Origin of the sequence: Rhodococcus sp. WAY2 (assembly GCF_009859915.1) — a bacterium.
GTDB classification, from domain to species: domain Bacteria; phylum Actinomycetota; class Actinomycetes; order Mycobacteriales; family Mycobacteriaceae; genus Rhodococcus_F; species Rhodococcus_F oxybenzonivorans.
Window position 1 is genome coordinate 4,390,977 of the sequence record NZ_CP046572.1, and the last position, 922,746, is coordinate 5,313,722.

General features: G+C 65.6%; 753 protein-coding genes, 2 tRNA genes and 18 pseudogenes (2 of these 773 running past the window's edge). 389 read left to right on the plus strand and 384 right to left on the minus strand.

The genetic code is table 11. The features are described 5' to 3' along the window. A protein-coding gene (locus GFS60_RS20175) for a TetR family transcriptional regulator (protein ID WP_159927375.1) crosses the window boundary here: on the minus strand, window positions 1-270 show its beginning. Its footprint begins 429 nt before the window's first position; 270 of the gene's 699 nt are visible here — the first part of the coding sequence; its start codon is at window positions 268-270; its stop codon lies beyond the left edge, outside the window. A 247-nt stretch (window positions 271-517) separates the two neighbouring features. Here GFS60_RS20175 and GFS60_RS20180 point away from each other — a divergent pair, with 247 nt between their 5' ends. After that, the gene (locus GFS60_RS20180; RefSeq protein ID WP_159923976.1) at window positions 518-27,205 is read left to right on the plus strand and encodes a non-ribosomal peptide synthase/polyketide synthase; all 26,688 of its coding nucleotides are present in this window, start codon (window positions 518-520) and stop codon (window positions 27,203-27,205) included. A gap of 173 nt (window positions 27,206-27,378) precedes the next feature. Here GFS60_RS20180 and GFS60_RS20185 read toward each other — a convergent pair whose 3' ends face one another. Continuing rightward, window positions 27,379-28,584 carry an alpha/beta hydrolase gene (locus GFS60_RS20185; RefSeq protein ID WP_236603214.1) on the minus strand — a complete coding sequence of 402 codons (1,206 nt, stop codon included), beginning with the start codon at window positions 28,582-28,584 and terminating at the stop codon, window positions 27,379-27,381. A gap of 232 nt (window positions 28,585-28,816) precedes the next feature. Beyond that, window positions 28,817-30,073 (minus strand): MFS transporter, encoded by a 1,257-nt coding sequence (locus GFS60_RS20190; protein ID WP_159923978.1) that lies wholly within the window; start codon window positions 30,071-30,073, stop codon window positions 28,817-28,819. Window positions 30,074-30,241: 168 nt separating this feature from the next. On the opposite strand from GFS60_RS20190, the gene GFS60_RS20195 reads away from it, so the two are divergent. Continuing rightward, a complete protein-coding gene (locus GFS60_RS20195; protein ID WP_159923980.1) occupies window positions 30,242-31,168 on the plus strand; it encodes a helix-turn-helix transcriptional regulator in 927 nt (308 codons plus the stop codon). Window positions 31,169-31,199: 31 nt separating this feature from the next. After that, window positions 31,200-31,886: a DNA alkylation repair protein gene (locus tag GFS60_RS20200; protein ID WP_159923982.1), complete on the plus strand. Its 687-nt coding sequence runs from the start codon at window positions 31,200-31,202 to the stop codon at window positions 31,884-31,886. Window positions 31,887-32,000: 114 nt separating this feature from the next. On the opposite strand, the gene GFS60_RS20205 is transcribed toward GFS60_RS20200, so the two are convergent. From GFS60_RS20205 to GFS60_RS20235, 7 genes are all read right to left on the minus strand, one after another. Continuing rightward, complete coding sequence (locus GFS60_RS20205; RefSeq protein WP_159923984.1) at window positions 32,001-33,437, minus strand: aldehyde dehydrogenase family protein; 1,437 nt, start codon at window positions 33,435-33,437, stop codon at window positions 32,001-32,003. Window positions 33,438-33,749: 312 nt separating this feature from the next. Beyond that, complete coding sequence (locus GFS60_RS20210; RefSeq protein WP_201453405.1) at window positions 33,750-34,280, minus strand: MaoC family dehydratase; 531 nt, start codon at window positions 34,278-34,280, stop codon at window positions 33,750-33,752. A gap of 2 nt (window positions 34,281-34,282) precedes the next feature. Beyond that, the gene (locus tag GFS60_RS20215) at window positions 34,283-35,260 is read right to left on the minus strand and encodes an HpcH/HpaI aldolase/citrate lyase family protein (protein WP_109333456.1); all 978 of its coding nucleotides are present in this window, start codon (window positions 35,258-35,260) and stop codon (window positions 34,283-34,285) included. Between the two features lie 10 nt (window positions 35,261-35,270). Next, window positions 35,271-36,482: a CaiB/BaiF CoA transferase family protein gene (locus GFS60_RS20220; protein ID WP_159923986.1), complete on the minus strand. Its 1,212-nt coding sequence runs from the start codon at window positions 36,480-36,482 to the stop codon at window positions 35,271-35,273. Next, the gene (locus tag GFS60_RS20225; RefSeq protein ID WP_159923988.1) at window positions 36,479-37,669 is read right to left on the minus strand and encodes an acyl-CoA dehydrogenase family protein; all 1,191 of its coding nucleotides are present in this window, start codon (window positions 37,667-37,669) and stop codon (window positions 36,479-36,481) included. Before GFS60_RS20225 ends, GFS60_RS20220 begins: the two co-directional genes overlap by 4 nt. 504 nt (window positions 37,670-38,173) lie before the next feature. Then, entirely contained in the window at window positions 38,174-39,256 is a 1,083-nt protein-coding gene (gene hisC / locus GFS60_RS20230; protein ID WP_159923990.1) for a histidinol-phosphate transaminase, read from the minus strand. Continuing rightward, on the minus strand, window positions 39,253-40,935 hold the full coding sequence (locus GFS60_RS20235; RefSeq protein ID WP_159923992.1) for a nitrite/sulfite reductase: 1,683 nt from the start codon (window positions 40,933-40,935) through the stop codon (window positions 39,253-39,255). Before GFS60_RS20235 ends, hisC begins: the two co-directional genes overlap by 4 nt. A 97-nt stretch (window positions 40,936-41,032) precedes the next feature. Here GFS60_RS20235 and GFS60_RS20240 point away from each other — a divergent pair, with 97 nt between their 5' ends. The 5 genes from GFS60_RS20240 (at window position 41,033) to GFS60_RS20260 (ending at window position 47,020) form a co-directional block, all read left to right on the plus strand. After that, the gene (locus GFS60_RS20240) at window positions 41,033-41,860 is read left to right on the plus strand and encodes a sulfurtransferase (protein WP_159923994.1); all 828 of its coding nucleotides are present in this window, start codon (window positions 41,033-41,035) and stop codon (window positions 41,858-41,860) included. Between the two features lie 6 nt (window positions 41,861-41,866). Continuing rightward, window positions 41,867-42,559, plus strand: coding sequence for a hydrogen peroxide-dependent heme synthase (hemQ, locus tag GFS60_RS20245; RefSeq protein ID WP_159923996.1), 693 nt, complete (start codon window positions 41,867-41,869; stop codon window positions 42,557-42,559). Between the two features lie 62 nt (window positions 42,560-42,621). After that, a complete protein-coding gene (locus tag GFS60_RS20250) occupies window positions 42,622-43,098 on the plus strand; it encodes a MarR family winged helix-turn-helix transcriptional regulator (RefSeq protein WP_109333444.1) in 477 nt (158 codons plus the stop codon). Window positions 43,099-43,147: 49 nt separating this feature from the next. After that, window positions 43,148-43,582, plus strand: a complete 435-nt coding sequence (locus GFS60_RS20255) for a DUF5313 family protein (protein ID WP_109333442.1) — start codon at window positions 43,148-43,150, stop codon at window positions 43,580-43,582. A 96-nt stretch (window positions 43,583-43,678) separates the two neighbouring features. Further along, the gene (locus GFS60_RS20260) at window positions 43,679-47,020 is read left to right on the plus strand and encodes a protein kinase domain-containing protein (RefSeq protein ID WP_159923998.1); all 3,342 of its coding nucleotides are present in this window, start codon (window positions 43,679-43,681) and stop codon (window positions 47,018-47,020) included. A gap of 55 nt (window positions 47,021-47,075) precedes the next feature. On the opposite strand, the gene GFS60_RS20265 is transcribed toward GFS60_RS20260, so the two are convergent. Further along, window positions 47,076-48,392, minus strand: a complete 1,317-nt coding sequence (locus tag GFS60_RS20265; RefSeq protein ID WP_236603215.1) for an MFS transporter — start codon at window positions 48,390-48,392, stop codon at window positions 47,076-47,078. A gap of 37 nt (window positions 48,393-48,429) precedes the next feature. Between GFS60_RS20265 and GFS60_RS20270 the strand changes: the two genes are divergently transcribed. The 7 genes from GFS60_RS20270 (at window position 48,430) to GFS60_RS20300 (ending at window position 54,378) form a co-directional block, all read left to right on the plus strand. Then, window positions 48,430-48,810 (plus strand): ArsR/SmtB family transcription factor, encoded by a 381-nt coding sequence (locus tag GFS60_RS20270; RefSeq protein ID WP_159924000.1) that lies wholly within the window; start codon window positions 48,430-48,432, stop codon window positions 48,808-48,810. Between the two features lie 300 nt (window positions 48,811-49,110). Continuing rightward, window positions 49,111-50,124, plus strand: a complete 1,014-nt coding sequence (locus tag GFS60_RS20275) for an alcohol dehydrogenase catalytic domain-containing protein (protein WP_159924002.1) — start codon at window positions 49,111-49,113, stop codon at window positions 50,122-50,124. Between the two features lie 320 nt (window positions 50,125-50,444). After that, entirely contained in the window at window positions 50,445-50,852 is a 408-nt protein-coding gene (locus GFS60_RS20280; RefSeq protein WP_159924004.1) for a hypothetical protein, read from the plus strand. Further along, entirely contained in the window at window positions 50,849-51,733 is an 885-nt protein-coding gene (locus GFS60_RS20285) for an alpha/beta fold hydrolase (RefSeq protein ID WP_159924006.1), read from the plus strand. The genes GFS60_RS20280 and GFS60_RS20285 overlap by 4 nt, the downstream gene beginning before the upstream one ends. Window positions 51,734-51,961: 228 nt before the next feature. After that, complete coding sequence (locus tag GFS60_RS20290; RefSeq protein WP_236603216.1) at window positions 51,962-52,405, plus strand: PaaI family thioesterase; 444 nt, start codon at window positions 51,962-51,964, stop codon at window positions 52,403-52,405. 117 nt (window positions 52,406-52,522) lie between these two features. Then, window positions 52,523-53,260, plus strand: coding sequence for an IclR family transcriptional regulator (locus GFS60_RS20295; RefSeq protein WP_159924008.1), 738 nt, complete (start codon window positions 52,523-52,525; stop codon window positions 53,258-53,260). Window positions 53,261-53,613: 353 nt separating this feature from the next. Beyond that, on the plus strand, window positions 53,614-54,378 hold the full coding sequence (locus GFS60_RS20300; RefSeq protein ID WP_159924010.1) for a GntR family transcriptional regulator: 765 nt from the start codon (window positions 53,614-53,616) through the stop codon (window positions 54,376-54,378). A gap of 629 nt (window positions 54,379-55,007) precedes the next feature. Here the strand turns inward: GFS60_RS20300 and GFS60_RS20305 are convergent. Continuing rightward, window positions 55,008-56,327: an MFS transporter gene (locus tag GFS60_RS20305; protein WP_236603217.1), complete on the minus strand. Its 1,320-nt coding sequence runs from the start codon at window positions 56,325-56,327 to the stop codon at window positions 55,008-55,010. Window positions 56,328-56,802: 475 nt separating this feature from the next. On the opposite strand from GFS60_RS20305, the gene GFS60_RS20310 reads away from it, so the two are divergent. Further along, window positions 56,803-58,023 (plus strand): MmgE/PrpD family protein, encoded by a 1,221-nt coding sequence (locus tag GFS60_RS20310; protein WP_159924015.1) that lies wholly within the window; start codon window positions 56,803-56,805, stop codon window positions 58,021-58,023. 329 nt (window positions 58,024-58,352) lie between these two features. On the opposite strand, the gene GFS60_RS20315 is transcribed toward GFS60_RS20310, so the two are convergent. From GFS60_RS20315 to GFS60_RS20345, 7 genes are all read right to left on the minus strand, one after another. Next, entirely contained in the window at window positions 58,353-58,766 is a 414-nt protein-coding gene (locus tag GFS60_RS20315; RefSeq protein ID WP_159924017.1) for an ester cyclase, read from the minus strand. Between the two features lie 183 nt (window positions 58,767-58,949). Beyond that, a complete protein-coding gene (locus tag GFS60_RS20320) occupies window positions 58,950-59,423 on the minus strand; it encodes a winged helix-turn-helix transcriptional regulator (RefSeq protein WP_159924019.1) in 474 nt (157 codons plus the stop codon). Window positions 59,424-59,533: 110 nt separating this feature from the next. After that, window positions 59,534-60,109, minus strand: coding sequence for a TetR/AcrR family transcriptional regulator (locus GFS60_RS20325; RefSeq protein ID WP_159924021.1), 576 nt, complete (start codon window positions 60,107-60,109; stop codon window positions 59,534-59,536). A gap of 54 nt (window positions 60,110-60,163) precedes the next feature. Continuing rightward, entirely contained in the window at window positions 60,164-60,748 is a 585-nt protein-coding gene (locus tag GFS60_RS20330) for a TetR/AcrR family transcriptional regulator (protein ID WP_159924023.1), read from the minus strand. Window positions 60,749-60,752: 4 nt separating this feature from the next. Continuing rightward, window positions 60,753-61,946 (minus strand): acetyl-CoA C-acetyltransferase, encoded by a 1,194-nt coding sequence (locus GFS60_RS20335; RefSeq protein ID WP_159924025.1) that lies wholly within the window; start codon window positions 61,944-61,946, stop codon window positions 60,753-60,755. Between the two features lie 64 nt (window positions 61,947-62,010). Beyond that, complete coding sequence (locus GFS60_RS20340) at window positions 62,011-63,198, minus strand: acyl-CoA dehydrogenase family protein (protein ID WP_159924027.1); 1,188 nt, start codon at window positions 63,196-63,198, stop codon at window positions 62,011-62,013. Window positions 63,199-63,241: 43 nt separating this feature from the next. Continuing rightward, window positions 63,242-63,985, minus strand: coding sequence for an SDR family NAD(P)-dependent oxidoreductase (locus GFS60_RS20345; protein WP_159924029.1), 744 nt, complete (start codon window positions 63,983-63,985; stop codon window positions 63,242-63,244). Window positions 63,986-64,285: 300 nt separating this feature from the next. On the opposite strand from GFS60_RS20345, the gene GFS60_RS20350 reads away from it, so the two are divergent. The 4 genes from GFS60_RS20350 to GFS60_RS20365 all read left to right on the plus strand — a co-directional run bounded on the left by GFS60_RS20350 (window position 64,286) and on the right by GFS60_RS20365 (window position 69,505). After that, the gene (locus tag GFS60_RS20350; protein ID WP_159924031.1) at window positions 64,286-65,575 is read left to right on the plus strand and encodes an MFS transporter; all 1,290 of its coding nucleotides are present in this window, start codon (window positions 64,286-64,288) and stop codon (window positions 65,573-65,575) included. Further along, a complete protein-coding gene (locus GFS60_RS20355; RefSeq protein ID WP_159924033.1) occupies window positions 65,575-67,242 on the plus strand; it encodes an AMP-binding protein in 1,668 nt (555 codons plus the stop codon). The genes GFS60_RS20350 and GFS60_RS20355 overlap by 1 nt, the downstream gene beginning before the upstream one ends. Further along, the gene (locus tag GFS60_RS20360) at window positions 67,230-68,204 is read left to right on the plus strand and encodes an NADPH:quinone oxidoreductase family protein (RefSeq protein WP_159924035.1); all 975 of its coding nucleotides are present in this window, start codon (window positions 67,230-67,232) and stop codon (window positions 68,202-68,204) included. The genes GFS60_RS20355 and GFS60_RS20360 overlap by 13 nt, the downstream gene beginning before the upstream one ends. 362 nt (window positions 68,205-68,566) lie before the next feature. Continuing rightward, complete coding sequence (locus GFS60_RS20365; RefSeq protein WP_159924037.1) at window positions 68,567-69,505, plus strand: alpha/beta hydrolase; 939 nt, start codon at window positions 68,567-68,569, stop codon at window positions 69,503-69,505. Between the two features lie 69 nt (window positions 69,506-69,574). Here the strand turns inward: GFS60_RS20365 and GFS60_RS20370 are convergent, their stop codons facing one another. Both GFS60_RS20370 and GFS60_RS20375 read right to left on the minus strand, forming a co-directional pair. Further along, a complete protein-coding gene (locus GFS60_RS20370) occupies window positions 69,575-70,225 on the minus strand; it encodes a Dabb family protein (protein WP_159924039.1) in 651 nt (216 codons plus the stop codon). Next, a complete protein-coding gene (locus GFS60_RS20375; protein ID WP_159927385.1) occupies window positions 70,218-70,565 on the minus strand; it encodes a hypothetical protein in 348 nt (115 codons plus the stop codon). Before GFS60_RS20375 ends, GFS60_RS20370 begins: the two co-directional genes overlap by 8 nt. Before the next feature lie 278 nt (window positions 70,566-70,843). Between GFS60_RS20375 and GFS60_RS20380 the strand changes: the two genes are divergently transcribed. From GFS60_RS20380 to GFS60_RS20395, 4 genes are all read left to right on the plus strand, one after another. After that, window positions 70,844-71,128 (plus strand): YciI family protein, encoded by a 285-nt coding sequence (locus GFS60_RS20380; RefSeq protein WP_159924041.1) that lies wholly within the window; start codon window positions 70,844-70,846, stop codon window positions 71,126-71,128. A gap of 842 nt (window positions 71,129-71,970) precedes the next feature. Continuing rightward, window positions 71,971-73,443, plus strand: a complete 1,473-nt coding sequence (locus tag GFS60_RS20385; protein ID WP_159924043.1) for an aldehyde dehydrogenase family protein — start codon at window positions 71,971-71,973, stop codon at window positions 73,441-73,443. A 118-nt stretch (window positions 73,444-73,561) separates the two neighbouring features. Further along, on the plus strand, window positions 73,562-75,178 hold the full coding sequence (locus GFS60_RS20390; RefSeq protein WP_159924045.1) for a flavin-containing monooxygenase: 1,617 nt from the start codon (window positions 73,562-73,564) through the stop codon (window positions 75,176-75,178). 45 nt (window positions 75,179-75,223) lie between these two features. Beyond that, the gene (locus GFS60_RS20395; protein WP_159924047.1) at window positions 75,224-76,129 is read left to right on the plus strand and encodes an alpha/beta hydrolase; all 906 of its coding nucleotides are present in this window, start codon (window positions 75,224-75,226) and stop codon (window positions 76,127-76,129) included. A 629-nt stretch (window positions 76,130-76,758) separates the two neighbouring features. On the opposite strand, the pseudogene GFS60_RS39200 reads toward GFS60_RS20395, so the two are convergent. From GFS60_RS39200 to GFS60_RS20410, 4 genes and pseudogenes are all read right to left on the minus strand, one after another. Continuing rightward, a pseudogene (locus GFS60_RS39200) lies at window positions 76,759-76,924 on the minus strand (acyl-CoA dehydrogenase); the annotation flags it as partial. Window positions 76,925-77,059: 135 nt separating this feature from the next. Beyond that, on the minus strand, window positions 77,060-77,911 hold the full coding sequence (locus GFS60_RS20400; protein ID WP_159924049.1) for an SDR family NAD(P)-dependent oxidoreductase: 852 nt from the start codon (window positions 77,909-77,911) through the stop codon (window positions 77,060-77,062). 366 nt (window positions 77,912-78,277) lie between these two features. Further along, the gene (locus GFS60_RS20405; RefSeq protein WP_159924051.1) at window positions 78,278-79,501 is read right to left on the minus strand and encodes a CaiB/BaiF CoA transferase family protein; all 1,224 of its coding nucleotides are present in this window, start codon (window positions 79,499-79,501) and stop codon (window positions 78,278-78,280) included. A 165-nt stretch (window positions 79,502-79,666) separates the two neighbouring features. Beyond that, window positions 79,667-80,599, minus strand: a complete 933-nt coding sequence (locus GFS60_RS20410) for an alpha/beta hydrolase (RefSeq protein WP_159924053.1) — start codon at window positions 80,597-80,599, stop codon at window positions 79,667-79,669. 221 nt (window positions 80,600-80,820) lie between these two features. Between GFS60_RS20410 and GFS60_RS20415 the strand changes: the two genes are divergently transcribed. Beyond that, on the plus strand, window positions 80,821-81,564 hold the full coding sequence (locus GFS60_RS20415; RefSeq protein WP_159924055.1) for an alpha/beta fold hydrolase: 744 nt from the start codon (window positions 80,821-80,823) through the stop codon (window positions 81,562-81,564). Between the two features lie 69 nt (window positions 81,565-81,633). Then, window positions 81,634-82,533, plus strand: coding sequence for an NAD(+) diphosphatase (gene nudC, locus GFS60_RS20420; RefSeq protein ID WP_159924057.1), 900 nt, complete (start codon window positions 81,634-81,636; stop codon window positions 82,531-82,533). A gap of 42 nt (window positions 82,534-82,575) precedes the next feature. Here nudC and GFS60_RS20425 read toward each other — a convergent pair whose 3' ends face one another. Next, window positions 82,576-84,318 carry a sigma-54-dependent Fis family transcriptional regulator gene (locus tag GFS60_RS20425; protein WP_236603218.1) on the minus strand — a complete coding sequence of 581 codons (1,743 nt, stop codon included), beginning with the start codon at window positions 84,316-84,318 and terminating at the stop codon, window positions 82,576-82,578. 263 nt (window positions 84,319-84,581) lie between these two features. On the opposite strand from GFS60_RS20425, the gene GFS60_RS20430 reads away from it, so the two are divergent. The 5 genes and pseudogenes from GFS60_RS20430 to GFS60_RS20450 all read left to right on the plus strand — a co-directional run bounded on the left by GFS60_RS20430 (window position 84,582) and on the right by GFS60_RS20450 (window position 116,534). Continuing rightward, window positions 84,582-85,676, plus strand: coding sequence for a hypothetical protein (locus GFS60_RS20430; RefSeq protein ID WP_159924059.1), 1,095 nt, complete (start codon window positions 84,582-84,584; stop codon window positions 85,674-85,676). A 229-nt stretch (window positions 85,677-85,905) separates the two neighbouring features. Continuing rightward, window positions 85,906-112,596, plus strand: a complete 26,691-nt coding sequence (locus GFS60_RS20435; protein WP_159924061.1) for a non-ribosomal peptide synthase/polyketide synthase — start codon at window positions 85,906-85,908, stop codon at window positions 112,594-112,596. Window positions 112,597-112,839: 243 nt separating this feature from the next. After that, window positions 112,840-113,970 carry a magnesium and cobalt transport protein CorA gene (locus GFS60_RS20440; RefSeq protein WP_109333359.1) on the plus strand — a complete coding sequence of 377 codons (1,131 nt, stop codon included), beginning with the start codon at window positions 112,840-112,842 and terminating at the stop codon, window positions 113,968-113,970. 130 nt (window positions 113,971-114,100) lie between these two features. Then, window positions 114,101-114,616: pseudogene (locus GFS60_RS20445) on the plus strand (IS607 family transposase); the annotation flags it as partial. 109 nt (window positions 114,617-114,725) lie between these two features. Continuing rightward, window positions 114,726-116,534, plus strand: a complete 1,809-nt coding sequence (locus GFS60_RS20450; protein ID WP_159924063.1) for a zinc ribbon domain-containing protein — start codon at window positions 114,726-114,728, stop codon at window positions 116,532-116,534. 6 nt (window positions 116,535-116,540) lie between these two features. Here GFS60_RS20450 and lppU read toward each other — a convergent pair whose 3' ends face one another. Continuing rightward, window positions 116,541-117,131 carry an LppU family putative lipoprotein gene (gene lppU, locus GFS60_RS20455; protein ID WP_159924065.1) on the minus strand — a complete coding sequence of 197 codons (591 nt, stop codon included), beginning with the start codon at window positions 117,129-117,131 and terminating at the stop codon, window positions 116,541-116,543. A 170-nt stretch (window positions 117,132-117,301) separates the two neighbouring features. On the opposite strand from lppU, the gene GFS60_RS20460 reads away from it, so the two are divergent. The 7 genes from GFS60_RS20460 (at window position 117,302) to GFS60_RS20490 (ending at window position 124,369) form a co-directional block, all read left to right on the plus strand. Further along, window positions 117,302-118,345, plus strand: a complete 1,044-nt coding sequence (locus GFS60_RS20460) for an ATP-dependent DNA ligase (protein WP_159924067.1) — start codon at window positions 117,302-117,304, stop codon at window positions 118,343-118,345. Next, entirely contained in the window at window positions 118,345-119,373 is a 1,029-nt protein-coding gene (locus GFS60_RS20465) for a DNA polymerase domain-containing protein (RefSeq protein ID WP_159924069.1), read from the plus strand. Before GFS60_RS20460 ends, GFS60_RS20465 begins: the two co-directional genes overlap by 1 nt. Window positions 119,374-119,429: 56 nt before the next feature. Beyond that, window positions 119,430-119,945, plus strand: a complete 516-nt coding sequence (locus GFS60_RS20470) for a DUF6764 family protein (RefSeq protein ID WP_159924071.1) — start codon at window positions 119,430-119,432, stop codon at window positions 119,943-119,945. A 90-nt stretch (window positions 119,946-120,035) separates the two neighbouring features. Continuing rightward, window positions 120,036-121,241, plus strand: coding sequence for a serine hydrolase domain-containing protein (locus GFS60_RS20475; RefSeq protein WP_159924073.1), 1,206 nt, complete (start codon window positions 120,036-120,038; stop codon window positions 121,239-121,241). A 17-nt stretch (window positions 121,242-121,258) separates the two neighbouring features. Beyond that, window positions 121,259-121,480, plus strand: a complete 222-nt coding sequence (locus GFS60_RS20480; RefSeq protein ID WP_159924074.1) for a dodecin — start codon at window positions 121,259-121,261, stop codon at window positions 121,478-121,480. Window positions 121,481-121,607: 127 nt separating this feature from the next. After that, window positions 121,608-123,293, plus strand: a complete 1,686-nt coding sequence (locus GFS60_RS20485) for an FAD-dependent oxidoreductase (RefSeq protein WP_159924076.1) — start codon at window positions 121,608-121,610, stop codon at window positions 123,291-123,293. 164 nt (window positions 123,294-123,457) lie between these two features. After that, window positions 123,458-124,369 (plus strand): L,D-transpeptidase, encoded by a 912-nt coding sequence (locus GFS60_RS20490; protein ID WP_159924078.1) that lies wholly within the window; start codon window positions 123,458-123,460, stop codon window positions 124,367-124,369. Between the two features lie 88 nt (window positions 124,370-124,457). On the opposite strand, the gene GFS60_RS20495 is transcribed toward GFS60_RS20490, so the two are convergent. Together GFS60_RS20495 and GFS60_RS20500 are read right to left on the minus strand one after the other, a co-directional pair. Further along, window positions 124,458-126,407 (minus strand): M13 family metallopeptidase, encoded by a 1,950-nt coding sequence (locus GFS60_RS20495; RefSeq protein ID WP_159924080.1) that lies wholly within the window; start codon window positions 126,405-126,407, stop codon window positions 124,458-124,460. 19 nt (window positions 126,408-126,426) lie between these two features. Then, window positions 126,427-127,191 carry a pirin family protein gene (locus GFS60_RS20500; RefSeq protein WP_159924082.1) on the minus strand — a complete coding sequence of 255 codons (765 nt, stop codon included), beginning with the start codon at window positions 127,189-127,191 and terminating at the stop codon, window positions 126,427-126,429. A gap of 337 nt (window positions 127,192-127,528) precedes the next feature. On the opposite strand from GFS60_RS20500, the gene GFS60_RS20505 reads away from it, so the two are divergent. Further along, window positions 127,529-127,708 (plus strand): hypothetical protein, encoded by a 180-nt coding sequence (locus GFS60_RS20505; protein WP_159924084.1) that lies wholly within the window; start codon window positions 127,529-127,531, stop codon window positions 127,706-127,708. A 72-nt stretch (window positions 127,709-127,780) separates the two neighbouring features. Here the strand turns inward: GFS60_RS20505 and GFS60_RS20510 are convergent, their stop codons facing one another. Next, window positions 127,781-128,698, minus strand: coding sequence for an amidohydrolase family protein (locus GFS60_RS20510; RefSeq protein ID WP_159924086.1), 918 nt, complete (start codon window positions 128,696-128,698; stop codon window positions 127,781-127,783). Between the two features lie 85 nt (window positions 128,699-128,783). Here GFS60_RS20510 and GFS60_RS20515 point away from each other — a divergent pair, with 85 nt between their 5' ends. Next, a complete protein-coding gene (locus GFS60_RS20515) occupies window positions 128,784-129,623 on the plus strand; it encodes a ZIP family metal transporter (protein WP_236603219.1) in 840 nt (279 codons plus the stop codon). A 116-nt stretch (window positions 129,624-129,739) separates the two neighbouring features. Here the strand turns inward: GFS60_RS20515 and GFS60_RS38645 are convergent, their stop codons facing one another. The 3 genes from GFS60_RS38645 to GFS60_RS20525 form a co-directional block, all read right to left on the minus strand. After that, window positions 129,740-129,895 carry a DUF6131 family protein gene (locus GFS60_RS38645; protein WP_201453406.1) on the minus strand — a complete coding sequence of 52 codons (156 nt, stop codon included), beginning with the start codon at window positions 129,893-129,895 and terminating at the stop codon, window positions 129,740-129,742. A 34-nt stretch (window positions 129,896-129,929) separates the two neighbouring features. Next, entirely contained in the window at window positions 129,930-130,136 is a 207-nt protein-coding gene (locus GFS60_RS20520; protein ID WP_159924088.1) for a hypothetical protein, read from the minus strand. Between the two features lie 89 nt (window positions 130,137-130,225). After that, window positions 130,226-130,723, minus strand: a complete 498-nt coding sequence (locus tag GFS60_RS20525; RefSeq protein WP_159924090.1) for a hypothetical protein — start codon at window positions 130,721-130,723, stop codon at window positions 130,226-130,228. A gap of 129 nt (window positions 130,724-130,852) precedes the next feature. Between GFS60_RS20525 and GFS60_RS20530 the strand changes: the two genes are divergently transcribed. Both GFS60_RS20530 and GFS60_RS20535 read left to right on the plus strand, forming a co-directional pair. Next, on the plus strand, window positions 130,853-131,497 hold the full coding sequence (locus GFS60_RS20530) for an alpha/beta hydrolase family protein (RefSeq protein ID WP_159924092.1): 645 nt from the start codon (window positions 130,853-130,855) through the stop codon (window positions 131,495-131,497). Window positions 131,498-131,513: 16 nt separating this feature from the next. After that, the gene (locus GFS60_RS20535; RefSeq protein ID WP_159924093.1) at window positions 131,514-132,410 is read left to right on the plus strand and encodes an alpha/beta fold hydrolase; all 897 of its coding nucleotides are present in this window, start codon (window positions 131,514-131,516) and stop codon (window positions 132,408-132,410) included. Window position 132,411: 1 nt separating this feature from the next. On the opposite strand, the gene GFS60_RS20540 is transcribed toward GFS60_RS20535, so the two are convergent. Further along, window positions 132,412-132,999: a phosphoribosylanthranilate isomerase gene (locus GFS60_RS20540; protein ID WP_159924094.1), complete on the minus strand. Its 588-nt coding sequence runs from the start codon at window positions 132,997-132,999 to the stop codon at window positions 132,412-132,414. A gap of 66 nt (window positions 133,000-133,065) precedes the next feature. On the opposite strand from GFS60_RS20540, the gene GFS60_RS20545 reads away from it, so the two are divergent. The 3 genes from GFS60_RS20545 (at window position 133,066) to GFS60_RS20555 (ending at window position 136,141) form a co-directional block, all read left to right on the plus strand. After that, complete coding sequence (locus GFS60_RS20545) at window positions 133,066-134,367, plus strand: alpha/beta hydrolase (RefSeq protein ID WP_159924095.1); 1,302 nt, start codon at window positions 133,066-133,068, stop codon at window positions 134,365-134,367. 87 nt (window positions 134,368-134,454) lie between these two features. Next, window positions 134,455-135,690: an acyl-CoA dehydrogenase family protein gene (locus GFS60_RS20550; protein ID WP_159924096.1), complete on the plus strand. Its 1,236-nt coding sequence runs from the start codon at window positions 134,455-134,457 to the stop codon at window positions 135,688-135,690. Between the two features lie 73 nt (window positions 135,691-135,763). Next, on the plus strand, window positions 135,764-136,141 hold the full coding sequence (locus GFS60_RS20555) for a VOC family protein (protein ID WP_159924097.1): 378 nt from the start codon (window positions 135,764-135,766) through the stop codon (window positions 136,139-136,141). A 4-nt stretch (window positions 136,142-136,145) separates the two neighbouring features. On the opposite strand, the gene GFS60_RS20560 is transcribed toward GFS60_RS20555, so the two are convergent. The 3 genes from GFS60_RS20560 to GFS60_RS20570 all read right to left on the minus strand — a co-directional run bounded on the left by GFS60_RS20560 (window position 136,146) and on the right by GFS60_RS20570 (window position 139,253). Beyond that, window positions 136,146-136,952, minus strand: coding sequence for an alpha/beta fold hydrolase (locus GFS60_RS20560; protein ID WP_159927391.1), 807 nt, complete (start codon window positions 136,950-136,952; stop codon window positions 136,146-136,148). 13 nt (window positions 136,953-136,965) lie between these two features. Then, window positions 136,966-138,546: an ABC-F family ATP-binding cassette domain-containing protein gene (locus tag GFS60_RS20565; protein ID WP_159924098.1), complete on the minus strand. Its 1,581-nt coding sequence runs from the start codon at window positions 138,544-138,546 to the stop codon at window positions 136,966-136,968. Window positions 138,547-138,686: 140 nt separating this feature from the next. Beyond that, on the minus strand, window positions 138,687-139,253 hold the full coding sequence (locus tag GFS60_RS20570) for a hypothetical protein (protein ID WP_109333322.1): 567 nt from the start codon (window positions 139,251-139,253) through the stop codon (window positions 138,687-138,689). Window positions 139,254-139,347: 94 nt separating this feature from the next. On the opposite strand from GFS60_RS20570, the gene GFS60_RS20575 reads away from it, so the two are divergent. The 3 genes from GFS60_RS20575 (at window position 139,348) to GFS60_RS20585 (ending at window position 143,732) form a co-directional block, all read left to right on the plus strand. Beyond that, a complete protein-coding gene (locus tag GFS60_RS20575; RefSeq protein WP_159924099.1) occupies window positions 139,348-141,150 on the plus strand; it encodes a penicillin-binding transpeptidase domain-containing protein in 1,803 nt (600 codons plus the stop codon). A gap of 97 nt (window positions 141,151-141,247) precedes the next feature. Further along, window positions 141,248-142,927, plus strand: coding sequence for an NTF2-like N-terminal transpeptidase domain-containing protein (locus tag GFS60_RS20580; RefSeq protein ID WP_159927392.1), 1,680 nt, complete (start codon window positions 141,248-141,250; stop codon window positions 142,925-142,927). Window positions 142,928-142,994: 67 nt separating this feature from the next. Then, the gene (locus GFS60_RS20585; RefSeq protein ID WP_159924101.1) at window positions 142,995-143,732 is read left to right on the plus strand and encodes a sulfite exporter TauE/SafE family protein; all 738 of its coding nucleotides are present in this window, start codon (window positions 142,995-142,997) and stop codon (window positions 143,730-143,732) included. Between the two features lie 21 nt (window positions 143,733-143,753). On the opposite strand, the gene GFS60_RS20590 is transcribed toward GFS60_RS20585, so the two are convergent. Both GFS60_RS20590 and GFS60_RS20595 read right to left on the minus strand, forming a co-directional pair. Continuing rightward, window positions 143,754-145,226 (minus strand): peptide MFS transporter, encoded by a 1,473-nt coding sequence (locus GFS60_RS20590; protein ID WP_159924103.1) that lies wholly within the window; start codon window positions 145,224-145,226, stop codon window positions 143,754-143,756. A gap of 60 nt (window positions 145,227-145,286) precedes the next feature. Beyond that, window positions 145,287-145,664, minus strand: a complete 378-nt coding sequence (locus GFS60_RS20595) for a DUF3054 domain-containing protein (RefSeq protein ID WP_159924105.1) — start codon at window positions 145,662-145,664, stop codon at window positions 145,287-145,289. A 546-nt stretch (window positions 145,665-146,210) separates the two neighbouring features. Between GFS60_RS20595 and GFS60_RS20600 the strand changes: the two genes are divergently transcribed. Then, entirely contained in the window at window positions 146,211-146,453 is a 243-nt protein-coding gene (locus GFS60_RS20600) for a helix-turn-helix domain-containing protein (protein WP_159927393.1), read from the plus strand. Here GFS60_RS20600 and GFS60_RS20605 read toward each other — a convergent pair. Then, complete coding sequence (locus GFS60_RS20605; RefSeq protein ID WP_159924107.1) at window positions 146,450-147,571, minus strand: lysylphosphatidylglycerol synthase transmembrane domain-containing protein; 1,122 nt, start codon at window positions 147,569-147,571, stop codon at window positions 146,450-146,452. The two genes, GFS60_RS20600 and GFS60_RS20605, sit on opposite strands and share 4 nt — an antisense overlap. Window positions 147,572-147,599: 28 nt before the next feature. Beyond that, a complete protein-coding gene (locus tag GFS60_RS20610) occupies window positions 147,600-149,057 on the minus strand; it encodes an adenylate/guanylate cyclase domain-containing protein (protein WP_109333310.1) in 1,458 nt (485 codons plus the stop codon). 244 nt (window positions 149,058-149,301) lie between these two features. Between GFS60_RS20610 and GFS60_RS20615 the strand changes: the two genes are divergently transcribed. The 5 genes from GFS60_RS20615 (at window position 149,302) to GFS60_RS20635 (ending at window position 155,047) form a co-directional block, all read left to right on the plus strand. Further along, the gene (locus GFS60_RS20615) at window positions 149,302-150,441 is read left to right on the plus strand and encodes an AI-2E family transporter (protein WP_236603516.1); all 1,140 of its coding nucleotides are present in this window, start codon (window positions 149,302-149,304) and stop codon (window positions 150,439-150,441) included. Further along, the gene (gene macS, locus GFS60_RS20620; RefSeq protein ID WP_159924109.1) at window positions 150,438-151,643 is read left to right on the plus strand and encodes a MacS family sensor histidine kinase; all 1,206 of its coding nucleotides are present in this window, start codon (window positions 150,438-150,440) and stop codon (window positions 151,641-151,643) included. Before GFS60_RS20615 ends, macS begins: the two co-directional genes overlap by 4 nt. Continuing rightward, on the plus strand, window positions 151,636-152,304 hold the full coding sequence (locus GFS60_RS20625) for a response regulator (RefSeq protein WP_159924111.1): 669 nt from the start codon (window positions 151,636-151,638) through the stop codon (window positions 152,302-152,304). The genes macS and GFS60_RS20625 overlap by 8 nt, the downstream gene beginning before the upstream one ends. 73 nt (window positions 152,305-152,377) lie before the next feature. Next, window positions 152,378-153,040 (plus strand): DUF1707 SHOCT-like domain-containing protein, encoded by a 663-nt coding sequence (locus GFS60_RS20630; RefSeq protein ID WP_159924113.1) that lies wholly within the window; start codon window positions 152,378-152,380, stop codon window positions 153,038-153,040. A 78-nt stretch (window positions 153,041-153,118) separates the two neighbouring features. Next, window positions 153,119-155,047, plus strand: a complete 1,929-nt coding sequence (locus GFS60_RS20635; RefSeq protein ID WP_159924115.1) for a DUF2339 domain-containing protein — start codon at window positions 153,119-153,121, stop codon at window positions 155,045-155,047. On the opposite strand, the gene GFS60_RS20640 is transcribed toward GFS60_RS20635, so the two are convergent. The 3 genes from GFS60_RS20640 to trmB are packed head-to-tail and all read right to left on the minus strand — an operon-like array spanning window position 155,022 to window position 159,557. Next, window positions 155,022-158,039 carry an MMPL family transporter gene (locus tag GFS60_RS20640; protein WP_159924117.1) on the minus strand — a complete coding sequence of 1,006 codons (3,018 nt, stop codon included), beginning with the start codon at window positions 158,037-158,039 and terminating at the stop codon, window positions 155,022-155,024. The two genes, GFS60_RS20635 and GFS60_RS20640, sit on opposite strands and share 26 nt — an antisense overlap. A 10-nt stretch (window positions 158,040-158,049) precedes the next feature. Next, window positions 158,050-158,784, minus strand: coding sequence for an NYN domain-containing protein (locus GFS60_RS20645; RefSeq protein WP_109333301.1), 735 nt, complete (start codon window positions 158,782-158,784; stop codon window positions 158,050-158,052). Beyond that, window positions 158,781-159,557, minus strand: coding sequence for a tRNA (guanosine(46)-N7)-methyltransferase TrmB (gene trmB, locus GFS60_RS20650; protein WP_201453407.1), 777 nt, complete (start codon window positions 159,555-159,557; stop codon window positions 158,781-158,783). The genes GFS60_RS20645 and trmB overlap by 4 nt, the downstream gene beginning before the upstream one ends. A gap of 122 nt (window positions 159,558-159,679) precedes the next feature. On the opposite strand from trmB, the gene GFS60_RS20655 reads away from it, so the two are divergent. The 4 genes from GFS60_RS20655 (at window position 159,680) to GFS60_RS20670 (ending at window position 164,703) form a co-directional block, all read left to right on the plus strand. Next, window positions 159,680-160,726, plus strand: a complete 1,047-nt coding sequence (locus tag GFS60_RS20655) for a hypothetical protein (RefSeq protein WP_159924119.1) — start codon at window positions 159,680-159,682, stop codon at window positions 160,724-160,726. Beyond that, window positions 160,723-162,189, plus strand: coding sequence for a hypothetical protein (locus tag GFS60_RS20660; RefSeq protein WP_159924121.1), 1,467 nt, complete (start codon window positions 160,723-160,725; stop codon window positions 162,187-162,189). Before GFS60_RS20655 ends, GFS60_RS20660 begins: the two co-directional genes overlap by 4 nt. Window positions 162,190-162,282: 93 nt before the next feature. Beyond that, window positions 162,283-162,594 (plus strand): DUF6802 family protein, encoded by a 312-nt coding sequence (locus GFS60_RS20665; RefSeq protein ID WP_159924123.1) that lies wholly within the window; start codon window positions 162,283-162,285, stop codon window positions 162,592-162,594. Window positions 162,595-162,873: 279 nt separating this feature from the next. After that, window positions 162,874-164,703 carry a phosphoenolpyruvate carboxykinase (GTP) gene (locus GFS60_RS20670; protein WP_159924125.1) on the plus strand — a complete coding sequence of 610 codons (1,830 nt, stop codon included), beginning with the start codon at window positions 162,874-162,876 and terminating at the stop codon, window positions 164,701-164,703. Between the two features lie 80 nt (window positions 164,704-164,783). Here the strand turns inward: GFS60_RS20670 and GFS60_RS20675 are convergent, their stop codons facing one another. Further along, entirely contained in the window at window positions 164,784-165,263 is a 480-nt protein-coding gene (locus GFS60_RS20675; RefSeq protein WP_159924127.1) for a VOC family protein, read from the minus strand. A gap of 144 nt (window positions 165,264-165,407) precedes the next feature. On the opposite strand from GFS60_RS20675, the gene GFS60_RS20680 reads away from it, so the two are divergent. Then, entirely contained in the window at window positions 165,408-165,908 is a 501-nt protein-coding gene (locus GFS60_RS20680; protein WP_230989960.1) for a hypothetical protein, read from the plus strand. A 76-nt stretch (window positions 165,909-165,984) separates the two neighbouring features. Here GFS60_RS20680 and GFS60_RS20685 read toward each other — a convergent pair whose 3' ends face one another. From GFS60_RS20685 to GFS60_RS20705, 5 genes are all read right to left on the minus strand, one after another. Then, window positions 165,985-167,433: an aldehyde dehydrogenase gene (locus GFS60_RS20685; protein ID WP_159924129.1), complete on the minus strand. Its 1,449-nt coding sequence runs from the start codon at window positions 167,431-167,433 to the stop codon at window positions 165,985-165,987. A gap of 31 nt (window positions 167,434-167,464) precedes the next feature. Then, window positions 167,465-168,610, minus strand: a complete 1,146-nt coding sequence (locus tag GFS60_RS20690; RefSeq protein ID WP_159924131.1) for a hypothetical protein — start codon at window positions 168,608-168,610, stop codon at window positions 167,465-167,467. After that, window positions 168,607-169,770 carry a phosphotransferase family protein gene (locus tag GFS60_RS20695; protein WP_159924133.1) on the minus strand — a complete coding sequence of 388 codons (1,164 nt, stop codon included), beginning with the start codon at window positions 169,768-169,770 and terminating at the stop codon, window positions 168,607-168,609. Before GFS60_RS20695 ends, GFS60_RS20690 begins: the two co-directional genes overlap by 4 nt. A gap of 105 nt (window positions 169,771-169,875) precedes the next feature. Further along, the gene (locus GFS60_RS20700) at window positions 169,876-170,760 is read right to left on the minus strand and encodes an ROK family protein (RefSeq protein ID WP_159924135.1); all 885 of its coding nucleotides are present in this window, start codon (window positions 170,758-170,760) and stop codon (window positions 169,876-169,878) included. A gap of 2 nt (window positions 170,761-170,762) precedes the next feature. Continuing rightward, window positions 170,763-171,518 (minus strand): class I SAM-dependent methyltransferase, encoded by a 756-nt coding sequence (locus GFS60_RS20705; protein ID WP_159927395.1) that lies wholly within the window; start codon window positions 171,516-171,518, stop codon window positions 170,763-170,765. 172 nt (window positions 171,519-171,690) lie between these two features. Between GFS60_RS20705 and GFS60_RS20710 the strand changes: the two genes are divergently transcribed. Further along, on the plus strand, window positions 171,691-172,944 hold the full coding sequence (locus tag GFS60_RS20710) for a glycosyltransferase family 4 protein (RefSeq protein WP_159927396.1): 1,254 nt from the start codon (window positions 171,691-171,693) through the stop codon (window positions 172,942-172,944). Here GFS60_RS20710 and GFS60_RS20715 read toward each other — a convergent pair. Continuing rightward, complete coding sequence (locus tag GFS60_RS20715) at window positions 172,852-174,606, minus strand: hypothetical protein (protein ID WP_159924137.1); 1,755 nt, start codon at window positions 174,604-174,606, stop codon at window positions 172,852-172,854. The two genes, GFS60_RS20710 and GFS60_RS20715, sit on opposite strands and share 93 nt — an antisense overlap. Window positions 174,607-174,660: 54 nt before the next feature. On the opposite strand from GFS60_RS20715, the gene GFS60_RS20720 reads away from it, so the two are divergent. Then, window positions 174,661-175,863: a polysaccharide biosynthesis protein gene (locus GFS60_RS20720; RefSeq protein ID WP_159924139.1), complete on the plus strand. Its 1,203-nt coding sequence runs from the start codon at window positions 174,661-174,663 to the stop codon at window positions 175,861-175,863. A 121-nt stretch (window positions 175,864-175,984) separates the two neighbouring features. Here GFS60_RS20720 and GFS60_RS20725 read toward each other — a convergent pair whose 3' ends face one another. Continuing rightward, window positions 175,985-177,133, minus strand: coding sequence for a DUF3068 domain-containing protein (locus GFS60_RS20725; RefSeq protein WP_109333274.1), 1,149 nt, complete (start codon window positions 177,131-177,133; stop codon window positions 175,985-175,987). A 220-nt stretch (window positions 177,134-177,353) separates the two neighbouring features. Between GFS60_RS20725 and GFS60_RS20730 the strand changes: the two are divergent. Then, window positions 177,354-178,418, plus strand: a pseudogene (locus tag GFS60_RS20730) (acyltransferase family protein); the annotation flags it as partial. A 23-nt stretch (window positions 178,419-178,441) separates the two neighbouring features. Here the strand turns inward: GFS60_RS20730 and GFS60_RS20735 are convergent. From GFS60_RS20735 to GFS60_RS20750, 4 genes are all read right to left on the minus strand, one after another. Next, the gene (locus GFS60_RS20735) at window positions 178,442-182,767 is read right to left on the minus strand and encodes an alpha-(1->3)-arabinofuranosyltransferase (protein ID WP_159927397.1); all 4,326 of its coding nucleotides are present in this window, start codon (window positions 182,765-182,767) and stop codon (window positions 178,442-178,444) included. 46 nt (window positions 182,768-182,813) lie between these two features. Further along, window positions 182,814-182,987: a DUF2613 domain-containing protein gene (locus GFS60_RS20740; protein WP_159924141.1), complete on the minus strand. Its 174-nt coding sequence runs from the start codon at window positions 182,985-182,987 to the stop codon at window positions 182,814-182,816. 140 nt (window positions 182,988-183,127) lie between these two features. After that, window positions 183,128-184,219, minus strand: a complete 1,092-nt coding sequence (locus GFS60_RS20745) for an isochorismate synthase (protein WP_159924143.1) — start codon at window positions 184,217-184,219, stop codon at window positions 183,128-183,130. Window positions 184,220-184,260: 41 nt separating this feature from the next. After that, the gene (locus GFS60_RS20750) at window positions 184,261-184,731 is read right to left on the minus strand and encodes a universal stress protein (protein WP_109333266.1); all 471 of its coding nucleotides are present in this window, start codon (window positions 184,729-184,731) and stop codon (window positions 184,261-184,263) included. 116 nt (window positions 184,732-184,847) lie between these two features. Between GFS60_RS20750 and GFS60_RS20755 the strand changes: the two genes are divergently transcribed. Both GFS60_RS20755 and GFS60_RS20760 read left to right on the plus strand, forming a co-directional pair. Further along, complete coding sequence (locus GFS60_RS20755) at window positions 184,848-186,029, plus strand: glycoside hydrolase family 3 N-terminal domain-containing protein (RefSeq protein WP_159924145.1); 1,182 nt, start codon at window positions 184,848-184,850, stop codon at window positions 186,027-186,029. A gap of 185 nt (window positions 186,030-186,214) precedes the next feature. Further along, the gene (locus tag GFS60_RS20760; RefSeq protein WP_159924147.1) at window positions 186,215-186,814 is read left to right on the plus strand and encodes a TetR/AcrR family transcriptional regulator; all 600 of its coding nucleotides are present in this window, start codon (window positions 186,215-186,217) and stop codon (window positions 186,812-186,814) included. A gap of 52 nt (window positions 186,815-186,866) precedes the next feature. Here the strand turns inward: GFS60_RS20760 and GFS60_RS20765 are convergent, their stop codons facing one another. Further along, the gene (locus tag GFS60_RS20765) at window positions 186,867-187,730 is read right to left on the minus strand and encodes a MaoC/PaaZ C-terminal domain-containing protein (protein WP_159924149.1); all 864 of its coding nucleotides are present in this window, start codon (window positions 187,728-187,730) and stop codon (window positions 186,867-186,869) included. Continuing rightward, a complete protein-coding gene (locus tag GFS60_RS20770) occupies window positions 187,730-189,076 on the minus strand; it encodes a 3-oxoacyl-ACP reductase (RefSeq protein WP_159924151.1) in 1,347 nt (448 codons plus the stop codon). Before GFS60_RS20770 ends, GFS60_RS20765 begins: the two co-directional genes overlap by 1 nt. A 131-nt stretch (window positions 189,077-189,207) precedes the next feature. On the opposite strand from GFS60_RS20770, the gene GFS60_RS20775 reads away from it, so the two are divergent. Beyond that, window positions 189,208-190,554 carry an acetyl-CoA C-acetyltransferase gene (locus GFS60_RS20775; RefSeq protein WP_109333256.1) on the plus strand — a complete coding sequence of 449 codons (1,347 nt, stop codon included), beginning with the start codon at window positions 189,208-189,210 and terminating at the stop codon, window positions 190,552-190,554. Window positions 190,555-190,884: 330 nt separating this feature from the next. Beyond that, a complete protein-coding gene (locus GFS60_RS20780; RefSeq protein WP_159924153.1) occupies window positions 190,885-193,080 on the plus strand; it encodes a VanW family protein in 2,196 nt (731 codons plus the stop codon). Window positions 193,081-193,083: 3 nt separating this feature from the next. On the opposite strand, the gene GFS60_RS20785 is transcribed toward GFS60_RS20780, so the two are convergent. From GFS60_RS20785 to GFS60_RS20800, 4 genes are all read right to left on the minus strand, one after another. Continuing rightward, window positions 193,084-194,067 carry a hypothetical protein gene (locus GFS60_RS20785; RefSeq protein ID WP_159924155.1) on the minus strand — a complete coding sequence of 328 codons (984 nt, stop codon included), beginning with the start codon at window positions 194,065-194,067 and terminating at the stop codon, window positions 193,084-193,086. Between the two features lie 225 nt (window positions 194,068-194,292). Beyond that, the gene (locus GFS60_RS20790) at window positions 194,293-196,128 is read right to left on the minus strand and encodes an acyl-CoA dehydrogenase (protein WP_159924157.1); all 1,836 of its coding nucleotides are present in this window, start codon (window positions 196,126-196,128) and stop codon (window positions 194,293-194,295) included. A gap of 82 nt (window positions 196,129-196,210) precedes the next feature. Further along, window positions 196,211-196,834, minus strand: a complete 624-nt coding sequence (locus GFS60_RS20795; protein ID WP_159924159.1) for a class I SAM-dependent methyltransferase — start codon at window positions 196,832-196,834, stop codon at window positions 196,211-196,213. A gap of 57 nt (window positions 196,835-196,891) precedes the next feature. Next, entirely contained in the window at window positions 196,892-198,007 is a 1,116-nt protein-coding gene (locus GFS60_RS20800) for a DUF4185 domain-containing protein (RefSeq protein WP_159924161.1), read from the minus strand. Window positions 198,008-198,292: 285 nt separating this feature from the next. On the opposite strand from GFS60_RS20800, the gene GFS60_RS20805 reads away from it, so the two are divergent. Both GFS60_RS20805 and GFS60_RS20810 read left to right on the plus strand, forming a co-directional pair. Continuing rightward, the gene (locus tag GFS60_RS20805) at window positions 198,293-199,312 is read left to right on the plus strand and encodes a beta-ketoacyl-ACP synthase III (protein WP_109333248.1); all 1,020 of its coding nucleotides are present in this window, start codon (window positions 198,293-198,295) and stop codon (window positions 199,310-199,312) included. A 137-nt stretch (window positions 199,313-199,449) separates the two neighbouring features. Beyond that, entirely contained in the window at window positions 199,450-200,097 is a 648-nt protein-coding gene (locus GFS60_RS20810; protein ID WP_159924163.1) for a DUF3060 domain-containing protein, read from the plus strand. A 9-nt stretch (window positions 200,098-200,106) separates the two neighbouring features. On the opposite strand, the pseudogene GFS60_RS20815 reads toward GFS60_RS20810, so the two are convergent. The 3 genes and pseudogenes from GFS60_RS20815 to GFS60_RS20825 all read right to left on the minus strand — a co-directional run. Beyond that, a pseudogene (locus GFS60_RS20815) lies at window positions 200,107-200,860 on the minus strand (HNH endonuclease family protein); the annotation flags it as partial. A gap of 74 nt (window positions 200,861-200,934) precedes the next feature. After that, complete coding sequence (locus GFS60_RS20820) at window positions 200,935-202,092, minus strand: alkaline phosphatase family protein (RefSeq protein WP_159924165.1); 1,158 nt, start codon at window positions 202,090-202,092, stop codon at window positions 200,935-200,937. A gap of 36 nt (window positions 202,093-202,128) precedes the next feature. Next, on the minus strand, window positions 202,129-203,484 hold the full coding sequence (locus GFS60_RS20825) for a cytochrome P450 (protein ID WP_159924167.1): 1,356 nt from the start codon (window positions 203,482-203,484) through the stop codon (window positions 202,129-202,131). A gap of 86 nt (window positions 203,485-203,570) precedes the next feature. Between GFS60_RS20825 and GFS60_RS20830 the strand changes: the two genes are divergently transcribed. Both GFS60_RS20830 and GFS60_RS20835 read left to right on the plus strand, forming a co-directional pair. Continuing rightward, window positions 203,571-204,185 carry a TetR/AcrR family transcriptional regulator gene (locus GFS60_RS20830; protein ID WP_159924169.1) on the plus strand — a complete coding sequence of 205 codons (615 nt, stop codon included), beginning with the start codon at window positions 203,571-203,573 and terminating at the stop codon, window positions 204,183-204,185. Window positions 204,186-204,234: 49 nt separating this feature from the next. Continuing rightward, complete coding sequence (locus tag GFS60_RS20835; protein ID WP_159924171.1) at window positions 204,235-205,158, plus strand: alpha/beta fold hydrolase; 924 nt, start codon at window positions 204,235-204,237, stop codon at window positions 205,156-205,158. 3 nt (window positions 205,159-205,161) lie between these two features. On the opposite strand, the gene GFS60_RS20840 is transcribed toward GFS60_RS20835, so the two are convergent. Then, entirely contained in the window at window positions 205,162-205,935 is a 774-nt protein-coding gene (locus tag GFS60_RS20840) for a VOC family protein (RefSeq protein WP_159924172.1), read from the minus strand. 135 nt (window positions 205,936-206,070) lie between these two features. Here GFS60_RS20840 and GFS60_RS20845 point away from each other — a divergent pair, with 135 nt between their 5' ends. Further along, complete coding sequence (locus tag GFS60_RS20845) at window positions 206,071-207,357, plus strand: lactate 2-monooxygenase (protein WP_159924173.1); 1,287 nt, start codon at window positions 206,071-206,073, stop codon at window positions 207,355-207,357. A 3-nt stretch (window positions 207,358-207,360) separates the two neighbouring features. On the opposite strand, the gene GFS60_RS20850 is transcribed toward GFS60_RS20845, so the two are convergent. Continuing rightward, on the minus strand, window positions 207,361-207,648 hold the full coding sequence (locus GFS60_RS20850) for a LuxR C-terminal-related transcriptional regulator (protein ID WP_201453408.1): 288 nt from the start codon (window positions 207,646-207,648) through the stop codon (window positions 207,361-207,363). 125 nt (window positions 207,649-207,773) lie between these two features. Beyond that, window positions 207,774-208,856 (minus strand): GmrSD restriction endonuclease domain-containing protein, encoded by a 1,083-nt coding sequence (locus tag GFS60_RS20855; protein ID WP_159924174.1) that lies wholly within the window; start codon window positions 208,854-208,856, stop codon window positions 207,774-207,776. Window positions 208,857-208,993: 137 nt separating this feature from the next. Here GFS60_RS20855 and arfB point away from each other — a divergent pair, with 137 nt between their 5' ends. Both arfB and GFS60_RS20865 read left to right on the plus strand, forming a co-directional pair. Continuing rightward, complete coding sequence (gene arfB / locus GFS60_RS20860) at window positions 208,994-209,455, plus strand: alternative ribosome rescue aminoacyl-tRNA hydrolase ArfB (protein ID WP_159924175.1); 462 nt, start codon at window positions 208,994-208,996, stop codon at window positions 209,453-209,455. A 71-nt stretch (window positions 209,456-209,526) separates the two neighbouring features. Further along, complete coding sequence (locus GFS60_RS20865; protein WP_159924176.1) at window positions 209,527-210,006, plus strand: sigma factor-like helix-turn-helix DNA-binding protein; 480 nt, start codon at window positions 209,527-209,529, stop codon at window positions 210,004-210,006. Window positions 210,007-210,013: 7 nt separating this feature from the next. Here GFS60_RS20865 and GFS60_RS20870 read toward each other — a convergent pair whose 3' ends face one another. The 7 genes from GFS60_RS20870 to GFS60_RS20900 all read right to left on the minus strand — a co-directional run bounded on the left by GFS60_RS20870 (window position 210,014) and on the right by GFS60_RS20900 (window position 215,514). Beyond that, window positions 210,014-210,361, minus strand: a complete 348-nt coding sequence (locus GFS60_RS20870) for a VOC family protein (protein WP_109335346.1) — start codon at window positions 210,359-210,361, stop codon at window positions 210,014-210,016. A 40-nt stretch (window positions 210,362-210,401) separates the two neighbouring features. Beyond that, complete coding sequence (locus tag GFS60_RS20875) at window positions 210,402-210,965, minus strand: SRPBCC family protein (protein WP_159924177.1); 564 nt, start codon at window positions 210,963-210,965, stop codon at window positions 210,402-210,404. Then, entirely contained in the window at window positions 210,962-211,279 is a 318-nt protein-coding gene (locus tag GFS60_RS20880; RefSeq protein WP_159924178.1) for an ArsR/SmtB family transcription factor, read from the minus strand. Before GFS60_RS20880 ends, GFS60_RS20875 begins: the two co-directional genes overlap by 4 nt. Before the next feature lie 90 nt (window positions 211,280-211,369). Further along, window positions 211,370-212,341 (minus strand): non-homologous end-joining DNA ligase, encoded by a 972-nt coding sequence (gene ligD / locus GFS60_RS20885; protein ID WP_159924179.1) that lies wholly within the window; start codon window positions 212,339-212,341, stop codon window positions 211,370-211,372. Window positions 212,342-212,387: 46 nt separating this feature from the next. Then, a complete protein-coding gene (locus GFS60_RS20890; RefSeq protein WP_159924181.1) occupies window positions 212,388-212,783 on the minus strand; it encodes a DUF1801 domain-containing protein in 396 nt (131 codons plus the stop codon). 59 nt (window positions 212,784-212,842) lie between these two features. After that, window positions 212,843-214,267, minus strand: a complete 1,425-nt coding sequence (locus tag GFS60_RS20895) for an amidohydrolase family protein (protein ID WP_159924183.1) — start codon at window positions 214,265-214,267, stop codon at window positions 212,843-212,845. Further along, complete coding sequence (locus GFS60_RS20900; RefSeq protein WP_236603220.1) at window positions 214,264-215,514, minus strand: CoA transferase; 1,251 nt, start codon at window positions 215,512-215,514, stop codon at window positions 214,264-214,266. Before GFS60_RS20900 ends, GFS60_RS20895 begins: the two co-directional genes overlap by 4 nt. A gap of 69 nt (window positions 215,515-215,583) precedes the next feature. On the opposite strand from GFS60_RS20900, the gene GFS60_RS20905 reads away from it, so the two are divergent. Beyond that, window positions 215,584-216,648 (plus strand): enoyl-CoA hydratase/isomerase family protein, encoded by a 1,065-nt coding sequence (locus tag GFS60_RS20905; RefSeq protein ID WP_159924185.1) that lies wholly within the window; start codon window positions 215,584-215,586, stop codon window positions 216,646-216,648. 16 nt (window positions 216,649-216,664) lie between these two features. Here the strand turns inward: GFS60_RS20905 and GFS60_RS20910 are convergent, their stop codons facing one another. Together GFS60_RS20910 and GFS60_RS20915 are read right to left on the minus strand one after the other, a co-directional pair. Then, window positions 216,665-217,522 carry an ABC transporter permease gene (locus tag GFS60_RS20910; RefSeq protein WP_159924187.1) on the minus strand — a complete coding sequence of 286 codons (858 nt, stop codon included), beginning with the start codon at window positions 217,520-217,522 and terminating at the stop codon, window positions 216,665-216,667. After that, window positions 217,519-218,505 carry an ATP-binding cassette domain-containing protein gene (locus tag GFS60_RS20915; protein ID WP_159924189.1) on the minus strand — a complete coding sequence of 329 codons (987 nt, stop codon included), beginning with the start codon at window positions 218,503-218,505 and terminating at the stop codon, window positions 217,519-217,521. Before GFS60_RS20915 ends, GFS60_RS20910 begins: the two co-directional genes overlap by 4 nt. A gap of 376 nt (window positions 218,506-218,881) precedes the next feature. On the opposite strand from GFS60_RS20915, the gene GFS60_RS20920 reads away from it, so the two are divergent. Both GFS60_RS20920 and GFS60_RS20925 read left to right on the plus strand, forming a co-directional pair. Further along, window positions 218,882-219,559 (plus strand): formylglycine-generating enzyme family protein, encoded by a 678-nt coding sequence (locus tag GFS60_RS20920; RefSeq protein ID WP_159924191.1) that lies wholly within the window; start codon window positions 218,882-218,884, stop codon window positions 219,557-219,559. 255 nt (window positions 219,560-219,814) lie between these two features. Beyond that, window positions 219,815-220,893 (plus strand): annotated as a pseudogene (locus tag GFS60_RS20925) (glycerate kinase family protein). Between the two features lie 25 nt (window positions 220,894-220,918). Here GFS60_RS20925 and GFS60_RS20930 read toward each other — a convergent pair. The 3 genes from GFS60_RS20930 to GFS60_RS20940 all read right to left on the minus strand — a co-directional run bounded on the left by GFS60_RS20930 (window position 220,919) and on the right by GFS60_RS20940 (window position 223,941). Then, window positions 220,919-221,698, minus strand: coding sequence for an enoyl-CoA hydratase/isomerase family protein (locus GFS60_RS20930; RefSeq protein ID WP_159924193.1), 780 nt, complete (start codon window positions 221,696-221,698; stop codon window positions 220,919-220,921). Window positions 221,699-221,761: 63 nt separating this feature from the next. Next, window positions 221,762-222,790: an acyl-CoA dehydrogenase family protein gene (locus tag GFS60_RS20935; protein WP_159924195.1), complete on the minus strand. Its 1,029-nt coding sequence runs from the start codon at window positions 222,788-222,790 to the stop codon at window positions 221,762-221,764. Then, window positions 222,790-223,941 carry an acyl-CoA dehydrogenase family protein gene (locus GFS60_RS20940; RefSeq protein ID WP_159924197.1) on the minus strand — a complete coding sequence of 384 codons (1,152 nt, stop codon included), beginning with the start codon at window positions 223,939-223,941 and terminating at the stop codon, window positions 222,790-222,792. The genes GFS60_RS20935 and GFS60_RS20940 overlap by 1 nt, the downstream gene beginning before the upstream one ends. Before the next feature lie 163 nt (window positions 223,942-224,104). Between GFS60_RS20940 and GFS60_RS20945 the strand changes: the two genes are divergently transcribed. Further along, complete coding sequence (locus GFS60_RS20945; RefSeq protein ID WP_236603221.1) at window positions 224,105-224,863, plus strand: IclR family transcriptional regulator; 759 nt, start codon at window positions 224,105-224,107, stop codon at window positions 224,861-224,863. A 591-nt stretch (window positions 224,864-225,454) separates the two neighbouring features. Here the strand turns inward: GFS60_RS20945 and GFS60_RS20950 are convergent. Further along, entirely contained in the window at window positions 225,455-225,760 is a 306-nt protein-coding gene (locus GFS60_RS20950) for a hypothetical protein (RefSeq protein WP_236603222.1), read from the minus strand. Window positions 225,761-226,385: 625 nt separating this feature from the next. Between GFS60_RS20950 and GFS60_RS20955 the strand changes: the two genes are divergently transcribed. After that, window positions 226,386-226,979 carry a helix-turn-helix domain-containing protein gene (locus tag GFS60_RS20955; protein ID WP_159924199.1) on the plus strand — a complete coding sequence of 198 codons (594 nt, stop codon included), beginning with the start codon at window positions 226,386-226,388 and terminating at the stop codon, window positions 226,977-226,979. Window positions 226,980-227,026: 47 nt separating this feature from the next. Further along, window positions 227,027-227,608, plus strand: a complete 582-nt coding sequence (locus GFS60_RS20960) for an RES family NAD+ phosphorylase (protein ID WP_236603223.1) — start codon at window positions 227,027-227,029, stop codon at window positions 227,606-227,608. A gap of 78 nt (window positions 227,609-227,686) precedes the next feature. Here GFS60_RS20960 and GFS60_RS20965 read toward each other — a convergent pair whose 3' ends face one another. The 7 genes and pseudogenes from GFS60_RS20965 to GFS60_RS20995 all read right to left on the minus strand — a co-directional run bounded on the left by GFS60_RS20965 (window position 227,687) and on the right by GFS60_RS20995 (window position 236,723). Then, window positions 227,687-230,164, minus strand: coding sequence for an SEC-C domain-containing protein (locus GFS60_RS20965; protein WP_159924203.1), 2,478 nt, complete (start codon window positions 230,162-230,164; stop codon window positions 227,687-227,689). Window positions 230,165-230,328: 164 nt separating this feature from the next. Continuing rightward, window positions 230,329-231,017 (minus strand): annotated as a pseudogene (locus GFS60_RS20970) (phosphatidylserine/phosphatidylglycerophosphate/cardiolipin synthase family protein); the annotation flags it as partial. 628 nt (window positions 231,018-231,645) lie between these two features. Beyond that, a complete protein-coding gene (locus GFS60_RS20975; protein ID WP_159924205.1) occupies window positions 231,646-232,746 on the minus strand; it encodes a hypothetical protein in 1,101 nt (366 codons plus the stop codon). Next, window positions 232,743-234,116, minus strand: coding sequence for an MFS transporter (locus tag GFS60_RS20980; RefSeq protein WP_159924225.1), 1,374 nt, complete (start codon window positions 234,114-234,116; stop codon window positions 232,743-232,745). Before GFS60_RS20980 ends, GFS60_RS20975 begins: the two co-directional genes overlap by 4 nt. 13 nt (window positions 234,117-234,129) lie before the next feature. Next, on the minus strand, window positions 234,130-235,329 hold the full coding sequence (locus GFS60_RS20985) for an NAD(P)/FAD-dependent oxidoreductase (RefSeq protein ID WP_159924227.1): 1,200 nt from the start codon (window positions 235,327-235,329) through the stop codon (window positions 234,130-234,132). A 2-nt stretch (window positions 235,330-235,331) separates the two neighbouring features. Further along, window positions 235,332-235,535: a ferredoxin gene (locus GFS60_RS20990; RefSeq protein WP_159924229.1), complete on the minus strand. Its 204-nt coding sequence runs from the start codon at window positions 235,533-235,535 to the stop codon at window positions 235,332-235,334. 6 nt (window positions 235,536-235,541) lie between these two features. Further along, window positions 235,542-236,723 carry a cytochrome P450 gene (locus tag GFS60_RS20995; protein ID WP_159924231.1) on the minus strand — a complete coding sequence of 394 codons (1,182 nt, stop codon included), beginning with the start codon at window positions 236,721-236,723 and terminating at the stop codon, window positions 235,542-235,544. Between the two features lie 274 nt (window positions 236,724-236,997). On the opposite strand from GFS60_RS20995, the gene GFS60_RS21000 reads away from it, so the two are divergent. Continuing rightward, on the plus strand, window positions 236,998-238,143 hold the full coding sequence (locus GFS60_RS21000) for an LLM class flavin-dependent oxidoreductase (RefSeq protein ID WP_159924233.1): 1,146 nt from the start codon (window positions 236,998-237,000) through the stop codon (window positions 238,141-238,143). 16 nt (window positions 238,144-238,159) lie between these two features. Here GFS60_RS21000 and GFS60_RS21005 read toward each other — a convergent pair whose 3' ends face one another. Continuing rightward, the gene (locus GFS60_RS21005; RefSeq protein WP_159924235.1) at window positions 238,160-239,068 is read right to left on the minus strand and encodes a LysR family transcriptional regulator; all 909 of its coding nucleotides are present in this window, start codon (window positions 239,066-239,068) and stop codon (window positions 238,160-238,162) included. A 201-nt stretch (window positions 239,069-239,269) separates the two neighbouring features. Between GFS60_RS21005 and GFS60_RS21010 the strand changes: the two genes are divergently transcribed. From GFS60_RS21010 to GFS60_RS21040, 7 genes are all read left to right on the plus strand, one after another. Then, window positions 239,270-240,205 carry an ornithine cyclodeaminase family protein gene (locus tag GFS60_RS21010; RefSeq protein WP_159924237.1) on the plus strand — a complete coding sequence of 312 codons (936 nt, stop codon included), beginning with the start codon at window positions 239,270-239,272 and terminating at the stop codon, window positions 240,203-240,205. Then, window positions 240,202-241,161 (plus strand): 4-hydroxy-tetrahydrodipicolinate synthase, encoded by a 960-nt coding sequence (dapA, locus tag GFS60_RS21015; RefSeq protein WP_159924239.1) that lies wholly within the window; start codon window positions 240,202-240,204, stop codon window positions 241,159-241,161. The genes GFS60_RS21010 and dapA overlap by 4 nt, the downstream gene beginning before the upstream one ends. After that, complete coding sequence (locus tag GFS60_RS21020; protein WP_159924241.1) at window positions 241,161-241,997, plus strand: fumarylacetoacetate hydrolase family protein; 837 nt, start codon at window positions 241,161-241,163, stop codon at window positions 241,995-241,997. Before dapA ends, GFS60_RS21020 begins: the two co-directional genes overlap by 1 nt. Before the next feature lie 19 nt (window positions 241,998-242,016). Beyond that, window positions 242,017-242,529 (plus strand): flavin reductase family protein, encoded by a 513-nt coding sequence (locus GFS60_RS21025; protein WP_159924243.1) that lies wholly within the window; start codon window positions 242,017-242,019, stop codon window positions 242,527-242,529. Then, window positions 242,526-243,785: a bifunctional 3,4-dihydroxy-2-butanone-4-phosphate synthase/GTP cyclohydrolase II gene (locus GFS60_RS21030; protein WP_236603225.1), complete on the plus strand. Its 1,260-nt coding sequence runs from the start codon at window positions 242,526-242,528 to the stop codon at window positions 243,783-243,785. Before GFS60_RS21025 ends, GFS60_RS21030 begins: the two co-directional genes overlap by 4 nt. After that, window positions 243,782-245,356: an AMP-binding protein gene (locus GFS60_RS21035; RefSeq protein WP_159924245.1), complete on the plus strand. Its 1,575-nt coding sequence runs from the start codon at window positions 243,782-243,784 to the stop codon at window positions 245,354-245,356. The genes GFS60_RS21030 and GFS60_RS21035 overlap by 4 nt, the downstream gene beginning before the upstream one ends. A gap of 226 nt (window positions 245,357-245,582) precedes the next feature. After that, window positions 245,583-246,290 carry a type 1 glutamine amidotransferase domain-containing protein gene (locus tag GFS60_RS21040; RefSeq protein WP_201453409.1) on the plus strand — a complete coding sequence of 236 codons (708 nt, stop codon included), beginning with the start codon at window positions 245,583-245,585 and terminating at the stop codon, window positions 246,288-246,290. Window positions 246,291-246,420: 130 nt separating this feature from the next. On the opposite strand, the gene GFS60_RS21045 is transcribed toward GFS60_RS21040, so the two are convergent. After that, a complete protein-coding gene (locus GFS60_RS21045; protein WP_159924247.1) occupies window positions 246,421-247,260 on the minus strand; it encodes an alpha/beta fold hydrolase in 840 nt (279 codons plus the stop codon). Window positions 247,261-247,362: 102 nt separating this feature from the next. Between GFS60_RS21045 and GFS60_RS21050 the strand changes: the two genes are divergently transcribed. After that, window positions 247,363-247,926 (plus strand): TetR/AcrR family transcriptional regulator, encoded by a 564-nt coding sequence (locus tag GFS60_RS21050; RefSeq protein ID WP_159924249.1) that lies wholly within the window; start codon window positions 247,363-247,365, stop codon window positions 247,924-247,926. Window positions 247,927-247,970: 44 nt separating this feature from the next. Here GFS60_RS21050 and GFS60_RS21055 read toward each other — a convergent pair whose 3' ends face one another. Further along, window positions 247,971-249,161 (minus strand): lipase family protein, encoded by a 1,191-nt coding sequence (locus GFS60_RS21055; protein ID WP_442972166.1) that lies wholly within the window; start codon window positions 249,159-249,161, stop codon window positions 247,971-247,973. 210 nt (window positions 249,162-249,371) lie between these two features. Next, on the minus strand, window positions 249,372-249,878 hold the full coding sequence (locus tag GFS60_RS21060) for a hypothetical protein (RefSeq protein WP_159924251.1): 507 nt from the start codon (window positions 249,876-249,878) through the stop codon (window positions 249,372-249,374). A gap of 380 nt (window positions 249,879-250,258) precedes the next feature. Here GFS60_RS21060 and GFS60_RS21065 point away from each other — a divergent pair, with 380 nt between their 5' ends. From GFS60_RS21065 to GFS60_RS21080, 4 genes are read left to right on the plus strand one after another with little or no spacing between them, the layout of a single operon-like run. Then, on the plus strand, window positions 250,259-251,845 hold the full coding sequence (locus tag GFS60_RS21065) for a phytoene desaturase family protein (protein WP_159924253.1): 1,587 nt from the start codon (window positions 250,259-250,261) through the stop codon (window positions 251,843-251,845). A gap of 8 nt (window positions 251,846-251,853) precedes the next feature. Further along, on the plus strand, window positions 251,854-252,627 hold the full coding sequence (locus GFS60_RS21070) for a cyclase family protein (RefSeq protein WP_159924255.1): 774 nt from the start codon (window positions 251,854-251,856) through the stop codon (window positions 252,625-252,627). Window positions 252,628-252,640: 13 nt separating this feature from the next. After that, window positions 252,641-254,803, plus strand: coding sequence for a thiamine pyrophosphate-dependent enzyme (locus GFS60_RS21075; RefSeq protein WP_159924257.1), 2,163 nt, complete (start codon window positions 252,641-252,643; stop codon window positions 254,801-254,803). Further along, complete coding sequence (locus GFS60_RS21080) at window positions 254,803-256,470, plus strand: indolepyruvate oxidoreductase subunit beta family protein (RefSeq protein WP_236603226.1); 1,668 nt, start codon at window positions 254,803-254,805, stop codon at window positions 256,468-256,470. The genes GFS60_RS21075 and GFS60_RS21080 overlap by 1 nt, the downstream gene beginning before the upstream one ends. Window positions 256,471-256,473: 3 nt before the next feature. Here the strand turns inward: GFS60_RS21080 and GFS60_RS21085 are convergent, their stop codons facing one another. After that, window positions 256,474-257,328 (minus strand): PaaX family transcriptional regulator, encoded by an 855-nt coding sequence (locus tag GFS60_RS21085; RefSeq protein WP_159924259.1) that lies wholly within the window; start codon window positions 257,326-257,328, stop codon window positions 256,474-256,476. A gap of 139 nt (window positions 257,329-257,467) precedes the next feature. On the opposite strand from GFS60_RS21085, the gene GFS60_RS21090 reads away from it, so the two are divergent. The 5 genes from GFS60_RS21090 (at window position 257,468) to GFS60_RS21110 (ending at window position 264,310) form a co-directional block, all read left to right on the plus strand. Continuing rightward, window positions 257,468-259,084 (plus strand): AMP-binding protein, encoded by a 1,617-nt coding sequence (locus GFS60_RS21090; RefSeq protein WP_159924261.1) that lies wholly within the window; start codon window positions 257,468-257,470, stop codon window positions 259,082-259,084. 151 nt (window positions 259,085-259,235) lie between these two features. Then, window positions 259,236-260,030 (plus strand): SDR family oxidoreductase, encoded by a 795-nt coding sequence (locus tag GFS60_RS21095; RefSeq protein WP_159924263.1) that lies wholly within the window; start codon window positions 259,236-259,238, stop codon window positions 260,028-260,030. A 27-nt stretch (window positions 260,031-260,057) separates the two neighbouring features. After that, a complete protein-coding gene (locus GFS60_RS21100; RefSeq protein WP_159924265.1) occupies window positions 260,058-261,278 on the plus strand; it encodes a styrene monooxygenase/indole monooxygenase family protein in 1,221 nt (406 codons plus the stop codon). 35 nt (window positions 261,279-261,313) lie between these two features. Further along, window positions 261,314-263,035, plus strand: a complete 1,722-nt coding sequence (locus GFS60_RS21105; protein ID WP_159924267.1) for a flavin reductase — start codon at window positions 261,314-261,316, stop codon at window positions 263,033-263,035. A gap of 36 nt (window positions 263,036-263,071) precedes the next feature. After that, window positions 263,072-264,310: a dienelactone hydrolase family protein gene (locus tag GFS60_RS21110; protein WP_159924269.1), complete on the plus strand. Its 1,239-nt coding sequence runs from the start codon at window positions 263,072-263,074 to the stop codon at window positions 264,308-264,310. Between the two features lie 5 nt (window positions 264,311-264,315). Here GFS60_RS21110 and GFS60_RS21115 read toward each other — a convergent pair whose 3' ends face one another. From GFS60_RS21115 to GFS60_RS21130, 4 genes are all read right to left on the minus strand, one after another. Then, the gene (locus tag GFS60_RS21115; RefSeq protein ID WP_159924271.1) at window positions 264,316-267,807 is read right to left on the minus strand and encodes a serine/threonine-protein kinase; all 3,492 of its coding nucleotides are present in this window, start codon (window positions 267,805-267,807) and stop codon (window positions 264,316-264,318) included. A 114-nt stretch (window positions 267,808-267,921) separates the two neighbouring features. Further along, window positions 267,922-268,719 carry a maleate cis-trans isomerase family protein gene (locus tag GFS60_RS21120; protein WP_280123272.1) on the minus strand — a complete coding sequence of 266 codons (798 nt, stop codon included), beginning with the start codon at window positions 268,717-268,719 and terminating at the stop codon, window positions 267,922-267,924. A 28-nt stretch (window positions 268,720-268,747) separates the two neighbouring features. Next, the gene (locus tag GFS60_RS21125) at window positions 268,748-269,644 is read right to left on the minus strand and encodes a fumarylacetoacetate hydrolase family protein (RefSeq protein WP_159924273.1); all 897 of its coding nucleotides are present in this window, start codon (window positions 269,642-269,644) and stop codon (window positions 268,748-268,750) included. 47 nt (window positions 269,645-269,691) lie between these two features. After that, complete coding sequence (locus tag GFS60_RS21130; protein ID WP_159924275.1) at window positions 269,692-270,804, minus strand: cupin domain-containing protein; 1,113 nt, start codon at window positions 270,802-270,804, stop codon at window positions 269,692-269,694. A 198-nt stretch (window positions 270,805-271,002) separates the two neighbouring features. Between GFS60_RS21130 and GFS60_RS21135 the strand changes: the two genes are divergently transcribed. The 5 genes from GFS60_RS21135 (at window position 271,003) to GFS60_RS21160 (ending at window position 277,651) form a co-directional block, all read left to right on the plus strand. After that, window positions 271,003-271,413, plus strand: coding sequence for an acyl-CoA thioesterase (locus GFS60_RS21135; protein WP_159924277.1), 411 nt, complete (start codon window positions 271,003-271,005; stop codon window positions 271,411-271,413). Next, window positions 271,410-273,842 (plus strand): oxidoreductase, encoded by a 2,433-nt coding sequence (locus GFS60_RS21140; protein WP_236603227.1) that lies wholly within the window; start codon window positions 271,410-271,412, stop codon window positions 273,840-273,842. The genes GFS60_RS21135 and GFS60_RS21140 overlap by 4 nt, the downstream gene beginning before the upstream one ends. After that, a complete protein-coding gene (locus tag GFS60_RS21145) occupies window positions 273,842-274,882 on the plus strand; it encodes a carbon-nitrogen hydrolase family protein (protein ID WP_159924279.1) in 1,041 nt (346 codons plus the stop codon). Before GFS60_RS21140 ends, GFS60_RS21145 begins: the two co-directional genes overlap by 1 nt. A gap of 75 nt (window positions 274,883-274,957) precedes the next feature. Next, window positions 274,958-275,941: an AraC family transcriptional regulator gene (locus GFS60_RS21150; RefSeq protein ID WP_236603228.1), complete on the plus strand. Its 984-nt coding sequence runs from the start codon at window positions 274,958-274,960 to the stop codon at window positions 275,939-275,941. 408 nt (window positions 275,942-276,349) lie between these two features. Further along, window positions 276,350-277,651: an ISL3 family transposase gene (locus GFS60_RS21160; RefSeq protein ID WP_159918917.1), complete on the plus strand. Its 1,302-nt coding sequence runs from the start codon at window positions 276,350-276,352 to the stop codon at window positions 277,649-277,651. 102 nt (window positions 277,652-277,753) lie between these two features. Here GFS60_RS21160 and GFS60_RS21165 read toward each other — a convergent pair whose 3' ends face one another. Genes GFS60_RS21165 through GFS60_RS21185 form a run of 5 tightly spaced genes read right to left on the minus strand, consistent with a single transcriptional unit; the run spans window position 277,754 to window position 282,442 of the window. Continuing rightward, the gene (locus GFS60_RS21165; RefSeq protein WP_159924281.1) at window positions 277,754-279,136 is read right to left on the minus strand and encodes an MmgE/PrpD family protein; all 1,383 of its coding nucleotides are present in this window, start codon (window positions 279,134-279,136) and stop codon (window positions 277,754-277,756) included. Window positions 279,137-279,194: 58 nt separating this feature from the next. After that, entirely contained in the window at window positions 279,195-279,695 is a 501-nt protein-coding gene (locus tag GFS60_RS21170) for a MaoC family dehydratase (RefSeq protein WP_159924283.1), read from the minus strand. After that, a complete protein-coding gene (locus GFS60_RS21175; protein ID WP_159924285.1) occupies window positions 279,688-280,926 on the minus strand; it encodes a CaiB/BaiF CoA transferase family protein in 1,239 nt (412 codons plus the stop codon). The genes GFS60_RS21170 and GFS60_RS21175 overlap by 8 nt, the downstream gene beginning before the upstream one ends. Next, window positions 280,923-281,846: an HpcH/HpaI aldolase/citrate lyase family protein gene (locus GFS60_RS21180; RefSeq protein ID WP_159924287.1), complete on the minus strand. Its 924-nt coding sequence runs from the start codon at window positions 281,844-281,846 to the stop codon at window positions 280,923-280,925. Before GFS60_RS21180 ends, GFS60_RS21175 begins: the two co-directional genes overlap by 4 nt. 8 nt (window positions 281,847-281,854) lie before the next feature. After that, a complete protein-coding gene (locus tag GFS60_RS21185) occupies window positions 281,855-282,442 on the minus strand; it encodes a MaoC family dehydratase (RefSeq protein ID WP_159924289.1) in 588 nt (195 codons plus the stop codon). 242 nt (window positions 282,443-282,684) lie between these two features. Between GFS60_RS21185 and GFS60_RS21190 the strand changes: the two genes are divergently transcribed. From GFS60_RS21190 to GFS60_RS21210, 5 genes are read left to right on the plus strand one after another with little or no spacing between them, the layout of a single operon-like run. Beyond that, window positions 282,685-283,881: a thiolase family protein gene (locus tag GFS60_RS21190; protein ID WP_159924291.1), complete on the plus strand. Its 1,197-nt coding sequence runs from the start codon at window positions 282,685-282,687 to the stop codon at window positions 283,879-283,881. 1 nt (window position 283,882) lies between these two features. Continuing rightward, the gene (locus tag GFS60_RS21195) at window positions 283,883-284,389 is read left to right on the plus strand and encodes a Zn-ribbon domain-containing OB-fold protein (protein WP_159924293.1); all 507 of its coding nucleotides are present in this window, start codon (window positions 283,883-283,885) and stop codon (window positions 284,387-284,389) included. Next, on the plus strand, window positions 284,389-286,482 hold the full coding sequence (locus GFS60_RS21200) for a hydantoinase/oxoprolinase family protein (protein WP_159924295.1): 2,094 nt from the start codon (window positions 284,389-284,391) through the stop codon (window positions 286,480-286,482). Before GFS60_RS21195 ends, GFS60_RS21200 begins: the two co-directional genes overlap by 1 nt. Next, complete coding sequence (locus tag GFS60_RS21205; protein ID WP_159924297.1) at window positions 286,472-288,556, plus strand: hydantoinase B/oxoprolinase family protein; 2,085 nt, start codon at window positions 286,472-286,474, stop codon at window positions 288,554-288,556. The genes GFS60_RS21200 and GFS60_RS21205 overlap by 11 nt, the downstream gene beginning before the upstream one ends. A 1-nt stretch (window position 288,557) precedes the next feature. Continuing rightward, entirely contained in the window at window positions 288,558-289,301 is a 744-nt protein-coding gene (locus GFS60_RS21210) for an SDR family NAD(P)-dependent oxidoreductase (protein WP_159924299.1), read from the plus strand. 227 nt (window positions 289,302-289,528) lie between these two features. On the opposite strand, the gene GFS60_RS21215 is transcribed toward GFS60_RS21210, so the two are convergent. Both GFS60_RS21215 and GFS60_RS21220 read right to left on the minus strand, forming a co-directional pair. Continuing rightward, on the minus strand, window positions 289,529-290,554 hold the full coding sequence (locus tag GFS60_RS21215; protein ID WP_159924301.1) for an acyl-CoA dehydrogenase family protein: 1,026 nt from the start codon (window positions 290,552-290,554) through the stop codon (window positions 289,529-289,531). 7 nt (window positions 290,555-290,561) lie between these two features. Next, entirely contained in the window at window positions 290,562-291,776 is a 1,215-nt protein-coding gene (locus GFS60_RS21220; RefSeq protein WP_159924303.1) for an acyl-CoA dehydrogenase family protein, read from the minus strand. A gap of 248 nt (window positions 291,777-292,024) precedes the next feature. Between GFS60_RS21220 and GFS60_RS21225 the strand changes: the two genes are divergently transcribed. From GFS60_RS21225 to GFS60_RS21260, 8 genes are all read left to right on the plus strand, one after another. Beyond that, window positions 292,025-293,428: an aldehyde dehydrogenase family protein gene (locus tag GFS60_RS21225; RefSeq protein ID WP_236603229.1), complete on the plus strand. Its 1,404-nt coding sequence runs from the start codon at window positions 292,025-292,027 to the stop codon at window positions 293,426-293,428. Continuing rightward, window positions 293,425-294,585: an acyl-CoA dehydrogenase family protein gene (locus tag GFS60_RS21230; protein ID WP_159924305.1), complete on the plus strand. Its 1,161-nt coding sequence runs from the start codon at window positions 293,425-293,427 to the stop codon at window positions 294,583-294,585. Before GFS60_RS21225 ends, GFS60_RS21230 begins: the two co-directional genes overlap by 4 nt. Beyond that, window positions 294,575-295,378: an amidohydrolase family protein gene (locus GFS60_RS21235; protein WP_201453411.1), complete on the plus strand. Its 804-nt coding sequence runs from the start codon at window positions 294,575-294,577 to the stop codon at window positions 295,376-295,378. The genes GFS60_RS21230 and GFS60_RS21235 overlap by 11 nt, the downstream gene beginning before the upstream one ends. A gap of 84 nt (window positions 295,379-295,462) precedes the next feature. Continuing rightward, a complete protein-coding gene (locus GFS60_RS21240; RefSeq protein WP_236603230.1) occupies window positions 295,463-296,248 on the plus strand; it encodes a crotonase/enoyl-CoA hydratase family protein in 786 nt (261 codons plus the stop codon). A gap of 37 nt (window positions 296,249-296,285) precedes the next feature. Further along, entirely contained in the window at window positions 296,286-297,041 is a 756-nt protein-coding gene (locus GFS60_RS21245; protein ID WP_159924307.1) for an SDR family NAD(P)-dependent oxidoreductase, read from the plus strand. 100 nt (window positions 297,042-297,141) lie between these two features. Then, window positions 297,142-298,272 (plus strand): thiolase family protein, encoded by a 1,131-nt coding sequence (locus tag GFS60_RS21250; protein WP_159924309.1) that lies wholly within the window; start codon window positions 297,142-297,144, stop codon window positions 298,270-298,272. A 119-nt stretch (window positions 298,273-298,391) separates the two neighbouring features. Further along, window positions 298,392-299,156: an SDR family NAD(P)-dependent oxidoreductase gene (locus tag GFS60_RS21255; protein WP_159924311.1), complete on the plus strand. Its 765-nt coding sequence runs from the start codon at window positions 298,392-298,394 to the stop codon at window positions 299,154-299,156. Window positions 299,157-299,356: 200 nt separating this feature from the next. After that, a complete protein-coding gene (locus tag GFS60_RS21260; RefSeq protein ID WP_159924313.1) occupies window positions 299,357-300,148 on the plus strand; it encodes an enoyl-CoA hydratase/isomerase family protein in 792 nt (263 codons plus the stop codon). 86 nt (window positions 300,149-300,234) lie between these two features. Here GFS60_RS21260 and GFS60_RS21265 read toward each other — a convergent pair whose 3' ends face one another. From GFS60_RS21265 to GFS60_RS21275, 3 genes are all read right to left on the minus strand, one after another. Further along, a complete protein-coding gene (locus tag GFS60_RS21265) occupies window positions 300,235-301,356 on the minus strand; it encodes a CaiB/BaiF CoA transferase family protein (RefSeq protein WP_159924315.1) in 1,122 nt (373 codons plus the stop codon). A gap of 81 nt (window positions 301,357-301,437) precedes the next feature. Then, window positions 301,438-302,106, minus strand: a complete 669-nt coding sequence (locus tag GFS60_RS21270) for a TetR/AcrR family transcriptional regulator (RefSeq protein WP_159924317.1) — start codon at window positions 302,104-302,106, stop codon at window positions 301,438-301,440. A 91-nt stretch (window positions 302,107-302,197) separates the two neighbouring features. Continuing rightward, entirely contained in the window at window positions 302,198-303,409 is a 1,212-nt protein-coding gene (locus GFS60_RS21275) for an acyl-CoA dehydrogenase family protein (RefSeq protein WP_159924319.1), read from the minus strand. A 251-nt stretch (window positions 303,410-303,660) separates the two neighbouring features. Here GFS60_RS21275 and GFS60_RS21280 point away from each other — a divergent pair, with 251 nt between their 5' ends. Beyond that, complete coding sequence (locus tag GFS60_RS21280) at window positions 303,661-305,067, plus strand: MFS transporter (protein ID WP_159924321.1); 1,407 nt, start codon at window positions 303,661-303,663, stop codon at window positions 305,065-305,067. A 122-nt stretch (window positions 305,068-305,189) separates the two neighbouring features. Continuing rightward, the gene (locus GFS60_RS21285; RefSeq protein ID WP_159927422.1) at window positions 305,190-306,083 is read left to right on the plus strand and encodes an HpcH/HpaI aldolase/citrate lyase family protein; all 894 of its coding nucleotides are present in this window, start codon (window positions 305,190-305,192) and stop codon (window positions 306,081-306,083) included. A 98-nt stretch (window positions 306,084-306,181) separates the two neighbouring features. Here the strand turns inward: GFS60_RS21285 and GFS60_RS21290 are convergent. The 4 genes and pseudogenes from GFS60_RS21290 to GFS60_RS38650 all read right to left on the minus strand — a co-directional run. Further along, window positions 306,182-306,946 (minus strand): annotated as a pseudogene (locus tag GFS60_RS21290) (enoyl-CoA hydratase-related protein); the annotation flags it as partial. A gap of 98 nt (window positions 306,947-307,044) precedes the next feature. Then, the gene (locus GFS60_RS21295; RefSeq protein ID WP_201453412.1) at window positions 307,045-307,215 is read right to left on the minus strand and encodes a hypothetical protein; all 171 of its coding nucleotides are present in this window, start codon (window positions 307,213-307,215) and stop codon (window positions 307,045-307,047) included. Window positions 307,216-307,331: 116 nt separating this feature from the next. Beyond that, on the minus strand, window positions 307,332-309,116 hold the full coding sequence (locus GFS60_RS21300) for a zinc ribbon domain-containing protein (protein ID WP_236603231.1): 1,785 nt from the start codon (window positions 309,114-309,116) through the stop codon (window positions 307,332-307,334). A gap of 23 nt (window positions 309,117-309,139) precedes the next feature. After that, the gene (locus GFS60_RS38650; RefSeq protein ID WP_201453413.1) at window positions 309,140-309,946 is read right to left on the minus strand and encodes a hypothetical protein; all 807 of its coding nucleotides are present in this window, start codon (window positions 309,944-309,946) and stop codon (window positions 309,140-309,142) included. Between the two features lie 572 nt (window positions 309,947-310,518). Between GFS60_RS38650 and GFS60_RS21305 the strand changes: the two genes are divergently transcribed. From GFS60_RS21305 to GFS60_RS21315, 3 genes are all read left to right on the plus strand, one after another. After that, window positions 310,519-311,595 carry an LLM class flavin-dependent oxidoreductase gene (locus tag GFS60_RS21305; RefSeq protein ID WP_159924327.1) on the plus strand — a complete coding sequence of 359 codons (1,077 nt, stop codon included), beginning with the start codon at window positions 310,519-310,521 and terminating at the stop codon, window positions 311,593-311,595. A gap of 283 nt (window positions 311,596-311,878) precedes the next feature. Then, window positions 311,879-313,276: an MFS transporter gene (locus GFS60_RS21310; protein WP_159924329.1), complete on the plus strand. Its 1,398-nt coding sequence runs from the start codon at window positions 311,879-311,881 to the stop codon at window positions 313,274-313,276. Window positions 313,277-313,526: 250 nt separating this feature from the next. Next, window positions 313,527-314,237: a TetR/AcrR family transcriptional regulator gene (locus GFS60_RS21315; protein ID WP_159924331.1), complete on the plus strand. Its 711-nt coding sequence runs from the start codon at window positions 313,527-313,529 to the stop codon at window positions 314,235-314,237. 175 nt (window positions 314,238-314,412) lie between these two features. Here the strand turns inward: GFS60_RS21315 and GFS60_RS21320 are convergent, their stop codons facing one another. Then, complete coding sequence (locus tag GFS60_RS21320) at window positions 314,413-315,879, minus strand: aldehyde dehydrogenase family protein (RefSeq protein WP_159924333.1); 1,467 nt, start codon at window positions 315,877-315,879, stop codon at window positions 314,413-314,415. A 598-nt stretch (window positions 315,880-316,477) separates the two neighbouring features. On the opposite strand from GFS60_RS21320, the gene GFS60_RS21325 reads away from it, so the two are divergent. The 4 genes from GFS60_RS21325 (at window position 316,478) to GFS60_RS21340 (ending at window position 320,281) form a co-directional block, all read left to right on the plus strand. After that, window positions 316,478-317,611: an NADH:flavin oxidoreductase gene (locus tag GFS60_RS21325; protein ID WP_159924335.1), complete on the plus strand. Its 1,134-nt coding sequence runs from the start codon at window positions 316,478-316,480 to the stop codon at window positions 317,609-317,611. Window positions 317,612-317,703: 92 nt separating this feature from the next. After that, window positions 317,704-318,438, plus strand: a complete 735-nt coding sequence (locus GFS60_RS21330) for an NADPH-dependent F420 reductase (RefSeq protein WP_159924338.1) — start codon at window positions 317,704-317,706, stop codon at window positions 318,436-318,438. Between the two features lie 169 nt (window positions 318,439-318,607). Next, window positions 318,608-319,711, plus strand: a complete 1,104-nt coding sequence (locus tag GFS60_RS21335) for a zinc-binding dehydrogenase (protein ID WP_236603517.1) — start codon at window positions 318,608-318,610, stop codon at window positions 319,709-319,711. Window positions 319,712-319,723: 12 nt separating this feature from the next. Next, window positions 319,724-320,281 (plus strand): nuclear transport factor 2 family protein, encoded by a 558-nt coding sequence (locus tag GFS60_RS21340; RefSeq protein ID WP_159924342.1) that lies wholly within the window; start codon window positions 319,724-319,726, stop codon window positions 320,279-320,281. 139 nt (window positions 320,282-320,420) lie between these two features. Here GFS60_RS21340 and GFS60_RS21345 read toward each other — a convergent pair whose 3' ends face one another. Genes GFS60_RS21345 through GFS60_RS21355 form a run of 3 tightly spaced genes read right to left on the minus strand, consistent with a single transcriptional unit; the run spans window position 320,421 to window position 324,118 of the window. After that, a complete protein-coding gene (locus GFS60_RS21345; protein WP_159924344.1) occupies window positions 320,421-321,167 on the minus strand; it encodes an NADPH-dependent F420 reductase in 747 nt (248 codons plus the stop codon). Between the two features lie 14 nt (window positions 321,168-321,181). Further along, window positions 321,182-322,666, minus strand: coding sequence for a DHA2 family efflux MFS transporter permease subunit (locus GFS60_RS21350; RefSeq protein ID WP_159924346.1), 1,485 nt, complete (start codon window positions 322,664-322,666; stop codon window positions 321,182-321,184). 42 nt (window positions 322,667-322,708) lie between these two features. After that, window positions 322,709-324,118, minus strand: a complete 1,410-nt coding sequence (locus GFS60_RS21355; RefSeq protein ID WP_236603233.1) for an NtaA/DmoA family FMN-dependent monooxygenase — start codon at window positions 324,116-324,118, stop codon at window positions 322,709-322,711. Window positions 324,119-324,322: 204 nt separating this feature from the next. Here GFS60_RS21355 and GFS60_RS21360 point away from each other — a divergent pair, with 204 nt between their 5' ends. Then, the gene (locus GFS60_RS21360; protein ID WP_159924348.1) at window positions 324,323-324,913 is read left to right on the plus strand and encodes a TetR/AcrR family transcriptional regulator; all 591 of its coding nucleotides are present in this window, start codon (window positions 324,323-324,325) and stop codon (window positions 324,911-324,913) included. 508 nt (window positions 324,914-325,421) lie between these two features. Beyond that, a complete protein-coding gene (locus tag GFS60_RS21365; RefSeq protein WP_159924350.1) occupies window positions 325,422-326,747 on the plus strand; it encodes an MFS transporter in 1,326 nt (441 codons plus the stop codon). 93 nt (window positions 326,748-326,840) lie between these two features. Here GFS60_RS21365 and GFS60_RS21370 read toward each other — a convergent pair whose 3' ends face one another. The 12 genes from GFS60_RS21370 to GFS60_RS21425 all read right to left on the minus strand — a co-directional run bounded on the left by GFS60_RS21370 (window position 326,841) and on the right by GFS60_RS21425 (window position 336,587). Further along, on the minus strand, window positions 326,841-327,854 hold the full coding sequence (locus GFS60_RS21370) for an MDR family NADP-dependent oxidoreductase (protein ID WP_159924352.1): 1,014 nt from the start codon (window positions 327,852-327,854) through the stop codon (window positions 326,841-326,843). 63 nt (window positions 327,855-327,917) lie between these two features. Next, window positions 327,918-328,895, minus strand: coding sequence for a PDR/VanB family oxidoreductase (locus GFS60_RS21375; protein WP_159924354.1), 978 nt, complete (start codon window positions 328,893-328,895; stop codon window positions 327,918-327,920). A gap of 41 nt (window positions 328,896-328,936) precedes the next feature. Continuing rightward, entirely contained in the window at window positions 328,937-329,494 is a 558-nt protein-coding gene (locus GFS60_RS21380) for an HtaA domain-containing protein (protein ID WP_159924356.1), read from the minus strand. A gap of 3 nt (window positions 329,495-329,497) precedes the next feature. Further along, on the minus strand, window positions 329,498-330,451 hold the full coding sequence (locus GFS60_RS21385) for a VOC family protein (protein WP_159924358.1): 954 nt from the start codon (window positions 330,449-330,451) through the stop codon (window positions 329,498-329,500). 3 nt (window positions 330,452-330,454) lie between these two features. Next, entirely contained in the window at window positions 330,455-331,108 is a 654-nt protein-coding gene (locus GFS60_RS21390) for an alpha/beta hydrolase (RefSeq protein WP_159924360.1), read from the minus strand. Beyond that, window positions 331,105-331,488, minus strand: coding sequence for a hypothetical protein (locus GFS60_RS21395; protein WP_159924362.1), 384 nt, complete (start codon window positions 331,486-331,488; stop codon window positions 331,105-331,107). The genes GFS60_RS21390 and GFS60_RS21395 overlap by 4 nt, the downstream gene beginning before the upstream one ends. A gap of 5 nt (window positions 331,489-331,493) precedes the next feature. Continuing rightward, window positions 331,494-332,279, minus strand: coding sequence for an N-acyl homoserine lactonase family protein (locus tag GFS60_RS21400; protein ID WP_236603234.1), 786 nt, complete (start codon window positions 332,277-332,279; stop codon window positions 331,494-331,496). Continuing rightward, complete coding sequence (locus GFS60_RS21405) at window positions 332,276-333,298, minus strand: alpha/beta fold hydrolase (RefSeq protein ID WP_159924364.1); 1,023 nt, start codon at window positions 333,296-333,298, stop codon at window positions 332,276-332,278. The genes GFS60_RS21400 and GFS60_RS21405 overlap by 4 nt, the downstream gene beginning before the upstream one ends. A 4-nt stretch (window positions 333,299-333,302) precedes the next feature. Next, complete coding sequence (locus tag GFS60_RS21410; protein WP_159924366.1) at window positions 333,303-334,016, minus strand: cytochrome P450; 714 nt, start codon at window positions 334,014-334,016, stop codon at window positions 333,303-333,305. Next, the gene (locus GFS60_RS21415; RefSeq protein ID WP_159924368.1) at window positions 334,013-334,504 is read right to left on the minus strand and encodes a hypothetical protein; all 492 of its coding nucleotides are present in this window, start codon (window positions 334,502-334,504) and stop codon (window positions 334,013-334,015) included. Before GFS60_RS21415 ends, GFS60_RS21410 begins: the two co-directional genes overlap by 4 nt. A gap of 44 nt (window positions 334,505-334,548) precedes the next feature. After that, window positions 334,549-335,394: an SDR family NAD(P)-dependent oxidoreductase gene (locus GFS60_RS21420; RefSeq protein WP_159924370.1), complete on the minus strand. Its 846-nt coding sequence runs from the start codon at window positions 335,392-335,394 to the stop codon at window positions 334,549-334,551. After that, the gene (locus GFS60_RS21425; protein WP_159924372.1) at window positions 335,391-336,587 is read right to left on the minus strand and encodes an FAD-dependent oxidoreductase; all 1,197 of its coding nucleotides are present in this window, start codon (window positions 336,585-336,587) and stop codon (window positions 335,391-335,393) included. Before GFS60_RS21425 ends, GFS60_RS21420 begins: the two co-directional genes overlap by 4 nt. A gap of 369 nt (window positions 336,588-336,956) precedes the next feature. On the opposite strand from GFS60_RS21425, the gene GFS60_RS21430 reads away from it, so the two are divergent. The 7 genes and pseudogenes from GFS60_RS21430 (at window position 336,957) to GFS60_RS21460 (ending at window position 343,810) form a co-directional block, all read left to right on the plus strand. Next, window positions 336,957-337,355 carry a carboxymuconolactone decarboxylase family protein gene (locus GFS60_RS21430; RefSeq protein WP_159924374.1) on the plus strand — a complete coding sequence of 133 codons (399 nt, stop codon included), beginning with the start codon at window positions 336,957-336,959 and terminating at the stop codon, window positions 337,353-337,355. Beyond that, on the plus strand, window positions 337,348-338,280 hold the full coding sequence (locus tag GFS60_RS21435) for an NAD(P)-dependent oxidoreductase (RefSeq protein ID WP_159924376.1): 933 nt from the start codon (window positions 337,348-337,350) through the stop codon (window positions 338,278-338,280). The genes GFS60_RS21430 and GFS60_RS21435 overlap by 8 nt, the downstream gene beginning before the upstream one ends. A 27-nt stretch (window positions 338,281-338,307) precedes the next feature. Further along, a complete protein-coding gene (locus GFS60_RS21440; protein ID WP_159924378.1) occupies window positions 338,308-339,003 on the plus strand; it encodes a GntR family transcriptional regulator in 696 nt (231 codons plus the stop codon). A 48-nt stretch (window positions 339,004-339,051) separates the two neighbouring features. Beyond that, the gene (locus GFS60_RS21445) at window positions 339,052-340,119 is read left to right on the plus strand and encodes a maleylacetate reductase (RefSeq protein ID WP_159924380.1); all 1,068 of its coding nucleotides are present in this window, start codon (window positions 339,052-339,054) and stop codon (window positions 340,117-340,119) included. 276 nt (window positions 340,120-340,395) lie between these two features. Further along, on the plus strand, window positions 340,396-341,589 hold the full coding sequence (locus GFS60_RS21450) for a cytochrome P450 (RefSeq protein ID WP_159924382.1): 1,194 nt from the start codon (window positions 340,396-340,398) through the stop codon (window positions 341,587-341,589). A 123-nt stretch (window positions 341,590-341,712) separates the two neighbouring features. Beyond that, window positions 341,713-341,889: pseudogene (locus tag GFS60_RS39205) on the plus strand (IS607 family transposase); the annotation flags it as partial. 109 nt (window positions 341,890-341,998) lie between these two features. Continuing rightward, window positions 341,999-343,810, plus strand: a complete 1,812-nt coding sequence (locus tag GFS60_RS21460) for a zinc ribbon domain-containing protein (protein WP_159924384.1) — start codon at window positions 341,999-342,001, stop codon at window positions 343,808-343,810. A 383-nt stretch (window positions 343,811-344,193) separates the two neighbouring features. Here GFS60_RS21460 and fdhA read toward each other — a convergent pair whose 3' ends face one another. From fdhA to GFS60_RS21480, 5 genes are read right to left on the minus strand one after another with little or no spacing between them, the layout of a single operon-like run. Then, entirely contained in the window at window positions 344,194-345,420 is a 1,227-nt protein-coding gene (gene fdhA / locus GFS60_RS21465; RefSeq protein ID WP_159924386.1) for a formaldehyde dehydrogenase, glutathione-independent, read from the minus strand. 44 nt (window positions 345,421-345,464) lie between these two features. After that, window positions 345,465-346,460, minus strand: a complete 996-nt coding sequence (locus GFS60_RS39210; protein WP_236603235.1) for a PDR/VanB family oxidoreductase — start codon at window positions 346,458-346,460, stop codon at window positions 345,465-345,467. Window positions 346,461-346,481: 21 nt separating this feature from the next. Continuing rightward, window positions 346,482-347,753 carry a cytochrome P450 gene (locus GFS60_RS39215; protein WP_236603236.1) on the minus strand — a complete coding sequence of 424 codons (1,272 nt, stop codon included), beginning with the start codon at window positions 347,751-347,753 and terminating at the stop codon, window positions 346,482-346,484. A 12-nt stretch (window positions 347,754-347,765) separates the two neighbouring features. Next, window positions 347,766-348,932 carry a serine hydrolase domain-containing protein gene (locus GFS60_RS21475; RefSeq protein ID WP_159924388.1) on the minus strand — a complete coding sequence of 389 codons (1,167 nt, stop codon included), beginning with the start codon at window positions 348,930-348,932 and terminating at the stop codon, window positions 347,766-347,768. A gap of 34 nt (window positions 348,933-348,966) precedes the next feature. After that, window positions 348,967-349,776, minus strand: a complete 810-nt coding sequence (locus tag GFS60_RS21480; RefSeq protein WP_159924390.1) for an SDR family NAD(P)-dependent oxidoreductase — start codon at window positions 349,774-349,776, stop codon at window positions 348,967-348,969. A 153-nt stretch (window positions 349,777-349,929) separates the two neighbouring features. Between GFS60_RS21480 and GFS60_RS21485 the strand changes: the two genes are divergently transcribed. Further along, window positions 349,930-350,586 carry a TetR/AcrR family transcriptional regulator gene (locus GFS60_RS21485; RefSeq protein WP_159924392.1) on the plus strand — a complete coding sequence of 219 codons (657 nt, stop codon included), beginning with the start codon at window positions 349,930-349,932 and terminating at the stop codon, window positions 350,584-350,586. Here the strand turns inward: GFS60_RS21485 and GFS60_RS21490 are convergent. Genes GFS60_RS21490 through GFS60_RS21500 form a run of 3 tightly spaced genes read right to left on the minus strand, consistent with a single transcriptional unit; the run spans window position 350,576 to window position 353,140 of the window. After that, the gene (locus GFS60_RS21490; protein WP_159924394.1) at window positions 350,576-351,046 is read right to left on the minus strand and encodes an HtaA domain-containing protein; all 471 of its coding nucleotides are present in this window, start codon (window positions 351,044-351,046) and stop codon (window positions 350,576-350,578) included. The genes GFS60_RS21485 and GFS60_RS21490 overlap by 11 nt on opposite strands. Next, window positions 351,043-352,017: a PDR/VanB family oxidoreductase gene (locus tag GFS60_RS21495; RefSeq protein ID WP_159924396.1), complete on the minus strand. Its 975-nt coding sequence runs from the start codon at window positions 352,015-352,017 to the stop codon at window positions 351,043-351,045. Before GFS60_RS21495 ends, GFS60_RS21490 begins: the two co-directional genes overlap by 4 nt. Window position 352,018: 1 nt before the next feature. Continuing rightward, the gene (locus GFS60_RS21500) at window positions 352,019-353,140 is read right to left on the minus strand and encodes an aromatic ring-hydroxylating dioxygenase subunit alpha (protein ID WP_159924398.1); all 1,122 of its coding nucleotides are present in this window, start codon (window positions 353,138-353,140) and stop codon (window positions 352,019-352,021) included. Between the two features lie 127 nt (window positions 353,141-353,267). Here GFS60_RS21500 and GFS60_RS21505 point away from each other — a divergent pair, with 127 nt between their 5' ends. Continuing rightward, window positions 353,268-353,915, plus strand: coding sequence for a PadR family transcriptional regulator (locus GFS60_RS21505; protein WP_159924400.1), 648 nt, complete (start codon window positions 353,268-353,270; stop codon window positions 353,913-353,915). Window positions 353,916-353,962: 47 nt separating this feature from the next. Here GFS60_RS21505 and GFS60_RS21510 read toward each other — a convergent pair whose 3' ends face one another. Then, window positions 353,963-354,781: an SDR family NAD(P)-dependent oxidoreductase gene (locus GFS60_RS21510; protein WP_159924402.1), complete on the minus strand. Its 819-nt coding sequence runs from the start codon at window positions 354,779-354,781 to the stop codon at window positions 353,963-353,965. A gap of 271 nt (window positions 354,782-355,052) precedes the next feature. Here GFS60_RS21510 and GFS60_RS21515 point away from each other — a divergent pair, with 271 nt between their 5' ends. Further along, a complete protein-coding gene (locus GFS60_RS21515) occupies window positions 355,053-356,396 on the plus strand; it encodes an MFS transporter (RefSeq protein ID WP_159924404.1) in 1,344 nt (447 codons plus the stop codon). A gap of 229 nt (window positions 356,397-356,625) precedes the next feature. Further along, window positions 356,626-357,540, plus strand: a complete 915-nt coding sequence (locus GFS60_RS21520; protein ID WP_159924406.1) for an NAD-dependent epimerase/dehydratase family protein — start codon at window positions 356,626-356,628, stop codon at window positions 357,538-357,540. 126 nt (window positions 357,541-357,666) lie between these two features. Here the strand turns inward: GFS60_RS21520 and GFS60_RS21525 are convergent, their stop codons facing one another. Further along, window positions 357,667-359,133 (minus strand): aminotransferase class I/II-fold pyridoxal phosphate-dependent enzyme, encoded by a 1,467-nt coding sequence (locus GFS60_RS21525; protein ID WP_159924408.1) that lies wholly within the window; start codon window positions 359,131-359,133, stop codon window positions 357,667-357,669. A gap of 137 nt (window positions 359,134-359,270) precedes the next feature. Between GFS60_RS21525 and GFS60_RS21530 the strand changes: the two genes are divergently transcribed. From GFS60_RS21530 to GFS60_RS21545, 4 genes are all read left to right on the plus strand, one after another. Then, on the plus strand, window positions 359,271-360,320 hold the full coding sequence (locus tag GFS60_RS21530) for a C45 family autoproteolytic acyltransferase/hydolase (RefSeq protein WP_159924410.1): 1,050 nt from the start codon (window positions 359,271-359,273) through the stop codon (window positions 360,318-360,320). Window positions 360,321-360,456: 136 nt separating this feature from the next. Continuing rightward, a complete protein-coding gene (locus GFS60_RS21535; protein ID WP_236603237.1) occupies window positions 360,457-360,708 on the plus strand; it encodes a hypothetical protein in 252 nt (83 codons plus the stop codon). A gap of 168 nt (window positions 360,709-360,876) precedes the next feature. Next, entirely contained in the window at window positions 360,877-361,635 is a 759-nt protein-coding gene (locus tag GFS60_RS21540) for a ParA family protein (protein ID WP_109333157.1), read from the plus strand. After that, entirely contained in the window at window positions 361,635-362,204 is a 570-nt protein-coding gene (locus tag GFS60_RS21545) for a hypothetical protein (protein ID WP_159924412.1), read from the plus strand. Before GFS60_RS21540 ends, GFS60_RS21545 begins: the two co-directional genes overlap by 1 nt. Before the next feature lie 92 nt (window positions 362,205-362,296). Here GFS60_RS21545 and GFS60_RS21550 read toward each other — a convergent pair whose 3' ends face one another. Next, a complete protein-coding gene (locus GFS60_RS21550) occupies window positions 362,297-363,721 on the minus strand; it encodes an MFS transporter (protein WP_159924414.1) in 1,425 nt (474 codons plus the stop codon). Between the two features lie 237 nt (window positions 363,722-363,958). Between GFS60_RS21550 and GFS60_RS21555 the strand changes: the two are divergent. From GFS60_RS21555 to GFS60_RS21565, 3 genes and pseudogenes are all read left to right on the plus strand, one after another. After that, a pseudogene (locus GFS60_RS21555) lies at window positions 363,959-364,377 on the plus strand (DUF7144 family membrane protein). A gap of 29 nt (window positions 364,378-364,406) precedes the next feature. Next, the gene (locus GFS60_RS21560) at window positions 364,407-366,011 is read left to right on the plus strand and encodes an MFS transporter (protein WP_159924416.1); all 1,605 of its coding nucleotides are present in this window, start codon (window positions 364,407-364,409) and stop codon (window positions 366,009-366,011) included. Between the two features lie 230 nt (window positions 366,012-366,241). After that, window positions 366,242-368,023, plus strand: a pseudogene (locus tag GFS60_RS21565) (glycoside hydrolase family 15 protein); the annotation flags it as partial. A 36-nt stretch (window positions 368,024-368,059) separates the two neighbouring features. On the opposite strand, the gene GFS60_RS21570 reads toward GFS60_RS21565, so the two are convergent. From GFS60_RS21570 to GFS60_RS21595, 6 genes are all read right to left on the minus strand, one after another. Then, window positions 368,060-369,775 (minus strand): SulP family inorganic anion transporter, encoded by a 1,716-nt coding sequence (locus tag GFS60_RS21570; protein WP_159924420.1) that lies wholly within the window; start codon window positions 369,773-369,775, stop codon window positions 368,060-368,062. A gap of 10 nt (window positions 369,776-369,785) precedes the next feature. Continuing rightward, window positions 369,786-372,539 carry a cation-translocating P-type ATPase gene (locus GFS60_RS21575; RefSeq protein WP_159924423.1) on the minus strand — a complete coding sequence of 918 codons (2,754 nt, stop codon included), beginning with the start codon at window positions 372,537-372,539 and terminating at the stop codon, window positions 369,786-369,788. Window positions 372,540-372,566: 27 nt separating this feature from the next. Beyond that, a complete protein-coding gene (gene ppk2 / locus GFS60_RS21580; protein WP_159924426.1) occupies window positions 372,567-373,409 on the minus strand; it encodes a polyphosphate kinase 2 in 843 nt (280 codons plus the stop codon). A 24-nt stretch (window positions 373,410-373,433) separates the two neighbouring features. Further along, on the minus strand, window positions 373,434-373,832 hold the full coding sequence (locus tag GFS60_RS21585; RefSeq protein WP_159924428.1) for a DUF7144 family membrane protein: 399 nt from the start codon (window positions 373,830-373,832) through the stop codon (window positions 373,434-373,436). Between the two features lie 161 nt (window positions 373,833-373,993). Continuing rightward, window positions 373,994-375,403, minus strand: a complete 1,410-nt coding sequence (locus GFS60_RS21590) for a hypothetical protein (RefSeq protein ID WP_159924430.1) — start codon at window positions 375,401-375,403, stop codon at window positions 373,994-373,996. A gap of 6 nt (window positions 375,404-375,409) precedes the next feature. After that, a complete protein-coding gene (locus GFS60_RS21595; protein WP_159924432.1) occupies window positions 375,410-375,808 on the minus strand; it encodes a DUF7144 family membrane protein in 399 nt (132 codons plus the stop codon). Window positions 375,809-376,011: 203 nt separating this feature from the next. On the opposite strand from GFS60_RS21595, the gene GFS60_RS21600 reads away from it, so the two are divergent. The 3 genes from GFS60_RS21600 (at window position 376,012) to GFS60_RS21610 (ending at window position 379,322) form a co-directional block, all read left to right on the plus strand. Next, window positions 376,012-377,442, plus strand: coding sequence for a DUF2252 domain-containing protein (locus GFS60_RS21600; protein WP_159924434.1), 1,431 nt, complete (start codon window positions 376,012-376,014; stop codon window positions 377,440-377,442). Then, window positions 377,439-378,788 carry a diacylglycerol/lipid kinase family protein gene (locus GFS60_RS21605; RefSeq protein WP_236603238.1) on the plus strand — a complete coding sequence of 450 codons (1,350 nt, stop codon included), beginning with the start codon at window positions 377,439-377,441 and terminating at the stop codon, window positions 378,786-378,788. Before GFS60_RS21600 ends, GFS60_RS21605 begins: the two co-directional genes overlap by 4 nt. 129 nt (window positions 378,789-378,917) lie before the next feature. Continuing rightward, on the plus strand, window positions 378,918-379,322 hold the full coding sequence (locus GFS60_RS21610) for a DUF7144 family membrane protein (protein WP_159924436.1): 405 nt from the start codon (window positions 378,918-378,920) through the stop codon (window positions 379,320-379,322). Window positions 379,323-379,388: 66 nt separating this feature from the next. Here GFS60_RS21610 and GFS60_RS21615 read toward each other — a convergent pair whose 3' ends face one another. Further along, entirely contained in the window at window positions 379,389-380,867 is a 1,479-nt protein-coding gene (locus GFS60_RS21615) for a CYTH and CHAD domain-containing protein (RefSeq protein WP_159924438.1), read from the minus strand. 245 nt (window positions 380,868-381,112) lie between these two features. On the opposite strand from GFS60_RS21615, the pseudogene GFS60_RS21620 reads away from it, so the two are divergent. The 7 genes and pseudogenes from GFS60_RS21620 to GFS60_RS21645 form a co-directional block, all read left to right on the plus strand. Next, window positions 381,113-381,405 (plus strand): annotated as a pseudogene (locus tag GFS60_RS21620) (DUF6325 family protein); the annotation flags it as partial. Beyond that, window positions 381,404-381,571: an SHOCT domain-containing protein gene (locus GFS60_RS38655; RefSeq protein ID WP_201453415.1), complete on the plus strand. Its 168-nt coding sequence runs from the start codon at window positions 381,404-381,406 to the stop codon at window positions 381,569-381,571. The pseudogene GFS60_RS21620 and the gene GFS60_RS38655, both read left to right, overlap by 2 nt. 6 nt (window positions 381,572-381,577) lie before the next feature. Then, window positions 381,578-381,822, plus strand: a pseudogene (locus GFS60_RS21625) (SHOCT domain-containing protein). Window positions 381,823-382,017: 195 nt separating this feature from the next. Next, window positions 382,018-382,506, plus strand: a complete 489-nt coding sequence (locus GFS60_RS21630) for a hypothetical protein (RefSeq protein ID WP_159924440.1) — start codon at window positions 382,018-382,020, stop codon at window positions 382,504-382,506. A 218-nt stretch (window positions 382,507-382,724) separates the two neighbouring features. After that, the gene (locus GFS60_RS21635; RefSeq protein WP_159924442.1) at window positions 382,725-383,057 is read left to right on the plus strand and encodes a three-helix bundle dimerization domain-containing protein; all 333 of its coding nucleotides are present in this window, start codon (window positions 382,725-382,727) and stop codon (window positions 383,055-383,057) included. A gap of 194 nt (window positions 383,058-383,251) precedes the next feature. Then, on the plus strand, window positions 383,252-383,725 hold the full coding sequence (locus tag GFS60_RS21640; protein WP_442972167.1) for a DUF7144 family membrane protein: 474 nt from the start codon (window positions 383,252-383,254) through the stop codon (window positions 383,723-383,725). A gap of 191 nt (window positions 383,726-383,916) precedes the next feature. Next, window positions 383,917-384,117 carry a DUF4177 domain-containing protein gene (locus GFS60_RS21645; RefSeq protein ID WP_109334463.1) on the plus strand — a complete coding sequence of 67 codons (201 nt, stop codon included), beginning with the start codon at window positions 383,917-383,919 and terminating at the stop codon, window positions 384,115-384,117. Between the two features lie 120 nt (window positions 384,118-384,237). Here the strand turns inward: GFS60_RS21645 and GFS60_RS21650 are convergent, their stop codons facing one another. Then, window positions 384,238-385,458, minus strand: a complete 1,221-nt coding sequence (locus GFS60_RS21650) for an AraC family transcriptional regulator (RefSeq protein WP_159924444.1) — start codon at window positions 385,456-385,458, stop codon at window positions 384,238-384,240. Between the two features lie 745 nt (window positions 385,459-386,203). On the opposite strand from GFS60_RS21650, the gene GFS60_RS21655 reads away from it, so the two are divergent. The 7 genes from GFS60_RS21655 to GFS60_RS21685 all read left to right on the plus strand — a co-directional run bounded on the left by GFS60_RS21655 (window position 386,204) and on the right by GFS60_RS21685 (window position 393,076). Beyond that, on the plus strand, window positions 386,204-387,094 hold the full coding sequence (locus GFS60_RS21655; RefSeq protein ID WP_159924446.1) for a TauD/TfdA dioxygenase family protein: 891 nt from the start codon (window positions 386,204-386,206) through the stop codon (window positions 387,092-387,094). Window positions 387,095-387,164: 70 nt separating this feature from the next. Continuing rightward, the gene (locus GFS60_RS21660; RefSeq protein ID WP_159924449.1) at window positions 387,165-387,509 is read left to right on the plus strand and encodes a hypothetical protein; all 345 of its coding nucleotides are present in this window, start codon (window positions 387,165-387,167) and stop codon (window positions 387,507-387,509) included. 118 nt (window positions 387,510-387,627) lie between these two features. Beyond that, window positions 387,628-388,233: a hypothetical protein gene (locus GFS60_RS21665; protein WP_159924452.1), complete on the plus strand. Its 606-nt coding sequence runs from the start codon at window positions 387,628-387,630 to the stop codon at window positions 388,231-388,233. A gap of 247 nt (window positions 388,234-388,480) precedes the next feature. Beyond that, a complete protein-coding gene (locus tag GFS60_RS21670; RefSeq protein ID WP_159924453.1) occupies window positions 388,481-390,034 on the plus strand; it encodes a long-chain-fatty-acid--CoA ligase in 1,554 nt (517 codons plus the stop codon). A gap of 95 nt (window positions 390,035-390,129) precedes the next feature. Beyond that, a complete protein-coding gene (locus GFS60_RS21675; protein ID WP_159924455.1) occupies window positions 390,130-391,023 on the plus strand; it encodes an alpha/beta fold hydrolase in 894 nt (297 codons plus the stop codon). Window positions 391,024-391,037: 14 nt separating this feature from the next. Then, window positions 391,038-392,366 (plus strand): MFS transporter, encoded by a 1,329-nt coding sequence (locus tag GFS60_RS21680; protein ID WP_159924457.1) that lies wholly within the window; start codon window positions 391,038-391,040, stop codon window positions 392,364-392,366. A 236-nt stretch (window positions 392,367-392,602) separates the two neighbouring features. After that, window positions 392,603-393,076: a DUF7144 family membrane protein gene (locus GFS60_RS21685; protein ID WP_159924459.1), complete on the plus strand. Its 474-nt coding sequence runs from the start codon at window positions 392,603-392,605 to the stop codon at window positions 393,074-393,076. A gap of 13 nt (window positions 393,077-393,089) precedes the next feature. On the opposite strand, the gene GFS60_RS21690 is transcribed toward GFS60_RS21685, so the two are convergent. Next, entirely contained in the window at window positions 393,090-393,890 is an 801-nt protein-coding gene (locus GFS60_RS21690) for an MBL fold metallo-hydrolase (RefSeq protein ID WP_159924461.1), read from the minus strand. A 34-nt stretch (window positions 393,891-393,924) separates the two neighbouring features. On the opposite strand from GFS60_RS21690, the gene GFS60_RS21695 reads away from it, so the two are divergent. The 6 genes from GFS60_RS21695 to GFS60_RS21720 all read left to right on the plus strand — a co-directional run bounded on the left by GFS60_RS21695 (window position 393,925) and on the right by GFS60_RS21720 (window position 400,411). Further along, on the plus strand, window positions 393,925-395,958 hold the full coding sequence (locus GFS60_RS21695; protein WP_159924463.1) for a phage holin family protein: 2,034 nt from the start codon (window positions 393,925-393,927) through the stop codon (window positions 395,956-395,958). 141 nt (window positions 395,959-396,099) lie between these two features. After that, complete coding sequence (locus tag GFS60_RS21700) at window positions 396,100-397,248, plus strand: carboxylate-amine ligase (RefSeq protein WP_159924466.1); 1,149 nt, start codon at window positions 396,100-396,102, stop codon at window positions 397,246-397,248. A gap of 125 nt (window positions 397,249-397,373) precedes the next feature. Further along, window positions 397,374-397,826: a DUF6325 family protein gene (locus tag GFS60_RS21705; RefSeq protein ID WP_159924468.1), complete on the plus strand. Its 453-nt coding sequence runs from the start codon at window positions 397,374-397,376 to the stop codon at window positions 397,824-397,826. A 31-nt stretch (window positions 397,827-397,857) separates the two neighbouring features. Then, window positions 397,858-398,139, plus strand: coding sequence for an SHOCT domain-containing protein (locus tag GFS60_RS21710; protein WP_159924470.1), 282 nt, complete (start codon window positions 397,858-397,860; stop codon window positions 398,137-398,139). 30 nt (window positions 398,140-398,169) lie between these two features. Next, window positions 398,170-398,547 (plus strand): SHOCT domain-containing protein, encoded by a 378-nt coding sequence (locus GFS60_RS21715; protein WP_159924472.1) that lies wholly within the window; start codon window positions 398,170-398,172, stop codon window positions 398,545-398,547. Between the two features lie 148 nt (window positions 398,548-398,695). Next, on the plus strand, window positions 398,696-400,411 hold the full coding sequence (locus tag GFS60_RS21720; protein ID WP_159924474.1) for an alpha/beta hydrolase: 1,716 nt from the start codon (window positions 398,696-398,698) through the stop codon (window positions 400,409-400,411). 22 nt (window positions 400,412-400,433) lie between these two features. On the opposite strand, the gene GFS60_RS21725 is transcribed toward GFS60_RS21720, so the two are convergent. From GFS60_RS21725 to GFS60_RS21750, 6 genes are all read right to left on the minus strand, one after another. Beyond that, window positions 400,434-402,005 carry a long-chain-fatty-acid--CoA ligase gene (locus GFS60_RS21725; protein WP_159924476.1) on the minus strand — a complete coding sequence of 524 codons (1,572 nt, stop codon included), beginning with the start codon at window positions 402,003-402,005 and terminating at the stop codon, window positions 400,434-400,436. A 36-nt stretch (window positions 402,006-402,041) separates the two neighbouring features. Next, entirely contained in the window at window positions 402,042-402,629 is a 588-nt protein-coding gene (locus tag GFS60_RS21730) for an RBBP9/YdeN family alpha/beta hydrolase (protein WP_159924478.1), read from the minus strand. A gap of 16 nt (window positions 402,630-402,645) precedes the next feature. Next, entirely contained in the window at window positions 402,646-403,974 is a 1,329-nt protein-coding gene (locus tag GFS60_RS21735; RefSeq protein ID WP_159924481.1) for an MFS transporter, read from the minus strand. A gap of 107 nt (window positions 403,975-404,081) precedes the next feature. Next, window positions 404,082-405,134 (minus strand): 3-keto-5-aminohexanoate cleavage protein, encoded by a 1,053-nt coding sequence (locus tag GFS60_RS21740; RefSeq protein WP_159924483.1) that lies wholly within the window; start codon window positions 405,132-405,134, stop codon window positions 404,082-404,084. A 48-nt stretch (window positions 405,135-405,182) separates the two neighbouring features. Continuing rightward, the gene (locus GFS60_RS21745; RefSeq protein WP_159924485.1) at window positions 405,183-406,097 is read right to left on the minus strand and encodes a TauD/TfdA dioxygenase family protein; all 915 of its coding nucleotides are present in this window, start codon (window positions 406,095-406,097) and stop codon (window positions 405,183-405,185) included. Between the two features lie 38 nt (window positions 406,098-406,135). After that, window positions 406,136-407,110 (minus strand): quinone oxidoreductase family protein, encoded by a 975-nt coding sequence (locus GFS60_RS21750; RefSeq protein WP_159924488.1) that lies wholly within the window; start codon window positions 407,108-407,110, stop codon window positions 406,136-406,138. 202 nt (window positions 407,111-407,312) lie between these two features. Between GFS60_RS21750 and GFS60_RS21755 the strand changes: the two genes are divergently transcribed. The 3 genes from GFS60_RS21755 (at window position 407,313) to GFS60_RS21765 (ending at window position 409,719) form a co-directional block, all read left to right on the plus strand. After that, on the plus strand, window positions 407,313-408,323 hold the full coding sequence (locus tag GFS60_RS21755; RefSeq protein WP_159924490.1) for an AraC family transcriptional regulator: 1,011 nt from the start codon (window positions 407,313-407,315) through the stop codon (window positions 408,321-408,323). 155 nt (window positions 408,324-408,478) lie between these two features. Continuing rightward, window positions 408,479-409,300, plus strand: a complete 822-nt coding sequence (locus GFS60_RS21760; protein WP_159924492.1) for a class II glutamine amidotransferase — start codon at window positions 408,479-408,481, stop codon at window positions 409,298-409,300. 56 nt (window positions 409,301-409,356) lie between these two features. Continuing rightward, a complete protein-coding gene (locus GFS60_RS21765) occupies window positions 409,357-409,719 on the plus strand; it encodes a PH domain-containing protein (RefSeq protein WP_159924494.1) in 363 nt (120 codons plus the stop codon). Window positions 409,720-409,775: 56 nt separating this feature from the next. Here the strand turns inward: GFS60_RS21765 and GFS60_RS21770 are convergent, their stop codons facing one another. Then, window positions 409,776-410,060, minus strand: a complete 285-nt coding sequence (locus GFS60_RS21770; protein WP_236603239.1) for a hypothetical protein — start codon at window positions 410,058-410,060, stop codon at window positions 409,776-409,778. A 255-nt stretch (window positions 410,061-410,315) separates the two neighbouring features. Next, window positions 410,316-410,690 carry a hypothetical protein gene (locus GFS60_RS21775; RefSeq protein ID WP_159924496.1) on the minus strand — a complete coding sequence of 125 codons (375 nt, stop codon included), beginning with the start codon at window positions 410,688-410,690 and terminating at the stop codon, window positions 410,316-410,318. Between the two features lie 289 nt (window positions 410,691-410,979). Between GFS60_RS21775 and GFS60_RS21780 the strand changes: the two genes are divergently transcribed. Further along, entirely contained in the window at window positions 410,980-411,543 is a 564-nt protein-coding gene (locus GFS60_RS21780) for a helix-turn-helix domain-containing protein (protein WP_159924498.1), read from the plus strand. A 10-nt stretch (window positions 411,544-411,553) separates the two neighbouring features. Further along, window positions 411,554-412,126 carry a PIN domain-containing protein gene (locus GFS60_RS21785; RefSeq protein ID WP_159927434.1) on the plus strand — a complete coding sequence of 191 codons (573 nt, stop codon included), beginning with the start codon at window positions 411,554-411,556 and terminating at the stop codon, window positions 412,124-412,126. Window positions 412,127-412,252: 126 nt separating this feature from the next. Here GFS60_RS21785 and GFS60_RS21790 read toward each other — a convergent pair whose 3' ends face one another. Then, entirely contained in the window at window positions 412,253-412,843 is a 591-nt protein-coding gene (locus GFS60_RS21790; protein WP_159924500.1) for a TetR/AcrR family transcriptional regulator, read from the minus strand. A gap of 93 nt (window positions 412,844-412,936) precedes the next feature. Here GFS60_RS21790 and GFS60_RS21795 point away from each other — a divergent pair, with 93 nt between their 5' ends. Then, window positions 412,937-414,187 carry a macrolide family glycosyltransferase gene (locus GFS60_RS21795; protein ID WP_159924502.1) on the plus strand — a complete coding sequence of 417 codons (1,251 nt, stop codon included), beginning with the start codon at window positions 412,937-412,939 and terminating at the stop codon, window positions 414,185-414,187. Window positions 414,188-414,321: 134 nt separating this feature from the next. Here GFS60_RS21795 and GFS60_RS21800 read toward each other — a convergent pair whose 3' ends face one another. The 3 genes and pseudogenes from GFS60_RS21800 to GFS60_RS21810 form a co-directional block, all read right to left on the minus strand. After that, window positions 414,322-415,215, minus strand: coding sequence for a dihydrodipicolinate synthase family protein (locus GFS60_RS21800; RefSeq protein WP_159924504.1), 894 nt, complete (start codon window positions 415,213-415,215; stop codon window positions 414,322-414,324). A gap of 167 nt (window positions 415,216-415,382) precedes the next feature. Further along, a complete protein-coding gene (locus GFS60_RS21805; RefSeq protein ID WP_159924506.1) occupies window positions 415,383-416,156 on the minus strand; it encodes an ABC transporter permease in 774 nt (257 codons plus the stop codon). Beyond that, window positions 416,153-417,152, minus strand: a pseudogene (locus GFS60_RS21810) (ATP-binding cassette domain-containing protein). The gene GFS60_RS21805 and the pseudogene GFS60_RS21810 overlap by 4 nt, the downstream one beginning before the upstream one ends. Before the next feature lie 58 nt (window positions 417,153-417,210). Here GFS60_RS21810 and GFS60_RS21815 point away from each other — a divergent pair. Then, entirely contained in the window at window positions 417,211-417,984 is a 774-nt protein-coding gene (locus tag GFS60_RS21815; protein ID WP_159924508.1) for a TetR/AcrR family transcriptional regulator, read from the plus strand. A gap of 69 nt (window positions 417,985-418,053) precedes the next feature. Here the strand turns inward: GFS60_RS21815 and GFS60_RS21820 are convergent, their stop codons facing one another. Together GFS60_RS21820 and GFS60_RS21825 are read right to left on the minus strand one after the other, a co-directional pair. Then, complete coding sequence (locus GFS60_RS21820) at window positions 418,054-419,076, minus strand: patatin-like phospholipase family protein (protein WP_159924510.1); 1,023 nt, start codon at window positions 419,074-419,076, stop codon at window positions 418,054-418,056. A gap of 303 nt (window positions 419,077-419,379) precedes the next feature. Further along, window positions 419,380-420,006: a nucleotidyltransferase domain-containing protein gene (locus GFS60_RS21825; protein WP_159924512.1), complete on the minus strand. Its 627-nt coding sequence runs from the start codon at window positions 420,004-420,006 to the stop codon at window positions 419,380-419,382. Between the two features lie 395 nt (window positions 420,007-420,401). Between GFS60_RS21825 and GFS60_RS21830 the strand changes: the two genes are divergently transcribed. Then, complete coding sequence (locus GFS60_RS21830; RefSeq protein ID WP_159924514.1) at window positions 420,402-420,734, plus strand: hypothetical protein; 333 nt, start codon at window positions 420,402-420,404, stop codon at window positions 420,732-420,734. Window positions 420,735-421,310: 576 nt separating this feature from the next. Here the strand turns inward: GFS60_RS21830 and GFS60_RS21835 are convergent. The 8 genes from GFS60_RS21835 to GFS60_RS21870 form a co-directional block, all read right to left on the minus strand. Continuing rightward, window positions 421,311-422,138, minus strand: coding sequence for a sugar phosphate isomerase/epimerase family protein (locus GFS60_RS21835; protein WP_159924516.1), 828 nt, complete (start codon window positions 422,136-422,138; stop codon window positions 421,311-421,313). Further along, entirely contained in the window at window positions 422,135-423,859 is a 1,725-nt protein-coding gene (locus GFS60_RS21840) for an FAD-dependent oxidoreductase (RefSeq protein ID WP_159924518.1), read from the minus strand. The genes GFS60_RS21835 and GFS60_RS21840 overlap by 4 nt, the downstream gene beginning before the upstream one ends. Then, window positions 423,856-424,953, minus strand: coding sequence for a Gfo/Idh/MocA family protein (locus GFS60_RS21845; protein WP_159924520.1), 1,098 nt, complete (start codon window positions 424,951-424,953; stop codon window positions 423,856-423,858). Before GFS60_RS21845 ends, GFS60_RS21840 begins: the two co-directional genes overlap by 4 nt. Continuing rightward, complete coding sequence (locus GFS60_RS21850) at window positions 424,953-425,750, minus strand: aldo/keto reductase (RefSeq protein WP_201453417.1); 798 nt, start codon at window positions 425,748-425,750, stop codon at window positions 424,953-424,955. The genes GFS60_RS21845 and GFS60_RS21850 overlap by 1 nt, the downstream gene beginning before the upstream one ends. Further along, window positions 425,747-427,696, minus strand: coding sequence for an oxidoreductase (locus GFS60_RS21855; RefSeq protein ID WP_159924522.1), 1,950 nt, complete (start codon window positions 427,694-427,696; stop codon window positions 425,747-425,749). Before GFS60_RS21855 ends, GFS60_RS21850 begins: the two co-directional genes overlap by 4 nt. Then, window positions 427,693-428,595, minus strand: coding sequence for a shikimate dehydrogenase (locus tag GFS60_RS21860; RefSeq protein ID WP_159924524.1), 903 nt, complete (start codon window positions 428,593-428,595; stop codon window positions 427,693-427,695). Before GFS60_RS21860 ends, GFS60_RS21855 begins: the two co-directional genes overlap by 4 nt. A 29-nt stretch (window positions 428,596-428,624) precedes the next feature. Continuing rightward, complete coding sequence (locus GFS60_RS21865) at window positions 428,625-429,989, minus strand: MFS transporter (protein WP_159924526.1); 1,365 nt, start codon at window positions 429,987-429,989, stop codon at window positions 428,625-428,627. A 153-nt stretch (window positions 429,990-430,142) separates the two neighbouring features. Continuing rightward, window positions 430,143-431,036: a LysR family transcriptional regulator gene (locus GFS60_RS21870; RefSeq protein ID WP_159924528.1), complete on the minus strand. Its 894-nt coding sequence runs from the start codon at window positions 431,034-431,036 to the stop codon at window positions 430,143-430,145. A gap of 132 nt (window positions 431,037-431,168) precedes the next feature. On the opposite strand from GFS60_RS21870, the gene GFS60_RS21875 reads away from it, so the two are divergent. Next, window positions 431,169-431,861, plus strand: a complete 693-nt coding sequence (locus tag GFS60_RS21875) for an SDR family NAD(P)-dependent oxidoreductase (RefSeq protein ID WP_159924530.1) — start codon at window positions 431,169-431,171, stop codon at window positions 431,859-431,861. 153 nt (window positions 431,862-432,014) lie between these two features. On the opposite strand, the gene GFS60_RS21880 is transcribed toward GFS60_RS21875, so the two are convergent. Continuing rightward, window positions 432,015-433,076 carry a LacI family DNA-binding transcriptional regulator gene (locus GFS60_RS21880; protein WP_159924532.1) on the minus strand — a complete coding sequence of 354 codons (1,062 nt, stop codon included), beginning with the start codon at window positions 433,074-433,076 and terminating at the stop codon, window positions 432,015-432,017. Window positions 433,077-433,317: 241 nt separating this feature from the next. Between GFS60_RS21880 and GFS60_RS21885 the strand changes: the two genes are divergently transcribed. The 5 genes from GFS60_RS21885 (at window position 433,318) to GFS60_RS21905 (ending at window position 438,132) form a co-directional block, all read left to right on the plus strand. Further along, window positions 433,318-433,854, plus strand: a complete 537-nt coding sequence (locus GFS60_RS21885) for a 2,4'-dihydroxyacetophenone dioxygenase family protein (RefSeq protein ID WP_159924534.1) — start codon at window positions 433,318-433,320, stop codon at window positions 433,852-433,854. A gap of 130 nt (window positions 433,855-433,984) precedes the next feature. Then, window positions 433,985-434,989: an alcohol dehydrogenase catalytic domain-containing protein gene (locus tag GFS60_RS21890; RefSeq protein ID WP_159924536.1), complete on the plus strand. Its 1,005-nt coding sequence runs from the start codon at window positions 433,985-433,987 to the stop codon at window positions 434,987-434,989. A gap of 38 nt (window positions 434,990-435,027) precedes the next feature. Further along, window positions 435,028-436,389: an MFS transporter gene (locus GFS60_RS21895; RefSeq protein ID WP_159924538.1), complete on the plus strand. Its 1,362-nt coding sequence runs from the start codon at window positions 435,028-435,030 to the stop codon at window positions 436,387-436,389. 86 nt (window positions 436,390-436,475) lie between these two features. Then, entirely contained in the window at window positions 436,476-437,264 is a 789-nt protein-coding gene (locus GFS60_RS21900; RefSeq protein ID WP_159924540.1) for an SDR family oxidoreductase, read from the plus strand. Window positions 437,265-437,292: 28 nt separating this feature from the next. Continuing rightward, a complete protein-coding gene (locus tag GFS60_RS21905) occupies window positions 437,293-438,132 on the plus strand; it encodes an HpcH/HpaI aldolase/citrate lyase family protein (protein ID WP_159924542.1) in 840 nt (279 codons plus the stop codon). A gap of 248 nt (window positions 438,133-438,380) precedes the next feature. On the opposite strand, the gene GFS60_RS21910 is transcribed toward GFS60_RS21905, so the two are convergent. Genes GFS60_RS21910 through GFS60_RS21945 form a run of 8 tightly spaced genes read right to left on the minus strand, consistent with a single transcriptional unit; the run spans window position 438,381 to window position 445,842 of the window. Next, window positions 438,381-439,451, minus strand: coding sequence for an MSMEG_0565 family glycosyltransferase (locus GFS60_RS21910; RefSeq protein WP_159924544.1), 1,071 nt, complete (start codon window positions 439,449-439,451; stop codon window positions 438,381-438,383). A 1-nt stretch (window position 439,452) separates the two neighbouring features. Next, window positions 439,453-440,301, minus strand: a complete 849-nt coding sequence (locus tag GFS60_RS21915) for a carbon-nitrogen hydrolase family protein (protein WP_159924546.1) — start codon at window positions 440,299-440,301, stop codon at window positions 439,453-439,455. Between the two features lie 4 nt (window positions 440,302-440,305). Continuing rightward, window positions 440,306-441,562: an MSMEG_0569 family flavin-dependent oxidoreductase gene (locus GFS60_RS21920; protein ID WP_159924548.1), complete on the minus strand. Its 1,257-nt coding sequence runs from the start codon at window positions 441,560-441,562 to the stop codon at window positions 440,306-440,308. Beyond that, complete coding sequence (locus GFS60_RS21925; protein ID WP_159924550.1) at window positions 441,559-441,864, minus strand: MSMEG_0570 family nitrogen starvation response protein; 306 nt, start codon at window positions 441,862-441,864, stop codon at window positions 441,559-441,561. Before GFS60_RS21925 ends, GFS60_RS21920 begins: the two co-directional genes overlap by 4 nt. Further along, a complete protein-coding gene (locus GFS60_RS21930; protein WP_159924552.1) occupies window positions 441,857-442,798 on the minus strand; it encodes a carbon-nitrogen hydrolase family protein in 942 nt (313 codons plus the stop codon). The genes GFS60_RS21925 and GFS60_RS21930 overlap by 8 nt, the downstream gene beginning before the upstream one ends. Further along, window positions 442,795-444,243 (minus strand): MSMEG_0567/sll0787 family protein, encoded by a 1,449-nt coding sequence (locus GFS60_RS21935; RefSeq protein WP_159924554.1) that lies wholly within the window; start codon window positions 444,241-444,243, stop codon window positions 442,795-442,797. The genes GFS60_RS21930 and GFS60_RS21935 overlap by 4 nt, the downstream gene beginning before the upstream one ends. A gap of 1 nt (window position 444,244) precedes the next feature. Continuing rightward, window positions 444,245-445,306, minus strand: a complete 1,062-nt coding sequence (locus GFS60_RS21940; RefSeq protein ID WP_159924556.1) for an MSMEG_0568 family radical SAM protein — start codon at window positions 445,304-445,306, stop codon at window positions 444,245-444,247. Window positions 445,307-445,317: 11 nt separating this feature from the next. Continuing rightward, window positions 445,318-445,842: an MSMEG_0572/Sll0783 family nitrogen starvation response protein gene (locus GFS60_RS21945; RefSeq protein WP_159924558.1), complete on the minus strand. Its 525-nt coding sequence runs from the start codon at window positions 445,840-445,842 to the stop codon at window positions 445,318-445,320. A gap of 468 nt (window positions 445,843-446,310) precedes the next feature. On the opposite strand from GFS60_RS21945, the gene GFS60_RS21950 reads away from it, so the two are divergent. Genes GFS60_RS21950 through GFS60_RS21965 form a run of 4 tightly spaced genes read left to right on the plus strand, consistent with a single transcriptional unit; the run spans window position 446,311 to window position 450,734 of the window. Further along, on the plus strand, window positions 446,311-446,592 hold the full coding sequence (locus GFS60_RS21950) for a hypothetical protein (protein WP_236603240.1): 282 nt from the start codon (window positions 446,311-446,313) through the stop codon (window positions 446,590-446,592). Beyond that, window positions 446,592-448,121, plus strand: a complete 1,530-nt coding sequence (locus GFS60_RS21955; protein WP_159924560.1) for a solute symporter family protein — start codon at window positions 446,592-446,594, stop codon at window positions 448,119-448,121. The genes GFS60_RS21950 and GFS60_RS21955 overlap by 1 nt, the downstream gene beginning before the upstream one ends. A 45-nt stretch (window positions 448,122-448,166) precedes the next feature. Then, window positions 448,167-449,768 carry a thiamine pyrophosphate-dependent enzyme gene (locus tag GFS60_RS21960; RefSeq protein ID WP_159924562.1) on the plus strand — a complete coding sequence of 534 codons (1,602 nt, stop codon included), beginning with the start codon at window positions 448,167-448,169 and terminating at the stop codon, window positions 449,766-449,768. Between the two features lie 30 nt (window positions 449,769-449,798). Then, entirely contained in the window at window positions 449,799-450,734 is a 936-nt protein-coding gene (locus GFS60_RS21965; protein ID WP_159924564.1) for a malate dehydrogenase, read from the plus strand. 34 nt (window positions 450,735-450,768) lie between these two features. Here the strand turns inward: GFS60_RS21965 and GFS60_RS21970 are convergent, their stop codons facing one another. Further along, window positions 450,769-451,527 carry an IclR family transcriptional regulator gene (locus tag GFS60_RS21970; RefSeq protein WP_159924566.1) on the minus strand — a complete coding sequence of 253 codons (759 nt, stop codon included), beginning with the start codon at window positions 451,525-451,527 and terminating at the stop codon, window positions 450,769-450,771. A 173-nt stretch (window positions 451,528-451,700) separates the two neighbouring features. On the opposite strand from GFS60_RS21970, the gene GFS60_RS21975 reads away from it, so the two are divergent. From GFS60_RS21975 to GFS60_RS21985, 3 genes are all read left to right on the plus strand, one after another. Further along, window positions 451,701-453,146: an amidase family protein gene (locus GFS60_RS21975; protein WP_159924568.1), complete on the plus strand. Its 1,446-nt coding sequence runs from the start codon at window positions 451,701-451,703 to the stop codon at window positions 453,144-453,146. Window positions 453,147-453,198: 52 nt separating this feature from the next. Next, complete coding sequence (locus GFS60_RS21980; protein WP_159924570.1) at window positions 453,199-454,527, plus strand: MFS transporter; 1,329 nt, start codon at window positions 453,199-453,201, stop codon at window positions 454,525-454,527. A 176-nt stretch (window positions 454,528-454,703) separates the two neighbouring features. After that, complete coding sequence (locus GFS60_RS21985) at window positions 454,704-456,191, plus strand: aldehyde dehydrogenase family protein (protein ID WP_201453418.1); 1,488 nt, start codon at window positions 454,704-454,706, stop codon at window positions 456,189-456,191. Between the two features lie 108 nt (window positions 456,192-456,299). Here GFS60_RS21985 and GFS60_RS21990 read toward each other — a convergent pair. Further along, window positions 456,300-456,373 (minus strand) — tRNA-Gly (locus tag GFS60_RS21990). Window positions 456,374-456,469: 96 nt separating this feature from the next. Beyond that, complete coding sequence (locus tag GFS60_RS21995) at window positions 456,470-457,294, minus strand: oxygenase MpaB family protein (protein WP_159924572.1); 825 nt, start codon at window positions 457,292-457,294, stop codon at window positions 456,470-456,472. Between the two features lie 86 nt (window positions 457,295-457,380). Here GFS60_RS21995 and GFS60_RS22000 point away from each other — a divergent pair, with 86 nt between their 5' ends. Next, entirely contained in the window at window positions 457,381-458,028 is a 648-nt protein-coding gene (locus tag GFS60_RS22000; RefSeq protein WP_159924574.1) for a TetR/AcrR family transcriptional regulator, read from the plus strand. 17 nt (window positions 458,029-458,045) lie between these two features. Beyond that, entirely contained in the window at window positions 458,046-458,615 is a 570-nt protein-coding gene (dcd, locus tag GFS60_RS22005; protein ID WP_159924576.1) for a dCTP deaminase, read from the plus strand. Between the two features lie 13 nt (window positions 458,616-458,628). Here dcd and GFS60_RS22010 read toward each other — a convergent pair whose 3' ends face one another. Continuing rightward, on the minus strand, window positions 458,629-459,051 hold the full coding sequence (locus tag GFS60_RS22010) for a hypothetical protein (protein ID WP_159924578.1): 423 nt from the start codon (window positions 459,049-459,051) through the stop codon (window positions 458,629-458,631). 198 nt (window positions 459,052-459,249) lie between these two features. Between GFS60_RS22010 and GFS60_RS22015 the strand changes: the two genes are divergently transcribed. The 6 genes from GFS60_RS22015 (at window position 459,250) to GFS60_RS22040 (ending at window position 474,387) form a co-directional block, all read left to right on the plus strand. Then, window positions 459,250-461,880, plus strand: a complete 2,631-nt coding sequence (locus tag GFS60_RS22015) for a helix-turn-helix transcriptional regulator (RefSeq protein ID WP_159924580.1) — start codon at window positions 459,250-459,252, stop codon at window positions 461,878-461,880. Between the two features lie 83 nt (window positions 461,881-461,963). Next, window positions 461,964-463,367: a lipase/acyltransferase domain-containing protein gene (locus GFS60_RS22020; RefSeq protein WP_159924582.1), complete on the plus strand. Its 1,404-nt coding sequence runs from the start codon at window positions 461,964-461,966 to the stop codon at window positions 463,365-463,367. 12 nt (window positions 463,368-463,379) lie between these two features. Next, window positions 463,380-466,349 carry a CHAT domain-containing protein gene (locus GFS60_RS22025; RefSeq protein WP_159924584.1) on the plus strand — a complete coding sequence of 990 codons (2,970 nt, stop codon included), beginning with the start codon at window positions 463,380-463,382 and terminating at the stop codon, window positions 466,347-466,349. A gap of 74 nt (window positions 466,350-466,423) precedes the next feature. Then, entirely contained in the window at window positions 466,424-468,457 is a 2,034-nt protein-coding gene (locus tag GFS60_RS22030) for a DNA/RNA non-specific endonuclease (protein ID WP_159924586.1), read from the plus strand. A gap of 163 nt (window positions 468,458-468,620) precedes the next feature. Beyond that, a complete protein-coding gene (locus tag GFS60_RS22035) occupies window positions 468,621-471,740 on the plus strand; it encodes a DUF4185 domain-containing protein (RefSeq protein ID WP_159924588.1) in 3,120 nt (1,039 codons plus the stop codon). Between the two features lie 79 nt (window positions 471,741-471,819). Beyond that, window positions 471,820-474,387 carry a LuxR C-terminal-related transcriptional regulator gene (locus GFS60_RS22040; protein ID WP_159924590.1) on the plus strand — a complete coding sequence of 856 codons (2,568 nt, stop codon included), beginning with the start codon at window positions 471,820-471,822 and terminating at the stop codon, window positions 474,385-474,387. Here GFS60_RS22040 and GFS60_RS22045 read toward each other — a convergent pair. The 4 genes from GFS60_RS22045 to GFS60_RS22060 form a co-directional block, all read right to left on the minus strand. Continuing rightward, the gene (locus GFS60_RS22045; RefSeq protein WP_159924592.1) at window positions 474,384-476,666 is read right to left on the minus strand and encodes a LuxR C-terminal-related transcriptional regulator; all 2,283 of its coding nucleotides are present in this window, start codon (window positions 476,664-476,666) and stop codon (window positions 474,384-474,386) included. The genes GFS60_RS22040 and GFS60_RS22045 overlap by 4 nt on opposite strands. Window positions 476,667-477,058: 392 nt before the next feature. Further along, window positions 477,059-477,586 carry a RipA family octameric membrane protein gene (locus GFS60_RS22050; protein ID WP_159924594.1) on the minus strand — a complete coding sequence of 176 codons (528 nt, stop codon included), beginning with the start codon at window positions 477,584-477,586 and terminating at the stop codon, window positions 477,059-477,061. Between the two features lie 40 nt (window positions 477,587-477,626). Continuing rightward, a complete protein-coding gene (locus GFS60_RS22055; protein ID WP_159924596.1) occupies window positions 477,627-480,497 on the minus strand; it encodes a TIR domain-containing protein in 2,871 nt (956 codons plus the stop codon). A 214-nt stretch (window positions 480,498-480,711) separates the two neighbouring features. Continuing rightward, a complete protein-coding gene (locus GFS60_RS22060) occupies window positions 480,712-480,867 on the minus strand; it encodes a hypothetical protein (RefSeq protein ID WP_236603242.1) in 156 nt (51 codons plus the stop codon). A gap of 527 nt (window positions 480,868-481,394) precedes the next feature. Here GFS60_RS22060 and GFS60_RS22065 point away from each other — a divergent pair. The 3 genes from GFS60_RS22065 (at window position 481,395) to GFS60_RS22075 (ending at window position 484,547) form a co-directional block, all read left to right on the plus strand. Continuing rightward, window positions 481,395-482,870, plus strand: a complete 1,476-nt coding sequence (locus GFS60_RS22065) for an MFS transporter (protein ID WP_159924598.1) — start codon at window positions 481,395-481,397, stop codon at window positions 482,868-482,870. Beyond that, window positions 482,867-483,511, plus strand: coding sequence for a TetR/AcrR family transcriptional regulator (locus tag GFS60_RS22070; protein ID WP_159924600.1), 645 nt, complete (start codon window positions 482,867-482,869; stop codon window positions 483,509-483,511). Before GFS60_RS22065 ends, GFS60_RS22070 begins: the two co-directional genes overlap by 4 nt. 136 nt (window positions 483,512-483,647) lie before the next feature. Further along, window positions 483,648-484,547 carry an alpha/beta fold hydrolase gene (locus tag GFS60_RS22075; RefSeq protein ID WP_159924602.1) on the plus strand — a complete coding sequence of 300 codons (900 nt, stop codon included), beginning with the start codon at window positions 483,648-483,650 and terminating at the stop codon, window positions 484,545-484,547. Between the two features lie 246 nt (window positions 484,548-484,793). Here the strand turns inward: GFS60_RS22075 and GFS60_RS22080 are convergent, their stop codons facing one another. Then, window positions 484,794-485,993 (minus strand): Fic family protein, encoded by a 1,200-nt coding sequence (locus GFS60_RS22080; protein ID WP_159924604.1) that lies wholly within the window; start codon window positions 485,991-485,993, stop codon window positions 484,794-484,796. A gap of 149 nt (window positions 485,994-486,142) precedes the next feature. On the opposite strand from GFS60_RS22080, the gene GFS60_RS22085 reads away from it, so the two are divergent. After that, on the plus strand, window positions 486,143-486,916 hold the full coding sequence (locus GFS60_RS22085; protein ID WP_159924606.1) for an alpha/beta hydrolase family protein: 774 nt from the start codon (window positions 486,143-486,145) through the stop codon (window positions 486,914-486,916). A gap of 40 nt (window positions 486,917-486,956) precedes the next feature. On the opposite strand, the gene arsA is transcribed toward GFS60_RS22085, so the two are convergent. The 6 genes from arsA to GFS60_RS22115 are packed head-to-tail and all read right to left on the minus strand — an operon-like array spanning window position 486,957 to window position 491,528. After that, window positions 486,957-488,720, minus strand: coding sequence for an arsenical pump-driving ATPase (gene arsA, locus GFS60_RS22090; RefSeq protein WP_159924608.1), 1,764 nt, complete (start codon window positions 488,718-488,720; stop codon window positions 486,957-486,959). A gap of 15 nt (window positions 488,721-488,735) precedes the next feature. Next, window positions 488,736-489,137 carry an arsenite efflux transporter metallochaperone ArsD gene (arsD, locus tag GFS60_RS22095; RefSeq protein WP_159924610.1) on the minus strand — a complete coding sequence of 134 codons (402 nt, stop codon included), beginning with the start codon at window positions 489,135-489,137 and terminating at the stop codon, window positions 488,736-488,738. A 20-nt stretch (window positions 489,138-489,157) separates the two neighbouring features. Further along, a complete protein-coding gene (locus GFS60_RS22100; protein ID WP_159924612.1) occupies window positions 489,158-489,574 on the minus strand; it encodes an arsenate-mycothiol transferase ArsC in 417 nt (138 codons plus the stop codon). A gap of 15 nt (window positions 489,575-489,589) precedes the next feature. After that, window positions 489,590-490,000 carry an arsenate reductase ArsC gene (locus tag GFS60_RS22105; RefSeq protein WP_159924614.1) on the minus strand — a complete coding sequence of 137 codons (411 nt, stop codon included), beginning with the start codon at window positions 489,998-490,000 and terminating at the stop codon, window positions 489,590-489,592. Window positions 490,001-490,029: 29 nt separating this feature from the next. Beyond that, a complete protein-coding gene (arsB, locus tag GFS60_RS22110; RefSeq protein WP_159924616.1) occupies window positions 490,030-491,142 on the minus strand; it encodes an ACR3 family arsenite efflux transporter in 1,113 nt (370 codons plus the stop codon). Then, complete coding sequence (locus tag GFS60_RS22115; protein WP_159924618.1) at window positions 491,139-491,528, minus strand: ArsR/SmtB family transcription factor; 390 nt, start codon at window positions 491,526-491,528, stop codon at window positions 491,139-491,141. Before GFS60_RS22115 ends, arsB begins: the two co-directional genes overlap by 4 nt. A 103-nt stretch (window positions 491,529-491,631) precedes the next feature. Between GFS60_RS22115 and GFS60_RS22120 the strand changes: the two genes are divergently transcribed. Next, window positions 491,632-491,961, plus strand: a complete 330-nt coding sequence (locus GFS60_RS22120; RefSeq protein WP_201453419.1) for an ArsR/SmtB family transcription factor — start codon at window positions 491,632-491,634, stop codon at window positions 491,959-491,961. Next, window positions 491,961-492,662 carry a cation diffusion facilitator family transporter gene (locus GFS60_RS22125; RefSeq protein ID WP_159924622.1) on the plus strand — a complete coding sequence of 234 codons (702 nt, stop codon included), beginning with the start codon at window positions 491,961-491,963 and terminating at the stop codon, window positions 492,660-492,662. The genes GFS60_RS22120 and GFS60_RS22125 overlap by 1 nt, the downstream gene beginning before the upstream one ends. Window positions 492,663-492,730: 68 nt before the next feature. Here GFS60_RS22125 and GFS60_RS22130 read toward each other — a convergent pair whose 3' ends face one another. From GFS60_RS22130 to GFS60_RS22140, 3 genes are all read right to left on the minus strand, one after another. Continuing rightward, window positions 492,731-493,696: a bile acid:sodium symporter gene (locus GFS60_RS22130; RefSeq protein WP_201453639.1), complete on the minus strand. Its 966-nt coding sequence runs from the start codon at window positions 493,694-493,696 to the stop codon at window positions 492,731-492,733. 128 nt (window positions 493,697-493,824) lie between these two features. Beyond that, on the minus strand, window positions 493,825-494,616 hold the full coding sequence (locus GFS60_RS22135) for a MerR family transcriptional regulator (protein WP_159924624.1): 792 nt from the start codon (window positions 494,614-494,616) through the stop codon (window positions 493,825-493,827). Between the two features lie 60 nt (window positions 494,617-494,676). Next, window positions 494,677-495,540 carry a helix-turn-helix domain-containing GNAT family N-acetyltransferase gene (locus tag GFS60_RS22140; protein ID WP_159924625.1) on the minus strand — a complete coding sequence of 288 codons (864 nt, stop codon included), beginning with the start codon at window positions 495,538-495,540 and terminating at the stop codon, window positions 494,677-494,679. Window positions 495,541-495,641: 101 nt separating this feature from the next. On the opposite strand from GFS60_RS22140, the gene GFS60_RS22145 reads away from it, so the two are divergent. The 4 genes from GFS60_RS22145 (at window position 495,642) to GFS60_RS22160 (ending at window position 500,357) form a co-directional block, all read left to right on the plus strand. Then, window positions 495,642-496,973 carry an NAD(P)-binding domain-containing protein gene (locus GFS60_RS22145; RefSeq protein ID WP_159924626.1) on the plus strand — a complete coding sequence of 444 codons (1,332 nt, stop codon included), beginning with the start codon at window positions 495,642-495,644 and terminating at the stop codon, window positions 496,971-496,973. Between the two features lie 537 nt (window positions 496,974-497,510). Continuing rightward, complete coding sequence (locus tag GFS60_RS22150; RefSeq protein ID WP_159924627.1) at window positions 497,511-498,440, plus strand: ATP-binding cassette domain-containing protein; 930 nt, start codon at window positions 497,511-497,513, stop codon at window positions 498,438-498,440. Then, complete coding sequence (locus GFS60_RS22155; RefSeq protein WP_159924628.1) at window positions 498,437-499,249, plus strand: ABC transporter permease; 813 nt, start codon at window positions 498,437-498,439, stop codon at window positions 499,247-499,249. Before GFS60_RS22150 ends, GFS60_RS22155 begins: the two co-directional genes overlap by 4 nt. A 478-nt stretch (window positions 499,250-499,727) precedes the next feature. Then, window positions 499,728-500,357 carry a sigma-70 family RNA polymerase sigma factor gene (locus GFS60_RS22160; RefSeq protein ID WP_159924629.1) on the plus strand — a complete coding sequence of 210 codons (630 nt, stop codon included), beginning with the start codon at window positions 499,728-499,730 and terminating at the stop codon, window positions 500,355-500,357. Between the two features lie 113 nt (window positions 500,358-500,470). Here the strand turns inward: GFS60_RS22160 and GFS60_RS22165 are convergent, their stop codons facing one another. Beyond that, a complete protein-coding gene (locus tag GFS60_RS22165; protein ID WP_159924630.1) occupies window positions 500,471-500,647 on the minus strand; it encodes a hypothetical protein in 177 nt (58 codons plus the stop codon). 373 nt (window positions 500,648-501,020) lie between these two features. Here GFS60_RS22165 and GFS60_RS22170 point away from each other — a divergent pair, with 373 nt between their 5' ends. Beyond that, entirely contained in the window at window positions 501,021-501,317 is a 297-nt protein-coding gene (locus tag GFS60_RS22170) for a SelT/SelW/SelH family protein (RefSeq protein ID WP_159924632.1), read from the plus strand. A gap of 78 nt (window positions 501,318-501,395) precedes the next feature. On the opposite strand, the gene dnaJ (GFS60_RS22175) is transcribed toward GFS60_RS22170, so the two are convergent. Together dnaJ (GFS60_RS22175) and GFS60_RS22180 are read right to left on the minus strand one after the other, a co-directional pair. Continuing rightward, window positions 501,396-502,541: a molecular chaperone DnaJ gene (dnaJ, locus tag GFS60_RS22175; RefSeq protein WP_159924634.1), complete on the minus strand. Its 1,146-nt coding sequence runs from the start codon at window positions 502,539-502,541 to the stop codon at window positions 501,396-501,398. Between the two features lie 6 nt (window positions 502,542-502,547). Then, window positions 502,548-502,706, minus strand: a complete 159-nt coding sequence (locus tag GFS60_RS22180; RefSeq protein WP_159924636.1) for a hypothetical protein — start codon at window positions 502,704-502,706, stop codon at window positions 502,548-502,550. Between the two features lie 950 nt (window positions 502,707-503,656). Here GFS60_RS22180 and GFS60_RS22185 point away from each other — a divergent pair. Together GFS60_RS22185 and GFS60_RS22190 are read left to right on the plus strand one after the other, a co-directional pair. After that, window positions 503,657-503,830: a CsbD family protein gene (locus tag GFS60_RS22185; RefSeq protein WP_159924638.1), complete on the plus strand. Its 174-nt coding sequence runs from the start codon at window positions 503,657-503,659 to the stop codon at window positions 503,828-503,830. Between the two features lie 112 nt (window positions 503,831-503,942). After that, on the plus strand, window positions 503,943-505,397 hold the full coding sequence (locus GFS60_RS22190; RefSeq protein WP_159924640.1) for a CYTH and CHAD domain-containing protein: 1,455 nt from the start codon (window positions 503,943-503,945) through the stop codon (window positions 505,395-505,397). Window positions 505,398-505,517: 120 nt separating this feature from the next. Here the strand turns inward: GFS60_RS22190 and GFS60_RS22195 are convergent, their stop codons facing one another. The 3 genes from GFS60_RS22195 to GFS60_RS39220 all read right to left on the minus strand — a co-directional run bounded on the left by GFS60_RS22195 (window position 505,518) and on the right by GFS60_RS39220 (window position 508,161). Then, the gene (locus GFS60_RS22195; protein WP_159924642.1) at window positions 505,518-506,726 is read right to left on the minus strand and encodes a fatty acid desaturase family protein; all 1,209 of its coding nucleotides are present in this window, start codon (window positions 506,724-506,726) and stop codon (window positions 505,518-505,520) included. Between the two features lie 167 nt (window positions 506,727-506,893). Beyond that, complete coding sequence (locus GFS60_RS22200) at window positions 506,894-507,751, minus strand: hypothetical protein (protein ID WP_236603243.1); 858 nt, start codon at window positions 507,749-507,751, stop codon at window positions 506,894-506,896. Further along, window positions 507,694-508,161, minus strand: coding sequence for a hypothetical protein (locus GFS60_RS39220; RefSeq protein ID WP_236603244.1), 468 nt, complete (start codon window positions 508,159-508,161; stop codon window positions 507,694-507,696). Before GFS60_RS39220 ends, GFS60_RS22200 begins: the two co-directional genes overlap by 58 nt. Window positions 508,162-508,833: 672 nt before the next feature. Between GFS60_RS39220 and GFS60_RS22205 the strand changes: the two genes are divergently transcribed. Continuing rightward, on the plus strand, window positions 508,834-510,639 hold the full coding sequence (locus tag GFS60_RS22205) for a zinc ribbon domain-containing protein (RefSeq protein WP_159924644.1): 1,806 nt from the start codon (window positions 508,834-508,836) through the stop codon (window positions 510,637-510,639). A gap of 177 nt (window positions 510,640-510,816) precedes the next feature. Here GFS60_RS22205 and GFS60_RS39225 read toward each other — a convergent pair whose 3' ends face one another. After that, window positions 510,817-511,146, minus strand: a complete 330-nt coding sequence (locus GFS60_RS39225; RefSeq protein WP_236603245.1) for a hypothetical protein — start codon at window positions 511,144-511,146, stop codon at window positions 510,817-510,819. 90 nt (window positions 511,147-511,236) lie between these two features. Continuing rightward, on the minus strand, window positions 511,237-511,905 hold the full coding sequence (locus GFS60_RS22215; RefSeq protein ID WP_159924646.1) for a response regulator transcription factor: 669 nt from the start codon (window positions 511,903-511,905) through the stop codon (window positions 511,237-511,239). A 237-nt stretch (window positions 511,906-512,142) separates the two neighbouring features. On the opposite strand from GFS60_RS22215, the gene GFS60_RS39950 reads away from it, so the two are divergent. Continuing rightward, window positions 512,143-512,271: an Rv1535 domain-containing protein gene (locus tag GFS60_RS39950; protein WP_268962520.1), complete on the plus strand. Its 129-nt coding sequence runs from the start codon at window positions 512,143-512,145 to the stop codon at window positions 512,269-512,271. A gap of 4 nt (window positions 512,272-512,275) precedes the next feature. Here the strand turns inward: GFS60_RS39950 and GFS60_RS22220 are convergent, their stop codons facing one another. Both GFS60_RS22220 and GFS60_RS22225 read right to left on the minus strand, forming a co-directional pair. Further along, on the minus strand, window positions 512,276-516,775 hold the full coding sequence (locus tag GFS60_RS22220; RefSeq protein ID WP_236603246.1) for a cation-translocating P-type ATPase: 4,500 nt from the start codon (window positions 516,773-516,775) through the stop codon (window positions 512,276-512,278). Between the two features lie 47 nt (window positions 516,776-516,822). Next, complete coding sequence (locus GFS60_RS22225; protein ID WP_159924648.1) at window positions 516,823-517,251, minus strand: hypothetical protein; 429 nt, start codon at window positions 517,249-517,251, stop codon at window positions 516,823-516,825. A gap of 234 nt (window positions 517,252-517,485) precedes the next feature. Between GFS60_RS22225 and GFS60_RS22230 the strand changes: the two genes are divergently transcribed. After that, on the plus strand, window positions 517,486-517,698 hold the full coding sequence (locus GFS60_RS22230; RefSeq protein ID WP_236603247.1) for a three-helix bundle dimerization domain-containing protein: 213 nt from the start codon (window positions 517,486-517,488) through the stop codon (window positions 517,696-517,698). A gap of 228 nt (window positions 517,699-517,926) precedes the next feature. Next, on the plus strand, window positions 517,927-518,391 hold the full coding sequence (locus GFS60_RS22235; protein WP_159924650.1) for a SixA phosphatase family protein: 465 nt from the start codon (window positions 517,927-517,929) through the stop codon (window positions 518,389-518,391). An 81-nt stretch (window positions 518,392-518,472) separates the two neighbouring features. Here the strand turns inward: GFS60_RS22235 and GFS60_RS22240 are convergent, their stop codons facing one another. Continuing rightward, on the minus strand, window positions 518,473-519,867 hold the full coding sequence (locus GFS60_RS22240; RefSeq protein ID WP_159924652.1) for a WS/DGAT/MGAT family O-acyltransferase: 1,395 nt from the start codon (window positions 519,865-519,867) through the stop codon (window positions 518,473-518,475). Between the two features lie 324 nt (window positions 519,868-520,191). Here GFS60_RS22240 and GFS60_RS22245 point away from each other — a divergent pair, with 324 nt between their 5' ends. Continuing rightward, window positions 520,192-520,863, plus strand: coding sequence for a type 1 glutamine amidotransferase (locus tag GFS60_RS22245; RefSeq protein ID WP_159924654.1), 672 nt, complete (start codon window positions 520,192-520,194; stop codon window positions 520,861-520,863). Window positions 520,864-520,960: 97 nt separating this feature from the next. After that, the gene (locus GFS60_RS22250; RefSeq protein WP_159924656.1) at window positions 520,961-521,365 is read left to right on the plus strand and encodes a VOC family protein; all 405 of its coding nucleotides are present in this window, start codon (window positions 520,961-520,963) and stop codon (window positions 521,363-521,365) included. Window positions 521,366-521,368: 3 nt separating this feature from the next. On the opposite strand, the gene GFS60_RS22255 is transcribed toward GFS60_RS22250, so the two are convergent. The 3 genes from GFS60_RS22255 to GFS60_RS22265 form a co-directional block, all read right to left on the minus strand. Continuing rightward, window positions 521,369-522,349: a sigma-70 family RNA polymerase sigma factor gene (locus tag GFS60_RS22255; protein ID WP_159924658.1), complete on the minus strand. Its 981-nt coding sequence runs from the start codon at window positions 522,347-522,349 to the stop codon at window positions 521,369-521,371. Between the two features lie 61 nt (window positions 522,350-522,410). Next, window positions 522,411-522,905 (minus strand): SRPBCC family protein, encoded by a 495-nt coding sequence (locus tag GFS60_RS22260; protein ID WP_159924659.1) that lies wholly within the window; start codon window positions 522,903-522,905, stop codon window positions 522,411-522,413. Then, window positions 522,902-523,219: an ArsR/SmtB family transcription factor gene (locus tag GFS60_RS22265; protein WP_159924660.1), complete on the minus strand. Its 318-nt coding sequence runs from the start codon at window positions 523,217-523,219 to the stop codon at window positions 522,902-522,904. The genes GFS60_RS22260 and GFS60_RS22265 overlap by 4 nt, the downstream gene beginning before the upstream one ends. A 143-nt stretch (window positions 523,220-523,362) precedes the next feature. Here GFS60_RS22265 and GFS60_RS22270 point away from each other — a divergent pair, with 143 nt between their 5' ends. Continuing rightward, window positions 523,363-524,778, plus strand: a complete 1,416-nt coding sequence (locus tag GFS60_RS22270) for an alkaline phosphatase PhoX (RefSeq protein WP_159924661.1) — start codon at window positions 523,363-523,365, stop codon at window positions 524,776-524,778. A 46-nt stretch (window positions 524,779-524,824) separates the two neighbouring features. Here GFS60_RS22270 and GFS60_RS22275 read toward each other — a convergent pair whose 3' ends face one another. The 9 genes and pseudogenes from GFS60_RS22275 to GFS60_RS22310 form a co-directional block, all read right to left on the minus strand. Next, complete coding sequence (locus tag GFS60_RS22275) at window positions 524,825-526,765, minus strand: MDR family MFS transporter (RefSeq protein ID WP_442972168.1); 1,941 nt, start codon at window positions 526,763-526,765, stop codon at window positions 524,825-524,827. Beyond that, on the minus strand, window positions 526,762-527,271 hold the full coding sequence (locus tag GFS60_RS22280; RefSeq protein WP_159924662.1) for a MarR family winged helix-turn-helix transcriptional regulator: 510 nt from the start codon (window positions 527,269-527,271) through the stop codon (window positions 526,762-526,764). Before GFS60_RS22280 ends, GFS60_RS22275 begins: the two co-directional genes overlap by 4 nt. A gap of 296 nt (window positions 527,272-527,567) precedes the next feature. Further along, window positions 527,568-528,284 carry a DUF305 domain-containing protein gene (locus tag GFS60_RS22285; RefSeq protein WP_159924663.1) on the minus strand — a complete coding sequence of 239 codons (717 nt, stop codon included), beginning with the start codon at window positions 528,282-528,284 and terminating at the stop codon, window positions 527,568-527,570. Window positions 528,285-528,383: 99 nt separating this feature from the next. Next, window positions 528,384-528,584: pseudogene (locus GFS60_RS22290) on the minus strand (four-helix bundle copper-binding protein); the annotation flags it as partial. A 226-nt stretch (window positions 528,585-528,810) separates the two neighbouring features. Further along, window positions 528,811-529,152, minus strand: coding sequence for a metal-sensitive transcriptional regulator (locus GFS60_RS22295; protein ID WP_159927450.1), 342 nt, complete (start codon window positions 529,150-529,152; stop codon window positions 528,811-528,813). A 23-nt stretch (window positions 529,153-529,175) separates the two neighbouring features. Beyond that, complete coding sequence (locus GFS60_RS38660; protein WP_201453420.1) at window positions 529,176-529,343, minus strand: hypothetical protein; 168 nt, start codon at window positions 529,341-529,343, stop codon at window positions 529,176-529,178. 99 nt (window positions 529,344-529,442) lie between these two features. Beyond that, window positions 529,443-531,701: a heavy metal translocating P-type ATPase gene (locus GFS60_RS22300; RefSeq protein WP_159924664.1), complete on the minus strand. Its 2,259-nt coding sequence runs from the start codon at window positions 531,699-531,701 to the stop codon at window positions 529,443-529,445. 28 nt (window positions 531,702-531,729) lie between these two features. Next, window positions 531,730-532,677: a hypothetical protein gene (locus tag GFS60_RS22305; RefSeq protein ID WP_159924665.1), complete on the minus strand. Its 948-nt coding sequence runs from the start codon at window positions 532,675-532,677 to the stop codon at window positions 531,730-531,732. Window positions 532,678-532,714: 37 nt separating this feature from the next. Continuing rightward, complete coding sequence (locus tag GFS60_RS22310) at window positions 532,715-532,921, minus strand: heavy-metal-associated domain-containing protein (protein WP_159924667.1); 207 nt, start codon at window positions 532,919-532,921, stop codon at window positions 532,715-532,717. 447 nt (window positions 532,922-533,368) lie between these two features. Here GFS60_RS22310 and GFS60_RS22315 point away from each other — a divergent pair, with 447 nt between their 5' ends. Beyond that, a complete protein-coding gene (locus GFS60_RS22315; RefSeq protein ID WP_159924669.1) occupies window positions 533,369-534,796 on the plus strand; it encodes an MFS transporter in 1,428 nt (475 codons plus the stop codon). 128 nt (window positions 534,797-534,924) lie between these two features. Here GFS60_RS22315 and GFS60_RS22320 read toward each other — a convergent pair whose 3' ends face one another. The 4 genes from GFS60_RS22320 to GFS60_RS22335 all read right to left on the minus strand — a co-directional run bounded on the left by GFS60_RS22320 (window position 534,925) and on the right by GFS60_RS22335 (window position 537,878). Next, window positions 534,925-535,761 (minus strand): DUF2182 domain-containing protein, encoded by an 837-nt coding sequence (locus GFS60_RS22320; RefSeq protein WP_159924671.1) that lies wholly within the window; start codon window positions 535,759-535,761, stop codon window positions 534,925-534,927. Window positions 535,762-535,846: 85 nt separating this feature from the next. Further along, complete coding sequence (locus tag GFS60_RS22325; RefSeq protein WP_159924673.1) at window positions 535,847-536,482, minus strand: DUF1326 domain-containing protein; 636 nt, start codon at window positions 536,480-536,482, stop codon at window positions 535,847-535,849. A gap of 114 nt (window positions 536,483-536,596) precedes the next feature. Next, on the minus strand, window positions 536,597-536,986 hold the full coding sequence (locus tag GFS60_RS22330; RefSeq protein WP_236603249.1) for a hypothetical protein: 390 nt from the start codon (window positions 536,984-536,986) through the stop codon (window positions 536,597-536,599). 178 nt (window positions 536,987-537,164) lie between these two features. Further along, the gene (locus GFS60_RS22335; protein ID WP_159924676.1) at window positions 537,165-537,878 is read right to left on the minus strand and encodes a M23 family metallopeptidase; all 714 of its coding nucleotides are present in this window, start codon (window positions 537,876-537,878) and stop codon (window positions 537,165-537,167) included. An 881-nt stretch (window positions 537,879-538,759) separates the two neighbouring features. Between GFS60_RS22335 and GFS60_RS22340 the strand changes: the two genes are divergently transcribed. Next, entirely contained in the window at window positions 538,760-538,963 is a 204-nt protein-coding gene (locus GFS60_RS22340; RefSeq protein WP_159924678.1) for a hypothetical protein, read from the plus strand. Between the two features lie 65 nt (window positions 538,964-539,028). Here GFS60_RS22340 and GFS60_RS22345 read toward each other — a convergent pair. Continuing rightward, window positions 539,029-539,857, minus strand: a pseudogene (locus GFS60_RS22345) (sulfurtransferase). 106 nt (window positions 539,858-539,963) lie between these two features. Here GFS60_RS22345 and GFS60_RS22350 point away from each other — a divergent pair. Continuing rightward, complete coding sequence (locus tag GFS60_RS22350; RefSeq protein ID WP_159924680.1) at window positions 539,964-541,046, plus strand: beta-mannosidase; 1,083 nt, start codon at window positions 539,964-539,966, stop codon at window positions 541,044-541,046. Between the two features lie 5 nt (window positions 541,047-541,051). Here the strand turns inward: GFS60_RS22350 and GFS60_RS22355 are convergent, their stop codons facing one another. The 6 genes from GFS60_RS22355 to GFS60_RS22380 form a co-directional block, all read right to left on the minus strand. Next, complete coding sequence (locus tag GFS60_RS22355; protein WP_159924682.1) at window positions 541,052-542,689, minus strand: glycosyltransferase family 39 protein; 1,638 nt, start codon at window positions 542,687-542,689, stop codon at window positions 541,052-541,054. Further along, window positions 542,686-544,194, minus strand: a complete 1,509-nt coding sequence (locus tag GFS60_RS22360) for a glycosyltransferase (protein WP_159924684.1) — start codon at window positions 544,192-544,194, stop codon at window positions 542,686-542,688. Before GFS60_RS22360 ends, GFS60_RS22355 begins: the two co-directional genes overlap by 4 nt. Continuing rightward, window positions 544,188-545,648, minus strand: a complete 1,461-nt coding sequence (locus GFS60_RS22365; protein WP_159924687.1) for a hypothetical protein — start codon at window positions 545,646-545,648, stop codon at window positions 544,188-544,190. Before GFS60_RS22365 ends, GFS60_RS22360 begins: the two co-directional genes overlap by 7 nt. 10 nt (window positions 545,649-545,658) lie before the next feature. Continuing rightward, window positions 545,659-547,632, minus strand: coding sequence for a hypothetical protein (locus tag GFS60_RS22370; protein ID WP_159924689.1), 1,974 nt, complete (start codon window positions 547,630-547,632; stop codon window positions 545,659-545,661). A 167-nt stretch (window positions 547,633-547,799) separates the two neighbouring features. Then, the gene (locus GFS60_RS22375) at window positions 547,800-550,142 is read right to left on the minus strand and encodes a glycoside hydrolase family 65 protein (protein ID WP_201453421.1); all 2,343 of its coding nucleotides are present in this window, start codon (window positions 550,140-550,142) and stop codon (window positions 547,800-547,802) included. A 2-nt stretch (window positions 550,143-550,144) separates the two neighbouring features. Then, window positions 550,145-550,870, minus strand: coding sequence for an HAD family hydrolase (locus tag GFS60_RS22380; protein ID WP_159927452.1), 726 nt, complete (start codon window positions 550,868-550,870; stop codon window positions 550,145-550,147). Between the two features lie 171 nt (window positions 550,871-551,041). Here GFS60_RS22380 and GFS60_RS22385 point away from each other — a divergent pair, with 171 nt between their 5' ends. Further along, the gene (locus GFS60_RS22385; RefSeq protein WP_201453422.1) at window positions 551,042-551,542 is read left to right on the plus strand and encodes a chromosome condensation regulator RCC1; all 501 of its coding nucleotides are present in this window, start codon (window positions 551,042-551,044) and stop codon (window positions 551,540-551,542) included. Between the two features lie 155 nt (window positions 551,543-551,697). Here GFS60_RS22385 and GFS60_RS22390 read toward each other — a convergent pair whose 3' ends face one another. Continuing rightward, window positions 551,698-552,060 (minus strand): type II toxin-antitoxin system HicB family antitoxin, encoded by a 363-nt coding sequence (locus tag GFS60_RS22390; protein ID WP_159924694.1) that lies wholly within the window; start codon window positions 552,058-552,060, stop codon window positions 551,698-551,700. A gap of 403 nt (window positions 552,061-552,463) precedes the next feature. Here GFS60_RS22390 and GFS60_RS22395 point away from each other — a divergent pair, with 403 nt between their 5' ends. Both GFS60_RS22395 and GFS60_RS22400 read left to right on the plus strand, forming a co-directional pair. Further along, on the plus strand, window positions 552,464-552,820 hold the full coding sequence (locus GFS60_RS22395; RefSeq protein ID WP_159927456.1) for a hypothetical protein: 357 nt from the start codon (window positions 552,464-552,466) through the stop codon (window positions 552,818-552,820). A gap of 95 nt (window positions 552,821-552,915) precedes the next feature. Beyond that, window positions 552,916-553,359 (plus strand): SPW repeat protein, encoded by a 444-nt coding sequence (locus tag GFS60_RS22400; protein WP_201453423.1) that lies wholly within the window; start codon window positions 552,916-552,918, stop codon window positions 553,357-553,359. A gap of 127 nt (window positions 553,360-553,486) precedes the next feature. Here the strand turns inward: GFS60_RS22400 and GFS60_RS22405 are convergent, their stop codons facing one another. From GFS60_RS22405 to GFS60_RS22415, 3 genes are all read right to left on the minus strand, one after another. Beyond that, the gene (locus tag GFS60_RS22405) at window positions 553,487-554,674 is read right to left on the minus strand and encodes a TerC family protein (protein ID WP_159924696.1); all 1,188 of its coding nucleotides are present in this window, start codon (window positions 554,672-554,674) and stop codon (window positions 553,487-553,489) included. 77 nt (window positions 554,675-554,751) lie between these two features. After that, the gene (locus GFS60_RS22410; RefSeq protein ID WP_159924698.1) at window positions 554,752-554,913 is read right to left on the minus strand and encodes a hypothetical protein; all 162 of its coding nucleotides are present in this window, start codon (window positions 554,911-554,913) and stop codon (window positions 554,752-554,754) included. A 52-nt stretch (window positions 554,914-554,965) separates the two neighbouring features. Further along, a complete protein-coding gene (locus tag GFS60_RS22415; protein ID WP_159924700.1) occupies window positions 554,966-555,475 on the minus strand; it encodes a hypothetical protein in 510 nt (169 codons plus the stop codon). 1,511 nt (window positions 555,476-556,986) lie between these two features. On the opposite strand from GFS60_RS22415, the gene GFS60_RS22420 reads away from it, so the two are divergent. Further along, window positions 556,987-558,468: an O-antigen ligase family protein gene (locus GFS60_RS22420; RefSeq protein ID WP_159924702.1), complete on the plus strand. Its 1,482-nt coding sequence runs from the start codon at window positions 556,987-556,989 to the stop codon at window positions 558,466-558,468. A 538-nt stretch (window positions 558,469-559,006) separates the two neighbouring features. Here the strand turns inward: GFS60_RS22420 and GFS60_RS22425 are convergent. Both GFS60_RS22425 and GFS60_RS22430 read right to left on the minus strand, forming a co-directional pair. Continuing rightward, entirely contained in the window at window positions 559,007-561,133 is a 2,127-nt protein-coding gene (locus GFS60_RS22425) for an acyltransferase family protein (protein ID WP_159924704.1), read from the minus strand. A 637-nt stretch (window positions 561,134-561,770) separates the two neighbouring features. Beyond that, window positions 561,771-562,091 (minus strand): hypothetical protein, encoded by a 321-nt coding sequence (locus tag GFS60_RS22430; protein ID WP_236603250.1) that lies wholly within the window; start codon window positions 562,089-562,091, stop codon window positions 561,771-561,773. Between the two features lie 873 nt (window positions 562,092-562,964). On the opposite strand from GFS60_RS22430, the gene GFS60_RS40135 reads away from it, so the two are divergent. The 8 genes from GFS60_RS40135 to GFS60_RS40385 all read left to right on the plus strand — a co-directional run bounded on the left by GFS60_RS40135 (window position 562,965) and on the right by GFS60_RS40385 (window position 573,011). Then, on the plus strand, window positions 562,965-563,108 hold the full coding sequence (locus GFS60_RS40135; RefSeq protein WP_328799790.1) for a hypothetical protein: 144 nt from the start codon (window positions 562,965-562,967) through the stop codon (window positions 563,106-563,108). A 1,081-nt stretch (window positions 563,109-564,189) separates the two neighbouring features. Then, a complete protein-coding gene (locus tag GFS60_RS22440) occupies window positions 564,190-565,710 on the plus strand; it encodes a sugar transferase (RefSeq protein WP_159924708.1) in 1,521 nt (506 codons plus the stop codon). Window positions 565,711-565,781: 71 nt separating this feature from the next. Next, window positions 565,782-566,690: a glycosyltransferase gene (locus GFS60_RS40380; RefSeq protein ID WP_159924710.1), complete on the plus strand. Its 909-nt coding sequence runs from the start codon at window positions 565,782-565,784 to the stop codon at window positions 566,688-566,690. 1,309 nt (window positions 566,691-567,999) lie between these two features. Beyond that, window positions 568,000-569,091, plus strand: coding sequence for a polysaccharide pyruvyl transferase family protein (locus tag GFS60_RS22450; RefSeq protein ID WP_268962621.1), 1,092 nt, complete (start codon window positions 568,000-568,002; stop codon window positions 569,089-569,091). A 14-nt stretch (window positions 569,092-569,105) separates the two neighbouring features. Next, window positions 569,106-569,636, plus strand: coding sequence for an acyltransferase (locus GFS60_RS22455; protein WP_201453424.1), 531 nt, complete (start codon window positions 569,106-569,108; stop codon window positions 569,634-569,636). Window positions 569,637-569,850: 214 nt separating this feature from the next. Further along, window positions 569,851-570,996, plus strand: a complete 1,146-nt coding sequence (locus tag GFS60_RS22460) for a Coenzyme F420 hydrogenase/dehydrogenase, beta subunit C-terminal domain (RefSeq protein ID WP_236603251.1) — start codon at window positions 569,851-569,853, stop codon at window positions 570,994-570,996. A 53-nt stretch (window positions 570,997-571,049) separates the two neighbouring features. Beyond that, a complete protein-coding gene (locus tag GFS60_RS22465) occupies window positions 571,050-572,279 on the plus strand; it encodes an oligosaccharide flippase family protein (RefSeq protein WP_268962622.1) in 1,230 nt (409 codons plus the stop codon). Between the two features lie 468 nt (window positions 572,280-572,747). Next, window positions 572,748-573,011, plus strand: a complete 264-nt coding sequence (locus GFS60_RS40385; protein WP_442972205.1) for a DapH/DapD/GlmU-related protein — start codon at window positions 572,748-572,750, stop codon at window positions 573,009-573,011. A gap of 317 nt (window positions 573,012-573,328) precedes the next feature. On the opposite strand, the gene GFS60_RS22475 is transcribed toward GFS60_RS40385, so the two are convergent. After that, on the minus strand, window positions 573,329-574,465 hold the full coding sequence (locus tag GFS60_RS22475) for a glycosyltransferase (protein ID WP_159924720.1): 1,137 nt from the start codon (window positions 574,463-574,465) through the stop codon (window positions 573,329-573,331). A 250-nt stretch (window positions 574,466-574,715) separates the two neighbouring features. Between GFS60_RS22475 and rfbB the strand changes: the two genes are divergently transcribed. From rfbB to GFS60_RS22495, 4 genes are all read left to right on the plus strand, one after another. Beyond that, a complete protein-coding gene (rfbB, locus tag GFS60_RS22480) occupies window positions 574,716-575,711 on the plus strand; it encodes a dTDP-glucose 4,6-dehydratase (protein WP_159924722.1) in 996 nt (331 codons plus the stop codon). Beyond that, window positions 575,708-576,328 (plus strand): dTDP-4-dehydrorhamnose 3,5-epimerase family protein, encoded by a 621-nt coding sequence (locus GFS60_RS22485; protein WP_442972169.1) that lies wholly within the window; start codon window positions 575,708-575,710, stop codon window positions 576,326-576,328. Before rfbB ends, GFS60_RS22485 begins: the two co-directional genes overlap by 4 nt. A 49-nt stretch (window positions 576,329-576,377) precedes the next feature. Further along, the gene (rfbA, locus tag GFS60_RS22490) at window positions 576,378-577,256 is read left to right on the plus strand and encodes a glucose-1-phosphate thymidylyltransferase RfbA (protein WP_159924724.1); all 879 of its coding nucleotides are present in this window, start codon (window positions 576,378-576,380) and stop codon (window positions 577,254-577,256) included. Window positions 577,257-577,340: 84 nt separating this feature from the next. After that, window positions 577,341-577,898 (plus strand): YdcF family protein, encoded by a 558-nt coding sequence (locus GFS60_RS22495; RefSeq protein ID WP_159924726.1) that lies wholly within the window; start codon window positions 577,341-577,343, stop codon window positions 577,896-577,898. 10 nt (window positions 577,899-577,908) lie between these two features. Here the strand turns inward: GFS60_RS22495 and GFS60_RS22500 are convergent, their stop codons facing one another. Genes GFS60_RS22500 through GFS60_RS22510 form a run of 3 tightly spaced genes read right to left on the minus strand, consistent with a single transcriptional unit; the run spans window position 577,909 to window position 580,568 of the window. Continuing rightward, window positions 577,909-578,316 carry a hypothetical protein gene (locus tag GFS60_RS22500; protein WP_159924728.1) on the minus strand — a complete coding sequence of 136 codons (408 nt, stop codon included), beginning with the start codon at window positions 578,314-578,316 and terminating at the stop codon, window positions 577,909-577,911. After that, the gene (locus GFS60_RS22505) at window positions 578,313-578,660 is read right to left on the minus strand and encodes a fluoride efflux transporter FluC (protein ID WP_159924730.1); all 348 of its coding nucleotides are present in this window, start codon (window positions 578,658-578,660) and stop codon (window positions 578,313-578,315) included. Before GFS60_RS22505 ends, GFS60_RS22500 begins: the two co-directional genes overlap by 4 nt. A 42-nt stretch (window positions 578,661-578,702) precedes the next feature. Beyond that, window positions 578,703-580,568 (minus strand): DUF4012 domain-containing protein, encoded by a 1,866-nt coding sequence (locus GFS60_RS22510; RefSeq protein ID WP_159924732.1) that lies wholly within the window; start codon window positions 580,566-580,568, stop codon window positions 578,703-578,705. Between the two features lie 231 nt (window positions 580,569-580,799). Between GFS60_RS22510 and GFS60_RS22515 the strand changes: the two genes are divergently transcribed. Both GFS60_RS22515 and GFS60_RS22520 read left to right on the plus strand, forming a co-directional pair. Continuing rightward, a complete protein-coding gene (locus tag GFS60_RS22515) occupies window positions 580,800-603,011 on the plus strand; it encodes a non-ribosomal peptide synthase/polyketide synthase (RefSeq protein ID WP_236603253.1) in 22,212 nt (7,403 codons plus the stop codon). A gap of 109 nt (window positions 603,012-603,120) precedes the next feature. Then, window positions 603,121-604,776, plus strand: coding sequence for a polysaccharide biosynthesis tyrosine autokinase (locus tag GFS60_RS22520; protein WP_159927464.1), 1,656 nt, complete (start codon window positions 603,121-603,123; stop codon window positions 604,774-604,776). A 16-nt stretch (window positions 604,777-604,792) separates the two neighbouring features. On the opposite strand, the gene GFS60_RS22525 is transcribed toward GFS60_RS22520, so the two are convergent. After that, on the minus strand, window positions 604,793-605,314 hold the full coding sequence (locus GFS60_RS22525; protein ID WP_159924736.1) for an arsenate reductase/protein-tyrosine-phosphatase family protein: 522 nt from the start codon (window positions 605,312-605,314) through the stop codon (window positions 604,793-604,795). A gap of 105 nt (window positions 605,315-605,419) precedes the next feature. Between GFS60_RS22525 and GFS60_RS22530 the strand changes: the two genes are divergently transcribed. From GFS60_RS22530 to GFS60_RS22545, 4 genes are all read left to right on the plus strand, one after another. After that, window positions 605,420-606,742 (plus strand): UDP-glucose dehydrogenase family protein, encoded by a 1,323-nt coding sequence (locus GFS60_RS22530; RefSeq protein ID WP_159924738.1) that lies wholly within the window; start codon window positions 605,420-605,422, stop codon window positions 606,740-606,742. Window positions 606,743-606,773: 31 nt separating this feature from the next. Further along, entirely contained in the window at window positions 606,774-607,733 is a 960-nt protein-coding gene (locus tag GFS60_RS22535) for an esterase/lipase family protein (RefSeq protein WP_159924740.1), read from the plus strand. 125 nt (window positions 607,734-607,858) lie between these two features. Further along, on the plus strand, window positions 607,859-609,325 hold the full coding sequence (locus GFS60_RS22540) for an Hsp70 family protein (RefSeq protein WP_159924742.1): 1,467 nt from the start codon (window positions 607,859-607,861) through the stop codon (window positions 609,323-609,325). A 125-nt stretch (window positions 609,326-609,450) separates the two neighbouring features. Continuing rightward, complete coding sequence (locus GFS60_RS22545) at window positions 609,451-609,675, plus strand: hypothetical protein (protein WP_159924744.1); 225 nt, start codon at window positions 609,451-609,453, stop codon at window positions 609,673-609,675. A gap of 8 nt (window positions 609,676-609,683) precedes the next feature. Here the strand turns inward: GFS60_RS22545 and GFS60_RS22550 are convergent, their stop codons facing one another. After that, window positions 609,684-611,006, minus strand: a complete 1,323-nt coding sequence (locus tag GFS60_RS22550) for a YibE/F family protein (RefSeq protein WP_159924746.1) — start codon at window positions 611,004-611,006, stop codon at window positions 609,684-609,686. Window positions 611,007-611,540: 534 nt separating this feature from the next. On the opposite strand from GFS60_RS22550, the gene GFS60_RS22555 reads away from it, so the two are divergent. After that, entirely contained in the window at window positions 611,541-612,056 is a 516-nt protein-coding gene (locus GFS60_RS22555) for a hypothetical protein (protein ID WP_159924748.1), read from the plus strand. 4 nt (window positions 612,057-612,060) lie between these two features. Further along, window positions 612,061-613,236, plus strand: a complete 1,176-nt coding sequence (locus GFS60_RS22560) for an MAB_1171c family putative transporter (protein WP_159924750.1) — start codon at window positions 612,061-612,063, stop codon at window positions 613,234-613,236. Between the two features lie 16 nt (window positions 613,237-613,252). On the opposite strand, the gene GFS60_RS22565 is transcribed toward GFS60_RS22560, so the two are convergent. Genes GFS60_RS22565 through GFS60_RS22575 form a run of 3 tightly spaced genes read right to left on the minus strand, consistent with a single transcriptional unit; the run spans window position 613,253 to window position 615,700 of the window. Next, window positions 613,253-613,666 carry a hypothetical protein gene (locus GFS60_RS22565; RefSeq protein WP_159924752.1) on the minus strand — a complete coding sequence of 138 codons (414 nt, stop codon included), beginning with the start codon at window positions 613,664-613,666 and terminating at the stop codon, window positions 613,253-613,255. Further along, window positions 613,663-614,382 (minus strand): helix-turn-helix domain-containing protein, encoded by a 720-nt coding sequence (locus GFS60_RS22570; protein ID WP_159924754.1) that lies wholly within the window; start codon window positions 614,380-614,382, stop codon window positions 613,663-613,665. Before GFS60_RS22570 ends, GFS60_RS22565 begins: the two co-directional genes overlap by 4 nt. Window positions 614,383-614,437: 55 nt before the next feature. Next, window positions 614,438-615,700 carry a pyridoxal phosphate-dependent aminotransferase gene (locus GFS60_RS22575; RefSeq protein WP_109332866.1) on the minus strand — a complete coding sequence of 421 codons (1,263 nt, stop codon included), beginning with the start codon at window positions 615,698-615,700 and terminating at the stop codon, window positions 614,438-614,440. A 162-nt stretch (window positions 615,701-615,862) separates the two neighbouring features. Here GFS60_RS22575 and GFS60_RS22580 point away from each other — a divergent pair, with 162 nt between their 5' ends. Together GFS60_RS22580 and GFS60_RS22585 are read left to right on the plus strand one after the other, a co-directional pair. Further along, window positions 615,863-617,263: a carotenoid oxygenase family protein gene (locus tag GFS60_RS22580; RefSeq protein ID WP_159924756.1), complete on the plus strand. Its 1,401-nt coding sequence runs from the start codon at window positions 615,863-615,865 to the stop codon at window positions 617,261-617,263. Between the two features lie 24 nt (window positions 617,264-617,287). Next, complete coding sequence (locus GFS60_RS22585; protein WP_159924758.1) at window positions 617,288-619,240, plus strand: prolyl oligopeptidase family serine peptidase; 1,953 nt, start codon at window positions 617,288-617,290, stop codon at window positions 619,238-619,240. A gap of 12 nt (window positions 619,241-619,252) precedes the next feature. Here the strand turns inward: GFS60_RS22585 and GFS60_RS22590 are convergent, their stop codons facing one another. The 3 genes from GFS60_RS22590 to GFS60_RS22600 all read right to left on the minus strand — a co-directional run bounded on the left by GFS60_RS22590 (window position 619,253) and on the right by GFS60_RS22600 (window position 623,240). Continuing rightward, a complete protein-coding gene (locus GFS60_RS22590) occupies window positions 619,253-619,606 on the minus strand; it encodes a hypothetical protein (protein ID WP_159924760.1) in 354 nt (117 codons plus the stop codon). Next, the gene (locus GFS60_RS22595; protein WP_109332862.1) at window positions 619,603-619,842 is read right to left on the minus strand and encodes a hypothetical protein; all 240 of its coding nucleotides are present in this window, start codon (window positions 619,840-619,842) and stop codon (window positions 619,603-619,605) included. The genes GFS60_RS22590 and GFS60_RS22595 overlap by 4 nt, the downstream gene beginning before the upstream one ends. 128 nt (window positions 619,843-619,970) lie before the next feature. Further along, on the minus strand, window positions 619,971-623,240 hold the full coding sequence (locus GFS60_RS22600; RefSeq protein ID WP_159924762.1) for a (Fe-S)-binding protein: 3,270 nt from the start codon (window positions 623,238-623,240) through the stop codon (window positions 619,971-619,973). Window positions 623,241-623,871: 631 nt separating this feature from the next. Here GFS60_RS22600 and GFS60_RS22605 point away from each other — a divergent pair. From GFS60_RS22605 to GFS60_RS22620, 4 genes are all read left to right on the plus strand, one after another. Beyond that, window positions 623,872-624,309, plus strand: coding sequence for a hypothetical protein (locus tag GFS60_RS22605; protein ID WP_159927466.1), 438 nt, complete (start codon window positions 623,872-623,874; stop codon window positions 624,307-624,309). Between the two features lie 301 nt (window positions 624,310-624,610). After that, window positions 624,611-625,294 carry an ammonium transporter gene (locus tag GFS60_RS22610; RefSeq protein ID WP_159924764.1) on the plus strand — a complete coding sequence of 228 codons (684 nt, stop codon included), beginning with the start codon at window positions 624,611-624,613 and terminating at the stop codon, window positions 625,292-625,294. Between the two features lie 201 nt (window positions 625,295-625,495). Continuing rightward, a complete protein-coding gene (locus GFS60_RS22615) occupies window positions 625,496-626,215 on the plus strand; it encodes a hypothetical protein (protein ID WP_236603255.1) in 720 nt (239 codons plus the stop codon). Next, the gene (locus tag GFS60_RS22620) at window positions 626,212-626,907 is read left to right on the plus strand and encodes a hypothetical protein (RefSeq protein ID WP_159924768.1); all 696 of its coding nucleotides are present in this window, start codon (window positions 626,212-626,214) and stop codon (window positions 626,905-626,907) included. The genes GFS60_RS22615 and GFS60_RS22620 overlap by 4 nt, the downstream gene beginning before the upstream one ends. Window positions 626,908-627,041: 134 nt before the next feature. On the opposite strand, the gene GFS60_RS22625 is transcribed toward GFS60_RS22620, so the two are convergent. The 5 genes from GFS60_RS22625 to GFS60_RS22645 form a co-directional block, all read right to left on the minus strand. Then, window positions 627,042-628,352: a S1 family peptidase gene (locus GFS60_RS22625; RefSeq protein ID WP_159924770.1), complete on the minus strand. Its 1,311-nt coding sequence runs from the start codon at window positions 628,350-628,352 to the stop codon at window positions 627,042-627,044. A gap of 250 nt (window positions 628,353-628,602) precedes the next feature. Beyond that, complete coding sequence (locus GFS60_RS22630; RefSeq protein ID WP_159924772.1) at window positions 628,603-629,925, minus strand: S1 family peptidase; 1,323 nt, start codon at window positions 629,923-629,925, stop codon at window positions 628,603-628,605. Between the two features lie 112 nt (window positions 629,926-630,037). Continuing rightward, window positions 630,038-631,186, minus strand: a complete 1,149-nt coding sequence (locus tag GFS60_RS22635; protein ID WP_159924774.1) for a hypothetical protein — start codon at window positions 631,184-631,186, stop codon at window positions 630,038-630,040. Between the two features lie 145 nt (window positions 631,187-631,331). Further along, complete coding sequence (locus GFS60_RS22640) at window positions 631,332-633,293, minus strand: LuxR C-terminal-related transcriptional regulator (protein ID WP_159924776.1); 1,962 nt, start codon at window positions 633,291-633,293, stop codon at window positions 631,332-631,334. Window positions 633,294-633,302: 9 nt separating this feature from the next. After that, window positions 633,303-635,126, minus strand: a complete 1,824-nt coding sequence (locus GFS60_RS22645; RefSeq protein ID WP_159924778.1) for an Hsp70 family protein — start codon at window positions 635,124-635,126, stop codon at window positions 633,303-633,305. 411 nt (window positions 635,127-635,537) lie between these two features. On the opposite strand from GFS60_RS22645, the gene GFS60_RS22650 reads away from it, so the two are divergent. The 3 genes from GFS60_RS22650 (at window position 635,538) to GFS60_RS22660 (ending at window position 642,457) form a co-directional block, all read left to right on the plus strand. Next, window positions 635,538-638,849, plus strand: coding sequence for an IniB N-terminal domain-containing protein (locus tag GFS60_RS22650; protein WP_159924780.1), 3,312 nt, complete (start codon window positions 635,538-635,540; stop codon window positions 638,847-638,849). A gap of 315 nt (window positions 638,850-639,164) precedes the next feature. Then, a complete protein-coding gene (locus GFS60_RS22655) occupies window positions 639,165-640,964 on the plus strand; it encodes a dynamin family protein (protein ID WP_159927468.1) in 1,800 nt (599 codons plus the stop codon). Beyond that, window positions 640,961-642,457, plus strand: a complete 1,497-nt coding sequence (locus tag GFS60_RS22660) for a dynamin family protein (RefSeq protein ID WP_159924782.1) — start codon at window positions 640,961-640,963, stop codon at window positions 642,455-642,457. Before GFS60_RS22655 ends, GFS60_RS22660 begins: the two co-directional genes overlap by 4 nt. A gap of 4 nt (window positions 642,458-642,461) precedes the next feature. Here GFS60_RS22660 and GFS60_RS22665 read toward each other — a convergent pair whose 3' ends face one another. The 4 genes from GFS60_RS22665 to GFS60_RS22680 all read right to left on the minus strand — a co-directional run bounded on the left by GFS60_RS22665 (window position 642,462) and on the right by GFS60_RS22680 (window position 646,893). Then, window positions 642,462-643,781, minus strand: coding sequence for a DUF2252 domain-containing protein (locus GFS60_RS22665; RefSeq protein WP_159924784.1), 1,320 nt, complete (start codon window positions 643,779-643,781; stop codon window positions 642,462-642,464). A gap of 110 nt (window positions 643,782-643,891) precedes the next feature. After that, window positions 643,892-645,085: a galactokinase gene (galK, locus tag GFS60_RS22670; RefSeq protein WP_159924786.1), complete on the minus strand. Its 1,194-nt coding sequence runs from the start codon at window positions 645,083-645,085 to the stop codon at window positions 643,892-643,894. Beyond that, window positions 645,082-646,248 (minus strand): galactose-1-phosphate uridylyltransferase, encoded by a 1,167-nt coding sequence (gene galT / locus GFS60_RS22675; RefSeq protein WP_159924788.1) that lies wholly within the window; start codon window positions 646,246-646,248, stop codon window positions 645,082-645,084. The genes galK and galT overlap by 4 nt, the downstream gene beginning before the upstream one ends. A gap of 102 nt (window positions 646,249-646,350) precedes the next feature. Next, window positions 646,351-646,893 carry a DinB family protein gene (locus GFS60_RS22680; protein WP_159924790.1) on the minus strand — a complete coding sequence of 181 codons (543 nt, stop codon included), beginning with the start codon at window positions 646,891-646,893 and terminating at the stop codon, window positions 646,351-646,353. Between the two features lie 760 nt (window positions 646,894-647,653). Here GFS60_RS22680 and GFS60_RS22685 point away from each other — a divergent pair. Next, window positions 647,654-647,914 (plus strand): hypothetical protein, encoded by a 261-nt coding sequence (locus tag GFS60_RS22685; protein ID WP_109332813.1) that lies wholly within the window; start codon window positions 647,654-647,656, stop codon window positions 647,912-647,914. Between the two features lie 6 nt (window positions 647,915-647,920). On the opposite strand, the gene GFS60_RS22690 is transcribed toward GFS60_RS22685, so the two are convergent. Next, a complete protein-coding gene (locus GFS60_RS22690; protein WP_159924792.1) occupies window positions 647,921-648,487 on the minus strand; it encodes a hypothetical protein in 567 nt (188 codons plus the stop codon). A 347-nt stretch (window positions 648,488-648,834) separates the two neighbouring features. On the opposite strand from GFS60_RS22690, the gene dnaK reads away from it, so the two are divergent. From dnaK to GFS60_RS22710, 4 genes are read left to right on the plus strand one after another with little or no spacing between them, the layout of a single operon-like run. After that, window positions 648,835-650,679, plus strand: coding sequence for a molecular chaperone DnaK (gene dnaK, locus GFS60_RS22695; protein WP_109332799.1), 1,845 nt, complete (start codon window positions 648,835-648,837; stop codon window positions 650,677-650,679). Beyond that, the gene (grpE, locus tag GFS60_RS22700; RefSeq protein ID WP_109332798.1) at window positions 650,676-651,326 is read left to right on the plus strand and encodes a nucleotide exchange factor GrpE; all 651 of its coding nucleotides are present in this window, start codon (window positions 650,676-650,678) and stop codon (window positions 651,324-651,326) included. Before dnaK ends, grpE begins: the two co-directional genes overlap by 4 nt. A 22-nt stretch (window positions 651,327-651,348) precedes the next feature. Continuing rightward, on the plus strand, window positions 651,349-652,521 hold the full coding sequence (dnaJ, locus tag GFS60_RS22705; protein WP_109332797.1) for a molecular chaperone DnaJ: 1,173 nt from the start codon (window positions 651,349-651,351) through the stop codon (window positions 652,519-652,521). After that, a complete protein-coding gene (locus GFS60_RS22710; RefSeq protein WP_109332794.1) occupies window positions 652,521-652,928 on the plus strand; it encodes a heat shock protein transcriptional repressor HspR in 408 nt (135 codons plus the stop codon). The genes dnaJ (GFS60_RS22705) and GFS60_RS22710 overlap by 1 nt, the downstream gene beginning before the upstream one ends. Before the next feature lie 31 nt (window positions 652,929-652,959). Here the strand turns inward: GFS60_RS22710 and GFS60_RS38665 are convergent, their stop codons facing one another. Beyond that, window positions 652,960-653,106 carry a hypothetical protein gene (locus tag GFS60_RS38665; protein ID WP_201453425.1) on the minus strand — a complete coding sequence of 49 codons (147 nt, stop codon included), beginning with the start codon at window positions 653,104-653,106 and terminating at the stop codon, window positions 652,960-652,962. A 57-nt stretch (window positions 653,107-653,163) separates the two neighbouring features. Next, complete coding sequence (locus GFS60_RS22715) at window positions 653,164-653,640, minus strand: hypothetical protein (protein WP_159924794.1); 477 nt, start codon at window positions 653,638-653,640, stop codon at window positions 653,164-653,166. 262 nt (window positions 653,641-653,902) lie between these two features. On the opposite strand from GFS60_RS22715, the gene GFS60_RS22720 reads away from it, so the two are divergent. The 3 genes from GFS60_RS22720 to GFS60_RS22730 all read left to right on the plus strand — a co-directional run bounded on the left by GFS60_RS22720 (window position 653,903) and on the right by GFS60_RS22730 (window position 656,296). Next, complete coding sequence (locus tag GFS60_RS22720) at window positions 653,903-654,529, plus strand: response regulator (RefSeq protein WP_201453640.1); 627 nt, start codon at window positions 653,903-653,905, stop codon at window positions 654,527-654,529. 1 nt (window position 654,530) lies between these two features. Further along, a complete protein-coding gene (locus GFS60_RS22725; protein WP_159924798.1) occupies window positions 654,531-655,718 on the plus strand; it encodes a sensor histidine kinase in 1,188 nt (395 codons plus the stop codon). 101 nt (window positions 655,719-655,819) lie between these two features. Then, window positions 655,820-656,296 (plus strand): DUF4383 domain-containing protein, encoded by a 477-nt coding sequence (locus GFS60_RS22730; protein WP_159924800.1) that lies wholly within the window; start codon window positions 655,820-655,822, stop codon window positions 656,294-656,296. Here GFS60_RS22730 and GFS60_RS22735 read toward each other — a convergent pair whose 3' ends face one another. From GFS60_RS22735 to GFS60_RS22755, 5 genes are all read right to left on the minus strand, one after another. Further along, complete coding sequence (locus GFS60_RS22735) at window positions 656,297-656,860, minus strand: type 1 glutamine amidotransferase domain-containing protein (RefSeq protein ID WP_109332788.1); 564 nt, start codon at window positions 656,858-656,860, stop codon at window positions 656,297-656,299. 23 nt (window positions 656,861-656,883) lie between these two features. Beyond that, complete coding sequence (locus GFS60_RS22740) at window positions 656,884-658,377, minus strand: FAD-dependent oxidoreductase (RefSeq protein WP_159924802.1); 1,494 nt, start codon at window positions 658,375-658,377, stop codon at window positions 656,884-656,886. Window positions 658,378-658,477: 100 nt separating this feature from the next. Continuing rightward, entirely contained in the window at window positions 658,478-659,659 is a 1,182-nt protein-coding gene (locus tag GFS60_RS22745; protein WP_159924804.1) for a zinc-dependent alcohol dehydrogenase, read from the minus strand. Continuing rightward, window positions 659,656-660,063 (minus strand): ChaB family protein, encoded by a 408-nt coding sequence (locus GFS60_RS22750; protein ID WP_159924806.1) that lies wholly within the window; start codon window positions 660,061-660,063, stop codon window positions 659,656-659,658. The genes GFS60_RS22745 and GFS60_RS22750 overlap by 4 nt, the downstream gene beginning before the upstream one ends. Window positions 660,064-660,147: 84 nt before the next feature. Then, window positions 660,148-660,621, minus strand: coding sequence for a CinA family protein (locus GFS60_RS22755; protein ID WP_159924808.1), 474 nt, complete (start codon window positions 660,619-660,621; stop codon window positions 660,148-660,150). 194 nt (window positions 660,622-660,815) lie between these two features. Between GFS60_RS22755 and GFS60_RS22760 the strand changes: the two genes are divergently transcribed. After that, window positions 660,816-662,393 (plus strand): AMP-binding protein, encoded by a 1,578-nt coding sequence (locus GFS60_RS22760; RefSeq protein ID WP_159924810.1) that lies wholly within the window; start codon window positions 660,816-660,818, stop codon window positions 662,391-662,393. Window positions 662,394-662,504: 111 nt separating this feature from the next. Continuing rightward, entirely contained in the window at window positions 662,505-663,668 is a 1,164-nt protein-coding gene (locus GFS60_RS22765; protein WP_159924812.1) for a globin domain-containing protein, read from the plus strand. A gap of 10 nt (window positions 663,669-663,678) precedes the next feature. Here the strand turns inward: GFS60_RS22765 and GFS60_RS22770 are convergent, their stop codons facing one another. Both GFS60_RS22770 and GFS60_RS22775 read right to left on the minus strand, forming a co-directional pair. Further along, window positions 663,679-664,431, minus strand: a complete 753-nt coding sequence (locus GFS60_RS22770) for an FAD-binding oxidoreductase (RefSeq protein ID WP_159924814.1) — start codon at window positions 664,429-664,431, stop codon at window positions 663,679-663,681. 66 nt (window positions 664,432-664,497) lie between these two features. Continuing rightward, a complete protein-coding gene (locus GFS60_RS22775) occupies window positions 664,498-665,649 on the minus strand; it encodes a globin domain-containing protein (protein WP_159927470.1) in 1,152 nt (383 codons plus the stop codon). A 216-nt stretch (window positions 665,650-665,865) separates the two neighbouring features. Here GFS60_RS22775 and GFS60_RS22780 point away from each other — a divergent pair, with 216 nt between their 5' ends. From GFS60_RS22780 to pyrE, 6 genes are all read left to right on the plus strand, one after another. Beyond that, window positions 665,866-666,942: an alpha/beta hydrolase gene (locus tag GFS60_RS22780; protein ID WP_159924816.1), complete on the plus strand. Its 1,077-nt coding sequence runs from the start codon at window positions 665,866-665,868 to the stop codon at window positions 666,940-666,942. A 149-nt stretch (window positions 666,943-667,091) separates the two neighbouring features. Further along, window positions 667,092-669,644 (plus strand): ATP-dependent chaperone ClpB, encoded by a 2,553-nt coding sequence (clpB, locus tag GFS60_RS22785; RefSeq protein WP_159924818.1) that lies wholly within the window; start codon window positions 667,092-667,094, stop codon window positions 669,642-669,644. 170 nt (window positions 669,645-669,814) lie between these two features. After that, entirely contained in the window at window positions 669,815-670,696 is an 882-nt protein-coding gene (locus GFS60_RS22790) for a DUF5666 domain-containing protein (protein ID WP_159924820.1), read from the plus strand. A 95-nt stretch (window positions 670,697-670,791) separates the two neighbouring features. Beyond that, window positions 670,792-671,574 (plus strand): hypothetical protein, encoded by a 783-nt coding sequence (locus tag GFS60_RS22795; protein ID WP_159927473.1) that lies wholly within the window; start codon window positions 670,792-670,794, stop codon window positions 671,572-671,574. A 67-nt stretch (window positions 671,575-671,641) separates the two neighbouring features. Continuing rightward, window positions 671,642-672,469, plus strand: coding sequence for an SDR family NAD(P)-dependent oxidoreductase (locus GFS60_RS22800; RefSeq protein WP_159924822.1), 828 nt, complete (start codon window positions 671,642-671,644; stop codon window positions 672,467-672,469). A 20-nt stretch (window positions 672,470-672,489) separates the two neighbouring features. Beyond that, complete coding sequence (gene pyrE / locus GFS60_RS22805; protein ID WP_109332769.1) at window positions 672,490-673,023, plus strand: orotate phosphoribosyltransferase; 534 nt, start codon at window positions 672,490-672,492, stop codon at window positions 673,021-673,023. A 69-nt stretch (window positions 673,024-673,092) separates the two neighbouring features. Here the strand turns inward: pyrE and GFS60_RS22810 are convergent, their stop codons facing one another. Both GFS60_RS22810 and GFS60_RS22815 read right to left on the minus strand, forming a co-directional pair. Beyond that, window positions 673,093-674,499, minus strand: a complete 1,407-nt coding sequence (locus GFS60_RS22810) for a condensation domain-containing protein (RefSeq protein WP_442972170.1) — start codon at window positions 674,497-674,499, stop codon at window positions 673,093-673,095. Then, entirely contained in the window at window positions 674,499-674,915 is a 417-nt protein-coding gene (locus tag GFS60_RS22815; RefSeq protein ID WP_159924826.1) for a hypothetical protein, read from the minus strand. Before GFS60_RS22815 ends, GFS60_RS22810 begins: the two co-directional genes overlap by 1 nt. Before the next feature lie 396 nt (window positions 674,916-675,311). On the opposite strand from GFS60_RS22815, the gene GFS60_RS39230 reads away from it, so the two are divergent. Next, window positions 675,312-676,394, plus strand: a complete 1,083-nt coding sequence (locus GFS60_RS39230; RefSeq protein WP_236603256.1) for an nSTAND1 domain-containing NTPase — start codon at window positions 675,312-675,314, stop codon at window positions 676,392-676,394. Then, window positions 676,391-679,156 (plus strand): WD40 repeat domain-containing protein, encoded by a 2,766-nt coding sequence (locus GFS60_RS22820; RefSeq protein ID WP_236603257.1) that lies wholly within the window; start codon window positions 676,391-676,393, stop codon window positions 679,154-679,156. The genes GFS60_RS39230 and GFS60_RS22820 overlap by 4 nt, the downstream gene beginning before the upstream one ends. 74 nt (window positions 679,157-679,230) lie before the next feature. Here GFS60_RS22820 and GFS60_RS22825 read toward each other — a convergent pair whose 3' ends face one another. The 3 genes from GFS60_RS22825 to GFS60_RS22835 all read right to left on the minus strand — a co-directional run bounded on the left by GFS60_RS22825 (window position 679,231) and on the right by GFS60_RS22835 (window position 681,843). Beyond that, window positions 679,231-679,686 (minus strand): SRPBCC family protein, encoded by a 456-nt coding sequence (locus GFS60_RS22825; RefSeq protein WP_159924828.1) that lies wholly within the window; start codon window positions 679,684-679,686, stop codon window positions 679,231-679,233. After that, a complete protein-coding gene (locus tag GFS60_RS22830; RefSeq protein WP_159924830.1) occupies window positions 679,683-681,227 on the minus strand; it encodes a flavin-containing monooxygenase in 1,545 nt (514 codons plus the stop codon). Before GFS60_RS22830 ends, GFS60_RS22825 begins: the two co-directional genes overlap by 4 nt. Window positions 681,228-681,381: 154 nt before the next feature. Continuing rightward, window positions 681,382-681,843, minus strand: a complete 462-nt coding sequence (locus GFS60_RS22835) for a DUF4190 domain-containing protein (RefSeq protein ID WP_159924832.1) — start codon at window positions 681,841-681,843, stop codon at window positions 681,382-681,384. 331 nt (window positions 681,844-682,174) lie between these two features. On the opposite strand from GFS60_RS22835, the pseudogene GFS60_RS22840 reads away from it, so the two are divergent. From GFS60_RS22840 to GFS60_RS22855, 4 genes and pseudogenes are all read left to right on the plus strand, one after another. Then, window positions 682,175-682,688: pseudogene (locus GFS60_RS22840) on the plus strand (J-domain-containing protein). A 91-nt stretch (window positions 682,689-682,779) separates the two neighbouring features. Then, complete coding sequence (locus GFS60_RS22845; protein WP_159924834.1) at window positions 682,780-683,241, plus strand: hypothetical protein; 462 nt, start codon at window positions 682,780-682,782, stop codon at window positions 683,239-683,241. A gap of 1 nt (window position 683,242) precedes the next feature. After that, window positions 683,243-683,443, plus strand: coding sequence for a DUF6186 family protein (locus tag GFS60_RS22850; RefSeq protein WP_159924836.1), 201 nt, complete (start codon window positions 683,243-683,245; stop codon window positions 683,441-683,443). Between the two features lie 184 nt (window positions 683,444-683,627). Then, window positions 683,628-684,032 carry a hypothetical protein gene (locus tag GFS60_RS22855; protein ID WP_236603258.1) on the plus strand — a complete coding sequence of 135 codons (405 nt, stop codon included), beginning with the start codon at window positions 683,628-683,630 and terminating at the stop codon, window positions 684,030-684,032. Between the two features lie 201 nt (window positions 684,033-684,233). Here GFS60_RS22855 and GFS60_RS22860 read toward each other — a convergent pair whose 3' ends face one another. Next, a complete protein-coding gene (locus GFS60_RS22860) occupies window positions 684,234-684,875 on the minus strand; it encodes a ScbR family autoregulator-binding transcription factor (RefSeq protein ID WP_159924838.1) in 642 nt (213 codons plus the stop codon). A 104-nt stretch (window positions 684,876-684,979) separates the two neighbouring features. Between GFS60_RS22860 and GFS60_RS22865 the strand changes: the two genes are divergently transcribed. After that, complete coding sequence (locus tag GFS60_RS22865) at window positions 684,980-685,720, plus strand: lysoplasmalogenase (protein WP_159924840.1); 741 nt, start codon at window positions 684,980-684,982, stop codon at window positions 685,718-685,720. Here GFS60_RS22865 and GFS60_RS22870 read toward each other — a convergent pair. After that, the gene (locus GFS60_RS22870) at window positions 685,704-686,150 is read right to left on the minus strand and encodes a hypothetical protein (protein WP_159924842.1); all 447 of its coding nucleotides are present in this window, start codon (window positions 686,148-686,150) and stop codon (window positions 685,704-685,706) included. The two genes, GFS60_RS22865 and GFS60_RS22870, sit on opposite strands and share 17 nt — an antisense overlap. Window positions 686,151-686,251: 101 nt before the next feature. Here GFS60_RS22870 and GFS60_RS22875 point away from each other — a divergent pair, with 101 nt between their 5' ends. The 5 genes from GFS60_RS22875 (at window position 686,252) to GFS60_RS22895 (ending at window position 691,356) form a co-directional block, all read left to right on the plus strand. Further along, window positions 686,252-686,854 carry a DUF6636 domain-containing protein gene (locus tag GFS60_RS22875; RefSeq protein ID WP_159924844.1) on the plus strand — a complete coding sequence of 201 codons (603 nt, stop codon included), beginning with the start codon at window positions 686,252-686,254 and terminating at the stop codon, window positions 686,852-686,854. A gap of 4 nt (window positions 686,855-686,858) precedes the next feature. Further along, a complete protein-coding gene (locus GFS60_RS22880; RefSeq protein ID WP_159924846.1) occupies window positions 686,859-687,548 on the plus strand; it encodes a TrmH family RNA methyltransferase in 690 nt (229 codons plus the stop codon). 34 nt (window positions 687,549-687,582) lie between these two features. Then, window positions 687,583-688,698, plus strand: coding sequence for a glycoside hydrolase family 76 protein (locus GFS60_RS22885; RefSeq protein ID WP_159924848.1), 1,116 nt, complete (start codon window positions 687,583-687,585; stop codon window positions 688,696-688,698). 64 nt (window positions 688,699-688,762) lie between these two features. Then, window positions 688,763-690,118, plus strand: a complete 1,356-nt coding sequence (locus GFS60_RS22890; RefSeq protein ID WP_159924850.1) for an LLM class flavin-dependent oxidoreductase — start codon at window positions 688,763-688,765, stop codon at window positions 690,116-690,118. Window positions 690,119-690,225: 107 nt separating this feature from the next. After that, window positions 690,226-691,356, plus strand: a complete 1,131-nt coding sequence (locus GFS60_RS22895; protein ID WP_159924852.1) for a GTP-binding protein — start codon at window positions 690,226-690,228, stop codon at window positions 691,354-691,356. Here GFS60_RS22895 and GFS60_RS22900 read toward each other — a convergent pair. Then, window positions 691,353-692,018, minus strand: coding sequence for a DedA family protein (locus GFS60_RS22900; protein WP_159924854.1), 666 nt, complete (start codon window positions 692,016-692,018; stop codon window positions 691,353-691,355). The two genes, GFS60_RS22895 and GFS60_RS22900, sit on opposite strands and share 4 nt — an antisense overlap. Before the next feature lie 25 nt (window positions 692,019-692,043). Beyond that, a complete protein-coding gene (locus GFS60_RS22905; RefSeq protein WP_236603521.1) occupies window positions 692,044-692,727 on the minus strand; it encodes a VTT domain-containing protein in 684 nt (227 codons plus the stop codon). A gap of 250 nt (window positions 692,728-692,977) precedes the next feature. Here GFS60_RS22905 and fbaA point away from each other — a divergent pair, with 250 nt between their 5' ends. Continuing rightward, on the plus strand, window positions 692,978-694,012 hold the full coding sequence (fbaA, locus tag GFS60_RS22910) for a class II fructose-bisphosphate aldolase (RefSeq protein ID WP_159924857.1): 1,035 nt from the start codon (window positions 692,978-692,980) through the stop codon (window positions 694,010-694,012). A 58-nt stretch (window positions 694,013-694,070) separates the two neighbouring features. Here fbaA and GFS60_RS22915 read toward each other — a convergent pair whose 3' ends face one another. Beyond that, window positions 694,071-695,171, minus strand: a complete 1,101-nt coding sequence (locus GFS60_RS22915; protein ID WP_159924859.1) for an Rv0361 family membrane protein — start codon at window positions 695,169-695,171, stop codon at window positions 694,071-694,073. Window positions 695,172-695,309: 138 nt separating this feature from the next. Between GFS60_RS22915 and GFS60_RS22920 the strand changes: the two genes are divergently transcribed. From GFS60_RS22920 to GFS60_RS22940, 5 genes and pseudogenes are all read left to right on the plus strand, one after another. Further along, the gene (locus tag GFS60_RS22920) at window positions 695,310-695,726 is read left to right on the plus strand and encodes a DUF3151 domain-containing protein (protein ID WP_109332741.1); all 417 of its coding nucleotides are present in this window, start codon (window positions 695,310-695,312) and stop codon (window positions 695,724-695,726) included. A gap of 64 nt (window positions 695,727-695,790) precedes the next feature. After that, the gene (locus GFS60_RS22925; protein WP_159924861.1) at window positions 695,791-696,858 is read left to right on the plus strand and encodes an FUSC family protein; all 1,068 of its coding nucleotides are present in this window, start codon (window positions 695,791-695,793) and stop codon (window positions 696,856-696,858) included. Between the two features lie 34 nt (window positions 696,859-696,892). Beyond that, window positions 696,893-697,485 (plus strand): annotated as a pseudogene (locus tag GFS60_RS22930) (DinB family protein). A gap of 85 nt (window positions 697,486-697,570) precedes the next feature. Further along, on the plus strand, window positions 697,571-698,497 hold the full coding sequence (locus tag GFS60_RS22935) for a cation diffusion facilitator family transporter (protein WP_109332740.1): 927 nt from the start codon (window positions 697,571-697,573) through the stop codon (window positions 698,495-698,497). A gap of 106 nt (window positions 698,498-698,603) precedes the next feature. Further along, window positions 698,604-699,017 (plus strand): hypothetical protein, encoded by a 414-nt coding sequence (locus GFS60_RS22940; protein WP_159924863.1) that lies wholly within the window; start codon window positions 698,604-698,606, stop codon window positions 699,015-699,017. 4 nt (window positions 699,018-699,021) lie between these two features. Here the strand turns inward: GFS60_RS22940 and GFS60_RS22945 are convergent, their stop codons facing one another. Beyond that, window positions 699,022-699,483, minus strand: a complete 462-nt coding sequence (locus tag GFS60_RS22945; protein WP_159924865.1) for a pyridoxamine 5'-phosphate oxidase family protein — start codon at window positions 699,481-699,483, stop codon at window positions 699,022-699,024. A 61-nt stretch (window positions 699,484-699,544) separates the two neighbouring features. On the opposite strand from GFS60_RS22945, the gene GFS60_RS22950 reads away from it, so the two are divergent. Continuing rightward, window positions 699,545-700,501: a helix-turn-helix transcriptional regulator gene (locus GFS60_RS22950; protein WP_159924867.1), complete on the plus strand. Its 957-nt coding sequence runs from the start codon at window positions 699,545-699,547 to the stop codon at window positions 700,499-700,501. 15 nt (window positions 700,502-700,516) lie between these two features. On the opposite strand, the gene GFS60_RS22955 is transcribed toward GFS60_RS22950, so the two are convergent. From GFS60_RS22955 to GFS60_RS22965, 3 genes are read right to left on the minus strand one after another with little or no spacing between them, the layout of a single operon-like run. Next, entirely contained in the window at window positions 700,517-701,686 is a 1,170-nt protein-coding gene (locus tag GFS60_RS22955; protein WP_159924869.1) for a thiolase family protein, read from the minus strand. A 41-nt stretch (window positions 701,687-701,727) separates the two neighbouring features. After that, window positions 701,728-702,495: a thioesterase family protein gene (locus GFS60_RS22960; protein WP_159924871.1), complete on the minus strand. Its 768-nt coding sequence runs from the start codon at window positions 702,493-702,495 to the stop codon at window positions 701,728-701,730. After that, a complete protein-coding gene (locus tag GFS60_RS22965) occupies window positions 702,492-703,898 on the minus strand; it encodes an MFS transporter (RefSeq protein ID WP_159924873.1) in 1,407 nt (468 codons plus the stop codon). Before GFS60_RS22965 ends, GFS60_RS22960 begins: the two co-directional genes overlap by 4 nt. Window positions 703,899-703,951: 53 nt before the next feature. Here GFS60_RS22965 and GFS60_RS22970 point away from each other — a divergent pair, with 53 nt between their 5' ends. Continuing rightward, the gene (locus GFS60_RS22970) at window positions 703,952-704,455 is read left to right on the plus strand and encodes a winged helix-turn-helix transcriptional regulator (protein WP_159924875.1); all 504 of its coding nucleotides are present in this window, start codon (window positions 703,952-703,954) and stop codon (window positions 704,453-704,455) included. A 43-nt stretch (window positions 704,456-704,498) separates the two neighbouring features. On the opposite strand, the gene GFS60_RS22975 is transcribed toward GFS60_RS22970, so the two are convergent. Further along, a complete protein-coding gene (locus GFS60_RS22975) occupies window positions 704,499-705,275 on the minus strand; it encodes a site-2 protease family protein (RefSeq protein ID WP_159924877.1) in 777 nt (258 codons plus the stop codon). Next, window positions 705,272-705,925, minus strand: a complete 654-nt coding sequence (locus GFS60_RS22980; RefSeq protein ID WP_159927475.1) for a hypothetical protein — start codon at window positions 705,923-705,925, stop codon at window positions 705,272-705,274. Before GFS60_RS22980 ends, GFS60_RS22975 begins: the two co-directional genes overlap by 4 nt. A 228-nt stretch (window positions 705,926-706,153) precedes the next feature. Here GFS60_RS22980 and GFS60_RS22985 point away from each other — a divergent pair, with 228 nt between their 5' ends. Beyond that, window positions 706,154-707,443 carry an adenylosuccinate synthase gene (locus tag GFS60_RS22985; RefSeq protein ID WP_109332728.1) on the plus strand — a complete coding sequence of 430 codons (1,290 nt, stop codon included), beginning with the start codon at window positions 706,154-706,156 and terminating at the stop codon, window positions 707,441-707,443. A 76-nt stretch (window positions 707,444-707,519) separates the two neighbouring features. On the opposite strand, the gene GFS60_RS22990 is transcribed toward GFS60_RS22985, so the two are convergent. After that, complete coding sequence (locus GFS60_RS22990) at window positions 707,520-708,113, minus strand: methylated-DNA--[protein]-cysteine S-methyltransferase (protein WP_201453426.1); 594 nt, start codon at window positions 708,111-708,113, stop codon at window positions 707,520-707,522. Between the two features lie 31 nt (window positions 708,114-708,144). Here GFS60_RS22990 and GFS60_RS22995 point away from each other — a divergent pair, with 31 nt between their 5' ends. Continuing rightward, entirely contained in the window at window positions 708,145-709,683 is a 1,539-nt protein-coding gene (locus GFS60_RS22995; RefSeq protein WP_159924881.1) for an alkaline phosphatase D family protein, read from the plus strand. A 291-nt stretch (window positions 709,684-709,974) separates the two neighbouring features. After that, window positions 709,975-711,459, plus strand: a complete 1,485-nt coding sequence (gene yczR / locus GFS60_RS23000) for a MocR-like transcription factor YczR (protein ID WP_159924883.1) — start codon at window positions 709,975-709,977, stop codon at window positions 711,457-711,459. Window positions 711,460-711,502: 43 nt separating this feature from the next. On the opposite strand, the gene GFS60_RS23005 is transcribed toward yczR, so the two are convergent. After that, window positions 711,503-712,600 carry a CaiB/BaiF CoA transferase family protein gene (locus GFS60_RS23005; RefSeq protein ID WP_159924885.1) on the minus strand — a complete coding sequence of 366 codons (1,098 nt, stop codon included), beginning with the start codon at window positions 712,598-712,600 and terminating at the stop codon, window positions 711,503-711,505. A 144-nt stretch (window positions 712,601-712,744) separates the two neighbouring features. Between GFS60_RS23005 and GFS60_RS23010 the strand changes: the two genes are divergently transcribed. After that, a complete protein-coding gene (locus tag GFS60_RS23010) occupies window positions 712,745-713,125 on the plus strand; it encodes a VOC family protein (protein WP_159924887.1) in 381 nt (126 codons plus the stop codon). A gap of 75 nt (window positions 713,126-713,200) precedes the next feature. Here the strand turns inward: GFS60_RS23010 and GFS60_RS23015 are convergent, their stop codons facing one another. From GFS60_RS23015 to GFS60_RS23030, 4 genes are all read right to left on the minus strand, one after another. Then, window positions 713,201-714,112 (minus strand): SDR family oxidoreductase, encoded by a 912-nt coding sequence (locus GFS60_RS23015; RefSeq protein WP_159924889.1) that lies wholly within the window; start codon window positions 714,110-714,112, stop codon window positions 713,201-713,203. 151 nt (window positions 714,113-714,263) lie between these two features. Next, window positions 714,264-715,733 carry a carboxylesterase/lipase family protein gene (locus tag GFS60_RS23020; RefSeq protein WP_159924891.1) on the minus strand — a complete coding sequence of 490 codons (1,470 nt, stop codon included), beginning with the start codon at window positions 715,731-715,733 and terminating at the stop codon, window positions 714,264-714,266. Next, window positions 715,730-717,307 carry a carboxylesterase/lipase family protein gene (locus GFS60_RS23025; protein WP_159924893.1) on the minus strand — a complete coding sequence of 526 codons (1,578 nt, stop codon included), beginning with the start codon at window positions 717,305-717,307 and terminating at the stop codon, window positions 715,730-715,732. The genes GFS60_RS23020 and GFS60_RS23025 overlap by 4 nt, the downstream gene beginning before the upstream one ends. Before the next feature lie 65 nt (window positions 717,308-717,372). Further along, the gene (locus GFS60_RS23030; RefSeq protein WP_159924895.1) at window positions 717,373-718,806 is read right to left on the minus strand and encodes a dihydrolipoyl dehydrogenase family protein; all 1,434 of its coding nucleotides are present in this window, start codon (window positions 718,804-718,806) and stop codon (window positions 717,373-717,375) included. Window positions 718,807-718,891: 85 nt separating this feature from the next. Between GFS60_RS23030 and GFS60_RS23035 the strand changes: the two are divergent. Then, a pseudogene (locus tag GFS60_RS23035) lies at window positions 718,892-719,643 on the plus strand (SDR family oxidoreductase). A 45-nt stretch (window positions 719,644-719,688) separates the two neighbouring features. Next, entirely contained in the window at window positions 719,689-721,038 is a 1,350-nt protein-coding gene (locus tag GFS60_RS23040; protein ID WP_159924897.1) for an NAD(P)/FAD-dependent oxidoreductase, read from the plus strand. Window positions 721,039-721,057: 19 nt separating this feature from the next. On the opposite strand, the gene GFS60_RS23045 is transcribed toward GFS60_RS23040, so the two are convergent. Then, window positions 721,058-722,317, minus strand: a complete 1,260-nt coding sequence (locus GFS60_RS23045; protein WP_159924899.1) for a hypothetical protein — start codon at window positions 722,315-722,317, stop codon at window positions 721,058-721,060. Between the two features lie 104 nt (window positions 722,318-722,421). Here GFS60_RS23045 and GFS60_RS23050 point away from each other — a divergent pair, with 104 nt between their 5' ends. Further along, window positions 722,422-723,201 (plus strand): FAD:protein FMN transferase, encoded by a 780-nt coding sequence (locus GFS60_RS23050; RefSeq protein ID WP_159924901.1) that lies wholly within the window; start codon window positions 722,422-722,424, stop codon window positions 723,199-723,201. A 20-nt stretch (window positions 723,202-723,221) separates the two neighbouring features. On the opposite strand, the gene pgi is transcribed toward GFS60_RS23050, so the two are convergent. Beyond that, window positions 723,222-724,874, minus strand: a complete 1,653-nt coding sequence (gene pgi / locus GFS60_RS23055; RefSeq protein ID WP_159924903.1) for a glucose-6-phosphate isomerase — start codon at window positions 724,872-724,874, stop codon at window positions 723,222-723,224. A 69-nt stretch (window positions 724,875-724,943) separates the two neighbouring features. Here pgi and GFS60_RS23060 point away from each other — a divergent pair, with 69 nt between their 5' ends. Next, window positions 724,944-726,398: an NAD-dependent succinate-semialdehyde dehydrogenase gene (locus GFS60_RS23060; protein ID WP_201453428.1), complete on the plus strand. Its 1,455-nt coding sequence runs from the start codon at window positions 724,944-724,946 to the stop codon at window positions 726,396-726,398. Window positions 726,399-726,527: 129 nt separating this feature from the next. On the opposite strand, the gene GFS60_RS23065 is transcribed toward GFS60_RS23060, so the two are convergent. Beyond that, window positions 726,528-726,824, minus strand: coding sequence for a chorismate mutase (locus tag GFS60_RS23065; RefSeq protein ID WP_109332711.1), 297 nt, complete (start codon window positions 726,822-726,824; stop codon window positions 726,528-726,530). Between the two features lie 273 nt (window positions 726,825-727,097). Here GFS60_RS23065 and pcrA point away from each other — a divergent pair, with 273 nt between their 5' ends. Continuing rightward, entirely contained in the window at window positions 727,098-729,581 is a 2,484-nt protein-coding gene (gene pcrA / locus GFS60_RS23070; protein WP_159924907.1) for a DNA helicase PcrA, read from the plus strand. Window positions 729,582-729,661: 80 nt separating this feature from the next. Here pcrA and GFS60_RS23075 read toward each other — a convergent pair whose 3' ends face one another. Continuing rightward, window positions 729,662-730,780: a M23 family metallopeptidase gene (locus GFS60_RS23075; RefSeq protein ID WP_159924909.1), complete on the minus strand. Its 1,119-nt coding sequence runs from the start codon at window positions 730,778-730,780 to the stop codon at window positions 729,662-729,664. Between the two features lie 232 nt (window positions 730,781-731,012). Here GFS60_RS23075 and GFS60_RS23080 point away from each other — a divergent pair, with 232 nt between their 5' ends. From GFS60_RS23080 to sucD, 3 genes are all read left to right on the plus strand, one after another. After that, entirely contained in the window at window positions 731,013-732,992 is a 1,980-nt protein-coding gene (locus tag GFS60_RS23080) for a hypothetical protein (RefSeq protein ID WP_159924911.1), read from the plus strand. 168 nt (window positions 732,993-733,160) lie between these two features. Beyond that, window positions 733,161-734,330 carry an ADP-forming succinate--CoA ligase subunit beta gene (sucC, locus tag GFS60_RS23085; protein ID WP_109332700.1) on the plus strand — a complete coding sequence of 390 codons (1,170 nt, stop codon included), beginning with the start codon at window positions 733,161-733,163 and terminating at the stop codon, window positions 734,328-734,330. 16 nt (window positions 734,331-734,346) lie between these two features. Then, window positions 734,347-735,249 (plus strand): succinate--CoA ligase subunit alpha, encoded by a 903-nt coding sequence (sucD, locus tag GFS60_RS23090; protein ID WP_015889388.1) that lies wholly within the window; start codon window positions 734,347-734,349, stop codon window positions 735,247-735,249. A 59-nt stretch (window positions 735,250-735,308) separates the two neighbouring features. On the opposite strand, the gene GFS60_RS23095 is transcribed toward sucD, so the two are convergent. Then, complete coding sequence (locus tag GFS60_RS23095; protein ID WP_159924913.1) at window positions 735,309-735,935, minus strand: IMPACT family protein; 627 nt, start codon at window positions 735,933-735,935, stop codon at window positions 735,309-735,311. A gap of 126 nt (window positions 735,936-736,061) precedes the next feature. Between GFS60_RS23095 and GFS60_RS23100 the strand changes: the two genes are divergently transcribed. The 4 genes from GFS60_RS23100 to purH all read left to right on the plus strand — a co-directional run bounded on the left by GFS60_RS23100 (window position 736,062) and on the right by purH (window position 741,056). Further along, window positions 736,062-737,135 (plus strand): DUF5336 domain-containing protein, encoded by a 1,074-nt coding sequence (locus tag GFS60_RS23100; RefSeq protein ID WP_159924915.1) that lies wholly within the window; start codon window positions 736,062-736,064, stop codon window positions 737,133-737,135. A 114-nt stretch (window positions 737,136-737,249) separates the two neighbouring features. Beyond that, window positions 737,250-738,770 (plus strand): cell division protein PerM, encoded by a 1,521-nt coding sequence (locus GFS60_RS23105; RefSeq protein ID WP_159927477.1) that lies wholly within the window; start codon window positions 737,250-737,252, stop codon window positions 738,768-738,770. Window positions 738,771-738,823: 53 nt separating this feature from the next. Next, a complete protein-coding gene (gene purN / locus GFS60_RS23110) occupies window positions 738,824-739,507 on the plus strand; it encodes a phosphoribosylglycinamide formyltransferase (RefSeq protein WP_159924917.1) in 684 nt (227 codons plus the stop codon). After that, complete coding sequence (gene purH / locus GFS60_RS23115) at window positions 739,500-741,056, plus strand: bifunctional phosphoribosylaminoimidazolecarboxamide formyltransferase/IMP cyclohydrolase (RefSeq protein ID WP_159924919.1); 1,557 nt, start codon at window positions 739,500-739,502, stop codon at window positions 741,054-741,056. Before purN ends, purH begins: the two co-directional genes overlap by 8 nt. A 55-nt stretch (window positions 741,057-741,111) precedes the next feature. On the opposite strand, the gene GFS60_RS23120 is transcribed toward purH, so the two are convergent. Continuing rightward, entirely contained in the window at window positions 741,112-741,345 is a 234-nt protein-coding gene (locus GFS60_RS23120) for a hypothetical protein (RefSeq protein WP_159924921.1), read from the minus strand. Window positions 741,346-741,430: 85 nt separating this feature from the next. Next, entirely contained in the window at window positions 741,431-741,697 is a 267-nt protein-coding gene (locus GFS60_RS23125; protein ID WP_159924923.1) for a hypothetical protein, read from the minus strand. 133 nt (window positions 741,698-741,830) lie between these two features. Between GFS60_RS23125 and GFS60_RS23130 the strand changes: the two genes are divergently transcribed. Beyond that, window positions 741,831-743,078 (plus strand): N-acetylmuramoyl-L-alanine amidase, encoded by a 1,248-nt coding sequence (locus GFS60_RS23130; protein WP_236603260.1) that lies wholly within the window; start codon window positions 741,831-741,833, stop codon window positions 743,076-743,078. Here the strand turns inward: GFS60_RS23130 and GFS60_RS23135 are convergent, their stop codons facing one another. Further along, window positions 743,079-744,047 carry an alpha/beta hydrolase family protein gene (locus GFS60_RS23135; RefSeq protein WP_159924925.1) on the minus strand — a complete coding sequence of 323 codons (969 nt, stop codon included), beginning with the start codon at window positions 744,045-744,047 and terminating at the stop codon, window positions 743,079-743,081. 264 nt (window positions 744,048-744,311) lie between these two features. Here GFS60_RS23135 and GFS60_RS23140 point away from each other — a divergent pair, with 264 nt between their 5' ends. The 3 genes from GFS60_RS23140 (at window position 744,312) to GFS60_RS23150 (ending at window position 748,065) form a co-directional block, all read left to right on the plus strand. Then, window positions 744,312-744,629, plus strand: coding sequence for a hypothetical protein (locus GFS60_RS23140; RefSeq protein WP_159924927.1), 318 nt, complete (start codon window positions 744,312-744,314; stop codon window positions 744,627-744,629). A 77-nt stretch (window positions 744,630-744,706) separates the two neighbouring features. Continuing rightward, entirely contained in the window at window positions 744,707-746,092 is a 1,386-nt protein-coding gene (locus tag GFS60_RS23145; protein ID WP_159924929.1) for an ATP-binding protein, read from the plus strand. Further along, window positions 746,092-748,065: a vWA domain-containing protein gene (locus GFS60_RS23150; protein WP_109332690.1), complete on the plus strand. Its 1,974-nt coding sequence runs from the start codon at window positions 746,092-746,094 to the stop codon at window positions 748,063-748,065. Before GFS60_RS23145 ends, GFS60_RS23150 begins: the two co-directional genes overlap by 1 nt. A 53-nt stretch (window positions 748,066-748,118) precedes the next feature. Here GFS60_RS23150 and GFS60_RS23155 read toward each other — a convergent pair whose 3' ends face one another. From GFS60_RS23155 to GFS60_RS23170, 4 genes are all read right to left on the minus strand, one after another. Next, entirely contained in the window at window positions 748,119-751,598 is a 3,480-nt protein-coding gene (locus GFS60_RS23155) for a serine/threonine-protein kinase (protein ID WP_159927478.1), read from the minus strand. Between the two features lie 142 nt (window positions 751,599-751,740). Then, window positions 751,741-752,526: a hypothetical protein gene (locus GFS60_RS23160; RefSeq protein ID WP_201453429.1), complete on the minus strand. Its 786-nt coding sequence runs from the start codon at window positions 752,524-752,526 to the stop codon at window positions 751,741-751,743. Window positions 752,527-752,636: 110 nt separating this feature from the next. Continuing rightward, a complete protein-coding gene (locus GFS60_RS23165; RefSeq protein ID WP_159924931.1) occupies window positions 752,637-754,019 on the minus strand; it encodes an L-serine ammonia-lyase in 1,383 nt (460 codons plus the stop codon). A gap of 72 nt (window positions 754,020-754,091) precedes the next feature. Beyond that, entirely contained in the window at window positions 754,092-754,505 is a 414-nt protein-coding gene (locus GFS60_RS23170; RefSeq protein WP_159924932.1) for a glycine cleavage system protein H, read from the minus strand. On the opposite strand from GFS60_RS23170, the gene GFS60_RS23175 reads away from it, so the two are divergent. Both GFS60_RS23175 and pabB read left to right on the plus strand, forming a co-directional pair. After that, window positions 754,504-754,692, plus strand: coding sequence for a hypothetical protein (locus GFS60_RS23175; protein WP_159924933.1), 189 nt, complete (start codon window positions 754,504-754,506; stop codon window positions 754,690-754,692). The genes GFS60_RS23170 and GFS60_RS23175 overlap by 2 nt on opposite strands. Window positions 754,693-754,924: 232 nt before the next feature. Further along, on the plus strand, window positions 754,925-757,015 hold the full coding sequence (gene pabB, locus GFS60_RS23180) for an aminodeoxychorismate synthase component I (protein WP_159924934.1): 2,091 nt from the start codon (window positions 754,925-754,927) through the stop codon (window positions 757,013-757,015). Window positions 757,016-757,105: 90 nt separating this feature from the next. Here the strand turns inward: pabB and folP are convergent, their stop codons facing one another. The 6 genes from folP to glyA form a co-directional block, all read right to left on the minus strand. Continuing rightward, window positions 757,106-757,972, minus strand: a complete 867-nt coding sequence (gene folP / locus GFS60_RS23185; RefSeq protein WP_159924935.1) for a dihydropteroate synthase — start codon at window positions 757,970-757,972, stop codon at window positions 757,106-757,108. 73 nt (window positions 757,973-758,045) lie between these two features. After that, window positions 758,046-758,639: a sarcosine oxidase subunit gamma gene (locus tag GFS60_RS23190; RefSeq protein ID WP_159924936.1), complete on the minus strand. Its 594-nt coding sequence runs from the start codon at window positions 758,637-758,639 to the stop codon at window positions 758,046-758,048. Beyond that, a complete protein-coding gene (locus tag GFS60_RS23195; RefSeq protein ID WP_159924937.1) occupies window positions 758,632-761,496 on the minus strand; it encodes a 2Fe-2S iron-sulfur cluster-binding protein in 2,865 nt (954 codons plus the stop codon). Before GFS60_RS23195 ends, GFS60_RS23190 begins: the two co-directional genes overlap by 8 nt. Further along, a complete protein-coding gene (locus GFS60_RS23200; protein WP_109332682.1) occupies window positions 761,493-761,771 on the minus strand; it encodes a sarcosine oxidase subunit delta in 279 nt (92 codons plus the stop codon). The genes GFS60_RS23195 and GFS60_RS23200 overlap by 4 nt, the downstream gene beginning before the upstream one ends. 32 nt (window positions 761,772-761,803) lie before the next feature. Next, on the minus strand, window positions 761,804-763,039 hold the full coding sequence (locus GFS60_RS23205) for a sarcosine oxidase subunit beta family protein (RefSeq protein ID WP_159924938.1): 1,236 nt from the start codon (window positions 763,037-763,039) through the stop codon (window positions 761,804-761,806). Continuing rightward, window positions 763,039-764,355 carry a serine hydroxymethyltransferase gene (gene glyA, locus GFS60_RS23210; RefSeq protein ID WP_374434084.1) on the minus strand — a complete coding sequence of 439 codons (1,317 nt, stop codon included), beginning with the start codon at window positions 764,353-764,355 and terminating at the stop codon, window positions 763,039-763,041. Before glyA ends, GFS60_RS23205 begins: the two co-directional genes overlap by 1 nt. Before the next feature lie 128 nt (window positions 764,356-764,483). Here glyA and GFS60_RS23215 point away from each other — a divergent pair, with 128 nt between their 5' ends. Then, complete coding sequence (locus GFS60_RS23215; protein ID WP_159924939.1) at window positions 764,484-765,155, plus strand: GntR family transcriptional regulator; 672 nt, start codon at window positions 764,484-764,486, stop codon at window positions 765,153-765,155. A 193-nt stretch (window positions 765,156-765,348) separates the two neighbouring features. On the opposite strand, the gene GFS60_RS23220 is transcribed toward GFS60_RS23215, so the two are convergent. Both GFS60_RS23220 and purU read right to left on the minus strand, forming a co-directional pair. Continuing rightward, the gene (locus tag GFS60_RS23220) at window positions 765,349-765,522 is read right to left on the minus strand and encodes a hypothetical protein (RefSeq protein ID WP_159924940.1); all 174 of its coding nucleotides are present in this window, start codon (window positions 765,520-765,522) and stop codon (window positions 765,349-765,351) included. Between the two features lie 102 nt (window positions 765,523-765,624). Then, complete coding sequence (purU, locus tag GFS60_RS23225; protein ID WP_109332680.1) at window positions 765,625-766,473, minus strand: formyltetrahydrofolate deformylase; 849 nt, start codon at window positions 766,471-766,473, stop codon at window positions 765,625-765,627. 211 nt (window positions 766,474-766,684) lie between these two features. On the opposite strand from purU, the gene GFS60_RS23230 reads away from it, so the two are divergent. Beyond that, a complete protein-coding gene (locus tag GFS60_RS23230; protein ID WP_374434013.1) occupies window positions 766,685-767,350 on the plus strand; it encodes a GntR family transcriptional regulator in 666 nt (221 codons plus the stop codon). A 62-nt stretch (window positions 767,351-767,412) separates the two neighbouring features. Here the strand turns inward: GFS60_RS23230 and GFS60_RS23235 are convergent, their stop codons facing one another. From GFS60_RS23235 to GFS60_RS23250, 4 genes are all read right to left on the minus strand, one after another. Beyond that, entirely contained in the window at window positions 767,413-768,054 is a 642-nt protein-coding gene (locus GFS60_RS23235) for a cyclodeaminase/cyclohydrolase family protein (protein ID WP_159924944.1), read from the minus strand. Between the two features lie 103 nt (window positions 768,055-768,157). Beyond that, on the minus strand, window positions 768,158-770,620 hold the full coding sequence (locus GFS60_RS23240) for a GcvT family protein (RefSeq protein ID WP_159924946.1): 2,463 nt from the start codon (window positions 770,618-770,620) through the stop codon (window positions 768,158-768,160). Between the two features lie 253 nt (window positions 770,621-770,873). Further along, complete coding sequence (locus GFS60_RS40390; RefSeq protein WP_397516960.1) at window positions 770,874-771,362, minus strand: WhiB family transcriptional regulator; 489 nt, start codon at window positions 771,360-771,362, stop codon at window positions 770,874-770,876. A 128-nt stretch (window positions 771,363-771,490) separates the two neighbouring features. Further along, the gene (locus GFS60_RS23250) at window positions 771,491-772,999 is read right to left on the minus strand and encodes a BCCT family transporter (protein WP_159927480.1); all 1,509 of its coding nucleotides are present in this window, start codon (window positions 772,997-772,999) and stop codon (window positions 771,491-771,493) included. 792 nt (window positions 773,000-773,791) lie between these two features. Here GFS60_RS23250 and GFS60_RS23255 point away from each other — a divergent pair. Continuing rightward, the gene (locus GFS60_RS23255) at window positions 773,792-774,595 is read left to right on the plus strand and encodes an IclR family transcriptional regulator (protein WP_159924950.1); all 804 of its coding nucleotides are present in this window, start codon (window positions 773,792-773,794) and stop codon (window positions 774,593-774,595) included. A 45-nt stretch (window positions 774,596-774,640) separates the two neighbouring features. Here the strand turns inward: GFS60_RS23255 and GFS60_RS23260 are convergent, their stop codons facing one another. Further along, a complete protein-coding gene (locus GFS60_RS23260) occupies window positions 774,641-775,498 on the minus strand; it encodes a bifunctional methylenetetrahydrofolate dehydrogenase/methenyltetrahydrofolate cyclohydrolase (protein ID WP_159924952.1) in 858 nt (285 codons plus the stop codon). A gap of 560 nt (window positions 775,499-776,058) precedes the next feature. Here GFS60_RS23260 and GFS60_RS23265 point away from each other — a divergent pair. From GFS60_RS23265 to katG, 5 genes are all read left to right on the plus strand, one after another. Then, window positions 776,059-776,421, plus strand: a complete 363-nt coding sequence (locus GFS60_RS23265; protein WP_109332655.1) for a bifunctional 3-phenylpropionate/cinnamic acid dioxygenase ferredoxin subunit — start codon at window positions 776,059-776,061, stop codon at window positions 776,419-776,421. Next, window positions 776,418-777,581, plus strand: a complete 1,164-nt coding sequence (locus GFS60_RS23270) for an NAD(P)/FAD-dependent oxidoreductase (protein WP_159924953.1) — start codon at window positions 776,418-776,420, stop codon at window positions 777,579-777,581. The genes GFS60_RS23265 and GFS60_RS23270 overlap by 4 nt, the downstream gene beginning before the upstream one ends. Before the next feature lie 65 nt (window positions 777,582-777,646). Beyond that, entirely contained in the window at window positions 777,647-778,768 is a 1,122-nt protein-coding gene (locus GFS60_RS23275; RefSeq protein ID WP_159924954.1) for an aromatic ring-hydroxylating oxygenase subunit alpha, read from the plus strand. A 254-nt stretch (window positions 778,769-779,022) separates the two neighbouring features. Next, window positions 779,023-779,442, plus strand: coding sequence for a Fur family transcriptional regulator (locus GFS60_RS23280; RefSeq protein ID WP_159927481.1), 420 nt, complete (start codon window positions 779,023-779,025; stop codon window positions 779,440-779,442). 47 nt (window positions 779,443-779,489) lie between these two features. Further along, the gene (gene katG / locus GFS60_RS23285; RefSeq protein WP_159924955.1) at window positions 779,490-781,748 is read left to right on the plus strand and encodes a catalase/peroxidase HPI; all 2,259 of its coding nucleotides are present in this window, start codon (window positions 779,490-779,492) and stop codon (window positions 781,746-781,748) included. Between the two features lie 122 nt (window positions 781,749-781,870). Here katG and GFS60_RS23290 read toward each other — a convergent pair whose 3' ends face one another. From GFS60_RS23290 to GFS60_RS23300, 3 genes are all read right to left on the minus strand, one after another. Further along, window positions 781,871-783,496, minus strand: coding sequence for a transposase (locus GFS60_RS23290; RefSeq protein WP_201453430.1), 1,626 nt, complete (start codon window positions 783,494-783,496; stop codon window positions 781,871-781,873). A gap of 101 nt (window positions 783,497-783,597) precedes the next feature. Next, on the minus strand, window positions 783,598-784,620 hold the full coding sequence (locus GFS60_RS23295; RefSeq protein ID WP_159924956.1) for an agmatine deiminase family protein: 1,023 nt from the start codon (window positions 784,618-784,620) through the stop codon (window positions 783,598-783,600). Further along, window positions 784,620-785,609, minus strand: coding sequence for a nitrilase-related carbon-nitrogen hydrolase (locus tag GFS60_RS23300; protein WP_159924957.1), 990 nt, complete (start codon window positions 785,607-785,609; stop codon window positions 784,620-784,622). Before GFS60_RS23300 ends, GFS60_RS23295 begins: the two co-directional genes overlap by 1 nt. 163 nt (window positions 785,610-785,772) lie before the next feature. Between GFS60_RS23300 and GFS60_RS23305 the strand changes: the two genes are divergently transcribed. Continuing rightward, entirely contained in the window at window positions 785,773-786,417 is a 645-nt protein-coding gene (locus GFS60_RS23305; protein WP_159924958.1) for a TetR/AcrR family transcriptional regulator, read from the plus strand. Here GFS60_RS23305 and GFS60_RS23310 read toward each other — a convergent pair. The 7 genes from GFS60_RS23310 to GFS60_RS23340 all read right to left on the minus strand — a co-directional run bounded on the left by GFS60_RS23310 (window position 786,344) and on the right by GFS60_RS23340 (window position 796,329). Then, window positions 786,344-787,918: an APC family permease gene (locus GFS60_RS23310; protein WP_159924959.1), complete on the minus strand. Its 1,575-nt coding sequence runs from the start codon at window positions 787,916-787,918 to the stop codon at window positions 786,344-786,346. The genes GFS60_RS23305 and GFS60_RS23310 overlap by 74 nt on opposite strands. A gap of 55 nt (window positions 787,919-787,973) precedes the next feature. After that, window positions 787,974-788,867: a universal stress protein gene (locus GFS60_RS23315; protein WP_159924960.1), complete on the minus strand. Its 894-nt coding sequence runs from the start codon at window positions 788,865-788,867 to the stop codon at window positions 787,974-787,976. A gap of 32 nt (window positions 788,868-788,899) precedes the next feature. Beyond that, complete coding sequence (locus GFS60_RS23320; protein WP_159924961.1) at window positions 788,900-790,354, minus strand: NAD-dependent succinate-semialdehyde dehydrogenase; 1,455 nt, start codon at window positions 790,352-790,354, stop codon at window positions 788,900-788,902. 81 nt (window positions 790,355-790,435) lie between these two features. Then, window positions 790,436-791,776, minus strand: a complete 1,341-nt coding sequence (gene gabT / locus GFS60_RS23325) for a 4-aminobutyrate--2-oxoglutarate transaminase (protein WP_159924963.1) — start codon at window positions 791,774-791,776, stop codon at window positions 790,436-790,438. Window positions 791,777-791,828: 52 nt separating this feature from the next. Next, window positions 791,829-793,259 (minus strand): gamma-aminobutyraldehyde dehydrogenase, encoded by a 1,431-nt coding sequence (locus GFS60_RS23330; protein ID WP_159924965.1) that lies wholly within the window; start codon window positions 793,257-793,259, stop codon window positions 791,829-791,831. A gap of 155 nt (window positions 793,260-793,414) precedes the next feature. Then, entirely contained in the window at window positions 793,415-795,052 is a 1,638-nt protein-coding gene (locus tag GFS60_RS23335; RefSeq protein ID WP_159924967.1) for an amidohydrolase, read from the minus strand. Window positions 795,053-795,078: 26 nt separating this feature from the next. After that, entirely contained in the window at window positions 795,079-796,329 is a 1,251-nt protein-coding gene (locus GFS60_RS23340) for an MFS transporter (protein ID WP_159924969.1), read from the minus strand. Window positions 796,330-796,631: 302 nt separating this feature from the next. Here GFS60_RS23340 and GFS60_RS23345 point away from each other — a divergent pair, with 302 nt between their 5' ends. After that, window positions 796,632-798,158: a PucR family transcriptional regulator gene (locus GFS60_RS23345; RefSeq protein ID WP_159924971.1), complete on the plus strand. Its 1,527-nt coding sequence runs from the start codon at window positions 796,632-796,634 to the stop codon at window positions 798,156-798,158. A gap of 24 nt (window positions 798,159-798,182) precedes the next feature. Here GFS60_RS23345 and GFS60_RS23350 read toward each other — a convergent pair whose 3' ends face one another. Then, on the minus strand, window positions 798,183-799,544 hold the full coding sequence (locus GFS60_RS23350; protein ID WP_159924973.1) for a flavin monoamine oxidase family protein: 1,362 nt from the start codon (window positions 799,542-799,544) through the stop codon (window positions 798,183-798,185). Between the two features lie 50 nt (window positions 799,545-799,594). After that, complete coding sequence (locus tag GFS60_RS23355) at window positions 799,595-802,774, minus strand: NAD-glutamate dehydrogenase domain-containing protein (protein ID WP_159924975.1); 3,180 nt, start codon at window positions 802,772-802,774, stop codon at window positions 799,595-799,597. Between the two features lie 218 nt (window positions 802,775-802,992). On the opposite strand from GFS60_RS23355, the gene GFS60_RS23360 reads away from it, so the two are divergent. Next, on the plus strand, window positions 802,993-804,657 hold the full coding sequence (locus tag GFS60_RS23360; RefSeq protein WP_201453431.1) for a transposase: 1,665 nt from the start codon (window positions 802,993-802,995) through the stop codon (window positions 804,655-804,657). Window positions 804,658-804,745: 88 nt separating this feature from the next. Here GFS60_RS23360 and GFS60_RS23365 read toward each other — a convergent pair whose 3' ends face one another. The 3 genes from GFS60_RS23365 to GFS60_RS23375 are packed head-to-tail and all read right to left on the minus strand — an operon-like array spanning window position 804,746 to window position 807,319. Then, window positions 804,746-805,906 (minus strand): MFS transporter, encoded by a 1,161-nt coding sequence (locus tag GFS60_RS23365; RefSeq protein WP_159924977.1) that lies wholly within the window; start codon window positions 805,904-805,906, stop codon window positions 804,746-804,748. A gap of 4 nt (window positions 805,907-805,910) precedes the next feature. Further along, on the minus strand, window positions 805,911-806,375 hold the full coding sequence (locus GFS60_RS23370; RefSeq protein ID WP_109332631.1) for a hypothetical protein: 465 nt from the start codon (window positions 806,373-806,375) through the stop codon (window positions 805,911-805,913). Between the two features lie 17 nt (window positions 806,376-806,392). Beyond that, the gene (locus GFS60_RS23375) at window positions 806,393-807,319 is read right to left on the minus strand and encodes an AEC family transporter (protein ID WP_159924979.1); all 927 of its coding nucleotides are present in this window, start codon (window positions 807,317-807,319) and stop codon (window positions 806,393-806,395) included. A gap of 141 nt (window positions 807,320-807,460) precedes the next feature. Here GFS60_RS23375 and GFS60_RS23380 point away from each other — a divergent pair, with 141 nt between their 5' ends. From GFS60_RS23380 to GFS60_RS23390, 3 genes are all read left to right on the plus strand, one after another. Next, on the plus strand, window positions 807,461-808,507 hold the full coding sequence (locus tag GFS60_RS23380) for a serine hydrolase domain-containing protein (protein ID WP_159924981.1): 1,047 nt from the start codon (window positions 807,461-807,463) through the stop codon (window positions 808,505-808,507). Between the two features lie 75 nt (window positions 808,508-808,582). After that, entirely contained in the window at window positions 808,583-808,981 is a 399-nt protein-coding gene (locus GFS60_RS23385; RefSeq protein ID WP_236603264.1) for a DUF6153 family protein, read from the plus strand. Window positions 808,982-809,056: 75 nt separating this feature from the next. Then, window positions 809,057-809,677 (plus strand): DUF305 domain-containing protein, encoded by a 621-nt coding sequence (locus GFS60_RS23390; RefSeq protein WP_159924983.1) that lies wholly within the window; start codon window positions 809,057-809,059, stop codon window positions 809,675-809,677. Window positions 809,678-809,751: 74 nt separating this feature from the next. Here GFS60_RS23390 and rpsR read toward each other — a convergent pair whose 3' ends face one another. From rpsR to rpmB, 4 genes are read right to left on the minus strand one after another with little or no spacing between them, the layout of a single operon-like run. Then, on the minus strand, window positions 809,752-810,006 hold the full coding sequence (gene rpsR / locus GFS60_RS23395) for a 30S ribosomal protein S18 (RefSeq protein ID WP_005238639.1): 255 nt from the start codon (window positions 810,004-810,006) through the stop codon (window positions 809,752-809,754). 9 nt (window positions 810,007-810,015) lie between these two features. Continuing rightward, window positions 810,016-810,321, minus strand: a complete 306-nt coding sequence (gene rpsN / locus GFS60_RS23400) for a 30S ribosomal protein S14 (protein WP_109332620.1) — start codon at window positions 810,319-810,321, stop codon at window positions 810,016-810,018. A gap of 11 nt (window positions 810,322-810,332) precedes the next feature. After that, window positions 810,333-810,497, minus strand: a complete 165-nt coding sequence (gene rpmG / locus GFS60_RS23405; protein ID WP_159924985.1) for a 50S ribosomal protein L33 — start codon at window positions 810,495-810,497, stop codon at window positions 810,333-810,335. Beyond that, entirely contained in the window at window positions 810,497-810,733 is a 237-nt protein-coding gene (rpmB, locus tag GFS60_RS23410; protein ID WP_159924987.1) for a 50S ribosomal protein L28, read from the minus strand. Before rpmB ends, rpmG begins: the two co-directional genes overlap by 1 nt. 109 nt (window positions 810,734-810,842) lie before the next feature. Between rpmB and mrf the strand changes: the two genes are divergently transcribed. From mrf to GFS60_RS23470, 12 genes are all read left to right on the plus strand, one after another. Further along, window positions 810,843-812,105 (plus strand): ribosome hibernation factor-recruiting GTPase MRF, encoded by a 1,263-nt coding sequence (gene mrf / locus GFS60_RS23415; RefSeq protein ID WP_159924989.1) that lies wholly within the window; start codon window positions 810,843-810,845, stop codon window positions 812,103-812,105. After that, window positions 812,102-812,356 (plus strand): type B 50S ribosomal protein L31, encoded by a 255-nt coding sequence (locus tag GFS60_RS23420; protein ID WP_109332605.1) that lies wholly within the window; start codon window positions 812,102-812,104, stop codon window positions 812,354-812,356. Before mrf ends, GFS60_RS23420 begins: the two co-directional genes overlap by 4 nt. Before the next feature lie 61 nt (window positions 812,357-812,417). Beyond that, complete coding sequence (gene rpmF / locus GFS60_RS23425) at window positions 812,418-812,591, plus strand: 50S ribosomal protein L32 (RefSeq protein WP_159924991.1); 174 nt, start codon at window positions 812,418-812,420, stop codon at window positions 812,589-812,591. Window positions 812,592-812,644: 53 nt separating this feature from the next. Next, complete coding sequence (locus GFS60_RS23430) at window positions 812,645-813,253, plus strand: trimeric intracellular cation channel family protein (protein WP_159924993.1); 609 nt, start codon at window positions 812,645-812,647, stop codon at window positions 813,251-813,253. Window positions 813,254-813,318: 65 nt separating this feature from the next. Then, window positions 813,319-814,005 carry a response regulator transcription factor gene (locus GFS60_RS23435; protein WP_109335292.1) on the plus strand — a complete coding sequence of 229 codons (687 nt, stop codon included), beginning with the start codon at window positions 813,319-813,321 and terminating at the stop codon, window positions 814,003-814,005. After that, the gene (locus GFS60_RS23440; RefSeq protein WP_159924995.1) at window positions 814,005-815,483 is read left to right on the plus strand and encodes a sensor histidine kinase; all 1,479 of its coding nucleotides are present in this window, start codon (window positions 814,005-814,007) and stop codon (window positions 815,481-815,483) included. Before GFS60_RS23435 ends, GFS60_RS23440 begins: the two co-directional genes overlap by 1 nt. 125 nt (window positions 815,484-815,608) lie before the next feature. After that, complete coding sequence (locus tag GFS60_RS23445) at window positions 815,609-817,039, plus strand: trypsin-like peptidase domain-containing protein (RefSeq protein WP_159924997.1); 1,431 nt, start codon at window positions 815,609-815,611, stop codon at window positions 817,037-817,039. Then, window positions 817,039-817,599, plus strand: coding sequence for a MogA/MoaB family molybdenum cofactor biosynthesis protein (locus tag GFS60_RS23450; protein WP_109335291.1), 561 nt, complete (start codon window positions 817,039-817,041; stop codon window positions 817,597-817,599). Before GFS60_RS23445 ends, GFS60_RS23450 begins: the two co-directional genes overlap by 1 nt. 654 nt (window positions 817,600-818,253) lie before the next feature. Next, window positions 818,254-818,940 carry an MspA family porin gene (locus tag GFS60_RS23455; protein ID WP_159924999.1) on the plus strand — a complete coding sequence of 229 codons (687 nt, stop codon included), beginning with the start codon at window positions 818,254-818,256 and terminating at the stop codon, window positions 818,938-818,940. A 68-nt stretch (window positions 818,941-819,008) separates the two neighbouring features. Continuing rightward, the gene (locus GFS60_RS23460) at window positions 819,009-819,704 is read left to right on the plus strand and encodes an MspA family porin (RefSeq protein ID WP_159925001.1); all 696 of its coding nucleotides are present in this window, start codon (window positions 819,009-819,011) and stop codon (window positions 819,702-819,704) included. A gap of 243 nt (window positions 819,705-819,947) precedes the next feature. Then, on the plus strand, window positions 819,948-820,634 hold the full coding sequence (locus tag GFS60_RS23465; protein WP_159924999.1) for an MspA family porin: 687 nt from the start codon (window positions 819,948-819,950) through the stop codon (window positions 820,632-820,634). Window positions 820,635-820,702: 68 nt separating this feature from the next. Next, window positions 820,703-821,398, plus strand: coding sequence for an MspA family porin (locus GFS60_RS23470; protein WP_159925003.1), 696 nt, complete (start codon window positions 820,703-820,705; stop codon window positions 821,396-821,398). Between the two features lie 75 nt (window positions 821,399-821,473). On the opposite strand, the gene mscL is transcribed toward GFS60_RS23470, so the two are convergent. From mscL to GFS60_RS23490, 4 genes are all read right to left on the minus strand, one after another. Beyond that, on the minus strand, window positions 821,474-821,941 hold the full coding sequence (gene mscL, locus GFS60_RS23475) for a large conductance mechanosensitive channel protein MscL (protein WP_159925006.1): 468 nt from the start codon (window positions 821,939-821,941) through the stop codon (window positions 821,474-821,476). A gap of 82 nt (window positions 821,942-822,023) precedes the next feature. Continuing rightward, the gene (locus tag GFS60_RS23480) at window positions 822,024-822,728 is read right to left on the minus strand and encodes an SAF domain-containing protein (protein WP_109332592.1); all 705 of its coding nucleotides are present in this window, start codon (window positions 822,726-822,728) and stop codon (window positions 822,024-822,026) included. Between the two features lie 98 nt (window positions 822,729-822,826). Then, entirely contained in the window at window positions 822,827-823,135 is a 309-nt protein-coding gene (locus GFS60_RS23485) for an FmdB family zinc ribbon protein (RefSeq protein WP_109332591.1), read from the minus strand. 81 nt (window positions 823,136-823,216) lie between these two features. Further along, window positions 823,217-823,828, minus strand: a complete 612-nt coding sequence (locus tag GFS60_RS23490) for a 5-formyltetrahydrofolate cyclo-ligase (RefSeq protein WP_159925008.1) — start codon at window positions 823,826-823,828, stop codon at window positions 823,217-823,219. A gap of 107 nt (window positions 823,829-823,935) precedes the next feature. On the opposite strand from GFS60_RS23490, the gene GFS60_RS23495 reads away from it, so the two are divergent. The 9 genes from GFS60_RS23495 to GFS60_RS23535 all read left to right on the plus strand — a co-directional run bounded on the left by GFS60_RS23495 (window position 823,936) and on the right by GFS60_RS23535 (window position 831,121). After that, entirely contained in the window at window positions 823,936-824,856 is a 921-nt protein-coding gene (locus GFS60_RS23495) for a UTP--glucose-1-phosphate uridylyltransferase (RefSeq protein ID WP_109332588.1), read from the plus strand. Between the two features lie 22 nt (window positions 824,857-824,878). Further along, on the plus strand, window positions 824,879-826,138 hold the full coding sequence (glp, locus tag GFS60_RS23500; RefSeq protein ID WP_109332586.1) for a molybdotransferase-like divisome protein Glp: 1,260 nt from the start codon (window positions 824,879-824,881) through the stop codon (window positions 826,136-826,138). Beyond that, window positions 826,135-826,770 (plus strand): GNAT family N-acetyltransferase, encoded by a 636-nt coding sequence (locus tag GFS60_RS23505; protein ID WP_109332585.1) that lies wholly within the window; start codon window positions 826,135-826,137, stop codon window positions 826,768-826,770. Before glp ends, GFS60_RS23505 begins: the two co-directional genes overlap by 4 nt. Window positions 826,771-827,045: 275 nt before the next feature. Next, window positions 827,046-827,786 (plus strand): divisome protein SepX/GlpR, encoded by a 741-nt coding sequence (gene sepX, locus GFS60_RS23510; protein ID WP_109332583.1) that lies wholly within the window; start codon window positions 827,046-827,048, stop codon window positions 827,784-827,786. Window positions 827,787-827,885: 99 nt separating this feature from the next. Further along, window positions 827,886-827,961, plus strand: a tRNA-Ala gene (locus tag GFS60_RS23515). A gap of 367 nt (window positions 827,962-828,328) precedes the next feature. Continuing rightward, window positions 828,329-828,550 (plus strand): hypothetical protein, encoded by a 222-nt coding sequence (locus tag GFS60_RS23520; RefSeq protein ID WP_159925010.1) that lies wholly within the window; start codon window positions 828,329-828,331, stop codon window positions 828,548-828,550. 245 nt (window positions 828,551-828,795) lie between these two features. Next, window positions 828,796-829,602 (plus strand): cell surface protein, encoded by an 807-nt coding sequence (locus GFS60_RS23525; protein ID WP_159925012.1) that lies wholly within the window; start codon window positions 828,796-828,798, stop codon window positions 829,600-829,602. 2 nt (window positions 829,603-829,604) lie between these two features. After that, window positions 829,605-830,105 carry an ImmA/IrrE family metallo-endopeptidase gene (locus GFS60_RS23530; protein WP_159925014.1) on the plus strand — a complete coding sequence of 167 codons (501 nt, stop codon included), beginning with the start codon at window positions 829,605-829,607 and terminating at the stop codon, window positions 830,103-830,105. Further along, window positions 830,105-831,121, plus strand: a complete 1,017-nt coding sequence (locus tag GFS60_RS23535) for a hypothetical protein (protein ID WP_159925017.1) — start codon at window positions 830,105-830,107, stop codon at window positions 831,119-831,121. The genes GFS60_RS23530 and GFS60_RS23535 overlap by 1 nt, the downstream gene beginning before the upstream one ends. Before the next feature lie 7 nt (window positions 831,122-831,128). Here the strand turns inward: GFS60_RS23535 and GFS60_RS23540 are convergent, their stop codons facing one another. The 3 genes from GFS60_RS23540 to GFS60_RS23550 all read right to left on the minus strand — a co-directional run bounded on the left by GFS60_RS23540 (window position 831,129) and on the right by GFS60_RS23550 (window position 833,431). Then, complete coding sequence (locus tag GFS60_RS23540) at window positions 831,129-831,374, minus strand: DUF2630 family protein (protein ID WP_159925019.1); 246 nt, start codon at window positions 831,372-831,374, stop codon at window positions 831,129-831,131. Window positions 831,375-831,418: 44 nt separating this feature from the next. After that, entirely contained in the window at window positions 831,419-832,837 is a 1,419-nt protein-coding gene (locus GFS60_RS23545) for a glucose-6-phosphate dehydrogenase (RefSeq protein ID WP_159925021.1), read from the minus strand. A 177-nt stretch (window positions 832,838-833,014) separates the two neighbouring features. Then, window positions 833,015-833,431, minus strand: a complete 417-nt coding sequence (locus tag GFS60_RS23550) for a helix-turn-helix domain-containing protein (protein ID WP_109332570.1) — start codon at window positions 833,429-833,431, stop codon at window positions 833,015-833,017. A 647-nt stretch (window positions 833,432-834,078) separates the two neighbouring features. Here GFS60_RS23550 and GFS60_RS38670 point away from each other — a divergent pair. After that, window positions 834,079-834,222, plus strand: coding sequence for a hypothetical protein (locus GFS60_RS38670; RefSeq protein WP_201453670.1), 144 nt, complete (start codon window positions 834,079-834,081; stop codon window positions 834,220-834,222). A gap of 149 nt (window positions 834,223-834,371) precedes the next feature. Continuing rightward, window positions 834,372-835,211 (plus strand): SDR family oxidoreductase, encoded by an 840-nt coding sequence (locus GFS60_RS23555; protein ID WP_109332569.1) that lies wholly within the window; start codon window positions 834,372-834,374, stop codon window positions 835,209-835,211. Between the two features lie 3 nt (window positions 835,212-835,214). Here GFS60_RS23555 and GFS60_RS23560 read toward each other — a convergent pair whose 3' ends face one another. The 6 genes from GFS60_RS23560 to GFS60_RS23585 all read right to left on the minus strand — a co-directional run bounded on the left by GFS60_RS23560 (window position 835,215) and on the right by GFS60_RS23585 (window position 844,236). After that, window positions 835,215-837,248: an ABC transporter ATP-binding protein gene (locus GFS60_RS23560; RefSeq protein WP_159925023.1), complete on the minus strand. Its 2,034-nt coding sequence runs from the start codon at window positions 837,246-837,248 to the stop codon at window positions 835,215-835,217. Window positions 837,249-837,328: 80 nt separating this feature from the next. Further along, window positions 837,329-838,552 carry an RNA polymerase sigma factor gene (locus GFS60_RS23565; RefSeq protein ID WP_159925024.1) on the minus strand — a complete coding sequence of 408 codons (1,224 nt, stop codon included), beginning with the start codon at window positions 838,550-838,552 and terminating at the stop codon, window positions 837,329-837,331. Window positions 838,553-838,564: 12 nt separating this feature from the next. Then, window positions 838,565-838,969, minus strand: coding sequence for a YciI family protein (locus GFS60_RS23570; RefSeq protein WP_159925025.1), 405 nt, complete (start codon window positions 838,967-838,969; stop codon window positions 838,565-838,567). Window positions 838,970-839,074: 105 nt separating this feature from the next. Next, entirely contained in the window at window positions 839,075-840,508 is a 1,434-nt protein-coding gene (locus GFS60_RS23575) for an HAD-IB family hydrolase (RefSeq protein WP_159925026.1), read from the minus strand. Then, window positions 840,509-842,764: a glycerol-3-phosphate 1-O-acyltransferase gene (locus GFS60_RS23580; protein WP_159925027.1), complete on the minus strand. Its 2,256-nt coding sequence runs from the start codon at window positions 842,762-842,764 to the stop codon at window positions 840,509-840,511. It lies immediately after the preceding gene. A 17-nt stretch (window positions 842,765-842,781) separates the two neighbouring features. Beyond that, complete coding sequence (locus GFS60_RS23585; RefSeq protein ID WP_159925028.1) at window positions 842,782-844,236, minus strand: wax ester/triacylglycerol synthase domain-containing protein; 1,455 nt, start codon at window positions 844,234-844,236, stop codon at window positions 842,782-842,784. Between the two features lie 159 nt (window positions 844,237-844,395). Between GFS60_RS23585 and GFS60_RS23590 the strand changes: the two genes are divergently transcribed. Beyond that, window positions 844,396-844,890: a DUF2505 domain-containing protein gene (locus tag GFS60_RS23590; RefSeq protein WP_159925029.1), complete on the plus strand. Its 495-nt coding sequence runs from the start codon at window positions 844,396-844,398 to the stop codon at window positions 844,888-844,890. A gap of 8 nt (window positions 844,891-844,898) precedes the next feature. Here the strand turns inward: GFS60_RS23590 and soxR are convergent, their stop codons facing one another. Then, window positions 844,899-845,369, minus strand: a complete 471-nt coding sequence (soxR, locus tag GFS60_RS23595) for a redox-sensitive transcriptional activator SoxR (RefSeq protein WP_109332532.1) — start codon at window positions 845,367-845,369, stop codon at window positions 844,899-844,901. 42 nt (window positions 845,370-845,411) lie between these two features. Continuing rightward, on the minus strand, window positions 845,412-845,933 hold the full coding sequence (locus tag GFS60_RS23600; protein ID WP_159925030.1) for an FABP family protein: 522 nt from the start codon (window positions 845,931-845,933) through the stop codon (window positions 845,412-845,414). Between the two features lie 104 nt (window positions 845,934-846,037). Here GFS60_RS23600 and arcA point away from each other — a divergent pair, with 104 nt between their 5' ends. Continuing rightward, window positions 846,038-847,255, plus strand: a complete 1,218-nt coding sequence (gene arcA / locus GFS60_RS23605) for an arginine deiminase (protein ID WP_159925031.1) — start codon at window positions 846,038-846,040, stop codon at window positions 847,253-847,255. A gap of 30 nt (window positions 847,256-847,285) precedes the next feature. Here arcA and GFS60_RS23610 read toward each other — a convergent pair whose 3' ends face one another. Next, window positions 847,286-848,587, minus strand: a complete 1,302-nt coding sequence (locus tag GFS60_RS23610) for an ISL3 family transposase (protein WP_159918917.1) — start codon at window positions 848,585-848,587, stop codon at window positions 847,286-847,288. 161 nt (window positions 848,588-848,748) lie between these two features. Continuing rightward, on the minus strand, window positions 848,749-849,096 hold the full coding sequence (gene arsC / locus GFS60_RS23615; RefSeq protein ID WP_397518008.1) for an arsenate reductase (glutaredoxin): 348 nt from the start codon (window positions 849,094-849,096) through the stop codon (window positions 848,749-848,751). Window positions 849,097-849,238: 142 nt separating this feature from the next. On the opposite strand from arsC, the gene GFS60_RS23620 reads away from it, so the two are divergent. The 4 genes from GFS60_RS23620 to GFS60_RS23635 all read left to right on the plus strand — a co-directional run bounded on the left by GFS60_RS23620 (window position 849,239) and on the right by GFS60_RS23635 (window position 852,614). Beyond that, window positions 849,239-849,922: an NAD(P)H-binding protein gene (locus GFS60_RS23620; protein ID WP_159925032.1), complete on the plus strand. Its 684-nt coding sequence runs from the start codon at window positions 849,239-849,241 to the stop codon at window positions 849,920-849,922. A gap of 78 nt (window positions 849,923-850,000) precedes the next feature. After that, window positions 850,001-850,375 (plus strand): GntR family transcriptional regulator, encoded by a 375-nt coding sequence (locus GFS60_RS23625; protein WP_159925034.1) that lies wholly within the window; start codon window positions 850,001-850,003, stop codon window positions 850,373-850,375. A gap of 48 nt (window positions 850,376-850,423) precedes the next feature. Beyond that, window positions 850,424-850,855 (plus strand): DoxX family protein, encoded by a 432-nt coding sequence (locus tag GFS60_RS23630; RefSeq protein WP_159925036.1) that lies wholly within the window; start codon window positions 850,424-850,426, stop codon window positions 850,853-850,855. An 85-nt stretch (window positions 850,856-850,940) separates the two neighbouring features. Next, the gene (locus tag GFS60_RS23635; protein WP_159925038.1) at window positions 850,941-852,614 is read left to right on the plus strand and encodes a BCCT family transporter; all 1,674 of its coding nucleotides are present in this window, start codon (window positions 850,941-850,943) and stop codon (window positions 852,612-852,614) included. On the opposite strand, the gene GFS60_RS23640 is transcribed toward GFS60_RS23635, so the two are convergent. Then, complete coding sequence (locus GFS60_RS23640; RefSeq protein WP_159927485.1) at window positions 852,597-854,150, minus strand: dolichyl-phosphate-mannose--protein mannosyltransferase; 1,554 nt, start codon at window positions 854,148-854,150, stop codon at window positions 852,597-852,599. The genes GFS60_RS23635 and GFS60_RS23640 overlap by 18 nt on opposite strands. Window positions 854,151-854,179: 29 nt before the next feature. On the opposite strand from GFS60_RS23640, the gene rsmI reads away from it, so the two are divergent. Next, window positions 854,180-855,010 (plus strand): 16S rRNA (cytidine(1402)-2'-O)-methyltransferase, encoded by an 831-nt coding sequence (gene rsmI, locus GFS60_RS23645; RefSeq protein WP_159925040.1) that lies wholly within the window; start codon window positions 854,180-854,182, stop codon window positions 855,008-855,010. 19 nt (window positions 855,011-855,029) lie between these two features. Here the strand turns inward: rsmI and GFS60_RS23650 are convergent, their stop codons facing one another. Continuing rightward, window positions 855,030-856,235, minus strand: coding sequence for a DUF2786 domain-containing protein (locus GFS60_RS23650; RefSeq protein ID WP_159925042.1), 1,206 nt, complete (start codon window positions 856,233-856,235; stop codon window positions 855,030-855,032). Window positions 856,236-856,357: 122 nt separating this feature from the next. Further along, window positions 856,358-857,917: a methionine--tRNA ligase gene (metG, locus tag GFS60_RS23655; protein ID WP_159925044.1), complete on the minus strand. Its 1,560-nt coding sequence runs from the start codon at window positions 857,915-857,917 to the stop codon at window positions 856,358-856,360. Window positions 857,918-858,040: 123 nt separating this feature from the next. Here metG and GFS60_RS23660 point away from each other — a divergent pair, with 123 nt between their 5' ends. Both GFS60_RS23660 and GFS60_RS23665 read left to right on the plus strand, forming a co-directional pair. Next, the gene (locus GFS60_RS23660) at window positions 858,041-858,880 is read left to right on the plus strand and encodes a TatD family hydrolase (protein ID WP_159925046.1); all 840 of its coding nucleotides are present in this window, start codon (window positions 858,041-858,043) and stop codon (window positions 858,878-858,880) included. Window positions 858,881-858,965: 85 nt separating this feature from the next. Further along, entirely contained in the window at window positions 858,966-859,406 is a 441-nt protein-coding gene (locus GFS60_RS23665; RefSeq protein ID WP_159925049.1) for a DoxX family protein, read from the plus strand. A gap of 51 nt (window positions 859,407-859,457) precedes the next feature. On the opposite strand, the gene GFS60_RS23670 is transcribed toward GFS60_RS23665, so the two are convergent. Both GFS60_RS23670 and GFS60_RS23675 read right to left on the minus strand, forming a co-directional pair. After that, the gene (locus GFS60_RS23670; RefSeq protein WP_159925051.1) at window positions 859,458-860,222 is read right to left on the minus strand and encodes an amino acid ABC transporter ATP-binding protein; all 765 of its coding nucleotides are present in this window, start codon (window positions 860,220-860,222) and stop codon (window positions 859,458-859,460) included. After that, window positions 860,219-861,664, minus strand: coding sequence for an amino acid ABC transporter substrate-binding protein/permease (locus tag GFS60_RS23675; protein ID WP_159925053.1), 1,446 nt, complete (start codon window positions 861,662-861,664; stop codon window positions 860,219-860,221). The genes GFS60_RS23670 and GFS60_RS23675 overlap by 4 nt, the downstream gene beginning before the upstream one ends. A 286-nt stretch (window positions 861,665-861,950) precedes the next feature. Here GFS60_RS23675 and GFS60_RS23680 point away from each other — a divergent pair, with 286 nt between their 5' ends. The 4 genes from GFS60_RS23680 to GFS60_RS23695 all read left to right on the plus strand — a co-directional run bounded on the left by GFS60_RS23680 (window position 861,951) and on the right by GFS60_RS23695 (window position 865,658). Next, window positions 861,951-863,066, plus strand: coding sequence for a resuscitation-promoting factor (locus GFS60_RS23680; protein WP_159925055.1), 1,116 nt, complete (start codon window positions 861,951-861,953; stop codon window positions 863,064-863,066). A gap of 27 nt (window positions 863,067-863,093) precedes the next feature. Further along, window positions 863,094-864,221, plus strand: a complete 1,128-nt coding sequence (locus tag GFS60_RS23685; protein WP_159925057.1) for a resuscitation-promoting factor — start codon at window positions 863,094-863,096, stop codon at window positions 864,219-864,221. A gap of 10 nt (window positions 864,222-864,231) precedes the next feature. Next, window positions 864,232-865,137, plus strand: coding sequence for a 16S rRNA (adenine(1518)-N(6)/adenine(1519)-N(6))-dimethyltransferase RsmA (gene rsmA, locus GFS60_RS23690; protein ID WP_159925059.1), 906 nt, complete (start codon window positions 864,232-864,234; stop codon window positions 865,135-865,137). 317 nt (window positions 865,138-865,454) lie between these two features. Next, the gene (locus GFS60_RS23695) at window positions 865,455-865,658 is read left to right on the plus strand and encodes a cold-shock protein (protein WP_109332503.1); all 204 of its coding nucleotides are present in this window, start codon (window positions 865,455-865,457) and stop codon (window positions 865,656-865,658) included. Window positions 865,659-865,745: 87 nt separating this feature from the next. Here the strand turns inward: GFS60_RS23695 and GFS60_RS23700 are convergent, their stop codons facing one another. Further along, window positions 865,746-866,174, minus strand: a complete 429-nt coding sequence (locus GFS60_RS23700) for a hypothetical protein (RefSeq protein ID WP_159925061.1) — start codon at window positions 866,172-866,174, stop codon at window positions 865,746-865,748. 105 nt (window positions 866,175-866,279) lie between these two features. Next, on the minus strand, window positions 866,280-867,248 hold the full coding sequence (locus GFS60_RS23705) for a helix-turn-helix transcriptional regulator (protein ID WP_159925063.1): 969 nt from the start codon (window positions 867,246-867,248) through the stop codon (window positions 866,280-866,282). A 174-nt stretch (window positions 867,249-867,422) separates the two neighbouring features. Here GFS60_RS23705 and GFS60_RS23710 point away from each other — a divergent pair, with 174 nt between their 5' ends. The 9 genes from GFS60_RS23710 to GFS60_RS23750 all read left to right on the plus strand — a co-directional run bounded on the left by GFS60_RS23710 (window position 867,423) and on the right by GFS60_RS23750 (window position 875,598). Further along, window positions 867,423-868,316: a YdcF family protein gene (locus GFS60_RS23710; protein ID WP_159925065.1), complete on the plus strand. Its 894-nt coding sequence runs from the start codon at window positions 867,423-867,425 to the stop codon at window positions 868,314-868,316. A 142-nt stretch (window positions 868,317-868,458) separates the two neighbouring features. Next, the gene (locus GFS60_RS23715) at window positions 868,459-868,761 is read left to right on the plus strand and encodes an urease subunit gamma (RefSeq protein ID WP_159925067.1); all 303 of its coding nucleotides are present in this window, start codon (window positions 868,459-868,461) and stop codon (window positions 868,759-868,761) included. A gap of 8 nt (window positions 868,762-868,769) precedes the next feature. Further along, window positions 868,770-869,084, plus strand: coding sequence for an urease subunit beta (locus tag GFS60_RS23720; protein WP_109332442.1), 315 nt, complete (start codon window positions 868,770-868,772; stop codon window positions 869,082-869,084). Next, on the plus strand, window positions 869,081-870,802 hold the full coding sequence (locus tag GFS60_RS23725) for an urease subunit alpha (RefSeq protein WP_159925069.1): 1,722 nt from the start codon (window positions 869,081-869,083) through the stop codon (window positions 870,800-870,802). Before GFS60_RS23720 ends, GFS60_RS23725 begins: the two co-directional genes overlap by 4 nt. Next, window positions 870,802-871,434 (plus strand): urease accessory protein UreF, encoded by a 633-nt coding sequence (locus GFS60_RS23730; protein ID WP_159925071.1) that lies wholly within the window; start codon window positions 870,802-870,804, stop codon window positions 871,432-871,434. Before GFS60_RS23725 ends, GFS60_RS23730 begins: the two co-directional genes overlap by 1 nt. 39 nt (window positions 871,435-871,473) lie before the next feature. Next, window positions 871,474-872,163 (plus strand): urease accessory protein UreG, encoded by a 690-nt coding sequence (gene ureG, locus GFS60_RS23735; RefSeq protein ID WP_159925073.1) that lies wholly within the window; start codon window positions 871,474-871,476, stop codon window positions 872,161-872,163. Next, a complete protein-coding gene (locus GFS60_RS23740) occupies window positions 872,163-872,816 on the plus strand; it encodes an urease accessory protein UreD (RefSeq protein ID WP_159925075.1) in 654 nt (217 codons plus the stop codon). Before ureG ends, GFS60_RS23740 begins: the two co-directional genes overlap by 1 nt. A 62-nt stretch (window positions 872,817-872,878) precedes the next feature. Next, a complete protein-coding gene (locus GFS60_RS23745) occupies window positions 872,879-873,814 on the plus strand; it encodes a 4-(cytidine 5'-diphospho)-2-C-methyl-D-erythritol kinase (RefSeq protein WP_159925077.1) in 936 nt (311 codons plus the stop codon). Next, a complete protein-coding gene (locus tag GFS60_RS23750) occupies window positions 873,814-875,598 on the plus strand; it encodes an ABC-F family ATP-binding cassette domain-containing protein (RefSeq protein ID WP_159925079.1) in 1,785 nt (594 codons plus the stop codon). The genes GFS60_RS23745 and GFS60_RS23750 overlap by 1 nt, the downstream gene beginning before the upstream one ends. Here GFS60_RS23750 and GFS60_RS23755 read toward each other — a convergent pair. Then, window positions 875,595-877,106: an acetyl-CoA acetyltransferase gene (locus tag GFS60_RS23755; protein ID WP_159925081.1), complete on the minus strand. Its 1,512-nt coding sequence runs from the start codon at window positions 877,104-877,106 to the stop codon at window positions 875,595-875,597. The genes GFS60_RS23750 and GFS60_RS23755 overlap by 4 nt on opposite strands. A gap of 304 nt (window positions 877,107-877,410) precedes the next feature. Between GFS60_RS23755 and GFS60_RS23760 the strand changes: the two genes are divergently transcribed. The 3 genes from GFS60_RS23760 to GFS60_RS23770 are packed head-to-tail and all read left to right on the plus strand — an operon-like array spanning window position 877,411 to window position 879,046. After that, on the plus strand, window positions 877,411-877,887 hold the full coding sequence (locus tag GFS60_RS23760; protein WP_109332434.1) for a nuclear transport factor 2 family protein: 477 nt from the start codon (window positions 877,411-877,413) through the stop codon (window positions 877,885-877,887). 40 nt (window positions 877,888-877,927) lie between these two features. Next, the gene (locus GFS60_RS23765) at window positions 877,928-878,320 is read left to right on the plus strand and encodes a VOC family protein (protein ID WP_159925083.1); all 393 of its coding nucleotides are present in this window, start codon (window positions 877,928-877,930) and stop codon (window positions 878,318-878,320) included. Window positions 878,321-878,347: 27 nt separating this feature from the next. Then, on the plus strand, window positions 878,348-879,046 hold the full coding sequence (locus tag GFS60_RS23770; protein ID WP_159925085.1) for a pyridoxine/pyridoxamine 5'-phosphate oxidase: 699 nt from the start codon (window positions 878,348-878,350) through the stop codon (window positions 879,044-879,046). Window positions 879,047-879,068: 22 nt separating this feature from the next. On the opposite strand, the gene GFS60_RS23775 is transcribed toward GFS60_RS23770, so the two are convergent. Both GFS60_RS23775 and GFS60_RS23780 read right to left on the minus strand, forming a co-directional pair. Beyond that, the gene (locus GFS60_RS23775) at window positions 879,069-879,566 is read right to left on the minus strand and encodes a hypothetical protein (protein ID WP_159925087.1); all 498 of its coding nucleotides are present in this window, start codon (window positions 879,564-879,566) and stop codon (window positions 879,069-879,071) included. Between the two features lie 119 nt (window positions 879,567-879,685). Then, a complete protein-coding gene (locus GFS60_RS23780; protein WP_159925089.1) occupies window positions 879,686-881,389 on the minus strand; it encodes a peptide chain release factor 3 in 1,704 nt (567 codons plus the stop codon). Window positions 881,390-881,608: 219 nt separating this feature from the next. Between GFS60_RS23780 and GFS60_RS23785 the strand changes: the two genes are divergently transcribed. Then, complete coding sequence (locus GFS60_RS23785; RefSeq protein WP_159925091.1) at window positions 881,609-883,243, plus strand: fatty acyl-AMP ligase; 1,635 nt, start codon at window positions 881,609-881,611, stop codon at window positions 883,241-883,243. A 69-nt stretch (window positions 883,244-883,312) separates the two neighbouring features. On the opposite strand, the gene pth is transcribed toward GFS60_RS23785, so the two are convergent. Next, complete coding sequence (pth, locus tag GFS60_RS23790) at window positions 883,313-883,885, minus strand: aminoacyl-tRNA hydrolase (protein WP_109332429.1); 573 nt, start codon at window positions 883,883-883,885, stop codon at window positions 883,313-883,315. A gap of 105 nt (window positions 883,886-883,990) precedes the next feature. Next, complete coding sequence (locus tag GFS60_RS23795) at window positions 883,991-884,605, minus strand: 50S ribosomal protein L25/general stress protein Ctc (RefSeq protein WP_109332428.1); 615 nt, start codon at window positions 884,603-884,605, stop codon at window positions 883,991-883,993. A 289-nt stretch (window positions 884,606-884,894) separates the two neighbouring features. Between GFS60_RS23795 and GFS60_RS23800 the strand changes: the two genes are divergently transcribed. Continuing rightward, entirely contained in the window at window positions 884,895-886,121 is a 1,227-nt protein-coding gene (locus tag GFS60_RS23800; RefSeq protein WP_159925093.1) for a GAF domain-containing protein, read from the plus strand. Here GFS60_RS23800 and GFS60_RS23805 read toward each other — a convergent pair. From GFS60_RS23805 to GFS60_RS23815, 3 genes are all read right to left on the minus strand, one after another. Next, entirely contained in the window at window positions 886,118-887,590 is a 1,473-nt protein-coding gene (locus GFS60_RS23805) for an FAD-dependent oxidoreductase (RefSeq protein WP_159925095.1), read from the minus strand. The genes GFS60_RS23800 and GFS60_RS23805 overlap by 4 nt on opposite strands. Window positions 887,591-887,706: 116 nt before the next feature. Beyond that, window positions 887,707-888,111 carry a PPOX class F420-dependent oxidoreductase gene (locus tag GFS60_RS23810; protein WP_159925097.1) on the minus strand — a complete coding sequence of 135 codons (405 nt, stop codon included), beginning with the start codon at window positions 888,109-888,111 and terminating at the stop codon, window positions 887,707-887,709. Window positions 888,112-888,171: 60 nt separating this feature from the next. Further along, window positions 888,172-889,347 carry an aminotransferase class V-fold PLP-dependent enzyme gene (locus tag GFS60_RS23815; protein WP_159925099.1) on the minus strand — a complete coding sequence of 392 codons (1,176 nt, stop codon included), beginning with the start codon at window positions 889,345-889,347 and terminating at the stop codon, window positions 888,172-888,174. A 145-nt stretch (window positions 889,348-889,492) separates the two neighbouring features. On the opposite strand from GFS60_RS23815, the gene egtA reads away from it, so the two are divergent. The 5 genes from egtA to GFS60_RS23840 all read left to right on the plus strand — a co-directional run bounded on the left by egtA (window position 889,493) and on the right by GFS60_RS23840 (window position 894,999). Then, on the plus strand, window positions 889,493-890,710 hold the full coding sequence (gene egtA / locus GFS60_RS23820; RefSeq protein ID WP_159925101.1) for an ergothioneine biosynthesis glutamate--cysteine ligase EgtA: 1,218 nt from the start codon (window positions 889,493-889,495) through the stop codon (window positions 890,708-890,710). Next, complete coding sequence (gene egtB / locus GFS60_RS23825; protein ID WP_159925103.1) at window positions 890,710-892,014, plus strand: ergothioneine biosynthesis protein EgtB; 1,305 nt, start codon at window positions 890,710-890,712, stop codon at window positions 892,012-892,014. The genes egtA and egtB overlap by 1 nt, the downstream gene beginning before the upstream one ends. Before the next feature lies 1 nt (window position 892,015). Further along, window positions 892,016-892,759: an ergothioneine biosynthesis protein EgtC gene (egtC, locus tag GFS60_RS23830; RefSeq protein WP_159925105.1), complete on the plus strand. Its 744-nt coding sequence runs from the start codon at window positions 892,016-892,018 to the stop codon at window positions 892,757-892,759. After that, entirely contained in the window at window positions 892,759-893,733 is a 975-nt protein-coding gene (egtD, locus tag GFS60_RS23835) for an L-histidine N(alpha)-methyltransferase (RefSeq protein WP_159925107.1), read from the plus strand. Before egtC ends, egtD begins: the two co-directional genes overlap by 1 nt. A 72-nt stretch (window positions 893,734-893,805) precedes the next feature. Next, window positions 893,806-894,999, plus strand: a complete 1,194-nt coding sequence (locus GFS60_RS23840; RefSeq protein WP_159925109.1) for a PQQ-dependent sugar dehydrogenase — start codon at window positions 893,806-893,808, stop codon at window positions 894,997-894,999. 9 nt (window positions 895,000-895,008) lie between these two features. On the opposite strand, the gene GFS60_RS23845 is transcribed toward GFS60_RS23840, so the two are convergent. The 7 genes from GFS60_RS23845 to GFS60_RS23875 form a co-directional block, all read right to left on the minus strand. Beyond that, window positions 895,009-895,896: a cyclase family protein gene (locus tag GFS60_RS23845; RefSeq protein ID WP_159925111.1), complete on the minus strand. Its 888-nt coding sequence runs from the start codon at window positions 895,894-895,896 to the stop codon at window positions 895,009-895,011. Between the two features lie 181 nt (window positions 895,897-896,077). Next, on the minus strand, window positions 896,078-896,665 hold the full coding sequence (locus GFS60_RS23850; RefSeq protein WP_159925113.1) for a TetR/AcrR family transcriptional regulator: 588 nt from the start codon (window positions 896,663-896,665) through the stop codon (window positions 896,078-896,080). After that, window positions 896,662-897,885, minus strand: a complete 1,224-nt coding sequence (locus tag GFS60_RS23855; protein ID WP_159925115.1) for a cytochrome P450 — start codon at window positions 897,883-897,885, stop codon at window positions 896,662-896,664. Before GFS60_RS23855 ends, GFS60_RS23850 begins: the two co-directional genes overlap by 4 nt. A 148-nt stretch (window positions 897,886-898,033) precedes the next feature. Continuing rightward, window positions 898,034-898,585, minus strand: coding sequence for a TetR/AcrR family transcriptional regulator (locus GFS60_RS23860; protein ID WP_374434080.1), 552 nt, complete (start codon window positions 898,583-898,585; stop codon window positions 898,034-898,036). A 299-nt stretch (window positions 898,586-898,884) separates the two neighbouring features. Next, the gene (locus GFS60_RS23865) at window positions 898,885-900,069 is read right to left on the minus strand and encodes an acetyl-CoA C-acyltransferase (RefSeq protein WP_159925119.1); all 1,185 of its coding nucleotides are present in this window, start codon (window positions 900,067-900,069) and stop codon (window positions 898,885-898,887) included. A 48-nt stretch (window positions 900,070-900,117) separates the two neighbouring features. After that, window positions 900,118-900,927, minus strand: a complete 810-nt coding sequence (locus GFS60_RS23870; protein ID WP_159925121.1) for a crotonase/enoyl-CoA hydratase family protein — start codon at window positions 900,925-900,927, stop codon at window positions 900,118-900,120. A gap of 91 nt (window positions 900,928-901,018) precedes the next feature. After that, window positions 901,019-901,744: an enoyl-CoA hydratase/isomerase family protein gene (locus GFS60_RS23875; protein ID WP_159925123.1), complete on the minus strand. Its 726-nt coding sequence runs from the start codon at window positions 901,742-901,744 to the stop codon at window positions 901,019-901,021. Between the two features lie 289 nt (window positions 901,745-902,033). On the opposite strand from GFS60_RS23875, the gene GFS60_RS23880 reads away from it, so the two are divergent. The 8 genes from GFS60_RS23880 (at window position 902,034) to ppnP (ending at window position 907,883) form a co-directional block, all read left to right on the plus strand. After that, the gene (locus tag GFS60_RS23880) at window positions 902,034-902,660 is read left to right on the plus strand and encodes a CGNR zinc finger domain-containing protein (RefSeq protein ID WP_236603266.1); all 627 of its coding nucleotides are present in this window, start codon (window positions 902,034-902,036) and stop codon (window positions 902,658-902,660) included. A gap of 137 nt (window positions 902,661-902,797) precedes the next feature. After that, complete coding sequence (locus tag GFS60_RS23885) at window positions 902,798-903,922, plus strand: NADH:flavin oxidoreductase (protein WP_236603267.1); 1,125 nt, start codon at window positions 902,798-902,800, stop codon at window positions 903,920-903,922. Between the two features lie 330 nt (window positions 903,923-904,252). Beyond that, window positions 904,253-904,729, plus strand: coding sequence for a tautomerase family protein (locus tag GFS60_RS23890; protein WP_236603268.1), 477 nt, complete (start codon window positions 904,253-904,255; stop codon window positions 904,727-904,729). A gap of 157 nt (window positions 904,730-904,886) precedes the next feature. After that, entirely contained in the window at window positions 904,887-905,291 is a 405-nt protein-coding gene (locus tag GFS60_RS23895; RefSeq protein ID WP_159925127.1) for an SCP2 sterol-binding domain-containing protein, read from the plus strand. A gap of 31 nt (window positions 905,292-905,322) precedes the next feature. Continuing rightward, entirely contained in the window at window positions 905,323-906,357 is a 1,035-nt protein-coding gene (locus GFS60_RS23900; RefSeq protein ID WP_236603269.1) for a helix-turn-helix transcriptional regulator, read from the plus strand. Between the two features lie 23 nt (window positions 906,358-906,380). Next, window positions 906,381-906,833 carry a hypothetical protein gene (locus GFS60_RS39245; protein WP_236603270.1) on the plus strand — a complete coding sequence of 151 codons (453 nt, stop codon included), beginning with the start codon at window positions 906,381-906,383 and terminating at the stop codon, window positions 906,831-906,833. A gap of 203 nt (window positions 906,834-907,036) precedes the next feature. Beyond that, window positions 907,037-907,444 (plus strand): SCP2 sterol-binding domain-containing protein, encoded by a 408-nt coding sequence (locus tag GFS60_RS23910; protein WP_159925131.1) that lies wholly within the window; start codon window positions 907,037-907,039, stop codon window positions 907,442-907,444. Window positions 907,445-907,571: 127 nt separating this feature from the next. Beyond that, the gene (ppnP, locus tag GFS60_RS23915; RefSeq protein WP_159925133.1) at window positions 907,572-907,883 is read left to right on the plus strand and encodes a pyrimidine/purine nucleoside phosphorylase; all 312 of its coding nucleotides are present in this window, start codon (window positions 907,572-907,574) and stop codon (window positions 907,881-907,883) included. Here ppnP and GFS60_RS39250 read toward each other — a convergent pair. After that, window positions 907,862-908,029, minus strand: a complete 168-nt coding sequence (locus tag GFS60_RS39250; RefSeq protein ID WP_236603271.1) for a Sir2 family NAD-dependent protein deacetylase — start codon at window positions 908,027-908,029, stop codon at window positions 907,862-907,864. The two genes, ppnP and GFS60_RS39250, sit on opposite strands and share 22 nt — an antisense overlap. Before the next feature lie 611 nt (window positions 908,030-908,640). Here GFS60_RS39250 and GFS60_RS23925 point away from each other — a divergent pair. Continuing rightward, entirely contained in the window at window positions 908,641-909,675 is a 1,035-nt protein-coding gene (locus GFS60_RS23925; RefSeq protein ID WP_159925135.1) for a helix-turn-helix transcriptional regulator, read from the plus strand. Between the two features lie 59 nt (window positions 909,676-909,734). Here the strand turns inward: GFS60_RS23925 and GFS60_RS23930 are convergent, their stop codons facing one another. The 10 genes from GFS60_RS23930 to GFS60_RS23975 all read right to left on the minus strand — a co-directional run bounded on the left by GFS60_RS23930 (window position 909,735) and on the right by GFS60_RS23975 (window position 919,974). Further along, window positions 909,735-910,466, minus strand: a complete 732-nt coding sequence (locus GFS60_RS23930; RefSeq protein ID WP_159925137.1) for a TetR/AcrR family transcriptional regulator — start codon at window positions 910,464-910,466, stop codon at window positions 909,735-909,737. Window positions 910,467-910,571: 105 nt separating this feature from the next. Continuing rightward, window positions 910,572-913,886, minus strand: coding sequence for a protein kinase domain-containing protein (locus GFS60_RS23935; RefSeq protein ID WP_159925138.1), 3,315 nt, complete (start codon window positions 913,884-913,886; stop codon window positions 910,572-910,574). Between the two features lie 230 nt (window positions 913,887-914,116). Beyond that, window positions 914,117-914,662 (minus strand): hypothetical protein, encoded by a 546-nt coding sequence (locus tag GFS60_RS23940; protein WP_159925139.1) that lies wholly within the window; start codon window positions 914,660-914,662, stop codon window positions 914,117-914,119. A gap of 37 nt (window positions 914,663-914,699) precedes the next feature. Further along, complete coding sequence (locus GFS60_RS23945) at window positions 914,700-915,362, minus strand: hypothetical protein (protein WP_159925140.1); 663 nt, start codon at window positions 915,360-915,362, stop codon at window positions 914,700-914,702. Next, the gene (locus GFS60_RS23950) at window positions 915,362-916,030 is read right to left on the minus strand and encodes a hypothetical protein (RefSeq protein ID WP_236603272.1); all 669 of its coding nucleotides are present in this window, start codon (window positions 916,028-916,030) and stop codon (window positions 915,362-915,364) included. The genes GFS60_RS23945 and GFS60_RS23950 overlap by 1 nt, the downstream gene beginning before the upstream one ends. A 47-nt stretch (window positions 916,031-916,077) precedes the next feature. After that, window positions 916,078-916,611, minus strand: a complete 534-nt coding sequence (locus GFS60_RS23955) for a hypothetical protein (protein ID WP_159925141.1) — start codon at window positions 916,609-916,611, stop codon at window positions 916,078-916,080. 7 nt (window positions 916,612-916,618) lie between these two features. After that, on the minus strand, window positions 916,619-917,263 hold the full coding sequence (locus GFS60_RS23960; protein WP_236603273.1) for a hypothetical protein: 645 nt from the start codon (window positions 917,261-917,263) through the stop codon (window positions 916,619-916,621). A gap of 152 nt (window positions 917,264-917,415) precedes the next feature. Next, a complete protein-coding gene (locus tag GFS60_RS23965) occupies window positions 917,416-918,315 on the minus strand; it encodes an MBL fold metallo-hydrolase (RefSeq protein ID WP_159925143.1) in 900 nt (299 codons plus the stop codon). Between the two features lie 46 nt (window positions 918,316-918,361). Next, a complete protein-coding gene (locus GFS60_RS23970) occupies window positions 918,362-919,267 on the minus strand; it encodes an alpha/beta hydrolase (RefSeq protein WP_159925144.1) in 906 nt (301 codons plus the stop codon). Window positions 919,268-919,428: 161 nt separating this feature from the next. Further along, window positions 919,429-919,974, minus strand: a complete 546-nt coding sequence (locus tag GFS60_RS23975; protein WP_159925145.1) for a PadR family transcriptional regulator — start codon at window positions 919,972-919,974, stop codon at window positions 919,429-919,431. 144 nt (window positions 919,975-920,118) lie between these two features. Here GFS60_RS23975 and GFS60_RS23980 point away from each other — a divergent pair, with 144 nt between their 5' ends. Then, entirely contained in the window at window positions 920,119-922,140 is a 2,022-nt protein-coding gene (locus tag GFS60_RS23980; RefSeq protein WP_159925146.1) for an NADPH-dependent 2,4-dienoyl-CoA reductase, read from the plus strand. 118 nt (window positions 922,141-922,258) lie between these two features. On the opposite strand, the gene GFS60_RS23985 is transcribed toward GFS60_RS23980, so the two are convergent. Continuing rightward, a protein-coding gene (locus GFS60_RS23985) for an LLM class flavin-dependent oxidoreductase (protein WP_159925148.1) crosses the window boundary here: on the minus strand, window positions 922,259-922,746 show its 3' portion. Its footprint extends 502 nt past the window's final position; only the last 488 of its 990 coding nucleotides appear in the window; the start codon falls outside the window, past its right edge; its stop codon occupies window positions 922,259-922,261.

The window sequence follows — 922,746 nt, forward strand, 5'->3', positions numbered from 1 at the left end:
GCTGCAGACCGCCGCCCACGGGTCGTCGGATTCCGACGTCAGGTAGTCGCCCGCCTGCTGGAGCAACGATTCGTGGTCGGCGAAGATCACATCTTCCTTGGAGCGGAACTGACGGAAGAAGGTGCGGCGGGACACGCCCGCGGCCGTCGCGATCTGCTCGACGGTCGTGGCCTCGTAGCCGTTCTCGGCGAAGAGACGAATGGCCTGCGTGACGACATGGACCCGGAAGTCCGCCGCATCGATCCCTGGGGTGTCGAGTCGCTCGGGCATGGCCTCAGTATCCATCGGTGCCGAACCTGCCGTTTTCTGGACGCCGGTGCTCCGCGGGGCGGATACTCGTAAATAGTGTGTCCGTCCTGGTGAGGGCGGGGCGAGGTTGAGTTCGAGTGTGCCCTGGACTACGTGAGGTACCCATTCCGGAGACGGGAGAAGAGCGCCGGCTCCCGCCTCCCTCTGTCTCGGCAGACTCACCGCGCGCGCTGATCCTGTCGGGGATCCGTTTCCGAAGGGAAAGACAGTGGCACCCGCCAAATCGCAGAAAACGGCCAGTTCGGGTCCGGGTCACGCGGAACCGTTCCCCCTGTCGGCAGCGCAACGGGCCACCTGGTTCGCTCAGCAACTCGAACCCAGGGTCCCGATCTTCATCGCCCAGTACGTCGAATTCGCCGGCGCACTCGACGTCGACCTGCTCCGGCGGGAGACGGTCGAGGCGGCTCGCGAGTTCGAGTCCCCATTGCTCAAGGTCGACGACATCGACGGTCAGCCGCTGCAGTACGTCGACCACGCGACCGACACGTCGATCGCCTACCTCGACTTCCGCGGCGAGGACAATCCCGAGGCGGCGGCGCACGACTGGATGGAACGTGACTACGTCACCCCGATAGACCTCAGCACCGATCGCCTGGTGGAGACGTCCATCCTGCAGATCGGTGACACGCACTTCCTCTGGTACAGCCGGATTCACCACGTGGCGCTCGACGGTTACGGTGCCATGACGATGCTGCGCCGCATCGCGCACCGCTACTCCGCGTCGGTTGCCGGTCGGGCGCCGGATGCAAACCGTGCGGTGAGTCTGCGGCAGCTGTACGACCTCGACAACAGGTACCGCACGTCCGACCGATTCGTCAGCGACCGGGAGTACTGGGCGCAGCGGGTGGCCGGGGTCGAGGGGACCACTCTGGCTCGCACGACGGGTCACGTGTCGGCCACCAGCACGGTCGAGAGCGCCGCGCTGTCCGAGGCCGTGGTGGCGGTGCTCGATTCCCGCGACAATCTGTCGGCGGCCACCCTCATCGCGGCTGCCGCCTGCTATCTGTCGCGGCGTACCGGCAGGACCGATGTGCTGGTCACCATCCCGGTGTCGGCGCGGACCACAGCGGTGCTGCGCAATTCCGGCGGGATGCTGGTCAATGTGGCGCCGTTGCCGGTGAGTGTTCGCGGGGAGGACACCGTCGGCGAGCTCGTCGAACGGGTGCAGCGCGAACTGGTGGGCGCGTTGCGGCATCAGCGGTGCAGTCTCGACGACATCCGCCGCGATGCCGGCGACAAGGCGGCGGAGCTGTACGGGCCCATGGTGAACGTCATGCTGTTCCGTCAGGAGGTCGCGTTGGGCCCCTTGACGGGGGATTTCCACATCGTCACGTCCGGTCCGGTGGAAGACCTGCTGATCAACGTGTACCAGAGCGGGACCCCGACCAAGATCTTCGTCGACTTCCGGGCCAACCCCAGCCGTTACGAGCGCACCGAGCTGCGGGAGCATCATCGACAGTTCCTGGAGCTGCTCGAGGAACTCGCCACCGCCGATCCGCAGTCGCGGGTGGACAGTGTTCACCGGATCAGTGCCCGCACCGGTGAGCGCCTGCTGCGTGAGGCGGCGGAAGTGGAGTACTGGCGTAGGCAGCTGGGTGGGCTGCCCGACCTGCTGCCGTTGCCCAGTGACCGGCCGCGGCCCGCGCAGCTGTCGCAGGCGAGTGATCGAGTGTCCGTGATGCTGACGGGTGCGCTGCACCGACGTGTCGCCGGACTCGCCGCGGCCGCGGGCACCACTACCCGCACGGTGTTCCTCGCGGCTCTGTCGGTTCTGCTCGGCCGGGTCACCGGCAGCGAGGACCTCGCCGTGGGAATCCCGGTGGACGTGAGCGAGCGCACCGATGTCGTCGTGGTCCGGACCCGGTACACGGGCGAGGCGTCGTTCCGGGACTTCCTGCATCAGGTCCGGGACGTCGCCGCCGAGGCGACGGCACACACCGAGGTCCCGTTCCAGCGTCTGGTGCGGGAACTCGACATCTCGGTGTCGGATGCGTACGCGCCGATCTTCCAGGTGCTCCTCGATACCCGGGAGGACAGCGCGCGCAGTGCGCCCGTCGCCGGCCTCGATCTGTGCGCGTCGGTCACCGAGGCGATCGACGAGTCGGGTGAACCGGCGGGTGTCACCGTCGAATTCGGCTTTGCAGCCGACCTGTTCGACCCTCACACCATTCACATCGCGGCCGAGCGCTTCGGCCGCATCCTCGACGCGGTGGCCGCGGACCCGGACGTTCCGATCGGCGACATCGCCATCCTGTCCGACCAGGAACGTGCCGCGCTGACTCCGGTGCGGGGCCTACCCGGCCGGTCCGAGCGAACCCTGCCCACCCTGTTGGCAGACGCTGCGGCGCTCGATCCGGCGGCGACGGCTCTGTACCAGCAGGGCGAGAAGGTGTCCTATCGGGAATTGGACACCTGGTCGACCCGGGTCGCGCGAGTGCTGATCGATTTTGGGGTGGGCCCGGAGTCGTTCGTGGCGACGGCATTGCCGCGGTCGTTCCGGTCGGTGGCCTCGGTCTGGGCGGTCACCAAGACGGGTGCGGCGTTCGTGCCGGTGGACCCGAACTATCCCGCCGACCGAATCGACTACATGCTCGGCGACTCCGGTGCGGTGGTCGGTCTGACGGAAGAAGCACTGCGTGAGCGGTTGCCCGACTCGATCCCCTGGCTGGCGCTCGACGATCCCGATTTCCGGTCCGAGTGCGCCGCCCGGTCCGACGCGCCGCTGACCGAGGGAGACCTCAATGGGCCGGTGTCGCTCGACAGCGCCGCGTACCTGATCTACACGTCGGGCTCCACGGGGCGGCCCAAAGGCGTGGTCGTCACGCACCGTGGTCTGGACTCCTTCTCGGTCGACCAACGGGAGCGGTTCGGCGCCACCAGATCGTCTCGCACGCTGCACTTCTCGACGCCCAGTTTCGACGCGTCCGTGTTCGAGTACCTGCAGGCATTCGGGGTGGGGGCGACGATGGTGATCGTGCCGCCGACCACTTACGGGGGCACGGAGATCGCCGATGTACTGCGGTCGGAGCGCGTCACCCACGGCTTCATCACCACGGCGGCGCTCAGTACGATTCCGCCGGATTCGCTCGGCGACTTCCTCGACGTCGTCGTGGGCGGGGAGGCCTGCCCGCCCGAGCTGGTGGCCCGGTGGGCGCCGGGCCGCCGGTTGCACAACGCGTACGGCCCCACCGAGACCACCGTGATGGCGAACATCAGTGCGCCGATGACACCCGGCGGCCCGATCACCCTGGGTGGGCCGATCCGCGGCACCCAGCAGGTGGTCCTGGACGCTCGGCTGCATCCGGTACCCGTCGGCGCGCCGGGCGAGTTGTACATCGCCGGTGCCGGTGTGGCCAGGGGTTATCACGGACGGCCCGCGCTCACCGCTGTGCGGTTCGTCGCCGACCCGTACGGCCCCGGGCGGATGTACCGCACCGGCGACGTAGTGCGTTGGCGGCCCGACTACACGCTGGAATATCTGCGGCGCAGCGACTTCCAGGTGAAGGTTCGAGGATTCCGGATCGAGCTCGGCGAGATCGACGCCTTACTGCAGGCGCATCAGGACGTGCGGTTCGCGGTCACGATCGGGCGGCCGGGCCCGTCCGGGGACACCGTGCTGGTGTCGTACGTCGTGCCGGCGGCCGGCAGGCCGATCCAGACCGCCGAGCTGTTGCGGCAGGTGCGGAATCGGTTGCCGGCGTACATGGTGCCCGCGGTTATCGTGGTGCTGGACGACATTCCGTTGAACCCGGTCGGGAAGGTGGACCGGGCAGCGTTGCCGGAACCGAAGTTCCTGTCCGCCGCCGCGGAGTTCCGGGCGCCTGCCGATCCGGTGGAGGAGTCGATCGTCGAGGTCTTCACGGAGATTCTCGGTGTCGAGCGGATCAGCGTCGACGACAGTTTCTTCGACCTCGGCGGCAACTCGCTGGTCGCGACGCGGGTGATCGCGCGGATCAATGCCGCTCTGGGTTCGGAGGTGGGCGTGCGTGCCCTGTTCGATGCACCCACCGCCGAACTGCTGGCCGCGCATATCCGGCGTGCGGGTATGGAACTCGCGGATCGCCGGCCTCTCGTTCGGGGTGAGCGGCCCGACCGGATTCCGCTGTCACTGGCGCAGCAGCGGATGTGGTTCCTCAATCAGTTCGACACGGGTTCGGTGGCTTACAACATTCCGATGGCGGTGCGGCTCCTCGGTCCGCTCGACTCGGACACCTTGAGGGACGCGGTCGGTGACGTGATCGAGCGGCACGAAGCGCTGCGCACCAGGTACCCCGCGTCGGCGGACGGCCCGTATCAGGAGATCGTCGACGCAGCACAGGTCATTCCCGACCTCACCCCGCGGGTCGATGGCGACGAGTCGCTGAACGAGCGGATCGAGACGCTTCTCGCCGTGGGGTTCGACGTCAGCCGGGCCGTGCCGTTACGCGCCGCGTTGCTGTGGATCGGCCCGGACGAACACGTGCTCGTCATGGTGGTGCACCACATCTCGGCCGACGGTGCGTCGCTCGCACCGCTGGCCCGCGATCTCATGGTGGCGTATTCCGCCCGGCGGGCGGGTGCCCGGCCCAACTGGGAACCGTTGCCGGTGCAGTACGCCGACTACAGCGTGTGGCAGCGTGCGCTCCTCGGTAGCCCCGAGGATTCCGGTAGTCTCATGTCCCGGCAGCTCGGGTACTGGCGGGATACGTTGGCGGAACTGCCCGAGGTCACCGATCTGCCGCTCGACCGGAACCGGCCCGCCGCACGGTCACTTCAGGGTCGATGCGCGTCGTTCCCCATCGACGCAGGTCTGCATCGGCAACTGCTTCTGCTTGCGCGCGAGCACAATGCGACGCTGTTCATGGTGATGCACGCGGCCTTCGCCGTGTTGCTGTCACGCATGTCGGGATCGGGCGACGTGGCCGTGGGCACACCGATCGCGGGGCGCGGTGAGGCGGCGCTGGACGACCTGGTGGGGATGTTCGTCAACACGCTGGTGCTCCGGACCCGGGTCCGGCCGGACGCCTCCTTCATCGACGTGCTCGCCCAGGCCCGTGACACGGACCTCGCTGCGTTCGGGCATACCGATGTGCCGTTCGAGAGCGTCGTCGACGAACTCGCTCCGGTGCGTTCGACGTCGTATTCACCGTTGTTCCAGGTGTTGCTGGAGTTCCAGAACACGGTGCGAGCGCACCTCGAGCTGCCCGGTCTGACAGTCGAAGCGGTGGACGTCGACCCGGGTGTCGCCAAATTCGACCTGCAACTCTCCCTGGCGGAGCACTACGACGACAAGGGTTCTGCGGCAGGCATGTCGGCGGGTTTCCTGTACGCCACCGACGTTTTCGAACGCGGCTCGGTGATCAGATTCGGGGAACGGCTCCTCCGCGTACTGCGGGCGGTCGTGACGGATCCGGCCACGACGGTCGGGGACATCGACGTCATGGGCGCGGTCGAGCGCGGCCTCGTGCTGGACCAGTGGAATCACGAGGGCGTCGGCGCCGGGTCGCTGACCCTCGTCGAATTGTTCGCACGCGCGGCGGCCCGGACCCCGGATGCCGTGGCGGTGGTGTGCGGCGAAGACAGGATTACCTACGCCGAACTCGAGGAACGCGCACATCGGTTGGCCCGATTGCTGATTGCGCGTGGTGTCGGTACCGAATCGCTGGTCGCCGTTATGGTGGACAGGACTCCGAACCTGATTGTTGCGTTGCTGGCGGTGCTCGGGGCCGGCGGCGGCTACGTCCCGGTCGACGTCAGCTATCCGGCCGATCGCGTGGCCGCGATGTTCGAGGATGCGCACCCGGTGTGTGCTGTGGTGAGTGCGGAGTTCGGGGCCCTGGCGCCGGACGGCACTGCGCTGGTGGTGATCGACGACCCGGCGACGCACCACGCCCTGAACAGCTTCTCGGGCCTGCCCGTCACCGACTCGGATCGGTTGCGTCCGCTGCGGGCGGACGCCGTCGCCTACGTCATCTTCACGTCGGGATCGACCGGACGCCCGAAGGGTGTTCAGGTATCGCACCGCTGTGTGGTCGCGCTGCTCGCCAACACCCGGGACCTGTTCGGGTTCGACTCGTCCGATGTGTGGACCCTCTTCCATTCGTACGCCTTCGACTTCTCCGTGTGGGAACTGTGGGGGGCACTCGTCCACGGTGGCCGGCTGGTCGTGGTCGACTACTTCACCGCACGGTCGCCCGATACCTTCCTCGAACTGCTGCACCGGGAACGGGTGACGGTGTTGAACCAGACGCCGACCGCCTTCTACCAGCTGATGGAGGCGGATCGTGCGGCGAGCGCGGTCGAGGACGCCGACGGGGCGGCTCTGTCGTTGCGGTACGTGATCTTCGGTGGTGAAGCGCTCGACCTCGGTCAACTCGGCCGGTGGTACTCCCGGCACGACGACCGTGCACCCGTACTCGTCAACATGTACGGCATCACCGAGACCACGGTGCACGTCAGCTTCCTCGCACTCGATCGCGCACTGGTGTCCGCGGCGTCCGGGTCGGTGATCGGTGGCGGGCTCCCGGGGTTGCGGGTGTATGTCCTCGACGTCCGCCTCCATCCGGTGCCGCCCGGTGTGGTCGGCGAGTTGTACGTGTCCGGCGAACAGGTGTCCCGCGGGTACGCGGGCCGATCCGAGCTGACGGCACACCGTTTCGTTGCCGACCCCTTCGCCCACGACCGGGTGGGTGCGCGCATGTATCGTTCCGGCGACATCGTGCGGTGGGGCTCCCACGGTCGGCTCGAGTACGTGGGCCGCAGCGACTTCCAGGTACAGCTTCGCGGCTTCCGGGTCGAACTCGGCGAAGTGGAGGCGGCCCTCGCCGCGTGTGCCGGGGTGGCGCAAGCGGTGGTCGTGGTCCGCGTCGACGACCGTGACGGCGATCGGTTGGTGGGGTACGTCGTTCCCGAGGCGGGCGCCACCGTCGACCCGGCAGCGGTACTCGATGCCGTCGGGGCGTCGGTACCCACGTACATGGTGCCGTCGGCAGTGGTGGTTCTCGACGCGCTGCCTCTGACCGTGAACGGCAAGCTGGATCGCAAAGCGCTGCCGGAGCCGGACTTCGGCACGGCGACGGTAGGGTTCGTCGCTCCCCGTAACCCGGTGGAGGAAATCGTCGCCGCGGTGTTCGCCGACCTTCTCGGCATCGCGCGGGTGGGCGCGCACGACAACTTCTTCGATCTGGGTGGGAACTCGCTGACCGCCACCCGGCTGGTGGCGCGCATCAATGCCGCAGTCGGGGACCGTCTCGGCGTGCGCGACGTGTTCGACGCTCCCACTGTGGCCGGGCTGGCCGCCCGTGCCGAGGCGGGAATCGCGGTGGACTGGGTGCGGCCGGCGCTGGCGCCGAGGGATCCGGCGCGCGAGGTCCCTGTGTCGCTTGCGCAGCAGCGGATGTGGTTCATCAACCAATTCGACACCGCGTCTTCGGCCTACAACGTGGCCATCGCCCTGCGGCTCGCCGGCACGCTGGATGTACCCGCTCTGCAGGCGGCGATCACCGACGTCGTCGAGCGGCACGAGTCGCTCCGCACCGTCTTTCCTTTGACCGATCGGGGGCCGCGGCAGGTGATACTGCCCGCCGCCGAGGTGGTGCCGATTCTTCACCCGGAGCCGACCACCGGCCTGGACAACCTTCGTGAGCAGGTCGACCGGTTACTGTCGACGGGGTTCGATGTGACCGTCGAAACCCCGCTACGGGCCCGGCTGTTCGAGCGGGGCGTGGCCGAACACGTGCTCGCCGTCGTGGTGCACCATATCGCCGCCGACGGCTTCTCCATGGTGCCGCTGGCCCGCGACGTCCTGGCCGCGTACACCGCCAGACACCATGAGACCGCACCGGATTGGCGGCCCTTGCCGGTTCAGTACGCCGATTACACCCTGTGGCAGCGGGACTGGCTCGGTCCCGAGAACGATCCGTCGTCGCCGCTGGCACGTCAACTCGGCTACTGGACCGCGACGCTCGCCGACCTTCCGGACGTGCTGGAACTTCCCACGGACCGGCCGCGTCCGCCTGCCCGTTCTCTGCAGGGCGGCCGGGTCGAGTTCAGGATTCCTCCCGAACTCCACCAGGACATCGTGCAGGTCGCGCGCACCCACGGCTCCACCGTCTTCATGGCCCTGCACGCGGCCTTGGCGGTGTTGCTGTCGCGACTGAGCGCCTCGGACGACATCGCCGTCGGCACCCCGATCGCGGGACGAGGCGAGGCCGCGCTCGACGACGTGGTGGGAATGTTCGTGAACACCCTCGTGCTCCGCACCCGCGTCGACGGAGCCCGCACGTTCGCCGAACTCCTCGCCGGCGTACGCGAGACCGACCTGGGTGCGTTCACCCATGCGGACGTCCCGTTCGAGCGGGTCGTCGAAAGCCTGCGACCCTCGCGGTCGACGGAGTACTCGCCGCTGTTCCAGGTGATGCTCGAATTCCAGAACACCGAGCGGCCCGTCCTGGAACTGCCGGGACTGCACGTCGAAGCGCTGGACCTCCCCTTCGACACGATCAACTTCGACTTGCAGGTAAGCATGCGCGAGAACACCGACAGTGACGGCGCTCCCGCCGGTATCACTGCCGCGCTCGGGTACGCCACCGACATCTTCGACGAAGGCACCGTGGCCGGCTTCGCGGAGCGCCTGGTCCGGATCCTGGCCGCAGTCGCCGCCGATCCCGACGTCCGGGTGGGCGACGTCGACGTGCTCGCCCCACCGGAGCGGGCCGCCCTGACCTCGGTGACCGGTGGCCCCGGCGTGCCCGCGCGCACGTTGCCCGAACTGTTGATCGACGCCGCCGCCGTCGATCCGGCCGCCGAGGCGCTGTCCTTCGAGGGGCAGCGCGTGACCTACCGTGACCTCGACGACCGGTCGAACCGGCTCGCGCGGCTCTTGATCGCACGCGGGGTGGGTCCGGAACATGTGGTTGCGCTGGCATTGTCGCGCTCGATCGAGTCGGTAACGGCGGTGTGGGCGGTGGCGAAGTCCGGCGCCGCCTTCGTGCCGGTCGACCCGAACCATCCCGCCGAGCGCATCGAGTACATGCTCGACGACTCCGGCGCCGTGGCCGGCCTCACGACAACCGAGCTCCGGCCGTCCCTTCCTGGTGCGCTTCCGTGGCTGGCGCTCGACGATCCCGGGATGGAGGCGGAGCTGGCGCTTCTCCCGGCGACGGCGGTGTCGGATACCGACCGGACGTCGGCCCTGCAGGTCGATCACCCCGCGTATCTAATCTACACCTCGGGTTCGACCGGCAGGCCGAAGGGAGTGGTGACCACACACCGCGGCCTGGCGAATTTCGCTGCGGCGCAGCAGCGCACGTTCGCCACGACGTCGACGGCACGAGCGCTGCACTTCGCCTCCCCGAGCTTCGACGCCTCGATCCTCGAGCTGATGCTCGCGGTGGGGCCGGGCGCGACGATGGTGATCGCGTCGCCGTCCGTATTCGGCGGCGAGGAATTGTCGAACCTGCTCCGTCGTGAGCGGGTCACCCACTGCTTCGTGACACCTGCGGCACTGGCCTCCGTCGACCCTGCCGGGCTCGACGACCTGGTCTGTGTGGTCACGGGCGGCGAAGCCTGCCCGCCCGAGCTGGTGGCACGCTGGGCGCCGGGCCGGAACATGTTCGACGCGTACGGGCCGACGGAGTCGACGGTGGTGTCGAGTATCAGTTCCCCGATGGTGCCGGGTGAGCCGGTGACCATCGGGGCACCCACTCTCGGCTTCGGTGAGGCCGTCCTCGACGCGCGGTTGGAGCCGGTGCCGGTGGGAATCGCGGGCGAGTTGTATCTTGCCGGTCCGGCGCTCGCGCGCGGGTATCACCGCCGCTACGCCCTCACCGCCGAACGTTTCGTCGCCAATCCGTTCGGGCCGGCCGGCAGCAGAATGTACCGGACCGGTGACCTCGTGCGGTGGATGAAGGACGGGCAACTGGAGTATCTGGGCCGCACCGACTTCCAGGTGAAGATCCGCGGCTTCCGGATCGAACTGGGCGAGGTGGCCTCGGCGTTGCTCGCACATGAGGATGTGGCGGCCGCCGTCGCGGACGTGCGGCACAGTGCAGGGTCGGCCGATCGCCTAGTCGGGTACGTGGTTCCGGTGCCCGGGGCCGACCTCGACACGGGGGCGCTCCTCGACTTCGCCGGTTCTCGCCTGGCGTCGTACATGGTGCCTGCCGCGATCGTGGTGATCGAGGCGCTGCCGCTGACCGTTCACGGAAAGCTCGACCGGAAGGCATTGCCGGAACCGGATTTCGGTGCTGTCGTCACCGGCGGCCGGGCGCCCGGCACGGAGACGGAGGAACTGCTTGCCGCGTTGTTCCGTGACGTGCTGGGACTGGAGTCGGTGGGGGTGGAGGACTCGTTCTTCGCGCTGGGCGGCGACAGCATCATGTCCATCCAGTTGGTGGCGCGGGCGAAGGCCGCGGGACTGATCCTCTCCCCGCGTGATGTCTTCGAGCGCCGCACCGTGGCAGGCCTTGCTGAGGCGGCACACCGCGAGCGACCGGATTCTGTTGTCCTCGAAGAGCTTCCCGGTGGCGGTGTCGGTGCGGTACCGCCGACCCCCGTCGTCGCGTGGATGCTCGACCGCAGCGGGGGCACACTGAACCGCTTCTCCCAGGCGGTGCTGGTGACGGCGCCCCCCGGACTCACCCACGAGGATCTCGTCGGTGCCGTCGGCGCGGTGCTGGATCGGCACGACATGCTGCGCGCACGACTCACCCGGGACGACGGGCAGGAAGGCCTGGGCGGGCCGTGGGGGATGACGGTGCTGCCGCCTGGGTCCGTGTTCCCGGAAGCGGTGATCCACCGCGTACCCGTCACCTCGCTCGACGGCGAGAAGTTCGCCGCGATCGCGGCCGCCGAACTCGATGCGGCGGCGGACCGCCTGCATCCGGCCACCGCGAGCATGGTGCAGGTGCTGTGGTTCGACGGCCCCGGCGGGCTCGGACGTCTGCTGCTGGTCGCCCATCACCTGGTGGTCGACGGGGTGTCGTGGCGCATCCTGATCACCGATCTGGCTGCGGCGCACGCACGCATCGCCGAAGGCTTCACCGCGGCGTTGCCGGGCATCGGCACGTCGATGCGGAGATGGGGGCACGGACTGGTGGACGCCGCGGAACGACGACGCGACGAAGTCGAGCTGTGGCGAGCCATGCTCGACGGCGCCGACCCACTCCTCGGTTCCCGGCCGCTCGATCCGGCGATCGACGTCGACACTGCACAGGGCAGTATCACCGTCGAGGTTCCGCCGAGCGTGACGGGCGCCCTGCTCACCACTCTTCCCGCGGCGTTCCACGGCGCCGTCGGTGACGGCCTTCTCACCGCGCTGGCGCTGGCCCTGATCCGTTGGCGTCGGCAGCGCGGTGTCGACACGACCGATGCCCTGATCAATCTCGAAGGTCACGGTCGCGAGGACCACGTCGTCCCCGGTGCCGACCTGTCCCGGACCGTCGGCTGGTTCACCAGCCTGTTTCCCGCACGTCTCGACCTCACCGGTATCGATGTCGATGCCGTCCTCGCCGGCGGTGCCGCTGCCGGAACCGCGATCAAGACGGTCAAGGAACAACTCCTCGCGATCCCCGACCACGGGATCGGGTTCGGGCTGCTCCGGTACCTGTACCCGGAGACCGGGGAGATGCTCCGCCGGTTCCCGCCGCCGCAGGTGAGCTTCAACTACCTCGGCCGGGTGGCGACCAGCGCGGGTGACGTGCCCTGGCTTCCCGTCGAGGGCAGCTCCGATCTCGGGGGAACACAGAACCCCGACATGCCTGTGGCGTGGGTCGTGGATGTCAACGCCGCGACGACCGTCCGGGACGGCGACCCCGTGCTGACGGCAACGTGGACGTTCCCGACCGGTGTGCTCCGCAGTGCGGACGTGGAAGACCTCGCCGACCTCTGGGTTCGGACCCTCACCCTGCTGGCCGAACATGCGAACCGGCCCGACGCCGGCGGCCTGACACCGTCCGATCTCGCTCTGGTGTCCCTCGGGCAGGTGGATATCGACCGCCTGGAGAATACGTATCCCGCACTCGCGGACATCTGGCCGCTGTCGCCGTTGCAGGCGGGCCTGCTTTTCCATGCCCAGTTGTCCGAGGAACACGTCGACGCCTACATGGTCCAGTTGGTCCTCGACCTGCACGGCGTCGTCGACGCCGGTCGCCTGCACCGTGCCGCGCAAGGCCTGCTCGACCGGCATTCCAACCTGCGAGTGGCATTCGCCGAGACGAGCACGGGACCGGTGCAGGTAGTCCTCGAATCCGTCACGGCGCCGTGGTCGCACATCGACCTGTCCGGGCAGCCGAGCTCCCGGATCACCGCGGAAGTTGCGGCGGCGATGGCCATGGACCGCGCACTCCCGTTCGACATGTCCGCGGCGCCGCTGCTGCGATTTACGTTGCTGCACACCGCACCCGGGCGTTACCGACTGGTGCTCACGCACCACCATATCCTTCTCGACGGGTGGTCGACGCCCTTGGTGATCAAGGACCTGCTCGTCCTGTACGCCACCGCGGGCGACACCACCGCGCTCCCGGCGGTCACCTCCTACCGTGACTACCTGCAGTGGATTGCGACACAGGATTCCCAACGGTCCACCGGCGCCTGGGTGTCCGCACTCGCCGGTGCGGACGAGCCGACCATCGTGGCACCCGCCGCGCGCGGCGAGCAGAGCTTCGCCGACCCGGAGGACGTGCGCCTGGACGTGGCTGACGAGAAGACCCGGGTGCTCGAGGCACTCGCCCGCGCGCGCGGTCTCACGACCAACACGCTCGTGCAGGTCGCCTGGGGGCTGGTACTCGCGACACTGAGCACCCGCGAGGACGTCACGTTCGGAGCCACGGTGTCCGGACGTCCGCCCGCGATCGCCGGCATCGAGTCGATGGTCGGCCTGTTCATCAACACCGTGCCCGTCCGGCTGCGCCTGCGCCGCGAGGAGACACTTGCCGAACTCCTCGAAAGGTTCCAGGCCGAACAGTCGGCCCTCCTCGACCACCACTACGTGGGCCTGACAGAAATCCAGCGCGCCGCGGGAGACGGTGCCGTCTTCGACACGTTGACCGTGTTCGAGTCGTATCCGGTGGACCGGATGGGGTTGTCGGAGAACACGGACATCGACGGCATGCGGCTCGCGGGGGTCGAGGGGATCGACGCCACCCACTATCCCCTCACCCTGATCGCGCATGTGGACACGGCACTGCATCTGCGCCTGCGGTACCAGCCGGCCGTGATCGACAGCGAGTTCGCCGAGTCGGTGGCGGCCCGGGTCGCCCGGGTTCTGCAGATCATGCTGTCGGACATCGACATTCCGCTCGCCCGGCTGACCCTGCTGTCGGAGGCGGAACTGCAGGAATACACCGCCGTGTCCGGCGCACCGTCCGGTGCACCACGCACGCTGCCCGAGTTGCTCACCCAGGCTGCCGGCGAGCGTCCCGGCGCCGCCGCACTCCTCTTCGAGGGACGGGAGACGAGTTACCGCGAACTCGACGAGCGATCCAACGCCCTGGCCCGCGTGCTGCTCGCGCGGGGCGCCGGACCGGAAACGTTCGTGGCACTCGGCCTTCCACGCTCACCGGAGTCGGTGCTGTCGGTGTGGTCGGTCGCCAAGGCTGGTGCTGCGTTCGTGCCGGTGGACCCGAACTATCCCGCCGACCGCATCGAGCACATGCTCGCCGACTCCGGTGCGGCGCTCGGGGTGACGACCTCCGCGTACCGCCACCGCCTACCCGATTCGGTGCCGTGGCTGGTGCTCGACGCCCCGGATGTCGACGACACTCTGGCCGCCGCGTCCTGCGCTCGCGTCACCGACGTCGATCGCCGCTCACTGCTCGTTGTCGACCACGCCGCGTACGCGATCTATACCTCCGGCTCGACCGGCCGACCGAAAGGTGTCGTCGTCACCCACCGCGGGCTGGCGAATCTTCTCGCCGAGCAGAGCACGCACTACAGCATCTCCCGTGAGGCGCGCTGCCTCCACATCTGTTCTCCCAGTTTCGATGTGGCCATCCTCGAGCTGATCCAGTCGTGCGCCGCCGGGGCGACGCTGGTCATCGCGCCACCCGGAATCTACGGCGGTGCGGAACTCGCGGCGCTGCTGCGGCGCGAACGCGTCACCCACGCCTGCATCACTCCGGCGGTACTCGCCACGGTGGACCGCGACGGCATCGAGCACCTCGAGGTGCTCGTGGTGGCCGGCGATGCGGTCGGTGACGAACTGGTGGCCAACTGGGGTGTGAGCCGGGCCATGTTCAACGGGTACGGGCCCACCGAGGCCACGATTCTCACCACGTTGAGCCGGCCGATGATGCCGGGTGAGCCGGTCACGATCGGCAGCCCGGTGCGCGGCATCACCCTGTCCGTTCTCGACCCGCGACTGCAGCCGGTGCCGGCCGGGGTGCCGGGCGAACTGTACATTTCGGGACCGGCCCTGGCCCGCGGGTACCACCGTCGTCCGTCACTCACCGCCGAACGGTTCGTTGCCAATCCCCACGGCGCCGGCCGGATGTACCGTACCGGTGATGTCGTGCGGTGGCGCCGCGACCACACCCTGGAGTACCTCGGGCGCAGCGACTTCCAGGTCAAGATTCGCGGGCAGCGGGTCGAGCTCGGGGAGATCGACTCCGTCCTCACCACCCACCCGAATCTGGACTTCGCCGCCACCGTGGGCAGGCCCGGCCCGCTCGGCGACACGGCGCTGGTGTCGTACGTCCTGCCGCACGACGGCGAGGAAGTGGTGGCGCCGGAGGTACTCGCGTTCGCGGGACGCATCCTGCCAAAGTACATGGTTCCCGCCGCCGTCGTCGTACTCGACGAGATCCCATTGACACCCGTCGGCAAACTCGACCGGAAAGCGTTGCCGGCACCCGACTTCGCGTCGACGTCCGCGGGTTTCCGGGCGCCTGCCACACCGGTCGAAGAAGCTGTCGCACGGGTCTTCTCGGAGGTCCTCGGAATTGCGCGGGTCGGGGTCGACGACAGCTTCTTCGAACTGGGCGGCGATTCACTCAGCGCCACTCGCGCGGTCGCACGCATCAACGCGGCACTCGACGCCGGGATCGGGGTGGCCGCCCTGTTCGACGCACCGGTAGTGGGAGACCTCGCCGTGCGGATCGAGTCGGCGGCCACCGCGAGTGTTCCCTCGGAGGCTCTCACCGCCCGGCCGCGTCCCGAGCGGATACCGTTGTCGCTGGCGCAGCAGCGCATGTGGTTCATCAACCAGTTCGACACCTCGTCGCCGGCGTACAACATTCCGATCGCACTGCGACTGACCGGTGTACTCGACCGTGCTGCCCTGCTCGCGTCGGTCGGTGACGTCGTTGAGCGGCACGAATCCCTGCGCACCGTGTTTCCCGGTTCGATCGACGGGCCGCACCAGGTCATCGTCGATCCGGGGCGGGCATCCCCGTCCCTGCACCCGGTCACCGTGGCCGGTGAGCGTGATCTGCGGGACGCGATCGCCGCCCTGGCTGCCACCGGCTTCGATGTGACCGTCGACGTGCCGTTCCGGGCGACTCTTTTCGAGGTCGACGCCGAGTCACACGTCCTCGCCATCGTCGTCCATCACATCGCGGCCGACGGGTTCTCGATGATGCCGCTGGCCCGCGACATCATGCTCGCGTACACCGCCAGAACCATGGGGGAGACACCCGCGTGGACTCCGCTGCCGGTGCAGTACGCCGACTTCAGCGTGTGGCAACGGAGCGTTCTCGGCGCCGAGGAGGACCCCGACTCTGTTCTGTCGAGGCAACTCGGGTACTGGACCGCCACCCTGGCCGGGATACCGGAGGTGCTGCAGATCCCGCTGGACCGGCCGCGCCCGCCCCAGCGCTCGTACCGGGGCGACGTCGTGGAGTTCACCGTGCCCGCGCGGCTGCACACAGCGCTGAACGAGATGGCCTCCGAGCATAATTCGACGCTGTTCATGGTGGTTCATGCCGCCTTCGCCGTGCTGCTGTCGAGGTTGTCGGGAACGGACGACGTTCCGATCGGCACACCGGTCGCCGGCAGGGGGCAGGCGGTACTCGACGACGTCGTGGGGATGTTCGTCAACACCCTGGTTCTCCGGACTCCGGTGGACGGTGGGGCATCCTTCTCCGAGGTGCTGACCGCGGTGCGGTCCGTGGACCTCGGTGCATTCGAGCACGCCGACATCCCGTTCGAGCGGCTGGTCGATCAGCTCGCCCCGGAGCGGTCGACCGCTCACGCCCCGCTGTTCCAGGTACTCATCGAGTTCCGCAACGCCACCGGCACCCGCCTCGAGCTGCCCGGCCTCGTCGTCGACTCGCTCGAGGTCGATATGGGCGTCGCGAAGTTCGACCTCGAACTGAGTCTCGCCGAACACGTCGACGAGGACGGCGCGCCCGCCGGAATCGGCGCGGGTCTCCGATACGCCACCGACGTGCTCGATCGCGCATCCGTCCTCCGTCTCGGGGAGCGTTTCGTGCGTCTACTCGAATCGGTGACCTCCGACGCGTACACGCCCGTCGGGGACATCGACATCCTCGACCCGGGCGAACGCGACCGCCTCCTGCCCGTCGCCGTCCCTGCCGCGGCCGAGCCGGCCGAGCCGGTGACGACACTGCCGGAACTGTTCGCCCGTGCCGCGGAACGGAACCTCGCAGCGACGGCCGTCGTGTACGAGGGCGCTTCGCTCACGTACCGAGAACTCGACGCGAGGTCGAACCGCCTCGCACGGCTCCTGATCGCCCGAGGCGCAGGCCCCGAATCGCTGGTTGTGGTGGCCACAGCACGATCCCTCGATCTCGTGGTGGCGTTGCTTGCGGTCGTGAAGTCGGGCGCGGGGTATGTTCCGGTCGACGTCACATACCCGGCCGAGCGGCTGGCTTTCCTGTTCGCCGACGCCCGACCGGTGTGCGTGCTGACCACCGAGGCAGAAGCCGAATCGGTGCGAGCGCAGGGCGTTCCGGCCATCGTTGTGGACAGCCCCGACACCGTGGCCGAATTGGGTGGTGTGTCGGCGCTGCCGGTGTCCGACGCGGACCGGACCGGACCCCTGCACCCGGATGCCGTCGCGTACGTCATCTACACCTCGGGGTCGACGGGGCAACCGAAAGGCGTTCAGGTATCGCACCGCAACGTCGGCACCCTCTTTGCACACACTCAGCCGCTCTTCGGGTTCGATGCCTCCGACGTGTGGACCATGTTCCACTCTGCCGCGTTCGATTTCTCCGTCTGGGAGTTGTGGGGGGCCCTCCTCCACGGCGGGCGGCTCGTGGTGGTCGACTACTTCACGACGAGGACACCCGACACGTTCCTGCGATTACTCCGCGACGAGCGGGTGACCGTGCTGAACCAGACGCCTACCGCCTTCTACCAACTGGCGGAGGAGGACCGGGTGGCCGGCGGCACCGAGTTGGCACTGCGTTACGTCATCTTCGGCGGTGAAGCCCTCGACCTGGCGCAACTGACCCGCTGGTACAGCCGGCACGACGACTCGGCGCCGACGTTGGTCAACATGTACGGCATCACGGAGACGACCGTGCATGTCAGTCACCTGCCGATGACCGACGCGCTCGCCGCCGGGGCCTCGGCGTCCGTCATAGGGCGGGCACTCCCGGGACTGCGCGTGTACGTGCTCGACGGGCGACTCCACCCGGTGGCGCCGGGAGTGGTGGGCGAGCTCTACGTGTCGGGCGCGCAGGTCTCGCGCGGATACTTCGGCCGGTTCGCCCTCACCTCCACCCGGTTCGTCGCAGATCCGTACGTGCCGGGTTCCCGGATGTACCGGTCGGGCGACCTGGGTCGGTGGAATGCGGACGGGCAGCTGGAGTACCTCGGCCGCAACGACTTCCAGGTTCAGGTGAAGGGCTTCCGGATCGAGCTCGGTGAAGTGGAATCCGCGCTCCTCGCCTGCGAAGGGGTGGCGCAGTCGGTCGTATTGTCGCGCCGTGAACGATTGGTGGGATACGTCGTACCCGAGGCAGGCCGGTCGCTGGACCCGTCGTGGATCATCGAAACGCTGGGCGGCCGGCTGGCCGCGCACATGGTTCCGGCCGCCGTGGTGGTGCTCGAGAGCCTGCCGCTCACGGTGAACGGAAAGCTCGACCGGCGTGCGCTGCCTGATCCCGACTTCGGGCGGCAGGTGTCGATCGGGCGTGTTCCGGCAACCGAGACGGAACGCATACTCGCAGATCTGTTCGCCGAGGTACTGGGTCTCGAGTCGGTCGGCGTCGACGACTCGTTCTTCGCCGTCGGCGGCGACTCCATCATGTCGATCCAGCTCGTCACCCGGGCGAAGGCGTCCGGGGTGGGCATCACCCCGCGGGACGTGTTCGAGCGCAAAACCGTGGCCGCCCTCGCCGAGATCGCCACGGCAGGAGAGCAGGCGATCACCCTCGACGAGCTGCCCGGGGGCGGTGTCGGCGAGGTTCCCCTCACGCCGATCGTGCAGTGGATGCTGGGCAGGGGAGGAGACTTCAGCCGGTACTCGCAGGCCGCACTGTTCACCACCCCCGCCGACCTGGACGCGGCCACGCTGACGGCGGCCCTGCAGGCGGTCCTCGACCGTCACGACATACTGCGGGCCCGGCTGTCCCGAAGCGAACGGGCGGAGCACGGTTGGTCGATGGTGGTGCAGCCGACCGGCTGGATGCGGGCCACCGCGGTCGTGCGCACGGTGCCCCTCGACCCCCCGGACACCGAGCGAGGAGTCGACGAGACGTTCGGTGACATCGCCGCGCGGGAACTCGACGGGGCCACCGACCGGCTCGACCCGGAGTCGGGCGTGATGGTTCAGGTGGTGTTGTTCGAGAGCGCGGCCAGCCCCCGGACCGCCGGACGGCTGTTGATCGTCGCCCATCACGTCGTCGTCGACGGGGTGTCGTGGCGGATCCTGATCCCCGACCTCGCCACGGCGTGCGCCCAGGTGCAGTCGGGGATGTCGCCGGCCCTGCCCGCCGTCGGAACGTCGATGCGCCGGTGGGCGCACGGGCTTGCCGACGCGGCGCTGGAACCCAGTCGCATCGAGGAACTCGCGTTGTGGCGAGGGATGCTCGGCGCACCGGACCCCCTGCTCGGCTCCCGAACCCTCACCGCATCCGACATCCGGACCGCCGAGGTCGAGGTCCGGGTGCCGGTGGACGTGACCGAGGCGCTGCTGACCGCTGTCCCGCAGGCCTTCCACGGCAGCGTGGGGGACGGCTTGCTGACGGCCCTGACCTTGGCACTCGTGCGATGGCGGCGGGCACGCGGAATCGAATCCGACGGCGCCCTCGTCACTCTCGAAGGACACGGACGTGAGGAGCAGGTGGTACCGGGGGCGGATCTCGCCCGGACGGTGGGCTGGTTCACCAGCATCTTCCCCGTCCGGCTCGACCTCACCGGGGTGGACGTGGACGACGCCTTCGCCGGGGGCCCGGCGGCGGCGGTCGCGCTCAAGGCCGTGAAGGAACAACTGCACGCCATCCCCGACCACGGCATCGGTTTCGGCCTTCTGCGGTATCTCAATCCCGAGACGGCCCTCCCGCTGTCGGCTCTGCCCGCACCGCAGCTGAGCTTCAACTACCTCGGCAGGCTCGGAGCCGCCGCCTCCGGGGACGGCGATTGGATGCCGATATCCGAGGCCGGACTGGCCGAGGCCGCACACACGGGTCTGCCCGTGCCTGCTGCCGTCGACGTGAACGCCAGAACCACCGACTCCGCCGCGGGCCCCGAACTGGCCGCCACGTGGGCGTTCCCGCTCGGGGTGCTCACCACAGCGGATGTCGGTGAACTGGCGCAGCTGTGGGTGTCTGCCCTCGCCGCCCTGACCACGCAGGTGAAGTCCGGGGGCGGCGGTTTCACCCCGTCCGATCTGAACCTGGTCCGTCTCGATCAGGGTGCGATCGACGACCTGGAGCGGCGTTACTCGTCGATGATCGACGTGTGGCCGCTGTCGCCGTTGCAGGCGGGCATGTTGTTCCATGCCGAGCTGGCCGACGAGTCGGTGGATGCCTACCTCGTCCAACTGGGCCTCGAACTCGGCGGCCACGTGGACGCGTCCCGGCTGCACCGGGCGGCCGCCGCACTCCTCGAGCGGCACCCCAATCTGCGCACCGCCTTCGTCCACGACACCGAAGGGCGGGCCGTCCAGGTCGTGGAACGCGGAGCAACCGTGCCGTGGCGGGAGATCGACCTGAGCACGTTCGGTGACGAGGGGGCCGTCGTCGAACTCGAGCGGCTGCTCGCGGCCGACCGGACCACCCCGTTCGACATGGCGACGGCCCCACTGATCCGGTTCCTGCTCGTGACCATGCCGGGCGGTCGATACCGGCTGGTGTCGACGAACCATCACATCCTCCTCGACGGCTGGTCGATGCCGTTGCTGATCCGGGAACTGCTCACGCTGTATGCCACGGACGCCGACCTGTCACCGTTGCCGCGGGTGCGCGACTATCGCGACTACCTCGCGTGGATGACCGGACGTGACCCCGACGCATCGGCCCGGGCGTGGGCGAACGCCCTTGCCGGCGTGGAGGAACCGACGTTGCTCGTTCCCGGGGACCGGGCCCGGCGCCTGTCCACCGTGTCGCGGGAGTGGGTGTTCGACCTCGACGAGGACCAGACCGACCGGTTGCGCGAGTACGCGCGTTCGCGGGGGCTGACCCTCAACAGCATCGTGCAGACCGCCTGGGCAATCGTGCTCGGGATGCTCACCGGACGGGACGACGTCGTATTCGGCGCGACCGTGTCCGGGCGGCCGCCGGAGCTGTCCGGCATCGAGACGATGATCGGCCTGTTCATCAACACCGTGCCGGTACGGGTGACGTTGCGCCCCGACGACACGCTGGGCGCGCTGCTCGAGCGGGTGCAGGCCAAACAGGCGGCCATGCTCGACCACCACTACACCGGTCTCGCGCAGATACAGGAAGTCGCGGGGGCGGGCGTGGGGTTCGACACGCTGACGGTGTTCGAGTCGTATCCGGTGGACCGCGCCGGGATGTCGGAAGACACCGATATCGCGGGCTTGCGGGTAATCGGCGTGGAGGCGGCCGACGCTGCCCACTACCCACTGAGTCTCGTCGCCTCGGCCGAGGCCAGGCTGCACCTGAAGTTCGAGTACCTGCCCGACCTCTTCGACACGCCCGCGGTCGAGAGCATCGCGGGGCGGGTGGTGCGGGTGCTCGAAGCCTGCGGCGGTCCCGACCTGCCGCTCGCGGGACTGTCGCTGCTCACCGATCACGAACGCGACACGTTGGTGCCGGTGCGCGGCGCGCCGGGCGTCTCCACTCGAACGCTCGCACAACTGTTCGCGCACGCGGCCGCACAGGATCCCGATGCGGTGGCGCTCTCGTCCGCCGAGCGTGACGTGTCCTACCGGGAGCTCGACGAACTGTCGAACCGCCTCGCGCGCGTCCTCCTCTCCCGCGGCGCCGGCCCCGAAATATCTGTGGCCGTCGGCATTCCGCGCTCGGTCGAGTCGATGCTGTGCCTGTGGGCGGTGGCCAAGGCCGGGGCCATCTTCGTCCCGGTCGACCCGAATTATCCCGACGAGCGCATCGCGCACATGCTCACCGATTCCGGATGCGCCCACGGCCTGACGACCTCAGAACATCGGCCCCGGCTGCCCGGCGACACCACCTGGCTCGTTCTCGACGAACCGTCGTTCGTCGAGGAGTGCGCGGCCGCGTCCGCGGTACCGGTGACCGACACCGAACGCCCCGCTCCCGTCACCCTCGACACCGCCGCCTACCTCGTCTACACGTCGGGCTCCACCGGCCTGCCCAAGGGTGTCGTGGTGTCGCATCGCGGCCTCGACAACTTCGCGCGCGAACAACTCGCCCGGTACGCGGCCGGTCCGGGGTCCCGCACACTGCACTTCTCGACACCGAGTTTCGACGGGGCCGCGTTCGAATACCTGCTGGCGTTCGGAGCCGGAGCGACGATGGTGATCGCACCGCCCACCATGTTCGGCGGTGACGAACTCGCCCACCTGATCGCACGCAGACGTGTCACCCATGCGTTCGTGACCACCTCCGCGCTCGCGTCCCTCGATCCGGCCGGACTGGAACACTTCACCGACGTCACCGTCGGCGGGGAAGCGTGCCCACCCGACCTCGTGTCCCGGTGGGCGCCCGGCCGCCGGCTGTACAACGGCTACGGGCCGACCGAGACCACGATCATGTCGAACATCAGCGAGCCCCTGGTCGCCGGTGAGCCCGTCACGATCGGCGGGCCGATCCGCGGGGTCACCGAGCTGGTACTGGACGCCCGCTTGCAGCCGGTGCCGGTGGGTGTCCCGGGAGAGCTGTACGTGGCCGGGGCGGGCCTGGCTCGCGGCTACCACCGCCGTCCAGGGCTCACCGCGGAACGTTTCGTGGCCGACCCCGCAGGATCCGGCGAACGCATGTATCGCACCGGCGATATCGTGCGCTGGACGGCCGACCGGACCATCGAGTACGTGGGCCGTAGCGACTTCCAGGTGAAGGTTCGTGGATTCCGCATCGAGCTCGGCGAGATCGACGCCACCCTCGCGGACGAGCCGGACGTCCGGTTTGCGGTCACCGTCGCGCATCGCGGTCCCGCGGGCGACACGCTCCTGGCGTCGTACGTGGTGCCGATACCCGGCCGCCAACTCGACACCGCCGAGATCGGCCGGCGCCTCGCCGAACGTCTGCCCGGCCACATGGTGCCGTCGTCGATCACCGTGCTGGAGAAGATTCCGCTCACCGCGGTCGGCAAGCTCGACCGCAGGGCCCTGCCGATACCCGATTTCGGACTTGCCGCAGGCGAATACCGCGCACCGGCGAATCCGGTCGAGGAGACGGTGGCCGACACGTTCGCCGAGGTCCTGGGCATCGACCGTGTGGGTGCGGACGACAACTTCTTCGACCTCGGCGGCAACTCCCTCAGCGCCACCCGCGCCGTGGCCCGTCTCCGCGGTGCCCTTGGCGCCGATGTCGGTGTCCGGGTGCTGTTCGAGGCGCCGACGGTCGCCGCGTTGGCCGCCCGCATCGAACACGCGGGCGCCGGCCCGTCGCGTCGCCCCGCCCTCACCGCGGGGCCGCGCCCCGACCGCATCCCGCTGTCGTACGCCCAGCAACGCATGTGGTTCATCAACCAGTTCGATACGTCGTCGCCGGCGTACAACATTCCGATGCTGGTGCGGCTCACCGGCGAACTCGACGTCGACGCACTGACTTCCGCGCTCACCGACGTCGTGACGAGACACGAATCGCTGCGCACCCGCTTCCCGCTCAGGGACGGTGAGCCCGTGCAGGAAATACTCGGACCGGCGGTCCCCGATCTCGCGCCGATCGCACTCACCGACGAGTCCGTGCTCGGACAGGAACTGACGCGGCTCGTGTCGACCGGCTTCGACGTCACCACCGCCCCGCCGCTGCGCATCGCCCTGTTCTCGCTCGGCGACGCCACTTCCATACTCGCCGTGGTGGTCCACCACATCTCGGCGGACGGATTCTCGATGGCGCCGCTGGTGCGCGACGTGATGATCGCGTACGAATCCCGCGTGCGGGGCCTGCCACCGGCCTGGACGCCGCTGCGCGTCCAGTACGCCGATTACACGCTGTGGCAGCGGCGACTGCTGGGCTCCGAGGTCGATCCCGAGTCGTTGCTGTCGCGGCAACTCGCCTTCTGGGAGTCGAACCTGTCCGGGCTCCCCGAACTCCTCGAACTTCCCACCGATCGTCACCGGCCCGCTCAGCAGTCGTTCATCGGCGACCGGGTGCGGTTCGTGGTGGACGCCCATCTGCATGAGCGAATCCGGGCAGCGGCGCGTCTGCATCACTCGACGGAGTTCATGATCGTGCACGCTGCGCTGGCCGTGCTACTCGGCCGCCTCGGCGGTACCGGGGACGTCGTGATCGGCACCCCCATCGCCGGACGCGGCGAAGCGGCACTCGACGATCTGGTCGGGATGTTCGTCGGCACGCTCGCCCTGCGCAGTACCGTCGAACCGGGGCAACGCTTCTCGGGTCTCCTCGCGCAGGTGCGGGACGCGGACCTCGCTGCGTTCGCGCATGCCGACGTTCCCTTCGAGCGCGTGGTGGACGCGGTGGGACCGGTGCGCTCTACCGCTCATTCACCGATCTTCCAGGTTTCCCTGGAGTTCCAGAACAACGAGCGCCCCGTGCTGGCATTACCGGGACTGCGGGTGGAGGGCCTCGACCCTGCCCTCGACGTCGTGAAAGTCGACCTCGAGGTAATTCTCGCCGAGAAATTCGATGCGGACGGCGCGGCGGAGGGGATGGACGGTGCCATCGACTTCGCCACCGACCTGTTCGACGCGAGCACGGTACAGGGCTTCGCGGAGCGGTTCGTGCGTATCCTCACCGCCGTCACGGCGGACCCGCGGATCCCCGTCGGCGACATCGAGATACTCCGCGCCGACGAGGTCGCGGAACTGACGCCTGCCCGGGGACCGCTCGATGCGACCGCTCTGTTGCTGCCGGACCTGCTGGCTGCGGCAGCCGAGCACAACCCGGCTGCGGCAGCGATCCGTTATCAGGGTCGGTCGATGTCGTACCGCGAACTCGACGAGGCCTCGAACCGCCTGGCGCGCAGACTGATCGAGCTGGGTGTCGGACCGGGAACTTCGGTGGCCTTGAGCGTGTCGCGGTCGGTCGAGTCGGTGCTGTCGGTGTGGTCCGTCGCCCGGGCCGGCGCGGCGTTCCTGCCGGTCGATCCGGGATATCCCCTCGAACGGATCGAGCACATGCTCGCCGACTCCGCCGCGGTGTCCGGCATCACGGTCCGCGCACATCGAGATCGCCTGCCCGACCTCGTGACCTGGCTCGTGCTCGACGATCCGGATGAAGAGAACCGGATAGCCGCACAGTCGCCCGACCCGGTCACCGATGCTGATCGCACTGCACCGCTGCACGAATGGCATCCCGCTTACCTGATCTACACGTCGGGCTCGACCGGAATGCCGAAGGGTGTGACGGTCACCCACCGTGGCCTGGCGAATCTGGCCGCCGAGGAACGCGACGTTCTTGCCGTCACCGACCACTCCCGGGTGCTGCACTTCGCGTCGCCGAGCTTCGATGCGTCGGTATTCGAATTGGTCATGGCATTCTGTGCGGGTGCCACCCTGGTGATCGCGCCGCCCACGATCTATGGCGGCATGGAACTTGCCGAACTTCTCGGCAGCGAACGAGTGTCCCACGGGTTCGTCACTCCCACGGCGCTGGCGTCGATGGACCCCGTCGGCTTCGAATCCTTGCGCACGCTGGTCGTTGCCGGAGAAGCCTGCCCACCGGAACTCGTCGCCCGCTGGGCACCGGGCCGCCGGATGTTCAATGCCTACGGGCCCACAGAAACCACGATCATGTCGAACATCAGTGCCGCTCTGGTGCCGGGTGAGCCGATCACCCTCGGAGCGCCCACCCGGGGTGTGTCGGAGGTGGTCCTCGACTCCCGGATGCGGCCGGTTCCGGTGGGTGTGGTTGGTGAGCTGTACGTGTCGGGGCGGGCACTGGCCGCGGGTTATCACCGTCGGCCTGCGTTGACGGCGTCGCGTTTCGTGGCCGCCCCCTGGGGTGCTCCGGGGGAGCGGATGTATCGCACCGGGGACGTGGTGCGGTGGCGGCGGGACGGAACGCTGGAGTATGTGAGCCGCAGTGACTTCCAGGTCAAGATCCGCGGTTTCCGCATCGAGCCCGGGGAGATCGACGCCGCTCTCACCGATCACCCCACGGTCGGGTATGCCGTGACGATCGGCCGGTCCGGGCCGAGTGGCGAGACACTGCTCGTGTCCTATGTGCGCCCGGCGGGAGGCGCGAACGTCGACACCGCCGAACTGATCCGCTTCGTCGGTGAGCGGCTACCCGCCCACATGGTGCCCGCCGCCATCGTCGTGCTCGATCAGATTCCGCTGACCCCGGTGGGAAAGTTGGACCGGGCCGCCCTTCCGGCGCCGGAGTTCCTCTCCGGGCACCGGTTCCGGCTGCCCGCGAACGATCTCGAGGCGGTGGTCGTCGACGTCTTCACCGAGATCCTCGGCGTCGACGAAATAGGTGCGGACGACAACTTCTTCGAGAGGAGCGGCAACTCACTGCTCGCCACCAAGGTGGCCGGGACACTTCAGCAAAGACTGGACCGAAAGATCCCGTTGCAGTGGATGTTCCTCGACCCGACACCGTCCGGGATCGCCCGCCGACTCGCCCTGCCGACTGCCGCGGGAGGAGTGGAGGATGTGCTGGCGGTGCTGATTCCGCTGCGCAATGAGGGCACAGGGCGCCCGCTGTTCTGCGTGCACCCCGGCATCGGACTCTCCTGGGGGTACGCCGGCCTCGTCCGTCACCTGCCAGCCGGCCGCCCCGTCTACGGACTGCAACTGCCCACGATCAGCGGTGACGGTGAATACTCGTCTCTCGAGCAACTTGCGCACCGCTACGTCGAGGAAATGAAGGCCGTCCAGCCCGAGGGCCCGTACGACCTGCTCGGCTGGTCGCTCGGCGGCGTGATCGCCCACGCCATGGCCGTCGAACTGCAACACGCCGGTGACGAGGTCGGGGTGCTGGCCGTGATGGACAGTTATCCCGACAACGGTGAGGACCCGCTGTTCGGGAAGCTCGACATGAACGATCTCCTACGCGGACTCGGCCTCGTCGTCGACATCGAGGGCGACCTCACCTACGAAGAAGCGGCCCGGCTGCTCAACGAATCCTGGGGAACCGACTCCGGGGTGCGAGCCGAGCATCTCGAGCGGATCAACGCCGGGTACGAGAACTCCCGGAACCTGGTCCACCGCTTCGTGCCCCAGGTGTACGACGGCAGCCTGCTCATCTTCCCGGCGACCGCCGCCGACGACACCACCACGCGACCGCGGTCGGCGCAGGAATGGCAACCCCTCGTCACCGGGAACATCGACGAGCACCCGGTCGACTGCGGCCACAACGACATGATCGAGCCGCAGTCCCTCGCCGTCATCGGACCCGTGCTGACGCGATACCTCGAAGATCGAGGGTGAGGGTGAACGCCCCACCGTGCCGGTCAACAGACCAGTGAATCCAGGTAGGTCAGGATGGCGGTGATCGCGATGGCCAGCCCGATCGCACCGGTTCCTGCTCGATCGTGATTGTCGGGACTTCTATTCCGGGTCATAGGTGTCCTCACCGGGGCTCGATGACTGCTCACATGCCGTCAGGCGAGGTTCTGGGTGTAGAACTCGGACAGCTTGTCGAACGGAATCAATTCAGTGCGGTCGTAGAGGTCGACGTGACCGGCGCCGGGCACGATCACCAGTTCCTTGCGGTCACCGGCGAGGCGATAGGCCTCTTCACTGAACTCGCGGGAGTGGGCATTTTCACCGGTGACGAACAGCATCGGGCGGGGCGAGATGGTCTCGATGTCGTTGAAGGGGTAGAAGTTCATGAACTTCGCGTTGCTCGACAACGTCGGGTGCGTGGTCAGGTCCGGGGTGGTGCCTTCGGGGGTGAATGCTCCGCGCTGTGTGCGGTAGAAGTCGTAGAACTCGCGTTCGATGGGGGTCGAGTCCGCGGCCAGTTCATGGACGGTGCCGCTGGTGTATTCGGTGGCGCCGCCGGTGAATTCGGCATCACGCTGCGTGGCTGCTTGGGCGAGCATTGCCTGGCGTTGCTCGGGGGTGACGGAGTGGCCCAGCCCGTTGCGGTTGGCAGCGCCCATGTCGTACATGCTGACGGTGGCGACGGCTTTGATACGGGGGTCGATCTTGGCGGCGGAAATGACGAAACTGCCGCTGCCGCAGATGCCGAGTGCGCCGATACGTTCGGGGTCGACGGTGTCCTGGGTGCGCAGGAAGTCCACGCCGGCTGAGAAGGTTTCGGTGTAGAGGTCGGGGGCGACGGCGTTGCGGGGTTCACCCGCGCTGCCGCCCCAGAACGCCAGGTCCAGGGCGAGCGTGACGAAGCCTTGTTCGGCCATTTTGGTGGCGTAGAGGTTGGCGCTTTGCTCTTTGACCGCGCCCATGGGGTGGCCGACGACCATCGCGGCTGCGCGGGTGCCGGGGGCGAGGTTCTTGGGGACGAACAGGTTGCCGGAGACGTCCATCTGGTACTGGTTCTTGAAAATCACTGGCTGCATGGTGACCCGGTCACTGGTGTAGAAGTTGTCGGCACCGTGGGACAGGTCCCCCGAGGCCACGTTCGCCACCTGCGAGGCGGGAGCTGCGGCGGAGGTGGTCGAGTCGGCGCCGGAGCAGGCCGATGCGGCCAGGACGGCGAGCGTGGCAATGCCGGCGCCGGCGATTCTGGTCCAGCGGTGATGGCCTCGGCGCGGGGTGATCGTGGTGGTCGGCTCGATGATCTTCGGGTCTTCCCGCTCGATGCCGCGAACTTCGCCGGGGGCATACATCATTACTCCACGCATACTGGTGGTCCTCTTCTGTTGTTGGGTGGTCAGGCTGCGGTGGTGGTGAGGGTGGCGTTGCCGCCGGCGTCGGTGATGGCGTCGAGTCCGGTGTCGATCTCACCGCGAGTTCGCGAGGCAGTCGTCCGGCCTTCTCGCGACCGTCGAGGGCGTGCAGGGCGCGAGGACGACCAGCCCGGTGATTCTGGGGCGCATGGTGTTTCTCCTATCGATACCGGTGTTCAGCCGCGCTCTAGCCCACTGACGTGGGGACCCGCTGCGTCTCGTCGGACGGTCGGGAAGGTGTGTGGGCAGCGGCAGGACGCGCCCGGGCGGTAGCCAGCAGCGCGATCGGTATCAGTGCGGTGGCGGTGATCGCGGCGCCGAGGACCGCCGGCCCGACCACACCCAGTGACGTCGACAGGGTGGTCGCGGCCAACGCCGATCCGGCGGCGGTGCCGAGGTTGAACGCCGCGGTCGCCAGCGACGAGGCCAGCCGTGAGCCATGTCCGGCGAATCGCATGGTCTGGGCAATCAGAACCGGGTTCGCCCCGAGCCCGGAGGCACCCAGAACAACGATCAGGCCCACCATGATCGCCGAGTGGCTTGCGGTCGCCGCGAGGACGAGCAGCAGAACCGAGGTCAGCGTCACCGCCGCGGCGATGGTCGGCAGCGGCCACCGGTCGCCGATTCGACCACCCAGGGCGGTGCCCACGAGGGCACCGACACCGAACCCGACGAGGACCAGCGGCACCAGCGCGGGGGAGATGCCCGCGCGGTCGGTCAGCAGCGGGCTGATGAAGCTGTAGGCGCCGAGGAACCCGGCCTGGGCGAGCACGATCACACTCAGCAGCACCCACACGCGCCATGGACGCACCGCCGAGATCTCCGAGCGCATAGACACCCTCACGGCACCCCCGGGCGCGGTGGCTGGAGTGAACCGAACGACTGCGACGATCGCCGGAACTGTCAGCACGGCCAGCATCCAGAACGGGCCCCGCCAGCCGCTGAACTGACCGGCAAACGTGCCTAGCGGCACACCCGCGACCACGGCCAGGCTGAGCCCACCCGACATCACCCCCAGCGCACGCGCGCTGGCTCCTGGCCCGGCGACCGCGGCCGCCACCACCGCACCGGTCGCCCAGAATGCGCCGGTGGCCAGCGCAGTCCCCACCCGCGAAGCGGTCACCACGGCAAATGATTCACTTATCGCGGCCACCCCATGGCCGGCCGCGAACACCACCAGCGCGCCGACCAGGGTGACCCGTGTAGGCAAGCGCAGCGTGGCCAGCGCCATCACGGGTGGCCCGACGATCATGCCGACCGCGAACGCCGTGACCAGCAATCCGGCCTGTGCGATATCCACACCCAGATCCGCGGCGATGTCGGGCAGAAGTCCGGCGACCATGAACTCGGTGGTGCCCATCAGGAAGATCCCGGCCGCCAACACGTACACCAGGACAGGCAGCCTGGTGTTCGGCTTCATTCGGATTGCCGGCTGCGCGGTCATGTCACCTCGTTGTCTCGACATTGCTCGGATCCGGAGCACGTGTGCGCTCCGGCATCCATGCAACGCCGCACACGGCCGCTGTGGGAGGCGAAGATGAGAGGGGTGCCGGCGACACCCCTCTCGCTAGAACCTGGCAATCACCGGCACGTGGGTCGTAACGTCGCGTCTATGGAGTCCACCGAACGAGCGGCCGAGATCGGCCGGTTCCTGGCGTCACGGCGGGCCAAGATCACCCCCGAGCACGTCGGTCTGCCCGTCTACGACGCCGCAAAACGCCGTGTTCCCGGCCTACGCCGCCAGGAGGTCGCCACCCTGGCCGGGCTCTCGGTGGATTACTACACCCAGATCGAGCGCGGCAAGGTCACGGGGGTTTCCGAATCGGTGCTCGACGCCATCGCGCGTGCCCTGGAACTCGACGACGCCGAACGCTCCCACCTGTTCGACCTGCACCGTGCCGTCACTACCGGACCACAGCGGAGCAGACCCCGCCGCACCAAGACCATCCGGCCGATGGTGCAGCGGCTGTGTGACAACTACCTCGGGCCCGCGTTCGTGCGCAACGCCCGCCACGATCTCGTCTGCGGGAACCAATTGGCGTACGCCTTCTACAGCCCGCTGTACGCGGACCCACTACATCCCGACCCCAATCAGCCGGTCAACTTCGTGCGGTTCTGCTTCCTCGACCCCCGCGCACGCGAGTTCTACCCCGACTGGGACCTGATGGCCGACAGCTCGGTCAACCTGTTGCGCACCGACGCCGGCCGCGACCCCTACGATCGCAGCATTTCCGACCTGGTCTGCGAATTGTCCATCCGCAGCGAGGAATTCCGGGTTCGCTGGGCCAAACACAATGTGCGCCTGCACTACACCGGATCCAAAAATTTTCACCATCCCGTCGTCGGCGACATCACCATCGGCTACGAAACGATGCCGTTGCCCGCCGACCCCGGTCTGGTGCTGACCCTCTACAGCCCCGAACCCGGCAGTACGTCGGCCGACGCCATGACCCTGCTCGCCAACTGGGCCGCCACCAACCTCGGCAACACCACAGCCGTCGATACTGCAGGTCAGCAACGTGTCGACCCCTCGTCGTAGGGTGTTCCCACGCGACGGACAGGAGAGAGACGTGGCTCAGACGACGGCGAACCCCACAACGGTGGCCGAGGTGTTGGCCGAGCTGGCAGAGCTCGAGGACCCGAGGGCCCGCGAGGTGAACGTCAAGCACGGCGATGACCACGGCGTGAACCTCGGCAAGCTGCGCGCACTTGCCAAGCGGCTGAAGACCCAGCAGGAACTGGCCCGCGAGCTCTGGGACACCGATGACAGCGCGGCGAGACTGCTGGCGATCCTGATCTGCCGCCCGAAGGCGTTCGAGAGTGACGAATTGGATGCCATGCTGCGTCAGGCGCGCACCCCCAAGGTGCACGACTGGCTCGTCAACTATGTAGTGAAGAAGAACCCGCACGCCGAGGAGTTACGCCTGGCCTGGTTCGCCGATCCGGATCCGGTGGTCGCCAGTGCCGGGTGGGCGTTGACCACCGATCGCGTGGCGAAGAAACCCGAGGGCCTCGACCTCGCAGGACTGCTCGACATCATCGAAGCGCAGATGAAGGATGCCCCGGATCGCTTGCAGTGGGCGATGAATTCCTGCTTGGCGCAGATCGGAATCGAGCACGCCGAGCACCGCGCCCGCGCCATCGACATCGGCGAGCGGCTGCACGTGCTCGAGGATTACCCGACGCCCCCGAACTGCACCTCACCCTTCGCGCCGGTCTGGATCACCGAGATGGTGAACCGACAACACGAGAAGTAGGCGCATTCGAGCTCACGTCCGTGGCTCCACTGCTCATTCGGTACGGGCGGCGGCGTTAGTCCTCTCGGCGCCTGACCTTTCCGGCTCGCGGCGCAGCGGTGTTTTCGAACGCCATCACAGGCGGGCGGTGACTGTCTTCAGTTGACAGTAGTGCTTGAGTGCCTCAAAGCCCTTCTCTCTCCCGAACCCGCTTGTTTTATAGCCTCCGAACGGGGTTTCGACACCACCAGCGAAGTACTCGTTGATGAACACCTGGCCCGCCTCGATGGCACCGGCGACACGGTGAGCGCGGCCGAGATCTTGGGTCCACACGCCCGCGACAAGTCCGTAGTCGCTGTCGTTGGCGATTTCGACTGCCTCTCGGTCAGAATCGAATCGGAGCACGGTCAGCACTGGGCCGAAGATTTCTTCGCGGGCCACGCGCATGGTGTTGTCGACGTCGACGAAGACTGTCGGCTCGATGAACAACCCGCGGCCGAGCCGTCCGATGTCGGCCACTTTTCCACCTGCCGCGACGCGTGCACCTTCACGGGGTCCCAGCTCGAGATAGGAGCGGACCTTGTCGAATTGGCCGCGGGTGGCCAAGGATCCGATGTCGGGGTCCTCGATGCCCGGTCCAATGACCGTAGTCTTCGCTTGAAGGACGAGCCTGTCGACCAACTCGTCGTGCACTGATGAATGCACAAGTAACCGGCTGCCGGCAGAACACACCTGTCCAGCCTTGGTGGTGAAGGCAGTCCACGCGCCTGCCGCCGCGGCGTCGAGGTCGGCGTCGCCGAAAACTATGTTGGGCGACTTACCGCCCAACTCGAGGGTTAGCGGAATCAGTCGTCGGGCGGCGGCTTGCATAATGGCCCGGCCAGTTTCGACTGAACCGGTGAAGACAATCTTGCGGACGAGGGCGTGGCCTGTCAGCGCAGCGCCTGCGTCGGCGCCAAACCCGGGGACGACATTCAGGATACCTGCGGGTAATCCGGCTTCCACGGCGAAGCGGCTCATCTCGAGGGCAGACAGTGGTGTGTCTTCCGCGGGTTTGAGAACCACCACATTGCCCATCGCGAGCGCCGGGGCAATCGCCCGCGCGGCCTGGTTGATCGGCGCGTTCCATGGGGTGACGACACCGATGACACCGAACGGTTCATTACGGGTATACGAGAGATAGTCGGGTCCGAGTGGGATCGTCTCGCCGTGGACCTTGTCTGCGGCTCCACCGTAGTACTCGAAGTATCGTGCGGCGGTCTCGATATCTATCTTCGACTGTGAGAGCGTCTGACCAGTGTCCAGCGTTTCGATTCGGGCGAGGTCCTCCGCGTGTAGTCGCAGTGTGCGAGCTATCTCGAGCAGGATACGACCGCGGTTGGCGGCCGGAGTATCACGCCATGAGGCGAAGGCGCCCTGCGCTACGGCAACAGCTGAGTCGATGTCTTCCGCCTGACCGAGCGCAACCTCGGCGATGACCTCGCCTGTTGCGGGGTCGCGGGTGGAAAAGTACTGCCCACCCTTGGTGGGCTCGTCATGTCCGCCGACGAACGCTCCGTACCGTTCTCGCATGGTGCTTCCTTCTTCGAGTGTGCACCGCGTGGCCGCCGGTCACGTCTCGGTGAGGCCGCACATCGGCACAGCGTTTCTGCTTTATAGCGTCGATCGCCTCAGCGATCTCTGTCAAGCACAGCCGAATCGGGGTTCGGTGCGGCTGGCGTATGAACGTCCATGGGGCGGGCTGGGTGCTTCACTGATCGGGTGGACACCCAGCCCACTCCCGGGACGATCGGGGGGAAACGAAAATACCCATATCGGTCCGGCACAATCGAGCTTGCCGGTTGGTCACCGACGACGAGGGTGTGAATGATCCCGCGTAGTCGACTACGCGTGTGGCGCGGGGCGAGCGGGTTGATCGCCGCCGTGTGTGTCACCGTAGCTTCGCTTGGGTACGAGCACTTTGCGTCTGAAAATGCACACGATTTGCCCGTCCTGCTTGTAGCCACGGGTTTCGACGTACACGACGCCCCGGTCCGCCTTCGACTTCGAGGGGGTAACTTCCAGGACCTGGGTTTCACCGTAGATCGTGTCACCGTGGAACGTGGGTTTGACGTGCCGCAGTGATTCGATCTCGAGGTTGGCGATCGCCTTGCCGGAGACATCCTGTACCGACATGCCGAGCAGCAGCGAGTAGATGTAGTTGCCCACCACCACGTTGCGGCCAAAATCGGTCGTCTCGCCGGCGAAGTGACTGTTGATGTGCAAGGGATGGTGGTTCATCGTGAGGAGACAGAACAAGTGGTCGTCGTACTCGGTGACGGTCTTGCCTGGCCAGTGCTTGTAAATGGCGCCGACCTCGAAGTCCTCCAGGTAACGGCCGAACTGCATGTTCTGTTCTTTTTCGATGGTTGTCATGTTCAGACTCCAGTCTTCACGGTTTCGGGTTCGGCCTGCCACACGTCGAGGCGTTCCATGCCCGCGGCGCGGCCCTGACCTGCGATGACCAGGGCCATCTTGCGGGAAGCTTCATCGATCATCTCGTCGCCGAGCATGACGGCGCCCTTGCGGCCCCCTCGATCAGAGGTAAACCACTCGTAGGCGGCGAGAATGTTCTCGGCATGGTCGTAGTCGGCTTGTGCGGGACTGAAGGTATGGTTGGCCGCCTCGATCTGGCCAGGGTGCAGCACCCATTTTCCGTCGTAGCCGAGGGCGGCGGCGCGGCCGGCTACCTGGCGGAAGCCGTCGACGTTTCGGATCTGCACGTAGGGACCGTCGATCGCCTGTAACCCGTTCGCCCGAGCCGCCATCAAGATCCGCATCAGCGGGTAGTGGAATGCATCCCCGATCTCGTAGCCTGGGGGCTGCTCACCGATGACCAGTGACTTCATATTGATGCTTGCCATGAAGTCTGCCGGTCCGAAGATAATTGTTTCGGTGCGCGCCGAAGCGGCCGCGATCTCGTCGACGTTGATCAGTCCGGCGGCATCCTCGATCTGCGCTTCGATGCCGATACGCCCGACCTCGAACCCCATAGTCTTTTCGATCTGCGTCAAAGTCAGGTCCAGCCAGGCGATCTGTGCTGCGGACTGCACCTTGGGAAGCATGATGCAGTCGAGGTTCTCACCCGCTCCCTCGACGACCTCCACCACGTCTCGGTAGGTCCAATGGGTGGTGAGGTCGTTGACTCGCACTACGCGGATCTTCGATCCCCAGCCGCCTTCGTTGAGTGCGGCGACAATGGTTTTTCGTGCGCCGGGCTTCGCGAGTGGTGCGCAGGCATCTTCGAGGTCGAGAAAGACCTGATCAGCGTCGAGGCCCTTCGCCTTCTCGATCATCTTCGGGCTCGAGCCGGGGACGGCGAGGCAGGACCGCCGCGGTCGTTGCGTTTTCGTCATTGAATCTCCCTTATCTTGTTTCTTCGAGTTGGTAGATGGCTGTGGTGCTCTCGGGCCGGCCCAACACTTCGTCGGTATGCTCGCCGAGCAGTGGCGCTCGCCGGAGGCGGGTCGGGGGAGCATCCGCGAATTTGATCGGGGTATTGGCAATCGTCAGCGGACGGGGTACGCCGGGATGCTCGACCTCGACCAGCATGTTTCGGGCGTGTACATGTGGATCGGTGTAGATGTCCTCGACGGTATTGACCGGCGCGACAGGCACCTTGCCGCTCAGTGCTTTTACGATCTGATTCTTGGTCCGCGTGGTGGTCCACTCGGTGATCGCAGACATGGTGAAGTCACGATTCGCGAGTCGCCTGACGTTGTCCGATGTGCGACTGTCGGTTGCCAACTCGGGGCGACCGATTACCACGCAGAGTTGCTTCCAGTGATTATCGCCCGGCGCAGCGATACTGACCCACCCATCAGCGGCGGGGACAACATCGAAAGGACAGAGCAGGGGATGGCTATTTCCTTGACGCGTCGGCACATCCCCTGTGTAGGAGTGCTGGTACACGGTTCGTTCGCACATTGCCAGCATGGCGTCGTACATCGATACGTCAACGAAACTACCCACCCCGTCGCGACGCGCACGGTGCACGGCCGAAAGCACGCCGATAGCCGCAAACAGTGCCGGCACGGTATCACCGAGCCCGGGACCCGTCTTGATCGGGGGGCGGCCGGGTTCACCTGTGATTTCCATCAGGCCACTGAGAGCTTGGACGGTGATGTCGTAGGCGGGCCAGTCCCGCATCGGGCTGCTGCCGGTGCGTTCGTCACCGAATCCGCGGATCGCCGCGTACACCAGGTGCGGATTGGCTTCGCGGAGACGCTCGTACGACAGTCCGAGCCGGTCCATGACCCCGTGACGAAAGTTCTCCACGACGACGTCGGCGTGGGCGACGAGTTCGAGCAGCGAGGAGCGACCCGCTTCGGTGGTGAGGTCGAGCACGACCCCGCGTTTGTTGCGATTGACGCTCTGGAAATATCCGCCGAACGCGCGTAATTCGTCGTCGGGTGCGAACGGTCCCTGTGCTCGGATGAAATCACCGTGAGGCGGTTCGACCTTGATCACGTCGGCGCCCAGATCCGCCAGAACCATGGTGGCGAAAGGGCCGGCGAGCATTGTGGTCAGGTCGACCACCACCACATCGTTCAGTGGTCCCTCGGTCGGGGATTTCATCGCGCCGGCCTTCCGAGGATCGAGTCCGAGATGATCTTCAACTGGATCTCTGAGGTGCCCTCGAAGATTTTTGTCAGCTTCGCGTCCCGCCAGTGCCGTTCGACGGCGAAATCGGTGGTGTAGCCAGCACCACCGTGAATGTGAAGTGCCTCGCTGGTTACCCGCTCGGCCATTTCCGTCGCGAAGTACTTGACCATGGACGCCTCCACCGGGCTCGACTTCCCCGCGTCGACTGCCGCGCATACGCGATACATCAGTGAACGCGCTGCCTCTACCTCGGTGGCCATGTGTGCGATCTTGAATCGTATTGCCTGGTTGTCCCCGATTGGCCGGCCAAACTGAACACGTTGCTGCACATAGGCAATCGAGTCCTCGAGGGCCCCCCGGGCGACACCGATCGCTCGTGCGGCGGTATGGACCCGGGCGGTCTCCAGGTCTCCCATGGCGACTTTGAAACCTTCGCCCTCCGGCCCGACCAGGGCATCGGATGCGGCGTATGCGTTGTCGAACGAAAGCTCCCACGTTCGCCATCCGTGGTAACCGATCTTGCGCACCGGGGTACCTGTGACGCCCTCAGGCAGCTCCCCGCGAGGTTTCGGCATGATGAAGCAACTGATTCCTCGGGAGCGATGTTCCCGATCGAGCGGTGCGGTACGCGCAAAAACCTGGAGGTAGTCGGCTCCGTCGGCGAACGTGCACCACATCTTCTGGCCGCTGATCCGCCACCCGTCTGCGTCCCTGGACGCCCTTGTCGACAGAGCGGCCACATCGGATCCTGCATCGGGCTCGGAAAGAGCAAACGCGCTGAGGAAATCTCCAGTCGCCATGCGCGGTAGATACTTTCGGCGCTGCTCTTCGGTGAATCCCGCTGTGAACTGCTGCCCACGAGCAATCAAACTCGACACACTCATCCACGCGCGTGCGAGTTCCTCGACGATGACGGCGTACTCGAAGACCCCGAGGCCCAGTCCGCCGTACTCCTCCGGAATGAGGACACCGAAGAATCCCAGATCCGCCATCTTCCGGCGCAGTTCCATTGGGATGTCGCCCTTGACCGGGTCGAGTTCGTTCGCCACCGGCAGTACTTCCTTGGCGGCGAATTCCCGTGCCATTGCCTGAATCGCGAGACGCTCTTCGGTGAGATATTCGCTTCCGGGCGACTCGACGTCGCCAACTACAGCAGTCATAAGACTCAACCCTTCGTGTGTGCCGTCTAGCGGCACAGTGTTCCGATATAGATAAGAATGCCGTACGAACGTCGATGGAGTCAACCCCGTTCAGCATGGCTACAGCGACTGCAAAGGTGTTTTTGTGCGCGTCAAGGCGTGCGAGGGTCTCGTCCCAAGTATCCGAAACGGGGAGGTGGGGCGGTGGAATCGTGCCGCTAGTTAGCACGCTATGTCTATCAGAGACAGGTCGACAGTCTCAGTGCCGCGTCCGGTCGGTGCCATGGGGCCACGGCTCGAAACTTCGACCGTTCTGCCGCAGCGCTCCCCGCGCGGTCGAAGGCGCGCGGTCTCAGTTTCGGTGCGGAATGCCAGGCGCGGGAAGTGCCTGGATGGTGTCCCTAGACCGACGCGGTCGGCCCGTCGGCGCACATCATGCCGCGGCTGTGCGCCGGTAGAAGACCGCCCTGGATTCCGCTCTGGCTCGACTGCGATTGTCCGCGGAAGGGGGCGCTCATCTGGTGTCTAACCGCCCATGGCCTGCCGGTCGATCAAAACGTCAACGCACGCGAGTAGATGGTCGTTGTCGCGCCGGCTGCCTATGGAGACTCGAATTCCCTCGGGTCCGATCTGTCGGACGAGCACACTGCGATCCGCCAGCTGTCGAACCTTCGCCATGGCATAGTGTTGCCGGGGGAGGAACAAGAAATTGGCCTGGCTGGGAACGACCTCGACTCCCTCGGCCGACAACGCACGAGAAATCCGTCTTCGCTCCGAGACCGTTGCGGTGATTCGGGATTCGAGTGCACTCGTCACCTCGGGCTCGAGACATGCGAGGGCAGCAGCCTGGGCGACAGACGAGACGGAGAAGGGAACCTGTACCGCCCGGAGGAGGGCGCAGACTTCCGGGGACGACAGTGCATATCCGATACGCAGCCCGGCCAAACCTGCTGACTTCGACAGTGACTTCAGGACGACAACGTTGGGAAATCGCCCGAGAAGTCTGGGACCGCTGGCCGCGTTCGGATCGGTGACGAACTCGCGGTAGCATTCGTCGACCACGACGACCAAATCGTCGGGCACAGCCTCCAAGAAGGATTCGAGGGCGGCCTGATCGACGGTCGTGCCGGTGGGGTTATTGGGAAGGCACAGGAACACCACACGTGTGCGGTCGGTGATTGCGGCGGCGATGCGGTTCAGGTCAAGTCGGTACTCGGAGGTGAGCGCGACTCGAATGGGGGTTGCGCCCACTAATTGCGCCGCGTGTTCGTAACTCGGGAAGGACGGCCACGGGTAGAGCACATCGGTTCCGGGGCCGGCGCAGGCGATGACGATGTTGCGCAGCAGGGTGCTCGATCCACTGTCGACGACGACGTGATCGGCCGGGAGATGCCATCGTTGCGCGAGAGCGCCGGTCAGGTCGCTGCTTGCGAAGTCGGGGTAGCGATTCGTGTGCGTGATGCTGGAGCGGATCGCTGCCTGCACCCTCTCCAGCAGGGGGAAGGGTGATTCGTTCGAGGCAAGCATCGCTACCTGGCGAGCGAGTGGCCCGACGTGCCCGGGTACGTAACCGTCCATTTCGAGGATGCCGGCGCGATGCCGAATCATGTGAGATCAGATTCGGCGGCACGCTGCACCCAGGACGCGAACTTCTCTGCTTCGACGCGATCGGCGACATAGCGGCGAACCACGCGTTCGACGTAGTCGGCGACCTCGGTCGCAGGTAGTTTGTGGCCACGCAACTTGCGCCCGAAGCTTGTGTCCAAGCCGAGGCTGCCCCCGAGATGCACCTGGAATCCCTCTACCTGGTTCGAGTTGGCGTCGGTGACGATCATTCCTTTGAGTCCGATGTCTGCGACTTGTATCCGTGCACAGGAATTCGGGCAACCGTTGAAATGCACAGTGATCGGGTGTTCGAGCTGATCCTCGATATCGGTCAGGCGTTGTTCGACCTCGGTGATGACAGTGGCCGCCCGCGCCTTGGTCTCGACGATTCCGTACTTGCAGAATTCGATGCCGGTGCATGCCATGGTGCTTCGTCGCCACGGCGTCGGCCGCGACGGGAATCCGAGGGTGTAAAGGTCGGATTGCAGTGAGCCGATGTGCTCGTCAGGCACGTCGAGTACTACCAGTTTCTGCATCGGGGTGATGCGGACTCGACGCGACCCGGCGGCTTCGGCCGCATCCGCGAGGTTGATAAGCATGGTTCCGCCGACCCTGCCGACGACGGGTGCGATTCCTACCGCGTGGAGACCATTCTTCTGGCGCTGAATACCGACGTGGTCGCGTGGTTCGTCGAGCGGTTCCGGTGCGGGCCCGTCTGCCATCGGCCGTCCGAGGTACTCCTGCTCCAGCACGTTGCGGAACTTTTCGACGCCCCAGTCCGCCACCAGAAACTTGAGCCGCGCCTTCGCCCGCAGGCGTCGGTACCCGTGGTCACGAAAGAGGGACACGATGCCGATCCACACGTCGGGCACGTCCTCGAGCGGCACCCAGGCACCCAGGCGCTCGCCGATCCGAGGATTAGTCGAGAGTCCACCGCCGACCCAGACGTCGAGTCCTGGGCCGAAGTCCGGGTGTTCTACCCCGATGAACGCGACATCGTTGATCTCGTGAACCACGTCCTGCAGTCCGGAGATGGCGGTCTTGAACTTGCGAGGCAGGTTGGAGTATTCGGGGTTGGCGATCAACCGTCGGGTGATTTCGTGTACGGCCGGTGTAGCGTCGAGGACTTCGTCGGCAGCGATCCCGGCCATGGGTGAACCGAGTACGACACGGGGAGTGTCCCCCGCGGATTCTGCGGTCGTCAGGCCGACACCTTCGAGTCGACGCCAGATCTCCGGCAAATCCTCCACTCGAATCCAGTGGAGCTGAACATTTTGACGGTCGGTCAAATCCGCTGTATCGCGGGCGAATTGCCTGGAGACTTCGCCGACGACCCTTAGCTGCTCGGTTGTCAGAGCCCCACCGTCGATTCGGATCCGGAGCATGAAGTGCTCATCCTCGAGCTCCTCAGGGGTCAGGGTGGCGGTTCGGCCACCGTCGATGCCTGGTGCTCGCTGGGTGTAGAGGCCCCACCAGCGAAAGCGACTGCGTCGATCAGTCGGGTCGATGCCGGCGACACCGGTGTGGCAGTACACCTCCTCGATCCGCTTGCGGACATTGAGGCCGTCGTCGTCCTGCTTCACCTTTTCGTTCACGTTGAGGGGCTCGCGTTCGCCCTGTGCCCACTGCCCCTCTTTTCGTAGGGGCTTTACCGCGGTGGGGCGGGTTCTCGGTGTCGTCATCGATGGTCCTCCAAGTAGGTGACCCAAAATATAGCGCACGAATAGATCGTGTGCTAACTATGTATGCGCTACCTATTTGCCCGAGTGAAGGATGAACATGAGCAGAAGTACTTTTCTGGTCGACGCCGACTGGGTCGTCGACCACGGGCAGGACCCTGATGTCGTACTGGTGGAGGTGGACGAGGACACCGCGCAATACGACATCAACCACATCGACGGCGCTGTTCGTATCGACTGGAAGCGCGATCTGCAAGATCCGGTCCGCCGCGACTTCATCGACAAGCGATCGTTCGAAAAGCTTCTGTCCGCCAAAGGTATCGCGAACAGCGATACGGTGATTCTGTACGGCGGAAACAACAACTGGTTCGCCGCCTACGCCTACTGGTACTTCAAGCTATACGGGCACCGAGACGTGCGGCTGCTCGACGGCGGACGCAAGAAGTGGGAACTCGACGGACGCCCGCTCTCGAGCGACGACGTCAGCCGACCGGGCACCAACTACGTCGCCTCGGAACCAGTGTCCGGGATTCGCGCGCACCGCGACGAGGTTATCGAGCAGATCGGAGGGTCAAGCATTGTCGACGTCCGCTCTCCCGACGAATTCTCTGGCAAGATCCTCGCCCCGGCGCATTACCCGCAAGAACAACCGCAGGTTGCCGGGCATATTCCGACGGCTGTCAACGTTCCGTGGTCAAAGACGGCAGCCGACGACGGCACGTTTCTGGGGGAGGACGATCTCCGTGCTCTCTACGCCGATGCGGGTCTCGACGAGGTGAACGACATCATCGTCTACTGCAGGATCGGAGAACGTTCGGCACACAGCTGGTTCGTACTCCACGAACTGCTGGGCTATTCCGAAGTTCGAAACTACGACGGCTCGTGGGTCGAATACGGCTCGTTGGTCGGCGTACCGGTCGAGAAGTAATCAGCCGTGTCGCGCTCTCGCATCAACGAACTCAACCAACGGGTCCGCTATATGATGTTCACGGTTTTCAAGGTGACCGCAGGTGCACTTCCGGACCTGCGGGGCGGCGTTGCCGAGGACGCGCAGGCCGCCTTCGACGGGTTCGCAGAATTGGGTGTCACCGTCCGCGGTATCTACGACGTCTCGGGTCTGCGCGCAGACGCTGATTTCATGGTCTGGACGCATGCCGAGTCCGTCGAGGAATTGCAACGCGCGTACTCGCATTTTCGGTGTTGCTCCCTCGGGCGCGCATGCGCCCCGGTGTGGAGTGCGGCCGCGCTTCACCGGCCCGCCGAATTCAACCGCAGTCACATCGCCGCCTACGTGGCCGATGAGCAACCGGGGCGGTTCGTCTGTGTGTACCCGTTCAATCGGTCACTGGAGTGGTATCTGCTGCCGGACCCGGAACGGCGCCGCCAGCTTGCCGAGCACGGTCGTGCGGCCCGCAACTACGCGGACGTGCGGGCCAATACCGTGAGTTCCTTCGGGTTGAGTGACTACGAATGGATCCTGGCGTTCGAGGCGTCCGATCCCAGTCGAATCGTGGACATGATGCGGGATTTGCGCGCGACGGACGCGCGTCGTCATGTTCGGCTGGAGACGCCCTTCTTCTCGGGGCCTCGCACGGAGCTGGGCGTCCTCATCGATTCACTCCCGTGAACCGGCCAGAATGGTTAGTGCAATATTAATTATCGCACTAACCATTCTGGTATCGTGATCTTATGACCTTGGACAGTGACCAGCGAATCGCGGGTAACGACTTGCTCGCGCTCGATCGGCAGGTGTGTTTTGCGCTCGCCATCGCGAACCGAGCCGTGCTCTCCGTCTACCGTCCACTGCTCGAGCCGATGGGGTTGACCCATCCGCAGTACCTGGTGATGCTCGCCCTCTGGGGGAAGTCGCCGATGGCTGTCAAGGAGATTGGCACAGCCTTGCAACTCGATTCCCCAACCCTCTCGCCGCTCCTCAAACGCCTCGAGGCTTCCGGATTGATCACGAGGACCCGCAGCCGGGCCGACGAGCGGCAACTGAACGTCGAGTTGACCGATGCCGGAGTTGCACTCCGTGCCGAGGCCGAAAAAATTCCGCCGGCCGTCATCGACAAGCTCGGCGTCAGCTTGACCGAACTCGAAGAACTCCACAAGATCCTCACCCGAATCAATCAAGCCGCGCTTCGAGCGGGAGCGCTGGACCACTGACGGCCCAGGCGTCGATATCAACCTCAGCGCAATGTGAACAGGATTCGTGATGTCGCGACAGACCGAACGCACACGGCCGAGCCCGATCCAATGGCTCGGATACGCACTAGGCCGCAAACTCCCTCACTCGATGCAGGACTGGGTTCGAAACGACCTGACAGGGGATCGGGCGGTTCCACGGCACCTCGTACGCAGCATGGTGCCGTTCATCCCCGTCTTCGCCGCCTTCCTGCTTTTTCCCGGTCCCTTGTGGTTGCGCGGCTCGATGATTCTGCTCGGCCTCCTGCTCGCCCTCTTCTACGCGGTGTCCTACATGGCCCAGAATCGTGCACGACGACTCGAGCGTCACGGATTACCGCCCGATCTCGAGAATCCGAAGAAGGCCTCTCAGCACGAAGCAGAAAAGGCGGCATACGAGAGACTTCACGGCCCGGCGCACCTTGGGCATGTAGAACTGCGACGGAGCGGGAACGAACTCGCCTAGCATCGCAGATCGGGTGACCGGTCCTTCTGGAACCCGCGTGAATGTACGCTGGATTTCCTGAGGAAGCTGTGTCAGCCTCCGGATTGAAGCAGTCCGATGACGGAACCTGGATCGCAAGATACACAGCGCGCCGACCTGGACGCGGTCGCAGGTGAATTGACTGCGGTCGGCTTCGAGGACGTGCGAGAAATCGGCCGCGGTGGATTCGGCGTGGTGTACCGCTGTAGACAACCGATGCTGGATCGAACGGTGGCGGTGAAGGTCCTGACCGCGCATTTGGACGAAGAGAACCGAGCCCGCTTCTTTCGCGAACAACGCGCGATGGGACGCCTCACAGGACACCCGAATATCGTCAGCGTTCTCAATGTCGGTTCGACCGCCAGCGGGCGTCCTTACCTGGTGATGCAATACCATCCACAAGACTCACTCCAGGCCCGGCTTCGACTATCCGGCCCGCTGGGCTGGTCCGAAGCACTCCGCTTGGGCGTGAAGATCGCGGGTGCACTGGAGGCCACGCACCGGGTCGGTGTCCTGCACCGCGACGTCAAGCCAGCGAACATCCTGCTCACCGACTACGACGACCCTCAGCTGACCGACTTCGGCATCGCTCACATCGCCGGTGCCTTCCAGACCGTGGAAGGTACTATCACCGGCTCGCCGGCTTTCACCACCCCCGAGGTCCTCGCCGGCGGTCCCCCTAGCGCGGCTTCCGACATCTACAGCTTAGGTACGACACTTTTCTGCGTCATCACCGCGCACGCCCCGTTCGAACGGCAAGAGGGTGAGCAAGTAGTCGCCCAGTTTCTTCGCATCACCACGGCACCCGTACCTCGCCTCGAGGATCAGGAGGTTCCAGGTGACGTCCGGGAGATCGTCGAACGAGCGATGGCTCGCGACCCGGCGAACCGGTTTGCCACCGCCGAAGAATTCGGGCACCAACTGCAGATTGCACAGGCACGACACGGTCTTCGTGTCGACGACATGGCCATTCCAAACGGTTCTCGGCAGGACTCAGTCGGTCCTCCCTCGCCCGGCGGGCTGGTGAGTGGGCGCACACTTCCAGGCCACGCAACGCCGAATACTGCAGAAGTGGCCTCAGCAGTCGGAAACAGTGCTGACTCTTCGCCGCGGCGGCGTGGTAGTGCTGGAAACCTTCCCCTTGATTTGACCGGCTTCGTCGGTCGCCGACACGAGATTGCTGAGACACGCCGACAGCTCGCGGCCTCCAGGATCGTCACACTCACAGGTATGGGCGGCGTCGGCAAGACGCGGCTTGCTCTTCGGGTCGCCCACGATGCGCGGCGAGGATTTGCGAACGGAGTCTGGTTGGTCGAGCTGGGGGAGCTGCGGGATGCACAGCTGGTGACCAATACCATCTCGGAGGCCCTGGGGTGCCGCCACCAATCGGGTAACTCCGCCCTGTCGGCGCTCACCGAGTATCTCGCCGACAAGCAGCTGCTTCTCGTTTTCGACAATTGTGAGCATCTGCTCGAAGCGGTGGCTGCACAGGCAAATACGCTGTTGCGATCGTGCCCGGGACTGCGCATCCTGGCGACGAGTCGCGAGCCTGTAGGACTTGCCGGGGAGGTGGTGCTGCGCGTACCCCCGCTCTCGGTCCCGGATGACCGGCGTGTTCCATCGCTTCGAGAGCTACCACAATACGAATCCGTCATGCTCTTCGTCGAGCGGGCAACGACAGTTCAACCCGACTTCGAACTGACGGCCGAGAACCAGTCCGCCGTGACTGCGATTTGTCAGCGGCTGGACGGGCTTCCGCTCTCCATCGAGCTGGCAGCGGTGCGCTTGAGAGCGATGTCCGTGCAGCAAGTGCTCGATCGACTGACCGATCGACTTCAGTTGTTGAAACTTGGCAGTCGGGCAGCGCCGAGTCGCCAGCAGACACTCCGAATGTCTATCGATTGGAGTTACGAGCTGTGCTCGCCCGACGAACAGCAACTGTGGGCGCGGTTGACGATATTCGCCGGCAGCTTCGAACTCGATGCGGCCGAGGACATTTGTGCCGGCGCCATCGCGTCGGCCGATCTACTCGACCTGCTTGCAGCCTTGGTCGACAAATCGATCGTGATCAAGGAAGAAGCAGGTTCGGTGGTCCGCTACCGCCTCCTCGAAACCCTGCGAGACTACGGGCGGGAAAAACTCCAGGGACTAGGCGGCCTCGCAGTTCTGCGGGAACGGCATCGCTGCTGGTACCAGAAACTGGTCGTCGGAGCGGAGACGGACTGGGTGAGCCCCCGGCAACTGGACTGTATTCGCCGGCTCGACCGCGAACAGCCCAACCTACGAGACATCCTACGATTCTGTTCAGAATCACCGGAAGGAGCTGAAACCGGTCTACACATCGCGTCCGCGCTCTTCCCTTACTGGATCTCCCGGGGACACCTCAGCGAAGGCCGCCTCTGGTTCGGACGGCTTCTGCAGGCGCACGACAGGCAGCCCACAGCTGATCGCACCAAAGTTCTTTACCAGTCCAGTGTTCTCGCCGGCATGCAAGGCGACACCGCTGACGAGGCGGCGCTACTCGCCGAGGCTGATGCTGGGACCGATCAAGGCCCCGATAGCTCGCTCCCCGCGTTGGCACATTTCGCCGCCGGATGTCTGGCGCTGTACAGCGCCGACCCGGTGCGCGCGGCTGCCTCGTTCAACAACGCCGTCACCGCTGCAGTGGACGAGAACTACCTTTTCTGTCGTATCGCCAGTCTGTTAGGTCTCGAGTTTTGCAGCATCTCGACAGGTGACGCGCGAACGGGGTACCAGTGTCATGAGGAAATGTATTCGCTGACCGAACAACACGGCGAAATCGTGTACCGCGGACGATCATGCATGACCGGCGGATGGGCATTGTGGATCGAAGGTGAGCTGGCGGGTGCTGTGGCTGTGCTCGAGGAGGGTCTGCGGCTGTCGAGCCAAGTGGATGACCAGGTCGGCGTCGCTCGGTGCCTCCAAGTCTTGGCTTGGGTGGAAGCCGACCAACGCCATGCAGTTCGTGCCGCGACCTTGCTCGGCGCAGCGGAAGGCATGTGGCGCGAGATCGGCGGGTCGGTTTCGACCTTCCTCGACAAGACTCACTATCAGCGGGAGTGTGAACAATGGACCCGCCGGGCGCTTTCCGAGCGGGAATACCAACGGCAACTTCTGTATGGCCGGAATTTGGGTGACGACGAGGCAGTCGCGTTCGCCCTCGGCAGGCAGTCGCAGGGTGCAAAGACGTCTCTGTCGGATACCCCGGTCGCATTGACCCGCCGTGAACGCGAAGTGGCGAACCTCGTCGCAGAGGGGTTGACCAATAGACAGATCGCCGAGCGGTTGGTCATCGCACAACGCACGGCGCAAGGGCATGTCGAACATATCTTGTCCAAGCTCGGCTTCACGTCGCGAACGCAGATCGCCGCGTGGGTTGCCGGCCGGCCTCCGGAGTAGTGACGAGCAGAACCTCGCACCTGCAGCGCCGGTACCGACCGTCATGGATGCCGACTCAGACCAGAATCGCGTCGTCGGCCTGTTCGCAGATCGCTACATTTCCTCGGACAGCGTTATCTGAGTGCCGACCTGTACTGATCCGCACGGCCACAAGTGCGATGAGTGCGCACACGATGACGATTGCAGCGAAGGTGGTGACGGCCGAGTGGAAGGAGGTGAACTGTATGAGGTAACCGGTTCCCACGGGAAGTAAAGCAGCCGGGATGTAACCGGCGATGTTGAGTGCCGCGTTGGATTCCGCGCCGTTTCGTTGTGGGACCCGGGTGCTTATCAGCGTCAGGGCGGCCAGCTGCCCCAGGCCCTGCGCGGCACCGGCAAGACCCGCAGCAATGACGAACACCGCGGGTGTCGAGGAGACGGTAATGCTCACTATGAGGGACGACATCGAGGCAATCGCGGCTATCGAACTCAACGCCAGGTGGGTCCGGAAATCGAAACGGGCAAGGGCGAACTGAATGCCGGTTGCCACCAGGAACATGCTGCATGCCGTCACCCCGGCGAGTAGGGCGCTGTGATTGCCGATCCCAGTGACGAGGACGGTGGGACCCAGGGACAGAAAGAAGGACGTCGACGTTATTCCTGGGGCGAAGGCTGCGATCCCCCATGCCAGTTCGCGTCGATTGGGACGAGGAGCCGAAGGCCACGTCCAGAGGGGATCAGAAGGGCGTCGCTCTACGATGGCGCGTTGAAGCGGTAGCTTTGTTGCGAGGACTAGTGCAAATAAGGATATGGAAACCACGATCCCGAATATCCAGAGCTGAGGCGTAGCCACCGCTTGTGTAAGGGCACCGGACAGCATTGGGCCGAGCCCGGCGCCGAACACCATAGCTGCAGAGGCGATCTTGGAACCTGCTCGGCGGCGGTGTTCAGGTGCAAGATCGATCGTTGCCGACATCCCTGCGGTGACGGCCGCGCCCACTGCGACACCCGCCAAGAGTCTGGCCGCGAATAACCATAAGACGTCGGTGGCCAACAGGAAGAGTGAGGACGCCACTACTGCGGCAATCAGGCCGGGAACGAGAACGACCTTTCGTCCGTGTCGGTCGGCGAGTTTACCGGCGACGACGAGCGTGCTGATCAATCCAACCATGTACGCGCCGAAAACGATGGTCAAGGTTCCGGAGCTGAAACCCCAGGCGGCCTGCCAGTGCGCGTACAGCGGCGTAGGCGCATTCGATAGTACGAATATGGCTGTCACTGTGCTTGCGGCCGCCAGGGACCATTGCAGCTTCCTTCGGGGGATCGATGTCTCCATACGAAGGTCCTCCTGTTCGATACTGGCCGTACCAGTACGTAAATATTCGTACTTCATAGTACGACAAGTTTCGTACTTCGGCTATGGTGGATTTATGACTCGCCTCGCACCGACTTACCGCAAGACAGACAGCGAGGCGGCTCTGCCGCCGCCGCTCCCTGAACCGGCAACGTCCGCACTACGCCTGGAGCGAGTGATGGGCGTTCTTGCCGACCCGCTCCGGCTGACAATCGTCAAGCGACTCCTGACGGACTCCGAGGAGTACGACCACACGTGCGGTTGGTTCGGCTTCGACCGCCCGAAGTCGAGCCTCACCCATCATTTCAAGGCCCTCAGGGAAGCGGGCGTCATCCGGCAGCGGCAGCATGGTCTCGAGCGCCGTAGCCGCGTTCGGCTCGAGGACCTCAATGAACGTTTCCCCGGCCTCGTGGAGCTTGTTCTCAACTGGCAACCGGCCGACGGCGATGTTCTGTGAGCTCATGCCCGCGGAGGTTCGGCCCACTCTCGGATGTTTTGATCTCTGTCACTCTTGTCAGGAGCGCAGCTCAGGCGTTTGACTGAGGTATGGGCTTCGATGGCTCACGATGCCGGCCTGGGTCCCCTCTCGAGACTCGGGCTCGGCCACTCAGTTCTGCCTGTGGCGTCGCGCGGTGCGCCGGATTGTGGCGTCGCAGCGTCTACCGCAATTCGAGGGTGGATTCGAATGCTCATCATTCTCCGACGAGCACGCCGGGAATCGCGCACAGCGGCGCCCGGCCCGACAGTGAGGATCTGCATGCCTACTCATCACGCTGTTCACGTTCGGTCCGCCGGCGAACCGATGACGGTGGTCGATGTCGAAACCACTTCACCCCCACGTAATTACGTGCGGATCGCCGTCTCTTCCTGCGGAGTCTGCGGTACCGACCACGCCTTCGTCAACGGCGCATTTCCCGGCATGTCCTGGCCTCTCACCCCTGGGCACGAGATTGCCGGAACGATTGTCGAACTCGGTGCCGGGGTCGACGACTACACAGTTGGCGACCGGGTCTCGGTAGGTTGGTTCGGGGGACATTGCGGCCAATGCATCCCCTGCCGTCAAGGTGCCTTCATCTACTGCGAGAAGCTGCAGGTGCCGAGTTGGCAATACCCCGGAGGCTATGCCGAGTCGGTGACAGTGCCTGCCAACGCACTCGCCCGGATACCGAGTGAACTTTCCTTAACTGAGGCAGCGCCGATGAGCTGTGCCGGCGTCACAACTTACGACGCGCTACGGAAATCCAAGGCTGTCGCGGGTGACCGGGTTGCCATCCTCGGAATCGGCGGTCTCGGCCACCTCGGAGTGCAGTTCGCACGGGCGATGGGATTTGAAACGATCGCTGTCGCCCGTGGCGCCGACAAGCGCGAGGACGCTCGTGCACTCGGCGCCCATCACTACATCGACTCCACTGAGGGCGACGTCAGTCAAGCTCTGCGGGCACTGGGGGGCGTGGCGGTCATTCTGGCGACTGCCGCGAACTCGAAGGCGATGGGGGAGATGATCGGCGGGCTGCTTCCGCGCGGCGAACTCAAGGTGGTCGGCGTCACGCCCGAGCCATTGCCCATCAGCCCCCTTCAGCTGATCACTCCGGGCATCACCGTGACCGGCCACCCCTCCGGTACCGCCCGAGACGTCGAAGAGACCATGCAATTCGCTGTCTTGTCGGGAGTGCGCGCCCGAATCGAGGAACGACCACTGGCCCGAGCCGCGGAGGCCTATGCCGCGATGGAGGAAGGACGGGCGCGCTATCGCATGGTCCTCACGATGTAAACCGTCTTCACGGAATGCGTTGAGCCAAAGGTTCCTTGGATGGAAGTAAGAATCATCTACCCGTCTGAGCGTGCTCGACACCTTCATGAGATGCGCGAGTGCTGAATCTCCGCCATGAACTCTGCCCAGGCGCCGCGACGGCAACCGACGGTATTCCACCTCGACCTCCATTGACTTTCTGTGAAACCGTGCACATACTCGATACTGACACGGCGTACCGCACAGCGGCACAGGATGGACGTCGTGGTCGCCGAGCCTCCCGTGTGGTCGGTGTGGTTCGCGGTCGGGCAAGCGACTTCCCCCTGGAAAGGAACAGACTCATGCCATTTGTTGACACGGATAGGTTCACCGAAGCGCTCAACTTGGATCCGGAATTCAAGATTGCGGCACGCTTCTGGGACGCCATCATCCGTTTGGAGATCGGCGACGAGACGTACATATTGGTGGTCCGCGAGGGGCGGCTGAAGTCGATGACACCGCCGGCGGGCAACAACTTCATGACAGTCTCGCGCAATTACGACATAGAGGTCTCGGCACCGGCCGAGGAGTGGAACAGGTTCTTCCAGCGAGTGCCGCGGCCGTTCTATCAGGACCTCTTTTCCGCGATTTCTCGGCACAACTTCAGATATGGCGGGGACATGAAGATGTTTTTCGCCTACTACGCCGCCCTACGGCGGCTGTTCGACTTCATGCGTTCGTACACCAGGGTTGCCGAGGAGGCGAAATGACCACGACCAAGTTCGACAAAGCAGTTGGACGGTATGTGCATCTGACGATCGACGACATCGAGTATCGGGTCTACTACGAGGAGAGCGGCTCGGGTATTCCCTTGCTGCTGCAGCACACCGCAGGCTGCGATGCCCGCCAGTATCGCCATCTACTGGAGGACGAGGAGATCACGGCAAACTTCCGGGTGATCGCGTGGGACCTGCCCTATCACGGCCGGTCGCTACCGCCGCTGTCGGTACGCTGGTGGGAGCAGGAGTACACCCTGACCCAGGATTTCTTCATGAAGTTCGTGGTCGCCCTCGCTGACGCACTCGAGTGCCCGGATGCGGTCTACATGGGTAGTTCGATGGGCGGCAATCTCGCCCCGGATCTCGCTTTGCATTACCCCGGGAAGTTCCGTGCCGTGATCGGCCTGGAAGCGGCCTTGTATTCGCCGGGCTACTACCTCGACTACTGGTTTCACCCCGAAATCAGCAATGACTCGAAGCCGGCAGCGATGTACGCACTCACATCACCGACTGCGCCGGAGGTCGGCCGCCGGGAGACGACATGGGTCTACAGTCAGGGGTCACCGCCGGTGTTCAAGGGTGATCTGCAGTACTACAGCGTCGAGCATGATCTTCGGGATACGGCGAAGGACATCGACACCTCGCAGACCGCAGTTTACATCCTCAATGGTGAATACGATTTCGCTACAGGGCCCGAGGAGGCCGAAGAACTCGGTGCGCAGATCACAGGTGCGAAGGTAATTCCGATGAGGGGCCTCGGCCACTTTCCGATGAGCGAGGATGCGGAGCAGTTCTTCCGCTGCATCAAGCCGGTGCTCTGGGAGATTCGCGACACGGCAGTCCCGTCGCAGGTTCTCTCGGCTACGCAGTAACACCACTGACCGGTTGCGCGGCAGCGGACTCGTGGTGGTCGCGAGGGTCAAGCCGACGCAACCTGCGGGGCCGCCGGCGGTGGGGCGCCTCCAACCCCCGCCGCTGGTGTCCCCGCCGCCCTCCGCCGAAGGCGGGTCTGGCATTTCTGCCGTTGCAGTCAGCCGGCCCGCTGGGTGGGAAAAGGCGCTGGGCAGGAGACCGAAGCAGGAATGGGATAGGAGTTTGTGGTGACTGAAGCCGCATGGGCGGAGATACACGACGACGGGTTCATCGGGATGATCGGTCCACTACTCCGCCGCCATACAGAAAGCGGTGGGCGAGAATACGGGCTGCGGTGCGGGCTGCAACACCGCAACCTACGAGGAGCAGTGCAAGGGGGCCTGATCATGGCCTTCGCCGACCGGACCCTGGGTTCGACGGCCCTCCATGAATCCGGCACGCAGAACATGGCCACCGTGCAGCTGAACGTCAACTTCCTCAGTCCGGTTCTGGTGGGCGACCTACTGACGAGTTCGCCGCGCATAGTGCGGCGTACGGCATCAATCGTTTTTGCCGATTCGGATCTGCGCGTCGACAACGCGGTAGTAGCCACGGCAACTGGAGTATTCAAGATCCTTGCGAACAGTTCGTCTTCACGAGGATCTGGCGCAGTCGAGGGCGGATACCGCTGAACCGCGAGCGCGCCGGACCGAGGGCTGGACATTTCGACATGCTGTGCCGATAATCGGCACAAGACGATATGAGTGCTGTCAGTGGCGCTCATTCAACGGCGGTCGAAGGGATTGCAAGTGCAGGGCATCGAACGGGGTTTGCGGGTACTCGAAGCTGTGGCAGAGGCTCAGCCGGTGGGGGTCGGGGAACTGTCACGGACCCTTCAGCTGCCGAAATCGACGGTTCAGCGCACTTTGCAGGCATTGGCGTCGGCGGGTTGGATCCGTAGCGACGGTAGCGAATACACGAGGTGGAAGCTGACCTCCCGGGCGCTCGCGGTGGGTAGGCGTGGATGGGACAAGGGTGACCTGCGTACCGTCGCGCTCGAACCCATGCGGGAGCTCCGGGATCTGACAAACGAAACCATCACGCTACAGGTTCGTGATGGTGCCGAGCGCGTCGTGCAGATCGAGCGGATGGACTCACATCAGGCGGTTCGCACATTCATCAAGGTCGGTGCCACGTATCAGCTGCCCCATACTTCGGGCGGGTTGGCCATCCTCGCGCAGCTACCGGACGACGAAGTGGACCGAGTGCTGTCGAGCCCGATCGAAAAGCTGACTCCGCAGACCGACACCGATCCTGAGTCGATCAGGAAAAAGATCGACGAGATTCGCAGGGTCGGATATGCGGTCAGTATCAACCAGAATCGTATGGGGGTGTGCGCTGTCGGAGCGGCCGTGCTGGGGGAGGACGGATGCCCTGTCGGGGGCATCGGAATCTCGATGCCCGAGACGCGGTTCGACGAACAGCGAGTGTCTTGGTGGGGAAAGCAAGTGAGCGACACAGCAGCGAATGTGAGCTCACTGCTCTGATCCCCGAAAGAGGTGCGTCGCACCGATCTGCGCGGCGACTCCCGCACAGCGACGTCACGAATTCGGCTGGCGCGACGGTATCCGCTCAGCCGCGCGAGATCGATGAGCGTTCAGTCTCCGATCAACGGTGAACGGTGCTGTCACGAGCTGTGCATTCCCGCGGGAGCGTACGCGGCGGGCCAGCGCCCATTTGGCAAGGGTGGCTCGCATCGGATTTCCGGAGGCGGTAAGTCGTGTGTGCCGTGCACTGGCATAGCGTCTCAAAAAACGCTATTCTGATGGCTGGACCTTTTCGACGGATCGGTATGCGATGGACACCGCAGCGCGACACTTGAACGAATCGGCGCGGGCGCATGGGTGACCGCAACAATGGAAATGAGCCAGCACATCGACGGGTGTCTCTTGCGCTGCGCGAGCAAATTGCTGCAGGTCACTTCCACGGTGGCCGACAGCTTCCCACTGAACTTTCCCTTGCCGAAGAATTTGCTGTGAGTCGGCAGACGGTGCGCCGAGCATTCTACGACCTGGTAGCGGATGGCCTTGTGTACCGAATTCCGGGCCGGGGTACGTTCGTCTCCGAAGGCGCGAGTATGCGCCTTCGCCGTCTCGGACACATTGAGGCACTGACCAACCTCCCTTCTGATACCACCACCGAAATAGTTGCGCCCCTTCGGCGCCGGATTGACATCGAAGCCGCAAGCAGACTGCGCCTCGACAGCGATTTCGTCAGCACGATCACGTACGTACGTCGCCATGCAGGTGGTGTGTTCGTGACGACGACTGTTCACCTTCCCGACGCGCACGCGCGCCACCTGTCCGGTGGCACGGAGATGCAATCAGGTGAGATCGGGTCGCAGACGATCATTGGCCTTCTTGAACCTCATCTGGCGTCACCCGTGGCAGATCTTGTGCAGTCGATCACGGTCGCACCGGCCGCCGAGGACATCGCCCACTATCTCGGCTGCCCCACCGGGCACCCCTTGTTGCGTGCCGATCGCTTGTACCTCGACTCGGACGGTCAGGTAGTGGAGCTGGCGGTCAACTACTACTTACCCGAGAACTACACCTACCGAATCACTATGGGCAGAAGTCGGCAATCAGAAGCGAGCAACTACTGACGTCGACAGGAATCCGGCCCGTCGGCGGAATCCTCCAGATCGCCTTGTCCCATGAACACTTTGAACACTCGAGAAGAACCAATCCGGTCGCGCGAGTCAGGGTTCGGGGAGTGCCAACTACAGGAGCGGACTGTAACAGGGCCGCTCGGTGGGGTACTCGACGAGACAGGGTGTTGGAGGCCAGGGTGGTGGTGGATACTAGCTCGCCAAGGCGTAAAGAGCACAATGTGACGCAGGAGTGAGCTGGCACAGCCGTTCGGTGAACCGGCGGGCTGTCATGCCGAAGTGCTCGAGATATTCCTTTGATGGCGCTCGCCGAAGACTTTCGCCGAGGGTCATCACCTCGGAGTAGGGCCCCGTGAGGTGACCGCATGCTGGCGAAGAGACTAATGCGCTCAGCTTCGGCGTCCGCGTGTTTGCGTTTTCTGCCCGGCTTCGATCGACGCAGTTGGCGCCATCGGTGTTACTCACGCGAGTCCACGTATTCCCGCACTCATCGGACTGGTGATCCTCGGGACCGTGGTAATGATGCTTCGGTCGGTCAACCGCTCGGCCGCTACAGCGTTGGCATGATGCTGTCTGTAGCGGCCGAGGGTTGGCGATCACCGCCCGGCAGCGTGAAGGTGAAGCTACGCGGGCACCGAAGGCTTCCGATCGGCATCACCCGAAATGTCGCTTCGATACGTTTCCGGCACCGATATAGCACCGAGCAGCGTAATTACGGCAGTGACCACGATGTACCACGGAAAATATCGGGCGTAGCCTGCATTGGCCAGGCTAGTGGCAACAAGCGGGACTGTTCCGCCGAAGAGCGCCACTGAGAGCGAGTACGGGAATCCCAGGCCGCTCACTCGGACGTGCGGCGGGAAATTCTCGACCATCACGGCTGACGTGATCGATGTGCACAGGCTCAAGAGCAGTAGGCCGATGAGCTGGATGATGATGAGTGTTGTGAAGTTCGTGCTCGAGATAGAGAGCAGGAAAGGTGTGACGATCACAGTGCCGATGCTGAATGCATACATGCATGGTTTGCGCCCGTATCTGTCGGAGATCAACCCGGCGAGTGGCTGGGCAGCGGTGTAAAGAATCAGGGTGATGATCCCGACCGTCATGGCGGTGGTGGCAGAGACACCGTTCTGGATCTGGAAGTAAGTTGTCAAGTAGGTAGCCCAGAAGTACTGTCCCACGCCCATTCCGGTTGCGATCGCGAACACAATGATGGACTGTCGGGGATAACGTTGCAGAGCAGCGAGTGGATTGCGGCCTGTCGGCGTGGCACCCGATTCGGAGTCGGTCGCTTTGAGCGTTTCTTGGGTCCCGCGGCGGATATACCAGGCGGCGACCGCGGCTAATGCGCCGACAGCGAAGGGAATTCGCCAACCGTAGTCGCGCATAGCGTCTTCACCGATGAGTGCGACGAACGCAGTAATGAAGGCAAGGCACGTCAATTTGCCCAGGCCGGAGGCGACGAACATGAAGCTCGAGTAGAAGCCGCGCCGCCCGGCTGGCGCGGATTCGACGATGAATGCACCCGCCGTCGTGTACTCGCCTCCTGCGGACAATCCCTGCAGGATGCGGGCAACAGTCAGAACTATGGGCGCGGCGACGCCGATCTGGTTGTACGTAGGGCATAAGGCGATGAGCAAGCTACCGCCGGCCATAAGGGTGATGGTGAGACTCAGGGCTCGTCGGCGGCCGTACCTATCTGCGAAGAGTCCGATGAAGAGTCCTGCTAACGGCCGCGCGAGGAACCCGACGGCGAAAACTCCGAATGCGCTCAGAAGGGGCACTAGTCCCGACGATTCCGAGGAAGGGAAGAAGGAAGACGCGAAGTACACCGCTAGGTAGGAGTATGCGAGGAAATCGAAGAACTCCACCGAGTGTCCGATAGTGCCGGCAATCAGCTGCCGTCTCGGGTTTATTATCGCCGTCTCATCGGATGTGTCCATTTTCATTTGCTGGGCGCCTTTCGCGGAGGATGAGGTCGTTGACGGTGGTTTCGAAGGTTCCTGGGTGGTTCCGCGTGGTGGCGTTCGGTCCGGTAAGAACCGTTGAGGAACCTCCGGATTCTTGGAACAAGATGCGCGGGAGTGCCTCTACAGGTGAACTCGGTTCCGGCTTCGATGCCACTGCGGCACGGTCGTTGCAGTCGAAGTAAGACGTTCGATGCGAGTGCGGACGTAGGGGAGCGAACCCGTCCGTGCTGCTGAGCGGCACAGCGTTTCGCCATTTAAGTATCGTGCTTAGGGTCACAGCTGTCAAGGTTGACGTGCACGCGGTGGTTGCCACCACTCGTGCCAGGTTGAACGAGGCTCATGGCTGATGGCGAAGGCCGCCCGCAAAGCTTGTGGGGTATGCCGCTCAGCGGTATGGTGTTCCGAACCTGGATACTTTTGAAGGAAACTCTGCAGAGAAGGAGCGGTGATGACTGGTGCGGTGCAGGAGTCAAGCGTCGTCGGCATGCGTGAACTCACACGATGGGCCGCCGGTATCGACCCAACGTCCGCAGATCTCGAGCTTGCGCAACGTGCTTTGATCGATACCGTCACCGTTACCCTTGCGGCACTGAATGATCCGGTGGTCGCGTGGACTGATGGCCTGCCGGCTGCGCTGCGTTGGGCAACGGTCGGGCACGTACTCGATTTCGACGATCTGCACATACCGTCCACGACGCACATCAGTGTGGTGTGCGTGCCCGCCACGTTGGCAGCGGGCGGTGGTGCGCGAGAGTACCTAGCGGCGGCGGGCGTGATGGCGCGCCTTGGTAGCGCTCTCGGTTGGAACCATTACACGCAGGGATGGCATTCCACCGCGACGGTCGGTGCCATCGCGGCTGCTGTCGCAGCGGGGCTGTCTCTCGGGCTCGACTCAGACGGCGTTGCTACAGCGATGGCACACGCTGTTCCCGCCGCAGGCGGTGTCCGTCAAGCATTTGGCACCGCAGGCAAGCCGATGCAGGTCGGATTCGCTGCGGATGCCGGTGTACGTGCAGCCCGACTCGCCGCAGCAGGCGCGACTGCCGACCCGCGCGCTGTCGATGAGTGGTTTCGGCTCGTCGGAGGCCGGAACTCCCCGCAACTTTCAGGACCCCTCATTCCGGATGGTCTGGGGCTGAAGCTCCATCCGTGCTGTTACGCCCTTCAGCGCCCTATCACCGCGATTCGGTCGCTGGGTGCGCTCCCGATCAACGAGATTGCCCGCATTCGACTGCACACTCCACGGAGTGCAGTTCTACCGTTGATTCACGACTATCCGAGTACGGGTCTGGAAGGCAAGTTTTCGCTGAATTACGGCATAGCCGCCACCCTGTTGGACGGGTTCCCCGATATCGCAAGCTTCACGGATGCTGCTGTACAGCGCCCGGAGGTGCGGAGCATCCTCGACCGCATCGGCCTGATAGCTGATCCTGAGGGGAATGGGGTACTCGACGGCAACTGCAGGGTAACTGTCGAGTTCAATGACGGATCACTGGTCGAAGCGGTAGAGGAACTCCCGCTGGGGCATTCGCGTAGGCCTGTATCCAGCGAGGACTTCGAGGCTAAAGTTCGCGGATGTGTTGGTGAGGAGCGCTCAGGCGAGGTAATGGCATTGGACTGGCTTTCGGCAGCGGAGTTGTTACGACGGTGTCTGCCAGGTAGCGGGTAAAGGCCCGCTCGGTTCCAAAACTCGTGTTGCATCGGTGGTTTCTGTGCTCTTGGTGGGTATTACCCGAGTCGTGTGCGGTTGCAACCTGAGGGGCATGTAAGTGCTCCTTGGGCTCGTCAGTCGATGGGGGCCGGCAAACGCACAGGATGGTTCCGGCTCGGCGGTAGGCTGGATTGGACACGGGGTGCAGACTGCTCCGGTGACGTGAGGAGGGGAACCTCACGTCACCGGGTTGGGTGTCGCCGCGATAAGCAGGCGGTGTCGGAGATCGTGGCTGGACGAGTCACGATCTCGACAAATCATCTTCGGCTCCGTGAGTGGGGCGAATCCTAGGCCGTCAGCCGCCGGTGCAGCTCCCAGGCATTGCGCTCGACGCGGTTGGATTCGAGCAGCCCATCTGCGCGGACGTTCCACACCGCGGTGCCTGTCAGATGGATCGGTTGCCCGTCCGGTTCGGTGCCCATGATGCCGCGGTTGCGCCCGGTCATTTCCCAGAGCGAGGCTACGCGGGAACCGTCCTCGTTCTGGAACGTCTCGATGGGAATGAACTCCAGATCCTCGACGGTGGCTTGGAAATTAAGCACCCATTCCTTGAAGGCGTCTCGGCCGCGGATCGCCTGTCCGCCGGTGACGATGACGAAATCATCGACGACGAGTTCGTCGATCGCCTGGGGATTCTGGGGTGACTGCCACACCTCGGCCCAGAAATTCTCGACTGCGCGAACTCCGTGTTGCACTGCCATTTTGCCTCGATTCTCTCTAGCTTGGAAATACCAAGTTAGCATGGTTATGACGAGGCACCTCTGCGGGCTGCACGAGTTACCCATGCGCCTGTGAGCCATTGGCCTCGAGCTGCTGTACGGGAGGCGCTTCTCGTCAAGGCATAGGGAGCTTCACGAACAAGAATGAGCTGCGATCGACGAGGACTAACCCTGTTTACCGGCTGTCGGGGCCGGATCAGATTGCTGGACATGAAGGCTAGACGTGCTCACGCGTCGACCGTCGTCGGTGACGAACGCCAGGGAGACGGCCTCGCCGGTGGTCTCGTCGGTGTACTCGGGGGAGGTGCTACCCGGACGCGGCAGATGGTCGCGACCGAATTGGCCCAGTGCCCCGATCACGACGTGCAACTGCTTGCCTTTCTCGGTCAGCACGTACTCCTGACGTTCCCGTGATCCTTCCTGACGATAGGCGCGGCGTTCGAGGATTCCTTCGTCGACGAGCATCGCCAACCGTGCAGTGAGCACGTCGGACGCCACACCGAGGCTGCGGGTGAAATCCGAGAACCGACGGTGGCCCCAGAAGGCGTCGCGGATGATGAGCAGCGTCCACTTGTCGCCCAGGACTTCGAGGGTGCGCGCGATGGAGCAACGGGCAGGGGTGGCCGGCGACGGACTCATGCGACGAGGATAGTCCTCGCTGGTTTGGTGCGTCCAAGTCAGCGGCTCCGCCGCCGGTGAGTGGTTAACGAGTCCCTGCACTCGTTAACCACTCACGGGCGCGAAGCGCCTCACGCCCGCATCCCCGTGACGACGGCGTCGAGGAACTCGTCCGCGATGTCTTCGGGGGTCTCGGCGCCGGTCGGTGTGATCCACAGGTAGCTGTAGTTGAACATGCCCAGCAGGCCCTTGACCATTAGCCGCGGGAGAGGACGGAACTGTCCGTCGCGAATGCCCTCCGCCAATGCGTTCCGCCAATGTGATTCGTAGCGTTCACGTTCGGCGATGATCCGATCCCGACGCTCGTCTGTCAGGGCGTGGTACTCACGGAAGAAGACCGTCCACTCCGCACGGTGGTCGGCGATGTTCCGCATGAGCGCACGTGCAAGACCGCGAAGCCGCTTCTCCGGATCAGCCTCGGAAAGCGCGAGTTCGTCGGCGACCGTGTTCATCTGCGCGAGTTGCCGGCTGCTGATCTCGTAGAGGATTGCCTCTTTGCTGCCGATGTAGTGGTACAGCGCGCCCCGCCCCAGTCCGGTGGCCTCACCGATCTCGGCGACTCCAGTGCCGTGGTAGCCCGACTTCGCGAACAATTCGGCGGCCACCTGCAGGACTCGGTCCCGGTTGGCGTCGTACTTGTCGCTCATCGAAGGGCCCCTCTGTTTCCCGGCGGTCGAAGGTGTGAGTCTAGACGGCCCAGATCACGGCTTCGGCGCGGCCAGCCCGGTGATGAGGGCGTCGAGAAACCCGTCGGCGATCTCCTCGGGGGTGCGGGCCCCGTCGGCCGTGAGCCAGAGGTAGCTGTAGTTGAACATGCCGAGCACACCCTTGATCATCAACGGCGGCAACAGTGTGAACACCCCGTCGCGGACGCCCTGGTCGAACGCGTGCCGCCAATGCGATTCGTACCGTTCGCGGGCCGCGACGACCCGCGCACGCCGATCACCGGTCAGGGCGTGGTACTCACGGAAGAACACCGTCCACTCCGCACGGTGTTCGGCGATGTTGCGGAGGAGGGCCCGCGCGAGACCGCGGAGGCGGCGCTCCGGATCCGGTTCGGTCAGGGCGAGTTCGTCGGCCACGTCGTTCATCTGCGCGAGTTGCCGGCTGCTGATCGCGAACAGAACTTCCTCCTTGCTGCCGATGTAGTGGTAGAGGGCCCCGCGGCCGAGTCCCACCGCCGTGCCGAGGTCGGCGATCCCGGTGCCGTGGTAGCCCGACCTCGCGAACAGCTCGGCGGACACGCGCAGAATTTCGGCGCGGTTGAGCTCGTACTTGGTGCTCATCGAATTACCGTTCGACGTGCACGATCAGGGCCTGCCCCTGGCCGCCGCCCCCGCAGAGCGCCGCTGCGCCGACGCCACCGCCGCGGCGTCGCAGCTCGAGCGCGAGGTGCAGGACGATCCGTGCGCCCGAGACGCCGATCGGGTGGCCGAGCGCGATCGCGCCGCCGTTGACGTTCACCCGGTCCGTGTCGAGACCGAGGCGTTCGGACGAGACGAGTGTGACGGCGGCGAACGCCTCGTTGATCTCGACGAGATCGAGGTCGCGAGGCTCGATCCCCTCGCGTCGGCACGCGACCTGGATGGCGTTCGACGGCTGCTCGTGCAGACCCGAATCAGGTCCGGCTACCACGGCGCGTGATCCGATCTCGGCCAGCCACGACAGTCCGAGCCGGACGGCGGTCGACTTCCGCGTGACCACGACGGCGCAGGCACCGTCGGAGATCGGTGACGAGTTGCCCGCGGTCAGCGAGCCGTCGGCGGCGAAGGCCGGAGGTAGACCTGCGAGGTCCGCTGCCGAGGTGTCGGCCCGGATGCCCTCGTCGTGGCTCACGTCGGTCGACTCACCCCGACCGGACGTGATCGGTACGGGAACGATCTCGGCCGCGAAGACACCGTCCTTGCGCGCGCGTGCGGCCGTACGGTGTGAGCGTGCGGCCCACTCGTCCTGGGCCTCGCGGCCGATCCCGTACTCGGGATTCCGCGACTCGGTCAGCGCCCCCATCGACGACCCGGTGAACGCGTCCTGGAGCCCGTCGAATGCGAGGTGGTCGATCAGTACCGTGTCGCCGTACTTGTGCCCGCGCCGACTGTTCGTCAGCAGGTGCGGCGCAGTGCTCATCGATTCCTGACCGCCGGCGACCACGATGTCCGCGTCGCCGGCGACGATCATCTGGTGCGCCAGTGTTATCGCGTCGATTCCGGAGAGGCACATCCGGTTGATGGTCAGTGCCGGTGTGGTCATGGGGATTCCCGCGGCCGCTGCCGCGACGCGCGCGGGCAGTTGGCCGCTGCCTGCGGTGAGGACCTGGCCCATGAGGACGTGGTCGACGGCGCGTGCGTCGACGCCGGCCGATTCCAGCGCACCACCGATCGCGTGGCTACCCAGTTCCTGGGCGCTCAGGCTCGACAGGGATCCCATGAAACGTCCGAACGGGGTTCGCGCCCCCGCGACGAGGACGGTGGGGTCGTGGTCGGTCATTGTTCGTCTCCTTCGCGAGCGTGGTGCTTCCCTGCGGCCGGTCCCGGCCGCAGGGAAACTGGTGTCAGTTGTTGCGCGACGTCTCGAAGGCGTCGGAGAACTCGTACCCGTCGAGCAGTCGTCCCGCCGTGACCAGGTACTGGATCGTCGGGGTTCCCTCCTCGAGCCAGTTGAGGCGGGCGTCCCGGTAGAGGCGTTCGATCGGATGCGCGCGTGTGTATCCGATTCCGCCGTGGATGAGCAGGGCCCGGTCGGTGACCCGGCCGACGGCTTCGAGGCCGAACAGTTTGCACATGCTGGCCTCGGCGGGAATCCGTTCGCCGGCATCCCACTTCTGCGCTGCGTCGGCCAGGATCCCGCGCAGGGCGTAGACATCGGTGGCCATCTCCGCCAGGTAGCGCTGGATGGCCTGCCGTGTGCCGATCGGCTTGCCGAACGTGACACGGCTCTTCGCGTGGGCGATCGACAGTTCGAGGGCACGCTCGGACGTGCCGAGGGAGCTTGCCGCGATAAACACCCGGCTGATCTCCAGTGCGCGTTCGAGGTGCTCGTTTCCCTGCCCTTCGGCGCCGACGAGGGCGGTGGCGGGCACCCGGACGGAGTCGAGGGTGACGCGTCCGTGCTCGGTGCCCTTGCAGCCCATCGTCTCGGGAAGCGCTGCGATCGAGAGACCCTCGGTCTCGCGGGGAACGAGGAACGCGGAGACGTCGGTGTCGGATGTCTTCGCGAAGACGATGAAGTGAGATGCGATGTCCGAGTTGGTGATCAACCACTTCTCACCGTTCAGGATGTAGCCGTCACCTTCGCGCACCGCGGTCGACCCGAGGTCGGCGCCCGTCCCGAAACCCGGCTCCGTCAGCGCGAACGCGACCGAGTTCTTGCCCGTGGCCGTGCCCGGCAGCACGTCCGCCTTCTGCCGGTCGCTGCCGATCTCGGAGAGTGCGTGGGCGAAGGAGTTGTGCACGTGGACGATGACCCGGAGCCCGCCCTGCACTTTGGCGAATTCGGCGATGATCGGCAGGTATTGGGCGATCGAGAGGCCGCTGCCGCCGTACTCGCGGGGAACGAGCAGGCCGAGCGCGCCGATCCGGTCGAGGATGGGCATGACGATGTCGTGCGGAACCTGCTCGTCGTCCTCGATTCGCTGTTCCAGCGGATCGAGTTCGGACCAGATAGCTTCGACAATGCGGTCCCGGAGCGCCAGGTACTCCGACTCCGGAATGCCGACCGAATGCGTGAGTGTCGCGGTCATGGTGTTGTGTCCCTTCGTTGTTGGTCGATGCGGTCGTGGTGTGTCACAGCGCCCAGCCGCCGTCGACGGTGAGGACGGAGCCGGTGCAGAATGTGGCGTCTTCGCTGAGGAAGACTGCGGCCTTCGCGATTTCGTCGACGGTGCCGAATCGGCCGAGGACGGTTTCTCGTTCGATGCGCCTGCGTGCGGAGTCGGGCACCGCGTCGGTCATGTCGGTGGTGACGAAGCCGGGGGCCAGCACGTTGACCCGGATGCCGTCACGTGCGACCTCCTTGGCGAGTGAGCGACCGAAGCCGATCATCGCGGACTTCGCACTCGCGTACGCGGTGTCGCCGGCGTGACCGATCAGGCCGACGACCGACGACACCAGCACGATGCTCGGTGACCTGCCGTGGAGGAGGTGGGGTAGCGCGGCCCGGGCGAGGGCGACGGTGCCGCGGAGGTTCGTCTCTATCACGCTCCACCAGGCGTCCGGGTCCGTCTCGACGAGCCGCCCGCCCGACCACTGGCCCGCGTTCAGGACGAGCGAATCGAGGTGTCCCCAGTGGGAGACGACGCATTCCACCGCCGTGGGCGCCGTGGTGTCGTCATGCAGGTCGAAGCGGATCGGGAGTACCTGTTCGGGGGCGTCCGCGGCGAGCTTCTCGGCCTCGTCACGTCTGGTCCGATACGTGCATCCCACCCGGCAGCCGCGCTGCATCAGGGCCGTGGTGACGGCGGCCCCGATGCCGCGGGATCCGCCGGAGACCAGCGCGACGCGGGCGGCGTCGTGATCGTTCTCGTTCATGACAAGGAATGTACTGATCGATCCAAAAATAGTCCAGAGTGTTCGCTAAAGCCTTCTTACAAGTTGTTTGTACTGCACTTTTATCTGGCAGCTCGAATTGGATCGATCGGTACAAGAATGCTTGCGATGGCGTGTGCGGTGTGCTAGACCTGTGACTGTGGCCACACAGGGTGACGGCGCGGAGGCAATGTCCGATCGGCGAGCCCTGGACGAGGCCCGACGGCCCGATCACAAGCGCGGTGGCACCGGATCGACACGGCAGCCACACCGCCCCACATCAGCAGCGATGGGAGATTCGATATGAGAGTCATCGACGACCTGGAGGTCACCCGGGTCAAACCCCAGAAGGTTGCCTTCGCGTCCTTCGTCGGAACGGCAATCGAGTGGTACGACTTCTTCATCTTCGGGACCGCGGCCGCCCTGGTATTCGGGAAGGCGTTCTTCCCGTCGCTGAGTCCGCTGTCGGGAACGCTGGCCGCGTTCGCGACATTCGGTGTCGCGTTCGTGTCGCGGCCCGCGGGCGCGATCGTCTTCGGGCACTTCGGAGACCGGATCGGCCGCAAGAAGATGCTGGTGTTCTCCCTGGTGCTGATGGGGTCGTCGACGGTCGCGATCGGACTCATTCCCACGTACGGAGCGATCGGTCTCGCGGCGCCCGTGCTCCTCGTCCTCGCGCGGCTGGCGCAGGGCTTCGCGGTCGGCGGCGAATGGGGCGGCGCGGTGCTGATGGCAGTCGAACACGCACCGCGCGAGAAGCGGGCGTTCTACGGCAGCTGGCCGCAGGCCGGTGTACCTGCCGGACTCGTGCTCGCGACGCTCGCGTTCCTGCTGGTCGAGCAGCTTCCCGAGGACCAGGTACAGGCGTGGGGATGGCGTCTTCCGTTCCTCGCCAGCGCCGGACTGGTCGCGGTCGGCATGTACGTGCGACTGAAGGTCGTCGAATCGCCGGAGTTCGAGAACGTCAAGCGCAACAGGAAGATTGCCGACTTCCCGATCCTCGCGGTCCTGCGGGGTGAGAAGCGCGCGCTGGGCGTCGGGATTCTCACCCAGGCCGCCTCCCTCGTGCCGTTCTACCTCGTCACCGTCTTCGTGCTGTCGTACGGTCCGAAGGAACTCGGCATCTCGCGGCAGACGATTCTGCTGAGCATCCTGGTCGCATGTGTCCTCGACATCCTGTCGGTGCCCTACGCGTCGATGATCGCGGACCGGATCGGAGCACGGAAGATGTTGATCTACGGGTCCCTCTACATGGCGGCGATCGCGTACCCGTTCTTCTGGTTACTGTCCACCGGCGTCGGTGCCGCAGTTCTGCTGGCGATGATTTTGATCATCACCATCGGTCACGCCGTCACCTATTCCGCGGTGGCCGGCTACGTCACCGGTCTGTTCCCGGCCGAAGTCCGGTACACCGGCGCGTCCGTCGCCTATCAGTTCGGTGGTGTCGTGTTCAGTGCCCCCGCACCGTTCATCGCGGTGGCCATTGCTGCCGAGACCGACGGCTCATGGGCACTGGCCGCATACATAGCCGCGGCGTGCGCCATCACGGTCCTGGTCCTGACCCTGACGAAAACTGCAAAGGTGAATCACTGATGTCTCTCGACAGACTCGCATCGTCCGCACTCGCCGGTGCCTGGCAGGACATCGAATCGCTGCTGGACCGCGACCCGTTCGGTGGCGATTTCAACACCGCCCACGAAATCTGCACCCGCTACGCAGCCGACCCGAACCGGTTGGCGCTGACCGTCCGGCACGAGGACGGCTCGGCCGACCGCTGGACGTACCACGAACTCGACAGGCTCGCGGCCAAGGCGGCACGGGTGTTCGCCCGTGCGGGGCTGATCCGGGGAGACCGGGTCGGCGGACTGCTCTCGCGACAGGTCGAGAGTTGGATCACCGCACTGGCGGCGTGGCGCTCCGGGCTGGTGTACGTACCGCTGTTCGGCGGGTTCGCCCCGGACGCGATCGGCCTGCGCCTCGACGCGGCGGGAGTCCGCGCGGTCGTGGTCGATCAGCGGTACCGGTCGGCCCTCGCGGACGCGCAGGCGACCCACGGACTCGATCCCGCGGTGTTCGTCGTCGGCGACGCCGCGACCGGCAACGACGACCGGTCCTTCTGGACCGAGGTCGACCGTGCCGACGCCGACGGCCCGCTCGCGACCACGGCACTCGGGGACACCGCCACCCTGCTGTTCACCAGCGGAACATCCGGAACACCGAAGGCGTGCACCATGACCCACGCCGCCTTCGTCTCGGTCATGCCCTACGCGCAGGCCGTTCTCGGGGCGACCCGCGACAGCGTCGTCTTTTCGACGTCGGATCCGGCGTGGGCGTTCGGGCTGTACAGCACCGGCGCCGCCGTCATGGCGCTGGGCGTGCCGCGGGTCATGTACTCCGGGAAGTTCGTCCCCGAGGCCTGGCATCGCGTCATCCGGGAAGAGAAGGCCACGATCCTCACCACCGCCCCGGCCGCCCTGCGGCGACTGACGGCGACCTTCGGGCAGGACAGGGTGCCGCCATCCCTCCGGACAGTCGCCGCTGCCGGTGAACCGCTCACCGCAGCGGTCGCCGCGGAGTGGGCCGGCACCGGTGCCCCCGTCGTGCGCAACGGGTACGGACTGTCCGAGGTCGGCATGCTCCTGGGCGACACCCAGGGCACCGAAACGCGGTCCGGTCCGGGCTGGATGTCCGCCACGATTCCGGGTTTCGACACCTTCCTCGCAGACAGGGACGGTCAACCGGTAGCCGACGGCCAACCGGGATTGATCGCGGTACGAAAGCCTCGGCACCAGATGTCCAGCGGCTACGAGAACGCCCCCGACCTGTGGGCCGACCGCTGGCGCGGCGACGTATTCCTCACCGAGGACCGTGCCGTCACAGACCCACAGGGGCGGTGGCAGATACTGGGCCGGGACGATGACATGATCATCGCGTCGGGGCACAACATCAGCCCGGTCGAGGTCGAGAACGCGCTGTTGCAGCACCCGGCGGTCGCCGACGCCGCGGCAGTCGCGTACGACGATCCGATTCGCGGCGGAGTGGTCCGGGCCGTCGTCGTCCGCGCGGACACTCGGGCCGACGACGGCGACCTCGTCACGCAACTGAAACACCTTGTGGCGCAGCGCGTTGGGCCCTACGCAGCACCCAAAGTCGTCGACTTCCGATCCGACCTCCCGCGTACCGAAGTCGGAAAGCTGCGCCGGGCTGCCGTCCGCGAACTCCCGATCACAGGAGCGGGGGCAACCGCATGCGTGCACTGATGGTCACCGCGCTCGACGGTCCCCGGGCGCTCGCCCCGGTCGAGGTCGACGAACCCGTCGCGGACGACTCCGCGATCCTCGTCGAGGTTCATACGGTCGGGGTGTCATTCCCGGATCTGCTTCTCACCCAAGGTCGGTATCAGTACAAGCCGGAACTGCCCTTCGTCCCCGGCGGCGAGGTCGCCGGGATCGTGCGGTCAGCGCCTGTCGGCAGCGGATATTCTCCGGGGGACCGGGTCGTCGGATTGACCGGTGTGGGCGGCGCCATGGCCGACCTGGTCGCACTGCCGCCGGAGACGACTTTTTCTCTCCCCGACACGATTTCGATGTCCGCGGGCGCTGCCCTGCTGTTCAACTACCTCACCGTGCATTTCGCACTGGTTCGTCGTGGGCGTCTCGAGAAGGGGGAGTCGGTGCTCGTCCACGGCGCTGCGGGAGGCATCGGCACCGCCGCGATGACACTGGCGCCTCACCTGGGCGCGTCGCGGACCATCGCCGTCGTCAGCAGTGAGGAGAAGGCGGAGTACGTGCGGAGTCTCGGCGCCTCCGACGTCGTGGCCACCGGGAACTGGCGGGACCAGGTCCTCGCGATCACCGACGGCCGCGGGGTGGACGTCGTGGTCGACCCCGTCGGGGGCGATCGCTTCACCGACAGCGTCCGATCGCTGGCGACGGGCGGGAGGATTCTGGTGATGGGCTTCACCGGCCGGGACATCCCCTCGGTGAAAGTGAACCGACTGCTCCTGAAGAACGCGTCCGCAGTCGGAGTCGCGTGGGGCTCGTGGTGGGCCGAGGACCCCCGACGACTGTCGGCGCAGTGGATCGAATTGTGTCCCTTGCTCGCATCGGGCGCGTTGACGATTCCGGAGCCGACGCGGTACCCGTTCGAGGCGGCGGCCGAGGCCCTGCTCGATCTCGAACACCGCCGAACCGTCGGGAAGAGTGTCCTGACCCTTCGGTGAGGCGGCTCCGCCGCCCGTGAGTGGTTAACGAGTCCCTGCACTCGTTAACCACTCACGGGCCGCAGGCTGGGGTTTGATTGTGAGAAGCTACCGGTCCCGTTTCACATTCGGCTCGAAAGACCCTGCGGCTGAGCTCACCCAGGCGGCCCTCGGCGCCGCCTCCGGCTAGAAAACACTCGTCCCTGTAATCCCGATCTGGGATGTCTGGAAATAGTCGGTATGGTCTCCGCCATCGACGGCGGATGGATCATGAACTGAAAGGGATGATGGGCGACCGCTGATCGGGAATCCTGGTTCCGGCTCATCCGGCGGCGCGCTTACCGTGACCGCAGGAACGCGCCGACCGACCAGGAGACCACACCATGGCAGTTCGACCCACCCTGCATCCCGAAGTTGCAGCGATGCTCGCCACCCTCGATGCAGGGTTTCCGGACATCACGGCTGTGCCGCCCACCGAACTGCGTGAGTTGATCCGCGACCGGCGGGCGCCCTTGCAGCAACTGCCGGACATGCGTGAGGTCACCGATCTCACGATCGAGACTGCCGATGGCAACCTCGCGCTACGCATTTTCCGGCCGCACTGCGACGATCCGGAACTGCCTGTGGTGGTGTTCGCCCACGGTGGTGGGTTCGTGTTCTGTGACCTCGACAGTCACGACGAATTGTGCCGCTCCATGGCGCAAGGTGCCGGCGTGGTCGTGGTGTCGGTCGACTACCGCCTGGCTCCCGAGCATGCCGGCCCGGCCGCACACGACGACGTTTACGCCGCCCTGGAGTGGACCTCGAAGAACGCCGCCGAATACGGCGGTGACCCCACCCGGATCGCACTGGCGGGCGACAGCGCCGGAGGTAACCTCGCCGCGACGGTCGCTATTGCGGCCCGCGACCGGGGTGGCCCGGCCGTCGCCGCGCAGGTGCTGCTGTATCCGGTGATCGACGACGACTTCGACACCGAGTCGTACCGCCTCTACGGGACCGGGTACTACAACACCACCGAGGCGATGAAGTGGTACTGGCAGCAGTATGCGCCGAACGGGACCGACGATGTGCGTCTCGTTCCCACCCGGGCGGAGACACTGGCCGGTCTGCCGCCGGCGGTGGTGATTACCGCCGAACTCGATCCGCCGTGCTCATCGGGTGACGCGTACGCGGCGCGCCTCACCGCGGACGGTGTCCGAGTCCGGCACCACCGGTTCGACGGACTCTTCCACGGATTCCTGACCTTCCCTTCGCTCTCGCTCACCGCGCCGGCGCGCGAACAGATCTGGGAAATGGTGCGCGACGTACTCGGTAACGCATAGCACCCGCGCTACCTGTGGTGCGGTCGGCCGGTCACCGGTCCGGCCGCACCACAGCGCTTTTCGGGGGAGCTACCGGTCGGGGATGACGAGGTCGTCGAGTTCGCAGAAGGTATGGCACACCCGGTCTCGGACGATGATGTCGGTGCACTCGGGGTCGAACCACCGGTCCACGACGCTCCAGTGGATCGGATGATTCAGGTATTGACCCGTCACGGCACCATGGTCGGTGAACTCCTGCTCGAACACGTGAGTCCACCGCTGCGGACCCAGGGCCGCGTCGACTCTGCTGAGCTGCCACGCCGTGATCGACGAAATATGTTCGGGCATCCGGAGTAGTTCCCGCTCGAACCGTTGGACGACGGAGTCCGGTGTACCCGACTCCACACGGAGCAGCAGTGCGCGGTACAGGCGGCTCGAATGCTGTCCGGGCCCCCGACCGCCGAGTCCGGGGGCGTACTCGACCCCGTCGACTCGGTCGGCAATCGGCTGGGAAAGTGCGGAGTCGATGTCGTCCGCGCGGTTCCGCCAGCTGGCGGTGTCGGTGAGCTGTAGGTGCACGATCAGGTCGCCGCCGTTGATGACTCCCGGCAAAGTCGGGGCGATGAGTATCCGTTCCACGCCGGCGGCAAGGATGGTTCGACGCGCATTGTTCGCGTACTCGTCCCGCGCAGTGGCATCGGCTGCCTCGGTGAAGTGGACGACCCTCGTGACGTTATACATCGCACACACCGTCGACGTCCTCGGCCGCTGCCGCCATGGAACGGGTTCGGTCGAGGATCATCGGGTCCATCCGTGACCACCACCGGCCGAGCTCCGGGTCGGGGCGGCCCCGCCGGGTCATGTCCCACCAGGCGTCGACCCCGTCGACCACCCACGTGATGGTGATGGTATTGGGCTCGTCCGCCCACCAGATCGGGGGGCTGACGAGAATTCGATCCAGGGTCATTCCGCGTGCCCGTCCCCCCGGTACGTACTCGGTGACGTACGCGTCGACGAACTCCCGGGCACGTCCGGGTTTTGTGACCACACGATCGACCACGTATACCTTCTCGTCTACCATGGCCTGAACGTAACGGCACTCGAGCCGCTGGAGCAGAGGGTCTCCCTCTTGGCGGGAGAGGTGCGGCTCCGGTGAGACCGGCGCGAACGTCATCGAGGGCATCGTCGGACGGTTGCGACACGCTGGTCAGATCCGATTCCGTTTCATGCCTCCACTCATGGAGCAATCAGTGTCGCGAAATAGGACACGAGTCACCTCATCCGCACTTCTACCCTTGTCGAGTGTGCAGTTCATGCGCATATTCGGAGCCGTTTCATTCCCCCGTTTGAGGAGCAACCATGGCCTTGTTCGCTGTGATCTGGTCGTATACCACCGATGCGTCGGTCAAAGAGGCTGCGCGTGCTGAACATCTGATTTTTGTCAAGGATGCCGCTGCCCGAGGCGTGCTGCAGGAGGCCGGCGCCTGGGTCGACGGCGCCGGGGCCTTACTGGTATTCAAAGCGGACAGCGAAGACGCCTTGCGTTCTCTGCTTGCGGAGGATCCTTACGTCACGCAGGGCGTCGTCGTAGGAGAGCGCATCTACGAATGGAATCCAGTCATAGGCCCTCTCGTCGGCGTCTAACGGCGAATGCGGCAGACCTCAGTTCCTAGTGGCTCGCTGTTGAAGTTACTTGGCGGTTTGCCGCGGTAAGTACTTGGTCGGCGGTGTTGGTTCAGACGAACGGGCTTGCCGTTCTCTTATTCTGAACCCCACCTCCGCCAGGTGCCTTCCTAGCGATTTGCGTGGCCCGGCAACCTTGCCGGTGGCGATATGGCAGTAAAGTCTCCATTTCTCTGTGAAATGCATTCTCACCGTCACGGCCTTGTTTATCGCGCCAGTGCGGCGCGAAAGATCTGACTCTACCGCGCTTTCGAATGGTGCTGTAGTCCCAGCAATTCGCAGCTGCCAACCCACGTGCCCTTCTCGCTGAACAATGGCGTCGGCGACCGGGAGTGACGGTCGTACCTGCTCTCGAGCGCTGCTTTTCGAAGTCCTTGAAGGCAAGTCAGATTGGCTCGCATCTTCCCGCTGCATGCATCCCGAAGATTGCTTATATACGTAAAACATTCCTCTATTGTGTTTTCGGAGGACGGGTGTCATGCTTTCCCGACAGCGTGTTCCAAGTCACTCGAGTGGTCATTGCTGAATCGTTTTGTGAGGTGTCCGAGGGCTTTTGGCCGCCCACTGGCTATCGCCACAAAAGAGTGGATTCCCAGTCACTTCGACTACCGCCGCTCGACTGCACTGAGACCGGAACGTCCGATATCGACACGCCCGCGGTGACAGCACGCACTACAAGATTGCCGAGAAGATTTTCATACCGGCACACCCGCCGCTTTGCGCGTGCGGGTGACAAGACACAACACCTCCGCGCCGAGGGCGAATCCAACAACCTCTGCGCCTACACAGATCGGGGAACAAAGATGTCCGTGAACTTGGACAGCCCAACGTTGCCGTCGTCGATCGCTGACGGGACCACGTTGTATATCGCGGGTCGATGGAGCACCGCCACCGACACTTTCGAGCGTGTAGATCCTTCCGATCTCCGCCGGGTGACGGGAATCTACGCTTCAGCGACTCCCGGCAATGTCGACGCTGCGTACGCCGCCGCAGGCGGTGCTCAACCAGCGTGGTCCGAGACGACAGCAATTGAGCGGTCGAACTATCTTCGTGCTGCCGCTGACCTTTTGGAAAGCCGCGTTCACGAAGCTGCCCTCACGATCACCGCAGACATGGGGAAGGCGATCCGTGACGCACGCGCCGAGGTCCTGCGCAGTGTCGCCATCCTCCGCTACTACGCCGGTGAGATACTGCAACCCAGTGGAGAGACATACCCCAGTGCCGACTCACGCACGATGCTGATGACGGTGGAGGAGCCGCTCGGTGTCGTCTGTGTAGTCACACCGTGGAACTTCCCTTTCGCGCTTCCGGCGTGGAAGATCGCGGCGGCAATAGGTTTCGGGAACGCGGTTGTGTGGAAGCCCGCCGAACCGGCCTGCGGATCCGCAGTGTTTCTGACGAAAATTTTCGCAGAAGCCGGGTTGCCCGCGGGGGTCGTCAATCTGGTGACAGGCAGTGGTAGAAAGCTCTCGGCGGCACTCACCGGGAACCCGCGACTCGCAGCCTTGACCTTCACCGGTTCGGGTGCAGTCGGGTCGCGACTCCGTCAGGCCGTCGCCGATCGCAACATCAAGGTCCAGCTCGAGCTGGGCGGCAAGAACCCGTCCATTGTTCTCGCCGACGCCGATGTCGAGGATGCAGCGCTACAGATCGTGAAGAGCGCGATGCTCCACACGGGACAGCGCTGCACCGCGACGAGCCGGGTTTACGTCGACCGCGCCGTCGCTCCCAAACTACAAGAACTGCTGGTGAAGCACGCTGACGCGCTCGTCGTCGGTAATCCGTACGACGCGGCCACCGATATCGGCCCACTAGCCTCGGTGGAGCAACGTGACACGGTGGCCGGCTACCTGCAACTCGCCCGCGACGAGAACGTCCAGTTTCTCACGAGGCGGGAGTTCGATTCCGACACTTGCTATATCGCACCCACCATCCTGACCGGAGTGTCGGAGAAGAGCAGGCTCGTCCGGGAGGAGATCTTCGGACCAGTCGTGACCGTGCAGGAAGTCGATAATTTCGACGATGCGCTGAAGGCCGCGAACGACACGGACTACGGCCTGTCCTCCGGAGTGTTCACCAGAGACATCGCGACCGCGATGACCTTCATCCGGCGCACACAATCGGGGTTGGTGCACATCAATCGCGAGACCAGCAGTGTCGAGCCACATGTGCCGTTCGGTGGGCTCAAGAGCTCGAGCAGCATGAGCCGAGAACAGGGGAAGGCCGCACGTACCTTCTTCACAACCACCAAGACCGCGTATGTCCGCTGGACCTAGAAGCCGCGCCGGACAGGATTCCGATACTTCAGCTCACCACAATCTGCGACGCAGAGCGCAATACACAGACCCCAGGCAGCAGACCCCAAGCAGCAATTGGTAACAAGAGGAGACAACAATGAGCACAACCGCACCAGCCGTAACCGAGGTACTCGACGTCCTCGTTGTAGGAGCAGGATTCGCCGGGTTGTACCAGCTCGAGAATCTGCGGAGTCGAGGGTACTCGGTGAAAGTAGTCGAGGCGGGTGAGGACCTGGGTGGGATCTGGCACTGGAACCGCTACCCGGGTGCCCGAGTGGACAGCGAAGGTCCCATCTACCAGTTCACCCGCCCCGACCTGTGGGATGAATTCGCCTTCTCCGAGCTCTATCCCGGAGGTGACGAACTGCGCCGCTACTTCAAGTACGTCGATGCGAAGCTCGACCTGAGCAAGGACATTTACTACAACACCCGGGTCGCTTCCGCCGAGTTCGACGAGACGGCGAACACGTGGACCGTGATCGCGGAAAACGGAAACGTTTTCGTCTGTCAGTACTTCGTTCTGTGCACCGGATTCGCAGCAAAGCCGATCTTCCCGAATCTCCCGGGAATGGACAGCTTCGCAGGGATCAACCACCACACCGGTCTGTGGCCCGAAGGCGGAATCGATTTCGCAGGAAAGCGAGTCGCCATCATCGGTACCGGCGCCAGTGGCGTGCAGGTCGCTCAGGAGGCGTCGAAGGAAGCCGCACAGCTGACCGTCTTCCAGCGCACCCCCGTCCAGGCGCTCCCGATGCGCCAGCGTCGGCTCTCCGACGAGGACAACTCGAAGATCAAGTCCGATCTGGCGGACAGGTTCAGTCGTCGTCCGGCGTCATTCTCCGGCTTCGACTTCGACTTCATTCCCAAGTCAGCCCTCGAGGTGAGCGACGAAGAGCGAACCGCCACCTATGAGCGACTGTGGGAGCACGGTTTCGAGTTCTGGCTCGGAACGTACCAAGACGTCTTCGTCGACGATGCTGCAAACGACACCGCCTACGAGTTCTGGCGTGACCGGACGCGTGCCCGGATCAAGGACCCGGTGATCGCCGAGAAGCTGGCGCCGATGAAGAAGGCGTACCCCTTCGGCGTGAAGCGCCCCTCGCTCGAGCAGACGTACTACGACATCTTCAACCAGGACAACGTGCGTCTCGTCGATCTGCACGAGGACCCGATCGAGACGATCACGCGCACCGGGCTGAAGACCGCTTCGGAAGAGCACGAGTTCGACATCATCGTTTATGCAACGGGATTCGACGCCGTCACCGGTGGCCTGACCGCCATCGACATTCGCGGCACCGACGGTACTTTGCTCCGGGACAAGTGGTCGAACGGTGTACGGGCAAACCTTGGGGTCGCGACGGCAGGATTCCCCAACCTGCTGTTCCTCTACGGACCACTCAGCCCGTCAGGCTTCTGCAATGGGCCCAGCTGCGCCGAGATCCAAGGTGACCTCGTCATCAACACCATCGACTACATGCGGGACAACGGATTGAGCCGTATCGAATCCGAGGCGGATGCGGATGCTGCCTGGTCCGATCACGTCGCCGAGCTGACGGCCGAGGCGCTCTACGACAAAGCCGACTCCTGGTACATGGGTGCCAACGTCCCGGGTAAGCCGCGGCAGTTGCTGAACTACCCCGGTGGTCTTCCCCTCTACCTGGCCAAGTGGGACGAGACCGTGTGTGCGGGATACAAGGGCTTCGCGCTTTCCTGAGCAGTCAATCTCCCTCCCTCGAGTAGTGATGAAAGTGAGCAACACATGTCCGTGAGCAAAGAATCCTTGTTCCTCAACGACCTGTACGCGTCGTGGCTTGCCCGGTCCGAAGGAATGGACCTCGCCAGTCAGCGAGATATGTTCGAAGAGTGGCATCTTCCGACCATCGAGCCTACCGATGTCACCTATGAGGAAGTGACAGCCAACGGTGTGCCGGCAATGTGGGCCAAGCCTCTGGGGGCCGCCGAAGACCGCGTAATCGTCTTTACCCACGGTGGCGGTTTCGCGACGGGTTCACGCTTCTCACACCGAAAGCTTGCAGCACACCTGGCTAAATTGGCGGGTGTTCGCGCCCTGATCGTGGACTTCCGGCTCGCGCCGGAGCACAAGCACCCAGCCCAACTCGAAGATTGCATGGCCGTCCAGAAGTGGCTCCGCACGCAGGGTTACAAGGCGGAGTACACGGCGAGCGTCGGCGACTCGGCGGGTGCCAATCTCGCGATCTCGACAACGTTCGAGCTCGCGGGTCTGGACCTTCCCACTCCTGCTGCCGTCGTCGCGCTTTCACCATGGCTCGATATGGAGATCAAGGGGATGACGGTCGAATCGAACGACGCAGTCGACGTTTTGGCCAAGAGGGCGGTTCTGGAAACGATGCGGGGTATGTTTCTCTCCGAACCCGCAGATGCAACGGACCCGCGGGCGAACCCACTGCTCAGCGACTACACCGACTTCCCTCCGGTGTACGTATCGGTCGGCGGCTATGAGACGCTTCTGGACGACTCACGTCGGTTGGCCGAATTGATCGAGAAGGTGAGCGGCGAGGTCGTGCTCGACGTGGTCGATGAGCAACAGCACGTATTCCACTTCAATGCGGGTCGGGCACCCGAGGCGGATCAAGCGCTGAGCCGGATCGCCCAGTGGCTGCGTCCCAAGTTGGGCCTCTCCTGAACCCTGAATGCGCCGCGTACGTGTGAACGTTAAGGATCGCGGCAGCAAGGGGTGAAGGTGTTCGCGGCGGCGGCCTAGACCGGTCTACACCGGTCTAGGCCGCCGCCGAGTTCGTGCCGGTCGAGCACCAGTCGAAGAATCGATCGCAGTGAAGACGGGAGAAATGCACTCATGGATCGTCCAGTCCTCTTCCGAGGCGGCGGGATCATCGAGACAGCCGCACACTGCCCTGCCATCGGTGCCGGATGCGATCTCGCCCCCAGGTGCGACCTCCGCGTTGCCAGTGACAGGGAGCTTCGTGAAGTGCGAATCATCCCGGGTGACGGTGGCACGCGGCGGCTCGACGAAGCCCGCGTTCCCGGACGGGGGGCAGCGATAAGCCTCACTCGGTGCGGATGGCCACGAGGCTCTTGCGCGAGGGACAGCACGAGCTTCGACAGGCTGCGCGAAATACCCGCTGCCGTGCAGGCGCTGGTTCAGCAGACGACCGATCACACGGAGGCAGGCGACAACCGTCGGAGAGAAGCGAATTGCCGCCTCCCTTGACGAGTGGCGTGCCCGAGAAACGAAGAACTCCGTGGAAGTGAATTGACGCTTCCACGGAGTTCTTTCTTTTACTAGCCTTGCGAGGATCCGAATTTTGCGCCCCACGCCAGCGCGGGATTGGTAGATACCTGCAGCTCTTCCATGCGGGGTTTTGCCGATCGCTCCGTGTACCTGGTGGCCATGATGGACGACGACCGATGCCACGTGGCCGGCGCACGACCGGGCGACGGCAATCAGGAGTTCGAGTGAGGTTGCCCCTTGAAGGTGGACACCATAGTTCATGCGGCAACTGGCAGCGTAGACGACGCGATCAGGCGTTGTTCGAAGTCCACCGGGGCGAGGTAGTCGAGCGCGGAGTGACGGCGACGCCGCCCTTGCGGGTGCTCATGGCATCCATCCACCGGCCACGACCACCGTTTCACCGGTGATGTAGTCGGCTTCGGGGATGCACAACATGTAGACCGCTCCTGCCACGTCTTCGGGAGTTCCAAGGCGCCGCAACGGAACCAGAGGGGCCAGGTCGTCCATCGGCACGCCGGTCAGCGGCATCTTTTTGTCGCCGATGTCGATGTGATCTATTCCGGAGGCTCGCCCGTCGGTCAATCTCGTCCGAATGAGGCCGGGTGCCACTGCATTGACGGTCACGCCGTGCGGACCGAACTCCTTGGCCAGTGTTTTCGTCAGGCCGAAGACGCCGGACTTCGCTGCGGCATAGCCCGCAGCACCGGGGGAACCTGTAATCCCGCCCACGGAGGAAATAGTGATGATTCGACGTGAACGACCACTTGCACCGTCGAACAAATAGGGCGCCGCCGCCTGCGCGATCTTGAACGGCGCAGTCAACAGTAGATCCAGCATGGACTGCCACTGTTCGTCGGACATCTCCGTCGCAGGCGCGTAGGTGGAGTAGCCTGCGTTGTTCACCACGATGTCCAGGCCACCGAAGTTCTCCACGGCCGACGCAACCATTGACGCAATGGCGGCCGGATCGGTGACGTCACCGGTGTGACCGACTGCGGAGTAACCATCTCGCCGCAGGTCGTGCGCGACCTCGTGAGAAATGTCGGTGAGATCGTTGACGACGACGGCGACCGATGCACTCGCTAATTTTCGGGTGATGGCCAACCCAATTCCTCGTGCGCCGCCGGTCACCACTGCGACATGTCCAGCCAGTGACCTACCGCTCTCGGAAAGCCCCGCGTTCGACCCGGAGTCCACAGTGTCGGAATCATTCATGCGCATTCCTGTTCTCATCGATCAACCCGATGCGACGAGCTCCGGGCGTTCGACGTGGAGTCAAAACAAGCAAGCGCTTGCTACACTGCGCAGATTATCAGTTGGAAGACCGAATGTGAAGGGGATGACTTTTGGGCATAACGCAGCGCATCAGGCGTGTGTCGTCGACGATCCGCAAGACGGTGCTCATCTAGAAACTCGGCAATCCCTGCCTGCCGTCCCGTCCAGCCCGTGTTACGAGAACTGGCCGTCGCGACCGTTCTACGACCGCAAACGCGATGAACGGCAGACACATGCTCGAGCCCTATCAGCCCTGGCCCGGTGCTTGGTCGATGCCGCGTGGGCGCTGCTGCGCGAGGGTTCCGTCTAGGAGGAGGTCCCCTGAGGCGACGTCGCCCTCACGACGGATGCATCGGCCAGCGCATGGACGCGATCGGCGGAGTAACCGAGATCTTCGAGGATCGTGAAGGTGTCCTCGCCGAGCAGGGGAGCGTGCCGGCTGAATGAGATCGGTGTGCGCGACATCGTGAACGGAGTGCGGGTGGCGTAATACTCGCCTTCGGTGGGATGTTCACGCTTGGTGATCAGTTCTTGGTCCAGGACGTAGGAGTTTTCGTGCGCGTGGGCGAGATCGAGTAGGTCGGACGCGGGAATTCCGTGTGCTTCACACAAGGTCAGCCATTCCTGGGTGGTTCGGCTCGGGACGGCCTCTCGGATCGCTGAGAGAAGTTCGCCCATGTGAGTGTGGCGGTCGTTCACCGAGGCGTAGCGGGGGTTGTCCACCAGGTCGCCGCGCCCGGCGACGGTGAAGAAGTCGTTCCAGTTCTTCGCTGAGTACGGCATGATGCAAATCCAGCCGTCGGCTGTTTGGTGTGGGACTCGTTCCGGTGTCAGCACGCGTGCCCATCCGAAGTTCCCTTCGGCCGGGGCGAAGGTGTGGCCACCGAAGTGTTCGACGAGGTTGAAACCGATCATTGCGTCGACCATCGGCACGTCGACCTCCTGGCCGAGGCCGGTGCGGCTCTTCTCCATCGCGGCGGCGAGGACGGCGATGACGATGTAGAGACCGACGACCTTGTCGGCAATGACGTATGGCGCATAGCGAGGTTCACCGTCGATGAGTTCCGTGAGTTTCGCGGCGCCGGACGCTGCTTGCACGATGTCGTCGTAGGCGGGGTAGTCCCGAAAGGCGGTTTCGGAGCCGTATGCCTGTGCGGTGCAGAGGATCAGTCCCGGATTGTTCTCCGAGAGCCGCTCATAGGTGATGCCCAACTTCTGCCGGGAGCGTGGCCGTAGATTAGTCACCAGCACATCGGCATTGCGCACCAGATCGTCGAGGATCTCGCGGCCCTCCTCGGAGGCAAGGTTGATCGCGATGCTGCGCTTGTTGCGCTGGAGGTTGAGTGTCAGAGCGCTCATCCCGTCATGGCGGCGGGAACCTATATCTCGGCTCATGTCACCGTCGAGGCTCTCGACCTTGATGACGTCTGCGCCCATGTCGGCGAGGGTTGCGGTGGCGAAGGGGCCCATGATCACGGTCGTCAGATCGATGACGCGCAGACCATGGAGAGCGCCGGGTGTGAGTTCCACTGGAACCTCTTTCGCTGCACAGGAAGCATTTTTATGACTATGACAGTCGGGGTGAGTTTCCGCATTAAGGGAGTCTATTACAGATATACGTAACATTGCGTTAGGTGGAGACCACTCGGAGGGATAGAGCCTCTAGGGGCAATTGCGTACTCGCTCGGCAGTGTTTCAGTCGGAGAACTGCTTGCCGAGGAATTCGACGACGGCGCTGTGCAGTTCAGCGCTGCGCGGAATGGCACCGGTCATCCAGTACACGGCATGGACAAGGCCTTCATACAGTTCGACCTGCACGGGGACGCCATGGTCGGCCAGCCGCCGGCCGTAGTCCACGCCCTCGTCCCGAGTGACCTCGTATTCGTTGAGCAACAGCAAGGTCGTGGGAAGTTCAGACAGAACCGCGGCCTTGGCCGGGGAGGCGTACGGATTCTCAGCGTCTTCCGGCGTGGCCAGGTACTGCTCCCAGAACCAGTCGATCGCTGCCGTGGTGATCAGGTACCCCTCGGCGTTCTCCTCGCGCGACGGGAATCGTGCCGTGCCGTCGATGACCGGGTAGATCAATACCTGAGCGCGCAATGCCGGGCCGCCGTTATCGCGCGCTCGGAGGGCTGTGACCGCGGCGAGGTTGCCTCCGGCGCTGTCGCCCATGACGGCTACCCGCATGCTGTCGCCACCGAAGTCGGCTGCGTGCTCGATCACCCAGTTCAGTGCGGCGAATGCATCGTCGGGTGCGGCAGGGAACTTGTGCTCGGGTGCCTTCCGGTAACTCGGTGCGGCGACGATGACTTGCGCGTCGGAGGCCAGCGCGCGGCATGGCTGCTCGGTGACGTCGAGGCTGCCGGCGACCCAGCCACCGCCGTGGATGTACAGCACGACCGGCAGCGGAGTGTCGGACTCCGGGATGTAGAGGCGAATTGCCTGATCGCCGCCGGGTCCGGGGTAGACCGTATCGACAACACGCGCGACGTCTGCCTTCGGTGCCTGGAGGCCGCTGAAGGACTCGACGACCTCACGGACTTCAGCAATGCTCATCTGCTCGAACGACTTCAGTCCCTGCTCGTTCAGAGTGTCTATCAAATTCTTGACCGCAAGATCGAGTGCCATGGTGTGTTCTCCTTCGTGTCATGGGCAAGTCTGTTCAGCAGGCAGTTGGCGCCACACTATGGGTGCGTCCGGCGCGGAAAGTGTCCGAAAATGGCACATGCATCCGCCGCGTGGGTGTGTTTCACAATCGGACACGCCGACGCCCTACTGCGGTTCTAGGTTCGTTCGGAGTGATCAACCGACGGCTGGAGTTTCAGCGTCGCCGACAGGGAGGTACGGCAGTGAACGCGATTGCAGCGATCGAAGGAAACGGTGACCATCGGGTCTTGGTGTTGCACGGCTGGGCGCTGGACAGCAGCGTGTGGCTCAAAGCACGCGCCCTGACGGATCAGTCCCGCTTCACCTACGCGTACGTCGACTTTCCGGGATACGGGGTGAACCGTCCCGAGGCACCGGCCGACGGAATCGACGGGATGGCCGCGGTCGCCCTCGGCGCCGCCGATCAGCTCGGATGGTCGACCTTTTCCGTACTCGGACATTCGATGGGCGGCACCACAGCTCTTCGGGTGGCGACCCTCGCACCTGAACGCGTGACCTCGGTCGTCGCACTGACGCCCGTGTCCCCGGCGGGTACCCCTCTGGACCAGGCGACCTACGAATCTTTCGCCGCGGCCTGGGCAGATCCGGGTGCAGCCATCCGGGGCGCACTGGCACCACACATCGACGAGACAGATTTGAAGAACCTCGCCGACCGCAACCGCTCGACGATGGACCAGGCGACGTGGGAGTCCTACCTGAAGAACTGGACCAGCCCCGACTTCCTCGACCGGATAGGCACCTACGAGGGGCCTACCACCCTGATCGTGGGTGAGAGCGACCCCTTCGTCACCGCCGAGTACCTCGGGGACACATTGGTGGCCTTGCCGCACGGGAACCTGAGGACCGTGCGGGACAAAGCCGGGCACCACCCCATGGTGGAGAACGCTCCGGAGACGGTGGCGTTGTGGGAGCAATCCCTGTACTGATCTGACCGGAAACGTAAGCCGGGTACCGGGAATTCCACGTTCGAATTGCGAAGTCAGGGAGAATTCACCATGTTGAATCACGTTGTGACGGTGAGCCGTCCCGTCTCGGTGCGTGACGACGCGACCGCGTGGGTGGAGGCGTGGCCGGATGCGCGAATACTTCGTGTGAACGGGCGTGGTCAGGTCCGGCTTGTAGACGGACAACTGATGCTGGAACCGGCCACCGACTTCTACGCCGAGCCTCCCGCGCACGCCGTACTGCTCGGCGTCTGTGGCTCGGTTCACGAGTGGGCGGTGCGGGACGAGTCCCTCGCTGACAATTCCACGACAGGAACGGTCGAGCTCGGTGACCTGCGCTCACACGGAGCAATCCTCGACGCTGCCGACACCGACCGGTATGTCACAGCGGTGGCCTTGCTGACGTGGCAGGACGACGCCCCTTTCTGCGTCAAGGATGGGGCGCCGGCAACGATCACCTCAGGTGGTTGGATGCGCGTGTGCACGGCGTGCGGTCGGGAGGAATATCCGCGTACCGATCCCGCGATCATTTGTCTGGTGCACGACGGGGCAGACCGAGTCCTGCTGGCGCGTCAGGCGAACTGGCCGGCACGGAATTTCTCGACGCTCGCGGGCTTCGTCGAGGCGGGCGAGTCTCTGGAAAGCTGTGTGGCACGGGAAGTTGCAGAGGAGGTCGGTCTCACGGTCTCCGATGTGGTCTACGTCGGAAGTCAGCCCTGGCCCTTCCCGCGCTCCCTCATGCTCGGATTCCATGCGACGGCCGACCCCCGAGACGAGTTCGTCTTCAGGGATGGCGAGATCGGCGAAGCTGTCTGGTGCACCCGCGCGGAGGTACGGGAGGCTCTGGCTGCCGGGGATTGGACGAGTTCGACGAAGGCGCACGTGTTGTTGCCCGGTGCAGCCTCGATTGCGAGGCGCATGCTCGAGGCCTGGGCGCGAGCCGGTGACTGACGCTCCATCTCGCGCTCGGCACGGTTCCGTCATCGACTGGCGTTACTGCGGAAGGAACCGGCTCCCGTCGATCCCCAGGGCGCGCATTTTGCGGTAGAGGGTGGAGCGAGCTACCCCCAGGCGTTGCGCAGCCAGTAGTTTGTTGCCGTCGGTCTCGACGAGTGCTTTGAGCAACGCGTCACGCTCCGCCAATTCGAGCGACGTCGAGGCATTTCGGCGGCGTAGATCACCGTCGCGGTAACCGTCGGGCAGATGCTGCACTCCGATGTCGGAGCCCATCGACCGCAGGAGCGAGGACGCCAGAACCGATTCGAGTTCTCGGACGTTTCCCGGCCAGTCCCGCGCGACCAGCAGTTGCAGAGCAGCGGGTTGCAGTCGCAGGCCGTTTCGGTCGGGGGAGTGCTTACGTAGTAGGGCGACACTGATGTCGGCGATATCTTCGGACCGAAGTCGCAGTGGATCGATCTCGATGCGGCGCATGAAGTGATCGCACAGTCGTCCGGCGGGACCTTGACGGATCGCTTCGCCCGCGGTGGCAATGATCTGCGCGCGATGGTCGACTGCCTCACTGAGGACCGCGCAGACGTTGGGGACCAGTTTTTCCGGCAGGAGATCGAGGTGCCGGATGATAAGGGCGCCGTCGACCTTGTTCCAATTGACCAGTCCGGTAATCCACGCGTCGGGGTCGACAGAGGCGGTAGCAGCGTCGAACACGGTGAAACGGCCGTCGGCATCCTGCATCCGGTGGAGGGCGGTCGCGGCGAAGAACTTGCCGACGCCGGGTTCTCCGGTGACGAGGACAGGCGCGTCGATCGAGGCGAGCCGCTCGAGTTCGGTCTGCAGTCGTTTCGTCGACAAGCTGCGGCCGGGAATCTTGACAGTCTCCGCGCGTTTTTCGACGGCGGAGGCTGACGCCAATTGACGGGCGGACGACTTCTTCGTATCGCGGAGATGCTGCCGCATCTCGATGACGATGCCCGCCGGCGATCGGGAGTCTCCGACTCTACGTGCAGTCGCGGATACCGTGACGTTGTCGGCGAGCCTGACTTCCCCGATGAATTCGTCGCGGCCGGCGAGCATTCGGCATGCCCAATCCCAGAGGAGCGCTTGGTCGGACGTGTCGATGATCTGCGCGGCCATCGGAGTGGTCATGATGACATCCTGGTTCAAGGACACCACTGCGGAGGAGCCGCGGCGAGAGGCCTGCAGGAAGGACTGGAGAAGCCGTTGCTCGCGATCGGAGGACTCGGCATAGAGGCGCGACTGAATTTCGCGAACGGCTGATTTCGCCAGGGCGCCCATCAGCGCGTTGGAATCCGACAGGTTGGAGGTGATGTCGAGTATCCCCTCCACGGTGCGGGTGATCGGATGGATGATGGGAACACCGACGCACGCCAGGCTCTGTAGCGCCTCACGGTAGTGCTCGCCACCGCTGACCTGGAACGGTCGTCGCTCCTCCAACGCGGTGCCGATCCCGTTGGTGCCGGTGTCCTCCTCGGCATACCGGAATCCGGGTGCCACGTAGGCGCGGTCCAAACGCGCTCGCAACCCAGCGTTGCCAGCCCTGCGGTCGACGATCTGCGCGGCGGAATCGGCCAGCAGGATGGTCGCGGGGGCGTCCAGCAGATGGAGGACGAGGTTGTCGATCACGGGATCGGCGGCTCTTCTCAACCGGCTGTCGCGATCCACGTCCGGCGTGTAGGGAAGGTCGTCATCGCCGGACGAGACGCCGATAACTTCACACCGTCGCCACGACGCTTCGATCTCGGGTCGGAGATTGCTCAACTCTTGGTTCTCTCGCGATGGCGCTGATGGCCGGAATCGGTCACGTTCGTTCCATGGCCCGCGGCGCGCCTTGTAGATACTCATAGCCACCTTACATAACTATTGAATTCCTGAGCTGATTCCGCCTGGCAATGTAACTTGGCTCACATCGGTGGCAGTGTCCTGTTTTGCTACAGTCCGCTCGCAGATCAGGTGGCGACTGCCGTGCGGCGGAAAGACCGCGCCACTAGTTTCGGGTCGGAACGAGCGGGTACGCGAACGAGGTGAAGGCGAACGAGCATCTGCAGGGAGGGCCCGGTGCCATAGGTGAGCAGGCTTCGGTGCTGTTGATCGCAGATCCGGGCAAGCCTCAGGCTCTCGCGGAACGCGTCGCGGAGTACCTGCCCGAGCGCCTGCGGAGCCGTGACCGGCTCGAGCGCCGGTGGACGGCGTGCGTGCGCAGCAAGCCGTACCTCTCAGACGAGCAAGCGAACTTCGCAGATGTCATCGACGCGGTCGATCCGTCCTCCGAGGGGGAAGACATCGTCGTGTACCTCACCGATCTGCCGCGCCGCGAGGACACCCTGCCGGTGGTCGCCGACGTCAGCGCCGACCACCTTTTTGCGCTGATCTCGGTCGTCGGGGTGGGCGGAGTCGACATCGAGGGCCGCGTCCGCACTGTCACCGAACTCGCGATCGCCCGCATCCTCGGTGAACCGGAACTGACGGCGCCGGGCGCGGCGCGACGGTTCCCGTGTGTGGAGATCGAGGACGGCATCCGGTACTTCGCTCCCTCGGGTCTGCGGCGACTTCGACTGCTGTCGGGGATGGTGCGGGCCAACCGGCCGTGGCGCTTGGTCACCGGACTGTCGAAGGTCCTCGTCGGCGCCTTCGCCACTGGTGCTGTCGCGCTGGCGACCAGCACGATCTGGATGTTCGCCGACACGATGGGTCCGTGGCGTATGAGTGCGGCAACGGTCCTGTCGATCGTGGCGATGATTCTCTGGTTGATCCTTGATCATGAACTCTGGGAGCGGCCTCGGTCGCCGGAGGAACGCGACCGTTCGGTGCTGTACAACACCGCAACCGTCGTCACCCTGGTCATCGGCGTGATCGTCCTCCACGTGGCCCTGTTCTGCCTGCTGCTGTTCACGGCGTGTCTCACTCTTCCCCCGGAACTGCTGTCCCGCATTCTGGGGCACGGGGTCAACTTCTCCGATTACCTCACGCTCGCCTGGCTGCTGGCGTCCATCGCCACCATCGGTGGGGCGCTCGGGTCGGGCCTCGAGGACGACGCTGCCGTCGCGGAGGCGGCGTACGGGGCCCGGCAGCGGCAGCGCATCGAGGGGACGCGGAGTCGGTCGAACGAAACGGGATGATCGCAGGTTTGCACAGCTCAGCAGACCTGAAACACCGGGCATCGCGACCGGCCGAATCCGCCCAAAAGAGGCGCGCGGCTATGCAAGCATGAAGTGTTGTGTTTTGTGGTGAAGCCGAACGGATGAGCCGGGGGGCGGGGAGAAGCGTCCGCCTCACACAAGCGCGTGTCCAGGTTCGGACGCGGCCACGATTTCTTCGGTCGGGGATACCGTACGCGGAGGAGCCGCCGTGAAACGTCTCGACACGCCCAACCCCCTGACGCACAATCCGGACGCGGCACTCTTTCCGCTGTCCGGGGCGCAGCGTGCCACGTGGTTCGCGCAGCAACTCGAGCCCGCGGTGCCGATTTCGATCGCGCAGTACGTGGAGCTGCACGGCGACCTCGACGTCGACCTGTTGCGGAGGGAAACCGTCGCCGCCGGTCGCGAATTTCAGTCACCCTTTTTGAAGGTGGTCGAGGTCGACGGCCGGCCGATGCAGTATGTGGACCACACGACCGACACGTCGATCGCCTTCCTCGACTTCCGCGGCGAGAACGACCCGGTCGCAGCTGCCCACGAGTGGATGGACAAGGACTACCGAACCCCCCTCGACCTCGAGGCCGATCGACTGGTCGAGACGTCGATTTTGTGTGTGGGCGAGTCGCATTACCTCTGGTACAGCCGCATCCACCACGTCGCCCTCGACGGATACGCTGCCATGACGATGCTCAGCCGCATCGCGCACCGGTATTCGGCCTCGGTGAGCGCGCGGGAGCCGGACCAGAGTCGGGCAGCGACCCTGCGCGAGCTGTACGACATCGATGCCCGCTACCGATCCTCGGATCGGTACACGGCGGATCGGACGTACTGGGCACAACGCATCGAGGCCGTAGAGGGATCGACCCTGGCCGAGCGGCTCGCGCCGGCAGTAGCCAGGAGCAAGGTCGAAAGCGCCGTGCTGTCCGAGGCGGCGACTACCGGCCTCCACGGGTCCGGCAGGCAGGCAACGGCGGCCGCCGCAGCCACCATCATCGCCGCATTCGCCTGCTACCTGTCGCGCATGACCGGAAAAACCGATGTACTCGTGCATGTTCCCCTGTCCGGCCGGACCACGGCGTTGCTGCGCAATTCCGGCGGCATGATGGTCAATGTCGCGCCACTGTCGATCTCGGTCGAGGAAGGGGACACGGTCGGGGCCCTCGTGTCGCGGGTTCAGCGTGAACTGATGGGCGCGCTGCGCCATCAAAGGTGCAGCATCGACGACATCCGCCGCGACATGAGCGCGAGCAGTGCCGCCCGGCTGTACGGGCCCATGGTCAACGTCATGCTCTTCCCGCACGACGTCCAGCTGGGCGACTTGGTGGGCGAATACCACATCGTCACCTCGGGCCCGGTGGAAGATCTGCTGGTCAACGTGTATTCCAGCGGCACGCCGGCAGACGTCTCCGTCGATTTCCGGGCGAATCCGGATCGGTACGAGGACGCGGCGCTGCGCACGCATCACCGGCAATTCGTCGAGTTGCTCGAGGAGTTCATCGCGGCCGACACGCACGTGCCCCTGTCGACCGTGCACCAGACGACCGCCCGCATAGGCGAGCGACTACGCCTCGAAGCGGGTCACCTCGAGTTCTGGACAGCATGGTTGTCGGGTCTTACCGAGGTGCTGAATCTGCCCTCCGATCGGGCCCGGCCCGCCGTCCAATCCTTGCGGGGAGACCGCGTGGGACTCCCGATCGGTGCCGAAACACATCGCCGGGTGGTCGCGCTGGCATCGGAACGCGGCACGACAGTCTTCCCGGTGCTGCACGCAGCCCTGGCAGTTCTCCTGAGCCGGCTTGCCGGTACCTCGGATGTGGCCGTCGCTACGACTGCCGCCGTGGACGGCGGCCGGAACATCGTGGTGCTGCGGACGCGCGTTCGACCGGACCTGGCCTTCACCGCACTCCTCGACCACGTGCACGAGGTGGAAGAGGAAGCATTCCAACATGGGGACGTTCCGTTCGAGCAGGTCGTGCGGGCGCTCGAGATCGGCGATTCCGCGGCGTATTCGCCGATTGTCCAGGTGCTTCTCGAGCGTCGCGACGACCCGGAGGGTGTCCGGCCCGAGATCGGCAGATTCGACCTTCGGGTGGCGACGGAAGAATTTTTCGACGCCGACGGCACTCCGTCCGGAATCACGGTGAGTCTCGGATTCGCCACCGATCTGTTCGACCCGGAGACGGTGGTCGGGCTCGGCATGCGATTTCGGCGAATCCTGGAGACGGTCGGCGCAAACCCGGAAACAGGTGTCGGCGAGATCGATATCCTCACCGACCCCGAACGAGCCACTCTCGTCCCCGTATCGGGAGTGCCGGGTCGATCCGAGCGCACGCTGCCCGAAATCTTTGACACGGCAGCAAGTAATAATCCTGACGGCATCGCACTCACCTTTCGCGGCGTCGAGGTGACATATCGAGAATTGGACGAACGCTCCAACCAAGTGGCGCGGGTCTTGATCGCACGCGGGATCGGTCCGGAGAACGCTGTCGCGCTGGGCTTGCCGCGCTCGATCGAGTCGGTTCTGTCGATGCTGGCGGTAGCGAAATCGGGCGCGGCATTCGTGCCGGTGGACCCGAACTATCCGGCCGAGCGCATCGTGCACATGCTCACCGATTCCGGAGTCGCCGTGGGTGTGACGGTGTCTGCCGAGCTATCCCGACTGCCCGATTCGATTCCGTGGCTGCTCCTCGACGACGCCGAGTTCCATACCCGCTGTGCGGCTTTACCGGCGTCCGCCGTCACCGACGACGAACGGGTGCGACCGCTGCGCATGGAGAATGTGGCCTATCTGATTTATACGTCCGGTTCGACGGGACTCCCCAAAGGGGTGTCGGTCACCCACGGTGGCCTGGACAGCTTCGCGGTGGAGCAGCGCCTCCGATTCGGAGCGACGCAGACCGCACGGACCCTGCATTTCTCCACACCGAGCTTCGACGCGTCCCTGTTCGAGTATCTCCAGGCCTTCGGTGCCGGTGCCACCATGGTGATTGTTCCGCCGACGATATACGGCGGCACCGAGTTGGCCCGGATCCTGAAACTCGAGCGAGTCACTCACGGGTTCATCACTACCGCTGCGCTCGGATCGATCGACCCGGAAGGACTCACCGACTTCCAGGACGTGGTGTTCGGCGGCGAGATGTGCCCGCCGGAACTGGTGAAGCGGTGGGCCCCGGGTCGCAGGTTGTGCAACGCATACGGACCGACCGAGACCACCATCATGGCGAACATCAGTGAACCGATGTCGCCTGCGGGACCGATCACCCTGGGCGGTCCGCTCCGCGGATTCCACGAGGTGGTCCTCGATGCGCGAATGACACCGGTACCGATCGGAGTGGCCGGGGACCTCTACCTCTCGGGTGACGCGCTGGCACGCGGCTATCACGGCAAGCCGGCGCTGACCGCGGAACGCTTCGTCGCCAATCCTTTCGGCGACCCTGGCCGCCGAATGTACCGAACCGGAGATGTCGTTCGGTGGCGGGCCGATCACACGATCGAGTACGTGGGCCGCAGTGACTTCCAGGTGAAGATCCGTGGGTTCCGTGTCGAACCCGGCGAAATCGACACGGTTCTCCACACTCATCCATGGGTGAGAACTGCGGTGACGATACCGCGGACCGCGCCGTCCGGTGACACCGTCCTCGTGTCGTATGTGCTCCCGGCTCCCGGCCAGCGGCTCTCGACTGCCGATGTGATGGCCTATGCCCGAAAGCAGCTGCCGCCACACCTCGTTCCTTCCGCAATCACTGTGCTGGACGAGATGCCGTTGACGCGGGTGGGAAAGCTCGACCGTGCGGCTCTGCCTGCGCCGGAATTCGGCGGCGCGGCCACCGAGCGTCGCGCACCGGCGAATCCGGTGGAGCAGACTGTCGCGCAGGTATTCGGGGACGTGCTGGGAGTGGAGCACATCGGTGTCGACGACGACTTCTTCGATCTCGGTGGAAACTCCCTCGTGGCAACCAAAGTAATCGCTCGCGTCAATGCCGCACTGAGCGTCGACCTCGGTGTCCGGGACCTTTTCGAGGCGCCGACGGTGAAAAAGTTGGCAGGGCGGATCGAGCCTGCGGACGTGCGGAGAACCGACCGCCCGAGCCTGGTCGCACGCGAGCGTCCGGACCGTATACCCCTCTCGCTTGCGCAGCAGCGCGTGTGGTTCATCAATCAGTTCGACCCCTCCTCGCCTGCATACAACATTCCCATGGCGGTCCGACTATCCGGCACCCTCGACGTGGAGGCACTCCGGGACGCCGCCGAGGATGTCATCGAACGACACGAATCTCTGCGCACCAAATACCCGGACTCGGCAGTAGGACCGGAACAATCGATCGTGACTGCGCCGCAGGTGGTTCCCGACCTCACGCCGAAAGTTGTCGACAACGAGCACGAGGTTCGCGAACACATTGCCGCGCTGATTCACCAGGGCTTCGACGTCAGCGGTGAAGTACCCGTGCGTGGTGCACTGCTGCGAATTGGCCCCGACGAGCACGTCCTCCTTCTCGTGGTCCACCACATCGCCGCGGATGGCGCTTCGCTGGCACCGCTGGCACACGACCTGATGGTGGCGTACTCCGCGCGAGTTCGCCAGCAGAGGCCGGACTGGCTCCCACTCCCGGTTCAGTACGCCGACTACAGCCTGTGGCAACGGGCGGTCCTCGGGAGTGATCAGCACCCCGAGAGCGTGATGTCGGTGCAATTGGACTACTGGAAGAAGACACTCGCCGGCCTCCCCGACGCGATAACCCTTCCCTTTGATCGTCCGCGACCCGCGAATCGGACGCTGCGAGGCGACACTGCCCCGTTCTCGGTGCCTGCGGAGCTGCATCGAAAGCTTCTGGTGCTCGCGCGTCAACATGACGCGACGATGTTCATGGTGATGCACGCGGCTCTGGCGGTGCTGGCGGCGCGGCTGAGCGGATCCGACGACATCGCGATCGGGACGCCGATCGCGGGACGCGGCGAAGCAGCGCTCGATGACCTGGTGGGGATGTTCGTCAACACGCTGGTTCTGCGAACCACCGTGGATCCCGGAATCACGTTCGAAGACATGATTTCCCGTGCACGGAACGCCGACCTAGGAGCGTTCGGGCACACGGAAGTGCCCTTCGAGAGTGTCGTGGAGGCGCTCGATCCCGGCCGGTCGACCAGCTATTCACCCCTGTTCCAGGTTATGTTGGAATTCCGGAACACAGCGACGGCTCACCTGGAACTGCCGGGACTGACCGCAGAGGTCATCGAGGTCGACACCGGTGTGTCCCAATTCGATCTGCAGTTGACGCTCGCGGAGCGCTACGACGAATCCGGCAGTCCCGCAGGTATCTCCGCAGCTTTCACGTTCGCGACGGATATCTTCGACCGGCCGACGGTGGTGGGTTTCGGGGAGCGATTCCTTCGAATTCTACGTGCTGTGGCGGCGAATCCGATTGCGGCACTGGGCACTATCGACATTCTCGCGTCGGGTGAGCGGGAGTTGGTGTTGGGGGGATGGAATGCGACGGGGTGTGTGGTGCCGGGGGGGTCGTTGGTGGGGTTGTTCGAGGAGCGGGTGGGGTGTGTGCCGGATGCGGTGGCGGTGGTGTCTGGTTCGGTGGTGTTGTCGTATGGGGAGTTCGGTGTGCGGGTGCGTCGGTTGGCGCGGTTGTTGATGGGGTTGGGGGTGGGTCCGGAGTCGTTGGTGGGGATTGCGGTGGGGCGGTCGGTGGAGTTGGTGGTGGGGATTTATGCGGTGCTCGAGGCGGGGGGTGGGTATGTGCCGGTGGATGTGGATCAGCCGGTGGAGCGGGTGGAGTATGTGTTGGGTGTGGCCGCGCCGGTGTTGGTGTTGAGTACGTCGGTGGATCGGGTGGGGTTACCGGGTTCGGTTGTGGTGGTGGAGTTGGATGTTGTTGATGTGTCGGGGTTTTCGGGGGATCCGATTTCGGATGGGGAGCGGTTGGGGGTGGTGCGTGGGGAGAATCCGGCGTATGTGATGTTCACGTCGGGTTCGACGGGTCGGCCGAAGGGGGTGGTGGTTTCGCATGCGGGGATTGTGAATCGGTTGTTGTGGATGCAGGGGGAGTATGGGCTGGGCTGCGATGATGTGGTGTTGTTGAAGACGCCGGTGACGTTCGATGTGTCGGTGTGGGAGTTGTTCTGGCCGTTGTTGGTGGGGGCGCGGTTGGTGGTGGCGGAGCCGGGTGGGCATCGTGATCCGGCTTATCTTGTGGATGTGATCGTCGGGAATGGGGTGACGACGGTGCATTTCGTGCCGTCGATGTTGGCGGTGTTCACGGCGGAGCCGGCGGTAGCGCGGTGTGTGAGTGTGCGGCGGGTGTTCGCGTCGGGGGAGGCGTTGTCGGCGTCGGTGGCGTCGAGGATGCGGGGGTTGGTGCCGGGTGTGCGGGTGCATAACTTGTACGGTCCGACGGAGGCGTCGGTGGATGTGACGTTTCATGAGGTGACCGATGCGGATGTGGTGGGGGTGCCGATCGGGGTTCCGGTGTGGAATACGCAGGTGTTTGTGTTGGATGGGTGGTTGCGGCCGGTGCCGGTGGGGGTGGTGGGGGAGTTGTATGTGGGGGGTGTGCAGTTGGCGCGGGGGTATCGGGGTCGGGTGGATTTGACGGCGGATCGGTTTGTGGCGAATCCGTTCGGGTGTGGTTCGCGGTTGTATCGGACGGGGGATCGGGTTCGGTGGTTGTCGGGTGGGGAGCTCGAGTATGTGGGTCGGGTGGATTTTCAGGTGAAGTTGCGGGGGCAGCGGGTGGAGTTGGGGGAGATCGAGGCGGTGTTGTTGGGGTATGGGGGTGTGGCGCAGGCGGTGGTGGTGTTGCGGGGTGGGTCGGGTGGGGAGTTTGTGGTGGGGTATGTGGTTCCTGAGTGTGGGGTGGTGGTGGAGGGTCGGGCGGTGGTGGAGTGGGTGGCGGGGGTGTTGCCGGGGTATATGGTGCCGTCGGTGGTGGTGGTGCTCGATGAGTTGCCGGTGACGGTGAATGGCAAGCTCGACCGCAAGGCCCTCCCCGAACCCGACTTCGGCGCCGATATGCTCGGATACGTTGCTCCCCGTGGTGCTTTCGAGGAGATAGTGACTGCGGTTGTCGCCGACCTACTCGGAATTCCGCGGGTGGGAGTGAACGACAACTTCTTTGCCCTTGGCGGAAACTCCCTGACGGCCACTCGCTTGGTGGCGCGCGTCAATGCCGCGGTCGGAAACCGGATCAGCGTTCGCGACGTGTTCGACGCGCCCACCGCGGCCGGTCTGGCGATGCTGGCGCAGTCGCACGAAGGGCGTGAATCTCGCGCGCCGCTGAAGGCGAGGGAAAGCGGTGCGGAAGTTCCCGTGTCACCCGCCCAACAGCGGATGTGGTTCATCAACCAGTTCGACACCTCCTCGTCCGCATACAACGTGGCGTTTGCGTTGAGGCTGGACGGTGAACTCGACATACCTGCGCTCCAGACGGCGGTCGCCGACGTGATCGAGCGGCACGAGGCCGTGCGCACCATCTTCCCCCTCACCGACCACGGACCGCGTCAGGTGATCGTGCCGACGACGAGCGCGCTGCCCGACCTCACTCCGGTCGGTGTGACGGGAGAGGCCGAACTCCGTGCACGTGCCCTGCGGGTGCTGTCCGAGGGATTCGACGTGACGCAGCAGGTTCCATTGCGCGCGAGCCTTTTCCGGCTCGACGAGAATGCGCACGTGCTCGCGGTGGTCGTGCACCACATTGCGGCCGACGGCTTCTCGATGTCTCCGCTGGCCCGCGATGTCATGGATGCGTACGTGTCGAGAGCGGATGGGACCGCGCCGGATTGGGCACCGCTTCCCGTGCAGTACGCCGATTACACGCTGTGGCAGTACGAGTGGCTGGGCTCGGAGGCGGAGGAAACCTCGCCGATGTCGAGACAGCTGGCCTATTGGACCACCGCGCTGTCGGACCTGCCCGAAGTACTGGACTTACCCACCGACCGTCCCCGACCTGCTGTCCGATCACTTCACGGCGGACGCGTCGAGTTCGAGATCGCTCCGGAGATTCACGCCGGCGTGGTAGCGTTGGCGCGGCAACACACCACGACGGTGTTCATGACAGTGCATGCCGCGCTGGCGATCTTGTTGGCACGACTGAGCGGGTCCGATGACATCGCCGTCGGGACGCCGATCGCCGGGCGTGGCGAGCGTGAACTCGACGACGTGGTGGGGATGTTTGTGAACACGCTCGTCCTCCGCACCCGAGTCGACGGCGGCGCCACCTTCACCGAGTTCTTGGACAATGTTCGGGAAACCGACCTCGGTGCCTTCATGCACGCCGATATTCCGTTCGAACGCGTGGTGGAGGCAGTGAGTCCGTCCCGCTCGACGGCCTACTCACCACTGTTCCAGGTGATGTTCGAATTCCAGAACATCGAGCGACCCACGCTGGAACTGCCGAATCTGCGGGTGCGGAGCATCGATGTGGCGATCGAGACCGCCAACTTCGACCTCCAGTTGACGCTGGCCGAGAACCTGGACGCGGATGGCAACCCCGGTGGGATCACCGCGGGACTCGGTTATGCGACCGACCTCTTCGACGAGGCTACGGTGGCCGGGTTCGCGGAACGACTCCAGCGCATCCTCGCGACCGTTACGGCCGGCCCGGACACCCCGGTCGGTGACATCGACATCCTCGGCGTTCGCGAACGCGCCGACCTGATTCCGGTGACGGGCGCTGCGGCGGGTGCAGCGCGGACGCTGCCGGATCTGCTGGCGGCGGCGGTCGCCCACGATCCGGACGCCGTCGCGATGGTCTTCGAGAGTCGTCACGTGCGCTACCGCGAACTCGATGAGCGTTCGAATCAGTTGGCTCGCGTTTTGATCGCGCGTGGGGCCGGGCCGGAAACCGTGGTGGCCGTGTGCGTGCCCCGCTCCGTCGAGTCCGTTCTGGCCGTGTGGGCGGTGGCCAAGTCGGGTGCCGCGTTCCTTCCGGTGGACCCCCAGCACCCGGCGGCGCGCATCGAGTACATGCTCACCGACTCCGAGGCCGTGTTGGGTGTCACGACCTCGTCGCACCGCAGCGCACTACCCGGCGGGGTGCCGTGGCTGGTGGTGGACGACGCGGACGGGCTGTCGACGTACCCGGCGTCGGCAGTCACCGAGGACGAGCGGATTTCGCCGGTCCGGCTCGACAATCCGGCCTACCTGATCTACACCTCGGGGTCGACGGGCAGGCCTAAAGGCGTGGTGACCACGCATCGCGGCCTGGCAGATTTCGCCCTGCAGGAGCGGGAGACCTTCGCCACGACGGCCGCGTCCAGAGTGCTGCATTTCGCGTCACCGAGCTTCGATGCCTCCGTATTGGAATTGCTGTTGGCCGTCGGGGCGGCCGCCACCATGGTGATCGCACCCCCGACCGTGTACGGCGGCGCCGAACTGACGCAACTCCTGGAAGACGAGCGGGTGACGCATTGCTTCGTCACCCCGGCCGCGCTGGCGTCGGTTGATGCCGCTGAACTCACCGACCTCGAGTGCGTGGTCACAGGCGGCGAAGCGTGTCCCCCGGAACTGTGTGCGCGGTGGGCGCCGGGGAGGCGAATGTTCAACGCGTACGGTCCGACCGAAGCGACAGTCGTGTCCAGTATCAGCGACGTCTTGTCACCGGGGGCGCCGGTCACCATCGGCGCGCCTACTCGTGGCTTCTCCGAGGTCGTGCTCGACTCGCGTCTGCAGCCGGTACCGGTCAATGTGCCCGGGGAGTTGTATCTCGCAGGCGCCGCCCTCGCGCGCGGCTATCACCGGCGGATCACTCTGACGGCCGAACGCTTCGTCGCCGATCCCTTCGGCCCGGCGGGCAGCCGGATGTATCGCACCGGGGATCGGGTGCGTTGGACGAGGGACGGGCAACTGGAATACCTCGGCCGCAACGACACCCAGGTGAAGATCCGGGGCTTTCGCATCGAACTCGGTGAGATCGAGTCCGCCCTGCTTACCCACGACGATGTGGCTCAGGCCGTCGCAACCGTGTGGAACGGGGACGGCAATGGTGATCGGCTGATCGGTTACCTCGTGCCGGAATCCGGCGTGGTGATCGACCCGAGGGCGGTGCTCGACTTCGTCGGTGGCCGGTTGGCGTTGTATATGGTGCCGGCCGCGCTGGTCGTGCTCGATTCGCTTCCGCTGACTGTTCACGGGAAGCTCGATCGCGCAGCACTTCCCGCCCCCGATTTCGGAGCCTCGGCGTCGCAGAGTCGGCCGCCGCGAACGGAGACCGAGGAGCTTCTCGCGGGACTGTTCGCGGATGTTCTCGGGATCGACTCGGTAGGTGCCACGGCCGATTTCTTCGCGCTCGGTGGCGACAGCATCATGTCGATCCAGTTGGTGGCCCGCGCCAAGGCCGCCGGGGTAATCCTTTCTCCCCGCGACGTGTTCGATCGTAGAACGGTGGCCGGCCTCGCGGAGGTGGCGCGTTTCGACGACGGTGGTCCAGTCGCGCTCGATGAGATGCCGGGCGGGGGCGTCGGCACTCTGCCCTCGACGCCGGTGGCGCGCTGGTTGATCGAGCGCAGCGGCGGCCGACTCGACAGGTTCTCCCAAGCGCTGCTGCTCGCGGCCCCTGCCGGCCTCACCCGGGACGTTCTCGACGGTGCCGTGGACGCGGTGCTCGATCGGCACGACATGCTCCGGGCACGATTGCTCGCCGACGACCAGGGTATGGAAGTGCTGCCATCGGGTTCGGTGCGGGCGCAGGGGTTGGTTCGCCACATGCGGGTCGAGACGGTCGACGGGGACGGCTTCACAGCGCTCGCGGCCGCAGAACTCGATGCTGCGGCCAACCACCTGGATCCGGCCGGCGCAGCCATGCTGCGGGTGGTGTGGTTCGACGTTCCGAACGGCGTCGGGCGACTACTCGTGGTGGTCCATCACCTCGCGGTCGACGGTGTGTCGTGGCGCATTCTCGTCGCCGACCTCGCGTCGGCGTGCAGTCAACTTCAGGTGGGCGCGACTCCTACTCTGCCGGATGTAGGAACGTCGATGCGGCGGTGGTCGCACGGCCTGCGCGACGCGGTGCCGCAACGAATGCCGGAACTGCCGATGTGGGAGTCAATTCTCGACGGCCCCGATCCGTTGATCGGTTCGCGCCCGCTGAACCCCGAAGTCGACGTCGCCGCGACCGTGGACACGGTCACCGTCGACGTGCCGTCGCGCGTGACCGCCGACCTGCTCACCACGCTTCCGGCGGCCTTCCACGGCAGCGTCGGCGACGGGCTGCTGACCGCGCTGGCATTGGCGCTGACCGCCTGGCGAGGCGAACAGGGCGATGCCGCAGCGGACACCGTGATCACACTCGAAGGGCACGGACGCGAGGAGCACGTCGTCGCGGGCTCGGATGTGTCCCGCACCGTGGGTTGGTTCACCACTGTGTACCCGGTGAGAGTGAACCTCACCGGGATCGATGTCGACGACGCCCTGACCGGAGGCCGCGCGGCAGGGCAGGCAGTCAAGGCGGTCAAAGAACAGTTGCTCGCCATTCCGGATCACGGGATCGGTTTCGGAATGCTGCGCTACCTGAACGATGACACGGCAATGGCGCTTCGCCGGTTCCGTTCTCCCCAGGTCAGTTTCAACTATCTGGGCCGGGTCGTCACCACAGGCGGAACGGAGGACTGGCTCCCGGTGGAGAGCACGCTCGGCGGAACGCAGAACACCGACATGCCCGTTGCATCCGTTCTCGACATCAACGCTGTGGTCGACGACCGCCCCGACGGCCCCCGCCTGAGGGCGACGATCGCCTATCCCCGCGGCGTACTCGACAACGCCGACGTCACGGCCTTCGCGAATCTGTGGCGCAGCGCGCTCGGCGGACTTGCGGCGCACGTGGCACGGCCGGGAGCGGGCGGGCTGACACCGTCCGATGTGCCGCTGGTGTCGGTCAGCCAGCAGCAGATCGAGCGCTGGGAAGAGCGGTTTCCGGCGCTGCGGGACGTGTGGTCGCTGTCGCCGCTGCAGTCGGGATTGCTCTTCCACGCGTCGCTGGTCACCGACAGGGTGGACGTCTACACGGCGCAAATGCGGATCGACCTGGCGGGGACGGTCGACGCCGAGCGTCTGCGGGCTGCCGCGGCCGGACTGCTGGCCCACCACCCGAACTTGCGGTCCGCGTTCGTCTACGACGACGACGGGGTTCCGGCGCAGCTGGTGCTCGATGCGGTGGAGGTGCCGTGGCGGGAGGTGGATCTGACCGGACACGGGCCAGGGAGCGGCGCGGAGTTGACGCGGCTCCTCGACGAAGATCGCAGTGCCAGGTTCGATCTGGAAGCACCCCCACTCGTGCGATTCATGCTGCTGCACACAGGTCCTGGCAGCTACGTGCTCGCCATCACCAACCATCACATCGTCCTGGACGGCTGGTCGATGCCGCTGCTGGTGCGGGAATTGCTCGTGCGTTACGCCGATGACCGCCCGGATATTCTGCCGGAGGCGCCGTCGTACCGCACCTATCTGGGATGGGTAGCGAACCGCGACCGGGAGACGTCGGCCCGGGCCTGGGAGCGGGCCCTCGACGGCGTCGAGGAGCCGACACTGGTGGCGCCGCACGCGTCGGCGACGCAGTACGGAGTGCCCGGCGAGGTCGACGTCGACCTGCCCGCCGATGTGATCGCCCCGCTGGAGGCGGTGACACGGCGCCTCGGCGGCACGATGAATACGGTGATCCAGGCGGCATGGGGAGTGTTGTTGTCGCGGTTGCTCTCCCGCGACGACGTGATCTTCGGCGCCACGGTCTCGGGCCGACCCCCGCACCTACCCGGCGTCGAGAGCATGGTGGGATTGTTCATCAACACCCTGCCGGTGCGGGTACGGGTGAACCCGGCGGAGACCATCGCGGAACTGCTCGGCCGCATGCAGGGGGAGCAGACTGCCCTGCTCGATCACCACCACGTCGGGCTCGGTGAAATTCAGCAGCGAGTCGGTCTGGGAACCCTGTTCGACACGCTGTCGGTGTTCGAATCGTATCCGATCGACACGTCCGGATTGGGCGAGGGCACCGACATCGCAGGCATGCGAGTGACGGGCGTCGATGCCCGCGACGCCACACACTATCCCCTCACCCTGATGACGAGTCTCGAGCCACAACTGCGGCTGAGCCTTCGCTACCAGGCCGATGCCATCGACCACGAGACGGTCACCCGAATGGCGGGACGACTCACCGCGATTCTCGGCACCATCGCCCGGGACGTCGACACTCTGGTAGGCGACGTCAACCTCTTCGCGCCGGGTGAGCGGGAGTTGGTGTTGGGGGGATGGAATGCGACGGGGTGTGTGGTGCCGGGGGGGTCGTTGGTGGGGTTGTTCGAGGAGCGGGTGGGGTGTGTGCCGGATGCGGTGGCGGTGGTGTCTGGTTCGGTGGTGTTGTCGTATGGGGAGTTCGGTGTGCGGGTGCGTCGGTTGGCGCGGTTGTTGATGGGGTTGGGGGTGGGTCCGGAGTCGTTGGTGGGGATTGCGGTGGGGCGGTCGGTGGAGTTGGTGGTGGGGATTTATGCGGTGCTCGAGGCGGGGGGTGGGTATGTGCCGGTGGATGTGGATCAGCCGGTGGAGCGGGTGGAGTATGTGTTGGGTGTGGCCGCGCCGGTGTTGGTGTTGAGTACGTCGGTGGATCGGGTGGGGTTACCGGGTTCGGTTGTGGTGGTGGAGTTGGATGTTGTTGATGTGTCGGGGTTTTCGGGGGATCCGATTTCGGATGGGGAGCGGTTGGGGGTGGTGCGTGGGGAGAATCCGGCGTATGTGATGTTCACGTCGGGTTCGACGGGTCGGCCGAAGGGGGTGGTGGTTTCGCATGCGGGGATTGTGAATCGGTTGTTGTGGATGCAGGGGGAGTATGGGCTGGGCTGCGATGATGTGGTGTTGTTGAAGACGCCGGTGACGTTCGATGTGTCGGTGTGGGAGTTGTTCTGGCCGTTGTTGGTGGGGGCGCGGTTGGTGGTGGCGGAGCCGGGTGGGCATCGTGATCCGGCTTATCTTGTGGATGTGATCGTCGGGAATGGGGTGACGACGGTGCATTTCGTGCCGTCGATGTTGGCGGTGTTCACGGCGGAGCCGGCGGTAGCGCGGTGTGTGAGTGTGCGGCGGGTGTTCGCGTCGGGGGAGGCGTTGTCGGCGTCGGTGGCGTCGAGGATGCGGGGGTTGGTGCCGGGTGTGCGGGTGCATAACTTGTACGGTCCGACGGAGGCGTCGGTGGATGTGACGTTTCATGAGGTGACCGATGCGGATGTGGTGGGGGTGCCGATCGGGGTTCCGGTGTGGAATACGCAGGTGTTTGTGTTGGATGGGTGGTTGCGGCCGGTGCCGGTGGGGGTGGTGGGGGAGTTGTATGTGGGGGGTGTGCAGTTGGCGCGGGGGTATCGGGGTCGGGTGGATTTGACGGCGGATCGGTTTGTGGCGAATCCGTTCGGGTGTGGTTCGCGGTTGTATCGGACGGGGGATCGGGTTCGGTGGTTGTCGGGTGGGGAGCTCGAGTATGTGGGTCGGGTGGATTTTCAGGTGAAGTTGCGGGGGCAGCGGGTGGAGTTGGGGGAGATCGAGGCGGTGTTGTTGGGGTATGGGGGTGTGGCGCAGGCGGTGGTGGTGTTGCGGGGTGGGTCGGGTGGGGAGTTTGTGGTGGGGTATGTGGTTCCTGAGTGTGGGGTGGTGGTGGAGGGTCGGGCGGTGGTGGAGTGGGTGGCGGGGGTGTTGCCGGGGTATATGGTGCCGTCGGTGGTGGTGGTGCTCGATGAGTTGCCGGTGACGGTGAATGGCAAGCTCGACCGCAAGGCCCTCCCAGAACCCATTTTCACCACAGTCGGGTATCGCGCTCCCACGACACCCGTGGAGCAGGCCGTCGCAACAGCTTTCGCTGACGTCCTCGGTGTCGACCGCGTCGGCGCGGACGACAGCTTCTTCGCTCTCGGTGGCGATTCGCTCAGCGCCACCAGGGCGGTGGCCCGCATCAACAGCGCGCTGGAGACGACACTCGCTGTGGGCGTACTGTTCGACAACCCCGTGGTATCCGACCTGGCCGATCGGATCGGGCCGACCCAGCTGACGAAATCCGCCGCCCCGGAACTGACCGCGCGACCGCGGCCCGATCGGCTTCCCCTTTCTCTCGCGCAACAGCGTATGTGGTTCATCAACCAGTTCGACACCTCCTCACCGGCCTACAACATTCCGGTCGCGCTACGACTGGACGGCGTGATAGACCTGCAGACGCTCCGGGCGGCACTCGGTGACGTCATCGAACGGCACGAGACACTGCGTACCGTGTATCCCGGCTCTGCCGACGGACCCCATCAGGTCATCTTCGAGCCGAGAACCGCCATCCCCGAACTGGATTCGACCCCCGCTGCCGAACGGGACCTACGAGATCTCCTCGCCGCCTTTTTCGGCAGGGGATTCGATGTCACCGAGGAACTTCCCATCCGGGTGACGTTGGTGAGCCTCGCTCCCGACAGGCACGTCCTCGCCCTCGTCGTCCATCACATTGCGGCCGACGGCTTCTCGATGACTCCCCTGGCGCGTGATGTGATGCTTGCCTACACCGCGCGCAAGCAACAGCGCGCGCCCGGCTGGGCACCGCTGCCCGTACAGTACGCCGACTACAGCCTGTGGCAGCGCGAGGTCCTGGGCACCGAGGACCAGCCCGAGTCGGTGCTGTCGGAACAACTCGGCTACTGGATCCGGACGCTGTCGGGGACCCCGGAGGTTGTGCCGCTGCCCCTGGACCGACCGCGACCCAGACAAAGATCCTCCCGGGGTGCAGTCGTCACCAGCGACATCGTGCCTACCGTGCACTCCGCCTTGCTCGACCTTGCACGCCATACTCGTTCGACCCTGTTCATGGTGATGCACGCCGCCTGGGCAGTACTGCTCCAACGGCTGGGGGGCTCACACGACGTGGTGGTGGGAACGCCGATCGCGGGCCGCGGCCACCGGGCCCTCGACGATGTAGTGGGCATGTTCGTCAACACGCTGGTGCTCCGCACGTCGGTGCCGTCAGGTGCGTCGTTCGCCGACGTACTCACCGAGGTGCGCTCGGCTGACCTCGGCGCATTCGAGCACGCAGACATCCCGTTCGAGCGGCTAGTAGACGAATTGGTGCCCGAGCGGTCCACTGCGCACACACCCCTGTTCCAGGTGCTCCTCGAGTTCCGGAACGACACGCGCGTACGCCTGGAACTCCCCGGGCTGGCAGTCGAATCTCTCGACGTCGATCTCGAAGTGGCGCAATTCGACTTGCAGCTGAGCCTGGCAGAGCGGCTCGACGAGAACGGGATGCCGACCGGGATCACCGCCGGATTCCGGTACGCGACCGACGTGTTCGACCGCACATCGGTCGAGCGTCTCGCGCAGCGCTTCCTCCGTGTGGTCGAGACCGTGTCGGCAGACCCGACGGTGCTCGTGGACGACATCGATCTCCTCCACCCGGCCGAGCGCGAGTTCGTACTCACCTCCGCGCATCGACCGGCACAGCACGTCGCGCCGTCGACGTTGGCGGACGTTTTCGACCGTGCGGTGGCCACCGCCGGCGATGCCGTCGCCGTGCGCTGTGACGGCTCGTCCGTGACCTACCGGGAACTCGACGACCGGGCGAACCGGCTCGCGAGACTGCTGGCCGACCAGGGCGCGGGCGCGGAAACCCTGGTGGCCGTGGTCATGACGCGGTCGGTCGACTTGGTGGTTGCGCTTCTGGCAGTGGTGAAGTCGGGCGCCGGGTACCTCCCGATCGATGTGACCTCTCCTCCGGAGCGGCTGACCTTCCTGCTGAGCGATGCCCAGCCGAGATGTGTGCTCACCACCACCGCGGACGCACCGGTTGTCGGTACTGCCTGCGCCCCGGTCATTATCGTGGACGACCCCGGCACCCTGACCGCGGTGCAACGCTTCTCGCCACTGCCGATCACGGATGTCGACCGGTGCAGCCCGCTGCGCCCGGACTCGGTGGCGTACGTGATCTACACGTCGGGCTCCACCGGACGGCCGAAGGGCGTGCAGGTTTCGCATCGCAACGTGGTTGCCTTGCTGGCACAAACCCAGTCGTTGTTCGGTTTCGGGCCCGACGACGTGTGGACCATGTTCCATTCCGCCGCATTCGACTTCTCGGTGTGGGAAATGTGGGGAGCGTTCGCGCACGGTGGCCGGCTGGTACTCGTGGACTACTTCACCGCGCGCTCACCCGAGAAGTTCCTCGAACTCCTGCGCGGCGAACACGTCACAGTCCTGAACCAAACTCCCACTGCCTTCTACCAGTTGGCAGAGGCGGATCGTCTGGCCGGTGGTCCCGCACTGTCCCTCCGGTACGTGATCTTCGGTGGGGAAGCCCTCGAATTCGCGCAACTGCAGCGCTGGTACGCACGCCGGGACGACACCGCGCCGGTTCTGGTCAATATGTATGGCATCACGGAAACGACGGTGCATGTCAGCCACCTGCCGATCGACCGGGACACCGTGACGGAGCAGCCCGCATCCGTGATCGGCCGGGGCCTACCCGGGCTGCGCGTCTACGTCCTCGACGACCGGCTGCATCCGGTGCCGCCGGGCGTGGCCGGGGAAATGTACGTCGCAGGAGAGCAGGTGTCGCGCGGATACCTCGGCCGTCCCGCCCTCACGTCCGCCCGGTTCGTTCCCGACCCCTTCCTGCCGGAGTCCCGGATGTACCGGTCCGGTGACCTCGGCAGGTGGAACCGCGACGGGCAGCTGGAGTACCTCGGCCGCAACGACCTCCAGGTGCAGGTAAAGGGTTACCGGATCGAACTCGGCGAGGTGGAGTCGGCACTCCTCGCGTGTGAAGGAGTGGCGCAGTCTGCGGTGACGGTGCACGGGAGTCGATTGGTGGGGTACACCGTGCCGGAGACCGGCGAATCGATCGACCCGGCGGTGATCATCGACGCAGCCGCAAAGAGGCTGGCTTCGCACATGGTGCCGGCAGCAGTGGTGGTTCTCGACCAGATGCCGTTGACGGCGAACGGCAAGCTCGACCGGAAAGCTCTGCCCGAACCGGACTTCGGTCGACAGGTCACCACGAGCCGTACCCCCCTCACCGAGATCGAACGCATTCTCGCCGGCCTGTTCGCCGAGGTCCTGGGCCTCGACACGGTGGGCGTCGACGACTCGTTCTTCGCCATCGGTGGCGATTCGATCATGTCCATCCAGCTGGTCACCCGCGCCAAGGCAGCCGGGGTAGTGATCTCGCCGCGAGACGTCTTCGAACGCAAAACGGTTGCGGCTCTGTCCGAGATCGCGGGACAGGGTGACGAGACGGTTGTCCTCGAGGAGCTGCCCGGCGGCGGCGTCGGAGAGATTCCGTTGACCCCGATCGTGCGGTGGCTCCTCGGCCGAGGCGGAGATTTCCGGCGTTACTCGCAGACCGCGCTGTTCACCGTGCCTGCGACCTTGGACGAGGACACCCTGACGCAGGCCGTCCAGGCCCTGCTGGATCGGCACGACCTCCTGCGGTCGCGTCTGTACCGCACCTCGCACACCGAAGAAGGCTGGTCGATGGAGGTGCAGGCCGAAGGGGCGGTGCGTGCGGCCACGCTGGTACGCCGGGTGCCGGTGGACGGTGACGACGTCTCCGATCTCGCCGCGAGGGAACTCGACGCGGCCCTCGATCGGCTCGACCCCGAAACGGGCGTGATGATGCAGGTGGTCTGGCTCGACGCGGGTCGTCGGGGGGATGTCCGGTTGCTGATCGCCGTCCATCATCTGGCGATGGACGGAGTGTCCTGGCGGATCATGATCCCGGACCTCGCCACGGCGTGCGCGCAACTGCAGTCCGGCGCGACACCGGTGCTGGAGCCACCGGGAACGTCGATGCGCCGATGGGCGTATGCACTCGCCGATGCCGCATACGAGCCTCGTCGAACAGCTGAACTCGAACTGTGGCAACGGATACTGGACGCGCCCGACCCGATTCTGGGCTCACGTCCCGTGGCCGAATCGGACACCGCCCTCACCGCCGAGGACGTGGAAGTGCGCCTTCCGGCGCCGTTGAGCGAGACACTGCTGACGACCGTGCCACAGGCATTCCACGGCAGCGTCGGAGACGGGCTGTTGACGGCGCTGACCATGGCGCTGATCCGGTGGCGGCGACACCGGAGGATCGATGTCCAGGACGCCTTGGTAAACCTCGAAGGCCACGGCCGTGAAGAGCAGGTGGTGCCCGGGGCAGATCTCTCCCGTACGGTCGGATGGTTCACCACCATCTTCCCCGTGCGTTTCGATCTCGGCGGAGTGAACCTCGACGACGCGTTCGCGGGAGGCCCGTCCGCAGGAGCCGCGGTGAAGGCTGTCAAGGAAATGCTCCTCGCCGTACCCGACCACGGCATCGGCTTCGGACTGCTCCGCTACCTGAACAACGAAACTGCCGAGACACTTTCACCGCTGTCGCCGCCACAGGTCAGTTTCAACTATCTCGGCAGAATGGGCGGAACAGCTCCGGAGAACGCCGAGGGATGGGTGCCCGTCGACGAACCCGCCCTACGCGAGAGGGCGGCTGCAGACCTGCCCGTCGCGGCGGTCGTCGACGTCAATGCGATGACCATCGACTCGGGCGAAGGCCCGCAGCTGAAATCCACGTGGAGTTACCCGCCGGGCGTCCTCACCCGCGACGAGGTCGACGAACTCGCGCAACTGTGGGTACAGGCACTCGCCGCCCTCGGTGCGCACGTCGAGTCGGGCGGCGGGGGCTTCACGCCATCGGATTTCGATCTCGTCGAACTGGGGCAGGATGCGATCGAGACCCTCGAACGTCGCTGCCCCGACCTGATCGACGTGTGGCCGCTGTCGCCTCTGCAATTCGGCATGCTCTTTCAGGCCGAGCTTGCCGACGCCTCCGTCGATGCCTACCTCGTGCAGATCGGTCTCGACCTTCGCGGTGCGGTCGATGCACCTCGCCTGCGTCGCGCGGTCGCCGCTCTGGTCGACAGACACGCCAACCTGCGCACCGCTTTCCTGCACGATGCCGAGGGCAACACCATGCAAGTCGTCCGGCGACACGTCGAGGTGCCCTGGCGTGAGGTCGATCTGACCGCGCTCGACGACACCGCGGCGGCGTCCGAGATCAGACGACTCGAGGCCGAAGACAGGATCCGCCCGTTCGACCTGACCTCTGCCCCGCTAATCCGCTTCACGCTGGTCGCGTTGGCACAGAACCGATACCGGCTGGTGTCGGCCAACCATCACATCCTTCTCGACGGCTGGTCGATGCCGCTGCTGATCACGGAGTTGCTGACCCTCTACGCCACCGACTGTGACCCGTCACCCCTCCCACGTGTGCGCGGCTACCGCGACTATCTGGCGTGGATGAAGCACCGGGATCTCGAACCCTCCCGGGCGGTGTGGGCCCGGGCTCTGGCGGGGGTGGAGGGTCCGACCCTGCTGGCAGCCCGGTCGAGCGGAGCGAGGGGGAATTCAGCCCGGTCGAGCGGAGCGAGGGGGAATGAATCGGTCGAACGTGGCCGACAGCTGTCCACCATTCCGCAGGAGTGGGTGTTCGATCTGGACGAGGACGAGACCACCCGCCTGCGCGAGCTGGCGCGTTCTCGCGGGGTGACGATCAACACTCTCGTCCAGGTGTGCTGGGGAATTGTGCTCGGTACGTCGACCGGCCGCGACGACGTACTGTTCGGTGCCACCGTCTCGGGGCGGCCTCCCGAGTTGGCGGGCATCGAGACGATGATCGGACTGTTCATCAACACGCTGCCCGTCCGGATCGAGCTGCGTCCCGAAGAATCGATGGGTGCGCTCCTCGAACGTGTCCAGGCCGAGCAGGCGGCGTTGCTGGATCATCACTACCTGGGTCTGGCCGAGATCCAGCGCGCCGCGGGGCCCGAGGTCGGCTTCGACACCTTGACCGTGTTCGAGTCGTACCCGGTCGATCGCGCCGGGCTGTCGACCGACACCGATATCGCCGGGATGCGCGTGGCGGGGGTGGATGCGCACGATGCCGCGCATTACCCGCTGAGCCTGGTCGCGTCTGTCGACACTCGTCTGCACTTGAAGTTCGAGTACCTGCCCGACGTCTTCGCGGCGGACGCAGTGAAAGGCATCGCCGGGCGTGTGCTGCGGGTACTCGACGCCTGCACCCGGCCGGAACAGCCGTTGGCCGCGCTGTCGCTGCTCACCGACGACGAGCGCGCCGAACTGGTTCCGGTCCGCGGCCGTCCGGGCGGGTCGGCCCGCACTCTGCCCGAAATTTTCGCCGATGCCGCCGCGCTCGATCCGGACGCGATCGCACTGTCCTTCGAAGACGAGCACGTGAGCTACCGCGAGCTGGACGAGCGGTCGAATCGTCTGGCGCGCGCACTCATCGCCCGCGGTGTCGGACCGGAGAGCTTCGTGGCCATCGGAATACCGCGGTCCCTCGACTCCATGCTGTCGGTATGGGCGGTGGCGAAGACAGGAGCGGCGTTCGTGCCGATCGACCCCAGCTACCCCGACGAGCGCATCACGCACATGCTCACCGATTCCGGAGCCGCACTCGGCGTGACCACCACGCAGCACCGTGGCCGCCTCCCGGGCACCGCGCACTGGCTGATACTGGACCACCCCGACTTCACAACCGAATGCGCCGATTGTTCGGGGGCGCCGGTCACCGCAGTCGAGCGGACCGGTCCGATCGCGCTGGACACGGCCGCCTATCTGGTCTACACCTCGGGGTCCACGGGGCTGCCCAAGGGTGTCCTCGTCACCCATCGTGGTCTCGACAACTTCGCCCTCGACCAACTCGAAAGATGCGGCGCGACAGCACAATCGCGCACCCTGCACTTCTCGACGCCCAGCTTCGACGGATCGGTATACGAGTATCTGCAGGCCTTCGGGGCCGGCGCGACGATGGTGATCGCGCCGCCCACGGTATACGGCGGCGAAGATCTGGCACGGCTCCTCGCGGAACGGGAGGTCACCCACGCGTTCATCACCACCTCGGCGCTGGCGTCACTCGACCCAGCCGGGTTGGATCACCTGGCGGACGTGGTGTTCGGCGGTGAAGCGTGCCCACCCGACCTGATCGCCCGCTGGGCACCGGGCCGTCGGCTGTACAACGGGTACGGGCCGACCGAGGCGACGATCATGTCCAACATCAGCGAACCGCTGGTTCCCGGCGGTCCGATCACCATCGGCGGCCCCATCCGCGGCGTGACGGAACTGGTACTCGACACCCGATTGCAACCGGTCCCGGTCGGAATTCCGGGCGAGCTGTATCTCGCCGGGGCAGGTCTGGCCCGCGGCTATCACCGTCGACCGGCGCTCACGGCCGAACGGTTCGTCGCCGATCCCACACGACCCGGCGAAAGGATGTACCGCACCGGGGATGTCGTGCGGTGGACCGCCGACCACAGCATCGAGTACCTGAGCCGCAGCGACTTCCAGGTCAAGGTCCGGGGTTTCCGCGTCGAACTCGGCGAAATCGACGCCACCCTCATGTCGGAGCCGGACGTCGGGTTCGCGGCCACGATCGCGCACCGCGGCCCCGCCGGAGACACGCTGCTGGTGTCCTACGTCGTGCCGGCGGCGGGTCGCGTCCTCGACAGTGCCGTGCTCACCAGGCGTCTCGAGCGCCGTCTGCCGTCGCACATGGTGCCGTTCGCGATCGTGCTGCTGGATCGAATCCCGTTGACGGCAGTCGGCAAGCTGGACCGCACGGCACTGCCGGAGCCCGACTTCCTTTCCAGGACAGGTCCATACCGGCCGCCGGCCGACCCGATCGAGGAAGCGGTAGCCGACGTCTTCGCGGACGTGCTCGGACTAGGACGGGTGGGTGCCGATGCCGGATTCTTCGACCTCGGCGGCAATTCCCTGAGCGCGACCCGCGCGATGGCCCGGTTGCGGGCGTTGCTCGGCATCGACTGTGGGGTCCGTGACCTGTTCGAGGCGCCCACCGTGGCCGCGCTGGCCGCACGGATCGAGCACGCCGGTGCGCGGCAGTCCGAACGCCCGGTGCTCGCACTCCGCACGCGACCCGAGAACATCCCGCTGTCGTTCGCTCAGCAGCGCATGTGGTTCGTCAACCAACTCGACACCACCTCGGCCGCCTACAACATCCCGATCGTGGTCCGACTGAGCGGTGCGCTCGATGTGCGGGCACTGAGCTCGGCGATCACCGATGTCTTTACCCGGCACGAGTCCCTGCGAACGACGTTCCCGATCGGCGAGGACGGGCCCGTCCAACGAATTCTGCCCGCCGAGAGCGCAGCGCTCACACTGATCCCGGTCGCCGTGGTGGACGAGCATCATCTGCGAGAGAAGCTGACCCGCCTGGTGTCGGCGGGATTCGATGTCACCGCGCGGGTACCGCTGCGGGTGCGCCTGTTCTCGCTCACCGCCACCGAGCACGTGCTTGCCGTAGTGGTGCATCACATCTCGGCGGACGGGTTCTCGATGGTCCCGCTGGTGCACGACGTGATGACGGCATACGAAGCCCGCGCCCGCGGCGACGCGCCCGCGTGGGCACCGCTGCCGGTGCAGTACGCCGACTACACCCTGTGGCAACGGGAGCTGCTGGGCTCGGCCGACGACCCCGAGTCGCTGATCGGGACGCAGCTCGCCTACTGGAGGACCGTGCTGGCAGGAACACCCGACCTCCTCGAACTGCCCACCGATCACGACCGGCCTCCCCAGCAATCCTTCCGCGGCGCCCGCATCGGCTTCACCGTCGACCAAGGCCTTCATCGACGGATCAAAGAACTGTCGCGGCGCCTTCGCTCCACGGAGTTCATGACCGTCCATGCCGCACTCGCCGTACTGCTGGCGCGGCTCGGCCGCACCGACGACGTCGTGATCGGAACGCCGATCGCCGGCCGCGGAGAACCCGCGCTCGACGATCTGGTCGGCATGTTCGTGGGCACGCTCGCCCTGCGCACGCAGGTCGATTCCGCAACGTCCTTCGCCACCCTGGCGGCCCAGTGCCGTGATGTCGACCTCGGTGCCTTCACCCACGCCGACGTTCCCTTCGAACGCGTGGTGGAGGCAGTGGGTCCGACTCGATCGACGGCGCACTCACCGATCGTCCAGGTCTCCCTCGAATTCCAGAACAACGAGCAACCGGTGCTGACACTGCCGGATCTGGAGGTTCGTGCACTCGACCCCGAACTCGCCGTCGTCAAGGTGGATCTCGAATTCCTCCTGGCCGAGAAGTTCGACGCGAACGGTGCACCGGCAGGCATGGATGGCGCCATCGATTTCGCCACCGATCTCTTCGATGCCGGCACCGTCCGAGGTTTCGCCGACCGGTTCCTGCGGATTCTCGAGGCCGTGGCCGAGAACCCCGACCGGCCGGTCGGCGACCTCCCGCTCCTCGACGAGGTGGAGACGCGGGCCCTGGTTCCTGCCCGAGGCGCACCCGACATGCACCCGGAACTGTGGCCCGACCTGCTCACCGCTGCCGCCGCACTCGACCCCGACTCGGTGGCGCTGTCCTGCGAGGGCAGGCACGTGCGTTACCGCGAACTCGACGAGTGGTCCAACCGGTTGGCCCGCGTCCTCCGTGGCCGTGGGGTGGGGCCGGAGACCTTCGTCGCGCTCGGAATGCCCCGCTCGATCGAGGCCGTGGTCTCGATCTGGTCGGTCACCAAGGCAGGCGCGGCCTTCGTGCCCGTCGATCCGGCCTACCCACGCGAGCGCATCGACTTCATGCTCACCGACTGCCAAGCCTCGTTGGGCCTCACCGTGCGAGCTCACCGAGACACTTTGCCGGACACTGTTGCGTGGCTGGTGCTGGACGACGAGAACGTCACCGAGCAGGTGGCGGCGGAGTCGTCCGCGCCGCTGACAGACGAGGACCGGACGAGCCGATTGTTACTCGCCCACCCGGCGTATCTCATCTATACCTCCGGTTCGACGGGGAAACCGAAAGGCGTCGTCGTCACTCACCAGGGCATGGCCAACTTCACCGCGGAAACGCGCGACTGCTTCGAGGTCACGCCCGAGGCCCGGGTGTCGCACCTGGCGTCCCCGAGTTTCGATGCCTCGGTGTTCGAGCTGATGATGGCGTTCAGCGCCGGGGCGCGGGTGGTGATCGTTCCGCCCACCATCGTCGGTGGCAGCGAACTGGCTCATCTGTTCCGGCGCGAGCGAGTCACCCATGCCACCATCACACCCACCGCGCTGGCGGCGCTCGACAACGACGAACTCCACTCGCTTCGTGTCCTCGACCTGGTCGGCGAGGCATGCCCGCCGGAGGTCGTCGCGCAGTGGGCGCCGGGTCGCAGCCTGCACAGCGGGTACGGACCCACGGAAACCACCATCCAGGCGAGTGTCAGCGCCCCGATGCATGCCGGTGAAGGGGTGAACATCGGGGGGCCGGCAGTAGGACTTGCGTTCCTGGTCCTCGACGAGCGACTGCAACCGGTGCCCGTCGGCGTGCACGGCGAGTTGTACATCGCCGGGCCGGGTATGGCACGCGGGTACCACAACCGGGCGGCACTCACCTCCGAACGCTTCGTCGCCTGCCCCTTCTGCGAGCCGGGGTGCCGGATGTACCGGACCGGCGACGTGGTGCGCTGGCGCAAGTCGGCGAGTCCGGCGACGGGGGATGTCACACCGCACACCCTGGAGTACATCGGGCGCAGCGACTTCCAGGTCAAGGTCCGCGGCTTCCGCATCGAACTCGGCGAGATCGACGCCGTGCTCGCCCGCCATCCGGCGGTCGCCTTTGCTGCCACCATCGGTCACACAGCTCCCTCGGGCGACGCCGTACTCGCCTCGTATGTGCGGGTACAGGACGGACAGGAGGTGCGGCCCACGGAACTGCGCACCTACGCGTCCGAGCGCCTACCCGCACACATGACGCCGGCCGCGGTGATCGTCCTCGACGAAATCCCGATGACCCCTGTCGGCAAACTCGACCGAAAAGCCTTGCCCGCACCGGAATTCGGTTCCAGTGGAGCGACGTTCCGGGCACCGGCCACGGACACCGAACGCGTGATCGTGGAAGTGTTCGCCGAGGTCCTCGGCGTGGAGCGGGTCGGCGCCGCGGACAGCTTCTTCGACCTCGGCGGAAACTCCCTCCTCGCCACCCGGATCGTCAGCGCCCTCGAGGCCAGACTGGAGCGGACGGTTCCGCTGCAATGGATGTTCCTCGACCCCACGCCTGCGGGGATCGCCCACCGTCTCGAACTGCCGGCCCGGGCCACCGGTGTGGAAGAGGCACTCGCCGTCGTGATTCCGTTGCGGGCGCAGGGAAGAGGTACCCCGTTGTTCTGCGTGCATCCAGGAATCGGGCTCTCGTGGGGTTACGCCGGCCTCGTCCGGTACCTACCGCCGGACCGGCCGGTGTACGGACTGCAGCTTCCCGCGATCAGCGGTGAGCCGTTACCCGAGTCGATCGAACAACTCGCCCGCCGCTACGTCGACGAGATCAGGAACATACAGCCCGAAGGTCCCTACGACCTGTTGGGCTGGTCGCTCGGCGGAATCATCGCACATGCCATGGCCGTCGAACTCCGGGCGTCGGGAGACGAGGTGGCCACCCTCGCCCTCATGGACAGCTACCCCGAGGACGGAGAGCAACCCGCAGTCGGTCAGCTCGACCTGCGGGAGCTGCTCCGGGGCCTCGGCGTGGAGACCGACCTGTCGGACAACCAGCTCACCTACGAGCGTGCGGCCCAGTTGCTCGGTGAAACATTCGGGGCCGAAGCCGGCGTCACCGCAGAGCATCTCGAACGGATCGCTGCGGGGTACGAGAACTCCAAGCGTCTCGGGTACCGGTTCGTTCCGCGGGTGTACGACGGCAACGTGCTCTTCTTCCCTGCCGTGCGCAACGGAGACGGCGGCGCCCGCGCGCGGTCCGCCGAGGAGTGGCGGTCGCTCGTGACCGGCCGGATCGACGAGCAGCCCGTGGATTGCGGGCACAACGACATGATCGAACCGCAGTCCCTCGCCGTCATCGGGCCCGTCCTGGCACGCTCGCTCAAGGTTCGTGAACGATGACCCGGCCAGGGCGGACATAGGCGTGCTTCCCTGAATCGGCCCGACAGGAGTAGTCTGTCCTGCGGTCTGCAGAGTGCAGTCGCCGCTCACGTCTGTGAGCATGTCGAGGAAGTGGAGGTGAGGCGTCCCATGAGAAGCCAACCTCCCAGTATTTACTGAAACCGTTTCACCTCGCCGGGGAACGGTTTCACAGTCGTGTGTCCACTTGCCGCGCTGCATATCCTTCCTCGAAAGACCAGTGCCATGCCACAATTGCGTCCCATTCGTTCGCTGCTCCCGAGCCGTTCCGCCGGTCTGTCCGACGCCGAAACCGGTCACGTCACCCCGCGTCGCGCACCCGAACCGACGCCCGCCGAAGAAACTGTGGTCAACAGCGCCGTCTACCGCGACGGAAAGAAGATCGCCACACCGGCCACGCTGTCGGAAGCGCTGGGCAGCTTGCCGGACGCGTCGTCGATGGCCTGGATCGGCATGTACCGGCCCAACGACGCCCAGTTGTACGCTGCTGCAGCGCAATTCGATCTTCACGAGCTGGCCGTCGAGGACGCGATCGTCGCGCACCAGCGTCCCAAGCTCGAACGTTACGGCGAAACGTTGTTCGTGGTGCTGCGGGCCGCGCGGTACTGCGACGAAACCGAGCGCGTCGAATTCGGCGAGCTGCACATCTTCTGTGGGCCGACGTTCGTGCTCACCGTGCGGCACAGTGAGTCACCCGACCTGTCGGCGGTGCGCCGGAGGATGGAAGGGAACCCGGACCTGCTGAAGCTGGGGCCCGAGGCGGTCCTGTACGCGATCCTCGACGCGGTGGTCGACGGCTACGCCCCGGTGGTGTCGGGACTGCAGAACGACATCGACGAGATCGAAACCGAAGTGTTCAGCGGCGAACCCGGTGTGTCGCGGCGCATCTACGAACTCACGCGCGAGGTCATCGAATTCCAGAGGGCCACAAGGCCGCTGCTCGGGATGCTGCGCGGGCTGTCGGCGGGATTCGAGAAGTACAACACCGACGAGGAACTGCAGCGGTATCTCCGCGACGTCACCGATCACGCGACGGTCGTCGTGGAGCGGGCGGACGGGTTCCGTCAGTTGCTCGGCAATATCCTCACCGTCAACGCAACTCTGGTGTCGCAGGAACAGAACGAGGAGATGCGGAACCTCACCCAGGCGAGCTACGCGCAGAACGAGGAAATCAAGAAGGTATCGGCCTGGGCGGCAATCCTGTTCGCCCCCACCCTCATCGGGACGGTGTATGGGATGAACTTCGACCACATGCCGGAACTGCACTGGGTGGGCGGGTACCCGTTCGCCCTGTCGCTGATGATGCTCACGTGCGCGGGCCTATACACCATCTTCAAACGGCGTGGCTGGTTGTGAGCGAGGTCGGCTGCGGGTGAATCCCGCAACCGACCTGGTAATCAGTTAAAGCTCATCAACCCGCAGCCTCGGGCTGTCAACAGTTGATGTGACATATGATACTCCCTGATTTTTTCAGCTACCTCGATTCATGCGAATTGGCGAGGCCGCGGCGTATCTGAACATGTCAGTCGTGGGCGTCCGTAAGGCCGCGTCGGAAGGCCGGTTGCCCTCCCGGCGTACAGGTTCCGGCCAGCGCGTGTGTGATCGCACTGACCTCGATGCCTACCTCGGCCGTCCTCCTGCCCTGGACAAGGCTCCGGCCGACCGGGTGGAAGCGTGGTACTGCCGGGTGTCCGGCTCGACGGGGCAGGAGTCCTCGCTCGCCGATCAGGAGTCGATGTTGCGCGAGAGCGCTTCCGGGGCCGTGTTCCGGGTGTGCAGGGATCGCGGTTCTGGTGTGAGGGAAACGCGGGCCGGTGTGGACCGGATGCTCGACGACGCCGCCCAAGGCTACTTCACGGTGGTGCGGGTGGTGTGGCGGGATCGGTTGGCCCGGTTCGGAGTCGCCTGGATCGAAAGGTACTTGTCGGTGGTCGGGGTTACGGTCGAGGTCCTGCGGGAGCATGGCGACACATCGCTGGTGGAGGAGTTGATGGATGACTTCATGGCGGTGCTCGCGTCGTTTTCGGGCCGGTTCTACCGGCTGCGGTCGAAGCAGAATCAACGCCGACTTCTCGGGCGATGCGGCAGCGAGGTTGGAGGAGGGATAGCCGATGACTGTTGCCGGGTTCACTGTGCCGCGTCAGTTTTCGTTCACCACCCGCCCGTACGCGGCGGTCGACGACGCTACCGACGCCCCGCTCGGGCTCGACGAGATCGATATCCGTGTCCGGTGGCTGCTCGACTTGATCGGCGCCGCGCAATCGGAGTTGATGACGAGGTTGTGGCAACCAACCACCTTCGATGCCCTTACCGCCGGACGTGACAGTTCGGGCCGCAAGCTCCCGATGCAGGGGCATGTCGCTGCCGCACGATTGGGTTGGCACCCGAGCTATCCACCCGAGGTGTACGTGCCCTCGCGGGTGACCCGGGTGGTCACCGCCCAGACGGTCGGCACGCTGCGCACCTTGGCGTACCGGGATACCGCGATCAGTGCCCTGTCGGCCAGGTTCGACCCCGTCACCGGCCGGCTGGCGCCGCCGACTGCGGCCGGCGACTATGTGCCGGCCGGCTTCGCGCGCGGCGTGGCACGGCAACTCACTGCGCGCGCCCGCCGCAACGACGGCGCGGCCACCGAACGCCTACGCATCACCGATGTACAGGAACCACCGCAGACATCGATGATGGCCAGGCTTTCCGCCGCCGATCATCAACTCTCGCAGATCACCGTCGCAGACGGTGTGATGGTGTTAACGGTGAAACTGCCCACCACCGCGGCCCCGACAGGTCGGGCGCACTGGCGGCGGGTCCGGTTGATCGCCGCGATCCCACCACACCTGCAGGGGCGGGCAATTACGGGCTGGCATCTGCCGACTCTCGTCCTCGACCACCGTGGCCTGCTGCTGCGCTGCGCGGCCACCGAATCTGTTCGGGCGCCCGATCTGACGTCGGGTTCGACGGCGGTGGGGGTGGATTGGTCGCCGGCCACGCTCGGTGCCGCTGCGATCGTCACCGAACGCCCCGACGGGTTGGTCTCGGACTACCGGGGCTTCACCTACGACGACCGGGGCCTGGGTATCAAGCTGGCCCGCCTGCAAGCGGAAGGCCAACACCTGCACCGTAAAGCCGCACGTTTGACGCGGCTCGCCGCGACCGCACCACCGCAGATGCGCGCCGAACTGGAAAACAAGATCGCAGTCCTCGACGCCCACCGCGCCGCGGTCGGTGTCAAACGGGGCAAGATCAACCGGGAGCTCGCCTTCCACTTCGCCCGCCACACCGTCGACTACGCCGCCGCGGCGGGCGCTAAGGTGATCGGGGTGGAAGACCTCAGCACCCTCGAAACCCGGGGTCACCGCCGGGTGAACAACAATCGGGCCGCGCAGTCCGCCCGCCGCAAGGCCGTCGACGCTCTCGCACACACCGCCGCAGGGGCCGGTGTGACGGTGGTGTCCGTGCCGGCCCGCGGAACGTCGGCGTTGTGCCCAAGTTGTAACGACACACTCTCCCGCCCGGGCGGCTACCACCGGGCATGGTGCGCACGGTGCAAGGTCGGCGGCAATCGTGATCACGTGGCGGGGGTGAACCTCGCTAAACGTGCACTCCTGGGGCGCAGCAGAGTTATTCGCAAACGCGGACAGAACCCGGAGATTCGGAACACCGAGCATGCACCGGTCCGGCAGTGCCGTGACAAGACCAGTCCCACCCCGAGTCGGCCGCGTCATCGCCGGGTCCGCCGCAGTGTTCCCACCGCGACACCCCGGGCGGGGGTGAATCAGAAAAAGATTGTTCCTGCACCTCGAGCGTCGGTGTGGGACACGGTCGAACCCGCACCAGCATCGCATGTTGTTACGGGTAGCCGTGACGTACCTATATCTCCGGCATCGGCCGCGTCAGTGGCAGATAGTATGAGATTTAAGTAGACGCTGTCAGAGCTCGTCAACGCAGACGACGAACTTGCGCTCGGGGTATTCGTAGCCGTTGGAGGACGTGGTGCACGAATCCACGGACGTGGCGCCCTGCACGATTTCGGTCACCTTCACCCCGTCGACGGCGGTGGGGTCGGTGCACTCGATGCGCTTGGGATCCTCACCACCGACGTCCATGCATCCGCCGATGACCCAGTCGACGTCGAGGCAGATCGCGCCCTGCTCGACTCCGCCGAGGGTCTCGTAGTAGTACGAGTCGGCGTCGCTGATGCACTGACTGTTCTGCTCCGCCTTGGCGATCACCTTGTAGTTCGATTCGGGGCTGCCGCACGCCGCCTTGTCGATCTCGGCGTCGGTGATCGTGCCGCCGAGCTTGACGCACTCGCCGATCGCTACTTCGAAGTCGACGTCTCCGCCGGCGTCCTCACCTTCCTGTCCGTCGATCACGGTCGTCGACTCAGTGGTGGTGGCCGAAGCCCCCGACTCCGGCACTGCCGTGGGAGTGACCTCCGAGCCGCACCCCGTGACGAGAACCGCCGTCGCCGACAGTGCGACGACCGCGGTGCACACCCGCCGAACCAGACCTGCCATCTCAACCCCACCTCGTTCTGGATGGCAGTGCCACCCGAATCCCGGGATGGCGGTGCCACCGACTTTCCCGGATGACCGCTTGCCATCCCGGGCTCCACGCGCATGCCGTGTCGCGCATTATTTGATTACATCGGTCACCGATTTACCAATCGTAATGACACTATGGACGGGTGGATCTCCCCGTGATGCCTCCTCTGCAACCGATGCTCGCGAAGTCCGCGTCGTCCGTTCCGACGCAACCGGAGTCGGGTCGCGTGTGGTCGTACGAGCCGAAGTGGGACGGCTTTCGGGCCCTCGTTTTCCGGGACGGTGACGAGGTGGTGCTCGGCTCCCGTGGCGGAAAAGACCTGGCCAGGTACTTCCCCGAGATGGTCCGGGCCGCCGTCGCGGAGCTCCCGGAGCGCTGTGTGGTGGACGGTGAGCTCGTGGTGCCCCGCACTGTCGACGGCCACACCCGGCTCGACTGGGAATCCTTGTCGGAGCGCATTCATCCGGCGGAGAGCCGGGTGACACTGTTGTCCGAGCAGACCCCCGCTCAGTTCGTCGCCTTCGACCTGCTGGTCCTGGGCGACCGGGATCTCAGTCGTGAGGACTTCTCGATCCGCAGACAGGAACTGGTCGGCGCCGTCGGTGGCGGTCCCAGTTGCCATGTCACCGCGGCCACGGAGTCGAGCGAGCTGGCAACCGAGTGGTTCCAGACGTTCGAGGGCGCCGGCCTCGACGGAGTGGTGGCGAAAAAGCTCGCCGGGCCGTACCTGCCGAACAAGCGGGAGATGGTGAAGGTGAAGCACGCCCGCACCGCCGACTGCGTCGTCATCGGCTACCGGCCACACAAGAGCCAGCCCGGAATCGGGTCAATGCTCCTGGGGCTCTACGACGGTGACCAGCTGTCGATGGTGGGCGGTGCGTCGGCCTTCACCTCGGCGAGGCGAATCGAACTGCTCGCCGAGTTGGAAGAGCTGCGGGTCGGGGACGACGTCGTCGCCGAGGGTGAGCCCACCCGCTGGCGGTCGGGCAACGATCGCACATGGGTGCCACTACGACCTGAACGGGTCGTGGAGGTGGCGTATGACCAGATGGAAGGCGCACGCTTCCGGCACGCCGCGCGGTTCCTGCGCTGGCGACCGGACCGGACGCCCGACGAGTGCACATTCGAACAACTGGAGGTTCCGGTGCGATACGACCTTGCCGACGTGCTGGCCGGAGGTTCGTGATGGCGAGTCCGGCCGTCGAACTCGACGTGGACGGCGTCGCTGTTCGCCTGTCGAACCCCGACAAGATCTACTACCCGAAACTCGGTGCGGACGGTGGCACCAAACGGCACCTCGTGGAGTACTACCGCTCCGTCGCCCTGCAGGGTGCGCTGCTGGATGCGCTGCGGGACCGGCCGACGCATCTGCAGCGGTTCCCCGACGGAGTCGAAGGCGAGGAGATCTACCAGAAACGGGTGCCGGCCAAGCGTCCGGAACACATCGGTTCCTGCGAGGTCACTTTCCCGTCGGGACGAAAGGCGGATGTACTCCGTGTCCGCAGCGCACCCGACATCGTGTGGGCTGCGAACCTCGGCAACATCACCTTCCATCCGTGGGCGGTCCGCTGCCCCGACGTCGACCATCCCGACGAGCTGCGAATCGACCTGGACCCGCAGCCCGGCACCGGCTTCGACGATGCCCGTGCGGTGGCTCTCGACGTCGTGCAGCCCCTGCTGGACGAGCTCGGCCTGGTCGGCTTCCCGAAGACGTCCGGTGGTCGTGGCCTGCACATCTATCTGAGCATCGCGCAGCGGTGGGACTTCGTGGAGGTGCGCCGGGCGGGCATCGCCCTCGCGCGGGAGATCGAGCGGCGCAGCGGTGACCGGGCCACCACGTCGTGGTGGAAGGAGGAACGCGGCGAACGGATCTTCCTCGACTTCAACCAGAATGCGCGCGACAAGACCATCGCCTCCGCATACTCCGCCCGCAAGACTCCTATCGCGACGGTATCGACGCCGGTGACCTGGGCGGAACTCGTCGACGTGGACCCCGACGACTTCACCATCGCCACCGTGCCCGCCCTGCTCGGCAAGCGTGGAGACCCCATGGCGACCATCCGTGACGTGGAGCAGTCGCTCGACGTCCTACTCGACATGGCAGACCGGGACGCCGCGAACGGCCTGGGCGATCTCCCGTACCCGCCCAACTATCCCAAGATGCCGGGCGAACCGAAGCGAGTGCAACCGAGTCGGGACCGAGACCGAAAGTAGCCGACGCTGACGTACGCTCAGGCGGGCGACTTGCGTCCGAACATGGGGAGGTCTTCATGGAGCGTTCGACAGCCGGTGCTGCCGGACTCGTTCTCGGTGTCGTTGCGACGGCACTCGGAACTCTGATGACGACGCCGGCCACCGCGTCGGCAGGATCGTTGTCCTGCGTGTCGCCTCCGGGCCGCGACACCACCTCGATCATCGACCGCACCGCGTGCGGCGCAAAATCCGACCCGAGCAGCAACTCTGCAGCGCTCGGCAACGATGGTGTCGGTTTCGCCGACGCCGCCGAGGCGGGGGCGGCACTCGGCGCCGGCGTTGGCGGGGGTGTCGGGGCCGCCGAAGCTCGCGGCGGCGGCGTTGCCGCGATCGCGATCGGACCGAAAAGCGTCGCCATCGGGACGGTCGCCGGATCAGGCCCCGCGCTGGTGTTGAGTGGCCCCGGGGGTCAGGCCCTCGTCGCCGACCCGGCCCGCGGTGTCGTGTGCTCCGGCGGGCCGGCGCTTGCCATCAATTTCCTTGCAGGTCAAGCATGTTTCACCGATGGGGTAACGGTCTGGCGGGTTTCCTGATCACACCCCCGGTCGGCGTCGTATGGTGACGGCAGTCACAATGGGCTGACGCATCTGCCGCATGAAGCGGCAGTAGATCGGAGGTGGTCGATGACGACCAGCGTTCGAAGTCACAGGCCCGCGGCCGCGCCCCGGACCGAGCTGCATGTCGACCCTCGGTTCCTTCCCCTCGCCGACCGCTTCTTCGCGATGTACCGGCAACCTCAGCAGGGTGGCGGCGCCCTCACCGCGTATTTCCGCGGCGAGAAGGTGCTGGATATCTGGGCGGGTTGGGCCGATCGTGATCGCCGCTGGGACCGCGACACCGTCGCCTTGTCGTTCTCGACGGGCAAAGGGGTGGCCAGCACCGTCGTGCACAGGCTCGCCGAGCGCGGTCTGCTCGACTACGACGCGAGGGTGGCCGACTACTGGCCCGAGTTCGGTGCGGCAGGCAAGGACGCCATCACGGTCCGCGACCTGCTGACACATCGCGCCGGTTTGCATCGAGTGCGAGGTCTGATGCGCAGCCCACTCGATTTACTCGACTACGACGCGGTCGTGCAGGCTCTCGCGTCGACCCCGGCCGACCCACGCAGACTCCGCGGTCCCGGATATCACGCCGTCACCTACGGGTGGTTGGTGGCCGAACTCGTCGCACGGGTGACGGCGAAACCGTTCGTCCAGGTGGTGGAGGAGGAGATCGCCGGTCCCCTCGGAATCGACGACTTCTGGTACCTGGTCCCGGAGCAGCACCGGCCACGGATCGCAAAGCTGTTTCCGCACATCAACCCCGCCGGATTGAACTGGGAGCTCACGTCCACCGTCCTCGCGCGCGTCGGCCCCACGCGCGGGCTCGCCGAGGCGGCCATGCCCACCGGATTCGACGTGCTGGTGCGCAACCCGGCCGTGCACGGCGCAGTGATGCCGGGATGGAACGGTGTGTTCAGTGCCCGCGCCCTCGCCCGCATGTACGGCGCGATCGCGAACGGCGGTGTGCTCGACGGACGCCGTTTCCTGCGCCGATCCACCATCGAGCAGATGTCGACCGTGCAGACCCGCGACCGCGATTACGTGCTCGGTATCCGGCCCCAGTGGTCGCTCGGTTATCACCGCCCGATCCTGGCGTCCCGAGAGCAACCACGGAACGCGATCGGGCACTACGGCGTCGGCGGGTCCGGGGCCTATGCGGACCTGGACAGCGGGTTGTCCCTCGGCTTCGTCACCAACCGGCTCGGCAGTTCGTTCACCGCTCTCGGTGATCTGCGTCTGGCGCGGCTCGGGGTCGAAGCGCAAGCGCTCGTACGTCACGACAAGTAACCACGAAAGGAATCATGATGAGTGATCACGTGTACCGGGTCGTCGAGGTCGTAGGTTCGTCGCCAGACAGCATCGACGGAGCTATCAAAAACGCCATCGGGCGCGCGCAGGAGACCGTACGCAACCTCGAATGGTTCGAGGTGGTCTCGACACGGGGCCACATCGAGGATGGTGCGCTGGCGCACTTCCAGGTGACACTCAAGGTCGGATTCCGGCTGGAGCCGGGCGGAGCGGTCTGACGGGAGCGGGGACGGACGCCGTCCTGGCGAACGTCCCCTTCGTCACATCCTCGCGCAAAAGTGGAACACGTTATAGTCTGGGCTTCCAGTCGACGTCGGACTGCGTGTACTCAGGTAGGGGAGAGCCGTGACTTATGTGATTACGCAGCCTTGCTGCAACGACGCCTCGTGCGTCGATGTCTGTCCGGTCAACTGCATCCATCCCACACCGGACGAGAAACCGTTCGCGATCACGGAAATGCTGTACATCGACCCCGACACCTGCATCGACTGCGGTGCCTGCGTCGAGGAATGCCCGGTCGAGGCGATCTATGCGGAGAACGACCTCGAAGAAGTCGACGCCCCCTACCTCGACATCAATGCGCAGTACTACACCAAACACCCCATCGGTCCCGACTGGCCGGATCCGGTGAAGCTGCCGTCGATCGACGCCGCGCTCGGCACGCTGCACGTCGCGATCGTCGGGTCCGGTCCCGCGGCCTGTTACGCCGCGATGGAACTGACCGCCAAACCACGCATGGAGGTCGACATGTTCGAGCGCCTGCCCACCCCGTACGGGTTGGTGCGCGCCGGTGTCGCCCCCGATCATCCGGGCACGAAGGGTGTCACCGATCAGTTCCGTTCGGCAGTGGGCAAACGGAATGTGCATTGCCACTTCAACGTGGCAGTCGGCGAGGACGTCACCCACGAGGAACTGCTGCGGCACCACCACGCCGTGATCTACGCCGTAGGCGCTGCGGGTGACCGCAGGCTCGACATACCCGGCGAGGATCTGCCGGGCAGCCATGCGGCCACCGAGTTCGTCGCCTGGTACAACGGCCATCCCGACTACGCCGACCGCACCTTCGACCTCACCGGCGAGCGCGCCGTCATCGTCGGCAACGGCAACGTGGCGCTCGACGTGGCCCGCATCCTGGTCACCGATCCCGATGTCCTGGCGACCACGGATCTGGCCGACCATGCGCTCGAAGCGCTGCGGTCGAGCAACATCCGGGAGGTCGTGATCCTCGGACGCAGGGGTCCTGCCCAGGCGGCATACACCAACCCCGAACTCCTTGCCCTGGGCCGGATGCCCAACGTGGACGTCGTCGTCGACCCCGAGGAAGCCGTGCTCGATCCGGCCAGCCGTGCACTCGTCGACGCGGACGATGCGGAGCCGTCGCTGCAGTTGAAGGTGAAGCAGGTGGAGGAGTTCGCGCAGCGAACCGCCGACCCCTCACGCAAGCGCATCGTGCTTCGCTTCCTCACCTCACCGGTCGACATCCTCGGTGACGGGCACGTTCAATCCGTCCGAATCGCCCGCAACGAGATGGTCGCGGACGCCTCCGGGGTTCTCGGTGCCAAACCGTCGGATGTCATCGAGACGCTCGACACCGGGCTGATTCTGCGATCGATCGGCTATCGGGGGCGTCCGGTGGCGGGGCTCCCGTTCGACGACCGACGCGGGGTCATCCCCAACGAGAACGGGCGGGTGATCGACCCGGAGTCGGGCACGCCGATCCCCGGTGTGTACGTGGCGGGGTGGATCAAGCGGGGCCCGACAGGCGTGATCGGCACGAACAAGTACTGCTCGGCCGAGACCGTACACATGGTGATCGATGACTTCTCGGCGGGCCGGCTCGACGCGCCCGAAGACCGGGAGGCCCTCGACCGGTTGATTGCCGAACGTGCGCCCGACGCGATCGACTACCAAGGTTGGCAGCGTATCGACAAGACCGAGCGTGCTGGGGGCCGGGCCGCGGGCCGGGCCCGCACCAAGCTTGTGACGATCGACAGCATGCTGGCCGCAGCCCGTGCCGACACCTCGCCGTGAGCACTTCTTAACAATCCAGTGATAACAAGTACTCACAGGGCGCAGAGCGGCAACGATTGCGGGTAAATTGCTCGGCGCCGGATGATGTGTGTTAATGGCAGTGCGCGATTGTTAGGTCCGTCGGGGACGCGCGTCAACACACGTCGTCGAACGAGAGTGGTCATATGGGCAAGACAGGAATCTGTACTTCGCGGAATCAGCGCTGGTCATCGCGCGTCGCCGTCGCAGTGGCCGGAGTGGTGGTTTCCGGAACGGCGCTGGTAGGACCCGCTCAGGCCGTCCCGCTGTTCCCTGGTGGACCGGAGATTCCCACCCTTCCCGGTCTGCCCAGCGCCCCACAGCTTCCGCTACCCGAACCGGCGCCCGCGCCGGCCAACTTCTCGGCACCGTCCCTCAACCCCGGTGAGGGTGAGGTCGTGGGTGTCGCGCAGCCGGTGATCATCCGGTTCAACGAGGAGATCGGTGACCGCGCCGCCGCCGAGCGTGCCATCAAGGTCACCACCAGCCAGACCGTCGAGGGTGGCTTCTACTGGATCAACGACAGCCAGGTCCGCTGGAAGCCCACCGACTTCTGGCCGGCCAACACACAGGTCACCGTGGATGCCGGAGACGCGCATTCCACGTTCACCATCGGCGACGCCTTGGTGGCGACCGCCGACGACAACACCAAGCAGATCACGATCACCCGCAACGGTGAGGTGGTCAAGACCATGCCGACCTCGATGGGTAAGCCGGATCACGAGACCCCCAACGGCACCTACATCATCGGCGAGAAGTTCCGCGACATGTACATGGATTCGTCCACTTACGGGGTGCCGGTCGACTCCGAGGAGGGATACCGCACCTACGTCGAGTACGCCACGCGCATGTCGTACAGCGGCATCTTCGTCCACGCTGCGCCGTGGTCGTTGGACGCGCAGGGCAACACCAATGTCAGCCACGGGTGCCTCAACGTGAGCACCGAGGACGCCAAGTGGTTCTACGAGAACTCCAAGAAAGGCGACGCGGTGGTCGTGCAGAACACTGCCGGCGGCGTGCTCAGCGGCTCCGACGGTCTGGGTGACTGGAACCGCTGAACCTGATCCGAACACCAGGCCGTAGCCCGCACAGTTCGCTGTGCGGGCTACGGCCTTTCTACGGGGGCGTCGGTGGGGGACCCGGCCGCTACCAGATCTTGACGCGCTGCTCCGGATCGAGATACAGGGCGTCGCCGGGCTGGACGTCGAACGCGTCGTGGAAGGTGTCGAGGTTGCGCACCACTCCGTTGCACCGGAACTCCGGCGGCGAGTGCGGATCAACCGCGAGACGCCGGAGAGCTTCGGCATCGCGTGCCTTGGTCCGCCACACCTGCGCCCAGCCGAAGAACACGCGCTGTAAACCGGTGAGCCCGTCGAGTACCGGAGGCTCCGTTCCCTCCGTCGCGATCTTGTAGGCGGCGATCGCGATGGAGAGGCCACCGAGGTCACCGATGTTCTCGCCGATCGTGAACTCCCCATTCACCGCATGGCCGGGCAGTGCCTTCGGCTCGAACTGGTTGTACTGCTCGATCAGGGCCTTGGTGCGCTTACCGAACTCACTGCGATCGTCGTCGGTCCACCAGTCGACCATGTTCCCGTCACCGTCGTACTTGGCGCCCTGGTCGTCGAATCCGTGACCGATCTCGTGGCCGATGACCGCACCGATTCCGCCGTAATTAGCGGCATCGTCGGCGGCTGCGTCGAAGAACGGCGGCTGCAGGATCGCGGCCGGAAACACGATCTCGTTCATTCCCGGGTTGTAGTAGGCGTTCACCGTCTGCGGGGTCATGAACCATTCGTCGCGGTCGACGGGGCCACCCACTTTGCCCAGGTCGCGGTCGTACTCGGCCGCGTACCCGCGCCGATAGTTGCCCACCAGGTCGTCGCGGGAGATGGTGACCGACGAGTAGTCGCGCCACTTGTCCGGGTAGCCGATCTTCGGCGTGAACTTCTCGAGCTTGCGCAGCGCGGCCTCACGGGTCGCGGGGCTCATCCACTCGAGGTCGGCGATGTTGCGGCGGTACGCCTCCTGCAGGTTGGCGACGAGTTCCTGCATACGGGCCTTGGCGTCGGCGGGGAAGTGGCGCTCGACGTACAACTTTCCGACGGCCTCACCGAGGAGGTCCTGCACCAGGGACACCCCGCGCTTCCAGCGCTCACGGTTCTCCTCGGTTCCGGTCAGCGTCTTACCGTAGAACGCGAAATTCTCGTCGACGAGTGCCTGCGTCAAGTACGGCGCCCGTGAGCGGATGACGTTCCACGTGGCCCACGCCTTCCACGTCTCCAGATCCTCGGACGTCCACAGCCCGGTGAGTGTGGTGAGGAAGTCGGGCTGGCGGACCACGATCTCGGCAAACTGATCACGGGTACCGCCCAGCCCGTCGATCCACGCGGCCCAGTCCAGGCCTTCCGGCAGCTGGTCGAGGGTTACCAGGTTGTAGCTCAATTCCGCATCGCGCCGTTTCACGACGTCCCAGTGTCCGGCCGCGATCTTCGTCTCCAGGTCGAACACGCGCTGAGCGTCGTACCCGACACCGGCGAGCTCGAACATCTTGCCGATGTGCGCCACGTACGCGGCCCGGATCTCCGCGTGCTCGTCCTGGCGGTAGTAGGACTCGTCGGGCAGTCCGAGGCCGGATTGGCTGAAGTGCACCAGGTAGCGTTCGGAGTTCTTGGCGTCCGTGTCGACGTAGTGGCCGACCGCGCCGCCCACGCCCGTCCGCTGCAGGCGGCCGATCACTCCGGCAAGCGCCGAGAGATCGCCGGCCTCGGCGACGGCTGCAAGTTCGTCGGCGATCGGCGTCAGGCCTGCGGCTTCCACGACGTCGGAGTCCATGAAGCTGCCGTACAGGTCACCGATCCGCTGAGCGTCGGACCCTGCCGGAGCGCTCGAACCGGCAGCCTCCTCGATGATGTTCTGGACGTCGACTTCTGCCTTGTCGTACAGCGTGCGGAACGCGCCGTCGATGGCCCGATCCGCGGGTATCTCGTAACTGTCGATCCAGCCGCCGTTGACGTGGAGGAAGAGGTCGTCCTGGGCACGGATGCCGCTGCCGAGGTGTGTGAGGTCGATGCCTGAGCGTTGAGCCGTGGTCATGGCTCCATACTTACACCGTTTACCCGCCGATGCGGGCGTGCATTTCCCAGACCAGCACCTCTGCGCCGGAATGCGAGGAGATCTCCTGACCACCGGATGCGCTGGTACGGACGGCATCGCCCTCGTACAGGGTGCCGACACCTTCCATGTCGGCGGTGCCCTGAGTAATGAAGACGTGCAGGAACGGTGCCTCGGGCAACCTGATCGGTGCGCCGGGAAACACGCGGGCGACGTGTAGTGCGGCGTGCTTGTTGTTGATACGGATGGCCGAATGGTCGCGGTATTCGGGCATTCCGGACGCCACCGGTACCAGTCCACCCTTCAAGATCTCGTCCTCGATCTCGAGCTGTTCGTAACTCGGTGTCAGTCCTGCCTCGTCGGGCACCACCCACATCTGTACGAAATGAACGGGTTCGTGGTGTTCTTCGCCGGCCAGCCGCCAGCTGTCGTTCTTCTCCGAGTGCATGATTCCTGTGCCCGCACTCATGCGTTGAGCGAGACCGGGATAGATGATGCCCGAATGGCCGATCGAATCCTGATGCACGAGTGAGCCACGCAACACCCAGGTGACAATCTCCATGTCCTTGTGGGGATGTGTCTCGAATCCCTGTCCCGGAAGCACAGTGTCGTCGTTGTTCACGAGCAGGAGTCCGTGATGGGTGTTGTCGGGGTCGTAGTGCTGACCGAAGGAGAACGAATGCTTCGAATCCAACCAGGAAATCCTGGTTTTCAGCCGATCTCCGGCGCGGTGCACGTAGACATGGGGGGTGGTGACTGCCGGCATCTCGATCCTCCTTCGGGTGGTACCCGGTCCAGAGTACGAGGTGCTCGCCGTCCGTATGCACAAGACGGTGTCGATTGCGTATCGAAGTCCGCGCCGTATCGAAGCGGATAAGCCATCGCAATGGCGAAATAGTCGAGCGCAGTGGCACATTCGCAGTGCTGTCGAGCGTATGCCACTGGTCCGCAACGCGTTTCATTGTCGGTATTTCGCGACCAGGACGGGCGTCCAGTACCGTGTCGCATATCCCGACGCCGGACGTCGATCGGCGTACAGTTCGAAAGGTGTGGACCCGAGTCGGACCGATACCGAACTCCCGCACCCACCCGGAAGGAGCGTGATGAAGGCGAACCAAGATCGACATGGTCAGCACCTCCCCGAGCATCAGCGGATTGCCGACCTCGTCGACGACATGGAAGACCGTCTGACCGCCGAGCGTGAGGCCAAAGGAGTCGAAGGCAACGCGTCCGATCGTGAAGAGGTCGAGCCGGTAGAGCCCGAGGATCAGGCTCCCGAGTAGCGCCTCCGGCACCCGTGAGTACTTATTAACCTTCCGCGGTTACTAAGTACTCACGGGCGCGGTAGCGCACTGTCAGGGGAACCACAGTGTCTGCGCGTTGTCCTCGGCGACGCACCTCGCGGCGGGGTCGGGGAGAGCGTCGAGCAGGGCGTGGATCTGGCGGGCGCGGGTGTCGACGGTATCCGCGCTTGCGACGGTGTCGGTGCCGACCACGAAGCGATCGGGGTGGCGGGCGAGAAGTGCGATCCAGTCCGGGTCGGTGTCGGTGCCGTCGGTGATGTGGTCGAGCAGCACCCAGGACAGTTCGATGGTCAGGCGGGCGTGACGTTCTATCAGTTGGCGCACCAGATCCAGCTGGTTGGAGGGACGGGTGCGGCGGAAGACACCGGCATGGCACCAGACCACCGAGGTGGTCGGATGCCGGTCGAGCGCATTCTCGAGCTTGCCGACGTATTCGTGCCGGTCCGGCAGGCCCGGTGACGCCGAGTCGTGGTGCAGGGAGATCGGGACTTTCCGCTGGGCGCAGAAATCAAGAACCGCGTCCATGGCCTCGTGATCGGGTGCGGGAACGTCGCCGAGTGTCAGGTTGGTGAGATCGTCGTGGCGGAACATCACCTCACCGATCCCGGCCCACCGGTCCGAGCGACTCCAGACGAATTCCAGGTGGTCGATCGCCAGCTTGTCGGTGGGATCGAAGCCGCAGATCAACGGCGCCACCTCGAGCTGCCCCTCCGCCTCGAGGCCGGGGAGAAGGTCGAGGACGGTCGCATCGGTCAGCGAATGGTAGTGGCACGGTGCATTGTCGTCGAGGTAGTAGTCGGGCCGAACGGGCTCGGCGACCGACCATTTCTTCTTCACCGGAAGACCGAAGACTACGGCACGCCGGGCTCCGTTACGGACGAGCGCGTCGCGCAGCTCGGCGGTGTCGGCGGGAGCTTGCAGAAAGTCGACGAGATGGACATGGGTGTCGATCCACGAACGAGAAGCCATGGTGCGATCTTCTACCATCCGGCCGGTGCCGTCGCATTTTCTCCGCTGAACCACATGATTTCGTCGGTGCTGCGCAAACTCGTCTGTGCGGGGTACTCGGTGTATCCATGAAGGTCATCGGGCCTTCTCCGCACGTGGAGGCATCATCATCATCGAGTCGCTGATCTTCGGGGTGATCGCGTCGAGCGCACTGGTTATCGGAGCGCTGGTCGGCGGCCGATTCACCGTTCCCAAACGCATGCTCGCCGGCATGCTGGCGTTTGCCTCGGGCGCCCTGATTACTGCGTTGACCTTCGAACTCTTCGAGGAGTCGTATGAGAAGGGCGGTATCTGGCGGGCGGTGCTCGGACTGGCTGTGGGGGCCGTAGTCTTCACCGTTCTCAGTGAGCGGCTCGACCGTCTCGCGGAGGGCACGCATCGACAACGTCAGGGGAGTGAGAAACTCGACCTCGACGCAGCCGCGTCGGAGACTGCCCCCTCGACGGCTTCTGTGAGCGGGATGGCCGGATTCGCCCTCCTCGCCGCGGTGACGCTCGACGGCGTGCCGGAAAACATTGCGCTCGGCGTGTCTCTCGGTGAGGGTACCGGGGGCGTAACCCTTCTCGTCGCGATCTTCGTCTCCAACTTTCCTGAGGCCTTGGTCGGCAGTGCGTCGATGCGTGCACAGGGAAGGACGCAGGCCTTCGTTGTCGGCACCTGGGTGGTGTGCGCCGTTCTGCTCACCGCGGCCGTCGTCATCGGCGCGGGGCCACTGGCCACGAGTTCACCCGAGACGATATCTCTGCCACTTGCATTCGCCGCCGGCGCCGTACTGGCCTCGCTCGCCGACACCCTCATGCCCGAGGCATACGAAAAAGGCGGTCCGACAGTCGCGTTGAGTACTGCGGCCGGCTTCGTTCTCTCGTACGTCCTCGCCACCGTCTGAAGCCCGGACAGCTGAAATCCGGACAGCCGGACCAGTTGCCATCCCCGTGCATCTCCGACCGCCGTCGGGATCGACGGCGGTCGGAGAGGGTCAGTTACCGGAGGACGGTCGAGCCGTCAATACCAGTATTTTCGCCCGCCGACGGCGCGCCCTGTCGTACCGAGCACCATCAGGACGAGACCGATGACCAGGAGGATGATCCCGATTGTCGTGAGGATCGAAATCTTCGCGACGAGACCGATGATCAGCAGAATGATTCCGAGGATGATCACGGTATTGCCTCATTTCCTTTTCGACGGACCGAGACTACTGACTCGGCTGTGGCACTTCACAATTCACCTTCGGGTTCACGCCTGCGTAGTTGAGTGGGCCCGCGATGACAGTGACGGCGATGGTGCCCGCGCTCGCGCAGTCGGCGTTGGCTTCTTTGAAGTAGCCGCGCTGCCAGACGGCGATAGCCCCGATGATCAACCACACCACGACGATGATCGTGACGAGTCGTCCGATGCGCATTTCCGACCTCCCATGGTGAGTGCCGGCTCGAGCCGGTGCACAGTGTCACACTTTGCTTCTGTGGGGCGAGGCAGGCCGCGCCGACGGTGTTACGTCGGTGTTGTATCGGTCGGCTTTGAATGGGCACCGGGCGTGTCGTTCGACCGGGTCTCATTCGATCGGACGTCATTGGACCGGGTGTCGTTCGACCGAGTGCCGGTCGTGTTCGTGTTCGTGTTTGCGTCCGCATTCGTGGACTTTGTGGTGGGATCGAGCTTGTCGGCCCGCTTCCACTCCTTGTCCAGGTCTTCCCGGGACGTGCTGGCAGTGCGCTGGTGCGTCGCCGCCTCGTGCTGAAGGCGCGACGCCTCCGCGGCTTTGGCCTCGGCATCTGCCTGGGCCCGCCGTGCCTCGGCGGCTGTCTGATCGGCGATCGCTTCACGCTGCCCGACGATGGAGGCCTGTTCCTGGGCTTTCGCGCGGATGTCCTGGGCCTCGTGGAGCCGTGCTTGCTTGCGCTTGCGCGATGCGGCAACGGCCAGCGCGATCAGGGCAAGGACGACGACGATCGCGACGACGATCCAGATGACGGTCGTGGTGGTATCCATGTGCTACTCCCAGCAGTCGTAGAGTAAAGATACCCACTCGACCCCCTCGGCAAACAGATCGAAAGCCAATCGAAACCAACCTGTCGGCGGGCGCGGTGGCCAGGGAACGGAACCGGCTACCGTGATCGAATGAGCGAACTGCTGCAGAAGCAGGGGGTGCGGGGGCAGCTGCATCGCCCGGAGGGTGATCCGGTGGCTGGGTTGGTGCTGACGCACGGGGCGGGAAGTAACTGCGACACAAAGCTATTACGAGCGATGGCCGAAGGTTTCGTGGAACGAGGCGTGCTGGTCCTGCTATTTGACCTGCCCTTTCGACAGCGCCGTGCGTCGGGCCCGCCGCATCCGTCGAGGGCGGCGGAGGATCGCGAGGGCGTTGCGGAGGCCGTCGCCGTCATGCGTGACTTCGGGCCCGGGCCGGTGTGGGCCGGCGGGCATTCGTACGGCGGTCGTCAAGCGTCCATGCTGGCCGCGGAGGTGCCCGCCGGGATCGATGCCCTCCTGTTGCTGTCGTATCCACTGCATCCACCGGCGAAACCCGAGAAGCCTCGCACAGACCATTTCCCGGACCTGCGTACGCCGGCAGTGGTCGTGCACGGTTCGAAGGATCCGTTCGCGACCACCGAAGAAATGGAATCGGCACTCGAACTGATTCCGGCGACGACGATCCTCGTCGAGTTCGACGGTGCGCGCCACGACCTGGCCCCGGACAAGTTTCCCGTGGTCGACCGTGCTGTCGCCGCGATGTTCGACCTTCGTCAGCGTCGGGAAAAGTGATCGGTATGTTCGATTGATGAGCAACGTGCAGCGTGACGTGCCCCGCTGGTTCGCCTCGGCCCTGGCCTGCCCGGTGGAGGTCGGCCAGGTAGATGTGGCCGGCGCACAGATTCGGTACCGCGCGTGGGGGCCGACGGGATCCCCCGGAATCGTGTTGGTGCACGGTGGAGCGGCACACAGCAGGTGGTGGGATCATGTCGCACCCATGCTGGCCACCGGACGACGGGTGGTCGCGCTCGATCTCTCCGGACACGGAGACAGTGACTCTCGCGAGCACTACGGGCTCGAGCAGTGGGCCGAAGAGGCCCTGGCCGTCGCGAAACCCGCTGGTATCTCCGGTCCACCGGTCTTCGTCGGACACAGCATGGGCGGAATGGTGTCGTATGTGGCCGCCCAGTTGTTCGGCGAGGATCTGGCCGGGGTCCAACTGATCGATTCACCCATTCGCGCCCAGACACCCGAGGAGGAAGCGGCGCGGCAGCAGCGGGCGTTCGGGCCCAAGAAGGTGTATCCGAGCAAGGCCGATGCGCTCGCGCATTTCCGGTTCGTGCCGCCGCAGGAGTCGGCGGTTCCGGCCGTCCGCGACCACGTCGCGGAGACCTCGATGCGGGGGGTGGAGGGCGGCTGGTCGTGGAAGTTCGACCCCGCATTCTTCGCACGCAGCGGCAGCGATCGGCTGGTCGCGGCAGAACCCCGCTGCCGCATCGCGTACTTTCGTGCCGAGAACGGGATCGTCGACGAAGAGATGATGAAGACTATAAGGGCGCGATTCGGCCCGACCGCGCTGGTGACGGACATCCCCGACGCAGGGCATCACGTGATGATCGACCAGCCGTTGGCGTTAGTGGTGGGTATCCGCACCGTCCTTGCCTCCTGGGATGCCGAAGATTCCGTGACAGGGATGCCCGACTGAGTCACGCCCCCGATCGGACCGCGGAAACGAACTGCTCGATCAGCGCCGCGTCCTTGACGCCGCGGGAAGATTCCACACCGCTCGACACGTCGACACCCCACGCGCCGGTGGCGTCGATTGCGGTCCGGACGTTGCCGGGATTCAGGCCGCCGGCGAGGATCCACTCACCATCGGGTCGGGCCTGCCCCGCCCAGTCCCACGGCACTCCCGCGCCGGCTGTCGCCCCGTCGACGAGGAGGCGGTCGGCCCCGAAATCGCCGGACGAATCCCCGGCAACCACCGCACGGATCACGGTGAGCCCTGCCTCTCGCAATCGGGTGACGTCCTCGGCGGACCTCACATCGTGCACCTGGACGGCGCCGAGCCCGGCTGCGGCCGCGACCTCGATCACCTCCGGCACAGAACTTCCCTTGAACACCCCCACCGCCACGGTGGGACCGGTGACGGAGCGGATCAGCGACGCCGCATCCTCCACCGCAATTCGGCGCACGCTCTCGGCGAAGACGAAGCCCACGGCGTCGACACCGAGTCGCACGGCCAGATCGACCGAGGCTTGGTCACGCAGACCGCAGACCTTGATGAATGTCACCACACGATTTTAACGGTCGCTTCGAGTAGCCGACGCAGTGCGGGTTCGCGCTCTAGGCTTCGTGACGTGAAATGGCTCAGCGACCTCACCGTGATTTCAGGGCCTCTGCCCTGGATTCTCACCGGCCTGGGCGCACTCGGTGGCGTGTGGTTGCTGGCCGCCCGCGCCCCGTGGTTTCGCAAGAAAGCCCTGCCGCTCTGTCTCGCCGTGGCCGCCGTGGTCACCCTCGCCGTCTACATCGCTGTCGAGAAGGTCCTCCGACCCTTTCCCGACCCGATCGAAATTTCCATCTATGTGTGGATCGGGGTGGGTCTGGCCGCAATTCTGTTGCTGATTCCGAGGATTCGGGCCGGACGTACGGCGGCATCGGCGGCGGTGTCGGTACTGGCGGTGATCGCCGTCGTGCTCGCGTCGGCGACGCAGATCAATCTGGTGTTCGACGCGTATCCCACTGTGGGCACCGCTTTCGGAGACGAACCGTTCGATCGCGTGGATCTTCACGATCTGGGGGGTGTCACCGAAAAGGTTGTCACCGGGACGCCACTCGACGCGTCGTGGACTCCTCCGCCGGGGATGGGCGATCAGGGTCGCGTCCTCACCGCGCACATCCCCGCCACGCAATCGAATTTCACCGCCCTAGACGCCGAAATCTACCTGCCTCCTGCGTATTTCACGAACCCTCGACCTCTCCTGCCCGTGCTGATACTTCTCGCCGGTCAGCCCGGCGCTCCGGAGGACTGGCTCGCGGGAGGCAAGCTGACCTCTACGATGGATGCCTTCGCGGCCGAGCACGAAGGTCTCGCTCCCGTCGTCGTGGTTGCGGACGCTACCGGCTCACAGATCGCGAACCCGTTGTGCGTCGACTCGCCCCTGGGCAACGTGGCCACCTATCTGGCCAAAGATGTTCCGGCCTGGGTGACCTCGAACCTTCAGGTCAACCGGGACCCTCGAGCCTGGGCGATAGGTGGCCTCTCCTACGGCGGCACCTGTTCGCTGCAGATGGCAACCAACTATCCCGAGGTGTACCCCACGTTCCTCGACATCTCCGGGCAGGAGGAGCCCACACTCGGTGATCGTCAGCGGACGCTCGACGCAGCGTTCGGCGGAAGCGAGTCTGCATTCGAGAAAGTCAATCCGCTCGATCTGATGGCGACGAAGAAGTACCCGGACTCGGCCGGGGTCTTCGTCGTCGGCAGCGACGACGCGGACTACCGGCCCGGCGCGCAGAAGGTTTTTCAGGCCGCGAAGGATGCGGGCATGGATGTGCAGTACCTCGAGGTCCCCGGGGGTCACAGCTTCGCCGTGTGGTCTGCCGGACTGGAGAAGGAAACGCCCTGGCTGGCGCAACGGTTGGGGCTCATCCGGTAGCGGGCGCGTTCTCGTTCCCAATAACGAGAACCTGTTCTATATTTGCGGGGAAGTGTCCTTGTCTTTTCAGCGACTGGAGTCCCCGGCATGTATCAGTGGTCCGACACCGATCTGATGTTCCGCGACGCGATCCGCGGCTTCATCGACAAGGAGATTCGACCCCACGTCGACAAGCTCGAGACCGGGGAGTTGCCTCCGTTCGACATCATCCGCAAGCTCTTCGCCACTTTCGGTATCGACGAGATGGCGCGGGACGCCCTCGAGAAGTCGCTGGCCCGCGAACGCGGCGACGACCCCGGATCCGCGGAGAAAGGCGAGAACTCGGCCGGTCTCGGTGCGGGCAGCATGGGCGTCATCATGAATGCCGAGCTGGCGGGGGTGAGTCTCGGGCTCGTCGCCTCCCTGGGCGTGAGCCTCGGCCTGGCGGCGGGCACCATCCGCAGTCGAGGCACTCTGGCGCAGAAGGAACGTTGGCTACCCGGCCTGGTCACCTTCGAGAAAGTGGGCGCCTGGGCCATCACCGAACCCGATTCCGGCTCGGACGCTTTCGGTGGCATGAAGTCCTATGTCCGGCGCGACGGAGACGACTACATCCTCAACGGGCAGAAGACGTTCATCACCAACGGGCCCTATGCCGACGTCATGATCGTGTACGCGAAGCTCGACGACGGCGACGCGTCGATTGACCGCCGCGACCGCAAGGTGCTTACGTTCGTCCTCGACGCGGGCATGGAGGGACTCACCCAGGGGGCGCCGTTCAAGAAAATGGGGATGAACTCCTCGCCCACCGGTGAGTTGTTCTTCGACAACGTCCGCGTCGGCCGCGATCGACTGCTCGGCGAGACGGAAGAGGGCGGCGCATCCGACGGGAAGTCCAGTGCGAAGGAGAGCTTCGCCGCCGAACGTATCGGCATCGCCTCGTTGTCGCTCGGGATCATCAACGAATGTCACCGTCTGTGCGTCAACTACGCCAAGTCCCGCAAGTTGTGGGGCAAGGAGATCGCACAGTTCCAGCTGGTGCAGCTCAAGTTGGCCGAGATGGAAATTGCCCGGATGAACGTCCAGAACATGGTCTTCAATGCCATCGAACGGGCGGAGGCGGGGGACCCGGTGACGCTGGCAGAGGCATCGGCGATGAAGTTGTACTCCTCGCGCGCGGCCACCGACGTGGCGATGGAGGCGGTGCAGTTGTTCGGTGGTAACGGCTACATGGCCGAGTATCGGGTCGAGCAACTGGCGCGCGACGCAAAGTCGCTGATGATCTACGCCGGAAGCAACGAAATTCAGGTGACGCACATCGCGAAGGGTCTGCTCGGCGTCTGAGGTCGTCGACGCCTCGGGAACAAATATCGTACGGCGTACGTTAGAGGGGTGTCGTCAAGGAAAGGACACCACTGTGAAGGTCACGGCAAGCGCACTGTCACTGAACGTCGCCGACCCGACTGCATCGGCCGATTTCGCCAAGACCCATCTCGGTTTCGTCGAGGACATGGCAGCCGACGGATTCGTGTCGCTGAAGCGTGAGGACGTCGGCTTCAGCCTGGTCTTCCTGCGGACAGGACTCGAAACGTTCAAGCCCGCGCACATCGCGGGTGCGGCTGGGCAGGGACTGCTCATCGCGCTGGTCGTCGACGGCATCGACACCGAGTACGAGCGGCTGCAGGCCGAGGGTGTCCCGATCGTCACGCCCATCGAAACGGAACCCTGGGGTGAGCGCTACTTCCAGATGAGCGACCCGAACGGAGTGATCATCCAGTTGGTGGAGTGGGTGTAGCCGTTCACACCGAAGCCAGGAACGGCTCGACGGCCGCGAGCACTTCGGTGCTCGCGGCCACCGCGCTCGAGTGGTCGAAGCCGGGAAGAATCACCGACGACGCCCCCGGGATGAGGGACGCCGCCCGCCGCGTGTCACCCAGGCGTTCGGCATCCTTGGAGCCGACGAACAGCAGCGTCGGGACGGTTATCCGGCGTAGCACCTCGTCGTCTACACCCGGTTCGTCACCCGAACGCCGCATGTACGCGGCCAATGCCTTCGCGTCGTTGGCTTTGAATGCCGCACGGGTGCCTGCGTCGATCGGCCAGGAGCGCCGGGCATTCCATCGTTCGAGGAACGCATCCATCCCGTCCTGCTCGAGCACGTCGATGCAGCCGGGGAAGAACAAGCGATCGAATGCGCCGGCCTGCGGGAGGCTGCTGCCGCCTCCGATGATCAGACTCTCGAGGCGTTCGGGGTACTGAACCGCCAGTGCCAGCGCGACACGCCCACCGAGCGAATAGCCCAGAACGTGCGCGCTGGGCAGCCCGACCTCGTCGAGGACCGCCACGATGTCGGCGCTCATCAAGTCCATGGCATACGAGGCAGGATCGTGCGGTTTGTCGCTGCGGCCGTGTCCACGCAGATCGACGAGGACCAACCGGTACCGATCCCGAAGTGCGCGAACGTAACCGAACCCGCGCCAGATGGCATGTGACAGCGCAGTGCCGTGGATGAGGACGAAGGGTTCCCCGTCGCCGACGGTCTCGTACGCGACCCGGACACCGTCGACGGGATTGGTAGCGTGCTTCACCCGCCCAGTGTGCACGATCTTTCCGCCGGTCCTACAGCAGCGTGTCCTCGGTGAGTTCGAGCCGCCGCGTCACCCCGATGTCCTCGAGAAAACGACGGTCGTGACTCACCACGATCAGTGCTCCCCGAAAGCTGCGGAGCGCCTGCGTGAGATGCGACAGACTCGGGAGGTCGAGGTTGTTCGTCGGTTCGTCCAGCAGTAGCAGGCGGGGTGCAGGTTCGGCCAGCAACATCGTTGCGAGAGCTGCTCGCAGCCGCTCGCCGCCCGACAATGCCGAGGCGAGCACGTCGGAGTCGTTCCCGCGGAACAGAAACCGAGCCAACTGTGCGCGAATCTGCTCCTGCGAGGCGTGCGGCGCGGCGGCGGCGACATTCTGCGCCACCGTGAGCGTCTCGTCGAAGACGTCGAGCCGCTGTGGCAGGGACTTGAACGGTACGCGCGGTCCCGCTGCCACGATTGCGTCGAGCAGCGTCGTCTTGCCGACACCGTTGCGCCCGACCAGTGCGATACGCTCCGGCCCGACGACGTGCAGCGACACCCGTTGTCCGCTGCCGAGTTCCAGGTCGTGCACCGAAATCACGTCCTGGCCCGAATGCACCTCCGTGTCGGGAAGTTCGATGCGGACCTCGCGGTCGTCCCGGACCGCACTTTCCGCTTCCGTCAACGACTCCCTGGCCTCGTCGACCTTCGCGATGTGGTTGTTTCGCAGCTTTCCCGCCGATTCCTGGGCTTGACGCTTCCGCATCCCCATCACGATCTTCGGTTCACGCTTGGTCTCGAACATCTTCTGGCCGTAGCGTTTGCGCCGATCCAGCTTGATCCGCGCCTCGGCGAGCTCCCGTTTCTGCTTTTGTACGTCACCACGCGCGTCCCGCACCGCGGCCAATGCAGCTTCCTGCTCCGCCTCCACGATCTCCTGGTAGACGCTGAAGTTGCCGCCGAACATCCGGATACCGCCGCCGCGTAGCTCCGCGGTGGCGTCCATCAGGTCGAGCAGATCACGGTCGTGGCTGACTACCAGCATGGCGCCCGAGAACTGCTCGACGACGGAGTAGAGCCTGCGGCGCGAGCTTCCGTCCAGATTGTTGGTGGGCTCGTCGAGCAGAAGTATCTCGGGTTCGGTCAGCAGCTTTGCGGTGAGGCCGAGCAGGACCGTTTCACCCCCGGACAGCGTCCCGACCGTGCGATCGAGGTCGCTCGCGGATCCGAGCACCCGCTCGAGCCCGAGTTTGTGCAGCGTCGAGATCGCGCGTTCCTCGATGTCCCAGCGACCCTGGGCAGCGTCGAAGTCCTCAGGGGTGCCCACCCCGGATTCGATCCGGTGCAGCGAGTGGCGAAGATCAGCGATACCGAGGATGCGGTCTACCCGCAGACCCGGATCGAGGGTGATGTCCTGCGGCAGGTAGGCCACCTCCCCGCGTGTCACGATCGACCCCCGGTCGGGCTGCAGTACGCCGGCGATCAGGCGAAGGAGGGTGGATTTTCCGGTGCCGTTGAGGCCGACCACGCCGGTACGGCCCGAGCCGAACACGGCGTCGACGCCGTCGAAGACGGGTTCGCCGTCAGGCCATGAAAAAGTGAGATCGGACAGGGACAGATACGACTGGGCCATGGGGTACTCCGAGGTGTGTGCGGATGAAGACTCGCGGAACTACCTCGTCAGGAGCAACGGCCCGTGTCCTTTCGTCTGACGCGCCCTGCGCGCATCGGGTGAGTTCAGGGTAGGGCCCACCCGATGCCGCGGCAATCGAATTAAATCTGCGGGCCGTCCGCGCGCAGTTCGTCCACCTTCGCCATCGCCTCGCGCAGTTCGGTGAGCCACTGCTCACTGTGCTTGCCTGCGAGTCGAACCGTCCACATCAGGGCGTCCGAGCGAGATCGCGCCACCCCGGCGTCGACCAGTGTGTCGAGAACCTTGCGTTCGGGCTGGCGAAGTCGGGTCATCACCGGCACGGCGAGGTGAGTGAACAGCGAGCGGCGGCCGTCGAGGGTGACTCCCCACGCCACCTTCCGTCCGTAGCGGAGTTCGGCCTCGTGTGCGATGCGCATTCGGTCGGCGCGAGTGCTCTCGCGGAAGCGTGCGATGCGCCCGTCGACGGCGGCCTCCGAGGCGGAGTCGCCGGACTCGACGGGAGGCAGCTCTCCCACGACGACGATCTCCTCACGGTCGACCTCGACGGTGGCCGGCCCGGTGAACCAGTCGTCGGGCAGTCGGCCGGCGAACCAGTCGGCCGCGTCGCTCGCATCGGGAACATCTGCTTGCTGCCATCCGCCGGGACGGCCGAAACGGCGGTCTCCGGGGGCCTGGGCGTTCTTCATGGCGTCCTCCTGGGAGCCTGGGTGCTCTGTCTGTGTGACGAAGCACTGATTACATGATTACACCCTTATCGTCAGGGCCGCCAGCATCTCAGGCATGATCGACTACGTGCGCACCTCAACAGTTCGTCACAGTCCCACCGGCCCCAGACGTAAGGCCACCGCCGGCATGGCCGTCCTCGCGATGACGCTGTCCGCCTGCGGCCTCTTCGGACCGGATCAGCCGGATACCGTCAGCCAGGAATTCGTCGATGCTCTGAATGCCGACGACGTCCAGGCAGCCGCGGCCCTCACCACCGACCCCGCCGCCGCATCGGCGGCCATCACCGCCCTCTACGACGGGCTGGGCAACAAGGACGGAACCTTTGCCCGTACCGAAGTGCAGGAGTCGGGCGACGGCGCCGGAACCTTCACGATGGAGGTCACCTGGCCCTTCGCCGAAGGTCAGCAGTGGAAGTACAGCACGAGTGGCAACGCGGCGAAGCAGGGTGACGACTGGAAGATCACCTGGGACCCGGCTGTGCTTGCGCCCGGGCTCACGGAAGACACGACCGTTCGCTACACCCCGACGACCGGGCGGCCGCCGAAGGTGCTGTCGGCGTCGGGCGCGCCGATTCTCACGGAGCAAGTGGTCACTCTGGTGAACCTGGACCAGGGTGCGGACACCGCCGCAGTCGCAGCGCTGCTCGCCCCCCTCGCACCCACGATCACCCCGGCGTCGCTGCAGAAGGATGTGGCCGATGCCCAGGGCAAACCCGTCACCGCGATCAGCCTGCGTGCGGAGGATCTGGCGCCCATCGAGGCGCAACTGACCGCACTTCCGGGGGTGACGCTCGTCCCGCAGGCGCGACTGCTGAGCACCGACAAGGCACTGGCATCCCCGACGCTGTCCGGACTCGCCGACCTGTGGCAGCAGGGGCAGGACACCTCCGCCGGGTGGGCCGTCCAGTTGGTCTCAGCCGACGGCTCGGCGGAGAGCATCGCGGGGGAGGACGGCCCCGTCGCCCCCGACATCACGACCACCCTCGACCTCCCGATGCAGACGGCGGCCGAGCGGGCACTGGCGGACACGCCGCAGCAGGCCGCGATCGTCGCCCTGCGCCCGTCCACCGGTGCCGTGCTGGCGGTCGCGCAGAACGCTCCCGCCGACGCGCTCGGCCCCATCGCGCTCACCGGCCTGTACCCGCCGGGGTCCACCTTCAAGACGGTCACGACGTCGGCTGCCCTGCAGGCTGGATCCGCCACCATCGACACGGTGCTGCCCTGCCCCGGAACCGAGAACATCGAGGGCAGGCAGATACCCAACGACGATCAATTCGACCTTGGTCAGGTCCCGCTGCACACCGCCTTCGCCCGATCGTGCAATACCACGATGGGCCGGTTGGCTGTGGGGCTTCCGGCCGATGCCCTACAGAACGCGGCCCTGCAGTTCGGACTCGGGGTGGATTATGTGACACCGGGTTTGACAACCGTGACCGGCAACGTACCGATCGCCGACAGCCCGGCGGCTCGTGTCGAATCGGCGATCGGTCAGGGTCAGGTGACCGCGTCCCCCTTCGGAATGGCATTGGTCGCGGCGTCGATCGCTCACGGCTCCACGCCGGCGCCCATGATCGTGGCGGGCCAGCCGGGCACTGCCGATCGGACGGCCCCGCCGGTGCCTGCCGAGGTGACCGCGGATCTGCGGACTATGATGCGTGAAACTGTGACCGGCGGTACCGCTACTGCGCTGCAGGACATTCCGGGACTGCTCGGAAAAACCGGCACGGCGGAGTCCGGTAACGGTCCGGCACACGGCTGGTTCGTCGGAATCAAGGACGATCTCGCATTTGCCGTATTTGTCGCCACAGGAGACAGCTCGGCCCCTGCTGTGCAGGCCGCGGGGCGTTTTCTGCGCTAAACCGGTTCGCTGGTCGTGCTCGACGAGATAAGTTGTGGCTCAACCGTAACTCCTTCGTAGGCAAGTTGTGCTTGTTACGCATGTGACTGAAAGCAAGATGGTGGACATGGGGAATGGACGATCGCTTGGACGCCGCAACAAATACGTGATCGCCCTCATAACGGCTGTGATATCAGCGGTCGTTCTGGCGTCCTGCGTGATGTCAACAGAGGAGGCCGACGCCAAGTCGGTCGTCGCCTCCTTCGTCGAAGCGCTGAACGAGCGCGATGCCGCTGCCGCTGCCGCACACACCTCGTATCCCAACGCCGCAGAGTCGGCGATTCAGCAGATGTTCGACGGCTTGAAACCCGAGGACGCCCAGTTCGACCTCACCCAGTTCATGGACCTCGGCTCCGACTCCGGATTCTTCACCGTCGGTGCCGCGTGGAACTTCGGTAAGGGCAAGGACTGGAGCTATCAGGTGCAGGGCGGCGTACGGCATCTGTCGGTGGGCTGGCGCATCTCGTGGGATCCGTCGATCCTCGCGCCCGACCTCGGTAACGGGCGTATCGTCCGCTACGACCGGACGGACGCCGCTCCGCCCAGGATTTTCGACGCCGCCGGTGCGCTGCTGATGAACGAGCAGACCATCAATGCGATCACCCTGGATCCGGCCACGATGCCGGATCCCGTCGCGACTACCCGCCGCCTTGCCGAAGTTCTCGAACCGGTGGCTCCGCTGGTGACGGCAGACACGATGATGGCCGATCTCGCCCAGAAACCGGGAGAGCAGGTCACCGCAGTCCTCCTGCGCGATCAGGACTACCTGTACCTCGAGGAGGACTTGAACATCCCCGGGGTCGTGGTGATCAAGACACCGAAACTGATCACAGCGGATCGCCGCATCACCACCCCGCTGCTCGACCCGCTGCGGAAGGTGTGGCAAGCGAACCGTGACGCCACCGCCGGCTGGGCCGTGCACCTCGTCGATCCCGACGGCACGCTGATCCCGCAGGCGGGATTCCAGGGCCCACCCGGACCCGACATCGTCGCCACCATGGACTCGCGGCTGCAGTTGGCTGCGGAGGAAGCGGTGGTCAGTGTGGGCACCCCGGCCTCGATCATCGCGATCCAGCCGTCCACCGGGGCCGTCCTCGCCGCCGCGCAGAACAACCAGGCGATGGAGCAGGGGCCGATCACCTTCCAGGGTCTCTACCCGGCCGGGTCGAACCTCGACCTGATCAAGAAGGCCGCAGGACTGCAGAAGGGCGTCGACCCGTCGTCGCTCTCGATGGAGGACATCGCGAAGGCAGGGAACCAATTCGGACTCGGGATGAACTACAACGTTCCGGGGCTCGACCACCAGACCGCGGTGTTCACTGCCGACCAGTCGGGAATGAACCAGGTGATGAACCGCAAGAACGAGGACCTACCCGCCGTGACACCGTTCGGAATGGCGATGGTGGCGGCGTCGATCGCCCGGGGCAGTGCGCCCGCACCGATGATCGTGCAGGGTCAGCCGGGGACCACCGAGGTGGGGGCGCAGCCGCTTCCCGCGAACGTCACCGATCAGCTGCGCGCAATGATGCGGGACAACGTGGTGCGCGGCGGCGCTTCTCTGCTGAACGGCTACCCCGACCTCATCGGCATGAACGGGGCCAGCGGCGATGACCGCTGGTTCTACGGATCCCGCGGAGACCTCGCCTTCGCGGTGCTCGTTGCCGACGCGGACGGTGGCGACCGCGCCGTGAAGATGACCGACATGCTGTTCCGGGAGATGGCCAAGCCGGCGAGCTGACCCTGCGTTCACCGGTGTCGTGCGGCGGCGCTGAAGGAGTAAGTACGCAAGGGTAAGTTTTTCACCTGTGCCCCTGCTCGATATCGGTCTACTCGTCGTCGCGGGGTTCTTCGCGGGACTGGTCGGCTTCGTCACCGGACTGGCCTCCATCGTGTCGTACCCGGCCCTACTCGCCGCGGGACTGCCGCCTGTCACCGCGAACGTCACCAACACCGTTGCGATGGTGGCCGTCGGCGTCGGCGCGCTCTCCAACTCGACGCGCGAGGTGGCGGACACGGGCCCGAAGTTGTGGCGCTGGGTGCTGGCGTCCGCTGCCGGTGGAATAGTCGGGGCCGCCATCCTCCTGGGCGCCCCCGAGGGTTCCTTCGAGGCCGTGGTGCCGTTCATGGTGGCGTTCGCCGCGCTAGCCCTGCTCCTGCAGCCGCGAATCCGCGCGTTCGCAGGGGAGCGCGACCTGCCCCGTACCTACATGCTGTCCCTGTTCGTCGTCGCAATCTACGGCGGCTATTTCGGCGCGGGAGCCGGCGTGATCTTCCTGGCGAGCGCGCTGATCCTCACGTCCGAGACGATCTGGCGCGCCACCATCCTGAAGAGCTTCCTCCTGGGTATCGCGAACCTCGTGGCGGCTCTCGGCTTCGCGGTGTTCGGACCCGTTCACTGGGGCGCCGCGGCGGCGATGGCGATCGGTGCCCTCGCCGGCGGGTGGTGCGGCCCGCCGGTGGTCAAGCGGATTCCGCCGTCGATACTCCGTGTCGTGATCGCGGTGGCAGGGTTCGGCCTCGCCGGGTGGCTGTGGATGCGATGAGCGGACGACCACGAACCGGGGTCAATGCACTCCCTTCATCAGACGCTTGATCCACGGTGAGCCGACCGCCAGCAGCACGCCCACCGCGATGGACCCGACGCCGATAGCGGTGAAGTAGGGAACCTCGTTGTTCTCGTTGTAGAAACCGGCCAACGTGCCCGCCATCGCGGTACCCAGCGCCACGGACAGGAAGAACAGGGCAACCATCTGCGTGTGGAAAGCCTCCGGTGCGAGCTTGGTCGACAGCGACAACCCGACCGGCGACAGGAGCAGTTCCGCGAAGGTGAACAGCAGGAGGATGCCGCACAGGCCGAGCAGCGGAGCGCTGTTGGCGCCACCACCGGACATCGGAATGAACGCCAGGAACGCCAGCCCCATGATCATGGTGCCCATCGCGAACTTGACGGGGGAGGACGGCTGGCGCGGCCCGAGCTTCGTCCATGCGGCGGCGAACACGCCCGCGAAAATGATGATGAAGACCGGGTTGATCGATTGCACCCAGGAGGGCGGGAAGTCCCATCCGAACAGGTTGCGGTCGAGTCGCTTGTCGGCGAAGAGAGCCACCATCGTGAACTGCTGCTGGAACAGTGACCAGAAGACGGCACTCGCGATGAACATCGGAATGAACGCGTAGACCCGGCTCCGCTCGATCGCGGTGATGCGGCGACTCGACAGGATGATGGCGAAGTAGCCGACGGCCGCGACGACAGTGAGCGCCACGACGACATCCGACATGTTGCTCGTGGTGACCAGACCGGTCAGGCACGCCGCGGCGATCACGATCACTGCTGCGGCGGCGATGGCGATCCACTTGGTGCGCTGGTCCGACGGAAGCGGGTTGGGGGCGGTCGCACCGATGCCGCGCAGATGCTTGCGGCCCAGCGTGTACTGGGCCAGACCGAACGCCATGCCGACGGCGGCGAGGGCGAAACCGGCGTGGAAGCCCATGGTGTCCTGCGCCCAGCCGGTCAGCAGGGGACCGACGAGGGCACCGAGGTTGATACCCATGTAGAAGATGGAGAACCCGGCGTCGCGGCGCTCATCGTGCTCGTCGTAGAGGTCGCCGACCAGCGAGGTCGCGTTCGCCTTCAGACCGCCACTGCCGAAGGCCACACAGACGAGTCCGACCCCCACACCCCACAGGCCCGGGAAGACGGCCAGTGCGATGTGCCCGAGCATGACTAGTACTGCGCTGTAGAACAGGGTGCGCTCGGAACCGAGGAGCCGGTCGGCGATCCACGCACCGAGGATCGTCGAGAGGTACACCGTGCCGCCGTAGGCGCCGACGATGCTGGTGGCCGAGGCCTCGGAGATTCCGAGCCCGCCGTCGGCTGCCGAATAGTAGAGGTAGTAGATCAGGATGCCCTGCATCCCGTAGAACGAGAACCTCTCCCACATCTCCACGCCGAACAGGTTCGCGAGTGCGAACGGCTGGCCGAAGAAACCGGTGTCGGCTCGCTTTTCGTCCTGCCGCGGATCGACGGTGTCACTCATGCAACGACTGTCCCACTTCGCACGTCGGTTCGGGCGGCGACGCGGCGGATCCGCTGCCGATCAGCTGGGCGTGCGTACCTTCGTGACGGCTCTCGCGACCGCACGCCAGCCGAGAAGGAACACCGCCAGAACAGTGCCCGCCACCAGGATGAAACTGAAGGCCGTGCCCTGACCGCTGACGACGCGGAGCAGCATGCCGACCACCAGCGTCGAGAACCACACCAGCAGCCCCGTCGGCACGATCAACACCGCGTCGAACTTGTCGCGGTACAGCGCTACGGTCGCGGCCCAGCCGACGGCGAGGCCGCTGAGGAAGGGCCATGCCGTGATGGCGAGTCCCGTCAGCGCGTTGGCTTCGTCGTGGCTCCGGCGGCCGATGGCGCAGAAGACGACCACGAGCACGACATCGACGACAAGTGCGGGAAGGAACTTCTTCACCCGGTCAGCGTAATGCGGCGGCACATGCGACCCACGGGCACGGCCGACTCTTGTTCTTGTGGAGGATGCGCAGCATCCGGGGCGACGCGGACCGTGCTTGACCATCTCCTCAAAATCTCCAGCCGAGACTGTAGACTTTTGGTACCGGCGGTTCTAAAGTATTGATCGTCAACAGAGGGAATCAACTAGCGGGGTGGCCGACGGGCTACCGAGGAAAGACGAAGGCACGGGGCGGAGCCGGAAGCACGAAGAGGTGGCTCCGCCCCCCGAACACCCGGCGTGAGAAGGAGAAGGTCAGCTACTCACGCTGTTCACAAGAAGTCGAGGTGAGAGGCGGGTGTTGCGTATCCATCATCAGGATCCGTATGCAATGAATGTCCTGTCCTTGTGCCGGCCGCGGCCGGTGCAGCTATAACCCCTTCGGACCCCGGCGCGAGCTCGCGCCGGGGTCCCTTACGACGCAAGGAAGGGCTCGACGCAGGAACTGTGGATAACTCCACCGGCACCACCAATGAACTCGACAACGACGACTACCCCGCCTACACCATGGGGCGCGCCGCCGATCTTCTCGGTGTCACCGCAGCGTTTCTTCGGAGTCTCGACGACATGGGATTGCTGGTGGCGTACCGCTCGGAGGGCGGGCATCGACGCTATTCGCGACGTCAGCTCCGGCTTGCCGCCCGCGTCCGGGAGCTCGTCGACAGCGGCACGGCAGTCGAAGCGGCCTGCCGCATCGTCTCGCTCGAAGACCAGCTCGCCGAGGCTCGGCGCGAAAATACCAGCAGCTAGGCAGTGTCGGCTTCGCCGGTGCTGTGCGGGGTGTGTTCCGCTCCCGGCTGGTCCCGGCGCTCGAACTCGAGGTCCATCTCCAGGTCCTCGTGCTGATTGTGGCGGAAGAGAATGAGGAAGACGATCCACCCGATCAGGGCCACGAGGATGTAACTGACCATGCGGTAGACGAAGACGGCTGCGAGCGCCTGCGACGCCGTCGTTCCCGCCGCCGTCAGGGTGGCGATCAAGGTGCCGTCGACGAACCCGAGTCCCCCCGGTGCCAGCGGAATACTGGCAACCGCCTTGGCGGCAGCGAACGCGATCAGCAAACCGGCGAACGAGGGTTCGGCGCCGACGGCCCAGCAGGCAAACCCGAGACAGGCCACATCGGCGAGGCGGTGCACCGCCGACCACCCGAAGGCGGCGAGGGAATCGCGCCGGCCCAGCTCCACCGAATCGAGCTGGCTGAGGATCTCCTTCCACCGCTCGACGCCTGTTTCCGGAGGGTTCTTACGGAACCTGTTGTACCGAGTGAGAACCCGATGTCCCGTCGACTCGATGCAGTCGGGGTTACGGGATATGTATCGCAAGCCGTAGAACAGGGCGAATGCGGCGATCAGCGACAGCACCAGGGTGATGGGGCTGACTCTGGTTCCGACGGCGAACGCGCCGGCCACGCCGAGGAACGCGAGGCTGCCTGCGGCGATCACACCGGAGATCGCGAGCTGCCACGATGCGACGACAGGCGTCGCGCCCCACTTTCGGGTCTGCTTGTAGGTGAACGCGGTGGAGAAGACCTGGCCTGCCGGCAGGCTGACGGCCATCGCAGTGCTCGCGTAGATGACGGACACGGACTTCAACTGGGAGACGACGACGCCTCCGGCTCGAAGCAACCGCTGCTGGACGGCGCCGTAGCCGCTCAGCGACACCGCCTGCGCCGCGATGCAGGCAGCGACCCATCCCCAGTGGATCTCGGTGAGTGCTTTCCACGAATCGCTGAGGGTCGGCCACAGGTAGATGCCCTCGATGGTCAGGAGGGCGAGCAGCCCGGCCCCGAGCAGCCATTTGATCCACCAGAATCGACTTCGCTGCCGAGGGGGCTCGGCAGTGGGCGGGTCGGAACGAGGCAGGGCCACATCCCAAGCGTAACCAACGGGTAGCGGATTACTCCGGATAGTCCTCCGGCCAAGCCAGATGGGTATTGCGACGACGCCCACGTAACTGCACCTGTTCGCCCAGCTCCCAGTGCGCCTGCTCCTCCTCGTCGGCGAAGTACAGCGCGCTGGTGGACGCCAGGACGCGGCTGGGATGAAGCTTGGCGAGCTCGGTGAGTCGCGACGCCTCGTTGACGGGGTCGCCGATCACGGTGTACTCGAATCGTTCTGCGGCACCGATATTTCCGGCGACGGCCAGGCCCGCGGACACGCCGATCCCGATGTCGAGACCGGTGATCTCGTGGAGCGCGAACCTCAGCTCCCGCGCAGCTGCCAGTGCCGCGGTCGGGGCGTCCGGGCGGTCGAGCGGGGCGCCGAAGATTGCGAGAGCCGCGTCACCCATGAACTTGTTGACGAATCCGTGGTGTCGGTCGATCACATCGACGACGACGCGGAAGAACTCGTTGAGCAGATTCACCACCTCGCCGGGCGGACGTTCGGCCGCCGCACCGGTGGACCCGACCATGTCGACGAACAGAACGGCCACGAACCTCGTCTCGCCCCCGAGTTCGGTGCCGAACTGGAGTGCTCGCCGTGCCACGTCCTCCCCGACATGCTGGCCGAACAGTTCACGCAGCAGTCGCCGCTCGTCGGACTCGCGCATCATCCGGTTGAACCCGACCTGCAGCCGTCCGATCTCGCTTCCGTCGAACACTTCCACCCGCACGTCGGTGGCGCCGCGCTGGACCCGTTCGATGGCCCGCCGCAACTGCTTGATGGGGTCGGAGATCTGGCTGGCGGTCAGCATCGACAGTGCGAAGGCCTGTGCGATCGCGATGATCGACAGCAGCATGATCGCCCAGGCGAGTGCGTTGGGGGAGAACACGAGGTCGGTGGTCAACTGTGTGACGCAGAGCAGGATGATGCCGATGACGGGCATCAATGTGCCGAGGCCCCAGGTCATCGCCAGGCGGGTGCCGACCCCGGGGGCCATGGTCCGGTCGAATTCCCCCTCGCTGAGGGCGCGCGCCGCCACCGGGCGCAAAATGCGTTCCCCGAGCATGTAGGTGAAGCCGAATGTGGTGGTCGCGGCCATGCACACCGTAACGATCACCGCGACCGCCAGTTCGGGCATCTCGGTGATGGTGAGCAGCACGAAGATGATGCCGCCGAGTATCCACAGGACCAGATGCACGATCGCCTGCCGCAGCGGTGCGTGCAGCGCCGACATCTGTTCACTGCGGGTGGGCGGGCCGCCGCGTAATTGCCAGCGGATGACGGACCGCAGCATCATCGCTGCCGCAGTGAGACTCACCACCGCGGCGAAGGCCAGGTAGCCGCCGAAGATCGCTACGTTGCGCACCCGGTCGGCGATGATGGCCTGCGATTCGGGGATCGGCACGCCATAGCGCACGAACGCGAAAACCAGGATGGCGCCGATGAAATTGGCGAGGAGCATCGAGACCATATAGAGCGGCCACCTGCTGCGGACCGTCGCCGCGATCGCTCTATATGATTTCCGCACGCCGTTCAATTTAGCGGTGGGCAAGTTCGGCAGCGCAGGACACATCCCCTAATGGGTCCGGACACGCCTGTTTCGGGCGCGAACTCCCCGGCAACCTGGTGAAGCTCGATACGCTCCGCAGGTGAACTCGAACGAGGGCTCGACACCGGTGACCGCAGCGGAACGTAGGCATCGTGCCTCGGCGTCCGTGCATCCGGTGGTGCGGGTGGCGGCGGAGTGGACGTGGCGCCTGCTCGTCATCGTTGCCGGGCTGCTGACTCTCGGCTACATCGTCGCCAGGCTCGACACGGTGCTCATTCCTGTGGGGCTCGCACTGCTTGCCTCGGCTCTGCTCGTGCCACTCGTGGACTGGCTGCAGGAGAAGGGTGTGCCCCGATCTGCGGCGGTGGTGGTGGTCCTGGTCGTGTCCATCGGTGTCGTCGCCGGGATCATGACGTTCGTGGTCGAGCAGTTCGTCGCGGGTCTTCCCGGGCTGACCGCCCAGTTCGAGGCGAGCATCGACCAGATTCAGAACTGGTTCACCAGTGGGCCGTTCCACTTCAGCGAAGATCAGATCCACCAGGCCGGCGACTCCGTGGTCAAGTCGATCCAGGACAACCGCGAGCAGCTCACCAGCGGTGCGCTGACCACGGCCACCGTCATCGGGGAGATCTTCACCGGGGCACTGCTGACCCTGTTCACTCTCATCTTCTTCCTCTACGGCGGAAGCCAGATCTGGGAGTTCGTCACCCGCCTCGTGCCTGCGGCTTCCCGCCCCCGCGTTCGGCTGGCCGGGAGCCAGGGGTTCGGCTCGCTCATCGGTTACGTCCGCGCCACCGTTGCGGTTGCAGCCGCCGACGCCATCGGTATCGGCGCGGGACTCGCCATCCTGGGGGTGCCCCTCGCGCTTCCCCTGGCGTCGCTGGTCTTCATCGGTGCGTTCATCCCGATCGTCGGCGCGTTCCTCACCGGATTTCTCGCTGTCCTCGTCGCCCTCGTCACCAAAGGCTTCCTCACCGCGCTGATCGTGCTGGGCATCATCATCGGCGTGATGCAGCTCGAGGCCCACGTGCTGCAACCGCTGTTGCTCGGTCGCGCCGTCCGACTGCATCCCCTCGCGGTGGTTCTCGCGATCACGACCGGAATCGTGCTCGCCGGGATCGTCGGCGGGCTACTCGCCGTTCCCATCGTCGCCGTGCTCAACACGGCGGTCCGGTCGCTGCTGTCCGGGGACCCCGAGGCCACGTTCGACGCGATCGAGGTCGACGATCCCGCCGTTCCCCTCTACCCGGCGGAACCCGACGAACCGGAAGAACCGCAACACTCTCGATCCGACAGTTCCCCATGACCGACGACCATGAGCGCCGCACTCGGCTGCACTACCGGCCGACCGTGCGAGCCGCCGAGCGAGACACCCAGCCGGATGCACCGCTGTGGCGTGCGGCGCAGGCGTTCCGGCTGGTCACCCTGGTGTATGCGGTCAGCTACCAGTTCGTGTCCGTTCAGTACTACTCCCATCAGCGGCTGAGTTGGTTCTTCGTTGCGCTGATGGCGGTGTGGTCGGGAGTCTCGGCGGTGCTGCTCTCGCACGGGAAGATCCCGCGCTATCAGATCGTCATCGCGGACCAACTCGTCGTCATCGCCTTGATGGCGTCGACGAGACTCGTGTCCGACCCCGACTGGTATCAGCACCACCAGACTCTGCCGACGACGTTGTGGGTCACCAACGCGGTGATCTCGGCCGCTGTCTTCGGCGGGCCGTGGCTGGGGATGGCATCGGGTGTCCTGATGGCCACTGTGAGCGCGGTGGTGCGTGACCAGGTCAACCTGGATTTGTGGCGTGACGCCACGGCGCCTGTGCTGGTGTCGGTCGGACTTGCGCTCGGGCTTGCCACCACGACGGCGAGACGGGCGCAGGCCCAGCTGGAACGGGCCGTACGGCTGGCAGCGGCGACGGAGGAACGCGAACGCCTCGCCCGCGAAGTCCACGACGGGGTTCTCCAGGTACTTGCCCTCGTTCGTCGGCGCGGAAACGAAATCGGTGGTCCCGCAGCCGAACTCGCGGACCTGGCGGGGGAGCAGGAGGTGGCGCTGCGCATGCTGATCTCCGAACAGGGCGCCGGGGTGACCGCAGACCTGGGCGGTGCGGTGATCGACCTGCGGCTCCTCCTGAGCACCCGGGCCAGCACCACGGTGTCGGTGTCGACGCCGGCCGACCCGGTGACGATCGAGCGGGGACGGGCCACGGAACTGGCCGCGATCGTCGACACGGCGCTGTCCAATGTGGCGCAGCATGCCGGGGCCGGAGCCAGGGCTTACGTGCTGCTCGAAGACCTCGGGGACGAGGTGATCGTCAGCGTGCGCGACGACGGCGCCGGGATCGCCCCCGGCAGACTGGCCGAGGCGGAAGCCGAAGGGCGCATGGGAATATCGAAGTCGATCCTGGGGCGGGTCCGAGTACTCGGCGGGACTGCCGAACTCGACACCGAACCCGGGCAGGGCACCGAATGGGAGATCCGCGTGCCGAAGGGAGAGGACCAGCATGGATGAGGAGCAAGCCGGCGGTCACATCACCGTGATGGTGGTCGACGATCACCCGATGTGGCGCGACGCCGTCGCCCGGGACCTCGAGGGCGCCGGATTCACCGTCGTCGCGACGGCTGACGGCGTCGCCGCCGCAGGCCGCCGCGCCGCCGCAGCGCGCCCGGACGTCGTACTCATGGACATGCAGCTGCCCGACGGAAACGGGGCGACCGCCACCGCTGCGGTGCTCGAGGTGTCGCCCGACAGCCGGGTCCTCGTGCTGTCGGCGTCGTCGGAACGCGACGACGTCCTCGACGCCGTGAAGGCGGGTGCATCCGGGTACCTCGTGAAGAGCGCGTCGGTGGAGGAGCTGCGGGAGGCTGTGCGAGCCACCGCCGCCGGGCAGGCCGTGTTCACACCGGGCCTCGCCGGCCTGGTTCTCGGCGAGTATCGCCGGATGTCGAGTGCGCCCGCCGATGAGCGGGGACCCGCCGTTCCGAAGCTCACCGAGCGGGAGACGGAGGTGCTGCGTTTCGTCGCGAAAGGATTGAGCGCCAAGCAGATCGCAACCAAGCTGTCGCTCAGCCACCGCACCGTCGAGAACCACGTGCAGGCCACCTTGCGCAAGCTGCAGTTGGCCAACCGCGTCGAACTCACCCGGTACGCCATTGAGCAGGGCCTCGAGTAGCCCGTGAGTACTTGTTAACAACGCGTTGTTAACAAGTACTCACGGGCGGCGGAGGCGCACTAACCTGGTCGGCATGGAGGCACGGGATCTACGCGTATCCGATGCGGAGCGCGAACACGTCGGTGAACTGCTGCAGCGAGCGGTGGGCCAGGGGATGCTGTCGCTGGGGGAGTTCACAGAACGAATGGATACGGCGCTGGCCGCGAAAACGCGCGGCGAACTCAATGCCGTCCTCGTCGACCTCCCGGGAATACAGCTGATCTCGGAGTTCGTCCCGCCCCCGTATCCCGACCGGCCGTACGCCGCGCGGCCGATCCCACCCTCGTCGGCACCTGCACCGTCGGTAGGCCACCACGTGTCCGTGCCGCCGCCCGGTGAGATCATCCGCGGTCGGATGTCCTCCGTCACCCGCACGGGCTCATGGAGTGTGCCGGCGTCCCTGAAAGTGGACACCCGGGTGTCGAGCGTAAATCTCGACTTCACTCGCGCGGTCATGGCGACACAGGTGGTGTACCTCGATGTCGACGACTACGCGAGTTCCCTCACCCTGATCGTCCCCGCGGAGGCGACCGTCGACCTCAACGGGATCGAGACGGTGGGCGGCAGCGCCACCAACAAGGTGCGCAGCGGCCCGCCCATCGGCCCCCTGCATTTGGTGGTGCGCGGCAAAGTCCGGTTCGGCACCGTGACTGCCCGGCATCCGTTCGGCACCTCACTCCGCAATATGTTCCAGTGAGCGGGTTCGTCGAAACCCCCACCCCGCTCGAGTAGGTCTACTCATGTGCGAACGCAGTGGTCGCCGGACGATGAATACATGTCCACACCCGGGAATCCGTCCGTCGATCCGCGTCTGATCGCCAAGCTGTCCGGCGATTTCTCCGCTCTCGGCCAGCAGATGCGGCACGTGGGCGAAAATCTCGCCATCCTGCAGGCGCAGTTGTCGACCGTTTCGCAGCCTTCCTCCGAGCCGGCACCTCGGCCCGGACCCGTACCGCAGCCCGGATGGGCGCAACCTCCGCAGGTCCAGCAACCTCCCCAGCCCCAGCAACCTCCCCAGCCGATGTACCGGCAGCCGGCTCCTCATCCTTCTGCGCCTCCGCCTCCGGTACCCCAGGCGCCGCCGCAGTTCCGGCCTGCACCCATCCCGCCGCCCAGAGTGGCCCGGGAACCGTGGTGGCAACGCGACGGTGTCATCAGCCGCATCCTCGCGGTCGCGGGTGTGGGTGTGACGCTCATCGGGGTTGTCATGCTGCTGGTCCTGGCCGCCCAGGCCGGGTTCTTCGGTCCGGGACTGCGGGTCGCCTCCGGAGCGATTTTGTCAATCGTGCTCGTTCTCCTCGGTGCCCGTGTGTTCGACCGACCGGGTGGCAGGGTCGGCGGAATCGCCCTCACCGCAACGGGTATCGCCGGTGCGTATCTCGACGTGGTCGCCGTCGCCGTCGTGTATCACTGGCTGCTTCCAGCCCTGGCGATGGTCGTGGCACTCGGGGTCGCCGGAGTCGGCGTCGCTCTGGCCGTCAGATGGTCGTCGCAACCGCTCGCCGTACTGGTCGTGACGGGTGCCGCGGTGCTCGCCCCGGTCCTCACCGACGGCATATCGCTCGCCTTGATCGGGTTCCTCTTCGTCGTCCAGGTGGCCGGCTTCCCGGCCCAACTCGGCCGCGTGTGGCCGTATCTGGCGATTACGCGCACCCTTCCCGTGGTGATCGCGCTGCTGATCGTGATCGTCGACCTCGGGGCGGACGACGGGCAGATGAGGAACTGGGCGTTGGCCAGTGCGGTGCTGGTCGCGTCGTTCGGTCTGGTCTCGTCGATCCTGCTGCTCCGGAGAAATGGGCGTGACATCACCGCGACAGCGATGATCGTAACCACCGCAGTCCCGATGCTTCTGGTATCAGACCTCTTCGGCCGAGTGCAGTCCACCTTGATCACACTCGCGCTCGCGGCCGCGATGTTCGGGACCTGGATGGTGGTGCGGCCGCTGCCTCTGCATGCGCGCAGTGCGCTCGCAGGCACTGGGGCCATCGCGCTGTTGCTCGCCTGCCTGGTCGGTGCCGGCGGAGAGAGTGCACCGCTCGTCGTACTAGGGATGGGAACGCTGTTCCTCACCATCGGTGGCCAGGCGTCCTCTCGCATCGCCTACGCGGTCGGGGCAGCGTTCGCGGTGATCGGTGGTCTGATCTTCCTCGACAGCGCCCCGCCGTTCGTCCTCGGCGACGAGTACAGCGCGGTCGACCTGCTCGGGATCACGACTGTGCTGTCCGGGTTGGTTCTCGTCGGCACGGTGGTGTTGCTCGTCTGGTACGCGCACTCGCTGCGGCTGATCCGCAGCGCTACCGCACAACCCGTCTGGGTTCTTGCCGGACTCGTGATTCTCTATGCGGTCACCACGGTCGCGGTGTCGGTGGGTACGGCGATTACGGGCACATCCGTCGGCTTCATCGCCGGTCACTGCGTCGCCACGATCGTGTGGATGATGGCCGCCACTGCTGCACTCGTGTTCGGTCTGGCTCACCGCGAGTACGCCCACACCGCACTGGGTGCCGGACTGGCGCTGACTGCGGCCGCACTGGCCAAACTGTTCGTGTTCGACCTGGCGATGCTCGACGGCCTGTTCCGCGTACTCGCCTTCCTGGTGGTCGGCCTGCTGCTACTGCTCGCGGGAACGCGTTACGCCAGGGAATTCGCGGAGCGCGACACCGGGCGCGGCTCGTCGGTCAGCGCCGATTCTGCCGAGCGATGAGTTCACTGACGCTGACGGCGTTGCCGTCGTCCGCGCGGTGCCTGCCGCTCGACGTGTCTTCCTGGTCGGCCGGGGGGTGTTCGACACCGCGTCGACGGGAGCCGTTGGTCCCCGTGCCGCCGTTGGTCCCCGGACTGCCGGTGGCACCAGAGTTGTTGCCGTTGGTGCCACCGGCGCGTCGAGTGCTACCCGCGGGGTCCGGGGGGTCAGGCAGGGCACGACGCCGGGTCGGCATCGAGGGAACCGGCCGGGCAGGAGACGACTGGGGGGTCTCCTGCTCGTACGGCGCCGGCACCGAACGCGGCGATCGGGTGGGAAGCGACGGCGTCTGTTGCGTGGGGGTGCTCGGCCGCGGTTCCGCGGGAGACGAGACCGGGCGGGGTCCCGCCGCGGAGGTGGACCGCAGGTCTGCGAGCCAACTCTCGATCGGTCGAGACTGCGTGGCAGGCCCGGTTGCCGTGGTCGCTTGCCGTGGCGGCTGCTGGGCCGGGCGAGGCGGTTGCGCGGGACGGGTCTGCCGATTGGTGCGCGACGGAGCGGTGGCAGGACGCGGAGCAGCCGGCGAGGGCAGAACCGTGGTGGGGGGCTCGGCCGGTGGTGCGTCGTCGACCCGCTTCGGCGGCTGGGCAGGCCTGCCCGTGGCCGACCGACGGGCCTCGGTCTCCGCGCGCCGTGCTTTCGCCTCGTCCTCGGACATCTTCGCGGCGAGCGCCTGAGCGGTGACGAGCGGAATCGGCTCGGTGAGCGGTTCGGGCTTACGGGGAGCGGGCGGCGCCGAAGGCTTCCTGCGCGGTGGTGCTGCCCCCACGGGGGTCAGTTCGGGGACGTCCGCAGGCATCAGTTCGCTGTCGAGGATCGGCTCGGCGAGACCCGTCTTCTCCTGGATGCGTTTCATCCACGCGGGCGCCCACCAGCAGTCGTCGCCGAGAAGCTTCATCGTGGCCGGGACGAGGAACATACGGATGAGCGTGGCGTCGATGATCAGGGCGGCGATCATGCCGTAGGAGATGTACTTCATCATCACCAGTTCCGAGAACCCGAACGCGCCCGTGACGACGATGAGAATGAGGGCGGCGGCGGTGATGATCCGCCCGGTGTGCGCAGTGCCGATGCGGATGGATTCCGTGGTACTCGCGCCCTGCGCACGCGCCTCCACCATGCGTGAGAGCAGGAACACCTCATAGTCGGTGGAGAGGCCGTAGACGATGGCGATGATGAGCACCAGCACCGGCGACATGATCGGGCCCGGGGTGAAGTTCAACCAGGCCGACCCGTGACCGTCGATGAAGATCCAAGTCAAGATGCCGAGCGTGGAGCCGAGACCCAAGGCGCTCATCAGCGCGGCCTTGATCGGCAGCACCAGGGACCCGAACGTCAGGAACATCAGCAACGTCGTCAGGAAAAGGACAGAGATCACCATCGTGGGCAGGTGTTCGAGCAGTGCGGCGATACTGTCCTGCTCGATGGCCGGCGTTCCACCGACCAGCACCTGCGTGCCGTCGGGAGCGTCCATTGCGCGCAGATAGTCGATCGTGGGCTTCGACTCGTTACGGTCCACCAGGCCCGCCTTGAGGACGACGACGCCGTCCTTGACCGCGCCCTCCGGGGAGAACTTCTCGATCAGGCCCGGCGCGCCGCTGGCTTCCTTGATGATCTGGCCCAGCGCCTTGTTGTCGGCGTTCGACACCACCAGCTTGACGGGTTCGGTGCGCATGCTGGGGAAGATCTCGTCGAACTGTTCCTGCGCGGCACGAGTCGAGCTGTCCGGCGGCAGGTACGTCTCGTTGATGCCACCGAACTTGATGCCCGTCAACGGGACGATCAACAGGAGCAGCCCGACCACGATCGGGATGGTGACCTTCAGCGGATTGCGCATCACCCAGCGGGTGAGGCGGCCCCAGACGCTGGCCTCGATTTCCTCCGTGTTCTTGGTTTGACGGAAGCGCTCGAAACTGAGGGCGTCGATGCGCTTGCCCAGGATGCCCAGAATCGCGGGCAGGATCGTGATGGACGTGAGCGCCGCGAGTCCCACCGTCGCAATGGCGCCGTAGGCAACGGACTTCAGGAAGCCCTGCGGGAACAGCAGCAGACCACCGAGGCTGGCGACGATCATGGTGGCCGAGAACACCACGGTGCGTCCCGAGGTCATCACTGTTCTCCGGACGGCGGAGCGGGTGTCGTACCCCTCCGCCATCTCTTCTCGGAAACGGCTGACGACGAACAAGCCGTAGTCGATGGCGAGGCCGAGACCCACGAGGGAGACCACGGGCGCGACGAACGAGTTGACCTCGGTGAAGTTGGTGATGAGACGGACGACACCGTTGGCGCCGACCACGGTGAGACCGCCGATGATCAGCGGCAGCGCCGCCGCCACGACACCACCGAACACGAAGAAGAGCAGGAGGCCGACGGCCGGGATCGCGAGGATCTCCATCCGCTTGATGTCCTTGGCCATCGTGTCGTTCAACGCGCCCGACACCGGTTGCAAGCCGGCGAGCTGCACGTCGACGCCGTCGATGTAGAACTCGTCCTTGATGTCGCGGAAGTTGGCGGTGACCTCGGTGTCGTTGTCACCGACGATGGCGATGCTCTCGATCGCGTGCTGCTTGTCCGGGCTCGAGGCGGCGCTCAGAGTCGGGGCAGACCCGACCTTGAAGTACCCGCCGTTGATCTTGAGGATTTTGTCGGGGTGTTCCGCGGCCAGCGATTCGAGGTTGGCGACGATCTTCGCCTGGAACTCCGGATCCTCGATGGTCTTGCCCTCGGGAGCCGTGTAGAGCGCCACCACATCGCTGTTGGTGTCGCGGCCGAAGGTGCTGTCGGCAAGCTTGGACGCGGCGACCGATTCCGAGCCCGGATCATCCCAGCCGGACTGGCTGAGATGCTTCTCCAAACCCAGACCGTATGCGGCGGAACCGAGCAACAAAGCCACCATGATGCCGATGACGGTGAATCGGGCCCGGTAGACGACGCTTCCCCAGCTCGCGAACACTGATCAACTCCTACTCGGCAGCACTCTTCCGCCCGACGAGCAGGGCGGAAAGCGGTCGGAACGGCTGCAACCAGGCACCCTCGTCGGGCAATGTGTCGAGGCTGACCCGAGGAAGTGGTTCCCGGAACACGCCGGGGATGTCCTCGAGATCGACGAAGTCCAGAAGATCGGACGCAACCGCCCAGCTGGCGTGCTCGCGGAACCCGAGTATCTGGACCGGTATGCCGGTCGCGGCGATGTTCTCCAACGGTTCACGAAATGCCTGACCGTCGGCGGAGGCGACCATGACACCGGCCAGCCCCTCACCATGCCGGAGCGCGATGTGGTCCAGCATGTCGGAGTCGACGTCGCTGTCCTCATCGATCTTCGGCTTGGCGAACACCGCGAAGCCCACATTACGCAAGGCTTCGACCCACGGTCTCACAACATCGGCGCTGCCAGCCGCGATATTGGTGAAGACGGTCGCTTCGGGTTCGAGTGTGTCGGTGCCGGACGCCGACAGTTCGGCGGTCCGGGAGAGGAGCCAGCGGCCGAGGGCGTCGAATCGTGGCCGGTAGGCCGCCGTCGGGCGACCGCCGAGGATGGCGCCCAGGCCCATGTCGAGGTTCGGCGCGTCCCAGACGAGAAGGACTCGCTTCTGGTGGCGTCCGTCACGTGCACCCACCACGGGAGATCCTGACGACACCGCGGTGCCGGCAGAGCCCGTAGGCAACCCGCCGGAGATGTACTGCTCGCTGACGCTCATGACCTGATCTTCCCCCAAATCAACTCGGTGATCGCACTCCCGACCTGATGGGCCTTGTCTTCGAACTTCGTCACCGGACGCTCGTGTGTCATCGGGGACTCCCAGTCGAGGGAGGTCAACAGCGGTTCCGCGTTGCCCGCCTCGGCGATCGCCTCGGCATACTCGGCGTGATCGGTTGCAACGTGCAACACACCACCGGGCTTCAACCGACTCGCGATCAGCGCAAAGGTGGGGGCCTGCAACAGGCGGCGCTTGTGGTGACGGGCCTTCGGCCACGGGTCCGGGAAGAAGACACGGACACCGGTCAGCGATTCGGGTTCGACCATATTCTCGAGAACGTCCATGGCGTCACCGCGCAGAACACGGATGTTGGGGATGCCGTCGCGCTCGATCTGCTGCAGTAGCTGTGCGAGCCCGGGGCGGTACACCTCGACGGCCATCAGATTGACGTGCGGTTCGGCTTTCGCCATCGCCGCTGTGGCGGTTCCGGTGCCCGAGCCGATCTCGAGGATCAGAGGTGCGTCGCGCCCGAACCAGGTGGCCGCGTCGAGGCGGGTGTCGGAGACCTCGGCACCGATTTTCGGCCACTGCCGATCCCACGACTCCTGCTGGGCAGGGGTCAGCGCCCCCCGGCGGGAGCGGAAACTCGTCACCCGGGGGTGCAGTCGAGATCCCGTCTTACGCGGAGTCTGTCCCTCCTCGGGGACGGCGGGTGCTTCCTGATCGGCGTGGTTCACCGGACCATTGTCACGCATGGGGGGCGTTTCTGGCATACGGGTCTGAAGTTGACATTGAGACTTTCTGGTCGATCGGCGGCGCAGCCTGCATGGTTGCCCACGCCGGTTTCGCGGAAGTCTGACAGAATCCTGACGGTACGAAGGGGGGTGATCGCGTCATGGGCACTGTAGATGCCGGGGGCGGCGAATTGGACGAACTCGCAGATCGGGTGGCGGTATCGGACCGTGCGGCGGGGGAGAGCGTTCGGGAAGTCGCGGCACTACTCCGCGCGCCGATTCGTGTGCACATCACCGGTCGTGCGGGTGTGGGGAGAACCACTGTCGCGACCGCAGTAAAAGAAGGTGCAATTCCGGGTGCCGTGATCGAAGAGCCCGGTCCGCTCGATGTGCCCGGCGCGCCCGACCCCGTTTTGGACGGTGACGTCGTGGTGTGTGTTCTCGTCGAATCGGTGCGTGCCGCCGACCGTGTGGCAGTCGCCGGGGTGGACGCCGAGCGCGCACTGCTCGTACTCAACAAGGTGGACGCACTCGGCGAATCACGCGAGCCGGCCGAGGTGTGGGCGGCGGCGCTCGCGCGGGCGGCGGAGTGCTCGTCGGACGCCGGCCTGCCCGTGCTGCCGCTGATCGGCTCCCTGGCGACCGCACGAGCTGTGACGGAGGCCGACCTGCCCGTCCTTCGTCAGCGTCCGCGCGACCTTTCTTCGGTGTGGGATGCCCACGGTGTCGCGGTAGCGAGCGCGGCGCTCGAGGCGAATGCGCAACTCGACGCGCCGGCAGTCACCGCCCTGTTGCGCACGGCCAGCGGTGTGGACGAGGTAGTGGGAGCGGTCGCCGCTCGAGTTGCGCACGTCCGGGCGGACCGAGGCGAGTGTGCGCTCCTTTCTCTCCGGTCGTTGGCGGCCCGCAACGCCGGGGTCCGCGACGCACTCGAGGAGTACCTCGCGGGAGATTCCGCCGTGGCGCTCGCGGCCGCGGCCGGCCGACTCCACCTCGTCGACTGGAATCGGGAGGCGCCGGCCGAGCCCGGCACCGCCGAGGACGCCGTCCGGTGCGCGCACTGGTGGCGCACGCAACTCAGTGGAAACCCCACTGCCCGGCAACGACGGGCCATCGTCGACGTCCGGCGGCATTACCTACGGATTTGGCGGCGGATGGGCGGCAGTCCGGACGACGGCCGGACCCTCGCCGCCCGCGGGCCCGGATGACGCAGGAGTTGACGGATCTGCCCGCGGAGACCGTCGATGTCGTTTCCCGGTGGAATCCCGCAGCAACCGTCCGGCTCGGGGCCCGGACCGACACCGGACACGAGCTCTTCGTCGCCGGGCTACGTCGGGCGGGCAAGACCACCCTCGTCGACGCGCTCCGTTCCCTCGACGAGTCCGCCTTCGATCTCGTCGACGACCCGCTCGACGCCGGCGTGGTGCTGATGGTGCTCGACGCCGCCGCGCCACTCGGGCGCGAGGAACTGTCCGTTCTCGACGTGGTCTTGCGTCCCGCATGCCCGGTGGTGTTCGCCCTGACGAAAATCGATGTCCACCGAGAGTGGGCCACCGTCCGCGAGCGTGACCGCGCCCTGCTCGCCGGTCATGCGGAGCGGTTCGCCGACGTGACCATCCACCCGGTCGCGGCCGGAGTCGGGGGAGGCCCGGCCCGCGGATCCGGGGTCGAGGCACTGCTCGAGGCCCTCCTGTCCGCGGCGGGTGGCCAATCGAGGAGCGCGCGGTCGGGCACCGAAAGGGTTCTCGAGCAGACTCGCCGGATGATCGTGGCAACCGGCCGATCCATCCGGGAGGCCGATTCGGGTGCCGACCTTCGTGCCGAACGGACCCACCTGCTCGCGCACCGCGATGGCCGGCGTGCCGAGCGAGTTGCTCGACTGCGCAGCGAGGTGCAGCTCGGCAAGGTCGAATTGATACATGAGGTGTCCACGCAGATCCGGGCGGCGGGGGTGGCGGTGCGCGCCGACATCGATCGGGCGGGACGTGCGGATCTCGCCGACTACCCGGACCGGCTCGCCGACGTCGTGGCGCAGCTGGGCGCGGACCTCGAAGGCGTGGTGACCACGCGACTCGACCACCTGCGTGCGCGCGCCGGTGTCGCCGCGCCCGCTCCGCGGGACACCGGCCCGAAACCCGATTACCTCGCCTCGGGACGCCCCGAACCCCGCCACCGGGGGCTGGAAGACCGCATGACGATCCTGATCGGGGCATCGGCGGGTCTCGGGCTGGGCCGCCTGATAGTGGCACCGTTGTCGGTGGTGCCCGCCCTCGACATCGCGTCCGTTCCGCTCACCCTGACCCTCGGCGGCGTGGTGGCGTGGTGGCTCGCCCGTGCGCGTGGTCACATCGCCGAGCGCTCCCACGTGCGTCAGTGGGCCACTGAGTCGCTCACGACCGTGCGTGCGCAATGGGAGCAGCTGGTTCTCGGCCGGTTGTTGTCCGCCGAAGCGGAGATCAGCGAGATGATCCTCGAGGAGAGCAGGTCGCGCGCCCAGGAGGTCGACACTCGGGTGGCGTCGATCGACGGAGAGTTGCGGACACTGACGTCGAGGCGCAACGGTCAGCTTGCTTCATGCGAACGGGACATCGCGGCCATCGATCGCGGGCTGCGGGAAATTCGCGACATCTCGAGGGAACCGAAACATCGTCCGGAACGTCAGACTACGTAGAGGCGGTCGGCCGAATGTGTCCACATGTGTGTGGAACCATGTTGAATTGCGTCCGCCTCTCTGTGAAACTGTGGGATGTGAAGGGAGATCGCCGTGGCCACCGCTGAGAGTTTTCTGGTCCCCGATGTGCCCTCATTCAATCCCGACACGTTCGGTGAGGACTCCGGAGCGGTGGCTCTGACCGCTCCCACGCATGACATCGACGGTGACGGTCTCCTCGACACGCAGACCTTCGAATCCGGAAATGCCCTGGTAGTCGTCTCGGATATGGACGGCGACGGCGACGCCGACCACCTGACGACGATCTCCGACAACGGCGCGTACGCATCCTGGGAATTCCACCGCGGCACGGACGGCGTCGCGCAGTGGAAACAGACTGATGACGGGACCCTCGGTAACGGCTAGTATCTCCCCGAAAACAGCCGTCAGGCGCGGGAAAGGCGCCGGACGGCTCTACTGAATCGTTTCTGTGACCTTTCCTACCGCACCCGGTTCCCCTAGATGGGACCCGCGGCGTTAACCTCTAGGGATAGGACACCCGGCGCCCGCGTCTTCCATGTGGCATGGACGGCCTGGCTGGACCCCGCCGAGAGGGGAAAATCGGACCGTCTGGCACTCGTTGCGAGGGGCTCTTTCGCAACGGACGGCAGATGGTCCGGTTCCGGCTCACCCCAGGAGAGTTTGATGACCTCAGCGACCATTCCCGGTCTGAACGGAACTGACGGCACGCCCCCCACGGAGCACAGTGAGCTGCTCGCCTGGGTTCGAGAGGTTGCCGAACTCACGCAGCCCGATCGCGTCGTCTTTGCAGACGGCTCGGATGACGAATGGGATCGACTGACCTCGCAACTGGTCGACGCCGGTACGTTCACCCGCCTCAACGAGGAGAAGAAGCCGAACTCGTTCCTCGGCAACTCCGACCCGTCGGATGTGGCACGTGTCGAATCGCGGACCTACATCTGCACCAATGAGGAGATCGGAGCCGGTCCCACCAACAATTGGATGGACCCGGCCGAGATGAAGGCCCTCATGACCGACCTTTACCGCGGTTCCATGCGGGGTCGGACCATGTATGTCGTCCCGTTCTGCATGGGACCTCTCGGTGCCGAGGATCCGAAACTGGGTGTCGAGATCACCGACTCCGAGTACGTGGTCGTCTCGATGCGCATCATGACGCGCATGGGTACCGCTGCCCTCGAGAAGCTGGGCAAGGACAAGCCGTTCGTCAAGGCACTGCACTCGGTGGGTGCGCCCCTCGAAGAGGGTCAGGCCGACGTGCCGTGGCCGTGCAGCGACACCAAGTACATCACCCACTTCCCCGAGACCCGGGAAATCTGGAGCTACGGTTCCGGCTACGGCGGCAACGCCCTGCTCGGCAAGAAGTGCTACTCGCTGCGCATTGCCTCGGCCATGGCCCACGACGAGGGCTGGCTGGCCGAGCACATGCTGATCCTCAAGCTCATTTCGCCGGAAGACAAGGCGTACTACATCGCCGCTGCCTTCCCGAGCGCATGTGGCAAGACCAACCTCGCCATGATCCAGCCCACCGTTCCGGGCTGGCGCGCCGAGACCCTCGGTGACGACATCGCGTGGATGCGATTCGGCGAAGACGGCCGCCTGTACGCCGTCAACCCGGAGTTCGGATTCTTCGGTGTCGCACCGGGCACGAACCACGGTTCCAACCCGAACGCCATGAAGACGATGGAGTCCGGCAACACGCTCTTCACCAACGTCGCCCTCACCGATGACGGCGATGTGTGGTGGGAAGGCCTCGAAGGCGACCCGCAGCATCTGACGGACTGGAAGGGCAACGACTGGACGCCCGAGTCCGGTGAGAAGGCCGCCCACCCGAACTCGCGGTACACCACCCCCATGTCGCAGTGCCCCATCCTCGCTCCCGAGTGGGACGATCCGCAGGGTGTGCCGATCTCGGCGATTCTGTTCGGTGGCCGTCGCAAGACCACGGTCCCGCTGGTCAGCGAGTCGTTCGACTGGCAGCACGGCACGTTCCTCGGTGCCACCCTGTCGTCCGAGCAGACCGCAGCGGCGGAAGGTGCCGTGGGCACCGTGCGCCGCGACCCGATGGCGATGCTGCCGTTCATCGGTTACAACGCCGGTGACTACCTGAACCATTGGATCAACGTCGGCAAGAACGCCGACGCCCAGAAGCTGCCGAAGATCTTCTACGTCAACTGGTTCCGCCGTGGCGACGACGGCCGGTTCCTGTGGCCAGGTTTCGGCGAGAACTCGCGCGTCCTGAAGTGGATCGTCGACCGCATCGAGCACAAGGCCGGCGCCGAGTCGACCCCGATCGGTTACGTCCCGACCGCAGCTGACCTCGAGTTGGACGGTCTCGACGTGAACACGGCGGACGTGGACGAGGCACTGAAGGTGAACGTCGACGAGTGGAAGCAGGAATTGCCCCTCATCGAGGAATGGTTCGAGTTCCTCGGCGAGAAGGTGCCGTCCGGTATCCGTGACGAGTTCGAGGCACTGAAGCAGCGCCTGGGCTAGTCCCTGTACACAACCGAATGCCGCAGTAGTTCAGTCTGACTGAACCACTGCGGCATTCGGCGTCGAAGGGGCGATTACGGTCAGCCCTGCGCGGCTGCCCACTCCTCGACTCGCCGTTGGGCCTCCTCGTCCGAGACGTTCTCGACGCGGGTCATGATCGCCCACCGGTGCCCGAATGGGTCGAGGATGGAGCCGAAGCGGTCACCGGTCACGAAAGTGGACGGCTCCTCGAACACGGTTGCCCCGCGCTCGACGGCGCGGCGGAACGTGGCATCGACGTCCTCGCAATACAACACATACGAATGGTTGACGGTGTTCGTGCCGTCGGGTGCGTGGAGGCCCGTCGTCGGCATCGGATCACTGAGCTGCAGCCGGCCGTTGCCGAAGTCGAGCTCGGCGTGCATGACGGAACCGTCGGGGCCGTCCATGCGCTGAACAACGGTCGCGCCGAACACCTCGGTGTAGTAGTCGATGGCCGCGGCTCCGCCAGCCACCACCAAATACGGCGTAATGGTCGTGTATCCGTGCGGTACAGGGCGCACAGCGTCTGTATTGGTCATGGTCCCAGTGTGCCGCCCGGGCAGGTGTCTGCATTGAACAAACCCGACCGATTCGGAGGGAACCCGGCAGGACTTCCGCGAATCCCATACCATTCGGTCTGTAAGTGTCATGATTTCGAAGCTCACCGACGAAAGGATTGACGAATGCAGCCAGGAACCAGTAAGGGCATGAAGCGACTCGCCGGAGGTGCCGCATGTGCCGCGGCCGCTGCGGCCGCCGTATCCATGGCCATGCCGGCGACTGCTTCGGCAGCAACGGAGGTAGCCCCTCCGACCGTGGTGACCGAGGTGGACGGAAACACCCTCGACATCACGGTGACCAACCCGAATGTCTTCGAGCTCACCGATCCACAGTCTTGTGGCGCAGTCGCGTTCGACGCCACCAGGCTCCCGGAAGTCCTCTCCAACCCCGCCGTCGTTCTCCAGCCGGGATTTGCGGCGTGGATGACTCCACTGCCCGAACGGGTGGTTGCGAACGCCACCGGTGACGCGGTCAAGACGTTCACCACATCGGAACTCGCGGACGGCGCCTACGCGGTGATCGGCGAGTGCCTCTCGCTCAGTACCGTCGCGAACCCGCAGACCACGCTGCCGCAGATCGTCTTCGTCGGCGGCCCGCTGGATGGCATCCAGTTCGGCAGCTAGACGTCGAAGCGCTTCGCGCCCGTGCGCCTTTCTGGTAGCAGCAGCTACCAGAAAGGCGCACGGGCGGCGGAGCCGCCTAGTCTGTGTAGCCGGGCGGGTAGAGCACGGACTTGGTCTCACAGAAGGCTTCGACGCCTTCCGGTCCGTCCTCGCGCCCGACGCCCGAGTTCTTGTATCCGCCGAACGGGGAACCGGGATCGAAGGCGTACCAATTGATTCCGTAGGTACCGGTGCGGACCTGGGCTGCCACCTCGAGTCCCTTCTCGACATCGGTGGTGTACACCGAGCCGGCGAGCCCGTAGTCGGAGTCGTTCGCGATCTTGATGGCCTCGTCGACGGAATCGTAGGGAATCACGCACAGCACGGGCCCGAAGATCTCTTCCCGGGCGATGGTCATGGAGTTGTCGACGTCCGCGAAGATCGTCGGCTCCACGAAGTACCCGGTCTCGAGGCCTGCTGGACGTCCGCCGCCCAGCACCAGGCGCGCACCTTCCTCCTTGCCCTTGGCGATGTAGCCCTCGACTCGTTCCCGCTGCTTCTCGGAGATCAGAGGACCGAGCTGCGCCGCCGGGTCGGACGGGAGTCCGACAGGGAAGAAAGCGGCGGTGGCCACCATGCCCTCGACTACTTCGTCGTACCGCGACCGCGGCGCCAGGATGCGGGTCTGACCGACGCAGGCCTGACCGGTGTTCATCAGCCCGGACATCACGAGCATCGGCATCGTCGACGCGAGATCGGCGTCCTCGAGGACGATCGCGGCGGACTTGCCGCCCAGCTCGAGGGAGCAGCGCTTGAGATTCTGCGCTGCGATGGCGCCGATCTTGCGGCCCACCGCGGTGGAGCCGGTGAAGGTGATTTTGTCGATGTCGGGGTGCGAGACGAGGTACTCACCCGTCTCGGCGCCACCGGGCACGAGCGACAGCACACCCTCTGGGAGTCCGGCCTCGGTGAAGATCTCGCCGACGATATTGGTGGTCAGCGGTGACTCCGGGGCCGGTTTGAGTACCATCGTGCACCCGGCGAGCATGGCCGGGCCCAACTTGTTGATCGCCAGGAAGAGGGGCACGTTCCAGGCGATCACGGCGGCCACGACACCGACCGGCTCCCGAGTGACGCGGGAGCGGCCGAACGCACCCGAACGTTCTTCCGTCCACGGAAACGAATCGGCGAGTCCGGCGAAGTAGTTGATCGTGGCGAGGGACGGGGTCACCTGCATCATCTGCACCGACGCGGGAGGCTGACCCATCTCCGACGAGAGCACGCCGGCGATCTCGGCCGTGCGTTCTTCGAGGAGCTTCGCGGCCTTCGCAATCACCTGCGCCCGTTCGGTGGGCGACATGCGTGGCCACGGGCCGTCGTCGAATGCGCGTCTCGCGGCGGCGACGGCGGCGTCGATATCCTGCGGCCCGGCAACCGGAACCGAGCCGACACGTTCTTCGGTTGCGGGAGAGAACACTTCGAGCACCTGATCGGTGGACGGCGCTACCCACTTGCCGCCGATGTAGAGCTTGTCGTAGTCGGTCATTCTTCCATTCCCTCGTTGATTGCCCACCCGGTCAGCGAGCGGTGTCGGTGAAACTGTCGAATCCATAACGTGCGTGTGGGCCGATCGCCGCGACTTCGAAAAGTCCCGTGCCCACCACAGTGTCGCCACCGTCGTCCAGACGGAAGCGGGTCAGATTGTCGACGGGGCAGAACATGCGCAGTCCCGGATCGATCTCGGACGCCTGCTTGCGCAGTCCTTGAACCACCAGCTCGCCCTGCCACATCCCGTGCCGCCAGTCGGCTTCGAGCCCGTAGCCGGTGCCGATCCCGATGTAATTCGAAACCAGGAATTCGCAGGTGACACTGACGGTCTCACGCCCGGGCCGGTGGAAGGTGAGTGAAGCCGCGGCCACGTCCCGGGTGCCGGGCTCGAATTTCAGCTCGTGCTCGGGCCTGCCGAGCCACTCGGGCTCACGACCGTCGTCGGGCCAGATGCGGACCGCCTCTTCGACGATGCGCCTGCCGCGTTCGTCTTCTTGCAGCACCACGCAGATCGAGTAGTCGTCGAACTGCATGACCGAGTAGATCCAGAAGAAGTTCTGGATACCATCCACGGCGCGTCTGCCGGGCGGCTCGGATTCGCCGACCGGGCGTACTCCCCACGACCGGTCGCGGTTGCCGCGCCAGCTGTCCGGCGTGACCGATCGTGGTGCGCCGTCGATCGTCAGCTCGCCTGTCCAGGTACCGGTCTGGACGAAGCGGCTGGTGTCGAAGGTGACCCGTTCGAGCTGGCGGCGGAAATGTCGTGGCTCGAGCGTCGCGGGGACGGCGGCGTCGAAGGTGAGGTCGAACGAGAGGTCGTACTCGCCGGGTTCGAGCACGATCCGCAGTCGTTGCAGCCCCTCGAGGACCTCGACGCGGAACGGTCCGACAGTGGTGTCGGAGCGGTCGGGACCGAGGGCCCTGGAACCGCGCACGACGATGTGGTCGTCACCGCGGCGTAGCACCGCGAACGCGTCCGCCACACCGAGATTGGGGTACTGGCCGAGACCGACGATGAGGAACAGATCCGTCTCGGCCGACGGGTAACAATTGAAGTAATAACGGTCGTAGAAATTCCGGTCGGACGTCCCCACCCGGCGGATCGGCTCGGCCACCTGATGCACCGGGTAGTCGTCCATCGGTGACAGCGGATTGCCCGCGAAGTCTGCGTTCATCGGAGCTTCTCCCCGTACGTGCCGTCGAGCATCGCTTCGAGCGACGCGCGGTGCATGATCATGTCGTCGGGGTCTTCCGGTGCGACGGCTTGCCCGAAGTGGATGGCGCGGGTCTGGATTCGCAGCATGATGGTGGCTTGCCGCAGCGCCGCGTACACCGTGTAGTACTCGAGGTTGCGGGGAGCGTGGCCCGTCAGTTCCTCGTAGGTCGCGGCGATGTCGTCGACGCGCAGGAAGTCGGGGAGACCGCCCAAGCCCGCGACTTCGGCAATGTCTTCGAAGAACCGATGCAGGTACGCCATCCATCCGAGATCGAGTTCACGCGGTCCGAGTGTGGCCATCTCCCAGTCGAGTACCGCCACCGGCCGGAAATCTTCGTACATGATGTTGCCGATGCGGGCGTCTCCCCAGCAGAAGACGGCGGGTGACGAATCGTCGGGACGGTTCTCCTCGAGCCAAGCAAAGCTGCGCTCGATCAGCGGGGACCGCGGCCCCGACAGGGTGGTCCACTCGTAGTACTCACGCTGCTGGCGGATGTGCGCGGCGAGTGACTCGGCGGCCGTCGGGCCTGCATCGGGGAGTCGCAGGAAATCGAACCGGTCCCACGGGCGGTCGATGTCGTGCAGTTTCGCGAGCACCTCCACCGAGGTGTGCTGGAGTCGTGCGCGCTGGGCGCCGGTCGCCTCGGTCACCCAGGACCCGAAGTTGTACGGCATCACGTCCGGCGGGACCTGCCCGGACACCCGGGTCATGACGAAGAAGGGCGCACCGAGTGGTTCCGGATTCGTCTCGGACCAGTAGACGACCGGGACAGGGACCGACGAGTGTTCGCGGACCTGGGCCATCACCTGGAACTGGTTGTCGAGGTCGTAGCGGGGGAAGACGGGCATGGTGCTGTCGGCCGGGGCTACCCGGGCGACCAGCGGATGTCGTTCGCCCGACCACACGGCGTCGAACAGGATGGTTTCGCTGGACATTCCGTTGGCATCGGGAAGGTGGACGTGCGTGACCTCGGCGACGGTGCCGACGGGCAGTTGGGCGGACAGCCACCGCTCGAGCCGTTCGCGCAGGATTTCGGGGTCGCGCTTGGAGCTGCTGGGTCGGGCGACCTCGGACTGATGGGTGGAGTCGTCGGCAGATCGGGCAGCGCTCGTGCTCACGAGTCACCTCCTCCTCGACTGAACGTGGTGTGACCCTGAACACTAGAACACGTTACAGAATTTCGGAATAGAAGGGGAGAACTGGCGCCCGGATCGAGGGGGGCTTCAGCTGTCGAGCGCGAGAACTCCGGCCCCGACGAGCGTTCCGGTGGCGCCCAACTCCGCGGGTACGACGCGCAGATCCGAGACGAACGTCAAGCGGGCGTGCCGGGCGGCGGCCGCGCGCAGGGGCTGCCAAAGCGCCGGACCGGCCTGGGCGAATCCGCCGCCGACGACGGCGAGGTCGATATCGAGCAACGCCGCAGCGGAGGCGATGGCGACGCCCAGGGCGGTACCCGCGCGGTCGAGTGCTGCGACGGCCACAGGGTCGCCCGACACTGCCGATGCCGCGATGTCGATGCCCGTCGTACCGTGCCAGCCCTGCGAACGCGCCCACCGCACGGCCGCGGGACCGCTCGCCACCGTTTCGAGGCAGCCGACGCCGCCGCAGGTGCAGGCCTCGGTGCCACCCGGAATTACCAGGTGACCGATGTGCCCGGCGTTCCCGGTGCGCCCGGTCGCGATACGCCCACCGAGAACCACACCGCCGCCGATGCCCGTCGAGACCACCAGGGAGACGAGATCCGCCGTTCCGCGCCCGGCTCCGTGGCGATGCTCGCCGAGGGCAGCTGCGGCGCCGTCCATGGCGAGCCGCGTCCGCGCGTCGGGGAAGAGGCCGCGGACGGCGTCGACCAGGCCGAACCCGGCCGACCACTCGTCGATGTTGATGGGGGAGACACGACCGCTCGTCGAGTCGACCGGTCCCGCGCAGGCGATGCCGACGGAGGTGATCGTGGCGTCGGCCGCGACTTCGCGCAACAGCGTGGCGGACGCGTCCCAGACTCCGGACGCGGGGGTCGGGGTGATCGACGGTTCCGGGACGGTGCCGCCTTCGGCGACAAGTCCGGCGGCGATCTTGGTGCCGCCGATATCGAGCGCCAGGCGGGCCACGGTCAGCGCTTCTTCAGCACGAGGACGAGATTGCTCACCAGAAATTCGCGCAGGCCCGGGACCCGCACCATCCACCACGCCCACCGCGGATGGTAGCGAGGAAACGCTGCGAGGAGCTCGGCGTCGGTGGTGCGTTCGGCCCACCGAAGACCTTCGGTGGCACCGACTTTGAACAACGACACGCCGTAGCGGTTCTTGGGTTCACGACCGGTTTTCCGGGCGTACCGGCGGGCGGCGTATTCGCCACCCAGTGCATGCCACGGGCCGGTTTCGTGCCCGCCGAACGGTCCCCACCACAACGTGTACGACAAGACGATCAGGCCGCCGGGTTTCGTGACCCGGACCATCTCGTCGGCCATCGCCCACGGCTTGCTGACGTGCTCGGCCACATTGGAGGAGAAGCAGATGTCCACCGAGGACGTGCGGAACGGCAACGCGAGCCCCGAACCGCGGATGGCCCCACCCACGGTCAGACCGGCTGCGTGCATCTCCGACGGGTCGGGTTCGACCGGGACGTACCGGGCACCGGCCTCCAGGAAGACATCGGCGAAGTAGCCCGGTCCGCCGCCCACGTCGAGCACCGTGGTTCCGGTGAGGTCGTCGTCGGTGAGTCCGCAGTACAGGTCGCCGATGAGCTCGACCGAATCGCGGGCCAGTGCACCGTAGAACAGGTCGGGCGCGGTCTGCTCGTGCCGGAAGTCGCTCAGCAGCCCGAACGACCGCTTCAAGGTTGCCCGTCGACCGAATCGTCGGGTCACGGGTGGCGTCGTCACGGATAAGAACCTTAGCGACTGGGGCCCAGCGGACGGCAATCCTGCGCGACGCTGCAACGCTCGACCCAGTACGACCGATAGGGTGTTCGAGGACTATCGAGCGGCAACCCCGCCTCGGACCGAGAAAGAGCCGCACCGACCACAGGAGTTCATGAACGTGCACGAGGTTCTGCTGCTCTGCTGGCGAGACACCGGGCACCCGCAGGGTGGCGGCAGTGAGCGGTATCTCGAGCAGGTCGGGGCGCAGCTCGCCGCGCGGGGAATCAAGGTGACTCTGCGGACCGCCGGTTACCGGGGCGCGCCCAAGAAAGAGACGGTCGACGGTATCGAGATCAGTCGCGCGGGCGGTCGGTACAGCGTCTACCCGCGGGCGCTGGCGGCCATTGCGGCAGGACGGCTCGGGTTCGGACCCCTCAAGGGCATCCGCCCGGACGCTGTCATCGATACCCAGAACGGCATCCCCTTCTTCTCCCGCACCGTCGCGGGTGCACCGGTGACGCTGCTGGTGCATCACTGCCACCGCGAGCAGTGGCCGGTCGCAGGAAGGCTGGTCGGCAAGATCGGCTGGTGGGTGGAATCGCGACTGTCCCCGCGTACTCACCGCGACAACCAGTACCTCACCGTGTCGCTGCCCTCGGCCGATGAATTGGTCGAACTCGGTGTCGAGCGCGAACGGATCGCCGTCGTGCGCAACGGTGCCGACGACATTCCTGTCGGCGTCGCGGTCGGCTCCGGGCAGACCCGTACCGGCCACCCGAGCGTGTGTGTCCTCTCGCGTCTCGTCCCGCACAAGCAGATCGAGGACGCTCTCGAAGCTGTTGCGGCCCTGCGGCCTACGATCGCCGACTTGCACCTGGACGTCATCGGCGGCGGCTGGTGGGAACAGAACCTCCGAGACCGTGCCCACGAACTCGGCATCGGTCACGCAGTCACCTTCCACGGTCACGTGGACGAGTCGCGCAAACACGAACTGCTGTCACAGTCGTGGGTGCACGTGATGCCTTCCCGCAAGGAGGGATGGGGTCTCGCGGTGATCGAGGCTGCGCAGCACGGTGTTCCGACCGTGGGTTACCGCAGCTCCAAGGGCCTGACGGATTCGATCGTCGACGGCGTGACCGGGGTCCTGGTCGGCGGCATCGACGCCGCCACCGCCGATGTCGGCGACCTCACGGCGGCGGTCAGCGCGTTGCTCCTCGACGCGGAGACTCGCATGGTCCTCGGTGAGAAGGCACGCGTGCGTGCGGGAGAATTCTCCTGGGAGCAGACCGGCAACGGTGTACACGAGGTGCTCGCCGGTACCGCCGCAGGTCTGCGGACCTCAGGACTGGTGTCGCCGGTGCTGCCGCGTCCGGAGGCGCGGGACCGCACGCTCCGTGCGCTTCAGGGCCTCGAACACGCCGGCGCCGAGTAGTCCGCCGATCAGCAGCGCTGCCCACAGCGCGTGTGCTGCGATCACGGTCGCCCGCATCTGCGCGGTCGCCTCCCGGGCCGTCACGTCGCCGTCCACTCGATACAACGCGAGATGCTCGTCCGAGAACAACGGTTGCAGCGCCGCCAGCGTGGTCGCGGATTGCCCGTGCGGCCCGGGCGTGTCGCGCTCGACGAGCACCCAGCGCACCCCGAGCGACGCCAGATCCGAGGGCGAACCCCCGCCCTGGAGTACCCGTTCCACCTTCTGCGCGCGGGAACCCTCGCCTGCGACGGCACGCCCGTCCACCACCAGTTCACCCGACTGCAGGACGTCCACGGGCAGCAGGCGGGGCGCCGGGTCGAGGACGGCCGCCTTCCCGCTGTACGGGAATCGGCGGAACATGCCGGTGGGCAGGACCGCGACGTCACCGCTGTCCGGTTGGGCCTCGAGCCGGGACGTCACCTGCTCCCATGATTGTGGGTACCGAACCGGCCGGAGCGCGCCGCCCACACCCCACACGAGGTCGGGCAGGGCCAGCACCACGATCAGGACGGCCGACACCGACGAGAGGGCGGGGCGTCGCAGCACCGCCGCGGCCGCGGCCAGAACGTAGAGCGGTGCCGCCGCGGCCACCCACTTCTGCCCGTCCCGGAACAGGCCGGCGCCGGGCACGTTCTGCACCGCCCACCGGCCGAGGTCGAGACCCCAGGGCGTGGCGCCGATCGTCGGCATCACTACCGCTGCCACGGCGAGGACCGCGAGGGCCTTCACCACGGGATGGCGACGTCGCCGCCACAACGCCGGTACACCACAGAGGACCACGGCGAGCAACATCACCGTGCCTACCAGGGCGAACAGCGTCATGCGACTGTTCGGAACGGCAGCGTCGTTCCACACCCCGCCGAGTCCGAGCAGGCTGCCCACTGTCGCGAGTCCCGGCTCGGCGCGCGCCGCGAACGCCGCGACCCCGGCGGGGTCGGAGCTGTCGGCACCTCCCGTGGAGAGCGCGGTGGCCGCCAGCCAGGGCGCGCTCGCGAGACCGAACAGCACCAACACACCGGCCGACCTCCACAGCGCAGACGACCGCCCGCCCGGAACCACCAGGACCGCCAGCGCCGTCACTGCCGCGAGCATCACACCGGTCGGGGTGAGGCCTGCTGCCGCGAAGCAGGCGGCGAGCGCGAACCAGCCCTCCCGTCGACCCCGGCGAATGGCGAGCGCGGCACACACCGTCCACGGCAGCGCCGCATACCCGGCCAGCAGGCTCCAATGACCTTGGAGTAGTCGCTCGGCTACGTACGGGTTCCACAGCATCACCGTCGCACCCACCAGCTGGGAGCCGAGCCCCGCCGTGGGCAGCACGGCGCGCACCATCCGGGCCGCGCCCCAACCGGCGGCCCAGAGGGAGAGAAACAGGACCGCTTTCACCACCAGGCCACCGTCGACAATCGTGCTCAGCGCCGCGATCAGCGCGTCCTGCGGTACCGCGCGCGCCGCGGCGTCCGTCAGACCCAACGCCGAATCCGTCGGGTACGAGCGGGGTGTGCTCACCGCATCACGCAGCAGCAGATATCCGGGTCCGAAAAGAGGGCCGAGAATCACTGCGGCCAAGACCAGGCTGTAGCCCGCCGGAACGGACAGTGTTCGGCTCCGGGCGGTCATGAGCGGCCACGATACGTGGTACATCAGCTCGGCTCGTCCGCCGCGTAGTGCATCATGGGGCGCATGACCCGCCAGAGCCTCACCACCTCGGCAGTCGCCGGGGTGACGATGGTGACGGCCGGGTCGATGGTCGCGAACGTCGCGTCCTACCTGCTGCATCTTCCGGCCAGCCGCTGGCTCGGGCCGGCCGGTTACGGCGAGTTCGCGAGCCTGCTGGCCGCCCAGCTGGTTCTGGCCGTGCCTGCGCTCGCGCTGCAGACCGTCGTTGCGCGCGAAGTGGTCCGGGGCCGGGGTGCGCATGCGGTGCGTCAACTCGGCTATCGATGCGCCGTCATCGTCGGAATCGCGGCGCTTCTCCTCGCACCTGGAGTGGCATGGGCACTGGAGACGGGCATGCTCGCCACCGTCTCCGCGTTGATCACCGCGCCGGTGCTGGTCCTGCTCGCCACCGAACAGGGACTCCTGCAGGGCGCCGCGCGTTTCGGTCCCCTCAGCATCGTCCTCGCCGGCGCCGGGATAGCGAAGGTCGTCCCCGCCGTCGTGGTCCTCGCCGTGGGCGGAGGACCGGGATTCGCGCTCGCCGCCAGTGCAGTCGGAACGGGCGTCGTCGCTCTGGCCGCGCGAGTGTTCGCCGACCCGGACCCGGCCGGGGCGACGAGCACACCCATCGGAGTCGCGGCCGTCCTGAAGGCGTCGCAGGTGCAGTTGGCGCTGATCGCGTTGTCGTCGATGGACCTCGTCCTCGCCCGCATAGTCCTCAGCAACGACGACGCCGGTCTCTACGCCCTCGGCGCGGTCGCGACCAAAGCCGCGTTCTGGCTTCCACAGGCGGTCGGTGTGGTGCTGTATCCCCGGATGGCCAACCCAGCACACTCCGTGCAGGCCGTCCGATCGGCGATCGCCGTCCTGGTCGGCCTCGGCGCCGTCTTGGTCGCGGTCGTCGCAGTGAGCGCCCCGCTGGTCCCACTCCTCGTCGGCGAGGCGTACCAGCCGGTGCAGTCACTGCTGTGGCTGTTCGCCCTCCAAGGTGCCTGCCTGGCGGTGCTCCAAGGTGCCCTGCTGTCCGCCATCGCCGGGGAGCGAACGTACCTGGCAGTCATTGCCTGGATCGGATTCGCCGTCGAGATGGCCGGCATGCTCACCCTCGCCTCCACCGTCGGTCAGTTCATCGGTGTGGCCGTCACCGTTGCGGCGAGCACCGCGGTGGTCGCAAGCGTTCTCGCGGTCCGGAGCGCCCGGCACGCGGTAGCGGTCTAGGTCGCTCGCTCGGGTCGCTTCGTGCGGCACCCAGCCCACCGGCCGCGGACACGACGAAGGGGACCCCGGCTATTTCCGAGGTCCCCTTCGTCGTGTCTACGTGGTGTCCGGGTGGACTGCTCTACCGCTGGTCGTACCTGCGCGGATCGGCGACCGGAATTTCTTCGGTCTTGTCCGTGGTCCAGTCGTGCTGTTCCGTCGGCGCGTCCGAACCTTCATAGTGGCGTCCACCTTCCGCAGGGGGTACGCCACCGCCGGTGGTCCGGGCCGGCTGCGGGCCCTTGCCGCCGCGGAGTCCGAGGATGATGCCCGCGATGAGTGCGATGAGGCCGAGGATGCCCGCGATGATCGGGACGGTGCGCCCGAAGGTGCTGATCTTGTCCATTCCGTCACGGGCCTGCTGGACCTGGTACTCGATGGTCTCCTCGTTGAAGGGCAGTTCGACCTTGAGGACATCGATTTCGGGCCGGGCCTTGTTGCGGGCGTAGTACTGGTGCAGCTGCTCCTGGCCCTTGACCACGACACCGGTTTCGGGCTCGACCCATAGGTCGCGGACGTTGGTGTACCAGCGCGTCATGGTGACGGGCAGCGTGCCGCCGGGGACCCCCCAGGCTTCGGCGGGCAGGGTCAGCTTGTTGGTGGGCGAGTTGACCACCTTCGACAGATCGACCGGCTCGATGGTCTGGTTGTAGTGGTACACCTTCAGGCCGTTGATCTCCGTCTCCTCGACGAAGTTGATGTCCTGCGTGGCGCGAGCGCTGAGGTCGAAGTAGGGGTAGCTCTTCTGCTCCGCGTTGAACGGGAACTTGTACTGCAGTCCGTCGCGCGGAACTTCCTCGGCAGGCTGGTTGGGCTGCGTCTGAATGGTGCCGACCGGGTCGTTCGTCGGCATCGACGTCTGGCGGTCGACGGTGTTGCGGTCGACGATCGCGGACAGCAGGCCGGTGTCGCCCTGCTTGTCGGTGCGCCGCAGTGTCTGCCCCGCCTGGAGAGTGACAACATCCGCGTTCGCGGGGTCTTCGGTGGTGACGTAGCGCTGTGACACCAGTGGAACGTTCGTGTTTACTTCGGCCTTGCCTGCGAGGAGAGCCTGCGAATTGAGTACGCTGCCGGAGCCTTCGGCAATCGTCGTCACTTCGAGGTCCAACGGCGTCTTCTCCAACTTGCCCACCGTGTAGGTGGGAATGAGTATGGCGACGGCCAAGAGGAAGGCACCGAGGCCCACCAGAATGCAAGCAAGTATCCGGCTCGGCCCTGAGCGCTCCGCCATGCTGTCTCTCCTAACCCAATTCTGTCGATTGAGATTCCCCCACCGGCAGCATGGCTGCACGGATCGCATGGAGCCCACATCGACACCACGTGAGGCAAAACACTAACAGTCCCGAAGGCCCATTTGCCCCATCGGATAGTAAACGCACCGGCGCTTCTCCAGCGAAGTGACACGGGCGCAGTTTTCCGTCTCGAGGCCGGGACCAGGCACACTGTTGTTGATGACCAGTTCAGTTCCGACCTCGGAGGCGCCGGTGCCCGCCGAGACCCGCGACACACCTCGAGGGTTCATTCCCGCTCTCGAGGGAATGCGTGGGCTCGCCGCTCTCGGTGTGCTGGTGACGCATGTCGCCTTCCAGACTGGAGCGACGCACACCGCGGTTTGGGGTCGGATCTGGGGACGGTTCGATCTGGCGGTGGCTGTGTTCTTCGCGCTGTCGGGGTTTCTGTTGTGGCGCGGGCACGCCGGGGCCGCACGGGGCTTGGGACCCGCGCAGGGAATGGTGCGGTACTGGTTGTCGCGGGCCACGCGCATCCTGCCCGCTTATTGGGTCGCGGTGGCGGTCGTCCTTACATTCCTCCCCACCGCGCACGCGAGTTTCCGGACCTGGTGGGCGAATCTCGGTCTCGTGCAGGTGTTCGTGCCGCTGACCCTCACGGACGGGCTCACCCAGATGTGGAGCTTGTCGGTGGAGGTGGCGTTCTATCTGGTGCTTCCTCTTCTGGCCTTCGCGTTGGTCCGACTGCGGGGCTCGGCCGCCCGACTGCGGATCCCCGCGATCACGGCCCTCATCGCGGTGAGCCTGACGTGGGCCTTCCTGCCGATCCCGGCGCCGGAGGGCATCCATCATGACAATTGGTTGCCCGGATACCTGCCGTGGTTCGGCGCGGGGATGGTGCTGGCCGAGTTGTCGGTGTGCCCACCCGGGCGGATGCACCGCTGGGCACGGCACCGGGTCGCGATGTTTCTGGTCGCGGCGGTGGCCTTCGGTCTGACCACCACCGAGCTCGCCGGGCCGGAGGGACTGGTACGACCGGAACCGTGGCAATACGCCATCAAGATGGCTCTCGGTGCCGTGATGAGCTTCGCGCTGATGGCGCCGCTGGTGTTGTCCGACACGTCGCGGCACCGATTCCTGGCCAGTCCCATTGCTCTGGCCGTCGGCCGTTGGTCGTACGGAATCTTCATCTGGCACCTGGCGGTGCTCTCGATCGTCTTTCCGGTGTTCGGTCTCGTGCCGTTCGCCGGGCACTTCGTCTACGTACTGATCCTCACCGCGGTGCTCAGTATTGCGGTGGCCTCGGCCAGCTACGCGCTGGTGGAGGAACCTGCACGGCGCGCGGTCATCCGGTGGAATACTCGCCGCGCGGCCGCGGAGCCACCGACGGGCAGCACGGCGAGTCCGGCGGCGATCAACGCCACCAGCACCGGGAACTGAACGAGGAACGAGTGCCCCACGTATCCACCGGGCGCACGCCACGGTCCTGTGGAGAGCATCGCCACCCCGAGCATCGTGGAGGCACCTGCCACACCGACGAGAACCCTTGCGGTGGTGGCAGATCCGCGTAGCCGGATCAGGCCGGCGGCGAGCGCGGTCAGCAGGATGGTCGTCGCGCCGCCGACCGGCCCGGCGATCACCGTCGACGCCACGAGAAGTCCCAGCCATCCGCCTGTCGCGCTGCCCCATGTCCTCGGCGCGGCGCCGGGGTTCCGGACAGCTTCCCGTGCGCGCCGAGGCAGGCATGCCGCTGCGATCAGCGGTACGAGGAGCAGCAGCCCGCCGAAGATGCCCAGGCGGTACCAGCGGTCGGTGGGGAAGTCGAGGGTGACGGTGCCCTCTGTTCCGGCCGGCAGGATCCATCCCTGCTGCCACCCGTCGACGACGACGGGGGCAAGTTCGCGTCCATCCGGTGCGGTGGCGATCCAGCCGACATTGGTGCTCTCGGGGACGACGACCAGGCGATCGGACTCCGACCGGGAAACGGCAAGTTCGCGATGATTCTCCGTCCAGGCGGTGGTCGACATCTGTTCGGTGGGCACCGCACGCGCGTCCGTGCCCGCGCCCGCGTCGAGGCGGAGATCGTCGACGAAGAAAGCCGACCCGGGTTGCACGACGACGTCCTGCGCGCCGGCGGCGAGCGGAACGGCGGCGGGGGAATCGCACAGCGTGGCCGGCACGGGGTCACCCGACAGCAACTGTTCCGCGGTGGTGGAGATGCTCGTGCGCACGAGGCGTCCGGCGACCGAGATCACCGGGCCCTCCTCGCAGGGCACCGAGACGGGGTGGTCACCGGAATCGTCGCTGGGGCCCGACCCCGGCAGCAGGGCGCCGTCCGCACCCAGCACCCCGACCTCGGCGAGCCCCGCGGGTTGCAGCTGCGCGAAGCCGAGGGCGTTCTGATCCAGTACGTCCTGCCACGACACCAGGCTGAGCACGATCCGATCCGTCACGCGGGGTTCCACGGTGACGGTGAGATCGTCGCCGACGTCTCGGACCTGAGGACCGTCGCCGAGGTCGACGGCGACCGTCGTCGGAGCGGCGGGTATGGCTCCTGCGCTGGGGGTCAGCTCGAGGCCTGTGACGAGTGTGGGCTCCGGAAGGCGAAGGGTGAGTGTGGGTTTCGCCCCCTTGCCGCTGGTGGTGTCCTGCATGGCAGACCAGCTGGTCCGCAGGTCACCGTCGGTGGCGGCAAAGGCGGATCCGCGGAGATCGCCGATGTTGCTCGTGCCGTCCGCAGTCGGTCGGTCCGGGCGGGTCAGAAGCTCTTCGAGCGCGGCGCCGTGGCGTGCCCGCACTGTGAGTTGCGGTGTGACGGCGGTGGGGGCGGGCACCGACAAGGTGCGCTGGAAAGTGCCGGCCTCTTCCGGTGGCAGCGCGAAGGCGTTGCTGCAGCGGACACGGTCAGGGGCCTCGGCGCAGGCATTGCGGCCGGGCAACTCCTGGGTGAGGTTCCACCCGGACACCGACGCGCCGTCGGGGGTGGGAGGCAGCACCGTGCGGTATCGGATGGGGACGGTCACGGGTGGGGCGTCGCGGCGGGAAAAATCCTGCACCGACACCTCGCTGATCCCGAATTGAGTTCCGGGGGAACCGTTTTCGGTGCGGGTAGCGGTGATCCGCACCCACGGAGTGTCGCCGCCTGGGACGGACACCGTGATCGGTTTCCCGGGTGCATCCACCTTGACGGCGGTGCTGCCGTTGGGCGTGGACACCTCCATCCAGCGGACTGGGGCGCCGATGGCCGCCGGGCTCGTCGTGATCTGCAGCAGGGAGCTCGTCGGAGGAGTGTCGAAGTCGATCTGAAGCCACTGGCCGAGCGCCCGCTCGATGCCGTTGCTGAACCAGCCCGTCGCGGGGTCACCGTCCACGGTAGCGGCGGCACTGCTGGCAGGTGAGGTTCCGCCCAGCTGTGTGGCGTCGGACGCGGCACTGGACACGCTGAGCCGGGCACCTTCCCACTTGCCCTCGACCAGCGGTGTATCGGCGACCGGATAGTCGGGTACGAGGTTGTGGGTGCGGCGCGCGTCCTCCGGGGACCGCAGCGCCGAGCTGTGGTTGTCGACCTGACCGTAATCGGTCTCGCGGTTCCGGGGAGTGTCGGTGACGGTGACGTCGTGCACCGGCAACCCCGCCCGCTGGGCATCGGCCGCGAGGAGCACCGGCCCCGCCCCGGGAAGGGTCCCGTTCTCCCGCAGGCGCTGCAGCGACTCCGGGCCACCCTGCACGAGCGGGACGTCGTCGAGTTCGGCGGTGTACGGGCCGCTCGTCGCCGGGGAGCCGTCGGGCATCGACACCGCGAAGATCTCGATGGCCGGATACCGGGGCCGGAGATCGCTGTCGATCACGAGGCCGTCCACCTCGCCGGGCCCGATGTCCTCGCCGAATTCGGCAACCCGGGTCAGACCGGGTGAGCCCGTGACCGCTTGGTGGGCCATGATCGGTCGCGTCGACCGCGACGTGTCGGGATCGAGATCGTTGCGGAGTACCAGGTAGTGGATGCCCTGGCCGAGCAACGTCGGTGCCAGACCGTCCGACGGGCGGCCGTCTGTGATGAGGCGCTGGACCGAGTCCATCGCGCGGATCGTGCCGGGCGGGGTGAGTGGGACCGCGTCGCGGGACGCCCACGGTGTGGTTGCCAGCGCCTGGATCGGTTCGTCGCGGGTCAGCCCCCACACCTGACTGCCGAAAGGCGCACCCGGTACGACGAGTGCTCGCTCGGCGTCGGACTCGTCCGGGCTCATTCCGCCGGCGTTGTGCTCGAGCCAGGTCGCGGCCTGCTGCCAGTAGTCGGGCACTTCCGGATAGGTCCCGCGCGGTGCGAGTTTCCCCGTCCAGGCCAGGGAGGTGGCGAGCGTCAGGGCGACGAGGACCAGGCTGGTGACCGCGACCATCGGTTCGCGTTCGGGATGAGCGAGGGCGCGGCGCCACCGTACCGCCGGGACCGAACCCGGCAAGGGCACCTGGGCGAGCAGATGAGCGAGTCCGAGGACCAGTGGTAGCCGCACCAGCGGCTCGAGCTTGTGCACGTTGCGCAGCGGAGCGCCGGTGGAGTCGAGGAACAGACGCACCTGTTCCGCGACGGGAGATCCGAGTTCACCGATGTAGCCGGCGGCCAGTCCGGTGACGCCGACGAACAGGATGAGCACGAGGCGTCCGCGCGCAGGCATCGCGCGCATGCACAGTCCCGCCAGCCCGGCCGCCGCGATGACTCCGGTGGCGGCAACCGCGGCGGGCTGGGTGACGAGGACGGCACCGGCGATGCGCTCGGGGGAGACGAACGGCGTCCAGCTGTCGGTGCCGCGGAGGATCTCGGCGAGCGAGGTCCACTGGGTGGTCACCCCGGACGATTCGATGTAGTCGAGGAACGGCGGGCTCACCGTCCCGAGGAGCAGGAGCGGAACTATCCACCACAGGGTGGCGAGTGCGAGAAACGGAAACCACCACACGGTGAACGTCCACCAGCGTCGGTTGGGCCGGTGCGATATCCACCAGAGGCCCGCCACCAGGCATGCTGCGGCGGTCGCGACGGCATTCACCGCACCCATCAGCGCCACCGCCAGCGCCGACTGTGCCGCCAGCCGCGCAGGTGAACGCGACAGCAGCGGGGAGCGGACTGCGGGACTCGGATTGCCGAACGCGACGACGAGCGGCAGCAGAACCCACGGGGCCAGCATCATCGGCAGAGTTTCCGAGGAGATCGAGCCGAGGGTGGTGAGGACGCGCGGGGAAAGTGCGAAGGCGATTCCGGCGATGACGCGCGATGACCGACTCCCGACGCCGAGGGCCTCCGCGAGACGGACGATGCCCCAGAACCCGGCCACGAGTAGCAGGGCCCACCACACGCGTTGGGTTATCCAGGGAGGAATGCTGAGGACGTCGCCGAGCGCGAAGAAGGCACCGTGCGGAAAGAAGTACCCGTAGGCCTGGTTCTGGACCTGGCCCATCGGCGCCTGGCTGCTCCACTGATGTGCAGCCCGTTCGAGGAATCCGATCGGATTCTGGGTGAGGTCATATTTGGTGTCGGCCGCGAGCCGGCCGGGAGTTTGTAGAAACGAGAGAAAGAACGCTACGACAGAGGCGCCGAACAACCACCGTCGGGACAGAGGCTCCACCGAGGGGGCCATGGACGACATGGCCACCGGCTCGGAGGTAGTGCGGGAACTCGCGAAGCCGGCGCTCTCAGCGGCTGCCGTACTCAACCTGGTTCAGCAGTGAGGAGTCTGCGTTGCCGCTCCGGTCGATCTCGGGGCGGGTGTTGTCCTGTGCCGCTGCCGTGATGCCGAAAGTCGCCACAGCGCCGAGAGCAACACCGGCCACAGCGCTGATCACACCGGGCACCAGGAACTTCGCCATCTCACATCTCCCACCGTCGTGCCATCGACGCGCGCGACTTACCGCCGCGTACGAATTGCTCGGGTCAAGGTATCACTCGCGGCCCGTCTGGCTGGTCATTGGTGCCTTTCCCGCAGGTCCGGCGAATGCGAGTGGCGGCGTCAGTCTTCGGAGACCACGCCGAGCGCTCCGAGGAGGGTGCGGAGCTTGGCAGTCGTCTCGTCCAGCTCGGATCGAGGGTCCGATCCGGCGACGATCCCGCCGCCCGCGGTCGCGAGCACCTCGAGGCCGTCGGCGGTGATCTCGGCGCAGCGGATGGCTACCACCCAGTCGCCGTCTCCCTGCGCGTCGCACCATCCGACGGCGCCGCCGTAGAACCGCCGTTCCTCTTCCACCTCGCGAATGGCGGCCAGCGCCAGGTCGGAAGGGGTGCCGCACACGGCGGGGGTGGGATGCAGCAGTGTCGCCAGGGTGAGTGCGTCGGTCGCCGGGTCGCGCAGCAACCCCCGGATCGGTGTCGCGAGATGCCACACCTCATGAGTGCTGGTCAGGACGGGCGCGTCGGGGACGGTCAGCTCTGTGCACAGCGGGGCGAGGACCTCCTCGATCCAGGCGGTGACGAATGCGTGCTCGGCCAGGTTCTTCGTCGAGTCCAAAAGCCCACGACCTTCGTGTTCATCGGCGCCGGGATCGGTGCGCCGTGGCGCGGTCCCGGCGAGGGGACGGCAGGTGATCGAGCGGCCGCGACGGCTGATCAACATTTCGGGGCTCGCACCGACCAGGCTGTGGCCGCGAAAACCGTCGCCGGCCGACGTGAGGTCGACGGCGAACCCGTTGGCCAGGGGGTTCGACTGAATCAGCCGCGCCGCCAACGCCTCCGGGTCGACCGGTGTCTCCGACGCCAGGACGACGCTGCGCGCGGCCACCACCTTTCCCAGCGCGCCGCTCCGCAGGCGGTCGACGAGAGCACCGACCCGGGCTACGTGTTCGGCCGGCTCGGGTACCTGCCGAGCCACGCGGACGGCCGGGAGGCGCTCCACGCGAGGGGGCCGCCACGGGCCACTCGTGACTTCCGACGAGGCGGGAGCGGTCAGCGCAGCCGGACGGGCGGGATCGAAGGGCAGTGCGCCCACGACGAGTTCGGTGTCACCGTCGGCGAGCGCGGTGATCGCCGCCGACGCGGAGTCGTATCTACTGCGGGCGCCGACCGTGCGTAACGTCCGGTCGGCGCGGGAGAGGAGGAAGCCGTCCATGGTGCTGCCGACAGTAGTCGGCCGGCGCAGCCCTCATCCGATCACTTGCCGCAGGGCGGCACGATCAGCACGGGACGGTGACTGTGCCGCAGCACGTGATCGGCGACGCTGCTCTGCAGCAGGGACCGCAGTCCCGTCGTACCCCGGGTCCCTGTGACGATGATGTCCACTCCGAGTTCGTCGGCGGTCTCGACGATTGCCGTCCAGATCGTGGTGGTGCATTCGATGGTTCGGCCTTGCGTGGTCAGTCCGGCGGCCTCGGCGAGTTCGATACCTTCGGCGTTGGTGACCTTGGCGTCCGAGAAGGCGACGTCCTCGGTCTCCTCGTCGGGAACCCACTCGGGCTGCATCACCCCGGACAGTCCCGACATGCGTGCGGCCTGACGGACCATCGGTTCCCATACCGTCACCAGCACAGCGCGATTGGAGGCGAGAAAGCGGCCCGCGCACTGCACGGCGCGTTTGGCGTTGTCGGATCCGTCGTAAGCGATCAACATCAGACCTGCAGGCACGACGACCTCCTGGGAAAGGGACCTTTCGCCCACCAGATTACCAAGAGTGCCGGTCTTGACAGGAGATTCGGACTGGCCGGGACGACGATTCCGGTCACTGGGCTACCGTCGGGGGCATGCGGATGAAGTATGCCCTCGCGCTCGTCGCCTGTACCGGCCTGGTCGCCGGGTGCTCCTCGGGTGGTGACACTGCCGCGCCGTCGTCCTCCACGGCACCGTCCTCGACACCCTCGTCCTCGACCGCGGCGGAGCCGGCCTCGCATACCGAGGTTCCCACTGCCGCGCCGGTGTCGTGCGAAACGAACTTCCTGCAATCTCTGCCGTTGCGGCGCAAGCTCGCTCAGTTGCTGAACGTCGGCGTGACGGGGACCGCCGACGCCGCTCAGGTGGTGCGGAACGAGCAGGTGGGTGGCATCTTCATCGGCAGCTGGACCGATGAGGCCATGCTCGCCGGCCGGGAGGTTCCGCAGGTGGCGTCGGCTTCCGCGCTGCCACTGATGGTGACCATCGACGAGGAGGGCGGGCGCGTGTCGCGCGTCGAGGACCTGCTCGGACCGGACCCCTCCGCGCGGCAGACCGCAGCCACCATGACCGAGGAAGAGACCTATCGGATGGCGCTGGAGCGGGGGCGCGGGCTGAAGGATCTCGGAGTGACCGTCAACTTCGCGCCCGACGTCGATGTGAGCTCCCAGCCCGACGACAGTGTGATCGGTGACCGCTCCTATTCCGACGATCCGGCGGTCGTCACCCGGTACGCCGACGCGTACGCCCGCGGCATGCGCGACGCCGGAATTCTGCCGGTGATCAAGCACTTCCCCGGTCACGGGTCGGCCTCGGGCGACTCGCACACCGGAGCAGTCACCACTCCGCCGCTCGAGCAGCTGCAGACCTACGATCTGGTTCCGTATCGGGACCTGGTCACCACGGGCGTCGGTGTCATGCTGGGCCACCTCGAGGTCCCCGGACTGACCGCCCCCGGCATTCCGGCCAGCATCAGTCCCGATGCCGTGGCCCTGCTGCGCGGCGGCACCGGCTACGGCGCCCCTCCGTTCACAGGTCCGATTTTCACCGACGACCTCAGCGGTATGCAGGCGATCACCGACCGCTACGACATCACCGAGGCGGTCGAGACGTCACTGGCGTCCGGCGTCGACATCGCGCTCTGGCTCACCACCGACGACGTCCCGCGTGTGCTCGACCACCTCGAAAGCGTTGTGGCCTCGGGCAAGTTGCCGCAGCAACGGGTCGACGCCGCGGTGCTGACCGTGGCGCGCGCGAAGGGTGCCTTGCCCTGCTAGTGGGCGCCCACAGGCTTCGGGTCGGCTTGCGAAGGTCGCCTCAAACCGGCCCTCCCGGAGTGCCCCGGGTGAGCGGCCAGTACAGTGTGCCCTGATCCGTGGCTGCGTAGAAGTTCGTTCGCCAGGTGGGGCCCGTTTTCTTACCGTAGAGTAAGATAGCGGGTTCGACGAATATTGGAGGACGAATGGCCGGCGGCACCAAGCGATTGCCTCGCGCAGTGCGCGAGCAGCAGATGCTGGATGCGGCCGTCGACGTCTTCTCCGACAGGGGCTTTCACGAGACCTCGATGGACGCGATCGCCGCCAAAGCGGCAATTTCCAAGCCGATGCTCTACCTGTATTACGGTTCCAAGGACGAGTTGTTCGCCGCATGCATCCAGCGTGAGGGTCTGCGTTTCGTCGAGGCGCTCGCGCCGGCCGCAGATCCCGGACTCAGTCCGCGTGAGCAGCTGCGCCGGGCACTCGAGGGCTTTCTCGGCTTCGTCGGAGCGCACCGCAAGTCGTGGATGGTGCTGTACCGGCAGGCGATGGGTCAGCAAGCGTTCGTGGGATCGGTGCAGTCGAGCCGCGACCGGTTGATCGAATTGACCGCGCACCTGCTGCAGTCCAGCACCAAGGACCCGGATCCGGGCCAGGACTTCGAACTCATCGCCATCGCCCTGGTCGGTGCCGGTGAGGCAGTCGCCGACCGGGTGGCTGGCGGCGAGGTCGAGGTGCACGCGGCGGCCGACCTGCTGGAGTCGCTGGCGTGGCGGGGTCTCGCCGGCAAGAAGAAGTCCGACTGAACGAACGGGCCGCCGGTTCGATCAGATCGAACCGACGTCCCGTTCGTACTCGTCAGCGCAGCGTCGCCGAGAGGTGTGGATACCCCTTCTTCGGGTGCTTGAGCGACAACTCCCAGCCTTCACCCGTATGGTCGGCGTAGACATTCAGTGTGGCCGGCAACAGGATGGGCTTGCCGAAGCGCACGCTGTAGGTGACGGCCTCGGGAATCCGGCCCTCCACGGAACCGAGCACGGCGGCCGCGCTCCACATACCGTGCGCGATGGTCTTCGGGAAGCCGAACGCCTTGGCGCCCAACGTCGACACGTGAATCGGGTTGCGATCGCCCGACACCCCGGCGTACTTGCTGATCGTCTTCTGGTCGACCCGCAACGTGCGAAGGGGCGGCGGCGGTACCTCTTCGGGTTTCGGTTCGGGACCCGGCTGACCGGACAGCGACGTCTTCTGCTGCCGCAGGAAACTCGACGTCTGCCGCCACACCAGTTCGCGTCCCACCCGGATCTCGCTGACCACGTCGATCAGCAGACCCTTGCGATGCTCGCGGAGATTCTCGGCGTGCACCGACACGTCCAGTGGCTCACTCACCGAGATGGGACGAAACTGTTCGATCACGTTCTCGGCGTGGACGGAACCGATGGCGGGGAACGGGAATCCGTCCGAAACCATCAGCTTCATCACGATCGGGAACACCAGCGTGAACGGGTAGGTCAACGGCAGGGTGTCGCCGAAGCGCAGGCCGGTGACCCTGTCGTACGCCGCGAGGTTGTCGGGGTCCACCTTGACGCCGCTGAGCGCCAGTGTGGTGTCCGGGGCACGGTCACCGCTCGCCCCGACGACCGGAAGCGCGCTGCGCACGGCGCGGGCGTAGATGTCGAGAGTGCCCGGCATTGCGGGAAGTTCGACCACTTTGCCCGCCATCAGGCGCCCAGCAAGCTCTGGCCGCAGACACGGACGACCTGTCCGGTGACGGCGTTGGACGCGGGATTGGCGAAGTACGCGACCGACTCGGCGACGTCGACGGTCTGACCGCCCTGCAGCAGCGAGCTCATGCGGCGTCCGGCCTCGCGGGTGGCGAAGGGGATGGCCGCGGTCATGGCGGTTTCGATGAAGCCCGGTGCGACGGCGTTGATGGTGATGTTCTTCTCCGCCAGAACGGGTGCCGATGCTTCGACGAGCCCGATGACGCCGGCCTTGGACGTCCCGTAGTTGGTCTGGCCACGGTTACCGGCGATGCCGGCGATGGAGGACACGTCGATCACCCGGCCGCCTTCCTTCAATGCACCCTTGGCGACCAGCGACTCGGTGATCTTCTGCGGGGCAAGGAGATTGACACCCATCACCATGTTCCACCGGCCCTCGTCCATGTTGGCGAGCGTCTTGTCCCGGGTGATACCGGCGTTGTGGACGATGATGTCGGCGCCGCCGTGGCGTTCGAGGACGTGCTCGGCGAGCTTGTCGGCCGCGTCGGGGGCAGTCACATCCAGGGCGAGGGACGTGCCACCGACCTTGTTGGCCGTCTCGGACAGCGCATCGCCGGCTGCCGGGATGTCGGCGCAGATGACATGCGCGCCGTCGCGGGACAGGACCTCGGCGATGGTGGCACCGATGCCGCGCGCCGCACCGGTGACGATAGCGACCTTGCCCTCGAGCGGCTTGTCCCAGTCCGCGGGGGCGGTGGAATCCTCGGCGCCGACGCGGATGACCTGCCCGCTGACGAACGCGGACTTGGCGGAGAGCAGGAATCGGAGCGTCGACTCCACGCCGGAGAGACCGGGTGACGCCTTCGGGGAGACGTAGACGAGTTGTGCGGTGGCGCCACGCTTCACCTCTTTGCCGACGCTTCGGGTGAAGCCTTCGAGGGCGCGCTGGGCAACGTGCTCGTCGACGTCGGTCGTCTCTTCCGGAGTGGTCCCGAGGACGACGACGCGAGCGGACGGCGCGAGGTTACGGATGACCGGCTGAAAGAACTCGAACAGCTGCTCGAGTTCGGTGACCTGGCCGATGCCGGTGGCGTCGAACACCAGGGCGCCGAAGTTGTCGTCGGCGGCGGAGGCGGCCGGGTAATCGGAGAGCAGCGCGCGAAGCGGCTCGACCAGGCGGCCCTTGCCCCCGATCAGCACCGGGCCGGCGAGGGGCGGCTCGCCGTGCTTGTAACGCCGCAGGTTCTCGGGCCGGGGCAGGCCCGCCTTCGCGGCGATGAACGCCCCTGGCGCGGAGGACAGAAACTGGGAATAGATGTCGGGAGCTCCCTTGCTGGCTGCCACGGTCCTACCTTCTTCTCGTCGTTTGGCGGTCAGTCACCGAGCACCGAAAGAAGTGCGGTGTCGACAAGTAACTTACTCCTGAGTAAGAATAGTAGCCAACAGGTAATCGCACCAGATCCTTGGAGACGTCAGTGACCAGCAAAGCTCGCACCAATTCGAACTCCGACGCGACGCCGAAGCCAGGCGGGAAGCAGCAGCGTCCCGTCGCCATCGTCGGCGGCAATCGCATCCCGTTCGCACGCTCGGACAAGGCGTACGCACAGGCGTCCAACCAGGACATGTTCACCGCGACCCTCGACGGCTTGGTAAGTCGTTTCCATCTGCAGGGCGAGAAGCTCGGACTCGTCGCGGGTGGCGCCGTTCTCAAACACAGCCGCGACTTCAACCTGATGCGGGAATGTGTGCTCGGCAGCGCGCTCAGCCCGTACACGCCCGCCTTCGACCTGCAGCAGGCGTGCGGTACCGGCCTCCAGTCGATCGTCGCCGTCGGTGACGCGATCGCGGCGGGTCGCATCGACGCCGGTATCGGTGGCGGCGTCGACACGACGTCCGACGCACCGATCGGCGTCAACGACGACCTTCGCGAGTTCCTGCTGTCGCTGAACCGGGCAAAGAGCACGGGCGATCGCATCAAGCTGCTCGCCAACGTGCGGCCGTCGATGCTGGGTATCGAGATCCCCCGCAACGGTGAACCCCGCACCGGCCTGTCGATGGGCGAGCATGCGGCGATCACCGCCAAGGAGTTCGGCGTTCGACGCGAGGACCAGGACGAGCTGGCCGCCGCGAGCCACAAGAACATGGCCGCCGCCTACGACCGCGGATTCTTCGACGATCTGGTAACCCCGTTCCTGGGCCTCACCCGCGACGACAACCTGCGTCCGGGGTCCACCGTCGAGAAGCTGTCCACGCTGAAGCCGGTGTTCGGGGTGAAGGCGGGCGATGCGACGATGACCGCCGGAAACTCCACGCCGCTCACCGACGGAGCGTCCGCGGTCCTGCTGTCGAGCGAGGAGTGGGCGGCCGAGCGCAAGTTGCCGGTCCTGGCCCACCTCGTCGACTCCGAAACCGCGTCCGTCGACTACATCCACGGCAAGGACGGCCTGCTCATGGCCCCCACCTATGCCATCCCGCGGCTGCTGGCCCGCAACGGCCTCACCCTGCAGGACTTCGACTACTACGAGATCCACGAAGCCTTCGCGTCCGTCGTTCTCGCGACGCTGCAGGCGTTCGAGTCGGATGAGTACTGCAAGGAGCGTCTGGGGCTCGACGGCGCCCTCGGCTCGATCGACCGCAGCAAGCTGAACGTCAACGGGTCGTCGCTGGCGGCCGGTCACCCGTTCGCGGCGACGGGCGGGCGCATCGTGGCGTCGCTGGCCAAGATGCTTCGCGAGAAGGCCGGCACCAACGGTTCGGCCCGCGGATTGATCTCGATCTGCGCCGCCGGCGGGCAGGGTGTGACGGCAATCATAGAGGCGTGATTCGACTGGCCTTTCCGGTAGCTGTCAGATCGGAAAGGCCAGTTCGCGCGCGTCCGGCGAAGGGATCCGGCGACGAGGGGTGGTCGAATCCCCGAAAAATTTCTCCGCAGGTGTAACGCTGGAGATTAGCTGGCGATACTCCCATCAGCCCCGTGTTGCTGCCTGACCCCCGACCTGGCAGCAGCGCGGGGCTCCTGCATTTTCGGCGGCCGGTAGTCTGTCGTGGGGGGTCCGGACCGGAGATCGCTGAAATCGGACGCCGCTTGAAATGCACCGAGCGCCGACGGCAAGCTGAAGCCGGCAACGAAGATACTCGGTGAGAGGGCCACGGTGAACGACGAAGACCGCGAAGCAGGGAGCGCAGCACCCCAACGGTCGACGCCTGATGCTGCTCCCGAGAGCCCTGTACCGCCCGACCCTCAGCCCACACCGCCGGGCGCTGACGACGACGCGCCCACCACTCGACTGGACCTCGGCGATCTGGCAGCACGCCCCGAACCGCTGTGGGTGGAACCTGCGCCCAACGAGGACGAGACCCAGGTGATCCCGGTGATCCCACCGGACGCCGCGAGCGGACCGACACAGGCGTACACGGCAGTTCCTGCAGACGACGAACCCACAGTTCTCGCGCCCGCATCTCCGCAAGCGGCGTCTCCGGCGGGTGGAGAACCGACCGGCGACGTCCCACCCCCCGCAGCTCCGCCCCCCTCCGTTCTGCCCCTCGACGCGGGTGGTCCGAAGGGGCCCCGGTGGGGAAAGATCGCCGCGGTCATCGGTGGTGTCTTCGCGATCATCGGCATCGCCTTCGCCGCCGACCTCGCGATGTCGTCCGGGAAACTGCCGCGCGGAGTGACGGTGGCCGGGGTCGACGTGGGCGGTTCGTCCCGCGCCGACGCCGAAGCCATCCTGCAAGCGCAGGTCGGGCCGCGCGTGAACCAGCCGGTGTCGGTGAAGGCCGGCGACGTATTCGCCGAGCTCGTGCCTGCCCAGGCGGGACTCGACGTCGACTGGCAGGCCACGCTCGACCGGGCCGATGCCCAGCCACTCAATCCGTTCACCCGAGTGGCGTCGTTCTTCACCTCCGACGAGATCGGTGTCGTGTCGACGCGGGACGAGTCCGCGCTGGCGGCTGCCATCGACAACCTGCGCTCCCGCACCGACCGTGCCTCCCGCGAGGGAACGGTGGTGTTCGAGGGGCCCACACCTGTCCCCGTCGATCCGTCCGCGGGCCAGAACCTGAACGGTGAGGGCGCCGAGGCGGCAATCGTGGAGAACTGGGCGTTCGGTGGCCCGGTGGAGTTGCCTGTCGACGCGGTGCCGGTGACCGTGACCAAAGAGGGCGTCCAGAGGGCGCTCGACGAGATCGCGGTGCCGGCCGCCTCCGCTGACCTGGTCGTCCCAGGCCGCAACGGCTCGGTCGCCACCCTGCCGCGGCAGCAGATCGGCGCCGTGCTCGGATTCCGCCCGGACGGGAACGGTGGCTTGACGCCCGAGTACAACGTCGACGCTGCGATCGGAATACTCGCACCGCAGCTCGTCTCGACGGAGATCGCGCCCAAGGACGCCACGATCACGCTGGACGGGGGATCGCCCCGCGTCGTTCCCGCAGTCGTCGGTGACCTGATCCAGTGGCCCAAGACGTTGGAGACATTGCCGCAGCTCCTCGCGACTCCCGGTTCGCACACCACCCCGGCCGTGTACGGCCCGGTCCCGCCGGCCTTGACCACCGAGGCGGCGCAAGCCCTCGGCGTCAACGAGGTGATCAGCGAATTCACCACCGGCGGCTTCTCCGCGGCTTCGGGTACCAACATCAGGCTGGCGGCCAGCGAAATCAACGGTGCGCTGATCAAGCCCGGCGACACGTTCTCCCTCAACGGACACACCGGTCCGCGTGGAGCCGCTCAGGGTTACGTGGAGTCGGGGATCATCAACAACGGCCGCCCGGATACGGCCGTCGGCGGCGGTGTCAGTCAGGTGGCGACGACGCTCTACAACGCGGCCTACTTCGCCGGCATGGAAGACGTGGCGCACACCGAGCACTCCTACTACATTTCGCGCTATCCGGAGGCGCGGGAGGCCACGGTCTTCGAGGGGGCCATCGATCTCCAGTTCCGCAACACCGCGAAGACCGGGGTCATGATCCAGGCGATCGGCGGCAGTTCCGAACTGACGATCAGATTCTGGGGCACCAAGACCGTCGACGTCGACTCGATCACCGGCAATCGCACCAGACCCACGACTCCCGATACGGTCACCTTGCCCGCCGGGGATCACTGCATCCCGTCGAGCGGCGCGCCCGGCTTCACCGCCAGCGACACCCGCGTGATCACCGACCGCGCCACCGGCCGGGAGATCTCCCGCAACACCCGGACCGTGCGCTACGACCCCGTGCCGATCGTGAAGTGCGAAGCACCCGAACCGGTCCCCGCCCCCAAGCCCGACGATCGCACCCCCGCGGCGGCCCCCACCTCTCCCTCCGCCACCCCGTCCCCGGCGCCGAAGCCCGACCCCGACGACGGCGAGTAGCGCCTACAGCGCTCGCACAGTGAGCACATGCGCGGGCGGGAGCGATGCTTGCCTAATCCAGCCTCGTGGCGGCTCGGCACGCAACATCGCGCGGCGGACTCGCTGCGCGACCTGCTCCGGTGACCCGAGGTCGTCCCAGGTCCACCGCACCACCTGGAAACCGAGATCACGCAGCGCGTCCTCTCGTTGCTTTTCGGCAAAGACCGCGTCGCCGGGCGACTGCCCGGGTTTCAACAACCGTCCGTACTTGACGCGCCCGTCGAATTCCCCCAGCACAACCCCGTCGAAGTGGAAGTCCACGCGTCCAATTCGGCGTCCGCCGGGTTCGAAGACTTCGCCTTGCTGGGACGGGACGGGGAGTCCGGCACTCGACAACATCACCCGGCTTCGCGATTCACCGACACTTTCGCTGTGTCCGCTCACGAATCGGACGACCCTCCGCGCCGCGTGGACGCCGTGACGGCGCGCAGCGCGGGCGAGTTCGGCCTCCAGGTCCTCACTGCTGATACCGAATCTGCGGACGGCCGCGTCGCCCACGATGACGGCCTGCTCGAAGGGCAGAGTCCGCGCGAGGTCCACCACGGTCCGGGCCGGGAGCGTCAGCGAGTGCCCATCCACTACCGCGACCTGCCCTCCGACGGGGGCGCAGTGCACCGTGGCCCGCCGTTTGATCCGGCCTCCTCCACGTCGGCTTCTGGTGACGTGGACGCGATCGAGGGCGGTTCTCCACAGTGGTAGTCCGTAGACAACAGCCGCGGATTGATGGCTCAGTACCGCGTCGTCCGACAGTGCGTAAACGGTCGAATCGATTAGAAGGCGATGACGTTCTCGGTCCTCGAGTTCCGCATACTTCGACGCCGAGACGTACGCGCCGCGGCCGATGCGTTGCCACTCACCGCGTGTGTACAGGCGTCGGATCTCGTCGTCGCTGTAGCCGCGGCCCAGTGCCTCTCGGCGCCAGAGCATCGCCCCCGGGTCGTGTTCCATGGGAACGATTCTCGCCGGAGCCGTCTGAAGAATCCGGTTTGAAGGGCCTGGCTGTGGATGGACGGAGGCTTGTGGACAACTCCCGCACCACTTCTCGGTCCGCGCACTACCTGTCGGGCCCCAGAAGTAGTGCGTCGACGGAGAAGTAGTGCGGGAACCGGCAGCGAGGCAGGAAAAAGGCCCGGCGGCCGGGGAATCCCAGCCGCCGGGCCCTGCTCGAGCCGATCAGAACGCGGCTTCGTCGAGCTCCATGATGTCGTTGTCGATGTTCGCGATGATGCCGCGGATGGCGGTGAGCTCGGGGAGGACGTTCTTGGCAAAGAAGGACGCGATGGCGACCTTGCCCTCGTAGAACGCCTTGTCCTTGTCGGACGCACCTTCGTCGAGCGCCTTGATCGCGATCTCCGAGTGACGCAGCAGCTGCCAGCCGATCATCAGGTCACCGACGGCGAGGAGGAAACGCACGGAACCGAGTCCGACCTTGTACAGCTCGGACGGCTGCTCCTGGGCGCCCATGAGGTAGCCGGTGAGGGTGGCGGCCATGGTCTGGACGTCGTCGAGCGCGGTGGCGAGCAGGGCGCGCTCCGCCTTGAGGCGACCGTTGCCTGCCTCGCTGTCGATGAACTTCTTGATCTCGCCGGAGACGTGGGCGAGTGCCACGCCGCGGTCGCGAGCGATCTTCCGGAAGAAGAAGTCCTGGGCCTGGATGGCGGTGGTGCCCTCGTACAGCGAGTCGATCTTGGCGTCGCGGATGTACTGCTCGATGGGGTAGTCCTGCAGGAAGCCGGAGCCACCGAAGGTCTGCAGGCTTTCGGTCAGGTACTGGTACGCCCGTTCGGAGCCGACACCCTTGACGATGGGCAGCAGCAGGTCGTTGACGCGGAACGCGAGGTCCTTGTCGGCACCGGAGACGAGCTTGGCGGTGGCCTCGTCCTGGTGTGCGGCGGTGTAGAGGTACACGGCGCGCAGGCCCTCGGAGTACGCCTTCTGCATGGCGAGGGCGCGCCGGACGTCAGGGTGATGTGTGATGGTGACGCGCGGGGCGGTCTTGTCCGTCATCTGCGTGAGGTCGGCGCCCTGGACGCGTTCCTTGGCGTAGTCGAGCGCGTTGAGGTAACCGGTCGACAGGGTGGCAATTGCCTTGGTGCCCACCATCATGCGGGCGTGCTCGATGACGTCGAACATCTGCGCGATGCCGTTGTGGACCTCGCCGACGAGCCAGCCCTGGGCCGGGACGCCGTGGCCGCCGAAGGTGACCTCACACGTGGCGGACACCTTGAGGCCCATCTTGTGCTCGACGTTGGTGACGAAGACGCCGTTGCGCTCACCGAACTCGTTGGTCTCGAAGTTGAAATGCGTCTTCGGGACGAAGAACAGGGACAGGCCCTTGGTGCCCGGTCCCGCGCCCTCGGGGCGGGCGAGAACGAGGTGGAAGATGTTTTCGAAGAGGTCGTCGGAGTCTGCGGAGGTGATGAACCGCTTGACGCCTTCGATGTGCCAGGAGCCGTCGTCCTGCTTGATCGCCTTGGTGCGGCCCGCGCCCACGTCGGATCCGGCGTCGGGCTCGGTGAGGACCATGGTGGCGCCCCAGCCGCGCTCGACGATGGTGGCGGCCCACTTCTTCTGCTCTTCGGTGCCGTTGTGGAACAGCACGTCCGCGAACGCGGGTCCGGCCTGGTACATGTGCGCGGCCGGCTGCGAGCCGAGGATCAGCTCTCCGATGGCCCAGACCACGGAGCGGGGGACGGGAACGCCGCCGATCTCTTCGGAGATGCCCATGCGGAACCACTCGGCGTCCCACAGTGCGCGGAAGGACTTCTTGAAGGACTCCGGCAGCGTGACGGTGTGGGTTTCGGGATCGAAGACCGGAGGGTTGCGGTCGGCGTCGGCGAACGCCTCACCCAGCGGTCCCTCGGCGAGGCGGGCAACTTCGCTGAGCATGTTGCGGACGGTGTCGGCGTCGAGATCGCCCCACACGCCTTCGCTCAGCGGCTGCTCGAGACCGAGGACCTCGAAGAGGTTGAACTCCAGGTCGCGGACGTTGCTCTTGTAATGGCCCATGTCTTCTGTCTCTCCCAGTGAGATGGTGCGGTCTATCAGTAAGTACCGCCCAAGTTATTACTCGTCGGTAACATCGCCGATATTACGCCCCAATATCCCGACTGCCAAGACTCGGGCGGTGCGCCACGACGAGTGCGTCGATCGCGGTTCCTGCATCCGTCTCGCGGAAGCGCCGTTCTGCAAGATCGATGGCGCCGCGCCCATTCAGCTCGGTCGTCAAATCCTCTGGGGTAAACAGTATTTCGGGATCCTGCGGCCCCCCGACTCCTCGCGACAAGTTAACGGCGTCATGCCCCAGAATCATGAGGATTCCATCAGGTTTCAGCGCGGATATGGCGCGGTTCACAACCTTGCGACGCTCCGCGGGAGGCAGATGGAGGTAGATGACGAGGACGAGGTCGTACTCGGTGCCAAAGTCGGATTCGGTGACATCGGCAACGCGGTAGTCGAGCCGTTCGCGCACCGAGCGAGGTGCTTCGGCCGCCACTCGCCGGGCCTTGTCGATCGCGACAGCGGAGTAGTCGAGGCCCGTCACTTCCCACCCGCGGGTGGCGAGCCACAGCGCGTTGCGGCCCTCCCCACAGGCCAGGTCGAGCGCCCGACCCCGGTTGAGCGCGGTGACCTGCTCGACCACCACGGCGTTGGGTGGCGCACCCCACACCAGTTCGCTGTGTGAATACCGCTCGTCCCAGTCAGATGCGTCCATGGCCCCGACGCTAGTGCGCGTCGGGGCCATGGAGGAAAACGTGGAACGAGTGGGGACTCAGGGAGTCAAGGTGGTGCGCATCAACAGCACGTTGTAGTTGCTGTGCACCGTGGTGAGGAAGTAGAGGTCGGGACCGGACGACCACGGGTGGATGTACGCGCCGTACGCGCTGGGGAGTTCCCGGGCGTCGACGAGGGTCTCGGGTCCGCTCCATGGTCCGGTGATCGAGGAGGAGCGGCGCATCACGACGGAGTTGTTGTGGTCGGTGGTCAGCATGAGGAACTGTCCGAGGTATTCGTTGTAGGCAACGGACAACTCACCGACGCCTCCGGCGACGATCGGCTTGGCGACGTCCGGGTTGCCCTTGATCCACTTGCCGCCGTCGAAGTACTCGTAGGCGCCGAGGTCCATGATCTGGGCTTCGGGGACGCGAGCGACGTGGACGAGTCCGCCGCGGCCCGCCGGCGTTCCGTACTGGTAGACGAAGCCACCACCCTTGACGAACGAGCTCATCTGGAAGTTGGCGTTGCCGCCGACGTTCGGGCGCTGGGTTTCGGGTGCGACCGTCCAGTTCTCACCGTTGTCGTGCGAGTAGACGAGACCGGAATAGTTGGTTTCCCAGGTTCCCGCAGGACCCCAGTTCTTCACCGACATCATGCTCATCACCTGGGTGTTGCCCACGGCGACACCTGCGGTGGGGATGCGGCTGATCTCGACGAACGGGATCTTGGGACTGGGAACAAGTTCCTTGGACTGCCCGAAGATGTCGCGCGGGGAACTGTCGAAATTCATGCCGTCGGACAGGATGCCGTCGGAACTGCGGAACAGGGTGCTGCTGCGCCACGCCCAGATGCTGCCCGACAGCAGGTTGGGCAGTCCGAGCCCGGCGGAGTCACCGAACGCGGTGAGGACCTGCCCTTGGCCGTTGTCCCACATGATGCCGAGGTCGGTGCCGAGGACGTTGGCGTCCTGGGTGCGGTTCGGGCTGAGCAGGCCGGTCTGCTGGGCGACGGCTTGGGTCCGGCCGGTGAGATGCGGGATACCGTTGGTGCCGTTGAGCCCTGGAATGGGGTTGACGACGTTCGGGTTTGCCGCGGCCGGTACGGCGAAGGCGATCAACGAGGCGGCGACGCTGGCGATGGACGCTGTGGCAAGGGCTGTGGTGCGCTTCACGAAGTGGTACTCCATCTCTAGCAGCAGGCGGCTTCCCCGGGTCCGTAAGACCCTTCCCCCTACCGGTGATCAACTGCTGGAAATCGAGGGAAGTCTAGCAAGTCGGGTCCCGTCGAAGTGCCGCTTCGAGTAGCGCGTTCGTTTCTGTCCGGACACGACGGACCGATGTTACCGACGAGTAACAGTAACCGGTGCTACCCGCTGGGGCGGTGCCGACGTAACGTGTGGAACGAGCAAGTCCACACCGCGCGGAGACGACGCGGGACCTGATGAGGAGATCGATCGATGGGAAAGCAGATTGCCACCCTGACCGGAGGTCGGCAGTCCGCCCTTCTCGGGCTCGGCGTGTACCGGCCGGAACGGGTCGTCACCAATGACGAGATCTGTGAGCTGATCGACTCGAATGACGAGTGGATCCAGTCCCGCTCCGGCATCCGCAATCGCCGCTTCGCCGCGGAGGACGAGAACGTGGTCACGATGTCGATCGCCGCGGGCCGCGAGGCGATCGCGGCGAGCGGTATCGCTCCCGAGCAGATCGGGTGTGTCATCGTCGCCACGTCGACGTACCTCCTGCTGACACCGCCCGCCGCCGCGGTGGTCGCCGACGCGCTGGGGACCAACGGCCCGGGCGCTTTCGACCTCGGGGGCGGTTGCGCGGGATTCTGTACCGCCCTGGCCGTGGCGTCGGACATGGTCCGCGGCGGTTCCATCGACTACGCCCTGGTGGTGGGCGTCGAGAAGATGAGCATCACCACCGACCCCACCGACCGCTCGACCCGATTCATCTTCGGCGACGGCGCGGGCGCCGTCGTGGTCGGCAAGAGTGACGTCGCCGGTATCGGACCGGTGGAGTGGGGGTCGGACGGCTCGCAGGCCGACGCCATCGTGCAGGACCTGGATTGGTACGAATACATCACGACGCCGGGCGCCACCCGCCCGTACATCAAGATGGCCGGAACCGCGGTATTCCGCTGGGCCGCCTTCGAGATGGGCAAGGTGGCATTGCGTGCGGTCGAGAAGGCCGGCATGACCGTGGACGACCTCGATGCATTCGTCCCGCACCAGGCCAATTCGCGGATCACCGAGGTCATCGCTCGGAGCATGAAGCTGCCGGAGAGTGTTCCCGTCTCCGACGACATCGCCGAGAGCGGCAACACGTCGGCTGCCTCGGTACCCCTGGCCATGGAGGCCATGCTGAAGTCCGGCGACACGAAGCCGGGCGACACTGCCCTGCTCCTCGCGTTCGGAGCCGGGCTGTCGTATGCCGCCCAGGTCGTGACGATGCCGGCCCTCCCGAAGAGCTGATCCTGTACCCGACCTCGGGGCCGCGGCGGACTCGTGGCTCCGAGGTTTCGGGCGAGGTCACTGCCGGCTTGTTCTGCGGGCGTGACACCCTCTGTCGCGAAGAGAAGGCAGGGGTCCGGGACGAGGAGGCATGATCGATGAACGTGACACGGCGGGGCGGCGGCATCCGCGTGCCGGTTCTGATCGCTTCCGTCTTCCTGACTGTCGGCGCCGCGTGCCTCACCGGTTGCGGAAACGTGGCGTCGGACGACCGCGCCGCGTCGTCGTCCGGAGATTCGGCTGTCGAGCTGAACGCCGGTGGTGACTGTGCCGGCCGGGATGTCGTCGTCAACCGGGACGGGGCGAGCATCGTGCTCGACGGGGAATGCGGCACGGTCACGATCGAGGCCAACGGCGTGTCGGCCGACATCGGCAGCTCGGACGCCGTGTTGATCCGTGGCCAGGACACCAACGTGATCGGCGGCCGCACCGGCACTCTCACCGTCGCCGGGCGCACCAACAGTGCGAACATCGAGACGGTGGAGGCCATCGAGGTGCAGGGCAACGGTGTGACAGTGGTGGGCAAGAAGGCGGGGCGGATCTCGGTCGCCGGCAGCGGTAACTCGATCACCGTGGACGACTCGGGTGTGACGACGGTGAGTGGCAACGACAACTTCGTGCGCGCACAGGAGATGGACAGTCTGGAGCTGACCGGGTCGAACAACTCGGTGGACTGGGAGGCCGGTGCCGCCGCTCCGGTGTCCGACTCGGGCTCGGAGAACCGGCTCACCGCACCGGGGCAGTAGTCACCGCCCGCCGCACTCGGTGAGCACACCGGCCATGGCGTCGCGTTCGGCTGGGGTGACCCAGAGTCGGTATGCCGCTTTCACTTCCACCTGCCGGGCCACATAAGTGCATCGGTAGTTCTTCAGTGGCGGCAGCCAGGTGGAGGCGTCCGCATCGCTCTTGCGTTGGTTCGTGGGACCGTCCACCGCCTGGAGGTTGCGCGGATCGTTCGCGAGGTCGGCCCGTTGTCTGGGCGTCGAGGAGCTGGGCGCCCTTCTGCCACGCGTCGGACAGCGCGACCACGTGGTCGATCTGTACTGCGTCCGACGTCTTCGGGCCGCGGGTGAAGGCAATGACGCTGCCGGTGTACAGGTCTCGCAGTGTTCCGGACTGCACCACGCAGTTTCGGGTGCGATCCCGGGAGGTGATGTCGACGAGGTCGCGTCGCAGGATGTCGTTGCGGGTGTCGCAGCCGTTGCGGCCGAGTTCGACGGAGACGTTGTCGGTCCAGCTGCTGCCGAAGAGTTCCCGGTCGTATCCGGTCTTGGGGGCGCGGCCCTTGACTTCGAGGGTTGCCAACTGTGCGAACGCCGCTTGTATCTGCTGTGCGTCAGTGGCTTCCGGCAGGACGGCCGGGCCGGTCCCTGCGGCGAGGGTGTCGTCGGACTGCGGGGCCAGCATCGCTGCAAGCACGATGACGGCGATGGCGGCGAGGATCCAGGGCCACCTGCTTCTGACGGTCGAGATGATGGTGCGATGATTCGGTACCGCAGTGCGGGGCATGAATGTCTCCTGGATTCAACAGCGTTCGCTATTTCTATCAGGAGTGGCCCGCAGTGCCGGTGGCCGACCCGGGACTAACCAGCGGTGTGCAGCAGGGGAATCAGCAACTCGTCGTCCGTGAGAGCGCCGTGTTGACCGGGAAGGGCGGACAACCGCGACTCCTTCTTCCGCCGCACCACCGCGACACCGTCCAGTGCGATTGCCACGACGTCACCGATACGCCCGGCGATGTCGGATCGAACGGCGGGGCCGAACAGCCCGGCAGTGATCGCCTCGTCTCTCGTGCCGATCCACATACGGGGGCCGAGTGCTTGCCGCCACCGGGCGGCCACGTCGCCGGCGGCGCCGGTCCGGGTGTGCACGTGTCGGCACCGGGGCTCGCCGGCGAGTGCGATGACGTCGTCCGACAACCTCGAATCCGCATCGAAGTCCAGCTTGTCGACGTCGTCCACGGTGACCATGCCGTGATCGGCGGTGATGTACAGAGTGGGATTTCCGGGCACGGTGGCGAGGGCGCGGGCGAGATTTTCGACGAGTGAGTCGACGATGGCCACTTGCTGTGTCCACGACTCCGATCCCGGACCGTACACGTGTCCGAGGGTGTCGATTTCGCTGAGATAGCAGTAGGTGAGGGTGCGGTCGCCTGCACGGGAGGCGGTGATCACCTGCGCGATCAGATCACCGTACGCATGTATGCCGGTGAAGGTTCCACCGCGCAGCACCGCTCGGGTGAGACCGGACCCGTCGAATTTTGCCGGTAGCACGTTGACGCACCGAATTCCTTCTGCCGCAGCTCGTTCAAACACAGTGGGTGTCGGCAGGGCGACCTCGGGGACGAGGCGTGCGAGTTCGTCGCCTCGGCGCCCCGCCCGCCACGACAACCAATTCAGAGTGCCGGAAACCTCACGGACGTATGACTGGTACCCGGTGATGCCGTGACTGCCCGACGGTAATCCGGTGCCGAGGGAAGCGATGCTGGTTGCCGTCGTGGTGGGAAACCCGGCTCGAATCGGCCGGCCCGCGAGGCTGCACAGAAACGGCGCGTGGTCTCGATGCTGATTCAGTGCGTTCCAGCCCAACCCGTCGAGAAGCAGCACGACGGTGTGCCGACTGTCCGGCAGCTCGAGGGGGTTTGCTTCACCCGCCACCCCGAGCGAGGCCAGAACGGACGGCATCAGGGTGGACAGGGTGGGCTGCGAATACACGTCGAGCGCAGGCGCCGTTGTGGTCATGGGTCCACTATGCGGGATGGACGGCGCCCGTCGTGATCACAACCGGTGACGAAGGTCGACGGGTTGCCCGTCGGAGGGGTACGGCAGGGAGGTGTAGTTGAGCGGCGCGCGGTATCCGGGATCGACGTGCCAGTCGAAGCGCCGGAGCAGGTGATGCATGACCGTCTTGATCTCGGCGCCGGCGAAATGCATGCCGAGGCATTTGTGTACACCCCCGCCGAACGGCTCCCAGGCGTATCGGTGAATCTTGTCTTCCCGTCGCTCGGGTGCGAAACGTTCGGGATCGAACTTTTCCGGATCGGGCCAGTATTCGGCCATGTGGTGGGTGAAGTGCACGACCACCGACACGTACGAGCCACGCGGAATGTAGCGACCCAGCACCTCGGTGTCCTTGACCGCCCGCCGGGACACCACCGGGACGGGCGGCACCAGCCGCATGCACTCCTTCATGACGAGGTCGAGGTCGGTGAGCTCGTCGAGTTGGTCGTAACTCGGTGTGGACGTTCCCAGCGCCGCCGACTGCCGACGGCATCGATCCCGCCATTCTGGATGCTGACCCAGGTATTGCATCATCGTCGACAGCGTGATGGTGGACGTGTCGTGCGCAGCCATCAGCAGAAAGATCATGTGGTTGATGACGTCGTCGTCGCTGAACCGTTCTCCGTCTTCGGATTCGATGTGGCACAGCGTGGTGAACAGGTCATCGCCCGTGCCGGCCCGGCGGGCGGGCAGGTATCGGCGGAAGAACTTCTCGAGGCGGGCTCGCCCGTCGATTCCACGCTTCCAGCGAGTGCCCGGCAACGGGAAGCGAACCACGGAGGTGGCAGCCTGGACGCAATCGATGAAGGCCTTGTTGACCTCGACCATCTCCTGGTGCGACGACCCCTCGGCGCCGCCCATGAAGATGCTCGTGGCCAGATCCAGCGTCAGTTCCTTCAACGCCGGGTACGCGGCGAAGCCTGCACGCGGGTGCCAACCGTCCAGCGCACCCTCGACGGCGGGGTGCAGTGCCTCGGTGTAGCGGGACAGCCGTTCGCGAGTGAACGCCTGCTGCAGTATTCGCCGATGGGCGAGGTGTTCGTCGCCGTCGAGAAGCATGAGGCCGCGGTGGAAGAACGGGCCGATGAGCACGCTCCAGCCGTCACCGTTGGCGAACGCGCGGTCCTTGTTCTGCAGCACCGTCTGGCAGCCGTCCGGCCCCATGACGGTGACCCACCGCTTGCCCGCCATGCTCAGCCACGACACGGGCCCGTACCGCTCCCAGCGGCTTTCGAGCAGTCCCATGGGGTCGCGGATGTAGTCGAGTCCCAGTCCGATGATGGGAAGTCCGGCGTTACCGGCGATGGGACTCAGGGTGCTGTCGGGAGGTGGGGGAGCAAGAAGCTTGGGCATCGGCTCTCCTCGTCGAGGATGTGACAGGACGCTCTGTCAGTTGTCTGTAGTGTGCGTCACACCGGACGGTCTGTCAACATCGAGGAATGACTCAGCCGGCGCGGCAGTACCGCGGCAGAAGTTCGCAGGAGCGGGCCGCAGATCGCCGTGCACGACTGCTGGAAGCGGGGTTGCAGGTCTTCGGGACGGTCGGTGACAAGGCGACCATGACCGCGATCTGTGCAGAGGCAAAACTGACCGAACGATATTTCTACGAGAGCTTCCGCAGTCGCGACGATCTGCTGGTACAGGTCATCGAGGGGATCGCCGAGGAGGTGCGGGAGGCGGCGCACGCCACCCTGCAGACGGTCACCGGCGATCCCGAAGTGCGCGCGCGAGCGGCGATCGCGACGTTCGTGGAGATTCTCACGGAGGATCCGCGGAAGGGGAGGGTGTCGATCATCGAATCGGCGGGTGCCGAACCGCTGCGCACACGACGCCGTCAGTTGCTGCGCGCGTTCGCGTCGATGGTTGCAGAAGAGTCCAAGGCGCTCTACGGGGACCGCGCGTGGTCGTCGCCGCAGGACGAGATCACCGCCCTGCTGTTCGTCGGTGGGCTGTCGGAGTTGATCACCGCGTGGTTGAACGGCGAGATCGAGGTGTCGCCGGAACAGATCGTCGACGCGGCGACCTACCAGTTCACGTCCACCGCCCACCGCTGACCGGGACCTGGTCGAAATCGTGACCGGGGTCACGTGCGAAGCTGTGCGCATGGTCGATATCGCACGCCCGCAGTTGGAGGGCACCGTAGCCGTACGCGAGGGACGACGGATCGGTTTCGCCGAGTTCGGCGCCGCCCAGGGTCGTGCGGTCATCTGGCTGCACGGCACCCCGGGCGCGCGCCGTCAGGTCCCGACCGAGGCCCGGGCGTTCGCCGAGAAGCACCATCTGCGGCTGATCGGCATCGACCGGCCGGGTGTCGGTTCGTCGACGTCCTTCCGGTACGAATCCGTACTCGACTTCTCCGAGGACCTGGGTATCGTCGCCGACACCCTCGGGATCGACCAGATGGCCATTGTGGGGCTGTCGGGCGGTGGCCCTTACACGCTGGGCGCGGCATACGCGATGCCCGACCGCGTGGTCGCTGTCGGCATTCTCGGTGGAGTCGCGCCCACGCAGGGGCCCGACGCCATCCGCAGCGGGCTCATGGACCTCGCGGTGCTGGCAGCGCCGGCATTGGCGGCCGGCGGCATCCCCATCGGGCTGGTGGCCAGTTCCGTCATTCGCTTGGCCAGGCCGTTCGCCTCCCCGATCATCGACCTGTACGGGCGGCTGTCGCCCGAGGGGGACCGGCGCCTCCTGGCCCGCCCGGAGTTCAAGGCGATGTTCCTCGACGACCTGCTCAACGGTGGCCGCAAGCAGCTCAGCGCACCCTTCGCCGACCTGGTGCTGTTCGCGCGGGACTGGGGGTTCCGGGTGAACGAGGTGAAGACTCCGGTCCGCTGGTGGCACGGCGACTGCGACCACATCATCCCGCACCGGCACGGGGAGCACATGGTGTCGATGTTGCCGGATGCCGAGTTTCACACGATGCGCGGCGAGAGTCACCTCGGTGGGCTGGGCATGGCCGAGGAGATCCTCACGTCGCTGCTCGACATCTGGGACGCGCGCGACGCGAACTCGTCCGCGCCGTAGCGGTTACGACGGCATTCCCATGATCTGGAAGGAAGCGCCCAGCGGATCGGCCACCGACGCCAGCCTGCCGAACGGGCTGTCCTCCGGTTCGCGCTGAACGCTTCCGCCCAGCTCGGTCACCCGGGCCACCGCGGCGTCCGCGTCGTCGACACCGAGGTAGAACTGCCAGAACGACGGCACGCCCTCGGGAAGGAATGCGTCGGCATCCATGATGCCCGCCACCATCCGGTCGCCGATCTTCGCCTGGGAATAGCGGAATTCGGCTGAGTCGCCCATGGATTCGTAGGACCAGCCGAACACGTCCGCATAGAACGGAAGCACGGCCGCATAGTTGCGGGAGAGCGTTTCGTGCCAGACGGGGGCTCCCGGTTCGTCGACGAGTCCGAAGCCGCTGTGCTGATCTGCCTGCCAGACCCCGATGACCGCGCCGGCGGGATCGGCGAGGATGGCCATGGAGCCCTGGTCGCCGACGACCATGGGCGGCATCATCACCCGGCCGCCCGCGTCTGCCGCTTTCGCGGCCGTGGCCTGGGCGTCCTCGGACGCGATGTAGTTGGTCCAGATGTTGCCGTAGGGATTGCCGGGCTGCTGCGGACCCAGGCCGGCTATCGGTGAGCCGTTCTTACCGAAGATCGTGTAACCACCATATTCGGGATCTTCATCGGTGTCGGCGGTCCACCCGAACAGGTCGGTGTAGAACGGAATGACCTGTGCGGGGTCGGAACTGGTGAGGTCGATCCAACAGGGTGCGCCGGTGAGGGACTGGCGATCGGGCATCTCGGACTCCTGGAACGTCGGTGGTGGTGGACGCGGCAGTGCTGTGGTGAGACAGGTCTGCAGGAAGTGGTGCCGGTACTGAACATACGCGTCCGATCGACTCTGCGCCTTTGTGCTCTGTGCAAGACTCGGCGCATGGCTGTGAGCGAGAACCAGGACAACCCGGGCCGGGCCCGCCAGAACGTGATCTACCGTGACGGTGTTCTGGGACGCACACCCACTGTCCCGACGGACTTCGCGACGCTCGAACGCCGTGCCCGCAGGAAGATGAGTCCCAAGGCATGGGCGTACGTTCACGGCGGCGCCGGGCTGGGCCGGACCATGCAGGCCAACCGTGAGGCGTTCGACTCATGGCAGATCGTTCCGCGCGTGCTGCGTGACGTCTCCCGCCGCGACATCGGCGTCGAACTGTTCGGACGACGGCTACCCGCACCGGTCCTGCTGGCACCGGTGGGCGCCGCGGAACTGGCGCACCCCGAGGGTGACGTCGCGATCGCGGCGGCGGCCGCCGAACTGGGTGTCCCGTACATCTTCTCGAACCAGGGCTGCGCGCCCATGGAAGACAGCGCCGCGGTGATGGGTGACGCGCCCCGCTGGTTCCAGTTGTACTGGAGCACCGACGACGAGCTGGTCGACAGTCTTCTGCGCCGTGCCGAGAAGATCGGGGCGGATGCTGTGGTGGTCACCCTGGACACGACGATGCTCGGCTGGCGGCCGGAGGACCTCAATCTCGGTTCGCTTCCCTTCGCGCAGGGGCAGGGCATCGCGCAGTACACCTCGGACCCCGTATTCCGCCGCATCGTGCGCGATCGAATCGCGGCGGCAGTGGCCAAGCCCGACGTCGAGGTGACACTCGGCGCGATCCGATCCCTCGTGTCGATGACACGGCGATTCCCTGGCCGGTTCCTCGACAATCTCCGGTCACCGGAGCCCCGCGCGGCTGTCGAGACCTTCCTCGACATCTACTCTCGGCCGTCGTTGAGCTGGAGCGACATCGAGACGCTGCGCGAGCGGACCAGCCTTCCCGTCCTCCTCAAGGGTGTGCTTCATCCGGACGACGCCCGGCGCGCTCTCGACACGGGTGTCGACGGCATCGTGGTGTCCAATCACGGTGGGCGGCAGGTGGACGGCAGCGTCTCGGCACTCGACGCTCTCGCAGACATCGCGCCTGTTGTGGACGGCAGGATGACGGTGCTCCTCGACAGCGGTATCCGTACGGGGGCCGACGTCTTCAAGTCGTTGGCTCTGGGGGCGGACGCGGTCACTCTGGGCCGGCCACACCTCTATGGTTTGGCCCTCGCAGGCCGGGAAGGCGTCCGCGACGCCACCGCGAACGTGATCGCCGAATTCGACCTCACGATGGGGCTGAGCGGGCTGACCTCGATCGGTGAGATCAATCGGGACGCCCTACGGAGGGCGTAGGCCTCAGAGTTCGGCGATGGTGATGATGTCGTCCTGAAGCGCCCGGACCAGCAACGCCGTCTTGGTGGTCGCGTCACGCCCGACCAGCGCGTACTTCTCGCGGATGCGGCTCAGGTGGGTGTTGACGGTGCCGAGAGCGATGTGCAGGTCACCGGCTACGGCGAGCTTGGAATCGCTGCGCAGCCAGTGGCGCAGGACTTCCACCTCACGAGCCGACAGAGCAGGCCTGGTCAGCGCGGCGGGGGCCGTCGGGGGAGAGGGGGTGCCGACTTCGTCGGGGGCAGCGGTCATGCCGATCTCATCTTTCTGACATGTACAACAGATCTACAGGTACCCGACGTCCCTGCAGGCCACTTCACGATAACGGGTGCCGTGGACGCGTGCCTCGTCAGGCTCGGGTCGCAGGCGTATTTCGGTCAGTTCTCGCAGCCGACGCCGTCCCCGTCACGATCGAGGTGTGACGCATAGCCGGGGTCACCCGCGCGCACCGGCGCAGCACCCGCGGCCCGGGCCGCCGAGCAGTTCTTGTAATACACCGCGCTGGGCGGTGCGGGTTCGGCGAAGGGGACAGGCGCTGGAGCCGGCACAGGGGCAGGGGCTGGCGCAGGGGCGGGTGCGGGGGCTGGCACAGGCGCTGGAGTCGGCGCAACCACGGGTGAGGTGCCGCCGCAATCCTGGAGGACCCGCGCTATCGCGTCGCGCTCCGCCTGGGTGACCCACAGCCCGTAGGCCGCTTTGACTTCCACCTGGTCGGCCACGTACGTGCAGCGGAAACCTCGGTTCGGCGGCAGCCACGTCGCGGCGTCACCATCGGACTTCTGCTGGTTGGTGGGGCCGTCGACCGCCCTGAGGTTCCGGGGGTCGTTCGCGAAGTTGCGACGCGTGGCGGTGTCGAGCTGCTGGGCGCCCTTCTGCCACGCGTCGGACAGCGCGACGACGTGGTCGATCTGCACGGCGCTCGAGGTGGTCTCGCCGCGCACGAAGAAGAGGGTGTTCCCGGTGTACGGGTCGTGCAAGGTCCCGCTCTGCACCGCACAGTCACGGGATCCGGGCTTGAACACGATGTTCCGAAGGTCGCGCCGGAGGATGTCGTTGCGTGTGTCGCAACCGTTGTGGCCGCCCTCCACCGTCACGTCGTCCGTCCACGACTGGCCGAAGAGTTCACGGTCGTAACCCGTTTTCGGGGCGCGGCCCTTGATCGCCAGGGTGTCGAGCAGGCGAAGTGCATCGCTCGCTCGTGTCCCGTCGACCATTCGGGGTTCGACGGCGGACAGACCAGGATCCGATGGCAGCGCCGCCTGCGGGGAGGCCGGTGCCGGTGCAGTCGTGGTCGGCGACGCTACCGAAGTTTCGGAGGCGGATACCGCCGCGGCGCCGGCCGAGTGGTCGTCCTCGGTGGGGCTGAGGAACGTGATTGCGGCGATCACCGCGACGATCGCGCCGGTGATCCAAGGCCACTTCCGCCGGGTGGCGGATAAGGGTGGCGGAACGTGAGTCATGCGGTCCTTCGGAAATATTGGAAGTCCGGGGGATATCGTGGCTCGGGGCTTCTCTGTTACGTCGGCGTGCCGCTTCCGGCACTCGTGCGCGGGTTCTGGGATGTGTGCGTTGTCGTCCCCTCGGGCACACTGTGATCATGAGCGACGGGCCCCGGGCACTTCCAGGGAGTGACGTCACCGACGACCTCGAGATCACTCGATCGCTGATCGTTCCTGCCGCAGAGTTGCAGTGGCGGTTCTCTCGCTCGGGCGGTCCCGGTGGGCAGGGCGTCAATACGACGGATTCGCGGGTGGAGCTGTCGATCGACGTGCGCGCGTTGTCGATTCTCACGGCGGGACAGTACGAGCGGTTGCAGGTCGGTCTGGGGCACCGACTCGTCGACGGGGTGGTGACGGTGACTGCCTCCGACACCCGGTCTCAGTTGCGGAACCGCCGAGCGGCACGGGCTCGGATGTCGGCCCTGTTGCGGGCGGCACTCTTGGCCGAACCCCGTCGGCGGCGTCCGACAACCGCGACCAAGGGCTCCCATCGGCGCAGGCTCGAGGCGAAGAAGCAACGCGGACACGTGAAGAACCTGCGACGCAAGCCCGAATTATAGGGACTTCTACGCATCTCGAGATGGGGATAATCCCTGATGTGTCCTCGTCGGAGGTGTCGGAGGATGGACGTATGTTCGGTGACGACGTGCGTTCCGCGGCAACTGCCGCTACATCAGGGGATCGTGCCGGCGTCGAACGGTTGACCACGTTGCTGTGGCCGTACGTGGTGCGGTATTGCCGTGCCAGGTTGGGGAACGGTCGTGAGGCATCGCGTCGGGTCGGTGAGGTGGCACAGGAGGCGTTGCTCGTCGTCGCCCGCGACGTATCTTCGCTTGCTTCTCACGAGTTTCCGGTGCGCGAGGTGTATCGACGGATGGCCCGGACGGTGAACCGTGCCCGCGCCGACGCCGAATTCGGCATTGTCGACGCACCTCGGGAGGTATCGCAGCTCCTGCAGCGCCTACACCCCGTTGCTCGGGAGATCATGCTGCTGAGAGTGATCGACGGACTTTCCGTTCACGACACGGCGGGGGTCGTCGGCGTCCCGGTGGGCCGGGTACTCGTCGTTCAACACGAGGCTCTCCGGGATCTGCGCGGGGCGACTGTGTGAGTGAGCGTTACCGACTTCGGAGAACACAGAATTCGTTGCCCTCCGGATCGGCGAGCACGACCCAACTCTCCTGTCCCTGACCGACGTCGGCGTGTCTGGCGCCCAGGGCGAGGAGTCGCTCGACCTCGGCCTGTTGATCGTCGGGGCGAAAGTCGAGATGCAGCCTGTTCTGTATCTGCTTGGGTTCCGGAACGGCGACGAACAGGATTTCCGGATGGCTCTCCGGGGTCGGCCGGATGTGCACATCCCCTTCGATGTCGGTGACCAACCCCCAGCCCAGGGCGGCCGCCCACCACTGTCCGAGAGCGGCCGGATTCACCGCGTTGACGACAACAGATTCCCATTGCAGTCTCATGGTTTCGACCGTACTGGCGCAGTCGGACACTGTCAGCGGTTCACTCGAGTGTCGGGTCGATCGGCTCGACTCCGAGCAGTGCGGAGTACTGCTCGTTGAGTTCGCGCCAGCCGTAGTTCATTGCGTCACCGCCGACAATGGGCCCGATCGGGCTGCCGCCCAAGAGTGCTTCGGCCACGTCGAAGCACATGTGCCAGCCGGCTGCCGTCATCGCAGTGGTGCGTTTGTCGTCGAGCGTGTGGCGCAGTGTCAGTCGCGTTCCGGACTCGGTTTCGTCGATCTGCCAATGCAGGACGTCGTCGCCCCATGCGTGTTCGAGGACGTGCGGGGCGTCCGCGCGTGTGACGTTGCCGTCGAGTTCGGTTCGCTCTTCCCCGTCGACCATGACGAGCGTGGCGGGGCCAAGTGTTCCGAGGTTGCGGCTCGCCGTGTACGGCGCCCATTGTGGCAGTTCCGCCGGATCGGTCAGTGCTGTCCACAGCGCTGACGGGGAGTGCGGGAACTCGCGAACGAACGTCAGTGTCCACCGGTCGCCCTCCGATGTGGCCTCGACTCGACCGAGTGGCCCGGGGCGGTACGCGCTGCGGCGATTGGACTCTGTCATGTCCTGTTCTCCTTCGAATCGAGGTGATGTCCGAGTGCATCGAGGTGGCGATCCCAGAGTTGGCGGTACGGCCGGAGCCACGCCTCGAGTTCGTCGAACGGGTCACGGTGCAAGCTGTAGATACGGTGCTGCGCCGCCGTGCGGCACGTGACGAACCCCGCCTGGCGCAGTACCCGTAGATGCTTCGACACCGTAGGCTGCGAGAGGTCGAGGACGTCGACCAGCTCGCCGACGCTCGCCTGGCCGCGGCGCAACTGTTCCAGAATCCGACGGCGCTGCGGCTCGGCTACCACGGTAAACACATCGAGCGCCATGGTCTGAGTATGCGCCTTCGGCTATATACGCGTCAAGGCATATGCGCGCGGCTCGCGATCATCGCGCCGGAGGGGTGGTGGCGTCGGCGATCAGTCCTCGGCGCCACCGGGATCGGGTTGGCCGGCGGCTTCGTCCCGCTCCGCCCATTCCAGCAGGGGTGTCAGGGAAAACACCGCATCGTCGATTCCGGCGTGCAGGTCGCCGAGTTTCTCGAAGCGGGCGGGAACTGTGGCGATGGTGAATTCCCGCGGGTCGACGTCGTCGATCTCGTCCCAGGACACCGGCGTCGAGACCGTTGCCTCGGCCACACCCCGCACCGAATACGCACTGGCGATGGTGTGGTCGCGGGCGTTCTGGTTGTAGTCCACGAAAACCTTCTCGGGGTCGCGGTCCTTACGCCACCACGTCGTGGTCACATCTTTCGGCGCCCTCCGCTCGACTTCACGGGCGAAAGCCAGCGCCGCCCGGCGCACGTCGTCGAATCCGTAGTCGGGCTGAATGCGCACGTAGACATGCACGCCGGATCCGCCGGAGGTTTTCGGCCAGCCCGTCGCCCCCAGTTCGTCGAGCACCTCGTGCACGACACCGGCGACGCGCTGCACCCTGTCGAAACCGCAGTCGGGCATGGGATCGAGATCGATCCGCCACTCGTCGGGTTTCTCCACGTCCGCTCGGCGGGAGTTCCACGGGTGGAACTCCACTGCGGACATCTGCACCGACCAGATCACGTCGGCCAGATGCGTCACGCACAACTCGTCGGCGTGACGCCCATAGCGGGGGAACGTCACCCGCACCGTCTGGACCCAATCCGGTGCGCCGCGCGGCAACCGTTTCTGATGAACTTTCTCCCCACTCAGTCCGTCCGGGAAGCGATGGGTCATGCAGGGCCGCTCCCGGAGCGCGCGCACGATGCCGTCGCCGACGCTCAGGTAATAGTTCGCGAGATCGAGTTTCGTCGCCCCCGTGGCCGGAAAATACACGCGCTCCGGATGAGAAATCCGCACGGTGCGATCACCGACCGCCAGCTCGACAGCGGGAGACTTGCTCTTGCCGGTCGCCATGCAGCCAACCTAACCCGCAGAAGGCACCATTCGCGCACTTTCCGAGCTACATCTCCCGCTTCAACTTCCGCCACCCGCCCGCACGGTTATTGGCGATGATCTGCTGAAACATCGCCAGCAGCGGCGGTGCATCGATCTTCTCGCCTTCCCGGAAGGCCACCGTGCGCGCGGTCTTGTTGTCGTGGCCGGCGGTGATGATTCCGTCCGGATCGGCGACGATACCGCCGTCGTACAGGAACACGTTGACATGATCTTTCGCCGCCAGCAGTGCGCACACGTTGCCCTGCAGCACGAAGTACGGCTGGACGGTGCGTTTGATGGTTTCGGTGACCTCCGGATCCGCCTCGTGTACGAGCTCCCGGACTTCCCTGCAGATCGCCTGCTGCCACTCCGGCAAGGCATCGATGTAGGCGTCGACACGCGGATCGGGTGTGTACGTCATCGAAAACACGATAGCGCCGAAATACTCGATCGGCGGCGAATCCGGATCGACTCCTGGACTCAGTCGGAATTGTCCACGGACGCAGCGCAAGTGACGATTCCGTCCAGCACGGTGCCTCTAACGACCTCAGAGCTGAGTACCCGCAACGCTTCGTCGAGCGGAACGTGCAACAGCACCACGTCGGCGGGTTCTCCTACGGTGATTCCGCGGGGCCGGCCACCCGGGTCCCCGGCGGGTGCGAGGTAGCGATCCAGGGCTTCGGCAGCGGTGATGCGCTCGTCGAGACCCACGATGTCGCCGGTGGGTGCGCGGCGGTCGACGGCTGCTGCGATCACCTGCCATGGGTCGAGGGGACCGTAGGGGGCGTCACTCGACAGCGCGAGGGGGACGCCGGCGTCGATCAGCGAGCGACAGCGGTAGAGATCCGGGAGGTCCCGCGGGTCGACGTCGCGCAGGTAGTCGTCGCCGCGGTGGGCGAGGAAGCCCGGCTGGGTCACCACCCGCAATCCCCGTCGGCGAACGTCGTCGAGGCTCTCGCGGGGGATGAGTGCGCCGTGTTCGATACGGTCACCCGGAACGCTGCCGACCTCGTCGAACACGCTGAGAAGAATGAGCAGCGCTTCCCGGCTCACGCAGTGGACGGCGACGGCGCGGCCGAGCGCGTGAACGTCGCGGATGAGGTCGGCCAACTCCGTGAGGTCCGGAAAACCCGAATCGGCCAGCACGATCTTGTACGGGCCCACGCTGACGCGTCCCGCCACGGTGTCCGGGTCGCCTCGAAGCGGCGCGCCGAGCAGATGCACCCGCTGGAGAAGTTCGCGAGAGCGGACGGCCGATCCGATGGCCTGCTGCGACTCGGCGGAAAGGTCGGGGGTGGCGTCGGTGACGGTCGTGATCCCGAAACGGGCCAGCGCCGCACCGATGGTAGCCAACCGGGGTGGTTGTGAGCGTGGCAGGCGTTCGCGCAGCCAGGTGTCGGCGCGCCAGACCCGCCCGGTCGGGGTCCCGGTGTGGTCGCGCTCGACTCCTGGGTGGTCGGCCTCTGCGAGGCGCGCGGCCGCCGTAGCGGCGCCGTTGAGCACCCACATCGCCCCGCTCCGATGTTGAATCCGCACCGGCCGTTGCCCGTGCAGGGTGTCGAGAACAGATGAATCCAGCTCGCCCGCAACGGTTTCGACGTATCCGACGCCGCGCACCCACCCGTTGTCGTCGGCCTGGGCACGTTCGAGTGCGCGAGCGAGATCCGCGCGATCGCGAACGTCGGGAGGCCCGCACCGAACCGAGACGGCGTCGGCGGCCATGGCGTGCAGGTGCAGGTGATGGTCGGTGAGTCCGGGCAGCACAGCCCCGCCGTCGGCGTCGATCACCTCGGCTCCTGCCGGGGTGATTCCGTGGCCGATCTCGGTGACCGTTCCCCCCGACATGCGCATGTCGACACCGGGCACGCCGCCCAGTTCCGCGTTGCGGATGACGAGGTCGCTCATGGCACCGGAATTCCGAGGCTGCGGAGAGTGTCGACCGTGTTCTCTCCGACATCCGCGACTCGCCCTCGCGGTATCCGGCGGTGCGGATGCGCGACTTCGGCCACACCCGACTCCGTCACGAGGACCCAATGACCGCTTCGCTGTTCGGACTGCACCTCGGGCTCGCCGGTCAACGTGGCCGCCACGACCGCGGACATCGAGATGTCCCACAGGTACCCCGATCCGTCGGCGGGAGCCGACATCGCCAGTGCGGCGGCGGTGAGGCCGGTGAGGGGGTCGGCGACCGCGTCACCGACGAACAACGGAGAACCGTCCGTATCGTGCGCGACCAGGCCGGCGGACGCGGCGAGGTCGTCACCGAAGCCGATCCGATCCGACCCGCGCCCGGCGGCGGTGATCGACACCCATGTGGTTCCCCGCGCCACCGCTTCGTCGGCATCGAGGCCGAAGCGCCGGAGCGCGCGCGGCCGGGATGCCTCGATGACGATGTCGGCCGCCTCGACCAACAGGGCCAACGACCGCCTGCCCTCGGCGGTATCCGGGTCGAGAACCACCGCCTCGTGGCCGCCGTGCAGGAGGGCGTAGAAGTCGGCGTTGCCACGGCGGGCGCCGTCCGCGCGGGTCGGTGTCTCGACCTTGACGACGCGGGCGCCGGCCAACCCGAGGAGATGAGCACAGAGCGGTCCCGCCCACAGGGCGCTGAAGTCCACGACCAGCAATCCCTGCACCGGGCGCGGTGCCAGAGGCATGAGGGGAACAGGGATCGTGTCCGTGGACCGGAGCGATCCCGCCGCGATGCCCAGCAGTTCCGCCCGCTCGTCCAACTCCGCTCCGGTGTGCGTCTTCAGCCACTCGGCGACAGCGGGCCACTGATTGGACTCGTCGACGGCGCTGCTGATCAGCGCCCCCAGCAGGCTGGGATCATCGGGTCGCGCACAGGACACCGCCGCCCACCCGTCGGACGTGGGCAGGAGGCGACAACTGCCGCCGACCGAGATGTCCCCACGCCGGCTGTGCCCGGTGAAGGCGGCCCGTTCGGACAGGAGTCGCGGACCGTCGACAAGCACGGGATGCGAGCTGAGTTCCGTGACCTCGGCGATCCACGAGGCCCTTTCCTGCGCCACAGTCGCGGCTCGCCCCGGCGGCACGATCGGGGGACCGCCGTGGCGGCCGGTGAGTGCGACGACGCCACTGTCGGCCCAGTCTCGCACCGGGTCCGAGGGATCCGTCGTCGAGGGGGAAGGCACGGCGTCGATGCTACGCGGTGAACGAAACCCGGCTGCACGCAACCGATATGGAGCTGGCAGGGTGTGTTCATGGGTAACGACGTCCGAACGATCACGCTCGAGCAGTTGGCCGACGGTGCTGCGGACCGCCCGCTGCTGTCCGAGGGCGCCGAAATCGACAGCCCGATGCTCACGGTGAACCTCGACGGCGCCGCCGAGTCGGTCACCTGCGTGCGCGCCGCGGACAGGGCACGCGTCAGTGACCGGATACTTGTGGGACTGCACCACGGCGGCCATGAGTTGTCACCGGATGTGCAGAAGGTGGCGTCCGCCCTCGATACGACGATCGTCGCGGAGTCGGCGCCGGGCAACCGCCTCGCGGTGTCCGTGCCGGATCCGGATGTGGCAGTCGGAGAATTGCACCGCAAGGTCGCCGAAAACCCGCACTCGACGTTGGTACTGGCCCAGGTGCTGAAGCTCTCCGAGCACCTGACGGTGCCTGCCGCGATCGATGTCGAATCGCTCGCCTATTCCACCTTGCTCGGGGGCCCGGAGTTTCGTCGATGGCTCGAGCAGCGCGGGCCGCGCCCGTTGCCGCCGCCCTCGCCGCAGGAACCGGTGCTGGTCCGGCGGGAGGACGACGAACTTCTGGTCACGTTGAATCGGCCCGAACGCCGCAACGCCTACGGCGCCGAGGTCCGTGACGGACTGGTCGAGGCGCTGCGGCTCGCACTCGTGGACACCACCATCACGAAAATCGTGCTCGACGGCTCCGGACCTTCCTTCTCCGCCGGGGGTGACCTCGACGAATTCGGCACGACACCCGACCTGGCCACCGCCCATCTGATCCGCACCCGGGCGGGCGCCGGCCGGCTCGTCGCGCAGCTTGCCGACCGGATCGAGGTCCGCGTGCACGGTAGCTGCGTGGGAGCAGGAATCGAGGTTCCCGCGTTCGCAGACCGAATCGTCGCCCGCCCGGACTCCCTTTTCCGGCTTCCCGAGGTGGCGATGGGGCTGATCCCCGGTGCCGGCGGCACCGTCAGCGTGCCGCGGCGGATCGGACGCTGGCGTGCCTTCTGGCTGTGCGTGACCGGCGTTGCCCTCGACGTGCCGACCGCGAGGGTGTGGGGGCTGGTGGACGAGGTGTCGGGTTAGCTGCCGTCCGTATCGGTCAGTCGCGGGTCCGGTTCAGGAAGGCTCGCACCGCGAGGGGCGCGAAGATCGCGATCAGCAGCAGTGACCAGCCGATCGTGACCGGAACCGCGTGATGCAGCGGCCACGCCGCGCCGGCGGGTGCTGCGGGAGCGTTGCCCCACAGCTGGCGCATGGCCTGCACGAGCGCGGAGATCGGGTTCCATTCCGCGATGGTCCGCAGCCAGGTCGGCATCTGTTCGGTGGGTGCGAAGGTGTTGGCCAGGAACGTGATGGGGAACATCGAGGTGAACATGAACCCCTGGACCGCCTCGACCGAGCGCATCAACGATCCGACGAGGATGCCGAACCAGATCATCGCGAAGCCGAACAGCAACAGCAGCGCGAACGCGAGTACCGCCTCACCGAAGCCGTTGTGGATGCGCCAGCCGATGAGGAGGCCGGTCAGCGACATGACGACGACGCCGATGCTGGAGTGGATGATGCTGGACACGCTCCGGCCGATAAGGATCGACGACCGTGAGATCGGTAGTGACCGGAAACGGTCGACGATGCCCTTGTCGAGGTCCGAGTTCAATCCCACGGCGACCACGAAGCAGGAGAACACCATGGTCTGAGCCATGATGCCGGGGAGCAACCATTCGCGGTAGTTCGCGCCCGACGTCATGATCGACCCACCGAAGACGTAGGCGAACAGCAGAACGAACATCACCGGCTGGATGGTGACATCCAGCAGCATCTCCGGCATCCGTTTGATGTGGGTGAGGTTTCGCCGCACCACGATCCACGATTGACGTGCCAGTCCCGCAGGCTTTATGTCGGGACGAGCCAGCCGGGTACCGATCGCGGTGGGGTTCAGTGTGGATGTGGTGGTCATCTGGCTGTCTCCAGGTCATCTGAGGTACGTGCAGTTTCGGCCGTCTCGGCGCGGTGACCGGTCAGGCTCAGGAAGACATCGTCGAGGCTCGGACGTTTGAGACCGATGTCATCGAGAAGGATGGTGCTGTCGTCGAAAAGATTCGCGATACGCGTCATGTCGCGTAGGCCGTCGGTCGGCGCCGACAGTTGCCGGGCCGACCTGTCGACCCGCACGTCCGAGACGTGCTGGCGGAGCATGCGCTCGGCCTCGTCGAGATCGGCCACGTGCGACACCGTCAGAACGAGACTGGCCTTGCCGGACTGGTCCTTCAGTTGCACCGGGGTGCCCGAGGCGATGACCTTGCCCTTGTCGATGACGACGATCTTGTCGGCAAGTTGGTCGGCTTCCTCGAGGTACTGCGTCGTCAGCAGTAGTGTCGTGCCGTCCTCGACCAGTTCCCGGAGTACATCCCACAATTCGATCCGACTGGCCGGATCGAGTCCGGTGGTGGGTTCGTCGAGGAACAGCACCGGTGGTGTGGCAACAAGACTCACGGCGAGGTCGAGACGCCTGCGCATTCCACCCGAATAGGTTCGAGCGATCCGGTCACCGGCGGCGGTGAGGGAGAACCGTTCGAGGAGTTCGTCGCTGGCACGGCGTGCTGCCTTGCCCGACAGCCCGTAGAGCTCGCCGATCATCCGGATGTTCTCACGTCCGGTCAGCAGTTCGTCGATGGTCGCGGCCTGGCCGGTCAGTCCCATGCTGAGCCGCACCGCCCCGGGGTCGGTGACGACGTCGTGACCGGCCACCCGTGCAGTTCCGCTGGTGGGGAGACTCAGGGTGGTCATCATCCGCACTGTCGTGGTCTTGCCTGCGCCGTTGGGGCCGAGCAATCCGAGAACGGATCCCTGCGGAACCGTGAAGCTCACCCCATCGACGGCCACGTTGTCGCCGAATCGTTTGACCAGCTCTATTGCCTCGATCGCCGCTTCGGATGTCATGAAAATCTCCCTGCCTGAAGTGACGGCGAACCGTCACAGTGTTGTGCGCCTGAATGTGTGTGCCGCAGCGCAGCGGCGCACGGTGAAGCCCGCACGCTTCGATGCTTGTTACGAATCACGTCGTCCCCCGTCGATCGCAGACCAACTTACAGGTTGCCCGGGCGATGTCGCTTGTATATTTCGGACGGCTGAACACCTGATGATCATGATCGGACGCTATTACCTCGAGTTCACTCGAGGTCAAGCGAACGGCGGCCTTTCTGTACCGGGGATGGACAGGTCGGCTGCGTAAAAGCCTTGACCGCGTGATGCCCGCTGGGTCTAATGCCTTGAAGAAGGCTGCACGATAATCCAGCTGATCGCGAAGGGTCGTTCCATGTCGAATCCGAGGGTCGGCCTCGATGTCGCGATGGCCCGAATCCCTGCCGGCGAAGTTGCGTTGAGAGACGACCGAAGGAAGACGGCGTGGACGGTGGAACTCGAGAGCTTCCTCCTCGCGCGTAGTCCCGTCACCGCTTCGCTGTATTCCCGCATCATGAACGATTCCGCGAAGTCTTCCTCCAATGGCGCCGCGCCGGTGGTTGACGTCTCGTGGCACGACGCCGTCGATTTCTGCAATGTGCTGTCGCGGGAATCGGGGCTGACGGAGTACTACTCGGTGACCGACGGCGGCCGGCATGTTTCGTGCACTCGCGAGTCCGACGGATACCGCTTGCCCACGGAAGCGGAGTGGCAGTACGCCTGCAAAGCTGGAACATTCGGGTACCGATACGGTGAACTCGACGACATCGCTTGGTACAGCGGCAATTCGGGCGGACACCCCCATGGGGTGGGCGGAAAAGCGCCCAACGCGTGGGGCCTCCATGACATGTTGGGGAACGTGTGGGAGTGGTGCTGGGATGTGTACGACGCCGAGGTGTACGGCTCGTACCGAACCTTCCGCGGCGGGAGCTGGGCCGAGGAAGCCCGAGGATGTGGGGCGACGTGCCGTCGTCGCAGTCACCCGTCGTTCTCCATCGACGATCTCGGATTTCGAGTGGCACGGTCGCTCTGACCTGCGCGGAGCGAGCGTCATCGGATCTCCTTTCATTCGGTTGGCATCAGGCTAAGAGCCATTCAGGACAGCTACTGTCCTCGATGCCTCGATGCCTCGATGCCTCGTCCGGCCGGATGAAATCGGGTTCCTCTGCCCCTGCGAAGGGCCCGATAGTGACCTAGGCTCCGTCGCATGGTTCGTCGTCAGCCCACGGTCGTCATCGCGCCCGACTCCTTCAAGGGGAGTCTGACGGCTGCCGAGGTCGCCGCAGCGATGACCGAAGGTGTGCGAAGTGCACTCGGTCCGGACGCGGTCATCATCGAGTGCCCCCTCGCCGACGGCGGCGAGGGCACCCTGGATGCACTACTCGCCAACTGGCACGCCGTTCCTAGATTTCTCGGTACGACCGACGCGGTGGGGCGGGCACGGACGGCTCGATACGGAATTTCGAATGACGGAGTGGTCGGCATCATCGAAGCCGCCGAAGCGAACGGTCTTCCGCAGGTGTCCGATATTCCCCTGCAACCCATGCGCGCAGACAGCTACGGCGTCGGTGTCATCGCGCATACTCTGCTGGACCAGGGCGTCGGCGAAATCGTGCTGTGCATAGGCGGATCGGCGAGCACGGACGGCGGGACGGGATTTCTCCGCGCACTCGGGATGCGGTTCCTCGATTCCGACGGTCGTGAGGTGGAACCCGGTGGAGCGGGCCTTGCGGGTATCGCGTCTGTCGATGATTCCCAGCTTCATCCGCGCGCCCGTCACGTCCGGTGGCGCGTCGCCACAGACGTCGACAACCCCTTGTGCGGATCATCCGGCGCGGCAGCGGTGTTCGGTCCGCAGAAGGGGGCGACACCACAGAACGTGATCGACCTCGATGCCGGGTTGGAGCACCTTGCGCGGATCATCCGAGCCGAGACCGGTATCGACATCGCCCAGCATCCAGGAGCGGGCGCTGCAGGTGGAATGCCGGCCGCCTGGTGCCACTCGTGGGAGCCGAACTCACACCCGGAGCCCGGTTGGTCTCGGACGTCGTCGGCCTGCGCGACATCTGCGCTCATGCAGACGTGGTTCTGACGGGCGAGGGTTCGTTCGACTCTCAGTCGCTGCGAGGGAAGGTCGTCCGCGGCGTCCTCGACGTCACCCCACCGAGTTGCCCGGTCGTCGTGATCGCGGGAACGGTTCAGCTGTCGGCTGCCGAAATCGCCTCGGCCGGAGTCGTTTCGGCGTTCTCCATCGCCAAGGGTCCTTCGAGCCTCACGGACATGGTCGCGAACAGCGCCCACCTCGTTCGCGAAGTTTCGGCGCAGATCGGTGGTCTTCTCGGTGCCGCTCTGGGCGCTCGTGAGTGACTGCCGATGCGTTCGGTGACTTCTGTTACTCGCCGACGAAGGCGGGTGCCCGCTTCTCACGGAAGGCCGCGACGGCCTCTGCGGAGTCCTGGGTCGACTGCACGACGGCTTGCTCGGCGGCCACCATCGACAGCGACGTTCTGAAGTCGACGTTCTCCCCATTCCGCACGAGACGCTTGATGGCGCGGATCGCGACCGGGGGACCGTCGGCGAGGCGTCGGCACAGATCGTGCGCGGCTTCGGGCAGTTCCTCCGGGGAGTGTACTGACAGGACGATGCCCAAATCGAGGGCTTCTTGGGCTTCGACGAAGCGTCCGGTCCACAGCAGTTCGAGGGCGCGTGCCTGACCGACGATGCGGGGCAGCAGGTGGGCGCCGCCGTCACCGGGGATCAGCCCGACCCGCACATACGCCTCGGAGAAGCGCGCCCGAGTCGAGGCGAGACGGATGTCGCAGGCCAGGGCCATGTCCATGCCTGCGCCGACCGCGACACCGTCGACGGCAGCGATCAGTGGTTTGTCGAGGTCGAGGGCAGCCGCGGCTACGCGGTGAACGCGGTCCTGCAGTACTTGCTGACGGCCGAGTGTGGAGGTGATTTCCGAGAAGTCGTCGAGATCGACTCCGGCGCAGAACGATCCTCCGGCACCCGTGACGAGCACGACGCGCACGTCCGGGTCGGTGCGTGCCGACCGCAGCGCCTCGGCCCAGGCGTCCAACATGTCGAAGGTGAAGGCGTTCTTACGGTGTGGGCGATTGAGCAGGATGGTGCCGACGCCGTCGGTGACGGTGTATTCCAGGTCAGCCATGTTGTATTCCTTGTCAGAGTCGAGCGTCGACGCGCAGGGTGTCGGCGAGGCGGAGCTAGGTGTTCAGGCGGTGACGAGGGCCCAGAGGCCCTCGCGCCCTGCTTCGAGGGCGGCCGCGGTCAATTTTTCGTCCCAGTAGTGGACCGAGCCGAACTCCGAACGCCAGGCGAGAGCGGGTGTGGTGAATTCGTGCAGCCGGTGCTCGCGAGTGGTGCCGATCGCGCCATGCACCTGGTGGGCGTTGCGCACCACCACGGAGGTGGCGTGGCCTGCGCAGGATCGGGCAGCGGCGACGAGGAACTCGAGGTTGGGTCCGGACCAGTCGGTGCGGACAGCTTCGATGAGTGCGGCGTCGGTAGCGGCGCGGGCAAGGGCGACTTCGGCGGCGATGTCGGCGACCAGGTTCTGGACGGCCTGGAACTTGGCGAGTGGACGCCCGAACTGGGTGCGTTCGGTCGTGTGGGTGATCGAGAGGTCCAGGATGCGTGCGAGTGCGGCGCACGTTTGCAGTCCGCGTGCCAGGGCGCCGCGCAGCAGTAACTGGTCGACGACGGCATCCGCGACCGGGGTGCCCGACAGAACGGTGGTGTCGGCGGTGACGGTGTCGCGCGGTTCGCCGGCAACGTTGGTGCCGGGAGCGATGTCGAGCGTCGAGGTTTCGACGTCGGCGACGTGGTAGGTGTCGCCGTTCCGCCAGACGAGAACGACCTTGTCGGACTGGGCTGCCCAGGGTACGCCGGAGGCCATTCCTGCGTTGTCGAGCACGCATACCGTGCGGCGCGCTGCATCGACAGGAGAGCCGGTGACCTCGAGAAGCCACCCGGCCAGCAAGTCGTGTTCGACCAACGGAATTCGGACGCCGTTCGAGGCGGACGCGCGGATCAGCTCGGCGGCCTCGAACCAGCCCGCGCCGCTGCCCCCGTTTTCTTCCCGGCCGGTGAGCCGGACCAAACCCAGCTCGTCCAGCCGGCTCCACAAGCCCGCATCCCAGGGCGCGGTGCCGCTCTCCGGCTCGTTCTGCTCGCGGTGGCTCGCGAAGACCGCAGACATCATCTCGACGAGGTCGTTGTCGACCGTGAACGGTGCAGTCATCAGCGCATCCCCAATCCTCGCGCGATCACGCCGCGCAGAACTTCGTTGGTACCGCCGCGGAGGGTGAATCCGGGGCGTTGCACGACGGCGTCGTCGAGCATGTCGTGGTACTCGGCCCGATCCGGCGAGTAGTCACCGGTGAGCAGGTCGGCGAAATCGGCGATGTCGCCCTCGGTGGATGTGCCCAGGACCTTGACGACGGCGGCAGCTGTATCGGCTGGTTCCCGGCGTTCGAGCGCGCCGGCGACGGCGGTCGACATCTGATGCAGACCGGCGATGCGAGCGACATAACGGCCGAGGTCGGTATGCCTGGGGATCGCATTGCCGCGCATCTGCTCGGCGGTTTCTGCCAGCAAGGTGAACGTGGACAGGAATCGCTCGGGACCACTGCGTTCGAAGCTCAGTTCGGAGGTGACCTGTTGCCAGCCGTCGCCGATGGTGCCGAACACCTTGTCGTCGGCGACGAAGACGTCGTCGAGTATGACCTCGTTGAAGTGGTGCTCGCCGTTCATCGACACGATGGGCCGGATGTCGACACCCGGGGAATGAAGATCGACGATGAACTGGCTCAGTCCGTCGTGCCGATGCGCGGGATCGACCGCGGTGGTGCGGGCAAGGCAAAAGAATGCGTGAGCACGGTGTGCGCCCGAGGTCCATACCTTGGTGCCGGTGATCGACCAGCCGCCGTCGACCCGGGTGGCCTTGGTGCGAACGCTCGCCAGATCGGAACCGGAATCCGGTTCGCTCATACCGATACCGAAATAGCACTCACCGCTCGCAATGGCCGGCAGGTATTGGTGCTTTTGATTTTCGGTGCCGTACTTCAGAAGCGACGGAACGATCTGCCGATCGGCAATCCAGTGCGCTGCGACGGGTGCCCCGGCAGCCAGCAATTCCTCGGTGACGACGAACCGCTCGAGGTGGCTGCGGCCGTGTCCGCCGTACTCGACGGGCACAGTCATGCCGAGCCAGCCGCGGGCGGCCAGGGCGCGGGAGAAGTCCTCGTCCCATCCGGTGAGCCAGCAGTCGACGTCCCGGCCGATCTTGCCCTCGGCGCGTTGGCCGGCGAGGAATTCGCGAACCTCGGCGCGCAGGACGTCCGCGGCGTGGGGATCGGCGGAGACCGGGGGAACCAGTCTGAGGGTGGTCATGGTGGTGGTCTTTCCGTTCAAGCCGACATGGGTTCGTTCGGGGTGGCTTCAACGACTATGACACTTCGAGCCATGTCTACGCAATATTGGAGTTGATTACGTATATACGTAGCTGATAGGGTGGGTCGGAGTCGCGCCGGGCGACTACCGAGGAGGAATTGTCGTGGTGCAACCGGAGGGCGCAACAGGGGCGCGGGCCCGCGCTCGTCATCGCACCGTGGATCGCATCGCCTCGATCCTCGAATGCGTTGCGCGGGCTCGTGGCGGAATCACCCTCAGCGAGATAGCAAAAGAGCTTTCGGCCCCGATCAGTTCGGTTCAGGGCTTGGTCAACGGTCTCGTCGCCACCGGGTATCTGGGCGAACACGACCGGCGCTACTCCCTGGGCAGTGCGCCGTATCTGCTCAACCGATTGGCAGGGCGGCAGCCCGTCTCGACGGTGACGCATGCCGACCTCGAAGAGGTGCACGAACGGGCCGGCCTGACGACCGTGCTGTCCATTGCAGTCGGACCGGACATCTTCTACGTCGACTACTGCTCGTCCGATCCCCGGTTCGCCTACCTCGCCGAGAACTACGTGCGGCGTTCCCTCATTCGCACCTCCGGCGGTTGGGTATTGCTCGCGGGCATGGAAAAGCGGGATCTCTGGGCGTACCTGAAAAATGTCGGCGAGGATGAGCAACCCCTCGTCGACAAGTTCTTTGCGGCATTGCCCGAGATGGAACAAACCGGGATCTGCGCTTCCCCCAATGCCTCCGAGCAAGGTGACGGTGTCTCCATCGCAGTACGGGACAACGGGAAAACCGTTGCTGCCGTGGGCGTCATCGCGTCACACGAAGTGATCACTCAGCAGCGCGACACGCTGGTGGACCTTCTCACGGAGTGTTCCCGGAGCTGGGATCAACGCAGCGTTCAGTGGTGAACCTTGTTTGGGGCGAGCCGGCCATCGCGTGACGCTCCAAGGGCACACGCGTCACGCGATGAGGGACCGCGCTCGTTTCGAACCTCGGATCACGGGCCGTAGCGCAGCGAACGGAGCGTCAGCCCGGGACAGTGACTTCCTGGCTCGACGCCACCCGAACGGAGGCGCAGCGACAGCTACCTCACCCCCAGTGAGGGGAGCTCCCCGACGAATGCTGTGCCATGTTCCGAGGCAGCGTGCTGATCGAGCGCTGATTGCGACTCCCATTCCTAGGAGGAGAACGGTGGACGATGGAGCCGCAGCAGACCTCGAGCGGGAACTCGCCATGCTCGCCTCCGTACGCGACTGTCTGCGCGTGTCGGAGGGTGAAGACTTTCGTCCTGCATCCCGACTGCGGCGCTCGACGACGTTCTCGACGAGCTCAAACAGTGTCGAGTGATCACTGTGGGATCCGAGGTGATTGTTGGCGGTGCAGCACCCCGAGATGTGGTGGTCGCGATGGCAGTCACTCCGGGCGGAGACGGTGGTGCCGGGGTGGTGTGGTCGGTCAGGCCGGATGGCGACCGAAACTATGCCGGTCACGTTCGTGGTTCACAGGTCCGCCAGCATGGGAAACAGGGCGATCGCGGAGACGGTGATGCCCGCAGCGCCGGCAACGACGCCCAGTAGGGCCCGCAACGATGCCGCCTCGTCATCGATCACCGCGGACCGCGAGGTGGCGATGGCGCCGCAGACCACCGCGGCTACTCCAAGTAGGAAGCCAAGTCCTGGCACCCAGAACGACGCAACGGACAACGTGCCGAAGGCGATCGACACGGCGGGCAACCGCGAGCGTTGCTGCTTCCGTTTCTCGTTGCGGTCGACGGAGGAACGCAGGCGGGAGACGGCGGCGGTCATGGTCCTCCTTCAGGCGGTGACGAGTTGGGTCGGCGGGCACGGTCCGCTGCACCAGAGCCGGGGGCGTCGTCGGGACTGTTCGGTCCACGAACTCGCCCGGTGTTGCCGAGGCCTGCTGAACACGACTCCGCGCTCGAGGCGCAAGGGGCGATGGTCGCGGCTCGGTCGAGGTCTCCGGCTTGTGACCTGGACCTCATCGACAATCTAGCACTCATGCCAGCAGAGTGCTAACTCTTTTTGCTAAGTAAGTACACTTGGCATCATGGATCGTGCGCCCGAACTGGTGCCGGACATGCCGGCCTACGCCTTGAACGGTGTCGACGTCCGATGATCCGACTCGATATCCGACGCGGTTAATCGAGTCGACGTCGAGGGCTCCTGCCCCCAACATGCCGGTGGGGTCGGCGAGGGGGCGGACGGCGTCGGACCGCTATGCCGACACGCCGCACCGCCCGTCCGTGACCACCCGCCACCTCGGGATTCGTGACGAAGGGGCCTACTCAGGTGACCACACCCATTGGCCAGTGCGAGCCCCGACCCGGTGACCTGGGGCTCCTATGGCCGCTAGTGGACGGGTCCGACGACGGATCTGCACAACGGTGCACATGCGAGCTATCATGTGCATATGAGGTCGGTGGGGAAGGTAGACTCGCTCGACGCGCTGCTGGCCAAGCATCACGTCGACCTCACCGCCCGCGAGATGCTTCACGAACTCGACGCTGCACTCACCGCGGTACCCGCCGCGTCGGACACGTTGTCGGCCGGAGAGATCGAATTCCTCCGCACCCACGCCGGCGAAGGCGCCGGCGAAGTCCTCGACCAGTGGTCGTCGGTGGCCGAGATTCGCGCTCGCGCGGTGGAGATCGCGCGTCACACCGTGACCGTGCTCGCGGATTCGCTGGAGGTCAAGGAGGCAGCGGAGCTGCTCGGCATCGACAGGTCGGTGGTGTCCCGGCGGCTCACCGCGCGCACGCTGTGGGCGTTCGATCTGCATGGGCACCGCCGCATCCCACGATGGCAGTTCGTCGGCGACGACGTCTTGCCGGGGCTCGGCGCGGTCGTGGCGGCCATCCCCTCAACGGCGAGCCCCGTGTCGGTCGCCGCGCTCATGCATACCCCGCAACCCGACCTCGGCGACCGGACCCCGCTCGAGCATCTGGCCGCCGCGGCGGACCCGACACCGGTGGTCGCGCTCCTGGAATCCCTCGACACCTGGTGAGCGGTCGGCACCCGAAGACTCCGCGGGCACCGCGGACCCCGCTCACAGTGAATCCGGATGACATCTTGGCCTACGACGGTGTGCTGTGGCGGATCCACCGCACCACCGGTCCGCACGTGGCCTCCTGGCGGACTCTGCGCACCTACGGGCCGATCGCGTCCATGCGCTATGACCCGCACCCGGGGCCCGCCGCGGCAGCGACCACCATCGGAGTCCTCTACGCCGCCTGCGATGTCGCCACCGCGCTGGCCGAGGTGTACCAGGCGACACGAACGATCGACACCACGATTGGGGCGCCTGCCCTGACAGGGTGGCGCCCGACCCGCCCCCTGAATCTGCTCAACCTCACCGAAACCTGGCTGGTACGTCACCAAGCCTCGTACGCACTGCTTCACGGACCGCGCACGGTGTGCCGCACCTGGGCGCGCACCATCCACCTGACATGGCCGCATCTCGACGGTCTGTACGTACCGTCCACCATGACCGGACTTCCGAACGTCGTCCTGTGGAACCCCGCCGCCGACTCGTTCCCCGCCGACCCCGAGTTCACTCGACCACTCGACCACCCGCGCGTGCGGCCGATCATCCGCACCGCCGCACGCACCATCGGATACGCATCGACGGTCTAACTGTATTCCCTGCCCGCGCCGATCGGATTCGACCCGATCGCCGTCGCCGCGGGCGGTGCGTGGGCGGTAACCGGAAGCCTACAGTCCCAACGCTTCCCGCAGCCGGCGTACGCTCATCGCTCCCGGTCGTTCCTGCTGCGGGAAGGAGTCGAGCAGCCGGGCCAGCTCGTCGCGGCGAGTGGGGTCGGCGGCGCATTCACGCGGTGTGTGACCGCCGAGGGCGGGGATCGCCTCGTCGAGCCACTGTTGCTCGTATCCGCGGATGTGCTCGTCGAGCGCTGTCGCGATCTCGGGATCCTCGGGGTCGACGGGTTGCGCCGGGAGAACACCGTTGTCCTGTGCCTGAGCCATCAGCTCCGCTGCCGGTGTCCGGGTCTGCTCGCGCAGTCTCGCCCCGGGATCGGCAGCGCCCACGGCGTCGATCAGCGACTCGAAGCGCGGCTCATTCATCGCTTCGACCTCGAGCACCCAGGGTTCGGTGTCGCGGGCCAGGTGCAGCGCGCCGAGCACACTGCCGTCTTCGGTCCAGGTCCACCGGTCTTTGTCGGCGGCGCCGAAACGGCGACTGAGCTTGCGACGGATTCCGGCGGTGTCGGACACCTCGAACACGGCCGTGCACGCGACCATCGGATGCCCGTCGGCGGTGACCAGCCGCGGCGGCGCGAACCGGGCGCTGAGGAACTCGACGAGATCCTCGGGGTCGGTGGCGTCGGAGTCGAGCAACTCGATCAACTCACCGCGCTGCCCCGGTGCGATGGGTTCGATACCCCCGAAGATCTGCATTGTGGAACCGGCGGGAACGACTCGGGCGCAGAAGAAGTCACCGACCCGAAGCTGTCTGCTGGCGGTGCGTTCGGTGACCTCGAGGCGGTCGCCGGTGCGCACGTCGCGCAGGGTCAGCCCCTCGCCGGGACGCACCGCCTCGACCTCATGCACCGACCGCTCGGTGAGCAACCATTGCTGCGCGAGGAGCAGTTCGTCCGCCGGCAGCAGAACTCCGCGCTCGGCGACGAACCGCTCGAACGCTCCGCACTCGAACAGCGCCACGTCCGCGACCAGCGGGTCGTCGAGCGCGTGATACAGCGCGAACGGGTGGTCGTCGTGCGCGGACCGAATCTGGGCGAGCGAGAGAAGCAGCGATCGCCATGCGATGCCCTGCGCGAACGACCCCGCCTTCTGATACAGCCACCCAGCCCGCTGCTCCAGTGGGTGCTCGGCCTTGCCGAGGTGGCACGCCTTGTATTTGCGTCCGGATCCGCACCAGCACCGATCGTTGCGTCCCAGGTCCGGCCGGTCGACGGGGAGAAACATTTGGAGCAGGTCATACATGGATTCGCGATCCGCACCCTCGACCCGGTCGAGCAGCCCGATCGCCCGCACCGCGTCACCACGATCGGACGCGAAACCGGCCAAAGCCTCGAGCGCCTCGTCCCAGTTCGGGTCCACGGCCAGGGCCCGCTCGTAGTGCCGCTCGGCGTCCGCGGTCCGTCCATCAAGTTCGGCCGCCTTGCCCGCCAGCCAGTGCGCGGTCGGGGCGATCCGGCGGGGACCGCGGTCGCGGAGCACCGCGGCCGCCAGGCGCAGGGTCTCGGTCCCCGCGTGCAGGGTGGCGTACGCCTCGCCGAACGCGGCGCGGGCCGCGTTCGGGCGGGCGAGCCCGGCGAACCGGTCACCCGCGCTCGCCACGACCGCGTCGACAGCGGCCTCGCGCTCGTCGTCGGGGGTGCGCTCGAGAGTGCCGATCAGGGCCATGAACGACATGACCGCTTCCGTCTCGTCGTCGGTGAGGTGGTGCGCCGCCGCGACCGCCGCAAGATGCTCCTTCCCGCGATGTGCGGCGAAGTCGAATCCCCGGACCGCGATGTCGTCGCCGTCGCACACGTATCCAGCGTTGGTGATCAGGTCGCCGAGCGGTGTGGTCGGCACCGCGAACAGAGCCCGGTCGTCGGCCATCAGCTGCCAGACGATGCCGTCCAGGGGCTCGGGGCGGTCCATCGGCACCAGGTCGGCCAGCGCGCCGATCAGATCGGATGCGGGTGCGGGTGGGGCACCCGCGGCGCTCAACCGCAACTCACCGTCCACGAACGTGAGCGCGACCAGGTCACCGGCCCGGAACTCGGCGAGTGCATCCGGTCCGAGCAGCAGCGCCGCGGCCGTCGGCCAGCCGGGATCGTCGACGCCGCGCTCGTCGAACACATCGTCGTCGAGGTAACGGAAGAGGATGCGCAGCCCGCCCGCGGCCGGGTCGCGGTCGTCGAACGGCAGCAGCGGCGTCAGGTCCGGGTGAGCGTCGAGGATGTCGGACGCGATTTCCACGTCGGTGAGCCGGTGGGTGAGCACGCGTCCGGCGAGCAGCGAGTCGAGGGCCACGCTGCGGCCGTCCGCCAGGTAGCCGAGCCGGGGATGGCCGATGTACTCGACCAGTTCCTCCATGTCGGCGAGATAGCCATGCCCCTCGGCGACCAGCCGCCGCGCCCATTCGCCGGGATGCATGGGCCCGTGCTCGCGGAGCAGGACCATGGCGGCTTCGGCAGCGGGATTTGTCGGATCGGTCACCGGGCCAGGGTATGCGATGTATCCGTGCGTCTCGGCGAAAGGAGCGCACTCGCCATTAGGCGGGCTATTCGGCTGCTCTCCGGCCCAGCAGTCCACCGAATGGCGTCGCTGCAGCCGCACGATTTCCTAACCGATTGCCTGTCGGCTGGAGCGGGTTAGAAGGGTCAGAGATCCCATAGTGCGAGGATCGCCGTCCGGAGGCTAGGGGAGCGGACGTAGTGATCGGTCCGCAGCCGTGACCCCGGGTGCCCGAGGTCGGTGAGCGCCTTCTCGGCGTCGGTGAGAGGCACATGAGGCAGGTCGGTGCGGGTGCGCAGGAAGAACAACACCGCACCACCCGACCGCGGGATCCGCATCGCATCGGAGATCACCACGGCCGGCGGGTAGAGCCACTCGTCGCCGATGGAGACGAAGACGATCACGTCGCCGCGCCGGATGGTGCCGCGTGTGTCGAGGCGGAGCGACTCGAGCTGATACTTCACCGTCGGCCCGCCGGCGGTGTTGTGTCGGCCCCGCTGGTTGTCGAGGACCTGTTGTTCGGTGTCGGTGGGTTCGTAATCGACGGCGTGTTTGACGAACATCCGGCGCACCGGGGTGGGCAGGAAATCTGTTTCGGTGCGGACGCGGCCGGTGACCCGGGTAGGGGGACGGCGCGGCCGATCTCCCACTCCCGGATCGCGTCGTCGAGGAACACCTGATCGACCTCGGTGATCTCGTCGAGGCCGTCGATGAACTTACGGACACCGGCGACGATGTCGGGGTCGTCGGTGATGATCACGGCGTCGTCGGCGAGGGTGCTGTTTTCGGATGTTTATGCCGACCCGATCGCCGCCCGGGTACTGGTGGCGATCACAATGCCGTCGCAACGGATCCGCATCAACTCTGCACGAAAATGTGCAACAAATGTGCGACTGTGAAACACCCTGCCGATTCGAGCATTCTCGTAACCCTCGTCTCCGTGCGCGAAAAGGGCACCGGTGAATCGGGCAGTGCCCGTGATGGTCCCGTTGTCGGTCATGACTGATATTTCTCCTGAATCGAGTTGTGCGGTCTCCCGTGACCATCTCGGCCTACCGAATGTGTTCTCGCGGGGCGCGCAGCGCTGTTGTGGCTCGCTCTGACAGAGCGCGAACTGTGGGTGCATCGAGCAACCATGACCATCGCCGGTAGCCGAGCAAACTCGAGATGCGTTCCCAGAACTGTGTTACATCCATGCCGAATCGAACCCAGATGTCCTCTGACGAGGGTCCGTTGAACGGCAACCATTCAATGGCGAGTTCGAGGATCAGTTGATCCTCGCAAGGGCGAGCGGCAGCCTTCGAACCTCTGCCACTTCTGCCCTTGTGTTGATGTCTGCTGCTCATACGGAAGTTCAATCTGTGAGGCGTCCACGGGGATCGACGACCACGAAGTCGAAGACCTGCGCGGTTGCTGCGAGCGGGTCACGTCGGAATGACTTCTGCGCGGCCGCAACTCGGGGCCTATTGCTGTGTGGCGTACTCGGCGAGGTTGGTCTCGAAGCCGGTTTGTGTTCCGAGAGCCAAGACTTCACCGTTGTCGATGTCTTCTTGCCAGACGAGCGATCCCGTCGAGGCGTGTAGGGGATGGTCTTGAACGGTGAGGATGCGGGCTCCTTCCCCGCTGATGGTGTGTGCATGCGCCGCCCATCCGGGTGCGGACAGCATCAGGTCGCCTGCGGCCCAGTCGAAGCGTTGGCCTTCGACGATGCTGTATCCGCTGCCGGCGAAGTGGTAGTTGATGGCGGAGCTCATGTGCCGGTGGGTTCCGCCGGCGAAGTCGCCGCCGATCGCGGTGATGGTGGCGAAGAATGACGGTGTGGTGCCGTTGAGGCGTCCGGTCGCCGGGTTGTAGAGGCAATACAGTGGCCGACCCGTGTATCCGGTCTTGAGGCCGAGGACCCCGCTGAGGTGTTGGCTGACCTCCGACCAGGCGAAGAGGAGGGGTGAGTCCGTGATCGGGTCCGGGTCGATGATGTGTTCGTAGGGGAGAAGTTGGCTGCCGTCATCGCCTAGTGCGATGGCGGGTGCCAGGTCTTTCGCGCGGCGCCCCGATGCAGCAACGGCTTCGTTGTCATGAGTGTCGACCGCGCTGCCGAAGTCTTCGTAGTAAGCAGAAATCGATTCTAGCAGGGCGGCATTGGTGTAACGCAGATACCGGAAGGCGGTCGTGCCATTGTTGGCTAACGCCTCGAGATTCATCGACGGCTTGGTCCACACGTCTTGCTGGACCACATGCATCGTGCGGGCATCGATGTGAACCGTGCCGCTGCCCGCCAGGCACATCGTCAGGCCGGTGGTATTGGCGCGGACAGGGACGGTGGATTCTCCGGGCAGGAGCACACCGAGGCTGACCTGTGTGGCGGGGGCAAGGCCACGGGCGCCTTTCGGGGCCTGCGGATGCACGATCAGCATTTCGCGGCGGCCGCGGTCGTCGGGTTCGCCTGCCTCGAGTGCGGCGAAGGCGGTGTCGATCTCGGTGGCGCTGATCATCAGCGGAGACCACTGTTCCCGCTGGTATCGGGGTGCCTTGCGACTGTCGAGCAGGTGGGCGTGCGGGCTCATTTCTTCTCCTGGGTCTGATCGTTGGTGTCGGGTGTGCTGGGTTCGAGCGATATGCCGGCGGTCTCGGGGGTGAACCGCATGACGAGGGCGCCGAGGAGAGCGGCCGACGCGAGGTAGCCGACGAACAAGAAGGCAACGTTGTGCTGTGCCGTCCATTGCTGCAGATAAGGGGCGGTTCCGCCGAACACGACGGCGGAGAGTGCATAGGGCATGGCGATGCCTGAGGCGCGTACACCGATGGGGAACAGTTCGGACAGGACAGCAGGCAGGATCGAGGCGACGAAAGCGAACAGCACGAGCGCGATCGTCATGGCGAGACCGAATTGCCATGCGCCTTGTCGGGCGAGGTGGTCGAGGGGGAATGCAGTGACGGCGACGCCGAAGCCGTAGATGTAAAAACTACGGCGTCGACCGATACGGTCCGACAGGGAACCGAGAAGCGGAAGGACCGACGCACTGACGCCGAGCGCGATCACTCCGGCCCACAACGCTGCCGTGGGGTCGATGTGAGCGACGGAGATTGCCCAGGTCGGTCCGCTCACTGCCCAGGCGTAGAACATGGCGGTGACCGACGCCATGAGGAGGAACACGCGTGTGCCGGCGGCGCGGTACGTCCACAGATTCGCAAGGAGAGAGGGTGACGAGGCAGGCTTCGCCGCAGCGGATGTGAAGGCGTGGGTCTCGTCCATGCCGCGGCGGAGATAGAGGGTGATCAGGCCGAGGGCGGCACCGATGAGGAAGGGCAGGCGCCAACCCCAGGTGGCCATCTGGTGGTCGCTGAGTGCGGTGGTCAGAAGGGCGCCCATGATGGTGGCGGCCATGATCGCGAGGAAACCGGATATGTAAATCGAGGAGGACCAGAGGCCTCGCCGGGCGGGAGGCGCTTCTTCGGCGATGTAGGTGTAGGCAGCGGCGACTTCCCCGGTGTGTGCGAGGCCCTGTAGCAGTCGAGCGGCGAGAAGGATTGCGCCGGAGAGCACACCGACGGAGGCGTAGGTCGGGGTGAGACCGATAAGGAGCATCCCGGTCGAGGCACAAGCGATGGCTACGAGCAGTGAGTGCTTGCGGCCGAATCGATCAGCCATCCATCCGAAAAGGAGCCCGCCGAAGGGGCGGATTGCAAATCCGACGCCGAATACCACCAGGGTGGAGAGCAGTGCCGAGGTGGCGTTCGCCGGGTTGAACAGTGCCTTGGCGAAGAAGGGCGCGAACACGGCATAGCAGGTCCAGTCGAATACCTCGAGACCGTTCCCGAGTGTGACGCCGATCAGGCTGCGCCGTCGCCGCAGTGCACTGACAGGCGTCTCGGCGGGGTGTCCGGGCACCTGAGTCGTGCTCGGGTCAGGACGATCGGTGGGCGGTGCAGTCATGGCACGTCCTTGTTCAGTGGTGGGTGTTGGCGCGGTCCAGGGAAGGTGCGCGCTGGTCGACAAGTTGTTTGCGAATCTTCGCCAGCGCGCCTTGTGCATTGAAGCCGGTGGCTCCCACTGTGATTCCGCCGCGCGAGTAGGTGAACACACGAGTGGAGTGGGAAAGCTCGACTGCGTCGATGTCCACGTCGGTCAGGTCTGGGTCGCCAACGTGCTGAATTCGGGTGCCGTGCTGATCGGACCAGACGAACGGCACCGTCGACGCGTGGCGTGGCGCGTGCGGATGCACGATGTTGTGCGCGGCCACCGCGGCGTGCTCGCGGGCGTTGGTCCAATGCTCTACCCGCATCTCATCGCCGTAACGGGGATTGAACCAGCGCGCGACGTCACCTATGGCGTAGACGTTCGATGTGCCGTTCACCCGTAGGTCCGGGCCACACGCGAAGCCGTTCCGAATGGGGAGAGCGGAATCGGCCGCCCAGTCGGTGCAGGGCGCGGTCCCGATCCCCACCACCACTACGTCGCCGACGACGGTGTCGCCGTCGTCGAGCAGTAACTCGAAGTCTTGGCGGCAGGGATCATAGGTTGCGCCACGCACGGTGGTTCCGCATCGGACGGTCACCCCGTGTCGTGCGTGTAGTGATGCAAGCGCGTGGGACACCGGTTCCGGCAGCACCCGGGCGGCCATCCGGGGTCCGGCTTCGATGATGGTGACATCGAGGCCACGCTCGCGCGTACTGGAGGCGACTTCGGCGCCGATGAAACCGCCGCCGACGACGATGACGCGAGGACGGCGAAGCAGGGCGGTGCGGAGCGCAGTTGCGTCGGCGAAGGTTCGCAGATAGTGCACACCGGGTATGCCGTCGAGTACGGACAGATGGCGTGGTGCGGAGCCGGTGGCGAGGATGGCGTTGTCGTAGCGGATGACGCTCCCGTCACCGAGGGACAGTGTCGACGCCGCGGTGTCTACGGCGACGGCCGCCGTTCCCCTGCGGTAGTCGATGTTCTGTCCGATGTGGTCGGTCAGATCTGGTGACGGGAGGTCGGTGTTCGACAACACTGCCTTCGACAGTGGCGGCTTGTCATACGGCTCTTCGTTTTCACCGTCGACGAGGATGATGCGGTGGTGAGGGTCGTTGTGTCGTAGCGCCGCCGCCGCTCGGATTCCGGCAACGGAGGCACCGACGATGACAGTGGTGGCTGCGGCGTGCATGGTCAGGACTTGGAGATCCGGATCGCCCGGACGGGGCAGTCGGCTTCGGCTTCCCGGAGGGTGTCCTGGTCTGCGTCCGTGGGGTGGCCGGGCCGGGTGAAGGCGATGTTGGTGTCGGGGTCGAGGTCGAAGACGTCGGGTGCGGCGACCAAGCAATTCCCGTAACCGTTGCAGGCCGCAGTGTCGATGTGGATGCGCGGTGTCATAGTGTTTCAGCTCCTGGGTGCAGAGTCGGCGAAAGACAGGGGGAGCTTTCGTAATCCGAAATGTGTCCCGGCCTCGATTGCCGTGAAGGTGGGGTCGGCCGCCAGCGTGATCGGCGGATACTGGCAGAGGGTTTCGAGGAGGATGCGCAGTTCGGATCGGGCAAGTGCAGATCCGACACATTGATGAATGCCCCACCCGAACGCCAAGTGGCCTCTTGCGGAACGGTGGATATCGAACTCGTTCGGGTGCTCGAATTGCCGGAAGTCACGATTGGCTGCGGCATTGAGAAGCAGCACCCATGAGCCTCCCGGGATGGTGGTACCGCCGACATCGACCTCACGAGTGGTGCGGCGAGCAAACATCTGTGCAGGAGTGCGGAGTCGCAGCATCTCCTCGACGTAGAGTGGTGCGACACCGGGGTCCGCGCGAAGGCGCTCCTGCAACGATGAATCCGAAGCCAGTAAATACAGCAGTGTGCTCACCGAATTCAACGTCGTCTCATGGCCGGCGACGGCAAGAGTCAACAGCACCGAGTGTATTTCTCCGATGTCGATCGGGCGTCCGTCGACTTCGGCATCGAGTAGCCAGGTGAGGTAGTCGTCGGGCCGACGGGCGCAGTGCTCGTCGATGTCGCGGTCGACGGCCTCGACAAGCGCTGCGCGGCCTCGAAGCTGCGACTCGGCCGTCCCGTCCCTCCAAATATCCTCGGTCAGTTCACGAAAGCGTGCCACGGTTGCTGGGGAGAAACCGACGATCTTGGTGAGCACGCGTAGTGGAATCGACAGCGCAACGTCGGCCACCGCGTCGCCTCCACCGGACTGGTGGAACGAGGCGAGCACCTCCGCGATCATCGAGGTGAGCCACGGCCGTAAGTCCCGTATCGAGTCGGGAGTCAACGCCCGCGTCAGCAACGACCGGTAATGGGTGTGTAGCGGGGGGTCGTAGTCGATCGGTATCGATGACATGCCGTCCACCATCGGGATCCGGTGTCCGGAGGCCGAGGAGAAGGTCTCATGATCGCGAAGCGCCGCCTTGACGTCCGAATAGCGACTGATGATCCAGTATCCGCCGTGGAGTGGCGAGTAGATCGCAGGGCCGGCCGACAACAAGCGCTCGTACGCGTCCCAGAGCGTCGAGTCATTCCAGCTCGGGCTCAGGTGATCGAATCCTTCGATCGTCGAGGCCATCTGCTCGCCTTCGGTGGTGTGTGTTGTAATGACGACCCCTCCTCGAAATCAGTGCTTCACGTCACAGTAAGAGGGCGCCTTTATATAAACAATTACCGAATTGGAGATAGGAACATAACTCTCTGCTTATTCCGCGGCATCAGTAAATAACGGTTGGCTTATGCGCACATCAGGAACATCGTCTTTGCCTTATGGCGAGGGAGCGATAGTGTGATTGCTATCACTGTCAATCCCTGTGCGGGGAGTTCCGTGCAGCACTCTCGAAGAGGACCCCATGAAGCCGAGAACCGAAGACCCTTCGCAGTTGAGCCTCGGGTACTTCTTTCCCAGCGGAAAGACTAACTTCCTGTACTCGGACGAAGCTGCTCGGCGAACACCGGCGATGACGAAAGCGAACCTGGTCGCCCTCGCGCAGGCAGCCGAACGGGTTGGCTTCGATTCCCTGTTCATCGCCGACAACTGGTCCGGGCACCAGCGTGTCGCCGAGGAGTTCGGGCACCAGTCGCCGGCATTCCATGCGCCGCTACTGGCTATGGCACTGCTGGCCACGACAGAGCACATCGGCGTCATTTCGACGTTCCACACCACTCACCACAAGCCCGCCCACGTCGCCCGGATGGGCGCCACACTCGATGCGTTCAGCGACGGACGGTGGGGCTGGAACGTGGTGACGGGATTCAGTGCCGACGAGGCGGCACTGTTCGGTGAGCCGTTCATCGATCACGACGAGCGTTACGTCATGGCAGCGGAATTCGTCGACATTGTCAAGAGGTTGTGGACCGAGCAGGAATCTATCGACGTCGACGGGAAGTACTACCGGGTGACCGGACGGATCAAAACCCCTCGGCCCGTGCAGGACCCGCACCCCTTGCTGGTCAGCGCGGGTGCATCCCCGGCAGGCGCCGAGTTCGCGGCACGGTTCTGCGATCAGTTGGTGACGTTGGCCAACACCGAGGAGAAGGTGCGTGAAGTTGATCGTCGATTGGCTGCGCTGACCGAAAAGAGCAAACGAGTGGTGGGAACGTGCCCGTTCTCGATGGCTATCGTGCGCCCCAACGAGGGCGAGGCCGAGGAGGAATATGCGCGACTGTTGCAGTCTCTCAACGTCGAGGCCACCAAGGAGATCGCCGCCGATGTGCTCGGATCGATCGAATCTTCCCGGTCGATGTACGAGAAGATGGGGGAGGACGAAGCAACCCGCGCGTTCGGCGGCGCCGGATCGGTCTTGCAGCTGATCGGAACCCCCGAACAGGTTGCGGAGAAAATCATCTCCCTGAAGAGCACCACGGCGACAACGAATGTGCTGATCAACTTCCCGCTGTGGAGCCCGCAGGAGCTGGAATCATTCTCCTCCGTGCTGCCGTATCTGCGTGAAGCGGGGGTCTGGTCGCCACCGCAGGACCGCAACTGGTCGTGGTGAAGTGCGTTCGGTGGCGTCACCGGGAGCGAAGTGCGGCACGAATTTCGTCGACGGCCGCTTGCTGGAGTGGGGAGAAATACTTGTCTCGCCGCCACAGCAACGCAATACGCTCTGAAAGTTCGAGGCCGGGAACGGTCAGCTCCTGTAGTCGACCTGTAGCGAGGTCGGATTCGACGACGTAACGCGGAGCGAAAATCGCCCAGGCGTTGTCGGCGGCTGCCTGCTTCATCGGCTCGGCATGTCCGAAGCGGATGACGAAATTTGGTTCGATGTCACTCAGCCGGGTGAGCTGTTCCATCAGGTTTCGTTGGTAAATCACCTCGCGTGGCGCACCGACGAAAGGCAATGCCAAGGCCTCGTCGAGGGACAGCGTCGTCGAGGGGGCGACGAGGCCCGGTCCGGCGCAGAGGGTGATTGGCTCGGTGCGAACGACTTCGGAGGACATGGTGTCCGGTAGATGCCGCTGATCCCAGGTCACCACGGCGAAGTCCGCCTCACCGGTTTCGACCGCGCGCAACGCTTCGTTGGGTTGCGAGCTGGACAGGGTGAGGTCCGCACCGGGTCGGCCACGCTGGAACCGGCTCAGAATCGGGGGTAGAAGGTAACTCCCCACCGCCATGCTCGATGCGATGGACGCGGCACCACCGCGCCCCGAGCCGAGTTCGTCGACGTCGCGCCTGATTTGCGCCGCCGAGGCCAGCATTTCCTTGGCCCACTGATTCGCGCGTTCCCCCGCTTCTGTCAGCAGCATGCGGTTACCGCGGCGGACGAAGAGCTTGGCGCCGAGCCATGATTCGAGAGCTCGCAACTGCCCCGAGACGGCCGGCTGGGCAACCATCAGCACTTCTGCGGCCCTAGTGACACTGCCCTCTTCGACGACGAGGCGAAAGACTTCCAGACGCTTGAGTGAAAGCTGTGCTTCCATAGCTCCTCATATAAGCAATAGGTGATGCGTATATCGAGATCTTGACATTTGCTTTATACCACGTGATCTCTATCGTTAACTGCATCACAGCCGCAGTGGTTTGGATCGCGCTCCGTTCCGCGGGAACGAGGACCCGGCGCCGTGAGTGAACAAGCGCGCATCGGTGCGACCCCCTCGAACACACAACTGGCAAGGACGACGATGAACGTACCGTGGATAACGGAACAGCAAGTACGAGAGAAGGTCTCGATTGCCGATGCGATCGAAGCGATCGCCGGATCGATTACCCGTGAGGTCGACGGGACCGCCCGAAACATCCCCAAGACGATGACGACCTGGGAGCCGGCCAGCAGCGCCCACGCGCTCGGCGCCTATGACGAGGGAGCCGGCCTCGTCGCTTTCAAAACCTGGGTCAATACCCCTGAGGGTGCCTCGGCGCTGCTGACGCTGTTCGACGCCACTACCGGTATCCCCCGTGCGGTACTCGAGGCCGGCGCGCTCGGTGCACTGCGCACCGCGGCGGTTTCCGGGTTGGCGACACGTCTGATGAGTGCTCCCGATGCCGCTGAGCTGGCTGTGATCGGCAGCGGTCGTCAGGCGTTGGGTCAGGTTGCCGCGGTGTGTGCAGTGCGCCCGATCACCCGGGTCCGGGTGTGGTGTCGGTCCGAGAACAGCCGGATCGGATTCGCCGCCACCGTGCGCGACACACTGGGGGTGGATGCCGTCACGGCCCCGACGCTCGCGGAGGCGGTCGACGGGGCGCCGATCGTCACCCTTGTCACGCGGGCGACGGAACCGTTCCTCAGCCCAGGAGTGTTGTCTGCGGGAACACACCTCAATGCGGTCGGGGCGATTCTGCCGCACACAGCCGAGTTCGATCCTGCGCTGCTGGCCGATTCCGATCTGACGGTCGTCGACAGCCTCGCCAACGCGCGTCGATCGTCTCGCGAATTGACCGAGTACTACGGCGAAGACTGGGCTGCGGTGAAGACGCTCGGTGATCTTCTCACCGGTGCGGTGGTACGGCCGCTGAACCCTGCTTTGACGATCTTCAAAGGACTCGGGATGGGGCTGGCCGATCTGGCTGTCGCTGCAACGGTGCTCGAGTCGACCCACCGCGAAGGAGCACTGGCATGAGATTCCGTACCGACACCGCACTGATCACCGGATCGATCGCGCCCCTGATCACCCCATTCACCGATAGCGGAGCCTTGGACACAGCAAGCCTACGTCGGCTGGTCCGGTGGCAGATCGCCGCCGGATCGCACGGCCTGTCGATCGGTGGCTCCACCGGAGAGCCCAGCGCTCAGACGATCGCCGAGCGGATCGAGGCGATCGAGACCGTTGCCGACGAGAACAATGATCGAGTTCCGTTCATCCCCGGAACCGGCTCGGCCAAGCTGGACGAAACCCTCGAGATCACCGCGGCCGCGCGGGCCGCCGGCGCCGACGCGGCGCTGATCATCACCCCCTACTACGCGCGCCCCACCCAAGAGGCGCTCTACCGGTGGTACGGCACCATCGCAGGGGAGTTCCCGGACCTGCCGATCATCATGTACAACGTCCCGTCGCGGACCGCCGTCGACCTGGATCCGTCCACGGTCGCCCGCCTCCACCAGGACTTCGACAACATCGTCGGTATCAAGGAAACGACGAAGGACTTCGAACACTTCTCCCGGGTGATTTTCGAAGCGGGAGAGAGTATCTCGGTGTGGTCCGGCATCGAACTGCTCTGTCTGCCGCTGCTGGCACTCGGCGGTGTCGGGTTCGTCAGTGCCGTCAGCAACATCGCACCCCACACGGTCGCTCGGATGTACGAGCTGTGGACAGCAGGTGATCACGACGGGGCCCGCGCACTGCATTATGCGCTGCATCCACTGGTCGACCTGCTGTTCGTCGAAACCAATCCGGCGCCGGTGAAGTGGGTCCTGCACCAGCAGGGGCGGATCGCCTCACCGCACGTGCGGTCTCCGCTGATCACGCCCACACCGGCGGGCATCGACAAGATCGAGACCCTGCTCGGTCAGGCCTCGACCATCCTGACCGAAGAGAAGGCGTTCTCGACCATTCTGACCGAAGAGAAGGCGTTCTGATGCGCGTGGCAACGGTCGAACACGGCGGCGATCGGCGGACCGTCGTCCTCGACGCAGACGGCCGCTCACGGGACGTCACCGGGCTCACCGGTGTGGTGGCCGCGGACGTCGACATCGAGAAATTCGTTTCCCTGACCGAGCAGGATCTCCGTCGATGCCCGTTGATCGATCTGGACGAAATCACCCGTTGGTTACCGCCGGTCACCGATCCGCGGCGGATACTCTGCGTCGGCTTCAATTACCACAACCACGCCGTCGAGATGGACAAGGAACCCCCTCGGTACCCCACCTTCTTCGTCCGTTTCCCCTCCTCGCTCGTCGGGCACGGAGAGCCGATCGAACGATCCCCGATGTCGGACAGTTTGGACTGGGAGGGGGAGATCGCGATCGTCATCGGCCGCGGTGGCCGCAACATCCGCGCCGAGGATGCGGCGGATCATATTTGGGGTTACACGGCCTTCGCGGACAACAGTGTTCGGGAATACCAGCTTCATGGAACCCAGGCCACGGCGGGGAAAAACTTCGACCAGTCCGGGTCGATCGGCCCGTGGCTGGTCACTTCGGATGAGATCGCCGACCCGAAAACCCTGGAAGTGCACACCTATCTCGGTGACAGCCGAGTGCAGTCCGGGGTTCTCGCGGATCTGGTTTTCGACGTTCCCACCGTCATCGAGTACGTGAGCACTTGGACGACACTGACCCCCGGAGACATCATTGCCACCGGCACGCCCGCGGGGATCGGTTTCCGACAGGACCCACCCCGGTACCTACAGCCCGGGGAAGTGTTGACCATCGACATCCCCGGCGTCACTCGACTCGTCAACCACGTCAAATGACGTAGCGAGGAGGAAGAAAATGGCAACAAGGTCGATCGCTCAGCACGAGGACATCGCAGCATCGCTGAAGGAGGTCATGGCTGCTGTCTGTACCCCGGTCTCGGTCGTGACGGCCATGGACGGAGAACGACCCCACGGGACCACTGTCAGTGCCTTCACGTCTCTGTCGATGGCACCTCCCATGGTCCTGGTTTCTCTCGATCGCTCCTCGGCGCTTCTCGGAATCATCCAGCGCAGCGGACGATTCGGCGTCAACATCCTCGGTAGCGCCCAGTCGGCAGCGGCCACGGCCTTCGCCTGCAAAGGGGCCGACAAATTCGCCGACACACCGTGGACACGGGTCAGTGGTGTTCCCCGCTTGGACGGGGCTCCGGGATGGGTGGTGTGTGACGCGTCCTCCTTCGTCGAGGGCGGAGACCACATTCTCATATTGGGTGAGGTTCGTGAGGCGGTAGCTCACGACGGACCGCCACTCACCTATTTCCGCCGCGACTTCGGCACCCACACGCGCCTCGCCCAGGAGCACCAGTGACTCCGTCACGCCCCGGTGATCACGCGGTGACCCGGGCCGTCACGACCTTGCGGGCCGGCGGCATGGTCGTCGTGGTCGATAGCGAGGACCGCGAGAACGAGGGCGACCTCGTGGCCGGTGCCGACACCGTCAGCGCCGACCAGATGGCCTTCATGGTCCGCCACACCACCGGCATCATCTGTGTCCCGATGACGACCGAACGAGCGGATCAGCTAGGGCTTGCGCCGATGGTGCCGATGAACACCGACCCCCACCAGACCGCCTTCACCGTCACAGTCGACCACACAGGCGCCGGAACCGGTGTGTCGGCCGGCGACCGCGCGATGACCGCACGGGCCCTTGCCTGCTCGACCAGTGTGCCCGGAGATTTCCGTCGCCCCGGACACGTTTTCCCGCTTCGCTCGCGACCGGGAGGGGTCCGCGAGCGGCCCGGGCACACCGAGGCCGCCATCGACCTACTCACACTCGCTGATCGTGCTCCTGTCGGGGTGATCGGGGAAATCGTGGCAGAGGACGGTTCGATGCGCCGGGGGTCGGATCTGCGCAAATTCGCGGACCGCCACGGATTGCCCGTGGTCGCGATCGCCGATCTCGCAGAGTTCCGGCGACCGAAAGCAGCACCTGTGGAGAGACTTTCCACCTCACGAATGCCTACCGCCTTCGGTGAATTCCAAGCGATCGCCTATCGTGCGAGCGACGACGGAGTCGAGCATCTGGCGTTGGTGATGGGCGACGTGGCCGCGGCCGCCGATAGCGAACCCGGTGCCCTCGTTCGCCTACACAGTGAATGCCTGACAGGGGACATTCTCGCCTCCACCAGGTGTGACTGCGGTAGCCAACTCGAGCAGGCACTGGTGGCGGTCAGTCAGGAGCACTGTGGCGCGGTGATCTACCTACGGGGGCACGAGGGTCGTGGCATCGGGTTGGCACACAAGATCAACGCCTACGCGCTTCAAGACAGTGGTCTGGACACCGTCGACGCCAACCTGGCGCAAGGGCTCGCCGCCGATGCCCGCTCGTACGCGGTCGGAGCCCATATTCTCGAAGACCTCGGCATAGGCAGAGTTCGCGTGTTGACCAACAATCCGGCCAAATGCGCGGCTTTGACCCGCTATGGGCTCGAGGTCGTCGACCGCGTCGCGCTCTCGAGTAACGCAACCACCGACAACGTGCGTTATCTCCGCACCAAACGCGACCGCATGGGCCATCTCCTCGACATCCCCGACGTCATCGACTCTGAAAGAAGCGTGCTGTGACCGCAGATCTCGGCGATCAGGTTCTGACACCCTTGAACTTTCTCGAACGTGCGGAGGCCATCCACGCCGATCGCACCGCCATGACCTACCACTCCCGGTCGTGGTCGTACGGTGAGTTCGCGGTCACTGCCCGCCGCATGGCCGGCACCCTCGCAGGCCACGGAGTCACACGCGGTGACCGCGTCGCCGTCCTGGCATCGAACACCCCACTGATGCTGCTCGCACACTTCGCCGTTCCCTTGGCAGGCGGTGTGCTCGTCACCCTCAACCACCGCCTGGCTGCACCGGAACTCGCGTACATCGTTCAGCACTCCGGCGCATCTCTCGTCCTGTACGACAACGAATTCCATCCTGCTGCAGACTCCTTCGGAATCCGGACCCTTGCGGTGGGCGAGGTGCTGGAAGCCGGCGGACCCGAATACGCACGCTCGGTTGATGACGAGCGCAGCCTCATCTCGCTGAACTACACCAGCGGTACGACCGGCCGGCCCAAAGGCGTCATGTATCACCACCGCGGCGCCTACCTGCAGGCACTTGCCATGATCCACCACGCCCGACTCGGTCTCGACACCGTCTACCTGTGGACGCTGCCGATGTTTCACTGCAACGGCTGGTGTTTTCCTTGGGCGATCACCGCCGCCGCAGGAACGCAGGTCTGTCTCGATCGACCCGACCCGGACACGGTATGGCGGCACCTCCGCAGTGGCGGCATCACCCACTTCAACGCCGCTCCCACCGTCCTCACCAACCTGACTCAACATCGTGAGGCGGCAAACGGACCGCTGGGAAGAACCGTCGAGGTAGGGACCGGGGGAGCGCCACCGTCGCCCACCCTCCTGTCGGAACTGACCGTACTCGGCATCCACACCACCCACCTGTACGGACTCACCGAAACCTTCGGCCCTGCCGTGGTGAACGAACCACGCCCCGAATGGAACAGTCTCAGCCACACTGATCTGTCCAAAGCGATGGCCGTGCAGGGCAACTCCAATATCGTCGGCACAGGAATCCGGGTCTTGGACACCGTCGGCAAGACCGACGACGCCCCCGTCGTCGACGTCCCCGCGGACGGCGCAACCCTCGGGGAGATCGCTGTTCGCGGAAACACGGTGATGCTGGGCTATTACCACGACGACCCTGCAACCGAGGTTGCCCGCATGGGAGAGTGGTTCAAGACCGGCGATCTCGGCGTCATGCATCCCGACGGATCGGTCGAGATTCGGGACCGGGCAAAAGACATCGTGATCTCGGGCGGAGAGAACATCGCCACGGTCGAAGTCGAGCACGTACTCACCTCCCATCCCGCGGTCGCCGAGGCGGCCGTCATCGGAATCGCAGACCCGAAGTGGGGTGAAGTCCCGGTGGCTGTCGTCACGCTCCGGCCGGGCGCGAAGGTGTCGACCGAGGAACTCATCGCCTTCACCCGCACCCAACTGGCGGGTTTCAAGACGCCTAAGCACGTCTACTTCCGCGAATTGCCCAAGTCTGGGACCGGAAAGATCCTCAAGCACCGGCTCCGCGAGCTCATTTCACCGGAAGCTCCGCAGGCGCGGTCAGCGACGGTGGAATAGCGCAGCTCGCTGCTCTCCGCCGTAAAGGGCCACCGACCCCTACGCGAAACAAGTCCTGTGACGACTACTGGTTCGCGTATGAACACAGGTTCATCCGCCGAACTCTTGGTAACGTGCAGTTGAAGGCGGCGACACTTTCCCTGAGGGAAGAAGCACCGTGGTACCGAATGCGGGTGAGGCCGCTGCCCGACGCCGCTGAGACCTCGCACCCGATCAGCAGACCGCAATGGCCACCAAGAACCGCATCCTCATCGTCGTGACGAACGTCGCCGAGTACCAGAAGGTCGGCTACCGGACAGGTCTGTGGCTGGGCGAACTGACGCACTTCTACGACTACGTCACCGATAACGGCTACGAAGTCGACATTGTCAGTCCTGCAGGCGGTTACGTACCGATCGACCCGGAGAGCCTCGCTCACGACGTGCTCGGTGACCTCGGCACCGACATGCGCTACCGCGACCGCGAGTTCATGGATCTTCTCCGTGACACGAAGAAGGTTGCAGACGTCGACGTCGAGGAATACGACGCCATCTACTTCACCGGCGGCCATGGTGTGATGTTCGACTTCGGCGGTGACGACCTCGGTGCAGTGACGGCGAAATTCTACGAATCCGGCCGGATCGTGTCGGCGGTGTGTCACGGACCGGCCGGCCTGCGGGGCGTTCCCCTGAGTGACGGCACTCCGCTTGTCAAAGACAAGAATGTCACTGGCTTCTCCTGGCCGGAAGAGGTGGCGGCACAACGGGCCGACGCCGTCCCGTTCAGTCTTCAGGATGAGCTGAAAAAGCTGGGAGCCAACTACAGCATCGCCGACGAACCGTTCGCAACCTATGTGGTCGAGGAGGGGACGCTGATCACGGGGCAGAACCCCGGGGAACGCCCGCGCTGTGGCGGAAGCAGTGGTGGAGAGGCTGCACACCCGATAGCGCCCTGATGTTCGGTGCCCCCGTCTTGTCGAAGAGCATTCCTACTGTCACTTCACCGGCCCGCCGAGACCGTGAAGCGACTGTCGGCCTCTTCACGGATCTGCGACGGCGCCGGGTGCGGAAGGACGCCCGCTTCGACTACTTCACGAAGTCGAGGAGGGCGTCGTTGACCTCCTGGAAGTGGGTCCAGAGCAGGCCGTGCGGGGCGCCTTCGACCTCGACGTACTGCGCTTCGGGAAACGCTTCGTGGAACGGACGCCCGGCGGCGTCGATCGGGAGAATGTTGTCCTTCGTCCCGTGCAGGATCAAGGCAGGTTTGCCCGACTCACGCACCTTCTGGATGTCGGCACGGAAATCTTCGATCCAGCTGGACACGACGGCATACGCGGCAACGGGCGCGCTTCCGGCCGCAACATTCCAGCTGTTGCGTACGGCGGCCTCGCTGATGCGACTGCCGAGGTTCTCGTCGAGGTTGTAGAAGTCTTTGTAGAAGTTGTCGAACCAGGCGAACCGGTCTTCGCGGGCTGCGGCCTCGATGCCGTCGAATACCGACTGCGGCACGCCGGTCGGGTTGTCGTCGGTCTGCAGGAGGAAGGGCTCGAGGGAGGCAAGGAAGGCGAACTTGGCGACGCGATCACTGCCGTAGATGCCGGCGTACCGGGCGAGCTCGCCGGTGCCCATCGAGAATCCGACGAGGATGACGTCGTTGAGGTCCAGTGTGGTCAGCACGGTGTTCAGATCCGACGCGAACGTGTCGTAGTCGTAGCCGGTGGTCGGCTTGCTGGACTGCCCGAACCCACGACGGTCGTACGTGATCACCCGGTATCCGGCTTTCAGCAATGCTGCCGACTGACGCTCCCAAGAGTTGCCGTCGAGCGGGTAGCCGTGGATGAGGACGACGGGTTGTCCTGTGCCGTGATCCTCGTAGTACACCTCGATGGGGGTGCTGTTCTCGGTGCCGACCTCGATATATGCCATGGTGACGCCCTTCCTTGATCCTCGACTCACCGGAGAACGTGCGTTCTCCGGTGCGTGGACTACTCTAGAGAACGATGGTTCTCAGGGCAAGGGGTAAGTGACGTGGATGTAGACGCAGCGAAGGCGGCGGTGCTCGAATCGGCCGATGCGCTCTTCTATGCGCGCGGCATCCAGTCGGTCGGCATGGACGAGTTACGCACCGCCGCCGGGATCTCCCTCAAGCGGATGTACGGACTGTTTCCGTCCAAGGCTGCCATCGTTACCGGAGTCCTCGAAGGGCGTACCGCAATGTGGAATGACGGCATTCGCGCGGAGGCGAGCCGACACGACACTCCGCGCGAGAAACTGTTGTCGATATTCGACTTTCTCGACGCCTGGTTCCACGAGGACGAGTTCCGCGGTTGCGCCTTCATCAATTCGTTCGGTGAGCTCGGCAGCACCATGCCCGCGGTCGCGGCGGCAGCACACAGTCACAAGAAGCAGTTCATCGACTATGTCACCGACCTGGCGGTACAGGCCGGATGCGCGCCGATTGTCGGGCTCCAAATCGCATTGCTCGCGGAGGGGGCGCAGACAACCGCCGCCATCTCCGAGTCGCCCGAATCTGCTACCGCCGCAAAAGCGGCCGCGGACGTACTCCTTGACAACTGTGCCGTCACGAGCTGAAGGCGCAGGACTATCGGCTCACGTCGCTGTGTCGAAGCCCCGGCTCAGCACCGTGTCGGCGCGGGCTCGCCTCGGAATCGCGCCGCGATGAACTCGTACGCATCCGGGAAACCCACCACAGCAGTGGTCATGTGCTCCGAGATTTCATACGGCACGAACGTCAGGTTTGCTCCGGCGGTGCAGTATCGACGAGCCACCTCTGCCACCGAATCGAAGGGCGTGAGCCCGTCCAGGGTGCCGTGCCACATGTAGACCGGCGCCGTCGGCACACCCTCGAAATAGCGGAGACTGTTCTCGCGTAACACCTGGCGTGCGGTCGAACTCGCCATAAGACTGGTCGACGCGGCCAGCTGTCCAGCGTTCCGGAAAGCGCCGTGGAACAGAAGGAATCGCCGGCACTCGTTGCTCATCCATTCGCGCAGCCACAGACCTGTTTCGTTGAGCTGCGACGACACCGGCAGCCGTTCCGGGTACTCACGCTCGAGGCCGACGGCCGCCGCGAAAGCGAGCCCGAACCCGGGGTGCGGGTTGAACCCGAGCCCCTCGGCCATCTGTTCGAGATCAGCCGGAATTCCGCCCTGTACCACAGCGGCAAGCTTGAGCTCGGGAGCATAGGTCGGCGCGAGCGCCGCCGCCCAGGCGCTTGCCATTCCGCCGCCGGAGTAGCCCGCCAGGGCTACGGGGCTGTTCGTGAGGCCCAATTCGGATACTCGCTGAACTGCGCGAATGCTGTCCAAGGTAATCATGCCGCCGAGTTTGGCGGCACCGTACGCACCGGTGGGGCCGAGGTGGTCCGGCACCGAAACGGCCCATCCCCGCTGCAGGCCCAGATACATCCCCGGCGATTCCTGCATCTCCAGGTTGAACAGAGCCCGTGAGGGCGCGCACTTGGTGCCCAGTGAATTGACGATCGCCTGATACGACACCAGCGGTGGATTCGCGACGCCCCGGGGGAGCAGCACCGTCGTGACCGCCAGGATGGGATTTCCGGCAGAATTCGTCGAACGGAACGCGATCTGCCAGCCGTCCGAGTTGGCGTACATCCACGTGTCGATCCGTCGAGTGCGAACCACGTCGCCCGGCTGAATTGCCGCGAGATCGGCGGGAGCGAGGTAGAACGGATCCGGGTCGGGCCAGGGATAGAGCGGTTCGGCGCTTGCCGGCACCGGAACTGTCATTGCAAGGAAGATGGCACCGAGCATCGCCGCCATCAATGCCCTGAAGGCTCGCCGCATGAATTTGCTCCCTCTGCGCCGTATCGTCAAGACGCTGTGACTGTATACGAGCAGGGAGAGGCTCCGTTACAAATGTGACACGGCACGGACCATCCGGCACGCATGTGGACGAACGCCCGACAATGCGCTGTCACCCGGGCAGATGACTGTCGTTCGACGCAGCGGGTCGCGGTGGCCAGGTACGAGACGTGGCCACCGCCGCTCCAGCTGTTAGCTACCGAATCCGCTGAACAGCTCGAGGAGACCGTCGAGACCGAAGTCCAGGCCGCCGCCGCCTGGGGTGGTCGAGCTGACAGTGACCCGCACGGGGGCGATGGGGTCCTGGTAGTCGACGTCGCCCTCCTCCTTGCACTTCGTGCGCACCTGGTATTCGCCGTCGGGGAAAACAGCCGAGGTGCCGACGCCGGACGCATTGGTCAGCACCTGACCGGCGACCATGGTCGGACCGGTCACGGGGAAGCTCTGGCCCACTTTCGTCGTGGAGTCGAGGACCGTTGCGTCGGCGCTGTAGACGGTGCCCTCGCACTTGACGAACGGCTTGGTGGTGTTCAGTCCGGTGATCGAGGTGGTGATCGTGCCTGCACCGGCGTCCGCGGTCACGGTCGCCGCACCGGTGATCGCTGCGGAACCGATAGCGGGGTTTGCGATCAGTGTGAGCGCGGAGAGTCCGGCGATGATGCCGGCGCCGGCCAGGCGCCGCTTGGTGGAAGAAGCCACGAGAGTATGTCCTTGTCGTTAGTCGCCGGGCCCCCGCACGCGGCGCATGTGATCCTTGCGTGCCAGCTCCGGATCACCCGGGGATGAGCCTCGGCTGACGCGCGAGAACGGTTAGCCTGCCCTCTGTGAGGGCCGCCTAAGTAGATGCTGTGAGGATCCCGCAAGTCAACAGATGTGACCGTCGTCACTATGAGACCTGTGAGTACTTATTACCCGCGGGCGGTTAATAAGTACTCACAGGGCCCTCGAGGGGGCACGTCACCCTCATCGGCACCGGGTCGTCGCAGAAGTGAGCGGCATTCGGATAAGACGCGCGCAAAGAGGATAGCTTCACCGCTTCGGTGTCAATAGTGTTGTGGCTCACAGTCGAAGGGAATGTGATGCACAACGAATTCGATGCCGTCATCGTCGGTTCCGGAATCAACGGACTCGTCGCCGCGTCCATGCTGGCGCGATCTGGCTGGAAAGTGGCACTCCTGGAGAGTAATCCGGAGATCGGTGGGTTCGTCGGGAGCGGTGAGCGCACGGTGCCCGGCTACGTGCACGACACGTTCTCTTCCTGGTACCCGCTGTTCGTGTCGGGCCCCGCGCACACGGCGCTCGGCGACGACCTGGCCCGTCACGGGCTGCGATTCTGCAACACCGACGAGGCCGTGACCGCGAGCGTTGCCGACAGCGGCCGCGTCACCCTGGCGTATCGCGATCCGGAGCTGACGGCAGCGGGCTTCGGCAGCGAAGTAGACGCGACTGCCTATCTGGAAGCGTTGCACCGGTTCGGCCGCAACGCACCGGTGATCGGCGGAATGATGGGTAGCGAAATCCGCAGCGCCGGAGTCGTTCCACTACTGGCGCGCTTCTTCAGAACCAATGGGCGGCGCGGCTCCGAGAAGTGGCTTCGAGACCTCGCTGCGTCGGGCCGCGCCTACTGTTCTCGGGAGTATGTCGGTCCCGAGGTGGATCACCTGTGGGTGCCGTGGCTGCTGCACGCGGGTCTGTCGCCGGACAATGCCTCCGGCGGCTTCATGATTCCGGTGCTGGCGGCCACCGTCCACGGGTTCGGACTGCCGGTCGTCGAGGGGGGCTCGGCACGACTGCTCCAGGCCTTTCGAGGACTACTCGACGAATTGGGCGTCGAGGTGCATACCGGATCCCGCGTCGATCGCATCATTGTCGAGGGAGGACGTGCGACCGGCGTGGAGACGGCAGGGCGACGCTACCGGGCCCGGCGCGCCGTACTGGCGTCGGTAACACCCACCGCCTTGTACGGGTCGTTGCTGCCTCCCGAGGCGAGTCCTGCCCCGCTGCGGGCCCAGGCACGGCGGTACCGGTACGGGCGCGGTGAGATGCAGATCCACATCGCCTTGTCCGAATCACCCAAGTGGCGCGATACCCGACTCGATGAGGTTCCCCTGGTGCATATCTCGGATGGATCGGCGAGTACCGGTATTGCCCGTGCGGAAGCGGAGGCCGGTCTTCTCCCCAGGAAGCCGACAGTCGTGGTGGGACAACAATCCCTCCTGGATCCCTCACGCGTTCCGTCCGGTGCCGCTTCGCTCTGGTTGCAACTGCAGGAAGTTCCGTACGAACCGCTCGGCGACGCCGCCGGCGAGCTGAACACCGCGGACGGTTGGACCCCCGAACTGGCCAAGGCCTACGCCCAGCGCGTCATCGATCGCGTGGACGCGCACACCCATGGTCTGAAGATCCTCGGAACGGACGTGATCTCGCCGGCCGATCTCGCGGCATACAACGAAAATGCCGTCGGCGGAGACCCCTACGGCGGCAGTTCCGAGCTGGATCAGAGCTTCCTGTGGCGCCCACTGCCGGAGGCCGGACGGCATCGGACCTGCGTGGACGGGCTCTGGCACATCGGGGCGTCCACTCATCCCGGAGCCGGACTGGGCGCCGGTTCAGGCCATCTGGTGGCCACCAAACTTGCCGCACAGCGGCAGCGTAAAGCCAACTAGGAGTTGACATGCCAGTGATCACCGACCTTCTCGCGTCCATTGCCGGCGAGCGCATCGAATTGATCGACCTCACCGCACCACTGACGGACAAGACCCCGGTGCTGCGTTTGCCGGAACCGTTCAAGAACACCCTGCCGTTTCGCCTGGAGTTGATCAGTCGCTACGACGAGGAAGGACCGGGCTGGTACTGGAACAACATCCACACCGGCGAACACACCGGCACCCACGTCGATGCGCCGAACCACTGGATCACCGGCAAGGACGGACTGGATGTGTCACAGGTGCCGTTGCGCTCGCTGATCACCTCGGCCGTCGTACTCGATGTCACCGACCGGGTGGCCGAGAACCCGGACTTCCTCCTCGATATCGCCGACATCGAGCAGTGGCAACGCACGCACGGTGCCCTCCCCTCCGGTGGTTGGCTCCTCTACCGCACCGGGTGGTCGAGTCGATCGGAAAACAGCGACGACTTCCTCAACATCGACGAGACCGGTTCGCATACACCAGGTTTCACGGCCGAGTGTGCACGCTGGCTCGCCGAGGAAACCGACCTGGTCGGGGTGGGTGTGGAAACCGTCGGCACCGACGCCGGTCAGGCTGCCGCACTGGATCCGACGTTCCCCTGCCACCACCACATGCTCGGCGCGGGCAAGCTGGGACTGACCCAGCTGCAGAACCTCGATCGCCTGCCGCCGACTGGATTCGCGCTCGCGGTCCTGCCACTGCCCATCGTCGGCGGATCAGGCAGTCCCGCCCGCGTGGTCGCACTGGTCGAGAAGTAAGGAAGAGTCAGATATGGCCGAACGTTCTTTCGCCGCCGAAGTCGAACAACTCCGCAACGGCGCCGGCACCACCCTGCACGTCGAGGGCATCCTCGCCGTCACCAAGGCACTGCTGCAATCCGGTGTGGCCTATGTCGGCGGCTACCAGGGTGCACCGATCTCGCACCTGATGGATGTCCTCGGTGACGCCCACGAGATCCTCGACGAGCTCGGGGTCTATTTCGAGAACAGCGCCTCGGAGGCGACCGCGGCCGCGATGCTGGCGGCGTCCGTTCACTACCCGCTCCGCGGTGCGGTGACCTTCAAATCCACGGTCGGCCTGAATGTCGCCTCGGACGCGCTGGCGAACCTGGCCAGCGGCGGCGTCACCGGCGGCGCGCTCGTCATCCTCGGCGAGGACTACGGCGAGGGCTCGAGCATCATGCAGGAGCGTTCCCACGCCTTCGCGATGAAGTCGCAGATGTGGTTGCTCGATCCCCGGCCCAACGTCTCGGCGATCGTCGACGCGGTCGAGGTCGGCTTCGAGCTGTCCGAGGCGAGCAACACCCCAGTGATGCTCGACCTGCGGCTCCGCTCCTGCCACTTGCACGGGGCGTTCGACGCCAAGGACAACAAGCGTCCACCCATGACAGTCAGCGATGCGCTCGACAATCCGCTGCGCGACATCGACCGGATCGTGCTACCGCCGGCCAGCTTCCTGCACGAGAAGGAGAAGATTCACGACCGGTGGCCTGCGGCGGTCGCATTCATCAAGGACCGCGGTCTCAACGAGGTCTTCGGGAACGACAAAGCCGACATCGGCATCATCGTGCAGGGCGGTCTCTACAACACGCTGAACCGGTCGATGGAGTTGCTCGGCTGCTCCGACGCGTTCGGACGCACCCAGGTACCGACGTACGTCATGAACGTCACCTACCCGGTCATCGACGACGAAATCATCGAGTTCTGCCAGGGCAAACGCGCCGTCCTCCTCCTGGAGGAGGGCCAGCCCGACTACATCGAGCAGAACCTCAACGCGATCCTGCGCCGGGCAGACATTGCCACCGCACTGCACGGCAAGGACATGCTGACGCTCGCCGGCGAATACACCTCGACGGTCGTCACCCGCGGCGTCAACGAGTTCCTCCAGCGGTACCTCCCGGACGTCGTCGCCCACCAGCCCGCCCTGCTGCGTGATCCCGACGACCCGACGAGCCCCACCGCTCCCCGCGTGTCGTCCGAGGTCATCTCGCCGCGGCCGCCGGGACTGTGCACCGGATGCCCCGAACGCCCGATCTTCAGCGGTCTCAAACTCGCCGAGCGGGAGACCGGCAAACACCACGTCAGCGCCGACATCGGCTGCCACCTCTTCGCCGTCAACGCACCGTTCGACCTCGGAGCCACGACGATGGGATACGGCCTCGGATCAGCCGGTGCCTCCGCCTTGAGTTCCAAGGACACCGACCGGCGCAGCATCGCGATCATGGGTGACGGCGGTTTCTGGCACAACGGCCTCACCAGTGGCATCGGCAACGCCGTCTTCAACAAGAGCGATCAGGTCCACCTCATCGTCGACAACGCCTACGCCGCGGCGACAGGTGGGCAGGACGTGCTGTCCTCCCGGGCAGACCTCCCCACCCGGTCCACCCAGCACCCGATCGAGAAAGCCGTCCGCGGTATCGGCGTGAAATGGGCACGCACGATCAAGAACACCTACGACGTCGGCAAGGTTCGTGACACGTTCGTCGAGGCCCTCACCACAGAGGAGTCGGGACCCAAGGTGCTCGTCATGCAGAGCGAGTGCCAACTCAATGCCCAGCGCCGCGTCAAGCGCGACAGAAGCGCAGCACTGGCTGCCGGTAAGCGGGTGGTGCGCGAGCGGTTCGGGGTCGACCCCGACACCTGCACCGGCGACCACGCCTGCATCCGGATCTCCGGCTGCCCGTCGTTGACGATCGCACCCAACCCGGATCCGATGCGCACCGACCCGATCGCCGAGGTCCTCGACAGCTGCGTCGGCTGTGGAGTGTGCGGGGAAAATGCCCACGCCGCGGTGCTGTGCCCGTCCTTCTACCGCACCGACGTCATCGACAACCCCACCCGCCGCGAACAGCTCCTTGCGAACGTCCGCTCGTGGTGGATCAAGATCGCATCCCGCGGCATCGAACGCCGCGCCGCACAATTCGAGGCAGCCTGATGTCCAACTGGTACAACGGTCAACGTCCGATCACTCTGGCGATCGTCGCCCTGGGCGGCGAAGGCGGCGGCGTGCTCGCCGACTGGATCGTCGCCGTCGCCGAGAACGCCGGCCACTACGCGCAGAACACCTCCGTCGCCGGTGTCGCCCAGCGCACCGGGGCGACGGTCTACTACGTCGAGATCTTTCCGGCTGGCGACGAGCCGAATCCGTCATCGGCAGCTGACGCCCGAATCGAACCGGTGCTCAGCGTGTTTCCGAGTCCCGGCGAGGTGGATGTCCTGATCGCCTCGGAATTGATGGAATGCGGCCGGGCCGTCCAGCGTGGGTTCGTCACACCCGATCGAACGACCTTGATCACCTCGACCAATCGCGTGTACTCCATCGACGAAAAGATGGCCCTCGGTGACGGTCGCGCCGACAGCTCCGAACTCGTCGCGGCGGCCCAGCGGGCCTCGAAGCGACTGATCGCCGCCGACTTCATGGAGATGGCAGAACAGAGTCTCAGCGTCATCAGCGCCGCACTGTTCGGCGCGCTCGCCGGCTCCGGGACCCTTCCGTTCACCAGGGACCAGTTCGAGGCGCCGATCCACGCCTTCGGAAAGGGCGTCGAATCCTCACTGAAGGCCTTCTCTGCGGGCTTCGACGCTGCGGTGCAGCAGCAGAAGCCACGCCCCGCACGGAAGTCGAATCCGATTCCCATCTCGATCGGACCGCGACCGGTGACCCCGGAGGATCGCAAAGCGGAGGAAGAGGCACGGCGCAGAACGGTCGCGGCGACAGATCCCTTCGCACTGGTCGGGCCGGCCCTGCGGCCGCTCGCCGCGCGAGTCCTGGATCTCCCTCCCGCGGCGCGGTCGATGATTCTGCACGGACTGGTCCGCACCGCGGTGTACCAGAATCTGGACTACGCCGAGCGCTATCTCTCCCGGGTCATGCGCTTTGCCGAGGTTGATCCGGACACAGCCGGAGCGGCTCGGCTGACCACCGAAGCGGCCCGGCACATCGGGTTGTGGATGTGTTACCAAGACACGATCCAGGTCGCGCTGCAGAAGACGCGGCAGGCGCGGATGGAGCGGATCCGCGCCGAGGCGCGGGCGGAACGCCACCAACTGATGCAGGTTCGTGAATACCTCCATCCGCAGATCGACGAGATCACCGACACGATGCCCTCCCGACTCGGGGCCCGCATGCACCGTTCGAAGTGGTTCCAGCGGTTGGTCGGCGCGATCACCCACAAGGGGATGATCCTGAACACGAGTTCGGTGCACGGTTACACGATGTTGAGCACCATGGCGCGGTTGCGACCCCTCCGCCCGCGGTCACTGCGGTTCGTTCGGGAGCAGGCGGCCATCGAGGAGTGGATCGACCACGCGCTGCGGGCTGCAGCAGTCGATGCCGACCTCGGACGTGAGATCGTCGAATGCCAGCGTGTCCTCAAGGGTTACGGCGCCACGTATGAGCACGGCGGCGACAGCTTCGGCAAGTTGATGTCCGCGGCCCACGCATTGGTCGGCTCACCCGGTGCGGTCACTTCGCTGGCAGAGCTCCGTGAGTCCGCGCTCGCCGACGAAGACGGAGCCCGACTGGACGCCAAGCTGGCGACTATGAAGCTGGGGGACAGCCTCGTCCAGCAACTGGAGGCCACGGCTTCCGGCCGCGGGTAACGGTCAGGGCTGGTGGATGACCCGCATTGCGTGTTCTCTGGCCGGTCCGCTGAGGGCGTCGTTCAGTTCGTCGAAGAGCCGGCCGGCCGTGACACCGTTCCATCCCGGTGGAAGGAGGGGAAGGGGGAGGCCGGGATCGAGGTAGGGCAGCCGCCGCCACTCGGTGAGCATGGGCACATATTCGGCGAAGGCGTCTCGCGGGGTGAGTGTTCCGGCGCTCGACCGTTCGAGGACCGGACGGTACTTGTCGAGAAATGCGGCATAGAGGGTAGTGAGTGCGTCGAGATCCCACCAGGTGCGCACCTTCGTGCGGAGATCGCCGAAGCCGAGGTGTTCCGCGCTGTACATGTCGACGTATTCGCTGAGTCCTCGCCGTTCCAGCGTTTCCCTGGTCTCGCGCACGAGGCTTCCCGGTGCGATCCATACCCCCGGCGCGGTGGTGCCGAAGCCGAGACGGGTCAGGAACGTTCGGAGAATGTGCCGCTTGTCCCGTTCTGATTCGGGGATGGAGAAGACCACCATCAACCAGCCGTCTTCGATCTCGGCGCGCTTGCGATCGAAGATCCTGACATCGCCCTCGGCGAGTGCATCCAGAGTCTGCTTGGACAGCGAATAGCCCGCGGCGCCGTCGTGACGATGGGCTTCCAACGTTTCGCGTCGCTTGAGCCGTGAAATCGACGAGCGAACCGCGGCTCCGTCCACACCGAGATGGGACATCAGCCGGACCACGGAGGCAACCGACAACCAGTTCGACTCGGCCCGTGCGTAGAGCCCGAAGATCGTCACGATCAATTCGCGCGGTTGCAGCTCGTTCGATCGTTCGATGGCCAAGTCGTCGGCGAAGCTCTCCGTCGTCATGGATACACCATAACCATCGTCGCGGCCACGAAGCATCGGGTGGCCAGCAGGCGATCTATGCAATATTTCGTATCGTTGACGAGCGTAACAATCAGTGCATACGCTTGCGACGTCCATATCTATAGTGGGAAGGCCATCTATGACGCTGTCTCCGTCGGCGCACCTGGACTCGTTCTGCCGCGACAACCTCCCCCCGGAAAATCTGTGGCCGAACTTCGAATTCACCCTCCCGGAGTTGCGGTACCCGGACCGCCTGAACTGCGCATCTTCACTTCTCGACGACCAGGTCGCCGCCTTGGGCGGAGATCGCCCAGCGCTGCTCTCGCCGTCCGAAAACTGGACCTACGGGCAACTTTTGCGCCGCGCCAACCAGATCGCCCAGATACTCACCGAAGACTTCGGGCTGGTACCGGGCAACCGCGTATTGCTCCGCGGGCCGAACAACCCATGGTTGGTGGCTTGCTGGTTCGGGGTGGTGAAGGCAGGCGGCGTTGCCGTGACGACCATGCCGCTGCTTCGCAGCGGTGAACTGAGCAAAATTATCGACCTCACCACACCCTCGCTCGCGCTGTGTGATCACCGGTTCGCCGCCGACCTGATCGAGACCGGCCAGATCGGCGCTCTGTTCTACGGAAGTAACGAACCCACCGACCTCATCGCCCGCACCGCCGCCAAATCCGGGCGCTTCACCAACGTCGCCACCGCGGCCGACGATGTCGTTCTGCTGGCCACCACATCCGGAACCACCGGTACCCCGAAAGCGACGATGCACTTCCACCGCGACATCCTTGCCGTTGCGGACACCTTCTCGGCACGGGTACTCCGGCCGACTTCCTCGGACGTCTTCACGGGAACGCCACCACTGGCGTTCACCTTCGGGCTGTGCGGTCTCGTGGCCTTCCCGCTGAGAGTGGGTGCCGCGACGTTACTACTCGAGAAGACAATTCCGAGTGAGCTGGCCGACGCGGTACGGGAACACGCAGTGTCGGTGTTGTTCACCGCCCCCACCGCGTACCGGGCAATTCTCCGCGAGAACAAGGCGCAGAGTCTCGCCTCGGTTCGTCGCTGCGTGTCTGCGGGCGAGCATCTGCCGACAGCGGTGTGGGAAGAGTTCCACGAGGAGACCGGAATTCGCATCATCAACGGCATCGGTGCCACCGAAATGCTGCATGTCTTCATCGCGGCCAGTAACGACGACATCCGACCCGGGGCCACCGGGAAGGCCGTACCGGGTTATACCGCAGCGGTACTCGACGACGACGGACAGCCCGTTCCCGACGGCACACCGGGACGTTTGGCGGTGACCGGCCCGACCGGTTGCCGATATCTTGCCGACGACCGCCAGCACCAGTACGTCCAGAACGGGTGGAACATCACCGGAGATACGTATATTCGCGACTCCGACGGCTACTTCTGGTACCAGGCACGTAGTGACGACATGATCGTCTCGTCCGGCTACAACATCGCCGGCCCGGAGGTCGAAGAAGCGCTGGGCCGGCACCCCGACGTGAAGGAATGCGCGGTCGTGGGTCTGCCCGACCCCGATCGGGGAATGATCGTCCACGCGGCAGTCGTACTGATCTCGGACACCGTGGGCAGCGACACCAAGGTCCGCGAACTCCAGGACTTCGTCAGAAATCAGCTGGCACCGTACAAGTACCCTCGCAGTATCGATTTCCTCGCCCATTTGCCGCGCACCCCGAACGGCAAGATCCAGCGCTACCGGCTGCGGGAGTTCCGACGGGCCACGCGCTAGTCGCGCCTGAATTCGGCATTGCCGGCGAAAAACTCGGCGGAATCAAAGTGAGCGCAATCTGCACAGTCGACGCGTTCAGCGGATAGATCATCACCCAAAATGTTCCTAGTGTTGCAGATCACATCGTGAGCGAAGTCAGGAGATCTAGACCATGAGCGACTATCTCGGGATCGACGGCAAGACGGCCATCATCACCGGCGGCGCCACCAAGATCGGGCGCGGCGTCGTCGACTCTCTGCACGAGAGTGGTGTCAACGTCGTTGTCGCCGACATCGACCGGGACGGTGGCAAGATCGCTGTCGACGGCAAGAAGAACGCTCTGTTCAGCGAGACCGACATCACCGACGACGGGGCGATCGAGGCCTGCGTGGCTACCACCCTCGACACTTTCGGCTCCATCAACTTTTTGGTGAACCTGGCGTGTACCTACATCGACGACGGCGCCGAGTCCAGCCGCACCCAATGGACCACCGCTCTCGATGTGAACGTCGTGAGCGCCGCCATGTTCGCCGCAGCGGTCCGCCCGCACATGGCCGCGCAGGGCGGTGGCGCCATCGTGAACTTCGGTTCCATCTCCTCGAAGGTCGCCCAGACAGGGCGATGGCTGTACCCCGTTTCCAAGGCAGCCGTGGTGCAACTGACCCGGAACATGGCGATGGACCTTGCCGGCGACAACATTCGCGTCAACTCGGTGAGTCCGGGCTGGATCTGGTCGAAGGTGATGGATGAGCTCTCGGGGTCGGACCGGGCCAAGACCGACCGGGTAGCCGGGCAGTTCCACCTCGCCGGCCGAGTCGGAGACCCCACCGAGGTGGGCGACGTGATCGCGTACCTGTGTTCGCCCCGCGCCGCCTTCGTCACCGGAGCCGACTGGGCCATCGACGGAGGCTACTCCGCGATGGGGCCCGAACAGGCAACCCCGGCCATTCCGCTTCTCGCCCGATAACCGTCGACACAAAGGACTTTCTTTCCCATGCGCAAAATCACCATCGTTGGAGCCGGCCAGGCAGGACTTCAGCTCGCCATAGGTCTGGTCGACGCCGGGTACGACGTGACCGTCGTATCCAACCGGACTCCGGAGCAGATCCGTGAGGGCAAGGTCATGTCCAGTCAGTGCATGTTCGGCGGGGCCCTCGCGCGTGAGCGCGCCGTCGGACTGGACCTCTGGAGCGATGAATGCCCCTCGGTCGAGGGCATCTCGTTCACTGTCGCCGACAACGGAAACCAGGCCTTCTCCTGGGCGTCGCGCCTCGACCTCCCCGCCCAGTCGGTCGATCAGCGCGTGAAAATGCCCAAGTGGCTCGAGGAATTCGAATTACGCGGCGGCAAGCTGGTGATCCAGGATGCCGGGATCGGTGACCTCGAAGAGTTCGCTGCCGACTCCGATCTGGTGATTCTCGCCGCAGGCAAGGGCGAGATCGCGAAGATGTTCGAGCGGGACGCCACACGGTCGGTCTTCGACCGCCCACAGCGTGCCCTGGCGCTGACTTACGTCAACGGAATGGTGCCGCGGGAGGAACATTCCGCGGTGGCGTTCAACATGATTCCGGGTGTCGGTGAGTATTTCGCCTTTCCTGCGCTCACCACCAGTGGACCGTGCGAAATCATGGTGATGGAGGGCATCCCGGGTGGACCGATGGACTGCTGGGCGGATGTGACGACTCCCGAGGAGCATCTGGCAAAGTCCAAGTGGGTGGTCGAGACGTTCGTCCCCTGGGAGGCCGAGCGCTGCGCCGACATCACCCTCACCGATGACAACGGGATCCTCGCGGGTCGATTCCCACCCACGGTTCGCAAGCCGATCGGCGTCTTACCTTCGGGTGCGAATATCCTCGGGCTTGCCGACGTGGTGGTCCTCAATGATCCGCTCACCGGCCAGGGCTCGAACAACGCGAGCAAGTGCGCGGCCTCCTACCTTGCCAGCATCATCGAGCAGGGCGACCGACCCTTCGACGCCGCATTCATGACCAACACCTTCGAACGATATTGGGATTACGCCCAATACGTGGCGTCGTGGACGAATGCGCTACTCAGCCCGCCTCCGGAGCATGTGCTGACACTGCTCAGCGCCGCAGCCACCGAGCCGCGAATCGCTCGCCGGTTTGCCAACGGATTCGACGATCCGCGTGACTTCTTCCACTGGTTCATGACACCCGAAGCCGCCGCCCAGTACCTCACCGACGTCGCGAACTAGCATTCGCCCGAATCAACGATTGGAAGCCGTCAGTCATGCGCAGCATTGCTATCGTCGGAGCCGGACAGTCCGGGGCGCTACTGGCGCTCGCCTTACTCACACGTGACTTCCGCGTCACCCTGGTGACCGACCGAACGCCCGACGAGGTCCGGATCGGTCCCGTCATGTCCAGCCAGTGCATGTTCGACTCGGCACTGCAGATCGAGCGGGATCTCGGGCTCGACCGCTGGGAGGAGCGGTGCCCGCACATCGACACGATGGCGCTCACTGTCTCGAAAACCCATGACAGCAACGAGATCACGGTAACGACACCCTTGATCGGTTTCGCGCAGTCGGTCGACCAGCGCGTCAAGTGTGCGGATTGGGTCGACGAGTTCGTAGAACTCGGTGGCGATCTGATCATCAAGGCGGCGAGGCCCAGGGACATCGAAAATCTTGCCCACAGCCACGACCTGGTCATCATCTCGAGCGGCAAGGGCGACCTCGGACGACTCTTCCCCCCGGATTCGGTGAAATCGCCGTACAACCGGCCGCAGCGGGCATTGTCACTGGCGTACGTGAGCGGCCTTGCCGAACACCCCGCCGGTGCCGATCTCTCACTGAACATCGTCCCCGGGGTCGGGGAGTACTTCGTCCTTCCGGCGCTGACCACCACCGGCCCCTGTCATGTGATGGTGTTCGAAGGCGTCCCGGGTGGACCGATGGATTGCTGGGACGATGTCCACACTCCGCAGGCGCATCTCGAGCGCGCCAAGGAGGTGCTGGCAGAGCACTTCCCTGCGGAATTCGCCAGGACCGGAGACATCGCTCTCACCGATGAGGCCGGAGTATTGCGCGGCCGACTTACACCGACGGTCCGGCGCCCGGTAGCCGAACTTGCCTCGGGCAACGTCGTGCTCGGCATGGCTGACGCTGTTGTCCTCAATGATCCGCTCACGGGTCAGGGCAGCAACAACGCTGCCCACGCGGTCGCTGTGTACCTCGATGCGATCGTGAACCGGGGTGATCAACCGTTCGACGCGCAGTGGATGCAACGCACGTTCGACAAGTTCTGGCGCGGCTGGGCGCAATGGGCCGTGTCGTGGACCAACAGCCTGCTTCGTGGACCGTCCGACCCGGTCCTCGGGTTGTTCGCGGCGGCGCAGGACTCGCCGGCGCTGGCGTCGGCCATCGCCGCAGGCTTCGATGATCCACGTACCGTGCATAACTGGTGGTTCGACGCCGCCGAGGCGCAGCGTGTGATCGAGACCGGGCGGGCCGCCGAGCAGGCTCAGTTCGATCCCCGTGACCTACGGCGTGCTCTCGGCCAGTACGCCACGGGGGTAACGGTGATTACCGCGCGGGCCCCGGACGGTCGGAAGGTCGGTGTCACGGCGAACTCGTTCACCTCGGTGTCGATGGATCCGCCCTTGGTGTCGTGGTGTCCGGCGAGCAAGGCGCCGAGCCTCCCCGACCTCACGGCGGCCACGCATTTCACTGTCAACGTCCTCGCGGCAAACCAACACGATCTGTCCCGGCAATTCTCGACGCCGGCCGAGGACAAGTTCGCCGGTGTGGCGACCACCGAAGGAATTGCCGGCGTTCCCCTGATCGATGACGCCATCGCGCATTTCCAGTGCCGGACGGTCCAGCGAGTAGAGGCCGGCGACCACATCATCTTCCTCGGTGAGATCGAACAATATGATGCGGATCCCGGAGAGCCTCTGGTCTTCCACTCGGGGTCCTACCGCTTGGTGACCAAGCATCCCGACTTCTGACCGCCGCTGCTTCTCTACCGAAAGCGACACCACTCAATGGGTAAGTACATCGAAATCGCCAAGGGCTCCGGTGAGTCCTTCACCGCGTATCTTGCGGAACCGGCACAGGGTTCCGGCCCGGGACTGATTCTCTTACAGGAAATCTTCGGGATCAATGACTACATGCGGGACATGGCCGACCGCTATGCAGAGGAAGGGTACGTGGTCCTTGTCCCGGATCTCTTCTGGCGCTCGGGCGCTCGGCAGGAACTCGGTTACGACCAGGCCGGGTTCACCCGGGGGCTCGAATTGCGGGACGCACTCGACGAGGACCTGGCCGTCACGGACATCGGCGACACCGTCACGGCCCTGCGTGGCCTGGCCACTCACGTCGGCGGCATCGGCCTCATCGGATACTGTCTCGGCGGGCTGCTCGCTTACCTGTCCGCGGTTCGGCTCGACGTCGACTGCGCCATCAGCTATTACGGTGTCGGTGTCCACGACCACCTCGACGAAGCGGCCGAGCTGACCGTTCCCATGGTCTTCCATCTGGCTGAGCACGACTCCTACTGCCCCGAGGATGCCCGCAATTCCATCCGGAAGGCGTTCGGCGATAACGATCGGGTGCGTATCTACGACTACGCCGGCGTCGATCATGCCTTCGCCACCCACGGCCGCGAGGTTTACGAACCCCTCTCCGCCGGACTCGCCTACTCGCGCACCCTCGAGGTTATGCGTACCACTATCGGACCCCGACACGATCTGTCCGCACTCTGGGACCGGCACATCTATTACGAGTTCGAGGCCCGCGATGTTCCGGCCACCATGGCCACGATGGTCGACGAACCCTATGTCAACCACGTTCCAACGCTGACCGGTGGCGTCGGACAGAACGACCTCGCGCGGTTCTACGCCCACCATTTCGTGCACAACAACCCTGACGACACCAGGACGATTCCGATTTCTCGCACCGTCGGAGCCGATCGGATCGTCGAAGAGCAGTTGTTCTGCTTCACGCACGACCGCGAGATCGACTGGATGCTTCCCGGTGTCGCGCCGACCGGACGATACGTCGAAATTCCGTTGGTTGCTGTCGTCACCCTGCGCGGAGACAAGCTGTACAACGAGCACATCTACTGGGATCAGGCGGGTGTACTGGTGCAGATCGGGCTGCTCGATCCGACGGGGCTTCCCGTTGCCGGGACCGCACAGGGTAAGAAACTTCTCGACAAATCGCTTCCCTCGAACGGACTCATGCCCAGCTGGGCGAACAGCGAGGGCAAGCCGATCGCGTAGCGGCCCTACGCGCGGTGGCTGCTGGACCCGAAGTCGTCTGTCAACCGAGTGAGAAATGAACTCGGGACTCGTTCCCATTGTGGCTGCCACCTGCCGAGCTGCAGATCGGACTCGAGCGAGGCCACCACCTCGGCCACAGCTGGTCCTGCGTCGAGCACGACGCGGGGGAGTTCGCGGTCGGCACACAGGGCCAGAGCCGGTATCACGCACTCCTTCGCCTCCGACGTACGGCCGGCCGCGAACAAGCACGTGCAGTGCAGAAGCCGAGCCCTCAGGAGCGCTTTCGGCCGCGACTGCCGGGAGATACGCTCGAGCATCGCCTGCGACCGATGGCACGCGGTCGCCGTTGCTTCCTGATTCGTCGGCGAGGCAGCGTGGAGCAGGAGCCGAATGTCGGAGTCTTCATGCAGCTCTTGCGTGATCAGGTCGATCCCGCTTGTGTGTGAGGCGGGGTCGTCGCTGTCGCGGGGAACTGTCTGTGCCCATCGCGGATGCTCGTCGAAAATCGAAGGATCGGCCAGCGCCAACCGTATTCGCTCGTTCCGGATGCGGGCGGTCAGGCGCGGCAACGTCAGCATCGCGGCGATCTCGGCCCCTTCGTCGAGAAGTTGGTACGCGGCGCCCAGATTTCCGCGCAGCGCCTTGATACGAGACCCGGTGCCGTACGTCGCGAGCATGAAATCGACGATGCCGCCCTCGGACCGGAGGGTATGGCTGGCGTCGAGAAGGACTTCGGCCTCGGACACATGGCCCTGCTCGTACAGCAAGTCTCCCAAGATCGCGCCGGCCACGCGGGTTGCGTACGATTGCCCGCCGCCGGACTGTTTCGCCAGCCGTAGCGCTATCCGGAAGTATTTCTCGGCAGCGGTCGTGTCGAGCTGCTCGTGTGCGGCGATCCCCGCGAAGCAGTATCCGTAGAGGACGCTGAAGGGTCCCGACGTTTGCTGGTTGTAGGGAGTCGCCCACTCCTGCCATCGGCGGGCGGCGTCGTAATCGAACCGGTAGATCGCCTCGAACGACGCGACGTTCGCTGCCCCCGACACCACGAACGGCCGTACGGTCTCGGGGCGTTCGAGACAGTCCGAGATCCGCTCACCGAGCGTGACGGAATGATCGGCGAACAACTCGACGACGCCCCTGACCAACGAAGCCTCGATCAACAGGGCGGTCTGATCCCCGTCTGCGTGAGGGTGCTGGGTCAGCGCTGCTTCCGCGCGGTCCAATGCCCGAAGCGCCGAGGGCGCCGGGTGATGCAGCAGTACGTGCGACCAGGCCAACGCAATCTGTAACACTGGGTGTGCGAGCACCTGTCGGGGTGGGAGTTTGTCGATCAAACCGATGAGCGTCGCCATCTGGGACTGTTCGAGCAATCGCATTCCCTCGCGTTCCACCCACTGCACCGCCAGCTCGGGATTACCCGATGCCAAGGCGTGATCGACGGCCTCATTGAGCAGGTGGTGCTCACCGAACCAGTGGGAGGCACGGAGGTGGAGTTCGCCGACCATGTCCGGTTGGTCTCGCTCGAGCCGGCGACGCAAGAACTCTGCGAACAGGTGGTGGAAGCGGAACCACTCGCCGTCCTCGTCGAGTCTTCGCAGGAACAGGTCCCGGTTCTCGATTTCCTCGAGCCGAGCCTGGGCGTCACTGCTAGCTGTCAGCGCCGACGCGAGTCCGCCGCTGATGCGTTCGGTCACCGATGTTGCGAGCAGGAAGTGGAGAAGCTCGGGTTCGAGCGAGGTGAGGACGTTCTCGGCGAGGTACTCGCCGATCGCGTGGTGGCGCCCGGAGAGTTGCCCGATCAGGGTGGCCGGATCGGTGTGCCCGCGTAGTGAGAGGGAGGCCAGTTGCAGGGCGGCAACCCATCCGTCCGTCGTCTCGCGAAGATTGGCCATGTCGTCGGCGGTGAGGGCGAGTCCTCCTTGGTCGGACAGGAACGATCGCGCTTCCGGGAGGTCGAACCGCAGTGCAGTGGAATCTATTTCGACTAACTCGTCGCGAACCCGCAACCGGCTCAGCGGAAGCCCGGCTTGTGTTCGGCTCGTCACGATGAAGCGCAGGTGGTGGCAGTCGCTGTCGAGCAGAGTCGCCATTGCTGCGACGGTTGCCGCGTCGGAAACCCGGTGCCAGTCGTCGAGGACGACCGTGACCACCTCGCCCGTGTCATGGATCTCGTCGACGAGTGTGGACAGGACGTATCTGGTTGCGTGCTCACCCTGCTCTTGCAGCACCTGTGGGAGATCGCAGGCGAGTGCGGGCCTCACCAACGCAATCGCTTCGAGGAGGTGCGCCAGGAACCAGACGACATTGTTGTCGTCGTGGTCGATACTGAGCCAGGCGACGGGCGCCCCGGAGTCGGTCAGCAAGTCGCGCCACTGGGCGGCCAGGGTGCTCTTGCCGAATCCTGCCGGCGCATGAATCAGCGCGAGCCGCCGATCCCCACCGGCGTGCAGGGCCTCGATCAGGCGGCGCCGCTGCACCGTGGCGCGAGGCTGGGTACGTGGCCGGTACTTCGTCGACAACCGTGGCGGGGTCACCGACGGTGGCCCGGCATGAGCTTCAGGACCCTCGATCAGGTACGGGTGCCCGCGCTGCGTGACGTCCGCGTCCGCCGGAAGATCGGGGGATGTGGCGCGGGTGCGTCGTAGAGCTGTGCGGAGGTCCTGCTCGAGGATGTCCGCGGACACGTGGCGGCGCGTCGGGTCTTCCGACATCGCGCGCTCGATGACACGGCACACCTGCGCCGGGATTCCGGCCTGGCGGAGATCGGGCACCGGTTCGGAGGCTACTCGAAGAAATTGCGCGACCAGTTGTTCACCGTCGCGGCGCTGGAAGGCGGCGTGGCCGGTGATGAGGCAGAAAAGAGTCGCGGCCAGGCTGTAGAGATCGGACTGCACCGTCGGTGCCCGTCCGGTGAACACTTCCGGTGCGGTGAAGGCAGGCGAACCCAGCACTACACCGGTCCCGGTCTCGAAACCACCGTGGATGCGGGCGATGCCGAAGTCCGTGAGTTGGGGTTCGTCGTAGTCGGTGAGCAGGATATTCGAGGGTTTGACATCTCGGTGCAGGATCCCCGCCTGATGCGCTCTGCCCAAAGCGCGGGAGATCTTGATGCCTAGATCGAAGGCCTTCTCCCAGCCGAGCGGTCCGTCGCGACGAATGATCGCTTCGAGCGAGCCGTGGCGGTGGTACTCCATCACGATGTACGGCTGCCCCCGCGGTGTGCTCCCGGCGTGGTAGATGGTCACGATGTTCGGATGGCCCGACAGGCGGCCCATGGCCTGTTGCTCGCGGAGGAAGCGATTCCGGTTTTCGTCATCCACACCGGAGAGCACCTTGATCGCGACCGTCCGATCGAGGGCAGTCTCCATACAACGGTAGACGACACCGAACCCGCCACGCCCGATCTCCACGGGTTCATCGAAGCCGTCCAGGATCAGTTCGCCGGCTATCGCGTGGGGGGCGTCGGCTTGTGTCGCGAAGGGATCGGGGTCAGCCATCTCACCACCTCTGACCCAGTATCACACCAGCGCGGGTGCGGTCCAAGGTCCGTGTGGGCCGCGGCGGATCGCGCCGCGGCCCACACGGTCACTTCGGGCCCAGGGCCGGAAGGATCACTTCACGGCGATCGGCAGACTCGGGATGTAGGGAGCGTGGGCATAGTCTCCGGACAGCAGAGCCCCGGCGCCGGGGGCGATGGCAGGCAGATCGAGCGCCCGCATCAGTTGGTGCGCGGTGGAGACGGCGGCCGAGATCACCGGTTTGCCGAGTTCGTTTTCCACGATCTCGATCGATTGCAGTGACGGCATCTGGACGCACGCCGAGAGCACGATGACGTCGGCGTCCTGGTAGTCGAGTTGCTTCGCGATCTGCACGAGGTTGCGCGGATCGTGTGCGGCCACATCGAGATTGTTGGGAATCTCCAGCGCCCGGTAGTCACCGACGTCGATGCCCTGATCCTGGATGTACTCGACCACGAGCTGGGTGAGGGGCTTCATGTACGGCGCCACCAACGCGATCTTCTTCGCTCCCAGCACCTCGAGCGCGGAGACCAGCGCGCCGGCGCTGGTGACCACGGGCGCGGGGGCGCCGTTGTCGAGGGTGATCTGGGCCAGCTTCTGTTCGGAGACGCAGTGGTAGCCCTTGCCCATGCTCATGATGGCCACCAGGCAGGCGTAGCCGAGGACGTCGACTCGTGCGTCGGAGAGTTCGGCGGCGCATCGAGTCGAGTCGGCGTCCATCGCCTCGAGTTCCTCCTTGGTCACCTCCTTCATCCGCATGCGGCTCGAGTGGAAGGTGAATCGCTCGGGGGCGACGGTTTCCCGCGCCCGGAAGAGGGCGGGTATTTCCGTTTCCATCGTCACGTTGGAGCTCGGCACGATCTGGCCGATACGGTACGGGCGGTTGCTCATCGGGCTTCCCTTTCTGATCGGGCAGGCATCAGCGAGCGTCGATGACCGGGTTGCTCAGCGTTCCGATCGATTCGACGGTGCACTCGACCACGTCGCCCGGGGTGAGGAACTGCTGGGGCACGAAGCTGGCGCCGACGCCGGCGGGGGAGCCGGTGGCGATGACGTCTCCGGGCTCGAGGGTCATCCCGGAGGTGACGTCCTCGATCAGCTCGGGGATCGTGAAGAGCATGTAGCGGCTGTTCGACTTCTGCTTGACTTCGCCGTTCACGCGCAGGGACAGGTCCAGGGCGTGCGGGTCGGCGACGTCGTCCGCGGTGCGGATGACCGGTCCGAGCGGCGCGTACGAATCCTGTCCCTTGGAGAAGAACCACTGTCCGCCGCGACGCTGGTCCCGGGCGCTGATGTCGTTGATGATGGTGTACCCGAAGACGTAGTCGAGTGCGTCGCCTGCCGACACGTTCTTCGCGGTGCGGCCGATGACGACGGCCACCTCGCATTCCCAGTCGAGCTGGTTGGTGAGGTTCGCGTTGTGGCGGATCGGCTCGCCGGGGCCGACGACCGCGGTGCCTGGCTTGCTGAACAACACGGGGCGCTGGGGCAGATCCTTGTCGGTGTCGAGGGTCCGTGCCGACTCGGCGACGTGCTCGGTGTAGTTGAGGCCGACGCCGATGATCTTGCCCGGGCGCAGCGGGGCGTGCACGGTGACGTCGGCGATCGGGAGGCTGAACTGCTGCGCCCGGTCACTGGCCACCAGCGCGGTCAGTGCGGCGAGACCCGCACTGCCCTGGTGGATCAGGGTCGACAGATCGGCCGGCACCTCGGCGCCGGTGCTCCGTGCCAGGGCGGTGACGTCGATGACCGTGTCGTCGCGCTGGACGCCGAGCCTGGGGGTGTTGTCACGGGTGGAGAAGGTCAGAAGAATCATGAACGGTCCTTGTTCTGGGGGTTGGTGATGGTGGTGTGCGAGGCGAGTTACTGAATCGGCTGGTGACCGTCGTTCTCCAGGTACGCCTCCTCGCGCCAGAAGGAGAGCGAACGCATGACGGGGAAGTCGTTGAAGGAGAACAGGACCGCGTCCTCGCTGGCGCCGAGGTTGGCATGCTCGTGCCACGCCCAGGAGGGCACGACGAAGATGTCACCCTGCTTCCAGTCGAATCGTCGGCCCGCGATGACCGAGTAGCCTTCGCCTTTGGCCACGTTGTAGACGACCGATCCGGTGTGCCGGTGGGCGCGGGTGTGCTGGTCGGCTCGCAGCAACTGGATGTGGGCGCTCAATGTCGGCATCACCGACCCGCCGGTCCGCGGGTTCGAGTATTCGAGCAGGATGCCGTCGTAGGGTGATCCCTCCGACGCTTTCGCCGCGTTCTGCAGGGCGGCGTAGGTGGGTTCCCACGGGTAGGCGAACAGCGGCGAGTAGGGCTTGGTCCAACCCTCCTCGAAGCCCACGGGACGCAATTGGCCGGCGCCGTAGGTGAGCAGCGAGGAGTTGACCACCGCGCCCCGCTCTTGGTAGTGGTCCGGGTGGACCTCGTAGAACCCGGCGTCGAGGGCATTGACCAGGGGGATGTCGAGTCCGTCCTGCCAGATGACCGGCTCGTCGGAGTCCTCGTTGCCGTGCTCGTGCCAGGTGAAGCTGGGGGTGATGGCGAAGTCACGGGGGCCGACCTTCAGTTTCTGTCCGTCCACCACCGTCCAGGCGCCCTGTCCTTCGACGACGAAGCGCAGGGCGGCCGCCATGTGGCGATGCGCGGTCATCGACTCGCCGGGGCCCATTCCCTGCAGGCCGGTGTACAGCAACCCGACCGCGGCGGTGACGTCCTTGCGTTCGGGATTGACCAGGGCCACCACCCGTCGACCGGCGTCTTCCGGCTTGACCAGCGCGAGCGAGTCGATGACGAACGGGCGGATGTCCTCGTAGCGCCAGAGGATGGGCACCGATGCCGGCTGGGGGAACCACGGCTCGATCTTGTTGGCCACGGTCCATAGCGCCACCGTGTCGCGCTTGCCGAGTTCGTCATAGAACGCTTCCAAGGCTGCGGTGTCCTTGACCCGAGCCCGACCGAGAACGTCGTCACTGAGTGACATGTGTGTTCCTCCCTTGTGTCGGCAACGCATGTGTATGGCGTTGGGCGCGTGCGCCCGACCTGTTCTCAGTGGATGTCGATCGTGCTGCGCAAGCATTCACCGCCCGTCGCAATTCCCAATATACACCTGTCTTGACGATCGTCACAAGGGCGCTATAAAGTTCGGTCATCGACTTCGATGAAAGGTGGTCAGTGACAGATGGCGAAAGTGACGATCGAGCGGACGGTGGAGTGGTACGACACCGATGCTGCAGGCCACCAACATCATTCGTGCATCGTGCGATTCGTAGAAGCCGCCGAGGCGGCGCTTCTTCGTGAGCACGGCCTGGCATGGCTGTTCGGGCAGACCCCGCGGGTACGCCACGAGATCAATTACCGATCGCGGCTGTGGTTCGGCGAAACCGTGACCGTGACCCTCGAGGTGGCACGGTTGGGAAACACCTCTCTCGCGTACACCTTCGAGGTCCGCGGCAAAGAGGGCGTGGCAGCCGACGGAACCCTCATCGTCGCCCACGCCACCCCGGAGTCGCCGACGTCGACGCCGTGGCCGCAACCCGTCCTCGACGCATTCGACCCGATTCGTACCCAGGAAGCAGTGGTGACCAAGTGACCAGTCAAGAAGCAACAGTGCGCTCGGCGCGAGTCGACGACGGACTGCCGTCGTTGAAAATCGCCGTCATCGGTGGCGGCCCGGGCGGCTTGTACTTCGCCGCTCTGGCCAAGCAATTGGATCCGCGAAGGGAAATCACAGTCTTCGAACGTAACGCCGCGGACACGACCTTCGGCTTCGGCGTTGTGTTCTCGGATGAAACCCTCGACGGGATCACCGCGGCCGATCCGAAGATCTTCGCAGACATGGAAGCACAGTTCGCCCGCTGGACCGACATCGACATCCACTACCGCGGTGAGGTGCTGACATCCGGCGGGCACGGCTTCGCGGCAATCGAGCGGCGGACCCTGCTCAACATTCTGCAGACGCGGTGCGCGCAACTCGGTGTCGACGTGCGGTACGACACCATCGCTCCCGCCGCGGAACATCTCGCCCGCACGCACGACCTCGTGGTGGCCGCCGACGGAGTCAACTCGTTCACTCGTAAGTCGAGCCCCGAAGCATATGGCCCCGACCTCGATGTCCGGAACTGCCGCTACATGTGGCTGGCCACCGACAAGATCTTCGACGCGTTCACCTTCATCGTCGCGGAGACAGAATTCGGCCCGATACAGGTGCATGCCTATCCGTTCAGCAGTGAGCGCAGCACCTTCATTGTCGAGATGAGCGAGAAGAGCTGGCGTAACGCGGGATTCGACGCGTTCGCCGCCCAAGAGTTCGCCCTGGGACACAGCGATACGAAGAGCGTCGAGTTGTGCGCCAGCCTGCTCGGCGATCACCTCGAGGGTCATCAACTGCTGACCAACAATTCTCGCTGGATCCAGTTCACGACGGTCCGCAACACGTCGTGGCGCGACGGCAACATCGTCCTCCTCGGCGATGCCGCGCACACCGCGCACTTCTCCATCGGCTCGGGAACCAAGCTCGCCATGGAGGATTCCCTCGCTCTGGCGGCGAGCCTGACCGTCGACGACCGGGACGTCGCACAGGCCTTGCTCCGCTACGAGCAGGAACGGCGGCCCGTGGTCGAATCCACGCAACGCGCGGCGCAGGCCAGCCTGGAGTGGTTCGAGTCGATCGAGCACTCCGTCGGTCAGGCACCTCCGCAGTTCGGGTTCAACCTCCTCACCCGCAGCCGCCGCGTCACCTACGACAACCTGCGCGATCGCGATCCGGAATACATCGACACCCTCAACGACTGGTACCACTGGGCGCAGTCACCGGACTCCACCGAACAGCCGCCCCGTCCGATGTTCGAGCCCTACCGCATCGCGAACACCCGGCTGAAGAACCGCATCGTCGCCGCACCCGTGGCCACCTACTCCGCCACGGACGGGATTGTCGGCGACCCGGAACTCGCACGCCTGGCCGGCGCGGCACTCGGCGGCGCCGGTCTGGTGATGACCGGCATGACGGCCGTCAGCGCTGCCGGACGCGTCACCCCCGCGTGTGCCGGCCTGTACGCCCCCGAACAAATCTTCGCCTACCGTCGGATCACCAATCTGGTCCACAACAACACCACCGCGGCCATCGGCGTCCAGCTCAACCATTCCGGACGCAAGGGTGCGACCACCGTTCCCACCGCCGGCACCCTCGGTACCTCCCTCGGTGACAAGGGCTGGGAGACCGTCGGGCCGTCCGCGATCGCTTTCGGTGACCTCCCCGCGCCCCGCGAACTCGACCGCTCCGAGCTCGAGGACATTGTCGAGGACTTCGCCCGGGCCGCCCGGGCCGCCGACACGGCCGGATTCGATGTGCTCGAAATCCAGGCCGGGCACGGGTTCCTCCTCTCGACCTTCCTGTCGCCGCTGACAAACAAGCGCACCGACGACTTCGGCGGAAGCCTGCGGAACCGCCTCCGCTTCCCGCTGCAGGTCATCGACGCGGTTCGGGCAGCTTGGCCCAAGGGCAAGGCCCTCCTGGTGCGGATCTCGGCCGTCGACTGGTACCCGGGCGGCACCACCATCGACGACGCCGTCGCCATCGCGCGGGCGTTCGCCGAACACGGTGTCGACGCCATCGACGTCTCCAGCGGCGAGGTCGTGGCCGAGGAGCGCCCCGAGTACGGGCGCGGCTACCAGACCCCCTTCGCCGAGCGCATCCGCGCCGACGTCGGTATCTGCACGATCGCGGTCGGCGCCATTTCCTCCGACGACGACGCCAACTCGATCCTGCTGGCCGGTCGCGCCGACCTCATCGGGATCGGCCGCGCGCACCTGCACAACCCCTCGTGGACCTTGCACGCCGCTGCCGAGATCGGCTACCGCGGCGCCGGTGGCCAATGGCCGGCTCTCTACGCGGCCGGATCGGCGAGGCCGCCCACAACCGGACGGGCGCGGCCCCAGCTGGCCCTGTTCGGGGAGGCGGAGCCCACCATCCACCAACGCTGGCGCCCAAATGCCGGCACCATGACCGAGGCGGCACGCTGATGGACACCTTCCCACGTTTCACCGCTGCAGCCGTGCAGGCGTCTCCGGTGTACCTCGACCCGGACGCCACCGTGGAGAAGGCGGTCGGGCTCATCCACGAGGCCGCTGCGGCCGGCGCCACGCTGATTGCCTTCCCCGAGGTGTTCGTCCCCGGCTATCCGTACTGGAACTGGACGATGAACCCGGTCAAGGGAGGGGAGTGGTTCGAACGGCTCTATCGCGCCGCGATCGACATACCCGGCCGGCATCTGGACACCCTTCGTGCCGCGGCGGCCGCCACCAAGACCACGGTCGTGATCGGCGTCAACGAACGCGGCCGCCACAGCCTGGGAGTGTTGTACAACAGCGTCCTCACGATCGGGCCCGACGGTTCCCTGATCGCCGTACACCGGAAACTGGTCCCCACTTGGGCGGAGAAGCTCACCTGGACCAACGGCGACGGATCCACCCTGCGCGTGCACAACACCGAGGTCGGTCCACTCGGCGTCCTGGCGTGCGGGGAGAACACGAACACCCTCGCCCGCTTCACACTCCTGGCGCAGGGGGAGCTCGTACACGTCGCCAACTACATCTCGCTGCCGGTGGCGCCGAAGGACTACGACATGGCCGACGCCATCGCCATTCGTACCGCCGCACACGCCTTCGAGGGCAAACTGTTCTCGGTCGTCTCCTGCTCGACCGTCTCCGAGGAGATCATCGACATCGTCGCCGGGGACGACGAGGAAGCAGCGCAGATGCTGCGGCGCGAGCGCAGCGCCTTGTCCGGGATCTTCGGACCCGACGGGCGCCCCGTCTCCGAACCCCTGGTGGACAAGGAAGGAATCGTCTACGGCGAGATCGACCTGGCTCGCTGCATCGCCCCGAAGCAGATGCACGACATCATCGGTCACTACAATCGCTTCGACATCTTCTCCCTCAACGTCAACACCGCACCGCAGCAGCCGGTCACCTTCAACGGAGGGGGCGGACCGCTCGCCGAACCGGAAGGTGCCCTGATCGGACCCTGGGGTGAAGACGAAATCCCGGGGTACGATCAATAGGTAGAGATGGTGACGATCGTTCCGGCGCCGCTATTTCGAGCACAATGGAAGGCTGGGATGGCGATGGACCCGACAGTGACTGCGGACAGGGCAGCGCTGCCCTTTGCCCAGTTCGAGCAGGTCCACACCGTCGATCTGGACCAGGTTCGCTCGGTGGTCGGTTCCGCCTTCTGTCGTCACACGCTCGAACCCACAGACGGCGACGGCGCAGCGTCCGTCAGGTTCCATTCAGCGACCGCCGGAACCATCGGCCTGCACTATTTGGACTACGGCACCGGCATGCGGATTCGCCCGAGCGATCTCGACGACTTCTACCTCGTTCAGATTCCCCTCTCGGGAGTGGCTGAAATTCATTGGGGATCTGTAACATTCGAGTCGACGCCAACTGTCGCGTCTATTCTCCAGCCGGGAGGGTCGACGACCATGGAATGGCGCAAGGGGAACCGGCAGCTGATCGTTCGGATCGATCGCCAGAGTCTGGAGCGGCAAGTGCAAGAGGCGCTCGGTGCCTCGCTTCGCGAGCCACTGCGGTTCGACGTTCGAATGGAGCTGGAGCAACCGGGAATTCGCTCCTGGCGTGGCGTGCTCGACCTTCTGCGGGGCGAGATGGAAAATGGTGGCACCCTGCCGAACGAGCCGATCGTGATGAAAGAGTTCGAACGGCTTTTGCTCAGTCAACTTATTGTGGCGCAACCCAACAACTACACAGAGGCATTGCAGCGGCCAGTGCCGGTGGCGCCTCGAACGATTCGCCGTGCAGTCGAAATACTCGAACATCACGCGGACGAGCTGCTCACTGTCGAGGATGTCGCATCGGCTACGGGCATCAGCGTCCGGGCGCTGCAAGACGGTTTCAAGAGGTACTACGGCACCACGCCGATGGGGTATCTCCGGGAAGTCCGTATGAAAGCTGTTCACGCCCTGCTACTGGAGGCAGATCCGTCGACCACGACGGTCTCCGATGCGGCGGGCAGGTGCGGATTCCTGCATCTCGGGCGCTTCTCCGTGCAGTACCGAGAGAAGTTCGGCGAGACGCCATCGGCAACGCTCCGGCGATGACGGTCCTGGTGCCCGTGCTCGACAGCGCCACGGAATAGGAAGGTGCGACTACTCCTCCGCGCGAGGTCGACCTGTGTTGTCGTGGCAGGCTAGTTCGGTGCCGAGGCGACTGGCGCAGAGCTCGTTGAGTTCTGAGATCACTCTGATCTCCAGCTCGGTGGGGCCGCGGAGAATCCTGAGCAGGCGCATGAAGTACTGCCTGGGGGAGAGTCCGAAGTTTACGTAGATATCCTCGTTGGAACCACCGCCGTAGTGTTGCCATTGGAGCGCGAAACTGAGTATTCGCGCCTTTTCGGGCTCTACTGCTGTGATCGTGGGTGGAGTTCGGTGCGGGTGAGGGCGCACGCCGTTGTCCCAGTAGCGTTCTGGCTTGTCTAGGGTCAGTCGGCTACATATGTGGGGAACGGCGTGCGCGAAGCCAGGATATGGCGTCAGGTGTTGGGTGTCGAAAAGACGGTGATCGAGGGCGTCGATTTCGACGACACGGCCGGGGCGGTGATCGTCGCGGTCCGGCCGCAGGCCCGGGCCCGGTCCCGGTGCGGGGTGTGTGGTCGTCGGAGCCCCGGTTACGACGGTGGCACCGGTCGGCGGCGGTGGCGCGGCCCGGACTGCGGCCTGGTCCGCACCTTCGTCGAGGCCGACGCACCGCGGGTGTGCTGCCGCGAACACGGAGTCACGGTGGCCGCGGTGCCCTGGGCCCGGCACCGGGCCGGGCACACCTACGCGTTCGACCAGACGGTGGCGTGGCTCGCCACCCATACCTCGAAGGCCGCGACGTGTGAGTTGATGCGCACCGCGTGGCGCACGGTCGGGACGATCGTGGACCGGGTGTGGGCCGACACCACACCCGCCCGGGACCCGCTGGCGGGGCTGCGGCGGATCGGGATCGACGAGATCTCGTACAAGAAGGGCCACAAGTATCTGACGGTCGTCGTCGACCACGACTCCGGCCGGCTGGTGTGGGCGGCCCCGGGCCGTGACGCGGCGACCCTGTCCGGGTTCTTCGACCTGCTCGGGCCCGAACGGTGCGCGAAGATCACCCACGTCACCTCGGACGCGGCCGGATGGATCGGGTCGGTGGTGACCCGGTTCTGCCCGGATGCGGTGCGCTGCGCGGATCCGTTCCATGTGGTCGCCTGGGCCACCGAGGCCCTCGACACGGTGCGGCGGGCGGCGTGGAACCGGGCACGGTCCACCGAGAACGCCTCCCGCGGCGGTGGGTGGAAACCGCGGCGTCGCCCGAAGGCCGGCCCGGCTCGGTCGGTCAAACGCAGCCGGTGGGCGTTGCTGAAGAACCCGGACGCCCTCACCGCGCAGCAGCAGGCGGTGCTGCGGTGGATCGAACTCCACGATCCGGTCCTGCACCGCGGCTACCGGCTCAAGGAGAGTTTGCGGTTGATCTTCCAGCTCCCGGTCGAGCAGGCCGCTGCCGAACTCGACCGCTGGATCGACTGGGCCCGGCGGTGCCGGATCCCGGCGTTCGTCGCGTTGCAGAAAAGCATCCTCGTCCACAGACCCGCGATCCTCGCCGCCATCGAGCACGGGCTCTCGAACGGTCGGATCGAATCGGTCAATACCAAGATTCGCCTCATCACCCGCCGCGGATTCGGGTTCCACACCCCCGAGGCCGTCATCGCACTCGCGATGCTCAGCCTCGGGGGCGCCCGCCCACAATTACCCGGCCGAATCCACCCACGAATGAGTCAGTAGAGCCCCTTTTCGGTGGGTCGCACATTGCTGGTGTCTGGCATCGTGTGTGTCTTCTCCCTCAGGTAAATCGATGCGGCAGGGCTGCTCCGCGATGTCGCACACTTACCGCGTACGTGCAGACAGAGCATTCAGCAGGGATTCAAGGCTTTCAGCTGAGGGGAGCCGGGCGACATCTTCCACGATGCGGTCTGCGGCAGCTCGACCCATCACAGGGTCGACGAGCGAGTGGAATTTGGTGACGAGGGTGTCCCAGCGCCGAGCCAAGTGACGCGCGGGCGTCGATTGGTTGACGTTTACTTCTGCGACGCGCTCGGATCCATCGGCGAGAATGACCCGCACGATGGAGGACCGACTGTCGCTGTCGGTGCGAGCGTCGACCTGGACTCGATCACGCAGAGCCACCACCTGCGGGTTGATCAGCGACACCGGCGAGAAGGCCTGTTCGCTGAGGTCGCCCGTCACAAACGCCATGGCCGTGGTGAACCGCAGGCTGAATTTCCCCTCGAGCGGTGTGGAAGGCTCCCCAATATTGCACACCCGAAGGTGTCCCGCCGGGACGAGCACAGTGATCGAATCGATGACTTCTGGTTTCACCCCGGACTCGCGCAGCGACAACGCGCCCTCGATCGCCGAGTGCGTCAAATAGCATGCAGCGTGATACTTGAACAGGACCTCCGTGATAGCTAGTTCGGTCCAGGTCCAGGCCTCCGAGGTGCCGCCGCCATCGGATTGCGTGTCGAGGAAGCCCTGCGTCGTGCCCAGAACGTCGTTGTGTGCCGTGACCCCACGAGCAGCGAGAGTCGCGGCTTTCAAGCCGTTTTCGGCGGCAGAGCCCACCTGTAGGGGCTTTGTCATCGTCCCGAACATCGACTTGAGACCGGCCGCGCGCGACCCGGCAATGCCGAACGCATGCGCCCACTGGTTGTCATCGAGCCGTAGCAGGTGTGCGACGGCTGCCGCGGCGCCGAACGTGCCCACGGTAGCCGTCGCGTGGAAGCCGCGCGCATAGTGCGACGGCTTCATCAGCTGGCCGATCAAGGCTTCGGTCTCGAATCCGGCCACGAACGCCGCGATGAAATCCTTCCCACTGATCGGCATGCCCTCCGCGGCAGCCATGACTGCAGGCAGCAGGGGAGCCGAGGGGTGGCCGTCCATCCGGGATACGACGTCATCGAAATCGATGGCATGTGCTGCGGTGCCGTTGACCAGGGCTGCCTGGGGGCGGGAGACTCGGTGACCGGTGCCCCACAGCGTGGCCTGCGGGCTTCCACCCTCGTCGAGCACATCGTCTCGAACATGCGCCGTCACGGCTTCATGTACCCCTGCGATCGCGACTCCGAGCGTGTCGAGTATGCAGTGCAGGGCACCGGTGACGACCTCCTGTGGGAGATGGTCGAGACTTCGAACCCGTGTGATGACCTGACTGGTGAGCGTCTGCTGGATCGCACCGACCGTAGCGAGTCGGTCGCTGTCGGGTCCGCTCATCGTAAGCGCCTCACCATCGTCGAAACCGACTGTGTCCGTGCTTCCATCGATGCCGCCATCAAGCTGCCAGTCGAGATCCGCGCCGGCGGATGAGCGCCGACCGCTCGCCCTCGAAGACGATGCGGCCGTCTTGTCTGCGACCCCAATGCCGGAACACCACGGTCCCGGGGGCAGCCGCGTCGTCGCCGGGGGTGACCGAGACGACCTCCGTAAAGGCCTCGATGGTGTCCCCGTGGTGTACGGGCGCACGAAAACGTAACCGCGACCAACCGAGCTCGGCCGACGCGTGCTCGGCGGTGTCCTGCGAAGCCAGGCCGTAGACCAGGGAGGCGGTGGCAAGACCGAAGACGAGGCGTTCGTCGCCCAGGGGAGAGCCCTTCAAGAAGTGGTCATTGAAATGCGCCTGTGCCGTGTTCATCACCTGTTTTGCCGGCCCACTGCCTTCGATCTCGCCAACTGTCGCGGCTCGCGAGTGCCGCATCTTCTGGCCGGGGTAGAAATCCTCGAACCAGCCCCAGTGCCCGAGTAGCGCATCGTGGTCGTCGTGGTGGTCAGCCATTGCTGCCGCCCCCCTTTGTATTCGTATTCGTGACGTGATCGTGGATCGTGGACCACTCGGCGAGGACAGTGTCGGCGTCGTCTTCACCGAGCTTGGGACCGCGTCCACGGACGCGGGCCGGGGTGGAACTGAGCTTGATCGGCGAGCCGGCGATGGTCACGGGTGCGTCCGAACCGGGCTGTTCCACCTCGACAAGCATCTCGCGAAGGTAGACGTGTTCGTCGTTGAAAATGTCGGCGGCATCGTGCACGGGTCCGATGGGCACACGGCCACCGAGTGCCTCCACAACCGCCGACGTTGTTCGGTCGGCAAGCCACGCGCCGAGAATTTCGCGGACCTCGACGATATTAGCCAGCCGCGCAGCGTTGTTGACGAATCGGGGATCATCGCTGAGGTCGGGTCGGTCCATGGCCTCGGCCAGAATGCGCCAGTGGTTGTCGCTGGGTGCAGCAACGGCGATCCAGCCATCGAGAGTTTGCATGATGTCGAATGGTGCGAGCAACGGGTGCCCGTTACCCATGGGGCGCGGCACAATTCCAAGATATGAATGCTGGTACACGATACGCTCGCACATCGCGAGTACCGCGTCATACATCGCTACGTCGACGAATTGGCCCTCGCCGGTGTGTTCGGCGTGTCGCACGGCGGCGAGGACGCCCAGGGCAAGTAGCGCGCCGGGGAAGATGTCGCCGATACCGGGCCCCGACTTCAGTGGGGTGCCGTCGAGCGGGCCGGTGATCCCGGCGAAACCTCCCATGGCTTGGGCGACGATGTCGAAAGCAGGCCAAGATTCATAGGGACTTTTGCCGGTTCTGGCGTCGCCGAAACCTCGAAGGGCCGCGTACACCAACCGGGGGTTCTCCTCGGCGAGGGATTCGTAGCTCAAGCCCATGCGTTCCATGACACCGGCGGAGAAGTTCTCCACGATGACGTCGGCCACGCGGACCAGTTCTCGGAACTTCGCGGAGCCGTCGGTGCTCTTCAGATCCAGGACGATGCTGCGTTTGCCGCGGTTGACCGATTGAAAGTATCCGCCGAGTGCTTGGTCGGGGTCGTCGCCGACGCGGTGGGGCCCAACTCCCCTGGTTCTGTCTCCGGTTACGGGCTCAACCTTGATGACGTCGGCCCCGAGGTCGGCCAGCAGCATGGTTGTGTAGGGACCGGCGAGCATGGCGGTGAGGTCGAGTACCTTGATGCCGTTCAGGGGGCCAACGGCGGCGGCAGTTGTCATGCGACACCGCATTTGCGAGCGCGTTCCAGGACACCGTCGAAGATGCGTGCGGTGGCGGCATCGATCATCATGCCTTCGAATGCGGCGGCGCCCAGGCCGGCCTCCTCGGCCTCCTGTACTGCGCGCACGGCTGCGGTGGCGCGTTCGATCTCGATATCAGTCGGCGCGAAAACCTTGTTCGCGATGGCGATCTGGCTGGGGTGGATGGCCCATTTGCCCACGCTGCCCAGCGTTGCGGCCCAGGATGCCTCACGCTCGTAGCCGTCCGGGTTGGAGATCGCGCCGAAAGGCCCGTCGACGGCGTCGAGCCCATTGGCGCGCGCCGCACCGATCATGCGGTTGCGCGCGTAGTGCCACACATCTCCGGGGTAGCCGTATGCGCCTTCAGCCGCAGCGCCGATGTGTCCCAAGCGAATACCTTGGCTGGCCGAGAGGTCGCCAACGCCGAGGATCAGCGCCTCCAGACGCGGTGAGCAGGACGCGATGTCCTCGACGCAAGACAGGGCCTGGGTCTCCTCGATGAGAACCTCGAGTTTGATGCGTCCCACTTCGAGGCCGAGGCTCATCTCGAGTTGTGTCAGGAGATCGTCGACAAACCACACGTCGCGCGGGCTGAACACTTTGGGGATGATGACGACGTCGAGATTCTGGCCGGCCGCGGACACGATCTCGATAAGGTCGCCGTGGCACCATTGCGTGCTGACGGGGTTGATGCGGCACGCACGGGTCTTGTTCCCCCAGTCGAGGGTGTTGAGGCCCTCGATGATGTTGCGCCGAGCAGCGACCTTCTGTGACGCGACTACAGAATCCTCGAGGTCGAGGAAGACCAGATCCGCTTCGCTGGCTGCAGCCTTGGCGATCATCTTGGGGCTGTGGCCGGGGGTCGAGAGCTCGCTACGTCGAAGTCGATTGTCAGACATGATGTTCCCTACGTTGTGAGTTGGCGATCGCGCGCGGCGACCAGGTTTGTTCGGACGAATTCGACGACTGTCTCGCCGTGCTGGTTGGTTGCAGTGGTCTGCCAGGTGACGATGCCGACGCCGGCTTTGCTGGCCGAAGGGCGCATCTCGAGGACGCGTGAGTTGGCCACGATGGTGTCGCCGGGGTAGACCGGGCGCGCGAAGACGCAGTCGTCGATGCCGAGAAATGGACCGCCACTTTCGCTGAGGTCCTCGACGGATAGCCCTACTGCGGTACACAGCACCAGCATCGGGTTGAGCACCGTGTCCGGGTGGCCTTGTGATCGGGCGTATTCGACATTCAAATGCAGCGGCAGCCAGGCGCAGGTCGCAGTGGAGAACGACACATTATCGGCCTCCGTCAGCGTCCGGCCCCAGTGGTGGGCCATCGTTTGGTCGACCTCGAAGTCCTCGTACTTGTTGCCCTTCGGGACGAGAGGGAAGGAGTCGAGGTCGGGCTCACCGACGTCACGCGCGCCCTGCGATGTTCGTGGTCCGGAGGATGCATCAGGCACAGCTTCGTGCGGGGCCGGGGCCCGGACAGGGTTCGAGTTCATGTGTTACATGATGACGGCAAATTAAAGTTTGTCAACGAACAAGTTTTCTTGGCCGAGCATAAGCGCAGGATACGACGCATTTCCTGGTGTTCGACTCGCGCCGCTGGGCCGATGTCGCGCAAATAGTAGTTGGCTGTCCACTTATAAACTGATATGTTGCAGATCACGTTGGCGCAATGACGAACGCCACGATGGTTGACAGCGGGAGCGGCAACGGTCCCGCCAGAGAGGAGCTCCACGCCGTGAAGCTAAATGCCTGTGTAGTGGGCTTGGGCACAAGTGACGTCATCGGCGACCCGGGGCGCAGTCCGCTGCGGTTGCAATTCGAATCGTTCCGCGCCGCTCTGCGTGATGCCAACCTGGACAAGGCTGACATCGACGGAATGGTAACTGCGTGGGGAGCCCCGAGAGGGGTGGACTACGACGAGTTCGCCGTCGCGGCCGACCTCGATCTGAAATGGGTGACCCAGCTGTGGACCCACGGTCGCTGGACAGCGACAACCGTGCAGCAGGCAGCCATGGCTGTCACGATGGGCCTGGCCGACGTGGTAGCGGTCATCAACAGCTCCGTATCGGCCACAGGCTACGCCCGCGAGCTGGCTCCGATGAGTACTCCGCTCGGTGGCGTGGACGAGGCGTTTCGCGACGGTGGGGGGCCGTACGCGAACTGGACTCTGCATGGCACGCCGGGCGCCGGTGCCGGGGCCGCGCTTGCCACACAGCAATACATGGACCGCTACGGTGCCACGAGCGCAGACCTTGCCGCGATCCCGGTGACGTTGCGTCGGTTCGCCCACCAGAATCCGATGGCCGTGTTGCGCGATGAGAAGCTCACCGTCGAGCAGTACCTGGACCAGCCGGAATTGCTTGGGCCTCTTCGAGAGGCGGACATCTGCCAGATGGTGGACAGCTCTACCTGCCTGCTCGTGACGACGGAAGAACGCGCCGCCGATCTAGGGCGGCCGCTGGTACGCATCGCAGGCATGCAAGGTATCCCGTCGAGCCGCGACAGTTATACGTTCTTTTCTCGTCCCGGTATGGGGGCTGGAGTGAGCCCGAGCTACGACTACGTGGCTCCGAAGACCTTCCCTGTTCTCGAGATGGCCGGCATCGAACGTGACGACCTGGACGGCTTTTACACCTACGACCCCTTTTCGCATCAGATCTGGATGGCGCTGGAGCGGTGGGGCTTCTGTGCAGCCGGCGAAGCCGCCGCCTACTGCCGCGAGAAGGGCATCGGTCTGGACTCACCCCTGCCGATGAACACTTCGGGAGGAAGCCTGGCCGAAGGTCACCTCTATGGCTACGGTCACATGCTCGAGATGGTCCGGCAGTTGCGGGGCGAGGCAGGCGCACGCCAGATCGCGGACGCGAATTTCTTGCAGTGGGGCACTCCGTGGGGTGACTCGCTGGTGTTGACGAATGAGAAGGCGAGCTGACATGACACCGAACGGCAGGGACGATTCTGCGGTCGCGTTGCAGAGAATTGCCGCAGCGGCGGGCCCGGGGCAGCACGTGCACCCAGATGTCGCGGGCTTCTGGGAATCGCTGCGCGACGGATATCTGTCACTGCAACGCTGTAGTGAATGCGCGATCATACGGTTCCCCCTCTCGACCAACTGCCCGCATTGTCTGAGCGGCGAGTACAAGTGGGAGCCTCTCGACCCGCACGGCACGGTGAACGTCGCGATCCGCGTTCACGAGGCCGTAACGAACCTGCCTGCGAGTGGTGCCAGTCTTCCCCAACCCTGGCACAGCATGGCGCCTTACCTGACGGGTGCAGTCGACATGGACGCCGGGGTCCGACTGCCTGGCCGGATCCTGTGTACCTGTGACCGAGCATTGACGCCGGGCACTTCGGTGCGAGCGATCTTGCTCGACACCACGGACGGGGCCACCGTCTACGGATTTGCGCACGGATGTATCGAAAGCGACAAGGAGATTTGATGAGTGTCAACGAGGTGTCGTTTTCGGCATCACAGGGATTCTCGATCGGGATTGACGTAGGCGGAACGTTCACCGACCTCGCCTGCGGTGACGGCGAGTCGTTGTGGCGTGCCAAGTCCCCGACGGACCCTCAGAATTTCGGGCGCGGAGTGCTGGGAGCATGCCGGCTCGTGGCCGACCAGATCGGTCTGGACCTCGGTACTTTTCTGAACAAGGTTGAGCGTTTCGGCCTGGGAACCACGGCGGTGACCAATGCGCTCGTGGAGAAGCAGGGAGTCAAAGCCGGGCTGCTCACCACAGCCGGGTTCGAAGACACCATCGCCATGGCACGGTCTCGCCGAGTCTCCAGCGAGGGCTACCTGGTCCCGCCGTGGAGCCCCATTGAACGATCAGCGGTAGTCGGCATTCGAGAGCGCGTGGATCGCGACGGAAAAGTCCTGCAGCACGTCGATCTGAACGACGTTCGAGCGGCCGTCACCGAGCTCATCGAAACGCACCAGATCGAGGCGCTCGCAGTGTCGTTCCTGTGGTCGTTCAAGAACTCGGAGAACGAGCGGTCGGTGGTCGGGTTCCTCCGTGAGGAATTCCCCGACATTCCAGTTTTCAGCGGCGTCGAATTGCACCCGAGTATCCGGGAATACGAGCGGACGCTGGTTGCCGCGGTGAATGCTGTCATGAGCAAGGCCCTCGATGGGATCGAGGCGCTCGCGCAGGAGTTGGCCGACAGCGGTCTGCGTGTTCCGCTTCTCCTTCTGCAAACCAGCGGTGGGACGGTCACTCTTGCCGAGGCGCGCCGTTCACCCGTCATCCTGGTTGCGTCCGGACCTGCGGCCGGCGTCATGGCCGCGGCGGAAGTGTGTGCCGATGAGGGCATCACCGACGCCATCTGCGGTGACATGGGAGGGACGAGCTTCGACCTTGCGGTCATCGCGGGGTCGCTCCCACAGCGTTCCGAGCGCGGGGAGTTGCACGGGATGATTCTCGCGCAACCGAGGATCGACACCTTGTCCATCGGCTCGGGTGGCGGGTCCATCGCATGGGTCGACGGGCGCGGACTACTACGGGTCGGGCCGCGCTCGGCGCGGGCATGGCCGGGGCCCGCCTGCTATGGCAACGGCGGAAAAGACGCCACGATCACCGATGCGCTGGTGGTACTCGGTTACATCGACCCGAGCAGCTTTGTCGGGGGCACGATGACCCTCGACCGCGACGCTGCCCTGAAGGTCTGCGGGACGCTCGGAGAGTCGCTCGGCCTGTCCGCAGAAGCGACGGCCTGGGGCATCCGCGAGATCGCACTTGCCGAGATGACCAAGGCAACCCGTCTCCATGCGGGCGCGAGTGGTCTGGACCCACGCACCCTCACCCTTATTTCTTATGGCGGCAGCGGCGGGCTGTTCACGGCGAGTATCGCGGCAGAGGCGAATATTCCGCGAGTGGTCGTGCCTCCGGCGGCATCGGTGCTGTCCGCATTCGGTGCGGCGTCGGCCGACGTGCGACGGCAACGGATCAAGTCAGCGGACGTGTTGCTCGACAGGGCCGATGCGGAAGAGATCGGTGCCGAACTCGAGAAGCTCGGCGTGGGCGTCGCCAAGGACGTGGGTGACGACGGTGTGCCCGAGGAGGATCGCGTCGTGACCTACGACGTCGGCGTTCGGTTCTTCCGGCAGACGTCCGAGGTATCGGTTCCACTCGAAACCGCAACTTTCGACCAGGATGCCATCCGCACGGCATTCCTCGAGCAGTACGCCGCCCGCTACGGAGTGGGTGCCATCGGCAGGGACGCCCAACTGGAGGTGACATTCCTCCGTGCCGTGGCGACCGGACGGTTGCCACGCGCGACATTCCCGATCGACCGCGCATCGCGGACCGGTGGCGCCGTAGAGCCTTCGTCTCACCGCACGGTGTTCCTGGATCGTGATGGCAGTGAGCAGGTCCCCTGCTACCGCACCCCCGACTTGATTCCCGGAGATCGCATCGATGGCCCGGCCCTTGCCGACGACGTCGACACCACAGTCTTCATACCTCGCGGCGCCACACTCGTGGTTGGTGAGCGACGCTCTCTTCGATTGGATGTGAATTTCGATGCAGCTTGACAACATCGCGGTGGAGGTTCTGCGACACCAGCTCGAGGCGTTCTGCGGTGAGGGTGCCGCAACAATCAAACGCACGGCGGTGAGTCCGCTGGTGGTCGAAGGTGGTGACTACTCGTGCACCCTGCTCGATGCCCGAGGAAAGTTGGTGACCGGAGGGGGCCACATCGCGTACCACTTCTACGCGGCCACCAATGCCATCGCAGGTGTGTTCATCGAACACGGTGACAACATTTCCGACGGGGATGTCTTCTTGGCCAACGACCCCCACCGGGGCGGCGGGCTCCACGCGCAGGACGTGTTCATCATGAAGCCGGTGTTCGCACAGGAACGCTTGGTTGCGTGGATGGCGAATTCTTCGCACCTTGTGGACGTCGGGGGAATGGCACCCGGGTCCTTCGCGCCGAACGCGACAGATTGCTTTCAGGAGGCCATCCGGGTTCCGGCTGTCAAGGTCACCGCAGGCGGCGTGGAACAGCGCGACACCTGGAACATCCTTCTCAACAATGTCCGCATGCCCCGCCTCGTGGAGATGGACATCCGAGGGCTCATGGCGGGGGTCGACGTCGGGGCCGCAAAGCTGCGGGAGCTGGCAGAGCGAATTGGTGCCGACGCCCTCCAAGACGGCTTCGACGAGCTCAACCGTCGTACGGAAGAGGCGGTACGACGCGAGATTGCGCGCATCGAAGACGGGGTCTACCGGTCTACCAGTTGGACGGAGTGGAACGACGAGAAGTTCCGTATTCCCTGCACCACCACTGTCGACGGCGATTCCATCCGATTCGATTTCACCGGTACCGCGCCTCAGACACCACACTTCTTCAACTCGAAGGAGTACATCATCAAGGGCAAGATCGGTGTCGAACTCCAACGTCTGATCGGACAGGAACTTCCTCTCAACCAGGGGTACTACGACGCGATCGACGTCTATTGTCCGGTCGGCAGCATGCTCAACTGCACGCATCCGGCGCCGGTGGGAGCGGCACATCTCGCGGCCTCGCATGATGCAAGTGAGGCCGCGCTGCGCACCTTCCATCAGGCGGTCGCCGCTTCACCGGACAGCCCGAGCCGTCCATACCTGTCCAGCTCCCAGACGATGTCGGCGAACGCCGTCGTGACTTTCTCCGGAAGGGGGCTCACCGGCGCGACGGACTCGTGGATCATGATCGACGGCACTGCGGTCGGCTCGCCCGCAGGCAACGATCGTGACGGAACCGACTTCAACTTCTATCTGGTCGGTAAGCAGGCCGCCATTCAGACCAACGACGTGGAGGTCACCGAGTCCTGGTACCCGCTGCGCTTCGAGTACCGGCGCCGCTCTCAGGGCGTCTCGGGAGCCGGCCGGTACCGCGGCGGCAGAGGAGTCGATTTCGCCTTCACCGTCGACGGTTCTCCGGAACTGACCGGGTCCAGCATCGGCGGGCACGGGCTTATCCCGATGCCCGGCAGTGCCGGTGGGGTGCCCGGCCGTCCCACGTCGATCGAACTGATCGACCCCGACGCCGGCGCCACCCCGATCGGAACGCTCACACAGGGATTCCACCTACCGGAAGGGCACAGCTATGCCATCAAGGCCGCCGGTGGCGGTGGCTGGGGCGACCCCCTCGATCGGGAGGTCGCGGCAGTCCTGGCTGATGTGGAGGCGGGTCTGATCACCGCCGAACAGGCGAGTGATGTGTACGGCGTCGATGTTTCGGACGGGTCCACCACTCGGCGTGCCGAACTCCTGAAGCAGCGTCTGGCGGAGGCGCGTCCTCCGGTGACCACACCGGATCAGCGAGTAACGGAAGAACGTGCTTCGAGTCGAGCACTTCCGATTGCACCGGGTATCGAACAGCGAGGCCGCTTCGCCGTAAGTGTCCGTTCAGGTGCGATTCTGGCACAGGCGCCGACGCATTGGAGCGATGGATGTCCGGTACTGGTGGAATCGGTGAACGAAGGCGTCGAAACTCGAAAGTACCTCGATCCCGAAACTGGCCACATCCTCCACACCGAGGTCGCCACGACGGACGAGCCGAGGAGCTTCGAATCGAGTCCGGCGCGCTGGCTCAATTCGGCTGACGAACAGGATAACTGAGATGGACAAGAAGGTCATCGTCGTCGGGGGAGCCAGCGGGGTAGGCGCGGCCTGCGTGCGTTCTCTGGCCGCGGCCGGTGCCTCGGTTGTATCGCTCGACCGCTCCGAGGAGGCGGGCCGGGAGGTGGCAAGACAGGCCGGCCAACGCTTTCGGCTGTGCGACGTCACGGACCGTGACCAGGTGTTCACTGCCGTCGACGGAGCGGCAGCCGACATGGGAGGGCTCGACGCGTTGGTTCACGTCGCAGGCATTCTGGTGCAGGGGCCGGCCGAGGAAGCGACGGATCAGGATTGGGCGCGCGCCATGGACATCAACGGGCGTGGCCCGATGCTGACCAATCAGGCAGCCCTTCCGCACCTCAAGAAGGGCGAACGGAGCAGCATCACGAACTTTGCGTCGTCGGCTGCATTGACTGCGTACCCGAATGGCGCGGTATACGCAGCCTCGAAGGGCGCAGTGACGGCGTGGACCCGGACGATCGCGGTCGAATGGGCGCAGTTCGGAATCAGGGCGAACGTGGTCCACCCGTCCGCGGCGACGTCGATGGTTGAGCAGCACCTCAGCAAGATGAACGACGAGGAGAAGGCCTCCTACTCTGAAATGATGCGGCAGAAGGTTCCGCTGGGCGGCAAGTTCGGAGACCCGGATCGAGATATCGCACCGGTCATCACCTTCCTGGTGGGTGACGGTGCCCGGTTCATGACCGGTCAGAATGTTGCCGTCAATGGCGGCTACTACATCTGACCTATCGGGTAGCGCAACGCATTTGCGGTGGCGTCCAGGGAATGGCCCTGGGCGTCACCGCTCTTGTCGTGGTGCCGGGCGCCGGTCTGCCGGGCCATTCAAGCATGCCATGCCAAAAAATCGAGCCCTTCCCGATTCCGAGATGCCGTGTGCGGCTACGTCTCGAATCCGGAAAGGGCCCGACTTTCGGTCTTGCGTGTTCGTTGAATCGACCGGTGAGCGAACAATCAGGCGGGGATGGCCTCAGTCTCTGTGCCGGCGGATCGAGTGGCCGCGATGCTGCGCTGGGCCACCTCGGCGAGATGTTCACTCTCGTCTCCCAACAGGAGGCGATCGACCTTGGACCGCCGCCAGTACAGGTGTGCGTCATGCTCCCAGGTAAAGCCGACACCGCCGAGCACGTGGATGAGGGTCTCACACGCCGTCTGGAAGGTGTCGGCACAGTAGGCCTTCGCGGCTGACGCCGCGATCGGGAGCTGGTCCGGCGCGTTGTCCGCAGCCCACGCTGCCCACCAGACGAGGGACCGAAGTTGATTGACGGCAATCCAATCGTCGACCAGTCGGTGCTTGACCGCCTGGAACCCGCCGATCTCCCGCCCGAAAGCCTTGCGGACCTTGGCGTGTTCGACACCGAGCTCGACGACGCGGTCGGCGGCACCGAGCCCCTCGGCTGCGAGGACCACGCAGGCAACCTGTTTGGCTCTTGCCCAACGGTCGCGGGCATCGGGACGGATGATCTCCGACGACGTCAAGTCGACGTCGCCGAGACCACGCGTGGCGTCGATGGGCTCACCGGGAGTCACCACACCCTGTCCGAGGACGAGATCGTCTCCGTCGAGGGTGAGAAAGTGAGTGGCGCCGACGACATCCATCGACGGAGTCGAACGAGATGGGGAGCCATCGAGCACCGCGACCGCCATGCGTCCCTCGCTGATGGCTCGTAGGCGGTCGGTATCCCCCTCGAGGAGAACGGCGATCCGCGCCGCCGAGGCGAGGGACGGCCCGGCAAGTTGGCGGCCGGCCTGTTCCGCGACCAGCGCCATGTCGAGGAGGTCTGCCCCGATGCCTCCGGCTTCCTCGGGGATCGTCAGAGAGGAAAATCCCAACTCGGCAAGCATCTTCCGGCCGGGTGCCGCTTCCTCGCCCGGCTTGTCGAGCAGTGCCCGGGCGCACTCCGGCCCGGCGTGCTCGGTGAAGAAGTCACGGGAGTGTTCGGCGAAGTTTCTCTGTTCGTCGTTGATATCGAAATTCATCGGTGCCTTACCTGCTCTCGGCTTGCGTCGTGGTGGCGGGAGTGCGATCCGGTGCGAGCCCCAGCACGCGCTCGCCGAGGATATTGCGGAGAATCTCATCGGCACCGCCGGCGAGCGCAATGCCCGGGGTCGAGGCTTGAGACGTCGCCCAGCGCCAGTCGCCCTCACCGGAGCGCGCCAATACGGCCTCGTCGCCGAGTAGGCGCTGGCCGAGATCCGCGGTTGCGTGTGCCACACGGACTGCGGTCAGCTTCCCGGCGCTGGCTTCGGGACCTGGGCGGCCGCCCTTTTCCATGCTCGTCTGCAGGCGGTAACCGGTATATCGCGCCGCCAAAGATTCGACCAGGACTCTGCCGAGTGCTTCGACCGCAAGGACGCGCCGGTCGTTGCTGAGCTGGGGGAGTTTCTCCGCCGCATGCGCGACGAGGGCGTCACTGCGGACGCCGAGCTCGCCGCCGCCGCCGCCCACTGCCATCCGCTCGTTCATCAGCGTGGTGAGTGCGACGCGCCACCCGTCGTCGACGTCGCCGAGACGCTCCGAATCGTCTATCACGACGTCGTCCAGAAATACTTCGTTGAAGCTTTGGTGACCATTCATTTGGCGAAGCGGTCGGACGGTGACCCCATGCGCTTGCATATCGAGGACGAACATCGTCAGGCCGCGGTGCTTGGGGGCGTCCGGGTTGGTGCGGCACAACAGTATCCCGTAGCGGGAATGCTGCGCGAGTGTGGTCCACACCTTCTGTCCCTGTATGTGCCAGCCGTCGTCTCGACGCACCGCTTTCGTCCGCAGGGCCGCCAGATCGCTGCCGCTTCCGGGCTCGCTGAAGAGCTGGCACCACAGATCATCGGCGCGCAGTAGTCGGCGAATGTAGCGTTGTTTTTGGTCCTCGCTGCCGTGGCGGAGCACCGTGGGCCCGCACATGCCCAACCCGACGTGTCCGATCGGCCCGGCGACTCGGGCCCGATGTAGCTCTTCGTTGATGACAGCCTGCTGGGCGTTCGTGCCACCTCCGCCACCATAGGCTTCCGGCCACGTCAGGCCGATGAGACCTCCGTCGAAAAGCACAGCCTGCGTTCGTCGAAGCGCGTCGATCCTGTCTGTTCCCGGCTCCTCGAGGTAGGCGCCGTCACCGTGGGCGAGTTCGCCGTCGTGTTCTGTGAGGAACTTGCGTACCGAAGCCCGTAGGCGGGCTTGATCAGGGGTGTCGTCAAAGTCCATGAATTGTCTCTCTGATGCGTGAGCGCAGCCGGTGAGGACGGCCAGCGCGGTACGGCTGCCGCGGCCTCATGGCTCGATTGCCGGGCTGTGCCGGATGCGCCGGAAAAATGTGGGTGCCTGTAACAGTCATAGCGCACCAGGGCCGTGAAGTGAAGAAAAATCTTTGTTGGTTGACAAATTAAAACTTTCCGGCATGCTGAATCCATGAAAAGCGGACGGTCGACGGCGACCGAGCAGGAGGTGATCTCGTGAAGAAGTACGGCCACTGGATTGGCGGTGCCGAACGCGTCCCGGACGGTGGGGAGCGACTTTCGTCGACGTCACCGTGGACGGGTTCTACTGTTGCCGAAATCGCGGCAGGAGACCGTTCCGACGTCGAGGCGGCGGTCGAGTCCGCATCGGCCGCCTTCGCTGCCTGGAAGTCTCTCAAGCCGGGTGCACGCGGACGGGTGATGGCCGACATCGCCGACGGCCTGCGGGCCGAGCGGGAGTTGCTCGCCCAGCTCGAAGGCGAGGAGGCCGGAAAGCCTGCCGCCCAGTCGCTGCGTGAGATCGACGCTGCAGCAAGCTACTTCGATTTCTACTCCGGGCTGGCCAACATCCCGTCAGGCGAGGTGATCGATCTCGGTCCAGGCAGGCACGGGTATACGACCCACGAGCCGTACGGCGTCATCGGGGTGATCACCCCGTGGAACGCACCGCTCAATCAGGCGGCACGTGCAGTGGCACCCGCGTTGCTGGCGGGCAACGTGGCGGTGGTCAAGCCGTCGGAATTCACCTCGGCGACCACGCTCGAACTTGCTCGTATCGCGACCGCGGCAGGTCTCCCGGACGGCGTGCTCAACGTCGTGACGGGCACCGGTCAGGGGGCGGGACAGCCGCTGGTCGAGCATCGCGACGTCCGCAAGGTGGCTTTCACCGGTTCGCTAAGAGCGGGTCGGGAGATCGGGCGGATCGCCGCGGATCGAGTACTGCCCCTGACCCTCGAACTCGGCGGCAAATCGGCCAACATCGTCTTTGCCGACGCGGATCTGCCCGAGGCTGCAGCGGGCGCAGTACGGGCGTTCACGGCGAACGCCGGCCAGATCTGCAGTGCCGGCACCCGTCTGTTGGTGGCCGAGGAGATTCACGAAAAATTCGTCGCTCTCGTGCTCGAAGAGGTCGAAAAGGTGCGGCCGGGGGAGTCCTACGGCCAGATGACCACGCAAGACCAATTCGAGAAGGTGCAGTCGTACTTCGAGGTCGCCCGCGAAGACGGTGCGACCCTGGCTGCCGGTGGTGCCGCGACGGGTGAGGGATGGCTGATCGAACCGACCGTCTACACCGACGTGACGAACACGATGGCGATTGCCCGCGAGGAAGTCTTCGGGCCGGTGTTGGCCGTCCTCCGGTTCAACACCGAGGACGAGGCCATTTCGATCGCGAACGATTCGGAGTTCGGACTCGCCGCCGGGGTATGGACCGGCGATGTCGCGCGGGCCCACCGCGTTGCGTCTCAGTTGGAGGCGGGCCAGGTCTATGTCAACGACTGGCTGGCGGGTCTCGTCGAGGGTCCGTTCGGTGGCGTCAAGAGCAGTGGATACGGAAGAGAGAAGGGTATGGAGGCATTGCGGCATTACACGCAGACCCGGTTCGTGGTGGTGAAGCTGTGAGCGCTCAGTTCCCGCCGCTGGAGGCGGAGTACGTCGCCCTACAGGAACGCGCCCGTGACCTGGCCGACCTCTGTCTATCGCACGCCGATCACGCCGACGAGAGCGATTCGGTGGATACCGAGATTCTCAAGCTCTTGAAGGACAGCGGCTTGGCGGCGGTGCAGGTTCCGGCCGCGTACGGGGGCCACTTCGAGAGCCCTGACTCGCTCGCCGTGACAATCGTGCGTGAGCAACTCGCGGCGTCCTCGAGCCACCTCGATTCGCTTTTCGCGATGCAAGGCATCGGGAGCTATGCCATCGCAGTGGGCGGCTCCGACGAGATGAAAGAGTATTGGCTCCCGCGAGTTGCCGAGATGGACGCGATTGCCGCATTGGCACTGACCGAGCCGGACGTGGGATCAGACCTCAAGGCGCTGAGCACCACGATCACGGCGGACGGTGACGACCTCGTCGTGAACGGCACGAAAAGCTTCATCACCAATGCGGGCGATGCGAGTTACTACTGTGTGCTCGGCAAGGAGAACACTGCAGACGGGGTGGGCTACTCCCTGGTGTTAGTACCTGCCCATACTCCGGGAGTCACGACAAGCCGGCCCCATCAGATCATCGCTCCACACGTGTTGGGCGACATCGTGTTCGACGAGGTCCGCGTGCCGAGCTCGCATCGGCTCGGCGTCCCCGGCAGAGGTTTCGCGCTCGTGCTCGCCACGCTGGCCACCTTCCGGGTGTCGGTGGCCGGTGCTGCCATCGGTACTGCTCAGGCGGCACTCGACGACGCGCTCGGGCACACCACCGGTCGCCAACAGTTCGGCACACCATTGGCACGTCTCGGTCCGGTACCTCAGATGCTGGCGATGTCGTGGACCGAGATAGAGATGGCGCGCACGTTCACTTACCAGGTTGCCCGCGCCGCTGCCTCCGACCCCACCGGCAGTCTCCACCTGTCATCGATGGCCAAGATCGGCGCGACCGAGGTCGCCGGCCGTGTTGTGGACCGCAGTGTTCAGGTCATGGGTCGGTTCGGCCTGATTCGTGGATCCCGGATCGAACGTCTCTACCGGGCAGCACGCCCGATGCGTGTGTACGAAGGCGCAACAGAGGTTCTCCTCGATTCGCTGTCGAAGAAACTCATCAAGGAGTATTCCAGTGATCATTGATGCTCACTGCCACGTGTGGCCGGACGAGATCGCTCGTAAAGTACTCGCCGACAGACCTGTCGGCTTGGATCCGGTTCACGACGGCACGCTGGACGGACTGCGGCGCACGATGGACGCCGCCGGTATCGATATGGCGATGACCCTCGCGGTTGCCAATGTCGGTAAAAACGTCTGGCGTACTAATGAATTCGTCGGAAAGGTCGACCGCTCGCGGTTTGTTCCCTTCGGCACAGTCCATCCCGACCTGTCCGTGGAAGAGAACCTCGTCGCTCTGCGGGACAACGGTGTGGTCGGGGTGAAGTTGCATCCACTGTTCCAGTCCGTGGCTTTCGCCGATTCCCGCACCCGTGAAATTCTCACCGCACTGGCCGAGAACGACATCCCGGTCATCGCGCACGTCGGTTCCGGCGGGGACGCGCATCAGAACGAGCGGGGGGCGCCGAAGGACTTCCATGCGATGTTGACCGAGGTCAAGGGTCTGCGTCTCATCGCCGCCCACTACGGCGGCTACCAGGTTCTCGATGAGGCCGAGCAGTGGTCGGTCGGAACGGATGTCCACCTCGAGACATCGTGGCCGCCGAGCATGGGGACGTTGCCCCAGGAGCGGATCAGAAACATCATTCGCCGCCACGGGGCCGATCGCGTCGTCTACGGATCGGACTGGCCGATGACCGACCCTGCAACAGAAATCGCCGCGATCAAGGCACTCGGCCTCACCGCAGAGGAGGAGAGCGGGATATTGGGCGGGAACCTCGCGCGGCTGCTGCGGATCGCGCCGACAGCAGCCGGATAGATCCACTGGTTCGGTATCTCGCCTGGCTATCGGTCCGGCGGCCCGTCCATTTCGATTCCACCCACGACCTTCCTGGAGCTTTCCGTGACTTCAACGGACACCGATATCGAGCAACCGTTGCTCGTTTCCGACAACAATGGCGTGCGTACCATCACGCTGAATCGGCCTGCGGCACGCAATGCGGTCAATCTGGAAATGGCCACAGCGATCGATGCGGCATTGACCGAGTTCGATGACCGCCGCGACCTCGCTGTTGCGGTCCTGGCCGCGAACGGCCCCACATTCTGCGCCGGTATGGACCTCAAAGCGTTCCTGCGGGGCGAGCGACCGCTCACGCCGCGGCGCGGGTTCGCCGGTATTGCGCAGGAGCCGCCCCGCAAGCCCATCATCGCGGCGGTCGACGGTCCCGCTGTCGCGGGTGGCTTCGAGATCGTCCTCGCCTGCGACATGATCGTTGCCGCGGAGAACGCCTTCTTCGCGCTGCCTGAAGTCAAGCGTGGTCTCGTTGCCGCCGGAGGCGGATTGCTGCGCCTGCCTGGGCGTCTGCCCTACGCCCTTGCGATGGAACTGTCGCTGACCGGAAGGCAGATTTCGGTGAGCGAAGCCGAGCGCCTCGGCCTGGTCAACAGGATGGTGGCACCGGGTACCGCGGTTGAGGCTGCCCTCGAACTCGCCGGCGACGTGGCCGCGTGCGGGCCACTGGCTGTGGCGGCGACGAAGCGGATTTTGCAGGACAGTCCGGGTTGGCCGGCGGGTGAGGCATTCGAGCGGCAGTCCGAGCTGACTGCGCCGGTGCGGTCCTCGGCGGATGCAAAGGAGGGCGCGCTCGCCTTCACCGAGAAGCGTGCACCGGTATGGACGGGCTCGTGAGCCGTCACCGCGTATCCGAACGAGAGAGGAAGACGACATGGACCTGAACCTGACCGACCGCGGGGTCATCGTCACCGGCGCGAGTAAGGGCCTGGGACGAGCCGCGGCACGGGCGCTGGCTGCCGAAGGCGCGAATGTCCTGGCTGTGGCGAGGACTGAAGCCAGCCTGAAAGAGTTGGCAGCGGAGAAATTCGCTGGGACCATCCATCCCCACGTGTGCGACATGCGCGACCGTGATCAGGTCGCAGCGCTTGCCACGGTCGCCGTGGACCAACTCGGAAGTCTCGACGCCGTTGTCAACAACGCGGGTATCGCTCCCGCGGCAAACTTTCTCGAGATGGACATGTCGCTCTTCGACGAGACCATGGAGGTCAACGTCGCCTCCATTGCGGTGCTCTCGCAGGCCGCCGGGCGTCACTTCGTCGAGCGGGGGAAGGGTGGCCGCATCATCAACGTCGTGTCGACCTCGGGCATCCTCGGCAAGGCAACGCTGGCCGCGTACTCGGCGTCCAAGGGTGCGGCAATTCAGCTGACCAAGGCGCTTGCGGCCGAGTGGGCTCGGCACAACATTCAGGTCAATGCCATCGCGCCCGGAGCTTTTGCCACCGAGGCCCAGTCGTTCGTCACCGGCAACCCGGACGTCCTGGCCAAGCGAGTGCGAAAGATTCCGGCCAGGCGAATGGCGGAGCCGGACGAGATCGGGCCGTTGGTCTGCTACCTCTCATCGTCGGCTTCGCAGTTCGTGTCCGGGGCCGTGTACGTCATCGATGGAGGCGAGACAGCGAAGCAGTAGCACTTCGCTGTGCAGTAGAGGCGGGTGTTGTCGTGAGTCACCGCCATACATGGTTATTTAATTGTTGGTTGACAGACAAAGACAGGCAGGGAATAAGAATATGAGAGATGCGGTGATCGTCGATGCCGTCCGCACACCGATCGGCAAGCGGAATGGAGCGTTGGCGGACATCCACCCCGCCGTCATCTCCGCCACGGTGCTGCAGGCATTGGCTGAGCGCAACAGCCTCGATCCAGCTTCCGTCGATGACGTGATCTGGGGGTGCGTGAGTCAGGTATCCGAGCAGGCCAGCAACATCGGCAGGAACGCGGTACTGGCGGCCAGCTGGCCCGAGACCGTCCCTGCGACGTCGGTGAACCGGGCATGCGGATCCAGTCAGCAGGCAGTCAGTTTCGCGGCGGCCGGGGTCATCGCGGGACACTACGACTTCGCCGTGGCCGGTGGCGTGGAATCGATGACCCGGGTCCCGATGGGCAGCGCGGCGCAGGGAGGCCAGCCTGCACCTGCTGTCCTGCTCGAGCGATACGGCGTCGAAGGATTCAACCAGGGAGTCGGGGCCGAGATGATCGCCGAGCGGTGGGGGATGTCCCGCACTGAACTCGACGAGTACTCGCTGCGGTCTCATCGGCTGGCCGCCGAGGCCATCGACGCCGGCGCATTCGACTCCCAACTGATCTCACTCGGTGGCTTGGAATCCGACGAAGGCGTGCGACGGAGTGGCACGCTGGAGAAACTGGCAACGCTCCCTACCCCGTTCAAGAGCGACGGTGTCGTCTCGGCAGGCAACGCTTCGCAAATCTCGGACGGTTCCGGCGCCCTGCTGCTGACCACCTCCGAGATCGCCCGGGCGAGTGGAATGAAGCCCCTCGCCCGCATTCACACTGCGGTGGTGGCCGGCGACGACCCGGTGATCATGTTGACCGGCCCCATTCGGGCCACCGAGCTGGCACTGAAGAAGTCCGGACTCTCGATCGACGAGATCGGCGCTTTCGAGGTCAACGAGGCGTTCGCACCGGTACCGCTGGCCTGGCTCGCCGAGACCGGAGCCAAGGAAGACCGTGTGAACCCACTCGGCGGAGCCATCGCTGTCGGTCATCCTCTCGGCGGATCAGGGGCCATACTGATGACCCGTCTCGTGCACCACATGCGCGACAACGGAATTCGATATGGCCTGCAGACGATGTGTGAAGCCGGCGGTCTCGCTAACGCGACGATCCTCGAGTTGCTCTGACGCGTTACCGGTCGGCAATTCGCGGCAAATGACAATCCCACTCGCCCCTGATGCACAGGGCGAGATGTAAGGGCAGCGCTTGCGGCGCCACCCACCACAAACTCACGGAGGAGAACAGCATGCAGGTGAAGGGATCCGTCATAGCGGTGACGGGCGGAGCGTCGGGCCTCGGCCTGGCCACGGCGCAGCGTCTGGTCGACGCAGGCGCAAAGGTCGCGTTGGTGGACCTTCCCGGTTCCAACGGCGACACCGCGGCAAAAGAGCTCGGTGAGAACGCGATCTTCACGCCGGGTGACGTCACCGATGAGAAGTCCTTCGCCGAGGCCCTCGACGCTGCGGACCAATGGGGACCACTGAAGGGTCTGGTGCATTGCGCAGGCTCCGGCCGCAGGCTTCGCTTGCTCGACAAGGAGGGTAACCCGGGCTCACTCGAAGATTTCGAGTTCGTCATCAAGCTCAATCTGGTCGGCAGCTTCAACGCGCTGCGGCTCGGCGCGGCGCGCATGGCCAAGCACGAGGCGATCGACGGGGAACGCGGCGCGATCATCATGACCGCCTCCGTGGCGGCATTCGAGGGCCAGATCGGGCAGATTCCGTACACCGCATCCAAGGCGGGAATTGTGGGCATGACGCTCACTGCCGCTCGCGACCTGGCCAGCAAAGGGATCCGCGTCTGCGCAATCGCGCCCGGCATCATGGACACGCCGCTCCTCGGTCGGCTCCGCGAGGACGTCCGGCAGAGCCTGGCGGCCAGCGTTCCGAACCCGCAGCGTCTCGGCACACCGGACGAGTTTGCCCACCTTGCGAACCACATCCTGGAGAACGCCTACCTCAATGGCGAGACAATCCGTCTCGACGGTGCTCTTCGCATGGCACCCCGCTAGGCCGGCAGATCGCTGATTTCGAGAACACCGTTCAAGACGGCGTGGGGACAATTCTGTTGAATCGTCCCCACGCCGAGAGCGCGTCGTAGCCGCCGTGAACGGTGGTGGGCGCCCGGGATGGACATGGCCCTGATGTGCGCGCGTCGCCGTCAGCGGCGACGAACGCCATCGTTCCAAGGCAGATGAAGACAGGTGCAATCATGAACACACACGATCCGGTGGTCCTCACCTCCGCTCAGGGCGTCACAACGATCACGCTGAACCGGCCGGAGCGGAAGAACGCTGTCGACGAATCGATGTGGCGAATGCTCGCGGAGATGCTTCGGAGCGTGCGCAACGACGCCGATACTCGGGTGGTCGTCCTGCAGGGTGCAGGCGGGGCCTTCTGCGCGGGCGCCGATGTTGCCAAGAGCAAACACGACGAGCATCCCATTCCTCGTCTGCGGCGCATCGGAGACGTCGCGCTCGCGCTCTTCGAGCTTCCGATGCCCGTGATCGCCAAAGTGGACGGGGTGGCTGCAGGGGCCGGATGCAATATGGCCTTGGCCTGCGATTTCGTTGTTGCGTCCAGCCGGGCTCGGTTCAGCGAAATATTCGTCCGCCGCGGACTTTCACTTGATTTCGGAGGCTCGTGGCTGCTACCGCGGGTCGTCGGTCTCCAGCAGGCGAAACGGTTGTCGTTGCTCGCCGAGGTCATCGATGCGGACGAAGCGCACCGCCTCGGGATGGTGACCTGGGTACGACCGCCTGAAGACCTCGACGATTTCGTCGCCGTTCTCGCGCAACGGATGTCGGCGATGCCCCCGATCGCCCTCGAGCAGACGAAGAGACTGCTCAACGAAGGGGTAGGAATCGATCTACCGACCGCACTTCGCAACGAAGCTGCTGCCCAGGCAGTAAACTTTGCTACCGAGGACGCGCCCGCCGCGTTCCGTGCGTTCCTGGACAAGTCGGATCCTCCTGCATACACCGGCCGTTGGGCCGTACGCTGATCGGGCGCAGCCGAAATCGGAAACCCTCCACTCGTTCGAGTGGAGGGTTTCTGACGTCCGCAGCGATCCGGTCGAGCGTGTTCGCGTCAGGACACGTCGGGCTCGTTCGCACTCGCCGCACTCCAGTCCGCGAGAATGTCATCGGCACTGACGGCGTGACTCGGAGGCCGTTCCGGAGTGCTCGTCCCGGTACGGGAAAACCGGGGTGCCGGGGTGGGTTGGACAATGCCACCCATGTTTTCGACAATGCGGCGGGCGACAACGTGCTCGTGGCGGCTGGCCTCGTCCAAAGACAATACGGGCGTCACGCACGCGTCGACCGATCCGAAGACGTTCTCCCAGTGGCGGCGCGGTTCGGCGAGGAAGGCCTCGGTCAACCGGGCTCGGATCGTAGGCCATCCGGCTCGGTCGTGTTGGCCGGGCAGGTCTTCTCCCGCCAAAGATGTACCTTCGAGCAGTCGTTGGTAGAACTGGGGCTCAACGGCTCCGACCGCCATGTAACCACCGTCCGCACATTCGTAGGTGTCATAGAACGGTGCGCCACCGTCGAGGAAGTTCTCGCCACGGTTGATATTCCAGGCGCCTCCACCGTACATCGACCACAGCATATGCGCGAGGTTGCTGGCACCGTCGATCATCGCGGCGTCGATGACCTGGCCGTTCCCTGATCGTTCCCGCTCCCACAGCGCAGCCAGAATGCCGATCAGGAGGTATGTCGAGCCGCCGCCGTAATCGCCGATGAGGTTCAGCGGCGGTACCGGCCGTTGTCCCGCGCGGCCCACAGCGTTGAGGATACCTGCGATCGACAGGTAGTTGATGTCGTGTCCCGCCCGGTTCGCGAGCGGACCATCCTGTCCCCAACCGGTCATCCGTCCGTAGACGAGGCGAGGATTTACCGCGTGGCATTCCTCGGGCCCGAGGCCGAGCCGCTCGGCAACGCCGGGCCGATACCCTTCGATGAGCACATCGGCCTGTTTCACCAGCTCCACAACGGTTGTCCGGTCAGCGCCGGACTTGAGATCGGCAACTATGACGCGTCGTCCACGCAACTGCTCATTGCGGCCTTGGGTCCCCAGGCCGAATGGCGCGTCCCGACGTTCGACTCGGACTACGTCGGCGCCGAGATCCGCAAGGATCATGCCGGCATGCGGGCCGGGGCCGATGCTGGCCAATTCGATGACCTTGATACCTGCCAAAGGTCCTGACATGACATACCTCAATCCACCTGCAGGCGTCGACCTCACAGGCTCGAGTAGGGGTGGTGAAACTGGGTTCCGCCTGCGGGGGCCTCAGGCGGGCAGACGGGCGTCGTAAAGGTCGCTCCCGGTCGGCCTGTCTGCGACGGCGAGGTTCCGGACGACTTGGTCTATGAACGCGGTGAGGACGGCGCCGGAGTCGATGCCATCCGGGTCCAGCTTCCACAGGTATCCGACGCCTCGCAGCTGCGTGACTACCATCGCAGCCTGTTGATCAGGGTCTATGCCGGCCCGAATCGAGCCATCCTCGAGGCCGCTTCTGATGTAGGTAGCGACGCGAGATCGCTGATTCTTGTGGAAAGCCACGAAACGGTCCCGTAGTTCGGGAACCGGGCCGACGGCCTCGAAGATCAAGGCATAGAGGGTACTCAACGAACGAGGGCTCTTCTCGTACGAGTTCTTGATCTCGGTCAACATCACTCGTAACGCGTCGAGGCCGGTCAAGTCGTGTAGTTCCGGCTCGACCTTTTCCACGTCCCAGCGCACCACTATCTCCTCGACGAGAGCTTCGAGTAGTTTCGCCTTGGATCCGAAACGAGCGGTCGCGAGGCTGCGGCTGTATCCGGCGCGCTCGCCGACCGTCGCAAGCGTCATCGACTGATAGCCGCCTTCGGCGACGAGTTCGGCTGCGGCCCGGAGGAGGAGACGGGTGGAACGTTCGGACCGTACCTGATGTCCGTTGAGCGTCGGCTGATCTTCCATCTCTCAATCCTAGTTTGTCGACCAAAAAGAATCTGAGTTTGGGGTTGACCTGGTTCAGCTGGCCAAGGGCGGCGTGCTAAGGCTATGGCAGTCATCGAAAGGGGGTGGGAGGCAGAAGCCGATCGGAGACCAGGCGTTGCATGATTTCGGAGGTGCCTTCGAATATTTTCGTCAGACGTGCGTCGCGCCAATAGCGTTCGATCGGGAAGTCCGTGGTGTACCCGGCGCCCCCATGAATCTGCAGGGCTTCCGAAGTCACCCGTTCGGACATCTCTGCTGCTGCATATTTCACCATCGCGGCCCGCATATCGGACGCCTCACCGCCATCGATGTCGGCGGCCACTTCGTACATCAACGCGCGGCACGTCTCGATCTCCGTCGCCATTTTCGCAATTTTGAATCGGGTCGCCTGGAAGTCGCCGATGGAGTGTCCGAACTGCTCTCGCTCCTGTACGTATTTGATCGAGTCCTCGAGCGCACCACGTGCCAGCCCGATGGAGCGCGCAGCAGTGTGGACGCGTGGCGTCAACATTCCAGTGGCAACGCGCTTGAAACCTTGATCGGGGCTTTTCGGATCCTGCTCATGGCCGAGGAGGGCGTCATCCGGCACGAAGCAATCATCGAAGGACAACTCGAACGTATGCCAGCCGTGATAACCGATCTTGCGGACGGCCGTCCCCGTACAACCTTTCGGGAACTCGCCTCGATTCTTGTACGCGATGAATCGGCGAACACCCTTGTGTCGGTTCTCGGGGTCGTATGGTTCGGTCCGCGCGACCACGATGATCCCGTCGGATTGGTCGGCGAATGTACACCACATTTTCTGTCCGTTGATCACCCAACCACCCTCGACCTTGTCGGCCCTGGTGCGGATGGACGCAATGTCGGACCCGGCACCGGGCTCACTCATCGCGAATGCACCCAGCCATTCGCCCCGCGCTGCGCGTGGGAGGATCTCCGCGCGCTGGGTCGGGTCCAGAGCAGAAGCGACGCCTGAGCGCGTGATGATGCTTGCCACGCTCATCCACGCGCGGGCAAGCTCTTCGGTGATCAGTGCGTACTCGAAGACGCCGAGGCCAAGGCCGCCGTGTTCTTCCGGGATCAGGACTCCGAAGAACCCGAGATCCGCCATCTTGGTACGAAGCGAGTCGGGGATCAGCCCGTGCTTCGGATCGAGCTCGTTCGCCACCGGGAGGACTTCGCGCATGGCGAAATCGCGGGCCATCTGCTGGATGGCTTCGCGCTCATCGGTCCGGTAGGCGAACGGAATTCTCGGTCGCGGATCGGCCAGTGGACGGTTCACGAAGAGCCCCAATCATAGTTAGTCAACTAGCAATGTATCGCAGGGTAGCCGTTGTGCCGGTGTGCGGCAAGTGTTGGGCCGCGCCGCAGCGAGGGCGAGGTTTGTAGGTTGACAACCAAAGTTCCTTGGCTGACGATTGCTGTGATGCGCGCCACGCCCGCACACGCTCCGGAACGGTTCCGGGCGGACGTAAGAGGCTGCGCCCTGCCGAAACTCCCATCGCTCTGACACCAGAGGACTAACACGTGCCTATGTCTCCCACGCTGGATGCCCAGCACATCATCGATAACGCGCCGCTGTCCTTCGTGCAGCGCCGGGCGATCGCGATGATCATGGCGGTATCTTTCTTCGACGGTTTCGATGCCCTCATCATGGCCATCACTGCGCCTTCGATAGCTGAGGAATGGGGTACGACTACGGCGAGTCTTACGCCCGCAATAGTCGCATCACTCCTTGGAATGATCGTTGGCGCTGTACTTTTGGCCCCGCGAGCAGATCACTATGGTCGACGACCGCTGCTGATTGCCGGAGTTGCCATCTTCGGGGCAATGACGCTCTGTGCTGTCGCCGCACAAAGTATCGAGCAGATAATTCCTTTGCGATTCCTTGCTGGCATCGGGCTCGGGGCTGTCATTCCGAATAGTTACGCCTACGGCGCGGAGTACGCCCCGAAGCGGATACGCGCTACCGTAGTCACGATCGTCGGTGCGAGCAGTGCTGCGGGTGGATTCCTCGGCGGTCTGCTGGCCAGTGCCGTGATGCCCTCTCTAGGATGGCGGTCCGTTTTCCTCATCGGAGGATTGTTTCCGCTTCTGCTGATCCCGGCCCTCCTGCGTTGGCTCCCGGAAACTGTGCAGTTCTTGACGCTCAGGGGCAAGCACGATCAGGCACGATCGATCCTCCGATCGGTGGACGCGCGAGCCGTTGGTTCCTTCGCTGCACCACTGACTGTGCCACTCTCGCGCGAAGGCACCAAACCTTCGATAAAACTGCTCTTCACGCGGCATTTGGCGCCGGTAACGTTGTTGCTCTGCGTGGTGTTTTTCAGCGCGGTGCTCTTGATTCTCTTCCTTATGTCGTGGATACCGTCCGTCCTCAAAGACGCTGGTTTCTCGACTGGGCAAGCCGTCTTTGCATCTTCGATTTGTAACCTGGGTGCGATGGTCGGTGGAGTCGCTCTGGGCGCCCGGATCGACCGTAGTAAGTCTCCCTACCACGTCCTGAGCCTTGCCTTTCTCGTTGCCGGTATCGCGATTGTGGTGACTGCCCTGTCGCTTGGTTCCTTGGTCGTACTGATGATCTCCCTGTTCGTCGTGGGCGCGTGCGCAATCGGTACTCAGATGTGCGTCAATGCGGTGGCAACCGAGGTTTATCCCGCTTGGTTGCGGGCGACAGGTATGGGCTTTCTCTCCGCGGTCGGACGTGTCGGATCGGTGGTCGGACCGTCGATAGGCGGAGCGCTTTTGGCGGCTCAGTTGCCTGCTAGAACGATTTTTCTGCTTGCCGTGATCCCCGCGATCGTTGCTGCGGTCGGGATGGGTGTCGTGGGGGCCGTCGCAACGAGCCGCCGACGCATTCAGGCACCTGCCGATGCGCTGGAACAGTCGGACCTGGTGGAGACCGAGGAGAACTCAGGTTCGGGAAGCCGTAATCGGTAAGACCGAGCACATCCAACCGCTGCGACGATAAACCCGCAGGCGAGCAGCGTTTGACAAAGTTAGTTATTCGACCAACAATTCTGGCACGACGGTTGCCAAGCCAAGCGAAAGAAGGCCAGTTGATGACCGATGCAGCGCGTCCCCGCCGTTCCGCTCTCTACGTTCCGGGGAACAACTCACGCGCCCTGGAGAAGGCCGCGGGTCTGTTAGCTGACGTGGTAATTCTCGACCTCGAGGACGCCGTCGGTGACGATGCGAAACCCGCCGCGCGCGAAAGAGTGTGCGACATCGTGCGCTCTGGCGTGCTGCGACCTCGTGAGGTGGTGATCCGCGTCAACGGGCTCGGCACCGAGTGGCACGAAGACGATATGGCGGCAGTCGCGCAATCTGGTGCCGATGGTGTTCTGGTGCCCAAGGTCGGTTCCGGTGATGATGTCCGCGCTCTTGTGGGGGAGCTGGAGGCCGCAGGCGCCGACAATCAGACGACCCTCTGGCTGATGATCGAGACTCCCGGTTCTTTCTTGCATGCCGAGGAGATCGCTGCGGCCAGCGATCGTGTCTCTGTGCTGGTTATCGGTACCAACGACTTGATCAATGATCTCCACGCGTTACAGCGTCCTGGACGGGCGCCAGTCATGACGGCGTTGTCCTTGGCTGTTCTGGGTGCCCGATCGGCGGGAAGGGTGATCTTGGATGGGGTTTTCAATGACATAGGAGACGGGGACGGCTTCATCGCCGAAGCCCGCCAGGGGCGGGAGATGGGTTTCGATGGCAAGACGGTGGTGCATCCTTCTCAGATCGGACCCGCTAACTCGGCTTTCGGACCGTCTCCAGAGGAGGTCGAATACGCTCGTACGGTCGTCTCGGCCTACGAGAATGCCAGAGCTGCCGGAGACAGCGTCATCACGGTGGACGAAAGAATGATCGAAAGTTTGCACGTGAGGGACGCGCAGCGAATTCTGACTCTCGCAGCGCGGATCGACGAGCTGACCGATCTCGATCTCGCTCGCACCTGACGCGCGCCTCGAACGAAACCGGTAAGCGGGTCCTCGATGCAATCGAAGACCCGCTTACTGCTGTGATTACAGCGACCAAGATGACCGTGCAGTGGTTGTCAGATGTCCCATTCGAAATCTGGAAGGTCGTCGAACTGGGCTGGGTGGCCGCCGCGCTGCGCTTGTAGTGCCTTCTGCATATCGTGCGAGGACAGCGCTGCCGCGCTCCAGCTCGCGCTACGGTCCAGTCCTTCCCGCACGCTGTGATCGCGAGAGTAGAGCAGAGCCGACTTCGTTCCTGCGATGGCGAGTGGACTCTTCGACGCAATCGTTTCAGCGGTGCGATCAACAGCTGTCATCATCTCGTCGAAGTCGGCGAATACCTCGTTGAGCAAGCCGATCTCACGTGCGCAATCGGCGTGGAGGCGATTCCCTGTATATGCATACTCACGGGCGATGCCGTCAGGGATCAATGTGGGGAGCCGCTGAAGGGTACCCGCATCGGCTGTGATCCCGATATTGGTTTCCTGAATGACAAAGAAGGCATCGCCCGTGGCATAGCGCATGTCGCATGCTGTGACGAGGTCCAGTGCACCACCGATGCATCCGCCCTGTATCGCGGCTAGAACCGGGACCCGGATTCGTTCCACAGCAGAAATGACGTCCTGGAAGTGTCGCACAGACTCCCCCCGGACCACGTTGTATCGGGCCGGGTCGGCATACCGCGACGGGTCGCGGCTCGAGAAGACATCGAGGTGCATTCCCGCGCTGAAATGTTTTCCGGTCGAACTCAGCACGACCACGCGAACCTTCGGATCCGCGTTCATTCGCGTAGCGATGTCGCGGAGCTCCCGCCAGAATTGTGGAATCATCGTGTTGAGTTCTGTCGGCCTGTCGGCCTGTCGAGCCGTACCGCAGCGATACCCGCGTGGACCACGACTTCAAAACACTGATACTTCACGGCGTTCCGTTCAGGGAGGCGCTACTGGGCGAAGTGGATGACGCCACGGATGTTGCGACCGTTGCGCATGTCCTCGAAACCCTGGTTGATTTGGTCGAGAGAGTACGTGGCGGTGACAAGATCGTCGAGAAGGAGCTTGCCGGCACGGTACAGGTCCAGCAGCATCGGCATCGCCTCGCGCGGCGACTTCATGCCGTACGGGGCACCTTGGATGCGCTTCTGCGGGCGTTTGCATTGAGCCCCGGGATGATTGCCTCCTCGGATTCGCGACCGATCCCCGTCGGCTTTGCGGACAGCCTGGTAAGCGTCTACGTAACTCTCATACTTCCTGCCACTGATGTGGCCGATGCCGGAGATGTAGGTACTTCACGGCTACCCGTAACACCGTGCGATGTGGCGGGTTTGACCGTGTCCCACACCGACGCTCGAGGTGCAGGAACAATTCTTATCTGATTCACCCCCGCCCGGGGTGTCGCGGTGGGAACACTGCGGCGGACCCGGCGATGACGAGGCCTGCTCGGGGTGGGACTGGTCTTGTCGCGGCACTGCCGGACCGGCGCATGCTCGGTAACCCGAATCTCCGGGTTCTTCCCGCGCTTGCGAACAACTCTGTCGCGCCCCAGTAGTGCACGTTTAGCAAGATTCACCCCCGCCACGTGATCACGATTGCCGCCGACCTTGCACCGCGTACACCACGCCCGGTGATAGCCGCCCGGGCGGGAGAGTGTGTCGTTACAGCCCGGGCACAACGCCGACGTGCCGCGTGCCGGTACCGACACCACCGTCACACCGACCCCCGCGGCGGTGTGCGCGAGAGCGTCGACGGCCTTGCGGCGCGCGGACTGCGCGGCCCGGTTGTTGTTCACCCGGCCGTGACCCCGGGTTTCGAGGGTGCTGAGGTCTTCCACCCCGATCACCGTCGCACCGGCCGCGGCGGCGTAGTCGGTCACTTCCCGGCCGAAGTGGAAGGCTAGTTCCCGGTTGATCTTTCCCCGTTTGACACCGACCGCGGTGCGGTGGGCGTCGAGGACCGCGATCTTCTGTTCCAGTTCGGTGCGCACGTCGGGTGGTGCGGTCGCGGCGAGCCGCGTCAAACGTGCGGCTTTGCGGTGCAGGTATTGGCCTTCCGTTTGCAGGCGGGCCAGCTTGATTCCCAGGCCCCGGTCGTCGTAGGTGAAGCCCCGGTAGTCCGAGACCAATCCGTCGGGGCGTTCGGTGACGATCGCGGCCGCGCCGAGGGTGGCCGGCGACCAATCCACCCCCACCGCGGTTGTTGCCGCGCTCAGATCAGCAGTGGGTATCTGTTCGGTGGCCGCGCAGCGCAGCAGCACACCTCGGTGGTCGAGGACGAGAGTCGGCAGATGCCAGTCCGTGATCGCTCTGGTGTGCAGGTGTGGTGGGATCGCGGCGGTCAACCGGACCCGCCGCCACTGCGCCCGACCTGTCGGGGCCTCATGCGTGGGAAGTTTCACCGTCAACACCATCACACCGTCCGCGACGGTGATCTGCGAGAGTTGTCGATCGGCAGCGGAAAGCCTCGCCATCACACAGGTCTGCGGCGGTCCCTGTACATCGGTGATGCGTAGGCGTTCGGTGGCCGCGCCGTCGGTGCGCCGGGAGCGCGCAGTGAGTTGCCGTGCCACGCCGCGCGCGAAGCCGGACGGCACACACTCGCCAGCCGTGGTGGGCGGCGCCAGTCGGCCGGTAGCCGGGTCGAACCTGGCCGACAGGGCACTGATCGCGTTGTCCCGGTACGCCAAGGCGCGAAGCGTGCCGACCGCCTGGGCGGTGACCACCCGGGTCACCCGCGAGGGCACGTACACACCGGGGGGATAGGACGGGTGCCACCCCAGACGCGCCGCAGCGACATGCCCCTGCATCGGGAGCTTCCGGCCTTGACCATCGCGTCCGGCGGCGAGGGCATCGAAGGTGGCCGGGTGCCACAACCTCGACACCAACTCCGATTGCGCGGCGCCGATCAAGTCGAGCAGCCACCGGACACGAACATCGATGGTATCGAGCCCGATCGGGGCGCCGGTAGCGTCGTCGACCGCCGCGTACGGGCGGGTGGTGTACGAGAACTGGCGCGGCACGGTACATCCGGCCTCGGCAACGGTCACCTCGCCCCGCCGAGTACCAGAGTCAGCGATGCGCGCGGGACCTCGTTCTTCGGACAGCAGGAACCCCCCGTTCCGCCGCAAGGTCCAGCGTGCACCCACCAAGTACGGTCATCGTGGGGGTTCCCTCCGACCACCCGCAACTCCGACAGTTCCCCCGCACACAGTTCCTCCGCTGCAGCTCCCTTGACGAGGTCTTTCGACGCCCGGAACACGACGTCGTCGACGGTGACCATCTCGTCGTCGGGCAGCCGCAGCTTCCCGGCGTCGAGCAGCTGACACACCAGGCCGGTGCGGAGCTTTTCCGCCTGTGCGTCCGTGAGGGGCTGAGCTTCCTTCCCTGCGGCGCGGCGCGCGGTGCGGGCCGCTTCCTCGGCGAGTAGTTCGGCGAACCAGTCCGGCACCAGTTCGGTGCCACCGATCCCACCCTTGGCGGTCTTGATGTCCAGCGGTGTGGCAATGTCGTTGCCACGCATCGCAGCAGCGATGTAGTGCACGCGAATTCCGAGCCAGCCCACGACCCGCCGCACCTGATACAGCACGCGATCGGCGCGGACCACTTCTTTTCGCTGCCGCTTCTGCGTGTCCACCGTCTCCATCGGATTACCCCCACCGCAAACCGTGCTGCCGCATCGGCCGAGAAGACGGCGTTGATTCAGCCTCGACCGCAACCGATAGAACCGGCCCGAAAACGACGCCAGCAACGCCATGAAGTCATCGATCAACTCTTCCCCCACCGATGTGTCGCCATGCTCCCGCAGAACCTCGACCGTAACCCCGACCACCGACAATACCTTTCGATCCACGCCACCCGAACCTGGCCAACCGATCCCGCCACACCACCCGCACCACCGTGAAAGTGACCCTCGGCAGCGTCGTCGAGCATCCGGTCCAACCCGGCCCGCGTTTCCCGCACACCCGAACGCGTCCCTTTTTACACCCGTTACACGACTCCGGTGGCGCTCTCGCGCAACATCTTCTCCTGATCGGCGAGCGAGGACTCCTGCCCAGTCGAGCCGGACACCCGGCAGTACAACGCTTCCACCCGGTCGACCGGAGCGTTGTCAGTGGCAGATCGGCCGACGTTCGCGCGGCGGATGTCCGGTCGGAGCCGAGCCGGCGGGTGGCGCTGCCCAACGCTCCCGGGAAGGGAGTGAGGTGGACCACAGGGGCTAGTCTGCCGCATATCGATAGGTTGTCAAGCAACTAGTTTTCCGATCGGCGTGCGGCTCTTATTCTTCGTTATTAGTTAGTCGACAAGCAATGTTGGAGTAGGCTCGCGGTGGCCTAGGTAGCAGAAAGCGGCCGTCGATCCGGTGGTAGGACGAGCGCGACCTCATCGTTCGCACCGAAGTCGAAGCGCCGGAAAGGGACAACTATGACCAAGCGCACCGAGTTCTGGACCAATCTCACCTCGAAGGACCCGCGTGGAGCCCCGGCGGAAGCGGCGCGATTGGAGGCTGACGGTTGGGATGGGGCGGTAATGGTTGATTCGCAGTCGATGTTCCCGGAGGTCTGGTCCTATCTGGCGACCTGTGCGCAGGCGACGAGTCGGATAAAGCTGGCGACAGGGGTGACGAACCCGATCACGCGCCATCCGTCAGTCACAGCGGCGGCGGCTGCGTCGCTGCAGCTGATCTCGAACGGACGGGCTGTGCTGGGGATTGGGAGGGGAGATTCCGCGCTGGCCTACGTGGGCGCATCACCGATGTCGATCGCGAAGTTCGAGCACTACCTCGAGATGCTCCAGACCTACCTGCGCGGCGAGATGGTCGCCATGACGGATGCCAGCGCAATGGTCCTCAACGCCAAGGTGGGGTTCGGCGACCTGGCGATCGGATCCGGTCCGACGGGCAGCAGCCTGAAATGGCTGGGCGCCTACGACATTCCCAAGGTTCCGATCGAGTCGTTCTCGACCGGTCCCAAGGCGATCGCGTCGTCCGCCCGTGTTGCTGAAACCGTCGTTCTGGGGCTGGCGGCGGAAGTCAACCGTGTCGCCTGGGGTGTCGACCTCGCGCGCACGGCCGCCGCGGACGTTGGCAAGGAGGTTGGCCTCGGATGCGTCGTGATCGCGATGCCGCAGGAGGACATCCGGGTCGCCCGCGAGATTGTGAAGCCGACGGTCGCAACTATGGCCCGATTCTCCGTGATGAACAACAAGGTAATCGGTCCGTCTACCGCGGCGCAGTCCGAGATCATGCTCGAGATCGCCAAGGTATACGACATGAACAGGCACGGTGAGTTGGCGCCCCAGTGTCAGGCACTCACCGACGAGTTCATCGACCAGTTCGCCATCGTTGGTAACGTCGAAACCTGCGTCGACCGACTCCGGGGGTTGATGGACCTGGGGCTCGACCGGATGACACTGGTGGTTCCCTACACGCAGACTCCCGAAGTAGTGCATTCGTACGAACTTCTGGTCAACGAGGTGCTGCCGCGCCTGCGCGCCTGCTGAGTGACAGAGCGGGACTCCGTCTGCGATTCGCTCTCGTTGTCCGCATCTGGCAACAACTTTCGTTTTTGGAGTGGGCCACGGATGTACCCACCACCTATCCGGGGGCATGGCGACGCGTGGGAATCCTCGCACGGAATTAATTGTGGGTTGACAAACAAAGTTGCGGGCGCCCAAGATGGATGTGACGCGCGACACTGTCAGGGAGCAGTAGAGCCCCGCGCATATCGCGGGTGCCATTTCGGCGTCGAATCCCACCGCATCGCTATCCTTCGGAGGACCGTACGTGTCTATATCTCCAGTGCTGGATGTCCAGCAGATAATCGACGACGCTCCATTCTCTCCTGCTCAGCGCAGATCGATCGGGATGGTGATGGCGATATCCGTGTTCATCGGGTTCGACGCGTTGATCATGGCCATCAGCGCTCCGGCGATCGCCGAAGACTGGGGGACCACCACGGCCAGTCTCACGTCGGCGATTGTTGCGTCGCTGCTCGGCATGATTGTCGGTGGCCTTTTTCTCGCTCCGCGTGCGGACCGTTGGGGTCGGCGCCCGGTGCTGATCGGGGGCGTCCTCCTCTTCGGCGTCATGACCCTCGCGGTCGTGGCCGTGCAGAACATCGACCAGATGATTCCGTTGCGGTTCATCGCGGGCATTGGGCTCGGCGCCGTCATGCCGAACACGTATGCGTACGGAGCGGAGTTCGCGCCGAAACGTCGGCGTGCAACCGCTGTCACGGTGGTGGGTGCGAGTAGCGCTGGTGGCGGATTCGTGGGCGGACTGCTGGCGAGCGCCATCATCCCGACCTTCGGGTGGCGATCGGTGTTCGTGCTCGGTGGAATCCTGCCGCTACTCCTCATTCCTGCGCTGCTGCGTTGGCTTCCGGAGACGGTGCAGTTCCTGACGCTGTCCGGGAAGGACGACCGGGCGCGGGCGTTGTTGCGGTCGATCGACCGCGACGCAGTCGGCACGGTGGACGTGCCGCTGGTCATGCAGGACCATCGCCGGGGCGAGAAGCCGTCGATGAAGCTGCTGTTCACCCGCCGACTTGCGCCGGTGACACTGGTGCTCTGCGTCGTCTTCTTCAACGCGGTTCTGTTGATCCTGTTCTTGATGTCGTGGATTCCTTCGGTGCTCACCGACGCCGGTCTCTCGACGGGGCATGCCGTCGCCGCTTCGGCGGTCTGCAATCTCGGTGCCATGTTCGGTGGGGTCGGTATCGGGATCATGGCCGATCGCCGCAGAAATCCTTCCCGGATGTTGAGTATCTGTTTCACCATCGCCGCGGTGGCGATCGTGGCCACTGCATTGTCTATCGGGTCCATAGTCGTTCTGATGGTCTCGGTGTTCGTGGTCGGAGCGTTCGCTATCGGAACTCAGATGTGTGTCAACGCAGTCGCGGCGGAGATCTATCCGAGCTGGTTGCGGGCAACCGGTATGGGCGTGCTGTCGGGCGTCGACAGGGTGGGATCGGTGGTCGGTCCCACGATCGGTGGGGCACTGCTGGCCGCGCACGTACCGGCGAAAACGATTTTCCTGCTGGCCGTCGTTCCGGCGATTGTCGCCTCGATCGGGATGGCCGCAGTCCGGTGGGTCGCGCCACGCCAGGTGGAGAATCTGATGTCGGACAGTGAGGATCCGACACCGGAGCTGTCGGGCGCCGGCGATCACCTACGTCCCTGAACCCTCTGCGCGGCAGCCGATGCTTGCGGCTCACGGGTGATGTTCCTGGTCGATCAGGCCAGGGGCATCACCCGTAGCCGATTCGGAAAGCTACCCGATGTACACCGCGATCGAAAGCGCCCCCGGGACCTGTTCCACGTCGACGCCACCCCGATCGACCACCTCGGTCCCGCAGATCTCCTAGCGCCCGTGCGTACACGTTCGGGTCGCCCGCAGGACTGCGTGCTGGTCGGTCAACTATGATTGAAGTGTGGAAAAATCCAGCGAGCAGAACGGCCACCAGGTCCGATCCGAACGCTCGACACGCCTGATCATCCGTGCGGCGGGTGACCTTGTGGTCGAAGGCGGCTATCAGACGATGACGTTAGCGACCGTCGGGGAACGGGCCGGGTACAGCCGGAGTCTCGCGACTGCCAGGTTCGGCTCCAAGGCCAAGCTCCTCGAAGCGCTCGTCGACGAGATCGAGCAACACTGGGACATCGAGACGGCGTTGCCAACCCATGACGGGCAGTCCGGCCTCGAAACTCTGCGGACATTCATCGTCAATATCCGGGACGCGTACAAGCGTGATCCGTGGTCGCTGGCAGTGATGTACGCATTGATGTTCGAAGCTCTCCGGCCGGTCCCGGATCTCCGTGGACGGATCACGGACATGCACCGAGACCTGCATTCACGTATCGCGTCGATTGTCAGCGCCGGAATCGAGGACGGCTCGATCGATCCGAAGGTCGAGCCGGAGCAGCAGGCGTCGATGATAATCGCGCAAATGCGCGGAGTCGGCTACCTGTGGCAGCTCGATCCGGAGGGCGTCGATCCGGAGAGCGTACTCACGCTCTTCCTGGAGCAGTGCATGGAGAATCTCAGTCGGGGCCGGTCGCGGCGGACCAAATCGACTACGTCGGCTAACCGGCCTGTCAAGACCGGTCGCCGTGGTGGGCGGTCGGCGAAGTCTGAGGTATAGGCCCGAAGAACGGGTTTCGGTGCTTTCGACACCCAGCAACGGACGCCGCGCACGCCGTTCCCCATAGATGTAGCCGGCTGATCCTGCACAAGCCAGAACGCTACTGGGACAACGGCGTGCGCTCACACCGGCTTCGGACTACACCCACGGGCGCATCAGTGGAGCCTGACGGGCCTCACGACGATGCGGGCAGGTTCACTTGCTTTGTTTCGAGGAATGCTTCGACGCCTTCGATTCCGCCCTCGCGTCCGAGTCCGGACATCTTGAGACCACCGAATGGTGCGGTGACGTTGGGGCCGGCGGAGTTGATCGCCACAGCGCCACTCTCCAGACGAGGTGCGATGGATAGCGCTCTGTCGATATCGGATGTGTAGATTCCGTTGCTCAGTCCGAACTCGGTGTCATTGACCGCCTCGATGCCGGCATCGAGATCCTCGTAGGTCTCGACGGTGATGACGGGCCCGAACACCTCTTCCCGGTTGACCTGCATGGTCGAATTCGTGCCGGTCAGGAGAGTCGGCAGATACCAGTAACCGTGCTCGAATGGAGCGCCCGCCGGCTTACCGCCGCCGGTCAAGACGGTGGCACCTTCCTGTCGGGCGGTCTCGACGAACGACTCGACTCGATCCAACTGTGCGCGGGAGACGAGGGGACCTACGGCGGTGGAAGGGTCGGCGGGGTCGCCCACAGGCAGGTTGTCGAACGCCTGGGTCAACGCGTCGAGCCATTGCTTCCCATTTCGGGCCGGTACCAGCAGACGGCTCTGCGTCGTGCATACCTGGCCTGACTGAACCGTGCATCCGGCGGCCAGTAGCGGCGCGAACTGCTCGGGCTCGGCATCGTCGAGGACGAGTGCGGCCGACTTCCCACCCAGCTCGAGCGTGACCCGGGTCATTCGTTCGGCGGCGGTAGCCATCACTTGCTGGCCGGCCGCGGTGCTGCCGGTGAAGGAGATGTGCCCGATGCCGGGCCGTGAGATCAGATAGCGACCCAGGTCGCGTCCGCCGGGCAGGAAAGAGATCAATCCTTCCGGGAGGCCTGCTTCAGCGAATACCTCCGCCAATACGAATGACACGAGCGGGGTCTCGGGAGAAATCTTGACGATGACAGGACAGCCCGCCAGCAGGGCCGGCGCGATCTTGACGGCGGCCAGTACCAACGGCGCGTTCCACGGCACGATGGCTGCGACTGGGCCCACGGGTTCGCGGCTTACGTACACAGAGCCGGTGGTGGTGTCGCGCCGGGTGGGACCGAGGTCTATCTGTTGTGCAAGTGATGCCGTGTCGCGAAAGATGGCAGCGGCGGCTGCGGCGGTGAAGTTCGCAAAGGCGGCCAGTCCGCCCTGGTCCAGGGTGTACAGCGCTTCGAAGTCGGACGCGCGCCGTTCGATTCCGTCGGCTAGTGCACTGAGCGCCTTCGCCCGTTCGCTGATACCGATATCGCGCCAGCCGCCTCGCCGGTGCAGATCCACAGCGGCGGTAACGGCACGATCGACGTCGGCGTTTGTGGCGGAGGGGACCCGCCCGATGACGTCCTCTGTCACCGGATTCTCGACCTCGATCCACGCACGATCGCTGTCTTCGCTCCACATGCCCGCGATGTAGAGCGTGTCACGCGAGGTGAGGGGGGCCGGGTTGTTCATGAAGTCTCCTGTTGATTGGCACTGCCGCTGACGACGAGCATGCGCGCTACGGCACACAGATCGCCGATTCGGGCATGGCTTCCCGTGACCGTCACTCGTCATGGGTCCGATGATTCGCCCCTTACACCGACTGTCGGGTACGGCTCGAAGTTTCTCGCAGCCAATGGTGATCGCTACCACATTGATTGTCAACCAACTAGTAACCACGTGTCAACAGCGCGTTTTCGCGACTTCTAGTTCGGCTGCCGAAGTAGGGCGTCGACACTCCATCTTGTTCCGGTCGAGATGCGAGCTGACCCTGTAAAAAGATTGTTCGTTGACAAGCTACTAATTGCGTGATGTCCTGACTTCGGCCAGTTCATCTCTCCTACATCCGACCGAACCGGCCGCGGTCCGCGGGGATCCGAGTGCGAGGGATCATGCGCGTCACGAGCAGGTCTGGACATGTCCGGAGAGCTTCCGATCCCGGGCATGCGTGCAGCCGGATATCCCACCCAGGGCGTTGCCGATCTTCTCTCCCGAGGTATGCCCCAGCCGCCGAGCCGGCAAAGAGTGTCATATGCCCCACGACGAGGGCCGAAACAGGAAGAACGAGACAATGGCAGAACAGAGCGCTCTCGATGCGCAGGTTTCAGTATTGGAACCGTTGTACACCGGATTCGTCGCATCATCGCTGACCCTGCGCAATCGGTTCGTGATGGCGCCGATGACACGGGAGAATTCGCCCGGAGGGATTCCGAACGCCGAGAATGTGGAGTATTACCGTCGGCGAGCGGCCGGGGGAGTGGGATTGATCATCACCGAGGGCACCCTCGTGCGAGGACCCGCGGCCGGCAACAGCGCGGGCATGCCCCACATGTACGGCCCGGCGAGTGCAGCGGGATGGCGCGAAGTAGTGGAAGCGGTGCACAGCGAAGGGGCGGCCATCGTCAGCCAGCTCATGCACATGGGTGCTATGCGCGGACATGAGTCACAGTTCGAGCCCCAACTCGCCACCGTCAGCCCCTCTGCTATCGGTATCGACGGCGAACCAGTCGGCCGCGAGCTGACCACCGCCGATCTCGATGCGATCATTGCCTCCTACGTCGAATCGGCGACGTTGGCGTCTGAGCTCGGGTTCGATGGTGTCGAGATCCACGGCGGGCACGGGATGGTGCTGGACAATTTCCTCTGGGCTCGCACCAACCAGCGCACCGACGGATACGGGGGGAGCCTCGTGAACCGCGTCAAGTTTCCCGTCGAGGTCGTCTCGGCGGTTCGCGCCGCGGTGGGACCGGACTTCCCCATCGCCTATCGGTTCTCGCAGTGGAAGGTCGGCGCGTACGACGCCGCCATCGCAACTACGCCCACCGAGTTGGAGCAGATGCTGAGCCCGCTGGCCGCGGCCGGAGTCGATGTTTTCCATCCCTCGACCCGCCGGCACTGGCTACCTGCCTTCCCGGAAGACGGCTCGACGGAAGGCCGTCTCGGTCTGGCGGGCTGGGTAAAAAAGATCACGGGACTTCCGGTGATCATGGTGGGCTCGGTGGGAGTCGACCATATGTTCATCGGCGATGACGGCGCCGACGGGAATGACCCGCGTCTGCGGCTGCGGTACGTGATCGAACAGTTCGAACGCGACGAGTTCGACCTGCTCGCGCTCGGCCGGTCCCTGTTGGCGGATCCGGAGTGGGTGAACAAGATGCAGTCCGGTGACACGGCGAGGATCATCCCGTTCGAGAAGTCCTCTTGAGGTGTGCCGCCGGCGACGACTGCCTGGGCTGATCAGGACCAAATAGCCGTCCCCTCTTCGCATCCGTGTACCAACTCAGTAATGGAGAAATCATGATTGTCGGGATCTTGGGAGCCGGGAAGATCGGTAGCACGATCGCTGGGCGGCTCTCCGCGGGTGGTCACGAAGTCTTACTGGCGAACTCGCGAAACCCGGAGACGATCCGTGATGTCGCCGTCGCCGCGGGAGCGAGGGCTGTGTATGCCGCAGATGCGGCACGCGGCGCCGACGTGGTGATCACATCGGTCCCTTTCGCCCGCGTCCCCTCTCTTCGTGCTGCAATTTCAGTGGCACCAGCCGAGGCGGTGATCATCGACACCTCCAATTACTTCCCCTTCCGAGACGGCACCATCACCGCGGTGGAGAACGGGCAGGTCGAAAGTGAATGGGTGGCTGAGCAGCTCGGGCGACCGGTCGTCAAAGCTTGGAACAATATCCTGGCCGGAAGTTTCGCGACCAAGGGTGCAGAGTCGGGTACCCGAGGCAGGATCGCGCTGGCCGTTGCCGGCGACGACACGCGGTCGAAATCAGTAGCAATGCAGTTTGTCGATCTGACCGGGTTCGATGCCGTGGATGCAGGGACGATCAACCAGTCGTGGCGTCAGCAACCCGGCACGCCCGCCTACTGCACAGATCTCTCCGCAGCCGAGTTGGAAGGCGCGCTTGCGTCGGCCGATCGAGAGGCGTCGGCCTCGAAGCGTGAAGAGATGGTCGCAAGAATGAAGGCGATCGAGGGTACTCCGTCGAACGAGGACCTATTGCGCCTCTCCAGAGCGGTCTATCTGTAAGGGAAGCTGCGATGCCGGTGGTGAGCGCGTGTCTCGTCGCCTGCGGTGGAGTGCCGATTCGGCCGACTGCTTGACATGGCTAGTTGTTCGACAAACAATTAAAGTGGTTTGCATCACTCGGGGCCCGGTTGGGCACTCATGACATAGGGAGTAATCCGTGCGAGCAGCGGTGACAAGGCAAGTCGGCGATAAGTTCGAGGTCTGTGACGTTACCGTCGCAGAGCCGGTCGGCCGGGAAGTCCTCGTAGAGGTCCGTGCCTCAGGTCTGTGCCATAGCGATATCACGGTCGCCCATACCGGAATGGGCGTGGACATGCCGATCGTGCTGGGACATGAGATCGCGGGTGTGGTCTCGGCGGTAGGGCCCGACGTCTCCCGAATCAAAGTCGGCGACCACGTTGTCGCAGCGGCGCTCCAGCCCTGTGGGCGATGCGTGGCGTGTCTCGGCGGCAATCTGAATGCATGTGCCAATGCCGGTGCGCTGGATCGTGCTCCCGAGGCCGCACCGCGCCTCCAGGACGAGTTGGGGCCCCTGGGGCAGTTGCAGGGTCTCGGCGGCTTCGCGGAGCAGGCGCTGATCCATGAGAATCAATTGGTCACGATCGACCCCGCAATGCCATTCGAGAAGGCCGCGGTCATCGGATGTGCCGTGGTGACCGGCGGCGGAGCGGTATTCAATGCGGCGAAGGTTACGCCCGGGCAGACCATCGCAGTGTTCGGCTGTGGCGGGGTCGGACTCAACGCAATCCAGGCAGCGCGCCTCGCCGGTGCGTCCCGGATCATCGGCGTCGATATTCAAGCCGAGAAGCTGGCACTGGCCACACAATTCGGCGCCACCGACGTCATCGACTCCTCACAGGCCGACGTGGTCGACTCCGTCCTCGAGATCACCGCCGGCGGCGGCGTCGATCATGCCTTCGTGATGATCGGTGTTCCCGCGGTGGCAGAGACCGCAATGTCCACCCTCGGATTCGGCGGTACGGCCTACTTGGTAGGTGGTATGTCTCCGGGCGCCGAACTGGTCCTTCGTCCATCTCCCGCCGAGAGCGGGCTGCTGCCGCGGCAGCAAGGAGTGCGAGGGCTCTGGCTCGGGTCCTCGAACTTCTACCGGGACATTCCCATGTATGTGGATCTGTATCTCGGTGGTCGGCTGAATCTGGACGATCTCGTGTCACGGACGATTGCGCTCGACGAGATCAATGAGGCTTACGAGGAAATGGAGCGTAACAGCCTCGCCCGCACGGTCATCACCTTTCCCGCGCGGAATGCCTGAAAGGAGCAATGTATGTCCAATGCTTATCCAGAGGTTGACCACCCCGGTTCAGCCAGCACCTCCGATGAGATCGCAGATCTCATCGCGAAGCAGAAACTATACGAGAACCTGGCAATGTACTGTCGCGGCCAGGATCGCAAAGAACTCGATGCTATGAAAGCGACGTTCTGGCCCGAGGCGACCGACAACCACGGCATGTTCGTGGGATCCGCACATGAATTCTGCGAGTGGTCGTATGAGAACCAGAAATCGACGCGTCACAAGTCTCACCACTACATCACCAATGTGATCATCGAACTCGACGGGGACTTCGCCAAGCGAGAGAGCTCGGTCGTATATGTAATGGTCAAGCCGGATGGCGAACCGACTGACGTCATGGGCGGACGCTACAGGGATCTGTGTGAGCGCCGCAGTGGGGAGTGGCGGGTGCTGCGCCGCACGGTGATCTTCGACCATACCGCACAATTCCCCTCCGCCAACGCGTTCGCAGCAGTGTTCGGAGGTATTCCGGAGACTGCGCGGGTGGGAGACCTCTTCCCGAATGACGCCATCTACGAGACTGAGTGGTGAATCGGCCCCGCGAGGGCGCATCACCCTGCCGGTGATCCCGCCGGCGCCTTGATGTCGGCGGCAGATCGGCTTCCGCCGCGGTGAGTGTGCGCCCCGAATGTCGACCTACTTCGTTGCTGGCGAAGTAGGTCGACATCAGTCACATGAACAGGGCACGGCTCACGCGCACACCGAATTCCGGGTCCGGATTCGTTGTCCCGTCGCCGACCCTTTCGGCGAAGGCGGCGACTGCCAGGTCGCGCCGCACCGGCAATCTCGCGGCCTCGGCCGCCGCCAGTGCGGCTGGCAACTCTTCAATCGTGAGGTCTGTGCAGTAGGCGGGTGCGCCGGGCTGCTGGCGCCATGATTCCGCGAGTGTTCCCGCGTCGAACCCGTCGAATCCGGTGTCGTCGACCAAGGACATGCCCACTGCGCGTTCCCTGTCGTCGTCGGCCGCGACCGGGATGGCGATACGGCCCGCGGTGCCGGCGGGCATGCCCTTCCCGGCGAGTGAACCGGAACCGATGGCGTTCCATGCCTTGACGATCGGGCGACCGAGTTGCGCGGCAGCCCAGAGGCTTTCGACTTGGCCGGCTTCGATGGCATCGATCGTGGAATCACGGGCCGGATAGTAGTTCGACGTGTCGATGACGACTGTATCGGCGGGCACGGTGGCGATCAGCGGCGCTACCTCCGGAAGACGGTTCAGTGGGATCGACAGGATCACGACGTCCACATCCTTCACCGCGTCAACCGTGGAAACAGCACGCGCACCCGTGGCAAGAACGTCTGCCTGAATCGTCTCCGGGCCGCGGGAGTTGGCCACCTTCACGTCGTGCCCGGCGGCGCCCAACTTCCGACTCAGGGTCTTGCCGATATGTCCGACTCCGATTATGCCTATCTTCATAAAGGACTCCTTTGTTATTTCTCGCTGTGAACGGGTGATCTGCGGACGAAGAAAACGCCGAGGACGGCGCCGAGGGCGATGATTCCGGCGGTGGTGAAGGCGGCCTGGGCTGCGGACACGGACTCGGTCATGCCGAGTGCACCCGCACCCTTGGCCCCGATCGTGTAGGCCGAGATAAGCACTGCACCACCGGCGGCCCCCGCAAGCTGTTGGACGGTGGTGAAGGCTGCGGTGCCGTGTGGGTAGAGATCGGCACGCAGGGAAGCCAACGCGGTCGTCGTCATCGGCGTCCACATCAGGGCTTGCGAAGCAGAGATGACGAGGTAGGTCACCAGAAGTGTGGCCACACTCGTGTGCTCGTCCATGCGGCTGAGGAACCACAGTGCCGCCGTCCAGACGACCGCGCCGGGAATCGCCAGTGGTCGTGGGCCGAAACGGTCGTAGACCCGTCCGCCGAGACCGGAGACGATCGAGATGAGGGCCCCGCCGGGGACCAGGAAGAGACCGATCGCGAAGGTGCTCAGACCGACGATGTGGGTCAACACGAGGGGCAGGACGATCAGCGTGCCGAAGCCGTTGAGCGCGACGATGACCATGACCAGCAGTGGCAGGGTGAACGATCTGGTGCTGAAGATTCGCATGTCGAGGAGCGGGTCGCGGTCACGTTGCAGGACGATCTGCCGGTATACGAACGCCGCGACGCCGGCGAGCCCGACGGTGATCGGGAGGTAGGGCGGGAGGGGTGAGTGGCCCGAGACGGCCTCACCGATCGAGGCCAGGCCGTAGACGAGGGAGCCGAATCCGATGGCCGACAGCAGCAATGACAGGACGTCGAGCGTGACCGGTTCCGGGGTGGTGATGTTGCGGAGTTTCATCGCCCCGAGTGCCAGCGCTGCCAGGGTGATCGGCAGGACGAGAAGGAAGAGCCACCGCCAGCTCAGCTGGGACAGCACGACACCGGAGACCGCGGGACCGACAGCCGGTGCCACGGCGGTCAGGCCGGTGACCAGAGCCATGGTCTGGCCGCGGCGACCGGCGGGTACGAGGTGCATCGTCGTGGTCATCAACAGTGGCATGAAGACCGCGGTCCCGGCTGCCTGCACGATGCGTCCGGCGAGCAGGACCTCGAAGCCTGGTGCCAGGGCGGCGATTGCCGTCCCGGCGGTGAACAGGGACAGCGCACCGAGGAAAATCGTGCGCAGGTGGAACCGCCGCATCACGTACCCGGTGGCCGGAATGAGGACGGCCAGCGTCAGCATGTAGCCCGTTGTGACCCACTGCCCGGCGCTCGGGGTGATGCCGAAATCGAGGATCAGGGTGGGAAGTGCCACGCCCAGCAGCATCTCGTTGAGGAGGACGATGAACGCCGACACCATCAGCAATCCGATGACCAGCGTGCTCCCTGGTGCCAGGCGTTCCTCGGGGTGGGTGCGGGATGCGGGAGCTGTGACGGTCGCGGGCGGTGTGTCCGGGAGTGTGTCGTGGGTGGTCTTGGTCATGGGGTGCTCTCTGTCTGGGCAGGATGGGTCGGAGGTGAGTGGTCAGCGGGATACGAGGGCCGTGCCGGCGAGGCGTGGGTCGAGCCCGTACTGGGCGGGCGCGCCCAGGTGGTCGCGCAGGGTGGATCCCTCGTAGTCCTTATGGAATAGGCCGCGGCGCTGCAGCAGTGGGACGACCTCGTCGACGAACGCGTCGATGCCGTCGTGGTAGACGTCGATGGCCAGGGAGAAGCCATCGCAGGCTCCGGCCTCGAACCACCGCTGCATGTGGTCGGCCACGTCGGCGGCGGTGCCGGACACGACCGGGTGGTAGTCGATGACCCCGTGGGCGAGGACGTCTCGGAGGGACCAGCCTTCGTGCGCGACCTCCAGGGCGCGGGCAGAGCGCGGATCCGCTGGGTTGGGGGTTGCGTCGGCGAGCTGGCGGGCGGTGAGCGGCTCATCGAGCTGACCCGGGCTCAGGCGCAGCCCGATCATCGCGCCGAGGTAGGTCACACGCTGGGCCAGATCGACCGACTCGTCCAGCCGACGCCGCCGGTCCAGGGCCGCCCGGCGGGTGGGCGCGACGCTCGGCATGAAGCCGGCGAACAGTTTCACCTCGTCGGGGTTCCGGCCGGCGCGTTCGGCTGCCCGGCGCAGCGCAGCACGGTGTGCCTGCCCCTCTTCGATGGTGAAGGGATTGGCGTAGACACCGCTGGCGTAGCGGGCGGCCAATTCCAGCCCGTGCCCGCCGCCGCCGGCCTGGAAGACGACGGGCTGGCCCTGCTCGGACGGCGGGATGGGCAGCGGTCCACGCGCGGCGACGTGGCGGCCCCGCATGTTGATCGGCTGGATTTTGCTCATGTCGGCGAACCGTTTGCCGGTGACGTCGTGCACCCAGGCGTCCCGCTCCCAGCTCCCCCACAGCGCCTGTACCGCCTGGATGACCTCGTCGGCGCGCTGGTACTTCTCGGTGCGTGGAGGAACCGAGCGGCCGAAGTTCGCCGCGGCGGCGGCGTTGGAGGTGGTGACTGCGTTCCATCCGGCCCGGCCGTGGCTGATCACGTCCAGAGCCTTGAACTGGCGAGCCAGGTTGTAGGGCTCGTTGAAGGTCGTGGAGGAGGTGGTGACCAGACCGATCCGCTCGGTCTCCCGGGCGATCGCGGTCAAGACCAGCAGTGGGTCGATCGCGAAGTGAGGAGCCTCGTGCTCGAGGTTCACATCCAGCACAGGGGTGTCGGCGAAGAAGAGCAGCTCGATCTTTCCACGTTCGGCCGCCTGGGCATACCGCACGAACTGGTCCATATCCGTGTAGCTGGAGGGGTTCGCCCCGGGCGCCCGCCATGAGCCGGGTTGAGCTCCGTAGCCGCTGGTCAGCTGCAGGCACAGCAGCATGTTGCTCGAACCGTCGGCTCGGGGGTCAGCGGAAATTGCCGGAGATTCGGTCTCGGTGGATGCCTCGTGAGGTGTCACGCGGTGCTCTCTTTCGTGTCGTCGTCGACGCTGTCGATGCCGTGAAGTAGCGGCTGCAGCACAGGGGACGGTCCTGCTCGGTGGCTGGAGTGGCGAGGTACGCTACTGAAGCGGGGGCTGCCCCCACATAATAAACGGGGGACCACCCCGTTTAGCAAATCGGCGTCGTGAGTGCGGCGTTCTGGTGAGAGCTCGAGGTGGAACATGGCGAGTGGTGAGACGCGAGGTCGTCGATCGCGGGCGGATTTCGAACGGAACCGATCAGGAATTCTGGAGTCGGCGGAAAAACGCTTCACCGAGGAGGGGGTAGGCACCTCGCTGGAAGCGGTGGCACGTGACGCCGGGGTCGGGTCGGCAACCCTCTACCGCCATTTTCCGACGCGTGATGCGCTACTCGCCGAGGTGCTGAGCAAGCGCGAGAGCCAGATCGTGTCCGAGAAGCATCGGATCGAACAGCTCGTCGACAGTGGCGCGGCCCTGGAGCAATGGATGGGCGCGCTCGAAGACTTCTTCGGGGCGTTCGAGGGCCTGCCCGGGCCGCTGCGCAGTGCTTTCCTCACCGAACACAATCCCCTCGCGGTCAGCTGCTCCGGCTTCATCGATCTGACCGGTCAGTTCCTCGAGGCGGCACAGCGCGACGGAAAGGCGCCACGCTGGCTTCGAGCGCGTGACCTCTTCCTGACCGCGCTGGCCTTGAGCTGGGCCAGAGGTTCGTCGCTGGCAGATGAGTCGTCTCAATCGCACCTCCGGGCGTTGATCAGAGACGGATACGCATCAGCGAACGAGACTCCATGATCACTGAGGTTCGGGGCGGATCCGAACCGGCGGCGCAAGGCGTGCGTGATCGCGTGGCATTCGAGCAGCGAAAACCGTTATCGGCGTAGCACACTGCAAGTTCTTGCGCGGCCGAAAGTTGAGAAAGTGCTCGACCCGCGCAGGCCGTCGAGTGCGTAGGGCGCATGTCGCTGCTTCGGGGATAGCGCTCGCTCGCGCCACGCCCGCGTCGCGTTCGCGTTGGTCCTTCGATCATAGTGGGGGCTTGACAGGAAGACTAGTTGGTTGTTCAGTTACTTCGCATGCGGGTGTAGTTCCCGCCCGAGGGAGCGTGAGATCGTGAAACTGGATACCAGGATGGTCGAGAGCGGTTGTGTGAATCGCTTCGCCACGACGGATGGCGGCTCGGGTATTCATCTCTCCTACCCAGTATTTGGTCGCTGCCGTAGGCGTACGCAGCTGTAGTGGAAGAACGCGACCTAGAGCGCTACCAACACATTCCTACGAAAACTATGTGATGTGAGGACAAATGAGTTCAACCAGCGATTCTCAGTCCGTGCCGACCACCGAGGCGACGGAATGGAGACGCGGCGGCCGCACGGTCGCCTCCGCCTTCGTCGGGTATGGGTCTGCCTCGGTTCTCTTTCTTATTACTGCGAGTGTATTCGTCAAGCCGACGATGCAAGCGACGGGTTGGAGTACCAGCGAGGTGCTGGTGTCGCCGATTGTCCTGATGCTGCTCACGGCCTGTGGGCCGCTTGCGGGTAGGGCATCCGATCGATGGGGCGCTCGACGAACGATCTCGACGGGAGTCGTCGCATACGCGGTGCTGCTGATCTTGTTTGCAACGTTGCCGGTCAGCAAACTTACGTTCTACGGGTTGGCTGTGGGCATCGGAATCATGGGTTCGTTCGCGTACATGGTCCCATTCAATCGTGCGGTGACCGTCTGGTTCGACAAGGGAGCTGGAAAGGCTTTCGGTCTGGTCGGAACCGGTTCGGCTGTAATGCCGCTGATCGCAATACCGTTGGTGACCGTGGTTATCTACAGCGCGGGGTGGCAGGCGGGCTATCTGGTACTTGCCGGATTTGCGCTGCTGATCTCACTGCCAGCCGTGATCTTCGGTATTCAGGAACGTCCTCGCGACCGGGAGCAGGGCTTCTCGACAGTTTCCGATGAGGCTTCGGCGGATGCACTCGAGTCCGAGGCGAGCGTGAAACAGGTGCTTCGCACGCCCCGGTACTGGATCTTCTCGTTCAGTATCGTCGCAGTGACCGCCGCAACCTCCGCCTATTTGGCAAACTTGCAACCGATCCTGCTCGATGGGGGAGCGAGCCTGGCGGTCGCGACGACGATGACCACGCTGTACAGCGTGGGAACAATTGTCGGCCGGCTCAGCGCCGGGACACTACTCGACCTGTTTCCCCGACGAAAGATTGCAGTGGCAGTATCGTTCTTGCTGATTGCTGCCCTGGGGTCCTTGGCGATGACGGCAGTAGGAACCCTCCCGGTCTTCCTGACGGCAGTCGCCGTCATGCTAGTGGCGTCCAGTCAGGGCGCGGAGGCGGACTTCGGCGCATACTTCCTGCTCAAGGAGTACGGCCGGCGCAACTTCGGAACGCTGTACGCCACCGCCCTCGCATTCAGCGGGGTCTCGGGTGTTGCCTTCCCCTACGTGTTCAGCTTCGTTCGTGACAGCACAGGCAGCTACATGTGGGCGACTGCTATCGGCGCGGCTTCGCTGGTAATTGCAGCACTCTCGATTCTGGTGTTCGGTCTGACCGCCCCGAGAGGCCACCGAACCAGGCGACGCGACCCCTCGACCAGTGCACAGAAGGAAGCGACACCGGCGTAAAGGGTGGTCTGGGAAGTTGCGCGGTACCGACCTGTCTGGCGGTGCGGCCGGACTGTGGTGACGGCTTTGGTCGGCCGGCGATCATCCCGTGTGTCAGTCGAAAGAAACTTGCGCCACCAGTTTTCCTTGGTTCTTCCCGTTGAGTAGGAGAGTCAACGCGTCGGGAATCTTCTCGAAGCCGTCGATAACATGTGTGCGCGCAACCAACTGTCCGCGCTGTGCAAGGTCGTCGAGCAGTTCGTCTACGATTTGGTTGCGTGGACCGAAATCTGCAACGAAGCCTTGAAGGCGTGCGCTGCGGAAGATGAGCATCGGGAGGTTCTTTACGCCATACAGATTGGACTTTTCGCTGATGTCGTACTGGGACATGGCCCCGCACACAACAATCCGGCATCCTACTGCCATGTTTGTCAGGACGGCGTCGATTCCTTCTCCGCCCACGTTATCGAAGAACAGGTCGATACCGTCCGGAAAGTGCCGGTGGATAGCCTCGCGAAGATCTTCCTTCTTGTAGTCGATTGCACCGTCGAGTTTCAACTCTTCCAGAAGGAACTCACACTTGTCCGGTCCACCGGCGATGCCGACCACTCGGCAGCCCTGCGCCTTCGCGATTTGGGCGGCCAACGAGCCAGTGGCCCCGGCGGCACCGGACACCAACACCGCATCGGTCGGCTTCACTTCACCGATGAGAGTCATGCCGCCTGCTGCCGCGCGCCCGACGTGCGAGAAGATCGCCAATTGTTGCTCGAACGACATTTCCGTAGCAGATTTTGCGGGACGCACGAAGAGGGGATCGACGACGTCGAATCGTCGCCAACCCCACATTCCCGTCACGACGTCACCGACGGCGTGGGAAGGCGCGCGGGATTCGATGACGACACCGATGGAAACACCGAACATCGGATCTCCGACACCGAACGGTATCGCCTGCAGTTGAGGATCGAGTTTGAGCCAATTGAGATTCGTCGGGTCGAGTGACATCAGCAGCGTTCGGACCACGATCTTGCCGTCTGGAGCGGCGGGGATCGGGCCTTCGAACAGGCGAAAACAGCTGGGATCGTATGTGCCGGTCGACGCCCGGTCCACGATCCAACTTTCATTCTTCACGGCAAGTCCTCCGGTGATCTTTCGTGTGCTGTCAGGTTTAGCGCGCCGCTTCCCGGCGGGGCGTCAGAGATCGAGGACGATCCGCTTCGAGCAGGAGCGCGAGACGCAGATGAACATCGTCTCGTTGGCGTCCTTTTCCTCCTGAGTGAGCAGCGAGTCCCGATGGTCGGCCTCACCCTCGAGGATCGGGGTCTCGCAGGTGCCGCAGGTGCCTTCGCGACACGAGGACAGAACGGTCACACCGGCCTCTTCGACGACGTCGAGAATCGATCGATCGGTGGGCACGGTCACCGCCACACCGGTCTGCGCCAACTCGACAGTAAATTCCGTATCCACGGTGCCGGCCGGCAACTCCTTGGCTCGGAATCGCTCCATGTGCAGTGCTCCGGGAGTCCATGCACTGCAGTGTTTGTCGATCGCATCGAGCATCGGTCCCGGTCCGCAGGTGAACACCGCGACACCGTCACGTTGGTCACCGATGACCGTGGCGAGATCAAGATGCCCGAATTCATCCTGAGGGATTACCTCGACGCGGTCCGAATAGAGCTCCCGCAGCTCGTCGACGAACGCCATCGAGGACCGGGTCCGACCGCCGTAGACCAGGCGGAACGGGACTTCGCGTGCTGCCGCCGTGGCCAGCATCGGTATCAAGGGGGTGATACCGATGCCACCCGCGACGAACACGTATTCCTTCGCATCGGTGAGCGCGAAGTGGTTGCGAGGGCCCCGAACCGCCACGGCATCGCCGACGGTGAGGGTGTCGTGGACGTAACGGGAACCACCTCGACTGTCTGGTTCGCGGAGCACTCCCACCCGATAGCGGGTGCGGTCGGCGGGATCACCGCACAACGAGTATTGCCGCACGAGTCCGTAACCGAGAACGAGGTCGAGATGAGCGCCTGGCGTCCACGCAGGCAGAGGAGCACCGTCCGGTGACGTGAGGGTCAGGCGGACGACGCCTTCCGCCACCACCTCTTTTCCTGCCACCGTCAGTTCCAGGCGGCGTTCTGTGTCATGAGCGTCGGAGTCGGAAGCGGTCATTATTGAGTGCATAGGAGGGTCCTCCGAGTTGCTATGCGTGTTCAGTGCCGCTGCCAGGTGCTGCGGAGATTGGGCTGAGGAGCGAATACGAAGATGGGGTCGAGGGGTTCACCGGCCGGGTAGTGGCCACCGAAGAGGTCGCATCCTGCTGCGGTGAGTTCGGCAGTGATCAAAGGTAGTACCAGGCCTTGCTGTGTGCTGTAGGAGTCGTTGATCTCGAGCTCGGCGAGAAGGATTCGCTCGGAATCCTCCGGCGCATCGATGCGGTCCCGGACCGTGAGGAGGGCTCCGGTATCACACAGGATCAGGCGTGGGTCGGCAATGAGAATTTGCAGTAGGCCGGCGTGGCCGCTGAGGTGAATTGCCCCGCGGAACCGGAGTTCACCCGCAACTCTCTGCTCGTCGGTGTGTGGGGGAAAGGTGAAGAAACTGCTCTCGCTGAGGTAGGCACCGCCGGAAGCGGCGTGCCCACCGTCGGGCAAGCCCGACAGGTAGCGGAGGAAGCTCTGTTTGATACCCCAGGTGAGTCCGGCTGGGGGGTGGCCGGGGCCGGCCGCTGTCTGCATGGAGGCAGCGGCCGACGCCAGTGTTCGGGTCACGATCTATACCTCGATGTGCTCGAGCTGTTCGAAGATTTCCCCGCGACGGTTCTCGAACTGGCTCGGCAGCATGAACTTGCTGCCGAGTTCCTGCGGCGATTCGTCACACGTCCAGCCGCCGTCCTCGTGGGTGACGGCGAGCTCGAACAGGGCTCCACCGGGCGTCCGCACGTAGACACTCTTGAAGTACTTACGGTCCTTCAGCTCGGAGATGTCGGTGTACCCGGCCCCTTCCATCCCGAACTTCACCTCGTCCTGATTGGCGAGGGTGTCGAGGTTCCACGCGAAGTGGTGGTAGGTGCCCGAACCGTAATGCCAGGTTCCCTGGTCCTCGCTGATGTTCGCGGTCAGTTCGATGTAGTTGCCGTACTTGGCGTTACCGACCTGGAAGGTTGCCCGGTCGCCTTCCTCGGCGATTTTGCTCTGGGAGAAGAAGGTGTCGTTGGCGAAATCGACCATCCGTTCCGGGGTGGTGACGTGGATGCCGACGCCGTGGATGCCGTGAATTGCATACTGCTGCGGCAGACCGTTGCCGGCGTATCCCTCGCGCTCGTCGTTGTCGTTCTCGACGAACTGGTACTCGATGCCGCTGGGGTGCCGGAAGGCGAGTCGGCGCCGGTCGAAGACATCGAGGTTGTCGACGTCGACTTTGTGCTCGGTGAGGCGGCCGTGCCAGTAGTCGAGTGAGCCGGCCGGAACCGACAGCAGTACTTCGCGGGCCTGGTTGGTTCCACGCTTGCCGTAGAGTCCGGCCTGCGCCCAGGGGAAGGTGGTGACCACCGAGGACGGATCGCCGGTGGCGTTGGAGTAGTACAGGTGGTAGATCGGCTTGCTGCCGTCGAAGAGGACGGTCCGCTTGATGAAGCGCATGCCGAGGGTTTTCACGTGGAAATCGACGTCGTCCTGGGCCTTGCCGACGGACAGGGTGACATGGTGCGAGCCTTCTACGTAGGCCATGGGCTATCTCCTTTTGGTGATGGTGTCGAACAGTTTTCGGGTGTGATCGATGACGTCGTCGTTGACGCGGTGCTCGGGGTCGTCGTCGACATGCAGGCCTACCGAGGCACCGAGTTCGACGAACGATTCGGTGGTGGCATGCACCCTTGCCAATGGCACGAATTCGTCGCGCGCCGACGTGGCGAGCAGCACCGGCATCCCGTCGAAGGGCTTACCGCCCGCGGACCAGGACTTCTCCTCGGGGCCGAGGTAGCCGCCGGTGAGCAGGGCCGCACCGGCGAAGCGGCGACCGGTACGTAGCAGGTACTCCGCAAGCAGGCACGCCCCTTGCGAGAAACCCATGAGCACGGTGCGTTCTGCAGGCACTCCCTGGTCCGAGATCCGGGACAGGTGGGTGTCGACGGCGTCGAGGGCGTGGCCGAGGAACGGTTCGTTGTCTTCGTGCGGCTTCAGGAAGCTTTCGGGATACCAGCTGCTGCCGTCCGCGCTGGGCAGCAGGTACGCCGTTTCCGGCCTGGCGATCCTGTTCGCGACCTCCGCCATGAACCCCGGCCGTTGACCTCGACCGTGCACGGCATACACCACCAGCGGTGCCTGCCCCAGGTCACGGACTCCGTGCGGCAGCAGGTCGCCGTGCAGATGAGGATTCGATGTCATGAGACCACTCCGCTTCGTGCGGGCGCCGAGTGGCTGTGGCCGCGGATCTGGCCCGAATCCGGAGGTCCGGACCGTTCGTATTCCGCGCGTTGCCGCTGTTGCTCGCGCGCGAGCGTGTCGGTGTCGCCGCGGTGACGTGCGATGAGGGTGCGTTTGGCGGCCGGGCCGACGTGGCAGAGTCCGGGGACATCAGGGTTGTCGACACACGCGGTACTGCCGGCGGCAGGTGCGGTGGCGCGTCCGGTGAGTCCGGCAGCGCCGTAGCGGCGGTGGGCGTCGCCCCCGCAGCGCGGGCATAGCCGGTGTGGCGGGACAGGGGTGCAGGTGAGCGTTTCGGTGGTGACGGCGCACGCGCCACAGCGGTAATCGACGAGGATCATTCGAATCACTCCTGGGCGACGAGTGGCCCACCGAATGCGGACCAGTCCTGGGGGTCGTGCGCGATCCAGATGCGGGCACCTTCGTCGTCGCGCAGTCGTTTGAGGGCGCGGATGCTTTCGCGCCCGGCCACCGGATCCCAGTCGTGAGGGTCGGGTGCCTCTCGGTCGAGACCTTCTCGCAGGTGGACGGTGTCGCCGGTCAGAACGATGGACTGCGAGGGCAGGTTCACCACGCAGGACAACTCTCCCGGGGTGTGGCCAGGCGTGTGCAGGATCTGGACGGACCCGTCGCCGAGCAGATCGTGCTGTGCCGTCCGGATCGTCGTCCAGTCGAACTCACGGGTCGGTGCCAGGTCGTCGGGCCGCATGAGATGGGCTTGCATGGCGCTCGGGTCGGCCGCCCAGTCGAATTCTCCGGGGCCGACGAAAAACTTCGCCTGCGGAAACAGGTACAGGCCGCCGGCGTGGTCGGAGTGGGTGTGCGAGAGGACGACGTGAGTGACGTCCTCGGTGCGGAAGCCCAGCTTTCCGAGTTGACGGTCGATGCGTTGTTCCGGGTGCGTGACGATATTGAGGGTCTCGGCCAGGTCACCGAAATAGGCGCGCGGGTCGTCGTTAAGCACCGGCGAGAAACTGGTGTCGAAGAGGATGAGTCCACGCTGATGTTCGATCAGGAACGCCGGGAGTGGAAAGGTGATCATGCCTTCGGCGCCGACGACCAGATCTCCGGCATCGAGATCCATTGTCGGTGCGTCGAGCGCCCACATGCGCAGTGCGGTGGATACGGTCATGACAGTCCTTCGGCAGGAGGGGTGTGACGAGTGATGCTGGTGGACAACCAGTCCCGGACGATCGACAGTGTGCGATCGTGGCCGCGCTCGAAGATGAGGCCGTGCCCGTGGCCCGGCAACCCGAGATCGGCGAGTACGAGGTGGTCGACGCGGACGCCCGCGGACTGCAAGAACGTCACCGTGGCGAGATCGTCGTCGTGACGGCCCGAGGCATCGGCGGTTACCACGGCAATCGGTGTCGAGGCGAGTCCGAGAAGTCGTTGCGATCGCGCCGGATCGACCGAGTCGGTGCGGGATCGGTTGTCGAGCGGGACCGCGGTCAATCCATACGCGAGTCGGCCCCGGTCTCCGAGGTCGCGGAAGGGCGGACCGAGAGGTTCGACGGCCACCAGGGCTGCGACCAGGTCCGGCCGGCGCTGCGTGGCGATCCAGCCGGCGGGTGCGCCGGCGGAATGGGTGATCACCACGGCCGGTCCGATGCGCTCGAGTAGCGCGACGAGCATGTCACCGTCGAGCCGGTGCCCATTGGCCAGGCTTCGTGGAGGGGGCTGCACTGCGGATGCGAGACCGTCGAACTGGGTGGACCCCGATTCCCGCGTCCACGGCCACTCGGTGTGCGCCCGGTGCCGGCTGTCGTTCGGTCCTGGAGCGAACAGTCGTTGCACGTCGGCGGGTGTTGCCGCCGGCATCAGGTCGCCGTGGACGTCAGGACGGTAGGGGGAGCGGCCATGGGCAGGGCGATCCGGTAGATACACCGGGTGACCGGCCTCGACGAGCAACGGCGCCCATCCGGGTTCACCATTCGGTGTGGTGGTCCAGTCGAGCGACTGTCCACCTCCGCCGTGCACGAGCACGACCGGCAGCTCACCGGTATCGGTGCCGGGCGCTTCCCAGCGGACGTACGAGGCACACCGTGTGGTGCCGGTGCCGGTATGCACCCAGAACTCCCCACGCCGCAACCACGCGGCAGGTGCGCTGCGATGCGGGGCCGAGCGCGCCGATTGTGTGGTGGCGGTCATCGGCTCAACCGGCCGGAACGAGGCGGATCGGAATCGATTCGTGCCCGAACGCCTGGAAGTTGATCGCGCGGCGGGGCTCACCGGTGAGTTCGATCCGCTCGACACGGTCAACCAACGCGCTGAGCAGGCTCTTCGCTTCCAACCGTGCGACGGCCTGCCCGGCGCAGGTGTGGATGCCGAAGCCGAAGGACAGATGGCTTCCGGCGTCGTGGCGGTCGATCCGGAACTGGTCCGGGTCGGTCCATTTGCGGGGATCCCGTCCGGCGCCGAGCCACATCAGCAGCAGCTTGGTTCCGGCGGGGATGGTGATTCCGCCGAGTTCGGTGTCCCGGAGCGCGACCCGGCCACCGAATCGGGACGGCGGGTACAGGCGCAGCGCCTCCTCGAACGCGGACTCGACCAGATCAGGCCGGGCACGCAGCAACTGCCACTGCTCCGGATTGTCGGCGAACGCCCGCAACATGCCGGAGATCCCGAAGATCGTGGTGTCGAAGCCGGCACCGAAAACGGCTTTGAGAAGCTGTTCGGCCTCGGTCTCGCTGATCACACCCTCGTCCGCGGCAGCGTAGAGCTGCCAGCCTATTCCGCCGTCGCTCTGCAGTTCTCGCTTCATATTTTCCTCGACCCATGCGAGTGCCGGGGCCCCGCTGCGCATCTTGGCGTGGTGATGCTCGTTCTGTGGGCCGAACGCGTTGAACACCGCATCACCGAACTTCAACAGTAGTTCCCTGCCCTCCGTGGGCAATCCGAGAACATCGGGAAAGACCTGCAGCACGTACCGGGCGGCAACGCAACGTCACGGTATCCGTCGAGGTCCACCACACCACCGCTGAGAAGGTCGTCCACCAGATGTGAGGCCGATTCGGTGAAGTACGCCTGCATCTTCGCCATGTTCTCCTTGGAGAAGATTCGCATCATCACCGACTTGGTCTGCGTGTGATCGGGAGGGTCCTGCATCAGTGGTGCATTGGGCCGGAACGGGTTCGGCTGGTAGAACGGACGATCCGTCGAGGAAAACGTGCGCCAGTCACGCAGCGCCTTCTGAATTTCGGCGTGGCGGGTCACCGCGTAGAAATCGTACTTGTCGATGTGCACGACAGGCGCGACCTCACGCAGGAGACCGTCATGCACATGGACATCCTGCAAGACTTCGGCATCGAACGGGTCGTAATCCGAACTCGGAGCATGGGTTACGGCAGTAGTCATGGTTCCTCGGTTCTCAGATATGGTGGGGACGGGCCGGGCCGGCCTCAGGTACCGGCCTTGCGGGGTGCCGGCAGCTCGCCGGTCTCCATCCACTGCAGACGCCGGCGTACACCCGCAAGTGCCATCTCGCGATGCGGCAGCACGAAGAACTGGTTGTCCCGGATCGCTTGCACAGTCATGTCGGCGACCTCGGCCGGCTCGAGTCCCACCTGCTGGGCCTTGGTCCGCAGTTCCTCCATGAGCGCGACTCGATGTGGTTCGCGGGCGGGTTCGAGGCCATCGGGCATGTTCCGCTCCGCATCGGGCATCCGGGTCTTCACCGGGCCGGGTGCGAGCAGCGAGATCCCCACAGTGCTGCCCGCGGTATGCAGTTCGACGGCCAAGGATTCCGTCAGGCTCAGGATGGCCGATTTGGACACACAGTACGGGGTCATCGTTGCTGTGCCGCTGGTGAAAGCGGCGACCGAGGCGGTGTTGACGATATGTGCCTGTGGATGTTGGGCCAGGAGCGGAAGGAACACCCGGCAGCCGTGGAGTACACCGTAGAAGTTGACGTCCATCACCCATTGCCACGCACCGTCGGGGATCTCCAGAAAGGATCCACCGGTCTCGACGCCGGCGTTGTTGCACACCAGATGCACCGCACCGAACCGTTCGATCGTGCGCGCGGCCAACTCCTGCACGGCATCGAGCTTGCGAACATCAGTGCGCACTCCGATGGCTTCCGCACCGTCGGCCCGTACCAGGGCTGTGGCGTGTTCGAGGGCATCTGAATCCACATCGGCGAGCACGAGGTGCATTCCCTCGGCGCCCAGGCGGCGCGCCAGGGCAAGCCCGATCCCGCTCGCTGCGCCCGTCACGACCGCCACCCGCTGATTCAACACCTTCATGCGTGCACCTCCGCAACCAAAGACGGCGTCTCCAAGGACTTGGGGAACATCAACCGCGCGAACAAGGCATCGGGGTCGGAGGACAGTTGCCGCAGCCCGGCCATCGCCTCGTCGAGCGCCGCACCCTTCCCGGAGTGGTAGACGAGCTTCTTGTTCGCCGACGCTGCGGGACTGACCTTGTCGACGAACACTTCCCGGCGAAGGCGGGCGTACTCGTCGAGCACCTCGTCGGACACTCGACCGTCGATCACCGCGGCCAAAGCCTCGTAGAGGACGTACGTGTCGAACAACCCGGATGTCAGCCCCAGGCCACCGGTGGGGTTCGTGGCGTGGGCGGCATCGCCCGCGAGGAGCACCCTGCCGGCACGGAACGTGGCGGCGGCGCGTTGATGCATCCGATAAGGGGAGAAGGCGACCAGCTCGATGTCGTCGATGCCGGGAAAGACGGCTCCGAAGTACTCGGGCATGCGGTCGAGCACCGTCTCGACCGGTAATGCCTCGTCTTCGCAGTAGGTGAACCGCCAGAGGTTGGTGGTGTCGATCTTGGAGATGATCGCTCCGTACCGATCGTCGATCAGCATGGTCGTCAGGGGCCAGCCGTGAGCTTCGAGGTCGATGCGAATGTTGGTGGCCACGAACCGCTCGGGCCACGTGTGCCCGTCGAATGCGATACCGACCGACTCACGGACCGTGCTGCGTGCCCCGTCGGCGCCGATCAGCCACTGTGCGGTCAAGACAAGGGGATCGCAGTCCGAGATGGTCCTCACCCGTACAACGTTGTCATCTTGATCAATTGAGTGAACCTCGGTGTTCCACAACACCTTCGCGTGCGGAAACGCCGAAAGCTCCTCGAGTGCAAGTTCGACGAGAGCGTTCTGCCCGAGATGCAGGTTGTAGGGGTGCGCAACCCTGCCCTCGAGTGCGTCGAGTCCGAAGGACACCTGCTCGCCGGTGGCATGGACACGGTAGGTGTACCCCTGTTTGAGGAACCCCCGAGCGGCGGCCGCGTCGAACAGCCCGAGTCGCTCGAGTCCGTCGAGCACGGACCAGTGATAAACCATGGCGCGCGGTGATTGCACTACCTCGCTGCCCCGCTCGAGCACGGTGACGGAGATTCCCGCCCGCGCGAGTCCCAGGGCATTGAGAATCCCGACCGGGCCGGCGCCTGCGATGAGCACCGTCTGTTCAGTCATGTCTTCTTCCGTTTCTTCTGCAGTGGGAAGCCTGGTGTTCCGCTCGTATCCGGCGACGATGCGACGCATCGTGGTGAGCCCGCGGAGGAAATATGTACGACAATCTGCCGTGTTGAAGCTACCGTACCGAGTGATGCGAGTCACCACAATACTTGACATGAGTCTAGTTCTGAGGGGAGACTGAAGTGGCGACACCGAAACACGGCGCCACGTGGGTTGATGTTGGGCAGCCGCGTCGGGACTACGGCCTTGACTCGACCGGGTAAGCCGATTTTCCGGTTTACTGCATGCCTGATCACGGGGCGATCAGCAAAGTCTGCAGCGCTATCGCAATTATCGTCATACAATCTGAACGAAAGTGAGTAATCCATGACCACCAGTCGGACGCACAAGGAGACCTATGAAGATGGCATTGCCATGCGCAAGGCGGTCCTCGGAGCCGCGCATGTCGAGCGCTCTCTGAGCAACGTCACCGAGTTCTCCCGTCCCATCCAGGAACTCGTCACCGAGTACTGCTGGGGCACCGTGTGGACCCGCGACGGACTGCCTCCCCGGACCCGCAGCCTGCTCAACCTGGCGATGCTGACCGCTCTCAACCGCTCTCACGAACTCGCGGTGCACGTGCGTGGGGCAGTGACCAACGGCTGCACCGACGAAGAGATTCAGGAGGTTCTCCTCCAGGCCGCGGTGTACGTCGGTGTTCCTGCCGCGCTCGAATCCTTCCGCATCGCCGAGGCGACCCTGAAGGAGCTGCGCGCCGATGTCTGACACTGCTGCCGGTGTTGATCTGCCGACTCACGACCTGTCGTCGACCGCCACGGTCGCGTTCGTGGGGCTCGGAAACATGGGCGCCCCCATGGCAGGCCGCCTACTCGAGGCAGGCCACCGAGTGATCGGCTTCGATCTGTCCGAGAAAGCGGTACAACGCTTTACGGAACACGGCGGCGTGGCGGCGGACTCGGCAGCCGCGGCCGCGTCGGACGCCGACGTGACAATCCTGATGCTGCCGAGCTCTGCAGTAGTGGAAGCGGTCCTCGACGACGGACTCGCCGCGGTGCTACGGCCCGGTGCGGTCGTGGTCGACATGAGCTCGTCCGAGCCGATGCGCACCCGGGCACTCGCCCGGCGCATCGCCGACGAACGGGGCGTGGACCTGATCGACGCCCCGGTTTCCGGCGGAGTGAAAGGTGCCGTCAACGGCACGCTGACTATCATGGTCGGCGGCGCGCCGTCCGTTGTCTCCGCTGCGCTACCGATCCTGGAACTTCTGGGCCGACCCGTCCGCGTCGGCGATATCGGCGCCGGACATGCGCTGAAGGCGCTCAACAACCTGCTCTCGGCTACTCATCTGATGGTGACCAGTGAGGCGATCCTCGCGGGGGAGCGATTCGGTCTCGACCCGGAAGTCATGCTCACCGTCATCAACGGCTCGAGCGGACGGAGCGGATCGACCGAGAACAAGTGGCCGAACTTCATTGTGCCGAAGACATACGATTCCGGCTTCGCGCTGAACCTGATGCTCAAGGATATGCGCATTGCCACCGATTTGGCGCGGCAGCTCGGCCGGCCCAGCCTCCTCGGCGAGCACGCGGTCTCGCTGTGGAGCCAAGCGTCGGAGACACTCGATTCCGCCGCGGACCACACCGAGATCGCCCGGTGGGTCGAAGAGTCGGCAACCCCGGAAATTGTATGACCAACGTACAAAAAGTACACTGATCCGATGGCGACGAAGACGGCCAGTGTCTGGGCAACGAGTCCGGTGGGGAAGGCGGCCGCCCCTCTTCGGGAGCAGGTCATCGCGGCGCTGCGCGAAGCAATCCTCGACTTCCGGCTCCGCCCGGGGCAACGGTTGATCGAGCGAGAACTCATCGAGCAACTCGGCGTCTCACGCACCACCGTCCGAGAAGCATTGCGGGAATTGACATCCGAGGGCCTGGTTACGGTGGTGCCGCAGCGCGGGGCCATGGTGAGCGCGCCCACGGTCAGCGAAGCCGCCGATCTCTACGAGGTTCGTGCCGCACTCGAATCGATCATCGTGACCCGGTTCGTCGAACGAGCCACCCCGTCCCAAGTCATGCGGCTCGATGCGGCGGTGGAACACTTCGCCGAGGTGACCGCCGCCGGCGGGGAGATCCGTAGCATCCTCGCGGCCAAGGACGAGTTCTACACCGTCCTCGTCGAAGGTGCTGCCAGCAGCTCTCTCAAGCAGCTCATCGAGGGCATTCAGGCACGAGTCCGGATCCTGCGGGCGACGTCATTGTCCACATCCGGTCGCTCCCAGCAGGCGGTCGCGGAGTTGCGCGGCGTCGTCCGGGCGATCAAGGAACGCGACGCCTCCCGCGCCGCGGCACTGTGCGCGGCCCACGTGCGTACCGCCGCCACCACAGCGCTCGCCGCCCTCGAATCCGACCAGTGAACATACCGTCGGCCCATTCGGCCCGCGACGAGTCCGCGAGGAAACCTCATGAACGAGATACCGATATTCGACCACCGCACCCTCGGTCAGCGCGTGATGTTCGGTTCAGGTCAGGCTGCGAACCATTTGCGTTCGGCCACGTATGATTTGAGCGCATCCACGCCCATGGTCGTGGCCGCTCGAGGCGATCGGTCGCTCGCCGACGCAGTCCTTGGCGACCTCGATGTCGCGGTGCGATTCGACGACGTGCGCCCCCACGTGCCCGTCGCGCAAGCCGAACAGGCTCGCAGCATCGCCCGAGAGCACGGTGCCGATCTGCTCATCAGCATCGGCGGCGGGTCCACGACCGGACTGGCCAAAGCCGTCGCCTTGACCACCGGGTTGCCGATCATTGCCGTCCCGACCACCTACGCAGGCTCGGAAGCGACGAATGTCTGGGGAATCACCGAGGCAGCCCGCAAGACGACCGGCCAGGACGACCGCGTCCTTCCCCACACCGTCGTCTACGACGCGGAACTCACCCGATCTCTCCCATGTGAGCTCAGTGTCGCCAGCGCCTGCAACGCCCTCGCGCACTGCGTCGACTCACTCTGGGCGCCGAGCGCGAATCCGATCAACTCCGCGCTCGCCACCGAGGCGATCCGCGCCCTCGCCGATGCCCTTCCCGAGGTTGCCGACCGACCCGAATCGCTCGCCGGACGCGAGCACGCACTCTACGGTGCCTATCTCGCTGCGGTCGCTTTCGCCAGCGCGGGATCGGGTCTGCACCACAAGATTTGCCACGTGCTCGGCGGTCGGTTCGACCTGCCCCACGCCCAAACGCACACCATCGTCCTGCCCCACGTCCTGGCCTTCAACGCACCCTATGCCCAGGCCGCGGCAACACGGACGGCAGCCGCACTCGGCGCGACCGACGCGGTGGACGGCCTGCGTGCCCTGCTGAAATCTGTTGAGGCGCCCACCGCGCTACGCGACGTCGGGCTGGCCGAGGGCGACCTCGACGAGGCCGCCGATCTGATCCTGCCCGTAGTTCCCGCCTCGAACCCGCGTCCCGTGACCCGCGAGGAACTGGGCGAGCTCCTCCGAAATGCCTGGATGGGAACGGTCTCGAGCTGATCAACCTCACCGGATAGCCATCCCGCCCCGGTCAGTGCGAGGGTGGCGGCGTCGTGCCCGCCGGCCAGATCAGTCCGTCACGCGTATCCCAAGCGCCCCAAGCGAACTGATTCACAGCAGGGTATTGCCGATTTGTATGGCAAAGATTACATTCGACGGTAGCCGAACCGATCGGGGTGTCACTCCGATTCGATGTTGCGGGAACCAATTCTCTTCCCCGTGGGATACCCGCGGAATCCTCTAATTCAGCGGGATCGATCTGCCGAGAGGTACACCATGACGACTACGAATACGGGCGCGCGCAACGATGCGAATTCAGCCGCGTCCTATCGACCGAGCACCGCATCCGACCTGTACAGCGAGTACGACCGACTGCGTGCGTCCTCTCCGGTCGTACACAGTGACGACTTCGATGGGTTCTGGAGTGTGCTGACCTTCGCCGACGCCTCGAAGGCCAGCCGGGACTGGAAGAACTTTGCGAGTGGGCGCCCCTTCGTCGAGTACCCGTCGCCGAATCGGCCGATACCCATCGCAACGAATCCGCCGGAACACACCTTCTACCGAACCTTCCTCAACAGGTACTTCCGACCCGACCGGGTCGCGCGGCTGTCACCGGAAATCGACCACATCGTGGCCGAACAACTCACTCCGCTCATCGAAGCAGGAGAGGGGGACATCTACCGGTCCGTCGCGCGTACCGTTCCGCCACAGGTGCTTTCGGTGTTGCTCGGACTGAGCGACGAGGGATGGGTCGAACTCGCTGCCACCCTCGACCGCGCCGACGCTCTACGCCACGACATCAAAGCCTTCGGCGCCCTGCAGGCGACGTTGTGGGACGACGCAGTGAACACCCTGATCGCCGATCGCACCGAGCATCCGCGGGACCCCGAACACGATGTGATGAGTGGGATCCTCGAACTGCGACCCGACGGCGAAACGATCTCACGTGAACAGGTGCTCTCGCTCGGGACCCAGATCTTCGCCGCGGGCGCAGATACCACGAGCTCGGCGATGGGATCATTGGCGCACTACCTGGCCACGAACCCCGACGACCAGGCCCGCCTGCGGGCCGACCCGGATCTGTTACCCGCTGCCATCGAGGAAGTGCTGCGCCTGAGGCCGCCACTGCATCAGACCGTTCGTCGAACCACCGCCGAAGTCACGATTGCCGGCACCGCAGTCCCGGCAAACGAGCTCGTCGCGATCAACGTCGCCTCAGCCAACCGCGACGCGGAACGGTTCGCCGATCCGCACCGGGTTCGGTTGGATCGCGACCGCAACCAGCACCTGACGTTCGGATTCGGTCCGCACATGTGCGTGGGCGCGCCCATCGCGCGGCAGGAACTTCTCGCGTTCGGAACGCAGCTTCTCGCGGGCACCCGTTCCATTACGCTCGCCGCACCCGCCGAGACATCGGGCAGAGCGCTGCGTACCGGCTGGTCAAGCATCCCTCTGCGACTCGAAAAGTAAACACTGACAGCACATATGGGCATTACCCGTCGGGGTGATGCCGATCCATACCGAAGGAGATCGAATGACAGAGTCGGTAGTGCCCCCTCCGGCCGATGACTAACGCGGGCCGGTTTGGACCGGATGCTCGACGACGCCGCCCAAGGCCACTTCACGGTGGTGCGGGTGGTGTGGCGGGATCGGTTGGCCCGGTTCGGAGTCGCCTGGATCGAAAGGTATTTGTCGGTGGTCGGGGTTACGGTCGAGGTCCTGCGGGAGCATGGCGACAAGTCGCTGGTGGAGGAGTTGATGGATGACTTCATGGCGTTGCTCGCGTCGTTTTCGGGCCGGTGCTACCGGCTGCGGTCGAAACAGAATCAACGCCGACTTCTCGGGCGATGCGGCAGCGAGGTTGGAGGAGGGATAGCCGATGACTGTTGCCGGATTCACTGTGCCGCGTCAGTTTTCGTACACCACCCGCCTGTACAGGGCGGTCGACGATGCTACCGACGCCCCGATCGGGCTCGATACCATCGATCGTCGTGTGCGGTGGCTGCTCGAGTTGATCGGCGCCGCGCAATCGGAGTTGGTGTCGAGGCTGTGGCAACCGGCCACCTTCGATGCCCTCGCCGCCGGACGTGACAGTTCGGGCCGGAAGCTCCCGATGCAGGGGCATGTCGCTGCGGCGCGTCTGGGGTGGAACCCGTCCTACCCGACCGGGGTGTACGTGCCGTCGCGGGTGACCCGGGTGGTCACCTCCCAGGCGATCGGCACTCTGCGGACCTTGGCGTATCGGGATACCGCCATCGGTTCGCTGTCGGCCAGGTTCGACCCCGTCACCGGCCGAATCGCGCCGCCGACTGCTGCGGGTGAGTGTGTGCCGGCCGGCTTCGCGCGCGGCGTGGCACGACAACTCGCAGCGCGCTCGCGCACCACCGCAAGCGCGGGTGCTCCCACTACTTGCTTGCGGATCACCGACGTGCAGGGACCGCCGCAGACGCCGGTGATGGCCAGGCTTTCCTCTGCCGATCGCCAACTCTCGCAGATCACCGTCGCAGACGCCGTCATGGTGCTGACGGTCAAACTGCCCACCGCCGCCGCCCCGACAGATCGGGCGCACTGGCGGCGGGTCCGGTTGACCGCCGCGATCCCACCACACCTGCACACCAGAGCAATCACGGACTGGCATCTGCCGACCCTCGTCCTCGACCACCGAGGGCTGCTGCTGCGCTGCGCTGCCACCGAGCACGTGCCCACCACTGATCTGAACGCGGCAACAACCGCCGTGGGAGTGGATTGGTCACCAACCACACTCGGAGCGGCCGCCATCGTCACCGAACGCCCCGACGGATTGGTCTCGGACTACCGGGGCTTCACCTACGACGACCGGGGCCTGGGAATCAAACTGGCCCGGCTGCAAGCGGAAGGCCAACACCTGCACCGCAAGGCCGCACGCCTGACGCGGCTCGCCGCGACCGCACCACCGCAGGTGCGCACCGAACTTGAAGAGAAGATCGCGGTCCTCGACGCCCACCGCGCCGCGGTCGGTGTCAAACGGGGCAAGATCAACCGGGAACTAGCGTTTCACTTCGTCCGTCACATCGTCGACTATGCCGCCGCGGCCGGCGCGGCAGTGATCGGGGTGGAAGACCTCAGCACCCTCGAAACCCGGGGTCACGGCCGGGTGAACAATAATCGGGCCGCGCAGTCCGCCCGCCGCAAAGCCGTCGACGCTCTCGCACACACGGCCGCGGGGGTCGGCGTGACGGTGGTGTCCGTCCCGGCCCGCGGCACGTCGGCGCTGTGCCCGGGCTGCAACGACAAACTCTCCCGCCCGGGCGGCTATCACCGGGCGTGGTGCGCGCGGTGCAAGGTAGGCGGCAATCGTGACCACGTAGCAGCGGTGAACCTCGCTAAACGTGCACTGCTCGGGCGCAGCAGAGTTGTTCGCAAGCGCGGGAAGAACCCGGAAATCCGGAACACCGAGCATGCGCCGGTCCGGCAGTGCCGCGACAAGACCAGTCCCACCCCGAGCCGGCCACGGCATCGCCGGGTCCGCCGCAGTGTTCCCACCGCGACACCACAGGCGGGGGTGAATCAGAAAAAGAATGTTCCTGCACCTCGAGCGTCGGTGTGGGACACGGTCAAACCCGCCACATCGCACGGTGTTACGGGTAGCCGTGACGTACCTACATCTCCGGCATCGGCCACGTCAGTGGCAGATAGTATGAGATTTAAGTAGACGCTACCGGCACGCCGTACGCGATTGCCGCGGCGATCGTGGTCGCGTTGGCAGTGTCCATGGCGTGTTTGCTCGCACTGGTCAGACTCTCGACAACTGTTGCAGCAGAATCCAAGTCACCAATCGAAACACCACCTGCCCCTATCACGGCGGCGTAGGTTCGTACCTGGGGCACGTCACGATGCGGCCAGCTAGACGATCGTCTCGCCCGACCAGTGACCACCACGAGGAGATCCGTGGTGGTCATTGGGCTCAGCCCCGGGTCGACCGCACGATCCGGTCACCACTGAGCGTCCCCAGCCAAATCTCGTCCCCGACCGGCAGGGCAGTGGTCGCCAGACTCACCTGTTTCATGGAGTGGATGGAGGAGCCACGAACGGGGGTCAGACCGCGATCATCCCGTGTGGATCGATGACGAACTTCTGGGCCACTCCGCTGTCGAAGGCGCTGTATCCGCGCGGTGCATCATCGAGCGTGATGACGGTCGCGTTGACGGCTTTCGCGATCTGCACCCGGTCCGCGAGGATCGCGTTCATCAGCTCGCGGTGGTAGCTCATGACCGGGCACTGTCCGGTGGCGAACGACAACGATTTCGCCCAGCCGGTGCCCAGACTCAATGACAGTGATCCAGCTTTCGCGGCGTCGTCGGCGGCGCCGGGATCGCCTGTGACATACAGTCCGGGGATGCCGATGCCGCCACCGGCGGTGGTCAGCTCCATCAGTGAGTTGAGTACTGCCGCGGGCTGTTCGTGCCCGGCGTCGCCGCCGTGACCACGTGCTTCGAAGCCGACGGCATCGATTGCTGCGTCGACCTCGGGGACGCCGAGCAGCTGCTCGAGCTGGTCCTGCGGGGCGCCGTGGGAGACGTCGACGGTCTCGCAACCGAACGAGCGAGCCTGAGCAAGGCGCTCGGCGTTCAGGTCGCCGACAATAACGACAGCAGCGCCGAGGAGCTGGGCACCGACCGCCGCGGCGAGTCCGACTGGGCCGGCGCCCGCGACGTAGACAGTCGATCCTGCGCGCACGCCCGCTGTGAGAGCGCCGTGATAGCCGGTGGGGAAGATGTCCGAGAGCATGGTCAGGTCGCGGATCTTTTCCAGCGCCTGGTCTCTGTCGGGGAACTTGAGCAGATTGAAGTCGGCGTACGGTGCCATAACGTATTCGGCCTGACCGCCCACCCAGCCGCCCATGTCGACATACCCGAATGCTGATCCGGGCCTGTCGGGGTTGACGTTGAGGCAGATGCCTGTCTTGCGTTCCTTGCAGTTGCGGCACCGGCCGCAGGCGATGTTGAACGGCACCGAACACAAGTCGCCGACCTTGATGAATTCGACGTCCCGGCCCACTTCTACGACTTCACCGGTGATTTCGTGCCCGAGGACCAATCCTTCGGGGGCGGTGGTGCGGCCCCGAACCATGTGCTGGTCGCTTCCGCAGATGTTGGTGGAGACCACCTTCAGAATGACTCCGTGTTCGCACTTGCGTCCGACATTGGCCGGGTTGACCCCCGGTCCGTCCCGCAGTTCGAGTTTCGGGAATTCGATCTCACGCACTTCGACCTTGCCGGGGCCGACATAAGTCACCGCGCGGTTTGCACTCGCTGTCATCATTGTCCTTCTGTGTGGGGTTTCGACCTCGAATGGCGACCGGACGCTCACAGGTCGAGCACCAGTCGGCCCGAGCAGGAGCGGGAGACGCAGATGAACATCGTCTCCTGGGCGTCCTTCTCCTCCTGAGTGAGCAGCGAATCACGATGATCGGCAGTGCCTTCGAGTATGGGCGTCTCGCAGCTGCCGCAGGTACCTTCCCGGCAGGACGAGATCACGACTGCGCCAGCTTCTTCGGCGACATCGAGGATGGACCGATCGGCGGGGACCGTGACCGTGACACCCGTTTGCGTCAGCTCGACCTCGAATTCGGTGTCGATTGCACCGGGGTCGGCTTCTTTCGCCCGGAAGCGTTCCATATTCACCGATCCGGACGGCCACGACGTGCAGAATCGTTCGATTGCGTCGAGTAGCGGTGCAGGTCCGCAGGTGTATACCAGCCGTTCGGGTCGGTGCTCGCCGAGGATCTTGGGCAGATCGAGATGTCCCACCTGATCTTGGGGACAAACCTCGACACACCCGGGGTAGCGGCTTTCCAGTAACTCGACATAAGCCATCGATGCTCGTGCGCGGCCGCCGTACACGAGACGGAAGGGAATGCCACGGGCTTCCACAGCGGCGATCATCGGAATCAGTGGAGTGATTCCGATTCCCCCGGCGATGAACAGATACTCCGGTGCGTCGACCAACGCGAAATTGTTACGCGGTCCCTGGGTGACGATGGTGTCGCCGACGGCAAGTTTTTCGTGCACCGCAAGGGAACCCCCGCGGCTGTCGGGTTCGCGTAGCACCGCCACCCGGTAGGAGGCGCGATCGCTCGGGTCACCGCACAGGGAGTACTGGCGAATGAGATCGGGTCCGAGGACGAGATCCAGATGTGCGCCGGGGGCCCAGTTGGGCAGTGGCCACCCGGCCGGGTGGGTGAGCGTCAACTCCACGACGGAGTCCGCAACCGGGGTTCGTGCCGTGATCGTCAGCTCCATCCGGGATTCCGTGGAGGTGAGCAACGGTGTGGCCGCATCTGTGAGGGGCGTCGTATGCATGGGATGGTCCTTGTCGACTTGCTAGCTGGTCGTGCTGTCGGCCGGATCCCAGTTCGCGACGAGGCTGCGCCGGATCGGAAGCATGACCAATGGGAGGAAGTCCTGTTCGAAATCAGGAGCGATGCGCAGGCTGGGCAGTCGTTCGAACAGGACACGGACGCCTGCGGTGCCCTGGGTACGACCGAGGGGCTGGCCTAGGCAGGTGTGTCGGCCCTTGGTGAAGGCGTAGTGGTCGGTGGGTTCGTCGCGGTGGATGTTCCACTTCTTCGGTTCCGGGTAATGGTCGGGGTCGTTGTTGGCGCTGGCCAGTGCTACCCACACCATGTCACCGGCGGGGATCGTGACCCCGGACAATACGACGTCACGGGTGGCCTGCCGTGATGCGAACGGCGCGGACGGGCGGCGACGGAGGGTCTCCTCGAACACCCTGGGCCACAGGCTCGGATCGGCTTGGACCTCGGCGAGTTGATCTTCGTTGCGCGAGAGGAAGATGACGGCGTTCGCCATGCCCTGGGCGGTGGTGTCGGTCCCGGCGGCCGAGAACTCACACAGATGAAGCGCCACACGCTCATCGGACAGCGTGGGTTCGCCGTCGCGGTTGCGTGCCGAGGCCATCACCGAAATGAGATCCGACGCGGTGCTGTCACGGCGTTCACGCACCACTTTGCGGAGTTCGAGTTGCGCAGTGGTGTACCGCGTCCACACCTCGGTGCGGCGCGGCTCCTCCATCGGCTCTCGTCCGCTGGCGAGGACGGCGAAGTGGTCGTCGCGCAGTTGCCGCATCATCGGCTCGAACGAGTCCGGGAGGTCCATCAGCGCCATCAGCGTCTGGGTGGTGAGCTCGAGGCAATAGTCCTCCATCAGCTCGGCAGTACCACGGTCGGCGAGCCGATCGATAATGCGATGGGCGCGGGCTTCGATCTCCGGCTCGAGGGCGTCGATGACCGGCTTGAGGAAGCCTCGCTGGGCGACCCGACGCATCTCGGTGTGGATCGGCGGGTCCATGCTGATGGAGATGTGCGCCATCAGCTCGGAGGTCACGGTGGAGGTGAACTGCTCGGGCACGGGAACGTTTCCGCCGTTACCTCTGCAGGAAAAGGCTTTCCAGTCCATCAGGACCGTCTCTACGTCTTCGCGGCGGGTGACGACCCAGGTGCCGAGCTGCTCGTGCCAGAACACGGGCTGCTCGGTGCGGATCTGGTCGTACATCGAGGCCGGGTCGAGTAGTGCGCTGTCACTCAGCGGATTGAACTCTGGTGGTGCAGCGGGTCGCTGCCCGAAGGTGCTGGTCATGTCGAGGTCCGTTCAGAGGGCTGTGGCCGCGGCCATGGTGGACAGCCGCTGGAAGCGGGCGAGGTTGTCGCCTTCCTCCATCACGCCGGCCGTGAGGCAGACAAACGTGAGGTCTTTGTCGGGGTCGACCCAGAACAGGGTGGATCCGGCGCCGTAGTTGCCGTGGGTGCGCGGGCTGGTCGATGCGCCGAAGAACGTCGGGTACACCCCTTCACCGCGCAGCGCAAAACCGAGACCGAAGTTCCCGGGGGGTACGTCCCAGCCGCGAGCGTGGCACAGCATCGCGTACAGATCGTTCGGCGCTGTGCCGGTCTGCAGGGTCGTGGCCAGATCGAGGATGCTCGGCGAAAGGATACGCCCACCGTCGAGTTCGCCTCCACGGCGGATCATTTCCGCGAAACGCAAGATGTCGCTGGTGGTGGATACCGCGCCGACCCACGGCATTTCTGCCCCCTCCACGACGATTTCCTGCATGACCTCGATGTCCGACGACTTGAGCCATCCGCCGGGTGGGAAGTGTGCCTTGATGGGCACCATCCGATCGGCCCATGCCTTGGGGGCTCCGAGTGCGGTGTTGTTCATCTTCAGCGGGGCGAAGAGTTCCTTGGCGAGAAGTTCCCCGAAACTGCGGTATCCGGTGACGCGGCGGACGATCTCTCCGAGTAGCGCGTGGTTGAGGGTGGGTGAGTAGTTGAAGGTCCCGCCCGGCTCACCGACGACGTCGAGCTGGCTGATCGCGTCGATCACCGCGTCGAGGTTGCCGAGCTCGGAGTACGGCAGAGGGGTGGGGGTGGCGACGAGACCGGCGCGGTGCGTCAACAGATGACCGACGTTGACGCGATCCTTCTTCGCGGCGCGGAACGGGTCGCGGCCGACGAACTCGGGGATGACGTCGACGACCCGAGTGGTCAGATCCAGCTGACCGCGGTCGATGGCCTGTAGAACCAGAATGTTGGTGAACGCCTTGGTCATCGAGAAGATCCAGAAGACGTCGTCGACAGTTGCGGTGCGTCCGGTGGTGCGGTCGGCGTAGCCGATGGCCTCGTGCAGTCCGATCTCGCCGTGGCGGGCGATGGCGATGACAGCGCCGTCGTAGCGTCCGGCGTCGATGTCCTGGGTGATCGAGGTGCGGATGCGGCTCAGGGCGTTCTGGTCGAAAGTGATCGTGGGTGTGCTCATGGTTGTGCTCTCTTGTCGGTGCGTCCGGGCGGAATTACATGTAGAGGCCGCCGGACGGTGACAGCGTCTGTCCGGTGTAGTACTTGCTGTCGTCGGAGGCGAGGAACAGCATGGTGGCGGCGAGGTCTTCGGGCTTGGCCAGGCTCGATATCGGCTGCACACCGGCGATGGAATCGACGATCTCGTCGGGCTGTGCGCGCAGCAACGGTGTGTCCACCGCGCCCGGTGCGACGGCGTTGACGCGGATGTCGTGCGGCGCGAGTTCTCCGGCTGCGGCCCGGGTCATGCCGAGAACACCGGCCTTCGAGGCCGGGTAGTACAACGGCATCGGTGTTCCCACCAGCGCGGACACGCTGGAGATGTTGACGATCGACCCGCCACCGGATCGCTTCATCAGCGGGGCAGCTTCACGGATGGTGTAGAAGGGGCCCTTGAGATTGACGGCGAGGACGCGATCGAAGTGCTCGTCGGTGACTCCGGACAGGAAGTCCGGGTGCAGGATTTCGCCGCGTTTGCGTGCTTCGAATACTCGGACGTTGACGTCGACCAGGCGCTCATTCTCCTCGCGGGTCGGTGCGTTGATGCCGGCGGCGTTGATCAGCACATGGAGTGCGCCGTAGCGGTTTTCGACGTGCGCGAAGGCTTCCTTGACGGCGGTGCTGTCGGCGACGTCGAGGGCGATGCCTTCACCGTGGTCGATTCCGGACAGTACTTCTTTGACGTTGCCTTCGGAGATGTCGGCGCCGATGACGGTCGCACCGTGCTCGGCGAACAACCGGGCGGTGGCGGCGCCGATTCCTGATCCAGCGCCGGTGACGAATGCGACTTTTCCAGCAAGTTTCATGGAGAGACTCCTCGAGAAAGGGGACGAGCACGATGACGGCTCGTGAGTGGTGCAAGACACACGATACCAAAAACTGGATCCATGTCTAGTTTTTTTCTGGATTCTCGTCTAGTTCTGTTCGGTGTGCTGGTCGCGGCCCGATAGGCTGACCACATGAGCACGACGGAAACCGCATCTTCGACCAACTCGTCCGCACCGCGCGTGGGCAAGAAAAAGAGGGCCACTCGCGCCCGCATCGTCGAGTGTGCGATTCCCCTGTTCTCCGAATACGGCTACGACAAGATCACCATGGAGTCGATCGCGAAGGCCGCCGGCATCAGCCGCGCCAACCTCTATCTGCACTTCAAGGCCAAAGCCGAGCTGGTCGACGCCATGCTCGAACAACTCAGTCCGGAGGTCGTCGACAGCTACCGAACGCTGGATTCGCTCGATCCGACCGATATCGACGGCCTGCGGCGGTGGGTCGAGAACAGCTCGCAGCTGTGGGTGGACGGGCGTCAGCAACTCGAAACCCTCGAGCACGCCTTGTCGGTGGAACCGATCGTTTCGCAGCGGTGGTACCAAACACTGTCGGAAGCGGCGGACGCGATGACGACCTTCCTCGGCCGCTACCCGGACGGCCCGGAACGGGAACGGGCACGACTGACGCTGGTCACGACGATGCTCGGCTTCGAGCGCACCCTGTACTTCGTGCTCGTCCGCTCCGCTCCGGCCGACCTCTCCGACGTGATCGACGTGTTGACGGCGCAGTGGCATGCCGCTCTCGCCGGCGGGACCACCCCGGCGGCGGCAAGCGGGTCTATTGGATGACGACCGTGTCGAGTTCGGTACCCGCCGGGTAGTGATGATCGAAGATCGCCGAACCGGCGTCCGCGAGGGTCGCGGTGTACTGCCGTTCGGCCAGTCCTGAATCCTGAGGGTGCAGCTCGGCCAGTGTGATTCGCCGGGTTCGATCCGGCGGGCCGGTGGGATCTACGACCGTCAGGATCGGCCCAGACTCGGTCATCTCTACCCACGGCTCTGCAATCAGGAGGTCGAGCATCCCACCGTGTCCACCGATGCGCACCACTCCGCCGAACCGCATCACCTGCGGCACATCCGGTGAGGGAACCGGGGGGAAGGTGAAGTAGCTCGTCTCGCCCAGATACGCGCCGTCGGACATCGAGTGGCGACCGTCGGGCAGCGTGGCGATATAGCGGATGAAGCTGCGCTTGATTCCCCAGGTCAGTCCGACCTGGGGAACCACGAACGGTCCGACGCCGGCGGTCATGGGACCTCGAGGGTCAAGGTCGCGCTGCCGCCGCCTTCGGCGCACACTACGCGGGACACGCAGGCGCACAGCTTCTTCGAGTTGGCCTTCTGTTCTTCGCTGAAGAACACGTCCCGGTGGTCGACGGTGCCCTCGACGTCGACGATATCGACTTGGCACAGACCGCACTCGCCCTTGCGGCAGTCGAACATCATGTCCGCGCCGGCTCGCTCGAGAGCGTCGAGCAGTGAGTCACCCGACCGGACGGTGGTCTCGATGCCGAGCCGCGGGATGTTCACGACGAACTCCTCGGCCCGGAACCACCCGCTGTTTCCGAAGGTTTCGTATCGAAGATTCGGCAGCGGCAAATCTCGCTCGACCCAGGTGCGGCGGACGGCATCCATCAACCGAATCGGCCCGCACATGTACAACTCCGTCACCTCGTCGACGGCGGCGACGAGTGCCCTGACATCCAGTCCGGTGCCCTCGTCGTCGATGTGAACCTCCAGGCGGTCGCCGTGCAAGGCGAGCAGTTCCGGCAGGAACGCCATCGCGGTCTGGCTGCGCGCGACGTAGACGAAACGGTAGTCGGCCCCGACCCGCCGCAGCACCGCCGCCATGGCCGCCATCGCGGTGATGCCGATTCCTCCGGCGAGCAGGACATACCGCGGTGCGCCGACACGCAGCGGGAAGTTCTGCAGTGGTGCGGTGAGCTCGATCCGGTCACCGGCCTGCAGTGTGTGCATATACCGGGACCCACCGCGGGAGGTGGGGGACAGGTGGACCCCGAGCGTCACGCTACGGCCGTCGGCGGCGCCGGAGACGATCGAATACGAGCGGACGTCGCCGCTGTCGATGCGGACGTCCACATGCGATCCGGGGGCTGCGCGATGGGAGTGTTCGGTGGCGATCACGATCTTGGCGATGCCGTCGGCGGCGGGCTCGACGGTCGTGACCTGGCCGTGCTGCCAGAGAATCTTGTTGTCGGTCATGTCAGTTCACCGTTTCGGCGGCGAGAGCATCGATATTCGCGGTGTGCAGGCGCTCGCTCTCGATCATGCGCTGAATGATGCGGCGGACCCACATCCCGCCCGCGTCGATGTTGAGGTTGTAGAACTCGTGGTCCGGGTTGGCGTCGATGGCGGCCTGCTGAGCGGTGAGCATGGCCTCGTCCTCGCCGAAGACGCCGTGCACTCCGTCGCGCAGCTGGGTGGTGATCAGTTGGCTCTCGAGGCGGTAGTTGCGCTGGAAGGCCCAGAAGTACAGCGCCGTCTTCTCGTCGACCGGGGTGATCGTGTTCATCACGAAGCCGTTGACACCCTGGCTGCGATCACCCTCGGGGGCACCGGTGCCGGCCTTGGCCACACCGACATCGATGCGAATGGTGCCAGGGGCCTGGAACTCGATGATCTGCCAGCGGTCGACCTTGCCCTCGAACCCGGGGAACTTGTCACGCATGTTCTTCAGCCAGAAGGGTGGCGCGTCGATGTTGTGCATCCAACGGGTGACCGTGACCGTTCGCTCGTCGTGGGTGACTACGAATTCGGACTCGCTGAGTTCTTCCTGTCCGATGGACGAGGAGTGGACGAACTCTTCATGGGTGAGGTCCATGAGATTGTCGAGCACCAACTGGTAGTTGGCCTGAACGTCGATGGTGCGGCCGTCGCCCGCCCACTCCGGCGAGTCCATTTGGAACATGTCGGGAATCGTGGCGGGGTCGGCGAGCGTCGGATCCCCCGGCCACACCCACAGGAACCGGTGACGCTGTTCGACAGGGTAGGACGCCACCATCGCCGACGGGTTGATCGTCTCCTGCGCCGGCATCTTGGTGCATCGCCCGGCGGAGTTGAAACGCAGGCCATGGTAGGGGCACTGCACCTCGTCCGCACCGATGCGGGTGCCCAGCGACAACGGGGCGAGCCGATGCCAGCAGGCATCGGCAAGGGCTACCGGGCGGCCGTCCGTGGTGCGGTAAAGCGTCATCGGCTTGTCGGCAATCCTGCGGGCAAGCAGCTTCGCGGAGGTCACTTCGTAGTCCCACGCCGCGACGTACCACGCGTTGAGGGGGAAGGCCATGTTCTTGGCGGTCGCGCCGCCCGGGCCGAGATCGGTCATGCGATGTCCTTGGGGGTCGTCACCTACTGAGATCCGCAATAACTACATGCATAGCTATTGGGTGATGTGACGCACACACTATCTATCGATATAGTGATTGGCAAGACAGCCCGGCCGATGAGGAGACATGAGCCTTCGCTACGCATTGCTGGCCCTGCTCACGGCGGGCCCGCTCACCGGATATGACGCCGCCAAACGGTTCGGGGGTTCCGTCGGGCACGTCTGGCACGCACCCGACTCGCAGATTTATCCCGAACTGCGCCGCATGCAGAAAGACGGATTGATCGAGGGCGAGCAGGTCAGGTGGGGACCCCGGAGCACCAAAACGCAATACAGCATCACCGACGACGGCATCGCCGCCTTCCGAGCGTGGATGAATACTCCGCTCGACCACGCCCCTGAACGCGATGCCCACCACATGCAGGCCGCCTACTTCGAATGGGCAGACCCTGATCGTGCGCGGGAAATCCTGCACAAGCACATCGAGTACTACAGCACTCAAGTCGAGTTGCTCACCGCCGTCCGGGACGGAATCAAGGCCGGTACGGATCCAGCAATCGTCCGGCGACTCGATCACTACCCGGCGCACGAACACGCACGGATCATCGCGTACAAGGCTTACACCTACGACGGCATGATCGCCCGGAGCCGGTCCGAGATCGACTGGGCGCACAAAGGACTTGCTCTCCTTGACGAGCTTGCGGGCACCGAGTCGTCACCCCCGGACCACGACGATGACAGCGCTACCGAACACCCGGTCGCTCTGCACTCGTAATTCGGATCGGGTAGGACGACTGCGGCCGGCGGTTATTCGATTTTTGGTCAAGGGTTTCGGGGGCGGTTTGTCCAGCCACCGGTCGGGCGCGGCACCCAGCCCCCGGCACCGTGCGTGCCGCCGTCGACGTGGATAGTGCTGCCCGTGACGAACCGGGACAGGTCGGAGGCCAGAAACAGCGCGGCACCCGCGACGTCCTCGGGTTTGCCGGGGCCACCGAGCGGTGACCACAACGGCCACAGCGCGCGGTCCTGCTCGGGCACCAAGTCTCCGTAGGGAACTTGTGCCGTTTCGATCAGGTCCGGGGCAACCGCGTTGACCCGGATTCCCGCCGGACCCACCTCGGCCGCGAGCGAGCGGGTGAATTGCATCAGCGCCGCCTTGTATGCGGAGTAGACGGTGTGCCCCGGAATCGCTCGGTGCGCCTCGACGGTGGTGAGGTTTACCACCGCTCCGCGGCCGCGCTCGGTCATCCCCGGAAGTAGTGCGTGGGTCAGCCGCAGCGCATGGGCGAAGTTCACTTCATGTAGGCCGGCCCACTGCTCGGCGGTGTCGGCGGTGAACTCTTGGGGCGCGCGTACGAAGTGGCCGACGTTGTTGACCAGGATGTCCGGTCGGTGCTCGACCAGTGCCGGTTCTACCTGCGAAGAGCAGACGTCGGCCACGATCGCGTCCAGTCGCCCACCGGCGGCACCGTCGAAGTCGACGTCTCCGATCGGGTTCACGTCAGCGATGAGGACATGCGCGCCGTGGGCCGCGAAGCTGCGCGCGCTTGCGGCTCCGATGCCGGCCACACCGCCGGTGACGACGGCACGCCGGCCGCGCAACAGTGCGCCTGGTGTGAAAGTGAGGGTCATGCTTGTCATCTCATGACATGTCGGTGCCGCGATACCCCTTTGCTCCCGGTCACCGGGAGGTTCACACCGCTCCACACGGTCTTTCGGATTTCATCGAGCCCGTGGGCAATGCAAAAGCACGCCGCCGGACTCCGTGCAAGGCGAACTACGTTGACCGATGATGGTGAACCGGTGAAATGGCTTTTGTCTCAACCCTACTGGCGAAATGGCCCTTCCGATCCGATCGGTTCGGATGCCCATCGCCAGTCAGCTTCCGTGTAAATCTGCAAAGGAGCACCTGATGACGAATCCGCCCCAAGTGCCGCCCGCACGCCAGGCGACACCCACCGAGGACCGTCTTTCCTCGCACGACGGATCCCTGCTCCGCAAGGTCGCATTGTCAAGCCTCCTGGGAACAACCATTGAGTACTACGACTTTCTTCTCTACAGCACCATGGCTGCCCTCGTATTCGGGCAACTGTTCTTCCCGGCCTCGAATCCGGCTGTCGGTACAGTTGCCGCATTCGGAACCCTTGCCGCCGGTTACGCCGCGCGACCGCTCGGCGGTGTGATATTCGGGCACTTCGGTGACAAGCTCGGCCGAAAGTCGATGCTGGTAATCACCATGACCACTATGGGTATCGCCAGTGTGTTGATCGGAATGCTGCCCACATATGAGGGGATAGGAATCCTCGCGCCGATCCTGCTCATCGTCCTTCGCGTTATTCAAGGCATCGCGGTGGGTGGAGAATGGGGAGGTGCGGCGCTCATGGTCGTCGAACACGCGGATGCGGACCGCCGCGGGCGGTGGGCCGGGATCATGCAACTCGGAACACCGTTCGGCTTTCTTCTGTCGACGGCAGCGATTGCGGTCGTGACTCTCCTCCCGGAATCTGCGCTCTTGACCTGGGGATGGCGAATTCCCTTCCTGTTGAGCGCTATCCTGATGGTGATCGGACTCTACGTCCGACTCCACGTGGTCGAGAGTCCCATTTTCGTGGAGGCGTCAGCCAAACGAAAGGACAGGCGCAGTCCCGCTCTGGAGGTACTTCGCCGTCCGAAGCAACTCGTCTTGGCGGTAGCCGCCGGCCTGGCTCCGTTTGCCCTGACCTCCCTGACAAGTACGCATGTTGTGGCTTACGCATCCGGAATTGGCTATGCGGTCTCCGATGTCATGGGTGCGCTTCTCGCAGTGGTCGCCATATCGATCGTCTTCATACCACTGTTCTCGACCCTCTCAGACCGGCTTGGTCGACGTCGAGTCATGATCTCCGGGGCCATCGGAACGGTGTTGTTCGCGTTTCCGCTGTATGCGATGATCAACACGAAATCCATGTTGGTCATGGTAGGCGCTTTGATGTTTGCGCAACTCCTGCAGAATGCAATGTACGCGCCGCTGACGCCGCTGCTGTCCGAAATGTTTGCTACCCGTGTGCGCTACACAGGAGTTTCCATGGCGTACCAGAGCGCAGCCCTTCTCGGTGCCGGATTCACTCCCCTGATCGCCAGCGGCCTGGTCGCGGCAACCGGGTCGAGTGTGCCGTTGAGCTTGATTGCCGCAATCACCGCTCTCGCCTCGATCGGAGCACTCGCACTCACTCCCGAGACCAATGGACGTGACCTGAATCAGAATCTCGTACCGTAGTTTCGAGATCATCAGACAGAAGTCCCCGCACGCGGTGGCCGGGAGATCGAGCCACACGCCCCACCGATGACCACTGAGTGGGAATTACGAATCGAAAAGACCGTGATCAACGGCTAGGTTGGGCGATGCATCCGGCCATCCACGCCGAGGTCCAGAACACTCACACGCATACCCCGCTGCTCCCTCGGCCAGCGGCGCTGGGGGCAGGCGCGAAGAAGGGCGAACACGAATGAAGGTTCTTATCGTCGGCGGCACCGGAATGATCGGCGCCTACACCGCACTACATCTGCGTGAGCAGGGCAACGACGTCACCGTGGCAGCGCGTAACGCTCTCGGCGACGAGTCCCCGGTCCGAGACTTTCCGGTCCTGCTCGGTGACTACACCGAGCAGACCTTCACCGTCGAGCAGCTTTCCCCTTTCGACGCCATTGTCTTCGCCGCCGGCCAAGACGTGCGCCACATGAGCGGAGACGTTGATCAAGCGGCGTTCTGGGAGAAGACGCAGATCTCCGGCATTCCCCGCTTCGCTGCGCTCGCCAAGCGCGCCGGTGTGCCGCGCTTCGTCCAGGTGGGCAGCTACTACCACCACCTGCGTCCAGACCTCGCCGACACCGTTCCCTATATCGCGGCTCGACGTGCTGCCGACGAGGGTGCTCGGGCCCTCGCCGACGAGTCGTTCAACGTCTCCACTCTCAATCCGCCATCGATTCTCGGCGCCATCTCCGGAGTCTCCGCGCGGCGGTATGGGCGGATGATCGCGTGGGCAGCCGGTGAGTTGCCCGATATCCCGGACTTCGCGCCGCCCGGGGGATCGAACTATATGTCGGCTGATTCTCTTGCACAGGCGATCTGGGGCGCACTTCAACACGCTGAACCGGGCAAGGCGTACCTCGTCGGCGACGAGAATCTGACCTTTCGCGAATACTTCCAGATGCTCGTCGACGCTGCGGGCGGTACACGCAGCATCGACGAACGGGACGAGGAGCACCCCCTGCTGCCCGACACGATGATCGTCCAGGGCCGGGGCAACCTAATGCACTACGAGCCTGACGCAACCGAGACTGCGCTGCTCGGTTACACACGAGCGGATTGCAGCCGTGCGATCGCGCAGATCGTGCAGACCGCCCGTCGGGCTTCCGTATGAACCGCCCACAGCACAAGGGTCTCCCGCGCACCCGCTCGATGGCCATCCGATCTGCACGTCGACCAGCGGCGTAGCGGGACACCTTTTGTCGTCACCCGGATGGACGGCGGAATCGGTTGTCCTTCATCAGTTGTCGACAACGACCCGGAATTGTTGGAGTGAGGCATCGGTCGCGTCCGGAATGTTCATGCCCGCGTCCACGCCGCTGCGCAGATAGTCGACGACGGCCTGATCGAGCCGCTCTCCCGGCACCACTGCGGGGATACCCGGCGGGTACGGAGTGATTTGCTCGGCTGCGATTCGGCCGGCCGCCTCACCGGCGTCGACCATCTCGGCCTTACCGAAGAACGCATCCCGCGGCGACAGCACCGATTCGAGCTGCAATTCCTCGGGGCTCGGCAACGAAATCGAGGGTGGGGGATCGAAAGAGGCAGCGGCCTGGGCGACTTGGTCGAGCGCGGTGACGAGTCGGTCGGCGGTGTCGTCATCGTCGGCCATCGACATGGTCGCCATGATTCGGCGATGATCGTGCATCCCGAGGTCGAGGTGGCAGTTCTCCCGCACCCAGTCGGTGCACTGGAACCCGGACACACCGAGTTCGCTGACGTCGATGAGGATCTGCAACCGGTCGAGGTCGTGCGACGCTTCCTCACCGAGCAGCCGGTCCTCGAGTACGGTCAGTCCGTCGATTCCGGCGATTCGTTCCCTGGTGCGGCGGGCGAGCGCAAGAGCACGGCCGAGCAGGTCCGCACCGCGCTCGACCATCTGCCGCCGCCACCCGTCCATGGCCGAATACAGCATCACGTTCGGGCTCGTCGTCATCAGTAGGTCCGCGCACGCGGACAGATGAGTGCCGTCGACCAGGTCACCCTGCACGTGATACACCGAGCCTTGCTCGAAGCCCGCGCCCATCTTGTGGACGCTCACCACGCATACATCGGCACCGGCGTCCATGGCCCAGGTCGGCAGGTCGTCGTGGAAGGGGAGATGTGCACCCCAGGCCTCGTCGACAATGAGCGGCTTGCCCCGCTCGTGGCACACCTGCGCGATGGCACCGATGTCCGCACAGGTGCCGTAGGGGCTGGGACTCACGATCAGGGCACCTGCCGCGTCGGGATACTTCTCCCACATGGCCCGCACCTGGTCCGGCGATGGAGGATGAGAGAAGTGCATCTCCTCATCCCAACGTGGGGTGATCCACCGGGGCGTCACACCGCTGAACACCAACCCCGCCACGATCGATTTGTGGGAATCGCGTGAGACCAGCAATCCGCCGGGATCATTGCCCGCGACGGCCATCATCGCGGCCTTCACCGACAGCGAGCTGCCGCACGTCGAGAAAAAGGCCTGCTCGGCCCCAACCGCCTCCGCCATCAGCTGCTCGGCCTTGGACAGGTAGCCGTTACTCGACTTCCGGTCATCCAGACCGCCGGAAGCGAGCACGTCCGAACGGAACGGACCGACGCCGAGGACCTTCGTCACCCGATCGTCCGCGCCGCGTCCCTGACGATGCCCCGGTGGGGAGAACCCATATCGGTCGAGCCGATGATATTCCTCCAACGCATCCAACAACGGTGTCTGCGACTGATCCATACCGAGACGTGTACCCGTGCCGTCAAGTCCTGAACACCGACGCGTCTGATGCTGCCGCCCACCCACCCGGCCGCCTGTCCGGCGTACCTTGCGGGTTGTATTCGCACGGCAGTCGAGAATGACCGAGAGGAGGTCCGATGACGGTCATCGAATGTGCCGGAAACGGGCGGGCGCGCGGCCGCGCCCACGGCGAGCAGGCCCGCGACTCGGTACATGCCGCCCTCGATCGGTGGCGAGAGGGTACGAGTGCTCGGAGTCGCCAGCAACTTGCGGTGACGGGACTGCTTGCGACGGTGGAGGCCGCGGTTCCCGACCTGGCCGAGGAGATGCGCGGCATCGCGGAGGCGGCAGCGGTCCCGTTCGCGGAAATCCTTGCGTACAAATTCATGGACGAACAGTGGTGGGTGCACCGGAAACACCTCGAACTCGGCTGCAGTGTCCTCGGAAAGGCCGACGCCAATGGCGTGTATCTCGCCCAGAACATGGACTTGCCCGACTTCATGGACGGATCCCAGATCGTTCTGCGCATCCGTCCGGACGTCGGGCCCGCTGCACTTGTGCTCAGTTCGGCGGGAATGATCGGATTGACCGGAGTCAACGACGTCGGCGTCTGCGTGAACGCCCTCGGCATGTTGCGCCACAACTCCGCCGGGCTGCCGGTGGCCGCTGCGATTCGGGGTGCACTTGCTCATTCTTCCCGCGACCAGGCGGTCGACTTCCTGCACCGCATCTCACATGCGAGCGGTCAGCACTACGCCGTGGGGGATGTGAACGGATTCCACGGTGTCGAGTGTTCGGCCGATGAGGTGGTGGTCAGCTGCCCCGCAGGCTCACCGCTCTTGTTGCACACCAACCACCCGCTGGCGAACGACGACATCGATCCGGATGCCGAACGAGAACTTCAGAGAGAAGGACGGTTTACCGATTCCGTGGCTCGCCTCGACTTCCTCGAGGCGAACACCAACAGGGCCTGTGATCGCATCGCCGCCGAGGTGCTTCTCGCCGACCGCACCGCACCCCTTTGCGTCACACCCCGGCAGGGACGCCGGACCCAGACGTTCGGGGCCGTCTCCTTCGAACTCGGCACAACCCCGCCCACTGCACGCTTCTGCCTCGGCCTCCCGGACGAGCAACCCTGGATCGAACCCGGATGGCACGCATCACCTTCGCCCGACCACTCCGCATAGACCGCAGACACCACCGAGCGAAACACCCGGGTCGTCGATGCCTGCGGCCCTGCAAGCAATGACCGGCCGTGAGGAATTCTGCCGGGTGCGGCGTGTCGGTTAGGTCGTTCGACTTTCTGGTCCCAGAATTGCGGGCATGGCCGAGATTGTTGCTTCCCGCCGCCGAGGGCGGCCCAGCAAGGGGACCCGTGCTGTCGTCAAGGCGCTGGTGCCACCAGAGCTCAAAGAAGCAGCTGCCAGCGCCGCGAAGGCGCACGGCATGACTGCGAACGACTACATCGCGGGGCTGATCGCGGCCGACACCGGCCTGACCGAGCTAATGGCATCGATTCACGAGAAACGTTCCGCCACACGCCAATCCGTGGAGGCTCGCAGGTCAGGCCCGTGACGGATCACCGGTCTGGGCAGTGAGTGTCGACCGGTTGCTCGTCGCGATAGTCACAGTAAATCTTTCCTCGGCCGGAGATGGTCTCAGGACTGAAAATCTCAACGCGACACGTACGCCGTCGCGGATGAGTACTTTTACGTCACAATATTTTCACGAAGGGACAGGCCCATGACCCGCACCATCGCAGTGGTCAACCATAAAGGTGGCTCCACCAAAACCACGAGCACGGTCAACCTTGCCCAAGCCCTCGTCGAAGCCGGTTACACGGTCCGCGTCGTCGACCTCGACCCACAGTGCAACGCCACCACCTGGCTCGGCGCCACGCCCGAAGCCGTCGACAACGATGTCCTGTCGGTACTCATGCTGGTGTCGAGCATCGAAGACGCCACCACCATCACCGCGTCCGGGATCCACCTCATTCCTGCCACCAAGGAACTCGACTCCGTCGGGCCCTACTTCCTCAAGAAGCCGGGTGCCCACGGCATCCTGCGCAAAGCCCTCGCCGGCGCCCCCGACGTCGACTTCAACCTGATCGACTGCCCCGGAGATTTCGACCACCTGACCATCAGCGCACTCGTCGCCTGCACCGAAGTGCTCGCCGCTGTCATGACGGGGGCCATGGAACTCGAGGCACTCATGCGGATCGAGAACTACATCACCCAGCAGGTCGAGCTGCTCAACCCCACTGCAAAGCTCAATCACATTCTGTGCGGCCGCGTCGAACTCGGACAGGTCATCGACCAGCAGGTCCTCGCCGCGCTCCGCGAGACCTATCCCGACCAGACGATGCGCACCATCATCCCGAAGTCCGTCCGTGTCAGCGAAAGTTACAGCGCCGAAGAACCCGTCGTCAGGTGGGCGCCGTCCTCGTCCGCAGCACGGGCCTACCGCGATGCCGCCCAAGAACTCGTCGAAAGGACCTCGTGATGAGCCCGACACGTAAGCCCGGACTCGCGAACAACCCCCTCGAACGCCGCCACCAGCCCCCCGCGGGCGCCCACCCGGAGGGGACGTACTCGAGAACTCGCCGCGTGGACGTGCTGACGAGCGTGACACGGAAGCCCGGACTCGCCAACAACCCCCTCGAACGCCGCAAACCACGACTGCCGAACCTCGTCGAACAGGGAGTGGACATCGCAGGACCCGCCAACAACCCCTTCGAACGCCGCAAGCGACGACTGCCGAACCTCGTCGAACAGGGAGTGGGCGTCGCACAGGAAGCAGCCGCCTCCGCCGAACCGGTGGCCCCTGGGGAGGAAAAGAAGACTACAAAACGGGCCCCCGCAGACAAGAAGCAGGAATCCGTCTACATCAAGCGCGCCAAGGTCGAGGACGGCAAGAATGCCGTCGCCGCCATCGGCCACATCGCCGGCGCCCCCAACAGCTGGTCCAACCTCGTCGACGAAGCCCTCGCCCATTACCTCGCCGTTCTCGCACGCAAATACAACAACGGCGAACCCTTCCCGCCGCGCAACGCCGAACTCGTCCGGGGGTAGTCACAATTACCACGCCAGTGTCAGAGTGGCGGGATGTGTTGCGGGGAATCGCTTTCCGCGATGTGAGCCCTGAACGCGCCGAAAGGTGCAACCTAAGCACGCCGGGCGTCGCCATCGGGTGGGAGCGGCGGCGACAGCGTGCGGGGGAGTAGCACGGACGCGGCGAGCCCGACGCAGCCGACGGCCGCGAGGACGATCATGGCAAGCGCATACGAACGCTCGGGGGTGGAGGTGATCCCGGCAACGAGAATGGTGCCGGCGATCGCGGCGCCGAGAGAGGACCCGAGATTAGATACGCTGCGCGAGAGCCCGGAGATCTCGCCCTGCAGCTGCTCGGCGAAACTCGATTGCACGACGTTGACCGACGGGGTCAGCATGACACCGAGACCCAGCCCGATCAGCAGCAGTCCCGGCGCGAACGCCCAGACGCTCGGGGTGCCACTCACCAGCGCCAACAGGACGGCAATGCCGCCGGTCACGACGAGGAATCCGGCGAGGATCAGGGTGCGTTGCGCGCGCCGCTTCGCGAACCGTTCCGCAGCGAGGGAGGCGGCCAGCAGACCCGCCGTTTCCGCGGTGAAGATCACGCCCGTCTCGATCGCGTCGTAGCCGCGAACCACCTGAAGGTAAGCCGCGACCACGAACGAGACGCCGGTGAGCAGCAGCCACTGGGTGTTCTGGGTGATCAGGCCCAGGTTGGAAGTGCGGTTGTGGAACAAGGCGCTCGACAGCAGCGGTTCCGCGCCGGCGCGTTCCTTGGCGCGCACCGACCAGAAAAACCACACCAGCACGAGGGCACCTGCAAGTATCAGAATGATCGTCAACCAGATGTTGTTGTCCGCGGCAAGGATTCCGGTCACAACAAGGATGAGGCCGACCGCGGAGAGTAGTGCCCCGCCGACATCGAACGGACGGCTGCGGTCCGGCGGCAGCGGATCGGTGATGTTGCGGGCCAGCAAAATGATGACCGCGATGACCAGGGCCTGGAACACGAACGCCGCCCGCCAGCTGATCGCCGACGTGATGAGCCCGCCGATCAGCGGCCCGGCAGCCGCACCGATGCCACCCATCGCACTGATCGCCCCGAATGCTCGGGCTCGAGAGGTGACCTCGGTGAACAGCAGCGTGGTGAGGATGTATACCGGCGGAATCAGGAGCGCCGTGCCCACTCCTTCGAGAATGGAGTTGCCGAGAATGAGCACACCCAGCCCCGGGGCTGCGGCGCTCATGAGGGCACCGACACCGTAGATGAGCAAGCCGACGGTGAAACAACGCTTGCGCCCGTATTTGTCGGTCAGCTTTCCGCCGGGAATCATCAGTGCCGCCATTACCAGCAGGAAGATGGTGATCGCGACCTGCACACCTTGCACGCTGGTGTCGAGGTCTTCGCTGATGTCGTTGATCATCACGTTCATGTTGGAGCCGGCGAAGCTGCAGATGAACTGTGCCAGCGCCAGCGGGATCAGCACTCGGCGCAGGGTGGCGGAGCCGTGACCTGCCTGGTCTCGTGGCGCCATCTCACACCTGCTTCGGGTTGCAGCGGTGTCGAACAACCCGACGCACTCCACGAATCCGATACCAGTTCGTCCCGCGCGTGGGGATCTGCTGCTCGATAACCCTACCCGCACGGAACCTGCCATGGCCGGTGGTTGGCGGTGGTGCATTCCTATTGTGAAGTGCCACGCCAACCGGCCAGTTCGGAGGACAATGATTTCGCCGGAACACTTCACGCGTTGCCCGGGAAGGGGACGGTTATGTCCGAGAAATCTCTGGTAAAGCAAGGTGCGGCGCAAGGAACCGCGATGGGCGGGGCGGTCCTCCTCGTCACCGTCGGTGTCCTCGAAGTACTCCAGGGCCTGTCCGCGATCGCCAAGGACGAGGTGATCGTCACCGGAATCGACTACCCAATCAATTCGACCTCACCTCGTGGGGCTGGACGCACCTGGTGTTGGGGGCGATCGTCACCGCAGTCGGGATCGCCCTGTTCACCGGTGCCAGTTGGGCGCGAGTGGGTGCCATCGTGATCTGCGCCGTGTCGATCCTCGTCAACTTCCTTTGGCTGCCCTACTACCCCATGTGGGCGATCACCATCATCGCCCTCAACGCCGTGGTGATCTGGGCCGTGTCGGCCGGGCGCGGAGGCACCGTGCAGAACGGCCAGATCGCCAGATGACGTTCTTCGACGAGAGAACGGTGTGATCGATGAACGGAGGACCGAAGACCAGCAATCCCTCGGAGAAGGCAGCGGGCTCACAGCGCCTGCTCGGACTACTGCTGGCGATGGCGATGTTCGTGCTCGTGGTGGACACGTCGCTGATGAACGTGTCGATCTCCTCGGTGGTTCGCGACCTCGACGCCACAGTCAGCGGCGTTCAGGCGGCGATCGCGCTCGAGGCGCTGGTATCTGCGGCGTTCATCCTGATCGGCGGCAAAGTCGGCGATCTCATCGGACGCAAACGCGCTTACGTGCTTGGTCTGCTCGGCTACGCAGTGGGTGCGTCGGCAATGGCACTCGCGCAGAGTCTCACCGCGATCATCGTCTTTTGGGCAATACTCGGTGGAATCGGCGCATCGCTGCTGTTGCCCGCCATGCAGTCCCTGATCCACGGCAACTTCGAAGGGGCCGCCCAGAAGAAGGTCTACGCCCTGGTCGGGGCGGCCGCGGCGATTGCCGCGGCCGTCGGACCGCTCCTCGGCGGTTTCATCACCACCTATCTGTCGTGGCGCGTCGGTTTCCTGCTCGAAGTCGTCATCATCGCCGTTGTGCTTTCCGGCATCCGGCTCGTCCGGGACGTTCGGTACACCGGACCTCGGGTCATCGACCTGGTGGGAGCGGCGCTCTCCGTTCTGGGCATGGGCGGCGTCGTGCTGGGCATCCTGGTGTGGCAGGAGGGCGGCGAAGCCGTGGGTGCACTCCTGGCGCTCGGTGCAATTGCGATGGCCGGGTTGGCGTACTGGCTCGTCCGGCGTAAACGTGGTGGTAAGCCGACGCTGCTGGACCCTGATCTCTTCCGCTCCAAAATATTCCGCCTGGGTATCACCGGGCAGATGCTCCAGCAGATCGCCCTCGGTGGCACGATGATCGCGCTGCCGATCTACCTACAGATGGTGCTCGAGTACAACGCGATGCAGGCGGGATTGTCCCTCGCACCCCTCTCCCTCAGCATGTTCGCAGTGGCGTTGCTCGCAGGCAAGAAGGCGGGCGACCGGCGCCCGAGCAGCATCATCCGGTGGGGATTCGTGCTTCTGACGGTGGGGATCGCAGCACTGATTCCACTGGTGCCGCGTGCCGAGTTCGGTTGGGGCCTGGTAATTCCCTTGATGATCGCCGGGTCCGGGTTGGGATTACTGGTGTCTCAACTCAACAATTACACACTCGCCCCGATCGAGGAGGAGCGAATCAGCGAAGCCGCCAGCGTCAATTCCGCGGCGGGATCGTTCGGGCTCTCGTTCGGACTGGCGTTCGCGGGCGCCATCATGCTGGCAACGCTGTCCCTCACGTTCACTGCGATGGCGCAGTCGAGCGCCGTGCTCCCGCCGGCAGAACAGCAACAGGTGGCGCAGGTGCTCGAGGACGACGCCGAGGTCATGAGCAACACCCAGCTGGAACAGTTGCTCGTCGGCCAACCCCCCGAAATCCAGGAGGAGATCATCCGCATCAACACCGATGCGCGACCTCTTGCCCTGCAATTCGCCCTACTCATCCCCATCCTCGCGGGCCTGATCGGGGTGTTCAACTCGTTCCGCATGAGGCGTATCCCAGACCCCGCACCGCAGAGCTCCGACGAACGCCCAGAGGATGATTGATGGTGCCCTCGGGATGGGACGTACATCGTTGTCAATGTGCTCGTCGCCGGGCGCCGATCTCGTCAACTTCCCCTGGTTGCCCTACGACCCGCGATATTCTGAAAGCCTGGCGCACAGTCGTCCGCTCTTGTGCGTGCATCTATGAGGGGAGATCAGATGATCGCTCTTCTCACGCTGTGATGTGGTCTGCAACAATTCTTTTCGGTGACGAATGAGGACGACGGTGGAATAGGGGATCGGTCATGCGTATCGAGAATTACGGACTCATCGGAGATTTGCAGACCGCGGCGCTGGTCGGCGACAACGGCACCATCGACTGGCTCTGCCTGCCCCGCTTCGACTCCGCGTCGTGTTTCGCCGCTCTGGTCGGCGACGAGCGGCACGGCCTGTGGAGCCTTGCACCGAGCGGTGAGACACGAGTCAGTGCCCGCCGTTACCGTGCCGGCACGCTGGTGCTCGAATCGGACTTCGAGACTGCCGATGGCATGGTGCGCATCATCGACTTCATGCCGCGCCGCGGCGACGGCCCACCGCGGGTGATGCGGATCGTGCAGGGTGTGCGTGGCAGGGTGCCGATGCGGATGGAACTGGTGATTCGTCCCGACTACGGATCCATCTCCCCGTGGGTGGAACCGGCTCCGGACGGAATGCGCGCTACCGCTGGACCGGACACCTTCCACCTCAGCACGCCAGTGCCGTTGCACATCGGCGAGGGCACCGTCGGGGCCGAGTTCGTGGTCACCGAGGGAGGCCGGGCACGTTTCACCCTGTGCTGGCACTCCTCGTTCGAACCGGCACCGATGATCGAGGACGCCGACTCGGCGCTGGCGCGCACCGAAGCGTGGTGGCGGGAGTGGAGTGGGCGTTGCACCTACTCGGGCCCCTACCGCGACGAGGTACTGGCCTCACTGATCGCACTGAAGGCGATGACGTCGGAAAATACCGGCGGAATGGTCGCCGCGCCCACGACCTCCCTGCCCGAGGACATCGGGGGTGTGCGGAACTGGGACTACCGCTATTGCTGGCTGCGCGACTCCGCGCTCGCCCTCGAGGCGCTGCTTGCTGCCGGATACACCGACGAGGCGCTCGCCTTCCGTGGTTTCCTCTCCCGCGTCGGCACCGGCGACCCGAAAAAGATCCAGATCATGTATGGAATCAGCGGGGAGCGGCGCCTGACCGAATTCGACCTCGACGGCTTCCCCGGCTACGAAGGCTCCACACCGGTCCGGGTCGGCAACGCCGCATCCGAACAATTCCAGCTCGACGTCTACGGCGAGGTCGTCGCCATGCTGTATGCGGGTACGCAGATTCTCGGCACGATCGACCCGCAGTGGTGGCCGCGCTGGCGCACCGTGGTCGAGTACATCGAAACGATTTGGCGCGAACCCGACGACGGCATCTGGGAGACCCGCGGGCCACGCCGACACTTCACCCATTCCAAGGTCATGGCCTGGGTGGTGTTCGACCGGGCCGTGCGCCTCGCCGAGGAGTTCACACTCGATGCTCCCGTCGAACGTTGGGCGCAGGTGCGCGACGAAATCCATCGCGAGGTGTGCGAACACGGTTTCGACGCCAAGCGCAACACCTTCACCCAGTACTACGGGTCCGAGGAACTCGACGCCAGCGTGCTTACCATCCCCCTCGTCGGGTTTCTGCCCGGTACCGACTCCCGTGTGAGCGGAACGATCGACGCGATCACCCAGGAACTCGGCCGCGACGGGTTCGTCTCGCGATATTCGACTGCACAGACCGACGATGGACTACCCGGTGACGAAGGACAGTTCCTCGCCTGCTCGTTCTGGTTGGTCACCGCGCTGGCCCTCAACAAGCGCACCGACCAGGCGCGAGCATTGTTCGAGCGGCTCACCGCACTGTCCAACGACTTGGGTCTGCTGGCCGAGGAGTACGACGTCCGCCTGCAAAGACAGGTCGGCAACTTCCCGCAGGCGTTCAGCCATCTGACCCTCATCGGCGCGGCGTATGCCATCGCCGGCGCTGAAGCCGACGCGTGACGGGAGATCTTGTCGAGCTTGACCGGTGTGGCCGGTTCACTCGTCGGCCAGTTCACCGGGGTGGTCGGCTCTGTTGTGGAATGCTGTCACGGCGGACTCGACAGTGGGATAGAAATGAGTCGAATCGAACCGGTCACCGACGCCGAACCGGATCAGTTGGTCCTTGATTGGACCTTTCATTTCCGCGAAAGCCAGCCGGATCCCTTTGCTTTCCAGATAGGTGTCGAGGTCGACGAGTTCGTCGACGGCGGTGGTGTCGAGTCCTGTGATGGGTTCGGCGGCGACGATCACCCATTCGACCGGGGTAGGTGCTGTCGCTACGACCGAGCGCACGTACTCGTCGAAGATTTCGCCGTTCGCGAAGAAGAGGGGGGCGTCGAACCGCACGAGCACGAGTCCGGGGATACGCTGCCCATCGGGGTGGCGTTCGATGTCGTGGAAGCCAGGACGGTCCGAGGTTCGGACGAGTTCGGTGCGGTACGGCTGCCAGGCCTGCGCGACGACCGCGACGAAGGACAGTCCGATCGCGACGAGGATGCCCTGCAGGACTCCCACCAGGGCAACTCCGAGGAAGGCGGCGACGGCGAGTCCGAACTCGACAGAGCTCATACGCCACATCCGGACCATGCCCTTCACGTCTACCAGTGCAGTGGCGGCGACGATCACCACGGCCCCGAGAGTCGCGTCGGGAAGGTAGGTGGTGATCCCGGGGGCGACGAGAATGAAGACCAGTACAGCGAGCGCGCCGACGACACAGGCCAATTGGGTGCGGGCACCGCTCTGTTCCGCCACCGGGGTCCGTGACCCGCTGGCGGAGATAGGGAACCCGCCGAACAGTCCGCCGGCAATGTTGGCCACGCCGACCGCCTTCATTTCCGTGCTGCCGTTGACGTCGTCACCGCGCCGCGCGGCGAACGTGCGGGAGAGCACCCCCGTATCCGCGAACGCGATCAAAGCGATACCGGCCGCGGGGCCGACGAGCTGTCCCACGTCTCCCCAGTCGACCCCGCCGAAAGAGGGCAGTGGCAGGCCCGCGGGCAGGGCGCCGACCATTCCGATGTCGTCGGTGAGTCCGAGCGCGGCGGACAGGATGATCGCCCCGATTACGGCCACGAGAACACCCGGGATGCGGGGCAGCCAGATGCGGAACCCGATGATGACGGCGAGGGAACCGATGCCCATTGCGGCGGCGACGGGGTCGATCTCTCCCCGGATCACGGACTGTCCGATCTCCCCGATCTCTCTGATGAGACCGGACGCGTCGACGGAGAACCCGAGGAGCTTGGGAAGCTGGCCGACCACGACGATGAGCGCGATCGCGTTCAGGTAGCCGAGCCTGATGGGCTTGGACAGTAATTCGGTGACGAAGCCGAGATGGAGGAACCCGCCGACGAGCAGGATCAGCCCGACGAGGACGCCGAGGATTCCGGCGAGCGCGAGCGCGCTTTCCGGATCATCGGCCACAGCGAGGGGCAACACCGCCGCGGCGATGAGCGGTGCCAGTGACGAGTCCGGACCGAGGACGAGGATTTTCGATGGTCCCACCACCGCATAGGCCAGGAGCGGAATGATGGTGGCGTAGAGGCCGGCGTAGGCGGGTAGCCCGGCGGCCTCCGCGTACCCCATCCCGGCGGGGATCAGCAGGGCGGTGAGGACGAGTCCGGCGGTGATGTCGGGGCGCAGCCACTCGCGACGATAGGCCAGGGCCGTCGCGATCCCCGGCAACTGTGTGAGGCTACCTGTCCAGGACATGGTTCGGACCTCAGCGCGCGCGTTGCGGGTCGACGGCGGCTGTGGCGGTGATCGGCGTGCTCGGTTGTGCATGCCTGCGCCGGCGGAACGCTTTCTCCGCCTCGACGACGATCGGGATGATCAGTGACCAGCCGATGCAGGCAAGCCACTGGCCACCAGTCAGCGACGTCGTCATGAGGAGGTCTTGGAGGAAGCCGAGTTCGACCGCGAAGACGGTGACGACGATCGGAACAGAAAGAATTTTCAGTGCCCCGAGGATCGGTTGCGTCAGGCCGGATTCCGGATCGCGCCGCATGACGAGCCCTGCGAGGATGGAACCGAACGACAGCACCACGAATGCCGTCGTCATGGGAACGCTCGCCTCGGTGGTGCTCATGTCGCCCGGCGCAAGAAGCATCGCGGCGAGCGTGACCGCGAATTGCAGCACGCCATACGCCAGCCACTGCACGAACGCCTTCCGGTTGGCGATCGGCATCTTGGGGTTGCGCGGCGGTTTGTTCATCAGGTCCGGCGCCGGCGGGTCCATCATGATGACGGCGACCGGGAAGAGCGTGATGAAAAAGTGCTGGAACAGAACCATCAGCGGGGTGAGCGCGACCCCGTCGTTGATATCGAAGATGCTCGCGGCGAGGAAGAGCAGCACCAACGAGAACAGTTTCGACATCTGGTACCGAATGTACGAGACGATCTTCTCGTAGATGTTGCGGCCCAATCGGATCGCGGTGATCAGGGTGCCGAAGTTGTCGTCGGTGAGAATCATCTTCCCGGCCTGCTTGGTGACCTCGCTGCCCGATCCCATGGCGACGCCGATGTCGGCCTTCTTCAGCGCGGCGGCGTCGTTGACGGCGTCACCGGTCATCGCCACGACTGCACCGCTCTTCTGCATGATGTCGGCCAGGCGGAGTTTGTCCTGCGGGGTTACCCGGCCGAACACGTGCAGGTTCGGAAGCGCGGCCGCGAGGTCGTCGTCCGTCATCGCCTGGAGTTCGGGACCACCGATGGCGCCTGGTCCGAGGCCGAGTTCGGCGCCGATTGCCGACGCGGTGATTGCGTGGTCCCCGGTGATCATGCGGACCTCGATGCCTGCGGTTTGGGCCGTGCGGACGGCGTCGATCGCCTCCGGCCGCAGCGGGTCGATGATGCCGACCATGCCGACGAAAGTGAGGTCGTCGACGAACGACATGGGGTCGGCCGCCACAGCTTCCTCCTGACCGTCGAGTCGGCGGGTGGCGAACGCCAGAACGCGCAAGCCCTTCTCGGACAGCGTTCGGTTCGCTTCGGTGAGTTCCGCCCGGACCTCGTCGAGTGGCACCACCTGCCTGCCGGGCCGATAGGCGGTGGCACATCGGGCGAGGACCACATCAGGTCCCCCCTTGACCAGTTCCACGAACCGGGTGCTGCCGTCCACCGAGAGATGGTGGAAGGTCGCCATGAACTTGTACGCGGAGTCGAACGGCACCTCGGCGACGCGAGGATATGTCTTGCGGGTGAGTGGGGCGTCGACACCGATCTTGGCGGCGAGCACCACCAGCGCCGCCTCGGTCGGATCGCCGACTACCTCTCCGGTATCGGAGACGGTGGCGTCGCTGTCGAGGCACAGTCCGTATGCGAGCAGGGTGAAGTCGGGAGTGGGCTCGCCCGCGGTCTGGGTGATCCGACCCGTCTTGCTGTAGCCCTCACCGTCGACGAGGTACCACCGGCAATGAAAGTACAACGACCGCACCGTCATCTGGTTCATGGTCAGCGTGCCGGTCTTGTCCGAATTGATCGCGCTGGTGGCGCCGAGGGTTTCGACGTCGGTGAGATTCTTCACGACGGCCTTCGCGTCGGCCAGCTGTCGGGCTCCGAAGGCCAGCATCGCCTGCACGAACGTCGGCAGGCCGGTCGGGATCGCGGACACGCCCATGGAGATGCCTAGTAGCAGTACCGTCGCCAGGCTCTGTCCGCGAATTACTCCGAGAACGACGATGAGAGCGACCGCCGACCACGCGATGATGCCGAGCACCTTCGTCAGCGAATTCAGTTCGCGCTGAAGGGGAGACTTGCCCGGCGCTACAGCCGAGAGCATCGAGGCAATCTGACCCATCTGGGTGTGCATACCGGTCTCGGTGACCACCATGGTGGCGGTGCCGCGGGTGACCGAGGTGTTCTGGAAAACCATGTTGACACGGTCGCCGAGGGGGACGTCCGCGGCGTGGAGCGTCCGAGGGTCCTTCGGGACGGGTGCGCTTTCGCCTGTCAGTGCGGCCTCTTGAGTCTCGAGTGTGGCCGTCGCGAGCAGTCGGCCGTCGGCAGGAACGATGTCACCGGCCTCCAGTTGCACGATGTCACCCGGTACGAGCTCGGTTGCGTCGAGCTGGATCAATATTCCGTCCCGGGTCACCTTTGCCTGGGGTGTCTGCATCTTCGCGAGCGCGTCGACACTGGCGCGTGCCTTCAGTTCCTGGTGCGTGCCCAACACAATGTTGAGGCCGACGAGGACCGCGACCACAATCGCGGTCGGAACCTCGCCGATGATGATGCTGACCACGGCCACCGCGACCAGCATCAGATTCATCAGATCCTTCAATTGAGTCAGCGCGATCGCCCACATCGACGGCCCAGGCTCGGAGACGATTTCGTTGGGACCGTGCCGTCGGCGCCGTTCGTCCGCTTCCCCGGCCGTCAGACCGGTCTGCCGATCGGACATTGTGGCGGACACGACGGCGTCGGGATCCTGGGCGTGCCAGACCATGTGAGCCTGCGCGTGTTCCGTCGATACCATGACCGCTCGTCCTTTCGGCTCGGATCCTCAGTAGGGGGTGGGGATCCAGTGCAGGGGTTGCCTCGGCGCCTCGTAACCGTGCGGACCACGCCGCTTCGGCAGGGTGATGTCGGGGCGTTCCAGCGGTTCGTAAGGAATCTGGCTCAACAGGTGGCTGATGACGTTGAGGCGGCCACGTTTCTTGTCGTCGTTGACCGCGACGTACCACGGTGCCCAGCCGGTATCGGTGAAGTGGAACATCTCGTCCCGTGCGCGCGAGTACTCGTACCAGCGGGTGTACGACTCGAGATCCAGGTCCGACAACTTCCAGATCTTCCGCGGGTCGTCGATTCGGCTCTGCAGGCGCAGCGTCTGTTGCTCCTGGCTCACCTCCAGCCAATACTTCAGCAGGATGACGCCCGAGTCGACGATCGCGCGTTCGACCGTCGGAACGAGTTGCAGAAAGTTCTGAGCTTCCTCCTCGGTACAGAAACCCATCACCCGCTCGACGCCCGCGCGGTTGTACCAACTGCGGTCGAAGATGACGACCTCCCCGCCGGACGGGAGGTGCGGCAGGTACCGCTGCACGTACATCTGCGATTTCTCGCGATCCGTGGGGGCGGGCAAGGCGACGACACGGAACACCCGCGGACTGACTCGCTCGGTGATCGCCTTGATTACCCCGCCCTTTCCGGCAGTGTCGCGGCCCTCGAATACGATGCAAATCCTCGCACCCGACGATTTCACCCACCCCTGCAACGCGACGAGCTCGACGTGGAGCGGACGGAGCAGGCGGCGATACTCCTTTTCCTTCATGGATGCCGGGGCCGCACCGGCGTCCGGCCGGGGCAGGTCGAACCCGGGCCTCTCGTGTTTCGGCTTCTTACCCACGGTTCACTCCCCGGCCGCCGAATGCTAGACCCGGTCGGGCTTCCAGGTCGAGACCGCCCAGATCACCACGATGTCGAGGGCGATGATGAGTACTGACCACCAGGGGTAGTAGGGCAGCCACAGGAAATTGGCGAGAATCGAGATCGCTGCAATCACGATCGCCGTCACCCGCGCCCATCCCGCACCGGTGACCAACGCGATACCTACCGCTGCAACGACCGCACCCAGCACGATGTGAATCCAGCCCCACGTGGTCAGGTCGAACTTGTAAACGTAGTCCACCCCCGCCACGAACACTTCGTTTTCGGCGACCGCGGCGATTCCTTGACAGAACTGAATGATTCCCACGGTCACCATGATGATGGCCGCTCCGATCGAAGTACCTGCCGCGATGCCCTGCTTGACCGACCTTGTCTCGGACATGACCGTCCCCTTCCTTCACCGAACCAGGCGGCCCGGTAGGATTATTGTCCGCTGATCCACGCCGTTGTGGTGGTAAACCTGCAATCTGGGCAGACGGGTCGAAAATCTTCGAGCGACGGACTATTCGGCGTTCGGTGGTCTCGCCCGCGGACAGTCAGTAATCAAGGCGATGCCACTGAAGTAGATTCGGTGTTCTGTGGAGTGGCTGTTCGCGCGGGCCGGATGAGCAGTTCGAGTGCTGCAAGTGCAAGCAGGGCGCCGAGAACAATCCACAACACGACCAGTCCGGTGGGGTAGCGCCAGAACATCAGCAGCACGGCTGCGATGCCGATGATGGCACACCGCAGTGGTACTCGAAGCTGATGAGCCCACCGTTCGATCTCATTCGGTGGCCGACCGCTGCCGGTTTGCCGGGCGAAATCCAGTGTCTGTCCGAAGCCACGGCGAACCGTGGTGGCGGAAGACGAACCGCCGGTGAGGTAGGCGCCGAGGGCAATCACCAGGCCGAGGACTGCGACCGCGCGCAGGCTCGTGCGCAACGGCACCAGCACTGTATCGATGACGGCCGTGGCCGCATCGGGCGAGAGGACGTCGGGTGGGACGCTGTCGAGATAGATCGCTCGCCCGATGAGAATACCGATCGCGAGGAGAAGCATCCCCACGGCAATCGACAGTCCGACGAGGGCCAGGGCGCGGAGCCGGCGCCCGGTGGGGGCGACGGCGACGGCTGCTGCGGCACAGGCGATCCCCAACCACGGCAGGATTGTCGCCGCCTTGTCGAGTGCGGCGACGGCACGCTGCGCCTTCACTAGTTCCGGCGACTGGAACAGTACAAATTGTTTGTCCACGGACGGGATCTTGTCCGCGAACGCAAAGCCCCTCTCGTTCAGTGCCGCCTTCACCCTGTCGATCACCGTGCCGAGTGAGATGCTGACGGTGCCGCTCTGGTCGACTTCGACGGACCTGAGGCCGTAATTTCCCGTCATCACAGCGACGAGCGTGTTGTGGGCGGCCCGATTCGCCTGAATCCAGAGGTCTTCGAACTGCTGGGACTGCACAAGCGAGCTGACAGTGTCGTGGACGAAGTTCCTTGCCTGACTGGTGAGCACGGGTGCGAGACCGATGACGGCCCGGTCGAGGCGGGGGGCGTTCGTGGCCAGGTTCGAGACATCGGTGAGTGCGGTCAGTGCGTCTTCGGTCAGCCCCTCGACGTCGACTCGGGTGAAAATTTCATCGGTGATCTGGTTGGTGATCTCCGCCTGGAGAGCCGGATCGTCGCCCAGGGGTGCCACCGTGCTGACGTAGCGGTCGGTGTCGAGGATCTGGCTGCGGGTGAAGCGGGCGGTGACCGATGCGATTGCGAGAACGGCCACCAACACCAGCAAAATCGCCACGCCCGTCCACCGCAGCCCGTGCCGGGGTCGACGCGGAACTGGTTGGGTAGGAACGTCGGCGGTGGTGCCGGTGGTGTGTTCGCGCAGCGTCGCGACTTCCTCACGTAGTCGGAGGAGTTCGGCGCGTTCGTCGTTGTCGAGTGAGCCGCTGGCTGGAGTGTCGCTGCCGTCGGTCATCGCCGTTCAGATCTCGTCGGGATTCCAGGTTGCGACCGCCCAGATCACGACGGCGTTCAGGGCGATGATCGTGATCGCCCACAGCGGGTAGTAGGGCAGCCAGAGGAAGTTCACGAAGATCGAGAGGGCACACAGGATCATGGCACCGACTCGCGCCCATGCCGCCCCGGTGAAGAGCACCGCGCCGACGGCCGCGACGATCACGCCGAATATGAGATGGAACCATCCCCAGGTGGTGACGTCGAACTGATAGGTGTATTCGATGCCGACGACGATGACATCGTCCTTGGCGATCGCGGAGATTCCCTGAAGGACCTCGAGCGCCCCAACCGTGACCAGCAGGACTGCCCCGCCCATCGACGTTCCCTTTGCCACACCCTGCTTGACCAACGAGTCCTCGGACATCATCGTTCCCTTCCCGGGCGACGTGTGAAGTGGTCGTACCGAAGATCAGTGTCCTCCCTTACCACACACCGTGGCTGCATTTTCGCCGACCTGACTTGCGATTGGGCAGGTGTGTGCGGTCGCCATATCCGGTCGACACCGATTGCACCCGAAACGATGACGTGAGGGCGGAGTGCGCGAGATCATGGGGGTGGAGGCACGCCATGACAGAGCGAGACACTTTCCCCGACCCGGGACGCGTCGGGGTCGTCGATCAGCCGACGCGGGCGGAGCGCCTCGAACACGGCGAGAACGTTCGGCGTCGAGTTTCCTTCGATGCGATGGCCGAACACATTCCGGCACGCGACCGGGACCCTATCGGTTTGCTCGAATCTCAGGCGGAGACACGGGTCCCGGATCTGGTCCCTATCCGGTATGGGCGGATGGCTCAGTCGTCGTTCGCGTTCTACCGCGGCGCTGCGCTGGTGATGGCCGACGACCTCTCCCGAGCCCAGACCACCGGCCTGCACACCCAGTTGTGCGGGGACGCGCACCTCAGCAACTTCGGACTCTTCGCTACACCGGAGCGCACACTCGCGTTCGATGTGAACGACTTCGACGAAACGTATCCCGGCCCGTTCGAATGGGACGTCAAGCGACTGGTCGCCAGTCTCGCTGTCGCCGGACGGAGTAACGCGTTCAGCGGTAAACAACGCAAACGAATCGTCCTCGCGTGCGCCGCGGAATACCGCGAGACCATGTTGTCCCAGGCAGAGCGCGGTGAGCTGGACGTGTGGTACTCCCATATCGACGCTGCTGCCCAGTTGGACGAGCTCCGCGACGTCCTGGACTCCTCGACTCGCAGACGCGTCCAGAAGACGATCGACAAGTCCCGGGGCCGCGACAGCGTGCAGGCTCTGTCGAGGCTGACGACCGTGGTGGACGGGCAGCCGCGAATCGTGAGCACACCGCCGCTGATCGTGCCGATCGAAGAAATCTTCACCGGAACCCAAGCTGAAGACATCGAACGGGAGCTGAACCGACGACTGCGCGATTACCGTGACACCCTGCCGGCTGCCCGCCGGGTACTGCTCGATCGATACGAGTACGTCCAAACGGCACGGAAGGTGGTTGGGGTGGGCAGTGTCGGCACCCGCGCCTGGATCATCCTGCTGCGTGGCCCGGGCGGTGACCCGCTATTCCTGCAGGCCAAGGAGGCGCAACCGTCGGTCCTCGAGAAGTACGCCCCCGGGCCGTCATTCGTGAATCACGGCGAGCGCGTCGTCACCGGGCAGCAGCTGATGCAAGCGGCGAGTGACATCTTCCTTGGCTGGCAGCATGGACCCGACGCCGCCGGTGTAATGCGGGACTTCTATGTACGCCAATTGCGTGACGGCAAGGGGTCAGCGGTCGTGGAAACCATGAAACCCGACCTCATGACGATGTACGGCCGATTGTGTGCCAGGGTGCTCGCGTATGCGCACGCACGCGCCGGCGACCGGTTCGCCATCGCCGGGTACCTCGGTTCGGGCGAGGGTTTCGACAAGACGCTGGCCGCCTTCGCCGAGACCTACGCCGACCAGAACGAACACGATTACACCGTGCTGCGGAAGGCGATCGATGACGGCCGCATTTCCGCGCAGTCGGGGACATGATGGCGAGCGACGACAGATCGGCGGTACCCGTCGCCGCCCACACCGCGACCGGTGCTCGACGCTGGTGGGCGCGGGCGGCGTTCGCGCTCGCGATCCTCGCCGCTGTGGTGCCGCTGGTGTTCGCCGGTCTTCTCAGCACAGTCGGCCTCCTCCTCGTCGGAGTCGGTGGCGTCGTCGTCACCGTCGCCGCCCTGTACTGGTTTCTCGCCAGTCGCGGTGTCGTGCGCTGGGTGTCACTGCCCATTGCCGTGCTGACGCCGATCGTGGTGTTGATCCTCTTCATCCGCGCCGATCTGCTGGCCGTCGTCGTCGCGTCCGTTGTTCTGATGTTTCTCTCGGTGCTCTGCGCCCGCGCCGCCCTACGCGGACGGCCGTCGGACACCGCCGTCCGAGAGGTGCCGGCCCCGCCGGTGCGGCATCCGGTGCTGATCATGAACCCGCACTCCGGTGGAGGCAAAGTCGCGAAATTCGACCTGCAACGCAAGGCTGAGGAACTGGGCGCCGAGGTGGTCCTGCTCGAAGGTCCAGGTACCTTCGACGTCACCGACGAGGCCCGTCAGGCAGTCCAGCGCGGAGCCGACCTGCTCGGCGTGGCCGGCGGAGACGGCACACAAGCCCTCGTCGCAGCGGTCGCGGCAGAGAACGACCTGCCGTTCCTGGTAATCAGCGCCGGGACACGGAACCACTTCGCGATGGACCTCGGGCTCGACCGCACCGACCCGAGCCGGTGCCTCGACGCCCTGCGCGACGGAGTCGAGGTTACCGTCGACCTCGGCCGGATAAATGGCCGCCCGTTCGTCAACAACGCGTCCTTCGGGGTATACGCCGAGGTGGTCCGCAGCCCGGCGTACCGCGACGACAAGGCCGGCACCGTGCTGCAGATGCTTCCGGACCTGCTCGCCGGACGAGCGGGCGCCCCGCTTGTGACTCAGATCGGGGACATCACGGTGCGGAACCCGCAAGCAGTGCTGGTGAGTAACAACCCCTACGGCACCAGTGATCTCGCCGGCCTCAACCGGCGAGACCGACTCGACCGCGGCGTCCTCGGCGCCGTGACCGTCTCGGTCGCGAGCGCCCGTCAGGCGATCGGCCTGCTCCGCCGCGCCAACGTGCGCGGATTGACGCAGCACACGACCACCGAGGTGATCGTCGATTCCGACACACCCCAGACTCCGGTCGGCGTCGACGGCGAATCGCTGCTCCTGCCCACCCCGGTGCGATGCACGATCGATGCCGGCGCGCTTCGGGTCCGGGTGCCCCGCGACCGCCCGGGAGTGCGCCCCGCCGCACCCACCGTCGACTGGGTCCGGCTCCGCGAACTGGCGTGGCATCGGCAAGCCGGCTGAGGTCTATCGGACATCAGCTGAGGCCCATCGAGCGACTGCTCGAGATACGTAGATTCGGGGATCGTGTCCCCAGTGCGCGCGCACACTGGGAAAGTAATTCACAGTATTCGAGCCGGAGAGGTGACCGTCGTGACCGACAAGTCGACCGACAGGCAGAAGATCGCAGCCGACACGATGATTGGTGCCGCGATCTTGCTGGTCACCATCGGCATCTTGCATATCGCCCAGGGGATCGCCGCGGTCGGCAACGACGCCGTCGTCACGGCCGGCGCCGAATACACCTACGAGTTCGACCTCACCGTGTGGGGTTGGATCCATATCGTGCTCGGATTGTTGATCGCGCTGGTCGGCGGCGCCCTGTTCCGCGGAGGACTGTGGGCGCGGACGTTGACGGTCACTATCGCGGCAGCATCGATCGTGGTCAACTTCCTGTGGCTGCCCCACTACCCGGCGTGGGCGATCCTCGTCATCGCACTCGACACGGCCATGATCTGGGCGGTCATGACCGCGATTCCCAACTCCGACTGGCGCTGATATGGGCATTGACGCCAGCGAGCGCACCGCTGGCGGTCCGCGCCGATCCCGAAGCCGTGTTGCAGCTCAGCCGGCGAGCTGGGCGGCATCCTCGCGGGCGCGTTGGGCGGCCTGTAGCTCGAGCCCGTAGAGCAGCCCGAAGGTGAAACCGTTTTCTCCTTCGGTGGTGCCGGCGCGGGCGCCGAGGGCGCGGAGCGTGCCGAGCGCCACCACGCTGTCCTGGTGGTCGCCGAGAACCTGCTGGATCTTCTTGTACTCGGCCACCTTCTTCTTTCCCTTCTTCTTCCCTGCTATTCCGCGGGTGAGCTCGGCGGCGTAGCGGGCGCGTTTGGCCGCCTTGCGGGCGCGGTGCAGGCCTTCGTCGTCTCCGTCGTCGAGGGCGGCGGCCAATCTTTTGTCGGCCTTGCGGCCGGCTTTCCTGGCGGCTTTCTTCAGCACCGTTGCCCCGGAGTGGGCGTCGTCGGTCAGCGGCGGTGCGGTACGCCATCGGGCCAGGTCGGCGAGTATCGCCCGGTATCGGTTGGTGTCGAGGGTCGTCATCGCCTCGGCCCGGTATCGGAGTTGTTCGGCGAGTAGGTCGCTCTCGATCCTGGCGGCGACCGGGCCGAGTACCAGTTCGTCGGGCAGGTCGGTGACCGCGGCGACGAACCGGGCTCGTTGGACTTCCCGGTCCCGGATCTCGCCGAGCACTCCTGCGTACCAGGACAGTTCCTCGTCGAGACGCGCACCCGCGTCGGGGTCGAGGAGGTTCTGGAATACCCGCAGGGTGCTGCGGAACCGCCGGATACCGACCCGGGTGGGATGGATCGGGTCCAGACCGCGGCGCAGTTGCACATCGCCGGCGATGATCTCTTGGGCCTGGGTGTCGAGGTAGGCCGTCAACGATGTCCGGACCGGGTCGACGCCGGACGTGCCGCTGTCACCGGTGCCGGGGCCGTGCGGGGCCAGTGCCCGGGACAGTTTCGATGAGTGCCGCGAGGGCCGGGCACCGGCACGGGTCAGCCGGGTGCCGATCGTCCGGAGCAGGGCCCGGTCGCCGGCAGCGCCCAGTTCGACCCCCACTTCGCGCCAGTTCTCGGCGATCGCCGCGTCGCCGGCGCAGGCAGCGGCTGCGGTACTGCGCACGGTGTCGTCGGCGATCTCGGCGAGCAGGTTCCCGTCCGCATCGAGGATGCGGTGGCGGCGGCGGGCGGTCGCGATGGTGGCCACCGGGTGCACCGGTTTACCCAGCGCGACCCCCGAGACCAGGGTTGCCAGTTCGTCGGGCACCGCGTCGCCGGTGGTCGGTGGCACCCGAATGTCGGTGTGGGCTTTGTGACCGGGCACCCGCAGGCGCCATCCTGCGCCGATGTCCCCGGATCGGCGGCGCACGCTCACGTGATGGGCGCGCAGATCCCGATCTGCGGTGTCGAAATAGTCGCTGTGCAGGGTGACGGTGTCCTCGTCGACCCGGCCGCCCGGTGGAACCACATCAGCGAGGTCCGGTACGCCGAAATCGGCGGCCGCGTCGTACCTGTCGTCTCGTTCCCGCTGTGAGCTGCTCATGGTTGCAGATTTCCCATACCGTCCACCGATCAACCCTGCAAGCAGCGTGACAAAGGAGGTGGGCTCCGGCAGGTTTCTTACCCGCGTCGACACGCGGAAATCGGGTGTTGCCGTTTTCCGAGGACGCCGCAACTGTGGGTGGGAAACTGTGAGGGACTGGGACACGGCAGGTGCCGCGCCGCGCCCGCAGGCGGAGAAGTCCGCCTGCGGTTGTCCCTGGTCTTTCCGGAAAAGAGGTCAGGGCAGTGACCGACATCGAGTTCAACCAGATCGGGCCGATCGATTACCTCGTCGTCGAGTTCCCCGCCGAACACCCGCCCGACGCGTCGGCGCTGCCGCATCTGCTGGACCTGGTCGAGCGGAACATCATCCGGGTCCTCGACTCGGTCTTCGTCCGCAGAACGCCGACGGTTCGCTCGACGGGATCGCCGTCGAGGATCTCGGCTTCACCGGAACTATCGATGTGACCCTCTTCGCCGAGGCATCCTCGGGCCTGATCGACCGCGCCGACCTCAACCAGTCGGCAGCCGTCCTCGATGCGCTCGACAGCGCTACTGAACAAGTGTGCCGTGATCGCGGGAACCGCGACCACCGTGTCTCGCGGCGGCAAGGCCGACGCTGCGCAGCTCGGACAGTTACGCGAGCAGGGAGTCCTCACCGACGAGGAGTTTCACGCCGAGGAGGCCAGAATTCTGGCCTCCTGACCGGAGATTCATCTGTTCCAGATCTTCGGAGACCTGTTCCGGGACCATCAGATGTCCGGGTGGCTCATGGCACTGTGGCTGGTGTTCTTGTTCCTGATCCCGTTCCTGTCCGCGTTGATCTACCTGATCGTGCGGAATGAGGGCACGGCCGATTGCCGGCGCAGCAGATCGCCGACGCCAAGGCGCTGCTCGACGCCGGGGCGATCACATCAAAGGAGTTCGACCGACTCAAAAACAAGGCACTGACCTGACCGTTCCAACCGCGGCGCGGCCTGTTCCCGTCACCCACACGCCGCGGGTCCTCGCCCGCCGGCGAGCACCGAGACACCCGACTCCGCACCCCTGCGATAACGTCTCCGTCCACGCACGCCTATTCATTCATAGAATCCCTTTTGCCCGTGCCGTTCTCGCCCCGATGGACTGGGTTTGATGCGATGATCAGGTGCATGCGCCGCCATCGCTGGCCGGCTCTCGCGCCACCCGCAGATCGGGGCCTTCCCATAGTGGCCCCGATGCCGATCGGCGCCGAGAAAGATCTGATCTTGGAGCTGTCCGCGGTCACCGCGTTCGAGTCTGGGCTGCTGCTACAGCTTGCTATGGAGATCACGGGGATCCGAGCCGACTTCGCGCGCTACGAAACCCGGCCTTTGACCGACCCTCACGACTGGTCGGCGCGGTGGTCCTATCTGACCGTGCTGGTCCGCGCCGACGACCTCGACGGGCCCGCCGATGCGATTCACCGGAACGAACCCCCCAGCAGGGAGTCCGGGCCGTACCGGACGACGCCGCTGTACTGGATCGGCACCTACCCTCGCACCGGGTCGCTGGCCGTGACGGCCAGCTGGCCCGAGATCGGCTTCCACCCCGCCTCGATCGTCGTCACGCTCGGACCCAGCCCGTTCAGCACCGCCTCCGAATCCGGTGCGGGAAGATGACCGGCGCGGTAATTCCGCACACTTCGGCGGCATCTCACCGGTCACGACACCGATGGCTTTGGGTGAGCTCGGCCCCGATCACGAGCCGGGCCCGGCACGGACGGGTGCTCGCACAGTGGGTATCGCCGCCGACGCGCGTCGACGCCGAGGAAAAAACAGTCAAAAGTGATATCGAAAAGTGCCCCGGTCAACGCCGGCGGAGCGGGACAATTCGTTTCGTGGACGACCACGAACAACGCGACATCGAGGTCGTCCGCATGCGGCTGATCCAGCGCTTCCCGGATCTCGAGCCCGAGGTGCTCGACGAGCTCATCGTGGCAATAGCCCACCGGTTCGATGGATGCCGCATCCGGGACTTCGTTCCCCTGCTCGTCGAACGGGCAGCCACCCGCACACTCGACGCAACATTCAGCCGCGCACCGAAGCTGACCGAACCAGCGCTCGCACCCGAGCTTGCCGCTGCCTCAACCCGCGAGCCGGCCGCACGGCCGGCGGCTGGCAGCGCGCGAGTGTGGGGTGTCTTCGCGCGTCGCTCACCACGCCTGTCGTAACTGGCTGCACCGCATACGAGGCTGCGGGAGCTCGAGCCGACACCGGTACGGACTTCACCTCCCCGGTAATCCCCACCCACGCATGACAACATCCCGGGTTCGCTCGAACCGCAATCCTAATTTCGCCGCGAACACACCACACGGCGGCAGATAATTGTGGTACCGGCAAAGCCGAAGCTCGGGAAGGGTCAGCCATGTCCGATCGTAGCTCGGGAGTGAATCCAGCGAGTTCCGAGTATGCCTCCGGCAAACAGGCTTTCGCGGCCGGTACGTCGATGGGGGCCGCCGTCATCATGGTCACGGTCGGCATCATCGAGTTCTTTCAAGGCATCGCGGCGGTCGCCGAAAACGAAGTGTTCGTCAGCGGTATCAACTACGTCTACAAGTTCGACCTCACCACCTGGGGCTGGATTCACATCATCCTCGGTGTCTTCGTCGCGATCGTCGGCCTGGCCTTGTTCACCGGCGCCGGGTGGGCCCGAGCGTCGGCCATCGTCGTCGCCGCCATCTCGATAGTGGCGAACTTCCTCTGGCTGCCCTATTACCCGGGTTGGTCACTGCTGATCATCGCCCTCGACGTCGTAGTCATCTGGGCTGTCTCGACGTGGAATCCGGAACCGAATATCACAGACGCGAACCTTCGCGGTGCCGGCACTCCCGCTCGGTAACTCGGCCGGTGATCGCGGTCGACGCAACAGCAATCCGCACTGCCATTTCCTTCATCGTGGAGACTCGAAAATTCCCGACTCTAGGGGAACGGGTGACGACCCAGGAAGCACCTCATCTCGACGGTCACCCGTTCTGGTGAACATTCGCGACTTCCCCCGAGAACACAGTGAAACGAACGGGAGCGACAACAATGACGTACACATACAAGGTCGTCGAGGTCCGCGAGAAAATGATCGGCGGCAAAATGTCCGGCGGCAAACTCGAAGACCTGCTCAACCAGTACGCCCAGCAAGGATGGCGTCTCAAAGCGATAACCTCGTCCGATGTCAAGGGCAGAATCGGCCCTGGCAGCGTGGAGGGACTGCTGATCACCTTCGAACGCGAAAGCTGAGCATGGACCGCACACGACATCGGCACCCCGGGAGCCCGCGCCAGCTCGAGATCCCCGTCCGGCCGTCGTCGCGCAGGCACGGCAGCCCGGTGATGAGGATGTGGCGGCGTGACGTGGGCGCTACGCGCTATCGCCGCGGTGTCGCTCGCCACTCGGCGGTCTCGGGCCGCATCGCGGACACCCCGATCCACCGGCCCGATCGCGTTCACCGCCGCCGGCCTGACTGTCGACGTAAACGTGGTCGGGGTGATCGACGTGCACGCCCGGCGCCGAGGCGGTCACACTGCTCGTCGAGGTGACTCGCGTGCTGGTGCTGTTCTCCGACGCCTTCGACCGGGCCTCGTTCCCACGTTCTGCCCGCCATACCGTTGGGCTGGATCCGAACTCGCTTCGGAACCATCGCGAGAACGCGGAGAGTTCGGAAAATCCGAGCAGCCCAGCAATATCCGTCAGGGACCGGGTGTGCTGGGTGACATATCTCTGGGCCAAATCCGCACGGATGCTATTCACCATCGCTGAGAATGAGGTGTTCGACCGGGTAAGTAGGCGATATACCGTGACGCGGTTGACGCCCAGGGTCTTCGCGACATGCTGCAGTGAACACCGGCCGGTCGGAAGGGTCGTCTCAATCAATTCACGGACGCGATCGAGGTCATCGACGGGGCGCGGGCTGGCGATCGTGTCGATATATTCCTTTGCGAACGATTGAAACAGCGTGTCAAAAAGTCTGTTGGGGAGGTCTAGGTCGCTCGCAAGGAATACGAAACCGTTGAACTTATCGCCGAATTGGATCGACTTCCCCAAGGTCTTGGGGTGACGTATCCGGGTGGCCGGCGCGTCGTGGGTAAAGCAGATGTATGCCGGATTCCACTGGTTTCCGACAACGAACTTGATGAGACGGATAAGTGCACACACGGTCATCTCAGAAAAATGTGTGGAGTTGACGGCGGGACTTAGATCGAAGTCAATCCTGACCTTCGCGAGGTCGTCCGCTTCAGAGATCCGGATACTGATGGCTTCGCTGCGAATGTGCTGGTAGTTGCCGAGCAGCATCAGTACGCCGCGCAGATCCGGTTCGCCCTGCGCAGCGACACTGATCGGGCCTAGGTTGGTCATCTTGCGGCTGTCGGCCAGGCGAATTCCGAAGTCCTCGAGACCTGTTGCCACCGCAGATCGCTCGAGGAGTTGAGCAGCGGCGTCGATGGCGATCCATTGGTTTGGCACGGCCAGGTCGGCTGCCTGTAGTCCTACCGACCTCAGTAATGGAAGTGGATCAACTTTGCGAGCCCGCACGAGATCCAGGTAGCCGGTCAGAGCGGCATTGCGGACAAGCATGGTCATCGCGGCGTCTTTCCGATTCTCGTCGAATGGCGGTGGGCTTTCTCCTGCAGTCGTGATGTACCGAGTAGGGAGTTCCCTAGTGCAGCGCGGCAGAAGGAGGTACCTCCTGCCTGGGTTTATGTCACTTGGTAAGGCCCAGGTACTGGCAATCGAGGGTACCTCGCGGCCGCAATCGTGGGTAGCGCCGAGACCCTGACGGGCGGTGGCCGAAATCGCCCACTGCCAGCGAGTGCGGCCAGGTCCGCCGACAGGGGATACTCCGCCTGGTCCTTCGGCCGATCGAATTCGGCAGGCACACCAGGGGGCGGATCCAGTAGCAATGGGTCAGCGACCCCGAGTTGTGAGTGAGGGATAACCGCAACCTCCGGCACGCGGGCCATGTCCACCTGACCAGGGATCTGCGGAGGTCGCGGCGACGGCACTCAGGGAGCTCGGTGTCCTGCGCGTTCAGATCAGGCTTGGCTCCGAGGCTGCCGGTCGGCGAGGCCGCAGCGCCCGATCCGCCAGGCTGTTCGCGCCGACCGTTCGTCGCGGTTCGTGTCCGGGCCAGGTAATAGCGCGTCAAGCGAAGTGCAACGTGAGGTCAAATGTTTTTCACGTCCGAGCGATACAGTTTTGACACCTGAAGCTGCGAATCCAGTCATTGATGGTCCGCAATCGAAGAGCATTCAGTGATCGGCCCCGGACATTGCGGGCAATGCTGAATGATCAATTCTTCCGCATGAAAAGAAAAGGAGCGACACCCATGCGCACCGCCGTTAAATTCGAGGAACCAGCGCAAGCCGTAAATTCACGGATCAGAATGAAGCAGTTGACCCGTCACATTGGCGCCGAACTGTTCGACGTGCAGATTCCCGATATTACTCGGGACGAGAAGCTCTTCGCGGAATTGAAGACGCTCCTCCTGAAGCATAAAGTGCTGTTCCTGCGAGATCAGGACATCACGCGTTCTCAACACGTCGAGTTCGCGAAGAAATTCGGCTCGCTCGAAGAGGGCCACCCCAACACCGATGATGATTCGGGCGTAGTGCTCTTGTACAAGGACAACTCGAGCGAGGGGCACTACGAGAACTCTTTCCACAGCGACACCAGTTGGCGCGAGTGTCCATCCATGGGCTCCGTTCTGCGTTGTGTGGAAACGCCGGAGGTCGGTGGCGACACCATCTGGGTCAACATGGTCGAGGCATATCGGGAGCTTCCGGACCATGTCAAGGAGAACGTACGATACTTGCGCGCTCGGCACGGCTTTGAGGCAGTTTTCGGTGCTTCCAAGCCGCTGGAAGTACGGCACGAGCTGAAGGAGCGATTCCCCGATGCCGAGCACCCGGTTGTGCGCACGCATCCTGAGACGGGTGAAGAGATCCTCTATGTGAATGTGTTCTCCACCCACTTCACGAATTTTCACACGCCGAGCAGGGTGCGTTACGGTGCTGATTACTCGCCGAGCGCGAGTAATTTGCTGGACTACCTGAAAAGCCGGGCATTGATCCCTGAATACCAGGTCCGCTGGACGTGGACGAAGAACAGCGTCGCCATCTGGGACAACCGATCCACACAGCACTACGCGGTGCAGGACTACTGGCCGGCGGTCCGGAAAATGGAGCGCGCGACCATCGCCGGCGATCGGACCTTCTAGGTCTCCCGTTCTCGCGTTGCATGAAGCCGCGGCCGCGCACGACAGCATGGCTGACCGACCCAGGACCCCCATGACCGGCGCTCCCCACACGTCCGACCTCCGTCCACCCGTTCCGCTGCCGACCTCGCGCGAGGCGTTCCTGACCGCGCAGGTACAGAGCTATCGACAGCATCGGCGCAAGCAGCAGGCCACCGCAGCGGCGGCGACTCGCCGGACCTACACGCATCACGAGGGGGCGGAGATCATCCGGTTCGCCGAGGTCTGGGCGCCCTACGGCGGACCGCCCGGCGACGAAGTGTTCGTCCGCTTCGGCATTACCACCGCCGAGTTCCGGGTGCGACTGCACGACGTGCTCCGGCAGTGTTCCGATCCGGACACCACTCGCCGGCTCACTGCCGCGTATCACGTTGCGTGAACGCCCGCTTGACCAGCGGGCGACCGAGTACGACGAATTCCTCCTCTGCGCGATCGCGCCGAGGTGTTCGGGTCCGCCACCGGACCAAATCACAAGTACAGCTCTGTTAGGAAAAACGATGAGTAGATTCGACGTCACCAAGACGAACATTGCGGTCGAGCAGTTGATCGAGCAGACCGTCAACCCGCGGCACCAGTACCTGCTGCACGCATACAACCGGCACCGCAACCTGGAGATCGCCGGCCGCTGGGAAGAGATCTTCGCACCCGACATGATGGTCGACAAACCCGTCTACAACTTCAACACGTTCGGTCGCATGGTCAAGCTCGAGGGCGCCGACGCGATCAAGAGTATCTACAGCGAATGGGCTGGAACCGGGCAGTGCATCTTCTACGTCGAGGACGAGAAGATCGCTGTCGGCGACAACCTGATCTGCACCGACTTCGTGCTCTACCAGCAGACTCCCGGAGCGGCGCTGGCCGCTGAGGGTGTCGACGTCGACCCGCAGGCGACCTATCTGATGAAGAACCGGCAGTACATGAACCGGCAGTACATGAACTGGCCATATGACGACGAGGGTCGCCTCATCGGTGAGGATGTGTGGGAGGTCGACGAATCCACACGGGAGTACATCCGACTCGACCCCTCCGAGGTGCTCACCTGTGCAGAGGCGGCGCCCCTGCTCGAACCGCTGATCAAGCCACTCCCCGCGCGTCCCTTCTAGGAAGTTCCCCCACTGTCCGCCGAAGACGGCAGCGGCACTGGGGTTCCGCCCCGCAGATGCCCGGGCAGGTGGTCAGCTTCGGTGAACCACCGCCCGGGCCTTCCCGATTCTTCACCGGTGATCCCAGGGAAGGCGCCGTTCCCGGTCAGTGCCCGTGAAGGCTTCCCACCCCTTCAGACACCACAAGGCGATCCACGCCCACTTCGACAAAGGCCACGGCCGCAGAAACCACCGAGAGAGTTGCCACATGCTCAATCTGTCCATGCTTCTAGAGGATTCCGCGCGTCGGTATCCGGACCGGGACGCCCTGATCCACGGCGAGCAGCGGTTCACCTACGCCCAACTCAACGCCCTCTCCAACCAGGTAGCCAACCTTCTCGGGTCGAGCGGGATTCGGCCCGGTGACAAGGTGGCGCTGTCCCTCCCGAACGTGCCGTGGTTTCCGGCGCTCTACTACGGAATCCTCAAGGCCGGCGCGGTGGTGGTGCCGCTGAACATCCTGCTCAGGGGTCGCGAGATCGCCTATCACCTGGCCGATTCGCAGGCCAAAGCCTACTTCTGTCACGAGAGCACACCGGACCTGCCGATCGCCGAGTTTGCACGCGAGGGCTTCACCGACACCCCGGGCTGCGAACACCTGTTCGTCATCAGCGCGGACCAGATGGTCCCGGGCGAGGGCGTCACGGCTCTGCCGCACGCACTCGAAAACCAGTCCAGCGAGTTCGAGACCGCACTGCGGGAGGCCACCGACACTGCCGTGATCCTCTATACCAGTGGCACCACTGGGCAGCCCAAGGGCGCCGAGCTGTCACATTCGAACATGGTGCTGAATGCGCAGACGTCCAACCGTCTGTTCGACTCGAGACCGAGCCAACAGGACACGCACCTGACTGCGCTACCGCTTTTCCACACCTTCGGCCAGACCGTGAACATGAACTCGGCCTTTTCGGTGGCGGCGACATTGATCCTGTTGCCGCGATTTGATGCAAAATCCGCCCTGGCGATCATGAACGAGCAGAACGTGACCGTTTTCGCGGGTGTGCCGACCATGTATTGGGGCTTGCTCGACGCCCTCGCCGCCGGAATCGACGGGGTCGACGTGACCCGGATCGCGGCGAATCTGCGCAAGGCGATCTCGGGTGGATCGGCGCTGCCGGTAGAGATCCTCGAGCAGTTCCGGCAACGATTCGGGGTCCAGATCCTCGAGGGTTACGGGCTGTCGGAAACGTCGCCGCTGGCGGTGTTCAGCGACGCCGAGAGCGATACCCGGCCCGGGTCGATCGGCACGCCCGTCTGGGGTGTGCAGGTCCAGTTGGTCGATGCCCAGTGGAATCCTGTGACCTCGCCCAATGAGGTAGGTGAGATCGCAATCAGGGGCCACAACGTGATGACGGGCTACTACAACCGGCCCGCCGCCACCGCCGAGGTGATGCGCCACGGCTGGTTCCGCAGCGGGGACCTTGCCCGCCGCGACGAGGACGGCTTCTACTACATCGTCGACCGGGCCAAGGACATGATCGTGCGCGGCGGTTTCAACGTGTACCCCCGGGAAATCGAGGAGGTACTCATGGCCCACGAGGCGGTCTCGCTGGCGGCAGTGGTCGGGGTACCGCACGAAAGCCACGGCGAGGAAGTCAAGGCCTTCGTCATCCTGAACAAGGAGGCGGACATTTCCGAAAGCCAGCTGATCGACTGGACCAAGTCGCAGATGGCCGCCTACAAGTACCCACGGATGGTCGAGTTCGTCACGTCATTGCCGATGACCGCCACCGGAAAGATCCTCAAACGCAGCCTCGCCTAGGTTGCCTCACGCATCCGACCGCGCCGCAAATTGGGGTCGCAACACGACTCCCATGACAATCAGTGGCCCATCAGACACTACTGCATGGAGAAAAAATGCTCGAAAAGCTGCACATCGTGGTGGGAGAGGTCCGGTCACCGGTCTTGACCAACAGCGCCTCCGGAGCCGACGAGGCCGTGGTGTTCGTGCACGGAAATCCCGGGTCCGGCGACGACTGGGTCCCATTGTTGGAGGAGGTTGCCGCCTTCGCTCGGGTGATCGCCCCCGACATGCCTGGTTTCGGCGACACGGAACAGCGCACGAAGCAAGACTTCACGGTGCCGTCGCAGGCACAACACCTCGAGGGAATCATCGACCAGCTCGGTGTCACGCGCGCGCATCTGGTCCTCCACGATTTCGGGGGGCCGTGGGGGCTGGCCTGGGCTGCGACCCATCCCCAGCAGGTCGCGAGCGTCACGCTCATCGACACCGGCATCAACAGGAACGCGCACTGGCACGGATTCGCTCGCCTGTGGCGAACCCGGTTCGTTGGCGAACTGGTGCAACTGATGATGACTCGCCGGGTCAACCGGGCGATCATCGGACGCAAGAATCCCGCATTGCCCGAGAACTGGCTGAACCAGATCGTGGACCACGCCGCCCCCCTGGGTACCAAACGGGCAGTGCTTCAGATGTACCGGTCCCTGGACCTAGCCGCGCTCGAAGGAAGTCTGACCGGCCCGCTCCGGGATCTGGAGGTTCCGTCGCTCGTGGTGTGGGGCGCGGACGATCCCTTCATTCCCGCCGAGTTCGCCCGGCGGCAGTTGGCGAGCTTTCCCTGCGCACGGGTCGAGATCGTACCGGGAACCGGACACTGGCCCTGGCTCGATGCGCCCGACAAAGTCACCGACATCGTGCTGCCGTTCCTCCGTGCCCAGTTCGACGATGCACCCTCCGACGCTGCGGGTGTCTCCGGTCGCGGCGTGCCCACGACCACGGTCGGTCATTAGTTTAGGAGTACTACATGGAACTGCGTGCCACCTCCGTCGACGCCCCGGCCGCCGCACCCCGCGTCGGCCCCAGCACCAGGTCGAGTAAGTATCCGTGGATTGTCTTCGCCCTCACCTTCGGGCTGCTCCTCTCGGACTACATGTCCCGGCAGGTTCTCAGCGCCATCTTCCCATTCCTGAAAGCCGAATGGGCGCTGTCCGATTCACAGCTCGCCTCGCTCTCGAGCATCGTCGCGCTCATGGTCGGCTTGCTCACCCTTCCGCTGTCGCTGCTGGCGGACCGGTGGGGCCGGGTCAAAAGCCTGGTCCTCATGGCTGTGCTCTGGAGCGCAGCGACCCTGCTGTGCGCGGTTGCCAGCACCTACGAACAGATGCTCGGCGCCCGGTTCCTCGTCGGAGTCGGCGAGGCCGCCTACACCAGCGTCGGTATCGCGGTCGTGCTCAGCGTCTTCGCGCCCCGACTGCACGCCACCCTCAGCGGAGCCTTCATGGCCGGCGGATCATTCGGGTCGGTGATCGGTGTCGCCCTCGGCGGTGTCATCGCCGTCCACGTAAGTTGGCGCTGGTCGTTCGCGGCCATGGCGATCTTCGGTTTGATCTTGGTGGCGCTGTACCGCGCCCTGATCACCGAACGTAAACTGGCCCAGCACACCGCCGACGACCTGCCCACGGTTCCAGCAAATACACCGGCGGGATACCACGCCCCGGTGTCGACCCTGTTCACCAACCCTGCGGTCCTGTGCGCCTATGTCGGCGGCGGCCTGCATCTGTTCACCGCCGGAGTGCTGCTGTCCTGGCTCCCCAGCTTCTTCAACCGCTACTACCACCTTGCCCCGGCAGAGGCCGGGGCAATGGCGGCAGTCTTTGTGTTGCTCGTCGGCAGCGGAATGGTGATCTGCGGCATCATCACCGACCGTGTCGGTCGCACCGACACCAGCCGCAAGTGGAGCGCAGCGATCGCCTTCTGTCTGATCTCGCTCGTGTTCCTGACGGTAGGATTCAGCGTCGGTACCGGGGCTACGCAGATGGTCCTGATCGCAATCGGGGCCTTCTTCTCCGGCGGGGCGTCCGGCCCGTCCGCGGCGATGGTAGCCACTCTCACGCACTCCTCTGTCCGAGCCTCCGCAATGGGTACGCTCGCCGTTGCCTACAACCTGCTGGGGATGGCGCTGGGACCCTTCGTAGTCGGTGTCCTCGCCGACCGCCTAGGGCTGCTTCGAGCTCTGCAACTGTCCCCCCTGGTCTACCTCGGTGCGATCGTCGCGCTGGCCGCCGGCAAGCGTCTGTACCCGGCCGGAATACGAAAACTCGACGCACTGAGCACGAAAACACCACATCCGTAAGCTTCCGACCACACACAGACGGCGAAGGGACGTCGCCGCTCCCGGTTTGTCCTTGTCGAGATATCCGATCGTTTTTCGACACATCTCCATGCCATGGATCGAAACAAATACCGCACATTTCGAATACCGCACCTCCCTCGGTCGGTCGAGTGGGAATCCGAATTCTGCCGCGAGCGCAACACGCGGCGGCAGATAATTGTGGTACCGGTACATCGTCGCTCGGGGAAGGGTCAGCCATGTCCGATCGTAGTTTTGGAGTCAATCCAGCGAGTTCTGAGTATCCATCCGGCAAACAGGGTTTCGCGGCAGGTACGTCGATGGCGGCCGCCGTCATCATGGTTACCGTCGGCATCATCCAGTTCTTCCAGGGGATCGCGGCGGTCGCCGAAGACGAGGTATTCGTCAGCGGCATCAACTATGTCTATAAATTCGACCTCACCACCTGGGGATGGATCCACATCATCCTCGGCGTCATCGTCGCGATCGTCGGCCTCGCCCTCTTCACAGGCGCCGGGTGGGCCCGAGTGTCGGCCATCATCGTCGCGGCCGTCTCGATATTGGCGAACTTTCTGTGGTTGCCCTATTACCCGGGCTGGTCACTGTTGATTATCGCTCTCGACGTCGTCATCATCTGGGCTGTTTCGACGTGGAATCCGGAGAGGGAGATAAGAGACGCGAACCTCAGCGATACCGGCACTGCCACTCGGTGATTCGACCCGATAATTACACGCCCTGGATTCCCGGCTCACCGAGTTCATCTCCAGGGTGCAACTCCACCGCCACCACGCCCTCCCGGACAGCGTGGCGGACGAACTCGGCGCCCGGACCGAAGAACAGCCGGGGGCGGACGGCGTCGAGGCCGATGGGCCACAGTGTGCCGTAGTGGATGGGCACAGCCAGTCCTGCCTGCACCAGGCGCGCGACGACCGCGGCTCGTGGTGGATCGAGGTGACCCTTGCCGAGTGTCGGGCCCCAGCCCCCGACGGGTAGCAAGGCGAGATCTACCGGGCCGACATGGTCGGCGAGGTTCGGGTACAGGTCGGTGTCGCCGGCGAAGTAGGTTCGCCGGTCTCCTTCGACGACATACCCGATCGCCGGCGCGAGCTGCGGGCCGCGGCGCCAGCGCCGGCCGTCGTGTCGGGCGGGCACGGCACGCACCGTTACTTTGCCTATCTCTATCTGTTCGCCGGGCCGCAGCGGTAGCAGGCGGTCGGCGAACTCGCGCAACGCGGGCAGGCCGTCGACCGCCCGCCACGGCGCCACGATCGGTACGTCCGGATCGAGCAGCCGCAGGGACGGCAGGTGGGTGTGGTCGGCGTGCAGGTGTGAGAGCAGGACGGCATCCGGGTGTCGCACATGCTTTCCGCTCGGGGTGGGGCCGGTGCGGCGGCGCAGGTGGGCGACGCGGTCGGTCAGCACCGGATCGGTCAGGATGACCGTTCCGCGGTCCACGATCAGTGCGCTGGCATGTCCGAGCCAGCGGAGACGGAATGCCTCGTCATCCTGCCCCGCCGTTGCGCTCATACCCCTTACGATTCCAGATGACGAGGGAGCTGCGATGCGCACGGTGAGCGGTGTGGTGCGAGTGTTCGTCGAGTTCCTCGTGCTCTGGGGGTCGTCAGCGCTCGCGATCATCGTGCTCGACCGCCTCCTCGGCGGGGTTTCACTGGAAGGGTCGAGTTTCACTCCGCTGCCGACCCTGCCGGCTGCGCTGATTCTCGCATTGGTGTACGGCGTACTCAGTGCCGCGCTGTGGCCGGTGATGATGTGGCTGATGTCGTGGATCGGTCCGGTGCTGTTGTTCGTCGGGGTGTTCCTCGCCGGCGGCGTGATCATGCTGTTGGCGCTGTATCTGGTACCGGTTGCGGTGGTGAACCAACCACGCGACGCGTTCGTCCTCGCGGCGCTGCTCTCGTTGTTCACCTCCGTAGTGTCGGGTGCTATCGCGTCTCGCTCCGATACCGCGTACCGAGTGATGCAGGTGCGTCGTCAGCGGTTCCGGCTGCGGCGCAACGTCGTCCTCGAGAACGCAGCGCCGGGGCTGTTGTGCATCCAGATCGACGGCCTCGGTTACGACGTGCTGCGTCGCGCGATCGCCGACGGCGTCACGCCCGGACTGGCGAAGTTGGTGCGCCACACGCACAAGCTGCGTCCCTGGCACACCGATTGGAGCAGTCAGACGGGTGCCACCCAGCTGGGCGTGCTGCACGGTTCCAACCACAACGTGCCGGCGTTTCGCTGGTACGACAAGGCGACCGGGCACATTTCGGTGTTCAGCAATCCGGCCGACAACGAGCAGCGCGAACTCGAAAGGACCGACATCCCCGGCCTGCTGGCACACGACGGTGCGAGCCGCGGAAACCTCTTCACCGGCGGCGCGAACGACAACGTGCTCGTCGTCAGCCGCATGCGCGGTGCGCGCCTCGGCGGCGGTGCCGGCTACAGCGCCTATTTCGCCGACCCGGCGAGTGCGCTGCGCACGTCGCTGCGAATGTTCGGCGAGGTGCAGCGGGAAATACGCCAAGCACTACGGCAAAAGCGCAAGGACATCCAACCACGGGTGCCGCGGGGCGGCGTTTATCCGTTCGTGCGGGCGTTCGCGACCGTGCTTGCCACCGACGTTTCCGTCGCCGCAGTGGTCGGCGATCTGATCAAGGGACGCAGCGTCGTTTACGTCGACCTGATCGGCTACGACGAGGTTTCGCACCACTCCGGCATCTCCCGGCCCGAGACCCTCGCGGTGCTGTCCAAACTCGACGACATCGTCGAGATGCTGCTCGCCGTCGTGGAACAGGCCGCTCGGCCCTACCGCGTCGTCGTGCTGTCCGATCACGGGCAGAGCCAGGGCGCGACCTTTCTGCAACGCTACGGGGAAACCCTGGGGCAGTTGGTCATCCGGCTCGGTGCACCGCGAGAACCGACCGCGGTCAAACGTCACTGGTACGAGCGCGAACCCGACGTCTCCGCACAACCGGGGGCGGAGGGGCGCGGCTACGCCGCGGCAAGCGTGCACGCACCGACGGCCAGCGAGGAGGCGCACGCTCCCGCCGGCGAGCCGATCGTGCTCGGCTCGGGCAACCTCGGTCTGATCTACTTCCCGGACCTGCCCGGACGGGCCGACGTCGACGCCATCGAAGCCGCCCACCCCGGCCTACTCACCGGGTTGAGGGAACATCCAGGAATCGGTTTCCTGTTGGTTGCTGCACCTGGCGGGTCCGTCGTGCTCGGGCCTCACGGTCAGGTCGACGTGACAACGGGGGAGGTCACAGGCCAGAACCCGCTCGCAGTGATGGGTCCTGACGCGCTGGAGAAGGTGCGACGCACCGACAGCTTCGACAACGTTGCCGACATCATGGTCGGCGGTGCGTACTGGCCCGACACCGACGAGGTCGCGGCGTTCGAGGAGCAGGTCGGCTCGCACGGCGGCATGGGAGGACCGCAAAGCACCCCGTTTCTCATCTATCCGGCAGACCTGCCCGCACCGCCCGACCCGCTGCACGGCGCCGAGGCCGTGCACAAGGTGCTCGTCGGATGGCGGGATCATGCCGTCGAGTCAGACCCCGATGCGTCGGTGACCGGAGTACCGACCTGATCGGTTGCCGTCGCGGACCCGACCGTCCTTTGTGCCGAAAGCGTTTCGTACTTCTCCGACGGAAGCACTCGCACGATCGTTGACGACGTGCCAGGCTTGTCATTGATCGTGATGCATTGACCGGCCGGCTAGGAGCAGGCGATGACGTCCACCACTTGTGCGAATCCTGCCGATTCCGGATGCTCACCGTCGATGGGTCCGCCCACGATCGGGGTAGAAGAAGAGTTCCTTCTCGTCGATCCCGAGTCGGGCGCCCCACTTATGTGTAATGCCGCCGTCGCCGCGGCCGGGCAGGCACTCGACATCGAACTGCAACTCGAACTCGCGCAATGCCAGATCGAAACAGCGACACCGGTATGCGCAACCATCGCGGACGTGTGCCGGCAGCTGCACCGAGCCCGGTCCTTGACGGCAGCCGCGGCCGCACGCGCCGGAGCCCGCCTGTTGGCGGCCGGTGTTCCTGTGGTGGGGCCACCACCCCGGACGGTCACCAATCTTCCGCGGTACGAACGGATGGTGAACCACTTCGGATCGTTGGCGGAACAGGTTATCTGCGGCTGTCACGTTCATATCGGCGTCCCCGACCGTGACATCGCCGTGCAGATCAGCAACCATATTCGACCCTGGATGCCCGCTTTGCTGGCCTTGACCGCGAATTCCCCCATCCTCGCTGGTCGTGATACCGGGTACGCGAGCTGGCGGCACATCCTGTGGACTCGGTGGCCGAGCGCAGGGCCGCCGCCGTATTTTCGGTCGGCACGCCACTATGACGACGTGGTCGCGACTATGCTCGATTGCGGAAGCATCCTCGATACCGCAATGATCTATTGGGATATCCGGTTGTGCGCGCACCAGCCGACCATCGAAATACGGGTCAGCGACGTTCCCGCCACTGTCGAGGAGACCATTCTGCTCGCCACCCTGGTCCGTGGATTGGTCACCACGGCACGAAGGTCGATCGACCGTGGTGACCTCGCTCCACTCGTCGACGCCGAAGTTCTCGGCGCGGCGTATTGGCGGGCTTCCCGCGAGGGCATAGAGGGACACGGCGTCGACGTGATCACCCAACAGGTAGTCCCCGCAACCACAGTGCTCTCGCGGCTGCTCGCCCATACCCGCACCGCACTCGAAGAAACCGGTGACTACATCCGCACCAGGGAGGCGATCGCGCGAGTCCACGCCCTTGGTAACGGCGCTCAGCGGCAGAGATCGGCATTGCACGCGGGCGCCATGGCGGACGTGCTTGCGGTGCTCACCCAAGACACTCGCGATGTCCGGAGGCGTGAGTGAACACCGCCCGACGACGGTACCGCCAGCAGCGGCGTCATTCTCTAGCGCCGTCGTCCCTCGGCGGGTGATACTGAGATGACGCCACGCGTGGCTGTCGCTGCCCGCTTCAGAAGAGAGGTCTCGCAGTGAATGACACCGATATCGACGAACTCGGGCCCATCGACTACCTCGTCGTAGAGTTCCCCAGTGATCGACAACCCGACGGATCGGCGCTTCCTCACCTGATCGACCTGGTCGAGCGAAACATCATCCGGGTGTACGATCTCGTCTTCGTCCGTAAGGAAACCGACGGCTCGATATCCGGTATCGAGATCGAGGATCTCGGATTCGAAGGCGGCGTGGACGTGACGCTGTTCGCCGAGGCGGCGACGGGCCTAGTCGACCCAACGGACCTCGAGGAGGCGGCCGTCGTACTACAGCCAGGTTGTTCCGGAGCGATCCTGGTGTACGAGAATCGCTGGGCCGCACCGTTCGCCTCGGCACTACGGCGCGAGGGCGCCCAGCTCGTCGCGTCCGGGCGCATCCCCGTCCAAGGCATTCTGGCAGCGCTCGACGCACTCGACGAAACCACCGGCTGACGCACCGAATACTCGAAAGCGGAGGAATATCATGCCAGGACTTCTACGCGGGATGGCCCGGACCGCTGTCGTGGCGGGCACCGCGACCGCCGTCTCCAACCGGGTATCGCGACGGCAGGGACAGCGGTGGGCGGCGAACCAGCCTGCACCACAGCAGGAAGCGGCTCCGCTCCCTGCGTCGAGTCAGCCCGCACCGCCCTCCGGTGGCATGGATCGCATGGCCGCCTTGAAGCAACTCGGCGAACTCCGCGATCAGGGAGTTCTCACCGAGGAGGAGTTCAACGCGGAGAAGGCCAAAATCCTGGCGTCCTGACCGCAACCTCGAGTGGACGGAGCTCCGAAAATGGAAGGCTTTTGGGAATTCTTCTGGTTCATCTTCGTCTGTTTCGCCTTTGCGGCGTACCTGACGGTGCTGTTTTCGATCATTACCGATTTGTTCCGAGACCATGAAACTTCGGGGTGGGTGAAGGCGATCTGGATATTCTTCCTGTTCATCATTCCCTTCTTGTCGGCGCTGATCTACCTGATCGTCAGGAGTGACGGCATGGCGAAGCGATCGATGGCCGCTGCCCAGCAGGTCAAGCAGACGCAGGACTCCTATATCCGGGACGTCGCGGGACAGTCACCCGCCCAGCAGATCGCGGATGCCAAGGCGCTGCTCGACTCCGGGACGATCACCGACGCCGAGTTCCAGGCGATCAAGGCGAAGACACTGGCCTAGATTCAGTGAGTTTCGGCATCACGGGCATGCCCGTGATGTGAAATTCTCGGTCGATTCGATGGGTCCCGACCCTCGCATGACGGACAATGGGAATTAGCGGACGACGTATACCGAGAGTTCGCCCGTCATGGAGAGGACGCGACGAGCCATGACGACCGATGTGACCGACAGCTCACCCGAGGAGGACACCGGTGCCGCGCGGCCGCCTGGGCATCGACGCTGGCTTCCCGACAGGTACGCATTCGGCGGACTGGTCATCGCCGTATTTTTCGTGTGGCTGTCGTTGACGCCGACGCTTCTGCCCCGTGGGCCGTTCTTCCAGGGACTGGTCACCGGTGTGTCGGCAGCAATCGGCTACGCCGTCGGGTTTCTCGGCTCCAAGTTCGTGCGCTATCTCGTGCAGCGGGAGGCATCGGACCACGTGAAGACGATGGTTCGCCGGACGGCGGCGGTCGTCGGTCTCGTCGGAACCGCAGTGATGCTGGTGTGGTTCGGTAACTGGCAGGCCGAACTCCGGGAAATTATGAGCGCGGCGCCCTTCCCATGGTGGGGCTATCTCGTCATGGGGATCGTGGCGTTGCTGGTGTACGTCGGGTTGGTTGCCACGGCCCGGGTGCTGCTGCGGGCCGTGCGGTGGGTCGAACGCAAGATCAGCCGTGTGGTGCCCCGGCGGATCTCGGCGACCGTGATCGGAGTAATAGTCGTAGCGCTGGTATTCGCACTGGTCAACGGGGCTGCAGTTCGCGCGATCATGTCGGGTCTGAACAGCTCGTTCGCCGCCGTCAACCAGGAGACCAAGGCCGGTGACGAGCCGCCTACGTCACCGCTGCGATCGGGCGGGCCGGAGTCGCTGGTGACGTGGGATTCACTGGGACGGCAGGGTCGCTCGTTCATTTCTCGTGGCCCGTCCGTCGAAGACTTGTCCGCGTTCAACGGCGGTCGAGCCGCGGTGGAGCCTATTCGAACCTACGCGGGGCTCGCCAGCGGCGGCGATTCGATCCGCGAGAACGCCCAGGTGGCGGCGGACGAGCTGGAACGCGCCGGCGGGTTCGATCGTGCAGTGGTGGGCGTGGCGACCACCACCGGCACCGGGTGGATCAATGAAAGTCTCGTCTCCTCGCTGGAGTACATGTACAACGGCGACACCGCGACGGTCGGGTTGCAGTACTCGTATCTGCCGAGTTGGCTGTCCTTCCTCGTCGACAAGGAGCGTGCCCACCAGGCCGGGGAGGCATTGTTCGACGCCGTGTACGACAAATGGAAGAAGTTGCCACCGGAGTCCCGCCCGAAGCTGGTCGTGATGGGTGAAAGCCTCGGCTCTTTCGGTGGTGAAAGCGCTTTCGGCAACGTCGACGACGTCGAGGCCCGCACCGACGGTGTGCTGTTCACGGGACCACCGAATGCGAACGAGATCTGGACCGATGTGACCACGAACCGCGATCCGGGCTCGCCCGAATGGCTTCCGGTCTACGAGCAGGGCGAGATGGTGCGCTTCGGGGCGCGGGCGGCGGAGGATCTGCCACGCCCCGATGCCCCGTGGGGGCAGCCGCGGATGGTCTATCTGCAGCACCCGTCGGATCCGATCGTGTGGTGGTCGCCGGAGTTGTTAGTGCGCGAGCCGGACTGGCTGAAGGAGGAGCGCGGTTACGACGTCCTCGATAGCACGCAGTGGTTCCCGTTCGTGACGTTCTTCCAGGTTGCGGCGGACATGGCGGTGTCCACAGGTGTTCCGGACGGACACGGACATTCCTACGTCGTCGATATCGCCGATGCGTGGAGTGCGATCCTGCCGCCCGACGGCTGGACTTCGGCGGACAACGAGCGCCTGCGAACTGAGCTCGCCGAGATGGGTGCCGACGGCTGACAGTCTGTCGGCGCGTTCGGGATCACATCCCGGCTCCCGCCCGGCCGAGTTCGCGTTTGAGGATTTTGCCGGTGGCGGTCATCGGCAGGGCGGCGACGAATTCGACGGTGCGGGGGTACTTGTAACTCGCCATCTGCTGCTTGGCCCAGGCGATCACGTCCTCTGCGGTGATCTGTGCGCCGGGTTCGAGGATGACGTACGCCTTGATCTCCTCGCCGTGGCTGTCGTCGGGAACACCGACGACGGCGGCGAGGGAGACGGCGTCGTGGCCGAGGAGGACCTCCTCGATCTCGCGGGGGTACACGTTGAATCCGCCGCGCACGATCAGGTCCTTGGCCCGGTCGACGATGTAGTAGTAGCCGTCGTCGTCGACGCGGGCGAGGTCGCCGGTCCGGAACCAGCCGTCGCGCAGCACTTCCGCGGTGGCGTCCGGTCGGTTGTAGTACCCCTTCATGACGTTGTGGCCACGCAACGCAATCTCGCCGATGGCACCGGCTCCGGTGACGGTGTTCCACTCCTGGTCGACGATCCGGGCCTCGATTCCCCACACAGGGACGCCGATCGACCCGGGCCGTGGCTCACGGCCGGGGTCGCTGAACGTCGCGAGGGGTGACGTCTCGGACAGTCCGTACCCCTCGAGGATCTGCACCCCGAAGCGGTCGGCGAACCGGGTGAGTATCTCCACCGGCAGCGCGGCGCCGCCGGAGATCGCGAGACGCATATTGGCGGCGATGCGGCCGATGTCAGCGGGGTGTTCGTCGAGGGCGCCGAGCAGACCCCAGTACATGGTGGGCACTCCGGCGAAGACGGTGATGTTCTCGCGTTCGATGACGTCGAGTGCCGCGGCGGCCTCGAACCGGGGCAGCAGCACGAGGGTCGCCCCTACCGAGATGCCGGCGTTCATGGTGACGGTCTGGCCGAACGAGTGGAACAGCGGCAACGTCACCAGGTAGCGGTCGTGAGTGGTAGGTGTGCTGTCGAACAGGCGGTTGGCGGTCAGCGCATTGAGCACCATGTTGGCGTGGGTGAGTTCGGCGCCCTTCGGTTTTCCGGTGGTCCCGCTGGTGTACAGGATGACGGCGGTGTCGCCCGTTTCGCGCACGACGGTCGAGAAGGCGGCGTCGTGTGGCGCCATGGCGTCGGCCAGTGTGCCGATGCCGTCGATCGTTACGGGTGCGTTCAGGTCAGTGGTGATGCGGAACATGCTGCGGCAGTGCGGACTCTGCGCGAACGCCGAGCGCCCGTACTCGCCCATCGGCAGGTCGGGAGTGCCGTCGTAGCAGAAATACACCGTGGCGTCGGAATCGGCGAGGTGATAAGCGATCTCGCGTTCCTTGAGCAACACGTTGAGTGGCACGACCACCGCACCGGCTTTGAGGATGCCGTAGTAGACGACGGGGAACTGCGGGATGTTGGGGCAGGAGAGCGCAACCGTGTCGCCGGGCTCGACGCCCGCCGACACCAGCAGGTGCGCGACCTGATCGGACTGGGCGTCGAGATCGGCGTAGGACATCCGCTCGTCGCCGAGAATCAGGGCGTCACGGTCGGGGAATCGGCGGGCGGAGTCTTCGAGAAGTACGGAGAGGTTCAGCACGGGACACTTTCTCGGAGTGGGAAGGTGGGCGATGCGCTAAGACAGCGCGGCGGCGGCCGTCGAGTCGATCAACTCCCGGAGCAACTCCTCGGCGTACGGCCAGTACCCGTAGCCGGCGGCAGGATTGAGGTGACCGACGGCTCCGAGGTCGACGAGCCGGCTGCCCCACGACTCGGCCATTCCGGCGACCCGACGGAAGCGAGCCATCGGATCGTTGGTGCTGGCGGCGACGACGCTGGGGAACGGCAGTCGGCGCCGGGGGACGGGCTCCCAGCCACCCTGCTCGAGATCCTCGAGGGTCGGATACCCCGCGGGCAGTGGTTCCTCGAGGTCCGGTGGAGTGGCGAGCAGGGCGCCCTGGACCGGGCGGGTGGACCGCTGGGCCCAGTGGACGGTGATCACCACTCCCGCACTGTGCGCGACCAGGACTACCGGGCCGTCGATGTCGGTGAGGACGTCGTCGAGTGCGGCGATCCGGGCAGCCAGGCTGAACTTGTCGCGTTCGAGCGGCGGCACCGTTCGCACGGTGTCGAGTCTCTCGGCGAGCAGCGTCTGCCAGTGGTCGGCGACGTGGTCGCGCAGTCCGGGCACGATCACCACGGTCGGTGAGGTGGAGGTAGTCACGAGTGGCTCCGGTTTTCTATGAGGTAGCGGTGAGGGCGGCGAGCTTGCGGCGTCCGGCCGGGTAGGCGCGCTTGCCGAGGATCAGGGCGACGATCGCGACGATGTAGATCAGCGGAGCGATCTGCAACGCGGTGACAAGCCCGAAGCGGTCGGCCAGCACCCCGACGACGAACGGTCCCAGTGCCAGTCCGAGGAGGTTGTTGGCCAGGGTTAGTGTGCCGAAGGCGGAGGCACGCACCGACGAGTGGGTGAGGTTCGCGACCATGGCGGCGATGGGACCGGATGAGCCGGCGGAGAAGAAGGCACCGATGCCGATCAGAACCAATTGGAGCGTGCCGGAGGGCATCTGGAAGCCGGTGCCGAGGAAGACGAGGGAGATTACGCCGAAGACCACCGCGGTGGTCCATTTACGCGCGGGATCGTTGCGGCTGACGCGGTCGGTGATCATGCCGCACACCACCATGCCGCTGCCGACGAGGAGGACGAAGATCGACGCCATCGCGCCGGCCTTGTCGAGTGCGAGGCCGTAGGAGCGGTTGAAGAAGCTCGGCAGCCAAGCCAGCAGGACCCCTGCGGTGAACATCTGTAGACCACCACCGATGTAGGCGAACACGACGGCGGGGGTGGTGAACAGGCTCGAGATCGGTGCCCGGAATCCGGTGGGACCGGGTGTGTCGGCCGGGTCGTCGTCGGCCGCATGAAGAGCCAGTTTTCGTTCGGAGACGAGAGCCCGGAAGAGGGCGACGAGCATGAGTCCGAAGACGGCCATGGCGGCGAACGACCAGCGCCAGCCGAGGTTGACGGCGATCACGCCACCGAGGGCGACGCCGATCACGGACCCGAACGATCCGCCGCCCATGAAGGCGCCGCTGAGCGTGGAGTGCACTCGCGGGGCGAACACGCTGAGGACGACGGCGATGCCGACGCTACCGTAGGCGGCCTCACCCACGCCGACGAGGAATCGGGCTCCCAGCATCTGCTCGTAGCTGCTTGCCACCGCACAGAGCAGTGTGGCGATGCTCCAGAGCACGGCCATCAGGACCAGGCTCTTCACCCGGCCCCACCGGTCGGCCAGCAGCGACAGCGGGAGCGTCAGCAGTCCGACCATCAGTGCGACGATGCTACTGAGCGACGCCAACTGTGAATCGGACAGCGTCCATTCGGCTTTGAGGATCGGAAAAACGGCACTGAGGACCTGGCGGGACATGTAGTCCGACAGCAGCAAACCGAAGGTGAGTGCGAAGACGATCCAGGGATAGAACCGGGACCGGGAGGCCGGTGCGGTCTTCGGGGCGGTGGTCTTCGGGGTGGTGGTATTCAGGGCGGTGGTGGCAGGCAGTCCCATGAGGCCTCCTATGGCGGACAGGAGTGATAAAGGGGTGGGGGAGAGAGCGAGCGGCGATCTGCTCGGCTCTCTCCCCGGTCACGACGCGAGTTCCCCCGCACCGACACTCAGGCGTGCTGGGTGAAGCCGAGCTGTCCCGGCCGGCGGCTGGGCGCGAATCCGATCTTGGCTAGGGTCTCCTCGGCGTTGGCGTACCGCTCGTCGAGCTTGTAGATCTCGCGGGCCTCCTTGCCGGTGGCGACCTCGCGGCCGAGTTCGCCGGCGATGCGGACGAGTTGCTCGATTTGCTGGACGGAGGTGATCTTCTCGCCCTTGCGACCCCAGATGGTGTCCTCGTTGCCGCAGCGGGCGTGCAGGCCCATGGCGATCGCCATGGTGTTCATCGGGAGCACGCTGCGCATGAGGGTTTCGAGGGTGAGCACGGCGCCGTCCGGGGTTCGGCGGATGAACTCCATCATGTTGTACGGGTTGGGTCCGTCGAATCCGCCGCCGATGCCGACCCACGTGACCATCAGCGGGCCTGTGTATACGCCGCGGCGAATGAGGCGTTCGACGGTTTCGAGCTGGGCTACGTTGGCGAGTTGGAAGTGCGGCTGAATTCCTGCGGCCTGCAGACGCTTCAGGTGCTCCTCCACCCACGACGGTCCGGCGGGGACGACCATCTCGCGGTACGCGTCGGCGATCTCCGGACGCAGGAACGAGGTGCCGGCGATGTCGTCGGCGGTCATCAACTCCATGATGTTCATCTGGTTCGTGTTGATGGCGATGGTCACCTGGTCGGGCTTCGGGTCGAGTTCGGCGAGCATGTGCCGAGCGTCGTCGCTGAGCCACTTCGCGTCGGCGCCTTCACCTTCGGGTGCGAACGAGATCGACCCACCCACCTGCAGTATCATGTCCGGCACGGCCTCCCGGAGGCGGCCGAGCAGTTCGTTGAACTTCGACAACCGCTTGGAGCCCTTGCCGTCGAGTTCGCGGACGTGGATGTGCAGGACGGTGGCGCCGGCCTCGTAGCAGTCGACCGCCTTCTGGACGTGCTCGTCCATTGTGAGCGGCAGGTCTTCGCGGAAGTCGTCCGGCTCCCACTCGGGGCCGTACGGGGCGGCGGTGATGACCAGCTTTTCCTGGGTCTCGGGGAAGAGGGCGTCGTCGTGGAAGTGCATGGGTGTTCTCCGTTCGAGGTGGTTCGGATCAACAGGGGGAGAGAAGTTTCAGAAGGGCCGGTCGCCGATGATCCCGGCGCGTTCCATCTTGCGGACGGCGGGCCAGTAGTCCTGGACCGCGTAGTGCTGGGTGGACCGGTTGTCCCAGATCGCGACGCTGTTCTTGGTCCAGCGCCACCGCACCTGGTACTCGGGAATCGACGCCTGGCTGATCAGGTAATTGAGCAGGTTGCTGCTGCCGGGCGCATAGTCGATGCCGTACCGGATGTGCTCCGGGGTGTGGTAGTTGACGAAGTGGGTCGCGAAAGCATTGACGAACAGGATCTTTTCGCCCGTCTCGGGGTGCGTGCGCACCACGGGGTGCTCGGCGTCGGGGAACCTCTGGTGCAGCGCCTGCCGCTGTTCCAGCGGCTGTGCGGCACCGAACGACGCCTCGATGCTGTGCCGGGCGCGCAGTCCGTCGATCTGCTTCTTCACCGCGTCGGGCAGCTTGTCGTAGGCCAGGGCCATGTTCACCCAGATGGTGTCTCCGCCGATCGGGGGCGTCTCCACGCAGCGGAGCACGCAGCCCATGGGCGGGTTCTCCCGCCAGGTGGCGTCGCAGTGAAAGGCGTTCTCGTAGTGGTCGGCCGGGCTGTCGAGGTCCTTGTAGATGCGCACCAGCCCGGGGTGGTCGGGGTCGCTCCCCACGGCGGGGTGGTCCTCGAGCGGGCCGAACCGCTCGGCCAGCGCCACGTGCTCGGCGCGGGTCATGTCCTGGTCGCGGAGGAACAGGACCTTGTACTCGAGCAGCAGTTCCCGCAGTTCGGCGAACAGGGCGTCGTCGCGGGCGGCGTCACCGAGGTTCACGTCGAACAGTTCGGCGCCGATCGAACAGGTGAGCGGTGCGATCCGGAACGACCCGGAAGGGGAGAGGATCGTGTGCGGTTCGGGCAAGTAGGTCAGTTGCGCGGTGTCGGTCATGGTGGTGTCTCCGTCGGAGTGAATGTGTTGGCCCGCAGTCAGAGTCGGAATACGGACGAGCCGATGCTGCGGCCGGATTCGAGATCGCGGTGCGCTTGGACGGCGTCCTCGAGTCCGTAACTCTGGTTGATCTCGATCCGGATCCGGCCGGCCTCGACGTGTCCGAACAATTCACCGGCGAGTTCGGCGCGCTCGGCCGGGTCGGCGATGTAGTCGGCGAGAGCGGGGCGGGTCACGAACAGTGAACCCTTGACTGCCAACTGCATCGCGTTGATCGGGGGAATCGGTCCGGAGGCCGTTCCGAAGCACACCAGCAGTCCGCGCCGGGCGAGGCAGTCGAGCGAGGTCTGAAAGGTGGACTCGCCGATGCTGTCGTACACCGCCGGGACGCCGGCGCCGCCGGTGATCTCGCGAACTCGCTCGGCGACGTTCTCCCGGGTGTAGACGATCACGTGCTCACATCCGTGGGCGCGGGCGATCGCGGCCTTCTCGTCGGTCGACACGGTGCCGATCACGTTGATGCCCAGCAACTTCGCCCACTGAGTGAAGATCAGGCCGACGCCCCCGGCCGCCGCGTGCAGCAGCACGGTGTCGCCCGCCTTCAGCGGGTAGATGCGGCGCAGCAGGTATGCCGTGGTCAGACCCCGCATGGTCATCGCGGCCGCGGTGTCGAAGCGGATCGCCTGCGGCAGCGGGATCAGCGGTGCGGCCGGCATCACGCGTTCGGTGCTGTAGGCGCCGAGCGGGCTGCCTGTGTAGGTGACGCGGTCGCCGACCTGCACGTGGGTCACGCCGGAGCCGACCTCTTCGACGACACCGGCCGCCTCCACGCCCATGCCTGCGGGCAGTTCGGCCGGGTAGAGGCCGGTGCGGAAGTAGGTGTCGGCGAAGTTCAGCCCGACGGCCTCGTGCCGGATCCGGACTCCGTGGGGGCCGGGCTCTCCGACCTCGACGTTCTCCCACTTCATGACTTCCGGAGCGCCGTGCTCGTAGAACCGAACTGCCTGTGCCACAGTGTTTCTCCTCTTCGATGTGCTGATCGGCGCGGTGCCGCGGCCGGACGCTCGCGGCCGGTTGGCGGGGATGATCCGGTGTGGCGGATCACCTCTCCGCACCGCTTCTGTGATGCACCTAACAGTACGGCCACACTGAGCCGTATGCTTATCCTGACGGGACAGTCGGCCTATCATTCTGGGACAGGGAATCGGAGGTGGCATGAAACCCCTTGCGCGCTACGCGTCGCTGAACGGCTACCTCGAGCTGTGCCGGTCGCTCGGGGTCGATCCGGCGCCGTTGATGAGGTCCGCGGGCCTCGATCCGTCCGGCCTGGCACTACAGGACCGGTGGGTCCCGGCCGCGGCGATCGCGCGTCTCCTCGAGCAGTCGGTAGAGAAGTCCGGCTACGAAGACTTCGGGGTGCGCCTTGCCGAACGCAGACAGTTCTCCAACCTCGGCCCGCTCAGTCTTGTCATCCGCGAGGAACCCGACGTCCGCAGTGCCCTGCGCGTGCTCACCCGGTATGCACACACGTACAACGAGGCGTTGCGGACGCGGATGTCCGAGGTGAACGGCCTGGTGACCCTCCGCATCGAACTCGATCTCGGGGAGTCACTCGAGACTCGGCAGTCGATCGAACTCGCGGTCGGCGTGCTGCACCGATTGCTGCGCGACTTCCTCGGCGGCGGCTGGAGACCACTCACGGTGTGTTTTCCGCACACGGCGCCGGCGGACACGGCAACGCATCGGCGACTGTTCGGTCCGGTCGTGACGTTCGAGAACGAGTTCGCCGGCATCGTCATCGAGGCGGCCGACCTCGACGCGCCCAACAAGATGTCCGACCCGCTCCTCCGCCCCTACACACAGCAGTTGCTGGACTCGTGGGAACCGGTGGACGACGTGACTATCGTGAGCCGGGTCCGCGAGCTGATCGAACTGCTGCTCCCCACCGGCCGCTGTTCCGTCGAGCAGGTGGCCCGCAGTCTGGGTGTGGATCGGAGGACCGTGCACCGGAAGCTCGCGGAGAGTGGGGAGTCGTTCTCGACGGTCCTCGACAGCACCCGCGCCGAGCTCGCCGAACGGATGGTGGCGAACCCTCGGCTGAGTCTCACCGAGATCGCGGACGTGCTGGCTTTCTCGGCGCCGAGCAACTTCTCACGATGGTTCCGCGGCCACTTCGGGGTCAGCCCCAGCCGTTGGCGGGAGCAGCGAACGGGTGAGCGCGGTTAGCCCATGTCTTCCGGGCGCGGGGTGGCGAAGGGGTGTCCGTTGAGGGTGCCGAGGTCAAGGCGCACCCCACAGCACGAACCAGCTGTCGAAGGGGATTTCCCGGTTCCGGCCCCACGGCCGGTGGCGAGTGCTTGGATTGAGGTATGTGCCGGTGGATGGCCTACTCGGGTGAACCGATCCTCGCGGAGGACCTGTTGTTCCGCCCTAAACACTCGCTGATCGATCAGAGTCTGCACTCACGTCTCGGGGCGACGACCACCAATGGTGACGGATTCGGTGTCGGCTGGTACGGCGAAGGCAGTGAGCCGGCGGTGTACAAGAGCATCGAACCGGCCTGGAACGACAGCAACCTGCGGGAGATCGCCGGCCAGGTGCGAACGCGAATGTTGCTTGCTCACGTGCGGGCCTCGACGGGAACGCCGGTGCAGCGCAGCAACTGTCACCCCTTCCGGCACGGGCGGTGGTTGTGGGTACACAACGGCGCCCTGCGCGGTTTCCACGAGATCAGACGCGACCTGGTGATGGCCGTCGACCCGGCCCTGTTCCTCGACATCGAGGGTTCGACGGATTCCGAAACGTTGTTTTTCCTCGCCCTCACATTCGGCCTCGCCGACGATCCTTTCGGTGCGGTTGCCCGCGCGGTCGGCTTCGTCGAAGACGTCGGCCGTGCACACGGTGTCGACCATCCGGTGCAGATGACCGTCGCCACGACGGAGGGTGAATCGCTGTGGGTCTTCCGGTATTCGAGTGAACGGCAGTCGAGGTCGCTGTTCTTCTCCACCGAACTCGCGAAGCTGCGCGCACTGCACCCCGAAGTCGAGGTCCTGCACGAACTCGGTGGGGAGACTCGTTTCGTGGTCTCCGAACCCCTCCGCGACCTCGAAGGCGCGTGGAACGAGGTGCCCGAGTCCTCCGCCGGAGTCGTTCGACCCGGGCAGGACGAGATCCGGCCATTCGAGCCGATCTCACCCGGCTGAGTGCAGGGCCTCTCTCTGCGAGAATGGACTGCCGCGCCGACATCGAAGGAGTCGCCATGACTGAACCGATCTTCGACAAGTCGGAGCAGCTGAAGCAGGTCGAACAGGGAATCCTTCCCGGTGAGCACATCATCGCCGTCTACGACTGCATCGGCGCGGGTACCGGCTTCCTCGGGATGACGAACCTGCGCGTCGTGATCCAGGACAAGAGCTTCGTCGGCAAGCGCACCGCGATCACGTCCATCCCCTACAAGCACATCCGGTCGATCGCATTCCTCAGCAACAAATCGTGGGCCGGCCAATTCTTCTCCTCCAGCAGCATCGCCCTCGCCGTCGCTGGGACCACCTACGAAGCCGACTTCCGCGGCGTCGACAAGGCCCACCACGTACACACGGTGATCCTCGGACACATCACATGATGTAGAAGATCTGTAAGGCCTTCGACCTTGCAAGGTGACGTGCCTGGCGGCCGGGATCAATGCACCCGGAGCACGTCGCGCAGGGCTTGCGCTGCGGCCGGGTTGGCGACGTCGCCGTGGTCGGTGATCGTCGCGTCGGCCTGGAGGTTGAAAACCTTGCTGTGCGTGAAGGTGTACTTGTGCGGAGGGGTCACCTTCCGTAGGAGTTGTTCAGTTCTGTCGAGTTCGGGGGTGTGTTGGGCGCCGTTGCGTCCCATCCCGCCGTAGGGGTCGTTCTGGTCGCCGAGCGCGGCGGCATTGTCGCGGGCGATGCGTGAGACCAGGGGGTAGGCGACGCCCACGGCGAGGTCATTTTTGGTGTGGGTGATGACAACCGGCCCGTTGACACGGCGCTCGCCGAGGACGGTACGGAACGCGCCGTCGTGCTGTCCGTCGAATCGTTGTGCCAGGCCGTTGTGGGAGGGAAGGATAGGCGGCTGCAGCTTGGCAAGTAGGGCGGTGTCGGGGGCGCCTCTGACGGCGGCGGAAACACTTGGTGTCGCGTCACCGGTGTGCTCCGGCGGCGAGGGGAACTCGGCGCCGGAGCCCGGCAGTGGTCAGATCCAGGGCATGTCGGGGTCGAGGGAATGGGAGATCACGCCGTCGTCGGGTTCGAGGGGGTAGTTCGCGGCGTGGTACGTGGCGCTGGAGTTGCCGAAGAGGTCGACGCCGCCCGGCTGGGTGAGTGAGGTGCCCGGCTCATAGAGTTCGACCTGCTCGGGGACGTCCTCGTCGGGGGCATCGCAGGCGACCATGGGCCACGCGTTGGCGCATCCGATACGGTCGCGCACCTGGAAGGTATGCGGGAACGTCGGTCCGGCGGCATCGGTGGGTACTGCTGCGGCGGTGGCACTCTGGGCCAGTACGGCACCGAAGGCGAGGGCGACGCCGGCTGCGGCTGCGGCTGCGGTGCGTGTTGTGGTCGAGGACATTCTGTGGCTCCTGAAGTTCGGGGTTTTGGTGTTCTCGGACGACTACTAGTTTTCGCCGGAAGTCGGCGTTCGATAACTCCCCGGAGGGGGTGGTCGGTGACCCGCAGGGGGAAAGGAACTACCCCTGGGAGGGGTTCCGCGGAGATCGCGCAATGTCTGTTTCGGCTCGGCAGGGGGAGTGGCTGCCCGCGCCGTCGGGCTCGGTGATCACTCGTCCCGGGTGCAGGGCACGCACCTATTCGAAAGAATCGAAAGATGTTACGATTATTTCGAATGGAAGGGGTTCAGAATGGGTGCGCAGGCGTTGGATCAGCACACGTACCTGCCGCAGGCGGCAGAGGGCGCTGGGTTGGCGGAGGTGGTGGGGTTCCTCGATGCGCATGAGCGACGACGCGGCGACCGGGTGGAGCCGCGGTATCTGTTGGTCGGTGCAGGTGAGCATGATCAGGTGGAATTGCCGGCGGAGGTGCATGCGGCGCTCAAGCAGGTTGTGGCCGCATTGCAGGCCGGGCGTGCGGTGACGGTGGCACCGCGGGCGACGATGTTGACGACGCAGCAGGCCGCGGATCTGCTGGGAGTGAGCCGGCCGACGGTGCGCCGGCTGATCGATGTGGGGGAGTTGCCGGCGGAGAAGGTCGGCACTCGGCATCGGCTGTTGTTGCGCGATGTGCTCGAGTATCAGCAGCAGCGCCGGGCCCGCCAGTACGAGGCGCTCGCCCAGACGGCTGTCGAGATCGACGACGAGGACGATCCGGCGATGGTGGCTGAGCAGTTGAAGATCGCGCGACGGGCGGTCGCGGAGCGTCGGCGCACCCGCAGTGGTGGCGGGTCAGCTGCGATGGGTGGTCGATAGGGCTGCCGGGGTGTTCGCAGCAGTTCTCGATACCTGTGTTCTCTGGCCGAGCCTGCAGCGGGACTTTCTGCTGTCCATGGCCGTTGAGGGCTTGTACCGGCCGTTGTGGTCGGAGGCGATTCTCGACGAGCTCGAATTCCATGAGGCCGCCAAGCTCGAACGACGCGGGCACAGTGCGGCGGCGGCGCAAGCGACTGGTGCGCGGCTCGTGGGGACGATGCGCGAGCACTTCGACGACGCCCTCGTGACTGGCTGGGAGCCGCTCGAGGGTACGTTCTCGCTGCCGGATCCTGACGATGAGCACGTCGTTGCGGCCGCCGTCGTGGGCGGAGCCGGGGTGATCGTCACCCTGAATCGGAAAGACTTTCCAGAAGCCCAAATTCCGGGACACATCCAGGTGGTCTCGCCGGCGGAGTTTGCGGCCGATACGGTGTCGGTGTTACCGACTGCGGCGGCGCGGGCGGTCGAGATGCTTGCGACCCGCCTGGCGCGACCACCGATGACCGTGGACGAGGTCCTCGATCAGTTGGTGGCGCGTTACGGCATGGACGATGCGGTAGCGCTAGTGCGCGATCGAGGCTGATTGCCATCCGGACGTGGCCCTCACGTGCTGAATTGAGCTGTGCCGCGGCGGTTTAGCCGACCTCCTTAGCTAGCCAGTCAGTCGGCGTTTCATCGATGGTCTTGCCTCTGTTGGACTGCTTTTTCGTCAGGGTGCGAGGGCGCACATCGCCAGGTCGACGACGGCGTCCGCGTGGTCGTGGGTGAGTGGATGCGCTCCGCTCTGCCAGCGGTAGAACATCGGCGCCATGAACAACTCGAACGCGAGGACGAGGTCGACGTCGGGCCGCATCTGGCCGGCGTCCTGCGCGGAACGAAACCGAGCCGCGACGAACTCGAACTGCGGCCGGTAGATCCGCTCGACGATCTGTTTCTGCAGTGCAGGATCCTGCAGCGATTCGATGGACAGCGCCCGGAACAGTGGTTCGAATTCCGGTGAGGTGAACTCGTCGACCGTGGCCCGTAAAACCAGGCGCATGTCGGCGGCGAGGTCGCCGGTGTCCGGTAGGACCAGCGTCTCGTGAGCACGGGCCGCGTTCTGTTCGTGCAGGGCGTCCACGACGAGCGCACCCTTGGATCGCCACCACCGGTAGATGGTCTGTTTCCCGACCTTCGCGCGCGCGGCGATACCTTCGATACTGATTCTCGCGTAGGGCAGTTCGCGGATGAGTTCCTGCGTGGTTTGCACGATCGCGGCGCGGGACCGTTCGGAACGGCGGGGATTGTCGGCGGACGGCATGAACTGATCATAGACCAGACGATACGTATCGTCTTGGCTCAGACTTTCGCACGTGCCACTCTTGACCGAGACGGACCGTTCCGTATCGAGAGGATGAAGATGACTCGCTCACACATCGCCATGGTCAGCATTCCGGCGCCCGGGCACGTCAACCCGAGCCTGGAAATTCTCCGCGAACTCGTCGAACGCGGTCACCGCGTGACGTACGCCAACGACGCCGCCGTCAAGGACGTCATCGAGAGCGCCGGGGCGGAGTTCAAGGAGTACACCTCGACGCTGCCGCGCGTGAACACCGCGGCTGCGACGGAAGGGGCGGAGAAGTCCTGGGAGGGAGACACAATCGATCAGCTCACCCTGTTCCAGACCGAGTACGAGTCGATGCTGCCGCAACTACGGTCGCTGTACGAGGACGACCGCCCCGACCTGTTCCTCTACGACATCGCGGGAGGGCCTGCCCGGGTTCTCGCCGAGGAATGGGGTGTGCCGATCGTGCAGCTGTCGCCGACGTACGTCGCGTGGGAGGGCTATGAGGACGACATGAGATCGTTCGTGGAAACGATGCGGGCAGACCCACGCGGGGCGGCCCTGTACGAACGGGAGCGCAAACTTCTGGTGGACAACGGTGTCGAGACCGACCCGGACGAGTTCTACGGGCGCCCCACCCGAGCGGTGGTGCTGATCGCGAAATCTATGCAGCCCAACGCCGACCGAGTGAACGAGGATGTCTACACGTTCGTCGGACCGGCGCTGCCCACCCGACGGCCTGCCGACGGCCGGTGGCGACGTCCGGCAGGCGCGGCCAAGGTGCTGCTCATCTCGCTCGGCGCGGCGTTCACCGATCACGCCGACTTCTACCGACGCTGCATCGAGGCGTTCGGCGACCTCGACGGCTGGCATGTCGTTCTGCAGCTCGGGCAGCACGTCGACGTCGCCGAACTCGGAACCGTGCCCGGCAACGTCGAGGTTCACCGCTGGGTGCCTCAATTCGACATTCTGAGGCAAGCCGACGCGTTCCTCACCCATGCCGGCATGGGCGGGTCCAGCGAGGGAATGTTCACGGGAACCCCGATGATCGCCGCACCGCAGGCCACCGACCAGTTCGAGAACGCCGACGCCCTCGTGGCCGCCGGAGTGGCGGTGCGAGTGGACAGTTCGGAGGTGTCGGCCACCGGATTGCGGGACGCGCTCGCGCACATCGACACCGAGCCGGTCCGGCGCCGTAGCGCGGAGCTCGCGGCCGAGCTGCGTTCTGCGGGTGGGGTGGATGCCGCCGTCCGGGTGATCGAGGAATTTCTCGAGGAAAGATGCTCACCGATGGCGAGCAATGATGCGGGCCGTGGGTAGCTCGACGATCTGACGGGATCGGCAATCACGCGTTTTGAAGGGCTTCTCATTGCACCTGCCGTTGCCGCTGGCGAGTTCGACAGCCAAAGCCGGGCCTCGGTAACAGCACGGACGGGCAGGTGTCTCCCTGCAGATCACAGCAGATCGTCAACCTGCCGCAGCGCGTCAGTGATTCGTGAACGCGCGGACTCGGCGAGACCCCGTACCGGCTGCGGCAGATTGGGTGATTCGACGAGGCCGAGGTGTTCGGCGATGGCGGATACGACGCGCAGGCTTCCATGGGTGCGGAACAATTCCCAGATAGGTTCGAGTCGATTCGACAGCGCGGCAGCGGTTTTCGATTCGTCGTTCTGAGATGCGCGGGTCAGGGCCAGGCATGGCTTCGGAAGCACGCCGGCAAGCACGCTGTACCACACGTCGCAGCCGGCGTTGAGGCCGATCGCGGCGGAGGCGTCTCCGCTGACGCCGATCGTGACCGTCGACGGGATGTGAGATCGGAGGGAGTTCACTCGACCGGCTGCCTCGGCGGGGTCGAGGGGGACACCGGGAATCTTGATCGACCCGATATTCGGAAGTTCCGCGATGCGGCTGTGCAGTTCATCGGTGAAGGTGAAGTGGGTGGTACCGGGATTGTCGTAGACACACAGCGGTACGGACAGTTCACGTGTCACCGCTTCGTAAAGGCCGAACACTTCGTCTGCGGTCAGTTGTTGGTAGGACATCGGTGCCAGCAGCACCGCGGCGGCGCCGGCATTTTGTGCGTCTTCGGCGAGGGCGCGGACGTGTGCGGTGCGCAGCGAACCGATACCGATCATGACCGGTGTGGTGCCCGTTGCGGCCACGGCGAGCTGTGCGACGCGCTTGCGCTCTTCTCGGGTCAGGTAGGCGTAGCTCCCGGTGGACCCGAGGGCGCCGATGGAATCGACCCCCGCGTCAGCCAAGCGCGAGACCATTCGGGAGAACGCGGAATCGTCGATTTCTGTCTCGTTCACGGGGGTGAGGAGGAACGCGGACAGTCCGGTGAACATCGGTCGAACCTCACTTCGCTCGGGTGTGGGACAAAGTACGCGAGGCGTTGGCGAGGATTCAGATCGCCCCGAGGTGACAGAATGTCAGCGCCCGAGGCATTCGGTCCCTCGTCCGAATTCCGCAGCTCGGTCCCGTTGACGCTGACGTTCTTGCCGGGGTGATCGGATCAGTGTGCTGTTCTGCGTGCGAATGCTGTGATCGCCAATAGGTAGCCGCCGAGTGTGATTCCGGCACACCACAACACTGCGAGCCAGGCAGTGTCGGCGACCGGTCCGCCGGTGAGCAGACCCCGAACAGTTTCGATCACCGGGGTGACCGGCTGGTTCTCGGCGAACGAGTGCAACCAGGCCGGCATGGTGTCGGTTGGGACGAACGCACTGCTCACGTAGGGGAGGAACAAGAGGAAGAAGGTGAATCCCCCGGCTGCTTCCTCACTGCCGGCGAGTAGTCCCAGTGCGGCGGCGAGCCAGGAGATGGCGAGGATGAACAACGCAATGATCCCGAACGCGGCCAACCACTCCAGGGGCCCGGCGGACGGTCGGAAACCCATCACCAGCGCGACGGCGATAACGACCCATGACGTCACGAGGTTACGTGCGACGCTGGAGAGGACGTGACCGAACAGGAACGCGGATCGGGTGATCGGCATCGACCGGAACCTGTCGACGATGCCGTGCACCATGTCGCTCGCCACGCCGACCGCCGTCTGCGAGGAGCCGAATCCCGCGCACAGCAGGATGATCCCCGGAACGACGTAGTTCAGGTAGCCGGTGCCGGTGTCCATCGCCCCGCCGAAAACGTAGACGAAAAGCAGCAGAAGCAGTACCGGAAAGGCGACGCCCATGATCACGGTCTCGGGGCTGCGCAGGATGCGTGTCGTGGTGCGGGCGGTCATCGCGGCGACATCGGCGACGGGGTGGGGGCGGGTGTCGACGGTCATCGGGCTGTTGCCTCGTTTCGGATCGGTGCGGCGGGGGGCTTGTCGGTGAGCGCGAAGAACACGTCGTCGAGGCTGGGGGAGTGGAGCGACAGGGTCCCGACAGTCACGCTCTGGTCGTCGACCCGGTCGAGGAGGGCTTTGATCTGACCGATGCTCCCGTCCGTCGGGATCGCAATCGTGCAGCGGTCCGCGTCGACCACGACCTCGTCGAAGGAGGCGGCGACTGTCTCGAGCTGGGACGGCTGGGTGAGCATCAGTTCGAGGTGGCCCCCGGGAACGAGTCGTTTCAGTTCGTCGGGAGTACCTTCCGCAACGATCCTGCCCTCGTCGAGCACGGCGACGCGGTCGGCGAGTTGGTCTGCCTCTTCGAGGTATTGGGTAGTGAGAAAGATCGTCACACCGTCGTTGGCGAGGCGCCGGACGACATCCCACATCGTCTGCCGGCTCCGTGGGTCGAGTCCGGTGGTGGGTTCGTCGAGAAAAATCACCTCCGGCCGGGCAACCAAGCTCATCGCGAGGTCGAGGCGGCGTGCCATGCCACCCGAGTACGTGCCTGCGCGCCGCCTGCCCGCGTCGACCAGGTCGAACTGTTCGAGCAGCTCGCGTGCCCGCTGTCTGCCCTCGGCTCGACCGAGATGACCGAGGCGGGCCATCAGCCGCAAGTTCTCCTCGGCGGTGAGCAGGTCGTCGACGGCCGCGTACTGGCCGGTGAGACTGATCGAGCGTCGGATGCCCTGGGCGTCGTCGTGCAGGTCCGGCGATGGTCACGGTGCCCGCATTGGCTGGTGTGAGGGTCGACAGGATGCGGACCATCGTGGTCTTGCCTGCGCCGTTGACCCCGAGAAGTGCGAACACGCTGCCGCGTGGAACGAGGAGGTCGACGCCGTCGAGGACGGCGACGTCCCGGAACGATTTTCGCAATCCGGTGACGGTGATCGCGGGATCGCAGTGGCGGTCAGCGACCGCCGACCCAAACTGTGTACGACGTATATTCATGGTGTGCAGCGTACGCAGTTTTAAGATGAGCGCCAGACCCCGACGAAGTGGAATACCGATGACGCAGCCCCTCGAAGGCCCGACAAGCCGCACGCCCGCCGACCTGCCCAAGGCAATGAGACTGGCCTGGGGCTTGGAGGAGGCCGGGTCGCGCGGTCCCCGTAAGGGCCTCACGCTCGACCGGGTGCTCGACGCCGCGATCGAGGTGGCCGACGTCGAAGGTCTCGCGGGGCTGTCGATGAGCCGCGTCGCCAAGCAACTGGGGTTCACCACCATGTCGCTCTACCGGTATGTCGACAGCAAGGATGACCTGATCGAGCTGATGGCGGACCGCGCGATCGGCGCCCCGCCCACCGACCTGCCGGTGTCCGGTCCGTGTAGGGACCGGCTCGAAGCCTGGGCCCGAGCCGAGTACCGGAGCGCACGCGTCCATGCTTGGTGGGCTGAACTGTCCATTTCGGCGCCGCCGACCGGGCCGAACAACCTGTCGTGGCTCGAGGCGGGACTGCGCACCCTCGCGGACACAACGTTGCCCGAAGACACGAAGGTGCAAGTGGTACTCAATGTTTCACTGTTCGTGATCGGGCGCGCCCGGTTCGTCAACGACCTGGAGCGGTCGGCGGCGTCCACCACACCGGTCGACTATTCGCAGATGCTCCCACTCCTGCTCGACCGGGAGCGATTCCCCGCGCTACTGTCCGCGATCGCCGCCGGGGCATTCGATCCGGACGGGAGCGACGACGCCGATTGGCTCGAGGACGACTTCCGCTTCGGCCTCGACCGCATGCTCGACGGCATAGACCGGTTGGTGGAGAAAACCGACGCCGGATGACGCCGCCACGGAATTCCCTGCGGACCGTGACCGAGGCCGGTACCGGGGCGGACGCGTAACTTATGGGAGCTACCCGGGCGGCATCTGCCGGAACCTCTGAACGTAGGAATTCCAATTCCAGGTGGATAGGAAAGCTTGTGCCGCTTCGTATCCGTTCCGGTAAAGAGCCTCGACGTCTTCCTGGTGAATGTCGAAGTCGAGAGCCCCGACATCGGTGGAGTTCACCCGAATTGCACGGACACTCACCCACGGCTGGTTCAGGTACGCCTGATCGCGACCGACGAGCATGGTGCTGAGAACGCTCTCGAACAGGTGCGGTGGCCCGAGAAGGCGCAGGAGTCTGAGATGGGGGATGACGTCATCGTTCCCGGCCGGCAGATTGGGCAGAACGGTGACCCCGAAGGTGGGCCATTGGGGCAACTGTCCATCGGTCCGATCCAGTGAATCGATCGGGAAGTTCGAGAGCACTCCGCCGTCCACCAGCGTCGAGGTCATTCCGGCGGCACTGGTCAACGAGACAGGACGGAAGAAAAACGGAATCGCCATGGACGCCCGTACCGCGTCGGCGACGGACTGGGCGTTGGGGTCGAGGCCGTAGACCCGTTCGAAGTCCCAGGGCAGGCGCACCAGTTGCCCCGTCGTCACGTCGGTCACGGTGACCACCAGCCTGTACCGCTGTTTCATTGGCAGGGTGCCGTCAATCTCGAGGTCGTGAAAGGTGGAGACTCCGAGCCTCTCGAGCGTGTCCTTGATCCACTGGTGGACACGATCGCCCCGGTAGAGTCCGGTGCCCCGCAGCAGCGCCCACGATTGCCCGAGGATCGGGATGTTCTCGAGGAGACCGGGATCGAGAAACTCTCGATAGTCGAGATGGGTGAGTCTCCTCAACTGCTCGCCGGTCACAGGTTCCCCGCTGGCGGTGACGGCCGCAAGGATGGCACCCACGACCGCGCCCGCCGACGTACCGGACACGCGATGGATCGTGTATCCGGCATCGATGAGCGCGGACGCGGCGCCGACCAACCCGATTCCTTTGACGCCGCCACCTGCTAGGACGAGGTCGGCTTCTTTGCTGTCTTTTGACGCGCTCACATCTATCTACCCCCTGGCCGCTCGTACATCCGTCCCGGTCGCACCTGATGCGGACGCTAGGCCCCGCACTGGTGCGGCCGGAGTGCTCCCATCGTCCTCGCTCCCTCGCCGGTGAGTGGCGAATTCGAGAGCTTCCGTATAGGGCGTCCGGATTTTCTGGTCCGCCAGTGGCACCGGACAGGCCGACACTGACATCGTCCGGTATCTGGCACGCCTGCACGCGGACTCGCACTGTCGCATCATCCTGAAACTCTCGCTGCGATGTCCGCGTGCACCCACAGCGTCACGGCCGCGTCCGCCCAACTACCGATTACTTTGACGCAGCAGCCGGGTGAAACCAGCCCGCGAACCGGCCACCGTCAGCCCCTCTTTCGCCACCTCTCGCAGGACTGGCTCGTCCGTGCCGCGGCCGGCGATCTCACTCTGCATGAACTGGAGATCTCGTGCATCGTTGCCGGTCCATCTGGTCACCTCGGCCACCAGCTCTGCCACCTGTTCATCCCACTCCTCGTCTGCGACGGCATCCGGCCGGACAAGGAAGATGTCGATGTCGCTGTCGATCGACATCGTTCCGCGTGCAGCGGAGCCGAACACGGCGGCATACACCGGGGGAATCTCCCAGCTGGCCAACCGCGCCTCCAACCTGCGCAGGAATTCCCCGGTCAAACCGGCGAGACCGATGATATGAGGGAAGGCCAAGTGCTCACGATTGAGCTGATACACGAACGCGTTACCCACCCTGGAAGATAGCACGGTGCCCTGCTTGCGTAAGCGTTGCAACACCTTTCGTATCCCCTCTTCCGAATGGCGCGGCAGCACCCGGTGCAGCTGGCCGGTCGTGAAAGTCGCCTCGGAGGCGGCTGCCAGCGCAGCGAGCACATCACCGTCGAGCGTGGGCGTCACTGTCTGTAGCGGGCGGATCAGATCCATAGTTCCGTTCCCTAGCGACTCGCTTACACGTACTATTGTACGTCTACCCGCACTATAGTACGGGATCTGTCACCGGGGTTGCGGAAAATGGTGTCACTGGTCGAACTGCGCACTCCGCAGAGCGAGATCGATCGCGGTCGCTCTAGAGATTAGACGGGCGAACCTATTCGACTCTATCCGCCACTCACGAGCAGTACACGTTCTGTCTGCTTTGCGTCGCAAGTCGGCCGCCGACCGTTCGCGGGGCCTGGGGCGTGTCTGGTTAGCGTCAAAAACGTTGTGTACGAGTTCGGGTGCATCGACTTCAGGTGTCGGCGGATGAGCGACGAGACGTGATCGGGGAGTCATGGCCGCGTCATCCGACGATGGCGGCCTGGCCGATTTAGGCTCGGACGATGGTGCGCGCAACCGACTTCATCAAACAGGTGGTCTCCTCGACGCTCTACCGCCCGGACGGGGCAGTGGAAACGACCCGAGATCCCGCGGTGTGGACCCTGGCTCACCGCGGATACAGCGGGTCCGGTCGCCTCGACGTGTGGGCCTACCGAACACAGGCTGCCGCACTTCGAGCGGGTGCCGTCCTGGCGATGGAAGCCGGCATGGACGAAGACCCTCAATGTGCAGAACTGTTTGCGGCAGGCCGCTGGTCGGAAGTGATGGAGCGGTATGAAGAGCTGAGCCCGGAAGGTCATCTGTTGCGAGTTCAGGCCGCGTTGCTGCAAGCGTAGGCGCCGAACAGGCCACGGCGATGGGGCTCGACTGCGAGGATGGTGCGTGGGTCGGGACCCCCACTACCGGAGGATTCCATGTCTCGGCTTCTGCGCCTGACCCTCATCGCGTCCACGGTGGCCGCCGCCTTGTCCCTGACCGCGGCGCCCGCAAATGCAGCACCACCACCTGTTCCGAGTGGATGCGCACTGCAGTACTTCGTGATCGGTGCCGTGTCTACGTGTGATCCCGGGACTGTGAACATTCATCAGGTGGAGCTACATTGCCAGCTACTCGGTGCGTTCCCCTATATGCACTTCCCTGTGTGGGGACCGGAGGCGCCCACTTTTCTGCCCTCCATCGCGCTGTGCCCGCCCCTCCACTTGGGGCTAGGCCCTACGGTGCATGCCCGTTAGGCGCAGGTGCGATTGACCTGGGGAAATGACATGTTCGAGGGCACGGTCGCACCGTGAAGTTCGCTCCGGCCGATCTGATCCGCCTGATCCTCGGTCTGGCCCCACGCAATCCCACAGCACGTCGTCGACGGCCCCCAGTCCGCGAGATGCAGGGCCGCCGTCGTGTCACAGCGATCGTGGTCAGTGGGTTGATGTGGTGCGATTCGCGTCGAGAACTCTTCGTGTCTGGGTGACGAGTCGGTCGAGCCACGCGTCGGTGCCGACCGCCCGGCGGAGGGGTTCGTTGGGCAGTTCGACGCTCACGGGGAGGTCGGGGGGAAGTGTCGACCAGATGTCGGTGAGGTTGATGCCCCCGGTGCCGGGCACGAGCCGTTCCTCCCGCGCGTGGCGGACGAGTTCGGCGTCGCTGGTGGGTGCAGGCACCGAACCGTCGCACATCTGCGCGTAATGCAGCCACTCGCGTGGGATCGCCGCCAGGTCGCCGAGGGTCGTCGTCGAACGGGCGGTATGCAGAGCGTCGATCAGTACGCTTCGCGCCGGCCCGTCGGCCTGCGACACGATCTCGACCGCGGTGGTCGCGTCGGGCACAGCCGTCCACGGCATGAACTCGAGGCTCGCGACGATGCCGTACTGCGCGCACAGTTCCGCCAGCCGGGCGTAGGAGTCGGTGAGCCGGGCGCGGTCGCGGTCGTCGCCGCCGACGAGCACGGCCTTCGCGCCGAGGCGTGCGCCCGCCTCGAGCAGCGGAACATACGACTTCGGGTCGAAATCTGCTCGCAGCCGGATGATTTCGAGATCGAACACCTCGATCGGCGAATCGTCGAGGCGACGGATCAGTACATCGAGGGCGGCGTCGTCCTCGTGCAGCGGGTAGGCGGTGGTGCCGGGCGCGGCGGGCAGCAGCCGGATCCCGATGGTGTCGAAGCCGTGCTTCTCGGCGAGGTCCACCTGCTGCAGCGGCGCGGTGTCGAGCACGGTGAGTGCGGCGAGTCCGAGTGGGGCGGTCATCGCAGATCTCCTGTCGGCGAGGCGAGGTGGCGACCGGTGAGGTAGCCGAAGGTCATGGCTGGGCCGAGGTTGATACCGCCGGACGGGTAGTGGCCCCCCATGACGCTGGACTGGTCGACCCCGACGGCGAACAGTCCGTCGATCGGCTGGTCGTCGTCGTTCAGTACCCGGGACATGCTGTCGGTGACCAGACCGGCGAAGGTACCGAAGCTGCCGGGTACCACCTTGACCGCGTAGAACGGGCCTTCTTCGAGCGGTGCGAGGGAGGGGTTGGGCCACGGGTTGTCGGGGTCGCCGGAGCCGACGGTGAAGGGTGTGGTGCCGCGGCCGAACTCGGGGTCGACGCCGTCGCGGGCGCCCTCGTTGAACGCTGCGACCGTCTTCTCCAGGCCGTCGGGGTCGACGCCGATCTTCTCGGCTAGTTCGCGCACCGTGCGGCCGCGGGTGAGGTAGCCGGATTTCAGGTACGGCCACGTCGGGATCGGTAGCGGCTTGGCCATGCCGAGCGGGAAGTACCGCAGGTACCGCTGGTCGGCGATCAACCAGGAGCAGACCTCGTCGCCGTCGGGGACCTGTTCGACCATCGCGAGGGTGTAGTCGTGGTAGCCGAGGGCCTCGTTGACGAAGCGGCGGCCGTCGGCGAGAACGCCGATGACGCCGGGCTTTCCGCGGTCGAGGATGTGCGGGAACACACCCTCTTTGCCGTTGCGGTACCGGATGATCGACACTGGGCAGTACGCCACCGGGGACGCGACCGAGCGGTCGAGGCGGCCGCCGACCGATTCGCCGAGGGTGATGCCGTCGCCGGTGGTCGTGGACGGGGTGAGGGTCCAGTGTTCACGGCCCGTGGGTGTGCGGGGAAAAAGTTCGCGGCGCCGGTCGATGTCGCGACTGAAACCGCCTGTCGCGAGGACGACTCCGCGGCAGGCGGACACGGAGTAGGCCCCGTCCGGGCCCTCCAGCCGGACACCGGTGACGGTGCCCGCGGAGTCGGTGGTCAGCGCGGTGGCCGCCGTGCTCACGCGGATCTCGACGCCGGCGTCGAGCGCCGACCGCAGCAGCCGGCCGACGAGCGCGGTGCCGTTGACGAGTTGCTGGCCGCGGCGGGTGGTGGCGAGGTCGAGCAGGTGCGTGGACACCCTGCGGGCGCAGTGCGCGAACGCCTTCGCCGAGCGGGTCGAGTGCAGGAAGGCCTGGAGGTCCGGACCGGCCATGATGCCCATGCCGAGGAACGACGTCTCGTAGAGCTGCCGACGCAGGAGCGCCGCGACGTCGGGGCCGAGTTTCCGGAGGCTCACCGGCTTCGGACCGACGGAGCGGTGCCCCGTGCCCGCACCCGGTGTGTCGCCGTGGATGTCGGCGATCTTCGCGCCCGGAACGAACTGCAGCGCCGTCTTCTTCTCGAAAAACTCCACCATCTCGGGTGCGCCGTCGAGCAGGGCGTCGACCTTGGCGGCGTCGAAGTTCTCACCGAGTCGGTGCTCGAGATAGGTGCGCGGCAGCGAGCGGTCCTCGTTCACGCCGTCCGCGTGCGCGAACAGGTTCCGCGGCGTCCACATCCAGCCGCCGGACCACGCCGTCGCGCCGCCGCACGTGTCCGCCTTCTCGACGACGAGGACGGAGGCTCCCCCGTCGGCTGCGGCCACGGCGGCGGACAGACCGCCCGCTCCGGAGCCGATGACGACGACGTCATAGGTGGCGATGGTGTGTTCGGGGGTCATAGCGTCTCCTGAGCGGATGTCGTTGCGAAAGTCGGTGCGGGCGTGAGGTCGACGACCCGGCCGGTGCGCGAAGACTCGTAGATCGCCGCGATGATCGCCAGCGAGGCGCGCGCGTCACGTCCGGTGACGGCAGGGTCGCGACCGGTCAGGACGGCGTCCGCGAAGTCCTGCACCTGGAGTGTGTGGAAGTCGGCGAGTCCGGCGTTGACTTCGGTGACTTCGAGATTGGCGCGGACGTCGGGGGTGAACGGGGCGCGGAACTCCACTTCGCCGGGAACCGTCCAGATCTCGTTGACGCCCTCCCTGCCCTCCGGGAACTCGAGGACGCTCGCAATCGCACCGGTCTGCCCGATCACAGTGACCCGGTTGCCGAGGTTGTGGTTGGCGCCGGTGGTCGCGGTGACGGTAGCCGTGCCGCCCGACGCGAACGAGACGACGGCGGACGCACTGTCCTCGGTCTCGATGTGGTCGCCGTGTGTGTGGGTGCGGATGAAGCCGCTCACCGACACGGCTTCACCCATGAACCATTGGAGCATGTCGATCTGGTGGACGGCCTGCGTCATCAGGACTCCGCCGCCATCGGTGTCCCACCGTCCGCGCCACTCGTCGGCGGAGTAGTAGGACGACGGGCGGTGGAGAAGCACCGACGCCTCACCGAGTACCGGAACGCCGATCCGGCCGTCGTCGATGGCCGTCCTGATGCGTTTCGCGGCCGGCCAGAACCGGCGCTGGAACAGCACACCGAACGTGATGGCGGCGCGGTCGGCAGCCGCGATCATCCGGTCGGCCGCGGCGACGTCGACCGCGATCGGCTTCTCGCACAGCACGTGGATCCCGGCCTCCGCCGCAGCGACGACCACCTGCTCGTGCACCGGATGCGGGGTGCAGACGGTGCATGCATCGAGGCCGAGGCCGATCAACTCCTCCACCGAACCGACGGCCCGCGCGATGCCGTGCGCGGATGCGAACTCGTGGGCACGGTCGACGTCGGGGTCGCAGCAGCCGACCACCTCGACGCCGGGCACCTGCTGCAGGGCCCGCGCGTGGTTGCCGGCGATCTTTCCGCAGCCGACGATACCGATACGTAGTGCCATCAGTAGTGCTCCTCCGCTTCGACGTCCCGGGCCGCGGACTCGCCGCGGTCGAGACGGTTCAGGGCGTCGACGTCCGCCGCGGTGAGCCGCACGTCGAGGGCGGCGAGGTTCTCGGCCTGGCGCGCGGGATTCGCGGATCTCGCGACCGGCACGACACCCTGCGCGAAGTGCCAGGCCAGAACCACCTGCGCGGGGGTGCCGCCGAGGCGCCGGGCGATGTCGGTGACCACAGGTGAGTCGAGCACGTCGCCGCGGCCCAGCGGGCTCCACGACTGGGTGAACACACCGAGTTCGTCGTTGGCGCGCCGGACGGGTAGCCGGGCGAGCGACGGGTCCATCTGGATCTGGTTGACTGCCGGCGTTTCTCCGGTTTCGGTGACGACGCGACGCAGGTGTTGCTCCAGGAAATTGGAGACGCCGACGTAGCGGACGAGGCCGGCGTCGCGGCACGCGAGCATCGCCTCGAACGCCGCCACGTACCTGTCGTGGCGTGGCAGCGGCCAGTGGATGAGGAACAAGTCGAGCCGATCGAGTCCCAGATTCTTCAGGCTGCGCTCGACCGCGCCGCGGATGTCGCCTGACACGTGATCGCTCCCACGCAGTTTCGTGGTGACGAACAGCTCCTCGCGGGGCAGTCCGCACTCCGCGAGCGCCACACCCACTGCCTCTTCGTTGTCGTAGATCGTGGCGGTGTCGACGAGCCGGTAACCGGCCTCGATGCCGGACAGCACGGCCCGTGTGGCGTCCGGACCGGTCAGTGGCCAGGTCCCGAGACCGAGGGGCGGCATGTCGATCACGCGCTGACCTCCACGCGAGCATCCGCGGCAGAGGTGATCTTCGCGGCGACGTCGGCTGCGGTGACGAGAGCGGCGTGGATGGAGCCGCCGTCGCCACTCGCGTCACCGACCGTGTGGACGCCGAGTCGCGGTGCCAGCGCCCGCACTGCGGCGAGCAGGTCGGTGCGCGGCTCGACGCCGTGCGAGATCAGCAGTTCGCCGGGAGCGTCCACCATCCGCTCGTTCCCGGCGGTCGAGATCACCACCCGGTCTTTCTCGATCCGCGTCACGATCGACGACAGGTGGGTGGTGAGGTTCGCACTCTCCGCGAGCCGCGGCAGCAGCACGATCTTTCCGCGCCGGCCGACGTCGTGGGCGATCGTCTCCTGCGGGCCGATCATGACCACCTCGGTGCCGTGCTGGAGCAGGTCGTCGGCGACCGCGGCCGCTTCCCGGTCGGCGCCGAATATCGTGATCGCCGCGGGTGCGGGGTCTCCGGATTCCAGGAACTCGCGGACGTCACGGACCCTCCGGGTGTCGGCCCCGGGGAGGTCGACCTTGGGTCCGCGGCCGCCCGTCGCGAGCACGACGGCGTCGAAGTCCAGGCCGGCCAGTGCGGCGGCGTCGACCCGCGTGCCGGTGTGGCAGGTGATGTCGAGGTCGGCGATCTCGGCGAGGTACCAGTCGACGATCCGTGAGTACTCGGGGTACTCGTGCAGTCGCGCAGCCAACGCGAAATCTCCACCGAGACCGCCGCGTTCGTCATACAGGTCGACACGGTGCCCGGCGAGCGCGAGGTCGCGGGCGGCCGCCATCCCCGACGGCCCGCCGCCGACGACGGCGACACGCACCGCCGCGGCCGCCGGTTCCGCCGGCTGCTCGAGTTCGCGGCCCACCCACGGATTGACCGAGCACGGAACGGGTCCGGCGGCGAGGCTGTCGATGCAGTAGTTGCAGGCGATGCAGGGCCGGTACCGGCCGCCGTCCAGGGCGCGGTTCGGGAAGTCCGGGTCGGCGTGCAGGGTGCGGGCCATGCTGACGAAGTCGGCCTGCCCGGATTCGATGATCTGCGCCGCGACCTCGGGTGAGCTGATCCGGCCTGCGACTCCGACGGGGAGGTCGAAGTCCCGCGTGTACTGCTCGGAAAACGGGGCGAGGAGTCCGCGGGGCCACTCGCCGGGTTGGATGATCCACTGCCCGGATTCGTAGTTACCGGCGGAGACGTCGAGGAAATCGAGCCGGTCGGTGTCGATCGCGTCGATCCGGGCGCGAGTCGTCTCCGCGTCGAGACCGCCGTCGACGGCCTCGAACGCCGAAAATCGCAATCCGAGAGCGATACCCGGCGCCATCGTCCGCACGGCGTCGATCACCTTGTTGACGAACAGCGCCGGATCGGCCCACTCGTCGTCGCGGTGGTTGTACGCCGGCGAGAGAAACTGGTGGATGAGGTAGCCGTGACCGCCGTGCAGCGAAATCACATCGACCCCGGCCTGTTGACAGCGCGCGGCGGCCTCACCGAAGCATTCGATGATGTGCAAGATGTCGTCGCCGTCGAGTTGCTCGGGCATTTCACCGCCGACCACCGCGCACGGGATCGGTGACGGTGCGACGGGGACGAATCCGCTGACGGAACCCTGCGCGGTGCGGCCGCCGTGATTGAGTTCGACGCCGACGAGCGCGCCCTGCGCATGGATCGCCTCGGCCATCTTCGCGATGCCCGGGATGCGTTCGTCGACGTCCACACCCATCTGCCGGATACGCCCCTTGCCGTCGGCCCGCACGTAGCTGGCCTCGGTGAAGACGAGAGCTGCGCCGCCCGCCGCACGACGCTCGAGGTACGCGATGTACTCGTCGGTCATCGTGCCGTCGACCTCGCAGTAGTTGCGCTCCATCGGCGCCGACACGAAGCGGTTGCGCAGTCGCACGTTGCCCAGGTCGAGTGGTGCGGCGAACGGACGCGCGGTCATCGGGACTCCTCGAGATCGGTCGGGGCGCACTGATCGGCGAGCAGTTCGCCGAGGTGACGTCGCATGCGGTCTGGGTCGGGCGTGATGCCGGTGAGGAGGGCGAACGTGTCGGCCGCCTGAGCGACGAGCATCTGACCGCCGTCGAGCACATCACAGCCGAGAGCTGTTGCTGCCGCGACGAGTTCGGTCCGAAGCGGGCGGTAGACGATGTCGGCGACCCACAGTCCGGGATGGAGCGCGTCGGTGTCGAACGGCGTTCCAGGATGTCCGACCATGCCGATCGGGGAGGCGTTGACGACGCCGTCGCAGTGTTCCAGGTTCGCTTCGATCGCGTCGAGGGAAATGGCCGTGACCCGCGTCTGCGGGAAGCCCGCCGCGAGGCGGGCGCAGACGTCCGCCGCACGGGCCGGGTCGAGGTCGGCGACCCGCAGGTCCGTCACTCCGGCGGCGGCGAGCGCGTAGGCGACGGCCGAACCGGCACCGCCCGCACCGGCGAGGACGACGCGGCCGAGCGTGGCATCGGGCAGCCCCCTGCGCAGCGCTGCGAGGAATCCGCTGTGGTCGGTGTTGTGACCGATCAGCCGCCCGTCACGGACGACGACGGTATTGACGGCACCGAGAAGTTGCGCGTTGCCGGACAATTCGTCGAGGGAGTCGACGACCACCTGCTTGCACGGATGGGTGACGTTGAGTCCGGTGCAACCCGCTGCGACGGCCTGCCGCAGCGCTTCGCCGGAACGGTCGACGGGAATGCCCTCCGCCGCGACGTCGAGCAGGTCGTAGCGGTAGTCGGTCAGGCCGAGGGCGGCGGCCTCGTGTTCGTGCAGCGCCGGCGACAGGGACGTGGCGATCCCTGCCCCGACGAGGTGGATCCGGTGCCGGGTGGATGCGGGGTGCATGAAAATCTCCTGCAGTGGTGAAGGTCCGGTCAGGCGTCGGTGCGGACGAGCGCCTGGTGCCGCGTGCCGGCCGTCGTCGTACCGGGTTCGCCGAGCTGCTCGGTGGGTGTGCGGTACGTTTCGGGACCGGTGAGCGCGGCGACCGACGACAGCAGCGCGAAGCCCAGACACATCCAGGCGACTGGGGCCCAGTTCGCGGTGTCACCCGCCGACAGCCACTGCGCGATGGCTGGGGTGAAGCCGGCGACCAACAGTCCCAGCATGAGACTTACGGCCATTCCGGTGTACCGGACCTTGGCGGGGAACTGCTCGGGGAAGTACGCCGGGTACACGCCGTTGGGCATCGCGTAGAACAGGCCGATCAGAATGATGCCGGCCGCGAATACCATCGGCGCGCTGCCCGTTCCGATCGCGTGGAAGAACACGAACACCATGCCCGCGGCACCGACGGCGCCCGTCACGAACACCGGTTTGCGGCCGATCCGGTCGGCGAGCATTCCGAACAGCGGCTGGGTGAGGACCGCGACGAAGTTGGCGACGGCGATGGCCCACAGCATCGTGGAGCGTTCGAGCCCGGCGACCTGCACCGCGTACGCCAACGCGAAGACGTTGACGATGGTGTTGATCATCGCGAACGTCGCGCTGAGGCTGATGCGGATCACGGTGCGCCAGTGCGAGCGGAACATCTCGACCACAGGAATGCCCGCGGTGTCGTCGTGTTCCTTCAACTCTTCGAAGACCTCCGGCTCGTCGAGCTTGCGACGCAGCCACACCGCTACACCCGTCACGACGATGCTGAGGAGGAAGGGCACACGCCAGCCCCACGAGTAGAGCGCGTCATCCGGCAGCGCGGCCACGGGAATGAACACCAGGCTCGAGAGCACGATGCCGAACATGATGCCGCTCATGGTGAACGAGGTGTAGAACGAGCGACGGTTGTCCGGTGCGTGCTCGAGCGTCAACGCGGAGGATCCCGGCGATTCGCCGCCTGCCGACAGGCCCTGCAGCAATCGCAGGAACACCAGGATGACGGGTGCGGCGATGCCGATCTGGTCGTATGTGGGCAGGCACCCGACGACCACGGTCGCGATACCCATGAGCAGGAGGCACGCCAGCAGCGAATTCTTGCGCCCGTATCGATCCCCGAGATGTCCCCACAGCACTGCGCCGAGCGGACGCGCGATATACGCGACACCGAGCGTGCCGATCGACAGCAGGGTCGCCGTGGCTCCTCCGCCCGGGAAGAAGATCCGCGGGAAGACCAGCGCGGCCGCGGACCCGTAGATGAAGAAGTCGTAGTACTCCAGCGTGCTGCCGAGGAACCCCGAGACGGCGGCCCGGCGGGCGTTCTCGTTCGGTTGTCCCCCGGTGTCACGAGTAGAGGTGCTTGCCATGGTGTTCCTTTCGTCCCAGGGGTCCGGTGCGCCGCGAAGCGCTTGTTCGGAGGTGATCCACCTCACACGAAGTTCCGGACCGTGACGAGCGTGTCATGGCGGACTATGCGCAGTCCAGCGCAAAAAAAGTCTTAGATATAGACCGAAAATGTCCTAATCCGGGGTGGGGAGAATGTCCTCCGATACCGCGAGGGCCACCCGGAGCGCGTCGGATACCCGACGCGGCGACCACGCGAGTCCGTGGTTCATGTAGATCGGCTCGCCGGTGAGCGGCACGAACACCGTGCCCGGGGGCGTGAGCGCCGCAATGCCCGACGTCATGAGCGCCACGCCGACACCCGTCGCCACCAGCATCAAGATCATGTACGGGTCGGTGATTTCTTGCACCACGCGGGGACGGAACCCTGCATCAACACAGGCCCGCATCGCGACCTCCTGCAATGCCGAGCCGGCCGACAGCGGTGTGGTGACGAACCCGTCCTCGGCCAGGTCGCGCAAGTCGATCTCCGGCTCGGACGCGAGCGGGTGGTCCGCCGGGAGCACCGCCCCGAATGGCTCGCGGCGGATCAACCGGGTCGACACCGAGGACGTCTCGACGGGAAGTCCGACGAACGCGAGATCGAGTGCGCCGCTATCTAATTGAGAGAGAGCTTCACGAGTCATGATGCGCCCGACGAGGGTGAGTTCGATGTCGGGATAACGCTGCCGGAGCGCGCGGGTGAGCGGGGGCAGGGACAGGTGATTGAGCACGCCCGTGAAGCCGATCTTGATCCGGCCGTACACGCCCCCGGCGGACGCGCGGGTGGCTTGCCGCGCGATGTCGACACTCTCGAGAATGCGGTAGGCGTGCGGCAGAAACGTATGGCCGGCCGACGTCAGCGCGACACTGCGGGTGCTTCGCTCGAACAGCGGCACGCCGATGTCCTTCTCGAGTTTGCGCACCGTCTGACTCAGCGGCGACTGGGCCATCTGGAGTCGCGCGGCAGCCCTGCCGAAATGCAGTTCTTCGGCGACGGCGACGAACGCCTGCAGCCAGCGAATCTCCATCGGATTCCCTTCGACGAGTTGGCCAGATGTGGGCCAGGCCATATATTCCAATTCATACACAGTGCGTAACGAATCATTCTGATTTCGCACATAGAAAAAGACTAATGCGCACACAGTCGCGAGGAGAAACCCATGGCCACCTATCCCGAGGGCGCGACGGCGCTCGTCACCGGCGGCGCGAGCGGAATCGGCGCGGCGTGCGCGAAACGCCTCGCCGACGCCGGGGTCCGCGTTGTCACCGCCGACGTCGCTACCGGGGCCGACGAGCACCTCGACGTCACCGACGCCGACACCGTCGAGAAGCTCGCCGCCCGGCTCGGACGCATCGACATCCTCGTCAACAGCGCAGGTGTCGTGGGACCGTCCGCTCCTCTGGTGGACATCGACCTCGAGGACTGGCGCCGAACGTTCCGCATCAACGTCGACGGGACGTTCCTCCTCTGCCGCGCATTCGTGCCGGCCATGGCCGCCGCCGGCTGGGGGCGGGTCGTGAATCTGGCGAGCATCGCCGCGAAGGATGGTAATCCCAACCAGAGCGCCTACTCGGCGTCGAAGGCGGCCGTGATCGCGCTGACGAAATCACTCGGCAAGGAAGTCGCCAAGACCGGTGTCCTGGCCAACGTGGTGGCACCCGCCGCGGTGCAGAGCCCGATGAATGCCGGCACCGACCCGGCGATCCTCGCGCGGTCGCAGAGCCTGACCCCCATGGCCCGGATGGGACGGCCCGAGGAGATCGCCGAACTCGTCGCATGGTTGTGCTCGGAGGCGCTCAGCTTCTCCACCGGCGCCGTCTACGACGCCAGCGGTGGCCGGGCGTCGTACTGAGGGGATGCTTGCAGGGTCGTGCGGACCGTCTCGATCGCATACTCTGCCGCATGCGGCTGCGCGGAAGGGGCTCCCAAACAGCTTGTACTCCTCGAGGATTCGAGATCTGCCGTCGACGCGCATCGTCGCCTTAGGCCACCGCAGGTCTGCAAGCTATCCGCGTCGGGCGGTCGTGTCCCGTACCTGGATGCTGTAGGGCAGTAGTTCGTTGCGTGGGGGACTGTCGTCGCCGGCGATCCGTTGGAGGATCATGCGGGCGGCTCGTTGGCCCATCAGGTCCCGGGGCACGGTCACGGTGCTCAACTGCAAGGGACCTGCGCTCGAGAAACTCATGTCGTCGAATCCGGTCAAGGCCACATCTTCGGGCACTCGTTTACCGATTTCTCGGCAGACGTCGAGAACGCCGAGGGCGATCAGATCATTGCCGCAGACGATCGCGTCGGTTTCGGGGTGTTCGGCGAAGAGTGCTCGTGCACGCTGCGCTCCGGATGCGCGGGTCAGGTCGCCCCACAGATCGGGTTCGTTGATCGCCTGCACGCCCGCTTTGGCGAGGGCGTCGCGGTATCCGCTCATGCGGCTGGCGGACACGCTGGACGTGCCGGGACCGCCGAGGATGGCGACGTTGCGCCGGCCGGTGGCGACGACATGCGAGGCCATCTCGAACGAGGCGGAATAGTCGTCGATACCGACCCAGTCGGAGGGCTCGTCCTCGATCTTGCGGTAGAGCTGCACAATCGGGATGTTCTCGTTACGAAGCTTGTCGAGCAGGGGCTTGTCGTCGGCGACGAGCGAGGTGAAGATCAGGCCGCTGCAGTTCCGATCGACCTGGGCCAGCGCGACATCGGCCTGACGCGAGCCGTCCACACCGACGTGGGAGACGAACACTTCGTAGCCCTCTTCGGCGGCGGCAGCGACCACACCCCCGGCGACCTCGGTGTAGAAGGGGTTCGCGATGTCAGCGAGGAGAAGCCCGATCGCTTTCGTCGTGCCGGCGCGAAGCTCACGGGCGATTCGATTAGGTCGAAATCCCATCTCTTCGGCGATGACGAGGATTCGCTGGCGACGCTCTTCGCTCACCCCCGGAGCCCCACTGAGTGCGTACGAGACCGCCGCCGACGACACCCCAGCTTTGCGAGCGACATCGCTCATCGTCACTCGGCGAGGACGGCCACCGACACGACGGTCCCCGCTCTGGGACTGAGTGGCATCGGTCATACCCGAAAGCTTAGTCGGTTAAGCGTCGGGGCAGCATCGGGTGCTATTCGGCGACAGAATCGGATGATTCGGTTAAGTAAGAGAAAATTTGGCAATCGCCGACCTGTTCATCCGAGAGAGCGCGGCGAAGTAACGTATTTGCCCAGTTGAACGGGTGATTTGCTCCGGCTATATCCCGCACTTGTGCCCTGGAACACAACGATGTACCGTCACTTATGCGATTAAGCGAAAGGAGAGCATCGTGAGTTCCACTGTTGAGATGAAGAACGAAGAGGCTGTGCCCTACACGGGGCCGAAACCATACGGAATGAGTGACGACCTGATCGTTCCGGGTGCGTTGGACCTCGAATGCGACGAGCGACTGTGGGTTCCGCAGTCGAAGGACGTCGAGTTCCGCCCGCTGGTGCTGTCGGCGAGCCAGGGTTACTTCGTGAACATCCTGCGGGTGCGCCGCTCCGGGATCCTGTCCCGGCACCGGCACGCCGGCGCGGTGCACGCCTTCACCCTGCGGGGCCGCTGGCATTACCTCGAATACGACTGGTGGGCCGAAGAGGGCACCTACGCGTTCGAGCCGCCCGGCGACATCCACACCCTCGAGGTCCCCGAGGACGTGACCGAGATGGCGACCCTGTTCCACGTGAGCGGTGCGTACATCTACGTCGACGTCGACGGCAACACCGTCGGCATCGAGGACGTGTTCAGCAAGATCGACAAGGCCCGCGCCCACTACGAGAAGATCGGGCTCGGCGCCGACTACGTCGACCGATTCATCCGGTGACACTGCGGACACCGCCTGACATGGCGCAACCACACCGAGTGTCTTTTCGCACTCAGGGGCGGTGTCCGCCGGCGCCTGACCCACTTTTCATCCCTGAGCCCGGCAGCGGGCGAAAGTTAGCAGGTTCCCCATGCGAGCTCTGACCAAGAGAAGTGCCACTCCACACGACGTCGTCGTGCAGGATCTGCCCAAGCCCGAACCGGGTCCGGGGCAGGTGCGGGTACGTACCGAGGCGTGCGGGCTGTGCGGCAGCGACGTGCACGCCTGGCGTCACGACACCGGTTACGAATGGATCCGTCCCCCGGTCGTTCTGGGCCACGAGGCGGTCGGATACGTCGAAGCCCTCGGTGAGGGCGTCGACCCGAGCTGGCTCGGCAAACGCGTTGTCCCCGTTGCGATCGACGGCTGCGGTGTCTGCGACCTGTGCGAGCGCGGACTGCGGCAGATCTGTCCGAAGCGCACCGTGCTCGGATTGTCCTTCGACGGCGCGGCCGCCGAATCGTTCGTCGTCCCCGAGGTCCGCCTGGTCGAGGTCGACCGGCATCTGCCGGCGTCGACCCTGGCGCTGACCGAACCACTGTCTGTCGCCTGCCGCGCAGTCGCGCACATCGAGAACGCCGCCGTGGGCCCCACCCGGGTGGTGGTGTCCGGGCCCGGACCGATCGGCACGATGGCCGCCCTCGTCCTCGCCCAGCGCGGCCACGACGTCGTGCTCTCCGGGGTAGGCAACGATGAGAACGTGCGCTTGCCGCTCGCCCGCGCACTCGGTCTGCGCACCGTGATAGCCGGCCGGGACGAGCTGCCTTTCACCCCCAACGCCTGGGTCGACGCCTCCGGTTCGACCGCCGCCCTCGATGCCGCCATCGCCGCGGTCCTGCCCGGCAGCCCCATCTCCGTCGTCGGCCTGTTCGCCCGCACCGGACCGGTCGACTTCAACGCCGTCACCCGCAAGGAAATTCGACTGCAGGGCAGTTACGGATCGACCAAGGTCGACTACCGGGCCGCTGCCGACGCGATGGCCGCCGACCCGGCGCCGTGGCCCCGGCTGGTGACCGAAATTCCCCTCACCGACGCGGCTTCGGCGCTCGAACGCGCCGCGGCCGGCCACGACATGAAGGTCGTGCTCGTCCCATGACCACACCGGATCCCACCCCTGTCCCGAAAGGACACGCCATGTCCACACCCGATGTAGCGGCCGAACCCGCCAACCACACGGCCGGGCACACCTCGATCGTGAAGGTCGCCTTCGCCAGCATGATCGGCACCGCCGTCGAATGGTACGACTTCTTCCTCTACGGCTCCGCCGCCGCGCTCGTCTTCGGACCCCTGTTCTTCCCCGACAGCACTCCGGCCACCGCCACCCTGCTGGCGTTCGCCACGTTCGCGGTGGGATTCTTCGCCCGCCCGCTCGGCGGCATCGTCTTCGGCCACTACGGTGACAAAATCGGCCGCAAGAAGATGCTGGTCGTCAGTCTCCTGCTGATGGGCGCCGCGACCTTCGCCATCGGACTGCTGCCGACCTTCGAGAGCATCGGCCTGGCCGCCCCGCTGCTGCTGGTCTTTTGCCGACTGCTGCAGGGCTTCGCCGTCGGCGGCGAATGGGGCGGAGCGGTCCTGATGGCCGCCGAGCACGGCGACAACGACCGCCGCGGATTCTGGACCTCCTGGACCCAGGCCGGGGTGCCCCTCGGAAATCTTCTCTCCGCGGTGGTGCTGTGGGTGCTGGCCCTGTTCCAGAGCGACGAAGCGTTCGATTCCTGGGGCTGGCGAATTCCCTTCCTGCTCAGCGCTGTTCTCGTTCTCATCGGTTTGTGGATTCGGTTGAGCATCGAGGAATCCCCGGTCTTTGCCGCCAACAAGAAGGCCCTCGAGAATCACAAGGCCGAGCATGCCCCGATCATCGAGGTCCTGCGCAAGTACCCCCGCGAGGTCCTCATCGCCATGGGCCTGCGATTGGTGGAGAACACCTCCTACTACATCTTCACCGTGGTGGTGATGACCTACATGGTCACCTACCTGGACATGCCCAAGAGCGCCGCTATCGCAGGTGTGCTGATCGCCTCGGTCGCGCAGTTCTTCCTCACCCCGATCATCGGTGCCCTCTCCGACCGGGTCGGCCGACGACCGCTGTACTTCACCGGCGCAGTCGGTGCCGGCATCTGGGGCTTCGTGTTCTTCCCCCTCATCGACACCGGAAACCAAACCGTCATCGCGGCGGCCATCTTCATCGGCCTGATCTTCACCACCCTGATGTACGCGCCGCAGGCGGCGATGTTCTCCGAGCTGTTCGGCACCAGTGTTCGCTACAGCGGCGCCTCCCTCGGCTACCAGCTCGCGTCGGTGTTCGCCGGTGGCCTGGCTCCGGTCATCGCGGTCGCACTGCTGGGCACCGTCGAGGAGAAGAACACCATTGCAGTAAGCATCTACCTCGCCGTCCTCGCAGTGATCACCATCATCGCCGTGATCGCTGCCAAGGAAACCGCCCGCACCTCCCTCGTTCACGACCGGGTCCTCGACGAGGTCACCGGCAACTGACAGGCCACCGGGCGGTGTGCGGTGCTCACCCCGCACACCGCCCGGCCACCATGTTGTCTCCCGATTCGACTAGAAGGAGCGCTCGCATGAACGCACCTGTCCACACCTCGGTTCTGGACCTGTTCCGCCTAAACGGCAACGCGGCCATCGTGACCGGCGCCTCGCGCGGTCTGGGCCGTGCACTGGCCATCGCTCTCGCGGAGGCGGGAGCCGACATCGTCGCCGTCGACATCGGCGATCTCGACCAGGTCGCCAAAGAGGTGCGTGCCCGGGGAGTCGGATGCGCGACCCGCACCACCGATCTCAGCCACCTGACCCCGGACACTGCGGCCGAGCTGATCTCCTGGGCCAATGCCGAGTTCCCGCATCCGACGATCCTGATCAACAACGCGGGCATCATCCGCCGTGGCCCGGCGACTGAGACCACACCTTCGGACTGGTCGGCTGTGTTGGACCTCAATCTCACGACGCCGTTCCTGCTCAGCCAGGCCTTCGCACGGGCCGCCCTCGACGACAACGCCGCCGCAAGCATCATCAACATCGCATCGATCAACTCCTTCCAAGGCGGAATGGAGGTTCCGTCCTACGCCGCCTCCAAACACGGCATCCTCGGACTGACCCGGGCTCTCGCGAACGAGTGGGCGCCGCACCGCATCCGCGTAAACGCGATCGCCCCCGGCTACATGGAAACCGAGTTCACCGCCGCGCACCGCGACGACCCCGCGCGGGCCGAGAACATGCTGCGCCGCATCCCCGCCGGCACCTGGGGACGGCCGGAAGACCTCGCCGGAGCGGCCGTCTTCCTCGCCTCGGCCGCGTCCGCCTACGTCACCGGCACCGCCCTGTCCGTCGACGGTGGATGGCTGTCCCGATAGCACAACGACGACCCACCCGGAGGACCCCATGGCATCGACATCACAGAACCGTACCGGCATCCCCGCCGCCGATGCCCGATCGTGGCTGCTCGTTTCCGCAGCACACAGCAGGCACTTCACTGAAACGCACACCGGAGCGGCCGACGCCGTCATCTATGACCTCGAAGACGGTGTCGTCCCCTCCGCGAGACCCACGGCACGAGAAGCCGTCCACCTCTGGTTCTCTCGCGGCGGCACCGGCTGGGTCCGCGTCAACCCAGCCGGCACCGAGGACTGGAGTAGCGACCTCGACGCACTCGAGGCAACACCCGGGCTCGTGGGTGTGATGCTCGCCAAATGCGAGTCGGCAGAACACGTCACCGAGACCGCTGCCCGATTGTCGGCTCGTACCCCTGTTATGGCACTCGTCGAATCGGCACTCGGCATCGAACGCGCCTACGACATCGCCTCCGCACAACCAACTTCGCGGCTCGCCTTCGGAAGCGGCGACTTCCGCCGCGACACCGGCGCCACCGACCTCGCGCCTGCCCTTGCCTATGCACGAGGGCGACTGGTGGTGGCGAGCCGGGCAGCGGGTCTCCCCGGCCCCGTCGACGGCCCCACCCTCACCACCTCAGAGGACGAGCTCACCGATGCCCTGACCGTGACCCGCACCATGGGCATGTCAGGCAAGCTGTGCATGCACCCCGAGCAGGCCCCTGCCATCAATCACGCGCTGAGCCCATCCACGACCGACATCGACTGGGCCCGTGAGGTCATCGAACAACTCGGCGCGGACGGCGCCGGCGTCAGAGACGGCAGCGACCTCCCCAAGCTGGCTCGAGCCCGAGCGATCCACCGCCTCGCCACCGTCTTCGCACACGGATGACCACCCGCGACCGCACCCGCTTCGACCGTCAGCCGCATGAACCGCCGGATCGGTGGTGGTACGGGTATGTGCTTGCTAATCTGTGAATCTCGTCCGGGACACAGTTCGATTCAGGGACAACCTGCCACAACCGCTCGATGAACCGGCGCGTTGTCATTCCGAAGTGCAGCCCCCAAGACGTCGCAGATCTTGTCCGGTACCTCGCCTCGCCCCGAGAACGTTGGAACGCAGGTTCGTGATCAAGGTACCTACGACAGGCGCTCGTAGAAGTCGAGGTGAGCGCGGGCGACGTCGTCCCAGCGGTGTGCTCGTGCCAGTGCCTGTCCGCGACTGATCCGCGCCGGATCGTTGGGCTGCGTGAGTGCGTTGGCCATCTCCGTGTGGGTGGACGCGAACCGTACTGTCTCACCGAAGACTTCCTGGAGTACGGGAAGAGAGCGGGCGACCACGGGCACGCCGGCGGCGAGGGCTTCCATCGCCGCGAGGCCGAACCCTTCCTTGGTCGACAGGAAGGCGAATACCTCGGCCTGGGCGACGAGGGTCGGTAGGTCGTTGTCGGGCACGGTGCCGAGGATGTGCGGCCGGACACCGAGGTGTTCGCATCGGGTGTCGAAGTCGTCCCGGTAATTGCGGTAGTCGAACAGTGTCTCTCCTCCCGCGAACACCAGCCGCAGCTCCGGGCGGGTGCGCGACAGCAGCGCGTAGGCCTCGAGGAGGTCGATGCTGCCCTTACGCGGCTCGATACCCCCGACCGCCAGCACGTATCGGCCGAGTTGATCGGCCCAACGGCGACGGCCGGGCGCGTCGGCGGCTGCGGTTTCGAACCTCACCGCGTCGACGCCGTTGGGAATCACCGTGGGCTCGAATCCCCATCCCGCGCGGACTTCGGCGGCCACGGCCTCGGACACGCAGATCCGGGCGTAGGGCTCGACGACCGCGCGTTCGTGGCATGCCGCCAGCTCCGGGGTGGTGAACTGGTCGAGATGGTGGATGGTGCGGATGCAGGAGCTCACGGCGTTGGCGCTGATGCAGTCCTGGGCGTGCACGACGTCGTAGGCGCCGGGAGTGAACGCCTCCCGGAGGACGGCGATCGAGCGCAGGATCCGAACGCCCACGCCCTCGTCTTCCCTGGCTTCGAAGGGCACGATGCGTACCGACACGGCCGGGTCGACGGGCCGGTAGAAGGCGGCGTCACCGCCGCGTCCCAACGACCACACGGTGACGTCGGCTCCCTGCCGCGACAGCGCCTCCGCCAAGGCGAGAGTGTGGACGACACCGCCACGTGGCTTGGTGGAGTACGTCAGGAGAGCGATGCGCACGTCAGGGTTTGCCCTTCTCGAGGAGATAACGGTAGGTGTCGACTCGGCGCTCCTCGAGGTGCCGCAACACCTTCCGTGCCCGGTTCACCTCGTAGTCGACGTCGAGGTCGGCGACGGCGAGGCCGCCCTTCACGCCGGTGCGCGCGAGGACGTCGCCGCCCGGGCCGACGACCTTGGCCTGCCCGAGAAATCGGAGTCCGCCCTGGATCCCGGTCTGGTTCGACGACACCAGCACCACCTGGTTTTCCGCCGCTCGCGCGGAGTCGTAGAGGTCGAACAGCCGGGACTGCCGGTCCTGTGCCAGTCGTTCCGCGCGGTCGGTGATACTGGCGGGCCAGGCCGAGAGCGCGGAGATTACCCGGGCACCATCGAGGGCCAGTGTCCGGGCGGACTCGGGAAACGTCTTGTCGTAGTCGATCAGCATGCCCATCCGGCCCACCGGGGTGTCGAATGCGGTGAACCCATCACCGGCGGCGTACGCCAAAGATTCCCCCGCGGGCTGGTGCACCTTGCGGTGACTGCCGAGGATCCCGTCACCGGTGACGCAGGCCGCGGTGTTGTACCGGAGACCGTCGCACAGTTCGGTATAACCGATACAGACGGTCATGTTGCCCGCCATCTTTGCCACAGCTTTCAATTCCGGGCCGTCCGCTTCCAACGCGGGCGGGAGCTCGTCCGGGTCCGGGCTGCGCAGGTCGGAGATGTAGCCGCCGAGGCATGCGTCGGGGAGGACGAGAAGGTTGATGCCGTCACTGTGAGCCTTGGCGACGAGCGCGTCGAGTTTGAGCAGTGCGCGGTCGACGTCCCGGCCGAAGTGGCCGGCGAGCGCGGCCAGTCTGGTCGTTCCCATGGGTTCAGGCTAGTGACGACACGGAGGTGCGCACATTCGCTTCGCACTCGATTCGTTCGGCCAGGTACTCGGCGTCACGGGCCACACCGGCGAACCGCCCGGAGCCCCAGGTGTGTTGCCACGGCAGGCCGAGGAAGAACAGTCCTGGCACCGCGGTGATGCCGCGGTTGTGGCAGGGATGTCCCTCGCCGTCGAACACGCCGGCATGCAGCCACCGGTAGTCGGTGCGGAAACCGATGGACCACACCACCGAGGTGATCCCGGACGACGCCAGCTCGAGCGAGGTCGTTTCCCGCTCGGGCCGCCACACCGGGACATACCGTTCCTCGGTGGGAGCAACGATCCCGGCGCGCTCGATGTACGCGTCGATGGAGTCCTTGATGCTCTCGGCCAGGGCGTCGGCGGCGTCGAGCGACGAGGCCAGGGTGGGCGCGAACTGCAGGGTGCCGTCCACCACCTCCAGAAGCCGGCCGTACAACTGCATGCCCTGCAGGGCGAAGGCGCGCAGGTCGATGTCGCGGCCACCGTCGCGGCCGGTCACGTAATGGTTGGTGTTCTCCCGCTTCGCGCGCCCGCCCGGGTGGTCGGCGATCGACACGTCATAGGTTCCCATGTCGTGCAACCAGGCGACGCAGTCGCGGCCGCGGTAGAAACGGGCGACCCGGGGTGCGCCGCCGGTGACGAGGTGCACCCGCCGGCCGGCGAGCATGAGGTCCTCGGCGATCTGCGCTCCCGACTGACCGTTGCCGACGACGAGGACCTCGCCGTCCGGCAGGGCCTGCGACGATCTGTACTGCGACGAGTGGATCTGTTCGATGTCGGCGGGCAGCCGTTCGGCGAACCGTGGGATCACCGGGGTGTGGTAGCCGCCGGTCGCGACCACCACCTGGCCGGCGTGCAGCGGTCCCTGCGTGGTGTCGACGTCGAATCCGCCGACCGCGGACTGATGTACGGATGTGACCGCCACACCCTCGCGGACGGGTACCGGGAAGGTGTCGGCGTATCCGCGGACGAAGTCGTAGGTCTGCTCCCGCGTCATGAACCCGTCCGGGTCGCCGCCGGTGTAGCTGTATCCGGGGAGGTTGCACTGCCAGTTGGGGGTGACAAGTGTGAAGTTGTCCCAGCGGCTGTCGCGCCACTCGTGCGCGATCGAGTCGCGTTCGAGCACTACATGATTGATGCCGCGGTCGACGAGATGCCAGCTGATCGACAGGCCGGCCTGGCCGCCGCCGATCACCACGACGTCGTGATGGGTCGTCATCGGGTGCCTCCTGGGACGGTATCCGGGTTCAGGTCGAGGACGTGGACGAGGGAGTCGGGGGAGTGCGCGAACGCAACCTTTTCCAATTCGTGGAGCTGTTCGGCGGCGGACGTGCAATACATGCCGAACTTTTCCTTCACCCGCTCACTCGCCTCGGTGAGAGCGCTCCGGGTGCGGTCGAGAAAGTCCGCGACGCTGTACTGCTCGCCCGCGGTGAGGTAGTCGTGGATCACGAGCGACGGGGAATAACAGGTTTGTTTGCGTCCGTCCGGCCATTGGATGGAGAAGGTCATCTCAGGCATGGGCGGGTTCCTTCCGGAGTGAGGCCGGCCGTTGTTCGGCGGTCAGCAGGGTGGCCGTGACGAGGTTCTGCGCGACCACGTCGCCGTAGACCTCGGGGCGCCGGTCGCGGAGGTTGTACATTCCGCCGCTGCGGATGGCGGAGATCTCGGCCTGGACATCGAGCGTGGCAGTTGCCAGTCCGGGGCGGACCCCGGTGTCCGCGAGCACGTCACCGCCGGGCCCGACGATCTTGGCGCTGCACACGAACCGCAGCGAACCAAAGGTTCCCGCCTGATTGGATGCCACCCACACCACCTGGTTCTCGGTGGCGCGGGCCCGGTCGTAGATGTCGAAACGCTGCTTCCAGCGGTCGTTCGCCATGTCGTCCGCGGGCGCGGTGCGGGCGGTAGGCCACGCCGACAGCGAGGTGATGATCTCGGCGCCGTCGAGGGCTAGGGCGCGTGCAGCTTCGGGGAAGGCCTTGTCGTAGCAGATCTGCATGCCCATCCGGCCGACCGGAGTGTCGAACGCGTTGTAGGCGTCGCCTGCTGCGTAGCAGAGGTTTTCACCGAGTGGTTGGTGCACCTTGCGGTATGACCCGAGGATTCCGTCGCCGTGCAGGGTGACGGCGGCGTTATAACGCGTGGTCCCGTCCGCCTCGCAGAAACCGAGGGTGATGACGAGGTCGCCGGCCATGTCGATGACCCGGCGCAGTTCCGGGCCGTCCAGTTCGAGTGCGGGCGGCAGCCTACGCAGGCGGCGTTCGCGTTCTTCCTCGGTTTCGTCGCCGCCGCCGAGGCTGGGTAGGTAACCGCCGAGGCAGGCCTCCGGGAGTACGAGCAGGGAACTGCCGGCATCCTTCGCCTGCTCGATCAGTTCTGCGATGGTGGTGTAAGCCTGTTCCAGGTCGCGGCCGAATTCGGCTGCGGCGACGGATATTCCGATGTCGCTCATGCTTGTCCCAATCCTGTGACGGTGGAGTGCACCGCACGTGTCATGACCCCGTCGGGCCAGCGCAGGCCGACCCCGGGTGTCGTTGTCAATCGGCCGCACACCGCGGAGGTGGCAGGCCCTGTGTCTGTGGTGTGTGGTCGCCCCGGCCGGTCCGCGGTGATCATGGCGAAACCGGGGAAACATGTCAGCCAGTCGCCCATCGTGGCCGCGTGCGGTTTGGGGATCGACGCCACGTCGAGTTCGGCCCCCACGCCACCCGCCTCGGCCAGCATTCCTGTCGTCCCCACTACGCCTGCCATGCTGATGTCCTTGGCCGCCGCTGGGTGCGCCCGCCGCACATACGAACCCAGACTCGCGAGCTCTTCTCTCGTCCGGTGCGAGCTGGAATCCCATTGCTGAGAGCCGTATCCGGAACGCCAGTCACCGGACAGGTCGGCGGTGAGCCGTAGGTCGTCACCGGCTCGTCCGCCGCCGGCGGGTATCGGGTCGGTGGTCCGGCCGAGGGCCGTCACCGACAGTGCGGCCGGGACGCCCAGCTGGGTGTGGCCCCCGAGGACGGGCACACCCCACGCCGCGCTCGCCCGGCTCAGCCCACGAATCACCCGGGTGAGGATCGACCGGTTGGGAGCCCCGACTGCGTCGAGCAGGCCGACGGGGTCGGCGCCCATCGCGGACAGGTCGTTGAGGTTGACCAGGGCGGCGCACCATCCGGCCCACTCGGGGTCACGCTGCACCATCGACGGCACGATCGCATCACACGCGGCGATCATGTCGGTGCCGGGCACCGGGGCGCCGTCGTCTCCCCGGAATCCGGACCCGCCGAGCGCGGACGGTTGCGACGCGAGCGCGGACAATGCCTCGCCGAGTACTGCTTTCGTGGACTGCACGAGCCGTTCGATCCGATCGATCGGCCAGCGCATCAGCACGTGAGGCTGTCCCGCCACCATGGTGTCGGCGATCCGCTCCCACCCGAGCCGGATGAACATCGGCTCGTTCTGCACCTGGACGGTGGCGTCGAAGCGCAGCACGCCGTGGGTCTCGGCATAGGCGCACGCAGCGCGGACGAGTGCCTTGCCGATCCCCGATCGATCCCGCGCCCGACGGTCGACTACCAGTCGGCTTCCCGCCCACCAGCCGATGTCGGTGCCGTCGGTGACCGGCGCCAGGCGGACGCCGCCCAGCACGGTGCCGTCGGTGCCTGCTGCGACGAGAACCACCGTGCGCGGGTCGTCGTCCGTGTCGTCACCATCGGTACCCTCGAACAACCCCTGCTCGGCCACGAACGTCTCCCGGCGCAGACCGTGATACACCGCGAGTGCCGCGGTGGTGTCGGCCACCCGTACCAGGAATGATGGGCCGGTGGCCGTCGGTGCCGGCCCAGTCAGGACCGCCAGATCCGACGGCCCCACAGTGTTCGACCCGCATAGCGAACCCAGATCAAGCATCTCATCCTCCCGCATTCTGCAGGACGCTGCACGCACCGCACGCCGCGCAACCCGCTTTCTGGTCGGCGCCGCGCATTCCCGCCGCCTGGAGTTCCTTGGCGACCCGCGACGTCACCTTTTCGAGCACCTCCGCGCTCGGTGCTTCCGCTCCGTCCACGTCGACCGCGAGGGTCCCTGCGAGCGGGCGGAACGGGACGACGAACGGATAGACGCCCATTTCGATCAGCTCGGCGGCCCCGGAGACCAGTTCATCAGGATCCTCACCCAGGCCGACCAGCAGATACGTCGAGACCTGATTGCGGCCGAACACCCGGACGGCTTTTCGCCACGCGGCCCGGTACTCGTCGAGCGGCACCGTCGACTTACCTGGCATCCACCGGCGACGGACGTCGTCGTCCATCGACTCGACATGAATACCGATGGAGTCGGCACCGGCCTCCCTTAGATCGGTGAGGGTGGTCAGGTCGCCGGGCGGCTCGCATTGCACCTGGATCGAAAGCGCCGGGACGGCGGCCTTGACGGCCGCGACACAGCGAGCAAGGTGCCGGGCGCCCCGATCCTTGGCCGCCGACGTCCCCGTCGTCATGATCATCTGGCTCACCCCGTCGAGGCGGACTGCGGCCTCGGCGACCTCGGCCAGTTGCTCGGGTCGTTTCACCGCGATCGTGGAGCCCGCCTCCAGCGAGGCCTCGATCGAGCAGAAGCGGCACCGCTGATCCGCGTCGTAACGAATGCATGTCTGGACGACGGTGGTGGCCAGCACGTTCGCGCCGTGCAGTCGAGCGATCTTCTCGTAGGACACCCCGTCTGATGTCCGCAGGTCGTAAAACCTCGGCCGCTGCACGGCTTCGATGTCGACCCCCATGTCCGTGCCGTTCATCAGCAGGCGGTTGCCGCTGACCTCATACGGGCTGTCGGAGCGGACTGGAATGGCCCCGCCCAGACCGCCGATGAGAACGTGGCCGTCGTCGCTGGGGCCGGCGCCAGACTGTCTGCGGACCGGCGTGTCGAGACCGCGGATCCCGCGGACGGCAAGATCGACTCGAGTGGACAGGCCGCTCATGTGATTACACCTCAGACCATGTAGGTGGAGTTGATGATGGCGCCCTTGCGCGCGTAGTGGATGATCGCGTCCTGCACGTCGAGGGGATGGGCGGGAATCGCGCCTTCGATGAGATCTTCCTCGCGGTGTCCGTGCAGGGCCAACCCGAAGCGGCACACGAACACCTTGCCGCCCTCCTTGATGAACGTCGCCAAGGCGTCGTTGATGTTCTGCTCCCCAGGAAAGCCGTTGTCACCGGTAGTGGGAAATCCGCGGGTTGCAACGGCATTCATGGCTCCGGTGCCGTAGAGATAGATGGCAGATTCGAAACCCTTCCGCAGCGCCCGCGTCGCCTGCAACACAGCCACGAAACTCACCGACGACTCGTGCGCAATGCCGTGAACCAGGGTGAAGTAGCTCTCGCCGTCCTCGGCCTTGTAGTCCGGGAAGATCTTCGTCGATCCGTAGATGTTGCTGCCCTTGGGAAGCGCCGGATGCGGGATCTCGGCAAGCGATTTTGCGATGTTCTCGACGATGGTCTGGTCGATATCGGACACGTGTTGGCTCCTCGTGTGTCGGATTGAATAGACTGAGCGTCGGCGAACCGACGTCCGCTTTGGTCTGGAACCAGTACACCCACAACCGATTTCCAATTGGTTCCGCCGGGAATAACACCGTGTTGCCGAGTGCTCACTGCAGCCGGATCTGCGTAACACGACTGAAGCAATTGGAGAGCCGCACGCGAAGAACTCGGTTGATCCGGTCTCGCGGCTTGCAAGGAAAACCTCAGCGCGGTCCAAGTCAATCTGTCGATGAAGCTCATACGTCTCTACCGTTTCGCGAACCGCAACGGGCTCGTCCCGAGGCTGAACCCTTCACCCTTCACCGTTGCCCCCCCTTTTTCCGTATGTTGAGAGAACCGGTTCCGTTCTGGCCAGCGTGTGGGCGACAGTGTGTGAGCCGCCGTACACCGGGTACGCGGATGTGTTCCGACACACGAATTCGATACTGCTCGGAGGCAATCCATGGATCTATCCGCCGTTGACCGCGAGGTGCAGGTGCCTCGAACGCTGCCTCCCGACACGCGAGTTCAGATCCGGCGCAACCTGCGGACCGGCGCAGCAGCTTTCGGGTTGCTTCTCGCGTTGACGGTGCTCATGCTGTTCACCCCGGTCTTCGACGGCCATATCGGCGGCGTCGGAGTCGGCTACATTGTCGGATTCCTCGACTTCCTCATCGTCCTGACGATTGCCGCAATCCATTGCGTGCGCAGCAACCGGCTCGACAACAGTGGAGAGGTCGAGTGATGGACGCGCTACCGATGTTCATCGTGGCCGGCATCGTGGCGGCGACGTTGGGTTTGGCCGCCCTGGCGGCACGCCGCAATTCCGACGCCGGCGACCATTACGTGGCAGGTCAACGCGTCAGCGGGCTGCAGAATGGGCTGGCACTCGCGGGTGAGCAACTGTCAGCGGCATCGCTGCTGGGTATCACTGGAGCGGTGGCTCTGACCGGGTTCACTGGCTTCTATCTGGCCATTGGTATTCCGACGGCGTTCCTGCTGGTGCTGCTCGTGGTGGCCGAACCGTTGCGTAACCTCGGCAAATACACCCTCGCCGACGTCGTGTCGTTCCGATTCGAAGGTCGGTTGCTGCGTGGGTCGATGGCGGTCACGACACTGCTGATCAGCGTGATCTACATGATGATCCAGTTCGTGGGAGCCGGGATTCTCGCCGAACTGCTACTGGGCGTGCCGTTTTCGCTTGCGGTGGTCGTCCTTGCGGTGTTGATGACGGTGTATATGCTCCTCGGCGGGATGGTCGCCGCGACCTACATCCAGGTGTTCAAGAGCGTGCTGCTGCTCGCGGTCGTATTTATCCTGCTGCTGTTCGTGATCTCACGGACTGGTTGGAATCCCGTGGGCCCGCTCATCGACGCTTCGGACAAGTTCGGGCCCGACGTGGTCAGCGCGCACCGGCTCGATTCCACGTCAGCGTGGAACAACGTGTCACTGATGGTGGGGCTTTCGCTAGGCGTGATGGGCTTGCCGCACGTGATGCTGCGATTCTTGACGACCAAGAACGCCCGGGCGGCGCGTTCGTCCTCGCTGATCGCGATGATCATTTTCTCCGCATTCTTCCTGCTGCTGCCGATCTTCGGGTACGCCGCGCTCAACGAGGTCGGTCGCGAGACGATCGTGGCCGACAACAAAGGCGGCAACCTCGCGGTGGCACGGCTGGCCGAGGCCGTCAGTGGCAACGTGCTGCTGTCGATTCTCGCTGGAGTGATAATTGCGACCATCCTCGCGGTTCTCTCAGGCATCGCCATCGCCGCCTCCGGTGCCGCGGCCCATGACCTGTACACCAATGTCATCAAGGGCGGCAACGTCAGTCCCCGCAAACAGCTGGTCGTAGGCCGCGTCGCCGGTGTAGTGATTTCGCTGCTGGCGATCGTGCTCGCACTCGGGGCCCAGAATCTCAACATCGGGTTCCTCGCCAATGTCGCCTTCGCCATCGCCGCAGCCACACTCACACCGGTACTGGTGCTGACAATCTATTGGCGCGGATTCAACCGATTCGGCGCCCAGGCGGCGATCACCGGAGGGCTGACGCTGAGTGTCCTCCTCGTGGTGATCGGCCCCAACGTAATGGGCGACAACGCACTCTTTCCACTTAGCATTCCCGCGATCGTGACCGTGCCGTTCTCATTCGCACTTGCATGGCTCGGCAGCATGGCCGGGCGCAACAACGTCGGGGCGAGGGGCCGCCCCTACGACGAAATTGTGTTGAAAGCCTTCCCTCCCCGTCCCAAGGCGGAAGCTTCCGAAACCCATTGAGCGTCGTGACGACGACCCCTCTTCCTGATGACTGGAGTTCTATCCATGGTTACTGTTCGTGACGCTGCATTCGACGTCTTCCGACGATTGGGGATGACGACGATCTTCTCCAATCCCGGGTCGACGGAGGTGTCACTCCTGACCGATCTTCCCGACGACCTCGACTTCGTCCTGGGCTTGCACGAGGCGTCCGTGGTAGGCATCGCCACCGGGCACGCGATCGCCGCCGAGCGCGCCGCACTGGTCATCCTGCACACGACGGCCGGCCTCGGGAACGCCGTCGGAGCCTTGGCCACGGCCCGGGTCAACCGGACGCCGCTGGTTGTCATCGTGGGGCAACAGGATAGGCGTCATTTGGCCTTCGAGCCGTTCTTGGCCGGACGGTTGGCCCAACTGGCCGGTGACTATCCGGTATGGGTGGATGAGCCCGTACGACCGCAGGACGTGCCAGGCTCCATCGCCCGGGCCTGGCACGAAGCCATGATCGGCCACGGCCCTGCGCTGGTCATCGTCCCGATGGACGACTGGCTCGCCCCAGCAGGCGAGGTGGAGCAGGCGGCACCCGTCCGGATGCTGGTCGGCCGTTCACCGCGGCCGGAGTCGGTGACCGAGGTCGCCGAACTTATCGATGCGAGCAGTCATCCGCTGCTGGTGGTAGGCGCCGGATTGGACAGCATCGCCGGCTGGGAGGGCGCGACGGCACTGGCCGAGCGGCTCGGGTGCGCTGTGTATCAGGAGTCATTCGGTGCCCGAGCCGGATTCCCACAGGATCATCCGCAGTTCGCCGGCCACCTCCCGGCCGGGCGGTCCCGGCTACGGGCCGCGCTCGCACCGTACGACCTCGTCGTCGTGATCGGTGCACCAGTATTTCGTCAGTATCCGTACGAAGACGGAACTCTCGTCCCCGCAGGTACGTCGGTGGTCGTCGTCACTGACGACAACAACGAGGCCTCGCGCAGCCCAGCTGATCTAGCCGTCCTGGCCGATCCGGCCGAGTTCGCCCAGAAACTTGCCGTGCAGGTGTCGGTTCGCCACGGGACGACGGCGGTACCTCACCGTGTCGAGCGGCCCGCGCCCGCCCAGCACGGGGTACCTCTGCGCGCGGCGCATGTGCTCGCCGCCCTCAGTGATCGGCTTGCTCCGAACACCATCGTTGTCGAAGAAACCCCATCGAGCCGACCTGATCTGCACAAGTTGCTTCCGGCTCGTGAACCGCTCGGCTTCGTCAGTGCCGCGATGGGCGGACTCGGGTTCGCGATGCCGGCCGCCATCGGGTTGAAGATGGCGGCACCGGAGCGGCCGGTTGTGGCGGTGCTCGGCGACGGATCGTCGCTCTACTCCATCCAGTCACTGTGGAGTGCAGCGCGGTACGACGTCGGTGCCCTGTTCATAGTTCTCGCTAACGGCCGCTACGCGATTATGGACCGACTGGCGGAGAAGGAAGATACCGGGCCGGCGCCGTGGCCCGCCTTCGAGGAAGTCTCCGTCAGCGGCCTCGCCACCAACCTCGGTTGCCCCATCACTCGCGCGGCCGACATCAGCGAACTCACCGAGATTCTCGACGAGATCATCCCGACACTATCTACCCGCAAGAGCCCACTTGTCCTGGAAGTCGCTGTTAAAGCTGGCCGCGACTTCCAGGCCTGACGACACTAGCTATAGGAGAGGAACATTGTCATGAGTCACACCCCCACGAAGGTGACGATCTTCGGAGGCGCGGGCGGCATCGGGTCCTCCGTCGCCTTCAACCTGCTGCTTCGACCCTCGACGTACGACGTCGTCGTCGTCGACACCAAACCCAACATGGTCACGAGCCACGTGATGGATATGCAGGACATGGCAGCCGTCGACGGTTTCTCCACCGTGCGGGGAGGGACTGCCGAGGACGCCGCCGATTCCGACATCGTCATCCTCAGCGCCGCAGTCCCGCTGCGGCTGAACACATCCCGATCGGTGTTTCTGGCAGATAACGCGCGGATCGTCGAGCAACTCGCCGTTCCGCTGATCGAATCCGGCTGGGATGGGGTGCTGATCATGCTCACCAACCCCGCCGATGCCCTCACCACCTGGCTGCACCAGCGCACCGGCTTCGATCGTCACAAACTGCTCGGCTACACGATCAACGACAGTCTGCGCCTGCGAACCGGGGTAGGACGAGCATTGGCCGTCTCCCCACACCGCGTCGAGGCCTGGGTCCTCGGCGAACACGGCGCCGGACAAGTACCCCTCTACGATCACATTCGAGTCGACGGTTCACCGGTCCGACTCGACGCCGCCCAGAAGGCGATCGCGCAGGACTACATCGACACCTGGTACGTCACCCACGTGGCACTGGACTCGGGACGCACATCAACGTGGAGCACCGGACGCGGCACCGCCCTGCTCGTCGATGCAATGGTGACCGAATCCGATCAGCCGCTGCCGGTCTCGGTGGTCCTCGACGGCGAATACGGCGCCAAGGGTGCCAGCCTGACTGTGCCAGCGCTGCTCGGCAAGGGCGGGGTTCGCGACATCGTCGAGTGGGAGCTGTCCGAGGCCGAACTCAGTACCCTGCGGTCCGGTGCAGAGAGCGTCCGCACCGCCGCCGAAAGCATCTCGCTCGGGCAGGACTGACCACCTGAGCTGAGGTCGACGTCGCAGCGGCCGATCACCTTCTGCCGTCCTGGCGGAGGTTGCGGGAGATCACGGCTGCTGCGACCCGGACTCCTTGGGCCAGGCCTGCCAGATTTGGATGCGCGGCCGGTACTACCACGGAGATTGCGGCGACGATGGCGGCGTCCCTTCCGAAGACCGGGGCGGCTGCCGACGCATTGCCCTCGGTCATCTCGTTTCGCGAGATGACGAATCCGGTGGTGCGAATTTCTGCGAGCGCTCGGCGCAGGTCATCGGGGTCGGTGATGGTCTCCGATGCCATTCTCGGCAACTCCTCGGAAAGCACCGTTTCCCGCAGCTCGGGGGTGCCGAAGGCCAGCAACACCTTCCCAGGTCCGGTCGCATGCAGGGGCAGCCGGTACCCGACCTGGGAGGAGACATTGGTACCGATCCGCGATCGCGGCGCGAGCTTTTCGACGTAAAGCGCGCGGGTGCCGTCGAGGACCACCAGATGCACCACTTCGTGGGTGGTCTCGAAAAGGTCCTCGAGTACCGGAAGTGCCACATCGCGGAGTTGTCGTTCCTTCGGAGCGAGGGCCCCGAGCTGCCACAGGCGTGTGCCGACCGTGTAGGTCCCGCGACCGGTTCGGTCGAGCCCACCCCATTTGACGAGTTCGGCGAGATACCGATGCACAGTGGCCGGCGGGATGTTCGTCGCGCTGACGATGGCGCCCAGCGTCTGCTCGGGTCGGTCCTCACTGAACGACTCGAGAATCGACAGCGCACGGGCTAATGAACTTTTGGAATTGCTCAACGATCGGTCCCTCGCTCCGCCGGGGTGCTGATAAAGGTTCACGGTACTTCTTCCGCATGTTGAGAGGAAGGATTGTTCGGATCATGACCGTCGTCGACAGTGACCGACAACACCCGACCCCGGCATCAACGGATGCCGCTCCGAAGCAGACACATAGACAGGCGAGATACAGCATGAACGGTGACAGCACACAGGAGCTGGCGACCGGCCCGATCGCGGGTGACCCGTTGTTCGATCTCACGATCGTCGAGACGAGGTCCCTCCTCACCGCCGGTCTGCTCGACGCCGAGCACTACGCGGCAAGTCTGCGTCACCGCACCGCTGAGGTTGCCGAGTTCAACACGATGACCACGACGCTGCCCACCCCCTCGATCCCGGACAGGCACGAGCAGTCAGTCCCGCTGCTCGGCATCCCCATGGTGGTCAAGGACAGCATCGACGTAGCCGGAACGGAGTCGACCGCCGGAACCCCTGGCCTGGTGGGAAACATTGCAACCGAAGACGCCGAGATCGTGCAACGCCTAGTGGCGGCCGGGGCCCATATCAGCGGCAAGAACGTCATGCACGAACTGGCGCTCGGAGCGACATCCAACAACGCCTTCCACGGCCCGGTGCACAATCCGTGGAACTTCTCGTTGACCGCAGGTGGCAGCAGCGGAGGCACCGCTGCCGCAATAGCACTGGGTATCGCACCAGCGGGGATCGGCACGGACACCGGTGGTTCCGTTCGCATTCCGGCTGCACTGTGCGGCGTGATCGGGTTCCGGCCGTCCGTGGGCCGATACCCCGCCGAGGGCATCGTCTCACTGTCCCACACCAGGGACACATCGGGCCCGATCGCGCGCAGCATCGACGACATCCTTCTTCTCGATTCGATACTCGCGCAACGCCCTGCAATCACTGTCCGCGACACTGCTGGCGGTTTGCGTATCGGCCTGACACCCGCACACGGTGAAGATCTCGATCCGGACGTCAAAACGGCCTACGAGCGGGTCCGGAACACCCTCGCGGCCGCAGGAGTGACGTTCGTCGACGTCAACATCGACGACATCATCAATCGGACCGCAACGATCGCCGCATCGATCGTCTGGGGGGAGGCAGCCGATGGACTCAGCGGATACCTCCGCTCACGCGGACTCCCCGGCATCGAGACCGTCGTCGCCGCCATCAGCAGCCCCGACGTCCGCCGAGTAGTTGCCGACGGACTCGCCACAACCACCGCGCACACCTACCGGCAGAATCTCGCCATCGTGGGTGACCTGCGCCGGGAACTTGCGAACCGGATGTCCTCGGCAGACCTCGACGCCTTCATGTTTCCCACCACCCCGGTGGTGGCTCCGCCCCTCGGTCAGGACGACACCATCGAACTGAACGGGCGCCGGGTCCCCACCTTCTCGACGATCATCCGTCACGGCGATCTCGGGGGAACGCTTGGCCTGCCGGGGATTTCCATCCCTGTCGGCCTCGGAACGACGACCGCGCTGCCCGTTGGCATCGAATTTTCCTCGGCGGCGGGAACCGACGAGCACCTGCTCGCCAGCGTCGCATCCCTGGCGCCGCACATTATCGACATCCACCGCCCCAGCACCATTCCCGCACCCTCCCCAGCGCACAACTGACCGCGCGAGACGACTTCCGCCGCCCCCATTCCCCCCAACTCTGAGGACGACCATGGACACCACCTCAACTTCGGCAACGGCCGCGCACCGAAGCCCCACTCCTAACGAACTCGTCAAGGTGCGATTCGCCAGCGGAATCGGATCCACGATCGAGTGGTACCTGTCGTTCGCATACATTTCAGCCGCTGGACTGATCTTCAGCGAGCAGTACTTCGGTGCGCTCGGACCCAACGCGCTCATCGTCTCCCTCGGGTCGGTCGCCGCAAGTTTCATTGCCAGCCCTCTCGGCGGTATCCTCGCCGGCCACGTCGGCGACCGGTACGGCCGCAAATCCGCACTGATCGGAACACTCGTCGTCATGGGCTTGGCCAGCCTTGGAATGGGATTGCTCCCCACCTACGAGCAGATCGGCCTCATCGCCCCCCTACTGCTGGTCATCTTCCGCTTCCTCCAGGGCCTGAGCACCGGCGGTGAATGGGGCGGCGCCGCATTGATGTCCGTAGAGTACGCGCCACCGAACAAGCGAGGCCTCTATGGGATCTTCTCCCAGATCGGCACACCGGCCGGACTCGTGCTGTCCACGGGCGTTTTCTTCCTTCTCCAGACGATGACCTCCCCCGAGCAGTTCGAGTCATGGGGCTGGCGGGTGCCCTTCTTCGTCAGCGTCGCATTGGTCCTGGTCGGCCTGAAGGTACGCACTTCGATCTCCGACAGCCCGGTATTCGCGGAGGTCCAGCAAGCCCACGCCGAAGCGGCGATGCCGCTGGCCGAAGCCGTGCACGGCCACTCCCGCAAGATGGTCCTCGCCGGTGGATCCTTCGTCGCCAACATCCTCGCCGGCTACCTGGTGATCGGCTACATGCTCTCCTACACCACCAACAACCTTGGAATGGACTCGAGTGCAGTACTTTTCACCCAGATGCTCGCCGCCCTGGTGTGGATTGTTTCCACCGTGCTCGGTGGCTCCTGGTCAGATCGGTTTGGCCGCCGCCCGATCATGACGGCCGGATATGTTCTGATGGCAGCCTGGGCGGTTCCACTGTTCTTGCTCGTAGACACCGCGAACATGGGCGCATTCGCTCTCGCGGTGTTCGTTCTGGCGATCGCCCTGGGACTGTCCTACGGGCCGCAGAGCGCGATGTTCGCCGAACTCTTCCCGCCGCGCATTCGCTACACCGCAGCCTCCCTTCCCTACGCCGTCGGCGGCATCATCGGTGGCGGCTTCGCCCCCGCCATCTCAGAATGGCTGATCGAGACCACCGGAACCTCTCTATCGATCTCGATCTATCTCATCGCGTTCGTGGCCGTGTCACTGTTGAGCCTGGCTGCCATGAAGAAGACCGACTTCACCGGCTTCGCCGACCACGACCGTTCCGCTTGACACGCCGAACAAAGTTACTGCGCCCGCGCTCGTTCACCGCCACCAATTCGGCGGCGCAAACGTGCCCTTTTTCTGAGCGAAAGCAGTATGTGAATCCGCTGCCGCCGAGCACCACAGTGAAAAGAACACACCCAGCGGCACTCGCCGCTGACAGAGATGAAACGGAGAAACTGACGGTGAGTACACAAGAACACGGCTCGGTTCGGCGGTTGCTGGACGAACCGGTGTGGGAATCACGCATCTTCACCGGCGAATGGGTACGCGGCAGCGCCGACGACCACTCCGTGGTCGAGCCCGCAACCGGCAAACAACTCTCGACCATCGGCATGGCCACCGCAGACGATGTGGCACGTGCCGCGGACCGAGCCGCGACCGCGCAAGCCGACTGGGCCGCCAGGCCCTACACCGAACGGGCAGCAGTGCTTCGCCGCGCCGGAATCCTATTCGAGCAGCACGCCGACGAAATCGCCGAATGGGTGATACGCGAAGCCGGCAGCACCGCGGCCAAGGCCCACATTGAAATACACACCGCCGCCGAGGAGTGCTACAACGCTGCGGCGCTCGCCGCACACCCACACGGCGAAGTGCTGCGCTCGGAGCAACCGCGCCTGAGCTTCTCCCGCCGCATTCCGGTCGGCACCGTCGGGGTGATCGCCCCCTTCAACTTCCCGATCATCCTGTCGATCCGTGCCGTCGCGCCGGCGTTGGCGCTCGGTAACGCCGTCGTCCTCAAGCCCGATCCCCGCACCGCCATCTGTGGCGGTGTGGTTCTCGCCCGCATCTTCCAGGAAGCCGGACTTCCCGCCGGCCTGCTCAGCGTGCTCCCCGGCGGCGCTGCCGCCGGGGAAGCCGTTGTCATCCATCCCGCCGTCCGGGTCATCGCTTTCACCGGATCGACCCGCGCCGGGCGCGCCGTCGGTGAACTCGCCGGTCGACACCTGAAACGCGCCCACCTCGAACTCGGCGGCAACAACGCACTGATCGTGCTCGCCGACGCCGACCTCGACAAAGCTGTGTCCGTCGGTGCTTTCGGCTCCTTCATGCACCAAGGCCAGATCTGTATGGCGGCGGGCCGTCAACTCGTGCACAAAAGCATTGCCGCCGACTACACCGCACTCCTCGCCGAACACGCCGAACGGCTGCCCGTCGGCGACCCGTTCACCGGTGACGTCGCCCTCGGCCCCATCATCGATGCTAAGCAACGAGACCACATTCACACCTTGGTGACGGAAAGCATCAGCGCTGGCGCAACCCTCGCCGCGGGCGGTGTCTACGACGATCTTTTCTACCGGCCCACCGTGCTCGCACAGACACCGCTGACCGCCCCGGCCTTCCGGGACGAGGTCTTCGGCCCGGTGGCGCCAGTGGCATCGTTCAGCTCGGTCGAGGAAGCCGTGGGGATCGCCAACAGCTCCGAGTACGGACTGTCGTTGAGCATCCTGACAGCCGATGCCATGAAAGGTCTCGAGCTCGCGCAGCGGATCCCCGCCGGATTGGTGCACATCAACGACCAAACCGTCGGTGACGAGGCAGTCGTCCCGTTCGGCGGCGTCGGCTCCTCCGGTAACGGCGGTCGGGTCGGCGGCATCGGCGCCAATCTCGATGCTTTCACCGAAACACAGTGGGTCACCGCGCAAAGCACGATGCCGGTGTACCCCTTCTAACGAACCCAGCGGGGCTGTCCGGTAATTGGTTGATCTGAGGGGAGGTACTGGCTACAGTCTTGGCCACAGTGACCAGGTACGGGAAAACGCTCTGACCAGGTCTTTTGGTGGAGCCGATGACGGGAATCGAACCCGCGTATTCAGCTTGGGAAGCTGATGTTCTGCCATTGAACTACATCGGCGCGCATGATATTGGGCGCCCGTAGGCAGGCCCAACACCCTGCGGGGCAAACATTAGCAGATGATGTTGGTCTCGCTGGAGGCGCACACGCCGATGCTCAGACGAGTGGTCGGCCGGACTTGATTCGCCACCGCAGGTCGCGCATGAGCAGGTTGTAGGGGAGTTCGCGCAGGGCGTTGGGCAGGCGGCGGCTGACGGCGCCGATGGTCCGGAGGATGCGGTCGAAACGTCGCTGGTCCTTCTCGCTCCAGGTCAGCTGCATTTCGTCGCGGAAGTGTTGGGGGAGGAAACCTCTGGTGAAGAACAGGTTCATCGGGCCGAAGAGGCGCGAGATGATTGTGGGGAGAAATTCGAGCCGTGCGATGGAGAGGACGTGTTCGCGGATGGTGTCGTCGATCGACACGTTGGCCAGCGAACGGTTCCAGTACTCCTCGAAAGCGGCGCGGTCGGCCGGCCACATCTCCGGTGGGACCTGGAGGGTGGTGCCGAAAGTGGCGCCTTCCTTGTAGAAGTACGCCGACGCCTCCGGGGACAGGTCGCCGTGCAGGGCCCTGGTGACGTCCTCGAATCCGCGGTAGATGCAGGCGGCCACCCACAGCTGCAGTTCGGGGTCGAAAGCGTTGTACTGGACCGGGCTGTCTGCGGTGGACCGCACTTTGGCGTGGGCGCGGTCGACGCCTCGACGGAAGACGGCTTTCTCCTCGTCGGTGCCCCGTGCGGCGACCACGAGGTAGGTCAGCGTGGTGCGGGATCGTTTGATCGGATGCCGGAAGAGCTGCCCGCTCTCGACCCGACTCTCGTACACGCCGTACCCGACTCCGGGATGTGCCAACTGCATGATGATGTTGGCAGCGCCCGCCAGTAGGCCGGCACCGTCCATGACCTGGTCGAGACGGTCTGGTGCGTCGAGTGACGTCGACATAGTTGCTCCTGTTATCCATCCACGGGACGTGATCTGAATACGACCGTACTCACATATATGTTCGTCGTCCAGAGTTCGGTGGAAGGATGGTCGCCATGGTTACGGCACCGTCAGGTTCGACAGGTGGCCGCATGTATGGCGGTCAGGAGGGCGATGCGCGTCGCGCCGAGCGTCGCGCGCAGCTGATCGAGGCCGGACTCGACCTACTGGGCGGGGACGACGGCGACCACACGCTGTCGGTACGCGGAGTCTGTAAGCGGGCCGGACTGGCCACTCGTTACTTCTACGAAAGCTTCACCGACCGCGACGCGCTGATCGTCGCCGTCTACGACTCTGTCGTGCAACGCATCGCCACCAGCACGTTGGAAGCTGTGTCGACGGCGGGGCCGGGCGAACGCGAGATCGTCGAAGCAGGCGTGCGCAACATCGTCCGTGCGGTCGCCGAAGATCCCCGGCACGGCCGACTCATGTTCTCGGTAGCGCAGTCGAGTGAGGTGCTGGCGCAGCGACGGCTCGACAGTTCGCGTTTGTTCGCCGGCCTGGTGACCAAGCAGACCGTCGGGTTCTACGAGGTGGCGGAGAGTCCCCGTCTCGACCTTGCCGCGCATTTCATGGTCGGGGGCCTGGCGCAGACACTGACGGCCTGGTTGAACGGCACCGTGACACTGCCCGAGGAAGACCTCGTGAACACCTGCACCGATCTGCTGCTCTCGATGGCAATCCACACCCGCTGACCCGTTAACCTCTACCTGTGCTTCTCTCCGACCGCGATCTCCGTGCCGAAGTTTCCGCTGGACGTCTGGGCATCGACCCGTTCGATCCCTCCATGGTTCAGCCTTCGAGCGTGGACGTGCGCCTCGACAGCTTGTTCCGGGTGTTCAACAACACCCGCTACACCCATATCGACCCAGCTCAGCGGCAGGATGAACTGACCACGCTGGTCGAACCGGCCGAGGGAGAGCCCTTCGTTCTGCACCCCGGCGAGTTCGTTCTCGGCTCCACGCTCGAGGTGTGTTCGCTGCCCGACGACCTTGCCGGGCGACTCGAGGGTAAGTCGTCACTCGGTCGCCTGGGTCTGCTCACACATTCGACCGCCGGGTTCATCGATCCCGGGTTCAACGGCCACATCACCTTGGAGCTGTCCAATGTGGCGAACCTGCCCATCACGCTCTGGCCGGGAATGAAGATCGGGCAGCTGTGCCTTCTGCGGTTGTCGAGCGCGGCGGAGCACCCGTACGGCAGCTCGGCCGCGGGCTCCAAGTATCAGGGGCAGCGGGGCCCGACCCCGTCCAAGGCGTACCTGAATTTCGCACGGGACTGAGCGCTCGCGGACCTCACGCCCGCGCGTTCCATTCGGCGATCACCGAGTGCACTCCGATCGAGTCGATCGTCGATCGGAGTGACCCCTCGACGGCTGTCCGGCATTCGAGATCCCGACGGCCGATGTCGGAGGCACTCGGTGACTCGGCAACGCCGATCAAAATTTCCGGAAACATGGTGCGGCTGCCCTCGATGAGCAGAGCCTCCTCGTCGACTGCTCGCACGGTAACGGGCGCACTGCCGGTGACGTTGCCGACGAGAAGCGCGAGGTAACTCGTATCGGTGTACTCGTCCCGGACGGCGATCAATCGTGCGTCGTTGTCCCCCAGTCGTATCGACTGGTCGAGTATCCATGGAGCCGAGCATGTTTCACGGTACGCGGCGCGGTCGGCTGGCCGCTCCGTGTCACTGGAGATTCGCTCAGGCAGAGTGTTCATGACCATCTCCTGCACCTCGGAAGGCCCTCTGCGGGGTCCTGAGTCCAGTCTGCCGAATGTACCCACTCCAATCATGGGTAGTGGACTACCTGTTCTCTGTGTATGGGAGCCAGACGAGGTCGTAATGAGACCGTACATTCGTTATGAATTGCAGCGGAGGGGCTGAGAACGAGGGTGTCGACAAACTAGACTTCGAGAATGAGTCAGAGGTGGCCCCTGATTCGAAGACAAGCCGAGTTCGACGCCATCACCGCGTCGCTGAAGGCCCGGTCCGAGTGTTGCGGGGTGGTCCTTACCGGCGATCCTGGCGTGGGGAAAACCACCCTCGCCCGGTTCGCGACCGAATCACTGCCCGGCGAGGTGCGCTGGGTTGCCGGGACGGAATCCGCTCGAAGCATCCCGCTCGGCGTTTTCGCTCACCTGGTGGGTGCGTCGACCTCTCGGGATCCGGTCACGCTACTTTCCACGGCACGGCAGGCCCTCATTCACGACGGCGACACCCACCAGGACATGGTGATCGGGGTAGACGACGCCCACCTGCTCGATCAGCTCTCGGCGACATTCCTGCACCAACTGGCCCTCGATCGGGTGGTCAATATCGTCGCGACCGTCCGGAGCGGTGAGACCGTGCCCGACGCGATCACGTCCCTGTGGAAGGACGGGCATCTTCTCCGGCTGGAATTGATGCCGTTCACGCGCGAGCAGAGCATCGAACTGGTCGAGTCCGTGCTGGACGGCCCGCTCGAGGGGCTGAGTGCCGACATGATCTGGGAGGCGTCGGGGGGCAACGCCCTGTTTGTCCGGCATCTCGTCGAGGGCGCGCTGGAAGCGGGGACACTCCGCCGGTCCGGCGGTGTCTGGCAGCTGCGGGGTCGCGCAGCAATCACCTCCGAGCTCGCGTCACTACTCGAAACCAGGATCGAGAAAATCCCGTCCGACGTGCTGCAAGCGCTTCAACTGCTGACCTTCTGCGAGCCGCTCGACCTCGATGTTCTGTGCGCTCTCGCCGGTGAAAACGCAGTGGAAGAGGCGGAACGACGCGGCCTAATCAGGATCGCCGAAGAACGACACCATCTCGATGTGCGCTACACCCATCCGCTCTTCGCCGAGGTGATTCGCCGACGGGTCGGTCGTGCGGCGGGACGCCGGCTACGCGGGAAGCTGGTGCAAGAGCTCGGTAATGGTGCGGTGACGGGTGCGGCGCACCGGATACGTCTCGCCGAGCTTGCACTCGACAGCGACCGATCCGTCGACCCGGCGCTGCTCGCGTCGGCGGCTGCGGATGCCATCGGGCTGGCCAATGTCCCGCTCGGTGAACGTCTGGCACGTGCAGCGTTCGAAGAAACGGGTGACTTCGGAGCGGCCGACCTCCTTGCCCGGGCATTGTTGTGGCAGGGGCACGCGGCCGAAGCCGAGGCACTGCTGCTCGCATTTTCCCCCGACTCGTTGACTCAAGCGCAGTTGGTGCGCTGGGGGACATCACGTATCGCGAACCTCTTCTGGGCACTCGGCGATTCGGAGAAAGCGGACGACGTCCTCGCAGTGCTACGCGAGCGTGTCACCAAACCGAGTCTCCTTCCGGTGGTCGAGGGAATCGGATCTGTGTGCGCGGTCTTCGAGAATCGACCGCAGGAAGCGGTGGACGCCGCGTGCACTGTTCTCGCCTCGGAGCGGCCGTGGGCGGTCGAATGGGCGTTCTTCGGCGGGGGACTGGCGCTGGCGTTGATGGGACGCGGCGACGAGGTTCCCGCGTTGGCGGCGCGGAGCGCGGCCGTTGCCGAACAGATCGACGGACTGCTGCGCTTTCCCGCCGGGCACGGCGAGATTCTGGCCTTGACCATGACCGGGCAGTTCGATAGGGCGCAGCGCCGAGCCGAACAGTATCTCGCCTTCGCGTCGAGTGGCCGATACCTGGCATGGGGGCTGGCGAATATCCTGGTCGGGACGGTCGAACTCGTTCGCGGACGGTTCACCGCCGCGGCTCAGCGCCTCGAACAGGCGATCGCAGCACTCGACGTGGGCGACACCGCTGACGCAGTGTCCTGGAGCGTCCCCGCGTACATTGCCCTGGGACAGACATACGCCGTGCTCGGCCGCATCCACGAGGGGCAGCGCGTCATCTCGGAGGCGCGAGCCCGCAGTGGCCGGCACGTGGCAGTGTTCGGGCCCCAACTCGAACTGTCTGCCGCGTGGCTCGCCGCGGCTCAGGGTGAGACTTCGCAGGCCATCGCGCTCGCACGGTCCGCCGCCGAATCAGCAGCAGCTGCGGGACAGTTCGGTGTCGAGGCGGCCGCACTGCACCTTGCCACTCGATTCGGTGACCATTCCACTGCTCCGCGACTGGCGGCCCTTGCCGAACAGTGCGACGGCGAACTCGTCCGAATCGCGGCAGCACAAGCATCCGCGTCAGCCTCCGCCGACGGACCCGGGCTGGCGGCGGCAGCGGACAGATTTCGAACGGTCGGTGCACTTCCCGATGCCGCCGACGCCTATGCGCAGGCCGCGATCGCCTTCCTCCGCGCGGACATCAAACGACTCTCGGTCGAGTGCGCCGCCACGGCGGCAGCACTGGCGGACGAATGCGACCGGATGTTGTCTCCTGCTCTCGCGGAGGCCGCACATCCACTGCCGCTCACGATTCGCGAACGTGAGATCGCATCGATGGTGGCGGCGGGATTGTCGAACCGGCACATCGCCGACCGTCTCTTCCTGTCGGTCCGGACCGTCGAGGGACACGTCTACCGCGCGTGCATCAAGCTTGGGGTCGCGGACCGTGACGAGCTCGCCCAGTTGATGAACCTCACCACACGACCAACTAAAAACGAGTAGTCGGCTACTCGTGTGCTCCCTCGCGGACCTGAGAACACTGGGGTCGGAACGGACCGTTGCCGGTGTTCGGTGTGGAGGCCGCCATGAAAGATGTCGTTGTGTTGATACCAGGGATCACTGGATCGGTTCTGGCACGAGACGGCAAGGAGGTGTGGGCGTCGACTCCAGGGGCTGCGCTGCGGGGAGTGCTCTCGCTCGGCAACAACATCAAGCGGTTGCAGCTCGACGGGGACGATCCAGAGGTCGACGATCTCGGCGACGGCGTGGTAGCGACCCGGGTGATGCCGGACTTCCATGTACTTCCGGGCTTGGATTGGAAGATCGACGGCTACACTAAGTTCCGCGTTGACCTGGTGCGCCGGTTCGGGGTGGTACCGGGCGAGAATTACTTCGAGCTTCCGTATGACTGGCGGCGTGACAATCGTGTGGCAGCCCGCAAGCTGGCGCGGCAAGCTCATGGATGGTTGACGCGCTGGCGGGAGAAGTCGGGCAATCCCGATGCACAGTTGATCCTCGTGGGTCACTCCATGGGTGGCATCGTTGCCCGCCTCTACCTCGAATTGCTCGAGGGGTGGAAGGACACCCGGACACTCATCACGTTCGGCACGCCGTACTCCGGGTCGATCAACGCGCTCGAGTTCCTCGTCAACGGATTCCGCAAAGGATGGGGCCCGTTCACTGTCGATCTCGGCAACCTCATTGGTTCCTTCACCTCCGCCTATCAGCTGCTGCCGTCCTATCGATGTCTCGAAGGCCCGAATGCGTCGTGGTCGAACCTGGACGACAATATGGACGACTGGACGGGGACCGGGCTGGACGCCGCCCGCATGAAGGACGCGGTGACGCTGCACCGGCAGCTGCGCACTCAGGTGCAGGAGCGACTCGAAGCAGACAGGGACGAGGGCTACGACATCCGTCCCATCATCGGCGACTTCCAGCGCACACACTGGGCTGCCCGGTTGATGGACGGAAAGATCGTATCGCTGCCCGTGCGCGGACCGGGCGAAAGCGGCGGCGACGGCACAGTGCCGAAGTTGTCGGCGACCCCACCCGAACTCATGAAGGGGTGGAAGAACGCCGCCTTCTTCAGCCAGAAACATGCCTCGCTGCAGAACGACGACCCGGTGCTCGACCACGTCGGCGGGGTATTGAACATTGCAGTGATCACCCCGCCGAACGTATTTCCTGCGGTGAGCGAATCGGTGTCGCTCGAAGTCGACGACGTGACGACCGCCGAACCACTGGTGATCCGTGCGCGGACCGACGACCCAGGCGCCGAACTCGTCGCACATGTCGAGCCGGCCATCGGCGGGCCGGTCCGGGAATATCGGCTCTCGACGTCAGCCGACGGTTGGCAGCAGGCAACTGTCGAGGACCTCGCAGCTCAGGACTACCGCATCACGGTCAGTGCCCCGGGAGTGCATCCCGTCACGGACCTGGTGAGCGTTGTCGACTTGGACGAGGTAGCACGGACAGCGGATATGTAGGAGCTGGAAAGCATGATTCCGCTATCGAGGCGCAGTTTCGAAGAGCTGGAAATCAGTGTCCTTGAAGCCGGGGACCACGTGTGGCTCTCGGCGAGATCCCCGCAGGGTTCGGTATTCGCGGTGAAACGACCCCTGCCCGAGTGGAAGCTACCCCGCGATGTCACCGGCAGGCCGGTGGACGAACCAGGTGAATGGCTCACCGATGCTGTCCGGCACGCTCGCCCGGACGCCGGCCCCGAAGCGCTCGAGGTGGGGAAGGTGCTGACGGACCTGGTGTTCGGTGTGCCGGAGATCGTCACGCTTCTGCAGCAGACACGTGGCACGGCAGGGACCGCGGGGTACCAGTTGCTCATTCGGATACTGGCGGCGCCGAACCGGATCGCCGCATGGCCGTGGGAGTTGTTACTGGACCCCCAGCGCCCTGAACGGTTTCTGTCCATGGCGCGGGATGTCCACGTGGTGCGGTCGGGACGATCGCGCACCTACCCGATCCGGCAAGCGCCGATCGATCCACCACTCAATCTGTTGCTGGTCATGTCGAGTCCGCTTCGATCGGGCCCGGACGAGTCCGAGGCACCGTTCGACCTCTATGCTGAAAAGCGCAGTTTGCTGACGGAGTTGCAGCCGATGGTCGATCGAGGCCTGTTGCGTGTGGTGGTGGAGGATCGCCCCTCGGTCGAGCGTCTGCGCACTCGTATGGGGATGCAACGCCGCGGCTTTCATCTGTTCCACTACCTCGGGCATGCCAATCCTTACGGACTCAAGCTGGAACGCCGAAACGGTCGTGGAACACTTCTGCCGAGCCAAGAATTCGCCCTTTTGCTACAACAGCTTCCGGATCTCCGACTCGCTGTTTTCGCGGGATGTGAGACGGCACGCGCGCCGGGTGTCTCGGCGGCGGACGAAACGTGGCCGGGCCAGCTGTCTTCGGCGGACTACTGCGTGCGGGACGCGTGTCCGATGGTAATCGGCATGCAAGCCGTGCTGCCCTTCGGGACCGAGCGACTCTTCACCCGCTTCTTCTATCAGGGACTTACCGCCGGGCAATCCGTCGCCGAGGCACTGCGTTTGGCGCGTCTCGCGATCAACGGCGACGAGAACAGCGGTGACCCTCTGCTGAACTGGGCCGTGCCCTGCCTATTCGTCGGCGGAAGCGATCCCGGTGCGGTCCTCGACCCAGACGCGAAGGCTCGGCCGCGGCCCGCACAGCGCAAGGTCAGTCGCCACCTGGGCGTACGTCAAGGTGAACTGCGCTTCATCTCCCGGCTCACCGAGTTGCGTGAGGCCGTGGACGTGTTGTCCGGGAACACTTCGGCGCGGCTTCTGCAGGTGGTCGGCATGCCGGCGACTGGGAAGACCTCACTTCTCGACCGGGTACTCGAGGAACTCGATCCGGACATCGCGCAGCTCTTCATCAGCGCCAAGCGTCTGCTCGCGGAACCCGACCCGGTCCGCGAACTGGCCTGCCTCGTCAAGGAACTGATCGACGGCAAAGGGCTTCGAGCGGTGTCGGCGGGTAGGTTCAGCGCCGACGACTGGTGGGAACGGTTGATCGGGGACCTCGGGGCCGTGCCGGCCGCGATCGTGATCGACGATGCGGACGTGCTCGCAGGCGATTCCGCCGGCGCATCTGACCTCTTGAACGCACTCGTCACCCTCACCGGACGACGCGGCCGCGCACGGTTGGCGGTGGCCAGCACAAGCGATCTCGATCAACTGACGCAGTCGCTGCGACCGTCCGAAGTGCGCACGATTCGCCTCGAGGCACTCTCCTGGCCCGAGGTGTGGCAATGGATCCGCCGCAATCTGCCGACACTCACTCGCTTCTCCGAGACGGAACTGTCGAAACTGTACGGCCAACTGCGCCACCTCGAACTGTGGGAACAACTGGCCGATCTGGTTGGCCAGAGCAATTCGTTCGATGCGGACGATCTGCCGGTCCTCGTCAAGCAAGTCGCGGTTCCACCCGGGAAGGTTCCTACGGCAGCGGCGATCGGCAGCGACTTCTTCGGGACGTCGACCGAACTCGAATCCGACGTAGAACGACTGTCACCCGCGAGTCCGGTGATGCGCCCATTGCAGCTGGCGGTCGCCGGGCCGTTCACTGCCCGGCGCCGTCAGGAGGTCGCCGTCGCGCTCACCCAGTGTGCCATCAACCAGGGGGTACCCGGGCGGGTCGTCGCCGGTGAAACAGGAGTCGATGAATCTGCTCTTGCCGAACTGCTGTCACACGAATTGGCGTTTACGAACGGCGAGCCGTCGGAGCGCGAAGTCTGTCTGTGGTTGGAAGAGGCGGGGCGAGCGGGAGCCGACATCATCGTCCTCGACTACGGGAACGCGGAGCCGACCGACACCCAGAACACGATCATCGCCGATCTGGTCAGAGAGGGTCGACTGGTGATCGCATCAGGTGATCACTCGGACGAACCCAGCTTCCCTGCGTGGAGCACCGACGCACTTGCGGTCGGTGCGGTCGAGGATGACGGCTCCCTCACCCACGAGACGCCGTACTTCTCCCGAGAGGGCAAGCCGGACATCTACGCGCCGAGAACCATCTCCGGGACCACCTGCGAAGAGATTGTCGATGAACCGGAAATGGAGGGGACGACCTTCGCCGCGCTGTACGTGGCTGCCGCTGCCATGCTGGTGTGGGCCACCGACCGGAATCTGACGGCCTCCGAGGTCTGTGCGCTGCTGCTGGACACGGCAGTCCCGATACCGGCGGGGCGTGGTGAGTCCGCAAAGCGGCTGGACATGGAAGCTGCACTGGATCGAGCCCGCCGCAGGCTCATCGTCGGCGCGCTGGGGTCGGAGGCGCTCGAACTCGGGCAACTACTCGCCGAAACGCCGATCCGCCCAGAATTGGCGGTACCGATCCTCGACGCCCTCGTGGCCGAGGGCGGTGCCGTCCGCAAGGTGGTCCGCAACGGTGTCGAGCAGTTCGAGCGTAGCGATTCCGCGGTGACGCCGAAATATGAGTAGCGGACCACTCATGACTGCAGTGCCGCACGGGACAAGGCTGGTAGCAACCGCCCAGTACTACCCGAGGAAGAATGATGACCACCGTCAACAGTATGGGAAGACCTCGAGTTCGACTCGATTCGCCCGCAAAGACATTCGCGACCGAGAAACAGCGGCAGGCCGAAGCGGCCGAGCGCCGCGCACGGGAGAGGGCCGCGCAGAGACGCGATCATGTGGACGCGCTTGCCGGTCGCGGTGGAATCGCGGCCGTCGAGACTCCCGAACGAATCGCCAAACGCCTGGATCGGCTCACCCGCTATTACACAGGCGAGGACGTACCGCAGGCGACCCCCACCGCAGCGTCGGGTGTCCTCGTGGAAGAGGCGCTCGACCGGGTGAGCGAGTGGGTGGATAGTGACGCCTCGGCCGATCAGGTGCTGGAAAAAATCATCAACACCTCCGATTTCGTGGGAGTGCGCTATCTCGATGCCGGGGTGGCAGCGGCACGGTCGATCGGGAGGGTGAACATCCGCGATTCCCGGGGAAACCTGCAGGGCTACGGCACCGGCTTTCTCGTTTCGCCGACCTTGCTTCTGACGAATCACCATGTGCTGCCGAGCGCCGAAACAGCACGCAGCAGCGTAATCGAGTTCGATTATCAGGACGGTATCGACGGCAACCCGCTTCCGGTGCAGGTCTTCCCGCTGGATCCGGGCCGGTTCTTCCTCGCCGATCGGGAGCGCGACTTCGCCTTGGTGGCGGTTCGGGCACCTGCGCCGGTTCTCGCCCAGTTCGGATTCAACCGGCTGTTCGCAGCTGAGGGCAAGGCCGTCATCGGAGAGTTCGTAACCATCGTGCAGCATCCGCGCGGAGACAAGAAGCAAATTGCCTTGCGGGAGAATCGCATCGTCGATATTCCCGAACGATTCCTGCACTATTCGGCGGACACCGAACCGGGCTCCTCAGGCTCGCCGGTGTTCAACGACCAGTGGGAGGTAGTTGCGCTCCACCACGCGAGCGTACGAGCACCGCAGCACACCGAGTTCGGTGGGATCCTCAACGAGGGGGTGCGGATCAGCCGCATCATGAAGTTCGTCGCCGACCAGGACATGCCGCGGAACTGGCGCGCTCTCGTCGACGAGATCGTCAGCGCGGAGCAGGAATTAGCGACACCCTCTTCATCGCCCCGGCAAGACGTGGTGCCCAGGGAGGAAATCACCGTGCGCGTTCCGTTGGAGATTACTGTCCGCCTCGGTTCCGCCGAACCTCGCAGGGCCGCCGGCGGTGAGCCTGTTGACTCCGAAGCAATTTCGATCGACCCCGACTACAGCAACCGTCGTGGTTACGACCCGGGGTTTTTACGAGTTCATCTACCCTTGCCGGTGCCCGGCCCGCACGTCGCTTCGATTGCGTCCGAAGAGCTCCGCTACCACCACTTCAGCGTAGTCATGCACACAGAGCGGGCTCTTGCGCTGTTCACGGCTGTGAACATCGACGGCCGGCAGTCGCAGAATCCGAAGCGGGACCGTGACCGCTGGATTCTCGACCCTCGGCTCCCGGCACGCCAACAAACCGGTGAGCGTGTGTACGAGGACAACCCGCTCGACCGTGGGCACCTCGTGCGCCGACTGGACCCTGCCTGGGGCCCGAATGCGAAGACGGCAAACGACGATACGTTCCACTTCACGAACTGCACTCCGCAGCACCACGACTTCAACGCGGGCAGGACGCTGTGGCTCGGACTCGAAGATTACGTGCTGAAGAACGCCGACAACGCCGATCTTGCCGTGAGCGTCCTGACGGGTCCGGTGCTCGCCGCCGACGATCCCCGCTACCGTGGGGTGGCGCTGCCGCGTCAGTTCTGGAAGACCGTGGCGATGGCCAAGCGAGACGGCGGCCTCTCGGTTACCGGCTACCTGCTCACTCAGGCGGCACTGCTCGACGAGTTCACGGAAGGGGAGGAGTCGTTCTCCTACGGCGCGTATCGCACGTTTCAGGTTCCGGTCCGGAGGATCACCCAGTTGACCGGGCTCGACCTCGATGCCTACGTGGCGGCTGATCCACTCGAACAGGTCGAGGGCACCACTCTGCCCCGTGAATTGATCCGCCTCCAGGACCTCATCCTCTGACGTCGATGACAACTGGCTCGAGAATCGAGTACCGGACTACTCACGACGAACCCACACGGCAGGGGAGAGGATCGAACTATTCAGCGCAGTGGGGTGATTGGTCCGACATGGAGCACCCCGGCGTTGTCGCGGACCGCAGTTCCATCTCACTGGTGAGGAAATCATGAATCGCTACCATCCGTTGGCCCCCGGAACCTACACCGGCGTGAGCAGCGGCTACCGAACCCCGGACCGGCCGGATCATCGCGGTGTCGATATCGCCGCGAACAACGGCACGCCCATCTATGCACCGACAGACGGCACCATCGCCCATGTGGGAATCGACGACGACCCTCAGGGCTACGGCTCCTGGCTGGTGATCGACTCCCAGAATCAATGGGGTTTGGATTTCACGTTCGGCCACACGCCGCCATCGTCGTTCATCAACCCACACACTGGGGAACAGTGGAAGTTCGGCGATCCAGTGCACGCGGGTGAGCAGATAGCCGTGGTCGGCTCGGAGGGTGGTTCGAGCGGCCCTCATCTGCATTTCGAGACATTCGGTGCGCCAGGCCGCTTCGGCGGACCCGATCTGGATCCCGACTCGACATGGCTGAAGGAAGCCAAAGATCCGCGTCAGGCGCCGAAGGACAACGGACACACCTCATTGGTAGGCAAGCTCCTGGTCGACTTCTCCGCTGGTGTTCCCACAGCTGCTCAGATCCAGTCGGGCGGATTCGCCGGTGCCATTCGGTACATCTCCGACCCGAGGGCGGGATGGATGCTCGGCAAACCGCTGCGGAGGGAGGAGGCCGACGCCCTGCGCGCACGCGGTATGGTCGTCGTCTCCAACTTCCAATTCGGCAAATCCGACTGGCTCGGCGGAGCGGAGCAGGGTCGACGGGATGCCGAGCGGGGGATACAGATTCACCGTGAGGCCGGTGGCCCCGAGACGGCGGCAATCTATGTGTCGGTGGATGCGTCGCCCAGCGAGGAACAGTGGAATACGCTGGTTCGCCCTTACCTGCTCGCGTGGCAGGAGCGGCTCGGCAAGACCAGGATGGGTGTCTACTGCAACTACCCGACCATCGAGTGGGCGCTCCGCGACGGCATCGGCACCTATTTCTGGATGCACAATTGGGGCAGCAACGGTCGCGTCCACCCCGCGGCGCACCTGCACCAATTCGAGATCGACAAGCAGAAGGTGGGAGGCGTCGGCATCGACCGGAACCGTATCCTCAAAGAGCAATTCGGCCAGTGGGACGGTGTCGCCGCAGACGTTCCGACCCCGGTCGTCGAACCAGCGCAACCGCAGCCGGTCACGTCGCCCACTGGATACCCGATCACGTGGTACGGAGGCCCAGGGTACGACACCGGTCACGGCGCATATCTGCGGATCTATCTGCACACCACCGAGAACCAGGACTGGGTGGCCCGCGCCGAGAATGTTGCCAACTACCAGGCCGGAGCGCAGAACGGCAGCTACCACTACCTGATCGACGACCACCACATCATCAACACCGTCAGCACCAAGAACACCGCTTGGGGCGTGCTCAGCGACAACCGTGTCAGCGTCCAGATCGCGATGGTGGGCACTTCGGGAAGCACTGAAACCTGGAGTGGCGGCAATCCGAACCGCGAGGAACGCCCCAAGTCGCGCGAGCAGTGGCTCGCCCACACGAAGATGCTCGACATGGTGGCATTCGTCATCGCCAAGGTCGCCACGGAGTACGACATTCCGATCGAGCGCGTCGACATCGGCGGGGTGGGCCACAACCGCAAGGGAGTGAGCAGCCACAACAACTACACGTACGGTTCGCGCGTTCTCAAAGGTTTCAAGGATGGAACGCACTGGGACGTCCCCGACACCTTTCCCTATGACGTCGTGCTGACCGCGGCGAAGCGGTACGGGGGACTCCCCGAAGATCCCGATCGCTTTCCGCTACCGCCCGGCCACTACTGGGGGCCGCTGGACGGGCCCACCGAGTCGTGGTCGAACACCTTCGGCAACGAACCGCAGTCCTCGAAAGACGGCCTGAAGCGCTGGCAGCAGACCATCGGTATTCCCGGCACGAGCATTTTCGACAAGGCCACCAAAGATGTGGCGACTCGAATGCAGCAGCTGTGGGGATGGCCGGTCACCGGGAACGTCTATGAGGGTGAATGGAACGAAGTCATCCATAACGGGTGGCGATTGCCGGCACCGGAACCACCCCGGCCGGCGGTTCCGATCGAGGCAGGGCCCAAGGTTCACCACTCCAAGAAGATCAAGGAGGTGACGGGTCCCGGGTTGACCGACAGGTTCGGCATGGCCGCAACCGATCTCGGCGTGATGGCACGGACCCCGTCGGGACGACTACTGGCAATATTCGGCGACACCTTCCGTGGACCCCGAGTAGGTGACGGTGACTGGCGTTCGCCGGTAGCGCTGTTCTCCGACACCAAGAAGCTCGACGAGGGAATCGTGTGGAGTGAGGCCGCCGGCGGCGATCCCCGATATGCGCGACAGCTCTGGGACTACCAACACGACAATCCGTTCTTCTCGACAGTTCTCCCGTCCGACGTCGTCACCATCGGTGACACGATGTACCTGCATGCCATGGTCAACAAGGGCCTCGGCAACGTCGTCTGGACCGAAATCTGGAAGTCGACCGACGACGGACACACGTGGCAGCACACCGGGGCGAAATTCGATGCGGGGATCCACCGCGGACTTGCCCAGCTCTGGACGTGGGATGCTCCCGGGGACGGATGGGTCTACGTGTTCTCCACCGGCTTCCAGCGCGACAAACCGCTGATCCTCCGGCGTGTGCGCGAGGACAGGATCACCGACCGGAATGCGTACGAGGGGTGGGGTTGGAAGGACGGCGCGTGGCGCTGGGGCAACGAGCCGACCCCGGTGCTGGAGAGAGCGCACTCAGCCGCCAAGTTCGGTGAAATGTGTCTGCGGGCAATCCAGGGTAAGTGGGTACTCGTCACGTTCGACAGCTCCGACGCGGGCGGCTACGACATCGACGTGCGTGTGTTCTCCAAGATCACCGACAACCTCTACGAGGCACACAAGAGCACAGCCTTGCGCGGGGTCGGCTGGGGACAGGAGGGAGACGATGCGGTGGCCCAACTCTACGGTCCGTCGATCGTCCCCGGATCGAAGTTGGACGGCGGGTTCCATATCTTCGTGAGTCAGTGGAAGACGGAGGGCCCCGACAAGGGATGGCCGTACAGGGTGCTGCAGTTCAAGATCCCCGTGTCGAGCCCCGGGTTCCGTGACGACGGGGGCGTCAACCCTCACGACGGCCGGTAGCGCGTTGCCTCCCGATCTGCGGATCGGGAGGCAACCCACCTCCTTCCCCCGCGCTTCTGCCGCACCTAGACTGTGTTTCATGGTCCTGACGTGGCCATCCATCCCGCGGGGGCCCGAGATCAGCGCCCTCGCGCGGGAATCGACGCGCGGTATCGTCATCGTCGGCGCGGTTGGGGTGGGAAAAACCAGCTTGGCGCAGAAGATCGTGTGCGAGCGTGACTGCGAGGCAGTCTGGGTCGTCGGGGCGGACTCGTTGCGCGGCGTCCCGCTGGGCGCATTCGCTTCGGTGGTAAATATCGGTGCGGCACCGGATCCCGACACCGCACTCACGAGCGCTGTGATCGCACTCCGGGGATGCACGGCAACCCTTGTCGTCGACGATGCGGACCGGCTCGATCCGCTGTCCACCACTCTGCTCCGATGTCTGATCGACGATGGGAGTGTTCGACTCGTCGTGACGCTCGGCGGCCGTGGATCACGCCCGAGTACCGCGCTTCTCCCCGACGCCGTCCTGCATCGAGTCGAACTCGACGCGTTCACTTGTGACGAAGCGGTGCGGGTGATCGAAACTGCTCTCGGCGGGCCGATGGACGACGTCGGCGCGCAATGGTTGTGGAATATGTCGGAGGGGAACCCGCTCTACCTACGGCATCTCGTCGAAGGGTCATGGAAGTCCGGCCTGTTCGAGCGATCCGACGGCGTGTGGAGGTTGCGATCGCGGCCCGTTGTCAGCACGGAGTTGGCATCGCTGCTCGGGTCGCGGTTGCGGAACGTGCCTCCCGACGTGCTCGACGCGCTTCAGCTGGTGGCTCTGGAAGAGGGCATCCACGTCGACGTCCTCCAGCGCGCCACGTCACCTGACGCCGTCGCTGCCGCACATTGCAGCGGACTTCTGCGGTTTCGCTCCGAGGGCCTGGGCTGCGCCGCGACACTCAGCCATCCGATCCTGGGGGAAGTGCTGCGTGAGCAGACGGGCGTGCTGGCCGCCCGCGTACTGCGAGGACGGATTGTTCGCGCCCACCTTGCAAGTGATTCGCCGGGCGATACGTTGCGGCTGGCGACGCTCGCGCTCGACAGTGACGCCGAGATCGATGTCGCTCGAACGGTCGAGGCGGCCGAATCCGCGCTCGACCTGTGTGAGTATGCGCTCGCCGAGCGCCTCGCCCAGGCGGCCCTGTCCCGAGGAGGCGGAATCAGAGCGGCCATGGTCGCGGCACGGGCGATGACGTGGCAAGGACGGGTGAACGATGCCGACACGCTGCTCGCGGCCGTTGATCCTGCGGAGATGTCCGAGGCGGAATCGCTCACCTGGGGGATGTGGCGTGCCACGGCCTTGTTTTTCGCGGACCGTGAGGCCGCCGCGCGGGAGAAGCTGGCCGACATGCGTGCTCGCGTGACGGACCGCCACGGACGGGACGTCGTCACATCCGTGGAGTTGACCTTCGACTTCTTCGCCAAGGACGTGCCGCGATCGCTCGAATTGACTCGCGACCTATTCGGGCCCGGAGAAGGGACGCCGCCGGCTTTGGCGCTCGCAGCGTCCATCGGTGGCGCAGCGCTGGCGCGAGCGGGTAGCACAGATCAGGTCCGAGGTGTCACCACGCGTGGTGCGGAGGCGGCAAAAGAGGTGGGATTCATGCTCGGGCACATGCAGATCGGTGTTGCCGAGGTCTTCGCCGCCACCGTATCGGGACAGCTCGACACCCTCGATTCGGTGCTCGAACGCTACGTGCCCACCCACCAAGGCAGAGCAAACTGGGTGGTCGACATGTACATTCGCGGGCTTGCTCATCTCGCAGTGGGTCGTGCGGCCGACGCAGAGGATCAGTTCCGGCGCGGTCGGGCCGCGGCGTTGGACGGGGGACCCCCGATCTGGCTGACGTTGAGTGTAATCGGACTGTGTCAAGCTCTGGGCATGCAGGAGCGGACCGATGATGCCACCGAAGCGCTTGCTGCTGCGGAGTCGTCGTTCGGTGCCCACATGGCGTCGTTCGAACCCGATCTGTTGCTCGCACGCGCCTGGATGCTGGCGGCGCGTGGCGAGCATCGTGAGGCAATCGCGGCCGCACGCAAGGCTGCGAGGCGGGCTCACGCCGGGTCGATGTTCGGTGTCGAGACGGTGGCGTTGCATACCTCGGTCCGATTCGGAGACCGATCCGCCACGGGCCGACTGCGGGCACTGACCCATTCGGTGGACGGTCCCTTGGTGCGCGTGGCTGCTGCTCAGGCACACAGCTTCGGTGTGCGGGACGGTCACGGATTAGACCGCGTCGCAACGGAGTTCGAAAGGATGCACGCCTACCTACTCGCAGCTGATGCGGCCGCGCAGGCTGCAATCGTGCATCGGCGGCATGGTGACGATGCCAGTCGGCAGTTGTCGACGGCAGCAGCCCGTAGACTCGCCGGCCTGTGCCCCGGTGCGAAGACACCCGCGTTACGTGCACTTGATAGTCCTTCGTGGCTGACACCTCGCGAAGTCGGCATCGCCGCGCTCGTCGTCATCGGTATGACCAATCGGGAGATCGCTCAACGTTTGACGTTGTCGGTACGCACCGTCGAAGGTCACGTGTATCGGATGTCCACAAAACTCGGCGTCGACAATCGGAAATCGCTGGTGAACAGACTCATGATCGGTCCCGATGCCTAGGGGCAGGTCCCCATCGCGACAGTCTCGGCCATCTCTTCTCGATCGCGCACATCGAGTTTCATCAGCACGTGGTAGACGTGTCCTTCGACTGTACGTGCAGATACACCCAGTCGTTGAGCGATTTCCTTGTTCGTGAGCTCGCCGGCCGCAAGTGCAGCGACGGCCCTTTCACGGGGTGTCAGCGGTAGCGGGGCCGCCGAGGTGAATATCGCGGGGGTCCAGGCGTCGTCACACTTCTGCGCCAGTGCGTAGGCCCGCGTGGAGGAGCGGAGTTCGTCACGGCGATTACCGGCATGGTGGTAAACCTCCGCAGCGTGGGCGTAGGCGTCCGCAGCCAGAAGATAGGCACCCAGGGATTCGAAGTCCCCTGCAGCAGAGAGCAATCCATCACCGTCGGAGTCGGCGAGTGCGGACGCGTGGTCCACCATCGGGCCGATCAACAGCCCGTCGACGGCAGTCGAGAGTGCGTGCAGCTGAACGGCCGAAGCGCTGTCCCCGAACCGGACGGCCGTATGCGCTGCCTCCGCGGCAACGGCGAGAAGACCCGCCTCCTCCGCTTCGGCGGCAGCACGACGTGCCAAGCCGATCGCGCGGCCGAGGTTACCGGAAGCGGCCGAGATCCAGGCTCGCGAGATCTCAACGTCGGATCGGTAGAGATGTCGGTGTTCGCCCAAGGACGTCTCGGCCTGCTCGAACGCGCACACCGCCTCCGGGGTCCGTCCCGTGACAGTAAGGACCCGGGTCAGGAGAAGGTTGGTGACGACGCGTCGCTCGGGACTGGATGTGTGAAGGACCGCTGCGGCCTCCGTCAATCTCTTGTGTGCGTCACCGATTCGCCCCCGGGCCAAGTCGAGTTTCCCGACCAGCGCGTTGATGCCGAACCAAGCGGCGTCGTGGTGTCGCGCCAGCTCGAGGCAGCGGGCGGCAACCAGTTCTGCCTCAGCGAATCGACCTGTGTAGATGAGAGCCGTGATATGACCATGGCCGATGGAGAACCGCAGCACAGCTGTGTCGGGTTGAGTGAGGGGGAGCGATTCATCGGCCAGGGAGGCCGCCTCGTCTCCGTGTCCCATCATCGCGAGACCCATGCAGCTCGCGCTCGCCGCCCACATTTTCGCGGCTGACGGAGCGTTCGGAGAGTGGCGAACCCGAGCTGCGGCCTCCGTTGCTGAGACGACCCGGCCGGCCGAGACGTCGATGGCCGCGCGCGCCGCCTCCACACAGTGGCGTCCTGCTGGACTGGCGACATGTGCGTAGGCAGTTCTCAGGATCCTGTATGCGCTGGGGAGCGCGTCGAGGTTCCAGAACAGGTTTCCCGCCCTCAGCACTGCCCACCGGGTGTAGTCGGATTCCGGCCTGTTCACCGGATCGAGTGAGGCCAGCATTTGTTCCGCCTCGCCGCCTCGGTCCGTCCACGCCAGTGCGCCTGCGCGAAGGAGTTGAGCCCGGAAGCCGGCGCCCTCGGCCGAGGCTGCGCGCGCGAGTTCTTCTGCGCTCGCGAAGGAGCAGAGCGCAGTCGCGTCCGCGGCAGCCGCGGTGAGCGACTGCGGACTTCGATGATGGTCGGTACCGATGGAGAGTTCAGCAGCCCGAATGCGTGTGAGCGGTTCCCTGGCGTCCGCGCCGAGTAGGGCTGCGAGTTCCCCACGGATGCGGCGACCCTCCGCACCATCCACCTGCTGCCGCACAAGCTCCCCGAGGAAGGGGTGCGCCAGTCGCGCCACAACAATCCCGCCCTCTGTGCCGAAACGGACCAATCCGGTGCATTCGACCGCCAGCATCGAATCTGTGCTGGTCAGCGTCTCGAGAACTGCCACGTCGAGAGGTTCACCGAAGGCTACTACCGCCAGAGCTCGCTTGGCGGCCGCCGGTGCTGCTGCACACCGGTGACGCAGATGCAGTGCACATTCCTCGGTGATGGTGGGCTCGCCGCGCAGCTGCCAGATACCGTTGCAGCAGATCAGCCTGCCGTCGGCCAACGAACCCTCCACCAGGTGACGGAGAAAGCGGGGATTTCCCTGCGATGCGTCCGCGATCCGCGCCGAAGTCTTGCTGTCCACAGGGCCGCCGAGTGTGGCGATCAGGACGGTGTCGATCTCGTTACGGCCGAAGCAATCGAGGGTGACTCGGGAGAATCCGCGGTCCTTCCAGAGTGCCGAAATTGCCTCGGGGACCGGAACTCCCGTCTGGAGCGCGACTACCAGTGAGAGGGTGTGAGTGGTGGCGATCTGGTTCAGAATGGCGGCCGAGAGCGGGTCGAGCAGGTGGGCATCATCCACCACGATGGTCCCGTCCCTATTTTCATCTGTGACCGTCCGGCAGATTTTCGACAAGGTCACTGCCACATCCCAGGGGTCGGGGCTGTCGATCACGCGAGCGAAGGCCCCGAACGGAGTGCTACTCGTAGCCGCGTTGCCGGCCAGCCAGGTTGTCGGTCCAACACGAGACGTTAGAAATCCCGACAAAAGTGTCGTCTTTCCCGCGCCCGAGACACCGTCGACGATCACTCCCCGGGGGCCGGTGGCGCAGCCTATGGCCTCGGCGATCGCTTGTGCCTCCGCGCGCCTCTCGATCACCGGCCACGGCTGGTGCATACCAACGAGCCTAGTCGGTTTGTTTCCAGTCCGAAACTGGGCCGACCTCTGTGGAAGCCGGATCCGACGCAGCACACTCACGTGAAAGTGATGGCGAGAAATGCGGAGATGTAGGCAAGCCCGAAGAGAATCGGGATCCACTGCTCGATATGGGACAGGGGCCAGTACCGGGACCGGTCGTTCCCCTCACCCAAGGCCCACCATTCAGCACGCCAGAACGGCGAGGCCGGAAGGCGTTCCTCGAGGGCGCCGACGACCTGATATTTCGCACTGTTCAGGAGGCGGTAACTCCGAACCAGATAGAACCAGGCGAAACACTGACCGAGCACCGCGATCAGCGGGATCACCAGCCACCACGTCCTGTCCGGAAGTGAGATTTTTCCGAAGGCCGCCACGAGGGCGAAGATGCCGGTGTTGAGGCTCAAGAAAAACGAGTTGGTCAAGCCTCGTCGGGCGCTGATCCGGTCGGCCATCTCTACGTAGATCCGGTATTGATCGAGCACCGCGCTCTCATAGGGGATGGCGCGGCCATGAGATCCCGTCTTGCCTTGCGGGTCGTTCCAGAGTCGGTGGCACAGCTCGGATCGATGATCGTCGGCGTGCATCGTCTACCTCCTACCGGCATCGGCCGGATTGTGTGCGCCATCAGTTCCCGGGTGGGGTGTCGTCGGCGGGAATTGGAAGTCCGGGGCAGAGTTCGACATAGTCGATGTCGGGGGAAACCCATTCGCGCCACTGTCGGTGGCTCATATTCATGGTGAGCTTGGCGCATAGATTGGCTGCCCAATCTGCCGGTGTGATGGCCCATTGCCAGATCTGGCCGTCGACACCGCCGGAGACCACCGCCCCGCCGTCCGGGCTGAATGCCACACTGCGCACCGCATCTGTATGCCCACTCATTGGCGGGCCGATCGGCATGCCAATGTCCGTATCCCATAGCCGTACCGAGCGGTCGTAACCGGCGTAGGCGATGCGGCGGCTGTCCGGGGCGAAGGCTACGCTCGCAAGCGGACCCGCCTGCCCGTCCAGAGGTTCGCCGACCGGTTGCCGCGTCTCGGGGTCCCACAGCCGGATGGTGCCGTCGAGACCGCTGGAGACTATGCGCTGCCCATCCGGCGCGAATGCCACGGTCGTGACCTCACCCTGGTGTCCGGTCATCGGTTCGCCGATGGGTTGGCGGGTGTCGGGGTCCCACAGCCGGATGGTGCCGTCGCTGCCTCCGGAGGCGATCTGCCGCCCGTCCGGGGCGATCGCGACGCTCACCACAGCATCCCGGTGCCCGGTCATCGGTTCGCCGATGGGTTGGCGGGTGTCGGGGTCCCACAGCCGGATGGTGCCGTCGAGACCGCCGGAGGCGATGCGCCGCCCATCTGGGGCGAATGCCACACTGAATACAAAATTCTGGTGTCCGGTCATCGGTTCGCCGATGGGTTGGCGGGTGTCCGCGTCCCACAGTTGCACGGTGCCCGACTGGGCAGTCGTGCCGTTTGGCGCTGGGGCGGAACTGCCAGAGACGATGCGCCGCCCGTCCGGGGCGAACGCCACGCTCGTCACCACGCCTTGTCCGGATATCAGTTCGCCGATCGGCGCACTGAGATCCGGGTCCCACAGCTGTAGGGTGCCGTCAGAACCCCCAGAAATGAAACGCCGCCCGTCCGGGGCGAACGCCACGCTCAAAACACTGCCTTGGCCGGCCGAACCGATTTCGACATCCCACACCCGTACCGTGCCTTCGTCGCCGCCACCGGAGATGACCCGTCGGCCGTCGGGGCTGAATGTCACAGACAAGACCCAACTTTCGTGTCCCGTCAAAGGTTCCCCGATGGGTGCTCCGGTATCGGCGTCCCACAGCCGTACGGTGCCGTCGGCACCGCCTGAGACGATCCGTGTCCCGTCGGGGGCGAATGCCACACTCGCTACTGCACCCGCGTGTCCGGTCATGGGCTCCCCATTGGGTGCTCCGGTGTCGGCATTCCACAGCCGTACGGTGCCGTCGGTACCACCTGAGACGATGCGCTGGCCGTCCGAGTCGAATGCCACGCTCACGACCATGCCGTCGTGCTCGGTCATGGGTGCGCCGAGCGGTGCACCGGTGTCTGCATCCCACACTCGTACGGCGCTGTGGACGGGTCCGCCGGAACCGACAACGAGGCGGCGCCCGTCCGGGGCGAATGCCACGCTCAATGCCATGCCGTCATGCTCGGTCATGGGTGCACCAAGAGATGCTCCGGTGTTCGCGTCCCATACCTGAACTGCGCCGCGATTGACCAAGCCGCTCGAAGTCATTTCACTCGAGCCAATGACGATCCGCCTTCCGTCCGGACTGAACTCCACGCTCGACACCTCGCCCAGGGCCGCGGTCATCGGTGTGCCGAGTGGTGCTCCGGTGTCCGCATCCCACACCCGCACCGTGGTGGCACCGCCGGACGCGATGCGCCGCCCGTCCGGACTGAACCTCACAATGACCACCTCGCCCTGGTTTCCGGTCATGGGCGGGTCGATCGGCTTGCCGGTATCGGCGTCCCACAGCCGTACGGTGCCGTCGACACCGCCGGTGACGATGCGCCGCTCGTCCGGCGAGAGCGCAATGTCCTTCACGTCCGTTGCTGTGGTCTCGGCGATGTCGAGCAGTTCCTTCCGTGCGAGTACCGCGTCGAGCAGGGCAGCCCGCTCTGGTTCGGAGCCGATCGACTGCGCGGCCAATATCTGCTTCAGCGCGCGTGCGTCACCGCCGGGTCGGACGCCGGCGAGCATGGACTGGGCTTCCGATACCAGCCGCACGGCAATCGCCTGGTTCCGCTGGCGTATCGACTCCTGCCGTTGCACGAATGCGAGCGTCGCCGCGGCGACCGCGAGGACAGTCAACAAGACCAGGCCGGTGATGGCGGCTCGCCGTAGTCGCCGGAAGCGTCGTTGTTCGCGTAGGTCCTCACCGGCCAGGGCGTATTTGGGCTTGCCATGGATGGGTGCGGCCAGATCGGTAATTTTCTCCCTGAACATCGGTGACGTGGGATCCCACGGCGCGTCCTCGGTGACGTCGACATAAAAGGGCTCTGCGGACAGAATTCCCGGCTGGGTCAGGACCGGCAGGGCCACATCGGACCGGTCCGGGTCGAACCGTCCAGATGCCTCGTCCCAGGTCAGATGCCCGTCGGTAACGACGAACAGCAGCCGGTCCGGTCCGTGCCGCTCGAGCCAGTGGGTGACCTCCTTGTTCACCCAGCCCGACGCGACCGAATGGGGCGACAGCACCACGATCAGGTACCGGGCGCGGCCCATCGCCTCGGTCACCCTGCCCCACAGGTCGGGACTGGCGATCAGATCGGTGGCATCGCGAAATACCCGCAACGCGTGCAGCTGGCCCATTCGACGGCCGATGCGGTGCAGACCCTTCTGGATGCCGGCGGCGACCGGCCGATCATCGTGGGCGTAGGAGATGAAGGCGTCGTATTCGAACCGCTCTTCTTCTCCGCGGGCCTGCTGCTGTCGCGGAGCCTGCGCAGCCTGAGCACACATGGGTGATTCCTCCGCTCTCGAGCCGGTGCCGAGTCACGTGGACGGCACTATTCGAGCCTGGCGTAAACGAGCCCGGATATCGCGAGTAGTCGACTACTCGGCTTTCGCGGCGAGCTTGTCGATGGTGGGTTTCGCAAGGTCGTGACCAGCGGGATCTGGATCGGCGCAGTTGCGGTGCCCTGAATCCACAGTGGGGAGTGAGAACCCACCGCATTCATCGTCGGCGGCGTTTGGCGCGGGCGGCGAATTCGTCGAGGACGCGGACGACGTCCTTGGCTTGCCAGATCCGGTTGCGTCGTCCGTCGGTGATTTGGGTGAGGATTTCGGCGTCACTTCGTCTGGATCGTGGATCGATCGCGATGGCCGCCACGGAGCGAACGCTGCGGACAAGGCACGGTCCAACCCCGCGACCCGGACGGACTCGCGCAGCAGCAGCGCTCCCGACGACGAGATCAACGACTCGCGGCCGCGGTCGAGAACCAGACTCGGATAGGGGTTAGTCTTCCCCTGCGGAGCTCCTCTCTGAGTGGCGGACCTTGACCGTCGACAAGTCAAGAATCCACTACCAGGCAGGCACTTCCGTGATTTACACGCCCTCACCCGGTGTAGGACGAAATCCCGAGGTTGAGGGGCCTGCCGGGGTCAGCGCGCAGCGATGCTCGCTCATCGCGCGTATCTGCGACGTGACTCGTCTGGACTCAGATCGCAGGGACCACGCCTGCTAGGGCCACGTAGTCGACCCTCGTTGCGAAGCCTGAAACACCGCGCGGAAATAGTCGTCGCTCAGACGATGAAGCGCCTATGTGACGCTGCGCTCAGAGTAGGCAGATTGCGATTAGGGCTGCTAAGTTTTTTCTATATGCGGAGTGAGCGCTCCGGTTGTGGTAGGGAGAATCTATGGAAACCGCTTCACGGCGGGCGCATTATCAGCTGACATTTGCGGTGCTGACTGTTGGTGTCGGTGCCTTTGCCCTGCTGCAGTCGCTGGTGATCCCGGTGCTGCCCACGCTCGAGGCGGCGCTGGGTACGACACAGGCCGATATCACCTGGGTGTTGACTGCCTACCTGTTGTCGGCGTCGATCTTCACTCCGGTGATGGGACGCCTCGGTGACATGCACGGCAAGAAGCGGGTGTTCGTGGTGGCCCTTGTTTCGCTGGCGGTGGGGTCAGTGCTGGCAGCCCTCGCCTCGTCGCTGTCAGTGATGATTGCGGCACGGGTGATCCAGGGGATCGGGGGCGGGGTGTTGCCGTTGGCCTTCGGGATCATTCGTGACGAGTTCCCGGAGGAGAAAGTGGTGGGAGCGGTGGGCATGATCGCCGCGCTCACCGCTGTCGGCGCCGGTCTCGGTATCGTCCTCGCCGGTCCTATAGTGAGCGTGCTGGGTTACCACTGGCTGTTCTGGATTCCGCTGATCATGGTCGTGCTGGCGGGGTTGGCCGCGCAGATCCTGATCCCCGAATCCCGTTTTCGCACTGCCGGGAAGATCAACTGGCTCACCGCGCTGTTGCTGTCGGGGTGGCTGGTCGCGTTGTTGCTCGGGGTGAGTCAGGCGCCCGCGTGGGGGTGGGGTTCCCCGATCGTCATCGGGCTGCTGGTGGCTGCCGCGGTCATCGTGGCGGTCTGGGTGACGGTGGAATCGCGGTCGGCCAACCCGCTGATCGACATGACGATGATGCGGATCCGCAGCGTCTGGGCCGCCAACCTGTTAGCGCTGCTGATGGGGGTCGGCATGTACGCCGCGTTCGGCTTCCTGCCGCAATTTCTCCAGACACCCACGTTCGCCGGATACGGCTTCGGTGCGTCGCTTACCGAGTCGGGTCTGATGCTGCTGCCGGTGAGCGTGGGCATGTTCGCGCTCGGACTCGCCTCCGGCCGCCTGGCGGCGCGACTGGGTTCGAAAAACTTGCTGATCGCCGGGTCGATCGTCAGTGCGGTCGGGTACTTCATGGTGGCGTTTCGGCACGAAACCGAGATAGACATTTACATCGCCATGTCGTTGGTCGGGATCGGTTTCGGCCTGGCCTTCTCGGCGATGTCGAATGTTGTCGTCGCCGCGGTGCCACCGGAACAGACGGGTGTCGCGAGCGGCATGAACGCGAACATCCGCACGATCGGCGGCGCACTGGGGGCGGCATGCATGGCCACCGTTGTCACCGCCGGGGCGCCCTCGTCGGGGGTTCCGCCGGAATCCGGCTACACCCACGGATTCCTCATGCTGGGTGTCGCGGTGGGTCTCGGCGCGGTCGCGGCCCTGTTCATCCCGGCAATTCAGCGGAACACGAGCACCAATCTCGAGCAGTCGTCCGAATTGCGACACCCGGAGCTCGCGATGGTCGCCGCAGGCACGCTGGTGGGCGACGAATCCGAATGAGGTCCGATGTGAGCGTTCAGGAGAGTGGCAAGGCGCTGCGCCGCGACGCCGCGGAGAATCGGCAACGGCTCCTCGATGCGGCGGCGACCGTGTTCAGTGCGCGCGGCCTCGATGTGGGTGTCGACGAGATCGCCCGGGTCGCCGGCGTCGGCGTCGGCACCCTCTACCGCCGGTTCCCCACCAAGGATGCGTTGATCAGTGAACTGGTTCGCCAGGTGCTCGAGGACTTCGTGGCCCTGGCCCGGGATGCCCGTTCCGCGCCGGTGGGCGAGGGGCTGGAGCAGCTGCTTTACGGCAGCGGTGCCATCCTGGCGTCGAACCGCGGATGCCTGTCGCGTATGTGGAATGACGACGAGACCACGGTTCTCAAGAATGAATATCGTGAGATCCTGGTCGAGTTGCTGGCGCAGGCCAAGCGGCACGGCCGGATCCGCGAGGATGCCACGGACGCGGACCTGGATTTGGTTCTGTGGTCCCTGCGCGGTGTCGTCGCGACGACCCGCGGCGTCACCGACACCGCGTGGCGGAGAATCCTGGCCGTGATGATCGCGGGATTGCGGCCCGGCGCAGAGACACTCGGAGTGCCACCGATGAACTCCGAGCATGTCGAGCACATCAAGGAACTGCTCGACACTCGATAACGGCCTTTGCGTCCGTTCCCGGCCGGGGTGCGCGGCGAAATCTTTCGTCGCAACGAACGCGAGGTGAAACTCCGTTCACCCCGTGGTGCACATGGTGGAGAATGCTCGACTCGACAAATGTTGGTGAGGAACCTTGATGAATTCCGTAGTCACACAGTCCGAATTCCGTGGTGCCGGTGTCACCCTTGCCGCCGACCGGTGGGATCCACCGACGGCTGATGCCGGCGGATCAGGCGCCGACAGGAAAGGTTTGGTCCTGTTGTTGCACGGCGGCGGGCAGACCCGGCATTCCTGGCGAAACACCGGGCGCAGCCTCGCGGCGGACGGGTGGTCCGCGATCGCGCTGGACGCACGCGGGCATGGAGACAGTGAGTGGGCGCCGGACGGGGACTACGGCATCGATGCGCTGGTCGCCGACCTGACCTTAATCATCGGCGAGCTGGGGGAGAAGCCGGTACTCGTCGGTGCCTCGATGGGCGGGATGACGTCGTTGATCGGGCAAGGGGAGAACCCGGAACTCGCGCGCGGTCTGGTCTTGGTCGATATCGCACCGAAGGTGGAAACGGCCGGCACCGCGGAAATAATGGACTTCATGCGCAGCGGCCTCGATGGATTCGGCAGCCTCGACGACGCTGCAGCGGCGATCGCAGCGTATACCCCGAACCGGGTCCGCAAGCCCAACCCGCAAGGGTTGCGCAAGAACCTTCGCCTGCGTGATGGTCGCTGGTATTGGCATTGGGATCCGGCGTTCCTGCGCCAGGGTGACGAACCGACCCGCCAAGCGGATTCGATCGTGCGCTATGAACGCGCCCGGGACGCCGCCGCGGCGATCTCCGTGCCCACGATGCTCGTTCGTGGCAAGCAATCGAATGTGGTCAGTGAAGAAGGCGCCCAGGAACTGCTCGAGCTGATTCCGGCCGCCACACTGATCGATGTTGCCGGGGCCGGTCATATGGTTGCCGGCGACGACAATGATGTCTTCAGTGGGGGATTGAAGGAATTCCTCGACGAAGACGTTGCCGCATCGCGTCACTGATACAAAATACAGCGGCCTCGGTGGGGAATAACAGGTGCGCCAACACGGTCCGCTGCACAAGAGTCGGGGGCCGTCTGCCAGTCACCGGCGAGCGCGGCGCCCGGCGATCACATGCGAGTGGGTCGGCAAGCGTGGATGTGCCGTACCGGACGGAGCTGTCGGGACGACCACATCAGGGGATCGTGTATTGGATCGGCGCAGTTGCAGTGCCCTGAATCCACAGTGGGGAGTGAGAACCCACCGCATTCATCCTCGGCGGCGTTTGGCGCGGGCGGCGAATTCGTCGAGGACGCGGACGACGTCCTTGGCTTGCCAGATCCGGTTGCGTCGTCCGTCGGTGATTTGGGTGAGAATTTCGGCGTCGACCAGGCGGTCGATCGCGATTTGCGCGTTGGCGCCGGTGACCCCCAGCGTGGAAGTGACGAGCTTGCTGTGGACGACCGGTTGGCGAAGGAGGAGGTCGGCGAGGCGGTGTACCGCGGCGTCTCGTCGTGCCGTCACCCGGGTGCGCCAGTCGGCTCGAACCGATTCCAGGTCCCGGACGAGGGTGCGGCCGTTCGCGACGGCGGCGAATGATGCTTCCGCGATCGACTGCACGATCGGCTCGAGGTTGCCCGACCGGTACTCGCCGAGGGCTTGAAAGTAGGTGGCGGTGTCGTGCAGCAGGCCCGCGGACACCGGTACGGCGACGCTCCGGGTGAGCTGCCCGCCGCGCAGCATCGCCTGGATAAGGGCGCGACCGACGCGCCCGTTGCCGTCAGGGAACGGGTGGATGGTTTCGAACTGTGCGTGTGCGACCGCTATTTGGGCGACCACGGGTACGTCCACCCGGTTGGCGAAGGCGATCAGGTCGTCGATCAGTTCGGGAACGCGGTCGTGATGTGGGGGGACGAATTGTGCGGTGTGTGGTCCGAGGCTTCCGCCGCCGATCCAGACCTGCTGTTGCCGCAATCGGCCGGCGGTGTTCGGATCGCCGTGTTCGAGCAGTGCCCGGTGCATCTGCAGGATCGCGTCGGCGTCGATGCGGTCGGACAACTCCAATGCGGCGGTCATGGCCCGGACGTTTCCGACGATCAGGCGGGCGTTACGGGAGGCGTGCTCGCCGAGTTCCGCCAGCGCGATCTGGCGTGCTCCGCTGGTGAGGTTTTCGATCTCCGAGCTCGATGCACTCTCGGTGCGCAGCAGAATGGATGCGAACGGGGCGGTGATGTGGCCGACCTCGGCGTCGAAGCGGGTGAGTTCGGTTGCCGCTTCCTCCGTCACCGCCTGTAGTTCGCCGTTCAGTGAGATGGTCCGGTTCGCGATGAATGGCGGTACCGCCGCGCGGTAGGGGCCGGCGGTGAGGCGACGTTCGCGTCGAGATCCGTAGTCGGCGGTGGTGCTGACCCAGGGATGGTCCTCGTAGGCGACGGGCGGCCATCGCTGTCCGTCATCAACCGATGTCATACGCGGACCATACTATTGGTTAGCAATTTATCCAATGGTATGAGTAGTGAACTTTGTGGGAAACGGATCATGATGAACAGACGTAAACCGCTGGGTGTTCGCCAGGTTGTGACCCAGCGGGATCAGAGCCTCCTTGTTAGCGTGACCGCATGAGAGCTCGTGAGGAATCCGCCGTGCCGCTCGAGCGGCGCACGGCCGGCCTCACGCGGTACGACGAGTACGCGGTAACCATTCCGGCATCCGGTGACCGCGCGCTCGTCCTGGTGCCGCAGGGTGCGGCACCGTCCGCAGCCGTCTACTACCTTCACGGACGCACGGCCGATGAAACGTCGATCGATGAACGGGCCGGCGTACGCGACGGTCTGCTCGACGCCGGGTTTGTCGTCGTCAGCCCCTACCTGCACGGCGATCTGTGGGGAAACCGAGATGCCCAGGACGCGTTGGGTGCCCTCCATGACTGGGTGTCGTGCCGGTGGCCGGTGTCGCGCCGGTTCCTGATCGGCGAGTCGATGGGGGCCACCACCGCCGCCAACGCGATACGCCTGCGGGAAATACATTGGGCGGGAGCTGTATTGGTCGCTCCGTCATTGTCGATGCGGGCGGTGTGGGAGCGGGGAGAGCATGGCCGCGACACCCTCGCGGCGGCGTACGGGCTGTCGGCCGACGGGCGCGACCTGGAGTCGAAGACTGAAGCATGGGATGCCGTCCGCCACGAGCCGGATGCCTATGCGGGCGTGCCGATCCGCGTGTACGCGTCGCCGGAGGATGCGGTGGCGAACATCGCCGAAGTGACCGGGCCGTGGGTGCAACGGCTGCGCGCCGCGTCGATGGCCGCGGAATTGATCGTCGTGAGCGGCGAACACGTGTCGCCCGACCACTTCCGCGTCGACGACATCGTGGCCTTCTTCACGAAGCAGTCGTGAGCATGCGATAGCGCGACGACCGTTGGCCGGTTCCAGGCGGCTAGGTCGCCAGCCCGAACACCTCAGGTTCGACCAACGCGGTCAACGCCGCTTCGCCAACCGGCTCTGTGGGCTGCATCGGAACGATCGCGACCCGCGGGTGCGCGACGACATCGATTTCCGATTGCTCCGCCGCAGCCCGCCGCCGGAGCAGGTCGGACATCGGTTGTGCGGCGGCAAGCGAGTTGTTGATTATCCACGCCCACGGCGTGATTCCTGCGCGTTGCAGGTCGGCTTGTAAGCCTTCGGCCTCGAGCCGCGGAACGGTTTCGGCGAGGGTAACCAACAGGATCTTCGTCTCCTCCGGGTTCTGCAGCCGCATCAACGGAGTCGTGAAATTCGTGCTGTCACCCATCTGGCGGGCGATCTCCCGGTGGTAGGACCCGGTGGCGTCGAGGAGTAGCAGGGTGTGTCCGGTGGGGGCGGTGTCGACGACGACGAACTTGCGCCGAGATTCGTGGATGACCCTGGAGAAGGCTTGGAAGACGGCGACTTCCTCGGTGCACGGGGAGGCTAGATCCTCGGCGAGGGTGGCGCGGCCCTGCTCGTCGAGGGCGGCGCCTTTGGTGGCCAGCACTCGATCCCGATACTGCGCGGTGGCCTCGGCCGGATCGATCCGAGAAACCTCGAGGCCCGCGAGGTGTCCGTCGAGGGTGTCGGTCAGATGGGCAGCCGGATCGGTGGTGGTCAGGTGCACGTCATGTCCTCGCTGCGCCAGGGCGACAGCGATCGCGGCGGCGAGGGTGGTCTTGCCGACCCCGCCCTTGCCCATGCACATGATCAGCCCGTGATCGGCGTCGGCGAGTTCGTCGATGAGGGCGGACAGCGGCGCCTGCGGCACCGGTGTTGCTTCTGCTGCGATGGCCTGCGGCGTGGCGTCAGGATTCGCCGTGAACAGGCTCTCGAGTGCGCTGATGCCGACCATGTTGGTGGGCTTGAGCTCGACCTGGTCGGACGGCAGAGCGCACAGCTCACGGGGAAGACCATCGAGGGCAGCCCGTTCGCGCCGGTAGATCGCAGCAGCGAGCTCGTCCCCGTCCTCGGGAGCGGGAAGGACACCGTTGATCACGACGTACTGGTGGGTGAGCCCGATGTCGGCGAGTTCGGTATAGGTGCGGGCGATTTCGGCGAGCGGGGATCGCTGCGCCCGGGCGACCAGAACCAGCCGGGTGCGCTGCGGGTCGGCGAGGGCGGCGACCGCGTCCGCGTAGATGCTGCGTTGCTTTTCGAGCCCGGACATCGGGCCCAGGCAGGAGGCATCGCCCTTTCCGTCGTTCAGGAAGTCGGTCCACGATCCGGGCAGTTGCAGCAGCCGGATGGTGTGCCCGGTGGGGGCAGTGTCGAAAAGCACGTGATCGAAGTCGGCGACGGCGTCGTGGTCGGTGAGCAGAGCGGTGAACTCGTTGAACGAAGCGATCTCGGTGGTGCACGAACCCGACAGCTGCTCGGTGATCGACGCCAATTCCTTCTCCGGCAACAGTCCACGCACGGGTCCGATGATGCGTTCGCGGTAGGCGTCGGCGGCCTGCTCGGGGTCGATCTCGAGCGCCGACAATCCGGGCACGGCGAGAACGTCGGTGATGGTGTTGCCGATGGTCAGCCCGAACACTTGCCCGACATTCGACGCCGGGTCGGTACTCACCAGCAGGACCTTGCGGCCGGCGCGGGCGAGGTGAATAGCTGCGGCGCAGGCGATGGAAGTCTTCCCGACCCCGCCCTTACCGGTGAAGAACAGGAAGCGGGGCGGGGAGTCGAGAAACTTCATAACAGGCAAAGCCTTTCAGCAGCAGCTGGAGCTGTTGTCGTCTGGGGCGCAGCAAGATCCGGCGTCGGTGAGCCCGAGCATGGCGATCCCGGCCGGAGCCGCGGACGGGGCCTCGGTAAGTCCGGCCCACTTGGCGAGCTGGGCGCGGTTGGGATAGCGGCCGGTCTGCGCGGTGACCCCGTCGACGAGTACCAGCGGCAGACCCTCGGATCCGGAAACCTGCAGGAACGCCTTGACCGGTTCCCGCTCGGCGAATGCGAGGGGTTCGCTGGCCAGGTTGAACCGGGCGATGTCTCCGCCCTGGGAGCGGACCCAGTCCATGTCGGCGGAGAAGGTGACCAACGCCTGGTCGACGTCGTCGCCGCAGACGCCGGTATTGCAGCACAGGGCGGGTTCGAAAATTTCGATGGTGCTCACGAGCAGGTTCTCCTCGGGTATCAGGGCTGGGTGGTGCGGAGTTGGACGGCGAGCTGATCGACGCGGGCGGCGATGTCGTCGCGGACCAGGCGCATCCGCTCGATCCCGTCGATGCCGCGGTCGGACGGCTCATCGGTGTCCCAGTTCTCGAACCTGGTCCCGTCCACGGGGTCGACGTGTGCTTCGCGGCCGAGGGTGACCACCACATCGACGTCTCGAACCAGCTGCGGGTCAACGGGTGTCGGAGTTTCACCGGCGATGTCGACACCGACCTCGAGCAGGGACTCCGCGGACAGGGCGTTGACGGCGGTGCCGGGTTTGGTTCCGGCGGAGTACACGTCGACGCCGTCGCCGGCTGCTTTTCGCATCAGCCCGGCAGCCATCTGTGATTTGCCGCCGTTCTTCACGCACACGAACAACACGGAGGGTTTCGTCATCGGTCGGTCCCCGTCTCAGGCGGTGGCGGGAACGAGTTCGGCGATCAGCGCCTCGACCCGGGAGCGGATGTCGTCGCGGATCGGACGGACCGCCTCGACGCCCTTACCGGCCGGGTCCTCGAGTGCCCAGTCGCGGTAGCTGACCCCAGGGAAGACGGGGCAGGCGTCGCCGCAACCCATGGTGATGACGACGTCGGAGGTCTGGACGGCGTCGGGGGTGAGAATCTTCGGGGACTGGCCGGAGATGTCGATGCCGATCTCGGCCATGGCCTCCACAGCGGCGGAGTTGATGGTCTCCGCCGGGGCGGATCCGGCGGAGCGGACCTCGATCTGATCACCCGCGAGGTGGGTGAGGAATCCGGCGGCCATCTGGGAGCGGCCGGCGTTGTGGACGCAGACGAACAACACGCTGGGTCGGGAAGCCATGCGAAATGCCTTTCAGAGGTAGGTGTCGATCAGGAGTCGTGATTGTCGAGCGTCACGGCTGGCGTGGGCGTGCGTTGCTCGGCGAATCTCTTACGCAGAGCGAGCGAGACGTACACGAGTCCGACGAGGACTGGCACCTCGATCAGTGGGCCGACGACACCGGCGAGTGCTTGGCCGGAGGTGGCGCCGTAGGTGGCGATGGCGACGGCGATGGCGAGTTCGAAGTTGTTGCCCGCGGCGGTGAACGCCAGGGTAGTGGTGCGCTCGTACCCGAGACCCATTGCGGCGCCGAGGGCGTAGCCGCCACCCCACATGATGGCGAAGTAGGCGAGTAGCGGTATCGCGATGCGGACGACGTCGAGCGGCTGGGACGTGATCTGCTCGCCCTGCAGGGCGAAAAGGATGACGATGGTGAACAGCAGCCCGTAGAGCGCCCACGGTCCGATGCGGGGGATGAACTTGGACTCGTACCAGATACGGCCCTTTGCCTTTTCGCCGTAGCGGCGGGTCAGGTAGCCGGCGAGCAGCGGGATGCCGAGGAAGATGAGCACCGACTTCGCGATCTGCCACGGAGAGGTGTCGATAGTGGTTTGCTCGAGGCCGAGCCAACCAGGCAGAACCGAGAGGTAGAACCAGCCGAGGACGGCGAACATGATTACCTGGAACACCGAGTTGATCGCCACCAGCACGGCGGCGGCCTCGCGGTCACCGCAGGCGAGGTCGTTCCAGATGATCACCATGGCGATGCAGCGGGCCAACCCGACGATGATCAAGCCGGTGCGGTACTCGGGCAGATCCGGCAGCAATAGCCAGGCCAGGGCGAACATCAGCGCCGGGCCGAGGACCCAGTTCAGCACGAGGGACCCGACGAGGAGTTTGCGGTCGCCGGTGACCGTGTCGAGACGGTCGTAGCGGACCTTGGCCAGCACCGGGTACATCATGATCAGCAGACCGAGGGCGATCGGCAGGGAAATTCCGTCGACCTCCACCGCGGACAGGGCATCACCCAGACCGGGGATCATCCTGCCCAGCAGCAGCCCGGCCACCATGGCGACGCCGATCCACACCGGCAGATATCGGTCGAGAGTAGACAGTTTGCCGACGACGGCCGGGTGGTGTTCGGTGGTGGTTGCCTCGCTCATGCCGGCACCTCCGCCGCGCATGTCTCGGATGGCACGACGGGTCCACCTTCGGTGAGCAGCACCGCGGACAGCTGCTGCAACGCGGAGGGGACCACCCAGTAGTAGACCCAGGTGCCGCGGCGTTCGCAGTCCAGCAGTCCCGCCGACCGGAGCACCTTCAGATGATGGGAAATCGTCGGCTGGGACAGGTCGAATGTTTCGGAGATGTCGCACACGCACGCCTCCCCACCTGCGTGAGAGGCCACGAGGCTGAGCAGGCGCAGGCGGACCGGGTCACCGAGGGCCTTGAACATCCGGGCCAGATCGCCGGCCCAGTCCTCCGTCAACGGTTCGCGTACCAGCGGTGAGCAACACACACCACTCTCCGGCAGTTCCTGATTCGACATAAGTCGATATTGACAGACATCGAATCAGTCCACAAATGAACAGTCGACGAATGGGCTTGGGTACATGCTTTTCTGGATACAGAAACAGATGTATCGTTTGGGTGTGGACACTCTGGTGCACGGTGATGCACTTGCCCGTTTCGGGTACGCGCTGTCGGATTCGACGCGCACGCAGATCCTGCTGCGTCTGCGGTCAGCGCCGGGCTATCCGTCCGAGTTGGCCGAGCAGATCGGGGTGTCGCGGCAGATCCTGTCGAATCATCTGGCGTGCCTGCGGGGCTGTGGCCTGGTGGTCGCCGTTCCCGAGGGGCGACGGGCTCGCTATGAACTGGCGGATCCTCGTATCGGGCGTGCGCTCGACGACTTGATCGGTCTGGTCCTGGCCGTCGATCCGTCCCATTGCCCGACGGCGGATTCCGACGGGTGCTGCTGATGGCGTCAGATCTCGGCACCCCGGGGATGCGGCCACCCGGTCTGTCGGCGGATCGTCGCCAGTTGCTCTCGCGCCGAATTCGGTGGTTGGTGGCCGCGACGATCAGTTACAACGTGATCGAGGCGGTCATCGCGTTGACCGAGGGCACTAGGGTGTCCTCTGCCGCGCTGATCGGATTCGGGCTGGACTCCGTGATCGAGGTGTCCTCGGCGGTCGCCGTAGCCTGGCAGTTTGCGGGCAAGGATCCCGAAGCGCGCGAGAAGATCGCGCTGCGGATCATCGCTTTCTCCTTCTTCGGACTCGCGCTGTATGTGAGCGTCGACGCTCTCCGGTCGCTGATGGGGCTGGGCGAAGCGCAACATTCGATTATCGGAATCGGTTTGGCTGCTGTGAGTTTGGCGGTCATGCCGGTGCTGTCCTGGGCGCAACGGCGAGCCGGACGTGAACTCGGCTCCCTCTCCGCGGTCGCGGACTCCAAGCAAACCCTGCTGTGCACCTATCTGTCCGCCGTCTTACTGGTGGGCCTGCTGGTCAACAGCCTGTTCGGCTGGTCCTGGGCGGATCCGGTTGCTGCGCTGGTGATCGCGGTGATCGCGGTCAAGGAAGGGGTCAACGCCTGGAAGGGAGAGAGCTGCTGCGCCGCACCGGTCAATCCCACCCCCGATGCCGCGACTAATGACTCCGAGTGCTGCGGAGACTGAAGTGAGGCGCTCGAAGATCGCCGCCGCGGCGTAATCGAGGAGGTCGTGAGTGTCCGCCGGGTGCCGGCTCAGGCCGGTGCGGGTGAAATATCGGTGGCCGCGGGCAGCAGACGCGGCACCAACCGGACGTAGATCACCATGCCGACGACCTCGACGAGGGTCTGGGTGACCACGACGACCGCGGCGACCGCGAGGTGGTCGGGCAGGGCCAGCGCAAGGGGCAGCACGACCAGGGAGTTACGGGTTGCTCCGCTGAACACCACGGCCCGCCCCGACGGCGGGTCCAACCGACACAACCGGGCGACCAGCAGTCCCGCGAACGCCATCACCACCAGGAACACCACGTAGAAGGGCACCACCGCGGCCACATCGGCAACTTGGCCCTCGAGCTTCGGCACCTGGGAGGCGACCACCACCAGCAGGGTGGCCGCCATCAGCGGAACCATCAGTGCGGTTGCCGCCGCCGATGCGCTCCGCCCGGATTCCGCACGCGCCGACCAGAACTGGGTGGCCCACGCCAACACGAGGGGGATGACGATCAAGAGAATGAACGCGGTGACGAAAGGCTTGACGTCGACGATATCGGACAGGTCCGAACCGAGGAACAGCACGAGAAACACCGGGAGCAACAGCATCTGGGTGAGCAGCAGCAGCGGGGTCGCCGCGAGGAGACGGCGGCTGCTGCCGCCGGCCAGCCTGGAGAAGACGATCACGTAGTCCACGCACGGGCACAGCAACACCAGCAGCACACCGATCCGCACCGCCTGGTCGGCGGGCAGGAAGGTGAACATCGCGGCGACGACGAGCGGGACGAGCAGGAAGTTGACCGCCAGGATGGCCGCCAGGAACCGGCCGTCGCGCAGGGACCGCAGCAGTTCGGCGGCAGGCACCTGCAGGAACGTCACGAACAGCAGCGCGCCGAGAACCGGGTTGATCGCGTGCTCGAGGCCAGGGCCCGCTGTCGGTGCGGCCCAGCCGATCCCGGCGCCGGCGACCATCGCCGCGAGGTAGATCGCCACCTGGTGCCGTTCCATTCGCGCGACCACACCCTGCGGCTGTGCCACTCCTCGTCTCCCTCGTCGGTTCGTATTTTGCCTACGCCCAAGGCTCGGTCATTGTCGCGCACGTGGCTCGGCGACCGGTCATCGTCGGCCGGTCGCCGTCATGCCCTCACTCCGAACAGCTCGGTCACCAACGGCTCGGCCGCCTCGGGGGCGCGTACACCCAACACCAGGGTGCCGGGGGTCAGCTGCAGGGTGAAATCGAAGAACGCGCAGCAGCTCTGCTCGGCCGCGGCCAGCCGTGCCACGTCGGCGACCAGGTCCGGATCGGCCGGGAACCGCAGTCGCAGGCCGCCGTCGATGTCCTCACGGCCTGTCGCCGAGTCCAGGACCTGCTGCCACCGCTGAATCCGTTCGCCCTTCTGGTCGCCGCCGAGGGTGCACGCCACCGGAGTCGCCGGTCTGTCGTCGATTGTCGGTGCCGGTGCCGGTGCCGGTGCCGGCTCGCGCCGGGTCCGGGTGAACGAGACCGCGACCGGTGTCGTCGGGGCGGTTGTGAGGCAGCCGCATTCGGGTCCGCAAGCGCCTGTCGGCGGGGGCTGGGACAGGTCGGTGCGGACACGGGCCAGGTGCGCCGAGAACGCGGAAAGTTCGGCGATCCGGCCGTCCGCATCGGTGATGCGCTCGGTGATCATCGGCAGCATCCGCTGCCGCACGTGCGCGCAGACCCCCTGCTCCCACACCTCGAGGAGCTCCCGGATTTCCTCGAGCGGCAACCCGAGAAGTTTCGCCGAGGAGATGAACGCCAACCGGTCTACCGCGTCGTCGTCATAGACCCGGTAACCCGACGCGGTCCGCGCCGCGGGCAACAAGCCCGCGGTCTCGTAGAACCTCAGAGTCGTGGCCGGCACCGCGGAGAGCTCCGCGAGTTGGGAGATCCTGTACGTGCTCATGTCATCGACGGTAAACCTTCAACTCGACTCGAAGGTCAAGTCGAAGGTTGCGAACACCGTTCAGGTCGTCGCTGCGCTGCGGCGTTCGAGGAAGACGGTGTCGCGCCACATACCGTCGAGTTGGGCGATGCGTTCGCGGACGCCGACGGTGCGGAATCCGGCGGAGTGGTGGAGGGCGATGCTGGCCCGGTTTTCCGGGAAGATCGATGTCTGCAGCGTCCAGATACCGGCGTCGTCGGCGGCGATGACCTGGGTGCGCAGCAGGGTCTTGCCGACGCCGCGCCCGCGCATGCCGTCGGCGACGTAGATCGAGTTTTCCGCGACGCCTCGGTAGCAGTCCCGTCCGGATGTCGGGCTCAGCGTGGCCCAGCCGGCCACCGTGCCGTCGATCTCGGCGACCCACCGATGGTTGGGGAGCCACTGTGCATCCAGGGATTCCTGGGTGGGCACTTCGGTGGTGAAGGTGGCGGTGCGGGTGGCGATGCCCTCGCAGTAGATCCTGCGCACGTCCCCCCAGTCCTCGTCTGTCATCGGGCGGACGGTCACGTCGCCGGGGAGGTCGTCCGGGCAGCACGGGCGCGAGGTCAGCACGCCCATGACCGCGTCCGCGGCGTGTGGCAGTCCGGTGCAGCAGGAGGGGTTGACCGTGACGACGGTGCTGGTGCGGCTTTTGTTCACGGTGACGAAGCCGACGTCTGCGAGCTTGCGGACGTGATGCGAGACGGTGGGCTGTCCTATTTCGAGGGCGTTGGCGAGCTCACCGACCGTGATCCCGGCAGGCCGGGATGCGACCTGGTGCAGCAGCCGGACCCGGGTGGGGTCGGCCAGGCAGGCGAACCAACCGGCGTAGGTGACCGCATCTTCGGTCGCCAGCGCATCGTTCGGGCGGGTAGTCCGGACGGCCGACATCTCCACGGGGCTCATGACTTCACTATATCGATATGCGTCGATGGTTGCATTCATCGACGAGCATCGATACTCTCCGGAATCAGTAGATCGATGAACGTCGATGAAAGGATTTCGAGATGAATGCTTTGCCTGTGGTCGTAGTGGGTGCGGGGCCGATCGGCCTCGCCGCCGCCGCCGAATTGCGTGAGCGCGGCCTGACTCCGCTGGTCTTCGAGCGCGGTCCGCTCGCCGGTGCTGCCGTCGCCGAGTGGAACCATGTGCGGTTGTTCTCCCGTTGGGGGGAGTTGATCGACCCCGCCGCTCGCCGCCTGCTCGAGGCGACCGGCTGGGCAGCCCCGGACGATGACACATATCCGACCGGCCAGGACTGGGCCGAGAACTATCTGCAGCCGCTGGCATCCACGCTCGGCGACGTGGTTCAGCTGGACACCGAGGTGATCGGGGTGGCCCGCCGCGGCCGGGACCGGGTGGTCGACGCCGGCCGCGACACCGAACCACTGTCGGTGCACCTTCGCCGCTCAGGCGGCACCGAGGACCGCATCATTGCTCAGGCGGTCATCGACGCCTCCGGCACCTGGGGCGCCCCGAACCCGCTCGGCGGCGAAGGCCTGCCGGCTCTCGGCGAGAAGGCTGCTGCGGACCGGATCGAGTACCGGGTCCCGAACCTTGCCGACGCCGCAGTGCGAGCAAGGTATGCGGGCAAGCACACCGTCATCGCCGGCAGTGGCCACTCGGCGCTGACCGCGATCGTCGCGTTGGCCAATCTGGAGAAGCAGGCCCCGGGCGCCCGCATCACGTGGGTGTTGCGCCGCGGTGACGTCGGCTCCACGTTCGGCGGCGGTGAGGACGACCAGCTGCCTGCCCGCGGCGCCCTCGGCCTGCGGGCCAAGGCGGCCGTCGATGCCGGACTGTTGCAGGTGGTTCCCGGGTTCCGCACCGCGACAGTCGAACCCGGCGGTGAGCGGGTGGCGTTGGTCTCCGACACCGGGGCCCGCATCGAAGACGTCGACCGGGTGGTGGTGCTCACCGGGTTCCGGCCGGACCTGTCCTGGTTGTCGGAGATCCGACTCGGCCTCGACCCCGTGCTGCAGGCCCCGACCCAGTTGGCGCCGTTGATCGACCCGAACGTGCACTCCTGCGGCACCGTCTACCCGCACGGGGTCGCCGAACTGTCACATCCCGAGCCGAATGTGTTCGTGGCCGGGATGAAGAGCTACGGCCGCGCCCCGACCTTCCTGGCAATGACCGGGTACGAGCAGGTCCGCAGCATCGCCGCCGCCCTGAGCGGGGATCACGACGCCGCGGCCCGGGTCGAGCTGACCCTGCCCGAGACCGGGGTGTGCGGCGGCGCCGGGGTGTTCGACGAACCCGAACCCGCCGCTGAGGGTGGCCGCGGCGCCGCACCGGCTCCGCAGCTGGTGACTCTGTCTGCCCGTCCGAACGGATAGCAGGGAAGGCCGGTGAGCGTCCGCGAACCCCGGCAATGATGTAGCTACCAGCTACGCTTGTAGCAAACAGCTACACCACACGGGAAGCGAAGCGATGCAAAGTCCTGCGGACAAGGTCACGCGCTTGGCGGCAGACCTGGTGTCCAGCGCGATGGCCGAGGGAAAAAGGCAGCACCGAAGACTGTGGGGTCTCGTCGCTCAGGCATTCCCACGTTGCGATCATGCGACCGTGTACGACAACAGCTCGAAAACAGGCCCGCGCCTCGTTGCACTGTTCACCGACGGATACCTCGTCGGCGAAGCCACCTGGCCTGCGTGGACACCCGCAGAACTGACCTCGCGCACGAGCCGAAGTGAGCAACTATAGGCGCAGCAAATAGCTGGCGGATCCTGCTGCGTCCAACTCTCGGTTGCTTCGTCTGAGAAAGCGGACTTCCACTCACCACCGGGTGGGAGCACACCCTTCTTCGAGAGGAATCTTCCGATGACCACCCACTTGTCCGCCCATCCCGACGCCGATCACGCCGGGGGCGTGCGATGACCGCCCCCGCCGTCCTCGTCGAGGACCTGCACGTCGCCTACGGCAAATCCTGGGCCCTCGACGGAGTCGACGTCGCCGCCGCGGCCGGGACCACCCTCGGGGTACTCGGCCACAACGGCGCCGGTAAGACCACCTTGATCCGTACTCTGACCACCCTGGTGCGCCCCACCATCGGCCGGGTTGAGGTCGAGGGTCTGGACGTCGTCGCCGACGCTACCGAGGTGCGCCGCCGGATCGGGGTGACCGGCCAGTACGCCGGACTCGACGAATTCCTCACCGCCAGAGAGAACTTGGAGCTGATCGGCCGCCTGACCGGGTTGCGCCGCACCGCCGCCCGCGCACGGGCCGATGCGCTGATCGACCGACTCGGGTTGCACGAGTACGCGACTCGGCGGATCGGGGAACTTTCCGGTGGCTCCCGACGGCGGGTCGATCTGGCCGCGAGCCTCGTCGGGTCCCCGTCGGTGCTGTTCCTCGACGAACCGACCACCGGTCTCGACCCGATTGCCAGGGCCGGGCTGTGGGACGTCGTCGACGAGCTGACCACCAGCGGCACCACCGTCGTGCTCACCACCCAGTATCTGGAGGAAGCCGACCGGCTTGCCGACCACATCGTGGTCCTGAGCCGGGGTCGCGTCGCCGCCCGCGGCACCCCGGCCGAGCTGAAACGGATCGTCGGCGGCAAGGTCCTGACCGCGACCGTCCCCGCCCACCAACTCGGCAGCCTGCCGTTCATCCCGGACACCGATCACCGTCTCGACGACGGCCGGGTTCGGGTGGCGGTCACCGTCGATGACGCGCCCGCCGCGACCGAACTGGTCGCTCACCTGCACCGAGGCGGTATCGAGGTCACCGACTTGGACGTGATCTCCCCGAGCCTCGACGACGTCTTCACCCACCTCGCCCACACTGGAGCCCACCGATGACCACCATTCGCACCACCACGACGGGGCGGTTCCCGATCGGGGACCAGCTCGCCGCCCTCACCGTCCGCAACCTGCGCACCAGCGCCCGTGTTCCGCAGCTGTTGATGTTCTCGTTGACCATGCCGATGGCGATGCTCGTCCTGTTCAGCCAGGTCTTCCGCAGCGTCGCCGCCGGGCCGGGCTTTCCGCCCGGGGTCAGTTATATCGTTTTTCTCACCCCGGCCATGCTCGCCGTGTCCACCGTGATGGCCGGCACCAATGCCGGGGTGTCTGCGGCGATCGATCACACCAACGGCCTGCACGATCGTTTCGCGGCCCTGCCTATGCGGGCGGCGTTGCCGGGGGTGGCCCGCACGCTCAACGAGGCGTTCTTCACTCTCGCCCGGGCCGCGCTGCTCGGGATCGCCGCGGTCGCATTGGGTTTCGAGTTCTACGGCACCGCGCTCGATGCCGTCGCCGCGGTCGTCGTGCTGGTGGTGCTGGCCGGGGCGATGAGCGCCTTGTTCGGGCTCATCGGGGACCGGCTCCGCCGCCCGGATGTGGTGCAGTTCGCCGGAATGATGGTGATGATGCCGCTGATGTTCATCTCGAGTGCCTTCGCCCCGATCGAGACCATGCCCGGCTGGATGCAGGCCATGGCGACGGTCAATCCGGTCGCGCACGCCACCGACGCGCTGCGAGGGCACGTGCTCGGCACCGCGACCATCGGTGACACCGCCGCAGCCCTGGTCGCGGCGATCGGGTTGTGGGCGGTGGTCACCGCCGTCCCGATTCTCACCCGCCTGGTTCGGTCAGCGCGCGCCCGCTGAACGAAGACTTACCCGCCCCGCCCTTTCCCTTCCGCAGGGCAAAGGGCGGGGCGGGTTCGTCATGTGCACTGCTGGTCCGGAGCCGGGCACTCTTCTGGCCCCTACCCCGGTGGAGAAGGGGTAGAGGCTGGGAGCGCTGTGGTCAGCGGATCCGCCCGGTGCGGGCGACGACGGCGCTCATGCGGCGGCGCCGAGCAGATGCAGTTCCTCCGCCACGATCAGATCGACCTCTTCGCTGGTCAGACCCGAAAACAAATGTGTGGTCAGCATCGCTCTCACCTCCTCACGCGCTTCAACTGGTACGTCGAAGCGGAGAACCCGTCATCGACATCGACACCCATACAGACGAGGAACCCGGCTTTCGGACGCACGATGCGTCCGAACGCGGTGACCGTCGTCCGTACCTGAAAGACGACTCAGGGGGTCGTCACCGCGCCGTCAGGCGAGGATGCTGGAGACGGAGAGGAACCGGAACATCATGAGCGAGGACACTTCCACCACCACGACCACATCCGAGCCGCCCGCTGATCTCGACCAGCTCTGGCGCCGCTTCTCGAGCGACCTCAGGGCCTTCATCGCCCGCCGGGTCTCGCGTCCCGAGGACGCCGACGACATTCTGTCGATCGTGTTTCTGCGGATGGCCAAGAGTTTGGACAATCTACGGGAGCAGGACCGCCTCCTGGGATGGATGTATGCCATCACCCGTAACGCGATTACCGACTACTACCGGTCGGCGCCTCATCGGCGGGAACTCGCCGTCGACGCCGTCCCGGACAACCCACTCGGCGGCGAACCCGATCCCGACGAGGCGGCGGCGAAAGAACTCGCCTCGTGCCTGGTGCCGATGCTCTCCGGGCTGCCCGCAGAGCAGGCCGCGGCGGTGAAGATGGTCGACCTCGACGCCCGAACCCACGCCGCCGCGGCCAGCGAGGCGGGAATTTCGGTGTCCGGGATGAAATCCCGGGTCCAGCGCGGCCGTGCCACTCTTCAGGCTCGGCTGCACGCTTGCTGTCAGATCAGCCAGGATCGCACCGGTCACGTGCACGACTATCAGCCGCGCAGCGGCGGAGCCTGTGCCTGCGGAACCACGCCACCGGACGATCAGTAGGCCGGCAACCCAGCGGGGTGACGCCGGTCATCCGCGCATAACTACGCACAGACGGCGGTGCGGTGCGAGCCCACTTTCGCTCGCACCGCACCGCCGTGTCGACTGGTCGAGAGCTATTGGCAGCCGCATCCGCCGCCGGACGTGGCCGCCGGACCACAGCACGTCGACTTCTCGCTCTGATCGCAGCAGGTGGTCTGCCGTTCGGTGCTGCAGCACGTCGGTGCGGCAGCCTGGGATGGTGCGTCCGTCCGATCCGTCGTCGGCGTCTCGAACTCGTTGGTGCCCGTCATGGTGACTCCTTGATCCGTAGGGATGGGTACCAGATCAGACGAAGGAGGACGAGAAAGGACGCAACGCGGCCACGACGGTGGTGGCAGACGGGCGCGCTACTTCGCGGTGTCCAGGCGGAAGATGTTGGTGAAGAAATCCTTGATGGCCTGAATCTTCTCGTTGGTCAATTCGATGGCGTGGCGACGTGATTCTTCGAGTGCAGTAGACATGGGAAATTCCTTTCACAAGACGGGCACGGTCTGACGATCGACATTGTGCAGTTCGTCGGTGACATCCAGATGACGAGACGATGGCATCGGTGTAGATTCGTCGGCTCACCAATCGGCAAGCGTCCGACTGAGTTCGGGGCTCCTGATCGGTTACATTGGCCCGATGACGACGAGCAGCCCAGGTAGCCGGGTCGAGATCACTTACTGCACGCAGTGCCAGTGGTTGTTACGCGCAGCATGGATGGCGCAGGAACTTCTCGGCACCTTCGGGCAAGAACTCGGCGAAGTCGCACTCGTACCCGGCACGGGCGGAATCTTCCGTATCACCGTGGACGGAGAACTCATCTGGGACCGCAAGGAGAAAAGTGGATTCCCCGAGATCACCGTCCTGAAGCAACTGGTCCGTGACCGGGTGGCTCCCGACCGCCACCTCGGGCACAGCGACCGCGCCGAAACCTGACCTGTCAGATCCCCAGCGACTGCTCGGGACCGCAGGTCGTGGCCGAGCCGGGCGATCGGATCGTCGACTCTCTCGAAGTCATTTCCTGCCCGCCCACTTGGCGCGGGGATCGAATCCGGATGCTCGCTCGGCGTGCGCGTATGCCCGCAGGGCTTCGGCGGCGGTGGTGTCCAGCTTCGGTGGCACTGTGACCTCGGTCCGGATCAGCAGATCGCCCGCCGTGCCGTCACGTCTGGGCGCTCCGCGACCGCGAATCCGAAAGGTTCGTCCCGCTGCCGTGCCCGCCGGAATCTTCATTCCGACGGTTCCCTCGAGGGTGGGAACGGACATCGTTGCACCCAAGGCCAGCTCGCTGAAGGTGACCGGAATCGTGACGGTGAGGTCATCGCCGTCGCGGCCGAACACCGGATCCTCGGTGACGTGTACGCGAACGTACAGATCGCCGGAGGGGGCGCCCCGCAGGCCCGGTTCGCCTTGACCCGGGAGCCGGAGGCGTTGGCCATCGCACACGCCGGCCGGCATCCGGACGTTGACGGTGCGGGTGCGATTCCCGCTGCCGGTGCCTTGGCAATCTGGGCAGGGTGCGTCGATGATGAACCCGCTGCCGCGGCAGTCGTCGCAGGGTTCGCTGAACCCGAATGCTCCCAGGTTGCGAGTGATTAATCCCATTCCATAACAGCGCGGGCAGGCTCTCGCGGTGGTCCCGGGAGTCGTGCCGCTGCCGTGACATGCGGTGCATGTGGAGACGCCGCTCACTCGTAGTGGCACCACGGTGCCGCGGATGGCCGCTCGGAAGGTCAGTCGCGTGTCGGTCTCGATGTCACTGCCGCGCCGTGGGCGCGTGCCGGTGGTCCGATCGAACAGGTCCCCGGTACTGGTGAAGGGTGAGCTCCGCCCGAACAGGTCGCCGAGGCCGAAATCTCCGCCGCTGCCGCCGGCGCCCGACCTGGCACCGGCGTGGAATCCGCTGCGGCCGAAGGCTCCGGGGGTGAACAGCCTGCGTGTCTCGTCGTAGTCCTTGCGTTTGACCGGGTCCGAGAGGACGGCGTGCGCCTCGCTGACCGTTTTGAAGCGATCCTCGGCTCGGGAGTCGTGTGGGTTGGCGTCCGGGTGCAGCTCCCGGGCGAGCTTGCGGTATGCCTTCTTGATGTGCTCGGTCGATGCGTCCGACGGGACGCCCAGGTCGGCATAGAAGTCGCGTTCCACCCATTCTCGCTGCGTCACTGGTTATCACCTTCTCCCGCTGGCGTGCTGACCGGACATGCCCGTGACGAACGACTTACTTCCGAAATCGGCGCCGTCTGATGCTCCGGGCTGCAGCCCTGATACCCGGTCGATCACCGCAACCTCGAGTACGAGGAGAGTGCGGGCGCTGATTGCCTGGCGCATCTATTCTCTAGGCGGTCGACGGGTGGGGACCGTCTGGTGGGTGATCACTCTCGACCTACCTCGAGTGTATTCGCCTCAGATCCCTTGCCGGCATGGCATCCTGGCCATGGCACACGCTGCCCGATCCGCTCGCGGGTTTGCACGATCTCCACCTCTACGTCGGAGACTTGCGTCGGGGTGGCTGCGATAACTGAAATTCGCGGCCGACTGCTCACAAACCATGAGTGACACGGAGCGGTGGCACGGATAGGGCCCGGAGTGCGTTTTCCGGGACTATGTAGCGAGAATCCCTCGTTGACAGGCCTTGTCACGCCGAAGGTCAGCACGACGTGCGACTGCGCGAGGCCATGATGAACGGCCCGGAACCAGGTGGAACCGGTGCGCTTCCTCGATGAGTAGCCGCGCGAGAAGTCCGTTGGTTCAGCTCCTGAATGGAGGTCTTCGCTGCACCCAACGCGGCCGCCAGCTCGGCCAAGGTTATGCCGCGTGGACTCAGGGACACGGTCTCGAGGATCCCGGTCACTCGCTCCACGGGTGCGGATCCTCGAGAAACTTCGGACGGGCGGCAGCACCCGCGCATAGCGGCGCCTCCTGCGCACCGGTCCGTCGGCGCACTTCGGGCCCGAGAAGCCAAAAGAATCGAACTGTCCTGGGCGTCGGGACACCCGAACGCCGACGGACGTGGGCAATGCCACACCCGATCGGCTCGATGCAGCACACGGAAAGTGCGGGCGGGCGGTACCCGTGAGTCGAGTGAAGCCGCGACTCCGATCTGTCCCGGGGGCGGGGACCGCTGGCACAGCGCTGATGTCCCGACCCGTGTCCCCGTCGCCCCGGGTGACTAGGGCTGGGGATCGGGGTAGACAGGGAGCAGGGCCGCCGTACTGCCGGTGTGCACTCGCGGCCCCAGCCGACCGCTGGTGGTCGGCCCACCACGGAGGAGGCGCATCATGGGCGCAGTCGACAAGGCGAAGAACAAGGCCGAGGAACTCGGTGGCAAGGCCAAGGAAGCGGTCGGAAAGGCGACCGGAGACCCGGACATCGAGGCCGAGGGCCACGCGGAGCAGGCCAAAGGCAACCTCAAACAGGCCGGCGAGAAGATCAAGGACACCTTCAAGAGCTAGCGCCCTCATACCGGCTAGGACTGCCCGCGGGGTCGCGACCCGGTTATCCCTTCGCCAACCGAAAATCAGCTTGCTCCGCCCCCCGCTCGCGGTGACGTGCACACTGGACTTCATGGTGTCGGCGCAGCGTGAGCGGGAGAACAAGTACGACGTGGGTCTCGACTTCCTCGTTCCGGATCTCGGCGGGCTGGTCCCGGCCGGGGGGCGGATCGAGGCCGGTGAAGTAAACCTGACCAGTGATTACTACGACACCGCCGACTGGGACCTGCTCCGCCAACACCTCACGCTGCGTCGCCGGACAGGGGACACCGACACCGGGTGGCAGTTCAAGGTCCCCTCCGACAAGGCCCGCACCGAGCTCCGGGTGCCTGCCGCCGACGGTGAGACGGTTCCCGACGAACTGGCCGCCCTGGTCACCGGGATCGGTCTGGGCAAACCTTTGCACCAGGTGGCAGCGTTGTCGACCCGTCGGCACACCCACCGCCTCGTCGACCGCGACGGGAAGCTGCTTGCGGAGGTGGCCGACGATCTGGTGCACGCTACCGTCGGCGGGGACGCGGCTGCGGTCAGTCAGTGGCGGGAAGTGGAAGTGGAACTCGGCGATCACGGCGACGAGTCCCTGCTCACCAGGATCGACAAACGTCTGACCCGGGCCGGTGCCGGTCCGTCACCGCATGCGTCGAAACTCGCCCGTGCGCTCGCCGGTAACCAGTACCCACGCGGCGCCGCCGAGGGAAGTACCACGGCGGAAAGGGCACTCACCGAGTACCTCGACGCCCAGGTCCAGGCGATCGTGGCCGGTGATGTGTGGCTCCGCCGCGGGCTGGACCCGATCCATGCCACCCGGGTCGGTATCCGACGTTTCCGCAGCACCCTGCGCGTCTTCAGTAAACTTCTGGACGCCGAGGCGCGGACAAACCTCGACGCCGAATTATCCTGGTACGCCGGTGTGCTCGGTGAGGTCCGAGACCGGCAGGTACAGCGAAAGCGGTTCGCGGAGAAGGTGGCCGATCTGCCGGACGAGCTGGTGATGGGACCGGTCGCCGCCCGCATCGAGAACGATCTGCTCGCCGAGCAACACCGTCACCTGGACCACGCGATGGCCGCCCTTGACGGCGACCGCTACCGGACGCTGCTGGATACGTTGGCGCAGTGGAGAACCGACCCACCCTTCCTCGCCCCGCCCGCACCCCGGTCCATCACGAAGGCGACTCGGAAAGCTGGGCGCAAAGCGGAGAAGAGGCTGACCACCGCGGTCGCCGGCACCGACGACGCGGCTCTGCATCGGGCAAGGAAGGCCGCCAAGCGCGCCCGCTACGCCGCTGAACTCGCTGCACCGATCCTCGGTAAGAAGAAGGCCAAGAAGAAGGTCGCCACATACAAGAAGATCCAGCAGGTCCTGGGCGAGCACCAGGACAGCGTCGTGGCCGCCGATACCCTCCGCGCACTCGGTGCCCGCGCGGGAACCACGCCGGGCGAGAACGGGTTCGCATTCGGGCTGCTGTACGGACTCGAACTGCAGGCAGCGCGGCGGGCGCGGGAGGACGCCGCTCGCCTTGCCCGCTGACCCCCTGATCAGACGGGGCCTTTCCTGCCATGCAGGTCCCGGTGGGGTGGTTCCTCGTCGACGGGAAGCCGGTTCAACTTGTCAATTTTCTCAGTGCCGTCGGGCTGACCCTGATCGAATTCAGACTTGGGCATCGGCGCGGAGTGCTGTCTCCAGCCCGCGGCGCGTGCCCGTGGCCGGGTCGATCCGCGGCCTGGGATCGGTGAACTTGCGTTCCGACGCGGTCTCGGGCGCGTCGTCGGCCGTCGCCGCGAGGAACTTGTTCGGCAGCGCGAGCTTGGCGATGGTGCGCCAAGACTTCAGGTACTGCACGGGCAGCGATCCGGTCGTATACGGCAGGTCATACCTTTCGCACAGGGCACGAACACGCACGGAGATCTCACGCAGCCGGTTACTCGGCAGATCCGGAAACAGGTGATGCTCGATCTGGTAGCAAAGGTTGCCGGCGAGGAACTCCATGACCGGCCCCGCCTCGAAATTCGCGCTGCCGAGCATCTGCCGCAGATACCATTGCCCCTGCGTTTCGTCCTCCACCTCAGCCTCGGTGAACTTCTCCGCGCCATCGGGGAAATGCCCGCAGAAGATGACCATGTTGGACCAGACGTTGCGGATCATGTTCGCCGTCAGGTTCGCGGTGAACGTGAGCGGGAACGCCGGACCGGTCAGTGCCGGGTAGACGACATAGTCCTTGGCGATCTGCTTGCCGACCTTGGCAAGCACCTCGCGGCCTCTGCGCACGAACTCGACACGATCGACACCGCCCTTGGTCACCTTACCCAGCTCCAAGTGCTGCAAAGCTACGCCGTACTCGAAGAACAGCTGCAACAGCAGGTTGTAGACCGGATTGCCGACGCTCCACGGCCGCCAGCGCTGATCGCGCGTGACGCGCAGCAGGCCGTAGCCGACATCGTCGTCCAGCCCGAGCACATTGGTGTACTTGTGATGAATGTAGTTGTGGGTCTGCTTCCAGTGCGCCGACACTCCGGCGATGTCCCACTCCCAAGACGACGAGTGGATCTCCGGATCGTTCATCCAATCCCACTGGCCGTGCATCACGTTGTGGCCGAGCTCCATGTTCTCGATGATTTTGGCGGTGCCGAGCAGCGCCGTACCCCCGAACCAGGCCGGCGGGAACCAACTCGCGAACAGCAGTGCGCGACCCCCGGTTTCGAGGAACCGCTGCAGCCGGATCGCGTCGCGGATATATCGGGCATCATCTTCGCCGAGCGAGGCTTCGATATCGCGTCGGATCGCGTCGAACTGGACACCGAGCGCCTCGACATCCGCTTCGGTCAGATGGGCGTAGTCAGTGATATCCGAAATCGCCATGAGTCTACGCTAGCGTAGGTTACGCAACAGTAGGTTACGGTCAGGTGAGATGTGAGTTAGCCGGGGCGGTATTCCCATCGGTCAGTGGCGGCATCGAGTAGTCGATGGCAGCGGCACCGGGTACACGGCCCCAGAGTTCGCGGGTTGGCCGCGCGGCGGTGCTTCGTTCAGGCCGCGGACGGGGCGAGCGCACGCTCGGGGCGCCGACGACCAGTGATGGCGACGTACCCGGCGGCGATCACGAGGGCGACGGGCCAATCGATGATCTGCAGTGCGACGAGAAGCGTCAGAGCGGCCAGATACGCGGTCTGTTCGGGGGTGGGGATTGGGAGGTGCCCGCCGCGCGGCAGCGCGAGGGCGAAGCGCTCGGCTCGGTGGACCTGGTCGCGAAGTGTTCGGTGGGCGTCGTCCGGGTGTGGGCGGTTGCGGTCGTGTTCGGCAAGGGGGTCGTCGAGGGTCCGGCGTGCCAGGCGGTGACCGATCCACAGTCCGGCGGCGGCCCCACCGGTCACGGGTTCGGTGCTGTCGAAAGGAATGCTTGTCAACAGCAGCACTGCACCGAGTAGTGAACTGCCGGTGGCGAGTTCGACGCCCCGGCGGCTCGCGGCTCGCGCCGCCGGTACGGCGCACAGAATCCTCCAGGCGGTCGACGGGTCGTCGACCAACAGATCGGCATACCAGGGCGGTTCCTGGTCGTCGACCACGCCGATACCCACGTCCGCCGCTGCCAGAGCATGCGGGGCGTGCGCGGCGATCACCGCGACGATGGCACCTCGGCTCTGTAGCTGTTCGACCGCGTCGTGCAGGGCGGTGTCGGGGGCGTCGGCGGGCTCGTGGAGTTCGTCGAAGCTGTTCTGTCCGTCGCCGAGGGCCGGGCTCCGGAGCGAGACCGTGCGGATGCCGGCGTGCCGGATGTAGTCCAGCACGTGTGCATCGGGTGCGGCCGGGGTGAGGATCTGCGGGTCGATCACCACGGCGTCGACCCGATCGAGGCGGCGCAACGCCGGTGGCCGCAGCGGCAGCACGGCGTGTCGGTCGGCCAGTCCCCGGCCAGCGACACACCGAGGCCGACTCCGGTGGTTGCCAGTGCGGCTATCCGCCCGGCGAGGACGACGTCGTCGCCGGGTAGATCGAGCGGCCGTTCGTGTTCCGGTGCGCGGACGGAGTTTTCGGCGTTGCACACAGTGTCGCAGAGCTGTGTCAGAGACGGTGTGTCGTCGTCGACGGCGACGACGATCCGCGAGAGTGCGTAGTTGAGGTCTGCTGCGCTCACGCCGGGCAGGGCACGCACGGCGGCGAGGACTGCGGTGCCGACTTGGGAACCCTCGTGGGTGTCGAGCCCGCGGACCTCCATCCAGATTCGGTCGAATCCGCACCAGTATCGGCGGGACGGTGCGCCCCCGAGGAATTCCCGTGCCATATCCCGCGCCGACACCGCGCCTCCCCGCAGGGGGGCGGTGGCCAGGCTTTCATCTGTTGCAGACGTATCTAATACTCGCTATCAGTTTCTGGCACTGTCTGTCATCTCTGATTGGCGTCTCCGGAACTCGTGGGCTCCGGTCGTTGAGGTGAGCAAGGACGCCGACGGAGGGCCGGTTGCCTTCTCGGCGCGCGGGGTTCGGGTCCCCAACTCTATAGCCGCGCGGACCGGGGTGCCAATCTGCGCAGGACTTATCATGTTGTGCGGGAGCGACTCCCGAGAGGACGAAGGTGCTATTGGGGTGCCGGTTTCGGCAGGGTGGGAGGCGTCGCCAGCCGAACAGCAAGATGTTGCGGAAGAGCAATATGGTGCGATGTATCGGATCTGCAAGGATCGCGGTTCGTGTCTCGAGGGAGCAGCGGGCGGGACGCGGCCGGATGCTCGACGACGCGGCCCGGGGGCCGACACCTGGTGTGGTGTGGCGGGATCGATTGGCTCGGTTCACAGGTGGCTCGGATCGTGCGGTTCTTGTCGGAGGGTGGCGTTACAGTCTTGGCCCTATGAGAGGTGGCGTGGCAGAGGGCGGGGAAAGGGGGGATCGATGAGCTTCTCGGGGATGGCAGCTCTTCTCGGAAGACCGATCGGCCCGGATTTGTTCGGTTTGTGCCTGGCGCCGGGTCGGCCGGCATGATCGGGCCGGAATCGACTGCGCAGCGGCAGTTCGCGTTCACCACCCGCGCCCATGTGGCGGTCGACGACGCGACCGGTGAGCCGATTGGACTCGACGACCTCGACACCCGGGTGGGGTGGCTCCTCGACCTGATAGCGGCGGCCGGCACCGAGTTGACGGCACGGCTGTGGCAGCCGGTCACGTTCGACGTGCTCGCCGCCGGACTGGACGGTGCGGGTCGCAGGCTGCCCGCACAGGGTCACGTCGCTGCGGCCCGCCTCGGCTGGAACCCGCACTACCCGGACGGAATCTACGTGCCCTCACGGGTGAGCAGGGTGGTGACGGCGCAGGTGATGGCGTCTGTGCGGACCCTGGCCTTCCGGGATGCGGCGATCGCGGCACTGTCCGAGCGGTTCGATCCGGTCACCGGCACTCTGGCGCCGCCGACCGAACCGGGCGACTCTGTGCCATTGGGTTTCGCCCGCGGCGTGCAACGCCAGCTCGTCGCATTCTCTCGCCGCAGTGACGGGGCGAAGTCGACCCGGTTGCGGATCACCGACGTGCAGGAACCACCCCGGATGGCGGCGATGGCCGGACTCTCCGCCGCCGATCGGCAGCTCGCACAGCTCACCGCGGCGGACCACGAGCTGGTGTTGACGGTGAAGCTGCCCACCAGCGCGGCCCCGGCGGGGCGGGCGCAGTGGCGGCGGGTCCGGTTGACCGCCGCGATCCCCGCGCACCTGCACGGCCGGGCGATTACCGACTGGCATCTTCCGGCCCTGGTCCTCGACCGGAAAGGTTTGCTGTGGCGGTGCGCGGCGACCGAACTCATCCCTGCCGGCGATCTGACGGCCAGCACGGTCGCGGTCGGGGTCGACTGGTCCCCGTCCACACTCGGCGCCGCCGCCATCACCGCCGACGGCCCGGCCGGGTTGTCCTCGGATTACCGGGGCTGGACGTACGACGACCGCGGCCTCGGAATCAAACTGGCCCGCCTGCAGACCGAAGGCCAGATGCTGCACCGCAAGGCGGCCCGGTTGACGCGACTGGCCGCCACCGCCCCACCCGAGGTCCGCGCCCAACTGGAGACGAAGATCGCCGTCCTCGACGCCCACCGGAAGGCGGTGGGTATCAAGCGGGGGAAGATCAACCGGGAACTCGCGTTCCACTTCGCCCGCCAGGTCACCGACTCCGCCGCCGCATCGGGCGCGGAGATGATCGCGGTGGAAGATCTCACGACCCTCGAGACCCGCGGGCACGGTCGGGTCAACAACAACCGGGCCGCGCAGTCCGCCCGCCGTCAAGCGGTCACCGCGCTCGCGCACACCGCCGCAGCCGTCGGTATCACCGTGGTCTCGGTGCCCGCCCGCGGATCGTCCGCACAATGTCCGGGCTGCGACGAACCGCTTGCGCGCCCCGGCGGCTATCACACGGCGTGGTGTTCAGGTTGCCGGGTCGGCGGCAACCGGGACCACGTTGCCGGGGTGAACCTGGCCAAACGGGCACTGCTGGGCAAATGCAAGGCCACCCGTCGGCGAGGGCGCTTGCCCGCGATCCAGGTCGCCGAGCACGCACCGGTGCGCAAGTCCCGGGACAAGACCAGCCCGACCCCGCGCAGGCCGCGGCATCGCCGGGTCCGCCGCAGCCTGCCCACCGCAACGCCGCGGGTGGGGGTGACTCCGAAACAGCATGTTCCTGCACCACAAGCGTCGGTATGGGACACGGTCGAACCCGCACCGCCGCAAGGTGATGCGGGTAGCCGTGACACACGTACATCTCCGACACACGCCACACCAGTGGCAGATAGTATGAGATCTACGTAGACGCTCATCCCGACGCCGGCCACCGCGGCGGCGCCGGTGACGGTGGTGTCGACCAGCGTGATGCCGATCGAGGTGCCGGCCTGCAGGCCCCGCCGGGCTACTCGGACCGGCAGCAGAACCGATCCTGTGAGGTACGCGCTCAGGCTCATGTCGACGGAGGTCGAGGCGACGAAGGACTTACTGGGCGCGGGGCTTCGGCCCCGTCGCGGACTTCGACGTCGACTTCCGCTTGGCCTTTGACGTCGACGTGGAGGTGTCGCCTTCGGTGGACTTCGTGCGTGTGTGTGCGGGGCGTGTGTCGGAGTCTGGCGTGCGGCCGCGGATCTTGTCCACCGACCTGATCCCCAGACCGGCTCCGCCGCGCAGCCCGGCCCCGGCGCCCTGGAACACGCCCTTGACGGCTCCCAGCGTTCCTCCGACGACGCTGCCGCCCACCGCTCCCGTCGCCGCAATCGCGATGTCCGCAGTTCGACCGACGGTACGGGCGGCGCGATCGACGATATTCATGACAACCTCCCGAGAGGGTTATGGGTTCGGTCGCACGGCGTCGACCGCCCTTCACATTACGCGCCAAAGGAGAACGCGGAGTTCAGTTATTCAGGCAGTCCGGCATTGTGGTTGCAGGGAGAAACCGACTCCGCGGATCGTCTGAATTGTGTGTTGGGCACCGATTGACGCCAACTTGCGCCGCAACGCGCAGATGTAGGTGTTCAGGACCTTCCTCGCCCTCGATTCACTCGCGGCTCCCCACACGATCAGGAGGAGGTGCCGGCGCAGAACAATTCGGCCGGCATTCATGGTCAGCACCACCATGAGATTGAATTCGGTCTGGGTGAGGGCCCTGCGCAAGCCATTGCATTCGACGGTTCTGCACCCCCAATGCAAGGACAGACCCGGCACCATCGGTGTCGTCGGCGGATGCTGCACGGATTTGGCACGGCGAAGTACCGCGCGAATCCGCGCCACAAATTCCTCCTCGCCCATCTGCACGTCCAGAACATCATCCGCGCCTGCCTCGAGGGCAGTGATTCGGTCGTGGCCGGCATCACGCTGGCTGACCACCACGAGTGCCCCGTTGAATCGGGTTGCCCTCAGCGTCCGTACGGCGTCATGTGCGCGACGTCGTTCTGGCCGTAGGTCGAGGACCGCCAGGTCGGGCGCGTCGATGTCGGCCATTCGAATGCGGTCGACGACGGGTCGTGGGACATCGGCGTGGACGAGCACCACGCACGCAGGGATTGCGGTCGGGACGCTGAATGAGTTCACGCGTTTTCCTTGGATCGCCTCGAGGTCGCCTGCTTCGGTCCACCATGTGCAGCAGCCGCCGCTGATGTATCGGAGCAGGCCACTTCGCTTCGCCGATACGATCGCATGGATGCGGACCGTTCGCTCTCCGACCGGTGTGCGCGGTGTCAGGGTGATCCGCTGGGGTGTCGGCCATTGGTTGCCTCCGCACTGCATGGGGTTTACCGGGAGTTGGTTTCGGGTCGGCATCGTGGCGGCGTGGCGAAAACAGGAATCGACGTAAGTGCGGATCCGATCGTGTCCGTGGTGGCGCAGGCGATTACTCCGCCGTTGCGCGAGTTGTACGCGCTGCTGGTGCGGGCGGGTGTGGTCGAGATCGTCGACTGACCCTTCAATCCTTCCGCACTTCGACGAGGTCGCCGGGAACCGTCGTGAAAGACAAGGTGCGGTCGTGGGTGTGGTCGGTGCGGAGTACTTCTCGGATCGTGTGGCTGATTCCGGGTGCGCGACCGAGTAGGTCGGGGGTGATCGCGGCTGCGGCCGTTGCCGCCGCGGCCGAACCGAGGCCCTGCGTCCACCCCAGCGGCCCGAGGGGCACGCAACCGAGGAATTGGCTCACTCCGGGGGTGCTGATCAACGCGGCCATGACGGCGAGGGACCCGACGGACGTGGTGACGACGAGCGGGCTGCGGGAGTCGAGCAGAATCTGGCCGAGCTGGGTTCCGATCAGTGCGACCAGGGCGACGGTGGAGGCACGCTGCGGACCGCCGGTCAGGCTGGCCATTGCCCAGGCCGCTGTGGCTCCGGCCGCGGTGGTCGTGCCACGGAAGGCGACGGTGCGCAGTAGCGCTGCCTCGTCCGGACCGCGGGCGATGCCGTTTCCATTGTGGTTGGTCGCGCTGACCGCCAGGGCCGCCGCGGGGAGCGCGTCGGTGAGCATGTTCACCAACAACAACTGGCGCGCGTTCAACGGGGAGCGGCCGGTGGCGATGCTGCCGATGAGGGCGAACGCCACCTCTCCGGCGTTGCCGCCCACGAGCACCGCTACGGCGGCCTGCACCCGCCGCCACAACTGGCGGCCCTCGTCCAGTGCCTCCAGCAATGCCCCGACTCGGCCGTCGAGGAGGACGACGTCGGCCGCGCCGCGGGCGGGAGCGCTGCCGTGCGACGCGACGCCGATACCGACACTGGCAGCCCGGATGGCGGCGGCGTCGTTGGCTCCGTCGCCGACCATGGCACACACTCGCCCGATCCGCTCGAGGGTCTGCACGATCTGCACCTTGTGTTCGGGGGACATCCGGGCGAAAACCAGGCAGCGCTCGACGGCGCGTTCCTGCTCGCGATGCGAGAGGTCGTCCCAATCGGTGCCGCTGATCACCTGGTCCGGCGTGACGGGCATGCCCAATTCTTCGGCGATGGCGATGGCGGTGACCGGGTGGTCTCCGGTGATCAGCCGGACGCCGACACCCTGGTCGAGTAGCGCGGGCAGCAGGCCGGCGGCATCGGCGCGGGGAGTGTCGGCAAGGCCGAGTAACCCGACGGGCTCGAGATCGTGCTCGCAGAGTCGTGCCAGGGCGTCGGGGTCCTCGGCAGCCGCCGCCGCTTCGTCCGCGGTGAGGTTGCGCTGCCCGACGGCGATAACCCGCAGCCCGGCCGCCGCCATCGATTCCACCCGCCCCGCGAGCGTGGATTCGTCGGATTCGCCGAAGGCCTCGAGCATCACCTCGGGTGCACCCTTGACCGCGAGATGGGTGCCGGACACGGCGGCGGCGTAGGACCGGCCGGAATGGAACGGCAGGTAGGCCTGCCGGGTCCGGTCGCCGTCGGGCGCCGATTCGGTGTCGGCGGCGTCCACGATGGCGACGTCGGTGGCGTGATCGGGCGGCCCGCCGTTCGACGACCACCCGGTGCGGGCGGCGTAGGCCAGCACCTGTTTCCGCGAACATCCGGGTGCCGGTTCGACGGCGGTCACCCGTAGGCGGTTCTCGCTCAGGGTTCCGGTCTTGTCGAAACAGACCACGTCGACCCGACCCAGTGCTTCGACCGAGCGGGGCACGCGGACCAGCGCCGAGGACGTGGTGAGTCGACGGGCGGCGGACATCTGCGCGAGCGTGGCCACCAGCGGAAGTCCTTCGGGGATCGCCGCCACGATGACCGCGACTCCGCTGGTGACGGCGGATCGCACACCGGCGCCGCGGAGCAAACCGATTCCGGTGACGATGGCGCCACCACCGAAACTGATCGGCATCGCCCGCCGGGTCAGCCGGCCCAGCTGGGCATTGAGGCCGACCTCCCGCACCTTCGCCGGTGCGAGGGCGGTGGCGCGTCGGGTTTCGGTGCCGCGGCCGGTCGCAGTCACCAGGGACACCGCGGTTCCGGTCAGCACCGTGGTGCCGGCGTAGAGCATGCAGGTGCGTTCGGCCAGCGGCGCACCCGGTGTGGGAAGTGTCTGTTTGACTACAGGAAGCGATTCCCCGGTCAGCGCCGACTCGTCGACCTCTACCCCCTCGGCGGCGAGTAATCGTCCGTCCGCGGGAACCACCTCGCCGGGGCGGACCTCGATCACATCGCCCGGCCGGAGCCGGTCCGCGGCGATGTCGACGTAGCGGCGGTCGGCCTCGACGTCGGCGACATCCACTGTGTCATAGGATGTTCCGAGATCGGTGAGCTTCCGTGCCGGCGCATCCTGGACAGCGAGAAGGCGATTCAAGACCTCTTCGGCGCGCAGACGCTGGGTTGCCGAGATGCCGGCGTTGAGCACGAGCACGGACCCGACGAGTACCGCGTCGATGGGTGAGCCCAGGACCGCGCTCGCCGCGGAACAGGTCGCGAGGATCGGGGTCAGTGGATCGTCCAATTCGTCACGCACGGCGCGGAGGAACCCCCAGGCGGACAGGGCGGGCCGGACGCCGATGCGACCGAGTGCACGTGCGGGTCCGGTGGCGGCGAGCCCCGAGTATCGGCTTTTCGGAAGCTGGGCGGTGTGGTCGTCCCTACGCGGCGGGGGTAACAACTCGCGCACTTCGGCGGCGGGAATCGCATGCCATTCATGCCCCGGCCGGGGTGCGGGCAGCGGCGCGGTGAGCACTCTGCGCGCCTTCGAGCGTCCCATCCATAGCCCCAGGGCCGCCCCGGCGGTGACCGATTCCGGTCCGCTGCCGGGCACACCGGGCAGCATCAGCAGGGTGCCGAGTGCGGACGCCTGCGCAGAGATTTCGATACCCCGACGGCTGGCGGTCCGCGCCGCCGGGATCGCGTGCAGGATGCGCCACACCCCGGTCAGGTCGGCTGCCCACAGGTGTGCATCCCACGGCGACGGAGCACCGTCGCGGGTGACACCTATCCCGACGTCCGCACGCCCGACGGCCTGCGGCGCCTCCGCCGCGACGACCGCGACTACTCGACCTTCTCGTTGGAGCTCAGTCACGGTGTGGCACAGGGTGTCATCGGTCGATCCGACCGGCGGGACCAGCCGGTCGAAACCGTTACGCAGCGAACGAAGGGCGTCGTCGTCGACCGAAACGACCTCGACCTGCGCGCGCCGGGCCTCGGCGACGACCGCGGACGCGTACGGGTCGTGGACCGAGCTGACCAGCACCCAGGCATCGTCGTCGGGTTCGTTGACCGCGGCGCCGGGCACGGCGTTGACCGGATGCCAGCCTGGACCGATAACGCCGCGCTGGACCGCGGTCCGGGCCGATTCCCACACCCGGGTCCGATCCCGGTCGCGAACCCCGAGAACCCGGCTGACGGTCAGCGCCGGGGTGTAGAGGGCGCGGGGATCGATCACCACAGCATCGACCCGGTCGAGGCGGCGCAGGGCCTCTGGGTGCAGGGGCAGCACGTCGTGCCGGTCGGCCACTCCTCGGCACAGGGTGCTGGCGAACAGCTCCCTCGCGGAACGGGTCGCCTTGGGGGCGGTCACCATCGTCGCCGTTCCGATGTTGACGGGGTTGCGGGTCAGGGCGCCGAGTGCCACGTCACCTGCCAGACCCGCCACGCCGGCGCGTTCGGCGTACCGCTCGACCGGACCGGTGGGTCGGACCTGCCGTGGCAGGGGCGGGGGACCGCCGACGGCGGCGGGAAGAGCCGGCTCCACCCGTTGCCACGCCCGCCGGCCAGACAAGGCCTCCGCAAGGAGCGCACCCCGAAGCGCGGCCTCGACGGCAAGTGAATCCGGCGACAAGGTCAGCGTGTAGACGGTCGCGGTCGCGCCCGCGAACAGCAGATCGGTGGCGCCCGGGCCCACCGCCTTCTCCACCAATCCGCGCAGCCGCGGCTGGTAGTCGACGGAGATCACCCCCGAAGCCAGGACGGCCGGAAGCCGGGGCAACCGCAGTAATCGCCCGGCCAGCGCCACACCCAAGCCCACGGTGGCGGCCGCGGCACCGACCGCCCGGGCGACCAGCACCACGTCGTCGCCGGGCAGGTCGATCGGACGCTGACCCGAAGCCTTTGTGACCGATGCGGTTTCGGCCGCGGCGACAACTCGACACAGCGCTTCCGGGCTCGGCGCAGCAGCACCGGCAGTCACCACGATCCGCGACCACGGGCGATGCACTTGTGCGTCCTCGACTCCCGGCACCGCCCGTACGGCGGCCAGTGCCCGTTCAGCCAGCACGGATCCGTGCGGACCGTCGAGACCGCGTACCTCGACCCACATCCGCCCGGACCCCGAGCCGCACCGCCGCACCGGTGTGCCCCCGGCGGCCTCTCGGGCCACGCCGGCAACGGTTCGGGCGACCGCACGTGGCGACGGCGCCCCCGCCGACACCGCGGCCGGTCCTTTGAGCAACACCGATCCGACTCCGAGGGCGGTGGCCGTACCCACCAGGGTGGCGTCGAGCGCGGCCGCTGCGCCTAACGTGGCGGCCCGCGTCCCGGTATGCACGCACCGACTGGAAAAGGACGCGAGTCCCTTCACCAGTGTTCCGGCAATCACGGCTCCGGCTGCGCCGGGACGGTCGACAGCGTTGATCCGGACGTCTTTCCGGACCTGGCGGGCTTGGCACGATCTTTCGGAGTGGGTACAGCGGTGGGCTTACTCGGGGTCGACCCGGCCGTCGGCGTGGCGGCAGCAGCCTTCGGCCGCGCGGGTGTGAGCTGACGCAGCACCAGCGCCGTGCCACCGGCCGCGAGGACGAGTGGCCACTCGACCAGGCCGACGGTGCCGACCGCGCCTAGGGTCAGCAGCGCCGCCGGCGTCGAATGGCTCCCGTAGCGTGCTCCCTCCATGGCACCTTCGGCCGTACCTCGAAGACTTCCGACGACGCTACCCACAGTGGCGCCACCTACTGCGCCCACCGTGGCGACCGCGGCCTCTCCGGCCCCGGTAACGACCCGTGCGGTTCCCGCGAGAATGTTCATCTGCACTCCACCCAATCCGCGAACGCACGCCCACCGCGAAAATTCCGATGCGAAGTGGGCTCGAATTACCCCACCCGCAACCCTATTCCTCGGTGAACGGAAAATGAACAGATAACGTCCAACAGATGTACGACCCTGTGCCGGGTCGTCGGCGTGTCTTTGCGAAAGTCGAGCCGTCCTTTTACGTTCCTTTGACCCTTGACCACCGCGCGCCCGGCCGGGGACGATGGAGGAGTGATAAGCACCGATGAGGAAGGCCAGCTCATCGAACAGGTCATCGAGAGACTGACCTGCAAACACCCGCACATTCCGCGCCACGATGTGAGCGTCGTCGTGATGTCCGCGCACAACCACTTCCGCGGCCGCAAGATCCGCGACTTCGTGCCCCTGCTCGTCGAGCGCTACGCCGACGAACAGCTCACCTCGATGACCGAACCTGCGTTCTGAGCGATCCACACCGCTGATGGCGTCCCCTGCACCCGGTGCGCGAATATGACTCGCCCACCAGCGATTCACCTGCCGGACCGCCTGATCTGAAGAAGTAACTTTTCACGAATTCGACACCGCGGTGCGTCCGCTCAATAGACTGTCGCGAGGTCAGCAATCGGCGGGTCTGAGTCCTTGCTGCCCCCAAGGATTGTCGGTTCACCCCAACAATGGTTCCGCGGAGGGGCGATGTTCGTACTCGTACGCCACGCGCACGCGGGCAACAAGACGCAGTGGCACGGCCCCGACGCCGCCCGCCCGCTCAGCGGGCTCGGTCGCAGGCAGGCCGACCACCTGGTGGCGGCGCTGGCCGGAATCGAGATACGCGCGTTGCTCTCGAGCCCCACCGTGCGGTGCCGCGGCACACTCGCGCCGTTGGCCGCGGCCCGGGGACTCACTGTCGAGGATCACTGCTTGCTCGCGCCGGGTGCCCCGGTCGATCGACTGTTCGCCGCGCTGTGCGCCCCGGACATCGACGGAACGCTGTGGTGCACCCATGGTGAGGTTCTCGACGACCTTGCGGCGACGGCACCCACACACAGATCGGCCCGGGTGCCCCCGGCCACGAAGACCGCCAAGGGCGGTGCGTGGATCATCGACCCCGCCGCACCCCCACCGTTCACTTTCCGCTACATCGCTCCCGACCCCACATGATTCGGACCTATTGTGCCCCAACCATTCCTCGTGGCTCCGACCGCCACCTCGGGCACAGCGACCGCGCCGAAACCTGACCCGTCAGATCCCCAGCGACTCCTCGAGGACGCGCAACTCGTGGCCGAGCCGCGCCGGGATCGACTTCAGGTCGGGCACCGCGCTGCGGCAACCGGTGACTCCGAAGGAGATGATGTCGTCGTTGCTCGTGCAGGTGATGTTCAGCGCCTGGCCGTCCACCGGAATGGACAGCGGGTAAATGGCGTCGAGCCGTGCACCGTTCCAGTACAGCGGGGCGCTGGGCCCGGGAACGTTCGAGATGATGAGGTTGAACGGCGGACGCAGCCGCGAGTTGTGCCCGAAGAGCATGCTCGCGCCGACCGGCGCCGCACCGACAGCGCTCATCGCCAGGATCTGGGTGGCGCTCATCGACTCCAGCGCCTCTTTGCCTTCGCACATGCTGGTGCGAATCGTGTCCAGCCGATCCGCGGCATCCGGCTGGTGCGTGCCGAGGTTGCACATGAGGACACCGATGTTGTTCCCCGTCGCCGCCTGGCGTTGGTTCTGCAGGGACACCGGCACCATCGCGACCAGGGGCTCCGCCGGGAGCGCGTCGTGATCCTCGAGGTAGCTGCGCAGCGCACCCGATGACATCGCGAGGACGACGTCGTTGATGGTGGAGTCGGACAGTTTAGCCACCAGGCGCAGGCGTTCGAGCGGCCACGACTGGGCAGCGAACTGGCGTGCACCGGTGATGGGAACGTTGAAGGGAGTTCTCGGAGCGGACAGGGCGAGCGGACCACCCTTGTCGCGGAACGCCCGAGTGATCGTTCCGGCGAGTGCGGGAACGAGTCCGGCAACGTCTCCGGCGGTGTCGCGCGCGGTGCGCAGCGTGGCGCCGGCAAGGTTGGAGAGGCTGAATCCGCCCGAAGACTGCGCGCGGGGCGGTCGTGTGTGTGCACGCTCCCACGGAGCGGGCATATCGCGCTCCTCGGAGTTTTCACTGAGCGCGTTGCGCAGCATCTTCATCGCGGTGACGCCGTCGGCAACCGAGTGATGGATCTTGGTGTAGACAGCAAAGCGTCCGTCGCTCAAGCCCTCGATGAGGTGCATCTCCCACAACGGCCGGCTCCGGTCGAGGAGGGATTCGTGCAACCGCGAGCACAGCGCCATCAACTCGGCCTCGGTGCCCGGAGCGGGCAGGGCGTCGTGGCGGATGTGGTGCTCGAGGTCCAGTTCGTCGACCGTCTCCCAGCTCCACTGACCGAACGAGGACAGGGATCGACGCGCACGCTTGGCCAGTTTCGGGGCAATTGCTCCGGTGCTTTCGGCGAGTGCGCGGTCGAGCATGGCGCGGATGTCGTGCGTGTCGGCACCCTCCGGCGGCTGGAAGATTTCGACACCGCCGACATGCATAGGATGCTCGCGAGACTCGCCGAGGAGGAACATCGAGTCGAGAGGTGACATGGGGAGCGGCATCTATTGCCCTTTCCATCCCGGGGACGTTTCCCGGATCGCGGGAGGTTTCGTCTCTGGTTTGAGGTGACGGCGGGGGACGGTGGCCCCCTTGTCGGGCGCCACCACTTAATAACTAATCGATATGGGACGGGTCACGAATCAGTGACGCTGGTATTTGTACCAGGTTTTCCGTGAGCCATGCCACTAGACAAGCGTCCAACTCGAGGTGGCGGCGCGGGGTATGTGACACCCACGTGAACAAGCGAAAATTGTGCACCCAGTGCGGAATTCGAGTGAGTGTGCCCTGGCTAGAGTCGAAAGTCCCATATCAGCGACAATCACGGCATGGACAAGCCGTGGGCGGTAGTGAAACACGTGTCGTTCGAGGGGCCGGGATTGGTTGGGGCCCTTTTGAAGAACCGCGGGATTTCTTACGTCGAATACCCGATGTATCACGCCTTCGAACTTCCCGCCGCCGACGACATCGGCGGTCTCGTGGTGATGGGCGGTCCGATGGGTGCGTTGGACGATGTTACCCACCCGCAACTTCCGCGAGAGCGAAAATTCATCAGGGATTCAGTCGACGCCGGGCTCCCGGTTCTCGGAATTTGCCTCGGCGCTCAACTTCTCGCCGCTGCTTTCGGCGGTGATGTTCGGACCGGTCCGGTTCCGGAGCACGGTGCCGGACTCGTGACAGTGACCGACGAGGGCGCCCGCGATCCCGTGTTCGGTTCGGCCGGAAGTCAGTTTGCCGTCGTTCACTGGCACAACGACACCTTCGATCTTCCGGAGGGGGCGACACGGCTCGCGAGTAGTGAGGCCTACGAGAACCAGGCCTTCAGGCTCGGTCGGCGCGCATACGGGTTGCAGTTCCACGTCGAGCTGACGCGCGAGCACCTGTCGGTGATGCAGAACCACATGCCCGCCGGCACGGCACCGTCTGGAGAGCATATGGACGAGGTGGCTGCCGTCGGGCAAGTGGTGATCGGCGCGTTCCTGGACCTCGCCGAAAGCTGAGAAGAAGTAGTTTCCGATTCACCGATGAGTTTCGAGGACGACGGCAGTCTGTATCGATGACCTTCCGCTGGGGAAGGACTTCGAGAAGGAGATTGCGATGTCCCGGATGCTCTTCGTCAACCTGCCGATCAAGAATCTCGACGCCACCAAGAAGTTCTTCGGTGATCTCGGGTTCGAGTTCAATGCCACTTTCAGCGACGATTCGTGCGCCGCGATGGTGATCAACGAATCCACGTCGGTGATGTTTCTCGTCGAGCCGAAGTTCCGGGACTTCATCGAGGTCGACATCTGCGACACCTCGAAAGCGGTCGAGGCCCTCTTGTGCATCTCGGCCGAAAGCCGCGAGGAGGTCGACGCCCTGGTGGACAAGGCCCTCGCCGCAGGCGGAAGTGCATGGGGCAAGTTGCAGGACGAGGGCTTCATGTACGGCCGGGCGTTCCGCGACCTCGACGGTCACGTCTGGGAGGTCATGTGGATGGATCCGACGGCCGTACCCGCGTAAGGATCAGGTCGGTGGAGTCTGCGGCAGCCCGAACTTCTCGAACAGGTCGAGATCGAAGAAGCAGACGACGTGCGCGACTCCACCGGCCGTGACGTCGAGGACGTGGAGCTGGAACGGCCGGTGCACGCCGTCCTCGCCTCGCATGTAAAGGCCGAAGGCGGGCTGGCCGTTCGCCCACGAGGGGAGCAGGCGCATGTCGCCGGCACGTTGCGCCGGACAGTTGTTGCTGATGAGCCGGCCGATGTTCTCACCACCGAGGTACCAGCCGTCGAAGGGCGGCATCTCCCACACGGCTTCCTTGGTGAAGATCTCCACGATCGCCTCGACGTCGTAGTTCTCGAAGGCCGTGACGTACCGCTCGAGGAGGGCCTTTTCCTCCGGGGATTCCGGTTCGACGAGGGTGTCGGTGGTGGGCATGGCCAGTTCGAGCTGCGCGCGGGCCCGTTGCAGCAGGCTGTTGACCGCGGGAGTCGTGCTGTCGAGAGCCGCGGCGACCTCGGACGCCTTCCACTGCAGCACGTCGCGCAGCACCAGGACCGCGCGCTGGCGGGGAGGCAGGTGCTGCAGGGCGGCGATGAACGCCAGCCGCACCGATTCGCGGGAGGTGACGATGTTCGCGGGGTCGCTGGCGTCGTCGTACACGGTGTCGGGAATCGGCTCGAGCCAAGGCACCTCGTGCCGTTGGACCAGCTCAGCGGTGGGATCCGAATCGGGCGCACCCAGTCCGCTGGGCAGGGGTCGCATGGACCGGCTCTGCAAGGCCGTCAAGCAGGTGTTGGTGGCGATCCGGTAGAGCCAGGTGCGCAGCGACGACTGCTGCTTGTAGCCCCCGTACCCGCGCCACGCGCGGATGAACGTCTCCTGCATCTGGTCTTCGGCATCGTGGAGCGAACCCATCATGCGGTAGCAATGGGCCAGTAACTCACGTCGATAAGGGTCGGCGAGGGCGAGGAAATCCTCGTCGAGCGACTGCGCGGCCGTCATAGTGGGCAGCTTACTGCTGCCCACCGACGAGTGTCGGCACTCGTGCGCACCGACCCGAAGTTCAGCCCCAGTTCACCATCGGCTCTCCCGTCTCGAGGAGTGTCTTCAGTCCGCTCAGGACCTCGTTCCAGCCACCACCGGCGCCTTCCGGTTCGTGCTCGCCCGCGACCATCCGTGCCATCTGCGGGGCATTGCTGAGATCATGCGTCACAGTCAATTTCGTGACTCCGGGTCGACTCGACGGCGCAATGTCGTAGGTGAGCGTGGTGAATCCTTCGATGTTGTCGGGGTCCATCAGCATGCGCCACGTCTGGACGAGCTTCTTCGGCGGATCGCACTCGAGCACCTCGCCGTCGACGACGACATCGGGCACGCCTGGGTGGGCCTTCATGTCATCGCTGGCGCGCGACTCGTACTTGCCTCCGGGCCGGAGGTCGTAGTGCACGTGTCCGCCGTACCCGTACCTCTCCGACCACTCCGGCTTGGTGACGGCCTCCCAGATCGCCTCGGGCGTCGCCTTGATGTACACGGCATAAATCTGCACGAGTTCAGTCATTTCTCTTCCTCCAGTTCGGCTTTCAGCTGAGCGAGCGCCGCGGCGTGACGCTCGGTGTACTTGTCGATCCACCTCTGGTGGATCAGCTGGATCGGCACGGGGTTGAGATAATGCAGCTTTTCCCGGCCGGCACGACGCGTGACCACCAGGCCTGCGTCTTCGAGTACGCGCAGATGCTTCATGACCCCGAACCGGGTCATCTCGACCTGCGACTCGAGTTCGGTCAGCGTCTGACCGTCATGGGCGAACAATCGATCGAGGATCAGGCGGCGCGTCGGGTCGGCCAGCGCCTTGAAGACGTGATCGTCGTCCATGGCTCAACGATAGGTGACCATTTGGTCACATGTCAACGAATTCGCGTCCAGTTCACCTCGGTGACACGGTGCGACGCCGAAGTCGGACATGTTCGCTCCCTAGCGTCCGGATGTCCCGTTGGCATGCATGGAGGTAACAGACAGTGACCACAGCACCACTCAATCGCCGCGGCTTCCTCGGCCGGACCGCGCTGACCGGCTTGGGCGTGGCGCTCGCCGGTAGTGTCGAGGCCTTCGTCCGACCTGCTGTGGCGTCCGCGGTGCCCGGTCGGGCGATCGGCTACGGGCCGCTGATTCCCGATCCGAACAGAATCCTCGCGCTCCCGGCCGGCTTCTCGTACACGGTGGTGTCCCGATCCGGCGACACCAAGTTGGACAGCGGGGAGTCCGTGCCCAGCGACTTCGACGCCAACGGCGTGTTCGCCCGGCAAGGTGGGGGATCCACTGTGGTCAGCAACCACGAGATCGGCAAGGACGAGCCGTTCGGCGTGCCCGCAGTCGAGGGGCTCACCTACGACACGGGTGCGCGCGGCGGTACCACCACCACAACGGTGGACGCGGAAGGGAAGTGGCTGGGTCAGTACGTGAGTGTGGCGGGGACGGTGAACAACTGCGCCGGCGGGATCACGCCGTGGGGCACGTGGCTGACCTGCGAGGAAACCGAGGCTCGCGCAGGAACGGGCGGATTCCTCCTCGACCACGGGTACGTCTTCGAGGTCGATCCGGCCGGACAGGACGCCAACCGGGGCAAGAGTCCGGTTCCCTACAAATTCCTGGGCCGGTACGCACACGAGGCAGTCGCCGTCGATCCGGCGACCAATGCCATCTACCTGACCGAGGATGCCTCCGATCCGAACGGGCTGTACTACCGGTGGACGCCGCCGCAGGGTTTCCGCGGGGGACCCGGCTCGCTCCGCGGACTGGCGCAGTCGTCGGGCGGGGATACCGCAGGCGCACTACAGGCCATGGCGTGCTTCCAGGACGGTGTCCACGTACGCGACCTCTCGCAGGCGACGGAACCCGGTGTCCGGTACACGGTGCAGTGGGTGGACGTGCCCGACCGCGACGCCAAGAGCACCCCGGTGCGCAAACAGTTCACCGACGACCAGGTGACGCGCAGCCGAAAGTTGGAGGGGCAGTGGTGGGGTGACGGTGGCGCCTACTTCGTCGCCAGCTTCGCGCGTACCGGCGACGGCAGTGCCGCCGAGCACGACGGCCAGGTCTGGTTCTACGACCCGGCGACGGAGACCATCACGTTGAAGACGTTGTTCGGCGTCAACCCGGACCCGGCCGTGGACACCGGAAACTACGACGGCCCCGATAACATCACCGTGTCACCGCACGGCGGCGTCATCCTCGCCGAGGACGGCGACGGCATCAGCCATCTGGTGGGGGTCACGGCGGAGGGGGAGCCTTTTGCGCTGGCCCGTAACGAGTTGAACGACAGCGAGTTCTGCGGTCCGGCGTTCAGCGCAGACGGGAAGACGCTGTTCGCGAGCATTCAATCGCCCGGGCTGCTTCTGGCGATCCGTGGTCCGTGGCGCCGCCCCATGCTGTGAGTACTTGTTAACAGCGGGGTGTTAACAAGTACTCACAGGGGGGGATTCAGCGGAGGAGAACGCCGTTGCCGGTGTCCGTCACCGGGGTGCCGCCGAGCACGCCGGCCACCTGGTCTTCGCTCAGTCCGAGGTCGCGCAGACGATCCCAGACCGCATCGAATTCGATGAGCTTGGCGTTGAGGTCGTTTCGGAGGCGGTTCACCTCGTCGCGAATCTTCTCGGCCTCGTCGATCGCTTCCAGGGTCTGCTCGGGCTGAGGGAGGAGTAGGGACAGGAGCCGGTCACGAGCGTCCGCGCTCAGGCCTGCGAACGGTTGCTGGTCGGCGGGCGCCTCGTGCCTGCCTCCGCGGGAATCGGCGGACGGGATCGGCGTGGTATCCGACTCCGATGCGCGGTCGGCCGCCATGGCGTAGTCCGGTTCCTGCACCGGATCCTGGTCGCTCGACAGGTCGATGGTGCGACGCAGCGGGCGGTTGGGCAGCAGGATGACGGCGAGCAGGGTGATGAGGGCGACGAGCGCGGCGATGAGGAAGATCCGGCCGGTCGCGTCTCCGTATGCAGCACGAATGACGCTCTGCACGGGTGCGGGCATGGACGTGAGGTCCAGGCTGCCGCCACCGCTGCTCGACCCTGCCGGGATGCCGAGCTCGGCGAATCCGTCGGCAGAGAGGTCGGAGACCCGTGTCGCCAGGACCGAACCGAGAACCGAGACGCCGATGGCGCCACCGAAGGTTCGGAAGAAGGCGACCGAACTCGAGGCCGCACCGATGTTCTGGACGCTGACAGTGTTCTGCACGGCGAGCACCAGGTTCTGCATCAGCATGCCCATGCCCAGACCGATGATGGCAATGTAGAGGCTGACGAGGGTCAGACTCGTCTCGTGATCGAGGGTGCTCAGCAGCCCGAAACCGATGATCATCAAGACGGCGCCGCCGACGACGAACGACTTCCACTTCCCGAACCGGGTGATGAGCTGTCCGGAGCCGACCGTGCCGATGAGCATCCCGGCGACCATCGGAATGGTGAGGACGCCGGCCATCGTGGGGGTGTAGCCCCGCGAGGTCTGGAAGTACTGGCCGAGGAAGGTGGTGGAACCGAACATTCCGACACCGACGGCGACGGACGCGATGATCGCGAGGCCGGTGGTCCGCTCGGTGACGATCTTCAGCGGAATGATGGGAGCCTTCGCCTTGGCTTCGACCAGGACGGTTGCCACGAGGAGGAGCACGCCGGTGCCGACGTACAGCGCCGTCTCGCGGGAGAACCACTCGTAGTAGCCGGCCTTACCTGCGAACGACACCCAGATGAGCAGGATGGACACGCCCGCGGTGAGCAGCAGCGCTCCGAGCCAGTCGATGGAGACGTCGTCCTTCTTCTCCGTCGGAAGGTGCAGTGTGCGCTGCAGCAGGAACAGTGCGACGACGGCGAGCGGGACGCAGACGAAGAACGTCCAGCGCCAGCCGAGGGGGCTGTCGACGATGACTCCGCCGAGGATCGGGCCGCCCGACATCGAGACCGCCATGACGGCACCCATGTAACCGGAGTACCGGCCGCGCTCGCGAGGCGAGACGATGGTGCCGATGATGGCGACGACGAGCGCGGTCAGACCGCCCATGCCGACGCCCTGGATGACACGCGCGGTCAGCAGAAGCGGCACGTTGTGTGCGAATCCGGCGATCACCGAACCGATGACGAAGATGACGATCGCGCTCTGGACCAGGACCTTCTTGTTGAACAGGTCGGAGAGCTTGCCCCAAATGGGCGTCGAGGCGGCGTTGGCCAGCAACGCGCTGGTGATGACCCAGGCGTACGCGGTCTGCGTCCCTTTGAGGTCACCGATGATCGTCGGCAGGGCGGTGGAGACGATGGTGGTGCTCAGCAGTGCCGTGAAGAGGGCTGCGAGCAGGCCGGTGAGGGCTTCGAGAATCTGACGGTGACTCATGGCCTGCGGTTCGCCGACCGGCGTGCGGATATCTGTTTCGGTCATACGCTTTGTGTTCCAATCGGGTTCGAGCTCGATACGATCCGGTGCTCGGCATCGAAGAGTGTTTCCTTCAGATGCCGGATCGAGTCGAGGGCCGTGGCTGCCTCGGTTTCGTTCCATCCGGTCAGCATTTTTTGCATGCGTGCGGCACGTCGTGTTCGTACGTATTTCACGTACGCCAAGCCGTCGTCCGACACGCGTATTCGGAATGCACGCCCGTCCGCAGGGTCCGGGTGCCGGGTGACGTACCCGGCGTCGACCAGATCGGTGATCTGGCGACTGAGGGAAGACTGACTGACGCACATTTCCGTGGCCAGTTCGTTCTGCCGGCATTCACCCCTCCCGGCCAGGACGAGGAGAACTCCTGTCAGGGCGCGGGGGAGGTGGTCGTCGGCTTCCGACGCCAGGGCATCACGAAGCACCCGACCGAAGAGGAACACCTCGTCGATCAGAGCTTCGGTCGTGCCGAGCGAAACGGACGACACGGAAGACGCGGATGGCGTGGACATGGCAACAACCCCTGAGGACGACTTACTTTCTGCATGCAACTATATACATCGTTACCCCAAGCAAGTAACTGTTTTCGCTGTCTTTCCCATCACAGAGCGTTGGACGGCGTTGTGACCGCGTCGGCCCTAGGGGGTGAGACGGTAGTGGAGGCGCTGCGGTCTGCCGCCGATGAGCTGGCGAGATACTGCCTGCACGCCCTGACCGCCGCCACCGGTCTTTCGACCCGGGAACCGGTCCAGCGGCTGGTGCAGGTCACCATGGATGGGTTGCGCCGGCGCGCTGACCGTGTCGCGCCTTAGAGGGTCGACAGGATCTGTTCCATGGTGGTGATTTCCTGCTGCTGGGTGGTGATGATGTTTTGCGCCATCGCTTTCGCCTGCGCGTTCTGGCCGTCCTCCACCTCGGTCTGGGCCATGGTGATCGCACCCTTGTGGTGCTCGATCATCTGGTTGAGAAAGAGTTTGGCGGCATCGACGCCCTGGGCGTCGCGCAGGCCAGCCATGTCTTCGGCCGACATCATCCCCTCCATGCCCTCGCCGCCCTCCATGCCGGGCATGTCCATTTCACTGGTGCCCGCCGGCGGGATCACCACCGGTGCCTCGGGCATCTGCATTCCGGTGCCCATGGGCATGGACTCGGTCATGTTCATGCCGGTCGTCGTGGTCGCAGCGGTGCCTTGGCCCCACGCGGTCAGCCAGGCGTTGAGTTGCTCGATTTCCGGGCCCTGCGCCGCCTTGATCTGCTGCGCGAGGTCGACCACTCGGGGGTCGATCCCCTGCTTGGTGAGCAGAATTTCACTCATCTCGATCGCCTGGCTGTGGTGGGGAACCATCCGCTGCGCGAAGGCGATATCGGCGTCGTTGTGCTCGGCGGCACCGTTTTCGGCACTTACCGAGGTGGTGGCGGCCGAGTTGGTGGTCGCGGTGCTCTCCTCGGTGCCGGAGTCACCGCACGCGGTCAGGGCCAGCAGCAGCGCCGTCGATGCGGCGCCGAGGGCGAGGGACTTGTTCATCGACAACTACCTTCTCTCTTCTTTCGGCGGATGCGCTGACGAAGACGAGGGTCAGTCGAGTGCGGAAAACAGCTCGCGGCCGGCCCTCTCACACCGCAGGCACGCCGCAGCGCAGTCGAGGTCGGTGCGAATGCAGGCGGTCAGGTCGGCCACCGACGGCTCACTCGGACACGCATCCGCGCAGGCCGTGCATGTCTGCGCGCACTCGGCGCGCGCCCCGATGCAGGCCAGAAGTGCCGCCTGGTCGATGTGCCGCAGTTTCTTCGGATAGCTCTCGAGCATCTGCTCGGCTGTGCTCACGATGACTCCCTTTCGTGAAAGGGGCATGTCGGCGGCGGACGCCGCTGCAACAACGTCGGCCTCGTCACCCTGTACCCGTAGACCCGTACAGGTAAACAGTCGGTCGGTCCGCGGCGCGGGTGTGTGGTGGGTTGCGGATGCATTGCCGTCGCCGCCTCGTCGAGATCTCCGACGAGAGCGCCGGGGTGGACGACGACGACTGATCCTCGAGCCGGGCTGTGGGTTTTCAGGAGCGGACGAGCCGGGCGATCGCGTCGGTGGCCTCTTTGATCTTTGCGTCGGCTTCGGGACCGCCGGCAACGGCGGCGTCGACGACGCAATGACTGATGTGGTCTTCGAGCAGTCCCATGGCCACGGCCTGCAAGGCCTTGGTCATCGCGGACACCTGAGTGAGGATGTCGATGCAGTACTTGTCTTCCTCGACCATCCGCTGCAGTCCGCGGGCCTGGCCTTCGATGCGCTTGAGGCGCTTGAGGTAGGCGTCCTTTTCGGTGATGTAGCCGTGCGCGGCATGGTCATGGCCGTCAGTCTCGGCAGGTGCGTGGGTGGCCGCGGGAGTGGTGGCCATGGTGTCCTCCTGGAATCCGAGTGTCATGCCGAGCACCCCCGATTATGCCCGCCCGGGGTATTCAGGGCGGGGTGTGGGCCCTCGACCCGGCGGCCGATCGCCGATGCGGCGCACATCACCGCGCACCGGGCCGCCGCCCGGGTCACGGGGTGTCGGACGATGCGCACCAACGTCGTTGCCACCGTTGCCATGATCTTGTCCTTTCGGGACCGGATTCGGGTTAACCGGCGCGGGGTGGGGCGGGCGGGCACACGCCCACCCCACACGCCTCCTGGATGCGTTGCCTGCGGTTATCTAGTGAGGGACCGGAATCGACGCAGCCGCAGGCTGTTGCTGACCACGAACACCGACGAGAACGCCATCGCCGCACCGGCGAGCATCGGGTTGAGCAACCCGGCCGCGGCCAGGGGGAGGGCGGCGACGTTGTAGGCGAAGGCCCAGAACAGGTTGCCCTTGATGGTGCCCAACGTCTTGCGGGCCAACCGGATCGCATCCGCGGCGGCGCGGAGGTCCCCGCGCACCAGCGTCAGGTCGCTGGCCTCGATCGCGACGTCGGTGCCGGTGCCCATCGCCAGACCGAGGTCGGCCTGCGCCAGGGCGGCTGCGTCGTTGACACCGTCGCCGACCATCGCGACGACCTTGCCCTGATCCTGCAGCCGTTTGACGACGTCCACCTTGTCGGCGGGCAGCACTTCGGCGATCACCTCGTCGATGCCGACCTGGTCGGCGATCGCGCGGGCGGCGGCGGTGTTGTCGCCGGTGAGCATGATCGGCGTCAGGCTCAGCCTGCGCAGCTGTCCGATCGCCTCGGCCGAGGTGGCCTTGACGGCGTCGGCGACGACGAGCACGGCTCGGGCCTTACCGTCCCAGCCGACTGCGACGGCGGTCTTGCCCTCGGATTCGGCTGCGGTCATGGCCGCTTCGAGATCGGCGGGTAGGTGCTGTGCCCAGTCCGCGAGGAGCCGGGCCCGGCCGACGACCACCGCGTGCTCGTCGATCATGCCCTGCACTCCGAGGCCTTCGATGTTGGTGAACTGCTCAACTTTCGGCAGGGCGCCGACCTTGTCGCGGGCGCCCTTGGCGATGGCCGCGGCGATGGGGTGCTCGGAGGAATCCTCGAGGGCGCCGGCCAGGCGCAGCACCTTCATGGTGTCTTCGCCGTCGGCGGTGATCACATCGAGCAGGGTCATCTTGCCGGTGGTGACGGTGCCGGTCTTGTCGAGCACCACGGTGTCGACGCGGCGGGTCGATTCGAGGACCTCTGGCCCCTTGATCAGGATGCCGAGCTGGGCGCCGCGGCCGGTGCCGACCATCAGTGCGGTCGGGGTGGCCAGGCCGAGGGCGCAGGGGCAGGCGATGATCAGTACGGCGACGGCGGCGGTGAACGCGGCTGCGAGGCCGCCGCCGGTGCCGATCCAGAAACCCAGCGTGGCGACGGACAGGGCGATGACGATCGGGACGAAGATCCCAGAGATCTTGTCGGCCAACCGTTGCGCCTGCGCCTTACCGGTCTGGGCGTCTTCGACGAGTTTCGCCATCTGCGCGAGCTGGGTGCCCGACCCGATGCGGGTGGCACGCACGGTGATCCGGCCGCCGACGTTGACGGTGGCGCCCACGACCCGGTCGTCGGGTCCGACCTCGACGGGCACGGATTCGCCGGTCAGCATCGACGCATCCACCGCGGAAGAGCCGTCGGTGACGACACCGTCGGTGGCGATCTTCTCCCCGGGGCGAACGACGAACTCGTCACCGACGGCCAGTTGATCGACTGGGATGCGCTGCTCGACACCGCCGCGCAGCACCGAGACCTCCTTGGCGCCGAGTTCGAGCAGGGCCCGCAGGGCGGCACCGGCGCGCCGCTTGGAGCGGGCCTCGAAGTAGCGGCCGGCGAGGATGAAGGTGGTCACCCCGGCGGCGGCCTCGAGGTAGATGTTGCCGGCCCCGTCGGAGCGGGAGATGGTCAGCTCGAAGGGGTGGGTCATGCCCGGCATTCCGGCGGTGCCCCAGAACAGCGCATACAGTGACCAGCCCAGGGCGGCGAGGGTGCCCATCGAGATGAGGGTGTCCATCGTGGAGGTGCCGTGCCGCAGGTTGGTGAAGGCGGCCTTGTGGAACGGCCACGCCCCCCACACCACGACCGGGGCGGCGAGGGTAAGCGAAAGCCACTGCCAGTGGGTGAACTGCAGCGCCGGAACCATGGCCATCGCGATCACCGGCACACTGAGCACCAGCGAGACGAGCAGGCGTTGACGCAGTTCGGCCGTGGGGTCCGGCTCCGCGGCGGGGCCGGCCGCGGTATCGGCGGCGGGCGGCGCCGGGACCTTGGCGGTGTAGCCGGCCTCCTCGACGGTGGCCACGAGATCCTCGGTCGACACAGCCCCGACGTAGTTGACGCGGGCCTTCTCGGTGGCGTAGTTCACCGTGGCGGTGACGCCGTCGAGCTTATTGAGCTTCTTCTCGATCCGGTTCGCGCACGAGGCGCAGGTCATGCCACCAATTTCGAGCTCGACCCGGCCGTCGGCGGTCGGGTGCTGCGTGACGGAATTCATCGTTCCTCCTCTCCGGTGGTGGTTTTCGTCAGTGTCCGTGCCCGGCGGGCATCGGTTCCGGCGCGGGGGGCACTGCGGCGCCGGAGCTCTGCCCGGCGGTCAGGGTGAATTCGGCGGTCCGCACCACTCCATCGTGCTGGAAGTCCAGGAACAGGCGGTAGTCGCCCGCGCTCGGGGTGGTGACATAGAAGTCGATGCCCGGACCTGGTGCGGTGACACCATCACCGGGATGGCCGTCCGGGTGCACGTGCAGGTAGCCGAGGTCGGCGGCCCGCAGGGCCACCAGGTGACCGTATGCGCCGAGGTAGGGCTGCAGATCCGTCACCGGCTGTCCGCCGCGGGCCACCGACAGGGTGACCTTCGACGCCTGACCCGGGGTGAGGGTGCCGTCGAGGGTGACGGTGTACCCGTCGACCACGGCGGCTGCGGCCACTGGGGGCAGGGGCTGCGGATCGTAGGCACCGGCGACCTGCAGGTCGGCGCCGAGAGTCACGCCGTCACCGCCGGCGGGGGTGAAGTCGGCGAACACCCGGTACGCCCCGGCGCGGGTCAGATCGAGCGGAACGGACCAAGTTCCGGCGGCGTCGAGTACCGGGTGCACGTGCTGGTATCCGGTCAGGTCGCGGCGCACCGCGATCAGATGTAGTTGCTTGTCGTGGCTCTCCACGTAGCGGGTGACGGGTGCTCCGTCGGCGCCCAGGATGCGGAACCGCAGTGGCACGTCAGCGCCGGCGGGAACCTGCGCCGTGTCCAGTGCCAGGGTGTATCCGCTGTCGGTGACCATCAGTCCTCCAGGTGTTTGTTCGGCGACCGGTGCGCCCGTAATCGAACCGGGTCCGGCGTCGTGGGTTGAGGTGTCGTGTGTGTCGGCCGGTGCGGGCACCTCGGGGCCGAAGGCGGCCCCGGCCCCGAGGGCGAGTGCGAAGACCGCGGCCAGGCCGACGGTGAATCCGGCGAACTTCGACGATGCGTTCATCGTGGGAATCTCCTGTCCGGGTCTGGGTGTAGTCCGGTCAGCCGGCGAGCTGGTAGCCGGCCTCGTCGACTGCCCGGGCGAGCGATGCCTTCTCGATCGGGGAGTCGGAGTCGATTACGACCCGGCCGCTGGCGAGGTCGACGTCTACGGCGGTCACGCCGGGGATGTTGCCGATCTCTTCGCGGACCGAGGAAACGCAGTGCCCGCAGGTCATTCCGGTGACGGTGACGGTGGTGGTGCTCATCGATGTCCTTCTTTCTTCGATTCGTTCGCCAGGTGCGATCGGGGTGCCGCGACCCATCTACAGATTTACCATACCCCCCTATGGTATGCAAGGCGGTAAGGGTCAGGACCTGCGCTCACTGGGTCTATACCCCCGGGGAGTGCTCTCGAGATGTCGGTCGTGAGGCCGTGGGGATCTGGGAGGCGCTCACTTTCGGCGACTTGGTAAGGATCACTCCTTGCTCTCGACACCATACCCCCCTAAGGTATTTGTAGTCACAGAGGAGCAGCGTGGAATCCAGGAGGACAGCAATGTGCACAGAAGGTGGCAACAAACCCGAAAAAGCCATCACTTCAGAGTTATTCGCGGTCAACCGGGGGTTGGGGATTCGATGTTGGGGGTAGGTCGACCCCAGCGCTCGTCATCGTTCATCTCACAAATACCCCGTACCGGTAAGGAATGATTGTCATGTCTACTCAGGTTTCACCCACACGCAAGTGGTGGGCGCTGGCGTTGATCGCCGCAGCCCAATTCATGGTCATCATGGACACTTCCATCATCGGCATCGCGCTACCGAAAATGCAGACCGACCTCGGTTTCTCCCAGGAGAACCTGACCTGGGTGTTCAACGCCTACGTCATCGCCTTCGGTGGACTGCTCCTGCTCGGCGGACGCCTGTCCGACCTATGGGGGGCCAAACGCATCTTCGCCACCGGCTGGGTGGTTCTGCTCGCCGGATCGATCACCGCCGGCGCCGCCGGGAACGTCGGCACCGAACTGGCCGGACGCGCCATCCAGGGCGCCGGTGCCGCACTGATCGCACCCTCGGCACTGACGCTGCTGATGATGCTGTTCGGTTCCAACCAAAAGGAATTGACCAAGGCCCTCGCCGTCTACGGTGCCGCCGCACCCGCCGGCGGTACCGCCGGTGTGTTCCTCGGCGGAATGATCACCGAATATCTCAGCTGGCCATGGGTGTTCTTCATCAACATTCCCATCGCCTTGATCGCCCTCGCCGCGACACCGCTGCTGATGCCCAACGCCCCCGCCCGATCCGGATCGATCGATATTCTCGGCGCACTGACCGTCACCGCCGGACTGGCGCTCGCCGTCTACTCCATCGTCCGAGCTCCCGAGGTCGGCTGGGGCTCCGGTCAAACCTGGGGATACCTCACCGCGTCCGCGGTCCTGCTGGCCGCGTTCGTGCTGATCCAGTCCCGGCGCCGTGACCCCCTCATGCGCTTGGGAATCTTCGCCGCCCCCAACCTCGCCGCCGCGAACATCGCCCAGCTGCTGCTCGGTGCGGCGTGGATCCCGATGTGGTTCTTCCTGAACCTGTACCTGCAGCAGGTGTTGGGGTACAGCGCCTTTCCCGCCGGCGCAGCACTCCTTCCGATGACGACACTGATCATGCTCGGCATGATCGTCATCGCGCCGCGGGCGATGCAGCGGTTCGGTGCGAAACCGATGATCGTGACCGGTTTGATCGTTCTTGCGATCGGGCTGGGATGGATGGCACTGGTCCGGCCCACCGGTAATTTCTGGGTCGACGTGCTTCCGGCTTCCCTCGTTGCCGCAGCAGGTATGTCGCTCGCCTTCATTCCCTCCCTCGGCACGGCGATCTCCGCCGCACGGCCCGAAGAGGGCGGATTGGCGTCGGGCATTGTCAACGTCAGCTACCAGGTCGGCTCGGCACTCGGCCTGGCAACCATGACCGCGGTCGCCGCCTCGTTCGGCGCCAACCAGATCGGTAACCTCCCGGAGTTGACGAACGGATTCTCCGCCGCATTCCTCGGCGCCGCCGTCATCGCCCTGGCCGGGGCTGGCGTCACCGCGGTGTCGATGCGCACACCGACGACGCAACCGGACCTCACGACGGAGGCGGCGCTGAACTGACGGCCGCAACCGCTCTGGTGGGATTCGGACACTGTCCGAATCCCACCGGCGACGTCTCGTGGGTCGGTCTGCGGTCGATCTGGCGTAGTCATCGGGTGCACCGATCCCGCCGGGGATCGGTGCATCGGTCACATGCCCGACATCGGCGAGGACATATCCGGCATGGGGGACAGCGACTGCAGCAGCGCCGGGTGGACGAGGACGGCGACCCCGAGCAGGGCGACCGCGCTCCCGACCACCCGGGTGAGCGCGACCGAATGGCGGGAGTTCTTTTCAGCCAGGAAGATTACGGCGATCGCCGCCATCCAGGTCAGGTTCATCAACCCGACGACGAGAAGGACCGCCATCAACGCCCAGCAGCAGCCCAAGCAATAGAGCCCATGCGAGGCACCCGCGCGGAAGGTGCCCCGCAGACCGGTTCCGAAGTCGTGGGTGGCGAGGAAGGTCAGCGGGGTGCGGCAGGCCCGTAGGCACGCCTGCTTCCACCGGGTGAACTGGTACCCGCCGGCGATGACCAGCACACCACCGGCTGCGACCTCGACCCACGTCGAGCCGTGCGAGATCCGGCGGAAGCCGAGCAGCACCGCCAGCGGAACGACCCCGACAGCCGACCACACCACCAGGTAGCCCGCAGCGAAGGTGACCGTCGGGGCGATTCCGCGGGCCTGCCGGCGCATGACCAGGCGGTGCAGCAAGACGATCGGGGCGATCGTCGGAAACATCATCGCCACCATCATCGTTGTCCACATGGCGAGAAAGACGGCGGCCCCCATGTCGAAGGGCATGGCCGTACCGACCCACGCGAAACCTTGAACCATCGATTCCATGCCGCCCGCAGTACGGATGGTGCGCCACCACGCCACCCCGGCAAGGGCGAGCAGAATCCCCACCGTGGCGAGCGTCGCCCGGCGTTCGAGGGCGCTGTAGGCCATCCGGGGAGTGTCCATCCTCGGGGGCTGACTCATCGGCACTCCTCCGTCACACTCCACCGCCTCGCCCGGGCGAGCTGGGCCGCACCACCGCCGCCGTATCGTGGTGCACTGCCGCGAGTCAGAACTTGCCGGCCGCTCCGGCGGGCGCCATCCGGTTCTCGCTGGACCACTCGACGCGCGAGTAGTACGCGTTGTTGCCCGGATGCTCGAATGTCACTCCGTCGGCGTCGAGCCGCAGCACCGAGGTAGTGCCGATCTGACCGTCCTGGAAGATGAACCCGTCCTTGAGCACCATGTGCGGTTCGTGCTTCTCCCCGGTCACCGGGTTTGTGAAGCTCTGCATCTGAACGACCAATTTGTCGCCGACCTGGACTCGGGAATCGGTGTCCCGGTCGTCGATCTCGATCGTCTCGAAGAACGGACCATGGATCTCGCTGACGGTCGCGGCGAGGATCTCCCAGGGCAAACCGGGATCCTCGGCGGTGAGAATCGGCAGCAGGGCCTGTCGCTGCTCGGGGGTCGCGTCGATGAACAGGGCCATTGTTCCGTTGCCTTCGTGGATGGCGCCGGGCCATTTCACCGCGCTCGCGACCTTCCCCCCGGCCAGATCGACGCCGTCGCGTTCACCTCCGGTGACCTCGAATCCGACCACACCGTCACAGTTTCCGTGGGTGGGAAAGCCGCTCATGTTGCACGGGCACCCCAGGTCGCAGTTGCAGGCCTCGTAGTAGTTCGCCGAGATTCGCCAGGCCATGTCTCTCACTCCTCGTCGCTGAATCGTTTCGCCAGGTCGTCATGCGCAGCCCCGTGGGTGCCCCCGCAATTCATCCGTACAGCGCACAGCCGAAAGCCCGGATCGAGCCGGTATCTACCCATGCTCCCACTTCGCTACCACGCGAACAACGATCCGGGAAGCGGGCGCGGATAACGTCCACGTACGCGGACAGGGACGGGGCTCAGCGGTCGAGGAAGCGGCGGATTTCCGGGACCACGGCGGCGGCGAAGCCGTCCGCAATGCGTCGAACGACACGGTCCGCGCGAGGGTCGCATACGGGATGGTCGCGCTCATGCGTTCGGCGAGTGCGGCCGGGTGACGCTCATCGGCGCCGGGGACGATGAGCACCGGAGCCTCGAGCACACCGAGTTCGTCGAGCGTGCGAAACGAGCGGTCGCGGCCAATGGCGGCCGCTGCGGCGACGCTCCCCGGGTCGGCGCGCGGTATCGCAGAGCGCACCAGGTTCCCGATCAACGGTTGCACGACCGGACCGTTCCCGCACTCGGCGGCGAACAGGAGGGTCCCAGAGCCAGGAACGTGGAACCCGGGCGTTCCCGGCGACCGCATCGAACGAAACTGGTTGTCCTGCAACTCCTATTGGGGCGCAGCGTGGAAACGGCGCGGCGGCATCGTTTTGGAACTGACTACCGCAGGGCGGGTTCTAGTCGGATCCCCAGGTCGCCGAGACGCCGCGGTCGCGCAGCCATTGGCTCGGGTTGAGCCGGTTGCCGCCTGCGTCCAACACCTCGAAGTGCAGGTGCGGACCGGTCGACTGACCACGGTTGCCGACGGTGGCGATCTGCTGACCCGCCGCGACCCGCTGGCCGACGTTGACGATGAACTCATTGATGTGGCCGTAGACGGTGACGGCGCCGTCGTCGTGGCGCACCCGCACCCACAACCCGAACCCGGAGGCCGGGCCCGCGGAGATGACCTCACCATCGGCCGCGGACTGGATCGGGGTGCCGATCGGGGCCGCGATGTCGATGCCGCCGTGGTGCGCGCCCCAGCGGGGGCCGTAGCCGGAGGAAAGCGTGCCCGATACCGGCTGCACGGTGCGGGCCTTGAGCGGAGCGGGGGTGCCCTGGTTGACCGGCCCGAGCACGCCGGGCGAGGGCGGGGCGGCCGGGATGTCTGGCAGCTCACGGCCGGGCGAGGGCGGGGCGGCCGGGATATCGGGCAGCTCGATCACGGGTAGGTGAACACCGGCGGGCAGCAGGCCCGGCGGGATCTCGAGCGGGCGGGCGGCCGCGGACGCGGCGCCGAACTGCGCGCCGCCGATCAGAATGGCGCCGGTCGCAGCGGCGACAGTCGCGATCTTCAGGCGGCCGGTGATGGAATGAGAACGATGTGCCGTCCTGCGGTGCTTCGCCACGGTGTCTTACCTCGTCTTTGTTCGGCTAGGCGCGCGCTCCTGAGATTCGCGCCTCGGACCCCCGTCGAGAAGGAAAGTAACAAAACGGTATCGACCGCGCCATCGTGACCCAATCGATACTTAAATATGATCTTGCTCGAATACGGCCACGTCAGAGGCCTGGAGTGACCAGCACCGCCAGATAACGACAACGGGATTGCTGTCCCGCATCCCGAGTTGAGCAGTGCCGCGTAAGGCGAAGGAAACCGGTACTGACCTCGGTATTTGCGAGTCGGCGAGCGGTGCGGGGACCGGCGCGACGACATCCCGCGACACGGCGCCTGGCTGCGTCATGGGCGCAGCGCAAGCGGACGCGCCGCCGGGATTCACAAATGTGACGAACACCACAGTTGTCCCCGGTCCGAGGGTGGGGTCGCGTAAATCAACTTTCGCGGTTTCGTGTGTTCACCGAGGGTTGCAACAACTGGCCAGGCTAGTTGAAAGAATTTCCGTTACCGGCGCGTGAAACTCTCTGGGGGAGCGGTCCTCTCGCCCAGCGGCCCTGAGATTTGAGCGTGTGAGCTCGGCACTGCGCCACAGAAACAACCGCGGATCGCCTTGGTTGAACAGGTGCGCAGCGTGCGGTGATCGGGAGGCGGAGAGAGATACAAGCCCCAGGACCTGGCGGCCGTCACGTCCAGGCAGTTGCGGTCGTCTGACGCCGGGCGGCGGCATGAGCCGCTGCCGATACTCCGCCCGGTCGATCTGCCCCGCGAGGTCTGGGACCGGCTACTTTCCAAAACACCGCGCCGCGGACGGGCAACCACACGAACCTGCCCAGCGACACTGAAAAACAGGTCGCCACACCCAACCGATCTGAGGAGACTCCACAGATCAGGACCATGAACGATCCATGGTCTTGGTCAGTGTGCAGCGACCTGTTGCTCGTCGCGGAAGCCACCATAAACCGCCACACCGACAACACCGCGACATGTGGGTCGCCGTGGGCGGCCAGCCTCGAGATCTTGATGCGCTTCTACGGTCCGGAGAAGGCCTTTATCGACAAGACGTGGCAACTGCCGGACATCGAACTCACCGAGCAATGATCATCGAACGACTCGACTCGGAGGCCGGGCACGTCGCCGACGGCGCACGACACGGAGTCGGTCGGCTAGCGGTCGGGCCCGGTGGCCACCGGACGGTCGGGGTCGTTCGACCACTGCGACCACGACCCCGGGTACAGCGCCGCATCTACACCGGCGAGGGCCAGCGCCGCGATCTGATGGGCAGCGTTCACCCCGGAACCGCAGTACACGCCCACAGGTGAGACTTGTTCCGCTCCCACTGCGGCGAATCGATCTCGCAGTATCGACCGATGCGAATCGTCCGTCGGCAGTCAAATTCTGGGCGGTGGGAGCGCTGATCGCGCCGGGGATGTGACCGGCTCGCGGGTCGATGGGTTCGGTCTCGCCGGTGTAGCGTTCGGCCGCCCGGGCGTCGAGCAGCACGCCGTCGACGGCGAGTACGGCTGCCTCGTCGGCCGTCAACGTCGGGAGATGTCCCGCCTCGAGCACCACGTCGCCGGGTGCGTCCGGATGTTCGTCACCGGAACGGGTGGGATTGCCGGACTTCGTCCATGCGCGGAGACCGCCGTCGAGCAACGCGACCTGGGTGAGACCGGCCCATCGGAGCAGCCACCACACGCGGGCCGCCGCGAGGTTGCCCGTAGCGTCGTACGCCACGACGGCACTCCCGGCGCAGACACCCCATCCGCGCGCCGCGTCCTGAAGCGCGCCGACCGAGGGCAGTGGGTGGCGACCGTCTGCCGGTGTCGCGGGGCCGGCGAGTTCAGTGTCGAGGTCGACGAACACGGCACCGGGCACGTGCGCTTCGAGGTAGTGCCGACGGCCTTCGGTGTCGCCGAGTGCCCATCGAACGTCGAGGAGCACCGGCGGCGCGTCACCGGTCAGCGCCTTCTTCAGTTCGTCCACGGTCACCACAGGTCGCATCACTTGTGCCCTTCCGGTCGGTCCACCGATGTCCGGACCACTGTGACACGGCACCGATCGGTGTACGAGAGCAGAAGTGGCTGGCATCCTCGGACGAATGACGAGATGGTGGCGGCCGGCTCTCATCCTGGTCGTTCTCTTCGGGGTCGTCGCCTGCGACGCGGGGACGTCCGAACGAACCGAAACATCGACGGCCCGGGTGCAGGCCACCGCGGACGGGCTGACGCTCGACGGCTCCCCGTGGTGGCCGGCCGGCCTGAACGCGTATCAACTGGCTACCGATTGGTCGGTCAATCGTGGGTGCGGCGCCGAGGTCGACCTCGACTCGTTCTTCGCGAGCTTGCCCGAGGCCTCGCTCACCCGGTTCAACGCCTTCCATTGGCTCGCGATCGACAAGAAGACGGGCGCACTCGACTTCACCGGAATCGACGCCGTGTTCCGGGCCGCCGAAGCCCACCGACAACTGCTCATCCCGGTCCTTGCCGCCCAGGACGGCGCGTGCGGTGACGAGATATTCAAGACCAGCAACTGGTATGCCGGGGACTGGAAGACCGTCGCGCCGGGCTCGGTGCTGAGTTACCAGGACTGGGTGACGACGGCTGTCGGCCGATGGCGGGACTCACCGTCGCTGGCGATGTGGGAACTGATCGGAGAGCCGGAACCACTGCTGCCGGACCGCACGTGCACCCCGCAGGCGGCGAGCTTGTTGCGGGCGTTCGTCGACGAGGTCGGCGGCAGTGTCCGCGCACTCGACGGCGAGCACCCGATCACCCTCGGGACGATCGGCGGTGGCCAATGTGGCACGGCAGGTGAAGATTACGCGTATGTCGGCGCCTCGCCCGCACTCGATGTCCTGCAATACCACGACTACGGCGCCGACGGAGTGCCGCTGCCCGGCGACCGGTACAACGGCCTGGCGGTGCACCTTCAGCAGGCACGCGGTCTCGGCAAGCCACTTCTCGTTGCGGAGATCGGTCAGAGCGCGGGGGCCGGTTGCGGTTCCGTGGGGGATCGAGCGCGCGACGTCGCGAACAAGATGGACGGGCAGCGCGAGGCCGGAACTGCCGGAGCGTTATTGTGGGCGTTCGTCCCCGACCCTCGCCCATCCGAATGCACCTACGACATCGGTCCCGACGACCCGCTCCGGCGGGTGCTCCGCGAGCGCAACGGCACCCGCTGACCCGACTACAGCACCCGGTACAGCCGCCACGTCGGCTGGTCCTGCCCGTCGTTGGGCACCTCGAGTTCGAGGGTCGCGATGTCTGCGCCGGTCTCGTACAGCGTCGGGTAGCGACGGTTGACCGCATCCGATTCGCCGCGACCGCTGTTGGGTACCGCCAGGACGAACTGCACGCCATGCTCGGCGGGGCGGTTCAGCACCGAGGTGAAGTCCTGATCGGATGGGATCACGAAGGTGCGGGGACGTTCGGTGGCGGTGTACACCGCGAAGCCGTAGACCGTATCCATCAGGACCGAGCCGTCGGGCAGCGCCAGGGCATCGAGGTACCGGGCCAGTTCACGCTCGGTGGTGAAGCTGGCCAAAATCCGCTGTTCGGTCGCCCGGCGGTCCGAGGTGTCGGTGCTCGACGGGAACACGATGGACCGCAGCGCGTACTGCTGGCTCGACAGCGTGGGTGAGAGCATCGACGCCCCGGTGACTGCGGGCGTGAGGACAACGAGGGCTGCGGCGAGGGCGGCCGGAACGGCTGGTGCGCCGGCGAACCGGGTGCGGACGAAACCGGATGGGCCGCGGCGCCGTTCGACCAGCGGGTCCCCGGCGGGTACCAGTTGCAGCGCGAGCACGGCCATCAACGGCAACGCGCACAGGTAGAAGCGGAGGAAGGGGAAGGTCATACCGCGCGCGTAACTGTAGGTGGCGAAGCCGAGGACGGACGCCAGGACCGCCACCGCCGCCAGCACTTCGAGATCGCGACGCCGCCACGCCAGGGCAGCCGCGATCGGGACGAGTAGCGGAAGCGCGGGCCCGAGCACGAGGCTCTCGGCGGCCGAGAACAGCACCGCGTACACGGTGTCGGTGGAACCGCCGCCGCTCTGAGCAAGGATGCTCGCGTTGCCGTACGTGGACGAGAACTGCTGCAGCGCCTGACCGGTGATCAACCAGCTGACGGTGGCCCAGACGAAGAAGGCCATGGCAGTGGGCAACCCGACGAGAACGGCGTCGAGAAGGGCGGGCCGCATCTGTGCGCGGCGGTTCGCCCACCCGCGGCGCAGCACGGTGACGGCGAAGACGAAGACGGTGACGGCCAGCCCGGCGGCCAAGGCGTCGTATCGTGCGAGGTAAGCGAGGCCCAGCGCAAACCCTGCGGCAAGAAGATCGTGGATGTCGTCGGTGGTGCACCAGCGAATGAGCCGCCGGGTGGCCCAGCACATCATGGCCAGGAACGGTGCCTCGCTCATCCCGTTGCCACCGTAGAAGACGATCATGGGGTTGAGCGCGAACACGGCGGTGACGGTCCAGACCAGCCAGATCGGGCAGCCGCGGTCCGCACCGATCTTGTGGATCTGCACCACCGCGCCGGCCATGAACGGCGCCGACATCAGCACCCCTGTCACCGCCCACGAGGTGAGGTCCGGCCACCAGTGGCTGAGCAGGACGGTGGGCAACTGCACCAGCGCGGTGAGTGGAGTGAACACGAACCCGATGGCCGCCAGATGCGGGTCGCGGCTGAACCACACGCTGCGCGCCGCCGACGCCCGGCTGAGCGCATCACCGAGTACGAAGCCCTGACCCACGGTGAGATACAGACCGACACCGAGATAGAGCGCGGTACACCCCCAGAACAACCACCGCGTCGGCCTCAAGAAGCGTCCCCCGCTCCGGAACTCGCCGAACCGGATGTGTTCGGCGCACTGAGACCGTGGAACGTCTTTTCCCAGTACGACGGGTCGCGCACCAACTGGTAGGTGCCCTTGAGGGCGGCGACGCTCATCATCACCCAGTAGAGCGGTGTGGTGAGGGCGGCCACGAGTAACGCCGAGTTGTGCGTCTCGCGGCAGGCGATCAGATTCATGTACAGCACCGCCGCATTGCCGAAGACGAGCGAGATGAGCGCCGGAAAATATACATAGGCCGGGAAGATCTGCTGAATCACGGACGGCTGCCCCAGGATCCACGCGAGGCTGGTCAACCAGAAAACCATGTTGAGGCAGGCGATGAGCGGAGTGCCCGCCATCAGGGTGGTGAACCGGAAGAACCCGACCGGGCCTAGTCCGCGCCACAACCCGATCGGACGGCGCATGTGAACCAGCCAGGTCTGCAGATACCCCTTGTACCAGCGGGACCGCTGCCGCACCCAGTTGATGGCGTCGCTGTTGGCCTCTTCGAGAGTGGTGGAATCCAGTACGGCGGTGCGATAGCCCGATTCGGCGATGCGCACACCGAGGTCGGCGTCCTCGGTGACGTTGAACGGGTCCCAGGAGCCGATCTCGTCGAGCACGCTGCGACGCAGATGATTCGACGTCCCGCCGAGCGGAATGGGTGCGTTGCTGCGCATCAGCCCCGGAAGGATGAACCCGAACCACAGGGCGTAGTCCGCGGTGAACCAGGCGGTGAGCAGGTTCTGCGTTCCGTTGTGGAACGCCAGTTTGGCCTGCACGCAGGCTGTGTCGTCGGGCAGTCGGTCGAAGGCGACGACCACTCGCCGCAGTTGCAGCGGATCGGGGTGGTCCTCGGCGTCGAAGATCGTGATGATCTCGCCGGTGGAGAAGTGCAGCCCGTAGTTGCACACCTTCGGTTTGGTTCGCGGGTCGGCCGGCGGAACGAGGAGGATCGTGACCACATCTCCGACGCCCGCTGCTCGGGCCGCTTCGATAGTGACGTCGTCGTCCTCCTCGAGCAGCAACAGAACCTGGAGTTTGTCGGCGGGATACTTCAGCGCGGCCATCGCCCCGATGAGGTCGGCCACCACTTCCGGCTCGTCGTACGCCGGCACCAGAATCGTGTAGGACGGCAGTTGCTCGTCCGGGACGGCGAGCGCTTCGTCGTCGCTGACGGTGACGATGGTGCTGCCGTCGAGCCCACGGCTGAACAGCAGCAGGCGATCGATCATCGTCCCCACATAGCCGAGCGTGCACAGCAGGGTGAGAACGATCAGCGTGGGCGTCAGAAAGAACACGGCCGACAGGATCGTCAGGGCGGCAAGCGCCAGGAGTGTGTTGCGCTGCCACGGGAAGAACGCCACCGACGCCGACGAGAGCGGATGCTTCTCCCGCAGCCCGTTCACGGCATCGTGCAAGGCCGCCGCCCGAAACTCGGCGTCGGAGTGCACGCCGTCGTCGAGGGCGTAGGCATTTTCCCGGGTCACCATTGCTGCTCCTTCACGATTTCCCCCGCCAAGGTGACCAGCATGTCGCGGTCCTTGTATTCCGGCTCGGTGTCGGACACCGCGTTCTGTCCGCGGAGCAGCACGGCCAGCGTATTGGCACCGTTGGTGGCCATGGACGGCGCCGGTTCGGGGAACTGCGCGTCGGGTTCGTGGTTGTCGACGCTGACGAGAGTGATGCGCTGGGTCAGCTCCGGGCTCCGCACCCACACGAAATTGAGGTTGCTCCAGGTGAGCAGGAGGTCGTCGTCGACGATGGTGTACATCTCCGCCACGACACCCCGCCCGATGTCGATCGCGACCTTGGGGCTGACCCGCGCGTTTTCGAGTTCGTACATGGTCTGGCTGGGATACACCTCCAGCGTGCTGGGCCGGCGTACCGAGAGCACGTCGACCTGGACGGTGCGGTTGCGGTTCTGGGTATCCCACGCGGGGTTCGGCTCGGTGGTGCGAATGGTCTGGCGGGTGAGTTCCGAAGTGACACCGAAGTATCGACGCGGCCACGAATATTCGGTCACCGCGCGTTGCTCCCATCCGCTGGGGACGAGAATCCCCGCGGCGGCGGCCGGCGGTGGGCCGGGGGAGACGGGGGTGAGGTTCTGGTTCGGAAGCGGGGGGATGAACATCACCAGCGCCACTGCGAAGACGGCGACCGTCGTCAACCCACTCTTCGGTGTCGTGGGACGCCGCACCGGCCGGTCGAGCGGTGTCATCGGGCCACCGCGCCTCGTGTACACGTAGAACGCAATCCCGACGAGAATGGCACTGCCCAGGGCCGGACCGAGTTGGACGACGAACAGCGGGGCGGTCGGGAACTGCTGCACCGTGAAGTAGAGGGCGACCGTGCCGAGGAGAACTGAGGCGGCGAAGCCGATGACCGCCCGCCGGTTGCTGCGGTTGACCGAGATGGCCGCGGCCCCGGACGCGAGAACCACCATGATGAGCCCGAACGCGAATCGGTTGCCACCGAGCAGGACCCCGAGAGTGCGGTAGGTAAGGGGGAACAGCCCGATGCCCAGTAACCACACGGGCCAGAAGCGGCTGACCGATCGCAGTCCGAATACCAGGATCGCGGCACTGAACAGGAACACCCACGCCGCCACCACGTCGAGATGCATCAATTGGTAGTTCTCCGCGTACCGGGGCATCAGCAGCATGCGAATACCCAGCGACACGAGCAGACCGATGCCGCCCACGATCTTGTCGGTCTGACGGTCGTGGATCGGCAACTCGTTGTTCCGTCGTAACGAAATTCCGATGGCCGCGGTGATGCAGAGGAAGGGCACGACGAAGACATAACCGATGGCCGTGCCTTCGGCCGCGCTGAACCAGACGTCTTGCCAGGTCTTCCAGAATCCGAGGACGGTGGCGGCGCCGATCAGGATCCAGCGGACGGCCAGGCGCCAGGATGCGTCGAACGCGGGATGTCGAGTAACCATGGGGGAGTCGTCACCGCGGAGCGGTGCGCGAGCGACGTGACCGCAGGAGCGCCACCACTGCCACCACGACACCTGCCAGGAAGAGCGCCCCGCCTACCGCAAGTACCCACACCAGGGCCGCCGATATCCCCGAAGAGGCCGAACTGCTGCCGTTTCCCGGCACGGACAGTTCGACGGGTTCCCGGTCGGCGGCGGTGAACAGGACGTCGCCGTCGAGGCCGGCCCACCGGTCGGGGGAGCTACGCAACCACTCGAGCGTGCGGTCGAGTTCCCCCGGCACACCCGTGGAACCGGCGACGACCAGCTGCCGCTTCCCGTCGAACGACGTTTGCAGCGACGCGAAGTCGATCGGTGCCCCCAGGGTGACCGCCGCGGATTCGTCGGTCGACGGGTCCGTGAGCTCGAGCGTGGTGTCCTCGGTGCGTTCGAGTGGCAGCGGCACACTGTCGGGCAGAGCGCCGTCGGCCGCGATGAGTATGGCGGGCTTACCGGACTCGATCGCCTCCTGCAGGGACACCCAGCGGGGGTCGAGTTGGATGGTGGTCAACGACTGCAGTCCTGCGACGACGGCCACCGCGCGGGCAGTGTCGTCGAACCCACCGACCGTACCGGCCACGTCGACCCCCGGCAGTAATGACTGCGGCAGAGCCTGAAAACCTGTCGGATTCGGCTCTTTCGACGGTTCGCTGGTGACCTCGCTGTCGGGGTCGATGGTGAGGGTGACGGGTTGCTCCGTGCCACAGTGGTTGGTGGCACCCGTGGTGTCCAGGGCGACGGTGAGGGTGGTGACCCGGCGCAGGGCGTCGTCGGGGACGTCGATCCAGCGATCGATGACTCCACTGGGTTCGGCCGCCCAGCTGTCGAGCGTGTACTCGCCCGCGGTCACCGAGAGAAGCCCGCTTCGGTCCTCGGACAGTGGGGTGTACGAGCCTTGCACGTTGACCCGCAACGACCCCGACGCCCGGCCGAGTCGGCTCTGATCCACGCCCACGGCCACCTCGGCCCGCCCGCTGGACGTGGCGACGAGGTTCGTTTGGCCGAGATTCCGCAAGGTGGTGGAGGTGGGCGCAAGTATCGGCGGACGATCCATCGACCCGGCGATGGCGCGGGCGTCGACAGCCACCGCAGCGACCTTGCTGGTGATCAGTCGAACCTGATCCTGCAACGTGGCGTCGTCTCCGTTGAGGCGCAAGGCCGACCCGCCTCCGGGCAGGGGAACCAATTCTGTTGCGGGCTCGCCGCTCTCCCGGATGATCACCGACCGCTCGAACGGGCCGCCGGAGGCAGGCAGCAATGGCAAGCCCTCCGGTAATTTTCGGACGTCGACGCGTACTGGTTGGGCACCGTAGTACGCGACGACCGCCCCGGCGAGGTCGAGGGCGGCGGCGCTCTCGACCTCGGTGGGGTCGCCGGGGATGTAGAGGACGAGCTGCTGCAGAACCGGCGGCAGGAAGTCGGCCACCACGGCCGGATCCGTGGGTGCGCCGCTGTAGCGGACCGTGACGTCCCGCAGGGTGAGGCCACGGCTCGTCCAGGCCTCGGGGCAGAAGTTGTCGATCGGGATGAGCGTGCTGCGCAGAGTGACCGCCACGGCCTGATCCGTGACCTCGGCGCCGGTGAGCGGAATCGATATCGGCGCGGTGGCAGCGGGAGCACCAGGAAGATCCACCCGGGCCAGCGACCGGTCCGCCGATTCGACGTCGATCCAGGCACGTCCCACGTTGCCCGGAAGATCGGCCACCGCCTCGAGCGATGTGGGGGTGAGACCCTGTGGGACAGGCACCGTGACGGTAACCTCGTCCTGATTGCCTTGGAACGGAACGACGTCACCGAAACCGAGTGCGCGGGAACCGAGACTGACCGAATCGGCGGGTGCCGGCTGGTCTGCGGGGTCCTGCGCGTACGCAACCGGCATCGGCAGGAGGACGAGTCCGCACGCGGCCAGTACAGCAACGAGTCGGGCAACACGCGGTCGTGCGGGCATCGGCGACTCTTTCGGTGCAGGACGAATCAGTAGGTGGGGCATACGGTACAAATGGGACGTCCGTCCAGGACGCTACCCTGTGACCTCATACCCCGGTCTACCGAACCTGAACCACCACCTCGCCGAACGCTGTTCCGCCGGCGCGGAGTGTGAGCCTCCGATGGCCGCTACCCGCGATGAACGGGCGCACGACCGTACGGTTGCCGGACGGCGGGGCTGTCCGGTGCCGCGGGGATCGGTTTGGTGACCGGGGAGGCGTCCAACGTGAATGTGCTTCCGTGGTGCGCCAACTGGAGGGGTTCGCCGGAGATCAGCCGATACGTCGCCACCAGCGGACGGACATCGACGTGTATTGCGCTGCCGCGCACGGTCATGCGGAACGATAATCGCGTCAACTGCGGCGGGATCCGGGGTGCGAACGTCACGTCACCGTCGTGGTCCCGCATGCCGCCGAATCCGGCGACGCAGGCCGTCCAGGTACCCGCCAGGGAGGCGATGTGAAGTCCGTTCTCCACGTTGGCATGGAGGTCGTGGAGATCGGTGAGCGCGGCCTCGGCCAGGTAGTCGTAGGCGAGTTGCAGGTGTCCGACCTCCGCGGCCATGACCGCCTGGACGCACGCCGACAGGGACGAGTCGCGGACCGTGAGCGCCTCGTAGTAGGCGAAATTGGCGATCTTCTGCTCGGGGGTGAAGGCATCACCACGCAAATACATCGCCAGCACCAGGTCTGCCTGTTTGACCACCTGTTTGCGGTACAGGTCGAAGTACGGGTAGTGCAGGAGCAGGGGATAGTGCTCGGGCGGGGTGCCCTCGAAGTCCCATTCGTCGTGATGGGTGAAGCCCTCGGACTGCTGATGCACGCCCAGTGCGGCGTCGTACGGAATGCGCATGTGCTCGGCCGAGTCCCGCCACCGTGCCGCTTCCTCGTCGTCGACGCCGAGCTCGCGAGCCTTGGCGGGTCGCCGCTCGCACGCGGTGGCCGCGTCGCGGAGGTTCTTCTGCGCCATGAGATTGGTGAACACGTTGTTGTCAGCGATGGCCGTGTATTCATCCGGTCCGGTGACACCGTCGATGCGGAATTCGCCGCGGGAATTGTGGTGGCCGAGGGTGGCCCACAACCGTGCCGTCTCGACCAGCAGTTCGAGCCCGCATTCGTCCTCGAACTCGGCGTCGTGGGTGGCGGCCAGGTACCGCGACGTTGCCACCGCCACATCGGCGCCCACATGGAACGCGGCGGTTCCGGCGGGCCAGTAGCCGGAACATTCGTCGCCGGTGATCGACCGCCACGGGAAGACGGCACCGCCCTGGCCGAGTTGCAGGGCCCGCCGCTTCGCCTTGTCCAGGGTGGAATGTCGCCAGCGCAGGGCGTCGCGGGCCGAGTCGGGCACGGTATAGGTGAGCAGCGGCAGCACGAAGGTCTCGGTGTCCCAGAACGCGTGCCCGTCATAGCCGGGGCCGGTCAGGCCCTTCGCGGGAATGGCGCGCGACTCACCGCGCGCACCGGCCTGCAGTACGTGGAAGAGGGCGAAACGCACCGCCTGCTGGAGTTCCGCGTCACCGTCGATCTCCACGTCCGCGGTTTCCCAGAAGTCGTCGAGGTATTCTCGTTGGCGGCGCAGCAGCTCGTCCCACCCGGTTTCGAGCGCGCCGGCCAAGGCGCCCTCGACCTGCCCGCGCAATGCTGGTGTGGACCGCCGGGCCGACCATCCGTAGGCCAGATACTTGGTGACCCGTAGTCGTTGTCCGCTCGGCACATCGGCGGCGACGGTGAGGCGGGCGAGATCTTTCTCGGTCTCGATGCCGCAGCGGGCATTTGCCGGGAGGTCGATCTCGTGGTCCATGCCTGCGGCCATGCGCAGTCCCGAGCTCCGGGTGTGGTGGGCGAGTACCGCTCGGAAGTCGTGGGCGGCGGCGAAATCGGAGATCAGCGGGTTGTCCAGGGCTGCGGCGACTCTCGGGTCGTCCGTCCGGGCCGGGATCGGCTCGTTCGCCAGGAGGTCCGATTGCAGGACGAGTTCGATGTCCCCGTCGAGTGGTTCCACCTCGTAGTGGATGGCGGCGACCGCACGGGAGGTGAACGACACCAGCCGCTCCGAATGGATGCGCACCCGTCGGCCGGTCGGGGAGGTCCATTCGGTGGTGCGGCGCAGTGTGCCGGACCGGAAGTCGAGCACCCGCTCGTGGTGTGTGGCACTGCCGTACCGCATGTCCAGCGGTTCGTCCTGCACCAGTAACCGGATGATGCTGCCGTCGGTGACGTTGACGACCGTCTGGCCGTCCTCGGGATAGCCGTAACCGGCCTCGGCGTAGGGCAGCGGGCGTTGCTCGTAGAAACCGTTGAGGTAGGTGCCGGGCAGACCCCGGGGTTCACCCTCCTCGAAGGTGCCCCGAATACCGATGTGTCCGTTGGAGAGAGCGAAGGTCGACTCGGTGGCGTGGAGTGCCTGCAGGTCCAGTCCGCGCCAGCGCAGCTGCCACGGCGAAATCTCGTAGCCCTTGTCGTCTGCCATGCTCACCTTTCCAGCAGTTCGGCCAGGTCGTTGACCACCACGTCGGCGCCGTGCTCGCGGAGGGCCTCGGCTTGATCGTTGCGGTTCACGCCGACAACGAACCCAAACTCACCGGCGCGTCCCGCTTCCACCCCGGACAGGGCGTCCTCGAACACGGCCGCCTGATCGGGATGCACGTTGAGGGCGCGCGCTGCGGCGAGGAAGGAATCCGGTGCAGGCTTGCCGCGGAGTTCCTGATCGCGGATCACCACGCCGTCGATGCGCACGTGCACATATCGGCTGAGATCGGCGGCGTCGAGGACTTGCTTTCCGTTCGCCGACGACGTGACCACCGCGATCTTCAAGCCGGCGTCGTACGCGGACTTGATGTATCGCACCGAACCGGGGTACGGGCTCACCCCCTCCTCGTCGATCACCCGCAGAAGGCGGACGTTCTTGGTGTTGCCGACACCGTTCACCGTCTCGGCGCCCGCCGGATCGTCGGGAAGTCCCTCCGGCAGCGTGATCGCGCGGGAGGCGAGGAAGGTGCGCACCCCGTCGGCGCGGGGCCGGCCGTCGACGTAGTCGTAGTAGTCCTGGTCGGTGAACGGCCGGAAATTCGGGCCCTCGCGATGCTTCAAGAACTCGTCGAACGTGCGTTTCCATGCCTTGCGGTGTAGCACCGCCGTGCCGGTGAGCACACCGTCGAGATCGAACAAACAGGCCGAGATCGCATCAGGCAGTCCCATCACCTTCTCGACGGTACCGCCGTCGTCGGTGGTTTCGCCGAGGCGCGCGCGGGTGTCGGCGGATCGGAAGCGGGTCGGTCTCGATTTCGACCGAAACCGGACAAACCATACCGTTCGGACTGTAGGTTCCGCGGTGACCGGTAAATAGATGTGCAAACGAAGGAGCTGTCCTTGAAACGCTTGGTGGTAGCCGCGGCAAGTTGCGCACTTCTCACCTTGTCGGCGTGCGGATCCGACACCGAACCGACACCGACCTCCGAAACCTCCAGCTCCACCACCAAGGCCACGACGACCTCGGCCACCTCGACGACGAAGACCTCGGAGTCGGTCCCGCCGGCCGCCCCGCCCGGGTCGAACGACGGTGGCGGCGGTGCACCGGGCGCAGGGTCGGGCGGCGGTGGCGGGCAGGCTCCTGCTGCCGGTCAGCCGGCGCCCGTGAATCCACCGCCCGCAGTCGTCGCGCCGCCGCCGGCGCCGGTGATCCCGCCACCGCCCGTCGTGCCGCCGCCGGTGCCGCCGCCGCCCGCGGAGGGCGAGGATCCGCCGCCGGTCGAGGGTGAGGACCCGCCGGTGGAGGGTGAAGATCCTCCGGTCGAGGGTGAAGACCCGCCGGTGGAGGGCGAGGATCCGCCAGCCGAGGGTGAGGACCCGCCAGCCGAGGGCGGTAACTGAGGCGACTTTTCACGACGCACCCCTCCCCGCGGAGACGCATGAATCATGCCGTGTCCGCGGGGAGATGCGTCTGACTCTTCAGGGATCGCCGACGCGATCGGCGAGTAGTTCGCAGTACGTGCCCGCAAGTCCCGGCGCGCCCCGTATCTCTTCGATCAGGCGGAACCGGCAGCTGCTGACCGAGGCGCAGCCGGGGCCGTGATCTTCTGGTTGACCAGCATGTTGAGCGAGACACCCTGTTCTTCGGCTTCGATCGCCAGGGTGCGGTGCACCTGAGGGGACGTGCGCACCATGAACTTGCCGCTGTAGGGCCGATCCGCGATCGGGACTGGTGGTTGTTCGCCGGTCAGCGTCATGTCCTCGAGCACTTCACGGACGACGCCGATGACACCGTCGAGTGCTTCGGCCTGTGTTTCCGCCAGCCAGGACAACGACGGGAATTCGACTACGGCCCCGACGAATTCGCCGTCGTCCTCCGACCAGGTCACCCGATAGGTGTAGTGCGATGCGTCAGGCATTCTCGGCCTCCTTCGTGAGCTTGTCGTATGCGGTGACGACCTGGCCGACCTGATAAGCCGGGGTCGCAGCAGAAGTTGAACAGCTCGGTATATGTCACGCTCTGCGGACCTCATCCTCGCGATCAACTTCGCTTGTTTCCGACCCCGATAGTATCGCCAGCGATACCACTCAGGTAGGTGCGCGTACTGCTCATTGCTCGTGGTGGAACCGTGATCATGCGACGCGCCGATGTGCGCTCGAACGTACTTTCGCGCCCACCTCGGGTCGGTCGATCGGGGGACAAAGAGTTCCACCCAAATGGCGCCCGATCGGTGGACAGACGCCAGCCGGCAACGGCGGGAGAGTTGTGCCATGCGCTAGCGCGCATCGGATCACTCATCCTCGTGGACAGGAACACCCGTGATGGCACCCATTTCCGATATCCGGGCGGCGCGATGCCGTCGATCGCGGCGCGTGCTGTTCGTCGGTAATCCCACTCGACATTCGGACGTGTCGCAGTGGGCGATGGTCCGGCAGTGGGTTGTTCTTCAGGGACTCGAACCGATCCTGTCTTTCGGCGACGACGTGCTCTGCGTGATCGTGACCGAGGATGTGCTCGACGGCCGGTGTTCGTCGGCGGAGTCGCTCGTCGTGCGGCAGGCCCGGGACAACGCTGTGCCCTGCATCAGCGTCCACGACACCACCACGATCTGGCACACCACGGCCCGGGTGCGAGCCCGTATGTCGCTCGCGAACGGGACGCCGCGGGAAGGTGCGTGAAATCGGGTGTATTTCCTGTTCACAGCGGTTTTGGAAGGTTTCGGCGCGGGCACTCCACGGTGGGGAACCGTTTCGTTCTTGGAGGTGAATGAGTCATGTCGACGACATCCGGAATGTCGATCGAGAGACACCCCGACATTGCTGCATTGCGCGATCGCTACGACAGAGTCGCGGAGAGGCCCGTCACGCAGGTGGCCGAGGGTCTGATGTTCATTGCGGCGCTGTATGTGGCGGCGTCGCCGTGGATCGTGGGCTTCGGCGATCAAATGGGATTGGCGATGTGCAACTTGATCGCGGGCATCGCTGTTGCCCTGCTCGCGGTGGGATTCACATCGGCGTACGGCCGCACCCACGGGATGACCTTCGTCGCGCCGTTGCTGGGTCTGTGGATGATCGTCAGCCCGTGGCTGGTGGCCGATATCAGCACAACCACCGGCATGATCTGGTCGAACGTGATCGGTGGCGCCATCGTGTGCCTGCTCGGTCTCGGTGTCACAGCGATGGGGATGCGCGAAGACCGCGGAGACCGCATGAAGTAACTGGTCGACTACGTAAGAAAGGAAATCCGGAGACAGCGCCCGCCCATCAACGGCGGGCGCTGCCGCATGTGGGCGGGATTTCTCAGAGCCGCCGGCGGAGGAGGCTTCGCAGCGGCAGTTTGGATTCTCAGCGGTTGAGGAACGCGTCGTGGTCCGCGTGCGCGCGTTTGATGAGCTCCAGCAGCGCGGTCTCCTCGCGCACCATCTTCTTGAATTTGGGGTCGAGGCTCTTGAGCTGCTGCTCCTCCTTGACCAGCTTGTTGTAGATCCGTTCGCGCTCCTCGGCATCGGCCGTGTAGTCGAGATCGACGTAGTTCGCTGCATGGCGGCGGGCGCCCGCGATCGCCGACTGGGCCCTGCCCTTCTGACTCGACAGGGAGGCGATGACGGTAATGACCAGGACCCCGATGATCACACCGAGGGACACCATGGTGCTCACTTCCACCACGTCGACGGGCTCACCGTCGTTGACGAACGGCAGGTTGTTCTCGTGCAGCGCGTGCAGGATCAGCTTGACGCCGATGAAGCCCAGGATCGCCGCCAGCCCGAACGAGAGGTAGATGAGACGGTCCAGCAGCCCGTCGAGCAGGAAGTACAGCTGCCGAAGACCCATCAGGGAGAACACGGTGGCCGTGAAGACGATATAGACGTTCTGGGTGAGGCCGAAGATCGCTGGGATGGAGTCGAGGGCGAACAAGATGTCGGTGCCACCGATGGCGACCATCACCAACAGCATCGGCGTCATGGCCCGCTTGCCGTTCTCGATGGTGAACAGCTTGTCGCCGTCGTAGTGCTCGGTGGTGTGCATGAACTTCTTTGCGATCCGAATGATGAAGTTGTCGGCCGAGTGGGACTCCTCGGACTCGGGGCGCAGCATGTTGCCGGCGGTGATGAGCAGGATGAGCCCGAAGAAGTAGAACACCCAAGCGAACGAGTTGATCAGCGCGGCGCCGAGGAAGATGAACGCGGTGCGCGCGAAGATCGAGAACACGATGCCGAACAGCAGCACCTTCTGCTGGTCTTCTCGTGGCACCCGGAAGCTGGACATGATGATGAGGAAGACGAAGAGGTTGTCGACGGAGAGCGCCTTCTCCGTCACGTAACCGGCGAAGTACTCCGACCCCATCGTGGTGCCACCGAAGATCAGGACAACCACGCCGAAAAGAAGCGCGAGGCCCACGTAGATCGACGACCAGATCGCCGCTTCCCGAAGGGTCGGAACGTGAGCGTGGCGGACGTGGAAGAAGTAATCGAACGCGAGCAGAGCGACGATCACGACAATCGTCAGGCCCCAGGCGAGCGGAGTCACATGCATCGTCTCTGCCTTCCAGCCGGGAACGCGGTTGCTGTCGTCAGCCTAACCGCGGACCACCCGGTCGGCAGGGACGTTCGTCAGGCGACCTTGCCGTCGGGCGGTTCGGTCTCGCGGCCGTCATCGGACGCCGGCGCAGGGCGTTCGCGCACGTCCTTCTGCGCTGCCGCCTTGCCGATCAGTATCGCGATCGGAATCGACAAGACGATCCACGTCGCTACTGCGCCGATAATCCACCACACCGCTCAAGTATGCGATGCCTACCTTGGGGAAACCTGAGAGCGCAGCGGCGCACTATCGCGCGTGCGAATCGCGTGGTTGAAGGGCCCGCTGGGCGGCGGGCCAGAATTCGAATCCTGCGGTCATCAGCCCACCGAGCCCGATCAGGGTCACCGCGGCGTCGACGCTCGTCCGCCCCTCCTTCGCCCAGTAGACGTCTTCCAGGTCGAGTAGGAGCGCCAGTTCGTCGACGATGAGCGCCACCGCCGCGCCATACGATAGCGCCACGGTGGGATGGTGTCGCTGCTTGTCGGAACCACGGACGGCAATGGCACCGATCATCCCCAAGGTGCCGATGCCGATGTTGTAGTGATGGAAATGGTGTCCGCCGAGTTTCATGCCGCCGCTGCTCGGGCCGTGGCCATCCTTGATCCAGTGCGTCAGTGCCCGCACCGCGCAGAAGGTGGCGGTGAACGAACTCCATGCCCAGACGGCCGACTGTTCACCGGGAGCAAGGTTCCTCTTCCAAGCAGCCCGCAGGCGGTGCCATCGACTGCGAAGATGCGCGTACTGGAGTTCGGACATCACAACGGCAATGGTGCCACCCCGACAGTGGCGGTGGTCGGACTTTCACGGCCAGCGACTTTTCGCGACAGCGCGAAGATCGTGTTTTGAACGCGCCCGTGGACTCTAAGGGAGGATTCCCGGCAGATTCCATCGCAGTCGATCGCTAATGCTGCTTTCCGAACGGGGTTAGGGACTAGGCCGCTGGTCGTGCCTTCTAGGCGTGGCTGCCGGATTACCGATTGAGTTCGATTCACACAGATGTCGTACCCCCACAAAATTGGGGATGTGAAGTTGCAGATCCCGCGGACAAAACCAGCAACCCTCTACGGTGGAGAGGTCTTCTACTTTATTCGTTTGCGATCGCCCTGTCGGAACCTGGGGCGGTTTGGGGGTTCCCGCCGTCTACCCGGATGCAACCAATACCGCCGGGCTGTTACCTGGAATCGACTTCGCCGGGATTCCGCTGATCGAGACCACCGGCCGCCCATGCACATCCGTAGGGTACGACCTCGCGCCCGCACCTTGCTGGCTGTTCGCCCCGCCCAGGGCCGGCACTATGTCGTACATCGCGTGACGGTATGCGCCAAAGTCCTAAGTCTCTGTCTCATTGTTGAAGGCGCTCGACGTTATGGCGCTCGACGCACGGCAATGGCAGGCGACAGGGAGATACTGAGATACTCAGGAAGGCTGTCGGCTCATCAGCGTCCGTGGATCGTCGGACGCTCCGGCGTCTCGTGCCCGTCCCCATCCCATGCTTCCACGAGGGGTGGCAGTGCCGCAGCGCACAGCCACTCGCTACCGGGTCCGCGAAAACCCGCTGCATCGCGCACTTTCGACGGCTGCATCAATTCCGGTCTGCGCACTGCGAGCGGCGAATATTCCTGTAATTGGAGCGTTCGACACAGATGATGTTGCGTGACGCATGTGAACCCTGGACGATCCGCAGTGAAGACGCGGACTAACAGATCCGGTATGGCTCCAGTCGGAGCCGCTGTCATCGATCCGTCAAGATCGTCGGCCGTTCGATCGCCGACCACTTTCGCGCTGAACTTATCGCCACTGCGCTGGGCGACGTGGCCGCATCGACGCACATCGAACCGGAGGCGGTCTTTCGCGCCGACCGCTGCAGTCAGTACAACTTCGGGTCCGTTTCGGCGCCTTGTGGCGGAGTTTGGGGATGAGGTCCGTCCTTGTTGCCCGTACCGGAGTGTGTGGAACAACGGTACGGTCGAGATTCCTTCGCGAATTTGAAGAACCAAGTGCGTCTACCGCACCGTCTAATCGACGAGACATCAAACAGGCCAACATTTAGTCGGTACTAGCGAACGCTTCTACAACCCAAGGCGTCGGCATTCTGTGCTCGACGATACTTCCGAACGAGGTCCAGCGGGGTTGCTGGATTTCGTCATCTCGAGGGTCCGAGATCTTCGCGGTGGAACAGTCGCGTTCGCGAAGCGCTCCCTTGCTGACAGCGACAATGGGATCAGCCCGGCGGGCCCGCAGTCGGTCCGTCGGCTAACCTTCCCGGTATGTGGATAGCGATCGCTGTGATAAGTGCCTTGGTTACAGTTGCCGCGGCGATGTTCTTCGCGACGTATACGGTGCTTTTTCTGATCGCTGTGTGCGGGATTCTTCTGCTCCGAAGGCGGTATGAGCTCCTAGTTCCACTAACGCTCTTCCTGGCGGCAACGACGTTGCCCAACGGAATACCCGCGGGATTCGCCGCAGGTGGGTACGCGTTCAAACTTTACGAACCGGTGCTCGTTGCCGCATTTATTTGGGCGGTCACCAGGCCCGTCGCGAAGCCCACCACGCGGGTGGTCGCCGCGCTCGTGGCCTGGCTGGGAGTTGGCCTGATCGGCGCGTTACTAGTGTCCGCACAACTAGGCAAGGTCATTGCCGATATCCGATACCCGGTCGAGATGGTGATGGCCGTCGCCGTGGCGGCAGCAGCGGTCACAACCCCAGATCTCGGCCGCATGTGCGCCCGCACTATGAAGTGGTCACTTTGGATCTCAGCTGCTTTCATCATGCTCGCTTCTGCCGGAGTACTCACGCTAGTCGGGCGTTCTGAGATTGCCACTCTGTTTGAGACAACTGGTGACGGCGGCGCGACGAGGTACCTCACGGCAGCGACGTTCTTTGCACTGACCACCCTGTGTGTCTGCCTCGCGCTCGCGGTGAGCGGAACTTTCTCGCTTGCGCAAACGTGGATGTGGACCGTCCCGGCACTCCTAATATTGTTCCTAGCGTTTTCGCGAAACCACATCCTTGGAATCGCTGTCACGCTATTACTGGCAATACTGGCCGCCCGATCCGCTGGCGCAGTCGGTCGTACAACGATCCGCGTTGCTGTCGGTGCTCTGGTGATCTTCGGCGTCCTTACTGTCAGCCCGATGCTTAGTGGCCTCCCTGGTGGAGAGTGGTTTGCAACGCAGATCGACGGGTATTCCTCACGGGTTGTCGATGGACTCAGGTCTGACGCGCTCGCTCGCGATGACTCCGCCCGATATAGGGAGCGCGAAATCGGCAATCTCGAGCGGGCGTTCTATGAGGATCCGGTCGTGGGCCACGGTTTCGGATTCGCGTATCAACGGCCGCAAGGCTCTCAAGGGACATTCTGGTACGACCGCGCACCTTATTACTCGCACAACTTCTACTGGTGGATGATGGTAAAGACAGGCGTGGTTGGCCTGCTCCTGTTCTTGCTTGCCACCTTGGTTCCGGTCGTGAAGGGAACCGTCTGGTCAAAGAATCCGGTTGCGGTGGCGCTCGCAGCGTCTCTAGGCGGACTACTGGCGATCTGTTGGGTGGCACCCTTACCGTTGGACTCGCCGACATCGGCGCTCGTCGGGAGCGCGCTCGGGGCGCTTGTCGGACTACTCACCTCGCGGCAGCGGGATAGTGTGACCACCGTCGAATTCGTCGACCAGTATCAAGGCCACGTTACGGATCGGCAGGCCGAGAGCGTAGATGGAGTGACCGCAGGCACGTCTGCGATGAGGAACTGAAGCACGCATCCCTACATGGTCATTCGACTGGCGGCAACTGAGCCCTGGGCGACTTCGTCTCCGCTTCCGCCGCAACCGAAGTTTGGTGTGCCGTTTTTGTCATCGACCCTTCTGTCATGCGCCGTCCATTTCCGCTGCTCGATGTCTCAGTTCCTAGTCGGAGGAGACCCTTGATGCCATAAGCAGTTCTGCCCGGCCAATCTTGCGACCTCGCCTGTTGTCGATCGTGCCCAAGTCTGTTGTCAGCGAGACGGTGAAGATTCCCGCAGCGAAACGGCACCGACCACTAAGGTGTTTCTCCAATCCCCGCTTCTCCAATCAGGTGCGGTGAAGCTTGTCAGCCGGTTCCGCTACTGCAAAATCGAGCGGGACGAGGCCCGCCCTCACAAGTGCCTTATTAACCTACTAATCACCAAGAATGCGCCCCTGGCCTACGATTGCGCGGCTGTGGGGCATGGCGCGACAAGGACTACTCCGACGTTCGCAGTTAGCTGGCGAATTGATCAAAGCCTCTATCGTCCGCCTCCTCGCAAGGGTCTCACTGCCCATCGAGTGCTTCTCGCAGTCGTGGTGCGATGAAGCGGGCGTACTGGGAGGTGACGTGAGTCGAATCCCAACGGACAACTATGTTCTCGACAAAGATCGGGCATGTTCCGCTGTAACAGAACCAGGGCTCCACGCTAACGAATGTGGCGCCACTTCGCTGGGATGCGGACTCGTCCGCCCATTGCTTGTTCAACCAGGCATCCGAAACATCGCTAGCGCATTCGGAAGGTGATGCGAATCGACTTGCGCATTCCGTTGCGGCTTGACCCCTCGGATTAGGGCTGATGACGAATACCCTTGCCCCGCTCGGCGCGAGCTTTCGGATAATGGAAGCGCGTGCATTGGCCCAAGCTTCGCCTGAATTCGGGGCTTCCTTAAGTCTGCCAGGTCCGCCCTCGAAATCGGAAAGCACCACAAGGTTTGGCCGGCTATTGTTGATCAGATCAATGATGCCGGATCGGCTCTCGTTGCACACTCGGGTAGCTTCAGGGTCCTTTTCAATAACTATCTCCGCGTCGATGAACGGGCAATCTCCGAACCCAATGCCACGAATGCGGTATCCAACAGGCTCTAGGGCTTCTCGGATCCCCGGCAGCCAACTGACCGCGGTAGAGTCGCCGACCACAACGGCCTTCCTCGTTGCATCGCTCGGGCCGTACGCGCAGTAACTAGGGTTGGTAATGGTGGACGGGTTCAAGCAGTTCGCCGAAGTTGTCATCTCCTCTGGCATACCAGATTTGATGCTATCCAAGGGCGGGGTAAGAGAGGGGAATTCTTCTGCCGACAGTGCCGATTTTATCGACAGTTCGAGGGGGTCGGACTCGCCCTGGTCCGCAGCCTTGGCTACGGCTGTTGAAGGGGTGGGGGCGGAAGTCGGAATCCTGGGATTTAGTGCAATGACGCCGAGAAGGACCGCAGCAATTGTTAGTGCGCCGAGCGCCACATTCATTGTGTGCGCATTGGGGACCATGGTAATTCGTCGTCGACCGTGCTTCCTATCCACCGATCTGAGCCAACTCGACTTAAGGACTGGATTCTCAACCAGGTGGTAGGACACCACTGAGAGGGACGCCGTAAGGAGTACGGCGAGTGCGTAGTAGGCGATTCCGGTGTCCATCACGGTCTGTAGTAGTACAACGATAGGCCAGTGCCAGAGGTACAGGGAAAATGAGATCGTGCCGATGTAAACGACGGGCTTCAGCCGTAACGCATGCGTTGCAACGATGTCGTCCCCAGCGCCTATCCCGGATGCGAGCACCATTGCCGTAGCGATGACGGGGAGTGCGCCTAGTGGTGCGGGGAAGGTCGACTCCGGGCCGATTGCGAAAGCCGAAATGACGATGCCCGCGAGTCCGCCGAAGCCAAGTGCTTGCCTGATGGCCAGCCGCATATGGGCGAGCCGTGTGGATAGGGCGGCTAGAATGGCGCCAACTCCGAGTTCCCATGCGCGGGTCAATGTTGAGAAGTAGGCGATGGTGGGGGCCGCCTGCGATTGATACATCGCAAACGCAAACGTTCCCGCTGTGACAGCTACGGCGACGGACAACACGATCATCGGCAGCGAGAAGCTGAGGCCCCACCTCTTGCGTGCCCAGATGATGCTAACGATTAGCACTGGCCACACGACATAGAACTGTTCTTCGACGGCTAAGGACCAGTAGTGCTGCAGCGGGGATGGTGGAAGCGCTGACTGGAAATAGTCGGTGCCCGCAGCAGCCAAATGCCAGTTCACCAAGAACACCAGCGACCACCATGCGTCAGATGCGACCGATTGGAATCGGCTTGTGAGCATAAGGAGGTACGAGGTAGTGACGACAACTCCGAGGACCAAGAACGCGACAGGGAAGATCCTGCGTATTCGGCGCCTGTAGAAGTTGCTGATTGACAATGACCCCGACTTTTCGCCTTCGCGTACCAGAATCCCAGTAATAAGGAAGCCGGAGATCACGAAGAATGCGTCGACTCCGATGAATCCTCCGCGCGGCCATCCGAAAAGGTGGTCCAAGACGACGAGGATTACAGCGACCGCGCGCAATCCTTGGATGTCGAGCCGCTTGTTGCCGGCAAGTCTCCTGACCCGCTTCTTGCGCGCCGAAGTGGAGCGGGTAATGGTTGCCACGGACTTCCCCTCGAAATCTCAGCCCCCGCAGGAAGAAGGGGATGGGTGCAATATAGACCGCCCGGTTACTACTCGCCGGTTGTGTCGGTCGACTGACTCGACCGCCCGCCATCAAGTTGTGTTGAGCCCCCTACGGCCGAGCAACCCGGTGGAGGTGCGAGGCGGCGAGTGATGGAACCCGACTCACCTGCGAGAAATGTATCGTGCAGCGCAATAACATACCGAAAGATCGATTAAAGGCCCCAATTCCCGCCATCCCAACAGTCGTACGAGCAGCGTAAGCGGATACAGTTTTCTTTTCGGGCAGGTTCTCCGCTCATCGACTCGTCAGTCAACCCGATTCTGGTGCGCGAGGGCTTCGATCTCTGAGTAGATTGTCACGTGTTCTACTGCGGCACTTGGCCGTTGCGGTTGCGATGTCGGGCCGGTCGTGTAGAAAGAACGAGTGCCCGACAGGGTGCAGATCCAGAGTTCTCCCCCTAGACGCCTCGACAGGAGCAAAAATGTCTTCAGCTTTCGGCAGCCTCACGGAACTGGTCACCTTCCTCGCGCAGTTCCTCACCTTCGGGTCAGAAGCTGGATCCAGCGGCGCATAAGTCGGCTTTTTTGAACTGGGGCTCACAGTGTGGGCCCCAGTTCAGATTCTGTGGTCACACACGAGTTGCGGCTTGTTGTCGCGCTCGGCGGAGGGCTTGAACTCCAGCCCTGCCGTCATCAGCCGACCGATCCCGATGATGATTACTTCCGCGTCGACACTGGTACGTCCCTCCCTAGCCCAGTACGCGTCTTCCAGGTCGAGTAGCAACGCCAACTCGTCGGACAGTGAACGCGAGTCCGGCGCCGTACGATAGCGGGACGGTCGGATACCGCCGCTGCTTCTCGGAGCCGCGTGCCGCAACGGCCCCCACGCCCGCCAGTGAGCAGATCCCGAGATCGTAATGGTGAAAATGGCGGCCACCGATTGTGATCCACCGCTGCTGGGCCCATGCCCGTCCTTGATCCATGGGTCAACGCACGTACCCAACCGAATGTCAGGGTTGACGCGGTCCACGCCACGACGGCGGGCTGCTCGCTGGAGTCGAGGCTCCTTCTGCCACGCGCCTGTACCCGCTGTATCGAGTCGGTCTCGGAGCAGTGTTGAGACGACGATTCTCGGCCCCGGCATCGACCCTGCCACCGGCCGGCGGAGATCATGCTCCGTTCGGCTCCCCCACTTCTCGTATGGCAGCGATTATTCGAGGTTTGTAACAGAACGAGACCTAACTAAGTAGTAAGTCTCGTTTTGGCAAAAAAACAGACCGGACGTATGTTTATCGGCATACTGGACGGCATGTGGTGGGTCATAGGAATAGTCGTGATATGGGGACTCGGGGCGATACCGCTTGCCGTTCTGTTCGGTTCGGCGGCGCGACTGAAAGACGAGCGTGAGTTACTCCGAGACGATCGAGTGATGTGGTGGTCGTCGGTCGATTCGACGACAGGCAGAGCACTCCCGCACGGGGCTTGACTCCGGTTAACGCGCCGTCGACGACGACGCAAGTATTGGGGGGCAGGCCGGGCCCTCTGCCGCGCCGTGGAGCCTGCTCGTGGAAGGAAGCTGACCATGGCTACTGTTTCCCGCATAGAGGTCGCACGTGCACGAAGATCTCGATTGGTTCTGTTCGTCGGTAACCCGACGAGTTATCTCGAAGTCACTCACTGGGCGAAGCTACGGCAGTGGGTGACGGCCCAGGGTTTGAAACCGATACGGGAACTTAACGGTGACGTCCTCTGTGTAATCGCAACGGCCGACGTCATCGATGGAGCCGGGTCTGCGAAGGATTCCGCGATAATGCAACGTGCGCAAGAGACCGGTGTTCCCTGCTTCGGCGTCCATGAGACCAGCCGCATCTGGGAACTCACCGCTCGCGCGCGAGCGCGCAGCGACCGGGCCGTCGATGGCCCGCTCGCCCGTACCCGTCACGAAGGGGCATAGGGACCCAACGGCGGGTTGATTTCAGCTTGACTGGCCTGGCTGATGAGAAGCACGTGGTGCTATGCCACCGTCTGGCCTGGCGGATCTTGTCGGTGGTCATCGCTCAGCGGGGCCGGATGCTCCCGCACATCCTTTAGCCGCGCCGCTCTGCCGAGCAGTATCGCGAGCGGTACCGACAAAACCGCCCACAGCAGCACCGCAGCCCCTAGAATCCACCACCACACCCGTCGAGTATGCCCGCGGTTGGACACTCGTCAAAGATTTCGCGCCTGTGCATATCCTGTGGAAACTCCGGCTGGACTGCGGAGCCGTCGTACGCCTGTTGCATCGCTCGGCCTCGGCCGTCGTCCTCACGACTCCACTGGCCCCAAGCGAGGCCGACCGTAGCCCACCCGCCAGTCCGCACGGTCCAGCGCGCCAGTCCGCTCGGTCCAGTCTGCGGCTGCGGCTCCTCGTCGATCGCAAACAAGATAAGAACCTGTTCACGGTCGCAGAACGTGAAGGGGGATACGGTTTCGAACGTTTAACGCGGCGGTGAACTATCTGAGACGCGAAAACACAAACATAGACGCCGGATTGGCAGCCGCATCCCGTTCGTCGCCCGCAATCGCTGCTGTGTTCCATTGTCCGCGTGTACAAAGGAAGGGCGGACTAAGCTCGATCCCGGCTACATGTGCCGCGCTCCATCGGCGGGTATCTCTTCCGCGTTCTTGGACGATGGTCCAGGAATCCCCCAATATGTCTGGAGTCAAGGGTATTTAGACCCTTACTCGCGAGTAGGCGGGACGCAGCGGGCGCGAAAGTTCCCTTACCGCTTGTGATTCGCCTCACAATCCACAGCGATGCAGCGCGATTCTGGCGCGGCTCGCGATAACCAAACCGAGTTGACCAGCACGTTTCTGCCCGTATTGCATTGCCGGGCCGATGTGGGTGCAGTCCGCGCTCGATAGGTAACGGACGCCCCATGGGTGCGATCATTTAGACGGCAGCAATCCGGGGGGACGGTTTCTCGTTTTCCGTCACACATCACAAGTCATACGGGCTGCCGACGCGCGTAACGGCTTCAGGTGGAAGGTGTGTGATGGTTACGGCATTCAATGTGCCCCTCAGCCCCGCGGTGGGTGTGGAGGGTTCGGCGACTGCGCCAGGGGCCGGAAGGGGCGGCAGTCGCAGGGACTGGCAGGAAGCCTACATTCGACGACTGAGAATTTCGGACACCCTGATCGTGATCGCGGCCGTCGCGATCGCGCAGTGGGTTCGGTTCGGAGACCGTGAGGTTCTGGCGTCATCGAGCTCGATCCCGGATCTCAGCTACTCGTTCATCTCCGCGGCACTGATCATCATGTGGCTCGTCACCTTGGTAATCTTCCGAACCCGCACGATTCGTGTAATCGGGAGTGGCCCGGAAGAATACCGACGAATCTTCTCCTCGACGATTCGTCTCTTCGGTTTGATCGCGATCGTATCCCTCCTCTTCAGAGTTGACTTGGCGCGTCTGTACCTCGGCATCGCCTTTCCAGTCGGATTGGCGGGCCTTGTCATCAGCCGGTGGTGCTGGCGTCGTGTCATCGCGCGCAAGCGTGCGCAGGGTGAATTTCAAACCTCCGTGCTGGTGGTGGGCGGCGAGCGAGCGGTTCGAAGCCTCGCGGAGTCCTTTTCGCGCGGCACCGCCGACGGATACCGCGTTGTCGGTGTCTGCACACCCGGCCGTGGCGTCGAGTGTGGGCAAAGCATTGTGGTCGGTGGGCGCGAAATCCCGATACTCGGCGACGAACGGCACGTATTGAGCGCCCTGAAGTTCTGCGGTGCAGACACCGTGGCAGTAACGGCCACCGAACATCTTGGTCATGATGGGATGCGCGCGCTGGCCTGGGCGCTGGAGCCTCACCATGTCGATTTGGTGGTAGCCCCCGGGATGATGGATGTTGCCGGTCCGCGTCTGTCGATGCGGCCGGTGGCCGGCCTTCCCCTGATACATGTGGAGAAGCCTCAGTACCACGGTGCCCAGAAGTTCATGAAAATCGGATTCGACCTCGCCTTCGCAAGCCTGGCGCTGATCGCTATCAGCCCGCTGATGCTCGCTGTCGCGGTCGCGATCAAACTGACGAGCAAGGGCCCCGTGTTCTACAAGTCCGAGCGAATGGGGTTGGACGGGAGGCCGTTCCCGATGTTCAAGTTCCGAAGCATGGTAGTGGACGCCGACAAACAGGTCGCTTCACTGATGAAGTCGAACGAAGGCGCCGGCGTTCTCTTCAAGATGCGCGAGGATCCGAGGGTCACTAAGGTTGGCCGGATCATGCGGAAGTTCAGCATTGATGAACTGCCGCAGTTCATCAACGTTCTCCGCCGTGAGATGAGTGTGGTCGGCCCCCGTCCACCTCTCCGCCGAGAGGTGGAGGCGTACGACGGGACTGTTCGGCGCCGGCTACTGGTCAAACCCGGCATCACTGGACTGTGGCAGGTGAGTGGTCGGTCGGACCTGTCTTGGGAAGAGACCGTGAGACTGGACCTTTCGTATGTCGAGAACTGGTCGATGACCGGGGACGTGTTGATCATCGGCAAGACGCTGAAGGCGGTGGTGGCGGGTGATGGTGCCTACTGAAGGTGGTAGTCAGAGCACGGCTCGTCGCCATGCAGTTACAGAAGGCTCGGGCGCAGGTTGGAGCGAATCGAATGTCTGATACTAGTGCGGAAGTAGTGCCGAGTCGTATTGCTGCCGACCGGGGTAGCAATTCCAGTCACAGTTACTCAGCGGTTGTCCTGTACTACAAACTAGGTTCTTCGGTAGCCGACACAATCGATGCGCTAATGAATCAGACTCACCCTCCATCGAACGTCATTGTAGTTGACAATGCGTCCAAAGATGGTGTACTTGCGACAGTCGCCTCAAGAAGGCGCGACTTAACGGTTCTAGAGCTCGACGAAAATCGGGGTTACGCCGGGGGTATGAACGCCGGTGCTAAGGCAATCGGTGATTCAACGCCGTTAACGCTCTTTCTCACCCACGAGGTAGTCCTTGATCCCAATTGCCTGAGGAACCTTACCCGGGGTATGTCCGCCGGAAAACACACGCTCGTCGGGCCCGTACTGACGCGCGGGACGACCGGTAAGGTCTGGTCGAAGGGGGGCGTCTTTACACGGTGGGGTGGCGTCAAACATATTCTAGATGATCGATCGCAACCGGAAGTGCAATGGATTGATGGCGCGTGCCTCTTGGTCGATACCGCGAAGTTCCGCGATATTCGCGGATTCGATGAGGACTACTTCCTTTATTGGGAGGACGTCGATGTGTCTGCTCGATTGCGGACGCAAGGAACGATTGGATGCGTAGATACAGCGCGCGCCTCGCAAGAGACCGCTACGACGCCGATATACTTTCAAATAAGGAATCAGATTTTATTTTGGCGAAAGCGCGGCAAATGGGTTCCTGCATCTCTGGCAGCCGCCGCGGCACTAGCGAAAATCTTCATCCGGGATATCCCACGTTGGAGAATCAAGGTTATCGAGGCGAGGGTGCGAGGGTTGATCGATGGCTTGACTGGAGAACTCAACTTGGATCTAGCCTCGCTAAGGGAGGTGTAGGCCAAGTGCGTGATGAGGCTCAAGCCATTGTTGTGGTCAACCCGCTTCCCTCAACACTCTGCCGATATCAGACTGAGCTCGTCGAAACAATCGGCAGAGCCCAAACGGAACGCCGGATTGAGCTATATCTTGAGCCCGGTGACGGCAATCAAAGCGTGGCGCACAAAATTCTGTCGGCCATGCGCATCTTGGCTGGCCGCTCCGTCATGGGGCGGAGATACAGAGCGGCTACGATACTTGTAGCCTGGCCACTCTTCGGCTACTTCGATGTTCTTTCATGGATTTTAGCAGCGCGACGTAACACAGTCATATGTCTCGTGCATGATCCACTTCCGCTGCGACGCCAGATCGGGCATTCATGGCTCGCAAAGAAACTGTTCCACAGTATTGTTGCTCGTTTCAATATCGTACCTGTCTGCCACACTGAACTAGCGGGGCATGCGCTTCGAGAACAGACCGGGGTGGATAGTATTGTCGCAGGCCATCCAATTGCCAGCGCCAAATCGGTCACATCGAGTGCCAACCGATCGGAACTAACCGCAATCCGTGTCATGGGGCAGTTTAAGGCCGCGCGCACTTTGAACCCCCTGAACCAGATAGCCGATTCATCTTCGATGCGACGATTCAAGCTGGAGATTCATGGGAGTAAGTGGCCAGCCGTGCCCGGTTGGGAAGTGTCTGGGGTATTCGTTCCGGAGGACGAATTCGATAGACTTGTATGTACAGCAAACTGCGTCGTCATTCCATATTCCCACTTCTTTCAGAGTGGGGTAGCCGTAAGGTGTTTAGAAGCTGGTGTACCGATTGTCGCTCCCCGCCACGAGCATATTGAAGGTCTATATGGAAATGATTGGCCAGGTATTGTAGACACCGACGGAGATTGGCCCGCAGCTGCCCTACGCGTTCAGCACACTACTTCCGGCGAGCTTGAGCGCCTTGCGGAGAGAGCTCGGAACACTTCGGACGCCGGTTGGTCGAAATTAATGGATGTGGCCGTGGGTGGGGATAGAATTAGATGAGAATTTTACACGCAAAAGCCACCTCTATCCGTATAAGGCGCCGGCTTCGGGACCGAAAACGCTCCATCGCACGTGACCAGTACTTATCGCGACTCTACTTGGGTGGACCACAGTGGTTGCACTTTTCCGCCTCGCAAACTTCCTTCGGTGCCGGGGGGTAATGAAGACTTGAGTGGGAAAGAGAAGAACAGTTGGGTATGCCGCAGGCGCTCTCCGGGCCCCGGTTCACATAGGCTCGTCTGATCAGATTTTATGCTTGATGGGAGGTGAGGAAACTGTCGAAAGATAGCGTGCAAAAAGTCTTGATTCTTTGGGCTGACCAATATAGCTCGAACTTAGGGGTCCAAGCACTCGCGGAGGGGACCCGCTGCCTAGCTAACGTAATTGCACCCGGTGCTGAGATTGTGTTCCGGAGTTACGGACACGAGGAGGACCGTCGCCTCAGGCTGGGCGCGCGAACGATCGGATCGGCGCTCGTTGGCGCTAATCCCGAACTTCGCCGTTGGATAGCACAGTTCGATTTGGTGATCGATACCGGAGCGGGCGATAGCTTCGCAGATCTTTACGGCATCCGGCGCTTAGCCGAGATGAGCGCGTTGCGCAAGCTGATTTCCAACGTAGGTGTCCCATTCATAATGGGACCGCAAACGGTAGGTCCATTTCAGCACTGGATTTCGCGCATACTGGCGCGTGAATCCGTACGAGGCGCATCGGCGGTCATTGCGCGGGATTCGACTAGCGCAGAACGCGCATTGAGCATCTATGAAGGTAAAATTGCCCTAGGGTCTGATGTCGTATTTCTGCTTGACCAGCCCGAAATGGGACCGAGTCTCGATGTGGTGCTGAACGTGTCCGGCCTCCTGTGGAATAAGAATCCTCACGTGGATTGGAAATTCTATAGGGAATCGACCTATCGCTTCGCGGATGCCGTGCAGTCGCAAGGCCGCGGTTTGGCGCTTCTTGCTCACGTCATTGATTCTCCGTCTGCTGATAACGATCTTCACGCTGTCGAGGGCCTGCGCGCGGAGTTGAAGGGCGACGTCGAGGTAATTAAGCCCGACTGCCTCAATACTGCGAGAAGTGTCTTGGCTGGGGCGAAGGTTGTGGTTGCCTCTCGAATGCACGCGGCGTTGAACGCCCTGTCGACCGGCGTTCCAGCAGTTGCATGGGCATACTCAAGGAAGTTCGAACCACTGTTGAGCGATCTCGGTTGGCCACACCTCCACGATCTTCGGTCCCTTGACCCGACAATCGTAGACAACACGCTGGTAGTTCTCGACGAGCTCATTGCAGGAAGAAGCGAGGTCGATCTAATTAGGGAGAAAGCCCGCAATCGGTTCAATCGGATAGAGAGTCATCTGAGCGTTGAGGGTGTGAAATGACGATACTTAGGCGGATGGCCGATATTGTGAGGGGATTCCGCCTGTATGTCGCTTTCATCACCGGACGAATTCCGAATCATAGATTTCGGCTCTTGATGTATCGCTACATATTTGGGGTGAAGATTGCCGAGGGCGCATCCGTACATTGGCGGACAGTGTTCTTTGCGCCTGAAGGAGTTGAAATTGGGTCGAATTCTATCGTAGGCAACGACTGTTTTCTAGACGGACGAAGAGGCATCAAAATCGGGTCGAACGTCAATATTGGTGGGCATGTGCAAATTTACACTCTCGAGCATGACCCGAATGCGCCTGATTTCGGGACGAAGGGCGGTGAGGTCGTCGTAGGCGATCGCGCATACATCGCAACGAGGTCGACAATCTTGCCTGGTGTTCGTGTCGGCGAAGGAGCAGTTGTTGCCGCAGGTGCGGTTGTAACGCGCGATGTGGAACCATTCGTGATGGTCGGTGGCGTTCCTGCCCGACCTATCGGTGGTCGGAAGAGCGATCTAGCGTACGAACTTGGTTATCATATGCCATTTCAGTAATATTCCGGCACGTGGCCCCGCAGTAGTGGCGTCGAACATGAGCATGAGTGCAGTTCTTTCGATCCCGCGGCCTCGATCGCTTCGGTACGCACACAAATCGCTGTATGGGAGGACTAACGTGCGGGATGGCTTGCAGCGGTCGGTCGATCGCGTTGTGCGGAATGACAACTGTACGGGATGCGGTGGTTGCGCGCTTGTGTCAAGCCGTATCACGATGACGCTCGGTGATGACGGCTACCGAAGGCCCGTTGTGGCGAACGATGTAAAGGCCACCGTCCAATCGAGTCGCCGTGAGGCTGAGTTCTTCAAGGCTGTATGCCCGGGAGTTCGAATCGTTGCGCCGCGTCGGGATGGGCGTGAGTATCACCCTATTTTTGGAAGTTACGTCTCTGCTTGGCAGGGTTGGGCGTCTGACGAGGAAACTCGCTACTCGGGCAGCAGTGGTGGTGTGCTGACCGCCTTAAGCTCCTGGTTGGTTACAAGTGGACGGCGCGCGAGTGTGACTGCGAGTGCGGCAGATTCGAAAGATCCGAAGCTTACTCGCCCAGTTGTGCTAACTGCGAGCGATGACTTCACTATCGCCTCAGGTTCTCGCTACGCTCCAGTATCGAATATGGTGGCTTACGACCCGTATTCAGAGTCTTCCGTCCTAGTTGGAAAACCCTGCGAGGTTTCCGCGGCCGCCCGTCTCAGCTCGGAGTTGGGTTTGGAGAGATCTGAATCCCCACTCTTGCTCTCGTTTTTCTGTGCAGGGACTCCGAGTCAGAACGGTACGGAGAAGTTGGTGGCACTGATGGCTGAGGACCCGGAAGGTGTCAGTGCCGTTAGGTATCGCGGGAACGGATGGCCGGGAGACTTCACGGTCACGACCGCATCGGGGGATGCCTTCAAAATGTCGTACGACGAATCCTGGGGCCATCACATTGGCAGGGATATTCAATGGAGGTGCAAGCTTTGCGTAGATGGAACTGGTGGCGACAGTGATATAGCAGTCGGTGACTATTGGTACGCGGATGCGAGCGGGTACCCCAAATTTGATAACGCGGACGGTAATTCCGTGATTCTCGCGCGAACATTACGAGGACACGAACTGCTAACAGCGGCGGCATCGCAGGGTGTGGTGGTAATTGCTGGAATAGATCTGGATTCGGTTGCTAAGATTCAACCTCTGCAGGTGGAACGAAAGGTAACCCTAGTGGGCCGTTTACTGGGGCGCTTGGTGAGCGGAAAACGGGTGCCGGTCTACCGGGGTTTCGGTCTAACTCGCCTTGCAATGGGGCGGCCGCAGCAGAACCTGCGAGCAATGGCGGGTACTGCAAAAAGGTCGATTAGCCTCCGCCGTTGGAAGCGACGATCGTGAGTCCCGCTTCTGCCGGAGTTAATAAGCTTAGGACTATCTATGGTTCTAATTCGGTGTCACTCATAGCGATAAGTAGGGTTGGAGCCACTGTCCTGACCTTGCTGAGCGCTCCGATTATCGCACGCGCAATTGGGCCTGGGGGGCGGGGTGAAACAGCTACAGCTTTGGCGGCCTTCGCGCTAGTGCCTATCATTATTTCTCTCGGCGTACCGCTCGAAATAAGAAGGGCGTCGGTCAAGGGCAATGATGGTCCGATCATTCGTGCCGCTCGCGACATATGTTTAGTGCTTTTTATTCCGGCTGGTTTCATCTCGGCATTGCTATGCTACTTCATATTCGCTTCAATGCCTCAGTCTGTACTTCTTGTTGCTGCCGTAGGAGTGCTGGCGGCGCCGCTGACGGTGAGTTGGCTATGCGACCAAAGTGTGTTGATCGCGCGAGAAAGCTATCGTGGTGTGGCCGCAATGCAACTGTGTCAGCCATTAGTATATGTAATTCTCATCTTCGCAGCCATGGTCGTGAATAGAATCTCAGTTGCTTTCGTGCTCTCTGCCAACCTCGCAGGAACGGTGGCCACGTTTTTTCTCGGTTTATGGCTTTGCCGAGCCTCATTACGAGGCAGCCGGCGGAATCGACGGTCGGTGCTGCGGGGTGGTGTGCGTTATTCGGGAAGTGCAATTGCTGAAGCCGCATCCAACCGATTTGACCAGCTCCTGATTCTTCCGCTGATCGGTGCATATGGTGCTGGTTTATACTCTGTCGCGGTGACGATCAGCGCTATCCCACTGAGCATTGGGCACGCTCTAGGGGCACACTTCTTCAACTCTACTGCGCGCGCGAGTGACGATCTGTTGAACTCTGTGTCCAGTTTCGCACTACGTGCTGGCTTCGTTGCATCCGCAGCATTCTCATTGGCCCTATGCGCCGTCGTACCATTTTTGGTTCCGCTTGTGTTCGGCCAGGACTTCAGTGCCTCTATTCCCGCCGTTTTGGTGAGTCAGTTTGGTTCCGTCGCTATGACAACTGCTTATGTGGGCTCCATGGTGCTAGCTGCTCAGGGAAAGGGGTCACTTATGACTGCTGCTCAGTTGATGTCCCTCGTCACCGGGCTAATCGCGCTTTATGCGTTAGCCCCTCGCTTTGGTGCCGTCGGAGCATCAATGGCATCAGCTTTGGGCTACGTCGTGCTGCTGACTGTCGTTATATGTGCCCTAAGAGTGCGATTAAGCGCGCTCATTCCTAAAGTCGGCGACGTTCGGAGCGTAATCTCCACTCTGCGTTAAGCGCTAGAAACCAATAACGTTGATTCGAATTCGTAGAAGGCGATATCAAGCGCAGTCTGAGGGGTTCTTGCGGCAGGCGCTTGGTAGCTCGGAAACCTTCACTCACTTGCTGGTCTTTTATGCGATCGATGGTAATTTTGTCTACCGGAGTTAGACTTCACCTGAAGAAAGCGAGGTTTACGCCGTATGGGATTGCGTAAACGCATAATGTCGATTCTAAGGATTTTATGGCCAGGGCTCTGGCGGGATCTTGTTCTAAATTCTCTAGTCTCATCAAGTTTCTTCCCAAAGCCCCTTCGCCCGTACGCCATGCGTGCGTATGGCATGAACGTCGGGAGGTGTTCAATCTCGCCGAGTGTTTGGTTTGGGAGTGCTCGAATTTCAATTGGCGACGGCACCTTCGTGAACTATAACTGTATGTTCAATACCACTGCGAGGGTTGTGATCGGTTCGAACTGTGATATCGGTATGGGGGTCTTATTTGTGACGAGCAGTCATGAATTGGATGGGAGTCAGCGTCGGGCGGGGCAACCTTACGCGGAGGAGATAATTATCGGTGATGGGGTTTGGATCGGAGCACGCGCCACCATCCTTCCTGGAGCGAGAATTGGAAACGGTGTAATGATCGCTGCCGGTGCCGTTGTGCGTGGCAATATTGAGTCCGACGCGATTTACGCCGGCGTACCCGCTAGATTGATCAAAAAGTTGTCCGTTACTCGCGGCGGCGCGTAATCCGAGTTCGTGCGGGTTGTTATTCTACTGACAGCATTGAGAGTCTCAAAATTACTTCGAACATGGCAAGCCGAGTACCGGATCGTTGGGAATTAGTCCTAGTGTCAGGAGTTACACGAGAAAGGCATCGGATGTTTTGTCGACTTGCGACCAACGTTTGTTTTTAGGTCGGTAGTTGACTACGCGTTTCGATGTTGTGCCCTCATCGAGGTTGTTGATTAGATGTTCCCAAGGCACGGCGTCTGCTCACATCACGCCGTCCGGCCACGCGGAAATGCGGCGATGCACCGGGGCAGACCAATGGCACGGAGTTCTCTTCACTCGCGATTAGCATTGCTGCGTGGCACCGAAGACTTGGTTCCGGTCACGTCGAGAAGCGTAGTTTCGTAAGTGCTGCAGACGTTACGCCATGAATAGTGAGTCTCACCGCGGTGCCTAGCGGCGGTACTTAGTTCCTGCTGTAGCGAGCGATTAGCCAGCAGCTGGTCGATCTTTTCGGCGATATCTGCTGAGTGCGGTTGTGCGAATATCGCCGAGCCTGCAAGAACCTCGCGGTTGAAGACAGTATCGCGTGCGACAATAGGCGCACCGCAGGCCATAGCTTGGACTAGTGCCGGATTCGTGCCACCAACACTATGTCCATGAAAGTATGCGCCTGAATGTTGCCAAAGCGAAAACAGACGCTGGTCATCGCTTACATGTCCGAACCAGTGGATCCGTTCATTCCTCGCGGCGAGATTGGCGACCCGATCGTCAAGGTCACCGCCGTATCCGGATGAGCCCACGATGGCTATGTCCCATCGCTCGCTGAGGTGTTCGGCGGCGTCGAAGAACTCGACGACCGTATTTTCAGGCACAAACCGCGCAACCATGAGCGCATATGGGCGCCCTGCTAACTCGGGGACAGGTTCAAGAGGACCCGGGTCGGTGCCGCCGTACGGGATGAATATGCCATCGCGCTTGAACCCTGCCGCCCATCTCCGAGCGATTTCTTGGGAGTCGTACACCAGATTGTCACCGAACTTGGCGGTCAGCCTCGCTCCGCCGCGAAACACCGCCTTCGCTTTCTTACCCCACTTAGCGCGTTCCCACTCGATCCCGTCTACGTTCACGACCGTGGGAATGCCTCTTGCCCTGAGGAGGGGAAGCCAGTACCCATTCGCAACATTCATGACCAGTGCCACGTCGGGGCGATGTCGAGCCGCGTGCACTGATGACGTCAGACCATATGAAAGAGTGCTGAGCGATTTACTTTCCACGCCCTTGGTGACGATTGCGTGTACCCGGGGATCAAGATCTGGCGTGTCTTTTTTCGTCGAACCATCTCGGCCGTAGACGGTCACGTCCCACCCCTGGTCTGCCAAATAGGGAGCCAATTGTCGCACCAGCGTCTCAAATCCGCCATAAAAGCTGGGGTAGCCACGAGTTCCGATTATCGCAACTGATTTGCCCACGAAGGTTGTCCTTTGGTCGGTTCGTAATCCGTGCGCGGTCATCCGCGGACTTCCGGTGTCGCAAAGCGGTTGGCGGGACGCACAGCATCCTATTACGGCGATTCCACCTACGCCCGACTGAACCCACCCGTGGGCGCGCGTCCATCAAGTTCATGGCGTAAACTCGCTTCCAGCCCGTGGATTCGTCTCGGCAGCATCGCAGCGCTGAGCTTAGCTGGCGTGTATCGCATTCGAACTTCGAGGGGACTCTATGCGGATTGTCGTCACCGGCGGCGCCGGCTTCATCGGATCGAATTTTGTTAACGCGACTGTGCGAGATCGCCCGGACGTCAAGGTCACCGTGCTGGATGCGCTCACCTACGCAGGTTCCCTCTCGTCGCTCTCCGCGGTACGTGAATCGATCAACTTTGTCGAAGGCGATATCGCCGATGTCGGCTTGGTCGACGCGCTGGTTGCGGAGTCGGACGCAGTTGTCCACTTCGCGGCCGAGTCGCACAACGACAACTCGCTCGCGGATCCATGGCCATTTCTGCAGACGAACGTGAGCGGCACCTACTCACTGCTTCAAGCGGTGCGGAAGCACGACGTTCGCTACCACCACATTTCGACAGACGAGGTGTACGGCGACCTCGCGTTGGACGATCCAGCCAAGTTCACGGAGCACACCCCGTACAACCCATCCAGTCCCTATTCGTCCACAAAGGCCGCGTCGGACCTGCTCGTCCGGGCATGGGTGCGATCTTTCGGTGTGCGGGCGACATTGTCGAACTGTTCGAACAACTACGGGCCATACCAGCATGTGGAAAAGTTCATCCCGCGGCAAATCACCAACATCCTGAACGGTGTGCGGCCCAAGCTCTACGGTGCCGGTAAGAACGTGCGCGACTGGATCCACGTTGACGACCACAATTCGGGAGTCTGGCGCATCCTCGAGGCAGGGGAGATCGGCCGCACCTACCTCATCGGTGCGGACGGCGAACTCGACAACCTGTCAGTTGTTCGGATGATTCTGGAGTTGATGGGCAGAGACCCCGATGACTTCGATCACGTCACCGACAGAGCCGGGCATGACCTGAGGTATGCCATCGACTCATCTACGTTGCGCACCGAGTTGGGTTGGGAACCGCGGTACACCGACTTTCGGCAGGGCCTGCAGGCCACTATCGATTGGTACCGAAACAACCCCACATGGTGGGAAACAGAAAAGCACGATGTCGAGGTTCGCTACGCGGCACAGGGGGCATGAAGGTGAAGACTCGACAGTTGCAGGTACCGGGCTCGTGGGAGATCACTCCCGAGCAGTTCGGGGACGACAGAGGTGCTTTCCTCGAGTGGTTCAAAGGTTCGATCTTCGAGGACAGTGTCGGGCATTCCCTCAACCTGGCCCAGGCAAACTGTTCGGTGTCGGCCGCCGGGGTCCTGAGAGGAATTCACTTCGCGGACGTGCCGCCCGGGCAGGCGAAGTACGTGACCTGTGTGCGAGGCGCCGTACTCGACGTTGTCGTCGACATACGAATCGGATCACCGACCTTCGGCACGTGGGACTCGGTGCTGCTCGATGATGTCGACCGGCGCGCGATCTACTTGTCCGAGGGACTAGGCCATGCATTTCTTTCGCTCGAGGACAACTCGACCGTGGTCTACCTGTGCTCCACGGGGTACACGCCGGGCGCGGAGCACGGTATCCACCCGCTGGATCCGGAGGTCGGTATCGAGTGGCCTACGACGACACGGGCCGGTGCGCCTATGAAATTCACGCTATCCGACAAGGATGCTGCTGCCCCGTCTCTGCACGAGGCTGTGGAAGCCGGCATGCTGCCCCGCTACGACGAGGTGAAGGAGTGGGTCAGTGGTCTCGCCTAACGAACTGGGCAACTCGGGGGGTGCCTCCGGTGGTCCAAATGAGTCCCGAATGAGAGGCATCATCCTTGCAGGCGGATCAGGTACTCGCCTTCACCCGATCACCATCGGCGTCAGCAAGCAATTGGTGCCCGTATACGACAAGCCGATGATCTACTACCCGCTTAGCACACTGATGCTGGCCGGCATCCGCGACATCCTCATCATCACCACCCCACACGACGCCGAACAGTTCCAGCGGCTCTTGGGCGACGGCTCCCAGTTCGGTGTCAATCTCAGCTACACCATTCAAAAAGACCCCAACGGACTTGCGCAGGCCTTTGTGCTGGGTGAGCAGCATATCGGCGATGGTCCGGCGGCGCTGGTCCTCGGAGACAACATCTTCTATGGGTATGGGCTCGGACAACAGCTCGACCGGTTCGACCAGTTGGACGGTGGCTCGATCTTTGCCTACTGGGTGGCCGATCCCTCCGCGTATGGAGTGGTCCAGTTTGATGATCGTGGCTTTGCGCTGTCGCTCGAAGAGAAGCCGGCAACACCCAAATCGAATTACGCGGTGCCAGGGCTCTACTTCTATGACAACGACGTTGTCGACATCGCGAAGAACCTTCGGCCGTCGGACCGAGGGGAGTACGAGATCACGGATGTGAACCGCGCCTACCTCGAGCAGGGGCGTCTCAACGTCGAAGTTCTCCCCCGCGGGACAGCCTGGTTGGACACCGGGACCTTCGACTCGTTGCTCGAGGCGTCGAATTACGTGCGCACCATCGAGCAACGGCAAGGACTGAAAATAGGCGTACCCGAGGAAGTCGCGTGGCGGCAAGGGTTCATCTCCGATGACGAGTTGGGTCAACGGGCAGAGGCGCTGCTCAAGTCCGGCTATGGTTCGTATCTTCTACAGCTCTTGGACCGTGGACGCGCCACACCTTGAAGCGTCCGGGAGGAGCGACTCCCGTTGCATCCCGGCACTTTCGTCCGCACGGCGAGCTGAAAGATCAGGGCCTAGGCTGTAGCCGTGCGACGGTGGAGAGGATTTGCGGTAAGCCTGGTGTGTGCCCTCGTCCTTGCGGTCGCGGGGGTCGGAGTAATCGGCTACTTCGTGTACACCGAAGCGCGCGTCGACGGCGTCGAATCCGTTGACGCCATCATCGTACTGGGCGGTGAGCACGACGGGCGTGAGCAGTACGCCATGAGTCTCGCTCGGCAAGGCGTATCCGAGAATGTCGTTCTGTCCAACGCTTACTGGACCGGCGATAAGCAAATGGCCGCCTTCTGTGCTACCACGGATCCACAGTTCACCGTGACCTGCCTGCCACCGGAACCGAGTACCACCCGCGGCGAGGCGATTCTGACTCGCGACCTGGCGGTCCAGAATGGGTGGAGGAGCGTGCTGGTGATCAGCTGGCGCTACCACCTACCCCGGGCCCGATACATCTTCTCCCAGTGCTTCGACGGGCGACTTCTGGTGCGGGACGTGCCGCGCCGGTACGACTTTAGCCTGGCCGAATGGGAATATACCTATCTCTACCAGACGTTCGGCTTTGCGAAGGCAGTTCTTCAGGGTGAATGCTGACCGAGTGGTTCTAGCGAAGGCGTCCTGGGACCTTCTCGAATGCAATGCTGCTGACGTCCGCCAAAATGTAACCCAGAATCGCCATCGATACACCCGCCAGAACTGTCCACGCCGCCAGTGTCGCCTTGCGACGCCACGGCTGGTGCGGAGCCCGGTCCACCACTGACGTGACCACAGCGGTGAAGGGTACGACGGAACCAAGAAGACCAACGCCCACCAAGGCGTAACCGTCACCCTGACGCCCGGAAGCAACGACGATGCCCAAGACAGCGCAAACGCACATGGCTAGTGCCACGGTGCGACGACGTGCTCCTACGGCCGGGCCGCCCACGGTAATGGCGAGGTAATACAGCACCGCTCCCAAGGCGCCACCCACCGCTACCCACCATCCGAAGTGAGCCGAAGTCGAAACGTTCACCGGGACAACCGCCCTACGCGCGCACCCACCATTGCCGCAGCCAGCGCGGCCAAGGGCGTGACCAGGAGATACACCACGCCCACACGGGGAGACGTGAGCGTCACGCCTTGCACAGCGAAGAAGCTGAATGTGGTGAAGCCGCTCATGACACCGAAAAGCAGGAAGGGTCGAATAAGTGCAATGGGGCCGTGCGCGCTGGCCGGAACGACACCGAACAACAGTCCGAAAGCGAAGCAACCCATCACGTTGATCGCGAAGGTGGTGAACGGAAACTCGTCGATATCATCAGGCCACCAGCGCCACAACTGATAACGCGCAGCGGCGCCCACCGCACCACCCACCATGACGGCGAGCAGCGTGGCGGGCCGCAGCTTCGTATCGATCGCTCAACCTCCGCAGACGGGAACGTTGACGGTCACCGTCGGATCATCCACCAACGGCTGGACAGGCACGCGCGCCTCACCGGGCACGGTCGGTTCCGTCAGCTCGTACTTCACCTCGGTCGTGGCGCCCAAACGGATCGGGACGAGCGTGTCGAACACCGGATGCCCCAGCTCCTTACCGGTGAGGAACATCGTCGGCTTCCCGTCGATGGTCACATTCCGGAGCTGCGCGCCCTGGGTGGCGAGAAGCGACAACGCAGACACATTCGTGCCCTTGGGCACGTTGAGGGTGTTGATGAAGGTGCCCGCCACATAGTCGGGAAATTCCGCAGAAGGCACGGTGTTTGTCAATCGCACCGTCACCGTGGACCGTCGCGTATCGCCCTCACAGCTCTCCGCCGTGTAGTCGATCTCGCGCGTCAGGTAGTAGTCGAGCTTGCCGCCCGCCTGGTTGTTGATCACCACGCCGGCGAAAGGGGCAGGGTCTTCGGGAACAGTGTGCCCGAGCGGGGTGTCCGCCAGAACAGCCTGCTCGTCCGCGTGCGCACTCCACACAGCGATGCGTCGCTCACTCACACCGCGGCCCAGTGCGTCGAGCAACTTCTGCGGTGATGTGATCTTCCCGGTCATCTTGTCGATCACACGGGCAGCGACGGTCTGCAGATACTGCTTACGCGCGTTGTTGTCGTTCGCGAAGCGCACATAGGAGGTGGATTCGGTGAGTTCGACGACGTTGTCGGCGTTGATCACCTCGCCGTCCGGCATGGTGACAGGTCCGATGGCGCCGAGAACATAGCTCAGGGCTACCGGGTCGGTGGCGATGGCACCGTCTACCTGCTCACCCGAATCCTGCGCCCACAGCGACTTCCAGATCTGCGCGGCGTACGGGAAGTGCGAGCTGAGATTGCTGTTGCGCGAATCCGTGGTGGGGCGGCTACGGCCGTACTGGGCGGCGAACTCCGGACCGAGATCGAGCGGTTGACTATTCATGGGCAGATCGGAGTTGCGGCCCAGGCTGTCTACCCGGGCCACCCCGTCGTTCGCGCGAACGACGCCGTATCCACCCAGCAGGCCGCCGGTACCGCGAGCCTCAGCGTTGGTCTGGAATGCCATGAAATAGCTGCGGGGGCCGTCGGCACCGAGCATGCCCGGTGCGATTTCGGCGGCAATTGCGGTGTTACCAAGAAGTTTCGCTAATTCTTCGGTTTGTACCTGAAGTTGGGTTCTGGCATCGATAACAGCGTCGAGGTACGTAGGCTCGGAGATATTCTGTGCCTCGATGTCCAATTGCTCAGCGGCAGCGGCTGTCTCGCCTAGTACGGGGGCGGCATCCCGGAGTGGCTGCAGGTTTACCTTCCCGCCGGCGGCGATCAACTCATTCGGGGCCAATGAGGTTCCTGCGGCTACCGCCGGTGTGAGCACCTCTGACGTGAGACCTTTTACGACGGCCGAGATTTGCTGCGACGTTTCGAAGGGGCTTCCCAGCCACGGTACGGCCGCCGCGATGCTCCACGGAATCGAGTGGGTGTTGTCGAAGGCACGGGACGCGTATTTGTCCGCATCTGCCGATGAACGCTCTGCGTCAACTGGATTACCGTCCAGTAGGGCGTCTTTCGCGAGCTGCGCGTGCTGCCGAGCCTCGGTCAGGTTTGCCTGTGCCTCGCGGGCGGTGTAGCCGAGCCAGGCCCCGAAAGCCACCACGACCAGCGCCGCAATTGAGCCGCCAGCGATAATTCGGCGCCGTCGTTTGTAGGCCTTGCTGCGCACCGTGGTGCGCTTACGTACACGCCTGGGGGCGTCTGCTGGGCGAGTCGCGTCCTGGGGGTCAGGAATCTCGTCTCCCGATGTGCCCGTGACGTTGTCATCCATGCAGATCGGCTCCTGTCTAGTCGGTGGGCTGAGCGTAGCGTGAAGTGCGATACTCGTCCGACCTCAGGTAGAGGACGGCTCTTCGGCAAAGTATTGTGCCCCTAATAGAACCCGCACTTCTTCCGATAACGGGAAGGCGTGCCACGGGAGCCGGTGGCGAAAGAAATAGATGGGGTTCGGTGACGGGGTGACGGCTCGATGCGGTGCATCGCTGATGAGGGGGTGGCGCTCGTGAGTGCCTTCCCTCTTTCGCGTGCCCAGCAGGGGCTCTGGTTCGCCCAGCAACTCGACCCGGACGTCCCCTTGAACGTGGCGCTGTACGTCGAGGTTCGTGGGGCCCTGGACGTCGATGCATTGACCGAGGCGACCACCCGTTCGGCGCGTGAGCTTCAGTCTCCGTTCGTCCGCATAGTCGAGCGTGACGGGGTGCCCTCGCAGTCGTTCGACCCTTCGATCCCGAACGCCCTCAGCTACCTCGACCTGCGGGGATACGCGGATCCCGAGGCCGAGGCCAGGCGGTGGATGACCGACCGATACAGCCGCCGGCTCGACCCGACCGCCGATTTGATGATCGCGTCGACACTCCTGCACCTCGGCGAAAACCACTTTTACTGGAACACGTTCGCGCATCACCTGATCGTCGACGGGTACGGCGCGATGAATGTGGTCGAGCGCATTGCGGAGCTGTACACCCACGCAGTGCGCGGAACGGAACCACCGGAACCGCGGGCGCTGGGTGTGCGCGACATATTCGACGCCGAAATTGCGTACGAAGGTTCGAGTAGGGCGGCAGTCGACCGGGAACACTGGGCAAAGCGGCTGACCGAGCTGCCCGCGCCGTCGCGGCTTACTCGTCGTGAGGCTCCGCCCGCCGCCGTCTCCCGAATCGCCAGCCGTTCTCTCACGCGCGAATCCACCGAACTGTTGGACGAACTCGCGCGCCGATCCAACTCGTCCGAAGTGCCGATCGTGGTCGCCGCCTTCGCGGCATATTTGGCCCGGATGACCGGCAACACCGACATCGTGCTGAGCCTTCCGGTGTCCGGGCGCACCACCGCGGCCATGCGCCGATCGGCGGGCATGGTGTCCAACCTCGTCCCGGTGCGCGTGGCAATCGGTGCTGAAGATGACACCGAGAATGTGGTGCGACGGGTGCAGCTCGAACTCACCGGAGCATTGCGTCACCAGCGGTATCGATACGAAGACATGCTGCGAGACCTGGGGCTCGAGTTCCAGTCGCGTGCTGCGTTCGGGCCGGTGGTCAACATCATGGCGTTCCTGCACGACGTCACCCTCGGTGACGAGGCAGGCGAGATGCACCTCCTTTCCGCTGGACCGGTCGATGATCTCGCCGTCGACATCTACCCCGGAGTCGGCGGCGGCCCACCGCGCGTCTGCTTCGAGGCCAACCCCGCCCTGTACGAACAGGACGAGGTGGAAAGGCTTCTCGAGCGATTCGTGGCCTACCTGACCGACTTCGTCGGAGCCCGGGCCGATCGACCGGTCACCGACCTCGAGGTTCTCGACGCAGCCGAGCGCGGAGTCCTCGTTCCGGCTTCGGGGCCCAGCGCCGCCGAACCGACGACCCTCGCCGCCCTGCTGACCGTGCCGGAGCACGCGACCAACCCCGCAATCCGCTGCGGCGAAACAGATGTGACATATCTCACACTCGACGAGTGGTCGAACCGGCTGGGGCGCAAGCTGATCGAACGAGGCGTCGGGCCCGAAGATCGAGTAGCGGTGATCGCGTCCCGTTCCGTCGAATCGATCGTCGGGTTATGGGCCGTCGCGAAGGCGGGCGCGGCTTTCGTCCCCGTCGACCCCGGCTATCCGGCCGATCGGGTTGCGCACATGCTGGCCGACAGCGCGGTCACCCTCGCGCTCGCCGTGGATCCCGACGTCGTACCTGACGGCGTCGAGTGGATGTCACTACTTGACGGTGACGGCTCCGCCGCGCCGATCACGGACACAGACCGCGTACGTCCGCTGCGCGTCGATCACCCGGCATACGTGATCTATACGTCCGGGTCGACCGGAACGCCCAAGGGTGTGGTGGTCACTCATCGCGGACTGTCGAGCCATGCGGCCGCACTGCGCAGGCATTATCGGGTAACTCCGGAATCGCGGGTACTCGCATTCGCGTCGCCGAGTTTCGACGCGTCCATTCACGAAATGCTGTCGGCCTTCACCGCCGGCGCCACCTTGGTGATCGCCCCGGCAGACGTGTACGGCGGCGACGAGCTGACCGCATTGCTGCGCCGGAAGCGAATCACGCACTGGACGGTGACCCCCGCCGTACCGGCCGTGACAGACCCCGACGGGCTCGACGAGTTACAGGTCGTGGCCGTAGCCGGCGATGTGTGCCCGCCTGAAGTGCTCACGCGATGGGCGCCGGGCCGGACACTGCTCAATCTCTACGGGCCCACCGAGGCCACCGTGTGGTCCACGTCGACGGCGCCGCTCGCACCCACCAACGCCGTGACGATCGGTGCCCCCATCGACGGTGTGTCCGCGTTGGTGCTCGATACCAGGTTGCGGCCGTTACCGGTCGGCGCAGTAGGGGAGTTGTACCTGTCCGGGCCCGGGGTCGCGCGCGGATACCTGGGACAACCGGGGCGCAGCGCCACCCGATTCGTCGCCAATCCCTACGGAGACGGGCGCCTGTATGCCACTGGCGACCTGGCGCGCTGGACCCCCGCCCTGACGCTCGAGTTCATCGGTCGCGCCGACGACCAGGTGAAAATCCGCGGTCACCGAGTAGAGCCCGGCGAGATTGACGCCGTGCTGCGCACGTATCCCGGTGTGGATCTGTCGGTGACTGTTGCCGCCGCGGGTGTGAGCGGCGCGCAGTTGGCGACCTATGTGCACGGGCGGAACCTCGAGCCCGCGCGGATGCGCGACTATCTCGCGCAACGGTTGCCGGACCACCTCGTTCCGTCGTCGATCACCGTGCTCGATTCGGTGCCGCTGACACCGGCGGGCAAGGTGGACAAGGCAGCACTGCCCACCCCGTCACCGCGCGGGACCGGTGATCGCGCACCGCGGTCACCGATCGAGGAACTTCTCGTCGGAGCATTCGCCTCGGAAACGGGACAAGCCACCGTCGGAATCGATGCCGACTTCTTCGCACTGGGTGGAAACTCCCTGGGCGCATCACGTCTCGCCTCGCGGTCGAGCGCGGTGCTTGGCCGCCGGGTCACGGTGCGCGACATCTTCGACCACCCGACTGCAGAAGCCCTGGCCGCTCACCTCGGCGCGCCCGACACCGAGTCGCGACCACCGCTGGTGCCGCGGACCGTGGACACAGCGGCGCCGCTGTCAGCGGAACAGCGACGGCTGTGGCTGGTGAATCAGCGGAACCCCGAGCGCGACCCGTACGTGGTGACGTTCTCGGTCGACCTCTCCGGCGATCTGAATGTCGCTGCATTTCGTACCGCGATCGACGATGTGGTGCAGCGGCATCCGGCGCTGCGGACGGTGTTTCCCGATAACGGGGCCGGCCCACGACAGGTGGTGCGCAGCGCGGACGTCGAGCTGGCGGATGCCGAAACCGCCGCCGTGTTCGACCTCACGCGCGAGGTGCCGATCCGGATACGGCTGCGCCGAGTAGCCCCCGATCGGTACACGATGTCGGTAGTGGTGCACCACATCGCAATCGACGGACTCTCGATTCCCCTCTTCGTCCGGGACGTCTCGGCCGCGTACGCCGACCGTCGTCGAGGGCAAGCGCCGGAGTGGGAGCCGTTGCCGCTGCAGTACACCGACTACGCGTGGTGGCAGCAAGAAATTCTCGGTGATCCCGACGACCCCGCCAGCCTGGTCCGCCGCCAACTCGACTACTGGGAAGACACTTTGCGTGGCCTGCCCGAGGTGCTCCCGCTGCCCCTGGATCGTCCACGGCCACCGTCCCCACAGATTCTCACCGCCGGAAGCGCCGAGTTCCGGGTCGACCCCGAGCTGCACCGGCGTCTGCTCGCCCTTGCGCGTGACCACGACGTCACGGCGTTCATGGTGCTGCACGCCGCGCTCGCCGTACTGCTGCGCGGACTGACCGGAACCGAGGACATCGCGGTCGGCACCGCCACCGGCGGACGCCCCGACCCCGCGCTCGACGGCATCGTCGGCATGTTCGTGGGCACGGTGGTACTGCGCACCCCGGTAGCGGCAGGCGCGACTTTCACCGACCTCCTGCGCACCGTCCGCCGCGCCGACCTCGAAGCCTTCACCAATGCCGACGTGTCGTTCGACTCGGTGGTGCAGGAGGTGCTCTCCGCCCGGACCACGGACGCGCATCCGCTGTTCCAGGTGATGCTGGCCTACCAGAATTCGATCGGCCCGGAGATCGAGCTCGACGGGGTCACGGCCCGTGTGCGGGAACAGGAACCGCACGTCCGCGCCTTCGATCTCGACATCACCGTGGACGAACTCCCGGCCGGCGACGGCGATCCGGGTGGTCTGCGCGGTGTCATGACGTATCCACGTGAACTGTTCGACGACGAGACCGTGCACCGGTGGGCGGGGCAACTGGAGACGATCCTGGCCGCCGTCGCGAGTGACCCGACCCGTCCGGTCGGCGACATCGACCTCCTCGGTCCAGCCGACCGGGCGGCGCTCGTGCCGGCGTCCGGCGGTGCCTCGGTTCCCGCGCGAACCTTGCCGCAACTCCTGCACGACGGGCTCAACTCCGACGGCGTCGCACTGCGGTTCGACGGCAACCACATGACCTACCCGGAACTGGAGCAGCGTTCGAACCGTCTGGCCCACAGACTGATTGCACGTGGCATCGGGCCGGAAGATCTGGTGGCGGTGATGGTGCCCCGGTCGGTGGAGTCGGTCGTGGCCATGTGGGCCGTCGCGAAATCCGGTGCCGCCTTCGTGCCGATAGACCCCGGCTACCCTGCCCAGCGCATCACGCACATGCTCCGGGACTCCGGCGTCGACGTGGCGCTCGCTCGGGATGCATCGATGGTTCCCGACGGTATCGACTGGATCGGCACGGCAGATCTCACGGGCGAGAGCACCGCGATCGACGACCGGCACCGCACCCGCGCGTTGCACCTCGACCATCCCGCCTACGTCGTCTACACCTCCGGCTCCACCGGAATGCCAAAGGGCGTCACGGTAACCCACCGCGGACTCGCCGCCCTCGTGGCGGCAAACGCCGAGTACCGCAACCTCGGCCACGACTCCCGGGTGGCGCACGTCGCCTCACCGTCCTTCGACGTCTCCGTCGGAGAACTACTCCTGGCCTTCACGGCCGGCGCCACCGTGGTGATCGCGCCACCCGACACCTACGGTGACGACCTCACCGAACTGTTCCGCCGCGAACGCGTCACCCACTTCCTCACCACCCCCACGGTGCCGCGCCTGATGAACCCGGAAAGCCTCGCCGACCTCCTCGTCCTCGAGGTCTGCGGCGAGCCGTGCCCACCCGAACTGGTGACCAGATGGGCACCGGGCCGGGTACTCCTCAACAGCTACGGCCCCACCGAAACCACCGTCGTCTGCACCAGCGCAGAACCGCTCCACGTCGGCGACCGCATCACCATCGGCACGCCCTACGCCGGAACTTCGGCCGTGGTGCTCGACGAGCGACTGAGGCCGGTACCCGTCGGCGCCGTCGGTGAGCTGTATCTTTCGGGTGATTGCCTCGCCCGCGGCTACCACCGCAAATATGCCTTGACCGCAAGCCGATTCGTCGCAAGCGCATCCGGAAGCCCGGGCTCCCGGATGTACCGCACCGGGGACATGGTCCGGTGGACCAGCGACCATCGGCTGGAATTCGCGGGCCGCACCGACGACCAGGTGAAGATCCGTGGATTCCGGGTGGAACTCGGCGAAGTAGACGCCGCGTTGGCGTCTGCACCCGGAGTCGACACCGCGGCAACGGTGGTACGTACCTCGGCGGCGGGTGAACCGGTGCTCGCGTCCTACGTTCACGGCGCGGAACTCGATGCGCAGGCCCTGGTGGAGTTCCTGCGCGAACGCTTGCCGGGTTACATGGTGCCCGCGTCGGTGACCGTGCTCGACGAGGTGCCACTGACCAGCAGCGGGAAGCTCGACCGGAAGGCTCTGCCCGCACCCACACTCGCGCCGGTTCCCGCCCGGGCCCCGCGCGGGCAACTGGAAGAGCTCGTCGCCGGGGTGGTCGCCGACGTGCTGGGTCTGCCCTCGATCGATGCCGACGCCGATTTCTTCGCCCTCGGCGGAAGCTCGCTCACCGCAACCCGATTGGTGTCGCGACTGAGGGCGGCGTTGAACCGCCGGATCAGCGTGCGCGATGTGTTCGACGCACCGACCGTCGCCGAACTTGCGGTCCGGCTGGAGGACGCGCGCACCACCGCTGCTCTGCCGCCCCTCGTCGACGGACCTCCCAACGGACACCGAGGTGCCTCGCCTCTCGCGCCCGCGCAGGAGAGGCTGTGGTTGCACGAGCAAATGAACCCCGGCTCAGCCGACTACGTGGTTCCCTTCGCGATCGACCTCGACGGACCGGTCGATGTGGGTGCTCTCGCCGCAGCCGTACGCGACGTGGTCGGACGGCACGAGCCGCTGCATTCGGTGTTCGAGGACACGGCAGCCGGTGTGGTGCAGGTGGCGCGGCCGGTCGAGCTGGACCTGTCGCCGATCGCCGTTGCCCCCGGCACGCTCGACGACGCACTCGCGGCCCTGGGCAGCCGCGGATTCGACCTCACCCGCGAAGTTCCGGCACGGATCCGGATCTTCGAACGCGCACCCGAGCGCTACACCGTCGCCGTCGCTGCGCACCACATCGCGGTGGACGGACTGTCGTTCGGCCCGCTGACCCGCGACATCATGACGGCGTATGCGGCGCGGCGTGCCGGACGCGAACCGGGGTGGCCGGAACTGCCGGTGGGCTACGGGCGGTTCGCGCAGTGGCAGCGATCAGTGTCTGCCACCACGGCGCCGGCGGACGTCGCGTACTGGTCCGAGCGACTGCAGGGAACTCCCGAGCTGCTCGAGCTGCCGACCGACCGCCCACGGAAGCCGGCGGCCACCCGGACAGCGGGACGGGTGGCGTTCACGGTGGACGCCGCGTTGCACGGCGCCGTGGACGCCGTGGCCCGCAGCTGCGGGGTCACTCCCTTCATGGTGATGCACAGCGCGTTGGCGCTGACTCTCGCCGTGCTCAGCGGAAGCGAAGACATCGCCGTGGGCACCCCGACCTCCGGACGACCGGACCCTGCGCTCGACGAGCTGGTGGGGATGTTCGCCGGAACAGTAGTGCTGCGCACTCGCGTCGATCACCGACAGACGTTCGCCGAATTTCTGGCGGCTGTTCGCGACACGGACCTCGAGGCGTTTGCCCACGCCGACCTGCCGTTCGATCAGGTGGTGGACGCCGTCGCTCCCGTGCGGTCGGCAACCCACCACCCGCTGTTCCAGGTGATGCTCGCGTTCCAGAACTTCAACGGAACAGTGTTGCAGTTCGACGACGTCGCCGTCCGTCGCCGCAACATCGAGAGCGCCGTCAGCCGGTACGACCTCGAACTGTCCCTGCGTGAAATGCGGGCCGACGACGGCGCAGCTGCCGGACTCGACGGTGACCTCGTGTACCCGGCGGAACTGTTCGACTCCTCCAGCATCGTCCGTTGGTCGGAACTGCTGCACCACATCCTGTCCACGGTCCTGGCGGATCCGTCCCGGACACTGGGCGACCTCGAGTGGGTGACACCCGCCGAGGCGGCCGCTCTGGTGCCGTCCCGTGGTCCGAAAACCCCCGCACCACAGACTCTCCCGGAGCTGTTCGCGGCTGACCGGACCGGGGTCGCTGCCCGGTGCGGCAACGAGGAACTGACCTACCGCGAGCTGGATGCCCGGTCCAACTGGTGGGCCCGCCGCCTGATCGCCGCCGGTGTCGGGCCCGGCGACCGGGTCGCGTTCATGATGCCGCGCTCGCTCGACTCGGTGATCGCGGTGTGGGCGATCGCGCGCTGCGGCGCCGCATTCGTGCCACTCGACGTCGACCAGCCGGCCGAACGCACAGCACGGATTCTTGCCGACGCGGGCGTCACCACGGCGCTGACGCTCGACGCCTCGCTGGTGCCCGGCGGTATCACTCCGCTGGTCCTGTCCGGCACGGGCGCGGATCCGATTGCGGTGTCCGACGACGAGCGGGTTCGGCCGCTGTCCGCGGATCATCCCGCCTACGTGATCTACACCTCCGGCTCGACCGGCACACCCAAGGGCGTCGTCGTCACCCATCGCGGCCTGTCCGGTCACGCCGCCGCCCTGCACCGCTTCTACGGGGCCACCCCGCAGTCGCGGGTGCTGCACGCGGCGTCCCCGATGTTCGATGCGTCGATCCACGAGATGCTCCTGGTGTTCACCACCGGCGCCGTGCTGGTGATCGCCCCACCCGGCGTCTTCGGCGGAGACGAACTGCGCGAGCTACTGCGGCGCGAGCGGATCAGTCATTGGACATCGACCCCGGCAGTGCCCGCGACCATCGATCCGAGCGGACTCGATGCCCTCGAGGTTCTCGCGGTGGCCGGGGACGTGTGCCCGCCCGAACTGGTGTCCCGGTGGGCAACCGGGCGCAGAGTGCTGAATCTGTACGGCCCCACGGAAACGACGATCTGGGCGACGGCGGCGGAACTGTCGGGCTCGCGCATCACGATCGGTGGCCCCGTCGACGGCATGTCGGCCGTGGTCTTGGATCCGCGACTTCGACCGGTTCCCGTCGGGGTAGTGGGGGAGCTGTACCTCTCGGGCCCCGGTCTGGCCGAGGAATATGTGGGCCAGCCGGGTACAACCGCGGGCACCTTCGTGGCCGACCCGTACGGCGGCGGACGCATGTACCGGACCGGTGACCTGGTGCGCTGGAACCGATTCGGCGAGCTCGAGTTCGTCGGACGCGCCGACAGTCAGGTGAAGATTCGTGGGTTCCGCGTAGAACCCGGCGAAGTCGATGCCGTGCTGGCTTCAGCGCCAGGAGTCCACTCGGCGGTGACGGTGACCCGCCGCGGCGAACTGGCGTCGTACGTCAGCGGCAGCGCCCTGGAACCGGCGGCACTGCGCGCCTTCGTCGCCGAGCGACTGCCGCGCTATCTGGTGCCCGCATCGATCACCGCGCTCGACCGGTTGCCGTTGACGGTGAGCGGAAAGGTCGACCGGTCCGCGCTTCCCGACCCGGAACTGCCGACGTCGTCGACGCGTCCACCGCAGACCCCGCTCGAACAGGTGGTGGCCGATGCCGTCGCCGAGGTACTCGGTGTGCCCGAGGTGGGAGCCGACACCGATTTCTTTGCGTTGGGCGGCAACTCGTTGTCGGCTACCCGAGTGGTGTCGCGGCTGTCGTCGGTGACGGGAGTGCGCGTCGGGGTGCGTCACCTGTTCGACCAGCCGACCGTCGCCGGCCTCGCCGCGCTGATCGCCGAGGGCGGGGACGCGCGGCCGCCGCTCGTGGCCCGCGACACCGACGGTCCGGCACCGGCCGCCTTCGCGCAACAACGGTTGTGGCTGCTGGGCCAGCTCACACCGGGGTCTGCCGCGTACAACGTGCCGTTCGCTGTCGACCTCGACGGTGCACTCGATGTCGACGCACTGCGTGGGGCGCTCACCGATGTCGTCGAGCGGCACGCCACGCTACGCACCGTGTTCACGATCACCGACACCGGTGTAGTCCAGACGGTCGGCCCGGCCGAGGTGGAGCTGACACCTGTCTGCATCACGGAAGAAGCCGTGGACGACGCCATCGCCTCCCTCGCCGCCGAGGGCTTCGACCTCGCGGTCGAGCGGCCCGTGCACCTGGCCCTGTTCGAGAGGGCTCCGGAGCGCTACACCCTTGCCGTCGTGCTGCACCACGTAGCCGTCGACGGGTTGTCGTTCGGCCCACTGGTCCGAGACCTCACCACCGCGTACGCGGCTCGTCTCGACCGGCAGGCGCCGTCGTGGCCGGCGTTGCCCGTGCAGTACACCGACTACGCGCGATGGCAACGTGAGATGCTCGGCGACCCCGCCGATCCAGAAAGCCTCGCGCACCGCGAGCTCGAGTACTGGGCCGGGGCACTGCAGGACATGCCCACACTTCTGCCGCTGCCCACCGACCGGACACGTCCCGGCACCCTGCAGGGGACCGCCGGGATCGCCCCGTTCGCTGTGCCTGCCGAACTGCACCGGGCGCTCGAAGGGCTCGCGCACCAACAGAATTCCACCCTGTTCATGGTGATGCACGCGGCGCTGGCCGTGTTGCTGTCCAAGCTGACCGGGGCGGACGACTTCGCTGTGGGAACCCCCACGTCGGGCCGCACCGACCCCGCGCTGGACGACGTCGTCGGAATGTTCGTCGGCACCGTTGCCCTGCGCAGCCGGGTGGATGCGCGCTCGACGTTCGCGCAACTGCTGGCGTCCGTGCGGGAGACCGACATCGCCGCGTTCGCGCACTCCGAGGTGCCGTTCGACCTCGTGGTCGACGCCCTCGCCCCGGCACGGTCAGCGGGTCACCACCCGTTGTTCCAGGTGATGCTGGCGTTCGAGAACTTCGGAGACGGTGGCGCAGACCGGCTACCCGAACTACCCGGCCTCGTCGTCCGGGGCCGCGAGGCAGGCACCGGGATCAGCCGCTTCGACCTCGAGGTGTCGTTGCGCGACCGGCGCACACCCGACGGAAGCCCCGCGGGTCTCGACGGCGTGTTCACCTTCCCCACCGAACTGTTCGATCAGCACACCGTCGAGCAGTGGGTGCAGCGACTGCTGCAGATCCTGCGTGCGGTCACCGACCGACCCCACGTCGACGTAGGCGCCATCGACGTACTGACCGCGGACGAGCAGAGGGCCCTCGTCGCAGGCGCTCCGGGCGTCGCACCGACGGTGCAGTCGCTGGCGGAACTCTTCGCGCAGCGCGTCGCCGAGAACCCGAACGCCGTCGCCGTCACCGACGGTGAGACCACCCTGACCTACGGGGATCTGGACCGGCGTTCCGCCGAGCTGACCGCAGCGCTGTCGGAGGCCGGGGTGGGCCCCGAAGACGTCGTCGCCGTTGCGCTGTCGCGGTCGGTGGAACTCATCGCGGCGCTGCTTGCGGTGGTCCGCGCAGGCGGGGTGTACCTCCCCGTCGACGTCGACTACCCGGCTGAACGCGTGCGCTACCTCCTCTCGGACGCATCACCCACCGTGCTGCTGACCTCCGCCGCAGTCGCCGCGAATCTGCCCGAGGTGCCCTGCCCGGTTGTCCGCCTCGAGGCTGCGCCTGTGAGTGGTTCGCGAGTGCAGGGACTCCTTAACCACTCACAGGCGCAGGGCGCCTACCTGATCTACACCTCCGGCTCCACCGGAGAGCCCAAGGGTGTGCTGGTGTCCCACGCCAATGTGCTGTGGCTGCTGGCGAATACGTGCCGGGAATTCGACTTCGGCGCGGATGACGTGTGGACCATGTTCCATTCCCACGCCTTCGACTTCTCGGTGTGGGAGATGTGGGGAGCGCTCACCACCGGCGGGCGGCTGGTGCTGGTGGATCACGACGTGGCCCGTTCGCCGCGCGATTTCGCGGAACTGTTGAGCCGCGAGGGAGTGACGGTGCTCAATCAGACGCCGTCCGCGTTCAGTCAGCTGGCCGACCACGACGTGCCCGACACTCTGCGACTGCTGATCTTCGGTGGTGAGGCGCTCGACCTTGCGCTGGTGTCGCCGTGGCTCGCGCGGCACCCGTCGGTTCGTGCCGTCAACATGTTCGGGATCACCGAAACAACCGTGCACGTCACCCACACCGATCTCGGTGTCGGCGACGGTAGGGCTTCGCTCGGCCGGGCCATCCCGGGAATGCGAACGTACGTATTGGACACCTCGCTGAGGCCCGTGCCACCGGGAACCGTCGGCGAACTGTACGTCGCGGGCCCGCAGGTGTCCCGCGGCTATCTCGGCCGGCCGGGCCTGACCGCCCAGCGGTTCGTGGCCGACCCCTTCACGCCCGGTGACGGCATGTACCGCACGGGAGACCTCGCCCGCCGGCGTGCCGACGGAGAACTCGACTACCTCGGCCGGGCCGACTCGCAGGTGGAGTTCCACGGCTACCGCATCGAACCCGGCGAGGTCGAGGCGGCGCTGCTGCGTCACGACGACGTCGACGGTGCGGTAGTTGTGTTGCGCTCCACGAGCATCGGCGAACAATTGGTGGCGTACGTGGTGGCCGGGGTGGATCCGGCCGCACTCACGCGGCACCTACGTGCACTCCTGCCCGAGTACATGGTGCCCGGAGCGATCATTGCGGTGCCGTCGATTCCCCTGACGCACAACGGCAAAGTCGACCGGCGCGCACTGCCCGAACCGGACGTGACCGCCGACGAGTGGCAGGTGCCGCACGGCCCGATCGAAGAAGTGGTCGCCGGCATCTTCGCCGAACTGCTCGGCTCGCCCGAGGTGGACATCCGCCGCAGCCTGTTCGAACTGGGCGGCAACTCGCTGATCGCCACCCGGGTCGCGACTCGGGTGAGTGCCGTCTTCGACACGGACATCACGGTGCGCGACCTCTTCGAGGCACCCTCCGTGGCCGAGCTGGCAGCCCGCGTGGAGGACCGCGCGCACATCGGGCGTCGGCGACCCGCTCTGCTGCCGGATCGGTGGCACGGCCGGGTGCCGCTCTCGCCCGCACAGCAGCGGATGTGGGTGCTCAACCAATTCGACACCGACGCAGCCGGACACAACATTCCGATCCTCCTCCGCCTCGACGGCGAACTGGACACCACAGCCTTTGCGGCCGCGGCCCGGGACCTGCTCGAGCGGCACCGGACCCTGCGCACCGTGTACCCGTCCGACGCCGAGGGGGTGCACCAGGTGCTGCTCGCGGCCGACGCGGTACCCCTCGACCTGGCTCCGGTCGCCATTCCCGCCGACGCGCTCGACGCCCACGTGCGGGCACTCGTCGACACCGGATTCGACGTCGCCGCCGCACCGCCCGTTCGGGGGCGCGTGTATCGCGTCGGTGCCGATTCGCACGTGCTCGCGCTGGTTGTCCACCACATCGCCGCCGACGCCTGGTCGCTCGGCACGCTGATCCGCGACACCGACGTCGCCTACCGTGCGCGGCTCGAGGGTCGCAGCCCGGAATGGTCGCCGCTGCCGGTGCAGTACAGCGACTACAGCGTGTGGCAGCGCACCATGCTGAACGACCCCGGCCGGGAGTACTGGCTCGAGACGCTGGCCGACCTGCCGGACCAGGTGACCCTGCCCCTCGACCACCCACGTCCCGCGGCGCCCTCGGGCCGTGGAGCCGTCCACACCGTGGAGTTGGACGAGTCCCTGCACGACGGCATCGCCGCCCTGGCACGTACCGGACGGGCCACCACGTTCATGGTGTTGCATGCCGCGCTGGCCGTGCTGCTCTCGCGGTACAGCGGCAGCCGGGACGTCCCGATCGGCACCGCCGTCGCCGGGCGCACCGACCCGCAACTCGACGACGTCGTCGGCATGTTCGCCGGAACGCTGGTGCTGCGCACGCAGATCGATCCCTCCGCCAGCTTCGCCGAGGTGCTGGCCCACGTTCACACCCAGGACGTCGCCGCGTACACGCACGCCGACATGCCGTTCGAGACCCTGGTGGAACTGCTCAATCCCGCCCGCTCGACGTCGCACCATCCGCTGTTCCAAGTGGCGCTGTCGATGCAGCGGCATCGCCCGGGACACTTCACGTTGCCCGGCCTCGAGGTCACACCGATGACGCCGACGGCGCATCCCGCGAACTTCGACCTCCAGCTCACCGCAACCGAGGCAGCTCCGGGTGCGCGCATGCACCTCGAATTCGGGTACGACGCAGCGCTGTTCGACCGCTCGACGATTCTCAGTTTCGCCGACCAGCTCGTACGGTTACTCGGGTCGGTCACCGCAAACCCCGATCAGCGGGTCGGCGACGTGGACCTGTCGAGTCCCGCCGAACGCGCAGCCCTCGCCCCCGCCCGTGGCCCCGCCGCACCCGCACCGGTCCCGCTGCACCACATCCTCACCCGCGGGGCCGTGCTGGCGCCCGGCGCAGTCGCGGTGCAGGACGGCGAGAGGGCCGTCACCTACCGGCAGCTCGACCAGCAGTCGGAGGGTTTGGCGCGGGAGCTGCACGCACTCGGCGCCCGTCCCGGCACGACGGTGGCATGGTCGGTACCGCGATCGGCGGAGTCCGTGGTGGGGTTGTGGGCGATCGCGAAAACCGGTGCGGCGCCCGTACTCGTCGATCCCGATCTGCCGAGCGCGCGAATACACGCGATGCTCACCGCGGCGGGCACCACTCTCGGCGTGGGCTCGGCGACTCTCGGCGGCGAGATCACCTGGGTGGAACCCCACACGCACGCGGACACGTCGGCGGGTGCAATGGTCCGCCCCCGCGTCCACCCGGACCAGCCCGCCTACGTGGTGTTCACCTCCGGCACCACGGGCGCTCCCAAGGCAGTGGTGGTGACGCACGGCGGCCTTGCCGCACTCGACATCGACGTCGCCCAGCGCTATGCCGTCGGCCCCGGGTCCCGGATGCTGCACCGTGCGGCCGCCGGCTTCGACATGGCGTTGCTCGAGATCCTCGTCGCGGGTGCGTCGGCGGCCACCCTGGTCGTCGCCTCCGACGCGGAGTTCGCAGGCCCCGCACTGGCAGATCTACTGGAACGGGAGCAGATCACACACGCCTGCATCACCCCGACGGCGCTGGCCACGATCGGTTCGCGCGAATTGCCGCACCTGCGGATGATCATGCTCGGCGGGGAACGTCTGGGTACCGCCCTGGTAGATCGGTGGGCGCCCGGCCGCCGAATGGTCAACGGTTACGGACCGGCCGAAGCGACCATGTACGCGATCGCCACCGGCCCCCTCAGTCGGGGCGAGTCCGTACCGATCGGTGAACCCGTGCCGGGCTTCGAGGTCGTCGTGCTCGACGAGCGGTTGCGTCCGGTTCCGGTGGGGATGCCCGGTGAGCTCTACCTCGAGGGCCCGGGCCTCGCCCGTGGCTATGCCGGGCAACCGGGACTGACGGCCGAGAGGTTCGTGGCCTCCGCCGACGGCCGGCGCCGGTACCGCACCGGTGACCTCGTGCGGTGGAAGGCGGCCGGTGACCGCCATGTACTCGAATTCCTCGGCCGGAACGACGCTCAGATCAAGGTGCGCGGCGTACGCATCGAACCCGGCGAGATCGACACCGCCATCGCAGGGCTCGTCGACGTGGACTTCGCCGCCACCGTCGTGCGCACCACGCCCACCGGCCACGACGTCCTGGCGTCGTACGTCTTGCCGCGCGCCGAGCTGGATACCGTGGCCCTGCGTCGCCGCCTCGCCGAAGTGTTGCCGTCGTATCTGGTTCCGGCCTCTGTCGTGGTACTCGACTCGCCGCCTCCGCTGATCAACGGCAAGCTGAACGTCCGCGCGCTCCCCGTCCCGGACCTCGGTACCGGTGAGCTCGAGCCGCCGAACACCGACACCGAGCGGACGGTCGCCGACGTGTTCGCAGACGTTCTCGGGATCATGGAGGCGGGCAGGGCAACGCACTTCTTCGATACCGGCGGAAATTCGCTGCTGGCAACACAATTGACTGCGCGGCTGACCGACGCGGTCGGCGTCCCGGTTCCGCTGCGCACCCTCTTCGCCCATCCCACCGTCGCGGAGCTTGCCGGGGCCCTCGACACCTCGGTGCCCGCGGCGGGCCTGCGCCCCGCACTGGGAGCCCGGCCGCGACCGGACCGGATCCCGCTGTCCCGGAGTCAATACCGCATGTGGGTGTGGAATCGACGCAACCCGGAATCTGCCACTTACAACCTCCCTGCCACGGTGCGGCTCGAAGGTGACCTGCACGTGACGGCGCTGGCCACCGCACTCGGCGACGTGGTTGCCCGCCACGAGGTGCTGCGAACCCGGTATCCGTCGGAACCGGGGGAGTCGCCCTGGCAGGACATCACGCATGGTGTGGCACTGGACCTCACACCTCGCGACGTGGACGCCTCGGATGTGGCCGACGCGGTCACGCGACTCGCACGCGCACCATTCGACCTCACCGCCCAGCCGCCACTGCGGGTGCAACTGCTGCGAGTAGCACCCGACGTCCACGTGCTGGTGATCGTCCTTCACCACATCGCCGCCGACGGCTGGTCCCTCGCTCCGCTGGTGGCCGACGTGCTCGCCGCCTATGCGGCTCGCCGCGCGGGTACGGCACCGGAGTGGGAGCCACCGGCCCTGCAGTACGCCGACTATGCGCTCTGGGAGGAAGAGCTGCTGAACAGTGCGTACGCGGCCCGCGGCGTCGAGCACTGGCGGGTCGCATTGGCAGGTGCCGAATCGGTCGCGCCGTTCCCGGTTGACAGGCCCCGCACGAGTGCGTCCACGGACACGGCCGGGCTGGTGCGGTTCTCCGTACCGGCTCCGGTGCAGCAGGCGGTCCACCGGTTGGCGCACGAACACCGGGCCACTCCGTTCATGGTGCTGCACGCCGCGCTGGCCGTGCTGCTCGCCAGATTCGGCGACCAGCGTGACATCACCATCGCCACCGCAGTCGCCGGCCGCGGGGACCCGGCGCTGGACGCGGCGGTGGGAATGTTCGTGAATACCCTCGCCCTGCGCGCGCAGGTGGAGCCGGACATGCCGTTCACCGGTCTCCTGGCCCAGGTACGGGACTTCGACGTGGAGGCCTTCGACACCGCCGAGGTTCCGTTCGAGGTGATCGCCGACCTCCTCGGTGGCCGTGTTCCGCAGGTCGCGCTGGCACTGGAAAACTTGCGGCCCCCCACCGTGCGGATGTCCGGCCTCGACGTGCAGGCGCAGGAAGTCGACACCGGAACAGCCAAATTCGATCTCCACGTCACCCTCACCGAGCAGTGGGACGGCGCCGACCCCGCCGGTATGACGGGCGCCGTGGCGTACGCACATGATCTGTTCGACCACGCCACCGTTCAGTCGCTGGCCGAAGAACTCGTCCGGGTGCTCGAAGCTGTCGCCCACGACCCCGAGGTGGCCACCGGCGACATCGCGCTCACCGGCGCGGAACGGCTCGATGGTGGGCCCGCCGCGGAGGAACGCACGCTCGCCGAAATCCTGACCTCGACCGCTGCCGCGTACCCCGACAGCCCCGCGGTCACCGACGGCACCCGGACGCTGACGTATCGCGAACTCGACCGGCAGTCGGACGCCCGCGCCCGCGAACTGGTTGCCGAGGGCTTCGGCCCCGGGTGGATGCTGCCGATCGACCTGTCGCGATCCGTCGACTTCATCATCGAGTTATGGGCCGTCACCAAGACAGGCGCCGCCTACGTGCCCAGCCCCAACCGGGCAATCGCCGCCACCGCGACCTACCGGGACTCCGCACGGGGACTGGCCTACGTCATCTACACCTCCGGGTCGACGGGTGCCCCGAAGGGCGTGGCCGTCACTCACAGCGGGCTCGCATCACTGACCACCGAAGTCGTGCAGCGCTACCGGGTGACGCCCGAATCGCGCGTCCTTCACGGATACAATCCGGCGTTCGATGCGGCGCTCCTCGAGATGCTGCTGGCGTTCGGGTCGGGTGCCTGCCTGGTGTGCGCCCCGCCCGACGTGTACGCGGGACCCGAGTTGCAGCGCTTCCTGGCGAACCAGCGCGTAACCCACTATCTATCCACGCCCGCAGTGCTCGCGACGCTCGATCCCGACGGGCTCGATTCGCTGCGCGTGGTAGCGGTGGGTGGTGAGGCGCTGCGGGCTGACTCGGCCGAAATGTGGAGTGCCGGACGACTGATGCTCAACGCCTACGGGCCGACCGAATCCACCGTGGTGGCCACGCTCGCCGAGGTGGACGGGAACGTGACGATCGGCGCACCCATCGCCGGCACCACGGTGACCGTGCTCGATCCCCGCCTGCAGCCGGTCCCGGTGGGCGGCATCGGCGAGCTGTATCTCTCGGGTCCCGGTCTGGCCCGGGGATACCTGGACGAGCCAGGCCTCACGGCGGCGAGCTTCGTTGCCGCCGAGGATGGCTCGCGCAGGTACCGCACCGGCGACCTGGTGCATCGCCGCGCAGACGGCATGTTGTCCTTCGTCGGCCGCGTGGACCGGCAGGTGAAGGTTCGGGGCATGCGGATCGAACCCGCCGAGGTGGAGGCCGGGCTGCTCCGACTCCCCGGAGTCGAGCAGGCCGCGGTGCTTCTGCGTGACGGCGAACTGACCGCCTTCGTCACCGGCACCGACCTGAACCCGGCGTCGTTGACGGAGCGCCTGGCCGAACAACTGCCCGCGTACCTCGTGCCGCCGAGAATGGTGGTGCTCGAGTCCCTACCGCTGACCGCCAACGGCAAACTGGACGTGCGCGCGCTGCAGCTGCCTGCCACGCAGCCGGTGGATGTGCTGCCGCCGCGAACGATCACCGAAGAGTTGGTGGCAGGTGTCTTCGCCGATGTCCTCGGTGTCGACCTGCCCGGTGCGAACCACAATTTCTTCGACCTCGGTGGTGATTCGCTCTCCGCCACCGCGGTGGCCGGCCGGCTCTCCACGGCGTTCGGGGTGAGCGTGGCATGGCGGGCGTTGTTCGAGAACCCGACCGCCGCCGGACTCGCGCATTGGCTGGACCACACGCGATCTACCGGAGCGGCTCAGCGCCCGGCACTCGTGCGCCGGGACCCGAGCACCCGAGTTCCCCTCTCCCCGCAGCAGCAACGCATTTGGCTCCTCAACAAGGTGGATCCCGACGCTTCCGTCCATCACATGATGTTCGGTACCCGGCTGGACGCAGGCGTGGACCCGGCCGCTCTCCAGGCGGCGATCGCCGATGTGGTGGAGCGGCATACGGTGCTGCGGACCGTCTTTCCCGCCGACGCGGACGGCCCGCACCAGGTGATTGTTCCCACCGCACACGTCCTCGACAGCCTCGTGCAGGAGGGTGACGCAGACCTCCAAAATTTCGGCAGACAACGATTCGACCTCGAACACGAACCACCCCTGCGCGTGCGGATGTGGGCCGAACGTGCCGGTGGCCACACGGTCGCCGCGGCAGTGCACCACATCGCACTCGACGGCGGCTCGATGGACCCGTTGCTCGCCGACCTCGCGGAGGCCTACCGGGCTCGCGCGGAAGGTGCGGCGCCGCAGTGGGATCCGCTTGCCGTCGACTACGGTGACTACACCCTGTGGCTGCGCGAGTTCCTTGGGAACGCCGCCGATCCCAGCAGTGTCGCGCACACTCAACTCGACTATTGGGGACGTGTTCTCGACGGCGTCGACGCACCGCTGTCGCTGCCGACGGACCGCCCGCGACCGCGCTACCCCAGCCGCAACGGTTCCCGCGTGGACTGGGTCGTCGACGAGGAACTACGCGCTCGGCTGCATGCCCTGGCTCGTGTCCACGGCGTCACCGTCTTCATGGTGTTGCATGCCGCGCTCGCCGTAGTGCTCGCGCGGGAAAGTGGCCACCCCGACGTCGTGGTGGGCACCGCCGTCGGTGGGCGACCCGACCCCCTGCTGGACCGGCTGGTGGGCATGTTTGTCGGCACCGTGGCGCTGCGCACCGAGGTTCCGGCCGCCCTGTCGTTCGCGGAACTGCTCGACCGGGTACGCACGGTGGACCTGGAGGCCTTCGCGCACGCGGACGTCCCGTTCGACGACGTCGTCGCGCGGGTGGCACCGCAGCGTTCACCTGCCCACAACCCGCTGTTCCAGGTGGTCCTCAACTATCGGCGGGTGCCGTCGCAGCCCGTAAGCCTGCCCGGTGCCGCACCGGTCGACGTCGACGAACCGCGAATCGAATTCGATCTCGTGTGGGACGTCGTCGACACGGAGGAGGCCCTCACCCTTCGTTTGGTGTACGCCACGGACCTGTTCGACGAGGCGAGCGCCCGCGGGCTCGCCGGACGCTACGGTCGCCTCCTCGACGCCGTCGCCGACAACCCGTCGATTCCGGTCGGCGACCTCCCGGTCCTCACCGAACCCGAGTACGACGAGCTCGTCCGCGGGCCGTTGCGCACACCGTCGCCCCGCACGCTCGCCGACGTGTTCGAGGCCCAGGTGCGGGCGACCCCGGACGCGGTCGCGGTGGTGGACGGCGACCTGCAGTGGACCTACGCGGAACTCGACGCCGAAGCGGAACGCTGGGCAGGACAACTGATCGACCGGGGCGTCGGACCCGAAGACGTCGTGGTGATCGCGACACCCCGCGGCCGGTACTGGGTGCTGGCCGTGTGGGCCGTGACGAAGTCCGGTGCGGCGTGGCTGTCGGTGGACCCGGTGCATCCCGAGGAACGCGTCGCCTGGATGATCACCGATTCGGCCGCGGTGCTCGGCGTGACGGTCGGCGACCTCACTTCTACGCTGACCGGCTCCGTGGACTGGCTCGACCTGTCCGATGCGCAGTGGAACGAGCAGACACCGACCCGAGGGGATCGACGGATCCGTCGACGCGGATACGCGCAGGTGACGGAACCCGATCACGCGGCCTACCTCATCTACACCTCCGGATCCACCGGACAACCGAAAGGTGTCGTGGTGCCGCATCGGGGTCTGGTGAACGTGGTGGCCGCACAGCCTCCGGTTCTCGGCACCGAATCGGACATCCGCGTGCTGCAACTCGCCTCACCCACTTTCGATGCCTCGCTGTTCGAAATGCTCTACGCTCTGACCTCCGGCGGAACCCTGGTGATGTCCTCGGAATTCGGTTACGCCGGAGACGAACTGGCAAAGACGGTCGTCGACGCACAGATCACCCACCTCATTGCGACACCCAGTGTGCTGGCCACCCTCGATGCCGGGACACTGTCGCCGCGTACCGTCGTGGCCGTCGGCGAAGCACTGCCCACCGAACTGGCTGCACGGTGGTCCCGGCGGCACCGACTCTTCAACGCCTACGGGCCCACCGAATTCACCATCCTCGGGTCGCTCGCCGGACCACTGGGCCCGGGCCGCGTGAACATCGGCACCGTGATCGACGGCGGTGCTGCCCTCGTGCTGGACGCGCGTCTGCATCCGGTCCCGAACGGTGTGGTGGGGGAGCTGTACCTGGCCGGCACCAGCGTCGCACGGGGTTACGTGGGCCGTACCGAACTCACCGCAACCCGATTCGTTGCCCATCCCTATGGCAAACCCGGCGAACGGATGTACCGCACGGGTGACCTGGTGCGGCGCACCGCAGACGGCGAACTGGAATACCTGGGCCGCGGCGACGCGCAGGTGCAGATCGCCGGGATCCGGGTAGAACCCGCCGAAGTGGATTCGGCGTTGCTCCGTCATCCCGGTGTTCAGTCCGCCGTCACCGTGCCCCACACCACTGGTGACGGCGCCACGGTCCTGGTTTCCTACGTCCGCGGCGACCCCGACCTCACCTCGGCTGCGGTGCGCGCCCACGCGCGTCGCCTGCTGCCCCGGCACCTCGTCCCCTCCGCCGTCACCGTCCTGGACCGGTTGCCGGTGATGCCGTCGGGCAAGGTGGACCGGAACGGCCTCCCCACACCGGCATTCGACACCGAAGTGACCGTCCTCCCGGCCGGACGAGTCGAGCAGGACGTGGCCGACGCGATGGCCGCTGCGCTCGGTGTCGACACCGTGCCCGCCGACGAGGACTTCTTCACCCTGGGCGGAACGTCGATGGGTGCGGCAACGGTGGCCGGTGAACTGCGGCGCCGCCTCGGCCGGGAGGTGCCGATCCAGTGGGTCTTCACCGACCCCACCGTGCAGCAACTCGCCGCCCGGATCGAGGCCGGCCCCGAACTGTCCGAAAGTGTGCTCGACACCGTGGTGCGGCTGGGCGGAACGGGGGAGGACCCACCTCTCTTCTGCGTCCATCCGGCCAGCGGAATGTCCTGGTGCTACGCAGGACTCGCGGACTACCTCGGTGACCGGCCCCTCTACGGTCTCCAGGCCACGGGGGCCGCTGCCGTCCCCGACAGCATCACGGAGCTTGCCGCCTCCTATCTCGAGGCCGTCCGGGCCGTGCAACCCCGCGGTCCCTACCACCTGCTGGGCTGGTCGCTGGGCGGCATCATCGCTCACGAGATGGCCGTCCAGTTGAGTGACAACCACGAGAGTGTCGCGACACTCGCGATGCTCGACACCCTGCCGCCGGAATTCCACGAACGGGACGACATCCGCGGCGAGCAGCCGTCGATTGGTGACGCGCTGGTCGAACTCGGTGTCCCGGCAGACCGGTTGCCGGACGGCGGGATCGACTACGAGGACGCGGCGGGAGTACTGGCCGACGAGCATCCGGGCCTGAGCTTCCTCACCGCCGACGCCCTCCGCCGACTCGGGAACGTGATCGACCAACTCGGCCTCCTCAATACCCGGCATCAACCGCGCCGCTACGACGGAGAGATCCAGTTCTTCACCGCGGCAGCAGACCTCGAACTTCATGCGCGTCCCCCACAGATGTGGCGGGGCCGGCTCGGCGAGAACCTCATCGAGTTCGACGTCGACGCCACCCACGCCGCCCTGGCGGACAAGGAACCGCTCGCCGAGATCGGCCGAGTGTTACGGGATCGGGGGAACACAGTGGCCCCTGGAACCTGAGCAAGCCGAGGCCCGCATCCTTCGAGACGAGGAGGTCGATCGGGTCAGGACACACGAATGACAACGCGATCACGGCGCTCGGCGCGTGAACTCGATGGGAGACTCGAACATGGAAATCCAGGACTACCTGCGCATTCTGCAGGCACGATGGAAAATCATCGCCATCACCACGGTGGTGGCGATCCTCGGGGCGCTCGGTGCCTCACTGCTCACCACGCCCCTGCATGAAGCCTCCACCCGGTTGTTCGTCTCCACCTCGGCGGGCTCGTCGGTCAATGAGCTCTACCAGGGAAACCTGTACTCGCAGCAACGCGTGGCGTCTTACACCAAATTGCTGACCGGTCAGACTCTCGCGCAGCGCACCATCGACAAGCTGGGTCTCACCGAGACACCGGCCGAGCTCGCCAATCAGGTCAAGGCCACCTCCGCACCCGACACCGTCCTCGTCGACCTGAAGGTGCAGGACCCCTCACCCGAGCGTGCCCGTGACATCGCCAATGCGATGTCCGACGAATTCGTGGTCATGGTCCGTGAACTCGAAACACCCGAACGGGGCGGCGCACCGGCCGCGCGCGTTGTCGTCGAACAGCAGGCGCAGACGCCGTCGACGCCCGTCTCCCCGAAGACACTGCGTAATCTCGCGCTCGGTGCCGCAGTCGGCCTCCTGCTCGGTATTGCCCTCGCGGTACTGCGTGATCGCCTCGACAACACGGTGAAAGACCGCCGTACGGTGGAAGAGCTGGCCGGCTCCGCGATGATCGGCACCATCCCGTTCGACAAGGATCGGCAGACCCAGCAGCCCATCAATTTCGCGGAGGGCCACTCGTCGAGCGCGGAGGCATACCGAGAACTTCGTACCAACCTGCAGTTCCTCGAGGTCGACAACCCGCCCCGGGTCATCGTGGTCACCAGTTCGCTTCCCACAGAGGGCAAGACGACCACGGCCATCAACATCGCGTTGGTCCTCGCCGAGGGCGGCAAGTCCGTATGCCTTGTCGAAGGCGATCTCCGGAAGCCCCGCGTGTCCAAGTATCTGGGCGTTGTCGGATCCGTCGGTCTCAGTAGCGTGCTGGCGGGACAGGCGACTCTGGACGGGGTGCTCCAGCCGACTTCGTACCAGGGATTGACCGTCCTCGCGTCCGGGCCGATCCCTCCGAACCCGAGCGAGTTGCTCGGAACGGCCACGGCGCGACAGGTTCTCGCCGACCTACGCGAACGTTTCGACTACGTCATCGTCGACGCGTCTCCGCTCCTCCCGGTGACCGACGCCACCGTTCTCACCGCCATGTCGGACGGCGCGCTGGTAATCGCCCGGCACGGCGAAACCAAGCGCGAGCAGTTGACCCGCGCCGTCGGAAACCTGCACAGCGTGGGCGCCACCATCCTCGGCACGATCATCACGATGACGCCGAGCCGCGGCAAGGGAGTCTACGAATACAAGTACTACTACGAGACGGACAAGTCGCTGCCGCAGATGCAGCGGGCCGAGGCCGCGGTGCAGACTCCACCGCAGCCGGTCCACGCCGCCCCGGCTCCGGCGGCGCCGCCGGCCCGCAACTCCGCGCCGGCCGGAAATGGACACCACTCGGGCTCCGAATATGTGGAAACGCAGGCCCACCAGGTGCTCGAACAAGAACACGACACCGATTGGGTGGAGCGAGTGAATTCGCACGCCTACACCGCGCAGCCCCCCGCTCCGCGGCGCGCTCGGCGATACCGCGAAGACGGGGAGGATGCGTCCGGGCCGGACGCTCCGCGTCAGTAGTTCCGGACGCTGCGCGTCAGTAGTTCCGGACGCTGCGCGTCAAGACACCCAGTAGGTCGGCTATCTCGGACCCGACGGCCAGGAATGTTTCCTCGTCCTGACCGATCGGGTCCGAGATGTCTTCAGGTCCGTCTGCGGATCTGTGCTTGGGCCGCGCTGCTGCCAGATCGGCAACGGACTTTGCATCTGCGGCCACGGCAAGTCGTGCGGCCTCCCTCAACGTGAAGGTCTTCTTCAACTGCTCAGGAGCCATCGCCAGCACCTTGTCACGCTGACGCTCGGTCATGGTGAGCACCAGGTCGGCGTCGACCGCCAGGTCCTCGGTGAGTCGCCGAGCCGTGAACCCGCTGGGATCGCCGCCGAGTCCTTCGAGTACCTGGGCCGCGGTCGGCTCCATCGGATGACCCACCATGGCGCGGGTACCTGCACTTTCGGCAGTGAGATCGGTCAGTCCGAGCTCCTCGGCGAATGCCAGGGTGAGGCGCTCGGCCGTAGGAGAACGACAGACGTTTCCGGTGCAGACGAAGAGAACATGCATGGGCGAAGCATAGGGTCTCGGTCTGCACCGCGCGTACACGCACTGTTGGCTTGGAACATCAGTCGGGTAAATGCCCTGCTCACCCGCGCCGGATATCAACGGTGCATGCGCTGCACCGTCTTTGGAACCGGATACCTGGGAGCGACCCATGCCGCCTGCATGGCGGAACTTGGGCACGACGTGCTGGGAGTCGACATCGATCCCGGAAAAGTGGCGAAACTCTCCGCCGGTGAGGTGCCGTTCTACGAGCCGGGCCTGGCCGAGGTTCTCCGCCGCAACATCGAGGCGGGGCGACTGCAGTTCACCACCTCCTACACCGAGGCCGCCGCGTTCGCCGACCTCCACTTCCTGGGAGTCGGCACCCCGCAGAAGAAGGGGGAGTACGCCGCAGATCTGCGGCACGTGCACTCGGTGATCGACACCCTGGCGCCCCTCCTCGACCGACCCGCGGTGATCGTCGGCAAGTCGACGGTGCCCGTCGGAACCGCGGCAGAACTGGGCGCGAGGGCGCGGGCGCTGGCACCTGCAGGGGACACCGTCGAGGTGGCGTGGAACCCCGAGTTCCTGCGGGAAGGGTTCGCCGTCCAGGACACCCTGCACCCCGACCGAATGGTGCTGGGAGTCGACCGGGACCGACCCGGGAGTGTGGAGACGCAGTTGCGTCAGCTGTACGCCCCACTGCTCGCCGAGGACATTCCCTTCCTGGTCACCGACCTGGCAACCGCCGAGCTGGTCAAGGTCTCGGCGAACGCGTTTCTCGCCACCAAGATCTCCTTCATCAACGCCATCTCCGAAGTGTGCGAGGCCACCGGCGCAGACGTCACCCAGCTCGCCGATGCGCTCGGCTACGACGCGCGCATCGGCCGGCGCTTCCTCAACGCCGGACTGGGATTCGGCGGCGGTTGCCTGCCCAAGGACATTCGCGCCTTCATGGCCAGGGCCGGTGAACTCGGCGCCAACCAGGCACTGCATTTTCTTCGCGAGGTCGACAGCATCAACATGCGCAGGCGTACGCGGATGGTGGAACTGGCAGCACAGGTGTGCGGTGGCTCGTTGCTGGGCGCCAACGTCGCGGTGCTGGGCGCAGCGTTCAAACCGGAGTCCGACGACGTCCGTGATTCTCCCGCCCTCAATGTCGCGGGGATGATGCAACTACACGGCGCAGTCGTGAGCGTGTACGACCCCAAGGCACTCGACAACTCGCGGCGCCTCTTCCCGACTCTCAACTACGCCACCTCGGTCGCCGAAGCCTGCGAAAACGCCGATGCGGTACTGGTTCTCACGGAATGGGCCGAATTCGCGGCCCTGAAGCCGGACGATCTCGCCGGAGTGGTCCGAGCCCGCGTGATGGTGGACGGCCGCAACTGCCTCGACGCCCAGCAGTGGCGGGACGCGGGATGGGTGTACCGGGGGCTGGGCAGGGGATAACGTTGATCTCGCCGCTACGGAGGGCGAGGCGATGGCGAAGTTCCGGGTCGGATTCGCAACAGCACTGCTCGGTGCGCTCGTCTGCCTGCTCGGTGCGGTCCCCGTCCACGCGGCCGAAATCCCGACTCGGCCGGGTCCGGCACAGTCCGACGCCGGCGCAGCGATCCGGTACTCGAAGGACAACCCCGGTTCCGCACCCCCCGGCGTCAACGACTTCTCCTGCCGTCCCGGTCCCGAACATCCCGCCCCCGTGGTCCTCGTGCACGGGAGCGACGGCAGCGCATACTCCAACTGGGCGGGCCTGAGCCCGAAACTGAAGGCCGCCGGGTTCTGCCTCTTCGCGCTGAACTACGGCCGCGAGGCCGGAACCGACCACTTCGGGATGCAGCCCATGACGGTCGGCGCACACGAGCTCGCGGAGTTCGTCGACGACGTGCTGTCCACGACCGGCGCCGACGAGGTCGACATCGTCGGACACTCCCAGGGCGCGACCGTAGCGAGGTACTACATCAAAGAGCTCGGCGGAGCGGCCGAAGTGGATCGGTGGATCGGTCTGGCCTCGCCCTCCTACGGCGGAACCTTCTTCGGCATCGCCACCGCTGTGGTGTCACTGCCGGGCGGCACCCAATTGATCGAAGGGTTCGGCTCGGAGGCGCTGGCCGAACAGGTGGAGGGCTCCGAGTTCCTCACCCGGCTCAACAGCGGCGGTGACACCGTACCCGGCGTCGAGTACACGACCATCGGGACGCGGTACGACGAGGTGATCCAGCCGTACACCAATGTGGAGTTACGCGACCCCGGCGCAACGAACATCCTCGTCCAGGATTTGTGCCCGCTCGACCAGACCGGGCACTTCAACCTGCCGTACGACTCCTTCACCCAGCAGCTCGTCCTCAACACCCTCGATCCGGCTCACGCGGCCGTTCCCCCGTGCACGGTTGTTCCCCTCGGTACGGGTATCGCCGGGGTGATCATCGCGAGCAACTCCTGAGCAGCCGGCTAACCGTTCCCTCCCGGGCTGCCCGGTTGCCCCGGTGATGCCTTTCGTTAGACTGCGGGGCAATGGAGTGGGGGATTCCATCACACGGACCCGTGCACAGTCGAGTAAGGCGGCCCATGAGTTCGGTTCTCGGAGTTTCGGTTGGTGCAAGCGCTGTGCGGTTGGCACGACCCGACTCCGTGACCCGCGAGGACTCGGGACACCGCGTGTTACCCGACTTCCGTGCCCAGGTGGTCGCCGCGGGGCGGGAACTGCCCGAGGACCTCGCCGCCGAATCGATCGGCGTCGTACTGGCCGGGGGATTCGACAACCGCGAGGTGCATGCCACCGGTGTGGCGTATCGCGACGAGGCGCAGGCAGGCGCCGTGCAGGCGGCGATGGCACGCCAACAGCTCGGGAACTATCAACTCGTTCCCGAGGCTTCCGCGGCGCTGACAGTGCTCGACGCTGCGGGCGCGTTGGGTGACCACTCGACGCTGGTGTTCTACGACCTCGGCAGTTCCGGCCTCACCGTCAGTGTCGTCGACCGGGAAACCGGCGCCGTGGTGGAAAGCACCCGTACCGACACCGTGAGCGGTGACCTCTTCGACCGGCTGATCCGCGACAACCAGTTGGTCAACAAGCGCATCTCCACGCCGCACGACGCCGCCGCGAGCCACGCCCTGGACCTCCGTTGCCGGGAGGCCAAGGAACGGCTGTCCGTCGGCGGCGCTGTCGCGGTGCCCGGGGACGGCGGCTTGCTGCTGCTGTCGCGCGATGTGTTCGATTCCCTCATCGGCGTCACCGTCGAGTCCTCTGCCCGCCTGGCTCGGGATGTGATCGCTCGGTCGGGGCGAATCCCCGACGCCGTGGTTCTCACCGGCGGTGGGGCGCGGATCCCGTTGGTGCGCGCCGTCCTCGAATCCTGGCTGGCATTGCCCGTCATCGTGCCGGACCACCCCGAACTCGTCGCAGCACAGGGCGCAGCGCTCCTGGCGCAACGGGCGCAGCAACAGCAGGCGCCCGGTGGCGTCACTGTCCTCCCACCACCGGGCGTCGACGCAACGATGAGTCCCTATGCTGCTGTTCCCGCCGGCCCCACCGTGCTGCCCCTCGACTACGACGACGCCTCCGTCCCGCGCCAGGCGCCGGGTCCGTCGGGCGGACGCAGTAGCGGGCTCTCGAGTACGCCGTCGTGGTTGAGTGCGGCGGCGCCACCACCGAGTCAGCGCGTAGCAAAGGTCCAGATCCGGGGTGCCGCGCTCGCAAGTGGGGCATTGGCCGTCATCGCACTGATCGGCCTCGGACTCGGTTACGGCAGCACCCTGCTCAACAGCACGGAGGGCACGTCCCAGCCGGTTACCACTCAGCCGAAAGCGAAGCTCCCCGCGGTGACCGAGATGGCGACTCCGTCACCGACGGCGCCGCCGCCACCTCCGACCGAAGTCGTCGAGGAGCCCGCGGCGACCGCGTCCCGGATCCAGATTCCGGAACCGGAGCCCGAACCCTTGCCGCCACCGCCCGCACCGGTGTTCCCGGGGTTTCCGCAGTTCCAGTTGCCACCCCTGCAGCTGCCCCCGCTGCCGAGAATCCCCGGCACATAACCTCCGCACTTCGCGACTTTCCCCGTGGTGGCGAAGCGCTCTGCACGCCTACCATGGAATGTGGTTCTCGCACTGTCCGAGTCCGGGCGGCGTCGAACCCAGGTCGCGCAGGAAGGAAGTGTGCAGTGACTGTCACCCCCGCGGGGTCGTACCACACCCCGAATACACGAAACTTCTCGTCCGGTAGCACGCGCGACGGCAGTCTTCCCGTCGCGTACTACAAGCCGATCCTCAGGATGTTTCCGCCCACCAGCGAGACCGCGGAGAAGGTGGCGATGCTCACCGTCTACGGGCTGATGGCCGCGGCCCTCCTGATCATCGCGCTGCAGGTGGCCGGCATCCTCAACTGAAGCCGGCCTCACTTCGAGTGGCGGCCGCCTCGCGAAGGTGCGGCGGTGCGGAACTGCGGGTTGCCTCTGCCGCTGTTCCTGTTTCCGCCGCTCCGAGATCCGAGCGGGCGTGCCAGTACCACCGCGATGGCGGTCGTCAACGGCACGGACAGTGCGAGCGCGATACCGCCGACCGCCGAGCGCACGATCTCGATGGACACCGCGTCACTGAGCAACACGTCCTGGATCGACCGCCCCGCGACACTGAACACCAGTAGAAGGGGAAGCGCACCACCGGCGTAGGCGAGTACCAGCGTGTACACCGTGCTGGCAATGTGGTCGCGGCCCACGCGCATCGCCGAACCGAAGATCTGGCGTCGTGATGCGTCGGGGTCGAGCGAAGCGAGTTCGAACGCCGACGCGGCCTGCGTGATGGTGACGTCGTTGAGCACACCGAGCGAGCCGATGATGAAGCCCGCCAGAAGAAGACCCGTGATGCTGACGTGCTGGATATAGGCCTGGACGTTGGTGTTCTGCTCCTCGGAAAGTCCTGTCAGCTGCGTCATCACGATCGTGACATAGGAGAGGACCGCCGCGAGGAGCATCGATGCGAGTGTGCCCAGCAGCGCGGAACTCGTACGTAGCGATACGCCGTGCGCCAGGTACAACACGGCGTACAGGATGATCGCTCCGGACACGAGAGCCACCGGTATCGCCGGCTTGCCGTCCAGCAGTGCGGGAAGCATGAAAAGAACGAGCACCCCGAACGAAACCACGATGCCGACCAGCGCCCGAAGTCCCCGCCACCGAGCCACGACGATGACGACGACGGCGAACGTCAGCGCGATGAGTGTGACCGGCCAGCCGCGGGCGTAGTCCTCGAACGAATATTCCGTCGTCCCGTTCACATCGGTCTGCCGGGAGAGACGAATGCTCTCCCCGACCCTGAGGTCGGGTTGTCCGGGGCCCGGGATGATTTCGAGCAACGTCTGGGTGCCGGCGTTGGGACCGGACTCGATGTCGACGATGCTTCGCTGGCACTCGTACGCGTCCGTCGGAGGGGGCACGGGAGAACCGGTGAACGCGCGCCCCGCGGAGGAACTGCCGCAGGGGCCGATGTTCTGCATGGTCACCGTGCCTGCCTCGGTGACCGCCACGCCGCCCTGTGCGCTCTGGAAAGGCAGATCCACGGCGACGTCCTGCTTGCTCGGCCACAGCGCGATCGCACCGATCAGCACGGCGATGCCGATGACCACCAGGAGCCCGATCACCACCTTCGCGGCGACGGGCCCCACCGGTACCGGGCCGCCGCTGTGGCCGTGACCGTGGCCGTGGCCGTGAAAGTCGCTCATCGGCGGTACCGCGTCGGCTGCCGGCTGGATAGTCTCCGCACGCACACAGGGTAGCCGGAGATCATCGCTCTCTTTTGTGGCTGGAGTGACGGGAGATGCATGTGTTGCCGCAATATCTGGTTGGTATTGCTCTCGTGTCGCCTAGATGTCGCCAGTGTGGTTAGATATCGATGCGTGGCGCGCTGCAGTTATTACGCAGCGAACGCTGAGATCTGCGAAGGAAGGGTTGGAATCCCGAAACGAGGGGTGGGTTCCGGCTGGCCCTGACGAGAGCCCCGACGCCCTGCCGAGAGAAGTGACGGCCTGCTGAGAGAAGTGCCGAGCTGGGTGGCGGGGTACAGGGGGGGTTGACCCCGCCACCGACCTGACGCCCACAGGGGGGGAGGGGCGACAGGTGCTCGCGGCACTCGAGGTGCCGTCTGCCAATCTACCGACACGGTGGGGGTATTCGTCAACCGGGTACGTCAATTCGCGCACCGTGTCGTGATCTGCCGACCCGACGGCCTAGGATTACAGCCGTTCGGAGGTGTCACCATGCGCATTTCGCGGCTGCCGCGGTCCAGGAACCATCTTCGCCGGATCGTGGCGCAGATGGACCTTCCCGTGCCCTGGAACAGGGACGAATTGGTGAACAGCGTCGCGCGGCGGCGCAGACGCCCCATCCTCGTCGTTCCGGTTGCGCACGCGCTCGTCCGCGGCGGTCATTTCGGCCTCTGGCTCGCGCGGGCAACCGACGACGTCATCCTCTACGCTGCCGGGACATCGGACGTACACGCCACGCACATCATCTGCCACGAGCTGGCGCACATGGAACTCGGCCACGATCGCACTGCGATCGGTGATACCTCCGTCGACTCGAGAGTCCTCGCCGAGGCGGCGCCGTCCGTGGACACGACGGACGTGGTCAAGGTGTTCGGTCGCTCCAACTACTCGAACGACCAGGAATACGACGCGGAGCTTCTCGCCACGCTCATCATGAGCGGACGGCGATCGACGATGTGCGACACCGGCGGTGACCCGCGGGCCTCGCGGATACTCGGAACGTTCTGAGCTCGTGTACGCGCCTCCCGCCTACGTGACGTTGCCTCTGTTGTCGATTGCCTGGGCGACAACCATTCTCCGGCTGCTCCTCGTCCGATCGACGGTCGCCGAGCGCCGGTTGAATGCGGCGCTCGTCTTCGCGTCGCTGTCGCTCGTCCTCGGGCGTCCGGCGATCCGCGACCTCGTCGACGGCCAATTCGGTTACGGACTCACGCGAGTCCTCGGCAATGTCTGCATCATGCTGACCGCCGCATCGCTGATCAGCCTGTTCTCCGTGTGGGCACTGGGTTCCGAGAAACTTCCCCGAATTCATGTGTACGCGTTGTCGGCGGCGCTCGTCGCGGGGGCCATCATGGTCGTTCTGAGCGCGCCTGCGCGTTCGCGGGGAGTTTCACTCGCGGACGAAGGCGGCTGGCGTTTCGCGGCATATTGCCTCACCTATGCGTCACCGATCTTCGCGGCCGCAAGCCTCAACCTGTGGATCTCGCTGAAAGCGGTGCGGAGCGCGGTGGCCGGGCGCGAGCGCCGCATCTTCCTGGCCGTCATCGGATTGTCCCTGTTCGAAATGGCCGACATGGCAACCGTCATGGTGACGGGCGTCAGCAAGGCCGTCAGCGACGGCACCACCTTCACCGAAACACACTACGACTCGGGGGCCTTCATCCGGCTGTTCGCAGTGTCGGCCGGAGCCCTGATCGCGTTGGGACCCGCGCTGCGGGCGGCCGGTCGACGGTACCGTTCGTGGCGAGTTTCCAGGCGGCTACTGCCGATGTGGCGAACGTTGACGGAAGCCGTCCCGGAAGTGGTGCTCGAACTACGCCCCAAAGACCGCCGCACCTTGTCGGCCGACGATCGTATGGACCGGATGGGCGTCGAGATCCGAGACGCAATCCTCATCCTGGACCGGCACGTGGTGTTCGAACTGGGCAACCAGGCGGGCAGTGCAGCGCCCCTGATCGTGGCCACCCGATTACACCTGGCGTGCAGAGCCCGCATCGCCGGCCACTCGGCACACGGCACCGGCGTGCAAGCACACTCGTGGTCGTCCGACATCGGCGGCGAACCGTGGGAGCTGGCGAAGCTGGCCGATCACTGGCACGACGCCGAACAGGTGGCCGCAACACTGTGGGAGCGGCGGCTACCGCAGTTCGGTGGGCGCAAGCAGCTCCCGTCCCGGATGACCGTGTGACGACCGCCGGATAGGGCTACGCCGGGCGGCCGGGGGTTCGCCGCAAGTTCTCCAGAACCGGGATCAAGGATTCCATCTCGTCGGCAGTCGGGAGCGCGGCGGCATCGAGCGAGCGCATGGACAGATGCTGCACGCCGGCGTCCCGAACGGCGATCTTGAAGCGCACGAGAGTGTCGTAATCGCCGTACCCGTCGGCGGCAAGGTACTGCTCGGGTGCGGAAAAGTGCTGGGCGACCGCCCGGAGCACCTCTGCCTGGGCCGCGTGCTCCTCGCCGCGCCGCAACGAATCGATCACCGAAGGATCCACGGTCCTCCCGAGTATGCGGGAAACGCTCGCGGCGACGATCTCTGTCCCGGGCTCCGGATCGTCGAGTTCGTGGGCCAGCGCGAAGAGGCGGTTGACCCGCACCGACAGTGGCACGCCGTTCATGCTGTCACCTCCGTGTCGCCGCTACGTTCCGGGTGGTCGGTGTCTTTAAGTCTCACCGCGTCTTCCCATCGGCGCCAGAAGCGCTCGCGTGTGGCGGCATCCAGGCCCTCTTCCCGCCCGTAGAGGAAGCGGCGGTAGAGGGCTTCCTCCCGCTCGTGCGGGTCGTCCGCGGTGGAGGGTTCCTCGAGCAGATGGCCGAAGGCGAACTCGATCAGTGGCTGTCGGGGGCCGGCCGGACCTCCGTTGACCTCGAGCAAACGGGTGACGTAGGCGCCGGTGATTTTCGACACCACCCGGCTGAGGTCGGCAGCGGCGTCGGCCAATCCCGGGACCTCCGGGTGTGCCGCACTCAGCTTGGTGATCCGGGTGTGAGGGCCGAGGATCTCGATGATCGTGTCCAGGCTCAGTGGAATCTCGGACGGCCCCAGCGTCAGCGGGCGGGACGGCGCCGACCGCTCTTCAGCGTCCAGGGCCTCGAGGGGAGTAGGACTGCCGCCCTCGAGCGTCCTGGCAGCGCTCCCGGGGGCCCAGCGCAGCGCGACATCCAGTTTGCGGAGAGTCTCGATGCTCGGGTCCGGCCCGGTCCCGTTCTCGGCGCGGGTCTGCGCCGCGTCGGACGGACCACCGGCAGCCGTGACCTGGTCCTGCGTGAGGTTCAGCAAACGCCGTCGCTTGTAGACGAACTGTCCGAAACGCGCGCGGGTGCTGGTGACCATGTGTTCCCCCGGAAGACACGCAAGCGACGCGCGTGTCGCTTGCTGTGCCCCGATCCTACTGCTTGTAGCTGGTGAGGAAATTACCGAACCGCTCGATGGCCACAGCGAGATCGCGAGCCCACGGCAGTGTCACGATCCGCAGATGGTCGTGGTCCGGCCAGTTGAACCCTGTGCCCTGCACCATCAGGATCTTCTCCTGCAGGAGTAGGTCCTGGACCAGCTTCTCGTCGTCGTAGATTTCGTACACGTTGGGGTCCAGGCGGGGGAACGCGTACAGCGCACCTCGGGGCTTGACGCAGGAGACCCCGGGGATCATGTTGAGCCGCTCCCACGCCACGTCCCGCTGCTCGAGCAGTCGCCCGCCGGGCAGAATCAGATCTTCGATGCTCTGGTGACCGCCGAGCGCCACCTGGATGGCGTGCTGACCGGGAACGTTGGGGCACAGCCGGGTGGACGCCAGCAGGTCCAGCCCCTCGAGGAAGCCCGCAGCATGCGCCTTGGGGCCGGTGACGGCGACCCAACCGGAGCGGTATCCCGCCACCCGGTACGCCTTCGACAGGCCGTTGAAGGTCAGGCACAGCAGGTCGGGCGCGAGCGTGGCCAGCGAAATGTGCTTGGCGTCGTCGTAGAGGATCTTGTCGTAGATCTCGTCCGCCAACAGCAGCAGGTGATGCTTACGCGCCAGGTCGACCAGTTGCTGCAGCACCTCCATCGAATACACCGCACCCGTGGGATTGTTCGGGTTGATGACCAGCAGCGCCTTGGTCTTCTCGGTGATCTTCGACTCGATGTCCGCGATGTCGGGATTCCAGTCGTTGCCCTCGTCGCAGAGGTAGTGGACGGGAGTGCCGCCGGCCAGGCTGGTCATGGCCGTCCACAGCGGGTAGTCCGGTGCGGGAATCAGCACCTCGTCACCGTTGTCGAGCAGGGCCTGCATCGTCATGGTGATGAGCTCGGAGACACCGTTACCCAGGTAGATGTCGTCGACATCGAGCTCGGGAAAGCCGGGCACCAGTTCGTAGCGGGTGACGATCGCCCGACGGGCCGACAGGATGCCCTTCGACTCGGAGTAACCCTGCGCATAGGGGAGCGCCGCGATCATGTCGCGCATGATCACGTCGGGCGCGTCGAAACCGAACGGCGCGGGGTTGCCGATGTTGAGCTTGAGGATCCGGTGGCCCTCCGCCTCGAGCCGGGCGGCGTGGGCGTGTACCGGTCCACGAATCTCGTACAGCACGTTCTGGAGCTTGGTCGACTGCTCCAGCGTGCGTGGCGGTGTGCGGTGATGGCCGTGGTCTGGGTTGCTCACGACCGCCATTCTCCCACCTCTGGGCAACTCGATTTCTACTGGTCGGTACGAGCGCCCTGGTCGGAGGTGGTCGACCCGCGAAAAAGCAGGCACATGTGAGGAAGGTCACCGTACCCTCGACAAGAGGTCCGATTCGGCCGACGCCCACAGTCACCCGGAGGCACGAGAAAGATGTCCGCACCGGAATTCATCCGTCCCGCACCCGTCGACGTCGTGCACCACAGCCACCTCACAGGCGTATTCGAGCCCCAGCGCGAGGAGGTGGACGTGGGCGGCCTCGACGTGATCGGCGAACTGCCCGGCGATCTTCAGGGTGCCTACCTCCGCAACGGACCGAATCCACGCTTCGACCCGATCGGCAGCTACATCTATCCCCTCGACGGCGACGGCATGGTGCATCGCGTCGAAGTCGCCGACGGTATCGCTCGCTACACCAACCGATTCGTCCGCACGCCGATGGTGGAGGCGGAGGAGAAGGCGGGACACGTCATCTGGCCGGGCGTCACCGACCTGTACACGCCCGGGGTGGAGGAAGTGGGGCCCGAACTCGCGGGCAGACCGCGCGAACTACCGGACATCAACGTGGTGCGGCACGGCGGGCGCCTGCTGGCAATGGCGGAAACCAGCCTGCCGTACCGGTTGAATCCCAAGGACCTGAGCACGCTCGGACCGGACAACTGCGACGGCGCGATGTCCGTCGGGAGCACCGCCCACCCCAAAATCGACCCGGTGACCGGCGAGATGGTGCTGTTCAATTACATGCTCGAGGCCCCGTATCTCACCTGGTCGGTGGTGGCCGCGGACGGGTCGGCGGCCCGCCCGCCGACGGCGGTCGACGGCGTGGACACGCCGTTGATGATCCACGACATGGCGCTGACGCGGCGGTACATCGTGTTGATGCTGTGTCCCCTCGTCTTCGACATGGCCGCGGTGCTGACCGGTGGTTCGGTGCTCGACTGGCGGCCCGAGGAGGGAACGCGTATCGCGCTGATTCCGCGCGACGGCGGCCGCGTGCGCTGGCTGACGTGCGATGCGTACTGGGTGTGGCACTTCGCCAATGCCTTCGATCTGCCCGACGGGAAGGTGTCCATCGACTATGTGGAGTGGACGTACCCCGGTGGGTTCGCCAAGGCGCCGGACCCCTCGACCGGGTCACTGGTCCGCGTCGTCATCGATCCCGAGACCGGACACCTGACGAAGGACGTCATGTCCGACCGAGACGTCGAGTTCCCCCGGATCGACGACCGCGAACTCACCGCACCGCATCGCGCGATCGCCACCGTCGGCAAGCTCGACGTCAGCCGGGGCAGGCAGGATTCGTTGTGGTTCTTCGACACCGTCCGCGGCACGCACTGTCACTGGGACCCGGGCAGTGTGTCGGTGGGCGAACCGATCTTCATGCCGGGCGCCGAGCACGAATACTGGGGAATGATCGGCACCGACCGGAACGACATGTCGTCGTGGTTCTTCGTGCTTCCTGCCGAAGACCCCGGATCCGGGCCGATGGCCAAGGTGCGGTTGCCTATCCGGGTGCCTGCAGGACTTCACGGGGCGTGGCTGCCTGCGCAGTGAGGTGAGGCGGAATATCCTCGGCCAATGACTTCTGCGCCCTACGGCTCCTGGCCCTCTCCGATCGCGGCGGCGGACCTCGCGTCCAGCGGCCACCACGTGGAGGGCGGCCGGTACGTCGGTGACGACGTGTGGTGGTCGGAGCTGCGCCCCAGCGAAGGTGGGCGTGTGGCCGTGCGCCGTCTCGGTCTCGACGACGAGCCGGAGGACGTGCTGCCTGCCCCGTGGAACGCGCGGACACGGGTACACGAATACGGCGGTGGCGCCTGGACGGTGACCGACTCCGGCCATCTCGTGTTCGCCGAGTTCGGTGATCAACGGCTCTACCTCCTCGAAGGTGCGACGCCGGTACCCCTGAGCCCTGTTCCGCCGCACCCGTGCTCCCTGCGTTACGGCGACCTGTCGGTCGTCGACGGAGCGGTATGGGCGGTGCGGGAAATGCACGACACCGAGGGCGGCGTCACCCGCGACATCTGCGTGGTTCCTCTGGACGGGTCGGGCGCGGACGACCCCGATCGTGTTCGGTCCGTCGTGGCCGGGTCCGACTTCCTCGCGTATCCGCGACTGTCTCCCGACCGACGTCACCTCGCGTGGATCGCGTGGAACCACCCTCAAATGCCCTGGGACGGTACCGAGCTCAGGGTTGTGGACCTTGCCGGTGGCCGCGCGGTCGGCGAGGTGAGGACACTTCTCGGTGGACCCGAGGAATCGGTGCTGCAGCCCGAATGGGCGGGAGTGGACGAGCTCCACGTCGTGAGCGACCGCAGTGGTTGGTGGAACATGTACCGCATCGGCACCGACGATGCGGATCCCGTGGCGCTGTGCCCGATGGACGCAGATTTCGGTGGTCCGCTGTGGATGCTGGGCGCGCGCTGGCACACCCGACGTGAAGACGGCACCCTGCTCACCGTCCGTACCTTCGGGACCGACACCCTGGCGGTGCTCGATCCGGACACGGGCTCCCTGACGGACATCCCCCTCGACGGTCTCACCACGGTCGGCTTGTCCGACCGCAAGGGGAATCGCCTATTGCTGCTCACGGGGGGCGCGAAAGCTCCGTCGGGCCTACGCGAGCTCGACCTCGACACCGGCGCACTCCGCACCGTCCGCCTGTCCGTCACCGAGCTCCCCGAGGCCGCGTACCTCCCCGAGGCGCAGCAGTTGACCTTCCAGGGTCCCGAGAGGGAGGTGCACGTCATCGCCTACCCGCCACGTCACCCGCTGTACAGCGGCATGGACGGCGAGCTGCCGCCGTACGTGGCGTTCGTTCACGGCGGGCCCACCTCCCGCGTGACACCGACCCTCAATCCGGTGTTCGCGTTCTTTACCAGCCGCGGAATCGGCGTCGTCGATGTGAACTACGGCGGGTCCACCGGATACGGGCGTGAGTACCGGAACCGGCTCCGAGGCCAGTGGGGTGTGGTCGACGTCGAAGACGTGGTCACGGCGGTGTCCGGTCTGGCCGACGCCGGACTGGCGGATCCGCGCAGGCTCGCCATCGAGGGCGGTTCCGCCGGCGGCTGGACCGTGCTGGCGGCGCTGACCACCTCCGACGTGTTCGCCTGCGGCGCATCCTATTACGGTGTGGCCGAGCTCGACGGTTTCGTCAAGGAGACACACGACTTCGAGTCCCGGTACATCGACGGGTTGATCGGACCGCTCCCCGAATCGGCAGACCTCTACGCCGAGCGTGCTCCCCTGAACAACGTCGACGGACTGAACTGCCCGGTCCTGCTGCTCCAGGGACTCGACGACCCGATCGTCCCGCCGTCGCAGGCGGAGCGATTCCGGGATGCGCTCGTCGCCAAGGGCATACCCCACGCCTACCTCGCGTACGAGGGCGAGTCGCACGGGTTCCGGAGACTCGCCACCTTGATCAGTTCGCGCAACGCCGAGCTCTCGTTCTACGGTCAGGTGCTCGGATTCGAACCGCCCGACATTCCGCGGCTCGAACTCTGGCGTCCGGACGCGGAGCAGTAAGACCGCGATCGGTCAGACGTCGAGCAGGGCGCGCGACGACGCGGCGGCGTAAATCAGCATGAGCACGAACAACATCCAGCCGGCGCCCTGCCAGATGAACCATCTGCCCCCGGTACGCCACACCTGATATGTGCGGACGAAGGCCGTGACACCGCCGAGGAGTAGCACGAGAGGAGGGCCGAAGACGAGAAGGTACTTTTCGTCTCCGGCACACTCCATCATCGAGTCCGTGCAGTCCCCGGATTTTGTCGACATCCACACGAGTGCCACCAACATTGTCAGCAGTGCGGCACCGAGTACCGACAACGTGAACGTGGCGGCACTTCGAAAGGTGCGATCGGTGTCTCGACTTTCGTCCGTCGTCATCGAGCGACCCGATCGACCGGCTCGCTGTGTCCTGCGGCGCCCGCGCAATGGGCGCAACAGAACATCACTTCCTCTACCTCGACGCCGTGACCGATGATCCGGCACCCGCAATGCGAGCATTCGGGTGCCATCGCCGAGATCGCGCACTCGAAGCTGTCGAAGGTGGCGGATCGATCACCCCGGGTCACCGTAAATGTTTTGTCGTACTCGTTTCCGCAGGTCTCACACGTGGCCATGTCGACTCCTTCCTCGCGGACACGAGAGTCGGTTACCCCCGGTCGCTGACGCGAATCAGGCGGTCACACCGCGAAAACAGCGCCCCCACCGTTTCCGGTGGGGGCGCTGGTTGTCGTGCTGAGTGGAGCTAGCTCTTGCGACCCGGTGCCTTGGCTCCGGATTTGAAGCCGAGCCCACCCGGCTTCGCCTTCGGCGGCGGCGGCGTCTGGCCGTTCGATCCGTCACCGTTCGGCGCCGACTCCTGGGCTGTGTCGACGGCATCGACCTTCGTCGTTGTCGTCTTCACGGCTTCAGCCTTGGACGCTGCGGCGGTGTCCGCCTCGCCTGCCGGTGCCTGGGGAGCAGCGGCCTGGGAAGCAGCGGCCTTGGGAGCCGCTGCCCGGCGGGCGCCCGGTGCCTTGGCGCCGCCCTTGAAACCGAGCCCGCCGGCTTTCGGAGCCGGGGGAGCCTTCGGTGCCTCGCTGACAGGAGCTTCAGAAGCAGGTGCCTCGGCGGTCGAAGGTGCCTCGGGTTCGGCAGCCGGCGCCGGTGCAGAATCGGCCGTCGGAGCGGCGTCGGCCTTGGCGCCGGGCGCCTTCGCCTTACCCTTCATCTGCAGACCCTTGCCGCCCGGTGCCTTGGCTCCGGAGGCGAGTCCCAGGCCCTTCGGCTTGGGTGCCTCGGACGCGGCAGGTGCCTCGGAGGTCGGGGCTGCCTCGGCGGGAGTTTCGGACGGCGCCGACGAGCCGGCAGCCGGAGCAGCGGCCTTGGCTCCGGGCGCCTTTCCGGCACCCTTCATCTGCAGACCCTTACCACCGGGAGCCTTGGCCCCGCCGGCGAGTCCCAGGCCCTTGGGCTTGGGAGCCTCTGCGGCAGGTGCCTCGGCGCTCTCGGCCGCCGGAGCTGCGGTCTTCTTCGCGCCGGGCGCCTTGGCGCCGCCTGCCATGCCGAGCCCCTTGCCGGGAGCTTTCGCCCCGTGAGCCTTCGCGCCAGGTGCTGTGGCGCCGGGTGCCTTGGCCAGGCCCTTCATTGCCAAGCCCTTACCGGCGGGAGCCTGCTTGGCGGCCGGAGAGTCGGCCGCCTCCTCGATCTCCTGGACCCGCTCCTTCTCGACGACCTCGGCCTTCGCCTCGTCCTTCACCGGCTCCACCGGCTTCTGCGGCTCGGCCGGCTTCTCACGAGGGATCACCTTGATGTTCTCGGCCAGCTTGTCCGCGTCGAGACGCGTGATGGACGACAGCATCAGCTGGGCGACGTCCACGACCTCGACGCCTTCACCCTGACCGGACTCCTGGCGCGCGGTGACACCGTCGTTGAGCATGACCCGGCAGAACGGGCAACCGGTTGCGATCTTGGTGGTTGCGGTGCTCAGCGCCTCGTCCACCCGGTCGACGTTGATGCGCTTGCCGATGTTCTCTTCCATCCACATGCGGGCACCACCGGCACCACAGCACATCGAACGCTCGCCGTGCCGCGGCATCTCCTTGAGCTTCGCGCCGGACGCCTCCATGAGTTCACGCGGGGCGTCGTACACCTTGTTGTGACGGCCGAGGAAGCAGGGGTCGTGGTAGGTGACGTCCTCGCTGACCGAGGCGACGGGGATCAGCTTCTTCTGGCGGACCAGGCGGTTGAGCAACTGAGTGTGGTGAACCACCTCGTACTGTCCACCGACCTGTGGGTACTCGTTGCCCAGGGCGTTGAAGCAGTGGGCGCAGGTGACGACGATCTTGCGCTTGTTCTGCTCGACGCCGTCGAACACCGAATTCAGCGTTTCGATGTTCTGCATGGCCAGCTGCTGGAACAGGAACTCATTGCCCGCACGCCGGGCGGAGTCGCCGGTGCAGGTTTCCTCGGCGCCGAGAACCATGAACTTGACGCCCGCCGTGGCAAGCAATTCGGCGACAGCCTTCGTGGTCTTCTTCGCACGGTCCTCGTAGGCGCCGGCGCAGCCGACCCAGAACAGGTACTCGTAGTCCTCGAAGCTGTCCGCATCCTGGCCGTAGACCGGGATGTCGAAGTCCATCTCGCTGATCCAGTTGAGACGGTCCTTGGCGTTCTGACCCCAGGGATTGCCCTTGTTCTCGAGGTTCTTGAAGAGTCCGGCGAGCTCGGAGGGGAACTCCGACTCGATCAGCACCTGGTAACGGCGCATGTCGATGATGTGGTCGACATGCTCGATGTCCACCGGGCACTGCTCGACACACGCACCGCAGTTGGTGCACGACCACAAAACCTCGGAGTCGATGACCGGCGCCAACTCGCCCTCGACGGTCTCGCCGACGAGCTTGCGCTCCGCCTCACGACGGGCACTCTCCGGGATGGCGGAGAGCTTCGCCTCGTCCACGCCGCCGTCGCCGTCGACCAGACCGATCTCGTCGCCGCCCATGTCCTTGCGGCCACCGGCCAGCAGGTACGGGGCCTTCGCCGACCCGTGGTCGCGCAGCGACGTGATGAGGAGCTTCGGTGACAGCGGCTTGCCGGTGTTCCAGGCGGGGCACTGCGACTGGCAGCGGCCGCACTCGGTGCAGGTGCTGAAGTCGAGCCAGCCCTTCCACGAGAAGTCCTCGATGTTGCCGGCGCCGAACGTGTCGTTGTCGGGATCGGCATCCTCCATGTTGATCGGCTTGCCGCCGGACATCATGGGCTTGGCCGCACCGAGGGCGACGCCGCCGTCGTCCTCACGCTTGAAGTAAATGTTGAAGAAGGCCGCGAACCGGTGCCAGGCGACACCCCAGGTGATGTTGCGGCCCACGATGTACAGCCAGACCATGCCCGACATCAGCTTGACGAACGCGAAGACCGCCACCAGGTTGGGACTAGCGGGCAGCAGCTTTGCCAGGTTCATCGTGAAGAAGTCGGTCCACGCGTTGGCATGCCCGTAGGTGGCGATCTTGCCGGCCTTTACGAAGATCATGCCGAGACCCTCGATGAGGACGACCGCCTCGACGAAGTACGCCGCGCGGAAGTTCGAGCCCGCGAATCGGGACAGCCGCTCCGGCCTGCGCGGGTGGTTGAGCTGCCGGATCACGATCAGGGTGGTGATACCGATGACCGTGCCGAGGCCCAGGACCTCGTCGATGAAGTGGTAGACGGCGGTGTTACCGACGAGCGGCCAGTGGAAAGCCGGGTCGAAGGTCTGGCCGTACGCCTCGAACCAAACGACCGCGCCCAGCATGAACCCGACCATGACCAGCCAGTGGGCCCAGCCGACCGTGCGGAACTTGGCCATGCGGGTGTGGGCGATGAACTCGACGCACATCTGCTTGAAGCGGGGAAGGAAGGGTCGCCAGCGGTCGGGTGCCGGTTGGCCCAGGCGGACGATGCTCACCGTCTTCAGCACGCCACCGATGAAGGCGAACCAACACACGAGGCTCAACAGCACGCCGATGGTGCCCAACGTGATCGTCAGGGCATTCATGTCGCGGCCTTTCGTTTCAGGGCGGCGCGGGGGCCACCACGGGAATGCTCAAGATCGTAACCCGTCATAAGTTACCCGCCAGTAACTCTAACATCCTACTGACCGGTAACCAGTGTTTTTCGACGGTCTACCAGCACCGTCGGGGTATCCAATCGGTGTGAGAGGTAGCACCGACCGGACGTAACTGAAAGTCACGTTAGGTGGTCGAAAAGTGACCCCGCTCCCAAGGTCGTCCTAACTTCACTTTTCAGGCGTGCGGAATGTGCAGTCGGTGGTCCTCCTGCCGGGACATCACCGGGCGGCCGCTGTCACGGAGATGATGCGAAGGCGTTGCAATCGAATAACAATTACTGCAGTTCTGTTTGGTTTTCGGGCGGATTTTCAGCGATTGGCGGCTTTTGTCATTCGACTGAATTACGAAAGACCGCTCATTACCCGTCGGTAACATGGGACCGGTAACGAGTTTCTTTTTTTGAACGTTTCGATCGTGACTGCGCTGTTACTCTGAGCGTGTTTTCCGGCTCTGCCCAGGGTCGTGCGGGGAGGGCTCAGCGCGCAAGTCGATCCAGAACACGTGCTCCAGAACACGGTTTTCCAGTACTTCGTCGGGACGTTCCTGAAAGAGGCATCCATGATCGTGAGAAAAGCTGCAGCCACAGCGGGAATGGCGGCACTGGCCATCGTCTCAGCTGCTGGAGTTTCCCAAGCGGAACCTGTTGCGGGGCCCGCTTCCGCGCCGGTATCGAGCGCACCGGCAGTGTCGTCGCTACCGTTCCACGACGTCGCCTCCCGGGAGGAGAACGACCGGGCCTTCGCCCAGTTCGGTACACAGGTCGGTATCGCGGTCACTGTCGGTAGCTTGGTCGGGACCATTGCCGGCGCTGGAATTGGTTGTGCTCTAACGATTCCCGCGGGATGTCTACCGGGAATGGTGACAGGCGCGGGGATTGGCGGTGTCCTTGGAACGATCGTCGCCGGCGGCCCCACGCTGGGTGTGAGCGCGTATCAACTGTGGGAGACGTACAACGCCGCTCCCGGCACCTCCATCTACGCGGACCGCGACAAGTAGTCCCGGTCTCCCTGCTCCAGCCCCGTCGCGGCTCCTTCACGGCGGGGCTGTTCGCTGCCCGGGCTCGGAGAGCTGCCCCACAACGAAACCGTCCCCTGGTCTGTTTGCTGGAGATTATCTGAATGCGCACTCGGTAAGAGGTGATTGGCCGGGTTTCCATTCTCGTGAATGGTCGTCGATCCCTACTCGGTATCGGCATTGCCGTATTGCACGATTTTATCGAATAGTGCCTGAATTGGGATCTGTCACAGGCGCACGTTACTGTCCTTTATGGATGGGGTTGAAACTCTAAGGGGATGGAATGAAGTTGCGTCGTTTCGTTACGACATCGGCTCTATTGGTTGGTGTCCTGGCGACGGGCTCAGGGGTTGCGGTCGCGGACCCGGCAGAATCTCGCGACGATATCGGGTACGAGGCGCACATCGAGGACCGTGCCGTCGTGACCACACTCGATGCCGGCGTGTTCGAGGTCTCCTCGGACGGGGAGTCGGTCGCGATCAAGGATGCAGGCGGGGCGACCGTAGTGTCGCTTCCTCTCGCGTACCGCTTCGATGGACTCGAGTTTCCGTTCGAGGAGGAGATCACCGAAGACGGTAAGACGCTCCGTCTGACACCGAGCGTCGACAAGGCCGAAGCCACGCCCGTCGCTCCCGACGACCGGATCGAGGCCATCGCGCTGCACGACGTCGCTTCGATCGACGAGAACACCCGAGCTCAATCGGCCTTTCAGCAGCAACTGGGAATTGCCACCACGGTCGGGAGTCTCGGCGGCACGATCGTCGGCGGAATCCTCGGATTCGCTGTCGGATGCGCTATCGGCACTCCCGTCGCGGTGTTCGGATGCCTGCCGTTCGGTGTGACCGGAGCCGGAATCGGCGCCATCATCGGCACCATTGTCGTCGGTGGTCCCACGCTGGTAGTCGCGGGCATCGATCTGATCAACACGCTGAACGCGCCTCCCGGCACCACGAAGTGGGTGAAGTAGGAGGCGTCCGTCCCCTCTTCTCGCCCGCCCGCCCTCCCTCACCTGGAGGGCGGGCGGTTCCCGTTTCGGTGAGTGAGCTCGATCACACCTGCTGAGCCGACTAGCGGATCTGGGGAATGCTTAGGCTACCCTTCGTGCGTCCCATCGCTGCGCTCATTGAAACGGATCTCGATGATTCTTCGAAGGTTTACCGCTACTTCCATGCTCGTCGTCGCGGCGATGGCCCTGGCAGCTGCGCCGTCGGCCGCCGAGCCCGCGCCGGGACCTGCGCCGGCCGCGCAGCAGGGCGTCCCGAACATCAACTACCAGACCGCGCGTGACGGCGACGCGGCTGTAGCGACCATCGACGCGGGATCCTTCTCGATCAACGCCGCGAACGACACGGTCGACGTAATCAATGACGGGGGCGCCGTGGCGGCCTCCATTCCGACCTTCTTCCGGGTCGACGACCTGCAGCACCCGTTCGAGGTTGCCGTCGACCACTCCGCCAAGGTCCTTCGGCTGGTTCCCAACATGGATCCTGCGGCCGCGACCCCCGTTCCTGTCGCGGAACGACTGACTCTGAACGATGTCGCCGCGCCGCAGGACAAGGCTGAGCGCGACAAGCGGGCGCTCGACGACTTCCAGCAGCAATTGGGAATCACGACGGCAATCACGGCCATCGTCGCGGCGATCATCGGTGGTGGCATCGGCTGCGCGATCGGCGTCATCCCGGGCACGGCCGCCCTGGTGATTCCCTTCCTCGGACTGGCCGGTCCGGTTGCCGGATGCATCGGCGGTGCCCTGATCGTCGCGCCCGTGGTCGCACTTGCCGGCACCATCGTGGTGGGCGGCGGCGCGCTCGTCGTGCTCGGGATTCAGTACTTCAACACGATCAACAGCCCCTTCGTTCCCCCCGCCGCTCCGGCTCCGGCCGCATGAGCGGCCGTTTCGCCGGTTCTCTGCGCACCGTCACCAGCGGCGCGATCCTGGTCGTGGCAGCGCTCGCGATCTCGGCAGGGACCACACACGCGGCGCCGGTTCCGACCGCCGACTCCCCGGACATCGGGTACGCGGCCCACGCCGAGGGCACATCCGTCGTCACCTCCATCGATGCGGGAACGTTCCGCATCACCGACTCCGAGGACGCGGTGGAGGTGGTGGACGGCGGTGGCACCGTCGTCGCCGCGCTTCCGCTCACCATCCGTGTGGGGGAGGCGGTCTATCCGATCGACGTCGACCTCGCTGAGCGGACGCTGCGTCTCACGCCCCGCGTCCCGGCCGATGTCGCGCAGTCGCTGAAGTCCGTGGCCGACGAGGGTTTCGACACGCAGGACGAACGCGATGACAAGGCACTGGCCGACTTCAACAGTTACCTCGGATACGCCACCCTGATCGGTGGCCTGATCTTCGGCGTCGTCTTCGGGGTCGTGGGTCTGGTCGTGGGGTGCGGGCTCTTCGCGGTGACGCTCGTCGGCGCACCGATCGGCTGCCTCGGCGGCCTGATGGCAGGTTTCGCCGCCGGCGGCCTCGTCGGAACCATCGTCGTGGGTGGCGCCGCTCTGGCGATACTCGGCATCCAGTACCTCGTGACCGTCAACACGCCGTTCGTGCCGCCTGCGCCGACCGCCTGAATCACCGCGACCGACCGCCAGAAGAGAGACAACGCGAGGTCCCGCTTGACAGCCAGTCCCCACGATTCTCGACATACGACTACGGCCCGCCTCCTCGAGGAGACGGGCCGTAGTCGTATGTCTTGCGCCGAGTGTTACGACGTGCGCACGCGCAGACCCGGGTTCTCCGCGAGAATCGCATTGATCGGGGTGGCGAACAACTCGGGACTTTCGCCGAGGACGAAGGTGACGACGTCCGCGACCTGGCACACGGGGTACTGGCCCACGTTAGACGCGCTGGAGATGCCCAGGGCCTGAGTGCCGGTGACGATGGTGCCACCGCTGTCGCCCTGCAACGCGCACATGCTCGTCGAGAAGCTGTCTGCCAGGGTGCGTTCACCCACCGTGACGGTCTGGCCGACGGCCTTCACCACACCGCAGGTGTAGCCGGTGGTGAGACCGGACTTGCAGACGGGCGCACCGACGACGGGGTCAGCTGTTCCGGTGATCGCCAGAGGAGCGGCGCCGGGTACCCGGACACCGTTGTTCTCGAATCGGTGCGCAGCGCCCGCGTCGGCACGGATGATCGCGTAATCGTGGATGTCGAGACTCGTCTTGGCGAAGGTGCCCACGCGCGGACCCGTCCCGCCCGGAGCGAGCGCGAACGCCTCGGACGCGTCGGCGGTACCGGCAGCGGCGAGGTTGGGGTCGCAGTGTCCGGCCGTGATGTTCACCGGTCCACCCGAGTTGTCGGTGCCGTTGAAACCGAGCGAGCAACGCAGACCGATGCCACCACCCAGCGACCCGTAGGCGTCGCCGCCCAGCAGGGCGTCGGCGGGCATGACCTCTGCGATCGGTGCGAGGTCGGTGGACGGCTGCGGGGCAGCGGTGGCCGGTGACTGCACCACCCGTGCCCCCTGCAGGAAGTCGGGAAGCTGCAGGCCACCTGCGTTGTCGGCGCGGAGAACCAAGCCGTTGTTGACGATGTCGATGGTGACACCGCGAACGAGGTCGGCGACCGCGGGCGGCTGCGTGTCGAGCCAGCCGTCGAGGGTCTTCAGCTGCGCCTGCAGGCTGCTCTCACTCTGGGCCACGTCCTTGACCTGGAAGCCGGCATCGTGGGCGGCGGCCACCGCGGCATCCTTGTCGGCGCCGTCGGCCACACCGACGATGGCGTTGCCTGCGTCATCGAGCCAGGTACCGGCGAAGGCGTCCGGGAACTGGATGCGGGCGATCTTGGCGAACTCGGCGAGTTTCTGACCCAGCTCCGCATGCTCCAGGTACTGGTCCGGGCTCAATGCGAGGTCACGCTGGATCGCGTCGATCAGTTCGACCGGAAGCGCCGCAGCTTGATCGGAGACTTCAGGTTCGACCGGATCAGCCTGGGCGGAGGCGGTCACGGGACCGAGGAGCAGCAGCGCTGCCGAGCCGAACACGGCGGCACGACGTGCGATGGAGCTACGCATAGGGGCCTTTCTCAGTTCGTTTGTTCGCAGGCGCTCGCGGCGCATACGAATACGGCCCCCGCGGGTGGGGCCGTACACAGTCGGAGTCGACTATATGGGTTCCGGCCGTCTAATCCCACCTGTAACACTGTCGGCTGCGGCCGATCGGCCGACGGGCACACACACAATCCGACTCGGGTTCCGGACCGCGAAAACGACCTCACCCGGCATCCGAGTGACGGATGCCGGGCGAGGTGGAAGAACAGCGGAACTAGTCGGCGTTGGTGCGAACCTGCAGGCCGGAACCCGCTGCCGCGACGATGTCCGCCACCGGTATCCCGAGGTTGGCCGTGCCGCCCTCGGGGGCCAGGACCAAGTTGGCCTCGGTGCAGTTCGGCGCCCCACTGGCGTTGGATCCACTGGTGATTCCCAGCGCAAGCGTTCCGGTGACGATGGCGCCGCCACTGTCGCCGGCGAGCGTGCAGGCGGTGCCGGCGAACCCGTTGATCACGCGATTGCTGCCATCGGCCATGAACAGCTGCGTCTCGACGTGGTCGGCGGCCACCACACCACACGTGAAGGACGACGTCTGACCCGACTTGCAGATCGGGGCACCCACGACGGGCCGGGCAGTGCCCGTGATCTGCAGTGCGGTGCCGTTCGCGCCGCGGATCGCGGGACGGTCGAGGCCGGCCTGAACCCCGGCCTCGTTGAGCTTGATGAGCGAGTAGTCCAGCTTGTCTGCAGGGTTACCCACAGAGGAGTGGGAGAACGCTCCGATTTGCTGGCTGTCGTCGACGTTCTGGTGATTCGGGAGGAATACGGGGGACGGCTGGCCTTCCGCAGGATTGCAGTGGCCTGCGCTGATGTTGTAGGACTGACCGCTGTCGTCCACTCCGTTGAAACCGAGGGAGCAGACGGAAATCTCGCCGATCGGCGTCTTCGGAAGTTCACCCACCGTCGTGATGTAGGTGTCGCCGCCGAGGGGGCCCCTCTCGACCGGACCGCCGCCGCCGGGACTCAGCATGACCTTGACGTTGGCGAGCAGGGTCGGCAGGTTGAGCGCCTGACCGATGGGTGAATTGACGACGTCGATGACGACGCGGTTCTCGAGTACGTCGATCGACGCGGAGTTGATCTGCGAGGCGACATCCTTGGGGAGGCCCGCGATCCAGCCGTTCACGTCGGAAAGAGTCTTCTCGAGGCCGTTCGCGGAGACCGGCGCGATGCGCGTCGTATACCCGGCCTCAGCCGCCTTCGCGGCAGCCTCCGTGGTGGTGACCGCAACGACGGGCTGTCCGTCGAGACCGATCCAGGCACCGGCGAAACCGTCCGGATGCTCGGCTCGGAAATCCTCGGCGTAGCTACCCAGCTCCTGAGCCTTCGCGGCGCGGTCGAGGTACTCCTGCGGGCTGATCTTCAGATCGCGGGTGATCGCTTCGACGAGTTCGGCCGGCAACGCGTCCGCACTCAGCTGAGTTGTGCTGTCGGGCTGCGTAACGGGGTCTGCCTGGGCGGCGGTCGAGAACGGAAAGAGGAGAAGCATCGCCGAGGCGCCTACTACAGCGGCGCGGTGCGCCAGCACGTTACGCATGAAATCCCTTCTGCACGGAACCCGATGTCGAGGGATTCCTTCTGGGTGGGTATCAGCGCCCCACCTTAGGCTACGAACGCATAAACATGTCGGTGAGGTGTGACCGAAGCCTCTACTCGGCCGCTCCCGCCACCGTCGTGGTCGTGGTCGTCGTCGTGACCGACTCCGTCGACGTCTCCGTCGTAGTCGGTGTGGTCGTCGTCGGCGCCGTGGTCACCGTCGTCGTCGGCGCCGTCGTCGTCACGATGGTGACGGGCGGAAGCGTGATGACCGGCGGCGGCGGTGGCGGTGGCGGTGGCACGAACTGTGATGTCGTCGCCACCGGTGTCGGCTCGACCGCCGTATACGGAGGCGGGGCGACGTCGGTGGTCGCCGGCACCTCCTCGGAAACGGCAGTGGGAAAGACGACCGGCGCCTTCACCGCCGTCGTGGTCGACGACGGCAGCAGCGACGCGGTCTGGGCGTCCTGGATGGCGGGAACGGCCGTGCTGCCGGTGTCGGTGAGGGCGAAGGCCACCGCGCCACCGATGGCGATCAGTGCGGCTGCGGCGGCGCCGGCGAAGATCAACGGTGTGCGGGCGGTGCGCTTCGCGGCGGGTACCGGCGGGGTGAAGCCGGTCGGCACTGCGGCCGGCCCGGTGGCGACCGACGGGTCCGCGGCCGAACCTGCGACGATCGGCGCGGCGACGACAGCGGGCACATCTGCGACGGCGGAGTACGCGGTGTGCACGGGAGGTGCGATCACCGGGATCGACTCGGTGTCGGCCTGGGTGTCGTCGGGAGTCAATGCCAAGCCGGCGGCAAGCAGGGCCGCGCCGTGGGCGGGGGACTCGTCCGAGGCGGCCAGCGCCACGGACTCTGCGACGAGGGTCGCCTCCTGCAAACCCATGTAGTCGAGGGATTCGCGGAGCTTCGTCACCGTGTCCGCGGCCCAGTCCGACGGATGGGTGGCAGTCACCTTCACCGTCCCCGTCAGCCCCTCGGCGGCCTCGCGGAAGAGGCAGAACATGGCGGTGGCGACGAGATCCTCCGCCCGGGTGAGCGTGCCCGCGTACTCGATCCCGGCAGGCTCGCCGACTCGGGTGAGGAAATCCTGCACCGACCCCGTCGACTCCGTACCGGGGTCACCGAGCTGCACCGTGCCGTCCGGTGCGGTGAACAGGACGGACGGATGCTCGATCGTTCTCACATCGGTGCCCGAGGCGGTCACCACCGCAGTGGAGACCGAATGGCCGACGGTGAGTCCGACTCCGGTGGTCATCGCAGATCCTTACTGGGCGCACGGTCGTGGGTGCGTCACCGCACCACTACTTGAGGTGCGTCACCGCACTATTACATGAGGTGCGTACCGCACCACTGCACTGTGTGTCGCCCGACGAGGTCGAATGGTTACACCGGTCCCGGCGTCAGGAGCGTGCGGTGTCCGACGTAGTCCCATGTCCCATGGCGCGCAGCATCGACAGCAGCTCCGACCGCGACTCGGCGCCGAGGCGCCGCCGAATCCGTGCCACGTGATGTTCGATCGTCTTGGCGGAGATGTACAACCGGCTTCCGATCTCCCTGTACGTCAGTCCCTGGACGAGCAGCTCGGCCACTTCGGCTTCGCGGTCGGTGAGGGTGCCCGGCGCACTCGGACCGGCAACTGTTGCGGGTTCCGCGCCCGTCGCTGTCGCTGTCGGCTGGCGGAGGGCCCGCGCCACCTGGAGCAACGCGGTGGCCACCCTGGTGTCGGAGGCGCGCAGCGCGGCCTCTCCGGCCAGGCGCGCACCATCCCAGGGAAGTCCGATCCGGTCGAGGGTCCGGGCAGCGTCCTCGACGGCTGTGACATCGATATCGCCCTGCAGCACCCGCAACCAGGCCCGCCCGGCACCGGCGAGGCCGGCGGCGTAGGCGCTGACCTTCGAAGCTTCACCGAGGGCCCGCGCGTGCGGGATCAGATCGGCGGGGCATTCGGCCAGAATCGAGGCCTGGACGCCGTACCAGTGCAGGGCCGACGCCCACATGGCGGGTTCGCCGAGAGTGCGTACCAGCGACTGTGCGTCCTCGACCAGATGGGTGATGCGAGCAGCCTCGCCGACCCGGATCGACGTCAGCCACAGCTCACCGAGGGGTAGCAAGCTCAAAAGGTCCACCGAATACTCGGCGAGAACCCCCTGCGCTCCGGCCCACGCCTGCAACAGTGCGGCGTTGTCACCGGTCCGCCGTGCCAAACCGACCCGCAGGCCGTGGACGAACAGAAGATCACGCTGGTGCATGGTGTCGACGTCGAGCGAATCGAGCCGGGCCTGCGCCGACGGGAGGTCACCGCGCACCATGGATGTCCACGCCGTCAGGAGGTGGTGCCGATTCGCGGTGACACTTCCGGGCCGGTCGCTCTCCCGGGCACGAGCGAGCACGGCTTCCGCGTGGGCGAGTTCACCGCAATGGAGGGCGGCCAGAGCCGTGATTGCGGCTGGGGAGTCGGGCAGCACGCGGGGCCGCGCGGCGCGACCCGGCAACGACAGCGCTCGGGTGAGGGAGTTCAGTGCCGCATTCGCGGAACCGGTCACCGAGTGCACGAGCCCGGTTGCGACGAGGGCGGCTCCGGCAGTGGTGGCCGTCGGTGGCGCACCGGCGCTCGCGGCGAGGACGGATTGCGCCTCGTCGAGCCGGCCGGCGACGACCAGAACGGAGGCGGCGACGGAGGCGTCCGAACCCACCCGGCTCGGGCCCAGCCAGGCGTACAACTCGGCACTGCGGTCGATCATCCCGCAGTAGGCGGCTCCGGCGGCCGACACGCGCACGGCAGCAGCCAGATCCGCATCACTGACGGAGGCCGACCGCTCGAGTACCGAATCGGCGAGACCCACGGCCGTGTCGAGGTCGCCACTGAGGGCGCAGGCCTCCGCGTAACCGAGAACGGCGGTATCGTCGAGCCGGCCGACGCGTTCGGCGTCGCCGTACAGCGACACCGCCTCGGACGGATCGGCCAATTCTGCTCGGCTGCAGAGGAACTCGGACAATTCGCTACTGCGGACACCCGTCTTGGCCACTGCCCGGGCGACGGGGAGGGTGAGCGTACCCGCGGCGACATGATGGGTGAGCAGGCGGCGAGCCAATGCGTGCACGCGGTTCTCGCCGAGGACACCGGCGAGACGGCGGCGATGCGGCTCGACGAGGGTGTCACGGTCGTCGACGTAACCGTCCGCGCGCAACACCTCGATCACACTGCGTGCGGAGTCGGGGTCTATGTCGAGGACAGCGGCGACCACGATCTCGTCGGGGTCGTTCCCGAGTAGCAGCAATCCGAGTACCGACAGCTGGGAAGCATCGAGCGACGCGAGGTCGCGGTGGGTGGCGGGTGCAGGCGACGGAGGCCGTGTAGACACCGGCGGTCCCTATCCGCCGTTGCCGGATGGGAAGTTGGGCACAGGTAATTGCTGAGGCGCCGTCGGTATGTACCCTCCGACGATCTGCGCTCCCTCTATGAAGGAATTCGCGATTTCGCCGCCGTCCGGCTGGACAGGAACAGGTGCCGGTGCGGGGGCCGGCGCGGGAGCGGGAGCCGGTGCCGGTGCCGGTGCCGGTGCGGGAGCCGGAGCAGGGGCAGGTGCTGGAGCAGGTGCTGGTGCGACGGGCTGAGCGCCGGGGGCGGCCGGGGCGGGGGCCGGTCCGACCGGTGCCGGCGGCGCAGCCGGGGCTCCGGGTGCGGCTACCGGAGTGGCGACACCAGCGGCGGTTCCGGGCACGCCCGTCGCCGCGACACCGGCTGCTGCACCGGGATCTGCCGCGGCCGACGTGCCGGGGGCGGCCGCCTCGGCCGGGGTGCCGGAGGTGGTCGCCGAGCCGCCCGAGGTGCTCGACAACTGGGAGGTGGCCGAATCGGACTCGGCCGTCGGGGCGGTCAACGCGGTGCCGAGCGAGAGCCCGCCGGCGCCGAGTAGCACGATCGCCGCCGCGGACGCCGCGATGATGCCGGCCTTCTTCTTCCTGGACATTCCAGTGGGTGGGGGATCGGCGAGGACCGGTGCCGGTGTTCGTGGTGTGAAGGCGACGGTCTCGGCGTCGGAGTCGATGTGAGCGACCGGAACGGCCGCAGCGGCGGGCGCGGCGACGGGCACGACGGCAGGCATCCGGGCGACGGTCGGGGCGGCGGCGCGTCCGGCATTGCGCTCGCCCGCGAGTAGGGCCGCACCGAGCGCGGCGGTGTGCGCCGGACGTTCCGCGGCGATCACCGGGACACGCAGTTCCGCGGACAACAGCTCGGCGACCAGCGGAATGGCGGCACTTCCCCCGGTGAGCACCACCTGGGTGATGTCGCTGGACTCGAGGCCGGCAGCGTGGATGCTCTCACGGACGAGCGTCACCGATTCTTGAAGGGGTTCGCGAATGAGGTCCTCGAGCTCGGAACGCACCAGCCGCACGTCCGTGGAGACCCCGGGAAGCTCGATACTGATCGTGGCCTCCGTGTCGGAGGAAAGAGCCTCCTTCGCGGCGGTGCAGCGCGCGCGCAGCACGGTCAGTGCGGCCACGGTGTCCGGAGCGAACGGATCGATGTCTCCGAACTGCTCGGCGACGTTACCCAGCACGTACTGCATAGTGGCGTGGTCGAAATGTGCGCCACCGAAGTCTTCGGAGCGGACCGGCTTACCGAGCACACCGGCACCCTCACCGTTCTCGGTGGAACGGAACAAGGTGATGTCGAGGGAGGTGCCGCCGAGGTCGTAGATCACGGTCACCGCGTCGCGGAGCGTGCCACGGGTTCGCTCGAGCCATGCCGTCACGGCCTGCGCTTCGGATACCAGGGTGGCGTCCGCGACACCGGCTTGTTCCAGCGCCGACGCCAGCACACCGACCGTGTACGGCGACCAGACAGTGGGGTGGGTGACCACCGTGGTCGGCATACCGTGTCTGCCCGATGCGGCTTCGTGCACGATGCAGCTGACCGCGGTGGCGACGAGGTCCTCGCCCGAGTAGGTCGAGCCGTCGTCGGCGAGTATCCCCACCGGATCCCCGACACGGTTCGCGAAATCGGAGACCGCGATGGCGTCCGGCTCCTCAGGATCGGTGCCGAGGACCGGTGCCCGATCGGGGGACAGGTGGAGAATGCTGGCCCGTGACAGGACGGTGAGGTCCGAGGCCTCCGCAACACCCGTTCCGTCCGCGTCGACTGCGGCCACCGTATTGACCGATCCGACACCGATGCCGAGCGCTGCAGCCATGTTCCACTCCTGTGGTCCGGGCGGGCGGGCGCCGCCGTGTCATTTGGACGGCACCGCCGCCGTGTCATCTGGACGGCACCGCCGCCGTGTCCATTAGACGGCACCGCCGTCGTGTTCTCAGACGGCACCGTCGTCGTGTCGTTACCCGGCTTGTCGCGTGCAATGGCTGTTTCGTTACGTCGACAGTGCAGGTCGCCGCACATTACGGGGACGATCCCCTAACGGCCCCCTACCCCCTAACGAGGTGCCGGTTCCCCCCGAGGGGGCATCCCCGATCGAGGGGTGCGGGAGTGGGGGGCCGCTCCCCGTTGGGAAGGGGGCCGCCGATCCATAACGTGGGTTTCACTCGCCGTCACAGCTGTTGTGGTGGCCACCCGAACTCCCCGATCCTCGACCACAGGAGAGATTGCCATGGCTACCAACGCCGTCCTCGAGTTCATCCTCGGCCTTCTTCGCGACGAGCAGGCTGCTGCCGCTTACTGCGCCAACCCGACGGACGCACTGTGCGCCGCAGGCCTGGAGGGTGTGACCCACGCGGACATCGTGTCCGTCGCCCCGATGGTGGCCGAGTCCGGACTGTTCGCGGGCGGCGGAGCCGACCTGGCTGCCATCGTCAACGCCGGCACCGGCGTCGTCGGTGACGTCGCCGGTGGGATCGGTGCCGGAATCGGCGGTGGCCTGGGCGGTGGCCTCGGACTCGGTGGCGGCCTCGGCGGTGCAGTAGGCGTCGGAGCGGGTGCAGGCCTCGGCCTCGGCGCCGGTCTCGGCGGCGACTTCGACTTCGCGGCAGAACTGAGCGCAGCCTTGAGCGCGGCACTCGGTGCGGCGCTCGAGATCGGCGGCGAGATCGGTGCGCAGCTCGGTGCAGCACTCGGTGCGGCGCTCGACGCTGCGCTGTCTCTCACCGGTGGCCTCGACCTCGACAGCGCCCTCGACATCGGCGGCGTCATCAGCGGTGCACTCGACGGCTTCCTCGGCCTCGGCGGCGAGATCACGGCCCAGCTCGCCGCTGCTCTGACGGCAGCTGTCTCCGCGGTCCCGGCGATCGATCTGACCGGTGGACTGACCGCGATCCTCGCTCCCGCGCTGGCCATCGGCGGCGACCTGGGTGCCGAGGTGGGTGCTGCCCTCGGCGCGGTCCTCGGTGTGGTCGGAGACGTGAGCGGCGACCTCGGCGGTGACATCCTGGCCGGCATCGGCGGCGGACTGGACATCGGTGGCGCACTCGGCTCGACGCTCGGTGGTGTGCTCGGAGTGGACGCCGGGCTCGGCGGCGCTCTCGGCGGTGCCCTCGATGCGGCGATCGGTGCGGGCGGCGGCCTCGGCGCGACGCTCGAGGGACTGCTTGGTGGCGATCTGCTCGGTGATGTGGCGGGTTCGCTCGACGGTGTGCTCGGTGCGGATCTCGGTGGTGTGCTCGGTGGCGCGCTGGGTGGGGTTCTCGGTGCCGGTGGTGACCTCGGTGCGGATCTCGGTGTTGCGCTCGGTGCGACTCTCGGTTCGATCGCCGATCTCGGTGGTGGCCTGGACCTGGACGCGGTTCTCGGTGCGGAGGGTGGTCTCGGTGCGGTTCTCGGTGGTCTGCTGGGCGGCGAGCTCGGTGTCGGTGGCGATCTGACCGCTGGCCTGGGTACCGCCCTGGAGGCGGTTCTCGGTGCCGGTGGCGGGTTGGACCTCGGTGCGGTTCTCGGTGCGGATGGTGACCTCGGTGGTGCGTTGAGCGGTCTGCTCGGTGGTGTGCTGGGTGCCGGTGGCGATGTCAGTGCCGACCTCGGTGGTGCGCTGGGTGGTCTGCTCGGTGGCGCCCTGGATCTCGAGGGTGGTCTCGGTGGCGCCCTGTCGGCTGCGCTGGAGAGCGGTCTGGGACTCGATGCCGCGCTCGGCACGGTCCTCGGTGGTGCGCTCGGGCTCGACGGTGGCCTGGCCACCGAGTTGGGCAGCACCCTCGAAGCGGTGCTCGGCGCCGGTGGTGTGACGGACATCGACCTCGGCGGCCTGCTGGGCGGCGACCTGGGTCTCGGACTCGGTGGTGACCTCGGACTCGGTGGCGAACTGACTTCCGAGCTGACGACGGCGCTCAGCGGTGCCCTCGGATTGGGCGGCGAGGCCGGTGCGGATCTCGGAGCCGTTCTGGGCGGTGCGCTGGAGAGCGGTCTCGGACTCGGCGGCATCCTCGAAGGCGGTGCGGATCTCGGAACCACGATCAGCAGTGCACTCGGTGGGGCCCTCGGAGTCGACGGTGACGCCACCGCCGGCCTCGGCGCAGCACTCGATGCGGCGCTCGGAGCCGGTGGCGGGGTCGACCTCGATGCGGTGACCGATCTCGGTGGTCTGCTCGGCGGCGCCTTCGGTGTCGGTGGCGGCGCAGGAGCCGACCTGGGTGCAGCTCTCGGCGGCGTCCTCGGTGGCGCACTCGAAACCGGCGGCGCTCTGGACCTCGACACCGTCCTCGGTGGCGAAGGAAGCATCGGTAGCACTCTCGGTACCGCTCTCGGTGGTGTCCTCGGGGCCGACGGTGACCTCAGCGCCACGCTCGGCTCCGCATTGGAGACCGCACTCGAGGCCGGCGGTGGACTCGATCTCGACTCGGCGCTGGATGCCGACCTCGGACTCGGCGCTGCTGCCGGTGTGGGCGGGGCCCTGGACGGTGCCCTCGACGCGGGTACCGACCTCGCGGGTGGCCTGACCGGCGGCATCGACGGTGCCCTCGGTGGACTGATCGACGCAGGTAGTGAGCTGACGGGCAACGTCGGTGGAGCTGTCGGTGGCGGTGTCGCCGGCGGCGCGGAGACCGCCGCGGGCATCGGTGCCGGAGTGGCGGCCGGTGTCGGTGCGGTCGCCGACGCGGGCGCCGACCTCGGCGGCAACCTCGGAACCAACCTGGTCGGCGGCCTGGAGACGGCCGGTGGCCTCGGCGCCGGTCTGACGAGCGGCCTCACCGGCGGACTCGGCGGAATCTTCGATGCCGGCGCAGGCCTGGGCACCGCGGTGACCGGAAGTGTCGACGGTGCCGTCGACGCGGTCGGCGAAGCAGGTGCCACGGTCGGTGCCGTGGCCGACGCAGGCGCGAACGTCGACGCCAACCTCGGCGGTGCGCTCGACACCGCGGCGAACCTCGGCGGAACCGTCGAAGGCGCGCTGGACACGGCGGCGAACGTCGGTGGAACCCTCGGTGGCACGGTGGACGCCGCGACCGGAATCGGTGGCGACGTCGCCGGTGGAATCGAAGGCAGCGTGGACAGCGCGGTCGACGCCACCGCAGGTCTCACCGGTGGCCTCGACGCCACCACCGATGCGGTGACCGACCTCGGTGCCGGACTGTCGGGTGGCGTGGGTGGCCTCGGTTCGCTCGGCACCTCGGTCGGTGGAGCCCTCGACGGAGCTGTCGATGGTGCCGCCGGAGTGGGCGGTGCAATCGACGGTGGCGCTTCGGCCGGTGGATCGGCCGAGGCAGACGCGACCACGGGCGGTTCGGCTGACATCGGAGCGGTCGGCGGGGCTGTGGCCGACACCACCGGTGAGATCGGCGGCGACCTCGAGTCGACGCTGGGCGGCACTGTCGATGCGGGTTCCAACGCCTGGTCCTCGATCGACGCCCAGGACGCCTTCGGTGCGGAGTCGAGCCTGACCGGTGATTCGGAAGGCTCCCTGTTCGCCGACACCGACTCCTCGGTGGCACCCACGCAACACGTCACGGACGTTGTCGATCACTTCGAACCGTGATGAGACGGCGGTTCCGGCATCCCCCAGACGGGGCGGCCGGAACCGCCGTACGATGTAACGAAATCAGCCCCGGACGCGCTATGCGGACGGGGCTGATTCCACAGTCGGGTGTGGGTACACCGGAACGCGGTGTGCGCACGAGGTCGGAAGAATTGCGGGTCAACGGAACTCATGGACAGTGCAGCCGCTAGAAGCAGTGCCGCCAAGCACAGTGCCACCGCAAAGCACAGTGCCACCGGCAAGCACAGTGCCGTCGAGCACAGTGCCACCGAGCACGGTGCAACCGCCGAGCACGGCGCCACCACTGCGCAATCCATGACCGCCCTGCTGGAGCAGACTCTGGATGTCGCGCGGCGGTTCGGACGCGGAGATCTGGCGCAGCGGCTGGACCAGGCCCGGACCCGCGTCCTCGATCCGCGGATGCGCATCGTGGTGGTCGGCCCGCTCAAGCAGGGCAAGAGCCAGTTCGTGAATTCGCTGCTCAACCTGACCGTGTGCTCGGTCGGTGACGACGAGACCACCGCCATTCCCACCCTCGTGCAGAATGCGGAGACTGCGTCGGCGGAACTCGTCCTCGCCGATCCCGGCGCAGATCCGATCCGGGTCCCGCTGCCTCTCGAGGAGCTGACCGGCATTACGCCCGCCTCACCCCGGGCCGGGGGCCGGGAGGTACTGCGGGTCGAGGTCAACGTGCCGAGTCCACTGCTGGCGGACGGCTTGGTCCTGGTCGATACTCCCGGCGTGGGCGGCGCAGGCAACCCACATGCCGCGAGCACGCTCGGGCTGATTCCCGCCTCCGACGCCGTCTTCGTTCTCTCCGACGCGAGCCAGGAGTTCACCGAACCGGAGCTCGGATTCATCAGGCAGGTCACGAGCCTGTGCCCGTCGGTGGCCTGCCTGATCAGCAAGACCGACCTGTATCCCCATTGGCGGGACATCGTCGAGGCCGATCGAGGGCACCTCGCGCGCGCCGGCCTCGACGTACCACTGATTCCCATTTCCTCACTCCTCCGTTCCCATGCGCTGCGGCTGCAGGACGAGGAGCTCAACACCGAATCGGGCTTCGTCGAGCTCTACGCCTTCCTCCGCGATCGGGTGGTGGCCCGCGCGGAGTCGAACACGCGTCGCGCGGTGTCGCTCGACGTGTCCTCGGTGGCCGAGCATCTGACTCTGGGAATCGGTAGTGAGCTTGCCGCCCTTCGTGATCCGGCCAAGGGTGTCGCTGCCGTCGCCGAGCTGCAGAAGGCGAAGGCCGCGGCGGAAGATCTGCACAAGCGGACGTCGCTGTGGCAGCAGACCCTCGGAGACGGTATCGCCGACCTGGCCGCGGATATCGATCACGATCTCCGCGACCGGCTGCGCCGCGTGACGCGGGAAGCCGAGGAAACCGTCGACCAGGGGGACCCGGGCAAGGACTGGGACGCGTTGGGGCAGTGGCTCGAGCAGGAGTTCGCCACCGCTATCGGTGACAACTTCGTGTGGGCGCACGACCGCGCGCTATGGCTCGCCGAGGTGGTGGCTCAACACTTCGCCGAAACCGGTGCCGTGGAGCTTCCGCACCTCGACATCGCGAACGTCGACGGGGTCCTCGAGCCCGTCGCTTCGCTCGCAGATCTCGAGTCGGGCCGGATCGGCATTACCCAGAAAGTGCTCGTCGGTATGCGCGGCTCGTACGGTGGTGTGCTGATGTTCGGGCTCATCACCACCATGATGGGCATGGCGCTGGTCAACCCCATCTCGATCGGGGCCGGTGTCCTTCTCGGTACCAAAGCGTATCGAGAGGACAAGGAGAGCCGGGTCCTCAAGCGGCGGGGCGAGGCGAAGGCGGCCATCCGCCGGTTCGCGGACGACGCCAGCTTCCAGGTGGGCAAGGAGTCGAAAGACCGGCTCCGCTCGATCCAGCGGTTGCTGCGCGATCACTTCACAGGCATCGCCGAGCAGGCATTGCGCTCGATCAACGAGTCGCTGCGTGCCGCGCAGGAGGCGGCCAACCTCGAGTCCACCGAGCGCACGCGCCGGATCGCTCAACTCGAGAAGGATCTGCACATCGCCTCCGAACTGAAGGAGCGGGCAGCCCAGCTCGTCGTCGGCGACGCCGGAGCGATCACGGCATGACCGCAGCGCCACTTCCGGAGGCCCGCAGGCTGATCGCGTCGGCCAGGCAGCTCTACGCCGGCCGGCCCGAGATTCGCGATCAGCTCACCGAATGCGCTCGCCGCCTCGAACAACCACTGCGGGTAGCGCTGGCGGGTTCTCTGAAAGCCGGCAAGTCCACGTTGCTCAATTCGCTGGTGGGCCAGGACATCGCCCCGACGGACGCGACGGAGTGCACCCGTGTCGTCACGTGGTACCGCAGCGGGTCGACGCCCGCCGTCACCGCCTGGTACCAGGCGGACGGCCCCGACGGCGCGTTGGCCTCGGCGAACGTTCCGGTGTTGCGCCGGGACGGACATCTGACTTTCGACCTCGGGCACCTGACCGCCGCGCAGGTGGACCGACTCGATGTGGAGTGGCCTTCGTCGGCGCTTGCCCACACCACCATCATCGACACGCCCGGCACCTCATCGCTGTCGCGGGACGTGTCGGCGCGGACCCTCGAGATGCTGACCCCCGACAACGAGGCTTCCGGTGCCGACGCCGTCGTCTACCTTCTGCGCACCCTGAACGCGACGGATGTGCAGTTCCTCGGCCAGATCGGGGATCACGTGGGGGACGAGTCGGGTCCGCTCGGTGTGGTCGGTGTCGTGTCCCGAGCCGACGAGGTGGGGGCGGGACGCCTCGACGCCATGATGTCGGCGAAGGAAGTGGCGTCCCGGTTCGCGGGCGAGCTCGAACGCACCGGGCTGTGCCAGGCGGTGGTTCCCGTCGCAGGGTTGCTGGCCTTGGGTGCCCGTACGATGCGGCAGGCCGAGTTCGCCGCATTCCAGCACCTGGCCGAGGTATCGGTGGACGACCTGAACATGGCCATGCTGTCGGCCGACCGTTTCGCCCGGGAAGACAGCCCGCTGCCCGTCGATGCTCGAATGCGGGCGCAGCTGGCCGACCGGTTCGGGTTGTTCGGGATTCGAATGGCCGTCACGTTGATTCGGCTGGGCACCCGGGACTCGCCGACGCTGGCCGCCGAACTGGTGGAGCGGAGTGGGCTCGACGAGTTGCGTCAGGTCATCGACATCCAGTTCGGGCAGCGTGCCGACCAGTTGAAGACGCACTCCGCGCTGGTTGCGTTGAAGCGGGTGCTCACTGCCCATCCGGTGCAGGGCGCAGGCGGGATTCTGCTGGCTGCCGAGCGTCTGCTGTCCGATGTGCACGGTTTCCAGGAACTGCGGCTCCTCGGGCGGCTGCGGTCCACCGAGGTGGGGCTACCCCCCGACGACGTGGCCGAGCTGCAGCGACTGATCGGCGGATTCGGGATCTCGATCTCCGAGCGGCTCGGGACCGACAATGACGACGCGGTGGAATTGCAGCGGATGAGGGCACTCGCCGCCGTCCGGAAATGGCGGGAACGCGCGCGTCACCCGTTGCTGGACCAGTTCACCGCCCGGGCGTGCACCGTTGCCGCACGAAGCGCGGAAGGCGTCCTGGAAGAGCTGAACTCGGTACTCCTGTAGCGCGTCAGGTTGCCGAGACGCCCGCGATTTCGCCTTCCCGGAATGCCTCCACGAACAGCTGGTGATCCCTGCGGCTCACCTCCGCATACGCGAGGCCGAAGTCGATGATCTCCTCGACGAACTGGTCGAGCCGACCCTCGATCACACCATGGATGGCGTCCTCGGTCTGAAATGTGACCAGGGTCTGATCACTGTCCTCGTCGGAGACGCAGTGAACCTTCGCGGTCGCCCTGCCGAGGTCTTCGAGCACGGGGGCGATCTCCTCCGGTTCGGTGAGGTCGGACCAGTCGAGGTCCAGTTCGTACGGCGACAGTTCGGCGACCACGAATCCGGTGTCCCCGATCTCGGTGTAGCCGAGCAGGGGATCGGTGTGGACCTGCAGGGCGCGCTGGCTCACCACGGTGCGGTGACCCTCGTGCTCGAAGTAATTACGGACGGCCGGCTCGTCGACGATGCGGCTCGGGGCCGCGACATTGCCCTGCTTGATGGACAGCACGATGTCGTTCTCCAGTGCCTGGGTGGCCCCTTCGATGAGCACGTTGTACGCCGGCAGGCCGGCGCTGCCGATCCCGAAACCCTTGCGCCCCACCACATCCTTGATGCGATAGAAAACCGGTCGCTCCGACCTCTTGTTGGGGGGCACTCGTTCGATGTAGGCGTCCAGCGACTCGCACACGGTGTCGCGTTCGTTCTCGTCCAGTTCCCGGACCCCGCGACCGCGGCGGAAGTGCCGGTCGTAATCGTCGAGCACCGTGACGGAGTCGAGGAGGCTGACACGGGTGGCGAGGCGGGCCTGCAGGAGAAGGTCGTGGATGCTGCCGCGGGAGTTGTCCAGCCGCAGCGCGTACGCGTCATCCGCCTCCTGCTGTACGTAATGCATGACCTGTTCGACGTACGTACGCAGATAGGTCTCTGCCAGTGCCCGGACATCACTTTCGGGCAAAGCCTTCTGCCAGCCCATCAGCGCGAGGCTCGCCACGAAGCGCCGAAGGTCCCAGCTGAAGTGCCCGACGTAGGCCTCGTCGAAGTCGTTGACGTCGAAGACCAGGGTGCCCTCGGAGTTCATGTATGTTCCGAAGTTCTCCAGGTGCAGGTCGCCGTGTATCCACACCCTGCTGGTGCGCTCATCTGCCCAGGGGTCGTCGAAGTCCCGGATGTCGTTGTAGAACAGGCAGGCACTGCCCCGGTAGAAGGCGAACGGGTTGGCCGCCATCTTCCGGAACTTGGTACGGAAGGCGCTCGGGTCTGCCTCCATGAGATCGGCGAACGCCTCGACGAGGGCGCCGACGATCTGCTTCTGCCTGGTCGAATCGGCATCGTTCACAATGCCCTCCTTGTCGCGAGTCCGATACCCGCACGTGGGCGTCACCGGACTACCCACGTTAGCGACACTGCTCGTACCACCGCTGGCGAAAGGACTCGCACGATCCCATCTCAGAGTCGGCGCGCCGCGGACGACGGCGTGGCGGACAGGAACTGCGGGGTGGGCAACGCCGCGGATGCGGCCCTTTGGAGTACGCGTGCGACCACGTCTTCGACCCGGTCGAGCGGAACGAGGGCGATGGCCGAGCCGCCGAAACCGCCCCCCGTCATTCGCGCTCCCCACGCTCCGGCGTCGAGGGCTGCCTCGACGGCGCAGTCCAGTTCGACGGAGCTGACCTCGTAGTCGTCCCGCAACGAACGATGGGAACGGGTCAGGACGTCCCCGATGTCGGCGATGCGGTTCTGCGCCAGCAGATCGGTCACCTCGACGACGCGCCGAATTTCGGCGAGAACGTGCCGCACCCGCGGCACCGACTGCGGCAACGTCAGCGCGGCGAGTGCGCCTTCCACGTCGCGAATGTCTCGCAAAGTGTCCACACCCAGGTTCGCGCATGCCCGCTCGATCGTCGCCCGCCGCGCGCCGTACTGCCCGTCGGCCAGTCTGTGCGGAGCATTGGTATCCATCACCAGGAGTTGGGCGCCCGCCGACGCGAAGTCGAGGGGAACGAGGCGGCTGTCGCCGCTGCGGCAATCCAGAAGCAGGGCGTGCCCGGGGCGGGCGAGCATCGCGACCGACTGATCCATTCCCCCGGTCGCCGCCCCGACGATCTCGTTCTCCGCGCGGGTGCACGCGTCGATCAGCGTCCGGCGTCCGTCCGTGTTGGTGGGCAGCCCGACCGAGTCGGCGACGGCGAGCGCGAACGCGCATTCCAGCGCCGCCGAACTCGACAGGCCCGAACCGACGGGAACCGTGGAGTGCACCGCGACGTCGAAGCCTGTTCCTGCCGGCGCGATGCCCGAATCTCGCAACGCCCACAGCACACCCGCCAGGTAGGCGGCCCACCCGGACGGACGTCCCGGCGCCACCTCGGACACTGCACCCTGCCACCCGTCGGTCGTGTGGGTGGAGACGCAGCGCATCCGGTCGTCCTTCCGGATGCGGGCGGCCACCACAGTGACGTAGGGGAGTGCGAACGGAAGTACGAGCCCGCCCGCGTAGTCGACGTGCTCGCCGATGAGATTGACACGTCCGGGCGCGGCCCACACGCCGTCAGCGGCTCCACCGAAGGTGGTGCGGAACAAGGCTTCCGCGCCCGCAGCGACGGTGTAGGCGTCGGCGGGTTCCACCCCAGTGGGGGCCGTCACGAGGCAACCTCGCGCAGGCGGTCGGCGATGCGTTCCGGGGTGGTGTCATTGATCCAGGCGCCCATGCTCGACTCGGAACCCGCCAGGTACTTCATCCGGCCCGGCGACCGCATCATCGAGTACAGCTGGAGGTACAGGCGCCCGAAAGGGCGATCGTCGCCCACCGGCGCCTGATGCCATGCGGCGATGTAGGGGACGGCGTCGACGCCGTCGAAGAAGCGGTCGACCCGTCGCAGCAGTTCGAGGTAGACGAGCGCGAGTTCGTCACGTTGGGCGTCGTCGAGTTCGGCGAGGTCTCGGACGTCGCTGTGTGGCGCGAGGTGCACTTCGAGCGGCCACCGGGAGGCGGCGGGCACATAGGCAGTCCAATGTTCGGCGGCAAGGACGATCCGCCGGCCCGCGCGTTTTTCCGCCTCGAGCACGTCTGACAGCAACAGCTTGCCCGTCCGCTCGACGTGTGCGCGCGACCGCTGTATCAGGGTGGCGGTGCGCGCCGGCAGGAACGGGTAGGCGTAGATCTGCCCATGAGGGTGGGTCAGCGTCACCCCGATCTCCCTACCGCGGTTCTCGAAGCAGAACACCTGGCGGATCCCGGGCAGCGCAGACAGTTCGGCGGTGCGGTCGGCCCAGACGTCGATCACGGTGCGGACCCGGCCGGGGTCCAAGGACGAGAACCGCGCGTCGGGGTCGCTGCTGAAGCAGACCACCTCGCATCGGCCCGACGCCGGGGCCAGCGGCCACAGTGGTTCGTCATCGACGCGCCCGGGAAGGTGCTGTTCCTCTGCGACGGTCGCCAAGGCAGGAAAGCGGTTCTCGAAGACGACGACGTCGTAGTCGTCGGCGGGTATTTCGGTGGGCGGCCTACCCGGCCGGCTCGGGGCGAGGGGTGACGCGTCGGCAGGTGGGAGGAACGTGCGATCCATTCGCTGCGCCGCGATGACAACCCATTCACCCGTGAGGACGTCGAAACGCATCTGCGACTGCGAGACGATGGCTGGCAGAGGCCTGGAATCGACCGGTTCACGGGTGGCCGCACCGGAGACGTACGGCTCCGAGTCGTCGAAGTAGATGAGCTCGCGCCCGTCCGCCAGCCTCGTCCGGGTTTTACGTACCCTGCTCCCGGCAGGCGCTCGCAGCGCGCTTTCCCCGTCACGCACCGCCATCGAGCAATCCTTCCCTCCAACGACCGAGTGCCCCGAACGCGCTGCTTCGAGGGCATCTCCTCACGGTATCCCGGCGTCGAGGGACGGTGATGCGTCGACCTCTCAGAACTCCATACCGGCGTCGGTGCCCATCGTCTTCGTCGTGTTGGCACCGTCGAGGGATTCGCGAATGATGTCGGCGTGACCGGAGTGGTGGCCGGTCTCCCGAATGATGTGGAGCAGGGTCCGGCGGATTGTCCAATACTGCCGCTCGGGTGCCCACGGCGCGGTGGGGAGCGGGATGAGCACGTCCAGGTCGCTCAGGCCCGCCAGCGCGGTCTCTGTCGCGCGGGCCACCTCGGCATAATCGGCCAGAAGCCCCTCGAGGGTTTCGTCCTCTCGCATGTAGTACAGCTCCATCGCCGATTCCATGTCGAACTCCGCGTTCTCGTCAGGTTCGAGAATGGTTTCGACCCAGTGCTTTTCGGTGTGGGACACGTGCTTGATCAGCCCGCCGAGTGTCAGGTCGCTGACGGTGGAGCGCTGACGTGCCTGTGCGTCGTCGATGCCGCGGACGGTGATGAGTAACGTGTCTCGCTGCTCCTGCAGGATCTGCAGGATGTCCGCGCGTTCGCCGGTGATCGAGGGCTTCTCCGAAGTGGTCATGAAAAGAACGATAGGCGGTATTGCGGTCAGAAACGGTCCTTGTTAGGCAGGGCAATCTCGGGGTGTTTCTCGGGGTCGAAGTTGGGTGCCTTCCTGGATGTGCCGACACCGGCTGCAGCGCAGGATTTCAACCATGAAACTTCTGCCGACATCGGAGCCGCGGCCACTGCGTAGTCGTGGGGCCGGTGCGTTGGGGGTGAGGCGATCGCCCGTGTCGCGGCAACACCGTGGTACCGACGACATCTGCTGGGGGACAGGATGTCCGGTGATCTTCGTCCCACCGAAGGCGGCCGGTTCCTCGGTGAGTTCGACCCGTTCGGCAGTGAGGCGAAGCCGGGCGTCGAGGTTCACGGTGGCACATAGTCCCCGTAACGGAAAAGAAGTTCGCCGACAACTGTTTTTCCGTCAGAAATCGGGTATCCCCTCGGTGACGCGCCACTTCGACATCACCAACTCGAGTCGGGCCAACGAACGGTCGATGGACTTGGGACGAGTCGACAAAGTTGTGGAGCCGGTCTCCACCGAGGTGTGGGAAGTGCGCCATATGAACGGTCACGTACACGGCTTTCACGCTTCCGGTGTGCAGTATCCGGGGTGGGGCACCGAGGAGCCCGCGCACAGGCCGCCCCCACAGATCCGGTGCGCGTCGCCCCCTACCTGTCTCGTCCTGCTGTGAAGCCGCGTCTTCTTCGATCTGCCCGCGCTGCCCGGTTCACCCCGCTCGGTTACCTCACTCGGTCATCTCTGAAAGGTCCCAATTATGTTCCGTACCACGCTTACTGCCCTGGCGGCCGCGGCACTCTTCTTCGGCGCCGCATCGGTCACACAGGTGGCGGCAGCCACTCCGGCGTGCAACTCCTCCTATGAGGGAACCAGCAATGACGAGTACGACCCGGATCCGGACTTCACCGGGACGACCAACGACGAGTACGACCCCGATCCCGAGTACTCCGGCACGTCGAACAAGGAATACGACCCCGATCCCGAGTTCGCGGGCAGCACGGATTCGTGCCAGGCCTGAGCCGGATCAGCGGCGTCGGTGCAACCAGGCGGACACGCCGGGCGCGAACAGGGCGAGGACGCCGACGGCGACCAGTGCGCTGTAGGCCAGCGGCGCCCACTGCAACACCCCGGCCGTGGCGTCGCCGGCGTCCGACAGAAGGGTCCAGAAACCGACGCCACCGGCCGCGCTGAGGAGGCCGATCACCACCAGCGTGACGAGGCCCGCCATTTTTCGGGCCCGGAGAAGCTGGATCCCGAGGAGTGCCAGGAGAATCAGCACGACCGCGATGGCGCCGCTGGCAATCAGCGTGAAGTTCACCGTGTCGGTGATGTCCTGTGCGGAGTCGGCGGGATTCTCCGCGGCCACCGAGGCCTCGAGTGCATCACGCACGGCGCGAAGGTCCAGAGCCACGGCGCCCGCGATGCCGGCGAGAACGACGAACGAACCTACCCACGCGGTCAGTGAGACCGTCACTGCCTTCGGTGTGGAGTCGGTCGGCGCGGTGCGCAGGGGCGTAACCGCGAACTCCGGACGGGGCGGGACGGGCCGCGGCGGGGCCGGGCGCCGTGGCGGTTGTTCGGGTGTCGTCACGGTGGGAATCCTATCGAGATGTCGCGAGCGACCGTGCCGACTCGCTCAGTGGTTCGGCCGGACACACCCACCGCCGGGTGAATGTACCTTTCGACGCCTCAGATGCGCCGAAAGGTACATTCACCGTCTCGACGACCTGGAAGTTGTCCGCAGCGACTGGGAACAAATCCGGAGTACGGCCCGTTGAGCCTTCTGACAACCTTGAGTGCCCTGGACTCAAGTTCGAATTGACTCCCGACGCGGTTCGGGTGCAAACTTGAGCCGAGGGCGCTCACCAAGCGCCAACATCGCAGTTCGGTACGAAAAAACTCTGCCCCCGGAACTGCAAAACGAAAGTGAGGAACACTATGGCTCGTGCGGTCGGTATCGACCTCGGTACAACGAACTCGGTCGTGTCTGTGCTGGAAGGCGGCGAGCCCGTAGTGGTCGCCAACGCCGAAGGCTCTCGCACCACCCCGTCGATCGTCGCCTTCGCCAAGAACGGTGAGGTGCTGGTCGGCCAGCCCGCCAAGAACCAGGCGGTCACCAACGTCGACCGCACCATCCGCTCCGTCAAGCGCCACATCGGCACCGACTGGAACGTGGAAATCGACGGCAAGAAGTACACCCCGCAGGAAATCAGCGCGCGCACGCTCATGAAGCTCAAGCGTGACGCCGAGGCATACCTCGGTGAAGACATCACGGACGCCGTGATCACCGTCCCCGCCTACTTCGAGGACGCCCAGCGTCAGGCCACGAAGGAAGCCGGCCAGATCGCCGGCCTGAACGTGCTGCGCATCGTCAACGAGCCCACCGCTGCGGCACTCGCCTACGGCCTGGACAAGGGCGACAAGGAACAGACCATCCTGGTGTTCGACCTCGGTGGCGGCACCTTCGACGTCTCACTGCTCGAGATCGGTGACGGCGTCGTCGAGGTCCGCGCCACCTCCGGTGACAACCACCTCGGTGGTGACGACTGGGATCAGCGCATCGTCGACTGGCTCGTGGAGAAGTTCAAGAGTCAGAACGGCATCGACCTGACCAAGGACAAGATGGCGCTGCAGCGCCTGCGTGAGGCGGCGGAGAAGGCGAAGATCGAGCTGAGCTCCTCGCAGAGCACCTCGATCAACCTGCCCTACATCACCGTCGACGCGGACAAGAACCCGCTGTTCCTCGACGAGCAGCTCTCGCGCAGCGAATTCCAGAAGATCACCTCTGATCTGCTCGACCGCACTCGCGCCCCGTTCCAGGCAGTCATCAAGGACAGCGGTATCGCGGTCAAGGACATCGACCACGTCGTGCTCGTCGGTGGTTCCACCCGCATGCCCGCCGTCTCCGACCTGGTGCGGGAGCTCACCGGCGGCCGCGAGCCCAACAAGGGCGTGAACCCGGACGAGGTCGTCGCGGTGGGCGCTGCCCTGCAGGCCGGTGTCCTCAAGGGCGAGGTCAAGGACGTGCTACTCCTCGACGTCACGCCGCTCTCCCTCGGTATCGAGACCAAGGGTGGGGTGATGACCAAGCTCATCGAGCGCAACACCACCATCCCGACCAAGCGGTCCGAGACCTTCACCACGGCCGACGACAATCAGCCGTCGGTGCAGATCCAGGTGTTCCAGGGCGAGCGCGAGATCGCCTCGCACAACAAGCTCCTCGGTTCCTTCGAGCTCACCGAACTGCCGCCCGCCCCGCGGGGCGTGCCGCAGATCGAGGTCACCTTCGACATCGATGCCAACGGCATCGTGCACGTGACGGCGAAGGACAAGGGCACCGGCAAGGAAAACACGATCAAGATCCAGGACGGCTCCGGTCTGTCCAAGGAAGAGATCGACCGCATGATCAAGGACGCCGAAGCGCACGCCGAGGAAGACAAGGCGCGTCGCGAGGAGGCCGAGGTTCGCAACCAGGCCGAGTCGCTGGTGCACCAGACCGAGAAGTTCATCAAGGACAACGAGGACAAGGTGTCCGGGGACGTCAAGGAGAAGGTCGAGGCTGCCATCAAGGAAGCCAACGACGCCCTGGCCGGCACGGACATCGCAGCGGTCAAGTCCGCGGTGGAGAAGCTGGCCACGGAGTCGCAGGCCCTGGGCCAGGCGATCTACGAGGCGAGCGCTGCTGAAGAGGCGGCGAACACCGACGGCGCCGGCAGCAACGGCTCCGATGACGTGGTCGACGCCGAGGTCGTGGACGAGCCTTCCGACGCGGAGAAGAAGTGACGTCCGACAACACCGAGCAGGAACCGGTCACTTTCGTGGACAAGCGGAAGATCGACCCCGAGACCGGTCAGGTGCGGGAAGCGGAACCGGTGACGGAGTCCCTCGCGGGCGCCGCCGCCGCTCCGCAGCCCGGCTCGGTGGATGAAGGGGAAGTGCAGGAGCAGGCTGCTGCGCCCGAGCGGGACGAGCTGGCCGAGCGCACCGCCGACCTGCAGCGACTGCAGGCCGAGTACGCGAACTACCGTCGCCGCGTCCAGCGTGACAAGCAGGTCGACATCGAGTCGGCCAAGGCGTCGGTGGTCGGTGAACTCATCGGTGTGCTCGACGATCTCGATCGGGCACGCAGCCACGGCGACCTCGACTCGGGGCCGCTCAAGGCTGTGGCAGACAAGCTCACCGGCGCGCTCACCTCTCTGGGTCTGAGCGAGTTCGGCGCGGAGGGCGATCCGTTCGACCCGTCGCTGCACGAGGCAGTGCAGCACGAGGGAGACGGTCACGACCCCGTGCTGGGCACTGTGATGCGAAAGGGCTACAAATTCGGTGACCGCGTCCTGCGGCATGCGATGGTAGCTGTGATCGATCGCGTCGAAGGCGGAGAGAACACCTCCGACGAGGCTGCACAGCCCGCCGAGTCGGAACAAGAATAAGAGCGAGAGGAGGAGACGCCCAGTGAGCCAACGGGAGTGGATCGAGAAGGACTTCTACAAGGAGCTGGGCGTCTCGTCCGACGCGTCCGCGGACGAGATCAAGAAGGCGTATCGCAAGCTCGCCCGCGACCTCCACCCGGATGCGAACCCCGGCGACACCAAAGCGGAGGAGCGGTTCAAGTCCGTCAGTGAGGCGCACGCCGTTCTGTCGGATCCCGCCAAACGCAAGGAGTACGACGAAGCCCGGCGCCTGTTCGCCAGCGGCGGTTTCGGCCGGGGTGGATTCAGCCCCGGCGCCGGGGGTGGCTTCAGCCAGGGCGGTTTCGACATCAACGACCTGTTCGGCGGTGGCGGCGCCGCGGCCGACGGACTCGGTGACCTCTTCGGAGGACTGTTCAACCGCGGTGCCGGCGGCGGCGCCACCCGCACGTCCAGTCGTCCGCGTCGTGGAAGCGACGTGGAGACCGAGACAACGCTCGAATTCCGCGAGGCCACTCTCGGCGTCACGGTTCCGCTGCGCCTCACCAGCCCATCGCCGTGCACCACGTGCCACGGCAGCGGAGCCAAGCCGGGAACCAGCCCGCGGGTATGCCCCCGCTGCAACGGAACCGGAATCGTCAGCCGCAACCAGGGCGCCTTCGGTTTCAGCGAACCGTGTGACGACTGCCGCGGTACCGGCTCCATCATCGATTCTCCGTGCGAGGTGTGCCACGGCAACGGGGTGACCAACCGCACCCGCACCATCACGGTCCGCGTTCCGGCCGGTGTCAGTGACGGCCAGAAGATCCGGCTGGCCGGGCAAGGGGAGGCGGGCCTGCGCGGTGCGCCGTCGGGTGATCTCTTCGTCACCGTGCGGGTGCGACCCGACAAGGTGTTCGGCCGCAACGGCGACGACCTCACCGTAGTGGTGCCGGTCAGCTACGGTGAACTCGTGCTCGGTACGACCGTCTCCGTCCCCACCTTGGAGGGGCGTGTCGGCGTGAAGATTCCGGCGGGAACAGCGGACGGACGCATCCTCCGCGTTCGCGGCAGAGGCGTCCCCAAGCGTGGCGGCGGGGCAGGTGACTTGCTGGTCACCGTCAAGATTGCGGTACCGCAGAAACTGGACGACCCCGCTGTCGACGCATTGAAAACCTATCTGGAAGCCGAAAAGGCCAGTGGGTTCGACCCCAGGGCCGGGTGGGCAGGTGCGTGATGACCGATACAACTCAGGAACCACACGACGCGTCCGTTGACCCCGATGCCCAGATCTTCGTGATCTCGGTAGCGGCGGAGCTTGCGGGGATGCACGCCCAGACGTTGCGTAACTACGACCGTCTGGGCCTCGTCACCCCGCACCGCACCCAGGGTGGCGGCCGACGCTATTCGCCGCGCGACGTCGCACTGCTCCGCGAGGTCCAGCGGCTCTCCCAGGACGAGGGTGTCAACCTCGCCGGTATCAAGCGCATCATCGAACTCACCAATCAGGTGGAAGCGCTGCAACACCGGGTGCGGGAGCTGGCCGAGGAACTCGCTCAGGTACACGCCGGCTACCGGCGTGACCTCGTTCCCATCCCCCGCAGCAACGCACTCGTCGTCTGGAAGCCGAGACATAAACGCTGACCCAGCGGTGACACAAGCGCTGACCCAGCGGTTATCGGTCTCGGCTGCCCCAGCGGGACACGCGGCGAGTGCGTGTGCGCGGAATGTCCATCTCCTCGAGACGTGCCTTGATCTCCTCGGTGGTCCACATCGTTCGGGAGACTGTCGGGGTGGGGGTGTTGTCGGCGTGCATGATCATGGTCTCTGGCTTTCGTCGAAAGTTCGGTGGTCGATAGGGATCGGTAGTCGGTCGGGATCAGGGATGGCCGTACAGGTGGTAGCCGACGTTCATGTTCGGGTAGCCGGAGTCGATCCAGCTGCTGATGCCGTAGGTGTGGCCGAAGTCGGCGTCCACACGAGTGCCGTCCACGTCGGTGGTGTTGCTGTAGTTGTCGGCGCTGAACACGGCCTGAGCACCACCGGGTAGCGAGTAGGTGGCGTCCACCTCGACGCCGTTCGGATCGTTGGAGAATGCCTTCACGATCTGGCTGCTGTGCGGGGCGAGGTAGTCCGACGGCGCTTGGATCCACTGCCCGTAGGGGTTCGACGAACCCGCGAGGACCATCGGCAGGTCGGTGTCGTTGCTGATCGTCATCGCGATCGTCGGGCCCGACGTCGGCATCGTTCCGGCGGTGGCGACACCGCTTGCGGCCACGGCGAGACCGGCGACGGTCAGTACCGTAGCGGGCAGGGCGAAAAACAGGGCTACGCGGCGGCGGGTGGGGGTACGCATGGTGGCTTCTCCTGTGCTTGGTGGAAAGAGTCTGTGGGGGAGTGGAACTCGGTTTCCGTGTCCCGTTTCCGGTGTGCATCAACTATGTCGCGGATCAGGGCCGACGTCTGTCCACCGACAGGACGGAGAGCGGGATGAACTCGAGGTCCACCGATCGGGGGACACCTTCGCCGCGAAGTGCTCCGCGCGGGCCTCGTCTCGTGAGAAAGTGAGCAATGGGCTTCGCCGGAGTCACATCGCATCGAGCCGCGCCGTGAGCATCGTGCGTGTCGTGGTGGGCGACGACCATCCGATCTTCCGGGACGGAGTGGTCCGGGCGCTCGTCGCGAGCGAGGACATCGAGGTGGTCGGGGAGGCCGACGACGGTGCCGCGGCCCTCGCACTCATCCGCGACCTGGTGCCGGATGTGGCGCTGCTCGATTACCGCATGCCCGAACTCGACGGTGCGCAGGTGGCGGCGGCGGTGCGCAATGCCGAACTGACCACGCGAGTGCTTCTGCTGTCGGCCCATGACGAGTCGGCGATCGTGTATCACGCGCTGCAGGAGGGGGCCGCGGGATTCCTGCCGAAGGAGTCGACCCGCGCCGAGATCGTCCGGGCCGTCCGCGAGTGCGCTCAGGGCCGCGACGTGCTGCCGGCGTCCCTGGCCGTGGGACTGGCAGGCGAAGTTCGTCGCCGCAGTGAACCGGCCGGGCCCACACTCAGTGGCCGCGAGCGGGAGGTGCTGGCGTTGATCGCCCAGGGGCAGAGCATCCCCACGATTGCCCGCGAGCTGTATCTCGCTCCGTCGACGGTGAAGACGCACGTACAACGTCTGTACGACAAGCTGGGTGTGAGCGATCGGGCCGCCGCCGTCGCCGAGGCGATGCGACGCGGGCTGCTGGAGTGACGTGCCGGCTCCCTTCCAGCGGCGCGTAGTCCGGCGCTACACCACCGAAGCGGTTCGGGTGACGGCCGTGCTCCGGTTGCCGCTCATCGGGCTCATGGCATTGCTGGGCCCGGTGATCCACGTATCGCATTGGCAGCCGGACATTTTCACCGGTCTGCTCATCGTCTACGCACTCGTCGCCGTGATCTGGCTCGCCGTCGTGCTCATGAGGGAGGTCGGCCCTTGGGCGGGGTGGGCGTCCACCGCCGTCGACGTCGCCGCAGTGCTGGCCTTGTGTATCGCCTCGGGCGGTGCGACGTCGGTGTTGCTGCCGGTGTTCTTCCTGCTGCCGATCTCGGTGGCGTTCCAGTACCGGCCCCGCCTGACGGCGATAGTCGGACTCTGTACGGCCGTGGGTTATCAGGCCGTCTGGATCGTGTACTCCAAGCGCGACGATGCCGTCGGGTTCCCGGACGAGGTGTACCTGTATGTCGGCTTCCTGTTGTGGCTCGCGGCCGCGACCACTGCGCTGTCCTATGTCCTCGTCCGGCGTTCGGCCACCGTCATCTCACTGCTCGACGTCCGTAAACAGTTGGTCGCCGAATCGATGGATGCCGAACAACGTGAACGCAGGCAGCTGGCCGAGAATGTGCACGACGGCCCGTTGCAGAACGTTCTCGCCGCCCGCCTCGACGTCGAGGAGGCCCTGGAGAGGCATCCGGACGACAGGCTCACCGCTGCCGAGTCCGCGTTACGAGAGGCCGCCGGCCAACTGCGCTCCACGGTGACGACGCTGCATCCCCAGGTGCTCGCCCAACTCGGACTCACCGCGGCGTTGCGCGAACTGGCCGACGCGCATGCACGCCGCGGTGGCCTCGAGGTGCGGACGGCTCTCGACGAGGTGGGGCATCCGGCCGCGAAAGAACTGCTCTACCGGGTGGCCAGTGAACTTCTGGCGAACGTGGGCAGGCATGCTCAGGCCACGACCGTCGAGTTGCGGCTCACCCGCGAGCGCGGGCGGTTGGTCATGACTGTCGAGGACGACGGCGCCGGATTCGACCCCGCCGTCGTTCCGAAGCGGGTGGCGCAGGGCCACATCGGGCTGGCGTCACACATCGTCCGGGTAGAGAGTTTCGGCGGCTCGTTCGATCTGACCTCGGCGCCCGGGAGGGGAACGCGGGTGGTGGTCACTGTGCCCGACGCGAGCTGAGCGCCCAATCGGTTGATGGCATTCCACGCTGGGTAAACGGTGAGCATCCGATGTTCGCCCAAAAAGATGTCGCCTGAGATGTCGCCTAGAAAAGGAGTGCTATGAGTACACGTGATGCGTCTGTCACCCGTTCGCCGGTGCAGATCGCTGCCCTCGCCGTGGGTGCGGTGTTCTTGCTCGTCGGGATACTCGGGTTCATTCCGGGAATCACCACCGACTACGACGCCCTCAGCGGTGCGGGCCACCACTCGGAAGCGAAGCTGCTGGGGATCTTCCAGGTGTCGATCCTGCACAACGTCGTGCACCTGCTGTTCGGTGTGGCCGGCATCGTCCTGGCCCGGGCGGCACACACCGCACGCCTGTTCCTCATCGGCGGTGGCGTGATCTATCTCGTGCTGTGGATCTACGGGCTCCTCATCGATCAGGAAAGTTCCGCCAACTTCGTGCCGGTCAACACGGCCGACAACTGGCTGCACTTCGTGCTCGGGATCGGGATGATCGGACTGGGTGTGCTGACGGCACGGATGGGGGCCACGCCGGCAACCGACGCGACCCGTCCGCATTCGCCCATGGACTGATTACCGGTCGTGGCGACCCTCGGCGAACTCCTCGACGATCTTCGAACAGAAGGCGGGGAGGTCGTCGGGGTTGCGGCTCGACACCAATCCGTTGTCGACCACCACCTCTTCGTCGACGACATTGCCGCCCGCATTGCGAATATCTGTGCGCACGCTCGGATAGGACGTGAGTGTGCGGCCGCGGACCACATCGGCCTCGACCAGGGTCCAGGGTCCGTGGCAGATGACGCCGACAGGTCTGCCGGAGTTCACGAAGTCGCGGACGAAGCCGACTGCCGACTCGTCCTGGCGCAGGTGGTCGGGGTTGGTGGTGCCGCCGGGAAGGATCAACGCGTCGAAGTCCTCCACGGACACATCACCGACAACGGCGTCGACCTCGTAGGTTCCGGCCTCGTTGACGTCCGACTTCATGGCCTGAATACGGCCGGGGGACAGCGAAATCAGACGTACTTCCGCGCCGGCGTCCTCGACTGCCCTGCGGGGTTCGACGAGCTCGACTTCTTCGACGCCGTCGGTGGCGAGGATGGCAACTTTCCGGCCGCGCAGTGTTTCAGCCGATGTCATGGCTACTCCCTTCGGTTCGATTTTCAGGTAACGCGACGTAGGTCGTGGATCGACGGCCCCTCCAGAACCTTGCCGTCGGAGGCGAACCGGGAACCGTGGAGGGGGCAGTCCCAGGTTTCTTCGGCGTCGTTCCACTTCAGCACCCCGCCCAGGTGGGGACACACCACGCAGACGCGCTCGGTGTGGCCGTCCTTCGTGTGCTCACCGACGGGGACCAGTCCTTCCCGGAATACACGGGCGGACGGTGCGGGGTCGTCTGCAGTGCGGCGACCGAGGAGCGCACCGCCCCATCCCGACGCGAGGTGGACGGCGACGGAGCCGTTGAGTTTGGCGGCGGCCGTCACGTCGAATACCTGGTGGGGCGACCAACTGTGGAACGCATCGGCCCAGCGGATGTGCCCCCCGAGGATGCGTGCGGACAGTACGAGAGCGGCGGAGACGGCGTTGGTCATGCCCCACTTGGCGAATCCGGTCGCGACGAGAATGCCCTCCTGTCCCGGTACGAGCGGGCCGACATAGGGCAGCTTGTCGAGTGACGAGTAGTCCTGGGCCGACCAGCGGTGGGTGAGGGTGGTGCCGGGGAAGTGCTGGGTCGTCCAACCGATCAGATCGTCGACGGCACCCTGAGCCGAGTCGGTGCGCCCGACTTCGTGACCGTTGCCGCCGACGAGCAGCTTCGTTCCGTCCGCAGCGGGGCGCAGCGAGCGTGTGGGCTGATCGGCGCTCAGATACATGGCGTCGGGTGCGCCGCCGGGGATGTCGAATGCCGCGGCATACGACCGCTCCGGCGAGAGCCGTGCGAAGAACCCGCCACGGTCCAGTATCGGTATACCCGTTGCCAGAACCACCCGGTCGGCTCGAATGTCGCCGTGGTCGGTGGTGAGAACGTGCGACTTCGGCACCGAGCGTGCGCCGGTCACCCGCCGACGTTCGAAGACGTTCCCGCCGTGCGAGAGGATGTCTCGCGCGAGTGCCTGCAGTACGGGCATCGGATCGATGTACGCCTGATCGTCCAGAGTCACCGCGCCGGCATTCGGCACCGGGATGTCGAGATCGCTGACGAGTCGCGCGGACAGTCCGGCGGCGCGGCACGCGGCGTACTGTGCCTGAACGGATTCGGTGCCCGAGGACGTCTGCGCGTAGGTGAAATCCGGTGCGATGCCGACGGGGATGTCGCGTTCGTGGCAGTAGCGGATCAACCACTGCTGGCCCTCGAGATTGCCTTCGACGTACGAGCGGAGTGTGTGCGTGGCATGCCGGCGCGCGATCTCGGCAAGCCGTGTGCCTTGCAGGATACTGACCTTGCCCGTGGTGTTTCCGGTGGTGACGGCCCCGAGAGTCCGGGCTTCCACGACGGCCACCCGCTGGCCGGAACGCGCGAGCAGCAACCCCGTGACGAGGCCGGTCAGGCCGCCGCCCACCACCACCGTGTCGTATCTTCCGCGCTCGTTCCAGGACTGCTCGGCGTCGACGGAAAGGCTGAACGGTTCGGCGCGGTCGAGCCACAGAGAGGTCATGGTGTGCGCTTTCCCTTCTGATCTGTCGTTGAAACGACGCACCTTCGGGTGCCGGGCGGCGCAGCACCCAAAGGGTTTTCGTGCAAAAATCCCGGACGGACTACGGCCGCAGCAGAATCTTCACTGCGCCGTCCTGCTTCTTCTGGAAGATGTCGTAGGCGTGCGGCGCCTGATCCAGCGGAAGCTCGTGAGTGGCGAAGGTGTCGACGCCCAGCGGGTCGTCGTCGGTGAGCAACGGAAGGATGTCCGGGACCCACCGCAGGACGTTCGCCTGCCCCATGCGGAGCTGAATCTGCTTGTCGAACAAACGGAGCATCGGCATGGGGTCCGCCATTCCGCCGTACACACCGCTCAGGGAGATCGTGCCACCCCGGCGGACGATGTCGATGGCCGAATACAGCGCGTGCAACCGGTCCACTCCGGCCGTCGTCATCAGCGGTCCCGCGATGGCGTCCGGCAAGAAGGACGTCATCTGATGGAGGAGCTTCGCACCCGGCGACCCGTGTGCTTCCATGCCCACCGCGTCGATGACGGAGTCGGGGCCGCGCCCATCGGTCATCTCGCGGATCACGTCGCCCAGATCGTCCTTGGCGTCGTTCAAGTCCACTGTCTCGATCTGCCGCGCCTGCGCACGGGCGAGGCGCTCGGGGACGAGATCGACCCCGATGACCCGAAAACCCTTGTGCGCGGCGATGCGTGCCGCCATGTCCCCGATCGGGCCGAGTCCCAGAACGACGACGGAACCGCCGTCGGGTACACCCGCGTATTCCACGGCCTGCCAGGCGGTCGGCAACACGTCGGACAGGTAGACGAACCGCGAATCCGGAGGTCCTTCGGGCACGGTGATGTGCGTGTTCGCCACGTGCGGCACCCGAAGGAACTGCGCCTGGCCGCCGGGGACGCTGCCGTACAACTTCGAGTACCCGAACAGGGCCGCACCGGACCCGTGCTCACGAATCTGGGTGACCTCGCACTGGGTGTACAACTTCTGATTGCACATGTAACAAGCGCCGCAAGAAATTTGGAACGGGATGACGACGCGGTCCCCGACCCGAACATCGGTGACTGCAGACCCCACCTCGCGGACGATGCCCATGGGCTCGTGACCGAGGATGTCGCCCTGCTTCATGAAGGCGCCCAGCACCTCGTAGAGATGGAGGTCGGACCCGCAGATGTTCGTGGTCGTGACTTCGATGATGGCGTCGGTGGGCTGTTCGATCACCGGATCAGGGACGGTGTCCACGCTGACCTTCCGCTTACCCTGCCAGGTCACCGCCCTCATCGCGCTCTCCGATTCGCCTTCTTGATGGCCTCCACGAGTTCGTCCTTCTTCATCGTCGATCGGCCGGAAACATCGAGCCTGCGGGCAATGTCCATGAGGTGGTCCTTGCTGGCGTTGGCGTCGACTCCCTCGGCGGTCTCTCCCGACGCGTTCGGGCCGCCGTTCTCGGCCCGCTTGTCCGAGGGGCCTTTCTCGTCCTTCGCTTCCCAGTGGTCTCCCACCTTCTCGAAGCTGTGCTTGAGTGCCGCGTAGGCGACGCGGTGGGCGCGCTCTTCGTCGTGGTACTCGTCCATCGCCGAGTCGTAGGCCTTCGTGAACGTGCGCTGGGCCTTGTCCGGTGACTTCTGCAGCGTCGAGGGAAGTTCGCTCTTCTTCGGCTTTCCGCTCTGGGTGGTCTTCGGCACGGGATCCTCCTCACGTGGGTGGTGCCCTTTCGAGCACGGGTACCCGGGGAGGACGGGCTCAATCGCAGCGCGTGCCCGCAGGCGTCAGTCGGACAGTCCGTCGAGAGTCTTCGCGAGTAGCGAGAGCGCATGCTCGGTGGTGGCGTCCACCACGTCCTTCGGGTCGCCGTCGAAGTGCTGCAACTCGGCGCTCACCTCACCGCCTGCGATGACGCCGAACCACACAGTGCCGGGCGGCTGACCGTCCTGCGGGTCCGGTCCACCGGCACCCGTCACCGCAACAGCGACGTCGGCGTCGAGTATCTCGGCGACCGCTGCCACCATGGCGCGGGCACTGGCCTCGCTCACGACGGGACCCTCCGGCACCTTCAGTACCCGATGCTTCACTTCACTGGAGTAGGCGACGATGCTGCCCTTGTACCAATCCGACGACGACGGCGCGGCTCCGAGGACACAGGAAATCTGGCCGCCGGTCAGTGATTCGGCAGTCGCGACGGACACCTGTGCGCGCCCGGCCGCGTCGGCGATACGTTCGGCGGTCGTCTCGTTCGAACCCATGTCTTCACGTTAACGGAACCGCGCCACAGGCTCTCGGGTAAAGGGGAAGCGCTGGCCGACGACGACCCCATCGCATCACTGGAACAGGTTCCAGTTTTGTCGAAATCCGGTTATGGTGTCGGGGACCGGAGGACAACGGACACCAGGTCGCCGGACCAAGCGCCTCGGCGTCGCGGGAACGAAAAGGACGACTGATGACCGACGAGCTCGCACAACTGCATCGCCCCGCCTTCGCGGCCGATCTCCTCATCACCGCGCTGGAACGCAACACCGACAAGCCGGCCCTGTACCTCGGCGACGTCGTGCTCACCGGCGGTGAGATGCGCGATCAGATCAGCTGCTTCGCGCAGGCACTGGCCTCGCTCGGAATCGGCAAGGGCACCAGCACGGCGATGCTGTCCAAGAACCGGCCCGAGGTTCTCATCAGCATGGGCGCCACCATGATCTCCGGTTGCCGCGCGAGTGCCCTCAACCCGATGGGCTCGCTCGACGACCACCTCTACATCGTCGGCGACGCCGAGATCGAAACTCTGATCTTCGACCCGAACGCTTTCGAGGAGCGCGCGGCCCAGCTGAAGGAGCAGTGTTCCTCCATCGAGAACGTGTTGTCGCTGGGGCCGTCCGAGGTCGGTATCGACATCCTGGCGCTCGCCGCCACTTTTACTCCGCAACGCCTGCGCGCGGCAGAGGTGGACGCCGACGACAACAGCAGCATGGTCTACACCGGCGGCACGACGGGCAAGCCCAAGGGCGTCGTCGGGTCCTACCAGTCCGGCGCCACCCTCAATCAGATTCAGATGGCGGAGTGGCAGTGGCCGGAAGAACCGCGCTTCCTCATCTGCACGCCGCTGTCGCATGCCGGCGCCGCCTTCTTCATTCCCACCCTGCTGCGCGGTGGCGCGCTGATCGTGCTGCCCGCGTTCGAGCCCGGTGCCGTGCTGGAGGCAATCGAGAAACACAAGATCTCGGCCACCATGCTCGTGCCTACGATGATCTACCTCCTGATGGATCATCCCGACCTCGCCCGGCGCGACGTGTCGAGCCTGGAGACACTGTTCTACGGCGCCTCGGCGATGTCACCGGCGAGGCTGAAGGAAGGCATCGAGAAGTTCGGGCCGATTTTCTTTCAGTTCTACGGCCAGACCGAATGCGGCATGACCATTGCGGTTCTGCGTAAAGAGGAGCATCTGCCCAACGACCCCAGCAGGCTCGCCACCTGTGGCCGGCCGGTGCCGTGGCTGAAGGTGGCGCTGCTCGACGACGACCTCAACGAAGTTCCGCAAGGTGAACTGGGGGAGATCTGTGTCCGCGGTCCACTCGTCATGAAGGGGTACTGGAAGAAGCCCGACGAGACTGCCGAGGCGTTCCGCGGTGGATGGCTGCACACGGGCGACATCGCGCGCAAGGACAAAGACGGTTTCATGACCATCGTCGACCGCAAGAAGGACATGATCGTGACCGGCGGCTTCAACGTGTTTCCCCGGGAGGTCGAAGACGTGATCTCGGCGCATCCCGCCGTCGGCTCGGTCGCCGTCGTGGGCGTTCCGGACGAGAAGTGGGGCGAAGCAGTCAAGGCCTGTGTCGTGCTGCGCGCCGGGCAGAGTGTCGATGCGGCGGAACTCGTCGAAAGGGTGCGGGCGGCGAAGGGGTCGGTTCATGCGCCCAAGTCGATCGATTTCGTCGAGACGCTTCCGGTGACGGCTCTGGGCAAACTGGACAAGAAGGCGCTGCGGGCGCGCTACTGGGAGACGTCGGACCGGTCGGTCGGTTAGCGGGACCTGGGCATCTATCGAGGGACCTGGTCGGCGGCACAGCCGCCGCACCTATAGTCTGCCCAAGTACTTCGCGGCGTGGCCGCGTTCAGTCGGTGACGAGGATGCGCGGTGGATTCACAGGCAATATCCCTGGTCCGGTCGAGCTTCAAGGCAATTGCAGCAGTACCGGACGGGCCGCAGACGCTGTCGGGGTCGTTCTATGCCCTGTTGTTTGCACGCTATCCGGAGACACGTGACTTCTTCCCTGCGGCGATGGATGTGCAGCGCGACCGATTGATCTCCGCTGTCCAGTACGTGATCGACCGCCTCGAGCAATCCGGGCAGATCCTCACCTATCTGGCGCAACTCGGCCGCGACCACCGCAAGTACGGCGTCCAGGACGCGCACTACGTCGCGGTGGGCAATTCCCTGATCGCCGCGGTGGAACAGTTTCCGTCCACCGAGCCGTGGACCGACGAACTCGAGCAGGCGTGGCGTGACGTGCTCTCCGTCATCGCCGCCACGATGATGGACGCCGCGAACGCCGAGTCGGGGCCGCCGGCGTGGGGTGCCACTGTGATCGAGCATCTACCGGTTCGCAAGGACATCTCGGTGGTCCGGCTCCGACTCGACGAGCCGATGAGCTACAACCCCGGCCAGTACGTGAGCGTGCAGGTGCCTTCAAGGCCCAGGATGTGGCGCTATCTCTCGCCGGCGAACCCGCCCAACGACGAGGGCATCATCGAATTCCACATACGCCGGGTGTCCGGCGGCTGGGTCAGTCCGGCCATCGTCACCCAGACACAGGTGGGTGAGCGGTGGGTGGTCGGATCACCGCTCGGCGACCTCGGAGTCCGGTTCGAGAACGGCCGCGACGTCCTGATGATCGGTTCGGGTACCGGCATCGCCCCGCTGCGCGCCCAGATACTCGACATGGCGCGGCGTCCCCAGAACCTTCGGGTACATCTGTTCTTCGCAGGCCGCTATCCCTGCGACCTGTACGACCTGGGCACGCTGTGGGCTCTCGCCGAACAGAATCCGTGGCTCACCGTCGTGCCCGTCACCGAAGAAGACGAGGACCCCTGGTGGTACACCGGTCCCAGCAGCGCGACGCTGCCCGGCATGCACCGCAGGCTCACCGGCAAGGTCGGCCAGGTCGTCGCCGACTTCGGGACGTGGTCCGAGCGCGACATCCAGCTGGTCGGTTCCGAGGCGATGATCAATACCACCAGGTTCCGGCTGCAGGCGGCGGGAACTCCGCCGGAGAACATCCGACACGATCCGTCGTACTGATTCCGTCCGGTCAGTACGGGTCGTACTGGATGTTCTCGGCCGGTGTTCCGGTATCTCGGAGGCGGTCCAGGGTGGCGCGCACCATGGCTGCCGACCCGCACACCAGTACCTGATGGTCGGTGAAGGCCCCGTAGGACGTCACGACGTCGGGCAGGGTGCCCTCGATGAGGTCGTCGTCGGAGAACCCGACGTCCACCCTCGTCCGCTCGTGCCATTCGTCCGCCCAGTCCGGATTCGTGATGCTCTCCACCACCGGGACCACGGTGAGCCAGGGAAGGTTCTGCAACAGCAGATAGAGCATGTCGGACGCGTAGAGGTCCCGTGGCGTCCGGTCGCCGACGAACAGGAAGACCCGCGGCGGATTCGGGTTCCGCGCGAGGTCCAGCAGGATGGACCGGAACGGGGCCAACCCCGTGCCTCCGGCGATCATGATCACGTCCGGCCCGTCCTCGTCGACCGACATCGTTCCGCGAGGTTCGAGTATCTGCCACTGGTCACCGGGTTCGGTGTCCGACACGATGTCGCCGCTCACCCAGCCGCCGGGCACGGTCCGCACATGAAACTCCAGCTTGCCGTCCAGTGACGGGGGCAGCGCCGGCGACAGCCTGCGCAGCAACCGCGGGTTCTGGGGGACGCTGACGTCGACGTACTGACCCGGCCGGAACGGGACGTACTCGCCGACGAGGCGGATCACCGCAAGATCTTGTCGCAGGCGGTGATGTTCGACGACGGTGCTGATCCAGGTGGTCTGCGTGGCGTGCATGTGTGTGCTGTTCTCCCGACGTGGAACCGGACTTCGGATGGCTGGCGAATCGGCGGGCCGAGGGCGCTAGACGAGGGGATCGTGCCGGATCAGTTCCGGTGGTGTGCCGCCGCCCTGCAGCGCATACACGGTGGTCTTGATCATTGCGGGCGAACCGGAGATCTGGATCTGCCGGTCGGCCCACGACCCGAACCGGGCGACCACCTGCCCGAGTCGCCCCTGTAGTCGTCGATGCAGGCCCGGTGGCTCGTCGGGAACGGGTACGGCATGCCACCACGGGTTCTCGTTTTCCTCGGAGACGGGCACCACGGTGAGCCACGGGTTGCTGAGCGACAGCTGCCAGAGCGTCTCGATGTCGTAGAGGTCGCAGGGATACTTGCCGCCCACGAACAGGTGCACGCGCGGATTCTGGGCCTTCATGGCCATGTCCATCACCTGCGCGCGCAGGGGAGCGATACCGGTCCCCGAACCGATCATGAGTACGTCGCGGCCGCCGGCGCGATCGACCTCGAGCCCGCCGAGGGGCGAGCTCAGCAGCCAACGGTCACCCACCTGCGTCTCGTTCACGATGGCCGGACTGACCCAGCCGCCCGACACCCGCCGCACGTGGAACTCGATCTGCCCGTACGGGTTGGTGGGAATGGCCGCGGACAGGTACCGCCACAGGCGAGGGCGTTGCGGAATCTGGACGCTGAGGTACTGGCCGGCCGCGTAGGGAATCGGGGAGTCGGCTTCGAGCCGGACCACCGCAAGGTCGTCGAGGAGGCGTTCGTGGCCGACGACGGTGGCTCCCCACGCTGCGGGGAGGTCGTCGTTGTCGGCGGCGTCGGCCATCGTGTGGAGCAGCAACTCGATCAGTTCCGACCAGGCGGTAGTGAGGGAAGGGGTCCAGATCGCCCGGGTGAACGAATCCTGGACAGCGACGAGTAAGGCTCTCGCCGACGCCGAGTAGTGCCGGCCTTCGACGCCGTACTTGCGGTGATCGCGGCCCAGCTGGGCGAGGAATCCGAGGACGCGGTCCTGGTCCTCGAGATTGTCGATGACGAATTCGAGCGCCTGGAACAGTCGGTGCTTCTGCTGATCGAGCGCCGCCGGGAAGAGTGACCGGAACTCGGGATGCTCGGCGAAGAGCGTGGAGTAGAAGGTGGTGGCGAGGCGAGTGCGCCCCTGCTCGGTGGAGAGGATCGACGAAAAGCTTGCGCGCAGACGCGAAATCACGAGCGGATCGAGGCAATCTCGTGTCAAGCCGTCCCCTGTGTCGTGCGTGTCGATACGAACCACTGCATTCTAGCCGTCGGTCGCCGGGACCCCGGGTTACGGCGAACGTCACTTCCGGCGAACTGCAGGCCGATTCGGCGGGTCGCGCGTGGGCGTTCGCGACCGACAAGGCACGATATGCATCCGGTACCGGTCGGGAGGAAATCAGGGGGGGCCATGCGGGCTGACGGTGCAAGACTGGGCGGTCCACGGCGGCGCGGCGGTGCCGTCAGGCGGCCGTCGACGGTGGCCGCGGGCGCACTGGCCGTGGTGCTTGCGGCCCTGACGGGCCTGCCGACAGCAGCGGCGGAGCCTCGCGGAGTCACCGAGACGATCACGGCCGACCAGGCCGCGGACGGATCGCGGCTGGTCGAGGTAAGGTCGGTGGGGGATGCGCAGGCCGACTTCATCGTCCACTCTGCCGCGATGGACAAGAACATCACCGTTCGCGTGTTTCCGGCCGCGTCGGCGCAGCGTCCCACCGTCTACCTACTCGGGGGCGTGGAGGGCAACTCCGAGAAGAACGGGTGGGAACCCCGGGCGGACGTCGGGCGGTTCTTCGCTGACAAGGACGTCAATGTGGTCATTCCGTTCGGCGGCGAGTCCAGCTACTACGCCGACTGGAAGCGGGACGACCCGAAGCTGGGCAGGAACAAGTGGCAGACCTTCCTCACCGAGGAACTGCCGCCCATCGTCGATTCCGCCCTCGATGCCAGCGGAAGCAATGCGATCGCGGGGCTGTCGATGTCCGCGACCAGCGTGCTCAATCTCGCGATCGCGCGGCCGGGACTGTATCGAAGCGTCGGCGCCTACAGCGGCTGCGCGATGACCAGCAATCCCGTGGCCCGCCGATACGTCGAGATCACCGTCGCTGATTTCGGCGGCAACCCCGAGAACATGTGGGGTCCGGCCGACGACCCGCTGTGGATCGCCAACGATCCGTTCGTCAACGCCGAACGACTCCGGGGAACCACCCTCTATCTCTCCAACGGGACCGGGTTCCCCGGAAAACACGACACGTTGGAGTCCCGCACGGTCGGCGGCGACCGCGGCACCCTCGCCACCCAGGTGGTGGTCGGCGGAGTCATCGAGGCCGTCACCAACGACTGCACCGTTCGGCTGGCCGAGAAGCTCAACACCCTCGGCATACCCGTCACGGTCGACCTCCGGCCGGCCGGCACCCATTCCTGGGAGTATTGGAAAGAGGACCTCTACACCTCGTGGCCGATGATGGCAGCTGCGATCGGCGCCTGAAAGTGGGCACGATGGTGGAGGAACTCCAAAAAATTCCAAAGTTGAGCGGAACAGACTCAACCTTTCGTGCGTTAAGAAGAGTGACAGCGTCGCCAGGTCCCTCCCGGCTCCGGCGACGGACCGCTCTACTTCGCCAGAAGAGGTGACCAGTGGACTCGTTCAATCCGACCACCAAGACCCAGGCCGCGATGACCGCTGCGCTCCAGTCGGCGTCGTCGGCCGGTAACCCCGATATCAGGCCCGCGCATCTACTCGTGGCCCTGCTCGATCAGACCGACGGCATCGCCGCACCGCTGCTCAAAGCGGTCGGGGTCGATCCCACCGCGGTCCATCGCGAAGCTCAGACCTTGGTCGACCGGCTGCCCAAGACATCCGGGGCCACCACCACACCGCAGTTGGGGCGCGAAGCCCTCGGCGCCATCACCGCTGCGCAACATCTCGCCACCGAACTCGACGACGAGTACGTGTCCACGGAGCACCTCATGGTGGGGCTCGCGTCCGGCGACTCGGACGTGTCGCATCTCCTCGGACGGCACGGTGCCACCCCGGAGGCCCTGCGCGACGCGTTCACCACCGTCCGTGGCAGTGCTCGCGTCACCAGCCCCGACCCCGAGGGGACCTACCAGGCGCTCGAGAAGTACTCGACCGACCTCACGGCCGCGGCACGGGCGGGCAAGCTCGACCCCGTGATCGGGCGCGACAACGAAATCCGCCGAGTAGTCCAGGTATTGAGCCGCCGGACCAAGAACAACCCGGTGCTGATCGGCGAGCCGGGTGTCGGTAAGACCGCCATCGTCGAAGGGCTGGCTCAGCGCATCGTCGCGGGCGACGTTCCCGAATCGCTGCGCGGCAAGTCCGTCATCTCCCTCGACCTCGGTTCGATGGTGGCGGGCGCCAAGTACCGCGGCGAGTTCGAAGAACGGCTCAAGGCGGTTCTCGACGACATCAAGAACTCGGCCGGCCAGGTCATCACGTTCATCGACGAGTTGCACACCATCGTCGGCGCCGGTGCCACCGGTGAATCGGCGATGGACGCCGGAAACATGATCAAGCCGATGCTGGCCCGCGGTGAACTTCGGCTCGTCGGCGCCACCACGCTCGACGAGTACCGCAAGCACATCGAGAAGGACGCGGCCCTCGAACGGCGTTTCCAGCAGGTCCTCGTCGGCGAACCCTCCGTCGAGGACACCGTCGGCATCCTGCGTGGACTCAAGGAACGGTACGAAGTGCACCACGGTGTGCGCATCACCGACTCCGCGCTGGTCGCCGCCGCCGCCCTCAGCGACCGCTACATCACCTCCCGGTTCCTCCCCGACAAGGCCATCGACCTCGTCGACGAGGCGGCGTCGCGGCTGCGGATGGAAATCGACTCCCGTCCCGAGGAGATCGACACCGTCGAACGGATCGTCCGCCGCCTCGAGATCGAGGAGATGGCGCTGCAGAAGGAGTCCGACGAGGCGTCGAAGGAACGGCTCGACAAGCTGCGCCAGGAACTTGCGGACGAGCAGGAGAAGCTCAACCAGCTCACCACCCGGTGGCAGAACGAGAAGCAGGCCATCGACTCCGTCCGCGAGGTCAAGGAGCAGCTCGAGAACCTGCGCGGAGAAGAAGAGCGCGCCGAACGCGACGGCGACCTCGGCCGCGCAGCCGAACTGCGGTACGGCAAGATTCCGCAGCTCGAGAAGGAACTCGAGCAGGCGGCCCGTGAGTCCGGCGCCGCCGGTGACGGCGACGTCATGCTCAAGGAAGAGGTGGGTCCCGACGACGTGGCCGACGTGGTGGCAGCGTGGACCGGTATTCCCGCCGGCCGCATGATGGAAGGCGAAACCGCCAAACTGCTGCGCATGGAAACCGAACTGGGCAAACGTGTCGTCGGCCAGACGGAGGCTGTGCAAGCGGTGTCCGACGCCGTCCGGCGGGCCCGGGCCGGGGTGGCCGACCCCAACCGGCCCACCGGTTCGTTCCTGTTCCTCGGCCCCACCGGTGTCGGTAAGACCGAGCTCGCGAAGTCGCTGGCCGACTTCCTGTTCGACGACGAGCGCGCCATGGTGCGCATCGACATGTCGGAGTACAGCGAGAAGCACTCGGTGGCCCGCCTCGTCGGCGCCCCGCCCGGATATGTGGGGTACGAGTCGGGCGGCCAGCTCACCGAGGCCGTGCGCCGACGCCCGTACACGGTCGTGCTGTTCGACGAGGTGGAGAAGGCCCATCCCGACGTCTTCGACATCCTGCTCCAGGTACTCGACGACGGCCGGCTCACCGATGGGCAGGGGCGCACCGTCGACTTCCGCAACACCATCCTGATCCTCACCTCCAACCTGGGGTCGGGCGGAACCAAGGAACAGGTGATGGATGCGGTGCGGCACGCGTTCAAGCCGGAGTTCATCAACCGTCTCGACGACGTCGTGATCTTCGACGCCCTGTCGGAGGAACAGCTCGAAGCGATCGTCGACATCCAGCTCGACCAGCTGTCCCACCGCCTCGAGGCGCGGCGGCTGTCCCTGGACGTCTCCGACTCCGCGAGGTTCTGGTTGGCGGTGCGCGGGTACGACCCCATGTACGGAGCCCGGCCGCTGCGGCGCCTCATCCAGCAGGCCATCGGTGACCAGTTGGCGAAGAAGCTCCTCGCCGGTGAGGTCAAAGACGGTGACACCGTGCCGGTGAAGGTATCCGAGAACGGTGATTCGCTGGTCCTCGGCTGACCCGTCCGTGAGTGGCAAGGTGCGTCCGGCGCCTTGCCACTCACGCCTGTTTTCACAGGGCCGTCTTAAGTTGCGCTACTACCCTGAACCCCCGAACGGGCCGCGCTGCGCGTGAAGGCCGCACGAGCATGTTCGACCGGCAACCACACCCCGAGGGAGGGGCCCCGACCATGACGAACCCCGACGATCCGCGTACTCCTCAGGAACGCGCATACGACGACTCGGCGACATCGGGATCCGACGGCACGGAGTCGTGGTCGCGAGACGAGCAGCGGACGGAGTACCTGGGCAGCACCCCCGAGCAGCCCACGCAACAGTTCTATACGTCCGACCCCACCGCGGCGTACGGGCAGAATCAGCCGAACCCCACGCAGGCGCTCCCGCCGTACGACCCCAGGTTCGCCTCGGGGGCGCCGCCGCCCAACGCCACGCAGGCCTATCCGCCGTACGACGCGCAGCAGTACTACGGCGGCTATCCCACCGGGCAATATCCCCATGCCCAGTACCCGAACCCCCAGTACCCGCCTAGGCCGCCGGGCGAGGAACCTGACGACAAGAAGCCGCGCCGCGTCGCCACGTGGATCGCCGGCGCTGCAGCCGCCTTGCTGCTGATCGCCGTTATCGGTTTCGGCATCGCGCTCTTCACGTCGGCGCCGAACAACTCCTCGTCGTCGACGGTGGCGGGACCGACCACGTCACGCCCGCCTGCCACCACCGCACCGCCGAGGACCAGCACGCCCCCGTCCACGACATCCGAGTCGCCGCTCGACCAACTCCCCGGCGGGATCGGCGAGGCCATCGGAGAGGCGGGTGCTGCGTTCGGAACGATCAGCGCCAACGACGGCACGACGCTGACCCTCGACGCCATCGGCGGATCACAGGTGACGGTGCAGACCAACCCCCAGACCAACGTGATCGCCCTGGACGGGGCCACCGTCGCCGATCTGAAGCCCGGATTCACCGTCATGGTTCAGGGCACCAAGATCGAGAACGGCTCGATGATGGCGGAGACGATCATCAGCACAGAGCTGCCCCGGCTCGGCGGCAACTGACCATCGTGTCCTCGGCGCCGTCCGACACGGGGTGTCCCGGTACCGCATGGTCCGATTGCGCCGTCGACTCGCTAGGCTGATCACCGATGACGGGAATGTGGTTCGTACTGGCGTTGATCGCACTCGCAGGCGCGTGTGCGTTGCTCTATTTCGATCGCTCGCGGCGCGATCAGACCGGCCGTGTGCGGCAGATCTGGGCGAAGGCTCAGGGCTACACCTACGAGAGCGTTGAAGAACGGTTGCCGGCCAAATTCCACCGCGCCGCTATGGCCAAGCAGGAGTACCTCAGCGCCCTCGATGTCGTGCGGGGCGAACGTCGGGGTGAGTCGTTCATCCTGTTCGACTTGGAGGAAACCGCGACCATCGTCGCGGTGCACCGCAAAGTGGGCTCCGATGTCGACATCGACCTCCGGCTCAAGTCGACGCCGCCGCCCAAGGATGCGGACCTCGAGTTGCTGGGGGCCATTGGGCCGCGCGTGGTTTTCGCCACCGACCTCGAGATCGCGCGCCGCGTCTGCGATCAGCGGATGGTCGCCTTCACCGAGTCGGTTCCGCCGCACGTGAACATGCTGTGGAGCGAGGGGGAGTGGACCCTCGGTTCGCTGCCCATCAACAGCACCGGGCGCGAATGGGATTCGGCGATCGAGGCGGTGGCCCGGCTGTCCGGTCTGCTGCACGTCCTCCCGCCGGTCATCGAGCCACGCGAACTCGACCGTCAACCTCACGACCCGAGCCGGCCGCGACTGCGCGAAGGGCGCCCAGCCGAGGGACGCCCAGCCGCGGGACGCCCAGCCGAAGGGCGCCCAGCCGAAGGGCGTGCCTCGGCGCCGCACCCGCCGGCCGGTGGTCGTCCTCCCCAGGGCCGCCCCCGCCCGTGAGGGGTTGACGAGTCCAGGGACTCGTTAACCGCGCACAGGCGTGCCGCGCCTTGCTACCGTCACCGGTATGTCGACGCCTTCGAGTTCCGCCGACCTCCCGTCCGCTTCCGACGACGCCCCCACGCGACCGGTCGCCCTCGTCACCGGCCCCACCTCCGGGCTGGGCGCGGGGTTCGCCCGTAAGTTCGCCTCGCTGGGTTACGACCTGGTGCTGGTCGCCCGTGACGAAGGGCGGATGCGCGAGCTCGCCACCGAGACCAAGGCAAGGTTCGACACGGAGTGCGAGATCCTTCCCGCCGATCTGGCGACGACCGCGGGTCGCTTGGAAGTGGCCGGGCGTCTGAACCAGGGCGTTGACGTACTGGTCAACAACGCGGGCTTCGGCACCTCCGGTGAGTTCTGGACCGCCGACCCCGGGCTGCTGCAAGCTCAGCTCGACGTCAACGTCACTGCCGTCATGCAGCTCACCCGGGCGGCGCTGCCGGCGATGATCGCGTCGGCCAACGGCACTGTCATCAACGTGGCCAGTGTGGCCGGGCTTCTCTCCGGCCGCGGCTCCACCTACTCGGCAAGCAAGGCGTATGTCATCTCGTTCTCCGAGGGATTGTCGGGAGGTCTGGCGGGGACAGGTGTCCGCGTGCAGGCGTTGTGCCCGGGATTCATTCGCACCGAGTTCCACGAACGCGCCGGAATCGAAATGACTTCCATCCCGAAGGTCATGTGGCTCAGCGTCGAGCAAGTGGTGGCGGCCTCCCTTGCGGATCTCGAGAAGGGGAAGGTCGTCAGCGTCCCGGGCGCCCAGTACAAGGTGCTTACTTCGGTCGGACGGCTGGTCCCGAAGAGCGTTGTGCGTCGCCTCACCAACGTGGTCGGCCGGGGCCGTGGCCGCACGTAGCGGTGGGTAGGGTTTCTGTCATGAGTGATCGCGAGGATTTGGCCGCGCTGGTGCGGAAGCTGGCTGTAGTGCACGGCAAGGTGACGTTGTCCTCGGGCAAGGAAGCCGACTACTACGTGGACCTGCGCCGCGCGACGCTGCATCACGAGGCCGGCCCGCTGATCGGGAAATTGCTTCGTGAGCTGGTGTCGGATTGGGACTTCGACGCGGTGGGTGGACTCACGATGGGAGCCGACCCGGTGGCGATGGCCGTCATGCACGCGGCGGGCAGGCCGATCGACGCGTTCGTCGTCCGTAAGGCAGCCAAGGCGCACGGGATGCAGCGCCAGATCGAGGGACCGGACGTGGTCGGCAAACGGGTTCTCGTTGTCGAGGACACGACCACCACCGGCAATTCCCCCCTGACCGCGGTGAAGGCGCTCCGTGACGTGGGCGCCACCGTGGTCGGTGTTGCCACCGTCGTCGACCGCGCCACCGGAGCCGACGACGTGATCGCGGCCGAGGGGCTGGAGTACCGGTCGCTGCTCGGCCTCGCAGATCTCGGACTGAACTGACTCAGGGCAGCGACGGGAAGATGGGTGATCACCCCGTCGCTGCCACTTAGGGGAGCGGGTCGGTGCGTATTACGAATACGCGGGGACCGGTGTCGTGATGTCGTTGCGGACGACCTCGGTGAACACCGATTCCAGTTGATCGAGGAACCGGGAGATCGTGGAATGCGCCGTTGCCGTGTCGGGATATCGCGAACGTAACGAAAGCCCCTCTCCGGTCCGCGACACCCAGAATTGGGCGTCATCGCACACCGTCACATTGCTGATGTGGTGTGCGTTCATCGCCCGAAGCTGTTCGGGGCAGGCGACTTTGCGGTAGTCGATATACGAGACCATGAACAGGTCGGTTCGGGTTCGCCGGTATCCGTCACCCACTCCACGACGCACCTGTTCCATGGACAGCCCCTTCAGCGAGAGTGCGGTGCGGAACGACGCGTGAGTGCCGGTCAGCGTCGACTCGAACGACCCGTGCGCTGACACCGGCACCACGATCGGGGCAGTGGCGGTGAGCCACCCGATGGAGTCCTTCCACCGGCGATTGTGGCGGGTGTGCAGGGGAAACTGCAGTGGCAGGTGGAGCGGGCCGCCTTCGCGCTGCAACGCGGTACCGATAGCGCTCAGCACACCAGTGAACATGGTGCCTCTTGCTCGTAGGCAGTTCTCTTCCAACCGTGCGGTGCCGGGACCGTCGAGAACTAACCGGACATCGGACGCCTGCCGCGCCGGTCTTCCCTCCTCGACGCCGAGGTCCAAGGGGAATGTGGGAGCTGTCCCACCGCAGCGCTCGTAGAACCGCGACCACGCCCGGATTCTCGGGTCGCTGTCATCGACGGCCGTATCCATGGCTTCCGTTTCGCAGTACGACATGAAACTTCCCGGGTCGTCCAGCACCCTTCCGATCTGCGTGTCGTCCGTCGCCGGTGCCGACGTGATCAGGTCGTAGATCTGCCGTAGTTCGCGCAACGCGATCACGAGGGACAGCCCGTCCACGATGGTGTGGTCGAACGCCGCGATGACGGTGCTCGATGTGGGCCTTTGCACGATGGCGAAAAGATAGGCGGGAAACGTCAGGGGGTCGCACTCCGCGGTGAAGCGGGTGCGTAGGTGTGCGCGGAGCGACACGGGGTCGTCGAACCGGACGGGATCCGATTCTTTCAGCGCAACGGCATCCGGTGGCACCATGAGGCGCTCGATGCGTGTGGGATGGACGTCGAAGCCCGTCCACAGTGCGTCGTGCCTACGGATGAATATCTCGAATGTGCGCCGTACAGCGCTGTGGTCGAGTGTGCCCGGCAGATCCAGGCTGCCCGCCATCCACACGCTGCGACCGAATCCGTGTGCCCGGGCGGTGTCGAGGTGGAAACGCTGGTTGTAGCTGGGCGGAATATTCGACTTCAGTGAAGCCGCAGTTGGTCGCAGGGTCCATTCTGTGAGCGTGCCGGGTTCGATGTCGTAGCGATCGATCGAAGTCACGTGCATCAGCGTTCTCCGCTGTCCGGGCGCAGGCTCGTGAGGGCGCGTTCGATGCAGCCGTAGGCGGCGACGGTGATGATGGCCAGCGGGCCCGCGGCGACCGCGGCCAGCCTCTGCCCTACGGCGTTGACGAAAACGATGACGTTCTGCAACGACAGTTCGTCGGTCGTCTTTCCCACGAGCGCTCCCATCCCGCATTCCCGAATCGTCCGCACGATGATCGACCCGGCCGCCGACGGCGCAGCGGTTGCGGCGTCGGCAGGATTTGCGACCCCGATCACGCCGGCGGAAATGGTCGTGTCCGAGGTGAGGGCCGCCGTGGTTGTGCTGGTCTGGGGTGTCGTTTCCACTGCACCGGCCGAGCCGGTGCTTGCGGCCATTGCGATCAGTGCAGCGGCGAGGATGACGAAGAATTGCCTCATATCTGGATATGCCCTTTCGCGCGGAGAATGGAGTGCTGGGCATTATTCGAAAAATGCCGAGTGTGATGAGAATTCCGATGTGTGCCCGTTGATTCTTTGGCCATTGATCGGTGAACGGAACCAGCTTTGTCCGAAGAGCTGGTCTTGGCTCACGCCGAAACGGACACCGAAGTCATCGGTACTGGTAGCAGGGCATAAAATTCCATCCGGACCGGATCCGGCCCGGTGGCGGCGAGATCGTGGCGGAGTGGTAGTTCTATGATCTCGGTCTCAATTACTTGGATCGCCGGTCCCGAATCTGCGATAACAATTGCGCACCTTTGTGTCCGCGGGTGTGCGGGAATTCGAACTCGGAGCGCTGATGGAATATCCCGGTGACACCACGATCACCCCCGAGTGCTTTTCGCTGAACGATTCGCGCTGCTCTACGAATTGGCCGGTCGCCCCGTTCTGAAACGGCTCGCCGATCGCGCGAACTCCACGATTCCCGTCACCGAGTCGAGACGGGCCGTGTTCGTGTCCGCGCAACGCCTCTCCGACTGGCGTACCGGTCGCAATGTGCCAGCCCGGTTCGATGGTCTGGTCCCGACCCTGCGGGTCCTGATCGGTGCGGCCCGGACCCGACATCCCGACCCCCGTTCGGACGGGCTCTACTCGATCCGGCAGTGGCAGGTGCTCTGGGAGCGTGCGCAGCGCAGCGAACCGGCGCGCGGTGACGCGGCTCGCGACTGCCCCGCGGGGGCCACCGACAGGGGGCCCGGAACCGCCGAATGCCCGTACCGCGGGCTGAGAGCCTTCGGTGTCGAGGACAGCCGGTACTTCTTCGGGAGGCAACGGACGACCTCGGCTCTCCTCGCCGCGGTGCTCGACAACGATGACGACGTCGCGCTGACAGTTCTGGTGGGGGCGTCCGGTTCGGGGAAGACGTCGTTGCTGCACGCCGGGCTCGTCCCGGCGCTGGAACGGGGCCGTTCCGTCGTGACCCTCACTCCGGGCCGCGACCCCGTCGGCACACTCGAGCGCTCCTTCGACGAGGAGCGGGAGACGCCGTGCGTTCTGATCGTCGACCAGTTCGAGGAACTCTTCACACAGTGCCGGGACGAGGATGTCCGGCGTCGCTTCGTCGGTGTGCTCGTGCAGACCGCGCGAAGCCGCGCGTATTCCGAAACGCCGGTCGACGCGGTGGTGGTGGCCGTGCGCGCCGATTTCTACGAGCGGTGTGTGGACTACCCCGATCTGGCGGCCCGTCTCCAACAGGGCCAGATGGTTCTCGGACCCATGACGCGTGACGAGGTTCGGACGGCCGTCAGCGGTCCTGCCGCCCTGGTGGGTGTTCCGCTCGAGCCCGGCCTCGTCGACATCATCGTGCGCGACCTCGGCGACGGAAGCGGCGCGGTATACAGCTCGGGTGCCCTGCCCTGCTCGGGCACGCCCTCCTGGCAACGTGGGAGGCGCGGGCAGGTGATTCCCTCACCGTGAGGGCCTACGAGTCCGTGGGCGGGGTACGCGGTGCGGTCGCGCGTACCGCCGAGGCGGTCTGGGAAGCGCTGACCCCCGCGGAACAGGTGGCGGCGAGGCAGATACTGATGCGGCTCGTCGCCGTCGGCGATGACGGTCCGGATACTCGGCGCACCCTGAGCCCCCCGCAAGTCCTCGAGGGATGCTCGAATACCAGTGCCGGGACCAGCGCGATGAATGCCTTGACCGCTGCGCGGCTGGTGACCCGTGACGCGTCGGGGGTCGAACTCGCACACGACGCGGTGTTCGAGGCGTGGCCACGGCTTGCCATGTGGCTGAGCGAGGATCGGGCGGTCGCCGTCCTGCATCAGCGGATCGACAAGGACGCCCTGGAGTGGGAGAGGCATGACCGTGACGGTTCGCTGCTCTACCGGGGCGTGCGGTTGGATGCGGCGCTGCGGTGGGAAGCGGACAGTCGCACAGGCCGTATGGGTGCGTCGACACGTTCTTTCCTGGCGGCGGGAAGGCGACACGACCGTCTCGCCCGGTTGCGACGCCGAGGAGCTGTCACCGCGCTTGCAGTGCTGACCGTCCTCACCACGATCGCGGCACTCACGGCGCACGCGCAGCGAGTGTCTGCCGACGAGGAGCGCACGACGGCACAGTTCGCGGAAATTCTCGCGCAGGCCGCGCGCACGCAGAACCCCGATCCGTCCATGTCGGCCCGGCTTTCGTTGCTCGCGACCCAGCTGCGGCCTCAGGACGACACCGCAAGGTCGATGCTGCTCGCGTCACAGAATGCCCCGCTCGCCGATCGGCTCGGAAGCCACGACGGTGCAGTCTATTCCGTGGCTGTCGGACCCGGCGGAGTAGTCGCGTCCGCCAGTTACGACCGAACGATCCGATTGTGGAACCCGGCGGCCACCGGGACCCGCGGCTCGTTCACGGCGTCCCTCACCGGGCACACGAGCTGGGTCACCAGCGTGGCCTTCAGTCCCGACGGGCGAATGCTCGCCAGCGGCAGTGGTGACAGCACAGTCCGGCTGTGGGACATCCGCGATCCCGCCCGTCCCACCGAACTGGGGCAGCCGCTCGTCGGGCACTCCGGAGCCGTGTACATGGTGGCGTTCAGCCCCGACGGGCGCACCCTTGCCAGCGCCGGTGACGACGGCACGACCCGGCTGTGGAACATCGAAAATCCGAGCGCCGTCAGGGATCGTGCAGCACCGCTCAGCGGTCACACGGCAGCTGTCCGCACAGTGGCTTTCAGCGCCGACGGGCTAACGCTCGCCACGGGAAGCGACGATCACACGGCGATGCTCTGGGATCTGAGCGATCCGGCGCACCCCGTCGCCTCCGGCCGGGTGGTCGGGCATGCCGACACCGTGCATTCGGTCGCTTTCAGCCCGGACGGGCGACTTCTCGTGACGGGCAGCGACGATCACAGCGTTCGGCTGTGGCGGCTCGACCGCCCGGGTCCGCCAGTCGCCACCCGAGAACCCCTGATCGGGCACAACGCCGCGGTCTGGTCGGTGTCCTTCGGTCCGGACGGTTCGTCGCTCGTCTCCGCCAGCTGGGACGGAACCGCCCGGGTCTGGTCGCTGATCGACCCGGACCGGCCGACGTTGCTCGGAAAGCCCCTTGCCGGAAGCAGCGGCGGCCTCACGACTGCGGTGTTCACCCGAGACGGCAAGGCGGTCGTTACCGGGGGTCAGGACGGGACGGTGCGAAAGTGGGCGCTACCGACCGCAGTCGTCGCCGGACACACCTTGCGGGTCACGACCCCCGTGCTCGACGAGTCCGGAACCGTCGCCGTCACGGCGTCCCGGGACGGGACTATTGCCTTGTGGCGGATGGGAGATGGTCATCCGCCGGTGCTCACTGCACGGTTTCTGTCGGGGGGCGGTGTGGGAGTCGAGAACGTCGCATTGTCGGCGGATGGTTCGGTGCTCGCGACCGCGGGCGTGGGCAGCAGGGAGGTGCAGCTGTGGAACATCGCCGACGGCATGGCCGTTCCGGCCGGACCACCCCTCGAGATCGCCGCGCGCTACACCCACGAGTTGGCTTTCAGTCCGGACGGGGCGTTGCTCGCCACCGCTGCCGACGACCAGTCGCTCACCCTCTGGAGCCTCGCGGACAGGGCGCGTCCCGTCCAGGTGGGAAGTGCGCTTTCCGGCGCCGCCGGATGGATCAACGCCGTTGCCTTCAGCCCCGACGGACGTTTCCTCGCGGCGGGCAGTAGCGACAAGACGGTGCGGTTGTGGGACGTGTCCCGTCCCGAGAGGCCCGGTGCTGTCCGGACTTTGAGCGGTCACCACGGTGCGGTCAACGCCATCGACTTCAGTCCTGACGGGCGCACCCTCGCCAGCGGCAGCGACGATCAGACAATTCGCGTGTGGCCCCTCACCGCGGAGAACGGCGACAAACCAGGCGAAGCCGCGGTGCTGTCCGGTCACACGAGCACCGTCCGCTCGGTCGCGTTCAGCCCCGACGGCCGGACCCTTGCCTCGGGGAGCGACGACCAGTCCGTGCGCATCTGGGACGTGTTACACCTGCGCGCGCTGGGCGGTTCACTGGTACCGGATGGAACGGTCCGGTGGCGAGTTGCGTTCGGTGCCCGGTCGGACGTGCTGATGGCGACGGGGGAAGCCGGAGCCGTTCGAATACTCGACCTCGACCCGCACACTGCCGAGGCCAGGGTGTGCGCGAACACGCCCGATCCCTCGACAGTCGAATCGTGGCAGCAGCTTGCTCACGGCCCAGTGGCAGCGCCCTGTGGCTGACACCAGGGCACAGATCAGTCGGCGTCCGCGGCCGTGACGGCCTTCGTTCTCGGGTGAGGATGCCCGCCACCCGGTCAGGACGAGCGCTGCGCCGCCTGTTCCACCTGACGCCGCAGGGTGGCGTCGGTGTGTCGAATTGCCTGCGCCACAAACGGTTCGACGATACGCGCCAGCGCCTTCCCGGCAAGTCCGCCGGGAAGCTCGTAGTGGAAGTCGACGGTCAGTCGGGTCGCTTCTTCGCTGACGGCCTCGAATCGCCACTGCGAGTGGGTTGTGAGGCCGTCGATCGAATCGAGCTGGATCAGTGCGTTCTCTTCCCACGCCGTGATCTCGACGACCGAGCCCAGCGTCTTGGGGCCGACCCGCATCGCCGCGTTGTAGACGGCACCGAGTCCGCGGACGGGTTCGCCGACGGGATCGAACTGGGTGATCCCGAAAAGCCACGACGGCACGTGCGTGTAGTCGTCGAGATACGCGAAACAGGCGGCGAGCGGCGCTTGGGCTACGGCGGTGTGATGAATCTCGATCATGACGACTTTCCTGTGGAATGGGCGGACGACGAGTGCCGGTAAGGCCGGACGGCGTAGTTCTCGAGGTCGAATCGGGCGAGGCGGCGTCGCAGTGATCCGGTGGACCACGGCCAGGCCGCGAAGTTCTTGCCGTCGGCGTCGAGGTAGTAGCTACTGCATCCGCCGTTGTTGAAGACCGTGGGGGCCAGGCCCTTCTGGACGGCGTCGTTGAATGCGCGGAACGGTTCCTCGCGGACCTCGAGTACTTCGATGCCCTGCTGTTCGGCCTTGGTCAAGCCGTCGATGACATAGTCGAGCTGGGTCTCGGCCAACCCCAGAAACGAGTTGTACACCAAGATGTTCGGGCCGAGCATGATGTAGGCGTTCGGTGCACCCGGAGTGGTGGTGGCCAGATAGGCCTCGGGACTCTTCGCCCACTTCTCCGACAGAAGGCGTCCGTCGCGTCCGCGAATGCGGCTCGCGATGGGTGGGTGGCTCACATCGAATCCGGTACCGAAGATGATGACGTCAACCTCGCGTCGGGTGCCGTCGGCGGCCACCACCGACTGCCCGTCGACCGCGACGAGCGCGTGGGGGATCAGCTCGACGCCCGGCTTCGTCAGTGCAGGCAGATAGGTGTTGGACAACAGGAGTCGCTTGCACCCCAAGGTGAAGTCCGGGGTGAGCGACGCTCGGAGTTCGGGGTCGGGCACCTGTGCCGCGAGCCAGCGGGTACCGATGGGGTTGAGTAGGCGTGCGGTCCGTTCGCGCCGCATCGCCAGGGTGAGGGTCCGCAGCACCACGTCCAGGAGGTGCCGAAATGCGTTCTGTACGGCGGGAACTCGACCGAACACCCATTGCGCCATGCGCGGGAACGGAAAGTCGAGACGTGGGACGACCCACGCGGGAGTGCGCTGGAAGACGTATAGCTGCGCCACGTCCGGTTGGATCTCCGGAATGAACTGCACGGCGGACGCGCCCGTTCCCACCACCGCCACCCTCTTGCCGGTGAGATCGACATCGTGATTCCAGCGCGCCGAGTGAAAGATCTCGCCGGCGAAGCCGTCGATTCCGGGGAGCTCGGGTGTCTTCGGTTCGGTGATCGGTCCTGCCGCGAAAATGACGTGCTGGGCGACCATCGTGCCCTGGGTGGTGTCGAGGACCCACCGTCGGCGGTCTTCGGACCACGCTGCCTCGATCAGCTCGGTGTGCATCGAGATCTTGGATCGGACGCCGAACTTGTCGACCGTTTCCTCGATATACGACAGCAGTTCCGGCTGTAGTGCAAAGTTGCTCCGCCATTGCGGGTTGGGATTGAAGGAGAACGAGTACACCGGTGCGGGTATGTCGACACCGCAGCCGGGGTAGGTGTTCTCCCGCCACACGCCGCCGACGCGTGCTGATTTCTCGAGCACGAGGTAGTCCGTAATTCCGGCCTTTTCCAGCTTGACCGCTGCGGCGACGCCGGACAGACCGGCGCCGACTACGACGACCGACAGATGTCGTTCGTCCTCCGAGGCCTGGGAGGCGATGCCGGCCTGCTGCGGGGCACTCACTGTCATGTCCTCTTCCTGGGCCGAGGTGGAACGGTCACCGGTAATTAACTGAGACTCGATGTCACAGTAAAAGGAAGAAGGCACAATGGCAAGTGGCGCTCCGCGCCCGTGCGCCTTTCTGGTAGCGGTGGCAACCAGAAAGGCGCACGGAGCGTGCTAGTTACGGCTGGGGGACCTCGACGCTATCGGGCAGCTTGTCCCGCATCTTGTCGAGTTCCTGCTCGATTCGTTCGACGGCACTGTCGTTGTTGAGCACAGTGACCATTCCGGCCGCGAAAGCTATCGAGATGACGATTGCCAGTGCGCTCAGTACAGTGCCGGCAATCGCCACGCCTTTACCGGTGATACCGACCTTGCGGGACGCCCTCAGTCCGAGGATGCCGAGAATCAGCCCGATGATGCCCAGCACCAGTCCGACCGGAGACAGGATCACGATCAACACGCAGACGAGGGCGGCAACGCCGACAGCGAGGGCGAATGCGGCAGCAGTGCTGGTACGTGCGGGTTTGGTGACTACTCGTTGCTCGACGTCGACGGAACGACCGTCGACGGAACGACCGTCGATATCGGTCACTCGATGCGGGTCGTTTTCGTCGCCGCGGCCTGTCAGTGGTCTGCTCATCATTACCTCCGGGCGTAGTCGATCTGGGGTGTACAACGCATGCCCGGTTCGGTGGCCTTCAAACCGTATCGGTGAGGGTCCGGGTGCCTACTCGGTCGCGTCGTGGTCGGCGAGCAGGGCGACGCCGGATTCTCGAATAAGGGACGGTCGCGCCGCATATCCGCACACCCTTCGGCCGGATGCTGAGGGATTGGTCGGCGAGTCCCGCGAACCGGTGCGCGGATGCGGAGCGTCCGCCGCGGGTCGGTGACGTGGTCCGCGCCGAGTTCGGGGAGATCCCGCACCGCACGACTTGCTGCCGCAGTGCCGCACATCCTGGGAGAATCGGTGTATGACCGAGCGCAAACCTCCCGAGGTGAGCTTCGAGAGCTGGATCGACAAGCAGATCCGGCTGGCGCAGGAGCGCGGCGACTTCGACAACCTTCCCGGAGCAGGTAAACCGATACCACTGTCCGGCGACGTCGATGACGAGTTGTGGTGGGTCAAAGGTTATCTGCGGCGTGAGAACCTGCCCCTCGACGCACTGCTACCGACGCCACTGCAGTTGCGCAAGCAGATCGAGCGGCTCCCCGAGACGGTCCGCGGAATACCGTCGGAGGACGCGGTGCGCGAGATCGTGCATCAGCTCAACCTCGAGATCGTGGCCTGGTTGCGCGCGCCGTCCGGGCCGCGAGTGCCGGTCAGCCCCCGTCGACGCGGACGAGGTGGTGTCGCAGTGGCGAATGGACCGCCGAGCGGTGCCCACGCACCCGCCATCGCTCCCGCCGTCCGAAGAGGACCAGTCGTCCGCAGAGAACCAGCCGCCGGCGCCGCGACCGCGGCGGTGGTGGCGTCGGCGACGGTGACCGGTCAGGCCCCGTGCGGCGACGGTTGCGCGGGTGCGACCCTGGCGGCTGGAGCAGCACGCGACGGACCAGGGTAGGGGTGGGTGGTGCGATGAAATCGCTTCTCCGAAAAGTTGATGTGCCCAGCGCTGTTGGTGCAGCCGGTCTGGTGATCACGGCGCTCTACGCATACTGGGCAACCGGACTGGAGCCGTTCACGGGCCTTGCCTACATCGCAGTCGGAATGCCCGTTGTTCTGCTGGCCGGTGTGGCCGTCATCGGCGGCGCTCCCGATCCTCGGGACAACGACACGCCACGGGCAGGGGAGATCACGCTACGCTCGGTGCTCCCGTGGCTGGTGTTGCTCTTTGTTGCCGCAGGCCTCGAAGGACTCGGTCTCGCCCTGGGTGGCCGGTCCACCACCGTTCCCACACTCAGCACGGTGATCGATCATGCGCTGGCGTGGCATCCGGTTCGATTCGTCCTGTTTTGCGGATGGCTTGCCGTCGGCGGGGGCCCAGTCGTCCGGATGTACCGCAGGTGGGTGCGACCCCGTTCTCCCGCGGGAGGGTGAGGTGATAGTCACGATCATCTGGCTGATGTTGATCGGCACCGGCATCGGCATCGAGTTGTACAGCCGCCGGACCGGCGGACGGTGGTCGAGCCTTGCGAGCGTCGTCTCCGCGCTGTGGACCCGGCTGCCCGGACGACTACTTCTCGTCGGCCTCTGGGCTTTCGCAGGGTGGCACGTGTTCGCCCGGTACACCCTGCCCTGATCACCCGGGTCAACCGCCGTCCGTTCGCCCGTAGTGCCGGAAGTGCTGGTGGCCGGGTCCTCAATGTTCGCCGCCCTCGACTTCCGAGGTGCAGTCCGCGCTCGTCGGTCTCGAGGTAGAGGGGGGTCTCGTCCGTGCCTCCGTTCTCGGATATCCAGAACAAGGGGAAGGCGACACTGTCGGAGTGGCAGCGATCAGGGCGCGGCCGCTGCGAGTGACGCGGCGAGGCGGCGAGGATCTGGTCTTGATGACGGCGGTACGGGCGGAGCAGGAGCGGGAGGTGCTCGCGGCGGCGACGGCGATGGTCGACGCCCTACTGCACTCGGGTGACGGTGCTCTGGTCCGCAAGGTCGTCGCGGCGGCGTTTCCGTGGGTGAGCTACCTGTCGGGTGAGGAGGTCGCCGACTTCGTCGACGAGCTGATCGCGTCGCTGCGGGCGGGCTCGTCGATGGATAATCCCGCTCCGCCGGCCCGCACGATTCAAACGTGGCTCCATACGGTGGAGGTGTATGCCGATCCAGAGCTTGCCCGGATTCTGTCGGCGCCGTCCAAGGGCGACTTCGGGGCCGTACCGGTGCCGGAGCTGTGAGGCGGAAGCGGGGTGAACGGGTCGCGCCGCCGGCGTCCGAGGAGCTGTGGGACCTGCGATTCGCGACCAGTGATGCGGCAAAAGGGCACTGGGCATCCCAAGCAGACGGAATGATGTTGCCTGAGAACTGAATGGGGCCGAATCGACGTCATCGGAGTCCGGGGTGGCGAGCCGTCGTGCGCTCGTCTTGTGCCTCGGCAATCAGGAGGCGAGGTCGTCACGTGCGGCGGCAAGCTCGAGTAAGCGGGGCAACATGTCGGGGGCGGCGATCGAGGGGAGCAGCAGCGCCCACATGTCGGCGAGGCGTTCGTACAGGTCGGCTCGACCGCTCAGTGCCTCGGACACGAGTTGCATCCCGGTGAAGGAACTCACCAGGAAGCGGGCAAGAGCGGCGGAATCGACGGTCGCCCGAAGTTCACCTGCTGCCGTCGCCTTGACGGCCAGTGCCACGAGCGTGTCGGTCCAGTCGATGTAGGGATCGGTGGCCGGTCCGCGAGAATTGCCGAGCTCGAGGGTGAGGCGGACCCCCGCCCGAACGATCGGTTCGGTCAGCAGTTGCCGCGCCATTTCCTTGGCGCACAGGACGATAGCCTCCATCGGGGACTGCGCTGTGGCGAGCACTCGCTGCGCCGCCAGCATCGACATGGCGTGCTGCTCCTTGATCACCGCCCAGGCGAGGGCTTCCTTGGACTCGAAATGGAAGTACAAGGCACCCTTCGTGACATTGGAGTACGCAAGTATCCGGCTCAGGCTGGCGCCGCCGTAGCCGAGCTTCTCGAAGCTGAGCGCGGCGCCTTCCAGGACCTGATGGCGGGTGGCTGCCGCACGTGCCTGTACTGCCATGACCTGTGCCTCACGATCGCCCTCGTCACCGTCGCATTCCAACCTCCAGTCAACCACTCGAGCGCGCGGTACCCTCGGCGCGACCGCAAGTGTGGGAGGAAGATGTGACGTCGAAGGATGACTGGGGTCTGGAGCACGTCGTGTTCGCGGGGGCGACTGTGGCCACCGTGGTCGGCGCCGTGACCGGACGCGAGCGACTGCAGAAGATCGCGAAGCCTCTGATCGCTCCGGCACTGGCGGCCCGGGTAGTGCGCCGGCGAGGCGCGACCGACTCCGTGGACGCGGGACTGTTGCTGGCCGGGCTCACAGGCGCGACGGTCGGTGACGTCTTCATGATCGACCCGGATGACGATGCCCGCCTGGTGCGAGGTGCCTCGGCCTTCGCGGTCATGCAGGCGTGCTACTCGGCTTTGTTGCTGCGCAACGGTGCGCGTCCCACTCCGGCGGCGTGGGGTCCGCGACTGGCCGGCTGGCTCGGGGCAGCCCTGTTGCTGCGGGCTCGATCCGCCGGTGTCGCTGCGCCCCTCACTGGTTATGGATCAGCCTTGGCTACGACGTCCACACTCGCTGCCGATCCGACCCTCGCCCCCGGCGCAGGCGTCGTTGCGAGCGTGGCGATACCGAGCGTCGACCGGCGCAGCTGGCTCGGTCTGGGCGGAGTGCTGTTCACGGCGTCGGACGGGCTGATCGTGGTGCGGAGATTGTTCGTGCGACGTGAGCGCGGCAGGGCTGTAACCGAAGGACTGATCCTCGCCAGTTACGCCGCCGCGCAACTGTTGCTGGTCGAGGGGATGCTCGCGCTACGCCGCCGGAACACAGGTCGCCGGGTCACGGACACAGCATGATGCGGTCCCGATTGTTCGGGTCCACCAGGATAGTGATGGTTTCGCCGGGCACGAAACGGGTGGCCTCCTCGCGCCGCACCTCGTACACGACGCGTCCGGAGTAGCTCTCGGACCCCGGCACGGTCAACCGCAGATCCAGTTCGGTCAGTTCGCCGTTGTCGGGGGTGCGGCGAAGCGGTGTCACGCGCTCGATGCTGGCCCATCCTTCGAGCCCGCGCCGCGCGAGTCGGCGGTCTGCCCGGGAGGGTCGTTCGGCAGCCATCATGCCGAATCCCAGCGCCGACCCGAAGGCGGCGACCAGTCCCATGATCTGGTACGGAACCGTGGCCTCGGGGGTGTGCTCGATCAACCACCCCAGCCAGACTGCGAGGACGATGACGTAACCGGCTGTGATGAAGCAGACCGTCCGCACGATTCGCTGATGATTCATCGTTGTGCCTCCGTGTCCAGGGTAGACCGCCGCGGGGACGCCGGGCAGTGGTGCCGTTAGAGTGCAGTGTCGGCAGCAGGCAAGTATGTGGAGGTGGCCGTATGGCGTGGCGTCGGGTGTCGTTGGTAGGTCTGAGCATTGGTGCTGCTTTGACGCTCGCAGCATGTGGGGGTTCGTCCGAGGCGGTGGCTCCGCCGACCCCCACCAGCACCACCACCGCAGCGCCTGTGACCACTACCACCACCACGGTTCCGCCAGTCACGACCACCACGACCACGATCGCGCCGACCACGACGACGGAAGCGCCGACCACCACCCTCGTCGACGTTCCGTACGAGCACAACGAGTCGTACTTCTTCACCTCCCCGGACGGCGCGTTCCAGTGCGGCATCATCAAGCTGCCGAGTCGCACGGAAGCGGGATGCCAGGGATCGACCAGTCCGGTCCCGCCGCGGCCGGCAGACTGCATGGTCGACTGGGGCCACGGCATTCGCGTCGAGAACGAGGGTGAGGGAGCGTTCATGTGTGCCGGCGGCCTCGTGTACACCTCGGGCGATGCCGAACCTGACCCGGTGTTGCCTGCCGGATCCAAGCTCACCGAACTCGGCTACTCCTGCAGCACCACTGCGACCGCTGTGACGTGTGCCAATGACGAGACGTCCCACGGATTCACGGTCTCACCCGACTCCAACGAGACGTTCTGATTTCATGATTGGCGCAGAGGTGGGTTCACTTCCGGTCCTGGGCGAGCCGGGCCCTACCGAGTGGGGTGAGAATACTCACGGTGTCGGTCCGTGGACGGAAGAACACGACGCACCGGTCCCGACGGATCCCCGCTACGATCCCGAACTGCTGGCCGGCGGTGACCGACGGAACGTGGTCGACGCCTACCGCTATTGGACACGTGAAGCCATCGTCGCCGACATCGACAGCCGGCGCCATCCGCTGCATGTGGCGATCGAGAACTTCGGGCACGACGCCAACATCGGCACCGTGGTGCGGACGGCCAACGCCTTCGCCGCCGCGGAAGTTCATATCGTGGGACGGCGGCGGTGGAACCGGCGCGGGGCGATGGTCACCGATCGGTATCAGCACGTCAGGCATCACTCGAGCATCGACGAATTGGTCGAGTTCGCGCGTGAGGAGGGTCTCACGATCGTGGCCGTGGACAACACGCCGGGCTCCGTTCCGCTCGAAACCGCAAGCCTGCCGCGGGACTGCATGCTGCTGTTCGGTCAGGAGGGTCCCGGAGTCACCGACGAGGCGAAAGAGGTTGCAGCCATGACCGTATCGATTGCGCAGTTCGGTTCCACGAGGAGCATCAATGCGGGTGTCGCGGCAGGCATTGCCATGCATGCGTGGGTGCGGGAGCACGCCGACCTCGGTCGGGCGTGGTAGCGGATCGCCCGGAGACTAGGCAAGATCAACCCTCATGCAGGACGAGTGGTCGGCGCGCGCCGACGCCGCTGAAGAAGCGGTGGTGAGCAGGCATCTCCGCCGGCTGTGGGGTCTTCCGGGCACCACGCTGGGCGTGGTGGCCTGGCCGGCGGTCAAACGTGAACGACTGTTCGTCAGTTGGCATTACTGGTGGCAGGCGCACCTGATTGACTGCGCCGTCGACGCACTCGAACGCGACCCTACTCCGCGTCGCCGCCGTCGGATCGTGAAACTCGCTCGCAGCCACCGCCTTCGGAACATTACGGGCTGGACCAACAATTATTACGACGACATGGCGTGGCTGGGCATCGCGCTCGAACGCGCGCAGCGCACGCACTTGATCGACAACCGGAATGCGGTGCAGACACTCGAATCCCAGCTGTTCGACGCCTGGGATCCCGACGGTGGCGGGCTGCCCTGGCGCAAGGGTTCGGATTTCTACAACGCTCCGGCAAACGGCCCGGCCGGTATCATGCTGGCCCGCACAGGCAAATTGTGGCGGGCGCAGGCCACCGCGGATTGGATCGACGACACGCTGCTGGACGAGAACACCGGCCTCGTCATCGATGGGATTCATCGCGGCGGTGAGGCCGAAAGGGTCATCTATTCGTACTGCCAGGGGGTCGTCCTCGGGCTCGAAACCGAGCTGGCGGTGCGTCTCGGTGCGCCGCGGCATCGAGGCCGCATTCACCGGCTGATCGACGCCGTCGACGAGCACCTGGCTCCGGGTGGGGTCATTCGCGGCGGTGGCGGGGGAGACGGTGGTCTGTTCAACGGTATCCTCGCCCGCTATCTCGCGCTGACTGCGGTGATGTTGCCCTGGGAGAACCATGACGACATCCGCGCGCGGGAGATCGCAGCGCAGATCGTGCTCACCTCTGCCGATTCTGCGTGGGAGAACCGCTTGCAGATCGAGGGTCAGCCCTTGTTCGGCGCCGACTGGGGCAAGCAGGCCCGGCTTCCCGGTCTCGGCAGGAATATCGCGGCGTTCACCGGGGGCACGGTGCGTTCGTCCGACATCCCCGAGCGCGACCTCTCCGTCCAGTTGGGTGGCTGGATGCTGATGGAGGCGGCGCACGCGGTGTCGGCCGCCGGGTATCCCCGGCGGTAGTGCGTTTCGATCACACGAAACTTAACCGTGGGCAGGCGGTTTCCGCGCTGCTAGACATCTCGGTATGTCAGATCAACAGCGGCAGCTGAGTCTCAATGCGTTCATCTATCCGGCCGGGCACCACGAATCGGCCTGGCGTCACCCGCTGACGTCACCGGAACGGTTGTTCGACGTCGACTACTTCCAGGAGATCGCGCGCACCGCGGAGGCGGCGAAACTGGATGCACTCTTCTTCGCGGACGGTCCCGCGCTGCGGAGCGATGCCGGGCACGGCGCGGCCGGAGCGCTGGAGCCGATCACCTTGCTGACGGCGATCGCCGCAGTCACGGAGCGGATCGGGCTGATCGCCACCGCGTCCACGACGTACTTCGAGCCCTACAACCTCGCGCGTCTGTTCGCCTCCTTGGACCACATCTCGAAGGGTCGGGCCGGCTGGAACATCGTCACCACCGGAACGGATCTGGCGGCGGCGAACTTCGGCCTTCCCAGTCATCCCGACCACGCCGACCGATACGCGCGGGCACGCGAATTCGTCGATGCGACGGTCAAGCTGTGGGACAGCTGGGAAGACGACGCCATCGTTCTCGACACGGACAGGGGCGTCTACGCCGACACGTCGAAAATTCATGAGATCAACTACGTCGGACGCCACCTGCGGGTCCGCGGACCGTTCAACGCGCCGCGCTCGCCGCAGGGTCACCCCGTGCTAGTACAGGCGGGTGCGTCGAACGAGGGGCGCAGCTTCGCAGGGCAGTACGCCGAGGCCATCTTCACCGCCCATCAGCGACTGTCGGACGGGCAGGCGTTCTACGCAGACATCAAGCGACGTGCGTCGCAGTTCGGACGCAACCCCGACCACGTGAAGATCCTTCCCGGAATCAGCCCGTTCATCGGCGACACCGAGGCGCAGGCACGGGATCTGGAACGCGAATTCAACGAGCTGACCTCTCCCGAGTACGGCCTCGCCCAGCTCGAGAGCATCACCGGAACTCAGGTGCGCCACCTCGACCTCGATGCCCCCGTGCCCGCCGAGTTGTTCGGCGACGCCGGTGACGTGACGGACAACCAGCAGAGCCGGCTGCAGGTGGTCGCGGGCATCGTGCAGCGGGAGCGTCCGACGCTGCGAGGGCTGCTGCATCGCCTCGCGGGCGCCCGAGGACACCGCGTGTTCGTGGGAACGCCGGTGCAGGTGGCCGACACCATCGAAGAATGGTTCACCCAGGGTGCAGCCGACGGCTTCAACGTGATGCCCCCGTACTACCCGGGAGGTCTCGAGGTGTTCGCCGAGAAGGTGGTGCCGATCCTGCAGGAGCGGGGTCTGTTCCGCACCGAATACTCGGGTACGACTCTGCGGGACCACTTCGGGCTGGAACGTCCGGCCAGCCAGTACGCGCAGACGTCGGGCAGGGTGGCCCTCTAGTCCCGTCCTTCGCCCGATGCCGCCGCGTTCTTCCCCTGTCGACGACGGTGGCATCGAGTGGAGTGCCGCTCGAATCACGCCTTGATGAAAACAGTTATCATTTCCGAATGACTCGTCCACTTCCTGTCACCGTCCTGTCCGGCTTCCTCGGCGCGGGCAAGACCACTCTTCTCAACCACATCCTCGCCAACAGGGACGGCCGGCGTGTCGCCGTGATCGTCAACGACATGAGCGAGGTCAACATTGACGCAGCCCTCGTCGCAGGGCAGGGACATCTCGATCGGACGCAGGAGAAGCTGGTCGAGCTCACCAACGGCTGCATCTGCTGCACGCTCCGCGAGGACCTGATCGAGGCGGTCGCCCGCCTGGCCGAGGAGGGACGGTTCGACCACCTCGTCATCGAGTCGACGGGCATTTCGGAACCCATGCCCCTCGCCGCCACGTTCGACTGGGAATTCGAGGACGGCTTCAGCCTCGGCACGGTTGCGGCGCTCGACACCATGGTGACTGTGGTGGACGCGTCGACGTTCGTCGGTGAGCTCGCGAAGGGTCAGCGCCTCGACGAGCGCGACCTCGAGGCGGGAGAGGGCGACGAGCGCAGCATTTCCGACCTACTCGTCGACCAGGTCGAGTTCGCCGACGTGATTCTGCTGAACAAGACCGATCTGGTGAGCGAGCGCACAGCCGGCACGGTCGAGGCACTCCTGCGCAGACTCAATCCGACGGCGAGACTCCAGCGCACCTCACGTGGTGTGGTCGACCTGGCCGACGTTCTCGACACCGGTTTGTACGACCCGGAGTCGGCCGCCCTGGCGCCCGGGTGGGCGGAGGAGCTTGCGGGCGGCCACACACCTGAAACGGAGGAGTACGGGATCCGAAGTGTCACCTACCGGGCGACGCGGCCGTTCCATCCGTCACGGCTCGACCAGGCTCTGGGCCAGTTCACCGGACTGCTGCGAAGCAAGGGGTTCTGCTGGATAGCGAGCCGCCCGGATCTTGCGGCGATCTGGTCGCAGGCGGGACCGAATCTGGTGATCGAACCTGCGCAGCTGTGGTCGGCCGCGGAGGAGACGCCCGGTCAGGAGATCGTCTTCATCGGTGTCCGGCTCGACCCGGAGGCGCCTGCCCGCATCCTCGATCCGGCGCTCCTCACCGACGCCGAATGGGCGTCCGGTCCGGCCGAGTGGGTGCATTTCGACGACCCGCTGCCCGAGTGGGAAGCGGTGCATCAGCACTAGTCGAGAACTTCCTCGACTTCCACCTCTTCGGGCGGACGGGCCATTTCCTGGCGGTAGTGCCAGATGCCGACCACAGTTCCGATCACCAGCAGTGCAACCATGCCGCCCAACACCACCGGCATCAGCCACGACACCCGGTCGAGGAAGGAACCGCAGTAGAACCCGATGAGCAGCAGTACCGGCGCCCAGAACACGGCGCCGATGCTGCTGGCGACGGTGTACTTGGTGTGGTTCATCTTCGCTGCCCCCGCAACGAGTGGGCAGAGGGTACGCACCCACGGGATCCACCGGGCGATGAGCACAGCCCAGAACCCGTGCCGTTCCAACAGGATGTTCACCCGGTGGAGGTTGGCGTAGTTGAGGTACTTGCCGCCCTTGCGCGCCAAGATGCGGTTGCCGGTGCGGTGCCCGATGACGTACCCCACCTGATTTCCGCAGATCGCGGCGACCATCGCGCCGACCGACAGGGCCCACACGTGACCTGCCCCCGACTGGTGGCCGGCGAGCACGATGCCCGCGGTGATCAGCATCGAGTCACCCGGCAGGAAGAGCCCGAGGATGACGGCACATTCGATGAAGACGAATGCCAGCACGATGACCCACACCAGCGCGGGGCCGGCGGAGACGAGGGGCCCGAAGGTGCCAGATGCCGATACGACCATGGTCAGCGCATTGCCTCGATCTCGATCAGGAGGGATCGGTGGGGGTGGAGACAGGCCTTGCGGCCTCGGGAGCAGGCGTCTCTCCCCGGCGGGCCTTGAGAACACGCTTGCCGACCTCGACGATGATCGGGAGCACCGACACGAACACGATCAACAAGAAGATGATGTCGACGTTGTCACGGATGAACTCGATCTGACCGAGCAGGTATCCGAGCAGCGTGACGCCGGCGCCCCACAGGATGCCGCCCACGATGTTGTACGTCAGGAACAGCGAGTATTTCATCCGTGACGCACCCGCGACGACCGGCGCGAACGTGCGCACGATCGGCACGAAGCGGGCGAGGATGATCGTGATCGGGCCGTGCTTTTCGAAGAACGCGTGCGACTCGTCGATGTACTTCTTCTTGAGGAATCGGGCGTCGTTGCTTTTGAAGAGCGCGGTGCCGCCCTTGCTGCCGATGAAGAAGCCCACCTGGTCGCCGAGGATCGCGGCGATGGGGATCAGAACCAATAGCGCCCAGATGGGGGCAAACGGCTCGATCTCGGCCGACTTCGACGCCGCGATAAGGCCCGCGGTGAAGAGGAGGGAGTCGCCGGGCAGGAGCGGGAACAGCAATCCCGACTCGATGAAGACGACCAGAAGAAGTCCGACGAGCACCCAGGTGCCGAAGGAGTTGAGGAGGTTCACCGGGTCGAGGAACCCCGGCATCAACGCGAGGTTGGTCACGGAATCCGATGCTGCCTGCACAATCACGGCCCTCAGCGTACCGGCGTATGCGCGGAGTATCGGAATACTGCAGGTCAACGATTCCTGACCGGTCTCGGACGGCCCGGAAACGAGGTGCCACGACAGCCACCGGGCGACGTAGGCTACCGGTATTGCCATACTGCTAGGACCACATCGCGCGCTGCGCTGATCGCGTGCGCCGAAATCGACACGTTTATGGAGGACTGCCGCCGTGCCAATCGCGACTCCCGAGGTCTACGCCGAGATGCTTGGTCGAGCCAAGGAGCACTCCTTTGCCTTCCCAGCCATCAACTGCACTTCGTCCGAAACCATCAACGCCGCAATCAAGGGATTCGCGGATGCGGGCAGTGACGGCATCATCCAGTTCTCGACCGGTGGCGCGGAGTTCGGTTCGGGTCTGGGCGTCAAGGACATGGTGACCGGTGCTGTCGCGCTGGCCGAGTTCGCACACGTGATCGCCGCGAAGTACGACGTCACGATCGCCCTCCACACGGACCACTGCCCCAAGGACAAGCTGGACGGTTTCGTCCGGCCGCTGCTCGAAATCTCTCAGCAGCGCGTCAGCGCCGGCCGCAACCCGCTCTTCCAGTCCCACATGTGGGACGGCTCGGCCGTTCCGATCGACGAGAACCTCGAGATCGCCAAGGAACTCCTTGCTATCGCCAAGGCCGCGAACATCATCCTCGAGGTCGAAATCGGCGTCGTCGGTGGTGAAGAGGACGGTGTGGAAGCCGAGATCAACGACAAGCTGTACACCAGCCCCGAGGACTTCGAGAAGACCATCGACGCTCTGGGCACCGGCGAGAACGGCAAGTACCTGCTGGCAGCGACGTTCGGCAACGTGCACGGCGTCTACAAGCCGGGCAACGTGAAGCTGCGTCCCGAGGTGCTCGAGACCGGCCAGAAGGTCGCCGTCGCGAAGCTCGGCCTGCGGGACGGCGCCAAGCCGTTCGACTTCGTCTTCCACGGCGGGTCGGGTTCGCTGAAGTCGGAAATCGAGGAGGCGCTGAGCTACGGCGTCGTCAAGATGAACGTCGACACCGACACCCAGTACGCCTTCACCCGTCCGATCGTCGGCCACATGTTCAGCAACTACGACGGTGTGCTGAAGGTCGACGGCGAGGTGGGCAACAAGAAGGTCTACGACCCGCGCAGCTACCTGAAGAAGGCCGAGGCCGGGATGACCGCCCGTGTCATCGAGGCCTGCAACGACCTCAAGTCCGCGGGACGCTCGGTCTCGGGATAGGCCCTTCGGGCTCGTGCGCCTTTCTGGTAGTTACCGCTACCAGAAAGGCGCACAGTCGTTATCGGGGGTCGCAGACCTTCCAGGTGCCGTCGACCCTTTCCAGGTCGAACGTGCGCCACGACTGCTCGTTCGGGTTGGCGGCGGTATGGGCCTTCACCTGGGCGATGGCGGTGTCGCCGGTGATCTGGACGGCGTCGACCTCGCCGACCACCGGAATGTTCTGTTGAGTGATCGCTACCTGATGGACCTCGGCGAAATCCTGATCCGAGATGCCCTGGTAGTACTCGGCGAGACCGCCGCAGGTACTGGTGCGCAGGGTCGCGAGGTCGCCCTGGGTGAGCGCCGCGACGAACGTATCGATGGTGCCCTGTACCTGCGCCTCGGGTGAGTTCTCGGCCCGATTGTTGTTGTAGACCACCACACCGGCGACGGCAATGGCGGCGATCACGAGGACGCCTGCGGCGATCGCCGCCAGGAGCCAGGCCTTGCCGTGCTTCCTGGCCGCGGGCGCTGCGGGACCGACCCGCTGCGGGGCGCTCGGCTGGGTCGGGAGCACTCGCTGGGGCGCCGCTTTAGGCGTGGGTGGCGGCGGAGTCGGACGCGTCGCGGATGGCTGCTGGGCAGATGCCGCTGGTCGGGGCGGGGCCGCTTGCTGGGGACGAGCGGGCTGCTGGGCCTGTGCAGGGCGGGGCGGCGGCGGCGTCTGCGGTACGGGGGACTTCGTGACCGGGATGGCGACGGTCTCGGTGTCGGCGGGATCCGCCTTGCCGGGTTCCTTCTTCCCCTGCCCGTTCGCCCGCTGCACAGCCTGCGGCGGGGATTTCGGGTGCATCTTCACCGTGGCCGCATCAGGCTTCTCCGGCGGACGCTTCTCCGGTGGACGCTTCTGCGTCGGAATCGCCTTCGTCACCGCCTCGGACGCGGCGCTGTCGGGAGAGGACTGTGCCGACTCGGGGGTCTTCGCAGAGGGTGTGGCGGACGGCGTGTTGTCGGCCGGCTTCTTCGCGTCGGTACCGGCGGTGACCGGCCGGGCCTTGTCGGTGTCGGCGGTGACCGGCCGGGCCTTGTCGGTGTCGGCGGTGACCGGTCGGGCGGTCTCGTTTGCCGGTGTATCCGTAGTCGGCTTCTCGGTCGGTTCGTCTTTCTTCGGGTCCTGCACGCGTTGCCCCTCGGTCTGCAGAGAAATGAACGTTGGACCGAAGCCTAACGACAACGTGCGGCAATGCAGACCACCACAGGGGCGCTTCGTCTACGGGGCGGGGCAGAGGAGCAGTCCCGCCGGGGGCACAATAGGCGCATGACCTCTTTCGGTGACCTTCTCGGACCCCAGCCCACGCTGCTTCCCGGTGACGACGAGGCCGAGTCGGCCCTGTTGAACCACGAGGAACCGGCTTCCGTGGCGGCCGCACACCCCACCGCCTCCATCGCGTGGGCGTATCTCGCCGAGGCAGCTCTCGACGCCGGCGAGACGATCGCCGCGTACGCCTACGCACGCACCGGATACCACCGTGGCCTCGACCAGCTGCGCCGCAACGGCTGGAAGGGTTTCGGCCCCGTTCCCTACAGCCACGAACCGAATCGCGGATTCCTGCGCTGCGTCGCCGTCCTCGCGAAGGCCGCGAAGACGATCGGTGAAACCGACGAATACGCCCGTTGCCTCGACTTGCTCGAGGACAGCGACCCCCGAGCCGCCGAAGCGCTTGGCCTCGGGTAGCGCCGGCACCGCAGCACCGGTCCGAGTTCGAAACGGACTGAAGACTTCGGCTCAGCGGCTGCGAGTGTCGGCCCTGCCGATCCTGCAGTGCGCCGTCGCGGCGGGTGCCTCGTGGTGGGTTGCCACGGTGGTGATCGGTCACACGTCCCCGTTCTTCGCGCCGATCGCCGCGGTGGTGTCGCTGGGACTGTCGCTCGGCGCGCGGCTGCGTCGATCCGTCGAGCTCGTGGCCGGTGTGACCATCGGGATCGGGGTCGGGGACCTCCTCATCGCGTTCATCGGCAGCGGTACCTGGCAAATCGCCCTCGTGGTGGCCTTGGCCATGACCGCGGCGGTGCTCCTGAACAGCGGCCCGGTCCTGTCGATGCAGGCGGGCAATTCCGCTGTTCTCGTCGCAACTCTGCTACCACCCGGTGGCATGGCGGGTGTCAATCGCATGGTGGACGCACTGACCGGAGGCCTGGTGGGCATCGCGGTGGTGGCGTTGCTACCCACGCATCCCGTGGGCCGGGCGAGGCGCCACGCCGCCGGGGTCCTGGGAACGGCCGCCGAAGTGATGCAATTGGTGGCGGACGGCTTGGTCGCCAACGACGACAAGCCCATCGAGGAGGCACTGCGGAAGGCGCGAGCCACCCAGTCGTCCATCGACAACCTGCGCACGCACCTCGCGGGCGGCCGTGAGGTCAGTCGTATCTCGCCGCTGTACTGGAACACCCGCGGCCGACTCGAACGCTTGAGCGCCGTTGCCGACCCGCTCGACAACGCGCTGCGCAACATCCGCGTCCTGGCCCGGCGTTCGCTCACTTTGGTACGTGACGACGAGATCCTCAATCCGCGACTGGTCGACCAGGTCGAGAAATTGGCCCAGGCCATCGAAACGTTGCGCCTGATGGTGCTCGCAGACCCCGGTCAGCAACCCGACCAGGCCGAGGCTGCCCGCGTGCTCCGTTCGGTGGCGTCCGGACTCAAACCGGAACTGGTGGAGAATGCAGGTCTCTCGGCCACCGTCGTCTTCGCTCAGATCCGTTCGCTCACCGTCGATCTGATGCAGGTGGCAGGGCTGAACCGCATCTCTGCCATAGCGCATCTGCCCCCGACGGTGCAGAAGCCGGCGTACCGCCCGGAACTCTGAGATCTCAGCGGTCACGGATGAGAGCGTGGAAGCCATGACCGGCGCCGACTTCGCATCAGGCCTGCGCAGCTACCTACAGGCCGCCCGCGACACCCTGCTGTGGAAGCTCGACGGTCTCAGCGAGTACGACGTACGCCGACCGCTGACTCCCACCGGGAACGAATCTGCTGGGTCTGATCAAGCATCTGACCGGAGTGGAATTGGGCTATTTCAGGTTGACGTTCGGGCGCCCCGTCGAGCCGCTCCCGTACTGGCTCACCGAGGACGGCGAACCCAACGTCGACATGTGGGCGACGGCCGCGGAGTCTCGCGAGGCCATCATTGGGCACTACCGCCGCGCCTGCGCGCTGTCGGATGCCACCCATCGAAGACTTGCCGCTGGACGCGACCGGAACTGTGCCGGGATGGCCGGAAGAGCAGCGGATCGTGACCCTGCACGGCATCCTGGTGCACGTAGTGGCCGAAACTCATCGCCACGCCGGACACGCCGACATCGTCCGCGAGCTCGTCGACGGAAAGGTGGGTCTGCGCGCCGACTACGACAATATGCCGTCGGTCGATCAGGCCTGGTGGGAGACCTATCGGAGCCGGCTCGATCGCGCCGCCCGGGACGCAGGCAACGGCTGAGTCGACGTGGTCGCCGGCACGACGCTGTTGATACACATGCACAAGTACGCATATGATCGGCAGAACTTCGGGAGGAGCTCTACACATGGGAGTCGGCCACGGTCATTCGCACGGCCACACGCAAGGCGGGGGTGAGGTAGGGCCATCCAAGGGGCGGGTCCGTCGTATGGCGATAGCGCTCGTCATCCTCCTCGCGTTCCTCGTCCTCGAGGCGGGAGTCGGCCTTACGGTCAACTCGCTGTCGCTGCTTGCCGACGCCGGGCACATGCTCACCGACGTCGTCGGCATGGCGATGGGTCTCGTCGCGCTCGTGCTCGCGCGCAAGGGCAGCGCCGCCGCCGCACGCACCTTCGGCTGGCACCGCGCCGAGGTGCTGACCGCAATGGCCAACGCCGCAATGCTTCTCGCCGTCGCGGTATGGGTCTTCTATGAGGCCATCTCCCGCATCGGCGACGCTCCCGACCTCCCCGGTCTCGCACTCGTCCTCACGGCTACCGCCGGTCTGGCCGCGAACCTCGTCGTCATGCTCATGCTGCGGGCCGATTCCAAGGACAGCCTGGCCGTGCGCGGGGCGTACCTCGAAGTTCTCGCGGATGCGGTCGGCAGTGTGGGTGTCCTCATCGCCGGTGCCGTCGTGATCGCGTTCAACTGGACCTACGCCGACATCGTCGTCGGTGTCCTCATCTCCCTGTGGGTGGTGCCCCGCGCACTGAAACTCGCCGCCGCATCGCTGCGGATCCTCACCCAGGCGAGCCCCGCAGACGTCGACGTCGAAGCGGTGGAAGCCGACCTGGCGGCAGTCCCCGGCGTCATCGGCGTGCACGACCTCCACGTGTGGACTCTCACCACCGGCATGGATGTGGCGACGGTGCACCTCACCACGGAATCCGACTCGGCCCTCGTCCTCGAATCGGCTCGCACGGTCCTCGAAACGCACCAGCTCTCACACGCCACAGTGCAGGTGGAATCCACGGCGAACGGACGCCACTGTGAAAAGAACGTGACCTGGTAAGCGAGAGGATGGTTGGTTTCTTTCCGCTAACAATCGTGGCGTCCGCGCAGTCGGCGGGTCAGACTTACCGGAAAAGTCGGTGCCGTCTCACAAGGGAGCCAGATTCATGTCCACTCTCGGAGCGCTCACGAAATCCGCAGCAGCCGTAGCCATCGGTGCGGCCGCCCTCCTCTCCGCGCCCGCCGTGGCGTCCGCCGCGCCGTTCATGCCCGATCCGTTGGCGAATTGCAACGCCGAAGCATCCTTCGATGTGGAGCGAGACACCGATACGCAGAAAATCGAGTGGGAATTCGAGGGGCCAGATAATGCGACCACCGACGCTCAGGTGGCGTACCTGAATATCGGTCCGGCCGGCCCCACCATCGGCTCGTCGGGCCCGCTGACGAACGACGAGGACGCAGTGCGTGATCTGCCGGGCTTCACCGCTCACCTCATCCCTGGTGGAACCTACGACCCGGATGGCACGACGGGAACGGCCGCAACCTGCGCCCTCGGTTTCGGATTCGCCGTCACCCAGTGAACCGCTATTTGGTGAAGCGGGTGACGCCCCGACCCGGCTTCCACAGGTCGACGTAGAGGTGTTCGCCGTCGACGGTGGTGAGTACCACCTCGTCGACGGAGAGTTCGAAGACGTCTGCCTCGCCGATCTCGTCGGGATAGTGGTCGACGATCTGCTGTTTCCTCTCGCCGACTATCTCCTCGGCGCGGCCGCTGATCTTCGCGTCGCCGCCCTCCATGGTGTGGTGCCCGGGGTTGCTGTGAAGCGCGAATCGTGGATCGCGCCGCAGGTCGAGCACCTTCCGTGCTGCCACCATCGAACCGAGCAGCAGCGTGCCCTCGTAGAACTCGACTTCGGTGCCGCTGACTCGGGGTGAGCCGTCTTTGCGGACGGTCGCGAGAACGTGGTGTTTGTGTGCCTCGAAGCGGGCGATCACGGCTTTGGCGAGGTCGGGCGCTTCGGTCTCGAACTGTGTCCAGTGCGTCATGTACGTCAGTGTGCGCGCCTATCCCTGACACCTTCTGTCAGTCATTCTCTAGACTCGGGCAATGCGTTCGAGTCGGCTCGTCGAACTGATGCTGCGGCTGGAGGGCAGCCGCGGCGTCACGGCGCGGCAGCTGGCCGAGGAGCTGGGTGTCTCGGTGCGCACGGTGTACCGGGATGTCACGGCGCTGTCCGCGGCGGGCGTGCCCGTCTGGACCGAAAGTGGTCCCGGCGGGGGTATTCGGTTGCTCGACGGATGGCAGTCGAAACTCGGTGGGATGACGGGGGCGGAGACGTCGGCGCTGATGCTGCTGGGTGTGCCTTCGCTCGCCGACGACCTCGGTTTGCGTGAGGTGACCGCGGCGGCGCAGTCGAAGTTGCTGCACGCGTTGCCTGTTCCGCTGCGTGCAGGTGCACAGTTGTGGCGTGATCGTCTGTACGTCGACGTGCCGGGATGGTTCACGCCACCCCGCGACAACGAGCACCTGCCCGACGTCGCCACCGCGGTGCTGGAGGGGCGGCGCCTGCGCATCGACTACAGAAAAGGTGCCGACGTGGTGACGCGGACGCTCGATCCACTCGGTCTGGTGGCCAAGGCGGGTGTCTGGTACCTGGTTGCGAAGCATCGCAGCAGGATTTTGTCGTACCGGGTGTCCCGGGTCAGTGACGCCACGGTCCTCACGGAGCCGGCACTGCGGCCGGAACAGTTCGATCTCGGTGCGTGGTGGTCGGCCTCCGTCGCGGAATTCGATCGTGCGATGCTCCGGTTCCCGTGCCGGGTGCGCCTGTCACCGCGGTCGTGGCGTCAGTTGCCCCGGATCGTGGGTGTGGAGGCTGCGCGTGTCGAGGCGGGACCTCCCGACGAGGACGGTTGGGTGGCCGTCGACCTGGTGCTCGAGGCCGAGGACGTGGCTCTCGATCAGTTGACCGCGCTGGGTGCAGGGGTCGAGGTGCTCGCACCTGCGTCGCTGCGGGCGGCGTTGCGCGACACCGGTGAGGCGATGATGAACCGCCACCGGTGACGCGCAGCCACACCTCTACCCGAGGCTCTCGATCAGCGTCGCGTTGGCGAGCCCGCCGGCCTCGCACATGGTCTGCAGACCGTATCGCGCGCCGCGCTGCTCCATGGCGTTCACCAGCGTGGTCATGATGCGCGCCCCGCTGGCACCGAGCGGATGACCGAGTGCGATCGCGCCGCCGTGCACGTTTACCCGATCGAGGTCGGCGCCGGTCTCGGCCGCCCATGCGAGGACCACCGATGAAAACGCCTCGTTGACCTCGAACAGATCGACGTCGGAGATGTCGAGCCCGCTGCGCGCCAGCACTTTACGCGTGGCCGGGATGACCGCGGTGAGCATCATCAGCGGGTCGTCACCGGCGACGGCGAAACTGTGCAGTCGGGCCAGAGGTGTCAATCCGAGTCGGCCCGCGATCTCCGACGTCGTGATCATCAGGGCAGCGCTCCCGTCCGAGAGTGGACTGCTGTTGCCCGCGGTGATCGACCAGTCGATCTCCGGAAATCGCGTCGCATAGTGCTCGCTGTGGAAGGCGGGACGCAGACCGGCCAGGACATCGAGTGTCGTATCCGGACGGATCCCTTCGTCGACACCGAGTTCGGGTAGGACGGCGAGTTCCTTCGCGAAGTTCCCCGCGCTCGCTGCCGTCGCGGCCTTCTGATGACTGCGTAACGCGAACTCGTCCAATTGCTGTCGGGACAGTTCCCAACGGGCGGCGATGAGTTCGGCGCTGATGCCCTGGGGAACGAGGCCGTCGGGGTAACGGCGCTCGAATCCCAGACCCAGCGACTCCCGGCCGACCACGTTCGAGCCCATCGGAACCCGGCCCATCGACTCGACACCGGCCGCGACCACGATGTCGTAGGCCCCGGACAGCACGCCTTGCGCGGCGAAGTGGACTGCCTGCTGACTGCTGCCGCACTGCCGGTCGACCGTGGTGCCCGGCACGGACTCGGGATACCCGGCGGCGAGAAGTGCGGTGCGGGTGAGGTTTTGCCCCTGATCGCCCACTTGCGTCACGGTGCCGCCGATGACGTCGTCGATGAGTGCGGGATCGATCCCCGTGCGCTCGACGAGGGTCGACAGACTGTGTGCGAGGAGATCGACGGGGTGCACATCGTGGAGGGCCCCCGAGGGTTTGCCCTTGCCGATCGGTGTGCGGACGGCCTCGACGATGACGGCGTCTCTCATGGGAGTTCCCTTTCTCTGTGCTGCTGAGCTGTGGTTGGCGATCAGGGGGTGAGGATTCTGCGGAGCTGACGCGCCTGACCCGCGAGGTGTCCTGTAGCGGTGCGCAGTTCGGTCTCGTCGACGCACGAGTCTTCGGTGGCCCAAACCGTGCGGTGGCGCAGGTGGTACCACCCCTCCCGTGAGTACTTGTTAACAGCGGGCTGTTGATAAGTACTCACAGGGAAGTGGGCACTGAACTCGACGGTGGGGATGGCTACCGGCGCGTCGAGTACGGCGAACAACCCCGGCGGCAACGCGTCGAGTAATACCGCCGCGCGTTCCGAAGGGCTGAAATCGATCGATGAGAGCAGACGAATCCACACCTCGAATTCAGGGTCGGCGCCGCCGGCGAAGGGGCGTGCCGAGTTGATCGGGCGGATGTCGAGGTACTGGGCGAACGGCATGTAGTCGGCCGGAATCACCAGGGGTGTGAGGACTTCCGGATCTTCGTCGCCGAGGTCGGGCGCACTGGGAGGCCACGTGATGGCGCTGGGGGTGCGGGTGAGGCGGATCAGTGCACCGGCGGAACCTGGCATCGATACGCGGACACTCGGTGTTCGCCCGCCGTGCACGACCTCGACCTGATGGTCCACCGGGCCCGGGTCGACGGGCCGGGTGAAGTGGGCCGAGACGGTGACCGGTGTCGCTGCCGTCTCGGCCTCGGCCGCGTGCAGCATCGATGCGACGACGAGTCCGCCGTGCATACCGCCGAAACCACGCCAGGTGGAGTCGAATTCGGTGGGGAAAGCAAGTGCGGTCAGCGGGGTCATGCCGGTACCTTTACGGTGAGTGGGTTCTGGGAATTCATGCCGATGGATGTGGCCGCCGCACCGACGCCGACTGCCGCGATCACCCACCAGGCGACGAGGAATGCAGAGTGGGTGTCGTCGTAGCCCACGGTGGTGCCGAGGACCGCCACGAGCACGCTGACCCCGATCACGGTGCCGATCTGCCGATTCATGTTGACGATCGCACTGCCGGTCGCCGACCGGGATTGCGGAAGCCCGGCAGTGGCGGACGAGAGAATGGTGGGGAGTGCGAGACCGACGCCTACTCCGCCGATCAGCAAACCCGGAAGGAATTCGGTGACGTAGTGCGGCTCCGCCCCTACCGACCCCAGGATCAGTAGCGTGCCCGCCGCCCACAGCAGACTTCCGGCAGCGGCAATGGTGCCGGGGGAGAAGCGCCGGGCGAGGAGCTGGCCGGCGATCGCGAAGAGCGGCACGAGGATCGGTCCGGGAGCGATGGCGAGTCCCGTCCTGATCGCCGAGTACTCCCACACGTTCTGTAGCCAGAGGATGTTCGACAGCAGTCCCGCCGCGAACGCTGCGCTGAACACCAGGGCGGTCGCGTTGGACCACGCAAACGTGCGCACCTTCAGCAGGGCCGGTTCGATGAGGGGTGCCCGGTGACGGCTGTTGCTCCACCAGAACAGGGCAAGGCAGGCGGCGGCGAGGGTGAAAGCGAGCGTGATCCGGGGGTCCCCCCATCCCCATTCCGGCCCCTGGACCATCCCGAGCGACAGTGCGCCGATCCCGAGAATCAGCAGGGCCGCCCCCATGAGGTCGAGTTCGGTGTCGGTGGCGGTGGGGCGGACGTCGGGCACGACACGGGTCGCGGCGATCAGGAGTGCGATTCCGATCGGAATGTTGATGAGGAACGCCCAGCGCCAGGAGGCCTCGACGAGGATTCCGCCGACGACGGGGCCGAACGCGGCGGCTGCCGCACCAGAGGCCGCCCACATGCGGACTGCGCCGGCGCGTCGTTCCGCGGGGACGGTTCCGACCAGCAATCCGAGGCTTGCGGGGGTCAGGGCCGCGGCGCCGACAGCCTGCAGCAGGCGGAAGACAACGAGAAACCACAGGGAGGGGCTGAGCGCGCAGGCTGCACTCGCAGCCGTGAACAGCCCCAGTCCCAGCATGAATCCGCGCCGGTGACCGATGCGATCCGCCCACCGGCCGAGTGGAACCAGTAGTGCCGCATAGACGATCGCATAGCCGTTGAGTACCCAGCTCAGGTCGCCGAGGGAGTAACCGGGGTAGCTGGCGGCGATGTCGCCGAGGGCGATGTTCACGACGAAGAGATCGAGGCTCGCGACGAAGGGGGCGCCACACAGGACGAGAAGGAGAGGACGCAGACGGATATCCCCTCGCACCTGACTGCTGAATACCATAGCCAGCAATGTACACCTGGCTTTGCTTTTTGCAAGTCAGCTATCATGGTGGCATGAATGCGGCACGACTGGACGGCTTCCTCGGCGATCGCGACACCTGGCGGGCCACGCACTGCTCGATCGGAAAGGCGATGGATGTAGTGGGCACGCGTTCGGCCATTCTCATCCTCCGCGAGGCCTATTACGGGACCACGCGGTTCGACGACTTCGTCCAGCGTGTGGGGGTCACCGAGGCGGTGGCGGCGGCGCGCCTGCGGGAACTCACCGCAGAAGGTTTGTTCGAGCGGCAGCCCTACAAGGAACCCGGACAACGGACCCGTTTCGAATACGTGCTGACAGAGAAGGGGCGCGACCTCCTGCCTGCCGTGCTGGCACTCATGCAGTGGGGTGACAAGTACCTGCAGGGAAAACGCGGCGCGCCGATCGGACTGCGGGACGACGCGACGGGTCAACCCGTCCGCGTCGAGGTGCGCAGTCCCGCCCGCGAGGTGCCGTTGACCGAATTGCGGTTGACGCCCAACTTCACCGAGGAGCAGGCTCGCCGCTCCCTGCCGTGAGTGCTTGTCAACAGCCCACTGTTAAGAAGTACTCACGGGGGACTCACGAAAGCCAGAAACGCATCAGGTAGTTGCCGTACTGCGCGTAGATCGCCGGCACACCCGACAGCTCGAACAGCCAGTAGATTCCGTCGAAGAACACGGTATTGATCGACGGCACGAAGAGCAGGGCCACGAGGACGAGCAGTCCGTAGGGCTTGTACTGATCGACGGACCGGCGGGTCCGCGGCGGCAGGAAGGGCTCGAGTGCGGCGTAGCCGTCGAGGCCCGGAACGGGGAGCAGGTTGAGTACCGTCGCCATCACCTGCAGAAAAGCCACGAAACTTAGGCCCGTCCAGAACACCCGATGATCACCGCCCAGGCCCCACCCGTGAATCACGGTCAGCAGGACCACTGCCGACACGAGGTTCACGGCCGGCCCCGCGAGCGACACCTTCGCCTGGACCTTCGGCGGGAACAACCCCGTCCGCAGGTAGACGGCGCCGCCCGGTAGCCCGATTCCGCCGAGGGCGATGAACAGCACCGGAAGGCCTATCGACAGCAAGGGGTGGCTGTACTTGAGCGGGTTCAGCGTGAGGTATCCGCGCACCGCCACATCGGTGTCGCCGTGCCGCCACGCCGTGTACGCGTGCGCGAACTCGTGGAGGCACAGCGTCACCACCCAGCCGGCCACCACGAGGAGGAAGACCCCGACGTGGCCGACGACGGACTCGGCCCGGGCGCCCCACGCGAGTACTCCACCGGCGACGGCGGTGGCGACGACGAGGAGGAAGACCGGGCTGGGCCGGACGGCGGTGGACCGCGTTCTGGGCAGGTTCATCGAACGAGTAACCACTCGCGGTCGTGACGGTAGAACGTCGACCGTTTCACCGCGCGCGGATTGGGCACGTCGTCACGGGTCAGCGCGGCGGCCGGCGACCCGAGTTGGACCGCGCGCCCCTCGATCCATCGACGCGGCAACCAGCGCCGCCGGGGATCGATCGAGGCCCGCAGCCCGGGCATCCGTGGAGTGGGGGTGACGTGCATGTTGGTGGCGGTACCGGAGAACAGTCGGGTGTCGTCGACGTACGCCTCGCCGACCAACGGTTCACCGCCGGGCGCCGTCACGGTGGCGAGCCCGACCAGCGCGATGCCCGCGTCGTCGCGGATGAGAGGCACCGGCTTGGCCGTTCCTTTCAGAGCCGTGCGGGCGGCCCGTGCTCCCGCGGACAGGTGGTAGGCGTCGGTTGCCGGTGAGCTGTGTTCGGAGACGTAGGCGAGCTCGATATGTAACCGGTCGGTCCGCATCAGCCGGGTCAAGGTCGCGGCCAGTGCGGCGTCGCTACCGACCACGATGAGCCGCGGATGCGTGACAACCTGGAGTTTGGAGAAGACCTCGTCGAAGTCGTCCTTGTCCGGCACGGTGGGGGCGCTCGACGCCGAGATCGACCCCAGGGGCAGGGGAAGCGGCACGTCACCGCATATGAGCACAACGGGGGTCAACGCCACTCCTCGCCCGGATATGTCCCGCTACGGCTGCCGCAGCTTTCCATCCGGCCATCCTAGTTGTATGCCCGACACCGGCCCCGAAGCCACTCCGGTCGTACTGTGGGGTCTGTTCTCTGTGCGCTCGGCTAGACTGTTCCCCCGGCCACTGCCTACGAACGGCAGAACCACGCAGTCGGATACGACTGTACGTCGACCGTAGGAGACAACGTCATGCCGGCAATCGTCCTGATCGGCGCCCAGTGGGGCGATGAGGGCAAGGGCAAAGCGACCGATCTATTGGGCGGACGCCTGCAGTGGGTGGTGCGCTACCAGGGCGGAAACAACGCCGGACACACCGTCGTTCTTCCGAACGGCGACAAGTTCGCGCTGCATCTGATCCCGTCGGGCATCCTCACGCCGGGCGTCACCAACGTCATCGGCAACGGTGTCGTGGTGGATCCGGGAGTGCTGCTCACCGAACTCGCCGGACTCGACGAGCGGGGCGTCGACACCAGCAAGCTGCTGCTCTCGGCTGACGCGCACCTGATCATGCCGTACCACGTGGCCATCGACAAGGTCACCGAACGTTTCCTGGGCGCCAAGAAGATCGGCACCACGGGCCGCGGCATCGGGCCCTGCTACCAGGACAAGATCGCCCGTGTCGGCGTCCGGGTGCAGGACGTGCTCGACGAGAAGATCCTCACCCAGAAGGTGGAGGCGGCACTGGAATTCAAGAACCAGGTGCTCGCCAAGATCTACAACCGCAAGGCGCTCGACCCGCAGCAGGTGGTCGACGAGGTGCTCGAACAGGCCAACGGATTCAAGCACCGCATCGCCGACACCCGGTTGCAGCTCAACGAGGCTCTCGAGCGTGGCGAAACTGTTCTGCTGGAGGGGTCGCAGGGAACTCTCCTCGACGTGGACCACGGGACGTACCCGTACGTGACTTCGTCCAACCCGACATCCGGTGGCGCGGCAGTCGGTTCGGGCATCGGACCCACCAAGATCACCACGGTGCTGGGCATCCTCAAGGCGTACACCACGCGAGTCGGCTCCGGTCCGTTCCCGACCGAGCTGTTCGACGAGCACGGTGAATACCTCGCCAAGACGGGTGGTGAGGTGGGTGTCACCACCGGTCGCGCCCGCCGCACCGGCTGGTTCGACGCCGTGATCGCCCGCTACGCAACTCGCGTCAACGGCATCACCGACTACTTCCTCACCAAGCTTGACGTGCTCAGCAGCCTCGACACCATCCCCATCTGCGTCGCCTACGACATCGACGGTGTACGGCACGAGGAAATGCCGATGTCGCAGACGGATGTTCACCACGCCACCCCCATTTACGAAGAGATGCCCGGATGGTGGGAAGACATCTCGCACGCACGCACCTTCGAGGAACTGCCGAAGAATGCGCAGAACTATGTGCTGCGTCTCGAAGAGCTGTCCGGCGCCTACATCTCGTGCATCGGTGTCGGCCCCGGCCGTGACGAGACCATCGTGCGCCGCGACGTGGTCCGCTGACCAGTCGCACTGAACGGTGACGCTGAACGGCTGTGACGTCGAACGGCTGTGACGTCGGTCCGGCCCGTGCGGTTGCTCAGAACAGGACGGGGTCGTCGAATCCGGGTGCGTGTTCGAGGGCGAGTAGTTCGCGTTTGGTGAGGGTGCCGCTGCCCGCGGAGAATCCGCCGACCTTGTTTCCGGCGGCGAGCACGCGGTGGCAGGGGACGACGATCGGCAAGGGGTTGCGTCCGAGTGCCTGGCCGACGGCCTGCGCGGCGCCGGGTTTGCCGAGTGCTGCAGCCACTTCCCCGTAGGTGAGGGTGTCGCCCGGGTCGATGGCCCGGGCGATCTCGTATACGTGGCAATCGAACTCGGGGACTCCCTCGAAGTCGAGGTCGATCCAGCGCAGGTCGTCGAGTGCGCCGCCGAGGTGTTCCCGAATGGCGTCCAACGCCTGCTGTACCGGTGTGGGCGGTGAGTGCTCCACCGCACCCGGGAAGCAGCGCTCGACGCGGGCCCGTGTCGCCTCGGGTGAACCCTCCGACAGTTGCACACCGACGATCCCGGCGGCCCGCCAGGCAATGGCGCACGTGCCGAGTGCTGTGTCGAACAGGCAGAATCCTGTGGTCACCAACCCAGTATGCGCCCCACATCCGACGTTTACCGTCTGTTGGCCACGGTTGGACATCCTCGAGGATCCACCACCGAGGAGATGTCCCGTGCACCTGTCGCGCCGTACCCTGCTCCGCGCCACCGCTCTCGGAGTACTCGCTGTTCCCGCCGCCGGGTGTTCCGGCTCGGCCGGTTCGAGTCCCACCCTCCTACGCCCCCGGCCCGCGCTGACCCATGGAGTTGCCGCCGGCGATGTGCGCGCCGACGGCGCAGTGATCTGGGCGAGGTCCGACCGGCCGGCGACGATGATCGTCGAGACGGCGGCCACCGAGTCGTTCACCGACCCGGTCCGATTCGATGGTGGACTGCTCACCCCGGACACGGACGGCACCGGACGGTTGCGTGTGACCGGACTACCCGCCGGGCAGCAGGTGCACTACCGGGTGACCCTCGAAGGTGACGACGGCGCCTCCTCGGAGGCGGTGACGGGTGTCTTCCGCACCGCACCGAGTACCGCGGGCGACATCCGGCTGCAGTGGTCCGGAGACACGGTGGGTCAGGGTTACGGAATCAACCCCGACCTCGGCGGTATGCGGATATTCGAAACGATGGCCGCACGCGACCCGCATCTGTTCCTCCACTCCGGTGACGTCGTCTACGCCGACGGACCCCTGCAGGAGTCGGTTGCGCTGCCGGACGGCCGTATCTGGCGGAACACGGTGACCGAGGCCAAGAGTGCGCTCGCGCAGACATTGGACCAGTACCGCGGTCAGTACGCCTACAACCTCAGCGACCAGCACTACAGAACCTTCAATTCCTCTGTCGCGCAGATTGTTCAGTGGGACGACCACGAAACGGTCAACAACTGGTATCCCGGCGAACTCCTCAGCGCCGAGGCCTACTCGGAGAAGAGCGTCGACGTTCTGGCGCAGCGGGCATTCCAGGCGTTCCACGAGTGGCTTCCGATCGAGCCCACCGAGGCGGTCGACGGGCGCGTGTACCGCAAGATCGGCTACGGACCTCTTCTCGACGTCTTCGTGCTCGACATGCGCACCTACAAGGATGCGAACGGTGTCAATACCGGTCCGGCCGGACAGATCCTCGGCGCAGCACAGAAGGACTGGCTGATTCGCGAACTCGGTGCGTCGACGGCGACCTGGAAGATCATCGCCAACGACCTTCCGCTCGGGGTGGTGGTACCGGACGGCGACACCGCGTTCGAGGGCATCGCCAACCGGGATCCGGGACCACCGTCGGGCCGTGAATCCGAGATCGCGCAGGTACTGTCCGCGATCAAGGCGGGCGGCGTCACGGGAACGGTCTGGCTCACCGCGGACGTGCACTACACCGCCGCGCACCGGTACTCGCCGGACCGTGCCGCGTACAAGGATTTCGACGAGTTCTGGGAGTTCGTGTCGGGCCCGCTCAACGCCGGTGGTTTCGGCCCCAACGACCTCGATCCGACGTTCGGTCCCGAGGCTGTGTTCGTCCACGCACCCCCTGCCCCGAATTCCTCACCCCTCGACGGATACCAGCATTTCGGGGAGGTCTTCATCGACGGGGAGACGTCCGAGTTGCGGGTCGACCTGCTCGACGCGGCCGGGACGGTGCTGTTCAGTCAGGTGCTGGCGCCTCCTGCTCTGTGACATCGCGGGAATCCGCAAGGCTCCCTGAACTACCGTCGGTGCTCATCGGGCGAGCGGTCCAGTCGGCAGATTCTGGACTGCTCGGTGGATCGGCGAATATGCCACCGAGAGGTGCGCCCAGGCGAAACTGCTCCACGCGAAACAGGCCTTCACCTCCTTCTTTGGGGCCGTATCGGGCGACGGCCGCGGCCAGGAGGATGATGCAGGCGAGGGTGAGGAGTGTCGTCATGGGGTCAACTCTGCGCCCGACTGGCTTGGGATCGAATAGCCACAGGGCCGATACTGGACTGCATGATGACCCGTGTGCTCGGTGCGCGTTCGCTGGCGAGGGACCTCGGCAACTGGCAGGACGACAGCACCCGTCGTTCGGCGGTCCGCCCGGCATACCGGGCGCTCGCCGACAGCATCCGGCTGCTCGTGCACGACGGCCGCGTCCCCCTGGGTGTGGCACTTCCCAGCGAACGCGAACTGGCGTCGGTGCTGGAACTGAGTCGCACGACGATCACGTCGTCGTATTCGGTGCTGCGCGACGAGGGGTACCTGATCAGCCGTCAGGGATCGCGGAGCACGGTGGCGTTGCCCCCCGGATCCCGCCAGAACGGCCTCATGTTCCGCGCGCATCAGCCCGGTCCGGAGGGTGCGATGATCGATCTCAGTTATGCGGCGATGGCAGCGCCGGGAGAGGCGGTCGAGAATGCGTACTCCTCTGCCTTGCAGTCTCTTCCGCAGTTCCTTCCGACGCACGGCATGGAACCGGTGGGCATCGGCGCCTTGCGCGACGTGATCGCCGCCCGCTATCGGGCCCGCGGACTGGACACTACACCCGAACAGATCATGGTCACCTCGGGCGCGCAGCACGCCCTGCGACTGCTGCTGAACGTGCTGACAGCGCCGGGGGAGCGGGTGCTGGTGGACCATCCCACCTATCCCAATGCGCTGGAGGCGATCCGGAGAGTGGGGGCGCGGCCGGTGCCCGTTCCCGTCCGTCCCGAGGGAGGCGGTTCCGCGGCCTGGGACCTCGACGGAATCCGAAGCGCCGCACGGCAGACCGCGGCGCGAATGGCGTATCTGATTCCCGACTTCCACAACCCCACCGGTCTGTGCCTCGACGGACCCGGTAGAGCGGAACTCGCGAAGATCGCCCGTGAGACGCGGATGACGCTGATCGTCGACGAGACAATGGTCGACCTGTGGCTCGACGAGCCGTCGCCGGGGCCGGTCGCCGCGTACGGCCGGGGAACGACGAAAACGGAAGTGGTGACTATCGGGTCGACGGCCAAGTCGTTCTGGGGCGGGCTGCGGGTCGGGTGGATACGGGCTGATCCGTCGTTGATCTCACGTCTCGTCGGCGCCCGCGCAGCGGTCGACCTGGGCACACCGGTGATGGACCAGCTCGCGGCCGCACACCTGCTCACCGACGACGACGCGGTGCTCACCCGCAGGCGTGACGAGCTGCGCGAGCAGCGCAGTGCCATGCTCGACGCCCTGGCCGATCGACTTCCCGACTGGGTCCCGACCATAGGCTCCGGCGGCATGTCGCTGTGGCTGCGGCTTCCGGCTCCGGTGTCGACCGCGCTGGCCGCGACGGCGCCCCACTTCGGCGTGCTGCTCGCCGCTGGACCACGGTTCGGCGTGGAGGGCGCCTTCGAGCGATTCATCCGACTGCCGTACGCCCGGACACCCGATCAATTGCGACGCGGCGTCGACGGCATCGCCGCCGCGTACGCCACCCTGGCCGTCGGACCGGAGCTGGCCGAACCGTCCCTGGTCGTCTGAGAGGGAGTGGCAGAGGACGTGGAAACGTACTCTGCCACTGCGCTCAGGTCCAGACGGTGTCGATGTCGACGCCTTCGCGTGCCGGCGGGGTGGGGACGCCGGCGGGGGTGCGGGAGAAGCGGGGGGCCGGGGCGTGCTGGGTGACGCCGTCGAGTTCGATCAGTGAGCCGCGGGCGGCGATGTGTTCATTGGACGGCGCCTCCGAGAAGGTGAGGACCGGGGACACGCACGCGTCGGTGCCGAGGAAGATCGCGGCCCACTCGTCGCGGGTCTTCGACAGGAATTTCTCGGCGAAGACCTTCTTCATCTGCGGCCACGCGGACACGTCCATCTGGTGCGGCAGGTCGGCGGCGTCGAGTTCGAGTCCGTGCAGCAACAGGGCGTAGAACTGCGGCTCGATCGATCCCACGGCCATGTACTTGCCGTCGGCCGTCTCGTAGGTGTCATAGAACGGCGCGCCGGTGTCGAGGAGGTTGACGCCCCGCTCGTCCGACCAGACACCGCGGCCACGGAAAGCCCACATCATGTGCGACAGCGCCAGGGCGCCGTCCACCATCGCGGTATCGACCACCTGACCCTTGCCGGAGGTCTGGCGTTCCACCAGCGCGGACAGGATGCCGAAGATGAGGAACATGGAGCCGCCGCCGAAGTCGCCGACCATGTTCAGCGGGGGAACCGGGCGCTCACCCTTACGCCCGATGGCGTGGAGGACACCCGTGAGGGAGATGTAGTTGATGTCGTGGCCGGCGGCATTGGCCAGCGGGCCTTCCTGTCCCCAGCCGGTCATCCGGCCGTAGACCAACCGCGGGTTGCGCTCGAGGCAGACGTCGGGGCCCAGGCCCATGCGTTCGGTGACGCCGGGGCGGAAGCCCTCGATGACGACGTCGGCGCGCTCGATCAGCTCCAGCACCTTCTCGACCTGCGCGGGATCTTTGAGGTTGGCTTCGACAACGCGACGTCCGCGCTGAATCTGGTCGTAGGGTCCGTCCTGCGGGATCACGCCGGGGCGCTGCACGCAGACGACGTCCGCACCGAGATCGGCGAGCAGGGTGGCCGCGTGGGGGCCGGGTCCCAGACCTGCGAATTCGACAATGCGAATGCCCGCGAGCGGGCCCTTCTTCTCTGTAACGGGAGCAGACACTCGAGTTCCTCATTCCGATGCGGGACAACCTGTCGAATCGACGTTAACTTGTCGGGTGTGGGAGTTGTGCCGCGGGTCACGACACGGCCGTCGTGTAACTCCGCTCCCTTGCCCCGCGGTGGGTGGGCGGCGCAAAGTTGATGCATGAGTTTTCCGGGTGAGCTCGTCAGTTTCGTTCCCAGCACCGACCTCGACGTCTCCCAGATGTTCTACGTGGACACCCTCGGGCTCGAGCTCGACTCCCGCGACGAATTTGCGCTCGCCCTGAACTGCAACGGGTCACTGCTAAGGGTCACGCTGGTCCAGTCGCGTGCCGACACCGGATACACGGTGCTGGGATGGAAGGTCCCCGATCTCGACGGTGTGGTCGACTCATTCCGGACCAAAGGGATCTCGTTCACCGAGTATCCCGGCATGGACCAGGACGAGCACGCCGCCTGGACCGCGCCGGACGGCATCCGCGTGGCATGGTTCCGGGACCCGCACGGGAACGTCCTGTCGTTGTTCGAGTACCCGAACCCGTGAGTACCCGAACCCGTGAGTACCCGAACCCGTGAGTACCCGAACCCGTGAGTACCCGAACCTGTGAGTACCCGGACCTCAGGCGTCGAGGTCGGCGCCGCCACGTCCGGCCACCTGCGCCTCGGTGGCATCCCACAACCTGGCCGCGAGTTCGGGGTTCCGTGCATCCTTGCTCGGCTGAACTACCTTGCAGGCCTTGACGTAGGCGCCGGTGAACTTGCCCGCCTCGGCGGCCGTGGCGGTCCACACGATCGTCTTCGCGCCCTTCTCGACATCGGCCATGAACGGAGTGAGCAGGGTTCCGATCACCTGGTAGCCGAACGGAAGGTCGCGGCCGAGGGTGGTGCCCTTGACGAAGCCTGGTTCCGCGCAGTTCACCACCAGCCGTGCCGGGTCGAAGCGCCGCGCCAATTCCCGACTGAACAGGGTGAGTGCGAGCTTGGAATTGTTATATACGCGTTGGCCGCGGAACTTGCCGTTCGAGGCCTGCAGGTCGTCGAAGTCGAGGTGCCCACCGCGATGCCCCGACGAGCTGACGTTGACGATGCGCGCGGGGTGGCGGAAGCCGGCGGCATCCGTGGTGGCGGCCTGCGCCATGGCGTCGGCCAGGGCGGTGCCGAGTACGAACGGCGCGAGGTAGTTCACCGCGAAGGTCGACTCGATGCCGTCCGGGGTGAGGCGACGCTCTCCCACATCGATCCCCGCATTGTTGATCAACACGTCGATGCGGAGGAATCGATGCCGGAGTTCCTCGGCCAGATTCCGCACCTGGACCAGGGAGGACAGGTCGGCCGTTGCCGAACTCAACCGGCCAGGGTCGTATGCCGACGACAACTCGGCGATCGTCTCGTCGACCTTCGCCCGGTCGCGGCCGACCAGCACGACCGTCGCACCGCGGGCCGCCAACTGACGGCACGTCTCCGCGCCCAGTCCGGACGTGGCGCCGGTGACCACCGTGGTGAGTCCTGCGAGATCGTCGTGTTCGATCATGTTCACCTCCGGTACCGCGGAGAACAGGCGTGCGAGTGTGCGGGTGTTTCAGAGTAGGGCACACCGCAGGGCCTGCGAGGGTGAAACCGCAGGGCCTGCGGGGGTGAAACCGCAGGCCCTGCGGTGCTCGCGACAACGTTCCGGGAGTGGACTAGCGCCGGTGTTCGTAGCCGAGCCAGGCGCGACGACGCTCGCCGAGCGGATCGTTCTCGACCCGACTTCTCTCGTCGATGATGAGGGTTTCCCTGTTCTCCCGCGAGTAGGTGGGCCAGCCGGGCGCCGGCGTGCCGTGCCGTGCGAAATGCAGCCAATGCGACTGCACCGTGTCGGTGACGGTGCGTAGCGCTTTCCACCCTCCGAGTGCGGTGAGTGCCCGCGCCCAGGGCCCGGTCAGCCCGAACACCGCGTACATCTCCGTGGCGTGCGTGGCACCGAGCCCGGCGAGGCGGAGGAGGCGGGGAGCGAAGTCGTATCGGTAACTGTAGGTGGGGGCTACGGCGGCATGACCCTCTGCGCAGAGTAGGGATGGTTCCCAGAACGTGACGTCACCGCCGAGGTCCGCGGCAGCACGCCGACCGGGATAGCCGGGGTACGCGGAGATCGCCCGCTTTTTCACGGACTCGTCCACATGCGAGAACATTTTTTCGATGCGGGTGGCGTCGGTGGGCAGAATATCGAGGAACCGCGGGAACACCCGGCCCTCGTACTGGTTGGTGCCGATGATCAAGGGAACCGGGTGACCGGAACCGGAGGCGAAGGTATCGAGCGGGTGAGCGGGAAGCAGGAAGCCGTCTACTACCGGTGCGAACACTCGTGTTCCGGGCTCCTCGTCGGCGCCCCGATCCGCCAAAGTGGTTCCCACTTCGACGAAGTCGGAGGCCGTCGCGGTCTGCAGCCAGGTCGCGGCCTCGGAAAGGGGCACTCCCGCGATCTCGACGAATTCGCGTGCCCACCGTGCCGCCCGCTCGGGATGGTATGCCGACGCCGCCGGCGGACTCTGTGCGATGGCCTTGCTGAACAGTCCTTTCGCGGCGGGTGTGCCCATCAGGGTGGTGACGGCGTTGGCGCCGGCCGACTCACCGAAGATCGTGACATTGTCGGGGTCGCCACCGAACTCGGTGATGTTGCGTTGCACCCACTCGAGCGCAGCCATTTGATCGCGGAGGCCGAGATTCGAGTCGAAAGGCCGCTCCGGCGTGGAGAATTGGCTGAAATCGACGTATCCCAGGGCGCCGAGCCGGTAGTTGATGGACACATAGACGATGTCGCCGCGCCGTACCAGCGAGTGGCCACCGTACAGCGAGGACGAAGAGCTTCCCCCCGAATACGCGCCTCCGTGGATGAACACCATCACCGGGCGCGGCGTCGCGGACGGCTCCGCGGGAGCCACCACGTTGAGAGTCAGGCAGTCTTCGTCGCACGGCCCGCTACCTTGGGGCGCGCTTGCCCCATAGTGGAAGGCTCGTCGGACATCCGACCACGGCTGGGCCGGTTGCGGGGCACGTAACCGTAACGGGCCCACCGGGGGAGCCGCGTACGGGATTCCGCGCCAGGTGATCAGGTCGTCGAGTCGACGCCCTCCGACGGCGCCGCTCTCGGTGTGGACTTCGAGTGGACTCACAGGCCCTGCCCGTAGTAGCCCTCGTACCCTTCCCACGCCAGTCGACGTTCCCTGCGCGGATCGTCCTGGACTGTGGTGACGGTGTCGAACACGAGCGTTGCCCTCCGATCGGTGTCGTATCTCGGCCACGCAGCCGAAGGTGTTCCGTACGTGGCGAACTGCAACCAGTTCCTTTGCACCGTATCGGTCACGTCTTTCAAGCCGCGTCGGCCCCCCGCCAACGTGAGCGCGCGACCGAAACGAGTGTCGGCGACACCGAAGACGGCGAGTAATTCGAATCCGTGGGTGGCGTCGAGTCCGAGCCATGTCATGATCCGCGGAGCGAAGTCGAACCGATAACTGTACGTCGGTGCGTAGGCGCAATGCGCCTGGGCCAGTTCCACCGACGGCTTCCAGAACGTCAGGTCACCACCGAGGTCCACCGCGGCGTCGGGGGCTGGATAGCCCGGATAGGCTGCGGTGACGCGGGCTTGTGCCGCCGGGTCGGTGAGCTCGAACATCCGGCCGATCCGCGCTGGGTCGGTGGGCAGGGCGTCCAAGACCTTCGGGAACAGTGTGCCCTCACGGCTGTTGGTGCCGATGATCAGCGGGACACGGTGCGCGGAGCCGTCGGAGAACGCGTCGAGCGGTGGCTGCGGAAGAAAGTCCCCGTCGATCACAGGACCGAACGGGTGAAGCCCGGGAGTTTCCACCAGAACCTTGGCACCCAACCGGTTTCCCGCTCGACCGAGCGCTCCGACGGGTGAGGTACTCAAGGCCTCGGCCGCGTTCTCCGGTTCGGCGCCCAGGAGTTTCACGTAGTCGGCGGCCCACCCGGCGGCCCGCTCGGCCGTCGTGACGAGACCGGGCGCCGAGCTCTCGGCGATCGCACGAGCGAACAGGCCGCGAGCGGAAGGTGTGGTCATCAACGTGGTGACGGCGTTTCCGCCCGCGGACTCACCGAACAGGGTGACATTGTCGGGGTCGCCACCGAATCCGGCGATGTTGCGTTGCACCCACTCGAGTGCCGTCACCTGGTCGCGGAGCCCGAGGTTGGAATCGAATGGCCGCTCGGGGGTGGAGAACTGGGTGAAATCGAGGTAGCCGAGCGAACCGAGCCTGTAGTTGATCGACACGTAGACGATATCGCCCCGGCGTACCAGTGACTGACCGCCGTACAGTGCGGTCGCGGACATGCCCAGTGTGTATGCGCCGCCGTGGACGAACACCATCACCGGGCGGGGCTTGCCGGAGGTGCCGGGCCTGGCCAGAACATTGAGGGTCAGACAGTTCTCACTGCTCGGCTGGTACTTGCCCGGCCGCAGCACCGTGAACTTCTTGTGCTGCACTGCCGCGTCCCCGAACTCGGTGGCATCGAGTTCCCCGCTCCACGGGGTGACCGGCTGGGGCGCCCGCAGTCGCAGCGGACCTACCGGCGGGGCAGCATAGGGAATCCCGCGCCAGGCCACGAGGTCGTCGAGCCGTCGGCCGCGCACCATCCCGTCGGTCGTCTTCACCACTGTGTCGGTCGCTGCCCTGTCGGTCGCTGCCCTGTCGGTCGCGACTGTGCCTGTCGTGCGAATGTCGGACGCCATGTCGGCGACTATACGTAGACCTCCTGAGAAACCGATTTGAACGGCGTTCTCGCAGCCGGGACCGCTCAGCGCCGTGCCTCGAGCAGCCGCAGCCACACCTCGCTCACCGTCGGGTAGGACGGCACCGCATGCCACAGGGCGTCCAGCGGCACCCTTCCCACGACGGCGACCGTCGCGGCATGCACCAGTTCTGCGACGTCCGTGCCGGCGAAAGTCGCACCTAACAGGGTGTCGGTGCCTCGGTCGACGACAAGTTTCGCGTGGCCGCCGAAATCGTCGCGAGAGAGGGACGAGCCCGCGACGGCGATGTCGACTTCCACCGTCTCGACGTCCACGCCTGCGTCGCGGGCCTCCTTCTCGGTGATCCCCACAGCAGCGACCTCGGGGTCCGAGAACACCACCTGGGGAACCTGACCGTGATCGGCGGACGCACTGTAGCGGGAACCGTCGAGCGGTCTTCCCTCCGCACGCGCCGCGATCACGTCACCACAGACCCGCGCCTGATATTTGCCCATGTGAGTGAGCAATGCCCGCCCGTTGACGTCGCCGACGGCGTACAACCATCCGTCCGGTGTCGTCATGTGGTCGTCGGTGGGAAGGTAACCGCGCGCGTCGAGCAGTCGCGGGTCGACCCCCAACCCCGAAGTCGCAGGGGTGCGGCCGGTCGCGACCACGATTTCGTCGACCTCGAACGGGTCCTGCCCGGCCACGTCGAGCGTGGCGGGGCCGCCGTGGATCCGGCCGACACCGGTGTCCTGCGCATCGCGCCGCTCCACACCGCGGAGGTCGGCGCCGAAGAGGAGTCGGGCGCCCTTCTTTTCGAGTCCCTCGGCCACCAGCTTCCCGGCGAACGGCTCGTTCTTCGCGAGTAGCCCTCGGCCTCGCACCACCATGGTGAGTTCCTCGACACCGAGGTCGAGCAGCCACGACGCGCTCTCGCAGGCTACGACGCCGCCGCCGATCACCGCGACCCGGCGCGGAACCTCCCGCAGATTGGTGGCATCCCGCGAGGCCCACGGCAAGGCTGCGCGGAGCCCGGGTGTGTCCGGAATTGTTGCCGTGGTTCCCGTCGCCACGACGACGGCGTGCCGGGCGTGGATACGGCGGGAGCCGCCCACCGTCACCGTCCGCTCGCCGGTCAGGCACGCCGAGCCGCGGATCACCTCGATTCCCTGCGCATCGGCCCACATCACCTGCGACGAGTCGTCGTGGTTGTTGGTGAACGAGTCCCGCCGGGCGAGTACGGCCTGCGGATCGAGGGCTCCGGCGGATACACCGGCCATGTTGCGTGCAGCCCCCAGGACCTCGCCGGGACGCAACAACGCCTTGCTCGGCATACAGGCCCAGTACGAACACTCGCCGCCGACGAGTTCGTGCTCGATCAGTGCGGCGGTGCGCTCGCTGCCCGCGATGGCATAGCTCGCCGCGTTCTCACCCGCGGGGCCGCCTCCGATCACGATGACGTCGTACTCTTCCGCGTCGTCCACCGAGTCAGTCATGTCTGTCACGGTAGGCCGATCGAGGGTCGGCTGTCAGAACTTCGAGCACGCCTGCGGTGAGTGTGCCCGCAAGTATCGTGACCGGATGATGCGCAACAAGATCTTGATCACCGGAGCCAGCTCGGGCCTGGGCGAGGAAATGGCCCGCCGATTCGCCGCCCAGGGGCGAGACCTCGCGCTCTGCGCGCGGCGCGGTGCCCGCCTCGAAGCCTTACGCGACGAACTGACGTCAGCGCATCCCGGAGTGACCGTTGCGATCCGCGCACTCGACGTCACCGATCACGAAGCGGTGGTACGCGTCTTCGGGGAGTTACGCGACGAGCTGGGTGGTCTCGACCGGGTGATTGTCAACGCCGGACTCGGCAAGGGGCCAGGATCGGGACGGGCCGTGCCGACGCCAATCTCGCCACCGCCCGCACCAACTTCGTCGGCGCGCTGTCGCAGTGCGAGGCCGCCCTCCAGATATTTCGGGAACAAAATTTCGGTCATCTCGTGCTCGTGTCGTCGATCAGTGCCGATCGCGGTCTGCCCGGTCCGAAGGCGGCCTATTCGGCCAGCAAGGCCGGCGTCTCCGCGCTCGGGGAGGCGTTGACGGCAGAACTGGTGAAGAGTCCCATCGCGGTGACCACACTGTTGCCCGGATACATCGCTACCGAGATGTCGGGCAAGGCCGGTGACAGCGACTCGATGACCGCAAGCCTGGACGAGGGCGTCACCGCGATGGTCGACGCGATCGACAAGGAATCCCGCCGGGTGGCGTTGCCCGGCACCAAGTGGAAAGCAATCGACGTGGCGCTGAGGTTCTTTCCGCATGCATGGACATCACGGTTCGTGTAGGACTGAGCTGTGCCGGCCAGTGACGACGAGCGTGAGGTGTCCACAGTGACGACAACCCAGGAATCTTCGTCTCTCGGCTTGCAGCGCTCGCGGCCGCGCGTGGTGATCGTCGGCGGCGGATTCGGTGGCGTGTACGCCGCCAAGCGGTTCCGGGGTGTGGACGTCGACGTCACTCTGCTCGATCGGGGAACCAGCCACGTCTTCCAACCGCTGCTGTATCAGTGCGCCACGGGGCTCCTTTCCGAAGGGGAAATCACCACACCGTTGCGGCACCTGCTCCGCGGCTACAGCAACATTCACGTCGCCCTCGGGGAAGCGCAGTCGATCGACACCGACGAAAAGGTCTTGACGGCAAGCAGATTCGACGGCTCCACCTTCGATGTTCCCTATGACTACTTGATCGTCGCTGCCGGGATGCGCCAGGCATATCACGGTCACGACGAGTACATCCAGTGGGCGCCCGGCATGAAGACTCTCGACGACGCCCTCGCGATCCGGCGAAAGCTCATCTCGGCCTTCGAAATGGCCGAGTCGCTTCCCACCCCCGAAGAGCGGAAGCCGTGGCTGACCTTCGCCGTCGCCGGCGGTGGGCCCACCGGGGTCGAGCTGGCCGGGCAGATCAGGGAACTCGCGCTGCGGGCCCTCGCTCACGAATTCCAGTCCATCGATCCCGGTGAGGCGCGGGTACTGCTCCTGCACGGCGGCGACCGGGTGTTGCCGTCGTTCAACCGCAAGCTGTCGGCGGCAGCGCAGGCCACACTCGACAAGATCGGTGTCGAAACACATCTGGGCGTGCATGTGACGGATGTGTCGGCGACGAGCGTCGAGACGACGTCCAAGGACGGGGCGAAGACCAAGAACCGGTTCGACGCGCGGACCATCCTGTGGACGGCCGGCGTCGAGGCGGTCCCGTTCGCCTCCGTACTCGCACAGGCGCTCGGCGTGAAGCAGGCCTCGGGTGGTCGCATCGAGGTGAATCCCGACCTCAGCGTGCCAGGTCACCCCAACGTCTGGGTGGTCGGCGACATGATGGCGCTGAAAGAACTTCCCGGTGTGGCCGAGGTGGCGATGCAGGGTGGCAGGCACGCCGCCGGGTGCATTGCCCGCACCGTCGAGCGTGGCTCACCCGACCGGAAACCGTTCAAGTACCGCGATCTCGGCAGCGCGGCGTACATCGCCCGCAGGCACGCGCTCGTTCAGGCGGGACCTATCCAGATGTCCGGGGCCGTCGGGTGGGTGTCGTGGGGCGTCATCCACATCGCCTTCCTCGCGGGCTACCGCAACAGGTTCGGCACGTTGCTGAACTGGGCGGCCACGCTCGCGTCGGGGGCGCGGCGGGAGCGGGCCATCACCTACGGCGATCCGCAGTCGGCGCGTCAGCCCTACGACGCCTGACCGTCGACTTTCCGGGACGTCACCAGCCGTGGGCCCGGAGTTCGTGCCGGCGCAGCACGTCCTCGGCACGTTCACGGAGAGCGGTGTGGCTTCGGACATCGAGTGATTCCAGGGCGAGGGTGTAGCGCCCGTCGAACCTGCTCAGGTAAGCCGACATCCTCGTGCGGCTGGAGACGATGCCGGGGTGCACGGCCCGTGTGGCGATACCCGTTGTGCGGTGTCCACCCAGGACACCGAGTGCGTCGGGAAGCGGCCCGATGTTCGAGCACAGAACGTCCCGTTCACCGGGGTTGCCTGTCAGCGCGTGGGCGAGCCGGTCGGGGATCAGTTGCAGCATTTCTTCCGGGAAACCTGCCGGGCTCGTCATCGGTGTCGAGGTGAACGCCGCACGACTCGACGCACGGACGTCGGCGACGGTGTCGCCCGGTGCCACCGCCACCTCGACCATTGCGACCGAGTTCGCGGCCTCGGTGGTGTCGCCGCGGCCGCGCACATCCATCGGCACGCTGATCGTCAGAGGCGCCGACTCGTCGTCGCGGCGGGCGATCTCGGCGACCACCGACAGGAACAGGCTGTTCGCCGTCCCGCCGGACTCCTCGGCGGCGATATCCCAGGCGCCCGCGTCCACGTCTACCACCGCGGAAGCGGCCCTACGGTGGAACACCTCGGGGCGCGCCGTGCTGTCGGCGCGTACGAAGTCGCGCAGCTCGGTGCGGCGGTCGGAATCGATCAGCAGGCCGGCAACTGCGCGCACCGTTCCTTCGGTGACCCGTCGGGTCAGAAGGGCCGCGTCCCAGACGTCATCGATCGGTCCACGGTGACGCGGCGCAGCGGAGGGCGGCGTGCCCTGCAACGCGTCCGCGATGGCGGCGGTCAGGCCCCTCGCATCCGCGAGCACGTGTGAACACACCAGCGACAGCACTGTGCCGCTGCCGTCGAGTCGCCCGCAGGCCAGCCGCCACCCGGGACCCCGTTCGGGGTCGACCGGCAAGGCGGCCTGCTCGTCGGCCCATTCCAGCAACGCCGCGGCAGGGACGGTGGCGTACTCGACGGGGAATGCTTCCGAGCTGGGTGCGAACCGTGGTCGGGCACCAGGGACCCGCGAGCGGATCACCCGTCTGCCCAGCGGACCGCGTGACAGCAGGACGCGGAGAGACTCCAGGATTTCCTCGTCGATCCGGCCGTCGGTGCGCCACAGACCCTGCATCACGATCGGCGTTCCCCACCCCCGATGGGTGCGGAGAAACATCTCGTCGACAACGCTCAACCGGGCGCTCACCTGCCGGAGTCTACGACCGGTGGCAACACGGGCGCACGACCTCCTGGACAACCGGCGCATACTGGATTTGCAGCACAGTGAAGGAACTGCACACGGAGCACGCCATGGTCAGTGTCGAGAAGTGGAAGGTCTGGGGTTCCGTCGTGGAAGTCGACGTCACCGAGGGTGCTGCACTGCCCGAGGCGACCGCGCTGATCGCAGGTGTCATCGAGGAAACCGAGGCGGTGTGCGACCTTCAGCGCGGGGATGCCGAGATTCACGCCGTGAACCTGTCGCAAGGCGCACCGGTGAAGGTGAGCCGGCGGATGTCGGCGCTGCTTCGTTCCGCGTTGTGGGCGGCGCGGATGACCGATGGTGTGGTCGACCCGCTCGCCTCCGAGATGGCGGATGACACCCTCATTCCGACCGTGCATCCGGCACCGAGTTTCCGTGACATCCAGATCGACGACGACGTGGTGTTCGCGCCGTGGGGCGCATCCTTGGACATCACCGACACCGCGAAGGCCGATACGGTCGATCGTGCGGCGGCGCTCGTCGCGCGCGAACTCGAGTGCGGCGCAGCGGTGCGTATCGGCGACGTGATCGCTACGGCGGGTCACTGCCCGGCCGGCGGTTGGCAGATTTCGGTGCCCGGAAACGGAGATGTCGAACTGGTGAACGGAACGGCGATGGCGACAGCATTCGCGCCGCCCGTCAGCGAACCGCCGTCGAAAACCGAATGGGAATCGGTGACGGTGATCGCCGACGACGCGCTGTGGGCCTACGCCGCCAGTGTCGCCGCTCTCGCACGGGGCATCGGCGCCATCCGCTGGATCGAACAGCAGGAGCTACGCGCCAGGCTGGCGGATCGCTCGGGCCGCGTCTACACCACCGAGAACTGGTAGGTCAGGCGGGAACTGGTCAGTCAGGCCCGACCGCGCTGCCGGCGGTACCAGCGCACCAGGCTGTCCGTCGACGTATCACTTTGCGCGGCAGGTGACTCCGCGGCGGTGAGCACCGGCTGCAATTCGACGGCCTGCGTCTTCCCGAGTTCGACGCCCCACTGATCGAACGAGTCGATGCCCCAGATGACGCCCTCGACGAATACCTGGTGCTCGTACAGTGCGATGAGCTGCCCGATGACGGACGGGGTGAGCTTGGGCGCGAGGATGGTGGTGGACGGCCGGTTTCCGGGCATCACCTTGTGTGGCACCAGGTGCTCCGGGGTTCCCTCCGCCGCGATCTCCTCCGCGGTCTTGCCGAACGCCAGGACCTTGGTCTGGGCGAAGAAGTTGCTCATCAGCAGGTCGTGCATGCTGCCCGTGCCGTCCGCGGTGGGCAGGTCGTCGGTGGGTTCGCCGAAGCCGATGAAGTCGGCGGGAACGAGCCGCGTCCCCTGGTGCAGAAGCTGGTAGAAGGCGTGCTGGCCGTTGGTGCCCGGCTCACCCCAGAAGATCTCCCCGGTGGAGGCGGGAACGGGGGACCCGTCGGCCCGCACCGACTTGCCGTTCGATTCCATCGTCAGCTGCTGCAGGTAAGCCGCAAAGCGCACGAGATCGTTGGAATACGGCAGCACCGCACGGGACTCGGCGCCGAAGAAGTTGGAGTACCAGAGCCCGAGGAGCCCCAGGAGAACCGGCGCGTTCTCCTCCAGTGGCGCCGTCCGGAAATGCTCGTCCACCGCGTGGAACCCGGCGAGGAACTCCGCGAAACGCTCCTTGCCGATCGCGGCCATTACCGACAGTCCGATCGCCGAATCGACCGAGTACCGTCCCCCGACCCAGTCCCAGAATCCGAACATGTTGGCAGTGTCGATACCGAAGTCGGCCACGCGGTCGGCATTGGTCGAGACCGCAACGAAATGTTTTGCCACAGCATCGGTCCCGAGACCCAGTCCGTCGAGAAGCCACCGCTTGGCGGCAGTGGCATTGGTGAGGGTTTCGAGTGTGGAGAATGTCTTGGACGCCACGATGAAGAGCGTCGTGGCCGGATCGAGACCGTGCAACGTGCGCACCAGATCCGACGGGTCGATGTTGGAGATGAACCGCACGCTGATCCCGGCGTCGGCATAGTGCCGCAGAGCCCGGTACACCATCACCGGCCCGAGATCGGACCCGCCGATGCCGATGTTGACGACGGTCGTAATCCGCTCGCCCGTGGCGCCTCGCCATTCCCCGGACCGCAACCGATCGGTGAAATCGCCCATACGATCGAGAACCTCGTGCACGTCCGCCACTACGTCCTGGCCGTCAACGGTGAGCGACGCGCCGGCAGGCAACCTGAGAGCGGTGTGGAGGACGGCGCGATCCTCCGACGTGTTGATGTGCTCGCCCGCGAACATCGCGTCCCGGCGCGCTTCCAGGTCTGCGTTGCGCGCCAGATCGAGCAGCGACTCGAGGGTCGCGCGATCGACGCGGTGCTTGCTGTAGTCGATATACAGATCGCCCGCAGACACGGTGAGTTCGTGGCCCCGAGCCGGATCCTGGTCGAAGAGCTCCCGCAGATGAACGGACTGGATTCGGGCGTGATGATCGCGCAATTTCTGCCAGGCAGCGGTTCCGGTGATGTCTGAGCTCACGAGGTTCGAGCTTAGTGCCCGCGCGTCGAAACTTCCGTGTGAAGTCTGGTGCGGCGCATGATGGACCCCATGGATTCCCGCGAACTCATTCGACAAGTTCCGACGACCCTCTTCCTCGGTGGTGAGCAGCGCGACGCCGAAAACGGTGCCACCTTCACCGTCTTCGACCCATCCACCGGTGAGGCCCTCACCGAGGTGGCGGACGCCAGTCCGGCCGACGCGATGAAAGCTCTGGACGCCGCAGTGGCGGTTCAGAGCGAGTGGGCGGCCACGCCGGCCCGCGCCCGCGGTGAATTGCTGCGTGCCGTGTTCGACAGGATCATCGAGCGTGCCGACGACTTCGCCCTGTTGATGACCCTGGAAATGGGCAAGGCCCTACCGGAGAGCAAGGCGGAGGTGAAGTACGGCGCCGAGTTCTTTCGCTGGTTCAGTGAAGAGGCGGTGCGGATCTCCGGCCGCTACACACCCGCGCCCGCCGGCAACGGACGGGTGCTCGTCACCAAGCAGCCGGTCGGTCCGTGTCTCGCGATCACCCCGTGGAACTTCCCTCTCGCGATGGGCACTCGAAAGATCGGTCCTGCGCTGGCCGCGGGCTGCACCATGATCGTCAAGCCTGCCTCCGAGACGCCGCTGACCATGCTGTTGCTGGCCGAGGTCATGGCCGACGCGGGACTGCCGAAGGGTGTCCTGTCCGTACTGCCGACGTCGAAGTCCGGGGAAGTGACGGGACCGTTGCTGGACGATCGGCGCCTGCGCAAGCTCACGTTCACCGGTTCCACCGGGGTCGGGCGCATGCTGATCGAGAAGTCGGCCAAGGGTCTGCTGCGCACGTCGATGGAACTGGGTGGCAACGCGCCCTTCGTGGTCTTCGACGACGCGGACGTCGATGCAGCGGTAGAGGGCGCCGTTCTCGCGAAGATGCGCAACGGGGGCGAAGCGTGCACGGCCGCCAACCGTTTCCACGTCGCGAACAGTGTCCGCGAGGAATTCACCGCCAAGCTCGTCGACAAGATGTCGTCGTACACACTCGGACCGGGGCAGGACCCCGACACCACACTCGGCCCGCTGATCAACGCGGATCAGCTCGAGACCGTCAGCGAACTCGTGCAGGACGCCGTCGGTGCGGGAGCCCGCGTCCGGCTGGGCGGTGCGGCGCCGGAAGGGTCGGGCTACTTCTATCCGGCCACCGTCCTCGACGACGTCCCACCCCAGGCCCGAATTCTGAAAGAGGAAGTGTTCGGCCCGGTTGCCGCGATCAGCGGTTTCGACACCGAAGACGAGGGCATCGCCGCGGCGAACGATACTGAATACGGTCTCGCTGCCTACATCTTCACCAGGGACCTCGACCGTGCGCTTCGCGTCGCCGATCTCCTCGAAACGGGCATGGTGGGCGTCAACCGGGGCGTCATGTCGGACACCGCTGCCCCCTTCGGCGGCGTCAAAGCATCAGGCTTCGGGCGCGAAGGGGGCAGTGAAGGTATCGAGGAGTACCTGGAGACCAAGTACGTGGCACTCGAGTCGTAGAGACCGAGGGGCACCGGGTGAGGCGGCCGCTGTCGTGAACCGACCGCGGCCGCGCCCAGCGACTCGGTCGGGGCGTCTCGGTGACCGAAGAGGTTCGGTGAGCGAGTCGGGCTCAGAGACCGAAGGGGCTCAGTGACCGAGGCGGCCGCGTCCGAGGCGCAGCAGGAGCATGGCGAGAGTGTGGCCTTCCTGGCCGAGTTCGTTGAACCGCTCGAGCACCTTCATCTCGCGGCTGTGGACCAGGCGCGGGCCGCCGGATGCCATGCGGGTGGCACCGATGATCTGCGAGACCTCGGACCTGCGCTTGATCGCGGCGAGAATCTCGGCGTCGAGCTTGTCGATCTCCTGACGGAGAACCTCGATCTCGGCCTCGCTGGTGGGAACAGCGGTGTCCTTGGCGGCTGATGCGACGGTCTGAGTGCTCATTGGTTCGTCTCCCTCTTGTCAGAACGTGGATCGTTGTTTCGGCTCGAGTCGTTACCGATCCAGGCTCGTTTGACGAAAAAAGCCCCGGATCCGGTGCGGACCTCGGGGCTCGTGAGCTGTTCAGTTCACGGGCACCGGAGGCCGGTACCCATAAAAAAATCGCCACAGGGGGCGCGATGGCTGACTGAACACGTGTACCAGTTTGCCACGGGGGTACCACGCAGGCCAAGCGGCTGTGACGCTGTCGGTAGACGCCGGTAGGTTTAGTGGACGATGAACACTATTTCGCGTACTGCTTCGCACACCGGTGCCGTGGCCACGCCGCGCGCGTCCACGCCCGCGCGCGCCGGCTCGGACACCCTTCTCGAGGGCCTCAATCCGCAGCAACGCGAGGCTGTCGTGCACGCCGGTTCTCCGCTTCTCATCGTCGCGGGCGCCGGGTCGGGGAAGACGGCAGTGCTCACCCGCCGTATCGCGTACCTGCTCGCGGAACGTGGTGTGATGCCGGGCCAGGTTCTGGCCATCACCTTCACCAACAAGGCGGCGGCGGAGATGCGCGAGCGGGTCGCGCACCTGGTCGGTCCGCGTGCCAACAACATGTGGGTGTCCACGTTCCACTCGAGTTGCGTTCGCATCCTGCGCGCCCAGGCCGCGCTGCTCCCGGGACTCAACTCCAACTTCTCCATCTACGACGCGGACGACTCGCGGCGCTTGTTGACGATGATCTCCAAAGATCTGAACCTCGACACCAAGCGATACACCGCGCGGCTTCTCGCCACCCACATCTCGAATCTGAAGAACGAGCTGGTCGACCCGGAGCAGGCCGCTGCCGACGCCGACAAGGATCCGGCGGAGCTGCCGCGTCTCGTCGCGAAGGTGTACGGCCATTACCAGCAGCGGCTGCGCTCGGCCAACGCCCTCGACTTCGACGACCTGATCGGCGAGACCGTCGCGATGCTCCAGGCGTTCCCACAGGTCGCTGAGTACTATCGGCGCCGGTTCCGGCATGTGCTGGTCGACGAGTACCAGGACACCAACCACGCGCAGTACATGCTGGTCCGCGAACTGGTGGGGAGCACAACGGCGGACCCGAATGCCGAGCACAGCATCGCTCCTGCCGAACTGTGTGTGGTGGGCGATGCGGATCAGTCGATCTACGCGTTCCGTGGGGCCACCATCCGCAATATCGAAGAGTTCGAGCGTGACTATCCCGACGCCCGCACCATCCTGCTCGAGCAGAACTACCGGTCCACGCAGAACATTCTCTCCGCGGCGAACTCCGTGATCTCCAAGAACACGGGCCGTCGTGAGAAGCGGCTGTGGACCGACTCGGGCGAGGGCGAGCTCATCACCGGCTATGTCGCCGACAACGAGCACGACGAGGCGTCCTTCGTCGCCTCGGAAATCGACAAGCTGGTCGATTCCGGAGAAGCCAAGTTCGCTGATGTCGCGGTGTTCTACCGCACCAACAACTCCTCGCGTGCGCTCGAAGAGATTTTCATCCGCCTCGGTGTTCCGTACAAGGTGGTCGGCGGCGTGCGGTTCTACGAGCGCAAGGAGGTTCGCGACATCGTCGCGTATCTGCGGGTGCTCGCCAACGAGGACGACACTGTCAGTCTGCGTCGCATCCTCAATACCCCGCGCCGTGGCATCGGGGACCGGGCCGAGGCGTGCGTGGCGGTGCATTCCGAGCAACGAGGAATCAGTTTCGCGGAGGCGCTGCGCGACGGCGGCGAGGGCCGGGTGCCGTTGCTGAACACCCGCTCACAGAAGGCCATCGCGTCCTTCCTCGAGTTGATGGACGGGTTGCGGATGATGCTGCCGCCCGAGTTCAGCTCGGACGAAGTGGTCCCCGATCAACTGGGCGACATCGGCGACGTCGTCGAGGCAGTGCTCGAGCGGACGGGGTATCGCGCCGAGCTTGCCGCCAGCAGCGACCCACAGGACGGTGCCCGGCTCGACAACCTCAACGAATTGGTGAGTGTTGCACGGGAGTTCAGCTCCGACGCCCGCAATGCTGCCGGGCTGATCGACACCCCCGAGGACGGTGACGTCGACGCGCGCGACGGTGAACCCGACCCCGGCTCCCTGGCCGCCTTCCTCGAGCGAGTGTCGCTGGTGGCCGATTCGGACCAGCTGCCCGACTCCGACGAGGGCGTCGTCACCATGATGACTCTGCACACGGCGAAGGGGCTCGAATTTCCCATCGTGTTCGTCACCGGATGGGAAGACGGTCAGTTCCCGCACATGCGGGCGCTCGGCGACCCCACCGAACTGTCGGAGGAACGCAGGCTGGCCTACGTCGGCATCACCCGTGCCCGGAAGCGGCTGTATCTCACCCGCGCAGTCATCCGGTCGGCGTGGGGACAACCCATCCAGAATCCGGAGTCACGGTTCCTGCAGGAGATCCCGACCGATCTGGTGCATTGGCGTCGTGAGGACCCGGGAACCGGCATCGGTTCCGGCGGCGCGATCGGTGGCGGCCGCGCCCGAAGCTCCGGCTATGGCGGCCAGGGTTACGGTGGCCACAGTTACGGCGGCAGTGCGTCCGGTACGCCGAGTTTCGGTGCGGCCCGCTCACGCAACAACAACCTGGTCCTCGCCGTCGGCGACCGTGTCACCCACGACAAATACGGTCTCGGCACGGTGCTGGAGACCAAGGGTGCCGGACCGACTGCCACCGTCACGATCGACTTCGGCAGCGCCGGCAAGGTCCGGCTCATGCTGATCGGTGGAGTCCCCATGACCAAGCTGTAGGGCTGGACACAGACGACTGCGGCGCATGCACTATGCATGCGCCGCAGTCGTCTGTGGTTGCGTTCCGGAGTGTTTTTCGCTCAGTCCATCTCGGGGCCGAGGCTGATGCCGCGCGAGGCCAGCCACGGCAGGGGATCGACCTTGTTCTCGCCGCCGAGGTGAACCTCGAAGTGCAGGTGCGGGCCGGTGGAGAATCCGCGGTTGCCGACGGTGGCGATCTGGTCTCCCGCCATAACCTTCTGGCCCACGGTGACGTTCGAGGTGTTGATGTGCCCGTAGACGGTGACGGTGCCATCGGCGTGCTTCAGGCGGACCCACATGCCGAACCCGGAAGCCGGCCCGGAGTCGATGACCTCGCCGTCGGCCACGGCCACGATGGGGGTGCCGATGGGGGCCGCGATGTCGACGCCCGCGTGGAGCGTGCCCCAGCGCGATCCGAAGTTCGAGGTGAAGGTGCCGATCGTGGGGAGAACGAACAAAGGCCGACGGGCCGCAGCCTCGCGGGCGGCGCGCTCTTCGCTGAAGCGCTGTCCCTTGGCGAGGAGGTTGCTGAACTGGGAGAGGTCGGTGGGATTCGCGACGTTCAGGACCTGGGGGGCGTTCGACTCGGATGCGACGGTGTCGGCGACGGTGGAGAACTGGGCCGCCTGCGGCTCGGCGGTGGTGCCGATGACGCTCGACTCGTCACTGGCGAGGGCGACCTCGGAGTGATCGGTGGAGTTGGACGAAGAGCCGCTGACGGCGGCCTGGCCTGCTGCGACGACGGCGCCCGCTGCGACTGCGAGAACGGCTGCGCGGCCCTTGAGGGCTGAGGGGGGAGTGGGAAGTCGGTGCGCTCCGCGGCGGGAGTGGGAGGGCGTGCCCTCGGGGGACTCGATACCGCTGCGGGGAATGAAGCCGGGGATGTCGAACTCGGAGTCGTAACTGCTCACAGCCTCGACGCGATGATGGCCCGAACGCGGAGCGTCGTGTTGGCCGGAACGCGGAGCGTTGTGCCTGCTGGAGCGGGGAGAATGCGAATCACGGGAGAACATTGTGGAAATCTCAGAACTATCGGTCTCGGTGTAACGCTCGACCGATCGTGGGGGATACGTGGGCGTGACCTCGTCGTTGTGACCAACCGAGAACGAAGGCTCACGTTCCTCGTCAGCGTGGTGATTCACAAAACGGCTGGCCGTGAACTGGCTGCGGTGGTGCATACGCCCGTCCAACCTCCTGCTCGTGACCTGCCTGTGACTTAGACCTTGGCGACGGTAACGAAACGGTTGCGATGCGCGCAACCTGTAACGCGAATGAACAGCTACTTGTGACGGGCATCACAACGTGAGCTGGGGGAATGTGGGCGCGGGTAATCGGTCTCGATTCGATCTCCAGCGGAGAAGCGCGTGTCACACCGGCCGCGGGCCGGGTGCGAGGCGTTAGCGTCGGTCCGTGGCGTCATCAACTCGTTCCGGAGAAGGCCCCCGGGCGCAGCCCGAACGTATTCCCAGAGCTGAGCCCGAACGTATTCCTTCTTCGGGAGGCGGCGCTCGATCCGCCGCGGTCGAGGAGCCGGATCCCGACAGGGCGCGTCGAGGGTGCACGACCGCTGCCGTCCTGGCTTTCGTCGGAGGACTGGGTGTCGCTGCCGCACCCGTCCTGCAAGCGGCACGGCCGGCGGTAGGCGCCGCGGAGTTGCCGGGAGTCGGCGCCGCGGCCGTATGGGCGGCAGTATTCGCCCTTGCAGCGCCGATCGTGGCGATCGCCACCCTCGTCGCGCGCAGGACGGCATTCGCCGGCGGCGTCCTCGCGGGCGCGGGTGCGGTCTCGATCGGCGCTGCCGTCCTGGACGTTCAGCTGTGGACGGACGCAATCGATGCCAACCGACTGGAGCTGTTCCGTCCGCAGACGGCGGCGGAACTCACCGCGGGCACCGGCGCCTACACCCTCGTGGCCGGTCACATCCTGATCGTGCTCGCCGGCCTTCTCGGGATGGTGGCGGTCCACCGCTGCTCCCTCCTCGATGGCTACGGCGATGCGCGCAGTTCCGAACAGGTGGGACGCGCGACCGGAGCGCGAGTCGGCTTCCTCTTGTCCGCGGTGACGGTGGCAGCGGCCGTGGTGCTGGTCGGAGCACTGTTCGCGCCCGCCCTCGTGTCCTCGGATCCCGTCATCCTCGTGCCGACCGTGGTCGAATCCGATCTCGCGACCTCGATCGGGGCCGCGGCGATGGCCGTCGCCGTCCTGATCGCCGTCGCCTCCGCGTTGGCGTCGATCTCCCCGCCCGTGTCGGCGGGAGTCCTGATCGGGTCCGGGCTCGCTGCTCTGGGTGTAGTCGGGACGCGCCTCGTGGCAGGACTGGCCGCGGGTGAACGCATCGGGGTCGGGCCGGGCTCGGTGTGGGGAACCGTCGGGGCCGGCGCGTTGGTGTTCGCGGGGCTGTGTGTCCCCGCGGTCGACCGTGCCCGCGATGGTCGCATCCTGCGGGCGCTGGCCGGCGCCGCACCGGAACGGACAGGAACACAAGCAGCGGGGAAGGCGGGGGCCGTGACGCCGTCCGGGAAAGGCGTTGCCAAGGCCGCCGCTCGAGCGGAAGCCGAGGCAGCGCGCGCACGGCTCGCCCGATGGCACCTCGCCGCCGGAACCGCCGGAGCCCTCACCGCGGTCCTCGCCGCGACCGGGGCATTGCTTCCGGTGCTGGACACGCCCGCCTCGTTGGCGCGCCCCGACGTTCTGGCCACCCGGGTCGTCCTCGTCGCCGCCATCGTTCTCGTCGTCGGAGCGATCTGGTTGTTCTTCTCCGAGTTCGCTTCGGCGGTGCGACCCGCGGTCGGAATTCTGTGGGTGACCATTCCCTTTTCCGTCGCGGCGGTGACCCAGTCCGTGGTGCTCGCCACCGATGTACCGGGTATCAGCGCGGGCGCCGGCTCGGTTCTGCTGTGGTGTGCCGCGGTCGCCGCCGCCGTGACCGGAGTGCTCACCTGGTTCGCCGGTTCCGCGGAACGGGAGGAGATCGATACCTCCGAGGAGCGCTCGACCGACCTCGCGGTCCTCGTGGTCGGGGGACTCGGCGCCCTGTTCGCGTTCGTCGGACTGGCACTTCCGCTCTTCTCCGGCACCGATGCTGTGGGCGAGTACTCCGCTGCCGCCACCTTCGCGGAACTTCCCTGGGGGCTCGACGTGTGGGGGCGGGCGTTGCTGGGTGCGACGGTCGTCCTCGCGGTGATTGTGGCCGCGCGTGCGAGGCCTGCCCGGGCATGCGCACTCCTCCTGGGGGCAGGCGTCGCGATGGGGGTGTATTTGCTGTCCTGGCCACTCACCCGAGCGCGGCTGGAAGCCCCGGAAATGGGGGCCGGTGTTATCCCGTCCGCGGTGGGCATAGTGTTGGTTGCGGCTGCCGCGGCCCTCACAGCACGCACCGGAAAACGGTGAGCACCTCGCCGGAAAATCGGTGAGGCGCACCTCAGGGGGGCGTATCGCGTGATGTGGACCACATACCATGCACGCGGGCGCAGACCTGGCCCGGCAACTGGTTAAAGTCCAAAACAGACCCGCTCCTACCCCTCGAGCGGGTGTCAACGCAGACGAGACGGTGAGCAGATGGATCTCTTCGAATACCAGGCGAAGGAACTCTTCGCCAAGCACGAGGTGCCGACTTCGGCTGGACGTGTTACCGACACGGTCGCCGGCGCGCGCGAGATTGCCGAAGAAATCGGCAAGCCCGTGATGATCAAGGCACAGGTCAAGGTCGGCGGCCGCGGCAAGGCGGGTGGCGTCAAGTACTCCGCCGACGTCGACGCCGCCCAGGCGAACGCCGAGGCCATTCTCGGCCTCGACATCAAGGGCCATGTCGTCAAGAAGCTCCTGGTCGCAGAGGCGAGTGACATCGCCGAGGAGTACTACATCTCATTCCTGCTCGACCGCACCAACCGCACCTACCTGGCCATGTGTTCGGTGGAAGGTGGAGTCGAGATCGAGGTCACCGCCGAGGAGAACCCCGACGCCCTCGCCAAGATCCCCGTCGACGCCGTGAAGGGTGTCGACCTCGCGTTCGCGCGCAGCATCGCCGAGGCAGGAAAGCTGCCCGCCGAGGTGCTCGACGCAGCGGCCGTCACGATCCAGAAGCTGTGGGACGTCTTCATCAAGGAAGACGCTCTCCTCGTCGAGGTCAACCCGCTGGTCCGTACCCCGGACGACCAGATCCTCGCGCTCGACGGCAAGGTCACGCTGGACGAGAACGCTGCCTTCCGTCAGCCCGGCCACGAGGCGTTCGAGGACAAGGACGCCACCGACCCGCTCGAGCTCAAGGCCAAGGAAAACGACCTCAACTACGTCAAGCTCGACGGACAGGTCGGAATCATCGGAAACGGCGCCGGCCTGGTCATGTCGACCCTGGACGTCGTCGCCTACGCCGGTGAGAAGCACGGCGGCGTGAAGCCCGCCAACTTCCTCGACATCGGCGGCGGTGCGTCCGCCGAGGTCATGGCCAACGGGCTCGACGTCATCCTGAACGACGAGCAGGTCAAGAGTGTGTTCGTGAACGTGTTCGGTGGCATCACCGCGTGTGACGCGGTCGCCAACGGCATCGTCGGCGCCCTGAAGACGCTCGGTGACGAGGCCAACAAGCCGCTGGTCGTCCGCTTGGACGGCAACAATGTCGAAGAGGGTCGCCGTATCCTCGCCGAGGCCGCTCACCCGCTGGTCACGGTCGTCGGAACCATGGACGAGGCCGCCGACAAGGCTGCCGAGCTGGCCTTCGCCGCAAAGTAAAGGGACTTAAAACAACATGGCTATCTTCCTGACCAAGGACTCCAAGGTCATCGTCCAGGGCATCACCGGCGGCGAGGGCACCAAGCACACCGCGCTGATGCTCAAGGCCGGTACTCAGGTCGTCGGCGGTGTCAACGCCCGCAAGGCCGGCACCACCGTCACCCATGACGGCGGCGTCGAGCTCCCCGTCTTCGGCACCGTCGCCGAGGCCATCGAGAAGACCGGTGCGGACGTCTCGATCGCGTTCGTTCCGCCGGCCTTCGCCAAGGACGCCATCGTCGAGGCCATCGACGCGGAGATCCCGCTCCTCGTGGTCATCACCGAGGGCATCCCCGTGCAGGATTCGGCGTACGCCTGGGCGTACAACGTCTCCAAGGGCAACAAGACCCGCATCATCGGCCCGAACTGCCCCGGCATCATCACCCCGGGCGAGTCGCTGGTCGGCATCACCCCCGCCAACATCGCGGGCAGCGGCCCCATCGGTCTCGTTTCCAAGTCGGGCACGCTGACCTACCAGATGATGTTCGAGCTGCGTGACTTCGGTTTCTCCACCGCCATCGGCATCGGCGGCGACCCGGTCATCGGAACCACCCACATCGACGCTATCGAGGCGTTCGAGAAGGACCCCGAGACCAAGGTCATCGTCATGATCGGTGAGATCGGTGGCGACGCCGAAGAGCGTGCCGCCGACTACATCAAGGCGAACGTGACCAAGCCGGTCGTCGGCTACGTCGCCGGCTTCACCGCTCCCGAGGGCAAGACCATGGGCCACGCCGGCGCCATCGTCTCCGGCTCCTCGGGAACCGCGCAGGCCAAGAAGGACGCCCTCGAGGCGGCCGGCGTCAAGGTCGGCAAGACGCCGTCCGAGACCGCTGCGCTCGCTCGCGAGATCCTGCAGAGCCTGACCGTCCAGGCCTAGGCGCTCCGCGCCCGTGCGCCTTTTTGGTAGCTCCAACTACCAAAAAGGCGCACGGGCGGCTAGGCGTCTATCCAGATCTCCCCGGCCGGATGAAGTGTTCCCGCGCCTGCCGTGACTTCCGCGATGAGATTCGCCAAGTCCTCCGAATCGCGGGCCGCGAGCGTGAGTACCGCCTCTTCGCCGTACGTCGTCTCCACGACCACCACTCCGCGCATCCGCAGTTCCGACTCCACCCGACCCGCGTCGGCATGACGAGTTGCCAGCGTGTGAAGTTGTCGACGCTCCCGTGCCACGAGGCGTGAGGCGTCGATCGCCGCGGCCACCGCGCCCGAATACGCGCGGACCAGTCCGCCCGCCCCCAGTTTGATTCCGCCGAAATATCGCGTGACCACCACTGCGACGTCGACGAGGTCCCGTGTCCGCAGGACCTGCAGCATGGGTATCCCCGCCGTTCCGCCGGGTTCTCCGTCGTCACTCGAACGCTCGAGCCGTTCACTGGGTCCGTTCCCGACTATGTAGGCGGAACAATGATGCCGCGCATCGGGATACGCGCGGCGCTGCGACTGCACGAAATCCTGTGCCGATTCTGCATCCTCTACTCGCCGCAGGGCCGCGATGAAGCGGGAATGCTTGATCTCCGTTTCGACGGTGAGATCGGTAGCGCGGGGAGCGAGCGTGTACGGCATCGACCCATTGTCTCCCGCGCCGTTCCCGGCGGTGTGGGCCGCTACCGAGGGCAGTGACCCACGGGTATACGTAGGCTAGCGTCGGAAGAGCGCACGCAGACGACCACTTGTCGACGAGGAGAAGTCATGACGTTCCCGCCCGGCGGACCGAGCTACGGTCCGCCCGCGCAACAGAATGCAGCGCAGGAGAATGCAGGGGGAAATTCCAAAGGCCTGGGCTTCTTCCTCCTGATCGGTGTCGCCGTTCTCGGGTTGCTGAACCTGCTGTTCGGGTTCGCCCCGTACGTCACCGTCGTCAGCGAACCGCTCAATTCCTTCGAGGCGGGGTCACACGGTCTCGGGCTGCTGTTCCTCGGCGGTCTGCTGGCTGCGGTATCCCTTCTCCCCAAACAGAACTATGCGGGTGCCGCGGCGGCGGCGTCCATCTCCGGCTGGGTTCTCGCCCTGCTCATCTTCCTCAACTTCGACGCCGATTCGGGTTGGGGCGCCATCTTGATCCTTGTGCTGGGATTCATCCAGTCGGCACTGGCGGTCGCTGCGCTGCTGTTCGACATCGGCATCGTGAAGCAGCCGGTCCGCAGTCCTTCGGCCGCTGGTGCTTTCGGCCAGTCCGGGCAGGGCGGCTACGGCCAGGGCGGGCAACAGTCCTACGGGCAGCCGTCGCAGGGCTACGGTCAGCAGCCTTCACAGGGGTACAGCGGTCCGCAGGGCTTCGGTCCGCAGGGCGGTCAGCCGCAGCCGGGATACGGGCAGTCGGGTCAGTCTCCGTACGGCCAGCAGGGCTTCGGCCCGCAGGGCCAGCCCGGTCAGCAGCCCGGCCAGACGCAGTCTTCGCCAGGCCAGTCCGGTTACGGTCAGGGATACGGGCAGCAGCAGGGCTATGGGGCAGGGTCGGCGCCGTACGACGCTCCGACGACCGCATATCAGCAGCCGCAGTACCAGGGGTATTCGCAGCCGGGCGCAACCCCCGCCTCGCAGTACCCGACGGGACCGGCGGGCACCAGTTACGGTTCGGCCCAGCACGCCGCCCCGGCCTACGGCGCGCAGTCCGGATCGTCGCCGGTGGAGCGCACCCTGGAGTACGGCGAGCAGTCGCGTTCCGAGTCGCAGCATGCCGACACGGGTGAGTCGTCCGAGTCCGAGGGCCAGGGTGCACAGACCCAGGCCTTCGACACCCGTTCCGACCGGGACGACAAGTAACGGGACAGAACCAAGCAGATGGCCTTCGACCGCCCATGGTCGGAGGCCACTTCTGTGCGGCGCGCCTGACTGCGGTCGTGGCGCCGAGGTGCCACTCTCGAGGGGATGAGTTCTTTGGTTGATCGTGTTCAGCGCAGGGCCGCACGAGGTGATGAGCGGCGATCCGCTGAAACTGGGCGGGGTCCGCAGGCCCGGGTGCCGGACCCCGACGAGGCGTGGGCGTTGCTGGCGGTGGCGTTCCGGCCGGCGGCGGTGACGATCGTTCTGCTGTCGGCGTTGGTCGTGGTCACGCTCGTCGCCGCGAACAGCGACCTGACCGGGACGTTCGGCGCGATCGCTGCGTCGTGGCTGGCGATTCACCAGGTTCCGGTCACCATCGACGGCACCGAGCTCGGTGTCCTTCCGTTGATTCCGACCCTGGGCATGGTGTGGGCTGTCGCCCGCGGGTGCGCCGGGGCCGTCGACGTGGCGTCGTCGCGCCGCCGGGTTCTCCGAGTCGTGGGAGCCGCGGTGGGCGGCCCCTTGGTCATCACCGCGATCAGCCTGGCCGTGATCGCGGACGCATCGGCGGTCATCGCGTTGTGGCCACCGAATACTCTCGCCGCGTTCGGTTGGGTGTTGTTCGTGCACCTGCTGGCCGCCGGGCTCGGGGTTGCGGTCACGATGTGGCCGACGTGGTCAGCGGATCTTCCGGCATGGGCGCGGAACGCGGTGCGGCCGGGACTGCGCGCATTCACGGCGATTATCGGTGCAGGTGCCGCTCTGGTCACCGTGTCGTTGCTGGTGGAGTGGTCGACGGTCGGTGGGCTGCTCGAGCGGGGCGACGGTGTGGTGGGCCTCCTCGGGCTGACCGTGCTCTCGGTGCTGTACCTGCCCAACGTCGTGATCGGTGCGGCGGCCGCCGCGACGGGCGGCACGGCGGACATCGGGGACGTGTCGGTGAGTGTGTTCGGGAATGTGGGCGGCTCACTGCCTCCGTTGCCGGTACTCGGCGCCGTTCCGGACGGCGCCGCGGGCGGTGCCTGGCCCGCTCTGCTGATGATTCCCCTGCTGATCGGTGTCATGCTCGGCCGCGACTCCGGGCGGCGCGTGGCCGGGCAGGAAGCCCTGTTCACGGTGTTGGCCGCGGCCGCGGGTGTGGGTGTGGTGGCCGCCATTCTCGGTCTAGTCGCCGGCGGTGAGCTGGGGGCCTTCGGCACCGTCCGGATCACGTGGTGGGTGTTCGGCGGACTGACATTCGCCTGGCTGGGATTCGTCGGAGCGATCACCGCGGTCGTCATCGCGTGGTTCCGCGGGCGGGGCGCTGACGACGACGCGGACGAGGCCTCGACCGACGAGGAGGAACCCCATCTCCCGGGCGAGGAAGAGGTGCCCGCCATCGCCGCTCCCGTTCCCGATGCATCTCCCATTCCGGCGGGTAAAGCTCCGGGCAGGGTCATCGACGCGGAGCTCGTCGAGGATCCGGAGACACCGGTAGGCGCCGCGGCACCCGAGGACGACGAGGCCCAGGCCGAGGTCGTGGTGGACGCCGAGGTGGAGGAAGACCCGGCGACTACGGGATCGGATGCGTCCGGCGAAGCGGATGACGGAGCTGAAGGCGACCTGCCCCGAGGGTCCGCAACCCCCAGCGACTAGGCTCTTGCTCGGTCGACGATGCGACCGCCCGTTCGATTTCACCAGCCTTTCGATTGTTCAGGAGTAGAGCGCTGACTTCCTCGCGTGACCACCTGAGGCCGACGGCGGCGACCGGGACGTCATCGACGGCACCGGCCCGGGTCGTCGTACTCGCATCCGGTGCCGGCACCCTGCTGAGGTCGCTGATCGACTCCTCCCGAACCGGCGGATACCCCGCTGACGTCGTGGCGGTCGGTGTCGACCGGAACTGTGACGCGATCCGCCACGCAGAGGCCGCCGGAATTCCTTACTTTCGCGTGAGCCTGCGCGACCACCCGGACCGTGCGTCGTGGGACAAGGCACTCACCGACGCTGTCGCGGCACACGAGCCGTCGCTGGTGGTGTCGGCCGGCTTCATGAAAATCCTCGGCCCGGCCTTCCTCGACCGGTTCGGTGGCCGCATCATCAACACCCACCCCGCGCTGCTGCCCGCCTTCCCCGGTGCACACGCCGTGCCCGATGCGCTGGCGTACGGCGTCAAGGTGTCGGGGTCGACGGTGCACCTGGTGGACGCCGGTGTCGACACCGGCCCGATCCTCGCGCAGGAACCCGTGCCCGTGCTCGACGGCGACGACGAGTCGACCCTGCACGAGCGAATCAAGACTGTGGAGCGACGGTTGTTGGCGGATGTCATCGCCGCTGTCGCCACCCGTGGAGTTGTATCCGATGGACGAAAGGCCGTGATCCCCAGTGAGTGAACGCAAGGCTGTGCGCCGAGCGCTCGTCAGCGTCTACGACAAGACCGGTCTGGTCGAGCTGGCTACCGGCCTGCACAAGGCGGGTGTCGAATTGGTGTCGACCGGGTCGACGGCCGCGAAGATTGCCGACGCCGGTATTCCGGTGACGCCGGTCGAGGCGCTCACGGGGTTCCCCGAGTGCCTCGAAGGACGGGTCAAGACCCTGCACCCGCGGGTGCACGCCGGGGTTCTCGCCGACACCCGTAAGCCGGAGCATCTCGCCCAGCTCGACGAACTCGGCATCGAGGCGTTCCAGTTGGTGGTGGTGAACCTCTACCCGTTCACCCAGACGGTCGCCTCGGGTGCAACTCCCGACGAGTGCGTCGAGCAGATCGACATCGGCGGTCCGTCGATGGTCCGCGCTGCCGCGAAGAACCACCCGTCGGTTGCGGTCGTCGTCGATCCCGCCCGTTACGAGGACGTGCTCGCGGCGGTTGACGGCGGCGGTTTCACGCTCGGTGAGCGGACCGCTCTCGCCGCTCAGGCATTCCAGCACACCGCGTCGTACGACGTCGCCGTGGCGAGCTGGATGACGTCCACGCTGGTCGACAGTGGTGACTCGCAGTTCCCCGAGTGGGCCGGTGCCACGTGGGACCGTTCGGCGGTGCTCCGCTACGGCGAGAACCCGCACCAGGCCGCCGCGCTGTACGTGAACCCCGCCGCTTCCGCAGGCCTCGCTCAGGCGGAGCAACTGCACGGCAAGGAAATGTCGTATAACAACTACACCGACGGAGACGCCGCCTGGCGTGCCGCTTACGACTTCAGCGATCCCGCGGTCGCGATCATCAAGCACGCGAATCCGTGTGGCATCGCGGTCGGCGGCGACATCGCCGAGGCGCACCGTAAGGCGCACGCGTGTGATCCGGTGAGCGCATACGGCGGCGTGATTGCCGCCAACCGTGAGGTCACCGTGGAGATGGCGGAGCAGGTTGCCGAAATCTTCACCGAGGTGATCATCGCGCCGTCGTACGCAGACGGCGCGCTCGGTGTGCTGCAGCGGAAGAAGAATGTTCGCGTGCTTCTCGCGAAGGCGCCGAATCCCACCGGGATCGAGCTGCGTCCGGTGTCCGGGGGAGCGCTGCTCCAGGAACGGGACGTTCTCGACGCCGAAGGCGACAACCCCGCCAACTGGACTCTCGCGGTCGGGGACGCTGCCGACGAGCAGACCTTGAAGGATCTCGAGTTCGCTTGGCGGGCTTGCCGTTCCGTCAAGTCCAATGCCATTCTGCTGGCCAGCGACGGTGCGTCGGTCGGCGTCGGAATGGGTCAGGTCAACCGTGTCGACTCCGCCCATCTGGCCGTGCAGCGTGCAGGCGACCGGGTCGTCGGGTCGGTGGGTGCGTCCGACGCGTTCTTCCCGTTCCCGGACGGCTTGCAGGTTCTCGCCAACGCGGGTGTCAAGGCTGTGGTGCAGCCGGGCGGTTCGGTCCGCGACAACGAGGTGATCGACGCCGCCAAGGAAGCCGGTATCACCATGTATCTCACGGGCGCGCGGCACTTCGCGCACTAGCGTTCGGCACTTCGCGAACGGGCCTCGGCTTCCTGCCGTGGCCCGTTCGTGGTTGTCAGGCCGCTGCGGCTGCGTGTCCCCGGCCGGTGCCTTCGAGTGTGCGCGGCGAACCGGTGATGACCACGCGTGCGGCGCCTCGGCTGCGGATCTCGCTGATCAGCTCGCCGAGGGTCGCTTCGTGCGCGGCGTCGCAGTGCGACAGGTCGAGCGTGACCGCGTATCCGGTGAGGTCGTCGGGCAGGCCTGGATACGGGGGCTCGGTGGACAGTTGGTTGATCCGAAGTTTCATGGTGTGCTCCTGCAGGTGAAGGGTAAAAGAAAAGGCACCCGAGGGGTTTGCCCTGGGTGCCCGAGAAGAACTGGATGGATTCTCGTCATTCTCGGGGTGCGCCGTACTTGGAGATGTGCTTGTCGGCGGTGCAGTGACGCCATGCGGGTACGGATGCGAAGAGCGCGTGAAGCTGCATCATGTCCGTACCTTTCTGCGTGACGTTGCTGGTTGGTAGATGACCGTACAGCACCGATCGAGGGTTGTGCACTTCCATTATCGGGTCCGCCGCGCCCACTGCCGAGCTGAGCAGCGATCTTTCGTGCAGAGTTGCCGTGCTGTTCACCTTCTCGCGATTCGCCGCTTCGGTCACAGGTTGCTCTCGATTCGGTTTCGAGGATCACATTCGTTCGTTGCAGCTGCTTCACTCGGGGCTGATGTGACTCGTGTGGCACCTGTGGAAGGAGAGTGGCGCCCGCACTGCGACGTGCGCGCCCATCCCCGGTATGAACAGAACTGCAATCAAGGCCGGCCTCGGTGCCTGCGTCCTCGGCGCCTCCGTACTCATTCCCGCCCATGTCTCGGCGCAGCCGGATCCGGCGCCGACAGCGACCGGCACCGAGCTCGCCGACCTCACGGTTTTCCTCGACCCAGGTCATCAAGGTTCGGCCGAGGGGAACGACCTCACCCGGCAGGTCGACGACGGCAGAGGCGGAACCAAGGACTGCCAGACGAGTGGGATGACCTCACTGGGCGGGGTACCGGAGCACACGATCAACTGGAATGTGGCGCAGCTGGTAAAGAGCAGTCTCGAAACCTTGGGCGCGTCGGTGGTGCAGAGCAGGCAGAACGACACCGGCTGGGGTGGATGCGTCGACGAACGAGCGCGCGCGGCGAGCGAGTCGAACGCCGATGTGGCCGTGAGTATTCATGCCGACTCGACGGCGTCGGGTGAGGACGCCGGGAAACACGGCTTCCACATGATCGTCCCGACCCTGCCGATACCGGACGAGGCGGCGAACGCGGCCCAATCCGGGGGCGGCCTCGAAGCGTCGAAAATGATGCGCGACGCCTATGTTGCCGACGGGTTCGTCCCTGCCAATTACGCGGGGGTGGTCGACGGCATCCAGACCCGCGCCGATGTGGCGGGACCGGCGCTCACGAAGGTTCCACTGGTGTTCGTCGAGATGGGTAACGGTTCCCATCCGGAGGACGCAGCCCAACTCGAAAGTGCCGACGGTCAGTTGAAGCACGCGATCGCGATCACCACGGGCATCGTCACGTATTTACTGACCGGTTCGTCGGTTGGGTCCGAAATCGACGCCGTACAGTCGGCCGCCGCGACCACCAAAGCGGACGCGACCACCACCACTGCGCCCCCGTCGTCAGGGTCGCCGACCACCACCACGACACCGAAGGCGCCATCGGCCGCGGCAGCGCAAGACACGACCACGACGGCTGCCACAACCTCGGCATCTGCCACAACCTCGGCATCTGCCACGACCACGACCACGGCACCGACCACGACCACCAGTGCACTCGAGGTGGCGACACCGACGACCACGACGCCGTCCGCACCGGCGCCGGCCGGGGAATCGACGGAACTGTCGCGGCTGCTCGAGACGCTGCGACCGCTTCTCGAGGTCGATGGAGTGGACGGTCTCGAGGATCTGGTGAACAACGAGAACCTGGGGCTCGTCTCCGACCTGGCCCGGACACTGATGGCGATGCTGAACGACGTCCGGCCGAACTGACTACAGGGTGGCCACCCAGGCGCTGAACGGCTCGGCGAACTCCGACGAATAGGGGAGGGGCTCGACGTAATCGGGGCCTGTGGACGGGCGGTTTCCGACGTCCTTGAGGACATGGCTGGCGTTCACCATGCGCACCGACGTGAGAGCAGTGTGCGCCAGTGCGGCATCGAGTCCATCGACATCCGCCACCTGCACCTGGATGTCCTTCGCCGAGCAGCTCGTCAGAACAGGGAAGCCGGCAGGGAGGCGGCCGGCGAGCGTGCGAGGGTCGAGCGCATCCTCCTCGGCGAGGGCTTTCGCGTTGGCGTGGACCAGACCCGCGTTCTGCAGTGGCTCGGGCAGGTTGTCGGGGATCGTTCCGTCGGTGCGCAGCGACTCCACGGTGTCGGCCAGAGCAAGCCGGAGCTCGTCCGCCAGTTCCACCGGCAACTGCCCGGCGCCCACAACGGTGTCCAATTGGGCGGAGATCTGGGTCGTCAGCAGGTCGAGGAGGCGGACACTGAGCGGTTCCAGAAGTCCCACGGCTCGGACCCGGTTCTCGCCGATGGCGGTGGCGAGCGCCAAGGCGACGAGTCCGCCGTCGCTGTGACCGATAACGATGAGCCTTGACGGGTCCACACCGGGTTGCGCCGCGAGGAAGTCCAGCCCCGCCGATGCGGCGTCGACGAACGTCGTGAATCCGAGGTCGCCGATCTCGTCCACCTCATAGGGGCCGAGAGCGGTTCTCCCGCTGCCGATTTTGTCGTAGCGCAGGCTCACGATGCCGTGCTGCTCGAGTAGATCGGCGAGGAAGCGGAGGGTTCCGATGTCGCCGGGGAGGAGGCCGCTGTCACCGTTTCGATCGGTGGGTCCGCTACCGGCGAGCAGTAGCGCCCCGGGTGCGGCCGCCCGGGTCGTGTGCTCGGGGGTGCGCAGGCTGCCGTAGTAGGTGACGGCACCGCTCTCGAACGTGATCTCGGCGTCAGGCATGGGGACTGTCTACCAGTTCCGGACGAACGGTCGCGAGGCGGAAGCGCACCGAGTTCCGTGAGGCGGAGCCGACCCCAGTTCCGTGAGGCGGAGCCGACCCCAGTTCCGTGAGGCGGAGCCGACCCCAGTTCCGTGAGGCGGAGCCGACCCCAGTTCTCAGAGAAGCGACACAGTCCTCACAAGAACGGCGAATAGCGTTCAGGCCAGCACATCCCGCCGGCGCTGCGCCGGATCGAGATCCGACTCCAGGAAAGGTGCCACGCCATGAACGTCGTACAGCTGAACACGGGTGGGTATGTCGCCGCCCTGTTGTCGCTCGATTTCGTCGATGGTGCCTTCCGCGGCGATGCCGTCGAGCGCATTCATCGCGGGGAGGTCGACGAATGGGCCTTCGCGCTGGCCCGTACCGGGTTGTTCGGGAACCGTGCCGTGGCCGAAGCGGTCCAGTCGTGGCGGGACGATCCGCGGTCGCTGCTCGATGCCCTTCTCACCGACGCGGACGAGGTGCTACGCAAGCGTTACGACGTCGCCTGGCAGGCGCTGGACAGGGTGGCGACGGTCGGTTCGGCCGCGTACGCGTGACGCGGGATGTGACGAAATCTCGCCGCTTCGCCACGTCAAGGCGTGCCGATTGTCTCGAACACTCGTAGCTTGGAGTGGTGACGTCATCGCAACAGAGACCTTCCACACTCGGCGAGCTCCGCGAGTCGGGCCATGTTCAACGCACCGTCAAGGAAGAAATCCGCGAGAATCTGCTCGCGGCCCTGCGTGACGGACGTGATCCGTGGCCCGGCATCGTCGGGTTCGAGGAGACGGTGTCACCGCAACTCGAGCGTGCCCTGATCGCCGGGCACGACGTGGTGCTCCTCGGTGAACGTGGACAGGGCAAGACACGACTGCTCCGCACACTCAACCTGCTCCTCGACGAATGGACTCCGGTGATTGCCGGTTCCGAACTCGGGGAGCATCCCTATGAGCCCATCACCCCGGCCTCTATCCGTCGGGCACGCGAACTGGGTGACGCCTTGCCCGTTCTGTGGCGGCATCGTAGCGAACGGTATTCGGAGAAACTCGCCACGCCCGACACCTCGGTGGCGGACCTCGTCGGCGACGTCGACCCCGTCAAGGTGGCGGAAGGCCGCAGCCTCGGCGACCCCGAGACCATTCATTTCGGATTGGTGCCCCGTGCTCACCGCGGCATCGTCGCCATCAACGAACTCCCCGACCTCGCCGAGCGCATCCAGGTGTCGCTGCTCAACGTGATGGAGGAGCGGGACATCCAGGTTCGCGGGTACACCCTGCGGCTTCCGCTGGATGTTCTGTTGGTGGCGAGTGCGAACCCGGAGGACTACACCAACCGTGGTCGCATCATCACTCCGCTCAAGGACCGGTTCGGCGCCGAAATCCGCACCCACTATCCGAACCATCTCGACGACGAGGTCGAGGTGATCCTTCAGGAAGCGCATCTCCTCGCCGAGGTGCCCGAGTATCTGCTCGAAATCCTGGCGCGCTTCACCCGCCTGCTGCGCGAGTCGACGTCGGTCGACCAGCGATCGGGTGTGTCCGCGCGATTCGCGGTGGCCGGGGCGGAGACGGTGAGTGCCGCGGCGGTCCATCGGGGAGCTGTTCTCGGCGAGGCGGACCCGGTCGCGCGGCCGGTGGACCTCGAGACCGTCGTCGACGTGCTCAGGGGCAAGGTCGAATTCGAGTCCGGTGAGGAAGGGCGGGAGATCGAGGTTCTCGAGCACCTGCTGCGCCGGGCAACGGCCGACACCGTGCGGGCGAGGCTCGGCGGCATCGATCTGGCCCCGTTGGTTGCCGCCGTCGAACAGGGTGAGCCCGTCGTCACCGGTGAGCGAATCACCGCCAAGGTGCTTCTGAACGAGCTGCCCGAACTCGACGTCCTGGACGAACTGGCCGAGCGGCTCGGCGCCGAATCGGATGGGGAACGCGCCGCGGCCGCCGAGTTCGCGCTCGAGGGGCTGTACCTGGCGCGCCGGATCTCCAAGAACCCCGACGTCAACGGCCAGACGGTGTATTCGTAATGACCCGCAAGGCGGAGCGCGGGTCGCACAACGCGCGGTACGGGCCGTACGAAGGCGGTGATCCGCTTGCGCCGCCCATCGACCTGAGGGAAGCCCTGGCCGCGATCGGCGACGACGTGCTGTCGGGCAGTTCGCCGCGTCAGGCGTTGCGGGAGATGCTTCGGCGTGGCAATCGCGATATGCGGGGACTCGACGACCTGGCAGCCGAGGCCAATCGGCGTAGACGGGAACTACTGAAACGAAACAATCTGAGCGGCACCCTCGAAGAGGTGCGGGAGCTCCTCGACCACGCCGTTCTCGAGGAACGCAAGGCGCTGGCCCGCGCACTCGATGACGACGCCCGGTTCGCGGAAATGCGGTTGGCGGAACTACCGCCGTCGACGGCGCAGGCCGTGCAGGAGTTGGCCGACTACGACTGGCGTAGCTCCGAGGCGCGCGCAGACTACGAGAAGATCCGGGATCTGCTCGGCCGGGAGGTGCTCGATCAGCGATTTGCGGGCATGAAACAGGCCCTCGAAGGTGCGACGGAGGAAGACCGCGAACGCATTCGCGACATGCTCACCGATCTCAACGACCTACTCGACAAGCATGCCCGCGGTGAGGACACGCAGGAACAGTTCGACGATTTCATGAACAAGCACGGCGAGTACTTCCCCGAGAACCCGCGCAACGTCGAGGAGTTGCTCGATTCGCTGGCGCAGCGCGCAGCGGCCGCGCAGCGTCTCCGGAACTCGCTGTCGCAGGAACAACGCGACGAACTGGACGCGCTGGCCCAGCAGGCATTCGGCGACCCGTCCCTGATCGGACAATTGGATCGGCTCGATCAGCACTTGCAGGCCGCCCGGCCGGGCGAGGACTGGCAGGGCTCGCAACGGTTCCGCGGCGACCAGGGCATGGGACTCGGCGAGGGGACCGGTGCCCTGCAGGACATCGCGGAACTCGAATCGCTCGCCGAACAGCTGTCGCAGCAGTACGCCGGGGCGGCACTGGACGACATCGACGCGGAGGCACTGGCCCGGCAACTCGGTGACGAGGCGGCCGCGGACGCGCGGACCCTGGCAGACCTCGAGAAGGCGTTGCGGGATCAGGGTTTCTTCGACCGCGGTGCCGATGGTCAATGGAGGCTGTCCCCGAAGGCGATGCGGCAACTCGGGCAGACGGCGCTACGGGATGTGGCACAGCAGCTGTCCTCACGTGGGGGACAGCGGGAAACCCGGCGTGCGGGCGCGATGGGTGAGCCGACGGGAGCGTCCCGGGAATGGGCGTTCGGGGACACCGAGCCGTGGAACGTGACCCGCACGATGACCAACGCCGTGCTGAGGGCGGCGGCCGAGGTGTCGGATCGACCCCGCGTCCCGGTCCGGTTGTCCGTCTCCGACGTGGAGGTGATGGAAACCGAGCAGCGGTCGCAGGCGGCGGTCGCGCTGCTCGTGGACACCTCCTTCTCGATGGTGATGGAAGGCCGCTGGGTGCCCATGAAGCGCACCGCGCTGGCACTGAACCATCTGATCAGCACGCGTTTCCGCAGCGACGAGCTGCAGCTGATCTCGTTCGGCCGTCACGCGCAGGTGCTGACGCCGTCGGAACTGGCGGGCTTGGACGGCGCCTGGGATCAGGGCACGAACCTCCACCATGCGCTGTTGCTCGCGGCGCGACATCTGCGTCGGCACCCGAATGCGCAGCCGGTTGTCCTGATCGTCACCGACGGCGAGCCGACGGCACACCTCGAGCCGGACGGGTTCGCGTACTTCGACTACCCGCCGAGCGCGCGCACGCTGGGCCTCACGGTGCGCGAACTCGACACCCTCGCTCGGCTCGGCGCCCGTGTGACCTTCTTCCGGCTCGGCGACGACCCCGGCCTGGCAAGAGTGGTGGATCGGATGGCCGAACGCGTCGGGGGACGGGTGGTCGCACCCGGCTTGGACGGTCTCGGCGCGGCTGTCGTGAGCGACTTCATGCGGCGCAGGCGCTGAGCGCGGCTCCGCCGCCCGTGAGTACTTGTTAACCGCGGGCGGTTAACAAGTACTCACGGGCGCGTCAGCGCACTGTGGAGCACGGTGTCTATGAAGGGCAGCAACACGTCCGGATGCATGGCGGCTCCGCCCTCGTGCAACTGCTCACGCACGGCTTTCAGAACCGATACGACATGGGGTCCGCCGTCGAGGAGGAAGCGTATCAACCCGTGCCGCTCACATTGGGCCACAACAGGAATCAGCGTTTGCTGGGCCTCCTCCTTCCGGCCGGCTGCCCAGAGGCAGGCTGCCAGCAGTCGAGTGGCTCCGAGTCGCGCAAGCTCACGTCCGGTTCCGGCGAGTGCCTGTACCCAATTCTCGGCCAGATCGCACGCGAGGCTGAGCTGCTCAGGATCACCGCTGCGAAGCATCAGCAGGATCGTGGCCTCGTTCTCCATCTCGGCGGTGACCCGTTCGATTCCGTCTGCATGCTCCTGACGTGATCGGCGGGTGAGGGATACGACACCGGAGCGAGGCGGATACCCCAGTCGGGCACGTTCACAGTCCACCGCAGCCCGCAGCCGCGGGAGAGAGTATTTGTTGGCGGTCCGGATGCCTTCATCGAGCCGGGATACCGCGCCGTCATGGTCGCCGCGTATGGACCTGATTCGGGCACTCGCGCAGTAGTGCCGGATCATGAAGTCCGAGGCGCCACCCAGCGCCGCTGCGTCGCTGGTCTCGTCCAGTAATTCTTCAGCCTCGTCGATTCGATTCTGCTGGTAGAGATCCTCGGCGAGCAGTACGCGGGTGAGTCGCGCGTGCTGGGATTGGGTGTTGCCGGCGTCCCGTACGAGATTGAATGCTCGGTGATACAACTCGCTCGCCCCAGCGATGTCGAGTTGTTCGGCTCGGGCCATACCGGCGAAACAGTATCCGTAGGCCACGGCGTAGGGTCCGGTGGCCTTCTGGTGGTATGGGGTCGCCCACACTTGCCGGTCGTAGGCATCACTGAATCGAAACTCGTAGGTGTCGACGATGGTATCGATGAGTGCCGCCATCGACACGACGAAGGGGTGGTGCTCGTGGGCATGGGCCAGGCAGTGAGCGACGAGATCTTTGACACCGGCTGCGCGGTCAGCGGTGATGGTGGTATCAGCCTGCAGCACATCGGCTTCCACCTTCAGTTGGGCGTGTTGGTCGTCGGGGAGGTCGAGTGTGTTCAGGAGCTCGAGTGTCCGGTGTCGGGCCTTCGTTGCAACGTCGAGTTGCTGTAGTTCAGTGTTCGCCCAGCCGATCGTCAACTGCAGGCGCGGACTGGACAACACCAGATCGGGTGGCAGCTTGGCAATCAGGCCGAGGAGCGTGGACATCTGGGACCGATCGAGTAGGTACAAGCTGTCGTTCTCGAGCAGCCGGACTGCTGCAGTTCGGTCACCGGCAGCAAGGGTGTGATCGAGCGCCTCGCCGAGTAGGTGCCGCTCACGGAACCACGCGGCCGCCCTGCGATGCAGTGCCGCGATCCGATCCGGATGGTCACGTTCGAGGCGCTGCCGCAGAATCTGCGCAAACAGGTGGTGGTAGCGGTACCACCTGCGGTCCTCCACTGTTCGGGTGAGAAAGAGGTCGCGGGCGACGACCTGATCGAGCTTCGCCGTCCCATCGGGGACGCCTGTGAGAGCTGAAGCCAGTTCTCCGCAGACCCGGTCCGGTACTGCGGTCGCGAGGACGAAGTCGAGGAAGTCGGGTTCGAGGGCATCGAGTACGTTCTCGGCGAGATACTCGCCGAGTGCGTCGGTCCCGGCGCGCAATTGGCCCAACAAGGTCTCCTGGCCCTCGGATTCCCGCAGCGACAGCGATGCCAGCTGTAGCGCCGCGATCCATCCATCCGTCGAGGCTCGCAATTCCTCGACATCGGAATCGGCCGGAGGGATCTGCATTCGGTCGGTGAAGAACTGCCTTGACTCAGAAGAATCGAAACCCAGTGCTGCGGAGTCGATTTCCAGTAGTTCGTCGCGAACCCGCATACGGCTGAGCGGTAACCCCGACCGGGCACGGCTGGCCACGATGATCTGAAGGTGGTGGCAGGCGTTGTCGAGAAGAAACTCCATCACCGCGATAGATTCGGGCGCGGAGACCCGATGCCAGTCGTCGATCACGGCGACGAGCGGTTCCCCGCTCTCGTGTAGTCGGTTGATCAGGGAAGTGAGCACGAAACGTTCAGTTGCTTGCCCCTGTTCTTCGAGTGATTGACCGAGATCACCGACCAACTCGGCGCGAACCCTCTGGATCGCTTCGACTAGATGCGACAGGAACCAGACCACATTGTCATCGTCACGGTCGACGGTCAGCCATGCCACTGACACTCCCTGGGAAACGAGTTCCTCCCGCCACTGTGCAACCAGGCTGCTCTTGCCGAATCCTGCCGGTCCGTGGACGAGGGTGAGTCTGCGACCCTGGCCGGCGCGCAGTGTGTCGAGCAAGCGGTGGCGCCACACCAGTTTTCGGGACGTCGTGGGTGGACGAAACTTGGTCAGCGGGGAAGGGGGCGTTCGTGGCGCTTGCACCCTGTAGGGGCGCGGACGAGACCGTGGTGCGGCGTCTGGAGGTCGCCATTGTGCCGTTCCGGTGGACTCCGCCCCTCTGTCCGGGAGAGGGGAACGTTGCGGTGGTACCTGCATTCGATCGACAGCCATCTGATGCCTGCGCTCCACGGCGCGAAGTTCGTTGCCGAAATCGGCGGCGCTGTCGAACCGATTCTCCACGGCACGGGCCATGGCCCGTTCCAACGTCGCGCACACGTCCTCTGGTATTCCGGACTCTCGCAGATCCGGGATCGGTTGCGAGGAGATACGGAGGAATTGTGCAACGACCTGTTCACCACTGAGTCGCTCGAACGCGGCGTGCCCGGTGAGCGCGCAAAACAGAGTCGATCCGAGACTGTATACGTCTGACGCGGCGGTCGGCGGTCGGCCTTCGAGGACCTCGGGCGCCGTGAAGGCGGGGGAACCGGTGATCGACCCAGAGGCGGTTTCGAAGCCTCCGGAAACTCGTGCGATACCGAAGTCTGTCAGCTGCGGCTCGTCGTACTCGGTCAGCAGGATATTCGCTGGTTTGACATCCCGGTGCAAGGTACCGACTCGGTGGGCGGTCTCGAGAGCGCCCGCGATCTTTATCCCGAGCCGAACGGTCGGTTCCCATCCGATGGGGCCGGTACTCCGAATCTGCGCGTCCAAAGAGCCGTGCTCATGATAGGGCATGACCAGAAAGGGGCGGTTGCTCCGTGTAACCCCCACTTGATACAGGTCGACGATGTTGGGATGTCCGGACATCCGACCCATTGCTCGTTGTTCGCGCACGAAGCGGGCGAGGTTCTCGTGGTCGAGGTCTGTTGTCAGGACTTTGACGGCGACCGTGCGGTCTACCGCTTCGTGGAGGCAGCGGTAAACGACCCCGAACCCGCCCCGTCCGATCTCCACAGCGTCGTCGAAACCAGCGGCAGACAGTTCGGCCGCGATATCCGGCTCGCGCTGAGTGGCCCACCGGTCGTCCGCCATTGGCATCCACCACCTCTACGCTCTCCCCAGAATAGTCCGCGCATCTTCACGGCGACCCGAAGTAGTGGGACAGAGCGAATGGGAAATGAACGCTTCAGAGTGTCCAGCGGGGGGTGCGCACCGTTGTCGGTGACCAATGAAGTCACAGCGTGGTGGGCGCGGCGACCCCAGCGGTGATGGCGCAGAGGCGATCGGGTCGGCTCGTCGCTGTTGCCTTCGTAGTCGCACGCTCCGAGAGGTCTACCGGGGTGGTTTCCATGTCGTTACGGGCCCGACACCAGGGGGCGATCAGAGTCTCGTAGTGGACCCGAGTGAAGTCGGCCGTGCCGACCAGGTCGGCCAGTGCGACTGCCGCTGCCGCGTCGCGCACCGCGGCCGCCGTATCAGCGCAGAGGCGGTCGTCGAGACGAACGGTGGCGTCGTCCATGTACTCGCGTTCCCATGCCGCATCCTGCGCGCGGTACCAACTCTTGATTCGTCCGGCTTCCCAGGCCGCATCACGGGCAGCGATCCATGCACTGAGTCGCCGGTGACTGCCGACCAGACTCTCGGTGCGGGTCAGTGAGTGAAAGTCGCTGTGCAAAATTTCGGCGACGTCAATGGCGTGCCGGATGACCTGTCGCCAGTTCGGTCCGAAGGCGTGGTTGCACGCATCTTCGGTGACCTCGAACTGATCGAGAATCATCAGCGCCTCGTCGAAAACGTCGACATGCAGGTAGTAGTCACCGGGCAGCCCGCACCGGCGCAGCAGCTGGAACGCGACGAATGCTTCGCCACGAACGGCGGCGCAATGGATGAGAACACCGAGGATCGAGATTCGCAGCTCCGGTGCGTAAGTTCCCCGAGGGGGGACCGGATACCGGCGGACGAACTGCGCGGCTCGCGCTGGAAGGAGCCGGAGCTCGTCGGTGACCACATTCTCCCGCATCACACGCATCCTTCTTTCCAGAAAACCCCTCGGCACGACCGAAGAACCTGGTTACTCGAACTGACAATCATCACTGGTTCCGCGCCGTGTGTGCAGTGTCGAAAACGGTGTCAGCACTCGACGTAGTTGACAGGGACGTTGACCGCGAGCCCACCGGTAGAGGTTTCTTTGTACTTCGAGAGCATGTCAGCGCCGGTCGAGCGCATCGTCTCGATCACCTGGTCGAGGCTGACTCGGTGAGTACCGTCGCCGCGCAGCGCCATCCGCGCAGCGTTGATGGCCTTACCCGCAGAAATGGCGTTACGTTCGATGCACGGAATCTGGACCAAGCCCTCGATGGGATCACAGGTCAACCCAAGGCTGTGTTCCATTGCGATCTCGGCCGCATTCTCGACTTGCTCCGGGGTGCCGCCGAGGATTTCGGCCAAACCGGCCGCCGCCATGGATGCGGCGGAGCCCACCTCCCCCTGACAACCGACCTCGGCGCCGGAAATAGAGGCCCGTTCCTTGTACAGGGAGCCGATGGCCCCGGCAGTGAGCAGGAATTGAATCGCGGTCTTGTCGGGGTCGGCCCTGCCGGCTGGGGTGTAGTGCACGGCGTAGTGCAATACAGCGGGGATGATTCCGGCCGCCCCATTCGTGGGAGCTGTGACGATGCGGCCACCGGAGGCGTTCTCCTCATTGATCGCAAGCGCGACGAGGTTGACCCAGTCTTCGGCGAATTCTGGTGCCCGATATGGATCCTCCCGGTCCAGTCGCAGAAACCAGTCGCGGGCGCGCCGGCGAACCCGCAGTGCACCCGGCAAATACCCGTCGCGCGAGATACCACGCTGCTCGCACTCGACCATCACATCTCGGATGTGTAGCAACTGTTCGTGTATTTCGAGGGTGGACCGTGATTCGTGCTCGATCGAGAGCATGAGGTCGCTGATGCTGCACTCGTAGCGGTCGCAGAGTTCGAGAAGTTCTTTCGCAGATCCGTAATTCAAGCCGCCAGCCGACACGGGGGTGGTTTCGATGCTTTCGGCCTCGGTGACGACGAAGCCACCGCCCACCGAGAAGTAGGTCTCCTTGTGCAGTTCGTCGTTCTCGTCGGCGTAGGCGGTGAGTGTCATTCCGTTGGGGTGGAAGGGCAGGACGGTCAAGGGACGCAGGATGATTTCGTCCTCGGCGAGCGCGATGTCACGGGATCCGCCGAGTGAGATGTGGCGGGTGCTGCGCATGATCTCGAGCCGGCGTTCCATCTCGTCGGTCTCGATATCTTCGGGACGGTATCCCTCGAGTCCGAGTAGGACCGCGGACATCGTGCCGTGTCCGGCGCCGGTTGCCGCGAGTGAACCGTACAGGTCTACCTTCACGTCGACGACGTCCTCGAATGCTCCGAGGGTGTGCAGGTCGGAGATGAATCGTGCGGCGGCTCGCATGGGACCGACGGTGTGCGAACTCGACGGACCGACACCGACGGAGAACAGGTCGAACACGCTAATGGTCATGGAATCACAATCCTGTGTCTGTGCACTTCGAGGGCACGCGGTGGAGGCAGGGACGGCAGCAGGAATGCGCGCTCATATCGCTTCGCTGAGCTCATCGGTGTATTGAGCGGGAGCGAGCAAGTCCTTCGTGGACGATGTGTGGAAGGGCAGGATGGCGAACAACCATCCCGAGTAGTGGGGGTCGCGAGCTACGAGTTGAGGATCGTCGATCGCAGCGATATTGGTCAGCGTGACGAGGCCACTGAGGGGAGCGTACATCGTGACCACCGTCCGCGAGGACGACCAGATCAGTGCACACGGAGCGCCGGCGTTCACTGTGCTCCGTACTGCGGGAAGGTCGAGTCCCACGACATCGAGACCATCGAGAGCGGTTGCAGTGATGCCCGCTCTCAATGGGTAGTCAGACAAGGCTTCTCCCGGTGTAAGCGCCAACCAGCTGTGCGATGAGGTGTACATCCGACCTGTGGGCAACTGCATATCTCCCATGGCTTTTCCTTCGCATGTCGGCGTGGAGGGTGATGCTTGGCCGGCGCAATTCGCCGCAGGTGGAAGCTTTACCGGTGGGGCCATCGAGATCGACGTGCCGACGCGCTGGCTTCCCCAGTTCGCGCAATCTGCAGCGTTGGCCCGAACGTGGACGTCGCTCACCGCACCTCCCGTGGGTACCTGTTGATCACGCTGACCGGACAAAAACAGACGATTGATATATCAGTGATGGACATCACGGTAGATCAGAATGCGGTGGTGGTCAAGTATCGTCTGATGGCTTCTCTGGACGGCCGGGAACTTGTATCGCCGAGCCGATTTTGCGCAAGGTGAGATGATATATCAGTCTTAAGCTCGATGGTATACTAGGCCGAATGGGCGGGTAGCTGAGATAGCAGGCGCACCGAGGAGATCTGTAGATGGTCAGAACCCTGTTGATAGATAACCACGATTCGTTCACCTACAACGTCTTCGAATTGCTCACCGCGGTCAACGGTATGTGTCCGACGGTAGTGACGAATGATGCAACGTGGGAGTCGATCGATTTCACGGCCTTCGACAACGCGGTGATCTCTCCCGGTCCGGGCACGCCGACCAGCATTGCCGACTTCGGTATCAGTGCTCGTGTCATCGCTGAATCAGGACTACCGGTGCTCGGGGTTTGCCTGGGGCATCAAGGATTGTGCGCGTTGTACGAGGCTCGCATTGCTCGGGCGCCCGAGCCCATGCACGGCAGACTCTCCTCCATCGTGCATTCCGGCGAAGACCTTTTCCGCGGGCTTCCTTCGCCGATGAATGTGGTTCGGTATCACTCGCTCGTCGCAGTGGAACTGTCGGAAGAGCTCGAGGTGCTGGCAACGACTTATGACGGACTGGTCATGGCCGTACGGCACCGAAGCAGGCCACTATGGGGTGTCCAATTCCATCCGGAATCGATCTCGAGTGAATACGGACGGGAGTTATTGGCAAACTTCCGGGACCTCAGTGTCCCTGCCGCGGTGCACGTTCACAGGGCCGGCCCAGCTCTCGAACGACGGCCACCGCCTGGTAGTCGGCATCCTCGCCTCGTCGTCGACCATCGTCGGCTGGACCGATATCCGGACGCTGCGCAGCTTTTCGACAGTCTCTTCGGCGGTCGATCGGGCACCTTCTGGCTCGATGGCAGTGTCAAACCGGATCTCGCTTCCCGATTTACCATCATGGGCGACTGCTCAGGACCGTACGGCGAGTACATCACCTACGACCTGAACGCCTCGACTGTCAACGTCAGCCGCAGTAATCTTCGCGACGAGCAGATTTCGGCATCCATCTTCGACTACCTCGAAGCGCAGCTTCGCCTTCGGGCCGTGGAACCGGACCCCGCGCTTCCCTTCGATTTCCATCTTGGCTATGTCGGCTACCTCGGGTACGAGCTGAAAGGAGAAACGGGCGGCGTGCGGGCCCATACCTCCCCGCACCCCGATGCGGCGTTGGTCTTTGCCGATCGAGCTGTGGTGATCGATCACGAACAACGATGTACCTACACGCTCGCATTGAGCCCGACACCGAATGATCGGCGCAGCGAAGCTTGGTTCGCCACGGTCGGCGACGCACTGGAGGATCAGGAGGAGGTCGACGACCGGGATGACCCGCCGATTGTCTTCGCACGTCCGACGGGCGCGGAATTCGAACTACGTCACGGCGAGATGGCATACCGTGCTCTGATCGACCAGTGCCTGGAACTGATCCGGGCCGGTGAGACCTACGAAGTGTGCCTGACCAACACGGCAACCGTCGATGCTGACGTCGGGCCGCGCCGAATCTTCTCTAACATCCTGCGCTTCAATCCGGTGCCCCACGCCGCGCTTCTCTGTTTGCGTGATCTCTCGGTCGTCAGTGCGTCCCCGGAGCAGTTCCTTCGTGTCAGGGCAGACCGGTCGGCGGAGTCGAAACCGATCAAGGGAACCCGTCCGCGCGGTGCCACCCTCGACGAGGACACGGCCCTGATGCATTCCCTCGCCCTGAGCGAGAAAGACCAGGCCGAGAACCTGATGATCGTCGACCTGGTACGCAACGATCTGTCGAGGGTGTGTGCGCCGGGAACAGTGCACGTACCAATCCTGTTCGGAATCGAGACGTATGCGTCGGTTCATCAGATGGTTTCCACCGTTCGGGGTGTGCTTCGCACTGATGTCCATGTCATCGACGCGATACGTGCCTTGTTTCCTGCCGGATCGATGACCGGAGCCCCCAAAATCAGGACGATGGGGATCATCGACGAACTCGAAAGCGGTGCGCGCGGGGTGTACTCCGGTGCAATCGGCTACATTTCATTGTCGGGAACCGCGGACCTGTCGGTAGCGATCCGAACGATGGTGGTTACCGATGCGCACGTTCAATTCGGCGTCGGCGGCGCAATTACCGCACTCTCCGATCAGAGGGAGGAGTACGAGGAGACCCTGGTCAAGGCGGCCTCATCGTGCAAAGTGCTCGAAGTCGACGATCGTACGCCTATCAGCACGGGAAGGTGACCTGTGTGGCCATGGCCGCGGCTCGCGGACCAGGCCACAGGAGCGTCAGTCAACCCATTTCTCCCGCATACTAAGGCGCCCAGTGGAATGTCAACGTCGCACCGTGGCGCCGCGCACACAGGCGAGTACAGCAACGGCATCGACGGTCGCCGCGACGTCGTGGACACGCAGGACGGCGGCTCCGTTCTGCGCGGCAATCAAGGCTGCGGCAACCGAGGCGGCCTGACGGTGGTCGACGCCGCGGCCGGTGATGGTGCCCAGCATGCCTTTGCGGGACAGTCCGGCCATCACGGGAACACCGAGGTCGGTGATCTGTCGGAGCTCGGACAATAGTGCGAGATTGTGGGTGAGGGTTTTGCCGAATCCGAAGCCCGGGTCGACCATGATGTGCTCGAGGGGAATTCCCGCATCGAGGCAAGCGGCGACACGGTCGAGGAGGAACCCGCGCACCTCGGTCACGACGTCGCCGTACTCCGGCGAATTCTGCATCGTGTCGGGATCGCCGCGCATGTGCATCAGGCACACGGGCACGTCCAGCTCGGCGGCGGCGCGCAGGGCGCCCGGAAGTCGCAGGGCGCGAACATCGTTGATCATCGATGCGCCCGCGGTGACTGCGTCGCGCATCACCTCGGGTCTCGACGTGTCGACGGAGATCGGAACCGTTGTGCGTCTGGCGAGTTCCGCGACGACGGGGATCACGCGCGTGATCTCGTCGGCGACAGACGGCGGGCGGGATCCGGGGCGTGTCGATTCGCCCCCGACGTCGAGGAGTTCGGCGCCTTCGGCGACCAGAGTCAAGGCGTGTTCGACCGCGGCAGCGGTGTCGAGGTATAGGCCGCCGTCGGAGAACGAATCCGGGGTCACGTTGACGATGCCGCAGACCAGGGGAACATCGCGTGCGAGAGCATCGAGCAGTCGGTCGGTGCGGGTGGCGGTGAGCGTCGGGGACGTAACCATCCGGGCACTCCTTCACGAAGGGAACACCGGTCCGGTGGACGGGGTCATGCGTCCACCGGGCCGATGCTGTCATTTACACGGGAACGATGCCGAATTCTTCGGCGGCGTCGATCAGCCATTCCGCGAGGTACCGGGCGAACGACGACCGCACGAGGATCCGGTAGTCGGTGCCGGTGCTGTCGAGCGGGATCAGGATGACGCCGGCAAGAGCGAGCATCGTCTGGACCGCGGCGCCAGGCCCGAGGACCTTGGGGTGCAGGTCGATCGAGCAGCCTTTCGCGAGGACGTCTCGGGCGTGGGTTCCGCGCAGGCGCAGGGTGGTGCGCTGTGCGGAGACGTCGATCGCGGCGCCACCGTGTGGGGTCACCGCGCTGCGGAGTTGAACCTCGACCTCTTCGGGCGCCTGGGATCGGGTGGTGATCAGGAACTCGTCGGGGCCGAGCCAGATCGCGGTCGCTGCATCGCCCTCGATGCAGGTGGAGGGCGCGGCGGGCAGGTCCACGCCCAGTATGTTCGATGCCGCAGAGCCGCCCGGCCCGGCCTGGTCCACCCACAGGTCGACCATTGTGACGAACGGTTCCTCGGTGAGGCTCACCGATTCGGGGAGCTCGGAGAATTTCTGGTCCCAGCCGTGCAGGGGGCTGAGGGGGACGAGGGTGTCAGCCATCGCGACGTGCTCCTTCTGGATCAACGAGGACGGAGCTGGTGACCTCGACGGCGACCAGGTTTCCGTTCACCGGGACGTGCAGGGTGTCGCCGAGCCGGGCCCGCCCACCCTTGACGAGGGCAAGTCCGAACGGGCGGCCGAGTTCGGCGCTGAGGTAGCTCGACGTGACGTGGCCGAGCATCGGCACCGGCGGGGGCGGCAGGACGCCGTCGGGGATCTCTTCGATGATCTGCGCGCCCTCGGGCAGCACGGTCTGCTTGTCGAGGGGTAGCAGCCCGACGAACTGCTTGCGCAGCGGGTTCTGGTTCTCCTCACGGGAGAAGGAGCGCTTCCCGATGAAGTCGCGCTTCTTCTTCGACACGGCCCAGCTCATCCCGAGGTCCTGCGGAGTGACCGTGCCGTCGGTGTCCTGACCGATGATCGGGTACCCCTTCTCGGCGCGCAGCACGTGCATGGTTTCGGTGCCGTACGGGGTGATATCGAACTTCTCGCCCGCGGCGATCAGCCGTGCCCAGACGGCGGGTGCGTGCCAGCCGTTGACGTTGACTTCGAAGGCGAGTTCGCCGGAGAAGCTGATCCGCGCGACCCGCACGTGGACGTCGCCGAGGGACGTGTCGCGCCACGCCATGAACGGGAACGCGTCGTTGGTGACGTCGAGGTCGGGGAAGACCTCACCGATCACGTCCCGGGAGCGCGGTCCGACGACGGGGAACGTGGCCCACTGTTCGGTGACCGAGGTGAGCCGCACCCGCAGGTGGGGCCATTCCGTCTGCAGCCATTCCTCCATCCAGTCGAGGATCTTCGCGGCGCCGCCGGTGGTGGTGAAGACCTGGAACCGGTCGTCGTCCAGGCGCATCACGGTGCCGTCGTCGATGACCATGCCGTCGACGCCGCACATGACGCCGTAACGGACCATGCCGACCTTCAGTGTGCTCATCATGTTCGTGTAGACCATGTCGAGCAGCACCCCGGCGTCGGGACCCTGAACGTCGATCTTGCCGAGGGTCGAGCCGTCGAGGATGCCGATGCTGCGGCGCACGGCGGCGCATTCGCGCAGCACGGCGGCATCCATGTCTTCCCCGGGCAGCGGATAGTAGCGGGGACGCTTCCACTGGCCGACGTCCTCGAACACCGCGCCGCGTCCGACGTGCCAATCGTGCAGTGCCGTCACCCGTTCGGGGTCGAAGAGGGCGCCGCGGCTGCGGCCGGCGAGGGCGGCGAACGCGACCGGGGTGTACGGCGGTCGGAATGTGGTGGTGCCCAATGTCTCGATCGGTCTGCCGAGCAGTTCGGCCGTGATGCCGGAGGAGATCACCCCGGAGGTCTTGCCCTGATCGTGTGCGGTGCCGATGGTCGTGTAGCGCTTGATGTGCTCCATCGACGTCATCCCGGCACCGACCGCGCGGGCGAGGTCGGCGACCGTCGCGTCACGCTGCACGTCGACGAACTGGGTGTCCTCGCCGGCGGTGTCGGGCACCCGCCACAACACCAGCGGCGCCAAGCCACTGTCGTTCGCCGCATGACGGTCGACAGTATCGACATCGGTGACGGAGCCCGTGAACCCGAGATTGCGCACGGCAGCGGCGCCCACGTGCTGGCCGTCGCGCAAGCACCCCTGCAGATCGAACACACCGTTCGCGGATCCGGCGACGGAGACTCCGTCAAGGGTCTCGCCGGGGACGAAGGCGCCCAGGTTGTCGTCGTAGCGGAGTTTGCCGCGGGCCTGGGAGAACAGGTGCACGGCCGGGTTCCAGCCGCCGCTGACGAGCAGGACGTCGCAGGCCAGGGGAACCGGGGTGCCGTTGTCTGCGCGTTGTGACACGACGGCGTGACTGATCCGGCCGTTGCCGCGGGTACCGGACACCACCGATGCAGTGCGGATGGTGATGCCCCGCTTGTCGCATTCGGCCTGCCAGTGGGCGGGTGCCTGCTCGCGGGCCTCGACGATCGCGTTGATGCGAACACCGGCGTCGTGCAGGTCGATCGCCGCTTCGTAGGCGCTGTCGTTGGTGGTGAACACGACGGCCTGCTCGCCGACCTTGACGCCGTAGCGGTGCAGGAAGGTGCGGGCACCGTGCGCGAGCATGATGCCGGGGCGATCGTTGTCGGTGAAGACGACGGGACGCTCGTGGGCGCCGGCCGCGACGACGATGTGCCGGGCCCGGATCCGCCACACGCGTTGCCGGCTCAGCGCGGTCGGGGCTTCGGCACCGAGATGGTCGGTGCGACGCTCGAGCGCGAGGACGAAACCGTCGTCGTAGTTGCCGAACGCGGTGGTGCGCTGCAGGTGCAGCACATCCGGGAAGGTGGCGAGCTCGGCGACCGCGGCGGCCACCCAGTCGAGGGCGGGGGCGCCGTCGATGAGGTCGGTGGACCCGAGCAGGTCTCCGCCGGCTTCGTTCTGCTCGTCGACGAGCACCACCCGCGCGCCGGCCCGGGCGGCGGTGAGCGCCGCGGCGAGACCCGCCGGGCCGGCGCCGGCGACCAGGAGGTCGGTGTGGACGTGCGTGGCGTCGTATTTCGCCGAATCGGCGATCGTGGCAAGGCGTCCCTGACCGGGGATGCCGCGGGCGACTAGGCCGTCGAACAACTCGATGGTGGTGGCGAGCAGCATCGGCTCGGGGAACGGCTCTTCGATCTGCACGAGGCCGCCGGTGTCCTCCGCCCACGCCGCGGTGATGCCGCGGGGCCGGCCGAGTTTGATGCTGGTGGTGATCTGGTGGACGCCGTTCGCGAGCAGGGCCGAACCGAGCGTGTCACCGGGGTGACCGGTCAGTTCCCGGCCGTCGAACGTGAAGGTGTAGGAGGTGTCGCGGTCGAGGCGACCGCCCTGGCGGGTGCGGAAGGGTGCGTTCACGATATCGTCGGCTTCTGCTCGTCCAAGCGGTAGACGCTGTGGAATCGGTAGGTGGCGGTGTCACGTACGGCGTTGAACCAGCGCCGGCAGCCGGCGCTGTGGTTCCACCGTTCCGCGAAAAGACCTTTCGGGTTCGCACGGAAGAACACGAAGTGTGCCCATTGTTCGTCGGTCAACGATTCGGGGTCTTCCGGGTACACGACGTGGGCTTCGCCGCCGTAGTGGAACTCGGTTTCCTCACGGGGTCCGCACCACGGGCATTCGATGAGTTGCATGGTGACTCCTGATTTCAGTGCGCGACGGGGGATCAGTGCGCGACGGCCGCAGCGCCGTGCTCGTCGACGAGGGCACCGGTGACGAACCGGTCGAGGCTGAACGGCGCGATGAACTCGTGCGGTTCGTCGTTGGCGATCGTGTCCGCCAGGCACCAGCCCAATCCCGGGGTTGCCTTGAATCCACCAGTGCCCCAACCACAGTTGAGGTACACGTTGTCGTACGGGGTGCGTCCGACAATCGGGGAGGCGTCGGGGCACACGTCGACGATGCCGCCCCAGGTGCGCAGCAGGTGCGCGCGGGCGAAGACGGGGAACAACTCGACCGCGGCCGCCATCTGCCGTTCGATGATGTGGAATGCGCCGCGCTGGCCGTAGCCGTTGTAGGAGTCGACACCGGCGCCCATCACCAACTCACCCTTGTGCGCCTGCGAGACGTAGACGTGGATCGCGTTGGACATCACGATGGTCGGGTGCACGGGCTCGAGCAGTTCGGAAACCAGTGCCTGCAACGGGTGACTCTGCACCGGGGTGCGGATGCCGAGCATGTCGGTGAGCGTCGAGGTGTGCCCGGCCGCGCACAGCGCGACCTGCCCGGCCGCGATGTCGCCGCGGGTGGTGCGCACCCCGGTCACCTTGTTGCCGTCCGTGACGAATCCGGTGACCTCACAGTTCTGGATGATGTCGATGCCCGCCTCGTCGGCGCGGCGCGCGAATCCCCAGGCCACGTAGTCATGTTTGGCGATGCCGGCCCGCGGCTGATACGTCGCGCCGAGGACGGGGTAGCGGATGTCGCTCGAGATGTTCACCAGCGGGCACAGCTTCTTGACCTCGTCGGGTCCGACCCACTCTGCGTCGATGCCGTTGAGCTTGTTCGCCTCCACCCGGCGGACGCTGTCGCGGACGTCCTGCAGGCTGTGCGCGAGATTGAGGACGCCGCGCTGGCTGAACAGGATCGGGTAGTCGAGGTCGTCCTCGAGGCCCTCCCACAGCTTGAGCGCGTGCTCGTAAATCTTCGCACTCTCGTCCCACAGATAGTTCGAGCGGATCAGCGTGGTGTTGCGGGCCATGTTGCCGCCCGCGAGCCAGCCCTTCTCCAGGACCGCGACGTTGGTGATGCCGTGATTCTTGGCGAGGTAGTGGGCGGTTGCCAGGCCGTGTCCGCCGCCGCCGACGATCACGACATCGTACGACTTCTTCGGTTCCGGGTTACGCCACAGGAAGTCGGGGTGATCGGGCAGGTGGGCGCCGGGCGGCTGGGTGGCACTCATCAGTTCGCCTCCGTCAGGTCGGGGTAGAGCGGGAAACGCAGGGCGAGGGCGTCGACGCGGCCGCGGAGTTCGTCGAGATCGGCCTCGTCGGTGGCAGGCCGCAGCGCATAGCTGATGATGTCGGCAACCTCGGTGAACGCGTCCAGGTCGAAACCGCGGGTCGCGAGGGCGGGGGTCCCGATGCGCACACCAGAGCTGACCATCGGCGGCCGCGGGTCGAACGGAACGGCGTTGCGGTTCACCGTGATTCCAACCCGGTGCAGCCGGTCCTCGGCCTGCTTTCCGTCGAGCTCGGACTCGCGCAGATCCACCAGCACCAAGTGGACGTCGGTGCCGCCGGAGACGACGTTGATCCCGGCCTCGCGGGAGTCGGGCTGCAGCAATCGGTCGGCAAGGATCTTCGCCCCGGCGAGGGTACGTTCCTGGCGCTCGCGGAACTCCGGCTCGGCGGCGAGCTTGAACGAGACGGCCTTGCCGGCGATCACGTGTTCGAGCGGGCCACCCTGCTGTCCGGGGAACACCGAGGAGTTGAACTTCTTCGCCAGAGCCTCGTCGTTGGTGAGGATGACGCCGCCGCGGGGACCGCCGAGGGTCTTGTGCGTCGTCGACGTGACCACGTGGGCGTGCGGGACGGGGGAAGGGTGCAGTCCGGCGGCGACGAGTCCGGCGAAGTGGGCCATGTCGACCATGAGGTACGAGCCGACCTCGTCGGCGATGCGCCGAAATGCGGCGAAGTCGAGCTGGCGTGTGTAGGCGGACCAGCCGGCCAGGATCAGCTTCGGGCGGTGCTCACGGGCCAGACGCTCCACCTCGTCCATATCGACCAGGTGATCGTCCTCGCGGACGTGGTAGGCGGCGACGTCGTAGAGCTTGCCGGAAAAGTTCAGCCTCATCCCGTGCGTGAGGTGACCACCGTGCGCGAGGTCCAGTCCGAGGATTCCGTCACCGGGCTTCAGCAGTGCCGCCATCGCGGCGGCGTTGGCCTGCGCCCCCGAATGCGGCTGCACGTTGGCATATTTCGCGCCGAAAAGGTCGGTGAGGCGGTCGATGGCGAGCTGCTCGATGACGTCGACGTGCTCGCAACCGCCGTAGTAGCGGCGTCCGGGGTATCCCTCGGCGTACTTGTTGGTGAGCACCGAGCCCTGCGCCTGCATCACTGCGAGCGGGGCGAAGTTCTCACTGGCGATCATCTCCAGGGTGCCCTGCTGGCGCTCGAGTTCGGCTGCGATCGCCTGGTGGACGGCGGGGTCGAGGTCGGCGAGCTGATCGGTCAGCGTCGGATTGCCTGCCGGTGCGGCTGTCGTGCGGCCGTCGATGTCGAGAGTCAAGAGTTCGCCCTTCTGAGAGATCAGTGACTTGTAGACTGATATATCAACTTGAAGGTAGAGTAGGGTCAGCGATGGATCGCAGTCAAGGCTCTACCGGAAATGTTTGGGAGATGAACATGAGCGTGGCGCAGCCGCCGGTTATGGAAGCTCAATCCGTAAGCGGGACCAATGCCGACCGTGCGTACGAGATCGTGCGCGAACGCCTGGTCATGCTGGACATCCGCCCTGGCGAGCCGATCAATGACGACAGGCTCGCCGAGGAACTCGGATTCGGACGAACACCCGTGCGGGAAGCGCTCAAGCGGCTCGAACGGGAGCGTCTCGTCGTCGCGTACCCGCGTCGCGGCACGTTCGCCACCGCCGTCGACATGACCGACCTCGCCGACATTTCCGAAATCCGTAAGCAACTCGAACCCACCGCGGCCGCCCGCGCGGCACGGAGCGCGTCCCAGGATGCGCGGGCGCGGCTGTCCGTGCTTGCCGACGAGATCGCCGAGATCGACGACAGTGAGGATCCACGCGAAGTCCTGCGCAAGGACGTGCGCGTCCATCGCGAGATCTACCGAGCATCCGGAAATCCTCACCTCGAGGACATTCTTGTCAGCCTCGACGCACACGCCACCCGCATCTGGTGTCTCTTCCTCGATCGGCTGCCGGACGTCGCCGGCCATGTGCGCGAGCACGTAGCGCTGCTCCACGCCATCGTCGACGGGGACGAGGACACCGCCTCGTCCCTCACCCGCGCCCACGTCACCGGCTTCGAGAAAGCCATCCGCGACCTGCTGTAGCGCCATCTCAGGGCGCGCATGAAGCGACGAAACGGGCAACCTTTTCGATGAGTTCGTGGACAGCGACCCGGCATCGATGTGCAATGGGCTGAAGGCTATCGGGACTCAGGTGCTGCTTCCATTCACCGCTGCGGACAGACCACTGTCGTGGGTGATTCGCGACGATGAGCTGAGGGTCCAAGGCTGGACGCTCTCACTCCTCGTGCGGTTGGGTGGCGAGGATGGTCCAGCTGGCGGCTGGATAGGACGCGGCGATCTGCTTGTCGGGAGCGAGGATGCGAAGCGTCCCACCATCGAGCACATGACCGGTGAAACCCGCTGAGTATTCGTCAGTTCTCGTGCCACACTGCACGGACAGTCGTCTCATCGCAGCACCTTTCAGCTCGACGCTTTGCCTAGGCGATCGGATCGGAAATGTGCTGCCGCAGGGAACGTCATGGCTGAGGGACTCTGCGGCAGCCGAAGGCCGTCAGCTGAAAATGACGGTCCTGTGCCCGTGCAGAAGAATGCGATTCTCGCAGTGCCAACGAACAGCCCGAGACAATGCCAGCGCTTCTGCGTCCTGGCCGACGGTGGCGAGTCGGGCGGGATCGTAGCTGTGATCGATGCGGATCACTTGCTGCTCGATGATGGGCCCCTCGTCCAGATCCGGTGTGACGTAGTGGGCGGTAGCCCCGACCTGCTTGACGCCGCGATCGAATGCCTGGTGGTAGGGCTTGGCGCCCTTGAATCCGGGCAGGAACGAGTGGTGGATGTTGATAGCACGGCCGTGTAACTTCCGGCATGCGTCATCGGACAGCACCTGCATGTACCGCGCGAGCACGACCAGGTCGGCGTTGTACTGATCCACGAGTTCGAGGAGCTGTGCCTCGGCCTGCGGTTTGGTCGCCGCCGTCACGGGGATGTGGATGAAGGGCAGACCGGCGGCTTCGGCCATGGGGCGCAGGGTTTCGTGGTTGGAAACCACGGCGACCAGCTCTCCACCGAGATTGCCGGCACGCCAACGAAAAATGAGGTCGTTGAGGCAGTGACCCATCTTCGAGACCATCACGACGACGCGCGGCTCGCTGCAACCGTTGAAGTTGAATGACATACCGAATTTGTCAGCGACACTGCGAAACTCGGCGGTGAGCCTTTCCACGTCGAGGGCGCCCGCCGCGACAAACGATGTGCGAAGAAAGAACGCGCCGTTTTGTGTGTCATCGAACTGCTGGTGTTCGGCGATGTCGCAGTTCTGTTCGAACAAGAAAGAACTGACTGCGTGGACGATTCCGGGCCGCTGAGCGCAGCTGAGCGTCAAGGTGAAGGTTTCGGTCATGTGCGTCTCCTCGGTGCTGGACGCTCTCCCTGGCAACGGCGGCGTCTCGAGTGGATAGCGGGCTTGTTGTTGCGGCGACGAGACCATCGTGTCCCGATGGCTTCAACGGCTAGAGTGTCAGTAGCAGAGAAGTGATATATCAGATGAGTATTAGTATTTCAGGCTGCGCCGAAAGGGTCAAGAGGCGAAGTGGAACGCTAAGATGACGCCCATGGGGCTGCAGGCGATAGAGGTCGATGCCGGCGTGATCTCTCGCGCTGATCGTGTCTATTCCGCGATTCAAGACAAGTTGATCATGCTCGATATCCGCCCCAACGAGGCAATTGTCGAGAGTGCTCTCGCCGAGGAGCTCGGTGTGGGGCGAACACCGGTCCGAGAAGCGCTCAAGAGGCTCGAGGGGGAGCGTCTGGTCATTTCGTTCCCTAGGCAGGGAACGTTCGCCACAGGTGTCGACGTCTCCGACCTCGGTCATATCTCCGAGATCCGGGCTCATCTCGAGCCCGTAGCCGCGCGACGAGCGGCGGAGGCGGCTTCCCCTACCCTCCGCCAGCTGCTTCTCGACATGGCGGACAAGACAGATGGACTCGATGTTTCCGGTATGGAACGGCACGAATTGATGCGATGGGACCTTACGGTGCATCGGACGATCTATCGGGTCGCGCGCAATCCGCATCTCGAGGACGTCCTCGTCCGATACGACAATCTCGCGACCCGAATCTTCTGTCTCTACCTCGAGCGGCTACCGTCGGTGCCCCAGCACGTCGGTGAACACGGGGAGCTTTTGCGGGCTATTGCCAACGGTGACGGTGACCTCGCCGGAGAAATCGCGCGTCAACATGTCATAGGGTTCGAAAAAGCCGTCCGGGCAGTCGTTTAGCGTTCGGAGGACGGGCGATCGGCTTCACCCCCTCGGGAGAGAGCAGTTCACCCACGATGACCTCACTCGCTGCTGGGCGTTCCGACGAGGTTCAATTGCTTTCTCACTCGGGCGGTGACGGCATCGGCGCGGTCGGTGAGGGCATCGACAGTGGCGGCAGTGTCGACGAGGGACTGTCGGATGTTCGCATCGGTGATGCCGGGCAGATTGATCTCGACATTGACCCGAGCTGTTGTGGCTGCCGCTCGGGCCGCCTCTGCGGCAGCCGCGACGTCACTGACGACATTGCGGTTCGCGACCGATACGAGCTCCTCGGCAAGCGCGACCACCACCCATGCTGCATTGATGACCTCGGCCGGAACTCGCGCCGCGCTCACGAGAGCGTTCTCGATCGCTGCCGATCGTGCGGCGATCTCCGCATCAGTGCTCTTGGGAAGCGTGTAGGTGTCGATTACGAAACTGAATGCCGCCATATCGTCCTCGGCAAGCTCCAGTGCCCGCTCGCGGACCGTATCCGCTCCGGTGCACACACGCTCGATCAGAGCGCTGTGTTCGGCGTACCGGTCACCGGTCGTGTATCGAGCCACCATCGCTACGAGCGCAGCGGATTGACCGAGGTGTAGCGCAGCGGTGGCACCACCGCCGGGTGCGGGTACGCGGTCGGCGAGCGACGCGAGAAATGCGCTGATCGTGTCATGTCGCATGAGTGGGTCGTCCTGTCGGTGGGGAAGGGCAGAGATGAAGCAAAGGTCCTGACCGAGCGAGGGTGCCGGCCCCTGAGCAGCGAGCCGGCACCCCGACAGAGAACTACGACCGGATCTTCTTCATCTCGGGGTCGACGAGCGGTTCGGCCACGACGGTGGCGGGGATACGCCGACCGAAGTACTCGATCTCGACCGCGGTGTCGACCGTCGCGCCGGCGGGCAGCCACGCGTAGGCGATCGGCGCCCCGACGGTGTGGGCGAACGAAGCGCTGGTGACATAGCCTGCTGGCTTGCCGTCGACGAAAACGGGTTCGTGGCCCAGCACGACCGACGTGCGGTCATCGATCATCAAGCACGCCAGCCGCCGGGTCACGGTGTCATCGGAGACACCCTCGAGTGCGTCGCGGCCCACGAAGTCACCCTTCTGCGGGCGGACCGCGAAACCGAGACCGGCCTCATAGGGATTGTGCTCGGTGGTCATGTCGGAGCCCCACGAGCGGTAACCCTTCTCCATCCGCAGACTGTTGAACGCTGCACGGCCGGCGGCGATGACCTCGTACTTCTGCCCCTCCGCCCAGAGCACGTCCCACAAACGTTGCCCGTAGTCGGCCGAGGTGTACAGCTCCCAGCCGAGTTCACCGACATAGGACAGCCGCATCGCGGTGACCGGGATTCCGCCGATCCGGACCTGCTTGGAACGAAAGTATTTGAAGTTCTCGTTCGCGAAGTCGTCCCGGCTGATCGCCTGCACCAGATCCCGGGCACGAGGTCCCCACAGGCCGATGCAGCAGGTGCCGCCGGTGATGTCGCGGACCTGGACGGTACCGTCGTCGGGCGCCTGGCGGCGGAAGTAGTCGAGGTCGAGGTTGCCGTTTGCGCCGACCTGAAAAACGTTGTCGGACAAACGTGCAACGGTGAGATCGCTGCGCACCCCACCAGCGGCGTCGAGGGCGAGGGTGTAGGTGACGGACCCGATCGACTTGTCCATCTTGCTTGTGGTCAGGCGTTCGAGCAGGGCAAGGGCGCCGGGGCCGGAAATCTCGAGACGCTTGAGCGGTGTCATGTCGTACATCGCCACCGAGGTGCGGGTCTTCCACGCCTCAGCCGCGGCGATGGGGGAGTGGAACTTCGCCGCCCAGGACTCGCGGGCCGGCGGCTGCCACTCGGTGGGAAGCTGCTGGACCAGGTGGGCGTTTGCTTCGTACCAGTGCGGGCGCTCCCAGCCGGCGCCCTCCAGAAAGACTGCGCCGAGCTCTTTCTGCCGAGCGTGGAACGGGCTGACGCGTACGTCACGGGGTGAAATTTTGGGCTGTAGGGGATGCAGGACATCGTAGATTTCGACGAAGTTCTGCTGGGACGTCTCGCTGACGTAGTCGGGGTCGAGCTGAAACTCCTCGAAGCGGTGCACGTCGCAGCCGTGCAACTCGACCTCGGAGCGGCCGTCGACGAGCAGCTGCGCGACGGCCCGGCCGACACCGGCAGAATGCGTCACCCAGACTGCTTCGGCGATCCAGAATCCGGCGATGTCGGGGGACTCGCCGATGAGCGGTCCGCCGTCAGGGGTAAAGGAGAAGACCCCGTTGAATCCGTGCTCGATCTTCGCGGTCTCGAGGCAGGGAAGTAGCAGTTTGGACTGCTCCCACGACGGTGCGAAGTCCTCTTCCGTGAACGCCAGCATCGACGGCATGTCGGAGTCGGAAATCTCGTCGCTGTCGGTCAGCCCGCGGGTGTCTACCGGCATCGGACGGTGCGCGTAGGTGCCGATGCCGAGGCGGTCGACGTGCTCGCGAAAGTAGAGGTCCTGATCCTGGTGCCGCAGGATCGGGAAGCCCGCCTCGGCGAGTTCGGTGTTGCGACCGACCAATTCGGGAATCTGACCGGTTTTCGCGTACTGGTGCGCCAGGGGGAGCAATGGCACGTCCATGCCGATCAGCTCACCGACGTCGGGGCCCCAGAACCCGGCGCAGGACACGACGATGTCGGCAGGTACTACGCCGTGATTGGTGGTGACTCCGGTAACCTTGCCGCCGGAGTGCTCGATACCGATTACCTTCGTCGACCCCTGGAACGCCGCGCCGCGGGCTTCTGCCCGCCGGGCGAGCGCAACGACGACACGGGAGGCCTTGGCGAGTCCGTCGGTCTCGACGTACAAGCCGCCGAGGACCCGCTTCTCGTCGAGAAGCGGGTGGAGCTTCGCACACTCGGCAGGGTCGAGGATGCTGCCGTCGATACCCCAGGAGGTGGCCCAGCCCTGTTTACGGTGCAGGTCCGCGAGTCGCTCTTCGGTGGTGGCGACCTCGAGTCCACCGAGCTGGTTGAAGCACCATTCGCCGTCGACGTCCAGGCTCATGAACTTCTCGACGGTGTATCGAGCCAATTCAGTCATCGTCTTGGACGCGTTGGTCTGGAACACGAGGCCCGGTGCGTGCGACGTCGAGCCGCCGGTCAGTGGCAGCGGCCCCTGGTCGAGGACGGTGATCTTGTCCCAGCCCCGAGCTGTGAGCTCGTCGGCCAGGTTCGTGCCGACGATGCCGGCTCCGATGATCACTACGCGCGGTGAACCCATGATGGTCCTTCCTGGAGTGGTTGTGCGATCGCCTGCTCCCCGCGGATCGCCTCGGCATGCGCTGTCGCTGTGGGCCGACAGTCGATGTGCTCAGTGAGAACGGATGACCAGCAGCCGCGGGGCAAGTCGACAACTGATATATCAATCACAGTAGTGTGTGTCACAGGGGCGGTCAACCCCTGCCTTTGGGTGGTATCGCCAGACTTGCGGCTTGGGCGCATGAACCCCGGCCGGCGCGGAGGCCCGCCGGGATTCATGCGCGTTCCGCGGTCGGGGAGGCTGCGCTACCGACTGATGCACCGGTAGAAGTGGAGGTCATCATGGAAGTCGAGTGAAGCGATCGAATGAGCGGAGCTGTCGATTTCGGCGGTTGCTCCTGCCGATCGCATTGCAGAAAATGCAGGCTTCGAACCCTGATTTCCGTGCCGATCTCGGCGCTCTTACGGCGATCGGATTCCGACATCCCGCCCCACACCCCATACGGTTCCCTCGTGGTGAGTGCATAATCGCGACACCAATCAATGACCGGGCATGCGGCGCAGATGGCCTTTGCCGCTCGTTCTCGTTGGGCGCGCCGTGGCTTACTTTCCCCGCAGGGCGAGAAGAACACCTCCATGCCTTCCGACCGGCACCGTGCCTGTAGGCGCCAATCCGTTTCCTGCGGGGGTGCGGCGACTGTGGTGACGTTGTGCAAGGACATTCGGCTCCGATGTAGTGCGCGGCAGAAGCGATGGGTAAGCATCCCTCCGACGTCGATGGCGTGGCGCTCAGGCGACCTGGATGCGAGGTATGAATTCGAGCGCCGAGCCAATCGTCAAGGCCCGGCCTTTATCCGGTGGATTCAGGGCGGGCCTCTGACGTTGTGCTGGCCTATCTGTGCGGGGTGCCCACCCGCCGCGGCTTCCGAAGGTCTGTGATCAGTGGATCTCGGGTGATGTCGCGATACAGCGACACACACATGCCGATCATCACCACTGCGAACGGAGCGGCGACGATGATCGTCATCGTCTGCAGGCCGTTCAGTGCGTCCGATCCGCCGGTCCACAACATCAGCATGGCAACGCCTCCAGTGGCAACACCCCAGAACGCGACGGTCGAGCGGGTCGGTTCCAGCGTTCCACGTTGGGACAGTGTTCCCATGACTACCGAAGCAGCGTCCGCGCCCGAGACGAAGAAGATTGCGACTAGCGCCATCACGAGAAGTGACGATGCGCCAGCAAGTGGCAGGTTGTCCAGCATGCCGAACAGTTGCGATTCCGGAGTGCCACGAGAGAACAGGTCGGTACCGTCACGCTGTTCGCCGATAGCAGCCCCACCGAACACTGCGAACCATACAAGGCTCACGGAACTCGGGATCAGGATTACTCCGACTACGAACTGGCGAATGGTCCGGCCTCGGCTTATCCGAGCCAGGAACATACCGACGAACGGGGTCCACGAGATCCACCATGCCCAATAGAAGATGGTCCAGGAGGAGAGCCACGTTTCGGTCGCCGCATCGCCGGATGCAGCCGAGCGCGCCGACATGCTGGCAATCTGGGAGGCGTAGTCGCCCAACGTGGTGGGCAACAGATTCAAGATGAACACGGTGGGGCCGGCGACGAATACGAAGACGGCTAGAAGAAGTGCAAGCACCATGTTGATGTTCGAAAGCCACTGAATACCGCGAGAAATTCCGGAAACGGCCGAGGCCACGAAGGCAAGGGTGAGTATAGCCACGATCGCGATGACAAGGAGAGTCCCGGCCTCGCCAATCCACCCGAGAACCTCTACGCCGGAGCCGATTTGGAGTGCTCCGAGGCCAAGTGAAGCGGCAGTGCCGAACATTGTGGCGAAGATGGCCAAGATGTCGATGACCTTGCCGATCGGCCCCTCGGCGCGGCGGCCGATCAGCGGAATGAAGGACGAGCTGATGAGCTGCTTGCGCCCCATCCGGTAGGTGCCGTAGGCGATCGACAGACCAACCACTGCATACATCGACCACGGGTGTAGTCCCCAATGGAACAGCGCGGTCGCCATCGCGGTTCCCACCGTGGAATCGGTGATTCCAGGTGGCGGCTGGACGAAATGAGTCAGCGGTTCCGTCACGCCCCAAAAAATCAGACCGATTCCCATGCCGGCGCTGAACATCATCGCAACCCAGCTGACGGTCTTGAACTCTGGCTTCTCCCCATCCTTGCCGAGGGTGATTCGCCCGTACCGGCTCAGCGCCAGCCACAGCGCGAACAAGACGAATCCTGTGGCGGAGACGACGAATAGCCAGCCAAGGTTAGTCACCACCCAGTCCAGAATCGACGACATCGTGTTCGTCAAGGTCGCCGGCCATAGCAGTCCCCACCCCAGGATCGCCCCCACGATGGCGGTTGTAATCCCGAACACCACGCGGTCGGTCTTCTTCTCGGGTGCGACGCCCTCCGCCTCGTCGACGGCGCGAGGATCGGTGGCCCCGTCGACGGCGCGAGGATCGGGGGCCAAGTCGTCCGCGCGGGGGGTGGTGGCCCCGTCGACGGGGCGGGGGTCGACTACCTCGCAGCGGCGTGATTGGTGGGGGGTCGCTTCCGTATCCGCATCGAGTGAGTTGCCATTTGTTGTCACATCGGTCTCCCTGCAGCACATCGCTGAGTAGGTTTGTGAACGGAGTCCGGACTGCCCGGTGCGAGGCGTCCCGGTCCCGAATTGTGTTGCTTATAGCGCAACGACGTTTTCTATGGGGAACAACACTGCGGCCAACTGTGATCTATGTCAAGTCCGGCGACCAAAATGACATAAATCACTAATTTGCGAATTCACGCTCTCTGCGAGAAGTTGACACCTGCTGGCCAGAGCATGGGCGAGGTCGATTCCTCACGTACTCCGCTCCCTGAAGGTCGTTGGCACGGTCTCGTTCGCTGGTTCGTAGGACCGCGAACGAGCTATGCGTAGGCCATGGACATGCCGAGCCTCGCTTGTGTCGACGCCGATTGATATATTAGTACTTAGCAAGTTGGTACGACAGGTGTCCGGATCGGCCCAGGAGGCGGCGGGCATCCGTGGAGAGCGTCGGCCAGAATGTCGACTCGGTCGACACGCTGATCGGGGTGGGTCACCACACTGATCGGTGAACCCACGAGGGGTCTATGCCCGACACCAGGGCGTCCGTCAGCACCAAGAGAACTTTCGTATAGTTGCTTCATGACCAACAGCAACGGAGCGCGGGCTACTGACGGCGGTGTCCAGTCGGTAGACCGGGCATTTCAAGTGCTGGAGGTTCTCGCCCGCAATGGTGAGGTCGGGGTCAGTGCGATCGCCGCGGAAATCGGGGTGCACAAGTCCACGGTGTCCCGTCTGCTGGCTTCGCTGGAAGAGCACGAAATGGTTGTGCAAACCTACGACCGGGGAAAATACCGCCTGAGCTTAGGCATCCTGCGCCTCGCCGCGTCTGTTCCCGAACGGCTCGAGATAACGGAGCAGGGCCACGCCGTATGCGAGCGACTCGCCGCGAAACTGGGCGAAACCGTGAACGTCGCCGTTCTACGTTCCCGCTATGCCATCCACCTCGACCAGGTACGAGGGCCCGCCTCCGTGGGCACACAGAATTGGATCGGCGAGCCGACACCGGTGCACGCGACGGCAAGCGGAAAAATACTCCTTGCCCACTTGGACGTGCACCAACGGCATGAAGTCCTGGGCGCAACGGTGCTCGAGCGGTTTACCGAGGACACCATCACGTCGGTCGAGGCGCTCGACGAGGAACTGGACGCGGCCAGGAGTCTCGGCTACGCCGTAGTCGTCGAAGAGTACGAGAAAGGGCTGAATGCCATCGCGGCGCCGGTCCGGGGCTACGACGGCAGAATCGCGGCCGCGCTGAGCGTCTCCGGGCCTGTGTACCGCTTCACCGAGGCCCGGATGCGCCTCGTGGTGCCGGATGTCATCGCGGCGGCCGCCGAGATCAGCGAACGGATGGGCTTCCGGCAATCCGTCACGCCCAGCGCCTGAACTCGCTCGATCTGACACTGCCTCGGAGCGGAGAGCCACCACGCGTCAGCCCGGTCCGATGCCCTCTGCCATCTCGACGACGTTCGTGAGCAGCATCGCCCGCGTCATCGGACCGACACCGCCTGTTGCCCCGCTGAGCTTTCCTGCGACGCGGTCGACCGAGGGATGCACATCGCCCAGAATTCCCTCCACCGTGCGGGTGATACCCACCGACAACACAGTGGCACCTGCGCGGATCCAGTCCGGTTGCACCAGGTTGGCAACTCCCGCCGCAGCAATCACGACGTCGGCATCGCGCGTGTGAGTAGCCGTGTCGACCGTCGCTTCATGGCACAGGGTCACCGTGGCATGTTCGCTGCGGCGGGTCAGCATCAGCCCGAGTGGCCTACCAACAGTTACACCACACCCGATGACGCAGAACCGAGCGCCGGTGATCGGGACATCATGATGACGAAGTAATTCGATGATGCCGCGGGGGGTGCACGGCAACGGTCCCGGCATCCCGAGCACCAGACGCCCGAGATTCGTCGGGTGCAACCCGTCCGCATCCTTTGGGGGATCGATCAACGCAAGGATCCGGTGGGTGTCGATGTGCTTCGGCAACGGCAGTTGAACGATGAAGCCGGTGCACGAATTGTCCGCGTTCAGCCGCAGGACGGCCGCCTCGATATCTTCCTGTGCAGCGGTCGCCGGCAGGCGAACCTCGAGGGAATTCAATCCGATGCTTCGGCAGTCGCGGTGCTTCGCGGCGACGTAGGCATGGCTGCCGGGGTCGTCGCCGACGAGAATGGTTCCCAAGCCAGGCCGGATTCCCTGCAATTGCAGCACTGCGATCCGGTCGGCCAGGTTGTCCTTGATCTGCGCGCTGACGGCCTTGCCGTCGAGCAGTGTCGCAGTTGCCACGGAATATGCCTTTCTGGGTGACGAATAGGTGAAATGGACCAGTGCGGCGAGTTGTCGGTCGTACACGAAACGCCTGACCCGATTGGCGACTGAAGTCGCGTGGGGTGCGGTGGTCGCTCTCGAGGGGCGCGAAGACCAAGAGATACGTCGTCGGACCGGGAGGGGTCGTCGCAATAACAGATGGATTACCCTGACGACAATTGATATATCAGACGCAGAATAGCTTAGACCGGCTGAACCGGCGGGTCAACGCCCCTGCGGGGCAGTTCGTGGGGACTCATGAGTCGCCCAGCTTGCATCGGTCGCGGATCGCCTCCCGGCGGACGCAAAGGCGTGCCGACGTTGCGGGCGGCCGACAACGTGGAGTCCCCGCTATTCATGGTGTGACTAGGAGTTCAGTGAAAATTCCCGTGTCCTTGTTCCCTTGCGGTTGCTGAGGAGTTGCGAGCATCCATCAGTTCGGCGGGACGCGCAGCTCCTCTTGACACTGCGCTATGACCATTGTCACACTGTTGCGTAACGCAGGACTTGTTTCGCATCGCGCTACAGAGAGGCATCTTATGCTCGAGGTCTGTCCGCTAGCCTCCTTACCTCGCGGTGACGCACGCCGCGTCGACACCTCCCCCCCGATCGCCGTGTTTCACACCGACGATGGTGAGGTGTTCGCAATAGACGACACTTGCTCGCACCAGGACGCCTCGTTGGCAGACGGCTGGCTCGAGGGATGCGAGGTCGAGTGCCCACTGCATGCGTCGAAGTTCAACCTTCGAAGCGGGGCGGTCGATGCGCCACCCGCGAAGCTACCCGTGCGAACTCATGAGGTCCTGATCAAGGACGAGGTGATCTACGTGGAGGTCAGCACCGAAGCGCCGAACCTGCCGCCCGATATTCGTAGCCGCCTCAACGCGGAGGGGAACGCATGAAAAGTATCGCCGTCATCGGGGCATCCCTCTCCGGTCTCAGTGCCGCGCGTGCCCTGCGCGCACAGGGTTTCGAAGGTGAGCTGAACATTGTCGGAGCGGAGCGCAACCGGCCTTACGACCGGCCGCCGCTGTCGAAGGAGTATCTGGCCGGAGACATCGACGAAACCTGCCTCACGTTGGAACCGGAAGGGGAAGACCTTCAGGCGAATTGGATGCTCGGACTGTCTGCAACAAACCTCGATGCCGGCACCCGCAGCGTCACGCTCAGTGACGGTTCACAGCTGGCCGCCGACGGCTTCGTCCTCGCCACCGGTTCACGTGCGAGGGCGTGGCCGGACACCGAGCATCTAGCCGGCGTCCATGTCCTACGCACAATCGACGACGCAGACCGGCTGCGCGCAGAACTCGTCCCCGGCGCCACACTGGTAGTCATCGGCGCCGGCTTCATCGGCGCCGAGGTCGCCTCCACAGCGCGCAAGCTGGGACTGGACGTCACAGTCGTCGAGGCTGCCCCTTCACCGCTCATCGGCGCACTCGGTCCGCAACTGGGATCCGCCGTCGCCCGTCTCCACGGCGACAACGGCACCAGGTTGCACTGCGGAGTCGGCGTCGCGGGGTTGACCGGTGCACACCGTGTGACCGGCGTCGATCTTGTCGACGGCCGTCACCTGCCCGCCGACGTCGTCGTCGTGGGCATCGGCGGGATCCCGAACACCGAATGGCTCGCAGGGAGCGGCATCGAACTCGGTAACGGCGTGCTGTGCGACCGCGGCGGCACCACCTCGATCCCAGGCGTTGTTGCAGTCGGCGACTGTGCAGCCTGGATGGACACATCCGGCGCCCACCGCCGCGTCGAGCACTGGACCGGCGCCTCGGAACGCCCGGCGATCGCAGTGTCGTCCCTCCTCTCGGGTGAGTATCAGGGTCAGCAGGTCAAGCCACCGTACTTCTGGTCCGATCAGTACGGTTCGCGTATCCAATTCGCTGGAATCGCCGGGCCCGACACCGAATTCACCATCGAAGAGGGAAGCTTGGAAGCAGGAAGCTTCCTCGCCGTCTACCGCCGAGACGGGCAACCCGTTGCAGTCCTCGGCGTCGACCAGGTCCGCCTGTTCACCCGCTGGCGCCGCCAACTCTGCGCGCTGCCGGCACCGCTCTGAACCTTCTTGTAGACCTTCTTCCAGCCCGCAGATCCACGAGATCAACCACTAAGGGAGACCCCACAGTGACAACCACGCACCTGCCCGAGAGTCTCATCTCCACGCTCCCGGGAACCTATTACACCGACAGCGACATCTTCACGCTCGAACAAGAGAAGGTCTTCGAGCAGATGTGGTTCTGCGCTGTACGGTCGGGTGATCTCGACAAGCCCGGGGCTTTCAAGACCGTTCAGGTCGGTCGTGAAAGCGTCATCGTGACACGATCCAGGACCGGCGAGATCCGTGCCTTCCTCAACATCTGCGCCCACCGCGGCGCCCGACTGTGCATGGAAGAGAGCGGAGAGGTCAAGAGGTCTTTCCAGTGCCCGTACCACGCATGGACGTACGACCTCGAAGGCAAGCTTGTCGCGGCGCCCAACCTGACCAAGATGCCCGACATCGACCGTGTCGAGTACGGACTGAAGAAGGTGGCAGTGCAGGAATGGCTCGGCTACGTCTGGCTCAATCTCGCCGACGAGCCCGAGTCGTTCGATCGGACAGTCATTCAGGACATTCGAGACCGACTCGGCGACGTGGAATCGATCGATCGATACAAGATCGCTGACTTGGATCTCGGCCGTCGCATCGTCTACGACGTGAAGGCCAATTGGAAGCTCATCATCGAGAACTTCATGGAGTGCTACCACTGCGCGACGATCCACCCGGAACTGACCGAGGTTCTGCCGGAATTTGCCGACGGCTATGCGGCGCAGTACTACGTCGGGCACGGTGCCGAGTTCGGTGAGGATGTCGAAGGGTTCACCGTCGACGGCTCAGCCGGTCACGACGTCATCCCCGGTATCGCCCCGGAGCAGGACCGGCGCTACTACGCGATCACCGTGCGACCGACGGTGTTCGTCAATCTCGTCCCCGATCACGTCATCGTCCACCGAATGTTCCCACTGGCGGCCGACCACACCATCGTCGAATGCGACTGGCTGTACCTGCCCGACGTGATCGCGAGCGGAAAGGACCTCGACCGCTCCGTGGAACTGTTCCATCGGGTCAACCAGCAGGACTTCGACGCGTGCGAGCGGTGCCAGCCCGCGATGGCCTCGCGCCGCTACCGCGACGGTGGTGTGCTCGTGCCCAGCGAGCACCACATCGGCGAGTTCCATGACTGGCTGAAGGAAAAGATCGCTCACTGATTGCCTCGCAACGCTGACCGCTCCACGGATCGAGAGATCCGTGGAGCGGGCACTCGGCTGCGATACTGCACCTTCGGGTACCGCAGCCCGCCGTTGCTGGTCCGTCACGCGGCACTATGCCAAATCCGATGCAGCTGAGGGTTCTTCGTGATCAGAACGGATGCGGCACCACGTCGTTGTCCTGCCTGGCATCCGAGTTGCATGAATTGCCAGATATTTTCGCAAAGTCTTGACTCGTTCCAGATTGGTAGGTCATAGTGTACGCAGAGCAATTGCGTGCGGCCGAGCTGCGTGTGACGCGTCCTCGAGTGGCAGTGCTGGAGGCAGTGCAAAAAAATCCACACGCCGATACGGAGACGATCCTCGGAGAAGTGCGTGCAGTGCTTCCCGGTGTGTCTCAGCAGGCGGTGTACGGCATTTTGCACACGGCGACTGCTGCCGGTTTAGTGCGCAAGATCCAGCCGGCGGGTTTGGTCGCTCGCTACGAGACGCGGGTCGGTGACAACCACCATCACGTGGTCTGCCGGTCCTGCGCAGCCATCGCGGACGTCGATTGCGCTGTCGGTGAGTCACCGTGCCTGCCCGCTGTCCACGACAACGGATTCCATGTCGACGAGGCGGAGGTCATCTTCTGGGGCCTGTGCGCCAACTGCTCGACATCGCTCACCTCGTAGCGCTCATTCATCAACAGCCCGAATTATCCCCTTTTGGAAGGAAAGCCGTGTCTGACACCACCCGGACTCTCGCAGAAGAGCACCCGCCCATCGCCGAGGCCCAAACGGAACCTGCGGAGAGCGGCGGCTGCCCCGTCGCGCACGGTCGGCTCGAGCATCCGACTCGGGGCGGCGGTAACCGTGACTGGTGGCCGAACCAGCTCAACCTGAAGATCCTGCAGAAGAACCCCGCCGTGCGGAATCCCATGGACGAGGACTTCGACTACACCCGGGAACTCGAGAACCTGGACTTCGAGGCCCTGAAACGGGACATCGAGGAGGTTATGACGACCTCGCAGGACTGGTGGCCCGCCGACTACGGCCACTACGGTCCGCTGTTCGTCCGGATGGCGTGGCACGCCGCGGGGACCTACCGCGTTACCGACGGCCGCGGTGGTGCCGGCGCCGGGATGCAGCGCTTCGCGCCGCTGAACAGCTGGCCCGACAACGCCAACCTCGACAAGGCACGGCACCTGCTGTGGCCGGTGAAGAAGAAGTACGGCAAGACCATCTCGTGGGCCGACCTGATCGTCTTCGCCGGCAACTGCGCACTCGAGTCGATGGGCTTCGAGACTTTCGGCTTCGGCGCGGGCCGGGTGGATCAGTGGGAGCCCGAGGAAGACGTCTACTGGGGCCCGGAACTCACCTGGCTCGGCGACGAGCGTTACACCGGTGACCGGAACCTCGAAAAGCCGCTCGGTGCGGTCCAGATGGGTCTGATCTACGTCAATCCCGAAGGCCCGAACGGCAACCCGGATCCCGTCGCAGCATCACGGGACATCCGCGAGACGTTCGCGCGGATGGCGATGAACGATGTCGAAACCGCTGCACTGATCGTCGGCGGACACACCTTCGGCAAGACCCACGGCGCCGGACCGGCCGATCTGGTCGGGCCCGAGCCCGAGGCTGCTCCGCTCGAGGAACAGGGTCTGGGCTGGAAGAGCGCCTTCGGCACGGGTAAGGGTGGCGACACCATCACCAGTGGTCTCGAGGGTGCCTGGACGCCGACCCCGCGGACGTGGGACAACAGTTTCCTCGAAACCCTGTACGGGTACGAGTGGGAGCTGTCCACGAGTCCCGCCGGTGCGTGGCAGTGGATCCCGAAGGACGGCGCCGGTGCGGGCACCGTGCCCGATGCGCACGATGCGTCGAAGACTCATGTGCCGGTGATGCTGACGACGGACCTGGCGCTGCGAATCGACCCGGCTTACGAGAAGATCACCCGCAACTGGCTGGAGAACCCGGGTCAGCTCGCCGACGACTTCGCCAAGGCGTGGTACAAGCTGACGCACCGTGATATGGGCCCGATCGTCCGTTACCTTGGCCCGCTCGTGCCGGACGAGACCCTGCTGTGGCAGGACCCCATCCCCGCGGTCACTCACGAGCTCGTCGATGCCGACGACATCGCGTCGCTGAAGAGTCAGATCCTCGAGTCGGGACTGACTGTTGCCGAGTTGGTCTCGACCGCGTGGGCGTCGGCCTCCTCGTTCCGGGGCAGCGACAAGCGCGGCGGCGCCAACGGCGGCCGTATCCGTCTCGAGCCGCAGGCGAGCTGGGAGGTCAACAACCCGGCCGAGCTCGCCCAGGTGGTGAAGACCCTCGAGGGAATTCAGGAGTCCTTTAATACCGCCCAGACCGGAAACAAGCGGGTCTCGTTTGCCGACCTCGTCGTGCTCGGTGGCGTTGCTGCCGTCGAACGGGCTGCGAAGGATGCCGGACACGATGTCGAGGTGCCGTTCACTGGCGGTCGCACCGATGCCACACAGGAACAGACCGATGTGGAGTCGTTCGCTGCGCTCGAGCCGACTGCGGATGGTTTCCGCAACTACCTCGGCGAGGGCAACCGTCTGCCGGCGGAATTCCTGTTGGTCGACAAGGCCAACCTGCTGACGTTGACCCCTCCCGAGATGACGGTTCTCGTCGGGGGCCTGCGGGTGCTCGGCGCGAACTACAACACCAGGTCGGAAGCGGGCGTCTTCACGTCGAAGCCGGGGACGCTGACCAACGATTTCTTCGCGAACCTGATCGACCTCGGCACGACATGGGCGCCGAGGTCCACGGACTCGGAGATCTACGAGGGCCGCGACCGCGTCACCGGGGAGGTGAAGTGGACCGGAACCCGCGTCGACCTCGTGTTCGGCTCGAACTCCGAGCTGCGTGCTCTCGCGGAGGTGTATGCCTCCGATGACGCAAAGCAGAAGTTCGTGCGGGACTTCGTGTCCGCGTGGGACAAGGTGATGAACCTCGACCGGTTCGAGCTCGCCTAACCTGGCGGCTCCGCCACCCGTGAGTACTTGTTAACCGCCCGGGGGCTGTTGCGAAATGTGTGACCGCGCTGGCGGGTGAGGGGGTGCCGCGGTGGGGGATCCCGCACCTTTGCGGCTCTCGGTCAGGTGGTGGCCGGGAGGGTGGTTCCGCCGGTGAGGTGGGTGAGGATCTTGCCGAGATTGTGGACGGCGGCGTGGAACGCCCATTCGCTGCGGGCCCGGTCGAGGCCGCGGCTGGTGAACCGGCGGAAGCCGAGGTTGTGTTTGCGGTAGGTGGCGATGCCGTCCTCGGTGCGTAGCCGATCGGCCATCGCCCGGATTGGATCCGGGTGCGGGTGCGGTGGTGCGGATCCAGCAATCGGATCGTCGGCCGCGGCGGCCTCGAGGTCCCGGCTCTTGCCGGTCGCGATCAACCGGTCCGGGCCGGGCGAGGTCAGGTTGCTCCGCGAGCAGTACCCGGCGTCGAAGAGCATCACCCCGATCAACTCCTCCGGTGTCGGGTCGGCGGGGTCCGGGCCGGTAGGGGGCGGGTCGGTGGGAAGTGTTCGGCCGCGACGGGTGGCGTCGATCAGTTGCGCGGCCTTGCCGACCTTGTCGACCAGGTCAGGGAAGTAGTCATAGTCCGCGGGGCTGGTCCCGACCCCGGTGGCCAGGATCACCCCGTCCTCGCTGGTGAACGCCTGACAGTTGTATCCCTGTAGCCACCCGCCGCCGCGCAGCGGCTGCAACCGCGAGTCCGGGTCGGTGATGTTGCGGCGCCGCTGCCCGGCGGCGGCGATGCGCTCGCGGTGTTTACACAGGGCGGTTTCGAGTTCGGTGCGCCGCCGCCGCACCAGATGATGCTCGTCGACCGGTTTCGGCACGAACCGGCCCCGACCGGCGGCGGGAGCATCCCGGAACCGGTCGAGCACACCCTGCTGCGCGGCGACCGCCTGCGCCAGCCGCCGCTCGGCGGCGGCGACCTCGGCCCCCACCGGCACCCGCCCCATCACCGTCTGACCCGCATCGAGCCTGCTCAGATAATCGTGGGCCTTACGGTCCCGGTCGGCATCCTGGTCCTGCTTTTCCGTCTCGAGCTGGGCCAACGCCTCCGCGATCCGCGCTGAGCGGGTCGCCGGATCGGCCAACTCCGCCGGCACCTGCCCCGGTCCCGGACCGTCGTTGCCGTAGAGGTCGTCCTCGGCGTCGTCGCACGCCGCGTGCGCGGCCGCCGCCGCCGCGGCGATCCGCGCGGCCTCCGCCTCGGCCGCTCGGCGGAGCCCGTCCTCGGTGCGGTTGGCGTCCTTCGAGGCGTTCGAGGCGATCTTCACCCCGTCCAACGCGATCGTTTCGAGTCGGCCCAGTCCCATCCGCGCGGCCAGGATCAGGACCTGCGTGAACAACTCCTCGCAGGCGGTGTGGTTGTCCTTGCGGAACCGCGAGATCGTCGCGTGATCGGGGGCGTCTCCGGCGCAGATCACCCGGTAGGACACCACCTCCGAGCAGGCCCGCTCGATCTGCCGGGACGAGCGCACTCCCCGCGACCACGCCCAGATCAGCAAGGTCACCAGCATGTCCGGGTCGTAGCCGGCCCGCCCCGCACCGCCGGTGCGGCGGTCGTGATGGAACGCCCGGGTATCGAGATGGGTGCCGACGATCTCGATCACCGTCCACACCGGATGGGTGGCCGGTAACCACTCCCGCATGTCCGGCGGCAACAGGAACTGCTGATCACGATCTACCGGTCGATATCCCTTGGCCACCAACACATTATCCAGGAAACCGCAGGTCACAGCATGTAGACACGCGGGCACCCCGACCCTCAATTTCGCAACAGCCCCCCCGCGGTTAACAAGTACTCACGGGTGCGTCAGCGCACCACGGGCTGGTGCTGCGTGATGCAGTGGATTCCGCCGCCGCGGGCGAAGAGGGGTCGTGCATCGACGGTCACCACGTCACGTCCGGGGTAGGCGGACGACAGGAGCGCGACGGCCTCCTCGTCGGCGGGATCGTCGAAACTGCAGGCGATCACTCCACCGTTGACGACGAGATGGTTGATGTAGCTGTAGTCGACGAATCCCTCGTTGTCGCGGAGCACCGTCGGCGCCGGCACCGGAATGATCTGCCAGGATTGGCCGCGGGCGTCCGTGGTCTGCTTCAGCAGGTCGATGACGGTCCTGCTGACCTCGAAGTCGGGGTGTTCCGGGTCGCGCTGATCGTGCACCAGGATGACGCCCGGAGACGGGATGGCGGCCACGATGTCGACGTGTCCGCGCGTGCCGAACGTGTCGGAGTCGCGGGTGAGTCCGCGGGGCAACCAGATGACGTTCGTGGCGCCGAGGGTGCGCGCGAGTTCGGCCTCGACATCGGCCTTGGAGAGTCCCGGATTGCGGCCGGGATCGAGTTGCACGGTCTCGGTGACCAACACGGTGCCGAGGCCGTCCACTTGAATTCCGCCGCCCTCGTTGACGAGCGTCGACTCGACGAGTTCGGCGCCGGACCGCTCGACCACCATCTTGCCGATCGTGGAATCGCGGTCCCACCGTGCCCAGTCCTGGCCGCCCCACCCGTTGAACACCCAGTCGACGCCTCCGAGCCTGCCGTCCTCGGACACCACGAAGGTGGGACCGATGTCGCGCATCCAGGCGTCGTTCAGCGGGGCCTCGACGACGTCGATGTGAGGGGAGAGGTATTCCCTCGCGACGGCCATCTCGTCCGGGTCGACCACGACGGTGACGGGTTCGAACCGGGCGATCGCGTGTGCCACCGCGGCCCAGGTGCTGCGGGCCTCGTGGTGGGCTGCGGGAGTGTCCCCGAGCGAGTATCCCTCGCTGGGAAAGGCCATCCAGGTGCGCTCGTGAGGTTCGCCCTCCGCGGGCATGCGCCAGCTCATCAGGCTTTCCCGAAGGGGGAGGCGTGATCGACGGGTTCGGTGAGGGCGCCGTAGGTGTCGGGTCGCCTCGTCGTGAGAAACGGGAACAGTGCGAGCCAGTCTTCTCGCTGCTGAAGGTCGAGATCGGCGACCAGGACGGCGGATTCGTCACGCGGTGCCTGAACGAGAATGCGGCCGTAGGGATCGGAGATGAACGACGACCCGTAGAAGGTGATGAGGCCTTCGTTGCCGTGGCGGTTGGGCACCACCATGAATGTGCCGTTCGCGATCCCGTTTCCGACGATCACCTGTTGCCACAGCGGCTGGGTGTCGAACTGGGGGAAGTCGGGTTCGGAGCCGATGGCGGTGGGGTACACCAGAACTTCGGCGCCACCGAGCGAATACGCGCGAGCAACCTCGGGGAACCACTCGTCCCAGCAGGTCGGCATGCCGAGTTTCACACCGTCGAGGGCAGTGTGCACCGGGTATGGATCGGTGGCCGGTCCGCCGCGGAAGTAGGTGTCCTCGTAGTAGCCGGCGGTCACCGGAATGTGCAGTTTGCGGGTGCGTGCCAGCAGTCGGCCGGACGGGGACACGAGGATGGCCGTGTTGAACCCGAGGCCGTCGTCGTACTGGTCGCCGCTCTCGCGGTCGTCGCGCTCGTAGAGCGAGGCATGGACGGGGATACCGTGTTCGGCCGCCGCCTTGGCCGCGAAGGTGAATGTCGGGCCGGTGAGGAGGACTTCCGCCTGGCGGCCGGGGTTGTCACCGCCTTCCACGAATGCGGGATAGCGGCTCAGCGTCAGCTCGGGCAGGAAGACGACCTGAGCTCCGAGTCGAGCCGCCGCGGCGATTCCTTCGTCGAGTTCGGCGCGGAGGTCCTGCTCGTCCTCGTGCCACCGGTGCTGCACCAGCCCGACGCGGAGCAGGGGGCGTTCGGTCGTCCGCGCTCCCGTGATCGGCGTCCTGGAAAGGGGCGCGGGAGGGGTCGGTGCGGTGATCGTCAACATTGTGGTCCTCGGATGTCCGGTTCGGCGACTGCCTAAAACGAATTGGATTCGTTAAGTATGGTGGGTGAGTGCTCGACGATCAAGGGGTGGGACGTGTCGAATTCGACTTTTTCTAGCTCGACCCCGCCATCGGCAGCGAAACATCGACCAGAGGGGCGTACTCATGCCACGGCCATCACAGCGGCTGCTGTCACCGGAGATCATCACGGAAGCGGCCATTCGCCTGGTGGACCTCACCGGTGACTTCACGATGCCGGGCCTCGCCGAGCGGCTGAAGGTGCGGCCCTCCTCGCTGTACAACCACGTGTCGGGGAGGGCGGAGATCATCGAATTGATGCGCGCCAGCGTGATGGCGGGCATCGTGGTGGCGGACCCCGACGGCAAGTGGAGTGAGACGGTGGCCTCCCTGGCGCGCGAGTATCGGCGCAACTACGCCGAGCATCCTCGGCTGATTCCATTGTTCACCGCGCACACGGTGCAATCCGGTGTGGCGTTCGGAATGTACAACGCGCTGGCGCAAGCCTTTTCGGACGGCGGATTCTCACCGGCGGAGGTTCTCCACGCCATCACGACGGTCGACAGCTTCGTTCTGGGCTCCGCGCTCGACCTCGCTGCCCCCGAGGTGGTCTGGGCGACCGCCCCGGAGGCGAACGAGCCGATGCGGGCAGCGTTGGCCACGTCCGGACCGAACCCCGGACGGGCCGATGCAGCATTCGAGTTCGGACTGCGCACCCTTATCGCAGGCTTGGTGGCGCAGGCTCCGACGCGAGATCGCTCTCGTCCCGCAGCGCCGATGTCTCGCGGGTGAGGGTTCGGCCCTGGAAGAACGCAGGGTTGCGGAAACGCATGATCACCATCAGGACGGCACCGAGCAGAAGAATGCCGAACCCGAGGTAGAACACGAGTCCGATACCGCCGATCTGTGCGCCACTCCCGTTCTCAGGGTTCATGCTCTCGTCGACCGAGATGACGAAGACCGCGAGCAGCATGAGTCCGCCGAGCAGCGGGAACACGAAGCGGAAGACAGCGTTGCGGACACTGGTGAACAGCCGTCCCCGGAAGTACCACACGCAGGCGAACGCGGTGATGCCGTAATACCAGCAAATCATGATTCCCAGCGCGGCAATGGTGTCGAGCAGGGCGCTCTCGGACAGGAAGGTGACCACCGTGTAGAACACGGCCGTCACCACACCGGCGACGACGGTGGCGTAGGACGGCACCAGAAACCGGGGAGACACCTCGGCGAGCTTCTTCGGAAACGCACCGTACGCGCCCATGGCGAGCATCGTGCGCGCTGCCGGGAGGAAGGTGGTCTGCAGGCTCGCGATCGAGGAGACGAACACGGCGAGGAACAGCAGCATGCCACCCCAGTTGCCGAGAACGGGATCTGCGAGGGCGCCGAACACGTTCTCCGAGTTGTCCGGGTTACCGAGGCCGAGGCCCTCTTCGCCGACTCCCGCATACATCATCGCCGCAACCGACACCAGCAGGTAGGTCAGCAGGATCGTCGCGACGCACAGCAGTCCCGCGCGACCGGGAGTCTTCTTGGGGTTCTTCGATTCCTCGCCGAGGGTCAGGCAGGTGTCCCATCCCCAGAAAGCGAAGATCGAACCCGTGACACCGATGACGAAGGCGCCGATGGCAAGTCCGGAGAAGGGATCGAACCAGCTGAGATCGAACGACAGGTTCGCGGGCGCCTCGCCTGCCCCGACGTGGACGAGGGCGACCACGGCGAAGGCGATGAGGAGCACCATCTGGAAGCCGACGAGTGCGACCTGCAGGCGCTCACTGGTGGTGATACCGCGACTCGCGATCCACGTGGCGACGCCGATGAAGACGAGTGTGGTGCCGACATTGACCACTTTATTGCCGGGCAGATCGGCGATGCCCGGACTGTCGAACAGTCGGGCGATGAAAAGGTAGAAGAACTGGACGGCGATCGCCGCCAGATTCGATAGCACGATGATGGTGGCGATCACCATTCCCCAGCCGCACATCCATCCGACGTACGGACCGAACGCCTTGGTCGACCAGGTGAAAGACGCACCGCAGTCCGGTGATTCGGAGTTCAGCTCCCGGTACGCGTAGGCGGTGAGGAACATGGGAATGAATCCGGCGATGAAGATGGCGGGCATCTTCAATCCCACCGCGGCGACGATCAGTCCGATGCTCGCGGTGAGGGTGTAACCCGGTGCGACGGAGGAGATACCGAGAATCGCACCGGACAATGTCCCCACCGTGCCGGTGGCCAGGCCCTTGGCGCTCACCCCGCCCGCGGTGGGCCCCTGTGCGACTTCGTCGTTCGTCATGGTCGAACCTCCGGTGGGGAACAAGCGTGGATCCGGGGCGGGTGTGGTGGAAGGTCTACTCACTGTGCGAGAACTCCTGCTTCGGTACGACGACCATGGGTACCGGCAGGACACGGAGCATCTTGGCGGCGGTGGACCCCAGGAACAGTCGATGAGGTTGGGCGAGGCGGCTGGAGCCGACCATGACGAGGTCGCCGTCCTGCCAGTCGAGTGTGCGGACCGCCGATTCCACGGTGGAGCCGTCGGCTATCAGCACGGAGATCGGAAACTCCTCGGGCAGAGCGGAACGTGCCGTGTCGAGAGTGCTCTGTGCGTGGGCGACGGCGCGTTCGCGGATGTCCTCGGGTTTGTCGCGGTGGTCGCGGAGGTCGTTCCGCGGGTCCAGCGCCACCAGCGACACCAGGCGTAGGGGTGCCTGCATGAGTTCACTGGTTCTCACCGCGGTTCGCAGCAGCACGTCGGCGCCGGCGCGGGTACCGAGTGCGCAGGTGATCTCCCGGATCTTCTTGGCCGTGGAATGCCGGGCACCGCGCGGAGCCAGGGCCAGCGGAACGTGTGCCGAGTGCAGCAACTCCGTCGACACCGAACCGACGGAGTGCCGCCCCAGGAGTCCGTCGCCGGCGGCACCGACGACGATGGCCTGTGCGCCGAGCCGGGTCACCTCGTCGAGGAGACCCTGCGCGAATGACTCGTGGAAGCTGAGGTGGACGTCCACGTCGATGTCGCTCGGCACCGACGACTTCGCCTCGTCCAGCCAGCGCTGGGCACGGGAGGCGAGGATGTCGTCGTAGCCGGTCTCGGCCGGGACTCGCGCCGGGACCGTCCGGTCCGGCGGGAGCACCATGCAGATGTCGAGCTGGGCACCGAGACTGCGGGCGAGCTGCGCCCCGAGGGCCAGACCGTCCTCCCCGCTGGGGGTGGCGAGATATCCAACGACCAATCGCTTCATCGAGGGTTCCGATCTGGCTCGGGGCGGGGAGTTTACGCGAAGCCGATGTATTTGGTCTCGAGGTATTCCTCGATGCCCTCGGTGCCGCCTTCGCTGCCGAGCCCGGATTGTTTGACGCCGCCGAAGGGTGCTGCGACGTCGGAAATCACGCCGCGGTTGACGCCGACCATGCCGCTCTCGAGCTTGTCGGCGACGCGGAACGCGCGATCGACGTCTCGCGTGTAGATGTACGCGGCGAGTCCGTATTCGGTGTCGTTCGCGGCGGCGACAGCTTCGGCCTCGGTGTCGAAACCGGTGATGGCGGCGACGGGTCCGAAGATTTCCTCCCGGATGATGCGGGCGCCGGCGGGTACCTCGTCGAGGACGGTCGGCTCGAAGAAGTAGCCGGGCCCGTCGACGGACTTACCGCCGGTGCGGACCCGGGCCCCCGCGGCGACGGCGTCGTCGACGAGGGACGCCACGTTGCGACGTTGCTTGTCGTTGACGAGGGGACCGACGTCGGTGCCGTCTTCGCTGCCCGGCCCGACGGTGAGTGCGGCGATCCGCTCGGTGAGCTTGGTGGTGAATTCCTCGCGCACCGAGTTGGCGACGATCAGGCGGTTCGCGGCGGTGCAGGCCTCGCCGCCGTTGCGCATCTTCGCGGCCATCGCTCCGTCGACTGCGGCATCGATGTCGGCGTCGTCGAACACGACGAACGGGGCGTTACCACCGAGCTCCATCGAGGTGCGCAGCACCTGCTGGGCGGACTGCTCGATGAGGATCTTGCCGACGCGGGTGGAGCCGGTGAACGTCACCTTCCGCAGTCGCGGGTCGGCGAGGAGGGGTGCGGTGACGGCGGCGGCGTCGAGGGTGGGGAGCACCGAGAGCACACCGGCGGGCAGGCCGGCGTCGGCGAAGATCTCGGCGAGCAGCAGCATGGTCAGCGGGGTGTCCTCGGCGGGTTTGACGATGATGGTGCAGCCGGCGGCGAGGGCGGGACCGATCTTGCGGGTGCCCATGGCGAGGGGGAAGTTCCAGGGGGTGACGGCCAGGGTGGGGCCGACGGGGACCTTGGTGACCATGATCCGTCCGGTGCCGGAGGGGGAGGTGGTGTAGCGGCCCTGGATGCGGACGGCTTCCTCGCTGAACCAGCGCAGGAACTCGGCGCCGTAGTTCACCTCGCCGCGGCTCTCCGGCAGTGCCTTGCCCATTTCCATCGTCATCAGCAGGGCGAGGTCGTCGGTGCGTTCGATCACCTTCTCCCACGCCGAACGCAGGATGATAGACCGCTGCCGAGGTGCGGTGGCGGCCCACTCGTCCTGGACGGCGGCGGCGGAGTCCAGGGCGCGGAGTGCGTCCTTGCCGCCGGCGTCGGCGACGTCGGCGAGGTGGGCGCCGGTGGCGGGGTCGTAAACCGGGAATGTGCCGCCGTCGATCGGGTCGGTCTGGGCGCCGTCGATCCAGAGGCCGGTGGGCAGGGTGGTGCGGAGCCGTTCGAAATCAGTCATGGGAGTCCTTCTGGTCGGGGTGCGGGCGCTTCGCGCCCGTGCGCCTTTCTGGTAGCGGTGGCAACCAGAAAGGCGCACGGGTCAGACGTTGGAACGAACTATCTCCTCGATGACCGTCAACGCGTCCTCGAGCAGGTCGTCGCCGATCACCAACGGGGGAAGCAGGCGGATCACGTTGCCGTAGGTACCGCACGTCAGCAGGATGACGCCCTGCTCGAGAGCCTGAGCGGCGATGGCCTTGGTCAACTCCGCGTCCGGTTCGGTGGTTCCGGGCTTGACGAATTCCATGGCGAGCATGGCGCCGCGACCGCGCACGTCACCGATCACACCGACGTCGGCGGCGAGGGCGTGCAACCGAGGCAGGACGAGGTCGGCGATGTGCCGAGCCCGGCCCGGCAGGTCGAATGCCCGCATGGTGTCGAGGGCGGCGAGCGCGGCGGCACAGGCGACGGGGTTGCCGCCGTAGGTGCCGCCGAGTCCGCCGGGGTGGACCTTGTCGAGAAGTTCGGCCCGTCCCGTGATCGCGGAGAGGGGCATGCCGCCGGCCATGCCTTTGGCCATGGTGATGATGTCCGGGACCACGTCCTCGTGCTCGCACGCGAACCAGGCGCCGGTGCGGGAGAAGCCGGTTTGCACCTCGTCGGCGATGAAGACGACGCCGTTGGCGCGCGCCCAGGCGACCAGAGTGGGGAGGAATCCCTCTGCCGGAACGATGAATCCGCCCTCGCCCTGGATCGGCTCGATGATGATCGCCGCGAGTGAATCGGCGCCGATCTGCTTCTCCATCTGGGTGATGGCCCGCTGGGCGGCCTGCTCGCCGGTCAGCCCGTCCTGATCGCGGTACGGGTACGACATCGGGAGGCGGTAGACCTCGGGAGCGAAGGGGCCGAAGTGGGCCTTGTAGGGCATCGACTTGGCGGTCAGGGCCATCGTCAGGTTGGTGCGGCCGTGGTAGGCGTGGTCGAATGCGACGACGGCGTCGCGTCCGGTGGCGAGGCGGGCGACCTTGATCGCGTTCTCCACCGCTTCGGCGCCCGAGTTGAACAGGACGGTCCGCTTCTCGTGATCGCCGGGGGTGAGGTCGGCGAGTTCCTCCGCGACCCGCACGTAACCCTCATACGGGGTGACCATGAAGCAGGTGTGGGTGAAATGTCCGACCTGCTCCCGAACTGCCTCGGCCACAGCGGGATCCGATGCTCCCACGCTGGTGACGGCGATGCCGGAGCCGAGGTCGACGAGCGAGTTGCCGTCGACGTCCACGATGACGCCACCGTCCGCGTCCGCGGCGTACACGGGCACGCTCGAGCCGACGCCCGCGGCCACGGTGGCGCGGCGGCGAGCGGTGAGGGCCGCCGACTTCGGGCCGGGAAGCTCGGTGACCAGTGCTCGCTTCTGCGGCAGCCGGTACTGGATGTCGTTCATCAGGGTGCAGTCCTCAGGGTCGTGACGGTAGATGGGAAAACGGGAGTCGAGGTCAGTCGTGTGAGCTCATGACGTGCTTGATGCGGGTGTAGTCCTCGACGCCGTAGCCGGAAAGGTCTTTGCCGTAGCCGGAATACTTGAATCCGCCGTGCGGCATTTCGGCGACGAGCGGGATGTGGCAATTGATCCACACGGCGCCGAAATCGAGTGCCGCCGAAAGCCGTTGCGTGACACCGTGATCGTGCGTCCACACGCTCGACGCCAGACCGTACCGGACGTCGTTGGCGAGGGTCACGGCCTCCTTCTCGTCCGAGAAGCTCTGCACGGTGAGGATGGGTCCGAATGTCTCTTCCTGCACGATGTCGTCGCGCTGGTCGACTCCGGTGATCACGGTGGGCTCGAAGAAGAAGCCCTGCTCGCCGGAACGTCTGCCGCCGGTGGCGATCTTGGCGGAGGCGGGCAGATCCGCAATCTTCGCGCTGACGGTGTTGAAGTGGTTGACGTTGTTGAGTGGACCGTAGAACGTGTCCGGGTCGTCCGGGAGCCCCGGCTTCAACGTCTCGGCCTTACGGACCAGCGCATCGACGAGCTGGTCGTGGATCGACTCGTGGACGAGGACGCGGGTGGCCGCGGTGCAGTCCTGGCCGGCGTTGAAGAACGCCGCTTCGGCGATTCCGTCGGCGGTCTTCTCGATGTCGACGTCACCGAACACGATGGCAGGCGCCTTGCCGCCCAATTCGAGGTGCGCGCGCTTGAGCTGCCGAGCGGCGGAAACGGCCACCGCGATGCCGGCGCGCACCGACCCGGTGATCGACACGAGCCCGAGCGCGGGGTGTTCCACGAGCGTCGCACCGGTCTCCCCGTTGCCCAGCACCACGTTGAACACGCCATCCGGCAGGATGCCTTTGGTCAACCGGGCGAGGACGAGGGTGCTGTTCGGGGTGGTGTCGCTGGGCTTGAGGACGATGGTGTTGCCGGCGGCCAGGGCGGGGCCGATCTTCCACAGCGCCATCATGAACGGGTAGTTCCACGGGGTCACCTGTCCGACGACACCGACCGGTTCGCGGCGCACATAGGACGTGAATCCCTCCATGTACTCCCCGGCGGCCTTGCCCTCGAGCATGCGGGCCGCCCCGGCGAAGAACCGGAGCTGGTCTGCCCCGACCTTGATCTCCTCGTCGGCAATGACCTGTTTGGGCTGCCCTGTGTTGCGGCACTCCGCCTCGACGAGTTCGTCGCTGTGCGCCTCGATCGCGTCGGCCAGCTTCAGCAGTGCCGTCTGGCGCACGCTCGGCGTGGTCTTGCCCCAAGACACGAAGGCTCGCTCCGCCGCCTCGACGGCAGCGTCCACATCGGCCTTGGTGGACACCGGCGCACGGCCGACGACGCTCTCGTCCACCGGATTGATCAAGTCGAGGGTCTCCGTCGTCGACGAGGCGACGAACTCGCCATTGATGTAGTTCTGGAGTACGTCGATCGACATCCGTACCGTTCCTCTCATGGGGTCGAACGGCCCGCCGACAAGCGTTCGCCGGGTCCGTAGTGCATCTGGTAGTCAGTGTGCGCTGCCTCACAAGGTGGTGGCAGCTGACGAAATGGTGAAAGCAAGAGCGCTGGGCGCGCCGAGTTGTCCAGCCTTCAGAGCGGCCGGGGAGTGGTTCGATGGCGGATCCGGCCCGCCACGACGGTCAGCCCCACGCGGGAGGTGAGGAGCGAGCCGGCGCCATCGGTAAATGGGTTTCCGTCGAGGACGACGAAATCGGCCGCCTTGCCGGCGACGAGTTGCCCGGTGAGATCGTCCCAGCAGCACGAGTAGGCAGCGTCACGGGTCGCGTGCGCCAGTGCGTCCGCCATCGGGAGGGCGTACTCGGGAAGGTTGGGTGGCAGAGTCGGATCGATCGCGGACTTGCGCGTCGTCGCGACGTACATGTTGGGCAGCGGCGGATGCGGTGCGGTGGGGGCGTCGGAACCCAGCGCCAGGACCGCGCCCGCCGAGGTCATCTCGGGCCAGGGGTACGCCCGCTCGACCCGGTGGTCACCCAGAACGGCGCGCCAGTTCTCCTGGATCGCCGGGTCGGCGTGCACCGGCTGCATCGAGGCGACGACACCGAGTTGTGCCAGACGCTGCACGTTGTCCTTCGTGATCGTCTCGAGGTGTTCCATGCGGTGTCGACGCGGCCGGATTCCGTTGGCGGCGATCGCCTTTTCCAGCGCGGTGAGCCCGATCTCCGAGGCCTCGTCACCGATGGCGTGCATGGCCACCTGGAGTCCCGCGGCATCAGCCGCAGTGACCACGGGTGCCAGCGACTCGAGATCCCAGATCGGTTCGGCATTGGTGCCGTCGGAGTACGGCTCCTTCATGGTGGCGGTGCAGCTGTCGATGACACCGTCGATGATGATCTTGATCCCGGCCATCCGCAGCCACGGCCCCTGCAGACGCTGGGCGTACGTCGCGGCCTCGCGGACCTGACGGACGTTCTCCTCCGTCGAATCGGTTCGGGTGATGAGCCAGTGCCCGGCTACCCGAAGCGGCAACGTGCCGCCCCCGGCTGCCAGGGCTCGCTCGAGCGCAGCCACCTCGTCCGCACCGAGCGCCATGTCGACGGCTCCGGTGACGCCGTCGGCCAGGTACCGCTCGAACGCCGCCGCCAGTGCGACGTCACGTTCGTGGTCGGTGACCACCTTCGCGAGGGCGGGCCACACGATCTGGGTCACCGCCGTTTCGTACAACATCCCGGTGGCGTGGCCCGTCGCCGGATCGCGTTCGATCCGGCCGCCGAGGGGATCGGGCGTGTGGTCGTCGATCCCCAGTTCGTGGAGTGCTGCGGAGTTCACCCACACGGAATGGACGTCGTTGGAATCGAGATACACGGGACGGTCCGCTTCGACCGCGTCGATCATCTGCCGGGTGGGCGGCCGGCCGCCGAGGGCCGGAAACAGCCAGCTGCGCCCCAGAATTCGGGGTGCCGTCGGATTGTCGGCGGCGAAACGCCCGATGCGATCCTGGATGCCGGCCAGATCGACGGCGCTCTGGAGATCCACCTTCTGCAGCGACTGCCCCATCATGAGCAGGTGGGTGTGAGCGTCGATGAAACCGGGCAGCACGAAAGCGCCGTCGAGTTCGACGATGTCGGCGTCGCGGGTCAGCGCGTCTGCGGTGACCGTATCCCCGACGTACGTCAGCTGGCTGTCCTCGACGATCATCGACTCCGCCCACGCGGGCTCGGCCGCGGTGAAGATTCGACCGCCTCGGTAGTGGGTGGCCTTCGCTGTCATGGTGTTCTTCCTGTCCATCGGATTCATCAGACGATCACCGACGTGGTGTAACGCAGGGTGGGATCCTCACCTACGGCGAGGGATGTGGCTTCTGTACGTGCAGAGAGAGCGGCGATAGCCGTGATCGGTACCAGCAGAACGAGACTGATCCCGGCCACGATGACACCGAACGACGGATAACCGACGGCCTCGGTGACGAGAGTGCCGAAGAGCGGGGCGAACGCGGAGCCGACCAGGTAGGTCCCGAGTAGTGGGGCGGACCAGCGGCCGGACGAATCCAGTGCGGCCGCGATGGCCACCACGTAGATGAATGCCGCCGCGTAGACGGTGTTCCACGTAATGATGAGCACCAAGTAGGTGGTGGGCTCGGTGGTCAGGCACGAGCCCAGTTTCAGGGCGGCGCCCAGTACCAGCAGAACGGCCACGGGAACCGTGCGCCCGAGACGGGAGCCCAGAGCGGTGAGGAGCAGTGCGATACCGATACCACCTGCAGTCGATGCGGACAGGGCCAAGCCCATCTGCTGTTCGGTCAGCCCCGCGTGCTCGAATCCCATGATGCCGGACACCGCCCACAACGAGTCCTCACCGATCGCCCAGACGGCGAACAGCACGAGCAGCGACGCTCCGGCGACCGCGACGCGTTTCCGGGTGACCCCTTCGGGCAGTTCGGCGCGGGTTCTCGTCGTGCCTGCCCCGAGGTCGGGGGCAGTCGGCAACCAGGTCATGGTGAGTGCAGAGGCCAGTGCGAGTACGGCCACGATGCCGAAGGCGTTGGTCATCTGTGTGCCGAGAATCGGGATCAGCGCGAGGACACCGGTGACGGCCACGCGATTGACGAGACCGCTCAGTCCGGAGACACGGTTCGGGTTGGTGAACGCCGCCATCGCCGCGCCGCCGACGGCGACCGCGCCGCCGGCCCCGAGGCCTCCGACGACGATCGCGAAGCAGGCGATCGGTGCGGACGGAACGACGGCTGCCGCCGCGAATCCGGCTGCCATGACGACGAGGCCCGCCCGGCCGAGCCGCCGCCGGAACCGTCCGGCCGCCCATCGGGTGGTCGCGAGGCATACCAGCGCGCATGCCAGCAACGATCCCGTCAGAACGGCACCGGCGACGGTCTGGGACACGCCGAGATCGTCGACCATCGCGATGATCATGAGCGGGACGAGGTTGGCGGTCATGTATCCGACCACGAAGACGCTGAACGTGGCGATTCCGCTCCTTGCAGTCAGTGGGACGCGGAGGGCGTGATTTTTTGGCGTTTCCGGTGGTTGCACGAGGAGAACTCCGTGTCTCGAGTAGTGTGCCGGACCGCTCGCGGGACGTTCTCCCGGTGAGATGCGGATCACTTAGCGAATCGTATTCGTTAAGTATGCGGAGCCTCGGGTTCGGGCGCAAGACCTCAAACGAACGAAATTCGTTAATGTGGTGTTTCGGTGTCCGTACAGGTCACCGGTACCGAGTCCTCTGACAGAATGGAGTCGATGCTCGGGTTCCGATGGCCGATCTGTCCAGCCACGTTCCGGGGATCGACGGGTCAGGGTGGCACACACCAGACCGCAACGCGCAGGAGCCCGACATGACCGTTCCCGTCCGCTGGATGTTGTCCCAGCCGGATCTGGCTCTCGAACTCCGAGGCGGAGCCGCAGGCCTCGGTAACGAGATCACCTTCGCCATCACCACCGAACTGTCCGATCCGTTCCGGTGGCTCTCCGGTGGGGAACTGCTGCTCACCACAGGGCTGCGACTGCCCCTGACAGCGGCCGACCGGGCCCGGTATCTACGCGGACTCGACGGCGTGGGAGTGGCCGCCGTCGGATTCGGCACGGGGCTGTCGCACCCGGAAGTGCCGGAGGACCTCGTCGCCGTGGCCGACGACCTCGGTCTTCCGCTGCTGGAAGTGCCGTTACCGACCCCCTTCGCCGCCGTCGTCAAACGCGTGATGAACCGTCTGGCCGAACAAGAATACGAGTCGGTCCTGCGGGCGTCCCGGGCACAGCCACGGATGACGCGGGCCGTCATCTCGGGTGGAACCGGCGCCACCGTCCGTGAACTCGCGATGGCCACCTCAGCCACGGTGCTACTTCTCGATCTGTCCGGCAAGGTACTCGAACACCATCCCGCGCGACCGGACGACGAGGTCCTCGACGAAGTGCGCGATGTGCTGGCGGCAGGAACGGGTGGAGCGTCGAGCAGCGTGTCGCTGGCGCGGTCGGGGGCCTCGATCACCGTCCAGCAGATCAGTGTCGGAAGCACCCCGCACGGGCATGTGGCGGTGATCAGTCCGACGGCGCTCAGCCACGTCGATCAGATTCTGCTGGGTCACGCCAATTCGCTGCTGGCGCTGGACTTCGAGAAGCCCGCTCGCCTGCGCGTCGCGCAGAATCAGCTCAATTCGCACGCGCTCGGTCTACTGCTCACCGACGATCGCGACCTGGCGCCTGCGTGGGAGCAGATTCGGGGCGCGGCCGATGCCGACGGGATGGTGCGAGGTCTGACGGTGGTCGCCGAGACTCTGGAACTCGCGCAGCGGGTGGAGTCGGCGGTCACCGCGGCGATGGACACGGTTGGGCGCCAGCTCTTCTCGTGTCGCCACGACACCCGGATCACAGTTCTTCTCCGTGGAACCGACGACGTGGACTTCGCACGGTCGATGCTGAGCGCGCTGCCCCCGGGCACGCGTAAGGCGGTCCGAGCCGGGTTGAGCGGGCGACGGGAGCTGTCCGGTGTCGTGGCGGCGATCGAGCAGTCGCAACTCGCGGCGTCGGCGGCCGAAGCCGGGGCCGAACCACTGGAATTCGCGGCGCTCACCGGCAGTGCGCTACTCGCGTTCAGCGCGACCCGTGAAGTACTCAATTCGCTGGCGGACACAATGATTGCGCCCATCGACGACTACGACCGCGTCAACGGCACAGAGCTTCTGGGGTCGTTACGGGCGTTCCTCGAGGCCAACGGGCATTGGGAGTCGGCGGCCGCCGCGATGGGCGTCCACCGGCACACCCTGCGCAGCCGGATGGCGCGAATCGAAGCCCTGATCGACTGCAGGCTGGACGTGGCGCGGGTGCGCGCCGAACTACTGCTCGCGATCATCGCCCGGCAGTCGTGACTGCCGGGCGATGATCGCCAGGGCCTACTGTCCGAGGCGCGCGACGATATCCGCGGCGGTGCGCTGACCCATCCGGACGGCGCCGTCCACGTGCTGGTAGCCCTCGGCCGCGATGTCCGAGCAGGAGAAATGGAACGGCCCGACCGGGGTCCGTGTGTCCTTTCCGTACCGGTGCAGGCCACCGAGGTCGAAGCTGGCGGCGTACGCGCCCCGCGTCCATTCCTCGGAGCCCCAGTCGGACTCGTAGTACACCACCGGCTCGGCCGCCGTCGGTCCGAGGTAGCGGGCGAGCGAGCCGAGAATGGTGGCGCGACGCTCCTCTTCGCTCAATTCGAACATCGCGTCCGCTTTCTCGTCCGACACGAACGCGACGAGGGTGCCCCGGGTGTCCTCGTAATTGGTGTTGTCGTACACCTCCTGCACGATCTCCGAGGCCCCGAAGCCGGTGCCGGACAAACCTTCTTCGCGCCAGAACGGCGTCTCGTACACGGCGTGCACCTTGATGACGAGTCCGAGTGACTGATGCTGATGCATCTGGTGCTGGCGGCGCGGCAGCGGCGGATCGTAGGAGATCCGAGAGTACAGGTTGGGCGGCACCGCGAGCACGACCCGCGACGCCTCCACACGGACGTCGCCGTCAGCCAGGACGACGGCACCCTGCTCGCTCCACTGCACGGTGCGCACGGGTGCGTTCAGGAACACGTCGTCCCCCAGCGCGGCGGCCAGCCGGATCGACACCTGCTGCATGCCGCCGATGACGCGCTTGTCGAGGATGAAGTCCTCGTCCACGAGGTGCGAGAACGAGCCGGCGGACGCGGCCATCAAGACGGCTTGCAGCGCGGAGAATGCGTGCGCAGGCTTGGTGAGCATGCCGCCGGCGATGAACAGGCCGATGTTGTCGCGGGCCTCGGCGTCGTCGGACTGCTCGATCAACCAGTGCTTGAACGAGATGGTGTCGAGCTCGCGGGCAAGGGGATGCGCCCAGGGCTCCTCCGCGCCGACCTGCGCGGCGAGGTCGTCGAGAATGGAGATCAAGCGGTCCATCTCCTTCCGCGTCGTCTCGTCGACGGGAAACGATTCACCGGTGTAGCGGGTGCGCTTCCCGGCGGCGGAGATGTAGACGGATTCGCCCTCGCGGTAGCGGTCGAACGTCTCGAGGCCGAGTTCGTCGAGCAAGGAGATCAGCGCCGTCTGATCGGGCGAGACCCATTGGCCGCCGATTTCGAGCGTGGCCCCGTCGATCGTGTCGGTCCAGGTGCGTCCTCCGACGCGGTCGCGCGCCTCGAGGACTGCGACGGACAGGCCTGCCTTGCGCAGTGCGGTCGCGGCGGCCAGCCCGGACGGGCCGGCACCGACAATGGCGACATCTCGCTGGAGAGTGGGCACTTTCGAACTCCTTCGATCGGTGGTGAGGTATGGGGTTACGGCGATAGGGGTCATCGGCAGCGGGTCAGTGCGAGAGTGAGCTCGGCATCGATCACGCAGATACTCGAATTGTCCACCCGATCGCGACTGCGGAGCTCGCCGAGCATGTGTGACAGCCGTTCCGCGGCCGTCGGATGCCGGTCGAGCCAGGCGGCGACGGCGTCCGCCGCGGAAGTGTCGGGGGAGGCGTCCCGCAGAACCGAGCCGATCAGCGCATGCCAGTGCTCCTGCAGGTTGTCGACGAGGACGGCCGCCGCCATCGTCTCCCAGTAGGCGGTACCGGTCTCACCGACGGAGAACCGTTCCGACAGCCAGTCGAGGCCGATGACCTTGCCGAATTCTCGGTAGGTTTCCGCGACCTGGGTGATCGGCAAGCCGAGCGTGCGTGCGGTGTCCTCGAGTGCGAACGCCTGCGCGAGGATGCGCAGCGTGCTCAAGTCCTGCGCGGGTGCACCGGTCAGCCGGGGCAGGGCGGAAGCCAGTTCGCGGACGGGGTCGGTGAATCGCTCGATCGACGCGCGAGCGTCGGTGTCCGCGGTGCGGTGCCGCAGGAGCCACGACGTGGTGCGCTCGATCAGGTCCTGGATGCCGAAATGCAGATTCAACCTCGTGCGGTGGGAGGCACCCGGCAAGGCCAGTACCTGGTCCCACAGCCGATCGATGTCGAATACCTGCCGCACCACCGCGTAGGCGCTCGTGATGTCGGGGGTGCTGACACCGAGGCGCTCCTCCAGGCGATGGATCAGTCCGGGCCCTACCCGGTCGATCATGTCGCCTGCGACGAGCACGGCGACGATCTCGCGAGCCAGTCGGTGTCCGCTGATCTGCTGCGGTACCCGCTCCCGGAGCGGTGCGGGAAAGTAGTCCGCCAGGACACCGTCGAATACCGCGTTGTCGAGGACCGGGGAGGCGAGTAGTTCCGTGACGACGAGATTTTTGGACTGTGCCAACAGGACGGCGATCTCGGGACGGACCAGTCCCTGCCCGGCGCGGTGTCGTGCAGTCAGTTCCGCTGCGGTCGGGAGGACCTCGGCGGATCGACTGAGTCCTGCGTCCCGTTCGAGGTTTTCGATCAGCCGTTCATGACGTCCGAGAAGGAAGGGGGCGTGCACCTCGGCGAGGCTGATCGCGAGGGTCTGGGCCGACGCGTCGGCCAGCACCGACTCGGCAATCTCGTCCTGGACGCGAGCGAGGAGCGAGTTTCGTTCCGCGGCAGGCAGTTCTCCGGCCGCTACCGCCGCGTCCACCGCGATCTTCAGGTTCACTTCGCGATCGGAGGTGGCGACACCGGTGGCGTTGTCGATGAAGTCCGCGTTGATGCGGCCGCCCCTCAGCGCATACTCGATGCGGGCCCGCTGGGTGAACCCGAGGTTCCCGCCCTCGCCGACCACTGCGGCGCGCAGCATGTCGGCGTCGACGCGGACGGAGTCGTTGGCCGGGTCGGCAGCGTCGGCGTTGCTTTCCGCGGACGCCTTGACGTAGGTTCCGATTCCGCCGTTCCACAACAGATCGACCTCAGCCTTGAGCAGGGCCTTCACCACCTCGTGCGGGGGCAGTTCTGCTTCCTCGACGTCGAGCCGTTCGCGCACCCGAGGGGACAGCGGAATCTTCTTGGTGGTCCGGGGCCACACCCCGCCACCGGCGGACACCACGTCGCGGTCGTAGTCGTCCCAACTGCTTCCCGGCAACCCGGCCAATCGTTCGCGCTCGCGGTAGGACGCTTCGGAATCCGGGTCCGGGTCGAGGAAGATGTGCCGGTGGTCGAAGGCGCCGACGAGGCGGATCGCGCGACTGAGCAGCATGCCGTTGCCGAAGACGTCCCCGGACATGTCGCCGATCCCCACCACGGTGAACGCGTCGGTGTCGACGTTCTTACCCATCTCGGCGAAATGTCTACGTACCGAAACCCATCCACCGCGTGCGGTGATACCCATTGCCTTGTGGTCGTAACCGGCCGAACCTCCGGAGGCGAAGGCGTCGCCGAGCCAGAAACCGCGGCGCACCGCAATGCTGTTGGCGAGGTCGGAGAACCGTGCCGTGCCCTTGTCGGCGGCCACCACCAGATACGGATCGTCGCCGTCGTAGATCACGGTGTCGCGGGGGTGCACCACCTCGCCGTCGACGATGTCGTCGGTGACGTCGAGCAGTCCCTCGATGAAGGTCGTGTACGCCTGCCGCACAGCATCGGGAGCCGGACCGGTGCGCACGACGAACGCGCCCTTCGCGCCCATCGGAACGATCGGCGAGTTCTTCACGTGCTGGGTCTTCATCAGTCCCAGTACCTCGGTGCGGAAGTCGTCCTTGCGGTCCGACCAGCGCAGACCGCCGCGGGACACCGTGCCGCTGCGCACGTGACTGCCCTCGACTATCCGAGAGTGCACGAAGATCTCCCGGTACGGGGTGACGGGAGCGGACAGCGACAGCAGCGCAGGATCGATCTTGAACGCCGCCGCGGTGCCGGTTCCCCCCGTGCGGTCGTGCTGAAACCAGTTGGTGCGCAGTACGGCCGAGATGAACGACAACATGCCGCGCAGCAGGCGGTCCTCGTCCAACGTCGTGGTCTTCTCGATGGCGGTGAGGAGGATCTTCTCCGCATCCGCGACGGCCGCGCCCTGATCGCTCCGCGCAGGATCGAACCGAGCCGCGAACAGTGCGCCGAACCCACGCACGAAACTGCTGTTGCGCAACAGGATTGCCACGATGTTCGGCTCCGACAGGCCGAGTCCCACCTGGCGGAGATAACGGCAGGCCGCACGGATCAGGACGGCGTCGGACCACGACACGTTGGCGGCCGGAATGAGACGGGTGAATCCGTCCACCTCCAAATGTCCGGCGGCCGCGGCCCCGAACGCGGCGGAGACGAGGCCGGGAGTCGTGCTGTCCCAGGCGGAGCCGTCGGTGCTGAAATCGAAGCGGTGCACTACCGTCTCGCCGGACTCGGCGGCGGGAAGCTGCTCATGGGAGGCAACCCGCAAACCGAGGTCGGCGAAGAGCGCGACGAGCTCCGCGAGCAGGGGAGCCTGCGGCCAGACCATCACGGCCGCCCGCCCGGACCCGGTGTCGGCGGGGTCGAGGAAACGTAGCTGCGGAGTGGTATCGCCCGATGCTTGTACCGCGCTCGATTCGGCGCGCTCGTCCTGATGTGGACGAGGAGTGTCGGTCGTGCTCGGAATGACACCGGTAAAGCTCATCGTGTGGCTCCTGACCCCTGATCTGGCAAACGCGTGACTGGGGACAAGTCTGCCGAGGAGAGACGCACGCCACAGCCGACGAAGTGGAGCGTCGAACACCGGCCGGTGCGACATTTAGGCACCCGTGAGTACTTATTAACCGCGGGGGGGCTGTTGCGAAATTGAGGGTCGGGGTGCCCGCGTGTCTACATGCTGTGACCTGCGGTTTCCTGGATAATGTGTTGGTGGCCAAGGGATATCGACCGGTAGATCGTGATCAGCAGTTCCTGTTGCCGCCGGACATGCGGGAGTGGTTACCGGCCACCCATCCGGTGTGGACGGTGATCGAGATCGTCGGCACCCATCTCGATACCCGGGCGTTCCATCACGACCGCCGCACCGGCGGTGCGGGGCGGGCCGGCTACGACCCGGACATGCTGGTGACCTTGCTGATCTGGGCGTGGTCGCGGGGAGTGCGCTCGTCCCGGCAGATCGAGCGGGCCTGCTCGGAGGTGGTGTCCTACCGGGTGATCTGCGCCGGAGACGCCCCCGATCACGCGACGATCTCGCGGTTCCGCAAGGACAACCACACCGCCTGCGAGGAGTTGTTCACGCAGGTCCTGATCCTGGCCGCGCGGATGGGACTGGGCCGACTCGAAACGATCGCGTTGGACGGGGTGAAGATCGCCTCGAACGCCTCGAAGGACGCCAACCGCACCGAGGACGGGCTCCGCCGAGCGGCCGAGGCGGAGGCCGCGCGGATCGCCGCGGCGGCGGCGGCCGCGCACGCGGCGTGCGACGACGCCGAGGACGACCTCTACGGCAACGACGGTCCGGGACCGGGGCAGGTGCCGGCGGAGTTGGCCGATCCGGCGACCCGCTCAGCGCGGATCGCGGAGGCGTTGGCCCAGCTCGAGACGGAAAAGCAGGACCAGGATGCCGACCGGGACCGTAAGGCCCACGATTATCTGAGCAGGCTCGATGCGGGTCAGACGGTGATGGGGCGGGTGCCGGTGGGGGCCGAGGTCGCCGCCGCCGAGCGGCGGCTGGCGCAGGCGGTCGCCGCGCAGCAGGGTGTGCTCGACCGGTTCCGGGATGCTCCCGCCGCCGGTCGGGGCCGGTTCGTGCCGAAACCGGTCGACGAGCATCATCTGGTGCGGCGGCGGCGCACCGAACTCGAAACCGCCCTGTGTAAACACCGCGAGCGCATCGCCGCCGCCGGGCAGCGGCGCCGCAACATCACCGACCCGGACTCGCGGTTGCAGCCGCTGCGCGGCGGCGGGTGGCTACAGGGATACAACTGTCAGGCGTTCACCAGCGAGGACGGGGTGATCCTGGCCACCGGGGTCGGGACCAGCCCCGCGGACTATGACTACTTCCCTGACCTGGTCGACAAGGTCGGCAAGGCCGCGCAACTGATCGACGCCACCCGTCGCGGCCGAACACTTCCCACCGACCCGCCCCCTACCGGCCCGGACCCCGCCGACCCGACACCGGAGGAGTTGATCGGGGTGATGCTCTTCGACGCCGGGTACTGCTCGCGGAGCAACCTGACCTCGCCCGGCCCGGACCGGTTGATCGCGACCGGCAAGAGCCGGGACCTCGAGGCCGCCGCGGCCGACGATCCGATTGCTGGATCCGCACCACCGCACCCGCACCCGGATCCAATCCGGGCGATGGCCGATCGGCTACGCACCGAGGACGGCATCGCCACCTACCGCAAGCGCTCACCGATCGCCGAAACCGTGTTCGGACACGCCAAACACAACCTCGGCTTCCGCCGGTTCACCAGCCGCGGCCTCGACCGGGCCCGCAGCGAATGGGCGTTCCACGCCGCCGTCCACAATCTCGGCAAGATCCTCACCCACCTCACCGGCGGAACCACCCTCCCGGCCACCACCTGACCGAGAGCCGCAAAGGTGCGGGATCCCCCACCGCGGCACCCCCTCACCCGCCAGCGCGGTCACACATTTCGCAACAGCCCCCGGGTGGTTATGAAGTACGCACGGCTCGCCAGGTGGACACCGCCGCCGTACCCAGAAGACCTCCGGTGATCACGAAGATCGACGCCGTGCCCGCGACACCGGCCATAGCGCCTGCGGCCAAGGGGATCAGCACCTGGCCCAGGCGGTTCCCGGTCAGGCGCAGAGACAACGCGGCTGCCCGGTTGGGGCCGGTGACGAGGCCGGTCACCCAGGTCATCGTCAGCGGCTGCCCGATGCCCCAGAAGAAGCCGGCCACCACCAGGAGCAAGGCCATCCACCACGGATCGCGGACGAAAGGCAGGAGCGCGGTGGGCAGCGCCGAACACAATGTCGCGGAGACGAGCAGTCGCTGTCGCGGTGCCCGGGTGAGCAGCCACGGCAGAAACGCCCGGGACACGATCGATGCCGCGGTGCGCGCGGTGAGCAGCAACGACACCAGCAGAACGCTGAAACCGAATTCGTGGCCCAGGACGGGCAGATAGGCCACGACGACGTCGACGGAGGCGAGGACGATGAGGCTGCTGAACACCGCGGGTCGCATACCGGACGTCGAGATCATGCTCGCGACGGACTGCTGCTGGTCTTTCGCGGCCGGCTTCCTGGACTGCGGACGCTCGCGGATCGGCCACGCGAACGGAATCGACGCCAGCGACACCGCGGCCATGACCGCCAGCGCGAGAGTAGTCTGCACCGGTCCGCCGTCCGAGCTGCGGGCCGCGATCAGCCCCACGACCGGCACGCCGACGGCCTGACCGACCGACACGCCGAGGGTCAGGCCCGCGAACCCCTTGTCCAGCTCGCCCGGTTTCGACAGCAAGGTGATGAATCCCTGCCCGGCCACGGTGACGAGAATCTGGCCGAACCCGAGAATCACGTTGCCCACGCCGAGAACGATCAGGTCGTTGCTGAGCGCGATCACCACGACACCGAGTGTCGTGAGCGCCACGCCGGTACGCAGGACCGCTGCCGCGTGCCGCTGGTCGACCGCCCGCCCGATGCGGACCGCGACGAGCAGGGGTGCCAGCGAGAACAGGGCCGTCACGATTCCGATAGTGACCGCGTCACCACCGAGAGCGAGGACACGGTACGAGACGAGAACGCGGACGGCGTGATAGACGGCCTGGAGTAGTGCGGTGGCGATACAGACGTTGAGGAACCAGTGCTTCAACGGCTCACCCGTTGATCACCCGACGATCGCCGAGCGGCGCCTGCAAAGGCACCTCGAGCGTGCCGAACACTGCGACCAGGATGCACATCTTGTCGGCCGACTCCGGCAGGCTTCCGGTGCGTAGGGAGATGGTGACGGTGGTGTCCGTCTCGGTGACGGTCGCATCGGCGCCGTAACACTCCGGGGTTCCGGTGACGAAATGGATCGCGACCTTGTTGCCGTCGGCGCGGGACCACGACTCGAACGGGGTCGGATGGGCACGGACGATGTCGGGCCGGGCGGTGAACACCGTACCGAATTCCTCGCCGGGTACCTCGCTGGGCACGGGCATCCCCGACGACGGATGGGTGGGGCTCGGGTCGACGGCGGATGCGATCTCGGGGGGAATCGTCGGTTCGTCGGTGCTCGAGGTGGACCCGCATCCGGCGACGGCGAGGCAGGCCAGCACTGCGAGGGCGATTACGCGCATAAGCCACCGTAACCCCGTCACGCGAGCAGTCCCGAGACCAGCGCAATTGCCGGAATTGCCGCCAAAGTAGTGACGAAGGCCGTGTCCCGCGCCAGCACCGTTCCGCACCGGTACCGGCTGGCGTAGACGAAGACGTTCTGCGCCGTCGGCAGGGTCGACACAACCACGATCGCGAACAATTCATGCCCCTCGAGGCCGAGTAGGTATCGCGCCATCAGGTACGCCAGGACGGGTTGCACGCCGATCTTGAGCACCGAAGCCAGTGCGACTTCCCGGCGTGGACTCGTTCCCTTCTCGAGGACGCGCACCCCGTACAGCGAGATACCGAAGGCGAGCAGGGCACCCGGCACGGAGGCGCCGCCGATGAGCCGGAACGGTTGCATCACCGCTTCGGGCGGAGTCCAGTCGACGAGGGCGAGCACCAGTCCCGCGGCGCCGGCCACGACGATCGGATTCTTGAACGGCGCGGTCACGGTCTCGAGTCGTGATGCGCTCCTGCGCAACGTGGTGATGTCCAGGATGGTCAACGCGATCGGCGAGTACACGATTATCTGGAACAGGAGCAGTGGGGCCACGAACGACGCGTCACCGAGCACGAACACCGCAATGGGAATGCCCAGGTTCGCGGAATTGACGTACGACGCCGACAACGCCCCGATCGTCAGCTCCGGAAGTGACCTGCGCAGCCATACCCGCGCCACCACCATGTACAGTGCGCCGACTGTCAAAGCGGTCGCAGCAGCGACGGCCAGCGTCGGCGAAAAGATCACGGAAAGGTCGGACGATGCAAGCGAATCGAAGAGCAGCGCCGGTGTCGCGACGAAGAACACCAGCCTGCCCAGGACGGATTCGCCCTCCGCTCCGAGCGTTCCACGCCGGCCGAGAATGTAGCCGATCGCGATGATCACGAAGATGACGGTGAATCCCGCAACTATTCCCGACACGCTGCGGGGCACCTCCTCGACCGGTGAGCCTCTTGTCGGCAAACCGTCCGAAGTCTAGTGGGCACTTTTCCGGTGGGTGACAATAGGCTCGAGCGGGAACCGGGAGAGGCACGTGCGTTCGGACGTGCGCGAGGAGTTGCGATGCTGCGTCGGACGACCATTCTGTGCGCGCTGTTCTGCGCCTGCGTTCTCACGGCGGTCACGGCTCCCGCTACGTCTGCGCTGGCGCCCCCGTCGAGCGGTGACCCGCAATTGGTGTCGCTCGCCGGACAGGTTCTGAGCCGCAGCTATCGCGAGAACGCCAGTGTCGCATACGTGGACGCCTCCGGAACCCGGTTCGCCCACTTCGGCGCGGCCGACGACACCGAGTACGAGATAGGTTCTCTCACCAAGACGTTCACCGCGCATCTGTTCGTCGACGCGGTGGCGCGCGGTGAGGTGCGGGAGGACACCACCGTCGGAGAATTGTTGCCGTTGCGGGGTGCGCCGGTCGCCGACGTGACCCTGCTCGAATTGGCCTCGCACACGTCGGGACTGGCACAGTTTCCGATGACCACCGATACCGTTGTGGCGGTGGGCCACTGGATGTCCGCGACCAATCCCTTCACATACGGCCGGGAGGCGCTGCTGCAGCAGGTGCAGTCGGCGCAGCTCGGCAGTCGCGGAACGTACGCGTATTCGACGGTTGGTTTCGCGTTGCTCGGACAGGCGTTGGCCGCAGCCGTCGGCACCGACTATCCGTCGCTTCTGCGCGAACGGATGCTGGTACCGCTCGGGTTGTCGGATACCTGGTTACCGCTGACTGCGGCAGACCTGCCCGCCGACGCCACCCGCGGATTCGACGTACTGCATCGATCGCAGGCCCCGTGGCCACTCGACGCCTACGCTCCCGCCGGTGGGCTGCGGTCCATGGCGGCGGATATGGCGGGCTACGTACGGCAGCTACTCGACGGCACGGTGCCGGGCAGCGCCGCGATGGATCAGCGGTGGATCGGCAACACCTACCGGGCATTGACGTGGTCGGTGGTGCCGTTCGAGGGTGGCGAGTACACGCTCCACGGCGGGGCGACGGGCGGGTTCCAGTGCACCGTGGTTCTCGATCGGCGCGGCGAGCGCGGATTGGTCATTCTCACCAACACCATCGGTGGCCTCGAGCAGCAGGGACTCGACATCCTGTCGTCGCTCTGAGCTCGAGCGAGTGCGACCAAAGGCTCGGCGTTACCGTCGTACCCCTGGCGGGTATGTGCCGCTACAGTGGAAGTCATGACCCCGGCGGCGAGACGTATGCGTACGCCCACCGCACGCATTGCGTTCCTCGTCACGGTGGCGGCTGCGGTCCTTGTGATGCATAGTTTCACCGCCGCTTTCGCTCCGGCTCATGACGGTTCGTTGCGTGCCGTGGCCGCCTCGCACGACCCCGGCACGAACCACGGCCACGACTGCGCGGAAAACGAGTGCCAACAGTCGCACCCCCACGGACATCACTGCGCCGGCATGGTCGTCGTGGCACCGGCGCTCACGCGTGCGACGGTACCCTGCGTGGCCGGTGCCGAGGCGCCGTCGCCGACGTCGCGGGTGAGTGTCGACCGGGTGCAGTCCGGACGTGGACCACCGGCGTGGACCGTGTTGTCGTTGGCGCAGCTGTCGATACTGCGGGTGTGACGGGGAGTCCGGAGCTCAGGGCTCCGGCGGATCTTGCTCTCACTTTCCCGAAGCATGTCCATGAGGAGATTTCCCATGCGTACCACCCATGCAGGTTTCATTGCCGCGGCGGCCGGCGCCGCGCTCGTCCTCGCCGGCTGCGGCACCGACTCGTCCGACCCGAGCAGCTCGGGCGCCTCGCCGACGTCCCGCTCCCTGTCGATCTCGGCCGAGGCCGGCAGCGGGGCCGAAGCTCAGTTCAACGACGCCGACATCACGTTCCTGCGCGGCATGTATCCGCATCATGCGCAGGCGGTGCAGATGGCCGAGATGGTCGACGGCCGCACCGACAACGCCGAACTGCTGGCGCTCGCCCAGCGGATCGAGGCCGCTCAGGCACCGGAGATGGATCAGATCACCGGGTTGCTCGGTCAGGCGGGTGACACCGCTCCGACGTCCACCGGTCACGAAGGGATGGACCACGGGTCGGGCGCCGGAATGATGTCCGAAGACGACATGTCCACCTTGATGGGCATGTCGGGACCCGAGTTCGACCGGATGTGGCTGACGATGATGATCGAGCACCATGAGGGCGCCGTCGAGATGGCCGACACCGAACTGGCGGAGGGCGAGAATCCCGATGCCAAGCAACTCGCCACCGGCATCGTGAGCGCTCAGCAGCGGGAAATCGCCGAGATGCAGGCGATGCTCGGCTAGCTCCCCTCGTGATGCATGCCGAAGGCCGCGTAGTCCGTGGACTACGCGGCCTTCGGTTGTCTGTGAAGAAGCTGCTACCGGCTGGTGAAAGGCAGCAGGGCCATCTCGCGAGCGTTCTTGACGGCGACGGCAACCTGGCGCTGCTGCTGCGGGGTCAGGCCCGTCACGCGGCGGCTACGGATCTTGCCGCGATCGGAGATGAACGTGCGGAGAAGATTGATGTCCTTGTAATCGACGTACTCGATCTTCGCCGCGAACAACGGGTTCTTCTTCGGCTTGCGTCCCTCGACGGGACGCGGCTTCTTCGACGGTGCTCTCTTGACTGCCATCTTCTTCCTTTACCAGCTCGACTTGTGGACGCCTGGCAGCTCCCCGCGGTGTGCCATCTCGCGAACACGCACGCGAGAGAGCCCGAACTTCCTCAGGTGGCCGCGCGGACGTCCATCCGCAGCGTCTCGATTGCGCAATCGTACCGGACTCGAGTCCCGGGGTAGACGCTGCAGTGCCGTCTGCGCCTGCGCGCGCTCGTCATCGCTGCTCGACGGGCGGCGGATGACCTCTTTCAGTTCGGCCCGCCGCTCTGCGTAGCGCGCAACGATGATTTTGCGCTGCTCGTTCTTTGCGATCTTCGACTTCTTCGCCATCGGGGTGTCTTCTACTTTTCTTCTCGGAAATCGACGTGGCGCCGGACGACGGGGTCATACTTCTTCATCACCAGTCGGTCGGGGTCGTTGCGGCGGTTCTTCCTGGTGACGTAGGTGTGTCCCGTACCCGCCGTCGACTTCAGCTTCACGATCGGACGGATTTCGTTCCGGGCCATCAGACCTTCCCTCCGCGGGCCCGGATTTTGGCAACCACGGCCTCGATTCCGTCCCGGTCGATGGTTTTGATCCCCTTGGCGGAGACGGTGAGAGTGATCCGCCGCCCCTCGCTGGGCAGAAGGTATGTCTTCTTCTGAATGTTCGGATCCCAGCGCCGATTGGTGCGCTTGTGGGAGTGCGATACGGATTTGCCGAATCCTGGCCGGCGTCCGGTCACTTGGCAATGTGCCGACATGGGCATTCCTTTCTGTCTCCTCCCGCATCCAGGCGACTACCGGTCAGCAAGGTGATGACAATCATTTTCGACAACGACGAAAATCCAATGTAGCGTTTCTCGGTAAGCAATGACAATCGTTATCGAAAGGGTGCTCGTGAGTGAGATTCACCGGACGCCGCTCGTCCTGGTATCCGGATGGAGCGGCCCCACCGACACCGTCGCGCGGTCGCTGCTCCGTGACGACACCGTGGTCGTGCATCACGACCTCGACCTCGTGCACGAAGGCGTCGTGCGGCGCACCGTCACCACGATGGAGTCGGGGAGAGAGCGCACCCGCGTCGGAATTCTCGAGCTCGCGCACGGCTGTATCTCCTGCACACTCCGGGAAGACCTGCTCCCGTTGCTCCGCCGCCTTCATACGCGCAGCTCCGTGCAGCGCATCGTGTTGCACCTCGACCGCCGGCTCGAACCCGAGGCCGTGTGCTGGGCAATCGAGCACGTGGTGGTGTCCGGGGTAGTCGGCCAGCTCGACGGAACCGCCTCACGCGATGTCCGTGTCGAGGCCGCGATCACGTGCATCGACGCCCAGTCGTGGCTCGACGACGCGACCGGCGACGAGGCTCTGGACGACGACCGGACCGTCGCCCAGGTCGCCGTCGGGCAGGTCGACTTCGCCGACGCCCTGGTGGTGTCGGGCAGCGCCGGCGACGGGTGGCAGCAGGCCAGGCTCCACGCCGTCCTGGCGCGGCTCGCTCCCGGCGCACCGATCGCCTGGGACGTCGACGGACTCGACGTCGAGCGGTTGCTCCTGGAAATCCCCTCCGGTGCCCGGCGGGGCGAGCTGACGAACGCCCACTCACCTCTGCTGCGGGGGCAGCCGCCGCTGTCGCACGACTGCGGGGTCATGATCGTCGAGTTCTCGGCGAACCGGCCCTTCCACCCCGAGCGACTGCACGAGGCCATCGACGTTCTTCTGGAGGGTGTGGTCACGGCGCGCGGCCGGGTGTGGGTGGCCACGCAGCCCGACGAGGCGCTGTGGCTCGAATCCGCCGGTGGGGGACTGCGGGTGGCGAGTGCGGATCGATGGCTGGCCGCGATGACCCCGGCCGAACAGGACCAACTCCCCACGGCGCGGCGAGCAATGGCGGCCCTGTGCTGGGACGAACGGTTCGGCGACCGGCACAGCTCGATGGTGGTTCTGGTACATGCGGCCGACCCCAGCGACATCGACCGGACGCTCCAGTGGGCGCTGGTCACCGACGAAGAACTCGCCGACGAGGCCGCGTGGGAGTCGTGGCCCGACCCGTTCGGCCAGTTCCACGAAGACCCCTGCGACAGCAGCGAATCACCGTACGCAGAACCCGACAGCTCGAGAGAGGGACACGAATGAAACCGAACATCCACCCCGACTATCACCCCGTGGTCTTCCAGGACGCCAGCACCGGAACCACGTTCCTCACGCGGTCGACGGTGACCAGCGACCGCACCGTGGAGTGGGCGGACGGCAACACCTATCCGCTGGTGGTGGTCGACGTGACCAGTGAGTCCCACCCGTTCTGGACCGGCGCGCAACGCGTCATGGACACCGCGGGCCGCGTCGAGAAGTTCGAACGCCGGTATGGAGTGCGCAAGCGCCTGTGAGTACTTCTTAACACTCCGTGGTTAAGAAGTACTCACAGGCGACGAAGGAGGAGCGAGAAAGATGGCAGTACCCAAGCGCAAGATGTCGCGGTCCAACACGCGTAGTCGTAGGTCGCAGTGGAAGGCTCAGGTTCCCGACCTGGTGGAGGTGACTGTCGGGGGAACCACCCACCGTGTACCCCGCCGGTTGGTGAAGGCCGTGAAGCTGGGATTGCTGGACCCGGCTGGCAGGTAGGCCCGACCCGGCCGGGACGAAACGACGGCAGGCCCGCGTGCGAACCTTGGCGGGTGCTGCTCTACATCCTCGAACTGGTGGGCATCGCGGCGTTTGCGGCGTCGGGTGCGCTGGTGGGCGTGACGAAGCGGCTCGACATCTTCGGGGTGTGCGTGGTCGGTGTCTTCACCGGTATCGGTGGCGGCATCGTCCGCGACCTCCTGCTGGACATCCATCCGCCCACGTCGCTGGGGAGCTGGCCCAACTTCGGCACTGCTCTCGGCACGTCGTTGCTGGTGTTCTTCCTGCACTCGGCGCTCAGCCGACTGCGTCGCGAGATCCTCGTGCTCGACGCGGTGGGTATGGGCCTGTTCGCGAGTACGGGTGCGGTGATTTCACTCGAGCACGGCGCGAGCCCACTGGCCTCGTGCCTGATCGGGGGCACGGCGGCTATCGGCGGGGGGATATTGCGCGACGTGTTGGTGAACGAAGTTCCGCTGCTGCTCCACAGGGATCTCTACGCAATCCCCGCGCTCCTGGGGTCGGCGCTGGTGGTCGTGTCGAGTGAACTCGGGTCCGGTCCGAACGCCGCTCTGATCGCGGGCACGGCGCTGGCCTCGATTCTCCGTCTGCTCGCGCTCTGGCGAAAGTGGAGCCTGCCGGGACCGCGCATCGTGGAGTGATCACATCCGGCTCCGTACCGACCCTTCTCAGCCATTACTCAGTCGGCCGGGTCAAACTGTCGGGTATGCGCATTCTGGTGGTCGACGACGATCGGGCCGTGAGGGAGTCCTTGCGGCGGTCCCTGAGCTTCAACGGGTACTCGGTGGAACTGGCCGTCGACGGTATCGATGCGCTCGAGAAGGTGGCGGCCGCACGACCGGATGCGCTGGTGCTCGACGTGATGATGCCGCGCCTCGACGGCCTCGAAGTGTGCCGGCGGCTGCGGAGCACCGGTGACGACCTGCCGATCCTAGTTCTTACCGCTCGCGACTCCGTGTCGGAGCGGGTCTCGGGACTCGATGCGGGAGCCGACGACTATCTTCCCAAACCGTTTGCCCTCGAGGAACTGCTCGCCCGGCTGCGCGCTCTGCTACGCCGGGCGGCGCCCGAACCGGGAATCGACTCGGAGAAGATGACCTTCGAGGACCTGACCCTCGACCCGGTCACGAGGGAGGTGACGCGCGGCGAACGGTCCATCAGCCTCACCCGTACCGAGTTCTCGCTGTTGGAAATGTTGATGGCGAACCCGCGCCGGGTGCTCACCCGTGGCCGCATCCTCGAAGAAGTGTGGGGTTACGACTTCCCGACGTCGGGCAACGCCCTCGAGGTCTATGTGGGGTATCTGCGTCGCAAGACGGAGGCTGATGGGGAGCCGCGCCTGCTTCATACCGTGCGGGGCGTCGGCTACGTGCTGCGGGAGACTCCTCCGTGATGGCTGTGCCGTTCCACCGAACCGCCGACAAGCCGGGGTTGCCGGGGCACGAACCGCACGCCACCGGCCGATACCACACCGGACCGATTCCGCTGCCGCCGGAGATGCGTCCACCGATGCCGTTGACGCGGTCGGTGTCGCTGCGCTGGCGTGTCACGCTCCTCGCGGCGTCGGTAGTGGCAATCGCGGTGGCCGTGATGGCGATCGCCGCCTACGCGGTGGTGTCCCGGGCGCTCTACGCAGACGTCGACAATCAGTTGCGCACGCGCGCATCGGCGTTGATCGACAGCAATCTGGTGACGTTCGACCCGCGCTACATCGCGGGTGCGACGCTGTACACGACGGACATCAGTGTGGCGCTGATCTTCCCGGACCTCGACACGTACACGCCGCCCGGTTCGAGTGTTCCCATCGGCGAGCCCGAGTTGGCGGTCGCCCGTGGTGAGGAGGGCACGTCGCTGCGTACTGCCGAGAACCAGCGGGTGCTGGCCGAGCGCACCCAGGACGGCAGCACCCTGGTGATTGCCCAGCGCCTCGCACCGACCGGTGCGGTGCTGGACCGACTGGCGTGGGTGCTGTTCGTGGTCGGTGGGTGCGGTGTCGTTCTCGCGGCGGTCGCCGGAACGACGGTGGGACGCACAGGGCTCCGGCCGATCGCGCGGCTCACCGCGGCCACCGAGAGGGTGGCGCGCACCGATGACCTGACCCCCATGCCGGTGACGGGTAACGACGAACTCGCGCGGCTGACCGAGAGTTTCAACACGATGCTCCGGGCGCTGGCCGAATCACGTGAGCGCCAGAGCCGGTTGGTGGCGGACGCCGGTCACGAACTGCGGACACCGCTCACCTCGTTGCGGACCAACATGGAATTGCTGATCGCGTCGAGTCGCCCTGGCGCCCCGCACATTCCGGACGAGGACATGGCCGAACTGCGCACCGATGTGGTAGCGCAGATCGAGGAGCTGTCCACCCTGGTGGGCGATCTCGTCGATCTCGCCCGCGAGGATGCGCCCGAGACGGTGTTCGAGCGCGTCGACCTCAGCGAGGTGGTGGAGCGCTGTCTCGAGCGGGCGCGCCGCCGCCGCAACGAAATCGACTTCACCGCCGTCACCGTTCCATGGTTCGTCTACGGCGATCACGCCGGGTTGTCCCGGGCGGTATTGAACGTGCTCGACAACGCGGCCAAGTGGAGTCCCACCGGTGAGCAGGTGCGTGTGATGATGAAGCCTGCCGGCGAGGGATTGCTCGAGCTGACGGTGGACGACGCCGGCCCCGGCATCCCCGAGGAAGACCGCGAGCTGGTGTTCGACCGCTTCTACCGTTCCATGGCGTCGCGCTCGATGCCCGGCTCGGGATTGGGGCTCGCCATCGTGCGGCAGGTAGTCGTCAAGCACGGAGGCACCATTGCCGTGGACGTCTCCGAGCGGGGCGGTGCACTCATCCGCATCGTTCTTCCCGGGGAACCGGAGTCGGAATAACCTGGGGAAGGGTTGGGCAAACTCAAAGGCCGGTCTCAGGACCTTCTCAGTCCCACCGGGCACTCTCGTACACAGAGACGGTGCGGCTGCCCCTGCGGGTGGCCGCGGGAGATGGAAGTGATGCGATGACCGAAGATCGAAACAGTTCCGACAGCAACAGTCGCGACACCGGTGACCAGGCTGCCCGGCCCGCTCCGGGCTACCAGCCGACTGAGCAGTTCCCGACCACGCCGCACCGCCCTACCGGGCCGGGCCCGCAGGCCTACGGATCGGCGGGCTACCAGCAGGGCGCCCCGTACGGCGTTCCACATCAGTCCACACAGCAGTTCGGGCAGCCGCAGCACGGCTCGGGACCCCAGCAGGCCGCCCCGCAACAGGGAGCGCCCACGGGGTCGTTCTCCGGTCACTACGGGCCGGGACAGCCGGCGTCGGCAGCGACGGCCAAGCGTCCCGCGCGGACGGCCATCGTCGTCGGGGCCGTCGCACTGGCGTTGGTGAGCGGCGGCATCGGCGGTGCCGTCGGTTCGCTCGCTACCCAACGGGACGGCAGCGGCGCGGCGGTCACCAACTCACTCGACGCTCCGAAGAACAACACCGCAACTCCCGCGGTCAACGCCCCGGCGGGCTCGGTGCAGGCCGTCGCGAACAAGGTGGTCCCGAGTGTCGTCCAGATCGAGGTCGCAACGGCCGGCGGATCCGGTGGGGAAGGGTCGGGGGTCGTGTTGTCCTCCGACGGTCTCATCCTCACCAACAATCACGTCGCCGGCGCGGCGGCGAGAGGGGGCAAGCTGACGGTGGCCTTCTCGGACGGCAGTACCGCGGACGCGACCCTGGTCGGCGCCGACCCGGTCTCAGACCTGGCTGTCATCAAGGCGTCGGGCAAAACGGATCTGACACCCATCGAACTGGGAACGTCCGCCAACGTCCAGGTGGGTCAGCAGGTGGTGGCGATCGGTTCGCCGCTCGGGTTGGCAGGCACGGTCACCGAGGGAATCATCTCCGCCCTCAACCGTCCAGTGTCGACCTCCGGTGAGTCGGGCAACCAGAACACCGTCATCGATGCCCTGCAAACCGACGCGGCGATCAACCCGGGCAACTCAGGTGGCGCTCTCGTGAACATGGACGGGCAGCTGATCGGGATCAACACGGCGATCGCGAGTATCGGGGGAACCGGAGCGGGGGAGCAGAGCGGCTCCATCGGCCTCGGATTTGCGATCCCGGTCGATCAGGCTCGCCGCATCGCCGACGAGTTGGTCGACACCGGCAAGGCCACGCAGGCCATCATCGGCATCCAGGTTCCGTCGCAGGATGCCGCCAACGGTGCCACCGTCGTCGAGGTGACGCCGGGCGGCCCGGCCGAGAAGGCCGGAATTCCGAAGGGGTCGGTGATCACCAAGGTCGACGACCGTGTCATCACCAGCGGTGACGCCCTCATCGCTGCCATCCGTTCCCACGCACCAGGAGACACAGTGTCCATTACGTACTCGGACGGAAACGGGTCGAACACCAAGACCGTCGATGTCACGCTGGGAACCGCAGAACAGGGCGGCCGATGATGAACGCAGGGATCCTCGGGCAGGTCGAGTCCGTGTTGAACGGGGCCACTACGGTAGGGACCATGGATATCGAAGCCTCGCTGGCCGGCCGCGCGCTGGTAGTTATCGTCGACGACCGCACCGCCCACGGTGACGGCAAGGACTCCATCGGTCCGCTGGTCACTGAGTTGCTCAACGAGGCCGGCTTCATCGTCGACGCCATCGTCGCGGTGGCAGCCGACGAGGTCGAGATTCGCAACGCCCTCAACACCGCCGTCATCGGCGGGGTCGACCTCGTCGTCTCCGTCGGCGGTACGGGTGTCTCGCCGCGTGACGTCACGCCCGACGTCACCGCGGAGGTACTCGACCGGGAGATCCCCGGAATCTCCGAAGCGCTGCGCACGTCAGGCCTTGCAGCAGGTTCCCTCGACGCCGGTTTGTCGCGCGGTCTCGCGGGTGTGTCGGGGAGCACGCTGGTGGTCAACCTGGCGTCTTCGCGCGCTGCCGTGCGAGACGGCATGGCGACGCTGACGCCTCTCGCGTCGCACGTCATCACCGAGCTGTCCGGTCTGGAAGGCTGAGCCATCTCCACTTCCCCTCCGTCGGACGGCGAGCCGACCGAGAACGCAGCACCGAGCCGGGCCCCGATCGACAGGGCCCGGCTCGCGCGCATCTTCGGGGACGTCTTCCCCGACACCACCGCCGACGAACGCGGGCCCGGCGGATCTCACGCTGTGGGACGAGACGAGGAATCCGCGGAGTGGTTTCGGCGACAGGTGCCCCCTCATCACGGTTGACCGACCGTTGAATCAGCGTGAATTTTTATGTTGGCGTCGGTTACGTTAAATGCATTCCTTCCAAAAGGCCAGGTAAAACTACCGTCCCCCGGCGTGTGCGCACAGGAAATTACTGACGAGTAACGTTCATCTTTCAACTATGTGAGGTACATCACAAAGCTGTCACGAGACGATCACGTTGCCGGGATCGTTAGGGAAGGTTAATGTCCCTGGCGAGTCAGTACTGAAATGGAGGGGCGGGGCGTGGTGCCACGTCGTCGCCGGACGAACGTCATTTTGTGAGGTTCGTCTCTAGCGTTCAGTTTCCAGTAACTGGTTGCGCGCAGTTCACTCTGCGTCCACCTTTGCTGCGAATACTGCGCTGGGCCCGAAATGGACCACTCCTCAGCTTCGATCGTCGGGGCTGGGAACCTGCACGAATCCTGATGAGGGGAACGAATGAGCGAGAACCGCAAGTCCGGCCTGCGCCGTGGCGCCCGTATTGCAGGCCTGGGTGCTGCTGCGGCTGTTGCACTCGGTTTGATGTCCACTGGTGCGGCGAGCGCGGATACTTTCATCCCGCTGCCTGATGGTTCGAAGGCGGGCCCGAATGCCACGCTGACGCGTACCGGGGAGAGCGCGTTGTCGTCGCCGTCGTTGGCTGCCAATGGTGCCGGTCGTGTGGCCTGGGTCTCGGGAACTGTCGTTGCTGATGTCAAGGGCATCAAGGAGGTCACCGAGGTTCCGGCCGCGAACGGCGTGGCGGCAAACAGTGCGGGTTCGTACAACGGTACGAACGCGACGACGACGCATGGTGTTTCGCGGGTGTCGACCGGGTACATCGTGGGTTGCCAGGTCGATATCACGGGTCTGTCGGCGAATCCGTCGTTCAGTCTGGGGCTGGATTCGTTGTCGCCGAGCCTGGGGCTGACGGTGCCGTTGAACTCGGGTGAGGTCAAGTACGTGCCGGTGGCCGCGAAGGACATCAAGAAGGACGGCGTGTACGCGTTGCAGTACCAGGATGCGGAGCTGCAGGTGCAGAAGTGCGGTGGATTCGCGCAGGCTCGGTCGTACTCGGTCGTGGAGATCGTGGGTAACGACTACTCGAAGACCGTTCTGTACGGTGCGCCGTTCAGCATCGGCTGATTCGGCTCGTTCGCAGTTCTTTCCACCCACCTTCTCGCGTGTGCGAGTTATATCCCTGAGAGGGAACAATGATCATCAATCGTAAGAACGGTGTGCGTCTGGCTGCGGTCGGTGCCGCTGCTGCCGCGACCATGGGCTTCTTCTCGGTCGGTGCGGCGAACGCTGACACGTTCGTTCCGCTGCCCGGTGGTTCGATCACGCAGACTCTGGCCGACGGCACCGTGGTGACGGTGAACCTGACCGATGAGAGTGCGAACATCTCGCCGTCGATGGGTTCGACTCCGTTGCACCGCAACGTCTGGGTCAACGGCAAGGCCTCCGTCACGCTCGACGGCGCCGGCGCCAAGGGTGCCACCATCACCCCCGGCTACATCCTTGCCTGCCAGGTCGACTTCGGCGCGAAGGCTGGTGGCAACGCCTCTGCCGGTGGTAAGGATGGCATCAAGCTCTCCGAACTCGGCAATGCTGATGTGCCAATTGCTGTCGGTGGCAGCGGCAACGGTGGCGTCACGCTCGGGCCGGGCCAGGCAAAGAACGTCACTATCCTCGACCTCGAGCAGAAGGACGCCTACGGCTCCGAGTCGCACTCCGGCGGCAACAAGTTCACGGGCAAGACCGGCTCGGTCACCTGGGCCGACTCGACCCTCGGTGTGAGCGGCTGCGCCGGCTTCGCCCAAGCTCGCAGCTACGTCAAGGTTGCGGTCAGCACCGACAACGTGACCAGCAACGTCACCCTGTGGGGACAGCCCTTCAGCATCGGCTGATTGCTTCCTCCATAAAGAAATGCAAAACCCGAAATCGGGGCGTGGAATTACTCACGCCCCGATTTTGGGCTTTCTGCAATGGGTTATTACGTGAAGATCACGCGACATTTTGTCAGGTAACGCACGTGTAAATGTACGTATTCGGATATGACGATACGGACTCTTATGCTTTAGCTTAAGACCTCGCTAGGTGTGAGGAATTCTCCGAAGGTCGGAGCAACCCACACATGATGAGGGGAACGAATGAGCGAGAACCGCAAGTCCGGCCTGCGCCGTGGCGCCCGTATTGCAGGCCTGGGTGCTGCTGCGGCTGTTGCACTCGGTTTGATGTCCACTGGTGCGGCGAGCGCGGATACTTTCATCCCGCTGCCTGATGGTTCGAAGGCGGGCCCGAATGCCACGCTGACGCGTACCGGGGAGAGCGCGTTGTCGTCGCCGTCGTTGGCTGCCAATGGTGCCGGTCGTGTGGCCTGGGTCTCGGGAACTGTCGTTGCTGATGTCAAGGGCATCAAGGAGGTCACCGAGGTTCCGGCCGCGAACGGCGTGGCGGCAAACAGTGCGGGTTCGTACAACGGTACGAACGCGACGACGACGCATGGTGTTTCGCGGGTGTCGACCGGGTACATCGTGGGTTGCCAGGTCGATATCACGGGTCTGTCGGCGAATCCGTCGTTCAGTCTGGGGCTGGATTCGTTGTCGCCGAGCCTGGGGCTGACGGTGCCGTTGAACTCGGGTGAGGTCAAGTACGTGCCGGTGGCCGCGAAGGACATCAAGAAGGACGGCGTGTACGCGTTGCAGTACCAGGATGCGGAGCTGCAGGTGCAGAAGTGCGGTGGATTCGCGCAGGCTCGGTCGTACTCGGTCGTGGAGATCGTGGGTAACGACTACTCGAAGACCGTTCTGTACGGTGCGCCGTTCAGCATCGGCTGATTCGGCTCGTTCGCAGTTCTTTCCACCCACCTTCTCGCGTGTGCGAGTTATATCCCTGAGAGGGAACAATGATCATCAATCGTAAGAACGGTGTGCGTCTGGCTGCGGTCGGTGCCGCTGCTGCCGCGACCATGGGCTTCTTCTCGGTCGGTGCGGCGAACGCTGACACGTTCGTTCCGCTGCCCGGTGGTTCGATCACCCAGACTCTGGCCGACGGCACCGTGGTGACGGTGAACCTGACCGATGAGAGTGCGAACATCTCGCCGTCGCTGGGTTCGACTCCGTTGCACCGCAACGTCTGGGTCAACGGCAAGGCCTCCGTCCACCTCGAGGGTGCAGGCGCCGAAGGTGCGGATATTCAGCCGGGTTACGTCCTCGCCTGCCAGGTCGACTTCGGCGCGGAGGCGGGTGCTGAGGCTTCAGCGGGTGGCGAGGATGGAATTGCGCTAAGTACGCTCGGCGACTCGACTGTGCCGATTCCATTCTCTGGCGGCACAAGCGGGGGCGTCACCCTCGGCCCCGGCGAGGCAGTGAGCGTCGATATCCTCGACCTTGAATCGGCCGATCCGTACGGCGCTGAGTCACACTCGGCATACAACAGCTTCGAGGGTACTGATGGTTCGGTGAGGTGGGCCGATTCGACCCTCGGTGTGAGCGGCTGCGCGGGATACGCCCAGGCACGGTCGTACGTGAACGTGTCCGTCGAGACGGAGAACGTGAGCAGCACCGTCACCCTGTGGGGACAGCCCTTCAGCCTCGGCTGACTTCTTCTGTAGCGCTCAGACGTCGGGCCCGTGCACTGGACTGTGCGCGGGCCCGCGTCCGTGTGGTGACGGAACTTATTGTCGTGTCTTCTCCAGGTTCGCGGCCTTGTCTGCGGGCATGGAGTGCGCGCCGCCGGCAGTGGTTCCCGAGGAGTCGGTTTCGAGGCTCGCCTCGAGGATGTCGCGAATCTGAATCAACAGGTCGGCCTCGCTCGCCTTCTTGTCGGCGGGTTCGGTGATGAACCGTTTCTTCGCGGCGTTGGCAGGAACGATGAGGATGAAGTAGACCACCGCCGCGATGATCACGAAGTTGATGACGGCAGTGATCACGGCCCCGACATTGATGAAGGTTGCGGGGTTGTCGGAGAGGACCTGGTAGCCCCACCCGAGATCGTTGGCTCCACCCGCGACTGCGATGAGCGGGTTGATCACGTTGTTGGTGAACGAGGTCACGATGGCGGTGAACGCCGCCCCGACGACTACGGCGACGGCGAGGTCGAGGACGTTCCCCCGAAGCAGGAAGTCCTTGAATCCCTTGAGCATGTCGATGTCTCCTCCAGTGGGTGGCACGTCAGTCGGCACTGTCCGGGCAAAAGCCTAGATCAGAGGCGGCGCAGGTGGCGGATCACTGGAATGTCACGGTGATCGCATTGGTGAGCGATGCAGCGGCCACCGTGGTGGCCTCGGTTGCCGGCAAAGCCAGCATCACCACGCGATCGCGCTGGTCACGGCCGTTCCCCGACGGAGTGACCAGTACGACGACGGCGTCGGAGGCCAACACGGTGGCATTCTGCGGCCGACCCGAGTGTGCTGGTGTGTCCGAGTCGACGGTCAGGACATCGACGCGATCACCTTCCCTGAGAAGTTCCGCCACTGCCGGATCAGCGAGGCGAACCGGGACTATGCGCGCATCCTCGATACCCGCGGCGGTCGCTGCCAGGCGTGGTCCCAGCACTCGCACGTCCGTGAGCGTTTCGCCTGCGCGAGCTGGGCTGGCGAGTGTGCGACCACTGACATCCGACAGTGCCGTGACGGCTCCGTCGGGAAGGCTCCGCACTTCGAGTTGCCGTACCTCGAGATCGGTATCGACGAGGATTCGTCCCGGTTGAAGGTCGCGCACAGCGACCACGACGGGAGAGTGAGCAGAGTCGGGGTCGCCGCGAAGTCCGAGCGCGACGGCAAGGCACGCCAGACCGGCTGCTGCTACGCGTCGTGCGACGAGGGTACGTGCCCAGCTCGGGTGGGTGAGGTCGGACAGGCGATCGAACCAGGAAGGACCGAGGCTTCGGTGCGCCCGGGTGACCCGATTCCGGGCGGGGTTGCGTGACATGATTCGACGCTAGGACCCCACCCGGCCCGCGAGGGGCAGCGAACGGCCTGCCTGTGTATAGGCGAGAAGTTGTGGATAAAAAGGTTCCGCGAGTGAAGTTAGCTGGCTGCAGCCTTGGCCGGCGCAGCGGTCGCGGTGCTCGTCGAGCTAGAAGACGCCGTTGACGAACTTTCCGCCTTCGCAGCGGGCGCGGACTCGGTCTTGGCGGGCTCGCTGGCGGCTCCCGAGGACCCGCGGCTGTCGGTGCGGTAGAAACCGCTGCCCTTGAAGACGATTCCGACGGAGTTGAACAGCTTGCGAAGCTTGCCCGAGCATGCAGGGCAGACGGTCAGCGAATTGTCGCTGAACGACTGAACGATGTCGAAGCGGTTATCGCATTCCGTGCACGCGTATGAATAAGTGGGCACTGGGGCTCCTCCGCACTGTGTAGTCAAACCGCAGGTGTTAGCACTCTACAGTCGACAGTGCCAACAACGCTAATCAGCACCTTATTCCGCGGCATTTCTTCCCGGGACGGACTCGACGTCCTCGCCCAGGCGGACGAGTCCGGAACCTGGTGTCAGTGCCCAGCCCATCCGCACGTCATGAGGATCTTCAGGGAGTTCTGCCACCAGTTCTCCGTCGCGGACCACCGTGATCAGACGGGTCTGCGGTGTTGCGAGTCCGAGCGTGCGGTCGTAGAAGCCGGCTCCTCGCCCGAGGCGGACGCCTCGCCGATCGACTGCCAGAGCGGGCACGAAAACGATCTCGGCCGTCCGGATTTCTTCGGGATCGAGGACGGCTCCTGTCGGCTCGAGCAGGCCGTATGGTGCATCGACCAGCTGCCGGGCACCGGTGTATTCGGACCAGAACAGCGGCCCGGGACCACGGGTGACGGGGACGAGGACGCGTCGAACGATGCCGGCGAGGGCGTCGAGCAGATCCACCGACCCCGGCTCGAGTGCCGTGGGAACGTACGCACAGACCACCGAATCGGCCGCGACACCGACTGTGATCAGTTCGGCGAGTGCCCGATCCTCGGCCGCTCGCACGCCCGAGTCCAGTGCACGTCGGCCGGAAAGTACCTGTTCCCGCCACTCGGCCTTGCTTCGCGCCTGCATGCGACCACTGTAGGAGCACCCGAGCAGGCATTCTCGGCGGGTTCTCCGACGCCATTCACGGCCGCTTGGTGACTGCTGAGTAGCTCTACACAGTTATGGTGTGGGGCATGACAGATGCCGTTCCGCACACCAACAGCGCCTTTCGCACGGCGGTCGTGCCCGCGGCAGGAATGGGTACCCGATTCCTGCCGGCGACCAAGACCGTGCCGAAAGAGCTGCTCCCGGTGGTCGACACCCCGGGTATCGAGCTCGTCGCCGGTGAAGCTGCTGATTCCGGGGCCGGACGCCTCGTGATCGTGACGTCGCCGGGCAAGGACGGTGTGGTTGCCCACTTCGTCGAGGATCTCGTCCTCGAGAGCAAGCTGAAGGAGAGCGGCAAGTATCACCTTCTCGAGAAGGTTCGGAAGGCTCCGGGCCTCCTCGAAGTCGAATCCGTCGTCCAGGATCAGCCTCTCGGGCTCGGTCACGCCGTCAGCTGCGCAGAATCGGTTCTCGACGACGACGAGGACGCCATCGCCGTACTCCTGCCCGACGACCTGGTGATGCCCCGGGGCGTACTGGAGACCATGGCCCGGGTGCGCCACAAACGCGGCGGCACCGTCCTGTGCGCGATCGATGTACCCAAGGATCAGGTCAGCTCCTACGGCGTCTTCGAGGTCGAAACGGTGCCTGATGCCGTCAACCCGGACGTCCTCAAGGTCACCGGAATGGTGGAGAAGCCTGCCATCGAGGACGCTCCCTCGACCTTCGCGGCAGCCGGCCGCTACATCCTCGACCGGGACATCTTCGACGCCCTGCGCCGTATCGAACCGGGAGCGGGTGGTGAACTGCAACTCACCGACGCCATCGCCCTTCTCATCAAGGACGGCCATCCCGTGCACGTGGTCGTGCACCGCGGAACGAGACACGACCTCGGAAATCCCGGCGGGTACATCCGCGCTGCTGTTGACTTTGCCTTGAACAGCGACGAGTACGGCCCGTCGCTGCGTGAATGGCTGACCGACCGATTGAAGCGGGCGGATTCCTAGAAGCTCGGGAGGCACGAACTACATGCGGTCGGTCGAGGAGCAACAGACCATTGTGACCGCGGCTGCCGTGGCGCCGCGGCCGGTCCGGGTCGCGATCTCCGAAGCGCAGGGACTGCTGTGTGCCGAGGAAGTGGTCACCGAGCGGCCGCTTCCAGGTTTCGACCAGGCGGCCATCGACGGGTACGCCGTTCGCAGCGTCGATGTCCAGGCCGCCGGCACCGACCTTCGTGACGACGACGGCGCTCCCGTCGAGCTGACACTTCCCGTCGTGGGGGAAGTGTCGGCCGGCTCCCGGCAGCCCATCCGTCTCCAGCCGCGACAGGCGGTCAAGGTAGATACGGGGGCCCCGCTCCCGACGCTCGCCGACGCAGTGCTGCCGCTCGACCGCACCGACAGCGGACGCGCACGCGTCAAAATCTACAAACCGGTCCGCTCCGGCGACTACGTGCGTCGTGCGGGCGACGACGTCCAGCCCGGAGATGTCGCAGTGCGGGCGGGCACGATCATCGGAGCGGCTCAGGTCGGATTGCTGGCGGCAGTCGGTCGCGACAAGGTCTTGGTGCACCCACGGCCGCGGTTGTCCGTCATTTCCGTGGGCGGTGAACTCGTCGACGTCGACCGGACCCCTGGGCCCGGTCAGGTATACGACGTCAACTCTTATGCGCTTGCCGCCGCCGCGCGTGACGCGGGCGCCGACGTCAATCGCGTGGGCATCGCGAGCGCCGACGCGCGGCGCCTACGCGAGGTGGTCGAGGGGCAACTGATTCGCTCCGAGATCGTGGTGATCGCGGGTGCGGTCGGGGGAGGGGCCTCCGAGGATGTCCGCGACGCACTCGCCGACCTCGGCAATCTCGAGGTCGACCGGGTCGCGATGCATCCCGGGTCGGTGCAGGGATTCGGCCAGCTCGGCCGTGACGAGGTCCCGACCTTTCTTCTCCCGTCGAACCCGGTGAGCGCGCTGGTGGTCTTCGAGGTGATGGTCCGTCCCCTCATTCGGATCGCGCTGGGACGCCGGCAGCCGATGCGCCGCGTCGTCACCGCACGCACTGTCGCACCCATCACGTCGATCGAAGACCGCAAGGGATTCTTGCGGGGCCAGCTCATGCGCGACGAGGCCACCGGTGAATACCTGGTCCAGGCGCTCGGCGGTGCGCCCGGAGCGTCCTCGCATCTTCTCGCCACGCTCGCCGAAGCCAACTGTCTCGTGCTGATCGACCCTGAAGTCACCGAGGTGCGTACCGGTGACCAGGTGGACGTGGCGTTCCTGGCGCAACGGGGATGACCCAGCATCCGGGCTGGCCGCCGCACCTCGGCCCACTCCGCGTCAACGGCGGGGTGGTAACCGTGCGTGCCATCAGACTGCGCGACGCCGCGGCGTGGAGTCGGCTGCGCATCCGTGACCGTGCCCATCTCGAGCCGTGGGAACCGACCGGCGAAGCGCCATGGGATGCGAGGCACCATATTTCGGGGTGGCCGGGACTGTGCAGCAGCCTGCGCTCCGAGGCGCGAAAGGGTCGCATGTTGCCGATGGCGATCGAGCTCGACGGAAACTTCTGCGGGCAGATCACGATCGGCAATGTGGTTCGCGGTGCGTTACGTTCGGCGTGGATCGGGTACTGGGTGGCCAGCGACGTCAACGGACTCGGCGTGGCAACGGGAGCCCTCGCGCTGGGGCTGGATCACGCGTTCGGTCCGGTGGGACTGCATCGCATCGAGGCCACCGTGCGCCCGGAGAACCTGGCGAGCCAGGCGGTGCTCCGCAACGTCGGATTCCGTGAAGAGGGTCTTTTGAAGAGGTACCTCGACGTCGACGGCCAGTGGCGTGACCACATCCTGGTCGGCATGACGGTCGAGGACGTGATGGGAACTGTCGCCGATTCCCTCGTCCGCAGCGGCAAAGCGACATGGGCGTAACAGCCGCAAAAGCGTCTGGACAATCGTCCAGCTACACAGCAGTTATCTGACGGTATCAAACGTTGCCGGTCGAGGTCGCCGTTTCGGGCACTCCCGGCGGAAGAAGAATTCACGTCGCTTTCGAGCATGTCGAGCGCCACATTTTCGCGTTACGCATGTGACACCTGAGTATGGTGAGATCGGCGCGTCTGCGAAGATGTGCGTGTCCATGCGGTTAGCCTGGGAGTGTCAACAGCGGTATCCGTGCTGGTAGACGATTGGGAGGAGGCTGCCGTATGCCGAACTCGTTTCTCTGGATCGGGCTCGTCGTCGTGTGGCTCTTCGTCCTGGTCCCGATGCTGGTCAACAACCGCCCCCGGATCCGGCAAACCAGTGACGCTGCCCTCGCGACGCGCGTGCTGCACCGCGGTGACGAGCGCCCCGTGCAGCGCGGTCCCGCGGCAGGACACCGCAGCGACCCGTACTGGCAACCGGAACCGGACCACTACGGCTACGACGCGGAGGACCTTGTGGATACTCACGCAGACGAAGACGATCTCGACACCGGCCGGGCCCCGGTCGGTGACTACGTGCCGGTGCGACGTGGGCGTGGTGGCTTCGACCCGGAGGCTGATGCGATCGCGCGGGAGGCCCGATACGCCTTCCGCCAGCGCTCGGTACTCGGCCTCGTATTCGGCACGATCATGTCCGCGGCGCTCGCGCTGATCATTGCCCCGGTGATGTGGTGGATTTTCGTGGCCGGCGTCGTCGGCCTCGTCGGTTATCTCGCCTACCTCCGCCGTCAGGTCCAGATCGAGCAGGAGATCCGGAGGCGCAGAACCGCGCGGCTCAATCGCTCCCGGCTGGGTGTCGAGTCTCGTAGCGACGAGGAACTGCGACTCATCCCCGCCCGGCTGCGGCGTCCCGGCGCCGTTGTGCTCGAAGTAGACGACGAGGACCCCGAGTTCGATCATCTCGAGCGCTTCGACGACGAGCGCATGCAGCACGCCACGATGCGTCGGGCCGCCGGTGAATAGTCCGTCGCCGGGAGCCGAAAGCCGCAACCGGATAGGCGATTCGCCCCCTGTGTGGGTGGCCTGCTAGAGTTTGCCGAGCAGATCGCAGGGTCTGCATCAGGGGCTGTGGCGCAGTTGGTAGCGCGCTTCGTTCGCATCGAAGAGGTCAGGGGTTCGATTCCCCTCAGCTCCACCATCACAAGAGCACTTCCTCCCTTCGGAGGAGGTGCTCTTCTGTGTTTCAGTGCTCTTTTGCGTGTTCAGTGCTCTGTGTATCGCAGTGCTTCTTCGTGTCGCAGTGCTTCTTCGTGTCGCCGTGCTCTTCCGTATCGGGGGAGCCGGTGTGCGCCAGCGCGCCGTGTGGCAGTGTGCCGCGTCACGTTTGGAACAGAGAAGTTGCTAAACGGTAACTGGGCAAGGTCTACTGATCACAGGTCATCGAGGGGTCAATCGATCGGGGTAGAGAACATGCAGGCAAGGCAGAGAATCTCGGATGCTCTCGCGTCAGCGACCGTGGTGGCGACGATTGCTGCGACGATGTTGCTGGTGAACGTGCTGTGAACGTGACTCGCTCGTCCGGTGCCGCCCGCGCTCCGCTCGCCGGAGCGGCGGCAGCCGTCACGATGAGCACAGCGGCGAAAGCCGTCGTAATAGGCACGGCGGCGGCGGCCGTCGCAATGGGTGCGGCGATGATGGGCCACGCGACTTCGTTCGCGACCGATGTCCAGCGGGCACCGAACGCTGCCGTGCCACCGTCCGAGGTGACGGTCGCCGGGACGTTCTGACGTCGGACACGCCACCCCCATAGTTCCGGCGGCCGTCCGACGCTGTCCCTGCAACGAACCATCCGACGCACGCGTGCCTTCGGTGGTTCACCGACAAAGCCGCCCGAGTCCCACCTGGCTCGGGCATCGCTGGTGGTGCCGGCCCCCGACTCCGGCACCACCAGCACCTCCGGACCGTCCGCTCGTTACCATGGCAGCGTCGACGCCGCCTGAGGTGTTGGATCGATACCAGAGGGGGGTGTGCAGTGGCAGCACGTCGTGTGATCCGGAACCTGATCATGCTGGGGCTCGCGCTGGCCTTTCTCTCCGTTCTCGGATGGGGCACTTTCTCGGTGTTCCCGTCGACCGCATCTGCAGATCCCGACGTCGGCGGTGGCTCGACGCATCCGGGTGTGGGGTCACACCCGTGCGAGGGATATCACGACTGCGGCCATAACCCCCACACCACCGAGCCTTCCGAAACTACCGAGCCTTCCGAAACCATCGATCCTCCGGAGACGACGGAGCCGTCCGAGACCAGTGAACCGTCGACTCCTCCCGCTCCACAGGTGGTGGTTCCCCCGTACGGGCACCTACCGTCGGACCCGGTACCGAACATCACCCGTCCCGACACGTCGAGCGATCCCGAATCCGGCGACGGAGGTGGAGCAGTAGGGGTACCCCCTGCCTCGGGAAGTGGACCGGAAGATCCCGGGCCTGGCACCTCGCCGGGAGGTCCCCAGGGCCCGCCGGCGGCGGACGCGCCACCACACTCCGATGGAACGAGCCTTCCCGGCGATGCGGCGGAGGGGAACGTACCAGCGCAGGACCCAGTGCCGCCCGACGTGCGACCGGCACCCGCCGCAGTTCCGGACTCCGCACCGCCGGCAGTCGCGCCGGTCGTCCATAGTGAGCCACTACCTGCGTTTGCAGTGCTCGGCGGGGTGGGGCTTCTTCTCGGCTGCGCGGGTGGGGCCGGTGCGCTGACCTTCAAGGGCGCGCGTGCACAGCAGGCGCGCATCGCGGCCGCCCGGGCGGAGTTCTTCCCGCCGGCGCCTACGGGAGGAATGTAGTCGTGGTAGGAAGCCGTTCTCATCGACGGGTGGCAGCAGCCGTGGATGCGGTCTGTGACGCCGCCGCCCGGGCAGAAGCGGTCTCACTCGGGGATGTCGTCGACGCGGTTGCCCGCGAACGGCAGCGTCCCATCGAACTCGACTTCACGACGCCGATGGCACCGGGAGTCTGTGGTCAGCGACGCGCGTATCCGGACAGGGACGTCATCGTGCTGGCCCCGGGACTTCCCGACGTCGACCGCACTCTTGCACATGAACTGGGGCACATCGTGTTTCGGCATGAGGGTGCCGAGATCGTCGCGGCAACGCTCGAGGTTGGCGACGACTTGATCGCGTACATGCTCAGTCAGCGCTCGCGAATGCGTGGCGGCGAGCAGACTTCCGGTGACGTGGCGGAGTGGGAGGCGGAGACCTTCGCGTCGATGTTGCTCCTGCAGCTCAGGACGATGAAGGGCAGGGGTACGCCGGTGTCGGTGCTCCGCTATGACGAGGCGATCGGCTGATGGGCTGGGTTGTCGCGCTCGTCGTCTGGATCGCAGCCGGCGCCCGCACAGGCAGGGTCGCGGCACGCCAGCCGACACCACTGCGGATCGCGATGGTGATCGCGGTGTCCAGCGCCGCGTGCGCGTCTACGTTGGCCGTCCCGGATGTCGCCTTGCGTCTCGACGCGCTGGCGCCGACGGCCGGGCTGTCGGAGATCCTCCTCGAGTTGGCGTGGACCCTCTTCGCTGCCGCGAGCGCCGTAGGTGCGGTGTCGGTCTGGCCGATTTTGCCGCGCCGCGCCCTACGCGCTGTGGCCACCGTGATCTATGCGGCCGCGGTCCTGGTCGGAACGGCCCTGGCCTGTGGTTACCCCGTCCCGGCTCTGGTGTTCATCGTGCTCGCGCTGGCATCGGTGGTGATCACCGGTATCTGGCACGTCGCATGGACCCCACTCGGCCGCGGCATCGCCCTCGTCGTGGTGGGATCGGCGATGGTTCTCGTCGCCGCGGTCGTGGGACTCGTCCGGGAGGCGGCGGGGGAGACGTGGATCATCGGATCCTCCGGTGCGTACACGACCGCCGCTGTGGTGGTTTCGGCCGGCACGGTGTGGGTGCTGATGGAGACCTGGCTGCGCGCACGTCGCGATCTTCGCCGGATGAGTGCGTTGCATTCTGTGCTCGTCTCCCGATTCCCCGAAGTCGTGGAGGGCGACGGCAAGGGCAGCACCACCGTTCTGCGGGCGTCTGATTCGATCGCTCACGTCATGGACGCGCTGTATCTGCAGGCGGGCGCGGGCATGTTCGAGACGCGGGCGCAGAATCTGCCGGAGTCGACTACCGAGCGCAGCAGAATTCTGGCCCGTTGGATCGACGACCCAGCCGGTTCCGAGGTGCTCGACACCGAGTGGATAGCTCCACCGCAGGGGATGTCACCGCGCCGATGGGTGCTGCAACTCGCGGAGGCGTACGCCGATATCCGTCACTCGCCCGTGCCGGTCGCGGCCACGGAGGCGGCATCGCAAGAGTCGGTGCCCTGACCGCTTTCTACTGGAGGTAGTCCTCGACTTCCGACGCCGGACGGACCGAGGCGTCGTCCGGGTTCTGTCCTGCGTCGAGACGAGCCCGGCGTCGGCGCAGAAGGTCCCAGCACTGATCGAGTGAGGTTTCCAACGCGGCCAGCTGTGCGCGTTTCTCCTCGGGGGCCAGTTCGCTGTCCTGCAACTGCGCCCGCAGTTCGTGCTCCTGCTCGACGAGAGCCTGAATACGCTTCTCGATCTCTTCGTTGTCCATGTCGTCTCCTCTTCGGTCCGAGTCCACTTGTCGCGGAGGGCGGCTCATCCGGTCGACTGCGTGACCAGCCATCCACACGGCGAGGCGAGCTTGTCGGCCTCCGGCGGTCCCATGGATCCCCCCGGATACAGCTTGACGGCGGGCGGCCTGTTCAGCAACGGGTCGGCGACGTCCCAGACGTGGGCAAGCCCGTCCGGACGGGTGAAGAGTGACCGGTCGCCGTGCAGCACGTCCAGGATGAGGCGCGAATACGGTGCGAGAGCATGGCCGAGTGGCACCGTGTCGAGAGGCAGACTCAGGTGGCCCACCGATAGTTCGTCGTCGGGACCGGGCTCCTTGACCACCATCGACATGTCGATCTCGCCGTCCCCGGACAGATCGAAGGTCAGCACGGCGCCGTCCGGCGGGATGTCGGAAAGAGGGCCTTCCGGGCTCCGGAACACCAGGCTCACGCGTTGCTTCGCGACCCCCAGCATCTTGCCCGTCCGAAGCAGGAACGGCACACCCCGCCAGCGGTCGGTGTCGACCCACAACCGTGCGGCGACGAAAGTTTCCGTCTCCGAATCGTCGGCGACACCGTCGACGTCTCGGTATCCCTCGTACTGGCCGAGGACCACTTCGGCGGGGTCGAGCGGGCGGAACGCTCCGATCACCGATTCGCGTGCAGACTGGAGGTCGTCGGCGCCCAGGCTCAGGGGCGGCTCCATCGCGATCTCCGCAGCGACCTGGAACAGATGAGTCACGAGCATGTCGAGGACCGCACCGGTGGCGTCGTAGAAGCGGGCGCGATCGTCGATGTCCAGGGTTTCGGGGACGTCGATCTGGACCTGTTCGACGTGTTCGCGGTTCCAGACTCCCTCGATCAGCCCGTTGGCAAATCGCAGAATGTGCAGATTCTGGGTGCTTTCCTTGCCGAGGAAATGGTCGATGCGATAGATCTGCTTCTCGTCGAGAACCTCGTGTACTGCGGCGTCGAGTTCACGGAAAGCGGATTGTGAGGTACCGAACGGCTTTTCGTAGACGACCCGGGAACCGCGCGCCAGGTCGTGCGCGCCGAGAGCTCGTGTGGTGTCGGCGAAGGTGCTCGGGGGAAGTGCCAGATAGTGGACGAGTTGAGCGTCGGGAACGCCGAGCGAATCCCGCGCGTCCTGCACGATGCTCGGTAGCGTCCCGGGGTCTTCGGGCGTGAAACCGCCACCGGCGAATCGCAGGCGCTGCGCGAAGTCGTCCCAGCCGTCGTCGGTGTGCCCGCCGCCGAATTGGGTGAGGGAGTCCCGCACGTGGGCCCGGAAGTGATCATCGGTGACGGTGCCCCGCCCGGTGCCGATCAACATCCACCGAGAACCGAGAAGACCTGCACGTGCGAGCTGGAAGAAGGCCGGGAGCACCATCCGTTTAGACAGGTCCCCGGTGGCGCCGAAGAGCACGAAAATCGTGGGACCGAGCTGCGGTCTGTCAGGCATTGCTCCATCATGCGCCAACGGGAGTCGCCGCGCGTGCGATTCCCGGGTCGGCTCAGCGCTCAGACAGGAAGAACGGTCGTCGGGCTCGGCTCATCCGGTACGCCGGGCATTCGAGCGGCGTGTTCGTGTATAGCTCAGTGCCGGAAGAGGTTTCGTGCCCTGCGCGAAAAATCGGTGCTACCGGGACGCGTCCGGCGGTACTTCGGGCAGACCCTCGCTGGCGCGAAGCTTCTCGGCCATCGTGGTAAGCAGATTCTGCGACTCCTCGGACAAGTCGAAGGCGCGGCTCGACAGTTTGCGTAGTCCGTAGCCCTGGAGCTGCGACAAGAGTTCAAGGTCGTGGTCGATCTTGGCTGCGTAGATGTCGTTGAAGAAATATTCGGGCTTCACCTTGAAGAAGCGGGCGAATGCCGCGACGGTCTCGTCCGAAGGATTGGTGCGCTGCCCGGAGCGGAGCTGCGAAATGTAGGGCTTCGAGATTTGATGCCCGTCGGCGATGAGCGCCGAAGCCACCTCTGCGTTGGTGTGCGGTTTACGTCCCGGAGGGTGGACCGTGTCGAAGAGCTTGTTCAACCGCGCAGCAAAATCTGCCATTGTGAGCCGCCGGGTCCTCTCTCGTGCGCGCGTCAGTCGTGTGAACGACACAGTACCATGATGATAACCGATTGATAACTCACAGCCGGAGGTGCGAAACGGTGCGCTTTCGCTCGCTGACGGCGTCATCCAGGTTTCAACGACGGTTGGCGCATCGCGCACTTCTCCCTGCTCAGCCGTTCGGACTCCGTGCAAGTCATACCGGCGCGTCTCTTGACGGTTCAGTGGCCGAGCGTCCAGTTGGTTGTTCCCGCCGATGTGCCGGATCGGCCGCCCGGCCGCAAATGCTGATTGCTCTTTCAATCACTGGGAGTTTGCTGACGGCCTCGAGTTGCCGGCATGCGGCAGTGTGTAAGGCCTGTACTCGCAGTTCAGGGCCATTGTGTTGCGTTGTGCATTGCAACTACAACAGGTCGCTCGGCCGCGACGGCGCCGTGAACACTACTGCGAACGGGGTGGGTCTGCACCGCCCGACCGCCGTGCAGCGGCGCCAGAAGCCTTCCGGCGAGGCCTCCGCAGGACGGCCGATCATGGGGTCTGACTGGTTCGCTCGCCGGCAGCGGCTCTACCTCGGTGTCTTCGGTGACCGCCGGCGATGCCTGGCCAAACCGGAAGTCGTCGGGAATGATTGTGATATGGAACACAGAATGAGTGACGCCGAGCTTCGGAAGGCGATTCGAGTTCTGCGCGAGCGCGCCGACGATGCCCGGCACAGAGGACGGGAAGAAGACGCCAACGGAATCGAACGGACGATCCGGACATATCAGGAAGAAATGGCGCAGCGGTTGTGAAGTGGGCCGGCTCGGGGAGAGCCGGCTCAGCTCTGTCGCCACGCTGTCGAGGACCCGGGTGCTCCCGCCTCTCGGGCGTGCGCGCAAACGTTGTGCGTGCGTAGACTTCCAGCCGACACGGATCGGTGAGGACGGGGGCTCGCACGACAATGGCGATCACGACGCTGGACGGCAAGAAGTGCCTGATCACAGGTGCAGGTAGCGGGATCGGGCACGCCACGGCGTTGGCGGCCGCCGCGGAAGGCGCCGAACTCTTTCTCACCGACATCAATGAAGTCGGCTTGGCTCACACGGTGGAGCAGGTCGGCAATCAGGGCGGAACCGTGAGCTTCTCACGAGCGCTCGACGTGTCCGATTACGACGCGGTGACGGCGTTCGCAGCAGATATTCACGATCAATTCGGCAGCCTCGACGTCGTGATGAACGTCGCCGGTATCTCCGCGTGGGGCACGGTCGAAAACCTCGAGCACCGCCACTGGAAGTCGATGATCGACGTCAACCTGATGGGGCCGATCCACATCATCGAAAGCTTCGTCCCTCCGATGGTGCGGGCGGGGCGCGGTGGACACCTTGTCAACGTGTCCTCTGCTGCGGGACTGCTGGCGCTGCCCTGGCATGCCGCTTACAGCGCAAGCAAATTCGGGCTCCGCGGGGTGTCCGAGGTTCTGCGATTCGACCTGAAGCGACACGGTATCGGCGTCAGTCTCGTGGTTCCGGGCGCCGTGAAGACTCCGCTGGTGGGCACTGTCGAGATCGCCGGGGTGGATCGGAACGACCCGCGGATCGAGAAGGCGATCCACCGATTCGAGAAGCGAGCGGTCAGCCCGGAGAAGGTGGCGTCCTGCATCCTCACGGGAATCAAGAAGAACCGCTATCTGGTGTACACCTCGCCCGACATCCGGTTCGGATACTGGTGGGCCCGCAAGTTCTCGCCGCCGTACGACTTCGTGATGCAGAAGGCCAACGACCAGTTCAGCAAGTTCCTGTAGCGACTAGTTCTCGCGGCTGCTGCTCGGTGCCAGCACTGTGCCGTCCGTGAATCGAATACCGTCGGTGCAGCGACACTCCACCTGGCCGCCGCCGAACTGTTCGGCATGCAGTCTCGCGTAGAGGCCTTGACGGGCAAGGAGTTCGGCGTGGGTGCCGCGTTCCACCAGGCGACCCTCGTCGATCACGAAAATGACGTCGGCATGCTGAATCGTGGAGAGCCGGTGCGCGATCGCCAGTGTGGTCCGCCCGCGCATCACCTCGGCGAGTGCTCGCTGGACGAGCCGCTCGGACACGGTGTCGAGTGCCGAGGTGGCTTCGTCGAGAATGAGAACGCGCGGGTTCTTCAGCAGCACTCGTGCGATGGCAAGACGCTGCTTCTCGCCGCCGGAGAGCCGGAAGCCACGTTCGCCGACGAGCGTGTCGTAACCGTTGTCGAAAGCGAGAATGCGGTGGTGGATGTTGGCGGCGGTGGCCGCATCGTGCAGTTCGGCGTCGGTGGCGTCCGGCTTGGCATACCGCAGGTTGTCTGCGATGGAGGCGTGGAACAGATACGGGTCCTGGGTGACCATCCCGACCGCGTCGGCAAGCGAACTCATGGTCAGGTCGCGTACGTCGTATCCGTCGACGAGGACGGCGCCGCGGTCCACTTCGTACAACCGCGGTACCAGGTAGCAGAGGGTCGTTTTGCCCGCGCCCGACGGTCCGACGAAGGCGGCGAGTTGACCCGGCTCGATCTCGAGAGAGGTGCCCGCCACCGCCCAGCGTCGAGGGCGGCGCGGCTCGATGACCTCCTCGTCGGCCACTACGGGGGTGCGGGTGGTCGGTGCCGAGAAGCCGCGCATCCCGCCGCCGACTCCGCCGCGTCCGAGGCTTCGCAGAGCCACGGGGTCCGGGTCGGCGGTGGCCAGGCGCACCGGAGTGGGGTAGGCGAAGTAGACGTCGTCGAGTTCCACCTTGCCCGGGGAGTCGGCGGGTAGCGCGACGGCGTCGGGACGATCGACGATCGCCGGCTGCAGGTCGAGATACTCGAAGATGCGGCGGAACAATGCCATCGAGGTCTGGACGTCCAGCGTGACCCGCATCAGTGACACCAGCGGCTGCAGCAGTCTGGCCTGCAGGGTCGAGAACGCGACGAGGGTCCCTGCCGAAATGGCCGGGCCGTACCCACCGCTGATCAGATAGCCGGCGAGCAGATACACGAGGGCCGGGGTGATGGCCATGAAGGCACCCACCACGGCGAAGAATCCCTGGCCTGCCATGGCCTGACGTACTTGGAGCTCGGTCTGCCGGGCGTTCTCCGCGCGGTAGCGCGCGAGTTCGGCCTGCGACTGGTTGAAGACCTTGGTCAGGAGAACACCGGAGACGCTCAGTGCTTCTTCGGTGATGGCGGTCATGTCCGACAGCGACTCCTGGGTTTTTCGGGCCAGCGCCCGCCGCCGTGCGCCGACGCGGCGCTGGAGGTAGACGAATCCGGGTAGCAGTGCCACGGCGAGAAGCGTCAACTGCCAGGACAACAACACCATCGCGATGAGGGATGCTGCGACGGTGACGGCGTTGGACAGGATGCTCGATGCCGTGGAGGTGAGCACGGAGCGGACCCCGCCGACGTCGTTGGCCAGTCGCGATTGGATCGACCCGGTCTTGGTGGAGGTGAAGAAGGCCAATTCCATCTTCTCGAGGTGCGCGAAGAGCCGCTCGCGCAGATCGGCCATCGACAGGTTGCCGACCTTGGTGGTGAGGTAGCTCTGGCCGACGCTGATGAGCGAGCTCACCAATGTCACCCCGATCATCGCGAGAACAAGCCACATCAGCAGCGTGAGATGGACGCCGCTGCCGTCGGTGGGAAACAGTGCGCGATCGAAGACTGCCCTGGTGAGGAACGGTGGGACGACGCCGAGGAGCGACGACACGACAATCGCCGCGCCGACGAGGACCAGCCAACCCCGATAGGGCCGCAGCAGCGCCCAGATCCGGGGCAGCAGCGAAGACTCGGAGTCGGAGATCTCCGGGGAGGACGTCGGCGGGGCGGAGCGCATTCGTCCATCGTGCCCACCTGTCGCGATTCTGGCGAGGCGATACGGGTGGGCTGCGCGCGAGGGCTGTATGGACTGCTGTCTCAGCCCGATTCAGTGACACCGAGCCGGGCCACCTGCGCGGCAAGGTACTGCTGCTCGGGGACGTTGGTGGTGCGCCGCGCCGCCGCACGGTAGTGCGCCGCCGCCGATCGAGTGTCCCCGGCCATGTCGAGGAGATGCGCGCGGACGGCATCGAGCCGGTAGTGCCCACGGAGTGGGCCGTCGAGCTCTTCGAGCATCGCCAGTCCGGTGGCCGGACCGTGCACCATGGCCGCAGCGACGGCGCGGTTCAATCGCACCATCGGATTGTCGGACATGCGCACGAGCAGTCCGTACAGTGCGAGGATCTGGGCCCAGTCGGTGTCCTCGACGCGTTCCGCGTCGTCGTGGACGGCCGCGATTCCCGCCTGCAGCTGATACTGGCCCACCGCCCCTCCGGCCACCGCGTCCATCACCACCCGCTGGCCTTCGGCGATCAAGTCGCTGTTCCACAGGGTGCGATCCTGCTCGGTGAGCGGGATCAGCTCACCGTCCGGACCGGTGCGTGCCGGGCGGCGGGCATCGGTGAGCAGCATGAGCGCCAGCAGACCACCCACCTCGCCGTCGCCGGGCAGTATCGCGTGGACGGCGCGGGTGAGCCGGATCGCCTCCGAAGACAGCTCGGTGCGGTGCATATCGTTGCCGCTGCTGCTGGCGTAGCCCTCGTTGAAAACGAGGTAGAGCACGTGGAGGACCGAGCGCAGCCGCTCCGTCCACTCTTCTTCCGTCGGACGCCGGAAGGGGATGCCCGACGCGGTGATGCGTTGCTTCCCGCGGCTGATGCGTTGTGCCATGGTCGCTTCCGGGACCAGAAAGGCGTTCGCGATTTCGGCGGTGGTGAGTCCCCCGACGGCACGCAGGGTCAGCGCGATGGCCGACGCCGGCGTCAGCGCCGGGTGGCAGCACATGAAGAGCAATATCAGCGTGTCGTCGCTGTCGACGGTTTCTGCATCGGTCGGCGCCTGCCGGGCGACCGTGTGCTCCCTTGTACGTCGGGCGATTTCGCTGCGGATGGAATCGGTCATCTTGCGCGTGGCGGTCTGGATCAGCCAGCCACGGGGGTTTTCGGGCACGCCGTCGCGCGGCCAATGCTGCGCCGCGGCGAGTAGCGCCTCCTGTACGGCATCCTCGGCAGCGTCGAAGTCGCCGGTACGCCGGACGAGCACACCGAGGACCTGCGGCGCGAGTTCGCGCAGCAGGTCCTCGAGTGCGGCTCCGATCTCCATCGTCGGGTGGTCTCAGAAGTCGGTGTCCGGCGCGCCCATCACCTGACGAACCTCGATCGGCTGCTGGATGGGCACGCCGTTCGGTCCGGGTGAGGCCGAGGCCTTCGCGGCGATCTCGAGTGCGCGGGTTTCGGACTCCACGTCGATCAAGCGATATCCCGCAAGCAGTTCCTTGGTTTCGGGGAACGGGCCGTCCGTCACCACAGGAACGCTTCTGCCGTCGAATGTGACACGCTTCGCGACGTCGGGCCCGGCGAGCCCCTGCGCGTCGACCAATTCACCGTTGGCGGCGAGTTCGGCATTGAGGTCGTGCTGGAATTGGATATGGGCCTTGATGTCGGCCGGATCCCAATCGCTCATCGGCACCGTGCACCCGGGTCCGCCCTCGTAGTTCTGCAGCAGCATGAACTTCGGCATTGTTTTCTCCTCATCTCGTGGCGCCCATTCTGACGCCTTTCGCGAAGAGGACGGAGCACATTCCGGTTTCTCTACATCCAGCCGAAGAACTTCTGAAAATTCTTGTCAACGGTGCCCGCCGTGCAGGCACTCGTCGAACAGGGAGCGGACTTCTTCGACGTGCTTGTCCAGATCGGAGGTATCCCACCCGTCTGTGGGGACGGGTTCGAGCACGTCGACGTAGACGGTCCCGGAGTGTGCGACCAGCGAGTTGCGCCACATCAGCTCTCCGGCGTTGTGGATGACGATCGGCACGATCGGCACCCCTGCCGAGATCGCGAGATGGAACCCACCCTTCTTGAACTTGCCGAGACGAGGAGTGGGGGTGCGCGTGCCTTCGGGGGCGATGGCGATGGAGATGCCCGAGTGCAGCTTATCCACCGCCGGTTGCAGCGCGGCCCTGGCCTTGGCGCTGTCCGACCGATCGATGTACGCGACGTCGAGCAGTGCACCGACGGGAAGGAAACGGGGGTCGCGTGCGGCCTCCTTCTTGGCGACACCGGTCACGTCGTGACGGATGACGCTGCCGACCACCAGCATGTCGAGTGAACTCTGGTGATTGAACATGAACACCGCCGGTCGTGCGGCTTCGGCGTTCTCCTTGCCACTCACCCGCAGCCCGATACCGCAGATTGCCAGGGCGATATCGGGGCCGAAGCTACCGACCAGGTTGGCGGCGGTCTGGCGGTTCCTCGTGACCAGACCGGCCGAGACACCGAACGCGGCGGCGCCCATCAGCGCGCCGATTGCCGTGGTGGTGCGCGCGATCGACACCGGGTCGTTGCCGCTCTGCGGTGGCCGCAGATTCACCGAAGGCCACCCGTTCCGCCGGGCGGTGGCCGCCAGCTTCCGATCCGGATTCAGGGCCACCGGATGACCCACCGACGTCAGCATCGGAAGGTCCTCGGCACCGTTGGAATACGCGAAGCTGCTCTTCAGGTCTGCGCCGTGCTGCTGCGCGTACGTGCGCACGGCCTCAGCTTTCGCCGGACCCCACAGCGGAGGGGACGCCAGCTGACCGGTGAGCATGCCGTCGAGGACTTCGGGGCGAGTACACAGGACGTCTTCGATGGCGAGGTCCTCGGCCACCGACTGCGCCTGGTACGGAGTAGCCGACGTGGCCATCACCACCTGGTGTCCCGCGTGCCGGTGCGCGGCGAGTAGCCCGCGGACCTCGGAGTAGATCATGCGGGCAATCTCCTGCCGGAAGAGACGCTGCCCCCATTCCTGCATTTCGTCCTCCATGCGCCCGGCCAGACTCTGCACGCCGATACGCATCAGGCCGCTCACATCGGCGCCCCGAAATCGGGTCTCCATGGCGGCCCCGGTGGTGCGCAACAGTTCTGCAACACTGATGTCGAAGCGGCGCAGACGATCCCGGTAGACCACGCTGGCCGAATACCCACTGATGAGTGTCCCGTCCAGGTCGAAGGCGGCAAGCGTTCCGGATCCTGGCGGGGCGGCGGCGATGGCATCGTGGAGGCTGCGCAGATCAGTCATCTACTCACCCACCACCTGGTCGAGGGTGTCGTGAGCAAGGGTCCGGATGCGCAAGACCCGGTCCACCTGGGTGCGGATCTCGGCGTCGAACTCGATTCGCCGGGCCTCGAGATTCTCCGCACCCGGTTCGACGAGACCCCGGTTGCGCGCCAATTTCAGTGCGGTCGTGAAGAGTTCGGCAGAGATCGACTCCCGGCTACCGATCTGCTGGCGTAACCGGCGCTGCTCGGCCAGCGAAAGGCACTCGGTGATGAATGCTTTTTCGTCGAACTTTTCGTCGGTAGGCGTGCGCAACAGCTGATCGGACACCACCGCGTAGGCCTCGAGGAAGGGCTGCAGTACCCGGTGGGCCAAGTGGATCTGCGCGGTCGACAGCAGCTTCTCGGCATGCGCGGGGTCACGCATGTTCTCCCGCCACAGGGGGTCGATGATCTCGAGTTCGGTCCGGAGTTGATCACGGAAGGCGTCCTTGTCGCTGAAGAAGAACTCGAACTTCAGCAGGTCACGGATGCGCAGCGCCTCCTCCCACCCGTCCTCGAGCGGGTTACCGAACGGCTGGTCCGCCGCGGCGCGCAGGACCATTTCCGCGATGGCTCTCATGACCAGGAAGTGAATGGTGTTGTTGCGGTAGAACGCTGCGACGAGGTGCTGGTCCCGCCCGAGGTAGAACACACGCTCGCTGCCCCGGTCGAAACAGCGCAGCACACCGGAGTCGAGGTGGGTGCGCAGCGCCGTGCGAATGACCTCGGGGTTGGTGAGGTCGACATCGCCCGCCGTCGGTAGCCGCCGGACGGTGATGTAGTCGACGAGCGGTCCGAGGATGGCGCGTAGTTCCGGAACGGTGAGCGCACGGTCCTCGATACCCAGGAATGCGAGCATCACCAGCGACGTGGCCGTCACCGGTGTCACTTCGTTGATGCGGTGCGACACCTCGAACGCGGTCTTCTGCACGGCCAGCCGCAGGTCGTCCGCCTGGCCGAGATATTCCGCCAGCGACATCGGTCTGCCGAAATTGACATGGGCCACCCCGTGCCGCTGCCCCTGGGCGCGCACATATCCGACGAGCCAGCGGAGTCCTTCCTTCGTCTTGGCCTCACCGTGGGCCTCGGCCGCCATCGCACCGACCTCGTACAGCTGGTCATAGGTGAGGGAGACCGGAATGAGGTAGACATCGGACATCCCACTGGACTGGAATGCCTTCGCCAAGTAGGTGAGGAGCCCGAAGCGGGGCGGCCGCAACTTTCCGGTACGGCTGCGCCCGCCCTCGATGTACCACTCGAGGTTGAACCGCTTGGTGAGCAGGTAGCGCATGTACTCGCGCAGCGACCACTTGTAGATTTCGTCGTCGTCGAACTTGCGTCGAATGAAGACGGTGCCACTGCGCTTGCTGATCGGCCCGATCGGCCAGAAGCTGACGTTCAATCCTCCCATCACGTGATTGAGGGGGAGGTCGTTCGCGAGGAGAGCGGGACGCAGCACCAGAGGATCGAGATAGGAGCGATGGCTGGGCAGGAACACCAGAGAGTATTCCTTGTTCAGCTCGCGGAGTTCGTCGAGGCGCGAGGTGTCGACGTCGAGGCGGTACGCACGCGAGAAGTAGCGGCCCAGTTGATCCCACAACGCGATCGCGCGTCGGCTCTGGGCGGCAACCATCTCGTCGAGGGCGCCCCGAGCGCGACGATCGACTTCCGCGGCGGGGAGGTCCAGGCGCGCAGCCAGTTCGTGGATGCCGGTGTGGAACCGGCTGGTGTCGGTCATCTCGTCGACCACGAACCGCGACACCTTGTATTGCGTTCCCAGCAAGGATCGTTCGGCACGCTCGAGGGTCAGTGCGGCCTGGCGGCGTACGAAATCTGGCAGCGATCCGCCACCCTTCTCGGCGAGCCGGCGGCGGAGATCGCTCAAGGGGGCCGGGGCACCTTCGATCACCTCGCAGCGGCCGGGTTCCCGGCGCAGGATCTTGCGCTGCATGCTCGGACCGGGATGAAGGGGATCACGCAGAAGCGACTCCCGCACCCGCTGCAGACCCTCGGGCTGATCCGTCCTCGGCCGCCACACCACCCGGAGCGGGACCAGAAGGGGATCGTCCTCGCGTCGGCACACGTCGGCGAATTCGTCACCCGAGACGCGGACGGCCTGCGGCGAGCGCCCGTCGCTTCCGTCCTGTCGTTCCAGCCACGCGCGCAGGGTCGTCTCCTCGATGTCGCTCATCGACTCGATGAGGTAGACGCGTGGCCGTGTCGTCTGCTCGTCCATTCGTGTGGTCCTTTCGTTCATCCACGGCCGAGTTCGACGATGTCGTCGAGGCTCTCCTGTAGGCACATCATGAAACGGGCCGGTTCGGTCACCGCGGCGGTGTCGAGATTGACGCCGATGCAGCACGTGCCGACGTGCGAGACCAGTGTGGCCATAACGGCACAGCCCGGTGCGGGACCGAAGGGGAACATCCTCTCGATCCGGGCTCCTGCGAGGTACACCGGCACCGGTACACCGGCGACGTTGCTGGCCTGCAGGTCGAGACCGCTCGACTGGGAGAGATACCAATTCGCGAGCACCACCGTCGGCATCCGAACCAGAATCGGCGCCGCAGAGTCGAGGAGGCCGAGCGCCGGCTCCTGCCGTAAGCCGAGGACGATCGCGCGTACCTTCTTGATCCGCTCGATCGGGTCGACCTCACCGACGGGTCCCGCAAAGCGTGCTGCGGCGAACCGATTTCCCCCGGTCGGATCCGACGCCACCCGCAGGCTGACCGGCATGCCGACCGGGATGGTGTCGATGTCGTGGCCGAAGGACTCGTGGTAACGCCGGAATCCACCCAGCAGGGCAGCGATATAGGCGTCGTTGAGTGATCCTTCCGCTCGGTGCGCAGCCGACCTCAGCTCGTCGACGCCTACCTCGAGCACGCCGAACCAGCGGCCGAGGCCCCGGTCACGCAACAATGGTGAGCCGGTGGCCGGGGGAGGAGTGACCACCCGGCGGATCGAATTGGCGTAGCCGACGACGTCGGTGACCGTCCCGATCGGGTTCGTGACGGCGGTGATCGCCGTGCGGGTGACGCCGCGTACCAGGCCGCCGAGTCGACCCGGCGCCCGGCGAACGTTCCCGAGCGTCTGTTCGAAGAACGCACCGCCGCCCGACATCCGCTCCGGCAGGGGTGGTGGGCGGTCCGGTTTGTCCGGCGACGGCTCGGGACGTCTGCTGTGCAGCAGCGTCATCAACTGGATGCCGCCGAGACCGTCCGTGATGCTGTGATGCGTCTTCACCACGTAGATGGCGCGACCGTCGTCGAGCCCCTCGATCAGCATGGCGCTCCACGGCGGCCGGGCGCGATCGAAGGGTTCGGTGGCCATCCGCCGGCACATCCGCAGGGCATGGTCGAACGTCGCGGGTTCGGGTAGGCGTACCCGGGTGAGGTGATAGTCGAGGTCGAATTCCGGGTCGACCGACCACATCGGGTTACCCAGCCGCAGCGTGGGCTCGACCACGCGCATCCGGATCCGGGGCACCATGTGCGAGGCCCACTCGTGCGCGCGCACCAACCGGTCCCAGTCCGGCGGTCCGTCGAGTACATCGACCGCGACGATCGGCGAACGCAGCTTCGGTTGTACCTCCTCCATCCGCCACATCCCGGTCTCGAAGTCGGACATCGTACGGTCCGCTCCCCAGGCGATGTCGGAGAAATCGACGTCGACGGCACTCGGTGGTATCAGCGGTTCGCCATCGGCCATGCCCACCCTCATTCGGTTGATCGAGTTGCCTCAACTGGTGCTTTTCCAGTGTGGACCCGACGCGTAGTTCACACCCCTGATTCGACGGATTGCCCCGGACTCGGCGGGCGACGCCTTCACACCCCTGCTCGACGAGTGCGCTTGTCGTAGGCTGCCGTCATGGCGAAACGCTTCGAATATTCGGAAGACATCGGGTACCCCGTGGACCGCGTCCACGCGACGCTGACCGACCCGGTGTTCTGGCGGCACCGGTTCGAAGAGGCACCCGAGAAGCTGACCCTGGACGAGAGTGGCGGGCCCGGAACCCTGACGGCGACGATGCGCGACAGCATCAGTGCCTCTTCGCTTCCCGGGCTGGTCCGCAAAGTGGTCTCGGGCGAGCTGAGGGTCGAACGCGCCGACGAATGGGGACCTCTCGACGGGAACCGGGCCGACGGACGGATTCGCGGCAGTTCCACCGGCATTCCGGTCCGCATCGAGTGTGCCTCGGTGCTCCGTGCGTCGGGGGAAGGCTCGGTGTTGGAGCTCATCGGGTCGGTCGAGGTGAAGATCCCCCTGGTTGGTGGTCAGATCGAATCACTCATCAAAAAGCTCGTCCGCGACATGGTGGGTCAGGACCGCGATGCCGTCGAGAAGTGGCTCGGCGACAGCTGACCACGTCCCTAGGGGCAGGTGTTCAGCTCGACGTCGAGCGTCCGCGCCCCGGGCCCTGCAGTACCGAGTCGATCGTGACTGTTGACGATCGCGCAACTGCCCAGCGAGAGGCATCCGCACCCGATGCACCCCGTCAGGTTGTCGCGTAGGCGGACCAGTTGCTCGATTCGCTGATCCAGGTCTGCATGCCACCGCGTCGACAACCTCTCCCAGTCCTTGCGGGTCGGCGTCCGGCCCTCCGGCAGAGTGGCAAGGGCGTCCCGGATCTCGGCGAGGGGTATTCCCACCCGCTGGGCGATGCGAATGAACGCGACCCGCCGGAGCGTGTCCCGACGGTACCGCCGCTGGTTGCCGCTGGTGCGGCGACTACTGATGAGGCCTTCACGCTCGTAGAAGTGCAGAGCGGACACGGCCACACCGCTGCGCTCCGACAGCTGGCCGGGTGTGAGCTCCTTGGCCTTCCATTCGGGCATCTCCACATCGGGCACCTTTCACCAGGAATACCCGAACAATACTCGAGGTCAGTCGAGGTGGAGGTGACCGTGCAGGTGGTGGGTGAGTGGAGTGGGACCGTGCGCCATCCACAGGTCGTACGTGAGGTCGCCACCGCGCACCGACAGTTTCCTCCGCACACTGTGCACCGGCTTCGCATCCGGAGACGCGCACAGCGACAACATCGACAACTCGATGGTGCCCTCCCGAACCTGGCCCCGATGAATCTCGACGAAACCGGTGGGCTGGGCAAGGAGAAGTTCTGCCTCGTCCTCGGCGACGAGCCGCAGGAAACCGGACTCGGAATGCAACGGACGCCCGTCGTCGGCCGCCCACGTCCGGGACCGATACGCAAGGAACGGCTTACCGCTCGCCGTGAACTCGATCTCCTCGGTGTAGCCGAAGTCGTCGATCGTGGGATAGGCACCTTCGCCGGCTCCCACCCACCGTCCCGCGAACGGGGCCAAGGCAGGTGGCACAGCCGGTCCGGCAGCGGTCGCCGAAACCGGTGGACCGGCCGTCGCAGTTGATCGCCTCGACTCTTCCTCCATGAGTACCTCCGCCGTCTCACGCTACTCGCTCCGGCACGCTGTGACGTGTTCGGCGGCGGAGTGTTTGACGTGCCTACGGGGCCCGGCCGCATTACCGTCTAGGCATGAACGCGTCCGGTTCTGCGCCGTTGGGAGCGAACTCCGAAGTGGGGCAGCTTCGTGCCGTCCTTCTACACCGGCCCGGCGACGAACTGAAGCGGCTCACACCCCGCAACAACGACCAACTGCTCTTCGACGGGCTGCCCTGGGTCGACCGCGCGCAGGAAGAACACGATGCGTTCGCCGACGTGCTGCGCAGCCGCGGTGTCGAGGTACTGCTGTTGTCCGAACTGCTCACCGAAACCCTCGCCGCCAGTGGTGCGGCGCGCATGCAAGGGATCGGTGCTGCGGTGGATCCCCGCAAGCTCGGGCATACACTCGCCCAGGAACTGGCCGCCCACCTGCGCGGTGTGCCGGCCCAGGACCTGTCCACCATTCTCACCGCGGGCATGACCTTCGACGAACTACCGGTCGCGGCGAGCAGTGCGTCGCTGGTCCGGCGCATGCATCACGGCGGCGACTTCGTCATCGACCCGCTGCCCAATCTGCTGTTCACCCGGGACTCGTCGGTCTGGATCGGTCCGCGGGTGGCCATCACCTCGCTGGCGTTACCGGCGCGTGTGCGGGAAACGTCGCTCACCGACATCATCTACGCGCACCACCCGCGGTTCCGTGGCGCCCGGCGCGCCTACGAATCACACACCGCCCCCGTCGAAGGCGGCGACGTCCTGCTGCTCGCGCCCGGTGTCGTCGCCGTGGGGGTCGGGGAGCGCACCACCCCGGCCGGTGCGGAGGCACTCGCGCGCAGCGTATTCGAGGACGAGCTCGCCCATACGGTACTGGTGGTGCCGATCGCGCAGTCGAGGGCGTCGATGCATCTCGACACCGTCTGCACCATGGTGGACCACGACGCGGTCGTGATGTACCCCGTCATCCAGGACACGTTGTCGGCGTTCACCATTCACCGCGAGGACAAGGGCGTGTCCATCCGGGGGGCCGACCCCTTCCTGTTTGCTGCCGCCGACGCCATGGGCATCGGGAAGTTGCGGGTCATCGATACCGGACTCGACAACGTCACCGCAGAACGCGAACAGTGGGACGACGGAAACAACACCCTCGCGCTCGCCCCCGGCGTCGTCGTCGCCTACGAGCGCAACGCCGAGACCAACGCCCGCCTCGAAGCGTCGGGCATCGAGGTGCTGCGGATCGCCGGCTCCGAACTGGGGTCGGGCCGCGGTGGGCCGCGCTGCATGTCCTGTCCCGTGTCCCGCGACCCGCTGTAGGCCCTCCGGGCCCGTGCGCCTTTTTGGGCTCTACTGACTCATTCGTGGGTGGATTCGGCCGGGTAATTGTGGGCGGGCGCCCCCGAGGCTGAGCATCGCGAGTGCGATGACGGCCTCGGGGGTGTGGAACCCGAATCCGCGGCGGGTGATGAGGCGAATCTTGGTATTGACCGATTCGATCCGACCGTTCGAGAGCCCGTGCTCGATGGCGGCGAGGATCGCGGGTCTGTGGACGAGGATGCTTTTCTGCAACGCGACGAACGCCGGGATCCGGCACCGCCGGGCCCAGTCGATCCAGCGGTCGAGTTCGGCAGCGGCCTGCTCGACCGGGAGCTGGAAGATCAACCGCAAACTCTCCTTGAGCCGGTAGCCGCGGTGCAGGACCGGATCGTGGAGTTCGATCCACCGCAGCACCGCCTGCTGCTGCGCGGTGAGGGCGTCCGGGTTCTTCAGCAACGCCCACCGGCTGCGTTTGACCGACCGAGCCGGGCCGGCCTTCGGGCGACGCCGCGGTTTCCACCCACCGCCGCGGGAGGCGTTCTCGGTGGACCGTGCCCGGTTCCACGCCGCCCGCCGCACCGTGTCGAGGGCCTCGGTGGCCCAGGCGACCACATGGAACGGATCCGCGCAGCGCACCGCATCCGGGCAGAACCGGGTCACCACCGACCCGATCCATCCGGCCGCGTCCGAGGTGACGTGGGTGATCTTCGCGCACCGTTCGGGCCCGAGCAGGTCGAAGAACCCGGACAGGGTCGCCGCGTCACGGCCCGGGGCCGCCCACACCAGCCGGCCGGAGTCGTGGTCGACGACGACCGTCAGATACTTGTGGCCCTTCTTGTACGAGATCTCGTCGATCCCGATCCGCCGCAGCCCCGCCAGCGGGTCCCGGGCGGGTGTGGTGTCGGCCCACACCCGGTCCACGATCGTCCCGACCGTGCGCCACGCGGTGCGCATCAACTCACACGTCGCGGCCTTCGAGGTATGGGTGGCGAGCCACGCCACCGTCTGGTCGAACGCGTAGGTGTGCCCGGCCCGGTGCCGGGCCCAGGGCACCGCGGCCACCGTGACTCCGTGTTCGCGGCAGCACACCCGCGGTGCGTCGGCCTCGACGAAGGTGCGGACCAGGCCGCAGTCCGGGCCGCGCCACCGCCGCCGACCGGTGCCACCGTCGTAACCGGGGCTCCGACGACCACACACCCCGCACCGGGACCGGGCCCGGGCCTGCGGCCGGACCGCGACGATCACCGCCCCGGCCGTGTCGTCGAAATCGACGCCCTCGATCACCGTCTTTTCGACACCCAACACCTGACGCCATATCCTGGCTTCGCGCACGCCGTTCCCCACATATGTAGCCGACTGACCCTAGACAAGCCAGAACGCTACTGGGACAACGGCGTGCGCCCTCACCCGCACCGAACTCCACCCACGATCACAGCAGTAGAGCCCCTTTTTGGTAGTCCCAGCAACCAGAAAGGCGCACGGGCGCGGAGCGCCTACAGGACCTCGGTGACCTTCGTGGCCGGGCGAGCCAGGACAGTGCCCTTGTCCGTCACGACGATCGGACGCTCGATGAGGATGGGATGCTCTGTCATGGCATCGAGCAGTTCGTCCTCCGACGCCTGAGCCAGCGACAACTCCTTGTAGATCGCTTCCTTCTTCCTGATCGCCTCGCTCGGCTTCAGCCCGGCGTCGTCGAGCAGCTTGCGCAAACCGTCCCGTGTGGGCGGCGTCTCGAGGTACTTCACGACGGTGGGTTCGATGCCGGCGTCCCGGATCAGTCCCAGGACGGTGCGGGAGGTGTTGCAGCGTTGGTTGTGGTAGATCGTCGCGGTGTTCGCCATGCAGAACATTCTGCACCCGGGAACAAATGAGCCGGTACCGTGCGCTGCACTGTGCATCAATAAATACAGTGCGTCAATAGACACTGTGCGTCAGTGGAACAGTCGCATACGTGGATCAGTCGACGACAGAGGGAGATCGACCATGGCCGAGCACTCGAATAGCACACCACGCCGCATCGTCATCGCGGGTGGGCACGGGAAGATCGCCCGCCACCTGACCAAGCTGCTGACCGCGAGAGGAGACCGCGCGGTGGCCCTGATCCGCAATCCGGATCACGAACACGCCGTGGCAGCGCTGGGCGCCGAGCCGGTGGTCATCGACCTCGAAAACTCGACCGTCGACGACGTCACGAAGGTTCTGCTCGGCGCGGACGCCGCCGTGTTCGCGGCCGGCGCCGGCCCGGGTAGCGGAGCGGAGCGCAAGGACACCGTCGACCGCGGCGCCGCGGTGCTGCTCGCCGAAGCCGCCGAGAAGGCCGGGGTGCGTCGGTTCGTTCAGGTCAGCTCGTTCGGTGCCGGTGAGCCGATCCCGGAGGGCACCGACGACGTGTTCGCCGCCTACCTCGTTGCCAAGACCTCGGCCGAAGAAGATCTGCGGGCGCGCACCTACCTGGACTGGACGATCCTGCGGCCCGGTGGGTTGACCGACGACGAACCGACGGGGCACGTCACCCTCGCCGCCCCACCGCTCGAACGTGGCACCGTGCCGCGTGCCGATGTCGCGGCCGTGGTCGTGGCGCTTCTCGACGATCCGAGTACTGCGAGGAAGACCCTCATGTTGACGTCCGGGCCGACCCCGGTCGAGGACGCTGTCGCGGCGCTGTGACCGGTGGCGTTCGCCGCCAGCCATTGCGGCGCCGTGCCCTCCCCACTACGGTCTGATACAACGCCTGGAACAACGGAGGTGGCGGCGGCCGTGCACATCGACATCGATCCGGATTCGTCGACCGCCCCGTTCGACCAGTTGCGGCTACAGATCATCGAGCAGGTGCGCACCGGTCGGCTGATCGCCGGCACGAAGATCCCGACGGTCCGCGCCCTGGCCGTCGAGGTAGGGCTGGCCCCCAATACCGTCGCGAAGGCGTACCGCGAACTCGGTGAGCAGGGTGTGATCGAAAGCCGGGGCAAGCAGGGCACCTTCATCGCAGGCGGTGGCGACCCGATCCGTGTCGGTGCCGAGAAGGCGGCCACCCGATATGTGCAGGAACTGCGCAAGCTGGGTGTCTCCGACGACGAAATCCTCGACTTCGTGCAGTCGGCCCTCCGCGGCGCCGGTTGAGCTGGGCTTCATCCAGAAGAAGCGATTCCAGAAAGGGGAACACTCGGTATGGCCTCCGCACTGTTCCGTGACCTCGCGATCCTGATCGCACGCATCGGTCTGGGCGTCGTTTTCGTCGCGCACGGCTGGCAGAAGTTCTTCGAATACGGGGTGAACGCGACGCAGGAGTCGTTCGCCGACATGGGAGTACCACTTCCCGACATCTCGGCGATAGCGGCAGCGACGATCGAACTTGCGGGCGGATTCGCGCTCATCGTGGGATTGGCCACACCGGTGGCCGGATTTCTTCTGTTCCTCGACATGCTCGGTGCGCTGATCCTCGTGCACGCCGACAAGGGTGTCTTCGTTTCGGAGGGCGGTTACGAACTCGTGGTGGCATTAGGTGTGGGCTCGCTGCTTCTCGCCGTCATCGGCGCCGGGCGCCTCGGTATCGACGGCCTGATCGGACGGGGTTCGGGATGGGGCAAAGCCGCGGTGTGACTGCACGCGCACGCCGGCTCTCGTTCAGGGGTCGGCGCGCACCCCAGCTTGCATTTACTTCCGTCAGTGACCAACGTAGTTGTTCATGGCAATGAATACTGATCTGCCGGATCACCCATCCGAGTCTCCGAATGTGCTTGCATCCGGTGGGCTGAAGCGGATCGGTGTTCGCACCGACTACGTCGTGTTTTCCGTCGCTGCCGCGGCGGTGGCGCTGATCGTCGTGTGGGGTCTCGCGGCCCCCGACAATCTCGATTCGACTACCGGCAAGGCCCTTTCGTGGTTGGTCACCGATCTCGGATGGCTGTTCGTTCTGTCGGCGTCCGGTTTCGTGCTCTTCTCGTTGTGGCTCGCATTCAGCCGGTTCGGTCACATTCCGCTCGGTAAAGACGGCGAGAAGCCGGAGTTTCGGACGGTCAGCTGGATCGCGATGATGTTCAGCGCGGGCATGGGTATCGGGCTGATGTTCTTCGGTGTCGCCGAGCCGCTCGCGCACTATGTCACGCCGCCCCCCGGCAGCGACGGTGGAATCGGAACCGCGATGGCTACCACCATGTTTCATTGGAGCCTGCACCCCTGGGCGATGTACGCCGTGGTCGGCCTGTCGATCGCGTACGGTTCGTACCGCAAGGGTCGCAAGCAGCTGTTCAGCTCGGCGTTCATACCTCTGCTCGGTCGGCGCGCGGAAGGTCCGATCGGCAAGTTCATCGATGTGCTCGCGATCTTCGCGACACTGTTCGGTACCGCTGCCTCGCTGGGTCTGGGGGCCCTTCAGATCGGCTCCGGTTTTCAGGTCGTCGGGTGGATGTCGGAGGTGAGCACCTTCCTGCTCGTCGCGATTGTCGCACTGCTGACTTTGGCGTTCGTCGCCTCCGCGGTGTCGGGTGTCGCGAAGGGCATCCAGTGGCTGTCCAACACCAACATGGTGCTTGCCGTCGTGCTGGCGCTGTTCGTGTTCGTGGTGGGTCCGACGGTCCTGATCCTGAACCTGCTGCCGACGACGATCGGTGCCTACGCTGCCGAACTGGCGCAGATGTCGGCGCGAACCGGGGCGTCCTCCGATCCCTCGACCGGTGAGTGGTTGTCGTCGTGGACCATCTTCTACTGGGCGTGGTGGATTTCGTGGACCCCGTTCGTCGGCATGTTCCTGGCACGCATCAGCCGCGGCCGGACCATTCGCCAGTTCGTTTTCGGAGTCATTCTGGTTCCGAGTGTGGTCAGCCTCGTCTGGTTCGCCATCTTCGGCGGCGCGGGTATCGGTGAGCAGCGCGACGGTATCGACCTCGCCGGGCAGGACACCCAGGAAGGGCAACTGTTCGGGATGCTCGACCACTTGCCGCTCACCGGCATCACCACCGTTCTGGTGATGGTGCTCGTCGCCATCTTCTTCGTGTCCGGCGCGGATGCCGCATCGATGGTGATGGGTACCCTCTCGCAGCGCGGTTCGCTCGATCCGCAGCGCTGGGTGGTCGTTTTCTGGGGTTCGCTGACCGGTGGGGTGGCTGCCCTGATCCTGTGGACCGGTGGTGATACCGCCCTCGACGGACTGCAGACGATGACGATCATCGCGGCCGCACCGTTCGTGATCGTGATGATCGGGCTGTGCGTGTCGCTGTACAAGGATCTCTCGCGTGACCCGATCGTGGTCGACGCCAGGGAGATGCGGCGGGAAGTCCGGAAAGCGGTGGCGAAGCGACGCCGCTCGCCCAGTTCCGTGAAGAACCGACGCGGGGGTTCCGGTTCAGCGCCAGCTGGGTAGCCAGAGCTGGTTTTGCCACATCTCGGGTGTGATCGGCAAACCGGTGAGGATGGGCCACAGCCAGATGAAGTTGGCCACCACCAGTCCCACGTAGAGGCAGACGGCGAGGAGACCGGTGCCGCGTCGTTCGTAGGACGACGTGGCCCTGCCGAGGATGTCGCCGAGGACGAGGGCGATACCCATCACCATGAACGGCGCAAGGGCGACTGCGTAGAAGTAGTACATCTGGCGGTCGAGGGTGGTGAGCCACGGGAGGAATGCGGCACCGTAGCCGGTGAGCACGGTGGCATATCGCCAGTCCTTGCGCACCACTGCTTGCCACAGCGCCCAGGCGAGCATCGGCACCGCGAGCCACCACATCGCGGGCGTGCCGACGAGCATGACCGCCTTGACGCAGCTGGACGCGCTGCATCCGGACACGTGGCCGCCCTCGGCGAAGTAGTAGAGCATCGGGCGAAGACCCATCGGCCACGTCCACGGTTTCGACTCCCACGGGTGATGGTTGCCCGCGGAGTTGGTGAGACCTTCGTGGAATTGGAGGACGTTGCCGCTGTAATACCACAGCGACCGCAGCGCGGACGGGAGGAACGACCAGGTTCCACCGGTTCCGATCTCGTTGCCCACCGCGTGCCGATCGACCCCGGTCTCGCTCGCGAACCATGCCCAGTAACTGCCGAGATAGACGAACAGCGGGACGACGACGAGCGCATACAGTGCGGGGCCGACGTCGCGGAGAGCGGCGCCGAACCATGGCCGCTGCACTCCGTAGGTCCGTCGTGCCGCCACATCGAACAGCACGCTGAGCAGCCCGAAGAAGACGATGAAGTAGATGCCCGACCACTTGGTTCCGCACGCCAGGCCCAACATGATCCCGGCACCGAAACGCCACCACCGGACACCCAGACGCGGCCCCCACTCGCTGTCGCCGATCCGCCCTTCGTCGTACACGCGGGCCATTCGCTCGCGAACCTGGTCGCGGTCCACGACGAGGCAACCGAGGGCGGCAACGGCGAACAGGGCCAGGAAGATGTCGAGCATGCCGAGGCGGGAGGACACGAAGGTGACACCGTCCGCGACGAGCAGGATGCCCGCGAGACCGCCGAGGAGTGTGGACCGGCTCAGTCGCCTGACGATGCGAATGACGAGCAGCACCAGGATCGTGCCTGCCACCGCCGACGCGAACCGCCACCCCCAGCCGTTGTAGCCGAAGATCGCCTCGCCCATCGCGATCAGTTGTTTCCCGATCGGCGGATGCACCACCAGGCCGTACCCGGGGTTGTCTTCTATCCAGCCGCCGGTGAGAACCTGCCAGCCCTGTGGCGCGTAATGCTTCTCGTCGAACACGGGTGTGCCCGCGTCCGTGGGGTATCCCAGCATGGTGAACCGGGTGATCGCCGCGATCGCCGTGACGAACAGGGTCACCACCCATCCGCGGGCACGGTCCACGGGACCGAAGCTGCGGGGAGGGGTGAGGGGTGCCGGGCTGACCACCGCCGAGTGTCGTGCGGAGGGCGTCGGTCGCTCGTCCGTCAACATCGTCACGCGGCAATCGTAGGCTGTGGGTCATGACTGGTCGCCTCGTGCTCGCCGCAACGCCGATGGGGGACGTGGGTGACGCCTCGCCCCGGCTGCGTACGGCGCTGGAAACCGCCGACGTCGTCGCCGCCGAGGACACCCGTCGCACCAAGGCTCTGGCTTCGGCGCTCGACGTGACCATCACGGGAAAGGTGGTCAGTTTCTACGACCAGGTGGAGGTGGCCCGACTGCCTGCGCTCGTCGCCGATGTTGCGGCGGGTAAGACGGTGCTCCTCGTGACCGATGCGGGGATGCCCTCGGTGAGTGACCCCGGCTACCGGCTGGTGGCGGCGTGTGTCGCCGAGGACCTGGCGGTGACCTGCCTGCCGGGACCGTCGGCGGTGACGACGGCACTGGCCCTCTCCGGGCTCCCGGTGGAGCGCTTCTGTTTCGACGGCTTCCCGCCCCGCAAACAGGGCCAGCGCAAGACGTGGTTGCGGGAGTTGGTGAACGAGCCGCGGGCGTGCGTGTTCTTCGAGGCACCGCACCGACTTGCCGACTGTCTCACCGACGCCGTCGAGGTTCTCGGCGGCACCCGGCGAGCCGCCGTCTGCCGCGAACTGACCAAGACTTACGAGGAGGTACGCCGCGGCACCCTCTCGGAACTCGCCGAATGGTCGGCCGAGGGGGTGCGCGGCGAGATCACCGTGGTGGTGGAAGGGGCCACCATCGTGGCTTCGGATCCCGCAGACCTCGTCGACGAGGTGGAACGACTGGTTGCCGACGGCACCCGGCTGAAGGACGCCTGCGCGTTGGTTGCGACCCCGGGTGTGTCGAAACGCGAGTTGTACGAAACCGTCTTGGCTTCGCGCAAGGAGTAGGGCCACCGGGACGGTGGCACTACCGCCGAAGTGCCCGCTCGCCGGGTGCGAGGGTGGCATCGTCGGCGGCCGCCTGCCCGGCGTACCAACCGTGCGCGTCCACCGCCCTTCCGCGGGCTTTGCGAGTACGCGGAAACAGGCGGTCGAACTCCGCGTCGACAGCTTCGGATTTCGTGGCGAGAATCGGCAGGAGGTCGTCGACCGGGATCGACGCCTCGTCCGCGGCCTCGACTGTCGCCCTACTGTCGGCGTCGCGTAACCGCTGACCGATCCGACTCGCGAACCCTGCGAGGAAACCTTTACGAAACGACGTGGTGCGGGACCCGCTGCGACTCTGCGCATCAGCGAATTGCATTGCCCGCGTGGCCTGCACCAGCAGTGAAGTGAAGAGCATGTCGACCTGTTGCAGGTCGAGTGGTGTTCCCACCACTGTGGCGATGGCCAGCGAACTGAACCACACCGTCCGCACCCGGTTGGAGTCACCGATCTCGGTGAGCAGGTGCACCTTCTCCTTGACGTACGGATTTTCGAGATGGATCCGGCGACTGTGGACAGCGGTGTTTCCCGAGCCGTTCTGGGTGTGGAGGAGGGCGGCATTGATGGCGTAGCGGGTCATCAACTCCTGGGCCTTCGCGGTGAAAATTTCGGCTTCCTCGGCGAAGTCGGTGGCCTCTGCCTTGGCGAGCAGTCCCCGAATCCTGTTGAGTACCTTGGCGTCGGCCTCGGTGTTCCCGCTCGCGACCGACCCGGTGACCTCGACCCGAACGCGGGGCCAGGTGGACGGCGGGGGAGTAAGGACGGTCCACCCGGGCAGATCGGTCCAGGCCAAGGAGAGGTCGGTCAACTGGTAGACCGAGTGGTAAGGGTCCTCGAAGAGCAACCCCGCAGCCAGGGCGCGCACGCCCGCGTCGTCGGACATGTCGTCCATCGCATCACCGACTCGATCCGAAATGCGCTGCGCCAGATCCGAAGCCGCGGGGTACTGCTCGGCGATGGTACGGAGTTGACCGAGCCAGTCGTGGGGCGCCCGATCCTGGGCGCGGGTCCGCTCCGCCTCGTGCAGGACGAGTGCTGCCGCGAGCGGCGCGTCGGCCGGCTCCTTCGATCTCCGCGCCAGATGGAGGACGTCGGCAGGTTGCCAGCCGCGCTCGTACGCGGCCGACAACTCTCCCAGAAGGGTGTGGACGGCGGCCGCCGCCGGCGGGCTCACTTCGTCGTCGAACACGCGCGCTCCCGTTCCGGATCCACTACTGCCGAATCCGCCGTGTAGAGATCGAATGTATGTTCTATTCGCCGTCATGGGTGAGAGTGTGCATGCAGGGTCCGACAACTCGGGCCCTGCACGGCTCACTCGTCCACGTAACGAGGGAAAACGCCCGACGGTGCGGGCAGTGGCGTGCCCGCAACGATGCGGGTGGCGAGGTCGGTGAACTGGCGGGCCTCCGCTTTCTGGCCCAGCAGGTCCAAAATCTTTTCCGCCGCATTCGGCATCACCGGTTGCACCAGAATTCCGACGATGCGCACCACCTCGAGCGTCACGTACAGCACGGTGGCCATCCGCTCGGGGTCCGTCTTGCGCAGCACCCACGGTTCCTGCTTCGAGAAGTACCGGTTGGTCTCACCGAGAACCGACCAGATCGCCTCCAGCGCGAGATGCAACGCCTGGACGTCGTATTCGGCACGGCACTTGGCCAGGAGGGCGTCCGCCGAGGCGAGCATGGCCGAATCCTCGTCGGTCAGCTCACCCGGCACCGGAACCTGGGCGTCACAGTTCTTGGCCACCATCGACAGCGAGCGCTGCGCCAGGTTGCCCAGCTCGTTGGCCAGGTCGGCGTTGATGCGCGTGACGATGGCCTCGTGGCTGTAGCTGCCGTCCTGCCCGTACGAGATCTCCCGCAGCAGGAAGAAACGGACGGCGTCGAGTCCGTACTGCTCGACCATGGCGACCGGGTCGACGACGTTGCCGACCGACTTCGACATCTTCTCGCCCTTGTTGTAGAGGAACCCGTGCACGAAGACCCGCTTCGGTAACTCGATTCCCGCCGACATGAGGAATGCCGGCCAGTACACGGTGTGGAACCGGGTGATGTCCTTGCCGATGATGTGGAGATTCGCGGGCCAGAACTTGCCGAACTGCTCCGACTCCGTGTCGGGGTAGCCCGCACCGGTGAGGTAGTTGGTGAGGGCGTCCACCCACACGTACATGACGTGCTCGGGGTGGCCGGGAACCGGGACACCCCAGTCGAAGGTGGTGCGTGAGATCGACAGGTCCTTCAGGCCGCCCTTGACGAAGCTCACGATCTCGTTGCGACGTGTCGCCGGCGCGATGAAGTCCGGGTTCTCCTCGTACAACCGCAGCAGCTTGTCCTGGTACTCGGACAGCTTGAAGAAGTAGGTCGACTCCTCCGTCCATTCGACCGGCGTCCCGGTCTCGGTGGACAACCGCGAGCCGTCCTCCTGAAGTGTCGTCTCGGCCTCGGTGTAGAAGGCCTCGTCGCGCACCGAGTACCAGCCCGAGTAGGTGTCGAGGTAGATGTCACCTCGCTCGAGCATCTTCTGCCAGATCGCCTTGCTGGCTTCTTCGTGATCGGTGTCCGTTGTCCGGATGAACCGGTCGTACGAGATGTTCAAGGTCTTGTCGAGAGCCTCGAACACGTCGGAGTTCCTGGCGGCGAGCTCGCGGACGTCGATACCTTCCTTGATCGCCGTCTGCTGCATCTTCAGGCCGTGCTCGTCGGTTCCGGTCAGGAAGAAGACGTCGAACCCGTCGAGGCGCTTGAACCGTGCCAGCGCGTCCGAGGAGATGTACTCGTACGCGTGACCGATGTGCGGGACGCCGTTGGGGTACGCGATCGCCGTCGTCAGATAGAAAGGTGGCCGCGAAGCGGTGGAGTCAGCAGCATTCATGGTGCGACCACTCTATCTGCGCCCCGCGGTTCCGCGACGCGCAGATTGGTGTAAACGCCGCTTCGACCGGCCGCGAGACCGGGGTGTTGGCGTTCACGCGGTGTCGCCGTCGACAATGTGCGCATGAGCAAAGACCGTCCCGCACCCGAAGCGCCCCAGCCACTGTTTCCGCTCGTCGACGCTCACACTCATCTCGACGCGTGCGGAGCCTCGGATGCGGCGAGTGTCCGGAAGATCGTGGACCGGGCGGCCGCTGTCGGTGTGGAGCGAGTGGTCACCGTGGCCGACGACCTGGATGCCGCACGGTTCGCCGTCGATGCGGCCAACTGGGATGCGCGGGTGTATGCGGCCGTCGCCATTCATCCGACGAGGGCAAACGTCCTCGACGATGGCACCAAGGCCGAGATCGAGCGATTGGCCGGCGATCCGCGGGTGGTGGCGGTCGGGGAGACGGGCTTCGACTTCTACTGGCCCGGGAAGCTCGACGGCTGCGCCACCGTGCCGGAGCAGGAAGAGGGTTTCCGATGGCACATCGACCTGGCGAAACGGCTCGGAAAAACGCTGATGATCCACAACAGGGACGCAGATCAGGCGCTGCTGGACGTGCTGCGCGAGGAGGGGGCGCCCGACACGGTGGTGTTCCATTGCTTCTCGTCGGATGCGGCCATGGCGCGTGAGTGCATCGACGCGGGGTACGTGCTCAGTTTCTCGGGCACCGTCAGTTTCAAGAACGCGAAGGCGTTGCGAGAGGCGGCTCTCCTCGTGCCCGCCGACCAGCTCATCGTGGAGACGGACGCCCCGTTCCTCACCCCTCACCCGTTCCGCGGCGCGCCCAACGAGCCGTATTGCCTGCCCTACACGGTGCGTGCTTTGGCAGAGGTTCGCGGTGAGGAGCCGGAAGCGCTGGCACGGGCGTCGACGGTCACCGCGGAGCGGGTCTACGGCCTCCGGGCCCTAGGTTGAAGTTTCAACTAAGACATTCTAGGCTGATGGCCGTCACGTAACGGTCGTCCCGATCCGCGGGGACGCCTCGATGAAAGGCACGGTCATGAACAACCCCGCAGTTCGCAATCTCGGAATTCTCATCGCCCGGGTGGGCATCGGAATCATCTTCCTCGCTCACGGCTGGCAGAAGGCCTTCACCAACGGGCTGGACAAGCAGACGGCCGGATTCGAAAGCATGGGTGTCCCACTCCCCGGTATCTCGGCGTTCGTCGTCACCTGGCTCGAGATCATCGGCGGTCTCGCACTGATCGTCGGCGCGGCGGTGCCGATCTTCGGCATCCTGCTGTTCCTCGACATGGTGGGCGCGTTCTTCATCGCGCACATCGACAAGGGCATTTTCGCCAGCGAGGGCGGATACGAACTGGTCCTCGCCCTCGGCGTCAGCTCTCTGCTTCTTGCGGTGGTCGGGTCCGGCGCGTACGGCGTCGACGGGCTCCTCGGTGCCAAGCTGCCCTGGGCGGCGAAGGACACCGCGCGCGTCTGACCTCGCTGGAAGTGGCAGAGGACGCCTCGGGCGTCCTCTGCCACTTTCGTGTCAGAGGACCTTGTTCAAGAAGTCCTGGGTACGGGCCTCACGGGGACTCCCGAAGATCTGCTCGGGTGTGCCCTCCTCCACCACGTAACCGTCCGCCATGAAGATCACCCGATCCGCGACCTCCCGGGCGAAGCCCATCTCGTGCGTCACCACCACCATGGTCATGCCACCCTTCGCGAGGTCGCGCAGCACCTGCAGCACCTCCCCGACCATCTCCGGGTCGAGGGCGCTGGTGGCCTCGTCGAACAGCATGATGTCCGGGTTCATGGCGAGAGCGCGCGCAATCGCGACCCGCTGCTTCTGCCCGCCGGACAGGCTCGCGGGCTTGGCGTCCGCCTTCTCGGCGAGCCCGACCTGATCGAGCAGGCGGACCGCCGTTGCCCGTGCTTCCTCCTTGGTGGCCCGCTTCGTCTGGACGGGTCCCAGCATCACGTTCTCGATTGCCGTCATGTGCGGAAACAGATTGAAGTGCTGGAACACCATGCCGATGTGCTGACGCACCCGGTCGATGTCGATCTTCTTGTCGCTCACGTCGAAGTTGTCGACGACGACGTTGCCGCCGGTGATGTCCTCGAGCCGATTGAGGCAGCGCAGGAAGGTGCTCTTGCCGGAGCCGGACGGGCCGATCACGCAGACCACTTCGCCGCTCTGGATCTCGACGTCGATGCCTTTGAGTACCTCGTTGTCACCGAACGACTTCTTCAGGCCTCGTACGCGAATCTTCGGCTCGGTGGTGGCCGTCGGGGTCGGGTTCGATTCGGTCATCGATTGATCCTCTTCTCGAGGCGATTCGACAGCTTGGTCAACGCCATGATGATGATGAAGTACATGACGCCGATGATCAGCCACATATTGAAGGACTGGTAGTTGCGGGCGATGATGATGCGCCCGGTCTGCGTGAGCTCGGCCAGCCCGATCACGGACAGGATCGACGTATCTTTCAGGGTGATCACGAACTGATTGATGTACGACGGGATCATGGTGCGCACGGCCTGCGGCATCACCACCTTCTGCATCGACTTCAGATAACTGATTCCGAGGCTTCGCGACGCTTCCATCTGGCCCTTGTCGACCGACAGGATGCCGCCGCGCACGATCTCCGCCATGTAGGCGCCCGCGTTGAGACTCAGGGTGATGATGCCGGCGGTGAACGCCGACATCTGGAAGTCGAGTGCCGCCGGAATGCCGAAGTAGATGAAGAAGGCCTGCACCAGCAACGGTGTTCCGCGGAAGACGTCGACGTAGGTCGTGCCGATTCCGCGCAGCACGATGTTGGTCGATACCCGGAACAGGCCGAAGATCGCACCCAGCACGAGAGCGATCGCGATCGAGACCACGGTGAGGACGATCGTGAGCCACAGTCCCTCGAGCAACAGCGGGTAGGTGCTCTTGATCAATCCGAGAATGGAATTGTCGTCTGTGCTCGCGTCGGTGTCGAGGTACCGGGCGAGGATCTCGTCATACTGGCCGCTGGCCTTCAGGTTGGCGAGCCCGGCGTTGAACTGCTGTAGCAGCTGCGCGTTCTGGCCCTTGGCCACGGCGAAGCCGTAACTTGCGCCCGGAACCTTGTCGGTGACGGTCTTGAATCCGTTGCCCTGCTTGATGCCGTAAGCCAGTACGGGGTAGTCCTCGAACACGGCGGCCGAGTTACCGGTGCGCACCTCGTCGAACATGCTCGACGAGTCGGCGAAGTACTTGGTGGTGAAGCCGTACTGATTCTTGATGGACTCCGCGTAGGTGGCACCCTCGGTGCCGTTCTTGACTGCGACCGACTTGCCGCGCAGATCCTCATACGAGGTGATCGAGTCGTCGTCCTCGAGCACGCCCATCTGGACGCCCGACTCGAAGTACGGGTCGGAGAAGTCGAATGTGGCCTTGCGGGCGTCGGTGATCGACATCCCGGCGATCATTCCGTTGGCCTGCCCGCCCGTGACCGCCTGTAGTGCGGCGTCGAATCCGACCGCGTTGACGGTGTAGTCGAATCCCTGGTCTTCGGCGATAGCCGCGAGCAGATCCATGTCGATGCCGACGAGCTTGCCGGACTCGTCCTGGAACTCGAACGGCGCGAACGTGATATCGGTGGCGATGATGTAGTTGTTGCCCGGGGCGGGCGGTTGCGCGCCGTTCGGATCGGGTTGTTGCGCGGCTGCGAGGCCTGGCGCGACGAGTGTGACGAGCAGCGTCAGCGCGGCGATCACCGCGGGCACTCTCGGACGTCTGACGTGTCTCAGAAGTCGATCGGATCTGCTGTGCACGGAACCCCAGCTTTCTATGACAGGTGCCCGGTCGCTTCCGGGCTCTTGGTGCAGACGCAAGATACTGCGTCACCGCGGGTGGCCCGAATTCGACGCGTTTTCGCGTCCCAGTCGAAAACCATGTCCGATCTCAATCTTTTTGTGATCTAGGTAGCAGGTGCAGGCTGCAAAGTTGCCATAGCAAAGCCGATTCGTTACCGTACCGTGATCAAACTTTCGCCAGCCTTTGGGACTTGATGTGTCAGTACTCGCCAGACTTAACAACGCCAAATCGCCCTTTCTCTACGTGGTGGTCGCCGCACTGCTTGCGACCCTCGTCGTCGGTGGCGCCCTGGCCGTAGCCCGGCACAAGACCGTCACGATCGACGTCGACGGCGAGAGTATGTCGCTCGGCACCATGGCTACCGATGTGAGCGGGGCCCTCGACGACGCCGGGTACACCCTCAACGAGCGTGATGCTGTCGCACCTGCTGCCGGCGCCTCGATCTCCGAAGGTGACACCGTCGTGTTGCGGCGCGCCCGTGAGGTCACGCTCACCGTCGACGGAGAGCCGAAGAAGGTGTGGACCACGGCGCTCACCGTGGACGACGCCCTGAAGCAGTTCGAACTGGCCGATGACGTGCACGTCTCGGCGTCGCGTTCGCAGCGCCTTCCGCTCGAAGGTGCCGAGCTGGACGTCGTCGAGCCCAAGCTCGTCAAGGTTGCCGACGGCGGGGCGCCGATCGCCGAGGTCCGCCTCGCCGCCCCCACCGTGGGCGCACTACTGGCGGCAAAAGGTGCGCCACTCGAGCAGGCCGACACCGTCGTGCCTCCCGCCGACAGCCCCCTCGTCGACGGCGCCGAGATCCGCGTGACCCGCGACCGCACCGAGACCCGCACCGAGACCCTGCCGATCGCGCCCCCCGAGAACCGCGTGGACGATCCCGCGCTCGACAAGGGCAAGACCGTCGTCGAGAACCCGGGCGTTCCCGGTGAGCGCACCGTGACGGCCGCAGTGAAGACCGTCAACGGGGTCGAGGCAGGCCGCCAGGAACTGAAGTCGGAGATCCTGCGCGAACCGGCGCCCGCCGTCGTCCGCGTCGGAGTGAAGGAGATCGCCATCTCCAACGCGTCGACCTGGGACTCCATTGCGCACTGCGAGGCCACCGGCAACTGGGCCATCAACACCGGGAACGGCTTCTACGGCGGACTCCAGTTCACGCAGAGCACCTGGGAAGCGTTCGGTGGCACCGCCTACGCCCCACGCGCCGACCTCGCGTCGCGCGAGCAGCAGATCTCCGTCGCCGAAAAGGTCCAGGCGACGCAGGGCTGGGGTGCATGGCCCGCCTGCACCAGCAAGCTCGGACTCCGCTGACCCGCTCGGCTCGAGTAAAGGAACACGATGTCGCCCTTCGCCAAGATCAACTCGGCCCGCTCGCCGCTGCTGTACACCGTGGTCGCGCTGCTTCTCGCCACACTGATCGCCGGCGGAGTGATGGCCGTGGTCCGGCACAAGACCGTCACACTCGACGTGGACGGTGAGAAGGTCTCGCTGAGCACCATGAGCACGAGTGTCGATGCCGCGCTGTCCGACGCCGGGTACTCGCTCGACGAGCGCGACGTGGTGGCACCCGAACGGGACGCGACCCTGTCGGACGGTGACACGGTGGTTCTGCGCCGCGCACGTGAGGTGTCCCTGACCGTGGACGGCCAGCCCAAGACCGTGTGGACCACGGCGCTCACCGTCGAGGACGCGTTGAAGCAGTTGGAACTCGCCGAGGACGTGCACGTGTCCGCGTCGCGTTCGCAGCGTCTGCCCCTCGACGGCGCTGCGCTGGAGGTGCTCAACCCGATGGTGGTCAGGCTGACCGACGGCGCTCTGCCAGTGACGGATGTGCGGTTGGCGGCACCGACGGTCGGGGATTTCCTCACCGCGCACGGTGCGCCTCTCGAACAGTCCGATAGGGTCGTGCCTCCCGCGGACACGCCGTTGGCGGAGGGTATGGGCGTCACGGTCACCCGCGACCGAGTCGAGACGAAGGTCGAGACCCTGCCGTTGGCGCCGCCGGAGCAGCGGATCGAAGACCCCACGATGAAGATGAGCCGCACCGTGGTGGAGAACCCCGGCGTGCCGGGTGTGCAGGACGTCACCTTTGCGGTCAACACGGTCAACGGCAAGGAAGTAGGCCGCAACCAGGTGGCGGCCACGGTCACCACGCCCGCGCAGCCCAAGGTGATCAGAGTCGGCGCGAAACCGGGCACGGAGGTGCCTCCCGTCGAGAACGGCGCCGTCTGGGATGCGCTCGCACAGTGTGAAGCCACCGGGAACTGGGCCATCAACACGGGCAACGGCTTCTTCGGCGGCGTTCAGTTCGACCAGAACACCTGGGAGCGTCAGGGCGGTCTCAGGTACGCACCGCGGGCCGATCTCGCCACCCGCGAGGAGCAGATCGCCATCGCGTCCCGAACGCAGCAGACCCAGGGCTGGGGAGCATGGCCGACGTGTTCGGGCAGGCTCGGAGTCCGTTAAAGTTCCCCTGGTGTCCGACGCCGAATCACCCCATGTCGAACGAGGCCAGTCTCCCCGAGGGCAGGCTGCTCTGCTCGGCCCCGCCGAAGTGCGTTCGCTAGCCGAGGAATTCGGTGTGCGCCCCACGAAGCAGCTGGGGCAGAACTTCGTTCACGACGCCAACACCGTTCGTCGTATCGTGGCCACCGCCGGCGTGGGGAGCAGCGACATCGTTCTCGAGGTCGGGCCCGGTCTCGGGTCGCTCACCCTGGCGCTACTCGACGTGGTGGACAAGGTGATTGCGGTCGAGATCGATCCCAACCTCGCCGCCCGGCTGCCGGTCACGGTCGCCGCCCGCGCTCCGGGGCTCGCGGACCGGTTGACCGTGGTCGGGGCGGATGCGATGCGCGTCCAGCCGTCCGAGATCCCCGGTGAACCCACCGCGCTCGTCGCCAACCTGCCGTACAACGTGGCCGTGCCGGTGCTGCTGCACCTGTTTGCGGAATTGCCCAGTCTGCGAACGGCTCTGGTGATGGTGCAGGCCGAGGTGGCGGACCGCCTGGCGGCACCGCCCGGCAGCAAGACCTACGGAGTGCCGAGCGTGAAGGCCAACTTCTTCGGTTCGGTCCGCCGTGCGGGGTCCGTGGGCAAAGCGGTCTTCTGGCCTGTTCCCAAGGTGGAGTCGGGATTGGTGCGGATCGATCGTTACGCAGAACCTCCGTGGCCGATCGACGACGAGCACCGGCGACGAGTGTTTGCCGTGATCGATGCGGCATTTGCGCAGCGTCGCAAGACTTTACGAGCGGCGCTCAGTGGTTGGGCCGGATCGCCGGCCGAAGCGGAGCGCAGGCTCGTCGAGGCAGGAATCGAGCCGTCCACGCGCGGGGAGAGGCTCGACGCTGCGGCATTCGTGCGTCTTGCTGCCACCCGTCCGTAGCCGCGGTTCCGCATCCTGCGGAGGATGCCGGCAGCGAAGTGAGTATCTCGGGCCGAGGCGAGCGCCGGCACGAGGTGCCGAATCCCATCAGGTGGGCGCTGATCGACCCAAATTCCGGGGTTGGGGGAGACAAGCGGGCGCGGGTGTGGTTCACTATTGGAGGTCGTAAGTTTTGTGTTTGTGTTTCCCACGCTCGCAAATCGATGGTTGCGAGCGTTTGGACGTCCTCCACAGGAATTGTCATAAGCGGTCGTGTCAGATGACCCTGGTAACCGAGCCGGTTACCTGAAGAAGAAACTGTGTTAGAGGAGATTTACATGGCAGAGGGCATCGTGAAGTGGTTCAACTCCGAGAAGGGGTTCGGCTTCATCGCCCCCGAGGATGGCAGCGCTGACGTGTTCGTCCATTACTCGGAGATCCAGAGCGGCGGCTTCCGCACGCTCGAGGAGAACCAGCGTGTTTCGTTCGAGATCGGCCAGGGCAACAAGGGCCCGCAGGCCACCGGCGTCACCCTGGTCTGAGAACGGCTATGACTTCCCGGTTCGCCGGGACATGACGTTCGAGCAAGGCCCCACTCCGCAGGAGTGGGGCCTTGCCTCGTTTTCATCTCACACCGAACGTAGATGCGTAGCCTGATACGCGAGATTGATCGCGCACACCAGCCAGAGCTGAAGCGCAGAATTCGGGCCGAAGAGACCGACGACGGCGCAGATACCGAGGGTCACGGCGACGAGGAAGGTTGCGGTGCCCAGTCCGCGTCGGCGTGCCGGCCGAAAGATCAGCACACCGGTGACGAGAAGTGCCCACACCGTCGAGGCGAGAATCGCCAGACAGACATACCAGGCCGACGAGTACCGCGCCGGCCAGGTCCACGGATCGTTTCCGTTGTCGAGTGTGCAGAGGAACGCCAGCGAGAACACCATGGTGACGACGGTTGCGGCGCCGAGCGCCACATGGGCCCCCACAAGCACTTTCGCGCTGTTTTCGGGCCCTGACGGCGCGCGAGCGCGCCCCTCCTCGACAATCGTGTGCTGCATCCCCGACAACCCCGACCTTTCGTCTCGTCGATGCTCGGACGCCGAACAACGACCGTGTCGCTCCGTCGTTATCCGGGACACGGTGACCACCGCACGGCGTCTTGGTCAGGCGTTACCGTAGCGGTCGGCGAAGAGGCGATGGCGTTCGCCCACCCGTCGGCACTCTTCCCGCAGCTCAGGAGGATCGAGGACGGTGAAATCGGTACCGAAAGCGCTGAGCCACTGAGCGATCGACGCCAAGGAGTCGCCGCCGAGCGCCACCGCGCAGCGGCCGTCCGGCAGTTCCTCGAGAGTGCCCCAGTCTTCGTGCACCATGGGTGCGATCTCACCGATCGGAGCGTGCAACAGCACTCGCGCGCGTACCCGGGTGACGGCGCGGGTGATACCGCGGGCGACGAAATCGGCGGCGCCGCCCGGTGGGAGCTCACGCGGGGTGAAGCGGGGTCCTGTCGGAATCTTCGGCGTCATCCGATCCACCCGGAACAGACGCCAGTCGGCGCGCGTGAGATCCCATGCCACCAGATACCAGCGGACCCCGGACCGAACGAGTCGATAGGGCTCCACCTCGCGGCGACTCGCGGTGCCGTCGTGGGTGCTGTAGTCGAAGCGGAGCCGCTCGTGGTTGTGGCACACAGATGCGACGTCGGAAAGCACCTGGGCGTCCACGGCGCTCCGTGCGGGTTCTCGGTGCACCACGTCGACCTGCAACGTCTCGAGGCGGTGCCGAAGCCGCGACGGCATCACCTGCCGGAGCTTGGCGAGAGCGCGCATCGACGCCTCGCCGATACCCACCACCGAACCGGTGGAGCCGGATTGGAGTCCCAGTGCCACCGCCAGGACCTCCTCGTCGTCGAGTAGCAGAGGTGGCATCTCGGCACCGGCACCGAGCTGATACCCGCCGCCGACGCCGACGGTCGCGTCGACCGGATAACCGAGATCGCGAAGCTTGTCGACGTCCCGGCGAACGGTGCGCGGTGTGATCCCGAGTCGATCGGCCAGTTCGGCTCCCGACCACTCCTTGCGGGTCTGCAGGAGTGAGAGCATCCGGAGGAGTCGCGCCGAAGTTTCTCGCATGACGACAAGAATGCCACCGATTGCGGACGGGTTCTGTCCTGATTAGTGAAGCAAACCGGCGGGTACGAAACCGGGCAGGGTCACCGGGCGGGCCACTACACTGGCCGCCGACGCTCCACGGACCATCGCACGAGTCTTGTAGTGAAAAATCCGACGGAAAGGTCCTCGTTGAGAATGCACACGCATGTCCGGCCGTATCCGGCCAGAGCGGTGTTGGCCGCTCTTCTGTCCACCCTCTTCACGTTCGTCCTCCTCGTCTCACCCACCGCGACGGCCTCGGCCTCGGCGGCGGATCTCTTCAACAGTGCCCAGGGAAAATTTGCTGACGGGGACGCCCGAGGTGCGCTCGCCGACATCGGCGGAGCCGTCGCCCAGGACCCGGGGGACCCGAATGCGGTGGCTTTGCAAGCGATCTATGCCGATGCCGCCTCCGACCTGATCACCCGCGAGGCCGCGCTCGCACGACTGGGCGCGATGGATGCAGGCATGCGGGCCGGCGTGCACGGCCTGCTCGACGCCGTCAGGACTGCGTCGTTCACGCCACCGAACCCGCTTCCGGCAATCCAAGGCCCGTCCACCGCCATCATCGTTCTCGGTTACGGACTGCTGCCCGACGGCAGCATGCGCCCGGAGTTGATCAACCGGCTACAGGCCACGGTGATCCAGTCGTTCGTGTCGCCGTTCTCGCCCATCATCGTCACCGGCGGCAACCCACAGAACGGCATCACCGAGGCAGCCGCCATGCAGGGATGGCTGCAAGCCAACGGTGTTGCACCCCAGCGGATTCACGCAGAGCACCGTGCCGGATCGACGGTAGCCAACGCGCTGAACTCGGTTCCGCTGGCGCGCTCGCTCGGTGCGGGTGGCGCGATCATCGTGACGTCGGCCAACCACATCCGCAGGGCAACGGTCGATTTCAACGTTGCCGGGCTTCCGGTGGTCGGCGCGATGAGCGCCGTTACCAGTGCGGGGCAGCTGATCGCCGAAGTCGCGCCCTTGACCAAGGACCAGCAACTCGGCATGTACCGAGATGCCATCCGGGTGTTCGGCATCCCCGCCGGTTACTAGGTGGTGCGGCACGATAGGGCAGTGCTGTGACGATTTCGTGTCATCGGTGTTTCGGCAACGAGAACGATAGTCGGCGCAGGCGTGGGAGGTGCCACACTGCAGATCGTGGCAGTATTGCGACGCACCGACCGCAGGAGGACACATGCGCTTGTCGCCCCATGAGCAGGAGCGTCTGCTTCTGAGCTACGCCGCCGAACTCGCGCGCCGGCGGCAACAGCGGGGCCTGACTCTCAATCATCCGGAGGCCGTCGCGATCATCACCGACCACATCCTCGAAGGGGCGCGGGACGGACGTTCGGTGGCAGAGCTGATGGTATCCGGGCGTGAAGTGCTCACCCGGTCGGACGTGATGGAAGGCGTCCCCGAGATGCTGCACGATGTGCAGGTCGAGGCGACCTTTCCGGACGGCACCAAGCTCGTCACCGTCCACGATCCGATTGCATAGGAGACACCGTGATTCCAGGTGAGGTGTTCTGCGCCGACGGCGTGATAGCGCTCAACGAGGGCGCGCCCCGCACGCGGCTCGAGGTCGTGAACGCCGGCGACCGACCCGTACAGGTCGGGAGCCATGTCCATTTCCCGCAAGCAAACTCCGCTCTGCACTTCGACCGCGTGGCCGCGCACGGCTTGCGGCTCGACATCCCCGCCGGCACGGCAGTACGGTTCGAACCGGGCATCGCGCAGACTGTTTCGTTGGTGCCCCTCGGTGGCAGGCGCGAAGTGCACGGGCTGAACCTGACGCCTCCCGGAAAGCTGGACCCGTCTTGACCGAACTCACCCGTGCGCGGTACGCCGAGCTGTTCGGCCCCACCACCGGCGATCGTATCCGGCTCGCCGATACCGACCTGCTGATCGAGATCACCGAGGACCGCAGCGGGGGACCAGGTCTCGCCGGTGAGGAAGCTGTGTTCGGTGGCGGAAAAGTGTTGCGGGAGTCGATGGGGCAGGGCCGTGCGACGCGGGCCGACGGCGCCCCCGACACCGTGATCACCGGAGTGGTGATCGTCGATCACTGGGGAATCATCAAAGCAGACATCGGTATTCGCGACGGTCGCATCGTGGCTCTCGGGAAAGCCGGCAACCCCGACACGATGTCCGGGGTGCACCCCGACCTGGTAGTGGGTCCCTCCACGGAGATCATTGCTGGGAACGGCAAGATCCTCACTGCCGGCGGGATCGACTGCCACGTGCACTTCATCGCACCGCAGATCCTGGAAGAGGCGCTCGGCGGCGGCATCACCACGCTCGTCGGCGGCGGCACCGGACCGGCCGAGGGCAGCAAGGCCACCACCGTGACACCGGGGTCGTGGCATACCGCACGGATGCTCGAGGCGCTCGACGGCTGGCCGATGAACATTGCCCTGCTGGGTAAGGGAAACACCGTCAGCTCCGAGTCGATGTGGGAACAGCTGCGCGGCGGAGTGTCCGGTTTCAAGCTGCACGAGGACTGGGGTTCGACGCCCGCCGCGATCGACGCGTGCCTCACGGTGGCCGACGCCGCCGGAGTACAGGTGGCCCTGCATTCGGACACGCTCAACGAAGCGGGTTTCGTGGAGGACACCCTCGCCGCCATCGCGGGCCGAGCGATCCACGCCTATCACACCGAGGGTGCGGGCGGCGGGCACGCGCCGGACATCATCACGGTGGCCGCACACCCGAACGTCCTGCCGAGTTCCACCAATCCGACTCGGCCACATACCGTCAACACACTCGACGAGCACCTCGACATGCTGATGGTGTGCCACCACCTCAATCCCAAGATCCCCGAAGACCTCGCATTCGCGGAGAGCCGCATCCGGCCGTCGACCATTGCAGCGGAGGATCTGCTCCACGATCTGGGCGCGATCTCGATGATCGGCAGCGACTCGCAGGCGATGGGGCGCATCGGTGAGGTAGTGATGCGTACCTGGCAGACGGCCCACGTGATGAAACGGCGCCGGGGCTTTCTTCCCGGCGACAACGGGGCAGACAACCAGCGCGTCCAGCGTTACGTCGCGAAGTACACCATCTGTCCGGCGGTCGCGCACGGGCTGGAAGGGGAGATCGGCTCCGTCGAGGTGGGCAAACTGGCCGACCTGGTGCTGTGGGAGCCGGCGTTCTTCGGAGTGCGGCCGCACGCGGTGATCAAGGGCGGCATGATCGCGTGGGCGGCGATGGGTGATGCCAACGCCTCTATTCCGACGCCGCAACCGGTGCTGCCGCGGCCCATGTTCGGGGCGGCGCCCAGGGCCGCCGCGGCGACCTCGGTGCACTTCGTCGCCCCCCAGGCACTCGAGGACGGTCTGGCCGATCGGCTCGCACTCGGCCGGCGGCTGGTTCCGGTCGCGAACGTGCGGTCCAGAGGTAAGGCCGACATGCCCCGTAACGACGCGCAACCCCGCATCGAGGTAGATCCGGATACGTTCACCGTCCGTATCGACGGTGAGGTGTGGGAGGAACAGCCGGCATCGGAATTGCCGATGGCACAACGTTATTTCCTGTTCTGATGCGCCTCGCTCATCTGTTCACGCTGGCCGACTCCAGGTTGCCGACCGGCGGGCATGTGCACTCGGGCGGGATGGAAGAGGCCGTCGCCAGTGGTCTGGTCCGCGACATCCCCACGATGGACGCGTTCCTCCGCAGGCGGATTCGGGCGTCCGGGCTGGTCGCCGGGTCGATCGCCGCGGCAGTGTGCGACGGCCGGCTCTCCACCGGCCAGGGCGACCTCGAGATGGATGCACGCACCCCGTCTCCGGCGGCGCGTACCTCGTCCCGCGCACAGGGAAGGGGCCTGCTGCGGTTGTCCCGCACCACCTGGCCCGAACAGAACTGGTCGCTGCTGGGAACGCGTCCGCACCTCCCGGTGGTGACCGGAGTGGTCGGGCGTCTCACCGGTGTATCGGCCCGTGAGGCGGCGCTGGTCGTCGTCTACACCACCATGACCGGTTCCGCGATCGCCGCGCAACGGCTGCTCGCGCTCGATCCCGCGCAGGTCGCCGCCTGCACCTTCACCTTGGCGGATCTGTGCGATGACGTCGCCGATGACTGCGCGACCGGGCTGGCGAGCGTGTCCGATCCGCTTCTCGACGTCGTCGCCCAGCGCCACGTGGAACGAGACCGACCACTGTTCGTGTCCTGACGAGTAAAACTGAATCAGCCCGGAGTGAGGAGAGTAACCATGCCACCGCATGTCATCGACGGTGAGCCGCACGACCATCTGCACGATCGGCCGAAGCGGACACGAGTAGCGGGTGAGCCGGTCCGGATCGGCATCGGCGGGCCGGTGGGGTCGGGCAAAACGGCTCTGGTGGCAGCACTGTGCAGGCAACTGCGCGACGAGCTGTCCCTCGCCGTTCTGACCAACGACATCTACACCACCGAGGACGCCGACTTCCTGCGTCGCCACGCCGTGCTTCCGGACGAGCGGATTGCCGCCGTGCAGACCGGTGGCTGCCCGCACACAGCCATCCGCGACGACATCACCGCCAATCTCGACGCCATCGACGACTTGATCGACACCAACCCACCGCTCGACTTGATTCTCGTCGAGTCGGGCGGCGACAACCTGACGGCCACATTCTCCTCCGGCCTCATCGACGTGCAGATTTTCGTCGTCGATGTCGCCGGTGGTGACAAGGTTCCGCGCAAGGGCGGTCCCGGGGTGACATTCTCGGACCTGCTCGTGATCAACAAGACCGATCTGGCGCCGATGGTCGGTGCCGATCTGTCGGTCATGCAGCGGGACGCCGAGCAGGTTCGTGAGGGCCGGCCCACCGTGCTGATCTCGCTGACCGAGGACCCGTCGTCCGGGCCGGCTCTGCAGTGGGTGCGCGAGCAGGTCCGCACGCTCGCCGACGTGCACGGGTAGTGCGCACCGAGCTGACCATCGTGGCGACTCCCGGCCGGAGCCCCCGGATCTCCGCCGTCGGCGGGCTCGCTGCCCGGATCACCGGGCGCGACACGGTACACGTGATCGGCACGGCCGCCACCCCGCTCGGCGGTGACCACTGGGACATCACCGTCCGGGTGCTGTCGGGGGCGCGCCTGTCGCTCCGCAGCGTCGCTGCGTCCCTGGCGCTGCCCGGCCGGGAATGCACGGTGTCGACGGCACACTGGTCGGTCGATGTGGAAGACGACGCCACCCTCGACTGCGCCCTGGAGCCGACCGTCGTGGCCGGTGCCGCCGAGCACCGGGTGGAATCGACGGTGCTCCTCGCGCCGACGTCGACGCTGGTCTTGCGAGAGCGGGTACAGATCGGCCGCACCGGGGAACGCGCCGGAATCTGGATCGGGACGACCGACGCCGATCTGGGGACTGTTCCGCTGCTCCGGCACCGGCTGGAGTTGGGCGCCGGCACCGTCTCCCACGACCTTCTCGACGCGCCCGCCGCCCTCACCAGCGAGCTCCGCTATCCCGACGATCGTCCCGCCGAGGTGTCGGGCGACGCCCGCACAGCCCGAACACGTCTTCCGCTCGCACGAGGAGGCAGCCTCACGACGCAGCTCGGCCCGCGACTGTGAGCTGAGGTCGGGGGTGCCACGCATTTCGACCCCCGTACTGCGAGCGCCTAAGCTCTATCCTTGTGCTTTCCGTCGTTCCTCGCCCCGTCGTCGTCCGGGCCCCGTCCAAGGTCAATCTCCACCTGGCCGTCGGGGACCCACGCGCCGACGGCTACCACGAGCTGAACACGGTCTTCCAGGCGCTCTCGCTCGGCGACACCGTGTCGGTCGCGCCTGCGGATGCGCTGACGGTGAAGGTTCGCGGTGAGGATGCCCGCGTGGTTCCCACCGACAGCCGCAACCTCGTCTGGAAAGCCGCCGAGATGCTTGCGATCGAGGCCGACCGGCGTCCCGACGTCGAGATCTCGATCGACAAGGGCATCCCGGTTGCCGGTGGCATGGCGGGCGGCAGCGCCGACGCCGCCGCGACGCTGGTGGCCCTCAACGCGCTGTGGCATCTCGACCTCTCTCGTGAGGACCTCCATTCTTTCGCAGCGAAACTGGGTAGTGACGTGCCGTTTGCGCTGCACGGTGGTACCGCCTTCGGAACCGGACGTGGCGAGAGACTCCTGCCGGTTCTCTCGCGCAGCACCTTCCATTGGGTACTCGCGCTCGCAAAAGGTGGGTTGAGCACCCCCACGGTGTTCCGGGAACTCGACCGCCTGCGCGCCGCCGGCACACCACCGAAGCTCGGCGGTGCGGACGACCTCATGCATGCGCTCACGACGGGCGACGCTGCAACGCTCGCGCCGCTGCTGGGCAACGATCTGCAGGCCGCTGCCCTGTCCCTCGAGCCACGACTGCGGCGGACGTTGCGCGCCGGAGTCGCCGCGGGCGCGCTCGCCGGCATCGTCTCCGGGTCGGGGCCGACCTGTGCCTTTCTGTGTGCTGACGCGGATGCCGCGGTCCGTGTCAGCGCAGAACTCGCAGGTGCGGGCGTGTGTCGCACCGTGCGGGTCGCGAGCGGACCGGTGCCGGGCGCCCGAATAATCAATGACGCGGCGGAGGGATCGCACTGATGGCGAATCTGATCAATCTCGAACAGGTATCGAAGTCGTTCGGCATCAAGCCGTTGCTCGACTCGGTGTCGCTCGGCGTACAGGAAGGCGAACGCATCGGCGTCGTCGGCCTCAACGGTGGCGGCAAGACCACGATGCTCGAGGTGCTCGCCGGTGTGGAGGCGCCCGACTCCGGACGCGTCAGCCGGGTCGGCGGCCTGCGGATGGCGGTGGTAACGCAACGCGGCGTCCTGCCGCCCGGCTCCAGTGTCGGCGACGTGGTTCTCGGACCGCTCGGCGTCGCCGCTCACGAATGGGCCGGTGACGCCCGCATCCGCTCCGTCCTCGCGGGCATCGGAATCGACAACCTCGGCTTGGAAGTCACCGTCGACGGACTGTCCGGTGGCGAGCGACGGCGTGTCGCGCTGGCGGCGGCGCTGGTGCAGGACCTCGACCTCCTGGTACTCGACGAACCCACCAACCACCTCGACGTCGAGGGGGTGCAATGGCTGGCCGAGCACCTGGTGTCCCGCCGTAGCGCCCTCGTGGTCGTCACCCACGACCGCTGGTTCCTCGACACCGTCGCCAACCGCACGTGGGAAGTGGTGGGCGGCAGGGTCGAAAGCTACGAGGGTGGTTACAACGACTGGGTTTTCGCACGGGCGGAGCGGTCCCGGCAGGCGGACGCCTCCGAGGAGCGCCGGCGTAACCTGGCCCGCAAGGAGTTGGCGTGGCTGCGGCGCGGTGCTCCGGCCCGCACGTCGAAGCCCAAGTACCGGATCGAGGCCGCGGAGGCGTTGATCGCCGACGTGCCGCCGCCCCGCGACAACGTGGCGTTGGCGTCGTTCGCGCAGCGCCGGCTCGGCAAGGTGGTCATCGAACTCGAGGATGCCCGTCTCGAGACGCCCGACGGCCGGGTGCTCGTCGACGACCTCACGTGGCGGCTCGCGCCCGGTGAACGTGTCGGTCTGGTCGGGGTCAACGGTTCCGGCAAGACGACGTTGCTCCGCACGCTCGCCGGGGAGATCGAACCTGCGTCGGGCAAACGCATCCAGGGACAGACGGTCCACATCGGATGGTTGCGCCAGGAACTCGACGACCTCCCCATCGGCATGCGGGTCCTCGAGGCCGTCAAGGACGTCGCGGAGCGAATCACTCTGGGCGACAAGGAGGTCTCGGCTGGACAGCTGGCCGAGCGGCTGGGCTTCACGCCGGCTCGTCAGCGAACACCGGTGGGTGACCTGTCGGGCGGTGAGCGGCGCCGCCTCCAGCTCACGCGAGTGCTGATGGCCGAGCCCAACGTCCTACTTCTCGACGAGCCGACCAACGACCTCGACATCGACACCCTGCAGCAGCTCGAGGACATCCTCGACGGCTGGGCGGGCACGATGGTCGTCATCAGCCACGACCGCTATCTGATCGAGCGCATCTGTGACACGACCTGGGCACTGTTCGGTGACGGGAAGCTGACCAACCTCCCCGGTGGCATCGAGGACTACCTGCGACGCCGTGCGGTGATGGGTGACGTCGGCGCACCGTCCGTCGCGTCGACAGCGACGGGTGCGTCGGCACCCAAGCAGGCGCGTGACGGTGCGGCGGAACGTGCTGCGCGCAAGGAACTTTCTCGCCTCGAGCGTACGGTCGCCAAGCTGGACGAGCGCGAGCGGAAGCTGCACGAAAAGCTGGCCGAGGCAGCGACGGATCCAGACAAGTTGCAGAAGCTCGACGTCGAGCTCAAGCAAGTGGTGGCCGAGAAGGAAGCGGCTGAGGAGCAGTGGATGGAACTGGCCGCCGATCTGGACTAGCCGGTCGGAAACCGAACGGTCAGCACACCATCCCGGTCGGTGACGTGGACCGTCCGGCCGATCACCGACCGCGGGGGAGTGCGGGTGTACGCCGACAGGACGGCTGCGTCCTCGGGCCCGGTGCGTCCGGCGAGGCGCCGCCCGTCGGACGTGTGTGCGACGACGAATCCGGTGGCGGGGACACCGTCGCGGCCGTACTCCACGGTGGTCGTGAGAATCTCGGCTTCGCCGTCGTATCCGGTGACGAGTTCGGGAGCGTCCGAACCGAGCTGTTCCGGCTCGGGGGTGCCGATGTAGCCGTTCCGGTGCGGCGTGCCCGAGAGCAGGACGACGTGCTGGTACGTCAGATATCCGCCGTTGCCGTGGACGAGGGCCGGGCCGGCGCCCTCACGAACGCGGCGGGTCACTTCGGCGATGGCGTGCAGGGTGTAGCTGTTGAGCGGGCCGCCGAAGAACGAGTGCCCACCGGTCACGCTGGGGACGGTGTCCTCGGGTAGGCCGAGTGCGCGAATCAACAACTTCGGGACCACCGGGAAGCAACTGTAGGCGTCGACGACATCGAGGGCGGACGCCTCGAGGGAGGCCTGGGCCAGCGCGCGGCCGACGGCCTGGTTCATCGCCGCGGAGGCTCCGAAGCTGTTGCGGGCAAGCACATCCACCGGGTCGGTCGCTCCGGCGCCACCCCACAGATAGACCACACGGTCGTCGGCGATGCCGTGTTCGCGGGCGAGCGCCAGGGAGCACACCACGACCGCGGCCGCCTGATCGACGAACGGCATGGCGTTGAGCGTCAAAGGATACGGTTCACAGACCATGCGATTGCCCGGTCCGGTGGTCGCGATGTCTTCGGGGGAATACACCGTCGACGTCCACGACGCCGGATTCTTCGCCGCCAGCTCTGAGAAGGCCGAGTACATGCGGGCCGACCACGCCGAGGATTGCTCGGGTGTGCCGCCCGAATCGTAGGTGAAGCGATTCTCGAACAAGGGATAGACGCGGGTCGGCACGATCAGCCCGGCCCGCTGCATGCCGGGGCTCCCGAGATCGGAGGCATCGAAGGCCGGTGGCCCTCCCGGCGCCGTTACCCAGCCGAGCGACACCGGATCGGTGCCCGACTTCTGTAACGCCGTCATGGTCGCCTGCGCCTCACCGCCCACCAGCAGTGCCACCGACGATCGACCGCCGGCGATGTCGTCACCGATGCGGTCGAGAAGAGCAGCAGGCCAATGGCCGCCGATCGGCGAGGTGCTTGCGATGGTAGGCGCCTGCAGGTTCAGCCGGGCCGCGAGCAATCCCGGAAGATCGTCGTAGGACCAGCTGACGGACTTGACCGCGTGTATCGCGTCGATCCGGGACCGCAGCGCTGCGACACCGCAGTCGGCGATCGCTGACTGCGCGGCCTCCGAGATGAGATCGAGTGGCTCCCGCGGGCCCGCAGGAACCCCACTTCGTCCGGACCGTACGTCGCCGACACCGACGATGACGGGTACGCGCGCTGGATCGAGCATGGAAACCCCTTCGGTGTCCGGACGGTCGAGAACCTCGTCAGCGACACCCTAGTGTGGAACGCGTTATATGTAGATGTCGGGTCACATTCACCCTGGGGGATCGGAGATCGAGTGTGGCCGAAGTCCGATCGGCGCGTTTTCGACGGGTGCGGGCGGGAAGTCGATTCGTGACCTTTTCGTGTCCCGAATCACGGCGCAAATATGCATGATCCGGGCAAAAGGGGGGAATCCAAGGCGAGCCCGCAGATGTTCGGACTAATCTGCAGTCCAGGGCATGCATGTCGCTGCACAGGAGGCGGGGGTCATGGATCTCGAAGCAATCAAACAGATCGAGCAGCTCAAGCACCGTTACTCTCGTGCACTCGATACCAAGTCGTGGGAAGAATTCGCCGACACCATGGTTCCCGAAGTCAAGGCCACGTACAGCGAATACCTGACGTTCGATTCCCGTGACTCCTTCGTGTCCTTTCTGGAGAACACGTTGGGCACTCACGTGATCACCGAGCACCAGTGCGGGCAGCCCGAGATCACCGTCACCGGTGACACGGCTGTCGGAGTGTGGTTTCTTGCAGACACCACGCTCATCCCCGAGGACGGCATGTTGCTCCGGGGGTCGGCCTACTATCACGACAGTTACATCCGGTGCCCCGATGGTGCGTGGCGGATCACGTCCACCGGGTACGAGCGCACATGGGAATCGGTGGCTGCGCTGTCGGACTTCCCGAGTTTCCGGCTGACTTCCAACAAATGGGCGATGTTGCAACCCCCCGCCTCGGCCTGACCGAGCACCGGAGGTTGCCACGACGAGGCGGGAGGTGACGATGTCGTCTGCAGTGCCCGTTCCCGGTGCGGTGCCGTACCTTACGGTGCGAAGAGGCACCGAAGCTGTCGAGTGGTATTCGGCGGTATTCGGCGCGCGAGTGGTCGGGGAGCCGATCGTTCTGGACGACGGCAGGATCGGCCACGTGGAGTTGCAGCTCCCCACCGGGATGATCTACCTCGCCGAGGAGTTCCCGGAAATGGGTTTGACTGCGCCGGAGTCAGGTTCGACATCGGTCAGCTTGATGCTGGCCGTCGACGATCCCGACGCCGTCCTGTTGAGTGCCCGCGATGCCGGGGGGACCGTGGAGCGGTGGATCTCCGAGGGGCATGGACATCGCAACGCCACCCTCATCGATCCGTTCGGGCACCGCTGGATGCTCGTCGGGCCGTAGGCCACACCGGCCCGCTACTGTCGGCACATGCCGATCGCACCGGACCCTTCGTCGTTCCCGGACACCCGGGCGTGGATACGGGCTTTGCCCGCGCTCACCGTCGTCGACCCAGCGCTTCCCGAACCACTGCCCGTCGATGCGTTGCCGGACGCGCCGCAGATCCTCTTTCTCGACTGGCTCGCCGAGGCGGCGGCCGCCGGTGTTCCAGAACCGCACGCCGCCGCGTTGTCGACGGTGGACCCGGGCGGTCGACCCGACGCTCGGTTCCTTCTACTCAAGGACGTCACGGAGCGAGGTTTCTGGTTTTCCGGCGACACGCGTTCGCCGAAGGGGCGTGATCTGACGTCGAACGCTGTTGCTGCGCTGACTATCTACTGGCGGGAACGGGGGCGTCAGATCCGGGTGCGCGGAACTGTGGTCGACGGCGGTCCGGACGTGTCGGCCCGCGATTTCCGGGAGCGGTCGGTGACCGCCCGCGCCGTCGCGACTGCGAGTCGCCAGAGCGAGGTGCTCACCGATCCCGCGGAATACGAACGGGTGGTCACGGCGGCGGCCGCGAGCATCGAGGCCGACCCCGACTTCGTGTCGAGCACGTGGCGAGCCTGGTGCCTAGTGCCCGACAGCGTCGAATTCTGGCAGGCCGATCCCGGGCGCCGGCATCAGCGCTGGAACTACCGAAGAGAGCCCTCGGGCGAGGGGTGGACGCGCGCGATTCTGTGGCCGTAGGCGCCTGCCGGATGCGGGACGATCAGCGAAGGGTCGTGGAGGGGGAGCGCAGGTCCACGACGATCGACTGGCCGTTCAGCTGGGCGTGAATCTCCGGCCGTTCGAATCCGGCCGCCACGAGGTACTCACCGAGCAGCTCGAGCAGTTCGTCGGCGTCCACGGTGGGGTCGGCGGAGTGGCTGCTCGCGGACGCGAGGTGGTCCTCGAGAAGTTCGGTGTGTGCAAGACGGCCCGCGACCCGCACGGCTGCCACTCCCATCGCGTTGCGTCGCTTCACGGTGCGTCCACGGGACTCGAGGGACGAGGTGGTGTCAACCGGCTCGGCTGCCTCCTCGGTGCTGTGAGAGCCCGAGCTGCGCGTCGGCAGCGGGAAGGTGAACGTCTCGGCGGAGCTGGGCGTCGACGCGCCGTTGCCGGTCAGTGCTCCGCTGCTCGGTTCCGCGAAGGCTGATTCGGCGGTCGAGCCGTTGCCTCTGGAGCCGTTGCTGCCCGATCCATTGGTAGAAATGCCGTTCTCCATCGTGTCGCTTCCTGCTCGTAGACAAACGGGTTCTCGCACCAGCCCGCCAGTTTGCTCGATACGAACGTGAAAGCTACCAGCACCCGAGGTTCCGCCGCGGATCCGGCGGACGGCCGACTTCAGTCGGCGGCGGCCACCAGCGGCTCGAGCGTGAGGTCGGGCAACTCCTTCTGGATGTACTGCAGTCGCCACTTGTCACTCACGAGCGCCAGTAGAACGCCGTCGGATCGGGTGAACACCTCGACGCCGCGCTGACGGTTCAGCTCGTCGACGGACTGCGGATCGGTCCGTCGGGCCAACGCGTAGGCAAGCGGTTCCATCCGGGCCTCGACGTTGAACTCGGCCTTCATCCGGGCCGCAACCACCTCGAACTGCATGGGGCCGACCGCCGCCATGACGGGTGACGCGTCGCCGCGAAGGTCGTTGCGCAGAATCTGCACGACACCTTCGGAGTCGAGCTGATCCACCGCGCGGCGGAACTGCTTGTACTTGCCCGCGCTCTCGGCCCGCAGGATGGAGAAGTGCTCAGGAGCGAACGACGGGATCGGCGGGAACTCCACCTTCTTCTCGAAATAGAGAGTGTGCCCGGGGGCGAGGGCCGTGGCGTTGACCAGTCCCACCACGTCGCCCGGGTAGGCGGATTCGACGGTGGACCGTTCACGACCGAACACCGTCTGCGCGTACTTGGTGGTGAAGGGCTTACCCGTCTGGGCGTGGGTGACCACCATGCCGCGCTCGAAGACGCCGGAGACGATCCGCATGAACGCGAGGCGGTCGCGGTGGGCTGTATCCATCCCGGCCTGCACCTTGAACACGACGGCACTGAACGGGTCCGTGACCTCGCGGGGAGTGCCGGTGATGTCCTCACGGGGGCGGGGCGGCGGCGCCAGCTCCACCAGAGTGTCGAGGATCTGCCGCACGCCGAAGTTGAGCATCGCCGACGCGAAGATCACCGGCGAGGTCTGACCGCCGAGGAACAATTCCTGATCGTGGTCCTGGCCGGTGGCCGAGAGCAGCTCGCTCTCCTCCGCGGCGGTGACCCACTCGCTGCCCTCCTTCGCGAGGGCGGCGTCCGCGTCCATCAGCTCTTCCGGGGCGATCTTGGCGCCGCCCGCGGTGCGGGTGAACCGGATGTACTCGCGGGGGGCGCCGTCCTCGCCGCGGCGCAACAGTCCTCGGAAGTCACCGGCGATGCCCACGGGCCAGTACAGGGGCGTCGGGGTGAGGCCGATCCGCTCATGGATCTCGTCGAGCAGTTCCAGCGGTGTCTGACCGGGGCGGTCCCACTTGTTGATGACCGTGATCACGGGGATCCCACGGTGACGACATACCTGGAACAGCTTGAGCGTCTGCGGTTCGAGACCCTTCGCGGCGTCGATGAGCATGACGGCGGCGTCGACAGCGGTCAGGACTCGGTAGGTGTCCTCCGAAAAGTCCGAGTGACCGGGAGTGTCGACCAGGTTGATGACGTTATCGGTGAGGTCGTCCGGCGACGCCTCGGTGGAACGGTAGTTGAACTGGAGAGCCGTGGAGCTGACCGAGATACCGCGGGCCTTCTCCATCTCCATCCAGTCGGACACCGTCGACTTGCGCCCCGCCTTCCCGTGCACGGCGCCCGCCTCGGAGATCACCTTCGCGTGCAAGGCGAGAGCTTCGGTCAACGTCGACTTACCGGCATCGGGGTGGGAGATCACAGCGAAGGTCCGGCGGCGCTGAGCCTCCGCGCGGACGCCCTTGCCGAGCTTGTCCTGCGACGAGGCAGTGGTGGCGACAGACTCCGCCTCGGCTGGGATGATGTCGGCCGAGTCGGACGGGGTAGTCAACGAAGAACCTCTCGGGGGACTGGATGCGGAAAAGCCAGGTGGCCGCATACCAGGTTACCCGGGGGCCGAGAAGGGATTTACAGCACATCCGGCGAGAGGTAACACTGACCTGACGTAACACTCAGCTCGGGTTCGGATATTTAATCAGCGTGAGTCGTCGGGGCGCTCCGGAGTTACGTCTACTGCGTTCGGACACCCGTATCTGCACGAGGAGAAATCTTGAGCAAGTTCACCGACGAGATGTATGCCACCGCTGTCACCAGCAACCGCGGGTTGGTCACCGGTGAGCCGGATGCGCCGTTGCGACAGCCATGGGGCGAAATTCATCGGGTGGCGCGGCGGATGGCGGGTGCGCTCGCGGCGGCGGGTATCGGCCACGGCGACGCCATCGGCATCCTGGCCGGTCAGCCCGTCGACATCGCGCCGTCCTGTCAGGGAATCTGGATGCGTGGTGCGTCCGTCACGATGCTGCATCAGCCCACCCCGCGCACCGATCTGGCGGTGTGGGCCCAAGACACCGAAACCGTGATCAGAATGATCGATGCGAAGGCAGTGATCCTCGGTGCGCCATTCGACGCGGCCAAGCCGCTACTCGAGGAACGCGGCATCACAGTGGTGACGGTGGCCGAACTGAACGAAGGTCCGGAGGTCGAACCGGTCGAGACCTTCGAGGACGACATTGCCTTGCAGCAGCTCACCTCCGGCTCCACCGGGTCGCCGAAAGCCGTGCAGATCACCCATGAGAACTTCTACACCAACGCCTACGCGATGATCGATCGCATCAAGTTCTCCCTCGACGACGACGTGATGGTCAGCTGGTTGCCGCTGTTCCACGACATGGGGATGGTGGGCTTCCTCAGTGTGCCCATGCAGGTCGGTGCCGAGGTCGTCAGCATCACCCCGATGGACTTCCTCCGCACCCCGCTGTTGTGGGCGCAGCTGATGGGCAAGTACAAGGGCACGGTCACGGCGGCACCCAACTTCGCGTACTCGCTGCTGGCCCGTCGGCTGCGGCAAGCCGAGGACGGTGTGGTCGATCTGTCCAGCGTGCGGTACATGTGGAACGGGGCCGAACCGGTCGACCCCGACACGATGACGGCGCTCGCCGAGGCCGGCGCCCGGTTCGGACTGAATCCGTCCGCACTCGCCCCCGTCTACGGGATGGCGGAAACCACCCTCGCGGTGTCGATTCCCGACCCGGATCAGGGTCAGGTACTCGACTTCGTCGACCCGGACATTCTCGAGGCGATGTCCCGGGCTGTTCCGTCGAGCAAGCCGAATGCGCGTCCCCTCGCCACCCTCGGGAAGATGGTTCCGAACCTCGAAGGCCGGGTCGTCGACGGCGACGGGGAACTGCTCCCCACCCGTGGAGTCGGGATCATCGAGGTGCGCGGCAAGGCTGTGACCCCCGGATACGTCACTCTCGAGGGCCACAAGCCGGCGCAGGATCCGGACGGCTGGCTCAACACCGGTGATATCGGCTACTTCACCGAGGAGGGTCTCGTCGTGGTGTGCGGTCGCATCAAGGACGTGATCATCATGGGTGGCCGCAACATTTATCCCACCGACATCGAGCGGGCAGCCGGCACCGTGTCCGGTGTCCGCCCGGGCAACGCGGTCGCGGTGCGACTCGACGCCGGCCAGAAGCGGGAAAGCTTCGCGGTCGCGGTCGAAACCAACAACTATCAGGACCCGGACGAGGTCAAGCGGATCGAACACGAGGTCGTGCACGCAGTGGTCTCCGAGGTGGGGGTGCGTCCGCGTACCGTCGCGGTCCTCGGACCCGGCAGCATTCCCAAGACGTCGTCCGGCAAGTTGCGCCGGACCACCTCGGCGTCGCTGGTCCGCGACTGAGGCGCCTTCGGCGCCCGTGCGCCTTTCTGGTAGCTGGAACAACCAAAAAGGCGCACGGGCGCGGAGCGCCTAGTGCAGGCGATTCTGCGCAGCCTCGAGGCCGACCTTCAGCAGGAGTTCGACGGCGTCCGCCGCTTCCTCGCAGAGGATGTCGAGTTCCTTGCGTTCCACCGAGGAGAAGGGCTTGAGCACATACGACGCGGGGTCCATCCGTCCAGGCGGTCGTCCGATCCCGATGCGGGTGCGGAGGTAGTCCTTGGTGCCCAGTGAACTGGAGATGGACCGCAAACCGTTGTGGCCGCCTTCGCCGCCGCCCTGCTTGAAACGGACGGTTCCGAAGTCGAGGTCGAGCTCGTCGTGGATCACCACGATGTTGTCGGGGTCGACGGAGAAGAATCGCGCCAACCCGGCTACGGCGCCTCCCGACAGGTTCATGTACGAGCGCGGTTTCGCCAGGATCGTCGGGCGCCCTTCGAGCCGCCCTTGAATGATGTCGGCGCCACTTTTCTTGTGTGCGCTGAACTTTGCTCCCATGCGACCGGCCAGCACACCGGCCACCATGAAGCCGATGTTGTGCCGGGTCTTCTCGTACTGCGGTCCCGGATTTCCCAGGCCGACCACCAGAGCCGTGTCTTCACTCACCGGCAGGTCCTTCCCTATGGCAGGTTCTCGTCACACGAGAGCGGCGCGTCACCCCGGAATTGTCCGGGACGACGCGCCGCCGAGTTCAGTGCGGTTGCGAGAGGATCAGCTCTCGGCGCCCTCTTCGGCAGGGGTGCCGGCTGCTTCGCCGGTCTCTTCCTCGAGGTCGGCTGCGGTGGGGGCCGGGACGACGTTGACGATGAGCAGCTCGGGGTCGGCCTGCAGGGTCGAACCCTTGGGCAGCTCGAGCTGGTTGGCCAGGATCTGCGTGCCGGCCTCGAGGCCCTCGACCGAAACCTCGATCTGCTCGGGGATGTGCAGCGCGTCGGCCTCCAGAGCGATGGTGGCGGCGTCCTGGGCGACCAGGGTGCCGGACGCTGCCTCACCGGTGACGACGACGGGGACCTCGACCGTGACCTTCTCGCCCTTCTTGATGACGAGGAGGTCGGCGTGCTCGATGTAGTTGCGGATCGGGTGGATCACGACCGACTTGGTGAGGGCGACCTGGGGGGTGCCGTCGATGTCGAGGTTCAGGATGGCGTTGGTGCCGTGCGCACGCAGGATCGCGGCGAAGTCGCGCGACGGCAGGTTCAGGTGGCGGGGATCCTCACCGTGGCCGTACAGAACAGCGGGAACCTGACCATCGCGGCGGGCGCGGCGGGCGGCGCCCTTGCCGAACTCGGTGCGTACGGCGGCTACGAGGGTGTTTTCGTCAGACATGGTGAAACGGCTCCTACAACTCACGGTGGTTACTGGCTGGCGTCTTGTCGTCGGTGAGGGACGAACGGGCGCACGGGCCAGGAGCGAAACGCTCGAGCTGAGCCGTAGCCGCGTCGATCACGGTAATCCAGCGTATCGAACAAGCCGGTTCACCCTCGCCGAGACAACTTACGGAACTCTACCGGATGGCTGCCGGGCCTGCTAATCGGGTCGTCGTTTCGATGACGACCTCACCATGTCGGGCCCAGTCCTGCCACCGGCCCACTAATGGACTAGTGGTGTGGCTCACATGGCCGGGGGTAGCCTCGGCGGTGTGAGCACAGAACCCCGGAGCGCCGACCGGTTGACCGCGGTGGCCAGCGGCGTGGATCTGTCACGGCATGCCCGATTGCTGAGCAGGGTGCACGACGCGGTGCTGTCCGGGCAACAGCCGCCGGTGATGCCGCGGGACGTGGTGGCACGTTCGTGGTCGCGACTGCAGGCAGGTGGGGTGACCCCCGATCATTGTGCCGACGTGGAACCGGCCGACTTCGCGGAGATCGAGGAGCGCCGGACGCGCACCGCGCTGAGGTCCGTTCTACCCGAGCTGCGTAACACGCTGACGCAGGTGGCCGACGACGCCAACTTCATCGTGGTCATCGCCGATGCCGACGGCGTGCTGCTGTGGCGCGAGGGGTCACGCGGAGTGCGCAAAGCCGCTGATGCGCTCGGGTTCACGGAGGGCGCGCGCTGGGCGGAGCAGGCGGTGGGCACCAACGCGATCGGTACGGCTCTCGTCGAAGATGCTGCGGTACAACTCTTTTCGGCGGAGCACTATGCGCCGTCGCATCACGGGTGGTCGTGCACGGGATCGCCGGTCCACGATCCGCGCACGGGGGACATTCTCGGCGTGGTGGATATCAGCGGTTCAGCAATGTCGGTTCATCCGACCACGGTCGCGCTCGTGCGCACCGCGGTTCGCCTCGCCGAGGCCACCCTGTGGCGCGAGCACACCGCGCAACTCGAGAAGTTACGCGGACGGGCCGCCCCGTTGCTGGCTTCGGCGGGTGGTCCGGCTCTGGTCGTCGATCAGCACGGCTGGGTGGCGGGCGCGACCGGGATCGCTGCACCCGAGCGGCTGGCTACGCCGAGTCAGGGCAAACCGCTCCTCGTCCCCGGGCTCGGGATTTGCGTGCCCGAACCGCTGGGCGACGGGTGGCTGGTGCGTCGCCGGGTCGACGGCGCGGGACTGCAGGTGGAACTCGACCTCGGCGCGTCACCGCGGGTGACGGTGTGCGGAGACGCGAACTGGACGCAGGCCCTCTCGCCGCGGCATGCGCAGATACTCCGGGTGTTGGCGGTGGCGGGAACGGGGGGTGTCGATGCCGCTTCCCTCAGCGAGGCACTGTTCGGCGATCGAGAGCACGTGGTGGCCGTCCGCGCCGAAGTCTCGCGTCTGCGCAAGACTCTCGGCGCGGTGCTGAGCACGCAGCCCTACCGTTTCGCGGACGGCGTGAGCGTGCGGGTGCTCGACTAGCTCTGCTTCGCGGCGGCCACGCCCGCCCGGCGACCGTAGAAGCTGCCGTCGCCGAGCGACGTTCCGCTGGCGTATCCGCCCGCGCACACACCCGACGTGCAGCGGCCCGCTGCGAAGAGTCCGGGAATGGGCTCCCCGGAGACGTGTAGTACCTCGGAGTCGAGGGTGGTCCGTAGCCCGCCCAGAGTGAAGCCCAGCGTGAACCCGCGCAGGTCGAGTGCGGCGACGGGGGAGCCGATCGGCTTCACCCATTCGGACTTCTTGTGCAGCAGGGGATCGATGCCGTCGGCGGCGTGCTTGTTGTAGACCTCGACGGTCGATCGGAGTGCACCCTCGGGCAGCCCCATGTCCGACTCGAGTTCCTCGACGGTCTCGGCGACCCACTTGGGTTGTACGCGCAGGAAGGGGGTGGCCGTGGTGGCGGCAACACCTTCGTCGTAGGCCGCTTCGTCGATGACGAGGAACGCCTGATTGTCCTGGTGGAACAACGTCATCTGACCGATGCGCCCCGAATAGGTGTCTTCCGGGACGTACCGCTGTCCGCGACCGTTGACCAGAATGCCACGCACTATCAATTGGGGATCGCACACGAAGGCCACTTCGGTGGCGTCCATGTGGGCCAGGTCGGCGCCGAGAGCCTGGGCCATCAGGATCGACCGGCCGTCGTGTTCCTCGATCGCGGCACCAGGCCGGCCGATGAGGCGGGGAGCGTAGGCCTGAATCATCTTGTCGTTGTAGGCGAAGCTCCCGGTGGCGAGGACCACGCCGCGTCGGGCCCGGACGGCGACTTCTTTGCCGTACTGCTTGGCGATGATTCCGACGACCCGACCGGTGTCGTCCGTGATCAGAGTCTGCACGCGCATGTCGTATTCGGCTCGCACGCCCAGCTTTTCGGCGGCCTCCACCAGTGGCTTCATCAGCATGTAGCCACCACCCTTCTCGCCGGTGCGCTTGCCGTCCATCTGCGGAACGTGTCCGCGGGGTGCAGGTGTGGCGATTTCGTTGAACGGTGCCGCGTTCTCACCACCCGAGTACATGAGGCCGTCGTCGAACGGCGGTTCCCAGCCCGGCTCTCCCCAGAAGCTCGCCTTGAACGGCACGCCGCACTCGACGAGCCAGTTGTAGTGCTCGACACTGCCGTCGCAGTAGTCGGCGATCTTCTCCTCGTCGGCGCCGGGGCCGAGGGCTGCCATCATGAACTTCTTCATGTTCTCGGGCGAGTCCTCGAAGCCACAGGCTTTCTGAAGGGGTGTACCGCCGCCGAGGTAGATGAAGCCCCCCGCCAGTGAGGCTGCGCCACCCCAGCCGCTGGTGCGCTCGAGGACCAATACCTCGGCGCCGGCCCGTGCCGCCTCGATCGACGCGGACACACCAGCGATCCCGTACCCCGCGACGACGACGTCGGCCTCGTAGTCCCACGTGGCGATCTCGGAAACGGGTCGCGGGCGGATCGGAGTCGGTTCGGCCATGGGTGGTCCTCTCGGGCGCTCGGATGTGACGATGCACGGCTATCCGAACTGTAACCTGTTATAGTCGGGAGTCGACCTGCCGTCTCGCTGAGTGGGAGGCGATTTTCACGCTGTGCCTATAACTCCAGATCACGCACATCGGTCAGCTCGTAATGAAGCGTTTCCGTCCGCATCAGCCGGTGGGCGAGGTGGACGAAAACTCGTTGCAGAACCGGGTACCGCTTGTCGATGAGCACGCCGGCAGCGCGGGACTCCTCGCCGCTGAGCAGACGAGCCGTTGCCTGGGCCGGCGGCCCGGTCGGTTTGCCTGCCCAGGTACAGGGGCGGATCCGGACTTCGGGGAAGTTGCGGAGCCGTTTGTTCTTCGACGCCTTGCCCGGAGTGCGGAAGACGGCACGTTCGCCGTCCACCACCAGATTGACCGGAGTGTCTACCCAGGTCCCATCCCGCTTGCGGGTCTGCAGTTGCACGACCTTCTCTGCGGCGAAGCGGGGCAACGCCGTCGATGCCGGATTCGTCATTTTTCTCGCGTCCTGGCTTGTCGGTGCTCCCAGATTACGTCGCAGCCCCAGCCGGAACCACTACTTCGCCAGCGCTGCCACTTCCGCGAGTGCCCGATCGAGATCGTCCGGGGAACAGAAATAGTGTGGGGAGGCGCGGACGACGGCGTCCAGATCGCGGGCGCTCATGTCGAGCAAGGTCGATCCGCGCAGGCTGGCGGTGACGGTTACCTGACGGGTCGCCAATTGCGCACGCACATCCCGCGGATCGAGACCGTCGACGGTGAACGACACGATCCCGCAGCGGCGGGTCCCGAGGTCGCGCACCGTGACGCCGTCGATGTCGGACAGCCCCGAACGCAGGTACTCGGCGCCGTCGACCACAGCCGCCTCGACCTGGTCGACACCGAGGTCGAGGAGATAGTCCACTGCCGCGCCCAGGCCCAGCCGGGCCGCGACGTCGCATTCCCAGAACTCGAACCGGCTCGCGTCCGCGGCCATCCGGTAGTCCTCGGCCCCGGTCCATTCGGCACTGTGCAGGTCGAGTGCCGCCGGCTCGAGGGTCGTGGTCAGTTCATCGGCGATGTAGAGGAACCCGGTGCCTCGAGGGCCGCGCAACCACTTGCGGCCGGTCGCGGACAACGCGTCGACGCCGAGCTCGGCCACGTCCAATGCGACCTGTCCGACGGACTGGCACGCGTCGAGAAGCACGAGAGCTCCCTGGGCGTGTGCCAAGTCGACCACCTCGCGGACCGGGTTGACCAACCCGCCGTTGGTGGGCACGTGCACCAAGGACACGAGACGGACCCGGTCGTCGAGGAGCTTTTCGAGGGCGACGAGGTCGATCTGGCCGGACGGGTCACTCGGAATCACGTCGACGGTCGCGCCCGTGGACCGTGCCCGTTGAAGAACGGCGATCGCGTTGCTGGCGTACTCGACTTCGGAGAGAAGGACCCGGTCACCCGGCTTCAACGGGACCGCCTGGAAGAAGTCGTTCCATGCGGTGGTGGCGCTGTCGACGAGTGCGATGGTATCTGCGCTCGCGCCGATCAACCGGCCGATGGAGGTCTTCACCGAGGCGAGGTCACCAGCGCGTTCCGCGGCCGCGACGTATCCGCCGACGTCGGCCTCGCGGCGCAGATGAGCGAAGACCGCGTCGAGTACCGAGGTGGGTGGAAGCGAAGACCCGGCGCTGTCCAGAAACACCTTGTCGAGGCAGCCGGGGGTGTCCCTTCGCGCGCGCTCGAGGTCGAGCATGTCGGATACCTCCTGTTCAATGCGAATGGTGTCGAACGTACCGCGGCGGACTGACGAAAAGTATTGCCGTTCGCACGTGCATAGGTGGGCCCGGCGCTCTATCGTCGATAACGACGTTCAGGCGGCGCCCGAAAGGGAGGGTGGAATGGGTACTGCGATCCAGTCCGTCGAGGGAGTCGGTGTCACGTCGCGACCTGCCGCGGAGGCCTACATAGGCGGCGTCTGCTTCAAATTGGGTCCCCCGCAGCTGATCGGCGCGGAGTTGGAGTGGCTCACCGCGCAGGTGCCCGAATTCGTGCGTCCCGATCTGGCAGCTTTTGCGGACGCCCTCGGGCCGCACACTCCACGAACCATCGACCCTTCGTCACCAGCCGAGCCCCTCCCCGGCGGCAGCGCCGTCACTGTCGAACCGGGCGGACAGATCGAACTGTCCAGCGCTCCCTGCCGCTCCGCTCGCGAACTGTGTGACTACCTTTCCGCGGACTACGCCGTTCTCACCGATCTGCTCTCTACCCGGGCAATTCTCATGTCCTCCGAGGCGGCGGACACGCGCCGTCCTGCCCACCGGCTCCTTCAATCGCCGCGTTACTGCGCGATGGAGTCGCGCTTCCGGGAGATCGGCCCTTACGGGAAACTCATGATGTGCAATACCGCGGCCACGCAGGTCAGCGTCGACGCGGGCGCGGACCCAGCGGCCGTGGAGCAGCGTTGGCAGCTGCTGCACGCTATCGGGCCTGCACTGATCGCGGCCTTCGCGTGCTCCCCTCGGTTGTACGGGGTGCCGGACGGGCAGTGGGCGTCGCAGCGGATGCGAACATGGCTCGAACTCGATTCGCCTCGAACCGCCGGAACGCGTAACAGCGGCGACTACGCCCGCTGGGTGCTGGATGTACCGCTGCTGTGTGTCCGGGGCGACGGCACCGACTGGACTGCGCCGCCGGAGGCGACTTTCGGCGACTGGGTGGACGGGGCACTCGACGACGTGATCGGACGCTCCCCGACTTCCGCGGATCTCGACTACCACCTCACGACCTTGTTCCCTCCCGTCCGGGCCGCCGGTTACCTCGAGGTGCGCTACCTCGACGCGCAACCAGGGAATTTGTGGCGGGTGCCGGTGGCGGCAATCGACGCGTTGCTCTCGGGTCCGGGTGTCATGGCCGAGGCGCTTGCCGCCGCTCTTCCGACGTCGGAGCGTTGGCACGATGCCGCCGAGTTCGGCCTGGCCGACCTCGAATTACGCGCAGCGGCAACGGCTCTGTTATCGCTGGCGGCGTCGTATTCGCCGGACCCGGAGTTCGTCCGACTTCTCGATGCCGCCGCCGAACGATGTTGCCGGGGCCACGCTCCGGGCGAGGAGAGCTGATGGGAACCCGCGAGAAGGTCGAGGCCGTACTCACCCGTGCACGCCGGCGAACCGCCGGACTGACGGACTGCCTGGACGACTCCGACCTCGTCGCGCAGCATTCGCCGCTGATGAGCCCACTGGTCTGGGACCTTGCCCACATCGGTAATCAAGAGGAATTGTGGCTCGTGCGCGATGTCGGAGGCCGTGAACCGGTCCGTAGCGACATCGACGAGTTGTACGACGCGTTCAAGCATTCTCGGCGTTCCCGTCCGTCGTTGCCACTGCTGAATCCGGCCGAAGCGCGGCACTACGTCCGTACAGTCCGGGACAAGGCGTGGGACGTCCTCGACAACAGCACCTTTCGCGGCAGGCCGCTCGAGGAACACGGATTCGCCTTCGGCATGATCGCCCAGCACGAGCAGCAGCACGCCGAGACGATGCTCGCGACCCATCAACTGCGTTCCGGAGCGCCGGTTCTGAGTGCGGACGCCGCGCCGCGTGTCGGGGTGCCGGTGACCGAGAAGGAAATCATCATCCCGGCCGGAATATTCACGATGGGCGCGTCGGACGACCCCTGGGCGTTGGACAACGAGCGCCCGGCACACTCGGTGTACGTGCCGGCCTTCGAAATCGACGCCGTTCCCGTCACCAACGGTCGTTACCTCGAGTTCATGGATGACGGCGGATATCGTCGCCCCGAACTGTGGAGTGAGCGGGGGTGGGCGCACCGCTGTGAGGCGGCACTCGAAGCGCCGCAGTTCTGGGAGAGCGACGGGCGGGGCGCTTGGTGGCGCCGGGTGTTCGGGGTGCCCGCACCACTTCACCCGCAGGAACCGGTGGTACATGTCTGCTTCTTCGAGGCCGAGGCGTTCGCACGGTGGGACGGCAAGCGACTGCCCACCGAGGCCGAGTGGGAAAAAGCTGCTCGATGGGATCCCACCACGGGACGCTCCCGCCGGTTTCCGTGGGGTGACAGCGATCCGGACGACTCGTCGGCCAATCTCGGACAGCGGTTCCTCGGACCGGCTGTGGTGGGAGCGTACCCGTCGGGGGCCTCGCCCCTCGGTGTCCACCAACTGGTCGGTGACGTTTGGGAATGGACGTCCTCACCCTTCGAGCCGTATCCCGGATTCACGGCGTTTCCGTACCGCGAATACTCGGAGGTGTTCTACGGAGGGGATTACCGGGTATTGCGAGGTGGTTCGTTCGGTACCGATCCTGTGGCATGCCGCGGCACGTTCCGGAACTGGGACCACCCGATCCGACGGCAGATCTTCTCGGGTTTCCGGTGTGCACGCGATATTTCGGGGGACGAACGCTGATATGTGCCGCCACCTGGGATATCTGGGACCGGATGTATCCGTCGGCGAGCTCATCGGCTGGGGTGAGAACTCGCTGCTGCGGCAGTCGTGGGCGCCGCGGGACATGCGCCACGGCGGAACGATCAACGCGGACGGATTCGGTGTCGGGTGGTGGGGACAGGACGCCTTCTCCCGCTACCGCAGCCAGCAGCCGCTGTGGTCCGATCCGGCACTGCGGGAGACGCTGCCCCAGATACGTTCCGGCGCAGTGGTGGCCGCGACCAGGTCGGCAACGGTGGGTATGCCCGTGCAGGCCACGGCCTGCGCGCCGTTCACCGATCGGACGTGGGCGTTCAGCCACAACGGTCTGGTGAAGGGTTGGCCCGAGACACTCGGACCGCTCGCCGAGCAGCTTCCGGTGACTGACCTCCTGCAACTCGAGGCGCCGACCGATTCGGCTGCGCTGTGGTTACTGCTGCAACGAGCGCTCGCGGAGCAGGGGCCGGAGAAGGCGCTCACCACGCTGGTTCGTGCCGTCGACGCGGCCGCACCGAAGTCGCGCCTGAATTTTCTGCTCGGTGACGGCCGCGAGTTGTGGGCCACCACCTGGGATCACTCACTGTCGGTGCTCGTCGACGACGACAGGGCAATCGTCATGTCCGAACCTTTCGACGACGATCCCGGGTGGCAGCCGGTACCGGATCGGCACATCGTGTACGCCCGCCCAGGACATCTGATAATCACGCCGCTCGAGATGGGAGTCTGATGACCACCGCACCGACCCTCGAGGTGTATCTGGAACCGGACCAGCTGAAGGACGCACTCCGCAAGGATGCGACCGTTGGGTTGACGTCGAATCCGAAGTGGCTGCCGCCCAAGTGGTTCTACGACGCGCGCGGAAGTGAGCTGTTCGAACAGATCACCGCGTTGCCGGAATATTTCCCGACGCGCACCGAGCGAGAACTGCTCCGGCAATGGTCGGGGGAGATCGCCGAGGTGGCGGCACCGGAAATTCTGGTGGAGCTCGGTTCCGGCTCCTCCGAGAAGACGCGGTTGCTACTCGAAGCGGGAACCCGACACGGAACCCTCCATACGTATGTGCCGCAGGATGTATCGGTGTCGGCGCTGCAGGGCGCCGCCGAGCAGATCGGGACCGAATTCCCCCACCTTACCGTCCACGGCGTGGTCAGCGACTTCACCGATTCGCTGCATCACCTTCCGCGGGGCGGTCGCCGCATGATCGCATTCCTCGGGGGCACACTCGGCAACATGGTCCCGGGCGAGCGGGCCGAGTTTCTCGCCGGAATCGCCGACGTGCTCGAGCCAGGGGAACATCTGCTCCTCGGAGTCGGACTGGTCACCGACCCTGCAGTCCTGGTCCCGGCGTACGACGACGCGGCCGGTGTGACAGCGCAGTTCAACCTCAATGTGCTGCAGGTCCTGAACGGTCAGCTCGACGCAGACTTCCCGTTGGACGCGTTTCGGCACATCGCGCTGTGGGACGCCGGTAACGAGTGGATCGAGATGAGGCTCGAAGCTCAGCGCGCCCTGTCCGTCCGGGTTGCGGCACTCGACCTGGACGTCGAGTTCGCTCGCGGCGAGCAGATGCGCACGGAGATTTCCGCGAAGTTCACGCTCCCCGGAATCGCGGGGGAACTGGCCGCGGCCGGTTTCGAGGTCGAACGCACATGGAGCGACCCGGACGACCGCTTCGCCCTGGTGTGCGCAACACGGTCCTGACCGACAAGATCAACTTCGGGTCTCTGCCCGCCTATAGTGACCGGCATACCGCAGTCGACCCGAGGAGTATCCGTGCGTCAGTCCAAGCTCGCCGCCCTCGCTCTCGCTACCACAGCCGTTCTCGGTCTTCCGACAGCGCAGGCTACGGCGCAACCGTCGCCGTTCCCGTTCGACACGGGCAGCCTCGGGTCCGGCAGCGGCGACCCTGAAATTCCGACGGAAGACACCCTCCCGGACCTGACCGTCACCCCGCTCCTCGAGGGACTCGATCATCCCTGGGATGCGGTGCAGGCCCCGGACGGTGCCGTGCTTACAGGCCAGCGGTCGGGTGGTTTCTTCGTCCGTCGCGCCGACGGATCGACCGGTCCGGTCGCCGCGGACCTCGCCGACCTGTATGTGCAGAGTGAAACGGGATTGATGGGGATCGCGCTGGCTGCGGATTTCGCGCAGTCCCGAAGGCTGTACACCTGCCAGGGATTCCAGGGCGGCGGCGTCACCGACATCCGGATCCAATCGTGGACCGTCGACTCGGCCTGGACGGAGTTGACCCGCGGCGCCGCGGTGCTCACCGGAATACCAGTCCAGGACGGGCGCCATGGGGGATGCCGAATTCTGACTGCCGCCGACGGCACCCTTTTCGTGGGCACGGGAGATACCGCAGCACCGGGGGTGCCTCAGGACCCGAACTCGTTAGGCGGTAAAACTCTTCACATCAACCCGGACGGGACACCGGCCGCGGGAAATCCGAATGCCGACAGTCCCGTCTACACACTCGGCCATCGCAATGCCCAAGGTCTCGCGCAGCAACCCGGCACGGGCCGCGTCTACGCCGTCGACCAGGGCACAACTCGGGACGACGAGGTCAACTTGCTCGTCGCCGGTGGCAATTACGGATACAAGCCGGATCGTATCCCCGGCATCTACGACGAATCCGTGCCGATGACCGACCCGGTCCGGGTACCGGGTGCGATTGCCGCGGTGTGGAGTTCGGGCAGCACGACGCTGGCTACGGGGAGTGGCGCATTCGTCTCCGGTTCGGGTTGGGGGCCGTGGAACGGCGCATTCGTCATGGGCGGGCTCAAGACGAAACAGCTGATTTTCCTTCGCCTGGCCGCCGACGGCCAGTCGGTGACGGCTCAGACGTTCGGACTGCAGGATCAGTACGGTCGGCTCCGCTCCGTCACCCCCACTCCGGACGGCTCGCTGCTCGTCACCACCGACAACGGTGACACCGACCAGGTACTCCGGGTGACACCGCAAGGGTGACGGCGGGGTTCAGATCCAGGCGAGGACTCGGCATGGTCCACCCGACCCACCGGCATGGGTAGGTGCGCCGACCATGACGGTGGCACCCGCCGGCGGTATCTGTGACAGATTAGCGAGCACTTCCACCGCGTACTTGCCGGCGCCCAACGCGCCGAGGTGAGCGCCGAACGTGGTGCTGCGCCCGGCGTCGATGCTCAGGGTGTCGGAGCCGAGACCGACGATGTCGCGCTCGCGGAGCAGGAAGTCGACGGCGTCCGGGTCGAATCCGGGTGTGCGCTGGACGCCTGCGGTGTCCACATTGACGAATGCTCCTGGATGTCCCACGCGATCCGCCCACCCCGAGTGCATCGCCACGAGGCAGCGGTCGGGCAGCGTGCCGTGGTCGGACTCCCAGTCCACAATGTCCTGCCGGGTCAGCAGGGCGTCGTTGTCGGTGTGTGCACGCGCAGCGATGTCGATGACAGCGATCGGTGCCACCAGGTCGCGGGGCGGAATCTGTTCGACCGTGATGCCGTCCGCGCTCGCATGGGCCGGAGCGTCGATGTGGGTGCCGGTGTGCTCGTCGAGGCGTAATTCATTCTTGTAGAACACGCTTGTCGCGCCGGGGGCGAGCGACCCCAGTGATCCCGTGCCGCCGCCGATCTGCGCCAAATTTCGCATCTCGAAGCTCTGCGAGCCAGGCCAGACCGGGAAGCCGGCCCGGAGTACGTGCGTGAGATCGACGATCGGCCCCTCAGGCGGCGCCACCTGAGGCACGGGCGCAGCGGACACCGAACCTGCCGTGGACGCTACGAGCGCCGCTGCACCCAACGCCCCGAACATGGCACGACGAGTCATCTGCGGGCCGCGGCCCTCGATCGCTCCGTACACGTGGTTCATGATCCGTGGTGAGCACATCACGGCTCCTTCGGTGGGGGAAGCGGTTCCGACGCATCATAAGCGTTGGTGCGCACATCCCCTCGGATTCCGTTCCAGTCCGCCCGGGACCTGTCATGTCCTGTCCCTGCCGCGCCTACCCTGTCCCTGCCGCGCCTACCCTGTCCGTCCATCCCACCACACGAACGGGACGTTCGTTGCGTCAGATCGAGCGAGCGTCCCGTTCGTGCGGGCCGGCGATGACGGGCGCGACGAACTGCTCGATCATGGCGCGCTCGTCGTCGTCGTCGACTCCGGGAACGGTGAGCAGCGAGACGATGACGCGCACGAGCCACCGTGCTCGGCGTGACGTCTCCTCGCCACCCAGTCCCGTCTGCCCGAGGAAGGCGGCGCCCAGCGACTCGATGACCTCCGAGGAGTGCGCAATCTGTGCGGCAAGTCCCGAGTCGCCCAACTGGAACCAGGCGGCCAAGGTGGGGTCGCGGCGGACGAGCCGGATCGCCGTGAGCATCGCCTCGACGATCACGTTCTGCGGGTCGGCGGTGCCCGAGACGTCTTGTGCGATCAGCGCACCGATGCGGCGGGCCTCGCGATGGACGAAGGCGAGTTGCAAAGCCTGGCGGCTGTCGAAGTAACGGTAGATGGTGGCGCGCGAACACCCTGCGGCCCGGGCAACCTCGGCCATCCCGACGGCGTTGATGCCGTTCTCGACGTACAACTGTGCCGCGACATCGAGGATGCGTTCGGCGGCGACGCGGGGGCGCTCGTCGCGCATCCAGTCCCCGGTCACGATCCGCGCACCGTGAACGGGATACTCGTCGGGCGGCGCACGTAGTTGCCTTCCGCGTAGACGACGGCATCGATGTCGACGGTGAAGTCGGGGCAGCGGGCGAGCAGCTCCTCCAGGGCGATGCGTGCCTGCATTCGGGCAGCGGCCGCTCCGAGGCAGTGGTGGGCCCCGTGACTGAACGTCAAAATCTGCTTCGGTCGTCGTTGCACGTCGACCTCTTCGGCGTCGGACCCGAACTGGCGCGGGTCGCGGTTCGCTGCACCATACAGCAGCAACGTCTTTCGCCCCTCCGGGATGACGGTGCCCTCGATCTCGACGTCCCTCGTGGTGGTGCGGGCGAGGCCTTGCACCGGCGACGTCAGACGCAGAAGTTCTTCGACGGCATCGCCGATGAGTTCGGGGCGGTCGATGAGGAGTTGCCGTTGGTCGCGGCGCTCCGTCAGCAATTGCACTGCCCCGCCCAGCATTCCCGTGGTGGTGTCGTTGCCGCCCGTCACCATCGTGAAGGCGAATCCGAGGATCGAGAGCAAACCTTCCACGTCGCCGTCGGTGCCCATCCCGCCGGCGACGAGGTGGGAGATCGTATCGTCTTCGGGTTCGGTGCGACGACGCTCGATCAGCGTGGAGAAGTACGTCATCAACTCGGTGATCGCATCGGTCGCGTTCAGGGTGTCGCCCTGGGCGTTGGCCGCCACGATCGCCTCGGTCCAGCCGTCGAACCGGTCCCGGTCTTCTTCGGGAGCCCCGAGGTAGTGGGCGACGACCATGCTGGGCAAGGGTTTGAACAGCTCCTTCACCACGTCGCCCTCGCCGATCTCGCGGAGCCGCTCGATCCGCTGCACCACGAATTCCCGGACGGCGGGCTCCACGGCGGTGACCTGGCGTGGTGTGAAACCTTTCGACACCAGCCGCCGGAACGCGGTGTGATCGGGCGGGTCGAGCATCACCAGGGGAGGGTTGTCCTGCAGCCCGATTTTCTCCAGCTCGCCGTAGGTGGTGGTGAGTCCGGAAGCGGAGGAGAACGTGCCCGCGTCCCTCGCGGCAGCGTAGACATCCGCGTACCGGGACAGCACCCAGTAGTCGTGCCCCGAGTGGTCCTCAGGAACGACCTGGTGCACACGATCGTGATCGCGCAACTGCGCGTACATCTGCCACGGGTCACGCCACGAGTCACCCGACCTCGGCACGAAGGACACGCTGTTCGACACATTTGCGGTCATGTATCGATGTTGAGACATATTCGGCAATGTGTCAACCACAGTGATGTGTCGAGGAATGGCTCGGTCGTGCGTGCGGGCCCTTCCGGTGCCGGGTGACGCACCCGGCGCCAGATGCCACCGGCCGCGTACACACGCCGATCGAAATGGCTTATGTGAGGATGACCGGGATGGTCGCGCAGACGGACCGGAGTGACTCGGCATTGCGGGTGGACAGCGCCACCACGAACGCGCCCTGAATCAGGGCGAGGAGTGCGTCGGCCAGTTCCTGGGGACTCCGATCGGCCCGGACATCTCCGTCGGCTTGGCCTCGAGTGAGGATGTCGCAGAGGCTGGAGTGCCAGATTCGAAGGTCCTCGTCGAGGTGGTGCCGAAAGGACTCGGAAGTGGCGGCTACTTCGGTGGAGAATTTGCCGACCAAGCACGCCCGTTGAAACCCGGAGTCGATGAAACCGTCGGCCATTGCGTCGAAATAGCCGGTCAGTTTCTCCACCGTGCCGAGTCCGGGGCGCACTGCCCAGGAGGCGAGCAAGTCCATCTGGAAGGAACAGTATCGCTCCAGAACAGCTTGGCCGAACGCCTCTTTGGACCCGAAGTGGTGGTAGAACGATCCCTTCGGAACGCCGGTCGAATGGAGTAGGGCATCGACGGTCGTGCCGCTGAAACCGTGCGCATAGAACTCGCTCATGCCCTGTCGGAGCAGTCGCTCTTTGTGTGGGAGGTCTTTGCGGTTGCGCCGCTCGCCGTCAGGTTTCCGGCTGTCGTGCTTTGTCGTCGACTCCCGCATAGTGGCACCCACCTGTCCCGATCGAAAAGACCTAGACCATCCAGTCTAGACAAGGATGCTTCAGGTCTCCGCGGTCGGTGTGAAAATCACGTTCCCGACCTTCCCGTACTGAGGAAACCACGGGATTTGTCCGCGGCGATCCGGCGGGTCGACAGCCGGATCGCCGCAAGACTCGGTGCGGCCAGTGAGCCGATTTCGAAATCAAGCTGTGCCGATTACAGGGCAACCTCGAACAGACCGGCACCACCCAGGCCGGTCGCGGCGCACATCGTCACGACGACGTACTTCGCGCCGCGCCGCTTGCCTTCGATCAGGGCGTGTCCCGCCATGCGGGCTCCGCTCATGCCGTAGGGGTGGCCGATCGAAATGGCGCCACCGTTCACGTTGAGGAGTTCGTCGGGGATGCCCAGCTTGTCACGGCAGTAGACCGCCTGAACCGCGAAGGCCTCGTTGAGCTCCCACAGACCGATATCGTTGACGCTCAGGCCGAACCGATCCAGCAACGCCGGTACCGCGTACACGGGTGCGATGCCCATCTCGTCGGGTTCGACGCCGACACTGGTGTAGCCACGGAAGTATCCGAGCGGCTCGATACCTTCCTTCTCCGCAGTGTCGCGATTCATCACGATGACCGCCGACGCACCATCGGAGAGCTGGCTGGCGTTACCCGCCGTGACACATCCATCGGCACGCATCACCGGCTTCAGGGCCTGCAAGCCCTCCAATGTGGTGCTGGGCCGGTTGCCTTCATCGTGTGCGAGGGTGACGGTACTGAACGATTCCTCGCCAGTTTCCTTGTTGACGACTCGCTTGACCGATTCCATCGGAACGATCTCGTCGTCCAGCAGACCCGCGGCCTGAGCGGCGGCTGTGCGTTGCTGGCTCTGGAACGAAAACTCGTCCTGAGACTCCCGGCTCACGCCGTATCGGTCGTAGACCACCTCGGCCGTTTCGATCATGTGCATGTAGTAGTCAGGCCTGTTCTGCCTGATCCACGGCTCTTCGATCATGAACTCGTAGCCCGGGACCTGAATCTGGCTGATCGATTCGACGCCACCGGCGGCGACTACATCGAGCCCCTCCTGGAGCACCCGGTAGGAACCCGCGACAATCGCTTCCAACCCCGACGTGCAGAACTTGCTGACGGTGATTGCCGGTGTAGTGACGGGGATTCCGGCGCGGATCGCGACCTGACGCGCGATATCACCGCTCTGCACTCCGGTCGTGAGGGCGGCTCCCATCACGACGTCCTGGACGCGAGAGGGCTCGAGTCCGGCCTTCTTCAGCGCGTGCTCGACGGCGTGGCCGCCCAACGTCGCACTATGAGTATTGTTGAACGCGCCGCGATACGCCTTTCCAATGGGTGTACGCGCCGTCGAGACGATTGCTGCTTCTCTCATGATTCTTCTGTCCTTAGATGTTGATGTTGTCGGCCGGTGCGTTCCGACTCAGTTGCCGGTGTAGACGCCGGCCCGGCGCTCCAGGAACGACGCGACGCCTTCGGCGGCATCGCTGCTTCCGACGACCTCGGACCGCAGCTGAGGAACTGCCTTGAATGCGGCCGTAGTTCCCTCAGCGGCTGCAATGCGGGACACGGCAAGCGAGTGATGCACTCCCATCGGCGCCGCTGCTGCGATCTCATTGGCCAACCCGAGGGCGCGATCGAAGAGCTCGGCCGCCGGAACGACCTCTTGCACCAGGCCGATCCGGTGCGCTTCCGTCGCATTCAAGTGATTGCCGGTGAGCAGGTACCGTTGCGCATTGGCATAGCCGACACGCTCGGCCCATCGCGCCGCACCACCTCCGAACGCAAAGACACCGCGCAGAACCTCTGGCTGGCCGAACAGCGTGCCCTCGGCGGCGACGATGAACTCACCAGCGAGAGCGAGCTCGAGTCCGCCAGCGAAGCACATCCCATGAACAGCAGTGATCAACGGCTTCGACAACCGAGAACCCTCCATTCCGAAGGGGTCGTACTCTCCTTCGTTGTAGACCAGCGCGCCGCTTTCGACGAGTTCCTTGAGCTGCGTCATATCCGCGCCGGCGCAGAACACCCCGCCCTCGCCGTACAGCACGGCACAGCGCAGATCGTCATCGCTGTCGTAACGCTTGTATGCGTCGGCCAGGGCCGAGAACATCTCCCCAGTCAACGCGTTCTTCTTGTCGGGCCGATTCAGGCCGATCAACAGCACGTTTCCGCGTACCTCGGTGGTGACAGTGCTGGACTTCACGCCGGCTTCGATCGTCGATTCAGGCATTCTCTTCGCTCCTTCTGTTGGACTGAAATGCGGCCCACCCAAGGGCGAGCTCTTGTCGGCTATTTATCGCCGCCGGGGGGCCGGCCACGAATCAATTGAGAAAATGCGCAATTGCAGCCTTGGCTTCTGTTGAATGGCACCGTTTTCGGAAAAACTCTGCTTCCTCGTCGATTACCTGGAGGACCTCGAGTCGGTCGCGATGGAGAAGGCGTTTGGTGATGCGCACCGATTCGGTGGGCAGTTCCTGAAGAGAAGTTGCGGTCTCGAGGGCAGCAGCAAGTGCGGTCCCGTCGGCGACTGCGCGGTTGATGAGACCGGCCTCTTCTGCCCGCTTCGAGGTAAATTTCTTCCCGAGCATCAGCAACTCGGTGGCCAGTTTGACACCGGCGATACGGGGCAACACAAGCGTTGTGGCGCCTTCAGGGGTCAGGCCTAGAGTGACAAACGGCAGCGAGAAGACGGTCGAACTGCCCGCGAAAGCTAAGTCGCAGTGCAGGAGCATGCTCGCCCCGATGCCGACCGCAAATCCCTCCACTGCCGCGACAATCGGTTTCTCTGTCACGACCAAGGTACGCAGAAGATCGAATGCAGCCATCGAATCGGGCTGATCCCGAAAATCGACAAGATCATTGCCGGCGGTGAAAACGCCACCACTACCCGTAATGACGATGACGCGTACTTCGTGGTCGCGGTCGGCCTCCACAATGCCCTCGGCCAGTGCAACATAGGTTTCGATATCGAAGGCGTTGCGTTTGGCTGGTCTGTCGATTGTCAACAGGCGAATGCCAGGTGCCACCGTATCGGTAATGAGGGACATCTTGTTCCTTCGAGGTTTGGTGCGCAAATATGGTGCGGCTGGCGGTGGACCTACACATTCGCCGAAAATGCGGCCGCGCGGCCGATGGAGTGCACTGAGCCGGTGTCGATGGCCACGCGTTCGGCATTCGAAGTGCGCCGCCGCGCGGGCGACGATGCACTGCAATCCCCGCCCGACCGAATGCGCTTTAGACTAGGGCGTCTAGACCAGACCGTCAAGAGCGCAGGGTGAAAAAGCGTCGTCTCGATGGGGTATCGAACGAGTGACCTAACCGATTACAGTCATGTCAATGGAACACAAGCCCGGAGAAGGCTCAGCCATGACGTGGTCTGCCTGCGCGCGGTACGAGATTGCGCCGGCGCCGGCCGGGTTGGCGCTGGTGCACGACTTCGTCAACACGATCTCGACCGGACGCCCGCGAGAGATCGACCTACTCGGCAGCCTTTCTGACGCACAGGCCTGGCTCGATAGAGCGCTGGCGACCTGGGCGGCGCGATCGGGGCAGTCGGCTGCGCCGGTCCCTCTCGCTGCCCATGACCTGGAGGAACTCGTCGGGCTGCGCTCCGAATTGCTGCAGCTACTCGAGCCGCGCGTTGGCGGCGGTGGCTACGATGCACCGGCAGTTCATGTCGCGGCGGCGGCCATACGGCTCGATCGCGGTGGACACGCGGTTCTCGAGCCCCGTGGGCAAGGGTGGCGGTACTTCGCCGCTGTGGTCTTGCTCGAGGTCTTCCTGGCCCAACAGGCGGGCGCGTGGCGCCGACTCAAGGTCTGCCGAAATGCGCGCTGCGGGGCGACTTTCTACGATTCCTCGCGCAATAACAGTGCGGTGTGGCATTCCGCCAAGCTGTGCGGAAACCCGGCAAACCTGCGTGCGCACAGGGCTCGTCAGCGGGCCCGAACCCCCGAATCGTAGTGCGCCGAGACAGCGTGTGTGCATAGTCGCTCGTGAGGTGGGGCGATGAAATGGTGCCATGGTGTGAAATGACCAAAACTGATACGGTCATTTCTTGCATGCCTAGCCGGCATCTTCGGATCCTCAGGAGGAAACACGTGACCACAACCCCAGGTGTCGTGCGGACAGTGCAGGTTCTCGGGCGCCCCTTCAGTGTTGGTGACCTGGTAGTACCCAACCGCATCGTCATGGCGCCGCTGACGCGGTACTTTTCGCCGGGCGGAGTCCCCGGCGATGACGTGGCCCAGTATTACGCGCGTCGCGCTGCCGCGGACGTCGGCCTGATCATCACCGAGGGGACGTTGGTGCAGCACGCCTCATCAGGCACCAGCGAGCGGGTCCCACGCTTCTGGGGCGGCGAAGCCCTCGCCGGTTGGCGGAATGTGGTGTCGGCTGTGCACCAGGCCGGAGGAAAGATAATTCCCCAACTTTGGCACGTGGGCTCTACTCGCACCGAAGGGGCTGGACCCATCAGTACAGCGCCGCCCGTGGGTCCTTCCGGTTTGGCCCTCGATGGTGTGCCCCACGGAATTGCACTCAGTGCCGCTGATATCGATGACGTCATCGGAAGCTTCGCCACCGCGGCTGCGGCCGCCCAGGACCTAGGATTCGACGGTCTGGAATTGCACGGTGCCCACGGCTACCTCGTCGACCAATTCCTCTGGGAACGGACCAATCGGCGTACCGATGCCTATGGCGGTGACCTCGCATCCAGGGTTCGCTTCGCCGCCGAGGTCGTCGAGGCCGTCCGGGCGGCAGTCACACCCGGTTTCCCTATCTTCTTCCGGCTGTCGCAGTGGAAGTCGGGACAGTTCGACGCGCGTATCGCCCATACGCCCACGGAACTGGAGGCAATCTTGGCGCCGCTGGCCGACGCCGGTGTCGATGTTTTCCACGCTTCTACTCGCCGCTACTGGCTTCCGGAGTTCGAAGGTAGCGACCTGAATCTCGCTGGCTGGGCCAAGAAAGTCACTGGTAAAGCATCGGTTACGGTCGGCTCCGTCGGTCTGGACAAGGAATTCGCCGGGCCTGATGGCAGGCCAACACAGTCTGCGGTCGCGGACATCGCTGAACTACTCGACCGTGCTGAACGCGATGAATTCGACCTCGTTGCAGTCGGCCGTGCGCTGATCGCCGACCCCGAGTGGGCTCGCAAAGCGCTCGCGGGTCGCCTGAACGATGCCGATCCCTACGACGCCGCGCTCCTCGAGTCTCTCTACTGACTTCCGCGTCGAGGTGACTCTCGATCCACGCCTGCACCGCAAGCCTTCTCGACACGAAGGGGTTTGCGTGATCGAGTTGGCGGTATCATCCTCTCGCGCAGCATGAATCAACGAGACGCCGGCCACATTGCCGACGTACTTACATCGAAATAATTAACAGTTCTTCAACGGCCGGATCCGGGCAAGTTCGCCTGGACCGGCCGTTGTGCGCGTTATCGGCATACCTCGTCGGCGCGGTTCTCGGGCGTAGAAATACCGTCACCCGTCGCCCTGGTCCTATTGACGGGGACGTGGCGTTCGTAATCTTTGGTTGTGGCTTAGACCACACCGATGGCCAGGTTGCCAGCTTTGAAGGACAGGGAGAACGACATGCCGATGTGGAAGATTTACGTGCCCGAAGGGGCGTACAGCAAGGAACAGAAGAAGGCGTTCACGGACGCGATCACCGACACCTACGTGGACTTCGCGGGGCTGCCGCGGTTCTACGTCGTGGTCGTGTTTCACGACCAGCCGGCCGACTCCATCTGGATCGGCGGGGAACCGGCGAACGATTTCGTCCGCATCACGATCGATCACATTGCCCGCCGTATGCCGGAGTCGGACGACTTCCGGGATATGACCATGGCCGCTTTCGAGGACGCAATCGCACCCCACGTCAAGGACCGCGGTTTCCGCTGGGAGATCCATATCGATGAAACCCCGATCCAACTGTGGCGGACCAATGGGATCAAGCCTCCGCCCGGAGATTCGGATGCGGAGCGGGAATGGGCGCGCCTGAACGCCGCCGTCGAGTGGGAATTGGTCTAGCGGCTAGAGCCGCGTCGAGGGTGGCCGTCTGCGCAGATGCCGCCGGACAATTCGACTACCCAACAGCGTCAACACATCCGAACCTTTCACTATGAGTTCACAGGCAACGTCGTTGCCGCCCGGTCGTGTCACGGCCGTCACGAGAGGAATCACAAGAATGTCCCCATCTCCCAGTGCCGAGGACCTGTACAAGTTCATCGGACTGACGTTTGAACAAGCCAAAAGCGACCCGAAGCTCGTCGAGAAGCTATCGGGCACCGAGGGGGTACTCAAGGTAGTCACCACCGAGCCCAACGGCGTCGTGATCATTGACATCCCGGGCATGACCGCCGTCCAGGGCAGCGCTGACGCCGAGTCGGACTGCACCCTCCGCATGACGGGTGAATACGCGAACCGCTTCTGGCAGGGCGACCTGAATCTCCTCTTGTCGGTGACGTCGGGTGCGATCGGCATCGAAGGGAAGATGGCCACCTTGGCCAGAGCCATTCCGGCAGCCAAGGAACTTTTCCCGACGTACATCAAGCTGCTGACGGACGCCGGCCGGGCAGACCTACTCGTGTGATCGCGCTGTTCGAACGATGGAACACCGCCTCGTGACGGACAATTCGGTCTCGACGCTCGACCTTCGCCAGGTCGAGCGCCGGGACCGCCGGGCAGCGTGGGAGCGGGCGATGGCGAGCCGGCTGGTGCCGATGGGCGTCCACCTCTCGGCCGACTCGGACGAGGACGACCACGGGATGTTCCGATCCCTCGACGTCAGCGATATCAAGGTGACCCAATGGGAGTGCCCCGAGCTGAAACTCGTCCGCACGAAGCGACTGGTCGAGACGACGGAAACTGAGGCGCTGATGCTCCTCACCGCGTCGGCGGGCAGTCAAGTCTTCGAATTGGATTCGGGAACCGCGCGCATGGAAGCCGGGACCGCCCTCATTTCGACGACTCGAGTGGCGTACTCCTCCACTGTGTCGAGCGGGCTGCGGAAGCGAAGCGTGGTCATCCCGTTCGCGGCCCTCGCCCCTTATGACACCGGCGGTGCGATTCCCGACTGCCTGATACTCGACCAATCTCGTCCGCTGACGCGCCTGCTGATCAGCTTCGTGGACAGCATGGGCACCCACATCACGTCCATGGACCCCGCCGAGGTCGACGCCGCGCGCGACGCGCTGCTCACGCTCGTGGCCGGGGTGATCCGCAGCAACACCTGCGCGGCGTACGACGGACCGGCCCTGCTTCCGGCCCTGCGGTCACAGCTCGAGGGGTGGATCAAGGAACACCTACGCGGTGGCCCGATCCGCGTGGTCGACATGGCCAAGGCATTCAATGTCTCGAGCCGTACGGTGCATCGAGCCTTCTCCCTGACGGGAGACACAGTCGGATCGGTCGTTCGTATGCAGAGACTCGCCGGTGCCCGCCGCGATGTCGTCGCCACCAGTCTCCCGATCGGGTCTATCGCCCACCGTTGGGGATATTACGACGCCAGCCATTTCGGTCGCGAGTTCAAAGCTTCTCTGTCCATGTCGCCGAGCGACTATCGGGATAGTTTCGGAACTTCCCATGTCGGCAAGCGTTCCGATATCGAAACGCCGAACCCGCGATTTGCATCGACCATGGACGACTTGGCCAGCTAATCAACTCTGCAAAGGCTCCCCGCATGACACAAACAACGGAATACCTGTACAAGTGCACATTTTACGCTGATGGTGATCCCAACGGCATGGCATCGTTGACCGCACTTCTACTTCAAGAGAACTTTGACAATTTCCCGGGACGACGCAAGATAGCCGCTCGAATGACACGGCCGATTGCAGTGCGCGAAGGCGGATCCGGGACAGAATGCACAATTCTCTTCGGATCCGACAAGGCCTTGGTTCTGAACGATATAGCCGGGCTACCCAGTGTCACCGTGATCGACACGACGGGCGATCAGCTGATGGCCGTGTCACAGCTGAGGATGCGGGCGGGCGGGCTGATCCCGACAGGCTTCTTCAGCAGGCAGGGTATGGCTGTGATCCGCTCAATCCTCCGCAGGGAGCTCATCGTCAAGGGGCTGATCGCACACCCGATTACGGTTCTTCGGTTCATTGCGTTGATGTCGACCGCGTAAGCGCGTTCCTGCCCGAGAGCTCCGAGTGGCGTGACAATACCGCCACCGGTCGTCGTGGTCCTAGTGAGCGCCACGGCCCACTCCTAACCTAAGTTGCGACCCAGGCCACATATCTGGTTTGTCGCAGTGCCCGCTCCAATGGAGGGGCAACTTTGCTGCCGCCCCGGTCGTGTCACGGCCGTCACGAGAGGAACAACCAACAGATGTCCGCAACACCGACCGCCGAGGAACTGTACAAGTATATCGGCATGGCTTTCGAACACGCGAAGAGTGACCCGGACCTGTTCGAGAAGCTCTCGAACATCCCGGGTGTCTTCGAGATCCTCACCACCGAACCCGACGGCTCCATGATCATCGACATGCCGAACCTGACCGCCGTTCCCGGCGCAGCGGACGGCAAGGCAGATTGCACCTTCCGGATGACTGGCGAATATGCGAACCGCTTCTGGCAGGGCGACCTCAATCTGACCATGGCTGTGATGAGGGGCGACATCGGCATGGAAGGGAACATGAAAATCGTGGCCAAAGCCATTAACGCGCAAACGAAGCTTTTCCCGACTTACATCGAGCTGCTGAAGAAAGATGGACGGACGGACCTGCTCGTCAAGTGACGCCGCCTGAACGATGGAACGCAACATCGTGAAAGACGACTGGTCGCGACGCTCGACCTCCGTCAGGTCGAGCGTCGAGGGTCACGTACGCTGACGGCTCCACCTTCATCACCTCGGGAAAGAGATCATGGCGCGGTTCGAGAACGTCAGCGTGGCCAAGAAGGCCAATGTGTACTTCGACGGCAAATGCGTGAGCTACAACATTGAGCTCGCCGACGGCACCTCCAAGTCGGTCGGTGTCATCCAGCCCTCGACCCTGACGTTCAACACTGCCGCGCCGGAAATCATGGAACTGATCGACGGCGAATGCAAGGTCACGCTCGCGGGTCAGACCGAGACCCTCACCTACCGCGGCGGCGAATCGTTCAACGTCCCCGGCAACAGCTCATTTGAGATCGAGGTCCTGACAACGCTGCACTACGTCTGCCACTTCGGCTGAACCGGCGCGAAACGCGGGCCGGCCATCAACATCAGCGAAGAACCCGCCATCAAGAGCGTGTCCGTGGCGTCGACCAGTTCGAACGATGCGGCGGCGCAATCCTCGGGCGCGTTCTCTCCGAAGTACACGATGTCCGGCCCGAGCATGCCGCCGCAGCGTGCGCAGTTCACCTTTTGAAAATTCGCGGTACGGCGACCACCGCATCTTCGTCGGGTCCGACCTCGTCGACCGGTTCGGCCGATGGTCTTATCGACCTCATCGAGCGTGAACGCCCCACATCCTTCAGCGCCGTGCTCGCGATCCACAACATGCTCGCCGCGCTTCCCCGGAATTCTTTTCGACACGACGTCACGGCGATTGGAATTTGCGAGAGCGCGACCGTCAGCGCAAGCTGATCGCACCTCGAACCCGTGCCGGAAGACTCAGTTAACACGCACCTCGATGTGACCCTTGCCACACGAAAGTCGACCGCGTAGCGTGTTCCTAACTTCGTTACAACTTTCATTATGGACTGCGAGCAACCTCGTTGCCGTCCGGTCGCGCCACGGCCATCAGGATTGGAATCGATCACATGTCTACTCCACGCAGCGCCGGAACTTCTCGGTCGTGTGACCGCAGGCGCAATGATCGTCCGGGGTATGCCGAGCTTGCCCAGAGCCTTTCCGGCGGTCATACAGCTGTTTCGGAAGTGCGTCATGCTGCCGAAGAACGCTGGACGGACCGACCTCCTCGTTCGAGGCCGCTGAAGCACAGCGTCATGAAAGACGGCTCGGTCCCCATGCTCGACCTCCGCCAGGTCGAGCGTCGGGATCGCCGGTCGGCTTGGGAGAACGCGATGGCGGGGCGGCTCGTGCCGATGGGAATCGATATTTCGGCCGACGCAGAGGGTGAAGGCCACGGAGTACTGCGATCCCTCGATCTCAGCGACATCAAAGTCACCGAGTGGGATTGCCCCGCACTGAAAGTGAGTCGCACGAAGCGATTGATCGAAACGTCGGACACCGAGGTGCTGATGCTGCTCACAGCATCCTCCGGTACTCAACACTTCGAACTGCAATCGGGTTCCGCTCGCATCGAATCTGGAACCGGCCTCATCTCGACGGGTCGAGTGGCGTACAACTCCACCGTATCGCCCGGCCTCCGGAAACGCAGTGTGATCATCCCCCTGTCCGCATTGGCGTCATACGACACCGGCGGTTCGATCCCCGATTGCGTGATGCTCGATCAATCCCGCCCGCTGGCGCGGGTCCTGATCAGTTTCGTAGAAAGCATGGGTTCGCACGTATCGTCCATGGACGTCGCAGACGCAGAGGCGGCACGAGAGGCGCTGCTCACGCTGGTGGCCGGGGTGATCCGGAGCAACACCCGTGCGGCATGCGACGGTCCTACGCTCCTGCCCGCCCTCCGATCACAGCTCGATCAGTGGATCAAGCAGCACCTTCGGAGCGGCCCGATCCGCGTCGCTGACATGGCCAGAGCGTTCAACGTCTCGAGCCGCACGGTGCATCGCGCCTTCTCCCTCACGGGTGACACCGTCGGGTCGGTTGTACGCATGCAGAGACTCGCCAGCGCACGCCGCGACGTGGTCGCCACTGACATTCCGATCGGGTCCATTGCCCACCGCTGGGGGTTTTACGACGCAAGCCATTTCGGTCGCGAGTTCCGAAAGTTCCTGTCGATGTCACCCAGCGACTATCGGGAGTGCTACGGCATTGCCAGTGTCGAGATGCAGGCGGAAACGGACACCCTGAACCCGTACTCTGCGTCGACAATTGATGACTTGGCCAGCTGAATCGGACCGGAGCGGCAAGCACTGGACGCTCACGCACTTGATCACGGTTCTGCGGTTAATTACCCTCTCGCCCGTGGATCCGCGGCGCTGCGGTCCGACTCGCGCGAATGCGCGCGGAGTGCATTCACCAGCGATGACTGTGCCGACTCCGCGGTATCGCCCAGTCCCACCAGCAAGTTCACCATTGTCGGTTGCAGGACCTGGTCGACCGGATCGGGGAACTGGGCGAAGTGACCGCCCAACTCCAGGGTCACGAATCCGTGCACGCAGCTCCAAAGCTGCGTGGCGATCACGTCCGGATTCTCGCCGCCGCGGATGCGACCGCTTCCTACGAATCGGGCACATCGGCCGACCAGAAGCGAATACGCCGTCCCAAACGCCTCGGACTGGGCAGCGGCACCCGAGCGGGCTGGTCTGAGCTGACGGTATCCACGGCGCGTCGCGAGGCCGAACATCAGGTCATAGAGATGCGGATTGGCCTGGGCCAGCTGTCGGCAGGCCAACGCAATACCGAAGAGATCCGCGGCGGGATCGTCGCTGTCGGGTACCGACTCGAAGGCAAGGGCGAGATCGCGGAAGCCTCTGTCGACTACGGCCTGAAGCAGCTCAGGCAGGCCCCCGAGATGGTAATAGACGGACATCGTCGACACCTGCGCCGCTTCAGCGACCGACCGCGCTTTGATCTCGGATGGGCCCGCCTCTGCGAGCAGAGTCGTCGCCGCGTCGACCAGCCGCTCGATGATCTGTTCGGACGTCAACCGAACAGTGGCCTCCTTGTCGGGGCTCGGCATCCGCGTCCACCTTCCCCAGTTCGCATCGCCCCGTATGAGGGGCCTGGGAACGAGGTTACAAGAAGCTGCGCGCGGCGTGCTGGCCAGACGGCGTCGCCGTACCGGTCAGCCGCGCTTGTCCTGCGCGTGCTCCAGGACCCAACCCGCGATCTGTGTTCGTGAGGTGAACCCGAGCTTGGTCAGAATGTGTTCCACATGGCCCTGCGCGGTGCGCGGCGATATCACCAGCTTGGCGGCGATGGCCTTGTTGGTGAGGCCCTGCGCTACCAGCTCCGCGACCTCTCGCTCCCGCTTGGTCAGGCCCGTCGCACTGCTACCGGCGGGCTGTGTCGTGGCCTCGGTGCGCTCGCCGAGGGCGTAGGCGACCGCTCCCTCGAATCCCATGACCGCACCCTCCCTTCTGGCCGCCTCGAATGCGCGCTCACCCAGTAAGGTGCGAGTGAGCCGTTCGCAATCCTCGTGGCGTACGAGCAAGGTGGGGAACAGCACCGAGGTGCTTCCCAGGGCACGGCCCAGCGCCTCTGCGGCCCCCATCAGGATGGCGGCGCGTCGTGCGCGGCCCTCGGTGCCGGCGATCCACGCCAGAGCCTCCAGGGTCATCGAGGCAGTGAATGGATCGTCCACCAACCGGCTCAGCCGCAAGCACTGTTCTAGCAGTTCCGCCGCCTGACCGCGATCGCCCTGCTGCAAGGCCGCCACTCCCAGCGCCCACAGGGAGTACGACCGGTACACCGATTCACAGTGTGCTTCGGTGATGTCCAGAACCTTCTGATGGCACTCGATCGCCCGCGGGACATCTCCCTGCAATTCGTACACCAGCCCGAGCATCATCAGGCCCCATACTCGCGACGACAGGTCGCCGCGGGCGCCGAACACCTCCAGCGCTTCCTCCATACGCGTGCAGGCGTGGGGAAGGTCGCCGCTGACGAGTCCAAGAAGACCGTCTGCATGGGTGACGCGTGCGCGGACCAGCGGGTCGGTTACCTGGGGGATCAGAGCCTGCGCTTCGTCCACCAGGGCCCTCGAGGCCGGAAGGTCACCCTGAACGCCCGCGAACACGCTGGCGGCGTACAGCGCCCCTACTCGTGAAGCGGTCGGTTGCTCGGAGTAATGCGCCAGGGCGCGGTCGAGCCAGTGCCGTCCCTCCCGGAACAGTCCGCGGGAGAGCCAGAACGGGAACAGGGCCGCCGCTATCCGGAGACCGTCCTCGGCGCCGGTACCGGGTTCCTCCGCCAGGCAGAATTCCATCGCCTCACGCAAATTCGACTGTTCCCTCTCGAGCCGCGCTATCCACTCCAGCTGCTGCGGACTGATCCACTCGGCCTCCACCTGCAACACCAAACGCTGATACCAAACGCGGTGCCGTCGTCGCAATATCGAATGGATACCGGTCTGCTCGGCCTTTTCCTTGCCGTAGTCGCGCAGGGTCTCGAGCATCCGGAACCGCACCGCCGAGCCGGCGTCTTCCCGGAGCAGGATCGACTTGTCGACCAATGCCGTCACTGTGTCGAGCAACTCCTCGGGGGTCAGGTCCTCCCCGCAGATCGCCTCGGCAGCATCCAGTTCGAAACTTCCCGCGAACACCGACAGCTCGGCCCACAGCTGCTGTTCCCGAGGCGTACAGAGCTCATGACTCCAGTCGATGGACAGCCGCAGGGTCTGCTGACGTGTCGGTGCACCGCGATTGCCGAGAGTCAGCAGCGTGTACCGGTCGGTCAGCCGCTGCAGGATCTGCTCGGGCGACATCGCACGCAACCGTGCCGCCGCCAGCTCGATCGGCAACGGTAGGCCGTCGAGTTGGTGGCAGATTCGGACCACCGCCATCCGGTTGTCGTCGGTGAGTTCGAATCCGGGCACGGCGGCCGCGGCGCGCTGTACGAATAACGCCACCGCGTCGTACCCGGTCAGCGCCCGCAGCGAGGGCTCGTGGTCTGGGGCCGGGACCCTCAGCGGGGGAACTCGCAGCACCGCCTCCCCGCCGATACCCAAGGGTTCGCGGCTCGTGGCCAAGATCCGCAGCTGCGGACAGGTGCGCAACAGCATCTCGGCGGATGCCGCGACCGCCTCCACCACCTGTTCGCAGTTGTCCAGTACAAGCAAAAGGTGCCTGGAGGCGAGGAACTCCGCCACGACGTCGTCGAGCTGTCGCGCGGGCTGATCCCGCAGCCCCAGGGCCGCGGCAACCGTGTCCGTCAGGAGTGACCCATCCCGCAACTCGCCCAGTTCGACCAACCAGACTCCGTCACCGAACCTCCGCCGGACATCGGCAGCCAGCCGAAGCGCCAGACGCGTTTTCCCGACACCACCGATCCCGGTCAACGTCACCAGACGAGCGGACGACAGCAGCTGTTTCGCCTCGGTCGACTCATGGCGGCGGCCCACGAAGCTGGTGAGCTCGAGCGGCAGATTACTCACCGGAGTCCTCACGGCGGGTGCCATCGATGGAGTAGGTGGTGGAGTCGCCGTGGACCTCGGGCGGGCGCGCGCCGGATCCGGATCGTGTCGGCGGGCGTCCGGTTCGCCGGACAGGGCCATCTCGTCGACGGGGAAGCCATGGTGGAGCTGGACCCGCCGCAGTTCGTCGCCGAAGTCGGCGGCGGTAGCAGGACGCTGCCGCGGATCGGCGGCCATGGCGCGGTCGACTATCTCCGATACGTCTTCGGGAACGCCGTGCTCGCGCAGGTCCGGAACCGGTTGGGTCGTGATTCGGAGGAAGTGAGCGACCACATGCTCACCGCTGTGGCGCTCGAACGCGGCGTGACCGGTGACGGCGCAGAACACCGTCGCACCGAGACCGTAGATATCGGAGGCTTCAGTCGGCGGTTCGCCGCTCAGCACCTCGGGCGCGGTGAAGGCCGGTGACCCGGTCACGGTGCCGGTGGCGGTCTCGAATCCGCCGGCGATATGGGCGATGCCGAAATCGGTGAGCGCCGGCTCCCCGTAGTCGGTGAGCAGGATGTTCCCGGGTTTGAGGTCCCTGTGCAGGACCCCGAGGCGGTGTGCAGTCTCGAGCGCACCGGCCATCTTCACCCCGAGCGTGAGTGCTTCCTCCAACGGCAGTGGGCTGTCGCGGCGTATCCGGACGTCGAGCGAATCCTGCGAGTGGTAGGGCATCACGATGTAGGGGCGACCGCTGTCGGTGGCACCGACGTGGAGTGCGCTCACAATGTGAGGATGTCCGGTGAGGCGGCCCATCGCCCGCTGTTCGCGGAAGAACCGAACCCTGTTCTCCTCGTCGAGGTCCGCAGCAAGGACCTTCACCGCCACAGTGCGGTCCAGCGCCGGTTGCACGCAGCGGTAGACGACACCAAATCCGCCCCGGCCGATTTCGTGGGCGTCCTCGAATCCCTCAGCGCTCAACTCCGCCGTGACCGTGTGGGCCACGCCGCGCTGGGTCTCGAGCGGATCACCTGCGGCCATCGGAGTGTCCTCACCGTCTCCCCGCAGAGCGAGAACAGGACCTGGACGATCCCATCCTCGATGAGGCAACTTGCCTCATCTCGAGGAGAACGTGACTTCAGGATATCGCCGCTTGGCAGGCAAATGGATTGTGATCGAGCATCGGGGGCAACGAACGGGCATCCACGATGCCAGGTCGTCGTCGAGGTCACCGCAGCCCACAGGGTGACCCCACGGTGATCTCATTTCTGTCAGTTGCCGACTTTCGGCAGTAGCAACGCGACGCGTAGTTTCTGGTCGATCGTCTGCGACAGCGTGAGCGTCTCATCCAATTTCTGGCCGAGAGCCTGCGCATTGACGTTCGCATCATCCAGGGATGCCGCTATCCCGCCGAGCGGCACAACGGCCGCACCGGCCTCTCCGCCTGCCCCCCGACCGGCAGAAATTGTGCCCGCCAAAGGGGCATCAGCCTCGGTCAGCGTGGTACCGAGGGTGCCGAGTTGGTCACCGAGAGTGCCCAGCAACTGATTCGCCCGGGTGAGGGAATCGATGACGCCGACCACCTCCGGCAGCCCTTGCCGCGCCGCCTCGGCTGCGGGTGGCAATTGATGCGCCCCGTCGAGCGCGGCATCGGTCGTCGCGTCGAGCTCCTGCGCCTGCACGACACCGTTTTTGAACGTGTCGTTCGTGATGCCCAGGTCTCTCGTAAGGATCAACAAGCCGCTCAACACCGCAATGGTGAATGCCAAGGTGATCGCCCAGGACAACCGAAATCTTTTCTGCATGTGCATCTGCATGTTCACTCCGTCGAACGAAGAAAGGGTATCCGGATGCTCAGGGAAGAGGCAGCGGCGGTAACGGTGGTGCCTCGAAACCCAAGGACGGGATACCGAGACTGTTGAACGGAGGGCCTACCACTGCGAGGAGCGGACCGAACTCCCGAACATGCGCAGCTTCTTCCTGGATCGTCGCCAGCGTCGAGGCGATCCCCGACATCTTCGGGCCGAGTGCGAGAAGAGTGAGTTGCATTGTGGTCAAACCGTCGTGGATTCCCTGCAGCTCGGTCGCGACGGAACCGACCGCCGTCGACAGTCCGTCGACGGTGGCGCCGGCCTCGTCGGAACGCGCGGTAACGTTCGTCACCACGTTCGGCAATGGCGCCGAGATGTCCGCGACCTTCGATGCATTGTCCCTCAAAGTCGCTGACAACGGCGACAGTTCGACACTCCGACCGACCAACACGGCCAGGTCGTTAGACATGGGTCCGAGAACCTGGATGTCCGCCGCCAACCGCGCGTGCTTCGGTTCCAGTTCGACGGTCAGTTCGTCGAGTCGTTGGGCCGAATCGATAATCTGCACGCTCAAGGCCGACGGCCGACCGAGAGGGTCGCTGATATCACGGAACGTGGGAAAGAAGCCGTTGATTGCGCACAAGCCGATGGCGGGCGCCACACCGAGTACCAGCACAACCGCGGCGAAAGTTCGACTGCCCACCATTACTTTCCTCCCGTCGGGGCGGGAATCAGATTTCCCTGCGCCGGAAGCGGCTCGAGTTTGACCGTCGTACGCTCGAGTTCGGCGTTGAGCTGATCGGCCAGTTGCAGTGCAGCCAGAAGCCGATCGTTCACCTTGACCACCGCCACGTCCGCGTCGGCGGAGATGGCGTGTAGCGATCCGGCCGCGCCTTGAAGCGACGAGGAAATGCCATGGAGCTGGTGGGCGATAGTGACGTCGTTGTGACCGGCAGCAACCAACGTATGCATGTCGGGCAGCATTGCGGCCAGCAGATCAACGTCCACCGCCGTCGCCGAATTCAGTTCGGCAAGAACTGTTCTGAGGTCTGCAAGCTCGCTCCGCACACGGGCAGGCGCGGCCAGATCGGCCCGCTCGTCGAAGTACTGATTGGCCTGCCCGAAGTTGTCCACGATGGCGCGGGTGCTTTGCCGAACCGCCAGCCCCTCGGAAATTGCGTTCAGCACGAGCACGAGCAGCACGGCAGACATGACCGCCGCGAGTCGGCCCAGCCATTCGGTGGCAATCGAGTACCTGGTGACAGGGCGAGTGACCGCGAACCCCTCTGATTGCGGATCAGCCGAGGGCAACACGGCACTTCGAGGTGCGGTCAGGTCGGAAGGACCATTCGGGCTTCGGTCTTTACGTCGCATGTCACGTCCAGTCGGTCGAGAGGCAGGGGTGGCGGGCCGGTCGGTATTCAGCCCGGCAATGGAAGCATCTGATTGATCGTCGCCGCGGATTCGACCGCACTCTGTAAGTCGGTGATCAATCCCTCGATCACCGCCAACAAATCTTCGCCCTGCTGACCGAACGCCTGAGCGGAGTCCACCAGGGGAAGGATGACGTTGTGGACCTCACCGAGAATGTGCGCGATCACGGCAAGTTGCTCATTGGTGATCTGGGCGCCTCGAGCGGTGCTCGACAGAGAGCCGGCAACCGGCGTGATGGCGTGATGCAGTTCCGCCAGGAGTGGCCCTAACGCCCTGATGGATTCGAGCGCCGACTCCGCAGTCCCGGTCAGCTGAGTCAGTTCTCCGAGCTCCGTGGTGAGCTGATTGTTGACATCGAGGAAGCTCTCGGAAATGCCGACACTGGTCGCGTTGACTCGTTGCTGGCTCTCCAGGCTCCTGTTCAGATTGAAGATCACGATGGAAAACAGGCCGAGTACGGCGACTGCTACCAGTGCGAGAACCGTTCTGGCCGGTCCACCAGGTCGTCCGAAAAACACCATCAGTTACTTACCTTCCGGACAGATCGGCGGCTGCGGACTCCACGGAAAGACGGGTGTCGTGCACCTGGTCGGCCGTCACACGCACGTCGTCCAGGATGGCCGACATCGTCGCGCGATTATCCGACAAGGCCGTGGCTGCACCGTTCGCCGGTGCCTGCAATGCGCCGACGCGAGTGCTGAGGGATTCGAGTGAACCGACCAGATCGGCGACGTCGACGCCGGTATGGTCGAGAATTTCCTGTAGATCTACCGAAATTGTTCCGACGAGGGTACTGAGCTCAACCGACACCGCTTCTCCCATGCCGAGAACATCGGTCAGGCACTCACGCACCCTGTCCAGTGCCGCGAAGGCACTCACTGTCACGCGCTCGTGCTCGACGAGCCGAGTCAGGGACGGGTTGTAGCGGTCTGCCGCTTCGACAGACTGTTGCAGGCGCCCAGGCGTTGCGGTGAGATCGGAGATTCTCGGGCCGAGATAGAAAACGCCGAATGGGATCAATACCAATACCACTACAGCACGCCCGATCCGGGTACTGCGGGAAACTTCAGGTCCGGACGACACCGATCGAAGCACGGAGGTGTCGACCCCGACTTCGGGCTCCGCGCCATGGTGCACGAGGGCGCCGAGCCTGTGCGAGAGGGCCGCCATCATGACACCACCGGCACAGGCGCGGCAAGGTTGTCGCTGTCGTTGAGCGTGACGGAATGGTTGGGGGTGATGGCGGGTGACATTGGTCCTCCTGGGTCGTGTGGATCCTGAAGAAGGGCACTCTGACCCCGGGTCGGGGTGTGGTGTTTGTGTTATTACGCGCCGTCGCGGGCGGCGATCGCGTTGATGGCGGAGAATTGCAGGGTCCAGAGGTTGGCGTGGTTGGGGTATTTCGCGGACATGGTGGCGACGAGGTCGTCGGCGTCTTTCGCGGTGGGGAAGGCGGTGATGAAGTCTTGGATGTAGGAACGGGTTTGGGCGATCATGGTCTCGACGGCGTAGTCGTCGCCGTCGGGCCTGCGGTGTCCGCAGACGATCATCTTCGGCTGAAGCTTTTCCACGACATCGACGGTGTCGAGCCAGTCCTGCCATTCGGCGGGGGTGGACAGGCCGAGCATCGGGTAGATCTCGTTGTAGATGGAGTCACCGGCGATGACGGTGTCGATCTCGGGGATGTGCACGATGGTCGTGGGGTGGACGTCGGCCTGCTTCACCTCGATGATGTTCAGTGGGGAGCCGTCGACATACAGGGTGTGGCTGTCGAGGGGTTCGGGAAGCGGTCCGGCTGGGATGCAGGCGTCGCCGAACAGTAAATTCCACTGCATGGTCTGAATGTCCATGGTTTCTTTCATGGACTCGATCACGTGGGGCAATGCCACGCATTTGACGTCGGGGAATCGTTCCTTGAGGGGTCCGATGCCGAGGTAGTGGTCTTGGTGGTCGTGGGTGATGTAGATGGTGGTGAGTTTCTTGCCGGTGCGTTCGATCAGGTCGCCGAGGTCCTGGACGTCGTCTTTGAGGTAGAGGGCGTCGATGAGGACGATTTCGGTTGCGCCGCTGATCAGGATGGCGGTGGTGGGGGAGAAGGTGCCGTCCGGGATGCCGGGGAATTCCGCGGCGGGGACGGTGGGCCAGCGGCTGACGAAGACGGTGGCGCGGATGGGGACCGTGGGGGCGTGGGTGGGGGCCGTGGAAGTGGTGGTGTCGGTGGTCATGAGGGGTACCTCCGGTTGCGGTGGGCGGTTGGAAGCTGCGGGTCGTTCAGGCGCGTAGGTGGGTGACGAAGTGGTCGCGTGCGGCGGTGGAGACCTGGTCGAAGCCGGGGCCGGTGTAGAAGTCGAAGTGTCCGCCCTGTGTGACGAGGAGTTGTTTGGGTTCGCGGGCGCGTTCGTAGGCGTCGAGTGCGAGTGCGTAGGGGGTGGAGGTGTCTTCGTTGGCGACGATCATCAGCAGTGGGGTGGGGGAGATCTGGGTGATGAAGCTGCCGGGGTCGTATTCGGAGGCCAGTTCCAGGCTGCGGGCGGTCATTTCGTTTTTCCAGTTCGGGGCGCGGAGCGCCGCCGTTTTGGTGAACCATTCGTAGGCGTCGGTTTGGGGCATCGCGGCCTGCCCCATCGGGTCGGGGGAGACGGCGGGGAGCATCGCGGGTGCGCCGTCGTGGAATCGGTTGGCGCGGTCGGCGGCGAGGTTGTCGCGGACGTGGAGGAGGAAGTCTCCGCGTAGCAGTCGGACCAGGGTTTCCGGTCCCGAGACGAAGGGTACCTGGGCGACGACTGCCTTGACTCGTTTGTCGATCGCGGCGACCATCAGGGCGTGTCCGCCGGCGAAGCTGGTGCCCCAGACTCCGACCCGGTTTCCGTCGACCTCGGGGCGGGCGATGGCGTAGCTGATCGCGTTGCGGATGTCGCGGTACTGCAGGACGGGGTCGAGTTCTTGGCGGGGGGTTCCGTCGCTGTCGCCGAAGTTCTGGTGGTCGTAGGCGATTGCGTTGAGGCCGGCTTCGGCGAAGACGTTGGCGTAGTCGTCGAGGTGCATTTCTTTCACGCCGGACATGCCGTGCACGAGGATGATGACCGGTGCCGGGGTGGTGGTGTTCTGTGCCGGGTAGAACCAGCCGCGGAGGGTGACGTCGCCTTCACCCTTGAATTCGATGTCTTCGCGATTCATGTGCTTTTCCTCTTCACGCCGGGTTGTGTGTCGGACACTGCCAACCTAGGAACCGGCGAGCGGGCACCGATAGAACGAGCGCGCCCTTCACTGGTACCGGTGCGCCAACATCAGTGCAGAAGCGGGCAACCGATCCGCGGCGTCGATCAGGACGTACGCTGCTACCCCTCGGCCCGATCGGCCGCACATTGCTTCGCCGCCTTCGTGCACCATTCGGTCCAGGACAGTTCACTGTCGATGCCTGCCTGCAGGATCAGGTGCTGGAGTCGTTGTCGGCGAGACGTCAAGGGACCTTTGAAGTCCCGATCCTCTATATCGCGGTACGTCTGGAGAAGGGACCGGTGATAGTCCAAATGCTGGTGAATGTCGTCCGTCAGGTCGACGTCGCCCAGAACGGCGGCGGCGCGCATGCGCACGAGGAGCGGATCCCTGAGGGGCACCGGCTCTTGCCTGGTGTCCACCCATTCTCGTAGATATCGCACGCCTGTTTCGGTGATCTCGTATGTGCGAGGTGCGCCCCTGCCTTTGACCTGGCTCGCATGCGGCTGGATGAGACCGTCACCGGTCATGTTGCCGAGTTCACGATAAATCTGCTGGTGGGTCGCATGCCAGAAGTAGCCGATGGACGAGTCGAAGCGTCGCGTCAGCTCCTTGCCCGTGGCAGGGCGCTCCACGAGCGCCGTCAGGATCGCGCACCTCAGCGACATCGATTGCGACCTCCGTTGATTCTCGTGTGACGTATGGCGCTGCCAACTTTACTCATGCGGCCTCACACCACTTGTGCAACAAGTTGCACAAAAGCTAGTCTTCGCAGCGAGACAGCACATAGCCGCTAGCAAAGGACGAGATAGATGACCGCCTTCCGCAGACTGTTCGAACCGCTGCAGGTGGGGCCGTTGACCCTGCCGAATCGGGTAGTGATGGGTTCGATGCACTTGGGCTTGGAAGAAGTCGAAGGCGGATTCGAGACGATGGCGGAGTTCTACGCCGAGCGTGCACGGGGCGGTGTCGGGCTCATCGTCACCGGCGGCGTGTCTCCGAACCATGCCGGCAGGCCGTTCGAGGTGGGCGCGACCATGTCCACCACCGACGACGTACGGCGGCACCAGCTGGTGACACGGTCGGTGCACGACGCGGGCAGTCGAATCATATTGCAGCTACTGCATTTCGGTCGCTATGCCAAGCATCCCGATCTCGTGGCGCCGAGTTCCGTGCGAGCGCCGATCAATCGTTTCGTTCCGCGCGAGATGGACCCGGTCGAGATCGAAGAGACCATCGACGACTTCGCAGCGGCGGCTGTGCTGGCGCAGAACGCGGGTTACGACGGTGTCGAGATCATGGGATCCGAGGGCTATCTGATCAACGAATTCCTCGCGCCCCGTACCAATCACCGCCTCGACGAATGGGGCGGGGACTTCGACAACAGGGCAAGGTTCGCCCTCGAGATCGTGCGCCGCACCCGCCGATCGGTCGGCGAAGACTTTCTGATCTCATTCCGGATTTCCGTCACCGATTTGGTTCCGGACGGTTCCACCTTCACCGAAACGATCGAACTGGCGCGGCGACTCGAGCAGGCCGGGGTGTCGATTCTGAGCACCGGCGTCGGTTGGCACGAATCGAGTATCCCGACGATCGCGTCACCGGTGCCTGCGGGAGCGTTCCGAGACTACTCGGCGAAGATTCGCGCGGCTGTGACTGTTCCGGTCGTCGCGAGCAACCGGATCAACACTCCCGAACTCGCGGAGGCCATCTTGGCCAGCGGTTCTGCGGACCTGGTATCGATGGCGCGTCCGCTGCTGGCTGACCCGGACTTCGTGAACAAGGCGCGCACCGGGAGGGCACACCGCATCAACACCTGCATCGCCTGCAATCAGGCGTGCATCGATCATACGTTGGCCGAAAAGACGACGACCTGCCTGGTAAATCCCCGTGCAGGTCACGAGCTCACGCTGCTGGTCACCCCGCCGAAGGTTGGCAAACGCGTCGGCGTGGTGGGGGCCGGGCCTGCGGGGATGGCATTCAGCGCTTTCGCTGCCCGGCGGGGCCACGAGGTGACCCTGTTCGAAAGTCGTCCCACGCTCGGCGGGCAGTTCGATCTGGCCTGGCGTATCCCGGGTAAGTCGGAGTACCGGGAGACGATCAGATATTACGAGGGTGAACTCGAGGAAGCGGGTGTCTCGGTCCGGCTGAAGACACAGGCTGATGCCGAACTGTTAGTGTCCGAGAATTTCGACGAAATCGTCCTCGCGACGGGAGTAAAGCCACGCGACATCTCGATCGCCGGATCGTCGCATCCGTCGGTGGTCAGCTATGTCGATGTTCTTCGCGGAAGGGCACCGGTCGGTGACCGAGTCGCCATCGTCGGTGCCGGCGGCATCGGTTTCGATATCGCCGCGTTCGTTACCAACGAGGAATCGTCCGATACCGACGCACGCGACGACTTCTTCCAGCACTGGGGAGTGGACGTCGATCCGGATGTTCCGGGCGGAGTGCGGGCACCGGTGAAACGGGGAGCCGCGCGCAGGGTCTATTTGCTTCAGCGGAAGACCGACAAGGTGGGTGCGGGCCTCGGGTTGACCACTGGCTGGATCCACCGGGCACACGTTGCGTCTCGCGGAGTCGAGATGATGTCGGGGGTTACTTACGAGGCCGTCGACGACGCCGGTCTGCACATCACCGTGAATGGTCGCGCCACCACGCTGGAGGTGGACACGGTCATCGTGTGTGCCGGACAATTGCCCGAGCGTGACATCTACGACGAGTTGCTGATCCGCGGGATACCGACACACCTCATCGGGGGAGCGTCGGTCGCTGCGGAACTGGACGCCAAACGCGCCATTCGGGAGGGCGCGGAATTGGCCGCCAGCATCTGATCGCCGGCGGCTCCTCACCGAATGAGGGAGGAGCGGTCCGTCTGGTCGGCGAACCGCTCCTCCGGTTGGTCGTTGCAGGGTCTCCGGTTCAGCGGTGCACCACTCAACGATCCACAGCTCAGCTCGCGTTCACCTTGGGCATGATCTCCTCGGTCAGACGTTTGAGGTCGTCCATGGTCTTCGAGGTCGGCACGTCCCTGAACGGTGGCCACAGAAGCGGCATTGTGAGGCCGGCCTCCTTGTAGCTCTTGAGCCGATCCTCGATTTGTTGAGCCGTACCCGCAAGCAAGTTCGTGGCCTTGCCCGCCGGGCTTTGATCGACCGGCTCATCGGTGATGACGAACCAGATCATGCTGCACATGTCGAAGCCGTCAGGGAAGTCCCGGCCGAGTAAGTCCAACTCGCGCTTCATCTCACCCTTCCAACGCTTGATGTCTTCGGGTGAGTCCTGGATACCGATCCATCCCTGTAGACCGTACTTCGCGATCCGCTTTGCCGAGCGCTTCGGATCCTTGAGACCTGAGAAGTAGATCGGCGGCCCAGGTTTCTGGATCGGCTTGTGACCGAATCCTGATAGCGGGAAGTCGGCGAATTCGCCGTGGTACT

What these genes read in the sequence shown, in the direction of transcription:
- GFS60_RS20185 (WP_236603214.1), bottom strand. Translation starts at nt 28,584, where the DNA reads ATGCGTGGAGTAATGATGTATGCCCCCGGCGAAGTTCGCGGCATCGAG.
- GFS60_RS20190 (WP_159923978.1), bottom strand. Translation starts at nt 30,073, where the DNA reads ATGACCGCGCAGCCGGCAATCCGAATGAAGCCGAACACCAGGCTGCCT.
- GFS60_RS20195 (WP_159923980.1), top strand. Translation starts at nt 30,242, where the DNA reads ATGGAGTCCACCGAACGAGCGGCCGAGATCGGCCGGTTCCTGGCGTCA.
- GFS60_RS20205 (WP_159923984.1), bottom strand. Translation starts at nt 33,437, where the DNA reads ATGCGAGAACGGTACGGAGCGTTCGTCGGCGGACATGACGAGCCCACC.
- GFS60_RS20210 (WP_201453405.1), bottom strand. Translation starts at nt 34,280, where the DNA reads ATGACAACCATCGAAAAAGAACAGAACATGCAGTTCGGCCGTTACCTG.
- GFS60_RS20215 (WP_109333456.1), bottom strand. Translation starts at nt 35,260, where the DNA reads ATGACGAAAACGCAACGACCGCGGCGGTCCTGCCTCGCCGTCCCCGGC.
- GFS60_RS20220 (WP_159923986.1), bottom strand. Translation starts at nt 36,482, where the DNA reads ATGAAATCCCCGACCGAGGGACCACTGAACGATGTGGTGGTGGTCGAC.
- GFS60_RS20225 (WP_159923988.1), bottom strand. Translation starts at nt 37,669, where the DNA reads ATGACTGCTGTAGTTGGCGACGTCGAGTCGCCCGGAAGCGAATATCTC.
- hisC (WP_159923990.1), bottom strand. Translation starts at nt 39,256, where the DNA reads ATGATTCGGCATCGCGCCGGCATCCTCGAAATGGACGGTTACGTACCC.
- GFS60_RS20235 (WP_159923992.1), bottom strand. Translation starts at nt 40,935, where the DNA reads ATGACGACACCGAGAACCCGCCCCACCGCGGTAAAGCCCCTACGAAAA.
- GFS60_RS20240 (WP_159923994.1), top strand. Translation starts at nt 41,033, where the DNA reads ATGAGCAGAAGTACTTTTCTGGTCGACGCCGACTGGGTCGTCGACCAC.
- GFS60_RS20250 (WP_109333444.1), top strand. Translation starts at nt 42,622, where the DNA reads ATGACCTTGGACAGTGACCAGCGAATCGCGGGTAACGACTTGCTCGCG.
- GFS60_RS20255 (WP_109333442.1), top strand. Translation starts at nt 43,148, where the DNA reads ATGTCGCGACAGACCGAACGCACACGGCCGAGCCCGATCCAATGGCTC.
- GFS60_RS20260 (WP_159923998.1), top strand. Translation starts at nt 43,679, where the DNA reads ATGACGGAACCTGGATCGCAAGATACACAGCGCGCCGACCTGGACGCG.
- GFS60_RS20265 (WP_236603215.1), bottom strand. Translation starts at nt 48,392, where the DNA reads ATGAAGTACGAATATTTACGTACTGGTACGGCCAGTATCGAACAGGAG.
- GFS60_RS20270 (WP_159924000.1), top strand. Translation starts at nt 48,430, where the DNA reads ATGACTCGCCTCGCACCGACTTACCGCAAGACAGACAGCGAGGCGGCT.
- GFS60_RS20275 (WP_159924002.1), top strand. Translation starts at nt 49,111, where the DNA reads ATGCCTACTCATCACGCTGTTCACGTTCGGTCCGCCGGCGAACCGATG.
- GFS60_RS20280 (WP_159924004.1), top strand. Translation starts at nt 50,445, where the DNA reads ATGCCATTTGTTGACACGGATAGGTTCACCGAAGCGCTCAACTTGGAT.
- GFS60_RS20285 (WP_159924006.1), top strand. Translation starts at nt 50,849, where the DNA reads ATGACCACGACCAAGTTCGACAAAGCAGTTGGACGGTATGTGCATCTG.
- GFS60_RS20300 (WP_159924010.1), top strand. Translation starts at nt 53,614, where the DNA reads ATGGGTGACCGCAACAATGGAAATGAGCCAGCACATCGACGGGTGTCT.
- GFS60_RS20305 (WP_236603217.1), bottom strand. Translation starts at nt 56,327, where the DNA reads ATGGACACATCCGATGAGACGGCGATAATAAACCCGAGACGGCAGCTG.
- GFS60_RS20310 (WP_159924015.1), top strand. Translation starts at nt 56,803, where the DNA reads ATGACTGGTGCGGTGCAGGAGTCAAGCGTCGTCGGCATGCGTGAACTC.
- GFS60_RS20315 (WP_159924017.1), bottom strand. Translation starts at nt 58,766, where the DNA reads ATGGCAGTGCAACACGGAGTTCGCGCAGTCGAGAATTTCTGGGCCGAG.
- GFS60_RS20320 (WP_159924019.1), bottom strand. Translation starts at nt 59,423, where the DNA reads ATGAGTCCGTCGCCGGCCACCCCTGCCCGTTGCTCCATCGCGCGCACC.
- GFS60_RS20325 (WP_159924021.1), bottom strand. Translation starts at nt 60,109, where the DNA reads ATGAGCGACAAGTACGACGCCAACCGGGACCGAGTCCTGCAGGTGGCC.
- GFS60_RS20330 (WP_159924023.1), bottom strand. Translation starts at nt 60,748, where the DNA reads ATGAGCACCAAGTACGAGCTCAACCGCGCCGAAATTCTGCGCGTGTCC.
- GFS60_RS20335 (WP_159924025.1), bottom strand. Translation starts at nt 61,946, where the DNA reads ATGACCGACCACGACCCCACCGTCCTCGTCGCGGGGGCGCGAACCCCG.
- GFS60_RS20340 (WP_159924027.1), bottom strand. Translation starts at nt 63,198, where the DNA reads ATGACCGCGACACTCACGCATTCGGTCGGCATTCCGGAGTCGGAGTAC.
- GFS60_RS20345 (WP_159924029.1), bottom strand. Translation starts at nt 63,985, where the DNA reads ATGAACGAGAACGATCACGACGCCGCCCGCGTCGCGCTGGTCTCCGGC.
- GFS60_RS20350 (WP_159924031.1), top strand. Translation starts at nt 64,286, where the DNA reads ATGAGAGTCATCGACGACCTGGAGGTCACCCGGGTCAAACCCCAGAAG.
- GFS60_RS20355 (WP_159924033.1), top strand. Translation starts at nt 65,575, where the DNA reads ATGTCTCTCGACAGACTCGCATCGTCCGCACTCGCCGGTGCCTGGCAG.
- GFS60_RS20360 (WP_159924035.1), top strand. Translation starts at nt 67,230, where the DNA reads ATGCGTGCACTGATGGTCACCGCGCTCGACGGTCCCCGGGCGCTCGCC.
- GFS60_RS20365 (WP_159924037.1), top strand. Translation starts at nt 68,567, where the DNA reads ATGGCAGTTCGACCCACCCTGCATCCCGAAGTTGCAGCGATGCTCGCC.
- GFS60_RS20370 (WP_159924039.1), bottom strand. Translation starts at nt 70,225, where the DNA reads ATGTATAACGTCACGAGGGTCGTCCACTTCACCGAGGCAGCCGATGCC.
- GFS60_RS20375 (WP_159927385.1), bottom strand. Translation starts at nt 70,565, where the DNA reads ATGGTAGACGAGAAGGTATACGTGGTCGATCGTGTGGTCACAAAACCC.
- GFS60_RS20380 (WP_159924041.1), top strand. Translation starts at nt 70,844, where the DNA reads ATGGCCTTGTTCGCTGTGATCTGGTCGTATACCACCGATGCGTCGGTC.
- GFS60_RS20385 (WP_159924043.1), top strand. Translation starts at nt 71,971, where the DNA reads ATGTCCGTGAACTTGGACAGCCCAACGTTGCCGTCGTCGATCGCTGAC.
- GFS60_RS20390 (WP_159924045.1), top strand. Translation starts at nt 73,562, where the DNA reads ATGAGCACAACCGCACCAGCCGTAACCGAGGTACTCGACGTCCTCGTT.
- GFS60_RS20395 (WP_159924047.1), top strand. Translation starts at nt 75,224, where the DNA reads ATGTCCGTGAGCAAAGAATCCTTGTTCCTCAACGACCTGTACGCGTCG.
- GFS60_RS20400 (WP_159924049.1), bottom strand. Translation starts at nt 77,911, where the DNA reads ATGAATGATTCCGACACTGTGGACTCCGGGTCGAACGCGGGGCTTTCC.
- GFS60_RS20410 (WP_159924053.1), bottom strand. Translation starts at nt 80,599, where the DNA reads ATGGCACTCGATCTTGCGGTCAAGAATTTGATAGACACTCTGAACGAG.
- nudC (WP_159924057.1), top strand. Translation starts at nt 81,634, where the DNA reads ATGTTGAATCACGTTGTGACGGTGAGCCGTCCCGTCTCGGTGCGTGAC.
- GFS60_RS20440 (WP_109333359.1), top strand. Translation starts at nt 112,840, where the DNA reads ATGCCACAATTGCGTCCCATTCGTTCGCTGCTCCCGAGCCGTTCCGCC.
- GFS60_RS20450 (WP_159924063.1), top strand. Translation starts at nt 114,726, where the DNA reads ATGACTGTTGCCGGGTTCACTGTGCCGCGTCAGTTTTCGTTCACCACC.
- lppU (WP_159924065.1), bottom strand. Translation starts at nt 117,131, where the DNA reads ATGGCAGGTCTGGTTCGGCGGGTGTGCACCGCGGTCGTCGCACTGTCG.
- GFS60_RS20465 (WP_159924069.1), top strand. Translation starts at nt 118,345, where the DNA reads ATGGCGAGTCCGGCCGTCGAACTCGACGTGGACGGCGTCGCTGTTCGC.
- GFS60_RS20470 (WP_159924071.1), top strand. Translation starts at nt 119,430, where the DNA reads ATGGAGCGTTCGACAGCCGGTGCTGCCGGACTCGTTCTCGGTGTCGTT.
- GFS60_RS20475 (WP_159924073.1), top strand. Translation starts at nt 120,036, where the DNA reads ATGACGACCAGCGTTCGAAGTCACAGGCCCGCGGCCGCGCCCCGGACC.
- GFS60_RS20480 (WP_159924074.1), top strand. Translation starts at nt 121,259, where the DNA reads ATGAGTGATCACGTGTACCGGGTCGTCGAGGTCGTAGGTTCGTCGCCA.
- GFS60_RS20490 (WP_159924078.1), top strand. Translation starts at nt 123,458, where the DNA reads ATGGGCAAGACAGGAATCTGTACTTCGCGGAATCAGCGCTGGTCATCG.
- GFS60_RS20495 (WP_159924080.1), bottom strand. Translation starts at nt 126,407, where the DNA reads ATGACCACGGCTCAACGCTCAGGCATCGACCTCACACACCTCGGCAGC.
- GFS60_RS20500 (WP_159924082.1), bottom strand. Translation starts at nt 127,191, where the DNA reads ATGCCGGCAGTCACCACCCCCCATGTCTACGTGCACCGCGCCGGAGAT.
- GFS60_RS20505 (WP_159924084.1), top strand. Translation starts at nt 127,529, where the DNA reads ATGAAGGCGAACCAAGATCGACATGGTCAGCACCTCCCCGAGCATCAG.
- GFS60_RS20510 (WP_159924086.1), bottom strand. Translation starts at nt 128,698, where the DNA reads ATGGCTTCTCGTTCGTGGATCGACACCCATGTCCATCTCGTCGACTTT.
- GFS60_RS20520 (WP_159924088.1), bottom strand. Translation starts at nt 130,136, where the DNA reads ATGCGCATCGGACGACTCGTCACGATCATCGTCGTGGTGTGGTTGATC.
- GFS60_RS20525 (WP_159924090.1), bottom strand. Translation starts at nt 130,723, where the DNA reads ATGGATACCACCACGACCGTCATCTGGATCGTCGTCGCGATCGTCGTC.
- GFS60_RS20530 (WP_159924092.1), top strand. Translation starts at nt 130,853, where the DNA reads ATGAGCGAACTGCTGCAGAAGCAGGGGGTGCGGGGGCAGCTGCATCGC.
- GFS60_RS20535 (WP_159924093.1), top strand. Translation starts at nt 131,514, where the DNA reads ATGAGCAACGTGCAGCGTGACGTGCCCCGCTGGTTCGCCTCGGCCCTG.
- GFS60_RS20550 (WP_159924096.1), top strand. Translation starts at nt 134,455, where the DNA reads ATGTATCAGTGGTCCGACACCGATCTGATGTTCCGCGACGCGATCCGC.
- GFS60_RS20565 (WP_159924098.1), bottom strand. Translation starts at nt 138,546, where the DNA reads ATGGCCCAGTCGTATCTGTCCCTGTCCGATCTCACTTTTTCATGGCCT.
- GFS60_RS20570 (WP_109333322.1), bottom strand. Translation starts at nt 139,253, where the DNA reads ATGAAGAACGCCCAGGCCCCCGGAGACCGCCGTTTCGGCCGTCCCGGC.
- GFS60_RS20575 (WP_159924099.1), top strand. Translation starts at nt 139,348, where the DNA reads ATGATCGACTACGTGCGCACCTCAACAGTTCGTCACAGTCCCACCGGC.
- GFS60_RS20580 (WP_159927392.1), top strand. Translation starts at nt 141,248, where the DNA reads ATGGTGGACATGGGGAATGGACGATCGCTTGGACGCCGCAACAAATAC.
- GFS60_RS20590 (WP_159924103.1), bottom strand. Translation starts at nt 145,226, where the DNA reads ATGAGTGACACCGTCGATCCGCGGCAGGACGAAAAGCGAGCCGACACC.
- GFS60_RS20600 (WP_159927393.1), top strand. Translation starts at nt 146,211, where the DNA reads ATGGGGCGCGCCGCCGATCTTCTCGGTGTCACCGCAGCGTTTCTTCGG.
- GFS60_RS20610 (WP_109333310.1), bottom strand. Translation starts at nt 149,057, where the DNA reads ATGGTCTCGATGCTCCTCGCCAATTTCATCGGCGCCATCCTGGTTTTC.
- macS (WP_159924109.1), top strand. Translation starts at nt 150,438, where the DNA reads ATGACCGACGACCATGAGCGCCGCACTCGGCTGCACTACCGGCCGACC.
- GFS60_RS20625 (WP_159924111.1), top strand. Translation starts at nt 151,636, where the DNA reads ATGGATGAGGAGCAAGCCGGCGGTCACATCACCGTGATGGTGGTCGAC.
- GFS60_RS20630 (WP_159924113.1), top strand. Translation starts at nt 152,378, where the DNA reads ATGGAGGCACGGGATCTACGCGTATCCGATGCGGAGCGCGAACACGTC.
- GFS60_RS20635 (WP_159924115.1), top strand. Translation starts at nt 153,119, where the DNA reads ATGTCCACACCCGGGAATCCGTCCGTCGATCCGCGTCTGATCGCCAAG.
- GFS60_RS20645 (WP_109333301.1), bottom strand. Translation starts at nt 158,784, where the DNA reads ATGAGCGTCAGCGAGCAGTACATCTCCGGCGGGTTGCCTACGGGCTCT.
- trmB (WP_201453407.1), bottom strand. Translation starts at nt 159,557, where the DNA reads ATGCCAGAAACGCCCCCCATGCGTGACAATGGTCCGGTGAACCACGCC.
- GFS60_RS20655 (WP_159924119.1), top strand. Translation starts at nt 159,680, where the DNA reads ATGGGCACTGTAGATGCCGGGGGCGGCGAATTGGACGAACTCGCAGAT.
- GFS60_RS20660 (WP_159924121.1), top strand. Translation starts at nt 160,723, where the DNA reads ATGACGCAGGAGTTGACGGATCTGCCCGCGGAGACCGTCGATGTCGTT.
- GFS60_RS20670 (WP_159924125.1), top strand. Translation starts at nt 162,874, where the DNA reads ATGACCTCAGCGACCATTCCCGGTCTGAACGGAACTGACGGCACGCCC.
- GFS60_RS20675 (WP_159924127.1), bottom strand. Translation starts at nt 165,263, where the DNA reads ATGACCAATACAGACGCTGTGCGCCCTGTACCGCACGGATACACGACC.
- GFS60_RS20680 (WP_230989960.1), top strand. Translation starts at nt 165,408, where the DNA reads ATGCAGCCAGGAACCAGTAAGGGCATGAAGCGACTCGCCGGAGGTGCC.
- GFS60_RS20685 (WP_159924129.1), bottom strand. Translation starts at nt 167,433, where the DNA reads ATGACCGACTACGACAAGCTCTACATCGGCGGCAAGTGGGTAGCGCCG.
- GFS60_RS20690 (WP_159924131.1), bottom strand. Translation starts at nt 168,610, where the DNA reads ATGAACGCAGACTTCGCGGGCAATCCGCTGTCACCGATGGACGACTAC.
- GFS60_RS20715 (WP_159924137.1), bottom strand. Translation starts at nt 174,606, where the DNA reads ATGACCGCCCGGAGCCGAACACTGTCCGTTCCGGCGGGCTACAGCCTG.
- GFS60_RS20720 (WP_159924139.1), top strand. Translation starts at nt 174,661, where the DNA reads ATGGGGCGCATGACCCGCCAGAGCCTCACCACCTCGGCAGTCGCCGGG.
- GFS60_RS20725 (WP_109333274.1), bottom strand. Translation starts at nt 177,133, where the DNA reads ATGGCGGAGCGCTCAGGGCCGAGCCGGATACTTGCTTGCATTCTGGTG.
- GFS60_RS20735 (WP_159927397.1), bottom strand. Translation starts at nt 182,767, where the DNA reads ATGTCGTCCATGGCCCCCTCGGTGGAGCCTCTGTCCCGACGGTGGTTG.
- GFS60_RS20740 (WP_159924141.1), bottom strand. Translation starts at nt 182,987, where the DNA reads ATGGCGAAGTTCCTGGTGCCCGGTGTGATCAGCGCTGTGGCCGGTGTT.
- GFS60_RS20745 (WP_159924143.1), bottom strand. Translation starts at nt 184,219, where the DNA reads ATGGACGGCTTCCTCCTCTCCCGCGCCGACCGGACGTTACGCACGGTC.
- GFS60_RS20755 (WP_159924145.1), top strand. Translation starts at nt 184,848, where the DNA reads ATGCGGATGAAGTATGCCCTCGCGCTCGTCGCCTGTACCGGCCTGGTC.
- GFS60_RS20760 (WP_159924147.1), top strand. Translation starts at nt 186,215, where the DNA reads ATGGCCGGCGGCACCAAGCGATTGCCTCGCGCAGTGCGCGAGCAGCAG.
- GFS60_RS20765 (WP_159924149.1), bottom strand. Translation starts at nt 187,730, where the DNA reads ATGGCGGGCAAAGTGGTCGAACTTCCCGCAATGCCGGGCACTCTCGAC.
- GFS60_RS20785 (WP_159924155.1), bottom strand. Translation starts at nt 194,067, where the DNA reads ATGGAACACGACCCGGGGGCGATGCTCTGGCGCCGAGAGGCACTGGGC.
- GFS60_RS20790 (WP_159924157.1), bottom strand. Translation starts at nt 196,128, where the DNA reads ATGGGCCATTACAAGAGCAACGTCCGCGACCTGGAGTTCAACCTCTTC.
- GFS60_RS20795 (WP_159924159.1), bottom strand. Translation starts at nt 196,834, where the DNA reads ATGGACGCATCTGACTGGGACGAGCGGTATTCACACAGCGAACTGGTG.
- GFS60_RS20805 (WP_109333248.1), top strand. Translation starts at nt 198,293, where the DNA reads ATGGGAAAGCAGATTGCCACCCTGACCGGAGGTCGGCAGTCCGCCCTT.
- GFS60_RS20810 (WP_159924163.1), top strand. Translation starts at nt 199,450, where the DNA reads ATGAACGTGACACGGCGGGGCGGCGGCATCCGCGTGCCGGTTCTGATC.
- GFS60_RS20820 (WP_159924165.1), bottom strand. Translation starts at nt 202,092, where the DNA reads ATGACCACAACGGCGCCTGCGCTCGACGTGTATTCGCAGCCCACCCTG.
- GFS60_RS20825 (WP_159924167.1), bottom strand. Translation starts at nt 203,484, where the DNA reads ATGCCCAAGCTTCTTGCTCCCCCACCTCCCGACAGCACCCTGAGTCCC.
- GFS60_RS20830 (WP_159924169.1), top strand. Translation starts at nt 203,571, where the DNA reads ATGACTCAGCCGGCGCGGCAGTACCGCGGCAGAAGTTCGCAGGAGCGG.
- GFS60_RS20835 (WP_159924171.1), top strand. Translation starts at nt 204,235, where the DNA reads ATGGTCGATATCGCACGCCCGCAGTTGGAGGGCACCGTAGCCGTACGC.
- GFS60_RS20840 (WP_159924172.1), bottom strand. Translation starts at nt 205,935, where the DNA reads ATGCCCGATCGCCAGTCCCTCACCGGCGCACCCTGTTGGATCGACCTC.
- GFS60_RS20845 (WP_159924173.1), top strand. Translation starts at nt 206,071, where the DNA reads ATGGCTGTGAGCGAGAACCAGGACAACCCGGGCCGGGCCCGCCAGAAC.
- GFS60_RS20850 (WP_201453408.1), bottom strand. Translation starts at nt 207,648, where the DNA reads ATGACCGCTGCCCCCGACGAAGTCGGCACCCCCTCTCCCCCGACGGCC.
- GFS60_RS20855 (WP_159924174.1), bottom strand. Translation starts at nt 208,856, where the DNA reads ATGACTCACGTTCCGCCACCCTTATCCGCCACCCGGCGGAAGTGGCCT.
- arfB (WP_159924175.1), top strand. Translation starts at nt 208,994, where the DNA reads ATGAGCGACGGGCCCCGGGCACTTCCAGGGAGTGACGTCACCGACGAC.
- GFS60_RS20865 (WP_159924176.1), top strand. Translation starts at nt 209,527, where the DNA reads ATGTTCGGTGACGACGTGCGTTCCGCGGCAACTGCCGCTACATCAGGG.
- GFS60_RS20870 (WP_109335346.1), bottom strand. Translation starts at nt 210,361, where the DNA reads ATGAGACTGCAATGGGAATCTGTTGTCGTCAACGCGGTGAATCCGGCC.
- GFS60_RS20875 (WP_159924177.1), bottom strand. Translation starts at nt 210,965, where the DNA reads ATGACAGAGTCCAATCGCCGCAGCGCGTACCGCCCCGGGCCACTCGGT.
- GFS60_RS20880 (WP_159924178.1), bottom strand. Translation starts at nt 211,279, where the DNA reads ATGGCGCTCGATGTGTTTACCGTGGTAGCCGAGCCGCAGCGCCGTCGG.
- ligD (WP_159924179.1), bottom strand. Translation starts at nt 212,341, where the DNA reads ATGGCGACCGGCAAGAGCAAGTCTCCCGCTGTCGAGCTGGCGGTCGGT.
- GFS60_RS20890 (WP_159924181.1), bottom strand. Translation starts at nt 212,783, where the DNA reads ATGACGTACACACCCGATCCGCGTGTCGACGCCTACATCGATGCCTTG.
- GFS60_RS20895 (WP_159924183.1), bottom strand. Translation starts at nt 214,267, where the DNA reads ATGAGCGACCTCGTCATCCGCAACGCGGAACTGGGCGGCGTGCCCGGT.
- GFS60_RS20905 (WP_159924185.1), top strand. Translation starts at nt 215,584, where the DNA reads ATGGGTAACGACGTCCGAACGATCACGCTCGAGCAGTTGGCCGACGGT.
- GFS60_RS20910 (WP_159924187.1), bottom strand. Translation starts at nt 217,522, where the DNA reads ATGACCACCACATCCACACTGAACCCCACCGCGATCGGTACCCGGCTG.
- GFS60_RS20915 (WP_159924189.1), bottom strand. Translation starts at nt 218,505, where the DNA reads ATGACATCCGAAGCGGCGATCGAGGCAATAGAGCTGGTCAAACGATTC.
- GFS60_RS20920 (WP_159924191.1), top strand. Translation starts at nt 218,882, where the DNA reads ATGTCGAATCCGAGGGTCGGCCTCGATGTCGCGATGGCCCGAATCCCT.
- GFS60_RS20930 (WP_159924193.1), bottom strand. Translation starts at nt 221,698, where the DNA reads ATGGCTGACCTGGAATACACCGTCACCGACGGCGTCGGCACCATCCTG.
- GFS60_RS20935 (WP_159924195.1), bottom strand. Translation starts at nt 222,790, where the DNA reads ATGACTGCACCGTTCACGGTCGACAACGACCTCGTCGAGATGATGTCT.
- GFS60_RS20940 (WP_159924197.1), bottom strand. Translation starts at nt 223,941, where the DNA reads ATGACCACCCTCAGACTGGTTCCCCCGGTCTCCGCCGATCCCCACGCC.
- GFS60_RS20950 (WP_236603222.1), bottom strand. Translation starts at nt 225,760, where the DNA reads ATGACCGCCGCCGTCTCCCGCCTGCGTTCCTCCGTCGACCGCAACGAG.
- GFS60_RS20955 (WP_159924199.1), top strand. Translation starts at nt 226,386, where the DNA reads ATGAGGTCGGTGGGGAAGGTAGACTCGCTCGACGCGCTGCTGGCCAAG.
- GFS60_RS20975 (WP_159924205.1), bottom strand. Translation starts at nt 232,746, where the DNA reads ATGAGCCCGCACGCCCACCTGCTCGACAGTCGCAAGGCACCCCGATAC.
- GFS60_RS20980 (WP_159924225.1), bottom strand. Translation starts at nt 234,116, where the DNA reads ATGACTGCACCGCCCACCGATCGTCCTGACCCGAGCACGACTCAGGTG.
- GFS60_RS20985 (WP_159924227.1), bottom strand. Translation starts at nt 235,329, where the DNA reads ATGCACGCCGCAGCCACCACTGTCATCGTCGGTGCCTCCGTTGCCGGA.
- GFS60_RS20990 (WP_159924229.1), bottom strand. Translation starts at nt 235,535, where the DNA reads ATGACACCGCGCATCCACATCGACACTGCGGCCTGCAACGGTTACGGG.
- GFS60_RS20995 (WP_159924231.1), bottom strand. Translation starts at nt 236,723, where the DNA reads ATGGCCTCGACGATCGAAGGATTCGATCACCTGAGCCCGAGCTGGAAT.
- GFS60_RS21000 (WP_159924233.1), top strand. Translation starts at nt 236,998, where the DNA reads ATGAAGCCGAGAACCGAAGACCCTTCGCAGTTGAGCCTCGGGTACTTC.
- GFS60_RS21005 (WP_159924235.1), bottom strand. Translation starts at nt 239,068, where the DNA reads ATGGAAGCACAGCTTTCACTCAAGCGTCTGGAAGTCTTTCGCCTCGTC.
- GFS60_RS21010 (WP_159924237.1), top strand. Translation starts at nt 239,270, where the DNA reads ATGAACGTACCGTGGATAACGGAACAGCAAGTACGAGAGAAGGTCTCG.
- dapA (WP_159924239.1), top strand. Translation starts at nt 240,202, where the DNA reads ATGAGATTCCGTACCGACACCGCACTGATCACCGGATCGATCGCGCCC.
- GFS60_RS21020 (WP_159924241.1), top strand. Translation starts at nt 241,161, where the DNA reads ATGCGCGTGGCAACGGTCGAACACGGCGGCGATCGGCGGACCGTCGTC.
- GFS60_RS21025 (WP_159924243.1), top strand. Translation starts at nt 242,017, where the DNA reads ATGGCAACAAGGTCGATCGCTCAGCACGAGGACATCGCAGCATCGCTG.
- GFS60_RS21040 (WP_201453409.1), top strand. Translation starts at nt 245,583, where the DNA reads ATGGCCACCAAGAACCGCATCCTCATCGTCGTGACGAACGTCGCCGAG.
- GFS60_RS21045 (WP_159924247.1), bottom strand. Translation starts at nt 247,260, where the DNA reads ATGGCATATATCGAGGTCGGCACCGAGAACAGCACCCCCATCGAGGTG.
- GFS60_RS21055 (WP_442972166.1), bottom strand. Translation starts at nt 249,161, where the DNA reads ATGCGGCGAGCCTTCAGGGCATTGATGGCGGCGATGCTCGGTGCCATC.
- GFS60_RS21065 (WP_159924253.1), top strand. Translation starts at nt 250,259, where the DNA reads ATGCACAACGAATTCGATGCCGTCATCGTCGGTTCCGGAATCAACGGA.
- GFS60_RS21070 (WP_159924255.1), top strand. Translation starts at nt 251,854, where the DNA reads ATGCCAGTGATCACCGACCTTCTCGCGTCCATTGCCGGCGAGCGCATC.
- GFS60_RS21075 (WP_159924257.1), top strand. Translation starts at nt 252,641, where the DNA reads ATGGCCGAACGTTCTTTCGCCGCCGAAGTCGAACAACTCCGCAACGGC.
- GFS60_RS21080 (WP_236603226.1), top strand. Translation starts at nt 254,803, where the DNA reads ATGTCCAACTGGTACAACGGTCAACGTCCGATCACTCTGGCGATCGTC.
- GFS60_RS21085 (WP_159924259.1), bottom strand. Translation starts at nt 257,328, where the DNA reads ATGACGACGGAGAGCTTCGCCGACGACTTGGCCATCGAACGATCGAAC.
- GFS60_RS21090 (WP_159924261.1), top strand. Translation starts at nt 257,468, where the DNA reads ATGACGCTGTCTCCGTCGGCGCACCTGGACTCGTTCTGCCGCGACAAC.
- GFS60_RS21095 (WP_159924263.1), top strand. Translation starts at nt 259,236, where the DNA reads ATGAGCGACTATCTCGGGATCGACGGCAAGACGGCCATCATCACCGGC.
- GFS60_RS21100 (WP_159924265.1), top strand. Translation starts at nt 260,058, where the DNA reads ATGCGCAAAATCACCATCGTTGGAGCCGGCCAGGCAGGACTTCAGCTC.
- GFS60_RS21105 (WP_159924267.1), top strand. Translation starts at nt 261,314, where the DNA reads ATGCGCAGCATTGCTATCGTCGGAGCCGGACAGTCCGGGGCGCTACTG.
- GFS60_RS21110 (WP_159924269.1), top strand. Translation starts at nt 263,072, where the DNA reads ATGGGTAAGTACATCGAAATCGCCAAGGGCTCCGGTGAGTCCTTCACC.
- GFS60_RS21115 (WP_159924271.1), bottom strand. Translation starts at nt 267,807, where the DNA reads ATGGCTGACCCCGATCCCTTCGCGACACAAGCCGACGCCCCCCACGCG.
- GFS60_RS21120 (WP_280123272.1), bottom strand. Translation starts at nt 268,719, where the DNA reads ATGAGCAACCGCCCGTACCGTATCGGCCAGATCGTGCCGAGCTCCAAC.
- GFS60_RS21125 (WP_159924273.1), bottom strand. Translation starts at nt 269,644, where the DNA reads ATGATTCTTCTGACCTTCTCCACCCGTGACAACACCCCCAGGCTCGGC.
- GFS60_RS21130 (WP_159924275.1), bottom strand. Translation starts at nt 270,804, where the DNA reads ATGTCACTCAGTGACGACGTTCTCGGTCGGGCTCGGGTCAAGGACACC.
- GFS60_RS21135 (WP_159924277.1), top strand. Translation starts at nt 271,003, where the DNA reads ATGGCGAAAGTGACGATCGAGCGGACGGTGGAGTGGTACGACACCGAT.
- GFS60_RS21145 (WP_159924279.1), top strand. Translation starts at nt 273,842, where the DNA reads ATGGACACCTTCCCACGTTTCACCGCTGCAGCCGTGCAGGCGTCTCCG.
- GFS60_RS21165 (WP_159924281.1), bottom strand. Translation starts at nt 279,136, where the DNA reads ATGAGCGGACCCGACAGCGACCGACTCGCTACGGTCGGTGCGATCCAG.
- GFS60_RS21170 (WP_159924283.1), bottom strand. Translation starts at nt 279,695, where the DNA reads ATGGCTGACCACCACGACGACCACGATGCGCTACTCGGGCACTGGGGC.
- GFS60_RS21175 (WP_159924285.1), bottom strand. Translation starts at nt 280,926, where the DNA reads ATGACAACTGCCGCCGCCGTTGGCCCCCTGAACGGCATCAAGGTACTC.
- GFS60_RS21180 (WP_159924287.1), bottom strand. Translation starts at nt 281,846, where the DNA reads ATGTCTGACAATCGACTTCGACGTAGCGAGCTCTCGACCCCCGGCCAC.
- GFS60_RS21185 (WP_159924289.1), bottom strand. Translation starts at nt 282,442, where the DNA reads ATGAACTCGAACCCTGTCCGGGCCCCGGCCCCGCACGAAGCTGTGCCT.
- GFS60_RS21195 (WP_159924293.1), top strand. Translation starts at nt 283,883, where the DNA reads ATGACACCGAACGGCAGGGACGATTCTGCGGTCGCGTTGCAGAGAATT.
- GFS60_RS21200 (WP_159924295.1), top strand. Translation starts at nt 284,389, where the DNA reads ATGAGTGTCAACGAGGTGTCGTTTTCGGCATCACAGGGATTCTCGATC.
- GFS60_RS21205 (WP_159924297.1), top strand. Translation starts at nt 286,472, where the DNA reads ATGCAGCTTGACAACATCGCGGTGGAGGTTCTGCGACACCAGCTCGAG.
- GFS60_RS21210 (WP_159924299.1), top strand. Translation starts at nt 288,558, where the DNA reads ATGGACAAGAAGGTCATCGTCGTCGGGGGAGCCAGCGGGGTAGGCGCG.
- GFS60_RS21215 (WP_159924301.1), bottom strand. Translation starts at nt 290,554, where the DNA reads ATGAATTTCGATATCAACGACGAACAGAGAAACTTCGCCGAACACTCC.
- GFS60_RS21220 (WP_159924303.1), bottom strand. Translation starts at nt 291,776, where the DNA reads ATGGACTTTGACGACACCCCTGATCAAGCCCGCCTACGGGCTTCGGTA.
- GFS60_RS21245 (WP_159924307.1), top strand. Translation starts at nt 296,286, where the DNA reads ATGGACCTGAACCTGACCGACCGCGGGGTCATCGTCACCGGCGCGAGT.
- GFS60_RS21250 (WP_159924309.1), top strand. Translation starts at nt 297,142, where the DNA reads ATGAGAGATGCGGTGATCGTCGATGCCGTCCGCACACCGATCGGCAAG.
- GFS60_RS21255 (WP_159924311.1), top strand. Translation starts at nt 298,392, where the DNA reads ATGCAGGTGAAGGGATCCGTCATAGCGGTGACGGGCGGAGCGTCGGGC.
- GFS60_RS21260 (WP_159924313.1), top strand. Translation starts at nt 299,357, where the DNA reads ATGAACACACACGATCCGGTGGTCCTCACCTCCGCTCAGGGCGTCACA.
- GFS60_RS21265 (WP_159924315.1), bottom strand. Translation starts at nt 301,356, where the DNA reads ATGTCAGGACCTTTGGCAGGTATCAAGGTCATCGAATTGGCCAGCATC.
- GFS60_RS21270 (WP_159924317.1), bottom strand. Translation starts at nt 302,106, where the DNA reads ATGGAAGATCAGCCGACGCTCAACGGACATCAGGTACGGTCCGAACGT.
- GFS60_RS21280 (WP_159924321.1), top strand. Translation starts at nt 303,661, where the DNA reads ATGTCTCCCACGCTGGATGCCCAGCACATCATCGATAACGCGCCGCTG.
- GFS60_RS21285 (WP_159927422.1), top strand. Translation starts at nt 305,190, where the DNA reads ATGACCGATGCAGCGCGTCCCCGCCGTTCCGCTCTCTACGTTCCGGGG.
- GFS60_RS21295 (WP_201453412.1), bottom strand. Translation starts at nt 307,215, where the DNA reads ATGAAGTCGCCGCGCGAGGCGATGCCGATGCTGCTGGACCTGTACCGT.
- GFS60_RS21305 (WP_159924327.1), top strand. Translation starts at nt 310,519, where the DNA reads ATGACCAAGCGCACCGAGTTCTGGACCAATCTCACCTCGAAGGACCCG.
- GFS60_RS21320 (WP_159924333.1), bottom strand. Translation starts at nt 315,879, where the DNA reads ATGAACAACCCGGCCCCCCTCACCTCGCGTGACACGCTCTACATCGCG.
- GFS60_RS21325 (WP_159924335.1), top strand. Translation starts at nt 316,478, where the DNA reads ATGGCAGAACAGAGCGCTCTCGATGCGCAGGTTTCAGTATTGGAACCG.
- GFS60_RS21330 (WP_159924338.1), top strand. Translation starts at nt 317,704, where the DNA reads ATGATTGTCGGGATCTTGGGAGCCGGGAAGATCGGTAGCACGATCGCT.
- GFS60_RS21340 (WP_159924342.1), top strand. Translation starts at nt 319,724, where the DNA reads ATGTCCAATGCTTATCCAGAGGTTGACCACCCCGGTTCAGCCAGCACC.
- GFS60_RS21345 (WP_159924344.1), bottom strand. Translation starts at nt 321,167, where the DNA reads ATGAAGATAGGCATAATCGGAGTCGGACATATCGGCAAGACCCTGAGT.
- GFS60_RS21350 (WP_159924346.1), bottom strand. Translation starts at nt 322,666, where the DNA reads ATGACCAAGACCACCCACGACACACTCCCGGACACACCGCCCGCGACC.
- GFS60_RS21360 (WP_159924348.1), top strand. Translation starts at nt 324,323, where the DNA reads ATGGCGAGTGGTGAGACGCGAGGTCGTCGATCGCGGGCGGATTTCGAA.
- GFS60_RS21365 (WP_159924350.1), top strand. Translation starts at nt 325,422, where the DNA reads ATGAGTTCAACCAGCGATTCTCAGTCCGTGCCGACCACCGAGGCGACG.
- GFS60_RS21375 (WP_159924354.1), bottom strand. Translation starts at nt 328,895, where the DNA reads ATGACCGCTTCCGACTCCGACGCTCATGACACAGAACGCCGCCTGGAA.
- GFS60_RS21385 (WP_159924358.1), bottom strand. Translation starts at nt 330,451, where the DNA reads ATGGCCTACGTAGAAGGCTCGCACCATGTCACCCTGTCCGTCGGCAAG.
- GFS60_RS21390 (WP_159924360.1), bottom strand. Translation starts at nt 331,108, where the DNA reads ATGACATCGAATCCTCATCTGCACGGCGACCTGCTGCCGCACGGAGTC.
- GFS60_RS21395 (WP_159924362.1), bottom strand. Translation starts at nt 331,488, where the DNA reads ATGATCCTCGTCGATTACCGCTGTGGCGCGTGCGCCGTCACCACCGAA.
- GFS60_RS21400 (WP_236603234.1), bottom strand. Translation starts at nt 332,279, where the DNA reads ATGACCGTATCCACCGCACTGCGCATGTGGGCGCTCGACGCACCGACA.
- GFS60_RS21405 (WP_159924364.1), bottom strand. Translation starts at nt 333,298, where the DNA reads ATGACCGCCACCACACAATCGGCGCGCTCGGCCCCGCATCGCAGCGCA.
- GFS60_RS21415 (WP_159924368.1), bottom strand. Translation starts at nt 334,504, where the DNA reads ATGACTACTGCCGTAACCCATGCTCCGAGTTCGGATTACGACCCGTTC.
- GFS60_RS21420 (WP_159924370.1), bottom strand. Translation starts at nt 335,394, where the DNA reads ATGAAGGTGTTGAATCAGCGGGTGGCGGTCGTGACGGGCGCAGCGAGC.
- GFS60_RS21425 (WP_159924372.1), bottom strand. Translation starts at nt 336,587, where the DNA reads ATGACTGAACAGACGGTGCTCATCGCAGGCGCCGGCCCGGTCGGGATT.
- GFS60_RS21430 (WP_159924374.1), top strand. Translation starts at nt 336,957, where the DNA reads ATGACCACCAGTCGGACGCACAAGGAGACCTATGAAGATGGCATTGCC.
- GFS60_RS21435 (WP_159924376.1), top strand. Translation starts at nt 337,348, where the DNA reads ATGTCTGACACTGCTGCCGGTGTTGATCTGCCGACTCACGACCTGTCG.
- GFS60_RS21440 (WP_159924378.1), top strand. Translation starts at nt 338,308, where the DNA reads ATGGCGACGAAGACGGCCAGTGTCTGGGCAACGAGTCCGGTGGGGAAG.
- GFS60_RS21445 (WP_159924380.1), top strand. Translation starts at nt 339,052, where the DNA reads ATGAACGAGATACCGATATTCGACCACCGCACCCTCGGTCAGCGCGTG.
- GFS60_RS21450 (WP_159924382.1), top strand. Translation starts at nt 340,396, where the DNA reads ATGACGACTACGAATACGGGCGCGCGCAACGATGCGAATTCAGCCGCG.
- GFS60_RS21460 (WP_159924384.1), top strand. Translation starts at nt 341,999, where the DNA reads ATGACTGTTGCCGGATTCACTGTGCCGCGTCAGTTTTCGTACACCACC.
- fdhA (WP_159924386.1), bottom strand. Translation starts at nt 345,420, where the DNA reads ATGATGACAGCGAGTGCAAACCGCGCGGTGACTTATGTCGGCCCCGGC.
- GFS60_RS39210 (WP_236603235.1), bottom strand. Translation starts at nt 346,460, where the DNA reads ATGCATACGACGCCCCTCACAGATGCGGCCACACCGTTGCTCACCTCC.
- GFS60_RS39215 (WP_236603236.1), bottom strand. Translation starts at nt 347,753, where the DNA reads ATGACCAGCACCTTCGGGCAGCGACCCGCTGCACCACCAGAGTTCAAT.
- GFS60_RS21475 (WP_159924388.1), bottom strand. Translation starts at nt 348,932, where the DNA reads ATGAGCACACCCACGATCACTTTCGACCAGAACGCCCTGAGCCGCATC.
- GFS60_RS21480 (WP_159924390.1), bottom strand. Translation starts at nt 349,776, where the DNA reads ATGAAACTTGCTGGAAAAGTCGCATTCGTCACCGGCGCTGGATCAGGA.
- GFS60_RS21485 (WP_159924392.1), top strand. Translation starts at nt 349,930, where the DNA reads ATGAGCACGACGGAAACCGCATCTTCGACCAACTCGTCCGCACCGCGC.
- GFS60_RS21490 (WP_159924394.1), bottom strand. Translation starts at nt 351,046, where the DNA reads ATGACCGCCGGCGTCGGACCGTTCGTGGTTCCCCAGGTCGGACTGACC.
- GFS60_RS21495 (WP_159924396.1), bottom strand. Translation starts at nt 352,017, where the DNA reads ATGACCGACAACAAGATTCTCTGGCAGCACGGCCAGGTCACGACCGTC.
- GFS60_RS21500 (WP_159924398.1), bottom strand. Translation starts at nt 353,140, where the DNA reads ATGACCGATCTCGGCCCGGGCGGCGCGACCGCCAAGAACATGGCCTTC.
- GFS60_RS21505 (WP_159924400.1), top strand. Translation starts at nt 353,268, where the DNA reads ATGAGCCTTCGCTACGCATTGCTGGCCCTGCTCACGGCGGGCCCGCTC.
- GFS60_RS21510 (WP_159924402.1), bottom strand. Translation starts at nt 354,781, where the DNA reads ATGACAAGCATGACCCTCACTTTCACACCAGGCGCACTGTTGCGCGGC.
- GFS60_RS21515 (WP_159924404.1), top strand. Translation starts at nt 355,053, where the DNA reads ATGACGAATCCGCCCCAAGTGCCGCCCGCACGCCAGGCGACACCCACC.
- GFS60_RS21520 (WP_159924406.1), top strand. Translation starts at nt 356,626, where the DNA reads ATGAAGGTTCTTATCGTCGGCGGCACCGGAATGATCGGCGCCTACACC.
- GFS60_RS21525 (WP_159924408.1), bottom strand. Translation starts at nt 359,133, where the DNA reads ATGGATCAGTCGCAGACACCGTTGTTGGATGCGTTGGAGGAATATCAT.
- GFS60_RS21530 (WP_159924410.1), top strand. Translation starts at nt 359,271, where the DNA reads ATGACGGTCATCGAATGTGCCGGAAACGGGCGGGCGCGCGGCCGCGCC.
- GFS60_RS21535 (WP_236603237.1), top strand. Translation starts at nt 360,457, where the DNA reads ATGGCCGAGATTGTTGCTTCCCGCCGCCGAGGGCGGCCCAGCAAGGGG.
- GFS60_RS21540 (WP_109333157.1), top strand. Translation starts at nt 360,877, where the DNA reads ATGACCCGCACCATCGCAGTGGTCAACCATAAAGGTGGCTCCACCAAA.
- GFS60_RS21545 (WP_159924412.1), top strand. Translation starts at nt 361,635, where the DNA reads ATGAGCCCGACACGTAAGCCCGGACTCGCGAACAACCCCCTCGAACGC.
- GFS60_RS21550 (WP_159924414.1), bottom strand. Translation starts at nt 363,721, where the DNA reads ATGGCGCCACGAGACCAGGCAGGTCACGGCTCCGCCACCCTGCGCCGA.
- GFS60_RS21560 (WP_159924416.1), top strand. Translation starts at nt 364,407, where the DNA reads ATGAACGGAGGACCGAAGACCAGCAATCCCTCGGAGAAGGCAGCGGGC.
- GFS60_RS21570 (WP_159924420.1), bottom strand. Translation starts at nt 369,775, where the DNA reads ATGTCCTGGACAGGTAGCCTCACACAGTTGCCGGGGATCGCGACGGCC.
- GFS60_RS21575 (WP_159924423.1), bottom strand. Translation starts at nt 372,539, where the DNA reads ATGGTATCGACGGAACACGCGCAGGCTCACATGGTCTGGCACGCCCAG.
- GFS60_RS21585 (WP_159924428.1), bottom strand. Translation starts at nt 373,832, where the DNA reads ATGTCCGAGACAAGGTCGGTCAAGCAGGGCATCGCGGCAGGTACTTCG.
- GFS60_RS21590 (WP_159924430.1), bottom strand. Translation starts at nt 375,403, where the DNA reads ATGACCGACGGCAGCGACACTCCAGCCAGCGGCTCACTCGACAACGAC.
- GFS60_RS21595 (WP_159924432.1), bottom strand. Translation starts at nt 375,808, where the DNA reads ATGTCCGAGGACTCGTTGGTCAAGCAGGGTGTGGCAAAGGGAACGTCG.
- GFS60_RS21600 (WP_159924434.1), top strand. Translation starts at nt 376,012, where the DNA reads ATGACAGAGCGAGACACTTTCCCCGACCCGGGACGCGTCGGGGTCGTC.
- GFS60_RS21605 (WP_236603238.1), top strand. Translation starts at nt 377,439, where the DNA reads ATGATGGCGAGCGACGACAGATCGGCGGTACCCGTCGCCGCCCACACC.
- GFS60_RS21615 (WP_159924438.1), bottom strand. Translation starts at nt 380,867, where the DNA reads ATGAGCAGCTCACAGCGGGAACGAGACGACAGGTACGACGCGGCCGCC.
- GFS60_RS38655 (WP_201453415.1), top strand. Translation starts at nt 381,404, where the DNA reads ATGCGCTCGACAGCGCTACTGAACAAGTGTGCCGTGATCGCGGGAACC.
- GFS60_RS21630 (WP_159924440.1), top strand. Translation starts at nt 382,018, where the DNA reads ATGCGCCGCCATCGCTGGCCGGCTCTCGCGCCACCCGCAGATCGGGGC.
- GFS60_RS21640 (WP_442972167.1), top strand. Translation starts at nt 383,252, where the DNA reads ATGTCCGATCGTAGCTCGGGAGTGAATCCAGCGAGTTCCGAGTATGCC.
- GFS60_RS21645 (WP_109334463.1), top strand. Translation starts at nt 383,917, where the DNA reads ATGACGTACACATACAAGGTCGTCGAGGTCCGCGAGAAAATGATCGGC.
- GFS60_RS21650 (WP_159924444.1), bottom strand. Translation starts at nt 385,458, where the DNA reads ATGACCATGCTTGTCCGCAATGCCGCTCTGACCGGCTACCTGGATCTC.
- GFS60_RS21655 (WP_159924446.1), top strand. Translation starts at nt 386,204, where the DNA reads ATGCGCACCGCCGTTAAATTCGAGGAACCAGCGCAAGCCGTAAATTCA.
- GFS60_RS21660 (WP_159924449.1), top strand. Translation starts at nt 387,165, where the DNA reads ATGACCGGCGCTCCCCACACGTCCGACCTCCGTCCACCCGTTCCGCTG.
- GFS60_RS21665 (WP_159924452.1), top strand. Translation starts at nt 387,628, where the DNA reads ATGAGTAGATTCGACGTCACCAAGACGAACATTGCGGTCGAGCAGTTG.
- GFS60_RS21670 (WP_159924453.1), top strand. Translation starts at nt 388,481, where the DNA reads ATGCTCAATCTGTCCATGCTTCTAGAGGATTCCGCGCGTCGGTATCCG.
- GFS60_RS21675 (WP_159924455.1), top strand. Translation starts at nt 390,130, where the DNA reads ATGCTCGAAAAGCTGCACATCGTGGTGGGAGAGGTCCGGTCACCGGTC.
- GFS60_RS21680 (WP_159924457.1), top strand. Translation starts at nt 391,038, where the DNA reads ATGGAACTGCGTGCCACCTCCGTCGACGCCCCGGCCGCCGCACCCCGC.
- GFS60_RS21685 (WP_159924459.1), top strand. Translation starts at nt 392,603, where the DNA reads ATGTCCGATCGTAGTTTTGGAGTCAATCCAGCGAGTTCTGAGTATCCA.
- GFS60_RS21690 (WP_159924461.1), bottom strand. Translation starts at nt 393,890, where the DNA reads ATGAGCGCAACGGCGGGGCAGGATGACGAGGCATTCCGTCTCCGCTGG.
- GFS60_RS21695 (WP_159924463.1), top strand. Translation starts at nt 393,925, where the DNA reads ATGCGCACGGTGAGCGGTGTGGTGCGAGTGTTCGTCGAGTTCCTCGTG.
- GFS60_RS21700 (WP_159924466.1), top strand. Translation starts at nt 396,100, where the DNA reads ATGACGTCCACCACTTGTGCGAATCCTGCCGATTCCGGATGCTCACCG.
- GFS60_RS21710 (WP_159924470.1), top strand. Translation starts at nt 397,858, where the DNA reads ATGCCAGGACTTCTACGCGGGATGGCCCGGACCGCTGTCGTGGCGGGC.
- GFS60_RS21715 (WP_159924472.1), top strand. Translation starts at nt 398,170, where the DNA reads ATGGAAGGCTTTTGGGAATTCTTCTGGTTCATCTTCGTCTGTTTCGCC.
- GFS60_RS21720 (WP_159924474.1), top strand. Translation starts at nt 398,696, where the DNA reads ATGACGACCGATGTGACCGACAGCTCACCCGAGGAGGACACCGGTGCC.
- GFS60_RS21735 (WP_159924481.1), bottom strand. Translation starts at nt 403,974, where the DNA reads ATGGGACTGCCTGCCACCACCGCCCTGAATACCACCACCCCGAAGACC.
- GFS60_RS21740 (WP_159924483.1), bottom strand. Translation starts at nt 405,134, where the DNA reads ATGCACTTCCACGACGACGCCCTCTTCCCCGAGACCCAGGAAAAGCTG.
- GFS60_RS21745 (WP_159924485.1), bottom strand. Translation starts at nt 406,097, where the DNA reads ATGACCGACACCGCGCAACTGACCTACTTGCCCGAACCGCACACGATC.
- GFS60_RS21755 (WP_159924490.1), top strand. Translation starts at nt 407,313, where the DNA reads ATGAAACCCCTTGCGCGCTACGCGTCGCTGAACGGCTACCTCGAGCTG.
- GFS60_RS21760 (WP_159924492.1), top strand. Translation starts at nt 408,479, where the DNA reads ATGGCCTACTCGGGTGAACCGATCCTCGCGGAGGACCTGTTGTTCCGC.
- GFS60_RS21765 (WP_159924494.1), top strand. Translation starts at nt 409,357, where the DNA reads ATGACTGAACCGATCTTCGACAAGTCGGAGCAGCTGAAGCAGGTCGAA.
- GFS60_RS21775 (WP_159924496.1), bottom strand. Translation starts at nt 410,690, where the DNA reads ATGTCCTCGACCACAACACGCACCGCAGCCGCAGCCGCAGCCGGCGTC.
- GFS60_RS21780 (WP_159924498.1), top strand. Translation starts at nt 410,980, where the DNA reads ATGGGTGCGCAGGCGTTGGATCAGCACACGTACCTGCCGCAGGCGGCA.
- GFS60_RS21790 (WP_159924500.1), bottom strand. Translation starts at nt 412,843, where the DNA reads ATGCCGTCCGCCGACAATCCCCGCCGTTCCGAACGGTCCCGCGCCGCG.
- GFS60_RS21795 (WP_159924502.1), top strand. Translation starts at nt 412,937, where the DNA reads ATGAAGATGACTCGCTCACACATCGCCATGGTCAGCATTCCGGCGCCC.
- GFS60_RS21800 (WP_159924504.1), bottom strand. Translation starts at nt 415,215, where the DNA reads ATGTTCACCGGACTGTCCGCGTTCCTCCTCACCCCCGTGAACGAGACA.
- GFS60_RS21805 (WP_159924506.1), bottom strand. Translation starts at nt 416,156, where the DNA reads ATGACCGTCGACACCCGCCCCCACCCCGTCGCCGATGTCGCCGCGATG.
- GFS60_RS21815 (WP_159924508.1), top strand. Translation starts at nt 417,211, where the DNA reads ATGACGCAGCCCCTCGAAGGCCCGACAAGCCGCACGCCCGCCGACCTG.
- GFS60_RS21825 (WP_159924512.1), bottom strand. Translation starts at nt 420,006, where the DNA reads ATGGATCTGATCCGCCCGCTACAGACAGTGACGCCCACGCTCGACGGT.
- GFS60_RS21830 (WP_159924514.1), top strand. Translation starts at nt 420,402, where the DNA reads ATGGTGCGCGCAACCGACTTCATCAAACAGGTGGTCTCCTCGACGCTC.
- GFS60_RS21835 (WP_159924516.1), bottom strand. Translation starts at nt 422,138, where the DNA reads ATGACCGCCCCACTCGGACTCGCCGCACTCACCGTGCTCGACACCGCG.
- GFS60_RS21840 (WP_159924518.1), bottom strand. Translation starts at nt 423,859, where the DNA reads ATGACCCCCGAACACACCATCGCCACCTATGACGTCGTCGTCATCGGC.
- GFS60_RS21845 (WP_159924520.1), bottom strand. Translation starts at nt 424,953, where the DNA reads ATGGCACTACGTATCGGTATCGTCGGCTGCGGAAAGATCGCCGGCAAC.
- GFS60_RS21855 (WP_159924522.1), bottom strand. Translation starts at nt 427,696, where the DNA reads ATGACCGCGCGTCCGTTCGCCGCACCACTCGACCTGGGCAACGTGCGA.
- GFS60_RS21860 (WP_159924524.1), bottom strand. Translation starts at nt 428,595, where the DNA reads ATGCACCCCGCATCCACCCGGCACCGGATCCACCTCGTCGGGGCAGGG.
- GFS60_RS21865 (WP_159924526.1), bottom strand. Translation starts at nt 429,989, where the DNA reads ATGGCAAGCACCTCTACTCGTGACACCGGGGGACAACCGAACGAGAAC.
- GFS60_RS21870 (WP_159924528.1), bottom strand. Translation starts at nt 431,036, where the DNA reads ATGGAGATTCGCTGGCTGCAGGCGTTCGTCGCCGTCGCCGAAGAACTG.
- GFS60_RS21875 (WP_159924530.1), top strand. Translation starts at nt 431,169, where the DNA reads ATGGCCACCTATCCCGAGGGCGCGACGGCGCTCGTCACCGGCGGCGCG.
- GFS60_RS21880 (WP_159924532.1), bottom strand. Translation starts at nt 433,076, where the DNA reads ATGACCGATGCCACTCAGTCCCAGAGCGGGGACCGTCGTGTCGGTGGC.
- GFS60_RS21890 (WP_159924536.1), top strand. Translation starts at nt 433,985, where the DNA reads ATGCGAGCTCTGACCAAGAGAAGTGCCACTCCACACGACGTCGTCGTG.
- GFS60_RS21895 (WP_159924538.1), top strand. Translation starts at nt 435,028, where the DNA reads ATGTCCACACCCGATGTAGCGGCCGAACCCGCCAACCACACGGCCGGG.
- GFS60_RS21900 (WP_159924540.1), top strand. Translation starts at nt 436,476, where the DNA reads ATGAACGCACCTGTCCACACCTCGGTTCTGGACCTGTTCCGCCTAAAC.
- GFS60_RS21905 (WP_159924542.1), top strand. Translation starts at nt 437,293, where the DNA reads ATGGCATCGACATCACAGAACCGTACCGGCATCCCCGCCGCCGATGCC.
- GFS60_RS21915 (WP_159924546.1), bottom strand. Translation starts at nt 440,301, where the DNA reads ATGGGAACGACCAGACTGGCCGCGCTCGCCGGCCACTTCGGCCGGGAC.
- GFS60_RS21920 (WP_159924548.1), bottom strand. Translation starts at nt 441,562, where the DNA reads ATGACGACCCATCACGACGTCGTGGTGATCGGCGGCGGCCAGGCCGGC.
- GFS60_RS21925 (WP_159924550.1), bottom strand. Translation starts at nt 441,864, where the DNA reads ATGCCTGAGATGACCTTCTCCATCCAATGGCCGGACGGACGCAAACAA.
- GFS60_RS21930 (WP_159924552.1), bottom strand. Translation starts at nt 442,798, where the DNA reads ATGAGCGACATCGGAATATCCGTCGCCGCAGCCGAATTCGGCCGCGAC.
- GFS60_RS21935 (WP_159924554.1), bottom strand. Translation starts at nt 444,243, where the DNA reads ATGCTTGATCTGGGTTCGCTATGCGGGTCGAACACTGTGGGGCCGTCG.
- GFS60_RS21940 (WP_159924556.1), bottom strand. Translation starts at nt 445,306, where the DNA reads ATGAGCGGCCTGTCCACTCGAGTCGATCTTGCCGTCCGCGGGATCCGC.
- GFS60_RS21950 (WP_236603240.1), top strand. Translation starts at nt 446,311, where the DNA reads ATGGATCTATCCGCCGTTGACCGCGAGGTGCAGGTGCCTCGAACGCTG.
- GFS60_RS21955 (WP_159924560.1), top strand. Translation starts at nt 446,592, where the DNA reads ATGGACGCGCTACCGATGTTCATCGTGGCCGGCATCGTGGCGGCGACG.
- GFS60_RS21960 (WP_159924562.1), top strand. Translation starts at nt 448,167, where the DNA reads ATGGTTACTGTTCGTGACGCTGCATTCGACGTCTTCCGACGATTGGGG.
- GFS60_RS21965 (WP_159924564.1), top strand. Translation starts at nt 449,799, where the DNA reads ATGAGTCACACCCCCACGAAGGTGACGATCTTCGGAGGCGCGGGCGGC.
- GFS60_RS21975 (WP_159924568.1), top strand. Translation starts at nt 451,701, where the DNA reads ATGAACGGTGACAGCACACAGGAGCTGGCGACCGGCCCGATCGCGGGT.
- GFS60_RS21980 (WP_159924570.1), top strand. Translation starts at nt 453,199, where the DNA reads ATGGACACCACCTCAACTTCGGCAACGGCCGCGCACCGAAGCCCCACT.
- GFS60_RS21995 (WP_159924572.1), bottom strand. Translation starts at nt 457,294, where the DNA reads ATGTCGACGTCACTCGACGCACCAGACCGTCTCGACCAGGTCATGGAC.
- GFS60_RS22000 (WP_159924574.1), top strand. Translation starts at nt 457,381, where the DNA reads ATGGTCGCCATGGTTACGGCACCGTCAGGTTCGACAGGTGGCCGCATG.
- GFS60_RS22010 (WP_159924578.1), bottom strand. Translation starts at nt 459,051, where the DNA reads ATGAACACTCTGCCTGAGCGAATCTCCAGTGACACGGAGCGGCCAGCC.
- GFS60_RS22015 (WP_159924580.1), top strand. Translation starts at nt 459,250, where the DNA reads ATGAGTCAGAGGTGGCCCCTGATTCGAAGACAAGCCGAGTTCGACGCC.
- GFS60_RS22020 (WP_159924582.1), top strand. Translation starts at nt 461,964, where the DNA reads ATGAAAGATGTCGTTGTGTTGATACCAGGGATCACTGGATCGGTTCTG.
- GFS60_RS22025 (WP_159924584.1), top strand. Translation starts at nt 463,380, where the DNA reads ATGATTCCGCTATCGAGGCGCAGTTTCGAAGAGCTGGAAATCAGTGTC.
- GFS60_RS22030 (WP_159924586.1), top strand. Translation starts at nt 466,424, where the DNA reads ATGACCACCGTCAACAGTATGGGAAGACCTCGAGTTCGACTCGATTCG.
- GFS60_RS22035 (WP_159924588.1), top strand. Translation starts at nt 468,621, where the DNA reads ATGAATCGCTACCATCCGTTGGCCCCCGGAACCTACACCGGCGTGAGC.
- GFS60_RS22040 (WP_159924590.1), top strand. Translation starts at nt 471,820, where the DNA reads ATGGTCCTGACGTGGCCATCCATCCCGCGGGGGCCCGAGATCAGCGCC.
- GFS60_RS22050 (WP_159924594.1), bottom strand. Translation starts at nt 477,586, where the DNA reads ATGCACGCCGACGATCATCGATCCGAGCTGTGCCACCGACTCTGGAAC.
- GFS60_RS22055 (WP_159924596.1), bottom strand. Translation starts at nt 480,497, where the DNA reads ATGTGTGCTCAGGCTGCGCAGGCTCCGCGACAGCAGCAGGCCCGCGGA.
- GFS60_RS22065 (WP_159924598.1), top strand. Translation starts at nt 481,395, where the DNA reads ATGGAAACCGCTTCACGGCGGGCGCATTATCAGCTGACATTTGCGGTG.
- GFS60_RS22070 (WP_159924600.1), top strand. Translation starts at nt 482,867, where the DNA reads ATGAGGTCCGATGTGAGCGTTCAGGAGAGTGGCAAGGCGCTGCGCCGC.
- GFS60_RS22075 (WP_159924602.1), top strand. Translation starts at nt 483,648, where the DNA reads ATGAATTCCGTAGTCACACAGTCCGAATTCCGTGGTGCCGGTGTCACC.
- GFS60_RS22080 (WP_159924604.1), bottom strand. Translation starts at nt 485,993, where the DNA reads ATGACATCGGTTGATGACGGACAGCGATGGCCGCCCGTCGCCTACGAG.
- GFS60_RS22085 (WP_159924606.1), top strand. Translation starts at nt 486,143, where the DNA reads ATGAGAGCTCGTGAGGAATCCGCCGTGCCGCTCGAGCGGCGCACGGCC.
- arsA (WP_159924608.1), bottom strand. Translation starts at nt 488,720, where the DNA reads ATGAAGTTTCTCGACTCCCCGCCCCGCTTCCTGTTCTTCACCGGTAAG.
- GFS60_RS22100 (WP_159924612.1), bottom strand. Translation starts at nt 489,574, where the DNA reads ATGACGAAACCCTCCGTGTTGTTCGTGTGCGTGAAGAACGGCGGCAAA.
- GFS60_RS22105 (WP_159924614.1), bottom strand. Translation starts at nt 490,000, where the DNA reads ATGGCTTCCCGACCCAGCGTGTTGTTCGTCTGCGTCCACAACGCCGGC.
- arsB (WP_159924616.1), bottom strand. Translation starts at nt 491,142, where the DNA reads ATGAGCGAGGCAACCACCACCGAACACCACCCGGCCGTCGTCGGCAAA.
- GFS60_RS22115 (WP_159924618.1), bottom strand. Translation starts at nt 491,528, where the DNA reads ATGTCGAATCAGGAACTGCCGGAGAGTGGTGTGTGTTGCTCACCGCTG.
- GFS60_RS22125 (WP_159924622.1), top strand. Translation starts at nt 491,961, where the DNA reads ATGGCGTCAGATCTCGGCACCCCGGGGATGCGGCCACCCGGTCTGTCG.
- GFS60_RS22130 (WP_201453639.1), bottom strand. Translation starts at nt 493,696, where the DNA reads ATGGAACGGCACCAGGTGGCGATCTACCTCGCGGCGATGGTCGCCGGC.
- GFS60_RS22135 (WP_159924624.1), bottom strand. Translation starts at nt 494,616, where the DNA reads ATGAGCACGTACAGGATCTCCCAACTCGCGGAGCTCTCCGCGGTGCCG.
- GFS60_RS22140 (WP_159924625.1), bottom strand. Translation starts at nt 495,540, where the DNA reads ATGAGCCCCGTGGAGATGTCGGCCGTCCGGACTACCCGCCCGAACGAT.
- GFS60_RS22145 (WP_159924626.1), top strand. Translation starts at nt 495,642, where the DNA reads ATGAATGCTTTGCCTGTGGTCGTAGTGGGTGCGGGGCCGATCGGCCTC.
- GFS60_RS22150 (WP_159924627.1), top strand. Translation starts at nt 497,511, where the DNA reads ATGACCGCCCCCGCCGTCCTCGTCGAGGACCTGCACGTCGCCTACGGC.
- GFS60_RS22155 (WP_159924628.1), top strand. Translation starts at nt 498,437, where the DNA reads ATGACCACCATTCGCACCACCACGACGGGGCGGTTCCCGATCGGGGAC.
- GFS60_RS22160 (WP_159924629.1), top strand. Translation starts at nt 499,728, where the DNA reads ATGAGCGAGGACACTTCCACCACCACGACCACATCCGAGCCGCCCGCT.
- GFS60_RS22165 (WP_159924630.1), bottom strand. Translation starts at nt 500,647, where the DNA reads ATGACGGGCACCAACGAGTTCGAGACGCCGACGACGGATCGGACGGAC.
- GFS60_RS22170 (WP_159924632.1), top strand. Translation starts at nt 501,021, where the DNA reads ATGACGACGAGCAGCCCAGGTAGCCGGGTCGAGATCACTTACTGCACG.
- GFS60_RS22180 (WP_159924636.1), bottom strand. Translation starts at nt 502,706, where the DNA reads ATGCGCCAGGCAATCAGCGCCCGCACTCTCCTCGTACTCGAGGTTGCG.
- GFS60_RS22185 (WP_159924638.1), top strand. Translation starts at nt 503,657, where the DNA reads ATGGGCGCAGTCGACAAGGCGAAGAACAAGGCCGAGGAACTCGGTGGC.
- GFS60_RS22190 (WP_159924640.1), top strand. Translation starts at nt 503,943, where the DNA reads ATGGTGTCGGCGCAGCGTGAGCGGGAGAACAAGTACGACGTGGGTCTC.
- GFS60_RS22195 (WP_159924642.1), bottom strand. Translation starts at nt 506,726, where the DNA reads ATGGCGATTTCGGATATCACTGACTACGCCCATCTGACCGAAGCGGAT.
- GFS60_RS22205 (WP_159924644.1), top strand. Translation starts at nt 508,834, where the DNA reads ATGATCGGGCCGGAATCGACTGCGCAGCGGCAGTTCGCGTTCACCACC.
- GFS60_RS39225 (WP_236603245.1), bottom strand. Translation starts at nt 511,146, where the DNA reads ATGAATATCGTCGATCGCGCCGCCCGTACCGTCGGTCGAACTGCGGAC.
- GFS60_RS22225 (WP_159924648.1), bottom strand. Translation starts at nt 517,251, where the DNA reads ATGAACATTCTCGCGGGAACCGCACGGGTCGTTACCGGGGCCGGAGAG.
- GFS60_RS22235 (WP_159924650.1), top strand. Translation starts at nt 517,927, where the DNA reads ATGTTCGTACTCGTACGCCACGCGCACGCGGGCAACAAGACGCAGTGG.
- GFS60_RS22240 (WP_159924652.1), bottom strand. Translation starts at nt 519,867, where the DNA reads ATGCCGCTCCCCATGTCACCTCTCGACTCGATGTTCCTCCTCGGCGAG.
- GFS60_RS22245 (WP_159924654.1), top strand. Translation starts at nt 520,192, where the DNA reads ATGGACAAGCCGTGGGCGGTAGTGAAACACGTGTCGTTCGAGGGGCCG.
- GFS60_RS22250 (WP_159924656.1), top strand. Translation starts at nt 520,961, where the DNA reads ATGTCCCGGATGCTCTTCGTCAACCTGCCGATCAAGAATCTCGACGCC.
- GFS60_RS22255 (WP_159924658.1), bottom strand. Translation starts at nt 522,349, where the DNA reads ATGACGGCCGCGCAGTCGCTCGACGAGGATTTCCTCGCCCTCGCCGAC.
- GFS60_RS22260 (WP_159924659.1), bottom strand. Translation starts at nt 522,905, where the DNA reads ATGACTGAACTCGTGCAGATTTATGCCGTGTACATCAAGGCGACGCCC.
- GFS60_RS22265 (WP_159924660.1), bottom strand. Translation starts at nt 523,219, where the DNA reads ATGGACGACGATCACGTCTTCAAGGCGCTGGCCGACCCGACGCGCCGC.
- GFS60_RS22275 (WP_442972168.1), bottom strand. Translation starts at nt 526,765, where the DNA reads ATGACCGAAACAGATATCCGCACGCCGGTCGGCGAACCGCAGGCCATG.
- GFS60_RS22280 (WP_159924662.1), bottom strand. Translation starts at nt 527,271, where the DNA reads ATGTCCACGCCATCCGCGTCTTCCGTGTCGTCCGTTTCGCTCGGCACG.
- GFS60_RS22285 (WP_159924663.1), bottom strand. Translation starts at nt 528,284, where the DNA reads ATGAACAAGTCCCTCGCCCTCGGCGCCGCATCGACGGCGCTGCTGCTG.
- GFS60_RS22295 (WP_159927450.1), bottom strand. Translation starts at nt 529,152, where the DNA reads ATGGCCACCACTCCCGCGGCCACCCACGCACCTGCCGAGACTGACGGC.
- GFS60_RS38660 (WP_201453420.1), bottom strand. Translation starts at nt 529,343, where the DNA reads ATGGCAACGGTGGCAACGACGTTGGTGCGCATCGTCCGACACCCCGTG.
- GFS60_RS22300 (WP_159924664.1), bottom strand. Translation starts at nt 531,701, where the DNA reads ATGAATTCCGTCACGCAGCACCCGACCGCCGACGGCCGGGTCGAGCTC.
- GFS60_RS22305 (WP_159924665.1), bottom strand. Translation starts at nt 532,677, where the DNA reads ATGAACGCATCGTCGAAGTTCGCCGGATTCACCGTCGGCCTGGCCGCG.
- GFS60_RS22310 (WP_159924667.1), bottom strand. Translation starts at nt 532,921, where the DNA reads ATGAGCACCACCACCGTCACCGTCACCGGAATGACCTGCGGGCACTGC.
- GFS60_RS22315 (WP_159924669.1), top strand. Translation starts at nt 533,369, where the DNA reads ATGTCTACTCAGGTTTCACCCACACGCAAGTGGTGGGCGCTGGCGTTG.
- GFS60_RS22320 (WP_159924671.1), bottom strand. Translation starts at nt 535,761, where the DNA reads ATGAGTCAGCCCCCGAGGATGGACACTCCCCGGATGGCCTACAGCGCC.
- GFS60_RS22325 (WP_159924673.1), bottom strand. Translation starts at nt 536,482, where the DNA reads ATGGCCTGGCGAATCTCGGCGAACTACTACGAGGCCTGCAACTGCGAC.
- GFS60_RS22340 (WP_159924678.1), top strand. Translation starts at nt 538,760, where the DNA reads ATGAACGATCCATGGTCTTGGTCAGTGTGCAGCGACCTGTTGCTCGTC.
- GFS60_RS22350 (WP_159924680.1), top strand. Translation starts at nt 539,964, where the DNA reads ATGACGAGATGGTGGCGGCCGGCTCTCATCCTGGTCGTTCTCTTCGGG.
- GFS60_RS22360 (WP_159924684.1), bottom strand. Translation starts at nt 544,194, where the DNA reads ATGGTGACCCGGGAAAATGCCTACGCCCTCGACGACGGCGTGCACTCC.
- GFS60_RS22365 (WP_159924687.1), bottom strand. Translation starts at nt 545,648, where the DNA reads ATGGTTACTCGACATCCCGCGTTCGACGCATCCTGGCGCCTGGCCGTC.
- GFS60_RS22370 (WP_159924689.1), bottom strand. Translation starts at nt 547,632, where the DNA reads ATGCCCGCACGACCGCGTGTTGCCCGACTCGTTGCTGTACTGGCCGCG.
- GFS60_RS22375 (WP_201453421.1), bottom strand. Translation starts at nt 550,142, where the DNA reads ATGGCAGACGACAAGGGCTACGAGATTTCGCCGTGGCAGCTGCGCTGG.
- GFS60_RS22380 (WP_159927452.1), bottom strand. Translation starts at nt 550,870, where the DNA reads ATGGGACTGCCTGATGCGATCTCGGCCTGTTTGTTCGATCTCGACGGT.
- GFS60_RS22390 (WP_159924694.1), bottom strand. Translation starts at nt 552,060, where the DNA reads ATGCCTGACGCATCGCACTACACCTATCGGGTGACCTGGTCGGAGGAC.
- GFS60_RS22395 (WP_159927456.1), top strand. Translation starts at nt 552,464, where the DNA reads ATGGCACCCATTTCCGATATCCGGGCGGCGCGATGCCGTCGATCGCGG.
- GFS60_RS22400 (WP_201453423.1), top strand. Translation starts at nt 552,916, where the DNA reads ATGTCGACGACATCCGGAATGTCGATCGAGAGACACCCCGACATTGCT.
- GFS60_RS22405 (WP_159924696.1), bottom strand. Translation starts at nt 554,674, where the DNA reads ATGCATGTGACTCCGCTCGCCTGGGGCCTGACGATTGTCGTGATCGTC.
- GFS60_RS22415 (WP_159924700.1), bottom strand. Translation starts at nt 555,475, where the DNA reads ATGTCCGAACTCCAGTACGCGCATCTTCGCAGTCGATGGCACCGCCTG.
- GFS60_RS22420 (WP_159924702.1), top strand. Translation starts at nt 556,987, where the DNA reads ATGTGGATAGCGATCGCTGTGATAAGTGCCTTGGTTACAGTTGCCGCG.
- GFS60_RS40135 (WP_328799790.1), top strand. Translation starts at nt 562,965, where the DNA reads ATGCAACGTGCGCAAGAGACCGGTGTTCCCTGCTTCGGCGTCCATGAG.
- GFS60_RS22440 (WP_159924708.1), top strand. Translation starts at nt 564,190, where the DNA reads ATGGTTACGGCATTCAATGTGCCCCTCAGCCCCGCGGTGGGTGTGGAG.
- GFS60_RS40380 (WP_159924710.1), top strand. Translation starts at nt 565,782, where the DNA reads ATGTCTGATACTAGTGCGGAAGTAGTGCCGAGTCGTATTGCTGCCGAC.
- GFS60_RS22455 (WP_201453424.1), top strand. Translation starts at nt 569,106, where the DNA reads ATGGCCGATATTGTGAGGGGATTCCGCCTGTATGTCGCTTTCATCACC.
- GFS60_RS22460 (WP_236603251.1), top strand. Translation starts at nt 569,851, where the DNA reads ATGACGCTCGGTGATGACGGCTACCGAAGGCCCGTTGTGGCGAACGAT.
- GFS60_RS40385 (WP_442972205.1), top strand. Translation starts at nt 572,748, where the DNA reads ATGGGGGTCTTATTTGTGACGAGCAGTCATGAATTGGATGGGAGTCAG.
- rfbB (WP_159924722.1), top strand. Translation starts at nt 574,716, where the DNA reads ATGCGGATTGTCGTCACCGGCGGCGCCGGCTTCATCGGATCGAATTTT.
- GFS60_RS22485 (WP_442972169.1), top strand. Translation starts at nt 575,708, where the DNA reads ATGAAGGTGAAGACTCGACAGTTGCAGGTACCGGGCTCGTGGGAGATC.
- rfbA (WP_159924724.1), top strand. Translation starts at nt 576,378, where the DNA reads ATGAGAGGCATCATCCTTGCAGGCGGATCAGGTACTCGCCTTCACCCG.
- GFS60_RS22505 (WP_159924730.1), bottom strand. Translation starts at nt 578,660, where the DNA reads ATGGTGGGTGGTGCGGTGGGCGCCGCTGCGCGTTATCAGTTGTGGCGC.
- GFS60_RS22510 (WP_159924732.1), bottom strand. Translation starts at nt 580,568, where the DNA reads ATGGATGACAACGTCACGGGCACATCGGGAGACGAGATTCCTGACCCC.
- GFS60_RS22520 (WP_159927464.1), top strand. Translation starts at nt 603,121, where the DNA reads ATGGAAATCCAGGACTACCTGCGCATTCTGCAGGCACGATGGAAAATC.
- GFS60_RS22525 (WP_159924736.1), bottom strand. Translation starts at nt 605,314, where the DNA reads ATGCATGTTCTCTTCGTCTGCACCGGAAACGTCTGTCGTTCTCCTACG.
- GFS60_RS22530 (WP_159924738.1), top strand. Translation starts at nt 605,420, where the DNA reads ATGCGCTGCACCGTCTTTGGAACCGGATACCTGGGAGCGACCCATGCC.
- GFS60_RS22535 (WP_159924740.1), top strand. Translation starts at nt 606,774, where the DNA reads ATGGCGAAGTTCCGGGTCGGATTCGCAACAGCACTGCTCGGTGCGCTC.
- GFS60_RS22540 (WP_159924742.1), top strand. Translation starts at nt 607,859, where the DNA reads ATGAGTTCGGTTCTCGGAGTTTCGGTTGGTGCAAGCGCTGTGCGGTTG.
- GFS60_RS22550 (WP_159924746.1), bottom strand. Translation starts at nt 611,006, where the DNA reads ATGAGCGACTTTCACGGCCACGGCCACGGTCACGGCCACAGCGGCGGC.
- GFS60_RS22555 (WP_159924748.1), top strand. Translation starts at nt 611,541, where the DNA reads ATGCGCATTTCGCGGCTGCCGCGGTCCAGGAACCATCTTCGCCGGATC.
- GFS60_RS22565 (WP_159924752.1), bottom strand. Translation starts at nt 613,666, where the DNA reads ATGAACGGCGTGCCACTGTCGGTGCGGGTCAACCGCCTCTTCGCGCTG.
- GFS60_RS22570 (WP_159924754.1), bottom strand. Translation starts at nt 614,382, where the DNA reads ATGGTCACCAGCACCCGCGCGCGTTTCGGACAGTTCGTCTACAAGCGA.
- GFS60_RS22575 (WP_109332866.1), bottom strand. Translation starts at nt 615,700, where the DNA reads ATGGCGGTCGTGAGCAACCCAGACCACGGCCATCACCGCACACCGCCA.
- GFS60_RS22580 (WP_159924756.1), top strand. Translation starts at nt 615,863, where the DNA reads ATGTCCGCACCGGAATTCATCCGTCCCGCACCCGTCGACGTCGTGCAC.
- GFS60_RS22585 (WP_159924758.1), top strand. Translation starts at nt 617,288, where the DNA reads ATGACTTCTGCGCCCTACGGCTCCTGGCCCTCTCCGATCGCGGCGGCG.
- GFS60_RS22590 (WP_159924760.1), bottom strand. Translation starts at nt 619,606, where the DNA reads ATGACGACGGACGAAAGTCGAGACACCGATCGCACCTTTCGAAGTGCC.
- GFS60_RS22595 (WP_109332862.1), bottom strand. Translation starts at nt 619,842, where the DNA reads ATGGCCACGTGTGAGACCTGCGGAAACGAGTACGACAAAACATTTACG.
- GFS60_RS22600 (WP_159924762.1), bottom strand. Translation starts at nt 623,240, where the DNA reads ATGAATGCCCTGACGATCACGTTGGGCACCATCGGCGTGCTGTTGAGC.
- GFS60_RS22605 (WP_159927466.1), top strand. Translation starts at nt 623,872, where the DNA reads ATGATCGTGAGAAAAGCTGCAGCCACAGCGGGAATGGCGGCACTGGCC.
- GFS60_RS22610 (WP_159924764.1), top strand. Translation starts at nt 624,611, where the DNA reads ATGAAGTTGCGTCGTTTCGTTACGACATCGGCTCTATTGGTTGGTGTC.
- GFS60_RS22615 (WP_236603255.1), top strand. Translation starts at nt 625,496, where the DNA reads ATGCTCGTCGTCGCGGCGATGGCCCTGGCAGCTGCGCCGTCGGCCGCC.
- GFS60_RS22620 (WP_159924768.1), top strand. Translation starts at nt 626,212, where the DNA reads ATGAGCGGCCGTTTCGCCGGTTCTCTGCGCACCGTCACCAGCGGCGCG.
- GFS60_RS22625 (WP_159924770.1), bottom strand. Translation starts at nt 628,352, where the DNA reads ATGCGTAGCTCCATCGCACGTCGTGCCGCCGTGTTCGGCTCGGCAGCG.
- GFS60_RS22630 (WP_159924772.1), bottom strand. Translation starts at nt 629,925, where the DNA reads ATGCGTAACGTGCTGGCGCACCGCGCCGCTGTAGTAGGCGCCTCGGCG.
- GFS60_RS22635 (WP_159924774.1), bottom strand. Translation starts at nt 631,186, where the DNA reads ATGACCACCGGAGTCGGACTCACCGTCGGCCATTCGGTCTCCACTGCG.
- GFS60_RS22645 (WP_159924778.1), bottom strand. Translation starts at nt 635,126, where the DNA reads ATGGCTGCAGCGCTCGGCATCGGTGTCGGATCGGTCAATACGGTGGCC.
- GFS60_RS22650 (WP_159924780.1), top strand. Translation starts at nt 635,538, where the DNA reads ATGGCTACCAACGCCGTCCTCGAGTTCATCCTCGGCCTTCTTCGCGAC.
- GFS60_RS22655 (WP_159927468.1), top strand. Translation starts at nt 639,165, where the DNA reads ATGACCGCCCTGCTGGAGCAGACTCTGGATGTCGCGCGGCGGTTCGGA.
- GFS60_RS22660 (WP_159924782.1), top strand. Translation starts at nt 640,961, where the DNA reads ATGACCGCAGCGCCACTTCCGGAGGCCCGCAGGCTGATCGCGTCGGCC.
- galT (WP_159924788.1), bottom strand. Translation starts at nt 646,248, where the DNA reads ATGGCGGTGCGTGACGGGGAAAGCGCGCTGCGAGCGCCTGCCGGGAGC.
- GFS60_RS22680 (WP_159924790.1), bottom strand. Translation starts at nt 646,893, where the DNA reads ATGACCACTTCGGAGAAGCCCTCGATCACCGGCGAACGCGCGGACATC.
- GFS60_RS22685 (WP_109332813.1), top strand. Translation starts at nt 647,654, where the DNA reads ATGTTCCGTACCACGCTTACTGCCCTGGCGGCCGCGGCACTCTTCTTC.
- dnaK (WP_109332799.1), top strand. Translation starts at nt 648,835, where the DNA reads ATGGCTCGTGCGGTCGGTATCGACCTCGGTACAACGAACTCGGTCGTG.
- GFS60_RS22710 (WP_109332794.1), top strand. Translation starts at nt 652,521, where the DNA reads ATGACCGATACAACTCAGGAACCACACGACGCGTCCGTTGACCCCGAT.
- GFS60_RS38665 (WP_201453425.1), bottom strand. Translation starts at nt 653,106, where the DNA reads ATGATCATGCACGCCGACAACACCCCCACCCCGACAGTCTCCCGAACG.
- GFS60_RS22715 (WP_159924794.1), bottom strand. Translation starts at nt 653,640, where the DNA reads ATGCGTACCCCCACCCGCCGCCGCGTAGCCCTGTTTTTCGCCCTGCCC.
- GFS60_RS22730 (WP_159924800.1), top strand. Translation starts at nt 655,820, where the DNA reads ATGAGTACACGTGATGCGTCTGTCACCCGTTCGCCGGTGCAGATCGCT.
- GFS60_RS22735 (WP_109332788.1), bottom strand. Translation starts at nt 656,860, where the DNA reads ATGACATCGGCTGAAACACTGCGCGGCCGGAAAGTTGCCATCCTCGCC.
- GFS60_RS22740 (WP_159924802.1), bottom strand. Translation starts at nt 658,377, where the DNA reads ATGACCTCTCTGTGGCTCGACCGCGCCGAACCGTTCAGCCTTTCCGTC.
- GFS60_RS22745 (WP_159924804.1), bottom strand. Translation starts at nt 659,659, where the DNA reads ATGAGGGCGGTGACCTGGCAGGGTAAGCGGAAGGTCAGCGTGGACACC.
- GFS60_RS22755 (WP_159924808.1), bottom strand. Translation starts at nt 660,621, where the DNA reads ATGGGTTCGAACGAGACGACCGCCGAACGTATCGCCGACGCGGCCGGG.
- GFS60_RS22760 (WP_159924810.1), top strand. Translation starts at nt 660,816, where the DNA reads ATGACCGACGAGCTCGCACAACTGCATCGCCCCGCCTTCGCGGCCGAT.
- GFS60_RS22770 (WP_159924814.1), bottom strand. Translation starts at nt 664,431, where the DNA reads ATGCACGCCACGCAGACCACCTGGATCAGCACCGTCGTCGAACATCAC.
- GFS60_RS22780 (WP_159924816.1), top strand. Translation starts at nt 665,866, where the DNA reads ATGCGGGCTGACGGTGCAAGACTGGGCGGTCCACGGCGGCGCGGCGGT.
- GFS60_RS22790 (WP_159924820.1), top strand. Translation starts at nt 669,815, where the DNA reads ATGACGAACCCCGACGATCCGCGTACTCCTCAGGAACGCGCATACGAC.
- GFS60_RS22795 (WP_159927473.1), top strand. Translation starts at nt 670,792, where the DNA reads ATGTGGTTCGTACTGGCGTTGATCGCACTCGCAGGCGCGTGTGCGTTG.
- GFS60_RS22800 (WP_159924822.1), top strand. Translation starts at nt 671,642, where the DNA reads ATGTCGACGCCTTCGAGTTCCGCCGACCTCCCGTCCGCTTCCGACGAC.
- pyrE (WP_109332769.1), top strand. Translation starts at nt 672,490, where the DNA reads ATGAGTGATCGCGAGGATTTGGCCGCGCTGGTGCGGAAGCTGGCTGTA.
- GFS60_RS22810 (WP_442972170.1), bottom strand. Translation starts at nt 674,499, where the DNA reads ATGCACGTGACTTCGATCGATCGCTACGACATCGAACCCGGCACGCTC.
- GFS60_RS22815 (WP_159924826.1), bottom strand. Translation starts at nt 674,915, where the DNA reads ATGAGGCAATTCTTCGTCATCCTCGCCGCTGCACTGATCGCAATGGCC.
- GFS60_RS22825 (WP_159924828.1), bottom strand. Translation starts at nt 679,686, where the DNA reads ATGATCGAGATTCATCACACCGCCGTAGCCCAAGCGCCGCTCGCCGCC.
- GFS60_RS22830 (WP_159924830.1), bottom strand. Translation starts at nt 681,227, where the DNA reads ATGACAGTGAGTGCCCCGCAGCAGGCCGGCATCGCCTCCCAGGCCTCG.
- GFS60_RS22835 (WP_159924832.1), bottom strand. Translation starts at nt 681,843, where the DNA reads ATGAGCAGACCACTGACAGGCCGCGGCGACGAAAACGACCCGCATCGA.
- GFS60_RS22845 (WP_159924834.1), top strand. Translation starts at nt 682,780, where the DNA reads ATGAAATCGCTTCTCCGAAAAGTTGATGTGCCCAGCGCTGTTGGTGCA.
- GFS60_RS22860 (WP_159924838.1), bottom strand. Translation starts at nt 684,875, where the DNA reads ATGGCAGTACAGGCACGTGCGGCAGCCACCCGCCATCAGGTCCTGGAA.
- GFS60_RS22870 (WP_159924842.1), bottom strand. Translation starts at nt 686,150, where the DNA reads ATGAATCATCAGCGAATCGTGCGGACGGTCTGCTTCATCACAGCCGGT.
- GFS60_RS22875 (WP_159924844.1), top strand. Translation starts at nt 686,252, where the DNA reads ATGGCGTGGCGTCGGGTGTCGTTGGTAGGTCTGAGCATTGGTGCTGCT.
- GFS60_RS22880 (WP_159924846.1), top strand. Translation starts at nt 686,859, where the DNA reads ATGATTGGCGCAGAGGTGGGTTCACTTCCGGTCCTGGGCGAGCCGGGC.
- GFS60_RS22885 (WP_159924848.1), top strand. Translation starts at nt 687,583, where the DNA reads ATGCAGGACGAGTGGTCGGCGCGCGCCGACGCCGCTGAAGAAGCGGTG.
- GFS60_RS22890 (WP_159924850.1), top strand. Translation starts at nt 688,763, where the DNA reads ATGTCAGATCAACAGCGGCAGCTGAGTCTCAATGCGTTCATCTATCCG.
- GFS60_RS22895 (WP_159924852.1), top strand. Translation starts at nt 690,226, where the DNA reads ATGACTCGTCCACTTCCTGTCACCGTCCTGTCCGGCTTCCTCGGCGCG.
- GFS60_RS22900 (WP_159924854.1), bottom strand. Translation starts at nt 692,018, where the DNA reads ATGGTCGTATCGGCATCTGGCACCTTCGGGCCCCTCGTCTCCGCCGGC.
- GFS60_RS22905 (WP_236603521.1), bottom strand. Translation starts at nt 692,727, where the DNA reads ATGCCGGGGTTCCTCGACCCGGTGAACCTCCTCAACTCCTTCGGCACC.
- GFS60_RS22920 (WP_109332741.1), top strand. Translation starts at nt 695,310, where the DNA reads ATGACCTCTTTCGGTGACCTTCTCGGACCCCAGCCCACGCTGCTTCCC.
- GFS60_RS22935 (WP_109332740.1), top strand. Translation starts at nt 697,571, where the DNA reads ATGGGAGTCGGCCACGGTCATTCGCACGGCCACACGCAAGGCGGGGGT.
- GFS60_RS22940 (WP_159924863.1), top strand. Translation starts at nt 698,604, where the DNA reads ATGTCCACTCTCGGAGCGCTCACGAAATCCGCAGCAGCCGTAGCCATC.
- GFS60_RS22945 (WP_159924865.1), bottom strand. Translation starts at nt 699,483, where the DNA reads ATGACGCACTGGACACAGTTCGAGACCGAAGCGCCCGACCTCGCCAAA.
- GFS60_RS22950 (WP_159924867.1), top strand. Translation starts at nt 699,545, where the DNA reads ATGCGTTCGAGTCGGCTCGTCGAACTGATGCTGCGGCTGGAGGGCAGC.
- GFS60_RS22955 (WP_159924869.1), bottom strand. Translation starts at nt 701,686, where the DNA reads ATGAGAGACGCCGTCATCGTCGAGGCCGTCCGCACACCGATCGGCAAG.
- GFS60_RS22960 (WP_159924871.1), bottom strand. Translation starts at nt 702,495, where the DNA reads ATGACCCCGCTGACCGCACTTGCTTTCCCCACCGAATTCGACTCCACC.
- GFS60_RS22965 (WP_159924873.1), bottom strand. Translation starts at nt 703,898, where the DNA reads ATGGTATTCAGCAGTCAGGTGCGAGGGGATATCCGTCTGCGTCCTCTC.
- GFS60_RS22970 (WP_159924875.1), top strand. Translation starts at nt 703,952, where the DNA reads ATGAATGCGGCACGACTGGACGGCTTCCTCGGCGATCGCGACACCTGG.
- GFS60_RS22975 (WP_159924877.1), bottom strand. Translation starts at nt 705,275, where the DNA reads ATGAACCTGCCCAGAACGCGGTCCACCGCCGTCCGGCCCAGCCCGGTC.
- GFS60_RS22985 (WP_109332728.1), top strand. Translation starts at nt 706,154, where the DNA reads ATGCCGGCAATCGTCCTGATCGGCGCCCAGTGGGGCGATGAGGGCAAG.
- GFS60_RS22990 (WP_201453426.1), bottom strand. Translation starts at nt 708,113, where the DNA reads ATGTCCAACCGTGGCCAACAGACGGTAAACGTCGGATGTGGGGCGCAT.
- yczR (WP_159924883.1), top strand. Translation starts at nt 709,975, where the DNA reads ATGATGACCCGTGTGCTCGGTGCGCGTTCGCTGGCGAGGGACCTCGGC.
- GFS60_RS23010 (WP_159924887.1), top strand. Translation starts at nt 712,745, where the DNA reads ATGAGTTTTCCGGGTGAGCTCGTCAGTTTCGTTCCCAGCACCGACCTC.
- GFS60_RS23015 (WP_159924889.1), bottom strand. Translation starts at nt 714,112, where the DNA reads ATGATCGAACACGACGATCTCGCAGGACTCACCACGGTGGTCACCGGC.
- GFS60_RS23025 (WP_159924893.1), bottom strand. Translation starts at nt 717,307, where the DNA reads ATGGCGTCCGACATTCGCACGACAGGCACAGTCGCGACCGACAGGGCA.
- GFS60_RS23030 (WP_159924895.1), bottom strand. Translation starts at nt 718,806, where the DNA reads ATGACTGACTCGGTGGACGACGCGGAAGAGTACGACGTCATCGTGATC.
- GFS60_RS23050 (WP_159924901.1), top strand. Translation starts at nt 722,422, where the DNA reads ATGGTCAGTGTCGAGAAGTGGAAGGTCTGGGGTTCCGTCGTGGAAGTC.
- GFS60_RS23060 (WP_201453428.1), top strand. Translation starts at nt 724,944, where the DNA reads ATGGATTCCCGCGAACTCATTCGACAAGTTCCGACGACCCTCTTCCTC.
- GFS60_RS23065 (WP_109332711.1), bottom strand. Translation starts at nt 726,824, where the DNA reads ATGAGCACTCAGACCGTCGCATCAGCCGCCAAGGACACCGCTGTTCCC.
- pcrA (WP_159924907.1), top strand. Translation starts at nt 727,098, where the DNA reads ATGAACACTATTTCGCGTACTGCTTCGCACACCGGTGCCGTGGCCACG.
- GFS60_RS23075 (WP_159924909.1), bottom strand. Translation starts at nt 730,780, where the DNA reads ATGCACCACCGCAGCCAGTTCACGGCCAGCCGTTTTGTGAATCACCAC.
- sucC (WP_109332700.1), top strand. Translation starts at nt 733,161, where the DNA reads ATGGATCTCTTCGAATACCAGGCGAAGGAACTCTTCGCCAAGCACGAG.
- sucD (WP_015889388.1), top strand. Translation starts at nt 734,347, where the DNA reads ATGGCTATCTTCCTGACCAAGGACTCCAAGGTCATCGTCCAGGGCATC.
- GFS60_RS23095 (WP_159924913.1), bottom strand. Translation starts at nt 735,935, where the DNA reads ATGCCGTACACGCTCGCTCCCCGCGCTACCGATCTCACCGTCGAAACG.
- GFS60_RS23100 (WP_159924915.1), top strand. Translation starts at nt 736,062, where the DNA reads ATGACGTTCCCGCCCGGCGGACCGAGCTACGGTCCGCCCGCGCAACAG.
- GFS60_RS23120 (WP_159924921.1), bottom strand. Translation starts at nt 741,345, where the DNA reads ATGAAACTTCGGATCAACCAACTGTCCACCGAGCCCCCGTATCCAGGC.
- GFS60_RS23130 (WP_236603260.1), top strand. Translation starts at nt 741,831, where the DNA reads ATGAACAGAACTGCAATCAAGGCCGGCCTCGGTGCCTGCGTCCTCGGC.
- GFS60_RS23135 (WP_159924925.1), bottom strand. Translation starts at nt 744,047, where the DNA reads ATGCCTGACGCCGAGATCACGTTCGAGAGCGGTGCCGTCACCTACTAC.
- GFS60_RS23140 (WP_159924927.1), top strand. Translation starts at nt 744,312, where the DNA reads ATGAACGTCGTACAGCTGAACACGGGTGGGTATGTCGCCGCCCTGTTG.
- GFS60_RS23150 (WP_109332690.1), top strand. Translation starts at nt 746,092, where the DNA reads ATGACCCGCAAGGCGGAGCGCGGGTCGCACAACGCGCGGTACGGGCCG.
- GFS60_RS23155 (WP_159927478.1), bottom strand. Translation starts at nt 751,598, where the DNA reads ATGGCGGACGACCGGTGGGCCACTCAGCGCGAGCCGGATATCGCGGCC.
- GFS60_RS23160 (WP_201453429.1), bottom strand. Translation starts at nt 752,526, where the DNA reads ATGCGGGAGAATGTGGTCACCGACGAGCTCCGGCTCCTTCCAGCGCGA.
- GFS60_RS23165 (WP_159924931.1), bottom strand. Translation starts at nt 754,019, where the DNA reads ATGACCATTAGCGTGTTCGACCTGTTCTCCGTCGGTGTCGGTCCGTCG.
- GFS60_RS23175 (WP_159924933.1), top strand. Translation starts at nt 754,504, where the DNA reads ATGGCTTTTCCTTCGCATGTCGGCGTGGAGGGTGATGCTTGGCCGGCG.
- GFS60_RS23170 (WP_159924932.1), bottom strand. Translation starts at nt 754,505, where the DNA reads ATGGGAGATATGCAGTTGCCCACAGGTCGGATGTACACCTCATCGCAC.
- pabB (WP_159924934.1), top strand. Translation starts at nt 754,925, where the DNA reads ATGGTCAGAACCCTGTTGATAGATAACCACGATTCGTTCACCTACAAC.
- folP (WP_159924935.1), bottom strand. Translation starts at nt 757,972, where the DNA reads ATGGTTACGTCCCCGACGCTCACCGCCACCCGCACCGACCGACTGCTC.
- GFS60_RS23190 (WP_159924936.1), bottom strand. Translation starts at nt 758,639, where the DNA reads ATGGCTGACACCCTCGTCCCCCTCAGCCCCCTGCACGGCTGGGACCAG.
- GFS60_RS23200 (WP_109332682.1), bottom strand. Translation starts at nt 761,771, where the DNA reads ATGCAACTCATCGAATGCCCGTGGTGCGGACCCCGTGAGGAAACCGAG.
- GFS60_RS23205 (WP_159924938.1), bottom strand. Translation starts at nt 763,039, where the DNA reads ATGAGTGCCACCCAGCCGCCCGGCGCCCACCTGCCCGATCACCCCGAC.
- GFS60_RS23215 (WP_159924939.1), top strand. Translation starts at nt 764,484, where the DNA reads ATGAGCGTGGCGCAGCCGCCGGTTATGGAAGCTCAATCCGTAAGCGGG.
- GFS60_RS23220 (WP_159924940.1), bottom strand. Translation starts at nt 765,522, where the DNA reads ATGAGACGACTGTCCGTGCAGTGTGGCACGAGAACTGACGAATACTCA.
- purU (WP_109332680.1), bottom strand. Translation starts at nt 766,473, where the DNA reads ATGACCGAAACCTTCACCTTGACGCTCAGCTGCGCTCAGCGGCCCGGA.
- GFS60_RS23230 (WP_374434013.1), top strand. Translation starts at nt 766,685, where the DNA reads ATGGGGCTGCAGGCGATAGAGGTCGATGCCGGCGTGATCTCTCGCGCT.
- GFS60_RS23235 (WP_159924944.1), bottom strand. Translation starts at nt 768,054, where the DNA reads ATGCGACATGACACGATCAGCGCATTTCTCGCGTCGCTCGCCGACCGC.
- GFS60_RS23240 (WP_159924946.1), bottom strand. Translation starts at nt 770,620, where the DNA reads ATGGGTTCACCGCGCGTAGTGATCATCGGAGCCGGCATCGTCGGCACG.
- GFS60_RS40390 (WP_397516960.1), bottom strand. Translation starts at nt 771,362, where the DNA reads ATGCTTACCCATCGCTTCTGCCGCGCACTACATCGGAGCCGAATGTCC.
- GFS60_RS23255 (WP_159924950.1), top strand. Translation starts at nt 773,792, where the DNA reads ATGACCAACAGCAACGGAGCGCGGGCTACTGACGGCGGTGTCCAGTCG.
- GFS60_RS23265 (WP_109332655.1), top strand. Translation starts at nt 776,059, where the DNA reads ATGCTCGAGGTCTGTCCGCTAGCCTCCTTACCTCGCGGTGACGCACGC.
- GFS60_RS23270 (WP_159924953.1), top strand. Translation starts at nt 776,418, where the DNA reads ATGAAAAGTATCGCCGTCATCGGGGCATCCCTCTCCGGTCTCAGTGCC.
- GFS60_RS23295 (WP_159924956.1), bottom strand. Translation starts at nt 784,620, where the DNA reads ATGAGCTGGCGCATGCCCGCGGAGGGCGAACCTCACGAGCGCACCTGG.
- GFS60_RS23300 (WP_159924957.1), bottom strand. Translation starts at nt 785,609, where the DNA reads ATGTTGACGATCACCGCACCGACCCCTCCCGCGCCCCTTTCCAGGACG.
- GFS60_RS23305 (WP_159924958.1), top strand. Translation starts at nt 785,773, where the DNA reads ATGCCACGGCCATCACAGCGGCTGCTGTCACCGGAGATCATCACGGAA.
- GFS60_RS23310 (WP_159924959.1), bottom strand. Translation starts at nt 787,918, where the DNA reads ATGACGAACGACGAAGTCGCACAGGGGCCCACCGCGGGCGGGGTGAGC.
- GFS60_RS23315 (WP_159924960.1), bottom strand. Translation starts at nt 788,867, where the DNA reads ATGAAGCGATTGGTCGTTGGATATCTCGCCACCCCCAGCGGGGAGGAC.
- GFS60_RS23320 (WP_159924961.1), bottom strand. Translation starts at nt 790,354, where the DNA reads ATGACTGATTTCGAACGGCTCCGCACCACCCTGCCCACCGGCCTCTGG.
- gabT (WP_159924963.1), bottom strand. Translation starts at nt 791,776, where the DNA reads ATGAACGACATCCAGTACCGGCTGCCGCAGAAGCGAGCACTGGTCACC.
- GFS60_RS23330 (WP_159924965.1), bottom strand. Translation starts at nt 793,259, where the DNA reads ATGTCGATCGACGTACTCCAGAACTACATCAATGGCGAGTTCGTCGCC.
- GFS60_RS23335 (WP_159924967.1), bottom strand. Translation starts at nt 795,052, where the DNA reads ATGACAGCGAAGGCCACCCACTACCGAGGCGGTCGAATCTTCACCGCG.
- GFS60_RS23345 (WP_159924971.1), top strand. Translation starts at nt 796,632, where the DNA reads ATGACCGTTCCCGTCCGCTGGATGTTGTCCCAGCCGGATCTGGCTCTC.
- GFS60_RS23355 (WP_159924975.1), bottom strand. Translation starts at nt 802,774, where the DNA reads ATGAGCTTTACCGGTGTCATTCCGAGCACGACCGACACTCCTCGTCCA.
- GFS60_RS23370 (WP_109332631.1), bottom strand. Translation starts at nt 806,375, where the DNA reads ATGCGCGTAATCGCCCTCGCAGTGCTGGCCTGCCTCGCCGTCGCCGGA.
- GFS60_RS23380 (WP_159924981.1), top strand. Translation starts at nt 807,461, where the DNA reads ATGCTGCGTCGGACGACCATTCTGTGCGCGCTGTTCTGCGCCTGCGTT.
- GFS60_RS23385 (WP_236603264.1), top strand. Translation starts at nt 808,583, where the DNA reads ATGACCCCGGCGGCGAGACGTATGCGTACGCCCACCGCACGCATTGCG.
- GFS60_RS23390 (WP_159924983.1), top strand. Translation starts at nt 809,057, where the DNA reads ATGCGTACCACCCATGCAGGTTTCATTGCCGCGGCGGCCGGCGCCGCG.
- rpsR (WP_005238639.1), bottom strand. Translation starts at nt 810,006, where the DNA reads ATGGCAGTCAAGAGAGCACCGTCGAAGAAGCCGCGTCCCGTCGAGGGA.
- rpsN (WP_109332620.1), bottom strand. Translation starts at nt 810,321, where the DNA reads ATGGCGAAGAAGTCGAAGATCGCAAAGAACGAGCAGCGCAAAATCATC.
- rpmG (WP_159924985.1), bottom strand. Translation starts at nt 810,497, where the DNA reads ATGGCCCGGAACGAAATCCGTCCGATCGTGAAGCTGAAGTCGACGGCG.
- rpmB (WP_159924987.1), bottom strand. Translation starts at nt 810,733, where the DNA reads ATGTCGGCACATTGCCAAGTGACCGGACGCCGGCCAGGATTCGGCAAA.
- mrf (WP_159924989.1), top strand. Translation starts at nt 810,843, where the DNA reads ATGACAATCGTTATCGAAAGGGTGCTCGTGAGTGAGATTCACCGGACG.
- GFS60_RS23420 (WP_109332605.1), top strand. Translation starts at nt 812,102, where the DNA reads ATGAAACCGAACATCCACCCCGACTATCACCCCGTGGTCTTCCAGGAC.
- rpmF (WP_159924991.1), top strand. Translation starts at nt 812,418, where the DNA reads ATGGCAGTACCCAAGCGCAAGATGTCGCGGTCCAACACGCGTAGTCGT.
- GFS60_RS23435 (WP_109335292.1), top strand. Translation starts at nt 813,319, where the DNA reads ATGCGCATTCTGGTGGTCGACGACGATCGGGCCGTGAGGGAGTCCTTG.
- GFS60_RS23440 (WP_159924995.1), top strand. Translation starts at nt 814,005, where the DNA reads ATGGCTGTGCCGTTCCACCGAACCGCCGACAAGCCGGGGTTGCCGGGG.
- GFS60_RS23445 (WP_159924997.1), top strand. Translation starts at nt 815,609, where the DNA reads ATGACCGAAGATCGAAACAGTTCCGACAGCAACAGTCGCGACACCGGT.
- GFS60_RS23450 (WP_109335291.1), top strand. Translation starts at nt 817,039, where the DNA reads ATGAACGCAGGGATCCTCGGGCAGGTCGAGTCCGTGTTGAACGGGGCC.
- GFS60_RS23455 (WP_159924999.1), top strand. Translation starts at nt 818,254, where the DNA reads ATGAGCGAGAACCGCAAGTCCGGCCTGCGCCGTGGCGCCCGTATTGCA.
- GFS60_RS23460 (WP_159925001.1), top strand. Translation starts at nt 819,009, where the DNA reads ATGATCATCAATCGTAAGAACGGTGTGCGTCTGGCTGCGGTCGGTGCC.
- GFS60_RS23465 (WP_159924999.1), top strand. Translation starts at nt 819,948, where the DNA reads ATGAGCGAGAACCGCAAGTCCGGCCTGCGCCGTGGCGCCCGTATTGCA.
- GFS60_RS23470 (WP_159925003.1), top strand. Translation starts at nt 820,703, where the DNA reads ATGATCATCAATCGTAAGAACGGTGTGCGTCTGGCTGCGGTCGGTGCC.
- mscL (WP_159925006.1), bottom strand. Translation starts at nt 821,941, where the DNA reads ATGCTCAAGGGATTCAAGGACTTCCTGCTTCGGGGGAACGTCCTCGAC.
- GFS60_RS23480 (WP_109332592.1), bottom strand. Translation starts at nt 822,728, where the DNA reads ATGTCACGCAACCCCGCCCGGAATCGGGTCACCCGGGCGCACCGAAGC.
- GFS60_RS23490 (WP_159925008.1), bottom strand. Translation starts at nt 823,828, where the DNA reads ATGCAGGCGCGAAGCAAGGCCGAGTGGCGGGAACAGGTACTTTCCGGC.
- GFS60_RS23495 (WP_109332588.1), top strand. Translation starts at nt 823,936, where the DNA reads ATGACAGATGCCGTTCCGCACACCAACAGCGCCTTTCGCACGGCGGTC.
- glp (WP_109332586.1), top strand. Translation starts at nt 824,879, where the DNA reads ATGCGGTCGGTCGAGGAGCAACAGACCATTGTGACCGCGGCTGCCGTG.
- GFS60_RS23505 (WP_109332585.1), top strand. Translation starts at nt 826,135, where the DNA reads ATGACCCAGCATCCGGGCTGGCCGCCGCACCTCGGCCCACTCCGCGTC.
- sepX (WP_109332583.1), top strand. Translation starts at nt 827,046, where the DNA reads ATGCCGAACTCGTTTCTCTGGATCGGGCTCGTCGTCGTGTGGCTCTTC.
- GFS60_RS23535 (WP_159925017.1), top strand. Translation starts at nt 830,105, where the DNA reads ATGGGCTGGGTTGTCGCGCTCGTCGTCTGGATCGCAGCCGGCGCCCGC.
- GFS60_RS23540 (WP_159925019.1), bottom strand. Translation starts at nt 831,374, where the DNA reads ATGGACAACGAAGAGATCGAGAAGCGTATTCAGGCTCTCGTCGAGCAG.
- GFS60_RS23545 (WP_159925021.1), bottom strand. Translation starts at nt 832,837, where the DNA reads ATGCCTGACAGACCGCAGCTCGGTCCCACGATTTTCGTGCTCTTCGGC.
- GFS60_RS23550 (WP_109332570.1), bottom strand. Translation starts at nt 833,431, where the DNA reads ATGGCAGATTTTGCTGCGCGGTTGAACAAGCTCTTCGACACGGTCCAC.
- GFS60_RS38670 (WP_201453670.1), top strand. Translation starts at nt 834,079, where the DNA reads ATGAGTGACGCCGAGCTTCGGAAGGCGATTCGAGTTCTGCGCGAGCGC.
- GFS60_RS23555 (WP_109332569.1), top strand. Translation starts at nt 834,372, where the DNA reads ATGGCGATCACGACGCTGGACGGCAAGAAGTGCCTGATCACAGGTGCA.
- GFS60_RS23560 (WP_159925023.1), bottom strand. Translation starts at nt 837,248, where the DNA reads ATGCGCTCCGCCCCGCCGACGTCCTCCCCGGAGATCTCCGACTCCGAG.
- GFS60_RS23565 (WP_159925024.1), bottom strand. Translation starts at nt 838,552, where the DNA reads ATGGAGATCGGAGCCGCACTCGAGGACCTGCTGCGCGAACTCGCGCCG.
- GFS60_RS23570 (WP_159925025.1), bottom strand. Translation starts at nt 838,969, where the DNA reads ATGCCGAAGTTCATGCTGCTGCAGAACTACGAGGGCGGACCCGGGTGC.
- GFS60_RS23575 (WP_159925026.1), bottom strand. Translation starts at nt 840,508, where the DNA reads ATGACTGATCTGCGCAGCCTCCACGATGCCATCGCCGCCGCCCCGCCA.
- GFS60_RS23580 (WP_159925027.1), bottom strand. Translation starts at nt 842,764, where the DNA reads ATGGACGAGCAGACGACACGGCCACGCGTCTACCTCATCGAGTCGATG.
- GFS60_RS23585 (WP_159925028.1), bottom strand. Translation starts at nt 844,236, where the DNA reads ATGGCCGATGGCGAACCGCTGATACCACCGAGTGCCGTCGACGTCGAT.
- GFS60_RS23590 (WP_159925029.1), top strand. Translation starts at nt 844,396, where the DNA reads ATGGCGAAACGCTTCGAATATTCGGAAGACATCGGGTACCCCGTGGAC.
- GFS60_RS23600 (WP_159925030.1), bottom strand. Translation starts at nt 845,933, where the DNA reads ATGGAGGAAGAGTCGAGGCGATCAACTGCGACGGCCGGTCCACCGGTT.
- arcA (WP_159925031.1), top strand. Translation starts at nt 846,038, where the DNA reads ATGAACGCGTCCGGTTCTGCGCCGTTGGGAGCGAACTCCGAAGTGGGG.
- arsC (WP_397518008.1), bottom strand. Translation starts at nt 849,096, where the DNA reads ATGGCGAACACCGCGACGATCTACCACAACCAACGCTGCAACACCTCC.
- GFS60_RS23620 (WP_159925032.1), top strand. Translation starts at nt 849,239, where the DNA reads ATGGCCGAGCACTCGAATAGCACACCACGCCGCATCGTCATCGCGGGT.
- GFS60_RS23630 (WP_159925036.1), top strand. Translation starts at nt 850,424, where the DNA reads ATGGCCTCCGCACTGTTCCGTGACCTCGCGATCCTGATCGCACGCATC.
- GFS60_RS23635 (WP_159925038.1), top strand. Translation starts at nt 850,941, where the DNA reads ATGGCAATGAATACTGATCTGCCGGATCACCCATCCGAGTCTCCGAAT.
- GFS60_RS23640 (WP_159927485.1), bottom strand. Translation starts at nt 854,150, where the DNA reads ATGTTGACGGACGAGCGACCGACGCCCTCCGCACGACACTCGGCGGTG.
- rsmI (WP_159925040.1), top strand. Translation starts at nt 854,180, where the DNA reads ATGACTGGTCGCCTCGTGCTCGCCGCAACGCCGATGGGGGACGTGGGT.
- metG (WP_159925044.1), bottom strand. Translation starts at nt 857,917, where the DNA reads ATGAATGCTGCTGACTCCACCGCTTCGCGGCCACCTTTCTATCTGACG.
- GFS60_RS23660 (WP_159925046.1), top strand. Translation starts at nt 858,041, where the DNA reads ATGAGCAAAGACCGTCCCGCACCCGAAGCGCCCCAGCCACTGTTTCCG.
- GFS60_RS23665 (WP_159925049.1), top strand. Translation starts at nt 858,966, where the DNA reads ATGAACAACCCCGCAGTTCGCAATCTCGGAATTCTCATCGCCCGGGTG.
- GFS60_RS23670 (WP_159925051.1), bottom strand. Translation starts at nt 860,222, where the DNA reads ATGACCGAATCGAACCCGACCCCGACGGCCACCACCGAGCCGAAGATT.
- GFS60_RS23685 (WP_159925057.1), top strand. Translation starts at nt 863,094, where the DNA reads ATGTCGCCCTTCGCCAAGATCAACTCGGCCCGCTCGCCGCTGCTGTAC.
- GFS60_RS23695 (WP_109332503.1), top strand. Translation starts at nt 865,455, where the DNA reads ATGGCAGAGGGCATCGTGAAGTGGTTCAACTCCGAGAAGGGGTTCGGC.
- GFS60_RS23700 (WP_159925061.1), bottom strand. Translation starts at nt 866,174, where the DNA reads ATGCAGCACACGATTGTCGAGGAGGGGCGCGCTCGCGCGCCGTCAGGG.
- GFS60_RS23705 (WP_159925063.1), bottom strand. Translation starts at nt 867,248, where the DNA reads ATGCGAGAAACTTCGGCGCGACTCCTCCGGATGCTCTCACTCCTGCAG.
- GFS60_RS23710 (WP_159925065.1), top strand. Translation starts at nt 867,423, where the DNA reads ATGCACACGCATGTCCGGCCGTATCCGGCCAGAGCGGTGTTGGCCGCT.
- GFS60_RS23715 (WP_159925067.1), top strand. Translation starts at nt 868,459, where the DNA reads ATGCGCTTGTCGCCCCATGAGCAGGAGCGTCTGCTTCTGAGCTACGCC.
- GFS60_RS23730 (WP_159925071.1), top strand. Translation starts at nt 870,802, where the DNA reads ATGCGCCTCGCTCATCTGTTCACGCTGGCCGACTCCAGGTTGCCGACC.
- ureG (WP_159925073.1), top strand. Translation starts at nt 871,474, where the DNA reads ATGCCACCGCATGTCATCGACGGTGAGCCGCACGACCATCTGCACGAT.
- GFS60_RS23750 (WP_159925079.1), top strand. Translation starts at nt 873,814, where the DNA reads ATGGCGAATCTGATCAATCTCGAACAGGTATCGAAGTCGTTCGGCATC.
- GFS60_RS23755 (WP_159925081.1), bottom strand. Translation starts at nt 877,106, where the DNA reads ATGCTCGATCCAGCGCGCGTACCCGTCATCGTCGGTGTCGGCGACGTA.
- GFS60_RS23760 (WP_109332434.1), top strand. Translation starts at nt 877,411, where the DNA reads ATGGATCTCGAAGCAATCAAACAGATCGAGCAGCTCAAGCACCGTTAC.
- GFS60_RS23765 (WP_159925083.1), top strand. Translation starts at nt 877,928, where the DNA reads ATGTCGTCTGCAGTGCCCGTTCCCGGTGCGGTGCCGTACCTTACGGTG.
- GFS60_RS23770 (WP_159925085.1), top strand. Translation starts at nt 878,348, where the DNA reads ATGCCGATCGCACCGGACCCTTCGTCGTTCCCGGACACCCGGGCGTGG.
- GFS60_RS23775 (WP_159925087.1), bottom strand. Translation starts at nt 879,566, where the DNA reads ATGGAGAACGGCATTTCTACCAATGGATCGGGCAGCAACGGCTCCAGA.
- GFS60_RS23795 (WP_109332428.1), bottom strand. Translation starts at nt 884,605, where the DNA reads ATGTCTGACGAAAACACCCTCGTAGCCGCCGTACGCACCGAGTTCGGC.
- GFS60_RS23800 (WP_159925093.1), top strand. Translation starts at nt 884,895, where the DNA reads ATGGCCGGGGGTAGCCTCGGCGGTGTGAGCACAGAACCCCGGAGCGCC.
- GFS60_RS23805 (WP_159925095.1), bottom strand. Translation starts at nt 887,590, where the DNA reads ATGGCCGAACCGACTCCGATCCGCCCGCGACCCGTTTCCGAGATCGCC.
- GFS60_RS23810 (WP_159925097.1), bottom strand. Translation starts at nt 888,111, where the DNA reads ATGACGAATCCGGCATCGACGGCGTTGCCCCGCTTCGCCGCAGAGAAG.
- GFS60_RS23815 (WP_159925099.1), bottom strand. Translation starts at nt 889,347, where the DNA reads ATGCTCGACCTCGAGCGCGCGCGAAGGGACACCCCCGGCTGCCTCGAC.
- egtA (WP_159925101.1), top strand. Translation starts at nt 889,493, where the DNA reads ATGGGTACTGCGATCCAGTCCGTCGAGGGAGTCGGTGTCACGTCGCGA.
- egtB (WP_159925103.1), top strand. Translation starts at nt 890,710, where the DNA reads ATGGGAACCCGCGAGAAGGTCGAGGCCGTACTCACCCGTGCACGCCGG.
- egtC (WP_159925105.1), top strand. Translation starts at nt 892,016, where the DNA reads ATGTGCCGCCACCTGGGATATCTGGGACCGGATGTATCCGTCGGCGAG.
- egtD (WP_159925107.1), top strand. Translation starts at nt 892,759, where the DNA reads ATGACCACCGCACCGACCCTCGAGGTGTATCTGGAACCGGACCAGCTG.
- GFS60_RS23845 (WP_159925111.1), bottom strand. Translation starts at nt 895,896, where the DNA reads ATGTGCTCACCACGGATCATGAACCACGTGTACGGAGCGATCGAGGGC.
- GFS60_RS23855 (WP_159925115.1), bottom strand. Translation starts at nt 897,885, where the DNA reads ATGACCGCAAATGTGTCGAACAGCGTGTCCTTCGTGCCGAGGTCGGGT.
- GFS60_RS23865 (WP_159925119.1), bottom strand. Translation starts at nt 900,069, where the DNA reads ATGAGAGAAGCAGCAATCGTCTCGACGGCGCGTACACCCATTGGAAAG.
- GFS60_RS23870 (WP_159925121.1), bottom strand. Translation starts at nt 900,927, where the DNA reads ATGCCTGAATCGACGATCGAAGCCGGCGTGAAGTCCAGCACTGTCACC.
- GFS60_RS23875 (WP_159925123.1), bottom strand. Translation starts at nt 901,744, where the DNA reads ATGTCCCTCATTACCGATACGGTGGCACCTGGCATTCGCCTGTTGACA.
- GFS60_RS23880 (WP_236603266.1), top strand. Translation starts at nt 902,034, where the DNA reads ATGGAACACAAGCCCGGAGAAGGCTCAGCCATGACGTGGTCTGCCTGC.
- GFS60_RS23890 (WP_236603268.1), top strand. Translation starts at nt 904,253, where the DNA reads ATGGCCAGGTTGCCAGCTTTGAAGGACAGGGAGAACGACATGCCGATG.
- GFS60_RS23895 (WP_159925127.1), top strand. Translation starts at nt 904,887, where the DNA reads ATGTCCCCATCTCCCAGTGCCGAGGACCTGTACAAGTTCATCGGACTG.
- GFS60_RS39245 (WP_236603270.1), top strand. Translation starts at nt 906,381, where the DNA reads ATGACACAAACAACGGAATACCTGTACAAGTGCACATTTTACGCTGAT.
- GFS60_RS23910 (WP_159925131.1), top strand. Translation starts at nt 907,037, where the DNA reads ATGTCCGCAACACCGACCGCCGAGGAACTGTACAAGTATATCGGCATG.
- ppnP (WP_159925133.1), top strand. Translation starts at nt 907,572, where the DNA reads ATGGCGCGGTTCGAGAACGTCAGCGTGGCCAAGAAGGCCAATGTGTAC.
- GFS60_RS39250 (WP_236603271.1), bottom strand. Translation starts at nt 908,029, where the DNA reads ATGCTCGGGCCGGACATCGTGTACTTCGGAGAGAACGCGCCCGAGGAT.
- GFS60_RS23925 (WP_159925135.1), top strand. Translation starts at nt 908,641, where the DNA reads ATGAAAGACGGCTCGGTCCCCATGCTCGACCTCCGCCAGGTCGAGCGT.
- GFS60_RS23930 (WP_159925137.1), bottom strand. Translation starts at nt 910,466, where the DNA reads ATGCCGAGCCCCGACAAGGAGGCCACTGTTCGGTTGACGTCCGAACAG.
- GFS60_RS23935 (WP_159925138.1), bottom strand. Translation starts at nt 913,886, where the DNA reads ATGGCCGCAGGTGATCCGCTCGAGACCCAGCGCGGCGTGGCCCACACG.
- GFS60_RS23940 (WP_159925139.1), bottom strand. Translation starts at nt 914,662, where the DNA reads ATGCAGATGCACATGCAGAAAAGATTTCGGTTGTCCTGGGCGATCACC.
- GFS60_RS23945 (WP_159925140.1), bottom strand. Translation starts at nt 915,362, where the DNA reads ATGGTGGGCAGTCGAACTTTCGCCGCGGTTGTGCTGGTACTCGGTGTG.
- GFS60_RS23950 (WP_236603272.1), bottom strand. Translation starts at nt 916,030, where the DNA reads ATGCGACGTAAAGACCGAAGCCCGAATGGTCCTTCCGACCTGACCGCA.
- GFS60_RS23955 (WP_159925141.1), bottom strand. Translation starts at nt 916,611, where the DNA reads ATGGTGTTTTTCGGACGACCTGGTGGACCGGCCAGAACGGTTCTCGCA.
- GFS60_RS23960 (WP_236603273.1), bottom strand. Translation starts at nt 917,263, where the DNA reads ATGATGGCGGCCCTCTCGCACAGGCTCGGCGCCCTCGTGCACCATGGC.
- GFS60_RS23965 (WP_159925143.1), bottom strand. Translation starts at nt 918,315, where the DNA reads ATGACCACCGACACCACCACTTCCACGGCCCCCACCCACGCCCCCACG.
- GFS60_RS23970 (WP_159925144.1), bottom strand. Translation starts at nt 919,267, where the DNA reads ATGAATCGCGAAGACATCGAATTCAAGGGTGAAGGCGACGTCACCCTC.
- GFS60_RS23975 (WP_159925145.1), bottom strand. Translation starts at nt 919,974, where the DNA reads ATGTCGCTGAGGTGCGCGATCCTGACGGCGCTCGTGGAGCGCCCTGCC.
- GFS60_RS23980 (WP_159925146.1), top strand. Translation starts at nt 920,119, where the DNA reads ATGACCGCCTTCCGCAGACTGTTCGAACCGCTGCAGGTGGGGCCGTTG.